Genomic DNA, 905,971 nt, shown 5'->3' with positions numbered 1-905,971 from the left:
CGGAGACGCCGCGAGACTAGGCGGCGACGAGCCCGCGCGCTAGGTTTCGTGCATGACCCAGCCCGATTTTCAGCCGACCCTGGTCGGCCCCACCATTACCATCAGACCCGTCAGAGCGGACGACTGGAGCGAGTTGTTCGCAGCCGGCTCCGATCCGGAAATCTGGAAAGTGCATCCGGTGCCCGATCGCCATACCGAGGCGGGGTTCCGAAAATTCTTCGACGGCGCGGTCACCTCAAAAATGGGTTTCGTGTTCGTCGACCGCGCGACTGACAGCCTGATCGGCTCGAGCCGCTACTATGGTTATGAGCCGGAGTTGGGTGAGATCGAGATCGGCTGGACTTTTCTCGCCCGCAGCCACTGGGGCGGCCGCGCCAACCGCGAAGTCAAACGCCTGATGCTCGACCACGCCTTTACGTTCGTCGACACCGTCGTGTTCTGGGTCGGCGACCAAAACTGGCGCTCGCAGGGCGCGATGACCAAGATCGGCGGCATCAAGCGCGACGGCCTGTTCACACGTGAGTTGTCGGGCGAGCGGCCGTATTTCATTTTCGAGATCACGAAGGAGCGGTATCAGCAGGGCGGGCGCGCACTGGTGGCGTAGTTCTTCTCCCAAACAAAAACCCCGGCATCGCCGCCGGGGTTTCGCATTCTTGCAATCGCCTGGGTGGCTGGACTTAGAAGTCCATGCCGCCGCCGGGGGGCATGCCGCCGGCGCCTGCACGCCGAGTGCAGCTTTGCCGTGCGCCGGAATTGGAACCGCATCTTCCGCAGTCTTACGGTGTTACCCATGCGTATTTTACGGTTGCGTCTGGCGGCCCATTTGCATCTAATTTCTCATGACTCTGCGGGCAGAGAGTGCGAGCAGAGAATCTACCTCGCTGCCGGGAGTTTGTTGTTTGTTGATAGAGCGAGAGCGTATTTGTGTGAGTGCGCGTAGAGAAAGTAGATTGAAATTTATGTTAATGCGGTTGTTCCGCGACACTCCAAATGGAGAACGCTGTGGACGCGTCACCGCGGGTTCTCCGCAGTGACACCTCGCGGCGGAACGGGTAATCGCCTTCTTGCAGCATTGCCGGCATCGGACCTCGATCTGCTGGGATCCGAGCTTGAGGTGATCGCGCTCGATCAGGATGCGGTCCTTTCGCGGGCGGGTGACGATATCGAGTACGTCTTCTTCCCTCACAGCGGCGCCATCTCGCTGATGATCGACATGGCGGACGGACGCACGGTCGCCACCGCCGTAATTGGACGTGAGGGGGCAGTTGGCACGCTTTCGGTGCTCGGGTCGTCACCTTCGGCCATTACCGCGGTCGTTCGTGCGGCGGGCACAGCTGTCCGGATTCCTGCATCGCGATTTCACGCCGCCTTCAGCCGCAGTCCCGCGATCCGGAGTGCGGTCCAAACCCACATCAGGGCGATGTTGATACAGTTCCAACTCGGTTCGGCCTGTAATGCGCTGCACCCGGTCGAAGCTCGCATGGCTCGCTGGCTGCTCCAGCTTAGCGACCGCGTCGACCATGATGTGCTCCCGCTCACCCAGCAGGCGCTGTCGCAAATACTCGGTGTGCGACGCACGACGGTAACGCTCCTGATGCGCAATCTGCGCGCGCGCGGAGCGATCAGGTCCGATCGACGAGGCCTGATCGAGATCGACCGAGCGCGGCTCGCGGCGGCAGCGTGCGAATGCCACAGCGTCATGCGTCTCGAAGTCGAGGAGATTTTCTCGACGACTTCGGTGCAATCTCGCGCGGCGGTTCTGCGCGAAGACGGGCGCATCCCTGAAGTTGAACCGGGCGATGCAATGTGAGCGCGTTTCCGCGCGACCGCTTGACCTTCCACGTCTCAAGCTCCCACGTCGCGACTTGCCGCTGCGGCGTTCCGGGAAAGCCCATCAAAGAGCGGGTCCGCCGCTCGATCGGGCTCTCTGCCGCCAATCACGTTCGAGTGCTGGCCTGGATGCCCCCTCGTGTTTGGCAATCTCGCGCAGCACCTTCGCCGTCTGGCGCAGCTCGTTGCGCTCAGGGCCCGGCTTCAGCCGCCGTGCTTCGTCCAGAAATTCCTTGGCCTGCAGCAGCCAAGTGGACGTTTCATCTGAGATTTGCATGCGCGTCATGGTGTCCCTCCATCGCGATGATCACTTGATCTGTGTCGACGATTACGCCGGGGAGCCCGCGCTGCGGCGCCGCACCCGCATGCTCGGCTCGTCGACCCAGGCTTCCCGCGCAAACCACGCGTGATCGGTGCGACAGATCGGGCAATGGGTGCGCGAGAAAAACACCGCGCGGCGCCCAAAGCTCTCGCGATCAGTCTTGATTCCGGTGGGAATCGCGTGTCCGGTTTGCGGACACTTGACCATGACCATACCCATTTCGCCCTCCATTGCGTTTGGTATCTCTCGCAGAAAAGCACCGGCCGGTTGGAGTGCGCCTCTTGTCGGTGCGGTCACTTGGGGGGCATCGCGCACCTTGTTTGATCGAGCATTGGCCGGTAGCGGCTGCATGCTCGCCTGGGCTTGTTCCAACCGGCCGGGTCCCTCCTCAAACCAGTCCTGGACATGAATACAGCACGCTTTTAGCCGGCCTGGTGGAGAACCTTCGTAAGATGCTTCCTGATCGGCTCACCCGTTTCCGTCGCAAGCGTCTGGGCAAGCGCCCACAATTCCTTGTTCTGGCTGGATGCGGTTTCGAACGCCTTGCGCGCTTGCGCCGCCGACAAGGCAAGGGCGTCGGTAGCTGACTTGCTGCCGAAAAGGTGGACCCAGAAATCGAGCGCGGATACGGCATTGGCGTTTGAGATTTCGAACATCTTGAGCCCGTAGTCGGTCGCGCTTCTGGCATTGCTCGAATAGGTCTCGCGCAGCGCTTCCGCCATCTCCTGCGACCCGGCCTTGATCTTCTCGCAGCCTTCCCGCGCGCGGGCGTGGCCCTGCTCGGCGAGCTCGCCGATCACCCGGGTCAAGGCGAGGGACGAGGCGAGCTTCGAGAGGTCCAACAGCGGCATCCCGAAAACATTCGTTCCGCTTGGCGTGACTTTCATTTCGTTTTCACTCACAGGCGCATTACCTTTCTCAAGCGAAAGCATTCCCCGCAACGCTCGCTGGCGTCACGAGAGCTCACGCTCCGTGTTCGATCGGCTTTGGATGAGCTTTGATCAGCCCCGACGCTAGTTTGCGCCGAGGGAAACGGGACTGTCGGTTCGGTTTGCGACTCTCGCGTCAATCTTTTTTGAGATTGTCAATACAAACCTGCGTATGTTTACGGGGTGATCCTGTGCATAACAGTGAATATCCCGAGGAGCACCAAGCTTCTTCGTCAGCGTAGCGTTGCAAATGAAACTTCGGCGTTCACTGCGTTATGGCGGCCATTCCCCGTCGTCGTCTTCCCCAAACAAAAACCCCGGCATCGCTGCCGGGGTTTTCGCATTTTCGGTATCGCCTGAGTGGCTGGACTTAGAAGTCCATGCCGCCCATGCCGCCGCCGGGGGGCATGCCGCCGCCGCCTGCGCCGCCCTTCTTGGGCAGTTCGGCGATCATGGCTTCGGTGGTGATCAGGAGAGCCGCGACGGAAGCCGCGTTCTGGATCGCCGCACGAACCACCTTGGTCGGGTCGATGATGCCCTTGGTGACCAGGTTGCCGTATTCGCCGGTCTGCGAGTCGAAGCCGTAAGCATACTGCTCCTTCTCGAGGATCTTGCCGACGATGACGGAGCCGTCTTCGCCTGCGTTGATCGCGATCTGGCGGGCCGGCGCGGACAGCGCCTTGCGCACGATCTCGACGCCGGTCTTCTGGTCGTCGTTCGCGGTCTTGATGCGCTTGAGCTGCTCGGAGGCGCGCAGCAGGGCGACGCCGCCGCCCGGCACGATGCCTTCTTCAACCGCCGCACGGGTCGCATGCATCGCGTCATCAACGCGGTCCTTGCGCTCCTTGACTTCGACTTCGGTCGCGCCGCCGACGCGGATCACCGCGACGCCGCCAGCGAGCTTGGCCAGACGCTCCTGCAGCTTCTCACGGTCGTAGTCCGAGGTGGTTTCCTCGATCTGCGCCTTGATCTGCTGAACGCGCGCTTCGATGTCGGCCTTCTTGCCGGCGCCGTTGACGATGGTGGTGTTTTCCTTGTCGATCATCACCTTCTTGGCGCGACCGAGCATGGCGAGCGTGACGTTCTCGAGCTTGATGCCGAGATCTTCCGAGATCGCCTGACCACCGGTCAGAACGGCGATGTCCTGCAGCATGGCCTTGCGGCGATCGCCGAAGCCCGGAGCCTTGACGGCAGCGACCTTCAGACCACCGCGCAGACGGTTGACGACAAGCGTGGCCAAAGCCTCGCCTTCGACGTCTTCGGCGACGATGACCAGCGGCTTGCCGGTCTGCACCACGGCTTCAAGCAGCGGCAGCAGTTCGTTCAGCGAGGAGAGCTTCTTCTCGTTGATCAGGATGTAGGCGTCGTCCATTTCAACGCGCATCTTGTCGGCGTTGGTGACGAAGTAGGGCGAGATGTAACCGCGGTCGAACTGCATGCCCTCGACGACATCGAGTTCGGTCTCGAGCGACTTGGCTTCTTCAACCGTGATGACGCCCTCGTTGCCGACCTTCTTCATGGCGTCGGCGAGGAACTTGCCGATCTCGGCGTCGCCGTTGGCGGAGATGGTGCCGACCTGGGCGATTTCCTCGTTCGAGGTGACCTTCTTGGAGTTCTTGACGAGGTCGGCGACCACGGCTTCCACAGCCAGGTCGATGCCGCGCTTCAGATCCATCGGGTTCATGCCGGCGGCAACCGACTTGGCGCCTTCACGGACGATCGCAGCCGCGAGCACGGTCGCGGTGGTGGTGCCATCGCCGGCCGCATCGGCCGACTTGGAAGCGACTTCGCGCACCATCTGTGCGCCCATGTTCTCGAACTTGTCCTCGAGCTCGATCTCCTTGGCGACGGTGACGCCGTCCTTGGTGATGCGGGGAGCGCCGAACGACTTGTCGAGCACGACGTTGCGGCCCTTCGGACCGAGCGTCACCTTGACGGCGTTGGCGAGAATGTCGACGCCGCGCAGCATGCGGTCGCGGGCATCGACGCCGAATTTGACTTCTTTAGCTGACATATTTGATTTCCCTGAGTTGATGTCTGGGTCTCACCCTTGGGGGAGGCGCCTCGCAGGCGCCCCTCAGGGGTGAGCGTGTGCGGCGTAAAGCTTAGGCGGCCTTCTTCTTGGTCGCGGGAACGTCGGTGAGGACGCCCATGATGTCGCTTTCCTTCATGATCAGCAGCTCCTGGCCGTCGAGCTTGACCTCGGTGCCCGACCACTTGCCGAACAGGACGCGGTCGCCGACCTTGAGGTCGATCGGGATCAGCTTGCCAGCTTCGTCACGGCCACCTGGGCCCACGGCGGTGATTTCGCCCTGCGACGGCTTTTCCTTGGCACTGTCCGGAATGATGATGCCGCCAGCGGTCTTCTCTTCGGCGTCGATGCGCTTGACCACGACGCGGTCGTGAAGCGGACGGAATTTCATGCAGTCCTCCTAAGTTTCTGAAGATGTTGTCAGATTTTTAAAATTTGGCAGTCCGCGCTAGCGAGTGCTAGCTCGGCTGCGCTGGACATAAGCCAGTCTGGGGCGGGGAACAAGGGCTTCTAGCAGAAAAATTGGCACTCAAATGTGACGCCTGCCAATTTCGTTAAGCAGAGTTAACGGCCAAAAATAAGCGGCCGACCCCGTATTAGCACGTGCGGTAAGCTGCTGCTAACGCGAACTTTTTCAACAGATCGTTAAACATTTAGGCTTGTGATGGGTGGGTATCGTGCGTCACATTTCTCTCATGTGAGCGCATCTCCGCCGGGGTGGCTCGGTGCGGCCACCACGTGAAATGCGCTTCCTACAATGGAGGTTGGCATGGTCTCGCGGGTTGGGGTTGTTTCCGACGATTTCCGGAAGCAGGTTCTCGGTTATGGGCTGACGACGGCGCAAATCCTGTATCGGATGCCGGATCATCCCTCATTGCTGCAGACCTATGTCTGGCAGAACTACGATCTGTTTCCGAAATTTCCGGCGCTGAAGGATTTCCTCGCCTTTTGGGAGGAAAAGCTCGAAGGCCCGCTGTTCTCGGTGACGGTGGCGCATTCCAAGCTGATCAAGCCGGCCGAGCTTCGCGCCGTCGACGGCGTGTTCAGGCTGCATTGAATTAGCTGGACCGAAGCTTCGTAGGGTGGGCAAAGCGAAGCGTGCCCACCGCTGCAGAGCAACAGGAATGAGAGATGGTGGGCACGGTGCGAAGCGCACCTTCGCCACCCTACGAAATCCATTTTTTGTGCTAGCCTTTCCGGACCAACAAACGGGGAGGCTACCAATGGCCAAGCAAAAGACGGCATCCAGAGCCGCGGCAAAGACTGCGGTGAAAAAGAAATGGGCGGGCCACAAGGCGTCCGCCAAATCCTCGGCCCGCAAGACCGTGAAGTCGAAGGCGAGGGGGCTATCGGCCGTCAAAGCCAAAGCGGCCAAGGAGGCCAACAAGGCGGTCAAGTCGAAAGCGCGGCCGAAGCAGCGCATCGCCATCAGCCATCACCGCGAAGAAGACTTCAAGGCCGACGGCCTGCGCACCTACGCGCAGTACCGCGACCTCGGCATATCCCAGGCGAGCCACGGCCTGGCGCAGGCGCATGTGATCCGGCTGATCGGCCCGTGCAATCCGGCAGAAGTTTCAAAACTGCATTATCACGACGTCGAATTCCAGATGGTCTACGTGCTCAAGGGCTGGGTGAAAACCTACATGGAAGGCCAGGGCGAGACGCTGATGAAACAAGGCAGCGCCTGGACCCAGCCGCCGCGGATCAAGCACCTGATCATGGATTATTCCGACGACGTCGAACTCTTGGAAGTGATCTTGCCGGCGGAGTTCAAGACGGTGGAGTTGTCGAGCTGATTGGCGCGCGTCCTTCGCCGTCATTGCGAGCGCAGCGAAGCAATCCATTCCTCCACTTGCAGCGCTATGGATTGCTTCGTCGCTGCGCTCCTCGCAATGACGGCGGCTAGGGCGTCATCACCCCCACGATCGCCCCCATCAAACACGTCGTCAGCGTGCCCGACACGATCGACTTCAACCCGAGCGCGTTGATTTCCTCGCGCCGCTCCGGCGCCATGGTGCCGAGGCCGCCGATCATGATGCCGAGGCTGGCAAAATTGGCAAAGCCGCACATCGCATACAGCATGATCAGCCGCGAGCGTGGATCGAGCGCGTCGGTCCCGAGTTTCGACAGATCGACATAGGCGATCAATTCGTTGAGCACGGTCTTGGTGCCCATCAGGCTTCCCGCGGTGATCGCCTGCGGCCAGGGCAGGCCCATCAGCCAGCACACCGGCGCCATCAGATAGCCGAGCAGCCGCTGCAGCGAGATTTTGGCGCCGCCGATCTCGGGCAGCAGCCCAAGAAAAGCGTTGGCGAGATAGACCAGCGCCACCAGCACCAGCAGCATCGCGATGATGTTGAGCAGCAGTTCGAGCCCGCTCGTGGTGCCCTTGACGATCGCGTCCATCGTACTCGACGCGTGCAGGTCGGGATCCGCCATCGCGCCGCCGGTGCGCTGGTTGGACGTCTCCGGCACCATGATCAGGCTGATCAGGATCGCGGCCGGCGCGCCTAGCACGGACGCGATCACGAAATGCGCCGCCGCATCCGGGATCAAAGGCGCCAGCAAGGTGGCGTAGAGCACCAGCACGGTGCCGGCGATGCCGGCCATGCCGCCGGTCATCACCAGAAACAATTCGCTGCGAGTGAGGCTCGCGAGATAGGGGCGAATGAACAGCGGCGCTTCGACCATGCCGAGAAAAATGTTGGCAGCGGTGGAGAGCCCCACCGCGCCACCGACGCCGAGCGTACGTTCGAGCAGCCAGGCCATGCCGCGCACGACCGGCGGCAGCACGCGCCAGTAGAACAGCAACGTCGTCAGCACGCTCATCACCAGAATGATCGGCAGCGCCTGGAACGCCAGGATAAAATCCGCGCCCGGCGCCTTGAGATCGAACGGCAGCGCGCCGCCGCCGAGATAGCCGAATACAAAAGAAGTCCCCGCGCGGGATGCGGCCGCGATGGTGCCGACGGCATCGTTGATGGCGCCGAACGCTTTGGCCACGGGGGGCAGCTTGATCAGCACCAGCGCAGTCGCGACCGTGACGGCAAGACCTATCGCCATCTGCCGCAACGAGACCGCGCGGCGGTTTTCGCCGAGCACCCAGGCGATCGCCAGCAACGCCAGAACGCCGAACGCGGATTGCACTTGCAGCATGATCCGAAAACCCCCTCGCGCGATTATGGCAGTGGGGCTTGCAAGTGCAATGCCGGGCAGCCATTCAGCGCCGGCCATTGACAAGGGAGGAGGGGTCGGCCACGGCGTAACAGAAAGCAGAGCCGCAACGGCGCTCACATTGGAAGAGCAGGAAGCCCGTCCCACCATGTCTGTCATTATACCTGTCGGCGCCGGTGCCCTGCTGAAATACAGGCCGTTTCTGCTGTTCCTGCTGTCGCGCAGCTTTTCGCGCTTTGCCACCCAGATCGGCGCGGTCGCGATCGGCTGGCAGGTCTACGACCTGACCGGCAGCGCCCTGCAGCTCGGCATGATCGGGCTGGTTCAGTTTCTGCCGACGGCGCTGCTGCTGTTTGTGGCCGGCCACGCCGCGGACCGCTACGAACGCAAACGCGTCGTGCAGATCTGCGAGATCGTCGAAGGATTGACGGCGCTGTTTCTCGCCTTTGGCGCCTTTGGCGGCTGGCTCACGGTGACGCAGATTTTCATCGCGACGTTCGTGCTCGGAATCGTCGGCGCCTTTGAGAGCCCGGCGCTGGCGGCGTTGCTGCCGCTGATCGCGCCGCAGGGCTCGCTGCAGCGGGCGACTGCGATCTCAAGCGGCGCGGCACAGATTGCCACCATCACCGGTCCGGCGCTTGGCGGGCTCGCCTATGCTTTCGCGCCCAGTGCGGCCTACGGGCTCATGGGCGCGTTCGCCTTTTTTGCGGCGGCCTGCATCGGCATGGTCCGGATGTCGCAAGCGGCCGCTGTCAGGGACCCGGCGACGCCGGACGATCTGTTTGCCGGGGTGCGTTTCGTCCGCAACAATCCGTCGATCCTGGGAACGATCTCGCTCGATCTGTTCGCCGTGCTGCTCGGAGGTGCTACGGCGCTGTTGCCGATCTATGCGCGCGACATCCTGCAGACCGGCCCGCTTGGTCTCGGCATTTTGCGCGCCGCGCCTGCGGTCGGTGCATTGCTGATGACGGCTTTCCTGGCGCACCACACCATCAACCATCGCGTCGGCATGCGGATGTTCCAGGCCGTGATCGTGTTCGGCGCAGCCACCGTGGTGTTCGCACTGTCGCAGTGGATGTGGTTGTCGGTGCTGGCGCTGGCGATACTCGGCGCGGCCGACACCATCAGCGTGGTCATTCGCTTTTCGCTGGTGCAGCTCGCGACGCCGGACGAAATGCGTGGCCGGGTCGGCGCGGTCAATTTCCTGTTCATCAACGCCTCCAACCAGCTCGGCCAGTTCGAGAGCGGCATCACCGCCGCGTTGTTCGGCGCGGTGCCGGCCGCCGTGCTCGGCGGCGTCGGCACCATTGCCATTGCGCTGTTGTGGATGAAGCTGTTTCCGACGCTGCGGAATGTGGAGAGGTTGGAGTAGCTCAAGCCGTCATTGCGAGGAGCGAAGCGACGAAGCAATCCAAACTTGCTTTGTTGCGCTATGGATTGCTTCGCTTCGCTCGCAATGACGGCGAGGAGCGGATCAGCCCCGTCCCACAAACGGCATCTTGCTGGCCATGACAGTCATGAACAGCACGTTGGCGTCGAGTGGCAGGCCGGCCATGTAGGCGACGGCATCGCCGACCGCTTTCGCGTCCATCCGCGGTTCCTGTTTCATGGTGCCGTCGGGCTGCATCACGCCGGGGCCGGCGACCATGCGATCGGTCATCGGCGTTGCGGCATTGCCGATGTCGACCTGGCCGACCGCGATGTCGTACTTGCGGCCGTCGAGGTTGGAAGCCTTGGTCAGGCCGGTGATGGCGTGCTTGGTCGAGGTATAGGCCGCGGAGTAGGGCCGCGGCGCATGCGCCGAGATCGAGCCGTTGTTGATGATGCGGCCGCCGCGCGGGGTCTGGTCCTTCATGATGCGGAAGGCGTGCTGGGTGCACAAAAACGGCCCGGTGAGGTTGGTGTTCACCACCGCCTGCCACTGTTCGAGGGTGAGATCCTCGAAATTGACCGGCGGCGCGCCCATGCCGGCATTGTTGAAGAGCACGTCGAGCCGGCCGTAGGTCTCCATCACCTTGGCGAACAGCGCCGCGATCGAAGCCGGGCTGGTCATGTCGGCGGATACGCTCATGCTCTTGCCGACGTTGTCGCCGAGCTTCTTGGTTTCTTCCAGCATCTCCAGGCGGCGCCCGGCGAGCACCACGGTGAAGCCGGCATTCATCAGCGCCAGCGATGCCGCGCGTCCGACCCCGGTGCCCGCACCGGTGACGACTGCGATCTTGTTTGCTGCCTCGGACATTGTTTCCTCGCCTTCAGTTTTTTGCTTCTGTTTCGGTCTTGTAGGGTGGTCTTGGAATGTTCTGGTGCGCCGCGCGCAGCGCCGCCGACCAGCGCGAGCGCAGGTCGTGGAAATAGGGCTCGCCGGCTTCGATACGGTGGTTGAGATCGGCCTCGCAGGCATCGGTGCGCACCACCAGCACGTCGATCGGAAGGCCGACGCCGAGGTTGGAGCGCATCGTCGAATCCATCGAGATCAGGCTGGTCTTCAACGCCTCATACAGTTCGACGTCATAGTGCATGGCGCGGTCGAGCACCGGCTTGCCGTATTTGTGCTCGCCGATCTGCAAGTAGGGCGTGTCGGTGGTGCATTCGATGAAATTGCCGGCGGTGTAGACCATGAACAGCCGCATCTTGGAGCCCTTGATCTGGCCGCCGAACAGAAACGACACGTCAAAGGAGACGTCTTCCGACTTCAATGCCTCGCCTTCGGTCGCGTGCACGTTGCGGATGGCGCGGCCGATGCGCTGCGCCGCCTGGAACATGGTCGGCGCGTTCATCAGGGTCTCGACCTCGCCGGTGTGCGGGTCTTCCAGCCCTTCGGTCAGGGTCGAGAGCACCGACTGGCTGATCGCCAGATTGCCGGCGCTGGCGATCGCCATGATGCGCTCGCCGGGCTTGGAGAAGATATGCAGCTTGCGAAAGGTCGAGACGTTGTCGAGACCGGCATTGGTGCGGGTATCCGCGATCATCACCAGACCGTCCCGTACCAGCACCCCGCAGCAATAGGTCATTCCACGTCCCCGAAACCGTCCGAATTGCCGGCGGGCAACTAGTAGCCAATTTCGACCCACCGTCCAACCCCAATTCCCGGCCGCAAGGCAGGCTTCCGGCGGGTAAAAAGCCAGAAAGGTCGGTCCACCCGATCGCTGGTGCTCAGGCTTTGGCCAGAATGACGTGGGCCTGGATCTTGGCGGCGACTTCGCCTGAACCATGTCGTTGTGCGATCGCGGCTGCTGCATGCTCCGTGGCAGCCTGCAGCCGGTCGGGACCTCTGGCCTCGATCTCGTTGCGCAACGGCGTTCCCTGGCAATAGGCCGTCGCGGCATGAAGCGGCGATGCGGCGCGGCTCACGGCCTCCCGTGTCTCGATCGTGACGTCCGAAAAGCCGGCCTTTGCGAGGTCGCTGCGGATCAATGTGATGTCGTGGTAACCGTGCGGCGTCCGGGCCATGAAGCGGGGCGGGTCGTCGGGAAAAAACGTCGCCAGCGCATGGGTGACGTCGTTGGCGAATACGTTTTCCTCGATGCGATCCCAGACATTGAAGAGAAAACTTCCGCCTGGCTTCAGTACCCGCCGTGCCTCACGATAACCGGAGGGCCGATCCGGGAAGAACATGACGCCGAACTGGCAACAGACGAGATCGAAAGTTGCATCCTCGAACGGCAGCGCCTGTGCATCCGCCTGGCGCCAACTGATCCGGCTGTCGGCGTTTTGCCGTGTGGCGGCATAATCGAGCATCGGCTGGTTGAGGTCGGTCGCGACATAGCGGACGTCGGCTGAGAGCACGGCTGCCAGCGCGCGCGTCACAACGCCGCTGCCGGCGGCGGTTTCCAGCACAGCCTTGGGCGATAGCGCGACGGCCCTTTGCGCCAAATCCTGCGCATAGCTCTCAAAGATCAGCGGAACCATGTTGCGATCGTAGTTTTCGGGGATCGAACCGGTGAATGCCTTGTCGCCTGCCGACATCTGCGCGCTCCCGAATTGCCTTCGATAGACAGCAGTTCTATAGAAAAAAGCAGCTATAGAAAAAGAAAACTAGTGGGGAGGTTATCGTGCGCGCCAGGAAGTTGCGGGGCCTATTCGTTGTCGCGCCGATTGCGCTATTGTGCATCGCGCTGACCGCCACAACCCCCGCCGCCGCCCAGAAGAAGGGCGGCACGCTGCGGCTCTATCACAACGACAATCCGCCGTCGGCCTCGCTGCTCGAGGAATCGACCATCGCTTCGGTGACGCCGTTTTCCGCGGTCTTCAACAACCTCGTCATCTTCGACTCCACCAAGGTTCACGAAAGCATCGACACCATCATCCCGGATCTGGCGGAAAGCTGGTCGTGGGACCAGACCAACACCAAACTCACCTTCAAACTCAGGCAAGGCGTGAAGTGGCATGACGGCCAGCCGTTCACCGCCAAGGACGTGCAGTGCACGTGGCGGATGCTGATCGGCAAGGGCGACGCCAAGGACTTTCACCGCAACCCGCGCAAGATCTGGTACACGAAACTTCAAGACGTCAGCGTCAACGGCGATTACGAGGCGACCTTCGAATTGAGCGAGCCGCAGCCGAGCCTGCCGGTGCTGCTCGCCAGTGCATTCTCGGCCGTCTATCCCTGTCATGTTCCGCAGCAGGTGATGCGCACCAAGCCGATCGGAACCGGGCCGTTCAAGTTCGTCGAGTTCAAGCGCGGCGATTCGATCCGTCTGGTGCGCAATCCCGATTACTTCAAGAAGGACAGGCCGTATCTGGACGAAATCACGTTCCGGATGATCGACAATCGCGCGACGCGGATGCTGGCGTTTTCGACCGGCGACTATGACATCACCTTTCCCTCAGATGTCAGCGTGCCCCTGATGAACGACATGAAGGCGCGGGCGCCGAAGGCAATCTGCCAGACGATCCAGACCGGGACCCAGATCAACCTGATGGTCAACCGCGTCAACCCGCCGTTCGACAATGCCGACATTCGCAAGGCGATGTCGCTGTCGCTGGATCGCAAGGCGTTCAACACCATCCTGATGGAAGGGACCGGCACGCTGGGCGGCGCGATGCTGGCGAAGCCCGAGGGCGAATGGGGCATGCCGCCGGACATGGTGGCACAGCTCACGGGCTATGGCCCTGACACCGCGAAGAATGTCGCCGAGGCGCAGGCGATCATGCAGAAGCTCGGCTACAGCGACGCCAAGCCGCTGCCGATCAAGATCCAGACCCGCAACCTGCCGAGCTATCGCGATGCCGCCGTCATCGTCGCCGATCAGCTCAAGAAGATCTACATCTCGGGTGAACTCGATATTCTCGATACGCCGCGCTGGTACGCCCGGCTGGCGAAGAAGGACTACACCATCGGCCTCAACGTCACCGGCGTCAGCGTCGACGATCCCGACGGCAATATCGTCGAGAACTATTCGTGCCAGTCGGAGCGCAATTACACCCAGTATTGCAACGCCGACGTGGACAAGCTGTTGGCGGCGCAATCGCGTGAACTGGACCGTGAAAAGCGCAAGAAGCTGGTCTGGGACATCGAGCGCATCCTGGTCGACGACGCGGCGCGCCCGATCATCCTGCACAGCGCCGCCGGCAATTGCTGGCAGCCCTACGTTAGGGGTTACACGCCGCACGACAACAGCCAGTACAATTACGTGCGGTACGAGGACGTGTGGCTGGATAAGTGACGGATTCGTAGGGTGGGCAAAGCGAAGCGTGCCCACCATCCAAGCGTGATTATCGATAGATGGTGGGCACGGCGCGAAGAGCGCCTTTGCCCACCCTACGGCGCAATCACGAGGTGAGACCTACGACTGGCTCTGCCACTGGCCGGAGCGTCCGGCCTGGTCGACCTTGACCGCCACCGTCAACGTTTCCGCGCCGCCGCCATAGCGGGTGCCGCGCACCGGGGCTGCGCCGAGGTAATCCAGCCCGATCGCGACGCGGGCATGGGCGTCGGTGGTGCAGATGGCGTTGGCGGGATCGAACCCGACCCAGCCGAGATTGGGCACGAAGGCTTCCGCCCAGGCGTGCCCGGCCTGCTGGTTCACGGTGCCGTCGGAGCGCAGGAAATGCCCGGACACGAACCGCGCCGGCACGCCGCCGGAGCGGGCGCAGGCGATGAAGATATGCGCATAGTCCTGGCAGACGCCGCGCTTGAGCGTGAAGGCTTCCGCCGCCGAGGTTCCACTGTTGGTCGGATCCTCGTCGAACGTCATGTGCTCGTTGATCTGCACCATCAGCGCATGCAGGAAGCCGAGGATATCGCCGTCGGATTCCGAACGCAGCTCGCGGGCAAACGTCGCCATCGCCGGATTGACTTCCGTCAGTCCGGTCGAGCGCAGGAAGAAGCTCGGCGGAAACCGTTCGTCGGTGCCGCGCAGCACGCCGCCGGTATCGTGGGTTTCGATCAGGCCCTCGACGCGGATGGTGAGGTCGGCGATCGGCCCGTGCGTCAGCACATGGGTGACGTTGCCGAAGGCGTCCTCATGGGTGTCGAGCCGGGAATCGGTCGAGACGTCGACATGCCATTCGGCGACGTACTGCCCGTCATGACTGCCCGGCGTCATGCGCAGAATCTGGATCACGCCGGTGGCCGGCGGCTCGTAGCGATAGCTGGTGGAATGGGCAATTCGCAGACGCATGGCTTGACCAGGATTAGTTGGGATCGTCATGCCCGGCCTTGTGCCGGGCATCCACGCCCTTCTCAAAGCAGACGTGGATGGCCGGGACAAGCCCGGCCATGACGGAATTTCGCAGCCGTAACTATAACTCGTCAGATCAGATATTGCTTGGTGATGATTTCGCCGAGCCGGGCGTTATCGGAAATGAATTCCTGGATGAATTCATGGACGCCGTGCTGGAAGATGTCGTCCATATGGCTGTGTTCGAGCCGGTTGCGGACGCCGCGGGCATGGCGCTGGGAGGCGCCCTGGCGGCCATAGGCGACGCCGATCTGGTCCAGGTTCCGCACCAGGTTGCTGTAGCAGCTCGCCAGCGACCGCGGCAGCGTGTCGTTCAGGATCAGCAAATCGGCGATCAGCCAGGGTTTCAGCGTCTCGCGGTAGACCCAGTGATAGGCCGTCAGCGCCGACACCGAGCGCAGGATCGAGGTCCACTGGTAGTAATCCAGCGGGCCGCCGACATGTTCTTCCTCGGGCAACAGCACGTGATACTTGACGTCGAGAATGCGGGCGGTGTTGTCGGCGCGCTCCAAGTGCAGGCCGAGCCGCGAGAACCAGTAGGCGTCGTTGCGCAGCATGGTCCGGTAGGCCGAACCGTCGAACCGCAGCGAGGTTTCCTGCACGAAGCGCAGGAACTTTGCCAGTTCCTCGCGGGTCGAGGTTCCCTTGCCCCAGACTTCCTGCAGTTCGATCCAGGCCGAGTTGATGGTGTCCCACATCTCGCTGGTTAGCGCGGTACGGACCGAGCGCGAATTGAGCCGGGCGGCCTCGATGCAGTTTTTGATCGAGGAGGGATTCGACGGCGAGAACGCCAGATACTCGACGACGTTCTGCTCGTTGGCTTCCTGATAGGCCTCATAGAAGCTGGCGCTGACGCCGGCGGTCAGAAGCGCGGAGTCCCACTCGTTGGTTTTGCCGATATAGGCGGCGGGCAGCGCAGTAACGCGTAACGTCGCGTCGATGGTGCGCGCGAGATATTCCGCCCGTTCGACATAACGGGCCAGCCAGTACAGGTTTTCGGCGGTGCGCGACAGCATCTCTATTCGTCCAGTATCCAGGTGTCCTTGGTGCCGCCGCCCTGGCTCGAATTGACCACCAGCGAGCCTTCCTTCAGCGCGACGCGTGTCAGCCCGCCCGGCACGATGGTGACGTGATCGCGGCCGGTCAGCACGAACGGCCTGAGATCGACGTGACGCGGCGCAAGGCCGGAAGCCGTGCAGGTCGGGCAGGTCGACAACGCCAGCGTCGGCTGGGCGATGAAACCTTCGGGCTCGCGCTTGAGCTTGTCGCGGAACGCTTCGATCGTGGCTTTGGTCGCGGCGGGGCCGATCAGCATGCCGTAGCCGCCGGAGCCGTGCACTTCCTTGACGACGAGTTCGCCGAGGTTATCGAGCACGTAGGACAGGTCCTTCGGCTCGCGGCAACGCCAGGTCTGCACGTTCTTCAGGATCGGCTCTTCGGCGAGATAGAATTTCACGATCTCCGGCATGTAGGAATAGATCGCCTTGTCGTCGGCGATGCCGGTGCCGACCGCGTTCGCCAGCGTGATGTTGCCGGCCGCATAGGCCGACATCAGGCCGGGGACGCCGAGCGCCGAATCCGGACGGAAGGTTAAGGGGTCGAGGAAGTCGTCATCGACGCGGCGATAGATCACGTCGACGCGCTTGAGGCCTTCGGTGGTGCGCATGAACACCTCATCGTTCTTGACGATGAGGTCGCGGCCCTCGACCAGTTCGATGCCGAGCTTGTCGGCCAAAAACGAGTGTTCGTAATAGGCGGAGTTGTAGACGCCGGGCGTCATCAGCGCGACCGTCGGTTCCGCCGAGGCCGAGAGCGGCGCCACGGAGCGCAACGCCGACAGCAGTTCGTCGGGATATTTTTCCACTGGCGCCACGCGGTGGCGGGCGAACAGGTCCGGGAACAGCCGCATCATGATTTCGCGGTTTTCCAGCATGTACGACACACCCGAAGGCGTCCGCGCATTGTCCTCCAGCACGATGAAATCGTTGGCGTCGGTTCTGACGATGTCGATCCCGGCGATATGGACATAGACGTCGTGCGGGACGGCCTGGCCGTTCATCTCGGGCCGGAACACCGGGTTCTGGAAGATCAGATCGTCCGGAATGATGTTGGCGCGCAGGATGTCGCGGCCGTGATAAATGTCGCGCAGGAACATGTTGAGCGCGCGGACCCGCTGCTTCAGGCCCTTTTCCAGCAAGGTCCATTCCTTGGCCGAAAAGATCCGCGGGATCACGTCGAACGGGATCAGCCGCTCCTGGGCCTCGGCATCGCCGTAGACCGCAAAGGTGATCCCGATCCGGCGGAACAGCAGTTCCGCTTCCTGGCGGCGATACTCCAGGGCGTCGGGGGGCGTCTCCTTCAGCCAGCGGGAGAGTTCGTGGTAGGCCGAGCGGAGGTCGCCGCCCGGCAGGTTCATTTCATCAAACGCGACTGCCATAAATCCTGACTATCTCTGGAAGCCATACGACACAGTGCATGACTTGACGGGATGGTAGCAAGGGCCGGGCCAGCGCGATATGCATTGGCTGGCGGCATTTGGTATGGGTAGTTCGCCGTGCTGCCCTAAAATCAGGCTGCCGGGTGCTTATTTCGGCAGCAAACCCCCGTGACTTCAATGCGTTGCTTGCGCAATGTCGACGGGGACAGGTGGGGAAGAGAAACATGAGTGAGATCGTCACGGCGGGAATTCTGGTCATTGGTGACGAGATCCTGTCCGGCCGGACCAAGGACAAGAACATCGGCTTTATCGCCGAATACCTGACCAATATCGGCATCGACCTCAAGGAAGTCCGCGTCGTCGCCGATGAGGAGGCCGACATCATCGCCGCCCTTGATGCACTGCGGCATCGCTACAATTACGTCTTTACCACCGGCGGCATCGGCCCGACCCATGACGACATCACCGCCGACAGCGTCGCCAAGGCGTTCGGAGTCGGCATCGATCATCATCCCGAGGTGGTGGCGCGGTTTCGGGAGCGCTGGACCGAGCAGGACCTCAACGAGGCGCGGCTGCGCATGGCCCGCGTTCCCGATGGCGCCGAGCTGATCCAGAGCGCGACCATTTTGGCGCCGGGCTTCAAGCTCGGCAATGTCATCGTGATGGCCGGCATCCCCACCATCATGCAGGCGATGATGGACATCGTGGCGCCGAAGCTGAAGTCGGGCGTGCGGATGCTGTCGGACACGGTTCGCGCCGACGCGCGGGAAGGCGACATCGGCGGCCCGCTGCGGGACATCGCCAACGCCCATCCCGACACCATCATCGGCAGCTATCCGTTCCAGGACGAGGACAAGAAGCCGAACACCAATTTGGTCGTCCGTTCGCGTGATCCGGAAAAGCTGGCGGCTGCGATGGCCGCGGTGAAGGAAATGCTGGCGGCGATCCACGCGGCCGCCCGCTAGGCCATAGCGTTTTCGAGCGAAGTGGGTACCGCTTCGCGTCAAGAAAACGCGTCAAATAAAAGCTAAGAGTTCGATATGCAGGAGAAGACGATGGCGCCGGATGCACCAACACTCAGCTCGCAGGAGCGCGCCGGCAAGGCCTTTCCGGTGTCGTGGGACCAGTTCCACCGGGATTGCCGGGCGCTGACCTGGCGGCTCAACGAGGTCGGGCCGTTTCACGCGGTCATTGCCATCACCCGCGGTGGCCTGGTGCCGGCCGCGATCGTGGCGCGCGAACTCGGCGTCCGCGTGATCGATACCGTCTGCATCGCGAGCTACGATCACGACAAGCAGGGCGAGCTTCAGGTGCTGAAGGGTGTTTCCGCCGACACCGCCAAGCTCGGCGGTGGCACCGGCAAGGGGCTCTTGATTGTCGACGACCTCGTCGATACCGGCAAGACCGGCCGGCTGGTCCGCGACATGATGCCGGACGCGCACTTCGCCACCGTCTACGCCAAGCCGAAAGGCCGTCCGCTGGTCGATACCTACATCACCGAAGTGTCGCAGGACACCTGGATCTTCTTTCCCTGGGATACCGCGCTGTCGTTCCAGCCGCCGATCCGCGACGGGGCGGCATAACCCTGGATGGAGTGACGGCGATGGCTTGCGCGCGAACAGGGTGGTCAGCCTTCCTTCACGCCGGACTTGGCCTTTGTGTTCTCGTCGTTGCGTTGGCCGGGACCTCTGCCCAGGCCCAGACCAATTCGATTCCAGGCGCCGATGCAGCCTTGCTCGACGACATCGTGACCGGCAGCCGTGTCCTCGCCGACTTCGGCGTGCTCGACGGTTTTGGCCATGTCAGTGCGCGCCATCCAACGAAAACCAATCACTTCCTGATGTCGCGATCGCTCTCGCCGGCGCTCGTCACCGCCGACGACATCATGGAATTCGACCTCGACGGCAATGCCGTGGACGCGCGCGGACGCACCCTGTTTCTCGAGCGCTTCATCCACAGCGAGATCTACCGGGCGCGGCCTGATGTCATGTCCGTCGTCCATACCCATTCACCGGGCGTCATTCCCTACACGATCAGCCAGGTCCCGTTGCGGGCGGTGTTCCACAACGCGGCGTTCCTGGCGGCCAGCGCTCCGCTATGGGACATCCGCAAGGATTTCGGCGAGACCGACATGCTGGTCCGCAATGCGGCGATCGGCAAGGATCTGGCGTTGACGCTCGCAGACAAACCTGTGGTGTTGATGCGCGGCCATGGCGACGTGACGGTTGGACCGTCGGTCAAGCTGGCGGTGTTCCGCGCCTATTACACCGACGTCAATGCGCGGCTGCAGTCGCAGGCGATCGCGCTTGGCGGCGAGCCGAACTACCTGACGCCGGGCGAGGGCGCCAAGGCGGATACGGTCAATCTGGCCATCATCGACCGCATCTGGAACCTGTGGAAGATGCGCGTCGCGACGACGCTGGCAAAATAGTTCAGCCATGCCGCTGCAAAACCGCGTCACCCCCACCGGCGACATCGTCGCCGATCCCAATCGCGGCATCTTCACCGGCAATCGCGGCATCATCCACGATCCCGCGACCAAGACGCTGCTGAAAAAGCGCTGGTCGAGTCCGGCCTGGCTCACCTGCGTCTGCGAATTCCGCGGCTGGCGGCGCAAGGTGATGGGCGGCCGGAGCTGGACCGAACTTTTCTTCCTCGACGAAGCGACCGCGTTCGCGGCCGGCCATCGGCCCTGTTTCTTCTGCCGCCGCGACGACGCCAACCGCTTTCGCGCCGCGTGGGAACGGGGCAACGGCGTGACGGATGTACGCGCGAAAGAGATGGATGCGGTGCTGCATCGCGAGCGGCTGGCGAGGGCCAAGAAGCGGCTGCATCCACTGCCGGTACCGCTTGCGGAATTGCCCGACGGCGCGATGGTGCAGGTGGGAGCCGAGAGTTTTCTCATTCTACGGGGCAGGGCGCTGGTGTGGTCGATGGCCGGCTATCGCGAGGCCGATACCACGATCAAGGATGCGATGTTGTTGACGCCGCCGTCGACGCTACGGGCAATATCGGCGGGCTATCGGCCGGTGCTGCATCCGAGTGCGGCGGAGCCGATCGCGTAAGGTACGACGGCCCTATGATCCGTCATGCCCGGGCTTGACCCGGGCATCCACGACTTTCTTTAAGCGGCTGACCAAGACGTGGATGGCCGGGACAAGCCCGGCCATGACGGCGACATCGGTGACCTTTACCCCAACCTCTCCCGTGCCAGTTTCGCGCCCGCACCCAGCGCCATCAGTTTCGCCTCCGCGATATCCCGCCGCATCGGCGCCATACCGCAGTTCGTCGTCGCGACGATATTGCTCTTCGGCACGAATTTCGACACCGCGTCGATCACGGCAACCACATCCTCCGCGGTCTCGACCGTGTCGCTGGCGACGTCGATGACGCCGGCCTGGACGATCTTGCCGGTCAAGAGCCCGAGCAGATCCAGCGGCACCTTCGAATTGCGGCATTCGATCGCGACCTGCTGAATCGGGCTCTTGGCGATGGCCGGAAAAATATCCTCGTACTGCCGCCACTCCTTGCCGAGCGTTTGCTTCCAGTCGGTATTGGCCTTGATGCCATAGCCGTAACAGATGTGCACGGCGGTGGCGCAGGTCAGCCCCTCGGCGGCGCGTTCCAGGGCCTTGATGCCCCAGTCGGAGACCTCGTCCATGTAGACGTTGAAGGCGGGTTCGTCGAACTGGATCACGTCGACGCCGTCGGCCTGCAACGCCTTGGCTTCCTGGTTCAGCAGCTCGGCAAAGGCGAACGCCATCTTGACCCGGTCGCCGTAATATTTGTCGGCGATGGTGTCGATGATGGTCATTGGGCCGGGCAGGGTGAATTTCAGTTTGTTTTTGGTGTGGGTGCGGGCGACGCGGGCCTCGTCGGCATGGACGCGGCCCTTCAAGGTCAGCGGCGCCACCACCTGTGGCACCATCGCCTTGTAGCGGTCTTTACGGATTCCCATCTCGACCTTGTGGGCGAAATCGATGCCCTCGATCTTCTCCAGAAAGCCGTGGACGAAATGCTGGCGGGCCTGCTCGCCCTCGGTGACGATATCGACGCCGGCATCCTCCTGGAGCTTCACCGCCAGCATGGTGGCGTCGCGCTTGGCGCGGGCGAGCTCATCGCCTTTGGACTTCCAGGGCGCCCACAGCGTATTGGGCTCGGCCAGCCATTCCGGCTTCGGCAGCGATCCGGCGATGGTGGTTGGAAACAGCATGACGGCCTCCCGGCAGGTTTTGATTGTCTGATTGAGCGCCTGTCTGCCATGTCTTATGATCGCCGTACAGAACAACAAAAGTCGCCGTCACCCGGGAATAAATCCGAGGTGCCGGCATTGAGGGAGCCATGATCGACTTGCACTACGCGCCGACGCCGAACGGCTGGAAAATCTCGATCATGCTGGAGGAACTCGGGCTTCCCTACACCGTCATTCCCGTCAACATCCGCGCCGGCGAGCAGTTTCGCCCCGAGTTTCTGGCGATCAGCCCCAACAACCGGATTCCCGCAATTGTCGATCATGCGCCGGCCGATGGCGGCGGACCGTTTTCGGTGTTCGAGACCGGCGCGATCCTGATCTACCTCGCCGAAAAGAGCGGCCGCTTTCTGCCTTCCGACCTGCGCGGCCGCTCGCAGGCTTTGCAGTGGGTGATGTGGCAGATGGGCGGGCTCGGGCCGATGCTGGGCCAGCACGGCCATTTCGCGCTCTATGCGGCTGAGAAAATTCCCTACGCGATCGAGCGCTATCGCGACGAAGCGGCCCGGCTCTACCGCGTGCTCGACACGCAATTGGGCAAGACCGGGGCCTATGTCGCGGGCCCGGATTATTCGATCGCCGACATCGCCTGCTTTCCCTGGACCATGACCCACAAGGCGCAAGGCTTTACGCTCGACGATTACCCGAACATCAAGCGCTGGTACGCCGTGGTGCGCGCCCGGCCGCAGGTGCAGGCCGGGCTCGCGATCGGCAAGTTCGTGAAGGAGCCGTTCGACGAGGAGGCGCGGAAGAATATGTTCGGCCAGGCCGCGAAGGAGATGGCGGGGAAATCATAGGTTGCCACACCCGTCATTGCGAGGAGCGCAGCGACGAAGCAATCCAGTCTTTCTTTGCGCGGCAGATGGATTGCTTCGCTTCGCTCGCAATGACGGCAGAGAAATGCACGTCACAATAATAGGGAAACGCCATGATCGAATTCTTCTTCGACTGTTCCAGCCCCTGGACCTATCTCGCCTTCCACAACATCCAGCCGCTGGCGAAAGAGCTCGGCGTCGATATCAGCTGGCGGCCGATCCTGGTCGGCGGCATCTTCAATACCGTCAACCCCAGCGTCTATGCGCAGCGCGAGACGCCGGTGCCGCTGAAGGCGCGCTACATGAAGAAGGACCTTGCCGACTGGGCGCGCTCCGCCGGGCTTGCGATCAAGATGCCGCCGACGGTGTTTCCGGTGAACAGCGTCAAGGCGATGCGCGGCTGCATCTGGCTTGGCAAAGAATCGGGCGAGCAGATGGTGCCGTTCGCGCGCGCGGTGTTTGAGACCTATTGGGGCGGCGACAAGGACATCTCGCAGGATTCGGTGCTGACGGAGGTCTGCAAGAAGGCCGGCGTCGACCACGTCAAATTCTTCGAAGGCATCGGCCAGCAGGCCATCAAAGACCAGCTCAAGACCAATACCGATGAGGTGATGGCACGCGGCGGTTTTGGTTCGCCGACGATTTTCGTCGGAAAGACCGACATGTACTTCGGCAACGACCGGATGCCGCTGATCCGCGAAGCCGTGTTGCGCGTGCAAGAGAAAGCCGCCTGATGCCGAAAGCCGTCGTATGCCGCGAGCTCGGCCCGCCCGAGAGCCTGCGCCTGGAAACCTTTGCCTCCGTGCCTTTGTCGCCGGGGCAGGTGCTCGTTGCCGTTCGCGCCGCCGGGATCAATTTTCCTGACGTGCTGATGGCGGCGGGCGAATACCAGCTCAAGCCGCCGCTGCCGTTTACGCCGGGCGTGGAAGCCGCTGGCGACGTCGTCGAGGTCAACGCGGCCGATGGCATAGCTGTCGGCGACAAGGTCATCGTCAAGATGCGCCACGGCGCCTATTGCGACGAGGCCGTCGCCACGCCGTCGCAACTGGTGCCGCTGCCTTCTACCTTTGACTACGCCGAAGGCGCGACGTTTCTCGCCGGCCATGGTACGGCCTATCACGCGCTGATCGACCGTGGCCAGCTTCGGCCAGGCGAGGTGCTGCTGGTGCATGGCGCCGCCGGCGGCGTCGGTCTTGCGGCGGTCGAGATTGGCAAGATGCTCGGCGCCACCGTGATCGCGACCGCGTCCGGTGACGACAAGCTTGCGGTGGCCAAGGCGAAGGGCGCCGATCATCTCATCCGCTACGACCGCGAACCGTTTCGCGACGCCGTCAAGCGCATCACCGACGGGCGAGGGGCGGACGTGGTGTTCGATCCCGTCGGCGGCGAGGTGTTCGAGAACAGCATGCGCTGTATCAACTGGGGCGCGCGGCTGTTGATCATCGGCTTCACCGGCGGCATCGGTCTTGCGAAGACCAATCTGTTGATGATCAAGGGTGCCAGCGTGCTCGGCGTCCGCGCCGGCGAAGCCGTGCGGAAAAATCCCACGCTCGGCGAAGTCAGGATCAAGGCGCTGACAGAATGGGCGGAGGCCGGAAAGATCCGTCCCAACATCTCGCATCGTTTGCCGCTGGAAGACTACGCCCGCGCGATGCGGCTATTGACCGACCGCAAGGCGATCGGGCGGGTGGCGCTGACGATGGGGTGAGGGGAGCGTAGGGTGGGCAAAGCGAAGCGTGCCCACCATCACCATCGTCGCGCGAACGTGGTGGGCACGGCGCAAGGGCGCCTTTGCCCACCTACGGTTCGCTATCCGTTATTGCGAGCGAAGCGAAGCAATCCATCGCGCCACAAAGAAAGAATGGATTGCTTCGTCGCTTCGCTCCTCGCAATGACGTTTAACGGGCGCCCCGGGATGACCGCTTCGCGGTCACTTATACCCGCGCTCGTCCCACCACGGGAAATAGTCGGGCATGTTGGCCGACACCTTGTCCTTGAACTGCGCCGGGCGTTTTTCCAGGAACGAGACCACGCCTTCCTTGACGTCGTCGGAGCGGCCGCGGGCGTAGATGCCGCGGCTGTCGACCTTGTGGGCTTCCATCGGATCGTCGGCGCCCATCATTCGCCACATCATCTGCCGGATCAGCGCGACCGACACCGGCGCGGTCTTGGCGGCGAATTCTTTCGCCAGCGCCCGCGCGGTCGGCAGCAGATCGTCAGGGGGCACCACCTTGCTGACGAGGCGGCCGGCGAGCGCCTCCTGCGCCGGGAATACGCGGCCGGAATAACACCATTCCAGCGCCTGCGAGATGCCGACGATGCGCGGCAGGAACCAACTCGATGCAGCTTCCGGCACGATGCCGCGCTGGGAGAACACGAAGCCGAAGCGCGCGGCCTCGGACGCAATGCGGATATCCATCGCGAGCTGCATGGTGACGCCGATGCCGACCGCAGGTCCGTTGACGGCCGCGATGACAGGCTTCAGGCATTTGAAGATGCGCAGCGTCACCTGGCCGCCGCCGTCGCGCACCTGCGGATCGCTGTAGTCGACGCTGCCATCGGCAAGCCGCTTCACCGGCCCGCGCCGGGCGTCGCGGTCAAAGGTGTTGGCGCCCGAGGAAAGGTCGGCGCCGGCGCAGAAGCCGCGCCCCGCACCGGTGACGATGATGGCGCGGACGTTGTCGTCCTTGTCGGCGGCGTCGAACGCGTCGATCAATTCCTGCTGCATGGTGCCGTTGAAGGCGTTGAGCTTGTCGGGGCGATTCAGCGTGATGGTGAGAATCTGATCCTCGACCTCGTATTTGATCGTCTCATACGCCATGGGGTGTTCCATCCTTTTGTTTTGATTTGTTTAGCGCGTCATTCCGGGGCGCGCCACCCGAACTCGGGTATACCCGAGTTCGGCAAATATCAGAGTCCAAGTCGGCTATAGCCGACTTGGACGGCGCGAACCCGGAATCTCGATCGAATTGTCGCAAGGAGATTCCGGGTTCGGCGCTTCGCGTCGCCCCGGAATGACGAAAGAGAATTATTTCTTCGGCGGGTTCGGCCACGGCTTTTGCGGGCCGCGCAGGCCTTCGAACGTCTTGGCCAGGCCGAGCACGCCGAGATCGTCAAAGCGTTTTCCGACGATCTGCACGCCGATCGGAAAACCCTTTTTGTCGTAACCGCCATTGATCGAGGCGGCCGGGTTCTCCGACATGTTCCACGGCACTGTGTAGGCGATGTGCTCGAACGGTTTGAGGGGATCGTTGAGCGGGGCGGCGAATTCGGCCGGAAAGTTCACCACCGGCGATACCGGCGAGATCACGTAGTCGACCTCGCAGAACAGTTTGGCCGCAGCAGCCCTGATCGCCATGGTGGCATTAAAGCCCCTGACAACGTCGACGCCACTGAGTTTTGCGCCGGACTCGGCCCATTGGTAGATATAGGGCAGCGCCTTGCTGCGCTGTTCGGATGGCAGCAGCGAGAGATCCGACCACATCCGCGCGCGCCAGAAATGGTCGAGCCCGTCGAGCATCTCGCGGGTCAGGATGCCATCGACTTCGGTGAGGACGGCGCCGGTGGATTCAAACGCCTTCGCGGCCTTGATGGCGACGTCGCGGACGTCCTTCTCCAGCGCCTGGCCGGTACCGGCATCGAGCATCAGGCCGATGCGCAGCTTGCGCGGCGATTTATCCAGCGCCTTCCAGTTGATCTCGTGCGCGGGCAGGCTCATGCCGTCGCGCCGGTCCGGCCGCGACAGCACGCTCATCATCAGCGCGGCATCGTCGACGGTACGGGTCATCGGCCCGGCGACGCGGCCGACATAGGGCGGATCGACGGGCACGCGCCCGAGGCTTGGCTTTAGCGCGAACAGACCGTTCCAGCATGCCGGCAGCCGTACCGAGCCGCCGATGTCGGTGCCGAGATGCAGCGGACCGTAACCGGCAGCAGCCGCGGCGCCCGCGCCGGCAGAAGACCCGCCGGGATTCTTGCTGACGTCCCAGGGGTTGCGGGTGAGGGGATGGAAACTGGAAAGTCCCGACGACAGCATGCCGTAATCCGGCATCGTGGTCTTGGAGAAGATGATGGCGCCGGCCTCGCGCAGCCGCGCGGCGGGCGGCGCGTCCTTCGGCGCAGGCGTCAGCGGCATGCTGGCGGCGCCGAGCGGCACCGGCTGGCCTTTGGTGGCGATATTGTCCTTGATCGTGACCGGTACGCCGTCGAGCGTGCCCACCGGCTCGCCCTTGTTCCAGCGTTCGGTCGACGCCGTGGCGACGGCGCGGGCACCTTCGGGATCGAACAGATAGAGCGCATGGATGTGCGGCTCCCACGCCGCGACATGCGCCAGGACTTCTTCCAGCACTTCGGAGGGCGAGAACTGCTTGGCGCGATAACCGGCAATCAGGTCGACGGCGCTGAGGTCATGCAGCGACGTAACCGCTTCCTCAGGCGCCGGTTTATGCATGGGACCCTACCGGCAGGCGGGTTTCGATGATGCGCGCAAACATGCTGGCGCCGATCGGCAGGATTTTGTCATCGAGCACATAACCGGGATTGTGCACGGGCACCGAACCTTCATGGCCGACCCAGAAATAGGCGCCGGGCACCGCTTGCATCATGTCGGCGAAATCCTCGCTGCCCATCTTCGGCTGCGAGCGGGTGATGACGTTGGCGGGATCGACGATGGTTCGCGCAACCGCCTCTACCACGCGCGACTGTTCTTCCTCGTTGACCAGCACGCTAAAAGTGTCGCGGATGTCGGCCGTGATTTCGCACTGGAAGGTTGCGGCGATGCCGGCGCAAATCGCGCGCATGCGCTCGCGGATCAGCGCGCGGGTGCCGTCGTCGAACGCGCGCACCGTGCCGCACAGCCTGGCGTCGCCGGGAATGACGTTATAGGCCGAGCCGGCATGGATCTGGGTGATCGAGAGCACGGCGGCGTGCAACGGATCGACGTTGCGGCTGACGATGGTCTGCAGCGCCTGTGCCAGCGTGGTCGCGATCACCACCGCGTCCTTGGAGCGCTCCGGCATCGCGCCATGCGCGCCATAGCCCTGGATCACGATGTCGAAGAAGTCGGCGCCCGCCATCGCCGGTCCCGGCAGGATCGCGATCTCGCCATGGTTGAGGTCCGGCGCATTGTGCAGGCCGTAGACCTCGTCGCAGGGAAACTTCTGGAACAGGCCGTCCTTGATCATCGCCCGGGCGCCGCCGAGGCCTTCTTCGGCGGGCTGGAAGATGAAGTGCACGGTGCCGTCGAAATTCTTGGTCTCGGCCAGATAGCGTGCGGTGCCGAGCAGCATGGTGGTGTGGCCGTCATGGCCGCAGCCGTGGAAGCGGCCGGGAATGGTCGAGCGCCATTTCAGGTTGGTGTTTTCTTCCATCGGCAGCGCGTCCATGTCGGCACGCAGCCCGATCCGCTTGGTGCCGGATCCCTTGCCCTTCAGCACGCCGATCACGCCGGTGCCGCCGAGCCCGCGATGCACCTCGATGCCCCACTGCGTCAGCTTGTCGGCAACGATGCCGGAAGTGCGCACTTCCTCAAAGCCGATCTCGGGATGGGCATGCAGGTCGCGGCGGATCGCGGTGAGTTCCTCGGCATAGCCGTCGATGCGTTCGATGGTGGGCATATCTGTTATCCCGTGATGGAAGTTGAAGGTGCTTTGGCCGGCGGCGTAAACGGTTTGCCGTTCGGCTTGACGCGAATGCCCGGACGCAGCCGCGTCCAGGGGAGCGATGCCGTATCCGCCGGCATCGCGCCGGGCGCGGCGCAGATCAGCAGTTTCTCGGCGATCGGCTCGAAATCGGCGCGGAAGTGCACCGAACTCTTGTTAACCAGGATGGCCTGTTCGGTCGGCTCGATGCCGACGTAGCGATACATCGACTGATCCGCGAGCTGTGCCTTGTACGAACTCACGACCACCCTGACGTCGCCGATGCGCAGGGCCGCTGACGGGCCCATATCCATGTCGCGGCCGCCATAATAGGGGCCGGGCGCCACGAATTTTCCGTCCGACAGCTTTTCGACGATGAAGGTCTCGGTGTAAGGCGCATCGCCGGGAATGCCGGACTTGCCGCCGAGCGCGAGCGTGACGGTGGCGCCGACCCCGGCCGCATGCGCGGCCCTGGCCGACTCCGGATCGTAGATCACGCCGGTCGCGGCGCGGGTGGCCTTGTTGCGGACCAGCGCACGCAGCATGCCGGTGGTGTCGGAATCACCGCCGGCGCCGGGATTGTCCTGGGTGTCGGCGATGATGATCGGCCTCGATGCACCCTTTGCCAGTTCCATGGCATGGCGGACGCCGTCGTCGGGCGAGAAGATGCGGCCGTCGAAATCGTCCTCATGACCCTCGATCAGCGCGACGACCTTGTCGGCGGCCGCATCGGCATCGGCCTGGGTCTTGCCATAGGCGAAGACGCTCGGTCCGCAATCCCGGAAATCGGCCGCCGGAAAGCCCGGCGCGAACGACAGTGTCGGCACCGCGTCGCTTTCCAGCGCCGCAAGCTTCTCGTAGATGCCCTTGGTTGGTTGGTCGTTGGTGCATTGCCAACTGATCGGAATCAGAAACGGCAGTTGACGGAATGCTTTGGCAAACCGCGCCTTGGTCTTCAGGACAAGCGCGAGATGTTTTGCGGATGCCCGGCCGGTATCGGCCATGTCGACATGGGGATAGGTGCGGTAGGCGATCAGCGCGTCGGCATGCCTAACCATTTCCGGTGTCACATTGGCGTGCAGGTCAAGGCTGACGACCAGCGGCAGTTCCTTGCCTATCACCTCGCGCACGCGGCGGAGGATTTCGCCTTCGCCATCGTCAAAGTGTTCGGTCACCATCGCGCCATGCAGGTCGAGATAAACCGCATCCAGCGGTCCCGCATTGGCGATGCCGTCGACCATCTCTCTGACGATGCGTTCGAACGCATCCCTGGTGACATGGGCCGAGGGACTGGCGGCGCAGGAGATCGTCGGTATCAACTCCCAGCCGTTGGCTTCGGCTTGTTCGACAAAGCCGGCGAGGCCGACATTGATCTTGCGCATCACCTTGAGCACATCGGCGCCGTGCGCCATTGACGGCCAGCCGCCGCCATGGACGAAATCGGCATAGGTCGCCTTCGTCGGCGCGAAGGTATTGGTCTCGTGCAGGAAGCCGCCGACGGCGATACGGGTCATCAGGGTGTCTCAGTTGAAATTCCGGCGCGACGTTAGACTCGTCATTGCGAGGAGCGCAAGCTGCGAAGCAATCCAGATTTGCATGGGGCTTACGCCGTCACCAACACCGTCATTGCGAGCCGAGCAATCCTTTCCTCACCGCCGTCATTCCGGGTTCGATGCTTTGCATCGCCCCGGAATGACTGCGAAGAGAGGGTGCTTTACTCCGCCGCCACCGCAACCGGCCTGAAATTGGCGAAATCCCAGCCGCGGCCGGGGGCGGCTTCGAGCAGGGCGCGGGTATAGACCTGTTGCGGGTGTGTCAGCACCTGCGCGGCCGGTCCCTGTTCCACGACCCGGCCATGCTGCATCACGGCGACGTCGTCGCAGATTTGTGCGGCGACGCGAAGGTCGTGGGTGATGAACAAGAGCGCGATGCCGAGCCGGCTCTGGATTTCATCGAGCAGTTCCAGCACTTGCGCTTGCACCGAGACGTCGAGCGCCGAGACTGCTTCATCGGCCACGAGGACGTCGGGATCGAGCGCCAGGGCGCGGGCGATGGCGATGCGCTGGCGCTGGCCGCCGGAGAACTGGTGCGGATAGCGCGAGATCGCGTCGGGCGGAAGATCGACCAGTTCGAGCAGTTCGCGCGCCTTGGCCAGCGCGTCGCTGCGTGACATGCCGTAATTGATCGGACCTTCTGCGATGCTTTCGCCGACGGTGATCCGCGGGTTGAGCGATCGATACGGGTCCTGAAAGATGATCTGGATGCGCTGGCGGTGCGGCTGCAGCAGCCGGCGCGACAAGTCGGAGATTTCGCGGCCCACGAGGCGGACGCCGCCGGAGGTCGGATCGATCAGGCGGACGATGCAGCGCGCCACCGTCGACTTGCCGGAGCCGCTTTCGCCGACGATGCCGAGCGTGCGGCCCTTGCGCAGCGTCAGCGTCACGTCCTTGGCGGCGGCGACCTCGCGGGCTTTACCGAAGAAGGAACGCTCGCGATAGACCTTGCAGAGGTCGTTGGCCTCCAGCACGACCGGCTCGGTGCTCTCCGCGCGCGGCGCCCGCGGCACCAGGCTCGGCACGGCGGATAACAGCTTGCGGGTGTATTCCATGGTGGGCTGGCGCAGGATGGTGTCGAGCGCGCCGGTTTCGACCAGCCGGCCGTTGCGCATGACCGCGACGCGGTCGGCGATTTCGGCGACCACGCCCATGTCGTGGGTGATGAACAATACGGCGGTGCCGTGATCGCGCTGCAGGTCGCGGATCAAGGTGAGAATCTGTTTTTGCGTGGTGACGTCGAGCGCGGTGGTCGGCTCGTCCGCGATCAGCAGTTTCGGCTCCAGCACCAGCGCCATCGCGATCATGATGCGCTGGCGTTGGCCTCCTGAAAGTCGATGTGGATAGGAAGCGAAGATGCGCTCTACTTCGGGGAGACGCACCTGTTCCATCATCGCCAGGATCTTCTGGCGGCGTGCGCGGGCATCGAGGTCGGTATGGACGCGCAGGACTTCGTCGATCTGGCGGCCGACCGGCACCACCGGGTTGAGCGCCGTCATCGGCTCCTGAAAGATCATCGCCATGGTGGTGGCGCGCAGTTGACGCAGGCGGCGGTCGCTGGCGGCGAGCAGTTCCTCGCCGACCAGTCTGACGCTGCCGGCGGACGGCACCAGCGCGCCCTTTTGCAGTAGCCCCATCACCGTCAGCGACGTCACAGACTTGCCTGATCCGCTTTCGCCGACCACGCACAGCGTCTCGCCTTCGTGGACCTGCAGCGAGATGCCGTCGATGATGCGCTTGCCGGCCGGATCCTTGCCGAGACCGACGACGAGGTTCTGGATGTCGAGGACGACGTTGGAACTGGTCGTGCTCACTTGCCGCCCTCCCGCTGCTTCATCTTCGGATCGAGCGCGTCGCGGGCGGCGTCGCCGATCAGGTTGATGCTGAGAATCGCGATCGAGAGCAAAAGACCAGGCCAGAAGATCAGCGACGGCTTGATCTGGAAGTAGGCGCGGCCCTCGGCCATGATGTTGCCCCAGGTCGGCGTCTCCGGGTTGATGCCGGCGCCGAGGAACGACAGGATCGCCTCGGTGAGAATGGCGGAGGCGCAGACATAGGTGCCTTGCACGATTAAGGGAGCAATGGTGTTCGGCATCAGATGCCGCCACATGATCTTGGGCAGGCTGGAGCCGACCGAGATCGCAGCCTCGACATAAGGCTCTTCGCGCGCCGACAGCACTACCGAACGGACCAGCCGCGCCACACGCGGAATTTCCGGAATCGTGATCGCAATCAGCACCGTCATCACGCTGGCGCCCGACAGCGACACCACGGCAATCGCGAGCAGGATGCTCGGGATCGCCATCAGCCCGTCCATCACCCGCATCATCACGGCGTCGACCCATTTGAAGAAGCCGGAGACGAGGCCGATCACAAGGCCGATGGCGATCGAGAAGATCGCGGCGCCAATGCCGATAACCAGCGAGATCCGTCCGCCATAGATGATGCGCGACAGCACGTCGCGGCCGTAGCCGTCGGTGCCGAGCCAGTGCAGGGCGCTTGACGGCTTCAGCCGCTGCGCCGGCGCCAGCAACAGCGGATCGTGCGGCGCCAGCAGCGGCGCCAGGATCGTGATCAACACGATCAGGCCCAGCAGCACGGTCGAAACCGCGATGATCGGCGTCGACGTGAGAAAGCCGAGCTTTGGCCGGAATGGCGTGGTGATCGGTATCGACGGTTCGGGGAGGGTTTCGAGGGCCATCAGTACCGACCTCAATAACGGATTCGGGGATCAAGCAGAGTGTAGGCGACGTCGATCAGCAGATTGACGGCGACATAGATGCCCGACGTCAAAAGGATCATCGCCTGGATCACCGGATAATCGCGCGCCAGCACCGCATCGACGGTGAGGCGGCCGATGCCGGGCAGGTTGAACACGCTCTCGGTGACCACGACGCCGGAAATCAAAAGCGCAAATCCAGTCCCGATCACGGTGATGACGGGGACCGCGGCGTTGCGCAGCGCGTGATGCAGCAGCACGCCGGTTTCGGAAATGCCCTTGGCGCGCGCGGTGCGGACATAATCCTCGCCGAGCACGTCCAGCATCGCCGCCCGCGTCATCCGCGCGATCAACGCGACATAGATAAAGGACAGCGTGCAGGTCGGCAGGATGATGCGCTCGAAGAACGGCCCGAAGCCCGCCGAGATGCTTTTAAAACCCTGTACCGGCACCCAGCGCAGGTCGATCGCGAAGATCTGGATCAGGACGTAGCCGATCACGAACACCGGCACCGAGAAGCCGACCACGGAGAGGCCCATCACGAAGCGGTCGATCCAGGTGCCGTGCTTCCATGCCGCGATCACGCCGAGCGGGACGGCGACCAGGATGGCGAGGATGATGGTGCACAGCGCCACCGAGATCGACGGCTCGGCGCGCGTGCCGATCATCTGCAGCACCGGCACGTTCGAGATCAGGGAGACGCCGAGATCGCCGTGCAGTAGCCGGCCGACCCAGGTAAAGAACTGGACATGCAGCGGCTCGGTGAGGCCGAGCGCGGTGCGGATCTGTTCAAGCTTTTCGGGCGTCGCATTGTCGCCGGCCAGGATCGCGGCGGGATCGCCCGGCGTCAGCCGCAGCAACAGGAACACGAACAACGCAACCACGCCCATCACGGGGATGGTGGCGAGGATGCGGCGAAGCAGATATCCGAGCATGTTGTTCCGTTACAAATGTGGCAACCGGTCATTCGGTCGGCACAGCCTCTATTCCCCGGCGGTAGCGTATCAGTTCAGCAATTCCCGTGCCATTGGAGGGTCTCCGTCATTCCGGGGCGATGCGTAGCATCGAACCTGGAATCTCGAGATTCTCAGGTGCGCAATTGCGCACCATAGTTCGCTTCGCGCCCTGGAATGACGGCTTTGCCGTCACTCCAGCGTCGCCAATAACCCCGCCATCAGCCGGCCGCGTTCGGCCAAACTATCCACCTCGATATGCTCATTCAGCGTATGGGCGTCGGCGCCGCGGACGCCGAGGCCGTCCAGCGTCGGGATGCCCATCGCGCCGGTAAAGTTGCCGTCGGAGCCGCCGCCGGCGCTGGCGTGGGGCAGTTCGTGGCCCATCGCTTTCGCGAGGCCGCGCGCCTGCTCGTACAGCGCCATGGTGCCGGCATCCGCCTCCCAGACCGGGCGGGTGACGCCGCGGGTCACCGTGAAGGCGACGTCGTTGGCGCTGCCTGTGAGCGCCAGCATGCGCTCGACGCCGCGGTCGAGGTCGGCCTGGCGCTTGGCCATGCTCAGCGCCTCGCCGGTGCAGGTGGTCGCAACACAATTGACCCACTGGCCGCCATGGACGATGCCGACCGAGAAGGTGCAGTCCTCCGTGGTCATGCCGTCGATGGCGAGAATTTGCCGCGCCATCTCCCTGATTGCCGAGCGGCCCGAGGACAGCGTGGCGCCGGCATGGCTCGGCTTGCCGATGGCTTCGAGATTGAACCGCGCGATCGCATAACGCCCGGTGACGACGCCGTTATTGAGCCGTCCCGGCTCCGGCACCAGCACGTATTTGTTGCGCGCGGCCTCGGCCTCGATGATGTCGCGGGTCGAGGGCGTGCCGACTTCCTCGTCCGGCGTAAACAGCACGGTGATCGGCAGCGGCGTCGTGAACGATGCGCGGGCGAGCTGCCGGATCGCTTCCAGGCTGAGATAATTGCCGCCCTTCATGTCGAAGATTCCAGGCCCGAAGCATTTGTTGCCCTCGCGCCGCCACTTCAGCTTTTCGATCGTGCCCACGGGGTGGACGGTGTCGAGATGGCCGGCGATCAGGATGCCGGGCTGGCCTTGTTTCGGATGCGGAAAGCGAGCCCGGACGCAGCCAGCAAACCCCTGCCGGCCGGCGATGCGTTCGATAGTCGCACCCATGATCGCCATTTCGCGCGCGGCGAGGTCGAGCATGCGCTCGACGGCGGACGCATCCCAGGTCGGGCTTTCACATTCCACCCAGCCTCGCAGCCCCTGCAGCATGGTCTCGGAATCAAAGGGAAGATTGGCCGGGTTCATGAAATTTCTCTCGTTCGTGAGCAGCTTCGCCATGGTTTACGAAGATCAATGGCTTACTAAATCATTGCCTTACGAAAATCGCCTGCGGCGGATTTGTAAAGTCAAATAGACGCGGCCGGCCCATTCATTTGTATACGTTCGATTTTGCCAAAACCGGATTGACGCGCCGCGCGCTTGGTGCAAGTCTTCAAATCGTCTGGATTTACAGCGTGTTAGTTCGCCCAAAGTGCAAACCTTGGTTCGCCCAAATAACGAACGACATGCATAATGAATCGGCGGGCTTTGACCAGTTTCACGTCAGGAGAGATCGAATGTTCCACATCACGCGTTGGAAGCGTCCAACGATAGCGTCCGCGTTGTCGGCGCTCGCGCTTTCGGTGGCGCTGGCTTCGTCAGCTCTCACGTCGCAGGCGATGGCCGCCGGCAAGACCATCACCGCGGTGATGCATGCCGATCTCCGCACGCCGGGCATGCAGACCACCGCCTATATCGTGCGCGATTTCGGCTACATGATCTACGACACGCTGCTGGCGCAGGACTCCAGCTTCAAGATCCAGCCGCAGATGGCGGAGTATAAAATCTCCGACGACAAACTGACTTACACCCTCACGCTGCGAGACGGGTTGAAGTGGCATGACGGCACGCCGGTCACGGCGGAAGACTGCGTGGCGTCGCTGAAGCGCTGGGGCAAGGCCGATGGCATGGGCCAGAAGCTGATGGACTTCACCGCGAGTCTTGAAGCGACCGACGCCAAGACCATCACGCTGAAGTTGAAGGAGCCCTACAGCCTGGTGCTGGAATCGCTGGGCAAGCCTTCGTCGCTGGTGCCGTTCATGATGCCGAAGCGCCTGGCGGAAACCCCGCCCGGCACTCCGATCCCGGAATTGATCGGATCCGGCCCCTTCAAGTTCGTACAGGCCGAATTCCAGCCCGGCGTCAAAGCGGTGTTCTTGAAGAACACCGACTACGTGCCGCGCAAGGAGCCGCCGAGCTGGACCTCCGGCGGCAAGGTCGTGAAGGTCGACCGCGTCGAATGGATCACGATGGCGGACGCGCAGACCGCGGTGAACGCGCTGCAGTCGGGCGACATCGATTTCATGGAAGTGCCGTCGTTCGATATTCTCCCGATCCTGACCGCCAACAAGGACATCAAGGTCGACACGCTGGACAAGGTCGGTTTCCAGACTGTCGGCCGGATGAATTTCCTGTTTCCGCCCTTCGACAACGTCAAGGTACGCCGCGCCGCCTTCCTGGCGATGAACCAGAAGGACGTGCTGGATGCGCTGATCGGCAACCCGCAATACTACAAGCTCTGTGGTGCGGCCTTCGTTTGCGGCACGCCGCTCGAAACCGACGTCGGTTCGGAAGCGGTGGTGAAGGGCAACGGCATGGCGGAAGCCAAGAAGCTGCTGGCCGAGTCCGGTTATGACGGCACGCCCGTCGTGATCATGGCGCCCGGCGATGTCGTCACGCTGAAGGCGCAGCCGATCGTGGCAGCGCAATTGATGAAGGAGGCCGGCTTCAAGATCGACCTGCAGGCCACCGACTGGGGCACCGTCGTGTCCCGCCGCGCCAGCCAGAAGCCGATCAAGGAAGGCGGCTGGAACATGTTCTTCACCAACTGGAACGGCGCCGATCTGTCCAACCCGATCGTCAACTTCGCGATCGGCGGCAAGGGCAAGAACGGCGGCTGGTTCGGCTGGGCCGAGGACGCCAAGATCGAGTCCCTCAAGAACGATTTCGCGCGTGCGACCACACCGGAAGACGCGAAGAAGATCGCCACCGAGATCCAGAAGGAAGCCTGGGAGCAGGTGATCTATATTCCGCTCGGCCAGTACACCCAGCCGAGCGCCTGGCGGAAATCGCTGACCGGCGTGCTCGACGGCCCGGCCACGCCGATCTTCTGGAATATCGACAAGAGCGAGTAGGGCATACGCATCCCTTCGTCATTGCGAGCGAAGCGAAGCAATCCATCTTAACGCGCAAAAGAAAGAATGGATTGCTTCGTCGCTTGCGCTCCTCGCAATGACGGCGACGATTAGCGGTGGCCGTCGCGCACCGCTTCCGGGCACCCCTCACACCGGATGCGCCGCCATGTGTTCCAGCATCAATTCGCTGACCTGTTCCGGCGCCTGATCCGCCGCAAAGTGTCCGACGCCGGGCAGCACCTCGAAGCGATAGGGCGCTGCGATGAAATCCACCGTGCCTTCGGCGGCGACGCGGCCGACGGTGTCGTCGGCGTCGCCCCAGATGTAGAGCGTCGGAGTGCGGATCGGGCCGAGCGGCCCGCGGATGGCGCCGCGGGCGCGGTACCAGGCCAGTGCCGCTTCCATCGCGGGCTTGTTGCCGAGCACCGCCAGATGCGCTTCGATCGCGCTTGAAGGAACGCCGTTGGCGGCCAGCCGATCGCGCAGCCATTTGCAGTCGGAGGCCAACACGACATCGGCGGCGTCGGGCTCGAGAAACGCCTTGTGGTGCTTCGAGCGGCCCGCCTGTTCGCCATCGACCATCTGCAGCGCGCGGTTGAAGGCGTTCGGATGCGGCCGCGACAGAATGGTGAGCGAAGCCAGCCGCGCATGGTGGCGGTCGGCAAGGCCCCAGGCGATGCTGCCGCCCCAGTCGTGACCGGCAAGATGAAACCGCGCGTCGCCATAGCCCGACGCCGCGGCGATCGCCATCGCGTCGTCCATCAGGCGATCGATCAGGTAATGCGAGAATTCGCGTGGATCCGGCCGTGCGCCGGGCGAATATCCGCGCTGGCTCGGTGCGATGGCGCGATAGCCCATGTCGCCCAGCGCCGTGACCTGCGCACGCCAGCAATTCATCGATTCCGCAAAGCCGTGCAGCAGCAGCACCAGTGGCGCACCAGGCGCGCCGGCAGTGAGCGCGTCGAAGGTCAGATGCGGCGCGATCGTGATCTGTTCGAGAACCGGCATGCTGAGATCATCCTTCGAGGCTCGCAAGAGCTCGCAGCTCAGGATGACGGATTTGAGAGAGGTGCGCAATTCGGCCCCCATGCGGAATTGTGCAACGCCCGCAAAGTGCTGTATTGGGAAACTCCCAAAACCGTCGAACGCCAGGGAAGGAACCATCGTTGCACTATCTGAGGTCGATCCTGTTCATTGCGGCGGTCGTGATCCTGACGGGTGTCGTATCGTTGACGGTGCCGTTCATGTGGCTGTTCAACGCCGGCAGCCCGACCGTGCGCGCGGTATCGCAGGTCTGGGTCAAGGGGATCATGCTGCTTTTCAGGGTCGTGCTCGGGCTCGATTATCGGGAATACGGCCGCGCCAACGTTCCCGACGGCCCCTGCATCATCGCCTGCAATCATCAGTCGCTGTGGGAAACCGCAGCCCTGAGCATGATTTTTCCGGACGCCAGCATCGTCGCCAAGAGGGAGCTGGCCAAACTTCCGATCGTCGGCTGGTTTCTGCAACGCTACCCGATGATCCTGGTCGATCGCGCAGCCGGCCGGCACGCGCTCAAGCAGATGGTCGAGGAGGCCAAGCGCGCGGTCGCCGAAGGCCGCAAGGTGCTGCTGTTTCCGCAAGGCACAAGACAGGCGGTGGGCGAGCCCATGGTGTTCCAGGCGGCCGGCATCTCCGCCCTCTACACCACGCTCGATGTGCCGGTGGTGCCGACGGCGTGCAATTCCGGTCTGTTCTGGGGCAAGAAGACGCTGATGATCCACAGCGGCACCGTCATGCTCTCCTATCTCCCGCCGATTGCGCCGGGAATGAACCGCAAGGAGTTTCAGCCGATGCTGGAGAAGATGATTTCGGAGGAGAGCGAGAGGCTGGTGGGGGACGGCGAGGCCTCGCACTAGCTTTCGTTGTGCTTAGCCTGCGCGGCGTCCCGCCACCCAGCCTACCAGTGGCGAGAGGAAGGCAAGGCACCAGGTGAACTGCGCAACGAACGGATCGACGAAGGCCATCGCCGTTCCGCACAGGAATACGACGACGGGGAACAAGGCCGTCACCAGCAGTTGCGAATCCGGGCGGTCTCTCAGGGCGAGAACCCACAGCCAGGCGTTCAGCAAGGCGATCGACGTCAGATGGATTCCGTAGACGACTGCCACCACGCTATCGAGCCGGTAGCTGCCGTAGAGTCCGTTGGTCACCGGCAGGATGATGATCGAGAGTAGAAAAAGGAGATTGAGAAACACCACGCTGCGGCCGGCCTCCGGCGCCACCGCCAGCCGGCGGTGATGGCTGAACCAGAACACCCCGGCGACAACGAAGGAGATCGCCAGCGCGATCACCGGTTGCGCATAGACGCGAACGAGGTCGATCCAGCCCGGCGCGTCCTTGAAGCTCGAGGCCTTCGGCAGGTCATAAGCGAGCAGCGTCATGGCAACGCCGAAGATGGTGTTGCTCAGCATTTCCAGCCGGCGCATTTCGAAGAGGTGAGGTTGCGGCAAAATGGTCTCCCGTTCCCGGAGTCTATGAGGCTCTGGAAGCATGGGCTAGCCAGAAGCAGAATGGTGCCGCAGACTGTGCGGCACGATCGTAACCGCGAAGGGCGAAGACGCCGGCATCTTTTCTTAGCCGGTCCCAATGACAGACATTCGGGAGACCAGGGCAGAGGTCAGACAAGTGCCGTTCGGGTCATCAATGAAGTTGTTTCGGTGGCTGTGCCTGGGCTGCTTCTGCATTCTTGGCATGGCTTTTGTCGTCGCCATCGTCGAGGCGGCAGCTTTCGATCGCGTCGTCAACATCAGCTTGTGTCATTGGAATCCCGAAATACTGCCGAACTTCACCTGCGGGGAAGGGGTGGTTCGTCAGTCGATCGCGCTGGTCCTCAACTTGCCATTCGCGTTCGTTTACGCGGTTGGCCTTTTCTGGCTGCTACCGCTGAATCGAACCTTCATGCTCTTTCTCTGTGGTTTTGACGTCATCCTTGTTCTGGCGCTGACGTATCCCGTTCTTGTCTACCTCGCTCGGAAACGCGCCAAGCATCGCAGCTGATGTCCATTGGGCGCCGAAAGCGAGATGCGCATTCGCTGTTGATCCGCTCTCACAGTCCGTCGTCGCTTTCGCTGCGCTCGGGCTGTGCCGGACACGCTTCGCCCTGGCGGCCCGGCGTGGCCGTAGCCCGTCAGGGCGAGTGGCTTGCCAAGCCGTAGCTCGCGGCCACGCGGCCCGCCTTCGCCTAAGGCTTCGGCGCGGCAGCCTTCTCTCGCTTCGCGCGCGAAGGCTGGTGCGGGCGGTGGGAGTCGAACCCACACGACGTTGCCATCGAGGGATTTTAAGTCCCTTGCGTCTACCAGTTCCGCCACGTCCGCTTTACTCAGGAGATCAGGTACTTAGCGCGTTTACCGGCGAGGTGGAATTAGGATAATCTGCCCCAAACGCGCTCTTCAAGCTTTAGGCGAGGGCGGCTGGCAAAGCAAAGCCTCAATGCCGACATCCGGGGCTGCTTTAGGCAATCTCAACATTATCCACTTAACGAAGGTCCGATGCCCGCACACCTGTCCCATCGCCACCCGATTCCGCGCACTGCCTTAGCGCTGGCGCTGCTTGTGCTCGGGGCAGGGCTGTCCGGCTGCGCCGAGATGAGCGACAGCATGACCTCGGCGTTCGCCGATCCCGCCAAATACGATCTCTACGAGTGCAAGCAGCTCGAGCCGGAGCGCAAGAACCTGGCGACCCGCATGGCGGAGTTGCAGGGCCTGATGGCGAAGGCGGAAACCGGCGTCGCCGGGCCGGTGGTCGCCGAGCTCGCCTATCGCAACGAATACATCGCGGTGCGCGGCCAGTCGAAACTCGCCGAGGAAGCCTGGCGCAAGAACCGCTGCCATGAAGCGAAGCCGGAAGTGAAGGTTGAGCCGCCGGTAGTGGCGCCGGCGCCGGTGATCCGCGGCGCCCGCTCGTCGAAATCCGGCAGCGCGGTTCACTAGAGCGTTTTCCAGCGAAGTGGAAACCGGTTCGCGTCAAGAAAACGCGTCAAATGAAAAATCTAGAGATTTTTAGACACAACTTCTGCGCTTGCCCGACGGGCAAATCACCCCAGATGTGGGTCAATTCGCGACCGCGAAAATATTTTGCTGGCCCCGTCGGGCAAATCAGACTTACGACTCCCGCCATCCTGTCCCACCAGGGGCGTTGGCCATCGTCGCAAACGAGGGGCAGGGAGCGGTGGACGTGAGGCAGCGACTGACGAGCGCGGCGCTTGCGTACGGCGAAATCGTGTGGGTCCGACGCCCCGGTGCTGGCGTCAAGTTGGCGGAAGCGAAAGCCGAAGCCGGCGATGGTGGCAAGAAAGCCGGTCACCAGGACGAACTCGTATAAGCCGTAAAGCCATTGCGCAGGGAAGGCCGGAGGCTCTCCGCTGAACCTGTATGCTCGCGTGCAGCATTCTGACTACGCATCGCACGCGAGACCGCGGGTGCAGCGCGCATCCGGTCTTCCCTGCGCCCTCTGTTTTCAGAGGTGCAAGGTTTCCAGCAAAACTCCGGGCGCATCGCGCCGCGAGAACGTGGAGTCGTATGTGAGATTCGTGGGATGGGTGGAGCGAAGCGATACCCATCGCCACACGCGCAGTATTGGCGGGTATCGCGGAGTTTATCATCGGGCCGGCCGAAGGCCGGACCCGTTGGCTCCACCCATCCTACAAGATGGATCGCTTCGCGCACCACGCTCACACCCGCCAGTCGTAGATCCAGTCCTGGCGCGCCAGCATGCGTTGCGGGCCCATGGTCTTGATGGCGACGTCGCGGGCCAGCGCCAGCGGTCCTGCGAGATGATAGATGCGGCCCTGCTGCCGCGCGGCGCGAGCGACCCGCAGTGCGCGGGCGCGCCGCGCCTTCGCGTAGCGTTTCAGGGCGGCCGGGATGCCCGCCGTGTTGTCGCCGGCGCTATCGCCGAGCGCTTTCGCCAGTACCGCGGCATCCTCGATCGCCATGCCGGCGCCTTGGGCGGCAAACGGCAGCATCGCATGCGCGGCGTCGCCGAGCAGGGCGACCGCGCCCTGGTTCCATTCGCCGAAGTCAGCCACCGTGAACAGCGCCCAGCGCCGCCATTCGTCGACGGCATTGACCAGCATTCGCGCGGTCGCGGGCCAGCGCGACGCGAACGCGCCCTTGATATCGTTGGTCTCGCCGGGAGCGCTCCAGCCCGGCCGGTTCCAGGTGCCCGGCACGACCGCGACGACATTGATCTGGCGCCCGCCGGAAATCGGATAGGCGACGAGATGCGCATTCGATCCCATCCAGAGCTGCACCCGCGCCGAGGTATATTCCCGCGGCAGCGCGGTAGCATCGAGCGTGCCGCGCCAGGCGATCAGCCCGGAAAATTGCGGCTGCACCTCCGGGAACAGATGATTTCGCACCGCAGACCAGATGCCGTCGGCCCCGATCAGCGCCACCGCCAGTTCGCCCTGCCGCACATTGCCGCGACGCTGCACCACCGTCAGCCCCTTGGCGTGCTTGGTCACGTCCTCGAACTGGCAGCCGAGCCGCAGATCGATGTCGGGGTGGTCGTTGACCGCGGCCTGGAGGGCGGCCTGCAGATCGGCGCGGTGGATCACCCAATAGGGCGCACCGGCGCGCAACGAGGCGGCTTCGCCGAGCGGCAGGCGGGCGATCTCGCCGCCAGCCCGCGCGCTCATGATGTTGATGGATTCCGGCATCACGGCGCGGCCGGCGAGCCGCGGCTTGAGCCCGAGGTCGACCAGGATGCGGCTGGCGTTGGGCGAAACCTGCAGGCCGGCGCCGGCTTCCTCCAGCCGTTCGGCCTTCTCCATCACGACGACGCGAAAACCCTTGGCGGCGAGCGCCAGCGCCGCGGTCAGCCCACCGATCCCGGCACCCGCGACGACGATGGTGCGGGTAACTGCCACGCAGAAAGCTCCTTGGGAATCAGGCGACCTTGTCCTTCAGGACGCATTCGGGGGGACGCGCTTCGCCCGCGCCGAGGTCGGCGGCAAAGCGGTACAGCGTGGAGCAATAGGGGCAGATGATCTCGTTGTCGTTGCCGAGATCGAGAAACACATGCGGATGGTCGAACGGCGGGTTGGCGCCGACGCACATGAACTCTTGCGAGCCGATCTCGATCACCGAAACGCCGGCGTCGTTATGGAAGTGCGGGACGACATGATCGGACATCAGCTTCACCTTGAATAGCAACGACGGGCGGACACAATCGACACGGCGCGGCGGCACGAACGCCGCGCACCATACTGGCGGGTGCAGATGATTCCTAGCGCAATGGAACCTGAATCTTGAGCCCCGATTCCCTGATATTCACGGCTCATTAGCTCATGCAAATTCGACACAATCTTGTCGTCCCAGAGAAGCCCTTCTTTCGTCGGGGCCGTTGTGTCGTAAAAGCGGCATACCCATCTCAGGTGGGACGAAAACACGGGATTTTTCTGATGAGGCGGTTACGGATCGGTCTGGCGCTGGCTGGTATGGCGGTGTGCGTGACGGCGCTCGCGCAAGTGGCGCCGCATGCCCGCGACGCCTTTGCGGTGCTCGCCGCGCAGGACGACCCGGCTGACCTGGCCGATCTGCAGGTCAATTCTGCTATGCGAAACAACCCGGCGTTGGTCTCCGACCAAATCGAGGCGGCGCTGACGGCCGGCGACGCCGATCTGGCGGCAAGCTTCGTTGAACTGGCGCGCGAGCGGAACATCGCCGTCGGCGACGAGCTGTCGAAACGGGTCGCCGATGCCGTCACGGAAACCAGTTCCTCCTCGCATTTTGCCAAACGCTTCGCCACCGGTCTGGTGACCGGCAATGCCGACGATGTCGCCAGCCTGTCGGGTACGGTGGCCGGCGATCTCTTCGTGTTCGGCGATATCCGGGACGTCGTGCGCGAAGGCAAGCATCTGGCGATGGGCGAGGACACCGACCGGCTGGTGCTGGGTCTTGCGGCCGCCGGCCTTGCGGTGACCGCCGCGACGTATGTCTCGGTCGGCGGTGCCGCGCCGGTGCGCGCCGGCCTCACCATGGTCAAGGATGCCCGCAAGGTCGGGCGGCTCGGTGAAGGGCTGACCGAGTGGGCCGGCCGCTCGGCGCGCGAAGTCGTCGATGCACCTGTGCTGCAGCAGGCGGTCGCCACAGGTTCCGTGCTGCGCCCGAGCGAGACCGTCAGCGCGATCAAGGCGGCATTCCGCGCCGAAAAAGCCGGCGCGCTGGTGCGGCTCGCCAAGGACGTCGGCCGCGTCGGCGAAAAGGCCGGCATGCGCGGCGCGCTCGATACGCTGCGGATTGCCGAGGGCCCGAAGGATGTCGCCCGTGCGGCGCGGCTGGCGGAAGCCAAGGGTGGGCAAACCCGCGCGATCCTGAAAATTCTCGGCCGCGGTGCGCTCTTACTGGCAGCCGGCGCGTTCAATCTGTCGATGTGGGTGTTCGGCGCGCTCTTCGCGCTGTTCGGTTTCCTGTCGTCGATCAAGGCGACCACCGAGCGCGCCACCGAGGCGTGGCTGCGGCGCAAGAAGGCGCGCCGCCTCAGGAAGCAACTCGCAGCGGCGCGCTTGCCGCAAGGTCCCGCGCTGGCAGGCTCTGTCGCCCAAGCCTAGAATTCTGATCCCCCAAAAACGGCAAAAACGGATTGCATGATGCCGAGTTTCCACAACGGCGCAGTTGAAATTGCCTATCTCGACGAAGGTGAGGGCGATCCTGTCCTGCTCGTGCACGGCTTTGCCTCGAGCAAGAACGTGAACTGGGTCTATCCGACCTGGGTTTCCGACCTGAAGAAAGACGGCCGCCGCGTCATTGCGCTCGACAATCGCGGGCATGGCGAGTCCGGCAAACTCTACGACGCCGCGCAGTACGAGATCGCTGTTATGGCCGACGACGTCATCGCGCTGATGGATCATCTCGATATCGCCCGCGCCGATGTCATGGGCTATTCGCTGGGCTCGCGGATGACGGCGGTGCTCGCGCTGAAGGCGCCGCAGCGGCTGCGCTCGGCCATTCTCGGCGGCATCGGCATCGGCCTGATCGAGGGCGGCGGCCCCGGCGAGAGCGTGGCGCTGGCGCTGGAAGCGCCTGATCTGGAGGACGTCACCGATCCGGTCGGGCGCACCTTTCGCGCCTTCGCCGACCAGACCCGTTCCGACCGCCGTGCGCTCGCCGCCTGCCTGCGCGGCTCGCGGCGATTGATGACGCGCGAGGAAGCTGCCGCGATCACCGGTGTGCCGGTGCTGATCGCGGTCGGCACCGCGGACGAGATCGCGGGCTCGGCTCAAGCGCTCGGCGAGATCATTCCGGGCTCAGAAGTGCTCGATATTCCGAACCGCGACCACATGCGCGCCGTCGGCGACAAGGTCTACAAATCGGGCGTTACCGACTTCCTGTCACGCCGACCGTGACGGCTCGTCGCTGCCGGTGAAATGCCGGAACGCTGCGATCAGCACCACCAGTGTCGCAAGCCATGCCACCCGCGCGCCATAGCGATCATGCGGGCCGGAGATCACGGCGCAAATCACGGCGTTGCCGAGCAAGGCGAGCGAGACCGTACCGGTCAGCAGCGTCAGATCGTCGAACGGCCGTAGCCGCAGTCCACGGCCGAACAGGATCACCGCCAGCAGCATCGAAGCCAGCGCCACGGGAACGTGGACAGTGTTGATCGCCGTGAAGTCGAGATGCCCGTGCTGCTGCCGCGCTGCGCGCATCGCCTTCAACTGGGCTGGAAGAAAGTGCTCGAAAATCCCGTAGGTGTGGCCGAGCCAGACATTGTTGCCTTCGCCGGTGGCGACATGGACCAGTTGCTGCGCTGTGCCGGCAAGTGCCGCGCCGGTCTGCCAGGCCGGGTATTCGGCGAGCGAATGCAGCACGATGAAACCCATCTCGTCGTTCAGCCCCTGAAAGCGGCCGAGCGTGTTGAACATGCTGTTGCCCCACAGGAACTGGTCGGCGGTGGCCGGCAAGCGGTCACGATAGGGGCAGAGCTTCAGTGGCTGCTGCGGGCAATGGTCGTCGAGGTAGCGCGCGACGATGCCGTCTTGCATCATTCGTCCGAACGCCACGCCATAGCCGCCGGGCGTCCACGCCACCTGTCCCGACAACGCGAAATTCGTCGACAGCAGCAACGCGGCACCTGCGACGACGGTGAGGCTGCCTTGCGTCAGTCCGGCGAGGGAAATCCGCCCGCGCGAAAATGGCCTGATGATCCAGCCCACGGCGCAGAGTCCGAGCAGCACCGCGAGCGTAGCGCTGTGGGTTGCGGCGGCAAAGGCCGTCAGGCCGAACAGCAGGCATTTCTCCGGCGTCGAGGTCCGCTCGCCATGCACGGCCAGGATGAAGAGCGACAGCACCGACAGGCCTGCGAAAATATCGGTCAGGAGCATGCTGGCAAGCCAGGGCAGTGCGGTGGTCAGGATCAGCACCAGGCTGATCGCCAGAAGCCGCAAAGGCTGGGCCATGCCGAGCACGCGCAGCGTCAGTTGCAGGATCCACAATGTGGCCAGCGCCTGGATCCCGAGGTTGATCCAGAAGCCGGAATCCTCGCCGAAATGCAGATAGAGGCCGAACGCCGTCGAGCGGCTGGGCACCAGATAGCCTTCATACCAGCGTGCCAGGTAGCCGCCAGTGTCCCACTGCAGCAGCGGATAGCCGTTCCAAAGAGCAGGGGCGAGCAGCATCAGGGGGATGGCGGCGGCGGTAATCCAGACCGCCGGCGAATAGGCGATCCGCGCGCGCAAAATCTGCGTGTTGATGTGACTTCCCCCCGGTTTGGGCCAGCATGCCGGGAATGCCGCGGAGCATGAAATTCTCCAATAGTCGGACGCGGCGCGGCTTGATTTCCGGAAATTGCCAACCACCTTGAACTAACCCCGGTGCCGATCCGGGGCGTTCGGCCGGGGTCCTGCCGAAGGCCACCCGGGACAGAAGTCCAGCCGCCGTGCTATAATATCCCATCAAAATGCGAATTCGCGAGAGCAACCATGGCAGTGCATCAGGTCAATCCGCAGGGTTCGAAGTTGGCCGCGCTCGATCCGATCTGGGATCGCGTGCGGGGCGAGGCGGAAGATATCGTTCGCCGCGAGCCGGAGTTGGCGTCCTTCATCTATTCGACCGTGCTGCATCACGAGCGGCTGGAAGCGTCGGTGATCTTTCGCCTCGCCGAGCGGCTCGATCATCCGGCGCTGTCGGGGGACCTGATCCGCGGCACCTATGACGAGGCGCTGCGCGACGAACCCGATATCGGCAACGCCTTCCGCGCCGATCTGGTCGCGGTGTTCGACCGCGATCCGGCGACTTCGCGCTTCATCGATCCGTTGCTCTACTTCAAGGGTTTCCACGCGTTGCAGACCCATCGTCTGGCGCACTGGCTCTATCAAAAGGGCCGCAAGGATTTCGCCTATTATCTGCAGAGCCGCTCGTCGGCGGTGTTCCAGACCGACATCAATCCGGCGGCTCGAATCGGCCGCGGCATTTTCCTCGATCACGCGACCGGCTTCGTCTGCGGCGAGACCGCGGTAATCGAAGACGACGTTTCGATCCTGCACGGCGTCACGCTCGGCGGCACCGGCAAGGAGAACGAGGACCGTCATCCGAAGATTCGCCATGGCGTGCTGATCGGGGCGGGCGCGAAGATTCTCGGCAATATCGAGATCGGCCATTGCGCCCGCATCGCCGCCGGCTCGGTGGTGGTCAAGCCCGTGCCCCACAACGTCACGGTGGCAGGCGTTCCCGCCAAGATCGTGGGTGAGGCCGGCTGCGCTGAGCCGTCGCGCACCATGGATCAGATGCTCAACGCCATCGGGCTTTGATTCATAAGGCTTTCTGCCCGCCTGGTTTGTGAAGATACGGCTGGCAGTTGGCGTCGTCTCGTCCTAAAACGTCCCGGAAATCTCAGAATCCGATTGGAGACGACCCGTGGACGTTCAGGAAGTCAGGAAGCTCGACGCCTATCTCAAGCGTGTGTTCGGCAACCAGAAGATCCGCGTCGTGCCGCGGCCGAAAAAGGACGATTCCGCCGAGGTCTATATCGGCGAGGAGTTCATCGGCGTGCTGTTCGTCGATGACGAGGACGACGATCGTTCGTTCCAGTTCCAGATGGCAATCCTCGAGGAAGACCTCGCCGATCTCGGCTGAGGCCAAATGAGGTCGGGGATAGCGCTGCTATCCCCGGGGTAGCGCCGCTACCCCTTCGGCCCGTGCATCTGCACGGTCAAACGCTCCATCGCGTTCGCCACGTCGCGCCATTGCGCAAGCCAGCTTCTCGGAAAACGGAACGTCAGGTCGGCGCCGTCGACGCGGCGCTCGGCAAGGCACATGCCGGGCGTCATGCCGTCGCGGGTGCAGCGGGCGTTGAGGCCGGGTGCGCCTGCCGAGAACAGATCCTCATTGGCATAGGGCGAGCCGTCGCGGAACGCACGCATCGTCAAGCCGTCGTCGATCGGCGTTGAGACCTGGTCGAGGTAGCGCGGATAGATGGTGCGGACCCTGGTGTCGGGCGCCAGCGTGTCGTGATGGGCTGATATCGACAGGAAGATCCGGTCGATCGGCTGCGGCGTGCCTTCCTCGACCATATCGGCGCTGACGTGCCTGGGCGCTTCAGGGGCCTCGAGCGACGGGAACACGAAGCTGAGATCGACGCGCTCCTGCGGACCGGAATGGCGCTGGATCTTGCGGCGGATCGCCGACGTCGGCACGTTGAACAGGGTGGTGCCGACGCTGACCGGCAATCGCTCCGGACCGCCAGCAGGATTGGCGCCCCAGGTCGGCCACAGCAAATAGGCGACCAGCGCGATGGCCCCCACGGTGAGCGTTGCCGCCGCCACGATCAGGACCATGTGGCCGCGCGGGTCCTTCCGCGTGTCGCGGGCGATGTGCTGGGCTGTGGAGAGGAAGGTCATAAAGGAGGCATCGTTAAGTTCGAATCACCTGGCGAATATGCCATGTGTCCGGACAGTTCCGCATGATTTCGCCGGGATAGTGGCGGGGAGAGCCATGCACAACCGCTGTTGCAACCGTCGGCTGTTAACCTTTCCTTAAGGATGAGGTGGCGGGAGGCCTGCGATTTTGCGAAAGCAGGCGCGGTTTAGTCGAGTAGCGGAAGTGTCCATGTCGCCCGATGCGTTGAATTCCCTGTTCTCCCTCTGCATCGGCTTTGCGTTCGCAGGCGCCTTGGCCAGCGGCTATCAGGCGATGGCGGAGCGGCCCGCGGGTTTCGCACTGCTCGGCGAGGGCGTGGCGCCGAAGACATTTGCGGCCGTGCCGTTCCTGGTGTTCGCCGCTCCCTTCATCATCATGCGCAACACGCTGCGCGGCGCCAAGATCGAGCGCCGGCGCTTCGAGTTCGTGATGATGGCGACCGTGCTCGCGGGCTTCTGGAGCCTGATGTCCGGCACGTTCTTCCTGATGACGTTGCGCGCCGCCGGGGTGCTGGCCTGAGGCCTTATCTGCCTCGCTTGATCCCGCGCCAGCGGCCATGCCAAGGTCTCCGTGAACGGAGACCTTTTTGTTATGGCGATCTACGAACTCGACGGGCAGGGACCTGACCTTCCGGCAAGCGGCAACTATTTCATCGCGGATACCGCCGACGTCATCGGCAAGGTGCGGCTGCTGGAGCAGGCCAGCGTCTGGTTCGGCGCGGTGCTGCGCGGCGACAATGAGTGGATCGAGATCGGCGAAGGCTCCAACGTGCAGGACAATTCGACCTGCCATACCGACCGCGGCTTTCCGCTCACGATCGGCAAGAACTGCACCGTCGGCCACAACGTCATCCTGCACGGCTGCACGCTGGAAGACGGTGCGCTGGTCGGAATGGGCTCGATCGTGATGAACGGCGCCCGGATCGGCCGCGGCAGCATCGTCGGCGCCGGATCTGTCATCACCGAGGGCAAGGAATTTCCCGAACATTCGCTGATCATCGGTTCGCCCGCGCGCGTGATCCGTACGCTGTCGCCCGAGCAGGTCACCGCGATGGGAAGTGCGGCGAGATTCTACGCCCTCAACGGGCCACGGTTCAAAAAGGGCCTGAAGAAGATCGGCTAAGCCGCTCCCGCCGTTTCCTTTTCGTTGACCTGTTCGATCTGTCCTTTACCGGCGCGGCGGTCTTCGAGCCGGCCGCGCTCTTGCGAAGCGCATCCTTGAGATCGATCGGGATGCCGTGTTTCTTGAGCACGTCGGCAAACGCTTCCTCCGCCAGCTCCTGAATCGTCGCCATCCGGTCGCGCCCAAGCTCGGACAGCTTGGCGAACGTGTCTTCGTCAAACGCGATCAGCTTGCGCACGCGGCTCTTCCTCGTCGGGGTCGTGAGATGCCTTCAATGACTGGTGAAGCCGATAGTTCCCGGAACCAGCTGGGCGCGCTGCCGTTAAGCTGTAAAGGGAGATTTCCGATGATCCGGACATCCGCAATTATCGTGATCGCGGTCGGCGCGATCCTGATTTCCCCGGCCATATCCCTGGCCCAGAGCAGCGGCGCAGCAAGCTCGTCAGGCGCGGCGACCACGCCCGGTACCAATAGCGCCGGCACCGCGCAATCATCAGGCGCGAACACGGCGCCGGGGGTGACGACGGGCTCGGCGGGATCGCTCGGAACGGGCACGGCGCCACCGCCGCAGACCAGCACTGACGCCGCCATCAACGCCGAGAACAAGGCGATCGACCGCAAGCTGAACAGCATCTGCCGAGGCTGCTGACGTGCGGTCGCGCAGAAGTGAGCAGATTGTTCAGGCGGCCGCCGTCAACTCGTCCTAGATTTATTTCACGATCCTATGGGTCCGACGCCGAAAGCGTCGATCGGTTCAACGCGAATGATCACGGAGGATGGGATATGTTACGTAAAGCGATGATCGCGTTATTCGCGATGGCGTCAGTTGCCGTGCTCGTGCCGGGCACCGCGTCAGCCCGCGGCGGGTTTGGCGGCGGTGGATTTCACGGCGGTGGTGGCTTCCATGGCGGCGGGTTTGGCGGCGGTGGTTTCCGAGCCGCAGGCATTGGAATGGGTGGCGGCGGATTCCGCACCGCGGCCATTGGCGGTGGCGGTTTCCGTTCAGCTGCGATCGGCGGCGGTGGATGGCATGGCGGCGGTTGGCACGGGGGATTTCGGCACCGCGGATTTCCGTTCGCTGCGGCGGCTATCGGTCTTGGAGTCGGCTACGGCCTCTACGGTTACGGCTACGACGACTATGACTACGGCTACTACGGCGCCTACCCAGCCGCCTACGACGACTCGTATTATTATGGTGACGGTGGTTACGGAGATGGCGGCTGCTATGTCGTTCGGCAGCGCGTGATGACCCCCTATGGCTGGCGCAGCCGTCCGGTGCAGGTGTGTAACTGAAGTCTTGGCTCTCCAACGGGTTTCGCCGAACTGAGCGCTCGGCGGAAGCCTTGGAGATGAGCGATTGGGGATGAAATCTGCGGCCCCGGTGTTTTGATCACCGAGGCCGTTATGTTGCGTAGTGGTACGCCGTTTGCATCGCAGCAGGGATGTTGAACATGCTCACCACCCCGGCTTTGACGTTTGTCTTCCTGGGTATCGTTGTCAGTTTGGGCACAGCGTTCGTGTGGGTGCTCTGGGAATTCGAACAAACGTCGAAGCATGCCCTGTCGAAAGCGCATCGTCCCCGCGATCGCGTGAGATAGGCCGTATCAAACAGCCAGCGCGCAGCCTTGGCTGCGCGCCTGGTCTGCTGCGCGCTCTAGCTTAGTACGCCGTACTTCTTGAACCAGGTCTGCATGTTCGCCCACGCGTCGTCGGCGGCTTCCTTGCGATAGCTGGCGCGATAGTCGGCGTGGAAACCGTGCGGGGCGCCCGGGTAAAGCTTGAACTCGGCAGTCTTCTTGTTCTCCGCGAGCGCCGCCTTCAGAGCTTCGACGGTGGCGACGGGAATGCCGGTGTCGGCCTCGCCATAGAAACCGATCACGGGTGCCTTCATGTCAGGCGCGAGCTGCGTCGGGCTTTTCGGCCAGAGCGGGTTCGGCGGATCGACCGGCGGCCCGTAGAACGCAGCACCTGCCTTCAGCGCGGGGCTGTGCGCGGCATATTCCCAGACCGTCCGTCCGCCGCGGCAGAAGCCGATGATGCCGAGCTTTGACGTATCGCCGCCTTGCGACTTGGCCCAGGCGACGGTGCTGTCGAGATCGGACAACAGCTCGGCATCCGGCTTCGAATTCACGATCGGCAACAACTGCGGGATGTCAGTGATCTTGGTGAGGTCGGTGCCTTTGCGGAAATAATAATCCGGCGCCACTGCGAGCGCGCCGAGCTTGGCGAGGCGACGCGTCACATCCTTGATGTATTCGTGCAGGCCGAAAATCTCCATCGCCACCAGCACGACCGGCGGGTTGCTGACTCCCTCGGGCCTGGCGAAATAGCCGGGCATCTCGCCGTCCGCGACCTTGATCTTGGCATCACCGGTGGTGAGGCCGGTGGTGTCGGTCTTGATCACGTCGGCCCGCACCGGACCGGCGGCGAGCGTGTAACCGGCGGCGACCGCGGCTGACGCGGTCATGAAGCCACGGCGCGAGAAGGGTGCGATTTTTGTCAGTCCGATCACATCCGAGGTCAGCATCGGTTCGGCACTCATTGGGAATCCTCCATTTTCAGGAGGCGCATTCAGCTTACAAACCGGGACGAACGCAAATCACCTGCTTGCGAGGATCTGGCTGGTTCATGGCGATGAGGACATGCCGCGAAGGGACAATTGTAGGGGCACAAAAAACAAGGCCGTCGACGCAGTATACCGTCAACGACCTTGCCAGCCCCGGACATTGAAATCGGCTCACGCCATCCGGTGAATTGCAGGATGACGCGGATTCTCACGGGCGTATGTGAACCAGTTCACACTCGGCCCACAAAAGTTCCGGCGGGCCCATTTTTGCCATTCCGAGGCCGGAAATCGCCATGAAGGCTGCCGGCCAAGGTTGAACGCGGGGCTTTGGGCTGGCGACTGATGGGGACCGTCGTCCCGGAGTGGCTGCCGCCGCCATGAAAACACTGATCTTGCTGCTGGTCATGTTGGGTGTGGGGCTTGCCGGGTGGATCGGCTGGCGGCGCAAACCACGCAAGCACGATCCGGTCGAATATTTCAGCGGCTGGGACGGCTACGGACTTCCGATCCGCCTGACCGGCCGGATTACAAAGGACGAGGCGGATGCCATCGCCGGCCGGGGGAATGCCTACATGATCGGCTATTTCGATGCCGACAATCGGTTGGTCCGTAACGTCAAGATACTTCGCGGCGCGGTCTTCTTCGAGCACGTCTATGAGTACTATCCGAGCGGCAGGCTCAGGCGCGTCAAGGCCACCAACCCTGATGGCGTGGAGACCGTGCGGGAGTATCGGCAAAGCGATCGTGCGGGATTCTTCTGGTAGCGCGTGACAGCCCGGATCGCATCCGGGGCGTTACGCCGTCAGGCGTCTGCCTCTGTCCGTTAGCCCTGCGTCTTGCCGCGCTTGCGGTTCGCGCTCTTGATCGCGTGCGGCTTGGCCTTGGCCGATCCGCCGGCCGACCGCTTGCGGGCCGTGGGCGGGGAGGCCGGCTCGTTAGCCTGCGCGCTCGCAAAGGATTCTCGTAGCCCCTCGATCGACTGCGTCAGCGTGCCGACCTGTTCGGAGAGCTTTCGCGTGTCGGCCTGCTGTGCGGCCAACAGCCGGCGCACGGTCTGCAACTGGTCCTGAACCACCTGGAGCTGGTCGATTGATTCCTGCTGGGTCGCTTCCAGGCCCTTGGTCTTTTCGACCAGTTGCTCGGAGGCCTGCGCGGTGCGCGCCTGCAATTGCCGGGTCGCGACAACGCGATCGGTCTCGGGCGTGGTGCCGGTATAGGCGCGCCAGGCCGTCATGGAGCCTATTCCCAACAGGACGATGGCAAGGGCCGCGGCGCCGATCGCGATCGGCTGTCCGCCGAAGCGTGCGAAAGAGCTGGTATTCCGGGAGGTGAGTTCGGGCATGAGACTCCAAAAGCCGGACGTGATTTGCAATGTCTCAGAGTATCACACGCTGTACGGCGCTCAAACCCGGGATTTACCGGTTATTTACCCAATCTCGCCGGAAAGCCCTTTGGAATCAGACTTTTCCAGGGCGACCTTCCATTCAAATCTCGCAACCACAGGGAAAGCCGCCGGATCTTCCGGCGGCTTTTTGTTGGTGACAGCTTGATCCGCTTAGCGCCGGATCACGGGTGTGATGGTCGGTATGCGCACCACAGGGGTGGGCGCCGTTACGATGCGCACTGCGCCGACGGTCGTGTGGATCGAGGTGATCGCAGGCGTGTGCACGGCCGGAGCGTTGGCATGGACCGCCGTTGTGATCGTGCGAGCGAAAGCCGACTTGCCGATCGGAGCAGCTAACCTCGACGTGCCGGCCTTCTCATACATGCCGCCGCCAACCGGACGGTCGCCATTCGACCTGGTGCCGGTGCCGGCCTTCTCGTACATGCCGCCGCCAACCGGACGGTCGCCATTCGACCTGGTGCCGGTGCCGGCCCGCTCATACATGCCGCCGCCGACCGGACGGTCGCCATTCGGGGTGGTGCCGGTGCCGGCCCGCTCATACATGCCGCCGCCGACGGGGCGGTCGCCATTCGGTGTGGTGCCGGTGCCGGCCCGCTCATACATGCCGCCGCCAACCGGACGGTCGCCGTTCGGCGTGGTGCCAGTGCCGGCCCGCTCGTACATGCCGCCGCCGACCGGGCGGTCGCCATTCGGTGTGGTGCCGGTGCCAGCCCGCTCATACATGCCGCCGCCGACGGGGCGGTCGCCATTCGGTGTGGTGCCGGTGCCGGCCCGCTCATACATGCCGCCGCCAACCGGACGGTCGCCGTTCGGCGTGGTGCCAGTGCCGGCCCGCTCGTACATGCCGCCGCCGACGGGGCGGTCGCCGTTCGGCGTGGTGCCGGTGCCGGCTCTCTCATACATGCCACCGCCGACCGGACGATCGCCGGGACCGGGCAAGGCAGCGCCGGTGCCCGCGCGCTCCCACATGCCGCCGCCGACATACCGGTCCGTCGCGGATGCCGGGCTGGTCGCGAACGATACGCTGGCGAGCAGGGCCGTGGCGCTGAGGGCCAGAGCGAACTTGCGATTTGCAAATGAAAACATGGTCATTCTCCTGGGTTGGGGCGGTCAATCCGGCCCGATGTTCCCAAGGACGGACCCGCCTGGTTTTTTTGCAGGAGGATTTTTGCGCCTGGAGACAATTCTTCGGCGCTGGCAGATCCGCCGAGGCAAGGTGAATTCCCTGCGCGATCGTCTGCTAATATCATTGCGGGATCGAGATTTCGGGGAGCGTCAGTATGGGGCAGGGGGAAGCCGGTAAGAACTTCGATGCCTGCTGCAAGGATATGGCGACTGCCATGTCCTTCCCCAATGGACGTCACTTCTTCGTCGAAGAGGGCGCGCTCAAGCTGACCGTTGCCAAGACGCCGCTGCAGGGCGGCGGTGAAGCCGTACTGGAGAGTGCCGTTCGCTTTTGCCCGTTTTGCGGCCAGTCAATCCAGCTTCGGACCTGATCGTCCGGCCGAGACTGCAGCCACGCCGCCGCAGCGCGTCTTTGCACGCTGCGGAGACTTCGAAGTCAGGTTACCAGCTGTAACGGATGCCGGCCGAGCCGCCGATGGTCTGCGTGGCGACAAACCCTGCTGTCTTCATTCCCGCCAACCCCATGCCATGGACATCCAGGAAGGACGAGAAATTGGGGGTCCAGATCACGTTGATCCGGCCGGATCCGCGGGCACCCAGTCCGGCATCGGTGGAGACGAGCGCCACCGGCAGGCCGGGCACGGCTCCGGCAAGGATTCCGGATTGCGAGACGTTCTTGAAAACCTGGCCGGCGATCTGTGGCTGAATCTTGTAGGTCATCCACATCATCTCGGTGCCGATGCGGGCGCCGGCATGAAATTCCGTGCTGTCACCCGTCTTGGTGCCGAAATTCGCGGTGTACAGCTCCGTATAGGTCACGCCGATCGTGGGCTCGATGTAGAACTTGTACGGCAGATCGTATTTGTACTGGGCGTTGCCGGTGTAGCTGATCGAGCTGCTGGCGGCCGGCGCAACGCCGCCGTTCAACGCGCTGGGGCGCGACCAGGTCGCCGACGTGGTGAAGTCGGCGGAGAAGCCGCCATTGGTGTAGGCCAGCGTTCCGGCGCCGGCGGACGTGTTGATATCCAGACCGAAGGTGTGGGCCCAAATTCCCGTACCGGTCGCCACGAATGTCAGCGCGTCGCTCGTCGTGAAGATGCCGATCTTGGTGACGTCGACGGCAACGGTACCACTCGGCGCGGACGTCCCGACGCCGCCCGATCTTGTTTCGTCGATGGCGCCGATGACATTGACGCCATAGAGCCAGGTCGGCGGCGGTGCTGCCGCCATCGGCGGTGCCTTGGCGTAGCCGAGCGCGTCGAAGGCATGCCAGACGCTCTGTTCGAACGGGTGCCGGCTGTCGAACTCGGATCTTTCGCCGCTAAACGCCGCCACGCCCGTTCCAGATCCGGGCGCCATTCCCCAGCGCTGCAGCGGGGCCTTTGCCGACCACAAGACGTTCTGAACGGCGTTGAGGTTGATATACTGCTCAAGCACCATGTCGGCCTTGGCCTGCGTCGCACCGCCGCCGGCGATACCGGTGATCGCCAGCGTCGCGACAATACCTGTTCTGGATAATGTCACAGAAATTTTCACATGCGCCCCCGCAGTGAGAGGAATTCTCTGAATTACAAATTTCCCGGAATTGACCGTCGTATTGGGCCACACGGGGCGAAAAGGGCTAGTGCGCCGAAGACACACCGGGGCAAGGAAAATCCCAATTCCCCGGAAATCCCGCGCCCGTAGGGGGTCGGCCTCTACCCTGAAGAACAGAAAGCCCGGGTTTTTCCTTTGTGCAGGTGGGCCGACCTGTATTAGCTTTTTTGAACCCTGAGCATCCCCTGTGGGATTGGTCCATGCTTCAAGCGAATCCGCGGCCCGAACTGGACCTTGTGAAAGCGGTTTTGGCCGGGGATTCGGCTGCCGCGCAACGGTTTCTGGACGCCACCGCCGATACGCTCTGGTCGGTCGTGGTCAAGCTCGAAGGCGACGGACCGGAGGGCGAGCAAGCGTTCCTCGGGGTGATCGAGGGCCTCAAAGCTGACGGTTATGCGCGGCTCAGGCCGTTCGACGGGCAGGGGCGCCTCTCCACTTATCTCGCCATCGTCGCGCGCGATATTCTGGCCGACCGGCTGGCGCGCAGTTTCGTCGAGGCGCCGGGCAAGAGCTGGTCCCGCTTCGAACGCTTCTTCGGGACGGATATTCGTCGCCGGGTGGCGCAGCGATTTCCCAGGGAAGCCAGCACCGGCCAGCGTGACGATGCCTATCAGGAGGTTTGTCTCAAGTTCATCGAGGACAACTATCGCCGGATCCGTGCCTATGACGGGCTTGGCAGCTTTACCGGATTCATTCTCACGATTGCCGAACGCATCCTGATTGATCTGGTCCGGCGTGATGCGCCGAGGCGACGGCTTCCCGCAGCGGTCGCGCGCCTTCCGCAACTCGACCAGGACATTTACACGGCCATCGTCTGGAACATGCACGCGGCCGACGCCGACCGGCTCGCGATGACATTGCGCGGCCGCTTCGAGCGCGATCCCGATGCTGCGGAGATTGGAGCCGCGATGGCGCGTCTTGCCGAACTCGTGCCATTGGCGCCGGCCACCGCATCACCGCGAAACCAGTTGGTCTCGCTGGACAGTTCGGGAGAGGACGGGGAGGGATTGTCGGTCCCGGATTCCGGCGGAACTCCCGAAGATCAACTCCTGGAAAGCGAGGAAGAACAGACCCGCGCATCGCTGCTGGCCGCAGTCAAGGCTGCCGCCGCCGAATTACCGCCGCAAGACCGTCTTTATCTTCAGATCGTGTTCTCGGCGACCGATCCGATGCCGGCGCGCGAAATCGCCCGCGCGATGCAGCTCCCTGTCGAAGAAGTCTATCGCTTGAAACAACGGTCGCAGCGCTGGCTGAGCGAGATTGCGACGAGGTTCGGAAAAAAATGAAATTCCCCGTCAAAAAAATCGACCTTGTCCGTCTGGCTATGAAGATAGCCTCGACCGGGATGAACAAACCATGACCGACCACTTCAAACGCGAGATCGAACGTCTGCTCGATGAGCCGCCCGCGGCCGGGCAGCCTTCGGATCGGCTGCGCTCCCGGCTGGCAGCGACGCTGTCGGAAGGGCTTAGCGACGCGTCGGCGGATGCCAATGCCGGTAATCCCGCCGCTATGGCGGCCTTTATCGACGGCCAATTGACGGGCGCTGCGCGGGACAAGTTGGCCGGCGCACTGGCGCAAGATCCGGGCCTGCGCGCCGATATGGAATCGGCTGCCGACCTCGTGTCCTCGATTGCCGACAGCCCGGTGAAAGTTCCCAAGCATTTGCTGGCGCGCGCCAGTGCGGAATTCGCTCCGGCCCCGCCGCGGCCGGCAGAGGCGCGGGCGCGATGGAGCCTTTCGCTCGCCGACCTGCTGCCGCGACAGCGGCTGGCGCTGGCCATGGTCGCGGCGCTGGTTGCGGTGGTCGCGGTGCCCGCTGGCATGATGATCAACAGCCGGCTTGGAGGCGGAGGCGGCGAGCCGGAGTTGAGCAACGTTTCCGATGCGGACATCGAAGCCGCCCGGGTGAAGGCCTGCAGGGACAAGATCAAGAAGGACGCCGAGAAGGCCGGGACGTCAAAGACGGCCGCGCCGGCTGCGAAGGAAACGTCCGACGGCTCGAAGCCAAAGGATCCTTGCGATCCGCCCGAGCCCAAGCGCGACGGCGCCGTCAAGAAATAGGCGGTTCCGTCTTTTCATTTTTATCGGGCGCGTTCGCGCGTGGTCGGTGCCTACTGACGGTTCGCGGCCGGCGTCGGCGTCACGATCGTCTCAGTCGCCTCCGCTGGCGCCACCGACAGAACGGCCTGGTAGGCGTCGACGAGACCGGCGCCGGACTGATCGTCGACGGGCTCGAGACGCCGGGCGCTCTTCATCAGGGCTTGCCGCGCGGCGGCCGGCGTCAGTCCCGGCTTGCGTTCGAGCATCAGCGCCACCGTTCCGGTGACATAGGCTGCCGAGAACGACGTGCCGGACATGCGCTGCACCCCGTCATTGGGCGCGAGCAGGATCAGGTCGACGCCTGGGGCGGCGACCGCCACATACGGGCCGCGGTTGGCGAAGGCGGGCAACTGGTCTTCCTTGTCGGTTGACGTCACGGCGATGACGTTGGGGTCGGCTGCGGGAAACAATGGCGGTGAACTGGCGCCCTTGTTGCCGGAGGCCGCAATCAGAATCGTGTTCTTGGCGTAGGCTGCCGCGAGGCCCCGCGTGACGCCGGGATCCTGCGGACCGGCGAAGCTCATGTTGATGGCGCGCGCGCCGTGCAGCACCGCCCAATCCAGTCCCTTCATGATGGCGAAAGTCGTGCCGTTATCGGCACGGCCGGTGCCGCTGAAGGCCCGTATCGCGAGAATTTGCGCCGATGGCGCCACACCCAGCAGACGGCCGTGGGCCGCAATGCCGCCCGCGATCGCAGTGCCGTGGTTATGAACTGCAACGCCTGTTCCGATCGCGTCGAAGCTGTCGGCGATGTCGCCGGCGAGATCGGGATGCGACACGTCGATACCGGAATCGATCACCGCCACGAGGACCTTGTTGCCGCGCGCCAACTGGTGCGCCTCCGAAAGCCGCAACTTTTCCTGCACGTATGACGCCGGATCGGCCTCGCCGGGAGCCGCCGGCGTCTTCGTCTCGATCAGGGCATAGAGGTAGTTCGGCTGCGCAAACAGCACGCTGGCATCGGTCTCCAGCGCGCGCACGACCGTCGTCACCGAACGGCGGTCCGGAATCCTCAACCGCGCCAGCGTGGTGCCGCCGAGCTGGAAGCTGAAGGAATCGACACTGGTGAGACGAAACCGCTGCGCCAGCGCGCCAAGCTGCTGCGGGGTCATGGCGCCCGCGACTTCGATCACGACTTCGTCGGGTACATAGCGCTGCTCGCCGGCCGGTGGGATGCCGCTTGGATTGCGGGTGGCTTGCTGCGGCGTGCCACGATCCGGCTTTTGGGCTTCCTTGGTCGCCTTGCCTTCCTTCCTGGCGGCCTGGGCCGGTTTCTTCTCGTCCGTGCTGGCGCGGCTCTTCTTGCTTGCGGTGCCGGCGGGTTGCCGGCTTCCGTCGCGCGCGGAATCAACGGCCTGCTGCACGGCATTGCTCGTGATCGATCGCTCGGTCATGCCCATCTGGGCCATGGACGGCATCGCGATGCAGCCGACGGCTGCGCCCAGCACCGCCAGCAAGACGAGACGCTTGACGGATCGTGCGTCTAACATCGGGACGCTCCTCGAGTAGTGAGGCCTGAAAAATGCCTTGGACTACGAAATAGACCTACCACGCCAGCGTATCGCGATCCAGACAATGCCGCGGCTGCGGCGAGGAAGAGAGAGTGATTGCCGATCCCTCTCTCTTCCCGGGCGAGACTTGCCGTCGGTCGCGATGCAGGCATCAGCTCTTGATGTAGCACTGCACCGCGTGAACGGAGACGGAGCCATGGGTGTAATTCGAGCTCACGCTGCCGCCACCCGCGGCCTGATAGCCCATGGTCGGCACGCACGTGCCACCGGTCGGGCCGGCAAGGCCATACACCAGCTTTCCGTTCACATAGTAGCCCTTCACCGTGCCGTACTGATCGGTGAACGCAGGATATTCCACCGGCGTGAACGTGATCTTCGGTTTCGCCGGGGCAGGCGGCGGGGCTGGCTTGGCGGTCTGCGGCTGGTTGGCCGGATGGGACGCCGACGTTGCCGGATGGCTGGTGTTCGTCGTCGGCCCGGGCGCTGACGTCGCGGGATATTTCGAAATCGACGAGATGGCGCCGACCACCTTGCCGTTCTGGTAGATCATCGAGGTGCTCTGCGTGCCGGCGCCAGCGGGGCCCTGCCAGTTCGACACCGTGTTCTGCACGGTCGCGGGCTTACCCGCGAACGTGCCCGGCCTGACCGACGAGCTGATCGGCGTGACGCTGACGGTCGGCTTGGGCACGTTGATATTGATCGTGGGCTTGGGGACGCTGACAGCGACGGTCGCGTGCGCGGCCGAAGCGGAAAGCACGATGACGGCGGTAGCGGCCAGAGCGGCCGAGAGTTTTGCAAGATCGGACATGGTCTTCTCCATTTGATCGGGACCGGCCATTCGGTCCACCAGCGCCATCGACGGACAGGCGCTGATTTTTTCGTGGCGCCCCCGGTAAAATTCTTCAGCGGCGCGCCCCGCGGATTTTCCGGCCGGCCCGCAAAAATGTCCGCGGCCGTCCGTCTTGCCCTGTCGAGGGGAACGGAAACGGCCTCAAGGCCCATCCGGTCCCGCCACCACCAACGACAGGGACCGCTCCAATGACCCACGCACTGCATCTTTCGCTGACGGGCCGGCCCGTCGAAACATCACCCTCGAACTACGGCGGCGAACTGGCCGTTGCCGAGGCGCTCGGGCTCACCTTCAAGGAGCCGGCTCCGCTGCCGCCGCCGCTGCCACGGCAGCCGGCGCAGAACTTCATCGCGCGGCACTGGCGCGGCGAGTTCTCGCTGCCGCGCTCCTACTGGATCAACCATCTGCTGCTGGGCGCCGGCGTCGGCGCGACGTTCGGCGTATTGGCTTCGCTGATCAACAAAAACGCGGCCGAGCAGCCGCTGCTCTGGCTCGCCTCGCTCGCACTGACCTGGAGCGTGATCACCCTGTTTTCGACCTGGGCGGGGATCGGCGTATGGCGGGCGGCTTCGGCCTACCGTCGCGCCGGCAAGCGCTTCTGGGGCGGGGCCGCCAAGACGACGATCGCGCTCGGCATGCTCAACCTGGTCTACAGCATCCTGTTTGTCGCGATCCCCCAGGCTTCCGGCATCTGCGAGATTCTGGCCGGCGACAAGCGCCTCGCGGCGCACCAGTTCAAGGTACTCAACAACGGAACCGTGCTGGATTTTTCCGGCGGCATCTCGTTCGGCACGGCCAAGGAGTTCGAGACCATGCTGAAGGCGATGGACAATGTGCGCACGGTGCGGCTGAACTCGAACGGCGGGCGCATCGCGGAGGCCCAGAAGATCTCCGACCTGATCCGCGCGCGGGGCCTGTCGACCTACGTCACCCAGCAATGCGCGTCTGCCTGCACCATCGTGTTCCTCGGCGGCAAGCAGCGTTATCTGCTCTCCACGGCAAGGCTCGGCTTCCACCAGCCTTATTTCCGCGGCATGACCGTGAACGACCAGCGGGTCGCGATTGCCCGCGAAGCGGCGAGGCTGCAGCACTTCGGCCTTAGCAATGCCTTCGCCCAGCGCGCCAACGCCGCGAGCCCTTCGGGAATGTGGTTTCCCGAAAAGAGCGAGCTGCTGCGTGAGCATGTGGTGACGATGATCGTCATGCCGCAGCCCGCGAAGCAGGCGCCCGTCACAGCGCCCGTGCTGCAGGCCGCCCAGGCGGTGTATCCGGGGGGTGCGCTATAGAAAAGCCACTGCCTTGCTCACGCGTCCAGGCACAGCGCCGGCGGATCGACCGCCGGCGTTTTGCTGTTGCGCGGTCGGCCTTCGGCAATTCCCGAATGTCGCGGCAGCGTGCCGTCATCGTTCGTCCGGAAGCCGCCGGAAAAGAATTCAATCAGCAGGACGCGCGCCGGTCAAAAAAGCGGAGGCGCATCCGTCTCTGGAAATGGAGGCCGGATTGGCCGGCCCTAACCTGAAGGAGAACTACCATGTCGATCCTGCGCAAAGTTCTGACCTCCACCCTCGCTGCTACGATCCTCTCGGGCGCGGCCATTCTGGCCACGTCGTCGCCCGCCGCCGCGGCCAACTACTCCTACGGCGGCGTGAGGTATTTCGGCGGCGGCCCGGTCTACACGTTCCAGAGCCACAACGGCCAGATGGGGAACGTGACGTTCTTCGGGGGGCGGCCGACGACCCTGCCGAGCCATAACGGCCAGATGGGCAACGTGACGTTCCTCGGTGGCGCGAAGCCGTACACCTATCCGTCGCACAGCGGCCAGTACGGCAACGTGACGTATCTGGGCGCCCACCCGGCGAACACGGTACCGGTGCATACGGTCCCGACGCCCCACATCGTGCAGGTTCGTCTTCCTGGCCGGCATTGAGCAAGTCTACCCGACGGAGACTCTAAGGGGCTCGGATCCGCGAGCCCCTTAGCTTGTGCGGATACGCTGGACGACCGCTTGCGGGTCGCAAGCGGGGGTGGCCAGCTCGGAAGCCTCCGCGCTGACAAAGGATTTTCGGCAGCCGGCGCACGGTCGGCAACGGATCCGCGGCAGCCTGGCGCGCAACCAACCGGCGGCAGGTCGAATCGCTAGCGCCAGTTCAGCGGTTGCCAGGCCACGGTGCATTGGCTGTCGCAGCTATTGCAGTGCACCGGCTGGTCGAAGGTGTTGGCCAGTTCCCATTGCTGCGACCGGTTGCTCCACTGCGCGATGGCATGACAGACGAGATCGTCCGACTGGCAGCGCGCACACACCGGCGCGAACCGTGTGTCGCGCTGACTGGCATTGGGGCTGGTAGCGGGCTTTGGGCCCGAGTTCGAGTTGAACGGATTGACAAGTAAAGCATGCCGCATTGCGGATCCCCGTCCGTCAGAGCTTTGCTCCGAAACGAGTCGTCAGCATGGCGCGGAGTGACGTGAATGTCTTCAGCGCATGCGCGCGCACTTGTGGATTTCGCAAAGAAGAACCTCGAGCGTTGCGGATATTCCACACTGGCGATGACCGCGGCACAAAAAGATGCGGCCAGCCTTTGGGGGAAGGCTGGCCGCGCGCGAACCGGTCTGGGACGGGGAGGGGTGGGGATGTGACCGGGTCGCGGGTTCGTAATTCCTTGTTCGTTAGCGATCGCGTGACGAGGCGGTCGCGAGCGCCGGGCGGTTGTCACCGAGCGAGACCCATACATTGGGATCGCTCTGCGACTGACGCTTGACGAAGCGGTAGCCGGTCTCGGTCCACGCCACGACGTTTTCGTTCTGGTTGTCGAGAACGAACTCGCCCTTGTCTGTTTTCACGGTCAGCACCGCATGGCCTTCGCCCTTCTTGTCGCGCACCACCGTGATCAGCAGCGCTTCGCGCGGCCATCCGGCGTCCATCAGCATCTTGCGCTTCAGAAGCACATAGTCCTCGCAGTCACCGTAACCGTCCGTCGGCAACGACCACTTCTCGATCACACCCCAATGATCCATGTCGGTGATCGGCTTGATGGTCTCGTTCGCCCACTTGTTGACACGCACCAGATCCCGCCATGCCGTCTGCGACATCACGATATCGCGCGGCTGGGATGCACCGCCGCGACACTCGCCGGGATTCTCGGCGCAGAATTCGACCCATCCGATCGGCGAACGTGTGGTCTCGCCGAGGCTGGCATAGAGGGCGTCGGCGGCTTTCGCCGGGACGCTCATTGAAGCGCTCACTCCCATCAGGATGGCGACGACCGCCAATCCCTTCCCCTGTCCCCTGAACAACATTGTGGCCCCCGTTTCTTGTTGGGACCATGTTTTGCACAGAGGTTTTGCGGCGCGCCTAAATCAGGCAAGTACATTTGACGCGAATACAAGTAAAAGCTGCCGAAAATTCGATCTATACTTGAATCGAATTCGATTAAAATTTGAAACAACTGCAATTGATTCAAATTTTATGCATTAACGCGCCGCGCGCTGCGGCAGTGGCGGATCCTGGCGCAAAGGCTGCCGGCATTAACCGCATCTTGCAGGCATCGGACCGGGCAAAAGCGGGCTTCAGCCGGGCGGCGGGTGGCTTCGGGTCGTCTAAAACGGCTGATTTCGCGCGTTTGGCGCTTTACCGCGCGGTAACCGCGTCTACGAGCGGGGCACTTAATTGTTCGCGGGCGCGCTTTGGCGACGCCCTGCTTGGAGATTTCGAGGCGGCGGTACAGCCGCCGGGATCGAAACCCCGGCGGAGCGTCGTTCGAGCGGCCCTCTCTATTTGAGAGCGGCCTGACCGGCCAGCGACACCACATTGTCCTGCGAACCGGAGCCGCCGCTGACGCCGATGGCGCCGACCACCTTGCCGCCGGACATCAGCGGATTTCCACCGCGTGACGCGATGACATCATCGAGGGTCGTCAAGTAGGCAAAGTAGGGTCCCTTGCCGATCAGCGTTTCGAACACCAGGGTTGGACGGCGATAGCGGGTCGAGGTGCGGGCCTTGTGCTGCGAGACCCCGATCGAGGCATATTGGCAGTTGTCCTGCTTCTCGAAGTAGACGAGCTCGCCGCTCGGGTTCACGATCGCCACGCAGAACGCATTCCAGTTGCGCTTGGTCGCTTCCGCGACGGCGGCAGCGGCCACCATCTTGGCGGTCTCAAGGTTGATCGGCTCGCCATAGGGCGGCGGCGTCAACCCGTCCGGAACCGTATCGTTGGGATTGTCGGGGTTGGGCGGTACCTGGGCAAAGGCTCCCGTGCCCATCAAGAGCGCAACGCATACAACGCTTGCCAGCGCAATCAGACGACGCATTCAATCCTCCCAAAGGGTTTGTTTTTCGGCCCCGGCCCTGAGCCGTTCCGGGGCGCCGCAACGATAGCGTGTCTTTCGGCTCATTCCGAGGCACGAATGATTTATCGCGCTATCCGGCTGGATATATCGGTTGCGGTGTGAGCCCGGTCTCGCCGACGTCCCAATCAGTGCTTGGCAAAGCGCCGTACCCGTGCATCCATGGGTAAAAAACAGGGAGGCTTGAATGAAACGGTCCGTCTGGATTTTGCCGGCATGGCTGTGCCTGACCGTAGCTGTGCAGGCGCAAGGGAAGATCAATCCCACCGATCCACAACCGACCTGCCAGATGTGCCCGGGCACCAACATTCCCGTCAGCGAGCTCGAGGCCTATACCAAAAAGGCGCTCGACGAAAAGCTGCTCGACCAGCAGGTGCGGGACATCGATATCGGCAAAGCCAATATCGGCATCGGGATGGTCCATCGCGGCAAGCTCGACAAGCCCAATCCGGATTCCGTCGCCGAACATGACCAGATCAGCGAGGTCTATCATGTGGTTTCGGGGGCGGCGACGCTGGTGCTGGGTCCCGATATCGTCAACCGGCAGCGGCGGCCGGCGACCATGCGTACCGTCGTCGAGTTCAACGGGCCCGGCAACAACGGCTCCGAAGTTCGTGATGGCATTGCCTACGAGATCAAGGCCGGCGACGTCGTGGTCATTCCGGCCGGCACCGGACACTGGTTCACGAAGATCGAGGACCACATCGATTATCTGATGGTGCGGATCGACCCGGACAAGGTCACGCCGCTGAAGAGCGAGGCGCAGTCAAAGGACTATCTGTCGAAGCCGGCGAAGAAGGGGGAATAAAACGTTTTCAAGCGAAGCATGCCCTCGGACTTGATCCGCGGGTGGGCACCGGTTCGCGTAAAGAAAACGCGTCAAAAAAGAGAAACCCAGCCGGGCTTTATCGCGAGGTAACCGCGTCCTCGATCGTGTCGCCATTCTGTTCGTGGACGAACTCGAGCGCAAAGCCTTCTTCGAGGTTGCGCACCACCCGCGACTGGACCTTGCCGAGCATGACCAGCGATTTCAGCGGCGGGCGGTTTTCGGCGGCGATCGCCGCACCCGACAGCGACAGGTCGATGATCCGGCAGGTCATCTTGCTGCCGTCCTCCAGCGTCATCAGTGCGATCGGGTTGCGCGGCACGATACGATCGTGGCGGCGGTCTTCCGGCAGATTGAGGATATCGCGGTTGGCGAGCCAGGTGAGCTGGGCGGCGAGCTTGTCGCGCTTGCGGGCGGTGGCGCCGACCGTCATCGCAAAGCCGTTGTCGATGATGCGGGTGATGCGGCCCTCGACCCGGCCGATATGGTCGAGATAGGCGATCACGCGGTCGCCGACATTGCCGATGCCGGGCGCCAGCAGAGCGAGGCCCCCGGGCGACATATTGATGATCTGGCAAGGAAATTCGCGGCGGTCGGGCAGCATGTAGCGGCCGAGCAGGTGGACCTTGACGCGCTGAAAGCGCCGTCGCTCCTGCGCGGACGGTACCGTAGGTGATTTCTTCTGCGCAAACGACATCTGGCCACCAGACAGCCGGACCTTCGGCGTCAAATTGACCCTAAGGCCGACAGGGTTAACGAGTGGTTAGCAGCGGTTGCATCAAGGGTGAGCATCACGCGGCGTGCGGTCGCCGGGCCACAAGTTCCCGCGTTGCCAGGCATCATAGCCTTGCATCAGAGCGGCAGGGCTTCCGCCGCCAGGCATAAATTGGCATCCCGGCCTGCTTCACATAGGCTCGCGTTGCCCGCGCAACGACAATCAACAATCGCCGCAAGAAATCACGGACGGGCCGGAGGAAATGCCATGGAGCCCATTCGCGTATGCACCCATGATGGACCCGGCGCGCAACCGGTCATCCGCACCGTGCCGTGGCCGAAAATTCCGAACAAGGGCGCGCTGATCAAGGTCGGTGCCTGCGGAGTCTGCGGCACCGATCTGCATATCCTGAAAGGTCATTGGCCAAAACCGTTGCCGTGGCCGTTCACACTCGGCCACGAGATCGGCGGCGTGCTGGTCGAAGTCGGTTCCGAGTTCAAGGAAGACTTCATGAGCAAGCCGCTCACCGTGGGATCGAAGGTGATGATCCCGCCGCTGATGCCGTGCGGCCAGTGCTATTACTGCATCCATTATCCGCAGAGTGCCAACAAGTGCCTGACGCCGGTCTATTACGGCCGCTATCTCGGCTTCGACAAGGCGCCGCATCTGTGGGGTGGCTGGGCCGAATATGTCTATGTCGATCTCGGCGAATTGCCGGGCACCAAGATCTACAAATTGCCCGACGACATGTCGCTGCGGCTTGGTGCATTGTCGGAGCCGTTGACGTCCTGCATCCGCGCCTTCAACCGCGCCACGCGCGCCGGTGGGTTTAGCTGGGGCGACACAGTGGTGATCCAGGGCTCCGGCCCGATCGGAATTCTCGCCGTCGCCGCCGCGCAGGAGATGGGTGCGGGCAGGGTGATCTGCGTCGGCGGGCCGGAAACGCCGCGGCTGGTGCTGGCGCGCAAGTTCGGCGCCGAGGCGACTGTCGATATCGATCAGTTCAAGACGCCGGAACAACGCATCAAGGCGGTGCGCGACATCGTGGGCGGTTTCGGCGCCGATCTGGTGATGGATTGCTCCGGCCATCCGAGCGCCGGGCCTGAGGGTATCGAGATGCTGCGCGACGGCGGCACCTATGTCGAGATGGGCCAGTTCACCGACGCCGGTTCGATCAACACGTCATGGCACCGCATCTGCACCAAGGATATCAACGTGCTGGGCTCGTGGGGATTCACCGGTAACGATTTGCCGCTCGGCGTCGACATGCTCTATCGCACGCGCAACAAATATCCCTGGCTCGACATGCAGACGATCTATCCGTTTACGGAGGAAGGCATCGGGCAGGCGGTGGCGGACGCGATGGCGATGAAGACGGTGAAGTCGACCATCGTGCCGTGGCCGGAACTGGTGGAATGATGATGCAGCGCCGGTTGCGTCAGGGCGCCGCCTGTCGCCGCTATTTCAAAGACAGGATAACCGGACCCGCAACCGGATCAGTCACTCCGAGACCGCCACCCAGGTCTTCGAGCGTATCGCGAAAAGAATTGAGGGTGGAGATCATTTCCGGCCGCGCATGGATGCACGCGTCCATGTCTTGCCACTCGGCGATGATGCAGTAGGAGCGCTCGCCGGTCTTGATGATGTTGGCATGCATCAGACCCGGCCAGGTTGCTCCAATTGTCTTGTGCGCGTCCAGAAACTCCTGATCGCGCCCTGGCTTCACCCGAAAACGCACAGCGTTGAAAGCGGCCACGGTGTTCTCCCCAGTACATTGACTTTCACGAAGATCAATCGCGTTGCGCATTCGCAACATGACAGCACAAGCCTGCGCTGCCCGCCTTGTGGCAATCGCGAACCAGCCGCGCCGCCTACTGTGTCTTGATCATCTTTGCCAGTTCATGGCGCAATTGCGGGCTATCCTGGTGACGATGCACCGCGACCGCGTGTTGTACCGCCGCTTCCAGAAGTTCTTGCTTGGTATCGGCCGAAATGGCGACCGTGCAGTTCATCTCGCTCGGATAATCCCGGCAATCCACGAACATTCTACCCATGCCTGCCTCCCTCGCCACGTGTCTATGCCAATGCCCTGCTTCAACTTGTTGAGCGCGCGCCGGCTACTTCTGCACCAGCTGGTTCAGGTCCTGCTTGATCGAGGCCAGCAGCTGCTGAAGCCGTTCCGGCTGAAACGCCGGTTGCTCGGGAACGGTCGCCCGTGCGGGCCGCTCGCGCAACAGCGGTTCGGGAAGGAGAGGCCATTCGGGCAACGCCGAGCGGGTCGGAAACGCAGTTCGTTCCGGAAACTTGGGGCGTTCCGAAGACGCGGGGCTCTCCGGGAAGATCGGCCGAACCAGCGGCTCGGGGGAAGTCGCCCGGACGGGCTCGCCGGGCTTTGCTTTGCCCTCGACGAATTCACCGTGCAAAACGTCTTCGCGACGGCCCATCACCCACAGGACCGCCCAATAGGATACCGCCAGAACAATGAGGCTGATAATACCGATCTCAAACATAGCTCACTTCCAATATGCCGAAGTATCTCTGGGAACGGCGATTTTGGTCAAGTCCGCTTGAGCCGATTGTTCATCGGTGCGTTGTTTGAGTACCATTAGGGTTACTGCTGTGCCCGGTCGGGTCGGCCCCAAAAAGTGCCAGAGGGCGGAGGAATGAGATGCCGGGAGTGAAGCGGGAACGCGCCGATGCCGTTGGCGTGCTGACACTGGACGAGCCGGCGACGCTGAATGCGATGACGCCCGACCTGCTCGGCGATCTCGCGATCGCGATTGGCGAAATGACCGACGATCCGCAGGTGCGGGCGCTGGTCTTGACCGGCGCCGGCCGTGGCTTCTGCTCGGGCCAAAATCTCAAGGCTGCGCAAATCCTCGGCGACGACATCGTCGCCGGCGTGATGCGTTACTACTGGCCGACATTCAAGGCGCTGCGCGAATGCCGCGTGCCGATCGTGATGGCGGTCAACGGCGTGGCGGCGGGCGGCGGGTTCAGCCTTGCGATGGCCGGCGACATGATCGTCGCGGCGCGTTCGGCGAGCTTCATTCAGGTGTTCAGCCGGATCGCGCTGGTCCCCGATCTGGGTTCGACCTGGCTGTTGCCGCGCCTCGTTGGCCGGCAGCGCGCGCTCGAACTGATGCTGAGCAATGAACCGCTCTCGGCCGAGTTGGCAAAAGAATGGGGGCTGGTCCGCGAGGTGTTCGACGATGCAGGCTTGCTGGACGGCGCGCTGGCACTGGCGCACAAGCTTGCGAACGGTCCGACGCGCGCGCTGGTGGCGACACGCCGCCTGCTCGACGAGAGCGAACATGCGACCTATGCCGAGCAGTTCCGGCGCGAGATCGAGACGCAGGCAGAAATCCGCACCAGCGCCGATGCCGTGGAGGGGCGCAAGGCCTTCCTCGAAAAGCGCGCGGCGCGCTTCAGCGGACGCTGAACGCGCTCGTTACTTGCGCTGACGTATCGCAGCGAACATCATGGACCTGTCGAAGCGATATCGAAAGGACAGGCAGCCATGCGGATCGACAATGTCGCGGACCTCGTTGCCGAGACCCTCGCCCAGGCCGGCGTCAAGCGCATCTTTGGCGTCGTCGGCGACAGCCTGAACGGCCTGACCGACGCGCTGCGCAAACGCGGGACGATCGACTGGATTCACGTCCGGCATGAAGAGGTGGCGGCTTTCGCGGCCGCGGGTGAAGCGCAGATCACTGGCGAACTCGCGGTATGTGCGGGGTCGTGCGGTCCCGGCAATCTCCATCTCATCAACGGCCTGTTCGATGCGCACCGCAGCCGCACGCCGGTGCTGGCGATCGCGGCGCAGATTCCATCGGCCGAAATCGGCGGCGGTTATTTTCAGGAGACGCATCCGCAGGATCTGTTTCGCGAATGCAGCCACTACTGCGAACTGGTTTCCGACCCCGCGCAGCTTCCTTACGTTCTGGAGAACGCCATTCGCGCCGCCGTCGGCAAACGCGGTGTCGCCGTCATCGTCATCCCCGGCGACGTCGCCTTGCGGCCGGCGCCGAAACGCGGCATCTCGCCGAACGCCGGTCTGTTGCCGGCAGCACCCGTCGTGCGGCCGGCCGAATCCGAACTGACGGCCTTGGCCGAACTTCTGAACGGCGCCAAACGGGTCACGCTGTTCTGTGGTCGCGGCTGTGCCGGCGCCCATGACGGCCTGATGAAGCTTGCCGAGATGCTCAAGAGCCCGATGGTGCATGCGCTCGGCGGCAAGGAGTTTGTCGAGTACGACAACCCGTATGATGTCGGCATGACCGGCTTTATCGGCTTCTCGTCCGGCTATGCCGCGATGCATGCCTGTGATGTGTTGCTGATGCTGGGGACGGACTTCCCCTACAAGCAGTTTCTGCCTGTTGATGCGAAGATCGCCCAGGTCGATATCCGGCCGGAAAATCTCGGTCGCCGCTGCAAGCTCGACCTCGGTCTCGTCGGCGACGTCGGCGCGACGATCGACGCGCTGCTGCCAAAATTGAAGGCGAAGAGCGACAGCAAGCATCTCGATGACAGCGTGGCCCATTACAAAAAAGCCCGCGCCGGGCTCGACGAACTTGCCCGCGGCACGCCCGGCCAGAAGCCGATCCACCCGCAATATCTGGCGCGCCTATTGAGCGAGCAGGCGTCCGACGACGCCGTGTTCACCGCCGACGTCGGCACCCCCACCATCTGGGCCGCGCGCTATCTGAAAATGAACGGCCGCCGGCGCCTCGTCGGCTCCTGGGTCCACGGCTCGATGGCCAATGCGATGGCGCATGCGATCGGCGTTCAGGCCTCACAGAAGGGGCGGCAGGTGGTTTCGATGTCGGGCGACGGTGGATTTGCCATGCTGATGGGCGACCTGATCACGCTGACGCAGATGAAGCTGCCGGTGAAGGTGGTGATCTTCAACAACGGCGTGCTCGGTTTCGTGGCGCTGGAGATGAAGGCGTCCGGTTTCATCGAAACCGGCGTCGATCTGCAAAATCCTGATTTTGCGGCGATGGCCCGCGCCATGGGCATTCATGCGGTGCGGGTCGAGGATCCCGGCGATCTGGCGAACGCGATCCGCGACGTGCTGGCCCATGACGGTCCCGCCGTGCTCGACGTCGTGACGGCGACCCAGGAATTGTCGATGCCGCCGACCATCACCGTGGAGCAGGTCAAGGGCTTCAGCCTGTGGGTGCTCCGCGCCGTGATGAGCGGTCGCGGCGACGAGGTTCTCGATCTGGCGAAGACCAACTTGCTGCCGCGGTAAGACGCTAGCGCAAGCCTTCATATATTACGGCGACAGTGCACCAAATGTCCCGCTCGATCCCTTCTGTTCAAGTGCGGTCTTCGCGCGATATGGCACGTACAGGCAGGATCAATCAATTAAGTGCACTGTCACCGTAATTCCCTAATTCCAAGCCTTGTTGGATGACGCGAAGCGGCTGTCGGCGACGGCTCACCGGACAGAGCCGCCAGCAGCTAACCGGCATTCCCGCCTCGGGATTGCGCCCTCGTTCAATTGGCGCATGGCGCTGCGGCGCCTGAAGCGGATCGTCGAGCAGGACTATCGAGGGACCGAATTGTATGACGTCAACACGTGTTCGCGAGCAACGGCCGCGCAGCTTCGGCCTGCACGCCGTGCGCCCGTCTGGTGTTGTCGAGGAACTGCCGCACGCTCTCGCGCCAGGTGAAGGTCAAGGCGTAGGCCCGGCATTCTTCACGCCGCACCTGTAGTGCAGCCAGCGCCGCACGGCGCAGATCGGTATCGAGGCAGCCGCAGCCCGACTTGCCGATGACGTCGAGCGGTCCCATCACCGGAAATGCCGCGACCGGCAGACCGCACGCCAATGCCTCGAGGATCACCATCCCGAACGTATCGGTCCGGCTTGGAAAGACGAAGACATCGGCCGAGGCGTAGACATCGGCAAGCGCTTTCCCGGTCCGCGTGCCGAGAAAGTGTGCCTGCGGAAATCGCGATTGCAGGTTGGCGCGCGACGGCCCGTCCCCGACCACGACCTTCGAGCCCGGCAAGTCGAGGTTGAGGAAGGCTTCGAGGTTCTTCTCGACCGCGATGCGGCCGACATACAGGAACACCGGCGCCGGGAAGGCAAGCGGCCGCTCGGTGAGGGGACGGAACAGCTCGGCATCGACGCCGCGCGACCACAGCATCAGGTTACGGAAGCCATGCGCCTTGAGCGACTGCTCCAGCGTCGGTGAGCCAACCATGGTGCCGTCACTGCTGTTGTGGAAGCGGCGTAACGCCGCATAGCTCCACTTCGGCGGCACCGGTAACCGCGCTGCCAGATATTCGGGAAAGCGGGTGTGATAGCTAGTCGTGAACGGATAGCCGCGCGTCTGACAGACATAGCGCGTCATCCACCCGATCGGCCCTTCGGTCGCAATGTGCACCGAGTCCGGGCGCATCCTGGTGATCGCGCGCTCTATCCGTCCTGCCGAGGCGAGCGCAAGGCGGATCTCCCGGTAGCCGGGCAGCGGCACGGTGCGAAAATCGCTCGGCGTGAGGAAGTCGATAGCAGCGCCGAACGAGGGTGCTTCGCTGGCGAGATATTCCAGCGAGCGAACCACGCCGTTGACCTGCGGACGCCAGGCATCGGTTGCCACCAGCACGCGCATCAGGCGACCGCCTTCGCGAACGGCACCACGCGCGCCTCGCCGGACATCCGGTGTGGCCGGGCCTCGGTCCACCTGATGATCTCGAACCGGCCGTCATGGTGCTCGACGACGGCCGTGCAGGATTCCACCCAGTCACCGGTGTTGATGTAGCGAATGCCGAAATCGTCATGCATCGCTGCGTGGTGGATGTGGCCGCAAATCACGCCCTGGGCATCGTAGCGCCTTGCTTCCGACGACAGCACCTCCTCGAAACGGCCGATGTGGTTGACCGCATTCTTGACCCGCAACTTCGCCCAGGACGAGAACGACCAATAGGCAAGTCCGAACCGGCTCCGGATTCGGTTGAGCCAAACGTTGGAAGCGAGCGCTGTGCGGTAGCCAAAGTCGCCGAGAAGGGCGAGCCATCGGGCGTGACGCACGACGAGATCGAAATGATCGCCGTGGACGACGAGGTAGTCGCGGCCATCGACCCCCCGGTGGATCGCGTGCTCGACCACTTCGACACCGCCAAAGGTCGAGCCGACATAGTCGCGCACGAACTCGTCGTGATTGCCGGCAACGTAGACGAGCCGCTTGCCGCGGCGCGCGAGTTCCACCAGTTCCTGCACGACCGCATTGTGCGCCTGCGGCCAGTACCAGCTCGACCTCAGGTACCAGCCGTCGACGATATCGCCGACGAGGAACAGGGTTTCGGCGTCATGGTGGCGGAGAAAGTCGATCAGCTTGTCGGCCTGACATCCTCTGGTCCCAAGATGGACGTCGGAAACAAACAGGCTCCTGACCTTGATGACATCGTGCGGCGAAGCGCGGGCCTCGTCCATGCGATGGTCGGTGTCCGGCCCGCGCTTCGGCTGGGCCAACCGGTCGCCGCCGGGCTCCTCGCGCCGAAACGCCATCGCTGCGGCCTCCGCCAAGCCCGCGACGGCTTTCGCCACGTCGCGGTTGGCGCGCCGCCTGAAGATCGAGTGGTGCCAATAGACGCCGACGACAAACGCAAGCAGCGCAAGTTCGGCGCTCCGATGCCGACCGTCGGACGCCGCGACACCGAACTGATAGCTCGCGAGCAAGGTCAGCAGCGTTGCGATGACACGCTCAAGGGCATGCGAGCCGGGTCTGAGGCGGGACAACAGGACTCTCATGCAACCTCCTCGGCCGGCACAGGGGCAGCGATCGCGCGTGACGGCGCGAGGCGAAGCGGCGCGACCGACCGCTGGTAGACGCGAAATCCCAGGATGATCGCGACCTCCACGGCGATGAGGATGGCCACCACCCAGAAGCCGATGCCGACCGGATCGTGGCTGCTGCCGCGCAGCGCGTAGCCAAGACTGAGGAACGGCATGTTCCAGATCACGGTACCGATCGTCGTGGCGGCAACGAAAGCGCGCGGCTCCAACCGCAGCACGCCGGCCGGCAAGGCCAGATAGATCCGCACGGTGGGCAAGGTTTGGCCGATCAGCGTCACCCAGAAATGGTTACCGCGATAGGCGTTGGTCAGCTGCTGATACAGCGATGGCCGCAGCAGCACGTACTTTCCATAGCGTGTCACCAGCCCCTCGATGCGTTGCGAGCCGAGCGCCCGGCCAAGCCCGTACCAGCCGATCGCCCCGACCACGGATCCAACGCTTGTCGCCATGATGGTCATGGCGAGCATCGTGCCGTCTGGAACCGTCAGGCCGAGGAGCATCAGCAGGACGTAGGAGGGAAACAGCGGAACGAACTTCTCGGCGACCGCCAGGCAGCCAACGCCCAGCAGGCCGAAGTTCAGAAACAGTGTAATTGTGTTCGACGTGTCCATGATGCCTCAATCAAGCGTGGGGGTGGCGGCGGCTGATCCGGTACACCGAGGCCGGCGGCAGGTTACGAAAGGTCTGCCCGATGGGGGTTGCCTGCAGGCCGAGACGATCCAGGATCACGTCGGCGACGGGACAGCGCGCGCCATAGGTGATCTGGTAGAACGCGCCGTTCGGGCGGAGATAGCCAAACGCGCCGCCGAGGATGGCCAGGACTTTTTCCGGCGGCATCGTGAGCAGCCCGAGCCCGCTGACGACGGCACCGACCGGCGCCCCCTTGAACAGCTTTTCCCTGTGCAGCCACGCCGCATCCATCCACAGCACCCGTGCTCCGGGGAAGCGTCGCTGCAGTAGAGGGATGAAATCGGAGCCGTATTCGACCAGCGTCAGGTCCTGTTGCCTGACGCCGCGACCAAGCAGCGCGCGGGTGAACGCGCCGGTGCCGGGGCCAAGCTCGATGACAGGGCCGGTCTCGGCCGTGATCTCCTGCGTCATCAGCGACGCGGCGGCCGGACCCGACGGCGCGACCGCAGCGACGCGCAGCGGATTGCGAATCCACGCGCGGAAGAACGGCAGGATGTCAGCAGCCGACATGCTGGATCTCCCGGACGATGAAAGCGCGGCCGGATCCGCGGCGATGGTTGGGTAACGAGGCCATTCACGTGTCTTTCCGCTTGCAGGTGTCCGCCATCGAAAGCGGACGGCTCCCGCCGGTTGAGCAGTGTCCGGCGCAGCAGGATGATCAAGCCAGGCCCGACAGGTGGCCTTCAGTCTCACGCGAACATTGCGCAAGTCTGTCGCGAATGCGTGTCCTGGAAAAATCACCCGCGACGTTTTCGCCTGATGGGCCGCAAGGTTGCCGCAATGATTTGGACGTAAAGTCGGCAGACGCGATAAAGAGCGGGTGCGAGGAAAAGGCTGCGGATGCGGGTTTTGTTGGTGGAGGACCAGCCGGAAATGGTCACGGCGCTGCGTGCAGCGCTCGCGCGCCATGACGTGCTCGTCGATCATGCGCCGGATCTGTCCGAAGCCGAGGTGATCGCCGCTGAGGGCAATTACGACGCGATCGTGCTCGATCGCCGGCTGCCGGACGGCGACGGCCTGTCACTGATTGCGAAGTTGCGCGAGAGCGGCAACGCGGTGCCGGTGCTGGTGCTGACCGCCCGCGGCGAGCTTGCAGACCGGGTGTCCGGCCTCGACAGCGGCGCGGACGATTATCTCGCGAAGCCGTTTGCGTTCGAGGAGTTGCTGGCACGGTTGCGAGCGCTGTTGCGCCGTCCTGCCAATGTGCAGAACGATGTCACGCGGATCGGCCGCATGTCGTTCGACTTCGGCCATCGCGAGGCGAGTGTCGACGGACGGCCGCTCGACATGCCGCGTCGCGAATTGCTGCTGCTTGAGGCGCTCGCCCATCGCATAGGGCGCATGGTGCAGCGCTCCGCACTAATGGAGGCGGTTTACGGTCTCGACGACGAGGTTCAGCCCAACGCGCTGGACTCGCATGTGTCGCGCTTGCGCCGCAGGCTCGCGGAGTCCGACGCCGGCGTGACGATCAACGGCGTTCGCGGCCTCGGCTATGTGTTGCGGGAGACCCCGTGAGCGCGCTGCGACCGCGTTCCCTCACTTGGCGCCTCGTTGGGCGCCTCGCGAGTTTGCAGGCGATCATGCTGACGCTGCTGATCCTGCTGATCGGGCTCGCCGCGATCGTGCTGTTGCGCGCCGGGTTGCTGCTCGACGACTATGAAAGCAGCACCCTCGATGCGCTGAAGGACGCGGTCGTGCGCGACGCGTCCGGCGGACTGACCCTGCGTCAAACGCCCGATTTGTCGACCATTCGATCCGAACACCCCGACCTCTGGTTCGTCATCCGCGACACCGAGGGCCACAAGCTCTCGGAAGGCACGGTGCCGCCGCAATTCGCAGCGATCGCCGTCGCGCTCGATCATGTGAGCGACGCACGGCTCCGATGGAATGCGGCGGAAGCCTCGCCGCCCTCGGGGCTCGTCAAATGGGTCGACACCGCTGCGGGACGGGTCCAGATCCTCACTGGAACATACGGTCAGCTCTCAATGTGGCGGGCGCTGGCAGGCACACCGCTCCTGTTCCTGAACGTGGTTCTGCCGATCATCATTCTGATGACGCTGGCCACGCTGGTCGCGACGCCATTCGTGGTGCGCCGGGCCATGAAGGGCCTCGGTCAGGCTGCGGCGCAAGCCGAGCGGATCGACATCGACCAGCGCGGCGTGCAGCTGCCCCTCGACGAGGTGCCGATCGAGATTGCCCCGCTGGTGAAGGCCATCAACGACGCGCTCGGCCGTCTCGACAAGGGCTACGAGCGCCACCGGCGCTTTCTCGCCGACGCCGCGCATGAGCTTCGGACCCCGATCGCAATTCTCTCAACACGGGTGTCTTCGCTTGAGGCCGGACCGGAGAAGACGCTTCTGCTCGAGGACGCCACCCGCCTCAGTGTCATGGCCGGCCAGCTTCTGGATCTACAACGCCTCGACCAGGGAACGGACGCGTTCGCTGCCGTCGATCTCGTCGGCGTCGCCCGGCGGGTGGTTCTCGATCTGGCACCGCTGGCCTTCGCAGCGGGCTATGAAATGTCCTTTGATCACGAGGATGAAACCGTTGTCGTGGCAGGCGACCAGACCTCGCTCGAACGTGCCCTTACAAATCTGGTGCAAAACGCCCTCGACCACGGGCAGCGGCGCGGCACGATCCTGGTTCGGGTGACGAATGATCGCTGCATCGAAGTCTGCGACGACGGCGACGGGATCCCGCCCGAGGAGCGCGAGCAGATCTTCGAGCCGTTCCATCGGCTGCATCAGGGCGGACGCGGCGCGGGCCTCGGCCTCGACCTGGTGCAGAGCATCATGCGCCTGCACGGCGGTCACGTCGAAGCCGATCGCGCGCCCTCCGGCGGCGCCTGCATGCGCATGGTGTTTCCGCCGGCTGAGGTCCCTCTCACCTTTGCGACCTAGCAGCGTAGCAACCGCCGCCCGACGGGCAAATCAACCCAAGATGTTGGTGGGGCGGGGAGCGGTGGACGCGGCAGCGTCGGTGCGAGCGCAGTTGCAGGGCGGGTTTCCCGTCGGGCGCATCGCGCCGCGAGGACGCGGAGCTGCGCCGTCTCCGGCTTTTTGAAATGTGAATCGCGGAATAACCCTGGCCAGCGTCCTGGCCGCTGCCTAGCGCAAGCCCTCATACACCATGAAGCCGCGCGCGATGGCGAGTTTGCGCAAGGCGCGGGGCACCAGCTTTTCGGGCCGGTGCAGATAGCGCCACGACGTCAATTTGAAATCGCGGAGCGTGCCGAGATCGTCTTCGAACGGCGCCAGCGAGCCGGTCAGGCTGACCGGCGCGTGAGCCCGGTTGTTGAACGGCAGCAGCAATAATTCCAGATGCGCGGTGCGGCCGTCTGCCGCCGTTGCGGTGATGCCGGCAATCGCTGCCAGCATTTCCTCGGCAACATAGCTGATGACGTCCTCGATTTCGCGGCGGGCGTCAGGTGCAAACAGCGTCGAGAAGCCGACGTCCTTCAGGTCGCGGCCGAGCAGGGCGGAGACCCGCGTCCCGGCGACACGAAACGGGTAGCCGGCGTCGTTGTCGTAGGACAGCACGAAGATATCGCCGAGCAGTTCGCGCACCGCGCCCGGTTCGATTTCGCTGCGGTCCGGTGCGCGGGCGTCGCCGCGTTGCGCGTCCCAATAGGCGAAGAAGCCGCGGCTTGATGGATGTTTCATTGTAAGGCCTTGCCCCGCGCCTGCCTCCGGCCGGACACTTCTGTCCCGCTTTCGTGCACGCGCCTTCCCTCGGTTGTTGTGCAGGACAGGCTTTGCAGCGTCCATGCCGCCGACGCGTTTTGGCCGCCTGGGGCGCGGCTTTGCGACGTTAAGGTTAAATTAACTACGAGGTTGGCGATCGCGATGTGATCTGCGTAGAGTGGAACGCATCAGACGGCGCCGGCTTATCCAGACCGGCGCGGTTGGTACACAGGTGGCGTCAAACAGTTTGGTCATCGCGCGGGGAGGGGTGGGGATCTGATCCCGGCTCCGGGGCGCGAAAAGATCGGCGAGACAAGGCAGAGCGTTCTCAGCGCTCTGCCTTTTTCTTTGATCCGCCGAAACTCCCCTCTCGTGTCCCGGACGCGGTGCAGCGCCTCTTAGCGGTGCGCCGCAGAGCCGGGACCCACATCTGGCCTGTTTGGGTTCCGGCTCTGCGCCGCGTCCGGGACACGCGAACATCACCTCAAGAATTGAGTTGGCTGGTCAAATCAGACCAACCGGGATTGAATTCTTCGATCAGCTTGATTTTCCAGGCACGACGCCACCGCTTCAGGGAATGTTCTCGGGCGCGGGCCTCAAGAATGGAATCGAATGCCTCGAAATAGACGAGGAGTTCGACACCGTATTTCCGTGAAGCCGGGAACGAGCTTGGCCTTATGCTCTGACATACGCCGCGCCAAATTGTTGGTGACGCCGACATAAAGCGTCCCGTTTCTTTGGCTCGCGAGGATGTAGACGAAGAACGATCCGTCCATGGAGATCAAACCTTGATCAATGCCCGCTCGGTTCACAATTTGGCAAAACTGCGGTGCATTGACAATTTCTGGGTCCCGGCTCTGCGTCGCGTCACTGTGTGCCGCGTCGCGTCCGGGACACGGGGTCCTCCGTGCAGGTAACGTGTCCCGGACGCGGTGCAGCACCTCTTGGCGGTGCGCCGCAGAGCCGGGACCCATGAACTTCATCGCGGCCCCGATTTTGTGCACTTGCACAGGGCGGGCAAAGCCGCCTATCTGGGCTGATAACGCCTCAAAACCGCCTCGTAAGGTTCCGGACCCTTGGACTCCCCGCCTGAATCCCATCTGGAGTTGCCGCCGGAGCGCCCGAGCGAGCCGATCCTGACGCTGCCCGGTGCGCTGACGGCCTATGTCGCGCTGATTGCGCTGATTCATTTGCGGGTGCTGTTGCCGCCGGAGGCGGAAAACTGGACCATCGACGTCTTCGGCTTCATCCCGAAGCGTTATGATTCCACGCTGCTCGACATCACCTTTCCCGGCGGTGCCGGCGCCAAGGTCTGGACCTTCGTCACCTATTCGCTGCTGCACGCCAATCTCAGCCATATCGGGTTCAACGTGCTGTGGTTGCTGCCATTCGGCAGCGCGCTGGCGCGCCGGTTTGGCGCCATCAGGTTCTTCGTGTTCATGGCGGTGACGGCGGCGGCCGGCGCGGTGGCGCATCTGCTCACCCATGAGCATGCGATCGCACCGATGATCGGCGCCTCGGCGTCGGTATCCGGCACCATGGCGGCCGCTATCCGGTTTGCCTTCGTGCAGGGCAGCTTCCTGTCGTTCAGCCGGGGCGATGCGGAAGCTGCGGCCAGGGTTCCCGCGCTGTCGCTGGCCGATGCGCTGCGCAACACGCGTGTGCTCGGGTTTCTTGCGGTCTGGTTCGGCGTCAACATCATCTTTGGCGTCGGCTCGATTGCGATCGGCGCCGACGGCGCCAGCGTCGCCTGGCAGGCGCATATCGGCGGATTTCTTGCCGGCCTGATGCTGTTCTCGCTGTTCGACCCCGTGCCGCGGGCGGTGCCGCATGCTGCGGATGCGTCGTCGCCGGACGGAACAGGCCGCGTCTGATCGCCGCTTGCAGCGCAGGGCGATTTCATCCATCATCTTTGCAGGTTGTAACGCAAGCCAACGGCTGCTGCCGTGCAAGACAGCCGCGGTTGTAGACCACGCCCTGAAACGTTGAAGCTGCTTGCAACGAAAATGGCGTGGAACTGTTGATTGAAGACTCGCGAACAAGTCGGGCCCTTTGGGGCGCGAGCGGATTCAGGGAGACGACAATGACGGTACGATCCATTCTCGACACCAAAGGCCATCAAATCCTGAGCGTGGGGCCGGACGCCAAACTTTCGGCTGCGATCAAGTTGCTGGGCGAACGCAAGATCGGCGCCGTGTTGGTGATGAACCAGGGGCGCTTGGAGGGCATTCTCTCGGAGCGCGACATCGTGCGCGTGCTCGGTGAGCGCGGCGCCAGGGTGCTCGATGAATCCGTCAGCGACGTCATGACGCGCAAGGTCGTCAGTTGCAGGCAGTCCGACACCGTGAGCGGCATCATGGAAATGATGACGCTCGGCAAATTCAGGCATCTGCCCGTGATCGAGGACGGCAAGGTGGTCGGCCTGATTTCGATCGGCGACATCGTCAAATGGCGCGTCAAGGAATACGAGACCGAGCAGGAAGCGCTCCGCGACTACATCAAGACGGCCTGAGCGTTTTCGAACGCAGCATGCCCTCGGACTTGATCCGAGGGTGGATGCCGGTTCACGTAGCAATCAAGCTTGCGCAGATTGCGTAGACTTATCTGCGGTAGAAAACGCGTCAAAACAAAAGCGAGCGCTATTCCTGCCCCGTCACCTTGTTAGCGGCCGTGCCTGTCTCTGCCGCCGCGGGCGCCAGAATGCCGATCGCTTCCCGGATCGAGTCGATCGCCCGTTCGGCGGCGCGCGCGCCATGGGCGATCAGGTCGTCGGCGCGGTGAAAATCGAAAAAGCCGATCTGTCCGACGCGGGGCGATATCGACAGATCCGGCGGATCGCCGGCCAGCCGTGCACGGGTAATGCGGTCCTGCATGATGTTGAAGGCGTCGACCATGACGGTGGAGATGCCCGGCCGTCCGTCGCTGCCAAAGAATTCGCGTTTCATGGTGCGCTCGGCGGAGAAGAATTTGCCGAGCCCCCGTTTCGGCGCCGGTTCGGGCACAGTCTCGACCGCGGCAGATGCCGAGGGGGCGGCGGTGGATCCATGGGAAAAAATCGTCGTCGAATGGGTAAAGACGTCGCTGGAGAGATTGGCGGCGATCACGATCTCGGCGCCGAGCGCACGCGCGGCCGATACCGGCACCGGATTGACCAGCGCGCCGTCGACCAGCCAGCGGTCGCCGATCAGGACCGGCGCAAATATGCCGGGCAAAGCGTAGGAAGCGCGCATCGCATCGACCATGCGGCCATGCGTCAGCCAGATCTCGTGCCCGGTACGAACCTCGGTGGCGACGGTGGCAAACTTCACCGGCAGGTCCTCGATCCGGTACTCGCCCAACGTGGCCTCGATCTCGGCGGCGAGTTTGGTGCCGCCGATCAGGCCGGAGCCGTTGAGGCGGATATCCAGATAGGAGAGAACGTTTCGCGGCTGCAGGTTGCGGGCCCAGGCCTCCAGCCGGTCGAGACGCCCGGCCGCGTAGGCGCCGCCGACAACCCCGCCCATCGAGGTCCCCACAACAATGTCGGGAAGGATGCCATGGGCCGTCAGGGTTTTGACGATGCCGATATGGGCGAAGCCGCGGGCGGCGCCGCCACCTAACGCCAGCCCGATCACCGGCCGCCGGACCGTGCCGAGGCCAACCTTGTCGTGGCCGTCCGAGCCCTTTTGGCCGCGGCCCATCCAATTATCCAACACTACAACTCTCCTGCGGCCTCAAGATATTCGCCGCGGCGCGGTCCTGCCAGAATCGCCTACGGTATCGCCCAAAATTTATCCTGCATGGTTTATGCCGGACAAAACCGGCGTAGGCAGGCATTGTGACTGGACCGCGACCCGCCGAGCTAACCGCGGAAGTTCCCGCGGGTTCCTCCTTGGAGAGCCCACGGCGGCGCAGGAGGCTTGAATTTGCCGCGTTTTCAGTGAAAAGCATGCCCATGACTTCGAGGGGTAACGGGATCGGTGGATACGGGCGGGCCGGGCGGCCTTTCCCGGGGCTGGCGCTTGCCGTTACGCTCGCGTTGGGGCTGGTTTCGCTGGTTCCCACGCCAGTCTCCGCCCAGATGTTCTCGGACCGGCCGCCGCCGGTCCCGCCGACCGCGATTCCGGATGCACCGGGTGGCCCTGCGTTGAATCTGGCGCCCCCCTCCGGCGCGGCAGCTATCCCACCGAGCCTTCCCGCGCCATTGACCCAGCCCACCATCATCCCGCCGTCGATCGCGACGGTCCCGCCGTCCACGCCGCCGCCGGGAGCTTCGACCGCAGGCCAGGCGGTGCTGTCGCTGACGGCGCGCTACGGAAAGGATCTGCCTGTTATCAATAACGGGCTGGTATGGCGGGTGTTCTCGGACAAGCCCGACGAGACCGGCACCTTCAAGCTGATCCGCGAGGATCGCGGCGCGACCCCGAACATCGTGCTGCCGCCGGGCAACTACGTCGTTCACGTTGCGCTGGGCCTCGTCAGCGCGGTGCGCGCAGTGAGCCTGAAATCCGAGACCGACCGTGAGTCCTTCGTGCTGCCGGCCGGCGGCCTGCGCATCGAAGGTCGCGTCGGCACCAGCAAAATCCCGCAGAACCAGATTTCGTTCGCGATCTACAAGGGCAGCCAGTTCGAGACCTCCGAGCGCGGCGCGCTGGTGCCCAACGTTTCCGCCGGTGATGTCGCGCTGCTGCCGGAGGGCACCTACTACATCATCTCCAACTACGGCGACGCTAATTCCGTTGTGCGCTCCGACATCCGCGTCCAGGCCGGCAAGTTGACGGATGTGATCGTGACCCACCGCGCCGCCGTCATCACGCTCAAGCTTGTCAGCGACAAGGGCGGCGAGGCGCTCGCCAACACAGCATGGTCGGTGATCACGCCGGGCGGCGACGTGATCAAGGAATCGATCGGCGCGTTTCCGCGCGTGGTATTGTCCGAAGGCGAATACCGCGCCATCGCCAAGAACGAAGGCAAGGTGTTCGAGCGCCCGTTCAACGTCGTCAACGGCGTCGATGGCGAGGTCGAAGTCGTCGCGCGCTAATTGTTTCGCTAATTTCTTGCATCCGGTTGTATCGGCAAATCATTTCACCACTGTCATAGTCTCTAATTCGCACTAACCATCGCGTGGCTTAAAACTGTCATAATCGCCATATCAGCCGTACCGACTGCGCATTTTTACACGGCTTTAAACCCCGCCGCATTGGATGCCATTTGTTGAGGCGTTGGCGTAGCGGGGCGGGGTCATGGTGATGGCGAAGAAGTCGTCAGGGACTGAGAAATCCAATAACGATATGTTTGGCGATGTTCCGGTCCTGCAACGCAAATGGAAGGCGGCGCTGCGTCCGGGCGAAGCGCTGCCCCGCTATGAAGACGTCATGCTCGGCAGTCTCGGGCGGCTCGCAGATCACATCATTCTGCTCAAGGGCAATGAAGGAGCGCTCGCGGTCTCGCACACCGGCCGCTATGTCCAGCAATGGCTGAATGACGAGCGCTGGGATATTCCGCTGAGCGCGTTGCCGCCGGATTGCGCGACCGCACTCGGCGAAGCGGCATCGAACGCGCTTGCCAACAACCGGCCTTATCTGGCGTCGGCGCATTGCGTGCGCGACGGGCTGGTCCGGACCTACGACGTACTGGCGCTGCCGACATCGTCGCGCTGGGGCAGCACCTTGATCGGTGCCTATGTCAACGAGCGCGACACCCAGTACAATCTGCTCGACACGATTTTCTCCGCAACCGACGATGGTGTGCTGTCGCTGGCGGCGATCCGCGATGCCAGCGGGCAGCCGTCCGATTTCCAGATTGTCCATCTCAACCAGGGCGCGGCCCGCCTGCTGCAGCAGCCGTCGACCGCGCTGCTCTGGCACCGGCTCGGCAACGGCGGAAACCTCTTATGCGCGCCGGAGGTGATCCAGCAATTGCGTGACATCATCCGCGACGGCAATGGCGGTCAGATTGAAATTGATCGTGCGGACCGTTGTCTGCGGCTGGGCGTGACGGCGTTCGGCGACATGCTGTCGCTGACGCTCTCGGACGTCACGGCGCTGAAGCGCAGCGAGGTTTCGTTCCGTCTCCTGTTCGACAACAATCCGATGCCGATGTGGGTGTTCGACGCCGAGACCACGCAGTTCATCGGCGTCAACGACGCCGCCGTGCAGCATTACGGTTACAGCCGCGAAACCTTTCTCGGCATGCAGCTTCGCCAGATCTGGCCGGAAGACGAATGGGCCACCCATAGCCAAGCGCTGCAGCAGGTCGGCGACGTCTACAATTCGAGCCACGACTGGCGGCATCTCAAGGCCGACGGCAGCGAAATCCATGTGCTGACCTTCGGGCGGCGGGTCGCCTTCGACGGCCGCGACGGCTATCTGGTGGCCGTGGTTGATATCACCGAGCGCCGCAAGGCAGAGGCGCGCATCGCCCACATGGCCCACCATGACGGCCTGACCAATCTGCCGAACCGGGATTACTATCAGGATCGGCTTCGCGAGGCGCTGGAACGCGGCAAACCCGGCAGCAAGCGTGTGGCCGTGCTGTGCGTCGATCTCGACCTGTTCAAGAACGTCAACGATTCATTCGGTCATCCCATTGGCGATCGGCTGCTGAAGGCGGTGGCCGAGCGGCTGAAGTCCGAGGTTCGCGGCGACAACCTCGTCGCCCGGCTTGGCGGTGACGAATTCGCCATCGTCTTGGCCTCCGGAGTCTCGCCGAATGAAGTCAGCGATTTTTCCGACCGGCTGATCGCGGTGTTGAGCGCGGGCTATGACCTCGACGGTCTCGAGGTCGTCGTCGGCGCCAGCATCGGCATCGCTCTGTCGCCCGGCGACGGCGCCACAACCGAGGAACTGATGCGCAACGCCGACATGGCGCTCTATCGGGCCAAGTCGGATGGCGGCGGCGTCCACCGCTTCTTCGAACGCGAAATGGACCGGCAGGCGCAAAAGCGCCGCGACATGGAACGCGACCTGCGCCGGGCCTTCGCCAATGGCGAGTTCGAACTGCATTACCAGCCGCTGGTGGATATCGCCGCCAACCGGATCAGCGGGTTTGAATCGCTGCTGCGCTGGCGCAATCCCGACAAGGGCATGATCTCGCCGGCCGATTTCATTCCGGTCGCCGAGGACATCGGATTGATCGTTCAACTCGGCGAGTGGGTGCTGCGCGAGGCCTGCACCGAGGCGATGAACTGGCCGAAGGACGTCAAGGTCGCGGTCAACCTGTCGCCGGTCCAGTTCCGCAGCCGCAACTTGGTTCAGGTGGTGATCTCGGCGCTGGGGCGCTCCGGATTGTCGCCGCAGCGGCTCGAGCTTGAAATTACCGAGTCGGTTTTTCTTGCCGAGACCGAAGCCAATCTGGCGATCCTGCATCAGCTCCGCGAACTCGGCGTCAGTATATCGATGGACGATTTCGGCACCGGCTATTCCAGCCTGAGCTACCTGCGCAGTTTTCCGTTCGACAAGATCAAGATCGACCGCTCGTTCGTGAAGGATCTGGCCGAGCGCGACGATTGCGTCGCGATCGTGCGCGCGATCTCCGGGCTCGGCCGCAGCCTGAACATCACCACCACGGCCGAAGGCGTCGAGACCACCGACCAGCTCGATTGGCTGCGTGCCGAAGGTTGCAACGAGGTGCAGGGTTTTCTGTTCAGCGCGGCAAGGCCGGCCGCCGAAATCGCGGCGTTGTTGGCGGGCTTCGCATCGAGTGCCTCGAAGGCGGCGTGATCAAAGCCTGTCATGCCCGGACTTGATCCGGGCATCCATCTTCTTCAGGAAAAGCCATCTTCATGAGGTGATGGATTGCCGGGTCAAGCCCGGCAATGACGGCAGTTGGTTACCCGCTAAAACCGCGTCACGATATCCGACAGCGCAGGGCGAGGGCGGTCTTCGGCAGGCTTCGCCGTGCCGATATGGATGAAGCCGGCGAGCTTTTCGTCCGGCTTCAACCCAAAGCCATCGAGCACGTCGCGGTCGAACGCGAACCAGCCGGTCAGCCAGTTGGCGCCGTAGCCGAGCGCGGTGGCCGCGGTGACGATGTTCATCGCGCTGGCGCCGGCGGACAGTTCCTGCTCCCACGCCGGCACCTTGGGGTGCGGCCTGGTAAAGCTCACCACGGCGATTACCAGCGGCGCGTCCATCAACCGGCGCTTTTCCATCTCGATGTCGGCGGTCGGCGCGCCCGGGTTCTTCTTGGCGAAAACCCGCGCAATGATCTCGCCGGCGCGGACGCGGGCGTCGCCCTCGAACACGATGAAGCGCCACGGCGTCATCTTGCCATGATCCGGCACCCGCGCGCCGATGGTCAGGATGGTGTCGAGTTCGTCCGCGGACGGGCCGGGGCCGCTCATTTCGCGGGGCTTTACCGAGCGGCGGAGTTTCAGGAGTTCAAGGGCGTCGGGCACGAAGAGTCTCTTTCGTCGAACGGGATCGGGGACAGCTAGCACGGAGATAGGGTGGCCACGAAGCCGCCGAAAGCCAGTTTAGACCGATTGTGATGCGTAACCTGCGTCAGGTCTTGCCCGGCGTTGGCGGCATCTTCGCCGCGCGCTCCAGCAGATCCTTGCCCAGGTCTTCCAGGATCGCCCTGGTCGCCAGGAACAGGCTGTGGCCCTGATCGGTTTCGATCGCGAGTGCTACCACTGCCGGCTGATTCGGATCCGGGATGAGCTGATACGCCCGGATCGGATAGGCCGGCAATTCCTGTTCTTCGGTGCCTTCGGCCATCAGGCCTCCAGCCTTGCCCGCTTCACGTCCGGCGGGGTTGCCTCCTCGACCAGTGCTGCAATCGCTTCAGCCGTCGGCAATACCGTCTGCCCTTCGCTGCCGAGGCGGCGGATGGAGACCGAATGGGCCTCGGCTTCCTTCTTGCCGACCACGAGCAGCGCCGGGATCTTCGCCAGCGAGTGTTCCCGGACCTTGTAGTTGATCTTCTCGTTGCGCAGGTCGATCTCGACCCGCAGGCCGGCGCGGCGGGCGGCGGCCGCGACCACCTTGGCGTATTCGTCGCCCTCGGAGGTGATGGTGGTGACGACGGCCTGCACCGGCGCCAGCCAGAGCGGAAAATTGCCGGCGAAATGCTCGATCAGGATGCCGATGTAGCGCTCCATCGAGCCGCAGATCGCGCGATGCACCATGACAGGTGCCTTCTTGGAGCCATCGGCGTCGATATAGAACGCGCCGAAACGCTCCGGCAGGTTGAAGTCGACCTGCGTGGTGCCGCATTGCCAGTCGCGACCGATGGCATCGCGCAGCACATATTCGAACTTCGGGCCGTAGAACGCGCCTTCGCCGGGATTGATCTCGGTCTTGATGCGGTTGTGGCCCTGGGTCTTGATCTCCTGCAGCACCGTCGCCATCACGCGCTCGGCGTGGTCCCACATCTCGTCAGTGCCGACGCGCTTCTCGGGCCGGGTCGACAGCTTGACCGTGAGTTCGCCCTCGAAGCCGAAATCGGCATAGGTCGACATGATCAGATCGTTGATCTTGAGGCATTCCTCGGCGAGCTGGGCTTCGGTGCAGAACACATGCGCGTCATCCTGCGTAAAGCCGCGCACGCGCATCAGGCCGTGCATGGCGCCCGACGGTTCATAGCGGTGCACCACACCGAATTCGGCCAGCCGCAACGGCAGGTCGCGATAGCTCTTCAGCCCGTGCTTGAAGATCTGCACATGGCCGGGGCAGTTCATCGGCTTCAGCGCGAACCAGCGCTTGTCCTCGGCCTCGTCGCCGGCCGATTGCGCCGCGAACATGTTCTCGCGGTACCAGTCCCAATGGCCCGAGGTCTCCCACAAACTCTTGTCGAGGATCTGCGGTGCGTTGACCTCGCTGTAATCGCCGGTCAGGCGGCGCCGCATATAGGCGATCAGCGCCTGGAAGATGGTCCAGCCCTTGGCGTGCCAGAACACGACGCCTGGGCCTTCCTCCTGGAAATGAAACAGGTCGAGCTCGCGGCCGAGCCGGCGGTGATCGCGCTTCTCGGCTTCCTCGATCTGCTTCAGATAGGCGTCGAGTTCTTCCTGCTTGGCAAACGCCGTGCCGTAGATACGCGTCAGCATCGGGTTGTTGCTGTCGCCCCGCCAATAGGCGCCCGCGACCTTCATCAGCTTGAAGGCGGTGCCGACCTTGCCGGTCGACGACATATGCGGACCGCGGCAGAGGTCGAACCAGTCGCCCTGGAAATAGATCTTGATCGGTTCGTCGCCGGGAATGGCGTCGACCAGCTCGACCTTGAAGGCCTCGCCCTTGTCGCGGAATACCTGTTTTGTCTTCTCGCGCGACCAGACCTCTTTCGTGAACGGTTTGTCGCGCGCGATGATCTCGCGCATCTTCTTTTCGATCGCGGCGAAATCTTCCGGCGTGAACGGCTCGTTACGGAAGAAGTCGTAGTAGAATCCGTTCTCGATCACCGGGCCGATCGTCACCTGCGTGCCCGGCCACAGCGTCTGCACGGCTTCGGCCAGCACATGCGCCGCGTCATGCCGGATCAGTTCCAGCGCGCGGGGATCGTCGCGGTTGATCAGCTCGATCCTGGCATCGTGCGAAACCGGATCGTTGAGGTCGGCGATGACGCCGTTCAGCGCCATCGCCACGGTGCGCTTGGCGAGCGACGGCGAGATGCCCTTGGCGATATCGAGGCCCGTGGTGTCCTTGGGATATTCGCGGGTGGCGCCATCGGGGAAGGTGACGGCGATTTTCATCTGGGGATCGGCCGGCTTCAAGTTCGCAAGGCCATACTGGAATCCCGGGGCAGGCGTGTTCTGGTCAGGCATATCGGTCTCCTCAAGCTCACTCCTGCGAACGAGCGCAGGTAAGCGGAAGCAGCGGTATAGCAGGGGATTCGGGCGTTGCAATCCGGTTCTTGAGCTGACGATGCCGGTCCCAGGGAGTGATTGAGGTTGCAATTCGTCGCTGCAAAATAAACGGCGTGGCCGGAGATCGTGCCGGTGCCGTTTGGCGGTCGTGACAATTGGCGGTCATCCGCTTGTCATCCAGGGCGGCAGTCTTCGACAAAGGGTTGCTAGGCAGACGTGCATTGTCTAGCCTCACTACCTGTTCCCGCACTTTGGCCTGGTTGTTCCGGTCTGATGATTTCCCGTCTTCTCCTCGTCGTCGCATTGCTGCTGATCCACGGCGAGCTCCGCGCCGAACCATCGGAAGCCGAAAAGCACGGATTTGCGCCGAAGTTCATCATTTATAACGCGAAGGGCCCGGCCGATTCATGCGGGCCGGGCTGCGATCGCTGGATTGCCGCTGAAGGCGAAGTCGACACGGAGGCTGCCGCGCGGGTTCGTCGCTTCCTTTCCGCAGTCAAAGACACGAAGCGTCCGATCTATTTCCATTCACCGGGCGGCGTTGTCGAGCAATCCTATGTCATCGGCCGCCTGCTGCGCAGCCGGAAGGCGATCGCGCGGATCGGCCGGACCGTAGCTGCCGCCTGCGCGGGGGGGACCCAGGTTGACGCGGCCTGTCTCAAGATCAAGACCGGCGGCGGTGAGGTCGAGGCTCAACTGGAGACTCGCAATGCGATGTGCAACTCGGCCTGCAGCTACCTGTTTCTCGGCGCCACGACGCGCGAGGTCGCGACCGACGCGGTGGTAGGCGTGCATAATTCCAGGCTGACACTGGTGGTGCACGGCCATCCGCCGCCGCGGCTGGAAGAGCAGTTCAGGGAACGCGGCATGGAAAAAGCCAACCGCGAGCGCGCGGCCTTTGTCGCTTCCATGGGCATCAGTCGTGAGCTGGACGACCTGATCAAGACCGTAAAATTCGAGAGCATTCACGCCCTGACACGGGCCGAACTTTACCGTTTCGGCATCGACACACGATCCACCATCGAAGGACCGTGGACGCTGGAGTCTTTGCCGCGCGGCAGTATTTTCAAGACCGCTCTCGTCAAAAAGCCCGATAGCTCTGATTTTCGAAGGGTAGGGTGGCGGCTTGCCTGTCGCAACGGGGATGGCGCCCGTCTCACATTTCTTCACGAGATCAGCAAGGATGTAAAACCCGCCAATTCGGTGGAGTTGCTGCTCGGTCCGGAGAAGCGGTTCTCTTTCCTCAGGGCGGGCGGTACGGCCGGCAACTATGCATTCTGGAACCTGATCATGGAGTCGGACACGCTGATAACTCTGCTGTCGACGCCGCGCGTACAGATCGAAGAAAATATTCAGCTGGCGAACGGCAATCCCACGCAGAGCAAACTGGAGTTCGACGCAGCCGGGCTCGAGGACACGTGGAAAAAGGTGGCAGCATCCTGCCGGGCCGGCGAACCGACGATCGTCCCGCGCTCTTCCGGGCCGCCCGCCTTCATCGCATCACCGGCGGCGCGTGTGACGGCCACACGGCCTGAACCAGGCAGCATGTGGCCCGGCGTGAAGCCGGTGTCGCCTGCGGTGGCAACGCCGGCCGCGCATTGATGGCATCGCGCGCGTCGGCCTAGATTGAGGTGGATGCAGTTGCATTAAAGTTGCCAGATGATATATGCACGCGGTGAAACGCTTCGCTCCCACTGCATTGATGCTCGGCAACATCGTCACCGGCTGCTCGGTACTGGCGCCGGCCGGCATGCTCAGGGAGTTGTCAGACGGTCTCGGCGTCAGCGTCACGACCGCCGGATTGCTGATTACCTTTGGCGCGGTGGTGCTGTGCATCGGCTCGCCGGTCTCCGCATGGCTGACCTCGAGGATCGAGCGCCGCACCTTGCTCACGGTGACGCTGCTGGTGCTCGCGCTCACCAATGCGGCCTCCGCTTTCGCGCCTGACTATGGCAGCCTGCTGGTGCTTCGCCTGATCATGCTGGCGGTCGGCGCCCTCTACACGCCGCAGGCGGCGGGAACCGCAGCCCTGATCGTGCCGGTGCAGAAGCGCGGCTCTACCATCGCTTATATCTTTCTCGGCTGGTCGCTCGCGGCGGCGATCGGTCTGCCGTTGATTACGTTCGTCGCCAGCCGTTACGGCTGGCGCACGACCTATGGCGGCATTGGCGTGCTCGGCTGCCTGAGCTTCCTGCTGCTGGCATGGCGCCTGCCGGGCGGACTGATGGGGTCGCCGGTCGATCTCAAGACATGGACCGATGTCGGCCGCAACCGGACGATCATATCGTTGCTTTCGATCACGACGTTGCAGATGTCCGGGCAGTTCGTGGTGTTCACCTTCATGGGGCCGCTGCTGGCTAAGTTGACCGGTGCCGGACCCGACGCGATCAGCCTGGCGTTCGCAGGCTACGGCATGTGCGGCTTCATCGGCATTGCGATCGCTACCCGGATCGTCGATTCCTGGGGCGCCTGGAAGACATCGGTATTGTTCACGGTGTTGCTGCTGGCCGGTGTCGCCGGGTGGGCGCTTAGCGCCGGCATCTATCCGTTGATGGTGGCGGCGGTTTCGATCTGGGGGCTGGGCTTTGCTTCGACCAATTCGATGCAGCAGGTGCGGCTGGTCGGCGCGGCACCACAGCTTGCGTCCGCCTCGGTGTCGCTCAACACGTCGGTGCTCTATGTCGGCCAGGCCGTCGGATCCGCGATCGGCGGTTTTCTGTACGCGCACGACCTCCTGCACGCGGCAGGCTACGTCGCGGCGGCCTTTGTCGTGCTGGCGCTGGTGATGGTGTTCCTGACCAAACCGAAGGAAACGATTGGTCGGGTGTGACCTTTCCCGAAAACCGTTATCGGAGTTAGTCCGATATCCGCGTCAGGATCGCCCGGAAACGAACGCCGGGCAATTGCAGCGCAGCGCCTTCGAAGTCCACCATGCTGCCATCCTCCGCCCCCTTCAGCGTCAGCGTGATCATGTCGGTTCCGAACAGCGGCTTGAACGCCGGATCGGCATTGTGGCGTTGCGTCGTCACCCTGGCTTGAAGGCCGTCGGGCTTGTCGGCATAGCTTCCGATAAAGGCGAAAGCCGAATTGCCGCCGCGGGGCTTGCCGTTGATGGCGTAAATCACGCCGGTGCCGGTTCCATGAACAGTATGAAATTCAACCTTGTATAAGCCTTCCTGCAATCCCATCCCCGAAATTGCATCCCCTGATGGCCGTACCCTATGGCGCGTGCGTTCGCCGAACAATGCGGCGTGACGCAAATCACGCGACCATCAACATCACATCTTTATGCGAAGCTTTTTCGCGCGAAACCGTGGGTAGGGGGAGTTAGGACAGCGCGGCGCCGGTTACCGGTTCGCAGGCGACGGCGCGCTGGCCATTCTGGTGAACGCCGGCTGTTCGGCCATCTTCGCCAGAACTTCCTTGACGGGATGTTCCGTCCAGGCTTGCGTCACGTAATCACGATGCCTGACGCCGTCGCGCGTCTGCACGAACACAACGCTGCCGGGCCGTAGCGGTCCATCCATGTTCTCGGTGACGGTAATGCCCTTGCCGCGGAGCATCTCCATCAGCTCCCGGTCGCGCGGCTTGGTGTAGCGGGTGTAGGAACTGACGAAGAAGCCGGAACGGTTTTTCTCGATCCACGATGCGAACTTGTCCAGTTCGCCGTAAACGGCGTCGAGCAGGAACACGCCGCGGACGCGGTTGGAGACGCCACCGACCTCAAGGCTCCACGCGGTCGGCAGGAAACCGCCGCTGTAGCCGATGATCACGATCGGCATGTTGGCGAAGGTCTGCGCCGACTTCGGATCGCCGTAGAGACGGGCGAGGTGGCTGGCCGACTCATCGATGAAGCGCTTGAAGCCGCCGGGCTCCCAGAATTTTCCGGCGCTGGAATCGGCGGCGTCGACCGCGAGCTGCGGCGCCAGCAACACGGCGTTGACGCCCGAATCCGAGATCTGCTGCGGAACCAGTTGCCGGTCGCGAACGTCGCGCTCCAGCGTCGCGCCGTTGCCGTGGAAGAACACCACGATCACGCCGGGCTTGCGGGCATCGAACGTCTCGGGGACATGTACCAGCACGCGGTTGTCGTTGTAGGTCTCATTTTGCCAGTAGACCCGGCCACCGTAGCTGCGGTGGCCCTTGCGTTCGCCGTTCGAGATATTGAGGAACGGGGCGTCAGAGCGCGGATTGTTGCCGAAATAGGGGAAGGCGGACGATTTCATGCTGACCAGCGTGGTCAATTCTTCGCGCTCGGTCGGCTTGGGAAGGGTCAAGGTCGGGTTCAGCGATGCCACCCGGATCGGCTCGGTGCGAACCGTGCGCTGCTGGGGCGGTGCGAGCGCGACCTGCTTCTGAATCTGGGTCAGGCTTTCGTTCGCGGTGGGGAAGCGGTCGTTGAATTGCGGCTTGGGGAAGCGTTCATCGAAGCTGTCGCCGGCGCCCTGCGAGTTCGCCGCCAGCATGCCGGCGCTTGGTGCCTTGCCGCATTGAACCAGAACGAACGACAGCGGCACAAACAACGCAGCCATCGCAAGCCAGTGCCGCCGAACGGGTAAGACATGGTGTACGGGCAGGGCATGACGACGTGTGCCCGGCAAAGCTGCCGGGTAGGCACGATCAGCAATCTGGAATTTCGGATTAGCTCCGACCATCCACCCCTTGCCCCAAGAACTACCCAAGAGATCAACCGTTAACGGCGTATCCTCGTACGTGTTTAGGCGACGTTAAGCTTCCGGAAAAACTCCCCACATCCGGAAGCCATAAGGAGACCATGAAATCGTGTCGCGATTGTGGGCCTGCCACGCGCCTTTCGCAAAGTCGCACCGCGCCGGCCATGGCGACAATTTGGCGAAAGGTATTTAGACACCGAATCTGACTTCGATTTAAATCATTGTTAACGCTGCTTGAATTGGGCGGCTGCAGCCTGCACCATGAAGGCATTCAGGCGTGCGGCACTGAAGGTACGGTCCGATATGGCGGCATCAGATACGGGAAGCGCGGCTTTGACCGGACCGCTCCCCGGCAGCGGCTCGACCGTTTCGGTCCTGGTAGCGATCGCGATTGTCGTCGCCGACATGATCGGCGTCGGCGTCTTCACCAGCCTCGGATTCCAGGTCAAGGACATCCCGTCCGGCTTTTCGATCCTGTTGCTGTGGACCGTCGGCGGCGTGGTCGCCCTGTGCGGGGTATTTTCCTACTCGGAGCTCGGCGCGATGTTTCCGCGCTCGAGCGGCGAGTACAACTTTCTCGGCCGGGCCTATCACCCGGCCTTCGGTTTTCTGGCCGGTTGGGTGTCGGCCACTGTCGGCTTCGCGGCGCCGGTGGCGCTGGCCGCGATGGCGTTCGGCGAATACGGCAAATCGGTCTTCCCCAACGCGCCGCCGCTGTTGCTTGCTGTTGGCGTGGTCTGGCTGGTGTCGCTGGTGCAACTGACCGGCGTCCGCCACTCCTCGACCTTTCAGTTGATCGCGACCATCCTCAAGGTGTTGCTGATCGTGGCCTTCCTGGTCTGCGGATTCGTGATCGGCACGCCGCAGCCGGTCAGCTTCGCGCCGTCCGCTTCCGACTTCAGCTATATCGCCAGCGCGCCGTTCGCGATCAGCCTGGTGTTCGTGATGTATTCGTTCTCCGGCTGGAACGCCGCGACCTACATCATCGGTGAGGTGCACCAGCCGGAGCGCAACGTGCCGCGCGCGATGCTGACGGGGACGTTGATCGTGCTGGTGCTGTATGTCGCACTCAATGCCGTGTTTCTGCACACCGCGCCGATCGGCGAACTGGCGGGGCAACTCGATGTTGCCCGGATTTCAGGCAGTCACATTTTCGGCGCGTTCGGTGGCCGCATCGTCGGCGCGATGATTTGCCTGGGGCTGATTTCCTCGATCAGCGCGATGATGTGGATCGGACCGCGCGTGATGATGACGATGGGCGAGGACATTCCGATATTGCGGGTGTTTTCCGTCAGGTCGACCGGTGGCGCACCGGCCTACGCGATCCTGTTTCAACTTGTCGTCGCGACGCTGATGCTGTTTACGCGCAGCTTCGAGGCCGTGCTCGACTTCATCCAGTTTGCGCTGCTGTTCTGTTCGTTCTTCACCGTGCTCGGCGTCATCAAGCTGCGCATCACGCAGCCGAACCTGCCGCGGCCCTATCGCGCCTGGGGATACCCGGTGACGCCAGCGGTTTTCCTGCTCGTGACCGGTTTCATGATGTACTATCTTTTGACCCAGCGCCCATTGCAGTCGGCCTTTGGTATTTTGATCATGCTTTCAGCACTTTTGATTTACGCCGTTTTCCGCCGGCGGGCAGGCGAGCCCGCGACATCGGTGCCGGGTCGCGAATGAGCATGATGCAATCTGTGCGAGTTGTAACCCTGGTCGCTGCGTTCCTGTTCGCGGCCGTATCTTCCGGCCGTGCCGCCGACGCGGCAAGCATCGACGACACCGCGAAATTTCTCGCCGGAATGATGCCGTCGGCCGACTCGCCGCTGATGCCGCTCACCAAGGACCCCAGCTGGCAGCGGCACGCAAAATTCTTCGATTCAGCCTTCGCTCAGCTCGAGCAGCGCCAGATATCAAGAATTCGCGCCTGGTCGGACACCAACCTGGCGGCGCCGCGGCCGACCATGTTTTACATGTTCTCGGGACCGGATTTTCTCTATGCCAACGCCTTCTATCCCAAGGCGACGACCTACGTGCTGGCCGCGCTGGAACCGCCGGGCTCGGTGCCGGATCTGACGAAATTGCCGCGCGGCGGCATCGGTGCGGCGCTCTACAACGTCGAACACTCGATGGGTTCGATCCTGAGCTTCAGCTTCTTCATCACCAAGCAGATGAAGGTCGATCTGCATGCCGGCCAGATCAGCGGCACCTTGCCGGTGCTCTATGTGTTTCTGGCGCGCTCGGGCAAGACGCTCAAGTCGGTCACGCCGGTGACGATCGACGATCAGGGCGTGGTTCATCCGGTTGGCGAAGGTCCGGCCAGTGCGGTGCGCGGGACGCGCATCATGTTTGCAGGCGCCGATGGAGCCGAAAAGACTCTGTATTATTTCTCGACCGACCTTTCCAATTCCGGCGTCAGGGCGAGCGGCTTCCTGAAGTTCTGCGCCACGCTGGCGCCCGGCAACAGCCTGATCAAGAGCGCGTCCTATCTGCTGCACTCCGGCAATTTCACCACGACGCGCGATTTCCTGCTCGCCAACAGCACCACCATCATCCAGGACGACTCCGGAATTCCGCTCACTTATTACAGCGCGAAGAAATGGCGGTTCTTCCCGTTCGGCCGTTACGCCGGACCGATCAGCGAATTCCCGGGGCGTTATCAGGAATCCTACGCCGAACTGTTCCGGCGGGCGCAGCCCATCGATTTCGGCATCGGCTATCGCTGGCGGACGCATGAATCGAATGTGCTGCTGTCGGTCAGGCTACCGGATGACGGCACCACGAGTCCCGCGGCGACCTCGTCGACAGAGCCGCCATCACCGCCGCCACGCCCGCGGAAACCGCGACCGCCTGCGCCGGTCGGGCCGCAGCCCAGAAACGGTTTCTTCTGGTTCGGCCGCTGATCGCGTCGCTTCGATTGCCATCGCGCCTGCAATTACCATCGCACGCTTTGGCTGGGCACGATGAAGGCTGTCGGATTCTGTGGCTCGGGTCTGTCGCCGAAGTAACGCCAGGCGGCTACGATCACGACGATCAACACAAGGATCGCCAGCAAGTCGATCTGCCGGGGGTCATGGCTGTGGCTGATTTTCCAGCGCATTGTTTGCTTCCTCCCTGCGGGAGCATCAAAACAATGTGCGACGGGAACCAAAGTTCCACGCGGGTCAGCAATGCGAATGCATCAGGCGTTGACGCCGCGCCAGCGTCCGTAGCGCCATGGCGCATACCACCGTGCGTTCGGCGGTCTCGTCTGCGGTACGTTATCGATCCCGGAAGTTCCCCAGGGCTGGCAGCGCAATATCCGCGCCAGCGTCATCCAGCCGCCGCCCCATAGTCCGAAACGTTCGATCGCCTCGTCGCCATAGACTGAACATGTCGGCAGGTGCCGGCAGTTGTAACCGACCAGCGGCGACAGCGTATGTCTGTAAACCCAGATCAGCGCGCGGCCGGCGTTGCGCGGCAGGCGCTGCACGGTGCTGGCACATTCCGTGCATAGTTTGTGAGGTGACGAAGGGTGATCTGCTGGCGACATGTTGAACTATGTACGTAGTTTTCCGGTGGTTCCCAAGCAGGGAACCAAGTCCGCGCAGATATTTACGCCACAGTTTGCAATTATCGCACCGCGCGAGCGGCGCTGCAGCAAAGGTCTTATGGACGCTACACGTCAGCACGGTTACCGTTTTGATAACGCTTCGATGACAGAATCAAGAAGCGTTAATCGGGGGCCATTGCCACCGCTCGTTTATCGGGCTTGGGGGAAGGAACCAAATTGAGGTTTGTCAGGTCGCAAAAAATTCGCGGCTGGGCGCTTCTCGGCGCCACCGCCATCTGTCTCGGATTGCCGGGCGTGATCACGACGCTGGGCAATTCGGCGCTGGCCGGCACGACCCTTGAAGAACGTAAATTGCCGATGCACTTCAGCTGGGCCGCGTGTCAGCCCGACTGCAAGGGTTGGATCTCCGCCGTCGGCATCGTCACCTCTGACAGTCCCAAGGAATTCGACGAATTCGCGCGTGACCGCCAACTCGACGGCGCCACCATCGTGCTGGATTCCAGCGGCGGTTCGGTCAACGATTCCATCGCGCTCGGACGGCGTTTCCGCAGTCTCGGCGCGATGACGACGGTCGGCGTCACGGTGCGGACCCAGACCGCGCAGGGCGAACGCGCCCGCATCGTGCCGCACGCCTGGTGCGAGTCGATGTGCGTGTTCCTGCTGCTCTCGGGCAAGGCCCGTTACGTGCCGGAAGAGGCCCACGTCCGCGTCCACCAGATCTGGATGGGCGATCGCGCCGACGATGCCAAGGCGGCAAGCTATAACGCGCAGGATCTGATGATCGTGGAACGGGACATCGGCCGTCTCGCCAAATACACGTTTGACATGGGCGGCGCCGGCGATTTGTTGTCGCTCGCACTCAGCGTGCCACCTTGGGAAGACCTGCACGAATTGTCGGCGACCGAGTTGCGGCTGACCCATCTCGTCACCACTGACGCGGTTGCCGATGTGCTGCCACATGACAGCTCGTCGATCCCGGTGGCCGAATTGAAACCCACTGAGGTGAAGGCCAAGCCGACCCAGGACCGCTTCGTCAGTTCCGCGGTCGAAGGCGATGCGCCGCCGCAGGTCGTGAAATCAACCAAGACCGCCGAGGCGGTGGTTCCGACCGGCGGTGCGGCGACCGGGCCGGGCCAGGCCGGGAAGTAAAGTCAAACTGCACAAACGGTGTCATCATCCGCCTTGTGCGCAATTGCGCACTGGGGCGGATGATCCAGTACGTCGCGGCTTTTGAGATCAATCGAGAATTCACGGCGTACTGGATGCCCGCCGGAGCCTGTCATCGGGCTCGCCGAAGGCGAGACCCGTTGGCGGGCATGACGACTTACGCCAAGGCCGGCTGGCTGGCCTTGGCTTCGATCTGGCCGATGGCGTCGACCACGGCGTCGAAGGTCAGCATGGTCGAGGCATGGCGGGCCTTGTAGTCGCGCACCGGTTCGAGCAGGCCGATATCGGCCCATTTGCCTTGCGGCGGGCTGCCGTTCTCCTTCAGCATCTTGCGCACGGTCTCGCGCAATTCGCGCAGCTCACCGGCGGTCGAGCCGACGACGTGGCTTGCCATGATCGAGGAGGAGGCCTGGCCGAGTGCGCAGGCCTTTACGTCATGGGCGAAATCGGTGACCACGGGCCCGTCCATCTTGAGGTCGATCTTGACGGTCGAGCCGCACAGCTTGGAATGGGCGGTGGCGCTGGCGTCGGGATCGGGGAGGCGGCCGAGGCGGGGGATATTGCCCGCCAGTTCGATGATCCGCTTGTTGTAGATGTCGTTCAGCATAGATCGGGGTCCCGGGCGGGCCTGCGTAAGTGCCCTTGTATGTCCCTTGGCGACAGGGTTTCACCGTCCTATATATGGACAGGAACGACGGAAAAACAGCCCGGCCGTTTCGCAGGCGGCACCCGAAACGGCAACAAATTCGGCTGCCATCGTATAATATGATGGGACTCAGGCGCCCGGCGGCCAAACCGCCCCGTCTGCCCGGTGACACTCCGGTCCCAAGGACCGGTCGAACGGAGAAGACATGGACGCGCTGATCAAATCCCTCCGCCCCGGCAAGGGCTCCGAAATCAAGGCGCCTGACGTGGCGCCGGAACCCCGCCCCGCCGAGCTCGATCCCTCTGAATTCCTGGCCGCCGCCGTCCGCGCCGACCAGCCGCGCCCGTCGCGTGCCGAGGCCGAAGCGGCCGTGCACACGCTGCTGAACTATATCGGCGAGAACCCCGCCCGCGAGGGTTTGCTGGATACCCCGCGCCGCGTGGTCGAGGCCTTCGACGAACTCTATCAGGGTTACCACCAGTGCCCGGCCGAGGTGCTCGACCGCACCTTTGGCGAGACCGCGGGCTATGACGATTTCGTCCTGATCCGCGATATCGAATTCACCTCGCAGTGCGAGCATCACATGATGCCGTTCTACGGCAGGGCGCATATCGCCTATACGCCGGTCGAACGGGTGGTGGGCTTGTCGAAGCTGGCGCGGCTGACCGACATCTTCGCACGCCGCCTGCAGACCCAGGAACATCTCACGGCGCAGATTGCAGCCGCCGTCGACGAAATTCTTAAACCCCGCGGCGTTGCGGTCGTGATCGAGGCGGAGCATACCTGCATGTCGGTGCGCGGCGTCGCCAAGCACGGTGCGATGACGTTCACCAGCCGCTATACCGGCATGTTCCGCGACAATCCGGCGGAGCAGGCGCGTTTCCTGTCCATGGTGCGAGGGCTGCGCTGACCCTCGCTTCGATTTCCGCGAGGGCTGCCCGTGTCTACTGCTGATATCCAAGACGCTGAAACTAAAGACCGCGAGGAGGGGCTGGCATTCCAGCCCAAATTCGACGCGTCGGGTCTTCTGACCTGCGTGGCGACCGATGCCGTGACCGGCGACGTGCTGATGGTCGCACACATGAACGACGAGGCGCTGCGCAAGACGATCGCGAGCGGCGAAGCCTGGTACTACAGCCGTTCGCGCCAGGCGCTGTGGCGCAAGGGCGAGAGCTCCGGACACACCCAGCGCGTGATCGAGATGCGAATGGATTGCGATCAGGACGCGATCTGGATTCGTGTCGAGCAGCACGGCGCGGCCTGCCACACCGGGCGGCACTCCTGCTTCTATCGCAAGATCGACGGTGCCGGCGGCGACACACGGTTGTCATTTGTCGATGCGGACAGGCATTTCGATCCGGCCGACGTGTATCGCAAATAGATTCAATTGATCCATGTCAAAACCGGGCAGCGAAGCCATTGAGCTTCGTTGCTACCGTGGAGGTGATGTGCAAGTGTTCCATCTCGTCGTCGAGATGGGGCAATAACGGTGACGCATCGATTCCTGCCGATAGTTTCGCTGCTTGCTTCGATCGCGCTGCCGCTTGGCGCTGTGCAGGCGCAGACACCCGCCACCGAGCGCGCGCCCGACACCATGGCCGCGCGCGTGTTGGCCTGTGCGTCGTGTCACGGCGCCGAGGGCGAGGGCACCAGCGACGTCTACTTCCCGCGTTTGGCAGGCAAGCCGGCAGGCTATCTCTACAACCAGCTGGTGGCGTTCCGGGACGGGCGGCGAAGATACCCGCCGATGAACTATCTGCTGGAATTCCTGCCCGACGAATACCTGAAGAAGATCGCCGAACATTTTGCCTCGCTGCGGCCGCCGTTTCCGCCGCCGGCCATTCCCACCGTCAGCAAGGAAATCCTCGCGCGCGGCGAGCAGATCGCGACCGGCGGCGATCCGCAGCGCGGCGTGCCGGCCTGCGCGGGCTGCCATGGCGCGAGCTTCGGCGGTATGGAGCCGGCGATCCCGGGTCTGCTCGGCCTGCGCGCAAGCTACATCAGCGCGCAGCTTGGCGGTTGGCGTTACGGCACACGGACGGCGGCGGTACCCGACTGCATGCAGATCGTCGCAGGCCTCCTGACCGAAGACGACGTCAAGGCAGTGGCCGCCTACCTGTCGTCGCGTCCGGCGCCGACGGACCCGTCGTTCGCCAAGCAAGGCAGCCTGCCGATGCCGCTGGCATGCGGCAGTGAGCCGAACTGAAAAGGAGATCGCGCCTGTGCCGAGAACCTTGAAAGCGCTGCTGCCGGCCTTCGCCGCCATGTTGCTGCTGATCGGCGTGACACAGGCCAATGCGCAGGATGCGGCGCTCCTGAAAAAGGGCGAATACCTCGCCCGTGCCGGCGATTGCATCGCCTGCCACACCGCGCGTGAAGGCAAGACCTTTGCCGGCGGCCTGCCGATGAAGACGCCGTTCGGCACGCTCTATACTTCGAACATCACGCCCGATCCGCAAACCGGCATCGGCATGTGGACGTCCGACCAGTTTTTCCAGATGATGCACAACGGGCGCTTCCCCGATGGCGGGCTGGTCTATCCGGCGATGCCGTTTGCGTCCTACACAAAGGTAACGCGTGAAGACAGCGACGCGATCTACGCTTACCTGCGTTCGATTCCGCCGGTGAAGCAGCCCAACCGCGAACACGACTTGAAATTTCCCTTCAACAACCGCTCGCTGATCCTCGGATGGCGCACGCTGTTCTTCAGGGAGGGCGAGTTCAAGCCCGATCCGACCAAGTCCGCCGACTGGAACAGGGGCGCCTATCTGGTCGAAGGGCTCGGCCATTGCGGCATGTGCCACACCGCGATCAACGCGCTCGGCGGCAGTTCGGAATCGCAGGCCTTCGAGGGCGGGCTGATTCCGATGCAGAACTGGTACGCACCCTCGCTGACCTCGAACAAGGAAGCCGGCCTCGGCGACTGGAGCCTCGAGGAAATCTCCGACTATCTGCGCAAGGGCGTTTCGACCCGCGGCGCGGTCTACGGGCCGATGGCGGAAGTGGTCTACAACAGCCTGCAATATCTCAACGACGACGACACCCGCGCGATGGCGGTCTATCTGAAGAGCCTCGCGCAGGGCACATCGCCGGAGAAGCCGTCGACGCCGCTGCCGTCGGCGGAAAGCAGCCTGCTGCTCTCGCTCGGCAAGCAGATCTACGATCGCGAATGCGCCAGTTGCCACGGCGCGGTGGGGCTCGGCATGCCGCCGCACTACCCACCGCTGGCCGGCAACCAGTCGATCCAGATGGTTTCGGCCGTCAACGCCATCCGGATGGTGCTCAATGGCGGCTATCCGCCGGGCACGTCAGGCAATCCGATGCCCTACGGCATGCCACCGTTTGCGCACCGGTTGTCCGACGACGAGGTCGCGGCGGTCGTTACCTACATCCGTACGTCCTGGGGCAATCGCGGCGAGCCGGTTTCGGCGCGGCAGGCCAATGAACTTCGCGCGGCAACGCTGAACTGAGGCGCGTCATGATCAATTCAACCCCGCCGCAGGCGGCGACACTTGGCTCCGAGGAAGAGCGCGTCGACGCCATCGTCCGCTCCGGTCCCGGCGGCGCCGTTGCGGTGGCGGGCATCGCGACCGCGGTCGTGATCGCGTTGTGGTTTGCGTTCTATCTGTTCGTGTTTCTGCCGCGGAGCGTGTGACCATGACGAGCGAGGTAGACCACGGCATCGGCGAAGCGGTCGCCGCCCGCATCGAGCGGCGATGGGCTGTTCTGTCGATCGTGATCGTCGGCGTTCTCGTTGGCATGGCGACCTATATCGGCATCCATCAGGCAACGATGCCGCAGGGCCATGTCGAAACCGCGGACCCGAAGACGCTGCATCTTTCCGGCGAGTTCGTCGAAAGCAATCTCGGGAGCTCGGTCGAGGCCGACGGGTCCGTTACCGTGCGCGCGATCGGTCAGCAATATTCCTTCACGCCGCAATGCGTTGTGGTGCCGTCGGAAACGCCGATCAAGTTCCGCGCCACCAGCGCCGACGTGGTGCATGGTCTTCTGATCGAGGGCACCAACATCAACACCATGCTGGTGCCGGGCTACGTCTCCGAACTGCCGATCCGCTTCAAGGCGCCGGGCGATCATGTGATGCCGTGCCAGGAATTTTGCGGCATCGGGCATCAGGGCATGTGGGGCAAGGTCAAGGTGGTCGACAAAACCGCGTTCCTTAACCTGATGGCGTCGAAGCGGAGGCTGATCTGTGTTGACTAACAAGCGGCTCATCCTTGCGCATTTCTGGCTCGCCTTCATCGTGTTCGGCGCGGCGTTGGTGCTTGGCGCCTGGCAGATGTTCGTGCGCAGCCCGCTGAATGCCTGGCACTTCAATCCGGAATTCTATTATCGCTCGGTCACCGCGCACGGCTCAGCAATGGGCTACGTGTTTCCGACCCTGGTTGCGATGGGCTTCGGCTATGCGATTACCGAATCCGCGCTGGAAAAGCCGCTGGTCGGCCGCCGCTGGGCATGGGCCGGGTTCTTCCTGGTCGCGGTCGGCGCCGTGGTGGCGATGATCCCGGTGTCGCTCGGGCTCGCCTCCGTGCTGTATACGTTCTATCCGCCGATGGTCGGCAATCCCTTCTATTACATCGGCGTCGTGATGGTCGTGGTCGGCTCATGGATATGGGTCGCGCTGATGTCGATCAACATGGCGATCTGGAAGCGCGAAAATCCGGACAAGCCGGTGCCGCTGGCGATGTTCGCCAATGTTGCGGGCTCGTATCTCTGGGGCTGGACCGCGGTCGGGGCGGCGCTCGAAATCATCTTCCAGATATTGCCGGTGGCGCTCGGGCTGAAGGACACCATCGATGCCGGCTTGGCGCGGGTGTTCTTTTCCTGGACGCTGCACGCGATCGTCTATTTCTGGCTGATCCCGACCTACATCGCCTATTACACGATCTTTCCGCGCGCGATCGGCGGCCGGCTCTACAGCGACGCCATGGCGCGGATTTCCTTCATCCTGTTCGTCGTCGTCGCGATGCCGATCGGCGTGCATCATCTGTTTGCCGATCCGCAGGTCGGCGCCGGCTTCAAGTTCATGCATTCGGTGTTCACCGGCCTCGTCGCACTGCCGACGCTTCTGACGGTGTTCACGATCTGCGCTTCGGCGGAGATTGCCAGCCGGCTGCGCGGCGGCCGCGGTGCGTTCGGATGGGTGACCGCGCTGCCCTGGCAAAACCCGATCATGCTGGCGACCGCGCTGTCGCTGGTGATGCTCGGCTTCGGCGGCGCCGGCGGGCTGATCAACATGAGCTATCAGCTCGATGCCAGCATCCACAACACGCAGTGGATCACCGGCCATTTCCACCTGATCTTCGGCGGCGCCATCGTCATCATGTATTTTGCGATCGCCTATGACCTGTGGCCGCATCTCACCGGCCGCGCGCTGGAAAGCTTTGGGCTGATGCGCACGCAGCTCTGGCTCTGGTTCATCGGCATGATCGTCACCACGTTCCCGTGGCACTATGTCGGCATTCTCGGCATGCCGCGCCGCATGGCATTCTACGACTACGCCAATCCCGCGATTTCGCCGCAGGCGTTTTCGGTGGCGATGTCGGCGGTCGGCGGATTCATTCTGCTGATTTCAGGCGCGTTGTTTCTCACCGTGCTGATCCGCGGCCAGTGGGCCGCCAATAGCGAGGCGGACGCCTACCGCTTCGCCGTGCCCCTGCACATGCCGGCGCGGATCCCGGCCGCGCTGAACAGCTTTGGGCTCTGGCTGGCGCTGATGGTCGGTCTTACGGTCGTCAATTACGGCTATCCGATTGCGCAGTTGATGGTGCTGAAGGAAACCAACGTGCCCGCGGTCTATGTCGGAGCCAGCCGATGAGCGACCAGCCGCTGTTCTCGCGCCGCAATCCCTGGTTCAGCATCAGCGTCGGCGTTACCGCCGGCATCGCGGTTCTGGCTACCATCACCGGCCTGATCTTGCTGCCGCTGGCGCAGCCGGACCTGAAACTGAGTGGCATCTGGGACGCGATCTGTAGTGCTGCCGGCGTGCCGAGGGTGTCTTCGCAAGGAAACGCGATTCAGCCCGACTTCAAGACTTCGAATGTCGTGATGACCTCGGAGATGCTCACAAAACCCAATCAGGTTTCGATCGGCCGCGGCGCGACGCTGGCGCAGCGCTGCGCGATCTGCCACGGGCCGCAGGGCGTCAGCGACGCCAATTCACCGAACCTTGCCGGGCAGTTTGCCGCGGTCACCTACAAGGAACTGAACGACTTCAAGACCGGCGCGCGGGTCAATGTGGTCATGAGTCCGTTCGCGGCCACCATGAGCAACCAGGACATGCTCGATGTCGCCGCCTACTACGCTTATTTGCCGCGGGTGCCGTCGAGCAATCTGGACCCGAAGATTATTGCGCCTGCGATCGTTACGACCGGTGCGCCGATGCGCAACATCGCACCCTGCGGCTCCTGCCACGGCGACATCGACAACAAGGCCGGCAGCCCGTGGCTTGGCGGCCAGTCGGCCGTCTATGTCAAAGCGCAGTTGCAAGCGTTCGCGTCCGGGACTCGGCGCAACGACATCAGCCAGCAGATGCGCAATATCGCCCGCCAGATGACGGCGGACGAGATCGACCAGGTCGCCCACTATTACGAGGCCCAGCCCTGACGGGGCAGCGTGAACTAATTCTTAACTCGCCGTTAACCATGATTGCTGCAGTGTAACACTGGCCTTTGCGATCGGGAGCTCGTGGGGGCCAAAGAGGGGTCGTTTCGCGGGGAGCGGGGCACCAAGCATATGTCGGTCGACACAATAAACGCCACGGCTGCGGCAGGTGTTGATCCCACGCGCGTGAAGATCGCAGGCTCGATCAAGCAGGCTGCCTCGACCACCGGCGCCAGCTTCGAATATCTGCTCACCACCGCGAAGATGGAATCCAACTTCAATCCGAAGGCGTCCGCCTCGACCTCGTCGGCGCGGGGGCTGTTTCAGTTCATCGACCAGACCTGGCTCGGGACGGTGAAGGAAGCGGGCAGCCAGCTCGGTTACGGCAAATATGCCGACGCCATCACCAAGAATCCTTCCGGCAGTTATTCGGTCAGCGATCCCTCGGATCGGGCCGCGGTCATGAAGCTGCGCGACGATCCCGATGCGGCCTCGTCGATGGCGGGCGTGCTGACCCAGTCCAACAGCTTCAAATTGACCGGCAAGATCGGTCGCCGCCCGACCGACGCCGAACTCTATATGGCGCATTTCATGGGCGTCGGCGGCGCCGGCAAACTGATATCGAGCGCCGAGGACAGTCCGAACGCCAACGCCGCGCAGATGTTTCCGAACGCAGCCGCGGCCAACCGTTCGATCTTCTACGATCGCTCCGGCTCAGCCCGCAGCGTCTCCCAAGTCTATTCGGTGCTGACTTCGCGCTACGCCAGCGCCGCCAATTCATCGGCAACGCAGACCGCGATGGCGGCAGTCGGCGGTGATATCAAGCGCAGCGTCACGGTGGCGAGCGCATCTCCGTCGATGTCGATCGACACGGCCGCCTACCTCTCGAGTTTTCCGGATTCGCGCGCCGTCGCGCCGGTGACCGCGACATCGTCGGCCGATCTCAAGACTGCCTCGGCGCAACCGCAGCCGATCTTCCGCTCGCTGTTCCAGGCCGGCGAACGCTCTGAGCCGATCTCGCCGGCGGTCCAGGAATTGTGGGGTAGCGGTTCTTCGCTGACGTCGGTGTCGGTGGCGTCAAATGCGGCGACGACATCGCTCTCGGGGCAAACCCCCGAGGTCCGCCCGCCGGGCCGGCTCGATCTCTTCAGCGATCGCAACGGCACGTTCAGCTAGCTGAACGCTCGTGTCCCGGACGCGGCGCAGCGCGTCTTAGCGGTGCGTCGCAGAGCCGGGACCTAGATGCGATGGACCCCGGACCAGCAGCGCAACACTGCGCGTTGCGCAGCATCCGGGAAACGCGAGGGGCTAAAAGCCCATCCCCGCACCCTTAACAAAACGTCAATAAAACCAGCCGTTTATGGTGAACCCTTTGTTAAGCGTCATGGTTTATTTTCTATGACAGTGGCACCGCGTCATGGTGTCTTTCAGGTTGCGTAAGCCGGCAGGACCATGATCGTTCGGCAGTTCATCAGTTGGATACGTACCGCTCCGGCAGGCGAGCGGGCAGAGGCGACGCGGTCTTTGGCGCGGGCCTGGTTGATTTCAGATCTTTCCGAGGACGATCGCATCGCCGCCGAAGGCGCGCTGCTGATGCTGCTCGACGATCCGTCGCCGCTGGTTCGCCAGGCCATGGCGGAAGTGTTCGCGCGCAGCTCGGAAGCGCCGGCCGCCATCGTGCAGGCGCTGTCGCTCGACCAGACCTCGATCGCGCTGCCGATCCTCGAACACTCTCCGCTTCTGATCGATGCCGACCTCGTCGACATCGTCGCGACCGGCAATGGCGAGATGCAATGCGCGATCGCGCGTCGCATCAATCTGCCGCCGTCGGTGTCGGCTGCGATTGCCGAAGTAGGCTCCGCGGCCGCCGCGCTCGAATTGATCGAAAACGCCTATGCGGAATTGGCGCCGTTTTCATGGGACCGCATCGTCGAACGTCACGGCCATCTCGCCGCGATCCGGGAATCGATGCTGGTGCTGGAAGGCCTGCCCGCCGCCACGCGGCTGGCGCTGGTCGCAAAGCTCTCCGATACGCTGGCGCAATTCGTCGTTTCGCGCAACTGGCTCAGTGCCGACCGGGCAGGGCGGATGGCGAGCGAGGCGCGCGAGCGCTCGACCGTCAACATCGCGGCGCGTTCCGGCGGCGAGGACATGCAGGGGCTGGTGCGGCATCTGCGCGCCACCGGGCAACTGACCGCCGGCCTGATCCTGCGGGCGCTATTGTCGGGTAATCTCGAACTGTTCGATTCGGCGCTGGCCGAATTGTCCGGCCTGCCGCTGGCCCGCGTCTCGGCCTTGCTGCACGACCGCGGCGGCGCCAGCCTGCAGGCGCTGCTGATCCGCGCCGGTTTCCCCGAATCCACTTTCGCCGCCTTCCGCGTGGCGCTCGAGGTCAGCCACGAGACCGGATATGTCGACAGCCTTGGCGGCGCCGCGCGATTGCGCCGGAGTATGGTCGAGCGGGTGCTGACCCATTGCGAGACCGATCGCCAGGCCGCCGAACCCTTGCTGATCCTGCTTCGGCGCTTCGCCACCGAGTCGGCCCGCGAGGAAGCCCGCATGTTCTGCGAGGAATTGGTTGCCGAGGATGCCAACGGGCACGACCTGATCGCGGCGTAATCGACTCTTTCCACACATCAGACGTCGTCCCTGCGAACGCAGGGACCCATAACCACAGGCGTTTGTGGGACGCGAAAGCCGTCTACCAATTTGTTCTAAACGATAGGCCGCGGCGTATGGGTCCCTGCGTTCGCAGGGACGACAGCCATTTAGGCCGCTCACTCCGCCGGAATGATGCTCGGCGCCAGAATGGCTTCGAGGTGTTCGGGGCGGTCGCGGTTGGCGTAAGCGAGGAATTCGTCGGCGATACCGCGCAGCTGCCGGCTCAGCGCGGGAGCCATCACTGCCGTGTCGAGCTTGGTGCGCTCGCGCACGATCGCCTGGATCGCGTTGATGTGATGGGCGATCAGGTTCGCCGGCACTTTATCGAGTTCCGGTGCGTGTTCGATGATGCGGCACAGGCTTTCGGCGGCGACACCTGCGGAAGCAAAGCCAAAAGTCGCAGCGTCGCCCTTGATGTCATGGGCAGCGCGAAACAGCTCTTCGCGATTGTCGTCGGTAAAACCCTCGCGCAGGATCGCGGCATGCGCGGCGGACAGGCGGTCCGCTTCGATGGTCATCCAGTTCTTGAATTCGCCCGACAGTCCCGCCAGCGCCTTTTCCGCCCGGGCGACGGGATCATCGAGATCGGATTCCGGAACGCGCAGCAACACCTTGCGCAAGGGATTGGGCTGCGTGATGACGTGATGATCGGCGAAGGACTGGACTTCCAGTCTGCCCGGCTTTTCTTTCGCCATGATGGTTTCCCTCAAACCTGCACTAGAGCGTTTTCGCGTGAAGTGGGTACCGGTTCACATTAAGAAAACGCGTCAAAACAAAAACTAGAGCCCGGTTTAGAACCGGGCTCTAGACGCTGGATCGCGCCTTGTCGAGCAACGACGGCTGCTGCATGACTTCGACTTCGCCGCCGACGCGCCGCTCGGGGCCGATATAGGCATTGTTGGTATTGCGCCGGCGATCCGGGCCGAAATAGGTCTTGGTCTTGATGAACGGGCGCGGATTGGCGACGACGTTGAGGATGCGCTGGTACAGCCCCTTGGCCGAGATCGGCTTGGCCAGAAACTCGGTGACCCCGGCATCGCGCGCCACCGTCACGCGGCGCTTTTCCGAATGGCCGGTCAGCATGATGATCGGCGCGTAGGGGTTGCCCTTGGATTCCGGCTGCCGGATCATTTGCGCCAGTTCGAGACCGTCGAAGATCGGCATCGACCAGTCGGTGATGACGATATCAGGGACGTAGTGGCTGTACATTTCGAGCGCGGTGGCGCCGTCCTCGGCCTCATAGGCCTCGCGCGCGCCGAACGAATGCAGCAGCGTGCGCAGGATGCGGCGCATGTGCGGATTGTCGTCGCAGATCAGAAATCGCAGCTTGTTGAAGTCGATGCGATACATGGTTCGGCCCTAAGCGCATACCGCGGCCAAAACGGTATACTGGCGTTAACCATATCGCGTCGCCGGTTAACGAATGGTTGCAAACCGAGGTCCGGGGAGGGGTGGTCGGGCGGAATTTACATAGCGTTTTCGAGCGAAGTGGGTCCGGTTCGCGTTAAGAAAACGCGTCAAAACGAAAACCATTAGAGCCGGCAGGCTCTAATGCCCGAACTGCTCGCGCAGGATGCGTTCCTCGAGGCTGTGGCCGGGGTCGAACAGCATCCGCATCGAGATCGTCTTGTCCGACAGCACCTCGACGCGGCGGACGTCGCGCACCTCGTCATGGTCGGCCACCGCCGCCACCGGGCGCTTGTCGCCTTCCAGCACCTCGATCACCACAAAGGCGGTGTTGGGGAGCAGGGCGCCGCGCCAGCGCCGTGGCCGGAACGCGCTGATCGGGGTCAGCGCCAGCAGCGCCGCATTGATCGGCAGGATCGGTCCCTGCGCGGAAAGATTGTAGGCGGTGGAGCCCGCGGGCGTTGCCACCAGGATGCCGTCGGCGATCAGCTCTGCCATGCGTTCGTGCTCGTCGATCAGGATGCGCAGGCGCGCCGCCTGATAGGTCTGCCGAAACATCGCGACTTCGTTGATGGCGTGATGCAGGTGCACCGCACCGTGGACGTCGGTGGCCCGCATCAAGAGCGGGTTGATCAGGGATTCCCGCGCCGCCGCCAGCCGCGTATGCAGGTCGTGCGTCGTGAATTCGTTCATCAGGAAGCCGACGGTGCCGCGATGCATGCCGTAGATCGGCTTGTCCGAGCGCATATGGGCGTGCAGCGTCTGCAGCATCAAGCCGTCGCCGCCGAGCGCGACCACGACGTCGGCATCGTCGGCATTGTGATTGCCGTAGAGCGCGGTCAGTTGCGCCAGCGCCGCCTGTGCTTCCGCGCTTGCGCTGGCAACGAACGCAATCCGGTCATATCGCTTCGGGCGGGTCATGAAACGCGTACTCTAAGCTTCGGTGCAGCTTCGATATAGCATCCGCAGGTGAAACGAAACCGGGCGATCGCCTCTGGCGACCTGTCTGGTCGTCATAAACCAAGGTCTAGTTAACCGAAATAGGGGCCCGTTCGCTGTTGTCCGCTACTTTTCCTGCAGGGTCCGGATCGGGTCCCATTCCGCGCCGGGCGGCTGGGCGGCCATCTCCTGCGCACGCTCGCGGAAGATCGCGGCGGGCCTGTCGGTCTCGGCCGACCGGCCAAAGCACTTTTCCGCAAGGTCGAATTCACCGGCGCGCCAGTGCGCAAGTCCCTCGGCGTAGTCGGCAAGCATCGCCGCCTGCGGGTCTGCGAGGTCGGCCGCCAGGGCCGCCAGCTCGTAAACCGTGAGCGCCTGGGTGCGTCCCTTGACGCGGACGGTGTCGAGCTCGCGCCAGGCGAATGCATCGCCGGCGATCGCAACGGTGGTCTCGGAGGCAATGATCGAGGTGCCATAGAACTTGTTGGCGCCTTCGAGCCGCGACGCCAGGTTCACCGCGTCGCTCATGACGGAATAGTTGAAACGCTTCCGCGATCCGAAATTGCCGACCAGGGCCTCGCCGGAATTGATCCCGATGCGCTGCGCCAGCTTGCAGTTCCGGAACGTGGCGGATTCACGGTTGAGCTCGGCGAGGCGCGCGCTGCAATCGAGCGCTGCCCGCGCGGCATTCGCGGCATGGTGGGGGTCATCGGCCGGCGCGCCGAACAGTGCGACGATGGAGTCGCCGATATATTTGTCGACATAGCCGCCATGGCGCTCGATGATATCGGTCATCTCGGACAGATATTCGTTCATCAGATGCATCAGGTCGTGGGCGGGCATTTTCTCGGCGATCTGCGAAAAACCTTCGATGTCGGAAAAGAAAATCGTCACGTTGCGGTTCTCGCCGCCGAGCTCGGGCAGCTTGTTCGATCTCAGCATCCGCTCGATCACGTCAGGGGCGAGGTAGAGCGCAAAGCTGTTCGCCAACAACCGCCGGTCCTTGTCGGAAACGACGAAGCGATAGCCGACCATGGCGGCGAGCGCTGCGAGCCCGGCCAGGAACGGCTCGGCAACGGGAATGACCACCGCGTGGTTAAACACGACCGCAGCGCCAGCCACGGCGACAACGGCAAACCCGGCATAGGCGAAAGCCGCGCTGATCGGCTTGAGCAGCCGCGCGGCGGTGGCCGCAAACGCCGCGACCAGGGTGGCGATCAGGAAGATCGGCAAGCCGCCGAGCTCAATGGCGGCGTCTTGCCGGATCAGGTTGTTGACGGCGGTCGCATGGATATACACACCTGCGATCGAACTGCGCTTGAAGCCGACGTTCACCGGCTTGGTTTCGGCGGTGCAGCGCGGCGCGCGCGCGCCTTCGCGGCCGGTCGCGAACCTCTTTGAGGTCAATCTGCGGTCCTCGGCGTCCAGCACGGTGCCGAAGATGACGACCTTGCCGTCGAACCAGCGCCGAAAATAATCCTTGTCGTTGCCGGTGGCGCAGAAGCGCAGATCCGCGAACGAGAAAGTCGGGACGTCATCCGCACCGCCTTCGAAATTGACGGTCATGGTATTCGCCACCTCGCCCGGAATACGGTAGCCGGCGAGGATCACCGTGCCGTCGGCTGCGAATTCGGGGGAAGCCGTCAGTGCGCGCGACGCCAGTTCAAGCGCCATCCCGGGCAACTGTGCGGTGCCGCTGACCGGGAAGGTGAGTGGCACCCGGCGAACAACATCGTCGCTATCGGTGTAGACGTTGAGCGGCCTGATATTCTGCTGCTGGCGGACGGCAATGCGTTGTCCCTGCGACGGGCGGATTGGCTGGTCGTCGAGCAGTTGCTCGCCTAGCACCACCTTGCCGGCGCTGCCTGCGGAGGCGAGGGCGCGAAGGAAATCGCGGTCGAAGCCGCGGACCTTGTCGCCGAGCACGCCGTCGCCGAAAGGGATCTCGGATTGTTCGAGCGACGTCGGCATGACGATGTCAAATCCGACGACCTTGGCCCCGCCTTCGACAATCGCGCCCAGCACGCGGCCGATCTCACTGGTCCAGGTCAGCGTCGGCGAGCCCTTGAAGGGGGCCGCGCGATAGCTCTCCTCGTCGATCGCGACGACGACGGCGGGTGAGGAGGCCGGATCATGCCGCTTGCCGAACATCTCCGAGCGTAACGCGGTGAGAATATCGATCGACCAGCCATGGACGGCCCCAAGCGGCGGGGAAACGGAAACGGCGGCGCAGATCAGCGCGATGGCGGCGATCGCAGCCAGGTCGCGGGTGGTGCGTCCGATATTCAAGACCGCAGGTCCGGCACGCCCCTCAATCCATCCGCACCAGGCGACCGACAATCGGCGTCGCTCCCGGCCTGGCCTGCGCGTCGACCTGGAAGACGATCTGGGACGACTTGAATTTCGCGGAATAGATGCCGCCGGGGCTCAGTGCCTTGTCGGCGGCGGCGAAATCGTAAAATTTTCCTTTTGCCTGCCTGCCGTCGAGTTCGATCTGCTGGCGTTCGCCGGATAGATCGAGCCGTTCGACGAGCAGGGTGCCGCGCCCGGTGGCTTGCACGAGCGGAGACGCCCCGTAGAGGGTGAGCTGCGGCTTGATCGACGTGTCGTTCTTTCCGAGGCTTCGCACGACGGTGGCGGCGACCTCGCTGGTTTCCTTGGTGGTCGCGTGCGCGTGGCTGGCGTCGCACTCGGTCTTTTCGTCCTTGACGGAAGCTAGGTGCACCAGGCTCTCGTCGGTGCCGACAATGACCGTACCAATTCCGGCGATCTTTTCCCGTCGGCAGGACTTCAGGTAGCTGATGACGATCGAACTATCAGCCCCGAGCTTGATCACCGTCTTGGGCGTCAGATAGTCCATGAACTCCGCGCCGGTGACCTTGCCCTGAACCTCTTCGACGATCGCAACCGGCTGTTCCGCCGCTGCCGCCACGACGGTCGCCAACAGGCCAACACAAACGGCAATTGCACGCTTCATTCCAATATCCATCCAAAGGGGGGCGGCGATCCGAACCGACAGCCGTCGGCGAATCCACTACCTTGTTATGGTCCACAGGATCAAATACGCCGTCGGTGGCAGATGTGTGTGTGATGAATGTCACTTCGGTCACTTCGTCGCACTTCAGGAGGGCGCTGGCCATTGCGCGGGCCGCGGATGCCGAGATGAACAATCCTTAATTTCCCAACCCCTTGTGAACCCTGCCGGCTCGCGTTGGTGTCGGTTACACTGCGGCAAACAGGGAGGTCGACGCGGATGGGTATCGGACCGGCGATGAAGCGCCACGCGCGCATGATGATGGCGCTTCTTGCTGTTTCGATCACGACCGCTGCCTGGAACGATGCTTGGGCCGACGACGAAACGCCGCCGCCGTCACAGCAACAACCTGCCGCGACGACGTCAGCGCCACCGCCCGAAGGCCAGAAGGGTGGAGCCCGCCGCGGCGGCGACGGTCCCAATGCCAATGCGCCGGCCGCTGCCGAACAACATCGCCTGCCGCCGGACTCAACGACCAAACAGACGCTGGCGCTGCCCGGGCGCACCCTCAATTTCACCGCGACCGCGGGCTCGATCCGCATTTTCGACGACAAGGGCGAGCCGCAGGCCGATATCGCCTACACCTCCTACCAGCTTGACGGCGCCGACCGCGCCAGCCGGCCGGTGACGTTTCTGTTCAACGGCGGGCCGGGCGCGTCCTCGGCCTGGCTGCAACTCGGCGATGCCGGGCCGTGGCGGCTGTCGATATCAGGCGATGGCGCGGTCGCTTCCGCTTCGCCCGACCTGTTGCCCAATGCCGAAACCTGGCTCGACTTTACCGATCTCGTCTTCATCGATCCGGTCGGGACCGGCTACAGCCGCTTCGTGGCGTCCGGCGACGACGTGCGCAAGCGGTTCTTCTCGGTCGACGGCGACGTCAGTTCGATCGCGCTGGTGATCCGGCGCTGGCTGGAAAAGTCCGATCGCCTGCTGTCGCCGAAATACGTCGCCGGCGAAAGCTATGGCGGCATTCGCGGACCCAAGGTGGTGCGCGAACTACAGACCCAGCAGGGCGTAGGCGTACGCGGGCTGATCCTGGTTTCGCCTGTGCTCGACTTCCGCGATTATTCCGGCTCCAGCCTGCTGCAATTTGTCTACAGCCTGCCGACCATGGCTGCGGTGGCGCGCGAGGCCAGAGAGACAGGGAAGGGACCGCTGACGCGCGCCGATCTCGCCGAGGTCGAGCGCTACGCGCAGGGTGAATTCCTGACCGACTTGATCAAAGGGCAGGCCGACAAGGAGGCCACGACGCGGCTATCCGACAAGGTGGCGCAACTGACCGGCATCGATCAGGTGGTGAGCCGCCGGCTTGCCGGTCGTTTCGACATCGGCGAATTCCGCCGCGAGTTCGATCGCCGCAACGGCCGGGTGACCGGGCGTTACGACGCCTCGGTTTCGGGGTTCGATCCCTATCCGGATTCCAGCTACTATCTGTTCGGCGATCCCTCCGGCGATCCGCTGTTGGCGCCTCTGACCAGCGCCGCGGTCGATCTCACCGCGCGAAAATTGAATTGGCGGCCAGACGGTTCGTACCACTTGCTGAGCGACAGCGTGAACAAGGCCTGGGATTTCGGCCGTGGCCAAAATCCGGCCGAGTCGGTGCGGCAGCTCCGGCAGATCCTCGCGTTCGATCCCAAACTCAAATTGCTGGTCGGGCACGGGATGTTCGATCTGGCGACGCCCTATTTCGCCTCGAAGGTTCAGCTCGACCAGTTGCCGGCCTATGCCACCCCAAACCGGGTCAAGCTCGTGGTCTATCCCGGCGGGCACATGTTCTATTCGCGCGACTCGGCCCGCCAGGCGTTTCGCGCGGAAGTTCAGACGCTGATGAAGTAGAATCATTTTTGACGCGTTTTCTTTACGCGAACCGGTACCCACTTCGCTTGAAAACGCTATGAACAACAAAAAGCCGGCGCAGCTAGTTGCTGCGCCGGCGTTTTTTTGTTCGTCATTGCCTGCGACAAACGCGAAGCGTTTGTGCAAGGGAGCGTAAGCGACGAAGCAATCCAGACTTTTTTCGTCGCTCTGGATTGCTTCGCTCCGCTCGCAATGACACGAGTATCAGTAAACCAGTCCGGTGCCCGGCGGCTTTTCCATCGCTTCGGCGAGCGAGCGGTATTCTTCGCTAGTCGTACCGGTAAGCTGGGCGATCTTGTTCAGGTGGTATTGCGCCTGGTCGCGGTTGCCCTGTTCGACTTGCCACAGGCCGTAATACTGCCAGGTCTTGACGTGGTTGGGATCGGCCTTGAGCGCGCGCTCGTACCAGATCTGCGACACCTTGTAGTCGCCGAGCTTGCGGTAGGAGTAGCCGATCAGGTTGGCGACGGCGGCGCTGTCGTCACGGCCGAGTGCCTTGAGCTGCGGGATTGCCGCGGCGTAGTCGTGGCGATCGTAGATGGTGGCATAGGCGGCGCGATAGCCGTCGGCGAAGGCGGTCTGCTCGATGCCCGGGCGCGCTTCAGAGGATTTCTTCTTCTTGCCCTTGTCCGGCGGCGGCGGATCGTTGTCCGGGGCGGCGTAGACAACGGTGACGATGGGCGCTGCCGCGAGCGTCAGCGACAACATGGCGAGCGTCAAAAGCCTGATGGCAAGTTTATTCATGCATCTCTCCTGATGGCCGGTTTGGCAATCCTACACCGAAGCCTGGTGAATTGAACCCCCGGAGGCTCGGAACATTCCCGGTTGTCAGCCCTGATTTGCGCAAAATTTGCGTGAGCGGACGATGGACTGCGAAACCCGCAACATGACCAAGATGTCATGCAGATGAACGAAGTCCGTCATCGCGCTTCAGGAGGGGTTCAGCGCGTGGTCGTTAAGGTCGTCTCCATGATCAGCGAGCCCGGTCATCCGGCCGGAGATGCCAGCGATCCCCTGAAAGAGGAGACAACCATGTTCAAGACCATTTCCGCAGCGCTTGTTGCCGTTTCCGTTCTCGCCGCGCCCGTGCTTGCCGCTGCCCCCGGCAAGGCGACCCAGAACACCGCCATCAAAGCTCCGGTGACCAAGAGCGTGCAGGCGCCGGTGATCAAGGCAGATACGGCGAAGTCGAAGTTCCTGAACGCCAATGCCCACATGGGCCGCCATCACGTTCGCCATCATCGCCACCACAAGCACATGGGCGCGCTGAAGACCCACGCCGCGCCGAAACTTGCGGTCAAGCACGTGACGCCGGCGCCCAAGCGCGGCTGAAACTAGCTGATAAAACTGATCCGCCGGCGCGTCTCGATCGCCCCCATTGCCCCGCCGCGCCCGCGGATATCCGGCCCAGCCCACGCGCCATGCCCCCATGGCAAGTGGGCTGGTGCTTTGGGCTGGTGTTTTTCGATAACCGAGATGCGAATTCCAATTCGCCGCCGGGCGGTCTAAGAGTGCCCCAAGACCGGATCAGGACCGGATAGAAGAGTTTCGCTTGGGGACATCAGCAAAATTTGCGGCGATCCTGGTGCTGCCGATCGCGCTTTCGGCCTGTGCCGGCGGCGACGAGGGCAGGCCGATCACCTATACCGACGACCGCGGCGTCGCCAACCAGCCGTTTCCGAACAATTACCGCACCGAAGTGCTGGCGTTCATGAAGAGCTACCTCAACAATCCGGCCGGCGTGCATGAGGCCGCGATGGCCGAGCCGGTCCAGCGCGTCGTCGGCGGGCGGCTGCGCTATGTCACCTGCCTGCGCTTTAGCCCGCGCGAATCCGACGGCAGCTACCGCGAGCCGCGTGAGCGCGGGATTCTCTTTGTCGATGGCCGGCTCGACCGGCTGGTCGAAAACGCCAGCGAGCCCTGCGCCGGCGCGGTCTATGCGCCATTTCCCGACATGGAAAAGATGACGCGATAGGGCGTTCGGCGGCGCACCGCAGGCGGTTCCGGACAGGTCCCCCGAGCGGCTGCCGGGGCTGAAAAGGTGAACAAAATCCGATCACTTTTCAGGGAGCCTTGAACCTTGCCTTAGTTGTTTTCGACATCAACAAAGCGGGATACCACCTGATTAACGCAGGAAAAAACCTTACATGCGAAGGAACTAAAGCGCTTTGTTGCCGCGCCGTCACAGTTGAGCGCCATCGCTGCTACCGGCTTTGCCCCAAAGCAACCTAAATGAGGTCACGTTGTTTGGTTTGATATCGCAACGTAAGTAACGGGGATCGAAGATGAAAAAGTTTCTGCTTGGCACTGTCGCGCTGGCCGCTTTTGCGGCTCCTGCTTTCGCGGCTGACATGCCGGCCCGCACCTATTCCAAGGCGCCGGTCTATACCGCGCCGGCGGTGGTCTATAACTGGACCGGGTTCTACATCGGCGGCCATCTCGGCGGCGCCTTTGCAGGCAATAACGGCCTGCAGGGCAGCGACGCCCGCTTCCTTGGCGGCGTGCAGGCCGGCTTCGACTATCAGTTCGCGCCCAACTGGGTGATGGGTGTCGAGGCCCAGTACAGCTGGCTGCCCAACAGCAACAATAACGGCGTGCTGTTCCCGGGCGGGACGCTGGTGACCTCCAATACCAACCAGCTCGGCTCGGTGACCGGCCGGGTCGGCTACACCTGGGGTCCGACGCTGCTGTACGCCAAGGGCGGTTACGCCTGGCGTGACGGCAACAATATCGGCGTAACGGCGGCCGGTGTGCCGCAGGGCTTCACCACCAATGGCAGCCACAAGGACGGCTACACCGTCGGCGGCGGCCTCGAATACATGTTCGCCCCGAACTGGTCGGCCAAGGCCGAGTACCAGTATTACAATTTCGGCAACACCACCTTCGCGACCGGCCCGGCCGACATCGCCGGCAGGTCGTTCCGGAACGACGAACACACCGTCAAGGTCGGCGTGAACTACCGGTTTGGCTGGGGTGGCCCGGTCGCCGCCAAGTATTGATCGCCGCCTGACATCAGACGCGAAAAGGCCGGCTTCACGCCGGCCTTTTTGTTGACGGACGGGCGCCAAGGCGGGTCTTCAAGGCGCGGGCTTCGCATTTTTCTGTTGCCAAAAATAATTTTTGCAGCGCACGAAACTTTTCCGTCATGTTGAGTTATTATGGTTCGGCCGGCTGGTTGGACAACGAACATGCGTGCTTTTGCGTTAGGGCTGATTTTTTCCGCGGCAGCGTTGCCCTGTGTTGCACAGACAGTCCTGAAATCCGAACCGTTGATCATGGCACCCTATGAAATCGCCTTTGTGCAGGACACCTCGTGTCCGGCAGGCAAGGTGCTGAAGGTCACCGGCGCGATCAGGGGACTGCACCGGCGCAAGGCTTGCGTCTCGCTGGCTTCGGAACAGGCCTCGCTGGTAACGGCGACGCCGTAAAGCGCACTTTCCATCTTTTCCGTCATGCTCGTGAAAGCGGGCTTTGCGCATGCCGCGGGTTGCCGTCAGGCGATGCGCGCCACGGAGTACCGGATCGTCCGATCTTGTGGATGATGACCGGCCGAATGCCCCTCACGAACCCCGCAACGGCTCCAGCCGGGCATCGCGTTCGGCTTCGGCTTTGTTTTTGGCGGGGTCTTCCTGCGGGTCGGGCTGGCACGGCCGAATCTCATAATCATTGTCCAGCACCGGACGCGGCGCGGCTTTCTCCTCCTCGGAGATGGCGTCGACCACGAGGCCGCTGCTCTGGGCCACCTTCCAGACGTCGGCCTCGGTCGGGTAGGCCTTGCTCAGCTTGGCGTCGTGACAGAACAGGGCGTAGGGCATGGTTGGCTCCGGTAAAACCGTCAACGCGCAGGCCGTGCCCGGGTTTCGTAACCAGGTTTCGGGCTGGGCAGGTATGTCGGCGATCTAACGGCCGAATTTGCCCGTTTCGGCCCGATTCTTGGGTGTTCCTGAGTCCTTAACGAGGGGTGAATCCGGCAAAAAAGAATCCCCGAGACTCCCAGGCCAGAATCGCCGGATGTTTCCGGCCATGAGAACGATCCTGCAGACCCCCTGCGAGCGCGTCCAACTCACGCTCACCGTCGCGCTCTTGGCCGCCTGCGCGGCCAACGTGGCGCTGGTATGCGCCTGGCTTTGAGTAGCGTTTTCGAGCGAAGTGGATGCCGGTTCGCGTAGCAATCAAGCTTGCGCAGATTGCGTAGACTTATCTGCGGTAGAAAACGCGTCAAGAATAGAAGCGCGGGCGATTGACGCCGCGCCCGTTCCACCCATCATGCAGGTCAATCAAGAGGAACGGGCCGCGTTAGCGGCCCGACCTATGCGAGGGGGGACCAAATGATCGAGACGCTGCCTGAGCGGGTCAATGGCGATGCGGGGCTGGTCCGGCGCGGACGCTACCTGACGACCACGTTTCTGCTGGAGGTCGGCCAGACGTGCTGGCTGATCGCGATCTTCGAGGGCCGTATCGTGTCGGTGACGCGGGGCCCGTTCGTGATGCCTTCGTCGTCCTTTGCGCTGCGGGCCCCCGAAGATGAATGGCAAAAGTTCTGGAGCGTGCGGCCGCCGCCAGGCTCCAACGACCTGCTGGCACTGATCAAGCGGCGGGTTCTGAAAGCCGAAGGCAATCTGCAGGTCTTCATGTCCCATCTGCGCTACTTCAAGGAAGCGCTCGCCAAGCTGCGCGCGCAGGGAGCGGTGGCATGAAGGCGCGGTTCGAGCCGATCACCGGCCGCTACATGCATGTGGAATTGTTCGGCCGGCCACACCGCGTCTATGTCGAGGAGGCGGGCGAGGGCACGCCGCTGCTGTGCCTACATACCGCCGGAAGCGACGGACGGCAGTATCGCGGCCTGATGAACGACGCGCGCGTGACCGCGAACCATCGCGTCATCGCCTTCGACATGCCCTGGCACGGCAAATCGTCGCCGCCGTCAGGTTGGCACGACGAGGAGTATCAACTCACCTCGGCGCAATACACGACCATGATCCTGGAGATCTCGGCAGCGCTCGAACTCGACCGGCCGATCCTGATCGGCTGTTCGATCGGCGGCCGTATCGCGTTGCATCTGGCGCTCGAACACCCCGAAAGCTTTCGCGCCATCATCGGCCTGCAGGCCGGCGCGCATGTCGATCCCTATTACGATCTCAATTTCCTGCACCGGCCGGACGTCCATGGCGGCGAAGTCTGCGGCGCCATCGTCTCCGGGCTGGTCGGCCCCGACGCGCCGGACAGCGAGCGCTGGGAGACGCTGTGGCACTACATGCAAGGTGGCCCCGGCGTCTTCAAAGGCGATCTGTATTTCTACAAGCTCGACGGCGATATCCGCGACCGGGTGGCGCAGATCGACACCCGCCGCTGCCCGCTGTTCCTGCTGTCCGGCGAATACGACTATTCCTGCACGCCGGAGGAGACGCTGGCGGTAGCGAACAGCATCCCGGGTTCCGAAGTCACCATCATGAGGGGCCTCGGCCATTTTCCGATGAGCGAAGATCCGCAGGCGTTTTTGGCGCATCTTCTCCCTGTGCTGGAGAAGATCGGGAAGAGCTGAGGGTCGCAAGGCAGCTGCCATGCGAACGCCCGCACGTGTTGCGGGGCCAAACGCTCAAGAAAGCGCAGGAGAACTACTTGCCTGCCCGCGGCGCTGTCGGCATCTCGCTCAGCGTGGCGTGGACCTTGGCCATGGTGGCGCTGCAATAGGCCTCGCGCTCCTGGTTGAACCGCTGCTGGTGGGCGCGGAAATTGGCGACCCGCGCCTTGATCTCGGAGATTTCAGACTGGAAGCCGCTGCGCAGGTCGGCCCGGGCGATCGTCTGCACCGCCCGTGTCATTTCCTTTGGCGCTTCGCTTGACGTTGCTCGCGATGCCGCTTTCGGCAGATCGAGGGCCTCGGCCATCAGCGCCTCGATGTCGGGCATCGGCGCCACCATGGCGGCGGTCTCGGAGGGCTCGAACGAGCTTGTCGTGGCGGATGTCGCAACTGTCTTCTCGGCCTCCGGCTTCTTGCCGGTCACCGATTGAACAAACGCCATCGTTTGCGCGATCAGGAGATCGCGTTCCCTCATCCATTTCATGAGACACCTCAGCCCAACTAACACCATCAAATGGCTTTTCTGGAATCAAGGGCGGCTGGTGATTTGGAAGGGGACAGCGTCGGTTTTGCGCGCAAGGTGACAAAACTGTGACACATCGTGCCCGCCAGCGTGCACATGCTGGGGTAACGGGATGACCCCGCTACCGTCATCGCGCAGGCAGAAACCTATCGCTGGCGCGGATTGGTGTTCGGTACGAATGGCGCGCCGACGACGCGAACCGCGGGCTGGTCGGCGACATAGACGATCGGCTTGCCGGCTGCCGGAGCCTGCTCGGCGCGCGCGGCGAACCGGACCGGGGTCTTGTCGGCCGGCTCCACCAGACTGGCGCTGGCCGCTACGATCACGGTGAACACCGTGACGATGGCGAGCAGGAACATGTTGCAGTTTTCTTCGCGAATTTTCATGCGGAGAGAACGTCGAAGGTGAGGGTTGGTTCCGGCTAACGAATGGTGCGGTTGAGGGGATTGAACTCGGAACCTTAATCGCGTTCTTCGCCGCGGGTGTTTCGAATGTCCCGAACGATCCAGGCGAAGACAAGAAGCGTTGGCGTCCACGCGAGTAACGCTCCGGCAATCATCGCTTGTGCGCTTGTCATGATAACTCCCGGGCTTCGCACTCTATCGACATTTCCCAATTCGGGCGTTCAATCCGATCGAGTTCCCTGAAGCACGCGATGCGACGGTTCGGGGCATTTGTAGAGCCATCTCCAATAGGCGCTGTTTCGTTCCCGCTGACGCTTGTAGTTCTCGCGACATCCGGCCGAGCAAAATTGCCCGAAGCGCCAGTTGAATCGGACCAGTCCGAAGGGACGGTCGCAGTCTGGATTCTCGCAACGATTTGTCATGAGGCTGCCTCTGCGTTCGTACGCAGGATCATTCGAATGAATTTTTCCTGGCCTCGGCCGAGACAGGAACGTCCGCAGTAGTGTTCACGCGCCGGATTTCGCAGACATACTATCTTGGGGTCTTCACTGTCGCATTCGGAACAGCGTGGGCCTGTACGCATGGCGACCTCCTCCTGAGGAATTGCCATTCACTGATCGTGGTGTACTGGGTATCGCGCCGTCGGATTGCCGCGGGGCGACGATGCCGCAGTCTCATTCCGTCCCCCTCGATATTCAACTTGTCCAGATGGTTGCTTCGCCTATCCATAGGTATGCTCGGCTCGAACCCGCCAATATCGGTGGAATGGCGTTGTTTTATCGTCGTCACCGGACTGATCGGAGTAGCGAGGCGCGCGATGCGGCGCCAACCCAATCGGGGTCATTCGCTGCTTCCCGCGCCGCGCGCGCCCAGGGCAGCGTCGAGGCAGCCGCTCAGCGCCTCTCCCGTGAAGGGCTTGGTCAGGAAACAGTGCGCTCCCGCCTTCAGTGCTTGCGCGCGCACGTTCTCGGCAGAGAAAGCCGTAATGAAAATGAACGGCACCCGATATCCCTCGGCAAGCAGGTGAGCCTGCAGCTCGAGACCGCTCATCGCCGGCATTCGAACATCTGCGATCACGCACGAGGTGTCATTCACGTGGGGCGACCGCAGAAACTCCCCGGCCGATGCAAAGGTATGAACGACGTATCCAAGCGACCGCACGAGATTGTAGGTCGCCGCGCGAACGGAGCCGTCATCGTCAATGATTGAAATGACGGGTGGGCTGGACAAAGCGGTGCTTCCTGAAGTGCGGGCCGAATGCCTCTTGCTGCAAGCCGCTTGATGGGAGAATGCGCCGCAAATCAGGGGCGGAAAATCATACTTAGGTTTGCACGGCGAATGCGGATTGCCTGACCCCCGTTGGGTTACTGCGGCGACGCCGGGCGCTGGATGTCGAGCGTCTGGGCCATCTTGACCAGATCGGCCAGTGATTTCGCGGCCATCTTTCTCATGATGTGTCCGCGATGTATCTTCACGGTGATCTCGGCAAGGCCGATCTGGGCCCCGATCTGCTTATTCATGAGTCCGGCCGTGACCAGCGCCATGATCTCCCGTTCCCGGGGAGTCAGGGTCGCGAAGTGCGCATGCAGGTCCGCGAGGATCCTGGCCTCATCTCGGCTGTTTCGGTCGCGTTCGATCGCCGCCGTCACGGCATCCAGCATGTCCTGATCGCGGAATGGCTTGGTCAGAAAGTCGACAGCCCCGGCTTTCATCGCCCTGACCGTCATCGGGATATCGCCGTGACCCGTCATGAAGATGATGGGAATGTGGATGCCCCCTTTGGCAAGCTCGACCTGAAAGTCGAGGCCGCTCAGTCGAGGCAACCGGATGTCGAGGATCAGGCAACCGGCAACATCCGCAAGCCTGCTCTGCAGAAACTCCGAACCCGAGCCGAACACTTCGACCCGCAAGCCCACCGACCGGAACAGATTCCTGAGCGCTTCACGCACCGACGCGTCATCGTCGACAACGTAGACGATCGGTTCCTCCGAGCTTGCGACGTTGCGGGGCGATGTCGAGCGGACTGTCACGGCGTATCGTCCTCTCGATGCACCGGCAGGCTAAACTGAAATGTCGCGCCGGGCCCTTCATTGCCGAAGGCCGACAGTCGTCCGCCATGGGACTCGACGATCGATCGGCAGATCGACAGACCGATGCCCATGCCCTCCGACTTGGTGGTGAAGAACGGGTCGAACACCCGGTCAGCGTTTTGGCAGGCCAATCCGACACCGCTGTCTGTTACCGCGACCAGAATCTGGCCAACTTGCTCCTGATGCGTTCGGATCGTCATCTTGCGTGGTCGGTCCGTGACCGGCTGCATCGCTTCAATGCCGTTGACGACGAGATTGAGGATGACCTGCTGTAGCTGGATCCGATCGCCGAGGACCTGGCCGAGGACGGCGGCGAGTTCCGTCCGCAGCAATATCCGGTGGCCGAACAGTTCTCGGTGCAGCAAGGCGATCACCTCGTTGACGACTTCATTGATGTCGAGCGGCACCATTTGATCGGTGGTCTTGCTTACCAGAGCACGGACCCGCTGGATCACTTCGCCTGCACGGTTGCCGTCATCGACAATCGACCCCAGAGCGCTGCGCGCTTCCTGCAGGTCGGGGGTGTCGCGGTCCAGCCAACGCTGGGCGGCCGCGGCGTTGGCGACGACGGCGGCAAGCGGCTGGTTCACTTCATGAGCAATCGACGCGGCCAACTCTCCGAGCGCCGTCACGCGCGTGACGTGCGCAAGTCCAGCCTGCGCCTCTTGCAGTTTCTCTTCAGCTTGCTTGCGTGCCGTGACATCCGTCACCGCTCCGACAAATTCGATGCCACCGGATGCATCGGTTACGGCATGCGCGGTTGCATGGACATGTTTGATCGAACCGTCGGGCATCAACAATCGATATTCGTGATAGAAATCCTTCCCGTCGCCGGACGCCCGGTCGATGGTTTGCTGTGCGCGCGCTTGATCGTCGGGATGAATACGTTGAATGACCGTGTCGAGCGCGACAGAAGGTGCCTTGTCGAAGCCGAATATCCTGAACGTTTCGTCCGACCAGATAATTTCGCCGGTGGCGACGCACCAGCCAAAGCTGCCGGTGTGGCTCAATCGCTGTGCTTCGGCCAGGTAGTTCTCACTCTGTCGCAAGGCGTTTTCGGCCTCCTTGCGCTCGGTGATATCCTCGCATGCGATCAGGACGATCAAGCGGTTGTCCTGCCGTTGCACGGCTTTGGCGTTTTCACGAACCCAAAGCGCCGAACCGTCCTTCCGAACCTTGCGGATCTCCCAACTGTGCGTTTGACCAATATGCGCCAGACAAACTTCAACGCTCTTTCGGACGACATCTCGGTCTTCTTCAAAGAAGACCGTCAGTACCGATTGCCCACGCAATTCGCGGACCTGATAGCCAAGCTGGGCGGCACCAAAAGTGTTCACCGACAAGACTGTGCCGTCCGCATCGACCATGAAGTACATGACGGGGTTGTGCTCGAAGACCTCCTTCCATTGCGCCTCGCTCTCACGCAGGGCTTCGATCGCGCGCCGTTCGGCGCTTGCCCGGCTCTCGAGTGCTGCTTCCATTTGCCTGCGGGTGCTTCCTACCAGGTGCATCACGATCAACGAGGCGAGAAACAGGGCGAAGAGCAGCGCGACCGCAATCAAATAGTCGGCAACCTCCGGGGCAGGACCGAGCACGAGCCAGATGCAAGCGGCCGTCAGTGATGCGAGCGCCATGCCGCCGAGCAGCGATTGCTCAGCCGAGCGCCAGGATTTTAGTCTCTGGTTGCGCATGGCATTCGGCCATCCGGCCCGCGCCGCATCGTCAGGCGATCATGAGCATCAGCGGCAACAGCTTGGCCTTCCAACGAACTGCATCCTAGCAGCTTTTCAAGGCTTGAAAGTATGGTGCAGCGCGATACGCCGCGCCGTAAAGCGCTTTTCGGTCGCGGCCGTTCCTCGTCTCCGCGACCCGGCCTGACAATCGCGGAACGCGCATTGTCGACTACTGGATATCGCAGCGGGAAGAGGTGTGGCGTTCGTCTGCCGCGAAGCTCAGCTTTTCGATCCTAAACCTAAGTATGCTCTTCTCAACCGTACGTAACGTACGGATCAACCTGCGTTCAATGGTCCGGCAGGCCTCCGTGATTACGCTGGCGGGAGAGCCGAATCGACCTGGTCGCATTGGACGCTGCGTCGGTGCCGTTGTCGGGAAACCCGCTTGGTCAAACCCGTGTGCTTTTACGAAAGACGTTTCGTGTCCCGTCATCAACTCTGGGGATTGATATGTCAAAGCCAAGCCTGCAACTGATCCACTGCTCGAACGACATTCGACCGGAAGCAAGATTCCGGCAGAACGGCAGCAACTTCCGACCATACGTTGTTCATGGAGGCGCAGGATCCGCGCCCGGTGTGGGCTCATGGGAAGCTGCCCTTGAACTGGTCGATTTTGGCTTCTTGGCTTGCTATGAAAACTATCTTGCCTTCCTCGAGGCGAGTGCGGCCGCTCTCGGCGGCCCCACTCGAACTGATCCCAAGGCGACCGGGTAGCTTCGTACGGTGCGCCCGAATCATGCGACTCAACCGGTGAGCCGACGCGACAGCGCCTCGGGTGCACCGACGAACTCTCCTCCGGTTCGCTAGCGCCACCTGTCTCGTCAGGTCGACCAGCCTTCCAATTTGTAAGCAGAGCCCGCGCGGCTGACGGCATATCTCGAATTAGGAGGCAGTGCTGATGTTAACGTCCGACAAGATCGCGCTCTTTATCGATGGCGCCAATCTCTACGCGACCTGCAGGGCGCTCGGTTTCGATGTCGATTACAAGCGTCTGCTCAAGGAATTCCAGAGCCGCGGCACGCTGCTGCGCGCGTTCTATTTCACGACGATCATCGAGGATCAGGAGTATACATCGGTTCGCCCTCTGATCGATTGGCTGGACTATAACGGCTACACCGTCGTCACCAAGCTCACCAAGGAGTTCATTGACGCCAGCGGTCGCCGGAAAGTGAAGGGCAGCATGAATATCGAGCTCGCGGTCCAGGCGATGGACCTTGCCGATCATGTCGACCGGATGTTTCTGTTGTCGGGCGATGGCGACTTCCGTCCGCTCCTGGAAGCGGTGCAGCGCCGTGGCGTCCATGTGACAGTCGTCTCTACCATTGTCAGCCAGCCACCGATGGTGGCTGACGATCTAAGGCGTCAAGCTGACGCCTTCATCGATCTTGTGGAGTTGAAGCCAACGCTCGGGCGCGATCCGGCGGAGCGGCCGGGATCACGCGAGATACGCCAGCAATCGCCGCAATTGGCGTCGCGCGGAACGATCAATGGAAACCATCTCACGGAATGATTTCGAGCCAATGAGATCAGTTCCGCAATTGCGACGCAGAACGGCTGACATCGCGGTGCCGCTACCCAGGGGGCGGCGCTGCCGCTACCCAGGGGGCGGCAGTGCCGCTACCCAAGGGGGCCGCATGCGGCAAAAGCGGGGCTACATTTCAGGAGAAACTGGTGCCGGTTGAGAGGATTGAACTCCCGACCTTCGGTTTACAAAACCGCTGCTCTACCGCTGAGCTAAACCGGCGAATTGAAGCGGATTGGCAGGCCACAAAGCTTTAGCCAACGCGTCTTCGGCGGCTCGAATACCAGACTTGTCCGCAAAGGGCCAGAACCCAGGAACCGATGGCCAGGCATGAAAAAGGCGGCCGAATGGCCGCCTTTTCATTAATCCGGTGCATCTGCCTCACTGGCAGAGATGCCGCCGTCCATCTTCGCCACGGAACCAGGTGCCGGGGGTGCAGACGAACCCGTTGAGTCGCGCATAATTGTCACCACCGATCGGCGGCGCGGCGAATGGGGCGGTGGCAATCGCGGCGGCGGTGCCTACGGCGCCGCCGACCACGCCGGCTGCGACGTCGCCCGGCCAGAAGCCACCGTCATTGTCATAGCGGTTGTAGCTGTTACGCCAGCGGCGGTCGTGCCGATAGCCCTGATCCTGCCAGTCCTGGTTCTGGTAGACCTGACCTTGGTAGTAGCCGCCGCGGACGGGATTACCCGGTCCCTTGTTCTGGCAATTGGCGTTTGGATAGAACTGCGCGCAATAGCCGGGGTTGTAGACGACTTCCTGCGCCATCGCGGGGGTGGCGAGCGCGGATGCAACCAGGGCGGCGGCGCCCAAAACTCCGAATTTTGTCATGTGGGTTCTCCCAGAGGTGTGAGCCGGGGCAACCGGGGGCGGGCGCGCATGTTCCGCTTTCGAGGGTTGTGCGATCTTCAAACCGGTGTGAAGTTCCGGTTTGGCAGTCCGGGGAATGTGGCGAGTTGAAGCCTTGACCTGACAAGGGCTTCGGCTTGGTATTTGATGTATCGGCAGAGAGCAGGGGGCGCATGTTCGGAATTTTGGGGCTTGGCTTCTTGCTCGGCATGCAACATGCGCTCGAGGCCGACCATATCGCCGCCGTATCCAGCATCGCCGCGCGCCGCAGCCAGGTCGGGGATATCGTCAGGCACGGCCTGACCTGGGGGCTCGGGCATACCCTGACCCTGTTCGCCTTTGCCGGCGCCGCCCTGCTGCTCGGCCACGCCATCCCCGACGGCCTGGCCCGGCCGATCGAGACCGCTGTCGGCGTCATGCTGGTCGGCCTCGGCGCGCATGTATTGTGGCGGCTGTGGCGCGACCGGGTGCATTTTCACCGGCATGGCCATGGCGACGGCACGGTGCATTTTCACGCCCATAGCCACGCCGGCGAAATCGCGCCGCATGCCCGCACCACGCATGCCCATGAACACGGTTTCCGCTGGCGCACCCTGCTGGTCGGCCTGATGCACGGTATGGCGGGCTCCGCAGCACTTCTGGTGCTGACGGTATCGCAGGCGCCCAGTCCCGCGGTCGGGCTCGGCTATGTCGCGCTGTTCGGGATCGGCTCGATGATCGGAATGGGCGCGCTGTCGACGTTGATCGCGGTGCCGCTGGCGGTCACGGCACGCTGGCTCACCTTTGCCAATCACGGCCTGCAGGCTGCGGTGGGAGCCGCCACGATTGCCATCGGCATCAGGACCATCGTCGAGACGGCCTTGGCCTAATTTCGGATTGCTGCCTGTGCCGCGGGCTGATGTAGTGGAAAATGGTTCGGGAGGACGGGGATGAGGCGCCGGGATTTTCTCGCTGGAGGCGCGGCCTGCGCGCTGGCGGCGATCGCGGGCGAAGCGTCGGCGCAATCCGGCCCGCTGACCAAGATCATCTTCCCGTTCGCAGCCGGCGGCGGCGGCGACGCGCTGTGCCGGGTGCTGGCGCAGAATATGAGCCAGCCGCTCGATCGTAACATCATTGTCGAGAACCGTACCGGCGGCGACGGGCTGATCGGGATCAAGGCGGCGAAATCAGCCAATCCCGACGGCACCACCATCCTCGTGACCACGGGGCCGACGATGTATCTGCTGCCGATGGTCGAAACGCAGCCGACGTTCGATACGGCCAGAGACTTCGTGCCGGTTTCGCAACTGGCGCGTTTCGAGTTCTGTGTCGTGATTGGTCCGGCCGTGGATGCCAGGGATTTTACGCAGTTCGTGGCCTGGCTGAAGGCCAACCCGGACAAGGCGACGTTCGGCGTGCCGAGCAACGGCACCATTCCGCATTTCGCCGGATCGCGGCTCGAGGAGGTGCTGGGCATCAAGTTGACGCGCGTAGCCTATCGCGGCGGCGCGCCGATCATGAACGACCTGATCGGCGGTCATTTGCCGTTCGCGATCGGCACCCTGACCGACGCGATCCCGCAGCACCGCGCCGGTGGCGTCAAGGTTCTGGCGGTGACCAGTGCCGAGCGTTCGCCGTTCCTCGAGGTGCCGACCCTGAAGGAGTTCGGCATCGATTTGGTGGCGGACGCCTGGTACGGCATGTGGCTGCCGGCAGGCGCCTCACCCGCGTTCGCCAAACAGGTGAGTGAGGCGGCGGCCGCAGCACTCGCCAGGCCCGAGATCCGGGAAAAGCTGCTCGCGATCGGCCTGATCCCGGTCGGCTCGACGCCCGAAGGTCTGACGCGCGAACTCGCCGCGAACACCGCTTTCTGGCAGCCGATCGTCAAGGCGACGGGATACAAGATTACGAACTAGGCGAACTCGAAACCCCGGGGAAGTCGCTGATGCCAGATGCCGGAACTTGGCGCGAAAGCCGTTTCGCGATCGTCGTCGCGCTTGTCGCCGCCCTGTCCGTGGGCGCGGGCACCGCCAGGGCGGAATCGGCTGCTCCCGAGGCGCCGACCTTTTCGCGTGCGGCGCTCGACAGCTTTGGCGATCTCATCCGCAGGGAGATCGCCGCCGACAAGATTCCCGGCGGTGTCCTGCTGATTCAGCAGCACGGCAAGCCGGTCTATCTCGAAAGTTTCGGCGTGCGGGATCCCGCCACCCAGGCGCCGATGACGGCAGACACCATTTTTCAGGTCTATTCGATGAGCAAGGCGGTGACTTCGGTCGCTGTGATGATGTTGGTGGAAGACGGCAAGCTTTCGATTGACGATCCCGTCCAGAAATACATTCCGGCGTTTGCCGATGCCAAAGTGGGCATCGACGATTCCGATGAGGTCGGCCAACGGCCGCTCAGGTTGGTGCCGTTGAAGCGGCCGATCACGATCAAGGACCTGCTGCGGCATACGTCCGGGATCACCTACGGATTTTACGGCGAAGGCGTGGTGCGCAGACTTTACGGTGATCCTGAATTGTTCGCGGGGGATCCCGACAACGCCGAATTCGCCGACCGCATCGCCAAACTGCCACTCGCCGACCAGCCGGGTGTGCGCTGGGACTACGGCCATTCGGTCGACGTGCTCGGCCGCGTCGTCGAGGTGGTGTCGGGGCTGTCGCTGTTCCAGTTCGAAAAGCAAAGGCTGTTCGATCCGCTCGTGATGCCCGATACTGACTATTTTGTTGCGAACGAAAAAGACTGGCCGCGCATTGCGCGGCCGTTGAAGGCCGATATTTTCAAGCGTCCGCTGGCCGGCATTATCGATCCGAGACTGCCGCGGCGCTTTGAATCCGGCGGCGCAGGACTCAACACGACGATCGGGGATTACTCGCACTTCCTGCAGATGCTGCTCAACAAGGGCGAGCTCAACGGCAAACGCTATCTCAAGCCCGAGACCGTGGCGCTGATGACGAAGGACCAGATCGGCCCCGAGACCGGCATCATCCACGATCCATTTTATTTTCCGTCGCCGAACAGCGGCTTCGGTCTGGGCTTCGCCGTGCGCACGTCGCCGCCGCCGGGGACGACGTGGCCGCTCGGCGAATATCGCTGGGACGGCGCCAACGGTGCGTTCTACTTCGTGGACCCCGTCGACGATCTGTTCGCGATCTTCATGGTACATTCGCCGACGCAGGGCGGGCGGATTCAACTGGCGCTGAAGACGCTGATGTACGAAGCGCTGGGCAAGGGATTGCGCAAGGGTGACTAGCCAGGGCGTGGACTCATAAGCGCCCAGCCAAGGTATCAATCATCTGCACCGCCGCGTCATGACCGGCGGCCAGCGCGTCCGTCACCCGATGTCCGTTGCTGGGGGTAAAACAGAAGTCGCGATTCGGGGGCGTCAGGGCAGCTTTTGACCCAAAGCTGCCAATCTTGCTCCGCCCCGGTCGGATGAAACTACTTTAATGTGGGGTCCTTGAGGCCAGGGCCTAGGCCTCCGGCCATATGACTCCATCGTTGAAGCAAAAATGGAGGCGGCTCTCTAGTTTGCGACCAGCAGCTTCTTGCCGCGTCCGAGCGCGAATTGACCGACCGGACCCTCTACGTGGAATTCGAGCCCCGTCATTTTTGCAAACAGATCGATGTTGCTGGTGCCGATGGCGCAGCCACCAAGGCCCATATCGGTCGCCGTCAGGTAGAACGTCTGGATCATGCTGCCGACATCCTTCAGGATCAGCGAATATGCGATTGAGCTGTATTTCCAGGAGATCCGTCCAAAACGCGCGGCGATCGTGATCAAGACCTGAGGCGGACCGGGTGCGTCCATGGCAAACTCGGCTGCCGCCAAAAGTGCCTGGAGTTGCTGTGCGGAGGCCCCGATCGCCACCAGCGCGTGACCGCCCGCGTCGTAGTGGTAAAGTCCGCGTGCAAGCCCCTCGCAGTTCGAGACCGTCAGATACAATTCCAGTTCGTACGCGCTACCGGCCGATGGATAGGGTCTTGTGCTGTAGGTGATCTCAGGACCGCCTTCGAAATTCGCATCGCTCTTCCATTCCGACAGGACGCGGGCTGTGGTGTCGAGAAAGCGCGCGAGTTCGGCGAGCGTGACCGGATGCTCGTCATCGAAATCTCGGACTGAATGGCGGTCGCGCAACAGCTTTAGGAAGGGCGAGATCGGATCCCAGGTGAAGAATTTGCGCAGGTCGATCTTCTTGCCGGGCCAAGGCGGACGCACCGCGGGCAGCGGTGAAACAACGCTTGCATAGGCGAAGGTGCTGCCAACCGGATTGGCCTGTCGGCCCTCCGTGCTCCGCGTGTGAAACACGAGATCATGGAAATCCCAGAGAACAAGATTGCCGTCGCCTTCATTCACCCGAAGGCCGTCGCCGCTGTTCGCATCGAGCTTGAGCAGGAACTGGCTATCCAGCAGCAGTTCGAACAGATCGAGGTTGAAGAAGGTCACATGGCGGCGAAGCCTGCTGATCTTCTGAGGCCGCGACAGCGCAGCGAGGGTGGCGGCAATCGCGGGATCGCCAATTCGAAACAGCGCGCCTGAGCGCGGCGATTCCAGTACCATCTCGTTGCCGCGCCGGCGCAGGTTGGCAAAGCGCGACAACACGACGCTGTCACCCTCACCGAGCCTTGCGCGTTGCGGCCAGTAGTCAGGGACCTGGGGCTCGATGACCACGAGAACCTGCTCGTCACGCGGAAAAGACAGGCGATATTCGAGCAGCCCGTGCCGCGCCAGTCGATGCACCAGGACGTCGACTTCCCTCGCGATGGCGCTCTTGCCGGCAAAGGACGCGAGCGGCAGGCCATCGGTCAAATTTCGCGCGCGGTCCATCGCGGCCGTGCTCAATTGTCCCAGATTGACGGAATAGCCGTCCACGAAGACGGTGATGCTCCCGTCCGCCTGCATCTGCAGGGAGAAATGACCGTTCAATCGGGCGGTGATGACGGACGCGATCTTCCTGGTCGGCTTTTTGCGGGGAGCGCGCACGGAAGACCGGCCTTTCAGGTGTGCGGCAGGAACGGAGTGAGTTCGCTCTCCAGTCGCGGGCGATCCAGCAGCCCAAGCTTCACCGGGACGTCGTAAAGCCGGCCGGGCCCGAAGCGGCGATAGAAATGCCGCAAGCCTGGAACAAGCACTCTGACGACAGGGACCTCGACGTCGGGCCGCGTCTGGTCGAGCACGAGGAAATCGTATCCTGCTCGGACCGCAATCTCGACGCAGGCATTGACCTGGTCGCGCGTATTGTCGTGCACCTTGATGCCTGGCGCCGGCGGGACGATTGGATTGTCGCTGGGGATCAGGAACGGATAATCGTCCAGCCGCAGCGGCGTGACACCGTCAAGCGACGGTTTCTCGCCGCTTCCGCCGTCCATCATGCCAATCGACATGAACTGGGTCAGCTCGGTGAGGGAACGCAGCAGAGCTATGCGGCGATCGAAATGCGAGCCGGAACCGAACTCGATATTTTCGCGTCCGTTCTGCATCCAGTGGATGATCGCAACGTAGGAGGGAATGCCGAGATCGCTGGTGATGTCGAGCACCCAGAGCCGGCGCCCCGCATCGGCAAACTGGTCTTGAAGATCCCGCACGTAGGAATCCTCGAATTGCGTGAGGTCCACTTCGGCACGCCGCACGCGGTTGTACCACCAGATCGCGTAGGCATCGCGTTCGACCAGTTCGAGGAAGCCTTGAACGATGGCCTCCTCGCGGGTGTTGCCGGCCGCGCACCCGTTGGAATCCGTGTGGAAGCCGCCATAGAAAAAATACAGCAGGCCGGTCGGAAGATATTTGAAGCGCTTGTCGCGTAACGACCAGACCGGCGACCACTCGGTCCTGGTCGAGGGGTCGAACGGTTCGGGAACCGGATGTGAATCGTCCGGCTGCGGGGCATGCCTGTTTTGAAACTGCGTGTCGCTGAAGAACTGGACGTCGTTGGGAAGAAGAGCGTCACCGGGAGCGAAATCGGCAAAGCGGCGCTTCGTCCTGATCTCGTCACCCTGGAAAATGCCCGAGTAGCGCTCGATCGCCTCCATCAGCGCGCTCGCCTCGCCCTGCTCGGCCGTGGAGCCCTTGCCGAAGCTGCCGCCGCTCAGGGCGGACCTGAGCTGGTCGACGTTCCAGGCCGGCGCAGAGAAATTGTGGTGGGCGAAAAAATTGGTGTTCATCGGCGGATCGGCCTCGATCCGCTCGAGCCGCGACACCACGCCGGTCAGCGGACTGACATGTTTGCGGAACCGCGCCACGGTGGCTCGCGACGTCACGGTGCGGTATCCGCCGCTGGTCATGACGAGCCGTCTGCCCTCGGCAATGTCGATCGGCACTGCTGCCCGTCGCGGATTCCGCAGCTTCTTGCTGCCGCAGGTCCGACATTGCGGGCGTTTTGCGACGTAGTGCCTGGCGATGGCAGCCCCGGTCAGGTCGAAGCTTGCGATGTGATCGCTGAGGTCAGTACGAAATCCCGAGGCGATCGCCTTCGCGATTTCAACCGCAGCGAAGTGGATCGCGGTCTGTCCTACGGTGTCGTTGACCAGGGGCGATACGGCGACCGCTTGCGCCGCTCCGCGGTCGAGAAATCCCTTGATCTCGCGATTGCGGATCATGCGATCGAACAGGCAGGTCCAGCAGGCGCTTTCGCCCGGCTTGAATACAGGCCCCACCAGTGGAAACACGCCGGACGGCTGGACCAGCAGCCAGGGCGTCCCGTCGGCCACGCGTCCCGTGTTCACATCGGCGAGCCGCCGTTCGAGGTAGTCGTTCACAAGCGTGATGATGAGCCTGGGCGACCGCTGGGTGATTTGAACCCCGAGCTTGCTCAACGCCGCGCTCAGTTCGCCGGCGCCTTTGACATCGATCGATTCCACCCGCACGGGCCAATTGCGCAGGTTCTCTTCGGCGACCTCGGGAGGCAGGCCGAGGCTTGCCCAATATCCATCAACGGCGCCTGCGTATGCGTGCGATGCTCCACTGACGACGTACCGGCGCTCCAACAACCGCCTGATCGCCTCCTCGATCTCGGCGACGGGAAAACTCTTCGAAAGCTGGCGGATGATCTCCGGCGCAGCCTTGCCATTTTTTCCGATCGCGCTCGCCACGGCGCAATACAGATCGCCGTGCAGGAAGAACTTGCGGTTCTCCGAGTAGAGACAGACCACATTGGGAGGAAGCAGATAGGCGGTGAAGTTCGGCGCGAATCGCAAAATGCTCTTGCGGGTCTGCCGCGCAGCGCGACTCTTTCGATTGACTGTCATCGGGCAGCACGCTGATCCTGTTCCCGTCATTTCCGATTGCCGGCGCACGACGAACGCTTGGCCCGGCCCGACTTGTGCGCCGAGCTCGACCACCGGCCATCTTCGAATAAGTTGGAACATACTCGCTCGCCATCGGCAAGCTGACCAGCCAGGCGCAGCGAACGCCTCAACAAAAACAGCAAATTGGCCGGGTCGTTTGCGAGCCCGGCCAATGAAATCGTGACTTGTCGATACACAGTCAGGGAGCGCTGTTGTCTAGCACCAGCGGCAGCGGCCCCATGATGCACAGCACCCTGTGCATGCCACCCCCACGCCGATCCAGCCAACGCCGCAGCCACCGCAACCGACGCCGCAGCGACAGGCTCTGCAGCCTGCGCAACCTCTGCAGCCACCGCAACCTCTGGCCGCGCAGCCACCGCCGCAGCCACGACAGCCACCGCATCCCCGCGCGAGCAGCACGCCGCTCAAGGTTTTCTCATCGTTGGCGAGATGGAAGGTGGCGAGGCTGACGTCCGCGAGTTCTTCCTCGCTGAGCGTGGTGAACTGGCCGGGCGCGAAGTTCGGCCTTTGTTGAAGCTCGCCTGGCGGCACCGCGGACGCCGCCGCGCTTCCGGCCAGCGAAAAAGTCAGTCCGGCGAAACCGAGCGCCGGTACTGCTGCTTTGGTCATTCGCTTCTGTTTCGAAGCTTGCTTCGTCCGCTGCATGGCCGCATCCTCCGTGGCTGGAAGTACGATCTTGGTGGGATGATCCTACGCCTAGCAAACAGGGCGAGCAAGATTCACGCGTACACAAATGTGTTGGGCTCGTTCAGATGCATTCATCTTCATGAACGACATCGCGGCAATTTCTTGTCGCTTATACCGAACTGCCGCCATGATGCAGTGCGCAATCGTCTGCCCGCGCGAACGGGGAAGCTAGCTTGGTCGATCAACTCGGACGCTTCGCTTGGTATGAGCTTCTGACGACGGACAGGCCGTCGGCGGCTGCCTTTTACGCCGAGGTCGTCGGCTGGACCGTGAAAGATGCGTCGAGCCCGGAACTTGCCTACACGCTGCTGACTGCAGGCGACGCTCCGGTCGTCGGGCTCATGGATCTCCCCGAAGAGGGGGTGCGAATGGGAGCAACGCCGAGATGGCTCGGCTACGTCGCCGTCGATGACATGGATGTGAGGACCTCGCAGATCCGCCGGCTTGGGGGCGCGATCCTGGTATCGCCGACCGACAGCAACATCGGCCGCATTGCGGTGGTCGCCGATCCGCAAGGAGCGACGCTTGCGCTGGTCACAGGGCTGACATATGGCCAATCGCAACCGAGCGGGTTGGACCAGCCCGGGCGTGTGGGCTGGCACGAGTTGCTGGCTGAAGACCGAAGCAAGGTCTTTCCGTTTTACGGCGAGCTTCTCGGCTGGCAACAGGCCTCCGCCGAAGCCGACCCGGCAAGCGTGTATGAATTGTTTTCGGCGGCCGGGCAGACGATCGGCGGCATGCTCACCAAGCTTCCGGGCGTATCGCAGGCGTGTTGGCTCCATTACTTCAATGTCGACGACGTCGGCGCGGCGGCCAGGCGGGTCAATGCTCGCGGCGGTCGGGTTCTCCAAGGGCCTATCGAGTTGCCCGATGATTGCTGGATCGTGCGATGTGTCGATCCCCAAGGCGCCCTGTTTGCGCTGCAGGGGGCGTGGGATCAGAAGGGCATCGAGCGATCCTCCGCCTCGGAAATCACCTGGTCCGCCAAATGGGAGGGCATTGCTTCACAGGGCAGGATGGTGCTTCCCAAGACGAAGCGACAAAAAAGCTAGGTATACGTTCCGCGTCTCTGGTCAACACGAGCGATACATCGCCTGCAATGGCTTTCCGCTCAAAAACATGATGTGAGGTGTGAGGCCGCCCCGACGTGCGATCCAGCGGCGCACCGGCGCCGGGTACGTCGAGTACAGCATCAAGGTCGCTTCGGGATCGGTGAAGGTACGCCCGTTGGGATCGTAATTCCAAACCGCATGGAAGCCGAGAGTCGCGCGCGACGTCACGCAGATTCTGTTTCGGGGGAGCTCGCCCAGGATAATGGTACATGCCGAGGCGCAGAGACCATCAATGATCACGGATTCGCCGGATGAGGCCAGTCGCTGATATTTGACGACGTAAGTCGCGATCCGACCGCCGTGATCATTCGAGATGCGTATTGCAGCACACGCCTCCGACACAGTTAGGATTAGGACAATTGCCGCAAGGAACCGGGTCATATACTTCATGTCCCCACCCTTGGGTTCGAGCAAACCGATTGGATCGCTTTGCGTGATGGCGAAGCCGCGACAAGCTCGTTCAGGTTCGTGGCAATGTCTGGGCGCTACCCGTAGCAGGGGGCAGGACAACAGCAGTTCCCAAGGCTGCGGCTGAAACGAAAAACCTGAAATTGCTCCCGCAACCCGAGCGGCGGGATATGGTTATGACCTGCGAGGGAACTCTAACGGTGAGCCCTGTTGCAGCGCTTTGAATCGGAAGAGCCATTTCCCTGAAATCTTATTCCGCGCATAGGCCACTCCAATCACGCCGTTGGCGGTGGCCGCAAAGTAGAAAATAGCAACGCTCTCGAGGTTCGAGGGCGCCAGGAAGTACATGCTCGTAATCCGTCTCAAGAAGTTCCCGCGTCCCTTCCTTTCCCGCGTGGGTGAGGTGATCGAATAGTGCTGGTCACTTCCGATATTGGCACTTTTCGGAAATGGCGCGACGTCCGACTTGAGTCCGCTATGGGTACCAAAGCAGACGTCCGCCGACTCTAATTGTGGGTTCACGCCCTCATCACACCACCGCGTTACGCGCGATGGTCTCGCGATAGAACGAGGCGCTGAGTTTTGGCGTGCGACGCTGGGTATCGAAATCGACCCGGTAGAGACCGAAGCGTTTCTCGAATCCATCCGACCATTCGAAATTGTCTAAGAGGCTCCACAGAAAATAGCCGTGCACCGGCACGCCCTCGGATGTCGCGCGCTGCAACTGCGCGAGGTAATTGCGCAGATACATCACGCGATCGAGGTCCGAGATGCCGCCGTCGGCGGCCACCTGGTCGGTCCCCGACGTGCCGTTCTCGGTGATATAGATCGACTTCACGTTCCACAGTTTGGCGACATGGCGCGGCGTCCAGTACATCGTCTCGGGGCCAAATCTGAGCCAGGGCGCGTCCATATGCGGAAACGATGCGGGGAAGGGCGCCAGCGTGAACCCGCGCCCATTGTCGGCAGCGACGACGTAATGATCGGGCATATAGATGTTCAGTCCGACGAAATCGACCGGCGATGAAATGATGCGCAGATCGTCTGGCGTGAACTTCGGCGCGTCGTTGCCGGCCTGCGCCAGATAAGCGTCGGTGTATTTTCCCTCCATCATCACGGTCAGATAACCGGCATTGAGTTCGCGCATCGCGATCTCGGCGGCGCGGACGTTCGCCGGCGTATCGATCGCGGGGATACAGCTCACGGCATTTTCCGCCGGGCCCACCTTGGTCCCGGCGCGCGCCTGGGCGCGGATCGCCTGCACGGCAAGACCGTGTCCAAGGGCGATGTGGTGCCGGACCTGGTTCACTTCCGCCTGCGGTAATTTCAGGCCGGGGGCGTCGGAGCCGTATTGGTGGCCGAGCGACACCGTTCTCGAGCATTCATTGATCGTGAAGAAGTGTTTGACCCGGTCGCTCAGGCGGCCGGCGACATAGGCTGAGTAATCCGCGAACGCCTTTGACGTGTCGCGGGAGGTCCAGCCGCCGAAGCGGGTCTGCAGCGCCTGCGGCAGGTCCCAGTGATACAGCGTTGCAAACGGCTCGATCCCGCCTGCCAGTAGTTCGTCGAGCAGGCGGTCGTAGAAGTCGAGACCTTTGGGGTTCGGCGTGCCGGTACCATCCGGGAAAACGCGCGGCCATGCGATCGAAAACCGATAGGTTTTTGCGCCCAGCGCCTTCATCAGTTGAACGTCTTCCCGGTACCGATGATAATGGTCGCAGGCCACTTCTCCCGTGCTCCAATCCGAGATCGCGCCGGGCTTGCGCGCGAAAAGGTCCCAGATCGACGGGCCACGGCCGTCCTCGTTGACGGCGCCTTCGATCTGATAGGAGGACGTGGCCGTGCCCCACAGAAAGCCGTCCGGAAAGCCGGGTGGGGCGCCTGTTATTTCCCTGCGCCGATCAGCCGGCGCATCGGCGCCGCGAGCCCCGGTGGCGCCGGACAATCCGAGCGTCGTCCAGCCCAGAATTTTGGCAAACTGGCGTCGGGAAAATCCTGGCAATGACATCGCTTCACGTGTTCGGGATCGAGGCAAATATGCGGCAAAAGCAGAGCTTACCCTTCGCGGCCGACCTTGATGCTGGTCGAATTGACATGTTACGAGGTCAGGTGAAGTCGCGCAAACGGCGTGAACATCCACCGACAAGCACGCCCTGAGGACAGGATCGACGGCCTTGCGCACGCCACTGGCGCTCTTCTTTGTTTCGATCGGATGCATTGCTGCGGCGTGGTGGTGGCTGGCCTCGCCGGTCACTTTGGTGCGCGCGCCGATCGATCCCGAGGCCAAACTGGAATGCGTGTCCTACGCGCCGTTTCGCGGCGAACAGACGCCGCATAATCCGCATCTGATCGTTAGTCCGGAGCAGATCGCGGAAGATCTCGGCGAGCTTGCCAAGGTCACCAAATGCATCCGCACCTATTCGATCGATAACGGTTTGGACAAGGTCCCCGAGCTGGCGTCCAAAGCCGGGCTGAAAGTTCTGCTCGGCGTCTGGATCGGGCGCGATCGCGCCAAGAACGTGCTGCTGATCAATCACGCGGTCGCGCTGACCAACGACAACCCGGGCGTGGTGACGTCGCTCATCGTCGGCAGCGAGGTGTTGTTGCGCGGAGAGATGACGGTGTCGGACCTGCGCGAATTCATCCGCTCGGCCAAATCGCGCGTCCATGTTCCCGTGACCTACGCCGATGTCTGGGAGTTCTGGCTGCGCTACCGGGAAATGACCGCCGATGTCGATTTCGTCACCGTGCATTTCCTGCCCTATTGGGAGGACGTTCCGCCCCGCGCCGAAGACGCCGCGGCGCATGTCGATGAAGTCCGCAAGCAGTTGACGGTCGCCTTTCCCGGCAAGGAGATCCTGATCGGCGAGACCGGCTGGCCGAGCCAGGGACGGATGCGCGAGGTCGCGGTGGCCTCCCGCATCAATCAGGCGCGCTTCATTGCCGAGATTCTCGAACGGGCGAGGGTCGAGAAGTTTCGCGTCAATCTGTTCGAGGCCTATGACGAGCCGTGGAAGCGCAAGTGGGAAGGCACCGTCGGCGGCTATTGGGGCGTGTTCAATGCGGGTGAGCGCCAGCTGAAATATCCGGCGGGCGTTGCGATCGGAAACTACCCGCTCTGGAAATGGCAGATGGCGGGCGGGCTCGCGCTCTGCGTCCTGATCTTTCTCACGGCAGGGCTGACACTGCGGCGTCGACCGTCGTCGCCGGGATTTTCGTCGTGGATGGCGGTTGCGATATCCGCGACAACGAGCGGGGTGCTGCTCGGTGTCGGCATCGACAAGCTGATCTATGAAAGTTTCGGCTTCGACGGCTGGCTACGGCAAGGCGCGCTGCTGGCGGCAGCCATCGCCGCGCCGCTGTTGTCGACGCAAGCCTTGATGTCGGGGCGCCCGGTCCCGGTGTTTCTCGATATCCTCGGGCCTGCCGAACGCCGCACCCAGACCTTCATGACGACGCTGCTCGGCATTACACTGATCGCGATCACGCTGACATCGGTGGAAACCGCGCTGGGTCTGGTGTTCGACGGGCGCTGGCGCGATTTCCCGTTCGCTACCCTGACCATGGCCGTCGTACCGTTCACGACGCTCTCGCTGCTCAGCCATCCCCGCTCGGGTGCGCGGCCGGTTGCCGAAGTCGTGTTCGCGGGCTTGCTGGCGCTGGCAGCCGTCTACATCGGCTTCAACGAAGGCGTTGCCAACTGGCAATCGTTGTGGACCTGCGCGATCTATCTGCTGCTGGGCTTTACGCTGTTGCAGGTGCGCGAGGGAAAATCTTCAGAGGGCAAGTCCTCCGAGCTACAGTCCGAACGCTGGTCGAACGAGGCTTCTGGTCAATTGCATTGATGCGTGCCCTCGCATTCAAGGCTTGATTCCGATCTTCTCCCTGATCGCACCGAGTTCGGTCTCGTCCCAGATGCCGATCAGGACGCCGTTTTTCACCTGCAATTGCTGGTTCGCATAATTGGCGATCTTTTCGTTCGGCGTGGTGATGTGTCCCTTCGGATGCAGCGCCCAGTCGAGCAACTCCGCCTGCAGCCGCGCGACCACATCGGCGCAGGATGGATCGGCGCCGCGATCGCAAAATTCCTCCGGATCGCTGTCGAGGTCGTAGAGCATGGGGCGAAAACCCGACGCGTGGATGAATTTCCAGCGGCCGTCATACACCATGAACAGCCGGCAGCGCTCGATCGGCTGTCCCAGCATCAGGCGGACATCCTGCATGGCGTAGTCGTATTCGGAGAACACCACCTTGCGCCAGTCGGCCGGTTTGTGTGCGTGCAGCAGCGGCAGCAGCGAACGGCCCTCCAGAATATGGTCCGGCGGTTTGCTGCCGAAATAATCGATGAAGGTCGGCGCGAGGTCGATCCCCTCGACGAGCGCGTCGCACACCGTGCCGCGCGTGCCGTCGGCAGCCGCCGACGGATCGATCACAATCAGCGGGATTTTCGCGGACTGTTCGTGGAACAGATCCTTCTCGCCCATCCAGTGATCGCCGAGATAGTCGCCGTGATCCGACGTGAACACGATCATGGTGCTGTCGAGCAGGCCACGTACGTCGAGGAACTGCATCAAGACGCCCATCTGGTCGTCGATCTGCTTGATCAGGCCCATATAGGTCGGAATGACTTTTTCGCGGGCCTCGTCGCGCGACATGTTTTTCGAATAGCGCATGTTCATGTAGGCGGCGAACACCGGATGCGCGTTGTCGCGTTCGATGTCGGAGCGGATCGCGGGCTGCACGTCTGACGTGGCGTACATGCTGGCATAGGGCTCCGGCGCGATATAGGGCCAGTGCGGCTTGATGTAGGACAGATGCAGGCACCACGGGCGGCCATCGTCTTCGGCCTCCGCGATGAAATCCATCGCGCGCCGCGTCATGTAGGGCGTCTCGGAATGCTCTTCGGGGACGCGCGCGGCCTTGTCGGCGTGAACCAGCAGCCAGCCGTTTTGCAGGGAGCCGTCGGCGTCGGCGCCGGAATTGGCCCAGTGCTCCCACGGATTGTCGGCGTTGTAGCCCTGCTGGCGCAAATACTCGTCGTAGGCCGGGCGAGGGCGTCCGGTCGGATGCAGGCCGTCGTCGCGCTCATAGGGTTCGAAGCCGCATTCCGACACGTGCACGCCGATGATCGAGTCGGGCGCGATGCCGAGATTCTTCAGGCCTTCGAGGTCGGGCGCCATGTGGGTCTTGCCGACCAGCACATTGCGGACGCCGATCTTCTTCAAGTGATCGCCGAGCGTCGGTTCGCCGATCCGCAACGGCCAGCCGTTCCAGTGCGAGCCGTGTGAACGCATATAGCGGCCGGTGTAGAACGACATCCGCGACGGGCCGCAGATCGGCGATTGCACATAGGCGTTGGAGAACAGCACGCCGCGCTTGGCCATCGCATCGATGTTCGGCGTCTTCAGCACGGGGTGGCCGGTACAGCCGAGATAGTCGTAGCGAAGCTGGTCGCACATGATCCAGAGCACGTTTTTCGGCTGTTGCTTCGCAGGCTTTTCGGAAGGCGGCATTGGCAGGGCATTTCCAGCGGTTCGGGAGCCGCGATGGTGCGATATTGCCGGTCAAATGACAATAAAAGCCGCCCGCCGCACCGGCCGGGGCCGCGACGTTAACGTTTGGCTATCGCGATTTCTCGCAATTGAACTGGCATCGAGGCTGGCGCGTTAGGCTTACCGGCAGTTTGGCCCGCCGCTTTAACCCCTGAGGTTGTGCGTTGGATTAGATTGCCCGTCGAGGAAGGCGGGGATCCCAAGCGATGCGCATTGGCGTAACACTGGCAATCTTGATGGCGATGACGTCGACGGCGTTTGCCGGCGGCGGGTTTGATATCGTGATTCCCGGTCGCCCCGGCGTGCCCGTCGTCATTAACGGCGTCGACGCCTCCTATGCGGCGGTCGAGGGCGAATGGGGTCTCGGCAAGAACTGGCAGGTGCAGCCGACCGTTTACGGTGGCCGCTATATCGATCCGGTTCCGAACGTCGGCCACTACTATCCGAGCGCAGGCCATCTGCCCGGTTACGGGCGCCTGGAAGTCGAACCGCCGGCCAACCGCCGCTTGCCGCAGCCGGCCGAGAGCTATCATGAATCATGGTCGGCGCAGTCGGCGCCGCTGCCGGCGCAGTCCAGCGTGCCGGTCGATCCGCCGGCGATCATCTACGCGCCGCAGGAGCAGGGCCGTCGCGATTTCAGGCCGCGTATTCCGCAGAACGTTCCACACTAGCGCATGATCCGAAAAAGTGGGCACCGGTTTTCCGAAAAGATCATGCTCAAACAAGAAGCCAAACACTTCAAGAAACTGCGTCAACGAAAACACCTACAGGAGAGAGTAATGCGTCAATTGTTTACTGGATTGGTTGCGGCGGTCGCGGTCATGGCCGCGGCGCCCGCTTTTGCGTGCGGCTACAACCCTTGCGGGGCGCCGGTTTACGTCGCGCCGGCGCCGGTCGTCGACTACGGCTGCAACCCCTGCGGTTGGGCCCATGAGCGGCTCGCCGCTCCGGAGCAGCAGTACTACTACGTCAACCAGGGCCCGACCTATACCGGCCCGGGCAACTTTGCGCCGGTTCGGACCTACGAAGAAGGTTCGGTGTCGGGTTACGGCTACGGCTATCACCGTCCGTACTACGGCTACCGTCACCACTACGGCTACCGCCCGCATTATGGCTATCAGCCGCATTACGGTTATCGCCACTATGGCACCTACGCGCCGCGCGTCAGCTACTATCACGCGCAGCGCATGGGCTACCACCGCGGCTACTCGCCGTACTACGGCCGCCACGTGCTGCGCCGCTACTACTGATCAAATGATCGTTTGAAGATTTCAGCGCCCGTTCGCATCAAGCGAGCGGGCGTTTCTATTTCATCAGACCGAGCCTGGACGCACCGATGTAGAGCGCCAGCACCGCGGCGTTCGAGACGTTGAGGCTCTTGATCTCGCCGGGCATGTCGAGGCGGGCCACCACGTTGCAGGTCTCGCGCGTCAATTGCCGCAGGCCCTTGCCCTCGGCGCCCAGCACCAGCGCCAGCGGCTGCCGCAGTTCGACTGCGGCAAGGTCCGTGCTGCCCTCGCTGTCGAGGCCGACCGTCAGGAAGCCCAGCTCGTTCAGCTCGTTCAGCGCGCGGGCGAGGTTCTGCACGGTCACGACAGGCACCATTTCCAGTGCGCCCGAGGCTGACTTGGCCAGCACGCCGGTCGCCTCCGGACTGTGCCTGGCGGTGGTGACGATCGCCTTGACCGCAAAGGCCGCCGCCGAGCGCAGGATGGCGCCGACATTGTGCGGATCGGTGATCTGGTCGAGCACCAGCACGATGCCTTCCTGGGGCAGCGTCTCGAGGTCAGGCGAGGGCAGGGGATCGGCCTCCGCCAGCAGGCCCTGGTGGACGGCGTCGGGCCCGAGCCGGGCGTCGATTTCGCTCGGTCGGACGATTTCGGGGGTGACCTTGGTGTCGATATTCTCGTCGCTGAGCCGGCGGGCGGCGTTCTCGGTCAGCAATAGCCTGCGGATTCCGCGCTCCGGGTTGGCCAAAGCGGCCGAAACCGTGTGCCAGCCATAGAGAATCACCGGCCCGTCCGGACTGCTGTCGCGGTCCCGCCAGGTCGGTCGGCCGCCCGGTTTTCGGCCTTTTTCGAAGGGTTTGCCGCCGCCACGGCGGAACGGCGGTTTTCGATCGCGATCGCTCATGGGAAGCTTCTGTCACGGGTTCCGGATTATGGCAATTTGGGCCCTTCCGCGGCGGATTTGATGGCTTGTCTTGGTTGACTTTGCCACCCCCCTTCGCCCATAAACGCGCCCGACCGGGAGCTCGCCATCGGCTCCCGGATTTAACGTCATCCATGGCCTGATCCGCCGCCTCTTAGCGGTCTGGCTTGCGATGCTGTTGGACGGGGGAGTGTCCCGAGTGGCAAAGGGAGCTGACTGTAAATCAGCCGTCTTATGACTTCGAAGGTTCGAGTCCTTCTTCCCCCACCAGCCTTCGCTCGCGCCGCGAGCTACGGCTAGGCAAGCCACCCTCGTAGCGAAGGCTGCCGCGCCGACTTGTCCGCCGTAGCTCAAAGAGCGAAGGCGGAAGGGCGTAGGCGGGCTGTGACTGACCGAGTTGCGGCACCCAACCAAAATATCGAAATCAACCCCATGCAAAGTAGCAAGGCGGGCTCTGCGCCCCGACCACTGCCATTTGCATCCCCCGAACGCCCATAGCAGGATACCTGTACCTTCGCGCCACCACAGGCCTCCCGCGTGCCCCAACTCGCCAACGCGCTCCACAACGCCAACAAGCTCAAGCTTGGCCTGTTTTCCCTCAACGCCGACGGCGGCATCGCGATTACGAAAGTGCCGGAGCGCTGGCGGGCGGACTGGGCCGATATTGCCGAGGTCGCCCAAATGGCCGACCGCGCCGGCTTCGAGTTCATCCTGCCGATCGCGCGCTGGAAGGGATTTGGCGGCGAGCTCGATGTCCGCACCCTGTGCTACGAGACCTTCACGTTTGCCGCGGCACTGAGCGCGATGACCGAACAGATCACGATCTTTTCCACGGTGCATGTGCCGGTCGTCCATCCGGTGTTCGCGGCCAAGGCGCTGGTGACGGTCGACCATGTCAGCGGCGGCCGCGCCGGGCTCAACATCGTGGCCGGGTGGAATCAGGGCGAGTTCGACATGTTCGGGCATGCGCTGGCCGAGCATGATCGCCGCTACGAGCAGGGGCTGGAATGGTTCGAGGTGATGAACCGGATCTTCACCTCGACGGAGCGGTTCGATCACGACGGCGAATTCTACAAGCTGACCGGCGTGATTGGAAAGCCGCAGCCGGTGCAACGGCCACGGCCGCTGACGATGTCGGCGGCGTCCTCACCGGCGGGACGGGCATTCGCGATGAAGACCAGCGATCTCCTGGTCACCGTGCTCGGCGTCGCCGGGGAGGGACTGCCGCCGGTGCGGGCGCTGGCCGCCCAGCGCAACGCCGAGGGCCGCCCGTTGCAGATCATCACCACGACGCATGTGGTGTGCCGCGAGACCGACCGCGAGGCGGAAGACTACTACCAGCATTACGCCGTTGCGAATGCCGACACCGAAGCGGTCGACTACCACATGAACATGTCGCGCCGGAATCGCCAGCTCGACACCAACGAGATCTTCAACGAGCGCAAGCGCTATGCCGGCGGCCTCAGTTCGCATCCGCTGATCGGCCGGCCGGAAAAGATCGTCGACGAATTGCTGTGGCTCAACGCCGCCGGAATCGACGGCGTCACGCTGTCATTCGTCAACTTTAGGGATGAACTGCCGTTCTTCATCGAGCGGGTGCTGCCGCTGCTGCGGCAGGCCGGCTTGCGGCAGTAGCGCCGGTTCGGCTGAGTGCGCGAAAACCTAATGACCGCGCTGCATGCAGGACATCACATAGTCCCGAAAAGCGAGGCCTTGCGTGCCACGCCTGCTATTGACGCTCATACTTTGAGCTTCCTGCTGGCAGTGTTCACGCCTGGCGACCAACCCCGGATGCTGCGCACTGGCACATGCAAACCGCGCGCGACCCGGCGGATAGATCCAGCAATCCTCGGCGGCAGCGGAAGAAGACAACGAGGCCACGAAGACAATCAGGGGAATGTATTTCATCGTTCCGCTCCCGAAACTTCGGCGCGGACTTAACCCCGAAGCCTCCGGTCCCCGCAAGCCGATTGGGAGCCATGACCAGTCTTGAACCTCTCCAGACGGCGCCGCGACCAAGCCGCCGGGAGAGAGATAGAGCCTGATGCTCGATACGCTGACGACGATGTTGTTCCTGATCCTGGTGTTGATCTGGATCCTGGATTGGCTCGGCCTGCTCGATGTCGTCAGCGCGCTGTTTGAACTGGTCAGTGCCGTGGCCGCGGCCGTCCTGCTGCTGGCGGCCTGGGCGGTCCGCAAGGTTACGGCTCCCCGTAAACCGGTCCCTCCGCCGCCGTCTCCGGGATCACCGCCCCGGGGAGGTAGAGCGCGATCGGACGGATCTCGTAGACCGCCGTCGGATTGACCCGGCGCAGGTCGCGGGCGACGCCGAGGGCTGCGTCCTCGTCCGCGCAGTCGACCATGTAGAACCCCAGCAACTGCTCTTTCGTTTCGGCAAACGGCCCGTCCAGCACCATGCCGGCGCCCGGGCCGCGAAGGGTGCGGGCCTTGGCGGTACCGCCCAGCCGGGCCGTCGGGCCGAGCAGTTTGTGCGCGTTGAGCCGGTCATGGACGGCGAGCAGATTGGTCATCAGTGCCGCGTCCTGCTCGGGCGTCCAGGACATGACCTCGGCTTCGACGTGATAGGCCAGAATGGCGTAAAGCATGGGTTCTCCTCGTTTGCTGGCGGGACCTGTTGCCGTTCAAGGACGTTCGGACGCGGCATATCCCGACAAACCGGTTTTTGAAACCTGGCACCGTGCAGCCGGCCGCGACGAAACACTCCGGAAACACGATATATCCACCCCCGCTTGAACGCGCCCCGGCGCGTGCACGACTGATGAGCAGAACGCAGGAACTGCGCAGCCATCATGGAGACGGTCATGTCACGCCAGCCCGCCACGATCATCAGCGATGTCGCCACCCGATCGAACGCATCGACGCAGGCCGGCGACTGGCACGACGTCTCCGGCCATCACCGCTACTACGGCAGTTCGGCCACCAATGGCGGCGAGCGAATCATCGAGAGCCGCCGCGGCCCGCGCCCACGCTCGGTCAATCTCTGCGGCTTCTGATCGCGAGCCCTTTGCCGATCACAAGCTTTCGAACAACGAAATATCAGCACATGACCGTCGTCGCGTTGTTCGTCCTGTTCCTGCCATTTCTTTTCTCGCTGTTCGGACAAAGCGCTGTCGCGAAGATGCTCTGTCTGGTGACGAGCATCCTGGCCATGCTGCTCAGCGTCGAACCCTATGGTGCCGTGCTGCCCTGGTCGTTCGGCGCCCTGATCGCCGCCGTTTCGGTGTGGGAACGAATCCGGCAGCGGCGGACGGTGTGAGAGGTTCGCGCTTCGCGCGTCTCGCCAAACATCCCCAAAATAAAAGGCGCGGCGGGATTGCTCCCGTCGCGCCCCATTATTTGTGCTCGCTGGTCCAGGGCTGAGAGCGCCCCGATGCCGGACCTTCAAAGCTCGTTAGCCTTGCAGAGCCTAGCGGGCGATCCCAGCGAGGTGACAGCGCTTGGTAAGAGACACTGGATCACCTCCTTTCGTTGGTTGTGGAAACATCAATATAGGCAGCGATTCTGCCGCTGTTAAGCCCCGATCCGGCGCGGAATCCGGGGAACACGGCCCTTGGCCGGGCGCGAACGGCCGCCCGCGAGCCGGGTTGAGGCCATCAGCGCGGCGTGTTAGGTGATCCCCGTGCGCGGGTGTAGCTCAATGGTAGAGCAGCAGCCTTCCAAGCTGAATACGAGGGTTCGATTCCCTTCACCCGCTCCAAAACGATTTCAATGGCTTAGCCAGGAATTTTAAACTCCCATTCCGACACTGTTCCGACAATTTTTGACATGTCACGGCTGAAGGCCGATGCAAATTCGCGAGCGTTTTCAGACTCTACTTAAAGCTATTCTCATCTTCGATGAACGTCCCCAATAAGCTTGGTTCGTGGCGGGCGTGGCGACGATTGCCGATGTCCTCGAATAGGAATGATCGCGACTCTCAGGTGAGATGCGAGCTTCGGGCTAGGTGCACTGTCCTCATGCCCAAAATCCTGCCAGCCGTTCAACGAACCAGAACGCTGCCACGACGCCGACCCCATAGGCCGTGACCGTCCGCAGCCGACTTTCGACGGTCTCGGGGATCCGAAATTGCCTAGCCAACTGCATCACGCCGAGAACGGCGGCGATGAAAGCAAGCTGTCCCATCTCGACGCCGATGTTGAAGGCTAGCAGCGCTATCGGAACGTCGCCTTGTGGGAGACCGATATCGATCAGGGCGCTGGCGAAACCGAGGCCGTGCAGAAGCCCGAATGCAAAAGCGACCGCCCATGGCCAGGTGGCGGTCAGGCTGGGTTCCCCTCGCTGCCGCCGGAGGATCTCGCTCGCCAGAAGCAGAATGCTGAGAGCAATACACGCCTCGACCGGCGGTCCCGGCACATGGATAACGCCCAGGGTCGCAAGCGAGAGCGTGATCGAATGTGCGACGGTGAAGCCCGTCACCGTCAACAATAGCATCCGCGTGTTGCGCACGATGAGGATAAGCCCGAGCACGAATAGAAGATGGTCGAAGCCGAACAGGATGTGCTCAATGCCGTGCGACAGATAGGCGCCCGCGACCGCGAGAGGCCCCAGCGACGTCGCGATGTCGACCCAAGGCTGCGACGGCCGCACCAGCGTAGTCGAATGCGTGCCATCCAGCATCTGCACGCGCACCAGAACATCCGTGACCGTAGCCTGAAGCCCCACGAACTCAATGCGCTTCCCCGCCAGTCCCTGAGCGCCCACGTCAATGACCTGGCGTTCGACGAGGGAATCTGAGAGCTCTTGCGCGACAGGCTCGACAACATTGTGAATCTCGTCCGGGAGGCGCAGCACAACCGGCAGGCGCATGCCGGCAAGCATCGGCGTTCGCCAAAGCAGTTGGTAGCGGCCGGGCCCGACTTCATCGATCTGCAGATAGGCCGGCCGGATCTCGTGAGCGTGCGCGGGCTGCATCAGCACCATCAACGCCGCCAGCAGACCGGTCAACGCGACCTGGAGCCCGCGCCATTGTATCGATCGCGCCCTCACTGCGGCAACACGCTTGTCGACGCGATTGGCGCCTGAGGATTCCGCAAGCTCCCGAAGTCGACCGATTCGATGGGCGGGGCCACGACCGTGTAGCGCGCACGCATTGCCTCGTATGCAATCCGTTTGATCTCGCGCTGCTTTTGATCCAGCCAGGCGGATTTAACGTCGGACTGAACTTCCTCGAACAAAGGCACCCGGCCCGGCTCGATGGCGTCGACGAATATGAGGTGCCAGCCATAGCCCGACTGGATCGGCCCCTGCCATGCACCAGGCTTGAGCTGAAACACCGCCTTTGCGAAACCCGGGCCAAACTCCTTGGCGATCTGGTCGGGAGCGCGTTCGGCGTAGTAGTCTTGGAACATGAAGGGGTCGGCAACCGTAGCGACCTCAGGTGTGTCGGCCGCCTTACCTGCGATCTTGTCGAGTATTCCGGCAGCCCTGTCGCGGGCACCAGGTCGATCGAAGGAGAAGTACAGGTGACGAAAGCTCGCGCGCGCCGGAAGCGCAAAGCGATCCGAATTCTGCGTATACCAGGCTCTGAGTTCGGCATCGCCGGGATCCTGCAAAGCGGCAACATCTGCTGCCAGGAAATCCATCTTCTGCGCCAGCCGGCGCTTGATGATCTCGTCATCCTTGTCGAGCCCAAGCGCCACGGCTTCACGGGAGAGAATCTCCTCGCTTACCCGCTGCTCGATCAGGGCGTGCATCTGATCAGCCGTCGGCTGTGGCCGACCTTGCGCGAGCCATTGCACCGCCAATTGGCGTAGATCGTCCTTCGTGAGCGCGATCTGATTGGTTCGGTCGGTCCGGTTTGCGGTCGGGTTCAACAGTTCGTAGATCGCGAAGATCAGCGCGCCGGCAAGAAGGAAATGGACCAGGGGCTCGCGCAACCACCTGTGCAGCAGGCTTGGCGGCTTCGGTCCGGTCTCTGACGCAATCGGTACCGGCGCGGGCGGCTCCGGCTTCAGCTCAGGTTTGACGCGTAGCTGCGGTGCCATAGGTCGCCTGTCAGGGTTGGGGGGATCTATCGACGAGTCTCGTTGGCGGAGGCGGCACGCTGCAGATAATTGACCACGGCAAATTCGGACGCCGGATCCTTTATTGCATTGGACTTGAGTAGGGCCGCGTATTCCGTCGTGGCGTCCCAATAGTCCCAGTCAGCCAGTTGCTGCGCCACGAACCCGGCCATTCGTGGGCGCTCCTTGATGAAAGCCCGATACGCCTGGATCACGCGTTCGCGGGACACCGTGCGGTTCGCGTTGCCGTGAACGTTAAGCGCAAGCAGGGCCGCCTCGATTTCCGGCATCGTCCGGCTGCGATCGGCAAAATACATTGCCTCGACCCAGCCAACCTGAGATGGCCCGCGCAATTCGAGGTCGGCGCCAATCATCGACGCGAGGTTCGTGGTGCTGTGCGAATTCCACGCCGCTTCGAGTTGCTGCTCGAGCCGCGCGGCATCGTCCGGGCCGCCGACGAAGCCAAGCAGGAGAGCATAGGCGGCATGGCGTGAGGCGAGTTTTGGATCGTCCAGCCAGCTCCCAACCGTTGCTGCATCGATCCGCGATCTCGCAACGTCCATGACCGTATATGGGGCGCGTGCCAGCTCACCCCATGCGATCTGGGCAGCCAGCGGATCGGGGTTTTCGAGGTAGGACAGAACGAGTGCAACACGTTGCCGCCAGCCGGCGTAGCTGAGCGTGGATGACGTCTGCATGTTCGACGGCCAGGTAGGCCGTGGACGGTCGCCTTTGACGAAAGCGGTCGCAACCAGTTGCCGAAGCCAATCCGCATATTCAGCCCGGATGGTGCCGAGACTGGTCCATTGCAAAGCAAACGGGTCACGAACGAGCAGGCATGGATCAGAGCCCGGTGCCATTGCCTCGCCGAGGCCCGTCGGCGGGTCCGCGATGACATCGCCGACGGCATCCTTGCCCTTCACGACCTCGACAATCCGGAATCGAGTCGCGCCCGCGAAAGGCACGGCCAGCACCGCGCGATCTGCCATATCCAGGCGCTGGCCGATGGTCACCATTTGGCGAGCAGCTTCATAGCAGAGCTGGCATGCCACTGCGGCCGCGGCAGAGATCAGGAGGAAGAAGGCGGCCAGCGTACACTTCAGCCGCCTCGGAGCGGGAGACCGCGGCAGTCGAATCAACATCGATGCCTCCTCAGCGCAGCTCGGGCTTACCCGGCAACGGATTGAGTTCGGGCACTGCCGGGATGATCTCGTAATTCGAGTAGCCGAACTCGTTGCTGCGGGCGCCGTAATACTTGTCTCCCAGTTTGTAGGCAGTGACTTCGATCGGCGTGCCGGCGATCACGGTGACGATCTTGCCGTTGTTGACGTAATAGGGCGAGGGCGTGCCAAGATAGCTAGCCCCCGCCGGATCGCCGACGGCGCTTGGCTGGACAACGCCACGGCCGGCGTGATCGATCAGGCTCTGACCCTGATTTTGGTCGAGTTTTGACGTCACGTACGTCGGATCGATCGGCGTAAGCGTTTGCGTCGCATTGGCCGTCCCTGACGCGCTATAGGTGATCTTGAACTTCGTGCCGGTGACGTTGTTCTGCAGCCATGGGGACTTGTCGACGATCAGCGCCTTCAACTGAGCATCGTTGAGCGCGACTGCCCCCTGCTTCATGAGATCGTCGACGGTGGGACCAGCCTTGGCGATTTTCCGCGCCTCGGCGGTCGGGCTGTACCAGATTGGGGAACTCCACGCCCGCTCCTGGACGGTTGCCGCCACCACGTCGGGCGGTGCGATGCCGAGTTTCGCGGCCTGGATCGTCGTCCAGCGCGGCGTCGGAACCTCGAGCACACGCGCATAGTAGAACGCCGGAACGCCCGGATCGAACTCAGGATCGGTCCACACGGTCTTCAGTTCGACGGCGCCGCTGCTATTCGTGTAGGTGGCTTTTTCGACATCGACCGTGCTTGCGATCGGCGGCACGCGACCTGTCCACTTGTCGGGCTCTCGGTCGCCTCCCCAGGCGACGTCGAAGACCTTCTCGAAGCTTTGACCGCTCTTGGTCCAGCCCTTGATGATCTGGATGCGGTCGAGATTGCCGGAGGTGGGATCCTTGACCGCCCACACCGCGAATGACGGTGTCTTGTCGCCCGCGGGCATCGGGGTCAAATCTCCGCCCATCGGCGCGCCCTGTGCGTAGGCAGCCTTGACCCAATCGCGGTCCTTGATCCAGTCCGGCGTGAACTTCCAGAATTGCCGCCGCTGCTCAGCCGATGCAGTCTCGGCATAATTCCAGCCACCAAAGAATCGGACCTTGATGTGCGGGCCGCTAACCGCGAAGGTCTCCTTGCGCTTCATGGCGTTGAAGATCGACTCGCGGGTGTTCTCCTCCGCCCACACGCCCGTAAGCCCGGCGGGGCCTTCTTTGCGCACATCGAGGCCGGCGAACAGATGTCCCGACATGCGCGTCTCGATGGTTGCGTCGGCGATACCGTGGGCCCCGAAGAAGTTGTCCTGACGATAAGGCACCCCGGTGTCGTGCGAGTCGGAGGCGGCGCCGAAGCCGAACCTGTACGGATTGAAACCCTTGGTGTCCTCGAGCGCAAGCCCATCCTTGAGTGCCTGGCGGGCATAGCTGCCGATGACATGCGGAATGCGGCCGGCCGGATCGCCGAGCAGATAAGTAAGGACCTCGAAGTTGGCGAATTCGTCATTGGGCGAGAGCAGAGGATGGGTTTCCGATTGCCCCTTGATCTGCTTGATCTCGATCAGAGGTTCATTGCGCATCCGGGATTCAGCGTAGGTCTTGTCGATCGGTCGCCCCTTTAGGTCGACGTCGGTTGGATACATACGTCCATCCGACAGGTTGGCGTTATGCGAGATTGCGAGAAGTTCGTTGCCCGCCTTGCGCTGTCCGTCCATCCAGGTCCAGAGGTCGGTCGGATCAGGCGACTCGAGCGAACTATACGGTATCGCCGGCACATGGGCGCAATCCCTGAAGAAGACATTGCGGTGGAGGTTCATGTTGTTCGGCATGGATGTCCACTCATAGCTGCAGAAGGCTGTGAACTTGCCGGGTTCATTGGCCTTGTCCGCGAGTTGGACGTTCTGTTCCCAGACCGTGTGCGCGATCTCGGGACTCGCGAGCGCCTTGACCGGCGCACCACCGAGCAAATTGGCGCCGTAGAGGTAGACTCTTTGAACCTCTTCTGGGCTGTTGTTCTTGAGGATCAGCGGCGCCGCGGCTGGCAACTTGCTAATTGGCGAACTGGGATCATTGGCCAACTTCATCACGCCGACATATTCGGAGTGATCGGTGACGCCCGCGAAGTCGAGCGGCGTCTCGATCTTGATGTCGTAGCCGAGCGGATGCTTGATCGTCTCGCCCTTGAAATATTTGTAGGCATCGCCGGGATCCGTCACCCGATTGCCGAACAGCCAGGCATCGAGCGACCAGCTGGTGTGGACGTGCAACTCGCCGAAATACGCATCGCGGAGAGGGTTGCCCTGGGCGAACACGGACGAAACAACAAGGCAGACAAGTCCGGCTCCCAATGCGGTCGTTGCGAGACAGCGTTGCTTAGACGTCCGTTTCATCGTCGACTCCCGTTTTTGATTGTTTTCGCTCAGTCACGCTCCGCAATTTCAAAACTGTCTCGTCACCGCCTGCGGCTTGCGTGGCATCGGTTGCAAGCTTCCGGCGATCAACGATGAGTATAGCGCGAATTTCCGCGTTGGCCGATGAAGAAAGAATGGCGCGGAGCACCATAGGCCCTTCGCCCTCCGCTAACCCATTGGTGCGCAGCGATTTTTGGCCGATCATCGTTGATCGGCCGTCTTGCGCGATGTTGCCCTAAAGTGCAGGCGGGCCTGCCTGAGCCGCAGGGCGCCTCATCACCTTGAGCGCCGAAGTTAATGTCTTGGCACTCTTCAGACGTGACGCCTGGGACCAACGAAATTGGCTCGTGGGGTAAAGCTCACTTAGATATTGATATTTGCGTACGCTAAGGTTCGAAAATGACCGCCCAGGGCCGGCAAGACAGTAGAACGGGGCTAATTGAAACAGACGTATATCTTGGCGGGCCTCGGTCCCGTTCAAAGAATATACATTCGCTTGGCGACAGAAAGTGCGCTGCTGCAGCCGCTGCGATCACCTTTGGCGTCGAGCCGTTTAGCGCGGGCCATTGTTGCGGAGAATTTTTCCTGCAGGCGCTTTTGGGCTCGTTTTAAAGACTCGGGTGTTGGCTGGCGATCCAGTTGTGCGCCAACCGACTGCGGCGCGGTCAACCCTGCATTCGGATTCCCCGCGGACTGGCGTATGGCTGCTTCGAATTGAGCAATGTCTTGGCTGCAGGGACCGGCCTGGGCGACGGTCGTGCATAGGCAAAGAACCGCGCAGATGAGTGGAGCCGCCGTTTCTCGAAATTTTGTCATCCGAGTTCGCCCTATTTCACTTGGTCACGATCCGCCGCGTCGGCGTCACCGTGCTGGTCGGCGCCATCGGCGAAATCGAGAATGTCAGCCACGTGTTCCATCCCGCCGGCCGGTTGGCGGCGTCGAACTCACCATATCCCTTCAGATTGACGTACCCCTGCATGTCGCCAACCGGAAACAGGAATCCAATCTCATATGAGCCGCATTAGTTCGTACAGCCGATGCTTGCCTGATGGGCACGACCTCTTACGAAAAAAGCCCCGGCAATGCCGGGGCTTGGAGGCTCTCCTGGAGACGAGAGGGGAGAATCTTAGTATTTCGCGACCAACGGTCCGTCCCAGTGGAATTTGTAGTTGATGCCGACCAGAGCGGTTTGCACGTGAGGCCTGACGTTGAGGACCTCGGCTTGCCCGCCTGCCGGCGTCGTGAACTGATGCGCGAAGTCGTCTTCCGTGAACATGTAGTTGTATTCTGCGAATACCGACCAGTTTGGCGCAAACATCCACTCAAGACCGCCGCCGACGGTGATCGCGGGTTGCCAGAAGCCGCCGGTCTCCACCAGTGCGCCGGCCGGAGAAAATACCTGGTTGCTGCTTCGCAGGAAGGCAACGCCAAGCTTGCCATAACCGAGCAGCGACGGGGTAAACAGATAGCCGATCCTGCCGGTCCCGGTCGTGATGGACTGGAGATTGTTCGTTTCCGAGAAGGTCGGGAAGTCCGTCAAAGCGTGACGGCCTCTGATGTTACCGAAGTCGAACTGACCCTGCACGCCAAACACCAGATTGCCGGTCTGGAAGTCGCAGCCCGCCTGGCCGCCGCCGATGAAGCTACTATCCTTCTCGCGGCCGTAGTCGGCAGGCGCCGGCGCACCGGTGACGTCCAATTGCCGCACCGTATCCATTCGATTCCAGCCGCCGCCGACGTTGCCGCCGATGTAACATCCGGTCCAGGGCGTGGCGATGACCGGTGCGACGACCGGCCGCGCCTTGATCGCCATATCCGCAGCCGAGGCGCCGCTGGTTGCACCGGTTGCCAACAAGATGCCAGCAGCAAAAGCCAATTTCATTTGTCGACGCATCTAATCCCCCTGCGTGGCCGTGGCCATCAACCATTCATGATCCTGCAACAAAGCTAGATTGAATATTCGATGTGTGCGACTGCGAACTGCGCGACACCGACTGTTCAAATCCGTTTTTCGTTGGCGCGTTGCGCAGCCGCGGCATCAAAACCGCTTCAGAAAAATATATAAAGAATAGTCTTGCTGAATTGAGCGCCAAAGCGCCCATACGATGTGCGTTTCACAGGACGAACGCTAACCCGTTGCCGCCGACGAGTCGCATCCTCGTCATCCAAAAATCGGGTAACGGACACGTCGTGCGTCTTCGCATTTTTCGAATCGGGCTCCACCACGGCCATCCAACACGCAGTATGCAAACGAAAAGCCCGCCCGAATCTGGATTTCGGGCGGGCCCACTCGGAGTAAAACACGAAGCCTTGCTCAAGGGCGCCGCACGAAGATGCTAGCACCGGAATTCGGCAGTGCACTACAAATTAAATTTCGACGGTTGGTGCGGCTTGATGGCGGGCTCTGATTCTGGCTGTGACGTTTAGCTCGGATCGCGCGTCTTCCAAGTATATAAAACATAGACAGCGATCACCGCCGCCACGATGATCATCCAGTTCTGGATTTCAAAGCCAAAGACGGTGAAATGCTCGACAAGGAATTGCGCCACGCTCGCCCCCATTATTTGTGCAGAATAGGGGGTCTGACGAAAAAAATATATTATATTTATATTCTAACTGGATGAGAAATGCAGGCTAGGGGCCTTGAACGGGGCCTTTTCTTGCGAGCATTCGCGATGGCGTCCCGTGGAAAACGTCAAGTCAGCTTGCCGGCAATAGCCTTCGCTCAACGAAATTTCGAATCACTCACGTCCTGGAGCGCGGGGCTCAACGATAACAGCTTGTCGAACTCGCTCGGATGGTAACGGATGCCATCGGGGCCGATGATGAAGACTTGCCAACCCTCTTCGACAAGCGCCTGACCTTTGGCGATCGCAACGACGACGCCCAACCGCACCGTGGTGGTAACATTATCGCCTCTCGACGCGTGCACAATGAAGGTCACGGCGGCACCTCACTTGCGCAATGCCCGGTGTCGCGATCTAGCAATTTCCGTTCCAGCGACGGGATTAGACTGCGCAAGTGATACGGGATCCAGCGACAGCCCGTTCAAGAACTCTTCCAGCGCATCCCTTCCTGCCAGCATGGCGCTGCGCTGGGAAGTGAAGCCGGATTCCCGCAGCTTGACCCCCATGGGGCGCCTTTTGCGACGTATCTCCCAGTACCATCCCCGCTTATTTTCTGTCGGGGCAACGACGACGTAGAATGATCTGCGTGGTGAAGGACGGAGCATGATCAATCCATCTGCTGATGATCTTGGATCTCGATTCGCGGGACGCGCGGGAGCGGCCATTGCGGCGGTAGAGTTGAGTAGTGGAGCGGCAACTGACGTCACCAGATGCGGTATGACGGCTACTCTACCGAGTTGGTTTCGAGCCGGGGCTGCAAGCGATAGCCGACACCCGATTCGGTGATGAGCAGGCGTGGGTCATTGGGATCGGTTTCGATTTTTTGCCGTAGCTTGCGCACCAGGATGCGCAAGTACTGGATATTCTCGCGCTGATTGCCGCTCCATATCTCCTTGAGTAACTGGTCGTGCGTCACCACGAGGCCGACATGCGTCGCGAGGATGTGGAGCAGACGATATTCCTTTCGCGTCAACCTGATCTGGTTCTTGTTGAGCGAAACGGTTCGACCGACCAGGTCGATCGACAACGGGCCGGCCACGACGACTGGATTTTCGGTCGCGGTCTTGAAATATCGCCGCAAGGCGGCCTCGCTCCGTGCGAGCAGTTCGGCCATGCCGAATGGCTTGACCACATAGTCGTCGGCTCCCGCCTGTAGCAGTCGGACCTTTTCTTCCTCGTTGGATACGACCGATAGAATGATGACGGGCACGTTCGACCACGATCGAAGCCGTTCGAGAACTTCCGTACCGTGCAGATCGGGTAACGCCAGATCGAGAATGATGAGATCCGGTGAATTGAACGTAGCTGCTTTCAATCCGTCCGTGCCGTTCTCGGCTTCGAGTACGTAGAAGCCATGAATTTCGAAGCCAGCGCGAAGAAACCGCCTGATTTTCGGTTCGTCTTCGATCAGGAGAACGACGTTGCTTGGCTTATTCATCGCTAAGGGCCGCCAGCTCGGAAGACGTCATCGGGGTGCCGGGCAGGGTGATTGAGGCCGTTGTTCCCAATCCCTGGCCGCGGCTGGATATGTCGACGGCACCGCCGTTCGCTTTGACAAAGGTAGATGCGATCCAAAAACCCAGGCCGGATCCCGGGATCATTGCCTGGTGGCGTGGGCTTCGGAACGACCTGCGGCCCAATTGCAGCTGCTCATCCGGCGTTATCCCGACGCCTTGATCAGAGATCGACAGGATCGCGCGTCCTTGCTCGCCGCGTGCCCGGATCGAAATAGTTGAACCGGAGGGAGAGTATTTGGCGGCATTTTCCAGCAGCTGGCCGCAGGCTTCCTCGATCAGGGCAGAATCCACCCGGACCAGCGGAAGCTCATCGGTGAATTCGATCGATAGGCTGTGCGCCGCCAGGCGCCTGGCCCTTCGCTTGACCGCTGCGTTGACGATGTCCCGTGGATCCGCCCATTCGAGATTCGGGCTGACCCCGCCCGCTGTCACCCGGGTTGCATTCAGGAGGTTATGAATGAAGCCATCGAGGTCTGCGGCTTCGTCGGATATCGCTCCGACCAGTGAAAGGATTCGACCGTTTTCGCGAACTGCGGACATCGAATCAAGCACGCTCGCCGAACCCCGAATAGCCGCCAAAGGCGTGCACAATTCGTGAGATAACGTCCCGTGAAACGCATCTCTCAATAGCTGCGCCTGCAGGTGCAGCCTGGCGTCCTCGATAGCTTGTTCGATATCGAGGCGATGAAATGTCAAAGACACTTCTTCAAGAACAGCTCGCGAGCTTTTCGTCCTGAGATCGATAGCCTTGGCTGGGCCGCTTCCGATATTGACGGCAACGAGGCCGTGAACGGCGGTATCCGATGAGATCGGCTCCAGCAGCCACACATGCTGTGTCGGCTCGTCGGTCACGATAGCGGCGGACATCCCGCGCACCGCGGTCATGGAGGCGATCTGCACTTGCACGGCCTTCGGGACCGGACCGGATTCAGGCGGGTCAAAATGACCGTCGGCTCCGGCCGGGAAAAACGTGGCCCGTCGTCCCAGCGTTCGGGATAGATGTTTCTGAATCGCAGAGATCAGGTCCGATACGGTAAAGCAGGCTGCCAGCAGCCGCGAGAATTCATACAGATGCTGAATTTGGTTCTCTCGCCGGCGCAGCGCTTCCGTCTCGCGCCTTAGCCGTGAAGCCAGATTGCTGCTGACGAGTGCTACAATGAGAAACAGCAATAGATCGATGGCCTCTTGCGGATCCTCGACCCGAAAACTGTAGATGGGAGGGAAAAAGAAAAAATCCGCTTCCGCCATGCCGGCAATCGCCGTCAGGGTCGCAGACCAGATGCCCCATCGTGTGGCCGCGAAAATCACCGGGATCAGATAGGCGACCGGAACGAGGTTGGCCGCAACGGTGTAGTCAAGCGGGAGAAGGACAGCGGTGATCAGGCTGACGAACAAGATCGACAATAGCGGAGGGGCGACGATAGTTCGCCAGATTCGATGCGCAGCCACTTCTTCATCCAACCGGACGTCGTGCCTGTCGCTGCTTCCAACTGGCTTGGTTGCCATATTGGTGAGCCGTTGAGCCATTGTCAGATCAAAGTTCAAAGAGAGCGCTTTCGTAGAGATATTGGCATCGAATGATTATGCAGGGGATATGCCAACGCCCCGCAAGATCATGCCCCGGCAACATTGGTCGCGACGTAGAAATGCCAATTCGCACGCGCAATCGCTAACTGCGATGCCCGCGCAACGTTGTTCAACGTCTCAACTCAATGTCGCCCCGATACCACCAACTACCCAGCAGCCGCAGCATTCTTCAAATTCGCGTAGTAAATCTATGTCGTTCGCGGGCCCAAGAAATATAAAAGTAATATACATGCGCCACGGCGCATGCGTCGTCGTCGGCGCGCCAGCTAACGTTGTCGTCGGCAAAGTCAACATCCGGGCGTGTGACGCTGCTTGTCAGCGATAAAGCGAAGACTGAAATCGCTTCCGTATTTATACGGAGCAAGCGTCAGGCCGCTCAGACGGGCGATCTTGCCGCGGCATCGGGCAACCGCCCGTCCTGCGCGCGTTTGACCGCGTTGACATAGTTGAGCGCCTGCTTCTCGTCGGCAAGATCCGGCTTCGACGCTCGATACAGTTCTGTCTCACCGGACCGATGGCCGCTGGGAGGGGTGAGAGCCGCGATAGCGGCAAAGCTGACATATTTGGGCGGATACAGATAGAATTCCATCAGGGGCATATGCGGGCTACGGGCACTGCGCTTGAGAATCGCGTGGGCCATCAATCCGGCCTCCGGATGGATTGCGCTCCAGCCAGAGAAGTTGCTGGCCAATATCTCCAGCGCCAACAGCGTCGTCGCTATTCGCGCGAAGCCTTCATTGGCCTTCTTTGCACTTCTCGTGGTTGAAGCCTTTTTCAGGAGATGCCGAAACTCCTGGTTCGCTTCGATAAAGGGTCCCAGCCGGCTTTTCCATAAGATGTCCGGCAGGCAGCCATAGCCGTGGAGTTCATGGTAACTCTCGATCAGACTCCTGCATTGCGTCATCAGGTCGTTCGGCAGGAAACTGAAATCGAAATCTTCGGTCTTGCCGAAGAGAGCCGCCTCAACCCTATCGTTCGCTACCACTTCCATCGTCTCGCCTCGCGATGAGCGAAATGATTTGCTCAATGCGTCAGCATAACGAGTCGCGACATATATCTTCGACGCACAATTGCGGTCGCTTTCATAGAAAAAAAATAGCCAGTGCGCGTCCGATGTCGGCGCACGGCGGCCAGACGATCGCGCTGATCGCGCGTGCACGCGGGAAATGTAGCGGAAAAGACACATCGCGACACAAACTATTGCGCTGCGTCACGCGTTTTCTCCGAAATGTCACGGATTTCGCCGGGAGTTTGAGCAGCGCGATGAGCAATTGACGAATATGAATGCAAACATCGTCAAAGAAGCTGTTTGCGCTATTTTATCTTTATGAAACCGCGTGGAAAGCCGTATCGATTTTTTGCGGGCCCCAACGAAATATCGTTTCGAAGGTTAACGATGCGTCGCGATAGCGAGCGTCTCTAACTAAAACGTGGGGCAAGACTATGAAAAGAATTCTTCTGGCAGGGGTTTCGTTGGCGGCGTTCGGCCTGAGCAATGTGGCGCAGGCGGCAGATGCGGGGAAGGGACCTTGCCCGTACGGCGGCGATCCCTACAAGAACTATAACTGCCTCGACGCCTATCTCGGCAGCGACTTCTTGAGCCGCTTCATCAATTACTATCGGCTGGAATGGGGTCATGATGCCGCACCGGCAGATCCCAAGGCGCCTCCCGGGCGTCGCGCCTACTGGCCGGCAACACCGCAGAGCATCCCGCCATATCCCTTCACCGAGTGGCCCTACGGCGGCACCACGACGATCGGCGTCACCCGCCCCAGTTCGGTCGACAGCCCGCTGATGGTTGCCCTCGGCAACACCCCCGCCGGTTCGTGGATGAACGACAACCACATCCAGGTTTATGGCTGGCTCAATGCAGGCGGCAACTTCAGCACCAATACGGTGCGTGGCGGCAATTCGCCTGCGGCGTACAGCTACAATCCGAACACGGTCCAGCTCGACCAGGCCGTCCTCTATATCGAGCGGCTCCCGGATACGGTCCAGAAAGATCACATCGACTGGGGCTTCCGCCTCGCGCCGATCTACGGCGAAAACTATCGCTACACCACGGCCTACGGGCTCTGGAGTTATCAGCTCCTGAACCAGAACAAGAACAACGGCTACGACATGCCGATGGCCTACGGCGAGGTGTTCATTCCGCAGATCGCCGAAGGCCTGCTGGTGCGCTTCGGCCGTTACATCTCGATCCCGGATATCGAGGCCCAGCTTGCGCCGAACAACTACATGTACTCGCACTCGATGACGTACACCTTCGATAACTACACCAACACCGGTATCCAGAGCACGCTCGCTCTGGACAAAAATTGGATGGTTCAATTGGGTGTGTCGGTTGGCACCGAGGCGATGCCCTGGCACTACGGGGCGAAGATCGCAAATCCTTTCCCGAACCCGCTCTATCCCGGCACCACCATGCCGAAAGATCCGGGCGCCGTGCCTTCCGTCACCGGTGGCGTACGCTGGACCAGCGATAGCGGCAACGACAACGTTTACGTGGTTGCGGACGGCATCAACGGCGGCCAGTGGGGTTACAACAACCTGCAATGGTACGGGTTGACCTACTACCACAAGTTCAACGATCAGTGGCACGTCTCTTTCGAGACCTACAACCTGCACCAGAACAACGTTCTCAATGCGAACAATCCGAACGCCGTTGCGGCGTTTGCAGCGGGCGGCACGCCGTTCTCGCCGCAGGTGATGCCGTTCAACTCACCATTCTTCGCACAGTGCAGCAGCGCGACCGTTTTCTCCTGCAAAGCGGAAGTACAGACCTACCTGATGTATCTGAGCTACAAGGCGTCGCCGCTCGACAACATCTCCTATCGCGCGGAGTTCTACGACGACAAACAGGGCCAACGCACCGGAACCAAGACGCGCTACGTCGAGACAGGAATCGGTTGGCAGCACTGGTTCTCGCCGCAGATCGAGATCCGGCCTGAGGTGTCCTACTACAAGTCGCTGGACGGTTTTGCGTTTAACGGCAATGCGAACCTGGGCATTCCCAACAGCAGAAACTACGCCATCATCGGCTCGGCGGACATCATCATTCATTTCTGATGCGCGGAAAGGTCGCGGCGACTCGTGTCGCCAGGCGTTTGATCAGAACAATTCGACAGGGGCTAACAATGAAACGAATTCTTTTCACCACCGTCTCGCTTGGTGTGCTGGGCTTGATGTCGCCGGCGCTCGGCGCCGATCTGTCGCCTTATATCAAGGCGCCGGCAGCGGTTTCGCCAATGTATGACTGGTCCGGCTTCTATATCGGCGTGTTTGGTGGCGGCGGCTTCGGCAACCACAATCTCAACAACGCACTGGGGCCCGCCGGCTTTGCCAACTTCACGATCAACTACGACTCGACGGGGGCCATCGCCGGTGGCGAGGCCGGCTACAATGTGCAGAGCGGCAACATCGTGGTCGGCGTCGAAGGCGATGGTTTCTGGTCCGGCATCAAGGGCAGCGATCGCACGCAGTTCAACGCCGGAACTCTTCCGATTGGCTCATGGGACGCAACCAGCCTTCGGAATGGTGCGACGCTTCGGGCGCGCGGCGGCATTGCGGTCGATCGCTTGCTGCTGTTCTTCACCGGCGGCTGGGCCTACGGCAACTTTCAGCACATCAACACCGATCCTGTGCTCGGCATCGATCAGTTCAGCACGCACAGGAGCGGCTTGGCCGCGGGCGGAGGTATCGCCTATGCCGTTACCGACAACCTGATCGGAAAGTTCGAATACCGCTACTACGATTTCGGCAGGTATGTCCGGTCGGCACCGCTCAACGGACAGCTACCGTACACCGTCGACAATACCTACTCGGTCATCACTGTCGGCCTGGATTTCAAATTCGGGGGTCCGGTCGTCGCGAAGTTCTGACGGTTCGTGTGAGTGAACGAGCGTAGCGGAAATGCTGCGCTCTTCAGGAGAGGGGCGGCGATGATAACTTCGGTCTTGGTGCAAACGATCGGGCGCGCGCTTGCCGTTGCGGCGCTATGCAGTGTAGCGGCAGGATGCGCCGTTAATCTCGGAGCCACGCAATCCGAGCGACCCGACGGCAGCGGCGCGCTGCGATATTACGGGGGGCCGAAATCTCCGATGTGGTCAGGCCAATAGGTGCAAGCAGGTTTCCTTCGGAGTTCACGGTGACAAGCAAGATCAGCAGCATTGCACGGATGGGGTTCGCGGTCCTGGTCGGCTTGATTCTGGCGATCGGGGTCAATGGTGATGCTGTCGCGAAGACGGGCAAGCGTCATTGGCACGCCCGCGGGCATGCTCACAGCTATGCAGCCGGCGGCCACGAAAGAGTATCCGGAAAGCCCGTACAGCTCGTGACTCAGCGGCCAACCCGACTTGAGCCGATGCGTTACTACGGTGGTCCGAAATCTCCGATGTGGCGCGGCTCGGCCGAAAGCCAGGCGTCCGGAGGCCATGGAACTGTTTCCGGAAGGCCGGTGCAGTTTGTTTTGCGGCAACCGGCGTCGCTTGGACCGATGCGCTACTACGGCGGTCCGAAATCCCCGATGTGGCGCGGGCCGAGTTGAAAACGAGAAAGCCGGAAGCTGACCGGGATGTATTACCAACGCGAGAGAGGTCGCTTAAGTCAATGTGCGCGCTTCCAATATGAGTATGATTGCAAATTGGAATTTGCGACGGCTGGCTATTGTCCTCACGACGACGGCACTGCTCGGCGGCGCTGTCGTTGTTGCTGTGCGGACGTTTGTACCGCACGCCAAGTCGACTGAGGCGGCGCACCCTGCAAAAGTGGAGCTGCCTCGTTATGTTCCGACCGCAGCGGAGTGGGCGAGCCTGACGATCCAACCGGTATCGGAGCAGGCGTTTCGTGCCGAACGAATCACGGAAGGCAAGATCGCGGTCAACGAGGAAAGCTCGACGCCGATCTTTTCGCCCTATGCCGGCCGCGTGACGAAGCTGTTGGTCAAGCCGAGCGACATGGTCGAGCGCGGGCAGCCGCTGTTCGTCATCGAGGCCACCGATACTGTCCAGGGACTGAATGACTTCGTTGCGGCGTTGGGCGCCCTGAACACGGCGCGGTCCAAGCTCAATCTGGCGCAGATCGTCGAGAAGCGGGCCAACGACCTCTATGCCGGCAAGGCGGTGCCGCTGAAGGACTGGCAGCAGTCGCAGGCCGATCTGACGGCCGCGCAGAATGACCTGCGCTCGGCCGAAACGGCGCTGGAGGCCACGCATAACCGGTTGCGAATTCTCGGCCGTTCGGAAGACCAGATCTCCGCATTTCAGCAGACGCGGCAGATGAGCGCCGACACGCCGATCTACTCGCCGATCGGCGGCACGGTGATACAGCGTAAGGTCGGACCGGGCCAGTTCATCAGCAGCGGAGCGACCGACCCCGTCTTCATCGTCGGCGATCTCTCCACGGTGTGGTTGACCGCGTTCGTGCGGGAGTCCGAAGCGTCAGGCGTGGCTGTCGGTCAGGACATCCTGTTCTCGTTGCTCGCTCTGCCTGGCAGCCAATTCAAGGCTCGCGTCGATTATGTCGCCGCCGCCATCGACCCCGCGACCCGCCGGTTGCTGGTGCGGGCAACCATCGACAACAAGGACGGCCTGTTCAAGCCGGAGATGTTCGCCAACGTGACGATCTATGCCGGCGGAGATCATCCCTCGGTCGGCGTCCCGAAACAGGCGCTGATCTACGAAGGCGATCGTGTGCGCCTGTGGGTGGCGCATGACGACAAGTCGATTGAGCTCCGCCAAATCGAAACTGGACTGATCAACGGCGACCTGGTCGAGGTGCGGGCCAATCTTAAGGCCGGAGAAAAGATCGTCACCAGGGGCAGCCTGTTCATCGATCGGGCGGCCTCCGGCAGCTAATCGACTAAACGTTTCTCTCGCGAAAACCGGATCGAATGGACCGTCTCGTCGCCCTTGCTGTCAACCGCCGGTTCCTGATGGTCGGGTTGTTCGCCGCCGTGATCATCGGCGGGCTCGTTGCGTTCCAGCAGTTGAACATCGAAGCCTATCCCGACCCGACGCCACCGATGGTCGACATCGTGACCCAGAGCCCGGGCCTCTCGGCCGAGGAAATCGAGCGCTACATCACGATTCCGCTGGAAACCCAGGTTGCCGGCATCAAGAACATGAAAGTGATCCGGACGATTTCGCTCTACGGGCTGTCCGACGTCAAGCTGCAGTTCTCGTTTGACTATACGTACGATCAGGCGCTGCAGCAGGTGTTGAATCGGCTGTCGCAACTGGCGCCGCTGCCGAACAATGCTCAGCCGCAGATTTCTCCCTTAAGTCCGATCGGCGAAATTTACCGCTATCGGCTGGTGGGGCCGCCGAACTATTCGGTGCTCGACCTCAAGACGGTACAGGACTGGATCCTGCAACGCCGTTTCAAGGTTGTGCCCGGGGTTATCGACGTCACCGGCTGGGGCGGCAAGACGAAGACCTACGAGCTTCAGGTTGATTTTAACAAGCTGGTCGCCAACGGTCTGACGTTGCCGCAATTGCTGCAAGCCGTGAATAACGCCAACGTCAACGTCGGCGGCAACACCGTCAATATAGGCGCGCAATCCGCGGTCGTGCGCGGCGTCGGGCTGATCCGTTCAATAGATAACCTTGCCAACACCATGGTCACGTCGCCCAATGGAACGCCGGTTCTGGTTCGGGATGTCGCGACTGTCAGCGTGGGTGAGCAACCGCGGCTTGGAATTGCCGGCGAAAACCAGGACGACGATATCGTTCAGGGTATCGTGCTGATGCGACGAGGTGAGCAGAGTTCGCCGACGATCTCCCGTGTCGAAGCTCTCGTTGCCAGCATCAACAATTCCACCATTCTTCCGCCCGGGGTCCGGATCGAGCGGATCTACGACCGAAAGGACCTGATCGAAACCACCACACACACCGTGCTTGAGAATATGGTGGTCGGTATCGCGCTGATTGTGTTCTTGCAGTGGCTGTTCCTCGGTGACCTGCGTAGCGCTCTCATTGTCGGCGCGACGATTCCGTTCGCGCTGTTTTTCGCAGTTGGCATCCTCGTCTTGCGAGGGGAGTCCGCCAATCTGCTGTCGGTCGGTGCGATCGACTTCGGCTTGATCGTCGACGCTACCGTCATCATGGTCGAGGCGATATTCCGGCGGCTGTCGCATACCAACAAGCTCTCGGACAGCGAGCAGGCCGCGATCTCGGCCAAGACCGTCATGGCGATGAAGGAGCACGCGATCCTGAGTGCCGCGGTCGACGTCTCGCGGTCGATCTTCTTTGCCGCCGCCATCATCATCGCCGCGTTCCTGCCGCTATTCACCTTGAGCGGCGTCGAAGGCAATATCTTCGGCCCAATGGCCCGCACCTACGCTTATGCGCTGGCGGGTGGTCTATTGGCGACGTTCACGGTCACGCCGGCGCTGAGCGCCATCATTCTGCCCGCGCATGTCGAGGAGACCGAAACCCTGATCATGCGGTTTCTGCACCGCATCTACATGCCGGTGCTGGGACGCTCGCTCGCCCACCGCCGGATCGTGCTGGCGGGTGGGGCAGCGCTGGTCGTGATGACTATCGTTGCGGTACGTATGCTGGGTCTCGAATTCCTGCCGAAGCTCGAGGAAGGCAATCTCTGGATCCGGGCAACACTGCCGCCGACGATCTCGCTTCAGGAAGGCAATTCCTACGTTAACGAGATGCGCAGGATCATCGCCGAATTGCCCGAGGTGGAGGCGGTCGTTTCGCAGCATGGCCGTCCCGACGATGGCACCGACGCCGCAGGTTTTTTCAATGCAGAGTTTTTTGCACCGCTGAAGCCCGCCAAGCAATGGCCTGACGGGGAAGACAAGGACCAACTGACAAGCAAGCTGCTTGGCCGTTTGCAGGACAAGTTTCCCGGCGTCGAGTTCAACTTCTCGCAATACCTCCAGGACAACGTCTCGGAAGCCGTTTCGGGCGTGAAGGGAGAAAACTCGATCAAGCTGTACGGCAACGATCTGGAGGCGCTCACCGAGACTGCCAACAAGATCAAGGCGCAATTGGCGACGGTACAGGGGATTACCGACCTCGCGGTGTTCACCTCGCTCGGTCAGCCAACAATCCAGATTGACATCGACCGGGCGCGGGCGGCCCGGTATGGCCTGTCGCCGGGCGATATCAACACAACGATCAAGACGGCGATCGGAGGTGACAGCGCCGGCGACCTCTACGAGCCTGGGAGCGATCGCCATTTCCCTATTATCGTGCGCCTCGCGCCGCAGTACCGTAAAAGCGCTGAAGCCATCCAGAACTTGCGGATCGGCGCGCAGGGGCCAAACGGCGTTACGCAAGTTCCGCTCAGCGAGGTGGCGACGATCAAGCTGGTGTCGGGCGCGGCCTATATCTACCGCGAACAGCAGGAACGCTATCTCCCGATCAAATTCTCGGTGCGCGAACGCGATCTCGGCAGTGCCATCCAGGAAGCACAGGAAAAGGTCACAGCCAACGTGAAGCTGCCCGCGGGCTCGCGGATCGAATGGGTCGGCGAGTTCGGCAATCTGCAGGATGCCATCAAGCGACTGTCAATCGTGGTGCCGATCAGCCTGGTGCTGATCGCGATGTTGATCTGGTTCAACTTCGGGTCCGTCGTGGACACCATTCTCACCATGAGCGTGATCCCGATGGCGGTATTCGGCGGGATCCTTGGACTGTTGCTGACCGGCATTCCCTTCAGCGTATCCGCGGCCATCGGGTTCATCGCGCTGTTCGGCATCTCTGTCATGGACGGCATCATCATCATTTCGCAGTACAACCAGTTGATCGACGAGGGCATGGAGCGCGGCAGGGCAATTCTGCGCACTGGCGAGCTGCAGTTGCGGCCCGTGCTGATGACATGCGTCGTTGCGGGCATTGGCTTGCTGCCGGCGGCGGTATCGTCCGGGATTGGGTCGCAGGTTCAGAAGCCGCTGGCGGTCGTGGTGGTGGCCGGCATGATGCTGGCGCCTGTCGTCATTCTCATCACATTGCCGGCGTTGATTTCGATGTTCTCGCGTCGAACACGGCCGGGCCTGGCCGGTGAAGGCCATCTGGCGCCTGCGGAATGATGGTTGAGGTGAGTGGTGAGTAAGGTCGCGTCCGAACGCGCATCGGTGTTACAGAGGCGGGGGCTCCGGTTCGCCGGGCCGATGCTTTGCCTTGTAGCGCTCACCTACGGGGCTGCGGTCGCTTCCTGTGCCGCCGAAAGCCTGCCGGAGGCCTTGGTGAAGGCTTACCAGTCCAATCCGCAGCTCAACGCGGACCGGGCCCGGCAACGCGGCACCGACGAGAATGTGCCGCAGGCGCTGGCGGGTTACCGGCCGCAGATCGTGGCCAGCCTGAGCGCCGGGCTGCAGGCGGTTCGTAACTTGCTGCCTGACAATACGATGCAGAGCGACACGCTGCGTCCATGGACGATCGGCGTCACGGTCTCGCAGGTCCTGTTCAACGGCTTCAAGACCGCCAACAGCGTTCGCGTTGCGGAGTTTCAGGTGCAGTCCGGGCGCGAGGCGCTGCGGAATACCGGCCAGGGCGTGTTGTTGGACGCGGTGACGGCCTATATGAACGTGCTCGCCAACGAGGCGCTGGTCGAGGCGCAACGCACCAACGTCGCCGTGCTGCGCGAGATTCAGGCAACGACCAAAAAGCGCCTCGACGCCGGTGACGTCACGCCAACCGACACGGCGCAGGCCGAGGCCCGATTGAGCCGGGGACTGGCCGATCTGAACGCAGCGGAAGTCGTGCTGGCCATCAGCAAGGCGACCTATACCCAGGTGATTGGTGAAGCACCGATGCAGTTGGTTCCGGCGGCGCCGGTCGATCGACTGTCGCCACCGGCGCTGGCGGCTGCGAGCGAGACCGCCAACCACGAACATCCCGCGGTGCTCGGCGCCGGCTTCGATGTCGACGTCGCCACGACCACGATCAAGGTCGCGGAAAGCAGCCTGCTGCCGACGATCGCCGTACAGGCCAGTGCCAGCCGTTCCAAGCAATCGGACCAGACGCTCGGCACCTTCGGCACCGACCAGGCCTCGATCCTCGGCCAGATGAACATTCCCATATACGACGGCGGTACGGCGGCTTCGCAGACCCGGCAGGCCAAGGAAGTCGCGTCGCAGAGCCGCTTGGTGCTGGAGCAGGTCAGAAACCAGGCGAAAACGGCGGTAGTCAGCGCCTGGGTATCCAACGAGGGTACCAAGATCGCCCTTACGGCGGTGCAGTCCGAAGTGCGCGCGGCCGATATCGCGCTGCAGGGAGTCCGGCGTGAGGCGGCAGGCGGACAACGCACAACGATCGACGTCCTCAACGCGCAGCAGGATCTGACCGCGGCCCGGTCCAGGCTAATTCTGGCTCAGCGCGATCGGGTGATCGCCTCCTACACGCTGCTTAGCGCCGTCGGGCGACTTGACGTGCACACCCTCAATCTCAACACGGCGGATTATTTGCCGGAGGTTCATTACCACCAGGTACGGGATGCGTGGCACGGCGTTCGTACGCCGTCCGGGCAATGATCATAACGAGGTGCAACCCATGATCGGGCGAACCAAGGCAATGGCAGCGCTCGCCGTGGCCGCGATCCTTATTTCAGGGCTTGCGATTCCGGCGTATCCCCAGAGCATCCAGAACAGAAAAGTCGGCGGGCCATCAACGCCTCCCGTCGAAAAGCATCCGCCGGTGGACGAAAAGGCTTACAAAGCGGCGCTCGACCGCATACCTGTCCCTGACGTGAAATACGATCCGTGGGGCATCGCACGCCCGGCTGATTCAGGAACGAGCACAAGGAAATCGAACTGAGGCCGACAATTCGAGGGACGCCATGAGCGAACATATCATTGTCGATGACGAGGACGCGACCCGCACCATCACGATGCGGCGTCCGGAGAAGAAGAACACGCTGACGCAGGAGATGTACCTTGCGATGAGCGACGCGATCGACAACGCCCAATCCAATCCCGCGATCCGGTGCCTCATCCTGACCGGCCGTTCGGGGGTCTTCACGGCCGGCAATGACATTGGAGATTTTCTCCAGGCCGCGACGGCAGAACACGACGCTGGACGGCCAAGAAACGCCGTCATCTTTCTGCAGTCGCTGGTGAACAACAAGAAGCCGATCATCGCCGCCGTCGATGGCATCGCCATCGGCATCGGCACCACCATGGTGTTCCACTGCGACTACGTGATCGCGAGCACGACAACGACGTTCTCATCGCCCTTTATCCAGTATGGCCTGGTTCCGGACGGAGCTACCAGTCTGTTGGTGCCGCAGATGGTGGGCCATCAGCGCGCCTTCTCCATGCTGATCATGGGACGGCCGATGACCGCCGAAGACGCCCGGCAAGCCGGCCTGGTCAACACGATCGTCTCGCCCGGCCATGCCGTCGTCGAGGCCCGGAAGGTGGCGCGCGAGATTTGCGCGCTGCCGGCGGATGCAGTCGCAATCTCGCGCAAGCTGTTAAAATTGCCGACCGAGGATCTGGTCCGTCGCATCGGCCAGGAAGATCATTTCTTCGGCGAGCGGATGCGCTCGCCGGAAGCCATTGCCGCGTTCCAGAAATTTTTCTTGCGGAAGAAGAAATGATCGCGGGCTGACCAAGGTGTTTACCGCATTGCGGCATGCTCGCCGAAGGTCTCCTGCCATATTTTTCGCCGCTGCTCCTGCTTGCTGATCTTTCGAGCATCGGACGATTGATTCTTGCCCTTCTTGAAAAAGGGGATCAGCTTCATCGGCAGGGACAACAAGACGGCGGACAGAGTCGTCGATAGGAAACGTCTAAAACCGAGATCAAGGCCTGTTCCGTTTGAGTTGTCTCGAACCAAATGGAGGCTGGAATGCATAGAGCAACCATCACGGTATCATTGGCGGTCCTTGGCGCGGCTTTGCTGGTATCCACCCACGCTGAGGCCGGGGCATCAGCCAGCGCACCATCGAAATACGGCCATTCGAGCCAAGTGGCTTCTGTGTCTCAGTCGCAGACCGTTCGACAGGTGCGCAGGCCCGACGTCGGGATCACGGAATATTCCTCGTCGGCGAGAACTGCGTCGCCCGGGCGTGCCTATCGCTAGTTCGCCCCGGTTCTGCCGCTGCTCTGTGCGTTCGTTGACCGAAGTCCTGCGCCGACGGCGACGACTGCGTGACTTGGTGCGTCGCTCTTGTCCGCGTGGCGTGGCGGATTGGCGTTGGTCACCCACGCGCGAACGCTCGGCAGGACTTCGGGCAGGATGCCGTTAACTTCTTCTTTGGTCATGCCAGCGCGAACGCGCGGGTCGTACAGAATATTGAGCAGATGCTGGTCATAAACGTCGAAGAAGCCCATCTGGACGTCGTCGTTGAACATGGTCCAGGGGACTGAGCGGTCGTCATTGATGGCGCCCAGCGCCTGCAGTAATTCCTCATACGCGCAATCGTAGAAGGTGAATTCACCGGCATCGACCGGGAGGATCACCTCGGCCCGGCGGATCCGATAGTGCTTGTCCTTGCCGATGCCTGAAAGACATTGCGGATTGAGCGATTGCTGGATTCGCGCCGCCGCGCCGTTTCCGTATCGCGCGCGAATCGTCCGGTTGATGTCATGGTCGGCGACGAGCATCACGAAGAAATTGGCCGCCTGGCGGTCGTTCGTGACCGCTACGTCAAGATAGTTCACGTGAGCGCGAATGTCGGCGATGATCGCGGCGAGTTCCGGACGGCGGTCCGGCAACCCTCGGCTGACCACGAATATCCTGATCGGCTCGTCGAACTTTCGCACGCGCTGCGCCGGCTTGCCCAACTGCAATTCGGCGTTCAGGGCGATCTTGAAAAACCCGTCCTTGATCTCGTCATCGCTGAAGTCGCGGTGCTCGGCGGCGCGCCGGCTGCTGATATCTGGATTTTCCGCATTCGCAGGACTGCTACCGATTCCGGCAAGTGTTATCGCGATCGCGGCGAGGGCGATTGCGATGCGGTTAGCGTCAGCGCAGTTTCCCATTTTTCAGTGAAACCTGTCGCGCGGTCGTTCCGCCGGACCCTGCGGTCCTTTCGGCGCGGCCGCAGCCCTGATTTCATCGCCGGTGACACGACAGTCGCTGTTCCTGTCGAACCGCAGAATGAACGCGTTCGGCTTGTCGACGAACTCTTTGCGCGTGATCTTGCCATCCTGGTTTTCGTCGAAATAGCCGAAGTCCGCGTCTGCCAGCGTGGCGTCGGCCTTCTGAACGGTGGCGAACTCGGCAGGGTCGAGCTTTCCGTCGCGGTTGCGGTCTGCCGACGTAAAAAGCCGGTCGGCAAAACTCTTCCATTCCTCGCAGGTGTAGACGCCGTCGCGGTTGGCGTCCCAGGTCGGCGGGCCGTTCTTGAGCAGGCCGTCCTGCTCCTGCGGTGGCGCGGATTGGGCAAGGGCGGGATCCTTAGCAGAAAGAATCAACGCCGCTGCGAGAGCGATCCCGTAAACCCGTTTTCTGCACGACAAATCGCTCTCCTGTTCCGGACCCGCGGTGAGGTCGTTCCAACGGAAAGCGGATGATTGTGCGAGGACGCCATAGGAAATCGATAGCAATTGGCGACGATTTAAATAGCAACAACATAGCCTTGGAGATCGGTCGTGCCGCACATTGGAACATTGATGCGACGCTTGGCGCGTTCGTGTTCGGTGGACTGGTGCTGGTCTCGACCGCATTCGATCACGACCTCGTAGAGATCGATGACGCGACGAGCTGCATCATGGTCCAGCTACTGACGACCCTCGAAAAAAGGATGACCGACCTTTCATGGTCGATCTCGGCCGTCAGCTCGGGCTCGACCCCAGAGGGCCTTGTGCACGATCCGCTTGGGCTGGGTTTTACGGATCGGCGGCGTCAGCCTTCGGCGCGGCACGGCAGCAATCGTCTTGTCGAACCCGTGGTCGACCCTGCCGGCACAGCCAACTCCAAGCCACGGAACCGAGATTCAAACGAAAGCGCGGTGATTCGTTCCAGCCCCACGGGGGCAACAATCAGCGCTGGTGGACGGTTCGGACAAAACCAAATCCCAGAGAAGATTCAACTCCGGCTTTTGGAGCGGTTTGTCCGAATGGCCATTGAAAGCCTTGATTATTCGACACCCTTCCAAGCTGAATACGAGGGTTCGATTCCCTTCACCCGCTCCAAAAGCGCTTTCAATGACTTAGCCAGGGATTTTAATTTCCGTCCTGGCGCCATTCTGACAATTTTGACATGTCGCGGCTGAAGGCTGACGCAAGTTCGCGAGTGTTTTCAGACACTACTTGAAGTGGCTCTCATTCACGATAAACGTCCGCGATAAGCTGACCCGTGATCGGCGTGGCGAAGCTGCCGATGTTCGCCGTCGGGCTTGTGATCTCCAAAACATCGGGTCGCGGTAACAGCGATCTGGTTCATCGGTTCAGACCTGCGTCGCCTAGCGGGGAGTTGCGCCTTGCTTACCGGCTCTGGGCGGTTCGAGCATGACTTCCTTTAAGCGATCATCGCTGGCGATGACGACGACGAAGTTGAGTTTGCCGTCCTGCTTCACCAGCCCTCCGGCAACAGCGCTTCCTGTTGCAGCTTTCTCGGCGATGCGTACGGCGTCCGACAGTTCCTGCTTGACGGACTTCAGGGCAACGATGTTGCTCAGATCCTCGCGGTCGAGCTCCCTCAGCGATGATGAAATTTCCTTTTCCGTGACGCTTCCGGTATCCGCATCTATGACATTTTCCCAGATTCGCTCATTTCCTACCGTCCGCACGCGATAACTGGCCGGACCAGATATCTCAAAGCTAACGTCCGTGGTCCTTGAACCGTCATGCAAACGTTCGGCGATCGCCACCGCCGTGCTGAGCGGTATTTTTATCGCGCGAAATTGCTCGAGCACGCGATGAATGGCTAACTCCTCGTCATCGCGCTGCGCAGCTACGCCCCGATTTGCGGCGTCCAACGGTGCATGGGTGACGTCGGCCATCGCGCCCGTAGCAGCAAGGGTGGCGGACCAAACGATAGTGGCTAACAATTTCTTCTTGGACATGAGGTGCATCCGGTAGCTCTCGGCCAAAAACTGACCGGTGGAGTTATTGATGTGTGGGCAATGCGCCATCCGCTGGCGCGCACCGTGCGCTATTCGGGCGGGTAAAGCTGGACGCCTCTGCGCGCCAGCTCCGCCTCGATGATGTTGAAGACACATTCGACGGGCAGGAGCCACACGTTGACCGAATAGATGATGCAATCGCGACTGAAAAGAAGGGCCGGGGTCATGGGGTGGCCCTCAGCTCGACTCGCCATCCGATCGGCATCGCCTCCGGGTCGACTAGCGCGTGCAGCCAAGCGAGCAAAGAAATCGCGATGGCCAGCAGCACGCTCAGGCTCACGAGGAACAGCGCCACCACCAGGTTCGCGGATGCGACGGCAAGCCCCGGCCATGGATTTTCACTTGCGAACAACAACAGGGTTGACATTTCAGAGCTCCAAAGTAAACTAAACCGTATAGTTCATATAAACCTTCGTCCGGGAATGTGTCAAGGGCGAGGGCTCACAGACGCCGGTTCGGCCGGAGGGATATCGGAGCATGACGCCGCACGTCCCATTCGGAACGCTGGTGCGTCAGCCGGAGAAAGGATTCGATATGTTCAAGTACAGATTGGTCGTCGTGCTGGCGGCCTTGTTCGCCAACGGGACGGTCCTTGCGGAGGAGAACCGCGGCACTGCCGAGCAGAGGGCCGCATGCGCGCCCGACGCCTTCCGGCTGTGCGCGAGCTACATCCCCGACGCCACGAGCGTGGAAGCCTGTCTCAGGCAAAGACAGTCAGAACTCGGCGATGCCTGCCGCGCCGTCTTCGAGCGCGCTGCGCCCACTGCTTCGGTCAGGACCATGGGATCGCCCCGGGTCGGCCGGGTCGCAAGAGATGAGGACTGATCACATGAACACGATGTATGCTCCCGCTTTCGCCGCGTTCGGAGGCTCGGCCTTCGGAGCGATCTCCACGATCGTGACCGGATGGGTGACCCGGCGCCGCAGGCTTCACCAGCGTCACTATGCCCGGTCGATTTCCAAGCGCGAGCGGCTCTATCGAAGCTTCATCGAGGAAGCTTCCCGAGTCTACGCCGACGCACTCGTCAGCGACAAATCCGAGATTCCGCAACTGGTCAATCTGTATGCGCTGATCGGGCGGATGAGAATCCTGTCCAGCGATCAAGTGGTTCTGGCCGCGGAGCGGGCAGGTCGCCTGATCATCGAAACCTACCTGTCGCCCAACCGCGAATTGGTCGATCTCCCTGAGTTCATGGAGGAAATGGATCCCTTGCGCGGTTTCGGGGAAGCCTGCCGGTCCGAATTGCATTCGACCCCATCTTGCTGAGGCCCCAAGCGATGCAGAAGCGGATACGCCAAGCCGGATCGCCGTGCATTCGTCGGCGGATCGTACAAACAGCGATCCGATTGCACCGCGAGATCGGCTTCAGGAAGACGACTGTCGCCGATATCGCCCGCGCAGCGTCGATGTCGCCCGCCAATGTCTACCGCTTCTTCCCTTCGAAGCAGGCGATCGAAGAGGCGGTGGTGGCGGAGCTGTTCGAGGAGATGTCCGTAGCGGCAACGCTTGCCTCTTGCAGCGGGCGGCTGGCGCTGCACCGTCTCAAAGCGACCTTAAAAGTCATCTCGCAGCTGCAAGAAAACCGGCTCGCGAACGACAGCAAGCGACACGAACTGGTCGTTGCGGCGGTACATGAGAACTGGGCGGTCGCGCTGTCTTACGCAGACCGGATCCGGGACACGGTGCGCGCGATCATCGCTGCGGGGCAGGCGAGTGGCGAGCTTCGACCGGGAAGCCCGACGGCGATGACCTGTTGTCTGCTTGAAGCAATGGATGGATATCTCGGTCCGTCGCGGATCAACACAGCGACCGTTAGACCCACGTTTGACCAGATGATGGATTTCTGCGCAGGCGCCCTGCGTCATGCTCCCTGCGGTCAGTCGATCGATCTGGCCGCCGACCTGCGTCCCAAAGCCGTGGCGCAAGGATAGCGAGCGGTGGCTGATTTACGGCCTCCAGTCTGCCTCGCAAGCCGCGAGAAAGAAATTGACCCGTTCGTGAAGGAACGTCGGCAACTCCTTTCTGAGGTCCTTTAGTTCCTCGCCCATCAGAGATCTCATAAGCATCGGAAGCAGAATGAGATCCATGAACATCTGCGCGGTGGCTACGCTCCGCTTTGCGCTGAAAGGTCCTTTGGGTGAGCGCGCGGCCCTCTGCGTCGCCTCGTTCAAGAGCTGCGAAACGGCCCCAGCCGCGCGGTCGCGCGCCGCGTCGTGAACATTTCGGCTCAACTCGGGAAATCGCCGCGCCTCGGCGATCGTCGCACGCGTGAGGTCCAGCGTGTCCTCGACGAATCGCTCCACGATCTCGATGCCGAGATTGGCGAGCTTTTCCTGGATGGTGCGGCCTGCCGGCGTGAACCCCTCGAAATCGGTCAATCCGTTGATGGTCCGGGCCACCACAGCCACGAACAACGCCTCCTTGCCGGGGAAGTGGGCATAGATGGTCGGCTTACTCGCCGGGGCCAACGCGGAGATATCGTCGATGCTGGCGCTCCGAAAACCTTTTTCGAGGAAGAGTTGCTGGGCAGCATCGAGAATCCGCGCCTGGACGTCGCCGGCCAGGTCCTTGGTCGGTCTGCCGCGTTTCGGGCTTTTGTTCTTTGCCATCACCGTTTCCTAATCACGAGTTTGTGCGCGTCTAGATCCCACTTGACACGCCCGGGAGAGAAATGCAATTAAAAGAAAATATACGGTATAGTTTAATTTATCTTCGACGCAGGCTGGCCTTGATTGCTCGGCCTGCGCCAGCTCATCCGGATAACCGGCTGACCGCCAACATGCGGGTTCGGCCGGCCACCCATCCGGGCAACCCGAGGAGATCGTCGTGACTGTGTGTAGCCCGGATTCGCCAATTGTGGAGCAGGGCCTTCTGCTGCGCGAATTGAATCACCGGATCAATAGCGGGCTCGCCTCGGCGATCAGCCTTGTTGCGGCCGCGGCGGTCCGGGTCGAGGGGGCCGAGGCCAAGCACGCCCTAAGCGACGTGGTCGAACTGTTGCATGGTTATGCCGATGTGCAACAGGCGCTCGTAATGCCCAGGGGCAAGGCGCTGATCGACGCGGCGATATATGTCCGCATGATGGGCTCCGCCCTGCGCCGATCGTTGCTGGACCGGATGAATATCCGGCTTTCAGTCGCAACCGAATCGCTTCCACTCGAACCGGAGCGATGCCGGCGGCTCGGATTGATCGTCCATGGACTGGTAACCGAGGCCGCGAAGCATGCGTGCTTCGAGGCGCGGACCGGAGAAATCAGGGTCAAGCTGACACGAATCGGGGCGGTGGCGAATTGCGTCGTCCTGGACAACGGGTCGCGGCCGGCATGGGGCGCCACGGGACGAGGACTGCGGATCAGCAAGGATCTTGCCAGGGGCCTCGGCGGCCGCGTCGAGCACGGTTCCGGCGATGAATTCACCTCCGTCGTTCTCGCGTTTCCGCTGTCAGAGCGTGAGCGGCCGGCGAACGGTGCGATGGCGAAGCGTCGCATCATACGGTCGCCTCGCCGGCCGAGTGTCCGCCGATCCGATGCAACACGACCGGATCCAATTCCGGCTCGCGGAGCGCAGCCGGTCTCTGCCGGTCCAGCGGCGGATGCGCTGGGCGAGTTGTTGTCACCCGCCAACCGGATGGACTTGCTATGAAACATCATGCTGCGAACCACGCCGAAATCGATCAAGCGGCCCGCAAACGCAAACTGAGGGGTGCCGGTGGCCTGGCGGCCGCGCTTGTCGCAATCGCGCTGAGTGGCTGCGATGACCATGCAGCTACTCCCGTCACGCGCGCTGCGATCGTGCATACGGAGATCGTGCAGCCGCGCGACCGACAAGCCTCCGTCACCCTGACCGGCGAAATCCAGGCCCGGTTTCGCACAGATCTCTCGTTCCGCGTCAGCGGACGTGTGCTCGCGCGCTATGTCGATGTCGGCGCTCACGTCGAGGCCGGCGAAGTGCTGGCTCTGCTCGATCCGGCCGAGCAGCAGGCCGATGTCGATGCCGCGACCACAGCGGTCATAGCCGCAGAATCCCAGTTGCGCGTGGCCAGGGCGACCTTCGAACGGCAAAAGGCGCTGATCGCCAGCGGTTTCACCACGCGGACGGTCTACGATCAGGCGCAGGAAGGATTGCGAACCGCAGAAGGTGCGCTTGAGGCAGCAAAAGCTGCGCTCGGAACGTCGAAAGACGCCCTCGGCCATACCGCGTTGCGCGCCGAAGCGGCCGGCGTGGTCACCACGCGCAATCTCGAAGTCGGTCAGGTCGTTCAGGCCGCGCAGCCGGTTTTCTCGCTGGCGCAGGACGGTGAGCGGGATGCCGTCTTCGACGTCTACGAATCCCTCTTCTTTGGCGATCTCGACGACAGCCGCGTATCGTTGGCGCTTGTGTCCGACGCAGGCGTGACGGCGAACGGGCATGTCAGGGAAGTCTCGCCCGCGATCGATGCGAAGAGCGCGACCATCCGGGTCAAGATTGCGATCCAGGATCCGCCGGCAGCGATGACGCTTGGAAGCGCCGTTGCGGGAACCGTCAAGGCGAAAGCCCAGCAGCAAATCGCATTGCCCTGGAGTGCATTGGCGGCGGCGGGATCGAAGCCCGCGGTTTGGACCGTCGATCCGGCGACCAAAACGGCTGCGCTCAAGCCGGTGACGATCGGCGGTTATGAAGCCCGCGAAGTGCTGATCAAAGCCGGCCTCGAAGCTGGCGAGCGCGTCGTGATCGATGGCGGCAAGCTGCTGAGCGTCGGCCAGGCCGTGACATATGAGGGAGACCGGTCATGAAGAGACGCGCCATAATTGCAGCCGGCACGTTCGCGTCGGCACTAGCACTGGCTGGCTGTCAGCAGGGGGCGAAAGCGCCGGAGCCCGTCCGGCCCGTGCTCTCGATGGTCCTTGAGCCGAGCCGCACGGACGGCATGGTCGCCGTGGGCATTGTCGAGCCGCAGTACAAGACCAATCTCGCGTTCCGCGTCTTGGGACGTCTGACCGGGCGTCCCGTCTCGGTCGGTGACCTCGTCAGCAAGGGGCAAACTGTCGGTGTGATCGATCCCACGGCGCTGGAGCTTGCGGTCCGCTCGGCCAGGGCTGAGCTTACCAAGGCCGAGGCGCAGTTGGCGACCGCAACGGCGACGGAGGAGCGGCAGCGAATCCTCATCACAACCGATGCCACCACCAAACAGACGCTCGACAATGCCGAGCAGGCGCGGGCCGGTGCCGCCGCGTCGGTGGCGCACGCACAGGCGAACTTGATCAAGGCCATCGAGCAACGGGGCTATGCCCAGCTCAAGGCCGATTTCGCCGGCGTCGTCACCGCGGTCGGCGCAGAAGTCGGACAGGTGGTCTCTCCTGGCCAAACTGTCGTGACAGTTGCGAGGCCCGACATCAGGGAGGCGGTGGTCGATATCGGGGAGGATTTCCCGGTGCCGCTTGAAATTGACTTGCCATTCACAGTCGGCTTGCAGTTGCTCCCCGCCGTTCAGGTCGAAGGCAAGGTGCGCGAGATCGCTCCGCAGGCAGACCCCGTGACGCGGCTACGGCGAGTCCGCATCGCCCTGAACAATCCCCCGGAAAGCTTCCGCTTGGGCACGACCGTAACGGCGAAGCTCGACAAAGCGCAACGCCCGACATTGCGCGTCCCCGCCTCAGCGGTGCTCCCCAAGGACGGCGCCAATTTCGTCTGGGTCGTCGATCAGCCTGCGAGCACCGTGTCGCTGCACAAGGTCGATCTCGCCGGAGACCCCAACGGTGCCCGCGTCACCGATGGACTTTATCCCGGCGCGCGCATCGTGACTGCCGGAATCCACAGCCTCAAACAAGGACAACAAGTCCGTATCGAACAGGATCAGAAGCCATGAAGTCGTTCAACCTTTCCGACTGGGCGCTCCGGCATCGTTCGCTCGTCTGGTATTTCATGTTCGCCTTCATGGCGGCCGGCCTCTTCGCCTACCTTCAGCTTGGCCGTCAGGAAGATCCCGACTTCACCATCAAGACCATGGTGATCCAGGCGCAGTGGCCGGGCGCATCGCCCGAAGAGATGACGCGCCAGGTCACCGACAGGATCGAAAAGAAGCTCGAGGAACTCGAATCGCTCGACTATACCAAGAGCGTGACGGTCGCGGGCCAGACCACCGTATTCGTCTATCTGCGAGACACCACAAAGGCTGCCGACGTCAAGCCGACCTGGGTCCGCGTCCGCAACATGATCGCGGATATCAAGGGCGAATTCCCGCAAGGGGTCATCGGGCCGGGCTTCAACGATCGCTTCGGCGACGTATTCGGTAACATCTATGCCTTCACCAGCGACGGGTTGACGCAGCGTCAGCTGCGCGACGAGGTCGAAGCTATCCGCGCCAAGGTATTGACCGTGCCTGATGTCGGCAAGGTCGACATTCTCGGCGCGCAGGACGAAGTGATTTATCTCGAATTCTCCACCCGGAAGATCGCGGCCCTTGGCCTCGACGTCCACTCGATCATGGCCTCCCTGCAGGGACAAAACGCGGTCGCGCCGTCCGGGGTGTTCCAGGAGGGGCTTGAGCGGATCAGCGTGCGGGTGAACGGCCGGTTCACGTCGGAGGCAAGCCTGAACGCGGTCAATCTCCGGATCAACGACCGCTTCTTTCCCCTGACTGACGTCGCGACCATCACGCGCGGTTATGCCGATCCGGCCAAGACCTTGTTCAGGTACAACGGCGAGCCCGCGATCGGGCTTGCCATCGGCATGAAGTCCGGCGCAAACCTGCTTCACTTCGGCGAGGCGCTGAAGGAGGAAATGTCAAAGATCATTGCCGACCTGCCGATCGGCGTCGGCGTTCATCTGGTCGCCGATCAGCCTGTCGTCGTCGAGCATGCCGTCTCGGGATTCACCGAAGCGCTGTTCGAGGCCGTGGTTATTGTTCTCGCCATCAGCTTTCTCAGCTTGGGCATGCGCGCCGGGCTTGTCGTCGCAATTGCGATCCCGCTGGTTCTCGCCATCACCTTCGTGGTGATGGCCTATGCCGGCATTTCATTGCAGAGAATTTCGCTTGGCGCATTGATCATCGCCCTCGGCCTTCTGGTCGATGACGCCATGATTGCCGTCGAAATGATGGTGGCCCGGCTGGAGGTCGGCGATCCCCTCGAAAAGGCGGCGACCCATGTCTATACGTCGACCGCTTTTCCCATGCTGACGGGCACGCTCGTCACCGTCGCGGGCTTCATCCCGATTGGGCTGAACAGCAGCAATGCCGGCGAATTTACCTTCACCCTGTTCGTGGTGATTGCGGTCTCCCTGATCGTGTCGTGGATCGTCGCGGTGCTGTTCACCCCACTGCTCGGCGTCACCATCCTGCCCGCAAAAATGAAGGGCCACCATGGGGAGAAGGGCCGGCTGGCGCAGATGTTCGGCCGCCTGCTGCTGGTCTGCATGCATCGCCGTTGGATCACCGTCGGCGTGACGGTTGCAGCCTTCCTCGTCGCGTTGTTCGGCATGAATTTCGTGCAGCAGCAGTTCTTTCCGTCATCGGACCGCGACGAACTGGTGATCGACTGGAATCTCCCGCAGAACGCTTCGATTACCGACACCAATGCGCAGATGGCGCGATTCGAGCGCGAACAGCTGCAGGGCAATGGCTCGGTGGAGCAATGGTCGTCTTACGTCGGTATTGGCGCGCCGCGTTTCGTGCTGTCATTCGACGTGCAGACGGCCAATACATGGTTTGGCCAGCAAGTGGTTGTGACCAAGGGTGGTATCAAGGCGCGCGACCTGGTGAAGGCGCAATTTGAGGAATATCTGAGGAAGACGTTTCCGGGCACCGACACCTACGTCAAGTTGCTCGAGATCGGTCCGCCGGTGGGACGTCCCGTGCAATACCGCGTCAGCGGACCAGACGTAGCCAAGGTCAGGGATCTCTCGCAGAAACTCGCCGGCATCGTCCGCAGCAACCCCGATCTCGGCAACGTCGTGTTCGACTGGATGGAGCCTTCGCGCGTCGTCAAGGTCGACGTTCTCCAGGACAAGGCGCGCCAGCTCGGCGTGACCTCGGAAGACATCGCCACGACCCTGAATTCGGTGCTCGAGGGCAGCCCGATCACACAGGTTCGCGACAGCATCTATCTGGTCAATGTCACCGGACGCGCCACCAAGGCAGAGCGCGCCTCGATCGACACGCTGCGCGATCTGCAGTTGACCGGGCTCGGCGGGCAGTCGGTGCCGCTCGGCGCCGTGGCCAACCTGCGCTACGAAATCGAACAGCCGACGATCTGGCGCCGCGCACGGATTCCCACGATCACGCTGAAGGCTGGCACCGTCACCAACGTCCAGCCGAAGACAATCATGGATCAGTTGGCGCCGAAGGTGGCGGAGTTCGGCAAAGAACTGCCGGCGGGTTATTCGGTGGCGATCGGCGGCTCCGTCGAGGAGAGCGCCAAGAGCCAGGCGCCGATCGTGGCCGTCGTTCCGCTCATGCTCTTCGTCATGGCCACTGTCTTGATGATTCAGCTGCAGAGCTTCCACCGCCTGTTCCTGGTGTTCGCGGTCGCGCCGCTCGCCGTGATCGGCGTCGTGATGGCTCTGCTGCCGAGCGGCGCACCGCTCGGTTTCGTTGCCATCCTGGGCGTGCTGGCGCTGATCGGCATCCTGGTCCGAAACTCGGTGATCCTGATCGTGCAGATCGAGGATTTGAGGAAGGAGGGACGCCCGGCCTGGGATGCCGTTGTGGAAGCGACCGAGCATCGCATGCGGCCGATCCTGCTGACCGCGGCCGCCGCGAGTCTCGCGCTGATTCCGATCGCGCGTGAGATTTTCTGGGGGCCAATGGCCTACGCGATGATGGGCGGCATCATCGTCGGCACGCTGCTGACGCTGTTGTTCCTGCCGGCACTCTATGTGGCGTGGTTCCGGATCTACCCCGATCACGGCGATGGCCAGCCAATGGCTGAGGTTATGGACTTGACGCAACACGCCCCGTCGTCGGAGCGAGTATCCGCGCAGAACGAGCCGGCGCCGGTTCTCGAGACGCAATTCTAGAAGGAAAACACCATGGCCCGAAACTCACAACACGGGACGATTGTTTCGCGTGCCTCCTGATACGCTGTCGTATTCGGCACACCGCTCAGACCACTGTGATGCGAGCTCACCGCGGCTCCGGAACTGAAGTTGAACCGCAACCGGAAAACATCAGCCCTCCGATAATTATGCAACGGGTCGGATTTCGACCCGGCGATAACGGCGAAACGTCCATCACGGCAAAAACCCGAAGGGCCTCACCCTTTATTGACCGCTCGAACCCCAGGCAAGCGCTGTACCTCGCTAATGAAATTTGCGAGTAGAGGAGAGGTATTGTCTCTGCGCCACGCAAGAGCCAGCGCCAGAGGCATGTCCAAATCGACCACGGGTAAGATGACAATCGTGTCGGGAGACCGCCAGCGTGCGGTTCCAAGCACCCACCCGACGCCCAAACCGGTCGCCACGAGACTGAGGATTGTTGCCTCGTTCAGTCCCTCCTGAATGATGCGGGGAGACTTCAAACCGCCACGGTAACACTCGCGCATCAGGCGGTCGTAGAACGCCGGGCTTGCCCACCTTGGAAACCATACAAACGGTACATCCGTGAGGTCCCGTAGGCGCAGTTTCTTGAGCTTCGTGAGAGGATGTCTTTTGGGGACGGCCAGCTCGATATGCTGTATCGCGACGCGAAGTTGGTCCAATTCCGGATCGGATTTTGGCATGAAATTGACGAACCCGGCATCCAAACGGCCAGATCTTATGGCTTCAAGCTGCACCAAACTCGCCGCTGGCTGAAGTTGCAGTTTCGCATCGGGTTGCCGCTCCCGGAATCGCCGGAAAGAATCCGGAACAACGCCGCGCCAGGATGCATTTTCCGAGAACCCGACACGCAGCGTCCCTGAGAGACCGCGAGCCACCTGGGCGGCGCGCATAGCCGCCTCGTTTACCTCTTGCAGGATGCGTCTGGCATCGCCTCGCCATCAGAGAGCTCGTCGAGGCCTACGCACATTGCGCGGACCGTCGCGACGCGAAAGGTCAGATGTCCCTCTTCACGGCAGATACCCACTTCGTGGTGTATATGAACGCCAAGGATCCGACGCCTTCACAGGAGCTGCACTCGCGCGAGGCGCTCGCTCCGGTGTTTGCCGACCTGAACCAGTACGCCGCAACCATGCACTTCCTTGGACAGACGACGATCCTAACGCTGACCGGCGACCGAGCCACGGGGGAAACTTATTGCATGCCCCACCACCTCTCGATCGACGGTAAGAACCGGCGTTTGATGATTGCCGCTCTCCGCTATGTCGACACCTTCGTGAAGATGGACGGCATCTGGCTGTTCGCAGAGCGTTTGCTCTATGTCGATTGGCTGGAAGAGCGTGCGATGTCATGAATGTTCCGGCAGCGGGCCGGAAAATTGTCATCGTGGACGCGAGCGAACCGCACAGGAACGTGGATCGAAAGTTATGGACGGTGCGTATATTTCCGCATTAGCGGCGCTTGCCGGATCAAGCATAGGCGGGCTCGCAACTTTTGCGACGACGTGGCTTAATCAAAGCTACCAACACAAAATTCAGCGTCACTCAAATGAACGTGCGCGCCGAGAAAGGCTCTTCGGAGATTTCATGCATGAGGCCGCGTCGGCCTATAGCGACGCGATGGTAAACAAGCTTGAGAACTCGACCGGTCTAGTGAACCTTTATTCACTTAAGAGCAGGATGTCACTGTTTTCAGGTGAAGATGTGCTGCAAGAGGCAGATAAGGTTACGACGACACCTCGCCGAACACATGGGCGCATCTTCGCGGAGGGGCTCTAAAATCTGTTACTCGGCAGCGGCCCCGCCCGTCTCGATGCGAATTGGGTCAGTCGTTCTTAAGCAAGACCGGCTCCCAGAAAAAACGCGCCGCTTCAGCTTGCGCGTCACACACCCTAATGCCGACGTCACGCAGGAGATAGGGATCGTTCTTGAGATCCTCCCGCAGCCTTGCCCTGAAACGAGCGCGCTCCGCCCAAATCAGCGGCAGTCGGAAAATGGTGGGAAGACGTAAACCACCCGCCGTGAACAGCGATCGCCTAGGATATCCTGCGAGGAGAGAAGCAAATTGAGACACTGCGTTTCCAATCTTTCCAGATGCAATATCAAGTTCGTTCAAAATACGCGTGCGACGATCGGCGCGCGCGTCGGCGTGGATGTCGGTCGATCGGATCGGCTTTTCACTCGGATCCGAAGCGACGCAATCCGTTGTGTGTCCGTCTGGATAGGCGGGATGTTCAACCGGACCAACGGAACATTTTGCGTGGATTCGTGAGACGGAAAAGTTGGTGTAAAAATCCTAACCCGAAATCTCGGCGGACGCCGTGGTGAGCGCGAAATTAGGTCGGGCCTCACGCCTCCAGTTCTTCATAGTGCTCCACAATCCACCTTGCACGATGGTTTGGCGTGTCCGGACATTCGCGGCCAATTTTTCGTGTCCATCTCGACACGGCTCGCCAGCGCCAGATTGTAGATGAGATCATGGCCGGCCATGCTGTTGGCGAGGAAGCGGTCAAAGGCCTTCACGAGGGCCGGCTTCGGTTCCACGAGTTGGCTGGCACCTCTGGTCAGGCGGACCAGCCCGCGGTCTTGTGCTTCGTTCAGGAGTTTTCGTACGTGGGTGCGCGATACGCCGATGCGGGCGCCGGCATCGGAATAAGAAAGCTCAAGCGGTGCTGTCTCGCCGGTCGGCCCAACCCTCTGCATCAGCTTGAGGAGCGGGATCCCGCGCGATCGGCTCGGAATAGCTGTCCGGAAACATCGCATGCAACGGCACGTAGTTGTAGACCAGCCACTCCCGGTCGAGCGCCATCATCTTGGGTGTGGGCGTCAGAAGGCGCACCCGGCCATCGAGCTCGGAGGGGCGCTCTCCGTCTCGGTCTAACCGCCGGGACGGACTGGGGAATCCTACGTGAAATCGGTACCCCCAATTTCTGATCGGCTCCGCCGCTCCGAAATCAGCGCGGCATGCCGACAGCAATACCAAGCAATCTCAATGCTTTAGATTTTTATATTTCTGAATGGACTCGAATTGGGTCCGACGTTTGCCTGTGGAACTCCCGCAAAAATTAAGCGGCTGCCATTGTGGATCCCGCGCAGCGCTGTAGTGCTTGTCTCATCGCCCAGACCAGACTTGCGCGCCTGCCGGATGGAACTTGATGCACGATACCGATTCTCCTTCGCCCCTGGCCAACGTCAAATATCGCTCCTCGGAGGAGATTCTGGCGCATCCGCGTTTCGTGCCGGCGCGGATCGCTTTCGTCGATGCGGTGCTCGCCCTTTACGAGGGCGATCCGTTTCTGACCCGGCTGCTGCTTGAAGCCGGCCGCTACGTCACCTTCGGCAACATCATGTGCATGCATGCCCGTTACGACGAGGCTGATCGGTCGACCTGGCCGACCTCGGCCCGTCTCAAGGAATCGATGCTTCAATTCGGGGTATCCAGTCCCCGCCGCGTGGAGGCGCTGATCGCCCGCCTCGTGCATAGCGGCTTTCTTGAAATGGTCCCCTCAAAGCAGGACCGCCGCGTGCGTATCCTCACCCCCACCGAGCTAATGATTGACCAGGATCTGGACTGGCTGGCCGCGCATTATCTGCCATTGCATGTCCTGTTCCCCGACGCGGGATACGCGCCGATCATTCAGCGCGATCGGTCGCTTCAAATGGCGCAACGACTGGTCTGCATGGATTTCCTCGGCCACGGCGCCAGCATCCTGGCGAGCAATCCCGGCATCATGCTGTTCCTCGGCCGCGATGCCGGCGTGATGATTCTCATCAAGCTGATCCAGATGACCCACGCCGCGGGGGACGTTTCCGCGATCGGGCTTTCCTACGCCGATATCGGGGCGCGGTTTGGCGTATCGCGGACCCATGTGCGCGAGGTTTTGCTCGAGGCCGAACGCGCCGGCTTCGTCCTGCTGTCCGGCCATGGCGGGCAATTGGTGCAACTGACGCCTGCCGTGATGCAGGTCTTCGACCGTTTCACCGCCGACAGCATGTCCGGGCACGATCTGATGTTTCAGATCGCATTGAAGAAACTGGCGGGCAATTCAGCCTCGACACGATAAATCGCCAGCGCATTTTCCTGTGAACTTGAATCATCGCGCCTCTCCTGTGGCATCAGGGTTCTCAAGGCGATGCGAAGCATCGTCCGGGGACGCACCATAAGGCTCTTACGCTTGGGTCGGAGCGGCGCGAATTCCCGATCTGGAACGATGGCGCCCGTGCACTTTCAAGTTGTGCCCATATTGTCGGCTGCCACGAGCGATTCTGTTGCTCTGCAGGTACACCCGCAAACCTTTGGCGATCCACGCAATTTGTTTCACCCCCTGAGGACTGTACGCTTCTCGAATTTCCGCTTTTAGTCTGTCGTTCAGTGGGTGGGGGTTTTGGCGTGGTGTGGAAGCGGTTCGGGCTTATTGCGGCCGTCGGCGTGCGGTCGCGCCTCCTTATTCTTTGGCTGGCGATCACGCTGGCCGGAACCATCGCCCTGTCGAATCCGGCCCTTGCGGCCAGTTTCACGGTAACGAACACCAACGACAGCGGCCCCGGCTCGCTACGGGACGCCATCACGCAGGCAAATGCCGCCGGTGGCACCAAATGGTAGATGTCAAACCGCGACCCGTGGCTGTCCTTCGCGATCCGAACTGCCGGACTATGCCGAATCGCGTGTCTTCGCGGTTCACCGGCCTCGCGCTGGCAACGATACTGTCGCTCGGCGCGTTGGCAGTTTTGCCGACGGCGGCAATGGCCGCCGGGGGCGTTGGCGGCGGCGGAGCTCTCAACGCTCCCGGCGGCCAGGGCGGAACAGGGCCAGCCGATGGCGGTAACGCCGGGAACGGCGCTCCCGGGACACCAGCATCCGGGCCGAACAACGCCACTGCCGGCGGCGGCGGCGGCGCCGGCGGCGGCAATGGCGGAGATGGGGGATCTACTGCCTTCGGCGCGGGTGGCACAGGCGGCGCCGGCGGTGTGACTGCCGGGAGTAATGGCAGCGCCGGCGGCGATGCCGCCAATACTAACGCAGCCGGCGGCGGCGGCGGCGGCGGCGCCCACGGCTTCACGGGAACGTCGATCAACAACAGTACAACGCTTACCGGTGGAACGGGGGGGCAGGGCGGCAACCCCAACCCCTCTGCGTCAGCCGGCGGCGGCGGCGGCGGCGAAGGCGGTTATGGCGCTTTCATCACGTCAAATTCTGTCAACACCAATAGCAGCACGATACAGGGTGGTAATGGAGGCGCTGGCGGTAATGCCGCCGGTTTCGGCGGAGGCAATGGAGGCGGCGGCAATGGTGGTATCGGCGCGTTTTTCGGCGCGTCAGGGACAACGCTGACCAATAGCGGAACCATTCAGGGCGGTATTGGCGGGGCTTCCGGGACCGGCGGGGGCGTTGGGTCCGTGAACGGTCCGGCAGGCGCCGGTGGCGCCGGCGTCGCCGGCTCCGGCCTGACCATCACCGTCACCAGCAGCGGCACCATCCAGGGCGGCGCCGGGGGGCTTGCTTCCCTCCCTCCCCCAGGCGGCGTAGGCTCCCAGAACGGGGCGGGCGGCGCCGGCATCTCCGGCTCCAATCTGGCTGTCACGTTGAGCGGCGCCGTCAACGGAGGCCTTGCCGGCGACGGCGTGACTCAGGCCAACGCCCTAAACTTTACAGGCGGCGCCAATACCCTGACGCTGCAGACGGGATGGAGCCTCGGCGGCAATATCGGCGTCACGGGCTCGGTCGATTTCGTGCAGCCGACCAATGTAACGCTCGCCAACACCATTACCGGCCCGGGGTCGGTGGCGAAGCATGGCGCGGGCACCCTGACGCTCACCGGCACCAACACCTACACGGGCGGCACCGTCTTCGGCGGCGGCACCATTGCCGTCTCGTCGAACGCCAACCTTGGCGCAGCTACCGGCGGTCTAACCTTCACCGGTGGCACCCTGGAGGCAACTGCCGGCTTCTCGTCAGCCCGGGCCGTCGGGCTTGGCACCGGCGGCGGTACGATTCAGGTCGACACCGGCACGCTGGCGCTGTCGGGCGGCATCACCGACAGCGGCGTCACGCCTGGAGGCCTGACCAAGATCGGGACCGGAACGCTCGCGCTGTCGGGTACCAACACCTACAGTGGCACCACGACGATCAGCACCGGCACGTTGCTGGGAGGGGCCGCGAACGCGTTCTCCGCCAACAGCACCCACGCGGTCAACACCGGCGCCACGCTCGATCTCGGTGGTTTCAACCAGTCGATCGGCGCGCTCGCCGGTTCTGGAACGGTGACCAACGGCAGCGGTGGGGCGGTAACCCTGACCACCGGCGGCAACAACGCCTCCACAACATTTTCCGGGGTGATTCAAGATGGCAGCGGCACGACCGCTCTGGTCAAGACTGGATCGGGCACCCTCACGCTGACGGGCGCCAACACCTACACGGGCGGTACCACTTTCGGCGGAGGCACGATTGCCGCCTCGTCGAACGCCAACCTTGGCGCGGCTACCGGCGGTCTTACCTTTACCGGCGGCATCCTGGAGACAACCGCCGGCTTCTCGTCAGCCCGGGCCGTCGGGCTTGGCACCGGCGGCGGCACGATTCAGGTCGACACCGGCACGCTCGCGCTGTTGGGCGGCATCACCGACAGTGGTGGCACCCCTGGGGGCCTGACCAAGACCGGGACCGGAACGCTCGCGCTATCTGGAAACAACACTTACAGCGGCACCACGACGATCAACGCCGGCACGCTGCTGGGAGGGGCCGCGAACGCGTTCTCCGCCAACAGCACCCACGCGGTCAACACCGGCGCCACGCTCGATCTCGGTGGTTTCAACCAGTCCATCGGCGCGCTCGCCGGTTCTGGCACGATGACCAACGGCGGCGGGGTGGCGGTTGCCCTGACCACCGGCGGCAACAACGCCTCCACGACATTTTCCGGAGTCATTCAGGATGGCAGCGGCACGACCGCTCTGGTCAAGACCGGATCCGGCACGTTTACGCTGTCGGGCGCCAATACCTACAGCGGCACCACGACCATCAACGCTGGAACGTTAGCGGCCGGCGCAAACAATGCGTTTTCCGCCACCAGCGCCACCAAGATCAATACCGGCGGCATCCTCGATCTCGGCACCTTCGCCCAAACCATCAACTCGGTATCGCTGGCCGGCGGCACCTTGCGGAACGGCGCGCTGACGGGTGCGGTGACCTCAACCGGCGGCAGCGTCAACGGCATCGCCGGGACCGCCAACTTTACCGCCAATGGCGGCACCACGACGCTGACGGGCAGCAACGGTTATAGCGGCACGACTGTTGTCAACAACGGCGCGACCTGGCTTGGCGGTGCGGCCAACAGTTTCAGCGCCGCCAGCGCCACCACGGTCAGTAGCGGCGGCACGCTCCAGCTTGGCGGGTTCAACCAGTCGATCGGCTCGCTGGCCGGTTCTGGAACGGTGACCAACAGCAGCGGGGCGGCAACCCTGACCACCGGCGCCGACAACACCTCCACGACATTTTCCGGGGTGATTCAGAATGGCGGCGGCACCACCGCTCTGGTCAAGACCGGAACCGGCACCTTCACGCTGTCGGGAAGCAACACTTACAGCGGCACCACGACGATCAACGCCGGCACGCTGCTGGCGGGGGCAACGAACACGTTCTCCGCCACCAGCGCCACCACCATCAATACCGGCAGCACCCTCGACCTCGGCACCTTCGCCGAAACCATCAACGCAGTCACTTTGTCGGGCGGCACGCTGCGGAACGGCACGCTGACGGGCGCGGTGACCTCGACCGGCGGCAGCGTCAACGGCATCGCGGGGAGCGCCAGCTTTGTCGCCAATGGCGGCACCACCACGCTGACGGGTACCAATAGTTATAGCGGCACGACCACGATCAACAATGGCGCGACCTGGCTTGGCGGTGCGGCTAACAGCTTCAGCGCCACCAGCGCGGTCACGCTGGCGACCGGGGGCATCCTCAACGCCGGCGGCTTCAACCAGACCATTGCCTCGCTTGCCGGCAGCGGCAACGTATCGCTCGGCGCCGCGACCCTCACCGCCGGGGGCAACAACAGCTCAACGACATTTTCAGGCGTCATGAGCGGCAGTGGCGGCGGTTTCACCAAGACCGGCTCCGGCACCTTCACCCTGACCAATGCCAACACCTATACAGGTCTGACGACCGTCTCGGCCGGGACGCTGGCGCTCAACACCGGCGCGGGCCTTGCGGGTGGCGTTGTCAACAACGCGACCTTCACCAGCGCGGGAACGGTGTCGGGTGGTCTCACCAACAACGCGACCGTCAATGCCAACGGCGGCGCGATCAATGGCGCGGTCGCCAACAACGCCAACGGCCAGTTCAATGTCGGCGGCACGGTAACGGGCAATAGCACCTTCGCCAACGCCAATGGCGCCACCATCGCGATCGGCGCTTCCGGCGCCTACACCTTGCAGGGGATGCTCACCAACGGCGGCGTCGTGACGGTCGCAAGCGGCGGTACGCTGAATGCCACCGCCGGCGGCATCGCCAACAACGCCGGCGGCAGCATCACCAACAACGGCACCGTCCACGACGATCTCAACAATGCCGGGTCCGTCATCAACAACAGCATTTATGTCGCCAATGTCGCCAGCAACACGGGAACGCTGACCAACAACATGACCTGGACCGGCACGATCGCCAATTCCGGATCGTTCACCAACGCGACCGGCGCCACGGTCTCGGGGATGCTCACCAACAGCGCCGGGACCACGACGAACAACGGCGCGCTGAATGGCGGCGCGACCCTCACCGGCGGCATGCTGACCGGCACGGGATCGGTCGCGGGATTGAACGTCACCGGCGGCACCTTCGCCCCCGGCAACGGCACGCCGGGGTCATCGATGATGATCGCCGGCAGTCTCGCCTTCCAGTCTGGCGCGCTCTATCTGGTGCAGGTCAACCAATCAACCTCGACGTTTTCCAGTGTGACCGGCACCGCGACGCTGGCGGGTACCGTCGGGGTTCAGTTGTCCACCCGTCTGTTGGCCACCACGACCTATACCATCCTGGCCTCCTCGGCCCGGACCGGAACGTTTCAGTCCGTTATCCTCAGCAGCGGCGGCCTCGCCTCCAACCCGCGGCTGAGCTATGTCGGTGGCGATGTGCTGCTGACGCTGGGTCCGGGGCTGCTGACGCCGTTGCTCGTTTCCCCCAATGCCAATCAGCAAAAGGTTGCGGCGGCGATCGACAACGCGGTGCTTGCCGGCGGCGCGCTGCCTACCGGCTTTAATGCGCTGTTCGCACTGACCGGCGGCAACCTCAATGCCGCGCTCACGCAAGCTTCCGGCGAAACGGCTGTTGGTTCGCAGCAGACCACGTTCAATGCGATGAACCAGTTCATGGGCTTGTTGCTCGATCCGTTCATCGACGGCCGCGGCGATGCTCCGGCACCGGCGCCGGGTGCTACGCCCTACGCGGAAGACGGCGATGCCAGCGCCTACGCGGCCGATGGCAAGCGGCGCAGTAAGAACGAGCGTGCCGCCTATGCCGCGATCTATCGCAAGGCCCCGATGAAGAACACCGTTTACGATCCGCACTGGAGCGTGTGGGCGGCGGGCTTCGGCGGCTCGCAGACCACCGATGGCAACGGTCCGCTGGGATCGAACACCGCCACCAGCCGGGTGTTCGGAACCGCCGTGGGCGCAGACTATCTGTTGTCGCCGCGCACCATCCTGGGCTTTGCGCTGGCTGGCGGCGGCACCAATTTCAGTGTCGCCAATGGCGGTACCGGACGCTCCGACCTGTTCCAGGCCGGTGCGTTCGTCAAGCACACTGTGGGTGCAGCCTACATCTCCGGCGCGCTGGCCTACGGTTGGCAGGACATCACCACCAACCGTACGGTGACCATCGCAGGAATCGATCAGTTGCAGGCACACTTCAACGCCAATGCCTGGTCGGGCCGTGTCGAGGGCGGCTATCGCTTCGTCGCGCCATGGATCGGCGGTATCGGCATCACCCCCTACGCGGCCGGTCAGTTTACCACCTTCGATCTGCCGGCCTATGCGGAGTCTGTTCTCACCGGCGCCAACACCTTCGCGCTGGCCTATGGCGCCAGGAACGTTACCGATGCCCGCAGCGAGCTTGGCATCCGCACCGACAAATCCTATGCGATGCAGAACGCCGTCCTTACCCTGCGCGGCCGCGCCGCCTGGGCGCACGACTTCAATCCGGACCGCGCGGTCGGCGCCACCTTCCAGACGCTGCCCGGCGCGAGCTTTGTCGTCAACGGCGCCCGGCAGGCCAGCGACTCCGCGCTGACCACTGCATCGGCCGAAATGAAATGGCTGAACGGCTGGTCCGCCGCAGCAACCTTCGAAGGCGAGTTCTCCAACGTGACGCGCTCCTACGCCGGCAAGGGCGCGCTGCGCTACGCCTGGTGACGCCCGCTTCTGGAGCCGCGGAGGCCTGCCTTGAGGGGCGAGCCAAATGTTCTGCGGCCATGGGACTCGCAACCGCCATTCTGACAACGAGAAATTCTGTAATGGTCTCAATGGGCCAAAAACACCGAAAATGTCAGAACGGCCGCTGAAAACACGACAATATTTCGAGACTTCCAAGCTGAATACGAGGGTTCGATTCCCTTCACCCGCTCCAGCCTTTTCAAAGACTTGGCGAGACGGTCGGATTTCATGCTGACAACTCAGTTGCTGTGCACGCAAACCATCCGGTCAAGCGTGTCCTGACAGCCCTCTCGGGACAGTCAGTCGTCCGCTCTCCGTCGGTGACAGTCGCGCGCTCTCGGCCTCGAAGCCGGCGAGAAGGATCGACCGCAACGCCTCGCCTGGATCCAGATCCGCCGCCAGGGTTTGCACGACCGCCGCACCGCGCCGCCGATAATCGTCGGCCTTGTCGTGATCGCCCATCTCGCCGTAGAGCGCCGCGGCCGTACCATAGACCTTCCAGGCGGCGAGCGGCAATTCGGCGTTCCCGACCAGAGCAAGGGCAGCAGACAACTGCCGCTTGGCCACCGCAAAATCCCCGGTGACGAACGCGATTCTGGCCAGCAGGCGATGGGCCAGCGCCAGGTAATTTCGATCCGGCGCCCGGGACGTAAAGGCGTAAAGTTGCATCGCTCGCTTTTGCGCCTGGGCCAGATCGCCGGTTTCGAGAAAGTATTCGCAAAGGCTGTTGCAAAAATACGGGTAGAAGAGGGAATCCATGTCGTTCCCCTCGACTTCGGTTTTCTGGACGACGGCATTCAATTGCGCCCATGCCGCCTGGTAATCCCGCAGACCGAGGCACGCTTTCGCCAGCACGGCCCGGCGCAAGAAGAACACCCAGGGACTGGTCTCGAATCCGACATCGTGGGTTTGTTCGCAATGCTTTCGGGCGCCTTCAAAATCCAGCGCCTCGACATGCAGCATGGCGACCATCAGGCGGGATACAATGGTGGCCAGAGCGTTGGCATTTTTTTCGGCCTTCGCCAGCGCTGCCGCAGCGCCGCCTAGCATCAGACGCCACTGGCCAAGGTGCAGACGTGCGGAGGAGGCAATCGCGCTGTAGAGCGCAAACAGGAATACGTCGCCGGTTTCCTGGCCCAGTTCCCTGGCATGGGTCGCTGCGACACAGCAATCACGGTAGTCCGAACTCAGATATTTCAGCACACTTTCGATCCCGTCGCGCCGGAGCAACAGCCTGGGGTCGCGCGTTTCGCCGATGACCTTGATCGCCTGACGACAGACGTCGGCGTCTTCTTCGCTCCAGCCCTTGAGTTGAAGATTGACGATGGCTTTATTGCCCCGGACCAAAGCCTGGAAAACGTCGTCATTGAGCGCCTGACTTCTGGTCACCGCCCGTTCGGCGGCCGGGAGGCTTTGCCGCCGATCCAGAAACAGCAGGCTGAACCGGCTGAGATCGATCAGCCCAAGGACCTCGAGGCGAAGCTGATCGATGTCCGCGGCGCAGGAAATCATGCGGTTGAGGTCTTCAAGCGAACCGACGAAATCGCCTTCCGAACGCCGCACCCAGCCGCGCTTCTGCAAAAGCTCGATCCGCAGCATCGGTTGGCTCTCGTCGGCGACCTGCTCCACGACGTCCAGGGCGCGGGTCAGATAATTCACGGCTTCCCGATTGCCGAATCGCGTCGCGGAAATGGCCGCGGTCTGGGTGAGATAGCGCACGGCTTTGCCGAACGCATGGCCCTCGAGGAAATGCAGCGCCAGCACCGAGGCGATTTCCGCGGTCTGACCAAGATATCCCTGCTCCAGCGTCTCGCCGAGGCGGCGGTGGGTCTCCACCCGAAGTCCAGGGGTGAGGCGCTGATAGAGGACTTCCTGATAGAGCGCGTGCTGGAAGGCGAACACTCCTGAAACCGTCCCATCCGGCCATTCCGATGCGCCGGCGGTCGACAGGATGTCACCGTGCCGCGCCATGGCATCGAAGGCGCGTTCGACCTCCAGAACATTGCGCTCGATGGCACCGGCAACGATACTTGCGGAAAATTGCGCGCCGGCCGCGCTGGCGATCTCGAGCAGTTGCTGCTCGTCGGACCCCAGACGATTGATCCGGCGGCCGATCATGACGCGCAATTCGTGCGGGATATCGCCTCGGGAAATGGCGTCATCCGCCGCCAGCCGCCATTGCCTGTCGACGTCGCGGATCGCGCCGCGGGCGACCAGATCGTCGACCACCGACACCAGAAAGAGCGGCTGCCCCAATGTGCGCTGGAACACCCGTTCGGCCAGCACCTCGGCCAGTTCGGGAGCGCCGAACCGCTGCGCCAGATACTGCCTGACATCGGCCAAGGAGAGCCGGTCGAGAGCAAGCCCGGAGCAATAATGATGGATCTGCAGATCGTCATGCACGGTCCGCACCGGATGTACGCCCGCCGTCAATTCGGCCGGACGATAGGTCGCCATCACCAGCACCGATGCCTTGCGACCCCGCCGCGCCAGGCGCGACAACACGTCCAGGGTCGCAAAGTCGCTCCAGTGCAGATCTTCCAGCACGATGACCCAGGGACGTTCCGAACCCAGCACTTCCACGAGATCGCAGAACTCCCGCAGCATCCGCTCCCGCGTGGCACCGAAAATTTCATTGCGGAAAATGACGCGATCGTTGTCGTCGAGAAACGCCGGCATCTGCGCCAGCCAGGTCGGGGCATGGGCACGCAGCGCCTTGAGGACGAGCGGTCCATCTTCGCCGCGGCAGCGTTCCTCCAGCGCCTCGATGAGCGGCAGGAAGGCCTCGTCCGCGCCGAAAAGCTCGGTGCAGCGCCCCCACAACACGCCGGCGCCGAAGCGCGACAGGCGTTCCTGCGCCATTTCGACCAGCGTCGTCTTGCCGATTCCGGCCTCGCCAGTGATGAAAACCACTTGCCGATCGCCGCCCAGAACCCGCTGCATCAAACGGTCCAGCGTCTCGAGCGCGGCTTCGCGGCCGACCCGCCAGTTGGGGCGCGGCGCTGCAACCGAAACCGCGGCGCCGGCGGCCGGAGTGAAGCGATAACCGCGTCCCGGCACCGTGACGATGAAAGGCACCGGAGCGCCGGCGCCGCCCAGCGCCTTGCGCAGCGTGAAGATGGTCTGGCTGATATTGCCTTCTTCGACGATCCGGCCCGCCCAGACCGCACCCAGAATTTCGTCCTTGCCGATCAAGCGGTCGGGATTCTCGACCAGGTACAGCAACGTGTCGAACACTTTCGGCGTGAGTGCGACCGCGACGCCGCCGCGGGTCAGAACGCGCCGGCCAGGATCCAATCGGAACGGACCGAAACCGTATAGCCCCTGATCGTGCGACGGCATGGTCTATCCAATTTTTGAGAAACTTTGAGACCGTTTTGAGGATATCGGACCATCTACGAATGTAGCATGCAAGGACGGAATTAGGGCGGAAAGACTGAGTTAGGACGGAAAGTTGTGCGGCGGGTCGTGCCGTGTCCCAACAACCCAAGAGTGTCGGTGTCGAATACGTGCTCCTGGGTCGGACAGCCTGTGAACGGCGGCGTCCAAGTCGACGGGAAGCACGAGTGATACTTCGCCATTAGTGTTCGCGTTGGCGAAAACAACAACAATGCGAGGATGCCATGCCCACATTCATCAGAATGGTCGCCAAACTAGAAGAGCCGGCAGAACTTTTAAGCGATGATTTTCGCGCAATCGTCCTGTTCTCCGGCATCGGAGTGCTGGTGTCGCTGATTGCGGTCTGCACCGGTGTGCAGGGCGTATGGCTCTGAAATTATCGGGCGCGACGCGCGACCAGTTTTAGCTTCGTTCCCGCTATCTCGCGCTGCGCCAGGTTCCAGGCTTTTCGAATCACAACGAAAATCGGAGGGCGCATCATGTTTGAAGCCAATCGCCGCATCATCCTTCAGTCGATCGCCCTTGGCGCCGGTACCTTCGCGGCCTCGCAATCCTTTGCCGTCGGAAACGACGGACATGCAGCCGGATACGACGTTTCCGCCGCATCGGAATATCTGAAGACGATTCCGCGCAAATCCGGTGATCCCGTGGTCTTTACGGCCTCGCTCGACAAGGGGCCGATCAAGGCAACATCCGGGGGGTGGGCACGTGAAGTCACCATGCGCGGGCTGCCCATCGCCACCGATATCGCCGGCGCGCATCTGTTCATGAATGCGGGCGGTGCGCGTGAGATGCATTGGCACAATTCAGCCGAGTGGGCCTACATCGTCGACGGCCATTGCCAGGTGACGGTGGTCGACCCCGAGGGCGTGGCCGAGGTCGTCAATCTTGGGCCGGGTGATCTCTGGTACTTCCCCAAAGGCCACGGCCACGCCATCCAGACCCTCGGCCCGTCGCCGTGTCACGCAATCCTTGCGTTTGACGATGGGCTGTATGCGGAACACGGCACGTTCGGCATCAGCGACTGGATGAGCCGTTACGACACAAAGACACTTTCGCAGGCATTCGGCGTCTCGGATGAGGCTTTCGCACAGATCCCCAAGGCTGAGACCTACATCATGCAGGGCGAGGTGCTGGCTCTCGATGGTCCGCAGGCGCGTTCCGCCCGCGAGTTGGACCGCGCACGAACCCACCGCCACGCCATGATGGCGCAGAAGCCGAGAGTGAGCACGCCTGGAGGCGCGCTCTACATCGCGTCTTCAAAGGACTTTCCGATGTCGACGACGTTGACGGGAATGGTTCTGAAATTGAAGCGCGGTGCGATGCACGAGCCGCATTGGCACACCGACGCCAATGAATGGCACTACGTATTGAAGGGGCGAACCCGGGTCACGCTGTTCGCGCCCGACAAGCGTGTCGCTGTGGCCGAGCTTTCGCCGGGCGAGTGCGCTTACATACCCCGCGGTTGCGGCCACTCGATCCAAAACATCGGTGCGGACGACGTCGAAATTGTCGGCGTGCTGGACAGCGGCACCTATCACGAAAGCTCGCTGTCCGATTGGCTGGCCAAGGCGCCGCGACATCTGCTCGCGAACAATTTCGGCATCCCCGAAGGGGCCGTCGCCAACTTCAACAGGAAACGAATGGTGATTTCCGTACCGAGTACCGCGACTTGACGCGGTCTGCTCGGCCGAAATCCGGCCGACCGGAGTTTTGCAAGATCGCACGGACAACGCCTGAGATCGGCGGATTGACAATGACCAAATTGCTTCGGGCTTGCTTCGTTGAGGTAGCACTCTTGCTGATTACGGTTTCCGCTGCCTGGGCCGCGGATCAGACGATCACCCTGAGGCTCGGAACCGGGTCGTCGCTCGCGCTTGAGAAGCCGTTCAAGACCGTGCTGATAGGCGATCAGAGTGTCGTGAATGTTCGCACGCGAAACGACCGCTCCGTCATTCTCGAACCGCTGAGCCTGGGAGCGACAAACATCATCTTTGTCGATGAGAGAAGCATTGCGATCACCAATATCGGCGTCCTGGTTTGCAACGCAGGCACAATCCGGATCGCGTATCAGGACCAGCCGGATTGTGAATGAAAACGGCTCTTCAGATGAGTGGACGAACTGCTCAGGCCCGCTTGCGGGGGGGGGGCGGGCCGAGACATGATTGACGAGAGTACGTTCGCCGCTTTGATCGACGCGATTTACGATGCGGCAGCCGACGTCAACCGTTGGCCGGATGCCCTTCGTCTCATTTCCAGCGTTTGCGCCTCGCACACCACCGTGCTCACGCGGCAAGGCGTAAGTCCGGGCGAGTCCTGGAGCCTCGCACCTCAATGCGATCCGGCCTATTACGAAAGCTATTGCAGCCACTATCACGGCGTGAATCCGTGGTGGCAACGGGCGGCCCCGGCGCCGGCTGGAATCATCCAGACCGACGCTATGATCATGCCGAAAAGCGAACTTGTCCGCACCGAATTTTATAACGATTTCCTCGCGCCGCAGCGCCTCGGATCGATGCTCACCGTGGTCGCCCTCGTCGAGCAGGGGCGGCAGACCGTCATCGCCACGTACAGGCAGGATGAGTTCGATACGGAACATATCCAACTTTTCCAGCGTCTTGCTCCGCATCTGCAACGGGCCGTGCAGCTCAATACCAGGCTCGCCGATCTTGTGATCAGGAGCGAGGCGTCCGCCGAGGCCTTGAATCGGCTGGAGCAGGGCGCGCTTCTCGTGAATGAGGCCGTTGGCGTGGTATTCGCCAGTCAGAAAGCCGAGCGTCTGCTTGCGGGCGGTGACGGCCTGCGCGTTACCGAGGGCGTTCTCGGTGCCTATCTGGCCGCTGACACGGTGCTTCTGCACGCGCTCGTTGCCGGGTGCGCCCGCCACGGAGCCGAGGCAGGCAGCGGCGGTTCGCTGCGGCTGTCGCGTGGACCAGACCGGGCTCCGCTCTCGTTGCAGGTGGCGCGGCTTCGCTCAGAAGCGCCGCTGTTCTCGACGACGGGACGTCCGGTAGCGATCCTGTTCGTCACCGACCCTGACCGCAACGCCAGGTCGCCAATCGCGTGGCTTCAGCGGGGATTCGGTCTGACGGCAGCGGAAGCGGCCTTCGCCGGCGAGATCGTGGCCGGCGCAGGAATCCAGGCGGCCGCGGACCGGTTGCAGATCTCGCGATCCACCGGCCGCACCCATCTTGCCCGGATTTTCGAGAAGACCGGAACGCACCGCCAGGCCGAACTCGTCCGTTTGATGCTTCAGCGCAATCGTGAAGCAGACGGCGAGACATGATCGCGCGCGCCCTCGCGTCTGAAGCAATTGGGCAACACGTTCCGGAAAACTGCCGGCGGCAGCTTCAGAATAGCAATATCGGCCTCCGCTGCGCATGAAGTTGGCGCCGGCGTAGGCCGAACGGCTGATGTGCGGCAAGCCTTCGTCCCACACAGTCTGAAACGAGAAATAAAAGAAGACCGGGGCGTAATACAATGGAATCAGGACGCATCTGCCGAGGATTCAATCTCGCTGTGATCGCGGGGAACGCCGTCTCCGGCGGAATATTACGTAGCCTCGCCTTGGCCGCGGGCGTTGCGGCGATGGTCTCTGTTGGCTGCGACTTCGCCGCGGCCGCCGACTACGCGGCCGGCGGCGGCGTCATCAGCGCTCCCTCGGGTTTTGCGACGGCGGTTGGCTCCGGTGCCAGCACGCTCGGAACCAGCGCAACCGCCTTCGGCGCCGGCGCGACTGCATTGGGCGACGCTGCGACCGCTGCTGGCGCTGGCAACATCGCCTCGGGAACAAACGCGACCGCCTATGGTGCGAACAGCAACGCGAACGGCACCAACGCGACCGCGATAGGCGAAAACAGTTTTGCGCTGGGTACCAACGCCTCCGCAACCGGGCAGAACAGCCGTGCCAATGGTACCAGCGCCACCGCGTTCGGCTGGGACAGTACCGCGACGGGCCTCAATGCGACCGCGACCGGTTCGAACAACTTCGCGATTGGCGACAACGCCACGGCAACCGGCGCCGCCAGCAGCGCGAATGGCACCAATGCGACCGCGACCGGCCAGCACAGCCTCGCGACCGGTGAGGACGCGACCGCGACGGGTGTGAACAGCAGCGCGGTTGGCACCTTCGCCACCGCTACCGGCTCGGGCAGCACCGCGACCGGCGACCGGGCGACTGCCACTGGCGTGGGGAGTGCGGCGAATGGCGCCAACGCTACCGCGACCGGCGTGAACAGCACAGCCACCGGCGTAAATGCGACCGCCACGGGGGCGAGCAGCAGCGCGGTCGGCGACGCCGCCACCGCGTCAGGTGCGTTCAGCGCGGCGAACGGCACCAACGCAACCGCGACTGGAACGTTCAGCAGTGCGACGGGTGAGTTCGCGAGCGCGACCGGCTCGAACAGCTCCGCAACTGGCGCCAACGCTACCGCGGCGGGCGAGTCCAGCACGGCGACCGGCACCAGCGCCACGGCGATGGGCCAAGGCAGCCTCGCCAACGGCGCGACGGCGAGCGCCTATGGTCAGGGTAGCCTGGCCAATGGCGACGCCACGACTGCGATCGGCCAGGGCAGCCGAGCCATCGCGGCCGGCGCGACGGCGATCGGCCAGGGCGCCGTGGCACTGGCGATGAACTCGGTCGCGATCGGTTCCGGATCGGTGGCGACGCTGGCCAACACGGTGTCGTTCGGCACGCCCGGCAACGAGCGACGGCTCACCAACGTGGCCGCCGGCATCAGCCCGACCGACGCCGTCAATGTCGGCCAGCTCTCAGGCCTGACCTCGGGCTTCCAATCCCAATTCGCGGGACTGCAGGCTGAGGTCACCAACAATCAGCGCGAAGCACGTTCGGGGACCGCGCTGGCACTCGCCGCCACCGGCCTGCAATACGACCAGCGGCCCGGCAAAGCGTCGATCGCGACCGCCGTCGCCAACTACAAGGGGCAGTCGGGCGTCGCGGTGGGCCTCGGCTACGCGGTCTCGGACCGCTGGCGCGTCAATGCGGCTTTCACATCCGCGCCGCAGGTGAACGATTACGGGGTCGTCGCCGGTGCGTCGTTCACACTCAACTGAAGGGGCACCGAAGCTCTCGCCCCTCGCAAGGAGTTCGCGATCTCGACCAACGATGGCAGCTTTCGCGGTCGAGGTGTCATCAGCTTCAGCGCGCAAATTCGCTTTAGAGAAAATAAATTGGACAGTAGCGGAAACGGGGCCGATGATGACCGACAAATTGCGGACAGGCGCGTTGCAGCGTGCTTCTGATTTGGTTTATCCGCAACACCAGCGGTCCACAGTGCTGGCCGGCGGCGCCACCTCGGCCTGGACCTGCCGTGGGCTGGCTCTGGCCGCTGGCGTCGCGGCATGCCTGTCCACCGGAGTTAGCCCGGTTCGGGCGGCCGACTATGCTGCGGGCGGCGGCGTCAACAATGCGCCGTCAGGAAACGCCACCGCGGTCGGCTCGGGCGCCACGACCACCGGCGCGAATGCGACCGCCTATGGCGCCGCCGCCACCGCAACCGGCGACACCGCGACGGCGACGGGTGTGCAGAGCAACGCGACCGGCGCCTTCGCGACCGCCATCGGCGTGCTCAGCACCGCCAATGGCGCCGAGGCGACCGCGACCGGCGTCAACGCCTTGGCGAACGGCAGCTTTGCGACCGCGACGGGCGTACTCAGCACCGCCAATGGACTGGAGGCAACCGCGACGGGCGCTGGCAGCAAAGCGAACGGCGCCAATGCGACCGCGACCGGCGTCAACGCCTTCGCGATCGGCGACTTTGCGACCGCGACTGGTAAGTCCAGCAACGCCGCTGGCGTCAGCGCGAGCGCGATGGGGGCGTTCAGCACCGCGACCGGTACCTTCGCGACCGCGATCGGCGAGAGCAGTGTTGCCAATGGCGCCCAGGCGACCGCGATCGGTGTGAGCAGCAATGCCACCGGCACCAACGCTACCACAACCGGTGTGAACAGCACCGCCAACGGCGACTTCGCCACCGCGACGGGCAAGTCCAGCAACGCCACCGGCGTCAGCGCGACCGCCATGGGCGCGTTCAGCGCGGCAACCGGCACCTTTGCGACCGCGATCGGCGAGAGCAGTGTCGCCAATGGCGCCCAGGCGACCGCGATCGGCGTGAGCAGCAATGCCACCGGCGCCAACGCAACAGCAACCGGCGTGAACAGCAGCGCGAACGGCGACTTCGCCACCGCGACGGGCAAGTCCAGCAACGCCACCGGCGTCAGCGCGACCGCGATGGGCGCGTTCAGTTCGGCAACCGGCACTTTCGCGACCGCGATCGGCGAGAGCAGCATCGCCAATGGCCTCCAGGCGACCGCAACCGGCGTGAGCAGCAACGCAAGCGGCGCCTTCGCCACCGCGATGGGGGTCAACAGCTTCGCCAACGGCGCCACCGCGAGCGCATTTGGGCAGGGCGCTTTCGCCAACGGCGATGCTACCACCGCCGTCGGTCAGGGCAGCGTTGCCGGCGCGACCGGCGCGACCGCGCTTGGTGTCGGTGCGCAGGCGCTGGCGACAAACTCGGTCGCGATCGGCTCCGGATCGGTGGCGACGCTGGCGAACACCGTGTCGTTCGGCACCGCCGGAAACGAGCGAAGGCTGACCAATGTGGCGGCGGGCATCAATCCGACCGATGCGGTCAATGTGAGCCAGCTTTCGAGCTTCAACTCGGGCTTCCAGTCCCAGATCAGCTCATTGCAGTCGCAGGTCGGCGACAACCGCACCGAGGCGCGTCGCGGCATCGCCGCGGCCGTCGCGACCGCAAGCGCGCCGATGCCTTCGGCTCCGGGCAAAGTGACATGGCAGATCCGCGGCTCCACGTTTCAGAGCGAATACGGCGTCGGCGTCGGTTTCGCATACCGCCTTCACACCAGCTTCCCGCTCAATGTCGTCGGCGGCTACGGCAATGGCGGCGGCAACCAGCACACGGCCTATGTCGGCCTCGGCGGCGAGTTCTAATCCGGTGCGCATCTCTGTCGCAGTCGAAAGGGCAGGGTGGTGACTGGCGCATCACGAAGCTGGCGCGTTTTGGTCTTTGCGGCTGCGATAGCTACGGTCGCGTCCGCTGGTCGCGCCGAGACACCGGCGCAAGCGCCCAAGCCGGCGCAAATCGACCGCAATGGCGTGTTGATCCTGGTCCGCTCGTCGCTGCTGGCGCTCGATCAGGCCAACAAGACCGGCAATTACACTGTGCTGCGCGACATCGGCGCTCCCGGCTTTCAATCCAACTCGGCGGCTCGGCTCGGCGAGATATTCGCCAAGCTGCGGAATGACAATCTCGACCTGTCGGGCGTTGCGGTAATCGATCCGCAGCTCAATCTGCTCCCACAGATCGAGGCCAACGGCATGATGCGCATGGCGGGCTTCTTTCCGTCGGTGCCGACCCAGGTCAATTTCGATCTGGCGTTTGCGCCGGTGAACGGGCAATGGCGGCTGTTCGGCATCTCGGTCTCGATCGGACAGAGCGGGCCTGCTGCGCCTGAACCGCTCCCGCCGCCGGCTGCGCAAAAGCAGCCTGCGGCAAATGGGGCCAAGCAGCCTGCTCCAGCAAAGTCCGCCCCCGCGATCAAGCCCGGGCCACCGGAGCACAAGCCGGCCGACAACCAGCAACCAAAATAAGCCGACCCGCAAGCGAGCAGCGCCAACAGATTGGTTGCGGTAATCAGTTTGTGCTGTCCTGCGTTGCGAGCGCCGTCACAATGGTGCGCGCAGTTGCGTTGAGCGATCCGAGGTAACGATCGGCCGCCTGTTCATGCGTCATGACCGATCGCGGAAAACGCATCACGAGACAGGCGAGCACCTGGCGGCGCTGCCGCACCGGAACCGCGAGCCCAAGCACCTTAAAAGGACGCGGCGATAGCGTTACCGCATAGCCGCGTTGTCGAACTACGGCGAGATGCGCCTCGAGCGCTTCGGTGTTGCGCATACCTAAAACGCTGAGCTCGGAAGCGGGAAGCAACTCTCGGATCAAACGCCGTCTTTCTTCCGCGGGGCAGAATGCCAGGTAGGCCTGTCCGAGCGCGCTGGGTATGAGCGGATAGGTCCGATTGTATCCAGCCCGCTCGAATGAAAGAGGACTTTGCGGCGCGGTGCTGTGCAGAAGCACCACAACGGCGTCACGGACCTTGGCGAGCCCGATCGGCCAATCGTGTTCCCGGGTGAATTGGCTCATCGCCGGCATAGCGGCGTCGACGATGCGATCTACGAAGCGAAGGCCGATCGAGAGCGACAACACATGCTCGGTGATCCGGTAGCCGGCCTCGCTCGAGATGCGGGCGCCGTATCCCGCCGCGATCAGGGTGTCCAGGAGGCGGATCAGCGTTGGCTTCGGCAAGCCCGTGGCCGCGCGCAAATCGCCGAGGCTGCTCGCGGATTTGCGATTAAGCGCCTCCAGCAACTTCAGTGCCCGCACCACTGGTTCTACCGGCTTGCTCGCACCCATGGCGGAAATGTCTCCCGTCCAGCGTTCCGTATTACGGAATCTGCTCAGAATCAGCAAGCCGTTTTGCGTTTTCTCCTGCAAGGAAAGCCAGGACGCGCGGACAGACCAGCGTCGATATGGAGGAAACGCAATGGCATATCAGTCAATCGAAGTGCGTAAACTGACCCCGACCATCGGCGCGGAGATTTTCGGTGTCGATCTCGGCGGGCAGCTGGGTAACCAGCAATTCCAGGAGGTGCATGACGCGCTCATGGAAAACCTGGTGATATTCTTTCGTGACCAGAAGCTGACGCCGGAGCAGCACAAGGACTTCGGCCGCCGGTTCGGCAAGCTGCATGTGCACCCCAATGCGCCGCAGCTGATCGAGGGTCACCCCGAAATCCTGGTGATCAAGGCCGACGAAAAGTCGAAACGGGTTGCCGGAGAAGAATGGCACTCCGACGTGTCCTGCGACGAGGAACCGCCCATGGGCTCGATCCTCTACATGCAGGAGACACCTGCAAGCGGCGGCGGCGACACCATGTTCGCAAATATGTATTCCGCCTACGACGCCCTTTCGGAGCCGATACGGCATCTGCTTGAGGGTTGCACGGCGGTCCATGACAGCAACAAGGCGCATCCCTATCGTCACAACGCGAAGGATCGCGCCGACATGCAGTTCCCACAATCGGAACATCCGGTGATCCGCACCCATCCCGTCACCGGACGGAAAGCGCTCTACGTCAACCGCGGCTTCACCACTCACATTCCGCAGTTGAAGAAGCAGGAGAGCGCGGCGCTGCTCGAGATGTTGTACCGGCATGTCGAGACGCCGGAGTTCATGTGCCGCTTCAAATGGCAGCCGGGCTCGATTGCCTTCTGGGACAATCGCAGCGCACAGCACCACGCGCTGTGGGATTATTTCCCGGAGCGACGCTATGGTCATCGCGTGACCATCTGCGGCGACAAGCCGTTTTACCGTAGCTGATACGGTGATTTTGGACGGCGGGCGGCGGTGACGCCGGCGCTCGCGACAGACGGGCCAGCAACGCGCCATCGGAGAGACCAGGCAAGACAACCGCGGACAATGCGGTTGTCGATGCAGGAGCGCGCGGCGTGAACGTCACATCAATCAGAGGAAGCAGCAGCCATGCCCAAGATCACCTTTGTCGAATACACCGGAACCGAGCGCGAAATCGACTTGCCGTCGGGTCTTTCGGTGATGCAGGGCGCAATCGACCACCAGATCACGGGCATCGATGCCGATTGCGGCGGCGAGTGCGCTTGCGCGACCTGTCACGTGTATGTCGACCCTCGCTGGCTCGAAAGGGTCGGACCTCAGGGGGCGCAGGAGGCGGCGCTGCTCGACTTCGCCGCGCTCGCGCAACCCAATTCGCGTCTATCGTGCCAAATCAAGATGAACGATCAGTTGGACGGCCTCGTTGTGAGCTTGCCTGAGGCGCAGCACTGACCGCGAGCCGATCGGCCGCGCGTTGGAATTGGTCCTCGATATTGACAGACATTTGGAGAATTCCGCATGTGCACGCAAACCATTCAATCCGCCAAGGCCCATGTGGACGATATCGCGCTTGATCAGATCGATGTCAGCGACCCACAGCTCTTTCAGGATGGAACCATCTGGCCGTATTTCGAGCGATTGCGCCGCGAGGACCCCGTCCACTATTGCCGGGAAAGCGCGTTCGGACCCTATTGGTCGATCACCAAGTACAAGGACATCATGCAGGTCGATACCAATCACACCGTTTTTTCCTCGGAGGGCGGCATAACCATCCTGGATCGGCCCGAAGAATTTCGAACACCCAATTTCATTGCGATGGATCCGCCGAAGCATGACGAGCAGCGCAAGACCGTGAGCCCGATCGTCGCGCCCGGCAACCTGGCCAAACTTGAACACCTCATTCGCGTTAGAGCTTGCGCAATTCTCGACTCGTTGCCCGTCAACGAGACGTTCGACTGGGTGGATCGGGTGTCCATCGAACTGACCACTCAGATGTTGGCGACGCTGTTCGATTTTCCGCTGCAAGATCGACGCTTGCTCACCTATTGGTCCGACGCGGCCACGGCCCCCATCGGTCCTGGAGGGATGTTCGACACGGAAGAGGCCCGGCTGTCTGAATTGAAGAACTGCCTGGAGTACTTCACCAGGCTCTGGAACGAACGGGTAAATGCAGAGCCCAGAAGCGATCTCATTTCGATGCTGGCGCACTCGCCCGCAACCAGAAACATGGGACCGAAGGAGTTTCTGGGAAATCTGATTCTGCTGATCGTGGGTGGCAACGATACCACCCGGAATTCGATTACCGGCGGCTTGCTGTTTCTGAACCAGAATCCGGATCAATACCAAAAACTGCGCGACGACCCCGGCCTCATCGCCAACATGGTGTCTGAAATCATCCGCTATCAGACGCCGCTTGCGCACATGCGGCGCACTGCGCTTGCGGACGCAGAAATCGGGGGCAAGCAGATCAGGAAGGGTGCGAAGGTGGTCATGTGGTACATTTCTGGAAATCGCGACGACGAGGTGATCGACAGTCCGAACAAGTTCATGATCGATCGCCCGCGCGCCCGGCAGCACCTCTCGTTTGGCTTCGGGATTCATCGCTGCGTCGGGAATAGGCTCGCGGAATTGCAGTTGAAAATCCTGTGGGAGGAGGCGTTGAAGCGCTATCCCACCATCGAGGTCGTCGGCGAGCCCGAACGCGTCTATTCCAGCTTCGTCCACGGCTACAAGTCTCTCCCGGTGCGGATTCCGGCGTAGCGGCTGGCGACGCGCCGCGCGTCCAGCACTCAGATTTCGCGGAAGGTCGGCATTCACGAAGCGGGAGCAAGCATATGAGCGCGCAGAAGCCGTCAAGATACGGTTGGGTCATCGTCCTCCTTCTATTTCTGTTCATGCTGATCAATTTCGCGGACAAGGCGGTGATCGGACTTGCGGCAGCCCCGATCATGAAGGATCTGGAATTGACGCCGAGCCAGTTCGGCCTCGTCGGTTCCAGTTTCTTCTTTCTGTATGCGGTGTCCGGCGTCCTCACGGGCTTCGTCGTCAATCGCATTCAGACCCGTTGGGCGCTGCTGGCCATGGGGTTGATCTGGGCGGTTACCCAGTTTCCCATGGCTGGCTCGATCGGCTTCACAACGCTGATTGCCTGCCGCGTGCTGCTCGGCGCAGGCGAAGGCCCGGCGTATCCGGTGGCGCTGCACTCGGCCTACAAGTGGTTTCCCAATGAACTTCGCACATTTCCCACCGCGATGATCTCCCAGGGGGCGAGCATCGGTGTGGTGCTGGCACTACCCGGCCTCAACTATCTCATCGTGCACTATTCCTGGCATTGGGCTTTCGCAGCGCTCGGAGTGACCGGCCTGGTCTGGGCGCTTGCGTGGCTGGCGTTCGGACGCGAAGGCACTCTCATCGAAACGCCAGCGCCAACCGAGGGACGATCATTCGGACGGATTCCCTATCGCCGCCTTTTGCTTAATCCCACCGTACTCGCGGCATGCGCATCGGGCTTCGGCGCCTATTGGGGTCTGTCGCTGATGATCGCATGGCTACCGCATTATCTGATCAAAGGTCTCGGATATACCCAGCAACAGGCCGGGTGGCTCAGTACCCTGCCGTGGGCCTGCAATGTCTTCATCGTCATCGGCGCCGGCTGGCTTTCGCAAAACCTGCTCGCACGCGGCTATTCGAGCTTCGTTGCGCGCAGTTTGATCGGCGGCGGCGCGGTCGCCTTGGGAGGGATTGCGCTGATTGTCATGCCGCATGTCGAAGCGCCCACGCTGAACCTGGCACTTCTTGTGTTGGGGATTTCGCTTCCGTCGGTGATCTATGTCCTCAGTCCAGCGATTGTCAGCGAGTTCACGCCGGTGTCGCAGCGTGGCGCGATGCTGACGATCGTCACCGCGGTGGCGACATCGGCGGGGCTGCTGGCACCCTATATAATGGGGCGCGTTATCGAAACTGGCGCCACTGCTTCCGAAGGCTTCCACCAGGGTTTCCTGATCTGCGGCATTGTGAGCCTTATCGGCGGTTTGGTCGGGATGGCCTTTCTGCGTCCGGAGGCGGAAGCCACACGGTTCGCTGCCGCCGATGCGGCGGCCGTGGCAACACGGAATCGCCTGGTTAACGCCGAATTAGCCTTGTGAAGGTCGGCGCAGCCAAGCGCTGCATCGACTCCCGTGATTGGCAGATATAGACTGTCAATCGGTCGCTCGGCATCAGGAGATGCGCTGTGGCACGGAGTAGGCTGGTAGCTGTCAAGGACAGAGCGACCCAGGTCTGGCCGAAGCTTGCAACGCTGACCATTGCGGCATGCCTGTTGCTGCTGCCATTGCACCCAGCCGTTGCCCTTGAGCAAGTTTCCCTGCAGCTCAAATGGAAGCACCAGTTCCAGTTCGCCGGCTACTACGCGGCGCTCGAGCAGGGCTTCTATCGCGACGCCGGCCTCGACGTCACCATCCGCGAGGGCGGTCCGGACGTTGAAGTCGCCGAAGCGGTCGCCGGCGGCAAGGCCGACTTTGGAATCTGCAGTGCCAGCGTGTTGCGCGAGTGGGCGAAGGGGCTCCGCTTGGTCGTGCTGGCGGTCATTTTCCAGCAGTCCCCGGCCATCATCCTCGTGCCGCGCCGGGCCGACATCAGCAGCGTGTCGGATTTGCGCGGCCGTACGCTGATGGACGCCCCGGGCAGCGATGAAATCGCTGCAATGCTGAAGCACGAAGGGGTGGATTACAGGGGAATGCCGCGGATCGACCACCGCGGCGACCCACGCGATCTTCTGGCGGGCTCGGCTGACGCGATGGTTGCCTACAGCACCAACGAGCCGTTCGTCCTTGAGCGGCTTGGCGCCGCCTACCGCACGTTCTCGCCGAGCGAGTACGGAGTCGATTTCTATGGCGACAATTTGTGTGCCTCCGAAGCGCAGGTGAAAGCCCACCCGGACCGAGCGGCCGCGTTTAGGGCAGCTAGTCTGAAGGGTTGGGCCTATGCCGTGGCCCACAAGGAAGCGACGGTCGATCTCATTCTCAGGACCTATTCCAAAGCCAAAAGCCGCGAGGCCCTCCTGTTCGAGGCGACGCGCACGGCAATGTTGGTTGGGCACGATCCGGATCTGATCGGTGCGCAGGATCCCGCGCGCTGGCGACGCATCGCGGCGACCTATCACCAGCTCGGCCTGCTAAGCGACGATGCGCTGCCGGAGGCGCTGATCTGGCAAGGAAGTGATAGCGGCATGCGCGCTTGGTCGATGCCGCTACTGCTCGGATCGGTGACTGCGGCGCTGGCTTATCTTGCCTACCGCCGTCGTCGTTCCGTGGCGGCCGCGTTTGCCTGGCTGGCAGTGCTTCCGCCGATCGCCGCAATCGGGCGGCCCCGACTGAGCCTGATCATGTCGCTGCTGTTCATCGGCCTCAGTATTCCGGTTCTCATCTTCATCCTGATCTACAATTACAACAAGAATTCGGCCGGCATGGTGTCGATCCTGGACGATGCGGTTGCGCAGACCAGCCGGGCCGGCGTCGAGCGCACCAAGAGCCTGATCGAGAGCACTGAAAGCCCGCTGCGCATTCTCGCCACTGTGGCCGCCGCGGATTCCGGCTATTTCCGTACTGAGCAAAGCAATGATCTCTTGTACCGCGCACTGACCTCCGCAGAGCATATCGACGCCGTCTATGTCAGCTTCGAGGATGGTTATCATCGTGTCGTTACCCGGATCGACGAGGATCGCAGGCGTGCCGACCGCCGTATTGTGGCTGCCGCAAACTGGCACGCCAGCTACATCGACGCGATCACCTTTGGGCTCTCGCGGGTCCGCCATCGCAAATTCTTCGACATATGGCCTCATGAAGTCGACGAATACAACGTCGCTACCGACCTCGACATCCGCGCCTTGCCCGGTTATCAGACGGCCAAGACGACGCGGACACTCGCGGTGACCGAACCCTCGATCAACCCCGACACCGGCTTTCCCATTCTCTCCTTGCGCGTTCCAATATTCCATGGTGTCGATTTCATCGGCTGCGCGTCGGCCAACATCACCATGGACGTGCTGTCGCACTTTCTGGACAAACACCGCGCCAGCGCGCACAGCACAACCCTCATCGCCGACCGCAACGACGGCAAGATCATCGCCTTCCCGAATATGCAGAAGGGCGTGCGCGTCGAGAATAGCAAACTCACGATCGCAACCCTGGCCGATATCGACGATCCGGACGTGCGCGAGGCCTCTCGCCAGCATGCGCGCGCCGACGCCGACAGCTTCGCCTTCCGGTCCCCGGCGAACGGAGAAGACGTGATCGCGGCATTCGCCAATTTTCCGGATGGTTTCGGTCAGCCCTGGCAGGTGATAACGCTGACGCCGATCGACGATTTCGTGGGGACATTGAAGGCGACCAATCGATTGATCATGGTCGTGATCATCATCCTCACCATGATCGAGCTCTTCTTCATCTATTTCGCATCCCGTGGGCTGTCGCGGCCAGTCGAAAACGTGTCGCAGCAGCTACAGGCCATCGAAAGCCTGCAATTCGACGAACCGACGTCGCAACCGTCCAACATCCGGGAGATCGCGAAGCTGGAACACGCAGCTTCACTGCTTCGCAACTCGCTGAAATCGTTCTCGTCGTTCGTTCCGCTCGATGTGGTTCGACAGCTCATCAAGTCGGGCATTCCGTTGACCTTGGGCGTCGAGCCAAGCTCTCTCACTGTGTTCTTTTCCGACCTGGAGAACTTCTCCAGCCACTCCGAGACCCTCGCGCCCGATGACCTTCTGGTTCAGATCTCGACCTACCTCGAAGAGGTCTCCCGCGCGATCTCCGAGGAGGGCGGAACCATCGACAAGTTCATCGGCGACGGTGTCATGGCATTCTGGAATGCCCCGGTTCGGCACCCTGACCACGTCCTTCGCGCGTGCGCCGGCGCCTTGCGGGCGGCGCGGCGCATGGAGCGCGTCAACGATACCTGGGAGGCCGAAGGGCGACCACGAATCCGAATCCGGATTGGGCTGAATTCCGCCACCGTCCTGGTTGGCAACGTCGGCTCATCAACCCGGCTGAGCTACACTGCCCTGGGCGACGGCGTGAACGTCGCCGCGCGCCTCGAAGGCATCAACAAGCTGTTTGGCACCACGATCTGCATCAGTGACAATGTCTACGAACAGGCAAAGGTCGAAATACTCGCCCGTCCGCTCAAGCGAGTGCAGGTGAAAGGCCGCAAGACCGAGTTCATGATCTATGAATTGCTCGGTCTTCGCGCCAGCGATGATCCGGACCTCAAGGTTCGCGATCGGGACGAACAACTGAGCGCGATGACCTGGCAAGCCTCGCAACAGATGGAGGCGGGCGATTTCACGGCGGCCGCGCGTGGCTATCGCGCCATCCTTGACAAGTTTCCCGGAGATCCCGTGGCCAAATTCATGCTGAAGGAATGCGAGGAGCGGGCAGCCGATGTCCCCGAGAAAGTTGGTCAGTGACCGCCGGTGACGCAGTCAGGGCAGTCGTCAGTAGTGTCCGCTAAACGTAATTCTCGTGGACGCTCCAGAATGAGTTTACGACGAGCGTACTTGTCGATACACTTGCGGTTGAACTGGCGCGACGTCGGACCTTCGATATTTCCCCGTCACTGTGCGCGTGGTGCGCGCAATGCAGCGATCCATCGGTGCAGCATTATTCCAGGCTTAGGAGGATGGCGCCGTCGATGATCGCCAAATCCGCGTGCGTGGAGAATGTCCGAGGCGCCGGTGCCGCGTCCGGTTGCGCCGATGGCGGCGGGCGCCGAACGAGTGGCTATCTCCAATTCTTAAGGCAGGATCGCGATCGAATCGAACAAGCAAGACGCCACAGGAGGCTGCAATGCGAACCGTAATCTGCACCGTATTTATGGTTTGCGGACTCGTGGTCCCGGCCGGTGCGCAACAGGCGCAACCGGCCGCCATTCCGGTCGGCGTCGTCAAGGCCGAACACAAGGCGATCGAGAAGACGCTCGATTTCGTCGGGCGGGTGGAAGCGGTTAATCGCGTCGAGATACGGGCGCGGGTACAGGGGTTCCTGGAAGCGATGCTGTTCAAGGAGGGGGACCCGATCAAGGAAAATGATCCCCTCTATCGCATAGAGAAGGGGCTGTTCCAGGCAGCGGTCGAGCAGGCGGACGGCGCCCTGGCACGCAGCAAGGCTTCGAAAGTGCTCACCGAAGCGCAACTCGCGCGGGCGGAGGACCTGCTGGCAAAGAACGCCGGGACAACCGTTGCGCGGGATCAGGCGCTTGCCGCGGACGAGCAGGCGAAAGGCCAGATCATGAGCGACGAGGCCAGCCTGCAAACCGCCAAAATCAATCTTGGCTACACCGACATCGTCGCGCCGGTCTCGGGGCGGATCGGCCGCACCAACATCACCAAGGGCAATGTCGTCGGACCCGAAAGCGGCCCGCTCACCGTCGTCGTGAGCCAGGAGCCGATGTATGTGACGTTTCCCGTAAGCCAGCGCGATTTCCTGCGCGCGAAAGAGGACGCTCACCAGGTCGACCTCAAGGCGATCAAGGCCAGGCTTCGCTTTGCCGACGGCGCGACCTACGACCAAACCGGCCAGATCAATTTCGTCGACGTGACGGTTGATCGTGCCACCGACACGGTGCTGGTGCGCGCCACGTTCCCAAATCCGGCCGGCGGACTGACCGACGGCCAGCTGGTGCGGGTGACGCTCGAAAGCGGCACGCCAAAGGAAATGGTCGTAGTTCCGCAATCGGCGCTGATCGCCGACCAGGAAGGTGTCTACGTCTTCGTGGTCGAGGATGGCAAAGCCGTTGTGAAGCGGATCAAACCCGGAGGGGAGAGCGGAACGGATACCGTCGTCCAGGAAGGCCTGTCCGGGAGCGAGCAGGTTATTGTCGAAGGATTGCAGGGGGTGCGCCCCGGTGCGCCGGTCAAGGCTAGCCCGGTGACAACGCTCAAAAGGAGCTGATCCAATGCTCTCCGCCATCTTCGTCGACCGGCCGCGGCTCGCGATCGTCATCGCCATCGTGACGACCATCGCGGGGTTCCTGGCGCTGTTCTCGATTCCTATTGCGCAGTACCCCGATATCGTTCCACCCCAGGTCTCGGTCACGACCTTCTATCCCGGAGCCAATTCCGGTGTTGTCGATGCGACCGTCGCGCAGCCGATCGAGGCGCAAGTCGTCGGCGTCGACAAGATGATCTACATGAAAAGTGTGAGCGGCGATGACGGCAGCTACACGCTGACATGTTCTTTCGAGCTCGGCACCGACCCCGACATCAACGCTGTCAACGTCAATAACCGCGTCCAGGTCGCCTTGTCGCAGCTGCCGCCTGACGTCCAGAAGCAAGGCATCACGGTCAAGAAGAAGTCCTCGGCCCTGCTCGGCGTGATCGCCGTCTATTCGCCGAAGCATACGCACGATCCGTTGTTCATCTCCAACTACGTCACCATCAATCTGCTCGACCCCGTCAAGAATACCGCGGGCGTCGGCGACGCCTATCTGTGGGGCCCGCAGGACTACGCGATGCGCGCGTGGGTTCGAACCGACAGGCTGACCGGGCTGAACCTGACGACCGGCGACATTATTAATGCCATCCAGTCGCAGAACGTCCAGGCCGCGGTCGGACGCATCGGCGCGCGGCCAATTTCAGACGATCAGCAGCTGCAGCTCAACATTCAGACCAAGGGCCGCCTGGATTCGCCTGAGGAATTCGGCAACATCGCCGTGCGCACCAATCCGGACGGGTCCGTGCTGCGTCTCAGCGATGTTGCGAGGCTGGAACTGGGCGCCGCCAATCTGGACCGGGATACGCGCTTCAATGGCGGCCCTGCGGCGGTGATCGCAGTCTTCCAATCGCCGGGCGCCAATGCCATTGCCACCCTCAAGGCCGTGCGCGAGCGCCTTACCGAGCTGCAAAAGCGATTCCCCGACGATCTCGCGTGGAAGGTCACCTACGATCCGACAACTTTCGTCACCGATACGATCCATGAGGTGCAGAAGACGCTGCTAGAGGCATTCGTCCTTGTCGTCGTCGTGGTCTTTTTGTTCCTCGGCAGCATACGGGCCACCTTGATCCCGATGTTTGCGGTGCCGGTCAGCCTGGTCGGCGCCTTCATCGTGCTCAAGGCGGTCGGCTATTCCGCCAACACGGTCTCCCTTCTCGCGATCGTGCTGGCCATCGGCATCGTCGTCGACGATGCCATCGTGGTGGTCGAGAACGTCGAGAGGGTGATGGAGGAGCATCCGGAGCTTTCCCCCGGCGAGGCGACCAAGCTGGCGATGCGCGAGATCACCGCCCCCATCATCGCGATCACGCTGGTGCTGCTGTCGGTGTTTGTGCCGGTGGCGTTCATCCCCGGCATTTCCGGTGAGCTGTTCCGCCAGTTTGCGGTCACCGTCGCGGTCGCGATGTTTCTCTCCGCGATCAACGCGCTCACCTTGTCGCCCGCGCTCTGCGGGGTCTTGCTGCGGCCGCAGCACGGACCTCGTCGCGGCGCGATGGGGTTTGTGATGCGCTCGATCGATCGCGTGCGCGACGCCTATGGGGATGCGGTTGCCCGCATCGTCCGGATTTCCGTTATCGGCCTCGTTGCGGTCGCGGTCTGCGGGGTCGGCGTCGTGAGCCTGACGAAGATCACCCCGACGGGATTTTTGCCCGAGGACGACCAGGGCGCACTCTTTGTTGTCGCCCAATTGCCGGGCGGCGCGTCGGTCGAACGGACGTCGGAGGTGATCCGCCAGGCCGAAGCCATCGTGAAAGAGGAGCCGGCTGTCGCCGACTACACGTCAGCGATCGGACTGAACTTCATCGACAACTACTCGCAGTCGAACGCCGCGTTCATGGTGTTGTCGTTCAAGCCCTTCGACGAGCGCAAGGATCCGTCCCTCGGGGCGCAAGAGGTCATCAAGCGACTTGGTGCCAAGCTCCGCCAGATCCAGGGCGGCATCGTCGTACCCCTCGCGCCGCCGCCGATCGTCGGTCTCGGCACCGGGGGTGGATTCGCCTACGTGGTGGAGGATCTCCGCGGCGGCGACCCGAAGGCGCTCGCGCAGGTCGTCCGCGGACTGATGGTTGCCGCCAATCAGGATCCGCAGCTGAGCCGCGTGTTCAGCACCTTCTCGGCAACGAACCCCTCGATCTATCTCGACATCGACCGCGACAAGGCGCAGATCCTCGGCGTGCCGTTGAGCTCAGTCTTTCAGGCACTACAGGCTTCCCTCGGCGGGTATTTCGTCAACAACATGAACCTGTACGGCCGTACCTGGCAGGTGCAAGTTCAGGCCGAAGCAGCCGACCGGGCCAGTATCGACGACATTTATCGGATCAACGTCCGCAATGGCAAAGGACAGATGATCCCGCTCAGGAGTCTGGTGGAGGTCCGCGTCGTGGTCGGTCCGCCGTCACTGATCCGCTACAACAACCTGCGTGCGGTTACAGTTCAAGGTGCACCTGCGCCTGGCGTCTCCTCGGGGCAAGCGCTCAAGGCCATGGAAGAGGTAGCCGCGCGCGCACTTCCTCCGGGTTTTGCAGGCGAATGGACTGATACGGCATTCCAGGAGAAGCGCGCCGAGGGCAAGACCGGGATCATTCTCGGTTTCGCGGTACTGTTCGCCTATCTCTTCCTGGTTGGACTCTACGAAAGCTGGACCATTCCGGTACCGGTGCTGCTGTCGGTGACGGTTGGCATCCTGGGATCGTTTGCTGCGATTGTGCTCGCCGGTCTGACGCTCGATCTCTATGCGCAAATCGGCATCATCGTGCTGATCGGCCTTGCCGCCAAGAACGGCATTCTGATCGTCGAGTTTGCCAAGGAGAAGCGCGAGCACGGGGTGCCATTGCTCGAGGCCGCAACCGAGGGCGCGAGGCAGCGCTTCCGCCCTGTGATGATGACGTCGTTCGCCTTCATCCTTGGTCTGCTTCCTCTGGTGGTCGCCGTCGGCGCCTCGCAGCTCGCGCGGCGCGACGTTGGAACCCCGGTGTTTGGCGGTATGATCTTCTCATCGTTCATCGGAGTCTTCGTCATTCCGCCGCTTTACGTCGTCTTCCAGATGATGCGCGAACGGATCAGGCCATCGGTCCGTCCGCAAAAAGCGGCTGAGCCCAGCGCCGGCCCGGCGGAATGATGGACGTGCCGCGCCACGCCGAAGGAATAAGAATAACTTCGGCTACGGGCCGTACATCAATGTCAGTTCATGGCCGCAAAGGGGCTGCGGAGCCGGGGCCAATGCAAAATCCTCTTGTCGGCGGTCGCCGCCGATGCGGCAACGCCGACATTGCTCGCCCGCGCCGATCGAGATCGACCTCTTCCTAGGAACTTGTCCTGCTGTCTGCTTCACCTTCGACGGAGGGGACAAGGTTCGCGGCGAGAAAGTCCACGAATGCCCTAAGCTTGGGAGCGAGATGCCGGTTCGACGGCCACAGGATCCGAAGCGGTCCGGAGCGATCGGTGTAATCGTCGAGCACAGTGACCAGCAGACCTTCACGAAGTTGCCGGCGTATGGCGAAGTCCGGCAGGTAGGCGATGCCCAGGCCTTGCTCGGCCATATGGATCAGCGGCTCGAGCGTGCTGGCAACGGCCGTCTTCGGCAGTTCAATCTCGATGCCGGGATGTCCGGACGGCACGGGCCATTGCTCGAACTTTCTGCTGGTTGGAAACCTGTGGTGCAGGCAGGCATGAGCCTTGAGGTCATCAGGCGTCAGGGGAGCACCTTTGGCCGCCAGATAGGTCGGCGCCGCCACGAGGCGCCGGCGATAAAGGCCCAGAGCGCGTGACATCAAGCGCGAGTCGCCGGCATCGGCGAAGCGCACCACGGCGTCAAAACCCTCCTCGATCACATCGACGATCCGATCGCTAAAATCGAGATCCAATGTGACCTCTGGATAGGCCTTCATGAACGCGACGAGGGTCGGCATCATCAGCATGCCGGCCAATGGCAGGCCGACACGCAGCGTGCCGCGCGGGGCCTCGTGCGTCTGCGACAGTTCAAGTTCGGCCGCTTCGATCTCGGAAAAAATGCGCCGGCAGCGCTCGAGGAATCGGGCACCGTCCGCGGTGAGCGTGATGCTACGCGTGCTGCGATGAAGCAGGCGCACATCGAGCCGTTCCTCCAGCCGCGCCACCGCTTTGCCGATCGCCGACGACGACACGCCAAGTTGCCGTCCTGCAACCGTGAAGCTTCGGGCTTCCGCCGCCCGGACGAAGGCATTGAGCGATCCCAACCTGTCCATCCGCGAACCTCCATTTCGGACAATTTAGTCCGATATGTTTGGAATTATGGCCCAATTTTCAAAGCTCGGGGAAGCCCTCATCTTAGGGGCAACGCCGCGATCGACCGCTCTCCCTCACTCGGCGGGTGGAGACGACCGGGCGGCAAAACCGCGTTTTATCAAGGAGATAATCATGTCCTCGTCAGTCGTTCTGATCACTGGGGCCCTCTCGGGCATAGGCCGCGCAACGGCGGTCTCATTTGCGAGAGCAGGCCATCGCGTCGTTGTTTCCGGGCGAAAGCCGGATGCCGGCCAGGCGCTGGTTCGTGAGCTCCGTTCGCTCGGTACCGAGGCCGAATTCGTCGAAGCCGATGTGCGCAAGGAAGACGATGTCCGCCGTCTCGTCGACCGGACGGTCGAGCGTTTCGGGCGTCTCGATGTCGCGGTGAACAATGCCGGCACGGAAGGCCGACCCGGCCCGATCACAGACCAGACCGCGGACAGCTATGCCGCGACGTTCGACACCAACGTTCTCGGCGTGATCCTGAGCATGAAGCACGAAGCACGCGTCATGCAGGAACAACGCAGCGGGACCATCATCAACATCTCCTCGACCTATGGGCACGAGGGCGCGGCGGGAGCCTCCATCTATGTCGGAAGCAAGCACGCCGTCGAAGGCGTTACCAAGTCGGTGGCGCTCGAACTCGCGAAGTCGGGAATCCGCGTGAACGCCGTGGCGCCCGGTCCGACCGACACCGGCATGTTGACCCGCTTCACGGGCACGCCGGAGAACAAGGCAGCTCTGGTGACGACCGTTCCGATGGCCCGCCTCGGCCTCTCGGAAGAGCTTGCCAATGCGATCGTATTCATTGCGTCGGAGGGAGCCTCCTACATCACCGGCCAAGTTCTCCACGTCGATGGCGGCAAGAGCCACTAGCTCCCGAGGGCATTCCCGTTCGCGCTTCAGATGGCCGGACGCTAACCACGGCGCCATGAGCACACATTCGGAAGAGCGCGATAGTGACCACTGCACCTGCCAATACGGAGACAAGTCATGACTGACAAACCAGTGAAGATTCCGGGGCCGGACCACCCGATTTCGATCGAAGCGAACCCGTCTCGCGTCGTGGTCAAGGTCGGCGGAAAAATCATCGCCGACACGAGCGCTGCGTTGACACTTCGCGAGGCGTCGTATCCGCCCGTTCAGTATATTCCCCGTCGGGACGTCGATATGGCCGCGCTTATGCGCAGCGAACACACTTCGTATTGCCCCTACAAAGGCGACGCTTCCTACTACAGCATTCCCGCCGGCGGTGATCGCTCACGCAACGCGGTGTGGACTTATGAGGCCCCATTTGAAGCGATGGCGCAGATCGAGGATTACGTCGCCTTCTACCCGGACCGGGTCGACGAGATAAGTTAAGTTGAAGGCTTGCCGGCCCCCGCTAGTTCTCGATCCAGACCGTCATGCCCGGCTCAAGGCTTGCGGGCTCTCCTTCAGGGTCGAGGCGCAAGCGAAGCGTGTTGCGGTCATGATCGCCAATGACCCGCTCGGCCTGCCAGGTGGCGAACGTTCCGAGCGGCCGCAGTTCGGTGATGGCGGCTTTGATCGCGCCGGCGGCGCCGTTGCGCATCACGCTCGCCGCTTCTCCCATCGAGAGACGGTTGAGATGATCTTCGCGCACATTGAACGAGAGCCATTGCTTGCCCGCCGCTTCGACCATCAGGATCGGTTGGCCGGCGCGAACGTTCTCGCCCACCTCCGCGGCGACGACGGTGACAACACCGTCAGCCGGAGCACGCAGGACCATCTTGTCAAGCCGGCGCTCGAGCACGGTGACCGCTGCGGCCGCCGCCTGCACCTGCGCGTCGGCGATCGCGCGCTCCTCCCGCGTCGGGCCTGCTACTGCCGCATCGTAATTCGCCTGGGCCTCCGCGACGTCGGCACGTGCGCTGGCAACGTCGTTTTCGGCCTGGTCGAGCGACTGTTGGGACTCGAAGTTCTGCCGTGCCAGCGTGCTGGTCCGGGTGAGCTGGGCTTGCACATAGTCGAGGCGGGCGCTTGCCTTGGCGATGGCAGCCTTCAGCGAATCGACCTGTTCGCGGCGAACGCCGGCATAGACGTTGTTGCGGTTCGCGGTTGCCGAGGCCAGCGCGGCCCGCGCCTGGTCTGCCTGTGCCGTCAACTCGACCGCGGAGAGCCGCGCCAGGATATCGCCGGCGTGGACGAGCGCGCCTTTTCCGACGGCGATCGACATGAGTTGGCCATTCACCTCCGGCTCTACCCTGACTTCGGTCGCCCGCACGACGCCAACGATGGTGACCGCCGATCCGGAACGACGCTCGTAGCCGATCAGAACACCCGCGACAAGCACGAGCGCGATCGCAACGATGGCAGCGCGGCTAGCCTTGCGCATGTTCCGCTCCTCTCTTGACGGCAACTGCCGAGATCACCGCGAGGGCGAAATAGCCGAGCGCCAGACACCACAGCGCGAGCCAGTCATGCCCGACCTCCCAGATGCTGGCACCGAGCTGGTTGACGCGCACGAGCCCGTCGATCGCGGAGTCGGCGGGGAACATTCGACCGAGCGCAATGGCCGCGTCGGGGATGGCTTCGCGCGGCCATGCGAAGCCGGCGGTGAAGAACTGGGGCAGGCTGGTGGCAAGCAGGAGGAGGGTGGCGTTTTCGGGCCGGGTGAACCAGGCCCCGATGGCCTGTCCCATGAAACTCGTCGCCAGCAAAAAGACGGTCGCGAGCGCGAAGATCTGTGGAAGATGCCCGAGCGTCGAAAAGCCGTAGATCCGCGGCAGCACGATGAGATAAAGCGCGAGCGCCGGAAGGTAGATGGTCAGATGGGCGATGCCCCGGCCGAGCACGCCGGTGAACGCTCCGCCGGCGCCTGCCAACGCGGCGCCGGTCAGCATTGCCGCCCCGATCAGCAGCGTTTGCTGCAGGATCAGCACAAACGCCGCCGGAACGACGTAGCTCGCATAACCTCCCACCGGGTTGAAGATCGGCTGCAGCAGAACGTCGGCCGGGCTCTGACTCGCCAATTTCGCCTTGACGAGGCTGCCGTCGGAGCGCGCGCCTCGCGAAACGAGTTCGGATGTCAAGGCTCCCACCGCCGTCGCTACCCCGCTTGCGTTCGACCTGAACATGAAGAGGTAGGTGGCATCGGCGTAGACCGGGATGTGGGCGGTGATGCCCTTGAGCACGTCGCGCTCGGTGCCTGCGGGGATTTCGACGGCGGCAAAGGCCTTGCCGCGATCGATCGCGGTGCGCGCCTCGGCAAGCGTGCGGACGCGAACTGCAACGTTCAATGCGCCACTCGCATCCAGCGTCTCGACGATCTGGCGGCTGAGATCGCTGAGATCATTGTCGACGACCGCGATCGGAAGCTTGCGAAGAATCTGGTTCAGATAGGGTTGCGGATAATAGATGCCGTAAACCAGGGGAGCCAGGAACAGCACGCTGAAGGCGCTTCGGGTTCCGAGCACGCGCCGCCACTCCGCCGTGAAGGCGCCGCCGATGCCTCGCGGCGCGCGGCCGATCTCGGGTTGCTCGGCAGGTCGTGCCATCTCAAACCAGCCCCTGCGCTTGAGGCTCGCCATGCGCAGCAAGGCAAGGCCGCCAAAGAGCAGTGCCAGGCCGGCGAGCGCCGCGAACGGAACCGCGGCTTCCGAGACCGGCAATCCCCGCGCCGCTTGTCCCAGCAAGACGGACATGTACCAGCGCAGCGGCAGGATCGTGCTCCAGACTTGCGCAAAGGCATTCATGCCGACCGTGGGAAAGCCGACGCCGGCGTAGCCGAATGCCGGTGAGGCAAACAGGCCCGCAAGTCCGAGCCCCGTCGCCAGGTCGCCGGCCAAAAGCTGCAGCAAGGCGCCCACCGACAAATAGGCAATGATCAGGAGGGAGCCGGCGGCGATCATCAACGGCAAGTCCCCCCGGAAGGGGATTTGCAGCACGCCCTCCAGGAACAGCGGCTCGGCCAACATGATCAGGAGGAAGATGCAGAACAGCGGCGCGAGCTTGCCGGCCAGGGCTGCGACCGGATCGCCGCCGGCGCTTTCGAGCCAGTCCCGCGCGTTGCGACGGCGGAATTCCGAGCCGACGGAATAGCCCGCGGCGAGGGTGATCACCACATGGATGATCGTCGGCAGCAGGGCACGGAGCAGGAACTGCGCATAGTTCTTTTGCGGATTGACGAGCGCGATGGTCTCGGTGGCGAGCGTTCCGATGGAAGCCGGTGCGGGGGCGGTGCGCCTGGCGGGGGCAGCTACCGCCGCCGCGGCGGAAAGCGCATCGCTCAGGCCCGAGGACGCAATGCCGGCCGCCGTCAGGAACTGCTGGTTATAGAAGCCGACGACCTGCGGGCGTCGTTGGGCCTTCAGGTCGCGCTCGAAATCCGGCGGGATATGGATTGCCGAAATCGCCTTGCCTGACCGTATGTCCTGCACGGCCGTCGACAGCGTACCGGAGCGGTCGACGATCGCGAGACTCGGCGAGGCCGCGACGTATTCCACCAGGGCCCGCGAAGCGTCCGAGTTGTCCTCGTCGACAACAGTCACCCCGAGCCCCCGTATCACCGGATGGCTGAAAACGGTGGTGAGAACCACGAACGCAAACAGCGGCACGCCGAAGATCAAAAGCAGCGCGACACGATCGTGAAACAGCCAGTGGCACTCGCGCTGCGCGACCCGCCAGAATCCGGGCTTCGACGCCGGCCTCATTGCCGTGACCGCCAGTCGAGATAGGCGCTCATCCCCGGTCGCAACTCCGGCACCGGCTGGACCGGATAGGCGCGGATCGAAAACGTCCGCAAGTCGAAGTCGCCGGTGGCGCGCGTGGCCCGCCAGCTCGCATATTCGCCCTTGGTCGCAACCAGCTTGACCTCGACCGTGACGCGGCGGTCGGCGAGGGCAGGAATGCGGACATCGAACCGATCGCCGACCTTTAATCCCTTGACGAGATCCTCGCGCAGATCGAAATGAATCCAGACGTCGGCCAGATCGATCAGGGTAACGAGCGGTACCCCCGGCGATACATACTCGCCGGGCTCGACGTTGCGCTGATAGACCTGCGAGGCCACGGGAGCATAGACCTGGAGCTGATCGATGATCGATTGAACGCTCTGGATATCGGCATTGGCCTTTTCGACGTTGGTCCGGGCAATCGCCCGCTCTTCTTTTGTGTAGCCGTTGACGGCCTGGTCGTAAGCCGATTTGGCCTGATCAACCGCGCGTTCGCTTTCGTGCAGCGCATCCGTCATCTGGTCGAGACGGGATTGCGGCGCGTTGCCTTGCCCGGTCAATGTATTGGTTCGATCGAAGGTCTTCTGCGCCAGCACCAGCGCTGCCTGGGCGCGCTCCAGCTCCGCCTTCCGCGCCGCGATGACTTCCGCCCGCGTTCCGACCAGTACGTTGGCGAGCTGTGCCTCGGCGACAGCCATCGCCGCCTTCATCTGCTCGTGTTTGGCCAGCGTCTCCGGATTATCGATCTGTACGAGCACCGCGCCTGCGGGAACGTTCTGGCCGCGGTTGACGGGGATTTCCTTGACCCGGCCGTCGACGCGCGCGGCGATGTCGAGCCGCGTGGCATCGGCCTCGCCCTGTACGAGCAGCGGTACCGGCCGCAACAGATAGAAGAGCGATAACGCTACAACGATAGCTGCAACGACACCGACGATAATGGAAGGGGCACGGGTCGCCGCGCGGACGTCCTTGTCCTGTCCGTCAGGCGGAGCGTGGGGTGTAATTTGGATGTCGTCGCCAGAGGTCGGCGTGTCCATGCCAGTCTCCACTTGGTTCATGACCGTCTTGGTTGTCAGGCCTCGCCGGACTTCCATTCGCCTCGTCTGACACTGCGGCACCGTGACTTAGCCAGCGCAAAAACTTCGTCGCTTGTCCGGACGCGCTACGACTTGCATGTTCGTGCGCTCAATTCCGCGCCGGCAAACAAACGGTACGGAAGGCGCGGTCAGAGCGAGTCGAACGCGGCTTGCATGCCGCAAAGCCCCTCAATGAACCGATCGCAGGCCAAGAAAAGATATCCGCCGCGTCCGCAATGTGCAAGCGCGGGGCAGGAGGTGATCGGCGTCGCAGGCTATCGAAGAAGCAGCACAACCATTCCAGCGATGATCGTCTCATTCAATATCGCGGCGCGTATTCGCGGCACTGTCGTGGTCAAGCGCTGACCAATTGTGCGTCAGTCCGTCATACGGGTGCCACATGTCCGAAGCCGTCAAGAACAATCGAACCGCCGTCGCCAGCGCCGTCGCCGCTCGTCTGTTTGTCCTTGAGCTCAACGCCGGCCGCATTCACTCCATGAATACGGATGGTTCCGACCGCAAGACCATCGTGTCGGATTGCCACTTGCCCGACGGCATCGTCGTGGATGTCGAGGCGGGCCATATCTACTGGACCAACATGGGCATCCCAAGTCTGGACGACGGGACCATCGAGCGTGCCGACATCGATGGCAAGAACCGCAAGGTGATCGTCCCGCAGGGAAAAACCCACACTCCGAAGCAGATCATTCTCGATAAGAAGGCCGGCAAGCTTTATTGGTGCGACCGCGAGGGCATGCGCGTCATGCGCTGCAATCTCGACGGCTCGCAGCTGGAGACGCTCATCGTCGCCGGCCGCGGTGAAGCCGATAGCCGGGATCAGACCCGGTGGTGCGTCGGACTGACGATCGACCCGAAACTCGGACATCTCTACTGGACGCAAAAAGGTCCTGATAATGCCGGGCTCGGTCGCCTGTTCCGCGCCAATCTCGAAATTCCCGCTGGCCAAACCGCGGCGACCCGGACCGACATCGAGATCTTCTACGACGGCCTGCCGGAGCCGATCGATCTCGAGCTCGACCTCGAGAACCGCATTCTCTACTGGACCGACCGCGGCGACCCGCCGCGTGGCAACACGGTGAACCGGGCCTCGATCGACAACAAGCCCGCCGAGCCGGAGATCGTGGTGACCCATCTGATGGAGGGGATCGGTATCGCGCTCGACGTTCCGAACGATCGCATGTTCGTGACCGATTTCGCCGGCTCGGTCTATTTCGCGCGGCTCGATGGATCCGGCGAACGAAATTTCCTTTTCGCGCAGGGCAACCTCACCGGCATCGCCTACGCCGAAATCTGACCAACGCTTCGGAGAAATCACATGACCGAGACCAAACCTATTCGGCGCATCGCAATCATCGGCACCGGCGTGATCGGCGCGAGCTGGAGCTCGCTGTATCTCGCCAAGGGACTGCAGGTGGTCGCGACGGACCCCGCGCCGAACGCGGAAGCCGCGCTGAGGAAGTTCGTCGAGACCGCCTGGCCTGCGCTCAAGCGGCTGGGCCTCTCACCGGGCGCGTCGCAGTCGAACCTGACGTTTACGCCCGACCTCGCGAAGGCGCTCAACGGTGCCGACCTCGTCCAGGAGAACGGGCCCGAGCGGATCGATTTCAAGCAGAAGCTCTATGGGCAGCTCGACGAGCTGCTGCCGCCCGACGTGATCATCGCGTCGAGCTCGTCGGGGCTCACGATGAGCGAAATCCAGAAGGGCGCCGCGTCCCACCCGGAGCGCTGCGTCATTGGTCATCCGTTCAACCCGCCGCACCTGATCCCGCTGGTCGAGATCGTCGGCGGAGCCAAGACCTCGCAAGCGACGATCCAGCGCGCGGATGAATTTTACACCTCGATCGGGCAACGGACGGTGCGCGTCAACAAGGAAATGCCGGGGCATGTCGCCAATCGGCTGCAGGCAGCGCTGAGCCGTGAGATCTATTACCTGGTCGCCGAGGGTGTGGTGAGCGCCGCCGATGTCGACACCGCTCTCTCCTGGGGCCCGGGCCTGCGCTGGGGCGTGATGGGCGGCCTGATGCTCAACCACCTCGGCGGCGGTCCGGGCGGCATCGAGCACTTCTTCCAGCAGTTCACCGGCCCGATGACGGCCTGGTGGAAGACCCTCGGCTCGCCGGTGCTGACGCCGGAAGTGCAAAAGACGCTCATCGACAGCGTCCACGCCGAGGCTGGATCGCGCACCATCGCGGAGCTGGAGGCCGAGCGCGACGAAGTCCTGCTCGGCCTGATCGAGCTGCGCAACAAGGTTGCCAGGTCGAGCGAGGCGAAATCAGCGAAGTCGGTCGCCTGAGACCGGGCGCGACCAATCACACATCCGACACGTCCTGCAATTGTTCCGGCGTTGAAGCCGTAGCCAAAGGAGTCTCAAAATGCCCACTGCAACCGCAGCCAGCAAGGCCGCCGCACCGAAGCCGGCGCCCGTACCCAACGGCGACTTCTATCAGTTGGTCGACCTGCTCACTCCTGAGGAGAGAGCGCTCGTCAAAAAGGTACGGACCTACATGGAGACCAAGGTCCAGCCGGTCATCAACAAGTACTGGTCCGAGGATGCGTTTCCGTTCGAATTGCTGCCTTCGTTCAAGGAGCTTGGCCTCGGCGGACTCGGTTTTGAGGGTTATGGCTGCGCGGGCGGTAGCCAAAAACTGTTCGGCTTCGTCGCGATGGAATTGGCGCGTACCGACGCATCGTTCTGCACCTTTTTCGGCGTCCACAGCGGCCTGGCCATGGGCTCGATCTATCTCGATGGATCGGAGGAGCAGAAGCAGAAATGGCTGCCGCCGATGGCGCGCTGGGAAAAGATCGGTTGCTTCGGCTTGACCGAGCCGCTGGTCGGTTCGGGAACCAGCGGCGGTCTGACCACCACGGCCAAGCGTGAAGGCGATACCTGGATTCTCAATGGCCAGAAGCGGTGGATCGGCAATGCGCCGTGGTGCGACATTTCCATCATCTGGGCGCGCGACCTTGCCGACAATCAGGTGAAGGGATTCATCGTCGAGAACAAGTCGACGCCCGGCTTCAGCGTCGAGAAGATCGAGCACAAGATTGCGCTCAAGGTGGTCCAGAACGGCCAGATCACGCTGAAGGATGTGCGGGTGCCGGAAGCGAACCGCCTGCAGGGCGGCAACTCGTTCCGCGATACTGCGCGCGTGCTGCGGATGACGCGATACATGGTGGGTTGGGCCTCGACCGGCATCCAGATGGGCGCGTTCGAAGCAACCGTCAAGTACGCGCAGGAGCGGCTGCAATTCGGCAAGCCGATCGCTTCGTTCCAGATGATCCAGGATCTGCTCGCCAAGATGCTGGCCAATCTGACCGCGTGCCAGTGCCTGATGCTCCGGCTGGCGACGCTCGATGACGAAGGCAAGCTCGGCGACCATCATGCAGCGCTGGCGAAGGCGTTCTGCACGGCGAAATCGCGCGAGACCGTCTCATGGGGACGTGAGGTCCTGGGCGGTAACGGCATCGTCGCCGACTACAATGTCGCGCGCTTCTTCGCCGATGCCGAGGCGCTGTACTCCTACGAAGGCACCTATCAGATGCAGAATCTGATCGTCGGCAAGGCCATCACCGGTCACGGCGCCTTCATCTGACATCCCGGCGGCGCCGGCGCTTCGGCGTCGGCTGCTCTCTCAATCCAGGAGATATGATTATGGCTTCGCAAGCTGCACCGCTCACCCCTTCGCCTGCAACCGTACCCGGCTCCTCGCCCAGGGCGGCATTGGCGCTCGCGAATGTCCTGTACGAGAAAAACGGTTCGATCGCCTATGTGACGGTCAATCGGCCCAAGGTGCTCAACGCGCTCAATACGCCGACCTGGACCGATTTGAAGGCCGCATTCGAGGACGCAAGGGTCGACGCATCCGTGCACGGCGTGATTCTTACCGGCGCGGGCGACAAGGCCTTCATCGCCGGCGCCGATATCTCCGAACTTGCGAATGTCGACGCCTATGACGCGGAGGAGTCTAGCCGGTTCGGGCAGGGCGTGCTCGATCTGGTCGAAAATCTCGGCAAGCCGGTGATCGCAGCCATCAATGGCTTTGCGCTTGGCGGCGGCTGCGAGACGGCGATGGCTTGCACGATCCGGATCGCCGTCGAGCATGCCAAATTCGGGCAGCCCGAGGTGAAACTCGGGCTGTTGCCAGGCGGTGGCGGTACGCAGCGCCTGCCGCGCCTGGTCGGCAAGGGTCGTGCGTTGCAGCTGATCCTCACCGGCGAGACGATTTCCGCGCAGGAGGCCTATCGCATCGGCCTCGTCAACGAAGTCGTTCCTGCAGCCAGCCTGATCGATCGCGCCGAAACGATCCTGAAGCAGATCATGGCCAATGCGCCGATCGCCGTGAAGTTCTCGCTGGAGGCGGCCAACAGGGGGATGGACACCAGCCAGGCCGAGGGATTTGCGCTCGAGGCGTCCTATTTCGGCATCTGCGCGGCGACGGAAGACAAGAAGGAAGGCACCTCTGCCTTTCTCGAGAAGCGTGCACCGAAGTTCCACGGACGGTGAAACAGTCCGCACACTTGGAAAGAGACAGCCATGGCTAGCGACAATATTTTCTCTGGACTGAAAGTGGTGGATCTGGCGAGCTTTATCGCCGGCCCCAGCGCCGCGGTGATCCTGTCGGATTTCGGCGCCGACGTTATCAAGGTGGAGCCGCCGAGCGGCGAGCTCTGGCGACACGCGCACAACATGCCGCCGCAGCCAGTCGCCGAGGATCCTTATCCCTGGCACCTCGCCAACCGCAACAAGCGGGGTATCGCGCTCGATCTGAAGTCACCGAGCGCCCATGCGGTTCTCGAAAAGCTGGTCAAATGGGCCGACGTGCTCATCGTCAATACGCCGCATCCGGCGCGCGCGCGGCTGAAGCTCAATTACGAGGACGTGCTGCCGTGGAACCCGCGATTGATCTATGCCGACATCACGGGCTTCGGCGACAAGGGACCGGATGCGGATCTGCCGGGCTTCGATATCACGTCGTATTGGGCACGCAGCGGTCTGCTGTCGATGACGCGCGATGCCGGCGCACCGCCAACTTGGCCGGTGGCCGGCAGCGGCGATAATGCCACCGCCGTTGGGCTTTATTCGGCGATCGTCACCGCGCTCTATCGGCGTGAGCGCACCGGGGAGGGAGCGCATGTCACGACCTCGCTTCTCGCGGAGGGCGTGTGGTCCGCCAGCGTCTCGATCCAGGCGGCGCTGTGCGAGGCAAAATTCTTCGGGCTGCACGATCGCATGCACCCCGCCAATGCGGCGATGAATGTCTATCGCGCCAAGGATGACACCTGGTTCGTTCTCATCATAACGCCGGACAAGGTTGCAGCCGTGGCAAAAGCCATCGGTCGGCCCGATCTTCTGACCGATCCGCGCTTTTCCGATCCGGCGAAGCTGATGGCGAATATGCCGCAGCTCACGGCGATCCTCGACGAGACCTTCTGTGGCGAGCCGATGGGGCATTGGTATGAGGTCTTCAACGGCGTCCACGTGACGTTCGGCGCCGTGCGTGGGCCGCAGGAAGTGATCAAGGATCCTCAACTTCAGGCCAACGACATCATCGTTCCGCTCAGCGGCGCCGGCGGCAAGCTGACGTCTACCATCTCGAGCCCGCTTCAGGTGCATGGCGTCGCCAAAGTCCCCGCCAGGCGCGCCCCGAAGATTGGAGAACACAACGACGAGGTGCTCCGGCAGCTCGGATTCAGTGCGACCGAAATCGATGGTCTGCGCGCGAGCGGGGCCGTTCCGAAACCAAGAGAACACGCGGCCTAACATTGTCGAGGCGGCGGGAGCCGCCCTGAACCTCGATTTGCCGTGAAATTCACCAAACGGACCGGGAGTTCGACCATGGATGAGATCGTTACCGAACATGCGGGAAGCATCCTGCGGGTCCAGTTCAACCGCCCGATCAAGCGGAATGCGATGACGTCGGCCATGTACGTGGCTCTCGCCGACATTTTCAACAAAGCGGCGAACGCCGAGAACACGCGCGTCGTGCTTTGGCACGGCGCGGGAGACTCGTTTTGTGCGGGCAACGATATCGAGGACTTTCTCAAAAATCCTCCGGGGCCGGGCGAATCGCCGCAAGCCGGCCTCATGCACGCCTTCGTCAATTTCGACAAACCGATCGTCGTGGCGGTCCAGGGCGCGGCGATCGGCGGCGGCACCACCATGCTGACGCACTGCGACTTCATCTACGCGGGCGAGGGCGCGAAATTCCAGATGCCCTTCATCAATCTCGGTCTCGTACCGGAATTCGGATCGAGCTGCTCGGTGCCGGCGCGGATCGGGCATCTCCGTGCGGCGGAGTTGATCTTGCTTGGAGCTCCCTTCGATGCCAAGCGCGCCGCGGAATTGGGGCTGGTCACCGAGGTCGTGTCCGACAAGGACGTGCTGACGCGGGCGACCGAGACGGCGCGGAAGCTGGCAGCGAGGCCGGCGGCCGCGCTGCAGGCCAGCAAGAGGCTCATGAAGCAGCCATTCCGTGAACAGCTTAAGGCGGCGATGAAGGCCGAGAACGAAGAGTTCAGCGTGCAAGTCCGCTCCGAGGACGCCAAAGAGGCGTTCTCGGCTTTCCTGGAAAAGCGCAAGCCGGACTTCACGCGATCAGTCAGAGCTCAGGCGACCGCATAATCATGGATAAACCGATGAATGTGTGCGTGCTGGTTGGAAGCCTGCGGAAGGCGTCGCTCAACGGGATGCTGGCGAATGCACTGATGTCGCTCGCGCCAGCTTCGCTGAAGCTCGAAACCGTCGAGATCGGGCAATTGCCGTTTTTCAATCAGGATCTGGAAAGCGGTTCGTCGCCGGCGCAATGGACCACGTTCCGGCAGCGCATCAAGGCCGTCGACGCGGTGCTGTTCGTCACGCCCGAGTACAACCGGTCGGTGCCGGCCGCTCTCAAGAATGCGCTGGATGTCGGCTCCAGGCCGTATGGAAGCAGCGTCTGGGACCGCAAGCCCGGAGCGATTGCAAGCTGCTCGCCGAGCGCGATCGGGGCCTTCGGGGCCAACCATCATCTGAGGCAGTCGCTGGTGTTTCTGAACGTGCCGACCATGCAGCAACCCGAAGCCTATCTCGGACATGCCGACAAGCTGTTCGACGAAAACGGCAAGCTCGTCAACGATGGTACCCGCAAATTCCTGCAGGACTTCATGCAGGCGTTCGCGAATTGGGTCGAGACGAATCGCTCTTAACGCCGGTGCCAGCCCCTCCGGTCGCAGAATCGAAGCTGCGGGCAAACTTTAAAATTGTATTGGCCGCATTTGCTCGAACTCGTCGCGGCACACCTCGCTGAAGCCTCGCAACAGATCGATCGTGCCGTCGACGGCCATTTCGCGCAATTCGACGAAGCTCTTGTCCGGTTCGAGATAGATGTCCAGAATCTTTCGGACGACATCGTCGGCGCACTGAATCACCTTCCTCGAGGACACCGCCCGCATTGCGCTCAGCTTCGCATAGAGGCTGACCAGGCCAGGAATGTCGGCTTTATCGTGCTGGAGCGCATCGATGTAGCATTTGGCGGCGTCTTCGATGAAATCCCTGTAAAGGGTCTGCCGGCGGCTCTTCTCGTGCAGAGCCCACTCGACCCGGACCTGGCTTCGGTGGTTCAGCCAGGCTGCCATTCCGCTCGTCAAGCCGCCGACGGCTGCGCCGGTGAGGGCGGCGAGTGCGGAGATGATGGAGACATCCACGGTTGCAGTTCCCCAACCAACTGCCGGCAGTGATGACTACCGGGCCTGACTACTATGACGCGGACGATCGCGGCCCTTCGGAAATCAGCCGTGAGCTCCGTTGTCCGGACAGATAAGACCAGAACCATTGCGTTTGAACGCGGAACCGGTTCTGAAGCTGCGGCAGCGCGAGCACGTGCAGCCCAGCCCACACCAGCCAGGTCACAAAGCCGCTGGTTCGCAAATGACTGGACTCGAGGATAGCAAAATTCTTGCCGACCACCGCCATATTGCCTTTGTCGCGGTATCGAAAAGGCCGACCGTCCTTGCGTCCTCTGACACGGTTGGCGATGACATGCCCGACGAATCGTCCCTGTTGAATGGCTGCCTGCGCCACGCCGGGGACGGGGTGACCATCCTGGGTTATCGTGGCCGCGTCGCCCGCCACAAATACGTTGGGGGCTTCGGGAATGTCCATGAAGGCACCCACGAAAGCGCGCCCGGCGCGGTCCGTCTGCGTGCCCAGCATTTTCACCACCGGCGAGGCGCTGACGCCCGCTGTCCAAAGCACCGTGGCGCTGGGAATCCGGACGCCTGCCGCGACCACGCCCTGGTCGTCAACCTTCTCGACCTTGACGCCGGTCGAAACCTCGACGCCGAGTTTGGTTAGTCGCTTGGCTGCTTTTTGTGAGAGCTTCTCTGCAAAAGTCGGAAGAATACGGGCGCCGCCGTCGAGTAACAAAATCCGGCTCTTGGCGGGGTCGATCCTGCGGAAATTGTTGTGCAGGGTCACCGCGACCAGTTGAGCGATCGAAGCGGCAAGCTCGACGCCGGTCGGGCCACCTCCCACGAGCACGAAGGTCATTTGGCGGGCGCGTTCCTTCTCGTCATCGGTCGATTCAGCCAATTCGAACGCACCCAGGATCCTGGTCCGGATCGTTTCAGCGTCGTTGAGGCTCTTGAGGCCCGGCGCGAACTGCGCGAACTCGTCATGGCCGAAATAGCTCGGACGCATTCCGGTGGCGATCACCAGGAAGTCGTATTCGCGTTTCTGGCTGCCAATGCCTGGGCTACTGATCTCGATGGTACGGGCTCCGAGATTGATGCCCTTAACCTCGGCCAGCAACACGCTGAGGTTCTTCTGTTTTGCCTCGAGCTGACGGATCGGCGCCGCGATTTCGGCGGGCGACAAAACGGCGGTGGCGACCTGATACAGCAGTGGCTGAAAGATATGATGATTGCGCCGGTCGATCAGCGTGATTTCGACATCGGCCCGCTTGAGCGCCCGTGCGGCCGCGATGCCGGCGAAACCGCCGCCGACGATCAAGACGCGTTTCTTGCCCGGGACCGCCGTTGGTACCGGGAGCGATTCTTGCGGAAACGATTTGGTCAGGACTGTGGTCATGGATGCACCGACGCTCTCTGGGGCCAACCGCCCGATCGGTATTGGTACAGCGGGGCCTCGGGCTGTTCTTGGACCGCGCTGCGGCGCGTTGAACGATCGTGCCTCATCATGCGGAGGAGAGCATTACGCCATCGAGCAACATGCGGAGGATCAGCCCGACGTCACGGCCATTCAAAATTCATCAATTGCGTTGCGCGGTCCAATAGCCCGAGCATCGCGCGCTTCCCGCGTAGCCGCTCCATCTTCCGCGACCCGAAGTTCCGGAAAGCCGACCCGTGCCGGACGCAAATTTGTCCTGAACCGTCACCGACGCACGGACGGAGCCGGACCTCGCGACATATCCCCTGAATTTTACGAGATTGGGATGGGTCACAACGCCGTCGGAAATATTGACGGTGAAATTATAGGCGGGATCGCAGGTGCCCGTTTGGGTCACGAAGTTGAGATCCCAGGAGCCATCATAGGCTGAACGGGCGTGTGCCACGGATGCCGGGGCAACAAAGCAGGCGGCTGCAATGATCCAGAGCGAGGGCGTCTTCATCGAGAATTCTCCGTTAGGCAAGGCGGCGCTTCCAGGAAAACGCAACAGCCCTCGTCTATCAGGGTTGGGAAGCGGCGCATTGCGGATATACGAACGAGGATCTGCTTTAGGAAGAGCTGGCGCAGCGCGCTTGTTGAAACGTGCTCGAACGATCCCAAATCGTGCGATCGCGACCCGTGTCGTTGGAGCTGAACTAGTCGGCCGACGGTTTTAGAGCATGATTGGCCCCAATCGAGCAGCCACGTTCAATCGCGGGCGAGGGTGGGGATGCATATTGAATGCACGCTATTCGAACTGAACACGATGGCTATCCGTTTCGGGGAATCTGGAGCAGCGGGATGAACGTCAAATCCATTGCGGGCCAGCTCGGGGAAAGACGAGCTCGCGCCGCCTTATCGTCTCATTCCGACGGGCCGCTTGCTCGGGATCGGGGTGTATCCGATTTCGTCACCCTCACGAAACCTCGTGTGATGATGCTTGCGGTCTTCACCGCGCTCGTTGGAATGAGCTGCGCTCCAGGTCGGCTCGATCCGGTAATGACTGTTGTCGCAGTTCTTGCCATCGCCGCGGGAGCTGGAGCCGCCGGCGTGCTCAACATGTGGTACGATGCCGATATCGATGCGGTCATGAGCCGCACTGCGATGCGGCCAATTCCCCGCGGCAAAATCTCCCGGTTCGAGGCACTTGTCTTTGGCCTCGTTCTGGCCGGGTTCGCTGTGGTGGGTCTTGCGCTGGCGACGAATCTCACGGCGGCCGGACTGTTGGCCGGCACCATCCTCTTTTATATTGTCGTCTACACGGCGTGGCTGAAGCGGGCTACGCCACAGAACATCGTCATCGGCGGTGCTGCCGGAGCGCTGCCGCCCGTGATCGGCTGGGCTGCGGCGACCGGAAACGTCGGGCTTGAGTCGCTTACGCTGTTCCTCATCATCTTCCTTTGGACGCCGCCGCATTTCTGGGCTCTCGCGCTCAATCGTACCGACGATTATGCCCGCGCCGGCGTTCCCATGCTGCCGGTGGTGGCGGGAAGGACGGCAGCGACGCGGCAGATCCGGATTTATAGCGGCCTGCTGGCTCTGGCGGCGGAGCTGCCCTGGGTGCTGGGATTTGCAGGCACGGTGTATGGCGCGATCGTCGCGATCTGCGGTGCACTTTTCCTTCTGTTCGCGCTCCAGCTGAACAGGAGCGTTGAGGCCGATCGCCGCCCGGCTCACAGGTTATTCGTGTTCTCTATCGTTTATCTGTTCGTGCTGTTTGCGGCGCTCCTGATCGATCATGGACGTGGCCCATTCTCGCTCATGAGGTTGTCGCATGGTGGCCGCGGCGTCCAGGTGTACGCCGAATGTCAACCAGCCGTCATCCGCAACGCCTGCCGCACCGTCAACTTCAGCGAGGTCTAACATGCGATACGGTCTACTTGCCGTTATCCTGATCGGTGTCGCGACGCTCGGCGGCTGCACGGAAGGCGTGCTCGATCCGAAAGGACCGATTGCCGCCGCCGACCGACAGATTCTGCTCAACGCGCTCGGCATCATGCTGGCGATCGTAATCCCGGTGATCCTTGCCACGCTCGGCGTTGCCTTCTGGTTTCGTGCATCAAACGGGCGTGCGCGCTATCGGCCGAATTTTGCCTATTCAGGCCGCCTCGAAATGCTGGTCTGGTCGATCCCCGCGATGACCGTGTTCCTGGTGGGCGGCGTGGCGTGGGTGGGCTCACATGACTTGAGCCCGCGCAAACCGATCGCATCCACCGTGAAGCCGCTGCGGGTCCAGGTCGCCTCGCTCGACTGGAAATGGCTGTTCATCTATCCCGATCAGGGCGTTGCAAGCGTCAACTACCTGGCGATCCCTGCAGGCACGCCTGTCAGCTTCGAGCTGACGTCCTCGGGCGTGATGAACAGCTTCTTTGTGCCGCAGCTCGGCAGCCAGATCTACACCATGGCCGGAATGGTGACCCGCCTTCACCTGCAGGCCGACCAGCCGGGAAGCTACCGCGGAATGTCGGCGCAATACAGCGGCGAGGGCTTTGCGGATATGTACTTCAACGTCGAAGCCGTTGCTCCCGAAAAATTCTCTGAGTGGGTGGATACCGCACGCAACGTCGGCCCGGAGCTGACTGTCACAACCTACGCGCAGCTCGCCAAGCCGAGCGCTGCGGTGGCGCCATTCACCTATCGGTCGGTTGCGCCCGGTCTGTTTGACAGCATCCGGGAAGCCGACGGCGCGATGTCTCACGGAAATCCGGTGTCAATGAGGGCGGAAAAATGAATCTACTCGGCAAGCTTGATTGGAGCGCGATTCCCCTCGACCAGCCCATCATCATGGGCGCTTCGGGCGGCATGGTTCTGGTCATCGTAGCCATCCTTTCGTGGGTCACTCTCAAGGGTTATGTGCCGTATCTCTGGCGGGAGTGGATCACCTCGGTCGACCACAAGCGCATCGGCATCATGTACATCGTCCTCGCGCTGATCATGCTGCTGCGCGGCTTTGCCGACGCCATCATGATGCGGGCGCAGCAGGCGGTCGCGGCGGGCGGCGCGCAGGGATACCTGCCGCCCGAGCACTTCGACCAAATCTTCTCGGCGCATGGCACGATCATGATCTTCTTCATGGCGATGCCGTTCGTGATCGGGATGATGAATTTCGTGGTGCCGCTGCAGCTCGGCGTCCGTGACATGGCCTTTCCGACCCTGAACTCGGTGGCGCTCGGGCTGACCGCATCGGGTATTCTCCTGACGAATATTTCGCTCGCGGTCGGTGAGTTCTCGAAGGCCGGCTGGGTCGCCTATCCGCCGCTGAGCGAGCTGCAATATTCGCCCGGGGTCGGCGTCGACTATTACCTCTGCGCCCTACAGATCTCCGGCGTCGGCACGTTGATGACGGGCATAAACTTCGTCGCAACGATCCTGAAAACGCGCGCACCGGGGATGAGCTATATGCGCATGCCGGTGTTCTGCTGGACGTCGCTCGCGGCGAACCTGCTCATCGTCGCGGCCTTTCCGGTTCTGACCGCGACCCTGGCGATGCTGCTGCTCGATCGCTACCTCGGCTTTCATTTCTTCACGACCGACGGCCAGGGCAACGCGATGATGTACGTCAACCTGTTCTGGGTTTGGGGTCACCCCGAAGTCTACATCCTGGTCTTGCCGGCATTCGGCATTTTTTCCGAGGTCGTCTCGACCTTCTCCGGCAAGCCGTTGTTTGGCTATCGCTCCATGGTTGCCGCGACGATGGCGATTTGCGTGCTGTCATTCGTTGTCTGGCTGCACCACTTCTTCACCATGGGCGCCAGCGCGAACGTCAACGGCTTCTTCGGTGTCATGACGATGATCATCGCCGTGCCGACCGGCGTCAAAGTCTTCAACTGGCTGTTCACGATGTACGGCGGCCGCCTCCGGTTCACCGTCCCGATCCTGTGGTCGATCGGCTTCATGGTGACGTTCGTGATCGGCGGCATGACCGGCGTGTTGATGGCGGTGCCTCCCGCCGACTTCCAGCTGCACAACAGCCTGTTCCTGATCGCGCATTTCCACAATGTCATCATCGGCGGCACGTTGTTCGGGCTGATGGCGGGTTACAATTACTGGTTCCCCAAGGCATTCGGCTTCCAGCTCGACGAACGATGGGGCCGGGTTTCGTTCTGGTGCTGGCTGATCGGCTTCTACATCGCCTTCATGCCGCTCTACGCGCTGGGTCTCATGGGCATGACCCGCCGCATGCAGCATTACGACGTCGCCAGCTGGCAACCATGGTTGGTGGTCGCGGCGTTCGGCGTCGTCGTCATTCTCGTTGGCATCGTCAGCCAGGTCATCCAGCTCGTGGTGTCGATCCGCAACCGCGAACAACTGAAGGTGACGGCGGACCCGTGGAACGGTCGCACGCTGGAATGGGCGACCGCTTCGCCGCCGCCAGCCTGGAATTTCGCCGTGCTTCCGCAGGTCAGAGGTCTCGACGCTCTCTGGAACAGGAAGCAGCGCGAGCGGACGCAAGCCCAGCCGATACAGGAAAAATTCGAGCCGATCGAGGTGCCGAAAAACAGCGCGACCGGCTTCATCATCGCCTTTTTCGCCGTTGTCGCCGGCTTTGCCATGATCTGGCACATCTGGTGGATGGCGGGTGCGGGCGCGATCGGAATCTTTCTGACCATGCTTGCCTTCGCGTTTCGCGACGAAGAGGAAATCGAAATTCCGGCCGAGCAGGTTGCGCGTTTCGAACAGGCGAACCAGGCGGAGATTGCAGTATGAACGTGGCTGTCGCAGTTGATAATGAGGTTCGTTACGAGGCGCGGTCGAATGCAAGCGAGGCCGGTCCCGCTAGCAAGCGGGTCGTCGTTGGCTACGGCTTCTGGGTCTTCCTGTTGAGCGATATCGTGATGTTTTCGGCAATCTTTGCCGCTTACGCGGTGCTCAACCATGCGACCGCGGGCGGGCCAGGCGGCGTACAGCTGTTCAACCAGCGCAGCGTGGCGATCGAAACCGGCTGCCTGCTCGTGTCGAGCTACACCTGCGGATTGATGTCGCTGGCGATCGGCTCGCGGCGCTATGCCGGCACTTATTGGGCCGCTCTCGTCACCTTCGTGCTGGGCGCGGCGTTCCTGGTGCTGGAGGTGCGGGAGTTCGCCGGCATGATCGCGATCGGGGCCGGTCCGCAACGCAGCGCCTTCCTCTCCGCCTTCTTCACACTGGTCGGCTGCCACGGGCTGCATGTCACCGCCGGCCTGGTCTGGCTGGCGGTGATGATGGCCCAGGTCGCCGTCAAAGGCTTTCGCGCGACCGTGGAGCGGCGTCTGCTCTGCTTTTCACTGTTCTGGCATGCCCTGGACATCGTTTGGGTGTGGTTGTTTACGGTGGTCTATCTGATGGGAGTTCTTTCATGACCGACACGCAGTACGATCGCGCGCCCGGCGACGCGTCAGCACTTCCCGACGTCGAACAGGGCGCGTCGTCCGGTGTGCTCGTCTACTCGATCGGATTGGTCCTCGCGGTCGGCCTCACAGCCTTGTCGTTCTGGGTTGCCAACACGTCGCTGCTTTGGGTCGGAGGCGTCTCGCTCGGCCTGACCGTCCTCGCGATCGCGCAAATGGGCATCCACCTGGTGTTCTTCCTGCATGTCACTACAGGGCCGGACAACACCAACAACGTGATGGCGCTGGCGTTTGGTGTGCTGATCGTCGGGCTGGTGGTCGTTGGATCGCTTCTGATCATGGCAGACCTGAACGACAGCATGATGCCGGGGCCAGAGCTGATGAACATGCAGATGCAGCGCTGAGGGGCGTCGCAGGTTCATTCGGCTTCGTATCGGTGTCGCCTGCGCACAAACCACCAAGTCGTCACGTGTTTGTCCAAGCGTCGGGAACAAGACCAACGCTAATGTTCCGTGTTGAGTTGGTGCGCGGCTGATACGCCACTGGCGGTGGGGGCGAGAAATGCTGAAAGGATTCACGGCGCCTCGGTCCCCTCTGAGCGCTGCGGCATTGGTGCCGTCACCTCCCTGGCATTTCGCAGGTGATGTCCTGGCGGTGGAATTCTGGAATGATCCCGATGTATCGGTCCATATCCTTCCGGCGGGTGTCGAGCTTGACAGGAAACGTTCGGGTCACTCCGTCGCGCTCTTCACGGACTACCAATTCACGGCGCAGAACGATGAGTATCTGGATCCTGCCAGGTATCAATGTCGCGGCTTCAGCGTCCTGCTCGACGCGATATGGAAGGGGACACGAATAGCGTGGTGTCCATATTGCTATGTCGACAACGACGCTGCGTTGATGAGAGGCTGGATCCAGGGTTACCCGAGAAAGCTCGGGACAGTACATCAGACCCGCACGTTCGCCGCCGAGAGCGCTGCTTCGGCGCCACTCGTGCATGACGGCAGGTTCTCGGCCTGCATGTCGGCCCATGGCCGTTTGCTGGTGCAAGCCCGTGTTACCTTGCAGGAAAGGGCCGAGCGCCTTGTTGGCCTGCTCGATCGCCGGATTGTGGGACGGCGATATTTTCCGCGGCTTTCCGCCGGCATGCACGACAAGCCGGCCGTCGATGAACTCGTTCGATGCGTCTCGAACCATCTCCTGATTACAGACATCTGGTGCGGCAGGGGTGAGCTTGATTTTCCGGAGGCCTATGGCGAAGAGCTGGAAGTGCTCGGGCCGCTGAAGGTGGGGCGCGGCTATCGCTTCTCATTTTCCTATTCCGTCACCGATATCGAAGTCCTGGCAGATCTTACCGCCTAGCAATCGCGGCTGATCCCGACAGGGCGCGCTCCGGTTTGCGGCAAGAATGTGCAAGTAGACGCACTTCAATCAAATCAATTGCGGCTGGTTTCGCTAACGTCTTCACCGGAAGTGATGCATCGGGAAATGGGAATGCTCAGGGGCTTTACAGTTCCGAAATCGCCGTTCGGCCAGGCCGCACTAACACCGCCGCCACCCTGGCACTATGCCGGCGACGTTGTCGGGGTCGAGTTCTGGACGGACCCCGAGGCGACGGCGGCGACATTGCCGAATGGTCTTTCGCCGGATCCGAACTCAAACGGTCACGCCGTCATGATGTTCCTGGATTGGCAATTCACGGCACAGGACGACGAATATCTCGAACCGGCGCGCTATCAGTATCGCGAGGCGTTTATTCTGGTCGACGCCATGTATCGCGACGAGCCGGTGATGTGGTGCCCCTACATTTACGTCGACAACGACGCTGCGCTGGCGCGCGGCTGGACCCAGGGGTTTCCCAAGAAAATGGGGAGCATTTTTCAGACCCGCTCCTTTGCGGCTTCAGGTCCCGCCGCGGCGCCGGTTGCGTCGGGCAGCCGGTTCGGCGCCAGTCTTTCGGCGCATGGCCAACGTCTTGCGGAAGCCTGCGTCACCTTGCACAGACCGGTCGAGAACGGACTGTCTCTCCTCAGCCGACCCACGGTCTTGCTGCGATACTTTCCGAGACTGGCGGCCGGATACCAGGACAAGCCGGCGGTAAACGAACTCGCGATGTCGATCACCGACAATCTCACGGTTGCCGGCGCATGGATCGGGAAGGGCGAACTCAACTTTCCGGAAGCGAGCGGCGAAGAGCTCAACGCGCTCGCACCGAAAAGGATCGAGTCCGGATTTCGCTACTCACTTTCATACTCGGTGAGCGATCTGAAGATCCTCGAGGACCACGGCTCGCAGTAACTGAAAGCACTCTCACCGTAACGGCGAAGCATACAGTCCCTTGCTTCGCCGGAGGGTCTTCGCGGCACCCCCCGTCCCGCGGAGACCCTCGGCCGGGGCGTTGTTGGCGAGCTTGGTCTCTCATCGCATTTTTCGATGCGAGGCTTGCCGAAGTGTTCAAAATTGCTACGAAGCTGCGCCATAAAGTCGCGCAACACGTTGATATATTATATGAAAAACGTCTAGTGCGGTGCGTCAACATTAACCTTCCATAACGCTGATTAACGAGCCAAAAGGCGCCCGCTGCTGCACTCTTCCCTCGATCCGAAGCCTCGGATAGCTCGTCGAGGGAGTGCTCATGGAAGGACTTCAAACCACCGCACCAGAGTCTTCCTTGGCGGCCGATCAACAGTTCCACCTGATTGCGAACAGCGTGGCCAAGCTGGTTGAAACTGCAAGGCGAGAGTTGGGACGTGATCAGGAGGCGGCCAAAGCGTCGCTGGTCACTGCATCGCACATCCTGCAAGCGGAGATCGAACGCTGTTCGGGCGCTCACGGCCTAGCAAGAGGCGGTCTGGCGGCTTGGCAGATCCTTCGCGTGCGAGCTTACATTGACGGCAATTTGCACCGTACCATTCACATCCGGGATCTCAGCGCGGTCGCGCGTCGCAGCCCGGCGCACTTCTCCCGGAAATTCAAACTGGCGGTTGGCGAGTCGCCCCATGCCTATGTGGTCAGAAGGCGTCTGGAGAAAGCCTGCCACCTGATGATAACAGGCGCGGCACCGCTGAGCGACATCGCCTTGAGCGTGGGCTTTTCGGATCAGGCACATCTGTGCAGACTGTTCAGGCAGGCCTTTGGTCAGAGCCCGGCCAACTGGCGGCGCGAGCGTGGAATCCCTGACGAGGTCGCCTCGAGAACCGGCATGGACCAGAATATCTCATGAACGATCAGCGCGGAAAAGTGCTGAGCTTCGGCCCTTTCGAACTGTCGATCGGAAGCAGGCTTCTGACTAATGGCGCCAAGGTCGTACCGCTCGGCGCGCGCGCCATGGATCTCCTCATCGTCCTGGCGGAGCAGGCAAACAAGGTCGTCGGCGGGAGGACCCTGATCGAGCGCGTTTGGCCAGAGAGAGGAGCCGAACAAGTCAGCCTGCGCGTCCACATCTCGGCGCTACGGAAAGCTCTCGATCAGAACGACCCTGGCAGGCGATATATCGCGAACGTGCCGGGACGGGGGTACAGCTTCGTCGTACCGGTGACGTCACTTTCCTCGCCAACGTCGGGGGATCACCATCCATCTTCGAGGTCCAGACTGCCTGGGCGCTTGATGCGGATGCTTGGACGAAAGGACGCTCTCGCCGCGATCCAGATGAAGCTGAACGACCAGAGGTTTGTGACAATCGTCGGATCTGGCGGCACCGGCAAGACCACGATAGCGGTGGCAGTTGCCCATGAGATGGGCGGCATTTTCAACGGCCAGGTTCATTTCGTCGACCTCAGTGCTCTCGGCGCCGCTTCGCTCGTTGCGCCGGCCGTGGCCATCGCACTCGGCGTGTCGGTACAAACAAACGATATCGTACCAGCCTTGATCGATCGTTTGCAGGAAAAGCCAACGCTCATCATCCTCGACTGTTGCGAACGCGTTATCGATGGAGCGTCGGCTGTCGCTGAAGAATTGATTCGCCATGTCCCGACATTGCACTTGCTCGCGACCAGCCGGGAGGCGATGCGTGTCGAAGGTGAACATGTCTTCGAACTCGGCGGGCTTGAATGCCCTGTGGAAGATAGCAGCCTGTCAGCGCGGGATGCGCTGCAATATCCATCTGTTCAACTGCTGGTCGATCGCGTGCGGGCGGTGCGAAGTGACTTCGTATTGACCGATGCGGATGCGCCGATTGCCGTGGCAATCTGCCGGCGGCTTGATGGTATTCCATTGGCGATCGAGCTTGCAGCCTGCAGGGTCGACATATTTGGCCTTAGCGGGACCGCAACCCTGCTCGACGAGCGACTAAACCTGTCATGGGTGGGGCGTAGAACCGCCCCGTCGAGGCACCAGACGTTAAGCGCCACGTTGGAGTGGAGCTACGACCTGCTCGGCGAGGCAGAGAAGCGCGTATTGAACCGGCTCAGCGTTTTCGCTGGCGGATTTTCATTCGAAGCGGCGGTCGCCGTTGTCGCCGATGAGGCGGTGGATGAAGCAAATGTATCGGATTGCGTTTGGGAGCTTCGTTCGAAATCGATGATTGCCGCTCAGGGACACGAGGGACGGCTGCGTTTGCTCGACACCACTCGCGCCTTTACCTTGCAACGACTGGCCCAGAGCGATGAGCAGAACCTTCTTCGCCGCCGTCACGCCCTCTATTTCACCGACCTGTTCAGGCAGGGCGCCGCGATGGATGCATCGGGCTGGTCCAAGGCGCTTGCGATAGAGGTCGACAATCTCCGAGCCGCCCTGAACTGGGCGTTTTCCGTCGCGGGCGATACGGAAATCGGCGTCAAACTTGCGGCGGCATCGGCAAGCACCTGGATGGGTATGGCGTTGCTCACCGAATGCCGCGAATGGATGTCGAAAGCCGTCGGGCATCTCAAAGGCGTGAATTCAGGCACGAGACAGGAGATGGTCATTCAATCGGCCCTCGCCAGTACCATGATGTTCACAGGCGGGATGACCGAAGAGTCATACGCGACCTGGGCCAAGACGCATCTTCTCGCCGAGGGACTTGGCGATATCGAACATCAACTGGTTTCCCTGCTCGTTCTCTGGGCGCACAAGATCCGGATTCCACGATACGCTGAAGCAATTGAACTGGCGGAACGCTGCGGCAAGGTCGCGCAAAAGGTCGGCGATCGCGGGGCGATCGCAATGGCCAACTACATGCGTGGTATCAGTTACCACCACACCGGGCGACTATTGGATGCCGAAAACTGCCTTGAGATGTCGCTCCATCGTGATGATGAGGCTTCGCGACAGGCGCTGATCAAACGCTTCGGCTACGACCGCAAGGTGGATGCGTTGATGATCCTGTCAAGTGTGGCGTGGCTGCGCGGCTCTCCCGATCATGCGCGGCGACTTAATCAGATGTCTCTGGCCGAGGCGCGCCAACTCGGCCACGCCGTCCCCTTGTGCGTGGCGCTCGCCGGGACAAGCTTCAACGCATATCTGGCAGATGCGGATGACCGGACCGAAGCACTTGTCAACGAACTCGTCGAGCATGCCGGCAAGTACGGTGTAGAGAGTTATCACGGATTCGGCCTTGCCCTGCAGGCGCTCGGCAGGGTCAGGCAAGGAGACACCGAGACGGCCGCCGAGTTGCTTTATTCTGGACTGGAGAAGCTGTCTGCGGCGCGCTACGGCGTTTTCCATCCGATCCTGCAGGCAGAGTTTGCACGATGTGTAGCCGTTGCTGGTCGCCCCCGGCAGGCCATGGCCGTTTTCGAACGGGCGAAAATCAACCTCGATGACGAAAATCAACTTCATGCGCCCGAGTTGCTCCGCATCAGGGGCGAATTGGCCTTGAGCAGCAACGAAGGGCTGGCCGTTGGCAGAGCGTATTTTCTTCGGGCAATCGAAATATCGGACAGGCAAGGAAGCTTGTCGTGGACGCTGAGAGCCGCAACCAGTCTCGCCATTGCCGAGAAGTCGCTCGGGCGAAAGGAAGCCGCGTGGCGGACCCTGCAAGCCACCCACGCGAAATTCCGGGAGGGCTTTGAGACCCCCGATCTGCGATTGGCCAAGCAGGTGTTGAACGGCTCATACCGGCCCGACAGCGTCACCGACTCGTTACACTGACGGCTTGTTGCTGGGGGAGGTTTCGGCTAACACTTGATCGGCTGGGAGTGTATTTGCACAGGACCGACGACGAGCGGCGAAACAACCGACTCGTCGAGGATCCTGGCGGAATGGCCCATGTCGATTCAAAAAAGTGACTCGATTCAAAAAAGTGGCTCGATTCAAGAAATTGGCTTCCCCAGCGCGATCCGGCTCGGCTTTGGCCCATTCGAGCTCAATGTAGCCGAGCGTTCCCTCAGGAAAGCGAACCAGGTCATTCCACTTGGGGGAAGGGCTTACGACATCCTGATTGCGCTTCTCGAAAACGCCGGTGAGGTTGTCGGGAAGGCCGAGCTGATGGCCCGGGCATGGCCTGACGTAACGGTCGAGGAGGGCAGTCTTCGCGTCCATCTGTCGGCGCTGCGCAAGGCATTGGGCGACGGTCAGTTCGGTAACAAGTACATTGCGAGCATACAGGGCCAGGGTTACAGCTTCATCGCGCCGGTCGCCCGCCTTCCCCCGGACCACGTCAGGGCCAATGCATCTGCAGGAATGTCCAGCCTGCCACCCGCGCTGGGCCGCATGGTCGGTCGCAGCAATGTTATCCATGAGATTCAGGGCTTGCTGAAGACGGAACAGCGCCTGATTACGATTCTGGGTGCCGGCGGTATCGGCAAGACAACGGTTGCCCTGTCCGTCGGACACGGGGCGTTGGCCGACTTCTCTGGTGCGGCATTCTTTGTCGATCTTTCAACCGTCAACGACCAGGAGCATGTCATCGGGGCGATTGCTTCCGCGGTTGGACTCGGCCCGCAGCTGGTCGATCCAAAGCAAGCGCTGCTTAATTTTCTGCGCTTCCGCAGGGTGCTCGTCATTCTCGATAGTTGCGAGCATCTCATCGGAAAAACCGCTGACATCGCCGGCTATATTGTTCAAAATGCCCCCGACGTCTACATGCTTGCGACCAGCAGGGAGGCATTGCACGTTCCTGGTGAACACGTACTTCGTCTTTGTCCCCTGGATTGCCCGCCGGATCGGCCGGGGCTGACGGCGTCAGAGGTAATTGCCTATCCGGCCGTACGGCTGTTCGCCGAGCGGGTCAGTGCCCGTCGCGGCGAGTTTTCGCTTCGTGACGACGAAGCTCCCATGGTTGCCGAAATTTGCCGCAAGCTCGACGGCATTGCGCTCGCCATCGAACTCGCCGCCGGAAGAGCCGCTATCTTCGGCGTCAGTAATACCGTTGCAAGACTGGGTTCGCGCCTCGATCTCCTGAAGTTCGGCCGGCGGACCGCAAATCCGCGGCATCAAACGCTGATCGCAATGCTGGACTGGAGCCACGACTATCTTTCGGAGATCGAACGGGTCCTGTTGCGACGTGTCGCAATTTTCGCAGGGCAATTCACGCCGGAGGCGGCGCTCGCAGTGGCGGAGGAGGCGGGGATTGACGAGTCCGAGATCGCGGGCGCGTTGGGAAATCTGGTCGATAAATCCCTGATCGGGGTTTGGACCAGCTCGCAGGGACCGTGCTACCGGTTGCTTGATACGACGCGCGCCTACGCTTTGGAGAAATTGGCTGCCAGTGGCGAACAAGATTCCATTGCCGGTCGGCACGCGAGTTTCCTGGTTCGAATGCTGGAAGGCAACCCGGTCAACCTCCTGGATCTGGAGTCGACGGACGCTGCGGCCGCGCGAGACTATCTGGGAAATATCCGTGCCGCGCTTGAATGGAGTTTTGGTGCCGGCGGAGACGACCGCAAAGCCATGAGATTAGCGGCCGCAGCTTCACAGCTGTTTCTGGCCAAGTCGCTTTTTGTGGAATGCCGAGGTTGGATGGAGCGGGCGCTCGATCGGATGGCTGCGGACTGTGATCCGCGGGACCAGATGGAAATCCATGCTTCGCTCGCATTGTCCCTGATGTTCACCGCCGGGAATAGCGAAAGGGTGCGCGAGGCCTTCGATACGGCGTTGACGCTCGCAGAGCAGCTAGAGGATACCTATCAGCAATTGCGTCTCCTGAGCGGGCTGTCGATGTATCTTCATCGCACGATCGACGCGGCTGGCAGCCTCGAAGTTGCGTTGCGCGCCGAGTCTGTCGCGAAGACGACGGGAAATCCCGAAGATGCAGCCGTTGCAGACGCGTTGCTCGGAGCCGCGTACTACATGCTCGCCGACCACGTCCGCGCGCCAAAACACCTCGAACGGGCGCTGCATGGCTCGCCGCCTTCCCGACGGTTCAACGCAACACAGTATCTGTTCGATCTGCGTTCTACATCGCTGTTCAACCTTACCCGATCGCATTGGTTCGCCGGCAATCTCGACAGAGCCGGCGCCTATGCTGAAAGAACCATCGAGGAAGCCGGGAGATCGAACCATCCGATCGCGCTGTGTCGGGCCTTTATTCAGACGATGCCGTTCTACTTCTGGATCGACCATCTGGAAGAGGTCGAGCGGGACCTTTCCGAGCTCGAGCTCATCGCGGAGCAATATTCGTTGGAGCCATTTCGCGCGGTCGCCATGGGACTCAGGGGACGGCACTTGATTCGCGCCGGCCAGACAACGGACGGCATACGTCATCTGCAAGATTGTTTGGAGAAGTTGCGGGTCCTGCGATACGAAATGCAGGTAACGGATTTCGTCGCCGAGTTGGCGGTTAACCTGGCAAAACAAGACCAGCGCACTGAAGCGTTGGCTCTGATCGACGCTTCGATCGGAACGCAGCTTGGTTCGAACAGGCCTCTTCACCTTCCGGCCCTCTTTTTGGCAAAAGGCATGACGCTTGGGTGCGGGGAGGCCGGGCAGACTGGTCCGGCTCAGGAGTGTTTCGAGGAGGCGGTGGCGCTGGCGGGACGGCAATCGGCGCTTTCGTTCGAGTTACGGGCAGGGCTGGAACTCGCGCGGCTGTGGATTGATCGGGGTCAAGTCCGGAGCGCCCATGATCTCATCGAACCGATCTACAGTCGGTTTACCGAAGGTCTGGCGACACCCGATCTTGTCTTGGCGAGGCAAATCCTCGAACAGACAAGCGTTCCAGCGCGACGCCTCACTGCGTCGTGACAAGGCCGAGGGTCTGTGCGCGTGATACCGCTTGCGCGCGCTTCTCAACACCCAGCTTGGTGAAAACGTTTTTGAGGTGCGACTTCACGGTCTCAGGCCCAATATATAGGCTGCGGGCGATTTCCTTGTTGGACAATCCTCCCGCGATCAGCGTGAGGATGTCGGTCTCGCGGGGACTCAAGGCGTGCAGCGCCTGGACTCTGAAGGCCGGTGTCAGGCGATCTTGCCGTGCCCTTTGCGAATCTGTCACGAGCCGATCGACATAAGACGTCAAATGCGCGCCAAGGCTGCCACTCTGCTGGACCATCTGGACGAGTTCGGAAGTGATCGACCCCTCGTCCAGAATGATCTGGTAGAGACCTCCGCCTGCGCAGGCAGCAAGAACACGGCGAAATCGACTGGTTGCCTCCGCGGCCTTGCCGAGGCGGAGCTGAAGCGCCGAGAGCCGTATCTCGACCCGGATTAGGAAGTAGCGATGATGTGCGGCTTCGGTTTCGCGCTGCAGCTCCCGCAGGACTGACATCGCTTCCTCGGGACGCTCCCGTTGCCCCAACAAATGAGCGCGGGCCAGTTTGTGGTCCCATTGAATTTCCGACCAGGCACAAAGTCGGGGCGCCGGGTACTGTTTCGCAAGACGCTCCAGGCGATCGACGCATGCGGCGCCTTCATCCACGCGGCCTTCGTTGAGGTAGAGCCGCGCTCGTTCCGCCGTTGCGGCCGCCGTCAACCTTCCCCAATCCCGCGAGATGCCATGGTTTTCAGCCCGCTCCAGCAGCGTGTGGGAACGCTCGAGGTTCATCCGCGCAGCCGCGGCTCTGGCCATCACGAAATAGGCGCTGCGAACACAGTCGAGCATCGTGCCGGAGTTGATCAGCGATGCGCGATCGATCACCAGCGCTTCCGCCTCGTCGAGCTGGCCCTGCTCGTAGAAGATCCGTGCAATCAGGCTGGTCGGCAACGCCGCGGCCACCGAGTGGGGGCCGACATACTGTTCCGCAATGCGCAACCCCTCACGGTAGTGACCCTCCGCGGCGGCGAGACGTATCTGCCGGAGCTCTGCAACACCCTGAAGGCAGCGCCGATATACCGACGCGAATACGTTTCTCCGGTCTTCGTCCGGCGAATAGGGCATCCAGGGCGTCGCATAGAACTGCTTGAAGTCACCGGCTTGCAGGTGGCCGAAGCGAACGACGTTTGAGGCGACATTCGCAGTCCAGGGATCGGACGAACGATTCACGCAATCCTGTGCCAGAGGCAGTGCCCGCTCGCTGTCATCCTTCAGCGCGATGGCAACAGAGCGGATTGCCTGGCATTCGCACAGCAAGTCGCTCTCCGGCGGCTGGGTTGCAGCGATATCTTTCTCTATTTCAGTTGCGAGCTGCAGGGCTTCATCAAAACGCAGGCCGAGCGCCAATCCCCAGGCGATCGCCAGCCTGACTTCGGGCTGCCCCCGCATGAGTTCGTCGGGAAATTGGCGCTGCCATTCGAGCAAGGTGAAGAGATCGCCTCGTTTTATCAAAGCCATGGCGCAATTGTTGATCCAGCCGATCGCACGATCGGAAGCGCCGGCTGCAATCGCGTGCTGGACCGCATCGGTCCACAATTCGTGGGAGGCATACCAGGCAGCGGCGCGCCCGTGCAGCTCGGGAATTTCAAGTCCGCGGTCCGCCTCCAGCCTCCGTTTCAGATATTCGGCGAACAGCGTGTGATAGCGAAACCACACCCCGTCATTATCGAGCGGGGTGAGCAGCATCTGGCGCTCGGCAAGCGATGCCAGGATTGTGCGGCTCGCGCTCGAGCCGGTTACGGCCTCGCATAGCGGACCGGAGAGCCGATCGAGAATGGCCGTTCGCAGCATGAAGTCGACCATTTCGACGGGAAGCGTATCCAGCATCTCCGACAAATAGGCCGCAATCGGACGCTGCGAACCCGAGAGGTTTTGTACGTACTCCCTGAAGGCCAGTCCGAACTGTGAGGGCATCGACGCAACAATTCGCAGGGCGGCGGGCCACCCTTCGGTCTTGCGCTGCAAGAGTTGGACATCGGGGAGTTCCAGAGCGCCAGGCTTGGCGTGGTCCAGAAATGCCTGTGTCTCCTGCATGTCGAATCGCAGGCTGGCGGAATCAATCTCGATCAGCTGATTCTGGGCTCGCAGGGTCGCAAGGGGCAGGGGAGGTTCGGTACGCGTCGTAAGCACCACATGACAGTTAGACGGCGCGTGCTTCAGAAAATACGCCACCGTCTGATGGATGCGAGCAGCGCCGAGCCAGTGATAGTCTTCGAGAAACAGATAAACATCATCCTCTATCTCCGCCAGATCGTTGATCAGGCTCGACAGGATCGCTGTCGGGTCGATCAGGTTGTTCTCGAGGATCAGCCCAATTGCGCCGGCGCCCACGTCCGGGCAGGCATGGTGCAGGGCCTGAGATACGTAAAATAGAAACCGCGTGGCCTCGTCGTCGTCTGAATCGATGGTCAGCCACGCAACACAGTTGCCGTCTTGCTCGAGCTTCTCGGCGCAAGCGGCCGCCAGCGAACTCTTGCCGAAGCCGGCCGGCGCCTTGATGACGGCAAGTCGCTTGGCCGGGAGTTCGGACAGGACCGCAACGAGCCGGGGACGCGCGACCAGCCCGCCGAATCGTGCCGGCAAAATCTTGGTCGCGAGGAATGGCAGCTGTCCCCTGCCGGGCGAGGTCGCCGTTCCAATAGCAAGATGGCTCGATCGCGGCTGGATCAAGGGCTCCCCCTTATCGCCGTGAGTTGGTCCCCCATTCGGGGGGTACCCCGGGTGACAAAAGTGTACGATCTCTGGTAGCGAGAAGGAAGCGCCGGACATCATCGGACAAAGCTGACCGAAGAGCCGAAACAAGCCCATGTCTATCAGGAACGCACGCTTGGGTTTCCCACGGATAGTTGAACACCCGGACAAGCAACCCAGGTCCAGGCCAAGAGCCATGGTTGACGATGATCCTCAGGGAAATCTGCAGTTTGGCCCCTTTGAGCTTTCGAGCAAGGAAAGGCTGTTGCGACGCGAGGGCGAGGTGTTGCCCCTTGGCAGCAGAGCCCTGGACATCCTGATCTACCTTGCCGGGCGACCGGGTGAGGTGATCGCAAAGCAGGAACTGATCGATCACGTCTGGCCGGACGTGACCGTCGAGGAGGGGAGCATCCGGGTCCACGTCGCCGCGATCCGCAAGGCACTTGGTGACGGCCAATTTGGCAACCGCTACATCGCAAACATCAAGGGACGCGGATACTCGTTCGTCGGCAGCATTGTCTCCCACGCGCCTGGCACGGAAAGCGGAAACGTCAGGCTCCGGCAACACGGCAGGCTTCCCCAGCGACCGATCACGATGATCGGGCGCGAAACCGCCGTCAGCGAGGTCCGCGACCGGCTGCGAGAAGCGCGGTTCGTAACGCTGCTTGGCCCCGGCGGCATTGGCAAGACGACCATTGCCCTGGCGGTTGGCCGCGCCGTTGCCGAAGAGTTTGACGGCAAAGTCCATTTTGTTGATCTGGAGAGCCTTGCCGATCCGCGGCATGTTGCAGGCGCCATCGCGACATCTCTGGGACTTGCGCTTAAATCGAAAGATCCCGGCCTGGAACTGGTCGACCTCGTTCGTTCGCAAAAGCTTCTCATCATTCTCGACAGCTGTGAGCACGTGATCGAGGCGGTCGCCCTGGTTGCCGAACAACTGTACCAGGAAACGGATCAGATCCATCTTCTGACCACGAGTCGCGAATTGCTGAAAGTCGAAGGCGAGCATTGCTGCCGGGTTCTTCCGCTTGATGTTCCGCCTGATGGCTCCGAACAGACGGCACATATCGTGCTTCGATATCCGGCCGTGCAATTGTTTGTACGGCGCGTGGCGGCGAGGGCGGGAGGCGTCGTTCTCACCGACGAGGAAGCGCCGTTTGTCGCGGAAATGTGCCGAAAGCTGGATGGCATACCCCTGGCGATCGAGTTGGCGGCGGGCCAGGTGGCCATACTCGGCATCAAGAATACGGTTGCCCGGCTGGTGTCCCGGCTGGAATTGCTGAAACTGAGCCATCGGACGGCCGTGCCCAGGCACCGGACACTCAAGGCGACACTGGATTGGAGCTACGATCTGCTGTCCGATGCGGAGAGGATTGTTCTTCGACGCATTGCTCCCTTCGTCGGTCATTTCACCCTCGAAGGCGCGCGGCATGTCGCGGGTGAACTCGGCGTAGGCGCCGGCGAAGTTTTTGACGCGATCGCCGGCCTGGTCGAGAAGTCATTGATTGCAACGCGGATCGATGAGGCGCAGGCGCAGTATCGGTTGTTGGACACGACGCGGGCATATGCGCTTGAAAAGCTGGAAGAGCATGGCGAGTTTCACCCGATCTTCCTGCGGCATGTTGAATACGTCACCGAACAGCTCGAATCGCAGAAGGAAATGCTGTCGGCCCTACCAAGGACTGAACGAGTGGCAGCCTATTCCCGACAACTCAGCAATATCAGGTCGGCGCTGGAATGGAGCTTTGGATCGGACGGCAGTGACGAGATCGCGACACGACTTGCGGTCGCTTCAACGCAGCCGTTTATGGAACTGTCGCTCTTGACCGAATGGCAGGGCTGGGCAGAACAGGGAATTGCCCGGCTGGAAGATCGGTATGGCAACCGCCGCCGCGAGATGGAGGTTCCCGCTTCGGACCTTGCCCAGGAGTTCAGGCTCCTGAGCGGACTGTTCCTGTATTCGAGCTGGACCACCGACATTCACCGCGCGCTCGATATCGCCGCGCGAAGCCAAAAGGTGGCCTTGAAAATACGAGATCCTGACGACATGGCATTTGCCGAGACGATGTTGGGGGCCGCCAATCATCTGGCGGGAAATCATCTCGCTGCACAGGGGCATTTCGAAGCGAGCCTGCGCCACTCGGCACCGGGCGCGCGTTTGCGCGCCGGACACTATTTGTTTCACCACACCACCCTCTCGCTTGCCGGCATGGCGCGCTCCCTGTTGTATCGGGGGGTACTCGACCAATCGCTGCACTACGCGAGGCTCGCGATAGAGGAAGGGGAAAAGTCCGGCTATCCGGCGACCTTGTGTCGAGCCCTGATCCTGATTCTCCCTGTCTATCTGGCGCTGGAGGATTGGCCGAGGGCTGAGCAATACATCGCGCAATTGAGCGACCTCTCCGCAGCTCACGCCCTCAAGCCGCTCCAGGCCATCGCTACCGGGTTGCGAGGCCGCTGGCTTCTGCTTCAAGACAATGTTCGCGACGGCGTTCCGTTGCTGGAGAGGGCGTCGGAAGAGCTCGAGGCCCAGCGTCATGAAATGCTCAATATGGATTTCGTCAGCGATCTCGGCGCGGGTCTTGCTGCTTCCGGCCGTCACGAGGAGGCCTTGACGCTGGTGTCGAATGCCCTCGACGCGCAAAAACGTGGGGGAAAATTTCTGTTCGTGCCGGCGTTGATGAGAGTGAAAGGCGTCGTCCTGGCATCCAGATCGCACGAGGACTATCCCGAAGCAGAAGCAAGCTTGCTGTCGGCAATCGATTGGGCGAAACGGCAGTCTGCTGCCCTGTTTGAATTGAAGGCGGCGACGGACCTGGCGGAGCTGTTACTGAAACAGCATCGCGCACCGGAAGCCGGCAAGCATCTCGGCGCGGCTGTCGATCGAATGCCGGCCGGGATATTGTCTCCCGATCACGTGCGCGCCCTGCAAGTCCTCAACCGGCTCCAATCCGGCTGAAGCAGACACCGCGCTTCCAGCGCAGGCGGGTTCAAGTCCTCGCATTCCGATACAAGCCCCAGGCGCGCGATTGGGTGCACGTTGTGACAAACGGTCACAGCAGGATTGAGCGCAATGGGCAGACTGGTCGCGGATATCATTGTCGAAACCCTGCAAAATGCGGGCGTCAAGCATTGTTACGGCGTGGTGGGCGACACGCTCAACCGGATCGCCGGCTCGCTCGAAAAAAGCGAAATCGAGTGGGTCTCGATGCGACACGAAGAGGCCGGCGCGTTCGCCGCCCAGGCGGAGGCGCTGGTTGCCGATCGCCTGACAGCCGTTGCCGGGAGTTGCGGTCCCGGAAGCCTGCATTTCATCAACGGGCTGTATGAGGCCAATCGCAATCGGGCGCCCGTCATTTTGATCGCAAGTCAGATCATTCGTGACGAACTGGGCTTCGATTTCATCCAGGAGGTCGACTTCAAGCAGGTCTACAGTGATTGCAGCGTCTTCTGCGACATGATCCACACGCCGGAGCAGGCGCGACGGAAGACTGTGATCGCCTGCCAGGCGGCGCTGGCGAAACGCGGCGTTGCCGTTCTGATCGTGCCGGCGGATGTCTCCGCCTCCGTCGTGGACGACCACATCCCTTACGCGGTTCATGTCGCCAGGCCCGTCACGCGGCCGAACGACGCCGATCTCGCCGAGATCGCGGAAATTCTCAACAAAAGCGAAAACGTCGTGCTGTACGGCGGATCGGGCTGCCAGGGCGCGCATCAGGAGATTCTCGCGGTTGCGGACAGGCTGAAGGCGCCGATCGCACATACGTCGCGGGCGAAGGATTTCCTCGAGCATGACAATCCCCACAACATCGGAATGACCGGGATGCTCGGCAACGAGGCCGGCTACCACGCCTTGTTGGACTGCGACGCGTTGTTGATGCTGGGCGCGGACTTCGCCTGGCGGCAATTTTATCCCGACAAGGCAAAGATCGTGCAGGTCGATATCGACCCGACCCATCTCGGGCGGCGTCACCCGATCTCGAAGGGCGTTGTCGGCGACGTCAAGGCGACGATGGCGGCGTTGCTGCCGCTGCTGGTCGAGCGTGCCGACGTCTCGTTCCGAACGGCATACGTCAAGCGCTATGCGAAGTATCGGGAGTCGCAACTGGCCAAAGTCGCTGCCGGCCACGATGGCAGCATTCCCGGGAGCTTTCTGACACAGGTGATCAACCGCCACGCGGCCAAGGATGCGCTATTCACGGCCGACGACGGTACCCCGGCCGCCTGGGCCTATCGCCATATCGACACGAACGGTCAACGCCGCATTTTCGCGAGCCTGCTTCATGGCACGATGGCCAACGGCATGCCGGGGTCCATCGGACTGCAGAAGGCAGAACCCGGCCGGCAAGTCGTGTGCATGGCAGGCGACGGCGGAATTTCGATGCTGTTCGGCGATCTGATGACCATCGTCGGACAGGAGCTGCCGATCAAGATTGCCGTCTATGACAACGGCAAGCTTGGCTTTGTGGAGATCGAGCAAAAGGCCGAGGGGATGCTCGATACCTTCACGAAGTTGAAGAATCCCAATTTTGCCGGGGTTGCGCGCGCGCTGGGTCTCTGGGGCCAGACGGTTTCGCACGCGGACCAGCTGGAGAACGCGGTCAAGGACTGGCTGGCGCAACCGGGGCCAGCGCTTCTGCACGTGCACGTCAACCCGATGCAACTGGTCATGCCGCCGTTCACGCAGATTGAGCCGGCGATCGGGATGGCGCTCTATTCGACTCGCGCCATTCTGCATGGCCGGGGAGGCGACGTCTGGGAGATGGTGAAGGAGAACTTTCTCTAGTCGAGGCGTCGGGTCACCCCCGAAGCGATCTTGCTCTTCCCGCGGAAGAAATTCCGCGTGTTACGGCTTCGGTGCACCAACGATGAAAATTCTCGCTACGCTCCCGACAAAGGGCCGAGATCTCCGGCTTGATCTGTTTCGGGGTGTGGCAAATTGGGGAATCTTCCTGGACCATATCCCCAACAACATCGTGAACTGGGTGACAACGCGGAACTACGGCTTCAGCGATGCGGCGGATCTCTTCATCTTCATTTCCGGCTACACCGTCGCTTTTGTCTTTGCGCGGATGATGCTCGAACGCGGGTTTATCATCGGCGCGTCGCGGCTGTTGAAGCGTGTCTGGCAGATTTACGTCGCTCACGTCTTCCTTTTCGTGCTCTACCTCGCCGAGATCGGATATCTCGCGCAGAGGTATGGCAACCCGGGTTTCACCGATCAATTCAACATCCGGGGCTTCCTGGCCAATCCGGCGCAGTTCCTGTTCGAGGGGCTGATACTCCGCTTCAAGCCGGTGAACATGGACGTGCTGCCGCTTTACATCGTGCTGATGGGCGTTTTCCCGCCGATCCTGTGGCTGATGCTGCGCCGACCCAACATGCCCCTGGCCGCTTCGGCGCTGCTCTATGTGATGGCCCGGCACTTTGGCTGGAACCTGCCGGCTTTTCCAGTTGGCGACTGGTATTTCAATCCGTTCGCATGGCAATTGTTGTTCACGTTCGGGGCCTGGTTTGCGCTCGGTGGATCGGCACAGGCGATGCCGTTCATTCGATCGCGTACCGCGCTGGTGCTTGGCATCGCCTATCTTCTGTTCGCCCTGATAATGACAATGGCAGCCCGGTTTGACGAACTGCGGTCATTGATCCCGCCGGAGATCTACGGCGCCTTCAATCCGAACGACAAAACCAACCTCGCGCCTTATCGCTTGCTGCACTTTGTCGTGTTCGCGTTCTTTGTCGTTCGTCTGCTGCCACGCGATTGGCCGGGACTGGAATGGCGGATCTTTCGGCCCGCCGTCAAATGCGGTCAGCAGTCGCTCGAAGTGTTTTGCGCCGGCATATTCCTGTCCTTTGCCGCACATTTCGTGCTGGTCGAGGTTTCCGGCGCTGTCTGGATGCAGATCGTCGTCAGCATTGTCGGCATCTTGATGATGACCGCGCTGGCATACTACCGGTCCTGGTCGAAGAATGCCGACAAGGCGCCAAAGATCAAGCCGGTCGTCGCAGCGGCAGGCTGAGAGGCAGCCGGCGGCGACAGCCTGGTCCCTGGAGCCATCGAAGCTATTTCGTTCTGATCTCGCTCGGTGACTTGTTGGTCCAGCGGCGAAATGCGCGGCGGAAATTTGCAGCGTCGCTGAATCCGAGTGCCAGTGCGATGTCCTCGTTTGCGAGCCGTGTCGTGCGCAGGTATTTCAGCGCGATTTGCATACGAAGCTCATCCAGCAGGCCACGGAAAGAAATGCCTTGCTCCCGAAGCTGGCGTCGCAGCGAGCGATCGCTCACTTCAAGCAGCTTCGCTATGGCGGCGAGGGTCGGAGGGGTGGTGATATTCCGAAGCAGATGGGCACGAATTTCTCCGGCTATTCCAATTCGCGATGTCAGATCGTTGAGCAGGTCGTCGCAGAGAGCCACGACTGCCGGGTACGTCGTCTTGTTGCCGAGATTTGCAGCCTGGTCCAGCCATGCCGACCGAAACAGGATCTGGTTGGTCCTGCTCGCGAAGCTTACCGGACATCCGATCTGGTCCACCGGCAGGCCAAAGTCATGGGATTTCGGATAGGCCAGACTGATCCGATCCGGCGTGAACGCGGCGCCCATGACATCCCGCATCAGCGATATGTGAATGCCGATCTGCATCTCGGTGAGGAAGCGGTAGATTTTCGGATCGGCTGCGGCGCGGGCATTGGGCTCGATGACCCAGCTTGCGAATTCCTTTTCTTCGGTGAATTCGATGGTTGCCAGCGGCGCGGCGAGGGCGTGATACAACTCCGCAAAAGCCGTGGCTTTGCGAAAGTCGGGGCAGCAAAGAATGGCGAACCCGTACATGCCGTAGGCGGAGATGTGGATCGATGTGCCGATGCGGTATGGCAGATGCGGGTCGCTGGAGAGCCGAATGGCGTTCTTGCAGGCCGCCATCAATTCCGCGAGTGAAATCCTCGACTTCGGAGAATGCACCTCGTCCGCGGTCAGGTTGACGTTTCCAAGTATTTCACCGGCGGGGCAGCCCTGGTCGACGAGTACGTCGAACAGGGCGGCAAGTTTGGTCGATTCGTAAACACGCTCACTCAATCCAACGATCGGCCCATCCGCTGCGTTGTTCGAATGGGAGCGCAAAGCGGAAGAGTTGCCGGGCTGCCTGGAATAGCGCAACTGAACCTTCCTTTGAATCCCGCAGGGTTCGAGGTTTCGGTGATTTGTCGTCGGGACAGAATAACAGTTTTTCCGATCGCCCACAGGCTCGAGCAGCTGAGGCTCCGGCATCTTTCGGGCCGCAAAATGCAGCAGTTTTATTCAAGACCTCACCCCTGATGACCGGCAACTTGTCCGGCTAGGACCCGCTTGTCGTCCGTTTCAGACCTTCACAAGCACCATGCCGCGCGCGAGGGTCGGGTTGGTACCGTGCGGTACGGTCGGCAGGAAGCTGGACCGGAGACGAGGCGATCCGCTCGCTCAGAATGGCGGACGCCGAACCGGTCGGAGGAAGACAAGGGAGGCTGCCATGGTGGGAAGGCTGATTCAGACCACCAAATCGGCTTATCAGTATCCGTTGATTTTCAAGCAGCTGTGGCACACGCCGCGCGTGCAGGCGCCGGATCAGGAGGTCGTCTACCGCGATCTGAAGCGCTTCACCTATCTGGAGATCAAGGAGCGGATCGGCCGTCTCGCCTCGGCTCTGAGCAAGGCGGGCGTCGTGCCGGGAGACACGGTCGGCGTCCTCGACTGGGATAGTCACCGGTTCCTCGAGGCGTTCTTCGCAATTCCGATGATGGGCGCCGTGTTGCAGACGGTGAATGTCCGTCTGTCACCCGAACAGATCGCCTACACAATCGACCATGCCGGCGCTTCGACGCTTCTCGTCAATGACGAGTTCGTCGAATTGCTCGAGGGGATGAAGGCCCAATTGCCGAAGGTCAAACGGCTGATCGTGATGTCGGACCGGTCAGCGCCGCAGACCGGCGGTCTATCGTTCATCGGCGAGTATGAAAGCCTGCTCGCTGCGGCTGCGCCCGACTACGACTTTCCCGATTTCGACGAGAACACCCAGGCGACCACGTTCTACACGACCGGCACGACTGGGGTGCCCAAGGGGGTCTATTACAGCCACCGGCAACTGGTGTTGCACTCGATCTGCGGCTTGGCCCTGTTCGGTATGGCGGGCACGCAGGGCCGCTTCTCGCGTGACGACGTCTACATGCCGATTACGCCGATGTTTCACGTCCATGCCTGGGGCTTCCCCTGGTCGGCGACACTCGCCGGGGTCAAGCAGGTCTATCCCGGGCGCTACGAGCCGGCGATGCTGGTCAAGCTGATCAAGAGCGAAGGCGTTACCTTCACCCATGGCGTGCCGACCATCCTGCAGATGCTGCTCGACGCCGCCGCCAAGGCGAGCGTCGATCTGGCGGGCCTCAAGATGGTGATCGGCGGTTCGGCCTTGCCGAAGGCGCTGGCCAAGCGGGCGCTTGCGGCAGGCATCGACATCTTCGCAGGCTACGGGATGTCGGAGACCGGGCCGCTTGCCGCTGTGTCCCATATCCGATCGAAGGACCTGACCGGCGATCCGGACGGAGAGGTCGAGTTCCGCGCCAGGGCCGGTATCGCCGGGCCGCTGGTGGATCTGCGCATCGTCGACGCCGACATGAATAACGTGCCGCATGATGGCAAATCGGCCGGCGAGATCGTGCTGCGGGCGCCGTGGCTCACCCAGGGTTACTTTAACAATCCCGAGGGCTCGGAAGAACTCTGGGCCGGGGGCTACCTGCACACCAGCGATATCGCCGTGGTCGACGCCAACGGCTCGGTGCACATCACCGACCGTATCAAGGATGTGATCAAGACCGGCGGCGAGTGGGTCTCGTCGCTGCAGATCGAGGACCTGATCTCGCAATGCGCCGGCGTCGCCGAGGCCGCCGTCATCGGCGTCAAGGACGACAAATGGGGGGAGCGGCCGCTCGCGCTCGTGGTCAAGCGGGTGTCCGGTGCGAATGGCATCAGCGACGCGGTGATCAAGAACCATCTCAAGGTGTTTGCCGACAAAGGCATCATCTCGAAATACGGAATTCCGGAAAAGATCCTGTTCGTCGACAGCATTCCAAAGACCACCGTCGGCAAGATCAACAAGAAGGAGCTGCGCGAACGGTACGGGTAGCTGTCCGAATGCAGCCGCGAATGATTGAGGAGGAAAGCATGAGCAGCCTCACCCTTGCCGGTTTGGGCCAGAAAGTTGGACATGAACTCGGTGTTTCCAGTTGGGTTACGATCGACCAGGCGCGTATCGACGCGTTTGCGTCCTGTACCGGCGATCGGCAATGGATTCACGTCGATGTCGAAAGGGCGAAGCGGGAAAGCCCTTTCCGTGCTCCCATCGCTCACGGTTATCTGACGCTCGCGATGGTGGCCTCGCTGGCGATGGAGATCGGCGTCATCCCGAGGGACGCCGCGGCCGGGCTGAACTACGGGATCGACAAGGTCCGCTTCCTGGCGCCGGTGTCGGCTGGTGCGCGCGTGAGGCTGCGGGTCTCGCTTGCCGGGATCGAGCCGAGAGACGGTGGACAGATGATCATGAGGACCCAGAACACGCTGGAAGTGGAGGGGTCGGAGAAGCCTGCCCTGATCGCCGAAACGTTGGCGCTTCTGATCCCAGCAGCGGGAGCACACCGGCAATGAGCACGGACGATCGCGAGCAAGCTCCCGCAGCGGAGGGGGCCTTCGAAGATGCATCCCGAAATACGCTGGCGCTCAATCCCCTTGTCGGCATCCGCGGGCAGGATCTCGTCGACAGCGCCGGCGTCCTGTTCAAGGCTATCGTCAACGAGCCAAAGGTCGCCGCCGAGCAATGGCTCTCTTTGCTCGGCGAACTCGGCTCGATCGCCGCCGGCAAGTCCGAGCGTGCGCCGCAGGCGGGTGACAAACGATTTTCCGATGCCACCTGGAAAGAGAGTGCACTGCACGGCGGGATGCTCAAGGCCTACCTTGCCTGGGGCGATGCGGTCAGCGGCTTCGTCGACAAGACGACCCTGAGCGACATCGACAAGGCTCGGGCACATCTGGTCACGGAAATCCTGATCGACGCGGTCGCGCCCACCAATGCGATGCTGACCAACCCGGCGGCGGTGCGCAAATTCGTCGATACCGGCGGCCGAAGCCTGTGGTCCGGGCTGAAGAACTACCTCGATGATCTCACCAAAAACGGCGGCATGCCGTCGATGGTGGACCAGAGCGCCTTCAAGGTCGGGGAAACCCTGGCGACGACGCCGGGCGGGGTGGTGTTCCGTAACGAATTGCTGGAGCTGATACAGTATTCGCCGACGACGCCGAAGGTCTGGAAGCGGCCGCTGGTCATCACCCCACCGCAGATCAACAAATATTACGCACTGGATCTGTCGCCCGACAAAAGCATGGTGCGCTTTCTGCTCGACAGCGGCATTCAGGTATTCTGCGTCAGCTGGCGCAATCCCACAACGGCGCATCGCGAATGGGGGCTCGATACCTATGTCGCGGCGCTTGATGAAGCTGTCGACGTTGCGCGGGAGGTCACCGGCAGCGACGACATCACGATGATGGGATCCTGTTCCGGCGGCATCACCTCGACGGCCTATTTCGCGACGCTTGGAAGTGCCGCGCAACAGAAGATCAGGAATATGGTGCTCGCGGTCTGCCTGCTCGATCCGAACACCGCCGACGAGAGCGCGTTCGGCTGCCTGATGACGCCGGAGACGATGCACGCGGCCAAGGAAGCCTCGCGGCTGCGCGGAATGGTCGACGGCCACGAACTGGCACGAATGTTCGCATGGATGAGGCCGAACGACCTGATCTGGAATTACTGGGTCAACAACTACCTGCTCGGCAACCAGCCGCCGGCCTTCGATATTCTGTACTGGAATGCCGACACAACCCGACTTCCAGCCGGTCTGCATGGCGATTATCTGGATCTCTATTTCACCAACCCGTTTGTCAACGCCGGAAAGCTCTCGTTGAACAGCAAGACGATCGACATGAGCCGAACCAGGGTCGACAGTTACGTAGTTGCCGGCATGACCGACCACATCACGCCCTGGAAGGGCGTGCACAAGACCGCGCAGATCATGGGCGAGGGGACGACTTTCGTGCTCTCGAACAGCGGTCACCTCCAGAGCCTCATCAACCCGCCGACCAATCCGAAGGCCTCCTTCATGATCGGGACGGTCCATACATCCGGTCCGGACGCATTCCTGGCCTCGGCTGAGAAGCGCAAGGGAAGCTGGTGGCTCGACTGGCGCAATTGGCTGCACGCCCGATCGGGTGAAGAGGTTGCGGCAGCCGCGTCGCTGGGGTGCGAGCGCCATCCCGTCCTTGCTGCAGCGCCGGGGACTTACGTCTTTGACTGACGACCTCAACGGAAGGAACGGAGTCGCGGCGCCGGAGATCGAGGTGCGGCAGATCACCGTCGGGGGGCAATTGCTCCAGGTTGCCATCAGACACGGCAGCGGCAGCGGACCGCCGCTGTTGCTGTTCAACGGGATCGGCGCCAACTGGGAATTGGCGAAGCCGTTCCTGGAAGCACTCACGAGCACGACCGCCATCATCTTTGACGTGCCCGGTGTCGGCGGTTCACCCAGGCCGCTTTTGCCGTATCGCCCATCGACGCTGGCGCTGCTTGCCGCCGCTCTCGTTGCAGAGCTCGGCTACACGGAGATCGACGTCGCCGGCGTGTCCTGGGGCGGTGGAATCGCGCAGCAGTTCGCGCATCAATATCCAAAGCTGTGCCGGCGGCTGGTGCTTGCCGCGACCGCGCCCGGTTTCACGATGGTGCCGGCAAACCCCTCGGTATTGTGGAAAATGGCGACGCCGCGCCGCTACACCGACAAGCGCTACATGAACAGGGTAGCGGCTGACATCTATGGGGGAGCCTTTCGCGACGACCCATTCCTGATCGGCCGGCACGCGGCCGCGATGCGTGGCGCGCGCAACCTGGGCTACCTGTATCAGCTTCTTGCGATGAGCGGCTGGACCAGCCTGCCGTGGCTGTGGTCGTTGCCGCAGCCGACGCTCGTGCTGATGGGCCGCGACGATCCGCTGGTCCCTCCGGTCAATGGCCACATTCTGGCGGGCCTGATCCCGAACGCCGAACTGCGGATGATCGACGACGGGCACCTGTTCATCGTGACGCGGCCGGCGGAAACCGCCGCTTTGATCGAGGCATTTCTGGCCGACGCAAGCAGGCGCGTCGATCCATCATCTGCGCTCTCACGATTGGCGGGCAGGGTCGGAAGTCTCATTTCCACAATCGGAGGACGCCGCGATTGGCCCAGCGAGAAGGGAGGAACCGATGACGACCGAGCAGGCAAAATCAATCGGGAAAACCGACTACGCGCCGCCTCCCATCGACGGTGATTTCTACCGGATCGCCGCCGTCATGAACGACAGCGAGCGGGCGCTGCTCAAAAGCGTTCGCGCGTTCACGGAAGGCGTCGTCGCGCCGGTGATCGAGGATTATTGGAGCCGGGATGCATTTCCCTTCGAGATTATCCCGAAGATGGCGGAAGTCGGTATCGGCGGGGTGGGCTATCAGGGATACGGCGCCGCCGGCGGTAGCTGGCTGCTGAACGGCCTTGTCTCGATGGAACTGGCGCGGGTCGATGCATCGGTCGCGACGTTCTGGGGCGTGCACACCGGCCTTTCGGCCGGGTCGATCTATCTGTGCGGGGACGAACAGCAGAAGCAGCGCTGGCTGCCGCCGATGATGCGTTTCGACAAGATCGGATCGTTCGGCTTGACCGAGCCGCTGGTGGGGTCGGCCACGTCAGGCGGGATGATGACGACATGCCGCCGCGAAGGCGACAGCTGGACCCTCAACGGCCAGAAGAAATGGATCGGCAATGCCACATTCGCCGACATCAACGTGATCTGGGCACGCGAGGAAGGCTCGAACCAGGTCAAGGGGTTTGTCGTCGGAAAGGACAATCCCGGCTTCTCGGTCGAGAAGATCAAGACCAAGATGGCATTGCGGGTCGTGCAGAACGGGTTGATCACGCTGAGCGACTGCCGTGTTCCCGAAGCCGACCGCTTGCAGAACGCCAACACCTTCAAGGATACCGCCAAGGTCCTGAGAATGACCCGCACCGGCGTGGCGTGGTTCGCCGTAGGTTGCCAGATGGGAGCCTATGAGCATGCGCTTCGCTATGCCACGGAGCGGAAGCAGTTCGGCAGGCCGATCGGCGGATTTCAACTGGTCCAGGATCTGCTGGTGCGCATGCTCGGCAACGTCACCTCGACCCAGGCGATGATGCTGCGTCTCGCCCAGCTTCAGGACGAAGATGTCATGCGCGACGAGCATGCCTCGCTCGCGAAGGCGTTCTGCACGGTCAAATGCCGGGAAACCGTCGGTTATGCGCGCGAATTACTCGGCGGCAACGGCATCCTGCTCGAGAATCACATCGGGCGCTTCGTGGCCGATGCCGAGGCGATCTACTCCTATGAGGGCACGAGGGAGATGAACACGCTGATCGTCGGCAAGTCGATTACGGGATTGAGTGCCTTCGTCTGACGCGAACGGGCCATCGAAGCGATCGCCAGAGCGCCGCAGCTTCGACCGCTCTTGGTGACGAGCATAAAAGCTCGCCACTGTCCTGCCTCGCGATCCAGATCGCATCGCTGCAGCCGTCGAAAACCCACGGGTGGGTCATCGCTGCCTGGATTCAGTCCCTCACGTCGTCGCGCCCGCGACATTTTTCGGATCGCGCGCGTCGAGGCTGAAGCGTCCGGCGCCAAAATGCGCGATCTGCAACAGCCCGCCGATGATCATGAGGTTCTTGAGAAAATGGATCATCTGATTCTGATCCGCGAAATTCCGGTGAAAGAAGATCGCCGTTGCCAACGTGAACACGGCCATGCCGAACGCAACCGCTCGCGCACCAAAACCGAGCACCAGCAACAGACCACCCCCGATCTCGAAGGCAACGGCAATCGCCCAGCCAAGCGGGGCAAACGGCAAGCCGACACTGCCGATATAGGCCGTCGTTGCGGCATAGGCGGTTAGCTTGCCGAGGCCGCTCATGAGAAACGGCAGGCCGATGAGCAGGCGACCAAGCAGGGGCAGAAACCTCGTGACTTCCATATTCAGCTCTCCTTTGCAGGGGGTGAGAATTCGATCCGGTGCGACTGCACGCGACCGTGATCAATATTATACTTTACGATCGTAAAGTAAAGTTGTATGAGTCCGGTCGTGCGATGCCGTTATGACAAGCCGCTATCGCAAAATGCCGGCGGCCAGCGCCGCGAACACGGGCGGAGACGAGCGATGATCGAGGAACGGGACATTTACGTCGTCATGCGGGACGGCACGCGGCTGGCCGTCGACGTCTACCGCCCAGATGCGCCGGGCAAATACCCCGTGCTGTACGCGTCGGCGCTACACAACAAGGACATCCAGGGTCCCGACATCGCCGATATTTTGCCGCCGCAGCCGGCTCACGCGCCTCTCTGGTTCGGCCCGATCGAGGCGGGCGACACCCGGCGCTTCATCGCCAACGGCTATGTTCATGTGATCGCGCAGCCGCGAGGCTCGGCCAAGTCGGAAGGCCACTACGGCCACGAGGACTCCGACCACTACGATCTGATCGAATGGATCACCCAGCAGCCCTGGTCCAATGGCAAGGTCGGAATGGTCGGCATCTCCGGCTATGCGGGCGAGCAGTGGCGCGCCGCGGCGCAGGGACATCCGGCGTTGAAAGCCATCTTTCCCTATGACGCCTGCAGCGCCTATGGCGGCATGTTCGGATTCCGCGACTTCAATCCCGGCGGCGTCCTGCACACCTTTCCCTATTTGCTCGACGTCTTCAGCACGGTTCACGAGTCGCGTGACCGGCCCGCGGAGCTTCCCGCGGCAGAAGAAGAGCTCTGGCGCCGGGCGATGCAGAACCCGGACTACAAGCAGTACATCAACCTCTACAACATCCTTACCCAGAAGGGACAGCGCACGTTCATCATGTATCTCATGATGACGCATCCCTGGGAGATGGACGGAACGGTCGAGCGTTCAGAAGAGGTCTTCAAGAAAATCAAGATACCGTTCTACACGGGCTCGGGCGCCTACGCGTACACCTACAAGCTTCATTGGCTCGGTGCGCAGCACTATTTCGCAAATGTCGAGGCGCCAAAGAAGCTGCTGTTCACCGGGCCGGCTCATCTGGAGCGGCCGTTCCATCAACACCACGACGAGATCATCCGCTGGTATGACCATTGGCTGAAGGGGCAGGACACCGGCATCATGAACGAGCCGCCGGTGCGTTACTGGCTGATGGGAGCCAACGAGTGGCGAACCGGGACGGATTGGCCGCTGCCGGAGACCCAATGGACGAAATACTATCTTTCGCATTGGGAGACCCTGTCGGCCGATCCGCCGCGACCTGCCTCGGAGCTCGGCGCCGCGGCGCGTGAGCCTGATGTCTTCACCCAGATGCCGGTGACGCGGACGACGAAGGTCGAGCGGCTGCGCTACATGACGGATCCGTTGCCGCATGACGTCACCGTCGCCGGCCCGATCACATTGACGCTGTACGCGGCAATCGATCAGGAAGACACCAACTGGATCATCGTGCTCAAGGACGTTGGGCCCGACGTCTCGGTTCGGACCGCACGCGAGGGTGAGCGCGATGTGCCGTCGACGCTGCCGGAACGCGAGCTGACGCGCGGTTGGCTGAAGGCATCCTATCGGGCGCTCGATGAGAAGCGTTCGAAGCCGTGGGAACCGTTCCACAAGCTCACACAGGATGCGATCGCTCCGGTGACGCCGGGAGAAGTGGTCGAGTACCGGATACAGATCCTCGCGACGGCAAATCAATTCAAGGCCGGGCACCGCATTTGCCTCGACATCACGTCGATGGATGTCCCGACCGGCACGGGAGCCATGACCAACGTCGAGTACATTCCGTACCATGTCTGCAGCAGCAAGACCGTTACCCACCGGATCTACCGGGACGCGGAGCGGCCGTCGCATCTGCTGCTGCCAATCATCCCCGAACCCAACAGCCGGCGTCCGGCCTGATCGCGTCACCAAAGAGGAGAGTTACAATGACGACGGTTCGATTTGAACGAGACGGCGCGATCGGAAATATTGTGCTGACCGATCCCCCCTTCAACCGGGTCGACTCGCGCTTCGCGGAAACCTTGCGAACCGCCGTGCACCAGGCCAGCGAAAGCGACATACGTGTACTGGTCATTCGTTCGGAGGGGCCGCACTTCAGCTTCGGCGGCGAGGTGCGGGAGTGGCCGGGGAAGGATGTCAACTGGTTCAGAACGTTCGTCGCCGACGTGAACGTCTCCTATCGCGCGATCGAAATGTTGAAGATCCCGACGGTCGCCGTCGTGAATGGTATCGCCTTCGGCGGCGGTTTTGAGCTTGCGCTGGCGTGCGATTTTCTCGTCGCGGCGGAGAACGCGATCTTCCGCTGCGTTGAAGTCACGACAGCGATGCTTCCGGTCGCCGGCGCCCTGCAGCGGATCGCGGAGCGCGCCGGCCGGGCCCGCGCATCGCGATTTGCGATGCTCGGCGAGCCGATATCGGGTCGCGAGGCAGGAACGCTCGGTATCGCGACCCACGTGGTGGCGGAACACGAACTTGCGACGACCGCGGCTGAACTGACGCGGCAGCTGGCGACCGGGCCAACCCGGTCGTATGCCGCGACACGAACACTGCTCAAGGCGTGGTCGAGCGGAGGGGTGGCTGCGGCCGACCTCATCATGCTCGACGTGGCGATGGAGCTCTACGCCGGTGCAGATGCGCAGCGCGGCTTTGCGAGCACGGCGGAGGCCTTCGACAAGGACATCGAGCCGCCAACGCTGGTGTTCGAGGGGAAATAGGGATCGACGGCATGCAGCACATGCCGGCCGAACATCAGCAGCAGAGTCCATTGGAGGTGGTCGTGCAGCGCGAAAGTTATGTGCATGGCAACAGCGGGGCGCCCTTGATCGGGAAAACGATCGGCGCGCTTCTGGACGAGGTGACTGCGATCGACGGGTCTCGGGAGGCGCTGGTTGTTGCGCACCAGAGCATCCGCTGGACCTATTCGGAACTCAAGGCGCGCGCAGACGCATTCGCATCGGGGCTTCTGGCTCTCGGACTGGAGCCGGGGGACCGGGTCGGCATTTGGGCTCCAAACTGCGCCGAATGGACCGTCGCACAGTTTGCGACGGCGAAAGCGGGCCTGATCCTGGTCAACGTCAACCCTGCATACCGCCTGAGCGAACTGGAGCATGCGCTGCGGACAGTGGGCTGTCGCGCACTGATAACCGCCACGCGGTTCAAGACCAGCGATTATATCGCAATGATTCGCGAGCTGGTCCCGGAGTTGAGCAACGGAAACAGCGAGCTGAACAGTTCGCGGCTGCCGGAGCTGCGGTACGTTATTTCAATCGCGGGCAAGCACGACGGCTGTTTCGCGTTTGACTGGATATTGGAGAGAGGCAAGCAGGTCGGTAACGAGCGGCTCGACTCGGTATCGGCGGCGGTCCAGATGGATGATGCCGTCAATATCCAGTTCACGAGCGGCACCACGGGATTGCCGAAAGGCGCCACGCTTTCGCATCATAATCTGATCAACAATGCCTTCTTTGTCGGAGAAGCGACCGGGATCGAGCCAGGTTCCCGCGTGTGTATTCCGGTGCCGCTGTATCATTGTTTTGGCATGGTGATGGGAAACCTCGGATGTGTGACCCATGCAGCAACGATGGTCTATCCGTCCGAGGCCTTTGATCCGCTGAGGACGCTGCAGGCGGTTGAGGCAGAACGTTGCGACGTTCTGTACGGCGTCCCCACGATGTTCATTGCCCAACTGAATCACCCTGAATTCTCGCGCTTCGATTTGAGCTCGCTTCGGCGGGGCATCATGGCGGGAGCTCCGTGCCCCATCGAGGTCATGAAGGAAGTCGCTTCGGCAATGCACATGAGCGAAATCACCATCGCCTATGGGATGACCGAAACCAGTCCCGTGAGCTTTCAAAGCAGCCGTGACGATCCGCTCGAACTGCGCGTTTCGACGGTCGGACGGATACAGCCCCACCTTGAAGTCAAGATCGTCAATCGAGACGGTCAGATCGTCCCGCGTGGCGAAGCCGGGGAGCTTTGCACAAGAGGCTATTCGGTCATGCTTGGCTATTGGAACGATGAGGCACGGACAAAGGACGCCATCGATCCGGCCGGCTGGATGCATACGGGTGACCTGGCGACGATCGACAACAATGGATATTGCCGTATCGTCGGAAGGATCAAGGACATGGTCATCCGCGGCGGCGAGAACATCTATCCGCGTGAAGTCGAAGAATATCTGTATCAGCATCCGGACATCCAGGACGTCCAGGTGTTCGGCGTTCCCGACACGAAATACGGCGAAGAACTCTGTGCGTGGATCGTCGCAAAGGCCGGTGCCACCCTCGATGACGACGGTGTCCGCAAGTTTTGCCAGGATCGCATCTCGCACTACAAGATACCCCGCCACATCCGCTTCGTGGAGAGCCTCCCGTCCACTGTGACCGGCAAGGTCCAGAAATTTGCGATGCGCGAGGCGATGATCGAGGAATTCGTCGGCGCGACGAAGGGCGGCGCATGTGCCTGAGCGAAACCGGCACGGAGGCCGCGGGTTGCAGAACCAATCAACACTTTGCGTGGCGTTCGGATGGGAACCATGTTAATCGAAGGCCAAATGGCGAAGAAAACCGTCCTGCGAGAGCGCCCGCGCAAGAGGGCCGAACAACAGCGCGCGCTCGACACACGAGCCTCGATCCTGGACGCTGCGATTGCTGAATTCGCCGAGCGCGGATTCAAAGGGGCAAGCATTCGCGCGATTGCAGATCGTCTCGGCCTGCAACATCCGCTGATCACATACCACTATCGCAGCAAGGATGTCCTCTGGCGGGCCGCGGCCGAGCATGCGTTCGCGCAGATCAGGGCAGGGTGGGATAGCACGGCGCCGGAAAACTCCGATCTGCCACCGCTGGCCCGATTGCGGGAGGAATACGCCACGCTCTTTCGCTACACCGTCGCATTCCCTGAGTTTCACCGGTTCATGCGTCAGGAATCGCTTTCGAACAATCCGCGACTGAAGTGGGTTGCGGAAACGGTGCTGGCGCCGCTTCTGGAACGATTGATTCCGCAGATCGTCGCAGCTCAGAAGCAGGGGCTACTTCCCGCGGCCGATCCCATTCTTTTTCACTATATGATGGTCAGCCTGACCGCCACGCTCTCGGGGTTCGGGCCTGAAATGCAGGCTACGAGCGGACTATCTGCGGGGGACACGAAGGTCGTGGAAGCGTATTGGCGGCTGGTGGACGAAATGGTGTTTGAAACGCAAACCTGCGCGAAGCCTGCGCGGGGTGAGGCGGCGCGGAAGCGCTGAAAGCGGGTTCGCGGCGCGAACGCCCAAATACCCTCCGCACGACGAACGGCCTTTCTGCCGATGGACTACTGCGGCCCCGGTCACGGCATGTCGCACGGCGTCGTCGACAAGCTGCCCGGGAGGGCATCGTCCATGGCGCCTGCGGCTTGGCCAGGGGGCATTACGAAAACAAAAAGGTCCCAATCAGCAGACCCGCTGCAAATGCCCAGAGTCCCAAGGTGCAGGCTGAAACGATGCGGACGAGGTTGCGGAGGTCCGCATCCTGCGCGACTTCGCGTGATTGATCCATCATGCAGCCCCCCCTGCGGCGACCGCCAGCCATTATGGGAAAATTGGCATCCTTCCAAAGGCCGTACCCGGGAACTTTCCCCTCCTTGGTGCCCAAAAGAAGGCAAAAACTGTTACAGATCATCACGATTTGGCAAGCCGAGCAGAAGCGAGCCCGCCCTGATCCCGACCAGGTGACGGGCATTGCGGCTGGTTCTCGCACGTTGGGCCGTGCTCCGCGCAGGGCGCCGCCGCCGGCTATCGGCCGCGCTTGCCGCGCGGCGAGGGTCTGGTGATCCGCACCCGGCTTCGACGTGTCGGCTTCTTGCGATCGACGACGACGCAATGAGGTGAAATGAAATCGCCGCGCGCTATCGATGAATGGCGCAGTTCGACGCCGGCAACATCGTCATCGAGCTTTCACATGCCGCGCGGCAGCCTCCGGAAGCCCGTGGCCAACGGAGATAGGCGGGAACGGGCCGGGAGGACGAGCTCATGCTGATGATTTGGGCGCGATCGTTCAGGAGAGCCTGTACCGGAACTTCCGGTTCTTCACCCACGGCTGAAGTGAAGCGAACGGTCAGTGAAAGTCCGTGCACGAGTGCGGTCGCAATCAGCCGCCGCCTCGGTGCGATTGCAGGCAGCGCGATAAAATTCTTCCAGGTCATCGTCTAACTCCGTCCGTTGTTTGTGTGGACATGGTCGTGATCTACCGGATGCGAGTTGTGGCCGCCCCAGAGCAATTGATGCGATTGCAGAGAGATTGCTGCTAGCGCGCACGTCGGCGCCATTCGCTCGGGGTTTCGCCGGTCAGCTTTCTGAACGCTGCCGCGAACGCGGTTTGGGAGGCATAGCCAAGTGCCGCTGCGACCGACACGACCGGCGTATCGGTGTCGCGCAGCATGTTCATGGCCTGCTCAAGCCGGTACTGGCGCAGCCAGGCATGCGGTGAAAGCCCTGTACTTTCCTTGAAAGCCCGGCAGAAGTGAAACCGCGACAGGCCGGCCTCCGAAGCGAGAGCCGCGAGCGAGACGTCCGCATCGCTGTCCGAACCCAAGCGCTCGATCGCACGAAGCAGCGTCTGTGGCGCCAACCCGCCCCTGACCGACGGGATCGGGGTTGGCGAGCCGATGTGCGCAGCCAGGAGACGCGTGGCCAGGAGGTCCGTCAGTTGCTGCCTGAACAGCCCATCCAGGGCCTCATTGCCCTCCAGGACATCCGCCGCGCTCAGCAGTAATCGGGATGTAACGGGGTCGGGATGCGCCGTTCGTTCCAGGAGATCGGTCGGCGTGGCGGGACCGGCTTCTTCGGCAACGCGCTTGAGGGTTGCGTGAGGAAGATAGAGCTGAATGACATCAACAGGTTTCGGAATATCCCATCGAGAGCTCGATCCTTCCGGAATGATGATCACAACCCCGGGACGAAACGTTCCGATCGCAACCGATCGTCCTGACCGCCGCTCCATGCGCTGCACCGAGCCGTTGTAAGCCATGATGACATGGTGGGTCATGGGCTCGACGACTTCGTGCAATGGGTCGTGTTTCCAGTGGGCGATCCCGGCGCCGGAGGGGTCCAAAGCCATGCGAAATGGTTCGGTCCTGAGCACACGGGCCATCTCCACATCGGCAGGACGCCCATCGTCAATCGGCACGTTGCTCTGGTGCCTCTCCGACGTGGCCGGCGGATCTTCCCGCGAAGGATCGCGCAACATCGGCTTACTCATGGATTTCTCCTCGCGTTGGGGCGATGCATCGCGATGAGGAGCAAGCTCCCCATCAGTGGTGATGATCTGGAATGGTCGAGCCCGGTAGCGTTGCTCCTGAGAGCGCCGCCACGGTGCGGCAATTCGGCCCGGAAAGCCTTGCAGCCATGCTGAATTGTGGTTGAATCTTCCTTGGCTTCTTGTCCAAGCGGAGTGGCTTTTTAATTCGAGAATTATTCCCTCGACGCCGGCCGGCGAGAGCTCAACGAGGCCCTGAACCGATCGCGATCGGGCCGAAGGTGTTCGATTTCCTGCTTTATCTCGTCCAGAACCGGGAGCAGGTGGTGACGAGGGACGATCTCCTGCACTCCGTGTGGGGCGGACGGATCGTCTCCGAGTCGACACTGACCAGCCACATCAACGCGGTGCGCAAAGCGATTAGGGACACCGGCAAGGCGCAGCGCCTGATCCGGACCGTTTGGCGCCGAGGCGTTCAGCTTGTCGGCAAGAAAGCGAGGCCACTCCGGTAGCCCTGCAATCCGCAGGCCGATTGTGAGTCGGGCGAGATGCTCCGGCCGCCGGATCTCAGGCGCTTGTCGCGACGAACAAGAGGACCGCTCTCACCCTCGCCGGCCCCGCACCGAGGTCCGGGTGATCCGCACCCGGCCATGGGTCCTCGGCAGGAACTGCGAACCGCGCGCGGCCAAAAACTCCAGCATTGCACGCGCCGGCGGCAGCAGGACCTTGTCCTTGCGCGACAGCACGAACCATTGCCTGACCACCGGAAGGCCGGCCACGTCCAGCGTCACCAGCCGGCGTTCGTCGAGTTCGGTCGCCACCGTGTGCGCGGAGATGAAAGCAATGCCGAGGCCGGCGATCACCGCCTGCTTGATGGTTTCGTTACTGCTCATCGCCATGCCGAGGTTCGGACGGACGCGCGCGGTCTCGAACAGTTGTTCCATCAGGCCGCGGGTGCCCGAGCCGGGTTCGCGCAGCAGAAACGTCTCATCGGCGAGATCGCTCAAAGCGAGGCGGGATTTTCGCGCCAGCCGGTGGCTGGTCGGTGCGATGATGACATGGGGATGGTCGCCGATCAGTCGGACATCCATCTCGATGTCGGCGGGCGGGCGGCCCATGATCGCGAAGTCGAGATCGTAACCGCGCAGCGCGTTGCCGATCTCCTGGCGGTTGCCGATGAAGAGCGAGACGTCGACCTTCGGATAGAGCTTCGAAAAGCCTGAGATCATGAACGGCACGAAATATTTCGAGGTGCTGACGGCGCCGATCGAGATCTTGCCCGCGGTCTTGCCCGCCATCATTTCCAGCGAGGTTTCGCAATCCGCGATCGCGGCTTCGATGCGCTCGGTGAGGGCGAGCACCTCGCGCCCGGCGTCGGTCAGCAGCATGCCGTCACTGGTGCGCTGAATCAGCGGCAGTCCCGCCAGCGCCTGCAGATTGCGAATCTGCAGCGTCACCGCGGGCTGCGTCAGATTCAGTTTCCTGGCTGCGGCCGTCACCGAGCGATCGCGGTGAACGGCGGCCAGCGCGCGCAACTGGCGAAGGGTCAATTCCCGCATAAACCGGCTCGCCATCGTCGGCACCTCTATAAGGAAAACTTTGCAACGGCCAAAGATAAGAAAATTTCACTAATTTGGCAAACTGGGTTGTTGTTGGTGGGCGGACGGCCGGACGGCACGCCGCATTGAAATGGCCCCGCAGAGGGCGCTGACAGGGGAACGGCCATGGATGAACGCGTGACATTGCGTTCGCATCTCGATCGCCCGGGGGCGGAGACGCCTGACGGTGCCGCGATCGCTGCCGTGATCGAGGGCATCGCCACAGCCTCGATCGACCTTGCCGACCTCATTGCCGATGGTCCTTTGGCCGGCATCACCGGCCGGCTCAGCGGTGTGAACTCCGACGGCGATGCGCAAAAGGATATCGATCTTGCTGCCGACCGGATGATGCGCCGCGCGCTTGGCGCAACCCCCGTCGCCGCCATTCTGTCCGAAGAGGCGGAATTGCCCGAAATCCTCGATGCCGCCGCGCCGCTGTGTGTTGCGATCGATCCGCTCGATGGCTCCGCCAATCTCGAGAACAACATCTCGGTCGGCACCATCTTCTCGATCCGTCCGCGCGGCAACGATGTGGTTTCCACCTTCTTCGAGCCCGGCACGGCGCAATGCGCCGCCGGCTTCGTGGTCTACGGTCCCCAGACCACGCTGGTGCTGGCGCATGACAAGCGCGTCGATATCTTCATTCTCGACCGCCGCGTGCGTGAATTCCTGCTGATCGCCCAAGGCGTCAGGATTGCGCCCAATACGCCGGAGTTCGCCATCAACGCGTCAAATCGGCGGCACTGGCACGGACCGGTGCGGACCTATATCGACGAATGCCTCGCCGGCACCAGCGGCGACGGCGGTGCCGATTTCAACATGCGCTGGATCGGCTCGCTGGTCGCGGAGTCGCTTCGCATTCTGGTCCGCGGCGGCGTGTTCCTTTATCCCGCCGATGCGCGCCCCGGATACCGCGAAGGGCGCTTACGTCTTTTGTACGAAGCGCATCCGATGGCGCTGGTGATGGAGTGGGCGGGAGGTTCCGCGACCACCGGCCGCCGCCGCATCCTCGAACTCTCGGCACGAACGCCGCACCAGCGCGTGCCGCTGATCATGGGTTCGATCCGCGGCGTTCGCGACGTCGCCACCATTCACGAAGGCATCGAGCCGATGTTCGACAATAGCGACGCGCCGCTGTTTGCGCGGCGCGGCCTGTTTCGCTGAGCCGGGGGCAGAGCCGATGTCGCGCAGCTATCCCATCATATCGATCACCGGATCTTCCGGCGCCGGCACCACGTCGGTGAAGAGGACTTTTGAAAACATCTTTCGCCGCGAGAAGGTTGCCGCCGCCTATATCGAGGGAGACGCCTTCCATCGCTACAACCGCGTCGAGATGCGCACCAGGATGCAGGAGGAGGGCGAGAAGGGCAACAAGACCTTCAGCCACTTCAGCCCGGAAACCAACCTGTTCGAGGAGCTGGAGAAAACCTTCCGCGACTACGGCGAGTCCGGCACCGGCACCACGCGTCATTACGTTCACGACGAGGACGAAGCCAAACTATACGGCGCGGCCCCCGGCACCTTCACCGAGTGGGGTCCGCTGCCGGAAAAATCCGACCTGCTGTTCTACGAAGGCCTGCACGGCGCCGTCGTGACCGACAAGGTCAATATCGCGCAATACGCTGATCTGAAGATCGGCGTCGTTCCTGTCATCAATCTGGAATGGATCCAGAAGCTGCATCGCGACCGCCGGGATCGCGGCTACACCCAGGAGGCCGTGACCGACACCATTCTGCGGCGGATGCCTGATTACGTGAACTACATCTGTCCGCAATTCGCCGAGACCGACATCAACTTCCAGCGCGTGCCGACGGTCGATACTTCGAATCCCTTCATCGCGCGCTGGATCCCGACGCCGGATGAATCGATGGTGGTGATCCGGCTCAAAAATCCGCGCGGCATCGATTTTCCCTACCTGCTGTCGATGATCCCGAACAGCTTCATGTCGCGGGCCAATTCGATCGTGATCCACGGCGCGAAGCTGGATCTCGCGATGCAGCTCATCCTCACCCCGCTGATTCTGCAACTCATGGAACGCAAGAGGCGCACAGTATGAACGCTCCAGTTTTCGCCAGTATTGCCGGCCGTCCCGAAGTTTCGCATGCCGAAATGGCCAATGCGATCCGCTTTCTCGCGATCGACGCCGTCGAGAAAGCAAAATCCGGCCATCCGGGCATGCCGATGGGCATGGCCGATGTCGCCACCGTGCTGTTCACGCGTTTTCTCAAATTCGATCCGGCAGATCCCGCCTGGCCCGACCGCGACCGGTTCGTGCTGTCGGCCGGCCATGGCTCGATGTTGCTTTACGCGCTGCTGCATCTGACCGGTTACGAAGGCGTGACGCTGGACGAACTCAAGGCATTCCGGCAGTGGGGATCCAAAACCCCGGGCCATCCCGAATACGGTTACACAGCGGGCGTCGAGACCACGACCGGGCCACTGGGGCAGGGCATCGCCACCGCCGTCGGTATGGCGCTGGCCGAACGGCTGATGCATGCGCGCTTCGGCGGTGATTTTGTCGACCACTTCACCTACGTCATCGCCGGCGACGGCTGCCTGATGGAAGGCCTTAGCCACGAGGCGATCTCGCTCGCGGGGCACCTCAGGCTCAACCGGCTGATCGTATTGTTCGACGATAACGAAATCTCGATCGACGGCGCGACGTCGCTGTCGTGCTCGGACGACCAGCTTCTGCGCTTCAGGGCGTCCGGCTGGTCGGCCTCCCGGATCGACGGCCATGATCCCGCTGCTGTCGCTGCTGCGATCGAGCAGGCACGTCACAGCGATCGGCCGTCGCTGATCGCCTGCCGCACGGTGATCGGATTTGGCGCGCCGAACCGCCAGGGCACCGAGAAAGCGCATGGCGCGCCGCTCGGTGCCGACGAAATCGAAAAAGCCCGCGACGCCCTGAGCTGGCCGCACGCGCCGTTCGAGGTGCCCCATGCCGTGCGCGATGCCTGGCGCGAGGCTGGCAGCCGCGGGCATGAGGCGCGCCGGGCCTGGATCGAGCGCACCCGGCGGCCGCAATCGGGAGAACGTTCGGCGTTTCACGATGCGCTGAACCGGAATCTGCCCTGCGGCTATACCGATGCGATGGCGCGGATCCGCAGCCGCTTCGGCAGCGATCAGCCTAATATCGCGACACGGCAGGCATCCCAACTCGTGATCGACACCATCGCCGAGGCGTTGCCGAACCTGCTCGGCGGCTCGGCGGATCTCACGCACTCGAATCTGACCAAGGCGAAGACGCATCGGTCGGTCGGTTCGAGCGCGTTCGCGGGGAACTATGTCCATTACGGCGTCCGCGAGCACGCGATGGCGGCGGCAATGAACGGCATCGCGCTGCATGGCGGCTTCATCCCCTATGGCGGCACCTTCCTCACCTTTGCCGATTACAGCCGCCCCGCCATCCGGCTTGCCGCGCTGATGGGCGTGCGCGTCATCCATGTGATGACGCATGATTCCATCGGTCTCGGCGAAGACGGCCCGACGCATCAGCCGGTCGAACACCTCGCGGCATTGCGGGCGATCCCGAACTTGCTGGTGTTTCGCCCCGGCGACGCCATCGAGACCGCAGAGGCCTGGGATTGCGCGTTGCGCGCCAAGGCCGGTCCGTCGGTGTTGTGCCTGTCGCGGCAGGGGTTGCCGGCATTTCGTAACGCCGCCGACGATACCAACCGGGTGGCGCTCGGCGCCTATGTCGTGGTCGAGCCGGAGGGTGGTCGCGACGTCACGCTGATCGCAACCGGCTCTGAAGTGGCGATCGTGATGCAGGCGGCCAAACTGCTGGCGGCGGACAACGTTCGTGCTGCCGTCGTCTCGGCACCGTGCTTCGAATTGTTCCGCCGGCAATCCCGCGACTATCGGGCCGATGTGTTGGGACGCGCGCCGCGGATCGGCGTCGAGGCCGCGGTCGAAGGCGAGTGGGCGCGGTGGCTCGGCGATAGCGGCGAATTCGTCGGCATGACCGGCTTTGGCGCTTCGGCGCCGGCCGAGGTGCTGTACCGCAAATTCGGCATCACTGCCGAGGCGGTCGCCACCAGGGCGCTGCAAGCCATCGCGCGGTCGCGAATGGTGGCAGCAGTTTGATCAATTCTACCGAGAACCGGGAGACAGTTATGGCGCGCATTACACTGAGGCAGTTGCTGGATCACGCGGCCGAACACGGCTACGGCGTGCCGGCGTTCAACATCAACAACATGGAGCAGGGGCTGGCGATCATGGACGCGGCCGCATCGGTCGACGCGCCCGTCATCCTCCAGGCCTCGCGCGGCGCGCGCTCCTACGCCAACGACATCATGCTGGCGAAGATGATCGACGCGCTGGAGGAGATGTATCCGCAGATCCCGCTCTGCATGCATCAGGACCACGGCAACGAGGAATCGACCTGCGCCACCGCGCTCCAGCACGGCTTTACATCGGTCATGATGGACGGGTCGCTGAAGGCCGACGCCAAGACCGCGGCGGATTATGATTACAATGTCGACATCACCCGCCGCGTGGTCGAGATGGCGCACTGGATCGGCGCCTCGGTGGAGGGCGAACTCGGCGTGCTCGGCTCGCTCGAACACGGCGGTGGCGAACAGGAAGACGGCCACGGCGTCGAGGGCAAGGTCAGCCACGACCAGCTCCTGACTGATCCGGATCAGGCCGTCGACTTTGTCCGCGCCACCAAAGTCGATGCGCTGGCGATCGCGATGGGCACCTCGCACGGCGCCTACAAGTTCTCGCGCAAGCCGGACGGCGACATCCTGGCGATGAACGTGGTGGAGGAAATCCACCGCCGGTTGCCGAACACCCATCTGGTGATGCACGGCTCGTCCTCGGTGCCACAGCCGCTGCAGGACATGTTCAACGCGTTCGGCGGCGAGATGCCGCAGACATGGGGCGTGCCGGTCGAGGAGATCGCCCGCGGCATCAGGCACGGCGTTCGCAAGGTCAACATCGACACCGATTGCCGGCTGGCGATGACCGCCGCGTTCCGGAAGATCGGGACCCAGAGCAGGAGCGAATTCGATCCGCGCAAATTCCTCAAACCGGCGATGGACGCGATGCGCGACCTCTGCCGCGAGCGGTTCGAGCAGTTCGGAACCGCCGGCCATGCCGCTGACATCAAGGTCATGCCGCTCGCCGAAATGGCGAAACGTTATCGCAGCGGCAGCCTCGATCCCCGGATCGGATCGATGGCCGATGCCGCCGAATGAGACGAGAGTTTTTCGACCAAGAGAGCCGCGCCGCCAACTGAACCTGAGGAGACCAGCATGAACGAGATGTCGATGACCATCCGCGGCAAGGATCGCTACAAGTCCGGCGTGATGGAATACAAGAAGATGGGCTATTGGGAGCCGGACTACGAGCCCAAGGACACCGACATCATCGCGCTGTTCCGGGTGACGCCGCAGGACGGTGTCGATCCGATCGAAGCTTCGGCGGCGGTCGCCGGCGAATCCTCGACCGCGACCTGGACGGTGGTGTGGACCGACCGTCTGACCGCCGCGGAGAAATACCGCGCCAAGTGTTACCGCGTCGATCCCGTGCCGAACTCGCCGGGGCAATACTTCGCCTATATCGCCTATGATCTCGACCTGTTCGAGAACGGCTCGATCGCCAATCTCTCGGCCTCGATCATCGGCAATGTGTTCGGGTTCAAGCCGCTGAAGGCGCTGCGGCTCGAGGACATGCGGCTGCCGGTGGCCTATGTGAAGACCTTCCAGGGGCCGGCGACCGGCATCGTGGTCGAACGCGAGCGCATGGACAAGTTCGGCCGACCGCTGCTCGGCGCTACCGTGAAGCCAAAACTGGGATTGTCCGGCCGCAACTACGGCCGCGTGGTCTACGAGGCGCTGAAGGGCGGGCTCGACTTCACCAAGGACGACGAGAACATCAACTCGCAGCCGTTCATGCACTGGCGCGAGCGTTTCCTGTATTGCATGGAAGCGGTCAACAAGGCGCAGGCCGCCACCGGCGAAATCAAGGGTACGTATCTGAACGTCACCGCCGGCACCATGGAGGACATGTACGAGCGGGCGGAATTCGCCAAGCAGCTCGGCTCGGTCATCATCATGATCGATCTGGTGATCGGCTACACGGCGATCCAGTCGATGGCGAAATGGGCGCGCCGCAACGACATGATCCTGCATCTGCACCGGGCAGGGCACTCGACCTATACAAGGCAGCGCAACCACGGCGTCTCGTTCCGGGTGATTGCGAAATGGATGCGGCTCGCCGGTGTCGATCACATTCATGCCGGCACGGTAGTCGGCAAGCTCGAGGGCGATCCCGCCACCACGCGGGGCTATTACGACATCTGCCGCGAAGACTACAACCCGGCCAAGCTCGAACATGGCGTGTTCTTCGACCAGAACTGGGCGAGCCTCAACAAGATGATGCCGGTGGCGTCCGGCGGCATTCACGCCGGCCAGATGCATCAGTTACTTGATCATTTGGGAGAAGACGTCGTGCTGCAATTCGGCGGCGGCACCATCGGCCACCCCATGGGCATCCAGGCCGGCGCCACCGCCAACCGCGTCGCGCTCGAAGCGATGATATTGGCCCGCAACGAAGGCCGCGACTACCTGCATGAGGGGCCGGAAATTCTCGCCAGGGCGGCGCAGACCTGTACGCCGCTCAAAGCAGCCCTCGAGGTCTGGAAGGACGTCACCTTCAATTACGAATCGACCGACATGCCCGACTACGCCCCCACCGCCAGCGTCTCGATGTAAGGAGCAGGACCATGCGCGTTACCCAAGGCTGTTTTTCGTTCCTGCCCGATCTCACCGACCAGCAGATATCGGCGCAGGTTCAATACTGTCTCGGCAAGGGTTGGGCGGTGAACATCGAATTCACCGACGATCCGCATCCCCGCAACACCTTCTGGGAGATGTGGGGGCTGCCGATGTTCGACCTGCGCGATGCCGCCGGCGTCATGATGGAGCTCGCCGAATGCCGCAAGGTCTATGGCGACAGCTACATCCGGATGTCGGCATTCGACTCCAGCCCCGGCTGGGAGTCGGTGCGGATGTCCTTCATCGTCAACCGTCCGAAGGACGAGCCCGGTTTCCGGCTTGAACGGCATGAGGTCGAGGGCCGCAACATCCGCTACACCACCAAATCCTACGCGGCCGACCGTCCCGAGGGCGTTCGTTACGGTGGCAAATGAGCGTGTCGGCGGTCCCGTCCGTCGCAGCCTTGCAGGCTGGCGAGATTTCGCCGGCCGGGCAGGTCGACCTGCGCCGCGAGTTCAATGAGGTCGGAATCGGCGAGGTGCTCGATCAGCTCGACCGCGAATTGATCGGCTTGAAGCCGGTCAAGACCCGGATCCGCGAGATCGCCTCGCTGCTGCTGATCGAACGCATCCGCAAGCGGATGGGGCTGACCTCTGACGGGCCGACGCTGCACATGTCGTTCACCGGCAATCCCGGCACCGGCAAGACCACGGTGGCGCTGCGGATCGCCAGTATCCTGCACAGATTAGGCTTCGTGCGCCGTGGCCAGGTGGTGTCGGTGACGCGCGACGAACTGGTCGGGCAATATATCGGCCACACCGCGCCGAAGACGAAGGAAATATTGAAGAAGGCGATGGGCGGCGTGCTGTTCATCGACGAGGCCTATTACCTGCACCGGCCCGACAACGAGCGCGACTACGGCCAGGAGGCGATCGAGATCCTGCTGCAGGTGATGGAATCGCAACGCGAGGACCTGGTGGTGATCCTCGCCGGCTATGGCGACCGCATGGACAAGTTCTTCGGCAGCAATCCCGGCTTCCGCTCGCGCATCGCCCACCACATCGATTTCCCCGATTATGCCGACGATGAGTTGCTCGCGATCGCCGAATTGATGCTGGGGGACATGAACTACAAATTCAGCCTTGAGGCCCGTGCGGCGTTCGTCCGCTACATCGCGCTGCGCAAGAGCCAGCCGCTGTTCTCCAACGCCCGCTCGATCCGCAACGCGCTGGATCGGATGCGCCTGCGTCAGGCCAACCGCCTCGTCGCCGATCTCGACCGCGTGCTGACGGCTGAAGACATCATGTCGCTGGAGGAGTCGGACGTGCTGGCGAGCAGGGTGTTTTCGAGCGGCTCTGGCGGGTAGTGCCGCCGGCTATTCTCAATACGTCTGCACCCGCTTCTTGCGCGGCGCGACCTTGCCCTTGCCGTAATACGGATTGACCACGCACTGCGCCGCGCGGCCGGAGGCTGATGCCTGGCACTGGGGTATCGATGTGTAGGCGCATTCGAAGTAGTAGTCGGCCATGCCGCCCTGATAGACCTGAAGGCAGACCGGGTAGTTCGGATCGTAGGTCTGGGCCTCTGCCGAACCGGCGAGCGACACCGTTGCGATTGCCAGAGCAGCCAAAGCCAGTGATGTCGCGCGCCCGCGCCGCCGTTGCCGTTTCATGCCGATGTCCTCCCCCAGTGAGGCGGTGATTTCCGCCGGCTCCGCGTTCGCAGAGCGTGGTCAGAACATAGGCGGGGACTGATAAAATGCCAGTCACGGCTGCCTGATCCGTCGGCCGAAACGCTCGCAAAGCGGCGGTTCGTCGCGCCATCGGGGTTGGCCCGCTTTATGCAAAGCTGTTCACCAGAAATCGGGAGAACATTGATGCAGGTGGACCTATTCCTGGTGTGGGTCGCGTTATTGGGAGCGTTAAGTTTTCTGGCCTTGTCGGTCGCTGATTAACAGGACACTGATTCGCGATTCCGCCGGGATCAGGCGGGATCGGTGACATGACGTATGCGCGGGCGAGCGGATGATTCCGTTCGCGCGCATGCTGCGCACGAGCGGCGGCCGTCGTTGATATGGCCGAGGTCGCTAGCCGGTCGGCAGAGCGCGCATCTCGCGGAACGAGATCAGCTTGCGCTGCCGTTCGTCCCACAGCACCTGGCGCACGCAGCCGAGGCTTCGCAGCAGGGTGAGCCGGCCGAGCTCGACGAGCTGCGGATGATCGCGCAACACCTGCGGCAGCCGATAATAGGGAATGCGGCTGCACAGATGGTGGACGTGGTGCACGCCGATATTGGCGGTGAACCAGCGCAGCACGCCGGGCAGGTCATAATGCGAGCTGCCGTGCAGGCCCGCTTCGTGAACGTTCCAGCTCTCGCCGCGCTCCCAGAACGTATCCTCGAACTGGTGCTGGACGTAGAACAGCCAGACGCCGATCGAGGCGGCGAGCAGCGTGATCGGCAACTGCACCAGCAGGAATAGGCTTATGCCGACCAGCCAGATCATGGCGGCCACCAGCACCGCGATCGCGGCGTTCGTCGCCATCGCGCTGAGCCAGGCCTGCCAACTGGCGCGCATGCCGCCGGTCGGCAATCGCTGCTGCAGGATGAACACATAGGCCGGACCGAGACCGAACATCACCACCGGATGCCGGTACAGGCGGTAGAGCATCCGGCCCCGCCGGGAGAGCGCGCGATATTCCGACACGGTGAGGGTATCGATGTCGCCGATGCCGCGGCGGTCGAGATTGCCGGCACCTGCGTGGTGCAAAGTGTGGGCGCGCCGCCAGACGTCGTACGGCGTCAAGGTCAGCACGCCGATGACTCGGCCGACCCAATCGTTCGCCATGCGATGGCGGAAGAACGAGCCGTGGCCGCAATCGTGCTGGATCATGAACAGACGCACCAGAAAACCCGCGGCCGGCAGCGCCAGCACCAGACAGATCCAGTAGCCTTCCGCGAGCCCGGCCCACATCAGCACCCAGATCAGGACGAACGGCACCGCCGTGATCGCGATCTCGAAGGTGCTGCGCGTGGAATTCGGCTCGCGATAGCCGGCGAGCGCATGGGCCAGCGCGCGGGACGCGGACGCAGTGGAGGCATGGGTCGGTTCTTGATCCATTCGAAAGTCACCTGGCGAGATTTGAGCTTGGGTTTGCCTCACGGCCGTCAGGCCGACCCACCGGACCGGACGGCAAAGCGCTTTGTTGTCGCTCCGAACTGGAGCTGCACCGAATGGTTTTTCGGCACTGCCAGCGCAAGGCACGGTTCCCTTAGCCGATTCAGGCCCAGCTAGCCAGTCTCGACCGTAGCAAAGATGGGTGCGACAGGCTGTGCAATTTTGCACATGGAAGGGGCGCTCAAATTCACAAAAAATTGTGATATTTCAATTAATTATGAGGCAATCCAACCGCTGGTCGCGACGCCGCCGCCCACGAAGTCGTGCGGCCGTTATCGGGGGAGGATCGAATATCGGCCGCCTCGGCTGATCGCAGGCGACGATTTCCGGACCTCACGCGCCACGGGCGGATACGGTCATGCCGACAGCGCAGGGCTCAAGCCTTTAAAATAGTGTATCGGCAAGCCACGCAACGCGCCGGGCACAGTTCCCGCGCCACAAGATCAAAATCTTCGGAGGAAGTTACATGTCGGCTCTGCCACTTTCGGGCATCAAGATTCTCGACCTGACGCGCGTGCTTGCGGGCCCGCTGTCGGCGCAGATGCTGGCGGATCTCGGCGCCGAGGTGATCAAGATCGAACGGCCTGAAGGCGGCGACGATGCGCGCGCCTTCGGCCCGCCTTACCTCACCGATCCCGAGGGCAAGGCCAACAACAACAACTCGTTCTACCTGTGCGCCAACCGCGGCAAGAAATCCGTCACCGTCAATATCGCAAGCCCTGAGGGCCAGGACATCATCCGCGAACTCGCAAAATCCTGCGACGTGATGATGGAGAACTACAAGGTCGGCGATCTCAAGCGCTACGGCCTCGACTACGAGACCATCAAGAAGATCAACCCCGGCATCATCTATTGCTCCGTCACCGGCTTCGGCCAGACCGGACCCTATGCGCCGCGCGCCGGCTACGACGCGATCCTGCAGGCGATGGGCGGCCTGATGAGCGTCACCGGCCACATTGATGGAGAGCCCGGCGCCGGCCCGATGAAGGTCGGGCCTTCCATCGTCGACTACATGACCGGCATGAACTCCTCGATCGGCATTCTGACCGCGCTCTATCACCGCGACGTCAAAGGCGGCGAGGGGCAGCATGTCGATGTCTGCCTGTTCGACACCGTGATCGCCTCGCTGTCGCATTGGCTTCAGATATATCTCGTCAACGGCCAAACCCCGCCGCGGCGCGGCACCTGGGGCAATGGCGGCATGCCGGCCGGCGTGTTCCGCTGCACCGATGGCGAACTGATGCTGGTGGTCGGCAATGACGGCCAGTTCGCGCGCACCTGCGCCGTACTCGGCGCGCCCGAACTCGCGACCGATCCGCGCTTCGTCAAGAACAACGACCGCGTCGTGCACGGCAAGGAGATCATGGCGATCTTCGCCGGGCTGTTCCTGAAGCATTCGGTGACCCACTGGCTCGAAGAGTTGGAGAAGGCCGGCGTGCCCTCGGGGCCGATCAACAGTTTCGAGCAGGTGTTCGCCGATCCCCACGTCCAGTCGCGCGGCATGAAGATCAAGGTCAAGCATCCGTTCGAGCCTGAGCTGGCGATGATCCGCAATCCGCTGACGTTCTCCGGCACCCCGATCAAGGACTATCGCGCGCCGCCGCTGCTCGGCGCGGACACCAAGGACGTGCTGGCGACGATCGGCTATGACGACGCCAAGGTCGAGGCGCTGAAGAAGCAGAAGATCGTGTAGCCGTCTTCGCGGGCCGGTAGACTCCAGCCGTAAAGTTACGCAATCTTCCCTGGCGGCAAATTTCCGTTCGCCGGGAGAAGGCGCATGAAGGCATCGACTGTCTGGGTGAAGTATCTTCTGGCGGCCTTGTTGTGGCTTCCGGCATTCGCCGCTTCCGCCCAGGACGCGCGCCCCGCGCATCCGCTCGATGCGCTGACCGCAGCTGAACTTCACCAGGTCAAGGAAATTCTTGCCGCCGACGGCAAGCTCGGGCCAAAGGCGCGCGTTCATGCCGTCGATCTCGACGAGCCCGACAAGGCTAGCGTCACGGCGTGGCGTCCGGGCATGGCGTTGCCGCGGCGCGCGATCGCCGTGGTGAGCGAGGCGGGGGCTGTGCATGAGGCGGCCGTCGACCTTGCGGCCGGCCGCGTTACGGGATGGCAAACAGTCACCGGCGAGCCGGCGCTGCTGTTCGAGGAGCTCAACGGCATGGCCGCTTTGGCACTGGCGGATCCGCGCATGGTGCAGGGGCTGGCGAAGCGCGGGTTCGCGCCCAATCAGGTGTTTTGTTTGCCGCTGACGGCAGGCAATTTCGGCAACAAGGAAGATCAGGGGCGTCGATTGATCAAGATGCCCTGTGTCGGCAGGCCCACCGGCTCCAACTACTGGGCCCGTCAAATCGAAGGCCTGTTTGCGACCATCGATCTCAAAACCAGAAAAGTGCTCGACGTGTCAGACAGCGACGTCGTGCCGGTGTCTGACGATACCGGGGGCTACAAGGAAACCGAGATTGCCGCGTATGGCGCGCTGCGGCCGGAATCGAAACCGGCCAGCGTGGCCCAGCCCGGCGGCGACAACATCGCCACCGAAGACGGCCGCATTGTCTGGGACATGTGGCGTTTTCACCTGCGCGCCGACAAGCGGCCCGGGCCGGTGCTGTCGATGATCGAGGCACGCGATGGCGCGCGCTGGCGTTCGGTCGCCTACCAGATGCATCTGTCGGAAGTGTTCGTGCCCTACATGGACGCGGACAAGGCCTGGTACTTCCGGACCTATATGGACAGCGGCGAATACGGCTTTGGCAATTCGCTGAGCCCGTTGCGCAAGGGTATCGACTGTCCGCCTTACGCGCGCTTCTTCCCGGTCACCATGCCGCAGGACAATGGTGAGCCGATCCAGACACCGGACGCGATCTGCGTGTTCGAGCGCGCGATCGGCGATCCGGCCTGGCGGCATTTTGAAATTTTTGAGCAATCGGCGCAACGCCTGGTTCCGGCCGAGGGCCGCCCGGCGAGCGAACTCGTGGTGCGTTCGGCCTCCGAGGTCGGCAATTACGACTACCTGATCGACTACGTCTTCCACCAGGACGGCAGCATCCGCGTCGCCGTCGGCGCCACCGGTCTGGATGCCGTCAAGGGCGTGGCCAGCCAATCGATGAAGGACGCTACCGCCGCCGATGACACCAGGCAGGGCACACTGATCGCACCCGGGCTGGTGGCGCCGTTCCACAGCCATTATTTCAATTTCCGCCTCGATCTCGACGTCGACGGCGCCGCCAACGATTTCATGCGCGAACGATTGGTGCAGAAGTCGTTGCCCAAGGGCTCGCCGCGCCGCTCGATGTATGCGGTCGCGCACGAGATGCCGGCGCGGGAAAAGGAAGCCCGCACCCGCATCGAGTCGGCTTCGCCGGCGCTCTATCATTTCGCCAACAACAATGTGGAGAGCGCGCTCGGCCATCATCCCGGCTACATGCTGATGCCGGAAGGCAGCTACGTGCACCCGCTGCTATCAGCGGACGATCCGCCGGTGAAGCGCAACGACTATCTGCACTACCAGCTTTCCGTGACGCCCTATTCGCCGGCCGAGCGTTACGCCGGCGGGCGCTATGCCATGATGAGCGACGGCAAGGACACGCTGGGAGCCTGGACCGCGCGCAACCGGCCGATTGCAAACCGCGACATCGTCGCCTGGTACACGGTCGGCTTCCACCACATCACCCGGATGGAGGACTGGCCCGTGATGCCGACCCACTGGTTCGGCTTCACACTGATGCCGCATAATTTCTTTGCGTCGAACCCGGCAATGACGATCCGGAATCCGAAGTAACGGGCTGTTCGCAAGGCTGGTCAGCCCATCCTGTCCCAGAGTTGGCGCACCAGCATTCCAACGCGCTTTTCGATGGCGGCTGCGGCATCGAGCGTGAGATCCTCGCGGTAGCGTCCCGCGATCAACTGCACGCCGATCGGCTTGCCCGCATGCAGCGCGACCGGCACCACGGCAGAGGGCAGGCCGAGCACGTTGATGGCGGAAACGAAACGCAGGTCGTTCCAGAAAATCTCCTGCGCGCGTTCGCCGCTGATCGCGTCCTCGCGCGGGCCGGGCGTCGGCTTTACCGTCGTCGGCGCCAGCACCACCGGGTATTGCTCGAAGAACAATTGCCAAGCGCGGATATGGCTGTTGCGGGCGGCGGTCGCGCGCATCCAACCCGCGAGGTCGAGGGTGTTGGCCGAGCCTTTGATGCCGTTCCAGGCGATGTGGAAATCTTCCGAAGTCACCTTGAGCATCGCGGTTTCCTGCAACGTCACGGTTTCGTTGGTGATGATGTCGCACCAGGTGTGCCAGACGCCGTTGATGTCGGGGACCTCGACCTCGCTGACGCGATAGCCGGATCGTTCCAGATGGTCGGCGGCCGTTCGGAGCGCGGCATGCACCGAAGGATCGACGTCCATGTCATCAGGCAGTTTCGCCAGCGCGACCTTGATTGGCCCTTTCGGTTTCGGCCCTGCCAAGGGAGCCGGTACCCACCACGGGTCGCGCGGATCGCGCGCGCTCATGACTTCCAGTGCGAGCCTGACGTCGCCGACGCTGCGCGCCAGCGGCCCCTGCGCCGACATCAGATGCGCGAGCATCGGCCGCTCGGTCGCGGCGCTCTCGTTATAGGCGGGAATGCGTCCCTGGGTCGGCTTGATGGTCGCGACCCCGTTGCAATGCGCCGGCCAGCGCAAGGAGCCGCCGATGTCATTGCCGTGCGCGATGGTGCCGATGCCGGCCGCGACCGCAGAACCAGCGCCGCCGGACGAGCCGCCGCAGGTGATCTCGGGATCCCACGGGTTCAGCGTCAACCCGTGCAGCGGGTTGTCGGTAAAACCGCGGAACGAGAATTCGGGCGTGTTGGTCAGGCCGATGACGATGGCGCCTGCTTTCTTGAGGTTGCGCACGACCGGCGCGTCGGAAGGCGCGATGATGCTCATCTGCGCGGGTACGCCGTTGGGGTTGGGCCGCCCCGCATAGTCGGCGTTTTCCTTGATCGTGATCGGGACGCCGTGCAGCAGGCCGGGGTTTCGTCTGGCTGCGGCGCTGTCGGCGGCCTTCGCCGCCTTGAGCGCTTCATCGGACAGATCGACGACGACGGCGTTGAGCTTCGGATTGACCGCGCGCATCCGCGCAAGATGCGCCTCGACCACCTCGACCGAGGAAACCGCGCCGGCGCGGATCGCGGCCGCGGTCTCCACGGCGGACCATTGCCAGACCGGCCCCTTCGGCGGGCGCGGCTTGGCGGAGGGCCGCGGAGCGGCCTTCTTGGCAGTCTTCTTCGGCGCCATCTTCTTCGCGGCGCTCTTCGTCGTCTTCTTCTTGACGGTCTTCTTGGCCACGTCACGCCTCCCATAATCGATGAGGAGAACGTTAGAGGTGCCTGCGCCCCGTGTCGAGCCGGATGCTCGCTTCAGCTCTTGCTTGCGAAGCGACCGACCTTCAACGAATGAGAGGTGCCGTACGCACGTACCGGGAAGCAAAGGGCAGGGCTCTTGTGACGGTAACACTTCGACCAATACCGTAGCATGGTCGTAGCGGCCGGTGCTAAAACCTGGCTTGGCCCAATCCGGGACGAAGAGGTTTTCCATGAAACGAGAAGTCATCCGCGTCGAGCCGTTGGCGTCCTATCTCGCAAAGTGGAACGCGCCGGTGTCGCCGGTCACGCGCGGCAACGGCATGGTGTTCGTTTCCGGATTTCCGCCGTTCGATCCCGCGACCGGCGAGATCATTATCGGCGCCTCGATCGAGCGCCAGACCGAGATCGTGCTCGAGCAGATGAAGCTCTGCCTGGAGACGTCAGGCACTTCGCTGCAGAACGTCATGAAGTGCAACATCTACTGCACGTCGGCGAAGCATTTTGCGATCGTCAACGCGATCTATGCGCGCTATTTCCCGGTCGATCCGCCCGCGCGCATTTTCGTCTGCGTGCCGGAGTGGATGGGGGCATTCGACATCGAGATCGATTGCGTGGCGATGATGTAGTTGCGTAGGGTGGGTTAGCCGAAGGCGTAACCCACCGCGGTATTAACAGCGCCGCACGAAGTTGGTGGGTTACGCGGAGCCTGTCATCGGGCCGCGCTTTGCGCGGACCCGGTGGCTAACCCACCCTACGAAGTTACGAAGCTGCCTTCACTTCATCCCCATGCAACTTGCATAGAATGTCGTGGTCCCCGGCCAGTCCGAGAACATGGCGCGGACGCCGACCTGTTTGGCGAGCACGTCGAGCACCGTCAGCGTGTCGCCGTCGCGATCGATCGCGGCCTTGACCGTGGAGTGATAGAACGCGCCGCCCTTGTTGAGCGGGCCGTCGCGCTCCAGCGACCATCCGATCAAATCGAGGCCGGCACTCTTTGCGGCCTTGGCGTATTCCGACGGCACGATTTTGCCTTCGGCGTTCAGCGCCAGCATCGCGTAGATCGGCGGTCCGAGGATCGTGACGCCCTGCGCCTTCAGCTCCGTCATCGAGGGCTTCCAGGTCTCGGGCTTTGCGGGATCGAGGCCGAGCTTCTCGTAGCGATCCTCGAGATAGACGGCTTGCGCTGCGAATTCAGGGGCGGTCTTCACCCAGAACAGGATGTCGGTGAGACTGAAACTCTGGGCGAAGACGTCGCTCGCCGGGATCCCGGCCGTCTTGTAGGCCTGCAGCATCTGCGTCGCGTACTTCTCCTGGGTGTAGTCGCCATCGAACGGCATCGGCACCTCGGCCGCCTTCAGCTCGGGCGTAAATTTGGCGCCGAGGCTCTTGATCAGCGCGATGCTCTCGTCATGGGTCATCAGCGTGCCGGAATTGGCGTAGAGATCGGTGCGCCAGCGTGGCGTACCGTTCTGGTATTCCTCCGGCGTTTTGGCGTCCGGGTTGAAGCCGTCCATCTTCGCCGTCAGCGACTTGAATTCGGCGAGCGTAATGTCGCTGGTGCAGCACTTCGCCGACGCTTTCTTGCCGGTGGCCGGATCGGCGGGGCTGAAACCTTGCGAACATTTCGAGGCCAGCGCGGGAACGGACAGGATGTTGGTCGTATTGTGCAGGTCGCATTGCGAATGCCGGCAGACCAGTTGGCGGTCTTTGGTGAAGGTCACATCGCATTCGATCACGCCGGCGCCCATGCGGGCCGCCGCCATGTAGCTTTCGCGGCTATGTTCGGGGAATTGCAGCGCCGCGCCGCGATGGCCGACGGAAAAACCGGTGCGGTGAAACGGTCCGGTGCACTGGCTGAGCTGCTGCTTCAGCGGCCCGTCCTTCATCTTGTCGACCAAATAGAACGGCCGCGGCCCGACCTGGGCTTCACTTGGCAGCGCAATTGTCTGCGCCGCCGCGGGAAGGATCGCGGTCAGGAGCCAGAACGCGGACAATATTGCGGAGCGGGGGCGGGTCGGCATGGGTGGGTCTCTCCAGTGACGCAATTGCGTCACCAGTGACGCATTGCGCGCGGCCTTTATATCATGGAGCATGTGACAGTCGCGTGGTGATCGGCAAGCCCGTCGCATTGGCCCAACCAGGAAACCATCCCGGAGAAACAACATGCCCGCCGCCTTTTTCATCGTCCGCGCCACCGTCACCGATCCGGCCAAACGCGCCGCATTCGATGCCTGGTATTCGCGTGAGCATGTGCCGGATGCGGTGAAATCGTTCGGCGCGACCAGAGCGTGGCGCTACTGGAGCCTCACCGAACCTTCGCTGCATCACGCGATGTATCAATTCCCCGATCAGGACGCGCTGGATCGCGCGATGTCGGGTCCGCACCTCGATCGGCTGATCGCCGATTTCAACCGTGACTGGCCAGACGAGACCCGCACCCGCGAAATGCTGGTGCTGGCGGAGGAATTCGTGCCGTAGGCATCCCCGTCATTGCGAGCGAAGCAATCCAGTTCTTCACTTTAAGAAAGGCTGGATTGCTTCGTCGCTTCGCTCCTCGCAATGACGGCGCGGTCATGATGAGTCGCTCACGGCCAAACCGACATCACCGCTCATGGGTTCCGGCTTTCGCCGCAACGACGAGAAACCTGAACGCGAAATTCAGCAAACATTCATCTCACTGCGCCGAAACTCTCCTTCTCATATCACCCGATTGCAGAGGAGGAGATTGCATGGAACGCCGGCACTTTCTGAAACTCGCCTTTGGATTCGCAGCGGGAGCCGCGGCGCTCGCCGCCAGCGCGCAGGCCGCGCCGTTGATGCCGCAGCCACTGCAAGGCCAGCTTCCCGTCAACCCGGATGCCCATCCCGCCGTCACGTCAGGCGACGAAGTCGAGCGCCTGCAGCCGGAAGAAGTCCGCTGGGGCCGGCATTGGGGCCGCCGTCACTGGGGCTGGCACCGCCGCCGTCATTGGGGTTGGCGTCGCAGACACTGGGGATGGCGCCGGAGGCACTGGGGCTGGCATCGCCGCCGCTGGCACCGTCGCTGGCGTCGCCGTTACTGGTAAGGCGCGTCTGAGTTCTGTCGTGTAGCGGAAAACCAACCGAGGAGGAGACGTTCATGAAAATACTTGCTGCATCGGCGCTCGCGATCGGGCTTGGTCTGGCTGCGGTCTCGGCGTCGCAGGCGATGCCGGTGGCGCCGCTCGATCCGGCGCGAGGCGTTTCCCAAGATGTGATCCAGATTGCCGGCGGCTGCGGGCCGGGCTGGCATCGCGGTCCCTATGGCGGCTGCCGGCCGATGTACAACTGTCCGCCCGGCTGGCATTCCGGCCCGTTCGGCCGGCGCTGCTTCCGCAACTGGTAATCGCCACATCACGCAACGCACAAAAAAGCCCCGCGTAAGCGGGGCTTTTCGCCAGTGAGGTTGGCGCGCTTAGATCGGGCGGCAGCGTCCATAGGCCCAGACGAAGCCGACGGGGCAGACACGGCCGACGGGCCGGACGACGACCACCGGAGGCCGTTCGACAACGACCGCCGGCCGCTCGACGACGACAACGTCGCCGCGGTTGGGCTGACATCCGCCATAGGGACCGCGATGCCAGCCGGGGCCGCATCCGCCCGCGGCATTCGCGGCGCTGAAGCTTGCGAACGTACCGGCGACCAAAACTGCCGCTGCGAAAAGGTACTTCATGTTCTCTCCCATTTTGGGCCGCAACGCGGCGCGTCTGGCCGCAAAGCGGCGTGGCCGGAACCTAGGTACCGAACCATGAATGGAAAATGAATTTTCGGGATTCGAACAAGGTGAGCCACGCGCAAATCGTCACTGCGCATCACATTCCCACTCACGTTTCGGCGTTGGTCCCGAACAGCGCCGCGAAGCGTTTTTCGCCGGTGCGGGTGAAGTTGACGACGCGGCTGCCGGGCGCGGAATCGCGTGCGGCCCAGTTCAGTTCGGTGAAGCGGTTCATGACGGCGGCGCCGAGCGTGCCGGCGAGGTGATGACGGCGTTCGCTCCAGTCGAGGCAGGCCTTGCACACCGGACGGCGCGGGTGGGCCAGCATATCGGCGTCGATCTGCAGTGCCTGCGCCATGAAGCGCTTGCCCTCGCCGGTGAGTTCGATCGCCTGCTTGCTCTGCCGCACCAGCTTCTGCTTTCGCATGCTGTCGAGCATCTGCACGCCGAGATCGCCGGCGAGATGGTCGTAGCAAATCCGCGCGCGGCGCAGCGCCGGCTCCTTCGGCCCGGTGCGGACGCGGGTGTGACCGGCGCGCTCGGCGAGGCCGGCCAGCCCTTCGAGCACGCTTGCGACATCGGGGCCGGTGAGGCGGTAGTAGCGGTGACGCCCCTGTTTCTCCTGCTCGATCAGGCCACCAACCTCGAGCTTGGCGAGATGCGAACTTGCGGTCTGCGGCGTGATGCCGGCCTGATGCGCCAGTTCGCTCGCCGTCAGCGCGCGGCCGGTCATCAGCGCGCTCAGCATGTTGGAGCGCGCGGGATCGCCGACCAGCGAGGCGACCATGGCGATATCGGGACCTGCTTTCATAGTTCGATGTTAGCCGAAGCATCGACGACGATCAAGTGGGTATTGTGGATTCGACATATCCGCCGTCATTGCCTGCAACAAACGCGAAGCGTTTGTGCAAGGGAGCGCAGCGACGAAGCAATCCATTCTGCCTTCGCGGCGCGATGGATTGCTTCGCTTCGCTCGCAATGACGGGTAACACGCACGGGAGCTATTCTATGACCGTTACCGTTTTTATCCGCTATCAGATCGACCCGTTCAAGCGGGCGATGTTCGAGCAATATTCCAAAAACTGGCTCAGCATCATTCCGAAATGCGGCGGCGATCTGCAGGGATACTGGATGCCGCATGAGGGCACCAACAACATCGCGTTTGCGCTGATTTCGTTCGAAAGTCTGGCGGCCTATGAAAGCTACCGGGCGCGGTTGCGCGGTGACAAGGAAGGTATCGCGAATTTCAATTTCGCCGAAGAGAACAAGCTCATCCTTGCCGAAGAGCGGACTTTTTTGCGGCCGGTGACAGCCTGAGGCCAGCGGCGCTTGCGCTCGCTGCGGTGCCTGCACTCGCGGCGGCGCTGGCATTTGACGCCGCGCGCCGCTATCTTCACCGTGAACAAGCATCACGACGAACAAGACAGGGAGAGAAACCATGCCGGTCACGACCGCGGACAAGCGCGCCGCGTTTCACAAGCTGCACGAAAGCGGCTGCTTCATCATTCCGAACCCGTTCGACGTCGGCAGCGCCCGCGCGCTGCAGCATCTCGGCTTCAAGGCGCTGGCGTCGACCAGCGCGGGGTTTGCCTGGACCATCGCCAAAGCCGACAACCGCGTCACCGTCGACGACGTCTGCGACCATCTCACCGCGCTGTGCGCGGCCGTGGACATTCCCGTCAACGCCGATTTCGAAGGCGGCTTCGCCCACGAGGCCGACAAAGTCGGCGTCAATGTCATCAGCGGGGTCAAGACCGGCGTGGCCGGATTGTCGATCGAGGATTCCACCGGCGATGCGGCCAAGCCGCTGTACGATTTCGATCTCGCCGTCGCGCGCATCAAGGCGGCGCGCAAGGCAATCGGCGACAGCAATGTGATGCTGACCGGCCGTTGCGAAGCCTATCTGGTTGGAAAGCCGGACCTTGGCTTTGTGATCGAGCGGCTTAACGCCTATTCCGAGGCCGGCGCCGACTGCCTCTATGCGCCGGGCATCAAGACCAGGGAAGACATTTCGGCGATCGTGAAGGCGGTGGCGCCAAAGCCTGTCAATCTCCTGATCGGCGCGTCTGGCCTGTCGCTGAAGGAAGCCGGCGATCTCGGCGTTCGCCGCATCAGCGTCGGCGGTTCGCTGGCGCGCTCGGCCTGGGGCGGCTTCATGAAGGCCGCGCGCGAGATGGCGGACAAGGGCACCTTCGCAGAACTCGCCAACGGCTATTCCGGCGGCGAACTCAACAAGATGTTCTCCGGCCAGTGATGAAGTTGGGCCAACTGGTTCTCGCCGGCCTCTGTCTGGCGATCCCAACCGTGATTTTTGGCGCTCCGGCCGCGCAGGCCGAGCGCGCGCGGGAAATCGTGACGTATGACGACGTGCGGATCGACGTCATCACCGAGGGCAGCGGTCCACCGGTGGTGCTGTTGCCGGGACGCGGCCGCGACTCCTTCGATTTCGACGATCTTGCAGCAGGCATCGCCAAAGCGGGCTTTCGCGTGTTGCGGCCACAACCGCGCGGGGCGGGCGACAGCCATGGCCCGATGCAAAACCTGACGCTGCACGATTTTGCGCGCGATATCGCCGCCGTGATCCGGCACCAAGGCAACACGCCGGCCGTCATCGTCGGTCACGCGTTTGGAAACTGGGTCGGACGCATGACGGCGACCGACACTCCCGAGCTGGTGCGTGGGGTGGTGATCGTCGCCGCGGCCGCCAAGGCCTATCCGGCCGGATTTGCCGGCGCCAAGGAATTGTCCGACGCGGTCAAAAAGGCCGGCGACCTGTCGCGCCCCGAGGCCGAACGGCTGGAAGCCCTGCGCTTCGCGTTCTTTGCGCCGGGCCATGACGCACGGGTGTGGTTGTCGGGCTGGCATCCCGAGGTCGACGAATCGCAGTTCGCCGCCGGCCGCGCCACCAAACAGCCGGAGTGGTGGCCAGGCGGCAAGGCGCCGCTGCTTGACCTGCAGGCCGAACTCGATCCGTTCAAGCCGCGCAGCATGATGAACGAGATCAAGGAAGAGTTCGGGGCGCGCGCGGAGATCGTGGTGATCGCGAATGCCAGTCACGCGCTGATACCGGAGCAGCCGGCGGCGGTGACGGATGCGATCCTGACCTGGATCGGCAAACTGCCAAAACCCTGAACGGAACGCCTGGACAAATAGAAAGCGCAGCGGACAGGAGCCCGCTGCGCTTTCCGTTGGCGCTTCAGCCGTTACTTCGCGGCGGGTGCGCTATCGGCCGGGGGAGAGGCCGTCTTGTTCATGTCGGGGTTGGCCGGCGCCGGCGTTGAAGGGCGCGAGGGCGCCGCACCGGTGGTCATGCCGGAGTTGCTGCCGGCCTTCGGCGTCACGTCACGCATGCCCGGAGGTGCTGCGGGTGTTTCCGGCCGCGTCTGCGCGGTCTGGGTGGTCGCCGAAGTACCGGCCTGGTTCACGCTGGTGTTGTTCAATCCATAGAACAACGCACCCATCACCACGGCGATCGCAATCGCGCACATCGCGACCTTGCCGCCGCTGGCGGAGCCTTCGGCGAGTTCCGGATCGGGCTGCAACTCGTTGTCGAGACTGTTGAGGCGGGCCTGACGGCGGAATTCGTCGTCGCTCAGGCTGGCGCGGTAGGGATCGTTCGGGTTGGGTTGGTATGCCATGAAAAGGTTCCTCCGTTAGCACCCCAAAGCTAAGCGTGGGGGACAATGGCTGGCGCGCGCGGATGTTCCGCGCCATCTTGCAACCCGTTCATGATGGAACCGGTGATTCCCGGTTCCAACGCTACTTTGAGGCCGCCAGGAGGTTGTCATGTGGAACCTGCCGCCCAGCGATACCGTGCTGCATTTGCTGTCCTATGTCGCCCTGACCGCGCAGGCGATGACGGCCGCATTGGCGGCGGGGCGGCGCAGCATGGATTGGGCCGGCGTCTGCATGCTGGGTTGCATTACCGCGCTCGGCGGCGGCACCATCAGAGACGTGCTGCTCGGCCATTATCCGCTGGTCTGGGTGCAGAACCCGTCCTATCTGGCGCTGACGGCAATCGCCGCCTTCGCGACCATCCTGATCGCACGGATCGTGCACCGGCTGAACCTGGCGTTCCTGGTACTCGATGCGATCGGGCTCGTGGTGTTCACCATGGCCGGCTGCGATGTCGCCTGGCAGGTCAACGCGTCGCTGCCGATCGTGATCGTGGCGGGCATGATCACCGGCTGCGCCGGCGGCGTGCTGCGCGACATCCTCTGCAACGACGTGCCGCTGCTGTTTCGCAGCGAGCTCTACGCCAGCGTCTCGGTCGCGACCGGGCTGTTCTACGCCACCGCCTTCGGTCTCAAATTGAATGACGAACTCTGGACCGCGCTGACCTTCGCGTTCGGCCTGACGCTGCGGCTGTTGGCCATCCGCTACAAATGGGAAATGCCCAAGTTTGTCTTCGAGGATAAGCGCTGAGCTATTTCCCCTTGCGTGCCTTTGCCACTTGCTCTGCGCTGACCGCCGGTGCCGCATTGCCCCAGGCATTGCGGATATAGGTCGTGACGTCGGCGATCTCCTGATCGGTCATCTTGGCGGCATATGCCGGCATCGATCCCTTGTTGGGCGCGCGCGGCGTCGTCACGGTCTGCGCGCCGTCGAGGATGACGCGCAGCGTCGAGGAGGGATCCGACGATTGCAGGTTGGCATTCCCGGGCAGGGGCGGATAGATCCGCGGCGCGCCCGATCCATCGGCCTCGTGGCAGGCGATGCAGGCGCCCTTGTAGAGCTTCTCGCCGTCGGTCATCGCCGCAGCCGGCGCTGTGCTGACCGCAGGCTCCGCGCGACCTGCCGGCAGATCCTTCAGATACACCGCGATAGCGCGGACATCCGCATCGCTCATCCTGGAGGTCGAATTGACCACGACCTCCGACATCAGTTCGCCGGCGTGGCTGCGGCCGTTGCGGCCGCTCTGCAGATATTCGGCGATATCTTCCGCGCTCCAGGATTTTAGCCCGCTGCGCTCCGCCGCATCCAGCCGTGGCGCGAACATGCCTTGCACCAGTCCGCCGCCGAACGCCTGGCCGCGTTTGTCGGCGCCAAAGATGTTTTTCGGCGTGTGGCAGGCGCCGCAGTGGCCGGGGCCTTCGACCAGGTAGCGGCCGCGATTCCATTCCGCGCTTCTCCCTTGATCGGGCATCACAATGCCCGGCTTGAAGAACAGCCAGTTCCAGCCCCGCATCAGGACGCGATAGTTCAGCGGAAAGCGCAATTCCGGCGGCGGCGCGGAATTCTTCACCGACGTCAGCGTTGCGAGATAGGCCCGGATCGCAGCGATGTCCTGGCGGGTGAGCTTTGTGAAATTCGGATAGGGGAAGGCCGGGTAATAGCGCGAACCATCGGGCGCCACGCCGAAGCGCAGCGCGCGATAAAAATCGTCGTCGCTCCATCCGCCCAAGCCAGTATCGTGGTCCGGCGTCAGGTTGGGCGAATAGATGCCGCCGAACGGCGTATCGATCCGTTTTCCCCCCGCAAACGGTTTGGCGGCGTCAGCGGTATGGCAGCTCGCGCAGTCGCCGGCATCGACCAGCGCCTTGCCGCGCGCGACCTGTTCGGCCGCGATGTCGGCCTGGGCGTCCGCGAGGCATTCGCCCGCGAGCGCAGTGCACAACAGGACGCTCAGAAGAATCGCGCGCATTTTCCGGTTCTGTCTCTGCACCGATGGACCCCTTCGGACGTTATCGCCTGTCACGCCATTTCGCGCGAGGGCTCCCGGACGACACAAACCGAAAATCCAGAGCATTATTCCCGGCACGAAATTGCGATCTTTGAAAGGACAGCCAAGTTGCCCAGATTTGTAGTGCGTGGAGCGAAACATCCGACATAGACTGGTTCTAATCAGTTCAGATGACTAGCCAAATAAGCGCCGTCGCGATCACGTCTTAAAGGGTGGAAGAGGGCACAATGGGAATCAACCAGGGTCCGATCAGTCTCGATCAAAAGTACACCCAAGGCTCCGGCCATGTCTTCCTGACCGGCATTCAGGCGCTGGTCCGCCTGCCGATGGCGCAAATCCGGCGCGACCGCGCCGCGGGGCTGAACACCGCCGGCTTCATCTCCGGCTACCGCGGTTCGCCGCTCGGCGGCTACGACCAGCAGCTTTTCGCCGCCCGCAAGCATCTCGAGCAGTACAACATCAAGTTCCAGCCCGGTGTGAACGAGGACCTTGCGGCCACCGCGGTCTGGGGTTCGCAGCAGCTCAATCTGTCGCCCGGCGCCAAATATGATGGCGTGGTCGGCATCTGGTACGGCAAGGGCCCCGGCGTCGATCGCTGCGGCGACGTCTTCCGCCATGGCAATACGGCGGGGTCTGCCAAAAACGGCGGTGTGCTGGTGCTGGCCGGCGACGACCACGGCGCCAAATCCTCTACCGTGCCGCACCAGTCCGACCACGCCTTCATGTCGGCGCTGATGCCGTATCTCTACCCCTCCAGCATCCACGAAATGATCGAGATGGGCCTGTTGGGGATCGCGATGTCGCGCTACTCCGGCTGCTGGGTCGGCATGAAGGTGATTACCGAGACGGTGGAAACCACCGCCGAGATCGACCTCACCGACGAGATGACACCCTTCGTCATACCCACTGATTTTGAAATGCCGCCCGGCGGCCTCAACCTGCGCTGGCCCGACGATCGCTTCGAACAGGACCGCCGCCTGCAGGACCACAAGGGTTTTGCCGCGATCGCCTTTGCCCGCGCCAACAAGGTCAACCGCATCACCATGGATTCGCCGAATGCCCGTTACGGCATCATGGCGTCAGGCAAGAGCTACGAGGACATCCGTCAGGCCCTGCGCGAACTCGGCGTCACGCCTGATGTCGCCGCCAAGATCGGTCTGCGGCTTTACAAGATCGGCATGCCGTGGCCGCTGGAGCCGCAGGGCGTGCGTGAATTCGCCGTCGGGCTGGAAGAGATCTTCATCGTCGAAGAGCGCCGCGAGATCGTCGAAAACCAGGTCAAGCAGGAGCTGTTCAACTGGCGTGACGACGTCCGCCCGCGCATCATCGGCAAGATGGACGATCACGACAAGCGCTTCCTCCCCTTTGCAGCAGAGTTGAGCGTCGCGTCGCTGGCGAGTTCACTGACCGAGCGGCTGCTTCGATTGAATCTCAATCCCGAAATCGCAGCGATGCTGCGTGCCAAGGCCGACTGGTTCAACGGCCGGGAAGCGACCCAGATGCAGGCGGTCGCACCGATCACCCGCACGCCGTATTTCTGTTCGGGTTGCCCGCACAACACCTCGACCAAGGTGCCGGAAGGCAGCCGCGCCTTCGCCGGCATCGGCTGTCACTTCATGGCGCTGTGGATGGACCGCTCGACCGAGACGTTTACGCACATGGGCGGCGAGGGCATTCCGTGGGTCGGCGTCGCGCCGTTCACCAAGGAAGAGCATGTGTTCGCCAATCTCGGCGACGGCACCTACTTCCACTCCGGCAGCCTCGCGATCCGTCAGGCGGTGTCCTCTGGCGCCAACATCACCTACAAGATCCTCTATAACGACGCGACCGCGATGACCGGCGGCCAGCATGTCGATGGCGAATTGTCGCCGCAACAGATCACCTTCCAGCTTCATGCCGAAGGCATCCGCGAAATCTACCTGGTCTCGGAAACGCCTGAGGCCTATCCGGCATCCGATATCGCGCCCGGCGTCAAGGTCGCGCATCGCGACGATCTCGACACCGTTCAGAAGACGCTGCGCAAGGTCAAGGGCGCGTCCGCGATCGTATTCGTGCAGACCTGTGCCGCCGAAAAGCGCCGCCGCCGCAAGCGCGGCCTGCTGGAGGATCCGGCACGGCGCGTCATGATCAATCCGGCCGTCTGCGAAGGCTGCGGCGACTGCTCGGTGCAGTCGAACTGCATCTCGGTCGAGCCGCTGGAAACCGAGATGGGGCGCAAGCGCACCATCAACCAGTCGACCTGCAACAAGGACTATTCCTGCGTAAAGGGCTTTTGCCCGTCCTTCGTCACCATCGATGGCGGCAAGATGCGCCGCCGCGTGCCCGCGGGCGTCGGCGATATCGGTGAACTGCCGGAGCCGGCGTCGCGCCCGACGCTGGATCGGCCGTATAACATCGCCGTCGGCGGCGTCGGCGGTACCGGCGTGCTGACGATCGGCGCGCTGCTCGGCATGGCCGCTCACATCGAAGGCAAGGCCAGCATGATCCTCGACATGTCCGGCCTCGCGCAGAAGGGCGGTGCGGTGCTGAGCCACGTCCGGCTTTCTGAACACACCGCCGATGTTACCTGTTCGCGCATCGTCACCGGCACCGCCGATCTCGTGCTCGCCGCGGACGAAGTGGTGGCAGTTGCAAAAGACACCATGACGCTGTGCGAATCCAGCCGCACCACCGGGGTCATCAACACCCATCTGATTCCGATCGCCGACTTCATCCTCAACCGCGATTTCAACTTCCAGGCCCGCAAGGTCAACGGCGTGCTGGAAACCGCGCTGCGCAAGGACTCGTCGTTCTTCGATTTCACCAAGCCCGCGGAAACGCTGCTCGGCGATTCCATCGCCACCAACATGATGATGATGGGCTTTGCCTATCAGAAGGGGCTGCTGCCGTTGTCGGCAAAGTCGATCGAGCAGGCGATCGAAGTCAATGGCGTCGCAATCAAGATGAACACGCAGGCGTTCCAGCTCGGCCGTCTCGCCGCGCACGATCCGGCGCGGCTGGTCGCGATGATGAAAGACCAGGACGATACGGTTGCGCCAAAGACGCTGGAGGCGATGTCGCTCGACGAGATCATCGCGCACCGCAGCGCCCTGTTGACCGCGTATCAGGACGCGAAACTCGCCGACCGCTATCGCAACGCCGTGACGCAGGTGCGCAATGCCGCGGCGAATGGCGGCTTCGGCGACGAACTGCCGCGGGCGGTCGCGATCAACTACGCCAAACTGCTCGCCTACAAGGACGAGTACGAAGTGGCGCGGCTGTTCACTGACGGCCGTTTCGAAAAGCAACTGCGCGACCAGTTCGAAGGCGATTTCAAGCTCTCGTTCAATCTCGCAGCGCCAATGCTGGCCGGCAAACCGGATGCTGCGGGGCGGCCGGGCAAGCGCGCCTTCAGCGCTTCCTGGATGATGCCGCTGTTCAAGATCCTCGCCAAGCTGAAGGTGTTGCGCGGCACGCCGTTCGACGTCTTCGCCTACAGCCCCGACCGCCGGCTGGAGCGCGACCTGATCGCCGGCTACGAAAAGGACGTCGCGACCGTGCTAGGCCTGCTGTCGCCGGTCAATCTCGACACCGCGATCGAACTATTGTCGCTGCCGGATCGCATCCGCGGCTACGGCCCGGTGAAGGAGAAGGCGGTGCAGGACGCCAAAGTGCGCTACGCGCAACTCGCCGCCGACCTCGTCAGCCCGCCGCCGGCCCCGCGGCAGATTGCAGCGGAGTAGGGCGCTCACCGTCATCGGGACTCGTCGCGGCCAGTCAGGTCCGCTGTCTAGCGGACCTCGTGGACCTGGCTTCGCACGTCTGAAATGTGCCAAGACCTTCGCCGCGCAAATTTTCCTGCGGTGCAGCAATATGCTGCCCTCGGCGAGATGTGTCTTTCGGTTGCCGCGAGCTGATAGTAGCATCGCCTCAAGAAGCCATCTGAATCGGTCCCACGGAGCTAGGAACCAACGACAACGAGGGAGCCATTTCATGTCTATGGCAATCACGCATGGGACGTTGTCCGAATCCGATCATAGCGCGCAGTTGCGCAAGGCGGTGATCGCATCAACCATCGGTACGGCAATCGAGTGGTACGACTTCTTCCTCTATGGCACAGCTGCTGGGCTTATTTTTGGTAAGCTCTACTTTCCCAACGAAGATGCTTTAACGGCGACGCTCGCGGCTTTCGGCACCTATTTTATCGGTTTCCTCGGACGCCCGATCGGTGCTGCGATATTTGGTCACTACGGTGATCGCATCGGCCGCAAAGCGACCCTCATCGCCACGCTTCTGTGTATGGGTATTGCGACTTTCCTCATCGCATTCGTGCCCACCTACGCATCAATCGGCATTTGGGGCGCGGTCATCCTTACGGTGTTGCGGATGCTGCAAGGTATCGGCGTTGGTGGCGAATGGGGCGGATCGGTGCTGCTGGCGATGGAATGGTCGCGCACCCACGGTCAACGTGGTTTGGTGGCATCCTGGCCGCAGTTCGGCGTGCCGTGTGGCCTGTTCCTGTCAAACCTTGCCGTCCTCGCATTCAGCCAGTTGACGGGCGACCAGTTTAACACCTGGGGCTGGCGGCTTCCATTCGCCCTCTCGATTGTTCTCGTCGGTGTCGGACTATGGATTCGCCTTGGTATTCTTGAGACGCCAGTGTTCCAGCAACTGCTGGATAACAGGAAGATCGAGAAGGCCCCTATCATCGAGGTCTTCAAGAAGCATCCGAAGGAGATAATTCTGTCGGCATTACTGCGGATGTCTGAGCAAGCTCCGTTCTACATCTTCACCGCATTCATTTTCGCTTACGCCGTCGGCACCTTGCACATGTCGCGCGATCTGATCTTGAGCGCAGTGCTGGTTGCCTCTTGCGTCTCGTTCGTCGCCATCCCGCTGTCGGGCCATATCTCCGACCGCATCGGGCGCAGAAAGATGTATCTGATCGGCGCGGCGACCACGGGCGTGTTCGGCTTCCTCTATTTCGGCATGGTAGACACCGCGGCCCCCCTGGCGGTGTTCGTCGCGATAGTGCTGTCGCTCATCCCGCACGACATGCAATATGGGCCGCAGGCAGCTTTAATCGCAGAGGCTTTTACGCCACGGTTGCGCTACAGCGGTGCTTCACTAGGCTATCAACTTGCATCGGTGATTGCCGGCGGTCCGGCGCCCCTGATCGCCACAGCCCTATTCGCCGCCTATCACTCCGGCTACGCGATTTCGATCTACATTGCTGCTTGCGCGGTAGTAAGCCTTGTGGCGGCGTCGTTCATGCCTGACTACACTGGCCAGGATATTTCGCGGGAATATGACGAGTGACGTAAAGGTGCAACGTTGCTGTCGCCGGTCAATCTCGACACCGCGATCGAACTGCTGTCGATGCCGGATCGCATCCGCGGCTACGGCCCGGTCAAGGAAAAGGCGGTGCAGGAGGCCAAAGTGCGCTACGCGCAACTCGCCGCCGACCTCGTCAACCCGCCGCCGGCACCGCGACAGATCGCGGCGGAATAGGGCGCTCACCGTCATGGCGACTCGTCGCGGCCAGTCAGGTCCGCTGTTGTTCGCATAGGTCAGGAAACGGCTTACCGGAAAAACTACTCCAGCCCGTAATGCCGATGACAGGAAGCGCAAATGCCGTCGAGGTGGTCGCTGACTTCGGCAATGGATTTCAGGTCATGGGCCTCCGCAGCCAAGTAGGCCTTTTCGGCGGCATCAGCGAGCTTCTTGACGTAAGAATTCCACTGCGCATCGTGCACGCGCTCCGGAATCATCAGCGCGTTGGTTGCTTCCGCGAGCGTCGCTGCGCCGCTGGTGATTTTTTCCCAGTCGTCGTCCGTCCTGGGCGACAGGTCGTGCTCGCCCTTGGCGTCGATGATCGTCCCGTTGACGCTCCAGATGACCTGGGCAGCCGGCACAAGCACATGCTCCATGAAGGTCTTCATGTCGACGTGGGCCTTGAACGGCGGCATTGGCAATGTGCTTTCGGACTTCAACGGTGAAGCGAAAAAGCCCGAAACAACCAGTGCCGTGATCACGCTGGCTGAAAAGGCGGACTTGTTCATCGCTATAGACCCTGCATGGTGAAGCCGATCCAGCGTCCGCAGACGACGACCGCGATCCAGAGCAGGATGGAGATTGCGCCGGCAGCCCGCGCCGGGAACGGCGGCTGTGCGAGCTTCTCCCATTGCGGCATGTCCTTTGCGCTGATCACATGGAACACGATCATGTTTAGTCCCGCTGCGCAGATCAGGATGATCTTGGCGTCGAAATAGCCATTGGACAGATATTTGCTCGCGTTGGAAATGAACAGCAGGAAGCCGGTGGTCGCCGCGATCGCGAAGGAGGCCCATGTCACGGGAAGAATCGCGTTCGCAAACCGGCTTACCGGCCGCCCGACTGAGGCGAAGCCGAGCAGCCGCAGGTCCAGCGCAAGAATCGAGCCGACGACGAGACTGATCGCGACCACATGCACTGATTCAATCAACGGAAATAGCGTGTCGTTTTCGCGGATTGCTTCCGCGACGCCGCTGTCCTCGAAGAAGGCAACAAGATCGGAGAACTGCGACATCATCCAACCTGCGTGTAAGCGATCCAGCGTCCGGCGAACAGGATGCCGCACCAGATCAGGATGGAGAGCGTCGCCAGCGCCTGAGCCGTTAGCCGATGGCTGCGGTCCTCAAAGAAACCTGGAGACGTCAGAACGGTCCGCTGCAAGGTCGCCGTCAGCAGGATCGCGACCAGGAGCAGCGCCATCTTGAGATAGAAAGTCGAGTTGACCAGCGAGCGGCGTGGCTCACCGATGATAAGCAGGCTGCCCGTGATGAGCAAGACGACGAGCACCGGCCAGATCGGTAGCAGGAAGCGTTGCGTAACCTCGCGCAGCGGCTGGTCCCGCTCGAACAACCGGAATATCCGCAGATCGACCAGCACAGCAGAAGAAAACGCGATCGCCACACACAGAATGTGGATGGTTTGCAGGGCCGGGATGATCCAGGTGACGGTCTGGATGATGTGGCTGAGCGACGTTGCCGCCAACCATTTGGAAAACCCGGTAAGCAGAGCTTCCATCGCCTATTTACTGCTCATCGGGTACCGTAAGGCTGTAGGTCAGCTCCTTACCGTCCGGCAGTGTCACCTTGCGCAGGAAGCCGCCCTGCTTTCCGTCGCGCAGCGGCAGATATTGGAACATGGCGTGGTCGCCGGGCTGCAGCGAGCGTTTGGTCCAGCCGGAGCGGGTTAAAACACCGGGACTCGATACCTCGAACACCCAGGTTCCGACTTGCGGTCCCTCCTTGGCGTCGGTTTCGACGACAAAGGTAATGTGCGGGTTGGTCCAGTTGACCTGCTTGACGGTGCCTTCCACGGTCTGCGGATGATCGCTGTCATAGGCGGCGTTGGAATGGTGCGCCATTGACAGGCCGGTCGAACTCAGCGCCAGGCAAACGGCAAGAAGTGGAGCCTTCAACGACATCGCGATCATCCCTTTTTATTGCGTAAGCTATTTCGCGGTGTGAACCGTGCCATACGCGCCTTGCGGGTTCGAGACAAAAACGTCGTTGCCGTGCTCGTCCTTGCCCGGAACGACGTCCTCCTGCTCGCACTCGCCCTCGGTGATTTCGTAGTGCCGATCCGGGTAACGGCGGAAAATTCTTGTCGTTTTCCAGGTCTCGGTGAGAACGTTTGGCGCGGTGATCGTGAGATCGTCATGCATCACGTTCGGCTCGGCGAGGTGAATGCGCTCGACAACGTGCATATCACCATTGCTGGGGATGCCGACCGCCTCGCTGATCGCGATATAAGCCTGCGGCACGATTGCGGCGGTATCGACCACCAGCGTATCGCCATCCCAATGGCCAACGGAATAGCCGTGCAGCGAGGGATCGGGATCCTCGGGCAGCTTGCGGCCGTCCAGATAGATGCGACGCATCCGGTTGCCGTCGGCCTCGCCCAGCATGGTGATGCGCCCGGGCGTCGAAAGCAGCTCAAATGCGTTGTGAGTCATCAGCATCCAGCTCGGCATGCCGTGTGGCAGGCAATGGCTGAGCACGAGGAAAGGCCGCCCGGCCTTTTCTTCGGCGATGAGGTGCTGAACTTGTTTGAGGATTTCCGCTTTCCAGGGCGGCATGTTGGCCGTCTCCTGGCGTTTCTGGTCCTTGATATCGGGAAGCCAGACACCACTCAGATCGGGTTCCGCGCTGGCGCCGCACGCCTGGAACAGAGCGACACAAGAAACGAGCGCAAACTTCTTCGCTAGCTTTCCGGCAATCATTGACATTCCCCGCGAACCGCTCGCGTCAGGATAGTTTGTGAACATGTGAAATAGAAGGGGGTAGTCGCAAGAATGCTCTAAATCGCCCGAGATATCGCGCTCATCAGGTCTGCAGTGGGCCGATTTTGTTCTCTAATTCCGGGTCTGGGTGTCAAGCTCTCCAACGATCATCCTTGCCGGGCCCACTGTTCTCTCCGCGGTAGGGGTAAGCCCTCCGCATGATGGCGTAAGGTGACGCTGGCGGTTCAATGTTGCAATCGCGGTCGGCCTTTCGGACGCTCGCAAAAAATCGGTCGAACTCACCATCGCCATCGTCCCGGCAGGGACGTCTTTTCCCACCGTTTGGCAGGATCTCAGTGTTCTCCTCGCTAGGCAGCAATCTCCTTCTTCGACCAGTTGAATTCGGTTCCATCGATCCACATGCGATGCAGAATGACCGCGAGCTTGCGCGCGACCGCAACCTTGGCCTTGCGGAGCCCGTTGCGCTTGGCGAGCTTCATCCCCCAGGCCTTCACGGCCGACCATGTCGGGACACGGGTCAGCAGAACCCCGGCTGCTTCAAATAGATAACTCCGCAGCATAGCGTCGCCGCATTTGGAGATTCGGCCGGACCAATCGACCTCCCCGGAGGCGTGGCGCCTGCTGGTTAGCTGTGGAATCTCAACAGGTCGTCCGCCGGGAGGCCGAGGCGGCTGATGGGCGGTTTGGCTTGCAGGCTGCCGTGTGGTCGATGCCAGTTGTAGTAATGAAGCCAGATCGGCAGGTCTTTGGCCCGCTGGTCTGAGGTGTCATAGGCGCGAGCATAGGCCCACTCGCGCAGCGACGTCTGGATGAAGCGCTCGGCCTTGCCGTTTGTTTGCGGCCTGTAGGGTCTGGTGAAGATGTGCGTGAGGCCGAGCTTCCTGCACGCTCTGGCGAAGGCCTTGGCACGGTAGCAGGAGCCGTTGTCGGTCATGATGCCGGTGACCTTCATGCCGAGGCTGCGGTAGTAAGTGACGGCCTCCGTGAGGAAGGCGATGGCGCTCTCCTTCTTCTGATCCCGCCGGATCTGGGAGAAGGCCAGGCGCGAGGCATCGTCGATGGCGACGTGGACGAACTCGTGGCCGGCGCCGCGGCTTTCGCCCTTCTGGCGATCATGGGTGATGCGGTGGCCTGGTCTGACGAACCTGCCGAGCTTCTTGATGTCGATATGGATGAGCTCGCCGGGCTGTTCGCGCTCGTAGCGCCGTACCGGCTCGGCCGGCTCCAGATCGCGTATCCGGCTTAATCCCAAGCGGCGAAGGATGCGGCTGACGGTGGCCGGTGACACTCCAACCTCGGCTGCGATTTGCTTGCCGGTGTGGCGCTGCCGGCGCAACGTCTCGACGGCGGCGCGCGTGGCAGGCAGGGTTTGGCTTGGCGATGAATGAGGTCGCGACGAGCGGTCGCGCAACCCATCGACACCTTCTGCGCGGAACCGCTTGACCCACTTGGCGACTGTTTTGGGTGTCGTGTTGAACTGGCAAGCCGCGTCGGCCTGGCTCAGCCCACCCTCGACCACACCTCGCACCATCGCCTCTCGACCTTTGGGCGTCAAAGGCGCATTCTTGTGGACGTTCATCTGGTCTCTCCCTGGAACACTGAAGCTTCGCAACCTCAGCTTCCTCGGTTCAGACCAGATGGACAACCTCCTGAGACACCAAAGTTAGCCCGATATAAGCGCCCACGCTTCTCGACCGCGCAAACCGTGCCGGATCGTCAATCGTTGCCTTGAAGGCGAGCGCGGTGATAGGACCGACACCAGGTACGGTCATAAACCGACGGACCTGCGCATCATGACGCGCCAGTCTCATAACCTTGCGGTCAAGCTCACTGACCTGCTGCTCGACGGCATTGCGCGTTTCGAGCAGCGGTCTGATCGCAGCTATCAGCTCAGGCCGGCCCTCGATCAACTCCTCGGCTCGCACGGCGAAGACATTGAACTTGGCACGGCCGATGACGAGACCAAGGTTCTTGAGAAGGCCGCGGACATGGTTCTCGAGATCGCGCTTGATCTTGACCAGCAGCGCCCGGCTTGCCAGCAGCGCCCTGACCGAGTGGCTGTCGATATCCTTGACGTGCACTTCCTTAAACCAACCCGTCTGTATGATGCGGGCGATCCCGATAGCATCGTTGCGGTCGCTCTTGTTGATCTGCATCTTGAGCACGGCCTTGGCATGGCGCGCGTCGATACAGATTACCGGCAGGCCAAGCCGCTTGAGCTCAGTCCATAGCCACGTGGACGTCGGTCCGGTCTCGAGGCCGATGCGTACTGCATCCGGCGCCTTTGACCTCACGTAAACTGAGATCGCCTCAGGATCTGAATCGACCACGCCCTCTCGCACGACCGACCCCGTCTGGTCCACCACACAGATCGACGTCTGCTTCAACGACACGTCCAGTCCGACATAGTATTCCATTGCCGCTCTCCATCGTTGCAAGGCCACATCAGGTTGGCCTCATACGTTCCTGGAGAGCTGATTCCCTTGCCTTTGTCTGGCTCGATCCCGGAATTACCCCATGTTGCAAAAGTCGAAGATCCAACGACCCCAAAAATCTCGCAAATGCCGATTCTTGGACAACTTCGCCGCTGTGATGCTCAGTGCCGCCCATAAGAGGGCCGGTGATCGTTTTGCTGCGAATTGATCAGGTCCGTAACGTCGCGAGGCGCTAGACGCATCAGCGGCTCTAGGAATTTTAGATCAGCACCCCAAAAATACTTTTGCAACAAAATCCCGCCGTGAGCGGACATCGTCACACTAAACGCCAAGGTATGGCAAATGGCAGCGGAGTAGGGTGTCTGACCCTCATGGTGAGGAGGCACGTTAGCGCCGTCTCCGGACGATGCTTCGCATCGCCGGGCGAACCATGTGGCCGATCTCGCCCGCCGCCATCCTTCGAGACGCATCGCTTCGCGATGCTCCTCAGGATGAGTTTGTAGCTGTGGCGGGGTAGTGCAGCGCGTAGATCGCCGCGGGGCACGCGCTGACCCTCATGGTGAGGAGGCGCGAAGCGCCGTCTCCGGACGATGCTTCGCATCGCCGGGCGAACCATGAGGCCCGCAGCCCATCCTTCGAGACGCCGCTTCGCGGCTCCTCATCAGGATGAGGTTTGTCGTTGTGGCATTGCATCGTCGGGTGGGCAAACGCACCCATCCATGCCCGTCGTCCGACGCCTCGCTCGCGACACCGCCGTTCATCAGTTGAATTTCGGATCGGCCACCCTGATCGACGTCACGCGACCGCTGCTTATTTCGACTGAAAAGGTCCAGGGCTGGTACGACCACAGATCGGTGTTCGGCTCCGAACTGGGCCTGACGACCATGGGCTTGCCGAGTTGTTTCGTGACGTCCTCGGCTGCGGCGCCGAGAGCGATGCCGTTGAAGCCAAATTTGTCTTCCGGCAGCCGTCCCGTCACCTGGATGGCGACGAGCTTGTCCTGCCAGATCGATGCGGCCAGATATGGATCGTTATTCGTCTTGCCGAAGAAATAGACCCAGACCTTGGTGCCGTTCGGGCCATCGACCTGGCGCGAAGGTTGTCCCAGCTCGCCCTTGAGCGCGGCCGCTCCCATGCCGACGTGCAATGGGCCCATCCGCAGACACGAATATTCCAGCACCTTGAACTGTTCGTGCGACAGTTTTCCCGCCGCCTCGGTGACACAGGCAAAAGCGAGCCCGGAGCGCACATAGTGGCCGCGAGGCAAGGTATCGACGAGGCTTGGCGGCGCCTGCTGTGCAAATGCGTGGGGTGCGCAGGTTAGCCCCAAGATCGCGCCCGCTATGCGGATCACCGTTCGTGCTCGCGTCATCCCGCGATCCTATTCTACCAAAGATAGCGAAGCGGTTAGCACAACGCCCGGCTCGGACACCAGCTTCGTTGCCCGGATGAGCGGAGCGATGTCCGGGACAAAATCTCGCGTCTGACCCTCATGGTGAGGAGGCGCGCAGCGCCGTCTCGAACCATGAGGCCCGTAGCTCGCCTGCGGCCATCCTTCGAGACGACCGCTTCGCGGTCTCCTCAGGATGAGGGTCGTAGTTGTGGCGAAGTGGTTAACACACAGGCGTCGCAATCAGACGGCCACGTTCCAGCGACGGACCTTGGCCCGATCAACGCATAGATCTATTCGGTCCTGAAGCCCGGATTGCATGGCCTCGCGTGCGCTGATGTAGCAGGGGTCGCTCAGCTGATCGACTTGAGATTTTTGACAGACCGGCCCCTTGATCTGGGTACGGATTTTAGCTCGGCATTGATCGTTTATCGATTGTTCGTCTGCTGACGCACTGCCCTGCAGCGCCGAAAACAAAGCGCCAATAACGACAAAAGAAATGGCCCTGCTCATGGTTTGCTCCCCCAAAATAGACGGAAACTCCAGTTGTTCGAATACTAGCTCAAACTGAGGCAAACCTGGAGCACCTTGGAAAGTCCGCTGTCTCGGATTGATTAAGCCAGCGTTTAGTCGACCTGTCCGATTGGTTAGTCCGAGCCAACTTAGGTACGGTCACGTCATACCCGCGTCCAATGGCGTCAACCAAGTACTGGGTGCTAGCCATGACTGCGGAGTGCAAAGCAACGGAACCGGCCAGCGAGCCGGCAGTTGCAGGACAAGGTCGGCGGCGTAGAGCCCGCCGGCCTTTCTCTTGATCGAGCAGCGCGTGGCCGCTCCAGCAGCCGCGCCATTCGATCAGCGCTCAGGAGTTCGGCCTGGTCTTGACCTGGCCCGGTCGGACGAGGGCGGGTCCGATTTGATGCGACGGCTGGTGAAGGGCAGCCCCAAAAGTGCGCAAGACTTTATGGGTGGGTTCGAATCCAAAATGAAACCCGCAACGAAACCAGTCCTACTTAATTCTGATCGTTATTTTAGGTGAAACGAGCGGCGGGTTGAACGGGTAATGCTTGGCATCGCCCAACACTAGTTGGAGAGTGTGCTTTCCGGACGGCAACTCAATACGTGCCTCGGTCTGGCCCGCTCCGAAATGAAGATGGTTCTTGTCCTGTGCGATCGGCTCGTTGAGGTCGAGTGGTTCATCCACATCAATCAGCAAATGATGATGCCCGCTATTCTGAAAATCGTCACCCGCGTGGGTGACGCCCATGTTCCGCAGACCGAAACGACACCAGAACCCTCCTTTGATCGTTGTGCCGTCCTGCGGCCAAACGAAATACAGAACCGCATCCGTTGGCGCGGACTTTCCTTGAGCCTGGGCAGCGCACGACAGGGATACCAGCGCCACCGATAGCACGATAAGCCGGGCGATCTTCATGAACATGTCTCTGACGCTTTCAAGGAGATAGAGCGACCCGCAAACCATGTGTCGGATATCGAACGTTCGTGTCGTAACTATCGCGGTTCGTCGGCCGCGCATAACGCGCGTCATTCTTCCAGGACCCGGACCGAATGACATGCGACACGCAGTCGCCCTCGGCCCACGCTGAACCGTCCGACGGCGCACCCTGATAATTCTTATGCCAACAATCCTCTACCCACTGATCGACGCCGCCGCCCATATCATACAGCCCAAACGGATTTGGCCTAAAGCTCCCGACCTTGATTGGTTGCTCGGCGGCTGCGATGTCATTGCAGTTCTTGCAATTGGCCATGCCAGATTGAAACTGGTCGCCCCACCAGTACTTTGTTTGCGTGCCACCACGGGCGGCATATTCCCACTCTGCTTCGCTTGGGAGCCGATATGCCTTTCGCGTCGCGCCCGCGAGCCAAACAACAAATTGCTTGGCATCGCTCCAGCTTACGTTCGTGATGGGCGCGTCATCTTTGCCGGTTGCCACGAACGCACATGCCTTCGCCGCAGCGCATTCGTTCCATTCGCGAACGGAAGTCGGATACCGACCGATCGCAAACGGCTTGATAGTGACTTGGTGAGTTGGCTTCTCTGTGACTTCGTCATTACTGCCCATTATGAAGTTACCGCCGCGAAGCATATTCATTTCGGGCTCTCGGACCGCCGAGGTCAGCTGGGTTGCAGGCGTGGATGGAGACGCGAGCTGAGGTGGCGACGCCCCTTGTTTCACAGCTGGAGCCACCGAAGGAGCGGGCTGAGTTTGGGGCGCTGCTTGTTTCAAGATGGGCGGCGGTGACGGGAGCACCTTCGGTATCTCCGGCGAAACCGGAACTGAAGCCTGACCTCCTGCCTTGCCATGCGGTTGCCAAAACACATACCAAAGGACACCGCTCGCAATAACCAGCAAAAACAGGCTCAGCAAAAGGATCAGAATGTTCTCGCGTCGTTTTCGGGTCCTGTTGAAGGCGGCCGGATCCGGAAGCACGCGGTAGACCCTTATCGGATCTGTGATGTTCTTTACTTTGCGATCTCCGAGCGACTCATATCCGCAAACCAGTTTGTGCTTTATCTGCTCGTAAATGCCGCCTGAGATGTAAACTTGGCCGGGATCGGCAATACCCTCAAGGCGCGTGGCAATATTGACGCCATCGCCGAAAACGTCATCTGGTTCTACGATAACGTCGCCAAGATTGACGCCAATCCGATATTCGATCCAATGATGCTTCGGCATCGATGCGTTGCGTCCAACCATGTTTTGCTGGATGACGATACCGCACCGCACAGCTTCGACAGGACTGTCGAAAATCGCAATAAATCCGTCACCAGTGGTTTTGACGAGCCTTCCGTGATGCCCCGCAATGCTGGGCTCTATGAGGTCACGCTCGATCCGCTTCACGCGAAGATGCGTTCCTTCTTCATCGATCTGCATGAGACGGCTGTAGCCCGCAATATCGCCAGCGACAATCGCAGCAAGACGGCGCGGCGGCGTCGACTCTCGCGGGGGATCGCCAGCTTTGCTCGATTTCAATCTGCGAATTTCACCCATGACCTGGGTCTCCACACACCGCAAACGGCAGTGTTAGGGGCGGACAATCAGCTTCCGCAGAAATTGGAACTCGCCAATCAGAGACTATCACACTGCCGGGTTGGGACAAGCCAATTGAAGCCTTCCTCCGGGTCTGCACCTGATAGCTCAAACCCCGATATTCGAATGTGAACCGCTTCACATCAGCGTCTGTAGCTTACGCGCCCGATGTCCATTCTGGGTCCATTTTCGGAAGTCGAACCGCGCCACCGCGACGTCCGCTCTACCCTCGGGAGCGGACATCGTCACACTGAACGCCAAGGTCGTGCGAACGGCACATGCTCTCGACCCAATATGCGCGTCTCGTATCGGAGTCGGGTGGAAGCACCACGCCGCCTGAGCCACAGCGGGCGAGTCGGGTTTGCTGGCAATAGCTGATTGCAGTCGAAGCCTGCGACAAAGTAGCCCGACGGGCAAATCAGCAAAAACCTGTCCAGCCCTTCGCGCAAAAATAAATCGCTGGCCCCGTCGGGCAAATCAGTTGTCTAACTCCGCCCGTCTCCCGCGATGAGAGGGGCGCTCGCGATCGTCACGAACGTGCGGTGAGATGCGGTGGACGCGATGGCGCGAAAGACGAGCGCGCTGTTGCGTACGGCGAAATCGTTTGGGTCCGACGCCCCGATGCAGGCGTCAAGTTTTGGGGTGGCCAACGCTGCCCGAGAGCGATGGTGTCACAACAAGCAGGGTCACCAGGACGATCTCGTATAAGCCGTAAAGCCATTGCGCAGGGAAGGCCGGATGCCTCCGCCAAACCTGTATGCTCGTGGGCAGCATATCTTTTTGCAACCAGCCTGCGAGACCGCGGGTGCGGCGCGCACCCGGTCTTCCCTGCGCCCTCTATTTCAGAGGGCTAAGGATTCCCAGCAAAACTCCGGGCGCCCGGCGCCGCGAGATCGCCTTGGCTTGTTTTGTATCAAGTCTCGCCTGACGGAATATTTCCGCGCTTGCCAAGGCCGCCCCGACAGGCCAGAAAAATAACCGGAAACAAGAAACGCCAGCGGAGAACGATTTGACCATCAAGGGCAAAGCCTACATTGCCGGGATCTACGAACATCCAACCCGGCACGCACCCGATAAATCCACCGCACAGCTCCATGCCGAGGTCGCCAAGGGGGCGATCGAGGACGCCGGGCTGACCAAAGCCGACATCGACGGCTATTTCTGCGCCGGTGACGCCCCCGGCGGGGCGATGCCGATGGTCGATTACCTCGGCCTCAAAGTTCGTCATTTCGATTCCACCGATACCGGCGGCTGTTCCTATCTGGTGCATCTCGGCCATGCCGCCGAAGCCATCGCGGCGGGAAAATGCTCGATCGCGCTGATCACGCTGGCCGGCAAGCCGCGTACCGGCCCGATGCCGCCGCGGAGTGCCGGCGCCGAGGCCGATTTCGAGGCCGCTTACGGCGCTACCACCCATAACGTCTACGGCATGTGTGCCATGCGCCACATGCACGACTATGGCACCACCTCTGAACAGCTCGCCTGGATCAAGGTCGCAGCCTCACATCACGCGCAATACAATCTGCACGCGATGTTGAAGGAAGTCGTCACCGTCGAGGACGTGTTGAACTCGCCGATGATCTCCGATCCCTTACATCGCATGGATTGCTGCGTCGTCACCGACGGTGGCGGTGCGCTGATCGTGACCACGCCGGAGATTGCAAAAAGCCTGAAGAAGCCACTGGTGCGCATGATCGGCCATGGCGAAGCCATGAAGGGTCCGCGCGGCGGCAAGGATCTCGACCTGACATACTCGGCCGGCGTCTGGTCCGGCCCGCGCGCGTTCGAGGAAGCCGGCGTTACGCCCAAGGACATCAAGTACGCCTCGATCTATGACAGCTTCACCATCACCGTGCTGATGCAACTCGAGGATCTCGGCTTCTGCAAGAAAGGCGAGGGCGGCAAGTTCGTCGCCGACGGCAACCTGATCTCGGGCGTCGGCAAATTGCCGTTCAACACCGACGGCGGCGGCCTCTGCAGCAACCATCCCGTCAACCGCGGCGGCATGACCAAGATCATCGAGGCGGTACGCCAGCTTCGCGGCGATGCGCATCCCAAGGTGCAGGTGCCGAACTGCGATCTCGCGGTCGCCCACGGCACCGGCGGACTTCTCGGCGTGCGCCATGCCGCCTCAACCTGCATTCTGGAGCGCGCATAATGGCCGACGCCAAGAAATACCCGACGCCGCAAGGCAATCCCGAAACCACCCAATTCTGGGACGCCGCCAAGCAGGGCAAGTTGCTGTTCAAGCGCTGCACCGCCTGCGGCGAGCCGCATTACTTCCCGCGCTCGATCTGCCCGTTCTGCTTCTCCGACAAGACGGTGTGGGAAGAGAGTTCGGGCGAGGCCACGATCTACACCTTCAGCCTGATGCGCAAATCCGCCACCGGTCCGTATGCGATCGCCTACGTCACCCTGAAGGAAGGCCCGTCGCTGCAGACCAATATCGTCGACTGCGACATGGACAAGCTCAAGGTCGGCCAGAAGGTGAAGGTGGTGTTCAAGCCAACCGACGGCGCGCCGCTGCCGTTCTTCACTCCGGCCTGATGGAAGTTCGCGCGCTGCGCGCCACACAAACGATGGTCATCCCCGCGAAAGCGGGGATCCAGTAAGCGCCGGTGATTACTGGATGCCCGCCTTCGCGGGCATGACAAACGAGAAAAAATTCGGGAGAGAAACAACATGCCGATCAAGTACGAAGAGCTGATGGCCCTGAAGAGTCTCGGCCAGAAATACGCCTATACCGATCGCGAAGTGATGCTCTATGCCTACGGCATCGGCATGGGTGCCGACCCCATGGATGAGAAGGAGTTGGCCTTCGTCAACGAGGCCGTCGCGACGCCGCGGCCGTTGAAGGTGGTGCCGACGTTTGCATCGGTGGCGGCCTGGGGCGCCGGACCCGGCGAGATGAATCTCAACCGCGTGATGGTGGTGGACGGCGAACGCGACATCACCTTCCACAAGCCGTTTGCGACCGCGGCCCACATCACCGCCGATTCCACCGTGCTCGACTGCTTCGACAAGGGCAAGGACAAGGGCGCGGTGATCCGGCATCAGACCGTGCTCAGGGACGACAAGGGCGAGAAGCTGGCGACGCTGGTTGCCTCGCGCTTCGCCCGCGGCGACGGCGGCTTTGGCGGGCCTTCCGAAGGCCAGCCCGAGCCGCACAAGGTGCCGACCCGCGCGCCCGACAAGATTGTCGACATCACCACGCGTCCGGACCAGGCGCTGGTCTATCGTCTCTGCGGCGACCGCAACCCGCTGCACTCGGATCCCGGCTTTGCCAAGAAGGCCGGCTTCCCGGCGCCGATCCTGCACGGCATGTGCACCTACGGCATCACCTGCCGCGGCGTGTTGCAGACCTTTGCCGATTACGACTCGTCCGCCTTCAAGCAGCACTCGGCGCGGTTCTCGTCGCCGGTCTATCCCGGTGAGACCGTGACGATGGAATTGTGGAAGGACGGCAACGTCGTTTCGTTCGAAGCCAAAGTGAAATCGCGCAACGTCACCGTGATCAAGAGCGGCAGGACCGTGTTGGGCTGAAGTTTCCGTCATTCCGGAGCGATGCGCAGCATCGAATCCGGAATCTCGAGATTCCGGGTCTGGTCCTTCGGACCACCCCGGAATGACGGCAACTAACAAGGAGAGAAACACCATGGGATTACTCGACGGCAAGGTTGCAATCATCACCGGTGCGGGCGGCGGGCTCGGCGAGGCCTACGCCAAATTATTCGCGCGCGAAGGCGCTTCGATCGTGGTCAACGATCTCGGTGGACCGCGTGACGGTTCCGGCGGCGACAAGTCGATGGCGCAGAAGGTCGTCGACGCGATCAAGGCGGAGGGCGGCAAGGCGGTCGCCAACGGCTCCGACATCTCGACCATCGCCGGCGGCCAGTCGGTGTTCGACGACGCCATCAAGAATTTCGGCCGCGCCGATATCCTGGTGAACAATGCCGGCATCCTGCTCGACGAGACCTTTGCCAAGTCCAAGGAAACCAACTGGGACAAGGTGATCCGGGTTCACCTCAAGGGAACCTACTGCTGCACCATGCCGGTGTTCAAATGGCAGCGTGAGAACGGCGGCGGCGTCATCGTCAACACCTCCTCGACCTCCGGCCTGATCGGCAATTTCGGCCAGACCAACTACGGCGCCGCCAAGGGCGGTATCTGGGGACTGTCGAACGTGCTGGCGATCGAAGGCCGCAAGTACAACATCCGGATCTGGACGCTGGCCCCGGGCGCGTTGACCCGCATGACCGCGGACCTGCCGCGCTATATCGAGAACCCCAAGGCCGCGCTCGGCCCCGACGGCATCGCACCGGCCGTGCTCTACATGGTCAGCGAATTGTCGGGCGACCAGACCGGCAAAACCCTTGGCGTTTCCGGCCCCCGCGGCGTCCGAGAGATGCGGATGATGGAAATGGAAGGCTGGAAGCCCCCGGGCGAGGGCTGGAAGGCCGAGGACGTGGTCACCCATGCCAAGGAGATCTTCTTCTCCGAGGAGCAAATCAAGATGGGCGCGCGGCGGTTCTGATGTTACCTGTCGTTCCGGGGCGCGCGTTAGCGCGAACCCGGAACCTCGAGGTTCCGGGTCTGGTCCTTCGGACCATCCCGGAACGACAAAACACGAGGATCCGCATGACCAAGCTCACCGCCCAGGCCGCAGGCACCTTCGCAATCGCGCCGACGCCATTCCACGACGACGGCCGCATCGATGAGAAATCGATCGACCGGTTGACCGACTTCTACGCCGAAGTCGGCTGCGATGGCGTCACCGTGCTCGGCATTCTCGGCGAGGCGCCGAAGCTCGACGCTGATGAAGCCGAGCAGGTGGCGGTGCGCTTCGTCAAACGCGCCAAGAACATGCAGATCATCGTCGGCGTCTCGGCGCCCGGATTTGCCACCATGCGCTCGCTGGCGAAGGCGTCAATGGACGCGGGTGCTGCCGGCGTGATGATCGCGCCGCCGCCGCATCTGCGTACCGACGATCAAATCACGGGCTATTTCAAGCAGGCCCAGGAAGCCATCGGCGACGACATTCCCTGGGTGCTGCAGGATTATCCGCTGACCCTGACCGTGGTGTTCACGCCGGCGGTGATCCGCAAGATCGTGATGGACTCGCCGTCCTGCGTGATGCTCAAGCACGAGGACTGGCCGGGCCTGGAAAAGATCTCCACGCTGCGCGGTTACCAGAAGGACGGTTCGCTGAAGCCGATGTCTATACTCGTCGGCAATGGCGGACTGTTCCTGGATTTCGAAATGGAGCGCGGTGCCGACGGCGCCATGACCGGCTATGCTTTCCCGGAACTCTTGATCGATATCGTCAAGCTCTCGAAGGCCGGCAAGCGCGATGCCGCGCACGACCTGTTCGATGCGCATCTGCCGCTGATCCGTTATGAACAGCAGCCCGGCGCGGGGCTCGCGGTACGCAAATACGTGCTGCAGAAGCGCGGCGTGATCGCCTCCAGCGCCCAGCGCAAGCCGGGCGCGACCATCTCCGCAACGGCGAAAGCCGAAGTCGATTACCTGCTGTCGCGGGTGGCGCGCGTCGATCGCCGCGCCAATCTGCAACCGCAATCCAGCGCGGCGGGCTAGTTCGATGGCCGAGATCGTCCCCCCGCGTCCCGCGTCGACCATCCTGCTGCTGCGCGATGCGGCGGCAAAAAAAGAGGTCGAAGTCTTCATGATGGTTCGCCATTACGAGATCGATTTCAATTCCGGCGCGCTGGTGTTTCCCGGCGGCAGCGTCGACAAAGGCGACAAGGAAATCATCGCCAACCCGCAGCTTTATTCAGGCGGCGAGGGGCTCGACGAGGCGAGCTTAAGTTTCCGCATCGCCGCGATCCGCGAAACCTTTGAGGAAAGTGGCATCCTGCTGGCGCGGCCGAAGGGATCGAAGGCGCTGGTCGACGCCAAAACGGCCAGCGCGATCGAAGCCGCGCACCGGGCTGATTTGTGCGACGGCAAGATCACCTTCCTGAAAGTGCTTGATGATAACGGCATGGTGCTGGCGCTCGACGAACTCGTGCCCTATGCGCACTGGATCACGCCGGAAGGCATGCCGAAGCGTTTCGACACCTGGTTCTTCCTCGCCGCCGCACCGCCCGAACAGGTCGGCGCCCATGACGGCAAGGAATCCACCGACTCGATCTGGGTCTCGCCGCGCGAGGCGCTGGAAGGCGGCGAGAGCGGCCGCTTCAAGCTGCCGTTCCCGACCACGCGCAACCTGATCAAGCTCGGCAAGCAGGGAAACGTGAAGGCCGCGCTGGATGATTCCAGGGGCAAATCGGTGGTCACCGTGATGCCGGTCATGACCAGGAACGACGGCGGCCGCCAGCTTCGGATTCCGCTCGAGGCCGGCTACGACGGCGACGTGTTCGAGGTCGGCGCGCAGGGGTAGGCGCTCGCAGTCTATCCACCGTCATGCCCGGGCTTGACCCGGGCATCCACGTCTTAGCGGCGGTGAAGAAGAAAGACGTGGATGGCCGGGACAAGCCCGGCCATGACGAATACACTTCGACACGCGGCGAAGTATTTTGGTACTCTCGTCGTGTAAATTCCAAGGCATGACAGAGACCAAGCCACAAACTCCCAACCTCGCGACAGAACTCACCCTGCTGGTGGCACTCGCGACGCTATGGGGCGCGTCCTATACCTTCATCCGGATCGGGGTCGCCACCATCCCGCCGATTACCCTGATTGCAGGGCGCACCGCGATTGCCGGCCTGCTGCTGCTCGTTATCATGCGCGCGCGTGGCGTGACGATTCCGACCGATGCCGCGACCTGGCGACGATTCCTGTTTCAGGCCGGCATGAACAGCGTCATCCCCTGGACCATGGTCGCCTGGGGCGAGCGCACGCTGGATGCGGGGCTCGCCACCATCCTCAATTCGACGGCGCCGATCTTCACGTTTGTCCTGACGCTGATCACGCGCCACGAAGCCGTGACATCGCGAAAAATGATCGGCGTCGTTGCCGGGATGATCGGCATCTGCCTGATCGTCGGCCATCAGGCGCTGTCCGGATTGGGCGAGCAACTCACGGCGCAGCTCGTGACGCTAGCGGCCGCGGTCTGTTACGCGGGGGCTGCGATCTTCAGCCGGGGGTTTAGGGATCTCGATCCGATGGCGCCGGCCGCAGGTTCGCTCATTTGTGGCGCGGCGATCCTGATCCCGCTGAGTCTTGCGGTCGAGCAGCCGTGGACGCTGGCGCCATCGGCGAATTCGCTGCTGGCGTTGCTCGGCCTGGCGGTATTCTCGACCGCGTTCGCCTTCGCGATCTATTTCCGCCTGATTCAGACGCTGGGCTCGGTCGGCACCACGGCGCAGGCCTATCTGCGGGTGCCGATCGGCGTCGGGCTCGGCGTCGTGTTCCTCGGCGAGCGGCCGAGCACGACCGCATGGATTGGGCTTGCCTGCGTCGTCATCGGCGTCGCCGCGATGACGATCCCGGCACGAAAGGTACCGACGCGCGTTGCGCCCTGATGCGAACTAGCCGGCCTTTGCCGTCGCCGGCGTGCTGTCCTCGGCATGCAGTCGCCGCAATTCGCGCTTCAGCACCTTGCCGGCGCCTGACAGCGGAAACGGTTCGGTCCTGATATCGATGCTGCGCGGGCATTTGTAATGCGCGATCCGATCCTTGCAGAAGGCGACGATCTCGGCGGCATTGACCTGTGCGCCTTCCTTCGGAATCACGAAGGCATGAACGGTTTCGCCCCATTGCTCGCTGGGGATGCCGATCACGGCGCATTGCGATACCGCAGGATGCTGCGCAATGGTGTTCTCGACTTCCATCGAATAGACGTTCTCGCCGCCGGAGATGATCATGTCTTTGACGCGGTCGACCAGATAGACGTAGCCTTCCTCGTCCATGTAGCCGCCGTCGCCGGTGTGCATCCAGCCGTCGATGATGGCTTTCGCGGTTTCCTCCGGCCGCTCCCAATAGCCCATCATGACGTTCTGGCCGCGCACGGCGACTTCGCCGACCACGCCTGTTCCGACCGGCTTGTGGTCAGCATCGACGATCCGGACCTCGCAACCAACAGCGGCACGTCCGCAGGCGCGCTGGCGATTTTTCCTGGTCGCGGCTTCGCCGGTGTGCTGGTCCCATGGCAGATGCGTCGCCAGCGGCGACAATTCGGTCATGCCGTAGAGCTGATGGAAGGCGGTGCCGGGCAATCCCGCCATCGCCCGGTTCAACAGCGCCTCGTTGATCGGGGAGGCGCCGTACAGGATCCGCTTCAGCGACGTCAGATCCGCGGTCCTGAACAGCGGATGATCGGTCAGCATCTGGATCATGGTCGGCACGATCAGCGTCACCGTGACCTTTTCCTTCTCGATCGTCTTCATCACCAGTTCCGGATTGAACATCCGGACCACCACGTTGGAGCCGCCCCCGATCAGGGAAGCGAACATGCCGCAGCCATTGGCGAGATGGAACATCGGCGCGGCGTTGAGATAGATCGAACCCTCCGGCAGCAGGCCTTCGCTCAGCACGTGCAGGGCATTGCTGACGATGTTGGCGTGACTCAGCATCACGCCCTTGGAGCGCCCGGTGGTGCCGCCGGTGTAGAAGATGCCCGCGAGTTCCTCGCGCGAGGCCATGGCGTCGGCGACCGGCTGGCTCGCGGCGATCAGTTGTTCGTAGTCCAACGCGCCGGCAGGGCCGGCATCGTCGTCGGCATAGACCAGTTTCAGCGCAACCGCCCTGGCCAGTTCGTCGCCCATTTCCGCGAACGCCTTGTCCACCACCAGCGTCGAGGCCCGGCAGTCGTGCAGGGAGTCCTCGATCTCGGCGCGGCTCCAGCGGATATTGGTCGGAACGATCACGGCGCCGGCCCAGGCGATGCCAAGATAAAGTTCGAGATAACGGTCGGAATTCAGCATCAGCACGGCGACACGATCGCCGCGCTGGATGCCGAGCTGTTGCAGCCCGCCGGCAAGCCTTGCAACGCGATCGCCGATCTCGCGCCAGGTGCGGCGGCGCTCGCCATCGACGGTTGCAATGCCGGTGGGGCTCGTCTGCAAAACCCGGCGCAGGCCTTGGGTCACGTTCATCAAACCTTCTCCCTGATGTCAGCGGGCGCTCTGGGCACCTCTTGGTCCGGGATCATACCGGCGCAGCCGTGCCTCGCAAGCGCGCGTGCCGTGTCCTGGTCGTTTCGCGTGACGAAAAAGCCGCCGCCTTGCTGTGCGGACCGATTACCGGCATCCTCCCTGCAAATCCGGGCGCGTATTTCGCGCCGCAAAAGAGATAAGCAGGGCACTTGCGATGAGATTTCAACGTATCGGCGCCGCGGCGGCCGCGTTGCTCGGATTGTTTGCCCTGTCAGGCGTAGGCTACGCGCAGCAGAGTTTCCCGACCCGGCCGATCCGCATCGTCATTCCCTATTCGCCGGGCAGCGTCGCGGATGTGTTCGCGCGTATCATTGCGCAAAACATGCAGGAGCAGTGGAAGGGCACCATTGTCGTCGAATCCAAATCCGGCGCCAACGGCTCGATCGCAGCCGAGGAAGTCGCGCGCTCCGCGCCCGATGGCTACACGTGGCTGCTAGTGACGGCGTACTTCACCTCGAGCCCGGCCTTGAGCACCTCGCTGCGCTGGGACCCGATCCGCGATTTCATTCCGGTCGGACAGGTGTGTCGGGCACCCAACGTGTTTATCGTCCCCACCAGTCTGCCGGTGAAGAACGTCGCGGAATATGTGGCGTTGGCCAAGGAAAAGCCGGGGATGCTGAACTATAGCCATCCCGGCAAGGGATCGACCGGGCATCTCGGCTTCGAACTGTTCAAGCGGCTCGCCGGGATCGACGTCAGCGGGATCGGCTATCGCGGCTATCCGCAGATGGTGCCTGATATTGCCAGCGGCCTGATTACCTCCAGCTTCTTCTCGGTCAACCAGGCACTGTCGCAAGTGCAGACCGGCGCCATCCGGGTGATTGCGACCATCAATGACAGTCGTACGAAATATTTCCCTGACGCACCGACGATGGCCGAGCAGGGCTTTCCCGAGGCGCAGGTGACGCCATGGTTCGGCGTCGTGGTGCCGAAGGGCACGCCGGAGTCGATCGTGGATCGCATCAGCAAGACACTGGAGGCCGCGCTGGCTGCCGCAGATGTGCAGCAGCGACTGGATGTCGCCGGCTGCGAGGCCAAAAGCGCGCCGCGGCAGGCCTTCGCCGATATCATCAAGGCCGACATTGCGCTGTGGGCCAAGGTGGTCAAGGAGGCCGGCATCACCGCCGATTGAGCCGTCCGGCTTGGTTGGCGCCTCCGGTTCAATCCCTGCATTTTGCCTGAGCAATCCGGCCCCAATGCTGGTATGGACGGCCAGCCGGCGGTTTCGCCGGTTGCCGAATCCACCCATTTCGTTGAAGAAATTGGCGATGCGTCGATTGCCTCTGGTTATTGCCCTCGGTCTTGCGGCCGGCGCTGCATTGGGCGCCGAGTTCGAGGTGCGCCAGGCCGACCGGCTGTTCGCCCCGGCGCGGATTGTCGTCGGCAAGGGCAGCGTCGTTCACTTCACCAATGACGAGAAGTTCGTCCACCACGCCTTTGTCGATACAGCGCAATTCTCGGCCGATACCGGCGACATCCCGCCCGGCGAGAGCCGCGACATCGTTTTCATCCGGCCCGGGATCTACGCCATCCGCTGCGCGATCCACCCCCAGATGAAGCTGACCGTCGAGGTCAGCGAGCTGGAATAATCGGGGAGGAGGCTCGCGCCGCGTCGCCGGTCAGGGTCTGCAGGAAGGCGATCAGGTCGCCGCGTTCCTGATCGTTAAGCTCCAGCGGCTGAATGTGTTCGCTGCGGCTCGGCCGCGCCAACCCGCCGCGGTCATACAGTGCGATCACGGCTTCCAGCGTCGGCAGCGAGCCGTCGTGCATGTAGGGCGCCCGCCGGGCGACGTCGCGCAAGCTCGGCACCTTGAAGGCGTGCTGCAGCGCCTGCGACTTCGGAAACAGCCGTCCGCGGCCGAGATCGTTGTCGCCGCCGGTGCCGATGTCATGGAAGGAATCGTCGGTGAAGCGCCAGGTGGCGTGGCATTCGCTGCATTTCGCCCGCCCCGTGAACAGGTCGAAGCCGCGTTTGGCGGCGTCCGGAATCGCTGCCTCGTCGCCGGCAATCCAGCGATCGAACGGCGCCGGCGCCGGCACGATGGTCCGCTCATACGTCGCCAGCGCCCGCTCGACAGTCGCGCGCGATACCCCTTCGCCGGGAAATACCCGGTCGAAATCGGCGCGATAGGCCGCATTTTTCGCGATGTCCCGCAGCAGTTCCTGCTCGTTGCGGCCCATATTGGCGGCGGCGGAAAGCGGCGTGAAAGCGACGCTTTCCAGCGTCGGAAACTTGCCGTCCCAGCCAAACGCCTCCATCCAGGCGGCGCCCAGCATGGTCGGCGAGCGGAATGGCAGCGGGGTGCGGGCTTCGCCGATGGCACGGGGCAGGCCATCGCCCCAGGCCAGTCGCGGGTGATGGCAGGTCGCGCAGGAAATCGTCCCGGAAGCCGACATCAGGGGATCGAAAAACAGCTTTCGCCCGAGTTCGGCCTTGTCCGGCGAATAGGGATTTTCCGGGGGGAACGGCACGGCCAGCGGCCGGGCAAATTTCGCCATTCGAACCGCACGGTCGCCCTCCGCCGCGCGCAAATCCCGGATTGGAGCAACCAGCACCGACAGCACAACGCCCAGGATAGTGCCCAGCGCTATTCCCGATTCGCACCGCCGGACGAAATTGGCCCGTTTCCCTATCGTTTTCAGCATGTTCCCCAAGGCCCGAAATACATCGTATATTACGACCGATTGGAGCCCGGCCTCAACAACATGACTGATGCATCGCCGCCGAATTCGCCAACGACGCGATCGTTCTCGCTTTCGATCGGCCAACTGACGTTCGGCAGTTTCATGCTGGTGTTGGCGGTGATCATCATCACCTCCACCGCCAGCGTCATCGCGATCCGCCACATCGATGCGACCTTCGCCGAGCTGCAGCGGCTGCAGAGCGTCGGCGATCTCGCCGAGGATATCGACCGGCGCATGAACGAATTGCGGCTCGCGGCGCGGGATTTCGTCACCGACCCCGGCACCCAATCGGTCCAGGTCGGCGAAGCCGCGACCTCGCTCAGCGACGTCCTGAAGAAGACCCGGCTGGAGCTTGCCCCTGAACAGCAGGACATGATCGACGGCGTCACCGAGCGGCTCTCGACCTATCGCAGCGGGATCGAGCGCATTTCCGCGCTGATCAATCGCCGGGCCGAAATGATCGTGGCGCTGCCGCCGTTGCGCGACGCATTCGACGCTGCGATCGCCGCGAGCCCGGACCCGGTGATTGCTTCGACGCTGTCGCAGACCCAGAGCCGGATCGCCTCGGCGCTGCTGGCGCACAATCCATCCGCCGCCGAAGCGGCGGCGCAGACCATGCGCACGCTGACGATTCCGGATCCGAAGCTGCGGATGGCTGTCAACGGCTATGCTGAGGCCATCATCGGCATATCGATCCGCGAACGGCAGATATCCGATATCGACAAGGAAGTGCTGGGCACGGAAGGGCGCCTGATCCAGCGTGTCACCGAACTGTTGCGCGAGGTCAGCGCGCGCCGCGGCCACATTCTGTCGCGCGATTTCGCCAGGACGCTGACGGAAGCGAAGTGGCAGAGCATCGTGCTCGGCACCGCCGGCGTTCTGATCGGACTGTTCGCAGCCCTTCTGGTCGTTCGCCGCACCGTGCGCCCGCTGGCATCGATCGCGACCTCGATCCGCGCGGTGGCCGGCGGCGGGCAGAATACCTCGATCCCGGCGACCGACCTGGACAACGAGATCGGCGACATCGCCCGCGCCGCGGAAGTGTTCCGCCAGACGCTGGTCGACGCCGATGCGGCGCGCGAGGCCGCGGTGCGGGCGCTGGCCGAGCAGCGGCTGGCCGAGGAAAGCTATCGCAAGCTGTTCGAGGCCTCGGTGGACGGAATCTACGTCACGACGCCGGGCGGCGCGCTGCTCAACGCCAACCCGGCGCTGGCACGGATGATGGGCTACGCCACGCCGCAGGATCTGATCGGCGGCATCGGCGATATTGCCGAAACAGTCTACGTTCAGCCCGAAGCGCGGGCGGAATATGAGCGGTTGATGCAACGCGACGGCATGGTCCGCGAGTACGAATACCAGGTTCGCGCGCGCGACGGCTCGGTGCTGTGGCTCTCCGACAGCGCCAGCGCCGTGCGCAACGACGCCGGCGAGCTCGTGCGCTACGAAGGAACGGTGCGCGACATCACCGACCAGAAGCGCGCCGAAGATGCGATTGCCGAAGGCCGACGTCTGCTGCAGATGGTGATCGACACCGTGCCCGCGGTGATCAACGTCAAGGACAGGCGGCTGCAATACGTGCTGATGAACCGCTATATGGCGGGCATTTTCGGCATCGAGCCACAGGATGCGATCGGCCGCACCACGCAGGACCTGATGTCGCGCTATGGGGCGGCCAAGACCGACGAGAACGACAAGCGGGTGCTGGCCGGCGGCAGGGAACTCGGCTTCTACGAGGAGGAATACAAGGATTCCTCCGGCAACATGCGGCAATGGCTGGTCAACAAGCTGCCGATCCTGGACACCTCGGGCGAGATCGAAAACATCGTCACCGTCGCGCTCGATATCGGCGAACGCAAGCGCGTCGAATTCGAGATGAGCAAGGCCAAGGACGCCGCCGAAGCGGCGTTGCGCAATTTGCGGGAGACGCAGAATTCGCTGATCGAGGCGGAAAAGCTCGCGGCCCTCGGCCGGCTGGTGGCTGGCGTCGCCCACGAGGTCAACAATCCCGTCGGCATCAGCCTGACGGTCGCCTCCGCGCTGGAGCGCAAGACCGCGATGTTCACCGCCGAGGTCGCGCGCGGCGAATTGCGGCGCTCCAGCCTGACCGATTTTCTGGAAACCAGCCGCGATGCGTCATCGCAGCTTACGGCCAATCTCAACCGCGCCGCCGAACTGATCCAGTCGTTCAAGCAGGTCGCCGCCGATCGGAACTATTCCGACCAGCGCAGCTTCGACCTCGGTGATCTCACCGAGCAGGTGGTGATGTCGTTGCGGCCCGGCCTGCGCAAGCACAATCTGACGCTCAACGTCGACTGCCAGCCCAATCTCACGATGAACAGCTATCCCGGCCCTTACGGACAGGTGCTCACCAATCTGTTCCTCAACGCGGTGGCGCATGCGTTTCCGGAGGGCAAGCCCGGCACCGTCGACATCCAGGTGCGCGAGTCCGGCAAGGACAATGTCGAGATCCTGTTCTCCGATGACGGCATCGGCATGAGCCTCGACGTCCGCCGCCGCGCCTTCGATCCGTTCTTCACCACGCGACGCGATCAGGGCGGCACCGGGCTCGGGCTCCACATCGTCTACAGCATCGTCACCAATCGCCTCGGCGGGCGCCTCGATCTCGATTCCGAACCGGGCGGCGGCACGCGGATCCAGATGATCCTGCCGCGCACCGCCCCGCTCGAGCAGGCGGCGGAATAGGCGAGGCGTCGCCGTATCGCTCCCGGATAAAGCTAGAAGAGCGCGCGTATCCAGTCGGCCGTGGCGGCGTCGCGAACGGCCTTGCCGTTGTCGTCCTTGTCCTCGGGTGTCGCGCCGGCCGCCAGCAAGAGCCCGATGATACGCCGTTGCTGCTCGACTGCGTGCGGGCTTCCACTGTTGCCGCGGCCGGTATTCTGCACGGCGAGGTGCAGCGGCGTCGAGCCGTTCTTGTTCCTGCTGCGCGGGTCCGCGCCGCCGGCCAGCAACGCTTCGACGGCGGCGGCGCATCGGGTACGAACGGCGCGGTGCAGCGGCGCAACGCCGCTTTTGTCGGACGCATTGGGATCGCTGCCGGCCCGGATCAGGCAGCCGATGGTGGCTGCTTGTGCCGTCGGGTTCCAGACGTTTGCATCGGCTGCGTAGTGAAGCGGCACGGCACCGCGGCGATTTCTGGCGGAACAATCGGCGCCCCGGTCGATCAGCACCTGTGCGATTTCATATTGGAAGCCCGCCGCCGCCATGTGCAGGGCAGTGTCACCCTCGTACATGTAATGGGCGATCGGTTCGAAGAAACAGCCCTTCGCACCGTCGCGGCTTGCGCCAACCGCCGCGCGTTGCCGCACGAGCGTGGGTGAAGTGTCGGACAATCGGAGGGCTTTCGCGGCATCGCCCGAAACGATGGCGTGCACGAGATCAATGAAGCGATGATCGGAAGAAGCGGGCGTCGATCGCTCGGGCATGAAATCGCCTCACCATCCAGTCTTGACAATGATCTGGTTCGGCAGCGACCTAGTTGGTATCCGCCAGCCGGTGCAACGTGGCGCCAAAGATCTGACTGTTCTTGCCGACCAGCGCGGTGCCGTTCATCGTGCCGCGCGTGTCGGTGAAGGTGCCGGATACGCCGATGCCGACGGGAGCGGGTCCGCCGAACAGCGGGTTGTCGTTGTCGCGCGGGGAGGTGTGTCGTTGCACCAGCACCTCGCCCTTGAAGGTGTCGCCCTTCACGGTGTAGCTGCCGGTGTAAAACAGATAGGCGTCGCCGCCGAGGATCTGTCCGTCGCGGAACAGAATCACGCCGCTGCCCTTGCCGGAACGTCCGTCCAGCAGGTTGACGTGAATCGAATACAGCCCGTTCTTCATAACGTCCCAAGGGCCGGCCGCCGCGCCCATGGAAGCCGGAAATCAATTATGCCAAAATGGAACCCTCAACGTCAACGCGACAGGTTGCCCGGCAAGGCCCGATTCGCGATCAAAATTCGGCACGACGGCGTGTGACGCTGGCATGACAGACGATTGCGGCCGACTCAAGTTGGCCCGTGAAATGCATAGTTATTTTCGGCACCGGCCGGTGGGTGCTGGAGCAAGAAAACAGGTGACCAACTGGATGAAATCCGGCGGCCACGTGGCGCGCCGACGCACTGAAAACAACTTCCGTGAAACTACGGGCCGCGATCGTGCGGGCCGTTTCAAAAAGCCGCTGCTGATCGGCTTTGCGGTGCTGATGTTGCCTCTGGCCACGTATCCCGGCCATGCCCGCGATCCCGACGGCCGCTACGCCAACTCGCCGCTGAAGCAATGGTTCGACAGTCTGAGAAGCGGAAAGGGGCCGTGTTGCTCCGACGCCGACGGCACAGCGGTCAGCGATGTCGATTGGGAGTCCGCCAACGGGCATTACCGCGTACGGCTCGAAGGCGAGTGGGTCGATGTGCCCGATGATGCCGTGATCACCGAGCCCAACCGTGTCGGCCGAACCATGGTCTGGCCGATCCGCGGCTATGGCGGCTTGACGATCCGCTGCTTCATGCCGGGCAGCATGACGTAGCGCGTCGCGACCGAGGCGATCACATCGCTGGTCATACTCCGCGAAGGCGGAGTATCCGGTACGCTGTGGCCTGTCGCTTATGCCCGACGCTCTCTGGAATACTGGTTCACCCGCCCAGTGCGCCATTGCGCACAAGGCAGGTGATGACGACTACGAATGAGATAGGGCGTTATCCGCGCGGCGCCTCACGCGTACTTCTTGTCGCGCTCCAGAAGCTCGATCGAAATGCCCTGCGGCCCGCGAATGAAGCAGATGCGCACGCCCGGCCGGATGGTGGTCGGCTCACGCGTGAACTCGACGCCCTTGGCCTTGATCTCGGCGGCGACCGCGTCGATGTCCTTGACCGTCAGGCCGAAGTGATCGAGGCCCTGATAGGGCGTCACCGGCGGCGAGTTGACGCCGTCACCGGAGGCGACCGGCGCGATGAACACGTTGGCGCCGCCGAGCTTGACGTCGATGCGCCCGGGGCCGCGAATGATTTCGCCGCCGAGAATATCGTGCAACCAGGTCGCGGTCGCTTCGGGATCGGGACTGCGCAAATGGACATGATCCCAGATAACGGTCGGCATCTTGGTCTCCCCCTTGATGATTGTCGTTGCCGTGCTGGCGCCCGGCTGCGCCGCCAATCTACCGGCGGGGGATTCGCAATTCCATCCCCAGAAGAACTGCACGGCCGCCGCAATATTGTCAGGGTGACATGCAACCTTTGCCATCTAACGTGGTTGAAGACAAAGCGGCGGAACCGTACAGCGGCAGTCGTGAAAAAAGCCGTACGGTGTAACGCCCGTAGGGCTTTTTTTCATGTGCGGCGCGGCAACCGCCGTGGCCGCCGGATGAGGGTGCGGTAATGAGGATCGCCGGACGGTCATTCGGACGCGCCGATGCCCGGCTCATGGTGCTGCCGGCGATTGCGATAGCCGGCTGCACGGCCTGGATGATGGTCCCCTGGCCGAGCGACGCCGAGAGCCAATCCGGGGCGGCTCCATCAGCGGTCTTCCGCCTCGCGCAGGATGCTTCCGGGTCGAACGATCCGGTCGCGCCGACCAAGGCCACCCTGGCGAGCCCGGCGCCATCCGCCGTCTCCCCCGACGCCAGTCCCGCGGAAAACACCGCGGCAGCCCCGGAAATCGCTGCTCCTGAAACGACCGCGCCGGCGAAGCCGCCGATCGATGGCCTCAGGATTTCCTCGCAGTCGTGGCGCAGGGGCGGGCTCGGCTCGAAAGCGCTGATGACGTTCACGCTCCGCAACAGCAATGACTATGCCGTGAAGGATGTCGAGATCGCCTGCGCCTTTGCCCGCCGCGACGGCAGCCATCTGACCGATCGCAGGCGGGTACTTCCCGATACCGTGAACATGAAGAGCCAAAAACGGTATTCCGGCATGCTGGTCGGGTTCGTCAATGTTAACGCAAACAAGGCGAAATGTTCGCTGGTGACGGCCAGCCGAACCTAACCTTCCGCGCTCGAAAAAGTGACCGCCGCCGTTGAACCTTGGCTTGTCCCTCAGGAACTAATCGCTATGTCGCCCATTAGGTGACTGACACCACGCACCGGCGTGGGGGGAGCGATCGAAAATGCCCGTAGCGCGTTATTTCATGTTTGTCGGCGGCGCGCTGCTGGCGCTGCTGTTTTTGATCGACGCCTATTCGCCGTCGCAGGCGGTGATAGCCAGCCATGCCGCCCCCGCGATCGACCGCAACGTGGTCCGCATTCGTTCCGACCAGAAATTGCCGGAGCGGGTGGTCTACGACACCAGCCTTCCGACCATCGTTCCGCCCGCCCCGAAGGTCCGGGTTGCCGCCGCTCCGCAGCCGCCCGTTGCCATCGACCCGACGGCACAGGCGCGCGTCCGCAACACCTTTGCCCAGTTCGTCCCGGTCGATGTGAAAAAGCCCGAGCCGCAGGTCCAACGCAAGCGCAAGGTTGCCAGGATCCGCGCCAATCCGCCGATCCGTCTGGCGCAGCAACAGCACTTCGGCTTCTTCGGGAACAACACCTGGTAAGATGCCGTCTGAGCTGCCTTGCCTAAGTTAGCGCGGCAGCTTCGGAATTTTGTCGGCAAAACCGTTGTAGCAGGTCAGCCGCTCGTCTTCCTCTTTCTGGAATCGGCATTCATTGACGCCCTTGGCGGCTGGCGCCTTCGGCTTGGGCTGCGGCGCAAAGATGGCATCGTAACACTGCAGGCGCTCCTTGGTGGCGTCGTCGATATCTCCACAGGCCTGCAGCTTCTGGGCGACGGATTTGGGCGCCTCTTTCTTGCCGGCGGCCTCTTTCTTGGCGGCCGAAGGCTTCTTCGCTCCCACCACGACCAGTGGCTTGCCGCCGACGGTCGGCGGAGGGCTGGCCGGCGTGGCCGGGGCGGTGGTGCCTTGCGCAAACGCCGCGGCCGGATACAGGAGCGCCAGCGTCAGGATCATCTTTCTCATGTCAGTTCGCTCTCGAATACGTGGTTCGCCGGATCGGTCCCCACCGAAATGGCGCACTCGGAGAGATTCGAACTCCCGACCCTCGGAATCGAAATCCGATGCTCTATCCAGCTGAGCTACGAGTGCCTGTGGTTCGGTCGATTATCAGACTTGGCCGGACAGGGCCAGCAGCGCCCGATCAATAAGTAGGCCGGTCAAAAGCAGGGATGCCGCTGGCGGTCCTGGCCGACATAGGCGGCCGCGCCCCGGTCGCAGTGGTTGGTCGAGGGGCCGTCATAATAGGCAAAGGTGCCGGCCATGGGGCCGGGGCCGTAATTGTGGAGGTAGCTGATCGGGTAAGGCAGCGGCCAGTAGTGGCGGTAGTGATGGTGCCGGTAATGGCGGGCTTCGGCCAGACTAGGCGCCAGGGCGGACATGGCCAGCAGGGCGGCGGCAATCAGAAACTTGGCTTTGGTCATCGCGATTCTCCGGGAGTCCTGCTGGAAACGACACATTTTCGTCCGATCAGGTTCCATTTAGCGCGTATTGGGCAGAAAAGCTGCGGGAAAACCGCCACAGCGCGCCAATTTTTAGCCGCAACGGATGCTTAACGAATTACCAACACAGTCCGGCCAGAGTCCTGCGGTCAGGTCCACCCCTTGAGGCCCGACCCAACGTCCAACAAGGCACCCGGTTCCAGATCGATCCATGCGCATCACGTCCCTCATCCTTCTGGTTTTCTCGGTCCTGGTCGCAATGCCGGCGCGCGCCGAACTGCATATCACGCGCGACCACGGCGGCTATGTCGAGGAATACAAGGCCAAGTATGCCCGCATCCGCGACCGCAAGGAACGCGTGATCATCGACGGCATCTGCAATTCGGCCTGCACGCTGGTGTTCGGCATCGTGCCGTTGAACAAGATCTGCGTGACGCCGAAGGCGAGCCTCGGCTTCCACCAGGCCTACTACGACAAGGCCTTCACCTTCGGTATCAAGGTCACGAGCCTGGACGGGACCTCGGACCTGATGTCGTATTATCCCGACACCGTGAAGGACTGGATCCGCCGCAACGGCGGGCTCACCACCGAGATGAAGAAGATCAAGAACGGCGGCGAGCTCTGGAAGATCGTCGATGCCTGCCCGGAAGAGTGGTGAGGGCAGGCACGCCGGCATCACCGGCGTGATCCCTTTTTTGGTTTGACGCGTTCTCTGACGCGAACCGGTTTCCACCTCGCTGGAAAACGCTCTGGTCCCGTGGCTCGCGTGGTGAAGCGAACCTGCTGATCTCGGGACGTTTTGACCTGATTTTAACCCTTTCCCACTAGTTTCCGGTCTCGTGACGAGACCGCACAGCTTCGTGGTGGTCGCGCGCGGCGTAGCAAGGGCGTGTTATGACTACGAGTGTCAATGTTCTCACGGCAAGCCAGATCGCCGTGCTGCCGACCGCCACTGTGTCGCAATGGACCAGTGCCGACGTCGCGTCATTGAGCTCGGCGCAGGTTGCCGGCATCACGGGCGATCAGCTGAATTCGCTGTCGTCGTCCGCGGTCGCGGCGTTCAGCCCTTCGCAGATCAACGCCATTTCCTACAACACCTTTCTTGCGCTGTCCGGCGCGCAGACCGCAAATCTTACCGCCACGGAAGTAGGCGCGCTCTCGACGGTCCAGGTCCAGGCGCTGACGCCGACGCAACTCAACAGCCTGCCGAGCGCGGATCTGAATGCGTTGAGCGTCGCCAGCCTGACCGCGACGCAGGTCCGCAGCCTGGACACTACCGCGATCGGCAACCTGTCCACCGCCCAGGCCCGCGCTGATATCAGCGCATCCGAATACGCTTTCGTCGACCCAGATCGGCGCGTTGACGACGGGCCAGCTCAACGGCATCTCGCAGGCGTCGCTGCAGTCCCTCGACATCAGCGCGCTGTCGACCGGGCAGCTTCAAAGCCTGACGTCAGCCACCGTCGGCAATCTCGCATTCTATCAGCCGAGGTGGCTGTCCAAGACTCAGGTCGCGGCGTTGACCGCGACGCAAACCAGCGGCCTGTCGCGCGCCGCGGTCGCGCAGCTGACCGATGAACAGGTTGGGAGCCTTTCAGCGGCCGCCGTCGCTGGCCTGTCGCAGGCGGGGATCGCAGGGCTCGGCAAAAGCCAGATCCGCGCGCTTTCGGTCGCAGCGCTCAACAGCCTGTCGGCGACGCAGATCGGCGGCTTCTCGTCGGAGCAGGCAAAAGCACTGACGTCGAGCCAGCTCAACGGCCTCAACCAGGCGAACCTCAACGCGCTCGACGCCGGCGATTTCACCACCGCCCAGTTGCAGGGACTGAGCGGGGGACTGACCAACCTGAGCACCTCGCAGGTGAGCCAGCTGTCGCAGGTCCAGCTCGTCGCCCTCGATCCGTCGCAGCTCGGCAGTCTCGGCGGCGGCAGCGTCAGCGCGCTGTCCACGCAACACCTTGCGCAATTGTCGGCGCAGCAGACCGCGTCGCTGCTTGCCAATCAGGCCAACAGCCTGTCGGTCGCCCAGATTTCCTCCTTCTCGGACAAGCAGCTCTCGACCACGACGGTGGTCGGCGCCGCGAACGGCCTGCAGTTCAACCTGTCCTGGGGCTCGAGCACGGCGAATGCGCCGGCCGGCTTCCGCAGTGCGGTTGTCGCCGCCGCGGCCGGCCTTTCGAACCAATTCGGCAACACCACGGTGGTGAACATCCAGGTCGGTTATGGCGAAGTGGCCGGCTCTCCGGTTTCGCCGGGCGCCGCCGCGCAGAGCGTCAGCTACGCGCGCGGTGTCAGTTATTCCGCGCTGGCGACGGCGATCCTGGGATATGCCGGCAATTCGGCGGTGCAGGGCACCGCAGCCGCAAGCCTCAGCGGCAGCGACCCGACCAGCGGTGGCAGTTTCGCGATCACGACGGCGGAAGCCAAGGCGCTTGGCATCAACGGCGCAAGCGCCAACCTCGACGGCTATATCGGCTTGTCGAGCGCGATCCCCTTTGAGTTCAACCAGAACGCGGTCGCGGGCAAGTATGACGCGATCGGCGCCATCCAGCACGAATTCAGCGAGGTCATGGGCCGGCTCTCTTCGGTCGGCGCCGGCCTCGGCCCGAACGTCTATACCCCGCTCGACCTGTTCCGCTACACCTCGACCAACAACGCCGATCCCTCGGCTGGAACGCCGATCCGCGCCTTGACGCAGCAGAGCGGCAACGTCCAGTACTTCTCGATCAACAGCGGCAATCCCAATCTGGGCGGCTTCAATTCCTCGACCGGCGCCGCCGACTATGGCGACTGGAACGCCACGATGGGCACCGATCCGTTCGGCTTCAGCTTCTCCGGCGTCACGGAGCCCTTGAGTGGCAACGACGTCGTGGTCATGGCCGCGCTCGGCTGGAATCCGACGGCGCAAGGCGTGACCCACGCCCAGGCCGCCGCGACTTACGCGCTGGTGTGATTTTTCACCGGTTGCCTGGAGCGCGATGCAGTTAGGTTGAGGCAGACCTTCCGTCTTCGCTATGTGATAGCGCGCGAGCGGCCCCGCATGCTTCGACCTTGCCGCGTAGCACATGATCGGGCAACACCTGCCGTCAATGAATCAACAATTCGAGCAATTCGCCGCGCGCACGGCGCCGGCGATTTTCGTGGTGCTCTGGAGCACCGGCTTCATTGCGACCAAATATGTGCTCAACAGCGCCGAGCCGCTGACCTATCTCGCGATCCGCATGGCGTGCGTGGTGGGATTGATGGCGATCATCGTTGCGATCGCGCGGCCGAAATGGCTGGACCGCGCCGCCATCGGACACAGCATCGTTGCGGGCCTGCTCGTGCACGGGTTCTATCTCGGCGGTACGGCGGTCGCGATCTCGCATTCGATTCCGGCCGGGCTCTCGGCCTTGATTCCGGGCCTACAGCCGATCCTGACCTCGACCCTCGCCAACCGCTGGCTCGGCGAACGCGTCACGCCGCTGCAATGGACCGGGCTGCTGCTCGGCCTCGCCGGCGTCGTGTTGATCCTGCACAACCGGCCAATGAGCGGCGAAGCCGGCTGGGGCTGGCTCGCCTCCGGTGTTTCGCTGATCAGCATCACGCTCGGCACGCTCTATCAGCGCCGCTACTGCAACGCGATCGACTGGCGCGCCGGCAATCTCGTGCAGTACATCGCGGTGACGATTTTCTTTGGCCTCGGCGCCTGGCTGTTCGAGAACAACGAGGTGCACTGGACCACCGAATTCATCCTGGCGCTGAGCTGGCTTGCGGTGGTGCTCTCGATCGGATCGATCGGTCTGTTGTATTGGCTGATCCGCCGCTCTGCGGCGACCTCGGTGGCAAGCCTGTTCTATCTGGTGCCGGCGGTGACGTCGCTGATGGCTTATGCGTTGTTCGACGAAAAGCTCGATGCAATCGCGATCGCAGGCATGACGGCGTGTGCGGCTGCGGTGTTTCTGGTCAACCGCCGCACTCCGGCTTAACGCGTCATCGCGACGGGCCAACGGTCGCGCGATGTCTTAAGCCCGTCATCCGGGTTCGACGCCTTCGTCGCCCGGAATGACAACCGACGCCGCTATTTCGGCTGCGGCACGATCCGCAGATAGGGCTTCGGCGATTTCCACCCCGCGGGATAGATCGTCTTTGCCTCGTCGTCGCTGACGGAGCCGGCGATGATGACGTCCTCGCCCTGTTTCCAGTCGGCAGGGGTCGCGACGCGGTGCTTGGCGGTCATCTGCAGGGAATCGATCACGCGGAGGATTTCCTGGAAGTTACGCCCCGTGGTCATCGGATAGACCAGCACCAGTTTGATCTTCTTGTCGGGCCCGATGATGAAGACGTTGCGGACGGTCATGTTGTCGGCGGCGGTGCGGGTCGCCGGATCGCCGGAAGTCGAGGCCGGCAGCATGTCGTAGAGTTTCGAGACGTTGAAATCGGTATCGCCGATCATCGGATAGTTCGGCGCCGCACCCTGCGTCTCCTTGATGTCCTCGGACCATTTGGAGTGCTTGTCGACGGGATCGACGCTCAATCCCATCAGCTTGACGCCGCGCTTGTCGAATTCCGGCTTCAACTTCGCGAGAGCGCCGAGTTCGGTGGTGCAAACCGGGGTGAAGTCCTTCGGATGCGAGAACAACAGCGCCCAGCTATTGCCGATCCAGTCGTGGAACTTGATCTTGCCCTCGGTGGTCTGGGCTTCGAAATCAGGGGCGGTCGCGCCAATCTGGAGTGCCATGATTTGACCTCATCTCATTCAGTTTACAAGGAAATTCGTCCTGGAAGATATACGGGTTAGCGGCGGTTATGTGAACCCGTTCACGTAAAAGGTGAGATCCTTCTCCGTGAGTGGGAACTCCTAGCATCTTCTTGTCGTCCGCGCCCCTGCGACGAAAACAACACATCGGGAATAAAAGCCCTCTCTGCCCCGATATTGCCTTTTATAACCCGCATCACGCCGGGCCGGATTGCCGGCTCGAACCGTGACCGAGTTCACAGCGACTAATTGGCAACCTTCTAAAAATCTCGGAATGCAAGTTTCGAATCGTTAACCACTCGTTTACGCCCGCGTGGAAATGCTGGGATCTGAAAAAGAAATTGAGAAGTGCAAACTATGTCCGCCTCCAGTGCCAAAGCTACCGATAAGGCCACTGAAACGTCCGGTATGCTTCAACCGTCTTGCCGCAAGACCGCAGCCCGCGCGCTCTCCATCGTCCGCGATGGCGTGATCACCGGCGAAGGCCCGACCACCAAGGGCCGCATCCATTTTTCCCGCACGCTCGATGCCGACGACGCCGCCTGGTGCGCACGCATCCTGACCGTGATCGAGGTCGAGCATCAGCCGGTGAGCCGCGCCGAAGTCGAGGCGCTGTTTGAAATCTCCGACGCTGCCGCCGAGCGCAGCGACGATGGCCGGTTCGACGATCTGCTCGCCAAGGCGGTCGCCCATCACACCGCGTCCGAGTCCGGCCTGCCGGTGCCGCCGCGCACGGTGGCGCTCTCGCCCGACACCGATATCGAGAGCTGGGCGCCCGCACAGGCCAACAAGATCGACACCAAGGTGCTGGAATGGCTGGCCGGCCAGATGCGCGGCAAGCGCCGCGCCAACCACACGCTGGCCGCGATGGTCGCGACCGTGGTCGGCGCCGCGGCGCTGCCGCTGGCGCAGTTGCCGAGCGTGCTCGATATGGGATTGCTGTAAGTCAGGTATCCTGATCTTTCGGATTTCGAAACGGCGGGGCATTCCCCGCCGTTTTTGTTTTTGCGGTCGATTTGACGGCGCTGCGCCAAAATTTCCGTCATACCCCGCGCATGCGGGGTATCCAGTACGCCGCGGCTTGTCAGTTCAATCATTGCGGCCTCTGGAATACTGGGTTGCCCGGTCCCGGCTACGCCAAGGCTTCGCCGAGGCTCTCTGGTGGTGGCACGCCGAAGCTTTAGCGAAGGCGGCAAGCCGGGCGATGACAACTGAGTATGGATCCGCATTCTCGCGGCGCGACGCGCCCGAAGGTTTGCATTTCGTTTGCCCCCTTGAAGAGAAGAGGGCGCAGGGAAGACCGGGTGCGCGCCGCACCCGCGGTCTCATGTGCGATATGCATCAAAAAATGCTGCACATGAGCATACAGGTTTGGCGGAAGCCTCCGGCCTTCCCTGCGCAACGGCTTTACGGCTTATACGAGTTCGCCCCGGTGACCGGCTTTCATGCCACCGTCATCCCCGAGAAGCGTTTGCTTCTCGATGACTTGACGCCAGCACCGGGGCGTCAGGCCCACACGACTTCGCCGTACGCTAGCGGCCACACTCGTCTTTGCGGCCTTCGCGTCCATCGCATCCCATCCCGCGTCTGTGACGATCGCGAAACGCCCTCCGAGTGGAACGGGACGGCGGATGTGTACGGCTGATTCCGGGTCACGGTCAAGCAAAATTTCGGAAAATCAGAAATAAGCGATGCAGCCGTTATCCTGCGACATAGGCTGCCAATTCGTCAGGCGTTCCCATGGGAAACGCTTCCTTGAGATAATCGAGAAAAGCGGAGACGCGGGCGTTCAACAGCCGCCGCGATGGATAGAGCGCCCACAGCGCGATCTCCGGCCCGTCCACATCGCCCCAGTGTGCGAGGGTGCCGGCAGCGAGGTCGTGACTGACGAGCGACAGGGGAAGGTGTGCGGCGCCAACGCCTGCCCGAACTGCATCGCGGACCATGATGAGCGATGACAGGCGTAGGACCGGATCGACTGCGATGCGTGATTTTCCTCTCGGTAGCGTCATCTCCCAAACCGACGCCTGATCGTTTGCGCCGCGGACCACTGCTGGAACAGCGTGCTGACCCGTCGGCCGCTTCAGGTTCGTATTCGCGACGACCACCAACCGGTCGCGCAGAAAGATTCGTCCTACAAGATTTTCATCTGGATCCGGATCGACTCGGATTACCAGGTCGTAGCCTTCCTCGACCATGTCGACGGCGCGGTCTTCCGTCGTCACCTCGAGCCGAACCTCCGGATATCTGAGTGCGAACCCGGCCGCGAGCCTGCCCATCGCGGTTTGCGAAATCAGCAGCGGCGCGCTGATCCGCAATCGGCCTCGCGGCCTGTCGCCACCGGAAGCAATTGCCGCGGCGGTCTCGTCGAGTTCGGTAAGCAGCGCTCCCGTCCGTTCGTACAGTGCGCGCCCCTCTTGGGTGAGTTTGAGCGTGCGCCCGCCACGTTCGAACAGGCGCAGGTCGAGACTGCTTTCGAGTTCCGCGACGCGGCGCGACAGGGTGGCCTTGGGACGCCCGGCTGCGCGCGCGGCCCGTCCGAATCCGCCGTGCCGGGCGACGAGGTTGAAATCGGCAAGCGCCAGCAGATCCATCTGTTCCACCAGTGAGACGGTATGTCCAAATATACCGACTATTGGATCAGATGTGGATCATTAATTTCCGGTGGTGTCTTTGACCCAACCCCGGAGTGATCCCATGACCATCCTCGTTACCGGCGCCACTGGAAATGTGGGCCGTCAAGTCGTCGAACAACTCGTCAAGCGCGGCGCCAGTGTGCGCGCCCTCGTCCGCGATTCCGCGAAAGCCGAATTCCCGGCTGGCGTCAGCGTCGTGCAGGGCGACCTGCTCGACGTCGATTCGCTGCGCAACGCGTTTTCGGGCGTCTCGACACTGTTCCTGCTCAACGCCGTGGTGCCCGACGAATTCACCCAGGCGCTGATCGCGCTCAATGTGGCGCGCGAAGCCGGTGTCGAGCGGCTGGTCTATCTCTCCGTGATCCACAGCGATCGCTATCTGAACGTGCCGCACTTTGCGGGCAAGTTCGGCGTCGAACGCATGATCGAGGCGATGGGGTTCAACGCGACCATCCTGCGCCCGGCCTACTTCATGCAGAACGAATTGATGATCAAGGACGTGGTGCTCGGACACGGCGTCTATCCGATGCCGATCGGCAGCCAGGGGCTCGCCATGGTCGATGCGCGCGATATCGGCGAGGTCGCCGCCATTGAACTGGTCCGCCGCGAGAACGCCTCTGATCCCTTGCCGCTCACCCGGATCAACGTGGTCGGTCCCGACACGCTGACCGGTTCGGATGTGGTCGCCATCTGGACGAAGGTCCTCGGCCGACCGATCGTCTACGGCGGCGACGACACCGCAGCCTTCGAGAAGAGCCTGCGGCAGTTCATGCCGGGCTGGATGGCGTTCGACATGCGCCTGATGAGCGAACGCTTCCTTGATCTGGGAATGATCCCCGATGCCGGCGATGTCGCGCAGTTGAACGCGCTGCTTGGACATCCGTTGCGCTCCTATCGCGACTTCGCCACCGAGATCTCGGCCACGACCAACAGGAAGCAGCCATGAGCAATGCTGATAACTTTCGCACCACGCCAACGAAGATACTGGTTCTCGGTGCGACCGGCGGCACCGGCCGTTCGATCGTCACGCAGGCACTGGCTCGCGGCCATGACGTCGCCGCGCTGGTGCGCTCGCCTGAGAAGGCGGTCGGCCTGAAGGGAGCCACGCTGATCGTCGGAGACGCCCGCGACGAGACGGCGGTGCGCCAGGCCCTCAAGGGCCGCGACGCTGTAATCAGCGCGCTCGGCACCCCGGCCAGCCCGTTCCGCGAGGTGACTTTTCTTTCGACGGCGACGCGTGTGCTGGTAGGTGCAATGAAGGCCGAGCAAGTCTCACGTCTGGTCTGCATCACCGGCCTCGGTGCCGGCGACAGTGCCGGACACGGCGGCTTCCTGTTCGACAACGTGATTTTTCCGCTGCTCTTGCGCAAGGTGTACGCCGACAAGAACCGGCAGGAAGCGATCGTGAGGGACAGCGGACTCGACTGGACTCTGGTTCGTCCTGCGATCCTGAACGACAAGTCGGGCCGCGGCGCGATCCGGGCACTGACGGATCTGTCCAGCTTTCACGGCGGGACGATCGCGCGGGAAGACGTTGCAAGGTTCGTGCTGGAGCAATTGAGTGCAGATACGTGGCTGCGTAGCTCTCCGCTGATCACATGGTGAAGAAAGTTCCGCTTCGGCGGTCTGGAAATCCCCGCGATCAACGCCTTGCCGGGCCGCCTCGGGGTACTTCATCTGCGGCGCATGGCCGTAGTCGGGAACGCGATGAGCCTGGCGCCGGAGAAGGCTTTGCTCTCAACAACGAACATCGAGAACGAGGTCTATTGGTCCCAAAAAGTACTATGAGTCAGCCGCTCGCGCGGTAGAGTGCTGTCCGGCCATAAGAACAAGAAAGGTTGCAGCCGGTGACAAAAGCCCGAAAGCCCAAGATCATCATCGCCGGCGGCGGCATTGGTGGTTTGACGGCTGCGCTTTCTCTCATCAAGCGCGGCTTCGAGGTCGAGATCTACGAACAGGCGCGGATGCTTCAGGAGGTCGGGGCCGGCGTGCAGATCAGCGCCAACGGCATGCTGGTGTTTCACGAGCTCGGCCTAGCTCACCGCGTCATGGACGAAGCCGCGCATCCGGAGCGGCGTGAGATTCGAATGTGGAATACCGGCCAGGCCTGGACCGCGTTCGATCTCGGCACCGTGTCGGTGCAGACCTATGGTCATCCCTACGTCACGATGTTCCGGCCGGACCTGCTGGCGATTCTGTCGGATGCGGTGACGAAGGCCGCACCCGGTGCGCTTCGTCTCGGGCGCAAGGCCGTGGGATGCGAGACCGCAGGAGAGCGCGCCATCCTGCGGTTCGACGACGGCTCTACCGCGGAGGGCGACGCGCTTGTTGGCGCCGACGGAATCCATTCTGTGATCCGTGCGGGACTGCATGGCTCGGATAACGCCGAATTCACCGGTCTCGTCGCATGGCGCGGCGTCATCCCGATGCAGGATCTGCCGCCCCGCCTGGCACGTCTGGTCTCGTCGAACTGGGTCGGGCCCGGCCGTCACGTCGTGCAGTATCCCCTGCGGCGCGGAACGCTGATGAACTTCGTGGGCGTGGTCGAACGCGAAGACTGGCACGAAGAATCCTGGACCACGCCAGGTTCGCACGCCGACATGCTCGCCGACTTCGCCGGATGGCATGAAGACGTGCAGACGCTGATCGCTGCCATTCCCCAACCATACCTCTGGGCCTTGAAATTGCGCCATCCGCTTCCGTCATGGTCGGTGGGTCGCGTCACGTTGCTCGGCGACGCCTGTCATCCGACGCTGCCGTTCCTCGCGCAGGGCGCTGTCATGGCGATCGAGGACGGCTACATCCTGTCCCGCGCGCTCGAGGCGCACGGCATGGACGTTGCCAAGGCATTCCGCACTTACGAATCGGCGAGGTACGAACGTACGGCCCGCGTCGTCAACGGGTCGGCCGACAACACCAAACGCTTTCACAACCCGGCGCTGGGAGATCCCGCGACGGCGCAAGCCTATGTCGAGCGCGAGTGGGCGGAAGACCGTCTGCGGGAGCGATACGACTGGATGTACAGATACGATGCGACCGCCGTCCCCGTGTGAAGAGGTCGAGTGAATCGGTTCGCACAAAATGCGAGGACAACTCGCGCGGACAACCTGGGAGGATGCTGAAATGATCCGCCGTCGCTCGGTTCTGGCTGCCGGCGTTCTCGCCCCCTTGAGGTGGGCTGCCGCCGCCGAGACCCATTACCCCGACCGCTCCGTGACGGTTATCAATCCGTTCGCGGCGGGAGGACAGTCCGAGCCCATCGGCCGCATCGTAAATGCCCATTTCCAAAGCGTGCTGGGCCAGCCCTTCGTGATGGAAAACAGGGTCGGCGCCGGAAGCACCATCGGCGGCCAGTTCGTGGCCCGGTCGGCACCCGACGGCTACACCCTGCTGCTCGGTACGACGAGCACCTTCACGATCGCGCCATATGTGTACCGGCCGCAGCCTTACGATCCGATCAAGAACCTGGCGCCGATCATCGCATTGACGGAAGCACCGACGGTGCTGGTCGCAAGCGAGAAAAGCGGCTTTCGGAGTCTCGAGGATCTGCTTCGGGCGGCAAAAAAGGAGCCGGGGCGCGTCACTGTGGCTTCCGCCGGCATCGGCAGCTTCCCGCACGTCTTCGCAGAGGTCTTTGCATCGCTCGTCGGGGTGCAACTGACACACGTTCCCTACCGCGGCGGCGGACCGGCGATGAACGATATCCTGTCGGGGCAAGTCGACCTTTTCTTCGAAGTGATCTCGACGGCCGCGCCGCAGGTGCAGTCCAAACGCGCATTCGCACTGTTCGCGAGCGGAACCGCCCGATCCCCTCTGCTGCCGGACGTACCGACAACCTCCGAGCTTGGCTATCCCGGTCTGAACCTGACATCGTGGACCGGGCTTGCAGCATCCGCGGGAACTCCCGCTTCGATCGTCGAACTTCTGAACAGGGAGGCGAACGTCGTGATGCAGTCGGACAAGATGACGGACTTGCTGGCGCATCTCGGCATCCAGCCCGTCGGCGGTAGCCCCGCTAAAATGGCCGAGCGCATCGCGCAGGAGGCGGACCTTTACAAAGGCATCATCTCAAGCAGACAGATTTCCGTGCAGTGAGCGAATGTAACGCTTGTCGTAACCGTCGATCTGAGCCTTCAAGCCGGGTCGCACGCTCCAGAGTTTTCGGATCGAGTGCAGGCTAGTTGGCATTGGTTTCGACACCATCGAGATAAATGGACAATGCACCCACCCACTTGCGCGACGCATCCGAATCGGCGCTCTCGGCTGCCTGTTCAATGGATCTGCCGATGTCGGTAATGGTCTGGAATCCAAACATGCCGCCGGAACCCATCATCTGGTGTCCCAGACTCGTCACTGTCTCGAAGTCAACGCGATCCAGAGCATCCAGCATCACGATGACATTCTGCTTGCAGTTCCGCAGATAGGCGGGGATCCGGATTGCGGATCTGGATTTGGCGCTCAACCGGATCAGGTCTATCGAGTTGCTGTCCTCGTTCGCTAACGAAGGAGCGACCAGTGAGTTCTCCCTGATCGCCCGCAGCAGCACTTCCTGTTTGATTGGCTTCGTCAGGAAAGCCGTGCATCCTGCCGCCAAACACATTTCCCGGTCGCCCTTCAGGGCAGAGGCTGTCAGTGCAATGATCGGCGTGGGCGGCCGATGGTTCGCCTTCTCCCACGCTCGAATCGTTCGCGTCGCGGTCAGGCCATCCATGACAGGCATTTGACGGTCCATCAGGACGAGGTCGTAGCGTCCGGCTTCAAACATTTTACAGGCGATGGCCCCGGTCTCGGCGATTTGCACCCGGTATGGCGTGTCCTCCAGATAGGCGATCGTGATGATGCAATTGTCGGGAGAGTCTTCCGCCAGCAGAATTCGCAGCGCCGGCAGCGGCAGTTCGGGATCCGCTCCGACCGGATCGGCTGCCGGACGATTGTCCGAAGCGGATATTTCGAAGGGCGCCGCGAATGCAAACACGCTGCCTTTTTCGACTTCGCTTTCGACCCAGATGCGGCCGCCCATCAGCTCCACCAGGCGCCGCGAAATCGTCAGCCCCAGCCCCGAGCCACCGAACCTGCGCGTGGTCGATGAATCGGCTTGGGTGAAGCGTTCAAACACCTGGCCCAATTTCTCGCGCGCGATGCCGATGCCGGTGTCCGATACCGTGAAACGCAAGGCTGTCGGGACGGAAGGATCCGCATCCGGTGCAACCCGCAGGGTTACTTCGCCCGTTTGGGTGAACTTGATGGCGTTGCCAAGCAAATTAAGCAGCACCTGGCGAAGCCGTGTCGGGTCGCCGACCAGGTCGTTGGGCACGCCAGGCGCGATCTCGTACACCATGGCCAATCCCTTTTCGCTGGCCCGGAGCGCCACCATCTCCGTCACCTTTTCCAGCAGATCGTTCAGGGAGAAGCCGGTCCGCTCCAGCTCGAGCTGCGAGGCTTCGACCTTGGAGAGATCGAGGATGTCGTTGATGAGATTCAGCAAATTGTCGCCGGCGCGGCGAAAGATTTGTACATATTTGTCTTGCTCCGGCGAGAGCGAGGTCTTGGCCAGCAGGTCCGCGATGCCCATGATCGCATTCATCGGTGTCCGGATCTCATGACTCATGCTCGCCAGAAAATCCGATTTGGTCCGGCTCGCGCTCTCGGCGGCGGCCTTGGCCTGCTGCAATTCCGCCTCCACCCGCTTGCGCTCGGTGACATCGCGGGCCGCGGCGAAGACGCCCTGCAGCGTCCGGTTCCGGTCGTAAAAGGTGGTCGCATTGTAGGACACCACCGTCTGCTTGCCGTCCCGGGCTCGCGCCGTCAGCTCGTAGTCCGTGACCGACTTCTCACTTAGCACGCGCTTGATTGCAGCCTCGGCCCGCTCCGGATCGGTGAAATAACCCTTGAACGGCGCGCCAATCAACTCGTCGCGCGTACATCCGGTCAGCGCCTCCATCTGCTTGTTGACGTCGGTGATGATGCCGGACGGATCGGTGGTCATGATCGCGTCGATGTTGGATTCGATCAGTGAGCGAGTGTAGAATTGCTGGTCACGCAGGCGTTGATCTGACTTCTTTTGCTCTTCTTCGACCAGCTTGCGTGCGGTGTTGTCGGTGCCAATGAGCAGATAGCCGATGATAACATCCTGCGCGTCGCGCAGCGCCGTGACCGACACCACCGCCGGGAATCGGCTTCCATCCTTACGGATATAGGTCAGTTCGTAGATGTCCTCGATCCCGCGCGAGGCCTTGAATACCAGGGCCTCGAACCCCGGCGTGATCGGGGTTGCGAGCTCGACGCTGAGCGCCTTCGCGCGCGCGATCAGTTCCTGCGGATCGGAAATGTCGGCGGGCGTGATCCTGTTCATCACGTCGGCTGCCGCGAAGCCCAGCATCCGCTCGGCGCCGACATTGAAGATCTGAATGACGCCCTTGGCGTCGGTGGCGATGCTGGAGAAGTTGGCGCTGTTGAAGATGGCGCTCTGCAGAGCTCCCGCCTTGAGTTCGGTTCCGATCAGGAGGTAACCGATGATGACGTCTTTGGCGTCGCGCAGCGCTGTAACGGACACCACCGCCGGGAACCGACTGCCATCCTTGCGGATGTAGGTCAGCTCGTAGATGTCCTCGATGCCGCGCGAGGCCTTGAACACCAGGGCCTCGAAGCCGGGCGTGATCGGGGTTCCGAGTTCGACACTGAGCGCCTTGGCGCGGGCGATCAGTTCCCGCGGATCGGAAATGTCGGCGGGCGTGATCTTGTTCATCACCTCGGCGGCGGTATAGCCGAGCATCCGCTCGGCGCCGACGTTGAAGATCTGAATGACGCCCTTGGCGTCGGTGGCGATGCTGGAGAAGTTGGCGCTGTTGAAAATCGCGCTTTGCAGCGCCCCCGCCTGGAGCAACGCTTCTTCCGCAAGTTTGCGCGCGGTGTTGTCGGTGCCGATCAGGAGATAGCCGATGATGACGTCCTGCGCATCGCGCAGCGCCGTGACCGACACCACCGCCGGAAACCGGCTGCCATCCTTGCGGATGTAGGTCAGTTCGTAGATGTCCTCGATCCCGCGCGAGGCCTTGAACACCAGGGCTTCGAAGCCCGGCGTGATCGGGGTTCCAAGTTCGACGCTCAGCGCCTTGGCGCGCGCGATCAGCTCCTGCGGATCGGAAATATCAGCCGGCGTGATCTTGTTCATGACCTCGGCGGCGGCATAGCCGAGCATGCGCTCGGCGCCGACGTTGAAGATCTGGATGACACCCTTGGCATCGGTGGCGATGCTGGAGAAATTGGCGCTGTTGAAGATCGCGCTCTGCAGCGCGCCAATCCGCGCTGTCTCGTCGTTTCTATTGAACACGGCGTCTCCCCAGTGGCTCCCGCCCTTAGCTGATCGATTGTGCGAGAACCGCGACTATCGATGCTCTTCTTCGCGGGCAATACGGCCAAGGGAGCCGCTCCGAGCCCTATCCGGGCTAAGGCATATTCGCGCCGGGGCGAAAAGTTCCGGCAGTTTTGTAATTTTTAAAGAAGAGATTCTCCCGGAAGACAGTTGATCTCGGGTTCGAAGCAAAATCGTCGCCCCCGGATGTCCGAATCAGGTCATTCCGGGGCTAACCGGAGGCAAATCCCGCCATGTCGGCTGCTCCGCCGAAAGCGGAAGCGAGGTCAACAGCGTTCGCGGTATCCCGGCCAGCCTTCGCGGCGTGATGGTATCGCCGCGGCGGGGCCTGTTTGGCGTTGGATTGCGGCGGCGGGTTATGCCGACCGTGCGGCCAACCCACCGTACGACTAGCGCTCTGTTGGGGCCGCGGTTACTTCCCCGCCGTCTTCTTGTTCTCTTCTTCCAGGCCGAGCGTGCGGCCCGGAAAACCTGCGGTGTCGAAATAGCGCTGGGTGCCGACGCGCTGGAAATTCAGCACGGTGCGCAGGCCGTTCGCCGCGGGCTTTGACTTCACAGACCCTGCATAGGCCTGCGGCGTCGCGCCGTTCGGCATCGCTTCGGTCATGACCCGGCCGGCCAGGGTGCCCTTGGGCTTTTGCATCAGGCCCAGGACCTTCGCCGCGGTGGCGCCGACATCGGCGTTGCTGACGGGGAGGGCGTCGACATAGCCCGACTTGAAGTCGGGCCCAATCGCGGCGGTGAAATTCAGCGTGTCGCCGCGGCTAAAGCTGCCATGCATGCCCTGGCCCTGGCGCAGTACCGTATCCGCCACCTGCACCGAGCAGTTGGTCGGCTCCTCGCAACCCGATGACCATGAACGGAAATTGACCACGATTGACGGCTGCGGCGTCACCGCCTTGCCGATCAGATTGAGTTGCGACATCGGCAACGTGCCGGGGAAACGTCCGAGGTCGTCGTTGACGAAAATGCCTGAGACATAGTCCTGCTCCAGCAGCGCCTTGATGGTGCGGTCCACCAGCTTGCGGTCCTTGCCGGGGATATAGACGAGATCAGATCCGCCGTTGGTCGCGATCACGACCTCGGGCTTGGTCGGATCCTTGCCAAGCACGCCGTTGCCGGCCTTAGGGTGGGCGTCGGCGGCGACTGCCGCGTTCTTGTCGTTGGGGTCGAACAGCGGCAGGTTCAGCGCCTTGGCTAGATCGATGGCGAGGAAGCCCATGGGGAGGAAATCCTTCGGCGTATCGGCATACGAAATCTTCGCCGACGGGCTGGTCCTGCTCTCCTTCGAAATCGTCGAGAAGCCGTGGTCGGAGGAGATCATGATGTTGGTCGAGGCACTGAGCCCGAGTTCGTCCAACGCCTTGCGCAACTGGGCGAGGTTGTCGTCGGCGTTCTTGATGCCGGCCATCGAGGTCGGGCCGTTGATGCCGGGCGTGATGGTGTTGAGGCTGTCGCCGGTATTGTGCTGGCTGCCGTCGGGATCGCGTGACCAGAACACCAGCACGAACGGCTTGTTGCGCGCCTTGAACATTGGCAGCACGACCTTGGCCGCGACGTCGGCCATGTAGGCCTGCTGCGCGACGTTGGCTGACGTGGTGCCCGGCGTCTTGGCGTCGCCGGCCTTGCCGTTGTCGCCGCGCGAGGGCGTCGCCAGCGGCAGATTGGCCTTGGTCAGCGCATCCTTCATTTCGTCGGAGAGGGACACGCCCGCCTTGCCGCCGGTGGAATCGTCGATCACGATCGTGGTCTTGCCGCGATCGCCATGGTCGAACTGCAGCGTCGGGCCGAGCTTGCCGATTGCGGCGGTGGAGAAGCCTTGCGCGCGGGCCATCTTCAGCAGCGTTTCCTCATTCAGATAGTCGCCGCTGAAATGCTCGTCGATGTCGCCGAGCACGGCGTCATTCTCGATGAAGGGAACGACGGTGTCGCCGGCCGGCACCGAGGTGTAGCCGGTGAAGATGGTGTTTGAGAACACGCCGGTATCGCCGAGGTAATGGCCGGTTGCCATCGCCGAGCCGTTGGCCATGGTGAAGGTCGGGAACAGCGAGTGCGAATTCTTGAAGTGGACGCCCTTGTCGCGAATCTCGGCCATCGCGGGTGCCGTCTGCGGCGTCACGATACGCCCGCGCAAGCCGTCCGGCACGAACAGGATCAGGTTGCGCGGCGCGGCGTTTTGCGCCGACGCGGCAGTTGCGGTAAGCGCGATCAGACTGGCGGACAGCAACACGGTTGTGCGGCGCATCAGGTTCTCCCCATCAGAAGCAATTGCGGCGGTCTGCCGTTGCCTCCGTTTAGTTTTGCTCTGCGACAGATTTGTTACAGGTAGCCCGGCCCGGTCAACGGGCTTTTGACGACTGGATGCGTTTCCGCGCGCGCCACCGGCCGATCGCGACGACCGACCAGATCGCCTCGACCAGGCCAAACGGCCACGCCCCCTGCATAAATCCGTAGATCGAGCCGAGTGCGCAGGCTGCAGCAAATGCGAGGATGAAATATCGGCTATGGTCCTCGGCCGCATAGCAAACCAGCATGGCCGTGACCGCGAGCAGCCCGAAAGCGGTCAGCGCATCCATCAGCGCTTGTCCGGATTCTTCTGCACGATACCTAAAGTGTTGAATGCGGTCGGCTTGAGCAAGGGCCATGATGCGGCAAGCATCATCACGATGGTCGCAAACCCCATCATCACGACCGTCGAGGTGGCCGGTCGAACACGTGCCCGGATGCTCTGATGCCCGATCCAGACCCACACGGCGGCAACCGCCGAGATCGCCAGCCATGTCACCCAGCCATGGGCGTGATCGAGAACGGTGAGGATGCCTCCGATATTGGCAAGGACGATCGCCGGCAGGGTGAACGGCAGCACGCAACACGCGGTGCAGGCGGCCGCAGTACCGGCGACGATGACGGCGGCTTTCGCTGCGCCGCTGCCCTTGGCGGGCTTGGCGGGTTTGCAACCGCAGCCGAGTTCGCCGTTGGAGGGAAGGGTGCAGGTGGGCGACGAGTGCGTAACGTCCATGTGAAGCTCCGAGGGTTGTTCTCCGGGAGCTCAGCGGATACGCCCTCAAGCCACTTGAGGTTCAAGGGGAAAAAGCCGATGCGCATAGGAATCCTGGCCGATATGGCCGGCACGACCGTCCCGACCATTCGCTACTATGAGCAGATCGGCTTGCTGCGGCCGGCGGCACGGCAAGGCGGAGGACAACGCACCTATGACCGGGAAGACGTCCGCCGCCTCGCATTCGTCCGGCGCTGCCGCGCGTTCGGCTTCTCGATCGACGAGGTGCGCACGCTGCTATCGCTGACCGGCGATCGCAGCGCCTTGTGTACCGACGCGCGCGATCTCGCCGAGCGTCATCTGGAGACGGTGCGATCGAAGCTGGTCGAGCTTCGCGTGCTCGAAACCTCGATTGCATCACTGGTGTCCAACTGCAACTCTACCTGCGTCGGCGGCGCCGCCACGGATTGCAGCATATTCGCTGACATCAATCAGGAATAAATCGTTCATTCGGCGCAGTGAAGCAGAAATCCGGGCCACGGGCGCTATGTTTGACGCGTTTTCTTGACGCGAACCGGATCCCCCCAGGATCAGGTCCGGGGCAGGTTTTTGCTTGAAAACGCTATGCAGCTATTTCCCGGCATCCGATTCAAGGCACTGAATCAGAAAGGCGGTGCGTTCGCGCGCGATTACCTTTTCTGTATCCGCCTTGTGCGCGCATTCCTGCTGCTTGATCTGTTCGGCGCGGCGCTTCTCCGCCGCCTCCCGGTATTCCGGAGCAACCTTGCTCGGATCGACCAGTCTCTGCGCCGATGATGGCGAAGCGATCGCTATCAAAACCAATACTGCTGCCAAAAAATGCTTCATGAAAAAGCTCCAGCGGTGAAATACGGAACCTCAGAATGCTTCAGCTCGCTAAAGCACGAAGCATACCAAAAACCCGGTCTTGCCGATACCGCGTGACCGCATCCGGACGGTTGTTCCGTCACCTACACCTTCAAGGTGTGGCGTGGCCTGAAATATCTCTCAGGTAGTAAAACGGCCCGGTACGCATAAATACCGGCTTTGCCCGGTACCCGCGTAAGCAAACGTTTAGGGGCGGCCTATAGAGTAGCTGGGATCACTTCCTGCATTAACCCCTGGTTAGTCATGCGCTTGCTGCCGATGAAAGAGCCGGACAAGGCCTGGCGCTCGATCAAGAGCCAGTGGAAGAAGGACGCTGAAGCCGTCGGGGAGGACTATTCCACTCTCGCGATGGGTAGCTACGCCGTCATCGATGGCCTGACCAAGGACGATAAAAACCCGAGCCTGTTCTGCCTTTCCGAAGGCGACCGGTCGCATGCGGTCTGCCAGGTCAGCCGCATCATGATGAGCAAGTATCCCGCCCCGACGCTGCGCGCGCGCTTCACCACGCTGTCGCCGGTCTACGAACTCGGGATCGCCGACCTTGCCCAATACGCCCAGATCATGGTCGCGTTGTTCTCCGGCATCGTTTGGCTGTCGCGGGATTCGCTTTCGGGAAGCCACATCCGGTTCTTCCTGAAGAGTCCGGGCGACGCCCAGTTTTTTGCCGCCCTGCGGGTCGAATCCGCGCTGTCGCCGTTCTCGAAATTCACCATCGACGGCTCCCTGATCGAATGCACCATGAGGGAAACGGAGAGCGCTGAAGACGACGAGATGGCGAAGGCAATGGCCTGATTGCCGGCTCTTGTTTGGCGCGTTTTCTATCGCGGATAAGTCTGCGCAATCTGCGTAAACTTGATTGCTGTGCGAACCGGCATCCACCCACGGATCAAGTCCGAGGGCAGGCTTCGCTGGAAAACGCTTTGGCCTTTTAACCTCGCGATAACTCACTTTGCTAACGCCCCCTTGGGTGGTGTTCCCTTACAACAAGCTCCTGTGGGGCCAGCGAAAATGCTGGACAGTTCAACTCGGGGCGTCATGACGGGAAGCTTGCGGGGATCGATCGGCGGCACGCTGTCCCGGTTCAGGTTCGGCGCGATTCAATGGCTCGTCCTGTGCGGCGCAGCCCTGGTGATCGCGATTGCGCTCGGCACCGCCTACTTCGCCACGCAGTTCCGCCAGCGCGCCCTCGAGGTCGCCGAGCGCGAACAGAACAACACGGCGCTGCTGCTGTCGCGCCATTTCGACCAGCAGCTCACCGATCTCGAGCACGTCCACAACGAGGTCATCGCCTATATGCAGGCGAGTGCCGGCGAGACCGCGGACGAATTCGAAAGCTCGATGTCGACGTTGGCAGCGCATGAAATGCTGCGCACCAAGCTAGAGGCGCTGCCGAAGCCCGGCGGCATGCATCTTTACAATGCGGCGGGAAAACTGATCAACGCGACCGAGGTCTGGCCGGTGCCGGACGTCTCGATCGCGGACCGGCAATACTTCAAGGACTTCGTCTCGGGGAAACCGACGCCGGATGTGATCGTCGAGCCCGTGACCAGCAAGGTGACGGGGCTCTGGACCACGGTGTTCGCACGCAAGATCGTCAACCGCCGCGGCGAGATTGTCGGTTTCGCCAGCCGGGCGCTGAGGCCTTCGCATTTCGAGGACTTCGTCGCGTCGCTGGCGCTGGGCCCCGACAACGGAATTTCGGTCATCCACCGCGACGGCACCATCATCGCGCGTTACCCGCACAACGAACAATATGTCGGCCGCAATGTCTCGGGGATGGCGCAGTTTCGCCATGCCATGGCGCTCAACGGCAACATTTCGGGGCGGTTCACGAGCAGCCTCGGCGAAGACCTGATCGGCTCCGTTAGGCTGCTGACGCATTACCCGATCGTCATCGTCGCGACAGCCGACTCGTCGACTGCGCTGGCCGATTGGCGGGCGCAGACCAAGCTGCAGTTTTTCGCTGCGGTACTGGCCGTGGTCGTCGTCGTTTTCATGATCTTCCTGATCGTGCGCCAGCTGCGGCGGCAGCATGCCGCCGCGCAGCACAAGCTGTCGGAAAAGAGTCAGCATCTCGACATCGCCATCAACAACATGACGCAGGGGTTACTGCTGTTCGACAACACCGGTCGTCTGGTGATCTGCAACCAGCAATATATCGACATGTTCGGCGTCTCGCCGGACATCGTCAAACCCGGCTGCCATCTGCGTGACATCATCCTGCACCGCCAGCAGCAAGGCACTTTTGTCGGCGACGTCGACAGCTATTGCGCCAACTTCCTCGATCCCAAGGCCGGCATCAACGAAACCGTCACCTCGACACCCGACGGGCGCACGATTCGGCTGATCTACAAGCGGTCGCCGGACGGCGGCTGGGCCACGACGCTGGAAGACGTCACCGAAAACCGGCGCGTCCAGGCCAAGATCGAGCATCTCGCCCATTACGATCCGCTGACCAACCTGCCGAACCGGACGCTGTTCCAGCGCCATGCGGAGAGGTTGCTGCTGGAGACCGAGAGCGTCCAGTTCGCGATCCTCTATATCGACATCGACGAGTTCAAGGCGATCAATGATTCACTGGGCCATCTGATCGGGGACGAATTCCTCAAGGGCGTCGCGGAGCGGCTGCGCCAATCGGTCGGGCCGGGCGACTTCATCGCGCGCCTCGGCGGCGACGAGTTCGCGATCCTTCAGTACGGCGTCGCTGATGACCGCGACGTCAGCGCGCTGGTCGAGCGCATCTATCAGGCGCTGCGAACGCCGTTCGACTGCAACGGCCACCAGCTTGCCAGCGATGCCTCGATCGGCGTCGCGATTGCACCGCGTCATGGCACCGACCTGTTCGGGCTGCTGAAGAGCGCCGACCTGGCGATGTATGCCGCAAAAGCCGCCGGCCGCAGGACCTATCGCTTCTTCGACCCGGCGATGGAAGCCGAGGCCAACCATCGCCGCGAGATCGAACGCGATTTGCGCAAGGCGCTGGCGGAAGACGAGTTTGAAATCCACTACCAGCCGCTGGTCGATCTGAAGAACGACGAGGTCACCGGCTGCGAGGCGCTGTTGCGCTGGCGGCACCCGGTACGCGGCATGGTCTCGCCGGTCGACTTCATTCCGGTCGCCGAGGAAACCGGCCTGATCGAGGACATCGGGCAGTGGGTGCTGCGCACCGCCTGCGCCGAAGCCGTCACCTGGCCCGCCCATGTCCGGATCGCCGTCAACGTCTCGCCGATCCAGTTCAAGTCGGAAACGCTGTCGCTGAAGGTCGCGGCTGCGCTTGCGGAAACTGGGCTCGACCCGCGCCGGCTCGAACTCGAGATCACCGAAGCGGTGCTGATCGCCGACGACGACGCCGCGCTGGCGGCGCTGAACCAGCTCCGTGCGCTCGGGGTCAAGATTGCGCTCGACGATTTCGGAACCGGCTATTCCTCGCTGCAATATCTGCAGCGCTTCCCGTTCGACAAGATCAAGATCGACCGCAGCTTCGTCAAGGAAGTGGTTCGCAATTCCTCGTCGGCCTCGATCATTCGCGCGGTGGTCTCAATCGCCGCCGACCGCGACATGATCACGACCGCGGAGGGCGTCGAGACCCTGCAGCAGCGCGAAACCGTCCAGAATCTCGGCTGCACCCAGATGCAGGGATATCTGTTCAGCGCCGCACGCCCGGCGCATGAAATCCGTGGGCTGCTGGCGGCAAGTGCCGCGGCGGTCGAGAACGCGGCATGAGGGCCTTAATTTTTGGAACTCTCGTGAGAGTAATGCGTTCGCCTGCACGGGGCCGACCGATGCAGGATGGATATGCATATAGCGATTGTGTTGGCCGGCGCCCTGCTGCTACTGGGCAGTTCTGTCGCGCGTGCGGAGAGCGGGAAGGCCTCCTATTATCACGGTGTAGGCAAGAGCGGTGAAATGACCTGCGCCCATCGCAGCCGGCCGTTCGGCAGCATGATCCGGGTATCTTATCGCAATCACAGCATTCAATGCCGCGTCAACGACCGCGGGCCGTTCGTTCGCGGCCGCATCATCGATGTCTCCATCACCGCAGCGCGGGCGCTGGGGATGATGCAAGCCGGTGTTGTCGCGGTTTCAATCGAATAGCTGCAGGGATTGCCGGCCGATTACTAGGCGCTATCAGGCTTTTGCGCCGAAATCGCTTTGCGTAGAATCCGCGAGAGCAACTCCACCGAATAGGGTTTCTGGATCAGCTCGAAGCCGCGGTGGGCATTTTCTGCCAGCACGTTGCTGTAGCCGGAGGTCAGCACCACCGGCAGGCCGGGGTAGCGGTCGCGGATGATGCCGGCGAGTTCGACGCCGTTCATGCCGGGCATGATGACGTCGGAGAACACCAGATCGGCGGAGAATTCGTCGGCGGCCAGCATGGCAAGTGCCGCGCTGGCGTCGGCGACGCGGCGGACGGTATAACCGAGATCCTCCAATAGCTCCATTGAGAAGCGCCCGACGTCGTCATTGTCTTCTACGACAAGCACGCGATAGCCGCGCCCGCGAATGGCGGGCTCGCTGCCGGCGACCGTGCCTTCGGTTGCATCCGCCGGCTTCTCGGCTTGCGGCAGATAGATCGTGAAGGTCGCACCCTGGCCGGGCGGGCTCGTCACCTCGATGTCGCCGTCGGACTGTTTGGCGAAACCGAAGGCCTGGCTGAGGCCGAGGCCGGTGCCCTTGCCGACGTCCTTGGTGGTGAAGAACGGTTCGAAGATAGCCTCGAGCTGCTCGGCGGCGATGCCGGTGCCGGTGTCGGTCATGGCGATGGCGACGAAGTCGCCGCTGCGGGCGGACTGGGCGCGGAGCGGGGGGATGGCGCGCACCTTGCGGACACCGATCGTGAGCTGACCTTCGCCGTCCATGGCATCGCGGGCATTGACGGCGAGGTTGATCAGGGCGGTCTCGAACTGCGCGATGTCGGCGATGGCAAAGCAATTGCCGTCTGTCAGCTCGACCTCGATCTTGATCCGGCCGCCGACCAGGGGACGAATGAGCTGCACTACGGCCTCGACCTGATTGCCGACATTGAAGACCTGCGGCTTGAGCGGCTGGCGGCGGGCAAACGCCAGCAACTGCGCGGTCAGCTTGGAGGCCCGTTCCACGGTCTCGGAAATCGCGTCGACATAGCGCCGGCGACGTTCCTCCGGCAGTTCGCGGCGGCGCAGGAAGTCGGTCGCCGAGCGAATGATGGTCAGAAGATTGTTGAAATCGTGTGCCACGCCCCCGGTCAACTGGCCGACCGCCTCCATCTTCTGCGACTGGCGCAGCACTTCCTCGGCCTTGCGGCGGTCGGTGATGTCGACGGCCTCCGGCACCGCGCCGATGATCGCGCCGCGACGGTCGCGCATCGGCCGCATCGCGAAGTCGAAATAGCGTTCGCCGATCGGCAGGTTAAGCCGCATCTCGGTCCGGATCTCTTCGCCCCTCATCACGGTGAAGAAAGCGTCACGGACAATGTCGCGCATGCCGTCGGTCTCCGAAAACCATGGCGTGGTCCAGAACGGCGTGCCGATCACGTCGATGGCGTTGGCGCTGATACCGTTGAGCGACGTCCGGTTGGCGTAAAGCAGGTCGCCGTCGGAATTGAGCAGCCCCTGATACTGATGGCTGGTCTCGAAGATCGCGCGCATCTGCGCTTCGTTGGATTCGAGCTGGGCGGTTCGCTCCGCGATCCGCTGCTCGAGGGTTTCGTTCAGCCGGCGCAAATCGCTTTCGGCCTCCTTCGATGCGGTGATGTCGTGGGCGACGCCGATGAAGCCGATATGCCCGCCGGTCGGATCCCAGCGCGGCTGGGATTCCGATCGCAGCCAGCGCCATTCGCCGTGGGCATTCCTGTAGCGGGCCTCCAGCACGAACGGCTTCAGCGAGGCCTCGCCCGCAACCGATTCCTGCAGGATGCGGGGCAGGTCGTCCGGATGCAGCACCTTGCGCCAGTCGAACTTGATCGCCTGCTCGAACGGCAATCCGAGGAAATCGAGGTAGGCCTGGTTGGCGAACGACCGCGTGCGGTCAAGCTTGGTGACCCAGACCGGGACCGGGGTGCTGTTGGCGATCAGCCGGAAGCGCTCTTCGCTTTCTCGCAACGTGGCCTGCGCCAGCATTTGGGCTGTGACGTCGAGGTCGGCCCCGATCAGGCGCTGCGCGCGGCCGTCGGGGGCGCGCTCGATCCGGGCAACCACGCGGATCCATCTGGTCTCGCCGTCATCGGGCCGGATGATGCGGTATTCGTCCGAATAGTCCGCGCTCGCGCTCCGCAGCACGCCGAACAGGTGTTTGATCGTCCGCTCGCGATCATCGGGGTGGATTCGGCCGACCCAATCCCCATAGGTCTCGTTCTCGGCCTCCGGCGGCAGCCCGTGAACCAGAAGATATTCGGGGGAACGGCGGTTCCTGACGCCGTCGCGGAAGTCGATTTCGAGGCCGCCGACGCGCGCGATGCGCTGGATCCGCGCCAGCTCGGCTTCGCGTTCCTGCAGCGCGCCATGCGCCCGGTCGCGTTCGCGCGCAATCTCCTCCAGATGCTGCCGTAGCCGTTCGGCAGCTTCAACTTCGGGCAGGACGTTGGAAGGTTCGGAACGGGGCATACGCGGCGGCAACCTCTGCCGGCACTCTCACACGACAAGCGGCAAATTTGCGAGTCTCATTTAGTCATTTGGTCATTTGCTCTTGTTGGGCGAGCGGCAATTGTAGGCCTTGCGGAATCCGGCGCCAGCTGCGTCCTCCTCGGAACAAAACCAGCGATCCGGTCGGGTGGTGCCGGGATAACTCGGGCAGGCCTGCAGATGATAGATGCCGAGATTGCCGGTGACGCGGGCGCGAACGGCATATTTGCCCTTGATGTTGCAGCCCGGCGGCTGCGCGAGTTCCTCGGGGAACAAGGCTTCGCGGATTTCGCGGTCGCGGTCGGTGGGGCATGAACCGCCGAGCAGGGCGCCGTCCTTGCGGCCGACGCGAAATTCGTGCGGCGCGACGAAGCAGCCCTTCCACAGACCCTGCTTGTCGTCTCTGGCACGGGCTTCGTCCTCCTTGAAACGTCCCGTCGCCGAGGATTCGACATTCAGGGCAAAACCCTGGCCGACCAGCAGCTGGCCGAGCGCGGTGGTCTCGCCCTCGACCTTGCAGACGCCAAGATGCCGCTTCCTGTACGTGGGGTCCGCGCCCAGGTCGTCGCAGTGCACCGACCGGCCGCCGATCAGCTTGGTCAGTTGATCGCGCGCCTCGATGCCGCAGGTCCAGCTATCGGCATGGTCGTCGATGCAGAGCTGGTCGACGGCGGGCACTTCGACGCCATCGAGGCGGTAGGTCACGTTGCCGAGCTGCAGCGTGCCGCCATCGCGGACGGTCGGGGAGGCGGCTTGGCTTGCGAAGGGGAGTGCCGAGAGCAGCAGGGCTACGAGGAGAATTCGGGACCGCATGGTCTCACTTCAAATGGAGGTTCGAGGGGCGCGCACGTTCGTCTAGCACGACACCATAACGGGGATAACCGCGTTCGTTGCAAGGATGGTGGCTGCTAGATGAAAAGTATGGAAAGCACGTCCCACAGCATGACGATGGCGTCGCCGATCCAGGGTAAGAAATACCCGAACCAGCCAAACGCCGCAGCAATGATGGCTGAAGGCATCCATCCAAGCGTTGGTCCCCAGTGATCGAAACTGACAGCGAAGACGGCATATGCGACCACGAACGCGTGGAAGGCGACGATCAGCCCGGAACCCAACCGCCGCCGGCCTTCCTTTTCATTCACAGCGTCGTCCGGGGCGCTATCCTTGGTGGTTTTCCCGATGGTCTCATTGAGGCGCATGGATCGGAGCTCCCTGATGATTAGTCAGGGAAATCGCGCGACGGTTAGGACACTATTGATTGACTTCATAAGAACAAAGAGAGAACATCGGTCATTCCCGCCCCACAATGGAATACCGCGATGCCGTCTTCTTCAGAGCCGAGCGCCCAGCCGGATGACGGGCTGGAGGTTGCGGTCGATCAGGCCATTTCGGCCTGCGGTGGCGACCTGCGGGCGGCTATCCGTGCGCTGATCGTGGCCAATGATTATCTGGAGACCGAGGTCGGCGAGCTGATGAAGGCGGTCAGCCACGCCTATGCGCGCGGCCGGTTTAACAGCTATTCCGGCTGAAATAGCGCCTTGGCGCAACGGGCGCCTTTGAGTGCCCAGGGGCCCGGCCCGGCGGCTTGGCAGGAGAGAGTTGCCTCGGTCGATTTTTGCTGTACGACGGGTTTGTTACCCGCGTCCCCGCATGTCACATTGCGGGTGAGGATCCTGCCCAACGCTCAAGCAAGAAGCACATGTTCAAACGAATTCTGATCGCAAATCGCGGCGAGATCGCCTGCCGGGTCATCAAGACTGCGCGCCGTATGGGGATCGAGACGGTAGCCGTGTATTCCGAGGCCGACCGCGATGCGCTCCATGTCGAAATGGCCGATGAGGCCGTGCTGATTGGGCCGCCGGCGGCGTCCGAGAGCTATCTGGTGATCGAGAAGATCGTCGAGGCCTGCCGCAAGACCGGCGCGCAGGCGGTGCATCCCGGCTACGGCTTCCTGTCCGAGCGCGAATCCTTTCCGCGCGCGCTGGAAGCGGCTGGCGTCGTCTTCATCGGTCCCAATCCCGGCGCCATCGCCGCGATGGGCGACAAGATCGAATCCAAGAAGGCTGCCGCCAAGGCCAACGTCTCGACCGTGCCGGGGCATCTCGGGGTGATCGAGGACGAAAAGCATGCGGTGAAGATCGCCGACGAGATCGGCTATCCCGTGATGATCAAGGCCTCCGCCGGCGGCGGCGGCAAGGGCATGCGGATCGCGCATTCGACCTCCGAAGTCGCCGAAGGCTTTAACCTCGCCAAGGCCGAGGCCAAATCGTCGTTCGGCGACGACCGCGTCTTCATCGAAAAATTCATCGTCGATCCCCGCCACATCGAAATCCAGGTGCTCGGCGACAAGCATGGCAACGTGATCTATCTCGGCGAGCGCGAATGTTCGATCCAGCGCCGCAACCAGAAGGTCATCGAGGAAGCGCCGTCGCCGCTATTGGATGAGACCACCCGCCGCAAGATGGGCGAGCAGGCAGTGTCGCTGGCGAAAGCCGTCAATTACGATTCCGCCGGCACCGTCGAATTCGTCGCGGGGCAGGACAAGAGCTTCTACTTCCTGGAGATGAACACCCGCCTGCAGGTCGAGCATCCCGTCACCGAACTGATCACCGGGATCGACCTCGTCGAGCAGATGATCCGTTCTGCCGCCGGCGAGAAGCTGAAGCTGGCGCAGAAGGATGTCACGCTGACCGGCTGGGCGGTGGAATCCCGCGTCTATGCCGAGGATCCGTTCCGCAACTTCCTGCCCTCGATCGGGCGCCTCGTGAAATACCGTCCGCCCGCCGAAACGCGCATCGAGGGCATCACCGTCCGCAACGACACCGGCGTGCAGGAAGGCGGCGAAATCTCGATCCATTACGATCCGATGATTGCCAAGCTGGTCACACACGCATCGTCGCGGGCAGCGGCGATCGAGGCGCAGTCGACCGCGCTGGATTCGTTTTATGTCGACGGCATCCGCCACAATATTCCGTTCCTGTCGGCGTTGATGAGCCATCCGCGCTGGCGCGAAGGAAAGCTCTCGACCGGTTTCATCGCGGAAGAATTCCCGAAGGGATTTGCGGCGCGTGCGCCGGAAGGCGAGATCGCGCGCCGGCTCGCCGCCGTGGGCGCTGCGATCGATCACGTGCTCGGCGAGCGCAAGCGGCAGATTTCCGGCCAGATGAACGGCCGGGTGGTGCAGCGCGAGCGCCGCCGCGCGGTGTGGCTCGGCCGCGACGAAATCGCGCTCGACGTCGCACGCGAGGCCGATGGCATCGCGGTACGCTTCATCGGCACTGACGGTCTGCCCGGCAACCCGCATCAACTGGTCTCGAACTGGATGCCGGGCGAGCCGGTCTGGCAGGGCAGGATCGACGGAAGCCTGATCGCAATGCAGGTGCGCGCGATTCCGAACGGCATTCGGCTCGCGCATCAGGGTTTTGAAGTCCCGGTCAACGTCTTCACCGAGGGCGAGGCGGCGGCCGCACGGCTGATGCCGGTGACGGCGGCGGCGGATACCGGCAAGAAGCTGTTGTGTCCGATGCCCGGGCTCGTGGTTTCGATCGCGGTCAGCGAAGGGCAGGAGGTCAAGGCCGGCGAGACGCTTGCTGTGGTCGAGGCCATGAAGATGCAGAACGTGCTGCGCGCCGAGCGCGACGGCACGGTGAAGAAGATTCACGCCGCCGCCGGCGCCACGCTGGCGGTCGACGCGCTGATCCTGGAATTTGCGTAACTGGTCACTTCGTCATTGCGAGGAGCGAAGCGACGAAGCAATCCAGCTTTTTCCCAGGCTACGGATTGCTTCGCTACGCTCGCAATGACGGAAATAACGCCGAGGGATTCCTGATGGCTTTCCGCCAACGCCGCCAAGCTTTGCGTTCGATCCTCAACGGTGCAGGCTGCATCCGGCCGGGCTCGGTCTATGACGCCACCTCGATCCGTATTGCCGAAGACCTCGGCTTCGAGGTCGGTATGTTCGGTGGGTCCGTCGCCTCACTGGCGGTGCTCGGCGATCCCGACATTGCGCTGATCACGCTGACCGAACTTTGCGAGCAGATGCGCCGGATGTCGCGCGCAGCAGCCCTGCCGGTGCTGGTCGATGCCGACCACGGCTATGGCAATGCGCTCAATGTCCGCCGCACCGTGCAGGAACTCGACGCTGCCGGCGCCGCCGGCCTGACCATCGAGGACACGCTGCTGCCGCAAGCATTCGGGCAGGCCAAGACGCAGTTGATTTCGCTCGACGAGGGCGTCGGCAAGATGAAGGCCGCGCTCGACGGGCGCGGCGATCCCTCGCTGGTGATCATTGGGCGTACCGGTGCGGTCTCGATCACCGGACTTGATGACGCGATCGCGCGGGCGAAAGCCTATGAGGCGATCGGTGTCGATGCGCTGTTCTTTACCGGCATCAGGGATCGCAGTGAGCTTGAAGCGATCTCGGCGGCGACGAAGTTGCCGATCGTGCTCGGCGGGGCGCCCGAAGAGATGACCGGGCTCGACTATCTCGCAAGCCTGCGGGTTCGGATCGCCTTGCAGGGCCACGCGCCGTTCGCCGCAGCCACGCAGGCCGTCTACGAAACGCTGAAGGCGCTGCGCGACGGTGCCTCGCCGAAGACTCTGAAAGGCCTGCCATCGGCGGAGCTGACGGCGCGCGCGATGCGCGAAGCCGGCACCAAGGCGCGCACGACCGAATTTCTCGGGCTGAAGAAGTAACATGACCGCCGTGGTTCGCCACGTCATGGTTCGCGGCCGCGTGCAGGGCGTCGGTTATCGCGCCTGGGTCGACCACGAGGCGCGGGCAAAGAATCTCGAAGGCTGGGTACGCAACCTCCGGGACGGCAGCGTCGAGGCGGTTTTCGCAGGCGCCGAGGATGTGGTGACGGCCATGATCACGGCGTGCCGGCGCGGGCCGTCACTGGCGCGGGTCGATGCGGTGCAGGAAGAAGCAGGGAATCCGGATGCGCTGAACCTGCGGCGGGCAGGGGAGCGCTTCTCGGTATTGCCGACGGTCTAGCTATCCGACCAAACAGGGGTGATCCAAATGAAGCCGACGGCCCCTCGACGCGACTGGAGGCGAATCCACCACTCACCGATCTTCTGGGTCGGGGTGGCGATGTGCTTGGCGGCGATCACGATCTATGTGCTGTCCGACGACCTGTCGTGGCGGCCGGGGACGCATTAGCCGCTAGAAAAATCCCGGGCTGAGATCGATGCCGTAGGTCATCAGCAGCACGGAGACGAACAGCCCCGCGAGGCAAAACAGCAGAAGCTGCTTGAGGATTTCGATTTCGTTGACGCTGAGTAAAGCGCGTGACAGCGCGCGTGCGATAGCAGTCATTTGCGACCTCCATGCTCCTGCTGCCCCGCAGTGCTGGAATCGAAACTAGCGCAGATCGTGGCGGCCGAATGTGAGCTGGCTCACCTGTCGAAACAGCCGGACGAGTGGAACTCGTTACTTGCCGGCGAGGTCGATCGGTTCGTGCGGCCGGTCCCGGGTGCGTTCCGGGCCTTGCGGGTCGGGCTGGATCGAGGCGGCATCGACATAGCGCAGGTCGAGCGCGGAATAGACCACGCTGCGGTTGCGGCCGAGCCGCTTGGCCTCGTAGAGCGCGGTGTCGGCTTCGCCGACCAGCGCGGACTCGTCGAGCGTGGCGCGGGTTCTTGCGGCAACACCGGCGCTGACGGTGACATAGCCACGGTTGCCGGCGGTGTTGAGAATCCCGAGCGCCCGGACGGTCAGCCGGACCCGTTCGGCGACCTTCAACGCGGCGTCTTCTGACATGTTCGGCAGCACGACGGCGAATTCCTCGCCGCCGTAACGTGCCGACAGGCCCGAGATATCCAATGACGCGTCGCCGATCACTTTGGCGACGGCCTGCAGGCAGCGGTCGCCGGCCTGGTGTCCGTAGCTGTCGTTATAGCCCTTGAAATTGTCGATATCGAACAACAGGACCGCAATCCGTTCGCAGATCTCGTATTCCCGGCGCAGGAAGCTATCAAAAGTTCGCCGGTTGGTCAGTCCGGTCAGTCCGTCGGTCGCGGCGAGCTGGGTGAGGCGGCGGTTGAGCAGGTTGAGCTCATCCTCCATGCGCTTGCGTTCGGTGACGTCGCGTAGCACGCCGACGAACTCCAGCCGGGCAGGGTCGTCGTCATCCGACGCCCGCTTGAAGTTGCTTTCGACCCACGCCGGCGAGCCGTCAACACGGGGGATTCTGAACACGACGGTGCTGACGGCCCCGGGTTCGCCGAGCCGCGCACTTGCCGCCTGGACAGCTCCCACGTCATCGGGATGAACGAGGTCGAAACACAACGTGCCGATCAGGTCCTGGGCACGCAGTCCGAGCACGGGTTCGACCGAATTCGAGACGAAGCGAAGGATGCCGCGGGCATCTATCAGGATGATGATGTCGGCGATGTTGTTGGCAAGCAGGCGATAGCGGGCCTCGCTGTCCCGGAGCCTGTCCACGGCCCGGCTGCGAAAGCGAAATTGGGAAGAGAGCACGGCGGCGAGCAGGATGATGATACACAACAGCACGCCCGCCACCAGCGCGTCGGTGCGCAACGCCGTCATCCATCCGGCAAGCAGCCAGTCCTCGGACATCGCCACGGTGACAACCACGGGATATAGCGGCGTTTCCTCGTAGCTGAAATACTTCACGATGCCGTCGAACGGCGAGATGATCTTGTAGGAGCCGACCGAGCTCAGCCGGAGGTGTTGTGTGAACAGGTCGGTTTTCGACAGATCCGTGGTCGCATCCGAGAGCGGCCAGCGGATCAGAACGGTGCCGTCGCTCCGGATCAGGGTGATGGCGCCATCGGGACCAAGCTGGAACATCCGGTAGAAGCCGTTGAAATAATCGCTGTCGATCGCGGCGACGAGCACGCCGGCAAAGCTGCCGTCCTGATGCTCGACGCGTTTGGTGAGCAGGATCGTCGGCCTTCCTGTCGGGCGCGACTGAATCGGCTCGCTGATACGTAGCGCCGTGCCCGATGTGTCGCGATGGAAGATGAAGTATTTGCGGTCGGCGTCGTTGTGATGCGGCGTCTCCGGCAGCGACGAATATCGCCACTCGCCGTTGGCGTCGAGTACGCCGATCTCGCGCAACTGCGGCAGCGTGGCGGCCGCCTCCGCCAGATATTTGTTGAACCGTTCCGGCCGCGGGTCCTGATACCTGAGCAGGCTGACCATGCCGGTCAATGTGATGTCAGCCGCCTGAATGGTATGGGCGGCATGCTCGGCCAGCGAGTGGGCGAGGTTCTGGATGTCGGTATTGCCGCGCGCCAGTGTCGTCGTCTTGGCTTCGAGCGCCTTCCAGACCACGATGCCGACGATGCAGGCCGTCATGACCAGCGCGAAAATGATGACGACCGCGCTCAGCGTGATCCGCCGCAACGGCCCGCCGGGACTGGACTGACCTCGATCGCTCATCTCTCGCCTTGTCGGGCCGCGGCCGGCCGCTGCCGGCTCAAGTAAACGCGCGCCGGAATCTAGCGGCCGATAGGTGCCGATGAGGTTAACAAATTGGCCGGGAAATCACCGGGGGCGGCCACGGGACCCGGTTTCCTGCCGGAACCGGAAGCGCCGAGCTGCGATAGGACGCGGGCAGGCCGGGGCCGCCTGAAAGACGCGGGGTGTCAATATTCGTGCTGATCGCGCTTGACAGTCGCTCAGTTACGTCAGATATTTCTGTCATGACAGAAACAACCGCCAAGAAGAAACTCCCCGCCGCGGTCGAACGGTTCATCCTGCACTGGGGTGACATGGGCGACGAGTGGGGCGTCAACCGCTCGGTCAGCCAGATCCACGGCCTGTTGTATCTCGCCGAGGCGCCGATGACCGCCGACGACATCGCCGAGACGCTGGGCATGGCGCGATCCAACGTCTCCAATTCGATCAAGGAATTGTTGTCCTGGAACCTGATCCGGCGGGTGCCGATCCTCGGCGACCGCCGCGATCATTTCGAGGCCGAGACCGACATCTGGGAAGTGGCGGCCCGGATCGCCGCCGGGCGCAAGGAGCGCGAGATCGACCCTGCCGTCGATGCGCTGCGCGCCTGCGTCTCGGACGCGGCCGACGATCCGACCATCAGCCCGGTCGCGAGCAAACGGCTGAAGGAAATGCTGGCTTTCACCGAGCTGGTCGACCGCTGGTACGTGCAGATGCTCAACGTGCCGCGGCCGCGGCTGGTCGCCCTGATCAAGCTTGGCGAGAAGATCGTCAGCTTCCTGCCGGTGGGGAAATCCAAATAGGGCAAGGAAAAATAGGGACAGGGGAAGAGTAGAGGAGCGTGTGATGACGTCGACGCGAATACCAAGGCATCCTGTAACGCCAGCCTCGAACACCGTCCTTCTCGACGACCGCCGCTTTCACAACCTGTTGCCCGACGAGGAGTGGGGCCGCTTGCCGCTGGCGATCTGGCGGCGCTTTTCCAAGCGTTTCGCCGACGGTGAGACCGTCGTCTATGTCGGCGAGGTCAAGGAGGCGAGCTTTACGCTCTTGGGCTTTTGGCTGGCGCAACTCGCACGCCTGATCGGCGGACCGCTGCCGACGGGTACCGAGACCGGCGTCCCGATGGTGGTCACGGTGACCGAAGACGCCGCGAGCGGCGGCCAGATCTGGACCCGTATCTGCGCGCGCAGCCACGGCTTTCCGCAGGTGATTCACTCCGCCAAACGTTTCGCGGGCCCAACCGGGCTTGAGGAATATGTCGGCTGCGGCGTCAGCATGGCGCTGCGCATCTCCGTCGAGCACGAGGCGTTGGTGTTTCACAGCACAGACTACGCCCTGCAGATCGGACCGTTGCGACTGTCGCTGCCGCCATGGCTGACGCCCGGCGACCTGACGGTGACGCACTCGGATCTGGGCGACGGTCTGTTTCGCTTCACCCTCGACATCGTTCATCCGCGCTTCGGCAGGCTGATTCGTCAGTCCGCCGTGTTCCGGGAGGCCACATCATGACGACGTTCCTTTGGACCCTGATCGCCATCCAGATCGTGATGGGCGTGTTCGACACGTTCTATCACCATGAGCTGACGGAACGGCTGGCGTGGCGTCCCTCGCAACGTTACGAGCTGCAGCTCCATGCATTGCGCAACATGCTCTACGCGTTTCTGTTCCTGGTGCTTGGCTGGCTCGAAGTCCACGGCATTTTTGCGATGCTCGTCATCGCCGTATTGGTGGCGGAAATCGTCATCACGCTGATGGATTTCGTCGAGGAGGACATGAGCCGGAAATTGCCGGCCAGCGAGCGCATCAATCATACGCTGCTGGCGATCAACTACGGCGCCATTCTGGTGCTGCTGCTGCCGGTTTTGATCTCATGGGCGACCATGCCAACCGGGATCACGCCTGCCTATACCGGGCTCCTGAGCATCGTTGCGGCGGCCTCTGCGGTCGGCGCCGCGCTGTGCGGCGTGCGCGATTTCCTCGCATCAAAACGTCTGGCGCGAATGACCAGCACGCCTGCGGCAAGCCTCGTCGAGAAGCTGACCGGCCGCCAGACCGTGCTGGTGACCGGCGCCACCGGTTTTATCGGCAGCCGTCTGGTCGCAAGCTTGACCGGGGCGGGTCATCAGGTGATCGCGCTGGTGCGCAATCCGGCTAAAGCCGACATGCTGCCGCCGCCGATCACGTTGATCACCAGCCTCGATCAAGTCCCGGCGGACAGCCGGATCGACGCCATCGTGAATCTCGCGGGCGAGCCGATCGGCAACGGACGATGGACCGAAGCCAAGCGCCGCAGGATTCTGGATTCCCGCATCAACATGACCGGCGACGTCATCAGGCTGATCGCGCGGCTCGACCGCAAGCCGATGGTGCTGGTCTCCGGCTCCGCCATCGGCTGGTATGGGCTCTGGCAGGATCAGGTGCTGACCGAGTCCGCCAAATCGCATGCCTGCTTCAGCCATGAACTGTGCGACGCCTGGGAGGGCGCGGCGCGTCCGGCAGCAGAATATGGCGTCAGGGTCGCCTGCTTGCGGATCGGGCTGGTGCTCGGCACCGACGGCGGCTTCATCACGCGGATGCTGACGCCGTTCGAATTCGGCCTCGGCGGACCGCTCGGGTCGGGCAAGCAGTGGATGTCCTGGATCGAGCGCGACGATCTGGTCCGGCTGATCGCCCATGTCATCGCGAAGACCGATCTCTCCGGGCCGGTGAACGCAACGGCGCCGATCCCGGTCACCAACCTGAAATTCACCGAGGAGCTCGGCCGGCGCCTGCATCGCCCGGCGGTGTTCCGGATTCCCGACGCGCTGCTGCGTCGTGTCGGTGGCGACTTCGCCAACGAACTTCTGCTGGGAGGGCAGCGCGTCTTGCCGAACAAGGCGCTCAGCAACGGATTCGTGTTCCGGCACGAAACCTTGCGCAGCGCCTTCGAGGCGATCCTGTAAGGGATCACCGCGGCAGTTTCGCGATCGCCTGGCTGAGCTGGTGGATTTCATAGGGCTTGCGGAGGATTGGAAAATCTCCGAGCACGTTGGCGGCGGCATCGCTGTAGCCGGTCGCCAGCAGGATCGGCAATCCCGGCCGATGGGCCTTCAGATGACGGGCGAGGGCGAGACCGTCCATCTTGCCGGGCATCACGATGTCCGAGAACACAAGATCGATTCCGTCGCGTTCGATTTCGATCAAGGCGGATTCGACATCCGCCACCCGGCGGACGGTATAGCCGAGTTGCTCGAGCAGGCTGGCGCTGACGGTCGCGACATCCGGATTGTCTTCGACCAGCAGTACCGTGCCGCTGCCCCTGGCATCCGCACCATGGCCTTCGTCGACGGCAGGAGCGACGTCGTTGCGCGGCAGCAGGATCGTGATCTTCGTGCCCTTGCCGATTTCGCTGGTGACCCTGACGGTCCCACCCGCCTGATGCGCGAAACCATGGACCTGGGAGAGTCCGAGGCCGGTGCCCTTGCCGACCGGCTTGGTCGTGAAGAAGGGGTCGAATATCCGGTTCATCAGATCAGGCGCGATGCCGACGCCGGTATCCTCGACGGCGATTGCGACGTGGTCGCCGGCATGGGCACCCTCGTTCAGCGTATTGTTTCGCGCCGACACTGTAATGACGCCGCCAGCCGGCATCGCGTCGCGCGCATTGATGACGAGGTTGACCAGCGCGGTTTCAAGTTCCGCGACGTCGACGATCACGGGCCAGATGTCGCGCTCGATGTCGAATTGCAGCGCCACCGCGCCGCCGACGCCGGTGCCGAGCACCTCGCGCACCGCATCGATCCGTTCGGCGACATCGATCGCCTCCGGGTTGACGCTTTGACGCCGCGCAAAGGTCAGCAACTGGCTGGTCAGGGCGGCGCCGCGCTTGGCGGCCGCCTCGATCGCTGCCAGCGCACGCAGCCGCCCCGGGTCGTTATCGGTACCTTTCTTCAGCGTATGAAGACTGCCACCGATGATCATGAGAAGATTGTTGAAATCGTGCGCCACGCCGCCGGTCAACTGGCCCAGCGCGTCGAGTTTTTGTGATTCCGCCAGTTGTGCCTGCATCTGCTCGAGTCTGATCTGAGCCTCGCGGCGCTCGGTGATGTCGCGGGTGATCTTGGCGAAGCCGACAAGGTTGTCGCCCTCCCGGATCGGATCGATGACGACGCTGGCCCAGAAGAATGTGCCGTCCTTGCGGACGCGCCAGCCTTCCTCTTCATAGCGGCCCTGTTCCCGGGCGATCTGCAGCGCCCGGGCCGGCTTGCCGTTGGCACGGTCGGTTTCCGTGTAGAACCGGGAGAAGTGCTGTCCGAGAATTTCCTCGGGCGAATAGCCCTTGATCCGTTCGCCGCCGATATTCCAACTCGTGACGATGCCGGTCGGGTCCAGCATGTACAACGCGTAGTCGACAACACCCTCGACCAGAAGCCGGAAACTACGTTCGCTCTCGAACAGATCCCGTTGTTGCTGCTTGTCTTTTTCGAACATCCGCGCCCCTTGCCTAAGGGGCCGAAACGCACGACGGGCAGATTGGTTCCTTTTTACCGGCCTTTTCGCCGGATTGAACGATTACCCCGCGGCCGCGACGCTTCGAAACGTTGCCGCCAGCGTTCGCAATGCCGCCAGTTTGGCGGGGTCGCTGACCCTGGAATGCAGCATCACTTTCGAGCTGCCGAGATCGGGCAGTTTCTCCGCCGGTCCGATATCGACGAGACCCGCGGGCGCGATCCGGCGGGCGAGCGGGGCCACCGCCAGGCCAGCCAGCGCCGCCGCGGCGACCGCCGTGACTCCGCCGCCGACAAACGTCTCGTTCCAGGCGATGCCGGCCTTGTCGAGTGCGCGGACCGCGATCGCACGCACGCCGCAAGGCGGCGCCAGCGTCGCCAGCCGCAACGGCTCGTCCCGGCGCCAGGCGAAGCGTTTGGCCGCGAGCCAGCCGAATTCATCTACCGTCAGCTTCTCGCCGCCGCGCCGGCTGCCTTCCTGGCGCACCACGATCGCATCGAGGTCGCCGCCATCGTAGGCATCGGTGATCTCGCGGGAAAAGCCGATCGTCACGTTGAGCGCCAGTTGCGATGACATCGCGTGAAGCCGCTCCAGCAGCGGCACCAGTTCCGGCCCGCCGGCATGGTCGCTGATCCCGAGCGACAGGATCTGGCGCGCCGGCGCCTCGCCGATCAATGCGCGGTCGTGCGCCGCCATCAGCGCGCGGGCGTGATGCAGGAACGCCGCGCCATCGGCGGTCAGCCCCACCGAGCGCGGCGAGCGTTCGACCAGCCGCCGGCCGACCACGGCCTCCAGCCGCTGCAGTTTCAGGCTGACCGAGGCTTGCGTGGTGCCGAGCGCTTCGGCGGTGCGGGTGAAACTCTGCAGTTCGGCGACCAGCAGGAAGGCCTGCACGGTATCGATGTCGAGGTTGCTCATGTCATCATCAACAATTGTTATCACTGTTATGAACAGAGATAAGATACCAAAATGATAGCGGCAGGTCTAGTTTGAGATGGCGCGGTAAATAGCCCGCGAAGCCAGCCCAAGGAGAACGAACGTGCCGCTCATCACCGTCACCTATTCGAGCTTTCGCAAGGCCCCAACGCTGAAGGCCGAGATTGCGTCCGCGGTCAGCGATCTGACCGCCACTATCCTGCACAAGGATCCCAGGGTCACGGCTGTCATCGTCAAGTCGGTCGATGCCGCCGACTGGTTCGCTGGTGGCAGGTCGCTAGCGGAGCAGAGCCTCGCCAGCTTCTGGCTCGACGTTCATGTCAGCGAGGGCACCAACACCAAGGACGAGAAGGCGGCCTATCTTGCCGCAATCTTCAAGCGCATGGTCGAGCTGCTCGGGCCGCTGCATGAAGAGAGCTACGCCCATGTCGACGAGGTCCGGGGCGATGCCTACGGCTTCGGCGGTCTGACGCAGGAACGCCGCTACATCGCCGGCAAGCTCGAGGTCGCGCCGCAGCGGGCGGCGGCGTGAGGCCCGGCGCGCGCTGGACTCCGCGAAGGTCCAATTTATAGTTGGGACTTCACCGGGACCGGCGCGCATGCCGATCGATTTGCAGAGCATTGACACCGGCGCCGCGCGGCTTCGCGTGGCGATCACGGGCGAGGGGCCCCTGATCGTGCTGGTCCACGGCTTTCCCGAGAGCTGGTATTCCTGGCGGCATCAGATTCCGGTGCTGGCGGATGCCGGCTTCCGGGTCGCCGCCCCGGATGTGCGTGGATATGGCGGCAGCGACAGGCCGCATGCGATCGATGCCTACGCGATCAAGGAAATGTGCGGCGACATCGCAGGCCTGATTTCCGCGCTCGGCGCCCGGCAAGCCGTCGTTGTCGGCCATGACTGGGGCGCCCCGATCGCTTATGCGACCGCGCTGTTTCACCCCGCGCGCGTTCGCGCGGTGGCCGGACTGAGCGCACCGTATCTCGGCCGCGGGCCGATGCCGAGTGTCGAGCTGTTCCGCAAGATCTACCAGGACCGCTTCTTCTATCAGCTCTATTTTCAGGAGCCCGGCGTCGCCGAGGCTGAACTGGAAGCCGACATCCGCATCAGCCTGCGCAAGTTCTACTACGGGAGCAGCGGCGAGGCGCGGAAAGCAGACGACAGGGTCGCAAATCCGGCAGGACCGGGATTGCTCGATCGCCTGGTCGATCCTGCGCAGCTTCCGTCCTGGCTGACCGAGGCCGACCTCGATTATTACGAAAGCCGGTTCCGCGAGAGCGGATTTCGCGGTCCGCTCAATCGCTATCGCAATTCCGAGCGCGATTTCGCCGACATGGCCGAGTTCGATGGCCAGCAGATCGCGCAACCGGCGGCATTCCTGGCCGGCAGCCTCGAACCCATCCTGGGCATGATCCCCGGCGTCGATATGGTCGAACTGATGCGGGCCCAATGCGCCGACCTTCGGCTGGTCAGGATCATGGAAGGCGCCGGCCACTGGCTGCAACAGGAGCGGCCCGCCGAGGTCAACGCAGCACTGCTCGAATTTTTGGGCACGCTGCCGGGAATCTAGCTCGCCACTTCCGGCAGGCGCGCGGTCGCGCCGAACACTTCGATAAAAGCCTGCCGGAGCGCGACGTCGACGTCTTCCATCGTTACGGGAAGGCCGAGATCGACCAGCGAGGTGACGCCGTATCTGGCATCAACAACGCCGCAGGGCACGATCGCCTGGAAATGTGCGAGCTCCGGCTCGACATTGATGGCGATGCCGTGGAACGACACCCAGCGCCGCAGCCGCACGCCGATCGCAGCGATCTTGTCTTCGTGGCCGGCGCCCTTGTCGGGCCGCTTCACCCAGACGCCGACGCGATCCTCCCGGCGCTCGCCCCTGACGTTGAAGGCATCGAGCGTCCGGATGATCCATTCTTCCAGGCCGGCGACATAGGCGCGCACGTCGGGCCGGCGCCGCTTCAGGTCGAGCATCACATAGGCCACCCGCTGGCCCGGGCCGTGATAGGTGAGCTGGCCCCCACGGCCGGTGGTGAACAGGGGGAATCGCGGATCGAGCAGGTCGGCCCGCTTGCCGCTGGTGCCGGAGGTGTAGAGCGGCGGATGCTCCAGCAGCCACACCAGTTCGGAAGCCTTTCCGTCGGCGATATCGGCCGCGCGCGCTTCCATCGCAGCGACGGCCTCGGGGTAGGGCACGGGGGCGGCCGCGATTCGCCATTCGACGTCCCCACCGCCGGAAGGCCGCGCGAAGGTCGTCAAATCAAGGCTTTGGCGATCATTAACCATTGGCTAACCATAACGTGGTCAGTTGGAACCCAACAGATTTAGTTCTTGGTTTGGTGGTTCAGAAGTGGCGACCCTCGATAAAGTCTCCGTCGATCTCATGGTGGTGCTCGGCACCACCACAATGCCCATCCACCAGGTCATGCGGCTCTCCCGCGGCGCTATCATCGAGCTGGATGCCACCGAGGCGGACGAGGTCAAGATCCTCGCCAACAACCTGCCGGTGGCTTCCGGCGTGGTGCTGGTGGATCGCAACCGTATCGCGGTCGAAGTCAAGCAAATGCTGCCGAAATTACCGGGTGTTAGGTAGCTAATTCGGTCGCAAAACCGCCTTGTCCCCCCATCTCCGATTTGTTACATCGGCGCCGTTGATCCGGCAGGCCGCATCGTTCCAGCCGGTATCCCAAGCGCTCGTGGCGGAATTGGTAGACGCGCTGCCTTGAGGTGGCAGTGAGTAAAATCGTGGGGGTTCGAGTCCCTCCGAGCGCACCAAGGGCGTAAATCATTGATGCGAAAAGTATTTTCGCGATTTATACTCCCACATTGTTACTCACAGCGAGCGCTGGTTTTTGTTCCGCGCAATCTTGCCTGTTTGATTTCGCGCGTCTCGGTGCAGTGCTTGCTCTTTCGGTCGTCGCATCCTTATTTGAACCAACGCCCCGCGAAACCACCATTTCCACACGAGAGTGTAGTGGCGTAGCCCAGCGTCGAAATCGGCGGGCCTCCCGCTTCATGATGGTGTCCCTAAAGCCTCTTGTCGAACCGGAAGAGCAGCAAATATCCGGCCGGCACAAAGAACAGTGTCAACAGCGAAGCGATGGCAAGCCCGGACATCATGAGCACGGCCATGGGCTGCCATAATGCGCCGCCGGCGATCGCCATCGGCGCCAGTCCGAGCACTGTCGTTGCCGATGTCAGCAGGATCGGTCGCAAACGCTTTTCAGAGGCGACAACAATCGCGTCGCGCAGGTCAAGCTCCCTTCGCTCGATGTCGATCTGATCGATCAGCACGATGGCGTTGTTGATGATGATTCCCGATAGGCTGATGATGCCGAGCGTTCCAAAGAACGAAAGCGGCTGTCCGGTCAGCAGCAGGCCGAATGGGATGCCGATCACGATCAACGGAATGGTGATGAATGTCAGCAGTGTGCGCCGAAAGGAGTTGAATTGCAGAATGATCGCCAGCACCATGATGCCAAGGGCGAGAGGAAATCCTGCGGCGAGCTTCTGGTTGGTCTCCGCGCTCTTCTCGATCTCGCCCCCGATCGTGTAGTGATAGCCGCCGGCCAGGTCGAGCGCCGGCAGGGCGGGGCGAATGGACTCCAGGAGCTGCCCGGCCGTCAGCGAAGCGCTCCGGGCGGTGACGGTGATCGTTCGTTCCTGGTTTTTCCGCCTGATGCGAGCAAAATCGAACTCCGGCCTTAGCCTGGCCACCTGTGCGAGCGGGATCAATCCGCCATTCTTCGCGAAGGTCGCGCTGGTGAGCCCTTCCAGATTCTCGGAGGTGTATGCTCCGGCGCGGAGCACGATGGGAATGAGATTGTCGCCTTCGCGATAGATCGACACGGCGGCACCGCTGAAATAGGTATTGAGGAGCTGCGTAATCTCTTCGGATGTTATTCCGAGCTGCCGCGCGCGATCCTGATCGATCTCGACAACCACCTTGATGAGCTTGTTGCCCCAATCGTCTTCGTTGTCGTGAACGTCCGGCGCCGCCCGAAACAGCGCTTGTACGCTTGCGCTGAGCGCCAGCAGGCGGTCGGCGTCGGGGCCGGAGATTTCTACGTCGACGATGCCGGATTCCACCGCGCCCATCGCCAGGCGCTTGATCTTGAACCTCGCTTCCGGGTGATTGGCGTACAGATATTTCCAGGCGCGATCCGCAGCCCGCACTGCACCGGCGTAGTCGTTGGTGTTGATCAGGAAGAAGGCCGACGCGGGATCGGGCGCCACGGGAGTCAGCGTCAGATAGAATCTCGGGCCGCCATCCCCGATGTAGACGATGTTGCTCGCGATCTCGGGGTTTTGGGTCTTGTCGCCGAGCCATCTGGAGATTTCCAGCGCTTTGGTCTCGGTGCGGGAGACGTCGGTTCCATCAGGCATGTTCATGTAAATGAGGAACTGGTTGCGCTCGCTCAGCGGGAACATCTGTTTTGGCACGCGGCCGAACAGCGACAGCGACAGCAAGACTAAGACGATGCACGCGGCCAGCACGATCGGCGAAAAGCGGAGCGCGGTCCGCAAGGCGATCGCGTAGAGCCTTTGCAGCCGTGAAGGAGAAGCAGCCTGGTTTTCCGCAACCTGGCCGCGGCCGAACAACCAGACCGTCAACGCCGGAAGGATGTAGACGGCCGTGATCCACGAGCCGGTCAGCGTCAAGGCGACGACCGCGGCGAGCGAGTAGCCATATTCGCCCGACGATCCCGGAAGCAGAAACAGCGGCAGAAAAGCCGCAACCGTCGTGACCGACGATATCAGCAGGGGAAGCGCGTATTGCTCGCCGGAGGCGAGACCCGCAGCCTGGGCCGGCACGCCGCGGCCCATCCGGCTGACAATATCCTCGACGATCACCACGCCGTTGTCGACCAGGAGACCCAGTGCAATGATGATGGCAGCAATCGATACCTGCTCGAGCGCAATGCCGAGCCAACGCATGCCGATGAGCGAAAACATCACAGCGAAGGGAACGATCATCGCCGCGACCAATCCCGCGCGCAGGCCCAGAAACAGCACGACCAGCGCGGCCACGACGACAAAGGTCTGCGCAACGTTTGACAGCGCAGAATTGACGGAGGCGCGGACCTGTTCCGCCTGGTAAGTCGCGAAATTGATCGCATATCCGATCGGGAGTTGCTGCTCATAGGCGCGTGCCGTCGCGCGCAGCTTTTGTCCAAGCTGAGTTACATCCTGATCGGGCTGCATGATCACGCTGAGCACGACTGCGGATCGCCCGTTGAAGTAAGCCGGCTTGATTTTGGGGGAGACGTAGCCGCGGTGAACGGTGACGAGATCGGCAAGTCTTACCAGGTTGTCCGTCGCACCCACGCGGGTCAGCATGGTTTCGACGCCACGCACATTCGGAAAGTCGCCTGATGTTTCCAGCAGCAGGCGTGTGCCCTCGATATTGATGGATCCCGACGGCAGCACGACGTTTTGCGCCTGAAGGTCCTTGACCAGGGTGTTGAGCTGGACGCCGACGGCCGCGAGTTTTCGCGTGTCCAGTTCCAGCCAAACGCGTTCGTCCTGAACCCCGAAGAGATCAATCTTGGAGATTCCGCTCAGCTGATAGAGTTTCTTGCGGAAATCGTCCGCGACATCCTTCAGTTCGCGCGGTGAAAAACCATCGCCGGTTATCGCGATCGTTGCAATGGCAACATCGCCGAAGTCGCTGTTGACGAACGGGCCGACGACGCCGTCGGGCAGCTCGATCTTGACGTCGCCAACCTTGTCGCGCAGCCGTTGCCAGGTCGCGCTGACATTGCCGACCTCATCGTTGAGATCGACGTAGATCGTCAGCGATCCTTCGCTCCCAAGCGTCCTGATATCCTTGACTTCGGCGAGCTCGCGGATTTTCCGTTCGATCGGAACCGCAATCAGGTTTTCGATGCGCTCGGGCGCCATTCCCGGGAACAGCGCCGATACCACCGCCGTGCGAATGACGATGACCGGGTCCTCGCGCTTGGGAAAATTCGGATAGAGGACCACGCCGGCAACAAGCAGCCCAATCATGGCTGCAATGGTGAATCGCGACCGCGCAAGACCAAATCGCGTGAGGAGACTCACGATACCTACTCCACGACGGGTAGAAGCTTGACTTTTTGTCCGTCAAGCAAATAGGAGACGCCGGCCGCGGCAACGATGTCGCCCGCGCCAAGGCCTTCCGTGACGATCAGGCGATTGTCACGGACCCCTCCAACTGTGACCTTGCGCTTGTTCACTGTCGAGCTGGCGCCATTATAGACAAAGACGGTCGCAGCGCCCTCCAGTTCCTTTCCGGCCTCGGGCGCAATGACACTGAGCGGCAGCAGAAAGCCGCTTTCTACACCGATCAGTGGCTCCTGGATCGCGACTTCGACCGACATCCCGGCATTCAGCCCCGCAACCCTATCTTCCAGCCGGACAACGACCGGGAACGCAGAGACCTGCTCTGCCTTGGACCCGAGCTCCTTGATCTCTCCCTTGAGCGAGAGATCAGGCATGTCGGCGACCTTGACGGTGACCGGTTGCCCGACCTTCAGGGTTTGAAAGGTCGGGGAGGGAATGAGGAAAGACATCTCGAAACGGTCGTCACTGTACAAGGTGACAATCGGTTGCCCGGCTGAAACCTGTGCGAATGACTTGACCTCGACGCGGGCGATGGTGCCGGAGAACGGAGCAACGAGCTTGCTGCGGTCCAGGTTGTGTTCTGCCAGTTCGAGCTGGCGCTTCGCCTGGTCGAATTGCGCTCTCGCCGTGAGCAAGGTCGCTTTCGACTGATCGAATATGGCTTGGGTTGTGACCCCTTTTCCGAGCAGGTCTTCCTTGCGCCGGAAATCGCCTTCTGCGTTATCGAGCTGGGCCTGCGCCTGCTGCACGCCGGCACTGGCCTGGTCGACCTGCGACTGCAGCGAACGCGAGTCGATTTCCGCCAGAAGGTCTCCCAACTGCACCTTTTGGCCGACAGCGAGCGTTACCGCTTTCAATTGTCCGGTAATTTCGAAGGATAGACTGCTGACGTCCGCCGGCTGCAGGACCGTGGGAAAACGGCGAACCCGACTCTCGGCTTTTGTGCCTACCTTGAAGGCGCGAAGTCCCCGCACGGGTTGCTCGGTGACTTCCGGATCCTTTCCGCTGCAGGCTTGTAAGCCGAACACGATCATCGCGCAGATCACAAACCGCAACGGTCGTCGACTCATTGTCGGCTCCATCTGAGGCATTTGAGGCGGCGTCGGCGTGTTGCATTCTTCCCCAAACAATGCCGCCTGCCAAGAGCGGCCGATCTCATCCATGTGATCTTTGCGCGATAGCGTCCGGCGGGAAGCTACCCTTCCGGCGTTGTTCTCTGGTTGCATCGCAATACGAACACCATGCACGCCACCAAACCCATGATATCGCTCTTCGAAGCCGTAAGATCGTTGTCGGACAAAAGCACGGTAAGCGACTTTCCACTTCCGCTTCAACGTAATCTAAACTTGAAAACATCCGACTAAAGCGCAAACATACTTGCGCTTACTTCTCGTGCCGCCCTCACTGGAGTGATCGAATGACTATCACCGAGAGGCAAGTGAATGCGGCTCAACAGGCATGGTGCGAAGGTTTAGTGAGGATCGGAACGGTCTATAAGGCGTCCGGAGATTTTCGGGCGGCTGCAACGGTCGTGATCGATGAACTCTACGATTACCAGGACGGAGTGGTGTTTTTCAAACCCACGCAGGCTCACGGCCGTCAGACGTTTCGCAATACGGCGCGAGGTGCACTGTCATACTTTGTCGGTGGCGATCCCGAATTTCCCGATGACAAGGGCTTTGCCTTAAAGCCTTGGGCGCGCGTCTGGTACGACAACAACGCCGCTGAAAATGGGATTCAGATTCACGGAATAATTGCCATTACCATGGGCAACGTATATCTCGCCGACTATGAGGGGAACGAAATCATGGTCGACAAGACCTTCGTTTTTCGCCTCTGCAAGGATGGCAAGCTTCGGCTTTGCGCCCACAAATCGGCGCTACCCTACGTTCCAGATACCTGATTGATTCCATACCGTTCACGAGAGTGAACTTGCCGGTTCTGTCCGGGGAGTTTGGAAAAGGGGAGAATTTTGTCAGGGATCGCGATCACGCGTGGCGACATTTTTGGCGGCATAACTGCCGGCATCGTAGCGTTGCCGCTTTGCCTCGCGTTTGGCGTTGCCTCGGGATTGGGGCCTGCCGCCGGATTGTACGGTGGAATTATCCTGGGCATCGTTGCCGCACTGTTGGGAGGCACGCCAGTCCAGATCTCCGGTCCGACGGCACCCATGACGCTTATTGCGGCCAGCGTCGTTGCGGCAAACACATCATCCAACGGAGTAGTGCAGCTCGCGCCGGTTGTTGGAATTTTTTGCCTCGCGGGTGCCTTGCAAGTGCTCTTCGGGATCGCAAGGCTTGGAAATTATATTCGGTTCCTGCCATATCCGGCGATCTCGGGCCTGATGACAGGCATCGGGATTATCATCATCATTCAGCAGATTTTCCCGATAGTGGGTCTGCCTTCGCCATCATCCAATCCGGTCGAAATTCTGAAGTCTTTCGGCGCCCTCGCGCAAGGCGCCCGCCTTGATGCGTTCCTGCTTGCGGCGGCGACCGTCGCGATATCATTTCTTCTCCCGCGCTTTCTTTCGGCCGTGCCTCCGTCTCTCGTTGCATTGATCCTGCTGACGGGCATAGCCGTAGCTTTCGGGCTTTCGGCGCCGACCATCGGCGACATTCCCAGGGGGCTGCCGGACTTTGTCCTGCCCGGGCTCAACATTGCCGACTTCAAGTTTTCCTTCATTGCTGCATTTCAACTCGCGTTCCTCGGCGCGATCGACGCTTTAACGACATCGCTCGTCACGGATAACATGACGAAGACGCATCACGACAGCAATCGAGAGCTGATCGGCCAGGGTACCGGCAATATAGGTGCGGCGCTGTTCGGCGGTATTCCGGGCGCCGGCGCGTTCGTGCGAACCGCCATCAATGTTCGGGCCGGTGGACGGCATCGCTCCTCGGGAGTGATACATGGTCTCTTCCTGCTGGCGGTTCTTCTCGGTCTATCCAGCGTAGTGCGGTACATTCCTCACGCCGTCTTGTCAGGAATTCTGGTCAGCGCCGGGTTGAGCATCATCGACTATCGCAGCCTTGCTCATCTGTTTCGCGCGCCGCGCGGCGACACGTGGGTCATGCTGATCGTTGTGGTATTGACGATATTCACTGATCTGATCACTGCGGTCGGCACCGGCGCCGTGCTTGCATCCTTGATCTTCATGACCAAGATTGCGCGCACGATGGAACAGAACACGACTCTGACACTGGTCGAAGATGAGTTGTGGCAGGATGAACTCGAGATCCCGGACGAACTAAAGCAGCGGCTTCTGATCAAGCATGTCAACGGCCCGCTGTTCTTTGGATTTGTCTATGCTTTTCGCCGAATTGCTGAGCGAGCGACGGTTGGAAAAATGCTCGTGCTGCGGATGGAGCGCGTAACCTATATGGATCAATCCGGAATTTATGCACTGCAGGACGTATTGGTTGATCTGGAAGCTGCTGGATTAAAGGTATTTGTTGTCGGACTTCCTCAAGACCAGATCGACCAGCTTGAGGCGATGCACATTGTTCCAACAGTTTTGTCTGAAAAGGACTTCTTCCAGAATTTCGATGAGTTCAAGCAACGGCTCCCCGCAATCGTTGCAGAGCTCAGCCGCACGAGCGGCGCGGACCGGCCAATCAAGACGATCGATAGTTGACCAACGTCTTTTCAATGGTCCGCAGGGTCGGCCGCTGCGCTACTGAAACGGCGCCGCGCCCCCGACTTGGTGCAGCCTGGGTATTCCGCTCGAAGAGCACTTATAGGCGGGAAATGCACCTTATGGCTTGACAAGTCTTGGCAACCCATTGATATCGCAGCAAACGCGACCGCCCTCCGAGCGCACCACAAAATCATGCAGTTTGAGCCCGCCCCAATCGATTCGGTGAGCTCATGCGCATGCCCGCAATGCCGCGAGCGCGCGATTCCTTTGAAGGCAGCAGGAAACTCGAAACCTTACTGTAACACCGTTGGCGTAAACTGAGAGGACCATCGGTCGGCGGTTCCGGCCCGATCGGCGCAGTTCGCCCCTTCCCAGACTACCCGGAGCACTTGCATGCTGTTTCTCGGCTACGCCTACCGATTCCTCTCCAATTTCGTGTTCCTGGCGCTGGTCTATCTCGCCCTGAATTTCCTGGAGAAGTACCAGAACCGTGTGGTCGTCGCGGTTCTCGTGCTGGTCTACGCCGGCATGCACGCGGCGACGGCGCTGCGGTCGTTTCATTTCTTCCAGCGCATCGAGCGACTTGAGCTGGAGGCGCGCAAACTGATCGCGGCGACCGGCGAGGGGCCGAATTCGACCTCTGTGCGCAAGCAGGTCATCACCGAGGTCAGCGCGCTCCGCCACGCCGGCGAGATGAAGTCGTATATCGACCTGTTGTTTCTCGCCCTGGTCATCCTGCTCTGCGTCACCAAGATCCTGTCGAGCTGAGCGGAGACGTTTTCGGTTGCGCTGGAAAGCGCTCTAGCGCTTCTTCAGGCCGGCAACCCGGACCGACCCCGGTTTCTTTTTGCCTGGTGCTGCCTGCTTCTGCGGGCCACGGCCGGCATGTGCAGCGTGCCGGGTCTGGTGCGCGGCCGGTCTGACGGCCGCCGGCCCGCCATGCGCCTGCCGCGTCAGAGCGCCGCGCGCCTGTCGCCGGGACTTGCCGGGCTGTACCGGAGCCGGCTTGGCGGAGGCTTCTGTTTCAAGGGCCGCCTGCGCGGCTTGTTCGCTGCGATGCAGGGTGCCCAGCATCGTGACGTCAGCCGATTCCGGCATATGGAAGAGGCCCGCGGCTGGAACCGCCAACGTCGTCGCGTCGCCGTTCTGCGCCAAAATCATTTCGCTTGGCCACTTTGTCCGTTGCGCCAGCGGCACGCCGCGCATGCGGCGCGTCAGCATGCCGAGTTCGGCATCGCGCCAGTCGAAATCGAACCAGGCCGGCGCGGGAAGCGTTGCCGCGGCGGCGTAAACGAAATTCGGAATTTTCGGCCAGCGCGACGTCGCCACCGTCTCCGTTGTCGGGTTGATGTACCATTGCTGCGGCTCGGTCGGTGTCGCCGGCTGTTCCGGCGTTGCCGGCACCACGTGAACGATGCGATAGCCGCGCGCTTTCAGGGTTTGCAGGATCTTCGGCAGCGCCGCCACCGTGCGCGCCTGAATGTCGTGCAGCAGCAGAATGCCTTTTCCCTTGGCCTCCAGTCGCTTGATCGCGAGATCGTAGACGCGCTGCGGGGAGATACGGTGCCAGTCGTCGGCGGGAAAATCCGCGCTCCAGAGCTGGATGCCCTTGGATTCCGCGTAGGCCTCGATGGCGTCGTTGCGGCCGAGGCCGGGAATGCGGAAGAACGGCGCAGGTTCAGTGCCGTCGGCGAGGGCTGCCGTTACCGAGGCGATGCCGTCGTCGATTTCCTTTTGCGCACGATCGAACGGCATGCGCTGCATGTTCGACGGATGATTCTGGGTGTGAGTGGCAACCGTGTGGCCGGCATCACGAACCTTGCGCACGCCTTCCGGATTGGCCCTGGCCTGCGATCCGACCAGGAAGAAAGTCGCCTTCACACATTGGTCGGCGAGGATTTGCAGGACCTGGTAGCTGTTCTTCGGGATCGGACCGTCGTCGAACGTCAGCACCACCTCATGGTCCCTGAGCGGCAGCGTCTTGGCGTATTGCATGGTGCCGATGATGGGATATTCGCGCGGATCGACCACCAGCGTGCGGGACGTGCCGAGCGCGTCGGGATGGCCGGGGCAACCGGCGGCCGAAGCACGTTGTGCCGGGATCAGAGCCAGCACGCCCAGACAGAGCGCGGCCGATATCCGGCCCCGGTGCCTCACACCTACGCTCGCAATCATAAAACCCCGGCTTCATTCCAATGAGGACGCAAATATCTACCCGTCTAGCTATCCTTGGCGCCATGAATGACGCCTTAACCGTCCGAATTCCACCCCTAATTTGGCCGCCGGTGACGATCCGGACCCCGAAGGGGCGCGGCAGCAACAGCTGGGACTTCGAATTGTCGAAAAGATGATGTCCGAACAATAAGATCAGATCATGATCCGATCCATCGCATCATGATCTAGCGCGCCTTGTCGGCGACGGTTTTCGGCGCGGCTGCGACCACATGGACCACGCGATAGTGATTGTCGCGGAGGTAGCGCAACAAGGCCGGCAGCATCGCCGCGGTCTGCGCCTTGGGATCGTGCAGCAGGATAATGCCCTTGCGGGCGATCGTGAGCCGCTCGGTGAGCAGTTTCAGCTCCTGCTGCGGCGTCATCTTGTTCCAGTCGCTGGCCCAGAGATCGGCGCCGAACACCGCAATGCCGCGCTTTTCCAGATTGTCGAGCGTCCGGGGCGTCATTTCGAAGTAGGGGAAGCGAAAGAACGGCGTGGTCGGGTTCGTGGTCGCGGTGCCGTGAAGGGCAGTCTCCACCGCGGCGATGCCCTTGTCGATCTCGCCGGCGGCAGTTTCGGGCTTGGTATATTTGAGATTGCGATGGCTCCAGGTGTGGTGCCCGATGGTATGGCCCTGGGCGGCCATGGTCCGCACCAGTTCCGGGTGTTCCGAGGCTGACCTTCCGATCAGGAAGAATGTCGCGTGCACGCATTCGTCCGCCAGCGCCTTCAAAACCTTCGAGGTCGTGGCCGGCCACGGACCGTCGTCGAAGGTCAGCACCACCTCGTGATCTCCAAGCGGCAATGTCTGCGGAAAGCTCTTCAGGCCGACGCGCGGAGAGATTGCGGGGTCGACGACGAGAACGCGTGAGGTGCCGAGCACGTCCTTGCGGGCGCATTCGGTTGCCTGCGCCGCCATGATCGTGGCGAACAGAGCGGCGACGGCCGCGCTCAGCGTTTTGATCGACTTTCCGGTCATTCCAAGTTCTACATATTTGTCATTGCGCTCTGCATTGCCGATTGGGTAATGCGTGCTGCGATAGCTCAGACGAGTTCTCTCATTCTGTCAAACCGGCGAGGCGCGCATGGCCGAGGATATCGACGTGGCCCATCCCGCCGAAGCGCGCGCCGCCGACGGCGCCGTGCTCGATCATCTCCAGATGCGGGATGAAGACGGCCAAATCCGCCAGGAATTTGTCGAAGAAATTACCCGCGCCATCCAGGCCGGTGAGGCGCCGCGGCTGCGCGAAGTGGTCGCGGAACTGCACGAGGCCGATCTCGGTGATTTGATCGGCGCGCTTGAACCCGACGACCGCGTCAACCTGGTCGAATTGACCGGCACCGATTTCGACTTCTCGGCGCTGAACGAGGTCGACGACGCCGTCCGCGAGGAAATCCTCGAGGAACTCGAGCCGGCAACTGTCGCCGAAGGCGTTCGCGAACTGGAATCCGACGACGCCGTCGAACTGCTCGAAGGCCTCGACGAGGAGGACCAGGAAGAGATCCTGGAAAAGCTGCCGCCCTCCGAGCGCGACGCGCTGGAGCGCAGCCTGCTGTATCCGGAAAACTCCGCCGGCCGCCGCATGCAGTCCGAATTCATCGCGGTGCCGCCGGACTGGACCGTCGGCCAGACGATCGACTACATGCGCGATACGCCCGATCTGCCCGAGCGGTTTTATGAAATCTATGCGGTCGATGCCGACAAGCACTGGCAGGGCGCGGTGTCGCTGGACACGCTGCTGCGCGCGCGCCGCCCGGTCAAGGTCAGCGATCTCATCGACGAGGACCGCCGCCGCGTTTCCGTGCTGGACGACCAGGAAGAGGTCGCCCGGATGTTCGGCAAATACAATCTCGTCGCAGCCCCCGTGGTCGATACCACCAACCGTCTGGTCGGCGTCATCACCATCGACGACGTCGTCGACGTCATCGAGGAAGAGGCCGACGAAGACCTGAAGGCGCTCGGCGGCGTCACCAGCGACGAAGAACTGTCCGACAGCGTCTGGACCATCGCACGGGCGCGGTTCAACTGGCTCCTGGTCAATCTTGCGACCGCCTTTCTGGCATCCTCCGTGCTCGGCCTGTTCGAGGGCCAGCTCGAGAAGATGGTGGCGCTGGCGGTGCTGGCGCCGATCGTGGCGAGCCAGGGCGGCAACGCCGCGACCCAGACCATGACGGTAGCGGTGCGGGCGCTGGCGACCCGCGAACTCGGCTCCAAGAATGCGATGCGGGTGGTGATGCGCGAGGCGATGGTCGGCCTCGTCAACGGGCTCGCCTTTGCGGTGATCACGGGCGTTGCCGCGGTGGCGTGGTTCAAGATCCCCGGCCTCGGCGTCGTGATCGGCCTTGCCATCATCTGCAACCTGGTCGCCGGCGCGCTCGGCGGCATCCTGATTCCGATGGTGCTGGAGCGGGTCCGCGCCGACCCGGCGGTCGCGTCCGGCACCTTCGTTACCACCATCACCGACGTGGTCGGCTTCTTCTCGTTTCTCGGCATCGCCACGCTGTGGTTCGGGCTGCAATAGGGACAGACCGAAACGCCCGTTATCGTTAAGCGGACCTTAATGCGCATCGCCGATCATGTTGACCTTGCGAGGTCGAACATGCAGCGCTTGCGGCTAAAAGCAGACGGACGGATTGTCGAATTGCGGGACGGACAGGAGTTTCCGCTGGCCCCCGGAGTCGCACTTGCGATCCCGGCGGTGCCCGGGCTCGCTTCAGCGATGCCCGGGCTCGCCTCAGCGATGCCCGGCGAAGCCTTGACCGCCGAGCCCTGCGAAGCCGCTGCCTTGCCTGCGGTGCGCGACTTGCGCCGTCGCGCGCGCCTGACCCAAACCGAATTCGCCTCCAGGCTCGGCGTGCCCGTCGAAACCATCCGGAACTGGGAGCAGGGCAAGCGCGCCCCGCGTGGACCGGCGCGGGCGTTGCTCGCCGTGATCGCCCATTCGCCGGACACTGTGTTCGCCGCTTTGGCGACCGAGCCGTCATCAGCCTAATTCTTTCGCGGCGCCCGAAGACGCCGCGAGTTGGCACCGCCGCCGCGGCGGATCATAATGGGGCTCGATGCGAGAGTACCCGTAATGCATTTTGTCGAAGCCAATGGCGCAAAAATCCCGGCGATCGGGCTGGGCACCTGGGAATTGCGCGACCGGACCTGCGCGCGCATCGTCGAGCAGGCGCTGCGGCTCGGCTATCGCCACATTGACACCGCACAGGCCTACGACAACGAGCGTGAAGTGGGTGAGGGCGTGCGCGCCTCCGGCGTGAAACGCGACGAGATATTCCTTACCACCAAGATCTGGACGACCCACTTCAAGCCGAACGATCTCGAGCGATCCGCCAAGGAGAGCCTGGCGCGGCTGCGCATGACCGAGGTCGACCTGCTGCTGCTGCATTGGCCGAACCCGCAAGTGCCGCTCGTGGATACGCTGGGTGCGCTGGCGCGGGTCAAGAGCCAGGGATTGGCGCGCCATATCGGCGTGTCCAATTTCACCGTGGCCCTGATCGATGAGGCGGTGGCGGCATGTCCGGAGCCCCTGGTGTGCGATCAGGTCGAGTACCATCCCTATCTCGACCAGACCAAGGTCCGGGACGCCTGCGCACGTCAAGGGATGGCGCTGGTCGCCTATAGTCCGGTCGCCAAGGGCCGTATCAAGAACGACCGCGCGCTGCTGCGGATCGGCGATCGCTATCGCAAGACGGCGGCGCAGGTTTGCCTGCGCTGGCTGGTGCAGCAGAATGTCGTGGCGATCCCGCGAACGTCGAAACTGGAACGGCTCTCGGAGAACATCGAGATCTTCGATTTCGAATTGTTCGAGGACGACATGAAGGCGATTTCCGCCATGGGCGGTGCCGGAGGCCGGCTCACCAATTATGGCTTCGCGCCGAATTGGGATTGAGCCGTTGCCGCGCCGGGCGGTATGCTGGCGGTCAGGGGAAACATCGAGACATTGTTCGGGTACGATGGACCTGCGGCGGATCATACCCACCGACATCACGGTATCGGCGATCGCCCATCTTTCGCTGGTGGCTTTGCTGTTGCTGTTTTCCGAAGTTCATGAATTCGGCACGGTGACGGCCGAGACAATGCCGGTCGAAATCGTGGCGTCGCAGGACGTGCCGCCCGAACCCGCGATAGAGAAACAGGCGGAGCCGGTTCCGACGCCAACACCGACGCCGCTGCCTGATTTTTCCCTGCTCGATACCAGGCCTTCCCCGTCGACCCCGGCTCAGCCGGCGGCAAAGCCGCAGGCGGCCGAACGGCAGCAGAAGCAGGCCGCGCTGGCCGCACCATCAGCGGCTCCCCCGCCGCCCGCCGCACCACCGCAGCCCGCGGCCCAACCGCAACAACCCGCCGCGCCGGCCTACAAGCCGCCCGAGCCTGATCTAACGATCAAATACCAGGTCATGCTGGGCTTGCCGCCGGATCTCTCGCCAGCCTTTCCGGCCGCGTCGCCGGCGGCACCGAAAACCCTCGCCAAAACCGACGACAATTTCGACGGTGCGGCGACACAGGACGCCGACATTGCTTCCAGCGCCGTCGCCGCGTTCCGGCGTCATCTCAAGACCTGCCTGAAATTGCCGCCCTCGCTGGCACCGTCCGACGACGTCAAGGTCAAGCTTCGCGTGATGATGACGCAGCAAGGCAAGCTGGCCGCCGATCCGATCCTGATCGAGGCCAGCGCTTCGATGAAAGGGCCGCTTTTGATGCAGGGCGCGGTCAAGGCGCTGCAGGCCTGCCAGCCCTATGCGATGCTGCCGGCAGACCGTTACGGCGAATGGAAAGTGCTCGATCTCAGCTTCACGCCGCAGGATTTCGGCGGCGCGTCGTAATGTTCATTTTTCGTCATGGCCGGGCTTAGCCGTCCAAAGGACGGCGTCGCTTCCGCTCGCTATGCCCGGCCATCCATGTCTTTCTTGCGCAGAGGGAAGCAAAACGTGGATGCCCGGCACAAGGCCGGGCATGACGGCGGAATAGCAAAGTGTCAGGCTCTATCCAGCGAAATCTGGTAGCGCGCGGCGATCGCCGTCAACTGGTTCCAGGTCTCGTCCTCGACGTCGATGCCGTTGGCGATGCGCTGGGCCCGCGCGATCTGTTCGGGCTCGCCGGCCACCAGAACCGGGAGCGCCGGGTCGGACGGCTTGGCCGATTTCACCCAGCCGATCATGGCGTCGATCTCCGCCAGCATGCTGTCGCGAGAGGACAACCGGCCGGGATCGATGACGATGCTGAGCATGCCGTTGATGATGCCGCGCTCCGGCGGCGTGCTCGTCGACACGCTGGCCGAACCGACAATCGCGCCGGCCAGCAGCTCGCACACCAGCGCCAGCCCAGAGCCCTTGTGATCGCCGAACGGCAGCACCACGCCGCGCGGCTCGGTGTACATCACGGCGGGATCGGTCGTCGGCTGGCCGGCATGGTCGAGCAGTGCGCCGTCGAGCATCGGCTTGCCGGCATTGTGCGCCACGCGCACCTTGCCCAGCGCGACGCGGCTGGTGGCGAAATCGAGCAGGATCGGCTCGTTGCTGGCGGTGCCGGGAATAGCGATACAGACCGGATTGGTCAGGAAGCGCCCCTCGCGTCCACGAAACGGTGCCACCGGTGGCGGGCCGGAAGCGACGTTGACGAAATGCAGCGCCACCATGCCCGCGCGCGCGGCAATCTCGCCATAGGTGCCGACGCGGCCGATGTGGTGGGCGTTACGCAACCCGTTGACCGCAACGCCATGTTTCCTGGCTGCTTCGATCGCCCATTCGACCGCTTGACGGGCGACCACCTGGCCGTAGCCGGCATGCGCATCCCATACCGAGATCGTACCGGTGTCGGAGACGATTTCCGGCTTCTGGTTGGCCTTGAGCGTACCGGCCTCGAAGTCTCTGACATAGGCGACCAGCATCCCGACGCCGTGGCTGTCATGGCCGCGCAGGTTCGCCTCGACCAGATGTTCGGCAACGATGGCAGCTTCCGCAGGTGTACTGCCGCCGGCGGCGACGATGCGGTTTGCAAACGTGCGCAGCCTGGCGTGGTCGATAATCATGTTCTCCCCCTTTTTTTCTTGATTGGTTCGGTCTGGTTGATTGGTTCGATCCAGCGCTTAGCGTTCCATGGCCTTCCAGGCGTTCGACGCAAATTGCCTGCGCCAGGTCACGATGACAACCATGGCCGTGGTCACGAACAGCACCCATGGACTGACGAACCAGCCGAGATAGCCGAGCGCGAAGAAGAACGAGCGCTGGCCGCGGTTGAAGTGCTGGCCCGCGGATTCGAACAAGCGCGTGGTGCGCAACACATGGGCTTCGGCTTCAGGGGTGTCTTTTTGTGAGGACGGCGGCATCGCGCCGAGCAGGATCGCGACATAGTTGAACAGACGGTACGCCCATGAGAATTTGAAGAACGCGTAAGTGAAGATCAGGATCAGCCCGACGCATTTGACTTCCCACAAGGCAGGCGAGGGGCTGAGATCGACCGGCAGCGCGCCGAGCACCGCCAGGGCGTCGTTGGTGGCGCGCAGCAGCGCCAGTCCGCCGCCGATCGCGATCAGGCTCGAGGAGGCGAAGAACGCCGTGCCGTTCTGCAGCGACGCCATGATCTGCATGTCGACCATGCGCGTTTCGCGGTTGAGCAGGTTTCGGATCCAGACCTCGCGATAGATGTGCATGCGGGCGGACAGGCTGTTGCGCCCGTAGGCGGTCCGCTCCAGCGTGATGGCATAGACCGTCCACTCGATGACGAAGAATCCGACGGCGGCGATATCGACCCAATATCCGCGCATGTTGCTCCCTATCGATCGCCAAATCTTGTCGATTGCCAAGTCTTATCGGTCGCCAAGGCTTCGATCTGAAGTCTTGCCGATTTCAAGTCTTGCCGATGTACAGGTTGAACGCCCACAGCGCACTATGGCAAGATGGCGTCCCAACAGGATTTCCCTTGAAATGTTGAAACTCGTCATCGGTAACAAGAACTATTCGTCATGGTCGATGCGGCCATGGCTGGCGCTGCGCGCCAATAACATCCCGTTCGAAGAGGTGTTCATCCCGCTTTACACCGATCAGGCCGACAAGGACCGGATCCTGAGCGTTTCGCTTTCGGGCAAGGTGCCGGCGCTGGTCGATGGCGATGTCACCGTGTGGGATTCGCTGGCGATCATCGAGTATTTGGCCGAGAAATTCCCGCAAGTGAAACTGTGGCCGGAAGACCGTGCCCGTCGCGCGCATGCGCGGTCGATCTCGGCGGAGATGCATTCGGGCTTCATGCCGCTGCGCAACGAATGCGGCATGAATCTGCACCGGCCGGTCGGCGCCATCACACTGTCCGAGGATGCGCTGGCCAATGTGGCGCGGGTTCAGGAAATCTGGGCCGATTGCTTCCGGCGCTACGGCAATGATGGCCCGTTCCTGTTCGGCGGCTTCGGCGGCGCGGATGCGATGTTTGCGCCTGTCGTGCACCGGTTTCGCACCTACGCGATCGAGGTAAACGGCGATGCGCGGCACTATTTCGAGGCGATGGCCGCAAACGGGGCCTTCCAGCAATGGACCCGCGAGGGGCTGGCCGAAACGATCCGGATCGAGCGCTTCGAGACGGTGTGACATCCTTTTCGTGATGTCATCGCCGCTTGACGGATTGCCGCTAAAGCGGTCTGAATCCGGGAACCGGCTGACGCCACCGATCGAAAGGACGCGACCATGGGAATTCTCGATTCACTGGAAAATTCGGATGCGTTCAAGGGCGTGCTCGGTCAGCTCGAATCTGCCGTCATTCCGGTGGTGCTGAGCGAGGTGCTCGGTAACGGCGGCCAGGGGGGCGGATTGTCGGCGATCGTCGCCAAGCTTCAGCAGGCAGGCCTTGGCGATCAGGTCAAATCCTGGATCGGCAACGGTCAGAACCTGCCGATTACGGCCGAGCAACTGCAGCAGGTGCTGGGCAGCGACACCGTCAAGCAGCTCGCAGCGCGCTTCAACATTCCCGTCGACCAGCTCGCCAAGGTGTTGGCGCAGCAGCTCCCGGCCGCCGTCGACCATGCCAGCCCGGACGGCAGGCTGCCGCACACCGCCTGACCGCGAAATCTCGGTTGGGATAGCCGCCATGCGGATTCCCCGGAACCCTTGGGATCGCCGTCTATCGTGCTGAAAACGCTTGGAAATATGTGTCTTTTCCGTGCCCCGATGTTGCTGGCTTTTGGCGCCTTCGGTGTGCTAGGTTGGCACAGGGTTCTCAAGTCGGCCGAAAGCTAGTGGGACCATGAGCGCGGCCGGCGTTCTTGCGTATGGAGAGGGCGTTGAAGCACAAGTACTCCGTTGGAGAGACTGTCTATTTTACTGCCAGCAATGTTGCCCGTCCGGCCGCTACCGGCACCTATGAGGTGATCCGGCTGCTTCCGACCGATGGCGACGATTGTCAGTATCGCATCAAAAGCTCGGCTGAAACATTCGAACGGGTCGCCAAGGAAAGCCAGCTCGCGGTTTCCTGAATTTGTTGTGCGCTGACAGCCGGCTGACGGTTCCGTTTCGACCGCCGTCAAAAGGCCCCGTTCGCAGAACAATTTTGGCGAAGGTTGAATACCGCCAGACGCGGATTCGCCTTCGACGATCGTATGTTTGCTGCGTTGAGGGACACCGCGCATGAACTGGGCTCCTTGATGAACTGGGCGTGGGCTTCGTCGCTGGATGAGATCTGGCGCTTGCCGACCTTTCCGATGTGGCTGACGCTGGCCGCGGCGGGATTTTTCGGAATCATCCTCCTCATCACGCTATTGCGGGCGGAGAAATCCGTGGCCAACGGCGCGCTGACGGTCATCACGCTGCTGGCAATCGGCGTTGCGGTGGCGGCGACGATCCGCGGTTTCGGGCCGGGCGGGCAGGCCGCTTCCGCCCAAATCCGCAACGTCCAGCCGGTGCGTGCAGGGTTGCCGCAGCTTTCCTGTATCGACGACCTCGCCGGCGATGCCGTGCTGATTGCCTGCGAGAAGACGCTGTTCGGTTCGGCCGAGTCCTCCGCAGCAGCTGTTGCCTATGCGGCCTCGCTGATTACGCAACTGGTCGAGGCCGGTAATGCCGCGACCGCCGGCAAGAACCCGAGTTCCGAATTTCTGGCGCTGCGCCGCGCGGTCGAGCGTGACCGTTATGGGTTGATGGCCTATGTGCTGATGGCGCGCGACCATTGCTCGCCGCAGGCCTGTCCGACGTTTCGCTCGCTGGCTGACAGCCGTCAGCTCGCCGCTAACATGGACGATCACGTCTATGAAAACCTGATCACGCGTTACGCATCGTCGTGGAACGCGCCTGTTCAGGCCGGGGCAGGGCTGGTCGCGGCGCTGCCGCCGTCGATGCCCACGGGCAAACCCACCAGCGCCGAGTTCCCGACCTCGGCTTCGACGCCTGCGGTCAGCATCATGGCGCCGGAGCCCGGGCCCGGCGCGGCCAAGCCTGCGGCGGCGGCCGCGAGAGCACCTGCAGCGGCGGCGCCACCGGCACCGGCTGCTGCAACGGCAGCTCCCGCGCCCGCGGCCCCCAAGAAGCAGGCGGCGGCAAAGCGACCGCCGGCTGCGGCACCGGTCCAGATCGCTCCGGCCGCGCCAGCGCCCGCCACTGCGCCCGCGAATGAATGATCATTTGCAAAGTTAACGCAGGCCGCTAAACCGTTAGCGAAATGGCGCTTCATATTCTCAAGCTTGCGGTCGGTTGCGAGTCCGTCAAGGAACTCCGCGGCTGGGTTGCCGAACGGATGGCGACGGCCAAGAAAAAGGGCCTGCCGCTTCGGCACGTCCACGTCACCCGGATGACACCGAAGCGGGACGAGGAAATCCTGGCCGGCGGCTCGCTTTATTGGGTGATCAAGGGCGAAATCGCCGCGCGCGAAAAGATTATCGCGATCGAACCGTTCCGCGACAAGGACGGCATCGGACGTTGCCGCCTGGTGATGCAGCCGAAGGTGATTGCCGTGTCGCCGCGGCCGATGCGGCCGTTCCAGGGCTGGCGCTATCTGGCCGAGGACGCTGCCCCTGCCGACCTGACCAAATCCTCCGCCGCCAGCGTCGCCGCGATGCCGGAACCGATGCGCCGCGAATTGCGCGATCTCGGACTGCTCTAGGTCGGGTTAGGTGTGGAATCTCAACAGGTCGTCCGCCGGGAGGCCGAGGCGGCTGATGGGCGGTTTGGCTTGCAGGCTGCCGTGTGGTCGATGCCAGTTGTAGTAATGAAGCCAGATCGGCAGGTCTTTGGCCCGCTGGTCTGAGGTGTCATAGGCGCGAGCATAGGCCCACTCGCGCAGCGACGTCTGGATGAAGCGCTCGGCCTTGCCGTTTGTTTGCGGCCTGTAGGGTCTGGTGAAGATGTGCGTGAGGCCGAGCTTCCTGCACGCTCTGGCGAAGGCCTTGGCACGGTAGCAGGAGCCGTTGTCGGTCATGATGCCGGTGACCTTCATGCCGAGGCTGCGGTAGTAAGTGACGGCCTCCGTGAGGAAGGCGATGGCGCTCTCCTTCTTCTGATCCCGCCGGATCTGGGAGAAGGCCAGGCGCGAGGCATCGTCGATGGCGACGTGGACGAACTCGTGGCCGGCGCCGCGGCTTTCGCCCTTCTGGCGATCATGGGTGATGCGGTGGCCTGGTCTGACGAACCTGCCGAGCTTCTTGATGTCGATATGGATGAGCTCGCCGGGCTGTTCGCGCTCGTAGCGCCGTACCGGCTCGGCCGGCTCCAGATCGCGTATCCGGCTTAATCCCAAGCGGCGAAGGATGCGGCTGACGGTGGCCGGTGACACTCCAACCTCGGCTGCGATTTGCTTGCCGGTGTGGCGCTGCCGGCGCAACGTCTCGACGGCGGCGCGCGTGGCAGGCAGGGTTTGGCTTGGCGATGAATGAGGTCGCGACGAGCGGTCGCGCAACCCATCGACACCTTCTGCGCGGAACCGCTTGACCCACTTGGCGACTGTTTTGGGTGTCGTGTTGAACTGGCAAGCCGCGTCGGCCTGGCTCAGCCCACCCTCGACCACACCTCGCACCATCGCCTCTCGACCTTTGGGCGTCAAAGGCGCATTCTTGTGGACGTTCATCTGGTCTCTCCCTGGAACACTGAAGCTTCGCAACCTCAGCTTCCTCGGTTCAGACCAGATGGACAACCTCCTGAGACACCAAAGTTAGGTTACACGCTACAGCGACGCCGCCGTGACGATGTGCAACCGCAGCCATTCGGATGCCGGCAATTCGGTCTGGCGGTGCGCTTCCGAGTTGCGGTCGACAATGTCGAGCAGTTCGGTGTCGACGCCCATGTCGCGCAGGTAGATCCGATAGAGTTCGCCGAATCGCACCGTCAGTCCCTCCCGGCGCTCCTCGCTGACATTGGGCGCCAGCCGGTTGTGAATTTCCATGCCGCTTAGGACCACCTTGGTGCCGGCCGGCAGGGTGCGGTGGACGCCACCGGCCAGCACCAGCACGCAGGCGAGGTCGCACGCCATGTCCACCGTCTTCAGTTTGGCATCGAGCGGCCCGCCCGGACGCTTCAGCGCAAAACAATCCGCCTCGTTCTTTCCCTGACAGGCTTCGACCTCGGTCGAGCCCGCGGTGGTGTCGAAGCCGCGGGCGCGCAGGATCCGGCCAAGGCTGTAGGCGACGTTGAGATTGGCGGGGCCCCAGCTATGGATCACCACGGGCAGCTTGCGCCCGGCCTGCCGGTCGAGGATCGCGATCAGCCGCTTGTGGGTGTCCCACTGCACGGTGCCTTCGGCGGCGATCCAGTCCGCGCAGCCCGGCCCGCAGGCCCCCTCAGCGCCGTGCGCGACATAAAAGATCATCGCATCGACCGGCGAACCGATGCCACCGACCGCCGGCCGGTGCGGGTCCTGCGCCTGCGCGAGGCCGGTGGCGAAAAGGGTCAACAGCCCGCCGAAAACGGCTGTTCGTAACGACAAGGCGCCCATGGCGGCAATTCCCCCGGCAAGAACATCGTTGGCGGCGATCTTTATCCCGGGAGTTGTATTTCTCAAGTGTGACGCGTGTTCCATAGCGTTTTCGAGTGAAGCATGCCCTCGGACTTGATCCGTGGGTGGATGCCCGGTTCACGTGAAGAAAACGCGTCAAAATAAGAAGCCTAGACTCCGATATTGTCGATCAGCCGGGTCTTGCCAAGCTTGGCCGCCACCAGAAGCCGCACCGGTCCGTCTTTCACCGAGGCGATCGGCGCCAGCGTTTCGGCATGTCGGCCTTCGAAGTAATCCACGACGAAGCCGGCCTGGGTAACCAGTTCCCGGCCGGCTGATATCGCGGCCTCGAAATCTTCACCGGCCTTGAGGCGTTTGGCGGTTTCCTTCATGGCGCAATAGAGCACAGGCGCGGTCTGCCGTTCCTCCGGCGACAGGTAGACATTGCGCGACGACATCGCGAGCCCATCGCGTTCCCGCACCGTACGCGAGCCGACAACGCGGACGCCGAGGTCGAGATCGGCAGCCATTTGCGTCACGACCCGCAATTGCTGGAAATCCTTCTCGCCGAAGATCGCAACATCCGGCCGGACCTGCGTGAACAGCTTGCCGACCACGGTGGCGACGCCGCCGAAGAAGTGCGGCCGGAAGCGGTCCTCGAGGCCGGCGATAGCCGGTCCCTCCGGCGCGATCCGGGTCGCGAAACCTTCCGGATACATCGCCTTGACGTCCGGGTTCCAGATCAGATCGACCTTCTCGGCGGCGAGTTTTGCAACGTCGGCCTTCCAGGTCCGCGGGTAGGAACCGAAATCCTCCGTCGGCGCGAACTGTGTCGGGTTGACGAAGATCGAGACGACGACTTTTTGGGCACGACGTTTGGCGAGGCGCACCAGCGACACATGGCCGTCATGGAGCGCTCCCATGGTTGGCACCAGCGCGACTGCCGCCTTTCTGGCGCGCAAGCTTTCGAGCGCGCGGCGCAAGGCGGGAACGGTGCGGACGACCATGGGACTTCGCGGCATCTGGGCTAAATCTCTTTGCAGGGCTTGTGGCGTTTTGGATCGGGCGAGGGCCTGGCCCCAAGCTTTAGCCCGAAGCCGTTAGCCCGAAGCCTGTCGGCGGGCGGGCCGACCATATAAGGCAAGGTCATTGTCGCCAAGGCAACTCGAATACCTTTGGGAGATGGCTGATCTGAGACAGCTTGACGCGTGCGCGGGTCCAACGGCCGGTGTGCGGTGGGACACATAGCCGTGCGCTTCGCGGATTCATGATTAAGGCGGGCCGCGTGCGATTTAAAACGGTCACCGCGCATTTCACTTGACCGCAGCCGCGCGTGATTTGAAGATATCGGCGGGGGTCGAGTCATGTTGGTGCAGGCTAGTCAGAGTCAATCCGGTTCGGCCCACGTCGTGGTGCTGGGCAACGAGAAGGGCGGTTCGGGAAAATCCACCACCGCCTTGCACATTGCTGTCGCGCTGATGAAAGCCGGGCAGCGCGTCGCCACCATCGATCTCGACTGCCGCCAGCAGAGTTTCACCCGTTATATTGGCAACCGCAGCGCCTGGGCGCGCCGTACCGGTCTCGGCCTCGAAATTCCCGTGCACTACTGCATCAAGCTCGGCGAGACGATGCAGATTGCCGACAATGAAAACTCCGAGTTCCAGCAATTCATGGAAGCGGTGAGCGCGGTCGAGCGCACCTTCGATTTCATCGTCATCGATACGCCGGGTTCCGACTCCTACCTGATGCGGCTCGCGCATTCGATGGCCGATACGCTGGTGACGCCGATCAACGACAGCTTCCTCGATTTCGACGTGCTTGGCACCGTCGATCCCGCCACCTATTCGGTGACCGGCGAGAGCCATTACGCGGAGATGGTGCGTGACGTCAGGCGCAAGCGTCGCCAGCTTGACGGCGCCACCACGGACTGGATCGTGGTGCGCAACCGTCTGTCGATGATCGGCTCGCGCAACAAGCAACTGGTCGCCGACAGCCTGAAGGATCTTTCGTTACGGCTCGGGTTCCGCTCGATCGATGGCTTCGCCGAACGGGTGGTCTACCGCGAATTCTTCCCGCGCGGGCTTACCGCCCTCGACGACATCGACGAGGCGACGCTCGGCACGCGGCCGAGCCTTGGCCACGTCACGGCCCGCGAGGAAGTCACGAGCCTGCTGCGTCAGCTCAAGCTGCCGCTTGACGAGCGTGGCCGCCGCCGCGCCGCCAACCGCGCCGAGTGGTTCACCCAGGTCGACAAGCCGCTCGAGATGCACGACATCATCAGCGCGTAGCCTTTCCAAACGGAAACGCGTGCCTCGCGCCTCATAGCGTTTCCGAATGGAAACGCGTTCTTCAGGTCACGGCTCGATGACCGTCAGGCTGAACGGCCCGCTCTTGGCCGCGGCATGCGCCACCGCTTCGTTGGCATGATCGAGATCGAACGCGGTGACGTCGAAATGATCCAGCGTCACCTGGCCTGAGTGGATCAGGCCCGCCATCAGCGTCACCGCATGCGGCGGATACATCCATTGCCCATGCAGGGTAATGCAGTTTCGCATCATCCAGGGGTAGGGCAGTTCGAGGCCGGCGCCGCCCTGCATGCCGACACCGCCCATCAGCACCGCGCGCCCGTAAGGCCGCACCGCCAGGACCGCGGTCCGCACCTGCACGGCCGAGGCTGCGGGCGGCAGGATGTCGAGCACACAGTCGATCGCGCCAGGCGCGGCTTGCATGATCCGCGCACGATCGTCGGCCTCGCTGCCCAGCATTTTGACTGTTCGAACACGAGGGCCGAACCGCTTAGCGACGTCGGCGAGCGCCTTCTCGTTGCGGCCAGTCGCGATGACGCATTGAGCGCCCATCGCGAGCGCGACGGCGACGGCCCCCGAGCCGAAACTTCCGGTGGCGCCGTTGACGAGCACGGTTTCGCCGGGCTGCAGCTTGGCGGCGAGAAAGCCGCCAAAGGGCACCAGAAATTTGCCGAGCCCGCACCAGCGTCCAGCGTCCCTGGCATCGATGGTGCCGATCGGAATGGCATTCTCCGTCGGCAGCCGCAGCCGTTCCGCCCAGGAGCCGTCGTGGAAGTATTTCTGCAGCTTCAATCCGCCTTCGCTGCCGCCTGTCAGGCCTTGCAACATGATGTCGGGCGCCAGCGCATTGTCGCGCGATCGCACGGTCGGATCGCAAAAGACCCAGTCGCCGGGACGAAGCCGGGTCGCATCGGGGCCGGTGGCGCGGACACGGCCGACACAGCCGGCACCGAACACGATAGGCAGTTCCAGGAGGTAGTTCCTGGCGCCGCTGAGAACTTCGTTGGCGTAAGCCAGAACCCCGCTCGCCGCGACGTCGACGATGACCTCGCCTGTACCGAGCACGGGATCGGGCACAGCTTCGATCGCGAGCGGAGATCCGAGCGATTTCAGTACGGCAGCTTTCATGGGGCGTTCCTTTCTTGGCAGAGACTGCATTCTGGCAGGCTTCACCCCGACAACAAGACCTGGTATTATCCTAGGATTGTAAGACCCTGCCGGCGAGGCCACCCATGACCGACGTGCTGACGAATTCCAGGCAAGGCGAACTTTCCAGGCAAGGCGAACTCGGCGACTTCCTACGGTCGCGGCGGGACCGACTGACGCCGAAGGCGGTCGGCCTGCCGGACGGGCGACGGCGACGGACGCCGGGGCTGCGGCGGGAGGAGGTGGCTGATCTCGCCGGGATCGGCGTCGACTGGTACATCCGCCTCGAGCAGGGCCGCTCCGTTAGTCCGTCCGCGGCGACGATCAATGCGCTGGCCCGTGCGCTGCGGCTTTCAAAAGCCGAGCACCGGCACCTGAAAGAATTGACGGAAACGACCGACCGGCGCGCCTTCGTCCGTGAGACCGTTCCACCGGCGGTCCGGCGCACCGTCGAGCGGTTGAACCTGCCGGCCTATATCACCGGCCGGCGCTGGGACGTGCTGGCCTGGAACGAGGCCGCCGACGAAATCTTCGGCTTCAGCCAGATCGCCGACGCCGATCGCAACAGCCTCATTACCGTGCTGACCAAGCCCGCCTCACGGCGGCTGTTCGGGACGTCATGGACCGACGTGGCGAGGCGCATGGTCGCCCAGTTCCGGGCCACCCATGATCTATGGGCCGGCGATCCGGCCTTTCGCGATCTCCTGGCGCGCTTGCGTGACGGCTGCCCGGAATTTGCCGGCTGGTGGGAGACCCACGATGTCAGCGGCGTGGCCGCCGGCCACAAATCCATCAGCCATCCCAAAAAGGGGCGGCTCAAGCTGGAATATGTGAGCTTTCAGGCCAACGACGATCCAGCGTTGAAACTGGTGATCTACACCCCGGTCTGAACCTCCGTAATCTTACGGGATTCTTGCGGGGACGAAGGCAACGGACAGCGAACAGTGGCGGAACAAGCCGCCTGGAATTCCGTTTTCTCTAAAGTTTTATCGAAAGGCCGAACCCAGCGTTGGGTTGGGACGTCTTAGGAGGAAGATGTTGGGAACTGAGCAGCTGCACAATGGATAGGTGCATCGCACAACGAACAGGCGCTCAATTCACAACATTTGGACTTTATGTCACGCGGCTGTGACATATATCATCTGGAAGAGACCGAAGAGTCTCAAAGCTAGAGTGGCCCTTTTGGTGGGGCACCGAGGACGAATATGAAACGTGGAATTACCGTTCTGCTTTCACTCACCGTGCTGCTCACGCTCGCATACTTTACCGCGAGCAAGTGGGCTATCCGGCACGAGACGGTTTCGTTCTATGACCCGGCGCGTGACAACCGGCTGGTGGCGGTCGATATCGCCGTCCGCTGGGACAAGGAAATGCAGGCCGATGCCGGCATGATCACCTTGCCGGTGACGATCATCAACCACGGCAATACGGTCAAGCACACCGAGTATTCGTTCCTGGCCAACATCTTCGCGGCGCGCGGCTATCTCGTGATCAGCCCCCAGCATGACCTGCCGACCGATCCGCCGATGGTGACCAGGGTCGGTGAAATCTATGTCGGCCGGCTGCCGCAGATTCAGCGCGGCGTCGCCAATATCCATTTCGCCATCTCGGAAATGAAGAAGATCCAGCCCAACGCCGACTACAGCCGGGTGACCATGGTCGGACATTCGATGGGCGGCGATATCACGATGTATTTCGCCAAGCAGTATCCCGACGAAATCAAGAAGGTGGTGACGCTGGATAATCTCCGCGTGCCGTTCCTGACCGAGGGCAAATTCAAGATCCTGTCGTTCCGCTCGCACGATACCGAGTTCAAGCCGGACCCCGGCGTCGTTCCCGATGCGGATGAGTGCGAGAAGGCCGGCATTACGGTCGTCAACACCCGCTTCCAGCACAACGACATGCGCGACACCGGACCGGATGCGGCCAAGAGCTCGATCCAGACCATGCTCGACAAGTTCCTGGAAGATACCGACTCAAGTTCGTTGAGGCCGGTGCCGACCAACGTGCCAGACCCGCTGACCGTCAACCCGGGGCCGGTGCCGCTGGCGAGCAATCCGACGCCGGCCAACAAGCCGATCGCCAACTAAGAGTTCCGGGACCAACGTCCGGACCGGGTTGATCCCCCGTCGGATCGAGATCTGGTGCATTGACCGCTGTCTGGCGCCGTCCCACATAAGGGTGGACTGCAGATAGCGAGAGGCCATGGCCGGCGAACCCATCAAGCCGAAATCGGCAGGCGACGTCGCATCGGCGAAAACCACGGACGCGCGCAAAGCCAATCCGTTGCCGGAGGCTAGGCCGTCAGCGGCCGAGGATATCGCCGCCTTCGTCGCCCGGGCCCGCGCGATGTCGCCGCACCGCGCCGGCGCAAGGGGGCGGCTGGTGTTCGCGCTCGACGCCACCATGAGCCGGCAGCCGACCTGGGATATGGCCTGCGCGCTGCAGGCCGACATGTTCCGCGAGGCGGCTTCGCTGGGCAGCCTCGACATCCGCCTGGTCTACTACCGCGGCTTCAACGAATGCCGCGCCACGGGATGGATTTCCGACTCGGTGCAGCTTGCGAAATTGATGAGCAAGATCGATTGCCAGGGCGGCAATACCCAGATCGGCAAGGTGCTGTCGGAAGCGCGGCGTGAGGCGGTCGCATCCGCCGTACGCGCGGTGGTGTTCGTCGGTGACGCCATGGAGGAGTCTGTCGACGATCTCTGCGCCAAGGCCGGCGAACTCGGCTTGCTCAAGGTGCCGGTATTCATGTTTCAGGAAGGGCACGACGCTGCCGCCGAGCATGCGTTCCGCGAGATCGCGCGGCTCACCGGCGGCGCGTGGTGCCGGTTCGATCCCGGTGCCGCCGCGCAATTGCGCGAATTGCTGCGCGCGGTCGCAGCCTATGCCGCCGGCGGTCGCGAGGCGCTGCTGGCGCTGTCGAAAACCGCAAGCGGCGCGGCGAAGCTGATCGGCCAGATGAAATAGGATGCCGCGCAGAAGCGATCTATTCCTTGATAAATACGGTCAGCCGCTTTTCACCGACGTCGTGCTCGATCGGTTGCCATCCCTGTTGCGCATAAAAGCCGTGCCGTTCGGGGCGTGCGCACAGATAGACTCGCCGGAAGGTACGACGCAGGGTGTCCTCCGCGCTTGAGACCAGCGCTCGTCCAACGTTTTGCTTGCGGTATTGAGGTTCGACCCAGACCGCCGCAACCCACGGCGTGTAGTCGGGACGCTCATCCAGGTCGGAGGCGATACCTAACGCTGATCCGACATAGCGATCACCGTCATGGGCAACGATCGCAAACGGAAAAGTCTCATTCGAAATGATTTGACGCAGGCCCGTCGATACCTGTTCGAGCGGCACCCCTTTTGACTTCCACGTAAAGTCCCAGATGCGATCCGCTACTTCCGGGAAGAATTCGGGACGCTCCCGGAGATTCGAGATCGCAAACTGCATATCGGCACCGCGTTGGTCGTTGGTTCGGACGTCGTGTATCTGCGACACGTGCAAGTGAAAAGGTTATTCCTTTTCGATTGTCGCGATTGCGACATATGCGGTCCAGCGCTTGTGCTCTTCGGCGTTGGCTTAAGGCGCGGCAACGGCTTCGCGCATGACCGCATCGACGGCCGCGGCCATCATGCCGACCTGCGGTTCACCGTCCACTCCATGGCGTCTGGCGAGCCAGGAAGGATCGTTGCAGGAAATCCAGGTGTCGCCGGACGCATCCTGCCAGACCAGGGCCTTCAGCGGCAGGTCGATGCCGATGCTCTGGGCCGCCTGCATCAGAGGCGTGCCCGCTTTGGCGTTGCCGAACATCAAAAGCTCGGTCGGCCGCAGTGAAAGTCCGGCGCCAACCGCGCCGGCGGCGTGGTCGATCCGGGCAAAGATCGTCATGCCGCGCGCCGTCACCGCGGCTTCCAGCCGGTTCATGGTGTCTTTCGGCCCGTGGTTGCTCCGAAGGGTCGTCAGTCCGTCTACCGCCATCGCACGCTCCCTGGAGCCGTGGTTGCAAGGCGGACGGAGACTATAAATCCGTCCGCCCGACGCCAAGCGCGGTTTCGCCGTGTCACGCTGCATTGAACGGCGGGCCGTTATGCATTTTGCCGCCAATGCGACTATATTAGGCGGATGCCAACCCTGATTGCCGGCGTCGTCGCCGTTGTCGTTCTCTACTCGCTGCTGCAGATGTTTCGTGCGGCCAACCCGGTCGTGCTTGCGCGCGTCATCAAGATCGTCGGCGGGGTCGTGGCGCTGGCGGTCGCGGCCTTCACGGGTTTGCGGGGCGAACTGGCGGTGGCGATCCCGTTGGGTATTTTCGGCGCCGGGCTGCTTGGCTGGTCGCCGTTCGGTCCCGGCGGCTTCAGCAGTATCGGCGGGATATTCGGCGGCGGAACGCAGCGCTCGGCGGGGCAGGGCTCGCGTGTGCGCTCGCAGTTTCTCGACATGAGCCTCGATCACGACAGCGGCGAGCTGTCGGGCCGGATCGTGGACGGGCCGAATGCCGGCCGCGCGCTCGACGAGTTCGACCTCGAAGGCCTGGTCGCGATGATGCCGGGCTTCGACGCCGAGAGCGTGGCCCTACTTGAAAGCTATCTTGACCGCCGGTTTCCCGCCTGGCGTCAGAACGCGCAGGGCGACGCGGCAGGGGGGCAGCGCCGCGCGGCGTCGGGCGGCAAAATGACGGACGAGGAGGCTTACCAGATCCTTGGCCTGCAGCCGGGGGCGGGGCGTGACGACATCGGCCGGGCGCATCGCGCCCTGATGAAGAAACTGCATCCCGACCAGGGGGGCTCTACGTACCTCGCCGCCCGTGTAAACGAGGCCAAGGATACTCTGCTTCGCACGCATCTCAGCTAACTCCGGCTTACGCTACAAACGCAACAAACCGACAGCTGCTTCCGTCTTGTTCTCTGATCGAGGCCCCATATCGCCCGCCGTTGCCCGGCGTGGTCGATCGCTGTTCTCTAAAACTTAACTGTAAAGTCTTGACGAGAAGTTTCGTGGAGCCGATTTGCCGTTCGCGAATGGATCGTGTTCCCAGACCGTGCCCCAAAAACAACAAAGCCGGCGCTTGCGGCGCCGGCTTTGCGATTTCGAACCAAGCAACCGGTCAGTTGCGGACGGTGATGCAGGAAATGTCGGCGCGCTTCAGCGTCTTGCAGACCGCTTCGGCCTGATCGCGCTCAAGGCCGGCGAAACGGGCGCGGAACAGTTTGCGGTTGTCCTTGGCGACGACAGGCTCGGTGAAGGGATCGGCCTTGCTCAGCAGGGCCGAGGCCTTGCTGCGGGCGAGGTCGATGCGCTGCTTGGCTTCGCCTTCGCTCTCCAGCGCACCAACCTGAATGATCCAGCCGCTATGGGCTGCGGCCGGAGCGGCCGGCTTGATTGCGCCGTTCTCCTGCACCGCGCGCGGTGCCGGATCGGCATAGGCGAGAGCCTGCGACGGGTTGGCTTTCGGCGCGGAAGAGGCGACGCTGGAGGCGGGCAGGACGCCGAGGACGCCTTGGCGGGTGCCGAAATTGGCAGGCTGCGGCGGCATATCCATGCGGGCTGTTTCGGTCTTGTTGGTCTCGGAGGCCCTCGCCACCACGGCGCTGGAGGTCTCGGCGACTTCGGGGTGGGCCGGAATGGTGCTGGTGATCGGCGGCGCCGGCTGCGACGGGCCGGCGGAGGCGAGCTTCATCGGTCCTGCTTTGACCTGGACGGTCTTGACCTTGACCGGCTTCATCGGTTCGGCCGACCCGGGGATCGCTGCGATCTGCTGGGTCTGGATCACGCCGCTGGTGAACTGCGCGGGCTCGGGCTTGGCTTGCGGTTCGACCTTGGCCGGCGGCGGAGGCAGGGCTGCGGCGGCGGCCGCCATCAGCGAGGGCTTTGCAGGAGCAACCGGGCGGGTCGCGGCTTGCGCGGCCATTCCAGGCTCTGAGGCCGCGATCGCGCCATTGACCTGAACCATCTCGCTCGGCCGGGTAGCGGCTTCGGCTTCGGCCACGTCGGCATTGGCGTCGGCCGGGTTGCGCTCGGTGATCGCGGCGACGGTACGCCTGGTCGCGCCCTTTTCCAGATTCTCTGCGAGCAGGTTGCGCATGATGGCGTCGCGCGAACCGCCGCTGCGGCCGCCCAGCACCACGCCCACCAGATGGCGGTTGCCGCGGCGCATCGAGGTCACGAGGTTGAAGCCGGAGGCGCGGGTGTAACCGGTCTTGATGCCATCGACGCCTTCGACATTGCCGAGCAGGCGATTGTGGTTGCGGATGGCCTGGCCGTGATAGTTGAACACCGAGGTCGAGAAGTAACGGTAGTAGGTCGGGAAGCGATCCTGGATCGCGCGGCCGAGGGTGGCCTGGTCGCGGGCCGTCGTCACCTGTTCGTCGTTGGGAAGGCCCGAGGCGTTGCGATAGGTGGTCTTGGTCATGCCGAGTGCGCGCGCCTTGCGCGTCATCATCTTGGCGAAATCGTCTTCGTCGCCGCCGATGGCTTCGGCGATCACGACGGCGGCGTCGTTGGCCGAACGGGTGACGAGGCCCTTGATGGCGTCCTCGACCTTGACGGTCTGTCCCGGGCGCAGGCCGAGCTTGGTCGGCGCCTGTTCGGAAGCGTGTTCGGACACTTCCATTTCGGTATCGAGGTTCATTTTCTTGGCTTCGAGACGCTCGAACAGCAAATAGAGCGTCATGATCTTGGTCAGTGAAGCGGGGTGGCGGCTGCCGTCGGGATTATTCGAGCTCAGCACCGCACCGGAATTGCCGTCGACGATGATCGACGAAAATTGCGGGCTGTAGCTCTCGCCAGCGTCGTGGCTGCGGTGATGGCTGACGACATGGCGATGCCGGTAACGGCGCGCTTCGGCGCTGTCGCTGGTGATCAGGATCGCTGTCGTGAAGGTAGCCAGCCCGAGAACGCAAGCTCGCAAAGTGCGCGAGGAAGCCAAGGTTGTACGAAGCATTTACTTCCCCGTCCCAATTTCTATCTTGATCACCGGTTCGTGAGGCGAAATTGTGCCCAAAGACCCCCGGTGTTTTCCTGCTCGCTGTGCCGATCCGGACAAAACGCGAGGCCCGGTTGGCCGATCAGGTCGCTGTTCTAGCTAAGGTGCTGTTCACAAACAGCTTTCAGGCTGTCTGTCGGAAGGCGAACAAGTCCGAGAATCAGGTTAGGCGGAGCGAGTTTCCAAAACATTAACGAACCGTTGCGTAACACCCCGGGGTTCTCGGCAAATGCCGGGAATCCACGAAAGAGTTTGTGCGTCGCACAATAATCCTTGACATAATTGTGCAGTGCACTATACAGGCCATGTGTCTAGGGAGCCGGGACCTCCCGGTTGCACGTTCAATCTGGGAAAAGGATTCCATCATGGTCAAAGTTGAAGACATTCAGAGCTACAGCAAAGAGCATCTCGAGTCGGTCGCCGCTTCGGCGAGCAACCTGCAGAGCGGCGTTCAGGCGATCGCCACCGCCTATGGCGACTATGCCAAGAAGTCGTTCGAAGACACCAAGTCGTTTGTTGAAAAGCTCTCCGGCGTGAAGTCGGTGGACAAGGTGCTCGAAGTGCAGACCGAGTTCGCCCGTTCGGCCTATGAGACCTTCGTCGCCGAGTCGCAGAAGATTGCCGGCCTCTACACCGATCTCGCCAAGCAGACCTTCAAGCCCTACGAGGGCCTGGTCGCGAAGTTCGTCCCGGCTACGCACTAATCTCTGCAAGCGCTTTTCTAGCGCTCAAATCAAAAAGCCCGGCCGTAATGGCCGGGCTTTTTCTTGGTCTTTTTCTTGGGCGCTAATGTCTGCGGCGTTATTTCGCGACGCGCAGCTTGGCGAGCGACGTGCCGATCGAGTTGAACACCGACAGGGTCTGGCTCGCGTCCCTGACGAGGTAGAACTTGTCGAGGCTGCTGGCGCAATTTTGCAGAGCGGTCGAGGTCGGATCGCCGGGCGAGCCGGTGTTGAGCTGGATCGCGTAGACGACGACGCCCGAATTCTTGATGTTTGTGCACAGTGTCTGCTGAATGGCGTCGATCGCACCGCCATACTGGGTATTGCCGTTGCCGTGAGCCGGCCAGCGGTCTTCGGTATTGAGACCGTCGGACAGCACGATCAGCGCATGCTTGTAGGTATAGTTGCTGTCCTCGGCCGGCGCGCTCAGCGGCAAGGTCTGCTGCAGCGACTGCCAGGCCCAGGAGATGCCGATCGGCTGGTTGGTGCCGCCGGTCGGCTGCATCGCGTTGATGGTCGCCTTGATCGCCGTCCAGTCGTAGCTCAGCGGCATCAGCTTCTGCAACGGCGGGTTGTTGCCCGTTTTGCAGTAGTACTGGCTGTTTTCATAATATTCGTCGGCGGGGAACAGCGTCGGTACGTTGCCCGCCGTCGGCGCGGTATCCTGGCTGTTGTAAGGGGGAGTACGGTCGGTGACGCAACCGGTCCACTTGGTGCGATCTGGGGTCCATACCTTGCCGGCGCTCTGGCAGGAGCTTCTGGTCGTCTTGCTGGCCTGGCTGCACGTTCCCCAGCTATTGGTGAGGGAGTTGCTGTCCCAGAGGCTCCAGTCGATCCAGCTCTGGGTGTGGTTGCTGCTGCCGACGTTGACTTCCTTGGCGAAGGGAACCACGGAAATGTAGACGTCGCCGGGATTTCTGGCGAGCGCGCTGAGTTGGTCGACGAGGCTGGCTGCGGACGTCCGCAGCGCGGCGATCTTGCCGTCCTGAGCCATCGATCCGGTGTTGTCGAGCGCCATCGCCACGCGCATGCGCACGTTGCCCCAGGCCGCGGTCGAATTGGTGTTGAAGTTGAGGCTCGGGAAGCCCGCGACCTTCATGAAGTCCGTATTTACCATGCCGCTGCCGGCCAACAGGATCGTCGAACCGTTGCCGGCCGCGGCCGTGTAGGTTGCGGTGATCGAAACCGACTTGGCGTCGGCATTTCTGTAGAGCGCATTGAAGTAGTTCGTTGCCTGCGTGCTGATCTGCGACGTCGTGATGGTGCCGTCGGTCAGGTCCTTGCCCAGCATCAGCGCGGTGGAGTCGAGCGCTGCCTGCATCGCCGAGCGGGCGGCGTTGGCGCGGGTATAGTCGATCGCCGCTCCCACGAAGCTGATGACCGGCACCGCCGCGATCGCAAACAGCACCGCGATATTACCCTGGTTGGCACCCGCGAACCGGCGGGTGGCAGCGCGAACACGACTGAAAATGGTAGTATCGAGCATGGTTTTCACCGCAATGTGGTTTCTGCGGTCATTTCCGCCTTTGCGGCTAAACAGCTGGTAAACCGGTTCCGATAAAAGCGGGTCAAAGCCCGCGCATGGGCGAATCGGTCGCCGATAGCGCCGACTATCCTCAATGGACGCTAAACGGGCGGGGGGCTTCCTTTGTCAAACCGGACAGAAACGATTAACCTTAGAGGGATCGCCGGGCCGGGAATCAGGCCGGACGCGGGTCACGTCAGGGCCGTCTTTAGGCGCTTGCGGGGACCCGGTGCCGGACCCATATTCCAACAAGCCGATCCGCCGGCCGATCCGGTCAATGGGTCGGGCCGGGAGCGGCGATCCGGGACGCTGCCGGGTACCTTGCGATGGCCGCTTGGGCCTGTGGCGGGGTGCCGGGTTATGCCGACTGGTTTCGGACTAATTTCTCCTGGGGATTTCGAACGCCTGAGCCATGTTGCAGTTAACTTTCAAAGCCCGTTCGTCCGCGCCGGCGGTGTCAGCCGCTTTTGCTCCCCGAATGAGCAATGACGAGAACCGCAATCCCGGCGCCAATGGGCCGTCGACGTCGGTCATCACCAAGGTCAAGCCGAAGACCAAGCGGCCGAACCTGTATCGCGTGCTGATTCTGAACGACGACTACACGCCGATGGAGTTCGTGGTTCACGTGCTGGAGAAGTTCTTCCAGAAGGACGCCGAAGCGGCCACCAAGATCATGCTGCACGTCCATCACCACGGTATCGGCGAGTGCGGCGTGTTTACCTATGAGATCGCCGAGACCAAAGTCACGCAGGTGATGGATTTTGCGCGCAAGCACCAACACCCCCTGCAATGCGTGATGGAAAAGAAATAGCCGCGCATGACCGCCGACCCGGCCGAAAAAAGGAACGGGTCTTGCATCGATGTTCGCTGACGGAAGCCGAGCGTATTCCCGGTAGTTTTTCGGGGGTGGTTGCGTCCGCGTGGTGCGTGAATTTAGAGGAAAACCACGTTTGCGGAACCGGCCTTTCGCCACGAACGTATGTAACTATATGACAGGGGAAGACGAAGGTTGTTGTTGCCCAACCGGGTAATGGCGATCATGATGACTGGGGGCCATAGAGGACGCGAATGCCAACTTTTTCCCAAAGCCTTGAACAATCCCTGCATCGTGCGCTGGCGATTGCAAACGAGCGCCATCATCAATACGCGACGCTCGAACACCTTCTGCTGTCGCTGATCGATGACTCGGATGCGGCGGCGGTGATGCGTGCCTGCAGTGTCGATCTCGACAAGCTGCGCACCAGTCTCGTCAACTATCTCGAAACCGAATTCGAAAATCTGGTGACTGACGGCGCCGATGACGCCAAGCCGACTGCCGGCTTCCAGCGCGTGATCCAGCGCGCCGTGATTCACGTTCAATCTTCGGGTCGCGAAGAAGTGACCGGCGCCAACGTCCTGATCGCGATCTTCGCGGAGCGCGAAAGCCACGCCGCCTATTTCCTGCAGGAGCAGGACATGACGCGGTACGACGCGGTCAACTACATCAGCCACGGCATCGCCAAGCGGCCCGGGGTGTCCGAGGCGCGCCCGGTGCGCGGCGTCGACGAGGAGACCGAGACCAAGGGCAGCGACGACTCCAAGAAAAAGGGCGAGGCGCTCGATACCTATTGCGTCAATCTCAACAAGAAGGCGCGCGACGGAAAGATCGATCCGGTGATCGGGCGCAATGCCGAGATCAACCGCGCCATCCAGGTGCTGTGCCGCCGGCAGAAGAACAATCCGCTGTTCGTGGGCGAGGCCGGCGTCGGCAAGACCGCGATCGCGGAAGGGCTTGCCAAGCGCATCGTCGATTCCGAAGTGCCGGAAGTGCTGGCCGCGGCGACCGTGTTCTCGCTCGACATGGGCACGCTGCTCGCCGGCACGCGCTATCGCGGCGATTTCGAGGAACGGCTCAAGCAAGTTTTGAAGGAACTGGAGGCGCATCCGAACGCCATCCTGTTCATCGACGAGATCCACACCGTGATCGGCGCCGGCGCCACTTCCGGCGGCGCGATGGATGCATCCAACCTGCTCAAGCCGGCGCTGGCTTCGGGCACGATCCGCTGCATGGGTTCGACCACCTACAAGGAATACCGTCAGCACTTCGAAAAGGACCGCGCGCTGGTGCGCCGGTTCCAGAAGATCGACGTCAACGAGCCGACGGTGGAAGACGCCATTGCGATCCTCAAGGGCCTGAAACCCTATTTCGAGGATTACCACCGGCTGAAATACACCAACGAGGCGATCGAAGCCGCGGTGCAATTGTCGTCGCGCTACATCCACGACCGCAAGCTTCCCGACAAGGCGATCGACGTCATCGACGAGTCCGGTGCGGCGCAGATGCTGGTGGCCGAGAACAAGCGCAAGAAGACCATCGGCATCAAGGAAATCGAGACCACGATCGCGACCATGGCGCGGATTCCGCCCAAGAGCGTGTCGAAGGACGATGCCGAGGTGCTGAAGCATCTCGAAACCACCCTGAAGCGGGTGGTGTTCGGCCAGGACAAGGCGATCGAAGCGCTCTCGGCCTCGATCAAGCTGTCGCGGGCCGGCTTGCGCGAACCGGAAAAGCCGATCGGCTCCTATCTGTTCTCGGGTCCGACCGGTGTCGGCAAGACCGAGGTGGCAAAACAGCTCGCGGCGTCGCTCGGCGTCGAGCTGATCCGGTTCGACATGTCGGAATACATGGAGCGGCATACGGTTTCGCGCCTGATCGGCGCGCCTCCCGGCTATGTCGGCTTCGATCAGGGCGGCCTGTTGACCGACGGCGTCGACCAGCACCCGCATTGCGTGGTGCTGCTTGACGAAATCGAGAAGGCGCATCCGGATCTCTACAATGTGCTGCTGCAGATCATGGATCACGGCCGGCTCACCGACCACAACGGCAAGCAGGTCAATTTCCGCAACGTGATCCTGATCATGACCACGAACGCCGGCGCCGCCGACCTCGCGCGTCAGGCTTTCGGCTTCACGCGCAGCAAGCGGGAAGGCGACGACCACGAAGCGATCAACCGGCAGTTCGCGCCGGAGTTCCGCAACCGTCTGGATGCGATCGTGTCGTTCGCCCATCTCAATGTCGATGTCATCGGCATGGTGGTCGAGAAGTTCGTGCTCCAGCTCGAGGCGCAACTGGCCGACCGCGACGTCACCATCGAACTGTCGGAGCCCGCCAAGGCCTGGCTGATCGAGCGCGGCTACGACGAGCAGATGGGCGCACGGCCGATGGCCCGTGTGATCCAGGAGCACATCAAGAAGCCGCTGGCGGATGAAGTGCTGTTCGGTCATCTCAAGGGCGGCGGCCATGTCCGGGTCGTGCTGGTCAAGGACGAGGCGAGTGCCGAGGCCAAGGACGAGGCAAAGGACAAGATCGGCTTCGAGTTTGTCGAGGGACCGGTGACGCCGAAGCCGGAAAAGCTGCCCGGCGCGCGCAAGCGCAAGCCGAAGCCGGGCGGACCGAACGGCGGCGGCTCCAAGGGCCCGGCCTCCCGAGGCCCGCTGGTCAAGGTCTGAGAAGGTTCAAGTCTGATGCGAAAGGCCGGCTCATGAGCCGGCCTTTTTGTTTGGTCATCACGCGCTTGGAAGGCATCCCGTCGTTCTACCGATCGCCCAGCAGTTCCTGGATGCGGCGCTGCAACTGGCGCTTCTTGATTTCGCTCTTGCGCAGCCGTTCCTCGAGATCGGAGACGGGCTCGGCAGGGCTTTCCGCCCGGAAGGCCACGCCGACAAAATTGTCTCGCCACCAGATCACTTTGGCCAGGAACGAGCGGCCCTTGCGCGCGATGCGCAGCGAGATCTGCTCTTTCGGCAGCGTGACGACATTGCTGAATTCAATGGTCGCGCCGCGGTCCGAGATGTTGCGGACGATGCAGTCGCGCGTTGCGCCGCGCTCGCCGATCTCGGCGACGCCGCCATACATTACTTTGTCACGCACGCTCTGGCGTCGGTCCAGCATTGATCCATCTCCCAGCAATGAGGGAGACTTTTACGCGGCTTTGTTCCCCGCGTAAGGCTACCCTGAGCAAAATGCGCCGTTAACGTAAATTAACGGCAGACGCGATCGGGTGGATTTCGAACTGTCGGGACGCTTGCGTCGCGGCGAATCCAGCTCACACCGCCGCCTTGGCGCGGATCGGCGCCACGGGCCGCCGCGCCTCGCCGGCTTCCAGGACGAAACGCTGGTCGAGCGAATACCAGGGGGCCGCGAAGCCCGTCGAAGGCTCGTCGTGACGCCGATAGTCGCCAATCAGCGCGCGGGTGACGCCAAACTGCACGTCGGAATCCAGATGCTCGTCGTCAGGCGAGTAGATTTGCGAAATCATGGTCTTGAAGCCGGGCTTGTAGATCATGAAGTGCAGATGGGCCGGCCGGTAATGATGGCGGCGGGTGGCCCGGACCAGATCGCCGACCGGCCCGTCGATCGGGATCGGGTATCCGGCCGGCTTCACGCTGCGGAAATGAAACCGGCCGGCCGCATCGGTCAGGAACCGTCCGCGCAGGTTCATTTCGGCCTGCGCCGGGTCCTGGTTCTCGTACAGCCCTTCCGGGGAGGAATGCCAGACATCGACCTCGGCGCCCGCCACCGGACGGCCGTCCCGGTCAGTGACGGAGACATTGACGGCAAGCCCGGCTCCCGGCGTGGCTGAACGCACCAGCGTATCGCCGCTGGCGCAGATCGGCTGGTCGTCGCGCCAGAACGGTCCCAGCAGGTTCGCCTGGGTTTCGGTCTGGCCGTGATCGCCGTTGTTGAGCAGGCAAACCAGCGCGGATACGCCGAGCGAGCCCGCCATCAAGACCACCTCGTTGTGTGAAGGGGTCGTCTTCTGGCCTAACGCTGCGATGATCCGCGCAGCGTCCTGAAATTCGCGTTCACTGAGGCGGACCTCGCGCACGAAGCCGTGCAGATGCCGCACCAGCGCCAGCAGAATCTCACGCAGGCGTGGATCCTCGGTGTGGCCAAACGCTTCGATGACGGCGTCGGTAACGTTGGCCTGATTTTCGATGATCATGGTTCAATCCGGGTTTGAAGCTCCGGTATAATGGCCAAATGCGCGGCAGGGTCCAGCGCTGCGGCGGCCGCAGAAGGAGCGTTCATGGAACGGTCAGTCGACGTGTTCTTCTATGGCCTGTTCATGGACGAGGGGGCATTGCGTGAAAAAGGCGTCCTGCCTGCCCATGCGAGGCGAGCCAGTGTCGACGGATTTTCGCTGCGGCTCGGCGCGCGGGCCACCTTGATCCCGGATGCAACCAAGTGCGTTCACGGCATGCTGATGAGCCTGACGCATCGCGAGCTGGACCAGCTTTACGCCGAGCCGAGTGTGGCCGCGTACCGCCCGGAAGCTGTCATCGCCCGGCTCGCGGAAGGTGGCAGCATCGCCGCACTGTGCTTCAATCTGCCGACGGTTCCAGCCGGAATTCAGTCCAATTCCGATTATGCGGCCAGGCTGCGGGCCGTTGCACGGAAACTCGGGCTGCCCGAGAGTTATATTGACACCATCGCGTGAAATAAGCGGACATGCGGACCCGTCTTCGTATCCACTTCCTGTTGGGCCTCGTCGCGATGGCATTGTCGCTGTCGCCGGCGGCCGCCGACGATCCGTCTCCGGCGATCGGCGGCTTCGCTCGGCCGAGCGTCGAGGAACTGGCGATCCCCCTGCAAAAGCCGACCGAGGCGGCGCGCGAAAGCGATGCCCGCGAGGCGATGTGCCTGATGATCGAATCGGCGGCACGGGCGGCCAACCTGCCGCTGGAATTTTTCGCCCGGGTGATCTGGCAGGAAAGCCGCTTTCAGCCCGATGCGGTGGGCCCGGTGACGCGGAGCGGCGAGCGTGCCCAGGGCATCGCGCAGTTCATGCCGGGAACCGCCAGCGAGCGGCGGCTGCTCGATCCCTTCGATCCCGTACAGGCGCTGCCGAAGTCCGCCGAGTTTCTCGGCGAGTTGCGCGAACAGTTCGGCAATCTCGGTTTGGCGGCGGCGGCCTACAATGCAGGACCCCGGCGGGTGCAGGAATGGCTCGCAGGCTCTGGCCCGATGCCGCTGGAAACCCGCAACTATGTTTCCGCCATTACCGGTTCCACGGTCGAGGACTGGAAGGAGGCGGGGCGCAACGGCAAGATGCCCGCGCGTGCGGCGACATCGAGCTGCCGCGAATTGATGGCGTTGCTCCGGCGTGCGCCCAATCCGTTCGTGGCCGGCCTCGAACAGCATATCGCGCTTGCCGCCGCCAAACTGTGGGGCGTGCAACTGGCCGCCGGCTTCAGCCGCGACAAGGCACTGGCGATGTATGCGCGCGCCATGAAACGGCTCAGCGCCGTCATCGGCGATCAGGATCCGAGCCTCCTGAGCTCCGTGATGCGCAACCGCGGCACGCGGCTGTTCTATCAGGTGCGGATCGGCGCCGACACGCGGCCGGCGGCGGATGATCTGTGCAACCGCATCCGCCGCGCGGGCGGGGCGTGCTTTGTGCTGAGAAACAGGGCGTGAGGGAGGTCGTCATTCCGGGGCGCGAAGCGAACCCGGAATCTCGAGATTCCCCGGGGTGCAATTGCACCCCTGAGGTTCGATGCTTCGCATCGCCCTGGAAATGACGTTGTGATGCACTGCATAACTGCCCTGATCCCCCCTTGCTTGACGCCACCCGCATTCCTCAGCCCTATGCCACCGACGATTCACACTTCATTCGGTCCCCGTGGCACTACCTCCGCTCGACTCCCAGAGATGGCAAAGCTCGCTTCGCGCGTTCGGCTGGGGCTTTCGCTGCACCGGCTCGACGGTGCTCGCGCTGGTGCTGTTCGTCACCTATATCGGCATCGGCGCGCTGTCCCACGATACGCATTTCAGTCTGGCCTGGGCGCTGACCGCCACGCTTCTGGTATGGGCAGGGCCCGCGCAGATCATTCTGATCTCGACGCTCGGATCGGGTGCCACCATCGTGCAGGCCGCGATCGCGGTGACCGTCACCGCGATCCGGCTGTTTCCGATGGTGGTGTCGGTGCTGCCGATGACGCGGACGCCGACCACCAAGCGGCGCCACCTCGTTCTGGTCGCGCATTTCATCGCGGTCACGATGTGGGTGGAATGCTATCGGTTCCTGCCGCAGGTGCCGCGCGAACGGCGCATCGCCTTCGTGCACGGGCTCGGCACCGGTCTGGTGTGCATCGGCCTGACGGCGACGACGGTCGGCTACCTCCTGGCCGCCAACCTGTCGCAACTGTTTGCCGCCGCGATCCTGTTGCTGACGCCGCTGGCGTTCCTGTTTTCCACTGCGCGCAACTCCCGGGAACTGGCCGACGTCGTCGCATTGGTGCTCGGACTGCTGTTGTATCCGGTGGCGTCGATGATGCACAGCGGCGTCGACATCCTCGTCAGCGGCGTGGTCGCGGGCACCATCGCCTATGGCGTTCACCGCTGGAAGGCGCACGCATGAGCGACTTCATCGGCGATTGGCACGCGCTGTTGGTCCTGCTGGTTGCGGGCGTCCTTCCCAACCAGATCTGGCGGATGCTCGGGCTCTGGTTCGGTGGCGGACTCGACGAAGGCTCGGAGCTGCTGGTGTGGGTGAGGGCGGTGGCGACTGCCGTGCTGGCCGGTGTCATCGCGCAGATCGTGGTCCAGCCGCCCGGCGCGCTGGCGAGCGTCCCCGACTGGCTGCGCTATGGCGCCGTTGTGGCTGGCTTTGCGGGGTTCATGCTGTCGCGACAATCGATCTTTGCTGGCGTAGTTGCCGGCGAGATCGTCATGCTGGCCGGCAAATGGTGGCTCGGTTGATTGCAGCGACGACATAATGCGGTACTCTCGGACATAAGAAAATTCGGAGGAACGGCATGAAGTGGCGCGCAGTTTCGGCCGTGGTCTGCGGCCTCGTCTTCGCCGCGCCGCAGGGCTGGGCGGCCGATTACCCGAGCCGTCCGATCAAGCTAATCGTCCCCTACGCCGCGGGCGGCCCGTCCGACGTTCAGGCGCGTATGGTTGGTGACTATCTCGGCCGCGATTTGAAGCAGACCATTGTGATCGAGAACAGGGCCGGTGCGCAGGGCGCCATTGGCGCCGAAATGGCGGCGCGATCCGAGCCTGACGGCTATACGCTGTTATACTCGGCGGCGTCGGTCTTCGTGCTCAACCCGCTGCTTTACAAAAAATTGTCTTACGATCCCGCGAAGGATTTTCGCATGCTGGCAGTGGTCACGGACCAGCCGGCGATCCTCGAGATCACCCCGTCGGTGCCGGCCCGGACAGTGGCGGAGTTGGTCACCTACGCCAAACAGAACCCCGGCAAATTGAATTTCGGATCGGCCGGCACTGGCGGCAGCGCGCATCTCGCCGGTGAAATGTTCAGGCAGATGGCCGGCATCGATATGGTGCATATTCCCTATAAGGGTATGGGCCCGGCGCTGCAGGATCTGCTCTCCGGTCATATCCAGGTGCTGTTCGATTCGCTCGGTACAGCGTTGCCGCCGATCAATGCCGGATTGTTGCGGCCGCTCGCGGTCGGTTCGGCGAAGCGCGTTGACCAACTGCCTGACTTGCCCACCATCGCCGAGAGCGGCTATCCCGATTACGTGACGAGTACCTGGTACGGCATTGCCGCGCCGTCGAACGTGCCGGACGATATCCTGCAAAAACTAAAGGCCAGCCTCGACCGCGCCTTGAGCGATGACGTGTTTCGCGCCTCGCTCGACAAGATCGGGTTCACGTCGCTGGGTCCGAAGAGCCAGCCTGAGATCGACAAATTCATAGCTGCCGACAGCGCCCGTTGGGCGCGTGTGATCAAGACGCTCAACATCTCACTGGACTAGAATCTGGAGCCCCGTGCTGATTCCATCGGAACGGAAAAAGCTCTAGTGTCCGGCGCATAAGAGAATTTTGGGGAAACGCATGAAGTGGCGCATTTTTTCGGCTCTGGTCTGCGGTCTCGTTCTGGCCGCGCCGCACGGCCAGGCGGCGGAATATCCGAGCCGCCCGATCAAGCTGATCGTGCCCTATGCCGCGGGTGGACCGACCGACGTGCTCGGCCGCATGATCGGCGACTATCTCGGCCGCGACCTCAAGCAGACCGTGGTGGTCGAGAACAAGGCCGGCGCGCAGGGGGCGATCGGCGCCGAAGCCGCGGCGCGCTCCGAACCCGATGGCTACACGCTGTTCTTCACGGCGGCCTCGCTGTTCGTGCTCAATCCGCAGCTCTACAAGAAGCTGCCCTATGATCCCGACAGGGATTTCCGGATGCTGGCCGTCATCACCGATCTGCCGGTTCTGATGGAGGTTCATCCCTCGGTGCCGGCCAAGACGGTTGCGGAATTCGTGGCCTACGCCAGGCAAAATCCCGGCAAACTCAATTTCGGATCGGCCGGCACCGGCGGCACTACCCATCTCGCCGGCGAGATGTTCAAGCAGATGGCCGGCGTCGACATGGTTCATGTCGCCTACAAGGGCGCAGGTCCGGCGCTGCAAGATCTGCTTTCCGGCAACATCCAGTTGATGTTCGACACGCTCGGCACCGCGCTCCCGCCGGTCAAGGGTGGATTGCTGCGGCCGCTTGCGGTCAGTTCGGCACAGCGTATCGCTGAATTACCCGACGTGCCGACCATGGCCGAGAGCGGCTATCCCGATTATGCCGTCAGCGTCTGGTACGGCGTTGCCGCGCCGTCCAAAGTGCCTGACGATGTCGTCCAAAAATTGAAAGCCAGCCTCGACCGCGCTTTGAGCGATGACACGTTCCGCGCTTCGCTGGACAAGGTCGGGTTCACGCCGCTGCGCCCGAAGAGCCAGGCCGAGATCGACAAATTCGTCACAACCGATCGCGCGCGGTGGGCCGCCGTGATAAAGGCCCTCAACATCTCACTGGATTAAGAACGAAATGGTACGGGAAAGTGAAATCCGCGACGGCGAACTCACCGTCGATATGCCGCCGGCCCGCGATGCCGGCCTCGTCTTCATCGGCCGCATCCGCACGCCGTGGACCTCGCGCCTGGAGACGCCGCGGCAGGGCCGCCACGATGGCCCGGTCTGCCGGCTCGAGATTTTCGAGCCCTGGGTGCCGGCGATCAAGGGCGTCGATTTCTATTCGAATCTCGAAGTGATCTACTGGTTGCATCTGTCGCGACGCGACCTGGTGCTGCAGAGCCCGAAGAACAACCAGAAAACCCGCGGCACGTTCTCGCTGCGCTCGCCGGTGCGGCCCAATCCGATCGCGACCTCGATCGTCAAGCTGGTCGGGATCGAAGGCAATGTGATCCTGGTGCGCGGCCTCGATTGCCTCGACGAGACGCCGCTGTTGGATCTGAAGCCCGACCGCTGCGAATTCACGCCGCTGGCGCCGCCGCAGGCGGGGGATTTCGAGACGGAGTGACTTGGCCTTTTCTCGTCTCGCGAGGACGTCCGTCATCCTGAGGTGCGAGCCTCTTCGGCGAGCCTCGAAGGATGTGCCACGCCGTCGCCCTTCGAGGCGCGCAAAGGCGCGCACCTCAGGGTGACGGCTGAGCTAGATTTACCCACCCAGCGCCGCGATCAGCTTGGTCGCGTTGTCTTCCAGCACCTTGACATCTTCCTTGCGGCTGGCCGGCGGCAACAGCGCGACGCCGTCATGGCGCGGCATCACGTGCATGTGCAGGTGGAACACGACCTGTCCGCCGGCGACTTCGTTGAACTGCTGTACGGTGATGCCGTCAGCCTTGAAGGCCTTCATCGCGGCGGCAGCGATCTTGTGGGCGCCGCGCGCGACGTGGGCATAGTCGTCCGGCTTGATGTCGAGGATGTTGCGGGCGGGGGCTTTTGGGATCACCAGCGTGTGGCCGGGCGCGCGCGGCATGATGTCGAGGAAGGCCAGCACGTGCTCGTCTTCATAGACCTTTTGGCAAGGAAACTCGCCGCGCAGGATTTTTGCGAAGATGTTGTTGGTGTCATAGGCGGTCATGGCGTCTTCCCTTCACGTTTCGTCTCAGCACGCTTCGTCTCGGTGTCGTTTCGGTAGCAGAGCAGGTCAGGCCTCGTCGACCGCCTTGCGGAACGGCCCGGCCTCGGTCAGCTCGCGTCCGACCTCGGCCACATAGGCGCGTTCGCGCTTGAGGTAATCCGCGATCGCCCGCCGCAGGTCGGGGTCGGCGATGTAATGCGCGGAGTAGGTGGTTTGCGGCAGGTAGCCGCGCGCCAGCTTGTGCTCGCCTTGCGCGCCGGCTTCCACCGTTTTCAGGCCGCGTTCGATCGCAAACTCGATGGCCTGATAATAGCAGACTTCGAAATGCAGGAACGGGTGGTGCTCGACCGCGCCCCAGTTGCGGCCGAACAGCGTATCGGAGCCGATGAAATTGATGGCGCCGGCAATCCAGCGGCCGTTGCGTTTGGCCATCACCAGCAGCACGTCCCGGCTCATGCTCTCGCCGATCAGCGAGAAGAAGCTGCGGGTGAGATACGGCCGGCCCCATTTGCGCGAACCGGTCTCCATGTAGAATGCGAAGAACGCGTCCCACGCATCCTCGGTGATATCGGCTCCGGTCAGCCGGTGGATGGTGATGTCGGAGGCCAGCGCCTCGCGTCGTTCGCGCTTGATCGCCTTGCGGTGGCGCGAATTGAGTGTGGCGAGGAAATCGTCAAACGTCTTGTAGCCCTCGTTGTGCCAGTGGAACTGCTGGTCGTTCCTTTGCAGGAAACCGTGCTCGCCGAGAAACTTCGCTTCGGTTTCGGGCGCAAAGGTGACGTGGACGGAGGAAGCGTTGGTGGCGTTGCAGAGCGCCATCAGTCCGCTCGCCAGCGCCGAGCCGATCTGCTCGCGGTCGACGCCGCTGCGGATCAGGAGCCGTGGCCCGGTGGCCGGTGTGAACGGCACGGACGCCTGCAGTTTCGGATAATAGCGGCCGCCGGCGCGCTCATAGGCATCGGCCCAGCCGCGGTCGAAGACATATTCTCCTTGCGAGTGCGATTTCAGATAGCAGGGCACGACGCCGACGATGGCGCCGTCGAGCCGGGCCAAGAGATGTCGCGGACCCCAGCCGGTGCGCGCGCAGGCCGAGCCGGAGGCTTCGGTGGCCGCGAAAAAGGCGTGGGAAACGAAGGGGTTATAGCCGGACCTTGAGCCGGCGGTCGAGCAGCCTGGTGCGCCGGGTGAGGCGAGCGTGTCGAGATTTTCGATGGCGTTGGGGTCAGGCCGCGGGTTGGCGCAGGCGTCCCACTCCTCAGCCTTGATGTTGCTGGCGGCGGGGACGGCTTCGAGGGTGATTTCAGATGACGCCATCGAGAATTCGCAACCGGTCCCATCGTGCAATCAGCCGGCGCGTATGGCGACCAACCCTCTGAAAGATCGTGCATTGCAGCGACGACTTCAAGCCCGCGGCGAGCGGATCAGGTTCCCGGCAGAAAGCCTTCAAAGATCATCTGGTCGGCATAGCGCGCGGCGCGGTCGCGCTGTTCCGGCGTGCGCACGGTCCAGGTCAACAGCGGCAGGCCGAAGATGTTGCGGGCGATCCAGGGGGCCACGGCGGGCAGGTCGTTGACCCAGTAGGCGACGAAATGCGGACGGGTGCGCAACGCATGGCGCAGATGCGTCATGCCCCGGCGCTGTTCGGCGGACGCTTCCGGCCAGTCGGCCTCGGTATAGTCGTGCTCGGCGATGATGCCGCGCGGTAGCTGGGGCATCAGCTCACGGAGCGCCAGCACCTGGTCGGGATCAAAGGACATGCCGACCGCAGGTCCGGAATAGCCGGCGAGCACCTCGGCCATCCGCTTCACCAGTTGGCGGTCGCCGTTAAAATGACTTTTCACCTCGATCACCAGCGGCACGCGGCCGGCAACCAGCGCGCAGAGATCGCCGAGCGTCATCATCCGCTCGTCGGTATTCTTGAATTTGACGGCCTTGAGTTCGGCCGCGGTCTTGCCGAGCAGCGCGCCGGAACCTTCGGTGAGGCGGCCGAGTGCGTCGTCGTGATGCACCATCGCTTCGCCGTCGGCGGTGAGCTGGATGTCGCATTCGATCGCGAAATTCGCTTGCGCCGCTGCCTCGGCCGCCGCCGGCATGTTCTCGATGATGCCGCGTGCGACATCATGCAGGCCGCGGTGAGCGACCGGCCGCGCCGTCAGCCAGTCCGGGGCGCGCACGTCGGCGGCCCCGCTCAGGATACCTCGAAGATGCCGTCGACTTCGACGGCGGCGTCGGAGGGCAGGGAGGCGACGCCGACGGTGGTGCGGGCATGGCGGCCCTTGTCGCCGAAGGCCTCAACCATTAGGTCGGAAGCGCCGTTCAGCACCTTGGGACCGTCGAGGAAATCCGGCGCGGAGTTGATGAAGCCGCCGAGCCGCACCACGCGCACCACCTTGTCGAGATCCCCCAGTGCCGCCTTGACCTGCGCCAGCAGGTTGACGCCGCAACCCTTTGCCGCGTGATAGCCTTGTTCGATCGTGACGCCGGCCCCTAACTTGCCCTTGGCGATCAGCTTGCCTTCACCGTCAGCGCAAACCTGGCCCGAAACGAACAGCAGATTGCCGGTGCGGACGAAGCCGACGTAGTTGGCCATGGCGGCGCGGGGTTCCGGCAGAGTGATGCCTTGTGCCGCCAGCTTTTGTTCGACCGTACCCGCCATGTTTCCGTCCCCGCTTGATTTGCCTGTTTCTGAACTCAGATCAGGCGCATTGTTTCGCGCATCGCGGCATCCGTTGCAAGCGAGGGCGAACGGGCGCCCGTGTGCCGAAAATCGCGCCGAAATCGCTGAAAAACGTGGCAGGGCGGCGTCAAAATACAACGTTTTCGTGAAGCCGCCCTAGTTGCGACGCAATACAGCCGTCACTAATGTGACGAATCTCCCATCGAGGAAAAAACAGAACATGGCCAGCTCGCTCCCGATTCCGGTCCGCGCTTTGGTGTTCTCCGTTGCTGCGGTCTTCGGATCCGGAATGGCGCACGTGCCCGCGGTGGCCGCCGCCGGCGGGCCATTTCTCTCGCATCAGGCGCTGTACGAATTGAGCCTCGTCAAGTCGCGCGGCTCCAATGCCATCAGCAACGCGCGCGGGCGGATCCTCTACAATTTCTCCGGCAGTTCCTGTGAGGGATACACCTCGGAATTCCGCCAGGTGTCGGAACTCGACAGCGGCGAGGGCAAGCTGACCCTGAGCGATTTGCGGTCGTCCTCGTGGGAGGACGCGGCCGGCAAGAGCTACCGCTTCAAGATCGATACCAGGATGAACGATACCGACTCGGCGCCGGTCGACGGCGTGGCCGAGCGGGTCGGCGATCACATCACCGTCAAGCTGAAGCAGCCGGCGGCGAAGACGTTCGACCTCGACGGCAATGTCGTGTTCCCGACCGAGCAGATCCAGCACATCATCGCCGCGGCCCGCGCCGGCAAGTCGGTGCTGGAGCTGACGGTCTATGACGGCTCCGACAACGGCGAGAAGGTCTACAACACGCTGTCCGTGATCGGGCAGCCGATCCCGGGCACCCGCGACATCGCGTCGCCCGATCCGTCCACCGCCAACGACCAGATGAAAACGCTGACGCGCTGGCCGGTCACCGTCAGCTATTACGACCGCGACGCCAAGTCCAAGGACGGCGAGCAGACGCCGGTGTACGCGATGTCGTTCGAGCTGTTCGAGAACGGCGTCTCCCGCGCGCTGGTGCTCGACTACAACGATTTTGTCATCTCGGGCGCCATGGGCAAATTCGACGTCAAGGATTCCAAGCCCTGTAAATAACGTCATTCCGGGGCGATGCGCAGCATCGAACCCGGAAGTTCGAGATTCCGGGTTCGCGCTGACGCGCGCCCCGGAATGACCAAAGAGGAGGATCACTCCTCCTCCTCCTCCTCCTCCTCATCCTCCTCCGCCTCGATTTCCTTCTCCGGCCCCTCATACGCAATGCCCCGGATCACGGCGGCATTGCCGAATTTCTTGCGCAGATTATCCATCGCGCGTTCGGCATGGGCCGAGCGGCGGTCGAGCATGTCTGAATCTTCGGCCTGGTCGCCCGGGCGCAACGCGCTGACGCCGGTGCCGATCAGGCGAAACGCGGTGCCGTCGATTTCCCTGGCCAGCAACTCGCGCGACACCGCAAATATCCGTGCCGCAAGCTGTGTCGGCGTCTGGATCGATTGTGAACGGGTGCGCTGACGGAAGTCGGCGGTCTTCAATTTCAGCGTAACGGTAAGGCCCGAAAGTTCGCTGCTTTTGAGCCGCGAGGATACTTTCTCCGACAGCCGCCACAGCACTTTTTCCAGCGTGGCAAAGTCTTTGATGTCCTTTTCGAAGGTGGTCTCATTCGAAATCGTCTTGGCGCCGCGATCGGCCACCACCAGGCGGTCGTCGATGCCGCGCGCCAGCCGCCACAGCCTGCGGCCTTCGGTCCCGAACTGCTTCATCAGGTCGACCTCGTCGGCGCGCTGCAGGTCGGCGATGGTGCGAAAACCCCGTTGCAGCAGTTTTTCCTGCGTGGCGGGTCCGACGCCGTAGATGAAGCCGACCGGCCGGTCGGCCAGCATCTCGCGCGCCTCGTCCTGGTCGAGCGCCGCAAAGCCCCTGGGCTTGTCGAGGTCGGAGGCGATCTTGGCCAGAAACTTGTTGCAGGACAGGCCGACCGAAACGGTGATGCCGATGTCGCGTTCGACGTCGCGGGCAAAGCGCGCCAGCACCTTGGCCGGAATCATGCCGTGGACGCGCTGGGTCCCGGAAAGGTCGAGAAACGCCTCGTCGATCGACAACGGCTCGACCAGCGGCGTCAGCGTCTGCATGGCGTGGCGCACTTCGCGGCCGACGCGGACGTATTTGGCCATGTCGGGCCGGATCACCACCGCCTGGGGGCAGAGGTCCAGCGCCTTGAACATCGGCATCGCCGAGCGCACGCCAAAGGTCCGCGAGATGTAGCAGGCCGCCGACACCACGCCGCGCTTGCCGCCGCCGATGATGACGGGCTTGTCGGCGATCTCGGGGTTGTCGCGCTTTTCGACGGTGGCGTAGAACGCGTCGCAGTCGATATGGGCGAGCGTCAGCGAGGGCAGGGCCCGGTGGCGGACCAGCCGCGGCGAGCCGCATTTGCCGCATCTCATGGCCTTGATGTCGAGGTCGCCGAAGCAATCCCGGCAAAAGCAGCGCGGACCGTCAAGCGCCGGCGCTGACGCGCTCACGGCACGTCGCGCTCCCAGTCCGGGTCACCAAGCACCTGGCGGGCGGCGGCGACGTTGGTGGGATCGAGTTGCGAGGCGTCGGCAAACGCCTTTACGGTTGCGTCATCGCGCATGACGAAATCGAGCACCGAAGCCAGAAATTGCGGATTGGCGGCAGCCGTCCGCAGTGTCTCCGGGCCCAAACCGCTTTCGGCCAGAAATAGCCCTAATCGCTCGGGATCGCCGGCGACGAAGGTCAGCGCCTGAATCGCAACGATTTCAGCTACTTCGCGGGGGTTGTGAACAGGCTTTTTCAACAGGCGGTTTGCCTTTCCGTTAACTTATGGGCTCTACTTTGAAACCATCATGCCCGAGTCTGCGGAACGTGTTCAAGCAAGTGGAAACCGCTTCGCGCAAAGTTGGCACATGGATTTAACGGCTTAGAGCGAATCTGTCGCTAGTTTGATTTCACTTTTCGACAAGGGGACGGCGGCGGTGCAGGACACACCGAAAGGCCGGATGGGTTTCTGGGACAAGGGAGGGACGGGATGGCCAAAACCGTCCTGATCGTCGAAGACAACGAGCTCAACATGAAGCTCTTTCGCGATCTGTTGGAAGCGCACGGCTATCAAACCTCGGGCACCAGCAACGGGTTCGAGGCGCTCGATCTCGTGCGCAAGCTTCGCCCCGATCTGATCCTGATGGATATCCAGCTTCCGCAGGTATCGGGCCTCGAAGTGACGCGCTGGATCAAGGACGATCCGGAACTGCGCGCCATTCCGGTGGTCGCGGTGACTGCGTTTGCGATGAAGGGCGACGAAGAACGCATCCGCGAGGGCGGTTGCGAGGCGTATTTGTCCAAACCAATTTCGGTCGGCAAGTTTATTGAAACGGTACGGCGTTTTATCGGGTAGGAGTGAGTTTCGATGTCTGCGCGTATTCTGGTCGTCGATGATGTTCCCGCCAACGTCAAACTCTTGGAAGCCCGTCTTTCGGCCGAATATTTCGACGTGTTGACCGCTTCCAACGGCGCGCAAGCGCTGGATATCTGTTCGCGCGCCGAATGCGACATCATCCTGCTCGACGTCATGATGCCCGACATGGACGGTTTCGAGGTCTGCCGCCGGCTGAAGTCCAACCCGGCCACGCATTACATTCCGGTGGTGATCATCACGGCGCTGGACAGCGCGGCCGATCGCGTCCGCGGGCTCGAGGCCGGGGCCGACGATTTCCTGACCAAGCCGGTGTCGGACGTCGTGCTGATCGCGCGCGTCCGTTCCTTGACGCGGCTGAAGATGATGACCGACGAGCTGCGGATGCGCGCCATCACCTCGCTGGAAATCGGCATGGAGGCGCCCGAGCGCAGCGCCGTCGCCGACAGGGGCGTCGGCGGCCGCATTCTGCTGGTCGACGACCGGCCGTCGTCCTACGAGCGGCTGGCGCCGCTCCTTGCCGCCGAGCATACCGTCGATGTCGAGACCAATCCGGCGGAAGCGCTGTTTCACGCCGCCGACGGCAACTACGACCTGCTGATCGTTTCGCTCAGCCTGGAGAACTATGACGGCCTGCGGCTGTGCAGCCAGGCGCGCTCGCTGGAGCGCACCCGCCAGATGCCAATTCTGGCGATCTCCGACGCCGACAACAATGCGCGGCTGCTGCGCGGGCTCGAAATCGGCGTCAACGATTACCTGCTGCGTCCGGTGGACAAGAACGAACTGCTGGCGCGGGCGCGCACCCAGATCCGCAAGCGGCGCTATACGGATCATCTGCGCGACAATGTGCAGAACTCGATCGAAATGGCGATCACCGACGCGCTGACCGGCCTGCATAACCGCCGCTACATGGAAAGCCATCTGGCGACGCTGGCCGAGCAGGCCTCGAGCCGCGGCAAGCCGCTGGCGCTGATGATCCTCGACATCGATTTCTTCAAGGCCATCAACGACAATTACGGCCACGACGCCGGCGACGACGTGCTGCGCGAATTCGCGGTGCGGATTCGCAAGTCGATCCGCGGCATCGACCTCGCCTGCCGCTACGGCGGCGAGGAATTCGTCATCGTGATGCCGGAAACCGACCTTCACGTCGCCGGCATGGTGGCGGAACGGCTGCGCCGCTCGATCGCCGGCGAAACCTTCGCCGTCAACAAGGGGGCGAAGCGCATCGAAGTCACGATCTCGATCGGCCTGACGACGCTGGAGCGCAAGGGCGAGCCGGTCGCCGACGTGCTGAAGCGCGCCGACACCGCGCTGTACCGCGCCAAGCATGACGGGCGGAATAGGGTGGTTTCGGCTGCGGCGTAGCCGCAACACCATCGGATGTCATCCCCGCGAAGGCGGGGATCCAGTACGCCGCGGCGTCTCAGTTTAGTAACAACCGTCTCTGGAATACTGGATCACCCGCCTTCGCGGGGATGACAGTCGTTATGGATGTGACAGTCGTGACGTCAGGCCACAGCCCGGGCGCCTTCCTTGACCGCATCATACGCCAGCCGCTTGAACTCGAACGAGAACGGATGGACGAACGCCATCTGGCGCTGCGCCATCATCACGCCGGCCATGTTGCGCTTCGGCGAGATCCACCATTGCGTACCGGCGACGCCGCCCCAGTAGAACTCCCCGGTCGCATCGGGATGCAGAAGCGGCGAAGGCTGCAGGATCAGTCCGCCCGCCAGACCGTGTGCCTGGCCAGGCATTTCTCCCAGCATGGCAAAGCGTATCCACTGACCATCCGGCAACTGGTTGGTCATCATCTGCGCGATCGTCTCGGGCTTGAGCAGGGTCTTGCCGCCGGGCAGCAGGCTGCGGATCAGCGCCACCATGTCGGGCATGGTCGAGACCAGGCCGCCACCGCCATTGAGCCGCGCGACAGGATGCAGATAGGCGCCGGGGAAGGGCGCGTTGTCGGTCCGCGTCAGGCCCGGCTCCATCGGCTTCATCAGGTCGGCGCCGGCGTAGTAGGCCACCAGCCGTCCCTGATCCTTTACCGGCACGACGAAGCCGGTATCGACCATGCCGAGCGGATCGAGAATCCGCGCCTTGATGAACGCATCGAAGCTCTGGCCGCTGATGACTTCGACCAGCCGAGCCACCACGTCGATCGCCAGCGAGTATTCCCAGGACGTCCCCGGCTGATAGATCAGCGGCAGGTCGGCCAGCACGTCGACCATCTGCGCCAGCGTGGTCATGGGATTGTGGACGCCGCGATCGTTGAGCGCCTTGAAGATGACGGTGCCGGGATCGAAAAAGCCGTAGCTCAGGCCGGAGCTGTGGCTCAGGAGCTGACGGATGGTGATCGAGCTCTTCGCCGGCTCGGTATCGTCAAGCGAGGTCGCGCCTGGTCGTAACACCTTTCGATTTCCGAGCTGCGGAATAAACTTCTCGATCGGATCGTCGAGCGCAAATTTGCCTTCTTCCATCAGCAGCAGCGCCGCGCAGGAGGTGATCAGCTTGGTGTTGGAGAAAACCCGGAAAATGTGATCGGTGCGGAGCGGCGTCTGCGCTTCCTTGTCGGCCCAGCCGACGCAGTTCACGTCGACCAGGTCCCGGCCGACCATGACCGCCCAGGAAATGCCTGACAGCAGGTTGTTGTCGACATAGCGCTGCATGGCCGCGCGGGCCGGCTTGAAGTCGTAACCGCCTGCGGTCACTTTAAGGTCTTCCATTGTCACTCCCTTTGCCGCCGATTCTGGCGTCGTCTCTGCGCACGCAGGGTCCCATAACCACCGGCGCTGATTTTTGCAGAAGGTAACTACCACATCGCCTTACCGATACGCCACGGCGTATGGGTCCCTGCGCCCGTGCGCAATTGCGCACTAGGCAGGGACGACGGTGAGGGGGTTCAATCGGCTGATGCTGCTTTGTGCCTTTTCGCCGCAGGCCGCGGTTTCGGCGCGATCGCGCCGCTGTCGATCTTTACCCCGGCATTTTCCAGCAGCACCGTTGCGGCTTGCTTGGCGGCGCGCGCCATGGCGGGATCGTCGCGGACGAGGTCCTGAGCGATCGAGCCGTCGACGAGCAGCGTGAGCTGCGTCGCCAGACCCTCGGCATCGGCGACACCGAGCCGCACGAGCAGATCGCGAAACCACAGCCTCCGGCTTTCCTTGAAGGCAACCGCGATTCTGCGCACCGACCGGTCCCCGCTGCCGAGTTCGGCGACCGCGTTGACGAACGGGCAGCCGCGAAAGTCCTTGGCCGAGAACCGCCGCTCCAGCGAATCGAAGGTGCCGAGAATCTGTTCGGCGGGTGGTTTCTCCGAGGGCCGCGGCGCCACGAAGCGGCGCGCCAGATAGGCCGAGATCAGCGCGTCCTTGGAAGGAAAATGGTTGTACAGCGTCCGCTTGCTGATGCCGATTTCGGCCGCGATCGTATCGACGCCGACCGCGCGGATCCCCTGCAAATAGAACAGCCTGTCTGCGGTTTCGAGAATCCGGTCCTTCATCGCAGGCTTTTGCATCGCAGGCTTTTGCATGGACGGTTTCGGTACTGATGGTTTTGCGGGCGGGGGAGGCATGCGAATACGCAAGGTCCGTTCGTCTTGACAGCAAGACCACTCTATAGCCTAGTTACACAGGTCTGTGTACCCATTTCAGACGGCAAAGGCAGGACACGGATTTCGTGCCGCGGCCCCGAGGGAGAACAACAACAATGCCGCGATCAATGTCGCTAGTGCAAGTCCTGCGCCCCACATTGCCTATCCTGATCGGCGCTTCGCTGATGCTGACGCTCAGCATGGGGCTGCGGCAGTCGCTCGGCATCTTCATGCAGCCGCTGACGCACGACATCGGCATTTCGGTCTCCGACTTCACGCTGGCGATCGCCGTGCAAAACCTTGCCTGGGGTTTCCTGCAGCCGCTCGCCGGCGCACTGACGGTGCGTTACGGCTTTCGCAGCATCATGGTGATCGGGTCGTTGTTCTACATCGCCGGACTCACATTGATGGCGGGTGCGCATGGTTTTCTCAGCGTCATGATCGGCGGCGGCGTGCTGATCGGCATGTCGCTGGCCTGCACCGCGGCGGCGATTGCGATGTCGGTTGCAGCGCGCGCGGTGCCGGCGACGGTACGCAGCACGGTGATGGGTCTGGTGTCAGGAGCGGGATCGCTTGGCGCGCTGCTCTCGGCGCCGCTCGGGCAGATTCTCAACGAAGGCTATGGCTGGCGCGTGGGCCTGGCCGGTTTCGTCGTGCTGGCGCTGGCGATGATTCCGGCGGCCTGGTTTGCCGGCGGCGTCGACAAGATTCCGCTGCCGAAGCCGGCGTCGGACGACATCGGCAACACCTCGGCCGGCGTCGCCGTCAAGGTCGCGTTCGCCAACCCGTCCTTCGTGGTGATGACCGGCGCCTATTTCGTTTGCGGCATGCAGCTCGTCTTCCTCACCACCCATCTGCCGTCCTATCTGGCGATCTGCGGCCTGGATCCGATGCTGAGCGCGCAGACGCTCGGCATGATCGGCGGCTTCAACGTGGTCGGCAGCATCTTCTTCGGCTGGGCCGGCCAGCGCTGGAACAAGCTCGCGCTGCTCGGCGGCATCTACATCGTCCGTTCCATTGCGCTCGCCTGGTATTTCGCGCTGCCGCCGACGCCGGCGACGACGTTGCTGTTCGGCGCCATCATGGGCTTCCTGTGGATGGGAGTCGGGCCGCTGGTGGCGGGGGCGGTCGCCGAAATGTTCGGCCTGAAATGGCAGGCGATGATCCAGGGGCTCGCCTTCATGAGCCATCAGCTCGGCAGCTTCCTCGGCGCCTTCGGCGGCGGGGTGCTGTACGACCAGCTCGGCTCCTACACCATGGCGTGGCGCATCGGCGTCGCGCTGGGCCTCGCCGGTGGAATCATCCAGGTCGCATTCGCGCTGATCCGGCCGAGCGGTCCGCCGATGTTGCGAACGGCGTAAGGCTGACCGGGAGGTAGCTTAAAATGAGGCAGCGGAAAGTGCTGCCTGCGTTTTAAGCGTTCGTGCCGTTAAAAGCGGCAGAAAACCAGAGCGCCTTCGCCCGGGAAGCCAGAAATCGATGATAATTCATTAGGTTAATCGAATGCCTTCGATGGCACGAATCTTGTCTGATCAAGGACAAGAATCGGTTTTGGGAAACGTCATCGACATCGTCCGCCCCTGGCTGAACGTCAGGGGAAGGCAGGTAGTTCATGAGGCTGGCAGCCGCCAATCCCCAGCCATTTCAACTCGACGTTGCCGCGACGTCGAGCAGCCCGAGTCTTGTGCCCAAAATCGGCGTTGATCCTGCCGTCGCCGCTCGAGAGCGTTTTCGAGCGAAAGCCTGCCCCGGACTTGATCCGGGGTGGATGCCGGTTCGCGTAAAGAAAACGCGTCAAAACAAAAGACTAGAGCCCGGTTCTGATTCAATCAGAACCGAACGGGCTCCAGGCACCGGACGGTTCATGCGCGCCATTCAAGACAGTCTCAGAAACAAACTAAAGGGCACACCAATTTTCGCGTCGTGCTGATGGCGCGCCGTTCGCATTCGCATGGGAGAGATCGACAAAGTGGCTGGGTAAACCTTCACCGACATCCGTTGTGACGAGGAGAGAGACGATGGGACTCTGGAAATACACATGCCAAAGACTCGTGCCTTTCGTGGTTGCACTCTTGGGGATTGCGCTTCTCTGCATGCTGTTCGGTGACATCGCGCTCGCGGAAGACGCGGGGCCGCCGGCCTGCGGTGGCAAGATTCTCGAGAAGTGTACACCCAACTCCGGCGATACCGCATGGATGCTGACGTCGGTCGCGCTCGTCTTGATGATGACCGTTCCGGGTCTCGGCCTGTTCTATGGTGGCATGGTGCGCAAGAAGAACGTCGGCGACACGGTGATGACCAGCTTTGCCGTCACCTGCCTCGTCACCATTCTGTTCGCGCTCTTTACCTACAGCATGGCGTTTCGCGCCGGCTCGCCGTTCATCGGGGGCCTGGATCGGATGTTCCTGAAGGACATCCTGAGCGACATCGGCAAGGGAGGCATCGGTAATCCCAATCCGCTCGCCGCGACCATTCCTGAGAGCGTGTACATCTGCTTTCAGATGACGTTCGCCATCATTACGCCAGCGTTGATCGCCGGCGCGTTTGCCGAGCGGATGAAGTTCTCGGCCATGCTCTGGTTCATCGGCCTGTGGGCGGTTTTCGTCTATGCGCCGATTGCGCACTGGGTCTGGGGACCCGACGGCATCTTCTCCGCCGGCAACGACGCCGCGTGGGTGAAAGTGCTGGATTTCGCCGGCGGCACTGTCGTGCATATCAACGCCGGTGTTGCTGGGCTGATGTGCGCGATCATGCTTGGCAAACGGAAAGAAACCGGGCCGGCGCACAACATGGTGCTCACCTTCATCGGCGCCTCCCTGCTGTGGGTTGGCTGGTTCGGATTCAACGCCGGCTCCGCCGTGACCGCGGGCATGCAAGCCGGAATGGCGATGTTGGTAACCCAGATTGCTACCGCAGTTGCCGGCTTTACCTGGATGCTGGTGGAATGGGCGCTGAAGGGCAAGCCGACCGTCGTCGGCATCTGCTCGGGCGCGGTCGCCGGCCTTGTCGCGATTACGCCGGCTTCCGGCTTCGTCGGGCCGGTCGGCGCCTTCGCCATCGGAATCGCGGCAGGCGTCTTCTGCTACTGGGGGTGCACCGGCTTGAAGCGCCTGTTCAGCTATGACGACGCGCTCGATTGTTTCGGTGTTCACGCGATCGGCGGCATCGTCGGGGCGCTTCTGACCGGGGTGTTCGCGGTCGAGCAATACGGTGGAACCCCAGGCGCTCTGGAGGGCAACGTTGGACAGTTCTTCAACCAATGCATCGGCGTGGCCACCGTTTTCGTTTATGACGCCGTCGTCAGCCTGATCATCCTTTTTGTGGTCAAGATGTTCATCGGTCTCCGCGTGACGCAAGACATCGAGCGGGAAGGGTTGGACCTCGCGCTGCACGGAGAAGTCGTGCAATAATGTAGAGCCAAGGCAGCGTCCTGCAGCGCCGGCGTTCATCGCCGGCCGTTGCGGAAAAAAGCTGCCCCTGAACGGGCTGGAAACGATCGAGGCGGCCAAACCTCAATGGGGGTGTTGGGTCCAGCCAGTTCTAACTACTTTACTGCTCGCGGTGATCACTCGGCGAGGAGATCACATGAACTGGTTCTATTGGAACACTGCGTGGTCGCTGTTCTTCAGCCTCGTTTGGTTCATGACCATCACGCATAATCCCGAAGCGCGGATCTCTGATGCGCATTTGCGCGATGAGGCCTTCGGCGGCTGAATGAAGACCTAGGTTACAATGCGGATCGGGCCGATACCACGGACGCCCGAGCGCCTTTCGCCGTGCCAACCTGTCCCGAGACCTCGCGACGGGCTAGTCTAGAGCCCTTTCGGTTCTGATTGAATCAGAACCGGGCTCTAGTCTTTTGTTTTGACGCGTTTTCTTTACGCGAACCGGCATCCACCCCGGATCAAGTCCGGGGCAGGCTTTCGCTCGAAAACGCTCTAGCTCCGATAGAAGCGCCACATCCTGAGGAATGTTCGGTGGATCACATCCGGCGGCTGATCGAACGGCTCCAGACTGATCCGCAAGGCGCCATTGTGGTCCATGCGCCAAGGTAGGCGCATCAGCAGGCGGTAGATCGGCTGCTTGCGCCAATCGACGACGAGAGCGCTGCGGAGCGGTGCGTTGAGCACAATCTGAAGCTCATGGACCGTCATCGCCCGCTCGGCGATCTGAACGACATCGATGCGCTCGATGGCCCGCCAGCGTATCAATCCGAAGGCCTGGATGAAGATGCCATATTGATTGGCGCCGATGGTCGGCCGCCCGGTCTCCAGCAGGGGGATGTTGTAGTAGGTGAAGCCGGCCGCTGCCACGGCAGGTAACAACCAATAGATGGCGCCGGTGATCCAGGCGGCCGTGCAGAATATCGCAGCCAGCGCAGCACTGATGTAGACGGGAAAGTAGATGTCTTCGCGCACATAGGCGACCGAGTAGCCACCGGCATTTCGCTCGTCCAGGGTTGCGCTCATGTGAACCCGATGCCCAGGGCCTTCCAGAGAGGCACAAGTCGGCGCGGCGGAATCGCTTACCTCAACACGGTGTTCGGAAACTGGTTCCCGAGCGAGGATAACAGTGCGCGGGTCCTGGTGCCACCTTTCAGGTGGCGGGCCGCAAAATGAAAACGGGGCCGCAAGGCCCCGTTGAACTCAGTACCGTGCCAGCGGTCTTACTTGATCTTCGATTCCTTGAACTCGACGTGCTTGCGCGCGACCGGGTCGTACTTCTTCTTGACCAGCTTGTCGGTCATGGTGCGCGAATTCTTCTTGGCGACGTAATAGAAGCCGGTATCCGCCGTGGAAACGAGCTTGACCTTGATGGTGACCGCTTTGGCCATGTTCGAAACCTCAAAAATGGGGGTGTCAGGCGCCGGCCAAATCGGCCTGCATTTGCGCCGCAACCTACCTTCGATCCGCCCAAAGTCAAGGTTTTCGGGGCAAAAACCGGCCTGATTCCGGGTAGAATCCATGCCTTTGCGCGTATTCTGATCGCAAAACCGGTGCCCAGTTTTGCGGAATACGCGCGTTAACTCTCAAAGAAGCGGTTTTTCGGCCTCGGCAGCCCCAAATTCTCGCGCAGCGTCCTGCCTTCGTATTCTTTACGGAAAATCCCGCGTTTCTGCAGTTCCGGGACGACCTTGTCGACGAAATCGTCCAGGCCCGCGGGCAGAAACGGGAACATGATGTTGAAACCGTCGCTGCCGCGGCTGGTCAGCCATTCCTCCATCTGGTCGGCGATGGTCACGGGCGTGCCGACAAACGAGAGCCCGCCATAACCGCCGACGCGCTGCGCGAGCTGGCGTACCGTGAGCTTGTCGCGGGCGGCAACATCGACCAGGCGCTGGCGGCCGCTCTTGCTGGCATTGGTTTCGGGAATCGGCGGCAACTGGCCGTCGGGATCGAAGCCGGAGGCGTCGGTGCCGAGCTGCACTGACAGCGAGGCGATGGCTGAGTCGTAATGCACCATGCTGTCGAGCTTGGCGCGCTTCTCCTTGGCCTCGTCGACGCTGTCGCCTACCACGACGAAGGCGCCGGGCAGGATCTTCAGGTGCTCAGGGTCGCGACCGATCTTTTCCATCCGGCCCTTGATATCGGCATAAAGCTTCTGGCTGTCGGCGAGGGGGCCGCCGCCGGTGAACACGGCCTCCGCCGTTTCAGCCGCAAGCTGCTTGCCGTCCTCGGACGCGCCGGCCTGCACGATCAGCGGCCAGCCCTGGATGGGGCGGGCGATATTGAGCGGCCCGCGCACGCTGAGATATTTTCCCCTGTGATCGAGCACGTGCATCTTGGCGGGATCGAAATACAGCCCCTGTTCGACGTCGCGCACGAAGGCGTCGTCGGCAAAGGAATCCCACAGACCGGTGACCACGTCATAGAATTCGCGGGCGCGCTTGTAGCGCTCGGCATGCTCCATATGGTCGTCGAGCCCGAAATTCAGCGCGGCGTCCGGATTGGAGGTGGTGACGATATTCCACCCCGCGCGGCCGCCGGAGATATGATCGAGCGAGGCAAAGCGGCGGGCGACATGATAGGGCTCGTCGAATGTGGTCGATCCCGTCGCGATCAGGCCGATATGTTCGGTGGCTCCGGCCAGCGCGGACAGCAGCGTGAACGGTTCAAACGAAGTGACGGTGTGGCTGCGCTTGAGCGCGTTGACCGGCATGTTCAATACCGCCAGATGGTCGGCCATGAAGAAGGCGTCGAATTTGCCGGCTTCGAGCTTCTGGATCAGTTTCTTGATATGTGGGAAATTGAAATTGGCGTCGGGCCAGGCGCCCGGGTAGCGCCACGCGCCGGTGTGGATAGAGACCGGCCGCATGAATGCGCCGAGCTTGAGTTGCCGCTTCGCCATCTGCCCCATTCCGTGCTGTTATTGTTGGGGAACAGATAGGGACGGTTCGCCGTTGCGCCATCGGGACCGTCGAGAAGAATCTTGCAATTTCGGCGTTGCTGAAAGGATGAGACTGCTTATCCGAATGGATAAATAATATCAGAATAAGCCAAATACCGCCAAATCATGAATAAGCGCATCTTCCCCTGTGTAAGGCGGCGCTGCCGCTTCATCCAACGGAGAGTGTCATGATCGGGAAGCTTGAAGGAAAGATTGCAGTCGTCACCGGCGGCAGCGCCGGTATCGGCTTGGCCGCTGCGAAACGGTTCGCGGAAGAGGGCGCGCACGTGTTCATCACCGGCCGCCGCCAGTCCGAACTCGATAAAGCGGTAAAGGAAATCGGCCCCAACGCCACGGCGGTGCAGGCGGATGCCGCCGATGTCGGCGACCTCACGCGGCTGTTCGATACGGTGAAGGCCACCAAGGGCCGCATCGACGTGCTGTACGCCAATGCCGGGATCTACGAATTCACGCCGTTCGGGACGATCACCGAGGATGCCTACGACAAGATGTTCAACATCAACGTCAAAGGCGTGATCTTCACGGTGCAGCAGGCGGTGCCGCTGATGGGTGAAGGCGGCTCGATCATCCTCACCGGCTCCGTCGCGGGTTCAAAAGGTTTCGAAGCCGCCACCGTCTATGGTGCCACCAAGGCCGCCATTCGTTCGTTCGCACGGAGCTGGACCGCGGATCTGAAGGCGCGAAAAATCCGGGTCAACGTTCTAAGCCCCGGACCGGTCCAGACGCCTGGCTTCGATGTGTTCGCCAACGACGACGTACGGAACTACATGAAATCGCTGGTGCCGCTCGGCCGCATCGGCGAGGCCGATGAAATCGCCAAGGCGGCGCTGTTTCTTGCCTCCGACGATTCGAGTTACGTGGCCGGCGTCGAATTGTTCGTCGATGGGGGAGCGGCTGCGATCTAAACGACGGTCAGGAAGCGGAGGCGTCGTATCCCGGCGCCCCGTTGTTCACCAGAAGTGCCTACGCCCCCAGCACGTCCTTCTGCATCTTGCCGCCGTAGAAATGGAAGAACGGCACCGGCGCGTCGTGATGCAGGGGACCGGTGGCAAGGCGGCGGTCGAGTTCGTTCAGGACGTTCTTGGTCATGGCATGTAGATCGGCCAGCGGCTTGGAGCCGATCTCGACCCAGACCAGTTCCACCAGTTCGGCATCGGGATGAATCACGCCCTCGACGCGATGGGTGATCGCGGAGGCATCGGCGGTGAAGAACCGGGTGTCGAAGCGGCGGACGCGGCCGGGCGGAGTGATCGCACGCGCAATCAGGAACAGGCTCGACGGATCGGGCAACAGGCCGGCGTCGCTGAACGGCTTCCAGGCGCCCTCGAGCGTTACCTTCTGGTCGACCTTGCGGCCGAGGCAGAGGCCGGTTTCCTCGCAGGCTTCACGGATCGCAGCGACCGCGAGCGCACGCGCGCGGGACGCAGCGATCTTGGGACTGCCCTTGAGCAGATTGGCTTCAAGTTCCTTGGTGATCGAGGCGGCAACGGGGACGCGGTTGTCTGATTTGTCGACGCGGCCGCCGGGAAACACGAACTTGCCCGGCATGAACACCACGTTGTCGTGGCGCTTGCCGACCAGCACCTTCGGCTTCTCGCCGGAGCGATCGATCAGGATCAGCGTCGCCGCGTCTTTCGGCCGGAAATACGGATGGTGGTCGGCTTCTTTTTCTTCCTTGGGCGCGGTCGCAGCGTCAATCATTCCATCCCCGATTTTTCAAGCTTTTGTTGTTTTTGGTTTAGCTAAAGCGTTTTCGAGCGAAGTGGACACCGGTTCGCGTCAAGAAAACGCGTCAGGACAAAAGAGGTGAGCCCGGTTCTGATTCAATCAGAACCGATAAGGCTCTACACCGGCGGGATCTCGCCAGGAGCATTTTCGTCAAAGCCGTGCATCCGTAGCGCCCACTGGAAGCCGACCACCGCGCCCTTGACCGGTTGCAGCAGCGCCAGCGACGCAATCAAGGTCACCGGCAGGTAGATCGAAAGCTGCAGCCAGACCGGCGGCGCATAATCGGTTTCGATCCACAGGATAACCGGTACCAGGATGTGGCCGACGATGATGATCACGAGATAGGCTGGCAAATCGTCGGCGCGGTGCGGCGTGTAGTCGAGCCCGCACACCGAGCAGTTGTTGTCGACCTTCAGGAAGGCGCGGAACAGCTTGCCTTCGCCGCAGCGCGGGCAGCGGCAGCGAAAGCCTCGCTTCATCGCGGTCCACAGGTCGCGCTTTTCGCCCTTCACGGAATCCCGGCTCCAGACGGCTGTTGCGGTGCTCACCGTTACCATGATTTGCCTTTCTTCGATGTGCCGGATTTGGCTTTACCCGACTTGAATTTCCCGGACTTGCCCTTGCCAGACTTTCCCTTGCCAGACTTGCCCTTGCCGAACTTGCCTGACGGCCCGGCCTTGTCGTTCGGGCTGCGGCCTGGACGCGCTTTCGACTGACTTGTCGATGCGCGCGATCCGTCACGTTTTCTGCCGCGCGGAATAGATTGGCCTTCCGACAACAATTCGAACCGCAACGCGCCGGCCACTGGTGCTGCTTCTACCAGACGCACGTCGACAACGTCACCGAGCCGATGCATGGCACCACTGCGCGTGCCGATGAGCGCGTGCCGCGTCTCGTCGTAATTGAAATATTCTGACCCGAGCGTGCGGATCGGGATCAGGCCGTCGGCACCGGTTTCCGAGAGTTTGACGAACAGCCCGGCGCGGGTGACGCCGGAAATACGGCCCTGGAAGCTGGCGCCGATACGGTCGGCGAGGAAATGCGCGATCAGGCGGTCGGCGGTCTCGCGTTCCGCCTTCATGGCGCGCCGTTCTGTCACGGATATCTGGGCTGCAACTTCGCCAAGCGTTTCCAGCGTTTCGGTTTCCGGCAGCGCGCCTTCGCCGAGCCCAAGTGAGCGGATCAGCGCGCGATGCACGATCAGATCCGCGTATCGCCTGATCGGCGAAGTGAAATGCGCATAGCGGCGCAGGTTGAGGCCGAAATGGCCGTAATTCTCCGCCGAATATTCCGCTTGCGCCTGCGAGCGCAACACCACTTCGTTGACCAGCGGTTCGTAGTCCTCGCCGCGAACCTGGCCCAGCACGCGATTGAACAGTGCCGGGCGCAGCGCACCGGCTTTGGCGAACGGCAAATCGAGCGTCTTCAGGAATTCCGCGAGGTTATGAACCTTCTCCTGCGACGGTTCGTCGTGCACCCGATAGATCAGCGGCAGCGCTTTCTTCTCGAGCATCTCGGCGGCGGCGACGTTGGCGAGGATCATGAACTCTTCGATGAGCTTGTGCGCATCAAGCCGGTCCGGAACGATGACGCGATCGACCGTGCCGTCGGCTTTGAGCAAAATCTTGCGTTCGGGCAAATCCAGATCGAGCGGGTCGCGTTCGTCGCGCGCCAGTTTCACCAGCGCATAGGCCGTATACAGCGGCTTGAGGATCGGTTCGAGCAGGGGACCCGTGGTGTCGTCGGGCCGGCCGTCGATCGCAGCCTGCGCCTGCGCGTAATTGAGCTTGGCGGCCGAGCGCATCAGCACGCGATGAAAACTGTGCGAGCGCTTGCGGCCGTCGTTTCCAATTACCATCCGCACCGCGAGCGCGCCGCGCGGCTCGCCCGGCACCAGCGAACAGAGGTCGTTGGAGATGCGCTCGGGCAGCATCGGCACCACGCGATCGGGGAAGTACACCGAATTGCCGCGTGTCAGCGCATCACGGTCCAGGGCCGACCCCGGCCGCACATAGAAGGCGACGTCGGCGATCGCGACATGAACGATAAAGCCGCCCTTGTTGTTGGGGTCGAGATCGGGCGCGGCGTGGACCGCGTCGTCGTGATCCTTGGCGTCCGGCGGATCGATGGTGACGAGCGGCAGGTCGCGCCAGTCGTCGCGGCCCTTCAGGGTCGCGGGCTGCGCATCCTCGGCCTCGCGCACCGCCGCCGGCGAAAACACCTGCGGAATGTCGTGGGCGTGGATCGCGATCAGGCTGACCGCTTTCTCGGTCGCGAGCGAACCGAGCCGCTCCTTCACCTTGCCTGACGCCAGGCCGTAACCGCGCGTGCGCACCAGATCGACGCTGACCAGGTCGCCATCCTCGGCGCCGCCGGTGTCGTCCTTGGCGATGTTGAGTTCGCGGCCGGCTTGCTTCTTGTCGACGGGAATGAGCCGGCCGCCACCGGCGGGCAAAGCGCGGAAGATGCCGAGCAGGCGGGTGCGGGCGTCATCGATGACCTTGATGACGCGGCCGCGATAGGGCGTGCCGTCGCTGTCACCGGTTTTCTCGACGCGCAGCAGCGCGCGATCGCCGACGCCGGCGGCGGTGCCGGGCTGCGGGCGTCGCGGAACGTGAATGCGGATTTTCGGGGCAGGTCCGTCCTGCTCGGTATCCCATTCAGTGGGCGCCGCGAGCAGTTCGCCGTCGGTGTCGCGCCCGGTGATGTCGGCCATCACGGTCGGGGGCAGGGCGGCCGGCTCCAGTATCTTGCGGCCGCGCTTGGCGACCGAGCCGTCGTCGGCGAGCTCGCGCAGGATTTGCTTCAACGCGACGCGGTCGGCGTTCTTCAGGCCGAACTCGCGCGCGATCTCGCGGGTGCCGATATTGCCGGGATTCGCGCGGATGAAGGCGACGATGGCGTCCCGGCTCGGAAAACCACTGTCGTGCTTTTTGTTCACTTATCCCCGGGCCTTGCCCGCGCTCTTTTTCGCAGGCGGTTTGGATGCTGCAGGCTTGGCCGCCGACGTCTTGGCGGCTGACGCAACCGGCGCGCGCGCCTTGCTCACGGCGTCCGCCTTCGGTTTCGCGGCCGCCTTCTTCACCGCAGCCTTCTTGGCGGGCTTTGGCGCGTCGGGATCGGCCGATTTAGCGGCGGCCTTCTTCGGAGCGGCCTTCTTCGGAGCGGCCTTCTTGGCGCCGCGCTTCGGCTTGCCGCCGCCCTTGGCGGCACGTTCGTCGATCAACGCGATCGCCTCGGCGAGCGTGATCGTCTCCGGCGTTTTGTCGCTCGGGATCGTGGCGTTGACGCCACCCGATGTGACGTAGGCGCCATAGCGGCCGTTCTTGACCGCGACGCCGCCGAGGCTCGGATGCTCGCCGAGCGGCTTGCCGGGATCGGCGCCAAAACGGCGTCCGCTCGGGCCCTTGGCGATCTTTTCCGCGATCAGCGTCACCGCGCGGTTGAGGCCGACGTCGAACACTTCGTCGCCGGCTTCCAGGCTGGCATAGGTTTTTTCGTGGCGTACGAACGGGCCGAAGCGGCCGATGCCGGCGGTGATCGGCTCGCCGGTTTCCGGATGCTTGCCGATCTCGCGCGGCAGCGACAACAGCTTCAGCGCCAGTTCGAGCTCCATGTCGCTGGGCGACGTGTTCTTTGGAATGCCGGCGCGCCGCGGCTTTTCGCCCTCGGCATAATCCTTCTGCTCGCCGAGCTGGATGTAGGGACCGAAGCGACCGGCCTTTACCGTGACGTCGAGATCGGTCTCCGGGTCCTTGCCGAGCACGCGGTCGGCGCTGGCTTCGCCGTCGGCGGCCAATGGACGCGTGTGACGGCATTCGGGATAGTTCGAGCAGCCGACAAAGGCGCCGAACTTGCCGGCCTTCAGATTGAGCTTGCCGGTGCCGCAGGTCGGGCATTGCCGGACATCGCCGCCATCCGCGCGCGGCGGATAGATGTGCGGGCCCAGCATGTCGTCGAGCACGTCGAGCACTTCGGAGACCCTGATGTCCTTGATGTCGGCGACCGCGCCGGAAAAGCCGACCCAGAACTCCTTCAGTACCTGCTGCCAGGAAATCTCGTTGTTTGAGATACGGTCGAGCTGCTCTTCGAGATTTGCGGTGAAATCGTATTCCACATAGCGCGCGAAGAAGTTTTCCAGGAACGCGACCACGACGCGGCCCTTGTCCTCGCCGTGCAGCCGCTTCTTCTCGAGCTTGACGTAGCCGCGATCCTTCAGCACCTGCAGGATCGAGGCGTAGGTCGAGGGACGGCCGATGCCGAGTTCTTCCATCCGCTTCACCAATGATGCTTCCGAGAAGCGTGGCGGCGGTTCGGTGAAATGTTGGGTGACGGCGAGATCCTGCCGCTTCAGCGCTTCGCCCTCGCTCATGGCGGGGAGACGGCGGCTGTCGTCATCCTCGGCGTCGTCGTCGCGGCCTTCCTGGTAGAGCGCGAGGAAGCCGTCGAACTTCACGACCTGGCCGCTGGCGCGCAGGTCGAGTACGCGGGCGCCGGCTTTCGCCGCGATATCCACCGTGGTGCGTTCGAGTTCGGCGGACTCCATTTGACTCGCGATGGTGCGGATCCAGATCAGCTCATAGAGCTTGGCCTGATCGGTATCGAGGCGGCGGCGCATTTCGGCGGGCCGGCGCGACAGGTCGGTCGGCCGGATCGCTTCGTGGGCTTCCTGCGCGTTCTTGGCCTTGGTCTGATACTGGCGCGGCGCGTCCGGCACATAGGCGTTGCCGTAGTCCTCGCCGATCACTTTTCGCGCTTGTGTGATCGCAGAGCCGTCGATCTGCACGCCGTCGGTTCGCATATAGGTAATGAGACCGGTGGTCTCGCCGCCGATATCGATGCCTTCATAGAGCCGCTGCGCGATCCGCATCGTATGCGCGGGCGCAAAGCCGAGCTTGCGGCTGGCTTCCTGCTGCAAGGTCGAGGTGGTGAAGGGCGCTTGCGGATTGCGGCGCGCGGGCTTTGCTTCGACGGTCGAAACCGTGAAGTTGGCGGCCTCGATCGCCTTCTTCAGTTCCTCGGCTTCCGCACCCGATCCGATGTCGAGCCGCTGGATCTTCTTGCCGTCGGCGCCGACCAGGCGGGCCTCGAAGGCGTCGCCGCGCGGTGTCGTCAATGTCGCCACCAGCGACCAGTATTCACGGGCGACGAACTTTTCGATCTCGAGTTCGCGGTCGCACACCAGCCGCAACGCCACCGACTGCACGCGGCCGGCCGAACGCGCGCCCGGCAGCTTGCGCCACAACACCGGCGACAGCGTGAAGCCCACGAGATAGTCGAGTGCCCGGCGCGCCATATAGGCGTCGACCAGCGCGCCGTCGATCTGGCGCGGCGCCTTCATGGCATCCGTCACCGCCTGCTTGGTGATGGCGTTGAACACCACGCGCTCGATCTTGTGGTCCTTGATCGCGCGCTTCTCTTTCAGCACTTCGAGCACATGCCAGGAGATCGCTTCGCCCTCGCGGTCAGGGTCGGTTGCGAGGATCAGGCGGTCGGCGCCCTTCAGCGCCTTGGCGATGTCGTTGAGCCGGCCGGCCGCCTTGGGGTCGACCTCCCAGATCATCTGGAAATTGGCTTCCGGATCGACCGATCCGTTCTTGGCCGGCAGGTCGCGGACATGGCCGAACGAGGCCAGAACCTCGTAGGAGGCGCCCAAATACTTGTTGATCGTCTTGGCTTTCGCCGGCGACTCCACAATGACGATATTCATGTCATTCCAATAGCTTACGGGAAAAGATAAAGGCCGGTATCGCGAGACTCGCGCCAGCCGTTTCGCAAGCGAACATGGGGTGGTGAGGCCCCCCTGTCAAATCGACAGATATTGAGCCGGGAGGCAGGGGATGCGACTTTGTATGGATAGCGTTGCAAAATACGTCCTAGAGTTGTGGAAATAAACCGGCTATTTCTGGATCTATATTGTGTTGGATTGGGATGCCGATTTTTTGAGCAAGGCACGGGGCGGCCGGAAGCGTACGGCTTCGGGTGGATCGCGGCGATCTTCAACGGAGGAAGGCGGCGGGGAGGGCGGCCCTGACGAGGCCGTGGCCTTCATTGCGGAAACCGTCGCCGAACTGGCCAAGCTGGCGAAGAACCACCAGCTTGAAGTCCTCAGCCACCTGCTCGGCATGGCGCAGCTCGAGGCGGAAGAGCGGATGCGGACCCGCAGCAAGCGCAAGCTGTCGTAAGCGCTGCTACGCCATAACCTGTTGGCCAGGCTCTCCGGGCTGCCGCGGCTTCAACGCCGTATCCGCCTGTGTCAGCAGCCTTCCGTCGTCGGAATAGAGTTCGAGCTTGCGCACCGGCCGGCCGTTTTCCTTGTCGACCAGGATGGTGGCGATCTCCTCGGGGTGCGCGTCGAATTCCTCGCTCCATTGCCGGAGCGCCACCAGAACCGGAAATACGCCGCGGCCCTTCGGCGTCAGCAGATATTCCTGGTAGGCGCTGCCGTCGGAAGCGGGAGCCGTTTTCAGGATGCCCTGATCGACCAGCGCATGCAGCCGCACCGTCAGGATGTTCTTGGCGAGCCCCAGTCGCTTCTGGAATTCGCCGAAGCGGCGGCTGCCAAACAATGCCTCGCGAATGATCAGCATCGACCACCAGTCACCGATCGCGTCCAGCGATCGTGCGATCGGGCAGTCGTCGCGCTCAAAGCTCGTCCGTTTCACCATGGCTACCTCCTGGCGAGACAGCAGGACCGATCACGGTCTTGTGTGGTTGCATTATAAAACCAGATACCCTAGCTAAGCAACCTAGTTTAATAATGCAACCGACGGAGACTATCATGAGGCTGGCCAACAAGACGGCGTGGATTACCGGGGGCAATGCCGGCATTGGGCTGGCCACCGCACGGGTGTTCGTGGGGGAGGGCGCCAAGGTCCTCATGACAGGACGAAACAAGGCGACGCTGGAAGCTGCGGCCAAGGAACTCGGCCCGAACGTGCTCGCTGTGGTCGCCGACGCGACCGATATTGCCGCCAACGACGCCGCGCTGAAGCAGGCGGTCGCAAAATTCGGCAAGCTCGATATCGTGTTTGCCAATGCCGGCATCGCTGGTCCCACACCGGTCGGCGGCACCACGCTCGAGGCGTTCGAGACTGTCATTCGGACCAATCTCACCTCGGTGTTCTTCACCGTGCAGTCGGCGCTGCCGCATCTCAACGACAAGGCTTCGATCATTTTGAACGGATCGGTGATTTCCGTGCTCGGCATTCCCGGCCAATCGGCCTATGCCGCGGCCAAGGCCGGCGTGCGTGCGATGGCGCGCTCGATGGCGTCGGAATTGTCGCCGCGTGGCATCCGCATCAATGTCGTTTCGCCCGGCGCGATCCGCACCGCGATCTGGGGCCCTGCGGTCGCGACCCCGGAGGCCGAGAAGGCGTTCGAGAAGCGGATTGCGTTGTCGACGCCGCTCGGACGGTTGGGCGAACCCGATCAGGTAGCGAAGACGGTGCTGTTCCTTGCTTCCGACGACGCCTCGCACGTCCAGGCCCAGGAACTGTTCGTCGATGGCGGCTCGACGGCGTCGCCGAGCGGCGCGCCGATCTATCGCGGATAAGTCTCTGCTAAATTACCGAAGCCGGTCAGTGCCATCGGGTGAAGAATGTTTCACCGGTTGCGCTGACCGGTTCCCTCGTCTTGCGGACGTATTTTTGCAGTGCGCTCAAAATCATTGAACCTTCGTAGCGGGTGCCAACACTCTCCATGGAGCGGGGATTTTTGACTACGGAATCATTGGAGAGCAGTTATGCCGAAAGCCGCCCACATTTCTAAACCGATTGCCGCTTCCTCGACGTCAGAGAATTCAGATAATGATCAATTGGTTTCAATCGCATTGTTCTCAGGCGTCGGTCTTTTGATCTCGCTCGTTGCCGTTATCACGGGCGTGCAGGGCATCTGGTACTGATTATCCTTCGTCACGTGACACGCGCCTGCTGCTGTCGTCAGGTAGCAGCAGGCGGTGTCGACACGATACTGCCTGCTATGCTGCGTTGAGGCTGCCCGCAGCCTTCAGCGCGTCCGCCACCGCCTTCTCGCGATGCTCGGGGCCGACCTGGATTCCGTCGGCGGAAATGAATTCGGGATTTTTTACGCCGATAAAGCCGAACACCCAGCGCAGATAGGTTTCCAGATGTTCGCCGACCGCAGCCGGCGTACCCGCGCCATAAAATCCGCCGCGCGAGATCGCGACGATGACGCGCTTGTTGCCGGCGAGACCTTCAACGCCCTGTGCGCTGTATTTGAATGTCTTGCCCGCCACCAGGATACGGTCGATCCACGCCTTGAGCTGGCTCGGAATCGTAAAGTTGTACATGGGCGCGCCGAGCACGACGACGTCGGCGGCCAGAAACTCCTCCAGCACGGCCTGGCCGGCGGCGATGTCCGGTTGCAGCGACGCCTCGGGCACGGCGCCCTGACCGGCGGCCAGATGAGATCCCGACAGATGCGCCAGCGGCGTCAGCGTCAGGTCGCGATAGCTGACGTCGAGGTGAGGGGTCGACTTGCGCAGGCGGTCGACGATCGCGGCGGAAACCTGGCGGCTGACGGAGTGGGGGCCCAGCACGCTGGAGTCGATATGCAGAAGTTTCATGGGTGTCACCCTTGTTGGTATAAGTTTGTAACTGGCGCTATATGAGTGACCACCTATATTTCCCGCAAGAACGCACAATTTTGAAACCCGAGCACACTCTTGAAACCCGAGCACACCCATGTGCCTGTCCTGCCGCCCAGTCCGCACCAGGACAGCGACTGCCGCGGCGTCGCCTCGATCCTGGCCCGGGTCGGCGACAAATGGAGCGTGTTCGTCATCATGATGCTTGGTGATGGCCCGAAGCGCTTCAACGAGATCAAGCGCATGATCGGCGGCATCTCGCAGCGGATGCTGACGCTGACCTTGCGTGGTCTCGAACGGGACGGCCTGGTGACGCGAACCGTATTCCCGACGATTCCGCCGCGCGTCGATTACGAACTCACCGATCTCGGACGCGGCCTGTCGAAACCAGTCGAGGCGCTCGGCAAATGGGCGTTCGATCACCGGGTCGAGATCGAAAGCGCGCGGACGAAATTCGATGGTCGAAATGACGCCCGCTAATTAGATCAGCGACACCAGCCCGCCGCCATGACGTTCCAGCCGTCCGGCCAGCTCGAGTTCGAGCAACACGGTGCGTACGATGGTGGGCGAGGCGCCCGACATCCGGATCAGATCGTCGAGGCTGACGGGGCTCGGCCCGAGCAGGTCGGTAATGCGGGCGCGTTCGCCGGCGCCGGCGTCGAAATCCAGCGGCTCATTGTCCGGTTCGCTTGCACCAAACGTCATCGGCCGCTCCATGATCGGCGTCACCGCGTTGATGACGTCGGCGGCTTCCGTGGTCAGCGTCGCACCCTGCTTGATCAGGTCGTTGGTCCCGGCGGCGCGCGGATCGAGCGGCGAGCCCGGTACGGCAAACACCTCGCGGCCCTGTTCGGCGGCCATCCTTGCGGTGATCAGCGACCCTGAACGATGCGCGGCCTCGACCACGACGACGCCCAGCGCCGCGCCGGAAATCAGCCGGTTGCGGCGTGGAAAGTCGCGGGCGCGCGGCACATGGCCGAGCGGCATTTCCGAAATCGCGCCGCCATGGTCGAGCAAGGCGGCCAGCAGATCCTCATGTTCGGGCGGATAGATCCGGTCATGGCCGCCGGCCAGTACGGCGACCGTGCCGGTCTGGATCGTCGATCGATGCGCGGCCTGATCGATGCCGCGCGCCAGCCCCGATATGACGACGAAGCCGGCGTCGCCGAGATCGCGCGCCAGTTGGCTGGCGAATTTCAGTCCGGCGCCGGACGCATTGCGCGAGCCGACGATCGCGATCATCGGCCTTATCAGGACGTCGGGCGAACCGCGCACGCGCACGCCGAGCAGGGGAGGCGCGTCGTCGAGTGTCGCCAGCCGCGGCGGATAGGCGGCCTCATTGGGGGCGACCAGCAAGACGCCAATTCTCTTCGCCGCCGCGAGTTCAGCGCGCGCATCCTCTTCGCTGCAGATGCGACCGCTGCGCGCCGCACCCCCGCGCCGCGCCAGATCGGGCAGGCGTTCCAGCGCCGTACGCGCATCGCCGAAATGGTTCAGCAACGAGCGAAATGTCCGCGGCCCGACATTGTCGGACCGGATCAGCCGCAGCCGGTCGATCCGGTCGGCTTCGGTGAGATAGAGCGGTTGGGGCGTCCGGTCATGCATGCGGCGACAGCTTTGCCCAACCGGAGATTGCGATCAACCTGTTTGACTGTACAGAGTGCCTGCTTGCCCCGCCCCAAGCCGCTCCGTAAAACCTGTTCCGCCATCGCAGGAACCATTGCCCATGATCTCGCTCGCCGACCTTCAGCGCCGCATCGCCACGGGCGATCTGTCCGCCGATGCCGCGATCGCCCAGTCGCTGGAAGCGATCGGCGCGCAGGACAAGACCATCGGCGCCTTCGTCTGCCGCGCCGACAATGTGAACGCGGCGACCGCCGGCCCGCTGCGCGGCATTGCCGTCGGCATCAAGGACATCATGGATACCAGGGATTTCCCGACCGAGATGGGCTCGCCGATCTATCGGGGGCACCGGTCACGCGGCGATGCGGCCGTGGTGATGATGCTGAAGCAGGCCGGCGCCGGCATCGTCGGCAAGACCACGACCACAGCGTTCGCCTCAACCGATCCGACCGCCACGCTCAATCCGCATAACCACGGTCACACGCCCGGCGGATCCTCATCGGGTTCGGCGGCGGCGGTCGCGGCCGGCATGATCCCGCTGGCGCTGGGGACGCAGACCGGCGGCTCGGTGATCCGCCCGGCGTCGTTCTGCGGCGTCGCCGCGATCAAGCCGTCCTACCGCCTGCTGCCGACGGTCGGCGTCAAATGCTATTCGTGGACGCTGGATACGGTTGGCCTGTTTGCGGCCGGTGTGCGCGACGTCGCGCACGGGCTGGCCGCCATGACCGGGCGAGCCGAACTGCTGCCACAGGCGTCCGTTTCGACGCCACGCATCGGCATCGTGACGCAGGATTTCGCCGGTGCGCCGGACCCATCGGGCGGCGAGGCGCTGCGGATCGCAACCAAGGCTGTCGAGCGCGCCGGAGCCTCGGTGCGGGCGCTTGAATTGCCCGACATCGTTGCCGAGGCGTGGCGCCTGCATCCGGTGTTGCAGGAATTCGAGGCGCATCAGGCGCTGGCCTGGGAGTATCTGGAAAATTACGACGCGATGGCACCGCTCATTCGCGCGCGGCTCGACGAAAGCAGGGGCACGCCGCCCGCCGCCTATGACGAGGCCATGCGAATTGCAAGCCGCGCGCGGCACGCACTGGCAAAGGTGTTCGAAGAGGTCGACGTGCTGCTGACCCTGTCCGCGCCGGGCGCCGCGCCAAAGGGATTGGGCTCGACGGGGGACGCCCGCTATAACCGGCTGTGGACGCTGATGGGCGTGCCCTGTGTCAACGTTCCCGCTTATGTCGCGGACGGTGGATTGCCGGTCGGCGTGCAGGTCATTGCGCGATACGGCGCGGATGCGGAAGCGTTGGCGGCGGCGCGGTTTGTCGAAGAGGCGCTCAAATCGTAGGGCGGATTAGGCGAAGGCGTAATCCGCCGAAGAGCATTGCCGCGAAATTGGCGGATTACGGCTTCGCCTAATCCGCCCTACAATGCCGTACTTACTTCGCCCCGATCTTGCTCTCCGTGCCGGCCTGCAACCGCTTGATGTTCTCGCGGTGCGCGTAGAACATCAGCAAGGTCATCACGACACACAGCGACGCCAGCGCCGGGTGGCCGAACCACCACAGGAACAGCGGCGTGATGAACGCCGCGACCAGCGCTGACAGCGACGAGTAGCGGGTGGCGAAGGCAATGGCGAGCCACATCACGCAGAACACGATCGCCGCCGGCCAGAACAGTCCGATCAGCACGCCGATATAGGTCGCGACGCCTTTGCCGCCTTTGAATTTGAGCCAGACCGGAAACAGGTGGCCGAGAAAGGCGCCGAGCGCCGCCAGCATCGCCGCATTGGGGCCGGCGTAATAGCCCATGATGACAACCGCGATCGTGCCCTTGAGCGCATCGCCGAGCAGCGTCGCCACGGCGAGGCCCTTGTTGCCGGTGCGCAGCACGTTGGTGGCGCCGATGCTGCCGGAGCCGATCGAGCGCAGGTCCTGCGTGCCGGCGAGTTTGGTCAGGATCAGTCCGAACGGGATCGAGCCGCAGAGATAGCCGAACCCGAACGCGACGACGAGAAAGGCGTCAGACGTCATAGCTGTTGCCCCTGTCGCTACAAATTTCCCGCGCATCGCAGACTCTGTTTGACGCGTTTTCTTGACGCGAACCGGTGCCCACCCCGGATCGGGTCCGGGGCAGGCTTTCGCTTGAAAACGCTTTGCTAGACATGCTCATAGACCGTCCGTCCGCCTACAATAGTACGCACGACGCGCCCGGAGAAGCGGGCTTCGTCGAACGGCGTATTTTTGCATTGCGACTTGAGGTCGGCGGGATCGAGCACCCAGGGCGTATCGGGGTCGATCACGACGAGATCAGCCGGCGAACCCGCGCGAAGCGTCCCGCCGGGCAGGCCGAGCAGTTCGGCCGGACGGGTCGACATCGCCCGGATCAGCGTCTTGAAATCCATCTCGCCATTGTGAATGAGCCGGAGCGCCGCCGGCAGCATGGTCTGCAGGCCAACCGCGCCGGAGGCCGCCTCCGCAAACGGCAGCCGCTTGACCTCGACGTCCTGCGGGTTGTGATCGGACATCACGACGTCGATCAGTCCGGAGGCAACCGCTGCGACCAGCGCGAGGCGGTCCTCCTCGGTGCGCAGCGGCGGCGACAGCTTCAGGAATGTCCGGTAGGGGCCGATGTCGTTTTCGTTCAGCGTCACATGGTTGATCGACGCCGAAGCGCTGACGTCGAGGCCGGCGTCGCGGGCCCGCTTGAGGATTTCGAGCGACTCGACACAGCTCAGCGATGCCGCGTGGTAGCGCCCGCCGGTCAGCGCCACCAGCCGCATGTCGCGCTCCAGCATCACGGCCTCGGCGGCATTGGGAATGCCGACCAGGCCCAGCCGTGCGGCGAATTCGCCCTCGTTCATCACGCCTTCGCCGACGAGATCAGGGTCTTCGGTGTGGTGGACGATCAGCGCGTCGAAATCGCGCGCGTAGGTCAGCGCCCGGCGCATCACCTGCGCATTGGTGACGCTGCGGTCGCCATCGGTGAAGGCGACGGCGCCGGCGGCCTTCAACAGGCCGATCTCGGTCATTTCCTCGCCGCGCATCCCCTTGGTGAGCGCCGCCATCGGGTGGATGTTGACGATCGCGGTGTCGCGGGCGCGGCGCAGCACGAAATCGACGGTCGCCGAATTGTCGATGACGGGCGAGGTGTCCGGCTGGCAGATGATGGTGGTGATGCCGCCGGCCGCGGCCGCCTGGCTTGCCGAAGCAAAGGTCTCGCGGTGGCTGGCGCCGGGCTCGCCGACAAAGGCGCGCATGTCGATCAGCCCGGGGGCGACGATCATGCCGGCGCAATTGATGATGTCGGTACCCTCAGGCACGCCGGCGGCGCCGATGCCGCGCCTGGCATCACGGATCACGCCGTCGGCAATGAGGACGTCGCCGGGGCCGTCGAAATCCCTGGAGGGATCGACGACGCGGGCGTTCGCAAGCAGGATCGGGCGGCGGTCTGTCAGCATGATTTAAGCGTTCGGCAGGTTGCGGGCGAGCGCTTCGAGCACCGCCATCCGCACCGCCACTCCCATTTCCACCTGTTCGCGGATCAGCGATTGCGCGCCGTCCGCCACGATCGAGTCGATCTCGACGCCGCGGTTCATCGGGCCTGGATGCATCACCAGCGCGTCGGGCTTGGCGTAAGCGAGCTTCTTCTGGTCGAGGCCGAAATAATGGAAGTATTCCTGGCTCGACGGCACGAAGGAGCCGTTCATGCGCTCGCGCTGCAGCCGCAGCATCATCACAATGTCGGCGCCGTTGAGGCCCTCGCGCATGTCGCGCGCGACCTCGACGCCCATCCGCTCGATGCCGCGCGGCAACAGCGTCGAGGGCGCCACCACGCGGACGCGGGCGCCCATGGTGTTGAGCAGCAGGATATTGGAGCGGGCGACGCGGGAATGCATCACGTCGCCGCAGATCGCGATGACGAGGCCTTCCAGCCGGCCTTTGTTACGGCGGATGGTCAGCGCGTCCAATAGCGCCTGGGTCGGATGCTCGTGGGCGCCGTCGCCGGCATTGATCACGGATCCGTCAACCTTGCGCGCCAGGAGTTCCACCGCGCCGGAGGCGTGATGGCGGACCACCAGGATATCCGGGTGCATGGCGTTGAGCGTCACCGCCGTGTCCATCAGCGTCTCGCCCTTGCGGATCGAGGACTGCGACACCGACATGTTCATGACGTCGGCGCCGAGGCGTTTGCCCGCCAGCTCGAACGAGGACTGGGTGCGGGTCGAGGCCTCGAAGAACAGGTTGACCTGGGTGCGACCGCGCAACGAGGTGCGCTTTTTGTCGACCTGGCGGTTGAGCTCGACATATTCCTCGGAAAGGTCGAGCAGGCCGGTAATATCGGCAGCGGAAAGCCCCTCGATTCCCAGCAGATGCCGGTGACCGAGGACGAAGGTCGATTTCGATACAGGGGTCATTAAAGCGAGAGCTATAGGCAGAGATGCCATGCGGGGCAAGCGCGAATAAAGCGGTTCCGAGTTATCCCCCGGTCTGTCGCCGCGCAGGGTAAAGAGGGGTGGCCTCGCAATTTCTCTCCGTCATGCCCGGGCTCGTCCCGGGCATCCACGTCTTCTGTACAATTAACCGTAAAAAAGACGTGGATGGCCGGGACATAGGCGAGCGGAAGCGACGCCGTCCTTCAGACGGCTATGCCGGCGATGACGGCTGAGAGCACATGATGAAAGCAATTGTGATCACGCTTGCGTTGCTTGTGTCAGCCTCGCAGACCGCCGCACAAAGCCTGCCCGCCGGCTTCGCCTACCTCCGCGACATCGATCCCTCCATCATCCAGGACATTCGCTACGCGGGTGCGAACAATTTCATGGGCCGGCCGCTGGCGGGCTATGGGACAGCCGAGTGTGTCGTGAAGCGCGAAGTCGGGCTGGCTCTCAAGACCATCCAGCAGGAGCTCGCCCGGCAGAGACTGTCGCTGAAAATGTTCGACTGCTACCGGCCGGCGCGCGCCTCCCACGACATGGTGTTGTGGGCGCAGAACGGCCGCGAGACGGCGGCCGAGCGGCGCTATAACCCCGCCTTCCGCAAACAGGAGCTGTTCCGGCTCGGCCATATCGCCGAGCATTCCCAGCATTCCACCGGCGCCGCACTCGATCTGACGCTGGTGGACCTCGCCGCCGACAATTCAGCCCGGTTCGATCCGGCCAAGGCCTATGCCGACTGCACCGCGCCGGTGGAGGCGCGCTCCCCCGAAGGCAGCGTCGACATGGGCACCGGCTACGACTGTTCCGATGCGAAGGCGCATACGGCGGCATCCCAAATCACGCCGGCGCAGCGGAAATGGCGCAATCTCCTGGTCGCTTCGATGTCGAAGCAAGGCTTTGTGAACTATTCGAAAGAGTGGTGGCACTTTTCCCTGCCGCGGGCAGGCGGGCAGGCCTATGATTTCCCGATTCCGCGACGCAATTGATTCCGGATCGTCAGGACCCATGAGCCAGGCATCATTCGCGACCCACGAGGTCTTCAACCAGTCGCCGCCGTTCGAAGACGTCGACCTGTTTATGATGGACCGGCCGCTGATGGACGCGGTGGCCGCCAATGGCGGCGCGTCGGCGCAGGACGAACTTTCCGATTTCGGCCGGCATTGGGGTTCGGCCGCGATGGCCGAGCGGGGCCGCGTCGCCAACGAGAACACGCCGAAGCTGCGGACCTTCGATTCCCGCGGTAATCGCCGTGACGAGGTCGAGTTTCATCCGGCCTATCACGAGCTGATGGCACATTCGGCGCACGCCGGCGTGCACAATTCGACCTGGAACGCGGAGGGCCAGCCCGCCGGTGGTGCGTCGGAAGTGATCCGTGCCGCCAGGTTCTACATGGCCGCCCAGGTCGAGACCGGGCACCTCTGTCCGATCACGATGACACGCGCCTCGGTGGCAGCACTGGCGGAGCAGCCGGATCTGCTGGCGAGGGTGATGCCGGTACTGGGAACGCGCGCCTACGATCCGTCTTTCGCGCCGTGGTGGACCAAGCGCGGCATGACGCTCGGCATGGGCATGACGGAAAAGCAGGGCGGCACCGACGTTCGCTCCAACATGACCCGGGCGGAGCGGGACGGCAGCGCCTACCGGATCACCGGGCACAAATGGTTCATGTCGGCGCCGATGTGTGACGCCTTTCTGGTGCTGGCGCAGGCTGACGAGGGACTGAGCTGTTTTCTGATGCCGCGCTTTGCGCCCGACGGGTCAATCAACGCGATCCGGTTTCAGCGGCTGAAGGACAAGCTCGGCAACCGCTCCAACGCCTCCTCCGAAGTCGAATTCACCGGCGCCTATGCCGAGCGTGTCGGCGCCGAGGGCAAGGGCATCCGCACCATCATCCAGATGGTGCAGCTGACGCGGCAGGATTGCGCGATTGCCTCTGCCGGCCTGATGCGGTCGGGACTGGCGCATGCGCTGCATCACGCGCGCCATCGCCGCGTGTTCCAGAAGCATCTGGCCGATCAGCCGCTGATGCAGGCGGTGCTGTCTGACATGGCGCTGCATGTCGAGGCCTCGATCGCGCTGGTGATGCGGCTGTGTCGCGCCTTCGACCGCGCGCCGGCTGACATCAAGGAGGCCGCCTATATGCGGCTGCTGACACCGGCGATCAAATACTGGGTCTGCAAGAGCGCGCCAGGCTTCCTCTACGAGGCGATGGAGTGCCTCGGCGGCAATGGCTATGTCGAGGAGGGCATTGTGGCGCGGCATTACCGGGAGTCGCCGGTCAATGCGATCTGGGAAGGCTCGGGCAATGTGATGTGTCTCGACGTGCTCCGCGCTCTGTCGCGCGAGGCCGACGCGGCGCTCTCCGTGCTGCGCGATCTGGCCGGGCAGACGCAAGGCCTGTCCGGTGCCGCCGAGGCGGTCACCTTCATCGGCAAGACGTTCCGCCGCGCCGACGGCGAACGCGTGGCGCGGCTCGCCGTCGAGAAGCTGGCGCTGCTCGCCGCTTGCGCCGCGCTCAACGCGGTGTCGCCCCGGCATGCGGAACTGTTTGCCATGACGCGACTTGCCGGGAATCACGCCAGCATGTACGGCGCCGTCGACCTTCCAGCCGGCGATGTCGGCGCCTTGCTGGAACGGGCGTTGCCATGACGCCACCGACCGAAAACACAATGGAAGTCATTTGATGGATTCCCTCAATCTCGAAAGTCCGCCGCTCATCGTCGCACCAGCGGAACGTCCGCCGCGGATCTGGAAATTCTGGGGGACGGCCCTGTGGGGCCTGTTCATCTTTGCCGGCATGTTCGCCGGCCAGCTCGGAGTGATCGGCTATTTCATACTGCGGCAGGGCGGTCCCTTCGACATGGCTACCGCGGTCCATGTGGTCAGTGGTGGCCTGACGATAACCCTGTCGGTCATCATGGGATTGCCCGCAGTGCTGGCGGCGGCGTGGATCGCGATCAGGCCAACGCGCACGCCGTTTGCCGATTATCTCGGCTTGCGCTGGACGTCGTGGGGCAATTTCCTGCTCGGCGTTATCGCGCTCGCCGTGCTGGTCGGCGGCTGGGATATGGTGTCGCGCGCGCTCGGTCGCGAGGTAACGCCGGGCTTCATGGGCGACGTACTGAAATCGGCGCAAGCCGACGGCGCGCTATGGCTGCTCGTGATCGCGTTCTGCATCGCGGCCCCGATGTCGGAGGAAATCCTGGCGCGCGGCTTTCTTTATCGCGGCTGGTCGGAATCGCGGCTCGGAGTCGTTGGCGCCATTATCCTGTCGTCGGCGGTGTGGACCGCGATGCATCTGCAGTACGACTGGTTCTTCTTCGGCGAGGTGTTCTGCATCGGCCTCTTGCTCGGCTATCTCCGCCACCGCAGCGGATCGACCTGGCTGACCATCGTCATCCACGGCCTCAATAATTTCGCGGCGACCGTGCAGACGTTCTGGCTTGCCGGCAACTAGCGCGTGGACTCACCGGCACGCAGCCAGATTCGGATTGATGCAAGTTTGACGAACGCCAGATAGTTCGTTGCGAGCTTGTCGTAACGGGTTGTGAACCGCGAACGCTCTGAATTTACTCCCGCTTTCGGCAGCATGGCGGACGTGGCCTAGCTTGCTGTCGGCCCGTCGGCGTCGCAAATGACCCGGAGCGGATATTGGGTCAGAGAAACCTGTAATATCTTCTGCTGGGGGACGATGACGGCTTCGGCTGTAGGGCGTCGTGCGGAAGAAAGGCTGGAGCTATGTCCCGCCATAACAAACTTTCTGATCGCGAATTTACGGCTCGGTTTAACGCTTCCCCGATGACATCTTGTTTGCTACTGGCGGCCATTTACAGGTCACTGCAATCTTTTCTAGAGCTGCATCCAATCCGGCGAGTTGGAACGTCGCTTCGTGGCCGGAACCCGGCCCATCGAGCACGTTGATTTTCAGTAGTGAATCTTCTGGTAGCGATTGCAAAAGCCCGACTGCTTCGCCTTTGTAACTGGCGGTCTTTCCATCTGCAGACGCCGTCCAAGGTAGCTTAACGACGGGTTGGTCGTTGATTTGATAGGCGACTTGAACTTCGCTGGCCGGCGATGCGCGCCAGGTTCCCTCCGTGCGAACCAGGAGTTCAGTGCGTAGGCCATGGCATCGAATAGCGAGAGTGTTTGGCGCATCTTTCACGTTGGACGGCAAAAGGAGCGCCGCTATGATCAAGGGGGTGTAATCCACCGGTGAGGTCGTTTCGGTTACGACCCAGTTTGTATTCGGTGGTTTTGATGGGACATCAACGGCTCTCGCAGGCAAGTCTGGCGAGACGGTTGCACCGGGCTTTTCCGAAGGAACTGATCCATGGGACGAGCCGGGCAAGCCGGTGCCGGCGGGCGATTCTGAGGGTGCAGATCTAGGAGGCTCGACTTTCGTTGCGATCATGGTGGACTTCGCTGTTTTCACGGCGAGATGGGCTCTATCGCGGGCGTGAGCAGACGACGGCCTTTCCGTCTTCGCCGCGATCGCGGACTTGATGTCTATTGTCGCGGAATTGGCCTTGAATGACGCCGGCTCTAGTTCAATCGGCTGATTGGCAGCCATCCTGTCGAAACAGGCAAACCCGTTCGTGTCCGTGCAGGCTTCCATGCTCGCTTGCGGCGGTAGAAGGCAGCTACAGCCGACCAAGTTCGCGGCCAGCGCGCCGATGACAAGCGTCCTCATGCAATCCTCCTTGAGAGGCTGAGTTCCGCTCGCAATTCTTGCGGCGTAATGTTGGCGCGCTGATCGACTATCTGTTGAGCAAAAATGTTAAACGCTGATTAAGCGTCGGGCCTTCGCCGCGAGAAGCTCTTGCCTGGTTAATGTCGACTCAACGCGGGTTCGCGGTAGGTGAGTAGTGTTGCCGGCGGATCGAAGCATCGCCGAGGGTCGCGAGATCTTCATTTCCGCTCATGGCACATCGCGTCATTCCGCAGCGGTGCGGAACGTGGTCGCTACCGGGTGAAAGCGGACATTGGCCGGGACCAATCAAACTCAACTTATGAGTACGCGCCTTGGTACATCGGCCCCTAGAACATCGCCGCCAGCGCGATCGCGACCGGCATGGTGATCGCCGCCAGGATGGTCTGCAGCGTGATGATCTGCGCCAGCAGCGGCGCATCGCCGCCCATCTGCCGGGCCAGCACGTAGGCGCTGGAGGAGGCCGGCACGGCCGAACAGGCGGTGACGATCGCAAGGTCGGAGCCGGAGAGCCCGAACTGCAGCGCCAGTGCGACCCCGATCACCGGCATCAAGACCAGTTTCAGGAACACCGCGACCGAGGCGGCGATACTCGGACGGAACATGCCCTCGAGATGCAGGCCGGCGCCGGTGACGAGCAGGCCGATCGCGAGCGAGGAGCGGCCGAGCGCGTCGGCGACTTCATGCCAGAGCTTTGGCAGCGGGATGTGGGTGACGTTGAGCACGAGCCCGATCACGCAGGCCCAGATCAGGGGATTGCGCACCACCGTCATCGCGATCGAACCGGCCGAGCGCTTTTCGGGCGAGGCGTAATGCGCCAGCGCCGCGACGCTGAACACATTGACCAGCGGAATGATGGCGACCATTGCCACCGATGCCAACGCCAGTCCGACGTCGCCGAACAGGTTGCCGGAGACCGCGAGCGCGACATAGGTCTGCCAGCGCGTGGCGCCCTGGAAGATCGAGGTGAAGGCGGGTCCGTCGATCGCCAATCGGCCGAGCAGGGGCCGCAGCGCCAGGCACAACAGCGACATCGCCAGCGCCGAGAGCAGCAGCGCGCCGCCGACGCCGGCGACTGGCACCTTCGACAAATCCGCTTTCACCAGCGTCTGCACCAGCAGCACCGGGAACAGCACGTAATAGGTCAGCCGTTCCAGTCCGTGCCACTGCGTCTCTGGCCGAATCAGGCTGCGCTTCAGGATGAAGCCGAGCACGATCAGCAAAAATACCGTCAGCAGCGCCGCGATCACCACCGCCATCGTCAGCGATCCCCGCGCAGGGTGGCGAGGCGATCCAGCGCGCCTTGCAGGATGAAGATCGCGGCGTGCTCGTCGATCACCTCGGCGCGGCGGGCGCGGCTCATGTCCATGCCGATCAGTTCGCGCTCGACCGCGACCGTCGAGAGCCGCTCGTCCCACAGTGCCAGCGCCAGATCGGTGAGTTTGGAAAAGTTACGCGCGAATGCTCGCGTCGATTGCGCGCGCGGCCCTTCGCTGCCGTCCATGTTGATCGGCAGCCCGAGTACGAAGCCGACGACATTACGCTCGGCGGCGATGGCAAGCAGCCGCGCCGCATCGGCCTTGAAAGCCTTGCGCTGGATGGTCTCGACCCCGGTCGCGAGCCTGCGATCAGGATTGGACACGGCAACGCCGATGGTCTTGGTGCCGAGATCGAGACCGACGAGGGCGCCGCGTTCGGGCCAGTGCGTCGCGGCTTCGATCAGGGGTAGGATGAGGGCAGGCATGGCCCCGCTTACCACGCGGCGCGCGAAGCGGGAAAGAGTGCAATGGATACGCTGACATTATTTGGATTATTCGCAGTCACCGCGATGCTGGTGGCCTACGCGCTGGAGGACCGCAGCCACTGGTTCATCCTCGCCTTCGCGGTTTCCTGCGCGCTCGGCTCAATTTACGGATTCCTGCAGGGCGCCTGGCCGTTCGGGCTGGTCGAGGCGATCTGGGCCGGCGTCGCGCTGCGGCGCTGGGTCGTCAGGCGGCGATGACGGCGCCGTTGTTTTCCAGGCAGGCGACGAAACCCTGCAGCGCGCTGTACTGGTGTGCGCCGCGGCGGGTGATGAAGAGGGTCTCGACCCGCGATTGAGCCGGGCTCAGCGTGTGGACGGTGACGGTTTCGTTTCGCCCGACCACCGCACGCGGCAGCATCGTCACGCCCATGTCGGCGGCGACGCAGCCGATCATGCCGTCGAGCGTGCCGAGCTCGAAGCGCGCCGCCGACGGCCAGCCGAATTCCGTGAACACCTGCTCGAGCCGTTGCCGGTAGGTGCAGCCGGTGCGGAACACCAGCGCGGTGGGGCCGGATTCCGCCGTGCCCGCGCGCAGCGCCTTGAGGTTTTGCCAGCGGCGTGAGGAGACCAGCACCAGTTCTTCCCGGAACGCGATCCGGGCCTCGAGTTCGGCATGCTCGATCGGACCGGCGACAAAGGCGCCGTCGAGGCTGCCGTCGAGCACGTGGGCTACGAGGTCCGCGGTTGTCGAGGTCCGCAGGCTGAGCCGCACCGCCGGGAAGCGGCGGTGGAATTCGGCCAGCAGGGACGGCAGCCGCACGGCGGCGGTCGTCTCCATCGAGCCGATCGAGAGCGGTCCTTTCGGCTCGCCATCGTCGCGCGCGGCCAGCATCGCTTCGCGCGACAGCGCCGCCATCCGCTGCGCATAGGGCAGCAGGCGGCGGCCGGCGCCGGTCAAGGTCATGCCGCGGCTGTGCCGTTCGAACAGAGCGGTGCCGATCTCGGCTTCCAGTGCTTTCACCCGTTGCGTGACGTTGGATTGCACCGTGTTGAGTTCGTCGGCGGCCCGGGTAATGCCGCCGAGCCGGGCCACGACGGAGAAGGTCAGGAGATCGCTCAGTTCCATGGCGAATTCCGTTTCATTTTAGAGATGGCAGCATTCTCTAGTATTCACTATTCCAGAATGGTAGTTCGGACTAGGGTTGCTGTCCAGACGAGGGAGCGAACGCATGCCGGTTAGCACCGATTTGACGGCACTTCTGGGCATCCGGCATCCGCTGCTGCTGGCGCCGATGGACACGATCTCGGGCAGCCGGCTGGTTCGGGCGGTGGGCGAAGCCGGCGGCTTCGGCATCCTGGGCGGCGGCTACGGCGATCGCGCCCGGCTGGAGGCCGAGACCGCGAAGCTGAAAGATTTTGCCGGGCCGTTCGGCATCGGCTTCATCACCTGGAGTCTGGCGAAGCAACCCGAACTTCTCGACATCGCGCTCGCGGCCCATCCGCGCGCCGTCATGTTGTCGTTCGGCGATCCCAAACCGTTTGCGCCGCGCATCAAGTCATCGGGCGCGCTCTTGATCTGCCAGGTCCAGGACGAGGCGATGGCGCGGCAGGCGCTGGACGCCGGCGCCGACGTCTTGATCGCGCAGGGAACCGAAGCGGGAGGACACGGCGCCTCGCGCACCACCATCGACATCGTGCCCGCGATCGTCGATCTGGCGGCCGGGCGGGTTCCGGTTGTCGCGGCCGGTGGCCTCGCCGACGGGCGCGGGTTGGCCGCGATGCTGATGCTGGGGGCGTCGGGCGTGCTGATGGGCACGCGCTTCTATGCCAGCATCGAGGCCGACGGCGCCGAGGAAGCGAAGCGGCTGATTTGTTCAGCCAACAGCGGCGATACGGTGCGCGGCGTGGTGTTCGACTGGTCGCGAAAGCTGTTGTGGCCGGCGCCCTTCACCGCGCGCTCGCTGATCAACGACCACCTGCGGACCTGGAGCGGTCGCGAGATCGAGTTGATGCAGCGTGCGGACCAGGTCGCAACGGATTATGCCGCGGCGAAAGCCGCCGGGAATTTCGATGTCGCAGCCGTCTTCGCCGGCGAATCCGTCGGGCTGATCCACGACATTCCGCCGGCGGCCGAAATCGTTGACAGGATCGTCACCGAGGCCGACCAGATCCTGAGCGGAAGGCGTAATTCGTCGGCGGCATAAACCGCACCCATCTCAATTCATTCAAGCGAGCAGAACCATGTGGCCAGATCGCCGGATTATCGACCTCTTCAAGACCGAGTTTCCGATTCTGCTGGCGCCGATGGCCGGTATCATGGACCAGGAGTTGGCCATCGCGGTCGCGCAAGGCGGGGGACTGGCTTCGCTGCCCTGCGCGATGATCACGTCCGAGAAGGCGCGCGAGCAGGTGGGCATCCTGCGCCAGAGCGTCTCGGCGCCGGTCAACCTGAACTTCTTCTGCCACACGGCTGTCGATGCCGATCCGGCGCGCGAAGCCGGATGGAAGCGGCGGCTCGCGTCCTATTATGCGGAACACGGCCTCGATCCCACGGTACCCGTCAATGCTGCCAACCGCGCGCCGTTCGACGAGGCGATGCGCGCGCTGGTGGAAGAACTGAAGCCGGAAGTCGTCAGTTTCCATTTCGGCCTGCCTCCCGCCGCGATGGTGAAGCGCATCAAGGCCGCCGGCGCCATCGTGGTGGCGTCGGCGACCATCGTCAAGGAAGCGATCTGGCTGGAGGCGCATGGCGCCGACGTCATCATCGCCCAGGGCGCCGAGGCCGGCGGCCATCGCGGCATGTTTCTGACGGAAAACATCTACGAGCAGCCCGGCACGTTCGCGCTGGTGCCGCAGGTGGTCGACGCGGTGAAGGTGCCCGTCATTGCAGCCGGCGGCATCGCCGACGGGCGCGGCATCGCGGCGGCGTTTGCGCTCGGCGCATCCGGCGTGCAGATCGGCAGCGCCTACCTGCGCTGTCCGGAATCCAAGGTGAGTGCGCCGGCGCGTGCGCTGTTCGCGCAGTCGGGCGATGATTCTACCGTCATCACCAACGTGATGACCGGGCGGCCCGCGCGCGGCGTCGCCAACCGGCTGATGCGCGAGGTCGGCCCGATCTCGCCGGATGCACCGGCGTTTCCGCATGCGGCAACGGCGCTCGGTCCGTTGAAGGCCGCCGCCGAAAAGCTCGGCAAGGTCGATTTCACCAATGTCTGGGCGGGGCAGGCGATCGGGATGGGCACCGACCTGCCGGCGGCCGAACTGACCCGCTCGCTGGCCGCCGCCGCCTTGGCGCGGCTGAGTGCGCTCGGCGGTTAGGGCGTGGACTTACGCGCGCGCAGCAGATTCGGGATGGGTCGGATAGCGGACATCACGCGATTGAACGTTGTTCGCTTCAAACGGTGTTTGGATTGGACGCCGAAATGTTCAACACCGTCATTGCGAGGCGCGTAGCGACGACTTGTCCGCCGAAGCTCGACGAGCGAAGGCGGAAGCAATCCATTCGTTTCTTCGTGCGGCAAGATGGATTGCTTCGCGGAGCCTGTCATCGGGCGCGCATTCGCGCGACCCGTTGGCTCGCAACGACGTGGATAGAGTAGACGCACTACTTCAGCGGCAGAAAAACTTCCGCGACCGCTTCATGCTCCGGCACTTCCGGGAACAAGCTCAGCCGCTGGCAATAGATCGGGAAGTCGCGCGCTTCCTCGCCCGAGGCCGGAAGCCAGTCGCGATAGAGGTAGAGCGCGGCGGGCTCCAGATTGTCGGTGTTGCCGACGACGCGAAGTACCGCGCAGCGTCCGCCGGGGATCTCGCCGGCCTTGATAGGCTCGCCGTCGGCCTCGATCGGCCGGTCGGTCCCGGCACACAGGTCCATGCTGTAATCGGCCGGCGACGCCGGACGCCGCTCGGAACGCCAGACATTGAAGGTCGGGCTGGTCTTCGGATGCAGGCCGGCGGCCCGGCGCCATGCGATGAAGCGCTGGATGGTCGCGCCTGTTGTCGCCGGGTCGCCCCGATGCTCCATGATCGCCACCGGCGTCGGTGCCACATCGCGGATCGTCACGTCGTCGGTGGTAAAGGTCTTCTGCATCAGTCTGCTCCTGGCGTTGTCGAGAGGCCCGAAGGCCGCAAGCCACGGCTCCCAGTCCGGCGATTTCCGGAACGACGAGGGCGATTGTCCGAACCGTTGCCGAAAGGCGCGGGCGAAAGCGTCAGGTGCGTCGTAGCCGGCGTCCATCGCGATGTCAGTGACGCTTTCGTCGTCGCGATAGGCCAGCCGGTGCGAAGCGCGCTTCAAACGGGCAAGTTGGACATAACGATGCACGGATAACCCGAAGGTCGCCGTGAACTGCCGGTGGAAATGGAATTTGGAGAAGGCCGCGACGCGGCTCACCGTTTCCAGGTCAAGATCACCGTCAAGATGCCGGTCGATATGAACAAGCACCCGCTGCATCCGGGCATGGTAGTTTTGAAGCGCCGCCTTCAACGTTCTGTCCTCCGTGGCGGCACCAGTTAGTCGCTGATATCAGCAACGCGCTCGACCGATCTTGCGGATTTGCGGCGGACTATTGGGCGAGGCTACTTCCGTAAGAGGCTACTTCCGTAAGCCATCCAAGGCGGAACTAAGCAACGCTGGCTGAAACCGATCGGTCGATGTGCTTGACTTCAATAGTCAGGTGCGAAAGCGATCGGAACCGGGCCAACTTGGCGCGGTAGTATTGCTCTTCCTGTTGCTTTGCGGTTGCGACTGAAACGATGGCGCCGAGATGGCCCGGTCCCAATCGCCACAGGTGAAGATCGACGAGTTGATCGCCGTCGTCCTCGATGCAGCGTTTGAGGTTGTCGGCCATGCGGCGATCGGGATTCATGTCGAGGAGAATTGCGCCCGTGTCGCGAATGAGCCCGGAGGACCAACTGGCGATGACGCACGCGCCGATGATCCCGGCCAGCGGGTCCATCCAGAGCCAGCCAAAAGCCCGCGCAAGCAGCAGGCCGACGATGACCAGAACCGATACCGCAGCATCCGCCATGACATGGACGAGAGCAGCCCGCATATTGTGATCGCGCGCCGCCGATCCATGCGCGTGCTCATGTTCCTCAAACGACACCGGATAGGTTTGCGCGCCAATCCTGACATTGGCTGCAAAAGCGTGCGGCTCAGGAATTTCTTCGACGGATTCCAGATAGCCGCCGCGATCCTCAAAGGAGAAAATCTGCCGGGCGCCATCCGGCCGCACGGTTTCCACGGAGGCAGCGGCTGCCGAAAGCCTGGCACCGCTTTTTTCCGACTGGAGCCGGAACCGCGGGGGCACTCCGTCCTCGAAGACTTCCAATGTCACGTCACCGTCATCGGTCGCGATCCGATGCGTGTCGCCATCGTCGTGGGGAGCATGATCATGGCTGTGCCCATGCCCATGATGGTGGTCTCCACTAAGAAGCCATGCGCTGGCGACGTTGACCGCCAGTCCAAGAACGGCAATCGGTATCGCTTCGGCGAAATGGATCGGGACCGGTTCGAGAAGGCGGCTGATGGCTTCATAGCCGATCAGGAGCGCGATCATCGCCAGGATGATGGCGCTCGTGAAGCCGGCGAGGTCACCCAGCTTGCCGGTCCCGAATGTGAATCGCGGATCATCCGCGTATCTCCGGGCGTAGGTATAGGCGAGCGCCGCGAGCAACATAGCACCCGCATGCGTGCTCATATGAAGTCCGTCGGCAATGAGCGCTATCGATCCAAACATCCAGCCGCCGACGATTTCGACGACCATCATGGCGCCGCACAGCCAGATCACGGCCCAGGTTTTTCGCTCGCTCTTTTGATGACCCTCAGAGAGGAACACATGGCTATGAATGGCCGGAAAGGCCGCGCCGCCGATCTCGCTCATCGCAACCTTCTTTCGTTACTTCAGATACGTCCGCACGACCTCGATCAGGTCCGCAGCCCCTTTGGCCTTGTCGGGGTCCTGCTCATGCGCCGGATCGACCACGTGATGGCGGATGTGATCTTCGAGAAGCTCGGCCGTGAGTCCGTTCACAGCCCCACGAACCGATGCGACCAGCATCAGTACGTCAGAGCACCCGAGTTCGGCTTCCAGCGCGCGCTCGATCGCCTCGATTTGTCCCTTGATGCGACGGACACGGCCGGTGAGCTTGGATTTGTTCTTGATCGTATGCATGCGCATAATATAAGGGGGTACCCTATATTGATCAAGGGCCGTTTGGTGGTCCCGACCGTGAGAATTGTGCGGAGCGAGCCCATGAAGCCGACATTCCCACGAGGGCTTCTTCTGTTCGTGGCGCTGCTGTGGACCGAATTGGCCGAGGCGCACGGCATTGCCGGAAACCGCTATTTCGACGGCACCATGACTTTCGACGATCCCGCGGTTGCCGATGAGGCGATCGTGCCGAATTTTTCATATCTCGGCTTTCCGACCCAGGGCAGCAATGTGACGGAGAACCGTATCAACTGGTCCTTTGCGCGGCTCCTGACGCCAACGCTCGCAGCAACCCTCGATAGCGGCTGGATTCATCAGAACTGGCCAATCGGTCACACCTCTGGTTTTGACAAGACCAACCTCGGCCTCAAATACGAGGCCTATCGTGACAACCAACACGAGGCGCTGGTGTCGGTGAGCCTTGCCTGGGGCATCGCTCACTCCGGTTCTGTCGGTGTTGGCGCAGACGCGCCCAACACGATCCAACCGGGCATAACCTTCGGCAAAGGGTTTGGAGATCTTCCGGACTCACTCGCATGGCTTCGTCCGTTCGCTGTGACGGGCTCGATCGTTGACGAAGAACCTGTCGGCTCAGGCGGCCGAGCGCTTGTGCCCAACCTGGCGACGGGCAGCTTCCAGAACCTTTCTTCGCCTGCCGTTCAAACGCTGCATTGGGGCTTTTCGATTCAATACAGCACGCTCTATCTGACCAGTCGCTTCACGGGTTCTTCGCCAAAGGACGAGCCGCTAAACCAGTGGGTGCCGCTGGTCGAGTTTCGATTCGACAGTCCGAACGGCCAAAAGACGGTAGCAACCGCCAATCCCGGTTTCGCCTATGTCGCCGTGACCTGGCAGGTCGCGGCGGAGGTGATTCTGCCGATGAACCACGCTGGGGGAAACGGCCCGGGTTTCAGGGCTCAGTTGCTGCTCTTCCTCGACGATTTGATGCCATCGGTGTTTGGCAAGCCGCTCCTGACCGGTCCGGCTCCCGATCGCCGACAGATCGCGTGGTGAGCAGGCGCATCGCCGCCCACGTGCGTGGCTATGCCCTCAGATTCGACCTAATCCGGCGGGAGCCGCGAGAACCGGAAATCGCAATGGCTGGCGCCGCCGGCCAATGTTTGCGTCCGTTCCAGATGGATGCCGCGCGCGGCATAGGCGTCGAAATCGAGCCCGCAAATGTTCGGCAGGATTTCCTTGTCGCCATGGCGCGCCGCGAATTTGCAGAAGCCGCAGGCTTTGTAGTTGATGCCGAATTCAAAGTTGTCATCCGGGCCCGGCGCGACGAAATCGTAGACGAAGTCTTCCGGAAATTCCCCGCGATGGCTCCTGGCAGCCTGCTCGCGCAGCAGAGTCTGGTTCTCCGGCGACATGAACTGACGGCCTGAGGCGAGGCGTTCCGCTTCGGGCTCGGTCAGCAATTGCGCCTTGTAGGTTTCCCGCTCGATTTCGCCGATCACGGGCAGCGCCACGCCGTGCCGCCGCAGCACGCGGCTGATCGCCATGAAGCCCAGCAGGCGCATGAAGAAATCGCTCATGCGGCTGGCCGCGCCTCCGACATAGGGCATCTGGGTGAGTACGGTTTCGAATTCGTCCATCACCTCCTGCCTGATCCCGTCAATGTTCGACAGATGCGCGCGTTCGCGCAGCATCGCTTCGGCAAGGTCGAGGCGATGGCGCATGGCGGCCTCCATGGCGCCGCGATGCTGTTCGTAGAAGGGATGGATGATCTCGGCCATTGGCGCCCTGGTCCATTCAGCTCGAACGCATCAGTTCTGCAAAACCGATGGCGGTACCGAACCCTCTTGATGGTGACACGACGTACCGGCCTCCGACCTTTGGAAGGTCGAGCGCTGCCAAGTGGGCAAGACTGCCACATCCGATCGTAAGGCCGGCAAGGTGCGGACCGTCCTCCGGATGCGGCACCGGTACACCAAATGCCGCCTCGAACGCGTTCGGGCGCGCGAGGACTATGGCGCCCATTCGCGTCTGCAGGACGGTTAGATCGGCGCTTTTCCTGACGCTGTTCGCTCCTGTGACCTTGTTCATGAAGTCAGCGAGATCCGGCGCCGCCTCGCCCGCAACCCACACATCTTGAACCGTTGAAGCTGCGTTGGAGTGGTTCTGATATTGCGGTTGAGCGTAGAACTGCCGTCGCTTGTATTGGCAGGCAAGTAGCCCAAGCCAGGGTGCTACCGGATGGCTTACAAACGCCAGGGAGAAGCCGAGCGTTACATTCTCTCCGTCGGGCGTCGTGGAGGTTTTTGAGAAATCAAAGGGCTCATAGACTTGCAGTCCAGCCTCGCGCCAGGACGCGATGTCGGCGCGAGCGTCGGTCGTATCGAACGCCAACATCGAAAACCCTTCGTGGCGCGCAAGATAATCGCGATTGAACGCACCGAAAGAGAAATGTCCGGGGCTATGCTCTGGAACGTCACCTGTAATGGACAGGATTTCGAGATAACTGCCCTGAAGCGGGACGACCGAGTTGCTGATTCCGAAAGGGAGGCCACCCCGAGGCATCATCGCAAATCCGAACGCCTGACAGGCAGAGCGCAGAGCCTCCAGGTCGCGGCCAGCGAGCACTAGGTGGTCTATGCCCTTCATCGTCGATGCTCCCAATAGTTGTTGACTAGACAAGTGGCTCCCCCGGTACGGTCTCTGATCATGCGCGGTACCATTCATCGGCAAAGCTTGGTGCAGCACCTGCTCAGCGATTACCGTAACCGGGGACACCAAGTCAGCGCAAAGCATGGTTCCTTCGGCCAAGCGCAAGAAAATCTATTGCAAGGCCGCGGCCTGTCAGTGTCAAACTGCAGCGCGATGACCTACACCCTTCCACCACTCAACGCGGTCCGCGCCTTCGAGGCCGCCGCGCGGCATCTCAGCTTCAAGCTGGCGGCGCACGAGCTGCACGTGACGCCCGCCGCCGTGGGGCAGCAGGTGAAAGCGCTGGAGGCGCGCCTCGGCGTGCGCCTTTTCGAGCGGCTGCATAAGCAGCTCATCCTGACCGCGGCCGGGCAGGCCTATCTGCCCGGGATAACAGATGGTTTTCGCCGCATTGCGGCCGCGACCTCGCAATTGAAACCGGCAGGTGCGGTGCTGCTGCAGGTGGGGGTTCATGGCAGCCTCGACCTGCGTCGCCTCGCGTTGGCGGAGTTTCGCAGCGCGCATGCGGAAATCGGTTTGCGGGTGCTGCAGCCCGCCGGCTTGCACGAGCTGGTCGTGGGTAAGGTCAACCTCTTGATCGCCCGTGGTGTTGGCCACCATCCGGGCTATCGCTGCGACCGGGTCGATGAGGGATCGGGTCCGGGCGATTGGCTGATGGCGCCGGAAGGCACCGCGGATTGTCCCGAGGTCGCAAGCTTCCGCGAATGGCTGCGCGCGTTGCCGGCCGAGAACGCGCTGGCAAAGCAGCGCCGCCCGCGTCTGGTCGGCAGCTAGGGCCTTTTCGGTTCTGATTGAATCAGAATCGGGCCCTCCGCAGATTCCTTGATTTTGCACGATTGCTGTGGTATTCGCGGCCTATGAACACCTCAGTGCGCAACCTCAACCGCAAACACGTGACCCGCTTCGGCTGGGCCGTGGGAGGAGTCGTGCGCTAGGAATTCGACGACGACATCTTTTCACAAGGCCCCGCCGGCATCGGACGGGGCCTTTTTGTTTGGCCACGCTCCCTGCCGGCACCACAGCAGGAGCATCCGATGCCACCCCAACAGACGGACCCCGGATTCGAGAGCGATGCCGCAGTGCTCGACCTCGACCTCACCACCGCATTGGTGACAGAGGTCAAGGACGACGCTTGGTCGGAAAAGAATGCTGCGCGACCGACGGCGGTGTCGACGCGCACCTTCTTGCGCCTGCTCGAGCGGACTTGGCGTGCGTTTGGGGAGTGGCGGCAACGCCAGCGCTCACGAACCACCTTGCACGACCTGAGTGACAGGGAGCTCAAGGACATCGGCGTGACGCGCGATGAGATCGACTACATCGCGCCTCACCGGGCTATCGATGCGCTTAGGGATAGCATCCACTCCCGCGGCGTGATGTAGCGGATGGCGAGTCACCGCCAACACAGCAACCGGACCACAAGCCCCCGATCATTTCACCGGCGGGATCGCATCCAGCGCGCTGGCGCGGCCGAGCGTGCTGGATGGCCAGGGCGTGGATTCAAAAGCGCATAGCGGGTCCGAGATCGGCCGGATAGCGGACCTGCCTGGCTGTCGGGCCGAGGTCCCGGTTTGACCCGGAGCGGATATTCGGGCGCAGAAGCAGACGTCAGACGCGCCTGGCCACGGCTAGCAGTCCGTTAAGGCCGTTAGTCCCTTTGGTCGCCTGTGCCTTCGATTTTACGACATCCCGGGCGCATGCAATGAAGCGCTCGACGACAGGGCTCAGCGTCCGCTTCCGAAGAGTCGCTATCTTCACGGGCCAGGTGCTGTCCGGCAACTCGAGCGGCAACGGCTTAAGTCCAAACCGTCCCGCATAGAGATCGAGGACCGAGCGTGGGAACGTCGTAATTAAACGTCCTGTCGCGACGTTGTTGGCGCGCAGATGGACCGAAATCGTCTTCATGGCGATCTTTGGCATGTCGAGCCCGCGTTGCTTAAATGCGCGTGAGATGACTTGGTAATTCCAGCGATCCTCACTTGTCAGAATCCACTGTTCCTCATGTAGTTCGGCGATATCGACTTTGCGCCGCCGCGCCCATGGGCTTTTTTGTCCGACAACGACAACCAATTCGTCGTCACAAAGTGTCTCGACGTTGAAGTCGGTTACAAGCTCCGGGCTTTCGAGCGGCCAGCCGCCTCGGGCAAGGACCAGATCAAGCTCCCGATCCCTGAGCTTCTTTGCGAACGACAGGGTGTTCACCGTATCGATGTCGAGGACGGCTGCCGGGTGCTGCCCGGAGAATTTCTCGATGATTGGCTGCAGAATGGCGGCCGATATGGATTCCGGGCACCCGATCCTGATCTCGCCGACGGTTGGATCAGATAGAAACTCGATATCCTTGATGCCCTGTTTCAATTCGTCGAACGCTGCGACGCTGCGCCGTTCAAGGGCCACGCCGTAGACCGTTGCACTCACGCCCTGAGGTCCGCGGTCGAGCAGCCGCACGCCAAGCGCGTGCTCAAGGTCGGCAATAACTTCGGATACGGCGGGCTGCGAAACTCCGAGCTCTTGAGCCGCTTTGCCCATGCTACCCAGCCGGACGACTGAGGAGAAAACGTAGAGATCGCGCAGGCGCAAGCGCCGGCCGATCTGGCTCTCCCAGTCGATTCGCCTTGGCATAGGTAAAATCCTATGTTGATCCAACCAGATAGGGAATTCCTCTTATGCCTGCTCCGATGTAATTGCAACAACAGAGGCGACTGCGGCACCTTTTATTGAAGGAGATGACGATGTCACGATCAGCAATCAGGGCGACGTGCATGGCTCTCGCGATCTGCGTGATCGGCCACGCCGAGGCGCAAACCTATCCTTCCCGAACGGTCACATTGGTCGTGCCATTTCCGGCCGGTGGACCCACCGACACAATTGGCCGCGTGATTGCGGAAGGATTGCAGGCGTCCCTCGGCCAACCCGTGATCATTGAGAACGCCGCCGGCGCGACAGGCAGCATCGGCACCGGTAGGGTCGCCCGCGCCGAGCCCGACGGTTACACGCTGATTCTCGGGACTGTCGCCACGCACGTCTTCAACGCGGCGGCCTATTCACTCAAATACGACGTTGCGAAGGATTTCGATCCCATTTCGCTGATCGCATTCGATCCACAGATCATTGCCGTACGAAAGGACTTTCCTGCCACGGACATCACGCAATTGATCGCCTGGCTGAAAGCCAATCCGAACAAGGCGACAGCGGGCACAGCCGGTGTCGGCAGCACCTCGCACATTAGCGCCATCACGTTCCAGAAGGTCACCGGCACCCAATTCGGGTTCGTACCTTACCGAGGACTCGGGCCTGCGATGAACAATCTGGTGTCGGGCCACATCGACATCCTGTTCGATCTTGCCGCCAACGCGCTGCCGCAAGTCCAGGCAGCGACCATCAGGGGCCTCGCGGTGACGTCCAAGAACCGCCTGCCGTCCGCACCTGAGCTTCCTACGGTGGATGAAGCCGGCCTTGCCGGTTTCTACTTTCTCAACTGGCACGCCATCTGGGCGCCGCGGGGCACGCCACACGAGGTGACGGCCAAACTCAATGCTGCGGTTCGCAAGACCTTGGCGGATCAATCGACCTTGAATCGGCTCGCCGGCATCGGTCAGCAGATACCGCCGCCCGAGCAACAGACGGCCGAAGCCCTTGCAAGCTATCAGAGCGACGAGATCGCTAAGTGGTGGCCGATCATCAAGTCAGCCGACGTCAAGGTCGAATGAGTGGAGCTCGCGATTTTGTCAGATCAAGACGGTGCAAGCCGGCGGCTGTCGATCAGCCGCCCTCGAACCGTCAAACGGAGAGAAGATGCGCATTCATAATCTCTACGCGGACGAGAACGGGGAAACCCATTTCCGTGATATCGAAATAGAGCTGACTGACACAGGACCGGACGGGACCATCTCAAAGATATTTCCCGCGACCGGTATCATTTTTCGCACCACCCCCGCGGACTGGCTTTTTGACTGGCACGCAACGACCCGGCGACAATACGTCGTCAATCTGGACGCGCCGCACAAGGTTACGGCGAGCGATGGTGAGACCAGGATCATCGGCACCGGTGAGATCTATTTGGTCGAGGACATGCACAGCAAGGGCCATCGGTCCCAGGCACTGGGGATGCCTCGCCGTTCGCTGATGATACCGATCGAGTAGCCCCACTTCTCCTTGCGGCTAGATGGTGGACCAAGTCGTGGGCATGATGTCCGCCCTTGGCACGCAACGGATCAACCGAGTCGGCCGGACGATGTCCGTTGATCGGGGTGGACCGGAAGTGGCGGTTCGGGGCCGTCAGGAACGTTGCGCTGGCGCGGCTGAGCGCGCGGCAGTGGATCTATCCATGAAGAAGTGGATTTCGATTGGATTTCTGGTCGCTGCGATCGCATCGATCGTGGTTGTCGTCCGGGTTTGGTCAAAGCGGAAATTGGGATTTGGGGCTGTCAGTGCGGCTTTTGACGGCGGGTTCAACTGATCGCTGCAACACATTCTGCGAACTTCTCAGCTGGGGTCTGATAGAGCAAGGTCTTTCGAGGCCTTTCATTGAGCTGCCGTGCGATGGCGCTGAGCTTGGCTTGGCTGTGCAAGGACAGATCGGTACCCCGCGGAAGGTACTGGCGCAGCAATCTGTTGGTGTTTTCGCTTGAGCCGCGCTGCCAAGGAGACCGAGGGTCACAAAAATAGACCTCGACCTCGGTGGCCAATGTCAGGCGCTGATGGTCGGCAAGCTCTTTGCCTCTGTCCCAGGTCAGCGACCGGTAAAGTTCGCCAGGCAATCGCTGCGATTGCTTGATCAGTGCCGAGACGACGCTTTCTGTATCCTTGTTAGCAACCTTGACCAGCATCACGTAGCGCGAATGACGCTCCACAAGCGTTGCAATATAGCTATTTCTCGACCCGCCGATCAGATCGCCTTCCCAATGACCGGGGACCGCACGATCGTCGACCGACGGCGGTCGTTCGCTGATGGATACAGCGTTCTTGATCTGGCCGAGCCCGTTCCGCTTCATGCTGGCGTGCCTGGATCGGCGGACCGTGCGCCTCGCCCTCAGGTGCTCAAGAAGCTCCTTTTTCAGCACGCCACGCGCCTGAATGAACAGGCTGCGATAGATCGTCTCGTGTGACACCTGCTTTTGAGGCTCCACCGGATATGTGCGTTTTAGCCAGCCGGCAATCTGCTCGGGTGACCATTGCCGCCGCAGCAGGGTCGATACTGTCCGCCTCAGGAACGGACGGCAAGCCAGCTTGCAAAGCTTCGGACGCCGCGCCCGATCCCAGGCGGCCTGATCGGACCCGGCAGCCCGATAGCGATCCGCCCCGCCATTGCGCTGGACTTCACGGCTGATGGTTGACGGAGATCGTCCCAAGTGGCGCGCGATCGATCGCAGCGAGCAGCGCATGCTAAGCCATCGAGAGATCTCCTCTCGTTCAGAAAGGCTGAGCGCCTGTTTGGCTCGGCACCGATCCGGAGGGCGGATGCCACCCGTTGGCGAGATCACAGAGAAGACAGAAGAGGACTCCCGGTCAAACCGGCGCCCGATTGAACTCATTGGCTCGCCGGCTTGCCAGCGATCCCAGATCTCGGACCGCTGAGCCGCCGAGTAATAAATGCGACGTCGCTGTTTCATGTCCACACTCCATCTTTGCTAAAAGACTAGAGTGTTGCGCTGACCAATTGAGCCCGCCACCCAAAGCGGACGTGTTGGAGAGTCCAGAAGTTGCCATTTCTACGCGAACTCGCGTATGCACTACGTATCGGATCGTAGTGTGAGAAATTCAAATGGCGATGGAGCTGAGGGGCGCGAGAGGCGAGGGATTTGCGACGATTGCCGCTGATGGTCGCGTGTTGGATTCCTGGTTTCTTCGGCTAAGCCTGGTTGGGGAGGCCGACAAGGCGGCAACGGTACGGCTGACGAGCGACGAGATCATCAGATCGTTGGGTGAGTCGGCAGACGGATATGCGCGACACGACGACATCCGCAATGTCGACATCGTTCCAATCCAAACAGAAATTGACTCCCTTGCATCTGCGCCGACTGATGTGCACGACGCATATCTTCGACTCCATCTGCTGAGCCATCGGCTCGTTCAGCCCAATTGCCTGAACCTTGAAGGAATTTTTGGTCTGTTACCCAACGTTGCCTGGACCACCCTCGGTCCCTGTGAAAGCTCTCGTGTACCGGAAGCGCGAATCCTAGCGCGAAAGCGTGCCGTTGGGTTTGAGGTGACAGGCGTGGATAAGTTTCCGCGCATGACTGACTATGTGACGCCTGCGGACGTGAGAATTGCAGATGCGGATCGCGTAAGGCTCGGAGCTTACCTGGCTCCGGGCACAACCGTCATGCATGAAGGCTTTTGCAATTTTAATGCGGGTACGCTCGGTCCCTGCATGGTCGAAGGCCGGATAAGCGCCGGTGTGGTTGTCGGAAGCGGCAGCGACGTTGGTGGCGGAGCGTCGATCATGGGCACTCTGTCCGGAGGAGGGAAAGAGAGGATTACAGTTGGTGAGCGCTGCCTGATCGGTGCCAACGCCGGTATCGGCATTTCATTGGGTGACGATTGTATCGTCGAAGCGGGCTGTTATGTCACGGCAGGCGCGCGCATCCTTTTGGAAGATGGCCGGGTACTGAAAGCCAAAGAACTCTCGGGCCAGAAGGGCCTTCTTTTTCGTCGTAATTCCCAGAGCGGCGCTCTTGAGGCAACCAGACGCACACCAAATTGGGACGGCCTCAACGCGCAACTTCACAGCTAGGCAGTTCACTCGAAGAAGTCGTCGGCGACAATGGTGGCGCGTCAGCGATGTCGCCTTTTGGCACGAAACGGATCCACCGAGTCGTCGGATGATGTCCGTTGATCGAGGTGGACCGGAAGTGGCAGTTCGGGACCGTTGCGCTGGCGCGGCTAAGCGCGCTCGGCGGCTAAATCATTTCACCGCCGGGACCGCGTCGATGTCGTGGATCCAGTGCTCCGGATAGAGCGCATAGGCGTCGCCGCGCCGGGCGAGCCGCGCGAAAGCCGGGAAGTGCAGATGCATCCCGGCGATCAGGACGCCGTCGGCGGAAACCCGATCGAACATCCGTTTGCGTGAGGCGGCCGCTGCCGCCAGATCGGTATCGAAGGCCATGCCGGCTTCCGGAATGGCAGTCTGCACTTCCGGCACATGCACGGTGTCGCCCCAGATCATCAACTGGTCGTTGCCTGATGCGATGAGATAGGCGGTATGGCCCGGCGTATGGCCGTGGCTCGGCACCGCGGTGACGCCGGGGAAGACTTCGCCCTGCTTGAACAGCCGCGTCCGCTTCTTGTAGGGGGCGACCTGTTCGCGGCCGGCCTGGAAGAACAGTTTCTTGTCGCGCTCGTTTGCCTTGGCCATCGCACCGTCGTCGAACCAATGCGGCAATTCGTTCTCGTGCATCACGAGTTCGGCGTTCGGAAACAGCAGTTGGCCGTTCGTCATGTCGGTCAGTCCGGCGGAATGATCGGGATGCATGTGCGTCAGCAGCACGGTGTCGATCGACTTCGGATCGATGCCGGCGCCGGCGAGGTTTTGTTGCACCTTGCCGGCGCTGGGCTGCATATAGTTGCCCGAGCCGGTATCGACGATCGCGGTGCGGCCTTTGGAATGGACCAGGAAGGTGTTGACGCTGGTGCGCCGCGCCGGCCGGAACGCGTCGGTCAGAATCTGCTTCGCCCTGTCGACATCGACGTTGCGCATCACCTCCAGCGTGCTGTCGAGATAGCCGTCGCTGATCGCGGTGACGAGAATATCCCCGATCTTGCGGTGATAGACGCCGGGAATTTGCTGGGCCGGTTGCGCGTTCATTCGGAAACCTCGGTTGGCGGGGAGGGGACGATAGCCGCCGTCCGCGTCCTCCGCTACCGCTTCCCGCGATCACTGGTTCTGCGCAAAACGCGCGGCACCCGTGTCGATGCCAGGTTACGCATCGCTGAGGATCTCGTGGGTGACGTTGTCGACCGTGACCGGGCTGTCGAAGTAGGTCACGGAGGGTTCCGAATTGTATTTCCCCCGTACGTAGGCCCTCCAGCTCTCGGTAAAGACAGCCTCGGCCTCGGCGCGCGAGTTCCAGAGATAGATGCCGCCGACGCTGTTGCCATCGTCAGCCACGACATAGGACTTGCGGACCAGGCCGGCGACGCCCTGATAGGTCGGCGCCGTGGTGAGGAAAATGCTGCGCGCCTCGTCCCGGGTGACCGGCTTGGGCAATTGAAAGTTGGTGATGGCGATGATCATTGGAATTTCGGCTCCGTTGCGCTATCTTTGACATTAATGTCAATCTTGACACGAGTGTCAAGAATAAATCGCGGGTGAGCCAATGGTGGGCGTGCGGCAGTTTGACGAACAGGAAGTGATCGCGCTGGCGCTCGACGTGTTCTGGCGCAAGGGGCTGCATGACGCGACCATGCAGGATCTCGCCGCCGCAACCGGCGTCCAGCGCGGCAGCCTGTACAACGCCTATGGCGACAAGGAAGCGATCTTCCTGCGCGCCTTCGACCAGTATGCCGGGCAATTCCTCGACACCGTCGCCAAGGCGCTGGCCGGGGGCGACGTCGCGGAAAGGCTGCGCAACTTCTTCGACATGATCATCGTCAACATGACCAGCGGTTCGCCGTCGCGGGGCTGCCTGACAACGCGCACCGCGCTGGATGCTGGCATTTCGGGCGAGGAGGTGCGCAAGCGCGTGCACGGGCTACTTGAGCGGCTGGAGCAGATCGTCAGCCAGGCCATCGGCTCGGCTGATGGCAAGCCGGCGACAGATGCCAACCGTCTGGCGCGTGTCATCGTGACCTTCACGCGAGGTCTGGCCGTGATGGAGCGTGCCGGCTACAGCCGCAAGCAGCTCAGGGAATCGGCCGCGACCTTCGTCGACGCGCTGGTCGGCCCGGCGATCCCTGTATCCGGATGAAGCAAACATGCCCCGGCTTCCTGCGCGGGCTCGCCTTCCACGGCGACGCACGATCCGCTCGCCGAGAGCGCGCTGCCGATCGCCTGATGTCTGCAGACATCACCACGCGTATTTGACGCTGCCCTTGGCGGCATAGCCGGTGGTGGCGCGGGAGAACTCGCCCTCGAAATAGCCTGCGGTCGACCAGCCATTGTGCCATTTCATTTCGGCGCCGAGCGAGGCCAGCGCAGCGTTGGCCGCAGGCTGTGCGCCGTTCACGGCGAAGGTGGCGCCTGGGAGCGTCTGGAAGATCGCAATCGCGCTGCGGTCCGTGTTCCAGTCATGCGCCCAGGCCGCCTTGGCCTTGAGCGTGAAGACGCCGCCCTGTACCAGCATCGCGTTGTCGAATTTCGCACCGAACTCGCTGCGCGTCGCGGTGACGGTCTTGGAGGTGTAGTTCAGCGCGAACGTGTTGCTGCCGGAGGTCGCGGTCTCGCCATAGCCTGGCAGATAGAATGTGGTGGTCTGCAATGCCGCATAGGGCGTGATGCCGACCATGGGCGTGGCATAACGCCAGCCGCCTTCGAGCCGCGCGGCCAGCGCCTGCGCCCGGAACGAGGCGTGCAATCTATCGATGCCTGCGATCGTCACGGTGCGGTCGGTGCTGGTGTCCTGCCAGGAATAACCGAGCAAGCCGGCCACGTAAGCCGCACCCCAGGTATGTTTGGCATAGGCCGCCGCGTTGAAGGCGTCGGCGCGTCCGCCGCCAAAACCGTTGGCGATGTCGAAGCTCGAGCCGGCGCCGCCGAGCGCAAAGCCAGCCTGCGTATCCGGCGTGAAATGATAGAGGGCGCCGGCGACGGTGCCGAAAATCCGATTCGTCGTGGTGTTGGTGCCCGCGGTGGTATCGCCGTTGACGCGGCTGTTGCCGCCATAGGCCATGGCCCACACGTTCCAGCGTTGCTCGAATGATGACGGCCGCCGGTCGCGCGGCGTCACGGCGGCGTAAGCCTCCTTCGCCTCGCGCGAGACCTGCCGCTTCGGCACATAGGCATTCGCTTCATCGTCTTGCGGCGCGAAGGCCGTCGCGCCGCTCCGGCCGGGATTGTCTCCGAAGGCGCCATCGAACACGCCGTTGATGAACTGTCCCACCCCGGTAATGCCGGCCTGCGACGTTGACGCGCCGGGCTGGCCGGAGGCTTGCGACAACCCGTTGGCGGTGAGCCCGCCGAACACCAGGGGGATGCCGCCATTGGTATTGAAGTAGTTGATCAGGGCGTTGGCGACTTTGTTCTGGTTGCCGGAAAGACCGCTGGTCGGCGGTGCGATGAAGGCCAACGTCAGGTTCAGATAGGCGTGGGTGGCGTCGTAGCTCAGCGCGTCGGTGAAGTTCGCCGGAAGATTGGTATTCGTGATCATGCCGAAGGTGCCGATGATGCTGCCGGCGTTGAGGATGGTGTATTGCTTGGCGATATAGCTGCCGGGCGCGAAAATCGCATTGACCGTCGCGCCGCCCAAGGTGGCCGCGCCCGAGACATTGGCGAATGACGATGTCGTCGGATTGATGTTGATGGCGTAGGTTGACGCCGCGTTGAAGCCGAGCGTGCCGCCCACCGTCATCGATGAACCGGGCGTGCCGGAACCCGGCGCGAAGATGCCGCCGGTGACCAGGGTGTTGCCGACCGTGCCGGTGCCTGCCAGCACGCCGCCGGTTACGAGCGTTTGACCGGCGATTGAACCGCTCACGTTGACTAAGCCGCCGTTGACGGTCGCGTTGCCGGTGATGGCGCCGGAGTTGGTGGTCGTGCCGGCGTTGTTGATCAGGTTGCCGCTAACGGTGCCGGCATTATTGAAAACCGCATTATTCGTAACCGTCGACGTGACGCCCCCTGCTGCGATGGTCAGCACGCCCGCGTTCACGGTGAACGCCGCGTTGCTCAGGCTGCCGTTGACGATGAGCGTGCCTTGCGCGACCGTCCAGGGGAGTGTGAGCGTATTGGTGCCGGTGAGCGTCCAGGCGCCGCTGCCGTCCTTCTGGAACGCCTCGAAACTCTGATATTGCCGGCCCGGCCCGATCAGGCCGGCGTCGAAACTGCCCGTTCCGGTGCCGGTCAGCGCCAGCGTATCGGTGCCCGCGCCGCCGAGCACGTTGCCGTTGATGACGGCGCCGGTCACCAATTCGAGGCGGTTGGCAAAGGCGCCTGTCTGGTCGAACTTGATGGCGCCGCCGGCGCCGCCGTTCACCGTGCCGGCCACCGTCACGGTCGCCGTGGCGCCGTTGGTTTCGATGGCAAAAGCGTTCGTGCCGGCGCCGTTGCTGGTCACGGTGCCCGTGGCGGCGACGGTGATGGCGAGCGCGCCGCCGCCGCTCTGTGCAAAGATGCCGTCACCGCCGGTGCTGGTGACATCGCCGTTGGCGGTGATGGTCAGCGCGCCCGTGCCGGAGTTGGCCGCAACAATGCCATAGGCGCCGCTCACCGTGGTGCCCGCGGCTGTGGTCACGCTGAGAGCGGCGCTACCGGCATTGCTTGCTTGGATGCCAGCGTAATTGCCGCCGGTGACATTGCCGTTGGCGGCAATGGTGAGCGCGCCGCTGCCCAAGTTGCGCGCGTAGATGCCGAAGGCACCGCTGACCGTGGTGCCGGCGCCGGTGGTCACGCTGAGAGCGGTGCTGGTGGCGCTGAGGTTCCGCGCGTCGATGCCGTAAAAACTGCCGGTGACATTGCCGTTGGCGGTGATGGTCAGCGCGCCCGTGCCGGAGTTGCGCGTACGAATGCCGGCGTAGCGGCCGTGGACCGTGCCGGCGGCGGTTGTCACGCTGAGATCGGTGGTGGTGGCGCTGAGGTTCCGCGCGTCGATGCCGTAACCGGTGGTGCCGGTGACATTGCCGTTGGCGGTGATGGTCAGCGCGCCCGTGCCGGAGTTGCGCGCATCGATGCCTGTGGTGGCGCCGCGGACCGTGCCGGCGCCGGTGGTGACGCTGAGAGCGGCGCCGGTGTTCCGCGCGTAGATGCCCTTGGCACTGGTGCCATAGACATTGCCGTTGGCGGTGATGGTCAGCGCGCCCGTGCCGGAGTTGTTCGCATCAATGCCGGTGGTGCCGCCGCGGACCGTCGTGCCTGCGGCGGTGGTCACGCTGAGATCGGTGCCATTGGCGGAATTGGATGCTTGGATGCCACTACGAACGGTGCCGGTGACATTGCCGTTGGCGGTGATGGTCAGCGCGCCCGTGCCGGAGTTGCGCGCAAAAATGCCGATGTAGTAGCCGCTGACCGTGGTGCCGGTGCCGCTGGTCACCGTGAGAGCGGTACCGGCGTTGTTCTGCGCAACAATGCCGCCTCCAGTGCTGCCGGTGACATTGCTGTTGGCAGTGATGGTCAGCGCGCCCGCGCCGTTGCTGATCGCATAAATGCCGTTGTAGCCGCTGAGCGCACCATTGGTATTGATGGTGACGCTGCCGGGCGTGCCGGCAAAGTCGCCGCCGGATCTGATATAAAGCGCCGTGCCGGCGGATGCGGTGAGCGACGAGGCATTGGTGTCGGTGTAGGACTGAGCGCCGTCGCCGTTAATCGTTATGGCCTTGCCGCCGACGGTGGTGACGCTGAACCCGGGAAGGGTCGAGACCGCGGCGTTGTTGGCGGTGATGTTCTGCGTGGTGACCTCGGCGCCCGAGCACTGGAAGGTCGAGCCAACGGGGTTCAGGCAGGCGCCGCAGGCGCGACGGCCATAGCCGGCGACTGCCGCTACCAGCATGGTGCCCGACAGCAGCACCCGCCGGCGCAACGCACCTGCATTCCCGGAACTCAAGTTCCCAACTCCGCCGCCTGAGCCATTCTTGTGTGTCTTGTCACCACGCATATTTGACGCTGCCCTTGGCGGCATAGCCGGTGGTGGCGCGGGAGAACTCGCCCTCGAAATAGCCTGCGGCCGACCAGCCATTGTGCCATTTCATTTCGGCGCCGAGCGAGGCGAGCGCAGCGTTGGCCGAAGGCTGTGCGCCGTTCACGGCGAAGGTGGCGCCTGGGAGCGTCTGGAAGGTCGCGGTGGCGGCGCGGTCGGTATTCCAGTCGTGCGCCCAGGCGGTCTTGGCTTTCAACGTAAAGACGCCGCCTTGCACCAGCATCGTTTTGTCGAATTTCGCACCGAACTCGCTGCGCGTCGCGGTCACCTCTTTCGAGGCATAATTTAGCGCGAACGTGTTGCTGCCGGAGGTTGCGGTCTCGCCGTAAGACGGCAGATAGAACGTGGTGGTCTGCAATGCCGCATAGGGCGTGATGCCGACCATGGGGGTGGCGTAACGCCAGCCGCCTTCGAGACGCGCGGCCAGGGCCTGCGCCCGGAACGAGGCATGCAATCTATCGATGCCTGCGATCGTCACGGTGCGGTCGGTGCTGGTGTCCTGCCAGGAATAGCCGAGCAAGCCGGCCACGTAAGCCGCCCCCCAGGTATGTTTGGCATAGGCCGCCGCGTTGAAGGCGTCGGCGCGGCCGCCGCCAAAACCGTTGGCGAGGTCGAAGCTCGAGCCGGCGCCGCCGAGCGCAAAGCCAGCCTGGGTGTCCGGCGTGAAATGATAGGTGGCCCCGGCAACGGCACCGGAGACGCGGTTGGTCGTGGTGTTGGTGCCCGCGGTGGTATCGCCGTTGACGCGGCTGTTGCCGCCATAGGCCGAGGCCCACACGTTCCAGCGCTGCTCGAATGATGGCGACCGCGGGTCGCGCGGCGTCACGGCGGCGTAAGCCTCCTTCGTTTCGCGCGAGACCTGCCGCTTCGGCGCATAGGCGTTCGCTTCATCGACTTGCGGCGCGAATGCCGTCGCGCCGGCCTGGCCGGGACCGTCGCCGAAGGCGCCGTCGAACACGCCATTGATGAACTGTCCCACCCCGGTAATGCCGGCCTGCGACGTTGACGCGCCGGGCTGGCCCGAGGCCTGTGACAAAGATGGCGCCGACAGCGTCGCGAACGTCAGCGGGATGCCGCCGTTGCTGTTGAAAGAATTGATCAGCGCATTGGCGACGTTGTTCTGGTTGCCATTGAGCGTGTTCGACGCGGGCGTCGTGAAGGTCAGGTCGAGGTTCAGGTAGACGTGGGTGGCATCGTAGCTCAGCGAGTCATGGAAGTTCGAAGGCAAATGGGTGTTGGTCAGCATGCCGAACGCGCCGCTGATGCTGGCGGCGGTCAGGATCGCGTACTGCTTCGAGATGTAGCTGCCGTTGGCGAAGATCGCGTTGACCGTCGCGCCGCCGAGCGTCGCCGCGCCCGAAACGGTGGCGAATGACGCCGTCGTTGGATTGACGTTGATGGCATAGGTCGAAGCCGCGTTGAAGCCGAGCGTGCCGTTGACCGTCATCGACGAGCCGGGCGTGCCGGAGCCCGGCGCGAAGATGCCTCCCGTGACCAAGGTGTTGCCGACCCTGCCGGTACCGCTGAGCGTGCCGCCTGCGCTCACCGTCATGGCGGCATTGGTCATCGTGCCATTCACCGCCAACGTGCCGCCGCCGACCGAGAACGCGGTGATGCCGGTGTTGGCGCCGGTGAGCGTCCAGGTGCCGCTGCCGGTCTTCTGGCCGGCCTCGAACGAGGAGAGCTGGGCGACATTGAAGCTGCCCGAACCGGTGCCGCTCAGTCCCAGCGTGTCGGTGCCGGTGCCGCCGAGCACGTTGCCGTTGATGACGGCGCCGGTCACCAGTTCGAGGCGGTTGGCGAAGGTGCCCGTCTGGTCGAACCTGATGGCGCCGCCGGCGCCGCCGTTCACCGTGCCCGCCACCGTGACGGTCGCAGGGCGGCCGAGGGCCTGGATGCCAAAGCCACTGGTGCCGCTCACGGTGCCGGTGGCGGCGACGGTGATGGCGAACGCGCCGCTGCCAAAGCTGCTCGCATAGATGCCATCCGTGCTTCCACTCACCGTTGCGCCGGCGCCGACAGTCACGCTGAAAGCGGTGCCGCCGTGCTGCACGGCGATGCCGCGACCACTGGTGCCGGTGACATCGCCGTTGGCGGTAATGGTGAGCGCGCCGCTGCCGTAGTTGCGCGCAACAATGCCGTCGGTGCCGCCGCTGACCGTGGTGCCTGCGCCGGTGGTCACGCTGAGAGCGGTAACGAAGCCGGCATTGAACGCGGCGATGCCGCTACCACTACCGCCGGTGACATTGCCATTGGCGGTGATGGTCATCGCGCCGCCGTAGTTGGTCGCAGAAATGCCGTTGGTGGCGCCGCTGACCGTGGTGCCGGCGGCGGTGGTCACGCTGAGACCGGGGCCGGAAATGGAGTTCAGCGCGTTGATACCGTTACCATTGGTGCCGGTAACATCGCCGTTGGCGGTGACGGTCAGCGCGCCTGTGCCTTGGTTGCGCGCAAAAATGCCGCCGGAACCGCTGACCGTCGTGCCGGCGCCGGTGGTCACGCTGAGAGTGGTGCCCGTGCCGGAACTATATGTGTCGATGCCGTAACCAGTGGTGCCGGTGACATTGCCGTTGGCGGTGATGGTCAGCGCGCCGGTCCCGAAGTTGAGCGCGTAGATGCCCTTGTCGCCGCCGCTGACCGTCGTGCCGGCGGCGGTGGTCACGCTGAGAGTGGTGCCGGTGCCGGTGTTCCTCGCGTAGATACCGCTAAAAGTGGTGGCGGTGACATTGCCGTTGACGGTGATGGTCGTCGCGCCCGTGCCGACGTTGTGCGCAAAAATGCCGAAGAAGGTGCCGCTGACCGTTGTGCCGGCGCCGGTGGTCACGCTGAGAGCGGTACCGTAGTTCTTCGCGTCAATGCCGCGACTACTGCCGGTGACATCGCCATTGGCGGTGATGGTCAGCGCGCCCGTGCCGTTGTTGCGCGCAAGAATGCCGGGGCCGCCGCCAGTGCCGCGGACCGTGGTGCCGGCGGCGGTGGTCACGGTGAGATCAGTCGCCGTCGCGGAAGTAGTTGCGAAGATGCCACCGCCACTAGTGCCGGTGACATCGCCATTGGCGGTGATGGTCAGCGCGCCTGTGCCGAAGTTGCGCGCAAAAATGCCGGTAATGCCGCTGACCGTCGTGCCTGCGCCGGTGGTCACGCTGAGAGCGGCGCCCGTGCTGGAACTATATGCGTCGATGCCGTAACCAGTGGTACCGGTGACATTGCCGTTGGCGGTGATGGTCGTTGCGCCCGTGCCGTAGTTGCGCGCACTAATACCGCCGGCACCGCTGACCGTCGTGCCGGCGCCGGTCGTAACCGTGAGATCGGTACCCGCAGCGGAATTGTTTACGTTGATGCCGACGAAACTGGTGCCGGTGACATCGCCATTGGCGGTGATGGTGAGCGCACCAGTGCCTTGGTTGCTCGCAAAAATTCCGAAAACATCGCTGCTCACCGTCGTGCCGGCGCCGGTCGTAACCGTGAGATCGGTACCCGCAGCGGAATTGTTTACGTTGATGCCGACGAAACTGGTGCCGGTGACATCGCCGTTGGCGGTAACGGTGGCCGCGCCGCTGCCGAAGTTGCGCGCATAGATGCCGTTGGTGCGGCCGGTGAGCGCACCGTTCGTATTGATGGTGATGCTGCCGGGCGTGCCGGCGTAGCCGCCGCCGGATCTGATATAAAGCGCCGTGCTGCTGACGTCGGATGCGGTGAGCGATGAGGCGTTGGTGTCGGTGTAGGACTGAGCGCCGTCGCCGATAATCGTTATGGCGTTGCTGGCGGCGCTGTTGACGCTGAACCCGGGAAGGGTCGAGACCGCGGCGTTGTTGGCGCTGATCACCTGCGTGGTGACCTCGGTGCCGGAGCACTGGTAGGTCGAGCCAACGGGGTTCAGGCAGGCGCCGTAGGCGCGGCGGCCATAGCCAACGGCCACCGCCACCAGCATGGTGCCCGACAGCAGAACCCGCCGCCGCAACGCACCTGCATGACCGGAACTCACGTCCCCAACTCCGCCGCCTGAACCATTCTTTTGTGCCTTGTCACCACGCATATTTGACGCCGCCCTTGGCGGCGTAGCCGGCGGTGGCGCGGGAGAACTCGCCCTCGAAATAGCCTGCGGCCGACCAGCCATTGTGCCATTTCATTTCGGCGCCGAGCGAGGCCAGCGCGGCGTTGGCCGAAGGCTGCGCGCCGTTCACGGCGAAGGTGGCGCCTGGGAGCGTCTGGAAGGTCGCGGTGGCGGCGCGGTCGGTATTCCAGTCGTGCGCCCAGGCGGTCCTGGCTTTCAACGTAAAGACGCCGCCTTGCACCAACATCGCCTTGTCGAATTTCGCACCGAACTCGCTGCGCGTCGCGGTGACGGTCTTGGAGGTGTAGTTCAGCGCGAAGGTGTTGCTGCCGGAGGTCGCGGTCTCGCCATAGCCTGGCAGATAGAATGTGGTCGTCTGCAATGCCGCATAGGGCGTGATGCCGACCACGGGGGTGGCATAACGCCAGCCGCCTTCGAGACGCGCGGCCAGCGCCTGCGCCCGGAACGAGGCGTGCAATCTATCGATGCCCGCGATCGTCACGGTGCGATCGGTGCTGGTGTCCTGCCAGGAATAGCCGAGCAAGCCGGCCACGTAAGCCGCCCCCCAGCTATGTTTGGCATAAACCGCCGCGTTGAAGGCGTCGGCGCGTCCGCCGCCAAAGCCGTTGGCGATGTCGAAGCTCGAGCCGGCGCCGCCGAGCGCAAAGCCCGCCTGCGTATCCGGCGTGAAATGATAGGTGGCCCCGGCAACGGCACCAACGACGCGGTTGGTCGTGGTGTTGGTGCCCGCGGTGGTATCGCCGTTGACGCGGCTGTTGCCGCCATAGGCCGAGGCCCACACGTTCCAGCGTTGCTCGAACGATGACGACTGCCGGTCGCGCGGCGTCACGGCGGCGTAAGCCTCTTTCGCCTCGCGCGAGACCTGCCGCTTCGGCGCATAGGCGTTCGCTTCATCGTCTTGCGGTGCGAAGGCCGTCGCGCCGCTCCGGCCGGGATTGTCTCCGAAGGCGCCATCGAACACGCCGTTGATGAACTGTCCCACCCCGGTAATGCCGGCCTGCGATGTTGACGCGCCCGGCTGGCCGGAGGCCTGCGACAAAGCGGGCGCCGACAGCGTCGCGAACGTCAGCGGGATGCCGCCGTTGCTGTTGAAAGAATTGATCAGCGCGTTGGCGACGTTGTTCTGGTTGGCGTTGAGGGTGCCGGACGCGGGCGTCGTGAAATTCAAGGCCAGGTTGAGGTAGGCGTGGGTGGCATCGTAGCTCAGCGTATCGTGAAAGTTCGCCGGCAGATTGGTGTTGGCGACGGTCGGATTGAATGTTCCGCTCACGCTGCCGGCGGTGAGGATCGTGTACTGCTTGGCGATGTAGCTGCCGTTCGCCCACGCCGCGTTCACCGTCGCGCCGCCAAGCGTCGCCGCGCCCGAGACATTGGCAAACGACGACGTCGTCGGATTGAGATGGACCGCATAAGTCGCCGCCGCGTTGAACCCGAGCGTGCCGTTGACCGTCATCGACGAACCGGCCGTGCCGGAACCCGGCGCGAAGATGCCGCCCGTGACCAAGGTGTTGCCGATCGTGCCGGTGCCTGCCAGCACGCCGCCGGTCACAGTGAAGGGCGCGTTGGTCATGTTGGCGTTGACGACGAGCGTGCCTTGCGCGACCGTCCAGGGGAGCACCAGCGTATTGGTGCCGGTGAGCGTCCAGGTGCCGCTGCCGTCCTTCTGGAACGCCTCGAAATTCTGATATTGCTGGCCCGACCCGATCAGGCCGGCGTCGAAATTGGCCGTTCCGGTGCCGGTCAGCGCCAGCGTATCGGTGCCGGGGCCGGCGAGCACGTTGCCGTTGATGACGGCGCCGGTCACCAGTTCGAGGCGGTCGGCAAAGGCGCCCGCCTGGTCGAACTTGATGGCGCCGCCGGCCCCGCCGTTTACCGTGCCGGCCACCGTCACGGTCGCAGGACGGCCGCGAGCCTGGATGCCAAAGCCACTGCCGCCGCTCACGGTGCCGGTGGCGGCGACGGTGATGGCGAGCGTGCCGCTGCCGAAGCTGCTCGCATAGATGCCGTCGCTGCCGCCGCTGACCGTGGTGCCGGCGCCGATGGTCACGCTGAGAGCGGTGCCGCCGTGCAGCGCGGCGATGCCGCGACCACTGGTGCCGGTGACATCGCCGTTGGCGGTAATGGTGAGCGCGCCGCTGCCGTAGTTGCGCGCAACAATGCCGTCGGTGCCGCCGCTGACCGTGGTGCCTGCGCCGGTGGTCACGCTGAGAGCGGTAACGAAGCCGGCATTGAACGCGGCGATGCCGCTACCACTACCGCCGGTGACATTGCCATTGGCGGTGATGGTCATCGCGCCGCCGTAGTTGGTCGCAGAAATGCCGTTGGTGGCGCCGCTGACCGTGGTGCCGGCGGCGGTGGTCACGCTGAGACCGGGGCCGGAAATGGAGTTCAGCGCGTTGATACCGTTACCATTGGTGCCGGTGACATCGCCGTTGGCAGTGACGGTGGTCGCGCCGGAGCCTAAGTTGCGCGCAAAAATGCCGTTGGTGTTGCCGCTGACCGTGGTGCCGGCGGCGGTGGTCACGGTGAGATTGGTGCCGTAGCCGTGCGCGTCGATGCCGTTACCAGTGGTGCCGGTGACATCGCCGTTGGCGGTGATGGTCAGCGCGCCCGTGCCTTGGTTGCGCGCGTAGATGCCGTTGGTGCCGCTGACCGTCGTGCCGGCGGCGGTGGTCACGCTGAGACTGGTGCCGGTGCCGGTGTTCCTCGCGTAGATGCCGGTAAAAGTCGTGCCGGTGACATTGCCGTTGGCGGTGATGGTCGTCGCGCCCGTGCCGGCGTTGTACGCAAAAATGCCATAGCTGGCGCCGCGGACCGTGGTGCCGGCGGCGGTGGTCACGGTGAGAGTGGTGCCGCTGTCATTCTGCGCCAAGATACCGCGACCACCGGTGCTGGTGACATCGCCATTGGCGGTGATGGTCAGCGCGCCCGTGCCGAAGTTGCGCGCAAAAATGCCGGGGCCGCCGCCGGTGCCGCGGACCGTGGTGCCGGCGGCGGTGGTCACGGTGAGAGTGGTGCCATTCCTGTTCCGCGCGTAGATGCCGTTACCGGTGGCGCCGGTGACATTGCCGTTGGCGGTGATGGTCAGCGCGCCCGTGCCGTAGTTGTTCGCGATAATGCCGTTGGTGCCACTGACCGTCGTGCCGGCGCCGGTGGTCACGGTGAGAGCGGTCGCCAGCGCGAAATTAGTTGCGACGATGCCACCGCCACCAGTGCCGGTGACATCGCCGTTGACGGTGACGGTGGTCGCGCCACTGCCTTGGTTGATCGCCTCAATGCCGATGGCACCGCTGACCGTCGTGCCGGCGCCGGTGGTCACGCTGAGATCGGTGCCCGCAGCGGAATTGAATACGTTGATGCCAATGAAGCCGGTGCCGGTGACATCGCCGTTGGCGGTGACGGTGACGGTGAGTGCGCCAGTGCCGGCGTTGCGCGCATCAATGCCGTAGACGCCGCCGGTGAGGGCGCCATTCGTATTGATGGTAACGCTGCCGGGCGTGCTTGTGCCGGCATCGTTTCCGGTGGATTTGACATAAAGCGCCTTGCCCCCAGCGCCGGTGACTGACGAGGCGTTGGTGTCGGTGTAGGATAGAGCGCCGTCGCCGGTAATCGTTATGCCGTCGCCGGGGCTGTTGACGCTGAACCCGGGAAGGGTCGAGACCGCGGCGTTGTTGGCGGTGATCGGCTGCGTGGTGACCTCCGTGCCCGAGCACTGGTAGGTCGTGCCGCCGGAGGGCGCGCAAGCGCCATAGGCGCGACGGCCATAGCCAACGGCCGCCGCCACCAGCATGGTGCCCGACAGCAGCACCCGCCGCCGCAACGCGCCTGCATTCCCGGAACTCAAGTCCCCAACTCCGCCGCCTGCGCCATTCTTTTCTGCCTTGTCACCACGCATATTTGACGCCGCCCTTGGTGGCATAGCCGGCGGTGACGCGGGAACCCGTCGCGAAGTACGCCGTGCCGGTCCGCACCGCGGCCGGGTTCCAGTTGGTAGCGGTGGTATAGTCGCCGCTGCCGCGCGTGGAACTCGACATGGCGTCCTGCGCTGCGGCCGGCAATGCCGATGCCAGGCCCGGCGCCGACGACGCGAGCAGAGCGGTCCGCTTTGCACCAAAATTCCGGCGGATCGCGCCGCCGGCCTGACACAGTCCGCCCATACCCGCTACCCCAGCCACGGTCCCGCTGGCCACGCCTGATCCGCGCCCCACCCAGCAGCCAAGCATTGAAACGGAATCATCGTGCCTGTCCCGATGGCGGCCTGAAATTTTTCTGAAATTTGAATTTCATCGGGGTTTGCGCGAAAATGTCTGCTATTGGGCCCCCTTGGTGGTTCCTGGAATCTCATGCTCTTTCGTTTTGCCGGTTTTGAACTCGATCCGGGCCGTTCCGAGTTGCGCAGGCCCGGCGGCGAAGCCATCAAGCTTCGGCCGAAGACTTTCGCCATACTTGCGCTGTTTGCCGCCAGTCCGGGACGCGTCCTGAGCAAGCAGGAACTGATGGGGGCGGTGTGGCCCAACGTCCATGTCGGCGATGACAGCCTGTTCCAATGCATTCGCGAGATTCGCGCCGCGCTGGACGACGGCGACCGCGCCATCGTCAAGCTGGTGTCCGGCCGCGGCTATCTGTTTGATACCGAGGTGTCGACGGAGGCGTTGGGCACGCCACAGCCGGTTCCGCCCGCCGATGTGGTGATCGCACCGGCCGCCGTGCCGGCAACAAGCCGGCGGCCGTTTGGCCTGAGCGGCCCGGCGGCGTTCGCCGCCGTCGCGGTGCTCGGCGCCGCGTTCGGCCTGGCCATCGCGGCGCCGATGTTCGGCCCGGGCCTGTTCACATCGAGACCGCCGGCCATCGCGGTCATGCCGATCACCGGCGCCGAGGCTGACACCGTCCCGACGGCGGCCGCTGTTACGATCCGCCTCGCTGACGGGCTGGCGAAGATCGAGAATATCCGCGTCGTGAGGCCGGAAGCGGGCAGCGATTCGCTACAGGCGGCCTCGACGCGCCCGGCGCAGGCGGACTTCACCGTGAGCGGCGAATTGCGGAAGGCCGGCCCGACATGGGAACTGCGCGCCCGCCTGACCCGCACCGCGACCCAGGAAGTGGTCTGGTCGACGCCGGTTTCGGTCGAGATCGGCGAGGCGGACTCCGGCCTGCAGGAATCGCGGCTCGCGGCAGGCCTCGGCGATCTGCTCGCGCGGCGCCTCAATGAGCTGGTGCAGGCGCGCCCGCCGGCGTCCGCCGACGGCGCGGCAAAGGGCGTGGTCGAGCAGGCGACGGCGCAGATCAACCAGACCAGCAAGGAGCGTTTCGCGGCGGCGCTGACCATGCTGGAAAAAGCGCTCGGCGATTATCCCGACAATGCGGACATCCAGGTCGCGCTCGCCGCGCAGCAACTGCGCGGCATCCAGATGGTCTGGTACAGCCCGGCCGACGCCGCGGCGGTGGAGAAGAATGCCAAGGCGATGCTGGAGCGCGCCTTGCGAACCAGGCCCAACTCTATTCCGGTGCTCCAGGCCTATTGCCGCTTCCTCAACGCCACCAATGAATTTGTCGAAAGCCTGGTGGCTTGCGCCAGGACATTGGCGTTCGACCCCTGGGACGGAATGGCGTTGTACCACATGGGCCTCTCGCAACTTCCACTGGGCCGGTTCGAGGACGCGCTGACGACATTCAAGCAGGCCGACCGGTTTGATACGCCGCCGGTGTCGCGTTGGACCTGGCTGCTTGGCGCGGGAGTGAGCTACCTGATGATGGGCCGCGACGAAGAAGCATTGCCCTGGCTGGAACGGTCCATTGCCATCACGCCGGCCTCCGGTCGTTCGCTTATCCTGCTGGCCGCGGCCTATCAGAGATTGGGCCGCACGGACGAAGCACATGCGGCCTTGACGCAAGGCTTGAAACTGCGGCCCGGTTCGACAGTGAGCAACGTCGGGATCCCGACCAAGAATGTCAGCGCCGCATATATGGAAGCGCGCGGCCGGATCGAACAGGCGCTGATCGAGGCCGGGTTGCCGGAACAGTAGTTCGACGATGTGTCTTTAGCTTCCCGTGCGCCATGTCGGCGACCGCCGGCTACTGTGCATGGGGTTGTTTTCGATATTTTAGTTGGGATCAGGCCGAGACCGATCGCAGGAAGTCGTCGATGGCCTCGAAGATCAGGTCCGGCGTCTGCACCGACATGTAATGCCCGGTGCGGAGTTCGACGTAGCGCGCGCCGGGAATGGTCTTGGCGGTGCCTTCCGCCATCGCCGCCGGGCGCACACGATCGAGACTGCCGCCGATCACCAGCACCGGCGCGCTCAGGGCGGCCAGTTCGCTCTCCATGTCGGCATTCGCCAGCATCCGCCAGATCGTGGCGTAGCTCGAGGGATCGTTGCCGAGCCAGCGGTTGCGGAAGCGCTCGAAACGCTTGAGGTCGCCGCGCAACTCCGGGGCGTAGCCGTTGTTCATGGAGTCCTCGACCGCAAAGGCCATGCCTGCGGCCTCGATTTTCGCCAGACGTTCGAGGGCAGGGACGCGGCGCTCCGCCGCGATCCCGGTGGCGGGGCTGCCGACCACGACGGCGCTGGTGCGTGTGGGGTGCCGGGCGGCAAAATGCAGCGCGATCGCGCCGCCGACGGCGACACCCGCCAGCGCCACCCTGCCGGCGATACCGTAGGTGTCCAGAAGTGCGGCGATATCGTCGGCCATGGTATCGAGCGTGAGTTCGCCGCGTACCTTCTGCGACAGTCCGGCGCCGCGGGTGTCATAGCGCAGCACGCGGCGGGAAGCGGCAAACCGGGGCGCTATGTCATCCCAGCTTTCGAGCGAGCCGCCCATTTCGTGCACCAGCACCAGCGTCCGCTCGCCCACGCCCGTCAGCTCGCAGCGCAGCCCAACGCCATTGGCCTCAATGAAATCCATCCCTGCGCTCCCCGGTTTCTTGGTCTTGGTGGAGAGACGTTATGGCGGATGGGGAAAGGGCTGCAAAGTGGCGATCGAGCATGGCAAGCCAGCAGGCGGTGACGGCCGCCCGCTGTCAAAGCGGTTTTGATCAGCGATTAATGCGCCGGTTCGTCGCGCTTGACGTCGAGATGTTCGACGGCGAGCGAGCGGTAATGCGCGGCCATTTCCTTGTAATGATGCTTCGAGATCGGATCGGCCGCGGTTTCGGCGCGGCGCTCGAACATCTCGGCCTTTTCCTGCAGCAATTTGGCTTGCGTCACAGTGTTCTCCGGTCAGGCCAGGCAGGCGACGTAGAGGATGGCGGCGCCGATCACGGTGCCGATGGTCCAGAGAGCGGGGTCCCAGCCTTCTGAATGGGCGTTGTCGTTTTCGAGGGTCGACATGACATGGCCTCCAATTGGGTTGGCCGCGAGTACAGTCCCCGTTTGTTTCGGGAGGACTACGCCGGGCGACCGAAATGGTTTCGTCGGCCGGCTGTCCGCACGCGATCTTGTGATCGGCCTTGAACGGCCGTTTGCTTACCCAAGGCGGAACGGCCGCAGGTCCGAAATGCCCCGTTTGCAAAAAACCTTGTCCGGAAAAGGCCTTGGACGGCATTTCCAGGCTGTTGCGGCGCAAAAGCGGCGTCTGCTATACGGCGGGTGCGATTTCCCCGTTTGAGGCCTATATTCATGTCCGTAGATGCCGCCACCGTACGCCGCATCGCGCATCTGGCGCGGATTGCGGTCACCGAGGCCGAGGTTCCCCATCTGCAGGGCGAGCTGAACGCCATGCTCGCCTTCGTGGAGCAGCTTTCCGAGGTGAATGTCGACGGCGTCGAACCGATGACCTCGGTGACCCCGATGGAGATGAAAAAGCGCCCCGACGTGGTCAATGACGGCGAGATCGCCGACGCCGTGGTGGGGAATGCGCCCGATACCGTGAACCACTTCTTCCTGGTGCCGAAGGTCGTTGAGTAACTTTTTTTCTTAGGTCTGAGATCGGAAATCCGATGTGCATGCTCTGCGACGATGAAAAGGCCTATCAAGCCTACATGAATTATGTCGACGCGATGGAGCGGCAGGGCAAGGTCGCCGATCCCGACAAGGCGATGGACGCCGTGCTCGATCAGCTCGAAGCCGCCGACAAGGCCCGCGCTAACGACCCCGCCAACGACAAGACGCTTTCCCCGTTCTTCTGCAGCCCGATCAATAAATGACCGATTTAACTTCGATGACGATCGCCGAGGCTCGAGCTGGCCTCGCGAGCAAGGCTTTCACCTCGCTTGAACTGACCGACGCGCATCTTTCCGCGATCGAGGCGGCGCGTGTGCTCAATGCTTACATCCTGGAGACGCCGGATCAAGCCCGCGACATGGCGCGGGCGGTCGACGCCAAAATCGCCAAGGGCGAGGGTGGACCGCTGGCCGGTATTCCGCTCGGTATCAAGGATCTGTTCGCGACCAAGGACGTGCGCACCACCGCGTGCTCGAAAATCCTCAGCAATTTCGTGCCGCCCTACGAGTCGACGGTGACCTCACAGCTCTGGCGCGATGGCGCCGTGATGCTCGGCAAGCTCAACAACGACGAATTCGCCATGGGCTCGTCGAACGAGACCTCGTGCTTCGGCCCGGTTACCAATCCGTGGCGGCGTGAGGGCTCCAACACCACGCTGGTGCCGGGCGGCTCTTCCGGCGGATCGGCGTCTGCGGTAGCCGCACTGCTGTGCATGGGTGCGACCGCGACCGACACCGGCGGCTCGATCCGCCAGCCGGCGGCGTTTACCGCAACCGTCGGCGTCAAGCCGACCTATGGCCGCTGCTCGCGCTGGGGCATCGTCGCATTCGCGTCCTCGCTCGACCAGGCCGGTCCGATCGCGCGCACCACGCGCGATGCCGCGATCCTGATGCGCTCGATGGCGGGCCACGATCCCAAGGACACCACCTCGGTCGATCGCGCGGTGCCGGACTATGAGGCCGCGATCGGCAAATCCGTGAAGGGCATGAAGATCGGCATTCCCAAGGAATACCGCCTCGACGGCATGCCGGCGGAAATCGAAAAGCTCTGGAGCGAGGGTGCCAACTGGCTGAAGGCGGCTGGCGCCGAACTGGTCGAGGTGTCGCTGCCGCACACCAAATACGCGCTGCCGGCCTATTACATCGTGGCGCCGGCGGAAGCCTCGTCGAATCTCGCGCGCTACGACGGCGTGCGATACGGGCTTCGCGTGCCCGGCCGCTCGATCGGCGAAATGTACGAGAACACCCGCGCCGAAGGTTTTGGCGCCGAAGTGCGCCGCCGCGTCATGATCGGCACCTATGTGCTCTCGGCAGGCTACTACGACGCCTATTACCTGCGCGCGCAAAAAGTCCGCACGCTGATCAAGAAGGACTTTGAGGATTGCTTCGCCAAGGGCGTCAACGCGATCCTGACGCCGGCTACTCCCTCGGCGGCCTTCGGCATCGGCGAAAAGGGCGGCGCCGATCCGGTCGAGATGTATCTCAACGACATTTTTACGGTGACCGTGAACATGGCGGGCCTGCCGGGCATCGCGGTGCCCGCCGGCAAGGACGCTCAGGGCCTGCCGCTCGGACTGCAACTGATTGGCCGTCCCTTCGACGAGGAGACGCTGTTCTCGCTCGGCGAGGTGATCGAAAAGGAAGCCGGCCGGTTCACGCCGGAGCGCTGGTGGTAGCGATGACGGATTTCCGCGCCAGTTTGTCGGACACCGCACCGGCACCGGGCCTGGAACCGCCGCTCGCGGGTTTGTGGTGGGCTGCCAAGGGCCAGTGGGACCAGGCGCACAAGATTGTGCAGGACGAAGCCGGCGCTGACGCAGCCTGGGTCCATGCCTATCTGCATCGGGTCGAGGGCGATCTCGGCAATGCCGGTTACTGGTACCGCCAGGCCGGCCAGCCGGTGGCCAAGGATTCTCTGGAAGCCGAATGGGAGCGGATCGTGTCCGCGCTGCTCGGGAGTGGAAAAGCATGAACGTATCGGTCAAACCGACAAAGCTGATCAAGGGCGCCACGGGCGATTGGGAAATGGTAATCGGGCTGGAAGTCCATGCCCAGGTCACTTCCAATTCAAAACTGTTCTCCGGCGCCTCGACCGAATTCGGCGGCGAGCCGAACACCCATGTCTCGCTGGTCGATGCGGCGATGCCGGGCATGCTGCCTGTCATCAACGAGGAATGCGTCAGGCAGGCTGTCCGGACCGGGCTCGGCCTGAACGCGCAGATCAACCTGCGCTCGGTGTTCGACCGCAAGAACTACTTCTATGCGGATTCGCCGCAGGGCTATCAGATCAGCCAGTACAAGTCGCCGGTCGTCGGCGAGGGCGTGGTCGAGGTCGAGCTCGACGGCGGCAAGACCGCCACCATCGGCATCGAGCGGCTGCATCTGGAGCAGGATGCCGGCAAGTTACTGCACGACCAGTCGCCGACCATGTCCTATGTCGACCTCAACCGGTGCGGCGTGGCGCTGATGGAGATCGTCTCCAAGCCTGATATCCGCGACGCCGAGCAGGCCAAGGCCTATGTGACCAAACTGCGCTCGATCCTGCGCTATCTCGGCACCTGCGACGGCGACATGGAGAAGGGTAGCTTGCGCGCCGACGTCAACGTCTCCGTGCGCAAGCCGGGCGGGCCGCTCGGCACCCGCTGCGAGATCAAGAACATGAACTCGATCACCTTCATGGGTCAGGCGATCGAGTATGAAGCGCGGCGCCAGATCGAAATCATCGAGGATGGCGGCACCATCGACCAGGAAACCCGGCTGTACGATCCCGACAAGGGCGAGACGCGGTCGTTGCGCTCCAAGGAAGAGGCGCACGACTACCGCTATTTCCCCGATCCCGACCTGCTGCCGCTCGAATTCAGCCAGGCCTATGTCGACGAACTCAAGGCGGGTCTGCCGGAACTGCCGGACCAGAAGAAGGCCCGCTTCATCGACGCCTTCGGACTGTCGCCCTATGACGCGAGTGTGCTGGTGGCCGAGCGCGAGAGCGCCGACTTCTATGAAACCGTGCTGGCCGCACTTGCCGACAAGGCCCGCGACGGCAAGCTCGCCGCCAACTGGGTGATCAACGAACTGTTCGGGCGTCTCAACAAGGAAGGCCGGGATATTACGGGCTCGCCGGTTTCCGCGGAGCAACTCGGCGCCATCGTCGGCCTGATCGGCGAAGGCACGATCTCCGGAAAGATCGCAAAGGATCTGTTCGAGATCGTCTGGCAGGAAGGCGGCGACCCGCGCGAGCTGGTCGAGACGCGCGGCATGAAGCAGGTCACGGACCTGGGCGCGATCGAGAAGGTGGTCGACGACATCATCGCGGCTAATCCCGACAAGGTTGCTCAGGCGAAAGCCAGGCCGCAGCTCGCCGGCTGGTTCGTCGGCCAGGTAATGAAGTCGTCCGGCGGCAAGGCCAACCCGCAGGCCGTGAACGATCTCCTGAAAGCGAAGCTCGGCATCTGAGCGTCCCGTAACGGGACGACTTCGTCGCGACTTCGGTGCGACCGTGTCGTCACCCGGAAGAACTTTGTCGTCGCCGAATGTCGCGATCGATGCGCGTGAGCGGGCGTCGATCGTCGGTCACGATCCAAAATCCGTCGTCGCGACCGGAAGTGCCTCTTGCGAATCGGTCGCCGCGATTCGCCCAGAAATTCGGTTTTGGCGAGCACCGATGAGACGCCAACGCTGTGGCCACGAAAATTTTTTTATTGCCAAAAATTGCGACTCAGAGTCCGTGCCGGCGGCTTTTTTGCGTCAACAGTGAGTCGCGATGACATCGATCGCGCATCGGCAGTTGCGAGCGAGAATACAGGAAACATCTGCAGTAATAGTGTTTGCTGCAACATTGACAAATGGAAATGTCGGCGGCTGAGCCGATTTTTGCATCGACGAGCGCGGAGACCTTGGTGCTGCCGAGAGAAGCGCCTCGCACGCTCCCGGATCGCTGCGTCAACACTTCCTTAAGCGAGACGCTGTTTTTTTGAATGCGTTGGTGTATTCGGGATGTAGTGCATTTCGATTCCCGAGTGCACGCAGCGATTAAGCCATCTCACTAACATCAGGAGGGCAACATGGCCAAGAAAGCTAAGAAGGCAAAGAAGGCGAAGAAGGCGAAGAGCGCAGTGAAGAAGACTGCGAAGAAGACCAAGAAGGTCTCCAAGAAGAAGTAACTTCGCTTCTGACAAAATTGCCGGCGGCTTGATGCCGGCACGTCACACGAGCCCCGGGACGAAATCGCAAGATTGAAGTCCAAAGGCTCTGGTCGACGAAAGAGGGTGTCGGCGAGACATCAGGTCAAACGGCTGGATCGTATTTCGAAAGAGTTCGCTCTCTCAAAAACGATCCGGCAGAAGAAACAGGTTTTCTTCGTTCGGTGCGGATCTTCCGGTCCGCAATTTCACCGGGCCAAAGCCCGGACTGAAATCTGGTCCTGACGTGTTCGCCGACGCCCTCGTTCCCCGGAACGCCCCGTTCCCGGGAACGCGCCGTTCCCAGGAACGTCCCCGTTTCCCGGAACGCTTGCTTCCCGGAATGTCTTCAAGCCCGCGCTCGCTGCGCCTGGCTTCATCCTTTCCAGAATCATCTTCGATCGTTCGCAACGGTGCCGACCGTTGGGTCTCGATGGCCGCGTGCCGTCACAGCCCGATCGTGGTGCCCTTCAACGAGCGTTTGGAATCACCGCCGCGCGTAACGCGCATCGCCGGCCGGTATCGGTAGAGATAACCGCATCACGTTGGCGCAATGGTTATCGTTGTCCCAAGCGGCAGGGTAAACCGAACTTCACGATCGCTGACTTGTCGCTGCAGCACAGGCACTTCTGCGATTCCTTAATCGAACGTGCAGTGTGCGCGTTTACATCCCGTTCATCGCGAACCTTAAACTGCCCTTCAAATTTTAGCGGTCATGATGATCCCAACAACAGACCGGGAAACGGCTGGCGCACGACAAGATCGTGCGCGGGAATAACGGGACGTCAGATAGTGGGCAGGGGCCGCGCTCGGGAGAGGGCGGCCAACAACAAAAACGGGAGACGGGGATGTTTCAGGGGCACTTTGATCTGGATAGCGCAACGCCGGTGGAAGCCACCGCAATTCCGGACGTGCTGTTCGAGCGCGGCCTTTACTGGGCGAGCGGCCGTTCCGGCGTCGTCAACCTGGTGGCGGCCCACAAATGGTTCAATCTCGCAGCCCTGAAAGGTCGCTCTGACGCGATCTCCATGCGCCGCGAGGTCGCCGAGATGATGTCGGATGCCGAGATCGCCGCCGCTCAGCGCGAAGCGCGGGCCTGGATGACCACGCACTAGCAAGTTTGCGTCGGTTCGGCCGATTCTGCCGTCCGACCGTTGGCAGAAAGCCGCTCACGCGCAGGATTGCCCAGACGGCCAGGTCTTCGGGCCACAGGTTCGTTGTTAGCGGCTGTTCCGGCGATTTCGTAAACAAAATCAGTTGGCGCATGCCTTCCGGTTTGACCCTTCCGGTGGATTCGAGTCATAAGACCGGCACCGGAGAGGTGGCCGAGTGGCTGAAGGCAGCGCTTTGCTAAAGCGCCATACGGCGAAAGTTGTATCAAGGGTTCGAATCCCTTCCTCTCCGCCACCCTTCGCCCTGACGGGCTTCGGGTGGCAGGCCACACCTGCTCAATGGACGAAGGGTGTCTCCCGAAGCTCCGCAGGAGCGCAGGGAGGTCTATCGCGTCGACCGATGACCTTCGGCGTCGCCACTTTCAAGCAACGACGTTCTGGGATGTAAGCGTTGCGGCGAGCCAGGCATCGCTTCATGCGAATGCCCGCGCCTACGAAAAGTGGCCCGCGCGTCTCCTGCGATCAGCCGCGACGCCGGGAAGACGGACCGGATACGGTTCCGTCACAATGCATCTTGATGACAGAAGCGAAGCGACAGCGCGTCTCCGCCGAGTTTCATCGTTGAAACGTCGAAACATCGCGAACCCCTGTTTTTATAGGGTGCGTGGCGATTCAGGCGTGGCCTTGATGCCGTTCGCGCGAGCGGCCGTTTCGGCTATCGCGACGTCGATTCGATCTCGCGCGATGGCTTGCACGTCATCGAAACACATTTCGATCCCGAGAAAATGACAGTCTCGCAACTTTACCGGCGGTTCAGCAGATCACTGATGGCCGCCGCGATGGCTGCCCGGAAACGGGCAGGTGGCTGACGGCCGTTGATACGGTCTCCCGAGGAGTGGATCGGGCGCCTGCCGGATCGGTCCGCCGGCATCATCGATTGCGGCCCTTATAATGTGTGGCGATTTGCCGGCGGAGATTCGGGGTTTTGGTCCATTCGATTCGATCCAATGAGGCCCTCGGATGGGGAAAGCCGGCTGACCGGTGTCCGCGGCAGCTATTCACGCGCCAAATGGAACTATTCAAAAATAACGATTAATAACAATATGTTGCGAGGAAAGTTCGATCACGGTTGCGTGTTATTTGTGCAACACCCATTGGAAAAGGGGCCGAGTCAGGGTGTTCCGAGTGGTTCCTTTGTTGCGTGTGCAGAAGTCCTCGGTAATTGTGATGACGCGACGGAGGGGGGCATCCCGAGGTCGTCCCGTTAGGTGGTTCGCTTAAGTCCCTCGCGTCAAAGCGGGAGTGTCCGAAGGCGCGAAGCGACTAAGCGGGTTTCAGGGATTAAGGGAACCAACCTTAGGGTGTCTGACACCCGGCGGATCCGGAACCTTCCCTACAGAGCAACTTGGAGGTTTAACATGAAGATGGTTAAGAGCCTTATTCTCGGCTCAGCGGCGGCTCTCGTCGCCATGAGTGGAGCCCAGGCTGCCGATCTTCCCGTCAAGGCCAAAGCGGTCGAGTACGTGAGGATCTGCTCCCTGTACGGTGCTGGTTTCTTCTACATTCCCGGCACTGACACCTGCATCAAGCTGGGTGGTTATCTGCGCGTCGACACCACGTTCAACGGCAACATCTATGACGGTCCGGCTTGGGCTGCTGATCTCGGCCAGGGCAATCGCTACCGCGATTACTTTGCCGCCCGTTCCCGTATGGCGCTGACGATTGATACCCGTACCGCCACGGAATACGGCGTTGTCCGTACCTTCGGTCAGGGCGACTTCCAGTTCTCGACCCAAGGCGCTTCGAGCGCGACGGTTAATCCGACGAACTTCACCAATTCGCCGAGCATTGGCACCAGCACCGGCCTGTTCAATGGTCCGGGCGAAGGCTACGTAGCGGTTGAAATGGTGTTCATTCAGTTCGCTGGTTTCACCTTCGGTAAGTCGGCTTCGGCCTATGCGACGCCCTGGCATGGTTATCCAGGCAACAACACGTCGTTCCTGCTCGGCGGTCATGACACCGTCACCGGCGTGAACAACATCCAGTACACCGCGCAGTTCGGCAACGGCGTGTCGGGCACCATCGGCCTCGATGATCCGACCGTGTTCAACCGTACTACCGTCGCCAACCTGACAGTGCCGCCTACCGCGATCGGGCAAATCGCCAACACCTACGCGGGCGTGCGTGCTCCCGACGTCGTTGGCAACATCCGCGTCGACCAGGCCTGGGGGTTGTTCCAGATTTCGGCCGCTGCGCATGAGGTTTCCGGTTCTTACAACGTCCTGAACGCCGTTGCGGCTCCTGCCGGCGCGGTGGGTATTGCCGGCGGCGCTGCTACCGGCCTGTCGGAAATCAACGGTCACCCCGACGCGAAGTGGGGCGGTTCGGTGATGGCTGCGTTGCAGATCAAGAACATCCCGACCGGAGCGGGCGACGATTTCAAGATCGACGCGAGCTACGCCAAGGGTGACACGAAGAACGTGATCTCCTCCAGCAACGCTTCGCCGAATCCGTTCGCTATGTTCAGTGGGACCGGCCGTGCCGGTGCCTACCAGAGCGTTGGTTTTGGTGCGGTGACCGATGCCGTATTTCTTCCGGCGTTCGCCGGTGGTGACGGATCGCTGCATCTGACCACCGCTTACGGTGTCCGTGGCGCGTTCAACCACAACTGGGATCCGTACTGGTCGACCAGCCTGTTCGGCAGCTACTCGATGGTTCGTTATGATGACACTGCCAAGCTGTTCACCTGCGCAGCCTATACCGCTGGTAAGGTTGTGACCGCGGATTTCACCTGTAATCCGGACTTCAACGTCGCGCAGATCGGCCTGGTTACCCGCTGGACTCCCGTCAAGAACCTGACGTTCTCGGCTGAAGTCCTCGGCGTCTTCTTGGACCAGAAGTTCACGGGTGCTGCTACGTTGACCCCGACTGCTCCGAAGCCGACGGCCTTCTACGAGTTCAAGGACCAGAGCACCGTGTCCCTCAACATTCGCGCTCAGCGTAACTTCTGATCTCGATTTGATACCCGCTTAGCTACGCCCTCGGCAGGAAACTGCCGGGGGTTTTCTTTTTCGGAGCGGCTTTAGTTCGGAGAGGTTACGGTGCGGTTGATCTGGGCTTTGCTGATTTTAGTTCTTTTTGGAGCGTGGGTGTATTTCATGCTGCCAAAGCGACGAGGCTAGGGAGTTTCTGTGAACACGAGCAGCGCAAGGCCTCTTGTGTGGTAGTGCGCCCAATTTGGCGCTAAGTGATTGAAGATGAATGCAATCAACCTAAGATGTGCGATTATCGCTGCGAAAATGCGAGCAAGATCAGTGCCTCTTGTGGTAGTGCGCCCACTAATCGAATAGACTATTGAATTCATTGAATAAGGTTCGAAGATAGGCTTTCGGGCTAAGTAAAACGCGAACCGATCGGACCCGCGCGGGTACTCGCGCTCCCCAAGGTTCTCACAGTGCAATCGCCGGCTTGGCAGCGGCGGCGGCTTTAGCTCCCAAACCTTGAAGCGGTTGGCGGGATGAACTCAAAATAGGCTCCAGTAGAACTCATAGGACCCGTGATGGCTCAGCAGCCCTTCACTGGGGCATGCTGTGGCAATCGAAGCCAGTCCACTGGATACGTCACGGGACCGCCGCGACACCTTCGCGCACGGGCAGACAAGTTCATCACTGTGCTGGTCTACTGCGTGGGGCCTGCGAACCCGAGGACCACTCAGGCCTGCTGTCACCACAGGGGACGCCTGCGGTTGGAGGAGTTGCCGGAGTGGGACGGTACGATGTCTCCGCGCACCTCAGGTGTACCAAGGTGCGGCACGGTGGGCTACGTGGACGCCGGGCTGGACTGGAGCGAGGTAATCAACATCAACAAGGGTATCGGTTGATAGTGCCAAAGCCGCGATGTCTGCTTTCGGGCGAAGACCGGAAGTCGCGACTTGGGGCGAGAGGTCAGACCCTAAGCAGATGAGGTGGATGGCTCCCGCTCACGGCATCTGGGTGCCAAAGTGTGAAGGCCATCAGGGCGTTCACGAGCAAAATGGGAGCCATCCGCCATGCAGATTACCACGATCGGCCTCGATTTGGCCAAGAGCGCTTTTCAGGTCCACGGCATTGATGCGACCGGCCAGGTTGTGGTTCGTAAGTCGCTTCGGCGGTCGCAGATGCTGCCATTTTTCGCCAAGCTGCCCTCTTGCCTGGTCGGCATGGAGGCTTGCGGCACGTCGCATCATTGGGCGCGCGAGCTGATCAAGCTCGGCCATGACGTACGGCTGATGCCACCGGCCTACGTCAAGCCGTATGTGAAGCGCGGGAAGACCGATGCTGCCGATGCGGAAGCGGTTTGCGAGGCGGTAACACGGCCTACGATGCGGTTCGTTCCGGTCAAGTCGCCCGAGCAACAGGCGGCGCTGTCGATGCACCGGACACGCGATCTGCTGGTCAAGCAACGCACGCAGCTGATCAACATGATCCGCGGTCTACTGGCCGAATTTGGCGTCGACATTCCCAAGGGGCTGGAACGGGCGCGGCAGATCATCGATGGCAAAGTGCCTGAGGTGCCGATTGACGCTGCCAGGATCGTCACTACACTGTCACAGCAGGCGATCGACACCCACATTCGGCTCCGCGAGATCGATCGCGATCTGGCCGTCTGGCTACGTGGCAACGATGTCGCACGGCGCCTCATGACCATCCCCGGCATCGGGCCGGTCGGCGCAACGGCTCTTGCGGCATCGGTTACCGATCCTCATCAGTTCCGTTCCGGGCGGCAGTTCGCCGCCTGGTTGGGACTGACGCCACTTCAGAAGTCGAGCGGCGGCAAAGAGCGGCTCGGTCGTATCACTAAAATGGGCGACAAATATCTGCGCAAGCTGCTCGTTGTCGGCATGACGGCGCTTGTGCGTCGTGCAAAATACAATCCCGGTAAGATCGATCCACGCTTGGCGGATCTGCTGGCGCGAAAACCCACAAGGGTCGCCACCGTCGCGATGGCGAACAAGACCGCGCGGGTCATCTGGGCGATCATGGCACGCGGCGAGACGTATCATGCCGACCACCGGCCGGCATTGGCCGCATAAACAACGTTATACGGTTTAGCTGAAGAGGAGATCAGCTACACGAGGTTGCGAGCGCGATGCGATGTGATGGCAAACCGGTCAGACCGGGAACAGGGACAACCTAAGTTGAGTCTAAGGCGTTATAGCCTGATAAGCAGAATGGGACCTTGTTCGCGGACTCCATCAGGGCCAGCAGTCTAATCGACTGCATCAACAGGCCGGACAGAAGACTGCACCCGACCAATGCCACTGCGTCAATTTATCTCTTGCAACGCGGGAGCCATCCACAGAAGACTCGGTCGTACCCACCGGCAAGGTTGCCATCCCCTAGTCTGGCCGGGGCCACCGACAGGCCCAGGCCGGGAGTCCCGCGCTACGCGCAAACCCGCCCCCTGCACGTTCACAGCTCAATCCAATGCTGCGCCAGCTTATGATAGTGGCCCAGAAACCCCGCGACGGATGGATGGTCGGGATGCGTTGCCACCAGCGAATCGATAACTTTGGCCAGATCGTAGAGCATCGACCGTCGCGCGTCATCGCGGATCATGCTCTGTATCCAGAAAAAAGAGGACGTGCGGATCCCCCGCGTGACCGGCGTCACCTCGTGCAGACTCGTGGCCGTGTAGAGGATGGCATGTCCCGCCGGGAGTTTAACGGCCTGGTGGCCATACGTGTCCAGCACACGCAATTCGCCCCCGTCGTATTCCTCGGGTTCAGACAAGAACACAGTCATCGAGAGGTCCGCGCGGAGGCGCAGCCCCCCGGAGCCGGGAATGTCCATAAGGGCGTTATCAATATGCGCCCCGTAGTGCTCCCCCCCTTCGTACCGGTTGAACTTCGGCGGAAGCACCTTCAGTGGCTGCGCGGCATTCATAAAGGTCTCGCTGCTGCCCAGCGCCTTCACAATCATCTGCCCGATTTCCTGTCCGACGCGGTGGCTCTGGTCGATCTGCCGATTCCGCTTTACTTTTTTCGCCAGAAACCCAGCCGTGGCCGCACCGTCGGTCCAGTTCGCCGCGTCGAGCTTTTGCCGCGCGTACGCAACCTGTTGCGGCGTAAGAAGGTTGGGAATCGCAATCAGCATGGTAAAAGGAAACCTAAAATTGAAGATTGCCGAAACGCGGAATTCGGGAGGGCTCAGCTTAGCCGTTCCGGAGTCGTGGCGTCAACGCAGAGGAAACAATAGCCCAAGGCCACCAGGACGCGACGCCGGTTCGACTGCTGACGGGCGCCGAAGCCGAACACCACCTACGAGTTCAAGGACCAGAGCACCGTGTCCTTCAACGTTCGCGCTCAGCGTAACTTCTGATCTTGATCGTCTGATCTGATCTAGGAGAACCCCCGGCAGGAAACTGCCGGGGGTTTTTCGTTGTGCGGACGGTTGGCGCCCCCGCACGGGCCTGACCCATCGGCACGATCACGTTTCCGGGAAGGGATGCCTGGGTGCCCGAATAAGTCCGAAGTGGTGGTGTTAGCTTCTCAGGTTCCGGCGGGAGCTTTTCGTCGCCAAACCAGGAGAAACGCATGAACAGATACGCAATCCGGCTGACAGTCTTCGCGCTGTTTTCGGTCTTGCTGGCGACGACGCCGGCGATCCAGCAGGCCTATGCGGGCGGCGATCCGCCGGCGTCCGATCCGCCGTCATCCTCGAAGAAAAAGAAGGACGGGACGTCCTACAAGGAAGAGCCGGCCTTCGTGAACGGCTACCGCGCGGCCTACACCACGATTTACGACCGCAACGACTATGTGGCGGCGATCGACCAGTTGAAGGCGCTGGGGCACGACGATAACGCTGCGGTCGCCAACCTGATCGGCTATTCCTACCGCAAGCTCGGCGACTACAAGGTGTCGCAGATCTGGTACGAGCGTGAGCTCAAGACCGACCCTGATCACGTCAAGACCTGGCAGTATTACGGCCTGTGGCAGGTCGAGCAGGGTAACCGCGACCAGGCGCAGTATCACCTCAACCGCCTGGCTCAGCTCACGGGCACGTCAAGCGAGGAATATCGCTCGCTGGCGGCAGCCCTCGATAAGCAGCCGGGGACCGGTCTGGTTTACTAAGCGCGAACGATCTTCGGAACGAAGACCGCCCCTGGACCCGGTCCGGGGGCGGTTTGCAATCAAGCCAGATTTGTATTCAAGCCAGATTGGTATTCAAGTCAGGTGTCAGGCGGCACTATTCGACGCTGCCGCGGTGCAGGTCGGCTTCGATCTGGAGCTTCGTTCCGCCGCCGAACCGCGCGCGGTAGACCTGCAGGTTCTCCATGATCCGCTGCACGTAGTTCCGCGTCTCGGAGAACGGGATCTGTTCGACCCAGTCGACGGCGTCGACCTTGGGATCGCGCGGGTCGCCATAGCGCTCGACCCATTTTTTGACGCTGCCGCGACCGGCATTGTAGCCGGCGAAGGTCATGATGTAGGAGCCGCGATAATCCTCGAGCAGGCCGCCGAGTTCGGCGGCGCCGAGCGTCGCATTATAAACCGGATCGGTCTTCATCCGGCTGAGGTCGAAGCCGACGCCGGCGCGCTTGGTGACGTAGCGTCCGGCGTCGGGGGTCACCTGCATCAGTCCGTAGGCCTGGGCCGGCGATACCACCGCCTGATTGAAGGCGCTTTCCTGCCGGGCGATCGAGTAGACGACGCTTGGTTCGACTTCGGGTCCGATCTGCCGGAACGCCGGAATCCCGTTGACGGGATAAGCATAATGGTCGAACGGCAGCCCGCGATTGAGGGCTGCCTTGCCGAGCAGCAGCATGCCGCGCGCGTCGTTGTTGCGGGCCGTGAGTTCGCCGAGGCCAGCCAGGGCGTCCGGATCGCCGTTCTCACCCATGTCGGCGAAAATCGGTATCGCGATTTCGCGCTCGTCGAGTTCATAGAGCAGTTGCACCGCGCGGACGATCTCCAGCCGTTCGACCCCGCGACCGCGGGGCGCGCCGTTCAATTCGAGCTGCGGCAGGCCGAGCTTCGCGCGTGCCAACTGGCCATAATAACTGGTCGATTGTTCGGCGGCGCGACCATAGGCGGCGCGGGCTTCCTGCGCGCGGCCTGCGGCTTCCGCCGCGCGGCCCTGCCAGTAACCGGCGCGCGCCAGCGCGGTCGGGTTGACGCTGCCGACGCCGATGCGGGCGAAATGCTGGGCTGCCACCGCCGGATCGTTCAGGAAGCGCAGCGCGATCCAGCCGGCGGTGAATTCCTGCTCGGTCTTGTAGATGTCGCGCGACGGCAGCGCCGCGTCCCGCGCGATCAGATAGGCGGTGCGGTGTTCGCCGACATCGAGCATCTTGCGCGCCAGCAGTCGTCGCTCGATCCACCATTCGTCGAGATTGTGCAGCCGGTTCGGATCCTTCGGCGCGCTCAGCATCAGTTGCGCGGCCTCGGCGAATTTCTCCTCGCGGCGAAGGAGCTGGATTTTCGCGAACGTATAGCCGGCATCGCCGCGCAGTTCGCTCGGCACCGCCTCGAGCAGAGCTCTCGCGTTGGAAGCCTTCCGGTTCGAGGCGATGCGCGCCTTGGCGAGCGCGACATGGCCGGAGCCCAGCCGTTTCGCCGCGCGCAGGCCGCCGGCTTCCTGCTCGGTGCCGTAGAGCAGGTTGTCCATCCGCGCCTTGTGATCGCCTGCCGTCAGCAGCGCGCCGAACAAATCGAGCGCCGTGCTCTCGGTGTCCTCCGACATGCCGTCGCCGCGCCAGGCCTCGCGCGCCAGACGTTCGGCATTGGCGCGGTCGCCGCGTCCGATCATCACCTTCGCCAGCGCAAAGCGGCCCTTGGCCGAGATCGGGGATTCGTTTTCGAACCACGACCAGACCGTCGCATCGTCGCGATGGTCGTCCCATAACGCCGCCTCGAGCCGCCGTCGCAGGAATGTCTGCGATGGCCAGCTTGGATTGGCCGAAACGAAGGCGCGGTAGCGCTCGACGGAAGCGCCGTTGTCGTCGCTGCGCAGGATCAGCCATTCCGCGAGCTTGCGGGCGACCGGATCGGAGATCACGGCTTCCGCCTGCGTCGCATCGTTAGGCTTGTGCTTGCGCACGAGGTCGATGACGTTTTCCAGCGCGTCCTTGTCGGATTGCGGCGTCGATGACGTCGCGGCGATCGCGGCCGGCGTCACCTGCTTGCGTGGCGGCGGCAGGGCGGCGTGCTGGCGTGCTGCGGGTCCAAGTGCCGGTGCGGCAGCCGGAGCGGCCAAGGGCACAGGTGCCGCAGCCGGACCGGCATTGTTGGTCGCGACCGCCTGCTTCGGAGCGGCGTTGCGCGCGATCGGCCGCGGCTTCGGCAGGGGAACTTTCGGCTTGGCCCAGGCCTCGACCGAGAGCGCCGACAGGCCGACCACCAGCGCCAGACTTGTCGCCAGTGCGGTCGATCGCAATGCGGCTGCGCGGGCGGAAGGGGTCACGGCTTTCCTCTGCGGAGGCGAATCATTCAATCGCTCAAGGCTTACGTCTATTTGATTGAATATGTGGACAAAATGATAAAAACGTCGCGGCGGCGCCTGTTTGCGCCATCACCACGGCAAAATCGCGGCTATTACGTTACCGCCTGAAACGGTCCGGGATCGGCCTTGAGAAAAGACAGCGAGACAGGGCGCTGGCGGGCCATGCCGGAACGGCCTTTCGCCTGATCGCCGGACCCGGTATGAATTGAAATCCCATGATCGGTCGTGCCGTATCTGAAGCGTTTGGAGGAAGTCCATGGCAGCCAAGACAAATTTCCGGGGGTCTTTCACCGCCTTGGTCACGCCATTCAAGAACGGCTCGCTCGACGAAACGGCCCTCCGCGGCCTCGTGAGCTGGCAGATCGAGCAGGGATCGCACGGTCTCGTTCCCGTCGGCACTACCGGAGAGAGCCCGACGCTCAGCCATGATGAGCATCACCGGGTGGTCGAGATGTGCATCGATGAGGCAAAGGGTCGCGTGCCCGTGATCGCCGGCGCCGGCTCGAACTCGACGCGCGAAGCCGTCGATCTGGCTGTCCACGCCGAGAAGGCGGGCGCCGATGCCGTGCTGGTGGTGACGCCGTATTACAACAAGCCGACCCAGGAAGGGATGTATCAGCACTTCAAGGCGGTGAACGATGCGATCGGCATCCCGATCATCATCTACAACATCCCGCCGCGTTCCGTTGTCGACATGTCCGTGGAGACCATGACCCGGCTGTTCGAACTGAAGAACATCGCCGGCGTCAAGGACGCCACCGCCAATCTTGCCCGCGTCTCGCAGCAGCGCCACGCGATGGGACCTGATTTCATCCAGCTTTCCGGCGAGGACATGACGGCGCTGGCCTATATGGCCGCGGGCGGACATGGTTGCATCTCGGTCGTTGCCAATGTGGCGCCAAAGCTGTGCGCCGATCTGATGTCCGCGGTCCTCAAGGGCGATTATGCCACCGGACTGAAAATTCAGGACCGGTTGACACCGCTGCATGATGCCATCTTCAAGGAGCCGGGCCTCGCCGGAGCCAAGCATGGCCTCAAGCTGTTGGGGCGGCTGGAAGAAGAAGTGCGCCTGCCGCTGATGACGGTGACGCCGCCGACCGGCGTGGTGATCCGCGACGCCATGGTGCATGCCGGCTTGATCAATTAAAGCCGGTTCTTCGCCTGTCGAACGAAGTGGGGAGTCTAACATGCTGAAGGAATTCCGCGAATTTGCCATGAAGGGCAATGTCGTCGACCTCGCGGTCGGCGTCATCATCGGCGCGGCCTTTGGCGGGATCGTGACCTCGCTGGTCGGCGATGTCATCATGCCGATCGTCGGCGCGATCACGGGCGGCCTCGATTTCTCGAACTATTTCACCGGGCTTTCGAAGGCGGTCACGGCAACCAATCTGGCCGACGCCAAAAAGCAGGGCGCTGTGCTGGCTTGGGGCAATTTCCTCACACTGACGATCAATTTCGCGATCATCGCCTTCGTGCTGTTCATGGTCATTCGCGCCATGAACACGTTGAAGCGGAAGGATGAAGCAAAACCCGCCGAGCCACCGACGCCGTCGGCCGAGGTGGCGCTGCTGACCGAGATCCGCGATCTCCTCAAGAAGGCTTGATGTGGCCGAGAAGAACGAACGCCCGATCAAGGTCGTCGCCGAAAACCGCAAGGCGCGGTTCAATTACGCGATCGAGGACACCATCGAGACCGGCATCGCGTTGACCGGCACCGAAGTGAAATCGATCCGCAACGGCAAGACCACGATTGCGGAGTCCTATGCCGATACCAAGGACGGCGAGATCTGGCTGATCAACGCCAACATTCCCGAATATCTGCAGGCCAACCGCTTCAACCACGAGCCGAAACGGCCGCGCAAGCTGCTGCTGCACCGGAAGCAGATCAACAAGCTGATGGGCGCGGTCGATCGCGACGGCATGACGCTGATTCCGCTAAAACTCTATTTCAACGAGCGCGGGCGCGCCAAGCTGTTGCTGGCGGTCGCCAAGGGCAAGAAGCTGCACGACAAGCGCGAGAGCGAAAAGAAGCGCGACTGGGGTCGTGAAAAAGGTCGCCTGTTGCGGGCGAGGGGATAGCGGCGAATGGCGAATAGGGTAGCGAATAGGGTAGTTCTCTACTATTTGTACTTCCATTCGCTACTCGCCATTCGCTATTCGCTAACTTGAGGTTCGCCACATGGCTCAACCCAACCTGCTCGAAGTCGACTGGAGCAAGATTCCGGCGCCAACGGATGACGGCGCCGCGAAGCATCTGAAGGGCAAGAGGGTCCCTTCGCTCAGCCTGCTGGCCACCGACGACACCGCGGTAGATCTGTCGATGTTGATAGGCCGCACCGTCGTGTTCGCCTATCCGCGAACCGGCGAGCCCGGCAAGATCAGCCTGGTCGATGATTGGGACATGATCCCGGGCGCGCGCGGCTGCACTCCGCAAACCTGTTCGTTCCGCGATCTCTTTGCGGAGCTCAAGGCCGCCGGCGCCAAATACGTGTTCGGGCTGTCGACGCAGGACAACGTCTATCAGACCGAGATGGCGTCACGGCTGCATCTGCCGTTTCCGGTGTTGTCGGATGAAAAGCTGGCGCTGAGCCGCGCCTTGAACCTGCCGACGATGGAAGTGGCGGGACTGACGCTGATCAAGCGGCTGGCGCTGATCGTCGATGACGGTGTCATCACCCACGTGTTCTATCCGGTGTTTCCGCCCGACCGGAATGCCGGCGACGTGCTGGCATGGCTGCAGGACAATCCGGTTTGACGGTCCTGTAGGGTGGGTTAGGCGGAGCCGTAACCCACCGCGTCGCCAACCGCGCGGTGGGTTACGCCTTCGGCTAACCCACCCTACGAACTACGAATCCAAATCGGCGCGCACTGTCGCGAACACCTTCCGAAACATTTCCGGCGTCAGCACCCGCGTATTCGTGTTGTAGCGCGAGCAATGATAGGTGTCGTAAAGCCGAAAACGGCCGGCCTCGTGCACCGCGCCGTGCGCGAACGGCGCCGCCGCGTTGCGAATGCCCAGTGCCTTCAACGTCGAGTCATGGGCGATCCGGCCGAGGGCTACGATGGCGCGAAGGTTCGGCATCCCGGCCATCCCAGCGATCAGGAATTGCCGACAGGTATTGATCTCGACCGGCAGCGGCTTGTTCTGCGGCGGCACGCAGTGCACCGCGTTGCCGATCCGGCAGTCGACCAGCTTGAGCCCGTCGTCAGGCCGCGCCTGATAGACGCCCTTGGCAAAGCCATATTCCAGCAAGGTGGCATAGAGCAGGTCGCCGGCGTAGTCGCCGGTGAAGGGGCGTCCGGTGCGGTTGGCGCCCTGCATGCCCGGTGCGAGACCGACGATCAGCAGCCGGGCCTTGGCATCGCCGAATGCGGGCACCGGAGAATTGAACCAGTCGGGGTGGAGCTCCCTGGCTTCTGCGCGAAACTCGACGAGCCGCGGGCACAGCGGGCAGTTGCGGTCGGGTTGTGTGGAAGAGCTGATGGCGTTAGCCAAAACAAAAAGGCCTCGGTTTTCCTAAAGCGTTTTCAAGCGAAGTGGAAACCGGTTCGCGTAAAGAAAACGCGTCAAACAAAAGATAGAGCCCGGTTCTGATCCGATCAGAACCGGGCTCTAGAACCGAGGCCTAGCAGTTGATGGCATGACGCTCAATCGTCGAATTCTTCGTCGTCGGCGCCGCGGGGCGCCATGGTGGTCGCGCGCTGCAGGAATTGCGGGGCGTGATGCCGCGGCTCGCGCGGGGCAGGGCGTTCGGAAGGATCGCGGCCGAGCTTGGACTGCAGTTCGACCAGGTCGGTGAAGACGTCGGCCTGGCGCCGCAGTTCGTCGGCGATCATCGGCGGCTGGCTCGAAATCGTCGAAACCACGGTGACGCGAACGCCGCGCCGCTGCACGGCTTCGACCAGCGAGCGGAAATCGCCGTCACCGGAGAACAGCACGATCTGGTCGACATGTTCGGCGAGTTCCATGGCATCGACCGCGAGTTCGATGTCCATATTGCCCTTCACCTTGCGGCGGCCGCTGGCGTCGATGAATTCCTTGGTCGCCTTGGTGACGACGGTGTAGCCGTTGTAGTCGAGCCAATCGATCAACGGGCGGATCGACGAGTATTCCTGATCCTCGATGATCGCCGTGTAGTAGAACGCGCGCACCAGCGTGCCGCGGCTCTGGAATTCCTTGAGAAGGCGCTTGTAGTCGATGTCGAAGCCGAGCGTCTTGGCGGTTGCGTAGAGGTTGGCGCCATCGATGAAAAGCGCGATCTTGTTGGAAACTGGTGACATCAAGTGGTTCTCGCGTGAGTGTTAACGTTTTTAGCGCAGCGGCAATCGACCGCGCGCACTTTTTTATTCCGCTGCCTAAAGTTCGGTGAATCTGGCCCCACCACAGTCACCACTGCAATTATGGTGAGGGGAGGGCGAAAAACCTAGTCTTTTAGTGCTGCAATGAAGAGATTTACTTGTCCTGTACGGCTACCCAGCCGCGTGTGGACGCTCCGGCCTTCTGGCCCCGGGGTGGGTTAGCAGAGCCCATTAGGAACGCAAATCACAAATTTAGTCTTGCGAAACCCCACCTATCGCTATAACTAGCCCCCTATAACCGACATATTGGGCCCCATTTAACGGAGCGACAGTCTATGGCGCGCGTCACCGTGGAAGATTGCATTGACAAGGTCGACAACCGGTTCGACCTGGTGCTGCTGGCAGCACATCGCGCCCGGATGATTTCTTCGGGTTCACAACTCACGGTTGATCGCGACAACGACAAAAATCCCGTGGTTTCGCTGCGGGAAATCGCCGATTCCACCATCTCCCCGGAAGACCTGCGGGAAGAGCTGGTTCATTCCCTGCAGAAATTCGTCGAGGTCGACGAGCCAGAGCCCGATACCGTGCCCTTGATCGGCTCGGCCGGCGCCAGCGTCGATGCCGACGACACCGAAGTCGCGGTCGAGCGGATGACCGAGGAAGAGCTCCTGAAGGGCCTCGAAGGTCTGGCTCCGCCGGAAGAGCAGCCCGAAGAGGACGAATAATCCCTCATCGAGGGACGTCCCGAACTCCCCGATCTGTCAAAAGGCCCGGACCTCCGTCCGGGCCTTTGCTTTTGTTGACATTTTCGCGGTTACCGTGCTGCCTTCGGAGGCAGCCGAAATCGCCGGAAGCGATTTTCGCCGCAAGCTGGCCACGGGTTGGGCGTTGGATGGCCCGGAGCCGTGCGAAAGTGAACGTTTCTGGGCTCCGATAAGGGTGCAGCTTCGTTCGAAAGCGCATTAAATATCCAAAAGCGGGCCAATCCGGTCCGCGGAACAAGGCAGTGATTCGATGGCGTTTTGGCGCCGCAGCCCCCGGCAGATGCAGGCCGCAACCGAGCAGGTTGCGGTGGCGCCGACGTCGCCGGTGGTGGAGCGGCCGAAGACGCCCCGCGCGCGCATGATGCGGCAATACGATCTCGTCGATCGGGTCAGGTCGTATAATCCCGATACCAACGAAGACCTGCTGAACCGCGCCTATGTCTACGCCATGAAGGCGCACGGCACGCAGACGCGCGCGTCCGGCGATCCCTATTTCTCGCATCCGCTCGAAGTCGCGGCGATCCTGACCGGGCTTAAGCTCGATGACGCCACCATCGTCGCAGCACTTCTGCACGACACCATCGAGGATACCGAGGCGACGCGCGCCGAGATCGACCATGTCTTCGGCCACGAGATCGGCAAGCTGGTCGAGGGACTGACCAAGCTGAAGCGGCTGGAGCTGGTTTCGCGCGAAGCCAAGCAGGCCGAGAACCTGCGCAAGCTGCTGCTCGCCATCGCCGACGACGTCCGCGTGCTGCTGGTCAAGCTCGCCGACCGCCTGCACAACATGCGCACGCTGGAATTCGTGCCGCACGCCTCGCGCCGCCGCATCGCCGAGGAGACGCTCGACATCTATGCCCCGCTCGCCGGCCGCATGGGTATGCAGGAGATGCGGGAAGAGCTCGAAGACCTCTCCTTCCACACGCTGGATCCGGAAGCCTATGCGGTGGTGATGCAGCGACTCGACGCGCTGGCCGACCGCAACCGCAACCTGATCGGCGAGATCGAAAGCAGCCTCTCCAAGAACCTGCAGAAGAACGGCGTCGCCGCGCGGGTCTATGGCCGCCGCAAGCAGCCGTTTTCGATCTGGACCAAGATGGAGCGCAAGTCGGTCGGCTTCGAGCAGTTGTCGGATATCTACGGCTTCCGCGTGGTGATGCCGGATGTCGAGGCCTGCTACCGCGCGCTCGGCGTCGTGCACACCACCTGGCCCGTCGTGCCTGGGCGCTTCAAGGATTACATCTCGACGCCGAAGCAGAACGACTATCGCTCGATCCACACCACGGTGATCGGTCCCGGCAACCAGCGCGTCGAACTGCAGATCCGCACCGAGGAAATGAACCAGATCGCCGAATTCGGCATCGCGGCGCATGCGTTCTACAAGGAAGGCATGGGTTCGCCGACCGAGCGGCTCAAGCATGAATCCTCGGCCTTTGCCTGGCTGCGCCACACCGTCGGCATCCTCTCGGAAAGCTCCAATCCGGAAGAGTTTCTCGAACATACCAAGCTCGAGCTGTTCCACGACCAGGTGTTCTGCTTCACGCCGAAGGGCAAGCTGATCGCGCTGCCGCGTCAGGCCAATGTGATCGACTTCGCCTACGCCGTGCACACCGATGTCGGCAACAGCGCGGTCGGCTGCAAGATCAACGGCAAGTTCGCGCCGCTGTCGTCTGAATTGCAGAACGGCGACGAGGTCGAGGTCTTGACCTCGCAGGCGCAGTCGGCGCCGCCGTCGGCCTGGGAATCGCTGGCCGTCACCGGCAAGGCGCGGGCGGCGATCCGGCGCGCGACGCGCACCGCGGTGCGCGACCAATATGCCGGCCTCGGCCGCCGCATCGTCGACCGCCTGTTTGCCCGCGCCAAGATCGAATATGCCGACGACAAGCTGAAGGGGGCCTTGCCCCGGCTGGCGCGCACCTCGATCGAGGATGTGATGGCGTCGGTCGGCCGCGGCGAACTAAAGGCCTCCGACGTCGCCCGCGCGATGTATCCCGACTACAAGGAAGAACGGATGGTGCGCTACGGGGCCAAGAAAGGCCTCGCCGCCAAGCTGAAGCTGCAATCGACGCCGCATCCGGCGCGCAGCGCCTCGGTGATCCCGGTGCGCGGCCTCAATTCCGACCTGCCGGTCAAGTTCGCGCCGAACGGCGGCGCGGTGCCGGGCGACCGTATCGTCGGCATCGTTTCGCCGGGCGAGGGGATCACGATCTATCCGATCCAGTCGCCGGACCTGAAGGATTTCGAGGAAGAGCCGGAGCGCTGGCTCGACGTGCGCTGGGACATCGACGAAACCATGCCGCAGCGTTTTCCGGCGCGCATCCGCGTCGACAACGTCAACGAGCCCGGCAGCCTCGCCCAGGTCGCCACCGTGATTGCCGAGCACGACGGCAACATCGACAATATCAGCATGTCGCGCCGCTCGCCCGACTTCACCGAACTGACCATCGATCTCGAGGTCTATGACCTGAAGCATCTCAGCGCTATCATCGCCCAGTTGCGCGCCAAGGCCGTCGTCGCCCGGGTCGAGCGCGTCAACGGATAACCAAGGCGTGTCATGCGCGGGCTTGACCCGCGCATCCATCCTTTCCAAAGATATGGATGTGCGGATCAAGCCCGCGCATGACGGCTCGGAGCAATCAGTTCAATGCCCACACCTCCGCTACGCCTTGGAGTCAATGTCGACCACGTCGCTACCTTGCGTAATGCGCGGGGCGGCGCGCGGCCGGATCCGGTGCGCGCCGCAATTGCCGCGATCGCGGCCGGCGCCGACGGCATCACCGCGCATCTGCGCGAGGACCGCCGCCATATCCGCGACAGCGACATGGCCCGCCTCAAGGCCGAGATTTCCAAGCCGCTGAATTTCGAGATGGCGGCGACCGACGACATGCTGCGGATATCGCTGGCGACCAAACCGCACGCGGTCTGCCTGGTGCCCGAGCGCCGCGAGGAACTGACCACCGAGGGCGGGCTCGACGTGGTCGGCCAGCACAATGCGCTGGCGCCCTTTATCGCAAAACTCAACGATGCCGGCATCAGGGTGTCGCTGTTCATCTCCGCCGATCCCGCCCAGATCGAAATGGCGGCGAAGTTGCGCGCGCCCGTCATCGAGATCCATACCGGCGGCTGGTGCGATGCCGTGGTCGATGGCCACGCCGCGAAGGCCGAGGCGGAATGGCAGCGCATCGTCACCGGGGCCGCGCTGGCGCGCGCCGAAGGGCTCGAGGTTCATGCCGGCCATGGCCTCGACTACGACACCGCCGAGACGATTTCCGCGCTGCCCGAGATCGCCGAACTCAACATCGGCTATTTCATGATGGGGGAGGCGCTGTTCGTCGGTCTCGGCGAAACCGTGCGTCAGATGCGGGCCGCGATGGACCGCGGTCGCGCCAGGATCCCAAGCGCCAAGATCGAAAGCCGCGCATGATCATCGGCATCGGCTCCGACCTGATCGACATCACCCGCGTTGCCAAGGTGATCGAGCGCCACGGCGACCGCTTTCTCGATCGCATCTTTACCGATGCCGAGCGCGCCCGGGCGGCGCGCCGCTCCAAGAGCGAGAAAATGGTGGTGGCGACCTATGCCAAGCGGTTCGCCGCCAAGGAGGCCTGTTCCAAGGCGCTCGGCACCGGCATCCGGCAGGGCGTCTGGTGGAAGGATATGGGGGTGGTCAACCTGCCCGGCGGACGTCCGACCATGAAACTGACCGGCGGGGCGCTGACCCGGCTGCAGGTGCTGACCCCCGAAGGGTTCGAGGCGCGGATCGATCTGTCTATTACCGACGATTGGCCGTTGGCGCAGGCCTTCGTCATAATTTCGGCGGTCGTTCCCGGCAAACCGTGAGGCGTGCAAGCGTTTGTGCCCGGGGATCGCGTTAAAACTAAAAATCATTGATTTATCAATGGATTAGAAAGTTTTTATCAGGCGCTTGATTGCGCCCCCGCGAACAACCGTCTAAAACGCCGCTATCTTCAATATCGAGCCAGGGCCGATTCAGGTTTTCGCCGGAAATGGCCTTAAACATCAGTATCGAGACCATTTTCTTGACGCGAACGGACCTGCGATTCGCGTGAGGAAAACGTTCTGCCACCGTGCGGGCACAGGCCTGCGGGAATTGGGAAAGCGATGAGCGTGACATCCGGCACAAAAACTGAAAGCGGCATGGGTGAAACCATCCGTGTCGTCATCCATGCTCTCCTGATCGCGCTCGTGATCCGTACCTTCCTGTTCCAGCCGTTCAACATCCCCTCAGGCTCGATGAAGGCGACGCTCCTGGTCGGCGACTATCTGTTCGTGTCGAAATATTCCTACGGCTACAGCCATTATTCGATCCCGCTGTCGCCGCCGCTGTTCTCGGGCCGCATCTTCGGCTCGGAGCCTGCCCGCGGCGATATCGTCGTGTTCCGCCTGCCGAAGGACGACACCACCGACTACATCAAGCGCGTGATCGGCCTGCCGGGCGACCGCATCCAGATGAAGGACGGGCTGCTCCACATCAACGATGTTCCGGTCAAGCGCGAGCGCCTGTCGGACTTCATCGGCGAGGACCCCTGCGGCTCCGACGCCACCGCCCGCGTCAAACGCTGGAAGGAAACGCTGCCGAACGGCGTGACTTATGAGTCGCTCGATTGCGTCGACAATGGTTTCTACGACAACACCAATGTCTACACCGTGCCGGCCGGCCACTTTTTCATGATGGGGGACAACCGGGACAACTCGACCGACAGCCGGGTGCTGTCGGCGGTGGGTTATGTGCCGTTCGAGAATATTGTCGGCCGTGCCCAGATGATCTTCTTCTCGATTGCCGAGGGCGAACATGCCTGGATGTTCTGGCGCTGGCCGACCGCCGTGCGCTGGAATCGCATATTCTCAATCGTGCGATGAACGACGAAACATCAGTCATCCAGGATTCCGACACCTCAGCCGAGCCGAGCCCGAAGCCCGATGCCGGCGGCGAAGCCGTGCCCAAGAAAAAGAAGCGCAGCAAGGGCGGCGCCAAGGCGGCGCTGGCGGCGGTCGAGGCGCGGATCGGCTACAAGTTCACCGATAGCGCATTGCTGACCACCGCGTTCACGCATGTGTCCGCACTGAAGCCCGCGACCCGTCACCGTGCCGACAGCTATCAGCGCCTCGAATTCCTCGGCGACCACGTGCTCGGGCTTGTTATCTCCGACATGCTGTATCGCGCCTATCCGCGGGCCGACGAGGGCGAATTGTCCAAGCGCCTGGCCGATCTCGTGCGCAAGGAGAGCTGCGCCGATGTCGCCAAATCGCTCGGGCTGCTCGACGACATCAAGCTCGGCGCGGTCGGCGCCGGCGCCGGCGCGCGGCTACGAAAGTCCGTGCTCGGCGACATCTGTGAGGCCGTGATCGGCGCGATCTATCTCGACGGCGGCCATGCGGCCGCGGCACAATTCGTCGAGCGCAACTGGCTGGAGCGGATGCACAAGCCGCGGCGGCCGCTGCGCGATCCGAAAACGGTGCTGCAGGAGTGGGCCCAGAGCAAGGGCTTGCCGACGCCGGTTTATCGCGAGGTCGAGCGCACCGGTCCGCATCACGATCCGCAATTCCGCGTCGCCGTCGACCTGCCGGGCCTGGCGCCCGCCGAAGGTGTCGGCGGCTCCAAGCGCGCGGCCGAAAAGGTCGCGGCATCCGTCATGATCGAACGCGAAGGCGTCAGCGGCGCAAGCAATGACAACTGAATCTTCAACCGAAGCCGCGCCCGCCGCGACCCGCTGCGGCTTCGTCGCGCTGATCGGTGCGCCGAACGTCGGCAAGTCCACGCTGGTCAACGCGCTGGTCGGCTCCAAGGTCACCATCGTCTCGCGCAAGGTGCAGACCACGCGGGCGCTGATCCGCGGCATCGTGATCGAGGACAACGCCCAGATCATCCTGGTCGATACCCCCGGCATCTTCTCGCCGAAACGTCGCCTCGACCGCGCCATGGTGTCGACGGCCTGGAGCGGGGCCCATGACGCCGATCTGGTCTGCGTGCTGCTCGATGCCAAGGCCGGCATCGACGAGGAGGCCGAGGCGATCCTGAGCAAGCTCGCCACCGTCAAGCATCCCAAGATCCTGGTACTGAACAAGATCGATCTGATCCCGCGCGAGAGACTGCTGGCGCTGGCGCAGACCGCCAACGATCGCATGAAATTCGAAAGCACCTTCATGATCTCCGCGCTATCCGGCGACGGCGTCGACGATTTGCGCAAGACGCTGGCGAAGATGGTGCCGGCGGGGCCGTTCCATTATCCCGAAGACCAGATGTCGGACGCGCCGATGCGGCATCTGGCGGCCGAAATCACCCGCGAAAAGATCTATCGCCAGCTGCATCAGGAGCTGCCGTATCAGTCCACCGTCGAGACCGATAGCTGGACTGAGCGCAAGGACAAGTCGATCCGCATCGAGCAGACGATCTTTGTCGAGCGCGAGAGCCAGCGCAAGATCGTGCTCGGCAAGGGCGGCGCCACCATCAAGTCGATTGGCGCGGATTCGCGCAAGGAGATCGCGGAGATCGTCGGCGTCCCCGTGCATCTGTTCCTGTTCGTCAAGGTGCGCGAGAACTGGGGCGACGACCCCGACCGCTACAGGGAAATGGGCCTCGATTTTCCCAGAGAGTAGCCAGGGAATCGAAAACAAAGAAAAACCGGCGTCCCAATGAACGTGCCCAAGAACGTGCTGTGGTTTGAAGTTCTGCTGTATCTGTCGCTGACGCTGGATGCGTTGTCGGTGGCGTTCCAGGACCGTACGCCGACCCCTGCCATGACCGAGCAGATGATCAATGTGGCGACCGTGATGGCGGCCGGGCTGATTCTGCTATTGGTCTATTTCGTCTGGCTCGCCGCGCAGCACCGCAAGAACTGGCCGCGCTGGGCGCTCGCCGCCGCTTTGGTGCTGTCGGTGATCTCGCTGATCCAGGTGATCGGCGACAGCGGCGTGCAGCTCGACAGCGCCATCGAGGTGGTGTCCTGCGCGCTGACCGCGGCGGGCCTGTATTTTTCGTTCACCGGCGACGCCGTGGGCTGGTTCAACGCATAGGTAGTCATTCCGGGGCGCGTCGAAGACGCGAACCCGGAATCTCGAACTTCCGGGTTCGATGCTTCGCATCGCCCCGGAATGACGGTGTCGATAGACCGCTGCGTCTCCCACCAAAATCCTGTAAGCTTCCCCCATGGAATGGACCGACGAAGGCATCGTGCTCGGGGTGCGCCGACATGGCGAATCCTCGGCCATTGTCGAGCTCTTGACGCGCAGCCACGGCCGGCACCTTGGCCTCGTGCGCGGCGGCGCCGGCAAGCGGATGCGGCCGTTGCTGCAGCCCGGCAACAGCGTCACCACGGTGTGGCGGGCGCGGCTCGACGAACATCTCGGCTATTACGTCGTCGAAGGCACGCGCTTGCGCGCGGCGACCTTGCTGGCGTCCGCGCACGCGACTTACGGCATCACCCATCTGGCCTCGTTGGTGCGGCTGTTGCCGGAGCGCGATCCGCATGAGGACATCTACGAGATGTTCGAGCGCACGCTGGACGATTTCGACGACGCCGGCGAGGCCGCGGCACATCTGATCAGGTTCGAACTCGCGATGTTGGCCGAGCTCGGCTTCGGGCTCGATCTGGAAAATTGCGCCGCCACCGGCGCCACCTCCGACCTGATCTACGTCTCGCCGAAATCCGGCGGCGCGGTGTCGCGCGGCGCCGGCGAGCCGTATCGTGACCGCCTGCTGCGGTTGCCGCCATTTTTGCGAGAAGGCGAGGCCGGCTCGAACGGCTGGTCGGACCAGGACCTGCAGGACGGCTTTCGGCTGACCGGGATGTTCCTGCTCCGCCACGTGCTGGAGCCGCGCGGGCAGGGCCACTCGGACGCCAGGGACGGGTTCATCAACGCGGTGACCAGGCACCGGCTGCGAATCAGTTCGGCGGGTTGATTCTGTCGTCCCTGCGAACGCAGGGACCCATACGCCGCGGCAGTCGTTAGACGCCGTGGGCGCAGTCATTTTTCCAACAAAACCCTGTGGTTATGGGTCCCTGCGTTCGCAGGGACGACAAGAGCCCCCGATTCGCGTCTTGCCCGATTCACCGCAAAAGTTTAACGCCTGCGCATGGGAAAACGACAGCTACCACCGGAAGAACCGGCCGAAATCCATGAGGTCATGCTGCGCGATGCGCTGGAAGAGCGCTATCTTGCGTACGCGCTCTCGACCATCATGCACCGCGCCTTGCCGGACGCTCGCGACGGGCTGAAGCCGGTGCACCGGCGCATCCTCTATGGCATGCGCCTGCTGCGGCTCGACCCCGGCACGCCGTTCAAGAAGTCCGCCAAGATCGTCGGCGACGTGATGGGTTCGTTCCATCCGCATGGCGACCAGGCGATCTACGACGCCATGGTGCGCCTGGCGCAGGATTTCGCCTCGCGCTATCCGCTGGTCGACGGCCAGGGCAATTTCGGCAATATCGACGGCGATAATCCCGCCGCCTACCGCTACACCGAAGCGCGCATGACCGCGGTCGCGCAGCTCCTGATCGAAGGCATCGACGAGGACGGCGTCGAATTCCGCCCCAACTACGACGGCCAGAGCAAAGAGCCGGTGGTGATGCCCGGCGGCTTCCCGAACCTGCTCGCCAACGGCTCGCAGGGCATCGCGGTCGGCATGGCGACCTCGATCCCGCCGCACAACGTGGCGGAGCTGTGCGATGCCTCGCTGCACCTGATCGACAAGCCGGATGCGAAGACGAAGTCGCTGCTGAAATGGGTCAAGGGCCCGGATTTCCCAACCGGCGGCATCATCGTCGATTCCAAGGAATCGATCGCCGAAGCCTATGTCACCGGGCGCGGCTCGTTCCGCACCCGCGCCAAGTGGGAGCAGGAAGAGGGCGCGCGCGGCACCTGGGTCGTGGTCATCACCGAGATTCCGTGGCTGGTGCAGAAGTCGCGGCTGGTCGAGAAGATCGCCGAACTGCTCAACGAGAAGAAGCTTCCGCTGGTCGATACCGTCCGTGACGAGTCTGCCGAAGACATTCGCCTGGTGATCGAGCCGAAATCCCGCGCGGTCGATCCGGCGCTGATGATGGAATCGCTGTTCCGGCTCACCGAGCTCGAGAGCAAGATTTCGCTGAACCTCAACGTGCTGGTGAAGGGCCGTATTCCCAAGGTGCTGGGGCTTGCCGAGTGCCTGCGCGAATGGCTCGACCATCTGCGCGACGTGCTGCTGCGCCGCTCGAACTATCGCAAGACCCAGATCGAGAACCGGCTCGAAGTGCTCGCCGGCTATTTGATCGCCTATCTGAACATCGACAAGGTGATCAAGATCATCCGCACCGAGGATGAGCCGAAGCCGGCGCTGATCAAGGCGTTCAAGCTGACGGAAGTCCAGGCCGACGCCATCCTCAACATGCGGCTGCGTTCGTTGCGCAAGCTCGAGGAATTCGAGATCCGCACCGAGGACAAGAACCTCCGCAACGAGTTGAAGGGCATCAAATCGCTGCTCGGCTCCGAGACCGAGCAATGGTCAAGGGTCGGCGACCAGGTTCGCAAGGTCCGCGACATGTTCGGGCCGAAGACGCCGCTCGGCAAGCGCCGCACTTTGTTCGCCGACGCGCCCGAGCACGATCTGGCCGCCATCGAGGAAGCCTTCGTCGAGCGCGAGCCGTGCACGGTGGTGATTTCCGAAAAGGGCTGGGTCCGCACGCTGAAGGGCCATGTCGCCGACCTGTCAGCGCTCGCCTTCAAGACCGACGACAAGCTCGACCATGCCTTCTTCGCCGAGACCACGTCGAAGCTTCTGGTGTTCGCCACCAACGGGCGGTTCTATTCGCTCGATGTGGCAAAGCTGCCGGGCGGGCGCGGCCATGGCGAGCCGATCCGCATGTTCATCGACATGGAGCAGGACGCCGCGATCGTCTCGCTGTTCGTCAACACCGGCGGCCGCAAGTTCCTGATCGCGAGCCTCGAAGGCCAGGGCTTTGTGGTCAACGAGGACGATTGCGTCGGCAACACCCGCAAGGGCAAGCAGGTGCTCAATGTCGAGATGCCGAACGAGGCCTGCGCGATTTGCACCGTCGCGGGCGATACGGTCGCCGTGATCGGCACCAACCACAAGATGGTGCTGTTCCCGCTCGACCAGGTGCCGGAAATGGCGCGCGGCCGCGGCGTGCGCCTGCAAAAGTATTCCAGCGCCAAACTGTCCGACGTTGCGGTGTTCGAATCCAAGGCAGGCCTGACCTGGACGGATTCCGCCGGGCGCGACCAGAGCATGAGCTGGAAAGAGCTTACCGACTGGCGCGGCAACCGCGCCGACGCCGGCCGTCTCGCCCATGGCCTGCCGAAGTCGAACAAGTTCCTCCGCGGCGTGGAGTAGGGCCGGTCAGGTCCTGCTTGGCAACGCGCCGGCGGCGGCGACCAGGCCGAGCGCGCTGGCCGGATTCATGCTGTCGACCATGCTGGTCGGGATCAGGATCGTGGCGCCGCGCTCCTTGGTGGTCTCGTAGATGATGTTCATGGCGCGGAGCTGCAGGGCTGCCGGGCTGCGGGCATAGAGCTCGGCGGCTTCGACGAATTTCTGCGCGATCTCCTGTTCGGCCTGGCCGAGCAGCACGCGCGCCAGTTTTTCGCGCTCGGCCTGCGCCTGCCGGCTCATGGCGTCCTGCAGGGCCGGCGGCACGCCGATGTCGCGGATTTCAACCGAGAGCACCGAGACGCCCCAATCGGCGGTCTTGCGTCCGATCTCCTCGCGCAATTGCTGGTCGCCGTTCTTGCGTTCCGACAGCAGCGTCGACAGCAACGAGGAGCCGACGATCTCGCGCAGCGAGGTCTGGGCCACCTGGGTGATGGCCTGGCGGTAGTTGGTGATTTCGAGCGCGGCGCGCTCGGGATCGTGGATCTGCCAGAACACCACCGCGTCGATATTGACCGGCACCGTGTCCTTGCTCAACGCCTTCTCGGCATTGATTTCGGTGGTCTGGATGCGCTGGTCGAGCCAGGAGGCGACATTGTCGATGAACGGCAGAATGGCGAACACGCCCGGGCCGCGAATGGCCGTGAGCTTGCCGAGCCGCAGCACCACGGCGCGTTCCCACTGATCCGCCACCATGAGGGATTGCGGAATCAGCGCCGCGATGACGGCGAGCGCGCCGGCAATCCAGTAGTAGCTGCGCGCGCCCGTGCTTTCGCCGAACCACACAGAGAGCGCCGCGGCCGCAGCGAACAAGGTAGCCAGCACCATCGCCGGCTGGTTAGCTCCGTTAGCCTTAAAATAGTTGTTCATGACGACTATTCCTTCTGCTTGGCGAGGGCCTTTATTCGGTCGGCCAAGGCAAGGGGGTCGATCCCCATCGTGGCCGCCGTAGCGAGAACCTGCTTTGCCAGACCATCGGTCTGGGCCTGCTGCGCGCGCGCGCCCATCGCGGGCGGCGGCTTGGCGACGAAGCTGCCGCGGCCGCGCACCAGCGTGATGGCGCCGATCCGCTCCAGCTCGTCATAGGTGTGCCGCACCGTATTGAGGTCGATTTTCAGCGCGACCGCGACCTCTCGCATGGTCGGCATCTGGTCGCCGGCCGCCAGCACGCCGGCGCCAAGCTGCCGCAAAATCTGCTCCCTGAGCTGGACGTAGATCGGAACGCCCGAGCTTTCGAGCCGGAGGGTTTTCAGCAGGTCTGTATGCATTAACTAGTACACTAGACAATGCCCGCTTTATGGTCAATACTTTTCGTGTAGGGTAGGCTCGAAGCAGGGAGGACAACATGATCCCTCGCACTCTGACGATCGGCATCGCGGCCATATTGCTGGGCGCATCCGGAGCGGCCCATGCACAAACCATCCCCGGCGCGGTTCCGGAATCTACCAAGGCGCTGACGCAGGGCGAATGGCCGACCTATGCCGGCACCTACGCCGCATCGCGCTATTCGCCGCTGACGCAGATCGATGCGGGGAACGCCAAGGGCCTGCATGTGGCATGGCGCTGGAAATCGCCCGACATGGCGATCAAGGAGGCCAACCCGAAGATCGGTCCGAGTCGCGCCAATGAATCGACGCCGCTGATGGTCGGTGGCGTGCTCTACACCTCCACTTCGTTGTCGCAGGTCGCCGCCATCGATGCTGCGACCGGCGTGACAAAATGGGTGTTCGATCCCAAAGTTTATGAAAACGGCTTGGGCATTCCCGCCAATGACGGCTGGCTGCATCGCGGCGTCGCTTATTGGCGCAATGGCGATGATGAGCGCATCGTGATGCTCACCGCGTTCGCGCAGATGATTGCGCTGGATGCGAAGACCGGAAAGCCGCTGCCGGCTTTTGGCGTCGACGGCCGGGTCGATCTCACGCAAGGCCTGCGCCGCCCGGTCGACCGCGACTACTACACCATGAGTTCGCCGCCGGTGATCGTGCGCGGCGTCATCGTGGTCGGCTCATCGGTCATGGACTGGTGGGGCCACCGTCCGTCGCCTCCGGGTGATGTGCGCGGCTATGATGTCGTCACCGGCCGTCTGCTCTGGACCTTCCACACCGTGGCGCAGGAAGGCGAATCCGGCATCGAGACCTGGGAGAAGGGCTCCTGGAAGGATACCGGCAACGCCAATGTCTGGGCGCCGATGAGCGCGGACGAAGAGCTCGGCTATGTCTATTTGCCCGTGAGCACGCCGACCAACGACTATTACGGCGGTCATCGGCCCGGCGACGGGCTTTACGGCGAGAGCCTCGTCTGTCTCGATGCGGCGACCGGCAAGAAGGTCTGGCACTATCAACTGGTTCATCATGGGCTGTGGGATTACGACCCACCGGCCGCGCCCAACCTGATCGACATCACGGTGGGCGGGAAGCCGATCAAGGCGGTCGCGCAAGTCACCAAGCAGGCCTTCATCTATGTGTTCGATCGCGTCACCGGAAAGCCGGTCTGGCCGATCGAGGAACAGCCGGTGCCGGCCTCCAGCGTACCCGGTGAGGTCGCATCGAAGACGCAGCCAGTTCCGACCAGGCCTGCGGCGATCGATATTCAAGGTGTTCGCGACGACGACCTGATCAACCTCTCGCCCGAGATCCACAAGGAGGCGGCCGACATCGTCGCCAAATACGATCACGGCGCGCTGTTCACGCCGCCGTCGGAGCGCGGCACCATTCAGATGCCCGGTGTTGCCGGCGGCGGCAATTGGGCGGGTGCGGCGATCGATCCCGAAACCAGCATGCTCTATGTCGGCACCTACCGGCTGCCTTTCGTGGTCACGGTTCGCAGCCCCAGACCGGGCGAATCGACGTACGATTTCATCGGCGAATTTCGTTATCTGTCCGGACCGCGCGGATTGCCGCTGTTCAAGCCGCCGTTCGGCAGCATTCTGGCCATCGACATGAACAGCGGCGAGCACCGCTGGCGCATTCCGGTGGGGCGTGCCGAGCTTATTCCCACGATCGCTCAGCTCGGTATTCGGGAAAGGCTGGGGTTTCCAACGCGCAGCTGGGCACTGGTCACCAAGACCGTCATGATCGTCGAGCAGTCCGGATATTTCAGCGCGCCGCGATTGCCGCCGGGCGGCACCCGCCGGATCGCCGATCTCAATGATTTCGATCCGCATCTGTGGGTTTACGACAAAACCAGCGGTGAAATGCTGGCGGAGATTGCACTGCCTTCCAACGCGATCGGTGCGCCGATGACCTATATGGCCGGCGGCAAGCAGTTCATCGTGTTCCCGGTCGGCGGCGGGCCGCTGGTCGAGGAATTGATCGCGGTGTCGCTGTAATAGTATTCCAAATTCCGCGCGCTATAACGCCGGAATGACGCACGATCACGACCATCACGATTCCTTGCACGATCATTCCCACGCGCATGGCCATCCCCACGGCCATGCCGGGCACAGTCACGCGCCGGATAGTTTTGGCGCGGCGTTTGCGATCGGCGCCGCGCTCAATACCGCGTTCGTCATCGCCGAGCTGATCTTCGGCTATGCCGCCAATTCGCTGGCGCTGATTTCGGACGCCGTCCACAATCTCTCCGACGTGGTGGCGCTGTTGCTGGCGTGGGGTGCGGCCTGGTTGGCGCAGAGGCAGCCGACCGAACGCCACACCTACGGTTATCGCCGGGCCTCGATCCTGGCCGCGCTGTTCAATGCCGGGCTACTGCTGGTCGCGGTCGGCGGCATCGTCGTCGAAGCGGTCAATCGTTTGTATGCGCCCGCGGCCGTGGCGGGCTGGACGGTCGTCGCCGTGGCGGCGCTGGGCGTCGCCATCAATGGCGGCACGGCGTTGCTGTTCATGCGCGGCCGCCATGGCGACCTCAACATTCGCGGCGCCTATCTGCACATGGCGGCCGATGCCGGCGTCTCGCTCGGGGTGGTGGCTGCAGCCCTCGTGATCATGTGGACGGGATGGCTGTGGCTCGATCCCGCGACCAGCCTCGTGATCGCGGCCGTGGTGTTCTGGAGCGGGTGGGGACTGGCGCGCGACAGCGTCAGCCTCGCGCTCGATGGCGTACCGCGTGGCATCGATCTCGCGGCCGTTAAGAATTATCTCGGTAGCCTCGATGGCGTCATGGAGGTCCACGACCTCCATGTCTGGGCCATGAGCACCAACGAAACCGCGCTGACCGCGCATCTGGTGCGGCCCGGCGGCCACGACGACGCCTTTCTGCACCGGGTCTGCGAAGGGCTTTCGCACCGCTTCAACATTCATCACGCCACGCTGCAGGTCGAGGCCAGCGGCGAGGTCTGCAAGCTGGCGCCGGAACATGTCGTGTGAGCGCAATCTTGTAGGGTGGGTTAGCGAAGCGTAACCCACCGCGGTCTCGCGGCGGTGAGCAAGGTTGGTGGGTTACGCCTTCGGCTAACCCACCCTACGATTACCTACGTTCACACCATTCCCGCAAACCGCAATGCCACGCCGGCCGCGCAGGAACCCGCCAGCACCCAGAGCATGCCGATGTTGAGCCGGAAGATCGCGGTCGCCGCGGCTGCGGCCAGCACGAACGCCGCGATATCGAGGCTCGACCAGTCGGGCATGTCGAACGACAGCCCGAACGAGCGAAACGGCGTCGTCTGGCGGAACAGCGTATGCAGCGCGAACCAGATCGACAGGTTGAGGATCACGCCGACCACCGCCGCGGTGATCGCGGTCAGGGCGCCCGCCAGCCCCTTGTTGCCACGCAGCGTCTCGATGTAGGGCGCGCCGAGGAAGATCCAGAGGAAGCAGGGGATGAAGGTGACCCAGGTCGCCAGCAATCCGCCGAGCGTGGCGGCGAGCATCGGCGACAGCGCGCCGGGATCGCGGAAGGCGGCCATGAAGCCGACGAACTGCAGCACCATGATCAGCGGGCCCGGCGTGGTCTCGGCCATGCCGAGACCGTCCAGCATCTCGCGCGGTCCGAGCCAGTGATAGTGCTCGACCGCCTGCTGGGCGACATAGGCCAGCACCGCATAGGCGCCGCCGAACGTCACCAGCGCCATCTTGCTGAAGAACAGCGCGATCTGGCTGAACACATTGGCTTGGCCCAGCCCGATCAGTATGGCCGCCACCGGCACCACCCACAGCAACAACCAGACCGAACTGACCCGGAGCGCGCGGGCAACCGTCGGGCGGACATGGTCGGGCAATTCCTCGCCGAGCAGGCTGTCGACGACAGCCATTTTTTTGGCCCCGCCGCCATGCTCGACGGCGGCGAATTCCGGCCGTCCGCTGCGCGCGCCGAAATAACCGATCACGCCGGCCGCAATGATGATGATCGGGAAGGGGACGTCGAAGAAGAAGATCGCGACAAACGCGATCGCGGCGAGCGCGATCATCACCCGGTTGCGCAACGCGCGCTTGCCGACGCGCACCACCGCCTGCACCACGATCGCGAGCACCGCGGCTTTCAGGCCGAAGAACAGCGCCTCGATGAAGCCGACATTGCCATAGGCCGCATAGATGTAGCTCAGGCCCATGATGGCGATGATGCCGGGCAGGATGAACAGCCCGCCGGCCATGATGCCGCCGGCGGTCCGGTGCAGCAGCCAGCCGATATAGGTCGCAAGCTGCTGCGCCTCCGGCCCCGGCAGCAGCATGCAGTAGTTCAGCGCATGCAGGAACCGGCTCTCCGAGATCCAGTTCTTTTCCTCGACCAGGATGCGATGCATCACCGCGATCTGGCCGGCCGGGCCGCCGAAACTCAGTACGGCGACCCGCAGCCAGACGCGGAAGGCTTCGCCGAAGCTGATGCCGTGATCATATGACTTGCCGGCATCGGCTTCGGCGGTCTGTTTCATCGGGGCATCCACTACGGTTTTGCCTTGTTGGTCGGCCAGTTGTGCGTCTCGCCGGTCGCGTCGCGGCACCAGCGATAGAACGCGTCATAGAGCGTCATGCCGGCCTCGAGCAGCTCGAGATCGTCGTCGAACATCCGCGACAGGCCGAGCGAGGCCGCCAGCAGGCCCGGCGCCTCCGGTGACAGATCGAGCCGGCCGGTGTCGGCGGCGCGGACCATCGTCGCCAGCCGCAAGAGCGGCGGCGTTGCCAGACCGAATTCCTCGATCATGACGTCGAAGGTGCAGAGCTCGCCGCGGTGGCTCCAGAATACGTTCTCGATGTCGAACGGTGTGGCGTTGAAGCGTTCGCCGACCGCAACTACCTCGGAAGGGGCCACGAACAGGAACACCGCGTTCGGATCGACGAACCGGCGGATCAGCCAGGGGCAGGCGATGCGGTCGATCTTCGGCCGTGCGCGCGTGACCCAGACCGTGCGTCCCTTGGCGTCGCGCGGCGGCAGCTTGGAAGCGTCCACCAGCGGCAGATTTGCTTCTTTCCAGCCCTCGAAGCCGCCTTCCAGCGTTTCCGCCGTGACATCGGCGTTGCGCAGCCAGGCCGCGGTGCCCTGCGCCAGTTTCGCTCCGCGCAGGCAGACGACGATCGCCGGATTGCCGGCAAATTCACCGCTCCAGTCGCCGGCATCCTGATGGCTGCGCCTGACCGCGCCGGGAATTAGCCTGGGGTCAGCGGCAAAATCTTCTTCGGTGCGGACATCGATCAGGATAGGCGTCTTCGCCGTGCCGATCAGACGGGAAAGCTTATCGGGGGATATGGAAGTGTGGGATGACATAGCTGCGCCCTCGTAAGAAATAACGGGACGCGATGCTTGGGCTTGTCGCCTCGTGGGGAGATCGCAAAGTCCCCATGGCGCGAATTAACCGCTAGGCATCCCGTCTGTCAACCGGCGTGCGGCGCCTGTTCGCAGGCAGGGCGCGGTCGCGGCAGGGAGCGCTTGCGAAACGCAACGTTTGGACTTAGCTTGCGGGGCATCGGGGATAAAGCAGGCTCCCCGTCAGACGGCCCACCGTCCAAGCTCTGCGCACCACTCGACGCGTCGAGGATTGCGCATGGACGACAACCGGCCGGTCTTTTCCAATCCTATCAGGCCACATCTCCGCGCCGCCCTCGTCGCGTGCACCCTCGCGCTCGCGCCATCCGCGTCCGCGCAGACAGGAGCCGCCATGACTGCCATTGACCGCATGACCCCCGGATCGCCTCCGGCAGGATTTTCCTTCGCCCGGACCGGCCGGGGCAGGGAGGGCGAATGGACCGTCACGGCCGACCGCACGGCCGCCAGCGGACAGGCGATCGAGCAGACCAGCACCGATCGCACCGACTACCGGTTTCCGCTCGCGATCCACGAAAGCCTGTCAGCCGCCAATGTCGACGTCGAAATCCGCTTCAAGGCCGTGGCCGGCAAGACCGATCAGGCTGCAGGCATTGCGGTGCGACTGACGAATGCCGACAATTATTACGTCGCCCGCGCCAATGCGCTGGAGGACAACGTCCGCTTCTATCGCGTCGTCGACGGCCGCCGCGAACAACTCGATGGCGTCAATCTCAAGGTCATCCCGAACGAATGGCATCGGCTCGGCCTGCGCGCGGAAGGAAAACGCTTTACCGTCTCCTATGACGGCAAGCCATTGTTCACAGCGACGGATGCTACCTTCGTGGAGGCCGGCGGCGTGGCGCTATGGACCAAGTCCGACAGCGTGACGCGCTTCGATCAGCTGTCGATTACCGTCCTGCCTTAGGGGAATGCCTTGACCGATCTCGTGACGGAACCCGGGACATCTTCGGCGACCACGCTGATCCCCTTGCTCTATGCGGCGCGGGGGTTGCGTGGGATAGGCGACGGCTTCGCCATCATCATCCTGCCGGCCTATATGACGGCGCTGGGTTACGACGCCGTGGCGGTCGGCCTGGTTGCGACCGCCTCGCTGCTCGGAACCGCGCTGTTGACGCTGATCGTGGGCTGGATTGCGCCACGCCATGATTTGCGTCTGCTCCTGATATCAGGCGCAGGCCTGATGGCGGCGACCGGCATCGCCTTTCCCGGCGTCGAGCATTTCGTGTTGATCATGCTGGTGGCATTTATCGGCAGCATTAATCCCTCCGGCGGCGATCTCGGCATGCTGGTGCCGCTGGAACATGCGGTGCTGGCGCACAGCGCCACAGATGCCCAGCGCACCCAGGTGTTTGCGCGCTACAGCCTGATCGGCGCGCTCTGCACCGCGGCGGGCTCGCTGGCGGCGGCATTGCCCGACGTGTTGATGGCAAACGGAAGCACGAAGCTCGGTGCGTTCCGCCTGATGTTTTTCGCCTATGCGGCGCTCGGTATCGCCTGCGCGGCGCTTTATCGCCATGTCCCGCACGAGCGCGGCGAGGAGAAAGCCCCGCAGGCGCCGCTCGGGCCTTCGCGCGTCATCGTGTACAGACTGGCCGCGCTGTTCAGCATCGATGCCTTCGCCGGCGGCTTCGTCGCCCAGTCGCTGCTGGTGCTCTGGCTGTTCGAACGCTTCGACCTGTCGCTGTCCGCGGCCGGATTGTTTTTCTTCTGGTCGAGCACGCTGAGCGCGTTTTCCTATCCGGTGGCGGCCTGGATCGCCAAACGCGTCGGCCTCGTCAACACCATGGTGTTCACGCATATTCCCTCCAGCCTGTTCCTGATTGCGGCCGCGTTTTCGTCCAACCTCTATCTGGCGCTCGGACTATTGCTGCTGCGCTCGGCGCTGTCGCAAATGGATGTGCCGACCCGCACCTCCTATGTCATGGCCGTGGTCACGCCGGCCGAACGTCCCGCCGCCGCCAGCGTTACCGCCGTGCCACGGAGCCTGGCGTCCGCGATCAGCCCGGCGATCTCGGGCGCGCTGTTGATGACGGCGTTCTCCGGCCTGCCGCTGGTGGTCTGCGGCACGCTCAAGATCGCCTACGACATCGCCTTGCTGTTCTCGTTCCGCCACATCAAGCCGCCGGAAGAGCAGGGCTGACCCCCGCGGGCCGGGGGGATCGCGCTTTTGGCGCCGATGCCCGGGACATCGCCATGCCCGGTCGCGCCCGCAATGGTTTAGACTGGCGCACAAGCCAAGGGGGGATCGTCATGCATAGCTTCGCAGCCGCGGGGGCCGGATTTTTGCTCGCCGTGTTGTGGTTCGACCTGATGTTCGACGTACAAACGCGCAAGCACGCAGGCGACGTGCTGCCGCCGGAGATATTGACCTCGATCTCGAACTATTACCGGCGCGTCACCACCGACGCCTATCCGATGAACCGGCTGATTGCCGTGGTCATGCAGCTGACACTTGCCGCCTTCTGCGCAGAGATCGTGCTAGGCGAATACGCATGGTGGATCGGCTGGGGCTCGTTGCTGTTGGCGGGCTCAGGTTTCGTGCCTACGATGACCCGCACCGTCCCGAACGCCCGCCGGTTGGGAAGCGCTCAGGACCCGGCGGAAGAGCAATCGCGGCTCGCGCGCGCGATCTGTCGTGATCACATGTTCAGTTTCGCGCGGATGAGCTGCGTTCTGGTGTTGCAACTGATGGCAGCGTAGCTGCGCGGCGCGACGGCGGGGAGGCGAGCGTGGGCGAATGGATCGGCGTTGCAATCGCGCTGGTGTCGAGTTGCCTTGGCGGATCGGCCGCGGCGATCACGCGGTATCTCGCAGGCAATACCGATCCGATCACGATGGCGATCCTGCGCTGGGGCATCGGATTTCTCTGCGTGTTGCCGGCAGCCCTGCTGTTGAAGGTGCGATGGCCTGCGCGCAGCGATCTCCCAGCGGTCGCGGCACTCGGCTTCGCTTTCTTCGGCGTGTTCTTCGTGCTCTACAATATCGCGATATCCTACACGACGGCGGCGCGCGCCTCGCTGGCGCTGGCGACGCTGCCGCTGCACACGATGGTGGTCGGCGCGCTGCTCGGCATCGAGCCGCTGACGAAACGGAAATCGATCGGCGTCGGTGTCGCCGTGCTCGGCGTTTTCGCAGCACTCGCCGCAGGCCTGTCGAGCGCGCCTGTTGGTGCGTGGCGCGGCGAACTGATCATGACCGGCGCCGTGCTGTGCATGGCGTTCTACAATGTCTGGTCGCGTCCGTTCATCCGGCGTTCCAGCGCGCTCGGTTTTCTCGCCGTCGGGATGGGGACGGGCGCCGCGGCGCTGATCGTGGTCGGATCGCTCACCGGCAGCGTTGCGGTGCTGAGCCATTTCAGCACGCCGCAATGGATCGCCGGGCTTTATCTTGGCATCGCCGGCGGCGCGCTGGCGTTCATCCTCTGGGTGCTGGCGCTGGAGCGGGCATCGCCGACCCGCGTCGCGGCCACCATGACCGTGAACCCGCTCGCAGCGGGACTGCTGGCGACCCAGTTGGTCGGTGAACCCATCACACCAAATCTCGTGCTGGGGCTGGTCGCAGTGTTTGCAGGAATCTGGATCGCGACGTCGGAATCCGGCAAGCCGTAAGCTCACGCCGCCGCGATGGCCTCGATCTCGATCAGGAAATCGGGGCCATAGAGTTTCGAGACTTCCACCAGCGTGACTGCGGGGGCAGCCTGTGGTGTCACCGAAGAAAAGAAGCGGTTTCGCGCTTCGCGATAGGGAGCGAGGTTGTCCATGTCGGTGAGAAACACCGTCAGCTTGACCAGATTGGCTGCCGTGCATCCGCTGGCGCGCAAGGCAATGGTGAGATTTTCGAACACCTGGCCGGCTTGCGCGGCGAAGTCATTGTTGCCGATCAGATGGCCGTCGGCGTCGAGCGCGGTCTGGCCGGCAATGAAGATCAAGCGGCGCGCGGTCACCTCGACGATCTGCGAATAGCCGGGCGGCGTTCCAAGCTCGGGCGGATTGAGGCGGGTGATCGAAGGCACGGTGTCGCAGGTCATGTCCGGCTCAATTGCGCGGCGCGGACACCGGCGGCGGCGTCAGGCCGACGGCGTTCTTCGGCTTCATGGTGCCGATGTAGAACGACGACACGAAGATCACGATCAGGGCGGCCAGGTAGAGCGCATAGGATTGCGGCGGCGTGATCGCCCACTGCAGGAAGGTCTTGCTGTCGGATGGCTTGTTGCTGTCGTTGTCCATGAGCTGTTTTTGCGCGAAACCCGTCGCGAAGGGAAGTGCAAAACGCATCACGTCTCGGGGCGGGGCGGGTGGTTGGGCACCAGGAACAAGGCCAGCAGCGCCAACAGACTGAGCGCGGACGACACGATCAGGACACGGCTGCCCATCGTGTCGATCAAAAGACCGAACAGCAGGGGGGCGGCCGCCTGCGCCATCCGCGCCGGCGCGCCGATGATGCCGAGGCGATAGCCGTAATCCTTCGGGCCGAAGATCGCGAGCGGCAGCGTGCCGCGCGCAATGGTCAGGATGCCGTTGCCGGTGCCGTGAAAGATCGCAAACGCGCTGGCCGCGCCGCCACCGGCCAGCGCCAGGATGGTGGCGCCGATCGGATGCGTGATGCAGGCAAGGCGGGTCGAGACCAGCGGATGAAACCGGCTGAGAAAGCTCGCCTCGAAAATCCGCGCCAGCACCTGCGACGGGCCGATCAGTGCGCCGGCGAACACCGCCTGGCCAGAAGTCGCGCCCGCGGCTTCCAGAATGCGCGGCAGATGCGCGGCCATCGCGCCGGTGACGGTCCAGGCCGCCGCAAACACGAACGCCAGCAGGATCAAGGTGCGGTCGATCGCAATCTGCGGCTTGACGGCCGCGGCAACTGCCGCCTTCGCGCCTTTCACCGCCGGCAGCATCAGCCAGTTGAGCGGCAGGCCGATCAGGATATGCGCGGCCGCCCAGGCAAAGCAGGTGTTGCGCCAGCCGATGGTTTCCAGCCCCCAGGCCGACAGCGGCCATCCGACCGTCGAGGCAAAGCCCGCGATCAGGGTGATGCCGGTGATCGAGCGGCGCGCCGTGTCGCCATAGATGCGCCCCAGCGCGGCAAACGCTGCATCATAGAGGCCGGCGCCCATACCGATGCCGAGCACCAGCCAGGCGAGGACGAGCACGGGGATCGAGGTCGCAAAGCCGAGCAGCACCAGTCCCGCCGCCAGCACCAGGTTGGAGATCGACAGCACCGATCGGCCGCCGACCAGATCGATCTGACGCCCGATGCGCGGGCCGAGCAGGGCCGAGAGCACCAGCGACGCCGAAAATGCGGCGAATACCCAGTTCGAGGAAACCCCGAGATCGCGCGCCATCGGATCGGCCAGGATGGCCGGCAGGTACATGCTGGAGGCCCAGGCCAGCGTCTGCGTGGTGCCGAGCGCCAGAATCAGGGGAACGGGGCGCGAGCTCATGGCTTAATCGCCGCTGCGCAAGGTACGAGTGCTCCTTCTCGAGAAATTGCCTTGTCCTCAGTGTCCAGGACGCGTTATCCGCATCCGCTTTTGCCTTGTTGTTTGGCATTTGCATCCGCGATGCAACAGGCGTCAACCGCCGCCGGCGCCGGTCCACCGCAGCACTGGCTTGCGCTGGGCGCAGCCGAGCGACTGCAGGCGCCGGTTTCGGGCAACACCAGTTCGACGCGCGCTGCGGCCTCGGGGTTATGTACAGCAGGAGGCGGCGCCGGGTTCGCCCGAGCGTACCGCCTGTATCGGCGGGCACGGCACCGAGCCGTAGGAGCAGAACACGCAGCAATCGCCCGCCTTCGGCTTCAGCTTTGTTCCGCAGCCGGTGCATTCGTAAAAGAACCGGCAGGCATCGGTCGGCATCGTCTCGGATCTGGCGGTGGCGCAGATCGGACAGGTGATGGTCGATTGAAGAATCATCGGATCAGCTCTTGGGAGCGGAAGGATAACCGGCATTGGTCGTCGCCGAAGTCAGTCGGTCCACCTCGGTTTTGGTATCGTCATAAATGACCGTTGCCGTCTTGTCCTTGTAGGACACCCCAACTTTGGTGACACCCGGGACGGCCTCGAGGCTTCCTTTGACGATCGAAGGGCAGGCCGCGCAGTCCATATTCTTCACGGCCAGAGTGACGGTCCTTTCCGCCGCCATTGCGGCCGACGAAACGACGATGCCAACTGTGATTACGGCGTAGGTGAGAAGTCTGGTCATTGGATTTTCCGTTCACGGATTGAGGAGCAGGGGGGCGATGAAATCGAAGCCCAGTGCGATGAAGACGAGGATCGTCGCCAGGATGAGTCCGGTCTTGACGATCCGGTTTGACAGCGGTCGCGCGCAGGATTTGCCCTCGGCACAGGCAACCCGCGTGGATCGATAGACCAGCCAGTAACCGTAGCCCAGGAACGCCATTGTGGCCGCAATGAACCACGGCTGATACGGCGCAAGCCGCGTGAAGTTGCCGATCCACGCGCCGCTCACGCCCAGGCTAAACAGGACGAGGGGCAAGATGCAGCACGACGAGGCCGCAAGCGCGCCGAGAAGGCCGCCCGCTGCCACGAGCCCCGGCTGATGCCGCATGTCGCCAATGTGATGGTCTTGATCGCGTGCCATGGGGTATAGGATGCATCCTGTAGCGACTACAGGATCAAGGACTGTTTCATGCGCGCCATCACGTCTTCGCGAGCCGAGAGTCTGCCGATCGGGGAACTGTCGAAACGCAGTGGCGTGAAGATCGAAACCATCCGCTACTACGAGCGGGTGGCGATGCTTCCCCCGCCGACCCGAACGGCGAACGGCCGGCGGGTCTATGGCGCAACCGACCTCCGAATGCTGGCTTTCATCCGGCGCTCGCGCGAACTCGGGTTTTCGCTTGAGGATATCCGCGCGTTGCTGCGGCTTGGCGGGCCTGAAAAAGCCTCGTGCCGCGAAGTACGCGAGATCGCCGCGCATCATCTTGAGGACATCCGCGCCAAGCTCGATGACTTGACCAGGATGGAACGACTGCTTTCCAGGACCGTGGCACGCTGTTCCGGCAAGACGGCACCGGATTGTCCGGTGCTGGATATTCTCGATATTCGGCGGCCTGAATCGAAACGAAGCTTGGAGCCGTAGCCGCGGCGTTCGGTGCCCGTTCAACCGGATTTGCTATCGGCGCTTGACGGGCGCTCCATATATCCATAAGTCTAGATATATGGAATCGGAAGACGCCATTCTCGCGCTGGCCGCGCTGGCCCAATCCACCCGCCTGGATGTCTTCAGGCTATTGGTGAAGCATGAGCCGGACGGTCTGGCGGCCGGCGACATCGCCAAGGCGCTCGCCGTGCCGCAGAACACGATGTCGTCGCATCTGGCGGTGCTGTCGCGCGCGGAGTTGGTCTTGAGCGAGCGGAAGAGCCGTTCCATCATTTACCGGGCCAATCTGGCGGCGTTTCAGCGCCTGACGTCGTTCATGGTGGAAGATTGTTGTGGCGGTCGCGCCGATCTCTGCGCGCCCGTCGCATGGTGCAAGCCCGCGCGCGGCAAACGCGTCAAGGCTACGGCCTGAGGGGGAATGTCATGAAGCGCCTTCACATTCACATGGCGGTCGAAGACCTGCCGCGATCGATCGGATTCTATTCGGCGCTGTTCGCAGCCGAGCCTGCCGTGGTCAAAGCCGATTACGCCAAGTGGATGCTGGAAGATCCCCGGGTCAATTTCGCCATCTCGACGCGGGGGCGGCAGCCGGGCCTCGATCACCTCGGCATTCAGGTCGAGAATTCCGGCGAACTGCAGGAAGTCTATGCCCGCCTTCACAAGGCCGGCGGCGAAGTCGTCGAGCAGGGCGCCACCGCGTGCTGCTATGCCAAATCCGAGAAGTCTTGGATCGACGATCCCGCGGGGATCGCATGGGAGACCTTTCTGACGACCGGCGAAAGCACCGATTACGGCGACGGTAGCGGCGAGCGGGCGGTGCGGGTGGCGCACGAAAAGCAGAGCGCTTGTTGCGTTCCGCAAGCCGCATCTGCTGCGTCCGCGTCAGCCTGCTGCGATTCCTGAGGTGCCGGACTTCGACCTGCCACGCCGCCTTGCGGCCGAAGCGCTCGGCACCGCGCTCCTGGTGGCGACCGTTGTCGGCTCCGGCATCATGGCCGAAGGCCTGACCAAGGATGTCGCGCTGGCGCTGCTCGGCAATACGTTGCCGACCGGCGCGATCCTGGTGGTGCTGATTACCATTCTCGGTCCGATTTCGGGCGCGCATTTCAATCCGGCGGTATCGCTGGTATTTGCCCTGAAACGCGAACTGGCGCCGCGCGACGCGCTGCTCTATGTCGCGGCGCAGGTCGCCGGCGGCATCGTCGGAACCGTGATGGCGCACGCGATGTTCGCGCTGCCGCTGGTCGATGCCTCGCTAAAGGTGCGAACCGGCGGCGGGCAATGGTTTGCCGAAGCCGTCGCGGCGTTCGGGCTGGTCGCGACCATTTTGGCCGGCATCCGGTTCAACCGGTCAGCGGTGCCGTGGCTGGTGGGCCTTTACATCACGGCGGCCTATTGGTTTACCGCGTCGACCTCGTTTGCCAACCCAGCCGTTGCCATCGCGCGATCGATGACCAATACCTTTTCCGGCATTCGGCCCGCAGATCTTCCCGGCTTCATCGGGGCCGAGATTTTCGGCGCCGTCGCCGCCATGATCTTCATGGGCTGGCTGCTGCATAGCGGCGGCGAGGCAATCACGAAGGAGGCTCGCTCATGAGCGTCACGATCTATCACAATCCCGCCTGCGGCACTTCGCGCAACACGCTGGCGATGATCTGTGAGAGCGGCTGTCAGCCCGAGGTCATCGAATACGTGAAAAATCCGCCGAGCCGCGCCCGGCTGGTCGAATTGATCCAGGCGATGGGCATCTCGGCGCGCGAACTGTTGCGCGAGAAGGGCACGCCCTATGCGGAGCTCGGACTCGCCGATCCCAAATGGACCGACGAGGAACTGATCGATTTCATGCTCGCGCATCCGATCCTGATCCAGCGGCCGATCGTGGTGACCGCGAAGGGTGTTCGGGTTTGCCGGCCGTCGGAGCTGGTGCTCGATCTGCTCGACCGGCCCGTCGCCAGCTTCGTCAAGGAGGACGGCGAGGCGGTCATACGCCCGAAACCCTGAAGCTGGCGTAGCCTTTTACTCGCAGCGATTGCGCGGCATAATGGCGTATGGAACTTAACTCCCGCCTGCAACTGATGAACTGGCTGGTCAGCCAGGGCCTTGAAGGTCTGCCCGAAAACGATCTGATCCGCGGCTTCTGCGAGCGCTGCCGCGCCGGGGGTCTCGACGTGTCGCGCGCGATGGTCTTCATCGACACCTTGCACCCGATCTTCGAAGGCCGCGGGTTTCGCTGGAACGACACCGCGACCAACGAGAGCGACGCGTTCGAATACGGATCGACCGAGCAGGGCGACAATGCGCAGAACTGGCGGCGGAGCGTGTTCTATCACATGCTCGAAAACGGCCAGAGCGAACTGGCGCTCGATCTCGCCCAAGGGGCTGCGCAGAATTTCGGGATGATCGACGACCTCGCGGCCAAGGGACACAAGCATTTCGTGTCCTATGTCCACCACTTCGGCGAGGCCGGCACCATGGGGCAGATGGACTGCGTCTATTCCTACTGGACCACGCGGCGCGGCGACGGATTTGGCGAGCAGGGGATGGCGGCGCTGCGCGACCTGGTGCCGGTGCTGGGGCTCGCGATCAAATCCGCAGCCCAAGCCGACATCGCCAAGACGCTGGGCCGGGTCTATCTCGGTCGCGACGCCTCCGAGCAGGTGCTGCGCGGGCGGATCATGCGCGGCGTCACCGAGCGCATCAATGCGGTGCTGTGGTTTTCCGATTTGCGCGGTTCGACGGCGATCAGCGAGGGCATGGAGCCGTCCGAGATCATCCCGTTCCTCAACGATTACGCGCAGGCCTCGATCGACGCCATCCACGAGGCCGGCGGCGAGGTGCTGAAGCTGATCGGCGACGGCGTGCTCGGCATGTTCACCCACGAGAATCTCGCGGTCGCCAAGCGCGCGGCGCTGCGCGCCGAACACCGCTTTCGCCGCAACATGCGCGCGCTCAACAGCCGCCGCGCGGCGGACCAGCGGCCGGTGACGACGGCCCATGTCGGCCTGCATGTCGGCGAGGTGTTTTACGGCAACATCGGCAGCGAGGACCGGCTTGATTTCACCGTGGTCGGACCCGCCGTCAACGAAGTCAGCCGCATCGCCTCGATGTGCCGCTCGGTCGAGCGGGAATTGCTGATGTCGTCGGCGTTCCGCGGCGGGCTGGATGCCGCGGGGCGCAACTACCTGGTATCGACCGGCCGCTTCGCGCTGCGCGGCATCAGCCGCGCGCAGGAACTTTACACGCTCGATCCGGACATTGTCGCCGATGAGGTCGTGGCCGGGAAATACGAGCGATACCTGGCGCCTTGAGCGAGATCAAAGGCAGCTCGCGGATTGCCGTGACACAACAAGTTCGAATGGAAGGAAGTCAGCATGTCTGCATCCGAGATCGCACATCGTCATTTTTCCTCAGCCGTCGCGGAAGCGGAGAGTGCGGGGCAGGACGCGGATAGCCTCTGCCGCGCGCTGCTCAGCCTCGTTGTCTCGAAATATCTCGAGAGCAGGGCGGTTGGCGACGTCCAGTCGGAGCTCCGCTTCATTGCCGACAATTGCGATCCCGACACCGATTTCAACTTCATGCGGCCTTAGCTTTGGCCGATCCCGATCGATTCGGTTTCCGCAACCGGTTCGGCCTGCTGCCTGAAGTTGAGGATCGCCATATGGACCAAATGCAGCTTGCCGCGGACGGCCGGTGTCAACTGGAACGGATAGGCGTCGTTGAGGCCCATCGAGCGGTTGAGTTCGTTGATGCTGTAGGCAACCGGGCTCCACGACGTCAGCAACGCCTCGAAGTCCGCTTCCAGATACGGATCTTCCAGGGTCTGGCGTGAACGCGCGTCGAGCGACAAAGGAAGCGCCGCGGCGGAATCCAGCGTCGCCACGATATGCAGGAAATGCGCAAACGTCTCCGCCCAATCCTCCCAGGGGTGCGAGGTCGCGTATTCGCTGATGAACGCAGCCCGGTCGTAGGAGCGATTGGTTCGCGCGTGATAGGCCTTCAATGCGGCCTCGTAGCTTGCGGACTCGTCGCCGAAGATCAGCCGGAATGCGCTTTGCAGGTTGGTTCCGTCGACCAGCACTTCCCAGTAGAAATGCCCGACCTCGTGGCGGAAATGGCCGAGCAGCGTCCGGTACGGCTCGCGAAACGCCACGCGTCGGCTTTCGCGTTCGGCGTCGTCGGCCTCCGCGAGGCTGAGCGTGATCAGGCCGGCAAGGTGTCCGGTCAGAATCGGAAACCCTGCGGTCTCGTCCGACAGGATGTCGAAGCAGATCTGTTGTCCGGAGGGAACCGCAAGCGGCAGGCCGAGGCGGGCGAGGTCGTAGACCAGACGTCGCTTCGCGGTCTCGACCCGCTTCCACAGCATCACGTTGCGGTTCGATCCCAGATTGGGAATCGTGCGCGTCAGGCGGCAGGAATCGCAAAACGGATGGCCGTCATCGACCGACCAGTTGCAGCCGATCAAGGTGCGGTTGGCGCACGGCACCGCCGATTTCAAGGCGTCGAATGCAAGGCGCTTCAGATTGAAAGCCAGCGGTGTCTCGCAGGTCGGACACTGCTCCAGCTCAAAGAACGTGGCGGTCCGACAGTGGGGGCAAAGCAGTTGCCTCATGCGCATCCTTGTCCTGCGATGGACAAGGAGCATAGCCGGTTTTGGCCCCGTAGGGTGGGCAAAGCCACCGGGTCGCGCGAACGCGCGCCCGATGACCGGCTTCACGTGCCCACCATTCGGAAGATGAGGGGATTGAGGGTGGGCACGGCGCAAACGCGCCTTTGCCCACCCTACGGGTGCTAAGTGAGCCCGGCGCGCCGGAACCCCTCGACATAATGCTCGCGTTCGGCGGCGTGTTCGAACGGCATCTGGCTGGCGAGCCAGGTCAGCGAAATATCGGGCTGCGCGCGGCGAAGTTCCTGCAACGCCGCTTTCGCGACATCGCGCCGACCCGCCATTCCTGCGGCTGCGGTCAGCACCCGGTGGGCGCCGGAAAAATCGCTTCGTTGCCGCAATCCTTCGCGGGCCAGGCGGATCGCTTCGTCGTAATTGCGGCCGACATACTGGCAATAGGCGGCGACGCCACAATAAACCGCGGCGAACGGGTCGCGTGGACTGAATCTCAGCGCCTGGCGTGCGGTGCGATCACCGTCCTCCCAGCGCCCCCGATAGGCAAGGGCGACGCCGTAGAGGCCGCGGGCCGGCGAGAAATTGGGGTTCAGCCGCAGCGCCAGTTCGAACTCGGCGATGGAGTCGTCGAAGCGACGCGTGAACATATAGACGCTGGCCAGCGCAAAATGCGCCCAGGCGTCCTCGCTGTCGGCGCGGATCGCCGCCAGTGCCGCGCGTTCCGCAGCCGGGACCGCCTTCGGCATCTCTTCCCAGCCCATATGGGCCGAGAACGTATGGCAGGACGCCAGCAGGCTGAGCGCCTGGCCGTAGCCGGGATCGACCGTGATGGCCTTTTCGAGCAGCGCCTGCGCCACCAAATTGTCCTGCCGCGTCACGCGCCAGTAATGCGACAGCGCGCGCATCACCAGATCCCAGGCGTCCATATTGTCGGGCGCCTTGCGGCGAGCGTGAAATTCCTCGGCGGCGTATAGTTGCGGTTCGATCGCCGCCACCACGGCCTGGGTGATTTCGTCCTGCACGGCGAAGACGTCGGCGAGGCCGCGGTCGTAGCGCTCCGCCCACAGGTGGCTGCCGGTGACGACGTCGACGAGCTGGGCCGTGATGCGCACCTGATCGCCGTCCTTGCGCACGCTGCCTTCGACGACATAACCGACGCCGAGTTCCTCGCCGATCTGCCGGTGATGGACCGACTTGCCCCGGTAGATGAAGGACGAGTTGCGGGCGATCACATAGAACCAGCGCAGCTTCGACAGCGCCGTGATGATGTCCTCGGAGATGCCTTCCGAAAAATATTCCTGCTCGGGTTCGCCGCTGATGTTGACGAACGGCAGCACGGCGATGGCGGTGCGATCGAGCGCCGGCAGTTGCCGGTGGGCTGTCTGGCCGGGCTGTTCCGACGTCGGCGTCCGGCCGATGCCTGCTTCCGCGCCGTCCTGGTGCACCTGCACGTCGCCGACGAAGCGGAAGCCCTTGCGCGGGATGGTCCGGATCACGGCCTGGTTCTTGCCGCTGTCGCCGACCGCCCTGCGGGCGGCGTTGATTCGGCTGGTCAACGTCGATTCGGAGACGATACGGCCGTCCCAGATGCTTTCGATCAGATCGTCCTTGCTGACGACCCGCTCGCGGTTCTCCACCAGATAGATCAGGAGGTCGAATACCTGCGGTTCAACGGCAATGCCTTCGCCAGCGCGGGTCAATTCCCGCAGGTCGACATCGAGCACATGTTCGGCAAAGCAAAATCGCACGTGTTTCATCCCAATGGTCCTGCCGTAACGTCTGGATCCGGATGTACGCCGCCAAACCCGCACTGAGAGTGCGAAATCTCACAGAAAGGGGCGTCTCGCTGAAAAATCACGATGTTCTCAAGGTGAAATCAGCGCGGAGTCAGAGTCTTTATGTCTGCGCAGGGCCATGTTCGGTTCATCGCGGTTGCCCCCGTAGCCGCTCTCGCGACCGATAGGGAGATCCCGATGGCCAGCCCGGCATCCGCAGCAGCGACCCAATCCGGCACACAATCCTCGAATCCCGCCCCCGATCTGGTCGCGCTCAAGACGCGACAACAGGTCGCGTGGTCGTCGGGCAACTACGCCATCGTCGGCTCGACCTTGCAGATCGTCGGCGAGCAGCTCTGCGAGGCGCTCGATCTCAAGTCCGGCTCGAAGGTGCTCGATGTCGCCGCCGGCAACGGGATGATGAGCCTCGCTGCGGCGCGGCGCTGGTGCGACGTCACCTCGACCGACTATGTGCCGGCCTTGCTTGATCGCGGCCGCGCGCGTGCGACCGCGGAAGGCATGACGATCGCCTTCGAGGAGGCCGACGCCGAGAACCTGCCGTTCGACGACAACAGCTTCGATACGGTGGTCTCCACTTTCGGCGTCATGTTCACACCGAACCAGGACCGGGCCGCGGCCGAGCTGATGCGCGTGTGCAGGCCGAAAGGGCAGATTGGCCTCGCAAACTGGACGCCGGATGGGTTCATCGGGCAGGTCTTCAAGATACTGGGTAAATATTTGCCGCCGGCGGCCGGCACCAAGTCGCCGGCGCTGTGGGGCACGCGCGCGCGCCTGACCGAAATGTTCGACGCGGGGGCGCAGTCGATCAAGGCGGAATCGCGGCTGTTCAATTTTCGCTACCGTTCGCCGGCGCACTTCCTTGACGTGTTCAAGAATTATTACGGCCCGGTGCTGAAGGCGTTCGCAGCCCTTGAGCCTGCAAAACAGGAAGAACTGCACAACGACCTGCACGCGCTGATCGTGCGCATGAACCGTTCCGGCGACGCCACCATGGTGGTGCCGAGCGAATATCTCGAGGTCGTCATCACCAAGCGTTGAGCGCGGGAATAGCGATCAACGTCTCTCGATCCGGACCGTGATGCGGTCCGGGTCGGGAGCGGCGTCGTACCGCCAAGCCCTCGTCAGCGCCGATCTACAATCAGGAATACTTCGATGACATCAGTGATACATGCTTCTTTCGCCAAGCCCTCCAAAACCGCCGCCAAAACAACTGTGGTGGCGCTGCATTGCTCGCTCGGTTCGGGACGGCAATGGAGCAAGCTGGCCGACGAACTCGGGCGCAGCCACCAGTTCATCGCCCCGGATATTTCCGGCTACGGCACCAACACCTGGGCGCTGGATCTGCCGCTGACGCTGGCGGAAGAGGTCAGGTGCGTGAGCGGTCATCTCAATGATGCGGCCGGGCCGTTCCATCTCGTCGGCCATTCCTACGGCGGTGCCATCGCCTTCAAGATCGCCACCGACCCGGCCTACGCGCACCGCGTCCGCAGCCTGACCCTGATCGAGCCGGTGCTGCCGACGCTGCTGCGCGAGACCGACTCGGACCGGCGGCTTCATGCGCGTTTCGCGCAGCTGGCGCGGGACGTTTCCGAAAACCTCTGGAACGGATCGGTGCTGGAAGCGATCGACCAGTTTGTCGAGTTCTGGAACGGGTCCGGACCGCAGGATCCGCTGCCGGCGACCACGCGGTTGCGGATGATCGAGCGCGCGGACAAGCTGGCCTTCGATTTTTCGGCGGCGCTGGCGGAAGAAAACCTCACCATTGCCGCGGCCTCGCTTCGCGTCCCGACGCTGCTGTTTTCGGGCGGCACGTCGCCGTATTTCACCCAGCGCATCGTGCGGCGTCTTGCCGCGATCGTGGAAGGCGCCGAGGTCAGGCATCTGCCCGAAGCCGGCCACATGCTGGCGATATCGCATGCATCCGTGATCAACCCGGAGATTGCGAAGCACATTGCACGGGCCGATGAACTTGCCGGGCTCTCGCTCGGACTCAATCAAATCGACCTCGGGGAACCGCCGCTTCGGTTCGAGCGGCGCGCGGTGTCCGACCGGGTCGCGGAAGAAAAGTCCTGACGCGTCAAGCGTCCTGACGCGTCATGGGCGCCGGCCGCCATCGCGTGGCCGGCGGCCCGTCTACAACGACGTTGAACGAAGTCCGTAACATCAGAGAGGACCAACATGCCGACCAACAGCAAGCATCCGGAGACGCTCGTCCTGCATTCCGGCTATCGCAGCGACCCCACCACGACAGCGGTCGCGGTTCCGATCTACCAGACCACCAGTTTCGAATTCCGCGATACCGCGCACGCCTCCAACCTGTTCGCCCTGGCGGAGATGGGCAACATCTACAGCCGGATCGGCAATCCCACCTGCGACGCGCTGGAGACGCGGCTGGCCGCGCTCGAAGGCGGTGTCGCGGGTCTCGCGCTCGGGTCCGGGCAGGCGGCCTCGCTGTTTGCGGTGCAGAACATCTGCCACGCCGGCGACAATTTCGTCGCGGCCACCGATCTTTACGGCGGCACCTGGAACCTGTTTGCGAACACCTTGAAGACGATGGGCATCGAGTGCCGCTTTGTCGATCCGTCCGACCCCGAGAATTTCCGCCGGGCGACCGACGCGCGCACGCGCTGCTACTACGCCGAGACGCTTCCAAACCCGAAGCTCACGGTGTTTCCGATCGCTGAGGTGGCGAAGATCGGCCGCGAGCTCGGCGTGCCCCTGATCATGGACAACACGGCGGCTCCCGTGCTGTGCCGGCCGCTCGACCATGGCGCTGCGATCGTCGTGCATTCGACCACCAAATATATCGGCGGCCACGGCACTTCGATCGGCGGCATCATCATCGACGGCGGCAATTTCGATTGGGCGAAGCACAAGGATCGCTTCCCGATGCTCAATACACCCGATCCGAGCTACCACGGCGCGGTCTGGACCGAGGCCGTGAAACCGCTGGGGCCGGTTGCCTACATCATCAAGGCCCGCGTCACCCTGCTGCGCGACGTCGGCGCGCCGATGTCGCCGTTCAACGCCTTCATGTTCATCCAGGGACTGGAGACGCTGCCGTTGCGGATGCGGGTTCACTGCGAGAATGCCAATGCCGTGGCCAAACACCTTGCCAAACATCCTGGGATCACCAAGGTGATCCATCCCTCGCTCATGACCGGTGAGGCAAAGCGGCGTGCGGACGCCATGCTGTCGCGCGGCTACGGCGCGCTGCTGGGGTTTGAACTGAAGGGCGGCATGGATGCCGGCCGCCGCTTCATCGACGGGCTGAAGATGTTCTATCACGTTGCCAACATCGGCGACGCCCGCAGCCTTGCGATCCACCCGGCCTCGACAACGCATTCCCAGCTCTCGCCCGAGGAGCAGGGCATGACCGGCGTGACGCCGGGTTATGTCAGGCTCTCGATCGGCATCGAACATATCGACGACATCCTGGCCGACCTCGACCAGGCGTTGGCCGATGTAGAGGGGCTCTCAAAGGCCGCCTGAGATGGCGGCAAACAGCGCGGAAATGTCACCCACAAAGCGAAGGGCCTGCCGCAAGGCAGGCCCTTTTGCTAAAGCGTTTTCAAGCGAAGCATGCTCTCGGACTTGATCCGGGGGTGGCCGCCGGTTCGCGTAAAGAAAACGCGTCAAAACAAAACTCTTGCCGGTGGGCGAGCGCTCAGTCTAGCTGGTACGGATTGTCCAAGGCGTGCTCGATCTGCGAGCGGCACAGGCCGATATCGCGCAGTTGCCGGTCACTGAAGCTGAGCAGCATTTTTCGCGCGGCCTCGCGCTCTGTGCGGGCGATCCAGGCCGCCAGCCAGTGGTTGATGCGATTGCCGAGATAGGCGGCGAACTTGCGGGCTATCGGAACGGTCGCGGCAGAGCCGGGAATGTTGGTAATCATGGTCATGGCTTGTCATCCTGTTTGGGACTCGCCGGAGCGAGAATGCTGACACCATGACCGCAGTGCGGGAGAAAGACTTTCAGGGGGCTTTGATTTGTCGTCCACCCGGGTTTGAGAAACCCCCGATATGTTGCGGACTTGTAATTTTACTTAACTCCCGCCGTGCGATGTAATGCATAAATTGCGCGAAGCAACCTGGCTGAGCATCACTTGCGGCCGGGCCGATGCTCGAATCGGCCCAGACGTAACTCTCGATGAGGCGTCGATGAAAAGTCCTCGCGTTTCCGGTCTGGGGATCGTGCTCGGCACGATCATGCTGACGGCGTCGATCTGTGGCGCTTCCGCTCAGGAAAAACCGCAAGAGAAATCTCCCGACAAATCCCAAGGCAGCGCAGAGGCGGTCTGGCCGACCAAGGGATGGCAGACGTCCACGCCGGAAGAGCAGGGCATGGATTCGGCGTCGTTGGCCAAACTGGTCGCGTACGGTACCGGCCGCAGCTTTGACAGCCTGCTGATCGCGCGGCATGGCAAGATCGTGCTGGACACCTATTATGCGCCGTATAGCGCCGACATTCCGCACATCATCAACTCCGCCACCAAGGCCGTGATCGGCACCCTGGCGGCAATGGCGATGAAGGACGGTCTGCTCGACAGCACGGACCATCCGATGCTCGACTTCTTTCCCGAGCACGGCATCCAGGTCTTCGATGATCGCAAGAAGGCGATAACGGTGCAGCACTTGCTGGACATGACATCTGGAATCGATTGGCGCGAACCGACGGACGGGCTGCCGGTCACGTTTTTCCAAATGGAACGCAGCCCGGACTGGACCAAATTCATTCTCGATCGTCCGATGTCGAACGCGCCCGGGGATATCTTCAACTACAACAGCGGCAATCCGCATCTGCTCTCGGCCATTCTGACCAAGCTGACGGGGATGAGTGCCGAAGATTTTGCCAAGGCCCGGCTGTTCGGCCCGCTCGGGATCGACGAATGGCGTTGGCGGCGTGATCCGCAGGGCGTCTCGACCGGAGGCAATGGCCTGGCGCTGTTGCCGCGCGACATGGCCAAGATCGGTTACCTCTATCTGCGCAGCGGCCAATGGGAAGGCAAGACATTGCTCCCGCCGGCCTTTGTCGAACAATCGAGCCACGCCACGATCAACATGAACCTGAGGTTCGAGCCGGCGTTCCGGTATTCCAATTACTTCTGGGCGCTGCCGGACCGGAACGTCTACATGGCAGTCGGCTACCATTGCCAGGTCATCATGGTGTTTCCGGCGCTGGACATGGTAGCGGTGACGACGGCCAGGGACTTTTATCCGTTCGGCGTCGTGACAGACTTGATCTCCGGTGCGGTGAAGTCAGACACCGCATTGCCGCCGTCACCCGATGGCGCAAACCTGCTGGCGAATGCGGTCCGCGAAGTTTCAACGGAGAAGCCGAACGAGGTCGGCACTACGCCTGAGACCGCGGCGGCGATCTCGGGAAAGATCTACACCTTTCCCGGCAACGGCCTCGGTTTGAAATCGCTCTCGCTGACGCTGACCGGTTCGCAGCCGCGCATCGATCTGGAATTTTTTGACCGCGACCCGACGGCGCCGTCGCGCAAGGTTGGCGGTCCGATCGGACTCGATGGGCGGTATCAAAAGGGCGATACGACCCCGGCCGGCGTTTCGGCGGCGAAGGGAAGCTGGTCGAGCGACCATACCTTCCTGCTTCGCCGCCTGATCCTGGGCGCGGGCTTGGCCGAGCAGAAGTACACGTTGTCGTTCGACGACGAGAAGCTGAGCGTCCGCGGGATCGACCGGAATGGCCGAGAAGTTTCAGTCGACGGCGGATCGTGGCGCAAGTCCTGACCGGATCCGGCGGCTATGCCGCCTTGGCGCGCAGCGTGTAGAGCCCGAACGCCACCAGCGAAAACACCGTCAGCACGACGCCGAGCGCAAACAGTGCCTGGTGCGAAATCGTCGCCGCCAGCCAGACGCCGATCGCCGCCGACATCATCTGGAAGAAGCCCACCAGCGCCGATGCCGCGCCGGCCCGGTCGCCGAACGGCGACAGCGCCTGCGCCGTGCCGAGCGGATTGACGATGCCCATGCCGAGCAGGAACACGCACATCGCGACGAGGAACGGCAGGAACGAAGGCGCGTACAGCGCAACTGAGAGGATCGCGATGCCGCCTGCGGCCGCCGCCCACAATCCGCCGCGGATCGAGCGGTCGAGGCCGTAGCGCGGCGCCAGCTTGGTCGCGAGCATGCCGGCGGCGAACACGATCATCACGGTGCCGGCGAAAAACAAACCCAATTGAATGGGCGTGAACTGCATCGCCTCGATCAGCACCCGCGGCGCGGCCGAGAACATCGCGAACAGGCCACCCATGATCAGGCTGACGGTGGTGGCCGGGACGATAAAGCGCCGGTCGGTGATCAGGCTTGCGTAGTTCTTTGCAATCGCCAGCGGGTCGAGCGGAGTCCGCGTTGCGTGATGGGTTTCGCCGAACACCGTGTTGTAGGCCAGCGCGCCAAGCGCGGCAAAGGCGGCGACCAAAGCGAATTCGGAACGCCATCCAAAATAATGATCGAGCGCGCCGCCGAGCAGCGGCGAGAAGCCCGGCGCCGCCGCCATCGCAATCATGATCAGCGCCATCGCGCGGGCGAGTGCCGCGCCGGAGAACATATCCCGCGCAATGGCGCGCGACAGCACCGACGTGGCGCAGGCGCCGGCCGCCTGGATGACGCGGCCGGTCAACAGGCCCGGCAGGTCGGTGGCAAGGCCGCACCAGGCGCTGCCGGCAAAGAACACCGCGAATCCGATCAGCACCGGCCAGCGACGGCCGTAGCGATCCGAGATCGGTCCGACCACGAGCTGGCCGAGCGCGAATACTGCGAGGAAGATGGTGATCGCCGAAGTAACCGCGGCACTCGTGACGTTCAGCGACGCCGCCATCTGCGGCAGCGACGGCAGCAGGATGTTGGTCGCGAGCGTGCCGGTGGCGGCAAGGCCCGCCAGCACCGCGATCTGCACGAAGGTGGAGGAGGCCTCCGGACGAGGGGCGGCGTCGATTGCGATGGTCTGGTCGGCCATGGAAGGGTTCCCGCTTCGATATAAAATGACGTATATCATATAAAGCGGGTTAGGGAAGAGAAATGGACGGAATTCAGTCCGTCATGGCCGGGCTTGACCCGGCCATCCACGTGCTTTTCCGCAATTCAAAAGGGAAGTCGTGGATGCCCGGGGCAAGCCCGGGCATGACGTTGTGAAGACGTCCGCATCAACACGCCCGCAGCGCCGCCGGGCCATCACCGACCATGTCCGGCTGCCGCGCCAGCGACACCGCCGGCGACAGCAGGATCACCAGCGCCTGCAAGGCGAAGATGGCGGCGGCGAGGTAAAGGCAGGCCTCGGCGCCGTAGAAGCCGCCGACGACGGCGGCAAGCAGCGAGCCGAGCGGCCTCGCGCCGTAGCTCATGATGTTGATGGCGGAGACGCGCCCGAGCAGCGACGGCGGCGTCACGGACTGGCGCAAGGTCGTGGTCGAGATCACCCACATGATCGGGCCGACGCCGAGCAGGAAGAAGCTCAGGGCAGCCAGCCATGGCGTCGGCACGATCGTGGTCAGCGCCATCCCGCAAGCGGCAACGAAGCCGGTGACCGGGCCGAGGCCTATCACGGTGCCGAAGGCGAGGCGCTTCATCACCCGCGTCGCGCAGAGCGCGCCGACCACCATGCCGACGCCGTACATGGCCAGCGTGGTGCCGACGCCGGTCGCCGAAAGCCCGAGATGGCGCACCGCATAGGGCACGAACACGGCGAGCAGCAGGAACGAGGCCGTGTTGAAGATGAACTGGGTGATGAACACCGGCCGCAGCAGCGGGTGATGCAGCACGAAGGCCGCGCCTTCCCTGATTTCCTGCAGCGGATGACGCCGTGGCACAGGCTGACGCGCCGGCTCGTAGATGCCGGACAGCAACACGACAGCGATCACGGACAGTGCCGTTGCAAAGCCGAACGCCGGCGCGGCCCCGACCCATCCGACCAGCACGCCGCCCAGCGCAGGCCCGCTTGCAAAGGCCACAGTGCGCGCCAGCTCGATCCGCGCATTCGCGGCCGGCAATTGTTGCGCATTGACCAGCGACGGCACCAAAGCGGGCGCGGCGACGCTGTAGGCCACGGTGCCGCAGACCGCGACAAAGCCGAGCAGCGCCAACAATGGCAGCGTCATCAGGTTGAGCCAGAGCAGCAGCAGGATTCCGGCGAGCGCGGCAGCGCGCAACGCCTCCGAACCCACCATCACGGCGCGCCGCGAAATCCGGTCGGCGAGCAGGCCGGCGGGAATCGCGAACAGGATGAACGGCAGCGTCAACGCGGTCTGCAATAGCCCGGTCTGGCCTTCGCCGACGCCAAGCAGCAGCACCGCAACGATGGGCGCCGCGGCCAGCGCAATCTGCTCGGCGGATTGGGCGGCGAGGTTGGACCAGGCCAGGCGGTTGAAGGTTGGGGGCAGGCGGGGTGTTTCGGCGGCGGACATGGCGGTGATTCCCTGAATATTCGGTTGGCAGCCATTGTCCGGGGAGCGGCCCCCCAAACCCACCCGATTCCCGACAAGGGAAGCCGATGATCAGGAGTCATCGGCAAGTTGTTTTGTTTGAAACGCGTTCCGAACCACCCTTGGCGTACCGCCCTTTGCGTACAGCAACACACGGTCGAATGCACAGCCAACACGGCCGGTGGCGGTCTCCTCTGCGGGATTTCGAGCCAGCTGGGCGGCGCTGCGCGGCGCCTCGTTGTTAAACTCCTTTAGACTCCATCAAGGGCCGACCTTGTAGTTCAGGCCGACGCGGATGACGTGATCGTGGACGGTTGTCGAAAATTGGTCGTTTCCACCAAACGGATTCGGCATGCTGCGCGCCACGCCACCGAGGTCGAGATAGAGGTACTCGGCTTTCGCCGTCCAGCGCTCCGACAGCGCCGCCTCGATGCCGCCGCCCGCGGTCCAACCCGATTTGACCTCGCCGAAATTACCCGACGCGAACACGAAGTTATTGTCGCGATCGACATAACTCGTCTCCACGCGCCCCAACGCAGCACCAGCCGTGCCATAAACCAATAGCGGTCCCGAGCCGTAGCCGATGCGTCCGCGCAAGGTCGCAAACCAGGGAAGCCGGGTTGTGAGATCGATGCTTTGAGCCGGCAAACAAAAGTCGAAGCAATCCTTCTGGCGTTGATCGTTGAGCTGAATGTCGCCTTCGACGCCGAGAACCAGATTTTGCGTCTGCCAGTTCGCACCAGCCTGAAGGCCGCCATTCAGGGAACGGGCGGCGAAACTGGTTTGATTGAAGACCGCGTTGTCGAAGCCGAGCGCCCCGGGCCCGTTCGCAACGCCGGCTCCGAGATTGCCACCGACATAGAAGCCGGTCCAGTTGTAGGCCGGCGGCGGCATCATCGCATATGCGCCTGCGAAACTTCCCGCCCCGGCGCCCCGGCTCGGATCGTTGAACAGGTAGTTCACGCCGACGCGGAAGACGTGCTCGTGAATATCGATCGCATATATCTGGGAACTCTGAAATCTGAAGGGGTCGACGAGCGTGTGATTGATCCGGCCGAAATCCATGTAGAGGTATTCGACCTTGGCGGTCCAATGTCCGCCGAGGGCGGCTTCGATGCCGCCGCCCAGTGCCCATCCGGTCCTGGCGTCGTTGAAAGTACTGACGACATCCGGCTGAAAGAAAGAAGCCTGTGAGAGTGAGGTCTTCACGTTGGTGAACGCTGCGCCGCCCGTTGCATAGATCAGGGCTGGTCCCATCGTATAGCCGACGCGGCCACGCGCGGTCGCAAACCACGACAGTTCCTGCGTCGCCTTGAAGGTGAACCCTGGAGCGCAAAAATCGAAACAGGTCGGCGATTGCGAAAGCGCACTGGCCTGGATGTCGCCCTCTACACCGAGCACCCAACGGCCCGCCTGAAAATTGTAACCGAGCTGAGCGCCGCCGAGCCAGCCGGAAGGCGCGAGCATGGGGTGCTCGCCGCCGTCTGTGGCCCGACTGAACGACATATTGACCGGATCGGAGGCGGCTCCGTAGCCCATATTTGCGCCGACATAGAACCCGGTCCAATTATAGACCGGCGCGACGATCGGCGGCGCCTTGGTATAGGCGGCCGGGGGCAAGTCTGCGGCAGCCGCTACACCGATGCCAAGGATCGTGCCACCGGCAACGATGGAAGCGATAAGTGTTGAAATTCGCATGGGGATTCTTTCAGCCAGTGGTCGGTCTGGCTGTGACTTATCGGGTGCGGAAGCGAACCTGTCTTGGTCGGACCGGAACAGCCGGTAGGTCAATCCGGCCCCTTGGCTACTTGGGTTCAGCCTGTGGCTCGATCGGCACAGGTCGCGCATGGGACATTGTCCCAAACGGAACGCTGGATAGGACAATACGGAACGAGACGTACTGATCGATCAGGCGTTCGCGCATGATCGGGAATCCTGCGGCGACGCCGCCGGCGCTCGGCCATTTGAACCGGCAGCCGCCGGGGTGCTACCAAGAACAACGATTGCTCTTACAGGCCGGGGGCCTATGCAGGACCTGCAACCGTTTCGGCATGTTCGGATTTCGACTGAGGATATTCCCGAAAAAAAACGTCTCGCTACCTGGCGCGAGATTTATGGGCGAGGGATTGGCAGTGTCGATATCGATCCGATCGGCGATGCGCCGTTCCGTGCCGATGTCACGTTCAGCTTGCTGCCCGACCTCCGCATTGCAGTCGGCTCGCGAACCCCGGCGCATTACCGGGTAACGCGCGAGCTTGTGGGGCGGGGCCGCGATGGCATCGTCATCAGCATATTGCGGAGCGGCGCCGCCAGCGCCACGCAATTCGGCAAGGAACTGATAAGCGGTGTCGGCAGCGCCAGCGTGTTGTCTTCTGACACTCCCTCGACGAGCACTTTGCATACTGATGGCAGCTTCATCACTCTCGGCTTGTCGCGGCCGGCCATTGCCGCGCTTGTTCCCAATCTTTCGTCGGCCTTCGGCCGGCCGATTCCGAGCGAGAATCGAGCGTTGCGTCTCCTGACCAGGTATCTCGACATCGTCCAGGTCGGCGATGAATTGGAGAACCACGAAATCGCGCATAGCGTGTCGACGCACATTTTCGATCTTGCCGCGCTCGCGCTTGGTGCTCGCGGCGACAGCGCCGATATCGCCAAACAGCGTGGCGCAAAGGCCGCGCGCCTCGCTGCGATCAGGTCCGACGTCCTGGGCAGGCTTGGCCATGGCGATCTATCCGCGGATGACATTGCTGCGAGTCACGGAATTTCATCTCGCTATCTGCGCAAACTATTCGAGGAGGCGGGCTCGTCGTTTTCCTCGTTCGTCCTCGCTGAACGCCTGATCGGGGCCCGTCGAATGCTGGTCGATCGGTATTATGCCCATCTTAACATCGCGCAGATCGCCCATGAAAATGGCTTCGGCGATGTCTCCTACTTCAATCGGGCGTTCCGTCGCCAGTTCGGTGCCACGCCGTCCGATTTCCGCGATGCTGCGAAACGGGAATGGCTGGCCTGACGCTTCGCCTGTGGGGGCAGGCATGATCCGCGAGCAAATTCGAGAAACAAGCAACCAGGGATATCGTCGCGGCCTCGCGCATTCTTTGTAGCGGCCCTCGTTGTGATCGTCACATTTACATGCGCTCGAGCCGAGCCCGGCCCGTGCAAACCAGATCCCTTGAACCAAAATCACCGAGGATACGACGGTTCGTAAGGGGAATCGCATGTATGTGACGTAGGTCGGGGTTTGATGTGCGAAGATGACAGGGTCGATCCCTTAACGTTTTCCCTGCCGGCAGGCGACCGTTCGCTTGCCGGGGCCATCATGCAGGGGCGCGACCTCATGGGCGCACAACTGGCCTATGTCGATCTCACCGGTGCCGACCTCTATTGGGGGTCGCTGCAGGGTTGCGTGCTACAGGGGGCTATCCTGCGGGACTGCTGCCTTCGTGGCGCCTCGATGGTGAAAGCGAATTTGCGCGGGGCTGATCTGACCCACGCGAACCTCTCACTCGACAATCTCGGCGGTACTACCAAACTCGAGGACGCGGATCTCACGGGCGCCGATCTACGGCGCGCGAATATTGGAGGAGCTGTTTTCACGCGTGCGATCCTCGTGGGAGCGGATCTGCGCGGCGCATGGGCTCGATCGATCTTTCCCAGAGACCGTCCCACGCGTTTCGACGGCGCAGACCTGACAGACGCGCGGTTGGGCGGCTTGGATTTGACCGGCTGCATCTATAACGACGAAACGCGCTTCCCCCGCGCCTTCAACCCGCGCAATGCCGGGATGTCCATGTCAGGGACATTGAACAGCTGAAACGGAAGACCAAGAAACGCACCGGCAAACCGGGACAGCGGAACTAGGCGGATCCGGTCAAGCTCACCGAGGGGTGGCCGGCCGCGTGCGCCGGCGTCACGAGAGACGGGGCTCGAACCCGCGGCCTCCGCCGTGACAGGGCGGCGCTCTAACCAACTTGGCTAGATGCAGTTGCAAATGAGTTGCAATAAGGTCGGAGTTCGGTCATCCTGCTGAAATGGATGCACGAACCCCAAAATTGCGCCCTCAAACCGTGCCCGCGAGCGGCGCAGGCTGGCGCGCGGACGCGGCGGCAGGCACCCAGCGCAGCCTGCCGGAGGTCAATGCGACCGTCGCGGTCCCCGTCTTTGGCGGCCACTGGGCGCGGCGCCTCTTGGCCTTCCTCGGCCCGGGCTACCTGGTCTCGGTCGGTTACATGGATCCCGGCAATTGGGCGACCGACCTCGCGGGCGGTTCGAAGTTCGGCTACACGCTGCTGTCGGTGATCCTGCTGTCGAACCTGATGGCGATCCTGCTGCAGGCGCTGGCCGCACGGCTCGGCATCGCCACCGACCGCGACCTGGCGCAGGCCTGCCGCGCCAGTTTTTCGCGCCCGGTAAACCTGCTGCTGTGGTTCGTCTGCGAAGCCGCGATCATCGCCTGCGATCTCGCCGAGGTAATCGGCACCGCGATCGCGCTGAAGCTCTTGTTCGGCATTCCCCTGATCGGCGGCGCGCTGATCACCGCGCTCGATGCCTTCCTGCTGCTGTTGTTGATGAACCGCGGCTTTCGCTTTCTCGAGGCGTTTGTCATTGCGCTCCTGATCGTGATCGCGGTCTGCTTCGGCATTCAGATTGCCGCTGCCGCGCCGCCAGTCGCAGCGATGCTGCGCGGCTTTGTGCCGTCGGCGGAGATCGTCACCAATCCCGAGATGCTCTACATCGCGATCGGCATCATCGGCGCCACCGTGATGCCGCATAATCTCTATCTGCACTCCTCGATCGTGCAGACCCGCGCCTATGAACGCACCGATGAAGGCCGCCGCGACGCCATCAAATGGGCGACGACGGATTCCACCATCGCGCTGATGCTGGCACTGTTCATCAACGCCGCGATCCTGATCGTCGCCGCCGCCACCTTCCATTCCAGCGGCCATTCCGATGTCGCCGAAATCGGCCAGGCGTTCGAACTGCTGACGCCGCTGCTCGGCCTCGGGATTGCCTCCACGTTGTTTGCGGTGGCGCTATTGGCCTCGGGCCTCAACTCGACGGTGACCGCGACGCTGGCGGGCCAGATCGTGATGGAAGGCTTTCTGCACCTGCGGCTGCCGAGCTGGGCGCGGCGGCTGGTGACCCGTGGCATCGCCATCGTGCCGGTGGTTGTCATCACCGCGTTCTACGGCGAGCGCGGCACCGCGGACCTTTTGGTGTTCAGTCAGGTCGTGCTGTCGATGCAACTGCCGTTCGCGGTGATCCCGCTGGTGCGGTTCGTGTCCGATCCGAACAAGATGGGCAAGTTCGCGATCTCGCGCTCCGTCGCGATCCTGGCGTGGATCGTGGCAGGGATCATCGTGGCGCTGAACGTGAAGCTGCTGTTCGATACGCTGTTTGGCTAGCTCAACTGTCATCGCCCGGCTTGACCGGGCGATCCAGTATTCCAGAGACGGTTATGATTTAGCCGAGAAGCCGCGGCGTACTGGATCACCCGCTTTCGCGGGTGATGACAACCGTGGCTTAGTCCTGCGGCTCGGCCAACCCTTCGCCGCCGGTCGCATCCACGCGCAGCCAGCCTGAGGGCGCCAGCCGCTGCTGCGGCAGGAAGCGGCCTTTGTAGTCCATCTTCTTGGAGCCTTCGATCCAGTAGCCGAGATAGACGTACGGCAGCCCAAGCCGGCGGGCTCGGGTGATGTGGTCGAGAATCATGAAGGTGCCGAGCGAGCGGCTCTGCTCCGAGGGCTCGAAGAACGAATACACCATCGACAGCCCGTCGCTGAGCACGTCGGTCAGCGCCACCGCGATCAGTTCGTCGCCGCGACCGGTAATTCCGGAGTCGATGCCGCGCTTGCGGTACTCGATGATGCGGGTCTCGACATGGCTGTCTTCCACCATCATCGCGTAGTCGAGCACGGTCATGTCGGCCATGCCGCCGTGGCGGTGGCGCTTGTCGAGATAGGCGCGGAACACCGAATACTGTTCCGACGTCGGCACCGCGCTGCGCTGCTCGCCGATGACGTCGGCATTGCGCGCCAAAATCTTGCGGAAATTGCGCGACGGGCGGAATTCGTTGGCGATCACCCGGATCGACACGCAGGCGCGGCACTGGTCGCAGGCAGGCCGGTAGGCGATCGACTGGCTGCGGCGGAAGCCGCCATGGGTCAAGAGATCGTTGAGGTCGCCGGCCTTGTCGCCGACCAGATGCGTGAACACCTTTCGCTCGTGCCGGCCCGGCAGATACGGGCACGGCGAGGGCGCCGTCAGGTAGAATTGCGGGGTGTCGCGGGAGTGCTGGGTCACGTCAGTTCGTCAGGCCTCCGAAGCAGGTAACGCTACATTCGCGCTCCGGAGCCTAACGGTCAATTGGTTTACCTCTGATCAATAAGAGCGCGCGGCCGGTGCCACCTGGGTCCGGATCGAGCTGTTGATAACCACGGTTCCCAGGACGATGTCGTGCAGCAGCCGGCGGCGGCCGTTGAACAGGCCGACCAGGAGCACCAGCGGCGACAGGAACGACACCGAGACCCAGAACAGCACGGCATGGGTGGCGCCGAGCACGAAATAGCCGGTTTGCCCGTACCAGGTGCGCAGCTCCAGATCCATTACGCGCATACCCATGGTGGCCGAATACGGCCCGCCGATCGAGGCGCCGTAATAGACGACGGCCCAGACCACGGTGGCCGGCCACGCCAGCCAGAACAGCGCCCAGCCGAGGCCAAGCGTGATCAGGCCGAACACGGCGATGAAGAGGTAGCCGAGGATGACCGGGACCGACAGCACGACAAGGTCGATCAGGAACGCAAACACCCGCCGCGTCAGCACGCCGCGAAACAGTTCCGGCTGCAGATACGGATCGAACGCATGCGGCGGGACGCCGCGAGCATTTGAGTCGCCGCCGTCGTACCCCGAACCGCTATAAGACATGGTCAGTCCTCCAGACCGCATATTCCCGGACCAGACATGGGAACGGGCCGCGTGGCCACAAGGGCGGCCGAACATTAACACGCCGCAATATTCCGGCGAATTTGGGGGCGCCGCCGCAGCGGGGGGAATAAACCATGGCGGCGGGCCTTATAGGTTGAGCGATTTGCCGAAAGGACGGTTCGATGGGCGATCAGGTGGAATTGCGTTGCCGCTGCGGCGAGGTCCGGGCGCGGGTCACGGACGCATCGCCCCGGGCGGTCAATCGCATTGTCTGCTATTGCGACGATTGCCAGGCTTTTGCCCACCAGATCGGCCGCGCCGACCTGCTCAATGCGCAAGGCGGCAGCGACATCGTCCAGCTTGCGCCGGCGTCGCTCACGTTTCTGCAGGGACAAGACCGGATCGTCGGACTGCGGCTGACGCCGAAAGGCCTGTTCCGGTGGTACGCGCGCTGCTGCAACACGCCCGTCGGCAACACGGCCACGCCCGCCATTCCCTTCGTCGGCATCGTCGCGCAAGGCTTCGACCATGCGACGCAGCAGGCCAAGGATGCCTTCGGGCCGTCGACCGGCGCGATACTGGGTAAGTATGCGGTCGGCACGCCGCCGGCCGGCTCGGCCGGGCTCAACCTTCTGCTGCTGTTGCGTGCCATCGGCAAGGTGCTCGGCTGGCGTCTGCGCGGAAAAGCGTGGCCGCACCCGTTTTTTAGGAAAGGTGAGGGCGTGCCGGTCTATCCGGTCACCGTGTTGTCGCGGGAACAGCGCGAGGCGCTCCGCCCGCTCTGCGGGCCGCGTCCGGCAGCTTCGTAGGGTGGGTTAGCCACCGGGTCACGCGTACGCGCGCCCGATGATAAACTCCGCGTAACCCACCGCGGTATCAACCGCGGATCGAGAAGTTGGTGGGTTACGGCTTCGCCTAACCCACCCTACGAATTACGATTCCGCCTTGATCTTTTCCGCCGCCTTCGGCGCAAAATACGTCAAAATGCCGTCGGCGCCGGCGCGCTTGAAGCCGACCAGGCTTTCCATCATCGCGCGTTCGCCGTCGATCCAACCGTTGTTGGCCGCACCCGCGATCATCGCGTATTCGCCGGACACTTGATAAACGAACGTCGGCACCGCGAACGTGTCCTTCACGCGGCGGACGATGTCGAGATAGGGCATCCCCGGCTTCACCATCACCATGTCGGCGCCTTCGGCGAGGTCGAGTTCGACCTCGCGCAGCGCTTCGTCGGAATTGGCGCTATCCATCTGGTAGGTGCGCTTGTCGCCGGTCAGCGTTTTCGCCGAACCGATGGCGTCGCGGAACGGCCCATAAAAGGCAGAGGCATATTTCGCGGCATAGGCCATGATCTGTACGTCGAGGAAGCCGGCCTCGTCCAGCGCGTCGCGGATGGCCCCGACGCGGCCGTCCATCATGTCGGACGGTGCGATGACGTCGCAGCCGGCCTCGGCCTGCACCAGCGCCTGCCGCACCAGCACCGCGACCGTCTCGTCGTTGAGGATTTTGCCGTCCTCGATCAACCCGTCATGGCCGTGGCTGGTGAAGGGATCCAGCGCCACGTCGCAGAGTATGCCGATGTCCGGAAATTCCTTCTTGATCGCGCGCACCGACTGGCAAACCAGGTTGTCCGGATTGAGCGCCTCGGAGCCGTGCTCGTCGCGCAAGGACGCTTCGGTATAGGGAAACAGCGCGATGCAGGGGATGTTCAGTTTCATCGCGCGCTCGGCATCGCGCACCGCCTGGTCGACGGTGATGCGATCGACGCCGGGCATGGAAGCGACGGGGGTGCGGGTATTGTGGCCATCGACCACGAACAGCGGCCAGATCAGGTCATCCGTGGTCAGCACGTTTTCGCGCACCAGCCGGCGGGCCCACTCGGCCTTGCGGTTGCGGCGGGGGCGGGTCACGAGGTCGAGAGGGGCAGCGGAGAGGGTGGTTGGCCGCCGGGGCGTGTCGCGCATTTCGATCGGACGCCCGAATTTGATCGCCATCTCTGAGGTACTCCCGGCAGGGTGTTTCGAATTGTTCCAGTTCTAGCATCCTGAGGCAGCCCCGTCACCGCAACAGCAATTGATTTTGCCGCCCAAGCGGGCCAAGAGTCGGCAGATGAGGTCATTGCTGCCGCCCATCCGCCCTGATTCCGACACCTGCTCGCCGATGCGCCGCCGGGAGAACCTGGATGTCTGACACCTCAGCCCGCGACACCCTGCGCGACCAGGCCCGCGACAACGCGCGGGACCGGGACAACGCGATGTCGGTGGCGGCGATTTCGTCGGAGCGGATCGAGCCCGACGACAATGGCTGGACCCGCCGGCTGGTGCTGTTCCTGCGGGTGATGGCGATCGTCTCGATCATCAAGGGCCTCTACCATTGGGCGCAGGTCACCGGCTTCATCGGCGGCGAGGAAGAAGCGTTCGAAAACCAGTCGATGGCCTGGCAGACCGCGACGATCTATTTCGCCGTGATCGAACTCGTCGCCGCCGTCGGCCTCTGGCTGGCGACGCCGTGGGGCGCCGTGGTGTGGCTCACGACCGTGGTGTCGATGGCGGTGATCGAACTGATGTTCCCGGGCATCTACGGCGGCAGCCTTACGGTGGTGGCGTTCGAAGCCGTGATGCTGGCAGCGTATCTCGCGCTGGCCTGGATGGCCGCGCGCGAACGGCCGCCATAGGCCAGGCGAGGTGGACCACTTCTCTCTCGCCCCGCAAGCGCGGCGAGGTGAACCAGTGCCGGCGCCGATTCAACTCAAAGCCATTACGCACCAGCGAGCCCGCGTGCTCACGCCAGATCGCCTCGTCATGGTTGGCAACAGGGCTGGCGGGGCGGGTCAGTGGTTTCTTCAGACCAATTGACCCACCCGCTGTACCCACGCCGTTACTTCATTACCTGGCGCAAGTCTTATCAGCTGCCAAAGCCGTCTGTGCCGATGCCTGTGTCGGATGAGCCGCACCGACAACTTTCATGCTGCCACCAGCGGCCGGCTGGGCATTGACGATCTGACACTTCATCGTCGCGGTATCTTGAGCCAGGTAGAACGAGGAAGCAGCAGCTGGCGGTGCTTGACCGACAGTTTTTTCCGGCTCAGCCGCAAATGATGGTGTAGCGAATGCGAGAATGGCGACGGTCGCTAAAAGAATTGTCTTCATGGTGTCTACCGGTTGTCGTGCGTCCAGTATTGAACACGGAGCAAATGGAACCAGCTGACAAAGGTTCCGGCGATAATGGATTTGTTTTTCTACCTCAACCGAAGATTGCAGTCCCTCCTCTGAGTGGATTATTTCTCGTACCGCTGCGATCCAATCCTCGCTCGCCGCGAGATCGCGGATGAGCTCTTTTGCTCGGTCAGCTGTGCTTCCGTATCAAGCGAGCCAGCGGAATTCGCGTGTCGGCCGGAACCATTGGCTCGCGAGTCTATTGGCTTCCTGACAAATCACTTTTGGAGAAATGCCATGAACAAGCTCGTGATCTCTCTGGCAGTCGGCGCTGGTGCGCTTTTCGTGACTGCTGCTTCCGCTGCACCGCTTTCCGCCGATGTATCAGTCACACCGGAGAGCAATATTCAAAACGTTCGCATGGTCTGCGACGAAAACGGCCGTTGCTGGCGCCAACGCAGTGAACGCCGCGTCATCATCCGTGACCCCGACGATTCATACGGATACGCTCCTCGTGAGCGTTATATCGAGCGCCGTGGTTATGAAGAACGTGGCGGTATCGGCTTCAGTGCTCCCGGCGTGAGCGTGGGCATCGGCACCGGCCGCTACTGAAGGTCATATCCAAAAGGCCGCGGAGAAATTCGCGGCCTCTCTCAAATGACGTAGACTGATTGCGTCAGCCGCACTTAGCGCCGAACGCGAACCGCAGCAAACCGATCGAATTTGGACAGACGGCGGCGGATCAGGTGGCGACGCTGCGTCTGAACCAAAATGCTGAGGTGGCACCATGAATATGTCGAGCGAAAGCCTTTTAGTCATATTGTTTGTGGGTCTCGTTGCAGGCTGGTTGGCCGGCCAAATCGTGCGAGGGACCGGTTTTGGGATCATTGGTGACCTCATTGTCGGGATTTTGGGCGCCTTTGTCGGAAGCTGGCTACTGCCTCAGCTAGGCGTCCATCTCGGCACGGGAGTGATCAGTGCAATCGTCAACGCTACCGTTGGTGCGATATTGCTGCTCCTCGTCGTGCGACTCGTTCGAGGTGGCGGCGGTTGGGGAAGTAGGTGGGGCGGCGGCTGGGGAAGTAGGTGGAGCGGCGGCTGGGGTCGGCGCTGGTGGTAACGCATTCTACGCGCGGCAAACGACCCAGCGGCTGGAATCGGTTCGGCAGTGACGAGTGGAAACGAGATTGGGGTCAACTTGGCTGACCAATGCGGTCTGCTGGTGCCTCCTAATCCATTAATTTTTTTGAAGTGAGCGATATTGCGACTCCGGAGTTCGGAAGAGCATCCCGGTTCCATCACCGCACCCATCGGTGACAAAGAGTTCGGTAGCGCTCCCGCTTGATGCGGGAGGGCCACCATGCTTGATCCGCAAACGCTCACTCTATCGCCGCGCGCGGCGGCGAAACGCTGTCCCAGATGCCGGTCGGGCATGGAGGTTCAGCGCATTGCCGCAGCACCGTACCGGATTCGAGCACTGGATCCTGCGGTGCACTGAGTGCGGCCCTATTCAGATAAGCGCTGACCCGCCGAAGTCCGATGCTGTTCGGCTAGGAGCACAGCGACCTGTGAGGGTCGCAGCAAGGACGATGACATGACAGAATTGACGCGCAATGATCTCAACATTCACGATTGGGCTGCCCGGGCATCCGAGGCTTTGATCCAGGCAAAAAAGCTGCCGCCCGGATCGCGGCGATCCCAGGCCATCAGAAAAGCCGAGCTACTTCGCGTTGCTGCAGACATGAAAACTTTGCTGATGTCGAAAGAGCCCAACGGCGTGCCGAAAGTAACTGGCTGACGGCAACCCAAGACCACGCGTCCCAAACTCGGAAATCGCCCCCTACACCGATCTCACGCCGACATTCGATCAGCGATGTCGCCCGGCGCGCAGCGAAACGATGCGGAAAACGGGCCTTCTCCGTTGAATTGCTGGCAATCAGGGGGTAATCTCTGCGACGCGGGGCAGAACCGTAAGTGATGACCTGATTGGAGCGGTAGCTCGCCGCTCAGCGCGAAAGTTGGCTTGGCGTCTGCCAGCCAACCAAAGGTCGATCACAGTTCGTTGAGCCAAAGGAGGCTCCGGTGGAGAAGCCAACCAAGGACATATTTGACCCCAAAACATTTCTCGCCAAGGTGGGCGCGGGGAAAACAATCCTCGAATTTCGCAAGAACCAGCACGTGTTCGAGCAAGGCGATGTCGCTGACACGATCTTTTACATTCAAAGGGGCAAGGTCAAACTTACTGTCGTGTCTGATCAGGGCAAGGAAGCGGTCGTCGCAATCCTCGAGCCCGGCCAGTTCTTTGGCGAAGGATGCATGAACGGTCATCCGTTGCGCATCGCGACGACAACAGCGATGGATGATTGCGTCATCACGTCGATCACCAAGGACGCGATGATCGTGGCTATTCATGATGAGCCAAAATTTTCGGAGCTATTCATGGCGTATCTCCTGACCCGGAACAGCCGGATTGAGGAAGATCTGATCGACCAGCTATTCAATTCGAGTGAGCGGCGGCTTGCGCGGCTGCTGTTGTTGCTTGCGAATTTCGGCAAGGAAGGCAACCCGCAGGCGATCAGTCCGAATATCAGTCAGGAAACATTGGCGGAGATGATTGGCACTACCCGATCCCGCGTCAGCCATTTCATGAACAAATTTCGCAAGCTGGGCTTCATCAGCTACAACGGGCATATCGAGGTTCACAATTCGCTGTTGAGCGCGGTTTTGCATGAGAAGCCGCAGCTAACAGAGGATGACTAGAAGCAATCCCGTCCCCAAAAAAACGGCCCCGGCTAGGGGGGACATGCCAGGGCCGTCATTTCATCGGATGCCTTGGGGGCGCATTGGCATCCGGTAGCTCGTCACTAAGTTACCCCGGCGGCATTGGTTCCAGGGCGTGTCCTAATTTGGATCCGGCGTTCTCCTAACTATCAATTTTTGAATGTGAGCAGTACTGACCAGTAAATGGCAGTGCGTTCCGGCATGGTAGTTCTATCGCCGTCCGCCATCGGTATCCATCGGCGACAGAGAGCCGGTAACGCTCCCGCGCGTGCCTCGCCGTTCCGTACAATTTTCGCTTATTTTCGCGGTAACCTTTCAGTCACCGTAAAGGGTTCCATCACACCTGTTACGCGGGCGTTTCGAATTCAGACGGACCTGTTTTGGAATGCGACAGGGGGTGCAGACGAAGCGTGAACAGCGGTCTTTCAACGTCAATGAAAGATTGCGAAAAGCCCTTTATCCATGGGCTTAATGCACGATTCACTCTCTTAAATTCATGATCTCTTTATTGTCTTATTTAAGCGGATCTTCAAACGCTCCCCTTAAGTTGTGGCTATCAGGCGGGACAAAAGTTTCGTCGAAATAAGTCGATAAAAACGACAACAGGGGAAGTGTCATGATCAAAGCCGTTGCAACGGCGGTGGAAACCGCTGAACGCTCTGCCGGTCAAGCTCCGGTGCAGCCGCTCTACCTCGAAGCATTGACTCTGGTGGAGCGGCTGCATCGCCGCCTGCTCGACGTTATCAAGGACGAGTTCGATCGCCGCGGTCGCGCCGACATCAATTCGGTGCAGGCGCTTCTGCTCTATAACATCGGTGACAAGGAACTGACCGCGGGCGAACTGCGCACGCGCGGTTACTACCTCGGCTCCAACGTCTCCTATAACCTCAAGAAGCTCGTCGAACTCGGCTTCCTCGATCATCAGCGCAGCCGCGTTGATCGTCGCTCGGTCCGTATCCGCCTCACCGCGCAGGGCCAGGAAATCCGCAAGATCGTCGACGCGCTGTATCAGAAGCACGTCAAGACCGTGGAGCAGGTCGGCGGCATCTCCAACGACGAGTTCGCGACCCTCAACAAGTCGCTGCACCGCCTCGAGCGCTTCTGGACCGACCAGATCCTGTATCGGCTCTGATAGCGTTTTCGAGCGAAGTGGACCTCCGGTTCGCGTGAAGAAAACGCGTCAAAAAATAAAAAGAAGAAATTCGACCACTTCGAAGGCCAAGCCGGCCGCTTAGAAGACCGGCAGCCCAACAAGCGGTCAAACCAACTGGCAAGGCAGTAAGCCCTGTTCAAGGCGCATCGGCTCCGGATTTTCCGGCGCCGGTGCGTTTTGCTTTGGGGGAGGGCGGCTTGGCGAAGCTCGAGCGGCGCTTCACGTGATCGATGAAGGCGCGCAGTTTCGGCATCATTTGGTGGCGGTTGGGATAGTAGAGGAACACGCCCGGCGTCATCGGCGCGAACCGCTCCAGCACGCGCACGAGTTTCCCGGCTTTCACCGCGTCGGCCGCGATCGGCGCCGGTACCTGCGCAAGGCCCAATCCCTCGACGGCCGCGCCGAGCATCATCGGCATGTCGTTGCCGATAAAGGGGCCTGAAACGATGACTTCGACGGCCTCGTTGCCATTGACAAAGGACCAGGGCGCGATCGACCCGTTCGAGCGGCGCATGCGCAGGCAGGCGTGCCCGCGCAAATCGTCGATGCGTTCCGGCCGCTGCCGCCGGCGCAGATAGTCGGGGCTGCCGACCACAGCCAGCGGATGCGACGGCGCCAGTCGCACCGCGATCATATCCGCCTCAATGAACTGGCCGAGCCGGACGCCGGCGTCGAATCCTTCGGCAGCGATGTCGACAAGGTTCGCGCTTGCGGCGATCTCAACCTCGACGTCGGGATAGGCCTGGCAGAAGGAGGCGATCAGTTCCATCAGGTGGGGCACCAGAGCGCGCGGTGCTGTGAGGCGCAGCACCCCGGCCGTCCGCTGTCCGAGGTCGCGCGCGTTCTCGGTTGCCGCGACGAGTTCCTCAAAGGCGGGCTTGGCGCGCAGGAGAAATTTTTCGCCGGCTTCGGTCAACCCGACACTGCGAGTCGTGCGTATGAAGAGCGTCGCGCCGACGCGTGCCTCAATTGCACGGATCGCCTGGCTGATCGCCGACGGAGTCACCCCGAGTTCCGCGGCTGCCCTGCGGAAACTGCGGTGCTGGGCAACGCTCAGGAACGCCTCGACGCCATCGAGCGCACCCTGCCGGACTGTGAAGTTCTGCTTCATACCCTGTCAACATTATCGCGAATAGTCGTTCGCGGAAAGCCGCCTTATGTCTGAGTTGCAAATCGGGAGCGGCTGCTGATGTCGAGCCCAACCTTCGTGACCGGCTCGAACAACAGAGGTGTCTACCGTGATCGGAGAACGAGACCAATGAAAGCAATCCGTAACGTCGTCCTGGCCCTCACTCTAACCTTGATAGGCGCGACCTCCATGACCAATCCATCCGCTGCCCAAGCACAAGCCATCGCACCCACAACCACAGGGGTGCTGGTTATTCTGACCGCGAAGGCGGGCGTCACGCGCGAGCAAATCATGGCCGTCATGCCGGCCGAAGTCCGACAAACCGTGCAACTCTATCTCAGTGGCAAGATCCGCGAATGGTATTCGCGCGGCGATGGCCGCGGGGCCGTGTTCTTGCTGGAGACCAGGGATGTTGCCGACGCGCACGCCATCATGGACGGACTACCCCTGGCGAAGCAACAACTCATGGATCACGAGTACATCGCAGTCGGTCCGCTGTTGCCGCTCCGATTGCTCATGGCCAATCCCTGAGCGCCCGTCGCCGTCAACCCGAAACATCCAATTCGACCTCGCTGGACCAGACAGTCACGCACAAGGGACTCCGAACATGCCGCCGGACTTCAATCTTCCGTTCGTTCTCAGCGTTGCGGGCGCTTTCCTGACGAGTGCCGTGATCGCCTGCATCTATGTCTGGCCGGCGGTCCGCGCGATGCCACGCTACGAGGCGCTCAGGCTTCTTGCCGCCTTCCATGCGTTCAGGTTCTTCGGGATGAACTTCATGGTCGCCGGGTTCGTATCCCCGCAGTTGAATTCAAGTTTCGCCGCCCAGGTCGGGTGGGGCGATCTCATCGCAGCGGTTCTCGCGCTGCTTTCGATGGCGGCACTGTCCTGGCGTTGGTCGATCGCCATTCCCGTTGTCTGGATCTTCAATATCTGGGGCACGCTGGACCTGCTGAATGCCTATTACATGGGTGTGAAAAATGGAGATCCTGGCCTGATGGGTGCCGGCATCTACGTTCCCGCGCTTTACGTTCCGCTGCTTCTCGTCAGTCACGTGCTCGTCTTCATGATTCTCTCGCGGCCTCGATCGGCCGAACAAGCGGCGTGACGCAGCCAAGGATACGCCGGGCATGGAGAGCCGCCGATGATGTCAGATGCGGTTTCCACGGCAAATATTTCGTCGCGTCCTGCCTGGCGCAGCCTGCTCTGGACCATTCCATGTACGGCGTTGTGGACGGGGTTGATCTATTCGGTGCCATTGATTCCGGAGAGCGGCTTTGCGGCACTGGCCGTCCGTGTGTTCGTCCACGGGCTCATCGCGCTCGGTTTATGGATCGGCCTGGAAAGCACCGACCTGATGCCAGGACAACGCCAGGCCACCTGGCTGGCCATCATGATCCCCTTCACGCTGTGGGCCACCGTCGCCTGGACCGCGGCCATCAATGGTGCGTTCCGCATCAGCGCCTCGGCACTGCCGCTGCTGCCGGCGGCGATCCTGCTGCCGCTGGTCATCGGTGTGCCGCTGTTGCTGCTGTCGAAGCGTGTGGGGCAGCTATTGGATGCGATGCCGGCGACGTGGCTGGTCGCTCTTCAGGTTTACCGCGTCTTCGGCGCTCAATGGCTCGCATTTTGGCTGCGTGGCGTGCTGCCCGCCCTCTGGGCCGTGCCGGCAGGGACCGGCGACGTGCTGACCGGCCTGTTCGCGTTGCCGGCGGCGATCGCCCTGGCGGCCGGTACGGCAGAAGGGCGGAAAGCGGCGATCCTCTGGAACATCTTCGGCATCGCGGACTTCGCCGTCGCCATCACCTTGGGACTGCTCATCACGCCCGGACCGTTCCAGCTCATTGTGCTGGATCTCTCGACCGCCGGCTTGGGCGACTATCCCAATGTGCTGACACCTGCGTTCGTGGTGCCGAGCTCGATCCTGCTGCACGCGCTCTCGCTGCGGCAGTTGTACCGTCGCAGTCGGGCGGAGGCGGCCCGACATTAGGACGTGATGGCGCTGCTTCGAGTTTCGCGTTTCAATTCCGCGGCGTCAGGCGGTCGGTGCCGTTGCCGTTCTCGCCGCGGATCGACCAGTTGCCGGTCAGCACGCCGCCGTCGCCGACGGTGTAGATGATCAATCCGGGCTGACCGTTGACCTGGTAGGTCGCCGCCAGCATGTCGCCGCGGCGCATGCCGAACCCGCTATAGACCGTGCTGCCGATCTTCCATTTGATCGAGAACGTCGTATCCGAGATGACGTCGACGGTCGCCGTTCCCGTATATTTGGAGCCGTCGGCATTGGTGCCGACCTCGTCATAGGTCGAGGCCAGCTTGAGCGTATCGGCAAGCGCCGGCGCTGCCAGGTTAAGAGCGAGAACGGCGCAGATGGTTCGGATCATGACGTTGCCCCCAAAGTTGATTTGAGAATTCATTTCAGCCCGCAATAAACCGCCATAGTCCGCTTCGGCCACGGGCGCAACGGGCGACGGATCGCCAGCGGGTCCCGGCATCCAGCTAGGCCGATGATTTTAAAGCCGAAAAGCCGATTTTCCCGAAATGGAACTTGTTGCCTGCGGGCGCATTATCAATCCGGCTGGAGGACGGAAGCAATGCTGGTAGAGCGCGGGTTGCAGGTCATGAATGTCGAAGTAGTCGGCGATGCCTATGCCATCGCCTCGAATTATCTCCGCAAGGCCGGCGCCATTCCCGATACCTTCGCCACCGACGAGCGGCTGCTCGAAATCATCGTCAATCTGTTCCAGCGCGGCGAGTTCAACCGGATCCGGCTCGCCAACAAGGCGATCGCCAGATTCGAAGCCGACCGAACCACCATCAACATACCCATCACCAGCATCTCGGCCTGACCGCATCACCTTCAGGGGAAACACCATGGAAGCCGCCATCGACCGCATCATGCAGACCTATGATCTGCTGTTGAATCGCAGCACCGCCGCCAGCGAAGAGGCCCGCGCCAAGGTGACGGACTATGTGAGGACGCTGTTCGACGCCGGCGAAAAGGACACGCACCGGCTGACAGTGTGCGGCCTGACCTATCTGCGTCAGCTCGACGGCTCGACCAATCCCGTCAAGGCCGGGTTTACCGGGCTGTAGGCACAACCCGAGCCGCGTGCAGCGCGGCAGAGCATCGCAACACCTGTACGCCCTGAACGTCGGCTGATATGTTTGGCCGATTGGGATAGCAGTCCCCGGTCCGTTTAACCGCCGCATGGCTTCCCGGAACGGTGCAGGTCGTTCGCATCAAGTCCCGATCCGCATCGATCCGGATTTTTCGACGCAAGGCATTTTCAGGCGGCATTTTCAGGCGGCTGCATGATCCCGCTGTTAACGCGATGGGAGGTGCGTCATGGCTGCGTCCGACTGGCGTCTCGAAGGCGAATGGATCAAGAACTGCAATTGCGCATTCGGCTGTCCCTGCGATTTCAATGCACTGCCGACCCACGGCTTCTGCAAGGGCATGGTCGGCATGAGGATTACGAAGGGGCACTTCGAAGGCACCAAACTCGATGGCCTGGTGTTCGCGGCCACCGTTGATTTTCCCGGAGCGCTGCACGAGGGCAATGGACAGATGCAGCCGATCATCGACGCGCGCGCTACGCCGGAACAGCGCCAGGCGCTTTTCAATATCATGTCGGGCAAGAATTCGGCCGACGGCACCCTGTTCCAGATCTTCAGCCTGATCGTCACCAAGATCCATGATCCACTGTTTGTACCCATCGAGTTCTCGTTCGACCGGAACGGCCGGGTTGCGCGTCTCGTCGCCAAAGGTGTGCTGGAGACCGATGTCGAGCCGATCAAGAATCCGGTGACTGGCGCGCCGCATCGAATTCAGGTCGTGATGCCGGATGGCTTCGAACATCGTTCCGCCGAGGTCGCCTCCGCCAACATCCACTCGACCGGGGCGCTCAAATTCGACACCAAGGGCACGCACAGCTCGCTCGCCAACGTCGTCCAGACGCCTGACGGTGTTGCGGCGTGATGCCCTGCGGGAGCTGTCCCTGACGCTGGGTGAGGCCTGATGGCGGAGCTGTTGGCGCTGGAATACCTGCTGCGGCGCGACCGCCTGGTCGTTGCGGCGGGGCTCGCCGTCGTGGTGGCGTTGGCGTGGGTCTATCTGGCCGCCGGGGCCGGCATGGACACCGACATGGCCGACATGGCGATGGACACGCCGATGCCGTGGTCGCCGTTCTATGCCGCGCTCATGTTCGTCATGTGGTGGGTCATGATGATCGCGATGATGGTGCCGAGCGCGGCCCCGACAATCCTGCTGTTTGCGACCATCCGGCGCAAGCAAGAGCCCGCGGATCATCCCTCCGTGGAAGCGTGGATGTTTTGCGGCGGCTATCTCTTGATGTGGGCGGGTTTCAGCCTCGTCGCGGTGCTGGCACAGCGGGGGCTCGAACGTGCCGGGCTGTTGTCGATGGCCATGGCCAGCACCAGCGCCGTGCTCGGCGGCGTCATTCTGCTTGCCGCTGGGCTCTATCAGCTTACGCCGCTCAAGCATGCCTGCCTGCGCTATTGCCAGAACCCGGTACTGTTCCTGAGCCTGTACTGGCAACCCGGTGCAGGGGGTGCGTTGCGCATGGGCCTCCGGCATGGAGCGTACTGCCTCGGCTGTTGCTGGTTTCTGATGGCGCTGTTGTTCATTGGCGGGGTCATGAACCTGGTCTGGATTGCCGGCATAGCCCTCTACGTCGCGGCCGAGAAGTTGCTGCCGATCGGCCGCGCGCTCAGCCGCCTCGCCGGCGTCGCGTTGTGCGCAGCGGGCGCGTTGTTGCTGGCCCGGGCACTGGTCGCGTAGCGCCTGATTTCTCTCCTGCGCCGGCGGCCCGGATCCGCGGCGTGGGTGACGGTGTGCTCCCGACCCGCGCTGCTTCGTTGCCAACGCAAGCGGAATCTTCTGCCGCGGCGTACTGGATCGCCAAGCCGGGCGATGACAGTGAAGTCCCGTCATTGCGAGGAGCGAAGCGACGCGGCAATCCATCGCGCCGCGCAAAGAAAGAGTGGATTGCTTCGCTTCGCTCGCAATGACGGTTAAGGTCGATTATCGCATCCAATAACAACCCCCGAGGAAATCCCATGCTCACGCTTCATCATCTCAACGACTCCCGCTCGCAGCGGATTCTGTGGCTGCTGGAAGAATTGGGCACGCCCTATGAGATGAAGCGCTACCAGCGCGACGCGGTGACGCGGCTGGCGCCGCCGGAGCTTGCGAAAATTCATCCGCTGGGCAAGTCACCCGTCATCACCGACGGCGATGTCAGGATCGCGGAATCGGCCGCGATCGTCGATTACATCATTCGCCGTTATGGAAAGGGCGCGATGATGCCGGCCGCCGGCAGCGCCGACTTCGAGGCCTATAACGAGTGGCTGCATTATTCCGAAGGCTCGGCGATGCTGCCGCTGATGCTGAATCTGTATGTCGGCAGGTTGAAGGAAGCCGGCGCGCCATTGCATCCGCGCATCGACAGCGAAATGGCCAACCACCTCGGCTATGTCGACGGGGCGCTCAAGGGTCGCGACTTCTTCGTCGGTTCGTCGTTGACGGGCGCCGACATCCAGATGAGCTTTGTCGGGGAGATGGCAAAAGTGTTCGACAAGCTTGGTCCGTATCCGAATTTGGCGGCGTGGCTGACACGGATGCATGCGCGGCCGGCGTTCCAGCGCAGCGTGGAGAAGGGCGGGGCGTACCGGTTTGCGTGAAAGGGACCGTCATTCCGGGATGGTCCGAAGGACCAGACCTCAGGTGCGCAATTGCGCACCGGGGAAGTTCGAGATTCCGGGTTCGCTTCGCGCCCCGGAATGACGGTGCCCCATTCCCGTACGACGGGACTTGGAACCCGCCCCATCCACCATATCTTGCATAAATGTCGGACCCATACCGCAAGTGCTTGGCCAATTCCGGGCGATGTGGTATCTCGCAAATGCTTCTTTCGACCGCCACACGTGACCGACCGCTTTGCCTGTTAAGGGCTTGCGGCGGTGGAGATATTTGGCCCAATGACCTCCTCTTCCAGCGCAAAAACCGCCTCCGCGCCCGACTCGTTCTTCCAGGCCACGCTCGCCGAGGCCGACCCGGAAATCGCCGCCGCCATCAAGGGCGAGCTCGGCCGTCAGCGCCATGAGATCGAGTTGATCGCTTCCGAGAACATCGTCAGCCGCGCGGTGCTGGAAGCCCAGGGCTCGGTTATGACCAACAAGTACGCCGAGGGCTATCCTGGCGCGCGCTATTACGGCGGTTGCGAATGGGTCGACGTCGCCGAGACGCTGGCGATCGAGCGCGCTAAAAAACTGTTCGGCGCCGGCTTTGCGAACGTCCAGCCCAATTCGGGCAGCCAGATGAACCAGGCGGTGTTCCTGGCGCTGCTGCAGCCCGGCGACACTTTTATGGGCCTCGATCTCGCCGCCGGCGGCCATCTCACCCACGGTTCGCCCGTCAACATGTCCGGCAAATGGTTCAAGGCCGCGCACTACACGGTGCGGCGCGAGGACCAGATCATCGACATGGATGAAGTCGCCAAGCAGGCCGAGCTGGTGAAACCGAAGCTGATCATCGCCGGCGGTTCGGCCTATTCGCGCGCCTGGGATTTCAAGCGTTTTCGCGAGATCGCCGACAGCGTCGGCGCCTATCTGCTGGTCGACATGGCGCATTTCGCTGGCCTCGTCGCCGGCGGCGTGCACGCTTCCCCGGTGCCGCATGCGCACGTCACCACGACGACCACGCACAAATCGCTGCGCGGCCCACGCGGCGGCCTGATCCTGTGCAACGACGAGGCGCTCGCCAAGAAGCTGAATTCGGCGATCTTCCCCGGCCTGCAGGGTGGCCCCTTGATGCATGTGATCGCCGCCAAGGCGGTCGCGTTCGCCGAAGCGCTGCGTCCGGACTTCAAGATCTACGCCAAGAACGTGGTCGAGAACGCCAAGGCGCTGGCGGAGACGCTGCGCGCCAATGGGCTCGATATCGTCTCGGGCGGCACCGACAACCATCTGATGCTGGTCGACCTCCGGCCGAAGGGCCTCAAGGGCAACGTCTCGGAAAAGGCGCTGGTGCGCGCTGCGATCACCTGCAACAAGAACGGCATTCCCTACGATCCGGAAAAGCCGTTCGTCACCTCGGGCCTGCGTCTCGGCACCCCGGCGGCGACCACGCGCGGCTTCGGCGTCGCCGAATTCAAGCAGGTCGGCGGCATGATCGCCGAAGTGCTCACCGCGCTGGCGCAATCGCCCGACGGCAAGGCGCCGCTGGTCGAAGCCGCCATCAAGGAACGCGTCAAGGCGCTGACCGACAAGTTTCCGATTTATCAATAAGGTCTCGAAGGTCAAAGGTCGTCTGGAATGCGCTGTCCGAGTTGCAACAGTCTCGATACCCAGGTGAAGGACTCGCGTCCGACCGAGGATTCGGCTGTGATCCGGCGGCGGCGGGTGTGCATCACCTGCAATTTCCGCTTCACCACCTTCGAGCGTGTGCAGTTGCGCGATCTCACCGTGATCAAGCGCAACGGCCGCAGGGTGCCGTTCGACCGCGACAAGCTGGTCCGCTCGCTGCAGATCAGCCTGCGCAAGCGGCCGGTCGACTCCGAGCGGGTCGAGAAGATGGTTTCCGCGATCGTGCGCGAACTCGAGAGCGGCGGCGAGGCGGAAGTGTCATCGGAGGCCATTGGCGAGATCGTGATGGAGCATCTGCGCGGGCTCGACGACGTCGCCTATGTCCGCTTCGCCTCGGTCTATCGCAATTTTCGCGAGGCCAAGGACTTTGAAGCCGTGCTGGGCGAACTCTCCGCCGAAGACGACGCGCGGGTCGCCACGTTGCGCAAATGATCTTCCGCATTCTGGAAGACCAGTACGCGCAGAAATCCAAGGAAGCGAAAGCCGCGGACCAGCGCTTCATGCAGCTGGCGCTGGCGCTCGGCCGGCGCGGGCAGGGCCGCACTTGGCCCAATCCGGCCGTCGGCGCCGTCGTGGTCAAGGATGGCGTCATCGTCGGTCGCGGCTGGACCCAACCCGGCGGCCGCCCGCATGCCGAGCCCGAAGCCTTGAAGCGCGCCGGTGAGGCCGCGCGCGGCGCCACGCTCTATGTAACGCTGGAGCCCTGTTCGCATTTCGGCAAATCGCCGCCCTGCGTCGACGCGGTGATCGCGTCGGGCATCGCGCGCGTGGTGTCGGCGATCGAGGATCCGAATCCGGAAGTCGCCGGACAGGGCCATGCCAAATTGCGCGCCGCCGGCATCGTGGTCGATGTCGGTCTCGGTGCGGCCGAAGCCGCGCGCGATCATGCCGGGCACTTCAGGCGCATCCGCGACAAGCGCCCGCATGTGATTCTTAAACTTGCGGTCTCCGCCGACGACAAGATTGCCGCGGCCGGCCACAAGCCGGTGGCGATCACCGGCGAGACGGCCAGGACCCGCGTGCATCTGCTGCGGGCGCAATGCGATGCGATCCTGGTCGGCATCGGTACCGTGCGGGCCGACGATCCCAAGCTGAACTGCCGTCTGCCGGGCATGGAGGCGCGCTCGCCGGTACGGGTGGTGCTCGATCGCGCCTTGCGGATCCCGGGCACCAGCAAGCTCGTTCATTCCGCGCGCCAGACGCCGCTATGGGTGATGGCGTCAAAGCTCGCCGAAGCCCCGGCCGCCGCCAAACTCGGCGCGGCGGGGGCCCAGGTGATCCACGTCGCCGCCACGGCCAACCCGCGCGGGCTCGATCTGGCAGCCGTGCTGCATACGCTGTCGGAGAAGGGCATTTCGCGGCTGATGGTCGAGGGCGGTGCGCGGGTGGCGTCGTCGTTCGTCGCCGCTGATCTCGTTGACGAAATCTGGCTGCTGCGCGGGCCCGAAAGTATCGGCGCGGGCGGTATTCCCGCGCTGGACGCATTGCCGCTGTCGGCCATTACCGGGTCGCCCGCGTTCAAGACACGTGCTAGCGAAACGCTGCAAAACGACACTCTCACGATTTACGAGCGCGCTTAATGTTCACCGGAATTGTCACCGATATCGGCGAGATCGTCGCCTTGACGCCGACGGCGCAGGGGCAGTTACACCGCATGCGGATCGCCTGCGTCTACGATCAGAAAACGATTGCCGACGGCGCATCCATCGCCTGCAACGGCGTCTGCCTCACGGTGGTCGGCTCCGGCGTTGACGGCGGCAAAACCTGGTTCGAGGTCGATGCCGCCGCCGAGACGCTCGGCATGACCACGGCCAAACATTGGGCCAAAGGTACAAAACTCAATCTCGAGCGGGCGCTGAAGATCGGCGACGAACTCGGCGGCCACATCGTGGCCGGCCATGCCGACGGGATCGCCACCATCGTCAAGCGCGACGATCTGCCTGATATGGCGCGGTTCGAACTGAAGACCACGCGGGAACTCGCGCGCTTCATCGCCACCAAGGGTTCGATCACGCTGGATGGCGTGTCGCTCACCGTGAATACGGTCGAGGACGTCGTGTTTTCGGTGCTTATCATCCCGCATACGCTCAGCGTCACCACATTGGGCAGCTGGCGTGCCGGCAGCGAGGTCAATATCGAGGTCGACCTGATGGCACGCTACGCGGCGCGGCTGTCGGAAATGAAGTGACAGGGTGTCATACGGCGCTTAAAACGCCCGCTTAATCCTCATGGACGCTCCTCAATATGAGGGCGCAGAGACGAGAGACGAAAGAACGTAATGGCAGACGCACGGCGCGCACCGCTGAAGGACCAGACCGACATCAAAGGCGCGCGCGCCCTGATCGTCGAGGCGCGATTCTATGACGATATTCAGGATGCGTTGCTGGAAGGCGCCGTCGCCGAGCTGAAGGCGGCCGGCGTCACCCACGACGTCATCACCGTTCCCGGGTCGCTGGAGATTCCAGCCGCGATCGCGATCGCAATCGACGCGGCCGAGAAGAACGGCAAACCTTATGACGCGGCGATCGCGCTCGGCTGTGTGGTGCGGGGCGATACCATCCATTTCGAGATCGTCTCGATGGAATCCTCGCGCGCGCTGATGGACCTTTCGGTGGCGAGAAAATTCCCGCTCGGCAACGGCATCATTACCGTCAACACCGAGGCCCAGGCCTGGGCGCGGGCGCGCGCCAGCGAACTCAACAAGGGCGGCGACGCCGCGCGTGCGGCGCTGGCGATGCTGCGGATCAAGCGACGGCTGGCAAAGGCCTGATGATGGCAGACAACAAGAAGCCGGCCAAAGGTCCCGACAAGAAAGCCAACCGCCGTGGCGCGGCGCGGCTCGCTGCCGTGCAGGCGCTGTACCAGATGGACATCGGCGGCACCGGCATTGACGACATCTTCGCCGAGTTCGAAAGCCACTGGCTCGGCAATGAGGTCGAGGGCGACACGTATCTGCCAGCGGAAGCCGCGTTCTTCCGCGACGTCGTGGCCGGCGTGGTGCGCGACCAGGGCAAGCTCGATCCTCTGATCGACGACGCCTTGTCGAAGGGCTGGCCGTTGAAGCGGATCGATGCGATTCTGCGCGCGGTGCTGCGGGCGGGCTCTTACGAACTGGAGCACCGCAAGGACGTGCCCGGCCGCGTCGTCGTGTCCGAATATGTCGACGTCGCGCACGCCTTTGTCGAACCCGAAGAGACCGGCATGATCAACGCGGTGCTCGACCAGATCGCGCGGCAATTCCGCGCCGACGAGTTTGCGCGTGGCTAGGGCTACGCCCGCGTCCGGCGAGGATTCGCTGATCGCGCGCTATTTCAGGCCGCTTGCGACCGACCCCGGCGCGTTCCAGCTCGATGACGACGCCGCGGCGCTGCAGGCCAATGGCTGTGACATCGTGGTAACGACCGACGCCATCGTCGAAGGCGTGCATTTTCTATCAGACGATCCGCCCGATACCATCGCGCGCAAGGCGCTGCGGGTGAACCTCAGCGATCTCGCGGCCAAGGGCGCGACGCCCGCCGGTTTCGTCCTCACGCTGGCGCTGCGCAGCGCCGATGAAGCCTGGTTGCAGCCATTTGCCACCGCGCTCGGCGAGGACGCCGCGCAGTTCGGTTGTCCGCTGTTCGGCGGCGACACGGTTTCGACGCCGGGGCCGCTGATGATTTCGGTGACGGCGTTCGGTCGCGTGCCGGTGGGTAAAATGGTTCACCGCAGCGGGGCCAGGCCCGGCGAGCGCGTGATGGTGACGGGCACCATCGGTGATGCCGCATTGGGACTGGCTGTGCTTAGGGGTGGCAAGGTTCATGCGGCCACGGGCGATGCGGCTGCGCGCGAAGCGTTGGTCGGGCGCTATCGCGTGCCACAGCCGCGGGTGGCACTCGCCGAAATCGTCCGCGAACATGCCAGCGCCGCGATGGACGTTTCCGATGGTCTCGCTGGTGATCTCGCCAAGCTGTGTCGCGTGTCCGGTGTTTCTGCAGCGATCGATCTCGCCTCGATCCCGTTGTCCGATGCCGCGCGGGATCTGGTATCGCGCGGCGTCGTCGGGGTGGAAGCGCTGATCGCCGGTGGCGACGATTACGAGATCCTGTGCACGGTCCCCGAGGATCGCGTTGAGGCGTTTGCTGCTGCCGCGGAAAGCGTCGGCGTCGCGACGAGTTCGATCGGGACGGTGGTTGGGGGAACTTCGGCGCCGAAATTCATCGACCAACAGGGCAGGGAACTCACACTGGAACGGCTGTCCTACAGCCATTTTTGACGCTTTCTGCGGTAACCACCCTGGCGCGTACGAGCCCATTATCTTCCCGCAGCCATTGCAATTTTCGTGGAAACCTATAGTAAGCGGGCATTCGATTGCCGTCGTGCCTTTTTGAACGCGCCTGTTAGGGCATCTTCCAGAGACATCGTCGTGAGATTGGATTTTGAATCCGTGCGATCGCCGCGCGGAATAAAAAGCCTATGTGCTTTGGAGAAGAGAAAATGGCTACGGGAACTGTGAAGTGGTTCAACGGTCAAAAGGGTTTCGGTTTCATTGAGCCGAGCGATGGCAGCAAGGATGTGTTCGTTCACATCTCCGCCGTCGAGCGCGCCGGTCTCGGCGGTCTGGCCGAAGGCCAGAAGGTTCAGTACGAACTGAAGACCGACACCATGCGGGGCAAGGTCAGCGCGGAAAACCTGTCGCTCGCCTAAGGCCAATAAGCGGTCGTTTCACGGATGTACTGAAACGGCTAGTGAGCCCGCCTGTCCCGAAAGGGGTTAGGCGGGTTTTTGCGTTTTGCGGCTACAGAAGCGCTTGGGCCTCAGCCAAGGCGGCCATTTGCCGGGATTTTACCCCTGATTCCTTTCGAAAATCGACGTTTTTTGCCGCTCCCGGCGTTGCGCCGGGGAGACGATTTTGGCATGGTCCCGCCAAATTTGAGGCCGCCCTTTTGGGCAGGGTTGGCCTCCTTTTTATGCGCCTGCCGCGTCCTGCGGAGAAGGCGTGGGGGTCGTTCAAAAAAATCTGAGGCAAACGTCAATGACAGCATTATGGGTGATTGTGCTCTGCGGAGCGCTTTCGATCGTTTACGCCATCTGGGCGACGGCTTCCGTGTTGAAAGCGGACGCCGGCAATCCGCGCATGCAGGAGATCGCAGCTGCGGTCGCCGAAGGCGCGCAGGCCTATCTCAAGCGCCAGTACATGACGATCGGCATGGTCGGTATCGTGATCTTCGCGCTGCTCGCCTACTTCCTCGGCATGCTCGTCGCGATCGGCTTCCTGATCGGCGCGATCCTGTCGGGCGCGGCCGGCTTCATCGGCATGAACGTCTCGGTTCGCGCCAACGTGCGCACCGCGCAGGCCGCGACGATCTCGCTGGCCGGCGGCCTTGAGCTCGCCTTCAAGGCGGGTGCGATCACCGGCATGCTGGTGGCCGGTCTGGCGCTGCTCGGCGTCACCATCTATTTCGCCTACCTGACCCAGTTCCTGGGCCTTGCTGCCAACAGCCGCACCGTCATCGATGCGATGGTCGCGCTTGGCTTTGGCGCCTCGTTGATCTCGATCTTCGCCCGTCTCGGCGGCGGTATCTTCACCAAGGGCGCTGACGTCGGCGGCGATCTCGTCGGCAAGGTCGAAGCCGGCATTCCCGAGGACGATCCGCGCAACCCGGCCACGATCGCCGACAACGTCGGTGACAACGTCGGCGATTGCGCCGGCATGGCCGCCGACCTGTTCGAGACCTATGCGGTGACCGCGGTTGCCACCATGGTGCTCGCCGCGATCTTCTTCGCGACCTCGCCGCTGCTGGTGAACATGATGACGCTGCCGCTCGCCATTGGCGGTGCCTGCATCATCACCTCGATCATCGGCACCTTCTTCGTCAAGCTCGGCGCCAGCCAGTCCATCATGGGCGCGCTGTACAAGGGCCTGATCGCGACCGGCATCCTGTCGCTGCTGGCCGTTGGCGGTGTCATCAACTGGCTGATCGGTTTCGGTCCGCTGGCGGGCGTGAAATACACCGGCATGGCGCTGTTCGAATGCGGCATCGTCGGTCTCGTCGTCACCGGTCTGATCATCTGGATCACCGAATACTACACCGGCACCGACTATCGTCCGGTGAAGTCGATCGCGGCGTCATCGGTCACCGGCCACGGCACCAACGTGATCCAGGGTCTGGCGATCTCGATGGAATCGACCGCCGGTCCGGCGCTCGTCATCATCGCCGGCATCCTCGTCACCTACAGCCTTGCCGGCCTGTTCGGCATCGCGATTGCGACCACGACGATGCTGGCGCTGGCCGGCATGATCGTGGCGCTCGACGCCTTCGGTCCGGTTACGGACAACGCCGGCGGCATTGCCGAAATGGCCGGTCTGCCGAAGGAAGTGCGTAAAGCCACCGACGCGCTCGACGCGGTCGGCAACACCACCAAGGCGGTCACCAAGGGTTACGCGATCGGCTCGGCCGGTCTCGGCGCACTGGTGCTGTTCGCGGCCTACAATGAAGATCTCAAGTTCTTCATCGCCAACGCCACCAAGTACCCGTACTTCCAGGGTGTGCTGCCCGACTTCTCGCTGAATAACCCTTACGTCGTTGTCGGCCTGCTGTTCGGCGGCCTGCTGCCGTACCTGTTCGGCGCGATGGGCATGACCGCGGTCGGCCGTGCGGCCGGCGCGATCGTTGAGGAAGTGCGGCGTCAGTTCCGTGAGAAGCCAGGCATCATGCAGGGTACGGACAAGCCCGATTACGGCCGGGCCGTCGACCTGCTGACCAAGGCGGCGATCAAGGAAATGATCATTCCGTCGCTGCTGCCGGTGCTGTCGCCGATCTTCGTCTACTTCGTGATCTTCGGAATCGCGGGCGGTGGTGCTGCCGGCAAGTCGGCGGCGTTCTCGTCCGTCGGCGCCATGCTGCTCGGCGTGATCGTGACCGGCCTGTTCGTCGCGATCTCGATGACCTCGGGCGGCGGTGCCTGGGACAACGCCAAGAAGTACATCGAGGACGGTCACTACGGCGGCAAGGGCTCCGATGCCCACAAGGCCGCTGTGACCGGCGACACCGTCGGCGATCCCTACAAGGATACGGCGGGCCCCGCCGTCAACCCGATGATCAAGATCACCAACATCGTGGCCTTGCTGCTGCTGGCGATCCTGGCGCACTAAGCTTCGAACAGTCGATCGAAATGAAAACCCCGCGGTGCAAACCGCGGGGTTTTTCTTTCCTTCGTAGGGTGGGTTAGGCGACTTGTCCGCCGTAGCTCGAAGAGCGAAGGCGGAAGCCGTAACCCACCATCACAACTAGCGGCGGATTACGCTATCGCTAATCCGCCCTACAAATCAGCACACGCAGCGAACCCGACACTGACAACACGGAGACCAACCGATGTCGCTCTCATCCGCCCGCAACTATGCGCTCCGCGCCGCCAAGTCGCAGGACCAGAAGGAAGCCGCCGAATTGCTGTCGAAGGCGATCCTGGAACTGGCGCTGGCGATCGAAGCCACCGACGCCAAGGTCAAGAAGATCAACAAGGGCGGCTAGCGAGCGCCACCTCAGTTCACGTCCATCTGCAAGCCTTCGCGCTTGATGATCTCGGCGAATTTTGTCGTCTCCGCCTGGATGAAATCGGCATATTGCTGCGGTGTGCCCCAGTCGGGGCGTGCGCCCATCGCGGCGATGGTCTTCTTGACGTCCTCGCGCTCCAGCATCGTCTTGATTTCCCTGTTGAGGGCATCGACGATCGGCGCCGGCGTGGCTTTCGGCACCAACACGCCGAACCATGACGAGACATCGAATTTCGCAAGTTCCGGCGCGCTCTCGCGCATGGTCGGAATATCAGGCGCCACGGCGCTGCGCTCGGGCGTGGTCACGCAGAGCGCGTTGAGCTTGCCTTCCTGCGTCTGCGGCAGCGACGGGTAGAGATTGTCGAACAGGATCTGGATGTCGCCGGCAAGCGCTGCCTGCAGCGCCGGGCCTGCGCCGCGGAACGGCACATGCACCATCTTCAGGCCGGTCAGTTGCAGGAACCAGGCGCCAGTCAGGTGAGGGCTCTGACCCACGCCTGAGGAGGCGTAGTTCAGCTTGTCGGGGTTGGCCTTGATATAGGCGATCAGTTCGGCGATCGACTTGATGCCGGTCGAGGGATGCGCCGACACGATATTCGGGGTCCGGATCAGGTTGGAAACCGCGTGCAACTGGTCCGCCTTGTAGTTCAGGTTGCGGAAAATGCTGTAGGCGATGGCGTTGGGGCCGGGATTGCCGATCAGGATGGTGTGGCCGTCGCCCTTTTGCCGGATCACCTCGACCGTGCCGATGGTCCCGCCGCCCCCGGAGCGGTTTTCCACCACCGCGGACTGGCCCCAGGCGCTCTGCAGGTGCGCCGCCAGCAGCCGTCCCATCACGTCGGTGGTGCCGCCGGCCGCGGCCGGCACGATGACGCGGACGGTCTCGGTCGGCCGCCAATCTGCAAGGCTCGCGCGCGGCAGAAGCGCCGCGGTCGAAATCGCCGTGGCCCCGGTCAAGACGCTGCGGCGAGAAAAGGCTTTGCTGAACACAAGTTCGCTCCCTGCTGGATCGTCATTTTGCAGGGAGCGTAGGGACCTCGCACGGAAGGGGCAAGCGGACGACTTGGCGCAGGTCCGCCGTGCGGCGACAAATGCGCCTAGTTGAAGCTGAGCAGCTTGAACAGCGGCGTCAGGTAGCTGAGCTCCTGGCCGGAGGTCGGCGTGGTGCGGCTGATGAAGTCGAAAATCTTGCCGTCCTGCAGCCCGTAATTGGCGAGCCGCTGCACCTGGCGATTCTTGTCGAAATAGATCGCGATCACCCGCTGGTCGACGACCCGCTGGTTCATGAAGGCGACTTTGCGCTCGGAGCGTTGCGAGATGTAATAGAACACTTCGCCGTTCAGGGTGGCGACGGTGGAGGGCGTTCCCATCACGATCAGCACCTGATCCTGGCTGGCGCCGATCGGAATCTGCTCGAGCGCGCCGGGGGGCAGGATGTAGCCCTTCTGGAACTGTTCGCCGGTGCAGGCGCCGAGCGCTGCGCACATCAAGGCGATGGCGGCAACCGCGCGGAAACCGCGCCAGCGCGCGGTCAGGCGGCGCGGCGAGGGCGCGCATCGGCTTCTGTGGCTCGTCTCGGTCATGTCAGGAACTTGCCCGTCCTCTTGCATCGCGCGAGGCGTTGACGTACCGGGCAGCACGCAGGATTGCAACATGCGCGGGCTCCCAGCAAGGATACCTTGGGGACCCGCATCCGGAACCCACAATGCTTTGGCCGTTCAATCACTTCAGGAAACCCCGCTCGCCCCAGCGCGGCACCATTGAAGCCATCTATGGCATGATCGTGACGCAGGCGCGAGAACCGTCGTTTTATCGGGCCATGGGGGTGCCGGATACGGTTAATGGCCGTTTTGACCTGCTGCTGTTGCATTTGTGGCTGGTTCTGCGGCGGTTGAAGTCGGCTGACGGTGGCGGCGCCCTGTCGCAGGCCCTGTTCGACCATTTTTGCAACGATATGGACGATAATCTGCGCGAAATGGGGGTCGGCGACCTCACCGTACCAAAGAAGATGCAGGCCTTCGGGGAGGCCTTTTACGGCCGGACCGCAGCCTATGATCTCGCATTGGCCGGGGGCCGTGAGGCGCTGGCGCAGGCGCTGTGTAAGAATATCCTGAACGGCGAACACATCGAAAAGGCCGGCCGGCTCGCCGCCTATGCCGAGGCGGCCATCGCCGGCCTGGACGGTCTCGACGATACGGCGCTGTTGAGCGGTTCGGCGAAGTTTCCTGTGCCTGACAATGTGGACCTGACGCAATGAGCAAGAGTGGCATCACAGAGAAGCCCGACCCGCTGAAGCCGGATCCTTGGCGCGTCCCCGTGGCGACCGCGCAAATCCCGGACACGGGACTGCATCGCGACCTTCAGGCCGCCGAAGCCGTCCGCCATGCGATCGCTGATGTCGGCGACTTGCGCGAGGTGCTTTCGGCGCAGGCCTCGTTCGATGTGACGCCAAAGAGCGGCGGCCGCTACCAGGTCACGGGCCGTGTGCGGGCGCGGATCGGGCAGAACTGCGTGGTGACGCTTGAGCCGATGGAAAGCGACATCGACGAGGTGGTCGATGTGACCTTCGCGCCGCCGGACCAGATCCCTGAAATGGCCGCGCTGATCGATGAGGCCGAGCATAGCGACGGGGACACGCCGGACCCGCTGGAGGCAATCGAGAACGGGGTCATCGATCTCGGCAGGGTTGCTACCGACGCGCTGTATCTGGCGGTGAATCCCTATCCGCGCAAACCCGACGCGGTTTTCGAACCGGTGGTTGAGGCCGCCGATCCCGAGGATCACCCGTTTGCAGCCTTGAAGGCGCTCAAGGTCGAGCCGAAAAAACCCGGCAAAAAGCAGCCCAAAGACAAGTGACGGGCCGTTTAAGGGGACGGTCGGGGCACATTCCGGTTGAGGTGGTTGCCTTGTTTGACGAGGAATATAACGCAAGCTATTGAGTTATATTGACTTAAACCTCGGTTCCGAATCCGGGGCGCACTGGTTCCGTTTGCCAAAAGACGGTGGTCAAGAGGTTGTGTCGGGATGGGGAAACGCTATTGTCGCGGCCCGGCGGAGGCGCTGTGTAGCGCCTTGCCGAGCACCGCTCTGGCGGTGCCTTTTCCAGTGCGCGGCCGGGCTCGACGAGGGCCGCAAGAGATCAGGTTTCCGGGACGTTCATGCCTCAAAAGGTTCGAATCGCGCTTGACGCCATGGGTGGCGATGTCGGCGCATCGGTCGTCATTCCCGGCGCCGCGATCTCGTTGAAGCGGCATCCCGATGCCGAATTTCTGCTTTATGGCGATAGCGCGCTGATCGAAGCGCAGCTCGCGAACTATCCGGCGCTCAAGGCAGCCTCGCGCGTGACCCATACCGACGTGACCGTCGCCATGCACGACAAGCCGAGCCAGGCGTTGCGGCGGGGCCGCAAGAACTCGTCGATGTGGCTTGCGATCGACGCCGTGAAGAAAGGCGAAGCCCATGTCGCGGTTTCCGCTGGCAATACCGGCGCGCTGATGGCGATGGCGCGCTTCCACCTGCACACGATGCCGGGGATCGATCGTCCGGCCATTGCCGGCGTGTGGCCGACGGCACGCGGCGATTCGGTCGTGCTTGATCTCGGCGCCAGCATCGGCGGCGACCATCATCACCTGGTGGCGCTGGCGGTGATGGGCAGCGCCATGGCGAGCGTGCTGTTCGGCAAGCCCCGCCCTACCGTCGGGCTGCTCAATATCGGGGTCGAGGAAGTCAAAGGCGGCGAAGAGATTCGTAAAGCGGCGGAACAGTTGCGCGCGATGAATCTGCCCGAGCTCGACTATATCGGTTTCGTCGAGGGCGACGGCATCGGCGGAGGCGCGGCGGACGTGATCGTTTCGGAAGGTTTCAGCGGCAACATTGCGCTGAAGGCCGCCGAAGGGACCGCACGTCAGATGGCGGATTTCCTGCGCCAGGCCATGTCGGCCAGCCTGATGTCCCGGATCGGCTATCTGTTCGCCCGCAAGGCCTTCAAGGCGCTGCGCGACAAGCTCGATCCCAACAAGTCCAATGGCGGCGTGCTGCTCGGCCTCAAGGGCGTCGTGGTCAAGAGCCATGGCGGAATCAACGCCGAAGGCTTTGCCTACGCCGTCGATGTTGGCTATGAGATGGTCCGCTGCGATCTCCTCACCAAGATCAATCAGATGCTCAATCGCGACGGCAGTGTGCTGGCTCAGGCGCAGACCGCGCAGGAGGCTATCTCGTGATTTCCAAACGTTCGGTCGTGCTGGGTTGCGGCTCTTACCTGCCGCAGAAAGTGCTGACCAATGCCGAACTGGCAGCCCGCATCGATACCTCCGATGAGTGGATCGTACAGCGCACCGGCATCAAGCAGCGCCACATCGCCGCCGAGGGCGAGTTCACCTCGCATCTGGCGATCAACGCGGCGCGTGCGGCGCTCGAACATGCCGGGATCGATGCCCAGGCGATCGACCTGATCGTGCTGGCGACCTCGACGCCGGACAACACCTTCCCGGCCACCGCCGTCGCAGTGCAGCACGGGCTCGGCATCAACCACGGCGCGGCCTTCGACCTGCAGGCGGTCTGCTCCGGTTTCGTGTTTGCGCTCGCCACCGCCGACAACTTCCTGCGCTGCGGCGCCTACAAGCGCGCGCTGGTGATCGGCGCCGAAACATTTTCGCGCATCCTCGATTGGAGCGATCGCGGCACCTGCGTGCTGTTCGGCGACGGTGCCGGAGCTGTCGTGCTCGAGGCTCAAGATTTGGCTGAAGGCCAGCCCGGCCAGACTTCCGACCGCGGCATATTGACCACGCATCTGCGCTCCGACGGCCGCCACAAGGCCAAGCTGTTCGTCGATGGCGGTCCTTCCTCGACCCAGACCGTGGGTTATCTTCGGATGGAAGGCCGCGAGGTGTTCAAGCACGCGGTCGGCATGATCACCGACGTGATCGTGGACGCCTTTCAAGCCACCGGCGTCACCGCCGACGACATCGACTGGTTCGTGCCGCATCAGGCCAACAAGCGAATCATCGATGCTTCAGCGCACAAGCTTCATATTGCGCCGCAGAAAGTGGTGCTGACGGTCGACCTGCATGGCAACACGTCAGCGGCCTCGATCCCGCTGGCGCTGTCGGTCGCCGTGAAGGACGGACGCGTCAAGAAAGGCGATCTGGTGCTGTTCGAAGCGATGGGCGGCGGCTTCACCTGGGGTTCCGCGCTCGTCCGCTGGTGAGTCCGGCGTAAAATATCGATCAAATTTGTTTCGTGTTTTCATGCGTGTGCATGATGGTCGCTGTTGACCATTGCGTGCTAACCTCATAATTTCAGTATATAAATTGTTCGCCGAGAGTGCGGGGCAAGGCGATGACCACCGGGACAGGAAAAACAGTTACGCGCGTCGATCTGTGCGAGGCGGTCTACCAGAAGGTGGGCTTGTCGCGAACGGAATCGTCTGCGTTCGTCGAACTCGTTTTGAAAGAGATCACCGATTGCCTCGAAAAAGGCGAGACGGTGAAGCTGTCGTCGTTCGGTTCCTTCATGGTGCGCAAGAAGGGTCAGCGTATCGGACGTAACCCGAAGACCGGCACGGAAGTGCCGATCTCGCCACGTCGCGTCATGGTGTTCAAGCCGTCGGCGATATTGAAGCAGCGGATCAACGGCCATGCGGTTGCCAATGGCGACGGCAAGGACGACTAGAACTTATCCCTCGAACTCATGAGCTGAGAGGAGCGAGCATTTGGACAAGGCGCCGGATGCGTTCCGTACCATCAGCGAGGTCGCTGACGAGCTCGACATTCCCCAGCATGTGCTGCGGTTTTGGGAGACGCGGTTCGCCCAGATCAAACCGATGAAGCGCAGCGGCGGCCGGCGTTATTACCGGCCCGACGACGTCGACCTGCTCAAGGGCATCCGCCGCCTGCTCTACGGCGAGGGCTATACGATCCGCGGCGTGCAGCGGATCCTGAAAGAGCACGGCATCAAATCGGTGCAGGGCCTCGCCGACCAGACCTCCGCCGTTTCGTTCGGCGCGGTCGAGGAGGCGATCGGCCTCAGCCTGCAGGAACCCGACGAAAACGAGATCCCGCTCGTCGATACCGATGACGACGACTACGAGACCGAAGAATCCAAAGAGATCGATTATCGCTTCGCCGATACCGACGAGGACGGCATTCTGGTGCCGTCGTTCGTCAAGAGCAGGCCGGCCCCAGGGCCGGTCGAGGGCGCCGACCGCGAGCGCCTCGAACGCGTGCTGCAGGATCTGCTGGCCTGCCGGCAATTGCTGGATAACGCGCTGAAGGACGGTTGAGCGGAGGGGCGGAACTGGCCTGCCGTAGGGCCGAAAGAGGCCGTTCGCGCGCCTTGCGCCGGGGCCTGATCGCAGCTAATGGAACGGCATCGGAGCGTGGCGCAGCCCGGTTAGCGCACTAGTCTGGGAGACTAGGGGTCGGAGGTTCAAATCCTCTCGCTCCGACCAATAAAAGCCCCGGTAATACGGGGCTTTTTGCATTCTTGGCACTCGGGCTTGGGGTGCGAAATCAGAACGATTTTGGGAAAATGCCGGGTGATGCCGGCTAATAGTCCCCGCCAAAGTCCCTCCATTTCCAAGCAGTTCACCCTCCCAGGCAGCGCACCGGCGCCTGTCATGTGGGATCGCGGCGAGCGTCTGCCGTCGCAACAGGTGATCCGAATACTCGACCGAGCGACCATACGCCGATCCCGAGAAGGCAGCGCTCCGGTATCTGGACCGAGTTCAAGGGCGACCGGAGCACCAAGTCCAAGCCGATCCCAGGCCCGCATCTGGTCTATGGATTCCTTACGACGGTCCCGAACGCTGTCGTTGAGCCGATCCACCTCAATGCGACGCCGGTGATCCTCACGACAGAAGAAGAGCGCGACGTTTGGATGCGCGCGCCGTGGGACGAAGCGAAGGCTCTACAGCGGCCGTTGCCAGACGATGCGCTCAAGATTGTCTCGCGCGGGCCGGACAAGGAAGATCGTGTCGCCGCGTGACTCGCTCTTTTTATCGACAGTGTGTTTAAAGCGCGAACCTATAAATTTGGAGCGGTCAGCCGACATCCGCTCTAGCACGAGTAACTGACGTGGGTCGGACATCGCGGCATGTCCGAAAAGTGCCCCAGCAACGGACTCATGCTCCGTAGAGATTGATTCACCAAGTATAACGCAGCCGGCCCATACCGGAGTATTTCGTTGAGTTCTCGGCGAATTCACCGTCGAACCGCGCGCCGACCGAAAACCCGTTCCTGAACCCGATCTCCACGCCAACCGACGCAAGTGCCAAATCGGTGGCCGGCGCTGCACCGGTCACGACGAAGATTGATCCAGGCAGCGCCTGGAACCCGGCGGTGATGTTCGGCGAGGACCATTCGTCGTGAGCCCAGGCGGCACGGCCACGCAGGGACAGTGTGGTGCCGTAGTCAACCGGAATGCTCCAGTCGAGCCAGGAGCCAAGCTCCGTGCGGGTGGTGGTGATCGTCCTGGCGTTGTAGGAAAGTGCGAAAACCGACGCGCCGGAGAGCGCGGTTTCGCTGTAGGACGGCGTTCGGAAGCTCTGCACCTGCACGGCTGCGTAGGGAGTGAGCCCGGACTGACCCTGCCAACCCATACTCGGAATGGCGAAGCGATATCCGCCTTCGAGCCGGCCACCAATGTCATTAGCGGCGAAATCGGCGGCGAGATGGTCGGTACCCGCCACGGTCACGAACCGGTCGGTGTTAAACTGATGAAAGCCGTAGGCGATTGCGGCAGAGACATAGGCTGCATCGACACGCGTCGAGCTGTAGATGGCCGCCTGAAACATGTCGCTGCGTCCGCTGCCTAGACCTTCCGACAAGCCATAGCGGGTACCCCCGCCCGAAAGCGCGAAGCCGGCCACCGTGTAGGGCGTGACCCGATAGTCGAGGCCGGTGGCGAAGCCGACGTTGCTCACCGACCTGTCGTGGCTTCCAACCCCCAACGCGTCACCGTTTGCATTGGTTTGCCCACCATAGGCCGCAGCCCAAATGCCCCAAGGGCGCGGATCTGGGTTCCACGCGGCAGCGCGCGGGACAGCCTTGACGTATATCGGAGATACGGGGCGGTCCGGGGCGAATGGGCGGTTTTCGGCGAACGGATTGGTCACCAGCGACAGGAATGAGTTCATCGCCTGGGTTCCTGCCTGCGCCGGGCCGGTACCGGCTTCTCCCGAAAGCTGCGTGAATGCGCTTTGCAGTTGGCTGGGTGACAGGAATGAGAGCAGGCTGGCGAATGCCGACGGCAGCGCGCCGCCGTTTCTGACAAAGGTGTCAATGGAATTTGCGACCGCGCGTTGATTACCCGTGGCGGAGAACGGCAACACGCTCGAAGCCGAGGCCGCAACAGTCTGGCATATTGTGATGGTGTTGTTATCCAACGCGACCTGACCGTTTCGTGCCAAAGCAGCACCGCAGACGATGCTAGCATTGGTATTCAGCGTGATGCTCGTTAGCGCGAGGATGTCTCCTACGAACGATGTGGTCGTGCCGAGTGTCGCGGACGCGCCAACCTGAAAAAACACATTGCCGCCTTGAGCGCCGTTGATCAAATTAATCCGCGAATTGCTGGCGGTGGTCAGCCCGCTTGCGATTTTGATGATGAAGACTGAATTAGGGTTGCCTTGCCCATCAAGCGTGAGGGTCCCGGTCAACTGAGCCGACGAAGTATAACCGTACACGCCCGCTACAAGCGTTTTGCCTCCCAGGTCCTGACCTGTCAGGTTTGCTGTGACAGGCCTGCCTGCCAGATTAAGGTAGGCGATCGTGTTATCCGATTGAGCCTGCAGTGCGACTGCATCGCCCGCATGTATCGTGCCGCCCACCACAATTCCGGGGGGGAAACCGGTGACTGCGCTGCCCGGCGAGACGCCGACATTTCCAGTGATCACGGTCGGGGTAATTGTGTTGGTGACCGTTGTACCAGCCAGGACCCCGAAGCTCCCCGCTGTCCCAAGGGGCGGCGCCTGCGCATGGCTAGGAGAAGTTAGGGCTGTTGCTCCCATCAGGCCCAGCACCGCCGCAGCGCCCCGAACTCCGGCCCGCTTTTGCGACGATGTCCGCACCCACGCGGGGGCGAACGAAAACCTGCTCGTATGACCGTTGCCACCTGGATCGGCCACGGCACGGTCAGACTCGGTGCATCGCGAATGCGACCTTAATAGACGGAGCATCGTCATCGGTGCCTCACTCAAACGGCTTGTCACTCACCAACCGGGTGCTCAGAGGCAGAGTAGTCAAAGGGGTGGAAGCCCACGCATAAAAACGTCTGTTCCAATTGAGGAACAAAAAAAATGTTGCGGGTCAGATACAGAAATGCACATCAGACCACTTATAATCGTCAGGGTAGCGCTTGCCGCCGATCACGGCGACGAGGAGGCGATGGTTTCGTCGTGGTCATCGGCCCTATTAAATGCCGGTCGCTGAGCAATATTGCTTCTGCGACCCCGGAACTCGAAAGCGCAAGCTAGTTCCTTCACCGTCCGTAACAGGCATCCATCGGTGACAGAGAGTGCCGCACACTCCCGCGTTTTCTCGGGACCAGCTTAACGCCGGGTCGCTTTCCGGGTCGCCACCGGTCTTGCCGCGCACCGTCATCCGTTCCTTGAGCAGTTTCCGCGCGCGCTCCTCGACCGCGTGGCGACATCGGTCTTCAGCACCTTGCCGTAGATGTCGGATGTCGTCGCGTGGCGCAACAAGAAAGCCCGGCTCACGCCGGGCTTTCGTTGATCGGCGCCTGCCCTATGCCATCAGTACAACAGAGTTATGCACAGCCGCAATCTGCTCGTGATGCTCGAATGTTTGCAGCGTAATCTCATAGTGCTGGCCGGAAGCAAGGCGCGTCGCAAGCGAACCAAAATCGTCGAACGCATGGAACGCCAAATTCACCGAGTTTTCCGCCTGCGAACCCATGACGCCGGGAGTCGCCGGGTGATTAAAGTCATCCCCACCAAAAACGTGGCTCGGATTTTGCTCGCTGATCCAGAGATGGCTGCTGCCCTTCGCCAGATCGAACGTCTCGGTGTGCGTGCCGTTGGCAATCGTTAGCTTGAAGTTGAACTGATCCAAGGTGTGATTGCCACCACCGAGCGCCGTGTCCGCGCTGAAATCAAAATTCCAGTTTGCCCTTTCGTGTCCCGGCGTCGCGATCTGGAGCCCCGCAGCTTCCGTATACGTCGGGTTTCCGTGGCTATCGAAGGTCGGCGTCTCGTCAACGACGCCCCCGCGCTGATGAACTTTCAGCGCCACCTCGACGTGCTCCTTCGCGTTGTCCGCGATGTTGTAGCCGGTCGCGAAATTCCCGTTTCCGAAATACATCTGACCGGGATGCGCCGGATCAATGGCGTTGGCGTCAACCGTGCCGAACCGATGCACGAAATGATCGTCATTGCCATCTTCACGTCCCCGGTGTTCGCCCCGGTCATCGCCCCGGTCGTCACCGACGTTCGAGCTGTAATCGCGCTCGTTGCCATCGTCATCGATGAAGCCCCTATATTTTGCCATGCAACCATTCCTTCCTGTAAGGCAACTCAATTGCGGCCTGTCCCTCAACCAGTGAGAGCGGGTCGGAGACTACGCAACCGTCAATCAGGTCGGCAAGCCCTGCTTACCCCCGAAGCGCAACTTTATTTTCTGGGACGCCGTCAAGGCCGGCAACCACGTCCGCGCGCTCTCGACCTGCACCAGAAGCTGCTGACGCTGGGGAAGGCCGTCGTCTCGGACAACCTGCCGGCCTGCACGCGCTACGCACAGTCGCCGCAGGGCTTGCCGAAAACCTTGTCGCGCGGCCGATGCCGGAAGCCTCACCACGCAGCAGGCTGCGATCAGGATGGAGCTCGAAGGGCTGGGTCTGTCGAGTGGAAAGCAGGTGCAAGCGGAGGAATAGGTCGTGCGCCGGATGCTGGACACATGACTGCGGCCCCGTCACGCCCGGTTCTCAGTGGCGTGAAGCGCCGAGGGAGTCTGCGGACTCTGGCGCTTGCTCTCGACCCCCGATTGCGGCCAATTTGCTGCTGGGGGAAATATTCAAATGCGAAAATTGGGGCTCGGAGTCCGGTGCGCTGTTATGAGCGCAGCGGCGGTCAACCTATCCGCTTGCGACGTAACCACCGGCAACTCATTCGCGTCACCTTCGGGAGTTGTAGTCAACAGGGAAAAATGTAGCCAATCATCGGACGCCTGCTTTCAGAAGGCGGCGGCAACGTGCGGCGGCCCGTACCAGGTGATCGAAAGCGAAAGTCATCCGGGTCGGCTATTGGAGGACGCGATGCCTGGTCCCGTCACCTGGTACTCCATGACATACCAGTGCGGCCCGTCAGACGGCAAAATGCCAACGTTCGCGTTCAAGGGCGGTCCTACGGTCAACGCAAACATCAACATTCGCCAGCAATAGCCGACGAGGCCTAGATTCCGAGAACCCAGATGCCGAGGATGACGCCGAGTACTGCCAGTCCGCTGATGGTCCAGCCGGCGGCATAGGCCGGGCCGGCGGTCTCGGGTTGATCGACCATCGAGTCATGCCAGTGGGTCATTCCAACCTCCTGGAAAAAGTGCTCTGTCAGTTAGGTCTCTGTCGCGACGATTAGGTTCAAACAACGGCGTGCGATGAAAGTTCCCGGGTTCGGGGCCAATCCCTGTTCAATCCTTGGCCGCGTTGAACTCCCTGAGGATCGATCGTAGATTGCCGAGGTTCCCGCTCCGGGAATGGGGCCGCGGGACGCTTGCGCCGCTCGCGGCTCCCCAAAAATCTCAAGAAAATTGTCAGGAAACTCCATGAAGGATTTTGCCGGAAAATTCGCGGTGATCACCGGAGGCGGCACGGGCATGGGCCGGGAGCTGGCGCGCCAGCTTGTCGCCGAGGGCTGCAACGTCGCGATGTGCGACGTCTCCATGGAGGCGATGGCCGAGACCAAGCGGCTGTGCGAGGAGGAAAAGCTGCCGCAGGGGCTGCGCGTCACCACCCATGTCGCCGATGTCTCGATCGAAGCCCATCTCCAGCGGTTTCGTGACGAACTGATCGAGCAGCAGGCAACCGACAAGATCCATCTGCTGTTCAACAATGCCGGCATCGGCGGCGGCGGCAGCCTGTTCACCAACACCCGCGAGCAGTGGGAACGCACCTTCAACATCTGCTGGGGCGGGGTCTATCTCGGCGTCCGCACCTTTCTGCCGCTGATGCTGAAGGCTGACGAGGGCCACATCGTCAACACCTCAAGCGTCAACGGCTTCTGGGCCTCCGTCGGCCCCGGCGTGTCGCACACCGCCTACGCCTCCGCGAAATTCGCGGTGAAGGGATTTACCGAAGCGCTGATGAACGATCTCAGGCTCAACGCCCCGCATATCAAGTGCTCGGTGGTGATGCCCGGCCATATCGGAACCTCGATCGTTGCCAATTCGCGCAAGATCATTGCCGGCACCGAGTCCGATCAATTGAGCCCGAACGAGATCCAGGCGGCACGCCTGCGGATCAAGGGCATGGGCGTCGACACATCAGCGATGTCGGACGATGACATCCAGAAGATCGCGCTGGATCGCGCCCGCAGTTTCCGCGACGAGGCGCCGACCACGGCGGCGGCCGCGGCCAAGATCATCCTCGACGGCGTCAAGGCCGGGCGATGGCGTATCCTGGTCGGCGACGACGCCCACAGGCTCGACGAGCGCGTGCGTCAGACGCCGGAGAAGGCTTATACGCCGGAGTTTTATCAGAGCTTTGCTGAGGAAGTGGGCTGGCGGCTGGGCTAAAGTACCAGCCGCACGCGCGCTACCCCCGCGCGACGCGTTGGCGTGAGCCGGGACGGTAGGCGAGGCGGGTGTGCCCTGGGCAATAGGGTGCCCCCTCGAGCGGCGTGTTGCCGCAGAAGCAGAAATCGTCGGCGCCGGGCGTGCTGATAGGCCAGCGGCAGCGTTGCTCGGAGAGTTCGAACAACGAGCAGCGATGCTCGCTGACAACAGGGGCGGCGAGGACGGGTTCGCCGTTCTCCCAGACCCTTCGCAGCATCTGAAACTGCAGCCGCGGAACCGATTTGCCGGCGCGCTCCTTCTTGGCCGGGCGCGGTTCGGTGATGAACTCGCCGCGCGTCAGGCCGAGACGGGAGAGTTTGCCGATCACGGCGTTGCGGCTGACGCCGATATGGACCGCGATCTCGCGGCAGGAGAGGCCGGCTTCAAAATGGCTTTTCAGGAGTTCGACGCGTTCGGTGGTCCAGGTAGGTCCAATGGCAAACATGTTGGCGGTTCCAAATTGCGTTGAACCGCCGCTTTCCAATGCTCCCGTCAGGAAGGCCTGCCGTTGTCGCGGATCGCAAGCAGCCCGTCCTTGATGGCGAGCCGAATGCCTTCCTCGATCAGGGTCTTCGCGACGCCGGGAACGCTGGTACCGTGGGTGCCCTGTCTCACCAGTTTTTCGAGATAGGTGATGGTCGAGAGCGCCAAGGTGACTGGAACGCGGTCGGTTTCGGCTTTTTCCGTAGCCATAGGGAACGCTAACTTTTAATCGGTGTACTGAAAAGTATCTATTTAGACTCTATTAAGTTATGGCCGGGCGAGTCAATCGGCAAGTCATTTTCTTTCTATCGCATTGGAAAAACATAATTAATCCAATGGGAGATCGAATGGCGCCGGCGTGGGCCGGGCAGGCGCCTGCAGGGCAGGCCCATGCGGCACGCGGCGAAACGCTGCAGCCAAGGCTCTATTTCCCGATTGCCTCGCGTCGTTTGCAATGACGATGATGCCTCGGGGAAGGCGCGCGATGACGGTTACGAACGGTCTCTATTCAATTCAGATCGACATGAGGGACGGCGGGCATGGCCATGCCTCCGGCATTCTTGTCTTGATCGACGGCAAGATCGCCGGCGGCGACTCGCATTTTTATTACACCGGCACCTACACCGCCGATCGCGGCAAGTGGCGCGGCGAACTGACCACCAACGAGCACACCAAATCCGTTGGCGTGCGGCCGCTGTTTGGCGGACGCGAAGTCACCTGCGGCTTTAGCGGTGGTTACACCGGTGACGGCGCCGAAGTGGAAGGAACTGCGCTGGTCGGCAAGACCAGCGTGTCATTTCACGCCAAGCTCGCGCTGCATTCGGCGCTATGAGAACGAACTTTTTGACGCGTTTTCTTTACGCGAACCGGTCTCCACTTCGCTTGAAAACGCTATGCCTCCAGCTCGATCTTGACCGGAAACTTTTGCAGCAGCCGTTGCGCGGCGACCGCCTTGTCCGGTGGCGCCTTGATGCGCAGGAACAGCCCGCGCGAGGGATCGGTGATCGCCTCGACACTGACGTCTTTCCCAAGGCCTTCCGCCGCCAGCAGTTCACGGGCGGCTTCGCCGGCTGCGATCTCGCGCAGTTTCGGCTTGAAGATCTTGCCGATCGGGGTGACCGGCATTTCCGCAATCACCGACACCGCGCGTGGCCGCGCCGGCGGCTCCAGAATCTTCTCCAGCACGAAGGCGGAAAGCGCCTGCGGATCGACGTGGACACCGGGCTGCGTCGAGACGAACAGCATCGGCACCTCGCCGGCATAGGCATCTGGCCGTCCAACGGCGGCGGCAAGCGCGACGCCGGGGAATCCGAGGGCGGCGTCCTCGATCGCGCGCGGATCGATATTGTGTCCGCCGCGGATGATGACGTCCTTGGCGCGACCCATGATGTAGACGAAGCCGTCGGCGTCGATCCGGCAGATGTCGCCGGTGCGCAGCCAGCCCTGATGAAAGGCGTCTTCGGTCTGCTTGCTGTCGACGTAACCCGGAAACACCTGCGGTCCCCGCGTCAGCAGTTCACCGACCGGCGAGGGCCACGGTCCGGTATGCATCTGGTTGCCGGCGAGGATCGCGAGTTCGACCAGCGGGTTTTTGGTGCCGACGCTTTCCGGCCGCGGTTTTAAGCCGGCGAAGTCGTGTGTGATGGCGCCGGACAACTCGGTCATGCCGTAGACCTGCTGCACGCAGGGGCCGCCCCAGGTCGCCAGATAGCGCCGCTCGATTTCCGGCGGGCAGATCGAGGCGCCGGTCGGCGTCACGCGCAGGCTCGAAATGTCGCAATCGCCCACCGGAATATCGGCCAGCGCGCCGAGCGTGGTCGGCACGTTGCCGGCATGGGTCAGGCGATATTTCTCGATGATGCGCCAGAAGTTGGTGACCAGTGCCGGATCGCGCGCGCCGGCCGGGCCGGGAATGACGATGGTGGTACCGGCCGACAGGGCGGCACCGGCGCCGACAAACAGACCACCGACATGGAACAGCGGCAGCGAAATCATGCCACGGTCACCCTTGCGATAGTCCAGCGCCATCCGCGACGAAACCGAAGAGGCGACCATCGCCCGGTTGGTCAGGCGCGCGACCTTGGGATGCCCGGTGGTGCCGCCGGTCGGCAGCATCACGGCCACCCGATCGGCCTCCGACGTATCGGTGGATTGACCGTAATCGTTGCGCCAGGCCGGATCGGGCTTCAGCACCTCGCCGTCGAACGCGATCGTACCGTCGAGCGGGGCGATCACGATCCGCTTCAGCGAAGGGACGTCGCGTTGCAGGCCCTCGATCTTCTCATAGAGCCCGCCCGGCATGCCCGGTGGCGGCGCCAGCAGCAGCTTGGCCTTGACGGCATTGAGCTGGGCGATGATCGCCTCGCGCGTGAACAACAGATTGAGCGGCTCGGCGATGCCGCAAGCCGCCGCACCCCAGATCGCGGCAATCGCCGCGGGACAAATCGGCAGCAGGATCGCAACCGCGTCCTCCTTGCCGATGCCTTGCGCGCGGAAGAACGTCTCGGCCGCCTTGATACAGCCCATCAGGTGATCGTTGGAGACGACGACAGGGCTGGGATCGAGCGGACTGCGCAGATAGACCACGGCGTCCGCATCGGGATCGGCGAGCGCTCCGCGCGCCACCAGATCGAGAATACGCGGGCAGGTCGCAAGCTGCTCCCGCATCTCCTTCTCGCGCGCCGCCTCGTCGGCCGGCGACAGCCTGTCCTTGAGCATATTTCTTCCCCGGATTTTTTGTTCGTTGGGTCGGCTTATTGTATCGACGGCAGGTCGGGCAGCACAAGAGTGCTATCCGTGCACGACTGTCTTCGCGATCATGCAGTGAATGCCCTTGGAGCCGTTGACGGTTTGCGTCACGCGCAAGTCGGCAGCTAAGCTGCAGAGCGTGTAGGCGTCCTCCCGCGACAGATTGCGCTTTTCGCCGAGCAGCACGATCATGTCGCGCAGCGCGCGCACCACGCATTGGTCGAGATCGGGATCCATGGCCATCGTCATGTAATGCGTTGACGTCTCGGCGCGGGGATAGTCCAGCCGCAGATCCTTGCGCAGCGTCAGGCGGAAGCGGCCCTGGAGGGCGGTTTCGATCGCGGTGACGCAGACTTCGCCATCGCCCTGCACGCCATGACCGTCGCCGCAGGAAAACAGCGCGCCCGGCACGAACACCGGCAAATACAGTTTGGCGCCGGCGCCGAGCTCCTTGTTGTCGAGATTGCCGCCCATCGCGCGCGGGATCAGCGAGGTGATGCGGCCCCAGGCCGGTGGCGGCGATACGCCCATCACGCCAAAAAACGGCGCCAGCGGCAGATCGAGCCCCCACGGCATGCGGCCGACCATCCGCTCGCGGTCGAGCGGAATGTTGAGCAGCCGCGTCTCGTGAAAGTCGTCGGGCAGGGTGCCGGCCAGCGGGCGGATCAAATTGTAGCCCCAGTCCTGCCGCAGCTGGACGTCGAGAATATCGACTTCCAGCACGTCGCCGGGCGCGGCGCCCTCGACCGCAATCGGGCCGGTCAGGATATGGCCCGGCACCATCCGCTCATTGCGGGCGTGAATATCGGCAAGCTCCGGCGGAACGTGGAATTTGCCGCGGTCCGGCACCACGTCCGGGCCGCCGCTCACGGTATCGACCGTCACCTCATCGCCGCTGGCGATGGTCAACACCGGCTTCAATTTCGCTTCGAAAAAACCCCAGTGGCAGGTTTCGGGACTGGAATGCAGGTGATGATGTGTCATGAGAAGGCTTTAGGTTGCGGCGATGACGTCGTATGACGCTGTACCAGACAATGCCAGAGGCTTCCCTTGTTTTTTGTACTCTCCAAGACCATCGGCTTCATACTGATGCCGACCAATTTCCTGATCGGCCTCGGCTTGGTCGGCGCCATTCTGCTGCTGACGCGCTTTGCGTCGCTCGGCCGCAAGCTTGTCGTGACGGCGGTGTTGCTGCTCGTGGTCTGCGGGCTGTCGCCGCTTGGCAACCTGCTGCTCTATTCCCTGGAATCGCGCTTTCCGCGGTGGGATCCGGCGCGCGGCGCGCCTGACGGCATCATCGTGCTCGGCGCATCGATCGAGGCGGATATTTCCGCCGCGCACGGCACGCCGGTGGTGCGCAGCGCGCCGGATCGCATCATTGCCGCCGCGGCGCTGGCGCACCGCTATCCGAATGCACGCGTCGTGTTCTCGGGCGGCAGCGCAAATCTGCTTTCGAACGATGCCAGGGAAGCTGATTTTGCCGGCGAAGTGTTCGAAGGTCTCGGCATCGCCAAATCGCGGCTGATCATGGAACGGCGTTCGCGCAACACGCTGGAAAATGCCGAGTTCTCGAAAGCACTGGTTGCCCCCAAGCCCGGCGAGCGATGGCTGCTGGTGACGTCGGCGTACCACATGCCGCGATCGGTCGGGCTGTTTCGCAAGGCCGGATTTCCGGTCGAGGCCTATCCGGTCGACTGGCGCGTCGCCGGGCGTGACGGCCTGTTCACGTTTTCGAACCTGGCGCTCGAGGGATTGTGGCGAAGCGATACCGGAATGCGGGAATGGATGGGGCTGATCGCCTACCGGGCCACCGGCAAGATCGACGAGTTGCTTCCCGGGCCGGTCCCGAACTAAAAGCACTGTATAACCGCGACAAGCGCGCGTTCAGCGCCGATTTGGGAGCCTACGCCATGCAACAGCAATCGCCGCCGGAAGCGCTGGATCTGGCCGCCATGGTAGCCGATCTCAACAGCCTGCTGCGGCTGAAGACGACCGTGATCGGCATCAAGATGTTCGCCACGACAGACGAAATGACGGCGATCCCGAAAATCCGGCGACCGTCGGCGGTGCACACCACCGATCAGATCGTCAGCATGGCCTCGCGGCTCGGCTGGACCGTCGGCATCACCGGCGAGGATCTGGTCGGCGCGCAGTGCCGCGCCGTGATCGGTCTGGCGCCGCAGGACGACAAATGGCTCGCCGGTGAAAATTACGTCGGCGTCTGGCATGGTACCGCCGAGGACGCGCGCAAGCGCCAGGAAGCGCTCGATGTCGTGCCGTACGGCCGGTATCAGGCGATGGCGGTGAGCCCGCTCACCAGCGGCCGGCTCGATCCGCCGGATATCTGCCTCGTCTACGCCACGCCCGGCCAGATGATCATCCTGATCAACGGACTGCAATATACCGGCTACAAGAAGTTCGAATGGGGCGTGGTCGGCGAGACCGCTTGCGCCGATTCATGGGGCAGGGCACTGAAGACCGGCGAGCCCTCGCTGTCGCTGCCGTGTTTTGCCGAGCGCCGCTACGGCGGCGTGCCTGATGAGGAGATGCTGATGGCGCTGTCGCCTTCGCATCTCAACAAGGCCATTATTGGCATGAAGCAGCTTGCCAAAAACGGCCTGCGCTATCCGATCGCACCCTATGGTATTCAGGCCGACGTGCGCGCCGGCATGGGCGTGTCCTACGCGAAGAAGTAGCCGTTGCGAACCGAGGCCTAAACCGTCATTGCGAGCCAACGGGTCCGGCCTCCGGCCGGCCCGATGACAGGCTCCGCGAAGCAATCCATCTTGCCACGCAAAGAAAGAATGGATTGCTTCGTCGCGGAGTTTATCATCGGGCCGGCCGAAGGCCGGACCCGGTGGCTCCTTGCAATGACGGAGAATGATCTACTGGCAGCATAAGCCAAACTGTGAGGAATCTTTTCTATGCCTTCGTCGAAATTCGACATCATCGTCTATGGCGCCACCGGGTTCACCGGACAGCTCGTCGCCGAATATCTGGCTGCGCAGTACAAGGGTGATGCCGGCCTGAAATGGGCGATGGCCGGGCGCAGCAAGGACAAGCTCGCTACCGTTCGCGACGCGATCGGCGCGCCGGCTGATACGCCGCTGATCGTGGCCGATGCCAGTGATCCCGCGTCGCTGAAGGCGATGGTCGCGCAAGCCAAAGCCGTGATTACAACTGTCGGTCCGTATCAGTACTACGGCAACGATGTGCTGGCAGCCTGCGTCGAGGCCGGGGTCGATTATTTCGATCTCTGCGGCGAGCCGTTGTGGATGCGGCAGATGATCGACAAGCATGAAGCCGCCGCCAAGGCCAGTGGCGCGCGCATCGTGTTCTCCTGCGGCTTCGATTCGGTGCCGTTCGAGCTCGGGGCCTTCTTCGTGCAGGAGGAGGCGAAGCGGGTGTTCGGTGCGCCGGCCTTGCGCGTCAGGGGCCGTGTGCGCGACATGCGCGGCACGCTGTCCGGCGGCACGGCGGCGAGCGCCAAGGCGACCTTCGACGCTGTCGCCAAGGACCTCAGCCTCGTCGCTCTGCTGAAGAGCCCTTTCGCACTGACACCGGGATTTGAAGGCCCGAAACAGCCCCCCGGCAGCAAGCCTTTCCTCGAAGAGGACCTGCAATCATGGGCCGCGCCGTTCATGATGGCGCTGATCAACACCCGCAACGTTCACCGCTCCAACATGCTGATGGGCTTTCCGTACGGCAAGGATTTCGTCTACGACGAAATGGTCCTGACCGGTCCCGGCGAAAAAGGCGAGGCCAATGCCAGGAAGGTGATGGCCGTCAATGCCGGGAAAACCGGTCCGGCGGCGCCGAAGCCGGGTGAGGGGCCGTCAAAGGAGGAGCGGGAGAACGGCGGTTATGATCTCCTGTACGTCGCGACCGCGCCCGATGGCCGTCAGGTGCGCGCCGCCGTGAAGGGCGATCGCGATCCCGGTTATGGCTCGACCTCCAAGATGATCTCGGAATGCGCGATCTGCCTGTTGCGCGACACGCCGGACGTTTCCGCCGGATTCTGGACGCCGGGTGCCGCGATGGGTCACCAGCTGATCAAGCGGCTCGTGGACAATGCCGGCCTTACGTTTGAGGTCGAGCAGTAAGGACTGTAACGCCGCGCGGCGCGACGGCTGCTATGCCACCGCGCGGCGCGACCGCTAAGCGGCGCGGGGATCATAAGCGTACATCCAGCTCATGCTGCGCTCACCGAGCGGCAGCAGGACTTTCATCATGTGGTCGCGGATCCAGGCGCCGGTGGCGCTGAATTCGCGCTTGTTGTTGCCGTTGCGGCGAGCCAGCGCGACGACGCGTTCGGCGCGCGGGCGGCGCTCCTGTTCGAAATTCTGGAAGGTCAGGGACAATTCCTGCCGGTCCTGCATCAGCCGGCCGAGCCGCATGGCGTCTTCCAGCGCCAGCGACGCGCCCTGGCCGGCATGCGGGCTGGTGGCGTGGGCGGCGTCTCCGATCAGCAGCGTGCGCTTGCGCGACCAGGTCGGCAAGGTCGCGACATCGAGCGTCGGCGTTACCACGATGTTCTCCGCGGCTCGCAGAATGCGCGGAATCGGATCGTGCCAGCCGGCGTGGAAATCGAGCAGGTGCCGCCGGATCGCATCCTGGCTCATGGCGCGATAGGCCGCTGCGTCGACGCCATGCGCCGGCTGCGTGCTCCACCACATGACATTGTCATCTGAATCGGGACTGCAAACCCCATAGCCGAAGAAGCCGCTTTGTCCGAACGTCGTGGCGACGCGCTGGCCGATCGGCGCGCCTGCGATCACCGAGCGTGCGACGAAGCCGCCGAAGCCGATCAGGCCGGTGTCGAACGGCTTCGGGCCGTCAGGGATTACGTGGCCGCGCACGGCCGAATGCACGCCGTCGGCGCCGATCACAAAGTCGCCTTCGGCGCTGGATCCGTCGGCGAAATGCGCGACGATGGGCTTGTCAGCGCGGTCCTCGATGGCCACCAGCCGCTTCTCGAACCGCAGTTCGACATTCTCGCACCAGGCCTTGTTGATCAGCGCTTCGTTCAGCGTGGCACGGCACATGTTCACCGCGGGCTGGCCGAAACGTTGTTTCATGTTGTGATTGATCGAACCGAGCCGGGCGCCGGATTGCGAATGGAACTCGAAGGACTCGGCGATCGATCCGCGCCGGATCATGTCGTCGGCGAGGCCAATCTCGGCCAGCACATGCATGCCGTTCGGCGCGATCTGCAGGCCGCCGCCGATGCCGGTGGCGTAGGGCCAGGCCTCGAACACCTCGGCATCGAGGCCGGCCTTCTTCAGGAAGATCGCGGTGACCGGACCGGCGATGCCGCCGCCGATGATCAGGGCCTTTTGTGGTCTCGTCATGCCTTGCTCCATGCATCCGTGAAGTGATAGGAACGTATAGTCGCTAATCATCTTAGTAACTAAGATATATGCGAACTAAGATATGAGGCCGACTTTGTCAAGACCGAAAGCGCGGGCTGCGCTGCTGCAGGAACTGGAACACGCGGTGCGGAAATCCTCCGCGCTCGGCGTGATCTTCGGGCAGACCGTCGCCAACAAAATCGGCATGTCGAGTTCCGACCTCGAATGCCTCGATTTTCTCAACATCGAACAGCGGGTGACGGCAGGGCGGCTCGCCGAATTGACCGGCCTCACCACCGGCGCCATCACCGGCATGGTGGACCGGCTGGAGAAGGCCGGCTTCGTGCGCCGCGAGCGCGACGATAACGACCGCCGCAAGGTCTTCATTGCGATCGTGCCGGAGAACGTCGCGAAGATCGGACGCTTCTACGAGCCGTTGCAGCGGGCGGTGCTAAGGGACTGGGAGAGCTATACCGACGCCGAGCTGAAACTGCTGTTGCGCTTCATGACGCAGGGCTACATGACCATGCTTGATGTGACCGAGGAGCTCAAGGCGATGGTCGATCAGCCCGCGAAAGAAAAGCCCAAGGGGAAGGGCAAACGCGGCTAGGAAGCACTCACGCGTGCCGAGGCGGCGTTCGCCTTCCAGCGCTCGGCGGCGACATATATGCCCCACATCGCGCCCAGCATCATCCAGAAATGCCGCCAGTGGTCGGTATCGATGATGAAGCTTTCGCCGACGGTGCCGAGATAGGCCGAGAAGATCGCGAGATATGTCCGCTGCCAGGGTGCAGGGGTGAAGACGTAGCGGAACCCGGTGAGCGCGGTGACGAACACCAGCGCCGGATAGCAGATGCCGGAGATCCAGCCCCCCGACATGAAGGCGTTCAGATAGGAGTTGTGGGTGTCTTCGGGAAAGTAATTGTGGAACTGCAGCGGCCCGATCCCGAACGGCAGATCGAGCGCCATGTCGGCGCCGAGGATATGGCGGCCGAACCGGCCGAAGCGGCCCTCGTCATAGCTCTGATCGAAGCTGGCGCGCTGCTTGAACATCTCGGCGATCGAATCGAACGACAGCAGCACCGCGACCAGCGCCACCGCCAGGATCACGGCCACCAGCGCCATCACGATGATGCGCGAGCGCTGCGCGTGCGAGCGGCTGGTCAGCACCATCAGCGCCAGCATGAATCCGGACGTCAGGATCAGCCCGCCCCAGGCCGCGCGCGAGAACGCCAGCAGGATCGCCAGAGACATGATGCCGAATGCGATGGTGTTGCGGAACGACTTCAGGAGTTTATCCGAGACGACGCTTTGCAGGCAGAACAGCGCCGGCAGGATCAGGAACGCGCCGAGCACGTTGGGGTCCTTGAAGGTGCCGCGGGCGCGTTCATACAGCGTCAGCAGGTCATGCCCGCCGGGGACGAGGTTGAAATAGCCGCCGAGCGCCGCCAGCGATGCGATCATCGCGCCCACGACCAGACCGCGCCGCAGCATGTTGAGCCGGGCTTCGGTGTCTTCGGAGATCACCATCGCGAAAAAAATCACGGTGACGGCCATGTACCAGGACGTCGCGATCCAGTTCGCCACCTCGCTTTTGTCGAGGAAGGGGATGGCGCCGATGGTGTAGCCGACATTGAGCAGGACCAGGCTCAGCAGCAGCGGGATGAACACCAGCCGCATCCGCAAGCCGGTTGCAAAGAAGATCAGCGAGGCGGCGAGGGTGGCAAGTTCGTAGGGACTCGGTTCGATGAAGACGATGGCGCCGCAGGCGCCGACCAGCCACACCAGCGCGCGCTGAAGGGCGAGCACGCCGGGCGCCGCCGTCATCGCTGGTAGGGAGCCTCCGGCTGTCGCCGCATACGCCATCACATACTCACGCAACGCAGAATTACTATGTCGTCATTGCGAGCGAAGCGAAGCAATCCAGACTTTCTTTGCGCGGATGGATGGATTGCTTCGTCGCTACGCTCCTCGCAATGACGAGGCCTTAATTTAATACGCGTTCTCGTTCTTCGTCATCAACGCGATCGGCGTCTTCAGCAGAATGAAGAGATCGAACAGCACCGACCAGTTCTCGATGTAATAGAGGTCGAATTCGACGCGCTTCTGGATCTTCTCGTCGGTATCGACTTCACCGCGCCAGCCGTTGATCTGCGCCCAGCCGGTGATGCCGGGCTTGACGCGGTGGCGCGCGAAATAGCCGTCGACGGCCTCGTCGAACAGCCGGCTCTGCAATTTGCCCTGCACGGCGTGCGGGCGCGGGCCGACCAGCGAGAGGTTGTTCTTGAACACGACGTTGAACAGCTGCGGCAATTCGTCGAGGCTGGTCTTGCGGATGAAGCGTCCGACGCGGGTGACGCGCGGATCATCCTTGGTCACGACCTTGGCGGCGGTCGGATCGGCCTGATGGTGATAGAGCGAGCGAAACTTGAAGACGTCGATGCGCTCGTTGTTGAAGCCGAACCGCTTCTGGCGGAACAGCACCGGGCCGGGGCTGTCGAGCTTGATCGCGAGCCCGACCAGTCCCATCACCGGCAGTGCGGCGAGCAGGATCAGGAAGCCGACGACGTGGTCGAACAGCCACTTCATCACCAGGTCCCAGTCGGTGATCGGCGCCTCGAACACGTCGAGCGTCGGCACCTCACCGAGATAGGAATAGGAGCGGGGACGGAAGCGCAGCTTGTTGGTGTGGGCCGAAAGCCGGATATCGACCGGCAGCACCCACAGCTTCTTCAGCATCTCCAGAATCCGCGTCTCCGCGGAGATCGGCAGCGCGAACAGCACGAGATCGACGCGGGTGCGGCGGGCGAATTCGACGATGTCATCGACCTTGCCGAGCTTCGGAGTGCCGCCGCAGGTATCCATCGCACGGTCGTCGTTGCGGTCGTCGAACACGCCGAGCATGTGGATGTCGGAGTCTTCCTGGACCTTGAGCGCCTTGACGAGCGTCTCGCCATTCTGGTCGGCGCCGACCACGATGGTGCGGCGATCGAGCCGGCCCTGACGCGCCCAGTCGCGCACCAGCGAGCGCAGGATCAGGCGCTCGGTCACCAGTGCTGCGAGGCCAACGAAGAAGAACGCCGTCAGCCAGAGTCGCGAAATCTCGCTGCCGAGCTTGACGAGGAAGGAAGCGCCGATGAACAGCAGGAATACGAACGCCCAGGATGAAACCATCCGGGTCATCTGCCGGAGCTGGCCGCGGAACACGTCGACGTCGTAGATGTCGGCGGCCTGGAAGCAGATCACGGCGGTTGCCGTCATGGCTAAGATCGCGGCGGCGTATTCCCAGTGGAAGACGCCGAGGCGGACGACATAGCCGAAATAGAGTGCCATGCCGATCAGGCTCAGCATGACGAAATCGACGAGCCGCACCGCGCCTGCAATCACGATCGGCGAGTAGGCACGTCCGACCTTTTGACTGGCGACGGCAAGGGCTGCGGCAGTCAACCTGCGGCGCCGCTCCACCGGCGGGCGATCGGCGGTGCCGTCCATCGCGGCCGTCGCTGCGGCATTGATCATCGAGCGAGCGTTAATCGGTTCCACTGGTCCACGTCCGTTCTTAAGCAGGCAAATAGGAATGCGCCTGCCGATGCGGAATTCCCCACATCACGGCATACGGGACAAATCGGAAGAAACAGTTACGTTGGTAAAGAACGGTTAACGATTGGCAAACGCGTCGCGGTAGCCGGCCAGCACGCCTTCGACCATCGCCTTTTGCGAGAAGTGCAGGAAGATTCGTTCGCGCAGCGATTTGGCGCGCGCCTGCGCGGCGTCGAGATCGTCGAGTGCGCCTTCGATGGCGTCAGCCATCGCGGAAGCCAGCCCGGGCGCAAACAAGGCGTCGGCATGATCATGACCGAAGATCTCGGGAATGCCGCCGACATTGGCGGCAACCATCGGAATGCCCGCGGCGGCTGCCTCGATCACGACATAGGGCATGGAATCGCCGCGCGAGGGAACCACCAGCAGCGCGCCTTTGGAGAAGCCGTAGCGCGCCTTGACGTGGCCGACGAACCGCACCGCCTCGCCGAGGCCGAGCCGCTCGACCTGTGCCTTCAGGTTGGCCGTTTCCTCGCCGTCGCCGGCAAGCGTCAGGGTCACCGGCCGACCGTCGGCGCGCAGCCGTGCCACCGCATCGATCAAGAGGTCGGTGCCCTTGATGTGCCGGAACTCGCCGACATAGACCACGTCGGTGGCATCCCCCGCCTTGACGATCGGATCGAACTCGTTGGCGGTGACGCCGTTGAACACGCAGCGCACCAGCCCCTTCGGGGTGCCGATGGTGCGCTGATAGGTGTCGCGCGCGAACGCGCTTTCAAACAGGAACAGGTCGGTCTTGTCCATCAGCGCGCGTTCGACGCGGCCGTACAGATTTCCCTTCAGCGTCGTCTGCGGAAAATGCAGCGAGCCGCCGTGCGGTGTGTAAACCCTGATGGTGTCATTCGAGCCGGTCCTCAGGCGAATGAAGGCGCCGGCCTTGGCGCCGTGACCATGCAGGGCGTCCGGCTTCAATTGCCGGATCAGGCGCTGGAACCGCGCCCATACCAGGAAGTCGGTCGGGAGCGGCTCACGGCGTATGGGAAGGCGATGAACGCCAAGCTTGAGGCGAGGGGCGATTTCCGCGAAGGCCTGCTCGGCGCGTTCGCCGCCGGTCAGGCTGTCGGCGATGATGCCGACATGATGCCCGCGATCAGCCTGGCCGTTGGCCAGATCCAGGATATGACGAAAGATCCCACCCACCGGGGCACGCGTCGCGTGCAGGATACGAAGCGGCTGGCCTTCGACGACAGTCATGGTCAGCGCCAGCGGCCCGCGAGGGCGGGCGCAGCAACCGGGCTGTGGTTAGGAACGAGCGCGCCGCGCATCACGAGAATCCCAAGAAATAATCTGCCCGATTAAGGGCGTCCATGGTTAACAAAACATGACCGGACGCCCGCGACCAGCCCTTATCTAGCCTGTAAACGGGCAGATTAACCCGGCAGCAACCTTAATGGAGTGTAATCGGCCCCGTTCAGTTGAGCAGTTGCGTTCGCGGGAGTGTGCGATGCGTTTAGCGTTCTGGCGTGCCGGCAAGGACAAGACAGTGGTGCAGCGGGTGGTCTCGAAGCCCGCACCTGTCGCCATGCCGGTCGCAGCCTCCGAAACCGGCGATCTCGACCTGCATGCGCTCGGTCAGGCGCTGAAGCGCAAGCGAGGCTGGATCATCGTCCCCACGGTGCTGGCGGCGATCCTGTCGATCACCGCCGTCAACATGATCACCCCCCGGTACAAATCCGAAGCCCGCATCCTGGTCGATGGGCGCGAGAACGTTTTCCTGCGGCCGAATGGCGAGCGCAACGATGAGCAACGCGGCGGCTTGGACGCCGAGGCCGTGACCAGCCAGGTCCAGTTGCTGCAGTCGCGCGATCTGGCCCGCGAGATCATCCGCAAGAACAAGCTTGCCGAACGCCCGGAATTCGATCCGGTGCTGCAGGGGTTTTCGCCGCTGAAATCGGTGCTGGCTTTGTTCGGCATCGGACGCGATCCGTTCTCGATGACGCCGGAAGAGCGCGTGCTCGACGCCTATTACGAACGCTTCACGGCCTACGCGGTCGACAAGTCCCGCGTCATCGTCGTCGAATTCCAGTCGCGCGATCCGGAGCTTGCGGCGCGTGTCGCCAACTCCATTGCTGAAGGTTATCTGGTGCTGCAGCAGAACGCGCGGCAGGAGCAGGCGAAGTCCGCCGGCCAATGGCTGTCGGGTGAAATCGAAAACCTGCGCAAGAAGGTGGCCGATGCCGAGTCGCGCGTCGAGGATTTTCGCTCGAAGTCGAGCCTGTTCGTCGGCACCAACAACACCACGCTGTCGAACCAGCAGATGGGCGAGATCAATACGCAGTTGAACAATGCCCGCGCGCTGAAGTCGGACGCGGAGTCCAAGGCGCGGCTGATCAAGGACATGCTGCAGAGCGGCAAGCCGATCGAGGCTTCCGAGGTGTTGAATTCCGAACTGATCCGCCGTCTGTCCGAGCAGCGGGTGACGCTGCGCGCGCAGCTCGCCGAACAGTCGTCGACGCTGCTCGACCAGCATCCGCGGATCAAGGAATTGAAGGCGCAGCTGGCCGATCTCGACCGGCAGTTGCGCGAGGAGGCCGGCAAGGTCTCCCGCTCGCTTGAAAATGACTCCCATATTGCCAACGGCAGGGTCGATGGCCTGATCGCCAGCCTCGATCAGTTGAAGAAGCAGGCCACCTCGAACAACGGCCAGGATGTCCAGCTCCGCGCGCTCGAGCGCGAAGCCAAGGCCCAGCGCGATCTTCTCGAATCCTATCTCGCCAAATATCGCGAGGCGACCACCCGCGAGAATATCGAGGCCGCACCCGCCGACGGCCGCATCATTTCCCGCGCGACCGTTTCCAACATTCCGGCCTATCCGAAGAAGCTGCCGATCGTGCTGATCGCGACGCTGGCGACCCTGCTGCTGACCAGTGGCGCGATCGTCACCGGCGAATTGCTGCGCATGACCGCGCCGCGGGCCTCCGCCGCGTTCGCAGCCTGGCCGGCGGCGATACGTGCGCCTTCGCTGGTTCCGGCTTCGGCTGCCGAAGACCTCGAGATACCCGCGGCGATGCCGATCGCTCCCCGTGCGGATGCTCCCCGCACGGATATCGCGATGGCAAGCGACGAAATCGAGCGGTTGGCCGACGATCTCGCCGGTAAGGCCGGGAGCGCGCGAAAACTGACCGTGCTCGGCACGGCGCCGAGCGAGGGCATCACGCTGACCGCACTGACGCTGGCGCGGTTGATGGCGCGGCAGGCGAAGATCGCCGTCGTCGATCTCGCCGGCGTAACGCCGACGATTGCCGAGGCATCGGCCGATCCGACTGCGCCTGGACTCGCGGAGTTGATGCAGGGCCAGGCATCGTTCGCGCAGATCATCACCAAGGACCGGTCCTCGCGGGTGCATCTGGTCAGCGCCGGGCGTCCGGGCTTCGACCGCGCGCAGCTTCAGTCGCCGCGGTTGACGCTAACCATCGATGCGCTGCTGCGGGTTTACGATCACGTGTTGCTGGACGTCGGCACCGGCTCCGATCTGCCGGCGGAACTGCTGACGTCGCAGGCCTGCGCGGTAGTGGTGCCCGATCCCTCGATGGCGCCGGATGCCCGCACCGCGATGTGCAATCAGTTCCGGGCGGTCGGCTTCGCTGAGGTAAAGATGCTGAGCGAGCCGTTTCAGTTCTCGGACGCTATCGAATCCGGTCTGCACGTGGCCGCGGCGTAAGCAGCTTCGTAGGGTGGGTTAGCGACGCGTAACCCACCGATAGAATGCGCCGCACGAAGATGGTGGGTTACGGCTTCGCCTAACCCACCCTACGGTTTCTCTGGAATCGTCAGCTGAACGCGTTGCGCAGTTTTTGCGCCATCTCGAGCAGTGCCGGATTGTGCTTCACCAGGCGCTTGGTGCGGTTGAGGCCCGACATGACGCCGGCGGCGAGCTTGCCGCGCTGGCTCAGCGCAATGAAGCTGTCGAAGATCGGTTCGTCGTCCTTGCAGAACAGCCGCTTGTAATCGTCAGATCCGATCCCGAGATCCAGGGCGCGATAATCCTGTCCGGCATAGTGGTCGATGATGTCGCGCATCAGGATCAGGCCGGGGCTGAATTTGGCATTCGCTGACATCGTGTAGGTGTTGAACATCATCGAAAAGCGATGACCGTCGGCCACGCCGGCGAAGATCGCGATCACTTCCTCATCGCATTCGAGCGCGTGGATGTCGATGACGTGCTTGCCGCTCGGAAGCTGTGTGGTGCAGGCCTTGCGGATGAAATCCTCGATGCCGGGATCGGCAAACACATTGGGCAGCTTCTGTTCGGCCATCCGCTGCGGCTTGACGCGGAAGAACCAGTCGAGCATCCGGGTGACGTCGGCCTCGGTTGACGCGATATGGTAGCGGTAGCCGGGCAGGGACTGCAGCTTGCGCTCCTTGCCTTTCAGGCGGCGCCGGAAGGAATTGCTGACCAGTGTCGCGGGGGCCGCGCCCGGCTCCATCTTCAGCAACGGACAGTCATTGGCCGACGGCTGATGCGGCAACAGCGCCAGCGGATTGGGCAGATCGCGCCAGCGCAGCGGCTGCTGATGCAAGGCAAACACGTCCGCTTCGGCGCGCTGCGCGATCGCCGATATCAGGCCTTCGAGATCGGTTTGCGTCGCGCTCGCGGCGAAATCCCGGTCCCACAGCGCCATGTTGAAGGTCGAATGCTTGCCGCCCATGAAGCTGGCGCAGCGCGCGCCGTAGGCGTGTCGGAGCGCGAGCGGCAGCAGCAGCAGCGGGCGGCGTTCGGCGTCGTAGCCGATGACGATGAAGGGAACGAGGCCTTCGCGCTCGCCGACCTGACGTTGCCAGGCGGCAACGAAATCGAAGCGCTGATAGGGCGTGAAGGAGGTTTGCTCGTTTTCGAGGCCGCGCCAGACCGTTTCGGCAGATGCGAGGTCGTGAACGATATCGATGTGAGCAATACGGCCGGACTTCGACCACGCACTGGAATCCGCCGTACCGTTGTCAATCGCGGCAGCCATGGTCATCGCGGAACCCGTGTTATATGAAACTGTTTACAATTTGCGGCTTTGCCTGACCTTCGCAGGGAAATGTCAACAAAGAGTAATAACAATGCGGTCGTGCCGGGGCACGCGCGGCCGTGGTTGGGGGCGGACGTTGGTGTCGGATATCGGGATTTTGCAGCGGGCCCGGATGGAGCTCGCATATTTCAGCGGCTACGCGCGATTGAAGCAGCGGCAGACCGGCGGCGCCGGTGTCATCCTGCGGTTCGAGCGCGTGCGTCCGCGGCGGTCGCAGCGGTTCCAGCCGCATCGGGCAGACGAAATTACGCCGCAATTCCTCGACCGGACGATCCGGGCGCTGAAGCGCTGGAAATTCGATCTGGTTCCGCTCGACGAAGTGTGCCGGCGGGCGGTCACGCTGTCGAAGCCGAGGCGGTTTGCTTGTCTCACGTTCGACGGCGGCTACAAGGACGTCATCACGGCGGCCTATCCGGTACTTGCCAAACACGGCGCCCCCTTCGCCATCTACCTGCCGACCGCATTTCCCGACGGGCTTGGCGAAAGGTGGTGGCTGGCGCTGGAAGAGCTGATCGCGCGCGAAAGCCGCATCAGCCTGGTGATCGACCGCAAGGAGCGGCGCTTCGCCACACACCACACTTCGGAAAAGCACGACGCGTTCGAATTTCTCGCAAGCTGGATGCGGACGCTGCCGCCGTCGGATCTTTCATTCGCCATCCACGACCTCTGCAAACGCTATTCGGTCGATCTCGCTACGCTGTCGCGCAGTGCATCGATGGACTGGGACGATCTGGCCAGGTTAGCTGCCGATCCGCTGGTGACGATCGGCAGCGCGACGGTGAATTACCCGGTGCTGTCGAACCTTGGCTATGCCGACGCAAGGCGGGAAATCGCGATGGGCAAGGCGGTCGCGGAGACCGCGTTTCGCCGCGATGTCAGGCATTTCGCCTATCCGTTCGGCGATCGCGAATCCTGGCGCCGGCAGCATCTGGAGATGGTGCAGGAGACAGGCTTTGCCAGCGCGGTATCGGCCATTCCCGGTGTCGTCGAGCCGAAGGGATACACCAACCTGCACGCGCTGCCACGGGTCGGCTGGGACGGACGACAGCGCTCGCTGCGCATGATGCGCGTCATCCTGTCCGGAATAATGTTTCCACCCGTCGCGCCGACCAAAGACAACCTGGCCTAGCAAATCAACTTAGACTTTGTGATTTAGGTTTGGCGATCCGGTCGCGACATCCAGCTAATGATGGGCATCGCCGGCAACACCCATCCAAGGCCGGCCACGACGTAGAAGATCGCCTGCAGCAGGCCCGAATTGGCCAGCCAAGGCGTCTGCGCGATGGTCATTCCCATTAGCGACCACACCACGACCAGCACCAGCAGGGCGATGGTTCCGAACAGTTTGCGGGTGCGTATCGTCATGGCGGATATGTGAAGCTCGTGGCGGTTTGCGCGGCTTGCGCGCGGGAAGGGGCGGACTATAAGGGGCGCGGCAATTCAATCAAGCAGCATCAGACAGGTCCACAAAACACGCGCCATGACCGGTAATTCCGCACAGCAGGCCCCGCAACTTGGCGCTGTCAGATGGTGGCTGATGTCGGTCGCTGCCCTGATCGCGATCATGGTGCTGGTCGGCGGCGCCACGCGGCTCACCGAATCCGGATTGTCGATCGTGGAGTGGAAACCGGTCACCGGCACGCTGCCGCCGCTTAACGACGCGCAGTGGGCGCAGGCGTTCGAAGGCTACAAGGCGATCCCGCAATACCGCGAACTCAACGCCGGCATGAATCTGTCCGAGTTCAAAACCATCTTCTGGTGGGAATGGAGCCACCGGCTGCTCGGCCGCGTGATCGGCGCGGTCTATCTGCTGCCGTTCCTGTTCTTCCTCTGGCGCGGCGTTCTCGGAGGCGAATTGAAGCGGCGGTTGTGGCTGATCTTCGGCCTCGGCGCGCTGCAGGGCGCGGTCGGCTGGTGGATGGTGGCTTCGGGGCTGTCGCAGCGGGTCGAGGTCTCGCAATATCGTTTGGCGACGCATCTGGTGCTGGCGCTGCTGATCTTTGCCGCTGTTGTCTGGACGCTGCGGCGATTGTCCGAGCGGCCGCGATCGGTCGCGCCGTCGCGGCTGAAGATCACGGCGATGGTGCTGCTGGCGCTGACCTTCGTGCAGCTCTATTTCGGGGCGCTGGTCGCCGGCCTTCGCGCCGGCCGGGTCTACAATACCTGGCCCGATATCGATGGCAGCTTGATTCCGTCCGCCGCGCGGCTGTGGTTCGAGGAGCCGTGGTGGCGCAACCTGTTCGACAATACGCTGACCGTGCAGTTCGAGCATCGGATGACCGCCTACGCGCTGCTGGCGCTGGCGGTCCTGCACGCCGTCGATACCGTGCGGTCGCGGGCGGGGGCGGCCGTCGTCGCCGGGGCCTGGTGGCTGGTCGCGGCGATCGTTCTGCAAGCCACGCTCGGCATCCTCACGCTGCTGCGTCAGGTGCCGATCGATCTCGCGTTGACGCATCAGGCGGTCGCGATCGCTGTGTTGACGCTGGCGGTATTTCAGGCCGAACGGCTGGCCGCACGCCGCGTCGTGCGGGGCAGCGACAAGCTGGCGTTGCAGGTCGGACAGCCCGGCTGAAACAAGCGATGCTACGCGGCAGCGCTGCGCGAACTCCCCGCTGATTCCGTTTCCAGATAATCCAGTCCGATATCGAGCGCGGCCGAACTGTGCGTCAGCCAGCCGGCCGAAATCAGGTCGACGCCGGTTTCGGCGATCGCCTTGGCGGTGGTCGCCGTGATGCGGCCAGAGGCTTCGGTGATCGCGCGGCCATCGATCATCGCAACCGCCTGCCGCAGTTCGTCGGTCGTCATGTTGTCGAGCAGCACCGCGTCGACGCCGAGCGCCAGCACCTGTTCGAGTTGCGCGAGCGTATCGACCTCGACCTCGATCTTGACGAGGTGGCCGGCATGCGCCTTGGCGCGCTCGATCGCGGTGCGAACGCTGCCGGCGAGCGCAATGTGGTTGTCCTTGATCAGCATGGCATCGTCGAGGCCGAAGCGGTGGTTGCTGCCGCCGCCGGCGCGGACCGCGTATTTTTCCAGCGCCCGAAGTCCAGGCGTGGTCTTGCGGGTGCAGACGATGCGCGCTTTGGTGCCTTGCGCGGCCGTTACCAGCGAAGCCGTCGCGGTGGCAACCCCGCTCAGATGGCAGAGAAAATTCAGCGCCGTCCGTTCACCGGTCAGGAGTCCGCGTGCGGGCCCTTCGATTTCCGCGATGATGTCGCCCGGCGCGACAACGCTGCCGTCGGGCCGCGCGGCGATGAGCCTGATCTCGGGGGACGCGAGCTGAAACGCTGATCGGGCAATGTCGAGCCCGGCCACGATGCCGGGCTGGCGCGCGCGCAGTACCAATGAGGCCCGCTTGTCGGCCGGCACGATCGCGTCTGCCGTGATGTCACCGGCGCGGCCGAGATCCTCGAGCAGCGCGGTCCGGACCAGCGGTTCGTACATGAGGGGCAGAAGAGGCGTAAGCGTCATGGCTGGGCACTCCCGACAGACAGAGACGGCGTTTCAACGAGCTCGCGCGCGGCGGTGAGCGCATCCGCGAGCGTGAGAGATGACGGCACGGCCGAGGGCCGCGCGTCCGGAAAATCGGTACGAAAATGGCCGCCGCGGCTTTCCTCGCGCCGCAAGGCTGCCACCGCGATCATCAATCCGACCAGTGCTGGATCGGCTGCCGCGCTGGTGCCGCTGGCGAGCGGATAAAGCCCGCGAATGGTGCGTTCGATGCCGTGCCGGTCGCGCAGCACGCCGAGGCCCTGCGACAGGATCGGCCGCACCGCCGACGCGTCAGATGCGGGCAGCGGCGCCAGGGTCGCGCGCGCCTTCAATGGTCCGCGGCTCGCGCCTTTGACGCTTTCCGCAACCCACGACGCACACACGATGGCTTCCATCAGCGAATTGCTGGCGAGCCGGTTGGCGCCGTGCAACCCAGTGCGGCTGACTTCGCCGCAGGCCCAGAGGCCATCGACCGTGCTGCGGCCCGCAATATCTACGGCAATCCCGCCCATGTGGTAGTGCACCGCCGGCCGCACCGGGATCGGATCGGTTGCGGGATCGATCCCGGCCATTTTGCAAAACGCCGAGATAACCGGATAGCGCTTTGCAAATTCCGCTCCAGGATGCGTGCGCGCGTCGAGGAAAACACGATGTCCTTCGGCGCGGCGGTGCCAGACCGCACGCGCGACGATATCGCGTGGCGCCAGTTCAGCGCCGGGCTGGTCCGCCATGAAACGCAATCCGGTCTCGTCGATCAGGGTGGCGCCATCGCCGCGCACGGCTTCGGTCACCAGCGGCATCGGCCGCGACGGGCCGTCGAACGCAGTCGGGTGGAACTGGATGAATTCGAGATCGGAAAGTTTTGCGCCCGCGCGTGCCGCCAGCGCGAGGCCCTGGCCGAAGCACCCCGCAGGGTTGGTGCTGTCCAGGAACAACCCGCCGATGCCGCCGGTCGCAAGCACGACGCGGCCGCTGTCGATCACCAGCGGACCGTCCGCGTTCGCGGCGAGCACGCCCTTGATCGCGTTGTCCTCGACGATCAGGCTGCGTGCCTCGACGCCCTCCAGCAACGTGATCGACGGGCAGCGGCGGACGGCCGCGATCAGCGCGCGCATGATCTCGCGGCCGGTGCCGTCGCCGGTCGCATGCACGATCCGGTTGCGGCCGTGCGCGGCCTCGAGCCCAAGCCGCCAGCCGCCATCGGGCCGGCGGTCGAAGGCGACGCCGAGTCTGGCGAGATGTTCGACGGCTGCGGGCGCCGCATCGACGATCCGCCGCGCGACGGCTGCATCGCAGAGGTCTGCACCGGCGGCGAGCGTGTCGGCGAAATGGAGAGCAGGGGCGTCGTCGTCGCCCATCGCCGCGGCGAGGCCACCTTGCGCCCACAGACTCGAGGCTTCCGCGCCGAGTGGCGCTTTCGACAGCAGCAGCACCGGCTCCGGAGCAAGCTGCAACGCCGTCATCAATCCGGCGGCGCCGCCGCCGATGATCACCGGCCGGTTGTTGAGGGCTGAAAGATCCGTGCTCATAGCGCCAGCATCCTCTCGACGGCGCGCCGGGCCGGCGCTGCGATGGCGGGATCGATCGTCACCGCGTGCTGGCCGGTTTCCAGCGCGTGGCGAATGTTCTTCAGCGTGATCCGCTTCATGTGCGGGCACAGATTGCAGGGCCGGATGAACTCGACATCGGGGTGCAGCACGGCGACGTTGTCGCTCATCGAGCACTCCGTCAGCAACACGACGCGGGGCGGGCGCTTGCTGCCGACGTAATCGGACATCGCGGCCGTCGAGCCGGAGAAGTCGGCCTCTGCCACCACCTCCGGCGGGCATTCCGGGTGGGCGAGGATGGTGACGCCGGGATGGTTCTCGCGCAGTTGCCTGATGTCATCAGGCGTAAACAGCTCGTGCACTTCGCAATGGCCCTTCCACGCGATGATCTTCACGGCGGTCTGGGCGGCAATGTTCTGCGCCAGATATTCATCCGGCAGCATGATGACGCGCTCGGCGCCGAACGACTCCACGACCCTGAGCGCGTTGCCTGAGGTGCAGCAGATGTCGGATTCCGCCTTCACCGCGGCCGAGGTGTTGACATAGGTGACGATGGGCACGCCGGGATACCGCTGGCGCATCAGCCGCACATCCTGCGCCGTGATTGAATCCGCGAGCGAGCAGCCGGCGGCAAGGTCCGGCACCAGCACGGTCTTTTTCGGGTTCAGCAACTTGGCCGTCTCGGCCATGAAGTGCACGCCGGCGAGCACGATCACGTCGGCGTCGACCTTGGTGGCCTCGCGTGCCAGCAAGAGGCTGTCGCCGACGATATCGGCGACGCCGTGGAAGATCTCCGGCGTCTGGTAGTTGTGCGCCAGGATGACGGCGTTGTGCTTTTTCTTGAGTTCGAGGATGGCGTCGACATCCCCGGCAAAGGTGGCCCATTCGGGCGGCGAGATCACCCGTTTGACCCGCTCATAGAGCTGATCGGTGCGGGCGAGGGCGGTTTGAAGATCGGCCATTTATACTCTCCATGAGCATATTATGGCTTATACTTATCCTGAGCATAATCGAAGTCAAGTGCGCGAAAGCGGAAGTTTGGTGCCGGCAACGGCCCGTTCGGCCAGCACGGCGTGGCGGAACCGGAACAGTTTTGCCGGCCGCCCAACGGTGTCGGCGGCCATTGCGCCAGTTTCCTCAACGAGTTGCTGCTGTTCGATCAGGCGGCGGAAGTTCTGCTTGTGCACCAGCCGACCTGCAAGCGCTTCAACACTGCGTTGCAGTTGCAGCAGGGTGAATTCCGCCGGCATCAGTTCGAACACGACGGGACGGTATTTGATCTTGGCGCGCAGTCGCGCGATGCCGGTGGCGAGAATGCGGCGGTGATCGCCGGTCATCGCCCGCCCGGGAACAACCATCGCCGCGCTGCCGCCGTCGCGCGCGGCCTCCGGGATCAGGGAAGCCTCGTACAGCAGCTCATAGCGCTGCAGCACCAGTTCCTCGTTCCATTCGCGGTCGTCGAGGCCGAAGGTAATGGCGACGCGCTGCCAGCGGTCGCGCTGCAGGGGCGCGGATGGCGCGGATTTGGCCCAGGCGCGCAGCCGGGGCGCCAGCAGTTTGGCAATCAAAGCGGGGGCGCCGGCCCGGTGGTCTTCCCAGGGGAAATAGTCGTACCAGCCGGACCAGTGGGCCTCAAAACCCGCGCCGACCTGATCCTCGCGCGTCAGGCCGAGATAGCTGATCGAGATCGTATGCGGCGACTTGGCGTCACCGGTCCGCCCGCTGTCGGCGAAGGTGTAGAGCTGCTCGACATAGCCGAGCGGATGGCCGGTCTGCGCCTCGACCCACGCGCGCAGGCCCGTCTGCAGCGAGCGGTGCGTAAATTTGAATGGACCGCTCGGCAGCGCATCCGCCTTGGCGATGGTCATGATCTTCGGCTCGCCCTCGGTCACGGCGACGAGAACGGCGACCAGATCGGCGGTGATGACGTGCGCGGCGATCGATCCCAAGGGTTTTCGCGGTGGCGCGGCCACGTCCGTCTCCGTTGTTGGCGATTACGTGACTAGCAATATCCGAACACGCCGCAGGCGTAAGGCAGCCGCGCCCAATACGGACCGTATTGCGGGCCGCCGTAATACGGGCCGTCGTAGCTGTAGGAATGTCCCGTGCCGTAATAGCCGGGCAGGGTCGACGAGCCCGGCAGCAACGGCGTCCCGAAGACCCGCGGCGCGTAGGGGACGACGCCGGTCGGCGTAAACAGCACGTCGGGATCTTCTTCCTCGACCACCACCAGTTGGCGACCGCGCCGCACATATTTGGGCGGAGCCACCGTGGTCCGGGCGTTGTACTGGGCGTGCGGAAGGCCGGGCGGCAAGTTTCTGATGGCGCGAACGGTGGCGCGCTTGGTGGCGACGGGACCGTCAGCGCGCTTGGTCGTGGCGGGCGCCGCAGCGGGTTTGATGGCGACGGCGGCGTCAGCGGGCTTGGCGACGGGTGTGTCCGCCGGCTTGGCGGCGACAGGTGCGTCGGCCGGCTTAGCGGCGACGGGCTCTTCGGCGCAGGCGGTTCCGGCCGTAAAGACCGCGACGAGAAGTGGCATTGTCCAGCGCAACATCGACCGTCTCCCGAATCATCCGGAGCTATTCCATGCCACTCTATGCCGGAATGACCGTTAACGAGAGGCTTGTGGTGTGCCGTCATTCCGGAGCGATGCATAGCATCGAACCTCAGGGTGCAATTGCACCCCTGAGGTCTGGTCCTTCGGACCATCCCGGAATGACGTGCGTGAGGCTACGCCGTCAGCGCCTGCTCCAGATCCGCAATCAGATCTTCCTTGTCCTCGATGCCGATCGACAGCCGGACCACGTCGGGGGCCGCACCGGACTTCACCTTGGCGGCGTCGTCGAGCTGGCTGTGGGTGGTGGAAGCCGGGTGGATCACCAGCGAGCGGGTGTCGCCGACATTGGCCAGATGCGAGAACAGCTTCAGGTTCGACACCAGGCTGACGCCGGCGTCGTAGCCGCCCTTGAGGCTGAAGGTGAACACAGCACCGGCGCCCTTCGGCGCGTATTTGCGCGCGAGGCTGTTGTAGGGGTTGCCCGCGAGGCCGGAGTAGTTCACCGCCGCCACCGCGGGATGGCTGGAGAGAAACTCCGCGACCGCCTTGGCGTTCTCGCAATGCTTCTGCATCCGCAGCGGCAGCGTCTCGATGCCGGTCAGGATCATGAAGGCGTTGAACGGCGAAATCGCCGGTCCGAGGTCGCGGAGGCCGAGCACGCGGCAGGCGATCGCAAAAGCGAAATTGCCGAACGTCTCCTGAATCCGGATGCCGTGATATTCCGGGCGCGGCTCGCTCAGCATCGGATATTTGTTGTCCTTCGACCAGTCGAAGGTGCCGGCATCGACGATGATGCCGCCGAGCGAGTTGCCGTGGCCGCCGAGAAACTTGGTCAGCGAATGCACGACGATGTCGGCGCCGTGATCGATCGGGCGGATCAGATAGGGCGTCGCCAGCGTGTTGTCGACGATCAGCGGCACGCCGGCCTTGCGGGCGACTTCGGCGATCGCTTCGATGTCGGTGATGCTGCCGGCCGGATTGGCGATCGACTCGATGAAGATCGCCTTGGTGTGCGGCGTCACCGCGCGCTCGAAGCTCGCAATGTCATCGGGATCGGCCCACGCCACGTTCCAGCCAAAACTCTTGAACGCATGGGTGAACTGGTTGATCGAGCCGCCGTAGAGTTTTCGCGCGGCAATGAATTCGTCGCCGGGCCGCAGCAACTGCTGCAGCACCACCACCTGGGCGGCGTGTCCGGACGCTACCGCGAGCGCCGCGGTGCCGCCTTCCAGCGCCGCGACGCGCTCTTCCAGCACCGCGGTGGTTGGATTGCCGATGCGCGTATAGATGTTGCCGAACGCCTGCAGCCCGAACAGCGAAGCGGCATGGTCGGCGTCGTTGAACACGAACGAGGTGGTCTGATAGATCGGCGTCACCCGCGCGCCGGTGGTGGGATCGGGCTGCGCGCCGGCATGCACGGCGAGGGTCGAAAATCCCGGGAGACGATCGGTCATTCTTGGAATCCTGTTTTGGCCAGTTCGAAAACGCGCGGCATGCTGATCGCAGCCGGGTCCGCCGTCAAGGCGAGGCGTTCAGATATCGCGGATTGGAAACGGGCCTGCTTCGTCATGCCGCGTTGTCGAAACGATTATGTCGCTTTGGCGTCACGCCAGGTCGTTCCTGTTCTTCGCGGCGCGGTCGGAGGCTGCGGTATCGCCGCCGCTTACACTCGTCCGGTTCAACGACAGCCGCATGCCCTGCGTCGGGACCGGCGCGCGCTTCGAACTCAGCGTGCGCGAATTGACGCCCATCCATGAGATCTCCGACGACAGCCGGCCATACTCGATCTTCGGGCAGCGGTTCATCACCACCTTGATGCCGGCGGCTTCGGCCTTTGCCGCCGCCGCGTCGTCGCGCGCGCCGAGCTGCATCCAGATCACCTTCGGCAGCGGCGACAGTTTCAACGCTTCCTCGACCACCGGCATGATGTGGCTGGAGTTGCGGAAGATGTCGATCATGTCGATGGGGCGGCCGATATCCGCCAGCGAGGCGACGAAGGGCTTGTCGAGCAGGTTCTTGCCGACATGGCCGGGATTGACCGGGATCATGTCGTAGCCGCGCTGCGCCAGATATTTGAAGGCGAAATAGCTCGGCCGCACATTGACCGGCGACGCGCCGACCATCGCGATCGACTTCACGCCGTTGAGGATGCCGCGAATGTAATTGTCGTCATAGGCGTCGTGGTTCATCTTGTTCTTTCACCGTCATTCCGGGGCGATGCGAAGCATCGAACCCGGAATCTCGAGATTCCGGGTCTGGTCCTTCGGACCATCCCGGAATGACGACGCGAAGGCCGCGTCGTCACTTATCCTGCCACTTCGGCTCGCGCTTCTCGATGAAGGCGCCGATGCCTTCCTCGGCGTCGCGCGCCATCATGTTTTCAGTCATCACCTCTGCCGCGTAGCGATAGGCGTCGGCAAGGCTCATTTCGGCCTGGCGGTAGAATGCCTCCTTGCCGAGCTTGACGGTGTAGGCGGATTTCAGCGCGACCTGCTGCGCCAGCGCGATCGCGGCATCACGCTCGGTGCCGGCGGCGACCACGCGGTTGACGAGACCGATGTCTTTTGCGGTCGCGGCCGAAACCGGCTCGCCGGTCAGCAGCATCTCCATCGCCTGCTTGCGCGGCACGTTGCGCGACAGCGCCACCATCGGCGTCGAACAGAACAGCCCGATATCGACGCCGGGCGTGGCGAAGCCTGCGGCCTCGGAAGCCACCGCCAGATCACAGCTCGCCACCAACTGGCAGCCGGCGGCGGTCGCGATGCCCTGTACCGCGGCGACCACGGGTTTTGGCAAATGCACGATGGCCTGCATCATCGCACTGCAGGCGTTCATGATCTCGGCGAAGTAAGCCCGTCCACGGTCGGCGTCGCTGCGGCGGGCGGTCAGCTCCTTCATGTCGTGGCCGGCGGAGAACGCCGGCCCGTTGGCCGCGATCACGACCGCGCGGATGCTGGTGTCGTCGTGAATGTCTTTGAGTGCGCCATGCAGCGCCGCGATCAGGCCTTCCGACAGGCTGTTGCGCGCCGCGGGTCGATTGAGAGTGAGCACAGCGATACTGCCGACCTTCTCACGCAGGAGGATCGGCGGTTGCGGCGCGGGTGCTCGGGCGGTCTGGGCGGACATGATATTTTCCACTAGGGCTTCGATGACAACTTAATGTAACAGGCAATCCTATTTAAGCGAGGGCAGGGGACGGCATGGCGGCAGCGAAAATGAGCGTGGCTGAACTGGAGCAGTTCCTTCGCGAGGAATTCCCCCAGGCTTTCAGCGACGGCGATATCACCATCGAGAGCGCCGACGGCGAGACCTGCCTGCTGCGCCGCCGCTACAACGAGGGCATGCTGCGGCCGGGCGGCACGGTGTCGGGGCCGACGCTGATGGCGATGGCCGATTTTGCGATGTATGTGGTGCTGCTGTCGGCGATCGGCCCGGTCGGGCTAGCGGTGACGACCAATCTCAACATCAATTTCCTGCGCAAGGGCCAGCCAGGCCAGGACGTGCTGGCGGCGGCGAAGCTGTTGAAGCTCGGCAAGCGGCTCGCGGTCGGCGAGGTCAATCTGCTGTCGGGGTCATCGCCCGATCCGATCGCGCACGTAACGGCGACCTATTCCATTCCAACTAAATAGGCTTTTATACGGTAGTATAACACCATATTTATAAGCTATTGTTTTTGCTGATATAATTTATGCATTGCAGCATTGACGCGCGCTGCCCGGTTCTCTAGAAATCCGCGCAGTTCGGCGCGCTTGGCGCCGATTTCCATTTTTACGGATTCCCTCACATGAAAACCTTTTCGGCAAAGCCGGCCGAGGTGACGAAGAAGTGGGTGCTGATCGACGCCAAGGGTCTGGTCGTCGGTCGTCTCGCCACGCTCGTCGCGATGCGCCTGCGCGGCAAACACCTCCCGACCTACACCCCCCACGTCGACTGCGGTGACCACGTCGTCATCATCAACGCGGCGCATGTCGTGCTGACCGGTCGCAAGCGCGACAACAAGGTCTACTACAAGCACACCGGTTTCATCGGCGGCATCAAGGAACGCACCGCGAAGTCGATCCTCGAGGGTCGTTTCCCCGAGCGCGTGCTCGAGAAGGCCATCGAGCGCATGGTTCCGCGCGGCCCGCTCGGCCGCGTCCAGATGGGCAATCTGCGTGTTTACCCCGGTGCCGAACATCCGCATGAAGCCCAGCAGCCCGAGACGGTTGATATCGCTTCGATGAATCGCAAGAACATGAGGGCCGCATAAGATGTCCGATACCATGCAGTCTCTCGATCAGCTCGGTTCGCTGAAGGTCGCCGCACCCGATGCGCCGAAGTACATCAAGAAGGTCGACAAGTACGGCCGCGCCTATGCCACCGGCAAGCGCAAGGACGCGGTCGCCCGCGTCTGGATCAAGCCGGGCGCCGGCAAGATCGTGGTCAACACCCGTGAAGTCGAAGTCTATTTCGCCCGTCCGGTGCTGCGCATGCTGATCCAGCAGCCGCTGGTCGCAGCAGCCCGTGCCGGCCAGTACGACGTCATCTGCACGGTCGCCGGCGGCGGTCTGTCGGGCCAGGCGGGTGCCGTGCGTCACGGCATCTCCAAGGCGCTGACCAACTTCGAGCCCGATCTGCGCGGCGTGTTGAAGAAGGGCGGCTTCCTGACCCGCGACTCCCGTACCGTGGAGCGCAAGAAGTACGGCCGCGCCAAGGCGCGCAAGTCGTTCCAGTTCTCGAAGCGCTAATCGCGTCGCTAAAATTTGCAGCGAATGCTGCATTCATCGAACGAAGGAAAGGGCGCCGATCGGCGCCCTTTCTGCTTTCTATTTACTTATCAATTACCGCAGTTTTTCCTGAAAACTTGGTCACCCGTGCAAACCGGATTGGAACCCGGCACGCCGTAGGGTGCGCGAGACGATGGCGCAAAACCGCATTTTTCGTGCGCCGGACAAGTTGCATCACACGCGTTCGGGAGAGCCCATGTCGCTCGATACCTCCACGCTCTATCTCGTTGCCACCATGATTGCGGCAATGCTGGGTGGCATGTTGCTGATTTTCGGCAAGCAGGAGAACATTCCGGCGCTGGAATGGTGGGGCGCCGCCTATCTGCTGGGGGCTGCGTCGGTTGGTATATGGACGATCGCCGGCGAGTCGCTGGGGGTGCCGCTTTCGCTGGCGCTCAATTCCGTTGGTTTCATCGCATGTGGCATGGTCTGGAACGCCTCGCGCCTGTTCCATGGCCGCAAACCCAATCTTCCGGGAATGGTTTTGGGTGCTATCGCCTGGATCCCCGTCGCCCTGGCGTTTCCGCCCGGGGCGCTCGCCATCCGCATCACCATCGGCGCCGGCATCGTCGCGTTTTATGCGGCGCTGACCGCGGGCGAATTGTGGACCGAGCGCCGCAAGCCGTTGCAGAAGCGCTGGGCGGCGGTCCTGGTGCCGGTACTGCATGGTTTCGTGCTGATGCTGCCGATTATCCTGGGTCACCTGATGCGGCCGTATAATGCGAAGCTGTCCGGTAACATCTGGGTCACCGGTTTTGCGATCGAGCTCGTGCTCTATGCGGTCGGCACCGTCTTCATCATCTTTATGCTGGTCTCCGAACGCGCGGTGACCCTGCACAAGACCGCGGCTTCGATGGATCCGCTGACCCGCTTGTTGAACCGGCGTGGATTCGTCGAGGCGACGTCGCGCGTGATCGAACGCGAGGCCCGTGCCGGTCGGCCTGTGGCCGTACTGATCTTCGACATCGACCATTTCAAGTCGATCAACGATCGCTTCGGGCATCCGGCGGGCGACGAGGTTTTGATCTTGTTCGCGACCGTCGTGGTCTCCACGCTTCGGATCAGCGACCTGTCGGGACGAATCGGCGGCGAGGAGTTCGCCGCATTGTTGCCCTGCTCGCTGGAGGAGGCCGTGATCGCGGCCGAGCGCGTGCGCTCGGCATTTGCGGCTTCAGGAATCGTGATCGAGAGCGGTCCCGTCGATACCACCGTCAGCATCGGTGTCGCCGGCGGGCCGGCGGGCACCGAACTTGAAGTGCTGCTGGCATCGGCCGATACGGCGCTCTACCAGGCCAAGCGCAGCGGCCGCAATCGCGTCGAGGCTGCGGAGGAATTGCCGCTGTCGCTGGAGAACTGGCGGCGCAAGACCGCCGGGAATTCGGCGTTGGCCAAGCCAGTGTCGGCAAAACCGGCGTCGGCAACGACCTGATGCAACCGCGGTAACCTCGCGTTTACCATTCCGTCCATATTATTCCGTTATGGACTCACGAAGCACACGAAACCCGCAGGCTGCCCTGATGTCGCTCGAAGCAGCGGCGGTCACGGCGCGCGGCGGCTTCGCCTGCATGTTCTCGAGCTCGGAAGAATACGAGACGGCGCTGATCATCCAGCGCCGTGCGCAGGGGCGTTACGATCAGCGCAGAACGCGCTGGCCTGCCATCATGTTCGCCGGCTGTGCGATGATGGTCTTGGGGACGGTGCTGCTGTTTCGCTAGCGCGCACGGGCGCGCTGAGCGCAGGTCTTCCACCTTCACCGACGTAACGCGACATCAGGGCTTCAGGCCCTGATCCATCCATTGCTTGAACAGCGCTACGCGTTCCGGCGGCCAGGCCGCGTCCGGAGGCATTCGATGCGCCGACACGGCATTGAACACCCGCTGGGCGTTGGCGGGCGTGCACATCCACACGGGATCATCGAGATGCTTGCCGCGGGGAACCATGCAGGTGATGTCCATATCGCGAAACAGCGGCCGGATGTCGTGGCTGTATGTCAAAATCGCCGGCGCGTCGGCTTCGGCCGGCTGGAAGGTGCCGTGAAACTGGTTGAAGCCAAAATTCGGCGGCGGCGACGTGATGTTGGCGACGATCGTGTTGCGGCCGTAGTCCTCGATATGCACCACGGTCGTGTTGTCGCTCTCGACCCAGGTCACCAGATAGACATCGGGAGCGATGTTCTCTGTCTTGATGACGACGGTTGCGGTCTCGCCCGCCGAGCCGTCGGAATTCAGGACGACGTAGGTCAGCGACGTGTCCGACGTAAAGGACAGCGTGACCTTCGACGTCTGGAAGTCGACCAGATACTTGTGTCCGGCTCCAGGAAACGCATCGGACATGTTGCACCCCCGGTCCATGGCTAAAATCTAGGGTTGTGCAAGGGTATCGCTGTCACCGCAGAGCGTCAATGTTGTCGATCGATCCCTCAAGGTCGTTCGCGGAGGCTTGGCTGGGTGGTCCGGACGTGCTTTTGCTTTTTCGCCGGCCGGGTTAGACACGCGCATTCTCACAACAAGGCGTAACCCAGATGATCCTCGAAATCGCACAGATCGACGTCAAGCCCGGCACCGAAAAGGACTTTGAAGCCGCCGTCGCCAAGGCGCGCCCGCTGTTCCTGCGTGCCAGGGGCGGCAAGGGGTTCGAGCTGCACAAGTCGATCGAAAAGCCGTCGCGTTACCGGCTGATGGCGAAGTGGGAGACGCTGGAAAACCACACCGTGGATTTTCGCGGCTCCGAGGATTTCACCGCGTGGCGCGGCCTGGTCGGGCAGTATTTCGCCGCACCGCCCGAAGTCGAGCACACCGAAATCACGGTGACCAGCGCCGGCTAGGCGACCATTGCCTCCGCCGGCGGCGCTTCGCCCTCGGCCTTGAAATGGTCGATCATGACCTTGGCGATCGCCATCAGGGGCAGGGCCAGCGCCAAGCCCCAGATGCCGAACACGACGCCGAGTAGGATCTGGAACGCAAACAGCGTGGCCGGCGGAATATCGAGCGCCTGCCGCTGGATGATCGGCGTCAGCACGTAGCTCTCCATCGCGTGCACGCCAAGGAACAGGATGAAGGCGCTCAACGCGGCGACCCATCCCGAGGCGAGGCTGGCGAGAACAACGATCAGCCCGGCGAGGATCGCGCCGACGGTCGGAATGAACGCGAGCAGTCCGGCCTGGATGCCCAGGATGAACGAGCTCTGGATGCCGATCACCGCAAGGCCGATCCAGGTCACGAAGAACACCGCGGCCATGGTGACGATCTGCGCGATCAGCCAGCGCTCCAGCGTATATCCGATGCGGTCGATGATCACGGTGGCGCGCGCGCGATGTCTGGCCGGCGCTATGAACAACAATCCCGCGCGGTAGACGCCGGGTTGGGCGGCGAAGGCCAGGCCCAGGAACAGCACGATAAAGAAGTTGCCGACCGCGCTGACGGTTCCCAGAATCAATTTCAGGCTCTGGCTGAAGATAGCGCCGCCGCTCGACGCAATCGCGCCGGCGCTCGGAAGATTATGGGACGGTGCGGGGCTGGAGGCGGCCGGTGTCGAAGAATCCGATGGCGTTGCCGTCAGGCTGCTGAAATCGAAAAAGCTGGTATCGACCCCGTTTCTCTCGAGGAAGGCTTTGACGTTGACCAATTGCGATTTGATCGTGTTGCTCAACACCGTCGCCTGCTGGGCGATGGTGGCACCGCCGAGGAAGACGATGCCCGACAGCATTCCGGCGAGCACCAGGCAGACGATGGCGAGCCGCAGCGAATGCGCCAGCCTGACGGCGCGCCCGAGCAGGTCGGTCATTGCGGTCAGCGCGACGCCGAGCAGCATGCCGGCAAAGATCAGGAACAGGGTCGCGGCGAAGGTCCAGGTGAACAGCAGCAGCGCTGCGAACAGCACGACGCCGATGCCGCCGACCGATATGGCCCACGCCAGATCGTTGCGGGCCTGAAGGCGATCGTCAGCCGGTCCTGTCACGTTGATTCCTTCGCCAAATGATCGGTCGGCCAGTCTTTCGACAAAACGCGGCCGGGATCAAGCCGGTGCGAGCGCGCCGGTTTGACGCTGGCCCGTCCGGTATGTCAATCGATGCATCCATCTGATGCTGCGGGCCTCGAGGACGAGATGAATTTCAAATGGGTCGGGCCGGTTGTGCTGCTGGCGGCACTCTTCATCGGCGACCAGATCAGGATCAACCGGCCCGGCCATAAATATCGCCTCACGGTCGAGGTCGAGACCCCCGAGGGGCGCAAATCGGCATCCGGCGTGCTGGCGGTCCATCCTGACCGTGGCTACAGCCGCGGCGGCCATACCCGCACCGTCGGCGACGCCGTTTTCGTCGATCTCGGCGGCGGCAAGAACCTCATAGCCCTGCTGGCGCATCTCGACGGCAAGCTCGATCTCGACGGCATCAATTATCTGGCGCTCCGCGCCTATACCGCCGCCGGCGGCAAACGGGTGTCGTTCAACGAGATGAACCGGCTGACCGGCACCGTTCCGGTGAAGGACGCGCTGATTCCGGTACTGCTGAGCTTCGGCGATCCGGCCAATCCCGGCACCGCGCGGGTGGTTTTGCCCGATGATGCACAGGCCGTGCTCGGCAATGGCTACCGCCTCGGGGAGATCACCGCCGAAGTCGTGCCGAACGGGTTCTGGCCGCTCGACTTTGGCGGTGCGCTGGGCGAGCCGGTCACGCGCGGCATTGCGGCGAAACTGCCCTGGCTGAACGGACCGGACAATCCGGCCGCCACGGCGCTGCGCGCGGCGCGCCTGCCCGGCGTCGAGGCGATTGACGCCAAAGAGGCGTTCACGCGGAAATAGCCGTATCGGCCGCGCAGGGCTGACATTCTCGCGTAGCCGTGAAGCGTCGCTGGTAGTCATAACATGTTGATCCGGCACGATCTCGCAGGCATGATCGGCTGGAATCTCGGCCCAACCCAGAAGATCCTTGCACAGGACGATGACAGCGGAATTTTGGCGATGAGACGGCCCGTGGTCGGTGTGATCGGGAACGCCCATCGCGTCGAAAATCGTTTTGCGACGCAGATGGTCGGCGAACGCAACTTGCGCGCGGTCGCTGACGTGTCGGGCGCGTTGCCGCTGATGTTTGCCGGTTCGCCCGAAATCACCGATGTCGGCGCCTTGCTCGACGTGGTCGACGGCATCGTGCTGACCGGCGCCCGCGCCAACGTCCATCCGACCCGTTTCAAGACCGAACCGCACGAGAAGCACGAACCCTACGACGAGCACCGTGACGATGTAGCGCTCGCGCTGGCGGAAGCCTGTGTCGCCAAGGGGGTGCCGATCTTCGGCATCTGCCGCGGCCTGCAGGAAATGAACGTCGCGTTCGGCGGCTCGCTGCATCCGGAAATTCGTGAAATCCCCGGACGCATGAACCATCGCATGCCCCGGCTCGAGAACGGCGAAATCCATCCCGATCAGGCGGTGGTGTTCGCCGACCGGCACGACGTCAGACTGACGCCGGGCGGCGCCTTTGCCGCGATCCTCGGCTGCGAGATCATTCGCGTCAATTCGCTGCACGGGCAGGGCATCCTCGATCCCGGCAAGCGCGTCGTGATCGAAGGCGTTGCCGAAGACGGCACCATCGAAGCGATCCGGATCGCCGATGCAGTCGGCTTTGCGCTCGGCGTGCAGTGGCATGCGGAGTACGATCCGCAGCGCAATCCGATCAACCGCGCGCTTTTCGAGGCGTTCGGCGACGCGCTCAAGGCGCGCCGGCGAGCGAGCTAGGCGGCCGGAACCAACCGGTCGTGTCAGCACGACCGGTCGTGTCAACACGGGAGGGATGCGATGCGGGACCGCAAATGGTCGAGGCGCGACCTGCTCAGGGCATCCACCGCGGCTGCGGCCGGCGTGCTGTTCGCCGAACCGTCGAAGGCGGCGGCGCCTCCTGCGGCGGCAGTGACATCAGCTCTGGTCGAGGCGGCGAAGAAGGAAGGCAAGCTGTCGTTCTACAGCGCGCTGGAACTCACCACCGCCGAACGCCTGGCGCGGACTTTCGAAGCGAAGTATCCAGGAATCGCCGTGCGCGTCGAGCGGTCCGGCGCGGAACGGATTTTCCAGCGCATCGCCCAGGAGCAGGGCAGCGGCATCAATGCCGTCGACGTCGCCAACTCGACCGACCCCGCGCACTATCTCGAATGGAAGAAGAACGACTGGCTCGCGCCTTATCTTCCGGACGATGTCGCAAAGCACTTTCCGGCCGATCAGGTCGATCCCGACGGCATGTATGCGACGTCCTGCGCCTGGCTGGAGACAATCGGCTACAACACCAATCTGGTGAAGCGCGAAGACGCGCCGAAGAGCTATGCCGATCTGCTCGATCCCAGATGGCAGGGCAAGATCGTCAAGGCCCATCCCGGCTACAGCGGCGCCATCCTGACCACGACCTTCGTGCTGGCGCGCGACCTCGGCTGGCCCTATCTGGAGAAGCTGGCGCAGCAGAAGGTCATGCAGGTGCAGTCGGCCGCCGATCCGCCGAAGAAGATCCTGCTCGGCGAGCGCGCGGTGATGGCCGACGGCAACGACTACAATCTGGTGCTGCTCAAGGACCAGGGCAAGCCGGTCGAGGTGGTCTATCCGGCCGAGGGATCACCGTTGATCATCGTCCCCTCCGGCGTCTTCCGCGGTGCGCCCAACCCGAACGCCGCAAGGCTGTTCCAGAGCTTCTTCTTCAGCGCCGAGACCCAGCAGATGCTGGTGGACGTCTTTGCGCATCGCTCGTTCCACGCCCACGTGAACGAGAAGGGCGAGCATGTCCCGCTGGCCAACCTGAAACTGCTCAAGGCCGATCCGGCCGCGGTGCAGGCGCAGAGCGAGGAGATCAAGGCGCGCTACAGCAAGATCTTCGGCGTGTGACGAGCCCCTGAAGTTGCCGGTCCCGTTGGCCTCCAGGCTCCGTAATTTTACGGGGTGGAAATGATGGGCCCGGGCTGATGAAGTCGGTTAGGTTTGCTGCGGCAACGTTTTTCGTGGCCGATACTTGAGCCCTTTACGTGGCGCCAAATCAGGTGCCTATCCAACATTTCGAGACCGGTAGAGGCAATGACGCTATCAAGCCGTCTCGCGCTGGCGATGGTTTTGCTGGTCGTGGTGGCGTGCTGCCTGGTGGGGGCATGTGCCTACTATTTCCTCACGGGCGTGAGTTTGGCGGCGCTCGCCAGCGCCGCGTTGGCCGGTGCGGCGATCGCAATGGTCGTTGCACTGGCGCTCGCCGTGGCGATCGCCAGGTCGCTGTCGCGCCCGCTGCGCCAGCTCACCGCCGCCGCCAGAGCGCTGCCGCGCGGCCAGCCGATGGTTTTGCCGGCAGACGGCTGTCGCGAAATTGCCGATCTCGCCGCTGCCTTCGCGGACATGTCGGCCCGGCTTGGAACCAGGCTGGCACTGCTCGAACAAACCGTGCAGAGCATCAGCGATCCCGTCCTCGTCATCGATGTGAACGAAAAGATCGTGGTCGCCAACGCTGCTGCCAAGCGGCTGATGGGGGGCGATCTCTCGATCATCGTTCGATCGAACCCGTTCAGGTATTTCCTGGCAGACGGTGTGACACGCGCGGCGCCCGAGGATTCGCCGATGACGCGCGCACTGCACGGCGAGCGCATCGACGACCTGGAGTTCGTCGTCGAGTCCAAAGCGACCGGTGTCCGGGAGACTGTCGCGGCGACGGCGCGTCCATTGCGCGACGTGGTAGGTCACCTTTGCGGGGCGGTTGCCTTGGTTCGCAACGTGACCGAACAGAAGCGGGCGTATCAGGCCCTGATCGACAGCGAGCAGATGGCGCAGTCGATCGTCGACAGTGCGCTCGACGCGTTCGTCCAGACCGATGAAACTTGCGTGATCCTCGACTGGAGCCCGAACGCCGAAGCGCTGATGGGATGGACCCGCGCGGAAGCGGTCGGCAGGGGTGTCGACGAGCTGGTATTTCCTGAATCGCAACGCACTGTGCACCGGCAATGGGTCGACCACTTCCTGAGCGAGGCGTCGGCCGACGCCACCGGCGGGCGCTACGAAGCACCGTTGCTGCACAAGAACGGCCGCGAATTTTTTGCCGAGGTGTCGCTCACCGCGCTGCGTCGCGGCGACCGGTTCATCATCAATGCGTTCGTGCGGGACATCACCGCCAAGCGCGCGGCGGAGGAACAGCTTTTCCAGGCCCAGAAGATGGAGTCGGTCGGGCAATTGACCGGCGGCATCGCTCACGACTTCAATAACATGCTGACCGTGATCACCGGTACGATCGAGATCCTGGCCGAAGGCGTCCAGGACAATCCCGCGCTCGCGGGAATCGTCAAGATGATCGATGACGCGGCCAACCGCGCCGCCCAGCTCACGGCCAATCTGCTGGCGTTCGCCCGCAGGCAGCCGTTGCAGCCGGTCGAGACCGACGTCAACGTGCTGGTTGGGGAAGTCGTGCAGTTGCTGTCGCCGACACTCGGCCGGCAGCTCGAGATCGAGACGGTGTTCGACGAGCAGGGCTGGCCGGCTCTGGTCGATCGCAGCCAGTTGAGTTCGGCGCTGGTCAATCTCGCGATCAACGGGCGGGACGCCATGCCCGACGGAGGCAGGCTGATGTTGCGGACCAACAATGTCAGCTTCGACGCGCATGAGGCGGCGGCGAACGGGCTCGGCCACGGCGACTACGTCGTCATCGAGATTGCCGATACCGGCGCCGGCATTCCGGCCGGGATCCGCGAGCGGATTTTCGAGCCGTTTTTTTCCACCAAGCAGTTCGGCACCGGCTCCGGACTTGGGCTCAGCATGGTGTTTGGATTCGTCAAGCAATCCGGCGGCAACATCGTGGTGCTCAGCGAGGAAGGGAAGGGCACCACGTTCCGGATCTATCTGCCGAAGGCCAACAGCGGTCCGTCGGCGTCGGTGGCCGCAGTGGGCGATGAAGAACTGCGCGGCGGGACCGAGACGATCCTGTGCGTCGAGGACGATGATTTCGTGAGGGACCTCGTGACGGTTCGGCTCAGGAACCTCGGCTATGCGGTGATATCGGCGCCGAACGGGGCCGCAGCCCTCGAACTCGTCAACGCCGGGACCGCGTTCGATCTTCTGTTCACCGACATCGTGATGCCCGGCAACATGAACGGTCGGCAGTTGGCGGAGAAAGTCGCCGGATTGCGACAGCCGCTCCGGGTGCTCTACACCTCCGGCAACACGTTTGGTGTGCTCAGTTCCGATGGCGGCCTCGGCGAGGGCGTGCTGCTGCTCACCAAGCCGTACCGCAGGGCCGAGCTGGCGCGGATGGTGCGCCTCGGCCTCGAGCGGCCGCTCGATCATGTCGGCGATCCCATTCCGACGCCGTATTCGGTGCAGGAGGACGTCGAGCGATTCCTGAAGGAGAGCCCGCCGAAGGGGTGATGCGTGGTAATGACGTTGCCCGCTTCGTACAGCGCCGGATGAATTGAGAACGATATGACCCCTTACGACAAGAGGCGGGTGCTGGTGACCCTCACGGAAAGAGGTCAATCGCTGTTGCAGAAAGTCGCCGCGCTTCACTTCGAGGATCTCGGCTCTTCAAGCCGAATGCTGCGAAAAATATCGAAACTGCTGGACAGCGGTTAGCTTCGCCCGGGCGGCGCCACAAAGATGGCGCGGGCGGCGAAACCAACGCGCCCGCCGCAGCCTAGGCTCCGCGCGTCGTGTCCGCCTTGATCTTCGAAGCCCGGATCGGGAGAACGTCGCCGGCGTGCAGCGGCTTGCCGTCGGGGAAGGCGGACATCTGGTGGCTTCCGGTGTGCGTTGCGCCGTCCACCGGCGAAACATAGGCAAAGCTGACATCGATCCTGTGCTTGATGTCATAACCTTGCCACTTCGGATGGTGGCGCGTCAGGATCTCGGCGACCTCGCAGCGCGTCAGGTCGGAGGTCGACGTCGTCCTCGTGAGAATCCCGCGCTCGGACTTCTCCAGATAGCATTGCTCGTTGACGGCGCTGACGCGCGCGTTGACGGGCTGAAAGTTGGTCTTCTTGTCGTAGTTGTCGTAGAAGGCCGTACCGCCAATGACCGCTGCAACTATTCCGATGGCTGCCAGACGCATGGATGTGCTCCCGCTTTGCGGGCGCATAGCAGCATCACAACCTTTAATGAATTTTGAATGCGGTGTAGCTGTTTCCGTGATGGAAAACTGTTCGCTTGTGAAAATACTTCAATTCGATCGAATTCGTCGGGCGTCCATGGCCAGCCGACCCACTCGAGTCACCGCGCGCTGTGCGCATAGCGCGCGACGACATGAAGAATATCGGCGGAAGTGGCTACCCAGGAGGCCATTGCCTCGGGCCAGTTCGGGAATTCAGCCACTATCCCGAAGGACGAGTTCAAATCCGAGATCGATATGACGCGGCCCCTCCCGCGTCAGGATCAATTTTGCAGCAGTGCGCCCGATCGCATCACCATTGACGCGGACAGTGGAGAGAGTTGGTGCGATCAGACGGCCCATTTCGAGATCACCGAGGCCGATGACCGCAACCGGTTGGTCCGCGGCCGGGCCATTGCGCAACAAGCCCGCCGTTCGCAGACCGGACATGAAGCCGATCGCGTGCGCGTCGTTCGCTGCAAACACCGCATCGATACCGGGCAACTCTGCAAGCGCGACCACACTGCCGGTGGCGTTACGATCCAGGACCAGCCGGCGCGGCGCTTTGATGCCCAGCTCTTGCGCGGTGTCGTTGAATCCATTCCAACGACGGGTGGCACGCGGATCGTCGCCGCCGATGAACGCCAGGCTCTTGCGACCTTGCCCGGCCAGATGGCGTGCCACCGCAACGCCGGCTTCGTAATTGTTGAAGCCGGCGACCGCGTCGATCGGTGCCGCCGGAAGATCCCATGTTTCCGCGACGGGAATTCCCGCGCGCCGCAGCAGCCGCGCTCCGTCCTCCGTGGCGGGCGAGCCCACCATGATGATCGCCTCGGGGCGCCGCGACAGCAATGCCGACAGCATGTGATCTTCACGTGCAGCGTCGTAGCGCGACTGGGCCAGGATCACGGCGTAGCCGCGCGGCTCCAATTCGTCGGACAGGCCCTGCACCGTATCGGCGAAGATCGAATTGGCAATCGTTGGCACCAGCACGCCGATCGAGCGGGTGCGCGCCCTTGCCAATCCGACCGCGAGTTGGTTCGGCACATAGCCGAGTTCGCGCATCGCGGCTTCGACCCGGCCCCTTGTTTCCGGCGCCACCAGATCCGGCAAACGCACCACGCGGCTCACGGTAATCGACGATACGCCGGCCAGTTTGGCCACGGCCGACAGCGTCGGGACGGAATGGGGCTCTTCTGGGCTTGCAATGCTCATCTGGGCAGACATTAGCGAATGCAGGTCAGGAATGCACGATTCGGCTTGAATATGGCAAATGACAACGTTAACATCTGGAATGACAACGTAACCATATGGGAAGAAGCCCGATGATCTCAGAGAAGGATGTGCAGGCTTATCAACGCGATGGCGTGATCGTGGTGCCCGAGGTCCTGGGGGCCGATACGCTCTCCCAGGTCCGCTCGGTGATCGCGGAATTGGTCGCCGGATCGGCCAAAACCCTTGAACACACCGACGTCTATGACCTGGAGCCGGGCCACACCGCGGAAAGCCCGCGGGTCCGCCGCATCAAGACGCCGCACAAGGTGCACAAACTGTTCGACGAAATCGTGCGCAGCGAACCCGTGCTCGACATCCTGAAAAAACTGCTCGGCCCGGGCCTTCGGCTGCACGGCTCAAAACTCAACATGAAGTCGGCGCAGTATGGCTCTCCGGTGGAATGGCATCAGGACTGGGCGTTCTATCCGCACACCAATGACGACGTGCTCGCGATCGGCGTGCTGCTCGACGATTGCGATCTCGCCAACGGGCCGATGCTGGTGACTCCAGGCACGCACAACCGCGAGGTCTGGAACCATCACGGCGACGACGGATGCTTCGCCGGCCTGATCGACCCCGACAGCATCAAGGACGAAATCGAACGCGCGGTACCGTGCATGGGCAAAGCCGGCAGCATGTCGTTCCATCATGTTCGCGCGTTGCATGGATCGGCCATGAACACCTCGGATCGTCCGCGCAATCTCCTGCTCTACGAAGTCGCTGCCAGCGACGCCTGGCCGCTGATGGGTGTGAAGGATTTTGACGAGTTCAACAGCCGCCTTTTGTCCGGCGACCCCGTCATTGCACCGCGGATGACCGACGTTCCGGTGCGGCTGCCGCTGCCGCCGGCCAAGCGGCAGGGATCGATTTACGAAACCCAGTCCGCCGCGAAGAAGTCCTACTTCACCCGCGCCGCCTGAAGCTTGCGAATGCGCCCGTGCCAAGCACGCGGGCGCCGACGAGACGACTTATCAGACAAGACTTCCCAGACAAGACTCGCGACGATCCAACAAAATGACAAAAAATCAAACCGGGGGAAACGATGACGGAGATCACAGCCAAGACTGACAATCGCTCGCGTTTGCGCGTGATCCTGGCAGCCAGTATCGGCTCCGCGCTCGAATGGTACGACTTCTTCCTGTACGGTACCGCCGCCGCATTGGTGTTCGGCGAACTGTTCTTTCCCAAAAGCGATCCCGTGGTCGGCACCCTGCTGGCGTTCCTGACCTTCGGCGTCGGCTTCGTGGTGCGGCCGCTCGGCGGCGTCCTGTTCGGTATCATGGGCGACCGCTTCGGGCGTAAACCCGTCCTGGTGGCGACGTTGTTGATGATCGGTGTCGGTACCACGCTGATCGGCGTGCTGCCGACCTACGCCCAGATCGGCTATTGGGCGCCGGCGCTCCTGGTCGCCATGCGTGTCGTACAAGGATTGGGAGCTGGCGCCGAATATGGCGGCGCGGTGATCTTCCTGGTCGAGAACGCGCCGCCAAGACATCGTGGCTTCTGGGGCGGCTTCGCACCACTCGGCGTCTCCATCGGCAATCTGCTCGCCGCCGGCGCCTTCGCGCTGGTGACGCTGTTGCCGCGCGAAGATCTGATGTCATGGGGATGGCGCATTCCGTTCCTGGCAAGCTTCCTGCTGATCGTGGTCGGCATCTACGTCCGCCTGAAGATTACGGAGACGCCGGTGTTCACCGAAGCCGTCGTCGCGCGCGGCAAGGTCGAGCGCAACCCGGCGATGGAGGCGCTGAAGCGGCATCCGCGAAACTTCTTCGTGGTGCTGGGGGCGCGGCTGGCCGAGAACGGTCTCGGCTATCTGTTTCCGGTGTTCGGCCTCAGTTATGTCATCACCACCCTCGGAGTGCCGAAGTCCGAGGCGCTGAGTGCGCTGATGCTCGCCTTCGTCATCGAGCTGTTCGCCATCATGGGATTTGCCGCGCTCTCCGACCGCATCGGACGACGGCCGGTCTACATGTTCGGCGCACTCGCCGGCATCGTATGGGCGTTCCCGTTCTTCCTGCTGGTCGGCACCAAGGAGTGGATCTGGATCGCGGTCGCCTTTATCGGTGCGCGCGCCGTGGTGACAGCGGCGATGTTCGGACCGCAGGCCGCCTACTTCGCCGAACTGTTCCCGCCGCAGCGGCGTTTCGCCGGCTTCGCGTTTGCGCGCGAACTCGGCTCGCTGCTCGCCGGCGGCCCGGCGCCGTTCCTGGCCGCGTCGCTGGTGGCATGGTCGGGAAGCTGGTGGCCGGTCGCCTGCTACGCGGCCTTCCTCGCAGCATGCACCGCGTTCGCGATCTGGTGCGGTCCCGAGACCTATCAGGAGAGCATCACGGTCGACAACACCACGGACGGTGTCGCCATCCGGGCGGCGGCGATGCCGGCGCGGGCCTAGACCAGGTCCCGATCATGGCGCAGCAGTTGCGTATCCTGCAGTCGCTCTGGGCGATGGAGCGGCGGCGGGTGGATGCGGCGGAGTGGCCGCTGCAGACCCAGCTTGCGATGATCCGCGACGCCGGCTTCGACGGCGCCGGCGTCCGGTTCATCGATCCTGATTTTGCCGCGGAGGTCACTTCCTTCCTGCGCGACCACGGCATGATCTGGCAGGCGCAGTGCTACCCGACCGGCGTCGACGATCTGAAACCGGTGCTGGAGCTGGTGGCAAGGCTTGGCGCCGACCACGTCAACTTGCAGCCCAACGTGCGGCCGCAGCGGATTGAAGCCTGTATTCCGCTGCTCGAGGGCTGGCGCCGGCTCGGCGAGCAGGCCGGCGTCGCGGTGCATGTGGAAACCCACCGCGACCGCATGACCACCGATCTGTTTTTCACGCTGCAACTGCTGGATTGCTTTCCCGACCTGCGGCTGACCGCCGATGTTTCGCATTATCTGGTTGGTCGCGAGTTCGCCTGGCCCGTCGACGAAATCAATCACGCGATGATCCACCGCATTCTCGACAACTCCTGGGGAATCCACGGACGGATCGCCAGCCGCGAGCAGGTGCAGATCTCGCTGGGCTTTCCGCAGCATCAGGGTTGGGTCGATCTGTTCATGGGCTGGTGGGAATACGCCATCCGCTCCTGGCGCAAGCGGGCAGGCCCCGATGCGATGCTGACTTTCCTGTGCGAACTCGGCCCGCCGCCCTATGCCATCACGGGACCCGACGGGGCGGAATTATCGGATCGCTGGCAAGATGCACTGCGAATGCAGGACATGATCCGGGCGCTGTGGCAGCGCATCGCGGAACAGGACGCGCATCCGCGATGACAGCCAGAACGGATCTGGCGCCGAACCGCTTGTTCTCGAATGGATAGAGAATTCGACGAACTTGTTGGACTCACAACGAGACAGGCGCCCCGCGAGGGGCGCCTTTGGCATTGGTGCAGTGAAGCGTTTCGCCGTTACAGCGAATAGTACATGTCGAATTCGACCGGATGCGGTCCCGAACGGATTCTTCGACCAAAGTAGGAATTCCGCAACGACTGCATTGCCCGTTATAGTTGTAAAAAAGGGGAGGGCATTGCATGGGGAAGCCGGCCAAAGGCTCTTTTGATCCCAAGATGTTTCTTGCCAAAGTGGGAGCAGGGAGAACGATCCTCGAAATTCACAAGGACGAACACATTTTCACGCAGGGAGACGTCGCCGGTTCGGTATTCTACATCCAGAAAGGCAGGGTCAAGCTCGCGGTGCTGTCCCAGCAAGGAAAGGAAGCCGTGGTTGCAATTTTAGAACCCGGTCAGTTTTTCGGCGAGGGTTGCCTTAACGGCCATCAACTGCGTATTGCAACCACGACGGCGATGGAAGAATGCCTGCTCACCTCGATAAAGAAGGAGGCGATGATTAGCCTCCTTCATACCGAGCCGAAATTTTCTGAGATGTTCATGGCGTATCTTTTGACGCGCAACAGCCGGGTTGAAGAAGACCTGATCGATCAGTTGTTCAATTCCAGCGAGAAACGGCTCGCGCGCCTTCTCCTCCTGCTCGCGCACTTCGGAAAGGAAGGGAGCCCTCAGCCGATCAATCCCGCAATCAGGCAGGAGACGCTGGCCGAGATGATCGGCACCACCCGATCCCGCGTCAGTTTTTTCATGAACAAATTCCGCAAACTCGGACTCATCAGCTATAACGGAAAAATAGAAGTCCATAACTCGCTGTTGAATGCCGTTCTGCACGACAAACCCCAGATCAAGCGGGATTAGCCAACGAGCGACGAGCAACCTTCATTCGATCACGGACTGCGCCGCAGCTGCCGGCTTGGGCGGCCTTTTCCTCAACGCCCTCCGCTTCAGAGTCGCTGTCATTTTCCGTGACCCGGATCGAACGTTGACCGCGCCACGCAGCGGTTTACCGTGCCGAGCGCCTGCTTCTACTTTCCTGGATTGTGTCTGCCATGGCTTGGTCATGAGCGTTCCGCCAGATTCACCTCGCCGCCACGCGGTGCACTCACACCATGCGCGTCGGCGCGTTGGAAGTCTGTTCACTAAAGACCTTCGATCCGCTTAACGAGGCGCGGACGTGGTCAAAATTGACCAGACTTTGCTCGCGGACCGGGCAAACCATTTGGGGCTGAGTCGCAGGTTGCGTTTTCTGAACTGCGACGTCCCATGTGAAGCCCAGAGTTCCAAACCGGACGTGGATTGGCGCGGGTGGAGGACGTGCGAGATCAAGGACTCCGCAACGTGAAGTCCGCGGCGGAACCATTCCCGCAGCGGCCTGTTGGTTATGCAAGGCGGCGGTACCGCGCGCTCATTCCCCATATTCAGATGTTGTGGTCTGGCGTCCCTTGGGAGACCGGAACGCGGTTCGTCAGGCAAGCAGGGACGTTCGATTTCGATCGGACCCTGAGCTGGAGGACTGTGCATGCTCAAGGTTTTGATCGTTGAGGACGACCTCATGCTGGCGGATTTCCTGGAAGAGCTTCTTGTCGAGCACGATTACAAGGTGACCGGCATCGCCCGCACGGTCGGCGACGCGGTCGCGCGCATACGGCATTCCGCGCCTGACCTTGTCATCCTTGATCTGCGGCTGGCCGGCGGGGGGCTTGGGACTGAAGTCGCAGCTCAACTGGCCGCCGATGGCAGGCCGGGCATTCTTTATGTCACCGGCAACATGTCACAGGTGGTTCTGACCAACGGCGACGCCTGTCTTGCCAAACCCTACCGTTCTGTCGATCTCATTCGCGGCCTGCAAATCGTCGCCGAGATTGTCACCACGGGAAAGGCGCAGCCACCATTTCCCCAGGGCTTCCGGTTGCTACAGCCGGCAGCAAACTCTCACGTGGCTCCGGCATGAGTGAAAACGACACACAAGTTCGCAAGCTTCTTCGCCAGCAGGCGGCGGTTGCCCAGTTTGGCAGCTTTGCCCTTCGTGAGAGCGATCTGCTGAAAATCCTGACGGAAGCGGCTCGGGTCTGTGCTGAATGTCTCAGCGTGCCGTATTCCAAGGTGTGCCGCTATCGCGAAGGGGAAAACGATCTTCTCATTGAGGCCGGATATGGCTGGCACACCGGCGTCATCGGAAATGTCGTCTCGCGGGCCGACGTAACCTCACCGCAGGGGCGCGCCTTCATCACCGAAAAGCCGTCGATCTGCAACGATTTGCGCAAGGACAATGATTTTGAGCTGCCGGCGTTCTATGCCGAGCACGGCATCGTCTCGACCATCGACGTCATTATCAAGGGCAGCGAGGATCAGCCCTACGGCGTGCTGGAGATCGACAACAACCAACGACATGATTACGACCAGCACGACATCGATTTCCTGACCGGTTTCGCCAATGTCCTCGCAGAAGCTGTCGCGACATCTGCACGCACCGGCATCCTGCAGAGCACCGTCGAGCGGATGCGAGTCCTGGTCGACGAGAAGGATCGGCTGCTGGAACAGAAAAAGGTTCTCGCCGAAGAGTTGCAACACCGGGTGCGCAATAATCTGCAGCTGGTTTACGGGATGCTGAGCAAACAACTGGACGACACGCCGGACAAGGCGGGGCAACGCGGCATCAAGGCGATCTCGCGGCGGGTTTCGACCTTGGCACAGGTGTACGACCATCTGCTCGGAAACGAGATGACGCGAACGACCGATTTCGGAGGCTATATAAAATCGCTGTGCGTCAATCTCGCCGAGATCCAGGGAGGCGCGGCCGATAGCGTTACCCTTACTTGCGATAGCGACGCCATCGTGCTCGATCTCGACGTGGTGACAGCGTTGGGTATCGTGGTCGCGGAGGTGGTCACCAATAGCTATGACCATGCATTCCCCGGCGGCAGGAGAGGTTCAATTCTAGTGTCAGTGCGTTGCACTGACAGCGATTTCGCAACCATGCACATCAGCGACGACGGCACCGGCTTCTCACCCAAAGCCGAAAGTAAGCGGCATGGACTCGGCCTGGTGCGCCGACTTGTCGAACAGGTGCGGGGAAGCGTGAGTGTCAACTCCGAACAAGGCACGGCTTGGATCATTCAAATCCCCGTTGAACGCGCCGTCCTTGAGTCTTGAACAGCGCCGGAGGCGGCGACCGGGGGGGGCAAGGAATTGTCTGGATTTCATCGCTTCATCTTGGCCTGTCGGCAACCATGTGACGAGGCACGCTTGCCGCGCCACAACGAGAAAGGCGCCCCGCGAGGGGCGCCTTTGGCATGGGTGCAATGAAGGGTTTCGCCGTTACAGCGAATAGTACATGTCGAATTCGACCGGATGCGGGGTCATTTCGTAGCGCTCGACTTCGCTCATCTTCAGCTCGATGTAGGCGTCGATGAAGTCGTCGTCGAACACGCCGCCGTTCTTGAGGAAGCCGCGGTCCTTGTCGAGGTTTTCCAGTGCTTCGCGAAGCGAACCGCACACGGTCGGGATCTGCTTCAGCTCTTCCTTCGGCAGATCGTAGAGGTCCTTGTCCATCGCCGGACCCGGATCGATCTTGTTCTTGATGCCGTCGAGGCCGGCCATCAGCATCGCGGCGAAGCCGAGATAGGGATTGGCCATCGGGTCGGGGAAGCGGACTTCGACGCGCTTGGCCTTCGGGTTCGCCGTGTAGGGGATGCGGCAGGAGGCCGAGCGGTTGCGCGCGGAGTAGGCGAGCAGCACCGGGGCTTCATAACCCGGGACCAGGCGCTTGTAGGAGTTGGTCGACGGGTTGGTGAAGGCGTTGATCGCCTTGGCGTGCTTGATGATGCCGCCGATGTAATGCAGGCAGGTTTCCGAGAGGTCGGCATACTTGTTGCCGGCGAATACCGGCTTGCCGTCCTTCCAGATCGACTGGTGGCAATGCATGCCCGAGCCGTTGTCGCCATAGACCGGCTTCGGCATGAAGGTGGCGGTCTTGCCGTAGATGTGCGCGACCTGATGGATGCAATATTTGTAGACCTGCATCTGGTCGGCCATCAGCGTCATGGTGTCGAACTTCATGCCGAGCTCGTGCTGGGCGGAAGCGACTTCGTGGTGATGCTTTTCGACCTTGACGCCCATCTTGGCCATGGCGCCGAGCATTTCCGAGCGCATGTCCTGCACCGAGTCCTGCGGCGGGACCGGGAAGTAGCCGCTCTTGGTGCGGATGCGGTGGCCGAGATTGCCGCCTTCATACTCGGTGTCCGAGTTGGTCGGCAATTCGGAGGAGTCGAGCTTGAAGCCGGTGTTGTAGGGCGTGCAAGCGAAGCGCACGTCGTCGAACACGAAGAACTCGGCTTCCGGTCCGAAGAACACGGTGTCGCCGACGCCCATCGACTTCACCATCGCCTCGGCCTTCTTGGCCATGCCGCGCGGGTCGCGGTTGTAGGGCTCGCCGGTGGTCGGCTCCAGCACGTCGCAGGTGATGACCATGGTGGTTTCGGCGAAGAACGGATCGATCGTCGCGGTGACGGGGTCGGGCATCAGGCACATGTCGGATTCGTTGATCGCCTTCCAGCCGGCAATCGAGGAGCCGTCGAACATGGTGCCTTCGGCAAAGATTTCCTCGTCGATCATGCCGATGTCGAAAGTCACGTGCTGCCACTTGCCGCGCGGGTCGGTGAAGCGCAGGTCGACGTATTTTACGTCATTGTCCTTGATCGATTTGAGGACGTCTTTGGCGGTCTTCATGAATACCTCTTATGGATGCGGTTTCCAGAATTCAGCGACATCAGACTGCGCCAGCGAAACGCCAGATTTCGAAACGCCTAAATTTCGAACACCCGGGTTTCACAAACGAAATCAGGCCGCCGAAGCAGCCTTTTTTTCTTTTTAAGTCGCAAAATTCGGGATAGCACCCGGCTTAGATAGCGTCCAGCCCGGATTCTCCGGTTCTGATCCGGATCGCTTCTTCGATGTTGGAGACGAAGATTTTGCCGTCGCCGATGCGCCCGGTCTGGGCGGCGCGGCGGATCGCGTCGATGGCCTTCTCGACCAGTTCGTCCGAAATCACGATCTCGATTTTTACCTTGGGCAGGAAGTCGACGATATATTCCGCACCGCGATACAGTTCAGCGTGGCCTTTCTGCCGACCGAAACCCTTGGCCTCGGTGACGGTAATGCCCTGGAGTCCGACTTCCTGAAGCGCCTCTTTAACCTCGTCGAGCTTGAATGGCTTGATGATGGCTTCGATTTTCTTCACTGAGCGCCTCCCGGGCATTTCAAAATAACAGAGTGCAGATAGTTTCGATGTCGCGCTTGGCGCCGTCTGGCAAGAGACCGAAAACGCTCACAATTGTCGTGAACTTCGACAATCCCAAGCCGGCCCCGTCGCCGGCTTCCCCAAAAGCAGGGTCTATGCCAAGTTGTTAATGCGCCTGATTTTGGAATGTTATCAGACTTTTAACGGGCAAACGGAAGAGGCTCGGCCACGCGGCGCATGATAGCGAAGCTCACCAAATAGGCAAAGCGGTCAATTCGTATGCAATCGCGATAAAACAGGCCGTATTTTAGCGATGTGGTGTGCCTCCGGAAGAGGCGATCGGACTGAGGATTCGGCATGGAAGTTTTGACCACGACGGAAATGGAGCGCGCCGACCGGCTGACGATCGCCAGTGGCACGCCCGGTTTCGCGCTGATGATGAGCGCGGGCCAAGCCGTCGCCGAGGCCGCAATGGATCTGGTCGCGGAGGGGCCGATCGTGGTGGTCTCCGGGCGCGGCAACAATGGCGGTGACGGTTTTGTCGCGGCGGCTGAACTTGCGGCCCGCGGCCGGGACGTTTCGGTCATTCTGTTGTGCGAGCGCGACAGCCTCACGGGCGACGCGGCGTTGGCCGCGCGCGGCTGGAAATATCCGGTGCTGCCGTTCAACCCGCAGGCGATCGGCAAGCCGGCGCTGATCATCGACGCGCTGTTCGGCGCCGGACTTAATCGCCCGGTCAATGGCGATCCGCTCGACATGATCGAGGCTGTCAACGCCAACGGTGCGCCGGTGCTCGCGGTCGACCTGCCGAGCGGGATCAACGGCACGTCGGGCGCGGTGATGGGCGCTGCGATCGACGCCGTCGAAACCGTGACCTTCTTCCGCCGCAAGCCGGCGCATCTGTTGATGCCCGGACGCAAACATTGCGGCCACGTCCGCGTCGCCGATATCGGGATCGACGCGCTCGTGCTCGACGAAATCAGGCCGCAGACGTTTGAGAACGTTCCGGAAGCCTGGCAACAATCCTTTCCCGTGCCTGGGATCGACGGCCACAAATATGCCCGTGGCCACGCCGTCGCGGTGTGCGGCGATCTCACATCAACCGGTGCGGCGCGGCTCGCCGCCCGCGGCGCGCTACGGGCCGGCGCTGGCCTCGTCACGGTGGCGTCGCCGCGCGATGCGCTCGTCGTCAACGCCGCGGCGCTGACCGCGGTGATGGTGCGCGCGGTCGACACGCCGGTCGAATTTGCTGACATGCTGAACGACAAGCGCCTCAACGCCATCGTGATCGGGCCGGGGGCTGGCGTCGGTGCGCGGACGCGCGATCTCGTTCACACCGCGCTGTCGGCCAAACGTAGCCTCGTGCTCGACGCCGACGCGCTGACCAGTTTTGCCGAGGCGCCGGACCGCCTGTTTGAGCAGATCAAGGCCAGCGAAGATCCGCAGGTGGTGCTGACCCCGCATGAAGGCGAGTTTCCGCGTCTGTTCAGCGACAGCAGCAACAAGCATCCGGGCCGCTCCAAGCTCGAACGCGTGCGCGCCGCGGCCGAACGCTGCGGCGCCGTGGTGCTGTTGAAGGGACCGGATACGGTGGTGGCGTCACCGGATGGGCGCGCCAGCATCGCCAGCAACGCGCCGCCGTGGCTTGCGACCGCCGGCGCCGGCGACGTGCTGGCCGGTATGATCGCGGGTTTTTTGGCGCAAGGCGTGCCGGCCTATGAGGCCGCCTGCATCGGGGTGTGGATGCACGGCGAAGGCGCGCGCGAAGCCGGCCCCGGCCTGATCGCGGAAGATCTCACCGAAGTGCTGCCTGCGGTGCTGCGCCGGCTCTACGACGCGTTCGGGATCGACTACTAAAACTCACTCTACAGAATACCACCGCACCAGCCGTGGCGCGGCCCAGTCGGCCGCAACCTGTTCGATCAGCCAGCGCCCGACATAGTCGGCTGAGAACGCGATTCGCTGGGTCTGGCCGGGCTCGACCGCCAGCGTATCGAGCCAGAACGGCTTCCAGCCATCGTCGAGCCGGTCGAGCAGCCGGAAATGATGGCCGCGAAGGTGAAAGACGGTGGCGATCGCGGCGCGGTTGGTCAGCGCCAGCACGACGGTACGTCCGGCCTTGGCCCGGAAGGCGGGCGGGGCGTTTTTCGAAAAGGTCGCCGGCGGTCCCCATTCGGCCGGTGGGCCGCCGAGCGCCAGATCGACCCGTGAGGCGCTCTTCAAGTCGAGCTGCGCCGGCAGGCCGTTGGAGGGCAGCGGCGGGGCCGCGGGCTGCGGCGCGGGGCGGAGCGGCGGTTCGTTCGAGACGGTCAGTTTGCCGATCGGGCGGGCGTTGCGGCCGTCGTGGAGCAGAACTGGATAGGTCGTGCCCGCCGCACCCGTGATGTCGACGAAAACGTCGACCCGGCCGCCCGGCGCGATCACCAGCGCGCCATTTCGGGCCACGAACGGCTCGGCTGGCTGCCCGTCGAGGGCCATGACGCGAACCTCGACCCCGTCCAGTTTGGCTGCAAAAACAGTGCGCTGGCCCGCATTGATGAAGCGTAGCCTTACGCGTTCATTGCTTCGAACTGAGAGATCGAGCGAAGGTCGGCCGTTAATGGTCTGGACTGGCATCGAATCGCCGGGATCCATGCCCGGCGGGATTGCAGTTCCATCGGCGCGGATGCGCCAGTCCTCAATCAAGACCACCTCGTCGCGGTCGACCGCAACGGGCTGGCTCTCGCGGACCACCAGCGCCCGCACCTGGGACGGCCGGGCCTGGCCGTCGCCGTGTAGCCCAAGCCCGCACAGCAGCGTTCCGGCATGCCGCAGAGGCAGTTGCAGGGTTTCTTTTGCCCCGGCTGCGAGCGGCGCGCGGCCGGTCAGCGGCTCGGCCGCGGCAACGCCGTCCAGTCCGCGGATGTCGAGCAGGGCCGGGACCGGTAGTTCGTTGGCAAAGGCGATCTCGACGGTCTCGCCGCGCCCGAAGCCGAGCTCAGGCCCCTGCAGGGCCCAGATCGGCGTTGCGGCCGCGTCCGGGCGCAGCGCGAGGCTGGCGGGCTTGGCCTGAACTGCCACGGGCCGCCCTTGAGCCAGCCCTTGCGCGAGGCCTGCTGCGGGCGAGAACGGGGCGAGCGCCACAGCGCCCAGCCCGGCCATCAGCTCGCGTCGGTCCAGAACGGATTTTGGGCTCAATTTGGGGCTTGTCATCGGACCGATGCGGACCATTTTTGGGGATGTCTGTCCAGCCTGTGGCGCCTTGCCCCGGACCTGCCAGCGAGCCCATTTTTTTGCTGCGGACCGGTGGGCGCATGTTATAAGCCCGCCGCTCGCGGCATCGCGGCCGGACTGGATGCTATCACGCGGGCGTGGCGGAATTGGTAGACGCGCTGGATTTAGGTTCCAGTGACGAAAGTTGTGGGGGTTCGAGTCCCTCCGCCCGCACCAAGCGCTCTATTCAAGCGTTTGCATGACGAATACTGGAGGGCCTGTTTCCCGGTTGGGGAAGGGTCAGCCGAACCACCGGCGCAGGCCAATAGGCTGCGCGTCGACCAGATTGAACACTGTCAGGGCCATCTGGCCCGGCGCAAGCGGAAGAAGATTGACACCATGCAGGTCACCGAAACCCTCGCCGAGGGATTGAAGCACGAGTTCAAGATCAGCGTTCCCGCATCGGATCTCGATGCCAAGGCGGACGCCAAGCTGGTCGACCTCAAGGACAAGGTTAAGCTCAACGGCTTCCGCCCGGGCAAGGTGCCGGTGAGCCACCTGAAGAAGGTGTATGGCCGCTCGGTGATGGCCGAGACCATCGACCAGACCATTCGCGACACCAACACGCAGATCTTCACCGATCGCGGCTTCAAGCTGGCGACCGAACCGAAGATCACGATGCCGACCGAGCAAAAAGAGGTCGAGGAGCTTCTCTCAGGGAAGACCGACCTGACCTACACGGTCGCGATCGAGGTCGTGCCGACGATCCAGCTCGCCGACTTCAAGTCGTTTTCGGTCGAGAAGCCGGTGGTCGAGGTGACCGACGCCGAGGTCGACGAAGCCATCAAGCGCATCGCCGAACAGAACCGCCCCTATGCCGCCAAGACCGAAGGCGCCAAGGCCGAGAACGGCGACCGCGTCACCATCAGCTTCAAGGGTACGATCGACGGCGTGCCGTTCGACGGCGGCACCGGCGAGGGCATCCAGGTCGTGATCGGCGCCGGCCAGTTCATTCCCGGCTTCGAGGAGCAGCTCGTCGGCATCGGCGCCAACGAGACCCGCACTTTGAAGGTGTCATTCCCGAAGAACTACGCCAGCGAGCAGCTCGCCGGAAAACCGGCCGAGTTCGAAACCACGGCAACCCTGATCGAGGCGCCCGGCGAGACCGAGGTCAACGACGAGTTCGCCAAGACGCTTGGTCTCGAATCGCTCGACAAGCTGAAGGAAGCCGCGCGCGAGCGCCTGGTCGCCGAATTCGCCGGTGCGACCCGCCAGCGCGTCAAGCGGGCGCTGCTCGACCGGCTCGACGAAAGCCACAAGTTCGAGGCGCCGCCGTCGCTGGTCGGTGAGGAGTTCAACCTGATGTGGAACTCGATCAAGGCCGAGATGGAATCCTCAGGCAAGAGCTTTGCCGACGAGGACACCACCGAAGAGGCCGCCAAGGAAGAGTACCAGAAGATCGCCGACCGCAGGGTCCGTCTCGGCCTCGTGCTGTCGGAGATCGGCGAGAAGAACAAGATCACCGTGACCGACGACGAAGTCAGCCGCGCCGTGATCGAGCGGGCGCGCCAGATGCCAGGCCGCGAGAAGGAAGTCTGGGACTACTATCGCAGCAATGCCAACGCGCTGGCCCAGCTTCGTGCGCCGATTTATGAAGACAAGGTGGTCGATTTCATCCTCGAACTCGCAAACGTGACCGAAAAGAAGGTTTCGCGCGAAGACCTGTTCAAGGACGACGACGCCGAGAAGAGCGCCGCCTGACCGGTGAGACCGGGCGCTCTATAGCGTTTTCGAGCGAAGTGGACGCCGGTTCGCGTAAAGAAAACGCGTAACCGATAAGGCTCTTGCGTCAGGTTCGCATTAATGATGAACCGCTAAAGCCGCTTGGCGACGGGCTCCGTCGCTAGGCGACCGGCTGCGAATCAGCTTGAACTCGTCTCATTCAGCTCGCAATTGCCCGGTCTTGTCGCCGGGAAATTGGCTCATATCTGAGAGTTCTGAATTCGAAGTCCTGCATCACGGGACGTTCGTCCGCGCCCGGCAAACTCCGCCAGTCATAATGCTGGCATCGTGCCGATGGATGTTCGCCCCCGCCAAACCTTTAGGGTGACTAATGCGCGATCCCGTTGAGACCTACATGAACCTTGTGCCGATGGTCGTCGAACAGACCAACCGCGGCGAGCGCGCTTACGATATTTTCTCGCGCCTCCTGAAAGAGCGCATCATCTTCGTGACCGGTCCGGTCGAAGACGGCATGGCGACGCTGACGGTGGCGCAGCTGCTGTTCCTCGAAGCCGAGAATCCGAAGAAGGAAATCTCGATGTACATCAACTCGCCGGGTGGCGTGGTGACATCGGGGCTCGCAATCTACGACACCATGCAGTTCATCCGCCCGCCGGTATCGACGCTGTGCACGGGGCAGGCGGCTTCGATGGGTTCGCTGCTGCTGGCCGCGGGCCACAAGGACATGCGCTTCTCGCTGCCGAACTCGCGCATCATGGTTCACCAGCCCTCCGGCGGTTTCCAGGGCCAGGCCACCGACATCATGCTGCACGCGCAGGAGATCCTGAATCTCAAGAAGCGGCTCAACGAGATCTACGTGCATCACACCGGCCAGACCTACAAGGCGATCGAGGATGCGCTGGAGCGCGACAAGTTCCTCACCGCCGACATGGCCCGCGACTTCGGCATCGTCGACAAGGTGATCGCCAAGCGGCCCGAGGAAGCCGCTGCCACCAAAACCCCGTAAGGTTGCGGGGTACGGCAATTCGCGTTGAGCTCGACGCGCTTGCATCCGGCAAATCTGGCCGCGCGCGGTCTGCCTATGCCCAAGAATAGGAAGAGCATAGGCAGAAAGTTCCGGTTTCGTGCTGCTTTGCCGGCGTGGCAATCGCGCAACGCTTTGACGAATTTGTCGGTTTTCCCCCGTGCGCAAGCCGAAAATCACGGTATTGTCACGGTGTCCGATCCGCGCCCGGTTAGCGAATTCTTGATAGTCGGGTGTCAGCATGGTTGGCTGTGAGGGATCGGATAAGATCGCGGGAGATTCGAGTAAGCCGTGATTCGCACGGGCGTAATGAGTAAGGGTCTTTTCTGGTACGGAATTTGCTCTATCTACACATCAGGTCCGGTCACGTACCGGAATGGGTCGATCGAGCAACGGGATCGAACGGCGGACGGAGATAAGAATGAGTAAGGTCGGCACGAGCGACTCCAAGAACACGCTGTATTGCTCGTTCTGTGGCAAGAGCCAGCATGAAGTCCGCAAACTGATCGCGGGTCCCACCGTATTCATCTGCGACGAATGCGTTGAACTCTGCATGGACATCATCCGTGAGGAGAACAAGTCCTCGCTGGTGAAGTCGCGCGACGGCATCCCGACGCCGAAGGAAATCTGCAAGGTCCTGGACGACTACGTGATCGGCCAGAGCCATGCCAAGAAGGTGCTGTCGGTCGCCGTCCACAATCACTACAAGCGGCTCAATCACCAGACCAAGCACAACGACGTCGAGCTGGCGAAGTCCAACATCCTGCTGATCGGTCCGACCGGTTCGGGCAAGACGCTGCTGGCGCAGACGCTGGCGCGCATTCTCGACGTGCCGTTCACGATGGCCGATGCGACGACGCTGACCGAAGCCGGCTACGTCGGCGAGGACGTCGAGAACATCATCCTGAAGCTGTTGCAGTCGGCCGACTACAATGTCGAGCGCGCGCAGCGCGGCATCGTCTATATCGATGAAATCGACAAGATCAGCCGCAAGTCGGACAATCCGTCGATCACCCGCGACGTGTCGGGCGAGGGCGTGCAGCAGGCGCTGCTGAAGATCATGGAAGGCACCGTTGCCTCCGTGCCTCCGCAGGGCGGCCGCAAGCATCCGCAGCAGGAGTTCCTGCAGGTCGACACGACCAACATCCTCTTCATCTGCGGCGGCGCCTTCTCAGGGTTGGAGAAGATCATCTCCGCGCGCGGTCGGTCGACCTCGATCGGTTTCGCGGCGCAGGTTCTGGCGCCGGAAGACCGCCGCACCGGTGAAATCTTCCGTCACGTCGAGCCGGAAGATCTGTTGAAGTACGGCCTGATCCCGGAATTCGTCGGCCGCCTGCCTGTGGTCGCGACCCTGGAAGACCTGGACGAAGCTTCGCTGAAGAAGATCCTGACCGATCCGAAGAACGCGCTGGTCAAGCAGTACCAGCGGTTGTTCGAGATGGAGAACATCGAACTCACCTTCGCCGACGAGGCGCTTGGCGCGGTTGCCCGCAGGGCGATCGAGCGCAAGACCGGCGCGCGCGGACTGCGTTCGATCCTCGAAAGCATCCTGCTCGAGACCATGTTCGATCTTCCGGGTCTGGAAGGCGTCGAGGAAGTGGTGATCTCGCGCGAAGTCGTCGAGGGAACCGCGCGTCCGCTCTACATCTATGCGGACCGTTCCGACCGTGCAGTCGAAAGCAGCGCCAGCGCGTAAATCGCGCTCGCGCGAGGCCGCGAAAAGATACCCGATTGACGCGGCTGCCGGACGTTCCGGCGGCCGGTGTGGCGTAGGTATTTCGCGCATTTGTCCCGCGTTTGGCGGGCATTTTTCCGTGACTTGACACCCCCGTACCCGATAGCCACCTAATGCTGTCGGTGGCGTGAATCGTGCTTTAGATTCGATTAGAGTTTCGAAGCGAAATACGTCACCGAAACGATCCGGGAAGCAGGCGGCGCAAGCCGCCAGACGACCCGGAACCTCTCGGCACCTTGTGGCGGTTGCGCATGAGAAGCGGACTGCGTGCAAGGGGGCACAACAAAAGGAACAGGCCATGACCACCCCGAAAGTTCGGCCAACCATCGTTCACGGCGAAAGCCACTCCTATCCGGTGTTGCCGCTCCGCGACATCGTCGTTTTTCCGCACATGATCGTGCCCCTGTTCGTTGGTCGCGAGAAATCGATCCGCGCGCTCGAAGAGGTGATGAAGAACGACGCGCTGATCCTGCTGGCGACCCAGAAGAACGCTTCCGACGACGATCCAAATCCGGATTCGATCTACGAAGTCGGCACGCTTGCCAGCGTGCTGCAGCTGCTCAAGTTGCCCGACGGCACCGTCAAGGTGCTGGTCGAAGGGCTCGAGCGCGCGCGCGTCGAGAAGTATTCCGACCGCACCGAATATTATGAAGCGACCGCGGTTGCGCTCGCCGACACCGACGCCACTTCGGTCGAGGCCGAAGCGTTGTCGCGCTCGGTCGTGTCCGACTTCGAAAGCTATGTGAAGCTGAACAAGAAGATCTCCGCCGAAGTCGTCGGCGTGGTTCAGGCCATCACTGACTTTGCCAAGCTGAGCGATCAGGTCGCCCAGCATCTCGCCGTCAAGATCGCTGATCGCCAGGGCATCCTGGAAACGTTGTCCGTCACGCAGCGCCTGGAGAAGGTGCTGGGCCTGATGGAGAGCGAGATCTCGGTGCTGCAGGTCGAGAAGCGTATCCGCTCGCGCGTCAAGCGCCAGATGGAGAAGACCCAGCGCGAGTATTACCTGAACGAGCAGATGAAGGCGATCCAGAAGGAACTCGGCGACGACGAAGGTCGCGACGAGCTGGCCGATCTGGAAGAGAAGATTGCCAAGACCAAGCTTTCCAAGGAAGCGCGGGACAAGGCGCAGCATGAATTGAAGAAGCTGCGCCAGATGTCGCCGATGTCCGCGGAAGCGACCGTCGTGCGCAACTATCTCGACTGGCTGCTGTCGATCCCGTGGAACAAGAAGTCCAAGGTCAAGAAGGACCTCGAGGCGGCGCAGGCCGTGCTGGACAACGACCACTACGGGCTCGAGAAGGTCAAGGACCGCATCGTCGAGTATCTGGCGGTGCAGACCCGCGCCAACAAGCTGACCGGACCGATCCTGTGCCTGGTCGGGCCTCCCGGCGTCGGCAAGACCTCGCTCGGCAAGTCGATCGCGAAGGCGACCGGACGTGAGTTCGTGCGCGTGTCGCTCGGCGGCGTGCGCGACGAGGCCGAGATCCGCGGTCACCGCCGCACCTATATCGGCTCGATGCCCGGCAAGATCATCCAGTCGATGAGGAAGGCCAAGACCTCGAACCCGCTGTTCCTGCTGGACGAGATCGACAAGATGGGCGCCGATTTCCGCGGCGATCCGTCCTCGGCGCTGCTTGAGGTCCTCGACCCCGAGCAGAACGGGACCTTTGCCGATCACTATCTGGAGGTCGACTACGATCTGTCGAACGTCATGTTCATCACGACCGCGAATACGCTGAATATTCCCGGCCCCCTGATGGACCGCATGGAGATCATCCGGATCGCCGGCTATACCGAGAACGAGAAAGTCGAGATCGCGCGCAAGCACCTGATCCCGAACGCCATCTCCAAGCATGGCCTCGATTCCAAGGAATGGGCGATCGACGACGATGCCTTGTTGCTGATGATCCGCCGCTACACCCGGGAAGCCGGCGTGCGTAACCTGGAGCGTGAGCTGTCGACACTCGCCCGCAAGGCGGTGAAGGAGCTGATGATCTCCAAGAAGAAGTCAGTCAAGGTCACCGAGAAGACTCTGGAAGAGTTCCTCGGCGTGCCGAAGTACCGCTACGGCGAGATCGAGAGCGAGCCGCAGGTCGGTATCGTGACGGGCCTGGCCTGGACCGATGTCGGTGGCGAGCTGTTGACCATCGAAGGCGTCATGATGCCCGGCAAGGGCAGGATGACGGTGACGGGCAACCTGCGCGACGTGATGAAGGAGTCGATCTCGGCGGCGGCGTCGTATGTCCGCTCGCGGGCGATCAACTACGGCATCGAGCCGCCGCTGTTCGACCGCCGCGACATCCATGTCCACGTTCCCGAAGGGGCGACCCCGAAGGACGGACCGTCGGCGGGTGTTGCGATGGCGACCGCCATCATCTCGGTCATGACCGGCATTCCGGTCCGGCACGATGTCGCCATGACCGGCGAGATCACGCTGCGCGGCAGGGTACTGCCGATCGGCGGCCTGAAGGAGAAGCTGTTGGCCGCGGCACGCGGCGGCATCAAGACGGTGTTCATCCCCGAGGACAACGCCAAGGATCTCACGGAGATTTCCGATGCGATCAAGGGCGGCATGGACATCATCCCGGTTGCCCGGCTCGACGACGTCGTCAACAAGGCGCTGGTGCGCCCCCCGGTGGCGATCGTCTGGGAAGAAGACACCAAAGTGCCGGTCAAGACCGAAGCCGGCGACGAAGCCGCCGGCGGCCTGACCGCCCACTGACCAACATCACTGTGAATGATAAAACGGCGCCTTCGGGCGCCGTTTTTTTTGGAGTCGAAGGACGATGCAGATCGACGGGCAATGCCATTGCGGGCACCATTCATCCTGACCATCAGGCAGCGTCGGAGATGCGTTTTCGAGGAGGAAAGGCCGGGCAGCTTGATCGGGCGAAAAAGGCGCGATAGGCAGGTAAAGGCCACCAACTGAGGCGGCTTAGGATTTTTCAATGCTGCGCGAAGTACTTCGCGACTTTCTCAATTTTCTAATCACTGCGGATTGGGGATGCGCCGTTGTGCTTTGGGCAATGGGTTTCCGCGCAGCGTTTCTCAGGGCAGGCGAGTGCATAGAGCGGCGCGGCCTTTTTACGCTCAGGACACCATTGCCAAGCGAATTCTCGAAGGAATACTACCACTACTACAGTCAAATGGTCTGGCTGGGGCTCGCGTTTTTTGTCGCTATTGGCACGGGCTTCGGCTTGTTATGCCTTAAGAATTTATTCTTCCCTTCTCCGAATTAGACCACTGCATAGAAGCGAGTGCCGATGTCGTCCGAACTCGAAGCGCTAAAGAGTTTGCTCTTGCATGAGTGGGACCCAATCGGCGTGTCCGGCTGCGAGGGGGCCGAAGACGAATACGACTATTATGCCATGCAGGTGTTTAAGATGCTCGCTGATGAAGCGGATGCGGCAACCATCGGAGAGTATCTCAATTGGGTGGTTACATCCCGGATGTCGCTCCGAGGTAATCCAGATATGGATCGCGATATTGCGGCTAAAGCTGTCGCGATCTACGGACGAAGACACTCCTGACCGGAAACTAGGACACCTCGGCTCAAATACGGACAGCACATACTGAAACGGACCATCAGCCGTGGATGAAAACGATCCCGAATATTGGCCGACCCAGTTGCAGGAAATCTTTGCTGCGGTTGGCATTGCCATGGGCGATAGGCGATTGACGCCGGAAACGCTAAAGTTGGTTCATATGCCCAATGATGAATTCACGATCTCTCATGTCTCCGGCAAGGAAGCTGGTTGGAAAAGGGGGCACTATACAATCACCATGACCGGGGGATATTGGAGATTTCCGTCTGGGAGACTGGAAAAGCTTTCGCGCGCTGCTGTTAAAAGCAAGGCGCCATCGCCAAAATCAGATTAGGCCTCTAGTAGTCAAAACAGGCCAGTTCCCGTTTCCCGGTGCTGGCTTGTCTCCGATCTTGGTGGCCTTGTTTGAAGATCGCCGTGCCTAATTTGCGATCTGAAGACTTACCGCTGCATCTTGCCCGGTGCGCGCAAGTCTACGGACGCGGGCGTCTTCAACCCACGACGAAACATCTTGAATGAACTCCATCACTTCGGATTCAAGATTTGCCGTATTGACGACCCTGATCACATAGGGCGGTTCGAGAGCATTGATTCCACCCGCGACCATGGAGTCTATGAAAGCTGCCGCCCGAGTGCCGTGCCATTCCGGTGATCCCAACGCTTCCTTGAGCGCAGAGGCAAAATCGAGGGGGACTTTCCAGCCGCTGGCGTCGAGTTCTATCGTTCTCATGCCACGATAAGCCACCTAGCTGGCGGCCTCTTCATTTTGCATGCCTTCCCGATCCCTCTGGAAAGCTAAGTCATTGAAAAATATGGTAGGCGGCGACGGATTCGAACCGCCGACCCTCTCGGTGTAAACGAGATGCTCTAACCAGCTGAGCTAGCCGCCCTCAAGCTTCTGTTTAACCTTGCGGGCCCCTTCAGTGCAAGGTCGGGTGACCGGCGTATTGCTTCCCAAATGACCGAATTACATAGAGAATTATGCATATGGACACCCCCCAAGGCCACCAAGAGAACGCCGACCAGATCGCCTACTGGAACGGGCCGGGCGGCCAGCGCTGGGCCGATCGGCAAGCGGCGCAGGATATCCTGCTGAAGCCGATCGCCGACCTGCTGATCGACCGCGCCAAGCCCAAGACAGGCGAGCGCGTCATCGACGTCGGCTGCGGCAGCGGCGCCACCACGATTGCGTTCGGGCACAAGGTCGCACCCTCAGGCCATGTGTTCGGCATCGACGTCTCCGGCCCGATGCTGGAGCGGGCGCGGCAGACCGCGCCAAAGGAGTTGCCGGTCGATTTCGCGCTGGCGGATGCGACGGTCTATCCGTTCGATCCGGCAAGCTTCGATCTGCTGGCGTCACGGTTCGGCGTGATGTTCTTTGCCGATCCAGCGCTGTCGTTTTCGAACCTGCGCAAGGCGTTGCGGCCGTCGGGACGGTTGGCGTTCGCGTGCTGGCGCGAGCCGAAGGAGAATCCATTCTTCATGGCGCCGCTGCAGGCGGTCTACAAGCACGTGCCAAAGCTTCCGCCGCAGGGCCCGGAAGATCCCGGACCGTTTGCGTTCGCCTCGGAGGCGCGCGTGAACCGTATCCTCGGTGCGGCCGGTTTTGCCGGCATTGCGATGGAGCCGTGCCATCTCACGCTCGATGTCGCGCTCGGCCGCGGCCTGGAAGCCGCGGTGCAGGCCGCCTTCGAAATCGGACCCGCCAGTCGCGCTCTCGAAGGCCATCCGCCGGAGACCCGCGCCGCCGCCACCAATTCGGTTCGTGAAGTGCTTGCGACCTTCGCCAAGGGCGACACGGTGCCGTTGCCGGCCTCGATCTGGATCGTGACAGCGCGCGCGGGCTAGACTTGGTGCGACGCCTTGCGAGCCGGAGTTCTACTTTGCATGGGGTTGTTTTCGCGATTTTGGGTCCGGGTAGGGAACCTACGCCCGCTCTTCCCAGATCATCGCCAGATGCACGATCGTCTCCGCCGCCTTTTCCATGTCCTGGCGGCTGACCCATTCCAGCCGCGAGTGGAAGGCGTGCTCGCCGGCGAAGATGTTGGGGCAGGGCAGGCCCATGGCTGATAGCCGCGAGCCGTCGGTGCCGCCGCGGATCGAGCTGCGCACCGGTGTGAGGCCGGCGCGGCGGATCGCCTCGATCGCGTAGTCGACGGTCTCGGGGTGGCGGTCGATCGCCTGCTTCATGTTGCGGTATTGCGGCTTGACCTCCATGCGGTAGGTCGAGCGCGGATAGTCCTTCATCACGTCCTTGACGATGCTTTCCAGCAGGGTTTCCTTTTCCTTCAAGCCCTCGTCGTTGAAGTCGCGCACGATGAAGCCAATGGACGCCTTCTCCAGCGCGCCGGAGATGCCGATCGGATGCAGAAAGCCTTCCTTGCCCTCCGTGGTCTCGGGCGAGCAGGTATTTTTCGGCAGCCGGTCGACGATGGCCGCGGCGATCTTGATCGCATGCTCCATCTTGCCTTTTGCAAACCCCGGATGGGTCGAGACGCCCTCGATGGTGATGGTGGCGCCGTCGGCCGAAAAGGTCTCGTCTTCGATATTCCCGGCGGTCTCGCCGTCCATCGTATAGGCGAAGTCGGCGCCGAGCTTCTTGAGGTCGACCTTGTCGACGCCGCGGCCGATCTCTTCGTCCGGGGTGAAGAGTATCTTGATGGCGCCGTGCTTGATGTGCGGGTTTGCGATCAGGAACTGCGCCGCGTCCATGATTTCGGCGAGGCCGGCCTTGTTGTCGGCGCCCAGCAGCGTGGTGCCGTCCGTCGTGATGATGTCGTTGCCGATCTGGTCGGCCAGCGCCGGATGATCGGCTGCGCGTATCACCTGGGTGGGATCGGCCGGCAGCACGATATCGCCACCGCGATAGTTTTTCACGATCTGCGGCTTGACGTTGGCGCCGCTACAATCCGGCGAGGTGTCCATATGCGAGCAGAAGCAGATCGTGGCGACCCGCTTGTCGGTGTTCGCCGGAATGGTCGCGTAGACATAGCCATGCTGGTCGAGATGGGCGTCGGCAAGCCCGATCGCCTGCAGTTCGGCCGCGAGCAGGCGGCCGAGATTCTTCTGTTTCTCGGTGGAGGGGCAGGTCGGCGAGCCCGGATCGGACTGGGTGTCGATCACGACATAGCGCAGGAAGCGCTCGGTCACGGTGTGGGTAAACGCGAGGGAAGAAGCCAAGATGACAATCCGGATGAAGAGAGCAGGCCAAGCCCGCCAAGCAAGACTTGAGCGACGGGCGTTATGAGTGTGGCTCTATAACAGAAAAGCGCCATTCCGGGTCCCCGCCGGAATGGCGCTTTACGTCGGATCAGAAAGGACGCCGTATCAGACGGCTTCCTTGAGTTCCTTGGCGGCGCGGAAGGCGACCTTCTTGCTGGCCTTGATCTGGATCGCTTCGCCGGTGGCGGGGTTGCGGCCCATGCGGGCGGCGCGCTTGCGAACCTGGAGGATGCCCAGCCCGACGATGCGGATGCGCTCGCCCTTCTTCAGGTGCTTGGTGATCTTGCCGACCATATCGGTCAGAATCGCCTCGGCGGCCTTCTTCGACAATTCATGCTCTTCGGCGAGATCCGCTGCCAGGTGCTTGAGCGTCACGGTGGCTGGAGTCGCTGCTTTCTTCGCCATATCTGGCCCTCCTCGTTGGTAAATGGCTTGAGCTTGCGGTTTGCCTCGGTAGCGGGGCGCAGTGCGGTCCACGCCGGAAAACCGCTGATGTCAGAGACCTGAACCTCCGGATTCCGACGTGAGCGGAACGGCGAAGGTTTCAAGAAACTTAGACGTATCAGGCCTTAAATGATTCGGGTGGCGGCTGCCTACGCTGATTTGCCTGAAAACAAGCCGTTTTTTGCTTACGTGTCGCAGAAATGCCCATTTGGCAAGGGGATTCGCAACGTCCTTGACTAACGTAAGATCGCCCTTTATGCCCTCGGTCCTGCGCGGATCACGAGTTGATTACGGCATCCGCGGGAGTAGCTCAGTTGGTTAGAGCGCCGCCCTGTCACGGCGGAGGCCGCGGGTTCGAGTCCCGTCTCTCGCGCCATTGTTTCAATGGCTTAGCACCGATCCTCAAGGCCTCGTGCCAACAAAAAGGCCGCCCCTTGGGCGGCCGTTTTGATTCCAATGAAGTCGTTAGCGCTTAGCGGACCATCGAGATGTCCGAGCTGGTGACAACCACCGGCTTGCCCGCCTTCATGACGTGGGCGGTCTGGGTGAAATCCGAACCTGATCGTGCCGAGATACCGAAAGCCGCCACCGCGATGCCTGCAACGAGCGCGACAACCACGATCTTCAGGTGGGTGGTGCGGTCCGCAGAGTGAATGGAGTGGTTCATGGTAGCCTCCCGGGCGTGTGTTCCGCCCTCTGACGGCTGCAGGTGTACCCCCAGTCTGTTTCAGGATGGTTTCGCGCCTTCCTCAAAATGGTTTCATCTGTGGCTTTTTGGCCGATTTCTCGACCGTCAGCTGCCCGGCTTGCGGAAAACAGCAGATCGGCCGAAAACATCTCCCAGGCGCGGCAAACGGCGCTCGGGAGAAAAACAATAATGAAAACAACGAAACTGACCCGTCGGCACCTGCTCGGCGCGGCTTCCGCAACCTGGGCCACCGCGATTCTCCGTTGGCCCGCCAAGGCAGCCGCTGCCGCCGAATTCGACTTCAAGCTCGGCGTCAATACACCGGAGACCCATCCGCTGACGATCAGGCTCACCGAGGCGGCCAAGGCGATCGGCGCGCAGTCAAACGGCCGGCTCAATGTCACCGTGTTTTCCAACAGCCAGCTCGGCGGCGATCCCGAGATGCTGTCGCAGGTCCGCGCCGGCGGCATCGAACTGCTGGCGGTGCCTAGCCTCACGTTGTCGATCCTGGTGCCGATGTCGGGCCTGCCCAGCATCGGCTTCGCCTTCCAGTCCTATGACCAGGTGTGGGCGGCGATGGATGGCGGCGTCGGCGAGGTGGTCCGCGACGCCATCGGCAAGGCCGGGATCGTTCCGATGAAGAAGGTCTGGGACAATGGTTTCCGGCAGATCACGTCGTCGTCGAGCCGGCAGCTCAACAGCGTCGACGATCTCAGGGGATTCAAGATTCGTGTGCCGGTCACGGCATTGCTGACGTCGCTGTTCTCGGGCCTCGGCGCGCTGCCGTCGAGCATCAGCTACAACGAACTCTACTCGGCGCTGCAGACCCATATCGTCGAAGGGCAGGAGAACCCGCTGGCGCAGGTGTCGACCGGCAAGCTCTACGAGGTGCAGAAATACTGCGCGCTGTCGAACCACTGCTGGAGCGGCTACTGGATCGTCGCCAACCGCCGCGCGCTATCAGGGCTGTCGGCGGATCTGCAGGAAATCGTCAGCAGCAATTTCGATGCGGCCGCGAACAAGGAGCGCGCCGATTTGGTCGAGATGGACCGCTCGCTGCAAGCCGAACTGACCGCCAAGGGCATGACCTTCAACACGCCCGATCCGGTGCAGTTCAGGGCGGCGCTGGTGAAGGCCGGTTTCTACACGCAATGGCAGAAGACCTATGGCGGAGAAGCCTGGGCGCAGCTGGAGAAATACACGGGCAAGCTGACGTGAGTGCGCGATCAAGATTGCCTGAACTTTGTTTAAAGGGGAAAAATGCCATGCCGACAATACTGAGCCGCCGCGCGGTTATCGGGGGAGCGGCGGTGCTGGGCTCACTCGCTACCTTCAGCCGCTTCGGTCTTGCCGCGGACTTCAAGTTCCGCCAATTCCACAATCAGGCCCTCTCGAGCCCGCTGCACAAGCGGCTGGTCGAGATGTGGGCGGCGGTGAAGACGGAGACCAATGGCCGGGTCGACACCGAGGTATTCGCGGAGAATGCGGGCATTCAGGGCTCGGACCCGGCAGCGCTCAAGATGGTGATCTCCGGCGAGCTCGACTTCTTCACGCTGATGGGCGGCATTCTGGGCCAGTCGGTGCCCGTCGCTGAAGTGCAGCAGGTACCGTTCGCGTTCAAGACGGCGAGCGAAGCTCACGCCGCCGCGGATGGTGCGCTCGGCGCCTATTTGCGCGAGGAAATGGCGGCGAAGGGCTTGTACGGCTTCCCGGTGATGGCCTTCGATAATGGCATGCGCCAGACGTCAACGACCAGTCGGCCGATTCTCGCTCCCGGGGATTTCGAGGGAATTCGGATTCGCTTGCCTGCCGGCCAAATGTTTACCGACACGTTTAGGGCGCTCGGCGCCGAGCCCGTGACCATCAACGTCAACCAGATTTATGACGGGATCAAAAACGGCAAAGTCGACGCGCAGGAAAATCCCTTGGCCGTCACGGAAGTGTTCAAGCTTTACGAAGTGCAGAAACACATGGCGATGACCAACCACATGTGGTCGGGCTTCAACCTCATGGCCAACCTTGCTCTCTGGCGGAAGCTGCCGGCCGATATTCAGGCTGTGATCGAGCGCAACGCCACCAAGTACGTGCGCCTGCAGCGCGAAGACCAGGGAACATTCAACGGCGGCCTGCGCAAGACGCTGACCGAGCGTGGCATGGTGTTCAACGACGTGGATCAGGAGCTGTTCCGCGCCCGCATGGTGCCCGTGTATGCCGTCTGGAAAGAAAAACTCGGCGCCAAGTGCTGGAGCCTGCTCGAAGGGCACGTCGGCAAGCTCGCCTGAGTAACTCCCGGAAACGCGCCGCCTCAACTCGCGCGCTTGATATCGCCGCGGATCGTCCGCGCCGCCAGGATAAACAGCAGCGCGCCGACCGAAGTCGTGACCGCAGCCGACAGCAACGAATAGCGCACGGCGTTGGCGCCGTAGTCGTTCTTGAGCGCGTCGTTGATCATGCCGACGGCAAGCGGACCGACGCCCTGGCCAAAGCAGGTTGCGGTCAAGGCGATGATCGCGGAGGCCAGCGCCCGCATGCTCGGCCTCGCCACGGTCTGCGCAATCGCAAAGATCGGGCCGAGGTGAAAGCCGACCAGGAACGAGGTCAGCGACAGCGCCGCGACCATCGTCGTAAAATCCTGCGTCAGCATGCAGACGGCAAACACCGGACCGGCGAGGAACGACGTAATCGCCGGCGCCCATAATTTCCAGCGGTCGTCGCGCTGGCTGATCCGCGCCACCACCAGCCCGCCGACCAGCGTGCCGGCCATCCCGGCGAGGCCCTTGAATGTGCCGGCATAGGTGCCGATCTCGGCGCTGGAGAGGTGATGCACCCGCGCCAGGAACGGCGGGATCCAGGCCGCGGTGGCGTAGTTGGTATAGGTGGTGAGGCAGAAGCCGATCAGCACGATCACAAAACTCTGCTGCGAGGCGAGGAAACCGAGCGTCGGTCCGATCGGCTCCGGCGCAAAAGTCTCCGCCATGGCGCCGCGCTTCGGCTCCGAGATCGTCAGCCACAGCACGGCGGCGAGCGCGATGCCGGGCAGGCCGGCGGCGAAGAACGCCATGCGCCAGCCGAAGTACTGGTTGACGTAGCCGCCGATGAAATAGCCGAGGAAGATGCCGAGATAGGTGCCGATGGCGAAGATACCGAGCGCCCGCGGCCGCTCGTTCTTGGCGAAGAGATCGGCGATCAGCGACTGCGAGGCCGGACTGGAGGCGGATTCGCCGATGCCGACGCCAATTCTGGCGAGCGCGAGGCTGGTAACGCTGGTCGCCATCCCGCACAGGAACGTCATCGCGCTCCAGAACGCGAACGCGGCGGCGACGATGTTGCGGCGGTTGACGCGATCGGCGACGCGCGCAATCGGTATCCCGACCAGCGAATAGAACAGCACGAAGCCGAAGCCCGCGAGCAGGCCCATCATGGTGTCGCTGAGCGCAAACTCCTTTTTGATCGGCTCGATCAGGACATTGAAGATGGTGCGGTCGAGGAAGTTCAGCGCGTAGACGACGGTCAGGACGCCAAGCACGTAGTATCGGCGCATCGAGGGCCTTGCGGCGCCCGCCTGCACAGCGGCCACCTGCGGCGCGAGATCGACCATGGTTTCCCCCTCGGATTCTCTTGGTGCCGAACTTACCGCCTCACGCCTCGCGAATGAAATTGCCCGCCTCGAATTCGACCAAAGCGGCCTCGGGATCGAACGTGACCCCTGCCGGATCGCGGCCCGCTTCCATGGCTTCGAGCTGCTCGTCCAGCATGCGGCGGATCATCAGGATGCCGCGGTCGCTCTGGCCGAAGTGCTCCTCCGAATGCAGCGTCACCGGGCCCTGGCCTGTCTGCGCCTCGTAGTCGCCGGGGAATTGCTGGTGTTCCTGCTCGGTCATGTCCCACCAGAACTTGCCGTTGAATTTGGAGCGCATGCGGCCAATGTCGCCCGACTGCTTGACCCGGCCGGCGACATAGATGCGAAACGACGTATCGTCGATCGGCAGGGTCCAGCCGATCGACTCGACGCGGGCAAATTGCGCCACCCGCGGATTGGGCACCACGCGCAGCGTGGGGAGGGCGGCTTCCGTCACCCGGTAGAAAACCTTGCCGTCGTCCTGGTGACGGATCGAGCGCACGGTGACGCCGCGGGCTGAGGTCTCGAACTTCACCTCCGGCATCGAGGCCATCATGTTGGTGAACTGCGGCCCTGAGAACGAACCGTGCAGCACCGGCACGTGATAGGGGTCCACCACATTTTCAAAATGCTGCAGCCAGTTGCAGGGGATGACGGCCGGGCCGCCGCCGCCGATCGAGGAATCGTCGGCCTCGACGAACTCGCCGTCGTCCATGTTCTCCAGGCATTCGTAGCGCGGCAGCACCGGCTTTTTCTCCGCCGGGCCGAGATAGGCGAAGATCAGGCCGTAACGCTCCTGCACCGGATACCAGGGCTGGCGCACCTTGTCCCTGAACTGGCCGCCTTCGGGTTCGCAGGGCTGTTCGAGGCAATGGCCTTCGGTGTCGAACTTCCAGCCGTGGTAGCAGCAGCGGATGCCGTCTTCCTCGACCTTGCCGTAATAGAGCGTGGTGCCGCGGTGGCAGCAGCGGGCGTGCAGCAGGCCGACCCGGCCGTGTTTGTCGCGGAACAGCACCAGATCCTCAGCCAGCACGCGCACTTTTCTGGGGATATCGGTGGCGTCGCCGACGAGACCGACCGGATGCCAGTAGCGCCGCAGCAGTTCTCCCATCGGCGTGCCGCGGCCGACCGACGTCAATTTGGTCCGGGTGGTGGACGGCTTCATGGCGTAGCCGGTGCCGAGATCGCGATCCCGCTGGGTAATATTCACAGCCGTTTCCTCCCGCCGCGGCTTTGGCGCCGCAGTCGTCTGACGATTGAGCGAAGTCAAATCGAGATCGATGACATTGTCAACGATCTCGTGATAGGATTTCGGTTTCCTTGGCAGAGGCTGGCTTTGTTGGCAGAGATTTGGTCATGAGCCAGAAAGCGAACAAACCGATGCCGCCGCCCGCCGCGGGGAACGATGCCGAATTGGCGCCGATCACCGCGATGACGTCGTCGCGGCTGATGGTGCTGGCCAATCTGCTCAAGCGCGGCGCGATTCTGCGCTACAAGCGGCTGGCCGGGCTCTCTTCCGTCGAGTTCGGCCTGGTGGCCTCGCTCGGACGGCGGCCGCCGATGAGCGTGGCGCGGCTGGCCGAGGCCGTCGGCATGGACAAGGGCCAGATCAGCCGGGCGTTGGCGGAACTGGTGTCGCGCAAGCTGGTCGCCAAGGCCGACAACCCCCGGGACAACCGCGAGACGCTGGTTTGCCTGACCAAGGCCGGGCTCGCCGCCCATGACGTCATTGTGGCGGGCGCGCAGGAACGCAACCGGCGCCTCTTGGAACAGCTCAGCAAGGAAGATCTGGAGACGCTGCTTGGGCAGATCAATCGCCTGACCGCGACCGCTGCCCAAATGCTCGCCGCCGAGAGGGACCTGACCTGATCGTCAGCCCGGAAACCGGGCATCGAAGCGTGCTGTCGCGATGGCAGATTTTGACAAGACGGAGCCCGCCAGAGCGTCAAGATAGCTTGTCTTGCGCCCTCTGTTGCGCTGCGCTAAGCCTCAAGAATAATTCCAATCTCCGAATCTGCGGCCGTCCGAAACCGCAGGAAAAGGCACCGCCGATGAACGGCATCCTGCAGAATTACCTTCCACTTGTGGTGTTTATCGGAGTGGCCGGCCTGATCGGTCTGGTACTGCTGATTGCCCCGTTCATCGTTGCGTTCCAGCAGCCGGATCCGGAAAAGCTCTCCGCCTATGAATGCGGATTCAACGCTTTTGATGACGCCCGCATGAAATTCGACGTCCGCTTCTATCTGGTTGCGATCCTTTTCATCATCTTCGACCTCGAAGTGGCGTTCCTGTTCCCGTGGGCGGTGGCATTCGGCAAGCTCGGCGTCACCGGGTTCTGGTCGATGATGGTGTTCCTGGCCGTGCTGACGGTCGGCTTTGCCTATGAATGGAAGAAAGGCGCGCTCGAATGGGATTGAGCCCGACAGTAACTGCAGCGTCTTCGCCGGCGATCGCTCCGGCGCCGAAGGGCATTCTCGATCCCGCCACCGGCCGGCCGGTCGGCGCCAACGATCCGTATTTCCTCGAGGTCAACCACGAGCTCTCGGACAAGGGTTTCTTCGTCGCCGCCACCGACGACCTGATCACCTGGGCGCGCACCGGCTCGCTGATGTGGATGACCTTCGGCCTGGCCTGCTGCGCGGTCGAGATGATGCAAGTGTCGATGCCGCGTTACGACGTCGAGCGCTTCGGGTTCGCGCCGCGCGCCTCGCCGCGGCAGTCCGACGTGATGATCGTCGCGGGCACGCTGACCAACAAGATGGCCCCGGCGCTGCGCAAGGTCTACGACCAGATGCCCGAGCCGCGCTACGTGATCTCGATGGGGTCGTGCGCCAATGGCGGCGGCTACTATCACTATTCCTACTCGGTCGTGCGCGGCTGCGACCGTATCGTGCCGATCGACATCTACGTACCCGGCTGCCCGCCGACGGCGGAAGCGCTGCTGTACGGCGTGCTGCTGCTGCAGAAGAAGATCCGGCGCATCGGGACCATCGAACGCTAAGGTTTTAAGCTAATGGACGACGGCAAGCTCGACGCCTTGGGGCAGACGATTGTTAGCGCGCTTCCGGGTGCGGCCAGTGCTCATTCGGTCGCGTTCGGCCAGCTCACCGTCACGGTGGACGCGGGCAGAATCGTCGACGTCGTAAAGTTCCTGCGTGACGATCCGAACTGCCGCTTCGTCAACTTCACCGACGTGACCGCGGTCGACTATCCCGGCCGCGAGAAGCGTTTTGACGTCGTCTACCACCTGCTGTCGCCGACCCTGAACGCGCGGATCCGCCTGCGTGCGGAAGCCGACGAGACCACCCAGGTGCCGTCGATCATCGACGTGTTTCCCGGTGCCGACTGGTTCGAGCGCGAGTGTTACGACCTCTATGGCGTGATCTTCACCGGCCATCCCGACATGCGGCGGCTGCTGACCGATTACGGCTTCGACGGCCATCCGCTGCGCAAGGACTTTCCGCTCACCGGTTTCGTCGAGGTCCGCTACGATGACCAGGAGAAGCGGGTGCTCTACGAGCCGGTCCGCCTCAACCAGGAATTCCGCAAATTCGATTTCCTCTCGCCATGGGAAGGCGCGGACTATCCGCTGCCAGGCGACGAGAAGGCTGAGCCGAAGGCCTGACCATGAACGAACAGAATCTTCGAAATTTCACGATTAACTTCGGGCCCCAGCACCCTGCAGCCCATGGCGTCTTGCGGCTCGTCCTTGAATTGGACGGCGAAGTCGTTGCGCGCGTCGATCCGCATATCGGCCTCTTGCACCGCGGCACCGAAAAGCTGATCGAGCAAAAGACCTATCTGCAGGCGATCCCGTATTTCGACCGGCTCGACTATGTCGCGCCGATGAACCAGGAACATGCGTTCTGCCTGGCTGCGGAAAAGCTGCTCGGCATCACGGTGCCGCGCCGCGGCCAACTGATCCGCGTGCTCTATTGCGAGATCGGCCGCATCCTGTCGCATCTACTCAACGTCACCACGCAGGCGATGGACGTCGGCGCGCTGACCCCGCCGCTGTGGGGTTTCGAAGAGCGCGAAAAGCTGATGGTGTTCTACGAGCGCGCCTCGGGCTCGCGCATGCATGCGGCCTATTTCCGCCTCGGCGGTGTGCATCAGGACCTGCCGACGAAGCTGATCGACGATATCGATGCCTGGTGCGATCCGTTCCTGCAGGTCGTCGCCGACCTCGAAACACTGCTGACCGGCAACCGCATCTTCAAGCAGCGCAACGTCGACATCGGCGTGGTGTCGCTGAAGCAGGCGTGGGAGTGGGGTTTCTCCGGCGTGATGGTGCGCGGCTCGGGCGCGGCCTGGGACTTGCGCAAGTCGCAGCCCTACGAATGCTACGCCGAAATGGATTTCGACATTCCGATCGGCAAGAACGGCGATTGCTACGACCGCTACTGCATCCGCATGGAAGAGATGCGGCAGTCCGTGCGGATCATGAAGCAGTGCATTGCGAAGCTGCGCGCGCCGGAAGGGCAGGGGCCCGTTGTCGTCGACGACAACAAGATCGCGCCGCCGCGCCGGGGCGAGATGAAGCGCTCGATGGAAGCGCTGATCCATCACTTCAAGCTCTACACCGAAGGTGTTCGCGTGCCGGCCGGCGAAGTCTATACCGCGGTCGAGGCGCCGAAGGGCGAGTTCGGCGTCTATCTGGTCGCCGACGGCACCAACAAACCCTACAAGTGCAAGATCCGCGCGCCGGGCTTTGCCCATCTGCAGGCGATGGATTTCATCTGCAAGGGCCATCTCCTGGCCGACGTTTCGGCCATCCTCGGTTCGCTCGATATCGTGTTCGGAGAGGTCGATCGGTGACGGCGCAGGCGCCCATCCAGTTTGACCGGGCTTCGGGCGTTCTCGAAGGCGCGAACGCGTGGGAGCGTCTGGCCGCGGTGGCGCTGACGCTCGGCTCCAAGGTGGGCGCGAATTTTTCTCACTTTGGCTACAATCGCTGCGCCAACCTGCTGCGCAAGGCGCTGCCCGAGCGCGGCATCCAGGTCAGGCTCAACCCCGACGCCGTGTTCGAATTTCCCTATGGCGACGGCTACTGGAGCAAGCTGCTCAACCGCACCTTCAGTTACGAGGATGAACTGGAACTGCTGTTCGCCGATTCCGCCGACATTGATTACACGCTGCTCGATTGCGGCGCCAACTACGGCTACTGGTCGGTGCTGGTCTCGAGCAAGCCGTTCGGTGCGCACAAGGCGATCGCGATCGAACCGTCGGGAGAGAATTTCCCGAAGCTCGCCAACAACGCCAAGATCAACGGCAACCGTTTCGAAGTCATGAAATGCGCGATCGGGGCCGCCCGCGGCACCGCGCGCCTGTCCGGCACCAAGCATGAGGCTTTCAGCATCGCCGGCGACCAGTCCGGCGGCGAGGAAGTGCCGGTGCTGGCGCTCGACAACCTGCTGGATGACGGCAAGGTTGCCGCCAACGGCAAGTTTCTGATCAAGCTCGACGTCGAGGGCGTCGAGATCGAGGCCATGAAGGGCGGCGCCCGGCTGATGCAGGGTGACAGCGTCCTGCTATGCGAGGAGCATGGCAACGATCCCCAGCACACCGTGTCGCGCTACATCCTCGAACAAACCCCGCTGACGCTGATCGTCTACGATCCGCGCAGCAATCGCCTTGAAACCGTGACCGAGCTTTCGATCCTCGATCGCATCAAGGTTTCAACCCACATCGGCTACAACGTGTTCGGCACCGCAAGCGCATTCTGGCTCGACCGGATCCATGCGCTCAATGCGAAAGCCGCAGCATCGCGCGCAATGAGAGACTGAACGATGTCCGTCCGCCGCCTCGCACCGAAGGAATTGCAGCCCGCGAGCTTCTCGTTTTCGGACGAGAACCTTGCCTGGGCGAAAGCGCAGATCGCCAAATATCCGCCCGGCCGCCAGGCTTCGGCGGTGATTGCGATCCTGTGGCGGGTGCAGGAACAGCATGAGGGCTGGGTTTCGGAAGCGGCGATCCGCGCCGTCGCCGACCTGCTCGACATGGCCTACATCCGCGTGCTGGAGATCGCGACCTTCTACACCATGTTCCAGCTGCAGCCGGTCGGCAAGAAGGCCCACGTCCAGGTCTGCGGCACCACGCCGTGCCGCCTGCGCGGCGCCGGTGACATCATCGAAGTTTGCCAGAGCCGCATCCACCACGATCCCTTCCACCTGTCGAAGGACGGCAACTTCTCCTGGGAAGAGGTCGAGTGCTTGGGGGCCTGCGTGAACGCGCCGATGGTGCTGATCTGGAAGGACACCTACGAGGACCTGACCAAGGAAAACTTCGGCAAGGTGCTTGATGGCTTTGCGTCGGGCAATCCGCCGAAGCCGGGCCCGCAGATCGACCGCCAGTTCTCTGCTCCCGTGGGCGGCCCGACCACGCTGAAGGAATCCACATGATGCGCGACGGCACATTGTCCGCAAACGGGCAGCAGGAGGGCGGCGCGATGAAGAACTGGCGCTATATCGGCCTGCACACCGTGGTGGCGGCCGCGTTCATCTTTCTGCTGCAGCGTTACGCGTTGAGCGCGACGCTGGAATCGAGCCTGTTGTGGGCGCTGACCTTCGGCGGCTGCGCCGCGGGTCTCGCTTACGCCCAGTCCAATCGTTGATCCCAGGAAGTTCTCAGTCATGCTCGACGACAAGGATCGCATCTTCAAGAACCTCTACGGCCTCCACGACTGGGGCCTCGAGGGCGCGCGCCGCCGTGGCGCCTGGGACGGCACCAAGGCGATCATCGACAAGGGCCGCGACTGGATCATCAGCGAGATGAAGGCGTCGGGCCTGCGCGGGCGCGGCGGGGCCGGCTTTCCGACCGGGCTGAAATGGTCGTTCATGCCCAAGGAATCCACCGACGGGCGGCCGAGCTACCTCGTCGTCAACGCCGACGAGTCCGAGCCCGGCACCTGCAAGGACCGCGAGATCATGCGGCACGATCCGCATCTTCTGGTCGAAGGCTGCCTGATCGCGAGCTTCGCGATGGGCGCGCATGCCTGCTACATCTATGTGCGCGGCGAGTTCATCCGCGAGCGCGAGCACCTGCAGGCCGCGATCGACCAGGCCTATGAGGCCAAGCTGGTCGGCAAGGACAACACCAACGGCTGGCCGTTCGACATCTATGTCGCGCACGGCGCCGGCGCCTATATCTGCGGCGAAGAGACCGCACTTCTGGAAAGTCTCGAGGGCAAGAAGGGCCAGCCGCGGCTGAAGCCGCCATTCCCGGCCAATGTCGGCCTCTATGGCTGCCCGACCACCGTCAACAACGTCGAATCCATCGCGGTCGCACCCGACATTCTGCGGCGCGGCGCGGCGTGGTTCGCCGCGATCGGCCGTCCCAACAATGTCGGCACCAAACTGTTTTGCATTTCCGGCCATGTCGAGCGGCCCTGCAACGTCGAAGAGGCGATGGGGCTGACGTTCCGCGAGCTGATCGAACGCCATTGCGGCGGCATCCGCGGCGGCTGGGACAACCTCAAGGCGGTGATTCCCGGCGGTTCGTCGGTGCGCATGGTGCCGGCCGAGCTGATCATCGACACGCCGATGGATTTCGACAGCCTCAGCAAGCTGCGCTCGGGCCTCGGCACCGCCGCCGTGATCGTGATGGACAAGTCGACCGACCTGATCCGGGCGATCGCGCGGATCTCCTATTTCTACAAGCACGAGAGCTGCGGCCAGTGCACGCCGTGCCGCGAAGGCACCGGCTGGATGTGGCGGGTGTTGAACCGCATGGCGGATGGCCGCGCCCACAAGCGCGAGATCGACATGCTCTTGGAAGTCACCAAGCAGGTCGAAGGCCACACCATCTGCGCGCTCGGCGACGCCGCGGCCTGGCCAATCCAGGGCCTGATCGCGCATTTCCGTCACGAGATCGAAGAACGTATCGACCAGTATTCGCACAAGGCCGACATCGACGATATCGGCGTGCGCGACCCCGTCAACATGGTGGCGGCGGAGTAATGGTAATGTCGCAACCGAGCTTCTGGTGGCAGAAATACGGAACGCTGGCGCAGATGGCGCAGGCGGGCGTAGCGCTGCTCGGCTTTGTTGCGATCCTGTTCCAGATCAACGAGATCCGGAACAACAACCGCGCCGCGTCCGCGCGGATGGCGTTTCTGGGCTACACCGATCTGGCGTTCAAGAATCCGAAGTTCTCGGCGCCCGATTACGACACCATCAAGGCCGGCAGCCGCGACGAGCGGGTGCAGTATGAGAGCTTCGTCTCGTACTTCCTCTACGCCTGCGAGGAGACCATTGCCGCCTTCGCCGACAAGCGCGAATGGCAGGCCTCCTGCGATTACGATTTGAAGCCGCATCTGCCGTTCCTGTGCGAGAAGAACGCGGCGCAGCCGGCCTATCTCGCCACCTACGGCACCGAGACCCAGCAATGGGTCAAGACGTCCCTGAAGACCGCCAGCCTTACACCGCCAGACTGCAAGCTGGGAAAGACCTGAGATCGCAATGACCAAACTCATCGTCGATGGCAAAGAGATCGATGTGCCCGCGGAATACACGCTGCTGCAGGCGTGTGAAGCCGCAGGCGCCGAAATTCCACGCTTCTGCTACCACGAGCGGCTGTCGATCGCCGGCAATTGCCGGATGTGCCTCGTCGAGGTGAAGGGCGGCCCGAAGCCGGTGGCAAGCTGCGCCTGGGCCGTGCGCGACTGCCGTCCCGGACCCAAGGGCGAGCCGCCGGAAATCTCGACGCGTTCGCCGATGGTCAAGAAGGCGCGCGAAGGCGTGATGGAATTCCTGCTGATCAACCACCCGCTGGATTGCCCGATCTGCGACCAGGGCGGCGAGTGCGACCTGCAGGACCAGGCGATGGGTTACGGCGTCGACACCTCGCGCTTTGCCGAGAACAAGCGCGCGGTCGAGGACAAGTATCTCGGCGCGCTGGTCAAGACCTCGATGAACCGCTGCATCCAGTGCACGCGCTGCGTCCGCTTCTCCGCCGAAGTCTGCGGCGCGCCCGAAATGGGCGCGACCGGCCGCGGCGAGGACATGGAGATCACGACCTATCTGGAATCGGCGCTGACCTCCGAATTGCAGGGCAACCTGGTCGACATCTGCCCGGTCGGTGCGCTGACCTCGAAGCCGTATGCGTTCGCCGCGCGCCCGTGGGAGCTCGGCAAGACCCAGTCGGTCGACGTCATGGACGGCGTCGGCTCGGCCATCCGCGTCGATACCCGCGGCCGCGAGGTGATGCGGATCCTGCCGCGCATCAACGAGGCCGTGAACGAGGAATGGATTTCCGACAAGACCCGCCACATCGTCGACGGCTTGCGCACCCAGCGGCTCGACCGGCCCTATATCCGTGAGAACGGCCAGCTCCGCGCTGCCTCCTGGCCGGAAGCCTTTGCCGCGATCGCCGCCAAGGCCGGCCGGATCGACGGCAAGCGCATCGGCGCGGTCGCCGGTGACGTCGCCGCGGTCGAAGAGATGTTCGCGCTGAAGGAGCTGCTGGCGAAATGCGGCTCGTCCAATCTCGCGGTGCAGGGCGGCGACGCCTTCGATCCGAAGCTGGGCCGCGGTGCCTACATCTTCAATCCCACGATTGCCGGGATCGAGCAGGCCGATGCGCTCTTGATCATCGGCTCCAACCCGCGCAAGGAAGCCGCCGTTCTCAACGCGCGGATCCGCAAGCGCTGGCGTTCGGGCCAGCTCAAGATCGGCGTGATCGGCGCCAAGGCCGATCTCACCTACGATTACGACTATCTCGGTGCGGGCACGGATTCGCTCAGCGAACTCGCCGCCGGCAAGAATGCCTTCGCCGACGTGCTGAAGGGCGCCAAGAAGCCGATCGTGATGGTCGGCGCCGGTTCGCTGGCGCGCCATGACGGCGCCGCGGTGCTGGCGCTCGCCGCCAAGATCGCGGCCGATTTCGGCGCGCTCAAGGACGGCTGGAACGGTTTTGGCGTGCTGCAGGACACGGCATCGCGCACCGGCGCGCTCGATGTCGGCTTTACGGCCGGCAGCGGCGGCCTCAGCCTGGCGCAGATGACGACCTTCGGCACGCTCGACGTGCTGTTTCTGCTCGGCGCCGACGAGGTCAAAGTGCCCGACGGCACCTTCGTGGTCTATATCGGCACCCATGGCGACCGCGGCGCGCATCGCGCCGACGTCATCCTGCCGGGTGCGGCCTATACCGAAAAGTCCGGCATCTATGTCAACACCGAGGGCAGGGCGCAGATCGCCAACCGTGCGGCGTTCCCGCCCGGTGAGGCGCGTGAGGACTGGGCGGTGATCCGCGCGCTGTCCGACGTGCTCGGCAAAAAGCTGCCCTATGACTCGTTGCAGGCGCTGCGCCAGGCCATGTTCAAGGCGGCGCCGCACCTGATGCGGCTCGACCAGATCGAGCCCGGCAGGGCCGACGACGTGAAGTCGCTCGGCGCCAAGGGCGGCAGCGTCGACAAGACCCCGTTCAAGACCTCGGTCGAGGACTTTTATCTCACCAACCCGATCGCGCGGGCATCGGCGGTGATGGCGGAATGTTCCCGGCTGGCGTCCGGGCAAATGCTGACGGCAGCGGAGTGAGCGTGACCTGATGGCTGAATTCTTCGCAAGCGCGTTCTGGACCGGCTTCCTCTGGCCGCTGATCATCATGATCGCGGAGAGCGTATTGCTGCTGGTCGTGCTCCTGATCGCGATCGCCTACATCCTGCTCGCCGACCGCAAGATCTGGGCGGCGGTGCAGATCCGCCGCGGCCCCAACGTGGTCGGCCCGTTCGGCCTGCTGCAATCCTTCGCCGACCTGCTCAAGTTCGTGCTGAAGGAGCCGATCATCCCGTCGGGCTCCAACAAGGGCGTGTTCCTGCTGGCGCCGCTGGTATCCTGCGTGCTGGCGCTGGCCGCCTGGGCCGTGATCCCGATGAATCTCGGCTGGGTCATCTCCGACATCAATGTCGGCGTACTCTACATCTTCGCGATCTCGTCGCTGTCGATCTACGGCATCATCATGGCCGGCTGGTCGTCGAACTCGAAATATCCGTTCCTGGCGGCACTGCGCTCGGCGGCGCAGATGGTGTCCTACGAAGTCTCGATCGGCTTCGTTATCATTACGGTCCTGCTCTGCGCCGGCTCGCTCAACCTCTCGGCCGTGGTCGAGGCCCAGAATACCCGCGGCTTCGGCGGCCTGATCGGCCTGCCGCAGGTCACCATCCTGAACTGGTATGTGTGGCCGCTGTTCCCGATGTTCGTGGTGTTCTACGTCTCGGCGCTGGCCGAAACCAACCGCCCGCCGTTCGATCTGGTCGAAGCGGAATCGGAACTGGTCGCGGGCTTCATGGTCGAATACGGCTCGACGCCGTATTTGCTGTTCATGCTCGGCGAATATGTCGCGATCACCACGATGTGCGCGATGGCGACGATCCTGTTCCTCGGCGGCTGGTTGCCGCCGGTGGACCTGCCGCCGTTCAATTGGATCCCCGGCGTGATCTGGTTCGCGCTGAAAGTCTTCTTCATGTTCTTCATGTTTGCGATGGCGAAGGCGATCGTGCCGCGCTACCGCTACGATCAACTGATGCGGCTCGGCTGGAAGGTGTTCCTGCCGCTGTCGCTGGCGATGGTGGTGATTGTGGCCGGTGTGCTGCAATTCGCCGGCATCGCGCCGAAGTGAGGTCGCTATGAGTGTCAACATCAACGCAACCGCCCGCTCGCTTCTGCTCTCCGAATTCGTATCGGCGTTCTTTCTCGCCATGCGCTATTTCTTCAAGCCGAAGCCGACGCTGAACTATCCGTTCGAGAAGGGGCCGATCTCGCCGCGCTTCCGCGGCGAGCATGCGCTGCGCCGCTATCCGAACGGCGAGGAACGCTGCATCGCCTGCAAGCTGTGCGAGGCGATCTGCCCCGCTCAGGCGATCACGATCGAGGCCGGCCCGCGCCGCAACGACGGCACCCGCCGCACCGTGCGTTACGACATCGACATGGTGAAATGCATCTATTGCGGCCTGTGCCAGGAAGCCTGCCCGGTCGATGCCATCGTCGAGGGACCGAATTTCGAATTCGCGACCGAGACCCGCGAGGAACTCTATTATGACAAGGCGAAACTGCTCGCCAATGGCGACCGATGGGAGCGCGAGCTTGCGAAATCAATCGAACTCGACGCGCCGTACCGGTGAGGTGAGGGCATGATCCTTCCCGCGCTGTTCTTCTATCTGTTTGCCGGTGCCTGCGTGGCGTCGGCGGCGATGGTGATTGTGTCGCGCAATCCCGTGCACTCGGTGCTGTACCTGATCCTGGCCTTCGTCAACGCCTCGGGCCTGTTCATCCTGATGGGCGCCGAATTCCTCGGCATGATGCTGATCGTGGTCTATGTCGGCGCGGTCGCGGTGCTGTTCCTGTTCGTGATCATGATGCTCGATGTCGACTTCGTCGAGCTGCGCGAGGGGTTCATGCAGTATGTGCCGGTCGGGCTCGTGTTCGGCGGCATCTTCGTGTTCGAACTGCTGCTGGTGGTCGGCGGCTGGGTCATCAATCCCGGCACCACCAAGGCGATCACGGCGGCGATCCCGGCCAATGTCAGCAACACCGAAGCGCTCGGGCTGGTGCTGTATACGAAGTACATCCACTACTTCCAGCTCGCGGGCATGGTGCTGCTGGTCGCGATGATCGGCGCCATCGTGCTGACGCTGCGCCACAAGGCCAACATCAAGCGGCAGGACATCAACGTGCAGAACGCGCGGACGCCGGAGCTCGCGATGGCGTTGCGCACGAACGTGGCGTCGGGGCAGGGGTTGCAGGACGCGGACGCGGCGGAGTGGGTGCAATGACGGTCGGTCTTGGACACTATCTCGCGGTCGGCGCCATCCTGTTCACGCTCGGGATTCTCGGCATCTTCCTCAACCGCAAGAATATCATCGTCATCCTGATGTCGATCGAGCTGATCTTGCTCTCCGTCAACATCAACCTGGTGGCGTTCTCGACCTTCCTCGGCGACATCGTCGGCCAGGTCTTTGCGCTGCTGGTGCTGACGGTGGCGGCCGCGGAAGCTGCGATCGGTCTTGCGGTGCTGGTGGTCTATTATCGCAACCGCGGTTCGATCGCGGTTGAAGACGTCAATTTGATGAAGGGCTGACGCAGCTATGGTTCAGGCAATCGTCTTTCTGCCACTGCTGGGCGCCATCCTGGCCGGCCTGATCGCCATTTTCGGGGCGCATGCGCGCAACCCGAGCGGCGACGTGGTCGAGCATCACGACGACGGGCATGGGCACGGGGCCGACGCGCATGCCGCGGCCGCTCACGACGACCATGGCCACGACGATCACGGCCACGACGACCATCACGTTTCCGAACCGGCGGCGCAGGGTTCGCGCGCAGCGGAACTGATCACGACCTGCCTCTTGATGATTTCGGCGGCTCTGTCCTGGATGACGCTGGTCGATGTCGGCTTCATGCACCACGACGCGCGGATTGCGCTGTTTCCCTGGATCAGTTCCGGCGACCTGCAGGTCTCCTGGGCGCTGCGCGTCGACACGCTGACCGCCGTGATGCTGGTGGTGGTCAACACCGTGTCCTCGCTGGTTCACCTGTATTCCATCGGCTACATGGACGAGGATCCGTACCGGCCGCGCTTCTTCGGCTATCTCAGCCTGTTCACCTTCGCGATGCTGATGCTGGTGACCGCGGACAACCTGGTCCAGCTGTTCTTCGGCTGGGAGGGCGTCGGTCTGGCGAGCTATCTCTTGATCGGCTTCTGGTACCAGAAGCCGTCGGCCAACGCGGCGGCGATCAAGGCCTTCGTGGTCAATCGTGTCGGCGACTTCGGCTTCGCGCTCGGCATTTTCGCGATCTTCGCGCTGATCGGCTCGACCGACTTCGAGACCATTTTTGCCGGCGCGCCGGGGCTATCAGGCAAGACCATCGATTTCTTCGGCTGGCACGCCGATGCGCTGACGCTTACCTGCCTGCTGCTGTTCATGGGCGCGATGGGAAAATCCGCCCAGTTCCTGCTGCACACCTGGTTGCCGGACGCGATGGAAGGCCCGACGCCAGTGTCGGCGCTGATCCACGCCGCGACCATGGTGACCGCCGGCGTGTTCATGGTGGCGCGGCTGTCGCCGTTGTTTGAGCTGGCACCGAACGCGCAGGCCGTGGTGATGTTCTTCGGCGCCACCACCGCGTTCTTCGCGGCGACCATCGGCCTGGTGCAGAACGACATCAAGCGCATCGTCGCCTACTCGACCTGTTCGCAGCTCGGCTACATGTTCGTGGCGATGGGGGCAGGGGCCTATTCGGTCGGCATGTTCCATCTGTTCACGCACGCCTTCTTCAAGGCGCTGCTGTTCCTGGGCTCCGGCTCGGTGATCTACGCGATGCACCACGAGCAGGACATCCGCAACATGGGCGGGCTGTGGCGCAAGATTCCCTATACTTTCGCGGTCATGTGCATCGGCACGCTGGCGCTGACCGGCTTTCCGTTGTTCGCGGGCTATTTCTCCAAGGACGCGATCATCGAGTCGGCCTATGTGGCGCACAATCCGTTCTCGACCTATGCGTTTGTGCTGACAGTGGCTGCGGCAGGTCTGACGTCGTTCTATTCGTGGCGGCTGATCTTCAAGACCTTCTTCGGCGAGCCGCACGACCAGGAGCACTACGAGGCCGCTCACGAGGCGCCGTTATGGATGTTGATCCCGATCGGCGTTCTCGCCGCCGGATCGATCCTGTCCGGCTTCCCCTTCAAGGAATTGTTCGCCGGCCACGGCGTGGAAGAGTTCTTCCGGGAATCGGTGAAGATGCACCCGCATATCATCGAGGAAATGCATCATATTCCCGAGTGGGTGGCGGCGGCGCCGTTCGTGATGATGGTGCTTGGCGCCGTGATCTCGTACATCTTCTACGTCAGCCGGCCGTATCTGCCGGTCGAACTCGCTCATCAGCAGCCGATGCTCTACCAGTTCCTGCTCAACAAATGGTACTTCGACGAGCTCTATGACCTGATCTTCGTCCGTCCGGCGAAGTGGATCGGTTATACGCTCTGGAAGAAGGGCGACGGCCTCGTCATCGACGGGCTCGGTCCCGACGGCGTTTCGGCGCGGGTGCTCGATATCACCCGCAACGTCGTGAAAATCCAGACCGGCTACCTCTATCACTACGCTTTTGCGATGCTGATCGGGGTCGCCGGATTGATCACCTGGTTCATGTTCGGCTTGGGAGGCCAGTAATGACAACCTGGCCCATTCTCTCGGTCGTCACCTTCCTGCCGCTGCTCGGCGCGCTGGTGATCTATATCAGCCGCGGCGAAGATGACGCCGCTCGCCGCAATTCGCGCTGGATCGCGCTCTGGACCACGCTCGTCACCTTCGCAGTGTCGCTGATCCTGGTCTGGCGTTACGACGCGGCGCAGCCGGACTTCCAGTTCGTCGAGAAGGCAAGCTGGCTGGCCTCCGGCATCACCTACCACATGGGCGTGGACGGCATTTCGCTGCCGTTCGTGATCCTGACCACCGCACTGATGCCGTTCTGCATCCTTGCGAGCTGGAAGTCGGTGACGCTGCGGGTGCGCGAATACATGATGGCGTTCCTGCTCCTGGAAACGCTGATGATCGGCACCTTCTCGGCGCTCGATCTGATGCTGTTCTACCTGTTCTTCGAGGGCGGCCTGATCCCGATGTTCCTGATCATCGGCGTCTGGGGCGGCCCGCGCCGGGTCTATGCCTCCTTCAAGTTCTTCCTCTACACGCTGCTCGGCTCGGTGTTGATGCTGCTCGCCATCATGGCGCTGTACTGGAACGCCGGCACCACCGACATTCCGACCCTGATGCACACCGCGGTGCCGCGCTCGTTGCAGACCTGGGCATGGCTGGCGTTCTTTGCTTCGTTCGCGGTGAAGATGCCGATGTGGCCGGTGCACACCTGGTTGCCGGATGCGCACGTCGAGGCGCCGACCGCGGGCTCGGTGATCCTCGCCGCGATCCTGCTGAAGATGGGCGGTTACGGCTTTCTGCGCTTCTCGCTGCCGATGTTCCCGCTGGCGTCGCATGATTTCGCGCCGCTGGTGTTCTCGCTGTCGACGATTGCCATCATCTACACCTCGCTGGTGGCCTTGATGCAGGAAGACATCAAGAAGCTGATCGCCTATTCGTCGGTCGCCCATATGGGCTTCGTCACCATGGGCATCTTCGCCGGCACCACGCAGGGCGTGGCCGGCGGCATGTTCCAGATGATCTCGCATGGCATCGTCTCCGGCGCGCTGTTCCTCTGTGTGGGCATCGTCTACGACCGCATGCACACCCGCGAGATCGCGGCCTATGGCGGCCTGGTCAACCGGATGCCGCTCTACGCGCTGGTGTTCATGGTGTTCACCATGGCCAATGTCGGTCTGCCCGGCACGTCCGGCTTCGTCGGCGAATTCATGACGCTGATCGGTACCTTCAAGGTCTCGATCCCGACTGCGACCTTCGCGACGTTGGGCGTGATCCTGTCGGCGGCCTATGCGCTGTGGCTGTACCGGAAGGTCGTGTTCGGGGCGCTGACGAAACCGTCGCTCGCCAGCATCAAGGACCTGACCTTCCGCGAGAGCCTTCTGCTGTTCCCGCTGGTCGCGCTCACCATCCTGTTCGGCGTCTATCCGAAGCCGGTGCTCGACATGTCGGCGGCCTCGGTCCAGCAGCTCGTCAATAATTACAACACCGCCGTGACTGCCGTGAAGGCAGCCGCGTTGATCAACTAAGGCCTCCGCCCCATGAGCTTTACGAGTGCAGGATATCAGTTGCAGCCGGTGCTGCCGGAGCTCGTGCTGGCGTTCGGCGCGATGGTGCTGCTGATGGTAGGCGCCTATCGCGGGCAGGGGACGACCCGGCTCGTCACCGCGCTCGCGGTGTGCCTGCTCGTGCTGGTTGGCGCGCTGGAGCTGATGCTGCCGGCCGGCAAGCTCGTGACCTTTGGCGGCAGTTTTATCGTCGACGACTTTGCCCGGTTCCTGAAGATCCTGGCTCTGATCGGCTCGGGCGCGACCCTGATCCTGGCGACGGAGTTCCTGTCCGATCCGTCGCGGCGGATTTTCGAGTTCGCGATCCTGGTGCTGCTCTCGACGCTCGGCATGATGGTGCTGATCTCGGCCGGCGACCTGATCATGCTCTATCTCGGCCTCGAACTGATGAGCCTTGCGCTCTACGTGGTCGCCGCCAGCAACCGCGACAACGCCAAGTCGACCGAAGCCGGCCTGAAGTACTTCGTGCTCGGCGCGCTGTCCTCGGGCATGCTGCTGTACGGCGCCTCGCTGATCTACGGCTTCACCGGCACCGTCAGCTTTGCCGGCATTGCCGCGGCGGCAACCACCGGCAGCGTCGGCATCGTGTTCGGCATCGTGTTCCTGCTGGCCGGCCTCTGCTTCAAGGTCTCGGCCGTGCCGTTCCACATGTGGACGCCCGACGTCTATGAAGGCGCGCCGACGCCGGTCACGGCTTTCTTTGCCTCGGCCCCGAAAGTGGCGGCGCTCGCGGTGTTCACCCGCGTGGCGCTCACCGCGTTCCCCGGTATCGTCTCGCAATGGCAGCAGATCATCGTGTTCGTGGCGATCGCCTCGATGGTGCTGGGCTCGTTTGCCGCCATCGGGCAAAAGAACATCAAGCGCCTGATGGCCTATTCCTCGATCGGCCATATGGGGTTTGCACTGGTCGGTCTCGCTTCCGGCACCGTCGAGGGCGCGCAGGGCGTGCTGGTCTATGCCGCGATCTATGTCGCGATGACCCTGGGCTCGTTTTCGGTGATCCTGACCATGAAGCGCAATGGCCAGCCGGTGGAGCAGATCAGCGACTTTGCCGGCCTCTCACGCACCAATCCGCTGTTGGCCTTTTTCTTTGCGATGCTGCTGTTCTCGCTGGCCGGCATTCCGCCGCTCGCGGGCTTCTTTGCCAAGTGGTACGTGTTCGTCGCCGCGATCAACGCCCATCTGTTCACGCTCGCCGTCATCGGCGTGCTCTCCAGCGTGGTCGGCGCCTATTACTACCTCACCATCATCAAGGTGATGTATTTCGAGGAACCGCTGCCGGCGCTCGATCCCATGCGGATGGAGTTGCGCGTCGTGCTGGCGGTTGCCGGCCTGTTCAACATCTTCTTTGCCGTCCTTCCCGGGCCGCTGGTCAGCGTCGCCACGGCGGCGGCGAAGTCACTTTTTTGATGCCGTTCGCGCTCGGTCCCCGAGCCATATCGGCGGGCTACCGCCTTTTTGCCTTCGACAAGGCCGGTTCGACCAACGCGGAAGCCATGGCGCGCGCGCGCGACGGCGAGCGCGGCCCGGCCTGGTTCGTCACCTCGGAACAGACCGCGGGACGCGGACGCCGGCAGCGCGCCTGGATCGCGCCGTGCGGCAACCTCGCCAGCAGCGTGCTCGAGGTGATGGATGTTGCGCCCGCCGTCGCCGCGACGCTGGGCTTTGCCTTCGGTTTGGCGCATGAAACAGCGCTGCGACGTGTCAGCTTGGAGGCCAACCTGCGGTTGGCCGGATCGGATCAATTGAATTATCTCCTGAAGTGGCCGAACGACATCCTGGTGCGCGGGCAGAAGCTTTGCGGCCTGCTGGTGGAGGCTGAGGCCGTCAACGGCGGCCTTGCCGTGGTGGCCGGGATCGGCACCAATATCGTCGCGGCCCCCGAGGGCACGCCGACGCCGGCTGTGTCGCTAGCCACCCTCGGCGTCCATATCAGCGCGGAAGAGCTGTTCGGGGCACTGTCGGACGCCTGGGTCGAGTTCCGCGGCATCTGGGACAAGGGCCGCGGCTTTGCCGAGATCCGGCGCCTGTGGCTGGAGCGGGCGGCAGGGCTCGGCGAGCGGGTCGCCATCAATACCGGGGCCATGACGGTCGAGGGTACATTCGATACCATCGACGAGACCGGCTGCCTGATCGTCCGCACGGCGGAGGGCAGGCTCATGCCGGTCACCGCGGGCGAGGTCTATTTCGGCGCGGCAGCTTCGGTGGGAGCAGCGTGATGGCGCGGCCGGATGAACTGACCTTTGCGCCGCTCGGCGGCGTCGGCGAGATCGGCATGAACCTGTCGATCTACGGGCTCGGCAACCGCCACCAGCGGGCATGGCTCGCGGTCGATCTCGGCGTCTCCTTTGGCGACGAGGAACATCTGCCGGGCATCGACCTGATCATGCCCGACATCCGCTTCCTGGAGAAGGAACGCAAGAACCTGGTGGGCCTGGTGCTGACGCACGCCCACGAGGACCATTTCGGGGCCATCATCGATCTCTGGCCGAAGCTGCAATGCCCAATCTACGCCACCAAATTCAGCGCCGCACTATTCGAAGCCAAATGCGCCGCCGAGCGCAATGCGCCGAAAATCCCGATCACGGTGGTGCGGTCGGGCGGCCGCATCGACCTCGGGCCGTTCAACGTCGAGTTCATTCCGGTGGCCCACTCGATTCCGGAATCGCATGCGCTGGCGATCCACACTTCGGTCGGCACCGTGCTGCATACCGGCGACTGGAAGATCGACCCGACGCCGATCATTGGCCTGCCGACCGACGAGCGGCGCCTGCGCGAGCTCGGCGACGCCGGCGTGCTGGCGCTGATCGGCGATTCCACCAACGCGGTGCGGGAAGGGCGCTCGCCTTCGGAAACCGAGGTCGCCGCCACCATTACCAAGCTCGTGAAAGCCGCCAAGGGCCGCGTCGCCGTCACCACCTTTGCCTCCAATGTCGCCCGCCTCAAGGCCGTGGCTGATGCCGCCAAGGCCGCCGATCGCGAGGTGGTCGTGGTCGGCCGCGCCATGGAGCGCGTGGTCCAGGTGGCGCGCGAGACCGGCCATCTCGATGGTGTGCAGAATTTCCGAGGCGCGGACCTTTACGGCCATTTCCCGCCCGACAAGGTGCTGGCGCTGTGCACCGGCAGCCAGGGCGAAGCCCGCGCGGCGCTGGCGCGGATCGCCAACGACGACCATCCGCAGGTCACCCTGAACAAGGGCGATAGCGTGATCTTCTCCTCGCGCACCATTCCCGGCAACGAAAAGGCGGTCGGCGCCATCATCAACGGGCTGGTCAGCCAGGGTATTGAGGTCATCACCGACCGCACCGATCTCGTCCATGTCTCCGGCCATCCGCGCCGCGACGAGTTGCGCGACATGATCTCGTGGGTGCGCCCGCAACTGCTGATACCGGTCCATGGCGAGCCGCTGCATCTGCACGAGCACGCCAAGCTGGCGCGCGCCGCCGGCGTGCCGAAGGTGCTGATCTGCCGCAACGGCGACCTGGTCAAGCTCGGCCCCGGCGACCCCGGCATCATCGACCAATTGCCGTCGGGGCGGATCTACAAGGACGGCACCATCCTGGAGGATTCCAAGTCGCGCGCCGTGGTCGAACGGCGGCGGATGGCCTTTGCCGGCTGCGCCTTTATCGCCATCGCCGTGACCGAAAAAGGCGAACTGTCGGACGATCCCGAGGTTGATCTCGTCGGCATCCCCGAGAAGAATGCGGCCGGCGAAGTCATCGACGAGATCGTGTTCGATGTCGTGGTCTCGACGGTCGAAAGTCTGCCGCGGGCGCGCAAGCGCGATCCGGATGCGATGGCGGAATCAGTTCGGCGTGCAGTGCGCTCCGTCATTAACGAGCACTGGGGCAAGAAGCCGATCTGTCTGGTTCATGTTCTGACGGTCTGATAAAACAAATAGTAAGTGGAGGAGTGTCATGCTGGGCCGGCTCAATCACGTCGCGATCGCGGTCAAGGACGCGGAAAAGGCCGCCAGGATCTATGGCGGCGCGTTCGGTGCCGAGATCTCCGGCGCGGTGCCGCTGCCGGAGCACGGCGTCATCACCGTGTTCGTGACGCTGCCCAACACCAAGATCGAGTTCATCCAGCCGCTTGGCGAGGCCTCGCCGATCGCCAAATTCGTCGAGCGCAATGCCGACGGCGGCATTCATCACATCTGCTATGACGTGCCCGACATCATCGCAGCACGCGACCGGATGATCAAGGAAGGCGCGCGGGTGCTCGGCGACGGCGTGCCGAAGATCGGCGCCCACGGCAAGCCGGTGCTGTTCTTTCATCCGAAGGATTTTTCCGGCGCGCTCGTTGAAATCGAACAGGCCTGAACCCCATGGCCTATAACATCTCCACCGCGTTTGCGATCTACTTCGTGCTGTGGTGGCTCGTGCTGTTCCTGACGCTGCCGTTCGGCGTGCGCAGCCAGCATGAGGACGGCGAGGGCGCGCCCGGCACCGATCCCGGCGCGCCGGTCATGGCGCGGATGGGACGCAAGCTGATCTGGACCACGGTGATCTCGGCGGTGATTTTCGCGGTCGCGATGTGGGCCTATTATCAGGGCTACTTCAACATCGAGCGGCTGTCGAAGCTGATGGGAACGCCGTTTTAGAGGAGGGGCACATGCACGTCATGCTGCGCGGCCTGAGCCTCGCGTTCCTGTTGCTGTCCGCATCGGCCGGTGCTGCGTCCGCGATGGATCCATCCGCCACGGAAGAGACCAATTGCCTGATGGCCTGCGACGCCAATCAGGAACATTGCGCATCGACCCCGCACGGCACGGCGCCAAAGAACTATTCAGTGGCCGCGCATGTGCCGTCCGTGAAGATCAAGCCGCTTGCGAGCTCGCGCCGGCCGATCGAGGGACGCTGAGACGTGGCGCCTGCAGGGACTGCCGGCCGCCGGGAAGCGGCCCTTATACGTGGACGCCATGTCCCGACCAACGGAGCTCACGGGCTTAGCGGCAACAGCGCATCCCGCAGTGTCGCGCTTGAAATCCCCATGAGCCCCGTGAAGGGATCATCCAGCTCCAGGACCAGAAAGATCGCGCCGGCAAACGACAACGCGCATACAAACAGAGCGATCGTGACAACCGTGTTCGCCCGCGCAAACAGGGTGACGCTCACAAAGATCGCGCTCAGCCAAAACACCACAATTACCAGAAAGGGTGTCGGAATTGAGCTGCCGGCCTGCGCGAACAACTGCAGTCGCATCTGCGCGCCTTCCGTGAAAGCCGCAATGGCGCGAGACTGCAGGGAACGTTGCGTATCGTTGCTCGGCGATAGCCGTTGGAGCTCATTGTCGAATGCGCGCGCCTCCACGCCGGACTCGAAGCGCGCGGGTTGGCCGGCCGCGTTCGCCCGCTCGTGCCAAATACGATCGGCCAACAGTGGTATGCTCTGCCGCAGCAGCTTTCGGAGAGAGCTTGCTTCCGGACCGTACTGCGCAAGCAGATCGTCCAGAACGATGACCGTTGAGGTCATCTGCCGGACCTGGTTGGTCTTCTGGTCGAACGTATTTTTGGCGGATGCGATCAACAGACCCAGGACGAGTGCGGTCAGAGTGCCAATCAGGCCCGCGGTCAGCTTGACGACGTCCCTGGTATCCGCGTGCAGGTGGTGTTCCGACAATAACGGCCGAACAACCATCCCAGCCAGCGCGCCGCCAAATATCACCGCGAACACCAGGAGCGAGATCAGTAGGTCCGTCATACCTGCGAATTCTCCGCCATCTTGAAAGCGCTGATGGCTTCGGTCTCCCCAAAATCCGCCCATACCTTCTCAGGCGGCGGACACGATCTCCGGTCTCGCCGCAAGCATCATTCGCCGATCGTGAATCAAGTTCTCCAGCCGATGAGCTGCGACATTCAATGTGGAAGCATCGATCGCATTTTCGTCGCCGCTCGCCGCCAGCGCGCGCTGTGCCCTTAGAATGCCGTCGATTTCATCCTCGATCGCTTCGAGCTCGGCGTCGGTAGTGGCTTTACGTATCCGCCGTGCCAGCGCGTAGAGTGAATCGAGCGGGCCTTGAATGGTTTCCGGATTCCCGATCCCCAGGAATTTCCAGGCTGCCGCGAGCACCGAGGCGATGCCGCCCAACATCATTGGCGCCAGAAATATCTCGTTTGAGTATTGATCCATGAAGCTCTGTTGCGTGCCGTTGTAGAACGCCGCCGCTCCGGGGTGGACGGGAATGAAGGCATCGGAGTCGGTGCTGGCGGCGGCGATCTGCGCAAAGATCGGCTGTTCGCCGAGCAGCTCTCTCCGCACACCCATAATGGTCTGCGTCAGCGTTGCGATCGTATTGGAGCTGAGCTTCTTGTTCGCGACCAGATAGAGCGACGTTCGAAGCGTGGTTAGATCATCCTCGGGCACGGGCGGGACTCCGCGCAGTGTTCCCTTGGGCACGTCGAAGCTTTCATAGGCCCGTTCGGTTTCGGCGATGGCGCCCGCGGAATCGATCGAAATCAGCACCGGCGACGTTTTCGGACCCTGCTGGAAAAATCCCTTAACCAGCGACAAATACTTCTCGGTCAGAGGGATCGCGACCAGCAAAGCGTTGATGTCCTTTGATTGAAACGCCGCCCTGACATCCGCTATCGCGATGTCCCTGAAGACCTTTGCCTTCGACAGGCCATAGGTCTTGCTCAAGACATCGACCAGCCTGGCGTTCGCCTCGCCACCTATCACGCCAACCCGGCGTGTTTTCAGCGCGTCGACGCTGTCCAGGGATGAACCCGGCGGCGCGACGATCAGCGCGGTCAAATGGGCCAGGATAACGACGGCTTGCGCTTGCGACAAATCGCCGACGTCACCCCGCACGGCGGCGAGGTCGGCTTTCCCGGCCGAAAATGCGTTGGCGGCCTCGACCGCACTGCCGGTGTCGACAATCGTCAACCGCACCGGAGCGTTGTCCGAAACGAGCCGGTTCGCAATCACGGTCATCGCCCTGGCGGCTTCACCATCGATTGAACCGACGGCGACGGTGAGGGCTGCGGGATGCTTGTAGTAGTGATAGGCAAATACACCTGCACCCGTCCCGAGAACAGCGACAATCAGGAGCAGCACAATGCGAAGCCACATGGGTAGTTTGATTGATTTCAATCGCGTCGCTCCACTCGCATTACCCTTTCGTTTTTTCACCAAGCCTGCTCTTTGCAAGGTCTTCAGACCGGTCCTCGGATAACGTCTGGAGGTGTGTGGTGCTCGATCCGGAAGCCGTCGACCGTGACGCGATGAGCCGGTGCTTCCTCCGGGTAGTGGTTGTCCGATCCCATGGGGAAGATGCCGCCGGGGTTCGTCACCTGAAAGCGTCAGATGTCATGACGTTCAAGCGCCGCAAGTACGTCATTGCAGGTAGGCAAAGTTTGCATCCAATTCAACGCGAGGGCAAGCGCGATCGTCGCTGCAACCGCAAGGGGTGTTCGCGTGCCTGTCACTGACCGATGATGCAACGATGCAAGTCAGTCGTTGTGATGGCGCTCGAAGAATGGCCGCACGAATACCTTGTCTTGCGCTACGAAAGACCGCCTCCCGGCTGGACGCGGCGTTCACGTGAAGGAAACGCCGATCCGCTTGTCCTTGCGCCAGGCGACCTGACAGCGGCGGCTGGAGTGGTCGCCGGCGATCACCAGATTGAATGTCGGGGGTATGCCGAGCGGGCTTGCGACCTCCAGGGCGGCGCCGGTCTCCGAGATATTCCGGACCAGGCAATCGATGACGCCGCCATTGAATTCGATCGAGCCCGATTTCAGCACCCGGTGGCGCAGCGCGGCGCGGTTGTTTTCCAGGACCTGAAGCCGTTCCTGGGCGGGTTGCCCCGTTGTAACCGGTTGTTGGGGCTGCAGCGTTTCGGCGTGCCGGGTGGCGGCCGCGATCGCTTCGTCGGTCAGTGTCGGCCTGATCCTCGCCCAGGCGAGTTTGAACCGGACCTGGCAATCCTTGAAATTGATCGCCGGCCCGCGGTCGCCCGGGGTCGCCGGCTGGCCATAGACATTGCAGCCCCACCACCAGTGCGCACTGTCGGGCTGCTTCAAAATTCGTCCAACGGGGAGGCCGCGCCAGACCACCTCGAAATTGTCATCCAGCCGCACGCCATCGACGACGGCGGGACGCAACGCGATGGTTTCGAGATCGTCGGTGGTCATCGGTCAGATATGCCTTGCCCGATCAAAGGCTGGATGAATCGCGATGTCTGGCGGTTGCAGGCAGGAAATCCGGTTCGGACAAAGTCCGCAAGATGCGATAGTCATATTCCGGGTTTCCACAGGGGGAACTTTTGCGTCGGGTCCGTCGGATTTGCTTGCGATTTTATAGGGATTTGCGTGGTTTTGGAGAACAGGAAATGACGTTTCAAAGGGTCATGGCAGTACTGGTGGTCCTGCTCATCGCCGGCCTTGCGGGATCGTTCTACATGAACTGGAAGACGCTGGGTCAGCTTCGCACGGTCAAGGCCTTCGTCGAGGGCGCAGTGTTTGCCGACGCGGTGGCGGCCTGCGAGAAGGCGCCGAGCACGACCCCGTTCAAATGGAATGGCGGCAAGCAGACCGCCGTGGTCGGCCTGAATTCGGTCAGGCCCGACAAGGACACCGTGATCGCGAGCTATACGCTGGTCGCCGACAGCGTCTATTGCGACTTCGATCCGATCAAGAAGAAGGCCGATATCGGATCGAATTTTCTGGAGCGGGAATAGGACGCGTACCGGGCTCCGCCGGGCCTAGACGATTCCGAGATCGGCCGGCCGGGTGGCGGCGAATATCCGCTCCAGGCTCGCTGTCTGCAGGCCATACATGCGCTGCAGCAGGCCGGCGAACAGGCTGCGGTAGTCGGTCAGCACCGGGTAATCGCGGTTCTGGAACAGCTTTGCCTGTTCGACCTTGACCTGTTCGCCCAGAATCCGCCCGCCGTTGATGCCGCCGCCGAGCACCCAGTAGGCGCTGCCATGGCCGTGGTCGGTGCCGCGGTCGCCGTTTTCCCGGAACGTCCGCCCGAACTCGGAGATCGTGACCACGACGGTGTCGCGCCAGGCCGGGCCGACTTCCTCGGCAAATCCCGCTAGCGCCCGACCCAGTTCGCCGAGCCGGTCGGCGAGGTAGCCTTGCGCCGCGCCCTGGTTGACGTGGGTGTCCCAGCCGCCGACGTCGACGAAGCCGAGATTATACTGCTCGCGCATCAGCCGGCCGATGCGGCGGGCGGACAGCTCAAAACCGCGCGGCGACACCGCGCCGCGGTTGGCGGCGGTCATTTCCTCCGAGATCGAGCGGTAGACGTCGTCGCGCACCTTGAAGCCTTCCTCGACGGCGGAGGCGAGGTCGCTGTGCGCATACATCTGCTTGATGAGCTTGGCCTGGCGGTCGTCGATCGCGGGCTTGCCGACCGCGTTGATGCCGACATTGGGGATCTGCGCCTTGCCGCGGAACGTCAGCGGCAACTGGTCGGTAAAGGCAATCGGTTTGACCCGGGTGAGCTCCGCCGCCAGCCGGCTCATGAAGCCGGAGCGGTAGTCGCGCGAGCCGCTGACGGCCTGGCCGAGTTCGATCGTGTCCTGGGTTTCGAAATGGCTGCGGCTGGTGTCGTCGGCCGGTCCCGCGAAGGGAATGAACGCGATCTCGCGTTTGGCCCAGAGCGGATAAAGGCTGTCGCGCAGCGCCGGGTGCAGGCCCCAGTCGGAATTCAGCGCCAGCGCCGCGTTGGGATTTCCGACATCCGGCCGGGCGATCGCAAGCGTCGGCCGCGAGGCGTAATAGAAATCGCTGCCCGTCGGCACCACGACATTGGCGGCGTCATAGGCGCCGCGCAAAAACACCACCAAGAGCCGCGCGTCGGTGGAGGGCGCCGCCCAGACTCTTCCGGCGACGGTCAGCGAGGCGGTGGCGGCGAAGGCCTTGATCAGTTCGCGACGGTTCATCGGATGGGCTCCTTCTCGCAAAGGTGGGTCAGTGCATGAATTCCGGCGATGACAGAAACAGCGTGTTCCAGTCCTGTGGCGATACCGCCTGATCAAGTGCTGCCTGCGTCGTGGCGCTCAACGTCTGCCGCAGGCTGCCGAAAAACAGCGCGTTCTGAATCAGCGGAAACGCCGGTTGGTCCGTAGCATTCGGAACATCCGGCTTGAACAGGCCTGATGATCCCGAGCCGATCTGGCGGGCGATCTCGAACCGCACCATCATCTGGCCCGGGCCGTTCCAGGTCGCCGAGGTCAGCGGGTAGCCGTCCGGGGTCGGACGGTTGAACAGGCCTTCGGCCAATCGATTGAGCCAGTTCTGGATCGGGCCGGTATTGAGGATGACCTTGTCGTCATAGGCCATGCGCACGGCCGACAATACGTACTGGACGCTGTCCTTGAACTTGGCGCCTGACTTCAGCGAGGCGGTGAATTCGGGCGCGTGCACCATCGTCGACAGCACGGCTGAGATGTCGCCATCGGTCTTCTGAAAGGTCTGCGCCATGCGCTGTACCAGCGCCGCGGGTGGCGTATCGCTGACGAAATAGGTCGCGAGCTTCTGCGCGATCCGGTTGGCGGTGGCCGGCTGCCGGCACAGGATGTCGAGCGCCTCGTCGACCTCGGCGAGACCGCGGCCCTTGATCGGGTGACCCAGAAACATCTTGTCGCCGTAGTCATGCCGCGCCGGGTTGAACTCGAACGCGCCTTCGCGGAACAACTGCGGCTGCAACTCCGGCTTGAGCTTCGGATCCTCGTTCTTGAGGTCGATGCCGACGCCGGTCAGAATCCGCGCCAGTTCCTCGACGTCGGTCTGCGTATAGCCGGAGCCGACGCCCATGGTGTGCAGCTCCATGATCTCGCGCGCGTAGTTCTCGTTGAGATGGCCGGCCGCATTATCGGCATTGTCGAGATAGCGCAGCATCGCCGGATGACGCAGCGTCGCCGACAAGAGGTCGCGGAAGCGTCCCATCGCAAACGGCCGGATCGCGTGATCCTCGTAGTCGCCGATCATGACGCGGATGTTGGCCTTGTAGAGATGCACATTGAAGTGGTTGAACCAGAACCAGACCATCCGTTCGCGCAACTGGTCCGGTGCGTACAGCGCCCGCAGAATGCTGCGCGCCGCCGCCTGCTTGCCGCGATCGTTCATGGCCTGCTGAAAGGCCTGCTGCGCCGCTTTCTTCTGTTCGGGATCGGGGAGCTGGTTGGCTGTGCGGCTTTGCTGGTCGAAGGCATTGGCGACATCGAACGGCAACCGGTGGACGTCGGGCATCGCCTCGATCTGCGACCGCACCGATGACGGCAACGCAGGCTGATCCTTCGGGTGCAGTTGCTCGTCGAGCCAGCGGTCGGCTCCAACCGCCCTCAGATGTTCCGCGCCCGACGTGGTGACGCCCCATGTCAGCCGATCCATCAGGGCAAAATCGGTGGCCTTCAGGTCGCCGGCGGCAGCGGATGCCGCCGACAGCGCCAGCGCCACGCTGCATCCACCAACGGCAATCCGCAATGATCGTTGTGTTCGGCGCATGTCACTGTCCCGGCAACTGCAGGGCCGCAGTAAAGCGAGTTGCTTCTGAACAAACTCTGAATGGGCGCACCGCAAATCGACGCGCGAGCTGTTGGAAACATGAACTGTCGGAAAGAAATATGGCGGCACGAGCCGTATTCCATTCACAACGCGTTCAGGAGGCGCGCCTTAAAAAGGCGCCGCTCAACATCCGGGGATTCCGACCATGAGAATTATTGCCGCTGCCATCGTCGCCGGTTCACTGGCGCTCGCGACCGTCGCTGCGACCGTTGTCTCCACAGTTGCTTTGGCCCAATCCACCAGCGCGCCGGCGCCCGCAGGTTCCACCGCAGCAACGCCGCCGGCTGCGGCAGCGCCTGCCAGTCCGGCTACCGCTGCGGCGCCGAGCGGAAAAAAGCTCGCCTGCCAGACCGCGTCTGAAGCGGTGAAGGGGCAGGCGCGGAAAGATCAGATGCAGCTTTGCATGATGCAGGCGCGGCTCGACTGCCTCAAGCAGGCGATCGATCAGAATATCGTCGGTCCGCAGCGCGCGGATTTCGTCAAAAGCTGCGTGGGGTAGAGCCTTTTCGGTTCTGATTGAATCAGAACCGGGCTCTACTCTTTCGTTTTGACGCTTTTTCTTGACGCGAACCGGTATCCACTTCGCTCGAAAACGCTATGGATTACGCCGGTGCGGCTTGGGCGACCAGCGCTTCGATCTCGCCGATCAGGTTACGCCACGCCGCATCGATCTCGGGCGACCAATCGTCACCGAGGATCTCGCGCAGCGTGCAGGCGATGATGCCGAAGAAGGCGATGAACAGATCGCGCGGCGTGCCATAGGCGTCGTGCGAGGAAATCTCGCATTCGATCATGCGGAAATGCCCGGTGCGGGGCCCTGCGAAATCCAGGATCGCGTCGATCGTCAGCGCCAGCATCGAACCCTTGACGGGTTCGCTGCCTTCGGTCCGGAACATGGTCAGCGTTTCCGGGTGCTCCAGGTGCAGGCGGCGATAGACCAGCGGCGTGATGTCCTCGCAGCGCTCGGCGGCGATTTCGAAACTTCGCTCGATCGGATTGGATGGCGTCATCGTGCGGAGCATTTCGAAAAGAGAGCATTTCGAAAAAAAGAGCAGGGCGCTAGCCCTGCTCAAAAATTGTGTCGACCCTTAATTTCCTCGAAGATTTGGATTTGATCTTGATGACCGAGGCGACGCTGCTTGTGCGCGTCAGGGCTCCTCCCGAGACTTGGACCACCAGACTAAGACCTCTCGGCCAGCCTGAGCCCGCACTGTTAGACCATCTTGTTCGTCTTGTCACCATTTTCAGCAACGAATGTTCAAAATTCCAGCAATCTGCGAAATGATTGAGATTTCACCACTATCGGTTGCGGATGGGCGGCAGTACCTCGAAAAAGGCGGTAATTTGGTAGGCCGTTTTCGGTGAGGCGCCCACACCGCGGCAGGCGGGATAATCCGGGGCCAGCGGAATAAAAACCCGGGAACCTGATCTCGACTTCGGACTCTCCAGGTGATTAGGTTCTGCTTCGGATGGGCTGGTGATGCGCGCACGGCTGAATAAGTTTCTGCCAATCGTTCTGTTGGCGCTGGTGGTGCAGATTTTCGCACCGATCGGCGCTTGCTGGGCTGCCAGCATCGCCGCGTCCGATCCGCTTGCCGCCGCGGTGATCTGTCACGGCAATGGCGCTGCCCCGAACGGCCAATCCGACCCAACCGGCCATCGCGCCCACGACGGATGCTGCTCGGTTTGCAGCGTGCTGCAGACCGGGGTGCCGGTCGATGTGCCGCAAATCGCGGCAGCGACCTCCTTTGATCCCCCCGCCGTGCGCGTGGTCTGGACCGAGTTCACACCTGCGCGATTCGCTTCCCGGGCCGGCTCGCATGCGCAGGCGCGCGCGCCCCCGACCGTTTCCTGACGACCCGAAGACTCGATTGATCGGTGCGGCGACGGCCGCGCCGATTGGTTCAATTCAGTCAGCCGGCCGCAGAGCCGGTGTCAGGACAATTCCATGTTTCGTTATCATGCCCTGGGTGGTGTGAGCCTGCTTGCAATTGGCGGCGCGCTTTCCGCCGCGCCTTCGCCAACCTATGCGCAGACCGCCTTACCGCCGGTTACCGTCGATGCGCCACGGCCGGTTGCGGCTAAACCCGCTGCGCGAAGGCCGGGGCCACGCGCCGCTGCCCGGACGCAGGCGAAGCCGCCTGCGCCTAACGCGACAACGGCGGTATCGCAGGCCGCACGCGTCACCCCGACTACGGCGCGCGAGACACTGAACCAGGCACCGGCCGGACAGACCGCGACCACGGTAGATCGGAGCCAGTTCGACAACAGGCCGTCGTTTTCGGTCAGCGACGTGCTGCGCGACAGCCCGGGCATCTCGGTGAAGCAGGGGAACGGGCCGCGCGATATCGGCATTTCGATCCGCGGCTCCAACGCCCGCAACGGCTTCGGGATCCGCAATCTCGTGATTTTCGAGGATGGCTTCCCGGTGACGCAGCCGGATGGGCTTTCTCGCAGCGACCTGATCGATCCGCGCGCCTATGCCGGGATCGATGTGATCCGAGGACCGTCATCGGCGCTCTATGGCAATTACGCCACCGGCGGCGCACTCAACTTCCGCACCCGTCCGGGCGGCACTATCGATGGTGTGGAATACGGCGTCGACGGCGGCAGCTTCGGCTACGTCAATAACTACCTGGCGGCCGGCAAGAAGGTCGGGAACTTCGAAGGCTCGCTGTTTGCAAGCGACGCGCGGGGTAACGGCTATATCGGCAATAGCTGGTTCAACACCCAGACCGTGAACTTTCTCGGCACGCTGCAAGCCACGCCGGACGATCGGTTCACCGTCAAGCTGATCAACAATGATTTGAGCACGCGGCTGCCGATCCGCTCCTCGCTCAATCAGTTTTACCAAAATCCGTTCCAGCAGGGTTGCGCGAATGGTGCGACGGCAGCGCCCGGCTGCGGCACGGTGACGCTCTTCAACAACGGCTTTAACGGTGTCGCCGGTACCGATAAGGAAACGGCAGTGCAGGCGGGGCTCGGCCGCAACGATCGCCGCACGATCGTTGGCGGACGGTGGGAGCATGATTTCGACAACACGACGACATGGCGCAACCAGTTCGTGTTCGATGACAGGAACATCAATCAGCCGACCGGTTCCACCAGCGCGATCGGCGATTTTCCGTCGTACAACTACATGAGCGACGTCACCAAGCGCGGTGAACTGTTCGGCATGGACAGCACCACTTACTTCGGCGGTTTCTACAACACGCTGGTCGCATCGAGCGACACCCGCAACGTGATGCCGGGCGGTAACGCCACGTTGGGCAGACTTTCGAGCAACCTCTTCAGCGACACCTCGAACTACGGCGTGCGGGCACGCGAGGAACTCAAGCTGGCGCCATCGCTGACGGCGATCGCCGGCATTGGTTGGGAAACCACCAATCTGAAGGGGATCAACACCGGATACACCTACACGGGACCAACCGGCGTGACGACGACGGCGCTGACTACGGCCGACCGGCAATTTCAGAATACAGCGCCCGAATTGGCGCTGCTCTACAAGCCAGACAGCGAGTGGCTGTTCCGAGCGCGCGCCGCCACCGGGTATGGCACGCCCCAGGTTTCGAACCTGTTCGTTTTGCCGAGCGGACTGTCCGGCAACAACACGGGACTGCAGACACAAAAGAATTTGGGCTACGACCTCGGCGTCGACTGGACACCGAACAACACGCTCAAACTGAGCGCGACAGGCTTTTACGAGTTCTTTCGTAATGAACTCGTGAGCCAGGCTACGCCGCTGGCCGGCATCAGCTACACTTTCAATGCGCCAAGGTCGGAACATCGCGGGGTGGAACTGGCCGCCGACTGGAAGTTTTATTCAGGCTGGCGGTTTACGGCGGCCTATACCTATCTCGACGAAATCTACACCGAATACACCGAGAACATCACCAACGGTGCGGTGTTCAGCTTCAATCGCGCCGGCAACAAGATTCCCGGAATCTCGCCCAACGAACTGACGGCGCGTCTGGGCTACGACGAATTGTCAGGCCGGCTGGCAGGCCTTGGAGCCTTCGTCGAGGTGCAGTGGAAGGACTCGTTCTACATGGACAACGCCAACCTGTTGAAGGCACCGGGTTACGAACTGGTCAATCTCAACGTCCACTACAAGACGGATCTGCTGTCCGACTATTTCAGGTCCTTGAGCCTGTACCTTGAGGTGAGGAACGTGTTCGATCGGACCTATGTGGCTTCCGCCAACAACATCGCCAACTCGGTTGCGGCTGGCGGCGTTCAAAATCCCGCGAGCGTACTGGCGAATACCACCGGTTCGATCTATGCCGGATCGCCGCGCGCGTTCGTTGCCGGCATGAAGGTGGCGTTCCGATGACCGGTGAATTGAACAGAGCCGCGGCCATGCCTAAAGCAAAGTGGATATGCGCGATTGTCTTCGCGCTCTGGCAGACTGCCGCCGCAGCGCAAATGAGCCATCAGCACGCCTCGGAAGCGGCATGCGACGAACCCGCCCTGCGTTGCGCGACCAAGGTCACGCCGGCCTTCGCTGCAGATGGAACGTTGTGGCTGGCCTGGATGGCAGGAGGACAGATATCCGTCGCAAGCTCGAAGGATGGCGGCCAAAATCTGTCGACGCCGGTTCAGGTGACCACGGAGAAACTGAACCTGGACTGGGGTCCCGATGCGCGCCCCAAAATCGTGGTTGATCGCAAGGGCGACATCGTCCTGGCGTTTTCAACCTTTCGGGACAAGGCTTTCAACGGTCAGGTGTTGACGACCCGGTCCGGCGATGGCGGCCGGAGCTTTGCCGAGGTGAAGCCGATCACGTCCAACAACGAGAGCCAGCGCTTCGAAGCCTTGGGACTCGATGCGGATGGGACGGTGTTTGCGGCGTGGCTCGACAAGCGCAACCGGGTGCCGGTTCAGGCAGCGGGCAAGAAGTACGACGGGGCAGGGCTGTTCTTCGCATCGTCGAAGGATGGCGGCGCAACCTATACCGAAGCGCAGCTCGCGACCGATAACACCTGTGAATGCTGCCGGCTCGGTCTGGCATTTGCCGGACCCGGCAAGCCGGTCGTCATGTTCCGAAATATCTTTGAAGGCGGCGTGCGGGACCACGCGGTGATGGCTTTCCCTGATCTGGCGACGCCGGGCGAAGTGCGCCGCGTCAGCACGGACGATTGGCAGATTGCGGCCTGCCCGCATCACGGCCCCAGTCTCTCGATCTCATCGGCGGGGACCTGTCACGCGACCTGGTACACCAATGGCAAGGTGCGCAAGGGGCTTTTCTACGCCCGCTCACAGGACGAGGGACGGACGTTCTCTGATCCGGTTCCGGTCGGCCGGGCGGATCGCAATCCGACGCGGCCTTACGTGCTGGCGGGTCCGCGCGGCACCGCGATGGTCTGGAAGGAATTCGACGGCGAGAAGACGACCGTCAACCTGATGACTTCCCACGATGACGGCAAGAGCTGGTCGAAACCATCGGTCATTTCCTCCACCAGCGACACGTCGGATCACCCGCTGTTGGTCAGCGACGGCCAGCGAATCTTCCTTTCCTGGATGACCAAGGCGGACGGATACCGCTTCCAACCGATCGGGGATGAGTCATGAGACGCCTCCTGCTGGCCGCCACGTTGCTGGTGGCCTTTCTCGCGCCGGCGCCTGGTTCCGAGACGCCGCCTCAACTCAAGCCGTTCGTGCGGGGAAGCTGGCAGGACGTGCTGCGTTCGCATGCCGGCCGGCCGACGCTGGTGCATTTCTGGGGCGTGACCTGCGGCCCCTGCAAGGTCGAGCTGCCGTTGCTCGGAAAATTCATGAAAGACCATGGCGACATCGACGTGGTGACGATCAGCGCCGATCTGGTTCCAGATCTGCCCGCTGCCACGCGATCGATGCTGGAAAAGGCCGGGCTGGGGCCTGCTGAAAACTGGATATTCAACGACGGCTTTGTCGAGCGCCTACGGTTCGAAATCGATCCGGCCTGGCAAGGCGATATTCCCCGCACCATTCTGATCGCACGTGACGGCGTCGCCACCACCATTGAAGGTTCGGCTGAAATGCAGGAACTGGAAAACTGGACGGTTCAGCAGGGTTCTGCGGCCGCAACATCTCCCACATCGAAAGAAACCAAATGAAGTCTGCTCTGAAATTCCTCGCCTCCGCCGCGCTCCTCGCCGGTCTGTTCGCGGCTCCGGCCCGCGCCGAAGACATCAAGGCCGGGGACCTCGTGATCTCGCAGGCCTGGAGCCGCGCGACGCCTGGTGGCGCCAAGATCGCCGGCGGCTATCTCACGATTGAAAACAAGGGCACGGCGCCGGACCGGCTGATCGGCGGCAGCGGCGATATCGCCGGCAAGGTCGAAATCCACGAGATGGCTGTCAACAACGGCGTCATGACCATGCGTCCGCTCGACAAGGGCCTCGCCATCGAGCCGGGCAAGACGGTGAAGCTGGCGCCGGGCGGTTACCACCTGATGATGTTCGATCTCAAAGGCCCGCTCAAGCAGGGCGAGAAAGTGCCTGTCACGCTCGAATTCGAAAAGGCCGGCAAGGTCAACTTGTCGCTGGACGTGCAGGGCGTCGGCGCGCAGGCGCCGGGTGGCGCGGATCATTCCGGCGGTCACATGGAGATGAAAAAGTGAGGATGGTAAGAGCCGCTCTTTGCATCGCCGCTGCGTTGATCGCGTCGCCGGCCGGTGCGCACATTTCGCTGGAGCCCAAACAGGCGACGGTCGGATCGTCCTACAAGGCGGTATTCGCGGTGCCGCACGGCTGCACGGGATCGGCGACGACAAAGATCCGTGTACAGATTCCGGAAGGGGTGATTGCCGCCAAGCCGATGCCGAAATCCGGCTGGAGCGTCGAGGCGATCAACGGCAAATACGCCGCCGAGTACGACTTTCACGGCAACAAGGTTTCCGAAGGCGTCAAGGAAGTGGTGTGGAGCGGCGGCAAGCTGCCGGATCACCAATATGACGAGTTCGTGGTCTCGACCTTCATCACCGACGGGATGAAGCCGAACACCACGCTGTATTTTCCGGTGGTGCAGGAATGCGAGCAGGGCGTGAGCCGCTGGATCGACATTCCCAAGGAGGGTGAAGGTCACGGTCACGGCAGCAAGTCGCCGGCGCCCGGCGTCAAGCTGATGCCAAAACCGTAACGGCGCCGATGACGCGCTTCATCGCCGGCCTCGCGGCGTTGCTGGTGGCGCTCTGCTGCGCGACCGGCGCGTTGGCGCACGCGTCGCTGGTTTCCGCGGAGCCGGCCGACGGCAGCGTGCTGTCAGAGGCGCCGAAAGCGATACAATTGCGCTTCAACGAGAGCGTGGCGCCGGCGGTGGCTGTTCTGATCGACGCCGACGGCAAAGCGCATGACGTCACCATGCGGGCGGTCGATCAATCGGTCGAGATCGTTTTGCCCGAGCGGCTGCCGCGCGGTACCCAGGTCCTGAGCTATCGCGTGGTGTCGCAGGACGGGCATCCGGTGGCGGGATCGCTGGTGTTTTCGATCGGCGCGGTGACCGGCACCGCGACATCGGCCAACACCGGCGCGATCTCCGTCACCACAGCTAGCCTGATCTGGCTGGCCCGGATCGGCGTCTATCTCGGATTGTTTATCGGCGTCGGCGGCGTGTTCTTCGCCGCCTGGATTGGATTCGGGCCTTACGGTTCGAAGACGATCCTCGGTTCGCTCGTGATCGGCCTGGCGAGCGCGGCGGCATCGCTCGGCCTGCAAGGCCTCGATCTGCTGAACCTTCCGCTCACCGCACTTGTGACGCTGGCGCCATGGAAAGGCGCGCTCGGCACCAGCCTTGGACCGTCGATGCTGATCGCGATCGCGGCGATGGCCGTCGCACGCTTCGCCTGGCAAAGCCCGACCATGACGGTGGCCTGGGTGCTGACATCGCTCGCCATGATCGGAGTCGGATTTTCGCTGGCGACCTCGGGCCACGCCGCGACCGCGCCGCCGGAATGGCTGACGCCGACGCTGGTGTTCGTTCACGGCATCGCGGTCGCTTACTGGGTCGGCGCCCTGGCGCCGCTGGTGGTGTTGGCGCGGCGGCGGCATAACGATCTGCCGCGGGCGCTCCGGCAATTCTCGGCCGTGGCGGTGCCGCTGGTGGGGCTGCTCGTGTTGACCGGCCTCGTGCTCGCGATCATTCAACTGGAGAGTTTCCGCGCGCTGATCGAAACCTGGTACGGCATTATTCTGCTGGTCAAACTCGTGCTGGTGGTCCTGCTGCTGGCGCTGGCGGCGCTGAACCGGTTTTTCCTCACGCCGGCGGTCGTGCTGGATGGTGAGAACACCCAGACCTTGGGCGGATCGGTGTTTCTGGAATTCCTGCTGGTGGTTTGCATTTTCATCGCCGTCGCCGGCTGGCGTTTCACGACGCCGCCGCGCGCACTGGCCGATTCCGCCGCCGCACCACTCGCGGTTCATATCCACACCGAGACCGCGATGTTCCAGGTGCTGATATCGCCGGGCAAGGTGGGCTCCGACGATTTCGTGCTGCAACTGATGACGGGCGACGGCAGTAAGCTCTCGGCCAAGGAAGCGACGTTGACGCTAAGCCTGCCGGAACGCGGCATCGAACCGATCGAACGCAACGCCGTGCTCGGACCCGACGGTTACTGGCACCTGCGCGGCGTACCGCTGCCGCAGCCCGGCCGCTGGCACATGCAGATCGACGCGCTGGTGACCGATTTCGAGAAGGTCACGCTGGAAGACGATTTCGAGGTGAGGTGAGGGGCGCTGCCCTCTCCGTCGTCATTGCGAGGAGCAAAGCGACGAAGCAATCCAGCTATCCGTTATGCCGCGCGATGGATTGCTTCGCTTCGCTCGCAATGACGGCAGGGCCCCCACGCCAATGCCGTAATTCATCGGCAAAACCGGCCGGAAATCGGTATTTCCTGCGGCTTTTTCATAGCCTTCGGCCTTGTCTTTTCATACCCGATCCGGTTTCACTGCTCCTCCTTCGTGTCCCCAGCTGATTCCCAGAGTTTGTCCATGCGATTGTCGCGGTTTTTCCTGCCCATCCTCAAAGAGAATCCGAAAGAAGCGGAAATCGTCTCGCATCGGCTGATGCTGCGCGCGGGCATGATGCGGCAGGAAGCGGCCGGCATTTATGCCTGGCTGCCGTTGGGATTTCGGGTGCTGAAGAAGATCGAGCAGATCGTTCGCGAGGAACAGAACCGCGCCGGCGCGCTGGAACTCTTGATGCCGACGCTGCAGTTGGCCGATCTCTGGCGCGAGAGCGGCCGTTACGACGCCTACGGCCCGGAGATGCTGCGCATCAACGACCGTCACAAGCGCGAATTGCTGTACGGACCGACCAACGAGGAAATGATCACCGAGATTTTTCGCGCCTACGTCAAATCCTACAAGAGCCTGCCGCTCAACCTCTATCACATCCAGTGGAAGTTCCGCGACGAGCAGCGTCCGCGCTTCGGGGTGATGCGCGGCCGCGAATTCCTGATGAAGGACGCCTATTCCTTCGATATCGACGAGGCCGCGGCGCGGCTTTCCTATAACCGGATGTTCGTCGCTTACTTGCGCACCTTCGCGCGGATGGGATTGAAGGCGATCCCGATGCGCGCCGAGACCGGTCCGATCGGCGGCGATCTCAGCCACGAATTCATCGTGCTCGCCGAAACCGGCGAGTCCGGCGTCTATTGCGACAGCGACGTGCTCAACCTGCCGATCCCGGGCGACGACGTCGATTACGACGGCGATCTCACACCGATCATCAAGCAGTGGACCTCGGTCTATGCCGCGACCGAGGACGTTCACGATGCCGCGCGCTTCGAGCGCGAAGTGCCGGCCGAGAAGAAGGTCCACACCCGCGGCATCGAGGTCGGCCAGATCTTCTATTTCGGCACCAAATATTCCGACGCCATGAAGGCGATGGTGGCGGGTCCCGACGGCGTCGACGTGCCGATCCACGGCGGCTCCTACGGCGTCGGCGTGTCGCGCCTGGTTGGCGCCATCATTGAAGCCTGTCACGACGATGCCGGCATCAAATGGCCGGAAGCGGTGGCGCCGTTCACCGCCGTGATCCTGAACCTGAAGCAGGGCTCGGAAGATACCGATGCGGCCTGCGAGAAGCTTTATCGCGAACTGGAAGCCAAGGGAGTCGACGTGCTCTACGACGACACCGACCAGCGCGCGGGTGCGAAATTCGCCGCCGCCGACCTGATCGGCATTCCCTGGCAGATTTTGGTGGGCCCGAAGGGGCTCGCCGAGGGCAAGCTCGAGATCAAGCGGCGCGGTGACGGGTCGCGCGAAAATCTGAGCCAGGCTGAAGTCGTGATGAAGATCACGGGCAAACACGGGTAAACAAGATTATCCACGAAGTGGCCGTTAATGTTGGCCAGTCCCGGCCACATTTGGCCCCGAATCATGGGATTATCGAAAGATGGATGAGACCATGAACGAAACGCTCCGAACCCCGCCGTTTGCGGCCTTCGAATGGCTGCTCTCCGGGCGGTATTTGCGTGCGCGCCGCAAGGAAGGCTTCATCTCTGTCATCGCCGGCTTTTCGTTCCTCGGCATCATGCTCGGCGTCGCCACGCTGATCATCGTGATGGCCGTGATGAACGGTTTTCGCAAGGAACTCTTGGACAAGATCCTCGGGCTGAACGGCCATCTTCTGGTGCAGCCGCTGGAATCGCCGCTGACCGACTGGAAGGACGTCGCCGAGCGAATCAGCGGGGTTCAGGGCATCCGGCTGGCGGCGCCGGTCGTCGACGGTCAGGCGCTGGCGTCCTCGGCCTTCAACGCCTCCGGCGTGCTGGTGCGCGGCATGCGCGCCGACGACCTTAACAACCTCACCTCGATCGCTTCGAACATCAAGCAGGGCACGCTGGAAGGCTTCGATGACGGGCAGGGCGTCGCCATCGGGCGCCGGCTCGCCGATCAATTGTCGCTGCACGCCGGCGACAGCATCACGCTGGTGGCGCCGAAGGGGGCCGTGACCCCGATGGGCACCACGCCGCGGATCAAGCCCTATCGGATCTCGGCGGTGTTCGAGATCGGCATGTCGGAATACGATTCGAGCTTCGTGTTCATGCCGCTGCCGGAGTCGCAGGCCTACTTCAACCGCAAGGACGACGTCACCGCGATCGAGGTGTTCACCGACAATCCCGACAAGATCGACGCCTACCGCAAGGCCGTGACCGAGGCGGCGGGACGGCCGGTGTTCCTGGTCGACTGGCGGCAGCGCAATTCGACCTTCTTCAACGCGCTGCAGGTCGAGCGCAACGTGATGTTCCTGATCCTGACCATGATCGTGCTGGTCGCCGCCCTCAACATCGTCTCCGGCCTGATCATGCTGGTGAAGGACAAGGGTCAGGATATCGCGATCCTGCGCACCATGGGCGCCTCGCAGGGCTCGATCATGCGGATATTCCTGATCACCGGCGCCTCGATCGGCGTGGTCGGGACCTTCGTCGGCTTCATGGTCGGATTGCTGATCTGCCTCAATATCGAATCGATCCGGCAGTTCCTGTCATGGCTCACCAACACGCCGCTGTTCGACCCGACGCTGTATTTTCTGTCGCGCTTGCCGGCGGAGATCGATTTCGGCGAGACCGCCGCGGTCGTGATCATGGCGCTGACGCTGTCGTTCCTGGCAACGCTCTATCCGGCCTGGCGCGCGGCGCGGCTCGATCCCGTCGACGCGCTTCGGTACGAGTGAGGACGAGATGGCCGAGGGGGCGGAAGACGTACCGGTTATCTATCTCCACGAGATAAAACGCGAGTACAGGCAGGGCGAGGCGACGCTGACCATTCTCAACGGCGCCAAGCTGGCGCTGTGGGCCGGGCAATCGGTGGCGCTGGTGGCGCCGTCGGGGTCGGGCAAATCGACGCTGCTGCATATCGCGGGGTTGCTGGAGACCCCCGACGATGGCGAGGTCTATGTCGCGGGCGCGCCGACGTCGCAACTATCCGATATCGACCGCACCCACATAAGGCGCACCGATATCGGCTTCGTCTATCAGCAGCACCGGCTGCTGCCGGAATTCACCGCGCTGGAAAACGTCATGCTGCCGCAGATGATCCGCGGCCTCAAGCGCGCCGAGACCGTGTCGCGCGCGACGGAAATCCTGACCTATCTCGGCCTCGGCGACCGCATCACGCACCGGCCGTCCGAATTGTCCGGCGGCGAACAGCAGCGGGTGGCGATCGCGCGCGCGGTCGCCAACGCGCCGCGGGCGCTGTTGGCGGACGAGCCGACCGGCAACCTCGACCCGCACACGGCCGACTACGTCTTCAATGCGTTGATGCAGCTGGTGAAGGCGACGCGGGTCGCGATGTTGATCGCAACCCACAATATGGAGCTCGCTGGCCGGATGGACCGCCGGGTGTCGCTGGTCGACGGTCAGGTCGTCGAACTCGATTAGCTCGGCCAACTCGTTGGCTCAACCAACTCCTTGGCTCAGCCAACTTCGTTGGCAGAGCTAGCTTCGCTGGCTCAGTAGACGCTGCGAATCCGCCTGCGCGCCGGCCGGTATTCGGCGCTCGAGAAATAGGGGTTGACCACGCATTGCGCGGCACGCCCCGCGGCCGACATGTTGCATTGGGGTATCGAGCTATAGCCGCACTCATAATAGTTGAGCGGGCCGTAAACCTGGAGACAGACCGGATAGCCGCCACCATAGGTCCCGGCATGCGCCGGCGCGGCAAGCGGGATCGCTCCGAGGGCGAGAATGGCCAAAGCTGCAATGCGCATCAGAAGTTCCTTCGTGGCAGGCGGTTGGGGTTGGTCGACAGTTCAGCCTTCGACAGTTCGGCCTTGGCACCGAAGTAGGGATTCGCGGCGCAAGTCGCGTCGCGCCCGGAGGCCGTCGCCTGACATTGAGCGAGCGATGAGAAGCTGCAGTCGCCGGCGCCTCCGCCGAAATCGCAGCCCTTGATGCAGTAGGCCATTCCGCCGGCCAACGCCGGCGTCGTAACCGCTGCCATCACCGCACCTAACGCCAGCAACGTTTGCGATGCCCGCTGCATGCTTTCCTCCGTTACGGCTTGTCGAATTCTGATCGACAGCAGACTATTGGCGCGCGTCTGCGTCAAATCACGTTAGCGCGCAACACCTTGGCCACGCGCACGGCAAAATGTGATCGCGTGTCGGGAATAAATATCCGGAGGCGTTCAGTAGCGCGGATAGCCGTAGGCGGGCGGCAGCGTGCGGCCGGGCAGGACTCGATAGCCGGGTGCTGGAGCGTCGCTCGCGCCGACATAATAGGGATTGGCGATGCACCACAGCCGCCGCCCCGATGCCGTCGCCTGACACTGCTCGTAGCTCGTGAAGGTGCAGTTGCTGAGACCCGGCTGATCGTCGCCCTGGATGCAGAACGGATAGCGGGTGCCGACGGCTGCGGCAGGATTCGCATTGAGTGCTGCCAGTCCGATCGCCGCCAGCAACACAAGAATCGCTCTACACATTTTCGTATCTCCTGGGTGCGTCACTGTGTCGTCGGTTTCATTGCGTCGATCAATACCGGTGGCTTTGCCTTTTCATCAACACATTCGGCCATTGAATAAGGCCGCAAAATTCAAATGTGAATTTTTCGCGGCAAGTCGAGTGCACATTGTTTCGAAAAATGCCGGTAACGCATCATTAACTTGCGCCTTCATAGAAGTTGTTTCGCATTCGCTGTTGCCGTGAGGTTACAGCAATTCGGTCTGAGAATGCTATCAGGCTGCGCACGGCCTTGGGGGCTGTACACACTGAAACGGGATAAAAAGAATGAAGAAGGTTTTGCTTGTTACGGCCAGCCTGATTGCGCTCGGCGCGGCCGCACCGGCAGTCGCTGCGGATCTCGCTGCGCGTCCTTACACCAAGGCGCCCGCGTATGTCGCCGCTGTGTATGACTGGAGTGGTTTCTACATCGGCGCCAACGGCGGTTGGGGTTCGAGCCGCAATAGCTGGGATTCGGTCGCGCCGTTCGCAGTGGGCGCCGAGGGCTCCAACAATGCCAACGGTGGCACCATCGGTGGTCAGGTTGGCTATCGCTGGCAGGCCGGCACCTGGGTGTTCGGCGTGGAAGCGCAGGGCAACTGGGCTGACTTCAAGGGCAGCAACGCCAGCACGCTGTTCGGCCCCGGCTTCGTGAACAACTCGAAGACCGACGCGTTCGGCCTGTTCACCGGTCAGGTCGGCTACGCCGCCAACAACTTCCTGCTCTACGTCAAGGGCGGTGCGGCTGTGACCTCGAACACCTACCGCATCAACACCGCCGCAGGTGCACAGTTCGGAACCACGAGCGATGACACCCGCTGGGGTGGCACCATCGGCGTCGGCGCTGAATATGCCTTCGCTCCGAATTGGTCGGTTGGTCTCGAATACGACCATCTGTTCATGCAGGACAAGACCTACAACTTCACCAACGGCGCCGGCGTGCTGGTCGGCAACGATCGCATCCGTCAGGACGTCGATCTGGTCACCGCTCGCCTGAACTACAAGTTCGGCGGCCCGGTCATCGCCAAGTACTGAGCTAAAAGTACTGAGTTAAGTACTGATTTCGCGCGCTCCGGCGCACGAGCAAGACAGAAAGCCCCGGGCATTGCCCGGGGCTTTTTTGTTGGGCGGAGGAGGCCGATGATCCGACGAATCGATTTGTTCGCGGTTGCGCTCCGGGGGCGGCAGTGAATGACCATGACCTTGCATATCGCCAACTATGAGATCGTGCTGGCGCCGGCCGGAATGGTGGCTCTGGCGGTCTTGGTCGCGATTGTCGTTTTGGGCGTCGCCGCTGTCGTTCGGATCGTACGGCGGCGAAGCCGGCCATGACCCGCGATCGGGGACCCAAGGCGGCATGAACCAGGCGATTTATTTCGGCGACCAATCTCAAACTGACCATTTCCCAGCCTTGTTCCAGCCCTGGGTCGTGGGTCCGTTTGATTGTGGCGGTCATTCGCGGTTTTTCCCCGCCTTATGCAGGCTCTCGCCCCGGGGAAGGACCATGAAGCAATTTCTGCTGCGGTTGGTATGCATATATTTGCGTCTTGGTGCCGTCTTTGGCGGACTGGGAATCCTAAGTTATGCTTGGGGGGCCGCAACCCAAGCCGACTGCCGCGATTTCGGTTTGGTCGCTATGACGATGGTATATTCGGTCTTTTGGGCGGCCGTCAGAACCTTCCTTTGGCTACCGTCATTGATCCATTGGTGGTCAGGGGGACCTGAGTTTCTGCAATGGCTTCTGCCCGGCCTCGCCATGACGTGTGGGACTGAGTAATGGCCCCCGGCGCTCGGTGTTGGCCTGCACGTTAACCGTCAGGGTCATTCTTCAAATTGACCCACTTCCCGCCCTTGGGTAGTGGGTCAGTTTGATTGTGGCAGCCGGACGGGCTGGAAAACGGACGGTTCCGGGCGCATATTCCGGGGATGGCGACAATTGTTCAATGCAATTGCGGCGCCGAGTACAGACGCACTGAAGAGAAGTTCTTGGTACCGCATACGGGTGACGCGGTCTGCACGGTCTGCGGGGCTGCGCTAGAGTCGTGGTGGAATAGCGGCCACGTTCCAACATACGAACTTATTGAACGTCCACAGACAGAAAGTCGGCATGACAAGCCACCCGAAACGCCCTAGGGACCCCAACCAACTCGCCAAGTCGATCATAGACATTGCGACGGGGGAGAAGCCTGACCGCGATCCCACGCCAGAGGAATTGGGAAAGAGCGCAAAGGCGGTAGCCCGCGGGAAGTCTGGAGGGGCAAAGGGAGGCCCCGCCCGGGCTGCTGCCCTCACGGCAGAACAGCGCGCGGAAATAGCTAGGGTGGCGGCGCAGACGCGCTGGAAAAAATCGACCTAGCCAACCTCGGGCAACTGGCCAAGCTCTTCCAAATCGATATTAAAGTTGAAATCGATCTGTATCGGTTCATCCGGACAATGGCGTTCGCTGTAGCTGTCCATATCCTGCTTCAATTGCCAGCACTGCCCCAGAACAAGGTTTCTGCGGTTTGCAGCTGACACTTCCATAAAGGGGCGTTCTGCGTTCTGGTCATCCCACTTCATGACCAACTGTCCGTTTTCGCGGATGCGCGCCGAATAGTACTTACGAACGCTACGGCCCTTCCTGTCCTTCACATGCTCAAGGCCCATTGCTCGCGATATTTTCTCGGCGCACTGACTAACAGCCATACCGCGAGTGAGCTGATATCGTTCATTAGCGACGGCCCATTCGGCTATCTGCTCTCGCTTGGCCGGCCAAGGTTCACCGGCAGCCCGGTAATCCTCCACAATGCGTATCAGCTGATCGTTAAAGTTAGCCATGGTGCTACGCTCCAGATTGTCCCGGGATACGCGGGACCGTGCCCCACCCATCGGTAAGGGCAGTTTGCGTTACAATCTCTCTGATTTTCACAAGGTGCTTATGGAAGTGCGTGTATGGAACCTCGTCGCGATGCTGCAACTGGCCGACAACGATACCGGGGTGAACACCAATGCGCTTTGCAAAGAGTAAAATGCGCTGCTCTGAGTAAAGCGGCCTCACGCGAATGATAAAGTTATCCAACTCCGATTTTGGAATTAGAAACTCCGCTGCGGCGGCATTCGCGCGAACCTCTTCTGGCGGCAATTCTCCCTTGCCTTGAAGGCTCTCTGTAAGTTCAACGTCGATAGTGACGAGACCGTCTCGATTTAGAATATGTTCGATTTCATGTCGAAGCACGAACCAGAAGTTATTTACGCGGTCGAACCTAATCGATAGCGCAATGACTGGCGTATCATTGAGCCAGAACGCCGCGCCGTCGATCTTTGCTCCGGGCAAAAACTCCACGATTACAAACCGCACGCCAGCTTCCGCCAAAATCGTGGGGATCTGTCTAAGCTCTTCCGGCGCTACAAGGAGCGCTCGCAGTTTCGTCAGCGCTCTTTTCAAATTGGCTTCGGAGTATGGCGCAGAATGAGTTGCCTGAGCTAATTCCTTTGCCCGGAATAGCCATGCCCACTGTAGATCGTTTCTCTCATCGTACTCGACTGCATCGGACTGAGCGGCCTTCGCCGAATGCGCAAATTGAGGCTGCTCATCAATGCTTTTGATCTGATAGAATCGACAAACGCGGTGCTCTACAACGTCGGGATTATCTGACGGTTCGATCCAGTTTCGCTTCATCAACTCCCGTACAGGGAATCGGGAGTACAGCTTGGAGCGGCGCACCACCGTTTCATCAACGGGTTGAGTCTTAGAAAGGCGGTATGCGCTATCGAGATTCATCCAATAAAGCGGATCGTCGTCACCAAATGCCGTAGACAGCCCGCGCGCCGTGTCAGGGGTGATCTGTTTTTTGCCTGCGATAAGCTCGTTAATCAGTCGAGTAGGACGACCCATGATTTGGGCAAGGTCCGCCTGCGTCCATCCGCGAGCCTCAAGCTCGTCACGAATGAATTCCCCGGGAGCGAATGTTTCTGCAGGTACTCGGGCAGCCATTTTTGATTGTTTTCCCCTTAGTGGTGGTAGTCGGCAATTTCGATGATCAGGACAGTCTTGTTGGGCGCTTCTCCCTTCAGTTCCACGATGAGACGCCACTGATCGTTCAGCCTCATCGAGTATTGACCTTCCCGTTTGCCCAGAAGCTTTTCGAACCGAAATGACCGCCGGGCATAGAAGGTGCGCTCGTCAGCCGCCGACCGAATGTGAAGGACCGCTTTACGGTAGGCCCTCACGATTCCGTCGCTGAAACCGGCGCTATAGCTTGCGTCGGTTTCCAGCCGGTCCAGGGACGGGTCTTTGAAGTCAATATCCATGGACAACCCCTATATATCCCAATCAATCCGTTCGTCAATACCATCTTCACACATAGTGTAACATTCGACTTGACGATCCAGATGTTCTCAAGCATAAAGGTCAGTATGAACAAGCTGACCAGGCAGGCCCGAGCCCAAATCCTGCACCTCCTTTGCGAGGGCCAGTCGATCCGCGCTATCACACGCCTGACGGGTGCTAGCAAGAACACGGTTGCAAAACTGTTGGTGGATGCCGGTCACGCCTGCGCCGCCTATCAGGACAAGGCGCTGCGTAAGCTGCCCTGCAAGCGTGTCCAGATGGATGAAATCTGGAGCTTCGTTTACGCCAAGGCCAGCAATGTGAAGGCCGCCAAAGCCGCTCCAGTGACCGCTGGGGACGTTTGGACTTGGACCGCCATTTGTGCCGACACAAAGCTGATTGTTAGCTGGCTGCTTGGCTCTCGCGATATGGATGCCGCTCTGGCGTTCACCCACGATCTGGAAAGCCGCCTTGCCAACCGCGTCCAGCTAACCAGCGATGGGCACCGCCCGTACCTGCAGGCCGTTGACGCGGCGTTCGGCGGGGAAGTCGACTACGCCATGCTGATTAAGCACTACGGCTCGCCGCCGCAGTCAGAGACCCGGTACAGCCCGGCTGTGTGCACTGGCGCTGAAAAGAAGCCCGTCTCCGGCAACCCGGATAGCAAGCACATCAGTACGTCCTACGTTGAGCGCAGCAATCTGACCATGCGTATGCACATGCGCCGCTTCACGCGTCTGACCAATGCGTTCTCAAAGAAGGTCGAGAACCACGCCGCCGCCATCGCGCTCCACACGATGTATTACAATTTCGTCCGCATCCATCAGACGCTCAAAGTAACCCCGGCAATGGCCGCTGGCGTTTCCGACAAGCTTTGGGAGATGGAAGATTTGGTCGCGATGCTGGAGAAGTGGGAGTTTGCGAATTTCAAGCCGGAATATCAGTTTGTGGTCCGGCAATACGCCATCGGCAAGGGCCACTCTGTGAGCGTTATGTGGCGCGGCGGGGAAGTCGATACGATCTTTGGATTTGAGAAGGAGGGCGACGCTCTGGAATGGATCAGAGAGAAATCGCAGGCATGGCTTAGCAATCGGGCGAGCGGTTAGCCCGCTGCCCGTTGCCGGGGCTCAAATCGAAACCCGGGGCGGTCCCGCAGAGCGGACTCGACCTCGGCATCAATTTCAGCAGTCGCGCGCTCCATCGACGCCCGCTCTGAATCGGTCATACGACGGGCATCGGAGGAGGAACTGTCCTTCCGGCTCCGTAACGGATTCCAATTCATGACCAATCTCCGTAGGGTAAGCCGCCACGAGCTTCCCGGCCCACGCGCCAGTAAGCCTCGCGAATGTGTCGCCGACAAGGGAAATTTGGACATTTTTGCCACTCCCGCTCGCCAAAACCGTCATTCCGAGCACTTTTCCGCCGCCCGTCTCAATATAGCTACGCAAACTGGCCAATGTTCCCCCCATCGCGCAAACGTCATCTGCGAGGATGTAGGGTCGCCCGGCCTGGACCGGGCCGTAGAACTCTGGCTCATTTACGATTCGGAACCATCCGTTGGTGTTAAAATCGCGATTAATTGTTTTCGCTTGGTAAATTTCCCGGTCGATCTGCCAATTCATTTTCGCCGACAGCCAGCCAGCAAAACCGCGGGCCAAGGCGTTTTGCGTCTCATGAAGGATTAGAGCGGGCGCGGCGACGATAGGTTCAAGGCCATAGGTAAGATCGTACAGAAGTTCGAGGTTTTCTTCCGCCACGACATCGTCACAAAGCGCGATGGCGGCTTTGGCGTCCCGTTTCCGCTTGGCTGGCCAATAGGCCGGGTGGTCCTGAAGCTTGAAGGAATCCGAGTCCCACGGCGCATTCACTAGGATTTTCGGAAAGTCCGCTGACCACGGGACGCGCATATTCCACCCTGATTAAGATTCGGGCGGGACGTTACCAGCGGTTGTGCAAAGCAGCCACACGCCATTGGCAGGACGATCCAATTAACCAAGCGATTTCTTTCAGGGTCATTTTTCAAACTGACCCACTACCCGCCCTTGACTCCTGGAACAAAAAAGGAACAATGTTCCTCATATGTTCTCATATCGGAGTCGGGTTCATGTTGAGGTTGTTCGTGGAAGAAGCGGCGGCGCTGGCATCGATTTCACTGTTTATCGGCATGATTGCGGTCTGGGCGCAGGTGATTCCCCAGCTCTGAAATGAGCTGATGGAACCGACCTTTTGCGGGTCAGGAAATGCCTGCTGGGGAAAAGCCGGATGGCGGGCGCGCCGGTCGCGTTCCGCGTGGACTCTGCAGGGCCAAGGCATCACCATTGCGGCGCGCGAGTCGGCATTCGCGGGAGGCTTTTGCTTTCCCGAGCGCCTGACGAACGCTCCCAGTTATCTTGCCAGAGCCCCGTAAGCAGCCATGCCCAGTGCCGGATTCGTCCATCTTCACGTTCATTCGGCCTATTCGCTGCTGAAGGGTTCGATCAAGATCGCCAAGCTCGGCGAACTGGCCAAGGCGGACCACCAGCCGGCGCTGGCGCTGACCGATACCGACAACATGTTCGGGGCGCTGGAATTCTCCGACAAGATGGCGGGCTACGGCATCCAGCCGATCGTCGGCCTCGAGCTTGCGATCGATTTCGGCGACCAGGACCCCAATGCGCGCAACGTGCTGTCGGCAGCACCCTCGCGCATCGTGCTGCTGGCGTCGCGCGAGCGCGGCTATCGCAGCCTGATGCGGCTGAACTCGCGGGCATTCCTGGAAACGCCGATCCATCAATCGCCGCATATCAAGCTCGAATGGCTCGAGGGCGATTCGGAGGACCTGATCGCGCTGACCGGCGGTCCCGAGGGGCCGATCTCGCTGGCGCTGCATGCCGATCAGGCCGCACTCGCCGCGGCGCGCTGCGACCGGCTCGCGAATCTGTTTGGCGATCGCCTTTATGTCGAGTTGCAGCGCCACGGCATCGACAAGGAGCGCCGCGTCGAAAGCGGCCTGATCGATCTCGCCTATGCCAAGGGCCTGCCGCTGGTCGCGACCAACGAGCCGTACTTCGCCGCCAATGACGACTACGAAGCCCATGACGCGCTGCTCTGCATCGCCGGCGGCAAACTGATCGCCGAAACCGATCGCGAACAGCTCACGCCCGATCATCGCTTCAAGACCCGCGCCGAGATGGCGGTGCTGTTTGCCGATATTCCGGAGGCGCTGGCCTCCACCGTCGAGATCGCCGAACGCTGCTCGTTCCGGCCGATGACGCGCAAGCCGATTTTGCCGCGCTTCACCGTCGGCGCCGAATCGGGATCCGACGCGGTGAGCGAGGAGGCCACCGAGCTGAAGCGTCAGGCAGAGGAGGGGCTCGCCCGGCGGCTTGCGGTCCACGGCCTGTCGCAGGGCACCACGGAAGAGGATTACCAGAAGCGTCTCGCCTTCGAGATCGACGTCATCAACCGCATGAACTATGCGGGCTACTTCCTGATCGTTTCCGACTTCATCAAATGGGCCAAGGCCCATGACATTCCGGTCGGTCCGGGCCGCGGCTCGGGCGCGGGATCGCTGGTCGCCTATGCGCTGACCATTACCGACCTCGATCCGATCCAGTTCGGCCTGCTGTTCGAGCGCTTCCTCAATCCGGAACGCGTGTCGATGCCGGACTTCGACATCGACTTCTGCCAGGACCGCCGCGGCGAGGTGATCACTTACGTGCAGGAACGCTACGGCCGCGACCAGGTGGCCCAGATCATCACCTTCGGTACGCTGCAGGCGCGCGGCGTGCTGCGCGACGTCGGCCGCGTGCTGCAGATGCCCTACGGGCAGGTCGATAAATTGACAAAACTGGTGCCGCAAAACCCCGCGGCGCCCGTGACCTTGGCGGCGGCGATTGCCAGCGAACCGAAGCTGCAGGCGTTCCGCGACGAGGACGCGGTGGTGGCGCGCGCCTTTGACATCGCCCAGCGCCTCGAAGGCCTGACCCGACACGCTTCGACGCACGCCGCCGGCATCGTGATCGGCGACCGCCCCTTGAGCGAGCTGGTGCCGCTCTATCGCGATCCCAAATCCGATATGCCGGTGACCCAGTTCAACATGAAATGGGTCGAGCCGGCGGGCCTCGTCAAATTCGACTTCCTCGGCCTGAAGACGCTCACCGTGCTCGATGTCGCGGTCAAGCTGCTCAAGCAGCGCAACATCCACATCGATCTGGCGACGCTGCCGATCACCGATGCCGCGAGTTACCAGATGCTGGCCAAGGGCGACGTGGTCGGCGTGTTCCAGGTGGAAAGCCAGGGCATGCGGCGGGCGCTGGTCGACATGCGCCCCGACCGTTTCGAGGACATTATCGCGCTGGTGGCGCTCTATCGCCCCGGCCCGATGGCGAACATTCCGACCTATTGCGCGCGCAAGCATGGCGACGAGGAGCCGGAATACCTGCACCCGATGCTCGAGCCGATCCTTAAAGAGACCTTCGGCGTCATCATCTACCAGGAACAGGTGATGCAGATCGCCCAGGTGATGGCCGGCTATTCGCTTGGCGACGCCGACCTGCTGCGGCGCGCGATGGGCAAGAAGATCCGCGCCGAGATGGAAAAGCAGCGCGCGATCTTCATCGCAGGTGCTGTGAAGAACGGCGTGCCGAAGGGGCAGGCCGATACGATCTTCGAACTGCTGGCGAAATTCGCCGACTACGGCTTCAACAAGAGCCATGCCGCCGCCTACGCGCTGGTGTCCTATCACACCGCCTACATGAAGGCACACTACCCGGTGGAGTTTCTGGCGGCGTCGATGACGCTCGAACTCAACAACACCGACAAGCTCTCGGAATTTCGCGCCGAGGCGCAGCGGCTCGGCATCAAGGTCGAGGCGCCCAATATCAATCGCTCGGGCGCGACCTTCGAGGTCAGCGACAACACGATCTATTACGCACTCGCCGCGCTGAAAGGCGTTGGTCCTGCGGCGGTCGAACTCATTGTCGAGACCCGGCGGGAAGGGGCATTCACGTCGCTGGCCGATTTCGCCGCGCGCGCCAACCCACGCGCGATCAACAAACGGGTGATCGAAAGCCTCGCTGCGGCCGGCGCCTTCGATACCCTGGATGCCAATCGTGCGCGGGTATTTGGCGGCGCGGAAGCCATTCTGGCCGCTTGCCAGCGCAGCCATTCGGCCGCGACGCTCGGGCAGAACGACATGTTCGGCGGCGCGTCGGACGCGCCGACCATCATGCTGCCGCAGCTCGAGCCGTGGCTGCCGGCCGAAAAACTCCGCCGCGAATACGACGCCGTCGGCTTCTTCCTGTCCGGCCATCCGCTCGACGATTACGCCACCGTGCTGAAGCGGCTGCGGGTGCAGTCCTGGGCGGAGTTTTCGCGCGCCGTCAAAACCGGCGCCACCGCGGGCAAAGTCGCGGCCACCGTTGTCTCGCGCATGGAGCGGCGCACCAAGACCGGTAACAAGATGGGCATCATGGGCCTGTCCGATCCGACCGGCCATTTCGAAGCCGTGCTGTTTTCCGAGGGCCTTGCGCAATATCGCGACGTGCTGGAGCCGGGCGCTGCGGTATTGCTGCAGCTCGGCGCCGAACTGCAGGGCGAGGACGTGCGGGCGAGGATATTGCACGCCGAACCGCTGGATGACGCCGCGGCCAAGACGCAAAAGGGCCTGCGGATTTTCGTCCGCGACACCAAGCCGCTGGACTCGATCGCGCGGCGGCTGAACATGCCGGAAGCCGCTCCCCCGGCCGGCGCATCACGTACGCCTCAGGCGAAGCCTGCGCCCGCGCCTTCGGGCGGCGCCGACGGCGACGTCTCGCTTGTGATCATGCTCGACCTCGAAACCGAGGTGGAGATGAAACTCCCCGGCCGCTTCAAGGTCTCGCCGCAGATTGCCGGCGCGATCAAGGCGGTGGCGGGCGTGGTCGACGTCCAGACGCTTTGATGGAACCTGGCGGGCGTCAGCAAGCCGGTCGGGAGCCGGGTTGCTGGAACCGGATTTCATTCAAGTTTTGTTCAGATGGGCAGGCGCTCCATGTCCGTGTGTTTGAATCGCGACGGGACATCGGATCATGCGACTGACAGCAAGAGTGTCGATCTTTACGGTATGTCTGCTTGCGATGTCGGGGTTTCCGGCGCTCCTGAATTCCGCCTTCGCCCAGCAGCCGGAAAAGCGCATCGCACTCGTGGTCGGCAACGGCGCGTATGCGAAATCGCCGCTGGCGACCGCTGCCAATGACGCCGGCCTGATTGCGCAAACCTTGCAGGCGGCGGGTTTCGATGTGATCGGCGCCCGCGACCTCGATGGCGACACCCTGCGCAAGAGTTTCCGCGATTTCGTGCAGAAGGCTGAAGGCGCCGGGCCGGGCGCCGTGGCGATGGTTTATCTCGCCGGCTACGGGCTGCAGGTTGCCGGTGAGAACTATTTCGTGCCGGTCGATTCCGCGATCAACCGCGAGACCGACATTCCGATCGAAGCCTTGCGGATCGGCGACTATATCCGGCAGCTTGCATCGCTTCCACTCAAGGCCAGCATCGTCGTGCTGGATACGGCCCGGCAGCAACCCTTCGTCGAGGGGCAGATTGCAAGCGGCCTGGCGCTGGTCGAGGCGGATCCGCATATGCTGATCGCCTATAACGCGGCGCCGGGCACGGTCGCACCGCCGGAGCAGGGACCGTACGGCGCCTACGCCCAGTCGCTCGCCGAGATGATCCGCGCCGGCGGATTGCCGCTGCCGGAAGTTTTCAACCGCGTGCGGCTGCGCGTCAACGAAGCAACCAAGGGCGCGCAGGTGCCGTGGGATACGCAGAAGCTCGATGCCCCGTTCGTGTTCTTCGAGCGCGCGCCGGATGCGCCGGCGCAGGCGTCGCCGGATCAGGTCGCCGCTCTCCGCAACAAGCCGATCCGCGATCTCGGCGTGCAGGAGGCCTACACCGCAGCGGTCGAGCGCGACACGCTGCAAGGCTATGAGGATTTCCTGATCGCCTATCCCGGCGATCCACTGGCCAGACGCGTGCGCGCTATCGTCGCCGCGCGGCGCGAAGCGATCACCTGGGGGCGGACCTACCGGGCCGACACGCCCAATGCCTATTGGTCTTATCTGCGGCGCTATCCGCGCGGGCCACACGCCGGCGACGCGCGCCGTCGCCTTGCCATCCTCACCGCACCGCTGGAGCCGCCGCCGGCATTCGCGGTCATCGACTACGATGTAGCGCCGCCGCCGCCCGAAGAGATCGTCTATGTCGATCGCCCGGTGCTGTTCTTCAGCGATCCCGAGTTTGATTTTGCGCCGCCGCCACCGCCGCCGGTCTATTACCTGCCGCCGCCGCCACCGGATTTCATCGTGCTGGAGCCGCCGCCGCCACCGATCGGGCTTTTCATCCTGCCGCAGCCGCTGTTCGTGCCGATTCCAGTCTATGTTGTGGCGCCGGTCTATGTCGCGCAGCCGCCGAACAACATCATCTACGCCAACATTCACAATACGACCGTCATCAACACCGTCATCAACCAGCGGCCTCAGCCGGCGCCGGGAGGGCCCAACGCGCTCCCCTCCGCCAAAGGCGCGGTGCCCGCCGGCGCTACGCTCGTGCCACCTGCGGCCGCGCAAAAGGCCTCGCTGATCCAGCAGGGCAAACTGCCAATGCCTTTGAGCGCATCGATAAACCCTGCCGCGAAGGCCGGTACACCGGGGGCGCCGGTTGGCCAGATTGCCCCGGCGAATGCGTCGCAGCCTGCGAATGTGGCGCCGAACACGCTGCCGCAAGGCCATGCGTTGCCGAAGGCCAATTCGTTGCCGGCGTCCGGCGTCAAAGGCGCGCCGCCACCGCCGGCTGCAGGGACTTCGCCCGCGAACGCGACCAATCCCAGTGCGAAGCTGGCGCCGCAGCAGCCGGGAACGGCAGCTTCGCCAGCGGTTCCGAATGCACCTGCCGCCGGCACACCGAAAGGACCGACAGGGGTGACAGCCCTGTCGAAGCCGAACGGGCCGGGGGCGGACGCAAAGCCGAAGCTGAGGCCGGAAACCCTGAGCAAGCCGGCGACCGTTCAACCGCCATCCAAGCCCACGGCAGCGCTCCCGCCGAAGCCGACAATCCAGGCGGTGCCGAAACCTCCAATTCGGCCGGATACGCGCCGGGCGCCTCCGCCGCGTCCAGCTCCGCAGATGGCGAAGCCGGCACCGCCCCCACCGCCTCGGGTAGCTGCGCCGCCGCCCCGGATGGCTGCGCCGCCGCCCCGGATGGCTGCGCCACCGCCCCGGGTGGCTGCACCGCCGCCGCCTCCGCGGCCGGCTCCTCAGATCGCGCGGCCGGCGCCACCACCGCCGCCGCCGCGTCCGGCACCACCGCCACCACGTCCGGCGGCACCCGCAGCCAAAAAATGCCCGCCGAACGTTCCACGGTGCTGAGGCAAAGCGGTGCCGGTCAGAGCCGGATCTGACCGGGGCAGAGCAGGGTCGCCGACCCGAGGGGAACGGCGACCGCCGGGCGCAATCGTCGTCCCGCACGGGCATGAATGTCGTGGTTGTGCAATCCTAAGCCTGCGCCGGGTTATGGAGGTGACAGCGATGCCCCCATCGCGGCCGCGATCGTCGCCATGTCGTGCTCGGAAATCTCGAACAGCCCGAAGCGCAGTTGAAAGCCCCAATTGCGTTTCGCCGTCGTGAAAGCGAGCCGGCCGATCAGCGGCTTGATCGGCGCGTCTTCAGTGGCGCACCAACTGACATCGCGGCGAAACGGCATGAAGCCGCCGTCCATGCCAGCTTGATAGGGGGCGCCGTCGCGCACGATGCCGATCGCCGTAAACGACTGCAATTGATCCTTGCTGCGAAACACTGATGTCGGCGAGTAGTAGACCACGCCGTCGCCGGGCTGGATCCGCCGCAGCGGCGCGGCCTTGCCGTGACAGACCTGCATGAAGCCCTTGCTCCGGCCGATACGAACATGTTCGGCCGAAGCGACCGCAACCCAGTTCTTGGCAACCCAGTTCGTGGTCATGCGGCCTCCGGAGCAAACACGCGCAGCCGGTGCCCATCGGGATCGACGGCCACGAAGGTGTGGCCGAAATCCATGCGTTGGGGCTGCTGGATGATCGTCAGGCCGCGCCGTTTCCAGTCGGCAAACGTTGCCTCGACGGCGGCGGCGTCCTTGACCGTGAAAGCGACTTCGCTGGCGCCCGATTGCGATGTGGCGGCGGGCTCGACGGTTTGGCGTGACCACAATCCGAGCATCACGCCATCCGTCAGCGGCAGCATCGCAAAGGTGGGCGAGGTCTCGATGACGGGGCGGCCGAGCAGGTCCGCATAGAAGCCGGCGCTGGCCGGCGGGTTCTCGACATAGAGCAGGACAAAACTGAAGTTCGGCATGTGGCAGGTCCCTGGTTGAACATCCGTGGCCGGAGTCGCTGGGCGTGTCCGGCATGGGGTCAATCTAGGCGACGACACTGCCAAAAAGTGTCAGTAGTGAATGCTTCAGATCGAAGGGGGCTAGCGCTCCGGGATTCCTTCGGATGCGCGCCATTCCCGGAGCAACACCTGGCGGCGACGGGGATAGCGTTTGTCAGTGACCTGCACCTTGCTGATACGGTCGGTGCGGAAATGCCGAAAGCCATCGCGCAACTCACACCACGCCACGACCACGCGCACCCGGTCGAAGAATCCCAACGCGAACGGCCAGATGGTGCGCCTTGAATCGCGCCCGCTGCCGTCGAGATAGCCGATGCGTAATTTGTGCTCGGACCGAATGGCCGAGCGAATGACCGGCAGTTCGGCATCGCCGGCGGCGGTTACCTGGCCGGGTCCGATCAGAAGGCTCGACGTATCGATGTTGGTCTTCAGATCCGGCGGCAGCACGGCCGCGATCTTGGCCAGGGCGCTGCGCGCGGCGGTCTCAGGGCCGCATCGGCCCGGTCCGCGACCCATCGCGAGCCCAGCACGATCGCCTCGATCTCCTCCTCGGAAAACATCAGCGGCGGCAGCATGAAGCCCGGACGAAGCACGTAGCCGACGCCGGGCTCGCCATCGATATGCGCCCCCTGCGCGTTCAATGTTTCGATGTCGCGATAGAGCGTTCGCAGCGAAATTCCGAGCGAACCGGCCAGCACCGCACCGCTGACCGGACGACGATAGCCGCGAAGGGCCTGAACGAGATCGAGTAGACGCTGTGCGCGTGACATCGGAGCTATCAGTCGTTGAAGCAGGACGAGGCTATCACGGCATCCTGCCACTTTGTGTCAGCATGCCGAGCGCAATTTATCCGAAGCGACGCGAATCCATTTGCCGCCTCATGGCCTCTTACAGGCATCGCAACTGAACCGAGGACGGCTTCGATGAACCATTACCAACGACGCGACGACCTGACCCTGGTGCCTGACCTGGTTGGTCTTGCAGCCACCGAGGGACGCGCATTTCTGGCGTTCAACCATGCCGTCGAACGCGAGGACGGCGTCATTCCCCGCAAATACCGCGAGCTGCGCTCGGTGTCGCTTTCACCACCCAGTGCGCCTACTGCATCGATACCCATACGCGACATGCCGTTGCGTACGGCGCCAGCAAGCAGGAGATCGCGGAGGCTGCGTTTGTTGCGGCGGCCGTCAAGGCCGGTGGTGCGCTGGCGCATTCACTGCTGGCGTTACGGATTTTCGATCAGGAGAAGGGCGGTAGCGTGAGCGTCAGCGCCCGGCGTTAAGGTAATTAAATACCGTCACGTCGAGCGGACGGGTTTCGAAGTCCTTTGGATTCATGGATTTGGAGCGCAATCCTGATATTTTGATGCAGAAAGCTCATCGTCACCCCTGCTACTTTGCATGGGGTTGATTTCGATATTTGGATTGTCCCGGCACGGCGTTACCGAACAACCGCCGATCAGCCGGAAAAGCGGCCGTATTTCCTTGCTTATCGACAGAATCCGGCTATATACCGCGCCATCTCACACGGAAGCATGGCTCTCAAAGGCCGTCCGGTGGCAACCGGGCCATAAGGCTCGTCTGCTCACACGCTTCCGGAGGAACCAACCGGAGAATTGAACGATGTCGGTACCCGATTTTTCTATGCGCCAGCTGCTTGAAGCCGGCGTGCACTTTGGCCACCAATCCCACCGCTGGAATCCGAAAATGGCAGAGTTCATTTTCGGCGCCCGCAACAACATCCATATCATCGATCTCGCCCAGACCGTGCCGTTGCTGCATAAGGCGCTGACGGCGGTCTCGGACACCGTCGCCAAGGGCGGCCGTATCCTGTTCGTCGGCACCAAGCGCCAGGCGCAGGACGGCGTTGCCGAGGCTGCGAAGCGTTCGGCGCAGTACTTCGTCAATTCGCGCTGGCTCGGCGGCACGCTGACCAACTGGAAGACGATTTCGGGCTCGATCAAGCGCCTGCGTCACCTCGATGAGGTGCTCTCCTCGGGCGATGCCAACGCCTACACCAAGAAGGAGCGGCTGACGCTGCAGCGCGAGCGCGACAAGCTCGACCGTTCGCTCGGCGGCATCAAGGACATGGGCGGGCTTCCCGACATGATCTTCGTGATCGACACCAACAAGGAAGACATCGCGATCCAGGAAGCGCAGCGGCTCAACATTCCCGTTGCCGCGATCGTCGATACCAATTCCGATCCCAAGGGCATCACCTATGTCGTGCCGGGCAATGACGATGCCGGCCGCGCCATCTCGCTGTATTGCGACCTGGTGGCCCGCGCCGCCATCGACGGCATTTCGCGCGCCCAGGGCGAGTCCGGGATCGACACCGGCGCCTTCACCAAGCCGGTTGTTCAGGAAGAACTTCCGGCCGCACAGCCGACCGGCTTCCAGGGTCTGGCCGGCCCGCGCGGCACCGCCGACAACCTCAAGAAGCTCACCGGCGTGTCGGGTGCGATCGAGAAGAAATTCAACGATCTCGGCATCTTCCACTACTGGCAGCTCGCCGAACTCGACCACGCCACCGCGCACAAGATCGGCGAAGAGGTCGGACTTCCGAGCCGCGCCGATGGCTGGGTCGCCCAGGCCAAGACGCTGACCGCGGAAGCGGAATAACAGTATTACCGGGTGGCCGGCTTTGTCGGCCACCGGTTCATTTTCCCGATACGGCATCCCGGTAGCTGATAGCGGCACGGCGCAAAGCGTGCGCCGCGCCCGCGGCTAACAGGCAAGAAGGATATCCAACGATGGCAACGATCTCTGCTGGCATGGTCAAGGAACTGCGCGAGTCGACCGGCGCAGGCATGATGGACTGCAAGGCGGCGCTGACCGAAACCGCCGGCGACATGACGGCGGCGCAGGATTGGCTTCGCAAGAAGGGTCTGTCGAAGGCTGCCAAGAAGGCCGGCCGCGTTGCCGCTGAAGGCCTGATCGGCGCCGTGACCTCGGGCACCAAGGGCGTGGTCGTCGAAGTCAACTCCGAGACCGACTTCGTCGCCCGCAACGAGCAGTTCCAGGGCCTCGTCAAGATGGTCGCCCAGGTCGCGCTCAAGACCGGCGCCGACGTCGAAGCGATCAAGGCCGCCAAGGTCGGCGACGTCACGGTCGAGATCGCGATTTCGGACGCGATCGCCACCATCGGCGAAAACATGTCGCTGCGCCGTGCGGCCTTGCTAGAAGTCGGCAAGGGCGTGGTGGCGAGCTACGTCCATGGCGCGGTCATCGACGGCGCCGGCAAGATGGGCGTACTGGTGGCGCTCGAGTCCCCCGGCAAGACCGACGAACTCGCGGCCCTCGGCCGTCAGTTGGCCATGCATGTCGCCGCCACCAATCCGCTGGCGCTCGATCCGGCCGGGCTCGATCCCGTGACCGTGAAGCGCGAAAAGGACGTGTTGGCCGACAAGTATCGCCAGCAGGGCAAGGCCGAGAACTTGATCGAGAAGATCGTCGAGTCCGGTCTGAAGACCTATTACAAGGAAGTCTGCCTGCTCGAGCAGGCCTTCATCCACGATACCGGCAAGTCGGTGGCCCAGGCGGTCAAGGAAGCCGAAGGCAAGGTCGGCGGACCTGTGAAGATTACCGGCTTTGTGCGCTATGCTCTCGGCGAGGGAATCGAAAAGCAGGAATCCGATTTCGCAGCCGAAGTCGCGGCGGTCAGCGGCAAGAAATAACCGCTGTCAGAACAGGCTTCCGGCGCCTTTCGCGCCGGGAGTTGTCTGCGCGGGACAAGGAAGCGAGTAGCAATGGCTGAGCCGGTCTACCGTCGCGTCGTGATCAAGCTCTCGGGCGAATTTCTCGCCGGCAGCCAGTCCTTCGGCATCGACCAGCCCACCATCGACCGCGTTGCCGACGACCTGATTGCTGCGAAGAAGCTCGGGGTTGAGGTCGCCGTCGTGATCGGCGGCGGTAATATCTTTCGCGGCGTCGAAGTGTCCTCCCGCGGCGTGTCGCGCCCCACCGGCGACACCATGGGCATGCTCGCCACCATGATGAACTGCCTGGCGCTGGAAGCGGCGATCGAGCGCAAGGGGACGCCGGCGCGGACCCTGTCGGCGTTCGTGATGCCGGAGGTGTCCGAGCTGTTCACCCGCAGTGCAGCGCACAAATACCTTTCCGAGGGACGAATCGTGCTGCTCGGCGGTGGAACCGGCAATCCCTTCTTCACCACCGACACCACCGCGGTGCTGCGGGCGGCCGAAATTGGCGCCGAGGCGGTGCTCAAAGCCACCAATGTCGATGGCGTTTACAGCGCCGACCCCAAAAAGGACCCGTCAGCCAAGCGTTTCGACCGCCTGACGCATTCGCAGGCCATCGAAGGTAGTTACAAGGTGATGGATGCAACCGCATTCGCCCTTGCCCGCGAGACGTCGCTGCCTATCATCGTATTCTCGATCGCCGAGCCGGGTTCGATCGGCGCGATCCTGCGCGGTACCGGCCACGGCACGGTCGTCGCCGGCTGAAACGCCGGTAGTGCTTCTAACCGCCGGCGCCAGGATGCCGGCGGCAGGTTTTCTTGAGGAGGGGAGAGCGTTATGCCCACGCCAGGTTTTGACATCAACGAAGTGAAGCGCCGCATGCAAGGCGCCACCCAGGCACTCAAGCACGAACTCGGCGGTCTGCGCACCGGCCGCGCGGCGGCGTCGATGCTGGAGCCGGTGCAGGTGGAAGCCTACGGTTCGCATATGCCGCTCAACCAGCTTGCCACCGTCAGCGTGCCGGAGCCGCGGCTTCTGTCCGTGCAGGTCTGGGACAAGTCGATGGTCAAGGCCGTGGAGAAGGCGATCGTCGATTCCAACCTCGGCCTCAGCCCCGCCACCGAAGGGCAGGTGCTGCGCCTTCGGATTCCGGAGCTCAACGAGGAGCGCCGCAAGGAACTGGTGAAGGTCGCGCATAAATATGCCGAAGCGGCCAAGGTCGCCGTTCGCCATGTCCGTCGCGATGGCATGGACACCGTCAAGAAGCTCGAGAAGAATCACGAGATTTCCGAAGACGATCAGAAGCGCCTCGACAACGACGTGCAGAAAGCCACCGACGCCATGATCGCCGAAATCGACCAGTTGCTGGCGGCGAAGGAAAAGGAAATCCTCACCGTTTGATAACGGAAGACCGAGACACTGCAATCGAGGCTTTGCGAGCAAGATTTGGCGATCAAGACTTTGGGACTGATCCTGGAATTCGAATGATGTCTAACGCCGCGGCCCCAGCAACGGAAGGATCGGATCGAACCGTTCCGTTGCATGTGGCGATCATCATGGACGGAAACGGGCGCTGGGCGGCGGCGCGCGGTCTGCCGCGTGCGGAAGGCCATCGCCGCGGCGTCGAGGCGTTGCGCCGCGTGGTGCGGGCTTCCCATGAACTCGGCGTGCTCTATCTGACGATCTTTTCATTCAGCTCGGAGAACTGGTCGCGGCCGGCGACTGAAATCGGCGATCTGTTCGGCCTGCTGCGCCGCTTCATCCGCAATGATCTGGCGACACTGCATCGCGACGGCGTCCGCGTCCGCGTGATCGGCGAGCGGGAAGGGCTGGATGCGGATATCTGCGCGCTGCTGAACGAAGCCGAAGAGCTGACCAAGGCCAACAGCAAGCTCAATCTGGTGGTCGCGTTCAATTACGGATCGCGCCAGGAGATCGCCAAGGCAGCCCAACGGCTGGCGCGCGAAGTGGCCGAAGGCAAGCGCGACGCCGCGTCGATCGACGCCGACCAGCTCGGGCAATATCTCGATGCGCCCGACATTCCCGATCCCGACCTGATCATTCGCACCAGCGGCGAACAGCGGCTGTCGAACTTCCTGATGTGGCAGGCGGCCTACAGCGAACTCGTGTTCGTGCCGATCCACTGGCCGGATTTCGACAAGGCCGCGCTCGAAAGCGCGATTGCCGAATACGCCAGGCGGGAACGCCGTTTCGGCGGTCTGGCCGCGAAAACCGGCTCGTGACCGAGAACGACGCCGCGCCGGCGGCAGCGGAAGCCGCGCCCGAATCCAGTTCGCGCAACCTCCTGATGCGAGTTGTGGTGGCCGCGGTATTGATCCCGTTGGCGGTGGCGATCGCCTATGCCGGCGGCTGGCTGTGGACCGCACTGGTCACGGCGGCCGCCATTGGCCTGTTCGTGGAATGGCTGGCGGTGGTCGGCCTTGCGGCGCTGGCGTTGAGCATCAGAGGCGGCGTTGCGCTGGCGATTGGCGGGATTTGCTTCGCGGTTGGACGGATCGATGCCGCCTTGATTGTGCTCGCGATCGGGCTCGTCGCGGTCGCTGCAACGGCGCCGGACCGGCGAGGCTGGGCGGCGGCGGGATTTTGCTACGCGGCGGCTGCCGAGATCGCCTCGGTGCTGCTGCGTCTCGATCCCGTCAAAGGCTTTGCGGCGCTGATGTTCGTGTTTTTCATCGTCTGGGTCACCGATAGCGGCGGCTATTTCGCCGGGCGCGGCATCGGCGGCCCCAAACTCTGGCCGAGCGTCAGTCCAAAGAAGACCTGGGCGGGGGCGGTGGGCGGTTTTGCCACCAGCCTGGCCGTGGCGTGCGGATTTGCGGCCTTCGATCTCGGCAGGACCGTCCCGCTGCTGGTCTCGGCCGCCATCCTCTCGGTCGCCTCGCAGCTTGGCGATCTGTTCGAATCCGCCGTGAAGCGGCGTTTCGGCGTAAAGGATTCCAGCCACATCATTCCCGGCCATGGCGGGTTGATGGACCGGCTGGATGGGTTTGTCGCAGCCGTCGTTCTGGCGGCAGTTTTCGGGTTCCTGCGCGGTGGTGCCGATGGCGTCGGCCGCGGTCTTATGGTTTGGTGAAACGATGAGCGCAGTTCCATTGCGTAACAACAAGGCCGCGGCTTCCGCCGTGCGTACGGTCACGGTCCTGGGCGCTACCGGGTCGATCGGCGACAGCACCATGGATTTGCTGCGGGGCGCGCGCGACCGCTATCAGGTCGAGGCGCTGACGGCGAATTCCAACGTCGAGGGACTTGCAAAACTTGCGAAGGAATTCGGGGCGCGGTTTGCGGCGATCGCGGATCCTGCACGGCTCGGCGAGTTGAAGGCCGCTCTCGCTGGCACCCGCACCGAATGCGGCGCCGGCGAAAGCGCGATCATCGAAGCCGCCGCGCGTCCCGCCGACTGGGTGATGGCGGCCGTCAGCGGCGCCGCCGGATTGAAGCCCGCGCTGGCGGCGGTCGATCGCGGCGCTTCGGTTGCGCTTGCCAACAAGGAATGCCTGGTTTGTGCCGGCGATTTCTTCATGCAGCGCGCCGCCAAGGCAGGGGCCTGCATCCTGCCCGCGGATTCCGAACATAACGCGTTGTTTCAGGCGCTTTCGTCCGGCAACCGCGATGAACTGGTGCGGGTGATCATCACCGCGTCCGGCGGGCCGTTCCGCACCTGGGCCGCCGCCGATATCGAGCAGGCGACGCTGGCGCAGGCGTTGAAACATCCGAACTGGAGCATGGGCCAGAAGATCACGATCGATTCGGCCTCGATGATGAACAAGGGCCTCGAGGTCATCGAAGCCTCGTATCTGTTTGGCCTGAGCGCCGACGAGATCGACGTGCTCGTGCATCCGCAGTCGATCGTCCACGGCATGGTCGAGTTCTCCGACCGCTCCGTGGTCGCCCAGCTCGGCGCGCCCGACATGCGGATTCCGATCGCGCATTGCCTCGGATGGCCGAATCGAATCGTCGGCCCCTCAGCGCGGCTGGATCTGGCCAAGATCGGCTCGCTGACATTCGAGGCGCCCGATTTCGTCCGGTTTCCGGGGCTGCGGCTGGCCTATGATGCCCTGCGCGCCGGCGGCGGCGCGACCACGGTATTCAACGCTGCCAACGAAGTGGCGGTGGCTGCTTTCATCGCCGGCCAGATCAAATTCGGGGCGATCGCGCGCCTTGTCGAAGCCACCATCAACGACTGGATTCGCTCCGGGAATCTCGCGCCTTTGACCTCGGCGGACGACGCGATTTCCGTTGACCATGCCGCGAGAAATAAAGCTGCCTCCCTATTGCCTCAAATTGCCTTAAAGGCATCCTAGAGGGTTAAGGACGGGGCTACCGGCTCGCGTCGAGGGGAAACGAATGATCGAGTTTTTTCTACATAGTTTCAATACGTTGGGCCATGGGCTCATCGGTTACGCCATTCCCTTCCTGTTCGTCCTGACCATCGTTGTTTTCTTCCATGAGCTCGGCCACTTTCTGGTCGCCCGCTGGGCGGGCGTGAAGGTGTTAACGTTCTCGCTCGGTTTCGGGCCGGAACTCGCAGGGTTCAACGACCGCCATGGCACCCGCTGGAAGATCTCCGCGATCCCGCTCGGCGGCTATGTGAAGTTTTTCGGCGACGAATCGGAGGCCTCTACGCCGGCCTCGGCCGAGACGCTTGCCAACATGACCGAGGAGGAGCGGGCCGGCTCGTTCCATCACAAGAAGGTCGGTCCGCGCGCCGCGATCGTCGCTGCCGGCCCGATCGCGAATTTCATCCTCGCGATCGTGATCTTCACCTGCCTGTTCACGTTCTTCGGCAAGCCCTCTACCACCGCGCGCGTCGACAAGATCGAAACAGGCAGTGCGGCTGAACGCGCCGGCTTCGAAGTCGGCGACGTCGTCACGGTGATCGATGGCGCCGTTATCGGCAGCTTCTCCGACATGCAGCGGATTGTCAGCATTCATGGCGGCGATACCCTGAACTTCACCATCAAGCGCGGCGATTCCACCGTGCAGTTGCGCGCGACGCCTGAGCAGCGCGAACAAAAGGACTCGTTCGGAAACGTGCATCGGCTCGGTATTTTGGGCATTACCCGTGCGACCAACCCGGGCGATGTCGTGACCGAGCGGGTCAACCCCGCGACCGCGCTCTGGCTCGGCGTCAAGGAGACCTGGTTCGTGGTCGACCGGACGCTGGCCTATATCGGCGGCGTCTTCACCGGCCGCGAAGCCGCCGATCAGGTCGGCGGTCCGCTGCGGATCGCCCAGATCTCCGGCCAGGTCGCCACCATCGGCCTTGCCGCCCTGATTCACCTCGCGGCGGTGCTGTCGATCTCGATCGGCCTGTTGAATCTGTTTCCGGTGCCGCTTTTGGATGGCGGTCACCTTTTGTTCTATGCGGTGGAAGCCGTGCGGGGGCGTCCGTTGTCGGAGCGGGCCCAGGAGATGGGCTTCCGAATCGGGTTGGGGTTGGTACTGATGTTGATGGTGTTTGCGACCTATAACGACATTCTGCATCTGGCGGCATCGTGAAGCGGCTTTTTTGTGACGTTGCCCATTGGCAACGTCTTGGAATGAAAATGGAATCGCACGGCGATGCGCGGTTTGCCGCTCCGGCTAAATTGGCTACAAGCAGTGCAGCAAATGGGAATCTGTCGGTTCGTAGGGGTGCGGGCCGGCATCGGGATGATAAGGGCGCTTTGCGCATGATGTTTGGAATGCGAGTGCGGGGCGGCTTGTTGGCTACCCTGATCATGTTCGCCGTGCCGGCGGCTGCCACGCTCGGCAGCGTGCTTATGTCTGCGCCGGCTGCGGCCCAGACCGTGGCGTCGATTGCGGTTGAGGGTAACCGGCGCGTCGAGATCGAGACCATCAGGTCCTATTTCAAGCCGGGTCCCGGCGGCCACCTCGGGCAGGCCCAGATCGATGACGGCCTCAAGGCGCTGATCGAGACCGGCCTGTTCCAGGACGTTCGAATCAACCAGGCTGGCGGCCGGATCGTCGTAGTCGTGGTCGAAAACGCCGTGATCGGGCGCATCGCTTTCGAAGGCAACAAGAAGGTCAAGGACGAGCAGCTTTCGGCGGAAATCCAGTCCAAGCCGCGCGGCACCTTCTCGCGGCCGATGGTTCAGTCGGATGCCCAGCGTATCGCCGAAATCTACCGGCGTTCGGGCCGCTATGACGTGCGCGTCACGCCTGAAATCATCGAACAGCCCAACAACCGCGTCGATCTCGTCTTCACGATTACCGAAGGCGGCAAGACCGGCGTCAAATCGATCGAGTTCATCGGCAACCAGGCCTATTCGGCCTATCGCCTCAAGGACATCATCAAGACCCACGAATCCAACCTGCTGAGCTTCCTCGGCGGCGCCGACGTCTACGATCCCGACCGGGTCGAGGCCGATCGCGACCTGATTCGCCGCTTCTATCTCAAGCACGGCTTTGCCGACGTGCAGGTGGTGGCCGCGCTGACCGAATACGATCCGGAGCGGAAGGGCTTCCTCGTTACCTTCAAGATCGAGGAAGGCCAGCAGTACCGCGTCGCGTCGGTCGATTTCGCGACCAGCATCGGCACGCTCGATGCGACCTCGATGCGTGGCTTCAGCCGCGTCTCCGTCGGTTCGCTCTACAATGCCGAAGCGCTGGAAAAATCGGTCGAGGAGATGCAGATCGAAGCCTCGCGGCGCGGCTATGCGTTCGCCGTGGTGCGCCCGCGCGGCGACCGCAACTTCGAGCAGCACACCGTCTCGATCGTCTTCTCCATCGACGAAGGTCCGCGGACTTATATCGAGCGCATCAATATTCGCGGCAACACCCGTACCCGCGACTACGTCATCCGCCGTGAATTCGACCTTTCCGAAGGCGATGCCTACAACCGCGCGCTGGTCGATCGTGCCGAACGCCGGCTGAAGAATCTCGACTTCTTCAAGAGCGTGAAGATCGTGACCGAACCCGGTTCGTCGACCGATCGCATCATCCTGATCGTCGATCTGGAAGAAAAGTCGACCGGCGACTTCTCGGTATCGGGCGGCTATTCGACGACCGACGGTGCGCTCGCCGAAGTCAGTATTTCCGAACGCAACTTCCTCGGCCGCGGCCTGTTTGCCAAGGCATCGGTAACCTACGGCCAGTATGCGCGCGGCTACTCGTTGTCGTTCGTCGACCCGTACCTGCTGGATTACCGCGTCGCGCTGGGTCTCGACCTGTTCCAGCGCCAGCAACTGGCCAACAGCTACATCGCCTACGGCACCAAGACGCTCGGCTTCAGCCCGCGGCTCGGCTTCAGCCTGCGCGAAGATCTCGCTTTGCAGCTGCGCTATTCGATCTATCAGCAGGAAATCCAGCTGCCGAGTACCTTGGCAAATTGTAACAACAATCCAAACAACGGACTGCTCGCCTTCAATCCGACCCCCGCCTATGCGGCGTTGAACGGACTTCCGAACGGGGGCACGGCCACCGCAGGGGGCCAGACCGCCACCGACACGTCGGGCACCGGCCTGTGGTGCTTCAGCGATGGCGAAGCTTCGCTGCCGGTCCGCAAGGAACTGCAGAGCGGCCGGACACTGACCTCGTCGGTTGGCTACTCGCTGAACTACAACACGCTCGACAACAACAAGAACCCGACCGACGGTCTGTTGATCGACTGGAAGCAGGACTTCGCCGGCCTCGGCGGCGATGTGAAGTACATCAAGTCGGCGATCGACGCGAAGTACTACACGCCCCTCGTCGCCGACATCGTTGGCTTGATCCACGTTCAGGGCGGCATGCTCAACCAGTTCGGCAACACCGAACTGCGGATGCTCGATCACTTCCAGATGGGTCCGAACCTCGTCCGCGGCTTTGCGCCGAACGGTATCGGCCCGCGCGATATCAACCCCTTCGGTACCGGCGACGCGCTCGGCGGCACCAAATACTGGGGCGTGTCGGCGGAATTGCAGATGCCGTTCTGGTTCCTGCCGAAGGAAGTCGGCCTCAAGGGCTCGGTCTATGCCGACGCCGGCGGACTGTATGACTACAAGGGTCCGACGTTCTGGGACGCGACCGGCGAAAGAAATACGCCCGGCTGCCGGCCTGCGCGGACGCTCTCGCCGACCGACTCCGGCACCTGTCTCGGTCTCCAGTATGACAGCGGCAATGTCGTCCGGACCTCGGTCGGTGTCGGCTTGATCTGGGCGTCGCCGTTCGGTCCGCTGCGCTTCGATTATGCGGTTCCGCTCACCAAGGGACAGTTTGACCGCGTGCAGCAATTCAAGTTTGGCGGCGGAACATCGTTCTAACTCCGATTACCGGCCGGACTGCGACGGGTGGAATGGCGCAGCCGATATTCTTCAAGCAACCTCCTTCGTCGACGCTGGCCGAGATCGCCGCGCTGACGAAGGCGGTATTGGTTGACCCGGCGCTGGGCGACCGGAAGATCAGGGGTTTGGCTTCGCTGGACGAAGCAGGCCCCATGCATCTGGCGTTCTTCGACAACCTCAAATATGCCGACGAACTCAAGGCGACCAAAGCCGGCGCCTGCCTGGTCAGCCCGCGTTTCGAAGCGCGAGTTCCGGCCCATGTCGCGGTGCTGCGTGCCGCGCAACCGTTCCGCGCCTTCGTCAACCTCGCGCGCGAATGGCACGCCGACGCGCTGCGCCCGCAGACCTGGTTCGACAATGACGGCATCGCGCCGTCGGCCATCATCGACGCGTCGGCCCATCTGGAAGACGGCGTGATCGTCGATCCGCTGGCGGTGATCGGCCCGCGGGTCGAGATCGGCGCCGGTACCGTGATCGGCGCGGGCGCCGTGATCGGCGCCGACGTCAGGATCGGCCGGGACTGCAATGTCGGCGCGCACACCGCGATCCAGTTTGCGCTGATCGGCAACAACGTTCTGATCCATCCCGGCTGCAACATCGGGCAGGACGGCTTCGGCTTCATCTTCTTCGGCCCCGACGGCCATCAGAAGGTGCCGCAGACCGGCCGCGTCCTGATCCAGAACCATGTCGAGGTCGGCGCCGGCACGTGTATCGACCGCGGCAGCCTGCGCGACACCGTGATCGGCGAGGGCACCAAAATCGACAATCAGGTCCAGATCGGCCACAATGTCACCATCGGCAGGCACTGCCTGCTCGCGGCCCAGATCGGGCTCGCGGGCAGCCTGACGATCGGTGACAATGTCGCGCTCGGCGCCAAGGTGGGTATCAACAACCACCTCAAGATCGGCGACGGCGCCCAGGTCACCGCGATGAGCGCGGTCAAGGACGATATTCCACCCAACGGCCGCTGGGGCGGTCATTTTGCCAAGCCGACCAAACAATGGTTTAGGGAGATCATTGCGGTGGAGCGGCTGGTGCGCGACGCTGCGGCCGACACCAAGGACGAGGGACGGGAATGACGGAGGAGGCACCGGTCAGGTTTGCGCTCGTGGATATCAACGAGATCCTCAAGACGCTGCCGCACCGTTATCCGATGCTGCTGATCGACCGGGTGAAGAATATCCGGACCGATTACAGCGGTATCGGCATCAAGAACGTCACCTTCAACGAGCCGCCGTTTCTCGGGCATTTCCCGGACCGGCCGGTCTATCCCGGCGTGATGATGATCGAGGCGATGGCGCAAACCGCAGGGGTCATCGGCATCAAGTCGGTCGAGGGTACGGAGAAGCCGCGCGCGGTTTATTTCCTCACCATCGACAAGTGCAAGTTTCGCAAGCCGGTGATGCCCGGCGATACCATCGAGTACCACATGCGCTCGATCGGCCGCCGCAAGGCGATGTGGTGGTTCCACGGCGATGCCAAGGTGGATGGCACCGTGGTCGCCGAGGCCGATGTCGGCGCGATGCTGACGGACTGAGGCTCGCACGAACGCTAGCTGTTCGGTGCCCGCGTTGTCGGACATTCGTAGCGTCCGTCCGGTGCCAACCCCCTGATGTTCTGATTGTAGAACTGGCCCATCGACGGCGCCGTCATGAAGCCGTCGAATGTTTCAGGCGGAAGTTCGCAAAAGCGATCGTAGCCGCTCTTGATGCCGACGATCATGGCGCGTTGCGCGCGATCGTAGCAGACGCGCTGGATCATGGTGCTGCGGTTGATATCCCGGCATTCGAACGTCCCGAGATCGATCGGTTTGCTGTTCCGCAGGTCCACCGTCTCCGTGCCGACCGGCGCGGTCAATAAGAACAGGATGAAGCTCGTTGCGGTTCGGATCATGAGGTCGCACGAAGAAGAGCCAAGGTTCAGATTCAATCAGAACCTTGGCTCCGGTCAAATCTGATTTTGTTCTCCTGGAACGAACAGGGGGCGCGTTTTCACGCTCTCATGCCGGCTTAACATTGTCTTACTGATGCGTTGCTTCGGCTTTCGATGTTGACGATTAATTTGCCGAGGTCGCGAGCGCGCGCGGTGTGCCCTTAGCTTCTCGACTCGTGTTTGGAAATCGATCGTATCCTTGCCGCGCGGTGCCAAGGCGGCTTCGCAACACGGCGTAACCATACGTCACTGGACAGCGCCGGAATGTCACGCTAACCAACGGAAAATACGGCACATTCCCCGACCCCTTACTCGCTTGAAGCGGACCTTTGGTTAATGAGCATGATCGACCCCACCGCGCGGATCGAAGATGGCGCCGTGATCGGCGAGGGCACCTCGATCGGTCCCTATTGCATCATCGGACCTAACGTCGTCATCGGCGCGAACTGCAGATTGATCGCGCATGTGCATATCACCGCGCAAACCACGATCGGCGCCGGCTGCACCATCTATCCGTTCGTCTCGCTCGGCACCCCGCCGCAAAGCCTGAGCTATCGTGGCGAGCTGACCCGGCTCGAGATCGGTTCCGGCTGCACCATCCGCGAATCCGTCACCATGAACGCCGGCACGGTGGCCGGCGGCGGCGTGACGCGGGTCGGCGAGCGCGGCTACTTCATGAACTGCAGCCATGTCGGGCACGATTGCCAGGTCGGCAATGATGCGATCTTCGCGACCTCGGCGACGCTGGGCGGCCACTGCGAGATCGGCGACTTCGTCTTCATCGGCGGGCTGTCGGCGGTGCATCAGTTCACGCGGATCGGACCGCAGGTGATGATCGGTGGCGTCTGCGGCGTGCGCGGCGATATCATTCCGTTCGGCCTTGCCAACGGCCAGTATGCGAGCCTCGAGGGCCTCAACATCATCGGCATGAAGCGCCGCAAGTTCACCAAGGAACGCCTCGCCAAGGTGCGATCGTTCTACCAGAAGCTGTTTCATGGTCCCGGCATCTTCGCCGAGCGCCTGGCCTCCGTGCAGCCGCAGGCCGCAGAGGATCCTGCGATCGCGGAAATCCTCGCCTTCATCGATCACGGCAAGCATCGCGCGCTGTGCCTTCCCGCCGACGATGGCAACAAGCACTGATGACGGGATCGCCGCAGCCATGACGTCAGCGGCCTCGGAAATTTCCTCGCCGGTCGGCGTCATTGCCGGTGGCGGCGCCATGCCGTTCGCGGTCGCGGATTCACTTCAGAAGCGCGGCATCGCGCCGGTGCTGTTTGCCTTGCGCGGCGCCTGCGATCCGGTTGGCGTCGCGCGCTTCCGGCATCACTGGATTTCGGTCGGACAACTCGGCCGCGCCATCAAACTGTTCCGCAGCGAGGGCTGCCGTGACCTGATCTTCATCGGCACGCTGCTGCGGCCGGCGCTCTCGGAAATCCGGCTGGACCTCGGTACGGTCCGCAGGATCGGCCACATCATGTCGGCGTTTCGCGGCGGCGACGATCATCTGCTGTCGGGGATCGGCCGCATCTTCGAACAGGACGGTTTTCGGATGGTCGGCATCCGGGAGGTCGCCCCGGATATTCTGATGCCGGAAGGAGCCATTGCCCGCGCGACCCCCGATCCGGCGGCCACCGCCGACATCGAGAAGGGACGGCAAGTGCTCCGCGCGCTCGGTCCCTTCGACATCGGGCAGGCCGTTGTCGTGATCGACGGTCACGTGGTGGCGGTCGAGGACATCGAGGGCACGGATGGTTTGCTGGCGCGTGTGGCGCGGCTGCGCGGTGAAGGCCGCATCCGTGCCAAGGCGGGCCGTGGCGTGCTGGTGAAGGCGCCCAAGAGCAGCCAGGATCTGCGCTTCGACCTTCCAACGGTCGGTCCGAAGACCATCGAGGGCGTTGCCGGTGCCGGCCTTGCCGGCATCGCTGTCATCGCCGGCCATACCATTGCCGCGGAATCGCAAGCCATGATCGTCGCTGCCGACAGAGCTGGCATTTTCATCCAGGGCCTGCCCGCGTGACGCCGGCGCGCGCAACCGCCGAGACCGGGCGGAATGTTTTTCTGATCGCGACGGAGGAATCCGGCGACCGGCTCGGCGCCGCCCTGATGAAGATCCTGCGCCAGCGCCTCGGCGGCGCGGTGCGGTTCGAAGGGGTCGGCGGCCGCGCGATGGCGCGCGAAGGTCTGGATTCGCTGTTTCCGATCGAGGAGCTCTCGATCATCGGGCTCGCCGCCGTCGTCAAGCAATTGCCGAAGATTCTGCGGCTGATCCGCCAAACCGCCGCCGCCGTGACCGAGGCCGCGCCGGACGTTCTCGTCATTATCGATAGTCCCGACTTTACCCACCGCGTGGCCCGACGCGTGCGCGCCCGCGATGCCCGGATTCCGATTGTCGATTACGTCTCGCCCTCGGTCTGGGCGTGGCGGCCGGGCCGGGCACGGGCGATGCGGACCTATGTCGATCATGTGCTGGCGCTGCTGCCGTTCGAACCTGAGGCCTATCGCCGGCTTCACGGCCCGCCGTGCAGCTATGTCGGGCATCCCCTGACCGAGCAACTGACCTCGCTGCGCCCAAACGCCGACGAGGCCAAGCGTCGCGACGCGCCACCGCCGGTGCTGCTGGTGCTGCCGGGAAGCCGCCGCAGCGAAATCCGCCACCACATGGCGGATTTCGGCCAGACGCTGGGCCGGCTGGCCGAGCAGGGCGTGGCGTTCGAACCGGTGCTGCCGACCATGCCGCATTTGCAAGGTGCGGTTGCGGATAGGATCAAAGGCTGGCCGGTGCAGCCCCGCGTCGTGATCGGCGAGCAGGAGAAGCGGGCGGCGTTCCGGATTGCGTACGCGGCGCTGGCGAAGTCCGGCACGGTGACGCTCGAACTGGCGCTATCCGGCGTGCCGATGGTCACGGCCTACCGGACCGGGGCGATCGAGGCCTGGATATTGCGGCGGGCGATCAAGGTGAATTCGGTGATCCTGGCCAACCTCGTCGTCGGCGAGAACGTCGTGCCTGAATTCCTGCAGGAAGACTGCACGCCCGAAAAGCTCGCGGCTGCGCTGCGCGAGCTGCTCGGCGATTCAGCGTTGCGGCGGAAGCAGGTCGAGGCGTTTGCCAAAATCGACGCCATCATGTCGACCGGCAACGCACCACCCAGCGTGCGGGCGGCCGACATCGTGCTCTCGACGATGCGAAAGTCGCGGCTGTAGCCGCGATACGAGGCAGTCCGCGGGCACTTGCCGAGGCTGCTGTAAACGCGCCGTAAACCCGGTGTAACGCTTGTAAACGCTGGTGAATCTCCTGAACGCTGGGGCGCGGCGAGGTGACAGACGAGCAGGTGTGAATGTTCACATCCCATCCCAACGGGTTGTCAGCCCTGGATGCTCAACCGCCTCGAACCACAGGAGATCGTCATGTCCCGCACTTCAACTTTCAAGTCGCTTCTCGCCGGCAGCCTCTTCGCACTCGCCATCTCCACTGGAGCTGCCGTCGCCGCTCCGCTGGGATTTTCGCTCAGCGTTCAGAGCAACGTTGTCGAGGCAGGGTTCGTGGCCTGTCAGGCCGGCACCCATCCCGGCTACGAAGGCAAGTATTGCTGGCCGAACCGTGCGAGCAGCTGCCCGCCCGGTTTCCATCTCGGTTACGAGGGCAAGTACTGCTGGCGGGATTAACGCCGGTGCAGCTCGGCGATGGCCGATCCGGTCCACCCAGCGATGTCAGATAGGCCGCCTTTGCGGGCGGCCTGTCGGCAACCCCAACCATATCACCCACAGGAGATAGACATGTTCCGCACATCCCGTTTTGTCGCGACCGGTTTTCTCGCGATCGTACTCGGTGCTACGGCTGCGATGGCCGGCCAGCCGGGCCGCGGCGCCGAGAGCTCGATCAACCCGCAAACGCTACCGCCAAGGGTCCTATCAAGGGTCCTATCAAGGGTCCTGCAGCAACAGGCCGGTATCGCGGTCGCCAGCAGCAGGATCGGATCAGGCTCGCGCGTCATGATCAACCCGCAACCGTTGCCGCCGAAGCAAAACGGCGCCTACGGCATCCGGTAGATGTTCAGCGTGGAACGCTGTGGGCAGAAAGACCCGCCAGCATTCACGGCTGCTACGATGTGCTCCGAAAAGCAGAAAGCCGGATGCGAGTGCATCCGGCTTTCCAAAGTCTCGTATCGATCGCGCCCGTTACTTGCGCTTGGCAATATCGACGTAATCGCGACGGGCGACGCCGGTGTAGAGCTGGCGCGGACGGCCGATCTTCTGCTGCGGATCCTCGATCATCTCGCTCCACTGGCTGATCCAGCCGACGGTGCGGGCGACCGCGAACAGCACGGTGAACATCGAGGTCGGGAAGCCCATCGCCTTCAGCGTGATGCCCGAATAGAAGTCGACGTTCGGGTACAGCTTGCGGTCGATGAAGTAGGGATCGCTCAGCGCGATCTTTTCCAGTTCCAGCGCCACCTTCAGCATCGGGTCGTCGCCATGGCCGGTCTCGGCCAGCACGGCGTGACACATCTTCTGCATGATCTTGGCGCGCGGATCGTAGTTCTTGTAGACGCGGTGACCGAAGCCCATCAGGCGGACTTCGCTGTTCTTGTCCTTCACCTTGGCGATGAATTCCGGAATCTTGTCGACCGAGCCGATGTCGGCCAGCATCGCCAGTGCGGCTTCGTTGGCGCCACCATGCGCCGGGCCCCACAGGCAGGCGATGCCGGCGGCGATGCAGGCGAACGGGTTGGCGCCGGATGAGCCGGCGATACGCACCGTCGAGGTCGAGGCATTCTGTTCGTGGTCGGCGTGCAGGATGAAGATCTTGTCGAGTGCGTCAGCCAGCACCGGATTGATCTTGTAGTCCTCGCAGGGCACCGCAAAGCACATGTGCAGGAAGTTCTCGGCGAACGAGAGCGAGTTCTTCGGGTACATGAAGGGCTGGCCAATGGTGTATTTGAAGGCCATCGCGGCCAGCGTCGGGACCTTGGCGATCATGCGCATCGAGGCGATCATGCGCTGCTTCGGATCGTTGATGTCGGTGGAGTCGTGATAGAACGCGGCGAGCGCGCCGACCGCGGCGACCATAATCGCCATCGGGTGGGCATCGCGGCGGAAGCCCTGGAAGAAGCGGGCCATCTGCTCGTGAACCATGGTGTGGTGGATCACGCGGCTGTCGAAATCCTGCTTCTGGGCCGCGCTCGGGAGCTCTCCGTACAGCAGCAGATAGCAGGTCTCGAGGAAGTCGCCCTTTTCGGCGAGCTGCTCGATCGGGTAGCCGCGGTATTCCAGAATGCCGGCGTCACCGTCGATATAGGTGATCTTCGACTGACAGCTTCCGGTCGAGGTGAAGCCGGGGTCGTAGGTGAACATCCCGGCCTGGCCGTAGAGCTTGGCGATGTCGATGACATCTGGCCCCACCGTGCCGCTGAGGATCGGAAAATCGTAGGTCTTGTTACCTACCGTTAGCGTTGCAGTCTTGTTGCTGGATTTTGCGTCCATCGTGAAGTCCCCGATGAAATCGTTGCGAAAACCGCGCCTGACCTGATGCCGTTCTTTAGGCAGATAACAAGGCAGGCCGGATGGTCTAGAAGGCGGCTTTCGAATGGGTAGCTTATTGCCCTGTGCACTGCAAGATGGACCCTGTCAGCCCGCTATCAGCACTTGGCAGGGGCTCATCCGGCCGCCTGATCGCCGAGCCGGGCCAGGCATTGATCCCGCCCCAGCACCGCCAAAACATCGAAAATACCCGGTGAGGTCGTGCGCCCGGTCAGGGCCACCCGAAGTGGCTGGGCAACGCCGCCCAGCTTGAGATTGTTTTGCTCGGCGAAATTCCGCATGGCGGCTTCGGTGGTCTCGGCGCTCCAGTCGGTGACCGCTTCGAGGGCGGTGCGGAGTTGGCCGATCAGGGCGCGGGTCTCCGGCGTCAGCAGGGCTAACGCCTTCGGCTCGATCTCGAGCGGACGGTCGGCAAAGATGAAGTAGGAGCCGGCGATCAGTTCGAGCAGCGTCTTGGCGCGCTCTTTCAAGCTCGGCATCGCCCGCAGTAATTGCGCGCGGGTGGTGTCGTTGAGCTTGGCCTTCAACTCTGCGCCGTCGGGGACGTAGTCCAGCACCTTCTCGAACTGGCTCACCAGCGTCTGGTCGTCAGCGTGGCGGATATAGTGGCCGTTGAGGTTTTCCAGCTTGGCGAAATCGAACCGCGCCGCCGACCGGCCTACGCCTGACAGGTCGAATGCGTCGATCATCTCCTGCGTCGAGAAGATTTCCTGGTCGCCATGGCTCCAGCCGAGCCGGACCAGGTAATTGCGCAGCGCTGCGGGCAGATAGCCCATGGCGCGGTAGGCCTCGACGCCCAGCGCGCCATGACGTTTCGAAAGCTTTGCGCCGTCGGGGCCGTGGATCAGCGGGATATGCGACATGTTGGGGATGTCCCACCCCAGCGCGTCGTAGATCTGCTTCTGGCGGGCGGCGTTGATCAGGTGGTCGTCGCCCCGGATTACATGGGTCACGCCCATGTCATGGTCGTCGACCACGACCGCCAGCATGTAGGTCGGATTGCCGTCGCCGCGCAAAAGCACGAGATCGTCGAGGTTCTCGTTCTGCCAGACCACACGGCCCTGCACCTGGTCCTCGATCACGGTCTCGCCGGTCTGCGGCGCCTTGAGGCGGATGGTGGGCTTCATGCCCGCGGGCGCCTCGGAAGGATCGCGATCTCGCCACAGCCCGTCATAGAGCCGGGTGCGGCCCTCGGCGCGCGCCTTCTCGCGCATCGCGGTCAGTTCCTCTGCGGTGGCGTAGCAATGATAGGCCTTGCCGCTGGCGAGCAGTTGCTCGGCGACTTCACGATGCCGGGCAGCGCGGCTGAACTGATAGATGACGTCGCCGTCCCAATCGAGCTCGAGCCATTTCAGGCCGTCGAGAATCGCGGCAATGGCCGGCTCGGTCGAGCGCTCGCGATCGGTGTCCTCGATCCGCAGCAGCATCTTGCCGCCGGTTTTCTTGGCGTAGAGCCAGTTGAACAAAGCGGTGCGGGCGCCGCCGATGTGGAGGAAGCCGGTGGGCGAGGGGGCGAAGCGGGTGACGACAGGAGTGTTCATTGACCGTGCGGGCTAAGGTGGCTATCGGCCGACCGTGTATCATGGCGGCGGGAGATTGTGCCAATGCTAATCCAGGTCGTTCATAGCCATCCGCTGACGGACAGCTATAACCACGCTCTGTTCCGGACCATCGTCGAATCGCTGCAGGACCGGCACCAGGTCGTCGCGACCGATCTTTATCGAGAGGGCTTTTCGCCTGTCATGACCGAGGCAGAGCGTCAGAGCTATTATCAACCGCCGTATGCCGAGGAGAAGGTGGCCGCTCTGACCCGGCAATTGCGGCAGGCCGACGGCATTATTTTCTGCTTTCCGCACTGGTGGTTCTCGATGCCGGCGATGCTGAAGGGCTATTTCGACCGGGTTTGGGCGCCAGGAACGGCATTTGCGCATGATTTGGATGGCGGACGCATCAAGCCCCTGCTAACCAACATCAAGCTGTTCGGCGTGGTGACGACCTATGGCTCGCCCTGGTGGCTCACCCGCATCGTGATGCAAGACCCCGGCCGCAAGGTGCTGTTCCGCGCCTTGAAGCCCATGTGCGGGCCCGGAGTTCGATCATTCTACCTGGCGCACTACGATATGGATCGATCGACGCCGGCCTCACGCCAAGCGTTTGCGGAACGCGTGCGTGCCAAAATCACCGGGCTTTGAGCTCATCGCGGATGGTTCGCCCGCGGCAAGAATGAAAGACGTAAGGGACTAAGGATGACGACTGAAACGACAACAGCCGAAGCGGGGCGCGATTTCATCCGCGACATCGTCCAGGCCGACCTCGACTCCAAAAAGCACAACCTGATCGTGACCCGGTTCCCGCCCGAGCCGAACGGCTATCTGCACATCGGCCACGCCAAATCGATCGCGCTCAATTTCGGCATCGCGCAGGAATTTGCCGGGCGTTGCCATCTGCGCTTCGACGACACCAATCCGACCAAGGAAGAGCAGGAATATATCGATTCCATCCAGGCCGACGTGCACTGGCTCGGCTACGACTGGGGAGCCGATCTGTTCTACGCCTCGGATTATTTCGAGCGGCTGTACGACTGGGCGGAGGGCCTGATCAAGGCCGGGCACGCCTATGTCGACGACCAGTCGCAGGAGGAGATCCGCACTAGCCGCGGCACGCTGACGGAGCCCGGCAAGAACAGCCCGTTCCGCGAGCGCAACGTCGAGGAAAACCTCGATCTGTTTCGCCGCATGAAGGCCGGTGAATTCCCGAACGGCGCCCGGGTGCTGCGCGCCAAGATCGACATGGCGGCGGGCAATATCAACCTGCGCGATCCCGTGCTCTATCGCATTCTGCATGCCGAGCATCCGCGCACCGGCACCAAATGGTCGATCTATCCGAGCTACGATTACGCGCACGGCCAGTCGGACGCCATCGAAGGCATTACCCATTCGATCTGCACGCTGGAGTTCGAGGATCACCGCCCGCTGTATGAATGGCTGCTCGACAAGCTGCCGGTGCCGTCGAAGCCACGGCAGTACGAATTCGCGCGCCTGAACCTGACCTACACGCTGCTGTCGAAGCGCGTGCTGACCCAGCTCGTGCGCGACGGCCACGTCTCCGGCTGGGACGACCCGCGGATGCCGACGATTGCCGGCCTCAAGCGGCGCGGCGTGCCGCCGGCAGCGGTGCGCGAATTCATCAAGCGCATCGGTGTGGCGAAAGCCAACAGCGTGGTCGATGTCGGCATGCTGGAATTCTGCATCCGCGAGCTCCTCAACAAGACCTCGCAGCGCCGGATGGCGGTGCTGCGGCCGCTCAAGGTCGTGATCGAGAACTATCCGGAAGGCGAGAGCGAGGAGCTCGACGCCGTCAACCATCCCGACGATCCGGCGGCCGGCTCCAGGAAGATTTCGTTCGGCCGCGAGCTCTATATCGAGCAGGACGATTTCATGGAGAACCCGCCGAAAAAGTTCTTCCGGCTGTCGCCCGGCAACGAAGTGCGGCTGCGCTATGCCTATTTCATCAAGTGCCGGGAAGCGATCAAGAACGCCGCCGGCGAAGTGGTCGAACTGCGCTGCACCTACGATCCCGCGACCAAGGGCGGCAACGCGCCGGATGGGCGCAAGGTCAAGGCGACGATGCACTGGCTGTCGGCCAAGCAGTCGGTGCCGGCGGAAATCCGCGTCTACAACCAGCTATTCGCCAATCCGAACCCGAGTGCCGCGAATTTCGCCGCCGACCTCAATCCGCAGTCGCTGGAAATTCTGCCCGATGCGCGGATCGAGCCGTCGGTCGCATCAGACAATTCGAACGAGGTGATGCAGTTCGAGCGCCAGGGCTATTTCGTCCGCGACAAGGATTCCGCGCCCGGCAAACCGGTGTTCAACCGCACCATCGGCCTGCGCGACAGCTTTGCGAAGGAAGTCGCCAAGAGCTGAAGTTCTCTGACGGGATCATCTAATGAGCGCGACCGACGACATCGTCTCCGGCATCATGGCGAAATGGGCGCAGACCTTCAGCGGGTTCGATGCCGACGCGCAGGCGTCACTCTATTCGAACAACGCGCTGTTCTACGGCTCGAAGCCCACGCTCTACCGCGGCCGGGACGGCGTCGCGTCCTATTTCAACGGCTTGGCAAAATGGTCCTCGCGCGAGGTGGCGTTCACCGACGTTGTGGCGGTGCCGGCCGGGGACGATGTGATCAACGTCGCAGGCATTGCCAACTTCGTGATCGACAAGGGCGCCACCAACCTGTCGGTCAAGATCACCTGGGTGATCGTGCGCGAAGATGGCGACTGGAAGATCGTCAGCCATCATGTCTCGTCGAGGGGCGCGCTGATCTAGCGGGTCCCTGAAATTACTTCCGCTATCGGCGCAGCAACAGACATGGCCGGACTTGCTGCCGGTTTGACCCGGTCGCGTTTGACCCCAAATGCGAAATCAGCCAGCGCACCTATGTTGCAGCGCATCGTTTTCGCCTTTTAAAAATTGAATCGCTTTGAGAAGGCGAGTTGTGAAGGGGTACTCATATTACTGCGGGTTGCTGTGGCGCTTCGGCAACGCTTGTCGAAGAACTGGCCAAAGTCAGTGTATGACGATGACACAGACCTGAAATCAGATTAGGTAGAATCTACTGATAAATTATTTCTAGGCTATTTTGGGGACCGTCTATGAAATTTTCAAAGCTCGCACTTGCTGTCACGGTTTGCTCGGTCATCGGAATTGGCGCGGCATCTGCCGCCGATTTGGCCGCCCGTCCCTACACTAAAGCCCCCGCAATCGTTCCCGTCGCAATTTATGATTGGAGTGGGTTTTACATTGGCGGAAATGGCGGCTGGGGATCCAGCCGGAAATGTTTTGAGGACCAAATTGACTCGACTGGCCGCCGGACTCTTGGATCCGAAGGATGCCACGATGCAACGGGTGGCGTGGCCGGTGGTCAAGTTGGGTACCGCTGGCAGTCAAGTGCTTGGGTGTTCGGTGTAGAAGCTCAATATGATTGGGCTGACCTCAAAGGATCAAACATAAGCAATCAATTCTGTGTCGCAGGATTGTTCTGCACGACAGAAAACACCAAAATCAAGTCCCTTGGCATGTTCACTGGCCAAGTGGGTTATGCTGTAAACAATTGGCTTCTTTACGCGAAAGGCGGAGCGGCGGTTACCCAAGATAATTATTTCTCCACGCTCACGTTCGCAGGTGCTCCGTTTCGGGGTGGCGGAGCCTCGGATACTGCAAGTGAGACCCGTTGGGGTGGTGTTGTCGGTGCCGGTGTCGAGTTTGGTTTCGCTCCGCGATGGTCAGTCGCTGTTGAGTACGACCATATGTTTATGGGGACACACGGGGTCAATTTTTACAACACAAACCTTATCGGCAACCCATTCCTTACCGGAACGTTTAGCAGGAACGTAAATATTCGTCAGGACGTCGATCTGGTTACCGTTCGACTGAACTACACCTTTGGCGGCGGAGCAGTGGTTGCAAAGTACTGACAACCGCGCCCATTGACTAAACCAAAAGCCCCGGCCAATGCCGGGGCTTTTTTTGTGCTCAATTTGAGCTGTATGCTCGCGACGCATGAAGAGAAACCCAGAGGAGCAAAGCGCTGAGCAGGCAAGCAGCCGAGGCTGCGCTTGCTGCTGCCCAACAATTACCTGGCGGCCCCGAACGGATTGAGGCCCTTAAAAGGGCTGGATAACTTCGATACGAGGCTGACAAGCGAAGACGCTCGATTGAGCAATAGATTGATCGGAGCCATAAATTGCTTCGCGCAAAGACGACGTCATCGAATTATCGTTTCACTTTGGCGCGTCGCGTCGCGTCGTTTCGTTGCCATGCAATCCGTCGGCTATCGGGGCACACCGGACTCTGGTGCGCCGTCAGTCCGACAGATTCGTAGGTTTACAACCCGACAGGACGCGTTGCCCGAAAGCCGCCTAGCAGCCCCGGCAAATGCCGCGCATGGCGCGGGCGAGTGTTGCATCGTCCGACGTCATCGGCTCCAGCGGCTTCGATTGCTCGGCTTCGCGGGCCGCCTGCTGCTTCAGCCGGTCGGCGCGGGCCGCCTCCTGGCGCTGGTAGCAAGCCTCGCGTTCGGCCTTCTCCTGAACGAAACGGCATTGCTCGGGCGCAGCGTTCGCGGAAACGGAGGCGGCCGTCGCCAGCGGCAATGACAACGCAATTGAGAAGGCAATTGTTACGCAGGCCGCAAATTTCATGTCTCGCCCTTGATCCCAGTCCGAATCCTGTTCCACCCGACTGTACCGATAGTCGGGACCGGTTTCCTCAGGTTTCTGCATCCGTTCTGCTATCGCTGTGATGACACGTTCCGGTAGCTTTGCGCCCTGCAGGGCATCGCGGGTAGCGGGATGGCGGAGCAGGGCAATACGCCAGGTGGAAGGCGCGGCTATGCCGGGACGTGGCCGCCGCGCGCGGCGGTGCCGGCCGGCGGGTTTGCGCCGTCCGTGCTCGGCGCCTGGCCGCCGTTCATCGAGACATTGCGCCAATGGGTGCGCGCGGAGGCGGGCGCGGGCCGGCTGCTGCCCTGGGTGCCGGTCGCGTTCGGCACCGGCATTGCTTTTTATTTTGCTGCCGATCACGAGCCGGTGCTGTCGGTGGCCGCTACCGCGGCGGTGGCGCTCGGCGTGATCGCGTTGCTGTTGCGGCGGCAGAAATTCTTTGCCGTGGCTGTCATGATCGCGGCGGTTGCGGCAGGTTTTGCCACCGCGACCTGGAAGACCGCGCGGATCGCGCATGGCGTGCTGGCGCGGCCGATGTTTTCGGTGACGCTGACCGGCTTCGTCGAGACCCGAGACATCCGCGAGCGCACTGACCGTTTCGTGCTGCGGGTCGTCACCATGGAAAGTGCGCGCGGAACGACAAAGCTGGAGCGCGTGCGGCTGTCGGTGAAGAAGGGCACCGCACCCGCGGTCGGCAGTTTCGTCGAGTTGAAGGCGCGGCTGTTGCCGCCGCTGGCGCCGCTGCGGCCGGGCTCCTACGATTTCGGCCGCGACATGTTCTTCTCCGGGATCGGGGCTTCCGGCTTCGCGATGGGCGCGATCAGGACCACGGAGCCGCCGGCCGCCGGCGGGTGGGCGTTGCGCTATTCGGCCCTGATGCAGAACCTGCGCGATGCGATCGACGCCCGGATCCGCACCGTGCTCGACGGCGACCGGCGCGCGATCGCGACCGCACTTCTGACCGGGCGCCGCGATGCGATCACGACGCCGGTCAACGACGCGATGTTCATCTCCGGCCTCGGCCACGTGCTGTCGATCTCGGGTTACCACATGGCTGTGGTCGCCGGCGTCGTGTTCTTTGCGGTGCGGGCGCTGCTGGCACTGTTTCCGGCGTTGACCGCGAGCTAACCGATCAAGAAATGGTCGGCGGCGGCAGCCCTTGTGGCCGCCGCCTTCTATCTGCTGCTGTCGGGCGCCGAGGTCGCGACGCAACGGTCGTTCTTCATGACCGCGGTGGTGCTGATCGCGGTCATGGTCGACCGCCGCGCCGTCACCTTCCGCACGCTCGCGGTCGCGGCCATGATCGTGCTCGCGATCGCGCCGGAGGCTTTGGTACATCCGAGCTTTCAGATGTCGTTTGCGGCGACGCTGGGTTTGGTCGCGCTGGTGCAGATCGGCATGCCGCGTTTGTTCGCCACCGCAGAACATTCCGCGACCGCGCGCGTCGCGCTGTGGGGCGGCCGTGAAATCATGGTGCTGCTGTTGGCCTCGCTGGTGGCGGGGCTCGCGACCACGCCGTACGCGGCGTTTCACTTTCATCGGGTGACGCCCTATGGGGTGCTGGCCAATCTCGCGGCGATGCCGGTGGTCTCGGCGGTGGTGATGCCGGCGGGCCTGCTCGGTCTGGTCGCCATGCCGTTCGGCTTCGACGGCTTCTTCTGGTGGCTGATGGGGCTCGGCATCGACTGGATGATCTCGGTGACGCAGTGGGTTGCGGGCTTGCCCGGGGCAGTCGGCCGGGTGCCGGCGTTCGGCATCGGTCCACTGATTGCCGCCAGTGCCGGCATCATCCTGCTCGGCCTGTTGCGCACGCCGCTGCGCTGGTCCGGCGTGGCGCTGCTGCTGGTCGCGACAGTGTGGGCGGCGCGGCTGCCTCAGCCGGATATCCTGGTGTCCGCCGATGGCCGCCATGTCGGCGTACGCGGCCAGGACGGGCGGCTGCATCTGATGCAGGCCGCCAAAGGCTCCAAGGATGCCTTCCTGGTCCGGGAGTGGCTGGCGGGGGATGCCGATGTGCGAACCGCCGACGACGCCACACTCGGTGAGGGCGTCTCCTGCGACGACAACGGCTGCGTGACCGCATCGTCTAATGGCGCCCTGGTCGCATGGGCGCAGCGGCCCGAGGCGCTGGCGGATGATTGCGAGCGCACGGCGCTGATCGTGACGATGCGGCAGCCGCCTGGTGGCTGCGCCGCGTCGGTGATCGACACCGAGCGCCTGCGCCGGCAGGGCGCGCTGGCGCTGCGGCGCGGCCGCGACGGATTTGTCGTCGACGCCGTCAAACCTGGAGGGATCGACCGTCCTTGGTCAAAGGCGATCGCCGAGGACGGCGAAACCGACAGCGCCGTGCTGGCGCCGCGCAAGCCGTCGCCGCGCGCCGTCGATGCGACGCCGTCGGACGCTGACCTGCAGGCGGAGGAGTGAGGTGCGCCATAGCGTTTTCGAGCGAAGTGGACGCCGGTTCGCGTAGAGAAAACGCGTCAAAACAAAAAAGTAGAGCCCGGTTCTGATTCAATCAGAACCGAAAAGGCTCTGCGTCAATGCTCGCTCGGCGCGGAGCTGGTCGGTAGCTCAAAAGCGCCGAGATGAAACTCTTCCGGCGCATCCGGCTCCGAGGGCAGGTAGACCAGCGTGAAGGCGGCTTCCGGATACTGCCGCCAGATCGCGAGATCGTCGGCGCTCACCGTCAGCCAGCCGAACCTGAACATGTAGCGGCCAGGCTCGGTGACGCGTCCGGCGCGTTGCCATGTAACCTTGTTGACCACCGCTCGCTCCCCAATTCGTCGGTGTCACTCCGCCGGCTGTGGCCGGCGAAGTGTTTCATCCGCAGGACTCAGCCGATGAAAAATGAGGTCGTCGCCGTCGGCGCAACGGCCGCAGGCGCGCGTTCCACGGCCGGCGTAAGCACCGGCAGTTGCAGCACGGTGACGTGCTGGCCTTCGCACAACTGGGTCACCAGCACGCGGCTTCCGTCCGGAAATTCGATCGCATCGTGGTGACGATCGGGCGTCTCAGGCTCGATATGGTTGAAAACGCCGACCCGCCAGTCGAGCGTCCGCGTCCAGATCCAGCGGTTGTCATATTTGACCTCTCGCGCGAACGCGAGCTCGGTGCCGGGAAGCATGCAGACCGCGACGGCAAGTTCGTTTTCGGATGCAAAGCCGCGGGTCGACGTACCGCGGAAGGTGGTGGTGATCAGCGTCTCTCCGACTTTGGCGGGGCGCGATGCCACGGCGTGCAGACTATAGTCACACATCGGATGGCTCCCTCGATTGAGATAGCTGACCCGTGTCTCTCGGAGGCACAGGCCTCTATCAGAGTGGACATTGGCGCGGAGCCTCGTCCGCCTTCGGGGCAATTCTGCGGCTCCACGCCGGTGCCTTCCATCACAAACGCGCTAACGCGTCTTGGTTCCAAAGGCGCAACAAAAAACCCCGGCCGACGGCCGGGGCATTGGTCGATGTCGGGGCCGGCGCCTGACGGGCGCCGATCAATACTTTCGGTACAGCCCGATCAGCTTGCCCTGAATCCGGACCCGGTTCGGCGGCAGGATGCGGACCTCGTAGGAGGCATTGGCGGGCTCGAGCGCGATCGAGGCGCCGCGGCGGCGGAAGCGCTTCAGGGTGGCTTCCTCCTCGTCGATCAGGGCCACCACGATATCGCCGGTGTCGGCGGTCTCGTTGCGCTGGATCAGAGCCATGTCGCCGTCGAGAATGCCGGCGTCCACCATCGAGTCGCCGCGCACTTCGAGCGCGTAATGTTCGCCGCTTCCGAGCATGTCGGGCGGCACGCTGATGGTGTGGCTGCGGGTCTGCAGCGCCTCGATCGGCGTACCGGCGGCGATCCGGCCCATCACGGGGACGGAGACCGGGCGGTTGCTGTCATCCTCGGCGGCGGCGCTGGCGGTGCGGACCTTGCCCAACGTGCCCTCGATGACACTCGGCGTGAAGCCGCGGCGGCCATTGCCGTTACCGCTGCCGGCCAGTTCGGGAAGCTTGATGACCTCGATGGCGCGGGCGCGGTTGGGCAGGCGGCGGATGAAGCCGCGCTCTTCCAGCGCGGTGATGAGGCGGTGGATGCCGGATTTCGAACGCAGGTCGAGCGCGTCCTTCATCTCGTCGAACGAGGGCGGTACCCCGGCCTCCTTCAGCCGTTCATTGATGAAACGCAGAAGTTCGTACTGTTTGCGCGTAAGCATCGCGAGCATTCCCCCGGTTGGCGGCGTTCGTCCGGTTTCGAGACTTCAGGTCTGGATTCCCGGGAGTTCAAAAAACTCCCCAGGTAGACACTAATTCTCGAAACAAATCATGAACGGACACTATATGTTCGATATGTGTTCCGCAACCACTTAATTTGGGGTGAACGTGGGCCGGGTTTTGGCAGCAGGTGTCGCGCAGGGCTTCACCCCGGCAGCCGAAGGACCTCGCAAGGCGCGCCCTTCTGAGCCGCCGGCGCAAACGGCGGACGTATCAGAAGTGCCCGTGCCGCAGCGAGATTTCCAAGCAGCGACGAGTCCTGATGATTGACCGGTACCGCCGTCAGCGTGCCGTCGGCATGCTCCTCGAGGCGGGCGCGCAGATAGTCTTCGCGCTGGTCGTTGGCGCTAAGATCTCGGCCGAGCAGCGCGGGCTCCCTGACGTGATGGATGTTTTTGCGGCCCGAAAGCGCGCGAATCAACGGCACCAGAAACAGGAAACCGCAGACATAGGACGAGACCGGATTGCCGGGCAGGCCGATCACCCGCATCGCCCCTAACCGTCCATGCATCATCGGCTTGCCGGGCCGCATCGCGATCCGCCAGAACGCCATGGCGACGTCCTCGGCCTCCAGCGACTGCTTGACGAGGTCGTGGTCGCCGACGGACGCCCCGCCGGTGGTGATCAGGATGTCGGCGCCGGTATCGCGGGCGCGGCGGATGCCTTCGGTGGTGGCGGCGACCGTGTCGGCGGCAATGCCGAGATCGACGGTCTCGGCGCCCTCGGCCCGCGCCAGCGCGCGCAGCGCATAGCCGTTGGAATAGACGATCTGCCCGGGGCCGGGGATGTTGCCCGGCATGACAAGCTCGTCGCCGGTGGCGAGCACGGCGACCTTGGGACGGCGGCGCACGGCAAGCTCCGGATAGTTCATGCCGGCGGCGAGCGACAGATCGCGGTCGGTGAGGCGGCTGCCACCCGAAAGCAAGACGTCGCCCTCGCGGAAATCGACCCCGGCGGGGCGGATATGGCGCCCGGTGACCGCGGCCTCGGTGATGCCGATGTGATCGCCCTGGACCGTCGTGTCTTCCTGGATGATGACGGCATCGGCGCCATCGGGGATGACACCGCCGGTGAAAATCCGCACCGCTTCGCCCGCGCCGACCTTGCGCTCGAACGGGCGGCCGGCGGCGACCTCGCCGATCACCTTCAGCCGCGCGGTGAGGTTAGAGGCGTCGGCGGCGCGTACCGCGTAGCCGTCCATTGCCGACATCGCCTGCGGCGGCTGCGTGCGGCGGGCGGCGACGTCGTGCGCCAGCACGCGATGCCAGGCGGTATCGAGCGCGACCATTTCCTCGGGCAGCGGGTCGGCGCCCGCGAGAATGGCGGCAAGCGCGTCGGCAACCGGCATCAAGGCCACGGGCAAATCCTCTCAGATTTCAAAGCTGGATCCCAAGTGCGGTGAGTGCCTTTGCCACGTCATCCGTCGATGTCACGTGGACAGCAGCCAGGCCGCGCGAGCGCGCGCCCTCGATGTTGGCGGCGACGTCGTCGAAGAACAGGATTCGCGACGCCGGCACGCCGATCGCCTTTACCACATGATCATAGGCTCTAGCGTCGGGTTTTCTCAAGCCGATGGTCGAGGACAGGAATATTTCGCTGAAATGGCTGAGCACGTCGGCATAGGCGCGCGAGAAATGCGCGACATGGGCCGGATTGGTGTTGGAGAAGGCGTAGAGCGGCAGCCGTTTCCCGGCCGTTGCCAACAAAGGCGCAATGCCGGGCATTTCGCCGGCGAAGATCGCGTTCCAGCCTTCGAGAAACTGCTCGTCCGAGATGCCGATGCCGAGCGAGCTGCGCAGGTTCTGGAAGAACGCGGCGTCGTCGATCCTGCCGACCTCGTGGTGCTTGAAGCTGTCGTCGACGACGAAGCGGCTGGCGAGCTCGGCCGGCGTGCAGCCGGCGTGGCCTGCCCAGCTTGCCATAACCTTGCCGAAATCGATGTCGAGCACGACGCGCCCGATGTCGAACAGCAGCAGCACGTCGGCGGAGTTGGGGGCGACGGAGTTCATGGTTTTCGTTTACAAAACTGTATCGCTCCGGGCAACGCCGGGGTGGCGTCAAGGGGCTCCCTCGCGCAATCCGACACTTAAGCCGGCGCGCGAGCTGTGCTAAGCGTTACCGAACGTCTTGGGAGTGGTCGTATGCGCATCTTCAGCCGAATTGTTGCCCCCGTCGCCTTGATCGCGTTGGCGATCGCCATGAATGCCCCCGCTGCGGCCCAGCAGAAGCCCATGCAAAAATACGGCGAAGAGGACAAGGCCAAAACGCCATCGGAAATTGCGGCCGAGAAGGAAGCCGAGAGGGCCTATCAGCGGTCGCTGGGTAATATTCCGGCCCAGCAGAGCACCGATCCCTGGGGAACGGTGCGCAGCGACAACGCCGCGCCGAAAGCCGCTAAAGCCGCGCCGGCAAAGCCGAAAGCCAAGACGTCCGACACCAAGCCGGCCGATACCAAGACCGGTACCGCAGCCGCCAGATAAAAATAGCGGACGCCGCCCGGCACACACCGGAACCAGGATGTCGGCCAGGGAGGAACAAGAAATGTCGGACATGCTGCTGTTTTCCCCGATGTCGATCCGCGGCGTCGAGTTGCGCAATCGCATTGTGGTGCCGCCGATGCATCAGTATTCGGCGGTGAAGGGCTTTCCGACCGACTGGCACTTGATGAACGCCGGCAAATTTGCCGCCGGCGGCGCTGGCCTCGTGGTGGTGGAATCGACCAAGGTTGAGCGGCGCGGCTGCGGCACCGTCGGCGATCTCGGCATCTGGGACGATGCCTTTGTCGAGCCGCTCAGCCGTCTCGCCAAATTCATCAAGCAGCAAAATTCCGTGGCCGGCATCCAGCTCGGACATTCCGGCCGCAAGGCGCGTGCGACGCGGCCGTGGGAAGGCGACCGGCCGCTGCAACGCTCGCCGGACATCGAGGATTGGGACGCCTGGTCGCCGATGGCGCCGAGTGCGCTTGCCCATAGCGAGAAATGGCCGGTGCCGAAGGCGCTGGAACGCCAGGAGGTCAAAGACCTGGTGCAGGCCTGGGGCCATGCCGCGCGGCGCGCGCATGAAGCCGGCTTCGACGTGCTGGAGCTGCACGGCGCGCACGGCTATCTCGTGCACCAGTTCCTGTCGGAGCGCTCCAACCAGCGCAGCGACGAATATGGCGGTTCCGAAGCCAACCGGATGCGCTTCATCACCGAAATCACTGAAGCGGTGCGGACCCACTGGCCCGATCACAAACCTTTGTTCGTCCGCCTGTCGGTCGAGGACAATGCCGGGTGGGGGCCGGAACAGAGCGCGCGGCTGGCCAAGACGCTGAAGACCAAAGGCGTCGACGTCATCGACTGCTCATCGGGCGGCATCACCGAGATGGCGCCGATCCTGGGCAAGGAAATCAAGTACAGCTACCAGGTGCCGCTGTCGGAATACGTCAGGCGCCACGCCGATATCATGACCATGGCGGTCGGCCTCATCATTCATGGCGATCAGGCCGAGCAGATCCTGCGCGACAAGCAGGCCGATCTGATTGCAGTCGGCCGCGAGATCCTCAACAATCCGAACTGGCCGATGGATGCGGCGCTGAAGCTCGGCGTCGATGGGCCATTCCGCAACGTGCCGCCGCAGTTCGGCTACTGGCTCGGCACCCGCGCCAAGCGCGGCTTCGGCACCCAGCCCTCGACCTGGCAGAACGGGCTGCAGAAGGCGGGCAAGCCATAGCTACGTGCCGACCTGCTTCTCAAGGAACACGCTGTTCGCAATGGCGCTCGGCGCCATCAGCGCATAATCGCCGAACGCCGCACACTCCCGGAACCCCATTCGCGTATAGAGCCGCATCGCCGCGATCTGGCGCGTTCCTGTTTCCAGACGAAGCAGGGAAAGTCCGGCACTTCGTACTTCCTGCTCGATGCGCGCGAGAATGGCGTCGGCAACTCCCTGGCCCCGGGCGGTGTCCCGCACATACATGCGCTTGACCTCGGCGAAGTCGGGGAAGAGCGCGACACCGCCGCACCCCACCGCCGCGCCATGGAATGTTGCAACGAAGAACCGGACGTGGGGTTGAAAGATCGCGTCGAGCGCCAATCCGTGCCGCTGCTCCGGCGGATACTCGGCCGCGAGCACGGCCTCAAGCTCACCGATCAGCAAGCGCACCTCGTCGGTCGCGTTCAGGGCAAGCTCGATCCGCACCTCGTTGTCATTGCTCATTAATGCACCCGTTCCACCGAGGTCCCCGAAAGGTCCGTAGTGGCCCGGTCCGGAACTGCCTTGATCCGACCAAAATGACAGGGTGTGTTGGCGCTCGCCGGATCAGGACGCCGATTCACGGGAACCGCGTGAATCCAGGCCGCTTATACCGAAAAAAGGACCGCTCGTGATGCGCAAGAACATTACCTTTCTGCTGGGCACGGCCACGGGCGTCTGCCTGACCCTTCTGGTTGCCGGGCCTCAGCAACTGGCGACGGCGGCGAGGGCTGCGGTCGAGTCCGGCACCTATTCGAAACTCAACCTGTTCGGTGACGTGTTCGAGCGCGTCCGCACCGACTATGTCGAGAAGCCCGACGACAGCAAGCTGATGGAGGGCGCCATCAACGGCATGATCTCCTCGCTCGATCCGCATTCGCGTTACATGAACGCCAAGGGCTGGAGCGATATGCAGGAGACCACGCATGGCGAGTTCGGCGGGCTCGGCATCGAGGTCACGATGGAAGACGGCTTCGTCAAGGTGGTGACGCCGATCGACGATACGCCGGCAGCCAAGGCCGGCATCATGTCGGGCGACGTGATCACCCAGATCGACGACGACACGATTCAGGGGCTCTCGCTCGACCAGGCGGTGGCCAAGATGAAGGGGCCGGCCGACAGCAAGATCAGGCTGAAGATCGTTCGCAAGGGCGCCGACGCGCCGGTCGACATCGCGCTGGTGCGCGAAGTGATCCGGGTCAAGCCGGTGCGCTACCACACCGACGGCGGCGACATCGGCTATATCAGGATCACCAGCTTCAACGAGCAGACCACCGACGGCTTGCGCAAGGCGATCACGGAAATTTCAAAGGAAATCCCGCAGGACAAGCTTGCGGGTTACGTCGTCGATCTCCGCAACAATCCGGGCGGACTGCTCGACCAGGCGGTCTCGGTGACGAGCGCCTTCATGAACCGCGGCGAAGTGGTTTCGACCCGCGGCCGCACGCCGGAAGAAACCCAGCGCTTCACCGCGCGCGGCGGCGACCTGACCAAAGGCAAGCCGCTGGTCGTGCTGATCAACGGCGGATCGGCTTCCGCCTCCGAGATCGTGGCGGGCGCGCTTCACGACCACAAGCGCGCCATGCTGATCGGCACGCGTTCGTTCGGCAAGGGCTCGGTGCAGACCATCATTCCGCTGGGCTCGGGCAATGGTGCGCTGGCACTGACCACCGCGCGCTACTACACGCCGTCCGGGCGTTCGATCCAGGCCCAGGGCGTCGTGCCCGACCTCGAAGTGCTTCAGGTCGTGCCGGACGAGCTGAAGAGCCGCGCCGAGTTGCAGGGTGAGGCGTCGATGCGCGGGCATCTGGCGGCAGCCGAGGGCGCCGAGCAGACCGGTTCGCAATCCTACGTTCCGCCATCGGAAAAGGACGACAAGGCGCTGACCGCCGCCTTCAACCAGCTCCGCGGCGTCACCGTGAACGCCAACGCCCCGTCGGCGGTGAAGCGGCCGGTGCCGAACTAGGGAAAACGCGTCAAACAAAAGACCTGGAGGCCCGTTCCGATTCCATCGGAACGGAAAAGGCTCTAGGACGCGTCCTCACCGTTCGGAGAGGACGGTCAGGCTTTCGGCCGCCGTCAGTTCGAAAGATTTGGCCATCTGCCGTCTCGCAACCACCAGCGACCGCTGGAAATGGGCGTGCGCCTCTCGGACATCAGGCGGATCGAGCGCCAGCATCACCGATCCGGCGATGCTGAAGGCTTCCGCCTCCTGCCAGCATTCGCCGCTGTCGCTGATGCTCTGCAAGGCGTCTTCACTGTAGCGCCGTGCATCGCCAAGCCGTCCGATGCGGGCGTAGGCCGCGCCCAGAATGCTGAGATACCACGGCGCATAGGCTGTCGCCCCGGTGGATCGCATGGCCGAAATCCCGGCCTCGATCATGTCGGCGGCAGCGTGGTCCTGTCCCTCAAGCGAGAGCAGGCGGCCGCGCAACAGCTTCCCATAGGCATTCCAGAAGCGGGATCCCTTTCCGTCGGCAAGTCGCATGAGTTCGTCGGCCAGCTCGGCCGCGGCGGTGAGTTTGCCCATGTAGATCAGCGCCAGCGACACATGGGCGAGCGCATACATCAACGTCGCGGCGTGATCGAACTCGCGCGCCTCGCGGATCGCGCGCTCGACGTCGGCTGTCGCGGCGTCGGTGCGACCGAGCGCCCACTGCGAAAAGGCGCGCCACGACAATGCAGAGACGAGAACATCATGGCCAAACCGCATCGCGAGCGGGCGGTGCTCGGGGTGGTGATACAGCGCCACGGCGCGATCGAGCTCGGCGGAGCCGACGGCCAGCTCCCCGGCGAGCACACGTGAAATTCCCATCAGGAGATGACCGATCATCACAGGCGTTCTGGCCTGCCGCTGTTCGGCAAGCGCCTGGAATTGCGCGGCGAGCTCGCATGTCACCTCTGCCTGAAACGACATGCGGCTTGCCACCCAGAAACCATACAGCACCGCAAACAGCACCATCGGGTCGTCCGTCGTATCGCCCAGCGCCTCCGCATGCTCGATCAATGCGCGGGCGTGATCGAATGCCGCTCGTGTCTCGGGAGCCGCATGGCCCTTGGTGTGGATAAGGGCATTGGCGAGCTCGATCTGCAGCGTGATCCGCTCACGCCGCAATGCGGCAGTCTCGGGCAATTTGGCGATCAGGTCGAGGGCGCGCGCGAGCTGCTCCGCCGCTTCGACCAGTGCCGACCGGGAAAGCGAGCGGCTTCCGGCCTTGCTCCACAGGCTTGCGGCCTTCTCGAGCAGGCCGGCTTCGGTGTAATGCCGGGCCAGCACTTCCGGTTGGCTGTCCGCAATATCCGCGAAATCGGTTTCGATGGTCTCGGCAAGCACGGCGTGGAGCGCGCGGCGCTTCTCACGCAAGAGGGTGCCATAGGCCGCTTCCTGAACCAGCGCGTGATTGAAGAGATAGGTCGCATCCGGGGGAACGCCCTGGCGAAACAGCAAGCCCGCGCCGGCGAGACGGTCGAGCGAACGGTTCAACTCAGGCTCGGTCAGCGGCACGATGGCGGCGAGGAGCGCATGGTTGAATTCGCGACCGATCGCGGCCGCCATCTGCGCCACCTCCTTGGCCGGACCAAGCCGGTCCAACCTTGCCATCAATGATGCGTGAAGGGTGGCCGGCACCGAGCTCGCAGCCGCAGGAATCGCTCCGGCTGGCCTCGTTTCGGAACCTGCCTCCAGCACGGCCTTGGTCATCTCCTGGACAAACAGAGGTATTCCGTCAGCACGATCGATGATCTCCTTGCGGATGTGCGCCGGGAGCGGGCGTTCTCCGATCACCTCGTTGAGGAGGGCTTCGGTCTGCTGCGGACCAAGCCGGGCGATCTCCATGACCGTGATGTGCGGCCGAGCCGCCCAAGGTGGTTCAAATTCGGTTCGAAACGTTGCAACCAGCAGCACGGGAAGGGCGGCAATCGCGTCCATGAGCTGACCAAGCAGTTCAAGGCTGGTCGGATCGATCCAATGCAGATCCTCAAATATCAGGAGCACCGGCCCGGAGCGCGCCAGGTTCTGGGTTTGCAGCACGATTGCTTCGAACGTTCTCTGGCGGCGCTGCGCCGGCGTCAGATCGTCGGCGGGATAGCGGCCGTCATTGGCGAGTTGGAGCAGATCGGCAAGCGGCGCCCCGTACGTTACGGCTTCCGACGAACGGCCGAGCATGGCGTCGAGCTTGTCGAGCTTTGCCTTCAGGTCGTCTTCGCGCGTGAAGTTCGCGCGCCGTTCCATCTCCTTGATAACAGGATGAAGCGGGGAGTTGGTATGCTGCGGAGAGCAGTAGTAACGCAGCTGCGTCGGCGCGTCTGCGGCAACCTGCTCCAGAACGGCGGCGACCAGACGCGATTTGCCGATGCCCGCCTCACCGGCAATGAGGACGACCTGTCCCTCATTCATTCGCGCTCTGGACCAGCTCTGCCCCAGGAAAGCGGATTCGCGCTCGCGGGCAATCAGGGCTCCCAACCCGCGCAGATGCAAGGCGTCGAAGCGGCCATCGATGGCGTTCGCGCCGTCGACCGCCCAGGCCTGAACCGGTCCGGGGAGGCCTTTCAGATGCTGCGGCCCAAGGCTTGTCAGCAGGAACAGATCGCCGACCAGCCGCCGCGTTGCGTCTGCGATAACGATCATTCCAGGTTGGGCAATCGCCTGCAGGCGGGCCGCCAGATTCGGCGTCTCGCCGACGACACCGCGTTCCTGCGCCTCTCCAGAGCCGACGATGTCTCCGACCACGACGATCCCGGTTGCAATCCCGACACGCACCTCCAGCCGGTTGGGCGCCGCCGTATCGAGCTTTGCGACCGCGGCGACGATGGCAAGTGCGGCCTGCACGGCGTGCTCGGCATCATGCTCGTGGGCCCGCGGATAGCCGAAATAGATCAGCACACCATCGCCCATGTATTTTGCGACAAAACCGCCGATCTGTTCAACGACCGCCGCGCAAGTCCGGTGGTACGCGCCAATGATCTTCCGCAAGTCCTCGGGATCGAGTTGCGTGGATAGCGCCGTCGAGCCGACGAGATCGCAGAACATGACGGTCAGCTGGCGCCGCTCGGCGGCATCAGGGGCTGATTCCGTTGGTGTGGCGGCGGATGCCGTCGTCTCGGCAGTATGAAGATTGTGGATCGCACGCAAGATCTTCTTGCGATCGCCGAGGACGACCCCGAGTTCTCTGAGGTCTTCGTCGTTAAGATCCCCCAGGACGGAGATATCGATCCGGTTTTCAAGAAACCGCTGGGCATAGCCAGACATGCCCAGCTTCTCAAGCCATTCCTCGATCTGCTGCATTCGAACCTCAACCGCGTTGCAATCTTGGCGTGGCATGATCACGGGATCAAGCAGGAATGTTTCGGAAGCAATGCGGATCTGCTGGCTCGTCGCTTCGCTCCTCGCAAAAATGACGGTTCTGAACGACTTGGCTGTTTGAATTTGAATGTATGTGCTTATGCCGCGTGGCGTTCTTCGCGGTGCGCCTCAGGCCGAGCGCGCGACCGGCTTGCGCTTGCCGGTCCGGGCCGGACGCGTGACCACAGGGTCCTGCCGGTGCGTCGACAGCAACGGCCGGATATCGGCCGCGGGCTTCGGCGGGCTGAACAGGTAGCCCTGCATTTCCGAACAGCCGAGCGCACGCAGCAGTTCGCGTTGCTGTTCGGTCTCGACGCCTTCGGCCGTCGTCGTCATGTGGCGGTCGGCGGCGATATTCACCACGGCCTGGACGATCGAGGACGAACCTTCCGGCGAGGCGAGATCGGTGATGAAGCACCGGTCGATCTTGATCTTGTCGAACGGAAACCGCTGCAGATAGCTCAGCGAGGAATAGCCGGTGCCGAAATCGTCGAGGGCTATTCTAACGCCGATGTCGCGAAGCTGGTGCAGGATGGCGAGCGCCGCGTCATCGTCGCGGATCAGCACGGCCTCGGTGATTTCGAGTTCCAGCCGATCGGCGGCAAGGCCCGATACCGCCAGCGCGGCAATGACCTTCAGCGCCAGCGTGCCGCTCTTGAACTGCACCGGTGAGACGTTGACCGCGAGCCGGACAGGGTCGGGCCAGGTTGCGGCCTCCCTGCAGGCGGTGGTCAGCACCCATTCGCCGAGCTGGTTGATCAGGCCGGTTTCCTCGGCGATCGGGATGAAGTCGGCCGGCGAGATCATGCCGCGCTGCGGATGGCGCCAGCGCAGCAGCGCCTCGCAGCCGGTGATGCTGTCGTCCTGCAGGCTCAGACAAGGCTGGTAGTAGACCTCGAAGTCGCCATCGGTGATGGCCTGGCGCAGGTCGGTTTCCAGGATGCGGCGGGCGCGGACTTCGGCTTCCATGGCCGGTTCGAAGAAGCGGGAGGTGCGGCGGCCGGCCGCCTTGGCGGCGTACATCGCCAGGTCGGCATTCTTCAGGATCTGGTCGAGATCGGACCCGTCCTGCGGCGCCAGCGCGACGCCGATCGAGGCGTCGGTGGTCACCTGATGGCCGAGGCATTCGTAGGGCGCGCGGATCGCCGCGAAGATGCGGTTGACGAGCTCGGTGACGTCGGAGGCGCTCCTGACGCCGGTCTGAACGATGGCGAATTCGTCGCCGCCGAGCCGCGCCACGAAATCGGTTTCGCGCACGCAGGCGCCGAGACTGATCGCCACGGACTTCAAGAGTTCGTCGCCGATCATGTGCCCGAGCGAGTCGTTGACGCTCTTGAACTCGTCGATGTCGATATAGAGCACCGCCAGTTGCTGGCCGGGTGCGGCGTGGAGCAGTTCGCGCTTGAGCTGTTCATGGAACAGCGCGCGGTTCGGCAGGTCGGTCAGCGCGTCGTAATGGGCGAGGTGGGTGATGCGCTCCTCGGCGCGGCGCCGCTCGGTGATGTCTTCATGGGTTGCGACCCATCCGCCGTCCGCCAGCGGCTCGTTGACGACCTGGACCCAGCGGCCGTCCGGCGTGGTGATGTCCATCGTGTTGCGCTGGCCGACGTCGCGCAGCACCAGCGCAACGTAGCGACCGACGTCGCCGTTGAAGGAGCCGGTCTGCGCGCGATGGGCGATCACATCGTGGAAACTGCAGCCCGGCTTGATGACCGCGGCCGACAGGCCGTACATCTCGATGTAGCGCTGGTTGCAGATGACGAGCCGCTGGGCTGAATCGAACAGCAGCAGGCCTTGCGTCATGTTGTTGACGGCGGTGTCGAGGCGCTGTTTTTCCAGCGTCAACCGCTGCTTCGACGCACGGTGTTGCTGCGAAAGCTTGCGCACCGCCTGAAACAGCAGCGCCGCTATCGCCAGCACCGAGAGGCTTGCCACCACGATCAGCATGGTGATCTGCTCGCGCCAGTCCGCTAACGCAGCGGATGTCGTCGTTGCCGCGACGATCACGATCGGAAAATTCGTCAGCGTGCGCCAGGAAATCAACCGGTCCTTGCCGTCGATCGGGCTGTAGAGTCGGGACGTGCTGTAGGGCAGTTCGAACACTTGCAACTGGCTGGCCGCGCCGGTCTTGAAGTTCTTGCCGATCATGTCGTCGACATGGGGATAGCGGGCGAGCAGCGTGCCGTCGCGATGGTGCATCGCTATCGCCGCACCGGATCCCAGCGCCACGCTGGCGAAGAATTTTTCGAAATTGACCGGCTCGATGCCGCGCCCGATGGCGCCGAGGAACTCGCCGTTGGGGCCGGTGACCTTGCGGGCGATCACCGTGGTCCAGACGCCGGTGATGCGGCTGTAGACCGCCTCGATCAGCATGGCCGGTGATTGCGGATCGGACTTGAAGGTCTTGAAGTAGGACCGGTCGGCGACACTGACCGCGGGCACCGGCCAGGCGGCCGAGGCGTTGATCAGTCTGCCGTCGGCGTCGAAGACATTGACGCCGCCGACATAGGACAGCGCATCCATCTTGGACTTGAGCATCAGGTGAATTTCCTGGCTCGACATCCGACGTTTGTAATTCTCTTGGGTGGCGATGCCGCTGGACCGCATGAAGGTGATGATGTCCTTCTGGACGACCTCGAAATCTTCGAGCTGCTGGTCGAAATGGCGGGCCAGCAGCAGCACGGTATTTTCCAGCTCGCGCTCGCTGTTGCGCAGCGCCCGCTCGCGGAAATTGCCGGCCATCAGCGTCGCGCCGATGGCAATCGCTGATATCAGCAGGATGCCGCCCAGGATCAGCCAGCGGATCGGGCCGCCGCGAAAGGTGGGCGCGAACTTCAGGGAATTGATGCCGGTCGAAACCATCGAAAGGGGTCGCTGCCTGGAGAGAACTCCGGAAGCAGAATTCTTTCAGCGTCCGGCCCGTCATCTTGGTAACGCGGCGAGATGGAGTTGACGTTAGCAAGTCTGGTTAATGAAGCGTTATCCCGGTTGCTGCGGCGGCCTGCGGCAACTGCAGAAGTTGCCGCTTCGAGCAGGGCCGCGGCGGAAGGACTTGCCGGCCGGCCGGGCAGGCAACGAACGCTTCACCATCTAACCTGCTGAACGTGTTGAGGCGCGCAGCTGGCATGCGACTTGCGAGTTCTCTTTGCGCAACGGTTCAGTGAAATGAGGACGTCATCAAGAAAATGCTGAAGCAATTCATCGCTGACGAGAGCGGCGCAACGGCCATCGAGTATGGATTGATCGCAGCCGGCATCGCGATTGCGATCGTACCGGCGCTGAACGGGGTCGGCAGCAGTCCCAAGGTCAAGTTCACGACCATCAGCACCTCGCTGAAGTGATCGTTCAGATTAGCGGGACGTCGAGGTCCGCGATCGCTTCCTGACGACGCCGACCGTTTGGTCGCGCGGCATCGGGTCGCCCTGGCTGAGGCGGCGCTGATAGTTGCTGTCGGTATAGGGGTTGCCCGGGCCCTTGTTCTGGCAATTGGCGTTTGGATAGAAGAACGCGCAGTAGCCGGGTTCGGAGATCACCTGCTGTGCCATCGCCGGTCCCGTGATCACGGCCAGTACGGCGGCGGCGCTGAGAAGCCTGGATATCGACATCGGATTCCTCCTCGTGAAGGTCCCACGAGAGACAACCCCGTCGGCGCCTGCGGCATTCCTCGCCGCGCCGGTCACACAAGCGTGACCGCTGCGACGCGCCCGGCCTCAGTCCCCGGCGCGATAATGTCCTGACTTGCCGCCCTTTTTCTCGAGCAGGTGGATGCCCTCGATGCGGACGCCGCGTTCGACCGCCTTGATCATGTCGTAGATCGTGAGACACGCCACCGACACTGCGGTCAGCGCTTCCATCTCGACACCGGTGGGCCCCGTGACCTTCACGGTGGCGCGGACGATGCAGCCGGGAAGCTTGTTGTCCGGTGTGATGTCGAGCGTCACTTTCGAGAGCGCCAGCGGGTGGCACAGCGGGATCAGATCCGAGGTGCGCTTCGCGGCCATGATGCCGGCAATGCGGGCGGTGCCCAGCACGTCGCCCTTCTTGGCGTTGCCGGAAACGATCAGCTCCAGCGTCGCTTTGGTCATGACGACGCGGCCTTCGGCGACCGCGATGCGTTCGGTCGCCGGCTTGGCCGACACGTCGACCATGCGCGCTTCGCCGGAGGCGTCGATATGGGTGAGGGCGGTGCCGCCTTTGGAAGGCTGATCTTTGGAGGTCTTGTCTTTGGAAGTTTTGCGCGCCATCTGCTAGCGGGTTCCGGTGGCGCGCGGCGCGTCGGTGCGGGCCAGCAGCGCGCGGGTTGCCGCCGTCACGTCGGCCTGCCGCATCAGGCTTTCACCGACCAGGAAGGTCGACATCCCGACGCGCGCGAGGCGGGCGAGATCGGCGGGTGCAAAGATACCGCTTTCGCCGACCATCAGGCGGTCTTTCGGGATCAGCGGCGCCAGCGTCTCGCTGGTCGCCAGCGTGGTCTCGAAGGTGCGCAGATTGCGGTTGTTGACGCCGATCATCGGCGACCGAAGTTTTAGCGCGCGATCTAGTTCGGCGCGGTCGTGGATTTCGATCAGCACATCCATGCCGAGCTCAATCGTCGCGTCCTCGATATCGCTGGCCGCGGCGTCGTCGAGGGCTGCCATGATGATCAGGATGCAGTCGGCGCCGTGGGCGCGGGCTTCCACCACCTGATAGGTGTCGAACACGAAATCCTTGCGCAGCACCGGCAGGCTGGTCGCCGCGCGCGCCGCCACCATGAAATCGAGATGGCCCTGGAACGAGGGCGTGTCGGTCAGCACCGAGAGGCAGGCCGCACCGCCGGCTTCATAGGCTTGGGCGAGCACCGGCGGATCGAAATCGGCGCGGATCAGCCCCTTGGAGGGCGAAGCCTTCTTCACCTCCGCGATCAGCGCATAGTCGCCGCGCGCGAGTTTCTCGCGGATCGCGCGCACAAAACCACGCGGCGGCGAGGCCACCTTGGCGCGCGCCTCGACCTCGGTCAGCGGGTGCGCGCGCTTGGCGGCGGCGATTTCCTCGCGCTTGTACGTCTCGATCTTGGTCAGGATATCGGACATGTCAGGCGCTCCCGCGGTCAGCCGTTGGAAACCGCGATCAGGTGTTTGAGCCGTGTTGCCGCAGCACCGGTGTCGAGCGACGTGGTGCCGAGCGCCACGCCTTCCTTCAAATCCTTGGCGCGACCGGCGACAATCAGCGCGGCTGCGGCGTTCAGCAAAGCAACGTCGCGATAGGCGCTCGGCTTGCCGTTGAGCACGCTTTGCAGCGCCACTGCGTTGGCATCGGCGTCGCCGCCCTTGAGGCCTTCGCCACCGGCGCGGGCAAGGCCAGCGTCCTCCGGCGTCACCTCGAAGGTGCGGATGTTGCCGTTCTCGAGGCTTGCCACGAAACTCGGGCCGGTGAGGGTGATCTCATCTAACCCGTCGGAGCCGTGCACCACCCAGACGGATTCGGAGCCGAGATTCTTCAGCACCTGCGCCAGCGGCTGCACCCAGTGCCTTGAGAACACGCCGACCATCTGCCGTTTGACGCCGGCCGGATTCGAAAGCGGCCCGAGCAGATTGAAGATGGTGCGGGTGGCGAGTTCGACCCGGGTCGGGCCGACATTCTTCATGGCGGGATGATGCGACGGCGCGAACATGAAGCCGATGCCGGCCTCCTTGACGCAGCGGCCGACTTGCTCCGGTGTCAGGTCAAGCTTGACGCCGAGCGAGGCCAGTACGTCGGCGGCGCCGGAGCGCGACGACAGCGCGCGGTTGCCGTGCTTGGCGACCGGCACGCCGGCGCCCGCGACGATGAAGGAAGCGCAGGTCGAGACGTTGACCGAGCCGGAACCGTCGCCGCCGGTGCCGACCACGTCGACGGCATCCGCGGGCGCGGTGACCCGCAGCATCTTGCCGCGCATCGCCGATACCGCGCCGGTAATCTCGTCGACGGTTTCGCCGCGCACCCGCAGCGCCATCAATAGTCCGCCCATCTGCGAGGGGGTCGCCTCGCCCGACATCATGCTGTCGAAGGCGGATGCCGCTTCGTCACGCGACAGTGTCGCACCGGTGGCGACTTTTCCGATGATAGATTTCAGGTCGTCCATCGCGTGCTTTCGGGCAAATGCTTTCAGGCAAGTACTATCAGTATTGTGTCAGTTATTAGCGCCCGTCACCTGCGCGAAGGCGGCCTGATTGATTGACGTGCCGATTTCGGATTCGATCTTGGTTACGTATTGCGCGACCTGTTCGTCGGTCAATCCGCGCTGCAACGTCTCCTTGAGCTTTTTCATCTCGTCGGACGCGGCATCGACCTGCGGCACGCTGACATCGGTGACGCGGAACACGATCCAGGCGCTGCCGCCGGCGTCAGGCGTCTGCCCGACGCCATCCTTGGGCGTGCGGAAGGCGGCGGTGACGACGGAGGAAGGCACGCCGGCCGGCGAAGCGTCGCGGCGGAAATCCCTTGCGGTTTCGACCTTGGTTCCGATCGCGCTGGCTTCCGCGGCGAGCGTGGCGCCTTGCTCGAGCTTTTGCACCATCTCGGTCGCCTTCGCCCGCAGTTTGGCCGAGATCTGGTCTTCGCGCCATTTCGCCTCGATCTGGTCCTTGACCTCGTCGAGGGTGCGCTCGCGCGAGGGCGTGACGCCGAGCACGTCGAACCAGACATAACCGCCGCGGAACTGGATCGGATCGTTGTCGACGCCGACGTCGCTGTTGAAAGCCTGCGAGACCACGTCGAGACCCTGCGGAATATTGGCCACCGGCTGTCCGGTCGGCAGGCGACCCGAGCGATCGACGGCGTCGATCGTCACGGCTGATAGCCCGAGCTTTTGGGCGGCTTCCACCACGTTGGAGCCGCCGCTGCGCTCGTCTTCCATCTTGTTCTGGATTTCGGTGACCTTGGCGCGTGCGCGCTCGGTCGCAAGTTGCTTCTTCACCTCGGGCGCGACGCTTTCGTAGGTGGGGGTGACGCCCGGTTCGATCTTGCCGATCTTGACCAGCGCCACACCGAATTGGCCCTTGATCGGCTGGCTGATCTCGCCAGTCGGCAGTGAGAATGCAGCATCGGCGATTGCGGGATCGATGATCGCGGATTTCGTGATCAGGCCGAGGTCGACGTCGGTCAGATTGAGGTTGCGCTCCTTGGCGAGGTCGTCGAACGACAGCCCGCCGGTGACGCGGCTGCGAGCGGTCAGCGCTTCCTCTTCATTCGGAAACACCATCTGCGACACTTCGCGCTTCTCCGGCGTTCCGATCTTGTCGCGGCGCAGCTCGAACACCTTCTTGGCATCCTCGTCGGAGACCTCGCTCCATTTGCCGATCTCTTCGGGATTGATCACGACAAAGGCCAGCTTGCGATATTCGGGCGCGCGGAACTGGGTCTTGTGGTCCTCGAAATAGGCGGCCAGCGTCTCGGGCGAGGGCGCCTCGATGGTGCCGGCCTGGGCGGCGTCGAGCTTGAGATAGTCGATCGAACGCTGCTCGTTCTGGAAGCGGGTCAGCGCGTCCATCATCACTTTCGGCGGCTCGAGGCCTGCGGAAATCGTGCCCGCGATCTGGCGCCGCAGTCCGACGCGCCGCTGTTCGGCGAGATAGCGCTGTTCGGTGTAGCCGAACTGCCGGATCGCAGCCTGGAAGCGCGCCGGCTCGAAGGTGCCGCCCAGTCCCTTGAAATTCGGGTCGGCGTAAATTGTCCGCATGGTCTCGGCTTCGGACTGGCCAAGCCCCATGCGCCGGGCTTCCTCGTCGAGGGCGGCTTCGGCGATGGTCTGCTGCAGCACCTGGCGGTCAAGCCCGAAAGCGCGAGCCTGGTCCATGGTCAGAGGGCGGCCGAAACTGCGGCCAAGCTGCTGCAGCTTGTCGGTATAGATCTGGCGGAACTGCTCGGTCGAAATCTCGGTCTTGCCGACTTTGGCGAGCGAGGACTGGCCGAACCCCTTGAAGATGTCGGCGATGCCCCAGACTCCGAAACTGACGATCAAAACGCCCATGACGACGCTCATGATCGCCTTGCCGAGCCAATTTGATGAGGCCTTGCGTATTCCTCGAAGCATGGGTCCAACTTGTCTGATTAGGAGGGAACCGGGTCGCGCCTTGCCCCGATCCCGAATGGGTACCGAAAAGGGCGTCACCGAGTTGATAAAGCATCATAAAGTGGCAACGTCCCGGTCGCAACCCGACCGGCGCGGGCCAATTGAAGCGGTTAACGGCCGGGGATCGCCTCGGCCTGCATCTGGAACTGGCCGCAAGCCTCTGCTAGCGCATCTCTAACACTGACATTCATGAAATTTGCGAGAGTTTTGACATGACCGACGCCATCCGGCCGCTGATCGCGGGCAACTGGAAAATGAACGGCCTGAAATCGGCCGTGGCTGAATTCGATGCCATGATCGCAGGCGCCGCCGCCATGGCCGCCAAGGCCGATTTGCTGGTCTGCCCGCCGGCGACGTTGATCGCGGGCTTTGCCGACAAGGCCAAGGGGTCCAAACTCGGGGTTGGTGCGCAGGATTGTCATCCCAAGGCCTCCGGGGCCCATACCGGCGATCTCTCGGCGGAAATGCTGGCCGATTCCGGCGCCGGCGCCATCATTGTCGGCCATTCCGAGCGGCGCGCGGACCATGGCGAAACCGATGCGCTGGTGCGCCAGAAGGCCGAGGCGGCCTGGCGAGCCGGATTGGTCGCCATCGTCTGTATCGGCGAGACCCAAAAGCAGCGCGATGCCGGGCAGACCTTGGACATCTGCGGCGGCCAGCTTGCCGGCTCGCTGCCTGATGGTGCGACCTCTGCCAATCTGGTGGTGGCCTATGAGCCGGTCTGGGCGATCGGGACCGGGCTGACGCCCACGACCGGAGATGTCGAGCAAGTTCATCGGTTTATCCGGGGAGTCCTGACCGATCGATTTAAGGCCGAAGGCGGCAAGGTCCGCATTCTCTACGGCGGCTCGGTAAAACCCTCGAACGCTGCGGAGCTGATGGCGGTTGCCAACGTCAACGGCGCCCTGGTCGGCGGCGCCAGCCTGAAGGCTGCGGATTTTCTGGCGATCGCGGCGGGATGCTAAATGCAAAATCGCGAAACAACCCCATGCAAAGTAGAATGACGCCGCTAGCTCAGGCGGGAACGGTGTCCTGCAACCGCTTCCAGTAGATCAGCGTGCCGGTGAGGCCGCCATGCGGCTTCAGCGCATAGTCCGGAATGATCCCGGTTAGCCGGAATCCCAGTCGCTCGTAGAGGCCGGCTGCGCCTTCATCTGAGGCGGTATCGAGCACCAGGAGCCAGCGTCCATGTTCGAGCGCGAGACGCTCGGCCGCGCGCAGCAACGCCGTGGCGACGCCGCGATGGCGGTGACTGAGGCGCGTCATCATCTTGGCGATCTCGGCGCGATGCGGCTGGTTCGGCGGCAAATTCAGCAACAGCGTGACGGTTCCGATCAGACTCTCGCCGTCGAATGCGCCGAGGACGATCCGTTCGCCGCGTGCCGCCGCACCAAGCGAGTCCCGCCAGAACGTTTCGGCGGCTTGCAGCGGCATCGGGTGCATGAAGCTGACCGAACCGCCATGCGCGACGGTCTCCACCAGCATTTCGCTCAATGCCGTGATCGTGTCCGGCGAAAACGTGAGGGGTGCAATTCTGATCGGCGGCATGGTGTCAGCTCCGGGCCAGTGCAACGACGTAGACACAGGGCGCCGCGCTCTCATTGGCAAAGGTCGTTTCCGCCGGCGCGCCGAATCCGAGGCAGTCGCCGGCGCCAAGCTCGTGCCGCTCGCCGGCCTCGGTGATGACCAGCGCGCCAGACAGCACCCACAGGGTCTGGCGGATATGGGCGTAGGATGACGCTGGCAGCGTGACACGCTGCTTGGCCGGCATTTCGACTCTGACGATTTCGATCGGATTGTCGGGACGGCTGAATACCTGCCGGCGCAGGTAACCGGTCTCGGGATCGCGCCATATCGGTTGGTCGGCGGCCCGCGAAAGCCGTTCGCCCTGGCCCTCTGCACGCAGCATCAGGCCCGCCAGTGTCAGGTCGAAGGCGCTCGCCAGCCGCACCAGTACGACGGCGGTCGGTGAGACCTCGGCGCGCTCGATCTTGCTGATGGTGGCCTTCGACACCCCCGAACGTTCGGCGAGATCGGCCAGCGACCAGCCGCGGCTGTCGCGTTCGAGCCGGAGCCGGTGGGCGAGGCGGTTGCTGAGATCGTCTATAATAGTATCCATATGTCTAGTATAAGAGAAATTCGGATGGCCTCAAGCCCGAATTGAACGGATTGGGCTGGGCCGAATTCCTTGTCCCCAAAGGCCGCGGCAATTATCTCCCGGGCAGCCGTTGGGGGTGACAATGCCCCTGTCGATCGTGTAACACCGCGCAACTTCAGGAAAACCCGCAAGCCCCTCAAGCAGCCGAAGCCCGGCGCTGTCGGCTTGTGACGGAAGGTTAGAGATGCAGACCGTCATTATCGTCGTTCACCTCATGATCGTTTCCGTGCTGATCGGCGCGGTGCTGCTGCAAAAGTCCGAAGGCGGCGGCCTCGGCATGGGTGGCGGCGCCGGCTTCATGTCGAGCCGCGGCACCGCGAACCTGCTGTCGCGCACGACAGCCATTCTCGCGGGTCTTTTCTTTCTCACCAGCATGGCTCTCGCCTGGATCGCTGGCGCCGATCGCAAGCCAAGCTCGATTCTCGGCACCGCACCGACGACGCAATCGCAGCCCGGCGGCGCTTCGCCGATCACGCCGCCGACCTCTGGCGGCCTCCTGGATTCGCTGAAGAAGGCGGACGAGCAGCAGGCCCCGCCGGCGGCTCCCTCGGGTCCGCAGGCGCCGCGTTCGCAATAAAGCAGGGTGGCTATGCAGGACGGCGTCTACTGTCCTGCATCAGAACTTCCCATCAATGCTCTGATATCGCTTTAAATTTCACGTCACCCACAGCCCGGCAAATAGTTTGCCCAGGTCAGCGATTCGTTTTTGCGAATCGGGGCAGTGGCCTTAAAGGTTGAGTCCCATGGCGCGGTACATATTCATCACCGGCGGCGTGGTTTCTTCGCTCGGAAAGGGTCTGGCTTCAGCGGCACTCGGTGCCCTGCTGCAGTCCCGCGGGTACAAGGTCCGTCTCCGAAAGCTCGACCCCTATCTCAACCTCGATCCCGGAACGATGTCGCCGTATCAGCACGGCGAAGTGTTCGTGACCGATGACGGCGCCGAGACCGATCTCGATCTCGGCCATTACGAGCGTTTCACCGGCCGGCCGGCCACCAAGGCCGACAACATCACCACCGGGCGCATCTACCAGGACATCATCACCAAGGAACGCCGCGGCGATTATCTCGGCGCGACTATCCAGGTGGTGCCGCACGTCACCAACGCGATCAAGGAATTCGTGCTTTCGGGCAACGATGAATACGATTTCGTGCTGGTCGAGATCGGCGGCACCGTCGGCGACATCGAGGGCCTGCCGTTCTTCGAGGCGATCCGCCAGCTCAAGAACGAGCTGCCGCGCGAACACGCCGTTTACATTCATCTGACGCTGCTGCCGTTCATTCCGAGCGCCGGCGAACTCAAGACCAAGCCGACGCAACACTCGGTCAAGGAACTTCGCTCGATCGGTATCCAGCCGGACATCCTGCTGTGCCGCACCGATCGGGAAATTCCGAAGGAAGAGCGGCGCAAGCTCGGCCTGTTCTGCAACGTGCGCGAAAGCGCCGTCATCGAGGCGCGGGACGTCGACAACATCTACGCCGTGCCCGAGGCCTATCACGCCGCCGGCCTCGATGACGAAGTGCTGGCCGCATTCGGCATCACGCCGAAAATTCCGCCGGCACTGCAGAGCTGGAACGTCATCAACGAACGTGTTCGCAACCCCGAAGGCGCCGTGACCATTGCCATCGTCGGCAAGTACACCGGCATGAAGGACGCCTACAAATCGCTGATCGAGGCGCTGTCGCATGGCGGCATCGCCAACAAGGTGAAGGTCAATCTCGACTGGATCGAGAGCGAGGTGTTCGAGCACGAGGATCCGGCGCCGTTCCTCGAACACGTCAACGGCATCCTGGTGCCCGGCGGCTTCGGCCAGCGCGGTGCCGAGGGCAAGATCCGCGCGGCGCAGTTCGCCCGGGAGCGCAACGTGCCGTATTTCGGCATCTGTTTCGGGATGCAGATGGCTGTGATCGAAGCCGCGCGCAATCTGGTCGGCATCGAGGACGCCAACTCCACCGAGTTCGGTCCAACGAAAGAGCCGCTGGTCGGCCTGATGACGGAATGGCTGCGCGGCAACGAGCTCGAAAAGCGCTCGAAGGTCGGCGACCTCGGCGGCACCATGCGGCTCGGCGCCTATCCGGCGGCGCTGAACCGCGGCAGCCGGGTATCGCAGGTCTACGGCGGCGCCACCGAGATTTCGGAACGCCACCGTCATCGCTACGAGGTCAACACCGCCTACAAGGACCGGCTCGAGCAGCACGGCCTGCGCTTCTCGGGGCTCTCGCCCGACGGCGTGTTGCCGGAGATCGTCGAATACGAGGACCATCCCTGGTTTATCGGCGTGCAATTCCACCCCGAACTGAAGTCGCGGCCGTTCGAGCCGCATCCCTTGTTCGCGTCGTTCGTTCAGGCGGCGGTGGTGCAGTCGCGGCTGGTTTGATCCCCACCACCGGTTGTCTTTGACGAACGCGCCAATTGTTGCGACAAACCGCTCCCGTGACCTGCAAGAACAATAAATCGAGGGAGTGAAGCCGATGATTATGGAAATGCGCGTCTATCGCTGTCTGCCGGGCCGCCTGCCGGCACTGATGAAACGCTTCGACACGCTCACGCTGAAGCTGTGGGAAAAGCACGGCATCAAGCAGGCCGGGTTCTTCACCACGCTGATCGGCACCTCCAATCAGGAACTGACCTATTTCGTGGCCTGGGATTCGCTCGCCGATCGCGAAAAGAAATGGACGGCATTTCAGTCCGATCCCGACTGGATCGCCGGGCGGGCCAAGTCTGAGGAAGGCGGCCAGATCATCGACAACATCGTCAGTCAATTGCTGGTGCCGACGCCATTCTCGTCGGTGAAGTAACCGGCTACGCAACCCTGATATTCAGGGGCCTTACGGGGTTGATCCTGATAGCGCGGACCGGCATGGTCCGCGCCGGAAGAAGGAAAATCCCTTGAACGTCAATTCACCAGCTGCGCCAATCGTGTCCGTCGGCCCGGTCAAATTCGGCAACGATCTGTCGATGTCGATCATTGCCGGACCGTGCCAGCTCGAGAGCCGGGCGCATGCGCTGGAAGTGGCGGGCGCGCTGAAAGAGATCGCGACACGGCTCAAGATCGGCCTCGTCTACAAGACCTCGTTCGACAAGGCCAACCGCACCAGCGGCACCGCCGCGCGCGGCATCGGGCTCGCCCAGGCGCTGCCGATCTTTGCCGAGATCCGCTCCTCGCTGGGATTGCCTGTGCTCACCGACGTGCACGAGGCCACGCAATGTGCCGAGGTGGCGCAGGCGGTGGACGTGCTGCAGATCCCGGCCTTCCTGTGCCGGCAGACCGATTTGCTGCTCGCCGCGGCCGCGACCGGCAAGGTCGTCAACATCAAGAAGGGCCAGTTCCTGGCGCCGTGGGACATGGCGAATGTCGTTGCCAAAATTACCGGCGGCGGCAATCCGAACGTACTGGTCACCGAGCGCGGCGCGTCCTTTGGCTACAACACGCTGGTATCCGACATGCGCGCGCTGCCGATCCTGGCGCGCACGACCGGCGCGCCGGTTATTTTTGACGCCACCCACTCGGTGCAACAGCCGGGCGGGAAGGGTGCCTCATCCGGCGGCGAGCGTGAGTTCGTGCCGGTGCTGGCGCGGGCGGCGGTCGCGGTCGGCGTCGCCGGGGTCTTCATCGAAACCCATCCCGATCCCGATCACGCGCCGTCGGATGGTCCCAACATGGTGCCGCTGCGGGACTTCGAAGCGCTGATAAAAACCCTGATGGGATTCGACGCACTCGCCAAAAATCTCGTCAAGAAGCCGATCAGTTGATGCCGCGGTTACGATCGTGACCGCGTCGAGCCGTCTGCCGCCGGCGCTCAACATCATCACGCTTGCGACCTTCGCGGCCAGCCTGTCGGCGCGCGCCCTCGATCCGGTGTTGCCGCACGTCGCCGACGATTTCGGTATCAGCATCGCGACCGCAGCAAGCTTCGCCTCCGTCTTCGCCTTCACGTTCGCGATCATCCAGCCGGTGCTGGGTGCGGCCGCCGACCTGTTCGGCAAGGCGCGGCTGATGGTGGTGTGCCTGATGCTGCTCGGCGTTGCCAACATCCTCGGCGCGATGTCGACCTCGTTCTGGCTATTGTTCGCCTCGCGGATTCTGGCCGGCATTGGCTCCGGCGGCGTATTTCCGGTGGCGCTCAGTCTCACCAGCGATCTGGTCGGGCCCGAAAAACGGCAGATCGCGATCGGCCGCACGCTGATGGGTTCGATGACCGGCAACCTGCTGGGCGCATCGGTCTCGGGCCTGATCGGCGATTTCCTGGGCTGGCGCGGCGTGTTGGCCGTGCTCGGCGTGTTGGTCATCGTCGCCTCCGCCGCGGTCCTCATGGGTTTTCGCGGCGCCGCGCTGACGCAGCCGCCCAGGACCAACCTTGCGGCGCTGCGCCATGGCTACCGCACCATCTTCGCCAATCCCAATGTCTTTTGTTACGCGGCGGTGTTCCTCGAGGGCTGCTGCGTGCTCGGCCTGTTTCCCTATATCGCATCGTTCCTGTTCGATCTCGGCGAAACCTCGCTCTCGATCGCCGGCATCGTGATCGCGGGCTTTGCTATCGGCGGCCTGGTCTACACGCTGACCGTTTCGCGGTTGCTCCCGAGGATCGGCGTCAACGGCATGATGATCGCAGGCGCTGCACTGGTCGGGCTGCAGCTCATGGCGGTCGCGGCGGGACCGGGATGGAAACTGCAAACCCTGAGCCTGATCTTCATGGGCTGGGGTTTCTACATGATCCACGGCTGCCTGCAGGTGTTCGCCAGCGAGCTGTCGGTGGAAGCGCGCGCGACCGCGCTGTCGTTGCATTCGTTTTTCTTCTTCATGGGCCAGACCATCGGGCCGATCGCCTACGGCTTCGGCATCCTGCACGCCGGTAAGACCCCGACCTTGCTCGCCGCCGCCGCTGTCATCATCGCGCTCGGCTTTGTCTGCGCGAAGCTGTTGCGTCAGACGCGGCCGGCGGACGCGGCGGCGAGGCCCGACGTCGCGCCCTAGCGCGCGCTATTTTTCGATTGCCTCCGCCAGCAGCACCTGCGCCTGCCTGGTTGCTTCGGCGAATGACGGCTGTTGCGGGGCGCGCTGGGTGAAGCACTTCTTGTAGGCGTCTTCGCCTTGCTGCCTGAAGTCGGGGAGCTTGTCGTAGGCCTTCTTGCCGATGCGATTGGAATTGAGATCATCGCCAGCCTTTTCGGCCTTCTTGTTGTAGTCGGCCTTGATCGCCAGGCAGGCCGGGATTTCCACCTTGGGCTTGATCGTGCTGTAGGCGACGTAAGCCTTGCCGTTCGCCAGCGCCGAAACGAACACTTCATCCGCCGCTTCGGGCGCGGTGTCCTGGGTTCGTCCGCTCAACATCGCAACGGCAAGGGTAGCGGAAGTCGGTTTGGCGATCGGCAATTCGTTGAAGTTGATCACCGCTGCGTCCGTCGAAATCGCCTGGGTGTAGAACGCTTCTTCCTTCAGCGCCGTTGCCGTCTGCGGCGATACGTTCTTGACGTCCGCGGTGTTCTTGCCCCACCAGTCCTTGTGTCCGCGCAACCAGCGCTCCAGCAGCGACTGCGTCGTGACGATGATGTGCGACTTCGGTTCGACATACTTGCCGTCGGCGCCGTTTTCGCCGGCCTTCTCGCCGTTTTCGCCGACGAGTGAGTCGTAGCGCAGGCCGTCGAGCAGGCCAAAGCCCTGGTCGCCCTTGGAGTAGGCGTCGAGGTTGAGTTTGGCCGGGCCAAATCCCTTGCGATCGGGTTCGGCCAAAATCGCCTTCATCTGCGCGAAGAGATCGGGGCCGGCAGCCTTTTCGGCCTTCTCGGCCTCATCGTCCTTTTTAGCGTCATACAGTTTCGAGATTTTCGCGATCGCAGCGTCGCGCGCCGCGATGTAGCGGTCCTCGGGCGAGACGGGTGCGGCGTTGGCGTTCGAAAGCATCCCCAGCAGGCAGGATGCAGCGGCCAGTCGGATGACGACGGAAGCTGGATTTTTCATGTGCGGTGGTCGAAATGACAGGTTGTTCGGTTCATCGCGGATGTCTAGCTATCTTCCAAGGGCAGCAGTCAGCAGGGCCTGAGCCTGCGCGATCGCTTGCCTGAAGGCAGGTTCCTTGGGCGCGCGCTGCCTGAAGCAGCGCGCATAGGCCTCGTCGTCCTCCGGCTTGGCTTTCTTCTGGGCAACGCAGGCCGCAACCCTGACCTTTGGCGTGATCGATCCCTCGGCGACATAGACCTCGCCGTTGGCGATGGCGGCAACGATCACTTCACCCGAGGCATCGGGCATTTCGGATTGGGTCCGCGCCGCGAGCATGGCGTAGGCAAACGTCGCACCGGAAGGTTTTGCAATCGGCAGCGAAGCGAATTTGACCACCGCCGAGCCGTTCGAGATCGCCCTTGTGTAGGCGCTTTCGTCGCCGAGCGCCTTGGTTGTCGCTTGCGGAATTTCCTTGTGGGCGCGCAGCCAGCGCTCGAACATCGTTCCCGTGGTGACGACGATCTGCGACTTCGGCTCGATGTACTTGTCGTTCTTGCCGGTGCTGCCGGCCTTCTGTCCGTTCTCGCCGAGCAGGGACTCGAAGCGCAGGCCGTCCAGCGTTCCGAAGTCTTCGTCGCCCTCGTAGTAGCTTCCGATATTCGGCTTGGCCGGGCCAAAGCCCTGGCGATCGCCTTCGGCCAGGATCACCTTCAGCTGTGCGAGAAGATCTGCTGTGGCAGCCTCTTCGGCCTTGGTGGCCTCGTCGCCCTTGCTGTCGTCATACAGCTTCGAGATTTTTTCGATCGCGGCATCGCGCGTAGCAATATAGCGGTCCTCGGATGAGGCCGGCGCGGCGGAGGCGCTCGAAAGCATCCCCAACAGGCAGAGAGTTGTGGAAAGTCGGATGACGACGGAGGGCGAGATTGGCATGTGCGGTGGTCGGAACGGCCGGCCGTTCGGTTCAACCAGCCGTTCGGTCTAACCTCGCCCGCGATAGGGCGCGACGCCCTGATCGGGCATCCACATGCCCTTGGGTAGTTTGCCGGTCTGCCAGAACACGTCGATCGGGATGCCGCCGCGCGGATACCAGTAACCGCCGATGCGCAGGTATTTCGGCTTGATCTCGGCGGCGATGCGCTTGCCGATCATGACGGTGCAATCCTCGTGGAACGCGCCGTGGTTGCGGAAGCTGGCGACATAAAGTTTCAGCGATTTGGACTCGAGCAGCCAGCTTCCGGGCACGTAATCGATCATCAGATGCGCGAAATCCGGCTGGCCGGTGACCGGACAGAGCGAGGTGAATTCCGGCGCAGTGAAGCGGACCACGTAATTGGTGTCGGCCTGCGGATTGGGAACGCGGTCGAGTTTGGCCTTTTCCGGGCTATCCGGCCATTGCACGGCGCGGCCGAGTTGCAGGCCGGCTGACGACTTCTTGGCTTTAGCGGGGGATTTCGACATCAGGGATCTCCGTTGCGGCCGTATTAGACAATTCGGCCGCCAGCGTCACGGGCGAGGGCGGCCTTTTCCGCACCGCAACCTTGCTGTAGAAGCAGCGCCAAACGTCCTTACCCGCCAATCCCATGAGGCTCCCATGACCGCCATCGTCGACATCATCGGCCGCGAAATTCTCGATAGCCGCGGCAATCCCACCGTTGAAGTCGATGTGGTGCTGGAAGACGGCTCGATCGGCCGCGCCGCGGTGCCCTCCGGCGCCTCGACCGGCGCCCATGAGGCGGTGGAACTGCGGGACGGCGACAAGAACCGCTATCTCGGCAAGGGCGTGCAGAAGGCGGTCGAAGCCGTCAATGGCGAAATCTTCGAGGCGCTGAGCGACCAGGCGGTCGAGGAACAAGTCCAGATCGACCAGATCATGATCGACCTCGACGGCACGCCGAACAAGAGCCGGCTTGGTGCCAACGCCATCCTCGGCGTTTCGCTGGCCTGCGCCAAGGCGGCGGCCGAATCCTTCGACATGCCACTCTATCGCTATGTCGGCGGCACCTCGGCGCGTACCCTGCCGGTTCCGATGATGAACATCATCAATGGTGGCATGCATGCCGACAACCCGATCGACTTCCAGGAATTCATGATCCTGCCGGTCGGCGCGGCGACGTTTGCCGAAGCGCTGCGCTGCGGCTCGGAAATCTTCCATACATTGCGCGGCGAACTGAAGAAGGCCGGCCACAACACCAATGTCGGCGACGAGGGCGGCTTTGCGCCGAACCTGCCGTCGGCGGATGCTGCGCTCGATTTCGTGGTCGGCGCCATCGGCAAGGCCGGCTACACCGCCGGCAAGGACGTCATGCTCGGGCTCGATTGCGCCGCGACCGAGTTCTTCAAGGATGGCGCTTACGTCTATGGCGGCGAGAACAAGACCCGCTCGCGCTCCGAGCAGGCAAAATATCTTGCCGATCTGGTCGCGCGCTATCCGATCATTTCGATCGAGGACGGCATGTCCGAGGACGACATGGACGGCTGGAAGGAGTTGACCGACATCATCGGCAGCAAGTGCCAACTGGTCGGCGACGACCTGTTCGTCACCAACGTCACGCGCCTTGCCGACGGCATCAAGAATGGCCGCGCCAATTCGATCCTGATCAAGGTCAACCAGATCGGCACGCTGACGGAGACGCTCGCTTCGGTCGAGATGGCCCACAAGGCCGGCTACACCTCTGTGATGTCGCATCGCTCCGGCGAGACCGAGGATTCCACCATCGCCGACCTCGCCGTCGCCACCAATTGCGGCCAGATCAAAACCGGCTCGCTGGCGCGCTCCGACCGTACCGCCAAGTACAACCAGTTGCTGCGCATCGAGCAGCAGTTGGGCGCGCAGGCGAAATATGCCGGCAAATCGGTGTTCAAGGCACTGGCGTAAGGCGCCGGCGCATCCAGATATAACAAATACAAACGGGAGGATTTGCGATGAGTGACGGCAAGACCGGGCTGCAACTGCGTTCGCTGCTCAAGAAGAGCGGCGAACTCGAACTGTCGCTGATGAATATCCCGACGCCCGAGCCGGCCGAGGACGAAGTCGTGGTCCGCATCGAGGCGACGCCGATCAACCCGTCCGATCTCGGGCTCCTGATCGGTCCGGCCGACATGTCGACCGCGGTCGTCTCCGGTTCGAAAGACGCTCCCGTGATCACCGCGAAGATGCCGGACGCAGCGGTGAAGATGATGGGCGCGCGGCTCGATCAATCGCTGCCGGTCGGCAACGAGGGCGCCGGAACGGTGGTCCGGACCGGATCGTCGGATGCCGCCAAGGCGCTGATGGGCAAGACGGTCTCCGCCATCGGCGGCGCGATGTACTCGCAATATCGCACCATGAAGGTGAGGGACGTGATGGAGCTGCCGGCCGGCGCCACCGCTGCCGACGGCGCGTCGTGGTTCGTCAATCCGCTGACGGCGCTTGGCATGACCGAGACCATGCGGCGCGAGAACCACAAGGCGCTGGTACATACCGCGGCAGCCTCCAACCTCGGGCAGATGCTCAACAAGATCTGCCTCAAGGACGGCATCGGCCTCGTCAACATCGTCCGCAGCAAGGAGCAGGCCGACATCCTGCACAAGATCGGCGCCAAGCATGTCGTCGATTCCACTGCGCCGACCTTCATGGACGATTTGACCAACGCGCTGGTTGAGACTGGCGCCACCATCGCGTTCGACGCCATCGGCGGCGGCAAGCTCGCCAGCCAGATCCTGACCGCGATGGAAATCGCGGCCAACAAGACCGCCAAGGAGTACAGCCGCTACGGTTCGAGCGTGTTCAAGCAGGTCTATATCTACGGCAGCCTCAACACCGGTCCGACCGAATTGAGCCGGGCGTTTGGCCTGACCTGGGCGGTCAGCGGCTGGCTGTTGACGCCGTTCCTGCAGAAGATCGGCCCGGCCGACATCGGCCGGTTGCGCCAGCGCGTGGCGTCCGAGTTGAAGACCACCTTCGCCAGCCATTACACCCAGGTGGTGTCGCTGCCCGAAGTGCTGCAGATGTCCAACATCGCCGTCTACAACAAGCGCGCCACCGGCGAGAAATTCCTGATCAACCCCGCCAAGGGCTGAGGGGGCTGAGGGCTATTGGTGGTCCCGACGACTTCGCAGGCCGCCCGAAGGGCGGCCTGTTTGTTTGGGTCACCATTGCGCGAACCCAACGTTTCCAAAATTGCTCGTTTCATGCACTTGCATCTTTTTGCCGATCTGGCTTAAGTGCGCGCCGGACGTTTCAGCTTCACGAGGGAAAATTCAATGGCCACCCACACCATCGTCACCATCGCCGGCAGTCTTCGCAAGGAGAGCTTCTCGCTCAAGATCGCCAATGCACTGGCCAAGCTGGCGCCGGCGTCGCTGAAGCTCGAGGTCATGACCCCGCAGGGGATTTCCAACTTCAGCCAGGACGAGGAAGCCGCACCCCCGGCCGATTGGACCGCGTTCCGGGAAAAGCTGCAAAAGTCGCACGGCGTCCTGTTCGTAACCCCGGAATATAACCGCTCGATCCCCGGCGTGCTGAAGAACGCCATCGACGTCGGCTCGCGGCCCTACGGCAAGAGTTCGTTCCTCGGCAAGCCGGTCGGCATCGTCTCGAATTCCCCGGGCCCGCTCGGCGGCGTCAGCGCGGCCAAGCACCTGCAGAACATCCTGCCGGGCATCACCGGTCCGATCATGGCACAGCCCGAAATCTACCTGAACGGCGTCGGCGATGCCTTTGACGACAAGGGCCAGTGCACCAAGGAATCGTTGCAGAAGGTGTTGCAGCAGTACATCGACGCCTTTGCGGCGTTTGTTGAGAAGCAGCATCGGTAAGAGCGGGCCGAACTCTTTCCGCGTCATTGCGAGCGAAGCGAAGCAATCCAGTCTTTCTTTTTGAAGGGCTGGATTGCTTCGTCGCTTCGCTCCCTTGCACAAACGCGTCGCGTTTGTTGCAGGCAGTGACGGGGATGGGCCTTCGATCGTAATGACGGTCGAATTGCCTAGTTTTTACGCGGGGACGTTGCTCTTAGCATTCTCTTAACCAGACCGTCGCATCTTGGCGCCATGGTCTCCCGCACCCGACTGAAATCGCTGCTTACCGGGCTCGCCCTCTACACGATGGCGGCGCTGATGGTCGGCTATTTCGGCGTCAACGCCTATACCGGCAAATACGGGCTGAACGCGCGCCAGGAGCTCGATCAGGAGATCATCGCGCTGACATCGGAATTGGCGCGGCTGAAGCGGGAGCGGGCGCAGGGCGAGCAGCGGGTTTCGCTGCTGCGGTCGGACCGGGTCGACCCCGACATGCTGGACGAGCGCGCGCGCTTCCAGCTCGACTACGCCAATCCGCGCGACCTCGTCCGGACCGTCACGCCACGCTGACGCACGCAAGGGCGTGCACGTCAGGACGGCGTGGAAGGTTCGTCCGCAAATTTCAAAAATCTGCAAAATCAATTTCGAAAATGTCGCGTCTCGTTGCAGTGCGGCATAGCAATATTTTCTCCAGCGCACGCAATCCTTTCACGGCGGTTTGAGTTGAGATAGAGAGGGCTGATCGTCTCTCTCATCCGGAATTGCCATGGCCGCACCCAAGAAAAGCGTTGAGAAGGAAGCAGGGCAGGAGAAGGCAAAGGGGTCGTCCCCACCGGAATTCACCAGGGCGCAGGAACTGGCCGCACTCCGGGACATGCTGTTGATCCGCCGCTTTGAGGAAAAGGCCGGCCAGCTCTACGGCATGGGTGCGATCGGCGGCTTCTGCCACCTCTATATCGGCCAGGAAGCCATCGTTGTCGGTATGCAGATGGCTCTGAAAAAGGGCGATCAGGTCATAACCGGATACCGCGACCACGGCCACATGCTGGCATGTGGCATGGAAGCCAACGGCGTGATGGCTGAACTGACCGGACGCCGGGGCGGCTATTCCAAGGGCAAGGGCGGCTCCATGCACATGTTCAGCAAGGAGAAGAATTTTTACGGCGGCCACGGCATCGTCGGCGCCCAGGTTTCGCTCGGCACCGGTCTCGCTTTCGCCAACCGCTATCGCGGCAATGATGCCGTCAGCCTGGCCTATTTCGGTGACGGCGCCTCGAACCAGGGCCAGGTCTACGAAAGCTTCAACATGGCGGAGCTGTGGAAGCTCCCGGTGATCTACGTCATCGAAAACAACCGTTACGCCATGGGCACCTCGGTGACGCGCTCCTCGGCGCAGACCGATTTCTCCAAGCGCGGCATCTCCTTCAATATTCCCGGCCAGCAGGTCGACGGCATGGACGTTCGCGCCGTCAAGGCCGCGGGCGATGAAGCTGTCGCCTGGTGCCGCGCCGGCAAGGGCCCGTTCATCCTGGAAATGCAGACCTATCGCTACCGCGGTCACTCGATGTCGGATCCGGCCAAGTACCGCACCCGTGAAGAGGTCGAGAAGGTCCGCAACGACCAGGACCCGATCGAGCAGGTGCGCAACCGCCTGCTGGCGGCCAAGGTCACCGAGCAGGAGTTGAAGGCCATCGACGCCGAGGTGCGCGAGATCGTCAACGCGTCCGCGGATTTCGCCCAGCACGATGCCGAGCCGGATCCGTCCGAGCTTTGGACCGATATCTATCGCTAATTCTACCGCGCAGACCAAAACGTAAGACTGACTTCGGGAGCAGATATGCCCATTCAAGTGTTGATGCCTGCGCTGTCGCCCACCATGGAAAAGGGCAACCTTGCCAAGTGGCTGAAAAAGGAAGGCGAGACCATCAAGTCCGGCGATGTCATCGCCGAGATCGAAACCGACAAGGCGACGATGGAAGTCGAGGCGACCGATGAGGGCACGCTCGGCAGGATCCTGATCGCCGAGGGCACGGCCGACGTGGCCGTCAACACCCCGATCGCGACCATTCTGTCGGATGGCGAGAGCGCCGCCGATCTCGACAAGGCGCCGGCGGCGGCGCCCGCAAAGCAGGAGAAGGCCGAGGCGCCCGCAGCCAAGGCGGAAGCGCCTCAGCCGGCGGCGCACGCGGCACCGGCCGCTGCCGTCGCCGAACCCGATCCGGAAGTGCCCGCCGGCACCGAGATGGTGACGATGACCATCCGCGAAGCCTTGCGTGACGCGATGGCCGAAGAAATGCGGCGCGACCCTGATGTCTTCATCATGGGCGAAGAGGTCGCGGAATATCAGGGCGCCTACAAGGTCACCCAGGGTCTGCTGCAGGAATTCGGCGACAAGCGCGTCATCGATACGCCGATCACCGAGCATGGTTTCGCCGGCATCGGCGTCGGTGCGGCGATGGCCGGACTGAAGCCGATCGTCGAATTCATGACCTTCAACTTCGCCATGCAGGCGATCGACCATATCATCAATTCCGCGGCCAAGACGCTGTACATGTCGGGCGGCCAGATGACCTGCCAGATGGTGTTCCGCGGTCCGAACGGGGCTGCGTCCCGCGTCGCTGCCCAGCATAGCCAGGACTACTCGGCCTGGTATTCGCAAGTACCCGGCTTGAAGGTGGTCGCACCGTATTCGGCCGCCGACTACAAGGGGCTGTTGAAGGCCGCGATCCGCGATCCCAATCCGGTGATCTTCCTCGAAAACGAAATGCTCTACGGCCACACCGGCGAGGTGCCGAAGCTCGACGATTACGTGATCCCGATCGGCAAGGCGCGGATTGTCCGCTCCGGTGGCCATGTAACCCTGATCTCGTGGTCGAACGGCATGTCCTATGCCTTGAAGGCCGCCGACGAACTCGCCAAGGAAGGCATCGAGGCCGAGGTGATCGACCTGCGCACGCTGCGCCCGATGGATACCGAGACCATCGTCGCCTCGGTCAAGAAGACCGGCCGCGCGGTGACGGTGGAAGAGGGCTGGCAACAGAGCGGCGTCGGCGCCGAGATCGCCGCCCGCATCATGGAACATGCCTTCGATTATCTGGATGCGCCGGTGGCGCGGGTGTCGGGCAAGGACGTGCCGATGCCGTATGCCGCGAACCTCGAAAAGCTCGCACTGCCCACCGTGGCCGACGTGGTCGCGGCCGCCAAAGCCGTGTCGTATCGGTAAAGTTCATGGCTGGTCCCAACGAACAGCCACTGCCGCCTGACGTGATCGGCCGCGAGGACGCGATCGAAGTGTTGCGCGCGTTCGTGGTCGATGGCGGGCTCTCGATTGCGTTTCAGCGCGCGTTCGAGGAGCCTGATATGTGGGGCTTGCTGCTGGTCGATATCGCCCGCCACGCCGCGCGCGCCTATGGACGCGAGGCCGAATACACCGAGGACGAGGCGCTGGGGCGCATCGTCGATATGTTCGAAGCCGAAATCAATCGTCCGACCGACGTGGGCTCGACCACGCCGCGGTCGCAACAAGGTCACTGACAATGCCGATCAACATTTTGATGCCCGCGCTGTCGCCCACCATGGAAAAGGGCAATCTTGCCAAGTGGCTCAAGAAAGAGGGCGACAAGGTCAAGTCCGGCGACGTGATCGCGGAGATCGAGACCGACAAGGCGACGATGGAGGTCGAGGCGGTTGACGAAGGCACGATCGCCAGAATTCTGGTGCCCGAAGGCACGCAGGATGTGCCGGTCAACGATATCATCGCCGTACTGGCTGGCGATGGCGAGGACGTGAAGGCGGCCGGCGCGGCACCCGCGCCGAAGGCTGCAGCGGCCCCGGCCGCGCAACCGGCGCCGGCAGCAGCGCCTGTTGCCGCAGCTCCTGCGCCGAAGCCCGCCGCACCGGCTCCAGCGCCGCAGGCTGCCGCACCGGCGGCGCAAGCCACCACGCAAGCCAACGGCCACGCCCGGGTGTTCTCGTCACCGCTGGCCCGGCGTCTCGCCAAGGAAGCCGGCATCGAGATCGGCCGCATCACCGGCTCCGGCCCGCACGGCCGTATCGTCGCCCGCGACGTCGCCGACGCAAAATCTGGCAAGGGCCTGAAGGCGCCGGCGGCAGCACCGAGCCCGGGTGGCGCGCCTGCGATTGCGCCGGCGATGAGCGACCAGCAGATCCTCTCGCTGTTTGAGCCGGGCTCCTACGAAACCGTGCCGCATGACGGCATGCGCCGGACCATCGCGCAACGCCTGACGGCGGCCACGCAGTCTATACCGACGTTCTATCTCACCATCGACTGCGATATCGGCCGGCTGCTCGACGCGCGCGAACAGATCAATGCCGCTGCGCCGAAGGACAAGGAAAAGAAACCGCTCTACAAGCTCTCGGTCAACGACTTCGTCATCAAGGCGCTCGCGGTCGCCCTGCAGCAGGTACCGAACTGCAATGTCAGCTGGACCGAAGCCGGCATGCTCAAGCACAAGCATTCCGACGTCGGCGTCGCGGTCGCGATGCCCGGCGGTCTGATCACACCGATCATTCGCAATGCCGAGACCAAGTCGCTCTCGACGATCTCGAACGAGATGAAAGACCTCGCGGCGCGCGCCCGCACGCGAAAGCTCAAGCCGCAGGAATACCAGGGCGGCACGTCGGCGGTTTCCAACCTCGGCATGTTCGGCATCAGCCACTTCACCGCCGTGATCAACCCGCCGCAGTCGACCATCCTCGCGGTCGGCGCCAGCGAGGAGCGGGCGGTGGTGCGCAACGGCAAGGTCGAGGCCGCGCATGTCATGAGTGCGACGCTGTCCTGCGATCACCGTGCCATCGACGGCGCGCTCGGCGCCGAGTTGATCGGCGCCTTCAGACGGCTGATCGAAAATCCCGTCATGATGATGGTGTGACGTCAGTCATTGCGAGCGCAGCGAAGCAATCCATTCACCGCCGGAAGTATGGATTGTTTCGTCGCAAGTGCTCCTCGCAATGACGGAAGCGGAAGTCCGGTTGAACGATGAGAACGAGCGCATAGCCATGGCCGATACATCCTTCGACGTCATCATCATCGGCTCCGGCCCTGGCGGCTACGTCACCGCGATCCGCGCCGCCCAGCTCGGCCTGAAGACCGCGATTATCGAAAAATCCTATCTCGGCGGCATCTGCCTGAACTGGGGTTGCATCCCGACCAAGGCGCTGCTGCGCTCGGCCGAGATCTACCACTACATGAAGCACGCCAAGGATTACGGGCTGTCGGCCGACAACGTGTCGTTCGACCCGAAGGCCGTGGTGGCGCGCTCGCGCGGCGTCTCGAAGCGCCTTAATGACGGCGTCGGCTTCCTGATGAAGAAGAACAAAGTGACGGTGATCTGGGGCGACGCCTCGATCGACGCGCCCGGCAAGGTCACTGTGAAGAAATCCGCCGTCGAGGCGCCGAAGGGCGCGCTGGGCGAGGGCGCCTACCAGGCCAAACACATCATCCTCGCCACCGGCGCGCGGCCGCGCGTGCTGCCGGGGCTGGAGCCCGACAAGAAACTGGTCTGGACCTATTTCGAGGCGATGGTGCCGGAGAAAATGCCGAAGTCGCTGCTGGTGGTCGGCTCCGGCGCGATCGGCATCGAGTTCGCATCGTTCTTCCACACCATGGGCGCCGCCGTCACCGTGGTCGAAGTGCTGCCGCAGATCCTTCCGGTCGAGGATGCCGAGATCGCAGGCCTGGCGCGCAAGCAGCTGGAGAAGCAAGGCATCAAGATCCTCTCCAACACCAAGGTCACAAAACTGGACAAGAAGGCCGACAGCGTCGTCGCCACCATCGACGACGGCAAGAAGCCTGAGACGGTCGAGTTCGATCGGGTGATCTCCGCGGTCGGCGTGGTCGGCAATATCGAGGGCCTCGGTCTCGAAAAGCTCGGCGTCAAGACCGATCGCGGCTGCGTCGTGATCGACGGCTACGGCAAGACCAACGTATCAGGCATCTACGCCATCGGCGATGTCGCGGGACCGCCGATGCTGGCCCACAAGGCCGAGCATGAAGGCGTGGTCTGCATCGAAGCCATCAAGGGACTTCACCCGCACGCCATGGACAAGAACCTGATCCCGGGCTGCACCTACTGCCATCCGCAGGTCGCGTCGGTGGGATTGACCGAGGCCAGGGCGAAGGAGGGCGGTCGCGAAATCCGGGTCGGTCGTTTCCCGTTCGTCGGCAACGGCAAGGCGATCGCGCTCGGCGAGGACCAGGGCCTGGTCAAGGTGATCTTCGACAAGAAGACCGGGCAATTGCTGGGTGCGCACATGGTCGGCGCCGAAGTCACCGAACTGATCCAGGGCTATGTGGTCGCGATGAATCTCGAGACCACCGAAGAAGAACTGATGCACACGATCTTCCCGCATCCGACCCTGTCGGAGATGATGAAGGAAGCGGTGCTCGACGCGTATGGCCGTGTGTTGAATATGTAAGGTCTATCCCCGTCATTGCGAGCGAAGCGGTGCAATCCATCTTGCTGCGTCAAGAAAGACTGGATTGCTTCGTCGCTTCGCTCCTCGCAATGACGCAAGAAAAGAGAGCCCTCCCGTGAAAGACAATGACAACCTCACCATCGAACGTCCGACGTTCGTGACCCATCTCGAATGCGCGATGGAAGGCGATCATTATCCCGCCGACCAGATCCATAACCTTTCGAAAGCGGGCAAGCCGCTGCTGGTGCGCTACGACCTCGCCGGCGTGAAGAAGGCGCTGACCAAGGACGCGCTGGCACAGAGGCCGGCCGACATGTGGCGCTACCGCGAGATGCTGCCGGTGCGGAAAGTTTCCGATATCGTCAGCCTCGGCGAAGTCACGACACCGCTGATCCGATTGCCGAAGCTCGGCAAAAAACTCGGCGGCGGCGAGATCATCGTCAAGGATGAAGGCCGCTTGCCGACCGGATCGTTCAAGGCCCGCGGCCTGGTCATGGCGGTGTCGATGGGCAAGGCGCTCGGCATCAAGCACATGGCGATGCCGACCAACGGCAATGCCGGTGCTGCGCTGGCGGCCTATGCGACCTCGTGCGGCATCAGGACCACGATCTTCTGCCCGGCCGATACGCCGGAGGTGAACGTCAGCGAGATCGAGCTGCAGGGCGCCACCGTCTATCGCGTCAATGGGCTGATCGACGATTGCGGCAAGATCGTCGGCGAGGGCAAGGCCAAGGCCGGCTGGTTCGATACCTCGACGCTGAAGGAGCCGTACCGGATCGAAGGCAAGAAGACGATGGGGCTGGAACTCGCCGAACAGCTCGGCTGGGAAGTGCCCGACGTGATCTTCTATCCGACCGGCGGCGGCACCGGCCTGATCGGGATGTGGAAGGCGTTCGCCGAACTCGAAGCGATCGGCTTCATTGGCAGCAAACGCCCGCGTATGGTCGCGGTGCAGGCGTCGGGCTGTGCGCCGATGGTGCGCGCTTTTGAAGCAGGCACCGAGCACGCGCCGCGCTGGGAAGATGCGCACACCATCGCTTCGGGCATTCGCGTGCCGCAGGCGGTCGGAGATTTTCTGATCCTGCGCGCGGTCCGCGAGAGCAAGGGTTTCGCCATTGCGGTCCCGGATGAGAAGATTTCTGCTGCGCTCAACGAAGTGGCGCGCGAGGAGGGGCTGTTGCTGTGTCCGGAGGGGGCTGCGACCTACGCCGCCTACAAGGAAAGCCTCAGCGATGGACGCGTCACGAAAAATGATCGCGTGATGCTGTTCAATTGCGCGACAGGGCTTAAGTATCCCTTGCCGCCGGTCACGCGCACGCTCGATCGCCACAAGCCGATCGACTACGCAAACCTCTGAGATCCTCATCCTGAGGAGGCGCGAAGCGCCGTCTCGAAGGATGGCGGCGAGTTCGGTGGCCTTCATGGTTCGAGACGCGCTTCGCGCTCCTCACCATGAGGAGCAAACAAATGCGTCGGAGTAATTAGATGCGAAAGATCGTTCTGGCTGTCCTTGCGTTGCTGGCTTTCAGTAGCGCCGCCCATGCCGAGAATTATCCCTCGCGTCCCATCACCATCATCGTGCCGTTCGCCGCCGGCGGGCCGTCGGATGCGATGGCACGCATTCTTGCCGAGCGGATGAAGACGACGCTCGGCGAAGTGCTCCTGATCGAAAACGTGACCGGGGCGGGCGGATCGATCGGCGTCGGCCGCGCGGTGCGTTCACCGCCCGACGGTTACACCATCTCGTTCGGCCATCTCGGCACCCATGTCGCCAATGGCGCGATCTACAAGCTCGGCTACGACCTCGTCGCCGATCTCGAGCCGGTGGCGCTGCTGCCGAGCAATCCGATGATCATCGTCAGCAAGAACGCGGTGCCGGCGAAATCGCTGAAGGAGTTTCTGGCCTGGCTGAAGGCGCAGCCGAAGCCGCCGACGGCGGGCACCGCCGGCGCCGGTTCCGGAAGCCACATCGCCGGGCTCTACTTCGAAAACGTCACCGGCATCAAACTGCAATATGTGCCGTATCGCGGCACCGCGCCCGCCATGAACGATCTCGTCGCCGGCCAGATCGACCTGATCGTCGACCAGACCTCCAATTCGATCGCGCAGGTCCGCGCCGGCAACATCCGCGCCTATGCCGTCACCGACGACAAGCGCGTCTCCTCCGCGGCCGACATTCCGACCGTGGACGAGGCGGGTCTGCCGGGATTTCACATGACGCTGTGGTCCGGCCTGTGGGTGCCCAAGGACACGCCAAAGGAGATCGTCACAAAGCTGAATGCCGCTGCCGTCGAAGCCCTCAACGATCCCGCGGTGCGCAAGCAGCTCGAGAACCTCGGCCTGCAGATGCCGCCAAAGGACCAGCTCACGCCGGACGCACTCGGCGCCTGGCAAAAGGCCGAGATCGCGAAATGGTGGCCGATGATCCGCGACGCCAATGTGAAGGTCGACTAGGGCCGCCCACCGCTCTGTCCCCCATTGCAGGCCATCCACGGACGCCCGGGCAGGCTGGCGCCAGTTAACCTCGTCGCGATCCGGAGCGATTTTAGACACCCCGCCGCAGGTATCCAGCGGTTCCCGCGCTTGATCTGGACCGACGTCTCAAATAGCAATTAGCCGTTCTTTGCGTTGCCGAAGTGAGGAATTCACGATGTGGCTGCTGTTTGTGTTCGCGTGGGTATGTTTTCTGGCCCTGATTGCGGTCGTGGCGCAGCAGGGATTTGGCTACGATCTCGGCCGGCTGTCGGCCCATTTCCTCGAATTGCCGCAAGGGCAGCGTTGGGCGGCCGGCTTTATCGTCGTGATGGCGATCGCGCTGATCGGAACCAGCATCTTCCTTTCCCGCCGGATGTCGCGCCAGGATGAATCCTTGCGACTGTTGCGTGCCCGGCTGAAGGGCGCCCGGGATGACATGGTCGTCGCCCACGGATTGCAAAATCACTTCGACGGGGTGGTCCAGCATCTCGTCGACAGCACGCCCCAGGAAGCCATTGCCGCGCTCCAGAAACGGCTGGTGGAGACCGAGCAGAAGGTTGCATTGCAGCAGAGCCAAAACGAAGCCACCGATATCGAAGAACAACTGGACGACATCCGGCGCCGGCAGCAGACCCTTCGCGAGACGGTCGGCGAGGTCGCTGAAAGGCGGCGGGTGACCGAGCCGGTATTCGCCGAGATCAAGGATCGCCAGCGCCAGCTCGAACGGTCGCTTGCGAAACTCGAGGTCGACGACAACAAGCAAAATCTGGCCGATCGCCTGCAGGAAATCGGCGGAGAGGTGCTGGCGATCCAAAAGCGGCTGACCGTGCTGCAGGAGTCGCTGACGACGCTGAACCGGCACAAGGATGATCTCGACAAGACCAACGCCGAGCTAGGGCCGCTGCAGGCGCAGGGCATCGGCATCTACGCCGTGATCGACGAGCTGCGCCCGGCCTATGAACAACTGAGCAAACGGATCGATGAATTCGAATGGAAGAATGGCGAAACGATCAGCAGCCACGTCGAAGCGCTTTCCAGAAACAAGATGGAGATCGAGCAGAAGGTCGCGCGGCTTGATGATTGCTTCAACATTCTGGAAACACTCAGCCTGGACTTTGGCGAGCTCAAGCAGCGTCAGACCCATCTGGAGCGTTCGATTGCCGAGGTGGAGACGGATGCGAACGGCAAGAGCCTGATCGATCGCCAGAACGCGCTGAACGAATTCGTCCTTGCGGCCCGGCTGCGCCTCTCGACGCTGGAATCCTCGTTCACGACGCTGAACCGCTTCAAGCAAGAACTGACGAAGGCGCAGGCTGACCTGACGCCCCTGCAAGCACCGGAATTCGGGATCGAGTCGATGATCGCGGACGTGCATGGCATTCGCGAGGTCGTGCTGAAAACCCTCACTGAAATTGAGCAGCACGGCGCCAATAGCCTTGAATCGCGCCTGGAGCAGCTTTCCACCAGCAAGCGCGAGATCGACGAGAGATTGGCGCAGGTCTTCGAACATTTCGCCAGCCTCGATACCATCCGAAAGGATATCGGCGGGATCTTCATGGCGATCAGAAGCGCATTGATGAAAGTCGGGTGAACAGGTTGGTCGAAGCAAGGATCTGGCAAGTCGCGCGCGAGTGGTCGATTGACGGTTTGGAATTGGCTCAACGGCCGGTGCCGGAACCGGGCGCGGGTGAAGTCGCGGTCCGAATCCGCGCAGCCTCGCTCAATTACCGAGACCTGCTGACGGTGCAGGGAAAGGGTGGCGTCACCAGGCTGCCGCTGATCCCGTTCTCGGACGGCGCGGGCGAAGTCATCGCTGTTGGTGACGGCGTTACACGTGTCGCGGTGGGCGACCGGGTCTGCCCGATGTTCTTTCAGTCCTGGTTCGATGGCGGGCCCTCAGCGGCCAACCGGCGGCTGGCGCTCGGCGGTACCCGGCCGGGGGTGTTGCAGGAGGTGATGGTGCTGAACGCCGAAGGCGTCACCCGCATTCCATCTCACCTGAATTTTGTGGAAGCAGCAGCGCTGCCGTGCGCGGGGCTCACCGCCTGGCGCGCGCTGTTCGAGGAGGCGCAGCTTCGCCCCGGCGAGACCGTGCTGGTACAGGGCACCGGCGGGGTGTCGATCTTCGCCTTGCAGTTCGCCAAACTCGCCGGCGCGACCGTGATCGTGACCTCGTCGAGCGATCAAAAACTGGAACGTGCCAAGGCGCTCGGCGCCGACCATACCATCAATTACCGCGCGGTTCCCGAGTGGGGCAAGGCCGCGGCGGATTGGGCCGGCGGAGGCGTCGACCACGTCGTCGAGGTCGGCGGCAAGGATACGTTCCGACAGTCGATCGAGGCGGCGCGGGTTGGCGGCACCATTCTAGTGATCGGCGTGCTGTCGGGCTTCGCACAGGAAATCACAATCCCGATGTTGTTCAGCAAGAACCTGCACGTCATCGGCCTGTCGGTCGGCAGCCGCAGGATGTTCGAAGGCATGGCCGCGGCGATCGAGCGCAGCGGCCTCAGGCCGGTAATCGATCGCACCTTCGATTTCGGCGAAGTGCCGGAGGCCTTGAGGCTGATGGAGCGCGGCGGTCACTTCGGCAAGATCGCGATCGAGTTCCCGTCGCCCTGAGAACGCACCGAAAAATAATTTCCGCCGACGTGTCGAATTGCGCCACCTTCATCCGTCGTTACAACGGCCCCGCACCGGTCGGTCGCAACCACTGCAACGCGCAAGGAGTTCCATCTTGACCTCGATCACGCCCTTCCTCTGGTTCGACAACAATGTTCCCGAGGCCGTTGCGTTCTACAAATCGGTTTTTCCCAATGCCAAGGTCGAGGTCGTCAACGACTTCATGGCGAGCTTCGAACTGGAGGGACAAAAGTTCAACGCGCTGAACGGCGGTCCCAAATACCGGTTTAACGAGGCGATCTCGTTCTTCATCAGCGTCGATACCCAGCAGGAAGTCGACTATTTCTGGGACAAGTTGACCGCCGACGGCGGCGAGGAATCGAAGTGCGGATGGCTGAAGGATAAATTCGGCCTGTCCTGGCAGGTGGTCCCGAAAGCGCTCGGCCGCTGTCTCGGCGATCCCGATCGCGCCAAGGCCGGGCGGGCCATGCAGGCGATGCTGAAGATGCAAAAGATCATCATCGCCGATCTGGAAAAGGCGTTTGCCGGCTGATCGCAGGCCAAACACAGCTCCAAAAAAAATCGGGCGCGGCTGGTGTCAGCCGCGCCCGAACGTCGTTTGGCCGGATCAGGCCGCGATATCGAAGCGATCCGCGTTCATCACCTTGGTCCAGGCGGCGACGAAGTCGCGCACGAACTGGGCCTTGGAGTCGCTGCAGGCATAGACTTCGGCGAACGCCCGGAGCTGGGAGTGCGAGCCGAAGATCAGATCGACGCGGGTGCCGGTCCACTTCACGGCGCCGGTCTTGCGATCGCGTCCCTCGAACACGTCCTGGGCGTCCGAGACAGGCTTCCACACCGTGCTCATGTCGAGCAGGTTGACGAAGAAGTCGTTGGTCAGCGTCCCCGGCTTCTTGGTGAGGACGCCGTGCTTGGAGGAGGTGTTGACGTCGAGCACGCGCAGGCCGCCGAGCAGGGCGGTCATCTCGGGTGCGGTCAGCGTCAGCAACTGCGCCTTGTCGACCAGCTGCTCTTCGGCGGAGACGCGCTGCTTGCCGCGGCTGTAGTTGCGGAAGCCGTCAGCGGTGGGCTCGAGCGGCGCGAACGAATGCGCGTCGGTCTTCTCCTGTGACGCGTCCATACGGCCCGGCGTGAACGGCACCTTGACGTCGTTGCCGCCGTCCTTGGCCGCCTTTTCGATGGCAGCAGCACCGCCGAGCACGATCAGGTCGGCCAGCGAGACTTTCTTGCCGAACTCCTTCTGGATCGCTTCGAGCTTGGCCAGCACCTTGGACAACTGGGCCGGCTGGTTGACCTCCCAGTCCTTCTGCGGCGCCAGGCGCACGCGGGCGCCATTGGCGCCACCGCGCTTGTCGGAGCCGCGGAACGTCGAGGCCGAGGCCCAGGCGGTCGAGACCAGTTCGGACACCGACAGGCCGGAGGCCAGGACCTTGGCCTTCAGCGCGGCAATATCAGCTTCGCCGATCAGTTCATGATTGACCGCCGGAATCGGGTCCTGCCACAGCAGTTCTTCCTTCGGCACCAGCGGGCCGAGGTAGCGCACGATCGGGCCCATGTCGCGGTGGGTCAGCTTGTACCAGGCGCGGGCAAACGCGTCGGCAAACTGATCCGGATGCTCGTGGAAGCGCTTCGAGATTTTTGCGTAAGCCGGGTCGAGCCGCAGCGAGAGGTCGGTGGTCAGCATCGACGGCGAGTGACGCTTGGACTTGTCGTAGGCATCCGGCACCGAACCTGCGCCGCCGCCGTTCTTCGGCGTCCACTGATGGGCGCCGGCCGGGCTCTTGGTCAATTCCCATTCGAAGCCGAACAGGTTGTCGAAGAAGTTGTTGCTCCACTTGGTCGGCGTCGTGGTCCAGGTGACCTCGATGCCGCTGGAGATGGTGTCAGCGCCCAGCCCCTTGCCGTAGGAGCTGGCCCAGCCCAAGCCCTGCTGCTCAATGCTGCCGCCTTCCGGCTCCGGGCCGACCAGCGTCGCATCGCCGGCGCCATGGGTCTTGCCGAAGCTATGGCCGCCGGCGATCAGGGCGACGGTTTCCTCGTCGTTCATCGCCATCCGCGCGAAGGTCTCGCGGATATCGCGGGCGGCGGCGATCGGGTCGGGCTTGCCGTTCGGACCTTCCGGGTTGACGTAGATCAGGCCCATCTGCACGGCGCCGAGCGGGTTCTCGAGATCGCGGTCGCCGCTGTAGCGTTTGTCGTCGAGCCACTTGCCTTCGGAACCCCAGTAGATGTCCTCTTCGGGTTCCCAGACGTCGGCGCGGCCACCCGCAAAACCAAACGTCTTGAAGCCCATCGACTCCAGCGCGACGTTGCCGGCGAGGATCATCAGGTCGGCCCACGAGATCTTCTTGCCGTACTTCTGCTTGATCGGCCACAGCAGCCGGCGCGCCTTGTCGAGGTTGACGTTGTCGGGCCAGCTGTTGAGCGGCGCGAAACGCTGCTGTCCGGCGCCGGCGCCGCCGCGGCCGTCACCGATGCGGTAGGTGCCCGCGCTGTGCCAGGCCATGCGGATGAACAGCGGCCCGTAATGGCCGAAATCGGCCGGCCACCACTCCTGCGAGTCCGTCATCAGCGCATGCAGGTCCTTCCGCAGCGCTTCGAGGTCGAGCTTCTTGAACTCTTCGGCGTAGTTGAACGTCTCGCCCATCGGGTTGGACAGGGGCGAGTGCTGATGGAGAACGCTGAGGTTAAGCTGGTTCGGCCACCAGTCGCGGTTGGTGTGTTGGCTGCTTGCCCCGTGCATGACCGGGCATTTGCCGGCGTTCTTGCCATCATTTCCGTCCATATATCTCTCCCGATCTTCGTTGAATCTTGGCTTCGCTGACTGAACTTGTGTGTGGACGGTGCCCGTGACGCCGGGGTGACGTCGGCTAACCCGTCCCCAATTTGAAGGGTTCTAGCACGGTCATTTCATCAGCTTAAGTGTGATTTACTGATTGCCGTGATAAGCTGCGATTATGAACAACCTGACCTTCAAGCAACTGCGTTACTTCGAGGCCCTGGCGCGCCATGGCCATTTCGGGCGCGCCGCCGATGCCTGCGCGATCTCGCAGCCGGCGCTGTCGATGCAGATCAAGGAACTGGAGGGCGAACTCGGCGCGGCCCTGTTCGAACGCGGCGCGCGACAGGTCCGCCTGACCGGCTTTGGCGAAGCGTTCGCGCTGCGCGTTCGCGACATCCTGCGTTCGGTCGATGAACTGCAGGATCTGGCGCGGGTCTCGCAGGACGGCCTGGTCGGGCGCTTACGCATCGGCGTGATTCCGACGGTGGCGCCCTATCTGCTGCCGGCCATCATCGGCAACCTCACGCGCACCTATGCCGGCCTCGACCTTCATGTCCGGGAGACCGTGACGGGCACGCTGATCGGGGAATTGGCGGAGGGGCGGATCGACGCCGCTATCGTAGCACTACCGGTGTCGGAGCCGTCGTTCACCGAGATTGCGCTGTTTGCCGAGGATTTCGTGCTGGTCCGGCCGGGCGAGGACGAAGGCAAGCCGGTCCCGAATGGCGAAACGCTGAGCAAGATGCGGCTGCTGCTGCTGGAGGAGGGCCATTGTTTCCGCGATCAGGCGCTGTCGTTCTGCAATCGCCACTCGGCGCTGCCGCGGGAGCTGCTGGATGGCAGCTCGCTGTCGACGCTCGTTCAGATGGTCAGCGCCGGCATCGGCGTCACCTTGATCCCGGAAATGGCGGTTACGGTGGAGACGCGCTCGGCACAGGTTTCCGTCGCGCGGTTCGAGAACCCAAAACCGTCGCGAACCATCGGCATGATCTGGCGCAAGACCAGCCCGCTGGCCAATCAGCTTCTGCAGATTTCCGAGGTGGTGCGTCGCTCGGCCGCCGCGTTGCGCAAGCAGCAAGCGCCGGCCGCGTCGCGCAACCGCTGAGACCGGTCGTTGGCAATCTGGCCGGCCGCCACGGTCGATCCGGCCATGGTGCAGGGTTATTGGGACTATTGCACTCAGCCGTGATCGGCTAACCTGCGCGAGTATGGGGGCATGACATGCGATCGTCAGTTGTCCAGGAAGTGCAATTTCCAAAGCAGCCGGCGCTGCAGTTGATCTATGACACCGCGCCGATCGGCCTTGCCTATCTCTCGCCGGACTGCCGCTATCTGCAGATCAACCAGCGCCTCACCGAGATCTGCGGGATCTCGGTCGAGGGGCATCTCGGGCGCACGGTGCGCGACTGCGTGCCGGCGCTCGCAGACGCGGTCGAGGCCATCGTGCGATCGATCATGGAGACCGGCGACCCCGTGACCGGCATCGAGGTCAACGGCCAGCGCACGGGCCAGAATGAGGATCGCTGCTGGATCACCTACTGGCATCCGCAACGCGGGCCGAACGGCAACATCGTCGGCGTCAACGTCGCCGCCGAGGAGATCACCGAGCGCAAGCGCAGCGAGCGCGAGATCCGCGGCGCGCGCGATGCCGCCGAGGCGGCGCTGCACCATTTGCAGGAGACCCAGGCCTCGCTGATCGAGGCGGAGAAGCTCGCAGCGTTAGGCCGGCTGGTGGCGGGTGTTGCCCACGAGATCAACAGCCCCGTCGGTACCAGCCTGACGGTGGCGTCCGTACTGGAGCGCAAGTGCGCGGCGTTCGCGGCCGAAGTCGCCCGCGGCGGCTTGAAGCGATCGAGCCTGAACGAATTCATCGAAGTCGTCGAGGATGCCTCGGCGCTGCTGGTCGCCAACCTCAATCGCGCGGCCGAGATGGTGCAGTCGTTCAAGCAGGTCACGGTAGACAGAAGCTATCTGGATCAGCGCCATTTCGATGCCGGCGAGTTCACGGTCGAGGTGCTGGCGGGCCTGCGTCCGGCGCTGCCGAAAAACAACGTGACGCTCCATGTCGACTGCCAGCCCGGCCTGACCATGGACAGCTATCCCGGTCCCTATGGTCAGGCGTTGACCAATCTCTTTCTCAATTCGGTGATGCACGCCTTTCCGGACGGCAAGGGTGGCAATATCAATGTCGGGCTGCGGGCTTCGGGCATGGACCATATTGAAGTCATGTTTGCCGACGACGGCTGCGGCATGAGCCTCGACGTGCGCCGTCAGGCCTTCAATCCGTTCTTCACCACGCGCCGCGATGGTGGCCGCATCGGGCTCGGCCTGCATATCGTCCACAACATCGTGACCAATCGGCTCGGCGGCGAGCTTCACCTCGACAGCGCGCCCGGCGAGGGCACGAAAATCAGCATCGTCCTGCCGCGCGTCGCGCCGGGACGGCCGCCGGCGGGCTGACCCCGTCCGGTTTATGAGGCCTGCGCAACATCGGCCGGTGCGCCCTGATTTTCCTCTGCGAGCAGTGCGTCGAGATCGACCAGCAAGGGATCGTCAAGGGCGGGTTCGCCGTGGGCTTCGCTGCCATGAAGATGCATCAAGGTCTGCACCCGCCGGGCATTGAGATAGTCCACATGGTGATGCCGAAGCGCTACCGGCAGCAGCGGCTTTGGCAGCCCGACCATCGCAAATGCCGGCACCCTGCGGGTCTCGCTGCCTTCCCGCCACAGCAGGGGATGCAGGGTGTAGATCATCTGCCGCTCGATCTCCGCCGGCGGCGGTTGTTCTGAAAGCGACGGGGCCTGGTCTGCCATGTTCGCATTGCCGGCGCGGGTGCGCACCGCGGCGGATCGCAGCTCCCAGCAGATCAGGTCGGCCGCCGAAGCGACCTCGCGGCGTACGGCTTCCACGCTGGTCGAGAACCTGGTTGCTTCCGGCATCGATGCCGCGCTCTTGGTGACAGCTTCGATCAGCGCGGTCGCACTGGCCTGAAATCCAGGGGCGGCCCGTTCAATAGAAGCGGCCATGGTCTCGATCTCGTCAGCGATCAGGTTGCGGTCGCGCTGCGCCTGGGCATCGGCCAAAGCGCGCTCGGCCGAAGTCACCTGTTCGTCAAGCTCCGCCAATGCGGCACGCATGGTCTTGGTGCGATCTTCGACGGCACGCATATGGGCTTCCGCGCGATCGAGCCGGGCGTTGGCGGCGCCGGCCACCGCCAGCCGTTCGGCCGCGGTGCGCTTCTCTTCAAGTTCCTTTTCAGAGAGGCTCAACCGTGCGGCCAGTTTTTGCCGCGCCGCCAGCTTGTCCTTCAACGCGCTCTCGAAGCGCTCGACCGGACCAAGCTCGCGCTTGAAAAATGCCATGGCAGTCACCTCGTGCTTTGCAATCAACAGCCGAATCAGACGACGGATTTGTTACGCGCGAGAGCTAGTGGGAAACTTGGATAACATTGCGGCCCGAGTCGCTGCAGTCCTTTTTGTCAACGCCAGGAACTACGCGCCAGGAATTACGCGCCAGGAACTACCCGCCAGGAACTACCCGCCAAGTCCAACGCGCATATCCGCTTGCGTGTCGACGGCCCGTTGTGTGCGCTGGGCGTGCGCAAATAAGACAAGAAGGCTGTCCCTTGGTGTCGGCCTTAATTAGATGCTCATTAATTTTTAGACTCTAGCGAATTGATTCGAAGTCGCGGCGGCGTCTGTCTGGTTTGGGTACAGGACGGAGCGACTCTATGCGCGTTGCGTTATTTATTGCGACGTCAATTGTTGCATCGATATCAGCGTTGACGACGCCATCGTATGGCTCGAGTTCTTGCATGAGCCAGAGTGAAGCACGCCAGCATTATGGCTCGGTGCACCTCTACTGGCACGGACCGGATCATTGCTGGGATGCGGCGCCGGGCCGGCATCGTCTCGTTCGCAAAAATCAATCAACTGTCGATCGACAGGTTCAGCGCGGACGCGGCCAGTCCGATTGGCGTCAGGCCATGTCGGAAATGCGGCCTGACGACGCACCCGCTCAGGCGCCCGATGCGGGCGCAGCGGGCGGTGCCAATTCCGCAAACTGGCTGGATCGCTGGATCGACATCGTGCAGGTCGTACCGCGCCGCCAAACCGAACGTCAGTCCGAGCCTGCGGCGGCGTCGCCGGTTCTCGCGGCCGAACCCGAATCCGGCGGGATGCCGCACGTTGTCGTCGTCCTGGCGTTCTTCGCCTTCCTGCTGGTATTCGCGACCATCGAAATTCTGCTCCGCAACGACGAGCAGCAAAAGTAGGGATCATGCAAAGCAGATAAAGAAGATGAGGGCGTCAGCCCGCCATCAGGACTTCATGGCCCTCATCAAGGCGCGTATGTCGATCGTGGCGAAATTGGAAAACGTATCCGAGACGGCATAGGGAAAGATGATGTTATCGCCGTGCCGCATTGCGCCGCAGGTATAAACGACGTTCGGAACGTATCCTTCGCGTTCGGAGGGATCGGGCCGCAGCAGCGGCTCGCGCAAGCGGCCGATGACCTTCGACGGATCCTTCTTGTCGAGCAACGCCGCCCCGATCGAATATTTGCGTACCGGGCCGACGCCATGCGTCAACAACAACCATCCTTCGTCCAGCTCGATCGGCGATCCGCAATTGCCGATTTGGACGAATTCCCACGGAAACTCAGGCTTCAGGATCGGTTGGCCGCCATCCCAGGTATAGAGATCGTCCGAGTAGATCAGATATAGATTTTCGTTGTCCTGACGGGCGATCATCGCGTACTTGCCGTCGATCTTCCTGGGGAATAGCGCCATGCCCTTGTTCCTGGCCGCGTTCCCTTTCAATGCCGACAGCCGGAACGATAGGAAGTCGGATGTCTCGATCAGCTCCGACCGGATCGCCCTGCCGCTATAGGCGGTATAGGTCGCGTAGTAGATGCTCCGTCCATTGTCGTCGAACTGTACGAACCGGGCGTCTTCGATTCCGTTCAACTGCGACTCCGTGACGGGAAAGATGACCCGTTCGCTTATTTCTTCCGTGCTGCTGAAGGTCACCTCGACGACATCCCCGCCCGGGCCCGATGGCAACTTGACGATATCGGGGCTTGAGGCGAGCCGGGCGGTGGGGTCGACCTTCACGGTTCCGTCCGAGGTGATCGACCCGGATCGAAATGTCAGCGAGGATATATGCCCTTCGCCAACGGCGCGAAGGCTCAGGACGAAGCGAAGACTGCCGTCTTGCATACCGGACTGATCCGGATGGGCGACGATGCTCGGATTGAACAACGCGGAGGCTTCAAACGAATACTCGTTGAGAAAGTAAGCCCCGACCAACTGCCGCTGCACCTGGGTGAACGCGGCGTGATCGGCGAGCGCCTCTTCCATCTCCTCGGCGCGCAGCTCGAACGCCTGCAGCAGATTGCGATGGCGCCCGAGAAAGTTCTCGAGCACGTCGGCGAGCTGCGCGGCGGCGGTCGCGGCATCCAGCGAGAGTACCCGTTCGACAATATGATTGGCCCGGGTCTTGTCCGTCGGATTGAGGTCGCGCGGTTCTGTCGTCGGCTTGAACGGCCGAACGATAACCCTGCTGGGATCGGGCCGCAGATAAAGCGCCTGACGGTTCAGGAACGGGAATTGCGACAAGGTGTCCTCGGTCGGTTCAGGGGAAAGCATGTGCGGCGACCGTCAAGCGACCAAAGGCGTTGGCTTGGCGCGGCTTTCGCCGAGACGGGCTACCTGTCGAATTTCGGAAAGGCCGAGCAGGTACGACACCACCGATTCTCCGCCCCGGTTCTCGTTGGGACGATCGGGATGCAGGCCGTCGCGACAACTTCCCGTTTCCAGATCGACGAGGGAGACCGAGAGGTCGTTGCTGCCCAGGAACCAGGCGAACACGCGTGCAGCTTCGGCTTTCCAAGCGACATCATGATCGGCCTGCCACGCCGCGAGGCAGGCGGCAATGGTGGCCGTCGCTTCCAGCGGCTGCTGATCGAAGGCCCGTGGCCGCCGTCGCGTCTCGCCGAAGCCTTCGGTGCCGACCGGACGGAATTGGCCGGCCGCGGATGTCTGCTGTTTCACAAGCCAGCGCAGAGACTTCAGTCCGGTCTCCAGATAGATCGGATTCCTGGTGGCCATGCCGGCCAGGATCAGCGCTTGCGGCAGGCGGGCGTTGTCGTAGGCGAGCCCTTCCTCGAACCAGACCCAGTCCCCGGTTTCGACCGCGTCGAACACTGAGATCAAGCGGTCTGCCAGGAGAAGGCGCAAGGTAGCGGCGCGGGCATCTTCCGTGACGGCCGAGCAATAGGCGTCAAGTCCCAGCAGGACAAATGCCCACGCACGCGGCGAGCGGAGTTGGTCGGCGCCTGCCATCGCCTCGGCAAACAGCGAAGCGGCCCATGTCCGCCGAGACGAATTGGCGTCGGTGAGGGCGCAGACGCCCAAAGCCCACAGGGTCCGTCCGTGGCTGTCTTCCGATCCGGAATCCTCCAGCCAGCAGCGATTGAATCCCATGAAGTTCCGAAACCGCTTTGTATCAGGATTCCAGGCATGCTGGACGAAAGCGGCAAATCGGGCCGTCAATACTTCGGACAACCGTTGCTCGCCGGGACTGTTGAGCGCGCATGCCAGCAGAAGCGCGCGGGCGTTGTCGTCAACGCAGTAGCCGTGCGCGCGATCCGGCACGCTGTGCACGGCATGCTGGAGCAGGCCGGTGTCGTCGCACATCGCCAGGAAATGATCGATGCGCATTTCCGGCAGGGCGCTTCTGTCGCGCAGCAGCGTGCTGGTGTCAGAACCCGCAATCGTCTTCAGCCGATGTCTCCGCCCGGCGGCCGCGAACACGGCCATATAGCGCTCGGCGGTCCGTTCCCACGTCATCGAGCGACTGCTCGAATAGGCGCGCTTGCGCATGGCCTGCCGCAGGACATCGTTCGTCAGCAGCTTGGAGATCTCGACACCAAGGGCCGCGGCGTCGCCGAACGGCACCAATATGCCGCGGCCGTCGGCCAGCAGTTCGCGCGCATGCCAGTAGGGGGTCGAAACGACGGCTTTCCCGAGGCCGAAGCTATAGGCCAGCGTGCCAGAGGTCATCTGGGCTTCGTTGAGATACGGGGTGACATAGACGTCGCTCATGGAGATGAATTCGAGCAGCGTCTTCTGGTCGACGAACTGGTCCAGGAATACCACGTGGTTTTCGACGCCGGCCGCGCGCGCATGCGCTACCAGGCTGGCGCGATAGGCTTCGCCCTGATCCCGCACCAGGTTGGGATGGGTCGCGCCAAGCACCACGTACACCGCATCAGGCCGCGTTTTCAGGATCGACGGCATGGCGTCGATCATGACGTCTATTCCCTTGTTCGGCGAAAGCAGTCCGAATGTCAGAATGACCGCCCTGTCGCTGAACCCGAGTTTGGCCTTCGCGTCGTCGGGTTCGACAAATGCAAACTCAGGAATTCCGTGCGGAATGATCTCGATCTTTTCGTCCGGCACCTGGTAGACGGCCCGCAGCAGCTCGCGGCCTTTCTCGGCCATCACCACCACACGCGACGAAATGCCGATGATGCGGACGAGGACGTCACGCTGCGCCTTCGTGGGTTCGGACAGAACGGTGTGAAGCGTCGTCACGACAGGTATGGTCAGGCGCGACAGCAGCGCCAGAATGTGACTGCCGGCCTCGCCGCCGAAGATGCCGAACTCGTGCTGCAGCGAAACGGCATCGAACCGGCCGCTGTTCAGGAACTCCGCCGCGCGGATATAGTCTTCGGGACGATTGTCGTTGATCTGGAATCCGACGGTGGATGGATAATCGTAGATCTGGCCATGATCGGTCATTGCCACGATGACCGTTTCCAGATCGCCGCGCGCGGCCGCCACGGCGTTTTGCAGATCGGTGGTGAACGTCGCGATGCCACACCGGCGCGGCAGCGAATTACCGATGAACGCTATGCGGTTTGGAGCCGTCACGTTTGCACCTCCGGTGCTTTGGGCTGGAAATTTTCCGGTATAGCGGCGATCGACGGCGTCAGGGACGGATGATGTCCGGTTTTGTCGTACCGTTGTTTGAGCGCCCCCGGATTCACATCGGGGCCGATGTAGGCCAGCAACGCCTTCAGGCCTCGGTCGCCGACCTCGATGTCGGCGCGGTCGCCTTCCAAAAAGATGGCTTCGCCCGGAGCGACCTTGACCGACCCAATTCGGGCGAATCCGCCAATGGCGAGAAGCCAGGCTTCCCTCTCAACTTCGATCGTCCAGATCGAGCCGGGAAGAAATTCGACCTGCTCCAGGACAAAATGCGCGTCGACCACAACGGCCTTCCTCGCTTCATCGAATTGCATGGGAGGAGGCTGGCGATCGGCAGGGCCGGCGATGGCTGCAACGACGGCGCTGTCGATATGCAACTCCCGCTGCCGGCCGTAGTCAAAAAGCCGGAAGGTCGCGTCGCTTCGCTGCTGAATTTCCGCAAGAACGATGCCGGCGCCGATCGCGTGAATAGTGCCGGCCGGCACAAAAACAACGTCACCCGCGCGCGCGGGATGCCACTGCACCATATCGACGATCGAACCGTCCGCGATCGCCGATCGCAACGCCGGCGAGGACAGCATGTGCTTCAGGCCGAGGGCGATCCGGGCGTCCGGTCCGGCGGAAAGAATGTACCACGCCTCGGTCTTGCCGTTGGCCAAGCCGATCGACCGCGCGAAGGCATCGTCGGGATGGACCTGAATGGACAGCGGCTCCGTCGTGAACAGCAGCTTGAGCAGCAATGCCGTATCCGGCGCTGTGGCGTCGGTGCGTTGAAACCATAATTCGCCGACCGGCTTGCCGTCCGTCGACGTGTCGCTCCATGGAAGCAGATTGGTGCTTCCCCACGGCTTTTGTTTGATTTCTACGCTCGCTAATTCGATCGTCACGTGAGTTGGCTGCCTCCATTTTCGAGTCTAACACCCACGGCAGATGTTCTTCAGCTTGGCCGTCGTTCTGGCGTCTTCTGCGAGAAACGGATCGTCGTATGGAGGCCGCGATGCGTCGCTCTCTTTGACCGCGCGCTGTTCCGGCCTGGGAGGTGAGGCCAGATCGTAACAAGCCAGCCGCGCGCTCGACGTTGCGATGTCGCGGCAGACTGGCTCTTTGGCATGAGCGCCTTGTGCAAATGCGCAAAGCATCAACACGACGAGAGTCGTTTTCATCTTAGCTCCTTTGGCCGCTCGATTGAGCGGCGTACCGCCGCCCAGCCAACGGTGGCTATTTCTTTTTGCCGGCGCCGAAAGTCGGCTGCCATCCTGCCGTCTTCTGGCTCGGGGCCGCGGCAATGGTCTTGATCTTTTCCTTTTTGGGCTTCTTCGACTCTCGATTGCCCTTTTGCTCGCCTTTGGCCATGTCGGTCTCCCTGGGTTGTGTATTTGATTGAACGAACGTTATTCACATCGACGCGTAACGCGTCGCACTGTTTACCGCGATGCCGATTTCGTCCGCCAATTCGGCCTCACCCAATTCCTGAAGCAGGGGAATCATCGTTGACGCCTGGTCGGCTGACATGGAGAGGGGCTCGGCGGTGTCGTAGTTGAACTTGATGCGCCAGACGCCGGCGTGGTTGCGATGCGGCTCGATCAATGACGTCGGCAAGTCCGGCAGCCCGTTCTGAAACAGCAGCGCGGGTAAGGTAAGCTTCAATGGCCTATGCTCGGCCTCACTCATGCCAAATGCCCGAAAAGTTCAAACGTGTTTTGCGGCTGTTGCATCGGTTTCCTGTCGTGAAAGGCGCTCAAATTGACGGGCCTGGTTTCTTCGCTGCCCAGGCCGGACGAGGGCCGGTCCACGGCGGGAGCGCATCCCATTCGGTCCATCGCATGCGACGCTCCTCATCTCCCACCCGGATAAAAACAAAGGGGGCGTCGTCGCTGCCGGTTTTCGACCCGACGAATACCGCCGGCGAGCCATACGCATCGCGGATGACCGTGTTATTTGCCATGACGAGGTCCCGATGGAACCGGGCGCTGGGTTGAGTCGAAGGGATTTGGCATCTGACCGCCTTTCTGATCGAGGCGGGAGCGCAATGCTCTCAGTCACCGATAACAGCCGGGGGCGCGCGGTGATACCCGGTATATAGTACGTTCTCGCCAAATAGCGAGGCTTACAACCAGGTATTCTGCCTTTTCCCGTCAGAACGCGACGGGACGGGCCGCGCTGAAAACCCCGCTTCTTCGGCCTGCAACTCGCTTGAATATCGCTTGATGGGATGGATCTGCTAAGAATTATCCTGTTTTCGCTTTCAATGCCGCTACGGGACTTTCAGATCATGCCGTCATCCTCCGGGGACCTTAACGCGGGCTCTCGGGGCGGTGGACGGTCGGTCGAATTCTTCGACCAAATCAATAAAGCGTCGATCGTCATGCTGGAGGAGGGCGGACTTGTGCCGCATCCGATGGCCGCCAGCATTGCGGACGGGATCGGGCAGGTGATCGCCAAGGAGAGCGCCTCGGGATCCCCACGCTCCGCCGACTACCTCGATTTCGAACCCAAATTGATGGCCGTCGTCGGTCAGGATGCCTCGCGGCTTCACATCGGGAGAAGCCGGCAGGACATCGGCGCGACCATCGCACGCATGTCTTTGCGCGACGGACTTCTCAGCGAATACGAAGCTCTGGTGGCTTCGCGCAAAAAGCTTCTCGCCATTGCCGGCCAGCACAAGCAAACCGTCATTCCCGCTTACACCCATGGTGTGCAGGCGCAGCCGACCACGTTTGCGCACTATCTGCTGGCGTGGGAGTCGGCGGTGGCGCGCCTCTGCGAGCGGCTGCAACAGGCCTACCAGCGGATCAACAACAGCCCGCTCGGCGCGGCTGCGCTGGGGACATCCAGCTTTCCGATCGACCGGAAGCGGCTCGCCGTCCTGCTGGGCTTTGATGGACTGATCGAGAATTCCTACGACGCCAACCATATTGCTTCGACGGATAGCAGCCTTGAGGTTGCGAGCGCGTTGCAAATCTCCGCGATCCAATTGGGACAGTTCGCGCAGGACCTGCATGCGCAATACGCCGCGCCGTCGCCGTGGTTGATGCTGTCGGAAGGAAAACTCACCGGGGTCAGCAGCCTCATGCCGCAGAAACGGAATCCGGCCGCGCTCGAGCAACTTCGAACCCAGTGCAGTATCATGGTCGGCGACATGCAGACCGTGTTCCTGCTGTCGCACAACAATCGCCCCGGCATGTTCGACTCCCGCAGCTATGATCCCGTTCCGAGCACGAGGCCGCTGCAGGTCTATGGACTTTTCCTTGAGGTCCTCGACGGTCTTGTGGTCGACAGGGATCGCGCACTGGCCGAGGTGAATGCCGACTACGCGACGACATCAGGAATCGCGGATGCGCTTTTGCGGACCGCCGACGTGCCTTTCCGCATCGGTCATCACTACGCATCGACGCTGACCAATTACGGCCGTTCCCACGGCCTCAAACTGAATGAAATTCCTTATGCAGAGGCTGCACGCATCTATGAAGCAGAAGCGAAGCAGGACTTTCCGCTTGATGAAGCCGAATTCAAGCAAACGATCAGTGCCGAACAGATGGTGTTCGGCAGCAGGGGTATCGGCGGACCGCAACTTGCCGAGGTGACCCGGATGCTTGCCGATGGGCACAGCAAAATGAAGCCAGACCTTGATTGGCTGAAGTCTCGGAAAGATCGTTTGGCTGCCGCCGAGTCCGCGCTCAACACAGCCGTTGCCGCGTTGGCTGCGGACGCGCGTGCAAACGGCTCCGCCAGTCGCTGACCCGCCGCGCCATGCACTAGTTCCGGCTTTGCTCGGCGAGCTTAGGTGCACGAGTCGGGTGCGCGCGCAACGACAAATGCCTGCGACAAAATGGCCCGACGGGCAAATCACCAAAGTCTGTCCAGCCCTCCGCGTAAAAATATTTCTGTTGAGCCGTCGGGCAAATCGGGCGTTTAACTCCGCCCGTCTCCCGCGATGAGAGCAACTGTGCTGAAGTAGACCGGTGATCGGCTGGCCTCAAGGCTGGCGCGAGGCGCGCCCCCGCCTTCGGCGGCTTACGGCCTTGACGCCGTCCGCTCCCCGGTCTGTTGGCTAGGCATGCGCTCGGTCGAGGACCGAGCGCGGTGAAGTGCGCTCGCTCAATTCAGTGCGTAACGGCTGGGATCCCATTTCTGCCGGCGTGCGATCATTGTGTTGAGGATGATGATCAGCTTTCGCATGCAGGCGACGAGCGCAACCTTCGGCTCCTTCCCCTTGGCAAGTAGCCGTTGATAGTAGGCCTTGAAGACAGGATTGTTCTGTGTGGCCGCGCCGAGGCACGGCATGTAGAGGGCGTTTCGGACCCAACGGCGGCCGCCCTTGATGTGGCGTTCGCCGCGGCGCTTTCCGCTATCATCGTCATAAGGGGCAACGCCTAACAACGCCGCGGCGATCTCGTCGCTCACTTGCCCAAGCTCCGGCATTCCAGCAATGAGGTTCGCTGAGCTCGTTTCGGCAAAGCCCGGCACGCTCTCGACGATCTCGGCGCGTTCGGCAAGATGAGGTGTGGCCCTGACCTGGGCCGAGATCGCGACTTCGAGCTTGGCAATTTCCTCGAGCAAGCTCTTCAAGATACGGGTCCGCGCTTTCCGAGCCTGTCCTGGTGCAGCATGCTCGTTTTGAGCTTCCAGTCGTATCTTGAGATCGACCAGATTGAGACGAGCTTTCACCAGCGCCTGCAGCTCTTCGCGCGCGGCATCGTGCACTTGGCCCGGCGCCTCGCTGAACGTCTCTGCGAACCAAGCGATCATCTCTGCATCAATCGTATCGTTCTTGGCCAGGCGTCCGGCCGACTGCGCAAAGCTGCGGACTCGCTTGGGGTCGACGATCCGTACGGCGATGCCGGCCAGGCGGAGCACCTTCCCCCAATCGCGCTCATAGCCGCCGCTGGCCTCCATCACCGCCCTGTTCACCTTGTGCTTGCGAAGCCAGGCAACCAGCTTGCGATGACCCTGGGCAGTGCTCGGATACGTCTGCCGCAGCGCCAACTCGCGAATGCACGCATCGACCTTGTCCTTTGCTACATCGATGCCGACGACAACGAGACCATTTTGTGCCATCATCCACTCCCTTCCTTGCTCGGTACGGGCTCAACGGCCCTTGCAACTGTTCGGGTTGAGGAAGACACCGGAGCTGTCCCTCGCTCTCATACAGGCTCTGCCGCTTTGGGGCGTTACGGGCTCAGTTCCAGCAACGGGCGGTTCTGATTCAACCGCCCGTTCGCACATTCTGCCAGTTTTTGCCGACACAAGGGGCGCTCGCGATCGTCACGACGTGCGGAGAGATGCGATGGACGCAGGGTCACGACTGACGAGCGTGGCTCTTGCGTACGGCGAAATCGTTTGGGTCCGACGCCCCGGTGCTGGCGTCAAGTCGGCGAAAGCGAAAGCTGACGTCGATGATGGTGGCAAGAAAGCCGGTCACCAGGACGAAATCGTATAAGCCGTAAAGCCATTGCGCAGGGAAGGCCGGAGGCTCTCCGCTGAACCTGTATGCTCGTGGGCAGCATTTTTACTACGCATCGCACATGAGACCGCGGGTGCAGCGCGCATCCGGTCTTCCCCACGCCCTCCTATTTCTGAGAGGGCCAAGGTCTTCTTGCAAAACTCCGGGCGCATCGCGCCGCGAGCACGCGAAGCTATGTTCGCAACTATCTCAACGTCATTGCGAGGAGCCCTTGCGACGAAGCAATCCATTCTTTCTTGCTGTGGCGCGATGGATTGCTTCGCGGAGCCTGTCATCGGGCGGCGCTTCGCGCCTACCCGTTGGCTCGCAATGACGTGGATAAGCCGCGGCGTACTGGATACCCCCGCCTTCACGCGAGTATGACAGCCAGGGCTCTTGCGTGCACCGCTCCCGCGCCACACCTACCGAAACGCAAACAACGCGCTGTGAGTCTTCGGCACGGGAACCGCGCATGAACTTTCAGACCGACTTCGCCAGCCAGGACTACTTTCGCAATCCCGCGGCCGCGCTCGAAAGATTGCGTGCGCAGGGGCCGGTGGTTCGGGTGCAGATCCCCATCATCGGCGAGGTCTGGGCCACGACGACGCAGGCGCTGGCGGACCGGGTGTTGAAGGACACCGAAACGTTCACCATCCGCAAGGACGACGGCACCGTCGCCGGACTGCAGTGGTGGATGCCCAAGGTGATCCGGACGCTCGCCAACAGCATGCTGTCGATGGACGATCCCGGACACAAGCGGTTGCGCGACATCGTCGACGAGGCCTTTCGCCGGCGCGCGGTGCTCGGGATGGAACCGCACATTCAGGCCATCGGGGACAAGCTCGCCGACGAATTGTTCACCGAAGGCAGCCCGTGCGATCTGGTCGATCGCTATGCGCGCAAGCTGCCGCTGGCGGTGATCTCCGAACTGCTCGGGCTTCCGCCGGATGATCGGCCGAAATTCATTGCCTGGGCCAGCGGTTTCACCCGCTTCACCGGCATACTCGGATTTCTCGCAGCGATTCCGAATATATTGGCGATGCGGCGCTACATGGAACGGCATGTCGAAACCGTCAGGCAATCCGGTGGCGAGGGGCTGATCGCCGAAATCGTGCGGGTCGAAAAGGAGGGCGGACAGATCAGCCGCGATGAAATCGTCGCGATGATTTTCCTGCTGCTGTTTGCAGGCCACGAGACCACGACGCACCTGATCAGCGGATCCGCGCACGAGCTCTTGAAAAACCCTGAACTCCGCGACTGGCTCGAACAGGATTGGAGCCGTCTCGATCTGGCGGTCGAGGAGTTCTTGCGGTTTCTCACCCCGGTGCAATTCACCAAGCCGCGTTACGTCAGACGCGACGTCGAACTCGACGGCGTCCGGTTGCGCAAGGGCGACAAGGTCATGGCGATGCTGGCAGCCGCCAACATGGATCCGTTGGCGAACGCCCATCCAGAGCGCCTCGACCTGCAACGCAGGCCTAACCGCCATATCGCCTTCGGCACCGGCATTCATTTCTGCCTCGGCCATCAGCTCGCGCGCCTCGAAGCCAAGTGTGCGCTGAAATCCCTGTTTCAGCGCTGGCCCGGCCTGAAGCTGGCGGTCGATGAGACGGAAATCCGATGGCGGGGACGCCCGGGCTTCAAGGCCATCGAACGGCTACCGGTGCAGCCGGGCTCCCCGGAGAGGTAAGGGGCGACCTTAATGGTTGCCTTGGCGCCACGATTGTTGCGTGACCGCAACAGTCTGCGGGCATTTAACCGTTCTCACAGGTGGAACGCGGCTGCGCCGCTTTTTTGCCACACCCACCCATGAAATCATGATGACTTGGGAAAAGGGGTCACATGGACGCCAAGACCAACATCAAGGGCAGGTTGCCGAGCCGTCACGTGACGGAGGGGCCCGAGCGCGCGCCGCATCGGTCGTACCTGTACGCGATGGGTCTGACCACCCAGCAGATCCACCAGCCCTTCGTCGGCGTGGCGTCGTGCTGGAACGAGGCCGCCCCCTGCAACATTTCGCTGATGCGCCAGGCCCAGGCGGTGAAGAAGGGCGTTGCGTCTGCCGGCGGCACCCCGCGCGAATTCTGCACCATCACCGTGACGGACGGCATCGCCATGGGCCATGACGGCATGCGTTCGTCGCTGCCGTCGCGCGAATGCATCGCCGACTCCGTCGAGCTGACCATCCGCGGCCATGCCTATGACGCCCTGGTTGGCCTGGCCGGCTGCGACAAGTCGCTGCCTGGCATGATGATGGCGATGGTCCGGCTCAACGTGCCCTCGATCTTCATCTATGGCGGCTCGATCCTGCCCGGCAATTTCCGTGGCCAGCAGGTCACCGTGCAGGACATGTTCGAGGCCGTCGGCAAGCATTCGGTCGGCGAGATGTCGGATGCCGATCTGGACGAAATCGAGCGGGTGGCGTGCCCCTCAGCCGGCGCGTGCGGCGCACAATTCACCGCCAACACCATGGCGACGGTGTCCGAGGCGATCGGGCTGGCGCTGCCCTATTCGGCCGGCGCGCCTGCGCCTTACGAGATCCGCGACGCGTTTTGCACCGCCGCCGGCGAGAAGGTCATGGAGCTGATCGCCCTCAATATTCGCCCGCGGGACATCGTCACCCGGAAGGCCCTGGAGAATGCCGCCGCTGTGGTTGCGGCCTCCGGAGGCTCGACCAATGCTGCGCTGCACCTGCCGGCGATCGCGCATGAATGTGGAATCAAATTTGACTTATTCGACGTCGCCGAAATCTTCAAAAAGACTCCGTATGTCGCCGATTTGAAGCCGGGTGGCCGTTATGTTGCCAAAGACATGTTTGAAGTTGGCGGCATACCGCTTCTGATGAAGACGCTGCTCGATAATGGCCATCTGCACGGAGATTGCATTACCGTCACGGGCCGGACGATCGCCGAAAACCTCAAGAGCGTGAAATGGAATCCGCACCAGGATGTGGTGCGATCCGCCGACAAGCCGATCACCGTCACAGGCGGTGTGGTTGGCTTGAAGGGTAATCTCGCACCGGAGGGCGCGATCGTGAAGGTCGCCGGCATGTCGAAGCTCAAATTTACCGGCCCGGCGCGCTGCTTCGACCGCGAGGAAGATGCCTTCGAGTCGGTCCAGAAGAAAACCTACAAAGAGGGCGAGGTCATCGTGATCCGCTATGAGGGGCCGCGCGGCGGCCCCGGCATGCGGGAAATGCTGTCCACGACGGCGGCGCTGACCGGGCAGGGCATGGGCGGCAAGGTCGCCCTGATCACGGATGGCCGGTTCTCCGGCGCTACCCGCGGGTTCTGCATCGGCCATGTCGGGCCGGAAGCGGCCGTAGGCGGCCCGATCGCACTGTTGCAGGATGGTGACATCATCGAGATCGACGCCGACGTCGGCACCCTTAACGTAAAATTGAGCGACGCCGAACTCGAAAAACGTAAGACCAAATGGCAGCCCCGCGCGACTAACCACACGTCGGGTGCGCTGTGGAAATATGCCCAGCAGGTTGGGCCGGCAGTGGATGGGGCTGTAACCCATCCGGGCGGTGCGCACGAGAAACAGTGTTATGCGGACATCTAGGCGTATCATTCTTGCGTTGATGCTGGGGGCCGCGCCGGTGGCCGCTCCCGGATTCGCGTTTGATGGTGCGCCCGTCACCCAGGATGTCACGCTTCCGACGGTGTCGCAGCCGGCCGCAGCAGCCCTCAATGCTCAGGCGCTGAAGAAGGTCGCGGCGCCTGCAACCGCGGCTGCCGTTCCCGCGCCAAGCCTGAATTCGCTGCAGTACGCCGCCGAGGGCGGTCATCCCGTGGCGCAGTGGAAGCTCGGCCGGATGTATGCCGACGGCGATGGCGTCGCTCAGGACGACGTCCGCGCGTTCGAATATTTCAGCCGCATCGCCAATGCGCATGCCGAAGACAGCCCGTCGGCGCCGCAGGCGGCGATCGTCGCCAATGCTTTCGTCGCACTCGGCCGCTACTACCTCAACGGCATTCCGAATTCGAAGATCAAGGCCGATACCGAGCGGGCGCGGGAGATGTTCTCCTACGCCGCCTCCTATTTCGGCAATGCGGACGCACAATACGATCTGGCACGGCTCTATCTGAAGACCCCGGACGCCTCGCGGGATGATTTCCGCTATGGCGCGCGCTGGCTCGGTCTGGCCGCCCAGAAGGGGCAGCATCAGGCGCAGGCGATGCTCGGCCAGATGCTGTTCAATGGTGACCGGCTGCCGCGTCAGGCCGCCCGCGGGTTGATGTGGCTGACCTTGGCGCGCGACAGCGCCACGCCGGACGAAGCCTGGATCAAGGAAAGCTACAACCGGGCGATCACCAAGGCGTCCGATGACGACCGCGCCATGGCGCTGCAGATGCTCGAGCACTGGGTGCAGGGTCGCAAGGACTAAATCCGCAAGCACTGAGGGCGGCGTCGCCAGTCTGCCCGGCGGGCTCTATCTACCGCCGTGGCTCCCGACTGCTCTCGTCGTGCGAACCCATTCGCGAATGAACGGATGATGCGGCGCCCAGACCTGCCAGGTGCTGCGCGCCCATGAATGCACGGCTTCGGCGTGACGCGGGCCTCCGGCCTCGGCAACGACACCCGCGACCGTGACCTCGTAACGGTCGGGCGGCGTCAGGGCAGGGAGCGTGCCCTTGTGCCGGCCCAATCCAAGCATGACGTCATTGGTCTCGCGCGGCGGTAACGGCGATTCCAGCTGGATCATCAAGCGTGCGAGGTGAAGTCCAACGGACTGGATCGCCTGCCGGGAGCCGTCACTGGGATGCTGCACGGCGTAAGTGTCGACGCTGAGCCGATGGGTCGGTAGCAGACGCGGATCGCTGTATTCGTGCTGCAAGACGATACCATAGGCATGCCAGCAGGCGGCCGACGACGTCATGTAGCGATGCACCGGGCCTTCGCGTGGTTCGAACAGTCCCTTGCATCCTGGACAGGGCTCCACGGCCGCCAACCCTCTGCATCGCGATGTTGATCGATTCCTGTCTATCCCGCGTCGAGATCGAAATCCGCCCACACCGGAACATGATCCGACGGCTTCTCCCAGGCGCGCACATAACTGTCGATGCCGACATTGGTCAGCCGGTCGCTGGCCTGCGGCGACAGCAGCAGATGGTCGATCCGGATGCCCCAGTTCTTCTGCCAGGCGCCGGCCTGGTAATCCCAGAACGTGTACTGGCCCGGCGCGTCGGTCACCGCACGGAGCGCATCGGTTAAGCCCAGGCCGAGCAGGGACTGGAACGCCTCACGGGTTTGCGGGAGAAACAACGCATCGCCGGCCCAGGCGGCGGGGTTATAGACGTCGGCTGCGGCCGGAATGACGTTGAAGTCGCCGGCGAGAACGAATGGCTCTTCTGCTTTAAGTCGCTCCCGGGAATACTCAAGAAGTCGCGACATCCATTTGAGTTTATAGGGGTATTTATCGGTATCGGGTGGGTTGCCATTGGGCAGATAGAGGCAGGCGATGCGCAACACGCCTGATTTCAGCGTCACCACGCCTTCGAGGAAGCGGGCATGGGCATCCTCGTCGTCGCCGGCCAGGCCCGATTTGGTTTCCTCGAACGGCAGCTTCGACAACAGCGCGACGCCATTGAAAGTCTTCTGTCCGTGGGTGACGACGTTGTAGCCCAGCGCCTCGATCTCAAGCCGCGGAAAGGCGTCATCGACGCATTTGATTTCCTGCAGGCAGACGATGTCCGGCGAGCACTCCTTGAGCCAGCTCACGAGATGCTCGATCCGCTGTCTGACGGAATTGACGTTCCACGTAGCAATACGCATAAAAATGACCCGGGTCGTAACCACACATTTTCGCTTCGCTGGCATACCATGAGCCGCGAGCCTGTGGTAACCGTCTAGAAATAAGGCGCAAAAGTCGCCGTCAAGGGGCCGGAAACCGTCGTCCCGTCCTTTGCGGGCGGCGGACCTGAAAATTATGAAAAAAAATAACTTGATCGTTCTTGCCGGCGTTATCGGCATCGCGGCGGTGGCCGCCTATGCAACCCGCGCGTCATGGATGGGCTCTGGGGCCACCGCTCAGGGGCCGCAGCGGCCGCGCATGGTTTCCGTCGAACTGGCCAAGGCCGAGCGCAAGTCCGTCCCGGTCGACGTCGACGCGATCGGGACCGTGACGCCGATCTCCAGCGTGGCGCTGAAATCGCGGGTCGAGACCACCATCGTCTCGGTGCATTTCGAGGACGGCGCCAAGGTGGCCGAAGACGATCTGCTGTTCACGCTCGACAGCCGCCAGATCGACGCCCAGATCGAACAGGCCGAGGGGACGCTGGCCAAGGATCAGGCGCAGCTCGAGGGCGCCCAGCGCGATCTCCGGCGCTTCACCGACCTGGTCGGCAAGGGCGCCACCACGCAGGTCAACGTCGACAACGCCAAGACCCAGTCCGATATCCTGACCGCCACCATCAAGGCCGATCAGGCGGCGCTGGACAATTTGAAGGTCCAGAAAAGCTACACCCTGATCCGCGCGCCGTTCGCGGGCCGGATCAGCGCCGCCAACGTCAAGGTCGGCAATTTCGTGCGCCCGGCCGATCTCACGTCGCTCGCCGTGATCAACCAGATGGCGCCTGTCTATGTGACCTTCGCCGTTCCACAGCGCGTGCTGGTCGACCTGCGCGATGCGATGGCCAAAGGCGATCCCGGGGTGACCGCGACGATCCCGGGCCACCAGCGTTCCGAGAGCGGCAAGGTCGCGATGGTCGAGAACACCGTGGACGCCACCACGGGCATGGTGACCGTCCGTGGCATCATGAACAACGAGAACGAGACGCTGTGGCCGGGGACTCTGGTCGCGACCAAGCTTGTGATCCGCAATGAAGACGCCATCGTGGTGCCCACGGTCGCCGTGCAGCGCAGCCAGAACGGCAACTACGTGTTTGTCGTCAAGGACGGCGCCGCCAAGCAGCAGCCGGTCAAGGTCGACCGGACCTCGCAGGGCATTTCGATGATTTCCGAAGGGCTGACCGGCGACGAAAGCGTCGTGGTCGACGGACAATTGCTGCTGTCAAACGGAACACGGGTCGAACCGCGGGCCAAGAAGGCCGGGGCGTAACCGATGACGCTTTCCGAGCTCTGTATTCGCCGCCCGGTCATGACGACGCTGATCACGGCGTCGATCATCGCCTTCGGCGTGTTCGGCTTCCGCCTGTTGCCGGTGTCGGCGCTGCCGCGGGTCGACTTCCCGACGATCGCCGTCAGCGCGACCTTGCCGGGCGCGAGCGCGGATACCATGGCGGCCTCGGTCGCCGGCATCATCGAGCGACAGCTCTCGACCATTGCCGGCATCTCCTCGATGTCGTCGAGTTCCTCGCAGGGCTCCAGCGTCATCACCATCCAGTTCGACCTCAACCGCAACATCGACGCGGCGGCGCTGGACGTGCAGACCGCGCTGACGATCGCGCAACGCCGGCTGCCGATCGAAATGACGATCCCGCCGAGTTTCCGAAAAGTGAACCCGGCCGACTTCCCGGTGCTGTTCGTCTCGCTCGGTTCGGCGACACTCCCGTTGTCGGCGGTCAACGAATACGGCGACATCACCATCGGGCAGGCGCTGTCGCAAATCCCGGGTGTGGCGCAGGTCCTGATTTACGGCGCACAGAAATTCGCCATCCGCGTCCAGGCCGACCCTGAAGCCGCCGCGGCGCGCGGGCTGTCGCTCGAGGACATCAGGACCGCGGTGTCGCGGGCCAATTCATCGACGCCGGTCGGGACCCTGAACGGGCCGAAGCAGGACGTCGCGTTGCAGGCCTCCGGGCAGATGGAGAAGGCGGTCGACTACCGGCAGGTCGTGGTGGCCTGGCGCAACGGCTCGCCGGTCAAGCTCGACGAAGTCGCGCGGATCTACGACAGCGTCGAGAACGACAAGATCGCGACCTGGCTGAACGACGAGCGCGCGATCGTGCTGGCGATCCAGAAGCAGCCGGATGCCAATACGGTGGCGGTGGTCGATTCCGTGCTGGCCAAGCTGCCGGCGCTGCGCGCGCAGATTCCGCCGTCGGTTTCAATCAATGTGATGATGGATCGTTCGATATCGATCCGTCAGGCGGTCGCCGATGTCGAGGAAACACTGCTGATCGCCGTGTCGCTTGTGATTCTGGTGATCTTCCTGTTCCTGCGCTCGGCGTCCGCAACCTTCATTCCGGCGCTGGCGGTTCCGATCTCGCTGTTCGGCACCTGCGCGGTCATGTACTTCCTGGACTATTCCATCAACAACATGACACTGCTGGCGCTGACGCTGTCGGTCGGCTTCGTGGTCGACGACGCCATCGTCATGCTGGAAAACATCGTCCGGCACATCGAACACGGCATGCGGCCCTATGAGGCTGCGCTGAAGGGCGCGCGCGAGATCGGTTTCACGATCATCTCGATCACCTTCTCGCTGATCGCCGTGTTCATTCCCGTGCTCCTGATGGGCGGAATCGTCGGCCGGGTGTTCCGCGAGTTCGCGGTGACGGTATCGGTTGCGATCATCGTATCCGGCTTCGTGTCGCTGACCTTGACGCCGATGCTGTGCGCGCGCGTGTTGCGGGCGCATGATGCGACCAAGAAGCCGAATGTCGTGCTTCGGGTGTTCGAGGCGATGTTCGATTCCTGGCTGTGCGGCTACGAATGGGCGCTCGACCGGGTGCTGGCGCACAAGGCGCTGATGCTGGTCGTCACGCTGGCGACGCTGGGTGGCACGGTCTACCTTTACATGATCGTGCCGAAGGGCTTCTTCCCGCAGGAGGATACCGGCTTTTTGATCGGCGTGACCGAAGCCGCCACCGACACCTCGTTCGAGGCCATGAAGGTGCGGCAGCAAGCGCTGGTCGACGTGCTGAAATCCGATCCCGCGATTGACTACATCAACTCCACCGTCGGTGCGGGTGGCCCCAATACGACCGCGAATTACGGCCGCCTGTTCATCGCGCTGAAGCCGCAGAAGACGCGCGACAATGCCGCCGTCGTGATCGGACGCTTGCGCGCCAAGGCGCGACAGATTCCCGGCATGCAGGCGTTCTTCCAGAGCATCCAGAACCTCAATATCGGCGGCCGGGTTTCGAAGAGCCAGTACCAGTACGTGCTGCAGAGCGGCGACACCGAATCGCTGTACCGGCTGGCGCCCGAAATGCGCGACAAGATCGAGAAGCTGCCGGGTCTGCTCGACGTCACCACCGATCTCTACATCAAGAATCCGCAGATGACGGTCGACATCGACCGCGAAAAGGCCGCGGTTTACGGCATCACCGTCGATCAGGTGCGCAACCAGCTTTACAACGCCTACGGCGCGCGGCAGGTCGGCACTATCTACATGCCGACCAACGACTATCAGATCATCCTGGAAGTGCAGCCGCAGTTCCGCGTCGATCCGTCGGATCTGTCCAAGCTCTATATGAAGACCCAGAACAACGTGACCATTCCGCTTGCAGCCGTTGCCAAACTGGTGCCTTCGGTCGGCCCGCTGCAGATCAACCATCAGGGTCAGCAGCCGGCGGTGACGATTTCCTTCAATCTGGCGCCGGGCTACTCGCTCGGCTACGCCACCGACTCTATCCGCGAACTCGAGCGTTCGTCGAACCTGCCGCCGACGATCTTCTCCGGTTTCTCCGGCACCGCGCAGGTGTTCGAGGACTCCAAGAGCGGGCAGGGCGTCCTGATCCTGGCGGCCATCTTCGCGGCCTTCGTCATTCTCGGCATTCTCTACGAGAGCTTCATCCATCCGATCACCATCATCTCCGGCCTGCCGTCGGCCGGCATCGGCGCGATCCTGACCTTGATGCTGTTCGGCATGGAACTGTCGGTCATTGCGATGATCGGCATCGTGATGCTGGTCGGCATCGTCAAGAAGAACGCCATCATGATGGTCGACTTCGCGCTGGAGCGCCGCCGCGTCGGCCTCAGCGCCGAGCATGCGATCCGCGAAGCGGCGCTGCTGCGTTTCCGCCCCATCATGATGACGACGTTTGCTGCGATCTTCGGCACGCTGCCGATCGCCATCGGTGCCGGCGCCGGCGCCGAACTGCGTCAGCCGCTCGGCGTCGCCGTGGTCGGCGGCCTCTGCGTGTCGCAATTGCTGACGCTGTTCATCACGCCGGTCATCTACATCTATCTCGATCGGATCGATCGTCTGCTGAAACGCCGGCTCGAACCGCAGCACGAGGAAGCCGGCGAAGGCGAGCGGCCGCATGCGGTTGCAGCCGAATGAATTAGGTGACCTGTTGTTAACGCTGTCGCCGGGCGCGGCACCGAGTTAACGCCGTCGAAGCGTTTGCTGGTCCTATCTGCCGATATCGCGCAGAAGGTTGGTCCAGCATGAAATCGCCCGTTGATCTCGTTGCCTATTCGGGCAGGCTGCTCGGCTGGATCGGCGGCTTCTCGGCCATCGCCCGGATCGAGGCCGGCGAGATCACCGACCGAGAAATGGGCCGGATCCGCGCCCAGCAGATCGACACGGTGACGCGCCACGTGCCGCTGACGATGTCGGCCAACCTGGTCAGTGTCGCAATCGTCCTCGCTCTGTTCTGGAACACCGGCTCCAACGTCTTTCTCGCCCTGTGGGCATTCGTGATTGCGTCGGTCGCGCTGCTGGCGGCGAGGTCGTGGATCCGCTCGCAGCGCACCCGTCCGAAGGAAGCTTCGTTGCACGCGGTGCACCGCTCGACGTTGCAGGCAATCTGCCTGGCGGCGATCTGGGGAGCGCTGCCGCTGGCATTGCTTCTCAAAACGACGGCGGCCGATCAAATGATCATCGCCTGCGTGATGACCGGAATGATCGCGGGCGGCGCGTTCACGCTGTCGACGATTCCCCGGGCCGGACTGATGTACATCTGGACCATGACGTTTGCGTCGGCGGCAGCTCTGCTCCAGGTCGGAGACAAAATTCATCTGTTCACCGCCGCGTTCCTGTTGCTGCTTGCCGTCTTCATGGCTCGCAACGTCGTCTCTCATGGCAATCTGTTTCAGGACAATCTGCGCGCGCAGTTGCAGCTCGAGCGTCAGACCGAGATCATCTCGCTGCTGCTCAAGGAATTCCAGGACAACGCCAGCGACTGGTTGTGGCAAACCGATGCGCGGGGCAGGCTGATCGACGTCCCCCAACGTTTCGCCGAAGTGGCGCAGATGCCGCTGCCGCTCTTGAAGGGCGCGCATTTTTCCGAACTCCTGGAGATGCTGTGTCCCGACGACACGATCACCGCATCGAACATCGTAGCGCTGATGGAACGGCATGCGCCGCTCCATGAAGTCAGCGTGCGGGTCGTCATCGGCGGTCAGACGCGGCTATGGTCGTTGACGGCTAAGCCCACCGGCGACGGCGAAGGTCAGTTTCACGGCTATCGCGGATTCGGCCGCGACGTCACCGAACGCTGGCGGGCGGAGCGGGCCGAGGCCGAAAGCCGGGCGAAATCGGATTTCCTGGCGGTGATGAGCCACGAAATCCGCACCCCCATGAACGGCGTACTCGGACTGGCCGGTGTGTTGCTGGAAACCGCGCTTGATCCGGAGCAGCGCCAGGCGGTCGCCACCATTCATGACTCCGGCGATAACCTGCTGCGGGTCCTCAACGACATTCTCGACCTTTCGAAACTGGAGGCCGGCCGGTTCCAGTTCGAAGCCACCGACTTCTCGCCGACGGCGCTGGTCGAGGCCGTGGCCGCGGTGATCCGCAGCACTGCCGGCAACAAGGGATTGACCGTTGCAGTCGAGCTCGACCCGGCACTGCCCGCATCGCTGCGCGGCGATGTCGCCCGAATTCGCCAGGTGCTGCTCAATCTCGCCTCCAACGCGGTGAAATTCACCGAACGCGGCACGGTGACGATCGCGGCTCACTGCCATTCGCGCGGCGACATGCTGGCCCGGGTGGAATGGTGTGTTTCCGACACCGGTATCGGCATTGCCCCCGACCGTATCGGCCGCCTGTTCAGCGACTACGAGCAGGCCGACGCCTCAATCAGCCGCCGCTTCGGCGGCACCGGCCTCGGGCTCGCGATCAGCCGGCGCATCATCGAGCAGATGGGCGGCAAGATCGGCGTCAGCTCGGCGCCGGAGCAGGGCTCGGCGTTTCAGTTCTCGCTGACATTGCCGTGGAGCGATACGCTCATTGCCGAACCGTCGAAGGATCGGGTCGGCGCCGACGATCTCAAGGCGCGCATCGCGACGTTGGGCCGCCCGCTGCGGATCCTGATCGCGGAAGACGATGCGACCAATCGTTTGGTGGTCAGCAAGATGCTCCGGGAATTCGATGTCGAAACGTGCATCGTGACTGACGGCGCGCAGGCCATCGAGGCGGTGCTGGAAGCGGAATACGATCTGGTGCTGATGGATGTGCAGATGCCCGTGATGGACGGTCATGCCGCGACACGGGTGATCCGCTCGGGCGGTTTCGCATCGCTGCCGATCATCGCACTGACCGCCAATGCGTTTCCCGAAGACGCAAGACTGTGCCGCGAGGCCGGAATGACCGACTTCCTCGCCAAGCCGCTGCGCAAGCAGACGCTGGTGGATGCGGTATTGCGGGCGTTGGGTCCTGCGCGCGAGCCGTCGGCGTTGTCGATGGAACGAGCGCCGGCGCTGGTCCCTGCCATGCCGGATGCGGTCGAGGCGGAGCAGGGTGGCAAGGCTGCCGCAGAGGACGAAGTACAGCGCGCGAGCTAGCGCGCGGACTCATAATTGTCGGTCAATAACGGCCGTCGCTACCAGGCATATCTGACGACGCCTTTGCCGGCATAGCTGCGGGTGACCTCGGAGAATTCGCCTTCGAAGGTCGCGGCGGCGGACCAGCCGTTCATCCATTTCATTTCGGCCGACACAGTGGTGAGGGCTGAGTCATGCGCTTGCGCCGCGCCGTTGACGACGAAGCTCGCCCCCGGCAGCGTCTGGAAGGTCGCGCCGATGGCGCGATCCGGATTGAAGTCGTGCGCCCAGGCGAAGCGGCCGCGCAGGGTGAAGATGCCGTCCTGCACGGCGTAGGATTTGTCGGTGCGCAGGCCGAGTTCGCTGCGCGTGTCGGTCACGCTTTTCGAGCCATAGGCCAGCGCAAAGGTGTTGGCGCCGACGATGGCCCGTTCGGCATAGGCCGGCAGATCGAACGTGGTGAACTGGCCGGCGGCGTAGGGCGTGACGCCGATCCCGCCGATCCAAGGCGTCACGAAACGGTAGCCGCCTTCGACGCGGCCGGACCATGCGTTGGCCTTGAACTCGGCGCGCAAGCGATCGATGCCGGCGAAGGTCACGGTGCGATCGGTGGTGATGTCCTGCCAGCCGTAAGCGAGGGCGCCGGTCAGGTAGGCTGGGCCGACATTGTGCCGCACGAACGCGCCGGCCTGGAAGAGATCCGAGCGGCCGCTTCCGAGATTGTTGACGCTAAAACTGGTGCCGCCGCCGGCCAGCGCAAAGCCGGCGATCGTGTTCGGCGAGAAGCGATAGTCGGCGCCCACCGCCGTGCCGGCAAGGCGCGAGGTCGCGGTATTGGAGCCGAGCGCAGCATTACCATCGGTGGTCTGCGAGCCGCCATAGCCCGCCGCCCACACGCTCCAGCGCTGCTCAAACGAAACCGCCGGCGGCGCCTTGGTGAACATCGCATAGGCGTCGCTGGTGGCAGCAGGCTTTTGCGTCGAAGCGTAACCGGTAGCGGTACTGGTGCCGCCCCCAGCGCCTGCGCCATCGCCGCGGCCATCGATAAAGGGATCGGTCATCAGACCCATGAACTGGTTCATGGCATTGAACGTGGTCTGCTGCGAGCCGGTCGCGGTCTCGCCGGACACCTGCGTCAGGCCGGCCGGCGTCAGCGTGCCGAACACCAGCGGAATGCTGCCGGTGCTGTTGAAAAAGTTGCTCAGCGCGTTGGCGACGGCCTGCTGATTGCCGTTGAGGCCGCCCGAGCCCGGCTGTTGGAAGGTCAGCGCCAGATTGAGATAGGCATGGGTGGCGTCGTAGCTGAGCGTATCGTGAAAGTTCGCCGGCAGGTTGGCGTTGGTGACGGTCGGATTGAACGTTCCGCTGACGCTGCCGGCATCGAGAATCGCGTATTGCTTGGCGACCGGGCTGCCCGGCGCGAAGATCGCATTGACCGTCGCGCCGCCCAGCGTCGCCGTGCCGGTGACGTTGGCAAACGACGACGTGGTCGAATTGAGATGGACCGCGTAGGTCGACGCCGCATTGAACCCGAGCGTGCCGCTGACCGTCATCGACGAACCGGGCGTGCCGGCGCCCGGCGCGAAAGTGCCGCCCGCAATCGAGGTGTTGCCCACCGTCCCGGTGCCGCCGAGCGTGCCGCCGCTGACGGTGAAAGCCGCGTTGCTCAGGCTGCCATTGACGATGAGCGTGCCGGCACCGACCGAGAACGTGGTGATGCCGGTATTGGCGCCGGTGAGCGTCCAGCTGCCGTTGCCGGTCTTCGCGCCGGTCTCGAACGAGGAGAGCTGGGCGATATTGAAGCTGCCCGATCCGCCGCCGCTCAGCCCGAGCGTGTCGGTGCCGGTGCCGCCGAGCACGTTGCCGTTGATGACGGCGCCGGTCACCAGTTCGAGACGATTGGCGAAGGCGCCCGCCTGGTCGAAATTGATGGCGCCGCTGGCGCCGCCGTTCACCGTGCCGGCCACCGTGACGGTTGCAGGGCGGCCGAGAGCCTGGATGCCAAAGCCACTGCCGCCGCTCACGGTGCTGGTGGCGGCGACGGTGACGGTGAGCGCGCCGCTGCCGTAGTTGCGCGCAACAATGCCATCCGTGCTTCCGCTCACGGTTGCGCCGGCGCCGGTGGTCACGCTGAGAGCGGTGCCGGAGTTAGCCGCGAAGATGCCGTAAGGGAAGGCGCTGGTGACATTGCCGTTGGCGGTGATGGTGAGCGCGCCGGTGCCGTAGTTGTGCGCATAAATGCCGAAGAGTCCGCTGCTGAGCCTGCCATTGGTGGCGATGGTGATGCTCCCGGGCACGGGCGCAAAGCGCGTGGAGCGGACATAAAGCGCCGCGAAGTAGCCAGTGACCGGCGAGGCGTTGACGTCGGTGTAGGAAATGGCGCCGTCGCCGGTGATCGTTATGCCGGTGCGATCGGTGGTATTGACGCTAAACCCGGGAAGGGTTGAAACGGCGGCGCTGTTGGCATTGATGGTCTGCTGGGTGACATTGGCGCCCGAGCACTGGAAGGTCGAGCCGCCGGAGTTCACGCAAGCCGCGTAGGCGCGGCGGCCATAGCCGACGGCCGCCGCCATGAGCATGGTGCCCGACAGCAGAGCCCGGCGACGCAACGCGCTCGGTAACATTATCTTCCAATTCCCAGCGCCAAGACTTGCTCTAGCGAAAAGACTTCCTCTGGCGGAGTCACTGATTGCAAAATTCCAGCCATCCCGCTTGTCATTTTTTGCGTGGATTACAAGCGCCCAAAAACTGTTGCATAAAAAACACACACTTGCGTTCGCGATGCAGATTCAGCAAGTCAACGAGGCGGTGGCACCAGAGGGAACGATAGATGAGCGAGCGGAACCGGGAACCGTCATCCGGCGTGCGTGACGTAGACGGGCCGGCGCCAGCCGCCGCTCAGGCGAGCGCGGAGATCGCGCCCGCCGGGCAAGAGACCAGGGCTGCCGAGCCGCAGACGACGCCGGCCGAAGAGCGCGTCACCTATTCGATGTCGCCGGGCCTGCCCGGATTTCTCGGCGCGCAGCGGATCGCGCTTGCGGTCTCGTCCTATCAGTCGGGCAAGTTCTACCTGTTGGGGCAGAACATCGACGGCGGGCTCGTGGTCGATGAGCGCTTCTTCCGCAAGGCGATGGGGATCTGCGTTCCCGACCAGGACACCATCCTGCTGGCGACGCTGTTCCAGATCGTGCGGTTCAAGAACGTGCTGAACCAGGGCGAGCAGATCAACAATGTGTTCGATGCCTGCTACGTGCCGCGCGAAACTTACGTCACCGGCGAGGTCGACGCGCACGACGTCGGTGTTCTCAAGGACGGGCGGGTGGTGTTCGTCAACACGCTTTACAACTGCCTCGCCACGCCGTCGGAGCGCCACAGCTTCACGCCGCTGTGGAAGCCGCCGTTCATCTCGGCGATCGTCAAGGAGGACCGCTGCCATCTCAACGGCCTTGCCATGGAAGAAGGCGTGCCGCGCTACGTCACCGCCGTGAGCCGGTCGGATACCATCGATGGCTGGCGTGACCGCCGGGCCGGCGGTGGTGTCGTCGTCGACGTGCAGACCGGCGAGATCGTCATCGGCGGCCTGTCGATGCCGCATTCGCCGCGGATCTATCGCGGGCGCCTCTGGGTGCTGAACTCGGGTACCGGCGAACTCGGCTGGATCGAGCCCGGCGCCGGCGGCGCCGCCGGCAAATTCCACGCGCTCGCCTTTTGCCCCGGCTTCCTGCGCGGGCTCGCCTTCCACGGCGACCACGCCTTCGTCGGGCTGTCGAAGCCGCGCTACCAGCGCTTCGAGGGACTGCCGCTCGATCAAAAACTCGCGGACGCCGATTCCGAGCCCTGGTGTGGCGTCCAGGTGATCGATCTCAAGAGCGGCGCCTGCGTGCACTGGTTCCGCCTCGACGGCGCGGTGGCGGAGCTCTACGACCTCGCGGTGGTGCCCGGCGCGATGCGGCCGATGGCGCTCGGCTTCGCCAGCGACGAGATTCTGGGACTGATCACGCACGATCCGCTCGCCGAGGGCGCGCTGCCGAGGTGAGCCGTGCGGCAGACTATAGCGTTTTCGAGCGAAGTGGACGCCGGTTCGCGTAAAGAAAACGCGTCAAAACAAAAGAGTAGAGCCCGGTTCTGATTCAATCAGAACCGAAAAGGCTCTAGCCGGAGACCAGCAGCGTCAGATCGAAAAACTGGTGCCGCAGCCGCAGGAGGCGGTGGCGTTCGGGTTGACGACGCGGAACGAGGCGCCGATCAGGTCGTCGACGAAATCGACTTCCGATCCCGCCAGGAACGGCACCGAGGCCGGATCGACCAGCACCACCGCGCCTTCGCGGGCGATCACCAGGTCGTCCTCGGCCTTGGCGTGATCGACGTCGAATTTGTACTGGAAGCCGGAGCAGCCGCCCCCTTCGACGGAGATGCGCAGCATGGCGCCGTCGCCCTCGGTCTTGAGGATTTGCCCGATACGGCGGGCAGCCCGCTCGCTGACGGTGATGGCAGTGGTCATGACAGCTCTCCGGTCGTCGGCGTCATACCCAATTCATTTGGTATGACGCGTCAGGCATAGTTAAGTGCACAATCACATGGAATCAAATGGATAAGGACTAAAAAAACGTGTCGGTCGGAATGGCTGCCCCCCGCGCGCTTTATGCCTGCGACCCCGACTCCAGCCGCGGCCGGCTGTTCGTGGAACCTCCGAGCAAGACCCGCAGCCCGTTCCGCCGGGATTGCGACCGGGTGATCCATTCCACCGCTTTTCGCCGGCTCAAGCACAAAACCCAGGTTTTCGTGTTCCACGAGGGCGATCATTACCGCACCCGGCTGACCCATTCGCTGGAAGTGGCGCAGATCGCCCGCGCTCTGGCCCGGCAGCTTGGCCTCGACGAGGACCTGACCGAGACGCTGGCGCTGGCCCACGATCTCGGCCATCCCCCGTTCGGCCATGCCGGCGAGCGGGCGCTCGACAAATGCCTGCAGGCCCATGGCGGTTTCGACCACAACGCGCAGGCGCTGCGCGTGGTGACCGCGCTGGAGCATCGCTACCCCGAGTTTGACGGACTCAACCTGACCTGGGAATCGCTGGAAGGCATCGTCAAGCACAACGGGCCGTTGACCGACCGGGGCGGGGTGCCGGCGGGACGCCATGGCGAAGGTGCCATTCCCATCGGGATTGCCGACTTCAACCGCAAGCTCGATCTGGAGCTGTGGAGTTTTGCGTCGCTGGAAGCGCAGGTCGCGGCCTTTGCCGACGACATCGCCTATGACGCCCACGACATCGACGATGGCTTGCGCGCCGGGCTGTTCGGCGTCGACGATCTCAAGGTGATGCCGCTGACGGAAGCGATCATTGCCGAGATCGGCGGCCATTATCCCGATCTCGACGATAGCAGGCGCGGCGCCGAACTGGTGCGCGAACTGATCTCCTACCTGATCGGGGCCGTGATCGCGGAGACGCAGAAGCGCTTGGAAGCCGCCAAGCCGCAGTCGGCCCACGACATCAGGCTGTACCACCAGCCGATGGTCGCGTTTCCGCCGCAGGTGGCGAAGGAGGAGGCCGCCATCAAGGCGTTCCTCTGGCAGCGGATGTACCGCCACACAAGGGTGATGCGGGTGATGGGCGAGGCGGAAGGGATCCTGTTCGACCTGTTCGCGCGCTATCGGGCGTCGCCGGGCGATTTGCCGGCCGAATGGGTCGAGGGCACCGAGCGCGAGAGCGAGGGCGAGCGGGCGCGCCGGATCGGCAATTTCATCGCCGGAATGACCGACCGTTACGCCCTGATGGAGCACCAACGGCTTTTTGACTCGACCCCGGATTTGCGTTAGGCGGCGGCCATGGCCGACAAACCCGCTTCACAACACCTTTTTGCCGATGTTCTCGCGCGCGTGCACGCGATCTGCGCTGATCTCGCCACCGAAGGCCAATGGCCCGACGGCATCGATTTCTCTCGCGTCGTGGTCGAGCCGCCGCGCGACGCCAGCCATGGCGACATGGCGACCAATGCCGCGATGGTGCTGGCCAAGGACGCCAAGGCCAAGCCGCGCGAGCTCGCCGACAAGTTCGCCGAAAAACTCCGCGCCGACGATATGGTCGCCTCCGTCGATGTCGCCGGGCCCGGCTTCATCAATCTCACGCTGAAGCCTCAGGTGTGGGCGGACGCGCTGCGCACCGTGCTGCGCGAGGGCGCTGCCTACGGCAAAAGCGCGATCGGCAACGCCGAAAAGGTCAATGTCGAATACGTCTCGGCCAACCCGACCGGGCCGATGCATGTCGGCCATTGCCGCGGCGCCGTGTTCGGCGATGCGCTGTGCAGCCTGTTGCAGTTCGCGGGCTATGCCGTCACGCGCGAATATTACATCAACGATGCCGGCGCGCAGGTCGATGTGCTCGCGCGCTCGGCCTTCCTGCGCTACCGCGAGGCGCTCGGCGAAACCATCGGCGAGATTCCGGAAGGGCTTTATCCCGGCGACTATCTGGTGCCGGTTGGGCAGGCGCTCGCGGCCGAATTCGGCGACAAGCTCAAGGCGATGCCGGAAAACGCCTGGCTGCCGATCGTTCGCGCCAAGGCCATCGCAGCCATGATGGAGATGATCAAGGGCGATCTCGCCGCGCTGCAGATCAAGCACGATGTGTTTTTCTCGGAGCGCTCGCTGATCGAAACCGGCAACAACAAGGTCACCGAGACCATCGATTTCCTGCGCTCCAAGGGCGACATCTACCAGGGCCGTCTGCCGCCGCCGAAGGGCAAGCCGGTCGAGGATTACGAGGATCGCGAGCAGACCCTGTTCCGGGCGACCGCTTACGGCGACGACGTCGACCGTCCGCTGATCAAGTCCGACGGCGGCTACACCTATTTCGCCTCCGACATCGCCTATCACAAGAACAAGATCGATCGCGGCTTCCTCGACATGATCGACGTGTTCGGCGCCGACCATGGCGGCTACATCAAGCGGATGCAGGCGGCCGTGAAGGGCGTCAGCGCCGGCAAGGCCACATTGGACATCAAGGTCGTGCAGCTGGTCCGGCTGTTGCGCGACGGCGAGCCGGTGAAGATGTCAAAACGCTCCGGCGAGTTCGTCACGCTGCGCGAAGTCGTCGACGAGGTCGGCTCGGACGCCGTCCGTTTCATGATGCTGTTCCGCAAGAACGATGCGGTGCTGGATTTCGACCTCGCCAAGGTGATCGAGCAGTCCAAGGACAACGCGGTGTTCTACGTCCAGTATGGCCACGCCCGCGGCCATTCGATCTTCAAGAACGCCCGCGAGATGGTGCCTGGCCTGCCCGAGACTGACGCCGCGCGGGCGGCCTATCTGGGGGACGCCGCCGTCGAGCGGCTGACCGACCCGGCGGAACTCAGCCTGCTCAAGCTGCTGGCGCTCTACCCCCGGATGATCGAGGCGGCGGCGGTGGCTCACGAGCCTCACCGAATCGCTTTTTATCTGTATGATTTGGCCAGCGAATTTCATGCGCTTTGGACCAGGGGGCGGGATTTGCCCTATTTACGCTTCATTATCACTAATGATGCAGAGATCACGAAGGCGCGGCTGGCGATGGTTCAGGGCGTCGTCTCGGTTCTGGCATCGGGCTTAGCCGTTCTCGGCGTCCATGCCCCGACCGAGATGCGGTAGGCAGGGGCGAAGGCCCTCACGAATGGGGATTTGTGGGGGGTCTGGCAGGGGCCAATTCGTTGTCAGGTTTCGCTGACATGGCGGGTTGGCGCTGTCCCGAACGGGATGCACCACCACGATGGCAAATCGATATCCGGACCGACCTTTTCCCGCCCCCGACCACGACCGGGGTGGCGATGCCAGACGTGCGGAGAGCGATCCGCTGGCGGAACTGGCGAGGCTGATTGGTCAGACCGATCCATTCGGCACCGCAGGTGCAGACAAGGCTCCTCCGCCGCATCCGTTGCAATCGCGCGCCAATCCGCGCCCGCAACCCTATATCCCGGCCGACGAAGACGAGCGCGCGGACCCGATGCCGCCGCCATGGATGCAGCGCGCCCGGCAGGAAGCCCCGCCGCCTGCAGAGGACTACGCCGACGAAGAGCCTGAGTACGAGCCGGCGCCCGTGCATCCCTTGCATCGCTACGCGGCCCAGCAGCCGGCAGCGCCCGCGCAGGGCTATCAGCAGGATTATCAGGAAGAGCAGCACCGCGCTGATGAAGAGCCGCAGCACTACGCCGATGAGGAGCAGCCGGCCGACCCGTCGCGCTACGACGACGCGCTGTACGGCCAGATCGAATCCGGCCAACAGGAATATCAGCGCGACCCGGCGTATCCGGACGATCCCTATGCCTATCAGAGCGAGTACGAGGAGCCTCCCGAGCCGAAGCGCCGTTCCAGCGGCGTGGTGACGGTCGCCGCCGTGCTGGCGCTGGCTGTGGTGGGGACGGGAGCTGCGTTTGCCTATCGTACCTATGTCGGTTCGCCCCGCAGCGGCGAGCCGCCGATCATCAAGGCCGACAACAGCCCGACCAAGATCGTACCGGCGCCGGCCGATAGCGCCTCCGGAAAAACGCCTGACCGCATGGTGCCCGGTGACGGCGGCGAGAAGCTGGTGTCGCGCGAAGAGACGCCGGTCGACGTCAATTCCCGTTCCGGTGGGCCGCGCGTGGTGTTTCCGCCGCTGAACCAGAACGGCAGTCCGCCGCCGGTTTCCAGCGTTTCGCCGGGTGCGCCGCCGCCGGCGACGGCTGCGAACGGCACGATGCCGAACAGCGAGCCGCGCAAGATCAAGACGCTGGCGGTCAAGGGCGATGCGGCTGAAAACGGCGGGGCTCCGGCCCCTGTGGCCGCGCCTGCGACAAAACCGGCCTCGGCCGCACGGACGGCGACCGCGCCAGCGGCACCGCCGGTCGCGCACAACCCTTCCTCGGCTAACGCCAGCGCGCCCCTGTCACTGGCGCCGGGCGGGGCCCAGCCCGATCCGGGGCCGACCCGGATGGCCGCCACCAATCCGGCGCAGACGGCTCCGGCGCCCTCGGCGGGCGGTGGATACGTGGTTCAGGTCTCCTCGCAGAAGTCCGAATCCGACGCGCAGGCGTCGTTCAGGGCGCTGCAGGGCAAATATCCGTCCGTGCTGGGGTCCCAGCCGGTGGTCGTCAAACGTGTCGATCTCGGCGAAAAGGGCGTCTATTACCGGGCGTTCGCCGGGCCGTTCGGCTCCGCCGACCAGGCGACGCAGATTTGTAATAACCTCAAGGCGGCTGGCGGGCCGCAGTGCCTAATCCAAAGGAATTAACGGCCGTTTCCTTGACCCGGGAGCCATGAGGGGCCTAATCGGCCCCATGGGCAGCCGCGCATTCATTACGGGCGTATCGGGACTGGAACTGAGCGCGGAGGAGCGCGCGTTCATCGGCGCGATGCGCCCATGGGGCTTCATCCTATTCAAGCGCAATATCGATACGCCGGCCCAAGTATCTTCACTTGTTCGGGAATTGCGTGAAGCCGTGGGTGAGGCGGATGCGCCGGTCCTGATCGATCAGGAAGGCGGCCGGGTCCAGCGGTTGGGGCCGCCGCACTGGCCGGTCTATCCACCCGGCGCCGTGTTCGGGGCGCTCTACGACATCGACCCTGAACTGGGCTTTCAGGCGGCGCGACTGAGCTCGCGGCTGATCGCGGCCGACCTGATCGACCTCGGGATTACCGTCGACTGCCTGCCGCTGGCGGACGTTCCGGTGGATGGCGCCGACGCCGTGATCGGCAACCGGGCCTATGGAACCGGCCCAGCCAAGGTCGCGGCGATTGCCCGGGCCGTCACCGACGGGCTGATCGAGGGCGGCGTGCTGCCGGTCCTCAAGCACATTCCCGGCCATGGACGGGCCACCGCGGACAGTCATTTTGGCCTGCCGACGGTCGATACGTCGCGCCAAGAGCTGGAAAGGACCGATTTCGCCGCTTTTCAACCGCTGGCGGACCTGCCGATGGCCATGACCGCACATGTTGTGTTTAGCGCGTTAGACCCCGCCCAACCGGCGACGACATCTGCGACAATGATCAATCAGGTGATTCGCGGCGTGATCGGGTTCCAAGGTTTGTTGATGAGTGATGACGTGTCCATGAATGCGTTGGCGGGAACGATCGCCGAGCGGACCCGCGCCATCGTCAACGCCGGCTGCGACATCATTCTGCATTGCAACGGCAAGCTCGACGAGATGCGCGACGTCGCGCGCGAGACGCCGGAACTGGAGGGTGAGGCTCTTGAGCGGGCCAAACGGGCGCTCGCCTCGCGACATCAACCGCTGCCGCTCGATAGGCCAGCGGCACGGGCTGAACTGGACGCGTTGATCAATCGGGTAGGGACGGCATGACCGCGGAGATTCTATCGTTTGAAACCGGACGGCCCGCCGAGGTGACCGATGGCGAGCCGTCGCTGGTCGTCGACGTCGAGGGCTATGAAGGTCCGCTCGACCTGCTGTTGACCTTGGCGCGGCAGCAGAAGGTCGACCTCTCCAAAATCTCGATCCTGGCGCTGGCCGACCAATATCTTGTCTTCATCGAGGCGGCGCGAAAAATCCGTCTCGAGCTTGCGGCCGACTACCTGGTCATGGCGGCATGGCTCGCGTTCCTGAAGTCGCGTTTGCTGCTGCCGGAACCGGCGACGCCGGACGGGCCGAGCGCCGAGGAGATGGCGACCGCACTTGCCAACCGGCTGCGCCGGCTGGAAGCGATCCGCGAGGCGGCCAACCGGTTGATGAACCGGCCGCAGTTCCAGCGCGATATTTTCCCGCGCGGCAATCCGGAATCGATCGCCGAAATCCGTCACCCGAAATTCACCGCGACGCTGTACGACCTGCTTTCGGCCTACGCCACGCAGCGCCAGCAGCGCGTGCTCGCCACCGTCCATCTGCAAAAGCGCACGGTGTGGTCGCTGGCGGAAGCGCGCGCCTCGCTGGAGCGGCTGATCGGGATCGCCGAGGAGTGGAGCTGTCTCGACGAGTATCTTCTCAACTACGTCGTCGATCCCTCGCAGAAGGCCACGGTGTTTGCTTCGAGCTTCGCCGCCGCCCTTGAGCTCGTGCGCGAAGGCGCGATGGAAATAAACCAGAAAGCGGCGTTCGCGCCGATCTATTTTCGTAAGCGTCAAGCATCCGGAGCGATGTCCGCGCCGGATCTGACGGTCGAGTAAGTGGAAGGAGAGCTAGCCATGGCAAGCCTGGCGGAAAAACGCATGGATGATGCCGAGGAGCGTCCCGTCGACCCCAATACGGAAACGGATGCCGTGGCGCGGCCCGAGGAATTGCGGTTGCTCGAAGCGCTGCTGTTCGCCTCCGCCGAGCCGATCGATCAGGCCACGCTGGCGAAGCGGATGCCCGACGGCGTCGACATCAAGGAAGCCTTGGCGCAACTGCAGGCGGAATACGCCACGCGCGGCGTCAATCTGGTGCGTGTTGCCAACAAATGGACCTTCCGCACCGCCGGCGACCTGTCGTGGCTGATGACACGTGAGAGCACCGAGACCCGCCGGCTGTCGCGCGCGGCCATCGAGGTGCTCGCGATCATCGCCTATCACCAGCCGGTGACGCGCGCCGAGATCGAGGAAATCCGCGGCGTGATTACGTCCAAGGGAACTCTCGACGTGTTGCTGGAGACCGGCTGGATCCGTCCCCGCGGCCGGCGCAAGACGCCGGGCCGTCCGCTGACCTTCGGCACGACCGAGGCGTTCCTGACGCAATTCAGCCTGGAAGCGTTGGGCGATCTGCCGGGCCTCGAGGAGTTGAAGGGCACGGGCCTGCTGGACTCGCGATTGCCTTCCGGCTTCAGCGTTCCGACACCGTCCGACGATGCGGCACTGCGTGAGGACGAGGATGCGCTGGAGGCCGGCGATACGCTGGACCTGTTGCTGGCACCCGCCGCGGAGCCTGAACCTGGCCCCGAAGGCGGCGGCGAAAGCTAGTTCCAAAGCGCGGCGGTTTATTCCCGGATCGGGGATTAACAATAGCAAAATTACGTAGCCGCGGCACCGATTTGCCGCGGCCTAAGTCCTTGTTTTTGACACCTCCCGGGCCTACCTTCCGCCAAAGCTTGGTCGGTTTCCGGCCGTCTCTTTTGGAGGGTTGCAGGATGGGTTCGCTTAGCATTTGGCACTGGATCGTCGTGATCGCAGTGGTCCTGCTGTTGTTCGGCCGCGGCAAGATTTCGGACCTGATGGGCGACGTCGCGCAGGGCATCAAGGCCTTCAAGAAGGGCATGCAGGACGATGACAAGACGGCGGAAAAGCCCGAGCCCGCCAAGACCATCGATCATGCCGCCGCTCCGTCCGCGGCGCGCACGGATGTCGGCAGCAAGGCTGTCTGAACCCAAAATCGGCTGATATACGCCGGTTGAGAATGGCGCGGACCGCCCCAAATATTGCTAACTAGGCATTGGGGCGCGGACGTCTCGCGCGAGCGGAAGAATTCATGTTCGACATCGGGTGGAGTGAACTGGTCGTCATCGCGGTCGTCGCGCTGATTGCCATCGGCCCGAAAGAGCTGCCGGGCGTGCTGCGCATGGTCGGGCAATGGATGGGCAAGGCGCGCAAGATGGCGTCCGAATTCCAGGGCCAGTTCAACGAAGCGATGCGCGAGGCCGAGATGGCCGACCTCAAGAAGAGTTTTGATGAGGTCAAGGAAGCCGCGACCGGCCTCACCAGCGGCAACATCATGACCTCGCTGCAAAAAGACGTCAGCGACGCCATGCAGATCGGCGATATCGACAAGCCGAAAGAGCCGGGCGACGCGCAGATTGCGTCGGCGATCGGCGAACCGGTCGGGCCGACCACGCCGGCCGCGCAGTCTCCTGAAACCTTCGTCGAGGCCGAAACGCATGCGGCCTCCGAGCCGCTCGCAATCACCCGTGAAGTTCAGCCCGCGCCGCAGGACATCACCGCCGACGCTCCCCGGGACGCCAAAGCGTCATGAGCGCCGAAGACATCGAGGCCAGCAAGGCGCCGCTGATGGATCACCTGATCGAGCTGCGCTCGCGGCTGATCAAGGCGCTGCTCGGCTTCGGCATTGCCTTCATCTTCTGCTTCTTCTTTGCGAAGCAGATCTACAACGTGCTGGTGTGGCCGTTCGTCTGGGTTGCCGGCCCCGAAAATTCGAAATTCATCTACACCGCGCTCTTGGAATATTTCCTGACGCAATTGAAGCTGGCGCTGTTCGGCGCCGGCTTCATCTCGTTCCCGATCGTGGCGACGCAGATCTACAAGTTCGTGGCGCCCGGCCTCTACAAGCACGAGCGCGGCGCGTTCCTGCCATATCTGATCGCGACCCCGTTCTTCTTCGTGCTGGGCTCGATGCTGGTCTATTTCGTCGTGCTGCCGATGCTGGTGCGGTTCTCGCTCGGCATGCAGCAGGCGGGCGGCGCGGAAACCGCGCAGATCCAGTTGTTGCCGAAGGTCGGCGAGTTCCTGTCGTTGACGATGTCGCTGATCTTTGCTTTCGGCATCGCATTCCAGTTGCCGGTGATCCTGACGCTCCTGGGCCGGATCGGCATCATTACCTCCAAGCAGCTGAAGGAAAAGCGCCGCTATTTCATCGTTGTCGCCTTCATCATCGCCGCCGTACTGACACCGCCTGATGTGCTGAGCCAGGCCTCGCTCGCGTTGCCGCTGCTGCTGCTCTACGAAGGCTCGATCATTGCGGTCCGCATGGTCGAAAAGAAGGTCGCCGCCACGGCTGCCGCCGCCGCGTCGCCATCCGCGAGCGAGCCGCCACCCGCCACCGATCCGGCCGAATAGGCGCCGCGGTCGTCCTACCCCCGCCAACGGGTCTCGCCTTCGGCGAGCCCGATGACAGGCCCCAGCGGGGTATCCAGTACCCTGCGGCCTCTCGAATCCAACGCATCTGCTCTGGAATACTGGATCGCCCGCTTTCGCGGACGATGACGGATGTGGTACGGGGAAGCGCAGAATAACGTTGAATGACAACAATTGCGGTTGTCAGTTTACGTCATGACGATTCAGGAATAGCCCGCCATGCACGATATCAAATCGATCCGCGACAACCCCGCAGCATTCGACGCCGCGCTGAAGCGCCGCGGGCTGGCGCCGTTGTCCGCGTCGCTGCTCGCGATCGACGAAAGGCGCCGTGCGGCGATCCTGGCCTCGGAGCAGGCGCAGGCACGGCGTAATGCGGCGTCGAAGGAAATCGGCGAGGCCAAGAAGGCCAAGGACGACGCGCGCGCCAACAAGCTGATGGCCGAGGTTGCCGAGCTCAAGACCACCATGCCGGCGCTCGAGTTGACGGCGAAGACGGCCGACGAAGATCTCGCGGAGGAATTGTCCGCGATCCCGAATCTGCCGCTCGACGAGGTGCCCGAAGGCGTCGACGAGCACGGCAATGTGCAGCGCCATGTCTACGGCAAGATCCGCAACTACGCCTTCACGACCAAACCGCATGACGATCTCGGCGGCGCGCTCGGTTATATGGATTTCGAGGCCGCCGCCAAACTGAGCGGTGCGCGTTTCGTCGTGCTGAAGAAGGGGCTCGCCCGGCTGGAGCGCGCGATCGGGCAGTTCATGCTTGATCTCCATACCAACGAGCACGGCTACACCGAGATCAATCCGCCGCTGTTGGTGCGGAATGAGGTGATGTTCGGCACCGGACAGTTGCCGAAGTTCGAGGACGATCAGTTCTGGGCCATCAAGGGCGAATTGCTCGTCACGCCCGATAGCCGGTTGCTGACCGATCGCCTTGGCCTGATCCCCACCGCCGAGGTGTCGCTGACAAATCTCGTTCGCGAATCCATCGTCGACGAGAAAGAGCTGCCGATGCGGCTCACCGCACTGACACCGTGCTTCCGCGCCGAAGCCGGCGCTGCGGGGCGCGATACCCGCGGCATGATCCGGCAGCATCAGTTCACCAAAGTCGAACTGGTTTCGATCGCAACGCCCGAGACCAGCATCGACGAGCACGAGCGCATGCTGTCCTGTGCCGAAGAGGTGCTGAAACGGCTCGACCTGCATTACCGGGTGATGACGCTGTGTTCCGGCGACATGGGTTTCTCGGCGCAAAAGACCTACGATATCGAGGTCTGGATGCCGGGGCAGGGCGAGGGCGGCGCCTACCGCGAAATCTCGAGCTGTTCGGTATGCGGTGATTTCCAGGCGCGACGCATGGATGCGCGCTCGCGCGGGCCCGACGGCAAGCCGCGTTTCGTGCACACGCTGAACGGCTCCGGCACCGCGGTCGGCCGCGCGCTGATCGCCGTGATGGAAACCTATCAGCAGGAAGACGGTTCGATTGCGGTGCCCGCCGTGCTGCAGCCCTATATGGGCGGGCTCAAGGTCATCGAGCGCGACAAATAGCGAATGTAAGACATGCCGCTGCATCGCGACATCCACTGGATCGGAAGGCAGTGGGCCGTCACCGGCCACGGGATGCAGTTGATCGACCAGAAACTGCAGGGCTTCTTCGATATCGAAGTTTCCAAATTGTGGGACGACGTTCTCGTCGAAGCCATGCATGCCAAGGAATGGCTGAACACGGCTGACTTCGAAAAAGCTCTCGCCATCGCGCGGGCGCGCTATCCGCAGCCGGCTGGCATAGTGGCATCGCCGGCGGAACCACGGCTGGTGACCAAACCGGTTGCGCCGATGGCCGCGGTCGCAAAGCCCGTGGCGCCAAAACCGGAAGCTCCAAGGGTTGAAACGCCAAGGGTTGAAACTTCAAGGGTTGAAACGCCAAGGGCCGAAACTTCAAGAGTTGAAACTCCAAGGGTTGATACTCCAAGAGTTGAAACGCCAAAACTCGAAAAGCCAAATCCGATCGCGCCGCGGCGCGCCGCGTCGAAGCCGGAAGCGCCGGAGCCCAAAAAGCCAGATCCCGTCGAGCCGCCGCGCGCGGTCGCCGAGGTGCAGCCGCCTGCGATCGCAACGCCAGTTCCGCCTGAGCCCCGGCCGAGCTCTCCGCCGACGCTGTTTCAGATGCGGTACGAAGGCCGCGCCAGATTCGTTCGTCCCTGGCGCGTGGTGGCGCGGAAATTCTGAACAAATCCGGCCGGTTTGCCTCAGCGGCGATAGCCGGATAAGACGACCCCGGCGGCTCAGACCACCCCGAACCCGAAGGCACTTTGGCGGATGCGAATTCTCTGCACCAATGACGACGGCATCCATGCCCCCGGCCTGAAGGTCGTCGAAGAGATCGCGCGTGCGCTGTCCGACGACGTCTGGATCGTGGCGCCGGAGCTCGATCAATCCGGCGTCTCGCATTCGCTGTCGCTGAATGATCCGCTGCGCCTGCGCGAAGTCGGCCCGCGCCACTTCGCAGTAAGGGGCACGCCGACCGATTGCGTGATCATGGGATCGCGGCACATCCTCGGCGACAAGGGTCCCGATCTCGTGCTGTCGGGAGTCAACAAGGGCCGCAACGTCGCCGAGGACGTGGTCTATTCCGGCACCATCGCCGGCGCGCTGGAAGGCACCATTTTGGGCATTCCGTCGTTCGCGCTGAGCCAGGAATTTTCCATCGAAACCCGGCACGCGCCGCTGTGGGACACCGCGCTGAAATTCGGCCCCGACATCCTGCGCAAGGTGATCGCGGCCGGCGTGCCGAAGAACACCGTGATCAACGTCAATTTTCCGGCCTGCACGCCCGACCTGGTCAAGGGCGTCCGTGTCACGCGGCAGGGCAAGCGAAATATTGGCTTCCTCAAAGTCGACAAGCGCCATGACGGTCGCGGCAATCCGTATTTCTGGCTTGGTTTTGAGCGCGCGGCGGCGATGGAAGTGCCGGCCGAAGGCACCGACCTCGCGGCGCTGGTCGCACGTTATGTTTCGGTCACGCCGCTGCGGCTCGACCGCACCGACGAGGCATTTTCGGACGCGTTGACGACGACGCTGAAGTGACGCGAAGCGCTACGCGCGACCCGTTGGTCGCAACGACGGAGAGGGCCCTAAACCGCCGCGCTCTTCAGCGTGCTGTTGATCATCTGCGCCAGCGTTTCCAGTTGGAACGGCTTCTGCAACGCGGGCCGATCGCGATATTCGACAGGCAGGCCCGAGGAGCCGTAACCGGTCGCAAAAATGAACGGACGGCCTTTGGCCTTGATCAATTCGGCCACCGGCGTGATCACTTTGCCGTTGACGTTGACGTCGAGAATGGCGAGGTCGAAATCGGTCGACTGCACCAGCCTGAGCGCCTCGCTGATTTCACCCGCTTCGGCCGCCACGCCATAGCCGAGCTCTTCGAGCATGTCGGCGACCATCATCCGGATCATGACCTCGTCTTCGACGAGAAAAACAGAACAGCCCGCCGGCCGTGTCGTCATCATGATGGAATCCTTGCTCTTCCGAGCGTCAAGGTTCGCAAAAAACACCCCCCGGCGCAACGCCGGCCTGCATGGCTAACACGATTGGCTGCTAACGATTTTCCGGGGCTGTAACGCCGTGAGGGGGTAACGGTTCCAGGTCAGGGAACCGGATTCTTCAGGAAATTGTTCCTTAATCGCACCGCCGCTATTGCATCCGCCTCGGCCCGAAGCTCAGGATCAGCGGCCAAGCGCGAGATCCCGCCAAGAGATATCATGTCCCAAGAACCGCCCGAAAAGATGATGTTCCAACTCAGCCTGCGGCGGCGGGGGATCAGCGACCAGGCCGTGCTGCGCACCATGGAGGAGGTGCCGCGCGAGGCGTTCGTCACGGTGACCGACCGGAGCTACGCCTATCGCGACAGCGCGCTTGGCATCGCCTGCGGGCAGACCATCAGCCAGCCCTTTGTGGTCGCCTACATGACCGAGCAGTTGCAGCTCCGGAAGAATCACAGGGTGCTCGAGATCGGCACCGGCTCCGGCTACCAGGCCGCGGTGCTGTCGCGGTTGTGCGGGCACGTCTTTACCATCGAGCGCTATCGGACGCTGGCCGACAGCGCGCGCGCCCGGCTGGAAAAGCTCGGCTATCACAACATCGAGGTGATGTTCGGCGACGGTTTTGACATTCCGGCAGGCGCCGGCGACTTCGACCGCATCATCGTGACGGCGGCGATGGAGAAAATTCCGGACAGCCTGCTGCAGCGGCTGGAGCCCGGCGGAGTCCTGATCGCGCCGGTCGGGCCGCATCAGGGCACCCAGACGCTGGTCCGCGTCACCAGGAGCGACGGCGGGTTCGACAGCAAGGATCTGGTCGATGTGCGCTTCGTGCCGGCGTTGCCGGGAATCGCGCGCGAGCTGTAGAATCACGGATTGGCGGTTCCCGCCAATACCTTATTCGGGGCCTCGTTCGACAGTTAAGCGCTTGTTTACTCGGGACGTGTTTACTCAAAACAGTATTTTGTTGCGTACCAGTGAGTAACCATGTCCCGTTTCGTCGAGTTACTTCGCTCGCGTAGCGCGCCGCGATTTGCGGTGCTGGCGCTGATGTCGGTCGGCTTTTCCGGCTGCAGCGCCGATATGTCGACGCGACTTTCCCAGAATTATTCCAATCCCTTTGCCTCCGAGCCCCAGGCCACCGGCTCGGTGCCGACGCCCGCGGTCGAGCGCCGCGAGCTGCCGCAATACGCCCGGCCGCAGACCCAGTATCAGTCGCAAGCGCTGCCGCCGCCCGCGGTCGCTGCACCGCACTCCTATCCGGTCGCCTCCAGCGGCGTGTCCGGCGGCGGGCGCGGGCTGTCATCCTACGCGCCACCGCCCGCCCGTCCGCAGCTTGAGACCACCGGCACGGTCGCGCCGCGTTCGGTTGCGGCGGCCCATTCGCCAGCCGCAAGCGGCACCACGATCATCGTCGGCACCAGCGATACGCTCGACATTCTGGCGAAGCGCTACAGCGTGTCGTCCGCGGCGATCCTGCAGGCCAACGGCTACAAGGGACCCCGCGCGCTCTCGCCCGGCCAGCAACTGATCATTCCGCGCCAGACCGCGGCTGTCGCCGCGCCGGCGTTGGCATCCGCGCCATCAGTCGCACCGCCGGCGAGCAAGCCGGTTGCGGCGGCGCCGACCATTCATGTCGTCAATCGCGGCGATACCCTGATGAGTATCGCGCACCGCAACCATGTTCCGGTGGCGGAGCTGGCGAGGGCCAACAACCTCGACACGTCGGCCAAGCTCAGCCTCGGCATGAAGCTCACCGTGCCCGGCGCAAAATCTGCGGCCGCAGCCCCTGTGATGCAGCCGGTCGCGGCTGCGCCAGCTCAACCGGTCGCTGCCGTCGCTTCCGCGACCAAGATGGCCGCAGCTACGGTGCCGCCGCAAAGCGCGCGGCTGGCGCAGGCCACCACCAACGTCACGGAAGAAAAGCCCGTCGCCGCCGAGGCGCCGGCCGTCAAGCCGAGCGAAGCCACCGGCGCATTGCCGACCTTCCGCTGGCCGGTGCGCGGCAAGGTGATCACGAGCTACGGCGCCAAGACCAACGGCAAGTCCAATGACGGCATCAATCTGGCGGTGCCGGAAGGCACGCCGGTGAAGGCGGCGGAAGACGGCGTCGTTGCCTATTCCGGAAACGAACTCAAGGGTTACGGCAATCTGGTTCTGGTTCGGCACTCCAACGGTTACGTCACCGCATATGCCCATGCGAGTGAACTGATGGTGAAGCGCGGGGACACGATTAAGCGCGGTCAGATCATTGCCAAGTCGGGTCAATCGGGTGAGGTGGGGTCGCCGCAACTCCACTTCGAGATCCGTAAGGGATCTTCACCGGTTGACCCGCTTCAATTCCTGAATGGGGCGTGAGGCCTACGGCCTCCGCTACATCCACGAACGCGACTGTCATCGCCCGGCTTGACCGGGCGACCCAGTATTCCAGGGCAGTTGCGATTGAGCCGTGAAGCCGCGGCGTACTGGGTCCCCCGCCTTCGCGGGGGATGACGAGCGGAGCTTGTGCGTAGAGTTCGTACGCAACGCGCCGCTTACTTCCCCGCCAGCCTCACACCGAGCCGGCCCGCGAGTTCCTGCGTGAACTGCCACGCCACGCGCCCGGAGCGTGAGCCGCGGGTGGTCGACCATTCCAGCGCCTCGCGCTCGAGCTCGGCGTCGTCCATCTTGATGCCGAAATGGGCGCAATAGCCGCGCACCATCGCCAGATATTCGTCCTGGCTGCAGCGGTGGAAGCCGAGCCAGAGACCAAAACGGTCGGACAGCGACACCTTTTCCTCGACCGCTTCGCCCGGATTGATCGCGGTCGAGCGCTCGTTCTCGATCATGTCACGCGCCAAAAGATGGCGGCGGTTCGAGGTGGCGTAGAGGATGACATTGTCGGGGCGGCCCTCGATGCCGCCTTCCAGCACCGCCTTCAGCGACTTGTAGGAGGCGTCGTTGCCGTCGAAGGAGAGGTCGTCGCAGAACACGATGAAGCGGAACGAGGAGTTGCGTAACTGGTCCATCAGGCCGGGCAGGCTCTCGATATCCTCGCGGTGAATCTCGATCAGCTTGAGCCGGTCGGCCGGCTTGCGGTCGAGATTGATGTTGGCGTGCGCCGCCTTCACCAGCGACGATTTGCCCATGCCGCGCGCGCCCCAGAGCAGCGCGTTGTTGGCGGGCAGGCCATCGGCGAAGCGCTCGGTATTCTCGATCAGGATGTCGCGCATCCGGTCGATCCCCTTGAGCAGGCCGAGGTCGACGCGGCTGACACGCGGGACCGGCGCCAGCCGTCCGTCCGGGTGCCAGACAAAGGCGTCGGCGGTGCCGAACGACTCAGCCGGCGAGGCGGCCGAAGAGGCCGCGGAAAGGTGGCTGGCGATGACTTCCAGGGCGTTGGCAATCCGCTCGGCCGTGACGTCGTTCGAGGCCTTTGCCGGACGTTTTGTCGCGGTTTTTGCGGGTGTCCGTGAGGCGGCCTTGGAGGCGGCTCGGGACGTTGTTTTCTTGGCTCTTTTTGACATTCTGGGGGTTCCTGACCGCGCAGCCATAACGGGCCTTGGAAGCTCCCGCAAGCGCCCTAAATGAGGGACTTATGAGGGGGCTTGGCAGCGTTGCAATTAGGCCCGCCGCCGCTATAGTCCGCGCGAATTTACCCGGACCGGTGCGTTGCCCAGGCCTTGATGCCGAGGCAGGGCCGGTTCTTTCCCGCTCTCCACGAGGATTGTTCGAATGCTGATTACCCCCGCGTACGCCCAGGCTGCAGCCGGAGGCGATACCAACAGCATGTTGATGTCGCTGCTGCCGTTCGCGCTGATCTTCGTGATCATGTACTTCCTGATCCTGCGTCCGCAGCAGAAGAAGGTGAAGGACCATGCGGAACTGGTGAAGAACATCCGCCGCGGTGACACCGTCGTTACCTCCGGCGGCCTGGTCGGCAAGGTGACCAAGGTGGTGGACGACGACCAGATCGAGTTCGAGATTTCGGACGGCGTCCGCGTGCGGCAGATGCGGCAGATGATTTCGGGCGTCCGCGCCAAGGGCGAGCCGGCCAAGGAAAAGGCGGAAGCCAGGGACGAGACGTCGGCGAGCTGACGTTTCTCGCCCCGCTCTCGCGGCGTATTTTCCAGGATCTGACGGGTCAACTCGATGTTGTATTTCACACGGTGGAAGGCGCTGGGGATCATTCTGACCGCGCTTGTGGTCTGCCTGTGCGCTGTTCCGAACTTCTTCCCCGAGGCGCAGGTCAAGACCTGGCCGGTCTGGGCGCAGCGCCATCTCGTGCTCGGCCTCGATCTGCAGGGCGGCTCGCACATCCTGCTCGAGGTCGATTCCAACTCGGTCAAGAAGGACAAGCTCGACCAGGTTCGCGATGACGCCCGCCGCACGCTGCGCGACGCCAAGATCGGCTATACCGGTCTGGCCGCCAAGGCGGACTCGGTCGAAGTCCGCGTCAAGGACACGGATCTTGCGACCGCGCTGACCAAGTTGCGCGAGCTGTCGCAGCCGCTCGGCGGCCTGCTCGGCTCCAGCGGCCAGCGCAGCCTCGAAGTTTCCGATGCCGGCGGCGGGTTGATCCGGCTCACCGTGCCACAGGCCGCGATCACCGAACGCATCCGCCAGTCGGTCGAACAGTCGATCCAGATCGTCGAGCGACGCGTCAACGAACTCGGCACCGTCGAGCCGTTGATCCAGCGCCAAGGCACAGACCGCATTCTGGTGCAGGTGCCGGGTCTGCAGGACCCGACCCGGTTGAAGGAATTGCTCGGCAAGACCGCGAAGCTCGACTTCCGCATGGTCGACCTCACCGTTCCGCCGGATCAGGCGCAACAGGGCAGGGTACCGGCCGACTCCGACGTGCTGATGAGTTCGACCTCGCCGAAGGTGCCCTATGTCATCAAGAAGCAGGTGCTGGTCTCCGGCGGCGACCTGACCGACGCCCAGCCGGGCTTCGACCAGCGTTCGGGCGAGCCGATCGTCAGCTTCCGCTTCAATACCTCAGGCTCGCGCAAATTCGCGCAGGCGACGTCGGAAAATGTCGGCCAGCCCTTTGCCATCGTGCTCGACAACGAGGTGATTTCGGCGCCCGTGATCCGCGAGCCCATCACCGGCGGCTCGGGCCAGATTTCCGGCAGCTTCACCGTGCAGGCCGCCAACGATCTCTCGATCCTGTTGCGCGCCGGCGCGTTGCCGGCGCCACTGACCATCATCGAGGAGCGCACCGTCGGCCCCGGCCTCGGCCAGGACTCGATCGAGAAGGGCGAACTCGCCGCCTATGTCGGCTCGATCATGGTCATCGTGTTCATGCTGGTGACCTACCGGCTGTTCGGCGTGTTCGCCAACATCGCGGTGGCCATCAACGTCGCGATGATCTTCGGCGTGCTGTCGCTGCTCAACGCCACGCTGACGCTGCCCGGCATCGCCGGCATCGTGCTGACCGTCGGTATCGCCGTCGACTCCAACGTGCTGATCTATGAGCGCATCCGCGAGGAATTGCGCGGCGGTCGCACCGCGATTTCGGCAATCGACGCCGGCTTCAAGCGGGCGCTCTCGACGATTCTCGATTCCAACATCACGACCTTCATCGCCGCCGCGGTGCTGTTCTATATCGGTACCGGTCCGGTGCGCGGCTTCGCCGTGACGCTCGGCATCGGCATCATCACCACGGTATTCACCGCCTTTACGCTGACCAGCCTGATCGTCGCCGGCTGGGTGCGCTGGAAGCGGCCGAAGACCGTGCCGATTTGAGAAGGCGGAGCCGGTTTTGACACATTTCGTTCTCATCGCTCTCGGCGTGCTGATTGCCGTGCTGACGGTCGTTAGCTGCTTTGGCTGGCTGCCATCGCTGCGCATCGTGCCCGACGACACCCATTTCGATTTCACCCGCTTTCGCCGCATCAGCTTTCCGATTTCGGCACTGTTGTCGATTCTTGCGATCACGCTGTTCTTCACCCACGGGCTGAATTTCGGCATCGACTTCAAGGGCGGCACGCTCATGGAAGTCCAGTCCAAGTCGGGGGCGGCCGATCTCGCCACGATGCGCGCGACCCTGGGCAATCTCGGGCTCGGCGACGTTCAGCTACAGCAGTTCGGCGGTCCCGCCGACGTCTTGATCCGCGTCGCCGAACAGCCCGGCGGCGATGCCGCACAGCAGGCAGCGGTGCAAAAAGTTCGCGGCGCGCTCGGCGATGCCGTTGACTACCGTCGCGTCGAAGTGGTGGGGCCGCGCGTCTCCGGCGAATTGCTGGCCTACGGCATGCTCGGCCTGATGCTCGCGATCTTCGCCATCCTGCTCTATCTCTGGTTCCGGTTCGAATGGCAGTTCGCGCTCGGCGCCATGATCGCCAACGTCCACGACATCGTGCTGACGATCGGCTTCATGTCGATCACCCAGGTCGATTTCGACCTCACCAGCATCGCGGCGCTGTTGACGATTCTCGGCTACTCCCTCAACGACACGGTCGTGATCTATGACCGGATCCGGGAGATGCTGCGGCGTTACAAGAAAATGCCGATGCCACAGCTGCTCAACGAATCAATCAATTCGACGCTGTCGCGCTCGATCATCACCCACGTCACGGTGACGCTGGCACTGCTGGCGCTGCTGCTGTTCGGCGGCCACGCGATCCACAGCTTCACCGCGGTGATGATGTTCGGCGTGGTGCTGGTCGGTACCTACACCTCGATCTTCATCGCGGCGCCAATCCTGATCTATCTCGGCGTCGGCACCAACCGCGACGGGCCGGACGTCCCGTCGAAGAAATAAATCATGAGCAATTCCTCGGACGTCCCGCATCTTCCGAGGCCGGCGCCGATCGAGGCCTATGGCAAGGGCGGCTTCGCCTTCGACACCATGTCGCATCGCGGCTCGCTGCTGTGCCTGCCGGACGGGATCTGGGCGTGGCCGGTGACCGAGCCTGCCGGGATCGACCAATATTCGCTGGAGCGGGTGTTCAAGGCCGCCAACGCCATCGACACGCTGATCGTCGGCACCGGCACCGAGGTCTGGCTGCCGCCGCGCGGCCTGCGTGAGGCGCTGCGGGCGGTGCGGGTGGTGATCGATCCGATGCTGACCGGCCCCGCGATCCGTACCTACAACATCATGCTGGGCGAGCGCCGGCGCGTCGCGGCGGCGCTGATCGCGGTGCCATGAGCGCAACGAATACGCCGATCGCCGCCGCAGCCTTCTGCGCCGATCTGGTGCGCAGCCACGACTTTGCCCGCTACGCCGCGGCCCTGTTCATGCCGGCGATCCCGCGCCGCGCGCTGCTGGCCGTCTATGCCTTCAATACCGAGATCTCGCGGGTGCGCGAGCAGGTCAGCCAGCCCCTGCCGGGCGAGATGCGGCTGCAATGGTGGACCGACGTGCTGGCCGGCGCCGGCTACGGCGGCATCGAGGGCAATCCCGTCGCCGCCGAATTCCTGCTGGCGATCCGGGATTTTCGCCTGCCGGCCGAGCCGCTGCTGCGCCTGATCGAGGAGCATCAGTTCGACCTCTACAACGACCCGATGCCGTCGATGGCAGCACTCGAAGGCTACGTCACCGACACCGCGTCGGCGCTGTTTTCGCTCGGCGCGCGGATGGTGGCGCGGCCGTCGGAGGCGATCGATCATCTGGCGCGCCATGCGGGTCTGGCCCAGGGCATCGCGCAGGTGATCGCAGCACTGCCGTTCGATGCGGCGCGGCGGCAGTTGTTCGTGCCGCTGCAGTTATTGCAGCAGCACGGCAGCGGCATGGAAGAAGTTTTTGCGGGTAAGCAGACGGCGGGCACGCGTGCGGCAATCGATCAATTGATCGGCGAGGCGCAAGGGCATCTCGCGACGGCGCTCGATCTGCTGGCCAGCATACCGCCGGAGGCGCGTCCGGTATTCCTGCCGCTGGCCTTGGTCCGCCGCGATCTGCAGCGGATGTCGCGCGCGGATACAGATCCGTTCGTGCCGCAGCCGACATCGCGGTTACGGACGCTGTGGACGCTGTGGCGCGCGTCGCGGTCGAAGGAATTTGGCGGGTAAGTGCAGCTTGCGCTCCCCGGATGCTGCGCAGCGCAAAGCGGTGCGCTGCTGCTCCGGGGTCCATCGTGGTCGCAGGATGGGTCCCGGTTCTGCGACGCAGCGCAAGGGCGCTGCATCGCGCCCGGGACACGAGACTAGCGCGCCGGCCGATCCATATCCGCTGATTCGAAATTAAACCGGTCCCGCAAATTCTTCCGCTGCTCCAGAATGTCCTTCAGGAATTCGCGGTCGGCGTCGCTGGTCATCATCGGCTCGATCAGGTCGATCTGGTTCATCGCAACCAGTTGCAGGATTTCGGTGCGCGGCTTTCCGGCACTGTCGCGCGGCAGGGCGTGCACCACCTGGATGTGTTCGGGCGGCTTGATGCCCTTGGCGGATGAGAGCTCGCTGCGCAGTTGCTTTTCCAGCGCCACTTTATCGGCCTCGACGAACGCATAGAGCCCGACGCCGACACGGCGGTCGGCGAAGGCGACGATCGCGGTGTCGCGGACCTCAGGGTTTTTCCGGATCAGGTCGATCAGCACAGGCGCGTCATTGACCAGGCGCCGGCCGCCGCCTTCGCGGTCGGTGAAATTGAACAGGCCGCGGGTGATGGCCTGATAGACCTTCTTGCCGGTCTTCAACCACAGACTGGCGACAAACGATTTGCGCGCCAGAATCTTGCGCTCCATCGGCGTCAGCGCCGCCGGCGCATAACTGCGCTTATGCTTCAGCAGATGCCGCAGGTCCTCATAGGCCGCGATCCGGAACAGCCGGCTGCGGCTCTTGAAACAGCCTGCCAACTGGAAATCGGTGAGATAGGCATTGCCGTCGCTGCCGCGCAGCCAGTTCTGTTCCTTGGCGAGATCGTTGTGGCAGATGCCGGCGCGATGCAGTTTTCGCAACGCCAGCTTGGCGGAGCGGAAATAGGCGAGGTCGCCATGGGGTTTTGCCAAATGCAGCGCGACGCCGTCGATGAAGCCGCGTACCAGCGCCTGCCGTCCGGCCCATAGCAGCTTCGGGCCGACATTGAGATCGCGCGCCAGCGCCAACGCGCGGCGCTCGCGGGCGAACAAATGGCGCGCGAGCGGATAAGACCACAGCGGCACCTGGTCGAGCCGGCGCAGTACGCCCTCGACTTCACCGGAGTCGTCGCGGAAGCGGCCGCGCTCGACGGTCGAGAACACGTCGCGCTTCAGCAGCACGCCTTCGGTCCACCGCGCCGACAGAACCGCGGCGTCATCCCCTCGCAAGGCCATGACGTTACGCCGCCGCCGCTACGCGCAGATGGTCGGCAATCCAGCGGTCGAGGTCGGCGAGCGCGCGGGCGCTCATCGCCTGCTTCTTGGCGACCGTCTTCTCGTTGCCGCGCAGCCGCGTGCCGTCCGGCTTCTTGGTCGGCATCACCGCCAGCGGCGGGAACAGGCCGAAATTGATGTTCATCGGCTGGAACGAGCGCGTGCCGGGCTCGAGGGTCTCGCCGGGCTCAATGGTCTCGATATGGCCGCCGGTGATGTGGCCGAGCAGCGATCCCAGCGCCGTGGTCGCGGGCGGCGGCGCCAGCGACTGCGCGCGCGCATCGGCGGCGGCGTAGAGGCCGGATATCAGTCCGATGCTGGCGGATTCCACATAGCCCTCGCAGCCGGTCATCTGGCCGGCAAAACGCAGCCGCGGCTGGGCGCGCAACCGCAACTGGCCATCCAGCAGTTTTGGCGAGTTGAGGAAGGTGTTGCGATGGAGGCCGCCGAGCCGGGCGAATTCGGCGCCTTCGAGCCCGGGAATGGTGCGGAACACCTGTTGCTGTGCGCCGTGCTTCAGCTTGGTCTGGAAACCGACGATGTTGTAGAGCGTGCCGAGCTTGTTGTCCTGGCGCAGCTGGACGATGGCGTAGGCCTTCACCGTCGGATTATGCGGATTGGTCAGTCCGACCGGCTTCATCGGCCCATGCCGTAGCGTCTCGGGGCCGCGCTCGGCCATCACTTCGACCGGCAGGCAGCCGTCGAAATAGGGCGTGTTGGTCTCCCAGGCCTTGAAGTCGACCTTCTCGCCGTCGATCAGATCAGCGACGAAGGTGTCGTATTGGTCCTTGGTCATCGGGCAGTTGATGTAGTCGGCGCCGGTGCCGCCGGGCCCAACTTTGTCGTAGCGCGATTGAAACCACGCCACCGACATGTCGATGGAATCCTTGTGCACGATCGGGGCGATCGCATCGAAGAACGCCAGCGCGTTCTCGTCGGTCAGCTCACGGATCGCCTCGGCCAGCGGTGCCGAGGTGAGGGGCCCGGTGGCTATGATGACATTGCCCCATTCCGCTGGCGGCAGGCCGTTAACTTCGGCCCGGTCGATTTCGATCAGCGGATGGTCGTGCAGCGCCTTGGTGACGGCGGCCGAAAAGCCGTCGCGGTCGACCGCCAGCGCGCCGCCGGCGGGCACCTGATTGGCATCGGCGGAACGCATGATCAGCGAGCCCAGCCGGCGCATCTCGGCGTGCAGCAGGCCGACGGCATTGTTGGCGGCATCGTCGGAGCGGAACGAGTTGGAGCAGACCAGTTCGGCCAGCCCCTCGGTGCGGTGCGCCTCGGTCATCCGCGAGGGCCGCATCTCGTGCAGAACCACGCGAATACCGGCATGGGCGATCTGCCAGGCGGCTTCCGAGCCGGCAAGGCCGCCGCCAACCACGTGGACGGTGTCAGTCTGGGGAGTGTTGGAAATCATGTGCGCAGGGTTAGCGCGTTTTCGCGAGGAACGCACCTGCGTCTGCGGCCGGCATGGCGTTTTGACGCGAACTGCACCGGCTGCGAATACGACAACGCCCGCAGCAAGGCGGGCGTTATCCGTTCGTCAGATCAGGCGGCTGGGGGGCAATCAGCCGTTATAGGTTCCGGCTGCAACGCGCGGAATGTCCGAGCGATCAAGGCCGATGTCGGCCAGTTCGCGATCGCTGAGCTGGGACAATTCGCTGACATTGCGCTGATAGTCCCGGAATGCCTGGATCATGCGGATGAGCGAGAGAAGCATGGTAGTCTCCTTGTAGTTACGATTCAGCCCTTGGAGGAAAGCCTCATCGTTGAAATGAATATAGGTCAGCATACCGCATTGCAGAAGTTCCGATGTTGCGGTGCAGCTAATCACAAAACGCATAGCGGAAGTAAGAATCGATTAACCTTTCGGCATGGCTGCCCAATCGGCTATCGGGGCCAACGGCGCGGGCATTGGAATAACGAAAATGTGCTTGTAAATAGCGGTATTTCGCAAACGCGACATCGGCCTTACTGCCGGTATAAATGGAAATTAGGGACCGCAGATTCAAGGGTGTAGGTCCCGGCCGACCGAAAGTGTCTTCCCGAGACCCGATTCTTGGAATTTTCTTATGCGCGATTCGCATGCAGTTGTTGTCATTAAAATGAACAAACAATCACTTCTTTGTCAGGCGCTGAATGCCTCGTCGGCCTTGCGGGCGAAGGCCCCGGACGCGTTGGGGCGGACGCGCCGCGCCTATGCGTCGTCGAGCCGGGGCTGCCGTTGGCCGGAAGACAGCGTTGGCTTCCAGCGACGACGCGACCTGGCGAGGCTGATGCAGCGAGTCGCGCAAGCGACATTGTGCAGAGAGCACTTGCTTCCGCGGTCGCGTGTTGAAGTCGCGGACCCTGAGGTGGCGAACGTAGATCGCAGTAATGGCAGGCGATGATCGCCGCATCGCTTGTGCATGCCGGCCGTCACGCATCGATCGAAGCGCGCTATGCGTCGCATCATTACGCAGCCGTAATGAATTACGCGGCCGTAATGAAAAAGCGTTGTTTCGCATAAGGCGTTGCATGCTGCGCCGATCACATCTCTATCGCGCGAATTTCATTCTGAAATCTTCGTGCGATCGGCGAACAATCGTTTCACGGATTCCGGCAATGACGCTGGCATTCGTTCAAAAAAACAGAAGATGGAAAACTACCATGCTCAACAAGATCCTCGCAGCAGCCGCAATGGCTGCAATCGCTTACGCCGTCGTCCCCGCCAACGCCGCCCATGTGGTCGCTGGCTGCAGTGGTCCGAACCTCACCAAGACCGAATCCATGATCGAGAACATGGCCGACGGTGAAGGCAAGATTGCGGCCCAGAAGGAAATCGCGATGGCGCAGGATTCAATGCTCAGCGGCAAGATGGGTGCTTGCGGCATGCATCTGAGCAAGGCCATGCACGACGCTATGGCGAAGTAAGCTCGCAAATTCTCGCACGAGGGCCGGTTGCGCGCGCGACCGGCCCTTTGATTTGGCTTCACGGTCCATGGCGTTTTCGACCGCAGCATGCCCTCGGGCTTGATTCCGGGGGGTGGACGCCGGTTTGCGTCGGTTCTGATTCAATCAGAACCGATAAGGCTCTAAGGCGCTCGCGCGAGCTGGGTGGCGAAGTAGGCGATGGTCTTGGCGTAGACCTCGCTCTTGTTCCATTGCTGGATCACCGCAAAATTCGGGCTGCCGGGTTGCCAGTCCTTGCCTTTCTGCCAGCCATAGCCGGCAAGAAAGTTCGCGGTCGAGGCCAGCACGTCAGGGACGCTGCGCAGCAGGTCGCGGTGTCCGTTGCCGTCGAAATCCACGGCGTACTTGACGTAGGACGACGGCATGAACTGGGTCTGGCCAATTTCGCCGGCCCATGCGCCGCGCATTTCCTGTGGCGCGATGTCGCCACGCTCGATGATGCGTAACGCGTCCATCAATTCGGCCTTGAATGTATCGCTGCGCCGGCAATCGTAGGCCAGCGTTGCCAATGAGCGCAGCGTCGGGAATTTTCCGATGTTAGCGCCGAAGTCGGTTTCCAGGCCCCAGATCGCGACGATCACTTCGCCCGGTACGCCGTAGGCCTGCTCGATCCGGGAAAGCACCGAACCATATTGCTTGAGCATGTTGGAGCCGCGGCTCATCCGGGGCGGTACCATCCGCCCGGAAAACTCCTCAAAGCTCTGGTTGAAAACCTTCTGCGACTGGTCGCGGGCCAGCACAGCCTTGTCGAGGGTGACGCCGGTCAGGCCTGCCTGGATCGCCGCTGGCGCAATTCCTTTCGCAGCGGCCTCTTTCTTGAAATCCTCCAGCCACGCCTCGAACGTGCCGCTGCCGCAGGGCGCGGCGATCGCTGGTGCCGCTGACGTCAGGACGAATGCAGCCAGCGCAATGGCGGGCAGGGACCGGCGAGGGGTCAAAAATCGGAAGTTCATGCTGCCGTGCGCTCCCAGGAATCGACTCACAAGTCGACTCGTCATCAACATTAGTCTCGAAACCATACCGAATGTTCGAGGCAACAGCGGCCAAAACAAGGCTTTTCCACTTGCATGGCCGTTACGCATGCAACGCGGTTGATGCCGCCCAATTCATGGGCAGCCGGAATGAAGCGCGATGCTTAGGGGACGGGCGAGCACCAAAGGACTGTGCTCGGTCACCTGACGCCGGCGCGGCAAACCGCCGGTCGACGATCGACCGGCGGTCCAGGTCGCGATAGTTACTGCCCTAGCTGTCCTTGCGCCGCCAGGGAAACAGATTGGCCGGGAAGTCGGCGGCGGGCCGGCGCTCGCGGGGAGCCCGCGGTGGCAGTGGTTGCGGATTGAGTTCGGGCTCGATCGTTTCCCGGTAAAGATGCCAGGTGGCGTGCCCGAGCAGCGGGATGACGACGGTAAGGCCGAGGAAGAACGGCAGCGATCCCACCACCAGCAGCACCGCGACGATCAAACCCCAGGCCGCCATCGGCACCGGATTGCGTGCGACGGCCCGCAACGAGGTAACCATGGCTTCGCCGGCGCCGGCATGACGATCGAGCATCAGCGGGAACGACACCACGCTGACGCAAAGCGCGACCAGCGCGAACAGGAAGCCGACGCCACAGCCGATAATGATCAGCCACCAGCCTTGCGGCGTGGTCAGTACGCGCGTGGCGAAGTCGGAAATACCGGTCACGCCTTCATAGCCGAACGCAGCGATGTAAATCGCCTGCGCGGTGGCGACCCAGGTCACGAACAGCGCCAGCAGCAGGACGCCGAGGCCGAGCATCGCGCCGAACGATGGCGAGCGCAACACGTCGAGGGCAACCCATGCCGAAGGTTCCTGTTCACCCATCTCCCGGCGGCGGCTCAGCTCGTAGAGACCGAGCGCTGCGAACGGGCCGAGCAGGGCAAAGCCGGCAGCGAGCGGAAACAGCAGCGGCAACACGGAATAACCGAGCACGGTGCGCGCCAGCACGAGGCCAAGCACGGGATAGATGACGCAGAGGATGATGGCGTGGCTTGGGACCGCCTTGAAGTCTTCCCAGCCGAGCTGCAACGCCCGATGCAGATCGGAGAAGCCGATGGTGCGGATCACCGGTGCTGCGGCATCTTGTCCGTTCTGCGTCAGAGATGTGACGCCGCGTTGAACTGGAGTGCCTGGAAGTGGAGCGCCTTGGTATGGGGTGGCCATGATCGTCGTCTCCCTTTGGCGGCCGCATTTTACGCCTTTGCTTGGGCGCAAACGTGCCGTTTCCAAAAATGATCACGATCAGACCAGACGCGCAGACAGGATGGTGGAACTGGCCATGTCGCGAACTGAGCCGTTAGCGTACTCTCAAAGCGAGCTACATGCACTCACGCTTCAGTGAATGTTCGATTGGCAAGCTGGTCTGGTCCCGATAAACTCGATCTCGATACCGGCCAGGTGCTGCCGGTCGCAAAGTGCCGGCAGACCTCACCCCACCCTGAAGTTTATTGGGAGCGAACGATGAGTATTTTCGGAAAAATCATGAGCGCGATCTTTGGCACCAAGGCTGAGGCTGCGCCTGCGGGTGGTGGAGCCGCTGGCGGCGCTGCGCCGGCTGGCGGAGCGGCGCCGGGGGCGGCACCGGCTCAGACCGTCGACGTCGCGCCGATTCTGGACAAGGCGGTGGCCGCCAAGGGCGAGAAGCTGGAGTGGCGCACTTCGATCGTCGACCTGATGAAGGCGCTCGATATCGACTCCAGCTTTGCAGCGCGCAAGGAGCTCGCCAAGGAGCTCGGTTACACCGGCGACAGCAATGACTCCGCCAGCATGAACATCTGGCTGCACAAGCAGGTCATGACCAAGCTGGCGGCGAATGGCGGCAAGCTGCCGCCGGAAATCAAGCACTGACGCTTTGCTACGTTTAAAATGCGAAGGCCCGCGGCGACGCGGGCCTTTTTTTGTTCGCGATTTCGCGCAAGCGAACGCTCAGGGATATTGTGCACGCGAAAGGTTGCGGGCCGCCGTCGCAAGTTCGCCATGGCTGATGCCGATGTCGCGCAGGGTGCGTTCATCGAGCTGATTGATGTTCTCGAGCTGGGATCGATAGCGGAAATACCGCCGAATGAGGGCTATGGTGGAGGAGATCAACATGGTCTGTTCCTTGAGGGTATGCGGAAGCACCTGACGGTGCCGATGTCGCTTGATCGCACGCTGCTTCGGAGCGGTTCATTGCGATGCAATATGATGCGAGCGGTATCCACTTCGTCCTGAAAACGCTGTAGACACCCTCCGGCAAAAAGACTCGCAGAACAAGGAGAACGCTCATGACCAAACTCGATCGCAGAACCATTCTGGCGTCAGGTGCGCTGGCGCTGGCGGGCACCGCTGTGCAGGGCAGCCCGGCCGAAGCCCAAGCCGGCCCGAAGGCGATGTTTCCGGTGCCGGCCACCACGATCCCGATCGTCGGCGAGACCGACGTATTTCAGGTCCGCCGCATCTATTGCATCGGGCGTAATTATGCCGCGCACGCGATCGAGCGTGGCTCCGATCCAACGCGCGAGCCGCCGTTCTTCTTCCAGAAGCCGACCGATGCGATCCAGAACGTCGCGGTCGGTGTAGTCGCCGACCATCCTTATCCGTCGCTGACCAAGAACTATCACCACGAGGTCGAACTGGTGGCGGCGCTGAAATCCGGCGGCGCCAACATCCCGGCCGACAAGGCGCTCGAGCATGTCTACGGCTACGCGCTCGGCCTCGATATGACCCGGCGCGACCTGCAGAATGGCATGGCGGCCGAGAAGAAGCCGTGGGAGATCGGCAAGAGCTTTGACCACGCCGCCGTGATCGGTCCGATTCACCCGGCATCGAAGACCGGCCACCTCGCCAATGGTGCGATCTCGCTGGCGATCAACGGCACCGTGAAACAGAGCTCGGATCTGAAGAACATGATCTGGAGCGTGGCCGAGCAGATCGCCAAACTATCCGAAGCCTTCGAGCTGAAGGCCGGCGACATCATCTATTCCGGCACCCCGGAAAATGTCGGCCCAGTCGTCAAGGGCGACGTGCTGCTCTGCAAGCTGGAAGGCCTGCCGGATATGTCGATCCGGATCGTGTGAGGCGCTCGGGCGGCGCCTGAACCTGTGCGCTGCGGGGAACGACCAAGGGGATGACGCGCGGCGGCGCGGTCGATGCCTGTCAGGCACGGGCCGCGATCCGCTCCGCAATCCCCGACATCCCGAGGATCCCCATCTTGGCAAGCCACATCGAGCGTTCCGGCGACCTTCTCAGCATCCGGCAGGACGTTCCGTGGCTGTCGCGGCTATTGATGCTGCCGCTGCTGCTCGCCTCCGGCTATCTCCTTCGCATTTTCGTTCTGTCGATCGGCGATGTGATCGGCGGCGCGAATGAGAGCGAGTTGCTGGCCGGCCAGATCATTTGCCTCGTGCTGGGCCTGCTGATCGGCGTGCCCGGCCTGATGGGATTTTTGATTCGAAACTCGCTGGTGATCGACAAGGCGCAGGGCAGGGTGACGAAGTCCTACGATTACAGGCTGTTCAGCATCCCCAGGAGCTTTGACCTCTCGCATGTCTCGCTGATCACGATCACCTGGGAAGACCTCCTGGAGCAGAACAAGACCGGTCCCGACCGCGACATCTTCAATGTCAACCTGGTGCGACCGAGGGATCACCGGACGACCATGATCGCATTCTTCAGAACGCTGAAGGATGCGACCGATCTGGCCAACGAGCTTTCGGTGGCCCTTGGAATACCGGTCAAGGATCTCTCGGACACCGAACCGGATGAGGACTGCGACCCGGAGGATCTCGATAAGGCTACGCCGTCAAATCCGCGACCTCAGGGTGTTTCGCGAGGTAGTCCACGACAAACGAACATCCCGCCACGACCTTCCGCCCGTCCGCCCGGATCAGCTCCAGCGCGCCCTTGACCAGTTCCGAGGCGATGCCGCGGCCGCGAAGCGAGCGCGGTGTCTCGGTATGGGTAATGATGACGGCTGATGGCGTCACTCGGTAATTTGCGAACGCGACCGCGCCTTCGACGTCGAGTTCGAAGCGATTTTGAGCCTTGTTGTCACGGACGGCGGCCATGCGGGCGTTCCCCAGATCACGCGTTCAAATGATTTAACCCCGTTCATTTAAGCGCGTGAACCCGGCGATGCAAACCGGCGACGAACGGTGAAATTTGCTCACCAGGACTTTTGATCCATGCGCCATTTGCCCCACCTGACCGCGTCGTTGTTGGGCGCCGCCGTGATACTCGCACAGCCGCCGGCCGCGTCCGCCGAAGGCGACCCGAACTGGCAGACCTGCATCGGCGCGGCTACAGCCCCCAATGACCGGGTGATTGCCTGCAGCGCGGTGATCGATGCCAAGGGCGAGACCGGCAAAAAGCTCGCCGCCGCCTATTGCAGCCGCGGCCACGGCCTGACCGAGAAGCGCGATTTCGATTCCGCGATGTCCGACCTCGATGAAGCGATCCGGCTCGATCCGACCTACGCCTGCGCTTACAGCAACCGCGGCCGCGTCCATGCCCTCAAGCGCGATTTCGACAGCGCGATGGCCGACTACGACGAGGCGATCCGGATCGATCCGGGCTTTGCGCTGGCCTACAATAACCGCGGCGACGCCTGGTTCAACAAGGGCGACCTCGATCGTGCGCTGGCTGATTTCTCTACCGCCATCAAATGCGATCCGTCGCTGGCGATCGCCTATGGCAATCGTGGTTTTGCCTATTATCGCAAGCGCGATATGACCCGCGCGCTGGCCGACTACTCGACCGAGATCAAACTCAAGCCCGGTGTGCTGGCCTATATCAACCGCGGCAATGTCTACCGCGACACCGAACAGCTCGACCGCGCCGCCGCCGATTACGGCGAGGCGGCCAGGATCGCGCCGACCGACGCGCGAGGCTGGCGCAATCGCGGCCTGATCCGGCTCTACCAGGGCGACAACAAAGCCGGCCTGGCCGACTACGACAAGGCGTTGCAATACGACCCGGCCGATGCCGATTCGTGGAACAATCGCGGCCAGGCCAGGATGCGGCTCGGCGACGCCAAGGGCGCGATCTCCGACTTCCGCAAAGCGCTCGAGATCAACCCCGGCCTTCGTACCGCGCACGACGGCCTGCAGCAACTCGGGGCGCTGTAGGGCTGGCCTGCCGCCAGGCCGCCTTCCTGCACAGAATCCGGCGGGTCGCGTCTTGCAAGCGATCCCGGCGTGCCTACGTCTTGAGGAAGACATACGCCCCGATGCGGCCGGATCTGGTTCGATATCGGAATGTGTTTGATCGTGGGCCGCTGACGTATGCCTCTTTTTCAAGGGAGGTTACCTATGTCGGACTCTCGTTTCTTCAGTACGCATCGCCCGTGGGAGGACTGGTTTGGCATGCTCCTCGGCGCGCTGATCGTGGTGTCGCCATGGTTTCCCCTGCAGCCCACGCATGACGTCATGAACGCCGAACGCAGCGTCATGATCCTCAACACGTTTGTGGTGGGCATGCTGGTATTTGGCCTCGCCCAGCTCGAATATGTCGCATTGCAGCGCTGGGAGGAGGTGGCGGAAATCGCACTCGGCCTGTGGCTGATCGCGTCGCCGCTCATCTTCGGCTATTCCGGGGACGAGTTTCTCAGGGTCTGGCATGCAGCTCTCGGCGGGATCGTGGTCCTGCTGGGCGCGCTACAACTGTGGCAGGACTGGCGCCTGAGCGATCAGGAACTCACCAGGCATCCGCAATAGCGGCCTCTAGTTCTTGAGCGACGCGGCGAGCATGGCCCGGATCGACCATGGCTCGCCGTCGCTGGCGCCCCTGATGTCGTCGATCTTCCACGCGGCGCCGTCGCGGACGAACTCGTAGCGGATGGTCCGGTCGGCGGGCTTGCGCGCGGGCGCGTTGCGGCCTTCGATCGTGACCGCGAGGGTGGCCTTGTCGGCCTCCTGTTTTTCAGTCGCCACCTTGAACGACTTCACGTCCGGCTCTTGCGAATTGGTGACGGGATCGAAATCGATCGGCCCGACGTCGCCCTTCGGCGTATGGGCGTCGGCCTTGCCCCAGAGCGCGACCAGCGATTTTGACAGGTATTTCGCCTTGGCGGCCTTGTTCTCGATGATGAACGCGCCGCCGCCGTCGCCTTTGCCCTTGGCCGCGCGGGCGTAGATGGCGGTGACGATGCCGGCCGGATCGGCCGGCGAGGGCGGCGCAGCGAAAGCCGATGGCGATAGAGCTGACGCCAGCAGGCCGGTCGCACCTGACACGATCAACGCTCGACGGGTTATCATGGCATTTCCCTGATCGGATCCGTCGGCGTTCAGCGCACGCCGGTGCCCTTGCAGCGCTGGCATTTGACGACATTGTTGCCCTTTTTCACCAGGCCCTTGCCTTCGCAATTCTTGCATTTCTGCTTCTTCTTAATGTTGGGACCTTTTTCATTGGACATGACGTTCTCCCGGCGACGCATTTTGCCGAATCACCATGATCCAGCCGCGCATCGCAGTCTATAAGCCGTTACAAGCCATTGCGCCGCTCGCGTTCGGGAGGCCGAATTGACGGTGGTCCCGCGGCTCTTGCCGAAGCCTGTGCGATGGCGATAAACCTTTGTCAAAGCTTGGCCCCGGGGCGACCAACAGCCCCCGTCTGCGTTGAAGAGGAAACCTCATGAAGCTCGTCCTGACCGTGCTTGGCATCGTCCTGCTGATTGTCGCCGCCGTTTATTTCGTGATGCCGGCCGACCAGTTGCCGGGCTTCTTTCCCGGCCATGAAGCGGGTGTGAATCGGATCCACGCCAAGCATGGCATCGTCGCCGGTGTTGCCGGCCTGGTGCTGCTGGCAGCCGGCGTATGGATGGGACGCCGGTGAGCGGCGCTTCCGCCGCCACTGCCCCGCGCGGGGGACTGGCGCGGATGTCGCGCCGGGTGATGAACCTCGCTTATCTCCTGACCCAGAACGCAAGGCGCCACGGCGATCGCCCCGGCTTCATCTGGGGCGACAAATCCTGGACCTGGCGCGAGATCGACGCGGCCGTCTCGGCGCTGGCGGCGGCCCTGGCCGCACGCGGCGTCGGCAAGGGCGACCGCATCCTGGTTCATTCCAAAAACGGCGACGAGATGTTCTGGTCGATGTTCGCGGCCTTTCGCCTCGGCGCGGTCTGGGTGCCCACCAATTTCCGCCTGATGCCGGACGAGGTCGCCTATCTCGCCTCCGCCTCCGGCGCCAAGGCGTTCCTGTGCCACGGCGATTTTCCCGATCACGCCAAGGCCGCTGATAATCCCGCGCTCGAATTCGTCTGGCGGATCGGCGAGGGCAGTTTCGGCGAAACTTCCGTGACCGAGGCGATCGCGGCGCACGCCGGCACCAAGGTCGAGAATACGACCGTCGATTACGACGATCCCTGCTGGTTCTTCTTCACCTCCGGCACGACCGGACGTTCCAAGGCGGCGGTGCTGACCCACGGCCAGATGGCGTTCGTCATCACCAATCATCTCGCAGACCTGATGCCGGGCACCACGGAAGCGGACGCCTCGTTGGTGGTCGCGCCGCTGTCGCATGGCGCCGGCGTCCACCAACTGGTGCAGACCGCGCGCGGCGTGCCGACCATTCTGCTGCCGTCGGAAAAATTCGACATCGCCGAGGCGTTCCGCCTGATCGAGCTCCATCGCGTCAGCAACATTTTTACGGTGCCGACAATTCTGAAGATGATGGTCGAGCATCCCGCGGTCGACAAATACGATCACTCCTCGCTGCGCTTCATCATCTATGCCGGCGCGCCGATGTACCGCGAGGACCAGAAGGCCGCGCTCAGCAAGCTCGGCTCGGTGCTGGTGCAGTATTTCGGCCTCGGCGAGGTTACCGGCAACATCACCGTGCTGCCGCCCAACCTGCACGACCCCGAGGACAGCCCCACGGCGCGGATCGGCACCTGCGGTTTCGAGCGCACCGGCATGCAGGTCTCGATCCAGGGCGACGACGGCAGCGAACTTAAGGCCTTCGAGACCGGCGAGATCTGCGTCATCGGTCCCGGCGTGTTCGCCGGCTATTACGACAACCCCGAGGCCAACGCGAAGGCGTTCCGCGACGGCTGGTTCCGCACCGGCGATCTCGGCCACATGGACGCGGAGGGTTTTGTCTACATCACCGGCCGCGCCTCCGACATGTACATTTCCGGCGGATCGAACATCTATCCGCGCGAGGTCGAGGAAAAGATCCTGACCCATCCCGCGATCGGCGAAGTCGCGGTGCTCGGCGTGCCTGACCCGTTCTGGGGCGAGGTCGGTGTCGCCGTCTGCGTCGCGCGCGAGGGCGCTGCCGCGGTAAGCGAGGCGGAGCTGGCCGCGTTCCTGTTGCCGAAGGTGTCCCGCTACAAGATGCCGAAGCGGTTCTTCTTCTGGGAAGCGTTGCCGAAGTCCGGCTACGGCAAGATTCCGAAGCGCTTGGTGCGTGACGAACTCGAGGCGCGGGGACAGCTCGACCTCGTTTCCAAGACAGGCACCTGAGGCATGCGCAGCATCGCCCAGCCGGGCGCGCCGGTAACTGAGCGGATTCAGTGGGTCGAGGCGCGCGGACGCGCGTTTTCGTTCACGCTCGAAGCCGGCCTGCCGCTGCTGGAAGCCGCGCGCCGCGGCTTTGCCGAGGCAGGCTTTGCCGGCGGCGTGCTGAGCATGGGGGCAGGGGCGCTCGGTCCGCTCGCCTATGTGATGCCGGCGCTGTCGAAAACCGGCGCCAACGCCGCGTTCTACAGCGACACCTTTCGCCCCGCAGGGATCACCCGGCTGAAATGTGCGGCGATGACGCTCGGCCAGCGCGACGGCGCACCGTTCTTTCATTGCCACGGCCTGTGGACCGAGACCGGCGGCGTCCTGCATGGCGGCCACATCCTGCCCGAGGAGAGTTTTGTCGCCGAACCGTTTAAGGTCGACGCATTCGGGATCGACGGCGCCATGTTTACGGCGGAGCCCGACAGCGAGACCAATTTCAAATTGTTCGGGCCAGTTTCGTGGGCGACGACCAACAGCAATAGCGAGAGCCGCGCCTTTGCGCTGCGGTTGCGGCCGAACCAGGATTTTGCCGCGGCGCTGGAAAATTTCTGCCGGCAGCGCGGCATCTTTCACGCCCGCCTGCACGGCGGCGTCGGCAGCACCATCGGCGCGCATTTTACCGATGGCCGCAGGATCGTGCCGTTCGCGACCGAGCTCGCGATCCGCTCCGGCGAGATCGCGCCGAACGCGGACGGCAAGCTGGAAGCGACGCTCGAGGTCGCGCTGGTGGATTATCTCGGCGGCATCGCCGAGGGCTGTTTGATGCGCGGGGACAATCCCGTGCTGATGACGATGGAGCTGGTGCTCGAGGTACTCTGAGGGCGGGGGGCGGTCGTAGCCCGAGAATAGTCGACTTCACGTAACGACCTATCTACGTCATTGCGAACGCAGCGAAGCAATCCAGTCTTTCTTTGTGCGGCAAGATGGATTGCCGCGTCGCTTCGCTCCTCGCAATGACGTGGTGAGACATGTGTTCGCATTCTCGCGGCGCCATGCGCCCGGAGTTTTGCTGGATAACCTTGCCCTCGAAAAATAGAGGGCGCAGGGAAGACCGGATGCGCGCTGCACCCGCGGTCTCATGTCCGTGTCTGCAAACAAGAATGTGCCCACGAGCATACAGGTTCAGCGGAGAGCCTCCGGCCTTCCCTGCGCAATGGCTTTGCGGCTTATACGAGATCGTCCTGGTGACCGGCTTTCTTGCCACCATCGCTCTCGGGCAACGTTAGCCGCCTTCGAACTTGACGCCAGCACCGGGGCGTCGGACCCAAACGATTTCGCCGTACGCAAACGCCACGCTCGTCAGTCGTGACCCTGCGTCCACCGCATCTCACCGCACGTTCGTGACGATCGCGAGCGCCCCTTGTGTCGGCAAAAACTGGCAGAATGTGCGAACGGGCGGTTGAATCAGAACCGCCCGTTGCTGGAACTGAGCCCGTTACGCCCCAAAGCGGCAGAGCCTGTATGAGAGCGAGGGACAGCTCCGGTGTCTTCCTCAACCCGAACAGTTGCAAGGGCCGTTGAGCCCGTACCGAGCAAGGAAGGGAGTGGATGATGGCACAAAATGGTCTCGTTGTCGTCGGCATCGATGTAGCAAAGGACAAGGTCGATGCGTGCATTCGCGAGTTGGCGCTGCGGCAGACGTATCCGAGCACTGCCCAGGGTCATCGCAAGCTGGTTGCCTGGCTTCGCAAGCACAAGGTGAACAGGGCGGTGATGGAGGCCAGCGGCGGCTATGAGCGCGATTGGGGGAAGGTGCTCCGCCTGGCCGGCATCGCCGTACGGATCGTCGACCCCAAGCGAGTCCGCAGCTTTGCGCAGTCGGCCGGACGCCTGGCCAAGAACGATACGATTGATGCAGAGATGATCGCTTGGTTCGCAGAGACGTTCAGCGAGGCGCCGGGCCAAGTGCACGATGCCGCGCGCGAAGAGCTGCAGGCGCTGGTGAAAGCTCGTCTCAATCTGGTCGATCTCAAGATACGACTGGAAGCTCAAAACGAGCATGCTGCACCAGGACAGGCTCGGAAAGCGCGGACCCGTATCTTGAAGAGCTTGCTCGAGGAAATTGCCAAGCTCGAAGTCGCGATCTCGGCCCAGGTCAGGGCCACACCTCATCTTGCCGAACGCGCCGAGATCGTCGAGAGCGTGCCGGGCTTTGCCGAAACGAGCTCAGCGAACCTCATTGCTGGAATGCCGGAGCTTGGGCAAGTGAGCGACGAGATCGCCGCGGCGTTGTTAGGCGTTGCCCCTTATGACGATGATAGCGGAAAGCGCCGCGGCGAACGCCACATCAAGGGCGGCCGCCGTTGGGTCCGAAACGCCCTCTACATGCCGTGCCTCGGCGCGGCCACACAGAACAATCCTGTCTTCAAGGCCTACTATCAACGGCTACTTGCCAAGGGGAAGGAGCCGAAGGTTGCGCTCGTCGCCTGCATGCGAAAGCTGATCATCATCCTCAACACAATGATCGCACGCCGGCAGAAATGGGATCCCAGCCGTTACGCACTGAATTGAGCGAGCGCACTTCACCGCGCTCGGTCCTCGACCGAGCGCATGCCTAGCCAACAGACCGGGGGAGCGGACGGCGTCAAGGCCGTAAGCCGCCGAAGGCGGGGGCGCGCCTCGCGCCAGCCTTGAGGCCAGCCGATCACCGGTCTACTTCAGCACAGTTGCTCTCATCGCGGGAGACGGGCGGCGTTAGACATCTGATTTGCCCGACGGGTCAATGGGAATCTTTTTACGTCGGCGGATTGACCTAGATCTGGCATGATTTGCCCGTCGGGCAAGATAGCTATATGGCTTGCTCCATTCATATTCGGCCGGATACATTCCATGGTTGTAGCGGAAATTTGCCCATGGCCTCACGACGCAACCGGACCATCAACCTGCCGGCGCCGTATCTCCGGCGGGTCTGGCTCAATCCCGCCGAGGTTTCTGACCCCGCGGCCTATCCGTTTTGCCTGCCGTTCCTGATCGACGGCTTCGAGCTTGAATTCGAACAGGCCATCACCATCATCGTCGGCGAGAACGGCGCCGGCAAATCGACGCTGCTAGAAGGGATCGCCGTGCTGGCCGGCTTTGACGAGGCCGGCGGCGGCAAAGGTTACCGGCCGGTCGATCATTCCAACGCCAGGGAGGTCATGGGCGGGGAGCTGTCGTCGGCTCTCGGGGCGAGCTGGCTGCCGAAGATTACCTACGGGTGGTTCTTCCGGGCCGAGAGTTTCTTTTCCGTCGCCAGATATCTCGACGAGTCTGGCAGCCCTTCAGCGGATTTTCTCTCCTACTCGCACGGCGAGGGCTTCATGTGCTTTTTCGAGGAGCGTTGTCAGCGCCAGGGCATCTTCATTTTCGATGAGCCGGAATCGGCGCTGTCGCCGGCGCGCCAAATGGAATTCCTGAAACTGATGCGGCGGATGGATACGTCGGGCAACTGTCAGGTCATCATGACCACGCATTCGCCTGTCCTGATGGCGTATCCGGGCGCACAGCTGTTGCGGTTGTCGAAGTACGGCCTGGAGCAGGTAACGGTTGAGCAGACCGATCATTATAGGGTGCTGCGGGAATTCTGCGCCGATCCGGCGGGGTTTGTCGAAGGCGCGATCGCTGAGTGATCGCCGGAACGGAGTGGGCATGGCCTCGAGACGCAGTCGCCCGATCAACCTGCCGGCGCCGTATCTGCGGCGGATCTGGCTCAATCCGGCGGAGGTCTCTGACCCTGCAGCGTATCCGTTTTGCCTGCCGTTCCTGCAGGGTGAATTCGAACTGGAGTTGGACCGCGCCGTTACCATCATCGTTGGCGAAAACGGGACCGGCAAATCCACCCTATTGGAAGGGATTGCCGTGCTTGCCGGATACGACGAAGCTGGCGGTGGCAAAGGCTATGTGACGGTCGATCATTCATGGGCGTTGGAGAAAATGGGCGGCCAACTGTCGAAGGCGTTGCGTGCCAGCTGGCTGCCCAAAATCACCAATGGCTGGTTCTTCCGCGCCGAAAGCTTCTTCTCGGTCGCGCGACATCTGGACGAGATGGCCCAGAAATATCCGCTGGGAGGAGGCCCGCCGCCCGATTTCCTGTCGCACTCTCATGGCGAGGGCTTTTTGCGCTTCTTTGAAGAGCGCTGTCAGCGGCAGGGCATCTTCATTTTCGACGAGCCGGAGTCGGCGCTATCGCCATCGCGGCAGATCGAGTTTCTGAAATTGCTCCGGCGCATGGACGAGTCCCGCATTTGTCAGGTGATCATGGCCACGCATTCGCCCATGCTGATGGCGTATCCGCAGGCGCGGCTGCTGCGGCTGTCGAAATATGGGCTAGAGCAAGTCACGGTGCGGGAGACCGACCACTACAAGGTCATGCGCGAGTTCTGCGAGGATCCCGACGGGTTTGTGCAGGCGGCGATCGAGGAGTGAAGCCGTAGGCGGCTTGAGCGCCCGCTGTAGCTCGGAGAGCGAAGGCGGAAGCCAGCCCCGGGATTCCGGGCACGACCATGCGCTAGATGGCATCAGCCACTTCGCTCTGGGGCAAGAAATTCTCTCTGGGGCAAGAAATACATCTTCCCTTCGTCCAAGGGTGGTTACGGCGCGCGCTATGCGCGCGGACCCATAACAAACGAGGAGACGAGATGAGGGGGATCGCAAAGGTCTGTAGCGTGGTGGCGGCACTGGCCATGTTGGGAGCTGCGTGGGCGCATGGGCCGACCCGCCAGAAGGTACGGGAATCGATCGAGATCAACGCGCCGCCGGCCACGGTGTGGGCCATGATCGGAAATTTCCAGGACATGGGCTGGCTGCAGTCGGTCAGCAAGACCGAAGGCGAGAAGGGCAACGAGATCGGGGCGACGCGGCGGTTGACGCTGACGCCAGGCGCGACCGTTGATGAGGAACTCTACAAGTACGACGCCGAGAAGATGACCTATTCCTACCGGATCACCGCCGTCGACGTGAAGGTGCTGCCGGTCACCAACTACTCCTCCACGCTGACGGTGTCATCACGCGCCGACGGCAAGGGCGCCGTCCTGGAGTGGGCGGGCGCGTTCTATCGCGGCTTTCCACTCAACGATCCGCCGCCGGAGCTGAACGACGAGGCGGCCGTGAGTGCGGTGAGCGGGCTTTATCGCGTGGGCCTCACGGCACTCAAGAAGAAAATCGAGAGCGGAAGCTGAGCGTGCGGGCCATGGTTCTGGCGGCTGCGGTCGCCAGCATCGGCGTGGCCTGGTTCGTGGAGGCCTGTGCCGGGCAAGCACGAGCCGAGGAAGCTTTCGTCACCAATCAGCTCAGCGACAACCTGACGGTCGTCGACCTCGCGACCGCGCAAGCCATCGCAACCATCGCGATTGGCGGCAGGCCCGCGGGTGTCGCCGTTACGCCGGATGGTCGCTTCGCCTATGTGACGAGCCCCGACGCCAGGGCGCTCACGGTGATCGATGCGGCCACGCGCCAGGTCACCGGCAGGATCGACGTCGGCGGCGGTCCGCTCGGTGTCGCGGTGGCGCCGGATGGTACCGCGGTCTATGTCGCCGACTGGTATGCCGCGGCGGTGCGGGTGATCGATCCGCAGGCGCAGCGCGTGATCGCCAGCATCGCGGTCGGCGCATCGCCGTCGGGCCTCGCGGTGACCCCGGACGGCCGGTTCCTGCTGTCGGCGGACCGCGACGACGACAGCGTCTCCGTCATCGATACCGCGAGCCGCGTACGGCGGGCCGTCATCAAGGTCGGCAATCGTCCGTTCGGCGTCACCATCGATGCGGAGGGCAGGCGAGCCTACACCGCCAATGTCGGATCGAACGACGTGTCGGTGATCGATCTCGCCGACCTCAGCGAGATCGGGCGGGTGAAATCCGGATTGCGCCCCTATGCGGTGGCGCTGGCCCAGGGCCGCGGCTTCATCACCGATCAGTATGGCGGCACCGTCACGGTGTTCGATCTCGCCACGCTGGCGCCGATCAAGCGCATCGCCGTGGGCGACTATCCGGAAGGGATCGCGGCGACGTCTGATGCCAGGCGCATCATCGTGGCGAATTGGGAGAGCAACACGCTCAGCATCATCGACGCCGTCGAGCTCAAGGTCGTGGCCGACATCAAGGTCGGTGACGGCCCGCGCGCGTTTGGAGCTTTTCTGCGGCGCCAGGGACCCGAAGGGAGCGCGGTCGAAGCCCGCTAAATCGGCGCCGCCGCGGGCCGAACCGATGCCGCATCGCGCGCACGCTCCTTTGCCCACGTCGAAAACGCGATGCGCGAGGCATCGTCCTTGAAGACATGATACGGCAGGAAAAAGCCCTGGGTCGGGTCATACCAGAAGGCGACGATGATGCCGATATCCTCGACGGCCGATATCGCGTCCCAGGTCATCCGGCTCACCAGCGTGCCCTTGCCGACGGTGACGCCGGAATCGTCAAAACTGCAATCGAACAGCTCGCGTGCGCTTCGCGTATGTTTGAACAGGTCTCGCTGCATGCGGCGGGTCGCGAAGAGGAGGCCTGCCACCGCCGCCAGATATCCGACGGCAAACGACAGTTCCGTCATCAGCACCGCGGAGAGCGGCAGCTTGTCGAAATACTGGGCGGTGATCGTCGGGACAAGGATGACGGTGAAGGCGAGGAGAGGGATCCCTCTCAGCGCAAGCTTGCTGAGGTAGGGCTTGGTATTCTTGATGAGGAGTTGCCGGAAAATCGTGCCATCTGCTTCGGTTACCCTGAAGGTGAAGTGAAACTTGGCTGGCTCCGCGATCTCGCTCAAATGGGCGCTCCCGTCATCGTGGGCCGAAGGCCAATGCGTCATGCGCCGCTCAGGGTGACGCATCCGAACGATCGTGCATTTATCGATCGAAATCAATCTGAGATTGCGTGGTGAATAGCGCTATGCCATCAAATGCTCTCGCTTGCGGACAGGTGGTGTAACCGGAGACGTTTTAGATGGACAAATGGATCGACCTGGCGATCTCGTGGCTGCCGTTCCTGGTGCTGATCGGCCTGTGGTTCTGGTTTTCGCGTTCGGCCGGAATGCGCGCGCGTGGATCGTCCGGCGCGACCTTGATCGAGCTGTATGAACAGCAGGTTGCGGAATCCCGTCGCATGAATGTCAACCTGGAGCGGATCGCCGCCGCGCTGGAGAAGCGCGAGGGGACGCCGAAGTAGGGTGGATTAGGCGAAGCCGTAACCCACCAACAGAAGGGCGAGTTTCGCTGCGCTGAACCCATCCAACGCAGGCTAGTAGCATTTGACTCAGAACGGAATTCGCGTCTCCGCCTACGGGTCATTGGCATGCGGTTGCCACGCCGAGACGATGGTTCGGTATACGTCTTCGTAGTCGACGGACAGGCCATCGATCCGGCAACGGTCGCTGGATATACCCAGCGCACGAACGACCGGCGGCTGGAGTTTCACAACGGCGTATTCCTTTCCCTTGCGACCATCGCTCAGGTCCACACCGGTCATTTCTCGCCAATCGTGCCGCCAGCCACACACAAGCGAACGTTCCGAAATAGCAATGCTCGGCTTGGGGTCGATGAATTTAAAGACGATGATCGCAAGGGCTCCCAACTGAAACATAGCAAACAGGAGCAACGCGAAGGTCGTTCTGTTCTGTCCGGCCCTGGCCGCCAACTTGTCGAAATGAACGATTGCAGCGAAAAGGAACGGCAAGCCTACCGCAGCGTAGATCATGTTTCCGGCAACAGTCGGGTAGAAACGCATTTCTTTGGGATGATCGGCTGCGAGAGCATCCAGGCGCAGGTCGTACAGATATAGTACCAGCCAGAAGACGACGATGGTTGAGACCGCCATTCCCAAGGTCTTGATCAATCGTTGTCGAGAAACAACTTCTGCCGGTGCGGTCGCAAGGCCCGCGAGAGACGCTCTTACAACTTTAAACCGAAGAGCTGCGATGATTCCGACGATCATTATTATGGCGGCGTAAAAGAAAGTGACGGCCAGTACAGGATGTCGATCAAAAAGCAGCCCGAGCAGATACAGCAATCCGGCAGCCAACGCGCCGGACACCGGTAGAGCAAGTTTGGAGGATTGATCGTAATGTTCGTCTGCGGCTCTAATCCGGACCTCGGCAGCGGCATCGGTCGCGCGATAGCCCTGGAAAGCAGGACCGAACGGGTAGTAGACCATGCTTCCGATGAGATCGACGCCCCATCGGCCTTTTGTGGCCGATGGCGTGGCTTCCTGATCTTGTCCGGTCTCGGCTTGTATCGCTTGTGCACTCATCAACAGGACTTAGCAGCTATAGGTTGCGGAATTTATGCACTTCTCGCGTTTTTTTGATGCAGTGATTTCACCGATCGTTAATCCAGACCCGCCTGCACATTCGTGCAGCTACTCCGCCGCCTCGCTGGTCCCACTCCGCTTCTTCCTCGGCGCATCCGCCCGCGCCAGCACCGGCGCCAAGAACTTCCCGGTATAGCTCCGCGGCGCCTTGACGATGTCCTCCGGCGGGCCCCAGGCGACGATTTCGCCGCCGCCGTCGCCGCCTTCGGGGCCGAGGTCGATCACCCAGTCGGCGGTCTTGATGACTTCGAGGTTGTGCTCGATCACCACCACCGTGTTGCCCTGCGACACCAGCTCGTGCAGCACTTCCAATAGTTTCGCGACGTCGTGGAAATGCAGGCCGGTGGTCGGCTCGTCGAGGATGTAGAGCGTGCGGCCCGTGGCGCGCTTGGACAGCTCCTTCGCTAGCTTGACGCGCTGGGCTTCGCCGCCGGACAAGGTCGTGGCCTGCTGGCCGACATGGATGTAGTCGAGGCCGACGCGGTGCAGCGTCTTGAAGGTTTCGCGGACGCGCGGCACCGCCTTGAAGAATTCGGCGGCTTCCTCGACGGTCATGTCGAGCACGTCGGCGATGCTCTTGCCCTTGAACAGGACTTCCAGCGTTTCGCGATTGTAGCGCTTGCCCTTGCAGGCGTCGCAGGTGACGTAGACGTCGGGCAAAAAGTGCATCTCGATCTTGATGACGCCGTCGCCCTGGCAGGCCTCGCAGCGGCCGCCCTTGACGTTGAACGAGAACCGCCCGGGCTCGTAGCCGCGCGCCTTGGCTTCGGGCAGGCCGGCGAACCATTCGCGGATCGGCGTGAACGCGCCGGTATAGGTCGCGGGATTCGAGCGCGGGGTGCGGCCGATCGGCGACTGGTCGATGTCGATGATCTTGTCGATATGCTCCAGGCCCTCGATGCGGTCGTGGGGTGCTGCGCCCTCGCTGGCGTTGTTGAGCTTTCGCGCGATCGCCTTGTAGAGCGTGTCGATCAACAGCGTCGACTTGCCGCCGCCGGAGACGCCGGTGACGGCCGTGAACAGCCCCAGCGGAATTTCCGCCGAGACGTTTTTCAGATTGTTGCCGCGGGCGTTGATCACCTTGATGGTGCGGCGATGGTTCGGCGGCTTGCGTTCGGGGATCGGCACCGACAATTCGCCGGTGAGATACTTGCCGGTCAGCGATTTCGGATTGGCCATGATCTCGGCGGGCGTGCCTTGCGCGACGATATGGCCGCCATGCATGCCGGCGCCGGGGCCGATATCGAGCACGAAATCGGCGAGGCGAATGGCGTCCTCGTCATGCTCGACCACGATCACGGTATTGCCGAGATCACGCAGCCGCTTGAGCGTCTCCAGCAGCCGCGCATTGTCGCGCTGATGCAGGCCGATCGAGGGCTCGTCCAGCACGTAGAGCACGCCGGTCAGACCGGAGCCGATCTGCGAGGCGAGGCGAATGCGCTGGCTTTCGCCGCCCGACAACGTGCCGGAGGCGCGCGCCAGGGTCAGGTAGTTGAGGCCGACGTCGAGCAGGAACGACAGCCGCTCGCGGATCTCCTTCAGCACCCGCACTGCGATCTCGTTCTGCTGTGCGGTCAGCGCCGCCGGCACGCTCTCGAACCATTCGCCGGCGCGCTTGACCGAAAGTTCGGAGATTTCGCCGATGTGCTTGCCGCCGATCTTGACGCACAAAGCCTCGGGCTTGAGGCGATAGCCGTTGCAGCCGGCGCAGGGAACGTCGGAGAAATACTTTGCCAGCTCCTCGCGCGCCCACTCGCTCTCGGTCTCGCGAAAACGGCGCTCGAGGTTCGTGACGACGCCCTCGAACGGCTTTTTGGTGTCGTAGGAACGCACCCCGTCCTCATAGGAGAACTTGATCTCGTCGTCGCCGGAGCCGTGCAGCAGGGCGGCCTGCGTCTTCTTCGGAAGATCCTTCCACTTGGTGTCGAGCGTGAACTTGTAGAATTTGCCCAGCGCCGTCAGGGTCTGGATGTAATAGGGCGAGGACGATTTTGCCCACGGCGCGATCGCGCCCTTGCGCAGCGTCATCTCCTTGTCGGGAATGACGAGGTCCTCGTCGATATGCTGCTCGACGCCGAGGCCGCCGCACGCCGGGCAGGCGCCATAGGGGTTGTTGAAAGAAAAGAGTCTCGGCTCGATCTCTGGAATCGTGAAGCCGGACACCGGGCAGGCGAACTTTTCCGAAAACAGAATCCGTTCCGGCCCACTCTTGTCGTGGATCTTGGCGGTCTTCTTGTCGGACTTTTTCTCCTCCGCCGCACCCGCCGGCGCGTCGGCGTATTCGATCACCGCGAGGCCTTCGGCCAGCTTCAGTGCGGTCTCAAAGCTTTCCGCGAGGCGCTGGCCGATGTCCGGCCGCACCACGATGCGGTCGACCACGACGTCGATGTCGTGCGGGAATTTCTTGTCCAGCGCCGGCGCTTCCGCGAGCTCGTAGAAGGTGCCGTCGATCTTGACGCGCTGAAAACCCTTCTTGAGGTATTCGGCGAGCTCCTTCTTGTATTCGCCCTTGCGGCCGCGCGCGACCGGCGCCAGCAGATAGAGCCGCGTGCCCTCGGGCAGCGCCAGCACGCGGTCGACCATCTGCGAGACCAACTGGCTTTCGATCGGCCGGCCCGTCGCGGGCGAGTAGGGCACGCCGACGCGGGCCCACAGCAGTCGCATGTAGTCGTAGATCTCAGTGACGGTGCCGACGGTGGAGCGCGGATTCTTCGACGTCGTCTTCTGCTCGATCGAAATCGCCGGCGACAGCCCGTCGATCTGGTCGACGTCGGGCTTCTGCATCATCTCCAGGAACTGGCGGGCATAGGCCGACAGCGACTCGACATAGCGGCGCTGGCCTTCGGCGTAGATGGTGTCGAACGCCAGCGAGGATTTGCCGGAGCCGGACAGGCCGGTGAACACCGCGAGCTTGTCGCGGGGAATCTCGACGTCGATGTTCTTGAGATTGTGCTCGCGCGCGCCGCGGATCGTGATCGCGCGCGAGGCGGAGCCGGCGTTCTGTTGGCGCTTCGCCCTCAAGATTTCATCCATAGCGGCATTTCCACGCGCGTGAGACGCACGACGTTGGGCGTACCGCCGGGGTGGTCCGGGGCGCCGATGAGCGAAAGCTGGAACGTAGGAAGAACGGGACAGGATTTCCAGTGCCGCCGCAGACTCATCAACGGATTGTTTTGACCCATAGCGCTTTCAAGCGAGGTGGGAACCGGTTCGCGTGAAGAAAACGCGTCAAAAAAAGAAGCTCTTCTCGTTTGGCAGCAGCGGTCAGCAGGCGGCGGTTCCCCCAACAAACAAAAAGGCCGGCGCAAGGCCGGCCTTAGGTTTCTCGCAGGGAGAAGCGAAGCTCAGTATTTCGCGATCACCGGGCCGCCCCAGCGGTAGTTCAAGCGGACGGTCGCCATGTCGACGTCCTGGTGAATATTGTCGGCGCGCGAAACCGCGATGGCGGTGGCCGCGAAGGCAATGTTGTGATTGCCCATGAACAGGTGGTTGTATTCGGCGGCCACCGACCAGTTCGGCGCAAAGCCGACTTCGATGCCGGCGCCGATGGTGCCGCCCCAACGGGTGTCGCTGGCGGAATTGAACTCGGTACCTGCGTTGCCGAAGGCGTTGTTTACCGTGAAGACGTTGCTGTATCGGTTGTGGGTGACGGCGGCGCCGCCCTTCGCATACAGCAGGACGCTGCTCCAGGCGTAACCGACCTGGCCGGTGAAAAGGCCGATGCCATCGATCTTGGTCCGGTTGTTGAACGGAATGAGTGCGGTTGCGCTCGCGCTCGATCCCTTCAGGTCGGCCCAGTCGCCCTGGGCTTCGACGCCGAACACCCAGTTGGCCGATTGCCAGCGGTAGCCGATCTGACCACCGGCCAAACCGCCGGTTGCGTCATGGCAGCCTTCGCGCGGGACCGGCACAAGGGCGATGCCGTTATTGGCGGTCAGATCCCAGCAGTTGTGGCTCGATCCGCCGCCGCCGTTGAGGCCGATATAGAAGCCGCTCCAGTCATAGATCGCGGCCACCATCGGCGTCGGCGCCTTGGTATAGGGGCGGGCGGCGAGATCCGCCGCGGAAACCGGTGACGTCAGCAGCATCGCGCCAAGACCCGAAGCAACAAGACCGGCAGCGGCAACCAGAAACTTCTTCATCGAACACTTCCCCAGTAGCATCTTCTGTTTCGGAATCCCCGATGCATTCAGAGGTAGCAAACTTGGCGGCCGATGGCTGTGACGCCCAAGCCACAGCCTGACAGAATGTCGCACCCCGGGCGTCGGCGTACCCAAAAGCGAAAGGCCGGCGCGAGGCCGGCCTTTCGGTATTCCAATGGCTGAAACGAAGCTCCGTACCCCTGCGCAAAGCTCAGTACTTGGCGATCACAGGGCCGCCGAACTTGTAGCTGAGGCGGGCGGTGACCATGTCGACGTCCTGACGGATGGTCTCGTTGCGCGAAAGCACTCCGGTGGTCGCGGAGACGAAGGTCAGGTTGCGGCTGCCCATGAACCCATGCACGTAGTCGACGCCCACAACGACATTCGGCGTAATACCGAAATCGAGGCCGGCTCCAACCGCGCCGCCCCAGCGGGTTTCGCTGGCATTATCGAACACGGTGCCGAGGCCGGTGAAGGTGCCTTGGTACTTGTCGTTGACCACCATGCCGCCGCCCTTCACGTAGAACAGCACGTTGTTCCAGGCGTAGCCGACCTGACCGGTGAACACGCCGATCGCGTCGATCTTGGTGTTGTTGGTGGCGCCGGTCACAGAGGTGAGCCCGGGCAGGAAGATCAAGCTGGTATTGGATGCCTTCAGATCAGCCCAGTCGCCCTGTGCTTCCAACCCGAACACCCAGGCGCCGGACTGCCAGCGGTAGCCGGCCTGACCACCGATCACGCCGCCGCTCGCATTGTGACAACCTTCACGTCCGCCGGGGCTCACAAAAACGGCAATCGCACCGAAGGTGAACGGACCCGTATCCCAGCACTTGTGGGACCATGCGCCGCCACCGTTGATACCGATGTAGAATCCGCTCCAGTCATAGACCGCGGCAATGATTGGTGGAGGCGCCTTGGTGTAGGGACGGGCGGCCAGATCGGCGGCCGAGGCGGGGCTGAGTGCTGCGAGGCTGAGTGCTGCGAGGCCGACTGCGGCCGAAACGAGATTCTTCATGAAAAGTCTCCCCGGTTTGCGCGATTCAACTTCCGCAACAAATCTACGCCGTCGCAACCGGAAACGCTGTAGCCGCGCAAACACACCGCGGAAGATAACAAAACGCAGGCTGCGGGCCGGAGCAGGGGAACTTCTGACCTCAACAACAAAAAAGGCCGGCGCGAGGCCGGCCTTTCCTGTCCTGTTTGACGCCGTTTCTATCAGTACTTCGCGATGACCGGGCCGCCCCAGCGGTAGTTGACGCGGACGGTGACGAGGTCGGCATTCTGCTTGATACTGTCGGTGCGGGTGTTGAAGCCCGCGACCGGGAAGACGCTGGTGAAGGTGTTGTTGTTCGTTCCCATGAACAGATGGTCGTATTCGACCGCTGCCGACCAGTTCGGCGCGAAGCCGAATTCAACGCCGGCGCCAATCGTGCCGCCCCAGCGGGTTTGGGTGGTGCGATCGATGACGACGTTGGTTGCGGTCAACACGCCTTGATAGCGGTTGTCGGTGACCGCGGCGCCGCCCTTCACGTAGAGCAGGGCGTTGTTCCAGGCGTAGCCGATCTGACCGGTGAACAGGCCGAAGGCATCGATCTTGGTGCGGTCCGTCGACAGGCCGAGCGTGGCGAGGCTGGCATTGCTGCCGCGGAAGTCAGCCCAGTTGCCTTGCGCTTCCAGACCGAACACCCAGTTGCCGGTCTGCCAGCGATAGCCGATCTGACCGCCCGCGGTGCCGCCGGTGGCGTCGTGGCAACCTTCCGCAACCGGAGCAATGGCGACGCCGGCAATGGCGGTGTTGGTGTAACAATTGCGGCTCGAACCCCAGCCGCCGTTGGCGCCGATGTAGAAGCCGCTCCAGTCATAGATCGCCGCGATCATCGGCGCGGGAGCCTTGGTGTAGGGACGCGCAGCGAGATCGGCAGCAGCGGCAGGCGCCGCGAAGGCAACGAGGGCAACCGTGCCCAGCAGAAACTTCTTCATGGTCGTACTCTCCAGCTGTTGACCGCTTCTCGTTGGTCCCGAAGCGTTTTGGTGATGACGCGAGCGCCGCATCGTTGGAACAACCTATACGTTGGATCGAGCGAAAAAGCCGTCGCCGAAATGCAACACTCGCGGACCAAGTGTGGCGCCGCAAGTTAATGATTTGTTTAAGTATTGTGACGTGCTCCCGGGAGATTCCGGTTCCATTTCGAGGCCCGTCGAGGCTCCGCCCGCTCGAAGCGCAGGCGACGATCATTTGCCGCGCGCCCCCCGACAAGTTGCATGCAAGTTGCGTAGAACAAAACTGGAACATGGGTTTCGGACGTGCTATATGTGGATAACCGGGGGATTGCCGAGGGATCGCTAAGTCGGCAGCGCCGGCGAGCGTATAGGGTCGCTCCGGATTGTCTCGTCGTTGGCCTTTGGGCCGGCACGACGGACAGAGCGACAGGTTGAAGCTGCAGGCGGCCGGCGATGACGGCAAGCCCGGCGATTTTGCCAGTGATGTCTTCGGTGAGGTCTTGGCAGTAATTTTGAGTGGAGAGCGGCGATGGCGGGAAGCGTGAACAAGGTGATTCTGGTCGGAAATCTCGGCAAGGATCCGGAAATCCGGCGGACACAGGACGGGCGGCCGATCGCCAATCTGAGCATCGCGACCTCGGAGACCTGGCGCGACAAGGGCACCGGCGAGCGCAAGGAAAAGACCGAGTGGCACCGCGTGGTGATCTTCTCGGAGCCGCTCTGCAAGATCGTCGAGCAGTATCTGAAGAAGGGCGCCAAGGTGTACATCGAGGGCGCGTTGCAGACCCGCAAATGGACCGACCAGTCCGGCGTCGAGAAGTACTCGACCGAAGTTGTGCTGCAGGGGTTCAACTCTGTCCTGACGATGCTCGACGGCCGCAGCGGCGGCGGTGGCGGCAGCTTCGGCTCCGATGATTCCGGCGGCGATTTCGGCTCTGGCGGACCGGTCAGCTCGGCACCGCGGCGTGCGGTTGCGGCTGGCGCCGGCGGCCGCAGCAACAGCGACATGGACGACGATATCCCGTTCTAGAACCAGCGTGCTGGGGATAACCTGACTTGCGAGAAATTCCCTCGTAGTTACAGGTATTTACGTCCTGTTTACGACTAACCTAATGCCGTAACAAACGGCAATATTGCATTGCAAAGTGGCACATAAGCCCGCCTCTGGCAGGGGCGGGCGATGTTTTGACCTATCGTTATGTTAATGATATTTACATTAGGAGTTTCGCCTAAGCCATTTCGCGCCTCGGCCCCCTGATCGAACGCGCAGACCCTCGGAGCCCGTCATGAGACATGAGTCTTGAGACATGAGCCTTGCGCCATTGCTCGATGCCGCGCCTGCGATACCGCTTCACTCCTTCGCGGCGATGGCTGCGCTGGCGCTGGGGATCGTCCAGTTCGCGGCCCCCAAGGGAACGCTGCCGCACCGGACCATCGGCTGGATCTGGGTCGCCCTGATGGCCACGGTGGCCGCCAGTTCGCTCTGGATCCACCAGCTCAGGCTGCTCGGCCCGTGGAGCCCGATCCATCTGCTGTCGATCATGGTGCTGGTCATGCTGCCGATCGCCGTCATCCGCGCGCACCGCCACGATGTGCGGCGGCACAGTCGAATCATGATCGGTATCTTCAGCGGCGGCCTGGTGATCGCCGGGCTGTTCACCCTGCTGCCCGGACGCATCATGCATGCGGTGATTTTCGGGCAGTGAAAGAAGGCGGAAACGCACCCCTCGGACGCGGTGTTCCAGGTCCAAAATCGGTCCGCCGGGAGCGGCCCGCAGGAGCCGCCGGGAAATCGGGTAAGTCTATGAAAAAACGGAGGGAAAAACAGCCCGGCCAGGGGGCCATGGGGTGGTTATCCGACCCCTGATGCGCTATATGATTCTCAACTGAGAACTGACCGGATTCCCCTTTGTCTGACCCTGAAGATAACAAGCCCGGCGAGCCGCCGGCGCCTTCCGATATTCGTCCCGTTTCCATCCTCGACGAGATGAAGAAGTCCTACCTCGATTACGCCATGAGCGTAATCGTGTCGCGGGCGCTGCCGGACGCGCGGGACGGGTTGAAGCCCGTGCATCGGCGCATCCTGTATTCGATGTACGAACAGGGCCACACGCCGGACAAGAAATACGTCAAATCCGCCCGCGTCGTCGGTGACGTGATCGGTAAATATCATCCGCATGGCGACCAGTCGATTTACGACGCGATGGTCCGGATGGCGCAGGATTTCTCCATGCGCGTGCCGCTGATCGACGGCCAGGGCAACTTCGGTTCCGTCGACGGCGATCCGCCGGCCGCCTATCGATATACCGAAGCCCGTCTGACCAAAGTGGCGATGGAAGTGCTTGGCGATATCGACAAGGATACCGTCGATTTCATTCCGAACTACGACAGCTCCGAGAAAGAGCCGGCGGTTCTGCCGGCCAAGTTCCCGAACCTCCTGGTCAACGGCGCCGGTGGCATCGCGGTCGGCATGGCGACCAACATCCCGCCGCACAATCTCGGCGAAGTCATCGATGCCTGCGTGGCGCTGATCGACAATCCCGCGCTGACCATCGACGAGCTCATCAACATCATTCCGGGACCGGATTTCCCGACCGGCGGCATTATCCTCGGGCGTCAGGGCATCCGTTCGGCCTATCACCTCGGCCGCGGCTCGATCGTGATGCGCGGCAAGGTGACGATCGACACCATCCGCAAGGATCGCGAAGCGATCATCGTCAGCGAAATTCCCTACCAGGTGAACAAGGCCACCATGGTCGAGCGCATCGCCGACCTGGTGAAGGAAAAGAAGATCGAGGGCATTTCCGACCTGCGCGACGAATCCGACCGCGACGGTTTCCGCGTCGTGGTCGAACTGAAGCGTGATGCGGTGCCCGAAGTGGTGCTGAACCAGCTTTATCGCTTTACGCCGCTGCAATCGAATTTCCCGGCAAATATGCTGGCGCTGGACTCCGGTCGCCCGCAGACGATGAACCTGAAGGACTTCCTGACGCTGTTCGTCGCGTTCCGCGAGCAGGTGATTACCCGCCGCACCAAATACCTGCTCAACAAGGACCGCGACCGCGCCCATGTCCTGGTCGGCCTTGCAATTGCCGTTGCCAATATCGACGAGATGATCCGGGTCATCCGCACCTCGCCGGATCCCACCACCGCGCGCGACACCCTGATGTCGCGCGACTGGCCGGCGCGGGATGTCGAGGCGATGATAACGCTGATCGACGATCCCCGGCATCGCATCAATGACGACGGCACCACGCGGCTGTCGTTCGAGCAGGCCAAGGCCATTCTCGACCTGCGGCTGCAGCGGTTGACCGCGCTCGGCCGCGAGGAAATCTCCGCGGAGCTCGACAAGCTCGCGGTGCAGATCGCCGACTATCTCGATATCCTGCGTTCGCGCGCGCGCATCCAGGCCATCGTCAAGACCGAGCTTGCCGAGGTGAAAGAGAAATTTGCGACGCCGCGCAAGACCGTGATCATGGAGCAGGAAGGCGAGGTCGAGGACGAAGACCTGATCCAGCGCGAGGACATGGTGGTGACGGTCTCGCACGCCGGCTACGTCAAGCGTGTGCCGCTGTCGGCCTACCGGGCGCAGCGCCGCGGCGGCAAGGGCCGGGCGGGCATGCAGACCCGCGACGAGGATTTTGTCTCCAGGCTGTTCGTGGCTTCCACGCATACGCCGGTGCTGTTCTTCTCCTCGCGCGGCCAGGTCTACAAGGAAAAGGTCTGGCGGCTGCCGGTGGCGCCGCCGAACGCCCGCGGCAAGGCCTTGATCAACATCCTGCCGCTGGAGCAGGGCGAGCGCATCACCACCATCATGCCGCTGCCGGAGGATGAATCCTCCTGGGGCAATCTCGACGTCATGTTCGCGACCACGGGTGGCAACGTCCGCCGCAACAAGCTGTCCGACTTCGTCGATGTCCGCCGCTCCGGCATCATCGCCATGAAGCTCGATGAGGGCGAAGCGATCGTCGACGTCCAGATCTGCACCGAGCGCGACGACGTGCTGCTGACCGCCGCCGGCGGCCAGTGCATTCGCTTCCCCGTGCCCGACGTGCGCGTTTTCACCGGCCGTACCTCGATGGGCGTGCGCGGTATCGCGCTCGGCACCAACGACACGCTGATCTCGCTGTCGATCCTGCGCCATGTCGAGGCGAGTTCGGACGAGCGGAGCGCTTATTTGAAGATGCGCCGCGCGGTGGCCGGCGAGGGCACGGCCGACGAGCCGGTCGATACCGAAAGCGAGGAAACCACAGGCACGATCCAGCAGCTTTCGACGGAGCGGTACGCCGCGATGTCGGCCGAGGAGCAGGTAGTGCTGACGGTGTCCGTCAACGGCTTCGGCAAGCGCACCTCGTCCTACGAGTACCGCACCACCGGCCGCGGCGGCAAAGGCATCGTCGCGATGAACGTCAACAACCGCAACGGCAAGCTGGTGGCGTCGTTCCCGGTCGAGGATGCCGATCAGATCATGCTGGTGACGGACAAGGGCCAGTTGATCCGTTGTCCGGTCGAGGGCATCCGGGTCGCCGGCCGCTCGACCCAGGGCGTCATCGTATTCGACACCGCCGAGGACGAGCACGTCGTGTCGGTCGAGCATATCGGCGACGACGGCGAAAACGGCGAGAACGGCAACGGCGGCTAGCGCCGCCGCGGCCAGGAACCGTCGCGTACGATCGGTTCGCCTCGAAATCGGTGGCTGCGGCGCGTAACGCCCGCCCGACTGCTTGTCCAGACGTGCCAACGTCGGTAGGAAAAGTCGGACGGGTCAGTTTTCCGGGCTCGATTGTATTCGCTTTCTGGCGCTGAGATCCTCGTTGCTTGGGCCAATTGGCGGCGTGATCGGATCCGTGCGGGCAGGGGGCACGATCAGGGCGATCACGCGCCGGCTCGTTCCGGGCGTTCCCAACAGCCTCGATTGCACGACGAATTGCGCGTTGAGGAATTCGGTCGCGCGCGCCGAGGTTTTTTGCATCCATTCGATGCAGGGTGCGTCTCCTTCAAAGCACAAGGCCGCCCAGCCCCGCTTGAGAGTGGTCTGGCGTGGCAAGCCCCAGGTATATTGGTAGGCGAACGGCCTCGCGTAAACCGGATGATCCGGGCTGTAAAAGGCCGTTGCGAACGCCAGCGCGTCATCGCCGCTCACCGCCGCCAGCGGCATGTTTGTTTGTTCATGCCATTCCCGGGTCAACTCTTCGGCGGCCAGCCGGTAAAAGCTACGACCTTCTTCGTAACCGTGAATGTTCCGGTAGATCGCGTGTATCGGCGCGGCAACGATGACGGCGATCAACGCGATGCCGGTCATCATGACCGCCAGATTGACCGTGTAAAATCGCTCGATCCGATAGCTGGTCCCGCAAACGATCAGGACGGCCAGCAGGAACAGGCCCTGATGTGCCCAGAGCGAAGGCATGTCCGTGCCAAGCGCGACGGCGGTGACGATGGGAAAAACAAGGGTTCCAACGGCTACCAGGAACAGCAACCGGAGGCCGTCGTTTATCGTTCTGTAGTCCTGCGGAAATCGTTCCAGGCGATACCCTGCGATCATCACCCAGGTTGCGGCAGGTATGGCCAGCGTTGCGGCCAGGCCCAGAACGAAGAAAAGCGCTTCATCGAGTGCCTGCCCGAAGCCGAAGCCCGCATGAGCGAGCGCATAGTCGAACGGCGCCGCGCCGGTTGTCGCCAGCCAGTGCAAATGCGGCCCGAGCACGACAAGTCCCGCCACCACGGAGACCAACGGCGCCCCCGAACCGAAATAGGCGCGGCGTTGCGGGTGACAGATCGCAGCGAAAACGAAGCTTCCGACCAGGAAGATCGAGTAATATTTGCCAAGCATCGCAATCGCGGCCGTTGCGCCCGCGGCGGCGGCCCAAACCAAATGGCGGCTCTCGAAAGATCGCAGGAAGCAATATGTCGCAAGCGGCCAGATCGCCAGCAACACCGAGTTGGCGTTGAAGCGCTGGGCGTGAAACTGGTAAGTCGGCAACAGCATCAGAAGCAGCAACACGATGATCCGCTTGTCGCCCGTCACAAAGCGGCGGGAGATCAAGTCGACGCACCACAATGCGACGGCCGCGTTGACCATCGACATCAATTGCAGGGACCAGTCGGTCAGCGGAAATATCGATGTCCATGCGCGAGCCACCCAGCCCATCAGGGGCGGATGCTTCGGATTGCCCCACTCGAAAGTGCGCCCGAGGGTCCACGTTTCCAGTACGTCCGGATGAAGATCGGCTCCTAGATAGGCAATGGATAGAAACGCCCACCACAGGGCAACAAAGCCGACCAGCAGAAGTGGGATCGCCCAACCCCGCTCAATTCCGTCGAACCATTTCAGAAACGGCTGACGCCAGCGGGCGGGCGCCAAATCGGACCTTGCCGCCATCGCCGAAAATGCAAAATCGAACGGCACTTCAACCAACTCACTTTAAGGCGAAGCTGACAGGCCGCTCATCCAACCCGAAGTCTCAAGGAAAACAGGTTGCCATGACGCTGTCAGCGGCGCTGCTTGTACAGGGATTGCCGACCAAACAGCGCACCTCTTATCTAGAAAAAGTGTAAATATAGCGGCGGCACCGGCTTTTGGGTCAAAAGCCGGTCCCGAGCGCATGTTGTCCGTCGAGCATATCGGCGACGACGGCGAAAATGGCGAGAACGGCAACGGCGGTTAGCGCCCGAGAGCGGCGCGAGCCCGGGCCGGTGACGTGAACAGCGTTTCGTTAGCCGGCCTCGGGTAAGGCCGGCATCACAGCCGATGTCGGCTCACCACGCGTAGCGTACCACGCCCTTGCCGGCATAGGAGCGCGTGACGTTAGAGAACTCGCCCTCGAAGGTGCCGGCAACTGACCAGCAGCCACTTCATCTCCGCGGAATCTGGCTCGAGAGCTTTGCCGCGATGCGCGAGGTGGTGCGAGCAAGCGATGCGATCAGCTGGGCGCCGGTTCCGCTTCTGGAGCCTTATTGGCGCAGAGGCGAACTCGCCCATCTCGTGATGAAGCCGGCGCCGATCGACATCGAATTCGGCCTCATCTACCAGCGCCATCGCACACCGGCTCCCGCCGTGACGGCTTTCATCGAGATCATCTCGGCGATTGCCGCGAACAGGCCGGTGCCTCGCAACCTGACCGGCAAGTAAGATCGCCGTAGGGCACCAATCCGCGGATGATGATGCTCGCAGCTAATCTGGAAGCGGGATTAGGCGCGGGAGTAGCGAATAGCCAGTAGCGAATGGCGGGTAGGCAAGCTGCACCGCCCGCCGCCGGTCGGACCTTACGCCGGCAACCGGCGTCCGAGGTGGAATTCGCCGAGCCACATCAGGAAGAACGCGACCATGTAGGCCAGCGTCTTCAGGGTGTAGATGATCCAGATATACGCGTGCGGAATCTTGTGCGAATAGAATACGTCCAACGCGTACATCGCAAAGGAAAACAGCAGCGCGCACATGGCGCCAATCGTGCACCAGTTGATCAGCCGCTGCAGACGGTCCTGCAGGTGCCCGAGCTCTCTCCACGATAGATAGAGCACCACAACCACCGCTCCGATGCCGTAAATGAACAGCGGAGAGTTGCGCAGCCACGCGCTATAGTTGGGCTGGCCCGGCGGCAGCGTCATGCTGAACCAGACGTTTTCCGGATTGTAGTGCAGCACCAGCCGGATGACGAAAAAGACGATGATGAGCAGCAGGATCACGTCCCAGGAGCCGCCGGCGAACCTCTCGCGATAGTAGAAGCCGATATAGGCGTAGTAGACCGACATCGTAAGCGAGGTCGTGAATACGCCGAGCAGCAGAAGCTGCATTAGCTTCTGTGATCCTTCCGGTGTCGAGAAAGCGTCACAGACATGGTTGGTCCCCCCAATTGTCGGGGGCATAGCAGCAACCAAAGATTGTACGGCAACGGCTAAAACTTGGTGCTTCAACCGGGTCGGGCCGCGTCGGCACGGCGGAGTGATCCCCTGATTGGATGATCTAGATCTCGATCTCGGTGCCGAACTCGACCACCTGCTTGGTCGGCACGCCGAAGAACGCCGCCGTGCGTTCGGCGTTGCGCTGCAGGAACGCGAACAGCGATTCCCGCCAGACCCACATGCCCGGAATATCCTCGCGCGGGATGATGGTCTCGCGGCCGATGTAATAGGTGATGTCGGTGAGATCGATGCCGGGCAATTTGCCTTGCTTGCAGGCGAGGATCAGGCCGTCATAGATCGTCGGATACTGCATGAAGCCGTAATGCAGGATGACGCGCATGATGCCGGGGATAACCTCGATCACCTCGGCGCGATCCTCGTCCGGGATGCGCGGGGACTCCTCGATCAGCACGGTGACCAGCACCACGCGCTGGTGCAGCACGTGGTTGTGCTTGACGAACTCCGTCAGCGCCAGCGGCACGCCCTTGGGCGAGGACGCCAGGAACACGGCGGTGCCCGACAGCCGCGCATGGCACTTGTTGACGGCGGTCTCGATCAAATCTTCCTCCGGCTGCCGCAGTTTTCCGCGCGCGGCTTCCACAAGTTTGACGCCGCTGCGCCAGGTCAGCATCGTAAAGGCGACGACGGCCGCCAGCAGCAGCGGAAACCAGCCGCCTTCGAACAGTTTGACCGAGTTCGCGGCAAAGAAGATGCAGTCGATGATGAAGAAGAAGCCGTTGACCGCGATCACGATGAACGGCGAATAGCCCCACTGGATCGCGACCAGCGCCGCCAACAACGTCGTGATCGCCATCAACAGCGACACCGCGATGCCATAGGCGCCGGCCAGCGCGTCCGAGGTGCCGAAGCTGAGCACGGCGCCGAGCGTGGCCGCGGCCAGCAGCCAGTTCACCAGCGGCACATAGATTTGTCCGATCGCGTCGCTGGTGGTGTGCCGGATCTGCATCCGCGGCAGGAAGCCGAGCTGGATCGACTGTTGCGTCAGCGAAAACACGCCCGAAATGATCGCCTGCGACGCGATCACGGTAGCGACCGCCGCGAACGCGACCAGCGGGTAATGCGCCCAGTCGGGTGCGAGCTGAAAGAACGGATTGTCGATTGCGGTGGGGTCTGAAACCAGCAAGCCCGCCTGGCCAAAATAGTTCAGCACCAGCGCGGGCAGGGCGATGGCGAACCAGGCCAGCCGGATCGGGAACCGGCCGAAATGGCCCATGTCGGCGTACATCGCCTCGCCCCCGGTCACGGCCAGAAACGCGGCGCCGAGAATGGCGAAGGAGACGTGGAAATCCTGGTGGATCAGGAAATTGAAGGCATAGAGCGGACTGAGGGCTTCGAGCACGACCGGCGCCTTGACGATGCCGTGGATGCCGAGCGCGGCCAGAACGGCGAACCATCCGACCATCACGGGACCGAAGATTTGGCCGATCACCCTGGTGCCTTTCTTCTGCATGACGAACAGGCCGATCAGGATCACGACCGTGATCGGTACGACAGCAGGCGCCAGCGACGGCGCATCCACCTTCAGGCCTTCGATGGCGCTCAACACCGAGATCGCCGGCGTAATCGCGCCATCGCCGTAAAGCAGAGCGGCGCCGATCAGCCCGACCACCAATAGATGCGCGCGCCACGTCCCCGGCTGTGCATTGCGCGCGGAGAGCAACGCCAGCAATGCGACGATGCCGCCTTCGCCGCGATTGTCGGCGCGCAGAATCAGAAGCGCGTATTTGATCGAAATGATCAGGATCAGCGCCCACAGGATCAGTGATACCACACCGAGGATGGCCGCATGCGTCAGCGGCCCGCCATGGCTGGCGGCCTTGGCGGCCTCCTTCAGCGCGTAGAGCGGGCTGGTGCCGATGTCGCCATAGACGACGCCGAGGGCGCCGATCGTGGCTGCGGTGGGCAGTAAACTGGAATGGTCGGAGGTTGCAACTGGCGTACTGGTCACTGGTGCGGCCCCCATTGGCACCGCGCTAGCCAGGTCATCCGGGGAGCACGGTCAACCGCCAGTCTGCGACGAGACGTCGCAAATTGCTATGGGGTCATGGCGCGTTCGGCGGCGAACGCTGGACCGGGAATGTGGACATCAGGGGACGAAGCCACTTCAGCGGAGGCTGAAGACACGCCGTCATCAAACCGTCATTCCGGACCGATCACGGCTTTTTGTATGATAAAATTAGCTGTTTAAATTAGCTGTTGCGCGCCTGCACTTTCGCAGCCACTGCCGCGCTCGGTATATCGGCCCGCGATACAGCGAAAGGTCCGTGCACCGCTGTCTCAACTAAAACGCGGCAATGATGGGACCGGATCAATGGTGTTGACGGTGGCACACGTCAGCCCGGAGCAATCAGAAAATGAAGAGAACGCTGGTATTGGCGCTCGCGATCGCGAGCCAGGTCGCCGCTGCGCATGCCGCCGACGTCGATCCATTCGCGGTCAAATCGCAGTTCAAGGATCCGCTTCCGGATTCCCTGACCTGGCAGGGCGTCACGCTGTTTGCGACGCTGGATCTGGGCGCCGCCTATCAGACCAACGGCCGTCCGCTCGGCAGCGTGGTTTCGGGGCTGGAATACATCCCCTTCACGACGACGCGGAACTATACCGGTCAGTCCATCTCGACGATCACCCATAGCGCGCTCGAGCAATCCAAGATCGGGGTGAAGATCGATGAGCCGCTGGCGTTCGGCTGGAGCGCGGTGGGCCGGGCGGATACCGGCTTCGATCCCCTGACGGGAAAGCTCTCCGACGGTTGCAGCTCGATCCTGCAAAACGCCGGCCTGGTTTATACCCAGCAGAATTCGAATGCGGACTCCGGCCGCTGCGGCCAGGCGTTCAACGGGGTGCTCTATGGCGGTCTCAGCAACAAGCAATACGGCACGCTGACGATCGGCCGGCAGAACTCGCTTCAGCTTGACGGGATCGGCGCGTACGACCCGATGGCGCTCTCCTATGCGTTCTCGCTGCTCGGCTATTCCGGCACCAACGGCGGTTCGGGCAGCACCCAGGCGGCGCGCTGGAACAACTCGGCCAAATACGTCTACGACTTCGGTCCGATCACGGCCGGCGCCATGTACTCCAACGGCGGCTCCAACTCGGGCATGTTCGGAAACGGCTATGGCTTGATGGTCGGCGGCCACTACGGCGGCTTCTCGGCCCAGGTGAACTACACCAAGGAGCACGGCGCCGTGAATCTCCAGTCTGCCGTCAATGACGCCGTCGGCTCGCAGACGCTTGCCGCCAATATTTCAGACAATACGACGTGGTCGGCGATGGCAAAATACACCTGGCAGCTCGGGGGGAGTTCTCCGGCGTCCTATCCGACCAAGGCGCGCATGGCCGAAACGCCGAGCGACAAGTTTTCGATCTTCGCCGGCTACACCCATGTCGATCAGGCCAATCCGAGCTCACCGGTGCTGTTCGGCGACGCCGCGGGCGGATACGTGCTGACGTCATCAGCAACCTTGCCGGACAACGACGCCTTCACCACCGACAAGGTTCTGCAGTTCTTCTGGGCCGGCGCCAAATACGAATGGGCCTGGGGCCTGAGCGTCACCGGGGCGTACTACCACGTCAACCAGAACTCCTACGTCGCCGACGGCGCGCCTTGCGTCGCGGGCGGCGCCAGCAAGACGGATTGCAGCGGCAACTACGACCAGGTGTCTTTGCTGGCCGACTACGTCCTCAGCAAGCATTTCGACGTCTATGCCGGCGCCACCTACGCCAGGGTGACGAACGGTCTGGCGTCGGGATTCCCGGGAACGCCGGGGGCCAAGTTCGGCTTTGCCGGCACCGGGACGAGCGTCGATACGGCGTCCTTCGTGACGGGATTCCGCGTCAAGATCTGAACGCTGCGCGCGGTCCGAATCGAAGAGGCCCTCAGGGGGCATCCCGAGGGCCTCGATCCAGAGCAACCTGGAAGGAAAACAATGTCGTTGTCAGCGGAGCCCTACGGGGTACGGTCGGCGGTAACCAGGCGCGCTTCGTGGATCGGAGCCGCCTTGGTGCCGGCGACGCGGAGGCAGGAAGCCTCGAAATTCGGCCAGGCCTGCTGCGAGCAGTCCCTGCCGACCGCACGGACGTCCAGCCGGTCAGCCTTGGCAAGGGCCTGCGGTACGCTGGCTTCGACGGTCGGGGCAAAGCCGGGCAACACGGTGAGCGCGGTGGCGATGAATGCAGCAGCGGTGATGGCGGAAAGAGCCTTGATCATGACGGTCCCCTGTCATGGGCCTTCGCGGCCCGTCGTTTCGTTGGTTGAACTTGTAGCCAGCGCAAGTTTCCGGGAGTCTTCGCCAACCCCTAAAATGGTTTCTTCCCGGCCGAGTTTTGTTTCGTCGCCCATTGACCGACGAAACAAAGGCCGGTTGCCAAGCAGACGCGCTGACCCCGGGACTGGTTCATTGGCCGAGGCGAAATAAAAGACCGCCCGGCCAAGGAACCTATCGGGGGAACGGGGCCGGCTTGCCCGGCTGCCCGGGGCGGGGTAGACGGAGCCTATGCCCCGCATCGCGCTTTATCCCGGCTCTTTTGACCCCGTCACCAATGGCCACCTCGACGTGGTCAAACACGCCGTCGGTCTCTGCGACCGGCTGATCGTGGCTATTGGCGTCCATCCCGGCAAAAAACCGCTGTATTCGATCGAGGAACGCCTGGACATGGTCCGGGCGGTATTCGGCCCGATCGCCGCCAAGGCCGGCTGCACCTTCGAGGCCACCACCTACGACAATCTGACGGTCACGGCGGCGCAGAAGGCCGGCGCCACCATCATGATCCGGGGCCTGCGGGACGGCACCGACCTCGACTATGAGATGCAGTTGAACGGCATGAACGAGACCATGGCACCCGACGTGCAAACGGTGTTCCTGCCGGCTTCGGCCGCGGTCCGCCCGATCACCGCCACACTGGTACGGCAAATCGCCGCCATGGGCGGCGACGTTTCCGCGTTCGTACCGTCATCGGTCGCCGCTAGCCTCAAAAAGAAATTCGCGGGCTGACACGCTCCGCGATTTGCAACTTTCCTGTTTCACCTGACCGGAGCTTTCATGATCCGAATTCTCGCCGTCCTCGCCGCGCTGATTTGCGCGGCGCCCGCCATCGCCCAGCCGCTGCCCGCCAATCTCGACAAGGCGAACGCGATCGTGATCGACACCACCAAGGGCCGCATCGTGATCAAGCTGCGGACCGATCTGGCGCCGCAGCATGCCGAGCGCATCAAGCAGCTCGCGCGCGAGGGCTATTACAACAACGTGCCGTTCCACCGCGTGATGGACGGCTTCATGGCGCAAACCGGTGACGGCAAGAACTTCGACGGCACCGGCGGTTCGAAATATCCGAACCTGAAGCAGGAATTTTCCAACGTGCCGTTCAAGCGCGGCATCGTCGGCATGGCGCGCCGCGGCGACAGCGTCGACACCGCGAACTCGCAGTTCTTCATCATGTTCGCCGAAGGCTCGAGCCTGAACGGTCAGTACACCGTGATCGGCGAGGTCGTGGCCGGCATGGATGTGGTCGACAAGTTGAAGAAGGCGCCGCCGGGCTCGTCGGGCGGGCAGGTCACCGACCCCGACAAGATGGTCAAGGTGCAAGTCGCATCCGACATCAAGTGACGCCCATGGCCACGCCCCGCAGCAAGCCACTCGCCTGGTTTGCCGCGGTGCTGCTGTGGCTTCTATGGTCCGGCGAAGGGCGGACCGAGCCGCCGGCGCTCGACAGCCTCAAGGAAATCTTCGTTAGATTGCATTCCTGCTGGAAACCGCCGCCGCTCTCGGCTGCCAATCCGATCGACATCACGGTCGTTGTCAGTTTCAACCGCGAGGGCGTCATTCTCGGCCACCCCCGGATCACCTATGAATCGGAGCAGGCCAGCGACAACGACCGGCTGCAATACCGGGTCGCCGTGATGGAAACATTGCAACGCTGCACGCCGTTGCCATTTACCGAGGGACTGGGCGGCGCCGTTGCAGGCCGGCCTCTCGCGATCCCTTTCAGAACCCGAAAACGTCCACCCAAACCTGAAGAGAAAAGAGCATGGCTGATACCGAAAATACTTTGATCCTTGAAACCACCCAGGGCCCCGTCACCATCGAGATGCGCCCCGATCTGGCCCCAGGCCATGTCGCCCGGATCAAGGAACTGGTGCGCGAAGGATTTTACGACGGCATCGTGTTCCACCGCGTGATCGAGGGTTTCATGGCCCAGACCGGCTGTCCGCAGGGCACCGGCACCGGCGGTTCCGGCAAGAAGCTGAAGGCCGAATTCAACAAGGAACCGCATGTCCGCGGCACCACCTCGATGGCGCGGGCTGCGAGCCCGGACTCCGGCGACAGCCAGTTCTTCATCTGCTTCGACGACGCCTCCTTCCTCAACAACCAGTACACGGTCTGGGGCAAGGTCACGTCGGGCATGGAAAACGTCGACAAGATCAAGCGCGGCGAGCCGGTCAAGGATCCCGACAAGATCGTCAAGGCGCACATGGCTGCGGACGCGGCGTAAGTTTGCTCCGTCATTCCGGGATGGTGCGTTAGCACCAGACCCGGGATCTCAAGATTCTGGGGTCGATGCTTCGCATCGCCCCCAGAATGACGATCGCGGTGAGCGCCTACTTCGCCGTAAGCTGCCGCACCGCTCCGATCCAGTCCTCAACGTGATAGCTGCGCACCATCTTGCCGCCTTCAAGCGTATGCACGTCGATCGACATCAGCTTGAAGGACTTGCCGCTATAGGGCGCGCCGAAGAACTCGCCGGCCGGGGTGCCCGTGGCTTCGCCGCGGACGGTGACCTGGTTGCCGGCGACGGCGATCTCCTTGATTTCCCATTTCAGGTCGGGAACGGACTTCAGGCGCTGGCCGACACCTGCGATGATCTGGTCACGGCTGTTGCACTCATTGTTGCCGCGGCAGGAGACCCAGTCGGGTGCCGTGGCCTGGCGGATGAAATCCGCGCTGTCGCCGGCGTTCTCGGCATTCAACGCCTTGTAGAACGGCGCCACCGCGGCCTTGGCGGCGTCCGTGTCGACTTCGGCCCGGGCAGGTAGGATCGCGAGACAAATCGCTGCGGCACAGATGACGGGAACTGACTTCATGAAGGCTCCTTGATCGATTTGGTGCCGGTGGTATGAAGCCGGACTGATTATCGATCAAATGAGTAATTGTGGCCCCTCATGAACGAAATCGATTTACGCCGGTTCGACCTTAATTTGCTGGTGGTGTTCGAAGTCCTGATGATGGAGCGCAATGTCACCCGCGCGGCGGAGCGGCTCGGGCGGACGCAATCCGCCGTCAGCCATTCGCTGGCGAGACTGCGCCAGCAACTCAACGATCCCTTGCTGATCAAGGCGGGGGTGCGGATGCAGCCGACGACGTTCGCGCTCGATCTGCTGGAACAGGCGCGGCCGCTGCTGCGCGGCATGCAGCGGGTGCTTTCGCCTCGGCAGATTTTCGATCCCGCCAGCTCGCGCCGCGTGTTCCGTGTGGCGGCGTCGGATTTCATGCAGACCATGTTCGCCGATCTGCTGGCCCGCCTGCGATCGGAAGCCCCCGGCGTGGCGGTCGAATGGGTTGCGCCGCGCGATCCGTCGCTGCTGGATCTGGCGGAGGGGCAGATCGATCTTGCGATTACGCCGGCGCAATCGAAATTGCCCGAGGGTATTAGCGGCGAGGCCGTCGGCACGCTGGAATGGCGCTGCTTCGCCCGCAAGGGCCATCCGGCCTTTTCGCGGTGGGGCGTCGAGGCCTGGATGCGGTGGCCGCATCTGGCGGTTCGTGTCAGCGACGTCCTGACCAGCCCGGTCCAGGCGGCTGCGACCGCGGCGGGACTGGAGCGCAAGATCGCCGGATGGGTGCCGCACTTCTCCGCGATTGCGCCTATTCTGGAAACTTCCGACCTGCTGGCGACGCTGCCGTCGATCACCAGGACAGGTCTAGGCTATGCCTACGACCTGGACAGCCGAAGAGTGCCTTTTCCGATTGCGGCGTTGCCGCATGTCATGCTCTGGAACAAGGGCCGCAGCGGCGATCCCGAAATCGCTTGGCTGCGCGACCGGCTGCTGCCGATCATCAAACGCAAGTTCGCTGGCGAGAAGCCGCGATAATTGGACACGCATGCGCACCGATCTCTTCGACTTCGAACTTCCCGCCGCCAACATCGCGCTGCGGCCCGCGAGCCCGCGTGATTCCGCGCGCATGCTGGTGGTGCAGCCGGACGGCGTACTGCGCGACCGCACTGTCGGCGAGCTGCCGCAATGGCTGGAGCCCGGCGACCAGTTGGTCGTCAACGACACCAAGGTAATCTCCGCACAGTTGAAAGGCCGACGCATCGGCCGCGACACCGAGCCGAAGATCGAGGCGACGCTGATCAAGCGGCTCGACGGCTCGCGCTGGCAGGCGCTGGTGAAGCCGGCCAAGAAACTCGCGCCGGGCGATGTCGTCCGCTTCGGCAATGAAGGCAAGGTCTGCCTGCTCGGCCATCTCGACGCGACGGTGGAAGCCAAAGGCGAAGAGGGCGAGATCACGTTCTCGTTCTCGTTCCACGGGCCGACGCTGGACCAGGCCATCGAGGACCTCGGTACGCCGCCGCTGCCGCCCTACATCGCCTCCAAGCGCACGCCCGACGAGCAGGACGCCGCCGACTACCAGACCATGTTCGCGGCTAGGGAAGGCGCGGTCGCGGCGCCCACGGCCGGGCTGCATTTTACGCCGGCGCTGGAGGCGGCGTTACGCGCGCGCGGCGTCGAACTGCACCGGCTGACTTTGCATGTCGGGGCAGGAACGTTTCTCCCGGTCAAGGTCGACGACACCGCCGGGCACAAGATGCACGCCGAATGGGGCTCGATCAGCGCGGAAACTGCCGCTGCGTTAAATGCCGCGCGCGCCAGGGGCGGCCGCATCGTCGCGGTCGGCACCACCTCGCTGCGGCTATTGGAGAGCGCCGCTGCCGAGGACGGCACCATTCAGCCGTTCAGCGCCGAAACCTCGATCTTCATCACGCCCGGCTATCGCTTTCGCGCGGTGGATATTCTGCTCACCAACTTCCATTTGCCGCGCTCGACGCTGTTCATGCTGGTGTCGGCGTTCTCCGGGCTTGAGACCATGAAGGCGGCCTATGCGCATGCGATCGCGGGTGGGTATCGGTTCTATTCGTACGGCGATGCCTGCCTGCTGTTTCGGGCAGAATCGTAGGGTGGGTTAGCGTAGCGTAACCCACCATCTTTTTTGCATGTGTATTGGTGGGTTACGGCTTCGCCTAACCCACCCTACAAATCATCACGCCATCGCGCGTTGCGGCAGCAGTTCCGCGATCTGGATGGCGTTGAGCGCTGCGCCCTTCAACAACTGGTCCGCCGAGACGAACATCGAGATTGAATGGCCGGAGGGATCGCTGAGATCCTTGCGAATGCGTCCGACGAGGACGTCGTCCTGGCCCGAGGCATCGACCGGCATCGGGAAGTAGTTGCCGGCACGGTCGTCGACGATCTTGACGCCGGGGGCGCGGGCCAGGATCGCACGGACTTCGTCCTCGGTGATCGGCCGCTCGCATTCGAAGGTGATGGCCTCGGAGTGCGCGCGCAGCACCGGCACGCGAACGCAGGTGACGCCGACGGCGATCCGCTCGTCCTCGAAAATCTTCCGGGTCTCCTTGATGACCTTGCTCTCCTCGTCGTTGTAGCCGGTCTCGGGATCGATGGCGGTGTTGTGGCTGAACAGGTTGAAGGCGTAGGGGTGCGGCATCACCTTCGGCGTGAAGACCTGCCCGTTGAGGCTTGCCCGGGTCGAATCCTCCAGCTCGCGCATCGCCGCCGCACCTGCGCCGCTGGCGGCCTGATAGGTCGAGATGATCAGGCGCTTGATCCGGTTCTTGCTGTGGATCGGCCATAGCGGCACCAGCGCCGTGATCGCCGAGCAGTTTGGAACGGCGATGATGCCCTTGTGCTCCCTGATGCGGTTGCCGTTGATCTCGGGGATGACCAGCGGCACGTTCGGGTCCATCCGAAAGGCCGAGGAATTGTCGATCACGACGGCGCCGGCCTTCACCGCCGCAGGCGAGAACTTCCTCGAAGTGCCGCCGCCGGCCGAGAACAGCGCAATGTCGACGCCCTCGAAGGAGTTCTCGGTGAGCTCCTCGATCACGATCTTTTGCCCGCGGAAGTCGACGGTCTTGCCGGCCGAACGCGCGCTCGCCAGCGCCTTGAGCTTGCCGACGCGAAAGCCGCGCCGATCCATGGTGGCGATGAATTCAGCGCCGACGGCGCCGGTCACGCCGGCAATGGCAACTACGGGATCGTGGGTCACTTCGGTCTCCATTTGAGTCTTTATTTGAGCATGATCTTCTCGGAAAACCGGTTCCCACTTTTCCGGATCATGCTGCAGGCAATAAAAAAGCCCCGGTCCTTTTCAGGCGGGGCGCTTCGGTTCAGTTGATGCGATCGTTCGACTACGCGCGCACGCCTCCGAAGGCCCCAGAGGGCGCTTTGGTTTTCAGGGTGCTTTTGGTCGAAGTCGTCATGGCGCGGACTTATGCGGCAGGTCAGCGCCGCCGTCAACGTGTTTTGGGCTGAAATTCAGCCCGAACGAGGTTGAACAGAGCAGCCATGTCACGCCATAAGCTCCCACATGACCGTTCCCAACCATTTCGAATTGCTCGCGACCAACGGCGCCGCCCGCACCGGCCGGCTGACCACGCCGCATGGTGTGATCCGAACGCCGGCCTTCATGCCGGTCGGCACCGCCGGCGCGATGAAAGGCCTGCATTGGCGCGAGGTGCGCGATGCCGGCGCCGATATCGTGCTCGGCAATACCTATCATCTGATGCTGCGGCCCGGCGCCGAGCGGATTGCAGCCCTCGGCGGCTTGCAGAAATTCACCGGCTGGAACGGGCCCATGCTGACCGACTCCGGCGGTTTTCAGGTGATGTCGCTGTCGGAACTGCGCAAGGTCACCGAACAGGCGGTGACGTTCCGCTCGCATATCGACGGCGCCAAGGTCGAGCTGTCGCCGGAGCGCTCGATCGAGGTGCAGCGGTTGTTGGGTTCGGATATCGCGATGCAGATGGACGAATGCGTGCGGCTGCCGGCCGAGCGCGCCGACATCGAACGCGCGATGCAGTTGTCGCTGCGCTGGGCCGTGCGCAGCAAGCGCGCCTTCGAAAGCGCGCCCGAGGGCTACATGCTGTTCGGCATCGTGCAGGGCGGTGACATCCCCCAACTGCGCCATGCCAGCGCCCGCGGCCTGGTCGAGATCGGTTTCCACGGTTACGCGATCGGCGGGCTTGCGGTCGGCGAGCCCCAGGCGGTGATGCTTGACATGATCGAGGAGACCGCGCCGGAGTTGCCGGCGGACCGCCCGCGCTATCTGATGGGCGTTGGCACGCCGGAAGATCTGCTGGAGGCGGTGGCGCGCGGCATCGACATGTTCGATTGCGTGATGCCGACACGGAACGGCCGTCACGGCATGGCGTTCACCCGGTTCGGTCAGATCAATCTGCGCAACGCGCGCCATGCCGACGACCCGCGGCCGCTGGATGAGGAGAGCGCATGGCCGTCCGCGCGCGATTATTCGCGGGCCTATCTGCATCATCTGGTGAGATCAGGCGAGACGCTGGGCGCGATGCTGCTGTCGGACATCAACGTCGCCTACTACCAGCATTTGATGCAGGGCATGCGCGATGCGATCGCCGCCGGCGGATTTGAGGACTTCAAAAAACAAACGCGCGCCGGTTGGGCGCGCGGTGATATTGCTGCGAGGTAAGTCTCAGTTACAGGCGAACCTCTTGACCGAATGCTTGGTCACGAAACCGTAACCGCAGGTGTCGCAGGTCCAGAGATAGCTGATGACGTTGTCATGCAGGTAGGCGGAAGCTTCCGCGGCCACCATCGAGTCGGCGCACACGGGGCAGGTCGGCAGATCACACCCACGCGGATCGGGCCTAGACGCGACGGTCGACAGGACTTCAGCAACTGCTGCCATCGTGACCTCCTTGCGATCTGAACCTCAGCTTACCACCAAAGTATACTGCGACTTCCTTGACGATGTCGCAACAGAAATGCGTTTGTTTGACGATATTTTGCTCACGCCTTGTTTTGCAACGCAGCGAACTCCTGATGGCGCCGTTTCGCGCTTGCGCACCGCCCCACGCGCCTCCTAAGTAGGGAACATCAGCCAATTTTGGGCATATAGCCGCCACAGGGAGTCTCGTGATGGATGCATCCTCAGCCACTGGTGCAGTGCACCGTCCCGGCCGGGGCCGGGTTTTCGACTCCATCGTCGATGCCATTGGCGATACGCCCATTGTGCGTTTACGAAAGCTGCCGCAAGCGCACGGCGTCAATGCAACGATCCTGGCGAAGCTCGAATATTTCAATCCGGCAGCCAGCGTGAAAGACCGCATCGGTGCTGCGATGGTGATCGCAATGGAAAAGGCCGGCGTGATCAACGCCGACACCGTGCTGATCGAACCGACCTCCGGCAACACCGGCATTGCGCTCGCGTTCGTCGCCGCCTCGCGCGGCTACCGGCTGAAGTTGGTGATGCCGGAATCGATGTCGATCGAGCGGCGCAAGATGCTGGCCTTTCTCGGCGCAGAGATCGTGCTGACGCCGGCGGCGCAAGGCATGAAGGGCTCGATCGCGACCGCGGAGGAGCTGGTACGGACGACGCCGAACGCCGTGATGCCGCAACAGTTCAAGAACCTCGCCAATCCCGAAGTGCACCGCCGCACCACCGCGGAAGAAATCTGGAACGATACCGGCGGCAACATCGATTTCTTCGTCGCCGGTGTCGGTACCGGCGGCACCATCACCGGCGTCGGCCAGGTGCTCAAGCCGCGCAAGCCGTCCTTGCGGGTGGTCGCGGTCGAGCCGGAGGAAAGCCCGGTGCTGTCCGGCGGCCAGCATACGCCGCACAAGATCCAGGGCATCGGTGCCGGCTTCATTCCCGATATTCTGGATCGCTCCGTGATCGACGAGATCGTCAAGATCAACAGCGCTACCGCGCTCGAGACCGCGCGCGCACTGGCGCGCAACGAGGGCATCCCGGGCGGCATTTCCTCAGGCGCTGCGATCGCGGCCGCGCTCGACATCGGCAAGCGTCCGGAGAACGCCGGCAAGACCATCCTCGCCATCGTGCCGTCATTCTCGGAGCGCTATTTGTCGACCGTACTGTTTGAAGGAATCTAGGCAAGGAATTTGGATATGGCCGACCAGCCGAGACGACCGAGAACCCTGAACGACGCGCGGAGCGAAGCCGAGGCGGCGTTCAAGCGCACCACGACCAAGGTGGTCGAAGCGCCGCCGAAACCCACCGCGCTTCCCGGCGTGAAGGAGCTGGTCTCGCTGCGCATCGATCAGGACGTGCTGGAATACTTTCAAGGTGACGGCCCGGGTTGGCAGGACCGCATCAACGACGCGCTGCGCAAGGCGGCCGGCAAATAGACTGACCCGTATGTCGCCCGGCGGCGCACATGCCAAAGGCCGTTTTGCACTAACGGCGCCGGTTGCCGTGGTGCCGTGAATTAACGCGAAGGGCCATTTGCCGGATCGGAGTGCCCGATTGGTACAACCAACCGATATCGTCATATCGCCTCCTTGCGAGTATAATGCCCTGGAACAGTTTTTGGGATTTTGCCCATGGATTCGAGTTCAGAGCGGGCCGCGACGGCCGGGCCTGAGCCGTCTTCCAACCAGACCAGAACGATCAACCTTGCCCTTCAGGGAGGGGGAGCGCATGGCGCCTTTACCTGGGGCGTGCTCGATCGGCTGTTGGACGAAAAAGAGCTGGCCTTCGAGGGGGTGAGCGCGACCAGCGCCGGAGCGATGAATGCCGCGGCGTTTGCCTACGGGTTCGCAATTGGCGGCCGCGAGGGCGCGCGCAAGGCGCTCGCCGATTATTGGAAACGTGTCAGCGAGGCGGCGAAGCTCGGACCGCTGCAGCCAAGCGTCATCGACCGAATGCTGGAGGATCACAAGCTGTCCTGGTCGCCGATTTTCCCCCTGATCGGCTTCGTGACGCGCATGCTGTCGCCCTATCAGTTCAACCCGGCGAACTACAACCCTTTGCGCGAGGTGGTCGAGCAATCGATCGATTTCGAGGTGCTGCAGCGGCCGGAGAGTCCGATAAAACTCTTCCTGTCGGCGACCAACGTTCGCACCGGCAAGGTGAAGATTTTTTCCGGAAAGGAAATTTCAGTCGACGCCGTGATGGCGTCGGCGTGCCTTCCCACGATGTTTCATGCCGTGGAGATCGACGGCGAAGCCTATTGGGACGGCGGATACATGGGGAACCCCGCGATCTTCCCGTTGATCTACAACTGCGCGAGTGCCGACATTGTCATTGTCCATATCAATCCGCTGTTCCGCAACGAGGTGCCTCGTTCCGCGGACGACATCTTGAACCGCATCAACGAGATCAGCTTCAATTCATCGCTGATGCGGGAGATGCGCGCGGTCAGCTTTGTGACCGGGCTCATTAGGCAAAAGCGTGTCGTCGATGACGGGCTGAAGCATGTACTGGTCCACAGCATTTCGGACGATGCGTTCATGGGCGCACTCACGCCGACCAGCAAATACAACGCCGACTGGGACTTTCTGATTTCTCTTCGTGATCAGGGCCGGAAATGCGCGGGCGGCTGGCTTGGGGAGAACTTTACCAAACTCGGTGTTGAATCCTCGGTGGACGCCGAAAAGATATACCTCTGATGGGTCCGCACCACCGCAGGTTTGCGTAGGCATCATGCTCGTCACGAAAAAAACCCGGGAGATGATCCCGGGCTTCTGGTTTTCCGTTTCGGTCGGCGTTTAGCGCAGCATGCCGCCGATCATGCCGCCGACGAAAGCGCCCGGGTTGGGGCCGCCACCGCCGCGATAGTGACCGCCGCCGCCGCCGCCGCCGCCACCACCTCCGCCACCCCCACGGCGCCGGCGAGGTGCGCTGTCCTCATCGCTGGAGCTCGCGGCCGACTGCGTGGTTGCCACGATTTCCGTCAGCAAGGCCTTGTGCTGCAGCTTGTTGAGGAAGCCCGAGGAAGGATAGCCGCGGGCGGCCTGCCAGCGCGTGATCACGGCGCGGGTCTGCTCGTCGAACTTGCCGGTCACCTTGGTGTCGAAGCCGAGCCCGGTGAGGCGGCGCTGCACGTCGCGGCGCTGGCCCTTGTCGAGGCCGATCTGGTCCTCGGTGGTCTGGTTGGAGGCCTCGTTGAAGGTCGCGGGATCGACGCCCGTGGTCAGGTTGCGGGTGGTGGTGCTCGGCCCGTTCTCGAGCGCGGCGAGGCGGGACAGCGCCAGCGGCTTGAACTGGCCGTTGGGATAACTCGAGAGATAGGCGTTCAGCTCCTCCGGCTTGTTGGAGTCCTTGATCGAACGCCAGAACTCAACCTCGACGTCCGATCCCGGCGCGGAAGCAACCGCGACCGGCGCCGCTGCCGGCGCGGCCCCGTTCGCGACGGCGGGCGCAGGAGCGCCGTTCAGATAGACCGAGCCGATCAGGTTGGTGTGACCCCAGGGCAGCTGGCCCTTGTTGGTCTCCTCGTTGACCTGGGCGCGGACCTTGGTCATCGCCTGCTGAATCTCGACGCCGGGGGTCGTGATGTTGGCGATCAGCGCGCGCGTGAACGGGCTGTTGGTGCCTTCCTGGCCGTCGAGCGCGGTCTGGCCCGGGCCGGTCGCGAACGCGATCAGCGTGCCTTCACCGGACTTCATTTCGGCAAGGCCGGTCTGCACGGACACGCTGCGTGTCGCCGAATTGGATTTGATCTTGGCGGCGAACGGATTGTCGCGGCAGGCATCGAGGAACACCAGCTTGACCTTGGCGTCGCTCATGGTCTGGTCGAGCGTGAGGTCGATGTTGATGGCGGCGCCGAGCTTGACGTCCATTTCCGATTTGATGTCGGCGTCGACGGGCAGCAGATAGTTGGTGCCGCTGATGGCGATGCCGTGACCGGCATAGAAGAACAGCGCGACATCGGCGCCCTGCGCCTTCTTGCCGAAGTCCAGCAGCTTTTCCGTCATCTTGTCGCGGGTGAGGTTGGTGCCTTCGACGACCTCGAAGCCGACATTGCGCAACACGGCGGCCATGGCCTTGGCGTCGATCGGCGGGTTCGGCAACTGGGCGACGTTCTTGTAGGTGCCGTTGCCGACCACGAAAGCGACGCGCCGTTCGGCGTTGGCGGCGCCGGCGGAAAGCATCATGCAAAGCAGGGAAAAAATGAGGGTTGGATAGCGCATCTGAAATCCCCTGGCAGAATCGAAAAGAATTTGGCTGTAACGCTGAACCGAGATTACACGAAAAAACCGTAGTTCGCGCGACAAAAAAGCGGCAGGCCGACGCAAATCCCGGGAACAGTCCGTTACCGCCAAGTTCCGGATGGCGGGGAGGCTATCGCGCGCGTTCGGCCCCGCGCGTGATCCAGATCACAGCCAGCTGCTGGATCTCCGCAATCAGGTTGGGGCAGGCACGGGGACCGGGCGGGCCGGTTTCAGGTTCAACAGGTTGCCGGTCAGGATCAGGGCGGCGCCGAGCACGGTGAACATGTCGAGCCGTTCGGCATAGATCAGCCAGCCCGCCGCAGCCGTCAGCGGAACCCGCAGAAAATCCATCGGCACGACGACGGTGGCGTCGGCGTATTGCATCGCCCTGGCGAGGAAGTAGTGGGAAAACGTACCGCAAACTGCGACCACGGCGACATAGCCCCAGGTGTGGGCCGGCGGCCAGGTCCAGACGTAAAGCGCCGGAAACAATCCCGCGATGGACTGTACCACCAGCATCCAGAAGATCACGGCCAGCGCGCTTTCGGTGCGGGTGAGGGACTTCAGCATCGCCATCGAAATCCCGAAGCCGACCGCGGCACCAAGCGCGATCAACTGGCCGGGATTGATCGCACCCATGGCGGGGCGGACGATGACGACGACGCCGACCACCCCGAGCACGATCGCGGCAACTTTCCAGGGCGTCATTCGCTCGCCGAGAAAGCTGGCGGCGAGGATCGCGGTCCAGATCGGCATCGTGAATTCGATCGCCACCACCTGGCCGATCGGAATCAGCGTCAGCGCAAAGAACCAGCCGAGCTGCGCGCCGTAGTGAATGAGGTTGCGCGCGGCGTGCTGGGCAAACCGCGCGGTTTTTACGACGTGAAACCCGCCCTGGGCGAGGATTAGCGGACAGAGCAATAGAAGCCCCAGCGCCGAGCGCACCTCCATGAGCTGAAACACGTTCAGTTCACGCATGCCCTCGCGGCCGGCGACGGTCAGGACCAGCATCAGCGACAGCCAGCAGGCCATCCACATCGCTGCCTTTGGTTTGGAGGGTGTTTTGGTCATCGATGCGAAATGGGACCGGCGTGATCGGGAGGGAACGCCGGTATCGACGAGCGCGCGCCGATTTGCAACGCGCAAATTGGCTGATGCTGCGATGCAGGTGCAGGTGATTTCCCGGTGGGAGAGGCCAACGGTTCAATGCTAAGGGATCACCCAACTCTATCCGTCATTCCGGGATGGTGCGTTAGCACCAGACCCGGAATCTCGAGATTCCGGGTTCGACGCTTCGCATCGCCCCGGAATGACGACAGACAAAAAAACAGGGAGAACCAGATGCGTATCCTGCAACCGGCCGAATGGTCGAAACCGCGCGGCTTTTCACACGGCGTCGAGCTCGATGGGCCGGGCAAATGGATCGTGCTGGCCGGCCAGACCGGCGGCGACGAGAAGGGCGACTATGCGCCCGACATGGCCGCCCAGGTCGGCACCGCGCTGAAGCGGATCATGAAGCTGCTCGCCGAGGCCGGCGCCGGTCCCGAGCATATCGTCCGCCTGACCTGGTACCTGACCAGCCGCAGCGAATACGAGGCCGCGGGCGCCGGCATTGGTGCGGCCTGGAAGGAAACGTTGGGGCGGAATTTCCCGCCGTCGACGTTGCTCTATATCGGCGGGCTGGTCGATCAGCGGGCCAAGGTGGAAATCGAGGTTACCGCTTACGTGCCCAAAGGATAAAGACGGGCTAAAAGGCGCCGGGCGCTCGCGTCGGACCGACGCACGACAAAAGGAAATAACGGCCAATGACCAATCGATCGACCTCCGCAGACTTCGTGACCGCCTTCGCGACCGGCTGGCCGGAGCAGCAGCCCGACATCATGGTGCTGTCGCTGACGACGCACAAAGGCGTGCAGGATTTTGCCTTCAACAAGGACCAGGCCCTGTTGATCGCCAAAACCATCAAGGAAACCGCGACGAAACTGGAAAAACCCAAGACCGGCTAGCGACGAGTTGGCCGGCTCGGGCGTTTTCCAGCGAAGCATGCCCTCGGACTTGATCCGTGGGTGGAAACCGATTTGCGTCAAGCTACGCCGTTGGCGCGAAAAATATGACCCGGAGGAGATGCGTGTAGTCGGATTCGAACACCATGATCGCCACAAACACCAACACGAGCACCGGCGGCAGCAGGATCGCGTAGGCCAGGGCCAGCCGCTCCCAGGCCATGTGCATGAAGACGGCAACGATCAGACCGGCCTTCAACATCATGAACAGCAGGATCAGCGACCACCTGAGATAGCCATGGAGGCCAAAGTAGTCGACGAGATACGAGCAGGTGCTGAGAACGAACAACCACCCCCAGACCACGAGATAAAGCTTGATCGGATGCTGCTGACCTTTTGTGTGCGCAACCCCTGATGCGAGTGCGTCATGCACATGTGTCTGCAGCGAATGTTGCTGCCCTTGCAAATGTACCGCTGCGTCTGCCATGCGCTAACCTCACCAGAGATAAAAAAGGGCAAAGATGAACACCCACACCAGATCGACGAAGTGCCAGTACAGGCCGGTGATTTCGACGATTTCGTAGTATCCCTTCCGGCTCGTGAAAAAGCCGCGCTTTTCGACGTCGAAATCTCCCCGCCAGACCTTTCGCGCGATGATGATCAGGAAAATCACGCCGATCGTCACGTGGGTGCCGTGGAAGCCGGTGATCATGAAGAAGCATGCACCGAACTGCGCCGCGCCCCAGGGGTTGCCCCAGGGCCGGACGCCTTCCATGATCAGCTTGGTCCATTCGAAGGCCTGCATTCCAACGAAGGTTGCGCCGAATGCCGCTGTCGCCAGCATCAAGGCTGCAGTTTTCGCGCGATCGCGGCGGTAACCGAAGTTGACGGCCATCGCCATCGTCCCGCTGCTGCTGATCAGGATGAAGGTCATGATGGCGATCAGGATGAGCGGGATTTTCTTGTCTCCGATCGTTAGCGCGAAGACTTCGCTGGGATTGGGCCACGGCACGGTCGTGGACATTCGCGCCGTCATGTACGACAGCAGGAAGCAGCTGAAGATGAAGGTGTCGCTCAGAAGGAAGATCCACATCATGGCCTTCCCCCAGGAAACATTCTTGAAAGCGCGCTGATCCGAGGACCAGTCGGCGGCGACGCCTCTCAAGCCGGGAGGCCGCGTGATGGATGTTGCGGTGTTTGTCAGCGCGATCTCTGCCATTGCGTCTCAGCCCTCCCTAGGCGAGCAGTTGGCGACAGATGTCGATGAAACCGTCCGTCCAGCCCGTCAGCAGGCCGAGCAGGACCAGCCAGACCAGCAGCAGGAAATGCCAATAGATCGCGCACAGTTCCACGCTCAGGCGCATTTCGGTCGCCTCAGCGCCGCGCCACGCCTTGGCAGTCGTCCTGCCGACGGCCACCAGACCGCCCATCAGATGCAGCCCGTGTACCGCGGTGATAAGGTAGAAGAAGGAATTGGCTGGATTGGACGCCAGGAAATACCCCGCCGCGCGTAGCTGGTGCCACGCCAGGAGTTGTCCAACCAGGAATGTAACGGCGGATGCGGCCCCTGCACACAGGCCAACGATGACGCCATCGATGTCGTCTCGGCGTGCGGCCAGATACGCCCACTGAAGCGCGACGCTGCTCACGACCAGGACGCCGGTGTTAAGCCACAATAGCCTCGGCACCGGCAGCGCCCGCCAGTCCACCATGTTCATACGCATGGAGTAGGCGCTGACGAAGAGCGCGAACAACGAGCCGACGACCGCGAGAAAGACGCCCAATCCGATTTTCGCCGGCGGCAGGGACGACGTGCTCTGTTCGCGCAAATCGACGCTTACCCCTTCCTCCAGCCAGGGCTTGGCGGCCAGCCGTTGGTGCGAGAGCCACCATCCCGCGATTGCCGCTATTCCAGCCATGAACAGGATGATGGCACTCATGCAGGGGACCCCTGCGTCGACAATCCGGCCGGCGGCTCATTTTGCGGCACGAAATCCCTGGCGGCGCCGGGTACGCTGTAATCGTAAGCCCAGCGATAGACGATCGGGAGCTCCTTGCCCCAGTTGCCATGCCCCGGCGGGGTCTCAGGCGTTTGCCACTCCAGCGACGCCGCTCCCCACGGATTGCCGCCGGCCTCTTTTCCCTTGAACAGGCTCCAGACCAGATTGAACAGGAATACAAGCTGGGCGAAGCCGACAATCAGGGCCGCCACACTCATGAACGCGTTGAGGTCATGGGCGGACGCCGGGACAAACGCCGTTTCGCCGATGTCGTGATAGCGGCGGGGCATACCCAGCAGGCCGAGATAGTGCATCGGGAAGAAGATCGCGTAGGCCCCGAGGAACGAGACCCAGAAGTGGAATCGTCCAAGCGTCTCATTGAGCATTCGCCCGGTGACTTTCGGATACCAGTGATAGATCCCGCCGAATACGGCCATGATCGGCGCAATGCCCATCACCATATGAAAGTGAGCGACAACGAACATCGTGTCGGACAACGGAACGTCGACGACCACGTTGCCAAGAAACAGGCCGGTCAAGCCGCCGTTTACGAATGTGATGATGAACGCAAGCGCGAACAGCATCGGGGTGGTGAGATGAATGTCGCCGCGCCACAGGGTCAGCACCCAGTTATAAACCTTGATGGCGGTCGGGATGGCGATGATGAGCGTCGTGGTGGCGAAGAAGAACCCGAAGTACGGGTTCATGCCGCTCACATACATGTGGTGCGCCCAGACGACGAAGCTGAGCGCGCCGATTCCCACGATCGCCCAGACCATCATGCGATAGCCGAAGATGTTCTTCCGCGCGTGGACGCTGATCAGATCGGAAATGATGCCGAAGGCCGGCAAGGCGACGATGTAGACTTCGGGATGGCCGAAGAACCAGAACAGGTGCTGGAACAGGATCGGGCTGCCGCCGCCATACTTCGTCAGCGTGCCCATCTCGACCAGCGTGGGCATGAAGAAGCTGGTTCCCAAAGTGCGGTCGAGCAGCATCATCACCGATGCCACGAGCAGCGCCGGGAAGGCCAGCAGTGCCATGACGGTGGCGGTAAAGATGCCCCACACCGTCAGGGGCATCCGCATCAACGTCATGCCGCGCGTGCGCGCTTGCAGCACGGTTACCACGTAGTTCAGCCCGCCCATGGTGAAGCCGATGATGAACAGGATCAGGGAGGCCAGCATCAGAATGATGCCCCAATCCTGCCCGGGGGTCCCGGAGAGAATCGCCTGCGGCGGGTACAGCGTCCAGCCGGCGCCGGTGGGGCCGCCGGGCACGAAAAAGGTCGAGGCCAGTACCACGACCGCGAGCAGGTAGACCCAATAGCTCAACATGTTCACATAGGGGAACACCATGTCCCGGGCGCCGACCATCAGCGGGATGAGGTAGTTGCCGAAGCCGCCGAGGAACAACGCCGTGAGCAGGTAGATCACCATGATCATGCCGTGCATGGTGATGAACTGGAGATATTGGTTGGCATCGATGAAGGAAAAGGTGCCGGGAAATCCGAGTTGCAGTCGCATCATCCACGACAGCACCAGCGCAACCATCCCGATGGCCGACGCCGTGAGCGAGTACTGGATGGCGATGACCTTGGCGTCCTGCGAAAAGACGTACCGCGTCCACCAGCTTCTCGGATGATAGAGATCGACCTCACCCACCTCAGCGGGCGGGATGCCTGCAACTGCGTCAAACGGGACATCGACCATCGGAATTCCCTCCTTGGTCTCTCTTCAGCGAGGGGGGCGCCTTACGATGTGTGGCGTCTCCCCGTCGGTATTTTCATTCGCTTCCTGACTTGTAGGCCGCTTTCGCGACATCGCGTTGCCCCGAAAGCTCGGCGAACGTGTGCTGCTTCTCGAGCCACGCGTGATATTCTTTCTCTTCCTCCACGACGACCTTGCTTCGCATTTGCGCATGCGCGGCGCCGCAGAGTTCGGCGCAGAGAACGTCGAATGTTCCGGTGCGGGTGGGCGTGAGCCAGTAATAGGTGACCGAGCCCGGTATCATATCCATCTTGGCCCGGAACTCGGGCACATAGAAATCATGCAGGACATCAATTGAGCGGAGCAACACCTTCACCGGCTTTCCAATCGGCAGGTGCAAATCGTCGTTTTGAATGACGACGTCATCTTGTCCGGCAGGATCGTCGGGATTCAACCCCATGGGATTGTCGGAACTCACACGGCGGGCATCGGAAGTTCCGAGCCGGCCGTCCTTTCCGGGCAGCCGATAGCTCCACATCCACTGCTGTCCCATGACTTCGACCTCGGTCGCATCGGCCGGAACCGTGACGAACTGGTGCCAGACCACCAGCCCGGGTGCCAGCATGGCTGCGACGCCGATCGCGGTCCCGATGCTGAGCCACCATTCGAGCTTCTTGTTTTCGGGATTGTAGGCTGCCCGTCGTCCCTCGATGTGACGAAAGCGGAAGACGCAATAGGCCATGAACGCGACGACCGCGAAGAAAACGGCTCCGGTGATCCAGAACGTCAGGGTGATCGTGTCGTCGATGTAGCCCCAGTTGGAGGCGAGCGGCGTCCACCACCACGGGCTGAAAATGTGAAACAGCACAGAGGCGACCGCTACCAAAAGCAGTATGAGTGCTACAGCCATCCCTCATTCATCCTTGCCATTAAAGGCTGCGGATACGAATCAAAGGGCGGAGCTCACGTCGGTGGCGACGGCGGACTTCAGTTTCGCCATCGTCCTGGCTTTTGCCTCGCCCATTCAACCGGTCGCGACGTCAAAGCTTGACGTAGAGCACAGGTCGCGACCGCTCATTCCAGGAGCTAGGGGCGCCTTCAGCAATTTATGATTTCAAGATGATCCCCGTCGCGCCTTGCGTCAATAGCTCATAACGGGCTTACGTCACGTCCCTGTCCGGTGGGCGTGTGCCATCCGACGAGCATCCGTCCACACCGGCCGTCTGGTGATGCGGCGCAGCAAACGATGTGTGCGGATGCAAAATTCACCCAACCGCGAGCGCCATCTTGCTTCTGTCGCATATCGCGCTAATTTCACTGTACCGGTCGCGACAGGAGTCGTCCGGCAAAGCTCCTTCACGTTGAACCTGATTTGCCGGGCTCGATCGCGATTTTCGCGCACGAGGCGGCGCGCGTTCTGAGTGCGCTCCGTTCCCCTGCGATCAGAAGCAAGGAGACCGGAGCCATGACCACAGTATTTGCAAGACCTAAACTGCAAGTGTTCGGCGTCGCTACCCCCTTTGTCGTTCGCAAGATCAGCCTTTCCGATTTGGGCGACGCACTGCGCCTCGGCTGGGAAGATTTCAAGGCCATCCCAACTCACGCCATCGTGCTGTGCGTGATTTATCCCGTCCTCGGGCTTGTCCTGTTCAGGCTGGTCGTTGGCTATTCGGTACTGCCGCTGCTGTTTCCGCTCGCCGCCGGCTTTACCCTGATCGGTCCTTTTGCCGGGCTCGGCCTCTACGAACTCAGCCGCCGCCGTGAGCGCGGAGAGGAAGCGGCAGCATGGGATGCCATGCAGGTGCTGCGCGCACCATCCTTCGGCGCCATTCTCGAGCTCGGGGTCCTGCTGCTCGTTCTGTTCGGGGTCTGGATCGGCGCCGCGGACGCAATCTACATCGCGACGTTCGGCCACGCTCCGGCCGCCACCATCCCTGACTTCGCAACGCGTGTGTTGACGACGCCGGAAGGATGGTCGCTCATCATCGTCGGCTGCGGCGTCGGCTTCCTGTTCGCCGTCGTGGCTCTGTGCATCAGTGTTGTGTCGTTTCCGCTGATGCTCGACCGGCATGCGACTGCGATCGACGCGATCCGGACGTCGCTGCGGGCGGTGAGGGAAAATCCATTTGCGATGGCGGCATGGGGGCTGATTGTCGCGGCACTGCTGGCGATCGGTTCGCTACCACTCTTCGTTGGTCTCGCTGTCGTGCTGCCGGTGCTCGGTCATGCCACCTGGCATCTTTATCGGAAACTGGTGGAGCCTGACCCGAATCCCCCGGAAGAACAGCCGCGACCGCCGATAGGTCACCGCTATGCCGCAGATTTCCCGGCCTCACTCTTCCCGTGGAGTCGCGAGCGCTAATCTAACGATAGGCCCTGTCCGAAACTGAAATCGCCCGCAAAAGCGGGCGATTTCGTCGGCGAATATGACCGGGGGGTGACTTACTTCGACAGCGTAATATCCGCGCCCCTGAACTGGCTGTCGGCGCGCATCGTCACCGACTGCTTGTTGCCGGCGGTCCGCAGCGAAATGTTGGAATTGAAGCCCGCCGTCGAGGCGACAACCTGGAAATTGCCGCCGCCGCCGCGTCCCTGCAGAACGCCACTGACGCCGCGGCCGGATTCGGTCCAGCTACCCGAAACCTGGCCGCCCTCGTCGACGACATTGGCCGCGAGGTTGAACCTGTAGGCGTCGCTGGCGCAGGTGAGGGCCATGGTCATCCTGGGGCCCGCGACCTGATAGGACGCCCGGCACCGGATGCGCTCGCGCGAACCGTCATCGAGCGTGACGGTGCCACCGCCCGACCAGTTGCCGGCGAGACCGGCGAATGGGCCCGATTGAGCGTAGCTCGCCGACACCGAGGCCATAAAAAAAGCGACGGCTGCGAATGTCAGCCGCCGCGTTTGGGCGAATAGTCCAGTTGACCGGTTTTTCTTACTGACGGGATGCTTCCCATCGACCGCTGCACGGAACGCCAGATGATGCACCATTCCACTTCCCCGATCCGGAATTGCCACTGAGTTGACCGTTCGCATATGCACCATTGATCGAGACTCGCACAAGTCCCCCGCTGCCGACAGTGCCGGAAACCGGGCCGCCCGAGATCTTGCCGTCGGTGACGTTCACGGTTGAAGTGGTCTGCGCATCGCAACTTCCGCTTTTGGTCACCACAGTCACCTGCCAAAGACCGTCATAGGGCTGCTGGGCGGAAACGGGGGCAGCCGAAACCACGAAGGCAGAGGCAGCGAGCGAAGCAAAAAACAGGT

The 905,971-nt window shown here is 62.9% G+C and carries 864 protein-coding genes, 12 tRNA genes and 13 pseudogenes (1 of these 889 only partly in view); 518 read left to right on the top strand and 371 right to left on the bottom strand.

Annotated elements, in window-relative coordinates; genetic code table 11:
- Window positions 1-52 precede the first annotated feature (52 nt).
- Entirely contained in the window at window positions 53-604 is a 552-nt protein-coding gene (locus BLS26_RS04845) for a GNAT family N-acetyltransferase (protein WP_092508912.1), read from the top strand.
- A gap of 426 nt (window positions 605-1,030) precedes the next feature.
- Entirely contained in the window at window positions 1,031-1,810 is a 780-nt protein-coding gene (locus BLS26_RS04840; protein WP_092508910.1) for a Crp/Fnr family transcriptional regulator, read from the top strand.
- Window positions 1,811-1,894: 84 nt separating this feature from the next.
- Here the strand turns inward: BLS26_RS04840 and BLS26_RS04835 are convergent, their stop codons facing one another.
- From BLS26_RS04835 to BLS26_RS04815, 5 genes are all read right to left on the bottom strand, one after another.
- Window positions 1,895-2,116: a hypothetical protein gene (locus BLS26_RS04835; protein WP_092508908.1), complete on the bottom strand. Its 222-nt coding sequence runs from the start codon at window positions 2,114-2,116 to the stop codon at window positions 1,895-1,897.
- 42 nt (window positions 2,117-2,158) lie between these two features.
- Window positions 2,159-2,371 (bottom strand): hypothetical protein, encoded by a 213-nt coding sequence (locus BLS26_RS04830; protein WP_092517634.1) that lies wholly within the window; start codon window positions 2,369-2,371, stop codon window positions 2,159-2,161.
- 203 nt (window positions 2,372-2,574) lie between these two features.
- Complete coding sequence (locus BLS26_RS04825; RefSeq protein WP_244541843.1) at window positions 2,575-3,039, bottom strand: phasin family protein; 465 nt, start codon at window positions 3,037-3,039, stop codon at window positions 2,575-2,577.
- Between the two features lie 412 nt (window positions 3,040-3,451).
- Window positions 3,452-5,095 carry a chaperonin GroEL gene (gene groL, locus BLS26_RS04820; RefSeq protein WP_092508906.1) on the bottom strand — a complete coding sequence of 548 codons (1,644 nt, stop codon included), beginning with the start codon at window positions 5,093-5,095 and terminating at the stop codon, window positions 3,452-3,454.
- A 91-nt stretch (window positions 5,096-5,186) separates the two neighbouring features.
- Complete coding sequence (locus BLS26_RS04815; RefSeq protein WP_027539690.1) at window positions 5,187-5,504, bottom strand: co-chaperone GroES; 318 nt, start codon at window positions 5,502-5,504, stop codon at window positions 5,187-5,189.
- A gap of 378 nt (window positions 5,505-5,882) precedes the next feature.
- Between BLS26_RS04815 and BLS26_RS04810 the strand changes: the two genes are divergently transcribed.
- Together BLS26_RS04810 and BLS26_RS04805 are read left to right on the top strand one after the other, a co-directional pair.
- Entirely contained in the window at window positions 5,883-6,170 is a 288-nt protein-coding gene (locus BLS26_RS04810; RefSeq protein ID WP_027539691.1) for an usg protein, read from the top strand.
- Window positions 6,171-6,336: 166 nt separating this feature from the next.
- Window positions 6,337-6,909, top strand: coding sequence for a cupin domain-containing protein (locus BLS26_RS04805; RefSeq protein ID WP_092508904.1), 573 nt, complete (start codon window positions 6,337-6,339; stop codon window positions 6,907-6,909).
- 106 nt (window positions 6,910-7,015) lie between these two features.
- Here the strand turns inward: BLS26_RS04805 and BLS26_RS04800 are convergent, their stop codons facing one another.
- Entirely contained in the window at window positions 7,016-8,269 is a 1,254-nt protein-coding gene (locus tag BLS26_RS04800) for a NupC/NupG family nucleoside CNT transporter (RefSeq protein ID WP_092508902.1), read from the bottom strand.
- Window positions 8,270-8,435: 166 nt separating this feature from the next.
- On the opposite strand from BLS26_RS04800, the gene BLS26_RS04795 reads away from it, so the two are divergent.
- Entirely contained in the window at window positions 8,436-9,659 is a 1,224-nt protein-coding gene (locus BLS26_RS04795; RefSeq protein ID WP_092508900.1) for an MFS transporter, read from the top strand.
- A 102-nt stretch (window positions 9,660-9,761) separates the two neighbouring features.
- Here BLS26_RS04795 and BLS26_RS04790 read toward each other — a convergent pair whose 3' ends face one another.
- From BLS26_RS04790 to BLS26_RS04780, 3 genes are all read right to left on the bottom strand, one after another.
- Window positions 9,762-10,526: an SDR family oxidoreductase gene (locus BLS26_RS04790; RefSeq protein WP_092508898.1), complete on the bottom strand. Its 765-nt coding sequence runs from the start codon at window positions 10,524-10,526 to the stop codon at window positions 9,762-9,764.
- Between the two features lie 13 nt (window positions 10,527-10,539).
- The gene (locus BLS26_RS04785) at window positions 10,540-11,298 is read right to left on the bottom strand and encodes a proteasome-type protease (protein ID WP_092508896.1); all 759 of its coding nucleotides are present in this window, start codon (window positions 11,296-11,298) and stop codon (window positions 10,540-10,542) included.
- Window positions 11,299-11,440: 142 nt separating this feature from the next.
- On the bottom strand, window positions 11,441-12,253 hold the full coding sequence (locus tag BLS26_RS04780) for a class I SAM-dependent methyltransferase (protein WP_092508894.1): 813 nt from the start codon (window positions 12,251-12,253) through the stop codon (window positions 11,441-11,443).
- A gap of 86 nt (window positions 12,254-12,339) precedes the next feature.
- Here BLS26_RS04780 and BLS26_RS04775 point away from each other — a divergent pair, with 86 nt between their 5' ends.
- Complete coding sequence (locus BLS26_RS04775) at window positions 12,340-13,953, top strand: ABC transporter substrate-binding protein (protein WP_244541842.1); 1,614 nt, start codon at window positions 12,340-12,342, stop codon at window positions 13,951-13,953.
- 120 nt (window positions 13,954-14,073) lie between these two features.
- Here BLS26_RS04775 and BLS26_RS04770 read toward each other — a convergent pair whose 3' ends face one another.
- The 3 genes from BLS26_RS04770 to BLS26_RS04760 all read right to left on the bottom strand — a co-directional run bounded on the left by BLS26_RS04770 (window position 14,074) and on the right by BLS26_RS04760 (window position 17,407).
- A complete protein-coding gene (locus tag BLS26_RS04770) occupies window positions 14,074-14,910 on the bottom strand; it encodes a transglutaminase family protein (RefSeq protein ID WP_092508890.1) in 837 nt (278 codons plus the stop codon).
- A gap of 131 nt (window positions 14,911-15,041) precedes the next feature.
- Window positions 15,042-15,986 (bottom strand): alpha-E domain-containing protein, encoded by a 945-nt coding sequence (locus BLS26_RS04765; protein WP_079587449.1) that lies wholly within the window; start codon window positions 15,984-15,986, stop codon window positions 15,042-15,044.
- A gap of 2 nt (window positions 15,987-15,988) precedes the next feature.
- The gene (locus tag BLS26_RS04760) at window positions 15,989-17,407 is read right to left on the bottom strand and encodes a circularly permuted type 2 ATP-grasp protein (protein ID WP_092508888.1); all 1,419 of its coding nucleotides are present in this window, start codon (window positions 17,405-17,407) and stop codon (window positions 15,989-15,991) included.
- Window positions 17,408-17,631: 224 nt separating this feature from the next.
- Between BLS26_RS04760 and BLS26_RS04755 the strand changes: the two genes are divergently transcribed.
- The 4 genes from BLS26_RS04755 (at window position 17,632) to BLS26_RS04740 (ending at window position 20,472) form a co-directional block, all read left to right on the top strand.
- Window positions 17,632-18,372, top strand: a complete 741-nt coding sequence (locus tag BLS26_RS04755) for a molybdopterin-binding protein (protein WP_092508886.1) — start codon at window positions 17,632-17,634, stop codon at window positions 18,370-18,372.
- Window positions 18,373-18,462: 90 nt separating this feature from the next.
- A complete protein-coding gene (gene gpt / locus BLS26_RS04750; protein WP_092517629.1) occupies window positions 18,463-18,990 on the top strand; it encodes a xanthine phosphoribosyltransferase in 528 nt (175 codons plus the stop codon).
- Window positions 18,991-19,010: 20 nt separating this feature from the next.
- Window positions 19,011-19,838 (top strand): class II aldolase/adducin family protein, encoded by an 828-nt coding sequence (locus BLS26_RS04745; protein WP_092508884.1) that lies wholly within the window; start codon window positions 19,011-19,013, stop codon window positions 19,836-19,838.
- A 7-nt stretch (window positions 19,839-19,845) separates the two neighbouring features.
- A complete protein-coding gene (locus BLS26_RS04740) occupies window positions 19,846-20,472 on the top strand; it encodes a hypothetical protein (protein ID WP_092508882.1) in 627 nt (208 codons plus the stop codon).
- Window positions 20,473-20,597: 125 nt separating this feature from the next.
- On the opposite strand, the gene BLS26_RS04735 is transcribed toward BLS26_RS04740, so the two are convergent.
- On the bottom strand, window positions 20,598-21,620 hold the full coding sequence (locus tag BLS26_RS04735) for a methionine synthase (protein ID WP_092508880.1): 1,023 nt from the start codon (window positions 21,618-21,620) through the stop codon (window positions 20,598-20,600).
- Window positions 21,621-21,748: 128 nt separating this feature from the next.
- Between BLS26_RS04735 and BLS26_RS04730 the strand changes: the two genes are divergently transcribed.
- The 3 genes from BLS26_RS04730 to BLS26_RS04720 all read left to right on the top strand — a co-directional run bounded on the left by BLS26_RS04730 (window position 21,749) and on the right by BLS26_RS04720 (window position 24,179).
- Complete coding sequence (locus BLS26_RS04730) at window positions 21,749-22,453, top strand: glutathione S-transferase N-terminal domain-containing protein (protein WP_092508878.1); 705 nt, start codon at window positions 21,749-21,751, stop codon at window positions 22,451-22,453.
- A gap of 131 nt (window positions 22,454-22,584) precedes the next feature.
- Entirely contained in the window at window positions 22,585-23,205 is a 621-nt protein-coding gene (locus BLS26_RS04725) for a 2-hydroxychromene-2-carboxylate isomerase (protein WP_092508876.1), read from the top strand.
- Window positions 23,205-24,179, top strand: a complete 975-nt coding sequence (locus tag BLS26_RS04720; RefSeq protein WP_092508874.1) for an NADPH:quinone oxidoreductase family protein — start codon at window positions 23,205-23,207, stop codon at window positions 24,177-24,179. Before BLS26_RS04725 ends, BLS26_RS04720 begins: the two co-directional genes overlap by 1 nt.
- A 222-nt stretch (window positions 24,180-24,401) precedes the next feature.
- Here the strand turns inward: BLS26_RS04720 and BLS26_RS04715 are convergent, their stop codons facing one another.
- From BLS26_RS04715 to BLS26_RS04680, 8 genes are all read right to left on the bottom strand, one after another.
- Window positions 24,402-25,292, bottom strand: coding sequence for a crotonase/enoyl-CoA hydratase family protein (locus BLS26_RS04715; protein WP_092508872.1), 891 nt, complete (start codon window positions 25,290-25,292; stop codon window positions 24,402-24,404).
- A gap of 207 nt (window positions 25,293-25,499) precedes the next feature.
- Window positions 25,500-26,921, bottom strand: coding sequence for an amidase (locus BLS26_RS04710; RefSeq protein WP_092508870.1), 1,422 nt, complete (start codon window positions 26,919-26,921; stop codon window positions 25,500-25,502).
- Window positions 26,914-28,086 (bottom strand): M20 aminoacylase family protein, encoded by a 1,173-nt coding sequence (locus BLS26_RS04705; protein WP_092508868.1) that lies wholly within the window; start codon window positions 28,084-28,086, stop codon window positions 26,914-26,916. The genes BLS26_RS04710 and BLS26_RS04705 overlap by 8 nt, the downstream gene beginning before the upstream one ends.
- Window positions 28,087-28,091: 5 nt before the next feature.
- Window positions 28,092-29,624, bottom strand: coding sequence for a M81 family metallopeptidase (locus BLS26_RS04700; protein WP_092508866.1), 1,533 nt, complete (start codon window positions 29,622-29,624; stop codon window positions 28,092-28,094).
- A gap of 200 nt (window positions 29,625-29,824) precedes the next feature.
- Window positions 29,825-31,477 carry an ABC transporter ATP-binding protein gene (locus BLS26_RS04695; protein ID WP_092508864.1) on the bottom strand — a complete coding sequence of 551 codons (1,653 nt, stop codon included), beginning with the start codon at window positions 31,475-31,477 and terminating at the stop codon, window positions 29,825-29,827.
- On the bottom strand, window positions 31,474-32,364 hold the full coding sequence (locus BLS26_RS04690; protein WP_092508862.1) for an ABC transporter permease: 891 nt from the start codon (window positions 32,362-32,364) through the stop codon (window positions 31,474-31,476). The genes BLS26_RS04695 and BLS26_RS04690 overlap by 4 nt, the downstream gene beginning before the upstream one ends.
- Window positions 32,365-32,375: 11 nt before the next feature.
- Window positions 32,376-33,317 (bottom strand): ABC transporter permease, encoded by a 942-nt coding sequence (locus BLS26_RS04685; protein WP_092508860.1) that lies wholly within the window; start codon window positions 33,315-33,317, stop codon window positions 32,376-32,378.
- Between the two features lie 210 nt (window positions 33,318-33,527).
- A complete protein-coding gene (locus BLS26_RS04680; protein WP_092517627.1) occupies window positions 33,528-34,658 on the bottom strand; it encodes a M20/M25/M40 family metallo-hydrolase in 1,131 nt (376 codons plus the stop codon).
- Window positions 34,659-34,969: 311 nt separating this feature from the next.
- Here BLS26_RS04680 and BLS26_RS04675 point away from each other — a divergent pair, with 311 nt between their 5' ends.
- The gene (locus BLS26_RS04675; RefSeq protein WP_092508858.1) at window positions 34,970-36,586 is read left to right on the top strand and encodes an ABC transporter substrate-binding protein; all 1,617 of its coding nucleotides are present in this window, start codon (window positions 34,970-34,972) and stop codon (window positions 36,584-36,586) included.
- Between the two features lie 147 nt (window positions 36,587-36,733).
- Here the strand turns inward: BLS26_RS04675 and BLS26_RS04670 are convergent, their stop codons facing one another.
- Window positions 36,734-37,594, bottom strand: coding sequence for an alpha/beta fold hydrolase (locus tag BLS26_RS04670; RefSeq protein ID WP_157676298.1), 861 nt, complete (start codon window positions 37,592-37,594; stop codon window positions 36,734-36,736).
- A gap of 158 nt (window positions 37,595-37,752) precedes the next feature.
- Here BLS26_RS04670 and BLS26_RS04665 point away from each other — a divergent pair, with 158 nt between their 5' ends.
- Window positions 37,753-38,484: a 1-acyl-sn-glycerol-3-phosphate acyltransferase gene (locus tag BLS26_RS04665; RefSeq protein WP_092508854.1), complete on the top strand. Its 732-nt coding sequence runs from the start codon at window positions 37,753-37,755 to the stop codon at window positions 38,482-38,484.
- A gap of 12 nt (window positions 38,485-38,496) precedes the next feature.
- Here the strand turns inward: BLS26_RS04665 and BLS26_RS04660 are convergent, their stop codons facing one another.
- Window positions 38,497-39,054, bottom strand: coding sequence for a TMEM175 family protein (locus tag BLS26_RS04660; RefSeq protein ID WP_371361064.1), 558 nt, complete (start codon window positions 39,052-39,054; stop codon window positions 38,497-38,499).
- A gap of 265 nt (window positions 39,055-39,319) precedes the next feature.
- On the opposite strand from BLS26_RS04660, the gene BLS26_RS04655 reads away from it, so the two are divergent.
- Window positions 39,320-39,625, top strand: a complete 306-nt coding sequence (locus tag BLS26_RS04655) for a hypothetical protein (RefSeq protein WP_157676296.1) — start codon at window positions 39,320-39,322, stop codon at window positions 39,623-39,625.
- 230 nt (window positions 39,626-39,855) lie between these two features.
- Here BLS26_RS04655 and BLS26_RS04650 read toward each other — a convergent pair.
- Window positions 39,856-39,942 (bottom strand) — tRNA-Leu (locus BLS26_RS04650).
- A 174-nt stretch (window positions 39,943-40,116) separates the two neighbouring features.
- Between BLS26_RS04650 and BLS26_RS04645 the strand changes: the two genes are divergently transcribed.
- Window positions 40,117-40,557: a twin-arginine translocation pathway signal gene (locus tag BLS26_RS04645; RefSeq protein WP_092508848.1), complete on the top strand. Its 441-nt coding sequence runs from the start codon at window positions 40,117-40,119 to the stop codon at window positions 40,555-40,557.
- A gap of 740 nt (window positions 40,558-41,297) precedes the next feature.
- Here the strand turns inward: BLS26_RS04645 and BLS26_RS04635 are convergent.
- Together BLS26_RS04635 and BLS26_RS04630 are read right to left on the bottom strand one after the other, a co-directional pair.
- Complete coding sequence (locus tag BLS26_RS04635) at window positions 41,298-42,497, bottom strand: FAD-dependent monooxygenase (RefSeq protein ID WP_092508844.1); 1,200 nt, start codon at window positions 42,495-42,497, stop codon at window positions 41,298-41,300.
- 19 nt (window positions 42,498-42,516) lie between these two features.
- Window positions 42,517-42,762, bottom strand: a complete 246-nt coding sequence (locus BLS26_RS04630) for a zinc-finger domain-containing protein (protein ID WP_057852504.1) — start codon at window positions 42,760-42,762, stop codon at window positions 42,517-42,519.
- Between the two features lie 269 nt (window positions 42,763-43,031).
- Here BLS26_RS04630 and BLS26_RS04625 point away from each other — a divergent pair, with 269 nt between their 5' ends.
- Entirely contained in the window at window positions 43,032-44,180 is a 1,149-nt protein-coding gene (locus BLS26_RS04625) for a hypothetical protein (protein WP_092508842.1), read from the top strand.
- 39 nt (window positions 44,181-44,219) lie between these two features.
- Window positions 44,220-44,975, top strand: a complete 756-nt coding sequence (locus tag BLS26_RS04620) for an alpha/beta fold hydrolase (protein ID WP_092517623.1) — start codon at window positions 44,220-44,222, stop codon at window positions 44,973-44,975.
- On the opposite strand, the gene BLS26_RS04615 is transcribed toward BLS26_RS04620, so the two are convergent.
- Window positions 44,961-46,307 (bottom strand): hypothetical protein, encoded by a 1,347-nt coding sequence (locus tag BLS26_RS04615; RefSeq protein ID WP_371360778.1) that lies wholly within the window; start codon window positions 46,305-46,307, stop codon window positions 44,961-44,963. The two genes, BLS26_RS04620 and BLS26_RS04615, sit on opposite strands and share 15 nt — an antisense overlap.
- 243 nt (window positions 46,308-46,550) lie before the next feature.
- Here BLS26_RS04615 and cysE point away from each other — a divergent pair, with 243 nt between their 5' ends.
- Window positions 46,551-47,378 (top strand): serine O-acetyltransferase, encoded by an 828-nt coding sequence (gene cysE / locus BLS26_RS04610; RefSeq protein ID WP_092508840.1) that lies wholly within the window; start codon window positions 46,551-46,553, stop codon window positions 47,376-47,378.
- Between the two features lie 106 nt (window positions 47,379-47,484).
- Window positions 47,485-47,703, top strand: a complete 219-nt coding sequence (locus tag BLS26_RS04605; RefSeq protein ID WP_092508838.1) for a DUF3126 family protein — start codon at window positions 47,485-47,487, stop codon at window positions 47,701-47,703.
- A 47-nt stretch (window positions 47,704-47,750) separates the two neighbouring features.
- Here BLS26_RS04605 and BLS26_RS04600 read toward each other — a convergent pair whose 3' ends face one another.
- Window positions 47,751-48,467, bottom strand: coding sequence for a hypothetical protein (locus BLS26_RS04600; RefSeq protein ID WP_371360777.1), 717 nt, complete (start codon window positions 48,465-48,467; stop codon window positions 47,751-47,753).
- A gap of 208 nt (window positions 48,468-48,675) precedes the next feature.
- Here BLS26_RS04600 and BLS26_RS04595 point away from each other — a divergent pair, with 208 nt between their 5' ends.
- Both BLS26_RS04595 and BLS26_RS04590 read left to right on the top strand, forming a co-directional pair.
- Window positions 48,676-49,005, top strand: a complete 330-nt coding sequence (locus BLS26_RS04595; protein WP_092508836.1) for a hypothetical protein — start codon at window positions 48,676-48,678, stop codon at window positions 49,003-49,005.
- Between the two features lie 72 nt (window positions 49,006-49,077).
- A complete protein-coding gene (locus BLS26_RS04590; protein WP_092508834.1) occupies window positions 49,078-49,608 on the top strand; it encodes a gamma carbonic anhydrase family protein in 531 nt (176 codons plus the stop codon).
- On the opposite strand, the gene BLS26_RS04585 is transcribed toward BLS26_RS04590, so the two are convergent.
- The gene (locus tag BLS26_RS04585; protein ID WP_092508832.1) at window positions 49,580-49,846 is read right to left on the bottom strand and encodes a hypothetical protein; all 267 of its coding nucleotides are present in this window, start codon (window positions 49,844-49,846) and stop codon (window positions 49,580-49,582) included. The genes BLS26_RS04590 and BLS26_RS04585 overlap by 29 nt on opposite strands.
- Before the next feature lie 108 nt (window positions 49,847-49,954).
- Between BLS26_RS04585 and BLS26_RS04580 the strand changes: the two genes are divergently transcribed.
- Together BLS26_RS04580 and BLS26_RS04575 are read left to right on the top strand one after the other, a co-directional pair.
- Window positions 49,955-50,257, top strand: a complete 303-nt coding sequence (locus tag BLS26_RS04580) for a hypothetical protein (RefSeq protein ID WP_092508830.1) — start codon at window positions 49,955-49,957, stop codon at window positions 50,255-50,257.
- 134 nt (window positions 50,258-50,391) lie between these two features.
- Entirely contained in the window at window positions 50,392-50,901 is a 510-nt protein-coding gene (locus BLS26_RS04575; protein ID WP_092508828.1) for a hypothetical protein, read from the top strand.
- Window positions 50,902-51,262: 361 nt separating this feature from the next.
- Here the strand turns inward: BLS26_RS04575 and BLS26_RS04570 are convergent, their stop codons facing one another.
- Window positions 51,263-52,150, bottom strand: coding sequence for a dienelactone hydrolase family protein (locus tag BLS26_RS04570; RefSeq protein ID WP_092508826.1), 888 nt, complete (start codon window positions 52,148-52,150; stop codon window positions 51,263-51,265).
- Between the two features lie 386 nt (window positions 52,151-52,536).
- Here BLS26_RS04570 and BLS26_RS04565 point away from each other — a divergent pair, with 386 nt between their 5' ends.
- Window positions 52,537-52,938 (top strand): DUF6156 family protein, encoded by a 402-nt coding sequence (locus BLS26_RS04565; protein ID WP_092508824.1) that lies wholly within the window; start codon window positions 52,537-52,539, stop codon window positions 52,936-52,938.
- A 59-nt stretch (window positions 52,939-52,997) separates the two neighbouring features.
- Here the strand turns inward: BLS26_RS04565 and BLS26_RS04560 are convergent, their stop codons facing one another.
- Together BLS26_RS04560 and BLS26_RS04555 are read right to left on the bottom strand one after the other, a co-directional pair.
- Window positions 52,998-53,516 (bottom strand): hypothetical protein, encoded by a 519-nt coding sequence (locus BLS26_RS04560; RefSeq protein ID WP_092508822.1) that lies wholly within the window; start codon window positions 53,514-53,516, stop codon window positions 52,998-53,000.
- A gap of 213 nt (window positions 53,517-53,729) precedes the next feature.
- Window positions 53,730-54,665 carry a hypothetical protein gene (locus BLS26_RS04555; RefSeq protein ID WP_157676295.1) on the bottom strand — a complete coding sequence of 312 codons (936 nt, stop codon included), beginning with the start codon at window positions 54,663-54,665 and terminating at the stop codon, window positions 53,730-53,732.
- Between the two features lie 194 nt (window positions 54,666-54,859).
- Here BLS26_RS04555 and BLS26_RS04550 point away from each other — a divergent pair, with 194 nt between their 5' ends.
- A complete protein-coding gene (locus BLS26_RS04550; RefSeq protein WP_092508817.1) occupies window positions 54,860-55,075 on the top strand; it encodes a hypothetical protein in 216 nt (71 codons plus the stop codon).
- A gap of 70 nt (window positions 55,076-55,145) precedes the next feature.
- Here BLS26_RS04550 and BLS26_RS04545 read toward each other — a convergent pair whose 3' ends face one another.
- Window positions 55,146-56,228 carry an autotransporter domain-containing protein gene (locus BLS26_RS04545; RefSeq protein ID WP_092508815.1) on the bottom strand — a complete coding sequence of 361 codons (1,083 nt, stop codon included), beginning with the start codon at window positions 56,226-56,228 and terminating at the stop codon, window positions 55,146-55,148.
- Between the two features lie 239 nt (window positions 56,229-56,467).
- On the opposite strand from BLS26_RS04545, the gene BLS26_RS04540 reads away from it, so the two are divergent.
- On the top strand, window positions 56,468-57,586 hold the full coding sequence (locus BLS26_RS04540; RefSeq protein WP_157676294.1) for a sigma-70 family RNA polymerase sigma factor: 1,119 nt from the start codon (window positions 56,468-56,470) through the stop codon (window positions 57,584-57,586).
- Between the two features lie 70 nt (window positions 57,587-57,656).
- A complete protein-coding gene (locus BLS26_RS04535) occupies window positions 57,657-58,364 on the top strand; it encodes a hypothetical protein (protein ID WP_092508811.1) in 708 nt (235 codons plus the stop codon).
- A 50-nt stretch (window positions 58,365-58,414) separates the two neighbouring features.
- On the opposite strand, the gene BLS26_RS04530 is transcribed toward BLS26_RS04535, so the two are convergent.
- Both BLS26_RS04530 and BLS26_RS04525 read right to left on the bottom strand, forming a co-directional pair.
- Complete coding sequence (locus BLS26_RS04530; RefSeq protein ID WP_092508809.1) at window positions 58,415-59,893, bottom strand: S8 family serine peptidase; 1,479 nt, start codon at window positions 59,891-59,893, stop codon at window positions 58,415-58,417.
- Window positions 59,894-60,065: 172 nt separating this feature from the next.
- On the bottom strand, window positions 60,066-60,722 hold the full coding sequence (locus BLS26_RS04525; RefSeq protein ID WP_157676293.1) for a hypothetical protein: 657 nt from the start codon (window positions 60,720-60,722) through the stop codon (window positions 60,066-60,068).
- Window positions 60,723-60,952: 230 nt separating this feature from the next.
- On the opposite strand from BLS26_RS04525, the gene BLS26_RS04520 reads away from it, so the two are divergent.
- Window positions 60,953-62,050 (top strand): ATP-dependent Clp protease proteolytic subunit, encoded by a 1,098-nt coding sequence (locus BLS26_RS04520; RefSeq protein WP_092508805.1) that lies wholly within the window; start codon window positions 60,953-60,955, stop codon window positions 62,048-62,050.
- A gap of 245 nt (window positions 62,051-62,295) precedes the next feature.
- The gene (locus BLS26_RS04515) at window positions 62,296-62,691 is read left to right on the top strand and encodes a hypothetical protein (RefSeq protein WP_092508803.1); all 396 of its coding nucleotides are present in this window, start codon (window positions 62,296-62,298) and stop codon (window positions 62,689-62,691) included.
- A 209-nt stretch (window positions 62,692-62,900) separates the two neighbouring features.
- Here the strand turns inward: BLS26_RS04515 and BLS26_RS04510 are convergent, their stop codons facing one another.
- The 3 genes from BLS26_RS04510 to BLS26_RS04500 form a co-directional block, all read right to left on the bottom strand.
- Complete coding sequence (locus BLS26_RS04510) at window positions 62,901-63,164, bottom strand: hypothetical protein (RefSeq protein WP_092508801.1); 264 nt, start codon at window positions 63,162-63,164, stop codon at window positions 62,901-62,903.
- 264 nt (window positions 63,165-63,428) lie between these two features.
- Window positions 63,429-64,058 carry a transglutaminase-like cysteine peptidase gene (locus BLS26_RS04505; RefSeq protein ID WP_092508799.1) on the bottom strand — a complete coding sequence of 210 codons (630 nt, stop codon included), beginning with the start codon at window positions 64,056-64,058 and terminating at the stop codon, window positions 63,429-63,431.
- 474 nt (window positions 64,059-64,532) lie between these two features.
- Window positions 64,533-65,069: a heme-binding protein gene (locus BLS26_RS04500; RefSeq protein WP_197681312.1), complete on the bottom strand. Its 537-nt coding sequence runs from the start codon at window positions 65,067-65,069 to the stop codon at window positions 64,533-64,535.
- Between the two features lie 223 nt (window positions 65,070-65,292).
- Here BLS26_RS04500 and BLS26_RS04495 point away from each other — a divergent pair, with 223 nt between their 5' ends.
- Window positions 65,293-65,913 (top strand): hypothetical protein, encoded by a 621-nt coding sequence (locus tag BLS26_RS04495; protein ID WP_092508797.1) that lies wholly within the window; start codon window positions 65,293-65,295, stop codon window positions 65,911-65,913.
- A gap of 97 nt (window positions 65,914-66,010) precedes the next feature.
- Here the strand turns inward: BLS26_RS04495 and BLS26_RS04490 are convergent, their stop codons facing one another.
- Window positions 66,011-66,628: a PilZ domain-containing protein gene (locus tag BLS26_RS04490; RefSeq protein ID WP_092508795.1), complete on the bottom strand. Its 618-nt coding sequence runs from the start codon at window positions 66,626-66,628 to the stop codon at window positions 66,011-66,013.
- A gap of 285 nt (window positions 66,629-66,913) precedes the next feature.
- Between BLS26_RS04490 and BLS26_RS04485 the strand changes: the two genes are divergently transcribed.
- Window positions 66,914-68,065 (top strand): zinc-binding dehydrogenase, encoded by a 1,152-nt coding sequence (locus tag BLS26_RS04485; RefSeq protein ID WP_092508793.1) that lies wholly within the window; start codon window positions 66,914-66,916, stop codon window positions 68,063-68,065.
- Window positions 68,066-68,105: 40 nt separating this feature from the next.
- On the opposite strand, the gene BLS26_RS04480 is transcribed toward BLS26_RS04485, so the two are convergent.
- The 3 genes from BLS26_RS04480 to BLS26_RS04470 all read right to left on the bottom strand — a co-directional run bounded on the left by BLS26_RS04480 (window position 68,106) and on the right by BLS26_RS04470 (window position 69,156).
- A complete protein-coding gene (locus BLS26_RS04480; RefSeq protein ID WP_092508791.1) occupies window positions 68,106-68,402 on the bottom strand; it encodes an antibiotic biosynthesis monooxygenase in 297 nt (98 codons plus the stop codon).
- A gap of 115 nt (window positions 68,403-68,517) precedes the next feature.
- Window positions 68,518-68,700, bottom strand: coding sequence for a DUF1059 domain-containing protein (locus BLS26_RS04475; RefSeq protein WP_092508789.1), 183 nt, complete (start codon window positions 68,698-68,700; stop codon window positions 68,518-68,520).
- Between the two features lie 63 nt (window positions 68,701-68,763).
- Window positions 68,764-69,156, bottom strand: a complete 393-nt coding sequence (locus tag BLS26_RS04470) for a hypothetical protein (protein WP_092508787.1) — start codon at window positions 69,154-69,156, stop codon at window positions 68,764-68,766.
- Window positions 69,157-69,314: 158 nt separating this feature from the next.
- Here BLS26_RS04470 and BLS26_RS04465 point away from each other — a divergent pair, with 158 nt between their 5' ends.
- Window positions 69,315-70,088 (top strand): enoyl-CoA hydratase-related protein, encoded by a 774-nt coding sequence (locus BLS26_RS04465; RefSeq protein ID WP_092508785.1) that lies wholly within the window; start codon window positions 69,315-69,317, stop codon window positions 70,086-70,088.
- 78 nt (window positions 70,089-70,166) lie between these two features.
- A complete protein-coding gene (gene poxB / locus BLS26_RS04460) occupies window positions 70,167-71,903 on the top strand; it encodes a ubiquinone-dependent pyruvate dehydrogenase (RefSeq protein WP_092508783.1) in 1,737 nt (578 codons plus the stop codon).
- A 323-nt stretch (window positions 71,904-72,226) separates the two neighbouring features.
- Here the strand turns inward: poxB and BLS26_RS04455 are convergent, their stop codons facing one another.
- The 4 genes from BLS26_RS04455 to BLS26_RS04440 form a co-directional block, all read right to left on the bottom strand.
- Window positions 72,227-73,270, bottom strand: a complete 1,044-nt coding sequence (locus BLS26_RS04455) for a glycosyltransferase family 1 protein (protein ID WP_092508781.1) — start codon at window positions 73,268-73,270, stop codon at window positions 72,227-72,229.
- The gene (locus BLS26_RS04450; RefSeq protein ID WP_244542066.1) at window positions 73,270-74,091 is read right to left on the bottom strand and encodes a UDP-2,3-diacylglucosamine diphosphatase; all 822 of its coding nucleotides are present in this window, start codon (window positions 74,089-74,091) and stop codon (window positions 73,270-73,272) included. Before BLS26_RS04450 ends, BLS26_RS04455 begins: the two co-directional genes overlap by 1 nt.
- 314 nt (window positions 74,092-74,405) lie before the next feature.
- A complete protein-coding gene (locus BLS26_RS04445; protein WP_092508779.1) occupies window positions 74,406-75,065 on the bottom strand; it encodes a DedA family protein in 660 nt (219 codons plus the stop codon).
- 10 nt (window positions 75,066-75,075) lie between these two features.
- A complete protein-coding gene (locus tag BLS26_RS04440; protein ID WP_092508777.1) occupies window positions 75,076-75,654 on the bottom strand; it encodes a class I SAM-dependent methyltransferase in 579 nt (192 codons plus the stop codon).
- Between the two features lie 330 nt (window positions 75,655-75,984).
- On the opposite strand from BLS26_RS04440, the gene BLS26_RS04435 reads away from it, so the two are divergent.
- Entirely contained in the window at window positions 75,985-76,659 is a 675-nt protein-coding gene (locus BLS26_RS04435; protein WP_092508775.1) for a response regulator transcription factor, read from the top strand.
- A 5-nt stretch (window positions 76,660-76,664) separates the two neighbouring features.
- A complete protein-coding gene (locus tag BLS26_RS04430) occupies window positions 76,665-78,044 on the top strand; it encodes a HAMP domain-containing sensor histidine kinase (RefSeq protein ID WP_092517609.1) in 1,380 nt (459 codons plus the stop codon).
- A 207-nt stretch (window positions 78,045-78,251) separates the two neighbouring features.
- Here the strand turns inward: BLS26_RS04430 and BLS26_RS04425 are convergent, their stop codons facing one another.
- Together BLS26_RS04425 and BLS26_RS04420 are read right to left on the bottom strand one after the other, a co-directional pair.
- A complete protein-coding gene (locus tag BLS26_RS04425; protein ID WP_092508773.1) occupies window positions 78,252-78,806 on the bottom strand; it encodes a PAS domain-containing protein in 555 nt (184 codons plus the stop codon).
- Window positions 78,807-79,311: 505 nt separating this feature from the next.
- Window positions 79,312-79,603: pseudogene (locus BLS26_RS04420) on the bottom strand (GIY-YIG nuclease family protein).
- Window positions 79,604-79,903: 300 nt separating this feature from the next.
- On the opposite strand from BLS26_RS04420, the gene BLS26_RS04415 reads away from it, so the two are divergent.
- Together BLS26_RS04415 and BLS26_RS04410 are read left to right on the top strand one after the other, a co-directional pair.
- Window positions 79,904-80,701, top strand: a complete 798-nt coding sequence (locus BLS26_RS04415; RefSeq protein ID WP_092508771.1) for a rhomboid family intramembrane serine protease — start codon at window positions 79,904-79,906, stop codon at window positions 80,699-80,701.
- Between the two features lie 209 nt (window positions 80,702-80,910).
- Window positions 80,911-81,339, top strand: a complete 429-nt coding sequence (locus tag BLS26_RS04410; protein ID WP_092508769.1) for a CBS domain-containing protein — start codon at window positions 80,911-80,913, stop codon at window positions 81,337-81,339.
- A gap of 127 nt (window positions 81,340-81,466) precedes the next feature.
- Here the strand turns inward: BLS26_RS04410 and BLS26_RS04405 are convergent, their stop codons facing one another.
- A complete protein-coding gene (locus tag BLS26_RS04405) occupies window positions 81,467-82,522 on the bottom strand; it encodes a patatin-like phospholipase family protein (RefSeq protein ID WP_092508767.1) in 1,056 nt (351 codons plus the stop codon).
- 239 nt (window positions 82,523-82,761) lie between these two features.
- Here BLS26_RS04405 and BLS26_RS04400 point away from each other — a divergent pair, with 239 nt between their 5' ends.
- Both BLS26_RS04400 and BLS26_RS04395 read left to right on the top strand, forming a co-directional pair.
- Window positions 82,762-83,847, top strand: coding sequence for a hypothetical protein (locus BLS26_RS04400; RefSeq protein ID WP_092508765.1), 1,086 nt, complete (start codon window positions 82,762-82,764; stop codon window positions 83,845-83,847).
- 202 nt (window positions 83,848-84,049) lie between these two features.
- Window positions 84,050-86,527: a bifunctional diguanylate cyclase/phosphodiesterase gene (locus tag BLS26_RS04395; RefSeq protein WP_092508763.1), complete on the top strand. Its 2,478-nt coding sequence runs from the start codon at window positions 84,050-84,052 to the stop codon at window positions 86,525-86,527.
- Window positions 86,528-86,643: 116 nt separating this feature from the next.
- Here BLS26_RS04395 and BLS26_RS04390 read toward each other — a convergent pair whose 3' ends face one another.
- From BLS26_RS04390 to thrS, 3 genes are all read right to left on the bottom strand, one after another.
- A complete protein-coding gene (locus BLS26_RS04390; protein ID WP_092508761.1) occupies window positions 86,644-87,204 on the bottom strand; it encodes a nitroreductase in 561 nt (186 codons plus the stop codon).
- A 106-nt stretch (window positions 87,205-87,310) separates the two neighbouring features.
- Window positions 87,311-87,526 carry a hypothetical protein gene (locus tag BLS26_RS04385; RefSeq protein ID WP_092508759.1) on the bottom strand — a complete coding sequence of 72 codons (216 nt, stop codon included), beginning with the start codon at window positions 87,524-87,526 and terminating at the stop codon, window positions 87,311-87,313.
- Window positions 87,526-89,571 (bottom strand): threonine--tRNA ligase, encoded by a 2,046-nt coding sequence (thrS, locus tag BLS26_RS04380; protein WP_092508757.1) that lies wholly within the window; start codon window positions 89,569-89,571, stop codon window positions 87,526-87,528. Before thrS ends, BLS26_RS04385 begins: the two co-directional genes overlap by 1 nt.
- 315 nt (window positions 89,572-89,886) lie before the next feature.
- Here thrS and BLS26_RS04375 point away from each other — a divergent pair, with 315 nt between their 5' ends.
- A complete protein-coding gene (locus BLS26_RS04375; protein ID WP_092508755.1) occupies window positions 89,887-91,215 on the top strand; it encodes a hypothetical protein in 1,329 nt (442 codons plus the stop codon).
- A 64-nt stretch (window positions 91,216-91,279) separates the two neighbouring features.
- Window positions 91,280-92,443 carry an MFS transporter gene (locus BLS26_RS04370; RefSeq protein WP_092508753.1) on the top strand — a complete coding sequence of 388 codons (1,164 nt, stop codon included), beginning with the start codon at window positions 91,280-91,282 and terminating at the stop codon, window positions 92,441-92,443.
- Between the two features lie 25 nt (window positions 92,444-92,468).
- Here the strand turns inward: BLS26_RS04370 and BLS26_RS04365 are convergent, their stop codons facing one another.
- Together BLS26_RS04365 and BLS26_RS04360 are read right to left on the bottom strand one after the other, a co-directional pair.
- Window positions 92,469-92,801 carry a GrlR family regulatory protein gene (locus tag BLS26_RS04365; protein ID WP_092508751.1) on the bottom strand — a complete coding sequence of 111 codons (333 nt, stop codon included), beginning with the start codon at window positions 92,799-92,801 and terminating at the stop codon, window positions 92,469-92,471.
- A 159-nt stretch (window positions 92,802-92,960) separates the two neighbouring features.
- The gene (locus BLS26_RS04360; RefSeq protein ID WP_172804542.1) at window positions 92,961-94,268 is read right to left on the bottom strand and encodes an alpha/beta hydrolase; all 1,308 of its coding nucleotides are present in this window, start codon (window positions 94,266-94,268) and stop codon (window positions 92,961-92,963) included.
- Window positions 94,269-94,589: 321 nt separating this feature from the next.
- Here BLS26_RS04360 and BLS26_RS04355 point away from each other — a divergent pair, with 321 nt between their 5' ends.
- Window positions 94,590-95,960 carry an APC family permease gene (locus BLS26_RS04355; RefSeq protein ID WP_092517607.1) on the top strand — a complete coding sequence of 457 codons (1,371 nt, stop codon included), beginning with the start codon at window positions 94,590-94,592 and terminating at the stop codon, window positions 95,958-95,960.
- 5 nt (window positions 95,961-95,965) lie between these two features.
- A complete protein-coding gene (locus tag BLS26_RS04350; protein ID WP_371361063.1) occupies window positions 95,966-97,180 on the top strand; it encodes a hypothetical protein in 1,215 nt (404 codons plus the stop codon).
- A 32-nt stretch (window positions 97,181-97,212) separates the two neighbouring features.
- Here BLS26_RS04350 and BLS26_RS36230 read toward each other — a convergent pair whose 3' ends face one another.
- Window positions 97,213-97,377, bottom strand: a complete 165-nt coding sequence (locus BLS26_RS36230) for a hypothetical protein (RefSeq protein WP_172804541.1) — start codon at window positions 97,375-97,377, stop codon at window positions 97,213-97,215.
- Window positions 97,378-97,458: 81 nt separating this feature from the next.
- Window positions 97,459-97,809, bottom strand: a complete 351-nt coding sequence (yidD, locus tag BLS26_RS04345; protein ID WP_092508745.1) for a membrane protein insertion efficiency factor YidD — start codon at window positions 97,807-97,809, stop codon at window positions 97,459-97,461.
- Between the two features lie 237 nt (window positions 97,810-98,046).
- Here yidD and BLS26_RS04340 point away from each other — a divergent pair, with 237 nt between their 5' ends.
- Window positions 98,047-98,979, top strand: coding sequence for a hypothetical protein (locus tag BLS26_RS04340; protein ID WP_092517605.1), 933 nt, complete (start codon window positions 98,047-98,049; stop codon window positions 98,977-98,979).
- 175 nt (window positions 98,980-99,154) lie between these two features.
- Here BLS26_RS04340 and BLS26_RS04335 read toward each other — a convergent pair whose 3' ends face one another.
- Window positions 99,155-99,604 carry an iron-sulfur cluster assembly scaffold protein gene (locus BLS26_RS04335; RefSeq protein WP_092508743.1) on the bottom strand — a complete coding sequence of 150 codons (450 nt, stop codon included), beginning with the start codon at window positions 99,602-99,604 and terminating at the stop codon, window positions 99,155-99,157.
- A 244-nt stretch (window positions 99,605-99,848) separates the two neighbouring features.
- On the opposite strand from BLS26_RS04335, the gene folE reads away from it, so the two are divergent.
- From folE to BLS26_RS04290, 10 genes are all read left to right on the top strand, one after another.
- Window positions 99,849-100,553, top strand: coding sequence for a GTP cyclohydrolase I FolE (folE, locus tag BLS26_RS04330; RefSeq protein ID WP_092508741.1), 705 nt, complete (start codon window positions 99,849-99,851; stop codon window positions 100,551-100,553).
- A 30-nt stretch (window positions 100,554-100,583) separates the two neighbouring features.
- Window positions 100,584-101,024, top strand: a complete 441-nt coding sequence (hisI, locus tag BLS26_RS04325) for a phosphoribosyl-AMP cyclohydrolase (protein WP_244541840.1) — start codon at window positions 100,584-100,586, stop codon at window positions 101,022-101,024.
- A gap of 150 nt (window positions 101,025-101,174) precedes the next feature.
- A complete protein-coding gene (locus tag BLS26_RS04320) occupies window positions 101,175-101,849 on the top strand; it encodes a cytochrome c (protein WP_371361062.1) in 675 nt (224 codons plus the stop codon).
- Window positions 101,850-101,907: 58 nt separating this feature from the next.
- Entirely contained in the window at window positions 101,908-103,113 is a 1,206-nt protein-coding gene (locus BLS26_RS04315) for a cytochrome c (protein ID WP_092517599.1), read from the top strand.
- 8 nt (window positions 103,114-103,121) lie between these two features.
- Window positions 103,122-103,298 (top strand): hypothetical protein, encoded by a 177-nt coding sequence (locus BLS26_RS36225; RefSeq protein ID WP_172804540.1) that lies wholly within the window; start codon window positions 103,122-103,124, stop codon window positions 103,296-103,298.
- Window positions 103,299-103,300: 2 nt separating this feature from the next.
- Window positions 103,301-103,864, top strand: coding sequence for a cytochrome C oxidase subunit II (locus BLS26_RS04310; protein ID WP_092517597.1), 564 nt, complete (start codon window positions 103,301-103,303; stop codon window positions 103,862-103,864).
- On the top strand, window positions 103,854-105,479 hold the full coding sequence (locus BLS26_RS04305) for a b(o/a)3-type cytochrome-c oxidase subunit 1 (RefSeq protein WP_092508739.1): 1,626 nt from the start codon (window positions 103,854-103,856) through the stop codon (window positions 105,477-105,479). Before BLS26_RS04310 ends, BLS26_RS04305 begins: the two co-directional genes overlap by 11 nt.
- Window positions 105,476-106,267, top strand: a complete 792-nt coding sequence (locus BLS26_RS04300) for a cytochrome c (protein WP_092508737.1) — start codon at window positions 105,476-105,478, stop codon at window positions 106,265-106,267. Before BLS26_RS04305 ends, BLS26_RS04300 begins: the two co-directional genes overlap by 4 nt.
- 129 nt (window positions 106,268-106,396) lie before the next feature.
- The gene (locus BLS26_RS04295; protein ID WP_092508735.1) at window positions 106,397-107,440 is read left to right on the top strand and encodes a transglycosylase SLT domain-containing protein; all 1,044 of its coding nucleotides are present in this window, start codon (window positions 106,397-106,399) and stop codon (window positions 107,438-107,440) included.
- 276 nt (window positions 107,441-107,716) lie between these two features.
- Complete coding sequence (locus tag BLS26_RS04290) at window positions 107,717-108,883, top strand: DUF2336 domain-containing protein (RefSeq protein ID WP_092508733.1); 1,167 nt, start codon at window positions 107,717-107,719, stop codon at window positions 108,881-108,883.
- A 158-nt stretch (window positions 108,884-109,041) separates the two neighbouring features.
- On the opposite strand, the gene BLS26_RS04285 is transcribed toward BLS26_RS04290, so the two are convergent.
- The 5 genes from BLS26_RS04285 to BLS26_RS04265 all read right to left on the bottom strand — a co-directional run bounded on the left by BLS26_RS04285 (window position 109,042) and on the right by BLS26_RS04265 (window position 114,248).
- On the bottom strand, window positions 109,042-109,620 hold the full coding sequence (locus BLS26_RS04285) for an Hpt domain-containing protein (protein ID WP_092508731.1): 579 nt from the start codon (window positions 109,618-109,620) through the stop codon (window positions 109,042-109,044).
- A gap of 109 nt (window positions 109,621-109,729) precedes the next feature.
- The gene (locus BLS26_RS04280; RefSeq protein WP_092508729.1) at window positions 109,730-110,275 is read right to left on the bottom strand and encodes a response regulator; all 546 of its coding nucleotides are present in this window, start codon (window positions 110,273-110,275) and stop codon (window positions 109,730-109,732) included.
- 198 nt (window positions 110,276-110,473) lie between these two features.
- The gene (locus BLS26_RS04275) at window positions 110,474-111,253 is read right to left on the bottom strand and encodes an NAD kinase (RefSeq protein WP_092508727.1); all 780 of its coding nucleotides are present in this window, start codon (window positions 111,251-111,253) and stop codon (window positions 110,474-110,476) included.
- Between the two features lie 144 nt (window positions 111,254-111,397).
- On the bottom strand, window positions 111,398-113,560 hold the full coding sequence (locus tag BLS26_RS04270; RefSeq protein WP_092508725.1) for an adenylate/guanylate cyclase domain-containing protein: 2,163 nt from the start codon (window positions 113,558-113,560) through the stop codon (window positions 111,398-111,400).
- Between the two features lie 22 nt (window positions 113,561-113,582).
- Window positions 113,583-114,248, bottom strand: a complete 666-nt coding sequence (locus BLS26_RS04265; RefSeq protein WP_092508723.1) for a hypothetical protein — start codon at window positions 114,246-114,248, stop codon at window positions 113,583-113,585.
- Between the two features lie 276 nt (window positions 114,249-114,524).
- Here BLS26_RS04265 and BLS26_RS04260 point away from each other — a divergent pair, with 276 nt between their 5' ends.
- On the top strand, window positions 114,525-116,141 hold the full coding sequence (locus BLS26_RS04260) for a S10 family peptidase (protein WP_244541838.1): 1,617 nt from the start codon (window positions 114,525-114,527) through the stop codon (window positions 116,139-116,141).
- Window positions 116,142-116,366: 225 nt separating this feature from the next.
- Here the strand turns inward: BLS26_RS04260 and BLS26_RS04255 are convergent, their stop codons facing one another.
- Window positions 116,367-116,906 carry a lipopolysaccharide assembly protein LapB gene (locus BLS26_RS04255; RefSeq protein WP_092508721.1) on the bottom strand — a complete coding sequence of 180 codons (540 nt, stop codon included), beginning with the start codon at window positions 116,904-116,906 and terminating at the stop codon, window positions 116,367-116,369.
- A 288-nt stretch (window positions 116,907-117,194) separates the two neighbouring features.
- Between BLS26_RS04255 and BLS26_RS04250 the strand changes: the two genes are divergently transcribed.
- The 4 genes from BLS26_RS04250 to BLS26_RS04235 all read left to right on the top strand — a co-directional run bounded on the left by BLS26_RS04250 (window position 117,195) and on the right by BLS26_RS04235 (window position 119,590).
- Window positions 117,195-117,494 carry a His-rich protein BRANT gene (locus BLS26_RS04250; protein ID WP_172804539.1) on the top strand — a complete coding sequence of 100 codons (300 nt, stop codon included), beginning with the start codon at window positions 117,195-117,197 and terminating at the stop codon, window positions 117,492-117,494.
- 220 nt (window positions 117,495-117,714) lie between these two features.
- A complete protein-coding gene (locus BLS26_RS04245) occupies window positions 117,715-118,137 on the top strand; it encodes a hypothetical protein (RefSeq protein WP_092508719.1) in 423 nt (140 codons plus the stop codon).
- A gap of 310 nt (window positions 118,138-118,447) precedes the next feature.
- Window positions 118,448-119,161: an outer membrane protein gene (locus tag BLS26_RS04240; RefSeq protein ID WP_092508717.1), complete on the top strand. Its 714-nt coding sequence runs from the start codon at window positions 118,448-118,450 to the stop codon at window positions 119,159-119,161.
- Between the two features lie 189 nt (window positions 119,162-119,350).
- The gene (locus tag BLS26_RS04235; protein WP_092508715.1) at window positions 119,351-119,590 is read left to right on the top strand and encodes a DUF6719 family protein; all 240 of its coding nucleotides are present in this window, start codon (window positions 119,351-119,353) and stop codon (window positions 119,588-119,590) included.
- A 132-nt stretch (window positions 119,591-119,722) separates the two neighbouring features.
- Here BLS26_RS04235 and BLS26_RS04230 read toward each other — a convergent pair whose 3' ends face one another.
- Window positions 119,723-119,977 (bottom strand): hypothetical protein, encoded by a 255-nt coding sequence (locus BLS26_RS04230; RefSeq protein ID WP_092508713.1) that lies wholly within the window; start codon window positions 119,975-119,977, stop codon window positions 119,723-119,725.
- Window positions 119,978-120,185: 208 nt separating this feature from the next.
- Between BLS26_RS04230 and BLS26_RS36470 the strand changes: the two genes are divergently transcribed.
- The 3 genes from BLS26_RS36470 to BLS26_RS04220 all read left to right on the top strand — a co-directional run bounded on the left by BLS26_RS36470 (window position 120,186) and on the right by BLS26_RS04220 (window position 121,704).
- Window positions 120,186-120,293 (top strand): glucose transporter, encoded by a 108-nt coding sequence (locus tag BLS26_RS36470; RefSeq protein WP_244541837.1) that lies wholly within the window; start codon window positions 120,186-120,188, stop codon window positions 120,291-120,293.
- Window positions 120,294-120,490: 197 nt separating this feature from the next.
- Window positions 120,491-120,859 (top strand): hypothetical protein, encoded by a 369-nt coding sequence (locus BLS26_RS04225; protein WP_092508711.1) that lies wholly within the window; start codon window positions 120,491-120,493, stop codon window positions 120,857-120,859.
- Window positions 120,856-121,704, top strand: a complete 849-nt coding sequence (locus BLS26_RS04220) for an alpha/beta fold hydrolase (RefSeq protein WP_092508709.1) — start codon at window positions 120,856-120,858, stop codon at window positions 121,702-121,704. Before BLS26_RS04225 ends, BLS26_RS04220 begins: the two co-directional genes overlap by 4 nt.
- A 73-nt stretch (window positions 121,705-121,777) precedes the next feature.
- Here the strand turns inward: BLS26_RS04220 and BLS26_RS04215 are convergent, their stop codons facing one another.
- The 5 genes from BLS26_RS04215 to BLS26_RS04195 all read right to left on the bottom strand — a co-directional run bounded on the left by BLS26_RS04215 (window position 121,778) and on the right by BLS26_RS04195 (window position 126,451).
- On the bottom strand, window positions 121,778-122,227 hold the full coding sequence (locus tag BLS26_RS04215) for a hypothetical protein (RefSeq protein ID WP_092508707.1): 450 nt from the start codon (window positions 122,225-122,227) through the stop codon (window positions 121,778-121,780).
- A 185-nt stretch (window positions 122,228-122,412) separates the two neighbouring features.
- Window positions 122,413-122,652, bottom strand: coding sequence for a hypothetical protein (locus BLS26_RS04210; protein WP_092508705.1), 240 nt, complete (start codon window positions 122,650-122,652; stop codon window positions 122,413-122,415).
- Window positions 122,653-123,510: 858 nt separating this feature from the next.
- Window positions 123,511-123,900 carry a response regulator transcription factor gene (locus BLS26_RS04205; RefSeq protein WP_092508703.1) on the bottom strand — a complete coding sequence of 130 codons (390 nt, stop codon included), beginning with the start codon at window positions 123,898-123,900 and terminating at the stop codon, window positions 123,511-123,513.
- 134 nt (window positions 123,901-124,034) lie between these two features.
- Window positions 124,035-124,700, bottom strand: coding sequence for a response regulator transcription factor (locus BLS26_RS04200; RefSeq protein WP_092508701.1), 666 nt, complete (start codon window positions 124,698-124,700; stop codon window positions 124,035-124,037).
- A complete protein-coding gene (locus BLS26_RS04195; protein WP_092508699.1) occupies window positions 124,697-126,451 on the bottom strand; it encodes a PAS domain S-box protein in 1,755 nt (584 codons plus the stop codon). The genes BLS26_RS04200 and BLS26_RS04195 overlap by 4 nt, the downstream gene beginning before the upstream one ends.
- A 940-nt stretch (window positions 126,452-127,391) precedes the next feature.
- Between BLS26_RS04195 and BLS26_RS04190 the strand changes: the two genes are divergently transcribed.
- A complete protein-coding gene (locus BLS26_RS04190) occupies window positions 127,392-128,003 on the top strand; it encodes an NYN domain-containing protein (RefSeq protein ID WP_092508697.1) in 612 nt (203 codons plus the stop codon).
- A 159-nt stretch (window positions 128,004-128,162) separates the two neighbouring features.
- Here BLS26_RS04190 and BLS26_RS04185 read toward each other — a convergent pair.
- Both BLS26_RS04185 and BLS26_RS04180 read right to left on the bottom strand, forming a co-directional pair.
- Window positions 128,163-128,237 (bottom strand) — tRNA-Thr (locus tag BLS26_RS04185).
- Between the two features lie 159 nt (window positions 128,238-128,396).
- On the bottom strand, window positions 128,397-128,849 hold the full coding sequence (locus BLS26_RS04180) for a hypothetical protein (protein WP_092508695.1): 453 nt from the start codon (window positions 128,847-128,849) through the stop codon (window positions 128,397-128,399).
- 191 nt (window positions 128,850-129,040) lie between these two features.
- Here BLS26_RS04180 and BLS26_RS04175 point away from each other — a divergent pair, with 191 nt between their 5' ends.
- From BLS26_RS04175 to BLS26_RS04165, 3 genes are read left to right on the top strand one after another with little or no spacing between them, the layout of a single operon-like run.
- Entirely contained in the window at window positions 129,041-129,736 is a 696-nt protein-coding gene (locus tag BLS26_RS04175; RefSeq protein ID WP_092508693.1) for an urease accessory protein, read from the top strand.
- 60 nt (window positions 129,737-129,796) lie between these two features.
- On the top strand, window positions 129,797-130,762 hold the full coding sequence (locus BLS26_RS04170; RefSeq protein ID WP_092508691.1) for a Bug family tripartite tricarboxylate transporter substrate binding protein: 966 nt from the start codon (window positions 129,797-129,799) through the stop codon (window positions 130,760-130,762).
- 29 nt (window positions 130,763-130,791) lie between these two features.
- Window positions 130,792-132,099, top strand: coding sequence for a serine hydrolase (locus BLS26_RS04165; protein ID WP_092508689.1), 1,308 nt, complete (start codon window positions 130,792-130,794; stop codon window positions 132,097-132,099).
- 273 nt (window positions 132,100-132,372) lie between these two features.
- On the opposite strand, the gene BLS26_RS04160 is transcribed toward BLS26_RS04165, so the two are convergent.
- Window positions 132,373-133,749 carry a SagB family peptide dehydrogenase gene (locus tag BLS26_RS04160; RefSeq protein ID WP_172804773.1) on the bottom strand — a complete coding sequence of 459 codons (1,377 nt, stop codon included), beginning with the start codon at window positions 133,747-133,749 and terminating at the stop codon, window positions 132,373-132,375.
- A 95-nt stretch (window positions 133,750-133,844) separates the two neighbouring features.
- Window positions 133,845-136,091 (bottom strand): TOMM precursor leader peptide-binding protein, encoded by a 2,247-nt coding sequence (locus BLS26_RS04155; RefSeq protein WP_092508685.1) that lies wholly within the window; start codon window positions 136,089-136,091, stop codon window positions 133,845-133,847.
- Between the two features lie 920 nt (window positions 136,092-137,011).
- Here BLS26_RS04155 and BLS26_RS04145 point away from each other — a divergent pair.
- Window positions 137,012-137,890 carry a VOC family protein gene (locus BLS26_RS04145; protein WP_092508683.1) on the top strand — a complete coding sequence of 293 codons (879 nt, stop codon included), beginning with the start codon at window positions 137,012-137,014 and terminating at the stop codon, window positions 137,888-137,890.
- Window positions 137,891-137,911: 21 nt separating this feature from the next.
- Here BLS26_RS04145 and BLS26_RS04140 read toward each other — a convergent pair whose 3' ends face one another.
- Together BLS26_RS04140 and BLS26_RS04135 are read right to left on the bottom strand one after the other, a co-directional pair.
- Window positions 137,912-138,340: a hypothetical protein gene (locus BLS26_RS04140; RefSeq protein ID WP_092517591.1), complete on the bottom strand. Its 429-nt coding sequence runs from the start codon at window positions 138,338-138,340 to the stop codon at window positions 137,912-137,914.
- A 547-nt stretch (window positions 138,341-138,887) separates the two neighbouring features.
- Window positions 138,888-140,360, bottom strand: a complete 1,473-nt coding sequence (locus BLS26_RS04135; protein WP_371360776.1) for a GH1 family beta-glucosidase — start codon at window positions 140,358-140,360, stop codon at window positions 138,888-138,890.
- 172 nt (window positions 140,361-140,532) lie between these two features.
- Here BLS26_RS04135 and BLS26_RS04130 point away from each other — a divergent pair, with 172 nt between their 5' ends.
- Complete coding sequence (locus BLS26_RS04130) at window positions 140,533-142,203, top strand: glycosyl hydrolase family 17 protein (RefSeq protein ID WP_244541836.1); 1,671 nt, start codon at window positions 140,533-140,535, stop codon at window positions 142,201-142,203.
- Between the two features lie 15 nt (window positions 142,204-142,218).
- Here BLS26_RS04130 and BLS26_RS04125 read toward each other — a convergent pair whose 3' ends face one another.
- Complete coding sequence (locus BLS26_RS04125; RefSeq protein ID WP_092508680.1) at window positions 142,219-143,871, bottom strand: alkaline phosphatase family protein; 1,653 nt, start codon at window positions 143,869-143,871, stop codon at window positions 142,219-142,221.
- 245 nt (window positions 143,872-144,116) lie between these two features.
- Here BLS26_RS04125 and BLS26_RS04120 point away from each other — a divergent pair, with 245 nt between their 5' ends.
- Together BLS26_RS04120 and BLS26_RS04115 are read left to right on the top strand one after the other, a co-directional pair.
- Window positions 144,117-144,581: a hypothetical protein gene (locus BLS26_RS04120; protein WP_092508678.1), complete on the top strand. Its 465-nt coding sequence runs from the start codon at window positions 144,117-144,119 to the stop codon at window positions 144,579-144,581.
- A gap of 108 nt (window positions 144,582-144,689) precedes the next feature.
- On the top strand, window positions 144,690-145,160 hold the full coding sequence (locus BLS26_RS04115; RefSeq protein WP_092508676.1) for a hypothetical protein: 471 nt from the start codon (window positions 144,690-144,692) through the stop codon (window positions 145,158-145,160).
- Between the two features lie 55 nt (window positions 145,161-145,215).
- On the opposite strand, the gene rlmB is transcribed toward BLS26_RS04115, so the two are convergent.
- Window positions 145,216-146,043, bottom strand: coding sequence for a 23S rRNA (guanosine(2251)-2'-O)-methyltransferase RlmB (gene rlmB / locus BLS26_RS04110; protein ID WP_092508674.1), 828 nt, complete (start codon window positions 146,041-146,043; stop codon window positions 145,216-145,218).
- A gap of 202 nt (window positions 146,044-146,245) precedes the next feature.
- Between rlmB and BLS26_RS04105 the strand changes: the two genes are divergently transcribed.
- Window positions 146,246-146,331: transfer RNA gene (locus BLS26_RS04105), tRNA-Tyr, on the top strand.
- Window positions 146,332-146,598: 267 nt separating this feature from the next.
- Window positions 146,599-147,696, top strand: coding sequence for an LLM class flavin-dependent oxidoreductase (locus BLS26_RS04100; protein ID WP_092508672.1), 1,098 nt, complete (start codon window positions 146,599-146,601; stop codon window positions 147,694-147,696).
- A gap of 27 nt (window positions 147,697-147,723) precedes the next feature.
- On the opposite strand, the gene BLS26_RS04095 is transcribed toward BLS26_RS04100, so the two are convergent.
- Together BLS26_RS04095 and BLS26_RS04090 are read right to left on the bottom strand one after the other, a co-directional pair.
- Window positions 147,724-148,260 (bottom strand): hypothetical protein, encoded by a 537-nt coding sequence (locus BLS26_RS04095; protein WP_092508670.1) that lies wholly within the window; start codon window positions 148,258-148,260, stop codon window positions 147,724-147,726.
- Window positions 148,261-148,262: 2 nt separating this feature from the next.
- Complete coding sequence (locus tag BLS26_RS04090) at window positions 148,263-148,667, bottom strand: YciI family protein (RefSeq protein ID WP_092508668.1); 405 nt, start codon at window positions 148,665-148,667, stop codon at window positions 148,263-148,265.
- A gap of 216 nt (window positions 148,668-148,883) precedes the next feature.
- On the opposite strand from BLS26_RS04090, the gene BLS26_RS04085 reads away from it, so the two are divergent.
- From BLS26_RS04085 to BLS26_RS04075, 3 genes are all read left to right on the top strand, one after another.
- Window positions 148,884-149,075 (top strand): hypothetical protein, encoded by a 192-nt coding sequence (locus BLS26_RS04085; protein WP_244541835.1) that lies wholly within the window; start codon window positions 148,884-148,886, stop codon window positions 149,073-149,075.
- A gap of 50 nt (window positions 149,076-149,125) precedes the next feature.
- Complete coding sequence (locus BLS26_RS04080; RefSeq protein WP_092508664.1) at window positions 149,126-149,338, top strand: hypothetical protein; 213 nt, start codon at window positions 149,126-149,128, stop codon at window positions 149,336-149,338.
- Between the two features lie 367 nt (window positions 149,339-149,705).
- A tRNA-Gly gene (locus BLS26_RS04075) sits at window positions 149,706-149,779 on the top strand.
- Between the two features lie 257 nt (window positions 149,780-150,036).
- On the opposite strand, the gene BLS26_RS04070 is transcribed toward BLS26_RS04075, so the two are convergent.
- The 14 genes and pseudogenes from BLS26_RS04070 to BLS26_RS04020 form a co-directional block, all read right to left on the bottom strand.
- The gene (locus BLS26_RS04070) at window positions 150,037-151,002 is read right to left on the bottom strand and encodes a HupE/UreJ family protein (protein WP_092517589.1); all 966 of its coding nucleotides are present in this window, start codon (window positions 151,000-151,002) and stop codon (window positions 150,037-150,039) included.
- Window positions 151,003-151,064: 62 nt separating this feature from the next.
- Complete coding sequence (locus BLS26_RS04065) at window positions 151,065-152,066, bottom strand: peptidyl-prolyl cis-trans isomerase (protein ID WP_092508662.1); 1,002 nt, start codon at window positions 152,064-152,066, stop codon at window positions 151,065-151,067.
- 26 nt (window positions 152,067-152,092) lie between these two features.
- On the bottom strand, window positions 152,093-153,226 hold the full coding sequence (locus BLS26_RS04060; RefSeq protein ID WP_157676292.1) for a hypothetical protein: 1,134 nt from the start codon (window positions 153,224-153,226) through the stop codon (window positions 152,093-152,095).
- Window positions 153,227-153,236: 10 nt separating this feature from the next.
- Window positions 153,237-155,633, bottom strand: coding sequence for a DUF3604 domain-containing protein (locus BLS26_RS04055; protein WP_092508658.1), 2,397 nt, complete (start codon window positions 155,631-155,633; stop codon window positions 153,237-153,239).
- Window positions 155,617-155,859 (bottom strand): hypothetical protein, encoded by a 243-nt coding sequence (locus BLS26_RS04050; RefSeq protein ID WP_092508656.1) that lies wholly within the window; start codon window positions 155,857-155,859, stop codon window positions 155,617-155,619. The genes BLS26_RS04055 and BLS26_RS04050 overlap by 17 nt, the downstream gene beginning before the upstream one ends.
- 272 nt (window positions 155,860-156,131) lie before the next feature.
- Window positions 156,132-156,470, bottom strand: a complete 339-nt coding sequence (locus BLS26_RS35530; RefSeq protein WP_157676291.1) for a hypothetical protein — start codon at window positions 156,468-156,470, stop codon at window positions 156,132-156,134.
- A gap of 16 nt (window positions 156,471-156,486) precedes the next feature.
- Window positions 156,487-156,663 (bottom strand): annotated as a pseudogene (locus tag BLS26_RS04045) (phenol degradation protein meta); the annotation flags it as partial.
- A gap of 117 nt (window positions 156,664-156,780) precedes the next feature.
- Window positions 156,781-157,548 carry an outer membrane protein gene (locus tag BLS26_RS04040; RefSeq protein WP_092508654.1) on the bottom strand — a complete coding sequence of 256 codons (768 nt, stop codon included), beginning with the start codon at window positions 157,546-157,548 and terminating at the stop codon, window positions 156,781-156,783.
- A 529-nt stretch (window positions 157,549-158,077) separates the two neighbouring features.
- A complete protein-coding gene (locus BLS26_RS37025) occupies window positions 158,078-158,203 on the bottom strand; it encodes a hypothetical protein (RefSeq protein ID WP_256385907.1) in 126 nt (41 codons plus the stop codon).
- A 176-nt stretch (window positions 158,204-158,379) separates the two neighbouring features.
- Entirely contained in the window at window positions 158,380-158,598 is a 219-nt protein-coding gene (locus BLS26_RS04035; protein WP_092508652.1) for a hypothetical protein, read from the bottom strand.
- Window positions 158,599-158,607: 9 nt separating this feature from the next.
- A complete protein-coding gene (locus tag BLS26_RS35525) occupies window positions 158,608-158,787 on the bottom strand; it encodes a hypothetical protein (RefSeq protein ID WP_157676289.1) in 180 nt (59 codons plus the stop codon).
- A 218-nt stretch (window positions 158,788-159,005) separates the two neighbouring features.
- Window positions 159,006-159,719: a response regulator gene (locus BLS26_RS04030; protein WP_092508650.1), complete on the bottom strand. Its 714-nt coding sequence runs from the start codon at window positions 159,717-159,719 to the stop codon at window positions 159,006-159,008.
- Window positions 159,712-161,343: a DUF4118 domain-containing protein gene (locus BLS26_RS04025; protein WP_092508648.1), complete on the bottom strand. Its 1,632-nt coding sequence runs from the start codon at window positions 161,341-161,343 to the stop codon at window positions 159,712-159,714. The genes BLS26_RS04030 and BLS26_RS04025 overlap by 8 nt, the downstream gene beginning before the upstream one ends.
- Before the next feature lie 418 nt (window positions 161,344-161,761).
- A complete protein-coding gene (locus tag BLS26_RS04020) occupies window positions 161,762-162,376 on the bottom strand; it encodes a hypothetical protein (protein WP_092508646.1) in 615 nt (204 codons plus the stop codon).
- Window positions 162,377-162,828: 452 nt separating this feature from the next.
- Here BLS26_RS04020 and BLS26_RS04015 point away from each other — a divergent pair, with 452 nt between their 5' ends.
- The 8 genes from BLS26_RS04015 (at window position 162,829) to BLS26_RS03985 (ending at window position 172,944) form a co-directional block, all read left to right on the top strand.
- The gene (locus BLS26_RS04015) at window positions 162,829-164,454 is read left to right on the top strand and encodes an outer membrane beta-barrel protein (protein ID WP_092508644.1); all 1,626 of its coding nucleotides are present in this window, start codon (window positions 162,829-162,831) and stop codon (window positions 164,452-164,454) included.
- 68 nt (window positions 164,455-164,522) lie between these two features.
- Complete coding sequence (locus tag BLS26_RS04010; protein ID WP_157676288.1) at window positions 164,523-165,266, top strand: outer membrane protein; 744 nt, start codon at window positions 164,523-164,525, stop codon at window positions 165,264-165,266.
- Between the two features lie 266 nt (window positions 165,267-165,532).
- A complete protein-coding gene (locus tag BLS26_RS35520; protein WP_157676287.1) occupies window positions 165,533-165,931 on the top strand; it encodes a hypothetical protein in 399 nt (132 codons plus the stop codon).
- 85 nt (window positions 165,932-166,016) lie between these two features.
- On the top strand, window positions 166,017-167,240 hold the full coding sequence (locus BLS26_RS04005; RefSeq protein WP_092508640.1) for an efflux RND transporter periplasmic adaptor subunit: 1,224 nt from the start codon (window positions 166,017-166,019) through the stop codon (window positions 167,238-167,240).
- Between the two features lie 35 nt (window positions 167,241-167,275).
- Window positions 167,276-170,434 (top strand): efflux RND transporter permease subunit, encoded by a 3,159-nt coding sequence (locus BLS26_RS04000; RefSeq protein WP_092508638.1) that lies wholly within the window; start codon window positions 167,276-167,278, stop codon window positions 170,432-170,434.
- Between the two features lie 81 nt (window positions 170,435-170,515).
- Complete coding sequence (locus BLS26_RS03995) at window positions 170,516-171,877, top strand: TolC family outer membrane protein (RefSeq protein ID WP_092508636.1); 1,362 nt, start codon at window positions 170,516-170,518, stop codon at window positions 171,875-171,877.
- A gap of 19 nt (window positions 171,878-171,896) precedes the next feature.
- Window positions 171,897-172,160, top strand: coding sequence for a hypothetical protein (locus tag BLS26_RS03990; protein ID WP_244541834.1), 264 nt, complete (start codon window positions 171,897-171,899; stop codon window positions 172,158-172,160).
- Between the two features lie 22 nt (window positions 172,161-172,182).
- Window positions 172,183-172,944 (top strand): enoyl-CoA hydratase-related protein, encoded by a 762-nt coding sequence (locus tag BLS26_RS03985; protein ID WP_092508634.1) that lies wholly within the window; start codon window positions 172,183-172,185, stop codon window positions 172,942-172,944.
- A gap of 20 nt (window positions 172,945-172,964) precedes the next feature.
- Here BLS26_RS03985 and BLS26_RS35515 read toward each other — a convergent pair whose 3' ends face one another.
- The 7 genes and pseudogenes from BLS26_RS35515 to BLS26_RS03965 form a co-directional block, all read right to left on the bottom strand.
- Window positions 172,965-173,201, bottom strand: a complete 237-nt coding sequence (locus BLS26_RS35515; RefSeq protein ID WP_157676286.1) for a hypothetical protein — start codon at window positions 173,199-173,201, stop codon at window positions 172,965-172,967.
- A gap of 224 nt (window positions 173,202-173,425) precedes the next feature.
- Entirely contained in the window at window positions 173,426-174,133 is a 708-nt protein-coding gene (locus BLS26_RS03980) for a DUF2927 domain-containing protein (protein ID WP_244541833.1), read from the bottom strand.
- A 201-nt stretch (window positions 174,134-174,334) separates the two neighbouring features.
- Complete coding sequence (locus BLS26_RS36220; protein ID WP_172804537.1) at window positions 174,335-174,766, bottom strand: EF-hand domain-containing protein; 432 nt, start codon at window positions 174,764-174,766, stop codon at window positions 174,335-174,337.
- A 305-nt stretch (window positions 174,767-175,071) separates the two neighbouring features.
- Window positions 175,072-175,257, bottom strand: a pseudogene (locus tag BLS26_RS37140) (DNA ligase); the annotation flags it as partial.
- A gap of 498 nt (window positions 175,258-175,755) precedes the next feature.
- A complete protein-coding gene (locus BLS26_RS03970) occupies window positions 175,756-176,358 on the bottom strand; it encodes a PepSY domain-containing protein (RefSeq protein ID WP_092517586.1) in 603 nt (200 codons plus the stop codon).
- Window positions 176,359-176,447: 89 nt separating this feature from the next.
- On the bottom strand, window positions 176,448-176,585 hold the full coding sequence (locus BLS26_RS36215) for a hypothetical protein (protein ID WP_168212974.1): 138 nt from the start codon (window positions 176,583-176,585) through the stop codon (window positions 176,448-176,450).
- Window positions 176,582-176,785 (bottom strand): hypothetical protein, encoded by a 204-nt coding sequence (locus BLS26_RS03965; RefSeq protein ID WP_092508628.1) that lies wholly within the window; start codon window positions 176,783-176,785, stop codon window positions 176,582-176,584. Before BLS26_RS03965 ends, BLS26_RS36215 begins: the two co-directional genes overlap by 4 nt.
- 110 nt (window positions 176,786-176,895) lie before the next feature.
- Here BLS26_RS03965 and BLS26_RS03960 point away from each other — a divergent pair, with 110 nt between their 5' ends.
- From BLS26_RS03960 to BLS26_RS03950, 3 genes are read left to right on the top strand one after another with little or no spacing between them, the layout of a single operon-like run.
- Window positions 176,896-177,243 carry a hypothetical protein gene (locus BLS26_RS03960; RefSeq protein ID WP_244541832.1) on the top strand — a complete coding sequence of 116 codons (348 nt, stop codon included), beginning with the start codon at window positions 176,896-176,898 and terminating at the stop codon, window positions 177,241-177,243.
- A 4-nt stretch (window positions 177,244-177,247) separates the two neighbouring features.
- Window positions 177,248-177,685 carry a hypothetical protein gene (locus BLS26_RS03955; protein WP_244541831.1) on the top strand — a complete coding sequence of 146 codons (438 nt, stop codon included), beginning with the start codon at window positions 177,248-177,250 and terminating at the stop codon, window positions 177,683-177,685.
- Between the two features lie 11 nt (window positions 177,686-177,696).
- The gene (locus BLS26_RS03950) at window positions 177,697-178,350 is read left to right on the top strand and encodes a TetR/AcrR family transcriptional regulator (protein ID WP_092508626.1); all 654 of its coding nucleotides are present in this window, start codon (window positions 177,697-177,699) and stop codon (window positions 178,348-178,350) included.
- A gap of 15 nt (window positions 178,351-178,365) precedes the next feature.
- Here the strand turns inward: BLS26_RS03950 and BLS26_RS03945 are convergent, their stop codons facing one another.
- Complete coding sequence (locus BLS26_RS03945; RefSeq protein WP_092508624.1) at window positions 178,366-179,028, bottom strand: TetR/AcrR family transcriptional regulator; 663 nt, start codon at window positions 179,026-179,028, stop codon at window positions 178,366-178,368.
- A gap of 217 nt (window positions 179,029-179,245) precedes the next feature.
- On the opposite strand from BLS26_RS03945, the gene BLS26_RS03940 reads away from it, so the two are divergent.
- From BLS26_RS03940 to BLS26_RS03925, 4 genes are read left to right on the top strand one after another with little or no spacing between them, the layout of a single operon-like run.
- The gene (locus BLS26_RS03940) at window positions 179,246-180,061 is read left to right on the top strand and encodes a sensor histidine kinase (protein ID WP_244541830.1); all 816 of its coding nucleotides are present in this window, start codon (window positions 179,246-179,248) and stop codon (window positions 180,059-180,061) included.
- Entirely contained in the window at window positions 180,058-181,191 is a 1,134-nt protein-coding gene (locus BLS26_RS03935; RefSeq protein WP_092508620.1) for an efflux RND transporter periplasmic adaptor subunit, read from the top strand. The genes BLS26_RS03940 and BLS26_RS03935 overlap by 4 nt, the downstream gene beginning before the upstream one ends.
- Window positions 181,188-182,264: an efflux RND transporter periplasmic adaptor subunit gene (locus tag BLS26_RS03930; protein WP_092508618.1), complete on the top strand. Its 1,077-nt coding sequence runs from the start codon at window positions 181,188-181,190 to the stop codon at window positions 182,262-182,264. Before BLS26_RS03935 ends, BLS26_RS03930 begins: the two co-directional genes overlap by 4 nt.
- The gene (locus BLS26_RS03925) at window positions 182,261-185,413 is read left to right on the top strand and encodes an efflux RND transporter permease subunit (protein ID WP_092508616.1); all 3,153 of its coding nucleotides are present in this window, start codon (window positions 182,261-182,263) and stop codon (window positions 185,411-185,413) included. Before BLS26_RS03930 ends, BLS26_RS03925 begins: the two co-directional genes overlap by 4 nt.
- Window positions 185,414-185,649: 236 nt before the next feature.
- Here BLS26_RS03925 and BLS26_RS03920 read toward each other — a convergent pair whose 3' ends face one another.
- Window positions 185,650-186,324, bottom strand: coding sequence for a LysR family substrate-binding domain-containing protein (locus BLS26_RS03920; protein WP_092508614.1), 675 nt, complete (start codon window positions 186,322-186,324; stop codon window positions 185,650-185,652).
- A 47-nt stretch (window positions 186,325-186,371) separates the two neighbouring features.
- Here BLS26_RS03920 and BLS26_RS03915 point away from each other — a divergent pair, with 47 nt between their 5' ends.
- Both BLS26_RS03915 and BLS26_RS35505 read left to right on the top strand, forming a co-directional pair.
- Window positions 186,372-186,785 carry a nuclear transport factor 2 family protein gene (locus tag BLS26_RS03915; protein WP_092508612.1) on the top strand — a complete coding sequence of 138 codons (414 nt, stop codon included), beginning with the start codon at window positions 186,372-186,374 and terminating at the stop codon, window positions 186,783-186,785.
- A 73-nt stretch (window positions 186,786-186,858) separates the two neighbouring features.
- A complete protein-coding gene (locus BLS26_RS35505; protein ID WP_157676284.1) occupies window positions 186,859-187,209 on the top strand; it encodes a hypothetical protein in 351 nt (116 codons plus the stop codon).
- Between the two features lie 46 nt (window positions 187,210-187,255).
- Here the strand turns inward: BLS26_RS35505 and BLS26_RS35500 are convergent, their stop codons facing one another.
- Window positions 187,256-187,546 (bottom strand): DUF1127 domain-containing protein, encoded by a 291-nt coding sequence (locus BLS26_RS35500; protein WP_157676283.1) that lies wholly within the window; start codon window positions 187,544-187,546, stop codon window positions 187,256-187,258.
- A 248-nt stretch (window positions 187,547-187,794) separates the two neighbouring features.
- Window positions 187,795-188,133: a hypothetical protein gene (locus BLS26_RS03900; RefSeq protein WP_092508606.1), complete on the bottom strand. Its 339-nt coding sequence runs from the start codon at window positions 188,131-188,133 to the stop codon at window positions 187,795-187,797.
- 452 nt (window positions 188,134-188,585) lie between these two features.
- On the opposite strand from BLS26_RS03900, the gene BLS26_RS03895 reads away from it, so the two are divergent.
- The 3 genes from BLS26_RS03895 to BLS26_RS03880 all read left to right on the top strand — a co-directional run bounded on the left by BLS26_RS03895 (window position 188,586) and on the right by BLS26_RS03880 (window position 195,825).
- Window positions 188,586-189,494, top strand: coding sequence for a hypothetical protein (locus BLS26_RS03895; RefSeq protein WP_092508604.1), 909 nt, complete (start codon window positions 188,586-188,588; stop codon window positions 189,492-189,494).
- Between the two features lie 326 nt (window positions 189,495-189,820).
- A complete protein-coding gene (locus tag BLS26_RS03890; protein ID WP_092508602.1) occupies window positions 189,821-190,033 on the top strand; it encodes a hypothetical protein in 213 nt (70 codons plus the stop codon).
- Between the two features lie 62 nt (window positions 190,034-190,095).
- The gene (locus tag BLS26_RS03880; protein WP_157676282.1) at window positions 190,096-195,825 is read left to right on the top strand and encodes an autotransporter-associated beta strand repeat-containing protein; all 5,730 of its coding nucleotides are present in this window, start codon (window positions 190,096-190,098) and stop codon (window positions 195,823-195,825) included.
- Between the two features lie 288 nt (window positions 195,826-196,113).
- Here BLS26_RS03880 and BLS26_RS03875 read toward each other — a convergent pair whose 3' ends face one another.
- Window positions 196,114-199,188: an AAA family ATPase gene (locus BLS26_RS03875; RefSeq protein WP_092508598.1), complete on the bottom strand. Its 3,075-nt coding sequence runs from the start codon at window positions 199,186-199,188 to the stop codon at window positions 196,114-196,116.
- 281 nt (window positions 199,189-199,469) lie between these two features.
- On the opposite strand from BLS26_RS03875, the gene BLS26_RS35495 reads away from it, so the two are divergent.
- The 7 genes from BLS26_RS35495 (at window position 199,470) to BLS26_RS03840 (ending at window position 206,878) form a co-directional block, all read left to right on the top strand.
- Window positions 199,470-199,619, top strand: coding sequence for a hypothetical protein (locus BLS26_RS35495; RefSeq protein WP_157676281.1), 150 nt, complete (start codon window positions 199,470-199,472; stop codon window positions 199,617-199,619).
- A gap of 105 nt (window positions 199,620-199,724) precedes the next feature.
- A complete protein-coding gene (locus BLS26_RS03870; protein ID WP_092508596.1) occupies window positions 199,725-200,921 on the top strand; it encodes a cupin domain-containing protein in 1,197 nt (398 codons plus the stop codon).
- Between the two features lie 80 nt (window positions 200,922-201,001).
- Window positions 201,002-201,340: a pilus assembly protein N-terminal domain-containing protein gene (locus BLS26_RS03865; RefSeq protein WP_092508594.1), complete on the top strand. Its 339-nt coding sequence runs from the start codon at window positions 201,002-201,004 to the stop codon at window positions 201,338-201,340.
- Window positions 201,341-201,406: 66 nt separating this feature from the next.
- Entirely contained in the window at window positions 201,407-202,531 is a 1,125-nt protein-coding gene (locus tag BLS26_RS03860) for a helix-turn-helix transcriptional regulator (protein WP_092508592.1), read from the top strand.
- A gap of 194 nt (window positions 202,532-202,725) precedes the next feature.
- On the top strand, window positions 202,726-204,318 hold the full coding sequence (locus tag BLS26_RS35490; RefSeq protein WP_157676280.1) for a YadA-like family protein: 1,593 nt from the start codon (window positions 202,726-202,728) through the stop codon (window positions 204,316-204,318).
- A 142-nt stretch (window positions 204,319-204,460) separates the two neighbouring features.
- Window positions 204,461-206,218 carry an adhesin gene (locus BLS26_RS03845; RefSeq protein WP_244541829.1) on the top strand — a complete coding sequence of 586 codons (1,758 nt, stop codon included), beginning with the start codon at window positions 204,461-204,463 and terminating at the stop codon, window positions 206,216-206,218.
- Between the two features lie 39 nt (window positions 206,219-206,257).
- Entirely contained in the window at window positions 206,258-206,878 is a 621-nt protein-coding gene (locus BLS26_RS03840) for a hypothetical protein (protein WP_371360775.1), read from the top strand.
- Between the two features lie 43 nt (window positions 206,879-206,921).
- Here BLS26_RS03840 and BLS26_RS03835 read toward each other — a convergent pair whose 3' ends face one another.
- Window positions 206,922-207,701 carry an IclR family transcriptional regulator C-terminal domain-containing protein gene (locus BLS26_RS03835; RefSeq protein ID WP_092508589.1) on the bottom strand — a complete coding sequence of 260 codons (780 nt, stop codon included), beginning with the start codon at window positions 207,699-207,701 and terminating at the stop codon, window positions 206,922-206,924.
- On the opposite strand from BLS26_RS03835, the gene BLS26_RS03830 reads away from it, so the two are divergent.
- From BLS26_RS03830 to BLS26_RS03800, 7 genes are all read left to right on the top strand, one after another.
- The gene (locus BLS26_RS03830; protein ID WP_244541828.1) at window positions 207,688-208,668 is read left to right on the top strand and encodes a TauD/TfdA family dioxygenase; all 981 of its coding nucleotides are present in this window, start codon (window positions 207,688-207,690) and stop codon (window positions 208,666-208,668) included. The two genes, BLS26_RS03835 and BLS26_RS03830, sit on opposite strands and share 14 nt — an antisense overlap.
- Before the next feature lie 162 nt (window positions 208,669-208,830).
- The gene (locus BLS26_RS03825; protein ID WP_092508586.1) at window positions 208,831-209,151 is read left to right on the top strand and encodes a 2Fe-2S iron-sulfur cluster-binding protein; all 321 of its coding nucleotides are present in this window, start codon (window positions 208,831-208,833) and stop codon (window positions 209,149-209,151) included.
- Window positions 209,152-209,217: 66 nt separating this feature from the next.
- The gene (locus tag BLS26_RS03820; protein WP_092508584.1) at window positions 209,218-210,459 is read left to right on the top strand and encodes a cytochrome P450; all 1,242 of its coding nucleotides are present in this window, start codon (window positions 209,218-209,220) and stop codon (window positions 210,457-210,459) included.
- Window positions 210,460-210,533: 74 nt separating this feature from the next.
- Complete coding sequence (locus BLS26_RS03815) at window positions 210,534-211,844, top strand: MFS transporter (protein WP_092508582.1); 1,311 nt, start codon at window positions 210,534-210,536, stop codon at window positions 211,842-211,844.
- An 86-nt stretch (window positions 211,845-211,930) separates the two neighbouring features.
- Complete coding sequence (locus BLS26_RS03810) at window positions 211,931-215,164, top strand: ABC transporter substrate-binding protein (RefSeq protein WP_092508580.1); 3,234 nt, start codon at window positions 211,931-211,933, stop codon at window positions 215,162-215,164.
- A 379-nt stretch (window positions 215,165-215,543) separates the two neighbouring features.
- Window positions 215,544-216,647, top strand: a complete 1,104-nt coding sequence (locus BLS26_RS03805; RefSeq protein WP_092508578.1) for an efflux RND transporter periplasmic adaptor subunit — start codon at window positions 215,544-215,546, stop codon at window positions 216,645-216,647.
- A gap of 4 nt (window positions 216,648-216,651) precedes the next feature.
- A complete protein-coding gene (locus tag BLS26_RS03800) occupies window positions 216,652-219,807 on the top strand; it encodes an efflux RND transporter permease subunit (RefSeq protein WP_092508576.1) in 3,156 nt (1,051 codons plus the stop codon).
- Window positions 219,808-219,991: 184 nt separating this feature from the next.
- Here the strand turns inward: BLS26_RS03800 and BLS26_RS03795 are convergent, their stop codons facing one another.
- A complete protein-coding gene (locus BLS26_RS03795) occupies window positions 219,992-220,912 on the bottom strand; it encodes a LysR family transcriptional regulator (RefSeq protein ID WP_092508574.1) in 921 nt (306 codons plus the stop codon).
- Between the two features lie 172 nt (window positions 220,913-221,084).
- Here BLS26_RS03795 and BLS26_RS03790 point away from each other — a divergent pair, with 172 nt between their 5' ends.
- Both BLS26_RS03790 and BLS26_RS03785 read left to right on the top strand, forming a co-directional pair.
- Window positions 221,085-221,828: an SDR family NAD(P)-dependent oxidoreductase gene (locus BLS26_RS03790; RefSeq protein WP_092508572.1), complete on the top strand. Its 744-nt coding sequence runs from the start codon at window positions 221,085-221,087 to the stop codon at window positions 221,826-221,828.
- A 117-nt stretch (window positions 221,829-221,945) separates the two neighbouring features.
- Window positions 221,946-222,314 (top strand): DUF427 domain-containing protein, encoded by a 369-nt coding sequence (locus BLS26_RS03785; protein ID WP_092508571.1) that lies wholly within the window; start codon window positions 221,946-221,948, stop codon window positions 222,312-222,314.
- Window positions 222,315-222,336: 22 nt separating this feature from the next.
- Here the strand turns inward: BLS26_RS03785 and BLS26_RS03780 are convergent, their stop codons facing one another.
- From BLS26_RS03780 to BLS26_RS03770, 3 genes are read right to left on the bottom strand one after another with little or no spacing between them, the layout of a single operon-like run.
- A complete protein-coding gene (locus tag BLS26_RS03780) occupies window positions 222,337-223,308 on the bottom strand; it encodes an HlyD family secretion protein (RefSeq protein WP_092508569.1) in 972 nt (323 codons plus the stop codon).
- On the bottom strand, window positions 223,295-225,625 hold the full coding sequence (locus tag BLS26_RS03775; RefSeq protein ID WP_092508567.1) for an ABC transporter permease: 2,331 nt from the start codon (window positions 225,623-225,625) through the stop codon (window positions 223,295-223,297). The genes BLS26_RS03780 and BLS26_RS03775 overlap by 14 nt, the downstream gene beginning before the upstream one ends.
- Window positions 225,622-226,683 carry an HlyD family secretion protein gene (locus tag BLS26_RS03770; RefSeq protein WP_092508565.1) on the bottom strand — a complete coding sequence of 354 codons (1,062 nt, stop codon included), beginning with the start codon at window positions 226,681-226,683 and terminating at the stop codon, window positions 225,622-225,624. Before BLS26_RS03770 ends, BLS26_RS03775 begins: the two co-directional genes overlap by 4 nt.
- Window positions 226,684-226,914: 231 nt before the next feature.
- Between BLS26_RS03770 and BLS26_RS35485 the strand changes: the two genes are divergently transcribed.
- From BLS26_RS35485 to BLS26_RS03735, 8 genes are all read left to right on the top strand, one after another.
- A complete protein-coding gene (locus BLS26_RS35485; RefSeq protein ID WP_157676279.1) occupies window positions 226,915-227,088 on the top strand; it encodes a hypothetical protein in 174 nt (57 codons plus the stop codon).
- Between the two features lie 34 nt (window positions 227,089-227,122).
- Complete coding sequence (locus BLS26_RS03765; RefSeq protein WP_092508563.1) at window positions 227,123-228,037, top strand: 3-hydroxyacyl-CoA dehydrogenase; 915 nt, start codon at window positions 227,123-227,125, stop codon at window positions 228,035-228,037.
- A gap of 21 nt (window positions 228,038-228,058) precedes the next feature.
- A complete protein-coding gene (locus tag BLS26_RS03760) occupies window positions 228,059-229,036 on the top strand; it encodes a 3-hydroxyacyl-CoA dehydrogenase NAD-binding domain-containing protein (protein ID WP_092508561.1) in 978 nt (325 codons plus the stop codon).
- A 79-nt stretch (window positions 229,037-229,115) separates the two neighbouring features.
- The gene (locus tag BLS26_RS03755) at window positions 229,116-230,336 is read left to right on the top strand and encodes an acyl-CoA dehydrogenase family protein (RefSeq protein WP_092508559.1); all 1,221 of its coding nucleotides are present in this window, start codon (window positions 229,116-229,118) and stop codon (window positions 230,334-230,336) included.
- 59 nt (window positions 230,337-230,395) lie between these two features.
- Entirely contained in the window at window positions 230,396-231,247 is an 852-nt protein-coding gene (locus tag BLS26_RS03750; protein WP_092508557.1) for an enoyl-CoA hydratase-related protein, read from the top strand.
- 30 nt (window positions 231,248-231,277) lie between these two features.
- A complete protein-coding gene (locus tag BLS26_RS03745) occupies window positions 231,278-232,504 on the top strand; it encodes a CaiB/BaiF CoA-transferase family protein (RefSeq protein ID WP_092508555.1) in 1,227 nt (408 codons plus the stop codon).
- 75 nt (window positions 232,505-232,579) lie between these two features.
- Window positions 232,580-233,365 carry an enoyl-CoA hydratase gene (locus tag BLS26_RS03740; protein WP_092508553.1) on the top strand — a complete coding sequence of 262 codons (786 nt, stop codon included), beginning with the start codon at window positions 232,580-232,582 and terminating at the stop codon, window positions 233,363-233,365.
- Between the two features lie 2 nt (window positions 233,366-233,367).
- Window positions 233,368-233,928, top strand: coding sequence for an NADPH-dependent FMN reductase (locus BLS26_RS03735; RefSeq protein ID WP_092508551.1), 561 nt, complete (start codon window positions 233,368-233,370; stop codon window positions 233,926-233,928).
- 48 nt (window positions 233,929-233,976) lie between these two features.
- Here BLS26_RS03735 and BLS26_RS03730 read toward each other — a convergent pair whose 3' ends face one another.
- From BLS26_RS03730 to BLS26_RS03720, 3 genes are all read right to left on the bottom strand, one after another.
- Entirely contained in the window at window positions 233,977-234,426 is a 450-nt protein-coding gene (locus tag BLS26_RS03730) for a hypothetical protein (protein ID WP_092508549.1), read from the bottom strand.
- Between the two features lie 52 nt (window positions 234,427-234,478).
- Window positions 234,479-235,732, bottom strand: coding sequence for an NAD(P)/FAD-dependent oxidoreductase (locus BLS26_RS03725; protein WP_244541827.1), 1,254 nt, complete (start codon window positions 235,730-235,732; stop codon window positions 234,479-234,481).
- A 259-nt stretch (window positions 235,733-235,991) separates the two neighbouring features.
- Window positions 235,992-236,351, bottom strand: coding sequence for a hypothetical protein (locus BLS26_RS03720; RefSeq protein WP_092508544.1), 360 nt, complete (start codon window positions 236,349-236,351; stop codon window positions 235,992-235,994).
- Window positions 236,352-236,689: 338 nt separating this feature from the next.
- Here BLS26_RS03720 and BLS26_RS03715 point away from each other — a divergent pair, with 338 nt between their 5' ends.
- The 10 genes from BLS26_RS03715 to BLS26_RS03670 all read left to right on the top strand — a co-directional run bounded on the left by BLS26_RS03715 (window position 236,690) and on the right by BLS26_RS03670 (window position 250,317).
- The gene (locus tag BLS26_RS03715; RefSeq protein ID WP_092508542.1) at window positions 236,690-237,751 is read left to right on the top strand and encodes a heme o synthase; all 1,062 of its coding nucleotides are present in this window, start codon (window positions 236,690-236,692) and stop codon (window positions 237,749-237,751) included.
- Between the two features lies 1 nt (window position 237,752).
- Window positions 237,753-238,619, top strand: coding sequence for a ubiquinol oxidase subunit II (cyoA, locus tag BLS26_RS03710; protein ID WP_092508540.1), 867 nt, complete (start codon window positions 237,753-237,755; stop codon window positions 238,617-238,619).
- Window positions 238,616-240,595 (top strand): cytochrome o ubiquinol oxidase subunit I, encoded by a 1,980-nt coding sequence (cyoB, locus tag BLS26_RS03705; RefSeq protein ID WP_092508538.1) that lies wholly within the window; start codon window positions 238,616-238,618, stop codon window positions 240,593-240,595. The genes cyoA and cyoB overlap by 4 nt, the downstream gene beginning before the upstream one ends.
- Window positions 240,592-241,227 (top strand): cytochrome (ubi)quinol oxidase subunit III, encoded by a 636-nt coding sequence (locus tag BLS26_RS03700; protein ID WP_092508536.1) that lies wholly within the window; start codon window positions 240,592-240,594, stop codon window positions 241,225-241,227. Before cyoB ends, BLS26_RS03700 begins: the two co-directional genes overlap by 4 nt.
- Window positions 241,224-241,619, top strand: coding sequence for a cytochrome o ubiquinol oxidase subunit IV (gene cyoD, locus BLS26_RS03695; protein ID WP_092508534.1), 396 nt, complete (start codon window positions 241,224-241,226; stop codon window positions 241,617-241,619). The genes BLS26_RS03700 and cyoD overlap by 4 nt, the downstream gene beginning before the upstream one ends.
- Window positions 241,620-241,776: 157 nt before the next feature.
- On the top strand, window positions 241,777-242,577 hold the full coding sequence (locus tag BLS26_RS03690; RefSeq protein WP_092508532.1) for an acetoacetate decarboxylase family protein: 801 nt from the start codon (window positions 241,777-241,779) through the stop codon (window positions 242,575-242,577).
- Between the two features lie 132 nt (window positions 242,578-242,709).
- Entirely contained in the window at window positions 242,710-243,513 is an 804-nt protein-coding gene (locus tag BLS26_RS03685; RefSeq protein WP_092508530.1) for an acetoacetate decarboxylase family protein, read from the top strand.
- A gap of 337 nt (window positions 243,514-243,850) precedes the next feature.
- Window positions 243,851-244,438 (top strand): helix-turn-helix domain-containing protein, encoded by a 588-nt coding sequence (locus BLS26_RS03680; RefSeq protein WP_092508528.1) that lies wholly within the window; start codon window positions 243,851-243,853, stop codon window positions 244,436-244,438.
- Window positions 244,435-247,284, top strand: a complete 2,850-nt coding sequence (locus tag BLS26_RS03675) for a winged helix-turn-helix domain-containing protein (RefSeq protein WP_092508526.1) — start codon at window positions 244,435-244,437, stop codon at window positions 247,282-247,284. The genes BLS26_RS03680 and BLS26_RS03675 overlap by 4 nt, the downstream gene beginning before the upstream one ends.
- Before the next feature lie 117 nt (window positions 247,285-247,401).
- On the top strand, window positions 247,402-250,317 hold the full coding sequence (locus BLS26_RS03670; RefSeq protein WP_092508524.1) for a winged helix-turn-helix domain-containing protein: 2,916 nt from the start codon (window positions 247,402-247,404) through the stop codon (window positions 250,315-250,317).
- Here the strand turns inward: BLS26_RS03670 and BLS26_RS03665 are convergent.
- Entirely contained in the window at window positions 250,304-253,054 is a 2,751-nt protein-coding gene (locus tag BLS26_RS03665) for a LuxR C-terminal-related transcriptional regulator (RefSeq protein ID WP_197681310.1), read from the bottom strand. The genes BLS26_RS03670 and BLS26_RS03665 overlap by 14 nt on opposite strands.
- A 217-nt stretch (window positions 253,055-253,271) precedes the next feature.
- On the opposite strand from BLS26_RS03665, the gene BLS26_RS03660 reads away from it, so the two are divergent.
- From BLS26_RS03660 to BLS26_RS03650, 3 genes are all read left to right on the top strand, one after another.
- Window positions 253,272-256,034, top strand: coding sequence for a winged helix-turn-helix domain-containing protein (locus tag BLS26_RS03660; RefSeq protein ID WP_172804533.1), 2,763 nt, complete (start codon window positions 253,272-253,274; stop codon window positions 256,032-256,034).
- A gap of 114 nt (window positions 256,035-256,148) precedes the next feature.
- Window positions 256,149-257,861, top strand: a complete 1,713-nt coding sequence (locus BLS26_RS03655; RefSeq protein WP_092508520.1) for a thiamine pyrophosphate-dependent enzyme — start codon at window positions 256,149-256,151, stop codon at window positions 257,859-257,861.
- Window positions 257,862-257,943: 82 nt separating this feature from the next.
- Complete coding sequence (locus tag BLS26_RS03650; RefSeq protein ID WP_092508518.1) at window positions 257,944-259,095, top strand: OpgC domain-containing protein; 1,152 nt, start codon at window positions 257,944-257,946, stop codon at window positions 259,093-259,095.
- A gap of 43 nt (window positions 259,096-259,138) precedes the next feature.
- Here BLS26_RS03650 and BLS26_RS03645 read toward each other — a convergent pair whose 3' ends face one another.
- Window positions 259,139-260,338 carry an AraC family transcriptional regulator gene (locus tag BLS26_RS03645; RefSeq protein ID WP_092508516.1) on the bottom strand — a complete coding sequence of 400 codons (1,200 nt, stop codon included), beginning with the start codon at window positions 260,336-260,338 and terminating at the stop codon, window positions 259,139-259,141.
- A gap of 238 nt (window positions 260,339-260,576) precedes the next feature.
- Between BLS26_RS03645 and BLS26_RS03640 the strand changes: the two genes are divergently transcribed.
- Genes BLS26_RS03640 through BLS26_RS03620 form a run of 5 tightly spaced genes read left to right on the top strand, consistent with a single transcriptional unit; the run spans window position 260,577 to window position 266,600 of the window.
- Window positions 260,577-262,223 (top strand): fatty acid--CoA ligase, encoded by a 1,647-nt coding sequence (locus tag BLS26_RS03640; RefSeq protein WP_092508514.1) that lies wholly within the window; start codon window positions 260,577-260,579, stop codon window positions 262,221-262,223.
- A gap of 38 nt (window positions 262,224-262,261) precedes the next feature.
- Window positions 262,262-262,741: a MaoC family dehydratase gene (locus BLS26_RS03635; protein WP_092517576.1), complete on the top strand. Its 480-nt coding sequence runs from the start codon at window positions 262,262-262,264 to the stop codon at window positions 262,739-262,741.
- On the top strand, window positions 262,738-264,441 hold the full coding sequence (locus BLS26_RS03630; RefSeq protein WP_092508513.1) for an alpha/beta fold hydrolase: 1,704 nt from the start codon (window positions 262,738-262,740) through the stop codon (window positions 264,439-264,441). The genes BLS26_RS03635 and BLS26_RS03630 overlap by 4 nt, the downstream gene beginning before the upstream one ends.
- A 43-nt stretch (window positions 264,442-264,484) precedes the next feature.
- On the top strand, window positions 264,485-265,447 hold the full coding sequence (phaZ, locus tag BLS26_RS03625; RefSeq protein ID WP_197681309.1) for a poly(3-hydroxyalkanoate) depolymerase: 963 nt from the start codon (window positions 264,485-264,487) through the stop codon (window positions 265,445-265,447).
- On the top strand, window positions 265,383-266,600 hold the full coding sequence (locus BLS26_RS03620) for an acyl-CoA dehydrogenase family protein (protein WP_092508510.1): 1,218 nt from the start codon (window positions 265,383-265,385) through the stop codon (window positions 266,598-266,600). Before phaZ ends, BLS26_RS03620 begins: the two co-directional genes overlap by 65 nt.
- A gap of 159 nt (window positions 266,601-266,759) precedes the next feature.
- On the opposite strand, the gene BLS26_RS03615 is transcribed toward BLS26_RS03620, so the two are convergent.
- Complete coding sequence (locus BLS26_RS03615) at window positions 266,760-267,170, bottom strand: DoxX family protein (RefSeq protein ID WP_092508508.1); 411 nt, start codon at window positions 267,168-267,170, stop codon at window positions 266,760-266,762.
- Window positions 267,171-267,353: 183 nt separating this feature from the next.
- Here BLS26_RS03615 and BLS26_RS03610 point away from each other — a divergent pair, with 183 nt between their 5' ends.
- The 4 genes from BLS26_RS03610 to BLS26_RS03595 all read left to right on the top strand — a co-directional run bounded on the left by BLS26_RS03610 (window position 267,354) and on the right by BLS26_RS03595 (window position 272,445).
- Window positions 267,354-269,099 carry a CocE/NonD family hydrolase gene (locus tag BLS26_RS03610; protein ID WP_157676278.1) on the top strand — a complete coding sequence of 582 codons (1,746 nt, stop codon included), beginning with the start codon at window positions 267,354-267,356 and terminating at the stop codon, window positions 269,097-269,099.
- A gap of 26 nt (window positions 269,100-269,125) precedes the next feature.
- Window positions 269,126-269,914, top strand: coding sequence for an enoyl-CoA hydratase/isomerase family protein (locus BLS26_RS03605; protein ID WP_092508504.1), 789 nt, complete (start codon window positions 269,126-269,128; stop codon window positions 269,912-269,914).
- Window positions 269,915-269,934: 20 nt separating this feature from the next.
- On the top strand, window positions 269,935-271,665 hold the full coding sequence (locus BLS26_RS03600) for an AMP-binding protein (RefSeq protein WP_092517574.1): 1,731 nt from the start codon (window positions 269,935-269,937) through the stop codon (window positions 271,663-271,665).
- Between the two features lie 69 nt (window positions 271,666-271,734).
- Entirely contained in the window at window positions 271,735-272,445 is a 711-nt protein-coding gene (locus BLS26_RS03595) for a TetR/AcrR family transcriptional regulator (protein ID WP_157676277.1), read from the top strand.
- A 638-nt stretch (window positions 272,446-273,083) separates the two neighbouring features.
- Here the strand turns inward: BLS26_RS03595 and BLS26_RS03585 are convergent.
- Window positions 273,084-273,380 carry a hypothetical protein gene (locus BLS26_RS03585; RefSeq protein WP_092508498.1) on the bottom strand — a complete coding sequence of 99 codons (297 nt, stop codon included), beginning with the start codon at window positions 273,378-273,380 and terminating at the stop codon, window positions 273,084-273,086.
- Between the two features lie 101 nt (window positions 273,381-273,481).
- Entirely contained in the window at window positions 273,482-274,435 is a 954-nt protein-coding gene (locus BLS26_RS03580) for an AraC family transcriptional regulator (protein WP_092508496.1), read from the bottom strand.
- A 204-nt stretch (window positions 274,436-274,639) separates the two neighbouring features.
- Between BLS26_RS03580 and BLS26_RS03575 the strand changes: the two are divergent.
- Window positions 274,640-274,923, top strand: a pseudogene (locus BLS26_RS03575) (transcriptional regulator); the annotation flags it as partial.
- Window positions 274,924-275,034: 111 nt separating this feature from the next.
- On the opposite strand, the gene BLS26_RS03570 reads toward BLS26_RS03575, so the two are convergent.
- Complete coding sequence (locus tag BLS26_RS03570; RefSeq protein ID WP_092508494.1) at window positions 275,035-276,006, bottom strand: LysR substrate-binding domain-containing protein; 972 nt, start codon at window positions 276,004-276,006, stop codon at window positions 275,035-275,037.
- 150 nt (window positions 276,007-276,156) lie between these two features.
- Between BLS26_RS03570 and BLS26_RS03565 the strand changes: the two genes are divergently transcribed.
- Genes BLS26_RS03565 through cbbX form a run of 7 tightly spaced genes read left to right on the top strand, consistent with a single transcriptional unit; the run spans window position 276,157 to window position 284,121 of the window.
- Window positions 276,157-277,194 (top strand): class 1 fructose-bisphosphatase, encoded by a 1,038-nt coding sequence (locus tag BLS26_RS03565; protein WP_092508492.1) that lies wholly within the window; start codon window positions 276,157-276,159, stop codon window positions 277,192-277,194.
- A gap of 16 nt (window positions 277,195-277,210) precedes the next feature.
- On the top strand, window positions 277,211-278,086 hold the full coding sequence (locus tag BLS26_RS03560; protein ID WP_092517572.1) for a phosphoribulokinase: 876 nt from the start codon (window positions 277,211-277,213) through the stop codon (window positions 278,084-278,086).
- Window positions 278,083-280,119 carry a transketolase gene (gene tkt, locus BLS26_RS03555; protein ID WP_092508490.1) on the top strand — a complete coding sequence of 679 codons (2,037 nt, stop codon included), beginning with the start codon at window positions 278,083-278,085 and terminating at the stop codon, window positions 280,117-280,119. The genes BLS26_RS03560 and tkt overlap by 4 nt, the downstream gene beginning before the upstream one ends.
- A gap of 29 nt (window positions 280,120-280,148) precedes the next feature.
- Window positions 280,149-281,234, top strand: a complete 1,086-nt coding sequence (gene fba, locus BLS26_RS03550) for a class II fructose-bisphosphate aldolase (RefSeq protein WP_092508487.1) — start codon at window positions 280,149-280,151, stop codon at window positions 281,232-281,234.
- Window positions 281,235-281,291: 57 nt separating this feature from the next.
- Window positions 281,292-282,752: a form I ribulose bisphosphate carboxylase large subunit gene (locus BLS26_RS03545; protein WP_092508485.1), complete on the top strand. Its 1,461-nt coding sequence runs from the start codon at window positions 281,292-281,294 to the stop codon at window positions 282,750-282,752.
- Window positions 282,753-282,763: 11 nt separating this feature from the next.
- Complete coding sequence (locus BLS26_RS03540) at window positions 282,764-283,189, top strand: ribulose bisphosphate carboxylase small subunit (RefSeq protein ID WP_092508483.1); 426 nt, start codon at window positions 282,764-282,766, stop codon at window positions 283,187-283,189.
- Window positions 283,186-284,121 carry a CbbX protein gene (gene cbbX, locus BLS26_RS03535; RefSeq protein WP_092508481.1) on the top strand — a complete coding sequence of 312 codons (936 nt, stop codon included), beginning with the start codon at window positions 283,186-283,188 and terminating at the stop codon, window positions 284,119-284,121. Before BLS26_RS03540 ends, cbbX begins: the two co-directional genes overlap by 4 nt.
- Before the next feature lie 15 nt (window positions 284,122-284,136).
- On the opposite strand, the gene BLS26_RS03530 is transcribed toward cbbX, so the two are convergent.
- Together BLS26_RS03530 and BLS26_RS03525 are read right to left on the bottom strand one after the other, a co-directional pair.
- Complete coding sequence (locus BLS26_RS03530) at window positions 284,137-284,427, bottom strand: DUF3551 domain-containing protein (protein ID WP_092508479.1); 291 nt, start codon at window positions 284,425-284,427, stop codon at window positions 284,137-284,139.
- Between the two features lie 414 nt (window positions 284,428-284,841).
- Window positions 284,842-285,873 carry a fatty acid desaturase gene (locus BLS26_RS03525; RefSeq protein WP_092508477.1) on the bottom strand — a complete coding sequence of 344 codons (1,032 nt, stop codon included), beginning with the start codon at window positions 285,871-285,873 and terminating at the stop codon, window positions 284,842-284,844.
- Between the two features lie 523 nt (window positions 285,874-286,396).
- Here BLS26_RS03525 and BLS26_RS03520 point away from each other — a divergent pair.
- A complete protein-coding gene (locus BLS26_RS03520) occupies window positions 286,397-287,623 on the top strand; it encodes a CaiB/BaiF CoA-transferase family protein (RefSeq protein ID WP_092508475.1) in 1,227 nt (408 codons plus the stop codon).
- An 84-nt stretch (window positions 287,624-287,707) separates the two neighbouring features.
- Entirely contained in the window at window positions 287,708-289,711 is a 2,004-nt protein-coding gene (locus BLS26_RS03515) for a tyramine oxidase (protein WP_092508473.1), read from the top strand.
- Between the two features lie 20 nt (window positions 289,712-289,731).
- Here the strand turns inward: BLS26_RS03515 and BLS26_RS03510 are convergent, their stop codons facing one another.
- The gene (locus tag BLS26_RS03510; RefSeq protein ID WP_092517570.1) at window positions 289,732-291,207 is read right to left on the bottom strand and encodes an amidase family protein; all 1,476 of its coding nucleotides are present in this window, start codon (window positions 291,205-291,207) and stop codon (window positions 289,732-289,734) included.
- Between the two features lie 298 nt (window positions 291,208-291,505).
- Here BLS26_RS03510 and BLS26_RS03505 point away from each other — a divergent pair, with 298 nt between their 5' ends.
- Window positions 291,506-291,901, top strand: coding sequence for a RidA family protein (locus BLS26_RS03505; RefSeq protein WP_092508471.1), 396 nt, complete (start codon window positions 291,506-291,508; stop codon window positions 291,899-291,901).
- A 147-nt stretch (window positions 291,902-292,048) separates the two neighbouring features.
- Here BLS26_RS03505 and BLS26_RS03500 read toward each other — a convergent pair whose 3' ends face one another.
- Window positions 292,049-293,296 carry a glycerophosphodiester phosphodiesterase family protein gene (locus BLS26_RS03500; RefSeq protein ID WP_092508469.1) on the bottom strand — a complete coding sequence of 416 codons (1,248 nt, stop codon included), beginning with the start codon at window positions 293,294-293,296 and terminating at the stop codon, window positions 292,049-292,051.
- Window positions 293,297-293,438: 142 nt separating this feature from the next.
- On the opposite strand from BLS26_RS03500, the gene BLS26_RS03495 reads away from it, so the two are divergent.
- The 3 genes from BLS26_RS03495 to BLS26_RS03485 all read left to right on the top strand — a co-directional run bounded on the left by BLS26_RS03495 (window position 293,439) and on the right by BLS26_RS03485 (window position 294,639).
- Entirely contained in the window at window positions 293,439-293,753 is a 315-nt protein-coding gene (locus BLS26_RS03495) for a hypothetical protein (RefSeq protein WP_092508467.1), read from the top strand.
- A 251-nt stretch (window positions 293,754-294,004) separates the two neighbouring features.
- Window positions 294,005-294,340, top strand: coding sequence for a twin-arginine translocation signal domain-containing protein (locus BLS26_RS03490; protein ID WP_092508465.1), 336 nt, complete (start codon window positions 294,005-294,007; stop codon window positions 294,338-294,340).
- Between the two features lie 53 nt (window positions 294,341-294,393).
- A complete protein-coding gene (locus tag BLS26_RS03485) occupies window positions 294,394-294,639 on the top strand; it encodes a GCG_CRPN prefix-to-repeats domain-containing protein (RefSeq protein WP_092508463.1) in 246 nt (81 codons plus the stop codon).
- A gap of 69 nt (window positions 294,640-294,708) precedes the next feature.
- Here BLS26_RS03485 and BLS26_RS03480 read toward each other — a convergent pair whose 3' ends face one another.
- Both BLS26_RS03480 and BLS26_RS03475 read right to left on the bottom strand, forming a co-directional pair.
- Window positions 294,709-294,966: a GCG_CRPN prefix-to-repeats domain-containing protein gene (locus BLS26_RS03480; protein WP_092508461.1), complete on the bottom strand. Its 258-nt coding sequence runs from the start codon at window positions 294,964-294,966 to the stop codon at window positions 294,709-294,711.
- Window positions 294,967-295,117: 151 nt separating this feature from the next.
- Window positions 295,118-295,819, bottom strand: a complete 702-nt coding sequence (locus BLS26_RS03475) for a helix-turn-helix transcriptional regulator (RefSeq protein WP_092508459.1) — start codon at window positions 295,817-295,819, stop codon at window positions 295,118-295,120.
- A gap of 197 nt (window positions 295,820-296,016) precedes the next feature.
- Here BLS26_RS03475 and BLS26_RS03470 point away from each other — a divergent pair, with 197 nt between their 5' ends.
- The 3 genes from BLS26_RS03470 to BLS26_RS03460 all read left to right on the top strand — a co-directional run bounded on the left by BLS26_RS03470 (window position 296,017) and on the right by BLS26_RS03460 (window position 298,140).
- Window positions 296,017-296,325 (top strand): NIPSNAP family protein, encoded by a 309-nt coding sequence (locus BLS26_RS03470; protein ID WP_092508457.1) that lies wholly within the window; start codon window positions 296,017-296,019, stop codon window positions 296,323-296,325.
- 121 nt (window positions 296,326-296,446) lie between these two features.
- Window positions 296,447-297,262: an oxaloacetate decarboxylase gene (locus tag BLS26_RS03465; RefSeq protein ID WP_092508455.1), complete on the top strand. Its 816-nt coding sequence runs from the start codon at window positions 296,447-296,449 to the stop codon at window positions 297,260-297,262.
- Entirely contained in the window at window positions 297,262-298,140 is an 879-nt protein-coding gene (locus tag BLS26_RS03460) for an alpha/beta fold hydrolase (protein WP_092508453.1), read from the top strand. The genes BLS26_RS03465 and BLS26_RS03460 overlap by 1 nt, the downstream gene beginning before the upstream one ends.
- A 71-nt stretch (window positions 298,141-298,211) precedes the next feature.
- Here the strand turns inward: BLS26_RS03460 and BLS26_RS03455 are convergent, their stop codons facing one another.
- Window positions 298,212-298,646, bottom strand: a complete 435-nt coding sequence (locus BLS26_RS03455) for a hypothetical protein (protein WP_092508451.1) — start codon at window positions 298,644-298,646, stop codon at window positions 298,212-298,214.
- 148 nt (window positions 298,647-298,794) lie between these two features.
- Here BLS26_RS03455 and BLS26_RS03450 point away from each other — a divergent pair, with 148 nt between their 5' ends.
- Window positions 298,795-299,433, top strand: coding sequence for a trimeric intracellular cation channel family protein (locus BLS26_RS03450; RefSeq protein WP_092508449.1), 639 nt, complete (start codon window positions 298,795-298,797; stop codon window positions 299,431-299,433).
- Window position 299,434: 1 nt separating this feature from the next.
- Here BLS26_RS03450 and BLS26_RS03445 read toward each other — a convergent pair whose 3' ends face one another.
- Window positions 299,435-300,652 (bottom strand): cytochrome c, encoded by a 1,218-nt coding sequence (locus BLS26_RS03445; RefSeq protein WP_092508447.1) that lies wholly within the window; start codon window positions 300,650-300,652, stop codon window positions 299,435-299,437.
- Between the two features lie 266 nt (window positions 300,653-300,918).
- On the opposite strand from BLS26_RS03445, the gene BLS26_RS03440 reads away from it, so the two are divergent.
- From BLS26_RS03440 to BLS26_RS35480, 3 genes and pseudogenes are all read left to right on the top strand, one after another.
- Complete coding sequence (locus BLS26_RS03440; RefSeq protein WP_092508445.1) at window positions 300,919-304,413, top strand: indolepyruvate ferredoxin oxidoreductase family protein; 3,495 nt, start codon at window positions 300,919-300,921, stop codon at window positions 304,411-304,413.
- A 250-nt stretch (window positions 304,414-304,663) separates the two neighbouring features.
- The gene (locus BLS26_RS03435; protein WP_092508443.1) at window positions 304,664-305,989 is read left to right on the top strand and encodes an MFS transporter; all 1,326 of its coding nucleotides are present in this window, start codon (window positions 304,664-304,666) and stop codon (window positions 305,987-305,989) included.
- A gap of 15 nt (window positions 305,990-306,004) precedes the next feature.
- Window positions 306,005-306,181, top strand: a pseudogene (locus tag BLS26_RS35480) (DUF6537 domain-containing protein); the annotation flags it as partial.
- 83 nt (window positions 306,182-306,264) lie between these two features.
- On the opposite strand, the gene BLS26_RS03430 reads toward BLS26_RS35480, so the two are convergent.
- From BLS26_RS03430 to BLS26_RS03375, 12 genes and pseudogenes are all read right to left on the bottom strand, one after another.
- A complete protein-coding gene (locus BLS26_RS03430; protein WP_092508441.1) occupies window positions 306,265-306,732 on the bottom strand; it encodes a hypothetical protein in 468 nt (155 codons plus the stop codon).
- 2 nt (window positions 306,733-306,734) lie between these two features.
- Window positions 306,735-307,241 (bottom strand): DUF6644 family protein, encoded by a 507-nt coding sequence (locus BLS26_RS03425; protein WP_197681308.1) that lies wholly within the window; start codon window positions 307,239-307,241, stop codon window positions 306,735-306,737.
- On the bottom strand, window positions 307,238-307,705 hold the full coding sequence (locus tag BLS26_RS03420; protein WP_157676275.1) for a DUF6644 family protein: 468 nt from the start codon (window positions 307,703-307,705) through the stop codon (window positions 307,238-307,240). Before BLS26_RS03420 ends, BLS26_RS03425 begins: the two co-directional genes overlap by 4 nt.
- Window positions 307,706-307,745: 40 nt before the next feature.
- Entirely contained in the window at window positions 307,746-308,141 is a 396-nt protein-coding gene (locus BLS26_RS03415; RefSeq protein WP_157676274.1) for a DUF6152 family protein, read from the bottom strand.
- Window positions 308,142-308,168: 27 nt separating this feature from the next.
- On the bottom strand, window positions 308,169-308,939 hold the full coding sequence (locus tag BLS26_RS03410) for a hypothetical protein (protein WP_092508435.1): 771 nt from the start codon (window positions 308,937-308,939) through the stop codon (window positions 308,169-308,171).
- Between the two features lie 368 nt (window positions 308,940-309,307).
- Window positions 309,308-309,589 (bottom strand): annotated as a pseudogene (locus tag BLS26_RS03405) (transposase); the annotation flags it as partial.
- Window positions 309,586-310,539 carry an IS481 family transposase gene (locus BLS26_RS03400; RefSeq protein WP_092508431.1) on the bottom strand — a complete coding sequence of 318 codons (954 nt, stop codon included), beginning with the start codon at window positions 310,537-310,539 and terminating at the stop codon, window positions 309,586-309,588. The pseudogene BLS26_RS03405 and the gene BLS26_RS03400, both read right to left, overlap by 4 nt.
- Window positions 310,540-310,588: 49 nt before the next feature.
- A complete protein-coding gene (locus tag BLS26_RS03395; RefSeq protein ID WP_092508429.1) occupies window positions 310,589-311,377 on the bottom strand; it encodes an IS110 family transposase in 789 nt (262 codons plus the stop codon).
- A 778-nt stretch (window positions 311,378-312,155) separates the two neighbouring features.
- Window positions 312,156-312,767, bottom strand: coding sequence for a hypothetical protein (locus tag BLS26_RS03390; RefSeq protein ID WP_157676273.1), 612 nt, complete (start codon window positions 312,765-312,767; stop codon window positions 312,156-312,158).
- Window positions 312,768-313,028: 261 nt separating this feature from the next.
- Window positions 313,029-313,298 (bottom strand): hypothetical protein, encoded by a 270-nt coding sequence (locus BLS26_RS03385; RefSeq protein WP_157676272.1) that lies wholly within the window; start codon window positions 313,296-313,298, stop codon window positions 313,029-313,031.
- Window positions 313,299-313,794: 496 nt separating this feature from the next.
- On the bottom strand, window positions 313,795-314,220 hold the full coding sequence (locus BLS26_RS03380) for a DUF4399 domain-containing protein (protein ID WP_092517564.1): 426 nt from the start codon (window positions 314,218-314,220) through the stop codon (window positions 313,795-313,797).
- Window positions 314,221-314,239: 19 nt separating this feature from the next.
- Window positions 314,240-315,802 (bottom strand): SUMF1/EgtB/PvdO family nonheme iron enzyme, encoded by a 1,563-nt coding sequence (locus BLS26_RS03375; RefSeq protein WP_092517566.1) that lies wholly within the window; start codon window positions 315,800-315,802, stop codon window positions 314,240-314,242.
- A gap of 1,048 nt (window positions 315,803-316,850) precedes the next feature.
- Here BLS26_RS03375 and BLS26_RS03370 point away from each other — a divergent pair.
- From BLS26_RS03370 to BLS26_RS03340, 7 genes are all read left to right on the top strand, one after another.
- Window positions 316,851-317,999 (top strand): thiolase domain-containing protein, encoded by a 1,149-nt coding sequence (locus tag BLS26_RS03370; protein WP_092508423.1) that lies wholly within the window; start codon window positions 316,851-316,853, stop codon window positions 317,997-317,999.
- On the top strand, window positions 317,999-318,388 hold the full coding sequence (locus tag BLS26_RS03365) for a Zn-ribbon domain-containing OB-fold protein (RefSeq protein WP_092508421.1): 390 nt from the start codon (window positions 317,999-318,001) through the stop codon (window positions 318,386-318,388). The genes BLS26_RS03370 and BLS26_RS03365 overlap by 1 nt, the downstream gene beginning before the upstream one ends.
- A 135-nt stretch (window positions 318,389-318,523) precedes the next feature.
- Window positions 318,524-319,384, top strand: a complete 861-nt coding sequence (locus tag BLS26_RS03360) for a MaoC/PaaZ C-terminal domain-containing protein (RefSeq protein ID WP_092508419.1) — start codon at window positions 318,524-318,526, stop codon at window positions 319,382-319,384.
- A 112-nt stretch (window positions 319,385-319,496) separates the two neighbouring features.
- Entirely contained in the window at window positions 319,497-320,375 is an 879-nt protein-coding gene (locus tag BLS26_RS03355; protein ID WP_092508417.1) for an SDR family oxidoreductase, read from the top strand.
- A 104-nt stretch (window positions 320,376-320,479) separates the two neighbouring features.
- On the top strand, window positions 320,480-321,436 hold the full coding sequence (locus tag BLS26_RS03350; protein WP_092508415.1) for a dihydrodipicolinate synthase family protein: 957 nt from the start codon (window positions 320,480-320,482) through the stop codon (window positions 321,434-321,436).
- 4 nt (window positions 321,437-321,440) lie between these two features.
- Window positions 321,441-322,241, top strand: a complete 801-nt coding sequence (locus BLS26_RS03345; RefSeq protein WP_092508413.1) for an NUDIX hydrolase — start codon at window positions 321,441-321,443, stop codon at window positions 322,239-322,241.
- Window positions 322,242-322,407: 166 nt separating this feature from the next.
- Window positions 322,408-323,325, top strand: coding sequence for a DMT family transporter (locus BLS26_RS03340; protein ID WP_092508411.1), 918 nt, complete (start codon window positions 322,408-322,410; stop codon window positions 323,323-323,325).
- A 6-nt stretch (window positions 323,326-323,331) separates the two neighbouring features.
- Here BLS26_RS03340 and BLS26_RS03335 read toward each other — a convergent pair whose 3' ends face one another.
- Window positions 323,332-324,897 carry a long-chain-fatty-acid--CoA ligase gene (locus BLS26_RS03335; RefSeq protein ID WP_092508409.1) on the bottom strand — a complete coding sequence of 522 codons (1,566 nt, stop codon included), beginning with the start codon at window positions 324,895-324,897 and terminating at the stop codon, window positions 323,332-323,334.
- Between the two features lie 214 nt (window positions 324,898-325,111).
- Between BLS26_RS03335 and BLS26_RS03325 the strand changes: the two genes are divergently transcribed.
- Both BLS26_RS03325 and BLS26_RS03320 read left to right on the top strand, forming a co-directional pair.
- A complete protein-coding gene (locus BLS26_RS03325; RefSeq protein ID WP_092508405.1) occupies window positions 325,112-326,089 on the top strand; it encodes a tripartite tricarboxylate transporter substrate binding protein in 978 nt (325 codons plus the stop codon).
- Between the two features lie 136 nt (window positions 326,090-326,225).
- The gene (locus tag BLS26_RS03320) at window positions 326,226-326,546 is read left to right on the top strand and encodes a cupredoxin domain-containing protein (protein WP_157676271.1); all 321 of its coding nucleotides are present in this window, start codon (window positions 326,226-326,228) and stop codon (window positions 326,544-326,546) included.
- On the opposite strand, the gene BLS26_RS03315 is transcribed toward BLS26_RS03320, so the two are convergent.
- Window positions 326,530-327,456 carry a cytochrome-c peroxidase gene (locus BLS26_RS03315; RefSeq protein ID WP_092508401.1) on the bottom strand — a complete coding sequence of 309 codons (927 nt, stop codon included), beginning with the start codon at window positions 327,454-327,456 and terminating at the stop codon, window positions 326,530-326,532. The genes BLS26_RS03320 and BLS26_RS03315 overlap by 17 nt on opposite strands.
- Before the next feature lie 207 nt (window positions 327,457-327,663).
- Here BLS26_RS03315 and BLS26_RS03310 point away from each other — a divergent pair, with 207 nt between their 5' ends.
- Window positions 327,664-330,345, top strand: coding sequence for a PAS domain S-box protein (locus BLS26_RS03310; RefSeq protein ID WP_092517562.1), 2,682 nt, complete (start codon window positions 327,664-327,666; stop codon window positions 330,343-330,345).
- A 32-nt stretch (window positions 330,346-330,377) separates the two neighbouring features.
- On the opposite strand, the gene BLS26_RS03305 is transcribed toward BLS26_RS03310, so the two are convergent.
- Entirely contained in the window at window positions 330,378-331,085 is a 708-nt protein-coding gene (locus BLS26_RS03305) for an ankyrin repeat domain-containing protein (protein WP_092508399.1), read from the bottom strand.
- Between the two features lie 49 nt (window positions 331,086-331,134).
- Window positions 331,135-331,485: a GrlR family regulatory protein gene (locus BLS26_RS03300; protein WP_092508397.1), complete on the bottom strand. Its 351-nt coding sequence runs from the start codon at window positions 331,483-331,485 to the stop codon at window positions 331,135-331,137.
- Between the two features lie 232 nt (window positions 331,486-331,717).
- Here BLS26_RS03300 and BLS26_RS03295 point away from each other — a divergent pair, with 232 nt between their 5' ends.
- Window positions 331,718-332,167 (top strand): hypothetical protein, encoded by a 450-nt coding sequence (locus BLS26_RS03295; RefSeq protein WP_371361060.1) that lies wholly within the window; start codon window positions 331,718-331,720, stop codon window positions 332,165-332,167.
- 185 nt (window positions 332,168-332,352) lie between these two features.
- Here BLS26_RS03295 and BLS26_RS03290 read toward each other — a convergent pair whose 3' ends face one another.
- Complete coding sequence (locus BLS26_RS03290) at window positions 332,353-332,736, bottom strand: VOC family protein (protein ID WP_092517559.1); 384 nt, start codon at window positions 332,734-332,736, stop codon at window positions 332,353-332,355.
- A gap of 278 nt (window positions 332,737-333,014) precedes the next feature.
- Here BLS26_RS03290 and BLS26_RS36630 point away from each other — a divergent pair, with 278 nt between their 5' ends.
- Together BLS26_RS36630 and BLS26_RS03280 are read left to right on the top strand one after the other, a co-directional pair.
- The gene (locus BLS26_RS36630; RefSeq protein WP_244541826.1) at window positions 333,015-333,620 is read left to right on the top strand and encodes a hypothetical protein; all 606 of its coding nucleotides are present in this window, start codon (window positions 333,015-333,017) and stop codon (window positions 333,618-333,620) included.
- Window positions 333,621-333,741: 121 nt separating this feature from the next.
- Window positions 333,742-334,170 (top strand): hypothetical protein, encoded by a 429-nt coding sequence (locus tag BLS26_RS03280; protein WP_092508395.1) that lies wholly within the window; start codon window positions 333,742-333,744, stop codon window positions 334,168-334,170.
- A gap of 27 nt (window positions 334,171-334,197) precedes the next feature.
- Here the strand turns inward: BLS26_RS03280 and BLS26_RS03275 are convergent, their stop codons facing one another.
- The 3 genes from BLS26_RS03275 to BLS26_RS03265 all read right to left on the bottom strand — a co-directional run bounded on the left by BLS26_RS03275 (window position 334,198) and on the right by BLS26_RS03265 (window position 335,051).
- The gene (locus BLS26_RS03275; protein WP_092508393.1) at window positions 334,198-334,593 is read right to left on the bottom strand and encodes a hypothetical protein; all 396 of its coding nucleotides are present in this window, start codon (window positions 334,591-334,593) and stop codon (window positions 334,198-334,200) included.
- A gap of 49 nt (window positions 334,594-334,642) precedes the next feature.
- Window positions 334,643-334,719, bottom strand: a tRNA-Arg gene (locus BLS26_RS03270).
- A 68-nt stretch (window positions 334,720-334,787) separates the two neighbouring features.
- On the bottom strand, window positions 334,788-335,051 hold the full coding sequence (locus BLS26_RS03265) for a hypothetical protein (RefSeq protein ID WP_092508391.1): 264 nt from the start codon (window positions 335,049-335,051) through the stop codon (window positions 334,788-334,790).
- A gap of 229 nt (window positions 335,052-335,280) precedes the next feature.
- Between BLS26_RS03265 and BLS26_RS03260 the strand changes: the two genes are divergently transcribed.
- Window positions 335,281-335,727, top strand: coding sequence for a hypothetical protein (locus BLS26_RS03260; protein WP_092508389.1), 447 nt, complete (start codon window positions 335,281-335,283; stop codon window positions 335,725-335,727).
- A 326-nt stretch (window positions 335,728-336,053) separates the two neighbouring features.
- On the opposite strand, the gene BLS26_RS35475 is transcribed toward BLS26_RS03260, so the two are convergent.
- The gene (locus tag BLS26_RS35475) at window positions 336,054-336,449 is read right to left on the bottom strand and encodes a hypothetical protein (RefSeq protein ID WP_157676270.1); all 396 of its coding nucleotides are present in this window, start codon (window positions 336,447-336,449) and stop codon (window positions 336,054-336,056) included.
- Here BLS26_RS35475 and BLS26_RS03250 point away from each other — a divergent pair.
- Together BLS26_RS03250 and BLS26_RS03245 are read left to right on the top strand one after the other, a co-directional pair.
- Window positions 336,430-338,019 carry an NF038122 family metalloprotease gene (locus tag BLS26_RS03250; protein WP_157676269.1) on the top strand — a complete coding sequence of 530 codons (1,590 nt, stop codon included), beginning with the start codon at window positions 336,430-336,432 and terminating at the stop codon, window positions 338,017-338,019. The genes BLS26_RS35475 and BLS26_RS03250 overlap by 20 nt on opposite strands.
- Before the next feature lie 136 nt (window positions 338,020-338,155).
- Window positions 338,156-339,034 carry a DMT family transporter gene (locus BLS26_RS03245; RefSeq protein ID WP_092508383.1) on the top strand — a complete coding sequence of 293 codons (879 nt, stop codon included), beginning with the start codon at window positions 338,156-338,158 and terminating at the stop codon, window positions 339,032-339,034.
- Between the two features lie 92 nt (window positions 339,035-339,126).
- On the opposite strand, the gene BLS26_RS03240 is transcribed toward BLS26_RS03245, so the two are convergent.
- Window positions 339,127-339,786, bottom strand: a complete 660-nt coding sequence (locus tag BLS26_RS03240) for a peroxiredoxin (protein WP_092508381.1) — start codon at window positions 339,784-339,786, stop codon at window positions 339,127-339,129.
- 426 nt (window positions 339,787-340,212) lie between these two features.
- On the opposite strand from BLS26_RS03240, the gene BLS26_RS03235 reads away from it, so the two are divergent.
- Entirely contained in the window at window positions 340,213-340,749 is a 537-nt protein-coding gene (locus BLS26_RS03235) for a hypothetical protein (RefSeq protein WP_092517557.1), read from the top strand.
- A gap of 755 nt (window positions 340,750-341,504) precedes the next feature.
- Here the strand turns inward: BLS26_RS03235 and BLS26_RS03225 are convergent.
- The gene (locus BLS26_RS03225; protein WP_092508377.1) at window positions 341,505-342,398 is read right to left on the bottom strand and encodes a LysR family transcriptional regulator; all 894 of its coding nucleotides are present in this window, start codon (window positions 342,396-342,398) and stop codon (window positions 341,505-341,507) included.
- A gap of 103 nt (window positions 342,399-342,501) precedes the next feature.
- On the opposite strand from BLS26_RS03225, the gene BLS26_RS03220 reads away from it, so the two are divergent.
- The 4 genes from BLS26_RS03220 to BLS26_RS03205 all read left to right on the top strand — a co-directional run bounded on the left by BLS26_RS03220 (window position 342,502) and on the right by BLS26_RS03205 (window position 346,535).
- Window positions 342,502-343,386 (top strand): SDR family oxidoreductase, encoded by an 885-nt coding sequence (locus tag BLS26_RS03220; RefSeq protein WP_092508375.1) that lies wholly within the window; start codon window positions 342,502-342,504, stop codon window positions 343,384-343,386.
- The gene (locus BLS26_RS03215) at window positions 343,383-344,045 is read left to right on the top strand and encodes an NAD(P)-dependent oxidoreductase (protein WP_092508373.1); all 663 of its coding nucleotides are present in this window, start codon (window positions 343,383-343,385) and stop codon (window positions 344,043-344,045) included. The genes BLS26_RS03220 and BLS26_RS03215 overlap by 4 nt, the downstream gene beginning before the upstream one ends.
- Before the next feature lie 242 nt (window positions 344,046-344,287).
- Window positions 344,288-345,493, top strand: coding sequence for an FAD-dependent monooxygenase (locus BLS26_RS03210; RefSeq protein ID WP_092517556.1), 1,206 nt, complete (start codon window positions 344,288-344,290; stop codon window positions 345,491-345,493).
- A 70-nt stretch (window positions 345,494-345,563) separates the two neighbouring features.
- Entirely contained in the window at window positions 345,564-346,535 is a 972-nt protein-coding gene (locus BLS26_RS03205) for a tripartite tricarboxylate transporter substrate binding protein (RefSeq protein WP_157676268.1), read from the top strand.
- Between the two features lie 82 nt (window positions 346,536-346,617).
- Here BLS26_RS03205 and BLS26_RS03200 read toward each other — a convergent pair whose 3' ends face one another.
- From BLS26_RS03200 to BLS26_RS36465, 5 genes and pseudogenes are all read right to left on the bottom strand, one after another.
- Window positions 346,618-349,323, bottom strand: a complete 2,706-nt coding sequence (locus BLS26_RS03200; RefSeq protein WP_244541825.1) for a PAS domain-containing hybrid sensor histidine kinase/response regulator — start codon at window positions 349,321-349,323, stop codon at window positions 346,618-346,620.
- An 84-nt stretch (window positions 349,324-349,407) separates the two neighbouring features.
- Window positions 349,408-349,770, bottom strand: a pseudogene (locus BLS26_RS37135) (PAS domain S-box protein); the annotation flags it as partial.
- Window positions 349,771-350,224: 454 nt separating this feature from the next.
- Complete coding sequence (locus BLS26_RS03190; RefSeq protein WP_092508369.1) at window positions 350,225-352,057, bottom strand: alkaline phosphatase family protein; 1,833 nt, start codon at window positions 352,055-352,057, stop codon at window positions 350,225-350,227.
- Window positions 352,058-352,151: 94 nt separating this feature from the next.
- On the bottom strand, window positions 352,152-352,388 hold the full coding sequence (locus BLS26_RS03185) for a hypothetical protein (RefSeq protein WP_092508367.1): 237 nt from the start codon (window positions 352,386-352,388) through the stop codon (window positions 352,152-352,154).
- Entirely contained in the window at window positions 352,388-352,831 is a 444-nt protein-coding gene (locus BLS26_RS36465) for a hypothetical protein (RefSeq protein WP_197681306.1), read from the bottom strand. Before BLS26_RS36465 ends, BLS26_RS03185 begins: the two co-directional genes overlap by 1 nt.
- A gap of 78 nt (window positions 352,832-352,909) precedes the next feature.
- On the opposite strand from BLS26_RS36465, the gene BLS26_RS03175 reads away from it, so the two are divergent.
- Window positions 352,910-353,311, top strand: a complete 402-nt coding sequence (locus tag BLS26_RS03175) for a MerR family transcriptional regulator (RefSeq protein WP_092508366.1) — start codon at window positions 352,910-352,912, stop codon at window positions 353,309-353,311.
- Between the two features lie 129 nt (window positions 353,312-353,440).
- On the opposite strand, the gene BLS26_RS03170 is transcribed toward BLS26_RS03175, so the two are convergent.
- A complete protein-coding gene (locus BLS26_RS03170) occupies window positions 353,441-353,677 on the bottom strand; it encodes a hypothetical protein (RefSeq protein WP_092508364.1) in 237 nt (78 codons plus the stop codon).
- 198 nt (window positions 353,678-353,875) lie between these two features.
- Between BLS26_RS03170 and BLS26_RS03165 the strand changes: the two genes are divergently transcribed.
- The 3 genes from BLS26_RS03165 to BLS26_RS03155 all read left to right on the top strand — a co-directional run bounded on the left by BLS26_RS03165 (window position 353,876) and on the right by BLS26_RS03155 (window position 357,811).
- Window positions 353,876-354,508: a hypothetical protein gene (locus BLS26_RS03165; protein ID WP_157676267.1), complete on the top strand. Its 633-nt coding sequence runs from the start codon at window positions 353,876-353,878 to the stop codon at window positions 354,506-354,508.
- A 243-nt stretch (window positions 354,509-354,751) separates the two neighbouring features.
- A complete protein-coding gene (locus tag BLS26_RS03160; protein WP_092508360.1) occupies window positions 354,752-357,439 on the top strand; it encodes an EAL domain-containing protein in 2,688 nt (895 codons plus the stop codon).
- 66 nt (window positions 357,440-357,505) lie between these two features.
- Window positions 357,506-357,811, top strand: coding sequence for a septal ring lytic transglycosylase RlpA family protein (locus tag BLS26_RS03155; protein ID WP_092508358.1), 306 nt, complete (start codon window positions 357,506-357,508; stop codon window positions 357,809-357,811).
- A 23-nt stretch (window positions 357,812-357,834) separates the two neighbouring features.
- On the opposite strand, the gene BLS26_RS03150 is transcribed toward BLS26_RS03155, so the two are convergent.
- The 3 genes from BLS26_RS03150 to BLS26_RS03140 form a co-directional block, all read right to left on the bottom strand.
- Window positions 357,835-360,297, bottom strand: coding sequence for a PAS domain-containing sensor histidine kinase (locus BLS26_RS03150; RefSeq protein ID WP_092517555.1), 2,463 nt, complete (start codon window positions 360,295-360,297; stop codon window positions 357,835-357,837).
- Window positions 360,298-360,369: 72 nt separating this feature from the next.
- Complete coding sequence (locus BLS26_RS03145) at window positions 360,370-361,128, bottom strand: thermonuclease family protein (protein ID WP_092508356.1); 759 nt, start codon at window positions 361,126-361,128, stop codon at window positions 360,370-360,372.
- Window positions 361,129-361,223: 95 nt separating this feature from the next.
- On the bottom strand, window positions 361,224-361,514 hold the full coding sequence (locus BLS26_RS03140; protein ID WP_092508354.1) for a hypothetical protein: 291 nt from the start codon (window positions 361,512-361,514) through the stop codon (window positions 361,224-361,226).
- A gap of 120 nt (window positions 361,515-361,634) precedes the next feature.
- On the opposite strand from BLS26_RS03140, the gene BLS26_RS03135 reads away from it, so the two are divergent.
- The 4 genes from BLS26_RS03135 (at window position 361,635) to BLS26_RS03120 (ending at window position 365,311) form a co-directional block, all read left to right on the top strand.
- Window positions 361,635-361,844, top strand: a complete 210-nt coding sequence (locus BLS26_RS03135; protein ID WP_092508352.1) for a hypothetical protein — start codon at window positions 361,635-361,637, stop codon at window positions 361,842-361,844.
- A gap of 170 nt (window positions 361,845-362,014) precedes the next feature.
- Window positions 362,015-364,030, top strand: a complete 2,016-nt coding sequence (locus tag BLS26_RS03130; RefSeq protein WP_092508350.1) for an acetyl/propionyl/methylcrotonyl-CoA carboxylase subunit alpha — start codon at window positions 362,015-362,017, stop codon at window positions 364,028-364,030.
- Window positions 364,031-364,143: 113 nt separating this feature from the next.
- Window positions 364,144-365,010: an oxaloacetate decarboxylase gene (locus tag BLS26_RS03125; protein WP_092508348.1), complete on the top strand. Its 867-nt coding sequence runs from the start codon at window positions 364,144-364,146 to the stop codon at window positions 365,008-365,010.
- 1 nt (window position 365,011) lies between these two features.
- The gene (locus BLS26_RS03120; RefSeq protein WP_092508346.1) at window positions 365,012-365,311 is read left to right on the top strand and encodes an acylphosphatase; all 300 of its coding nucleotides are present in this window, start codon (window positions 365,012-365,014) and stop codon (window positions 365,309-365,311) included.
- A gap of 171 nt (window positions 365,312-365,482) precedes the next feature.
- Here BLS26_RS03120 and BLS26_RS36210 read toward each other — a convergent pair whose 3' ends face one another.
- Window positions 365,483-365,635, bottom strand: coding sequence for a hypothetical protein (locus BLS26_RS36210; protein WP_172804532.1), 153 nt, complete (start codon window positions 365,633-365,635; stop codon window positions 365,483-365,485).
- 114 nt (window positions 365,636-365,749) lie between these two features.
- Window positions 365,750-367,726, bottom strand: coding sequence for a diguanylate cyclase (locus BLS26_RS03115; protein WP_092508344.1), 1,977 nt, complete (start codon window positions 367,724-367,726; stop codon window positions 365,750-365,752).
- A gap of 263 nt (window positions 367,727-367,989) precedes the next feature.
- Between BLS26_RS03115 and BLS26_RS03110 the strand changes: the two genes are divergently transcribed.
- Genes BLS26_RS03110 through BLS26_RS03100 form a run of 3 tightly spaced genes read left to right on the top strand, consistent with a single transcriptional unit; the run spans window position 367,990 to window position 370,689 of the window.
- Window positions 367,990-368,547 carry a GbsR/MarR family transcriptional regulator gene (locus tag BLS26_RS03110; RefSeq protein ID WP_092508342.1) on the top strand — a complete coding sequence of 186 codons (558 nt, stop codon included), beginning with the start codon at window positions 367,990-367,992 and terminating at the stop codon, window positions 368,545-368,547.
- A 43-nt stretch (window positions 368,548-368,590) separates the two neighbouring features.
- The gene (locus BLS26_RS03105) at window positions 368,591-369,256 is read left to right on the top strand and encodes a DUF4166 domain-containing protein (protein ID WP_092508340.1); all 666 of its coding nucleotides are present in this window, start codon (window positions 368,591-368,593) and stop codon (window positions 369,254-369,256) included.
- Window positions 369,253-370,689 carry a TIGR01777 family oxidoreductase gene (locus BLS26_RS03100; protein WP_092508338.1) on the top strand — a complete coding sequence of 479 codons (1,437 nt, stop codon included), beginning with the start codon at window positions 369,253-369,255 and terminating at the stop codon, window positions 370,687-370,689. The genes BLS26_RS03105 and BLS26_RS03100 overlap by 4 nt, the downstream gene beginning before the upstream one ends.
- Window positions 370,690-370,693: 4 nt before the next feature.
- On the opposite strand, the gene BLS26_RS03095 is transcribed toward BLS26_RS03100, so the two are convergent.
- Together BLS26_RS03095 and BLS26_RS03090 are read right to left on the bottom strand one after the other, a co-directional pair.
- Entirely contained in the window at window positions 370,694-372,217 is a 1,524-nt protein-coding gene (locus BLS26_RS03095; protein ID WP_092508336.1) for a PAS domain-containing sensor histidine kinase, read from the bottom strand.
- Window positions 372,218-372,298: 81 nt separating this feature from the next.
- Window positions 372,299-373,153 (bottom strand): LysR family transcriptional regulator, encoded by an 855-nt coding sequence (locus tag BLS26_RS03090; RefSeq protein ID WP_092508334.1) that lies wholly within the window; start codon window positions 373,151-373,153, stop codon window positions 372,299-372,301.
- A 121-nt stretch (window positions 373,154-373,274) separates the two neighbouring features.
- Here BLS26_RS03090 and BLS26_RS03085 point away from each other — a divergent pair, with 121 nt between their 5' ends.
- Window positions 373,275-373,703: a 4-oxalocrotonate tautomerase family protein gene (locus tag BLS26_RS03085; RefSeq protein ID WP_092508332.1), complete on the top strand. Its 429-nt coding sequence runs from the start codon at window positions 373,275-373,277 to the stop codon at window positions 373,701-373,703.
- Between the two features lie 67 nt (window positions 373,704-373,770).
- Window positions 373,771-374,739, top strand: coding sequence for an alpha/beta fold hydrolase (locus BLS26_RS03080; RefSeq protein ID WP_092508330.1), 969 nt, complete (start codon window positions 373,771-373,773; stop codon window positions 374,737-374,739).
- Here the strand turns inward: BLS26_RS03080 and lipB are convergent.
- Window positions 374,736-375,461, bottom strand: coding sequence for a lipoyl(octanoyl) transferase LipB (gene lipB, locus BLS26_RS03075; RefSeq protein ID WP_092508328.1), 726 nt, complete (start codon window positions 375,459-375,461; stop codon window positions 374,736-374,738). The two genes, BLS26_RS03080 and lipB, sit on opposite strands and share 4 nt — an antisense overlap.
- A gap of 64 nt (window positions 375,462-375,525) precedes the next feature.
- On the opposite strand from lipB, the gene BLS26_RS03070 reads away from it, so the two are divergent.
- On the top strand, window positions 375,526-375,768 hold the full coding sequence (locus BLS26_RS03070) for a FliM/FliN family flagellar motor switch protein (protein WP_074276133.1): 243 nt from the start codon (window positions 375,526-375,528) through the stop codon (window positions 375,766-375,768).
- 97 nt (window positions 375,769-375,865) lie between these two features.
- A tRNA-Leu gene (locus tag BLS26_RS03065) sits at window positions 375,866-375,950 on the top strand.
- Window positions 375,951-376,202: 252 nt separating this feature from the next.
- Here the strand turns inward: BLS26_RS03065 and BLS26_RS03060 are convergent.
- Both BLS26_RS03060 and BLS26_RS03055 read right to left on the bottom strand, forming a co-directional pair.
- A complete protein-coding gene (locus tag BLS26_RS03060; protein WP_092508326.1) occupies window positions 376,203-379,241 on the bottom strand; it encodes an efflux RND transporter permease subunit in 3,039 nt (1,012 codons plus the stop codon).
- 5 nt (window positions 379,242-379,246) lie between these two features.
- Window positions 379,247-380,446, bottom strand: coding sequence for an efflux RND transporter periplasmic adaptor subunit (locus BLS26_RS03055; RefSeq protein WP_157676266.1), 1,200 nt, complete (start codon window positions 380,444-380,446; stop codon window positions 379,247-379,249).
- A gap of 254 nt (window positions 380,447-380,700) precedes the next feature.
- Here BLS26_RS03055 and BLS26_RS03050 point away from each other — a divergent pair, with 254 nt between their 5' ends.
- The 3 genes from BLS26_RS03050 (at window position 380,701) to BLS26_RS03040 (ending at window position 383,691) form a co-directional block, all read left to right on the top strand.
- Window positions 380,701-381,186, top strand: a complete 486-nt coding sequence (locus tag BLS26_RS03050) for a hypothetical protein (RefSeq protein ID WP_092508322.1) — start codon at window positions 380,701-380,703, stop codon at window positions 381,184-381,186.
- Between the two features lie 69 nt (window positions 381,187-381,255).
- Window positions 381,256-382,920 carry a SulP family inorganic anion transporter gene (locus BLS26_RS03045; protein WP_197681305.1) on the top strand — a complete coding sequence of 555 codons (1,665 nt, stop codon included), beginning with the start codon at window positions 381,256-381,258 and terminating at the stop codon, window positions 382,918-382,920.
- 396 nt (window positions 382,921-383,316) lie between these two features.
- Window positions 383,317-383,691 (top strand): hypothetical protein, encoded by a 375-nt coding sequence (locus BLS26_RS03040; protein ID WP_092508318.1) that lies wholly within the window; start codon window positions 383,317-383,319, stop codon window positions 383,689-383,691.
- 33 nt (window positions 383,692-383,724) lie between these two features.
- Here the strand turns inward: BLS26_RS03040 and BLS26_RS03035 are convergent, their stop codons facing one another.
- Together BLS26_RS03035 and BLS26_RS03030 are read right to left on the bottom strand one after the other, a co-directional pair.
- Window positions 383,725-385,080 carry a polysaccharide deacetylase family protein gene (locus BLS26_RS03035; RefSeq protein ID WP_371360774.1) on the bottom strand — a complete coding sequence of 452 codons (1,356 nt, stop codon included), beginning with the start codon at window positions 385,078-385,080 and terminating at the stop codon, window positions 383,725-383,727.
- Window positions 385,081-385,322: 242 nt separating this feature from the next.
- A complete protein-coding gene (locus tag BLS26_RS03030; RefSeq protein WP_092508314.1) occupies window positions 385,323-386,117 on the bottom strand; it encodes a polysaccharide deacetylase family protein in 795 nt (264 codons plus the stop codon).
- 106 nt (window positions 386,118-386,223) lie between these two features.
- Here BLS26_RS03030 and mgtE point away from each other — a divergent pair, with 106 nt between their 5' ends.
- The 4 genes from mgtE (at window position 386,224) to BLS26_RS03010 (ending at window position 389,968) form a co-directional block, all read left to right on the top strand.
- A complete protein-coding gene (gene mgtE / locus BLS26_RS03025; protein ID WP_092508312.1) occupies window positions 386,224-387,660 on the top strand; it encodes a magnesium transporter in 1,437 nt (478 codons plus the stop codon).
- Between the two features lie 78 nt (window positions 387,661-387,738).
- Window positions 387,739-388,131, top strand: coding sequence for a DNA-binding transcriptional regulator (locus tag BLS26_RS03020; protein WP_092517554.1), 393 nt, complete (start codon window positions 387,739-387,741; stop codon window positions 388,129-388,131).
- Window positions 388,132-388,215: 84 nt separating this feature from the next.
- Window positions 388,216-389,034, top strand: a complete 819-nt coding sequence (locus BLS26_RS03015) for an aldo/keto reductase (RefSeq protein ID WP_092508310.1) — start codon at window positions 388,216-388,218, stop codon at window positions 389,032-389,034.
- A 64-nt stretch (window positions 389,035-389,098) separates the two neighbouring features.
- Complete coding sequence (locus BLS26_RS03010) at window positions 389,099-389,968, top strand: hypothetical protein (RefSeq protein ID WP_092508308.1); 870 nt, start codon at window positions 389,099-389,101, stop codon at window positions 389,966-389,968.
- Window positions 389,969-390,120: 152 nt separating this feature from the next.
- On the opposite strand, the gene BLS26_RS03005 is transcribed toward BLS26_RS03010, so the two are convergent.
- Together BLS26_RS03005 and BLS26_RS03000 are read right to left on the bottom strand one after the other, a co-directional pair.
- Window positions 390,121-391,173 (bottom strand): malate/lactate/ureidoglycolate dehydrogenase, encoded by a 1,053-nt coding sequence (locus BLS26_RS03005; RefSeq protein ID WP_092508306.1) that lies wholly within the window; start codon window positions 391,171-391,173, stop codon window positions 390,121-390,123.
- A 57-nt stretch (window positions 391,174-391,230) separates the two neighbouring features.
- The gene (locus tag BLS26_RS03000; RefSeq protein ID WP_092508304.1) at window positions 391,231-391,908 is read right to left on the bottom strand and encodes a DUF599 domain-containing protein; all 678 of its coding nucleotides are present in this window, start codon (window positions 391,906-391,908) and stop codon (window positions 391,231-391,233) included.
- A 160-nt stretch (window positions 391,909-392,068) separates the two neighbouring features.
- Between BLS26_RS03000 and BLS26_RS02995 the strand changes: the two genes are divergently transcribed.
- From BLS26_RS02995 to BLS26_RS02975, 5 genes are all read left to right on the top strand, one after another.
- Window positions 392,069-392,722 carry a glutathione S-transferase family protein gene (locus tag BLS26_RS02995; RefSeq protein WP_092508302.1) on the top strand — a complete coding sequence of 218 codons (654 nt, stop codon included), beginning with the start codon at window positions 392,069-392,071 and terminating at the stop codon, window positions 392,720-392,722.
- Between the two features lie 96 nt (window positions 392,723-392,818).
- Window positions 392,819-393,190 carry a YidB family protein gene (locus tag BLS26_RS02990; RefSeq protein WP_092508300.1) on the top strand — a complete coding sequence of 124 codons (372 nt, stop codon included), beginning with the start codon at window positions 392,819-392,821 and terminating at the stop codon, window positions 393,188-393,190.
- Window positions 393,191-393,399: 209 nt separating this feature from the next.
- Window positions 393,400-393,603 (top strand): hypothetical protein, encoded by a 204-nt coding sequence (locus tag BLS26_RS02985; protein ID WP_091976901.1) that lies wholly within the window; start codon window positions 393,400-393,402, stop codon window positions 393,601-393,603.
- 168 nt (window positions 393,604-393,771) lie between these two features.
- Entirely contained in the window at window positions 393,772-394,740 is a 969-nt protein-coding gene (locus BLS26_RS02980) for a hypothetical protein (protein ID WP_092517553.1), read from the top strand.
- A 41-nt stretch (window positions 394,741-394,781) separates the two neighbouring features.
- Window positions 394,782-395,222, top strand: coding sequence for a DUF1489 family protein (locus BLS26_RS02975; protein WP_092508298.1), 441 nt, complete (start codon window positions 394,782-394,784; stop codon window positions 395,220-395,222).
- 6 nt (window positions 395,223-395,228) lie between these two features.
- Here BLS26_RS02975 and BLS26_RS02970 read toward each other — a convergent pair whose 3' ends face one another.
- From BLS26_RS02970 to panC, 3 genes are all read right to left on the bottom strand, one after another.
- Complete coding sequence (locus tag BLS26_RS02970; RefSeq protein ID WP_092508296.1) at window positions 395,229-396,182, bottom strand: IS481 family transposase; 954 nt, start codon at window positions 396,180-396,182, stop codon at window positions 395,229-395,231.
- 96 nt (window positions 396,183-396,278) lie between these two features.
- Window positions 396,279-397,046, bottom strand: coding sequence for a hypothetical protein (locus BLS26_RS02965; protein ID WP_092508294.1), 768 nt, complete (start codon window positions 397,044-397,046; stop codon window positions 396,279-396,281).
- A gap of 170 nt (window positions 397,047-397,216) precedes the next feature.
- Window positions 397,217-398,068, bottom strand: coding sequence for a pantoate--beta-alanine ligase (gene panC / locus BLS26_RS02960; protein ID WP_092508292.1), 852 nt, complete (start codon window positions 398,066-398,068; stop codon window positions 397,217-397,219).
- Between the two features lie 342 nt (window positions 398,069-398,410).
- Here panC and BLS26_RS02955 point away from each other — a divergent pair, with 342 nt between their 5' ends.
- Window positions 398,411-399,334 carry a division plane positioning ATPase MipZ gene (locus BLS26_RS02955; RefSeq protein WP_092508290.1) on the top strand — a complete coding sequence of 308 codons (924 nt, stop codon included), beginning with the start codon at window positions 398,411-398,413 and terminating at the stop codon, window positions 399,332-399,334.
- A gap of 66 nt (window positions 399,335-399,400) precedes the next feature.
- Here BLS26_RS02955 and BLS26_RS02950 read toward each other — a convergent pair whose 3' ends face one another.
- The gene (locus tag BLS26_RS02950) at window positions 399,401-400,480 is read right to left on the bottom strand and encodes an alcohol dehydrogenase catalytic domain-containing protein (protein ID WP_092508288.1); all 1,080 of its coding nucleotides are present in this window, start codon (window positions 400,478-400,480) and stop codon (window positions 399,401-399,403) included.
- 104 nt (window positions 400,481-400,584) lie between these two features.
- Between BLS26_RS02950 and BLS26_RS02945 the strand changes: the two genes are divergently transcribed.
- The 3 genes from BLS26_RS02945 (at window position 400,585) to BLS26_RS02935 (ending at window position 403,471) form a co-directional block, all read left to right on the top strand.
- Entirely contained in the window at window positions 400,585-401,388 is an 804-nt protein-coding gene (locus BLS26_RS02945; RefSeq protein ID WP_092508286.1) for a helix-turn-helix transcriptional regulator, read from the top strand.
- Window positions 401,389-401,703: 315 nt separating this feature from the next.
- Entirely contained in the window at window positions 401,704-402,588 is an 885-nt protein-coding gene (locus BLS26_RS02940; RefSeq protein ID WP_092508284.1) for an alpha/beta fold hydrolase, read from the top strand.
- A gap of 115 nt (window positions 402,589-402,703) precedes the next feature.
- Window positions 402,704-403,471: a hypothetical protein gene (locus tag BLS26_RS02935; RefSeq protein ID WP_092508282.1), complete on the top strand. Its 768-nt coding sequence runs from the start codon at window positions 402,704-402,706 to the stop codon at window positions 403,469-403,471.
- A 19-nt stretch (window positions 403,472-403,490) separates the two neighbouring features.
- Here BLS26_RS02935 and BLS26_RS02930 read toward each other — a convergent pair whose 3' ends face one another.
- Window positions 403,491-403,946: a GNAT family N-acetyltransferase gene (locus tag BLS26_RS02930; RefSeq protein WP_092517552.1), complete on the bottom strand. Its 456-nt coding sequence runs from the start codon at window positions 403,944-403,946 to the stop codon at window positions 403,491-403,493.
- Between the two features lie 129 nt (window positions 403,947-404,075).
- Window positions 404,076-404,474, bottom strand: a complete 399-nt coding sequence (locus BLS26_RS02925; protein WP_092508280.1) for a DUF302 domain-containing protein — start codon at window positions 404,472-404,474, stop codon at window positions 404,076-404,078.
- Window positions 404,475-404,618: 144 nt separating this feature from the next.
- On the opposite strand from BLS26_RS02925, the gene BLS26_RS02920 reads away from it, so the two are divergent.
- Window positions 404,619-405,347 carry a DnaJ domain-containing protein gene (locus BLS26_RS02920; RefSeq protein WP_092508278.1) on the top strand — a complete coding sequence of 243 codons (729 nt, stop codon included), beginning with the start codon at window positions 404,619-404,621 and terminating at the stop codon, window positions 405,345-405,347.
- Between the two features lie 253 nt (window positions 405,348-405,600).
- Here the strand turns inward: BLS26_RS02920 and BLS26_RS02915 are convergent, their stop codons facing one another.
- A complete protein-coding gene (locus BLS26_RS02915; protein WP_092508276.1) occupies window positions 405,601-407,436 on the bottom strand; it encodes a D-alanyl-D-alanine carboxypeptidase in 1,836 nt (611 codons plus the stop codon).
- 407 nt (window positions 407,437-407,843) lie between these two features.
- Between BLS26_RS02915 and BLS26_RS02910 the strand changes: the two genes are divergently transcribed.
- Window positions 407,844-408,182 carry a phasin family protein gene (locus BLS26_RS02910; protein ID WP_092508274.1) on the top strand — a complete coding sequence of 113 codons (339 nt, stop codon included), beginning with the start codon at window positions 407,844-407,846 and terminating at the stop codon, window positions 408,180-408,182.
- Between the two features lie 97 nt (window positions 408,183-408,279).
- On the opposite strand, the gene BLS26_RS02905 is transcribed toward BLS26_RS02910, so the two are convergent.
- Window positions 408,280-409,686 carry a TadE/TadG family type IV pilus assembly protein gene (locus BLS26_RS02905; RefSeq protein ID WP_092517551.1) on the bottom strand — a complete coding sequence of 469 codons (1,407 nt, stop codon included), beginning with the start codon at window positions 409,684-409,686 and terminating at the stop codon, window positions 408,280-408,282.
- 517 nt (window positions 409,687-410,203) lie between these two features.
- Here BLS26_RS02905 and clpS point away from each other — a divergent pair.
- Both clpS and clpA read left to right on the top strand, forming a co-directional pair.
- Window positions 410,204-410,536 carry an ATP-dependent Clp protease adapter ClpS gene (gene clpS, locus BLS26_RS02900; protein ID WP_172804531.1) on the top strand — a complete coding sequence of 111 codons (333 nt, stop codon included), beginning with the start codon at window positions 410,204-410,206 and terminating at the stop codon, window positions 410,534-410,536.
- A 257-nt stretch (window positions 410,537-410,793) separates the two neighbouring features.
- Window positions 410,794-413,214 carry an ATP-dependent Clp protease ATP-binding subunit ClpA gene (gene clpA / locus BLS26_RS02895; protein ID WP_092508270.1) on the top strand — a complete coding sequence of 807 codons (2,421 nt, stop codon included), beginning with the start codon at window positions 410,794-410,796 and terminating at the stop codon, window positions 413,212-413,214.
- A gap of 85 nt (window positions 413,215-413,299) precedes the next feature.
- Here clpA and BLS26_RS02890 read toward each other — a convergent pair whose 3' ends face one another.
- Window positions 413,300-413,656, bottom strand: coding sequence for a PilZ domain-containing protein (locus BLS26_RS02890; protein WP_092508268.1), 357 nt, complete (start codon window positions 413,654-413,656; stop codon window positions 413,300-413,302).
- A 154-nt stretch (window positions 413,657-413,810) separates the two neighbouring features.
- A complete protein-coding gene (locus tag BLS26_RS02885) occupies window positions 413,811-414,710 on the bottom strand; it encodes a dioxygenase (RefSeq protein ID WP_092508266.1) in 900 nt (299 codons plus the stop codon).
- An 84-nt stretch (window positions 414,711-414,794) separates the two neighbouring features.
- Between BLS26_RS02885 and BLS26_RS02880 the strand changes: the two genes are divergently transcribed.
- From BLS26_RS02880 to tsaA, 7 genes are all read left to right on the top strand, one after another.
- Complete coding sequence (locus BLS26_RS02880; RefSeq protein ID WP_157676265.1) at window positions 414,795-415,205, top strand: gamma-glutamylcyclotransferase family protein; 411 nt, start codon at window positions 414,795-414,797, stop codon at window positions 415,203-415,205.
- A gap of 56 nt (window positions 415,206-415,261) precedes the next feature.
- Entirely contained in the window at window positions 415,262-416,185 is a 924-nt protein-coding gene (locus BLS26_RS02875) for a lytic transglycosylase domain-containing protein (RefSeq protein ID WP_371361059.1), read from the top strand.
- Window positions 416,186-416,390: 205 nt separating this feature from the next.
- On the top strand, window positions 416,391-417,128 hold the full coding sequence (locus BLS26_RS02870) for an AzlC family ABC transporter permease (protein ID WP_092508260.1): 738 nt from the start codon (window positions 416,391-416,393) through the stop codon (window positions 417,126-417,128).
- Window positions 417,125-417,469: an AzlD domain-containing protein gene (locus BLS26_RS02865; protein ID WP_092508258.1), complete on the top strand. Its 345-nt coding sequence runs from the start codon at window positions 417,125-417,127 to the stop codon at window positions 417,467-417,469. Before BLS26_RS02870 ends, BLS26_RS02865 begins: the two co-directional genes overlap by 4 nt.
- Before the next feature lie 56 nt (window positions 417,470-417,525).
- Window positions 417,526-418,497 carry a tripartite tricarboxylate transporter substrate binding protein gene (locus tag BLS26_RS02860; RefSeq protein ID WP_092508256.1) on the top strand — a complete coding sequence of 324 codons (972 nt, stop codon included), beginning with the start codon at window positions 417,526-417,528 and terminating at the stop codon, window positions 418,495-418,497.
- Between the two features lie 79 nt (window positions 418,498-418,576).
- The gene (locus BLS26_RS02855) at window positions 418,577-419,548 is read left to right on the top strand and encodes a tripartite tricarboxylate transporter substrate binding protein (protein ID WP_092508254.1); all 972 of its coding nucleotides are present in this window, start codon (window positions 418,577-418,579) and stop codon (window positions 419,546-419,548) included.
- A 7-nt stretch (window positions 419,549-419,555) separates the two neighbouring features.
- Window positions 419,556-420,047 (top strand): tRNA (N6-threonylcarbamoyladenosine(37)-N6)-methyltransferase TrmO, encoded by a 492-nt coding sequence (gene tsaA, locus BLS26_RS02850; RefSeq protein ID WP_092508252.1) that lies wholly within the window; start codon window positions 419,556-419,558, stop codon window positions 420,045-420,047.
- 138 nt (window positions 420,048-420,185) lie between these two features.
- Here the strand turns inward: tsaA and BLS26_RS02845 are convergent, their stop codons facing one another.
- The 4 genes from BLS26_RS02845 to BLS26_RS02830 form a co-directional block, all read right to left on the bottom strand.
- Window positions 420,186-420,611, bottom strand: a complete 426-nt coding sequence (locus BLS26_RS02845) for an HIT domain-containing protein (protein WP_092508250.1) — start codon at window positions 420,609-420,611, stop codon at window positions 420,186-420,188.
- Between the two features lie 66 nt (window positions 420,612-420,677).
- On the bottom strand, window positions 420,678-421,925 hold the full coding sequence (locus BLS26_RS02840; protein WP_092508248.1) for a GNAT family N-acetyltransferase: 1,248 nt from the start codon (window positions 421,923-421,925) through the stop codon (window positions 420,678-420,680).
- A 107-nt stretch (window positions 421,926-422,032) separates the two neighbouring features.
- A complete protein-coding gene (locus tag BLS26_RS02835; protein ID WP_092508246.1) occupies window positions 422,033-422,785 on the bottom strand; it encodes a glycerophosphodiester phosphodiesterase in 753 nt (250 codons plus the stop codon).
- Window positions 422,786-422,799: 14 nt separating this feature from the next.
- On the bottom strand, window positions 422,800-423,267 hold the full coding sequence (locus BLS26_RS02830; RefSeq protein ID WP_092508244.1) for a RidA family protein: 468 nt from the start codon (window positions 423,265-423,267) through the stop codon (window positions 422,800-422,802).
- Window positions 423,268-423,508: 241 nt separating this feature from the next.
- Between BLS26_RS02830 and BLS26_RS02825 the strand changes: the two genes are divergently transcribed.
- Window positions 423,509-424,375 carry a cell envelope integrity EipB family protein gene (locus BLS26_RS02825; protein WP_092508242.1) on the top strand — a complete coding sequence of 289 codons (867 nt, stop codon included), beginning with the start codon at window positions 423,509-423,511 and terminating at the stop codon, window positions 424,373-424,375.
- 92 nt (window positions 424,376-424,467) lie between these two features.
- Here BLS26_RS02825 and BLS26_RS02820 read toward each other — a convergent pair whose 3' ends face one another.
- Window positions 424,468-425,799, bottom strand: coding sequence for a DNA polymerase IV (locus BLS26_RS02820; RefSeq protein WP_092508240.1), 1,332 nt, complete (start codon window positions 425,797-425,799; stop codon window positions 424,468-424,470).
- Window positions 425,796-426,095, bottom strand: coding sequence for a DUF3572 domain-containing protein (locus BLS26_RS02815; RefSeq protein ID WP_092508238.1), 300 nt, complete (start codon window positions 426,093-426,095; stop codon window positions 425,796-425,798). The genes BLS26_RS02820 and BLS26_RS02815 overlap by 4 nt, the downstream gene beginning before the upstream one ends.
- A 231-nt stretch (window positions 426,096-426,326) precedes the next feature.
- Here BLS26_RS02815 and BLS26_RS02810 point away from each other — a divergent pair, with 231 nt between their 5' ends.
- Both BLS26_RS02810 and BLS26_RS02805 read left to right on the top strand, forming a co-directional pair.
- Window positions 426,327-426,692: a response regulator gene (locus tag BLS26_RS02810; RefSeq protein WP_027538546.1), complete on the top strand. Its 366-nt coding sequence runs from the start codon at window positions 426,327-426,329 to the stop codon at window positions 426,690-426,692.
- A gap of 12 nt (window positions 426,693-426,704) precedes the next feature.
- Window positions 426,705-428,078 carry a PleD family two-component system response regulator gene (locus BLS26_RS02805; RefSeq protein ID WP_092508236.1) on the top strand — a complete coding sequence of 458 codons (1,374 nt, stop codon included), beginning with the start codon at window positions 426,705-426,707 and terminating at the stop codon, window positions 428,076-428,078.
- Between the two features lie 143 nt (window positions 428,079-428,221).
- Here the strand turns inward: BLS26_RS02805 and BLS26_RS02800 are convergent, their stop codons facing one another.
- Both BLS26_RS02800 and BLS26_RS02795 read right to left on the bottom strand, forming a co-directional pair.
- Window positions 428,222-429,439, bottom strand: coding sequence for a serine hydrolase (locus BLS26_RS02800; protein ID WP_092508234.1), 1,218 nt, complete (start codon window positions 429,437-429,439; stop codon window positions 428,222-428,224).
- 176 nt (window positions 429,440-429,615) lie between these two features.
- Complete coding sequence (locus BLS26_RS02795; protein ID WP_172804769.1) at window positions 429,616-430,215, bottom strand: TetR/AcrR family transcriptional regulator; 600 nt, start codon at window positions 430,213-430,215, stop codon at window positions 429,616-429,618.
- A 218-nt stretch (window positions 430,216-430,433) separates the two neighbouring features.
- Here BLS26_RS02795 and BLS26_RS02790 point away from each other — a divergent pair, with 218 nt between their 5' ends.
- The 3 genes from BLS26_RS02790 (at window position 430,434) to BLS26_RS37020 (ending at window position 434,019) form a co-directional block, all read left to right on the top strand.
- Window positions 430,434-431,666 (top strand): MFS transporter, encoded by a 1,233-nt coding sequence (locus tag BLS26_RS02790; RefSeq protein WP_092508230.1) that lies wholly within the window; start codon window positions 430,434-430,436, stop codon window positions 431,664-431,666.
- Between the two features lie 732 nt (window positions 431,667-432,398).
- The gene (locus tag BLS26_RS02785; protein WP_371360773.1) at window positions 432,399-433,715 is read left to right on the top strand and encodes an ammonium transporter; all 1,317 of its coding nucleotides are present in this window, start codon (window positions 432,399-432,401) and stop codon (window positions 433,713-433,715) included.
- A gap of 175 nt (window positions 433,716-433,890) precedes the next feature.
- Window positions 433,891-434,019 carry a hypothetical protein gene (locus tag BLS26_RS37020; protein WP_256379186.1) on the top strand — a complete coding sequence of 43 codons (129 nt, stop codon included), beginning with the start codon at window positions 433,891-433,893 and terminating at the stop codon, window positions 434,017-434,019.
- A gap of 224 nt (window positions 434,020-434,243) precedes the next feature.
- On the opposite strand, the gene BLS26_RS02780 is transcribed toward BLS26_RS37020, so the two are convergent.
- The 3 genes from BLS26_RS02780 to BLS26_RS02770 all read right to left on the bottom strand — a co-directional run bounded on the left by BLS26_RS02780 (window position 434,244) and on the right by BLS26_RS02770 (window position 436,653).
- Window positions 434,244-434,774, bottom strand: coding sequence for a hypothetical protein (locus tag BLS26_RS02780; RefSeq protein ID WP_092508226.1), 531 nt, complete (start codon window positions 434,772-434,774; stop codon window positions 434,244-434,246).
- A 197-nt stretch (window positions 434,775-434,971) separates the two neighbouring features.
- Entirely contained in the window at window positions 434,972-435,139 is a 168-nt protein-coding gene (gene rpmG, locus BLS26_RS02775; RefSeq protein ID WP_027537094.1) for a 50S ribosomal protein L33, read from the bottom strand.
- Window positions 435,140-435,327: 188 nt separating this feature from the next.
- Complete coding sequence (locus BLS26_RS02770) at window positions 435,328-436,653, bottom strand: LLM class flavin-dependent oxidoreductase (protein ID WP_092508224.1); 1,326 nt, start codon at window positions 436,651-436,653, stop codon at window positions 435,328-435,330.
- Window positions 436,654-436,883: 230 nt separating this feature from the next.
- Between BLS26_RS02770 and BLS26_RS02765 the strand changes: the two genes are divergently transcribed.
- Window positions 436,884-437,618: an SDR family NAD(P)-dependent oxidoreductase gene (locus tag BLS26_RS02765; protein WP_172804768.1), complete on the top strand. Its 735-nt coding sequence runs from the start codon at window positions 436,884-436,886 to the stop codon at window positions 437,616-437,618.
- Window positions 437,619-437,676: 58 nt separating this feature from the next.
- On the opposite strand, the gene BLS26_RS02760 is transcribed toward BLS26_RS02765, so the two are convergent.
- From BLS26_RS02760 to topA, 4 genes are all read right to left on the bottom strand, one after another.
- Complete coding sequence (locus BLS26_RS02760; RefSeq protein WP_092508220.1) at window positions 437,677-438,414, bottom strand: NUDIX domain-containing protein; 738 nt, start codon at window positions 438,412-438,414, stop codon at window positions 437,677-437,679.
- A 143-nt stretch (window positions 438,415-438,557) separates the two neighbouring features.
- Window positions 438,558-438,998, bottom strand: a complete 441-nt coding sequence (locus BLS26_RS02755) for a DUF983 domain-containing protein (protein WP_092508218.1) — start codon at window positions 438,996-438,998, stop codon at window positions 438,558-438,560.
- A complete protein-coding gene (gene rnr, locus BLS26_RS02750) occupies window positions 438,992-441,382 on the bottom strand; it encodes a ribonuclease R (protein ID WP_092508216.1) in 2,391 nt (796 codons plus the stop codon). The genes BLS26_RS02755 and rnr overlap by 7 nt, the downstream gene beginning before the upstream one ends.
- Window positions 441,383-444,151 (bottom strand): type I DNA topoisomerase, encoded by a 2,769-nt coding sequence (topA, locus tag BLS26_RS02745; protein ID WP_092508214.1) that lies wholly within the window; start codon window positions 444,149-444,151, stop codon window positions 441,383-441,385.
- Window positions 444,152-444,482: 331 nt separating this feature from the next.
- On the opposite strand from topA, the gene BLS26_RS36620 reads away from it, so the two are divergent.
- A complete protein-coding gene (locus BLS26_RS36620; RefSeq protein ID WP_244541823.1) occupies window positions 444,483-444,626 on the top strand; it encodes a hypothetical protein in 144 nt (47 codons plus the stop codon).
- Between the two features lie 6 nt (window positions 444,627-444,632).
- On the opposite strand, the gene BLS26_RS02735 is transcribed toward BLS26_RS36620, so the two are convergent.
- Window positions 444,633-445,109, bottom strand: coding sequence for a helix-turn-helix domain-containing protein (locus tag BLS26_RS02735; protein WP_092508212.1), 477 nt, complete (start codon window positions 445,107-445,109; stop codon window positions 444,633-444,635).
- Window positions 445,110-445,222: 113 nt separating this feature from the next.
- On the opposite strand from BLS26_RS02735, the gene BLS26_RS02730 reads away from it, so the two are divergent.
- Window positions 445,223-445,996: an SDR family NAD(P)-dependent oxidoreductase gene (locus BLS26_RS02730; RefSeq protein WP_172804530.1), complete on the top strand. Its 774-nt coding sequence runs from the start codon at window positions 445,223-445,225 to the stop codon at window positions 445,994-445,996.
- Window positions 445,997-446,185: 189 nt separating this feature from the next.
- Entirely contained in the window at window positions 446,186-446,344 is a 159-nt protein-coding gene (locus BLS26_RS36205; RefSeq protein ID WP_092508208.1) for a hypothetical protein, read from the top strand.
- A gap of 75 nt (window positions 446,345-446,419) precedes the next feature.
- On the opposite strand, the gene BLS26_RS02720 is transcribed toward BLS26_RS36205, so the two are convergent.
- Entirely contained in the window at window positions 446,420-447,028 is a 609-nt protein-coding gene (locus BLS26_RS02720; protein ID WP_092508206.1) for an FMN-dependent NADH-azoreductase, read from the bottom strand.
- A 99-nt stretch (window positions 447,029-447,127) separates the two neighbouring features.
- On the opposite strand from BLS26_RS02720, the gene BLS26_RS02715 reads away from it, so the two are divergent.
- Window positions 447,128-447,529, top strand: coding sequence for a helix-turn-helix domain-containing protein (locus BLS26_RS02715; protein WP_092508204.1), 402 nt, complete (start codon window positions 447,128-447,130; stop codon window positions 447,527-447,529).
- Here BLS26_RS02715 and dprA read toward each other — a convergent pair whose 3' ends face one another.
- The gene (gene dprA, locus BLS26_RS02710) at window positions 447,530-448,654 is read right to left on the bottom strand and encodes a DNA-processing protein DprA (RefSeq protein ID WP_092508202.1); all 1,125 of its coding nucleotides are present in this window, start codon (window positions 448,652-448,654) and stop codon (window positions 447,530-447,532) included.
- Between the two features lie 121 nt (window positions 448,655-448,775).
- Here dprA and BLS26_RS02705 point away from each other — a divergent pair, with 121 nt between their 5' ends.
- Complete coding sequence (locus BLS26_RS02705; protein WP_092508200.1) at window positions 448,776-450,014, top strand: amidase; 1,239 nt, start codon at window positions 448,776-448,778, stop codon at window positions 450,012-450,014.
- 91 nt (window positions 450,015-450,105) lie between these two features.
- Here BLS26_RS02705 and plsY read toward each other — a convergent pair whose 3' ends face one another.
- The 3 genes from plsY to BLS26_RS02690 form a co-directional block, all read right to left on the bottom strand.
- Window positions 450,106-450,699: a glycerol-3-phosphate 1-O-acyltransferase PlsY gene (gene plsY / locus BLS26_RS02700; protein WP_092508198.1), complete on the bottom strand. Its 594-nt coding sequence runs from the start codon at window positions 450,697-450,699 to the stop codon at window positions 450,106-450,108.
- Window positions 450,700-450,824: 125 nt separating this feature from the next.
- A complete protein-coding gene (locus tag BLS26_RS02695; RefSeq protein ID WP_092508196.1) occupies window positions 450,825-452,126 on the bottom strand; it encodes a dihydroorotase in 1,302 nt (433 codons plus the stop codon).
- 3 nt (window positions 452,127-452,129) lie between these two features.
- Entirely contained in the window at window positions 452,130-453,083 is a 954-nt protein-coding gene (locus BLS26_RS02690; protein ID WP_092508194.1) for an aspartate carbamoyltransferase catalytic subunit, read from the bottom strand.
- Between the two features lie 257 nt (window positions 453,084-453,340).
- On the opposite strand from BLS26_RS02690, the gene BLS26_RS02685 reads away from it, so the two are divergent.
- From BLS26_RS02685 to BLS26_RS02675, 3 genes are read left to right on the top strand one after another with little or no spacing between them, the layout of a single operon-like run.
- Window positions 453,341-454,090: a M15 family metallopeptidase gene (locus BLS26_RS02685; RefSeq protein WP_371360772.1), complete on the top strand. Its 750-nt coding sequence runs from the start codon at window positions 453,341-453,343 to the stop codon at window positions 454,088-454,090.
- Window positions 454,091-454,109: 19 nt separating this feature from the next.
- Window positions 454,110-455,753, top strand: a complete 1,644-nt coding sequence (locus BLS26_RS02680) for an acyl-CoA dehydrogenase family protein (RefSeq protein ID WP_092508192.1) — start codon at window positions 454,110-454,112, stop codon at window positions 455,751-455,753.
- Window positions 455,754-455,787: 34 nt separating this feature from the next.
- On the top strand, window positions 455,788-456,561 hold the full coding sequence (locus BLS26_RS02675) for a CPBP family intramembrane glutamic endopeptidase (protein ID WP_092508190.1): 774 nt from the start codon (window positions 455,788-455,790) through the stop codon (window positions 456,559-456,561).
- Here BLS26_RS02675 and BLS26_RS35470 read toward each other — a convergent pair.
- The 4 genes and pseudogenes from BLS26_RS35470 to ruvX all read right to left on the bottom strand — a co-directional run.
- A pseudogene (locus BLS26_RS35470) lies at window positions 456,558-456,659 on the bottom strand (IS5/IS1182 family transposase); the annotation flags it as partial. The gene BLS26_RS02675 and the pseudogene BLS26_RS35470 sit on opposite strands and share 4 nt — an antisense overlap.
- A gap of 229 nt (window positions 456,660-456,888) precedes the next feature.
- The gene (locus BLS26_RS35465; protein ID WP_157676264.1) at window positions 456,889-457,794 is read right to left on the bottom strand and encodes a type VI secretion system-associated protein TagO; all 906 of its coding nucleotides are present in this window, start codon (window positions 457,792-457,794) and stop codon (window positions 456,889-456,891) included.
- Between the two features lie 347 nt (window positions 457,795-458,141).
- The gene (locus BLS26_RS02670) at window positions 458,142-459,071 is read right to left on the bottom strand and encodes an AEC family transporter (protein WP_092508188.1); all 930 of its coding nucleotides are present in this window, start codon (window positions 459,069-459,071) and stop codon (window positions 458,142-458,144) included.
- A gap of 2 nt (window positions 459,072-459,073) precedes the next feature.
- Window positions 459,074-459,556, bottom strand: a complete 483-nt coding sequence (gene ruvX, locus BLS26_RS02665; protein WP_092508186.1) for a Holliday junction resolvase RuvX — start codon at window positions 459,554-459,556, stop codon at window positions 459,074-459,076.
- Between the two features lie 42 nt (window positions 459,557-459,598).
- On the opposite strand from ruvX, the gene BLS26_RS02660 reads away from it, so the two are divergent.
- Complete coding sequence (locus BLS26_RS02660; protein WP_092508184.1) at window positions 459,599-459,814, top strand: hypothetical protein; 216 nt, start codon at window positions 459,599-459,601, stop codon at window positions 459,812-459,814.
- Here the strand turns inward: BLS26_RS02660 and BLS26_RS02655 are convergent.
- Window positions 459,801-460,682: a LysR family transcriptional regulator gene (locus tag BLS26_RS02655; protein WP_092508182.1), complete on the bottom strand. Its 882-nt coding sequence runs from the start codon at window positions 460,680-460,682 to the stop codon at window positions 459,801-459,803. The genes BLS26_RS02660 and BLS26_RS02655 overlap by 14 nt on opposite strands.
- Window positions 460,683-460,785: 103 nt before the next feature.
- On the opposite strand from BLS26_RS02655, the gene BLS26_RS02650 reads away from it, so the two are divergent.
- Both BLS26_RS02650 and BLS26_RS02645 read left to right on the top strand, forming a co-directional pair.
- Window positions 460,786-461,760: a nitronate monooxygenase family protein gene (locus BLS26_RS02650; RefSeq protein WP_092508180.1), complete on the top strand. Its 975-nt coding sequence runs from the start codon at window positions 460,786-460,788 to the stop codon at window positions 461,758-461,760.
- Between the two features lie 37 nt (window positions 461,761-461,797).
- Window positions 461,798-462,874: a nitronate monooxygenase family protein gene (locus BLS26_RS02645; RefSeq protein ID WP_092508178.1), complete on the top strand. Its 1,077-nt coding sequence runs from the start codon at window positions 461,798-461,800 to the stop codon at window positions 462,872-462,874.
- A gap of 286 nt (window positions 462,875-463,160) precedes the next feature.
- On the opposite strand, the gene BLS26_RS02640 is transcribed toward BLS26_RS02645, so the two are convergent.
- From BLS26_RS02640 to BLS26_RS02630, 3 genes are all read right to left on the bottom strand, one after another.
- Entirely contained in the window at window positions 463,161-464,042 is an 882-nt protein-coding gene (locus BLS26_RS02640; protein ID WP_092508176.1) for a GyrI-like domain-containing protein, read from the bottom strand.
- Window positions 464,043-464,178: 136 nt separating this feature from the next.
- Complete coding sequence (gene dmeF / locus BLS26_RS02635; RefSeq protein ID WP_092508174.1) at window positions 464,179-465,441, bottom strand: CDF family Co(II)/Ni(II) efflux transporter DmeF; 1,263 nt, start codon at window positions 465,439-465,441, stop codon at window positions 464,179-464,181.
- Window positions 465,442-465,456: 15 nt separating this feature from the next.
- The gene (locus BLS26_RS02630; protein WP_092517546.1) at window positions 465,457-465,732 is read right to left on the bottom strand and encodes a metal/formaldehyde-sensitive transcriptional repressor; all 276 of its coding nucleotides are present in this window, start codon (window positions 465,730-465,732) and stop codon (window positions 465,457-465,459) included.
- A gap of 81 nt (window positions 465,733-465,813) precedes the next feature.
- Here BLS26_RS02630 and BLS26_RS02625 point away from each other — a divergent pair, with 81 nt between their 5' ends.
- Window positions 465,814-466,785: a hypothetical protein gene (locus tag BLS26_RS02625; RefSeq protein WP_092508172.1), complete on the top strand. Its 972-nt coding sequence runs from the start codon at window positions 465,814-465,816 to the stop codon at window positions 466,783-466,785.
- Between the two features lie 47 nt (window positions 466,786-466,832).
- Here the strand turns inward: BLS26_RS02625 and BLS26_RS02620 are convergent, their stop codons facing one another.
- Both BLS26_RS02620 and BLS26_RS02615 read right to left on the bottom strand, forming a co-directional pair.
- A complete protein-coding gene (locus tag BLS26_RS02620) occupies window positions 466,833-467,510 on the bottom strand; it encodes an L-2-amino-thiazoline-4-carboxylic acid hydrolase (protein ID WP_092508170.1) in 678 nt (225 codons plus the stop codon).
- A gap of 16 nt (window positions 467,511-467,526) precedes the next feature.
- Entirely contained in the window at window positions 467,527-468,378 is an 852-nt protein-coding gene (locus tag BLS26_RS02615; RefSeq protein ID WP_157676263.1) for a VOC family protein, read from the bottom strand.
- A 216-nt stretch (window positions 468,379-468,594) separates the two neighbouring features.
- On the opposite strand from BLS26_RS02615, the gene BLS26_RS02610 reads away from it, so the two are divergent.
- The gene (locus BLS26_RS02610) at window positions 468,595-469,215 is read left to right on the top strand and encodes a LysR family transcriptional regulator (RefSeq protein WP_092517544.1); all 621 of its coding nucleotides are present in this window, start codon (window positions 468,595-468,597) and stop codon (window positions 469,213-469,215) included.
- Window positions 469,216-469,475: 260 nt separating this feature from the next.
- Entirely contained in the window at window positions 469,476-469,820 is a 345-nt protein-coding gene (locus BLS26_RS02605; protein ID WP_092508166.1) for a DUF1127 domain-containing protein, read from the top strand.
- Between the two features lie 226 nt (window positions 469,821-470,046).
- Here the strand turns inward: BLS26_RS02605 and BLS26_RS02600 are convergent, their stop codons facing one another.
- Window positions 470,047-471,060 carry a LysR family transcriptional regulator gene (locus tag BLS26_RS02600; RefSeq protein ID WP_092508164.1) on the bottom strand — a complete coding sequence of 338 codons (1,014 nt, stop codon included), beginning with the start codon at window positions 471,058-471,060 and terminating at the stop codon, window positions 470,047-470,049.
- Window positions 471,061-471,170: 110 nt separating this feature from the next.
- Between BLS26_RS02600 and BLS26_RS02595 the strand changes: the two genes are divergently transcribed.
- Together BLS26_RS02595 and BLS26_RS02590 are read left to right on the top strand one after the other, a co-directional pair.
- Window positions 471,171-472,148 (top strand): tripartite tricarboxylate transporter substrate-binding protein, encoded by a 978-nt coding sequence (locus BLS26_RS02595; RefSeq protein WP_244541822.1) that lies wholly within the window; start codon window positions 471,171-471,173, stop codon window positions 472,146-472,148.
- 85 nt (window positions 472,149-472,233) lie between these two features.
- Entirely contained in the window at window positions 472,234-472,581 is a 348-nt protein-coding gene (locus BLS26_RS02590; RefSeq protein WP_092508160.1) for a hypothetical protein, read from the top strand.
- A gap of 308 nt (window positions 472,582-472,889) precedes the next feature.
- Here the strand turns inward: BLS26_RS02590 and BLS26_RS02580 are convergent, their stop codons facing one another.
- The gene (locus BLS26_RS02580) at window positions 472,890-474,050 is read right to left on the bottom strand and encodes an IS30 family transposase (RefSeq protein ID WP_092508156.1); all 1,161 of its coding nucleotides are present in this window, start codon (window positions 474,048-474,050) and stop codon (window positions 472,890-472,892) included.
- 152 nt (window positions 474,051-474,202) lie between these two features.
- Here BLS26_RS02580 and dapD point away from each other — a divergent pair, with 152 nt between their 5' ends.
- Entirely contained in the window at window positions 474,203-475,174 is a 972-nt protein-coding gene (dapD, locus tag BLS26_RS02575) for a 2,3,4,5-tetrahydropyridine-2,6-dicarboxylate N-succinyltransferase (protein ID WP_092508153.1), read from the top strand.
- A 171-nt stretch (window positions 475,175-475,345) separates the two neighbouring features.
- Here the strand turns inward: dapD and BLS26_RS02570 are convergent, their stop codons facing one another.
- Window positions 475,346-476,245, bottom strand: a complete 900-nt coding sequence (locus BLS26_RS02570; RefSeq protein ID WP_092508151.1) for an MBL fold metallo-hydrolase — start codon at window positions 476,243-476,245, stop codon at window positions 475,346-475,348.
- Window positions 476,246-476,359: 114 nt separating this feature from the next.
- A complete protein-coding gene (locus BLS26_RS02565) occupies window positions 476,360-476,674 on the bottom strand; it encodes a monooxygenase (RefSeq protein WP_092508149.1) in 315 nt (104 codons plus the stop codon).
- An 82-nt stretch (window positions 476,675-476,756) separates the two neighbouring features.
- Between BLS26_RS02565 and BLS26_RS02560 the strand changes: the two genes are divergently transcribed.
- Window positions 476,757-477,347 (top strand): TetR/AcrR family transcriptional regulator, encoded by a 591-nt coding sequence (locus tag BLS26_RS02560; protein ID WP_092508147.1) that lies wholly within the window; start codon window positions 476,757-476,759, stop codon window positions 477,345-477,347.
- 99 nt (window positions 477,348-477,446) lie between these two features.
- On the opposite strand, the gene BLS26_RS02555 is transcribed toward BLS26_RS02560, so the two are convergent.
- From BLS26_RS02555 to BLS26_RS02540, 4 genes are read right to left on the bottom strand one after another with little or no spacing between them, the layout of a single operon-like run.
- The gene (locus tag BLS26_RS02555) at window positions 477,447-481,133 is read right to left on the bottom strand and encodes an autotransporter domain-containing protein (protein ID WP_157676262.1); all 3,687 of its coding nucleotides are present in this window, start codon (window positions 481,131-481,133) and stop codon (window positions 477,447-477,449) included.
- 40 nt (window positions 481,134-481,173) lie between these two features.
- Window positions 481,174-485,211: an autotransporter domain-containing protein gene (locus BLS26_RS02550; protein ID WP_157676261.1), complete on the bottom strand. Its 4,038-nt coding sequence runs from the start codon at window positions 485,209-485,211 to the stop codon at window positions 481,174-481,176.
- Window positions 485,212-485,251: 40 nt separating this feature from the next.
- The gene (locus tag BLS26_RS02545) at window positions 485,252-489,145 is read right to left on the bottom strand and encodes an autotransporter outer membrane beta-barrel domain-containing protein (protein ID WP_157676260.1); all 3,894 of its coding nucleotides are present in this window, start codon (window positions 489,143-489,145) and stop codon (window positions 485,252-485,254) included.
- 40 nt (window positions 489,146-489,185) lie between these two features.
- Window positions 489,186-489,458: a hypothetical protein gene (locus BLS26_RS02540; protein WP_092508139.1), complete on the bottom strand. Its 273-nt coding sequence runs from the start codon at window positions 489,456-489,458 to the stop codon at window positions 489,186-489,188.
- A 186-nt stretch (window positions 489,459-489,644) separates the two neighbouring features.
- Between BLS26_RS02540 and BLS26_RS02535 the strand changes: the two genes are divergently transcribed.
- Complete coding sequence (locus BLS26_RS02535) at window positions 489,645-491,324, top strand: winged helix-turn-helix domain-containing protein (protein WP_092508137.1); 1,680 nt, start codon at window positions 489,645-489,647, stop codon at window positions 491,322-491,324.
- A gap of 88 nt (window positions 491,325-491,412) precedes the next feature.
- On the opposite strand, the gene BLS26_RS02530 is transcribed toward BLS26_RS02535, so the two are convergent.
- Together BLS26_RS02530 and BLS26_RS35460 are read right to left on the bottom strand one after the other, a co-directional pair.
- Window positions 491,413-492,204, bottom strand: a complete 792-nt coding sequence (locus BLS26_RS02530; RefSeq protein ID WP_092508135.1) for an alpha/beta fold hydrolase — start codon at window positions 492,202-492,204, stop codon at window positions 491,413-491,415.
- 137 nt (window positions 492,205-492,341) lie between these two features.
- Window positions 492,342-492,506: a hypothetical protein gene (locus BLS26_RS35460; RefSeq protein ID WP_157676259.1), complete on the bottom strand. Its 165-nt coding sequence runs from the start codon at window positions 492,504-492,506 to the stop codon at window positions 492,342-492,344.
- Between the two features lie 411 nt (window positions 492,507-492,917).
- On the opposite strand from BLS26_RS35460, the gene gatC reads away from it, so the two are divergent.
- The 9 genes from gatC (at window position 492,918) to BLS26_RS02480 (ending at window position 503,601) form a co-directional block, all read left to right on the top strand.
- Window positions 492,918-493,205: an Asp-tRNA(Asn)/Glu-tRNA(Gln) amidotransferase subunit GatC gene (gene gatC, locus BLS26_RS02525; protein WP_092508133.1), complete on the top strand. Its 288-nt coding sequence runs from the start codon at window positions 492,918-492,920 to the stop codon at window positions 493,203-493,205.
- Between the two features lie 32 nt (window positions 493,206-493,237).
- Window positions 493,238-493,444: a hypothetical protein gene (locus BLS26_RS02520; RefSeq protein WP_092508131.1), complete on the top strand. Its 207-nt coding sequence runs from the start codon at window positions 493,238-493,240 to the stop codon at window positions 493,442-493,444.
- Window positions 493,441-494,916: an Asp-tRNA(Asn)/Glu-tRNA(Gln) amidotransferase subunit GatA gene (gatA, locus tag BLS26_RS02515; RefSeq protein ID WP_092508129.1), complete on the top strand. Its 1,476-nt coding sequence runs from the start codon at window positions 493,441-493,443 to the stop codon at window positions 494,914-494,916. The genes BLS26_RS02520 and gatA overlap by 4 nt, the downstream gene beginning before the upstream one ends.
- A 2-nt stretch (window positions 494,917-494,918) precedes the next feature.
- Window positions 494,919-495,212, top strand: a complete 294-nt coding sequence (locus BLS26_RS02510; RefSeq protein WP_244541821.1) for a hypothetical protein — start codon at window positions 494,919-494,921, stop codon at window positions 495,210-495,212.
- Window positions 495,209-496,693, top strand: coding sequence for an Asp-tRNA(Asn)/Glu-tRNA(Gln) amidotransferase subunit GatB (gene gatB, locus BLS26_RS02505; protein ID WP_092508127.1), 1,485 nt, complete (start codon window positions 495,209-495,211; stop codon window positions 496,691-496,693). The genes BLS26_RS02510 and gatB overlap by 4 nt, the downstream gene beginning before the upstream one ends.
- A gap of 1,573 nt (window positions 496,694-498,266) precedes the next feature.
- Window positions 498,267-498,533: a hypothetical protein gene (locus BLS26_RS02500; RefSeq protein ID WP_092508125.1), complete on the top strand. Its 267-nt coding sequence runs from the start codon at window positions 498,267-498,269 to the stop codon at window positions 498,531-498,533.
- Window positions 498,534-498,733: 200 nt separating this feature from the next.
- Window positions 498,734-498,825 (top strand) — tRNA-Ser (locus BLS26_RS02495).
- Window positions 498,826-499,948: 1,123 nt separating this feature from the next.
- Window positions 499,949-501,541: a porin gene (locus tag BLS26_RS02485; RefSeq protein WP_092508121.1), complete on the top strand. Its 1,593-nt coding sequence runs from the start codon at window positions 499,949-499,951 to the stop codon at window positions 501,539-501,541.
- Window positions 501,542-502,578: 1,037 nt separating this feature from the next.
- On the top strand, window positions 502,579-503,601 hold the full coding sequence (locus tag BLS26_RS02480) for an IS110 family transposase (RefSeq protein WP_092508119.1): 1,023 nt from the start codon (window positions 502,579-502,581) through the stop codon (window positions 503,599-503,601).
- 379 nt (window positions 503,602-503,980) lie between these two features.
- Here BLS26_RS02480 and BLS26_RS02475 read toward each other — a convergent pair whose 3' ends face one another.
- Window positions 503,981-504,664, bottom strand: coding sequence for a Fe2+-dependent dioxygenase (locus BLS26_RS02475; protein WP_092508117.1), 684 nt, complete (start codon window positions 504,662-504,664; stop codon window positions 503,981-503,983).
- 440 nt (window positions 504,665-505,104) lie between these two features.
- On the opposite strand from BLS26_RS02475, the gene BLS26_RS02470 reads away from it, so the two are divergent.
- On the top strand, window positions 505,105-505,641 hold the full coding sequence (locus tag BLS26_RS02470; protein WP_092508115.1) for a M48 family metallopeptidase: 537 nt from the start codon (window positions 505,105-505,107) through the stop codon (window positions 505,639-505,641).
- Between the two features lie 115 nt (window positions 505,642-505,756).
- Here the strand turns inward: BLS26_RS02470 and BLS26_RS02465 are convergent, their stop codons facing one another.
- Window positions 505,757-507,973: a lytic transglycosylase domain-containing protein gene (locus tag BLS26_RS02465; protein ID WP_092508113.1), complete on the bottom strand. Its 2,217-nt coding sequence runs from the start codon at window positions 507,971-507,973 to the stop codon at window positions 505,757-505,759.
- Between the two features lie 295 nt (window positions 507,974-508,268).
- Between BLS26_RS02465 and dapA the strand changes: the two genes are divergently transcribed.
- From dapA to BLS26_RS02445, 4 genes are all read left to right on the top strand, one after another.
- Window positions 508,269-509,159: a 4-hydroxy-tetrahydrodipicolinate synthase gene (gene dapA / locus BLS26_RS02460; protein WP_092508111.1), complete on the top strand. Its 891-nt coding sequence runs from the start codon at window positions 508,269-508,271 to the stop codon at window positions 509,157-509,159.
- A gap of 40 nt (window positions 509,160-509,199) precedes the next feature.
- Window positions 509,200-509,616, top strand: a complete 417-nt coding sequence (gene mscL / locus BLS26_RS02455) for a large conductance mechanosensitive channel protein MscL (RefSeq protein ID WP_092508109.1) — start codon at window positions 509,200-509,202, stop codon at window positions 509,614-509,616.
- Between the two features lies 1 nt (window position 509,617).
- The gene (smpB, locus tag BLS26_RS02450; protein ID WP_027537130.1) at window positions 509,618-510,091 is read left to right on the top strand and encodes an SsrA-binding protein SmpB; all 474 of its coding nucleotides are present in this window, start codon (window positions 509,618-509,620) and stop codon (window positions 510,089-510,091) included.
- A 100-nt stretch (window positions 510,092-510,191) separates the two neighbouring features.
- A complete protein-coding gene (locus tag BLS26_RS02445; protein ID WP_092508107.1) occupies window positions 510,192-510,767 on the top strand; it encodes a peroxiredoxin in 576 nt (191 codons plus the stop codon).
- Between the two features lie 90 nt (window positions 510,768-510,857).
- Here the strand turns inward: BLS26_RS02445 and BLS26_RS02440 are convergent, their stop codons facing one another.
- On the bottom strand, window positions 510,858-511,508 hold the full coding sequence (locus BLS26_RS02440; protein WP_092508105.1) for a uracil-DNA glycosylase: 651 nt from the start codon (window positions 511,506-511,508) through the stop codon (window positions 510,858-510,860).
- A 152-nt stretch (window positions 511,509-511,660) separates the two neighbouring features.
- Window positions 511,661-512,293 (bottom strand): NYN domain-containing protein, encoded by a 633-nt coding sequence (locus BLS26_RS02435; RefSeq protein ID WP_092508103.1) that lies wholly within the window; start codon window positions 512,291-512,293, stop codon window positions 511,661-511,663.
- Between the two features lie 353 nt (window positions 512,294-512,646).
- On the opposite strand from BLS26_RS02435, the gene rpoZ reads away from it, so the two are divergent.
- The 10 genes from rpoZ (at window position 512,647) to parC (ending at window position 523,429) form a co-directional block, all read left to right on the top strand.
- Complete coding sequence (gene rpoZ / locus BLS26_RS02430; RefSeq protein WP_024512695.1) at window positions 512,647-513,039, top strand: DNA-directed RNA polymerase subunit omega; 393 nt, start codon at window positions 512,647-512,649, stop codon at window positions 513,037-513,039.
- 289 nt (window positions 513,040-513,328) lie between these two features.
- Window positions 513,329-515,620, top strand: a complete 2,292-nt coding sequence (locus BLS26_RS02425) for a bifunctional (p)ppGpp synthetase/guanosine-3',5'-bis(diphosphate) 3'-pyrophosphohydrolase (RefSeq protein ID WP_092508101.1) — start codon at window positions 513,329-513,331, stop codon at window positions 515,618-515,620.
- Between the two features lie 102 nt (window positions 515,621-515,722).
- Window positions 515,723-516,502, top strand: a complete 780-nt coding sequence (locus tag BLS26_RS02420) for a pyridoxine 5'-phosphate synthase (protein ID WP_092508099.1) — start codon at window positions 515,723-515,725, stop codon at window positions 516,500-516,502.
- Window positions 516,499-516,918: a holo-ACP synthase gene (gene acpS / locus BLS26_RS02415; RefSeq protein WP_092508097.1), complete on the top strand. Its 420-nt coding sequence runs from the start codon at window positions 516,499-516,501 to the stop codon at window positions 516,916-516,918. Before BLS26_RS02420 ends, acpS begins: the two co-directional genes overlap by 4 nt.
- A gap of 282 nt (window positions 516,919-517,200) precedes the next feature.
- Window positions 517,201-517,959, top strand: a complete 759-nt coding sequence (gene lepB, locus BLS26_RS02410; protein WP_092508095.1) for a signal peptidase I — start codon at window positions 517,201-517,203, stop codon at window positions 517,957-517,959.
- Window positions 517,956-518,777, top strand: coding sequence for a ribonuclease III (gene rnc, locus BLS26_RS02405; protein WP_092508093.1), 822 nt, complete (start codon window positions 517,956-517,958; stop codon window positions 518,775-518,777). The genes lepB and rnc overlap by 4 nt, the downstream gene beginning before the upstream one ends.
- Window positions 518,767-519,696 carry a GTPase Era gene (gene era / locus BLS26_RS02400; protein ID WP_092508091.1) on the top strand — a complete coding sequence of 310 codons (930 nt, stop codon included), beginning with the start codon at window positions 518,767-518,769 and terminating at the stop codon, window positions 519,694-519,696. Before rnc ends, era begins: the two co-directional genes overlap by 11 nt.
- 36 nt (window positions 519,697-519,732) lie before the next feature.
- Complete coding sequence (locus BLS26_RS02395) at window positions 519,733-520,113, top strand: hypothetical protein (RefSeq protein WP_092508089.1); 381 nt, start codon at window positions 519,733-519,735, stop codon at window positions 520,111-520,113.
- 133 nt (window positions 520,114-520,246) lie between these two features.
- Complete coding sequence (gene recO, locus BLS26_RS02390) at window positions 520,247-520,999, top strand: DNA repair protein RecO (RefSeq protein WP_092508087.1); 753 nt, start codon at window positions 520,247-520,249, stop codon at window positions 520,997-520,999.
- A gap of 174 nt (window positions 521,000-521,173) precedes the next feature.
- A complete protein-coding gene (gene parC / locus BLS26_RS02385; protein WP_092508085.1) occupies window positions 521,174-523,429 on the top strand; it encodes a DNA topoisomerase IV subunit A in 2,256 nt (751 codons plus the stop codon).
- 6 nt (window positions 523,430-523,435) lie between these two features.
- Here parC and BLS26_RS02380 read toward each other — a convergent pair whose 3' ends face one another.
- Window positions 523,436-524,335, bottom strand: a complete 900-nt coding sequence (locus BLS26_RS02380) for a slipin family protein (RefSeq protein WP_092508083.1) — start codon at window positions 524,333-524,335, stop codon at window positions 523,436-523,438.
- 5 nt (window positions 524,336-524,340) lie between these two features.
- Window positions 524,341-524,733 (bottom strand): GntR family transcriptional regulator, encoded by a 393-nt coding sequence (locus BLS26_RS02375; protein ID WP_092508081.1) that lies wholly within the window; start codon window positions 524,731-524,733, stop codon window positions 524,341-524,343.
- Between the two features lie 77 nt (window positions 524,734-524,810).
- On the opposite strand from BLS26_RS02375, the gene BLS26_RS02370 reads away from it, so the two are divergent.
- Window positions 524,811-526,796, top strand: coding sequence for a PQQ-binding-like beta-propeller repeat protein (locus tag BLS26_RS02370; protein ID WP_092508079.1), 1,986 nt, complete (start codon window positions 524,811-524,813; stop codon window positions 526,794-526,796).
- Between the two features lie 34 nt (window positions 526,797-526,830).
- Window positions 526,831-527,790 (top strand): cation diffusion facilitator family transporter, encoded by a 960-nt coding sequence (locus tag BLS26_RS02365; protein ID WP_092508077.1) that lies wholly within the window; start codon window positions 526,831-526,833, stop codon window positions 527,788-527,790.
- Between the two features lie 110 nt (window positions 527,791-527,900).
- Here BLS26_RS02365 and chrA read toward each other — a convergent pair whose 3' ends face one another.
- Complete coding sequence (chrA, locus tag BLS26_RS02360) at window positions 527,901-529,292, bottom strand: chromate efflux transporter (protein WP_092517540.1); 1,392 nt, start codon at window positions 529,290-529,292, stop codon at window positions 527,901-527,903.
- Window positions 529,293-529,303: 11 nt separating this feature from the next.
- A complete protein-coding gene (locus tag BLS26_RS02355; RefSeq protein WP_092508075.1) occupies window positions 529,304-530,122 on the bottom strand; it encodes a chromate resistance protein ChrB domain-containing protein in 819 nt (272 codons plus the stop codon).
- Window positions 530,123-530,513: 391 nt separating this feature from the next.
- On the opposite strand from BLS26_RS02355, the gene BLS26_RS02350 reads away from it, so the two are divergent.
- Genes BLS26_RS02350 through BLS26_RS02335 form a run of 4 tightly spaced genes read left to right on the top strand, consistent with a single transcriptional unit; the run spans window position 530,514 to window position 533,790 of the window.
- Window positions 530,514-531,086 carry a hypothetical protein gene (locus BLS26_RS02350; protein ID WP_244541820.1) on the top strand — a complete coding sequence of 191 codons (573 nt, stop codon included), beginning with the start codon at window positions 530,514-530,516 and terminating at the stop codon, window positions 531,084-531,086.
- Between the two features lie 9 nt (window positions 531,087-531,095).
- Window positions 531,096-532,322: an MFS transporter gene (locus tag BLS26_RS02345; RefSeq protein ID WP_244541819.1), complete on the top strand. Its 1,227-nt coding sequence runs from the start codon at window positions 531,096-531,098 to the stop codon at window positions 532,320-532,322.
- 53 nt (window positions 532,323-532,375) lie between these two features.
- Complete coding sequence (locus BLS26_RS02340; RefSeq protein WP_197681304.1) at window positions 532,376-532,882, top strand: hypothetical protein; 507 nt, start codon at window positions 532,376-532,378, stop codon at window positions 532,880-532,882.
- A 29-nt stretch (window positions 532,883-532,911) separates the two neighbouring features.
- Window positions 532,912-533,790, top strand: a complete 879-nt coding sequence (locus BLS26_RS02335) for a DMT family transporter (protein ID WP_092508071.1) — start codon at window positions 532,912-532,914, stop codon at window positions 533,788-533,790.
- A 2-nt stretch (window positions 533,791-533,792) separates the two neighbouring features.
- Here the strand turns inward: BLS26_RS02335 and BLS26_RS02330 are convergent, their stop codons facing one another.
- The 7 genes and pseudogenes from BLS26_RS02330 to BLS26_RS02305 form a co-directional block, all read right to left on the bottom strand.
- Window positions 533,793-534,209, bottom strand: coding sequence for a RidA family protein (locus tag BLS26_RS02330; protein ID WP_092508069.1), 417 nt, complete (start codon window positions 534,207-534,209; stop codon window positions 533,793-533,795).
- 7 nt (window positions 534,210-534,216) lie between these two features.
- The gene (locus tag BLS26_RS02325) at window positions 534,217-534,456 is read right to left on the bottom strand and encodes a hypothetical protein (RefSeq protein ID WP_244541818.1); all 240 of its coding nucleotides are present in this window, start codon (window positions 534,454-534,456) and stop codon (window positions 534,217-534,219) included.
- Entirely contained in the window at window positions 534,456-535,619 is a 1,164-nt protein-coding gene (locus tag BLS26_RS02320; RefSeq protein WP_092508067.1) for an MFS transporter, read from the bottom strand. The genes BLS26_RS02325 and BLS26_RS02320 overlap by 1 nt, the downstream gene beginning before the upstream one ends.
- A 74-nt stretch (window positions 535,620-535,693) precedes the next feature.
- Window positions 535,694-535,861, bottom strand: a pseudogene (locus BLS26_RS36615) (FAD-dependent oxidoreductase); the annotation flags it as partial.
- A gap of 4 nt (window positions 535,862-535,865) precedes the next feature.
- Complete coding sequence (locus BLS26_RS02315) at window positions 535,866-536,090, bottom strand: GDCCVxC domain-containing (seleno)protein (RefSeq protein ID WP_092508065.1); 225 nt, start codon at window positions 536,088-536,090, stop codon at window positions 535,866-535,868.
- A gap of 4 nt (window positions 536,091-536,094) precedes the next feature.
- Complete coding sequence (merP, locus tag BLS26_RS02310; protein WP_092508063.1) at window positions 536,095-536,379, bottom strand: mercury resistance system periplasmic binding protein MerP; 285 nt, start codon at window positions 536,377-536,379, stop codon at window positions 536,095-536,097.
- A gap of 12 nt (window positions 536,380-536,391) precedes the next feature.
- Window positions 536,392-536,778 carry a mercuric transporter MerT family protein gene (locus BLS26_RS02305; protein ID WP_092508061.1) on the bottom strand — a complete coding sequence of 129 codons (387 nt, stop codon included), beginning with the start codon at window positions 536,776-536,778 and terminating at the stop codon, window positions 536,392-536,394.
- Window positions 536,779-536,826: 48 nt separating this feature from the next.
- Here BLS26_RS02305 and BLS26_RS02300 point away from each other — a divergent pair, with 48 nt between their 5' ends.
- The 7 genes from BLS26_RS02300 (at window position 536,827) to BLS26_RS02270 (ending at window position 540,887) form a co-directional block, all read left to right on the top strand.
- Complete coding sequence (locus BLS26_RS02300) at window positions 536,827-537,279, top strand: helix-turn-helix domain-containing protein (RefSeq protein ID WP_092508059.1); 453 nt, start codon at window positions 536,827-536,829, stop codon at window positions 537,277-537,279.
- 79 nt (window positions 537,280-537,358) lie between these two features.
- Window positions 537,359-537,712 (top strand): helix-turn-helix transcriptional regulator, encoded by a 354-nt coding sequence (locus BLS26_RS02295; RefSeq protein ID WP_092508057.1) that lies wholly within the window; start codon window positions 537,359-537,361, stop codon window positions 537,710-537,712.
- A gap of 11 nt (window positions 537,713-537,723) precedes the next feature.
- Window positions 537,724-538,203 carry an ArsI/CadI family heavy metal resistance metalloenzyme gene (locus tag BLS26_RS02290; protein WP_092508055.1) on the top strand — a complete coding sequence of 160 codons (480 nt, stop codon included), beginning with the start codon at window positions 537,724-537,726 and terminating at the stop codon, window positions 538,201-538,203.
- Between the two features lies 1 nt (window position 538,204).
- Window positions 538,205-538,897, top strand: a complete 693-nt coding sequence (locus BLS26_RS02285) for an MIP/aquaporin family protein (RefSeq protein ID WP_092508053.1) — start codon at window positions 538,205-538,207, stop codon at window positions 538,895-538,897.
- Window positions 538,894-539,301: an arsenate reductase (glutaredoxin) gene (arsC, locus tag BLS26_RS02280; protein WP_092508051.1), complete on the top strand. Its 408-nt coding sequence runs from the start codon at window positions 538,894-538,896 to the stop codon at window positions 539,299-539,301. The genes BLS26_RS02285 and arsC overlap by 4 nt, the downstream gene beginning before the upstream one ends.
- A 47-nt stretch (window positions 539,302-539,348) precedes the next feature.
- Window positions 539,349-540,608, top strand: coding sequence for an adenylate/guanylate cyclase domain-containing protein (locus tag BLS26_RS02275; RefSeq protein ID WP_092508049.1), 1,260 nt, complete (start codon window positions 539,349-539,351; stop codon window positions 540,606-540,608).
- Window positions 540,609-540,671: 63 nt separating this feature from the next.
- Entirely contained in the window at window positions 540,672-540,887 is a 216-nt protein-coding gene (locus BLS26_RS02270) for a hypothetical protein (RefSeq protein ID WP_092508047.1), read from the top strand.
- On the opposite strand, the gene BLS26_RS02265 is transcribed toward BLS26_RS02270, so the two are convergent.
- Together BLS26_RS02265 and BLS26_RS02260 are read right to left on the bottom strand one after the other, a co-directional pair.
- A complete protein-coding gene (locus BLS26_RS02265) occupies window positions 540,884-541,909 on the bottom strand; it encodes a putative zinc-binding metallopeptidase (RefSeq protein ID WP_092517530.1) in 1,026 nt (341 codons plus the stop codon). The genes BLS26_RS02270 and BLS26_RS02265 overlap by 4 nt on opposite strands.
- A 179-nt stretch (window positions 541,910-542,088) precedes the next feature.
- A complete protein-coding gene (locus BLS26_RS02260; RefSeq protein WP_092517529.1) occupies window positions 542,089-543,666 on the bottom strand; it encodes a winged helix-turn-helix domain-containing protein in 1,578 nt (525 codons plus the stop codon).
- 225 nt (window positions 543,667-543,891) lie between these two features.
- Between BLS26_RS02260 and BLS26_RS02255 the strand changes: the two genes are divergently transcribed.
- The 3 genes from BLS26_RS02255 to BLS26_RS02245 all read left to right on the top strand — a co-directional run bounded on the left by BLS26_RS02255 (window position 543,892) and on the right by BLS26_RS02245 (window position 547,206).
- Window positions 543,892-544,752, top strand: a complete 861-nt coding sequence (locus BLS26_RS02255) for a class I SAM-dependent methyltransferase (RefSeq protein WP_092508045.1) — start codon at window positions 543,892-543,894, stop codon at window positions 544,750-544,752.
- A gap of 114 nt (window positions 544,753-544,866) precedes the next feature.
- Entirely contained in the window at window positions 544,867-545,787 is a 921-nt protein-coding gene (locus tag BLS26_RS02250) for an alpha/beta fold hydrolase (RefSeq protein ID WP_092508043.1), read from the top strand.
- A 105-nt stretch (window positions 545,788-545,892) separates the two neighbouring features.
- Complete coding sequence (locus tag BLS26_RS02245) at window positions 545,893-547,206, top strand: O-acetylhomoserine aminocarboxypropyltransferase/cysteine synthase family protein (RefSeq protein ID WP_092508041.1); 1,314 nt, start codon at window positions 545,893-545,895, stop codon at window positions 547,204-547,206.
- A 175-nt stretch (window positions 547,207-547,381) separates the two neighbouring features.
- Here BLS26_RS02245 and BLS26_RS02240 read toward each other — a convergent pair whose 3' ends face one another.
- Window positions 547,382-547,615, bottom strand: a complete 234-nt coding sequence (locus tag BLS26_RS02240; RefSeq protein ID WP_092508039.1) for a DUF1127 domain-containing protein — start codon at window positions 547,613-547,615, stop codon at window positions 547,382-547,384.
- 259 nt (window positions 547,616-547,874) lie between these two features.
- Here BLS26_RS02240 and BLS26_RS02235 point away from each other — a divergent pair, with 259 nt between their 5' ends.
- A complete protein-coding gene (locus BLS26_RS02235) occupies window positions 547,875-549,467 on the top strand; it encodes a serine hydrolase (protein WP_157676258.1) in 1,593 nt (530 codons plus the stop codon).
- Window positions 549,468-549,480: 13 nt separating this feature from the next.
- On the opposite strand, the gene BLS26_RS02230 is transcribed toward BLS26_RS02235, so the two are convergent.
- From BLS26_RS02230 to BLS26_RS02220, 3 genes are all read right to left on the bottom strand, one after another.
- Window positions 549,481-550,695, bottom strand: coding sequence for a multidrug effflux MFS transporter (locus BLS26_RS02230; protein ID WP_092508035.1), 1,215 nt, complete (start codon window positions 550,693-550,695; stop codon window positions 549,481-549,483).
- 187 nt (window positions 550,696-550,882) lie between these two features.
- Window positions 550,883-552,139, bottom strand: a complete 1,257-nt coding sequence (locus BLS26_RS02225) for an MFS transporter (RefSeq protein WP_092508033.1) — start codon at window positions 552,137-552,139, stop codon at window positions 550,883-550,885.
- Window positions 552,140-552,418: 279 nt separating this feature from the next.
- A complete protein-coding gene (locus tag BLS26_RS02220) occupies window positions 552,419-553,948 on the bottom strand; it encodes an outer membrane protein (protein ID WP_172804529.1) in 1,530 nt (509 codons plus the stop codon).
- A 235-nt stretch (window positions 553,949-554,183) separates the two neighbouring features.
- Here BLS26_RS02220 and BLS26_RS02215 point away from each other — a divergent pair, with 235 nt between their 5' ends.
- Both BLS26_RS02215 and BLS26_RS02210 read left to right on the top strand, forming a co-directional pair.
- Complete coding sequence (locus BLS26_RS02215; protein ID WP_092508029.1) at window positions 554,184-555,170, top strand: AraC family transcriptional regulator; 987 nt, start codon at window positions 554,184-554,186, stop codon at window positions 555,168-555,170.
- Between the two features lie 231 nt (window positions 555,171-555,401).
- Window positions 555,402-555,971 carry a pentapeptide repeat-containing protein gene (locus tag BLS26_RS02210; protein ID WP_092508027.1) on the top strand — a complete coding sequence of 190 codons (570 nt, stop codon included), beginning with the start codon at window positions 555,402-555,404 and terminating at the stop codon, window positions 555,969-555,971.
- A gap of 104 nt (window positions 555,972-556,075) precedes the next feature.
- Here the strand turns inward: BLS26_RS02210 and BLS26_RS35450 are convergent.
- A tRNA-Asp gene (locus tag BLS26_RS35450) sits at window positions 556,076-556,134 on the bottom strand.
- A 54-nt stretch (window positions 556,135-556,188) separates the two neighbouring features.
- On the opposite strand from BLS26_RS35450, the gene BLS26_RS02205 reads away from it, so the two are divergent.
- Entirely contained in the window at window positions 556,189-557,565 is a 1,377-nt protein-coding gene (locus BLS26_RS02205) for an Nramp family divalent metal transporter (RefSeq protein WP_092508025.1), read from the top strand.
- Window positions 557,566-557,683: 118 nt separating this feature from the next.
- Here BLS26_RS02205 and BLS26_RS02200 read toward each other — a convergent pair whose 3' ends face one another.
- Together BLS26_RS02200 and BLS26_RS02195 are read right to left on the bottom strand one after the other, a co-directional pair.
- Entirely contained in the window at window positions 557,684-558,463 is a 780-nt protein-coding gene (locus BLS26_RS02200; RefSeq protein ID WP_092508023.1) for an arginyltransferase, read from the bottom strand.
- Window positions 558,464-558,541: 78 nt separating this feature from the next.
- Window positions 558,542-559,087 carry an RDD family protein gene (locus BLS26_RS02195; RefSeq protein ID WP_172804528.1) on the bottom strand — a complete coding sequence of 182 codons (546 nt, stop codon included), beginning with the start codon at window positions 559,085-559,087 and terminating at the stop codon, window positions 558,542-558,544.
- 182 nt (window positions 559,088-559,269) lie between these two features.
- Between BLS26_RS02195 and BLS26_RS02190 the strand changes: the two genes are divergently transcribed.
- Complete coding sequence (locus BLS26_RS02190) at window positions 559,270-559,896, top strand: DUF6151 family protein (RefSeq protein WP_092508019.1); 627 nt, start codon at window positions 559,270-559,272, stop codon at window positions 559,894-559,896.
- A gap of 123 nt (window positions 559,897-560,019) precedes the next feature.
- Here the strand turns inward: BLS26_RS02190 and hemB are convergent, their stop codons facing one another.
- Entirely contained in the window at window positions 560,020-561,081 is a 1,062-nt protein-coding gene (gene hemB / locus BLS26_RS02185; protein WP_092508017.1) for a porphobilinogen synthase, read from the bottom strand.
- Between the two features lie 188 nt (window positions 561,082-561,269).
- On the opposite strand from hemB, the gene BLS26_RS02180 reads away from it, so the two are divergent.
- Complete coding sequence (locus BLS26_RS02180) at window positions 561,270-561,761, top strand: DUF6163 family protein (RefSeq protein ID WP_092508015.1); 492 nt, start codon at window positions 561,270-561,272, stop codon at window positions 561,759-561,761.
- A 211-nt stretch (window positions 561,762-561,972) separates the two neighbouring features.
- Here the strand turns inward: BLS26_RS02180 and BLS26_RS02175 are convergent, their stop codons facing one another.
- Window positions 561,973-562,236, bottom strand: a complete 264-nt coding sequence (locus tag BLS26_RS02175) for a hypothetical protein (protein WP_079587331.1) — start codon at window positions 562,234-562,236, stop codon at window positions 561,973-561,975.
- 303 nt (window positions 562,237-562,539) lie between these two features.
- On the opposite strand from BLS26_RS02175, the gene BLS26_RS02170 reads away from it, so the two are divergent.
- The 5 genes from BLS26_RS02170 to ldtR all read left to right on the top strand — a co-directional run bounded on the left by BLS26_RS02170 (window position 562,540) and on the right by ldtR (window position 566,155).
- The gene (locus BLS26_RS02170) at window positions 562,540-562,854 is read left to right on the top strand and encodes a hypothetical protein (RefSeq protein WP_092508013.1); all 315 of its coding nucleotides are present in this window, start codon (window positions 562,540-562,542) and stop codon (window positions 562,852-562,854) included.
- A 175-nt stretch (window positions 562,855-563,029) separates the two neighbouring features.
- Window positions 563,030-563,362: a GlsB/YeaQ/YmgE family stress response membrane protein gene (locus BLS26_RS02165; RefSeq protein WP_074814005.1), complete on the top strand. Its 333-nt coding sequence runs from the start codon at window positions 563,030-563,032 to the stop codon at window positions 563,360-563,362.
- A 474-nt stretch (window positions 563,363-563,836) separates the two neighbouring features.
- A complete protein-coding gene (locus BLS26_RS02160) occupies window positions 563,837-564,040 on the top strand; it encodes a hypothetical protein (protein WP_143039568.1) in 204 nt (67 codons plus the stop codon).
- A 284-nt stretch (window positions 564,041-564,324) separates the two neighbouring features.
- Complete coding sequence (locus tag BLS26_RS02155; RefSeq protein ID WP_092508011.1) at window positions 564,325-565,002, top strand: Crp/Fnr family transcriptional regulator; 678 nt, start codon at window positions 564,325-564,327, stop codon at window positions 565,000-565,002.
- Window positions 565,003-565,639: 637 nt separating this feature from the next.
- Window positions 565,640-566,155: a transcriptional regulator LdtR gene (gene ldtR / locus BLS26_RS02150; protein ID WP_027537165.1), complete on the top strand. Its 516-nt coding sequence runs from the start codon at window positions 565,640-565,642 to the stop codon at window positions 566,153-566,155.
- Window positions 566,156-566,312: 157 nt separating this feature from the next.
- Here the strand turns inward: ldtR and BLS26_RS02145 are convergent, their stop codons facing one another.
- Entirely contained in the window at window positions 566,313-567,287 is a 975-nt protein-coding gene (locus BLS26_RS02145) for a LysR family transcriptional regulator (RefSeq protein ID WP_092508009.1), read from the bottom strand.
- A 147-nt stretch (window positions 567,288-567,434) separates the two neighbouring features.
- On the opposite strand from BLS26_RS02145, the gene BLS26_RS02140 reads away from it, so the two are divergent.
- From BLS26_RS02140 to BLS26_RS02130, 3 genes are all read left to right on the top strand, one after another.
- Complete coding sequence (locus BLS26_RS02140) at window positions 567,435-567,836, top strand: hypothetical protein (protein ID WP_244541817.1); 402 nt, start codon at window positions 567,435-567,437, stop codon at window positions 567,834-567,836.
- 139 nt (window positions 567,837-567,975) lie between these two features.
- Window positions 567,976-568,413: a hypothetical protein gene (locus tag BLS26_RS02135; protein ID WP_244541816.1), complete on the top strand. Its 438-nt coding sequence runs from the start codon at window positions 567,976-567,978 to the stop codon at window positions 568,411-568,413.
- Window positions 568,414-568,449: 36 nt separating this feature from the next.
- Window positions 568,450-569,295 carry an MFS transporter gene (locus tag BLS26_RS02130; RefSeq protein ID WP_092508005.1) on the top strand — a complete coding sequence of 282 codons (846 nt, stop codon included), beginning with the start codon at window positions 568,450-568,452 and terminating at the stop codon, window positions 569,293-569,295.
- A gap of 31 nt (window positions 569,296-569,326) precedes the next feature.
- On the opposite strand, the gene BLS26_RS02125 is transcribed toward BLS26_RS02130, so the two are convergent.
- On the bottom strand, window positions 569,327-569,689 hold the full coding sequence (locus tag BLS26_RS02125) for a hypothetical protein (protein WP_157676257.1): 363 nt from the start codon (window positions 569,687-569,689) through the stop codon (window positions 569,327-569,329).
- 210 nt (window positions 569,690-569,899) lie between these two features.
- Between BLS26_RS02125 and BLS26_RS02120 the strand changes: the two genes are divergently transcribed.
- From BLS26_RS02120 to BLS26_RS36200, 15 genes are all read left to right on the top strand, one after another.
- Window positions 569,900-570,154, top strand: coding sequence for a hypothetical protein (locus tag BLS26_RS02120; RefSeq protein ID WP_092508001.1), 255 nt, complete (start codon window positions 569,900-569,902; stop codon window positions 570,152-570,154).
- Window positions 570,155-570,179: 25 nt separating this feature from the next.
- Window positions 570,180-570,401: a hypothetical protein gene (locus BLS26_RS02115; RefSeq protein ID WP_092507999.1), complete on the top strand. Its 222-nt coding sequence runs from the start codon at window positions 570,180-570,182 to the stop codon at window positions 570,399-570,401.
- A 253-nt stretch (window positions 570,402-570,654) separates the two neighbouring features.
- Complete coding sequence (locus BLS26_RS02110; protein ID WP_092507997.1) at window positions 570,655-571,287, top strand: DUF1326 domain-containing protein; 633 nt, start codon at window positions 570,655-570,657, stop codon at window positions 571,285-571,287.
- A 39-nt stretch (window positions 571,288-571,326) separates the two neighbouring features.
- Window positions 571,327-572,109 carry a DUF2182 domain-containing protein gene (locus BLS26_RS02105; protein ID WP_092507995.1) on the top strand — a complete coding sequence of 261 codons (783 nt, stop codon included), beginning with the start codon at window positions 571,327-571,329 and terminating at the stop codon, window positions 572,107-572,109.
- Between the two features lie 278 nt (window positions 572,110-572,387).
- Complete coding sequence (locus tag BLS26_RS02100; RefSeq protein WP_092507993.1) at window positions 572,388-573,011, top strand: glutathione S-transferase family protein; 624 nt, start codon at window positions 572,388-572,390, stop codon at window positions 573,009-573,011.
- A 297-nt stretch (window positions 573,012-573,308) separates the two neighbouring features.
- The gene (gene glyA, locus BLS26_RS02095; protein WP_092507991.1) at window positions 573,309-574,616 is read left to right on the top strand and encodes a serine hydroxymethyltransferase; all 1,308 of its coding nucleotides are present in this window, start codon (window positions 573,309-573,311) and stop codon (window positions 574,614-574,616) included.
- A 27-nt stretch (window positions 574,617-574,643) separates the two neighbouring features.
- Window positions 574,644-575,126, top strand: coding sequence for a transcriptional regulator NrdR (gene nrdR, locus BLS26_RS02090; RefSeq protein WP_092507989.1), 483 nt, complete (start codon window positions 574,644-574,646; stop codon window positions 575,124-575,126).
- Window positions 575,123-576,274 carry a bifunctional diaminohydroxyphosphoribosylaminopyrimidine deaminase/5-amino-6-(5-phosphoribosylamino)uracil reductase RibD gene (gene ribD / locus BLS26_RS02085; RefSeq protein WP_092507987.1) on the top strand — a complete coding sequence of 384 codons (1,152 nt, stop codon included), beginning with the start codon at window positions 575,123-575,125 and terminating at the stop codon, window positions 576,272-576,274. The genes nrdR and ribD overlap by 4 nt, the downstream gene beginning before the upstream one ends.
- Window positions 576,274-576,882 carry a riboflavin synthase gene (locus BLS26_RS02080; RefSeq protein ID WP_092507985.1) on the top strand — a complete coding sequence of 203 codons (609 nt, stop codon included), beginning with the start codon at window positions 576,274-576,276 and terminating at the stop codon, window positions 576,880-576,882. Before ribD ends, BLS26_RS02080 begins: the two co-directional genes overlap by 1 nt.
- Window positions 576,883-576,972: 90 nt before the next feature.
- Window positions 576,973-577,464, top strand: a complete 492-nt coding sequence (ribH, locus tag BLS26_RS02075) for a 6,7-dimethyl-8-ribityllumazine synthase (protein WP_092507983.1) — start codon at window positions 576,973-576,975, stop codon at window positions 577,462-577,464.
- Window positions 577,465-577,466: 2 nt separating this feature from the next.
- Window positions 577,467-577,961, top strand: coding sequence for a transcription antitermination factor NusB (nusB, locus tag BLS26_RS02070; protein ID WP_092517526.1), 495 nt, complete (start codon window positions 577,467-577,469; stop codon window positions 577,959-577,961).
- Entirely contained in the window at window positions 577,954-578,949 is a 996-nt protein-coding gene (gene thiL / locus BLS26_RS02065; protein ID WP_092517524.1) for a thiamine-phosphate kinase, read from the top strand. Before nusB ends, thiL begins: the two co-directional genes overlap by 8 nt.
- Window positions 578,950-579,170: 221 nt before the next feature.
- Window positions 579,171-579,380 (top strand): cold-shock protein, encoded by a 210-nt coding sequence (locus BLS26_RS02060; RefSeq protein ID WP_092507981.1) that lies wholly within the window; start codon window positions 579,171-579,173, stop codon window positions 579,378-579,380.
- A gap of 328 nt (window positions 579,381-579,708) precedes the next feature.
- Complete coding sequence (locus tag BLS26_RS02055; protein WP_092507979.1) at window positions 579,709-581,829, top strand: sodium-translocating pyrophosphatase; 2,121 nt, start codon at window positions 579,709-579,711, stop codon at window positions 581,827-581,829.
- Window positions 581,830-582,049: 220 nt separating this feature from the next.
- Complete coding sequence (locus BLS26_RS36200; RefSeq protein WP_172804527.1) at window positions 582,050-582,205, top strand: hypothetical protein; 156 nt, start codon at window positions 582,050-582,052, stop codon at window positions 582,203-582,205.
- Between the two features lie 11 nt (window positions 582,206-582,216).
- On the opposite strand, the gene BLS26_RS02050 is transcribed toward BLS26_RS36200, so the two are convergent.
- Both BLS26_RS02050 and BLS26_RS02045 read right to left on the bottom strand, forming a co-directional pair.
- Entirely contained in the window at window positions 582,217-583,218 is a 1,002-nt protein-coding gene (locus tag BLS26_RS02050) for a tripartite tricarboxylate transporter substrate binding protein (protein WP_092507977.1), read from the bottom strand.
- 107 nt (window positions 583,219-583,325) lie between these two features.
- Entirely contained in the window at window positions 583,326-583,811 is a 486-nt protein-coding gene (locus BLS26_RS02045) for an outer membrane protein assembly factor BamE (RefSeq protein ID WP_172804526.1), read from the bottom strand.
- A gap of 122 nt (window positions 583,812-583,933) precedes the next feature.
- Between BLS26_RS02045 and BLS26_RS02040 the strand changes: the two genes are divergently transcribed.
- From BLS26_RS02040 to BLS26_RS02005, 8 genes and pseudogenes are all read left to right on the top strand, one after another.
- On the top strand, window positions 583,934-584,485 hold the full coding sequence (locus BLS26_RS02040; protein ID WP_092507973.1) for a ubiquinol-cytochrome C chaperone family protein: 552 nt from the start codon (window positions 583,934-583,936) through the stop codon (window positions 584,483-584,485).
- Window positions 584,482-585,084 (top strand): DUF177 domain-containing protein, encoded by a 603-nt coding sequence (locus BLS26_RS02035; RefSeq protein ID WP_092507971.1) that lies wholly within the window; start codon window positions 584,482-584,484, stop codon window positions 585,082-585,084. The genes BLS26_RS02040 and BLS26_RS02035 overlap by 4 nt, the downstream gene beginning before the upstream one ends.
- Window positions 585,085-585,386: 302 nt before the next feature.
- Window positions 585,387-586,448: a phosphate acyltransferase PlsX gene (gene plsX / locus BLS26_RS02030; protein WP_092507969.1), complete on the top strand. Its 1,062-nt coding sequence runs from the start codon at window positions 585,387-585,389 to the stop codon at window positions 586,446-586,448.
- On the top strand, window positions 586,445-587,434 hold the full coding sequence (locus BLS26_RS02025; protein ID WP_092507967.1) for a beta-ketoacyl-ACP synthase III: 990 nt from the start codon (window positions 586,445-586,447) through the stop codon (window positions 587,432-587,434). The genes plsX and BLS26_RS02025 overlap by 4 nt, the downstream gene beginning before the upstream one ends.
- Before the next feature lie 131 nt (window positions 587,435-587,565).
- Entirely contained in the window at window positions 587,566-587,898 is a 333-nt protein-coding gene (locus BLS26_RS02020; protein ID WP_027537187.1) for an integration host factor subunit alpha, read from the top strand.
- A gap of 40 nt (window positions 587,899-587,938) precedes the next feature.
- Complete coding sequence (locus BLS26_RS02015; RefSeq protein ID WP_092507965.1) at window positions 587,939-588,508, top strand: MerR family transcriptional regulator; 570 nt, start codon at window positions 587,939-587,941, stop codon at window positions 588,506-588,508.
- 90 nt (window positions 588,509-588,598) lie between these two features.
- Window positions 588,599-588,676, top strand: a tRNA-Pro gene (locus BLS26_RS02010).
- A 257-nt stretch (window positions 588,677-588,933) separates the two neighbouring features.
- Window positions 588,934-589,212: pseudogene (locus BLS26_RS02005) on the top strand (SOS response-associated peptidase); the annotation flags it as partial.
- Between the two features lie 157 nt (window positions 589,213-589,369).
- On the opposite strand, the gene BLS26_RS02000 reads toward BLS26_RS02005, so the two are convergent.
- The 3 genes from BLS26_RS02000 to BLS26_RS37015 form a co-directional block, all read right to left on the bottom strand.
- Complete coding sequence (locus BLS26_RS02000; RefSeq protein WP_172804525.1) at window positions 589,370-591,352, bottom strand: ice-binding family protein; 1,983 nt, start codon at window positions 591,350-591,352, stop codon at window positions 589,370-589,372.
- 619 nt (window positions 591,353-591,971) lie between these two features.
- Complete coding sequence (locus BLS26_RS01995; protein WP_092507961.1) at window positions 591,972-592,733, bottom strand: hypothetical protein; 762 nt, start codon at window positions 592,731-592,733, stop codon at window positions 591,972-591,974.
- A gap of 899 nt (window positions 592,734-593,632) precedes the next feature.
- A complete protein-coding gene (locus tag BLS26_RS37015; protein WP_256379189.1) occupies window positions 593,633-593,761 on the bottom strand; it encodes a hypothetical protein in 129 nt (42 codons plus the stop codon).
- 241 nt (window positions 593,762-594,002) lie between these two features.
- Here BLS26_RS37015 and BLS26_RS01980 point away from each other — a divergent pair, with 241 nt between their 5' ends.
- On the top strand, window positions 594,003-594,971 hold the full coding sequence (locus BLS26_RS01980) for an SDR family oxidoreductase (RefSeq protein ID WP_092507957.1): 969 nt from the start codon (window positions 594,003-594,005) through the stop codon (window positions 594,969-594,971).
- A gap of 19 nt (window positions 594,972-594,990) precedes the next feature.
- On the opposite strand, the gene BLS26_RS01975 is transcribed toward BLS26_RS01980, so the two are convergent.
- Both BLS26_RS01975 and BLS26_RS01970 read right to left on the bottom strand, forming a co-directional pair.
- The gene (locus BLS26_RS01975) at window positions 594,991-595,455 is read right to left on the bottom strand and encodes a GcrA family cell cycle regulator (protein WP_092517522.1); all 465 of its coding nucleotides are present in this window, start codon (window positions 595,453-595,455) and stop codon (window positions 594,991-594,993) included.
- A 47-nt stretch (window positions 595,456-595,502) separates the two neighbouring features.
- Entirely contained in the window at window positions 595,503-595,703 is a 201-nt protein-coding gene (locus BLS26_RS01970; protein WP_027537191.1) for a hypothetical protein, read from the bottom strand.
- Window positions 595,704-595,977: 274 nt separating this feature from the next.
- On the opposite strand from BLS26_RS01970, the gene BLS26_RS01965 reads away from it, so the two are divergent.
- Window positions 595,978-596,325: a GrlR family regulatory protein gene (locus BLS26_RS01965; protein ID WP_244541815.1), complete on the top strand. Its 348-nt coding sequence runs from the start codon at window positions 595,978-595,980 to the stop codon at window positions 596,323-596,325.
- A 59-nt stretch (window positions 596,326-596,384) separates the two neighbouring features.
- Here the strand turns inward: BLS26_RS01965 and BLS26_RS01960 are convergent, their stop codons facing one another.
- Both BLS26_RS01960 and BLS26_RS01955 read right to left on the bottom strand, forming a co-directional pair.
- Window positions 596,385-598,211 (bottom strand): AMP-binding protein, encoded by a 1,827-nt coding sequence (locus BLS26_RS01960; protein ID WP_092507953.1) that lies wholly within the window; start codon window positions 598,209-598,211, stop codon window positions 596,385-596,387.
- Window positions 598,212-598,283: 72 nt separating this feature from the next.
- Entirely contained in the window at window positions 598,284-599,225 is a 942-nt protein-coding gene (locus BLS26_RS01955) for an acetamidase/formamidase family protein (protein WP_092507951.1), read from the bottom strand.
- Between the two features lie 66 nt (window positions 599,226-599,291).
- Between BLS26_RS01955 and BLS26_RS01950 the strand changes: the two genes are divergently transcribed.
- The 3 genes from BLS26_RS01950 (at window position 599,292) to BLS26_RS01940 (ending at window position 602,344) form a co-directional block, all read left to right on the top strand.
- The gene (locus BLS26_RS01950) at window positions 599,292-600,095 is read left to right on the top strand and encodes a YdcF family protein (RefSeq protein WP_092507949.1); all 804 of its coding nucleotides are present in this window, start codon (window positions 599,292-599,294) and stop codon (window positions 600,093-600,095) included.
- Window positions 600,096-600,151: 56 nt separating this feature from the next.
- Window positions 600,152-600,937 (top strand): DUF169 domain-containing protein, encoded by a 786-nt coding sequence (locus BLS26_RS01945; RefSeq protein WP_092507947.1) that lies wholly within the window; start codon window positions 600,152-600,154, stop codon window positions 600,935-600,937.
- A 228-nt stretch (window positions 600,938-601,165) separates the two neighbouring features.
- Complete coding sequence (locus BLS26_RS01940; RefSeq protein WP_092507945.1) at window positions 601,166-602,344, top strand: trans-acting enoyl reductase family protein; 1,179 nt, start codon at window positions 601,166-601,168, stop codon at window positions 602,342-602,344.
- Between the two features lie 54 nt (window positions 602,345-602,398).
- Here BLS26_RS01940 and BLS26_RS01935 read toward each other — a convergent pair whose 3' ends face one another.
- Window positions 602,399-603,592 (bottom strand): NAD(P)/FAD-dependent oxidoreductase, encoded by a 1,194-nt coding sequence (locus tag BLS26_RS01935; protein ID WP_092517520.1) that lies wholly within the window; start codon window positions 603,590-603,592, stop codon window positions 602,399-602,401.
- A 94-nt stretch (window positions 603,593-603,686) separates the two neighbouring features.
- On the opposite strand from BLS26_RS01935, the gene BLS26_RS01930 reads away from it, so the two are divergent.
- Window positions 603,687-604,202, top strand: a complete 516-nt coding sequence (locus BLS26_RS01930; RefSeq protein WP_244541814.1) for a MarR family winged helix-turn-helix transcriptional regulator — start codon at window positions 603,687-603,689, stop codon at window positions 604,200-604,202.
- On the opposite strand, the gene BLS26_RS01925 is transcribed toward BLS26_RS01930, so the two are convergent.
- The 3 genes from BLS26_RS01925 to BLS26_RS01915 all read right to left on the bottom strand — a co-directional run bounded on the left by BLS26_RS01925 (window position 604,199) and on the right by BLS26_RS01915 (window position 608,386).
- A complete protein-coding gene (locus tag BLS26_RS01925) occupies window positions 604,199-605,458 on the bottom strand; it encodes an O-antigen ligase (RefSeq protein WP_172804524.1) in 1,260 nt (419 codons plus the stop codon). The genes BLS26_RS01930 and BLS26_RS01925 overlap by 4 nt on opposite strands.
- 126 nt (window positions 605,459-605,584) lie before the next feature.
- Window positions 605,585-607,135 (bottom strand): undecaprenyl-phosphate glucose phosphotransferase, encoded by a 1,551-nt coding sequence (locus tag BLS26_RS01920; RefSeq protein WP_172804523.1) that lies wholly within the window; start codon window positions 607,133-607,135, stop codon window positions 605,585-605,587.
- Window positions 607,136-607,249: 114 nt separating this feature from the next.
- Window positions 607,250-608,386 (bottom strand): glycosyltransferase family 4 protein, encoded by a 1,137-nt coding sequence (locus BLS26_RS01915; RefSeq protein WP_092507937.1) that lies wholly within the window; start codon window positions 608,384-608,386, stop codon window positions 607,250-607,252.
- 250 nt (window positions 608,387-608,636) lie between these two features.
- On the opposite strand from BLS26_RS01915, the gene BLS26_RS01910 reads away from it, so the two are divergent.
- On the top strand, window positions 608,637-610,853 hold the full coding sequence (locus BLS26_RS01910; protein WP_092507935.1) for an exopolysaccharide transport family protein: 2,217 nt from the start codon (window positions 608,637-608,639) through the stop codon (window positions 610,851-610,853).
- A gap of 109 nt (window positions 610,854-610,962) precedes the next feature.
- Here the strand turns inward: BLS26_RS01910 and BLS26_RS01905 are convergent, their stop codons facing one another.
- Complete coding sequence (locus tag BLS26_RS01905) at window positions 610,963-612,153, bottom strand: GNAT family N-acetyltransferase (protein ID WP_092507933.1); 1,191 nt, start codon at window positions 612,151-612,153, stop codon at window positions 610,963-610,965.
- Window positions 612,154-612,283: 130 nt separating this feature from the next.
- On the opposite strand from BLS26_RS01905, the gene BLS26_RS01900 reads away from it, so the two are divergent.
- A complete protein-coding gene (locus tag BLS26_RS01900) occupies window positions 612,284-613,336 on the top strand; it encodes a polysaccharide deacetylase family protein (RefSeq protein ID WP_371360753.1) in 1,053 nt (350 codons plus the stop codon).
- 23 nt (window positions 613,337-613,359) lie between these two features.
- On the opposite strand, the gene BLS26_RS01895 is transcribed toward BLS26_RS01900, so the two are convergent.
- Window positions 613,360-613,572, bottom strand: a complete 213-nt coding sequence (locus BLS26_RS01895) for a DUF2842 domain-containing protein (protein ID WP_092507929.1) — start codon at window positions 613,570-613,572, stop codon at window positions 613,360-613,362.
- Window positions 613,573-613,687: 115 nt separating this feature from the next.
- On the opposite strand from BLS26_RS01895, the gene BLS26_RS01890 reads away from it, so the two are divergent.
- Window positions 613,688-614,779, top strand: coding sequence for a COX15/CtaA family protein (locus tag BLS26_RS01890; RefSeq protein ID WP_092507927.1), 1,092 nt, complete (start codon window positions 613,688-613,690; stop codon window positions 614,777-614,779).
- Between the two features lie 11 nt (window positions 614,780-614,790).
- On the opposite strand, the gene nadC is transcribed toward BLS26_RS01890, so the two are convergent.
- The 8 genes from nadC to BLS26_RS01850 all read right to left on the bottom strand — a co-directional run bounded on the left by nadC (window position 614,791) and on the right by BLS26_RS01850 (window position 622,929).
- Window positions 614,791-615,678, bottom strand: a complete 888-nt coding sequence (nadC, locus tag BLS26_RS01885; protein WP_092507925.1) for a carboxylating nicotinate-nucleotide diphosphorylase — start codon at window positions 615,676-615,678, stop codon at window positions 614,791-614,793.
- Window positions 615,675-617,228, bottom strand: a complete 1,554-nt coding sequence (locus tag BLS26_RS01880; RefSeq protein ID WP_092507923.1) for an L-aspartate oxidase — start codon at window positions 617,226-617,228, stop codon at window positions 615,675-615,677. The genes nadC and BLS26_RS01880 overlap by 4 nt, the downstream gene beginning before the upstream one ends.
- Window positions 617,225-618,208 (bottom strand): quinolinate synthase NadA, encoded by a 984-nt coding sequence (gene nadA, locus BLS26_RS01875; RefSeq protein ID WP_092507921.1) that lies wholly within the window; start codon window positions 618,206-618,208, stop codon window positions 617,225-617,227. Before nadA ends, BLS26_RS01880 begins: the two co-directional genes overlap by 4 nt.
- Window positions 618,209-618,262: 54 nt before the next feature.
- The gene (locus BLS26_RS01870; RefSeq protein WP_092507919.1) at window positions 618,263-619,219 is read right to left on the bottom strand and encodes a hypothetical protein; all 957 of its coding nucleotides are present in this window, start codon (window positions 619,217-619,219) and stop codon (window positions 618,263-618,265) included.
- Between the two features lie 29 nt (window positions 619,220-619,248).
- A complete protein-coding gene (locus BLS26_RS01865; RefSeq protein ID WP_092507917.1) occupies window positions 619,249-619,800 on the bottom strand; it encodes a hypothetical protein in 552 nt (183 codons plus the stop codon).
- A 176-nt stretch (window positions 619,801-619,976) separates the two neighbouring features.
- Window positions 619,977-621,257 carry an O-acetylhomoserine aminocarboxypropyltransferase gene (locus BLS26_RS01860; protein ID WP_092507915.1) on the bottom strand — a complete coding sequence of 427 codons (1,281 nt, stop codon included), beginning with the start codon at window positions 621,255-621,257 and terminating at the stop codon, window positions 619,977-619,979.
- Between the two features lie 150 nt (window positions 621,258-621,407).
- Window positions 621,408-621,992 carry a CoA-binding protein gene (locus BLS26_RS01855; protein WP_092507913.1) on the bottom strand — a complete coding sequence of 195 codons (585 nt, stop codon included), beginning with the start codon at window positions 621,990-621,992 and terminating at the stop codon, window positions 621,408-621,410.
- A gap of 112 nt (window positions 621,993-622,104) precedes the next feature.
- A complete protein-coding gene (locus BLS26_RS01850; RefSeq protein ID WP_092517518.1) occupies window positions 622,105-622,929 on the bottom strand; it encodes an enoyl-CoA hydratase in 825 nt (274 codons plus the stop codon).
- A gap of 74 nt (window positions 622,930-623,003) precedes the next feature.
- On the opposite strand from BLS26_RS01850, the gene BLS26_RS01845 reads away from it, so the two are divergent.
- The 5 genes from BLS26_RS01845 (at window position 623,004) to BLS26_RS01825 (ending at window position 626,284) form a co-directional block, all read left to right on the top strand.
- A complete protein-coding gene (locus BLS26_RS01845) occupies window positions 623,004-623,432 on the top strand; it encodes a PaaI family thioesterase (protein WP_092507911.1) in 429 nt (142 codons plus the stop codon).
- 155 nt (window positions 623,433-623,587) lie between these two features.
- A complete protein-coding gene (gene rplM / locus BLS26_RS01840) occupies window positions 623,588-624,052 on the top strand; it encodes a 50S ribosomal protein L13 (protein ID WP_092507909.1) in 465 nt (154 codons plus the stop codon).
- Window position 624,053: 1 nt separating this feature from the next.
- Window positions 624,054-624,530: a 30S ribosomal protein S9 gene (rpsI, locus tag BLS26_RS01835; RefSeq protein ID WP_043197415.1), complete on the top strand. Its 477-nt coding sequence runs from the start codon at window positions 624,054-624,056 to the stop codon at window positions 624,528-624,530.
- A gap of 235 nt (window positions 624,531-624,765) precedes the next feature.
- Window positions 624,766-625,998 (top strand): diguanylate cyclase, encoded by a 1,233-nt coding sequence (locus tag BLS26_RS01830; RefSeq protein ID WP_092517516.1) that lies wholly within the window; start codon window positions 624,766-624,768, stop codon window positions 625,996-625,998.
- An 88-nt stretch (window positions 625,999-626,086) separates the two neighbouring features.
- Window positions 626,087-626,284, top strand: coding sequence for a hypothetical protein (locus BLS26_RS01825; protein ID WP_371360749.1), 198 nt, complete (start codon window positions 626,087-626,089; stop codon window positions 626,282-626,284).
- A gap of 54 nt (window positions 626,285-626,338) precedes the next feature.
- Here the strand turns inward: BLS26_RS01825 and BLS26_RS36460 are convergent, their stop codons facing one another.
- Complete coding sequence (locus tag BLS26_RS36460; protein WP_197681303.1) at window positions 626,339-626,902, bottom strand: hypothetical protein; 564 nt, start codon at window positions 626,900-626,902, stop codon at window positions 626,339-626,341.
- 188 nt (window positions 626,903-627,090) lie between these two features.
- Here BLS26_RS36460 and BLS26_RS01815 point away from each other — a divergent pair, with 188 nt between their 5' ends.
- Window positions 627,091-627,393 (top strand): antibiotic biosynthesis monooxygenase, encoded by a 303-nt coding sequence (locus tag BLS26_RS01815; RefSeq protein ID WP_092507905.1) that lies wholly within the window; start codon window positions 627,091-627,093, stop codon window positions 627,391-627,393.
- Here BLS26_RS01815 and BLS26_RS01810 read toward each other — a convergent pair.
- On the bottom strand, window positions 627,390-628,526 hold the full coding sequence (locus BLS26_RS01810; protein ID WP_092507903.1) for an AI-2E family transporter: 1,137 nt from the start codon (window positions 628,524-628,526) through the stop codon (window positions 627,390-627,392). The two genes, BLS26_RS01815 and BLS26_RS01810, sit on opposite strands and share 4 nt — an antisense overlap.
- A 111-nt stretch (window positions 628,527-628,637) precedes the next feature.
- Here BLS26_RS01810 and BLS26_RS01805 point away from each other — a divergent pair, with 111 nt between their 5' ends.
- The 5 genes from BLS26_RS01805 to BLS26_RS35445 all read left to right on the top strand — a co-directional run bounded on the left by BLS26_RS01805 (window position 628,638) and on the right by BLS26_RS35445 (window position 634,139).
- Window positions 628,638-629,369, top strand: a complete 732-nt coding sequence (locus BLS26_RS01805; protein ID WP_244541813.1) for a hypothetical protein — start codon at window positions 628,638-628,640, stop codon at window positions 629,367-629,369.
- Window positions 629,370-629,528: 159 nt separating this feature from the next.
- The gene (locus BLS26_RS01800; RefSeq protein WP_092517512.1) at window positions 629,529-630,299 is read left to right on the top strand and encodes a gamma-glutamyl-gamma-aminobutyrate hydrolase family protein; all 771 of its coding nucleotides are present in this window, start codon (window positions 629,529-629,531) and stop codon (window positions 630,297-630,299) included.
- Window positions 630,300-630,359: 60 nt separating this feature from the next.
- Complete coding sequence (locus BLS26_RS01795) at window positions 630,360-631,427, top strand: extracellular solute-binding protein (RefSeq protein WP_092507901.1); 1,068 nt, start codon at window positions 630,360-630,362, stop codon at window positions 631,425-631,427.
- A gap of 186 nt (window positions 631,428-631,613) precedes the next feature.
- Window positions 631,614-633,935, top strand: coding sequence for a PAS domain S-box protein (locus BLS26_RS01790; RefSeq protein ID WP_092507899.1), 2,322 nt, complete (start codon window positions 631,614-631,616; stop codon window positions 633,933-633,935).
- Window positions 633,936-633,989: 54 nt separating this feature from the next.
- Complete coding sequence (locus tag BLS26_RS35445) at window positions 633,990-634,139, top strand: hypothetical protein (RefSeq protein ID WP_157676256.1); 150 nt, start codon at window positions 633,990-633,992, stop codon at window positions 634,137-634,139.
- A gap of 61 nt (window positions 634,140-634,200) precedes the next feature.
- Here the strand turns inward: BLS26_RS35445 and BLS26_RS01785 are convergent, their stop codons facing one another.
- Complete coding sequence (locus BLS26_RS01785) at window positions 634,201-634,614, bottom strand: hypothetical protein (RefSeq protein ID WP_092507897.1); 414 nt, start codon at window positions 634,612-634,614, stop codon at window positions 634,201-634,203.
- A gap of 252 nt (window positions 634,615-634,866) precedes the next feature.
- A complete protein-coding gene (locus tag BLS26_RS01780; RefSeq protein ID WP_092507895.1) occupies window positions 634,867-635,877 on the bottom strand; it encodes a LacI family DNA-binding transcriptional regulator in 1,011 nt (336 codons plus the stop codon).
- 98 nt (window positions 635,878-635,975) lie between these two features.
- Here BLS26_RS01780 and BLS26_RS01775 point away from each other — a divergent pair, with 98 nt between their 5' ends.
- The 6 genes from BLS26_RS01775 (at window position 635,976) to BLS26_RS01750 (ending at window position 642,416) form a co-directional block, all read left to right on the top strand.
- Window positions 635,976-636,845: a phytanoyl-CoA dioxygenase family protein gene (locus BLS26_RS01775; protein WP_092507893.1), complete on the top strand. Its 870-nt coding sequence runs from the start codon at window positions 635,976-635,978 to the stop codon at window positions 636,843-636,845.
- 122 nt (window positions 636,846-636,967) lie between these two features.
- The gene (locus tag BLS26_RS01770; protein ID WP_092507891.1) at window positions 636,968-638,320 is read left to right on the top strand and encodes an MFS transporter; all 1,353 of its coding nucleotides are present in this window, start codon (window positions 636,968-636,970) and stop codon (window positions 638,318-638,320) included.
- A gap of 14 nt (window positions 638,321-638,334) precedes the next feature.
- Window positions 638,335-639,189, top strand: coding sequence for a sugar phosphate isomerase/epimerase (locus tag BLS26_RS01765; protein WP_092507889.1), 855 nt, complete (start codon window positions 638,335-638,337; stop codon window positions 639,187-639,189).
- Between the two features lie 257 nt (window positions 639,190-639,446).
- Complete coding sequence (locus BLS26_RS01760) at window positions 639,447-640,121, top strand: Crp/Fnr family transcriptional regulator (protein WP_092507887.1); 675 nt, start codon at window positions 639,447-639,449, stop codon at window positions 640,119-640,121.
- A 661-nt stretch (window positions 640,122-640,782) separates the two neighbouring features.
- Complete coding sequence (locus BLS26_RS01755; protein ID WP_092507885.1) at window positions 640,783-641,214, top strand: response regulator; 432 nt, start codon at window positions 640,783-640,785, stop codon at window positions 641,212-641,214.
- Complete coding sequence (locus BLS26_RS01750) at window positions 641,211-642,416, top strand: histidine kinase dimerization/phosphoacceptor domain -containing protein (protein WP_092507883.1); 1,206 nt, start codon at window positions 641,211-641,213, stop codon at window positions 642,414-642,416. Before BLS26_RS01755 ends, BLS26_RS01750 begins: the two co-directional genes overlap by 4 nt.
- Window positions 642,417-642,581: 165 nt before the next feature.
- On the opposite strand, the gene glnA is transcribed toward BLS26_RS01750, so the two are convergent.
- Together glnA and BLS26_RS01740 are read right to left on the bottom strand one after the other, a co-directional pair.
- A complete protein-coding gene (gene glnA, locus BLS26_RS01745) occupies window positions 642,582-643,991 on the bottom strand; it encodes a type I glutamate--ammonia ligase (RefSeq protein WP_092507882.1) in 1,410 nt (469 codons plus the stop codon).
- 172 nt (window positions 643,992-644,163) lie between these two features.
- Complete coding sequence (locus tag BLS26_RS01740; RefSeq protein WP_027537227.1) at window positions 644,164-644,502, bottom strand: P-II family nitrogen regulator; 339 nt, start codon at window positions 644,500-644,502, stop codon at window positions 644,164-644,166.
- 357 nt (window positions 644,503-644,859) lie between these two features.
- Between BLS26_RS01740 and BLS26_RS01735 the strand changes: the two genes are divergently transcribed.
- Window positions 644,860-646,359, top strand: coding sequence for an NAD(P)H-hydrate dehydratase (locus BLS26_RS01735; protein ID WP_092507881.1), 1,500 nt, complete (start codon window positions 644,860-644,862; stop codon window positions 646,357-646,359).
- A gap of 3 nt (window positions 646,360-646,362) precedes the next feature.
- Here the strand turns inward: BLS26_RS01735 and BLS26_RS01730 are convergent, their stop codons facing one another.
- A complete protein-coding gene (locus BLS26_RS01730; protein ID WP_244541812.1) occupies window positions 646,363-647,643 on the bottom strand; it encodes a multicopper oxidase family protein in 1,281 nt (426 codons plus the stop codon).
- Window positions 647,644-647,846: 203 nt separating this feature from the next.
- On the opposite strand from BLS26_RS01730, the gene BLS26_RS01725 reads away from it, so the two are divergent.
- From BLS26_RS01725 to BLS26_RS35440, 8 genes are all read left to right on the top strand, one after another.
- A tRNA-Leu gene (locus BLS26_RS01725) sits at window positions 647,847-647,931 on the top strand.
- Between the two features lie 162 nt (window positions 647,932-648,093).
- Window positions 648,094-649,455, top strand: a complete 1,362-nt coding sequence (tig, locus tag BLS26_RS01720; protein ID WP_092507877.1) for a trigger factor — start codon at window positions 648,094-648,096, stop codon at window positions 649,453-649,455.
- 352 nt (window positions 649,456-649,807) lie between these two features.
- Entirely contained in the window at window positions 649,808-650,443 is a 636-nt protein-coding gene (locus BLS26_RS01715; protein ID WP_092507875.1) for an ATP-dependent Clp protease proteolytic subunit, read from the top strand.
- 439 nt (window positions 650,444-650,882) lie between these two features.
- On the top strand, window positions 650,883-652,157 hold the full coding sequence (gene clpX / locus BLS26_RS01710; protein ID WP_044542438.1) for an ATP-dependent Clp protease ATP-binding subunit ClpX: 1,275 nt from the start codon (window positions 650,883-650,885) through the stop codon (window positions 652,155-652,157).
- 337 nt (window positions 652,158-652,494) lie between these two features.
- Entirely contained in the window at window positions 652,495-654,921 is a 2,427-nt protein-coding gene (lon, locus tag BLS26_RS01705; RefSeq protein WP_092507873.1) for an endopeptidase La, read from the top strand.
- A 226-nt stretch (window positions 654,922-655,147) separates the two neighbouring features.
- Window positions 655,148-655,438, top strand: coding sequence for a hypothetical protein (locus tag BLS26_RS01700; protein WP_092507871.1), 291 nt, complete (start codon window positions 655,148-655,150; stop codon window positions 655,436-655,438).
- Between the two features lie 24 nt (window positions 655,439-655,462).
- Window positions 655,463-655,729, top strand: a complete 267-nt coding sequence (locus BLS26_RS01695) for a hypothetical protein (protein ID WP_092507869.1) — start codon at window positions 655,463-655,465, stop codon at window positions 655,727-655,729.
- A 61-nt stretch (window positions 655,730-655,790) separates the two neighbouring features.
- The gene (locus BLS26_RS35440; RefSeq protein ID WP_157676255.1) at window positions 655,791-656,078 is read left to right on the top strand and encodes a hypothetical protein; all 288 of its coding nucleotides are present in this window, start codon (window positions 655,791-655,793) and stop codon (window positions 656,076-656,078) included.
- Between the two features lie 87 nt (window positions 656,079-656,165).
- On the opposite strand, the gene BLS26_RS01690 is transcribed toward BLS26_RS35440, so the two are convergent.
- Both BLS26_RS01690 and BLS26_RS01685 read right to left on the bottom strand, forming a co-directional pair.
- The gene (locus tag BLS26_RS01690; protein WP_092507867.1) at window positions 656,166-656,474 is read right to left on the bottom strand and encodes a hypothetical protein; all 309 of its coding nucleotides are present in this window, start codon (window positions 656,472-656,474) and stop codon (window positions 656,166-656,168) included.
- Window positions 656,475-656,557: 83 nt separating this feature from the next.
- A tRNA-Val gene (locus BLS26_RS01685) sits at window positions 656,558-656,634 on the bottom strand.
- A gap of 97 nt (window positions 656,635-656,731) precedes the next feature.
- On the opposite strand from BLS26_RS01685, the gene BLS26_RS01680 reads away from it, so the two are divergent.
- Window positions 656,732-657,592, top strand: a complete 861-nt coding sequence (locus BLS26_RS01680; RefSeq protein ID WP_092507865.1) for a class I SAM-dependent methyltransferase — start codon at window positions 656,732-656,734, stop codon at window positions 657,590-657,592.
- 78 nt (window positions 657,593-657,670) lie between these two features.
- Here BLS26_RS01680 and pepT read toward each other — a convergent pair whose 3' ends face one another.
- Together pepT and BLS26_RS01670 are read right to left on the bottom strand one after the other, a co-directional pair.
- Entirely contained in the window at window positions 657,671-658,927 is a 1,257-nt protein-coding gene (gene pepT / locus BLS26_RS01675; RefSeq protein WP_092507863.1) for a peptidase T, read from the bottom strand.
- A 144-nt stretch (window positions 658,928-659,071) separates the two neighbouring features.
- Window positions 659,072-659,371: an HU family DNA-binding protein gene (locus BLS26_RS01670; RefSeq protein WP_092507861.1), complete on the bottom strand. Its 300-nt coding sequence runs from the start codon at window positions 659,369-659,371 to the stop codon at window positions 659,072-659,074.
- A 338-nt stretch (window positions 659,372-659,709) separates the two neighbouring features.
- Here BLS26_RS01670 and BLS26_RS01665 point away from each other — a divergent pair.
- Window positions 659,710-659,786 (top strand) — tRNA-Asp (locus BLS26_RS01665).
- Window positions 659,787-659,882: 96 nt separating this feature from the next.
- On the opposite strand, the gene BLS26_RS01660 is transcribed toward BLS26_RS01665, so the two are convergent.
- Complete coding sequence (locus tag BLS26_RS01660) at window positions 659,883-660,077, bottom strand: hypothetical protein (protein WP_092507859.1); 195 nt, start codon at window positions 660,075-660,077, stop codon at window positions 659,883-659,885.
- A 210-nt stretch (window positions 660,078-660,287) separates the two neighbouring features.
- Here BLS26_RS01660 and BLS26_RS01655 point away from each other — a divergent pair, with 210 nt between their 5' ends.
- Both BLS26_RS01655 and BLS26_RS01650 read left to right on the top strand, forming a co-directional pair.
- Window positions 660,288-661,316 carry a TRAP transporter substrate-binding protein gene (locus BLS26_RS01655; protein ID WP_092507857.1) on the top strand — a complete coding sequence of 343 codons (1,029 nt, stop codon included), beginning with the start codon at window positions 660,288-660,290 and terminating at the stop codon, window positions 661,314-661,316.
- A 47-nt stretch (window positions 661,317-661,363) separates the two neighbouring features.
- Entirely contained in the window at window positions 661,364-662,380 is a 1,017-nt protein-coding gene (locus tag BLS26_RS01650; protein ID WP_157676254.1) for a TRAP transporter substrate-binding protein, read from the top strand.
- Between the two features lie 23 nt (window positions 662,381-662,403).
- Here BLS26_RS01650 and BLS26_RS01645 read toward each other — a convergent pair whose 3' ends face one another.
- Complete coding sequence (locus BLS26_RS01645) at window positions 662,404-663,696, bottom strand: MFS transporter (protein ID WP_092507853.1); 1,293 nt, start codon at window positions 663,694-663,696, stop codon at window positions 662,404-662,406.
- Between the two features lie 40 nt (window positions 663,697-663,736).
- Window positions 663,737-664,927 carry an aromatic ring-hydroxylating dioxygenase subunit alpha gene (locus tag BLS26_RS01640; protein ID WP_092507851.1) on the bottom strand — a complete coding sequence of 397 codons (1,191 nt, stop codon included), beginning with the start codon at window positions 664,925-664,927 and terminating at the stop codon, window positions 663,737-663,739.
- Window positions 664,928-665,073: 146 nt separating this feature from the next.
- On the opposite strand from BLS26_RS01640, the gene BLS26_RS01635 reads away from it, so the two are divergent.
- The 23 genes from BLS26_RS01635 (at window position 665,074) to BLS26_RS01525 (ending at window position 685,287) form a co-directional block, all read left to right on the top strand.
- The gene (locus tag BLS26_RS01635; RefSeq protein WP_092507850.1) at window positions 665,074-665,586 is read left to right on the top strand and encodes a MarR family winged helix-turn-helix transcriptional regulator; all 513 of its coding nucleotides are present in this window, start codon (window positions 665,074-665,076) and stop codon (window positions 665,584-665,586) included.
- A gap of 182 nt (window positions 665,587-665,768) precedes the next feature.
- Window positions 665,769-666,134 carry an NADH-quinone oxidoreductase subunit A gene (locus BLS26_RS01630; protein WP_092507848.1) on the top strand — a complete coding sequence of 122 codons (366 nt, stop codon included), beginning with the start codon at window positions 665,769-665,771 and terminating at the stop codon, window positions 666,132-666,134.
- On the top strand, window positions 666,125-666,718 hold the full coding sequence (locus BLS26_RS01625; protein WP_074832581.1) for an NADH-quinone oxidoreductase subunit B family protein: 594 nt from the start codon (window positions 666,125-666,127) through the stop codon (window positions 666,716-666,718). Before BLS26_RS01630 ends, BLS26_RS01625 begins: the two co-directional genes overlap by 10 nt.
- A 12-nt stretch (window positions 666,719-666,730) precedes the next feature.
- Window positions 666,731-667,342: an NADH-quinone oxidoreductase subunit C gene (locus BLS26_RS01620; protein WP_092507846.1), complete on the top strand. Its 612-nt coding sequence runs from the start codon at window positions 666,731-666,733 to the stop codon at window positions 667,340-667,342.
- A gap of 2 nt (window positions 667,343-667,344) precedes the next feature.
- Window positions 667,345-668,535 (top strand): NADH-quinone oxidoreductase subunit D, encoded by a 1,191-nt coding sequence (locus BLS26_RS01615; RefSeq protein WP_092507844.1) that lies wholly within the window; start codon window positions 667,345-667,347, stop codon window positions 668,533-668,535.
- Window positions 668,532-669,503: an FkbM family methyltransferase gene (locus tag BLS26_RS01610; protein ID WP_092507842.1), complete on the top strand. Its 972-nt coding sequence runs from the start codon at window positions 668,532-668,534 to the stop codon at window positions 669,501-669,503. Before BLS26_RS01615 ends, BLS26_RS01610 begins: the two co-directional genes overlap by 4 nt.
- Window positions 669,504-669,506: 3 nt before the next feature.
- On the top strand, window positions 669,507-670,118 hold the full coding sequence (nuoE, locus tag BLS26_RS01605; RefSeq protein WP_092507840.1) for an NADH-quinone oxidoreductase subunit NuoE: 612 nt from the start codon (window positions 669,507-669,509) through the stop codon (window positions 670,116-670,118).
- Entirely contained in the window at window positions 670,118-670,330 is a 213-nt protein-coding gene (locus BLS26_RS01600; protein ID WP_172804765.1) for a hypothetical protein, read from the top strand. The genes nuoE and BLS26_RS01600 overlap by 1 nt, the downstream gene beginning before the upstream one ends.
- Window positions 670,331-670,349: 19 nt before the next feature.
- Entirely contained in the window at window positions 670,350-671,675 is a 1,326-nt protein-coding gene (gene nuoF, locus BLS26_RS01595; RefSeq protein WP_092507838.1) for an NADH-quinone oxidoreductase subunit NuoF, read from the top strand.
- Between the two features lie 5 nt (window positions 671,676-671,680).
- Window positions 671,681-672,169: a hypothetical protein gene (locus tag BLS26_RS01590; protein WP_092507836.1), complete on the top strand. Its 489-nt coding sequence runs from the start codon at window positions 671,681-671,683 to the stop codon at window positions 672,167-672,169.
- A 7-nt stretch (window positions 672,170-672,176) separates the two neighbouring features.
- On the top strand, window positions 672,177-674,252 hold the full coding sequence (gene nuoG / locus BLS26_RS01585; RefSeq protein WP_092507834.1) for an NADH-quinone oxidoreductase subunit NuoG: 2,076 nt from the start codon (window positions 672,177-672,179) through the stop codon (window positions 674,250-674,252).
- A 10-nt stretch (window positions 674,253-674,262) separates the two neighbouring features.
- Window positions 674,263-675,333 carry an NADH-quinone oxidoreductase subunit NuoH gene (nuoH, locus tag BLS26_RS01580; RefSeq protein WP_092507832.1) on the top strand — a complete coding sequence of 357 codons (1,071 nt, stop codon included), beginning with the start codon at window positions 674,263-674,265 and terminating at the stop codon, window positions 675,331-675,333.
- A 7-nt stretch (window positions 675,334-675,340) separates the two neighbouring features.
- Window positions 675,341-675,835 carry an NADH-quinone oxidoreductase subunit NuoI gene (nuoI, locus tag BLS26_RS01575; RefSeq protein WP_092507830.1) on the top strand — a complete coding sequence of 165 codons (495 nt, stop codon included), beginning with the start codon at window positions 675,341-675,343 and terminating at the stop codon, window positions 675,833-675,835.
- 9 nt (window positions 675,836-675,844) lie between these two features.
- Complete coding sequence (locus tag BLS26_RS01570) at window positions 675,845-676,486, top strand: NADH-quinone oxidoreductase subunit J (protein WP_092507828.1); 642 nt, start codon at window positions 675,845-675,847, stop codon at window positions 676,484-676,486.
- The gene (nuoK, locus tag BLS26_RS01565) at window positions 676,483-676,791 is read left to right on the top strand and encodes an NADH-quinone oxidoreductase subunit NuoK (RefSeq protein WP_092507826.1); all 309 of its coding nucleotides are present in this window, start codon (window positions 676,483-676,485) and stop codon (window positions 676,789-676,791) included. Before BLS26_RS01570 ends, nuoK begins: the two co-directional genes overlap by 4 nt.
- A gap of 7 nt (window positions 676,792-676,798) precedes the next feature.
- Window positions 676,799-678,877, top strand: a complete 2,079-nt coding sequence (gene nuoL, locus BLS26_RS01560) for an NADH-quinone oxidoreductase subunit L (protein WP_092507824.1) — start codon at window positions 676,799-676,801, stop codon at window positions 678,875-678,877.
- Window positions 678,877-680,385, top strand: a complete 1,509-nt coding sequence (locus BLS26_RS01555) for an NADH-quinone oxidoreductase subunit M (RefSeq protein WP_092507822.1) — start codon at window positions 678,877-678,879, stop codon at window positions 680,383-680,385. The genes nuoL and BLS26_RS01555 overlap by 1 nt, the downstream gene beginning before the upstream one ends.
- Before the next feature lie 12 nt (window positions 680,386-680,397).
- Window positions 680,398-681,834 (top strand): NADH-quinone oxidoreductase subunit NuoN, encoded by a 1,437-nt coding sequence (gene nuoN / locus BLS26_RS01550; RefSeq protein WP_092507820.1) that lies wholly within the window; start codon window positions 680,398-680,400, stop codon window positions 681,832-681,834.
- Entirely contained in the window at window positions 681,834-682,643 is an 810-nt protein-coding gene (locus BLS26_RS01545; RefSeq protein WP_092507818.1) for a biotin--[acetyl-CoA-carboxylase] ligase, read from the top strand. The genes nuoN and BLS26_RS01545 overlap by 1 nt, the downstream gene beginning before the upstream one ends.
- Window positions 682,643-684,313, top strand: coding sequence for a ribonuclease J (locus BLS26_RS01540; RefSeq protein ID WP_092507816.1), 1,671 nt, complete (start codon window positions 682,643-682,645; stop codon window positions 684,311-684,313). The genes BLS26_RS01545 and BLS26_RS01540 overlap by 1 nt, the downstream gene beginning before the upstream one ends.
- Before the next feature lie 28 nt (window positions 684,314-684,341).
- Entirely contained in the window at window positions 684,342-684,746 is a 405-nt protein-coding gene (gene mce / locus BLS26_RS01535; protein WP_092507814.1) for a methylmalonyl-CoA epimerase, read from the top strand.
- Window positions 684,747-684,751: 5 nt separating this feature from the next.
- On the top strand, window positions 684,752-685,027 hold the full coding sequence (locus BLS26_RS01530; protein ID WP_092507812.1) for a DUF1467 family protein: 276 nt from the start codon (window positions 684,752-684,754) through the stop codon (window positions 685,025-685,027).
- A gap of 11 nt (window positions 685,028-685,038) precedes the next feature.
- The gene (locus tag BLS26_RS01525) at window positions 685,039-685,287 is read left to right on the top strand and encodes a hypothetical protein (RefSeq protein ID WP_092507810.1); all 249 of its coding nucleotides are present in this window, start codon (window positions 685,039-685,041) and stop codon (window positions 685,285-685,287) included.
- Between the two features lie 77 nt (window positions 685,288-685,364).
- On the opposite strand, the gene BLS26_RS01520 is transcribed toward BLS26_RS01525, so the two are convergent.
- From BLS26_RS01520 to BLS26_RS37130, 3 genes are all read right to left on the bottom strand, one after another.
- Window positions 685,365-686,126, bottom strand: coding sequence for a DUF4239 domain-containing protein (locus tag BLS26_RS01520; protein WP_157676252.1), 762 nt, complete (start codon window positions 686,124-686,126; stop codon window positions 685,365-685,367).
- Window positions 686,127-686,195: 69 nt separating this feature from the next.
- Window positions 686,196-687,497, bottom strand: a complete 1,302-nt coding sequence (locus BLS26_RS01515) for a TAXI family TRAP transporter solute-binding subunit (RefSeq protein ID WP_244542062.1) — start codon at window positions 687,495-687,497, stop codon at window positions 686,196-686,198.
- 467 nt (window positions 687,498-687,964) lie between these two features.
- Entirely contained in the window at window positions 687,965-688,561 is a 597-nt protein-coding gene (locus tag BLS26_RS37130; RefSeq protein ID WP_092507806.1) for a PilZ domain-containing protein, read from the bottom strand.
- Window positions 688,562-688,758: 197 nt separating this feature from the next.
- Between BLS26_RS37130 and BLS26_RS01505 the strand changes: the two genes are divergently transcribed.
- Window positions 688,759-689,106, top strand: a complete 348-nt coding sequence (locus tag BLS26_RS01505) for a hypothetical protein (protein ID WP_092507804.1) — start codon at window positions 688,759-688,761, stop codon at window positions 689,104-689,106.
- Between the two features lie 24 nt (window positions 689,107-689,130).
- Here the strand turns inward: BLS26_RS01505 and BLS26_RS01500 are convergent, their stop codons facing one another.
- Window positions 689,131-690,321: a DUF1501 domain-containing protein gene (locus BLS26_RS01500; protein ID WP_092507802.1), complete on the bottom strand. Its 1,191-nt coding sequence runs from the start codon at window positions 690,319-690,321 to the stop codon at window positions 689,131-689,133.
- A 28-nt stretch (window positions 690,322-690,349) separates the two neighbouring features.
- Window positions 690,350-691,885, bottom strand: a complete 1,536-nt coding sequence (locus BLS26_RS01495) for a DUF1800 domain-containing protein (protein ID WP_092507800.1) — start codon at window positions 691,883-691,885, stop codon at window positions 690,350-690,352.
- 205 nt (window positions 691,886-692,090) lie between these two features.
- Here BLS26_RS01495 and BLS26_RS01490 point away from each other — a divergent pair, with 205 nt between their 5' ends.
- Window positions 692,091-692,444, top strand: coding sequence for a hypothetical protein (locus BLS26_RS01490; protein WP_092507798.1), 354 nt, complete (start codon window positions 692,091-692,093; stop codon window positions 692,442-692,444).
- 103 nt (window positions 692,445-692,547) lie between these two features.
- On the opposite strand, the gene BLS26_RS01485 is transcribed toward BLS26_RS01490, so the two are convergent.
- Window positions 692,548-692,955 carry a globin gene (locus tag BLS26_RS01485; RefSeq protein WP_092517506.1) on the bottom strand — a complete coding sequence of 136 codons (408 nt, stop codon included), beginning with the start codon at window positions 692,953-692,955 and terminating at the stop codon, window positions 692,548-692,550.
- A 470-nt stretch (window positions 692,956-693,425) separates the two neighbouring features.
- Here BLS26_RS01485 and BLS26_RS01480 point away from each other — a divergent pair, with 470 nt between their 5' ends.
- From BLS26_RS01480 to BLS26_RS01435, 10 genes are all read left to right on the top strand, one after another.
- Window positions 693,426-693,800: a DUF2946 family protein gene (locus BLS26_RS01480; RefSeq protein ID WP_092507796.1), complete on the top strand. Its 375-nt coding sequence runs from the start codon at window positions 693,426-693,428 to the stop codon at window positions 693,798-693,800.
- 93 nt (window positions 693,801-693,893) lie between these two features.
- A complete protein-coding gene (locus BLS26_RS01475) occupies window positions 693,894-696,278 on the top strand; it encodes a TonB-dependent receptor (RefSeq protein ID WP_092507794.1) in 2,385 nt (794 codons plus the stop codon).
- 26 nt (window positions 696,279-696,304) lie between these two features.
- On the top strand, window positions 696,305-697,516 hold the full coding sequence (locus BLS26_RS01470; protein ID WP_092517504.1) for a sialidase family protein: 1,212 nt from the start codon (window positions 696,305-696,307) through the stop codon (window positions 697,514-697,516).
- Window positions 697,513-698,040, top strand: coding sequence for a TlpA disulfide reductase family protein (locus tag BLS26_RS01465; protein ID WP_092507792.1), 528 nt, complete (start codon window positions 697,513-697,515; stop codon window positions 698,038-698,040). The genes BLS26_RS01470 and BLS26_RS01465 overlap by 4 nt, the downstream gene beginning before the upstream one ends.
- Window positions 698,037-698,546 (top strand): copper chaperone PCu(A)C, encoded by a 510-nt coding sequence (locus tag BLS26_RS01460; RefSeq protein WP_092507790.1) that lies wholly within the window; start codon window positions 698,037-698,039, stop codon window positions 698,544-698,546. Before BLS26_RS01465 ends, BLS26_RS01460 begins: the two co-directional genes overlap by 4 nt.
- Window positions 698,547-698,548: 2 nt before the next feature.
- Complete coding sequence (locus tag BLS26_RS01455) at window positions 698,549-699,064, top strand: YcnI family protein (RefSeq protein ID WP_092507788.1); 516 nt, start codon at window positions 698,549-698,551, stop codon at window positions 699,062-699,064.
- Between the two features lie 8 nt (window positions 699,065-699,072).
- On the top strand, window positions 699,073-700,650 hold the full coding sequence (locus BLS26_RS01450; RefSeq protein ID WP_092507786.1) for a copper resistance CopC/CopD family protein: 1,578 nt from the start codon (window positions 699,073-699,075) through the stop codon (window positions 700,648-700,650).
- Between the two features lie 261 nt (window positions 700,651-700,911).
- A complete protein-coding gene (proS, locus tag BLS26_RS01445; RefSeq protein ID WP_092507784.1) occupies window positions 700,912-702,240 on the top strand; it encodes a proline--tRNA ligase in 1,329 nt (442 codons plus the stop codon).
- Window positions 702,241-702,319: 79 nt separating this feature from the next.
- Entirely contained in the window at window positions 702,320-703,600 is a 1,281-nt protein-coding gene (locus BLS26_RS01440) for a lipoprotein-releasing ABC transporter permease subunit (RefSeq protein WP_092507782.1), read from the top strand.
- 7 nt (window positions 703,601-703,607) lie between these two features.
- The gene (locus BLS26_RS01435) at window positions 703,608-704,306 is read left to right on the top strand and encodes an ABC transporter ATP-binding protein (RefSeq protein WP_092507780.1); all 699 of its coding nucleotides are present in this window, start codon (window positions 703,608-703,610) and stop codon (window positions 704,304-704,306) included.
- A 71-nt stretch (window positions 704,307-704,377) separates the two neighbouring features.
- On the opposite strand, the gene BLS26_RS01430 is transcribed toward BLS26_RS01435, so the two are convergent.
- The 3 genes from BLS26_RS01430 to BLS26_RS01420 all read right to left on the bottom strand — a co-directional run bounded on the left by BLS26_RS01430 (window position 704,378) and on the right by BLS26_RS01420 (window position 705,348).
- Complete coding sequence (locus BLS26_RS01430; protein WP_092507778.1) at window positions 704,378-704,635, bottom strand: DUF3551 domain-containing protein; 258 nt, start codon at window positions 704,633-704,635, stop codon at window positions 704,378-704,380.
- Window positions 704,635-704,910: a DUF3551 domain-containing protein gene (locus BLS26_RS01425; RefSeq protein ID WP_092507776.1), complete on the bottom strand. Its 276-nt coding sequence runs from the start codon at window positions 704,908-704,910 to the stop codon at window positions 704,635-704,637. Before BLS26_RS01425 ends, BLS26_RS01430 begins: the two co-directional genes overlap by 1 nt.
- A gap of 144 nt (window positions 704,911-705,054) precedes the next feature.
- Complete coding sequence (locus tag BLS26_RS01420) at window positions 705,055-705,348, bottom strand: DUF3551 domain-containing protein (RefSeq protein WP_092507774.1); 294 nt, start codon at window positions 705,346-705,348, stop codon at window positions 705,055-705,057.
- Between the two features lie 304 nt (window positions 705,349-705,652).
- Here BLS26_RS01420 and BLS26_RS01415 point away from each other — a divergent pair, with 304 nt between their 5' ends.
- Together BLS26_RS01415 and BLS26_RS35430 are read left to right on the top strand one after the other, a co-directional pair.
- On the top strand, window positions 705,653-706,399 hold the full coding sequence (locus BLS26_RS01415; RefSeq protein ID WP_092507772.1) for an outer membrane protein: 747 nt from the start codon (window positions 705,653-705,655) through the stop codon (window positions 706,397-706,399).
- 156 nt (window positions 706,400-706,555) lie between these two features.
- On the top strand, window positions 706,556-706,696 hold the full coding sequence (locus BLS26_RS35430; protein ID WP_157676251.1) for a hypothetical protein: 141 nt from the start codon (window positions 706,556-706,558) through the stop codon (window positions 706,694-706,696).
- 1,020 nt (window positions 706,697-707,716) lie between these two features.
- On the opposite strand, the gene BLS26_RS01400 is transcribed toward BLS26_RS35430, so the two are convergent.
- Genes BLS26_RS01400 through BLS26_RS01390 form a run of 3 tightly spaced genes read right to left on the bottom strand, consistent with a single transcriptional unit; the run spans window position 707,717 to window position 709,654 of the window.
- A complete protein-coding gene (locus tag BLS26_RS01400) occupies window positions 707,717-708,181 on the bottom strand; it encodes a hypothetical protein (RefSeq protein ID WP_092507767.1) in 465 nt (154 codons plus the stop codon).
- Between the two features lie 4 nt (window positions 708,182-708,185).
- Window positions 708,186-709,337, bottom strand: coding sequence for an ImmA/IrrE family metallo-endopeptidase (locus BLS26_RS01395; protein WP_092507765.1), 1,152 nt, complete (start codon window positions 709,335-709,337; stop codon window positions 708,186-708,188).
- Between the two features lie 17 nt (window positions 709,338-709,354).
- Window positions 709,355-709,654, bottom strand: coding sequence for a type II toxin-antitoxin system RelE/ParE family toxin (locus BLS26_RS01390; protein WP_092507763.1), 300 nt, complete (start codon window positions 709,652-709,654; stop codon window positions 709,355-709,357).
- 105 nt (window positions 709,655-709,759) lie between these two features.
- Between BLS26_RS01390 and BLS26_RS01385 the strand changes: the two genes are divergently transcribed.
- Window positions 709,760-710,779 (top strand): IS1 family transposase, encoded by a 1,020-nt coding sequence (locus tag BLS26_RS01385; protein WP_244541811.1) that lies wholly within the window; start codon window positions 709,760-709,762, stop codon window positions 710,777-710,779.
- A gap of 75 nt (window positions 710,780-710,854) precedes the next feature.
- On the opposite strand, the gene BLS26_RS01380 is transcribed toward BLS26_RS01385, so the two are convergent.
- Entirely contained in the window at window positions 710,855-711,541 is a 687-nt protein-coding gene (locus BLS26_RS01380; RefSeq protein ID WP_157676250.1) for a hypothetical protein, read from the bottom strand.
- A 545-nt stretch (window positions 711,542-712,086) separates the two neighbouring features.
- On the opposite strand from BLS26_RS01380, the gene dnaE reads away from it, so the two are divergent.
- Together dnaE and BLS26_RS01370 are read left to right on the top strand one after the other, a co-directional pair.
- On the top strand, window positions 712,087-715,596 hold the full coding sequence (dnaE, locus tag BLS26_RS01375) for a DNA polymerase III subunit alpha (RefSeq protein ID WP_092507759.1): 3,510 nt from the start codon (window positions 712,087-712,089) through the stop codon (window positions 715,594-715,596).
- Between the two features lie 127 nt (window positions 715,597-715,723).
- Window positions 715,724-718,057, top strand: coding sequence for a caspase domain-containing protein (locus tag BLS26_RS01370; protein ID WP_092507757.1), 2,334 nt, complete (start codon window positions 715,724-715,726; stop codon window positions 718,055-718,057).
- Between the two features lie 142 nt (window positions 718,058-718,199).
- On the opposite strand, the gene BLS26_RS01365 is transcribed toward BLS26_RS01370, so the two are convergent.
- The 3 genes and pseudogenes from BLS26_RS01365 to BLS26_RS01355 all read right to left on the bottom strand — a co-directional run bounded on the left by BLS26_RS01365 (window position 718,200) and on the right by BLS26_RS01355 (window position 719,823).
- Window positions 718,200-718,646 carry an EVE domain-containing protein gene (locus tag BLS26_RS01365; RefSeq protein WP_092507755.1) on the bottom strand — a complete coding sequence of 149 codons (447 nt, stop codon included), beginning with the start codon at window positions 718,644-718,646 and terminating at the stop codon, window positions 718,200-718,202.
- A complete protein-coding gene (locus BLS26_RS01360; protein WP_092507753.1) occupies window positions 718,643-719,014 on the bottom strand; it encodes a VOC family protein in 372 nt (123 codons plus the stop codon). Before BLS26_RS01360 ends, BLS26_RS01365 begins: the two co-directional genes overlap by 4 nt.
- Before the next feature lie 120 nt (window positions 719,015-719,134).
- Window positions 719,135-719,823 (bottom strand): annotated as a pseudogene (locus tag BLS26_RS01355) (helix-turn-helix transcriptional regulator).
- Between the two features lie 230 nt (window positions 719,824-720,053).
- Between BLS26_RS01355 and BLS26_RS01350 the strand changes: the two are divergent.
- The 12 genes from BLS26_RS01350 (at window position 720,054) to fabZ (ending at window position 732,575) form a co-directional block, all read left to right on the top strand.
- Window positions 720,054-720,335, top strand: coding sequence for a carboxymuconolactone decarboxylase family protein (locus BLS26_RS01350; protein ID WP_371361058.1), 282 nt, complete (start codon window positions 720,054-720,056; stop codon window positions 720,333-720,335).
- Window positions 720,336-720,675: 340 nt separating this feature from the next.
- On the top strand, window positions 720,676-721,674 hold the full coding sequence (locus BLS26_RS01345) for a 30S ribosomal protein S2 (RefSeq protein WP_092507751.1): 999 nt from the start codon (window positions 720,676-720,678) through the stop codon (window positions 721,672-721,674).
- A 131-nt stretch (window positions 721,675-721,805) separates the two neighbouring features.
- Window positions 721,806-722,729: a translation elongation factor Ts gene (gene tsf, locus BLS26_RS01340; protein ID WP_092507749.1), complete on the top strand. Its 924-nt coding sequence runs from the start codon at window positions 721,806-721,808 to the stop codon at window positions 722,727-722,729.
- 72 nt (window positions 722,730-722,801) lie between these two features.
- The gene (gene pyrH, locus BLS26_RS01335; protein ID WP_092507747.1) at window positions 722,802-723,518 is read left to right on the top strand and encodes a UMP kinase; all 717 of its coding nucleotides are present in this window, start codon (window positions 722,802-722,804) and stop codon (window positions 723,516-723,518) included.
- A gap of 72 nt (window positions 723,519-723,590) precedes the next feature.
- Window positions 723,591-724,154, top strand: a complete 564-nt coding sequence (gene frr / locus BLS26_RS01330; RefSeq protein WP_092507745.1) for a ribosome recycling factor — start codon at window positions 723,591-723,593, stop codon at window positions 724,152-724,154.
- Between the two features lie 86 nt (window positions 724,155-724,240).
- Window positions 724,241-724,996 (top strand): isoprenyl transferase, encoded by a 756-nt coding sequence (locus BLS26_RS01325; protein WP_092517500.1) that lies wholly within the window; start codon window positions 724,241-724,243, stop codon window positions 724,994-724,996.
- A complete protein-coding gene (locus BLS26_RS01320) occupies window positions 724,993-725,847 on the top strand; it encodes a phosphatidate cytidylyltransferase (protein ID WP_092507743.1) in 855 nt (284 codons plus the stop codon). Before BLS26_RS01325 ends, BLS26_RS01320 begins: the two co-directional genes overlap by 4 nt.
- A gap of 4 nt (window positions 725,848-725,851) precedes the next feature.
- Window positions 725,852-727,075 (top strand): 1-deoxy-D-xylulose-5-phosphate reductoisomerase, encoded by a 1,224-nt coding sequence (gene dxr, locus BLS26_RS01315; protein WP_092507741.1) that lies wholly within the window; start codon window positions 725,852-725,854, stop codon window positions 727,073-727,075.
- Between the two features lie 43 nt (window positions 727,076-727,118).
- Window positions 727,119-728,273, top strand: coding sequence for an RIP metalloprotease RseP (gene rseP / locus BLS26_RS01310; protein ID WP_172804522.1), 1,155 nt, complete (start codon window positions 727,119-727,121; stop codon window positions 728,271-728,273).
- Between the two features lie 173 nt (window positions 728,274-728,446).
- Window positions 728,447-731,017, top strand: coding sequence for an outer membrane protein assembly factor BamA (bamA, locus tag BLS26_RS01305; RefSeq protein ID WP_092507739.1), 2,571 nt, complete (start codon window positions 728,447-728,449; stop codon window positions 731,015-731,017).
- Between the two features lie 32 nt (window positions 731,018-731,049).
- A complete protein-coding gene (gene lpxD, locus BLS26_RS01300) occupies window positions 731,050-732,117 on the top strand; it encodes a UDP-3-O-(3-hydroxymyristoyl)glucosamine N-acyltransferase (protein ID WP_092507737.1) in 1,068 nt (355 codons plus the stop codon).
- A complete protein-coding gene (gene fabZ, locus BLS26_RS01295) occupies window positions 732,114-732,575 on the top strand; it encodes a 3-hydroxyacyl-ACP dehydratase FabZ (protein WP_092507735.1) in 462 nt (153 codons plus the stop codon). The genes lpxD and fabZ overlap by 4 nt, the downstream gene beginning before the upstream one ends.
- A 14-nt stretch (window positions 732,576-732,589) precedes the next feature.
- Here fabZ and BLS26_RS01290 read toward each other — a convergent pair whose 3' ends face one another.
- Window positions 732,590-732,931, bottom strand: a complete 342-nt coding sequence (locus tag BLS26_RS01290) for a KTSC domain-containing protein (protein ID WP_092507733.1) — start codon at window positions 732,929-732,931, stop codon at window positions 732,590-732,592.
- Window positions 732,932-733,306: 375 nt separating this feature from the next.
- Between BLS26_RS01290 and lpxA the strand changes: the two genes are divergently transcribed.
- The 5 genes from lpxA (at window position 733,307) to BLS26_RS01265 (ending at window position 737,017) form a co-directional block, all read left to right on the top strand.
- Window positions 733,307-734,110 (top strand): acyl-ACP--UDP-N-acetylglucosamine O-acyltransferase, encoded by an 804-nt coding sequence (gene lpxA / locus BLS26_RS01285; RefSeq protein ID WP_092507731.1) that lies wholly within the window; start codon window positions 733,307-733,309, stop codon window positions 734,108-734,110.
- 19 nt (window positions 734,111-734,129) lie between these two features.
- On the top strand, window positions 734,130-734,987 hold the full coding sequence (locus BLS26_RS01280) for an LpxI family protein (RefSeq protein WP_157676249.1): 858 nt from the start codon (window positions 734,130-734,132) through the stop codon (window positions 734,985-734,987).
- Window positions 734,984-736,171: a lipid-A-disaccharide synthase gene (gene lpxB, locus BLS26_RS01275; RefSeq protein WP_092507729.1), complete on the top strand. Its 1,188-nt coding sequence runs from the start codon at window positions 734,984-734,986 to the stop codon at window positions 736,169-736,171. The genes BLS26_RS01280 and lpxB overlap by 4 nt, the downstream gene beginning before the upstream one ends.
- 204 nt (window positions 736,172-736,375) lie before the next feature.
- A complete protein-coding gene (locus BLS26_RS01270; RefSeq protein WP_157676248.1) occupies window positions 736,376-736,633 on the top strand; it encodes a hypothetical protein in 258 nt (85 codons plus the stop codon).
- Window positions 736,634-736,744: 111 nt separating this feature from the next.
- Complete coding sequence (locus BLS26_RS01265) at window positions 736,745-737,017, top strand: hypothetical protein (RefSeq protein WP_092507725.1); 273 nt, start codon at window positions 736,745-736,747, stop codon at window positions 737,015-737,017.
- Window positions 737,018-737,146: 129 nt separating this feature from the next.
- Here the strand turns inward: BLS26_RS01265 and gltA are convergent, their stop codons facing one another.
- Window positions 737,147-738,451, bottom strand: coding sequence for a citrate synthase (gltA, locus tag BLS26_RS01260; RefSeq protein WP_092507723.1), 1,305 nt, complete (start codon window positions 738,449-738,451; stop codon window positions 737,147-737,149).
- 173 nt (window positions 738,452-738,624) lie between these two features.
- Window positions 738,625-740,049 (bottom strand): glutamate--tRNA ligase, encoded by a 1,425-nt coding sequence (gene gltX / locus BLS26_RS01255; protein WP_092507721.1) that lies wholly within the window; start codon window positions 740,047-740,049, stop codon window positions 738,625-738,627.
- A 63-nt stretch (window positions 740,050-740,112) separates the two neighbouring features.
- On the opposite strand from gltX, the gene BLS26_RS01250 reads away from it, so the two are divergent.
- The 4 genes from BLS26_RS01250 (at window position 740,113) to BLS26_RS01235 (ending at window position 743,988) form a co-directional block, all read left to right on the top strand.
- Window positions 740,113-740,700: an NAD(P)H-dependent oxidoreductase gene (locus BLS26_RS01250; protein WP_092507719.1), complete on the top strand. Its 588-nt coding sequence runs from the start codon at window positions 740,113-740,115 to the stop codon at window positions 740,698-740,700.
- 54 nt (window positions 740,701-740,754) lie between these two features.
- Entirely contained in the window at window positions 740,755-742,434 is a 1,680-nt protein-coding gene (locus BLS26_RS01245; protein WP_092507717.1) for a glutamine--tRNA ligase/YqeY domain fusion protein, read from the top strand.
- Window positions 742,435-742,456: 22 nt separating this feature from the next.
- Window positions 742,457-742,840 (top strand): nuclear transport factor 2 family protein, encoded by a 384-nt coding sequence (locus BLS26_RS01240; protein WP_092507714.1) that lies wholly within the window; start codon window positions 742,457-742,459, stop codon window positions 742,838-742,840.
- A 326-nt stretch (window positions 742,841-743,166) separates the two neighbouring features.
- Window positions 743,167-743,988, top strand: a complete 822-nt coding sequence (locus BLS26_RS01235) for an outer membrane protein (protein ID WP_092507712.1) — start codon at window positions 743,167-743,169, stop codon at window positions 743,986-743,988.
- Between the two features lie 444 nt (window positions 743,989-744,432).
- Here the strand turns inward: BLS26_RS01235 and BLS26_RS01230 are convergent, their stop codons facing one another.
- The gene (locus BLS26_RS01230; RefSeq protein WP_244541810.1) at window positions 744,433-744,714 is read right to left on the bottom strand and encodes a hypothetical protein; all 282 of its coding nucleotides are present in this window, start codon (window positions 744,712-744,714) and stop codon (window positions 744,433-744,435) included.
- A gap of 150 nt (window positions 744,715-744,864) precedes the next feature.
- Here BLS26_RS01230 and BLS26_RS01225 point away from each other — a divergent pair.
- Window positions 744,865-747,159, top strand: a pseudogene (locus BLS26_RS01225) (ComEC/Rec2 family competence protein).
- A 113-nt stretch (window positions 747,160-747,272) separates the two neighbouring features.
- On the opposite strand, the gene BLS26_RS01220 reads toward BLS26_RS01225, so the two are convergent.
- The 5 genes from BLS26_RS01220 to BLS26_RS01200 all read right to left on the bottom strand — a co-directional run bounded on the left by BLS26_RS01220 (window position 747,273) and on the right by BLS26_RS01200 (window position 751,000).
- Entirely contained in the window at window positions 747,273-747,500 is a 228-nt protein-coding gene (locus tag BLS26_RS01220; protein ID WP_092507710.1) for a hypothetical protein, read from the bottom strand.
- A 68-nt stretch (window positions 747,501-747,568) separates the two neighbouring features.
- A complete protein-coding gene (locus BLS26_RS01215; protein ID WP_244541809.1) occupies window positions 747,569-747,991 on the bottom strand; it encodes a hypothetical protein in 423 nt (140 codons plus the stop codon).
- 234 nt (window positions 747,992-748,225) lie between these two features.
- Complete coding sequence (lexA, locus tag BLS26_RS01210) at window positions 748,226-748,933, bottom strand: transcriptional repressor LexA (RefSeq protein ID WP_092517489.1); 708 nt, start codon at window positions 748,931-748,933, stop codon at window positions 748,226-748,228.
- A gap of 203 nt (window positions 748,934-749,136) precedes the next feature.
- The gene (glp, locus tag BLS26_RS01205; RefSeq protein WP_092507708.1) at window positions 749,137-750,348 is read right to left on the bottom strand and encodes a gephyrin-like molybdotransferase Glp; all 1,212 of its coding nucleotides are present in this window, start codon (window positions 750,346-750,348) and stop codon (window positions 749,137-749,139) included.
- 19 nt (window positions 750,349-750,367) lie between these two features.
- Complete coding sequence (locus tag BLS26_RS01200) at window positions 750,368-751,000, bottom strand: HAD-IA family hydrolase (protein ID WP_092507706.1); 633 nt, start codon at window positions 750,998-751,000, stop codon at window positions 750,368-750,370.
- Between the two features lie 132 nt (window positions 751,001-751,132).
- On the opposite strand from BLS26_RS01200, the gene BLS26_RS01195 reads away from it, so the two are divergent.
- Window positions 751,133-751,471: a hypothetical protein gene (locus BLS26_RS01195; RefSeq protein ID WP_244541808.1), complete on the top strand. Its 339-nt coding sequence runs from the start codon at window positions 751,133-751,135 to the stop codon at window positions 751,469-751,471.
- A gap of 61 nt (window positions 751,472-751,532) precedes the next feature.
- Complete coding sequence (locus BLS26_RS01190; RefSeq protein WP_092517485.1) at window positions 751,533-752,702, top strand: NADH:flavin oxidoreductase/NADH oxidase; 1,170 nt, start codon at window positions 751,533-751,535, stop codon at window positions 752,700-752,702.
- Here the strand turns inward: BLS26_RS01190 and BLS26_RS01185 are convergent, their stop codons facing one another.
- Entirely contained in the window at window positions 752,703-753,188 is a 486-nt protein-coding gene (locus tag BLS26_RS01185; protein ID WP_092507704.1) for a GNAT family N-acetyltransferase, read from the bottom strand. It abuts the gene before it with no gap.
- A 169-nt stretch (window positions 753,189-753,357) separates the two neighbouring features.
- On the opposite strand from BLS26_RS01185, the gene BLS26_RS01180 reads away from it, so the two are divergent.
- Window positions 753,358-754,689, top strand: a complete 1,332-nt coding sequence (locus tag BLS26_RS01180) for a S41 family peptidase (protein WP_092507702.1) — start codon at window positions 753,358-753,360, stop codon at window positions 754,687-754,689.
- Between the two features lie 75 nt (window positions 754,690-754,764).
- On the opposite strand, the gene BLS26_RS01175 is transcribed toward BLS26_RS01180, so the two are convergent.
- A complete protein-coding gene (locus tag BLS26_RS01175) occupies window positions 754,765-758,007 on the bottom strand; it encodes an adenylate/guanylate cyclase domain-containing protein (protein ID WP_172804521.1) in 3,243 nt (1,080 codons plus the stop codon).
- Window positions 758,008-758,193: 186 nt separating this feature from the next.
- Window positions 758,194-760,926 carry an EAL domain-containing protein gene (locus tag BLS26_RS01170; protein ID WP_092507698.1) on the bottom strand — a complete coding sequence of 911 codons (2,733 nt, stop codon included), beginning with the start codon at window positions 760,924-760,926 and terminating at the stop codon, window positions 758,194-758,196.
- Between the two features lie 314 nt (window positions 760,927-761,240).
- Here BLS26_RS01170 and BLS26_RS01165 point away from each other — a divergent pair, with 314 nt between their 5' ends.
- Window positions 761,241-761,405 carry a Flp family type IVb pilin gene (locus BLS26_RS01165; protein WP_092507696.1) on the top strand — a complete coding sequence of 55 codons (165 nt, stop codon included), beginning with the start codon at window positions 761,241-761,243 and terminating at the stop codon, window positions 761,403-761,405.
- Window positions 761,406-761,414: 9 nt separating this feature from the next.
- Here BLS26_RS01165 and BLS26_RS01160 read toward each other — a convergent pair whose 3' ends face one another.
- The 5 genes from BLS26_RS01160 to BLS26_RS01140 form a co-directional block, all read right to left on the bottom strand.
- Window positions 761,415-761,669, bottom strand: a complete 255-nt coding sequence (locus BLS26_RS01160; protein WP_092507694.1) for a hypothetical protein — start codon at window positions 761,667-761,669, stop codon at window positions 761,415-761,417.
- Between the two features lie 105 nt (window positions 761,670-761,774).
- Window positions 761,775-762,308 carry a cyclic pyranopterin monophosphate synthase MoaC gene (moaC, locus tag BLS26_RS01155; protein WP_092507692.1) on the bottom strand — a complete coding sequence of 178 codons (534 nt, stop codon included), beginning with the start codon at window positions 762,306-762,308 and terminating at the stop codon, window positions 761,775-761,777.
- Between the two features lie 3 nt (window positions 762,309-762,311).
- A complete protein-coding gene (gene trpC / locus BLS26_RS01150; RefSeq protein ID WP_092507690.1) occupies window positions 762,312-763,133 on the bottom strand; it encodes an indole-3-glycerol phosphate synthase TrpC in 822 nt (273 codons plus the stop codon).
- 17 nt (window positions 763,134-763,150) lie between these two features.
- Window positions 763,151-764,164 carry an anthranilate phosphoribosyltransferase gene (trpD, locus tag BLS26_RS01145; RefSeq protein ID WP_092507688.1) on the bottom strand — a complete coding sequence of 338 codons (1,014 nt, stop codon included), beginning with the start codon at window positions 764,162-764,164 and terminating at the stop codon, window positions 763,151-763,153.
- A gap of 48 nt (window positions 764,165-764,212) precedes the next feature.
- Complete coding sequence (locus BLS26_RS01140; protein WP_172804520.1) at window positions 764,213-766,114, bottom strand: peptidylprolyl isomerase; 1,902 nt, start codon at window positions 766,112-766,114, stop codon at window positions 764,213-764,215.
- 251 nt (window positions 766,115-766,365) lie between these two features.
- On the opposite strand from BLS26_RS01140, the gene tpiA reads away from it, so the two are divergent.
- Entirely contained in the window at window positions 766,366-767,118 is a 753-nt protein-coding gene (gene tpiA, locus BLS26_RS01135) for a triose-phosphate isomerase (RefSeq protein WP_092507686.1), read from the top strand.
- Between the two features lie 49 nt (window positions 767,119-767,167).
- On the opposite strand, the gene BLS26_RS01130 is transcribed toward tpiA, so the two are convergent.
- Both BLS26_RS01130 and BLS26_RS01125 read right to left on the bottom strand, forming a co-directional pair.
- Complete coding sequence (locus BLS26_RS01130; protein WP_092517481.1) at window positions 767,168-767,701, bottom strand: GNAT family N-acetyltransferase; 534 nt, start codon at window positions 767,699-767,701, stop codon at window positions 767,168-767,170.
- Between the two features lie 4 nt (window positions 767,702-767,705).
- On the bottom strand, window positions 767,706-768,272 hold the full coding sequence (locus tag BLS26_RS01125) for an XRE family transcriptional regulator (protein ID WP_092507684.1): 567 nt from the start codon (window positions 768,270-768,272) through the stop codon (window positions 767,706-767,708).
- 223 nt (window positions 768,273-768,495) lie between these two features.
- Between BLS26_RS01125 and secG the strand changes: the two genes are divergently transcribed.
- The 5 genes from secG to BLS26_RS01100 all read left to right on the top strand — a co-directional run bounded on the left by secG (window position 768,496) and on the right by BLS26_RS01100 (window position 773,284).
- Complete coding sequence (secG, locus tag BLS26_RS01120; protein ID WP_092507682.1) at window positions 768,496-768,888, top strand: preprotein translocase subunit SecG; 393 nt, start codon at window positions 768,496-768,498, stop codon at window positions 768,886-768,888.
- A gap of 166 nt (window positions 768,889-769,054) precedes the next feature.
- Window positions 769,055-770,686, top strand: a complete 1,632-nt coding sequence (locus BLS26_RS01115) for a CTP synthase (protein ID WP_092507680.1) — start codon at window positions 769,055-769,057, stop codon at window positions 770,684-770,686.
- 94 nt (window positions 770,687-770,780) lie between these two features.
- Complete coding sequence (locus BLS26_RS01110) at window positions 770,781-771,107, top strand: NIPSNAP family protein (RefSeq protein WP_092517479.1); 327 nt, start codon at window positions 770,781-770,783, stop codon at window positions 771,105-771,107.
- 91 nt (window positions 771,108-771,198) lie between these two features.
- Window positions 771,199-772,062 (top strand): 3-deoxy-8-phosphooctulonate synthase, encoded by an 864-nt coding sequence (gene kdsA / locus BLS26_RS01105; protein ID WP_092507678.1) that lies wholly within the window; start codon window positions 771,199-771,201, stop codon window positions 772,060-772,062.
- 16 nt (window positions 772,063-772,078) lie between these two features.
- Entirely contained in the window at window positions 772,079-773,284 is a 1,206-nt protein-coding gene (locus BLS26_RS01100) for an MFS transporter (protein ID WP_092507676.1), read from the top strand.
- A gap of 6 nt (window positions 773,285-773,290) precedes the next feature.
- Here the strand turns inward: BLS26_RS01100 and BLS26_RS01095 are convergent, their stop codons facing one another.
- The 3 genes from BLS26_RS01095 to queF all read right to left on the bottom strand — a co-directional run bounded on the left by BLS26_RS01095 (window position 773,291) and on the right by queF (window position 775,705).
- Window positions 773,291-774,268 (bottom strand): hypothetical protein, encoded by a 978-nt coding sequence (locus BLS26_RS01095; protein WP_092507674.1) that lies wholly within the window; start codon window positions 774,266-774,268, stop codon window positions 773,291-773,293.
- Window positions 774,269-774,316: 48 nt separating this feature from the next.
- Window positions 774,317-775,120, bottom strand: coding sequence for a hypothetical protein (locus BLS26_RS01090; RefSeq protein WP_092507672.1), 804 nt, complete (start codon window positions 775,118-775,120; stop codon window positions 774,317-774,319).
- A gap of 105 nt (window positions 775,121-775,225) precedes the next feature.
- Complete coding sequence (queF, locus tag BLS26_RS01085; protein ID WP_092507670.1) at window positions 775,226-775,705, bottom strand: preQ(1) synthase; 480 nt, start codon at window positions 775,703-775,705, stop codon at window positions 775,226-775,228.
- Between the two features lie 133 nt (window positions 775,706-775,838).
- Here queF and eno point away from each other — a divergent pair, with 133 nt between their 5' ends.
- The 14 genes from eno to BLS26_RS01015 all read left to right on the top strand — a co-directional run bounded on the left by eno (window position 775,839) and on the right by BLS26_RS01015 (window position 791,108).
- A complete protein-coding gene (gene eno / locus BLS26_RS01080) occupies window positions 775,839-777,122 on the top strand; it encodes a phosphopyruvate hydratase (RefSeq protein ID WP_092507668.1) in 1,284 nt (427 codons plus the stop codon).
- A gap of 47 nt (window positions 777,123-777,169) precedes the next feature.
- Window positions 777,170-778,306, top strand: coding sequence for a zinc-binding dehydrogenase (locus BLS26_RS01075; protein WP_092507666.1), 1,137 nt, complete (start codon window positions 777,170-777,172; stop codon window positions 778,304-778,306).
- 183 nt (window positions 778,307-778,489) lie between these two features.
- On the top strand, window positions 778,490-779,044 hold the full coding sequence (locus BLS26_RS01070; RefSeq protein ID WP_092507664.1) for an NADPH-dependent FMN reductase: 555 nt from the start codon (window positions 778,490-778,492) through the stop codon (window positions 779,042-779,044).
- 231 nt (window positions 779,045-779,275) lie between these two features.
- Window positions 779,276-779,593, top strand: a complete 318-nt coding sequence (locus tag BLS26_RS01065; RefSeq protein WP_092507662.1) for a septum formation initiator family protein — start codon at window positions 779,276-779,278, stop codon at window positions 779,591-779,593.
- 196 nt (window positions 779,594-779,789) lie between these two features.
- Window positions 779,790-780,815 carry a pyruvate dehydrogenase (acetyl-transferring) E1 component subunit alpha gene (pdhA, locus tag BLS26_RS01060; RefSeq protein ID WP_092507660.1) on the top strand — a complete coding sequence of 342 codons (1,026 nt, stop codon included), beginning with the start codon at window positions 779,790-779,792 and terminating at the stop codon, window positions 780,813-780,815.
- Between the two features lie 45 nt (window positions 780,816-780,860).
- Window positions 780,861-782,246, top strand: a complete 1,386-nt coding sequence (locus tag BLS26_RS01055; protein WP_092507658.1) for a pyruvate dehydrogenase complex E1 component subunit beta — start codon at window positions 780,861-780,863, stop codon at window positions 782,244-782,246.
- 5 nt (window positions 782,247-782,251) lie between these two features.
- Complete coding sequence (locus tag BLS26_RS01050; RefSeq protein WP_092507656.1) at window positions 782,252-782,557, top strand: DUF5076 domain-containing protein; 306 nt, start codon at window positions 782,252-782,254, stop codon at window positions 782,555-782,557.
- Between the two features lie 2 nt (window positions 782,558-782,559).
- Entirely contained in the window at window positions 782,560-783,915 is a 1,356-nt protein-coding gene (locus tag BLS26_RS01045) for a pyruvate dehydrogenase complex dihydrolipoamide acetyltransferase (RefSeq protein WP_092507654.1), read from the top strand.
- Window positions 783,916-784,042: 127 nt separating this feature from the next.
- Window positions 784,043-785,461: a dihydrolipoyl dehydrogenase gene (gene lpdA, locus BLS26_RS01040; RefSeq protein WP_092517477.1), complete on the top strand. Its 1,419-nt coding sequence runs from the start codon at window positions 784,043-784,045 to the stop codon at window positions 785,459-785,461.
- A gap of 115 nt (window positions 785,462-785,576) precedes the next feature.
- Window positions 785,577-786,818 (top strand): threonine synthase, encoded by a 1,242-nt coding sequence (locus BLS26_RS01035; RefSeq protein ID WP_092507652.1) that lies wholly within the window; start codon window positions 785,577-785,579, stop codon window positions 786,816-786,818.
- Window positions 786,819-786,946: 128 nt separating this feature from the next.
- Window positions 786,947-787,915 (top strand): tripartite tricarboxylate transporter substrate binding protein BugD, encoded by a 969-nt coding sequence (locus BLS26_RS01030; RefSeq protein WP_092507650.1) that lies wholly within the window; start codon window positions 786,947-786,949, stop codon window positions 787,913-787,915.
- 349 nt (window positions 787,916-788,264) lie between these two features.
- Complete coding sequence (locus BLS26_RS01025; RefSeq protein WP_244541807.1) at window positions 788,265-789,527, top strand: hypothetical protein; 1,263 nt, start codon at window positions 788,265-788,267, stop codon at window positions 789,525-789,527.
- A complete protein-coding gene (locus BLS26_RS01020; RefSeq protein WP_244541806.1) occupies window positions 789,524-790,555 on the top strand; it encodes an NAD(P)-dependent alcohol dehydrogenase in 1,032 nt (343 codons plus the stop codon). Before BLS26_RS01025 ends, BLS26_RS01020 begins: the two co-directional genes overlap by 4 nt.
- A 115-nt stretch (window positions 790,556-790,670) precedes the next feature.
- Entirely contained in the window at window positions 790,671-791,108 is a 438-nt protein-coding gene (locus BLS26_RS01015; RefSeq protein WP_092507646.1) for a VOC family protein, read from the top strand.
- Between the two features lie 75 nt (window positions 791,109-791,183).
- On the opposite strand, the gene katG is transcribed toward BLS26_RS01015, so the two are convergent.
- On the bottom strand, window positions 791,184-793,361 hold the full coding sequence (gene katG / locus BLS26_RS01010; protein WP_092507644.1) for a catalase/peroxidase HPI: 2,178 nt from the start codon (window positions 793,359-793,361) through the stop codon (window positions 791,184-791,186).
- A gap of 172 nt (window positions 793,362-793,533) precedes the next feature.
- On the opposite strand from katG, the gene BLS26_RS01005 reads away from it, so the two are divergent.
- Both BLS26_RS01005 and BLS26_RS01000 read left to right on the top strand, forming a co-directional pair.
- Window positions 793,534-794,463: a hydrogen peroxide-inducible genes activator gene (locus BLS26_RS01005; protein WP_092507642.1), complete on the top strand. Its 930-nt coding sequence runs from the start codon at window positions 793,534-793,536 to the stop codon at window positions 794,461-794,463.
- A gap of 116 nt (window positions 794,464-794,579) precedes the next feature.
- Entirely contained in the window at window positions 794,580-795,818 is a 1,239-nt protein-coding gene (locus tag BLS26_RS01000) for an ATP-binding protein (RefSeq protein ID WP_092507640.1), read from the top strand.
- 11 nt (window positions 795,819-795,829) lie between these two features.
- Here the strand turns inward: BLS26_RS01000 and BLS26_RS00995 are convergent, their stop codons facing one another.
- A complete protein-coding gene (locus BLS26_RS00995; RefSeq protein WP_092517475.1) occupies window positions 795,830-796,720 on the bottom strand; it encodes a hypothetical protein in 891 nt (296 codons plus the stop codon).
- A 632-nt stretch (window positions 796,721-797,352) separates the two neighbouring features.
- Between BLS26_RS00995 and BLS26_RS35425 the strand changes: the two genes are divergently transcribed.
- The gene (locus tag BLS26_RS35425) at window positions 797,353-797,631 is read left to right on the top strand and encodes a hypothetical protein (RefSeq protein WP_157676246.1); all 279 of its coding nucleotides are present in this window, start codon (window positions 797,353-797,355) and stop codon (window positions 797,629-797,631) included.
- A gap of 45 nt (window positions 797,632-797,676) precedes the next feature.
- Here the strand turns inward: BLS26_RS35425 and BLS26_RS00985 are convergent, their stop codons facing one another.
- The 6 genes from BLS26_RS00985 to BLS26_RS00960 form a co-directional block, all read right to left on the bottom strand.
- Entirely contained in the window at window positions 797,677-799,005 is a 1,329-nt protein-coding gene (locus BLS26_RS00985; protein ID WP_244541805.1) for a glycoside hydrolase family 130 protein, read from the bottom strand.
- A gap of 12 nt (window positions 799,006-799,017) precedes the next feature.
- Window positions 799,018-801,294, bottom strand: a complete 2,277-nt coding sequence (locus BLS26_RS00980; protein WP_092507636.1) for a glycosyltransferase family 4 protein — start codon at window positions 801,292-801,294, stop codon at window positions 799,018-799,020.
- Window positions 801,291-802,238: a class I mannose-6-phosphate isomerase gene (locus BLS26_RS00975; RefSeq protein WP_092507634.1), complete on the bottom strand. Its 948-nt coding sequence runs from the start codon at window positions 802,236-802,238 to the stop codon at window positions 801,291-801,293. The genes BLS26_RS00980 and BLS26_RS00975 overlap by 4 nt, the downstream gene beginning before the upstream one ends.
- A 331-nt stretch (window positions 802,239-802,569) precedes the next feature.
- The gene (locus BLS26_RS37010; protein ID WP_256379191.1) at window positions 802,570-802,704 is read right to left on the bottom strand and encodes a hypothetical protein; all 135 of its coding nucleotides are present in this window, start codon (window positions 802,702-802,704) and stop codon (window positions 802,570-802,572) included.
- Between the two features lie 42 nt (window positions 802,705-802,746).
- Window positions 802,747-803,022 (bottom strand): hypothetical protein, encoded by a 276-nt coding sequence (locus BLS26_RS00965; RefSeq protein WP_092507630.1) that lies wholly within the window; start codon window positions 803,020-803,022, stop codon window positions 802,747-802,749.
- Window positions 803,023-803,089: 67 nt separating this feature from the next.
- Complete coding sequence (locus tag BLS26_RS00960) at window positions 803,090-803,296, bottom strand: hypothetical protein (protein WP_092507628.1); 207 nt, start codon at window positions 803,294-803,296, stop codon at window positions 803,090-803,092.
- Window positions 803,297-803,623: 327 nt separating this feature from the next.
- Here BLS26_RS00960 and BLS26_RS00955 point away from each other — a divergent pair, with 327 nt between their 5' ends.
- Window positions 803,624-805,090, top strand: a complete 1,467-nt coding sequence (locus BLS26_RS00955; protein WP_172804518.1) for an argininosuccinate lyase — start codon at window positions 803,624-803,626, stop codon at window positions 805,088-805,090.
- A gap of 359 nt (window positions 805,091-805,449) precedes the next feature.
- On the opposite strand, the gene BLS26_RS00950 is transcribed toward BLS26_RS00955, so the two are convergent.
- On the bottom strand, window positions 805,450-806,412 hold the full coding sequence (locus BLS26_RS00950; protein ID WP_091976312.1) for an IS110 family transposase: 963 nt from the start codon (window positions 806,410-806,412) through the stop codon (window positions 805,450-805,452).
- Window positions 806,413-807,266: 854 nt separating this feature from the next.
- On the opposite strand from BLS26_RS00950, the gene BLS26_RS00945 reads away from it, so the two are divergent.
- The 3 genes from BLS26_RS00945 to BLS26_RS00935 all read left to right on the top strand — a co-directional run bounded on the left by BLS26_RS00945 (window position 807,267) and on the right by BLS26_RS00935 (window position 811,187).
- Window positions 807,267-808,484, top strand: coding sequence for a cytochrome P450 (locus BLS26_RS00945; RefSeq protein WP_092507625.1), 1,218 nt, complete (start codon window positions 807,267-807,269; stop codon window positions 808,482-808,484).
- Window positions 808,485-808,636: 152 nt separating this feature from the next.
- Window positions 808,637-810,361: a dihydroxy-acid dehydratase gene (gene ilvD, locus BLS26_RS00940; protein WP_092507623.1), complete on the top strand. Its 1,725-nt coding sequence runs from the start codon at window positions 808,637-808,639 to the stop codon at window positions 810,359-810,361.
- Window positions 810,348-811,187 carry a tetratricopeptide repeat protein gene (locus BLS26_RS00935; RefSeq protein WP_092507621.1) on the top strand — a complete coding sequence of 280 codons (840 nt, stop codon included), beginning with the start codon at window positions 810,348-810,350 and terminating at the stop codon, window positions 811,185-811,187. The genes ilvD and BLS26_RS00935 overlap by 14 nt, the downstream gene beginning before the upstream one ends.
- Before the next feature lie 45 nt (window positions 811,188-811,232).
- Here the strand turns inward: BLS26_RS00935 and BLS26_RS00930 are convergent, their stop codons facing one another.
- Both BLS26_RS00930 and xth read right to left on the bottom strand, forming a co-directional pair.
- On the bottom strand, window positions 811,233-811,742 hold the full coding sequence (locus BLS26_RS00930; protein WP_157676245.1) for a DUF5946 family protein: 510 nt from the start codon (window positions 811,740-811,742) through the stop codon (window positions 811,233-811,235).
- 41 nt (window positions 811,743-811,783) lie between these two features.
- The gene (gene xth, locus BLS26_RS00925; protein ID WP_092507617.1) at window positions 811,784-812,575 is read right to left on the bottom strand and encodes an exodeoxyribonuclease III; all 792 of its coding nucleotides are present in this window, start codon (window positions 812,573-812,575) and stop codon (window positions 811,784-811,786) included.
- 154 nt (window positions 812,576-812,729) lie between these two features.
- Here xth and BLS26_RS00920 point away from each other — a divergent pair, with 154 nt between their 5' ends.
- The 3 genes from BLS26_RS00920 to BLS26_RS00910 all read left to right on the top strand — a co-directional run bounded on the left by BLS26_RS00920 (window position 812,730) and on the right by BLS26_RS00910 (window position 819,439).
- Window positions 812,730-813,860, top strand: coding sequence for an efflux RND transporter periplasmic adaptor subunit (locus tag BLS26_RS00920; RefSeq protein ID WP_092507615.1), 1,131 nt, complete (start codon window positions 812,730-812,732; stop codon window positions 813,858-813,860).
- A 3-nt stretch (window positions 813,861-813,863) separates the two neighbouring features.
- Window positions 813,864-816,992 carry an efflux RND transporter permease subunit gene (locus tag BLS26_RS00915; protein WP_092507613.1) on the top strand — a complete coding sequence of 1,043 codons (3,129 nt, stop codon included), beginning with the start codon at window positions 813,864-813,866 and terminating at the stop codon, window positions 816,990-816,992.
- A gap of 107 nt (window positions 816,993-817,099) precedes the next feature.
- Window positions 817,100-819,439 (top strand): PAS domain-containing hybrid sensor histidine kinase/response regulator, encoded by a 2,340-nt coding sequence (locus BLS26_RS00910; protein WP_092507611.1) that lies wholly within the window; start codon window positions 817,100-817,102, stop codon window positions 819,437-819,439.
- Between the two features lie 38 nt (window positions 819,440-819,477).
- Here BLS26_RS00910 and BLS26_RS00905 read toward each other — a convergent pair whose 3' ends face one another.
- A complete protein-coding gene (locus tag BLS26_RS00905; RefSeq protein ID WP_092507609.1) occupies window positions 819,478-822,042 on the bottom strand; it encodes an autotransporter outer membrane beta-barrel domain-containing protein in 2,565 nt (854 codons plus the stop codon).
- Between the two features lie 206 nt (window positions 822,043-822,248).
- Between BLS26_RS00905 and BLS26_RS00900 the strand changes: the two genes are divergently transcribed.
- The gene (locus BLS26_RS00900; protein WP_197681302.1) at window positions 822,249-823,454 is read left to right on the top strand and encodes a TIGR03032 family protein; all 1,206 of its coding nucleotides are present in this window, start codon (window positions 822,249-822,251) and stop codon (window positions 823,452-823,454) included.
- Window positions 823,455-823,589: 135 nt separating this feature from the next.
- Here BLS26_RS00900 and erpA read toward each other — a convergent pair whose 3' ends face one another.
- The gene (gene erpA, locus BLS26_RS00895; protein ID WP_027537859.1) at window positions 823,590-823,919 is read right to left on the bottom strand and encodes an iron-sulfur cluster insertion protein ErpA; all 330 of its coding nucleotides are present in this window, start codon (window positions 823,917-823,919) and stop codon (window positions 823,590-823,592) included.
- Window positions 823,920-824,026: 107 nt separating this feature from the next.
- On the opposite strand from erpA, the gene BLS26_RS00890 reads away from it, so the two are divergent.
- The 12 genes from BLS26_RS00890 to surE all read left to right on the top strand — a co-directional run bounded on the left by BLS26_RS00890 (window position 824,027) and on the right by surE (window position 836,246).
- Window positions 824,027-825,235, top strand: coding sequence for a deoxyguanosinetriphosphate triphosphohydrolase (locus tag BLS26_RS00890; protein WP_092507607.1), 1,209 nt, complete (start codon window positions 824,027-824,029; stop codon window positions 825,233-825,235).
- Between the two features lie 9 nt (window positions 825,236-825,244).
- A complete protein-coding gene (gene argS, locus BLS26_RS00885) occupies window positions 825,245-827,038 on the top strand; it encodes an arginine--tRNA ligase (RefSeq protein WP_092507605.1) in 1,794 nt (597 codons plus the stop codon).
- A gap of 118 nt (window positions 827,039-827,156) precedes the next feature.
- Complete coding sequence (locus BLS26_RS00880) at window positions 827,157-828,656, top strand: SPOR domain-containing protein (protein WP_092507603.1); 1,500 nt, start codon at window positions 827,157-827,159, stop codon at window positions 828,654-828,656.
- A gap of 46 nt (window positions 828,657-828,702) precedes the next feature.
- A complete protein-coding gene (gene nagZ / locus BLS26_RS00875; RefSeq protein ID WP_092507601.1) occupies window positions 828,703-829,725 on the top strand; it encodes a beta-N-acetylhexosaminidase in 1,023 nt (340 codons plus the stop codon).
- A complete protein-coding gene (locus tag BLS26_RS00870) occupies window positions 829,722-830,543 on the top strand; it encodes a ScpA family protein (protein ID WP_092507599.1) in 822 nt (273 codons plus the stop codon). Before nagZ ends, BLS26_RS00870 begins: the two co-directional genes overlap by 4 nt.
- Window positions 830,544-830,561: 18 nt before the next feature.
- On the top strand, window positions 830,562-831,311 hold the full coding sequence (scpB, locus tag BLS26_RS00865; RefSeq protein WP_092507597.1) for an SMC-Scp complex subunit ScpB: 750 nt from the start codon (window positions 830,562-830,564) through the stop codon (window positions 831,309-831,311).
- A gap of 167 nt (window positions 831,312-831,478) precedes the next feature.
- Window positions 831,479-831,712 carry a twin-arginine translocase TatA/TatE family subunit gene (locus tag BLS26_RS00860; protein ID WP_092507595.1) on the top strand — a complete coding sequence of 78 codons (234 nt, stop codon included), beginning with the start codon at window positions 831,479-831,481 and terminating at the stop codon, window positions 831,710-831,712.
- A 104-nt stretch (window positions 831,713-831,816) separates the two neighbouring features.
- Window positions 831,817-832,317 carry a Sec-independent protein translocase protein TatB gene (gene tatB, locus BLS26_RS00855; RefSeq protein ID WP_092507593.1) on the top strand — a complete coding sequence of 167 codons (501 nt, stop codon included), beginning with the start codon at window positions 831,817-831,819 and terminating at the stop codon, window positions 832,315-832,317.
- Window positions 832,314-833,138 carry a twin-arginine translocase subunit TatC gene (tatC, locus tag BLS26_RS00850; protein ID WP_092507591.1) on the top strand — a complete coding sequence of 275 codons (825 nt, stop codon included), beginning with the start codon at window positions 832,314-832,316 and terminating at the stop codon, window positions 833,136-833,138. Before tatB ends, tatC begins: the two co-directional genes overlap by 4 nt.
- 237 nt (window positions 833,139-833,375) lie before the next feature.
- Window positions 833,376-834,707 (top strand): serine--tRNA ligase, encoded by a 1,332-nt coding sequence (gene serS / locus BLS26_RS00845; RefSeq protein ID WP_092507589.1) that lies wholly within the window; start codon window positions 833,376-833,378, stop codon window positions 834,705-834,707.
- A gap of 12 nt (window positions 834,708-834,719) precedes the next feature.
- Entirely contained in the window at window positions 834,720-835,388 is a 669-nt protein-coding gene (locus BLS26_RS36455; protein WP_197681301.1) for a hypothetical protein, read from the top strand.
- A gap of 90 nt (window positions 835,389-835,478) precedes the next feature.
- On the top strand, window positions 835,479-836,246 hold the full coding sequence (gene surE / locus BLS26_RS00835; RefSeq protein WP_092507586.1) for a 5'/3'-nucleotidase SurE: 768 nt from the start codon (window positions 835,479-835,481) through the stop codon (window positions 836,244-836,246).
- Between the two features lie 47 nt (window positions 836,247-836,293).
- Here the strand turns inward: surE and BLS26_RS00830 are convergent, their stop codons facing one another.
- Window positions 836,294-836,671 carry a response regulator gene (locus BLS26_RS00830; protein ID WP_092517470.1) on the bottom strand — a complete coding sequence of 126 codons (378 nt, stop codon included), beginning with the start codon at window positions 836,669-836,671 and terminating at the stop codon, window positions 836,294-836,296.
- A 252-nt stretch (window positions 836,672-836,923) separates the two neighbouring features.
- Here BLS26_RS00830 and BLS26_RS00825 point away from each other — a divergent pair, with 252 nt between their 5' ends.
- Both BLS26_RS00825 and BLS26_RS00820 read left to right on the top strand, forming a co-directional pair.
- Window positions 836,924-837,568: a protein-L-isoaspartate(D-aspartate) O-methyltransferase gene (locus BLS26_RS00825; protein ID WP_244541804.1), complete on the top strand. Its 645-nt coding sequence runs from the start codon at window positions 836,924-836,926 to the stop codon at window positions 837,566-837,568.
- A gap of 120 nt (window positions 837,569-837,688) precedes the next feature.
- Window positions 837,689-839,059, top strand: a complete 1,371-nt coding sequence (locus tag BLS26_RS00820) for a peptidoglycan DD-metalloendopeptidase family protein (protein ID WP_092507584.1) — start codon at window positions 837,689-837,691, stop codon at window positions 839,057-839,059.
- Window positions 839,060-839,235: 176 nt separating this feature from the next.
- On the opposite strand, the gene BLS26_RS00815 is transcribed toward BLS26_RS00820, so the two are convergent.
- On the bottom strand, window positions 839,236-840,207 hold the full coding sequence (locus BLS26_RS00815) for an ATP-binding protein (protein ID WP_092507582.1): 972 nt from the start codon (window positions 840,205-840,207) through the stop codon (window positions 839,236-839,238).
- Window positions 840,208-840,415: 208 nt separating this feature from the next.
- On the opposite strand from BLS26_RS00815, the gene yajC reads away from it, so the two are divergent.
- From yajC to BLS26_RS00790, 5 genes are read left to right on the top strand one after another with little or no spacing between them, the layout of a single operon-like run.
- On the top strand, window positions 840,416-840,778 hold the full coding sequence (gene yajC / locus BLS26_RS00810; RefSeq protein WP_092507580.1) for a preprotein translocase subunit YajC: 363 nt from the start codon (window positions 840,416-840,418) through the stop codon (window positions 840,776-840,778).
- Window positions 840,779-840,832: 54 nt separating this feature from the next.
- On the top strand, window positions 840,833-842,431 hold the full coding sequence (gene secD, locus BLS26_RS00805) for a protein translocase subunit SecD (RefSeq protein ID WP_092507578.1): 1,599 nt from the start codon (window positions 840,833-840,835) through the stop codon (window positions 842,429-842,431).
- A gap of 16 nt (window positions 842,432-842,447) precedes the next feature.
- Window positions 842,448-843,449, top strand: coding sequence for a protein translocase subunit SecF (secF, locus tag BLS26_RS00800; RefSeq protein ID WP_092507576.1), 1,002 nt, complete (start codon window positions 842,448-842,450; stop codon window positions 843,447-843,449).
- A 3-nt stretch (window positions 843,450-843,452) separates the two neighbouring features.
- Window positions 843,453-843,836, top strand: a complete 384-nt coding sequence (locus tag BLS26_RS00795) for an Mth938-like domain-containing protein (RefSeq protein WP_092507574.1) — start codon at window positions 843,453-843,455, stop codon at window positions 843,834-843,836.
- Window positions 843,833-844,696, top strand: a complete 864-nt coding sequence (locus BLS26_RS00790; protein ID WP_092507572.1) for a phytoene/squalene synthase family protein — start codon at window positions 843,833-843,835, stop codon at window positions 844,694-844,696. The genes BLS26_RS00795 and BLS26_RS00790 overlap by 4 nt, the downstream gene beginning before the upstream one ends.
- 134 nt (window positions 844,697-844,830) lie before the next feature.
- Here BLS26_RS00790 and BLS26_RS00785 read toward each other — a convergent pair whose 3' ends face one another.
- From BLS26_RS00785 to BLS26_RS00775, 3 genes are all read right to left on the bottom strand, one after another.
- Entirely contained in the window at window positions 844,831-845,934 is a 1,104-nt protein-coding gene (locus tag BLS26_RS00785; RefSeq protein WP_092507570.1) for a serine/threonine protein kinase, read from the bottom strand.
- A gap of 4 nt (window positions 845,935-845,938) precedes the next feature.
- Window positions 845,939-847,390: a methylenetetrahydrofolate--tRNA-(uracil(54)-C(5))-methyltransferase (FADH(2)-oxidizing) TrmFO gene (trmFO, locus tag BLS26_RS00780; RefSeq protein WP_092507568.1), complete on the bottom strand. Its 1,452-nt coding sequence runs from the start codon at window positions 847,388-847,390 to the stop codon at window positions 845,939-845,941.
- A 150-nt stretch (window positions 847,391-847,540) separates the two neighbouring features.
- On the bottom strand, window positions 847,541-847,693 hold the full coding sequence (locus BLS26_RS00775; protein ID WP_016846063.1) for a DUF1127 domain-containing protein: 153 nt from the start codon (window positions 847,691-847,693) through the stop codon (window positions 847,541-847,543).
- A 656-nt stretch (window positions 847,694-848,349) separates the two neighbouring features.
- Between BLS26_RS00775 and BLS26_RS37125 the strand changes: the two genes are divergently transcribed.
- Complete coding sequence (locus tag BLS26_RS37125; RefSeq protein ID WP_371360725.1) at window positions 848,350-848,886, top strand: hypothetical protein; 537 nt, start codon at window positions 848,350-848,352, stop codon at window positions 848,884-848,886.
- 161 nt (window positions 848,887-849,047) lie between these two features.
- Here BLS26_RS37125 and BLS26_RS00765 read toward each other — a convergent pair whose 3' ends face one another.
- Window positions 849,048-849,878: a lytic transglycosylase domain-containing protein gene (locus tag BLS26_RS00765; protein ID WP_371360724.1), complete on the bottom strand. Its 831-nt coding sequence runs from the start codon at window positions 849,876-849,878 to the stop codon at window positions 849,048-849,050.
- Between the two features lie 289 nt (window positions 849,879-850,167).
- Complete coding sequence (locus BLS26_RS00760; protein WP_092507566.1) at window positions 850,168-851,109, bottom strand: DUF2189 domain-containing protein; 942 nt, start codon at window positions 851,107-851,109, stop codon at window positions 850,168-850,170.
- Between the two features lie 297 nt (window positions 851,110-851,406).
- On the opposite strand from BLS26_RS00760, the gene BLS26_RS00755 reads away from it, so the two are divergent.
- Window positions 851,407-851,793 carry a DUF3597 domain-containing protein gene (locus BLS26_RS00755; RefSeq protein ID WP_092507564.1) on the top strand — a complete coding sequence of 129 codons (387 nt, stop codon included), beginning with the start codon at window positions 851,407-851,409 and terminating at the stop codon, window positions 851,791-851,793.
- 78 nt (window positions 851,794-851,871) lie between these two features.
- Here the strand turns inward: BLS26_RS00755 and BLS26_RS00750 are convergent, their stop codons facing one another.
- Window positions 851,872-852,036, bottom strand: a complete 165-nt coding sequence (locus BLS26_RS00750) for a DUF1127 domain-containing protein (RefSeq protein ID WP_157676244.1) — start codon at window positions 852,034-852,036, stop codon at window positions 851,872-851,874.
- 173 nt (window positions 852,037-852,209) lie between these two features.
- Between BLS26_RS00750 and BLS26_RS00745 the strand changes: the two genes are divergently transcribed.
- Together BLS26_RS00745 and BLS26_RS35420 are read left to right on the top strand one after the other, a co-directional pair.
- A complete protein-coding gene (locus tag BLS26_RS00745) occupies window positions 852,210-853,001 on the top strand; it encodes a fumarylacetoacetate hydrolase family protein (RefSeq protein ID WP_092507560.1) in 792 nt (263 codons plus the stop codon).
- A gap of 134 nt (window positions 853,002-853,135) precedes the next feature.
- Entirely contained in the window at window positions 853,136-853,831 is a 696-nt protein-coding gene (locus tag BLS26_RS35420; RefSeq protein WP_157676243.1) for a hypothetical protein, read from the top strand.
- Here BLS26_RS35420 and BLS26_RS00735 read toward each other — a convergent pair.
- Window positions 853,719-853,991: a GNAT family N-acetyltransferase gene (locus BLS26_RS00735; protein WP_092507556.1), complete on the bottom strand. Its 273-nt coding sequence runs from the start codon at window positions 853,989-853,991 to the stop codon at window positions 853,719-853,721. The genes BLS26_RS35420 and BLS26_RS00735 overlap by 113 nt on opposite strands.
- A gap of 117 nt (window positions 853,992-854,108) precedes the next feature.
- Between BLS26_RS00735 and BLS26_RS00730 the strand changes: the two genes are divergently transcribed.
- Window positions 854,109-855,050, top strand: coding sequence for a tetratricopeptide repeat protein (locus BLS26_RS00730; protein ID WP_092507554.1), 942 nt, complete (start codon window positions 854,109-854,111; stop codon window positions 855,048-855,050).
- 183 nt (window positions 855,051-855,233) lie between these two features.
- On the top strand, window positions 855,234-855,638 hold the full coding sequence (locus tag BLS26_RS00725; protein ID WP_092507552.1) for an SPW repeat protein: 405 nt from the start codon (window positions 855,234-855,236) through the stop codon (window positions 855,636-855,638).
- 6 nt (window positions 855,639-855,644) lie between these two features.
- On the opposite strand, the gene BLS26_RS00720 is transcribed toward BLS26_RS00725, so the two are convergent.
- Window positions 855,645-856,178 carry a DUF3828 domain-containing protein gene (locus BLS26_RS00720; RefSeq protein ID WP_092507550.1) on the bottom strand — a complete coding sequence of 178 codons (534 nt, stop codon included), beginning with the start codon at window positions 856,176-856,178 and terminating at the stop codon, window positions 855,645-855,647.
- Window positions 856,179-856,207: 29 nt separating this feature from the next.
- Entirely contained in the window at window positions 856,208-856,336 is a 129-nt protein-coding gene (locus BLS26_RS37005; RefSeq protein WP_256385900.1) for a hypothetical protein, read from the bottom strand.
- Window positions 856,337-856,554: 218 nt separating this feature from the next.
- Here BLS26_RS37005 and BLS26_RS00715 point away from each other — a divergent pair, with 218 nt between their 5' ends.
- From BLS26_RS00715 to BLS26_RS00680, 8 genes are all read left to right on the top strand, one after another.
- Window positions 856,555-856,755: a hypothetical protein gene (locus BLS26_RS00715; RefSeq protein ID WP_092507548.1), complete on the top strand. Its 201-nt coding sequence runs from the start codon at window positions 856,555-856,557 to the stop codon at window positions 856,753-856,755.
- A 44-nt stretch (window positions 856,756-856,799) separates the two neighbouring features.
- On the top strand, window positions 856,800-858,389 hold the full coding sequence (locus BLS26_RS00710) for an acyl-CoA synthetase (RefSeq protein WP_244542059.1): 1,590 nt from the start codon (window positions 856,800-856,802) through the stop codon (window positions 858,387-858,389).
- 3 nt (window positions 858,390-858,392) lie between these two features.
- On the top strand, window positions 858,393-859,250 hold the full coding sequence (locus BLS26_RS00705) for a PCC domain-containing protein (RefSeq protein ID WP_092507544.1): 858 nt from the start codon (window positions 858,393-858,395) through the stop codon (window positions 859,248-859,250).
- A 729-nt stretch (window positions 859,251-859,979) separates the two neighbouring features.
- Complete coding sequence (locus BLS26_RS00700; RefSeq protein WP_091976312.1) at window positions 859,980-860,942, top strand: IS110 family transposase; 963 nt, start codon at window positions 859,980-859,982, stop codon at window positions 860,940-860,942.
- Between the two features lie 341 nt (window positions 860,943-861,283).
- The gene (locus tag BLS26_RS00695; RefSeq protein WP_092507542.1) at window positions 861,284-862,039 is read left to right on the top strand and encodes an AAA family ATPase; all 756 of its coding nucleotides are present in this window, start codon (window positions 861,284-861,286) and stop codon (window positions 862,037-862,039) included.
- A 19-nt stretch (window positions 862,040-862,058) separates the two neighbouring features.
- Entirely contained in the window at window positions 862,059-862,835 is a 777-nt protein-coding gene (locus tag BLS26_RS00690) for an AAA family ATPase (RefSeq protein ID WP_092507540.1), read from the top strand.
- Window positions 862,836-863,047: 212 nt separating this feature from the next.
- Window positions 863,048-863,587, top strand: coding sequence for an SRPBCC family protein (locus BLS26_RS00685; RefSeq protein ID WP_092507538.1), 540 nt, complete (start codon window positions 863,048-863,050; stop codon window positions 863,585-863,587).
- Between the two features lie 2 nt (window positions 863,588-863,589).
- Entirely contained in the window at window positions 863,590-864,585 is a 996-nt protein-coding gene (locus tag BLS26_RS00680; protein ID WP_157676242.1) for a cytochrome D1 domain-containing protein, read from the top strand.
- On the opposite strand, the gene BLS26_RS00675 is transcribed toward BLS26_RS00680, so the two are convergent.
- Window positions 864,582-865,160, bottom strand: coding sequence for a hypothetical protein (locus BLS26_RS00675; RefSeq protein ID WP_157676241.1), 579 nt, complete (start codon window positions 865,158-865,160; stop codon window positions 864,582-864,584). The two genes, BLS26_RS00680 and BLS26_RS00675, sit on opposite strands and share 4 nt — an antisense overlap.
- A 176-nt stretch (window positions 865,161-865,336) precedes the next feature.
- On the opposite strand from BLS26_RS00675, the gene BLS26_RS00670 reads away from it, so the two are divergent.
- Entirely contained in the window at window positions 865,337-865,558 is a 222-nt protein-coding gene (locus tag BLS26_RS00670) for a hypothetical protein (protein WP_092507532.1), read from the top strand.
- A gap of 111 nt (window positions 865,559-865,669) precedes the next feature.
- On the opposite strand, the gene BLS26_RS00665 is transcribed toward BLS26_RS00670, so the two are convergent.
- From BLS26_RS00665 to BLS26_RS00645, 5 genes are all read right to left on the bottom strand, one after another.
- Window positions 865,670-866,638: a hypothetical protein gene (locus BLS26_RS00665; RefSeq protein WP_092507530.1), complete on the bottom strand. Its 969-nt coding sequence runs from the start codon at window positions 866,636-866,638 to the stop codon at window positions 865,670-865,672.
- Window positions 866,639-866,746: 108 nt separating this feature from the next.
- A complete protein-coding gene (gene uvrA, locus BLS26_RS00660; protein WP_092507528.1) occupies window positions 866,747-869,731 on the bottom strand; it encodes an excinuclease ABC subunit UvrA in 2,985 nt (994 codons plus the stop codon).
- A 311-nt stretch (window positions 869,732-870,042) separates the two neighbouring features.
- A complete protein-coding gene (locus BLS26_RS00655; protein ID WP_092507526.1) occupies window positions 870,043-870,840 on the bottom strand; it encodes an outer membrane protein in 798 nt (265 codons plus the stop codon).
- Window positions 870,841-871,051: 211 nt separating this feature from the next.
- Window positions 871,052-871,855: an outer membrane protein gene (locus BLS26_RS00650; protein WP_092507524.1), complete on the bottom strand. Its 804-nt coding sequence runs from the start codon at window positions 871,853-871,855 to the stop codon at window positions 871,052-871,054.
- Window positions 871,856-872,055: 200 nt separating this feature from the next.
- Window positions 872,056-872,820 carry an outer membrane protein gene (locus tag BLS26_RS00645; RefSeq protein ID WP_092507522.1) on the bottom strand — a complete coding sequence of 255 codons (765 nt, stop codon included), beginning with the start codon at window positions 872,818-872,820 and terminating at the stop codon, window positions 872,056-872,058.
- A 550-nt stretch (window positions 872,821-873,370) separates the two neighbouring features.
- Here BLS26_RS00645 and BLS26_RS00640 point away from each other — a divergent pair.
- The 3 genes from BLS26_RS00640 (at window position 873,371) to gyrA (ending at window position 877,483) form a co-directional block, all read left to right on the top strand.
- Window positions 873,371-873,871: a single-stranded DNA-binding protein gene (locus BLS26_RS00640; protein ID WP_092507520.1), complete on the top strand. Its 501-nt coding sequence runs from the start codon at window positions 873,371-873,373 to the stop codon at window positions 873,869-873,871.
- A gap of 277 nt (window positions 873,872-874,148) precedes the next feature.
- Window positions 874,149-874,547 carry a DUF2306 domain-containing protein gene (locus BLS26_RS00635; protein ID WP_092507518.1) on the top strand — a complete coding sequence of 133 codons (399 nt, stop codon included), beginning with the start codon at window positions 874,149-874,151 and terminating at the stop codon, window positions 874,545-874,547.
- A 203-nt stretch (window positions 874,548-874,750) separates the two neighbouring features.
- On the top strand, window positions 874,751-877,483 hold the full coding sequence (gene gyrA, locus BLS26_RS00630; RefSeq protein ID WP_092507516.1) for a DNA gyrase subunit A: 2,733 nt from the start codon (window positions 874,751-874,753) through the stop codon (window positions 877,481-877,483).
- A gap of 123 nt (window positions 877,484-877,606) precedes the next feature.
- Here gyrA and BLS26_RS00625 read toward each other — a convergent pair whose 3' ends face one another.
- Both BLS26_RS00625 and BLS26_RS37120 read right to left on the bottom strand, forming a co-directional pair.
- On the bottom strand, window positions 877,607-879,223 hold the full coding sequence (locus tag BLS26_RS00625; protein ID WP_092517464.1) for a glycosyltransferase family 39 protein: 1,617 nt from the start codon (window positions 879,221-879,223) through the stop codon (window positions 877,607-877,609).
- Between the two features lie 377 nt (window positions 879,224-879,600).
- Window positions 879,601-879,687: pseudogene (locus BLS26_RS37120) on the bottom strand (autotransporter outer membrane beta-barrel domain-containing protein); the annotation flags it as partial.
- Window positions 879,688-879,733: 46 nt separating this feature from the next.
- Here BLS26_RS37120 and BLS26_RS00620 point away from each other — a divergent pair.
- The gene (locus tag BLS26_RS00620; RefSeq protein ID WP_092507514.1) at window positions 879,734-879,973 is read left to right on the top strand and encodes a LysR substrate-binding domain-containing protein; all 240 of its coding nucleotides are present in this window, start codon (window positions 879,734-879,736) and stop codon (window positions 879,971-879,973) included.
- 134 nt (window positions 879,974-880,107) lie between these two features.
- Here BLS26_RS00620 and BLS26_RS00615 read toward each other — a convergent pair whose 3' ends face one another.
- Both BLS26_RS00615 and BLS26_RS00610 read right to left on the bottom strand, forming a co-directional pair.
- Window positions 880,108-880,635, bottom strand: coding sequence for a hypothetical protein (locus tag BLS26_RS00615; RefSeq protein WP_092507512.1), 528 nt, complete (start codon window positions 880,633-880,635; stop codon window positions 880,108-880,110).
- Between the two features lie 169 nt (window positions 880,636-880,804).
- Complete coding sequence (locus BLS26_RS00610) at window positions 880,805-882,727, bottom strand: potassium transporter Kup (RefSeq protein ID WP_092507510.1); 1,923 nt, start codon at window positions 882,725-882,727, stop codon at window positions 880,805-880,807.
- A 391-nt stretch (window positions 882,728-883,118) separates the two neighbouring features.
- Here BLS26_RS00610 and BLS26_RS00605 point away from each other — a divergent pair, with 391 nt between their 5' ends.
- Complete coding sequence (locus tag BLS26_RS00605; protein ID WP_092507508.1) at window positions 883,119-884,609, top strand: porin; 1,491 nt, start codon at window positions 883,119-883,121, stop codon at window positions 884,607-884,609.
- 101 nt (window positions 884,610-884,710) lie between these two features.
- On the opposite strand, the gene BLS26_RS00600 is transcribed toward BLS26_RS00605, so the two are convergent.
- Window positions 884,711-884,971, bottom strand: a complete 261-nt coding sequence (locus BLS26_RS00600; RefSeq protein ID WP_092507506.1) for a hypothetical protein — start codon at window positions 884,969-884,971, stop codon at window positions 884,711-884,713.
- A 286-nt stretch (window positions 884,972-885,257) separates the two neighbouring features.
- Between BLS26_RS00600 and coaD the strand changes: the two genes are divergently transcribed.
- The 4 genes from coaD to BLS26_RS00580 are packed head-to-tail and all read left to right on the top strand — an operon-like array spanning window position 885,258 to window position 887,253.
- The gene (gene coaD / locus BLS26_RS00595; protein WP_092507504.1) at window positions 885,258-885,755 is read left to right on the top strand and encodes a pantetheine-phosphate adenylyltransferase; all 498 of its coding nucleotides are present in this window, start codon (window positions 885,258-885,260) and stop codon (window positions 885,753-885,755) included.
- A gap of 48 nt (window positions 885,756-885,803) precedes the next feature.
- Window positions 885,804-886,367: a peptidylprolyl isomerase gene (locus BLS26_RS00590; RefSeq protein WP_092507502.1), complete on the top strand. Its 564-nt coding sequence runs from the start codon at window positions 885,804-885,806 to the stop codon at window positions 886,365-886,367.
- A gap of 5 nt (window positions 886,368-886,372) precedes the next feature.
- Complete coding sequence (locus BLS26_RS00585; RefSeq protein ID WP_092507500.1) at window positions 886,373-886,813, top strand: hypothetical protein; 441 nt, start codon at window positions 886,373-886,375, stop codon at window positions 886,811-886,813.
- The gene (locus BLS26_RS00580; protein WP_092507498.1) at window positions 886,789-887,253 is read left to right on the top strand and encodes a peptidylprolyl isomerase; all 465 of its coding nucleotides are present in this window, start codon (window positions 886,789-886,791) and stop codon (window positions 887,251-887,253) included. The genes BLS26_RS00585 and BLS26_RS00580 overlap by 25 nt, the downstream gene beginning before the upstream one ends.
- A gap of 106 nt (window positions 887,254-887,359) precedes the next feature.
- On the opposite strand, the gene BLS26_RS00575 is transcribed toward BLS26_RS00580, so the two are convergent.
- Window positions 887,360-887,842: an ester cyclase gene (locus BLS26_RS00575; protein WP_092507496.1), complete on the bottom strand. Its 483-nt coding sequence runs from the start codon at window positions 887,840-887,842 to the stop codon at window positions 887,360-887,362.
- Between the two features lie 78 nt (window positions 887,843-887,920).
- On the opposite strand from BLS26_RS00575, the gene BLS26_RS00570 reads away from it, so the two are divergent.
- Window positions 887,921-888,850 carry a LysR family transcriptional regulator gene (locus BLS26_RS00570; RefSeq protein ID WP_092507494.1) on the top strand — a complete coding sequence of 310 codons (930 nt, stop codon included), beginning with the start codon at window positions 887,921-887,923 and terminating at the stop codon, window positions 888,848-888,850.
- Window positions 888,851-888,860: 10 nt separating this feature from the next.
- Window positions 888,861-889,937, top strand: a complete 1,077-nt coding sequence (queA, locus tag BLS26_RS00565; RefSeq protein ID WP_092507492.1) for a tRNA preQ1(34) S-adenosylmethionine ribosyltransferase-isomerase QueA — start codon at window positions 888,861-888,863, stop codon at window positions 889,935-889,937.
- A gap of 84 nt (window positions 889,938-890,021) precedes the next feature.
- On the opposite strand, the gene BLS26_RS00560 is transcribed toward queA, so the two are convergent.
- The gene (locus tag BLS26_RS00560; RefSeq protein WP_092507490.1) at window positions 890,022-891,059 is read right to left on the bottom strand and encodes an aspartate-semialdehyde dehydrogenase; all 1,038 of its coding nucleotides are present in this window, start codon (window positions 891,057-891,059) and stop codon (window positions 890,022-890,024) included.
- A gap of 309 nt (window positions 891,060-891,368) precedes the next feature.
- Between BLS26_RS00560 and tgt the strand changes: the two genes are divergently transcribed.
- Window positions 891,369-892,502, top strand: coding sequence for a tRNA guanosine(34) transglycosylase Tgt (gene tgt, locus BLS26_RS00555; RefSeq protein ID WP_092507488.1), 1,134 nt, complete (start codon window positions 891,369-891,371; stop codon window positions 892,500-892,502).
- A 3-nt stretch (window positions 892,503-892,505) separates the two neighbouring features.
- On the opposite strand, the gene BLS26_RS00550 is transcribed toward tgt, so the two are convergent.
- On the bottom strand, window positions 892,506-892,721 hold the full coding sequence (locus BLS26_RS00550) for a hypothetical protein (protein WP_092507486.1): 216 nt from the start codon (window positions 892,719-892,721) through the stop codon (window positions 892,506-892,508).
- A 230-nt stretch (window positions 892,722-892,951) separates the two neighbouring features.
- Here BLS26_RS00550 and cysK point away from each other — a divergent pair, with 230 nt between their 5' ends.
- The 3 genes from cysK to BLS26_RS00535 all read left to right on the top strand — a co-directional run bounded on the left by cysK (window position 892,952) and on the right by BLS26_RS00535 (window position 895,447).
- Window positions 892,952-893,929, top strand: a complete 978-nt coding sequence (gene cysK, locus BLS26_RS00545) for a cysteine synthase A (protein WP_092507484.1) — start codon at window positions 892,952-892,954, stop codon at window positions 893,927-893,929.
- 15 nt (window positions 893,930-893,944) lie between these two features.
- Window positions 893,945-894,184, top strand: a complete 240-nt coding sequence (locus BLS26_RS00540) for a BrnA antitoxin family protein (RefSeq protein WP_092507482.1) — start codon at window positions 893,945-893,947, stop codon at window positions 894,182-894,184.
- Window positions 894,185-894,379: 195 nt separating this feature from the next.
- A complete protein-coding gene (locus BLS26_RS00535; protein ID WP_092507480.1) occupies window positions 894,380-895,447 on the top strand; it encodes a patatin-like phospholipase family protein in 1,068 nt (355 codons plus the stop codon).
- Window positions 895,448-895,546: 99 nt separating this feature from the next.
- Here the strand turns inward: BLS26_RS00535 and BLS26_RS00530 are convergent, their stop codons facing one another.
- On the bottom strand, window positions 895,547-896,971 hold the full coding sequence (locus BLS26_RS00530) for a caspase family protein (protein ID WP_092507478.1): 1,425 nt from the start codon (window positions 896,969-896,971) through the stop codon (window positions 895,547-895,549).
- Between the two features lie 213 nt (window positions 896,972-897,184).
- Complete coding sequence (locus BLS26_RS00525) at window positions 897,185-898,063, bottom strand: DMT family transporter (protein WP_092517462.1); 879 nt, start codon at window positions 898,061-898,063, stop codon at window positions 897,185-897,187.
- A gap of 270 nt (window positions 898,064-898,333) precedes the next feature.
- On the opposite strand from BLS26_RS00525, the gene BLS26_RS00520 reads away from it, so the two are divergent.
- Both BLS26_RS00520 and BLS26_RS00515 read left to right on the top strand, forming a co-directional pair.
- On the top strand, window positions 898,334-898,732 hold the full coding sequence (locus BLS26_RS00520; RefSeq protein WP_092507476.1) for a RidA family protein: 399 nt from the start codon (window positions 898,334-898,336) through the stop codon (window positions 898,730-898,732).
- Between the two features lie 65 nt (window positions 898,733-898,797).
- The gene (locus BLS26_RS00515; protein ID WP_092507474.1) at window positions 898,798-898,998 is read left to right on the top strand and encodes a hypothetical protein; all 201 of its coding nucleotides are present in this window, start codon (window positions 898,798-898,800) and stop codon (window positions 898,996-898,998) included.
- A gap of 82 nt (window positions 898,999-899,080) precedes the next feature.
- Here the strand turns inward: BLS26_RS00515 and BLS26_RS00510 are convergent, their stop codons facing one another.
- The 5 genes from BLS26_RS00510 to coxB all read right to left on the bottom strand — a co-directional run bounded on the left by BLS26_RS00510 (window position 899,081) and on the right by coxB (window position 903,614).
- Window positions 899,081-899,482 carry a cytochrome C oxidase subunit IV family protein gene (locus tag BLS26_RS00510; protein WP_172804517.1) on the bottom strand — a complete coding sequence of 134 codons (402 nt, stop codon included), beginning with the start codon at window positions 899,480-899,482 and terminating at the stop codon, window positions 899,081-899,083.
- A 9-nt stretch (window positions 899,483-899,491) separates the two neighbouring features.
- Complete coding sequence (locus BLS26_RS00505; RefSeq protein WP_092507470.1) at window positions 899,492-900,214, bottom strand: heme-copper oxidase subunit III family protein; 723 nt, start codon at window positions 900,212-900,214, stop codon at window positions 899,492-899,494.
- Between the two features lie 16 nt (window positions 900,215-900,230).
- The gene (locus BLS26_RS00500; RefSeq protein WP_092507468.1) at window positions 900,231-900,935 is read right to left on the bottom strand and encodes a cytochrome c oxidase subunit 3; all 705 of its coding nucleotides are present in this window, start codon (window positions 900,933-900,935) and stop codon (window positions 900,231-900,233) included.
- Entirely contained in the window at window positions 900,932-902,707 is a 1,776-nt protein-coding gene (gene ctaD / locus BLS26_RS00495) for a cytochrome c oxidase subunit I (RefSeq protein ID WP_092507466.1), read from the bottom strand. The genes BLS26_RS00500 and ctaD overlap by 4 nt, the downstream gene beginning before the upstream one ends.
- 73 nt (window positions 902,708-902,780) lie before the next feature.
- Window positions 902,781-903,614 (bottom strand): cytochrome c oxidase subunit II, encoded by an 834-nt coding sequence (gene coxB / locus BLS26_RS00490; RefSeq protein WP_092507464.1) that lies wholly within the window; start codon window positions 903,612-903,614, stop codon window positions 902,781-902,783.
- 555 nt (window positions 903,615-904,169) lie between these two features.
- On the opposite strand from coxB, the gene BLS26_RS00485 reads away from it, so the two are divergent.
- Window positions 904,170-905,066 carry a DUF2189 domain-containing protein gene (locus BLS26_RS00485; protein ID WP_092517460.1) on the top strand — a complete coding sequence of 299 codons (897 nt, stop codon included), beginning with the start codon at window positions 904,170-904,172 and terminating at the stop codon, window positions 905,064-905,066.
- Between the two features lie 80 nt (window positions 905,067-905,146).
- Here the strand turns inward: BLS26_RS00485 and BLS26_RS00480 are convergent, their stop codons facing one another.
- Together BLS26_RS00480 and BLS26_RS00475 are read right to left on the bottom strand one after the other, a co-directional pair.
- Entirely contained in the window at window positions 905,147-905,695 is a 549-nt protein-coding gene (locus BLS26_RS00480; protein ID WP_172804516.1) for a hypothetical protein, read from the bottom strand.
- On the bottom strand, window positions 905,640-905,971 hold the 3' portion of the coding sequence (locus tag BLS26_RS00475; protein WP_172804515.1) for a hypothetical protein. Its footprint extends 22 nt past the window's final position; 332 of the gene's 354 nt are visible here — the last part of the coding sequence; its start codon lies off the right edge, out of view — the gene reads right to left on this strand; the stop codon is at window positions 905,640-905,642. The genes BLS26_RS00480 and BLS26_RS00475 overlap by 56 nt, the downstream gene beginning before the upstream one ends.

The sequence above is a fragment of the Afipia sp. GAS231 genome, assembly GCF_900103365.1.
Lineage (GTDB): Bacteria > Pseudomonadota > Alphaproteobacteria > Rhizobiales > Xanthobacteraceae > Bradyrhizobium.
Note: the sequence above shows the minus strand (reverse complement) of the source record. Positions and strands in the feature narration are given on the sequence as shown.

Coding starts and splice junctions, on each gene's coding strand:
- BLS26_RS01050 (WP_092507656.1), top strand. CDS start 782,252: ATGGCTGGTCCCAACGAACAGCCACTGCCGCCTGACGTGATCGGCCGC.
- BLS26_RS04470 (WP_092508787.1), bottom strand. CDS start 69,156: ATGTTTGAGATCGGTATTATCAGCCTCATTGTTCTGGCGGTATCCTAT.
- yidD (WP_092508745.1), bottom strand. CDS start 97,809: ATGTCGCCAGCAGATCACCCTTCGTCACCTCACAAACTATGCACGGAA.
- BLS26_RS04590 (WP_092508834.1), top strand. CDS start 49,078: ATGGCGATCTACGAACTCGACGGGCAGGGACCTGACCTTCCGGCAAGC.
- BLS26_RS02250 (WP_092508043.1), top strand. CDS start 544,867: ATGACATCAGTGATACATGCTTCTTTCGCCAAGCCCTCCAAAACCGCC.
- BLS26_RS01730 (WP_244541812.1), bottom strand. CDS start 647,643: ATGGCCGGGCTGGGCGCTGTGGCGCTCGCCCCGTTCTCGCCCGCAGCA.
- BLS26_RS03990 (WP_244541834.1), top strand. CDS start 171,897: ATGATCGGGCGAACCAAGGCAATGGCAGCGCTCGCCGTGGCCGCGATC.
- BLS26_RS02695 (WP_092508196.1), bottom strand. CDS start 452,126: ATGCTGACAGACCGCCGCCCGATCCTGCTTGCGAACGCCCGCGTCGTC.
- BLS26_RS02330 (WP_092508069.1), bottom strand. CDS start 534,209: ATGACCTGCGACACCGTGCCTTCGATCACCCGCCTCAATCCGCCCGAG.
- BLS26_RS01065 (WP_092507662.1), top strand. CDS start 779,276: ATGGTCTCCCGCACCCGACTGAAATCGCTGCTTACCGGGCTCGCCCTC.
- BLS26_RS00775 (WP_016846063.1), bottom strand. CDS start 847,693: ATGCTTCTCTCGCTCATCCGCATGATCCAGGCATTCCGGGACTATCAG.
- BLS26_RS03055 (WP_157676266.1), bottom strand. CDS start 380,446: ATGGATGAGATCGGCCGCTCTTGGCAGGCGGCATTGTTTGGGGAAGAA.
- BLS26_RS02210 (WP_092508027.1), top strand. CDS start 555,402: ATGTGCGAAGATGACAGGGTCGATCCCTTAACGTTTTCCCTGCCGGCA.
- BLS26_RS03240 (WP_092508381.1), bottom strand. CDS start 339,786: ATGGCACTCCAGATTGGCGCGACCGCCCCTGATTTCGAAGCCCAGACC.
- BLS26_RS04705 (WP_092508868.1), bottom strand. CDS start 28,086: ATGCCCACCATCGAACGCATCGACGGCTATGCCGAGGAACTCACCGCG.
- BLS26_RS02305 (WP_092508061.1), bottom strand. CDS start 536,778: ATGGCACGCGATCAAGACCATCACATTGGCGACATGCGGCATCAGCCG.
- rseP (WP_172804522.1), top strand. CDS start 727,119: ATGATCGAGTTTTTTCTACATAGTTTCAATACGTTGGGCCATGGGCTC.
- BLS26_RS01800 (WP_092517512.1), top strand. CDS start 629,529: ATGAGACGGCCCGTGGTCGGTGTGATCGGGAACGCCCATCGCGTCGAA.
- BLS26_RS36465 (WP_197681306.1), bottom strand. CDS start 352,831: ATGGACGTTACGCACTCGTCGCCCACCTGCACCCTTCCCTCCAACGGC.
- BLS26_RS02140 (WP_244541817.1), top strand. CDS start 567,435: ATGAAAGCAATCCGTAACGTCGTCCTGGCCCTCACTCTAACCTTGATA.
- BLS26_RS04795 (WP_092508900.1), top strand. CDS start 8,436: ATGTCTGTCATTATACCTGTCGGCGCCGGTGCCCTGCTGAAATACAGG.
- BLS26_RS02610 (WP_092517544.1), top strand. CDS start 468,595: ATGACCTACACCCTTCCACCACTCAACGCGGTCCGCGCCTTCGAGGCC.
- nuoL (WP_092507824.1), top strand. CDS start 676,799: ATGGTTCAGGCAATCGTCTTTCTGCCACTGCTGGGCGCCATCCTGGCC.
- BLS26_RS00570 (WP_092507494.1), top strand. CDS start 887,921: ATGAACGAAATCGATTTACGCCGGTTCGACCTTAATTTGCTGGTGGTG.
- BLS26_RS01775 (WP_092507893.1), top strand. CDS start 635,976: ATGATCTCAGAGAAGGATGTGCAGGCTTATCAACGCGATGGCGTGATC.
- nuoN (WP_092507820.1), top strand. CDS start 680,398: ATGAGCTTTACGAGTGCAGGATATCAGTTGCAGCCGGTGCTGCCGGAG.
- BLS26_RS02970 (WP_092508296.1), bottom strand. CDS start 396,182: ATGAACGTCCACAAGAATGCGCCTTTGACGCCCAAAGGTCGAGAGGCG.
- BLS26_RS02060 (WP_092507981.1), top strand. CDS start 579,171: ATGGCTACGGGAACTGTGAAGTGGTTCAACGGTCAAAAGGGTTTCGGT.
- BLS26_RS04165 (WP_092508689.1), top strand. CDS start 130,792: ATGCCAGATGCCGGAACTTGGCGCGAAAGCCGTTTCGCGATCGTCGTC.
- BLS26_RS01540 (WP_092507816.1), top strand. CDS start 682,643: ATGGCGCGGCCGGATGAACTGACCTTTGCGCCGCTCGGCGGCGTCGGC.
- BLS26_RS00480 (WP_172804516.1), bottom strand. CDS start 905,695: ATGGTGCATCATCTGGCGTTCCGTGCAGCGGTCGATGGGAAGCATCCC.
- folE (WP_092508741.1), top strand. CDS start 99,849: ATGGACGCGCTGATCAAATCCCTCCGCCCCGGCAAGGGCTCCGAAATC.
- hemB (WP_092508017.1), bottom strand. CDS start 561,081: ATGGCGATCAAATTCGGGCGTCCGATCGAAATGCGCGACACGCCCCGG.
- BLS26_RS01750 (WP_092507883.1), top strand. CDS start 641,211: ATGAGTGAAAACGACACACAAGTTCGCAAGCTTCTTCGCCAGCAGGCG.
- BLS26_RS04475 (WP_092508789.1), bottom strand. CDS start 68,700: ATGGGTAGAATGTTCGTGGATTGCCGGGATTATCCGAGCGAGATGAAC.
- BLS26_RS03020 (WP_092517554.1), top strand. CDS start 387,739: ATGCAGCGCTTGCGGCTAAAAGCAGACGGACGGATTGTCGAATTGCGG.
- BLS26_RS03390 (WP_157676273.1), bottom strand. CDS start 312,767: ATGACGCGAGCACGAACGGTGATCCGCATAGCGGGCGCGATCTTGGGG.
- BLS26_RS04170 (WP_092508691.1), top strand. CDS start 129,797: ATGAGGCGCCGGGATTTTCTCGCTGGAGGCGCGGCCTGCGCGCTGGCG.
- BLS26_RS03740 (WP_092508553.1), top strand. CDS start 232,580: ATGGATGAGATCGTTACCGAACATGCGGGAAGCATCCTGCGGGTCCAG.
- BLS26_RS01850 (WP_092517518.1), bottom strand. CDS start 622,929: ATGTCCGCCCAGACCGCCCGAGCACCCGCGCCGCAACCGCCGATCCTC.
- BLS26_RS04800 (WP_092508902.1), bottom strand. CDS start 8,269: ATGCTGCAAGTGCAATCCGCGTTCGGCGTTCTGGCGTTGCTGGCGATC.
- BLS26_RS01760 (WP_092507887.1), top strand. CDS start 639,447: ATGGGGAAGCCGGCCAAAGGCTCTTTTGATCCCAAGATGTTTCTTGCC.
- BLS26_RS01045 (WP_092507654.1), top strand. CDS start 782,560: ATGCCGATCAACATTTTGATGCCCGCGCTGTCGCCCACCATGGAAAAG.
- BLS26_RS02180 (WP_092508015.1), top strand. CDS start 561,270: ATGTCTGACACCTCAGCCCGCGACACCCTGCGCGACCAGGCCCGCGAC.
- BLS26_RS01970 (WP_027537191.1), bottom strand. CDS start 595,703: ATGGCTACGGAAAAAGCCGAAACCGACCGCGTTCCAGTCACCTTGGCG.
- BLS26_RS00915 (WP_092507613.1), top strand. CDS start 813,864: ATGACGCTTTCCGAGCTCTGTATTCGCCGCCCGGTCATGACGACGCTG.
- secG (WP_092507682.1), top strand. CDS start 768,496: ATGCAGACCGTCATTATCGTCGTTCACCTCATGATCGTTTCCGTGCTG.
- BLS26_RS01235 (WP_092507712.1), top strand. CDS start 743,167: ATGAAATTTTCAAAGCTCGCACTTGCTGTCACGGTTTGCTCGGTCATC.
- BLS26_RS04495 (WP_092508797.1), top strand. CDS start 65,293: ATGAAACGGTCCGTCTGGATTTTGCCGGCATGGCTGTGCCTGACCGTA.
- BLS26_RS03745 (WP_092508555.1), top strand. CDS start 231,278: ATGGCTAGCGACAATATTTTCTCTGGACTGAAAGTGGTGGATCTGGCG.
- BLS26_RS36455 (WP_197681301.1), top strand. CDS start 834,720: ATGCCGCTGCATCGCGACATCCACTGGATCGGAAGGCAGTGGGCCGTC.
- BLS26_RS02955 (WP_092508290.1), top strand. CDS start 398,411: ATGTTGGTGCAGGCTAGTCAGAGTCAATCCGGTTCGGCCCACGTCGTG.
- BLS26_RS04675 (WP_092508858.1), top strand. CDS start 34,970: ATGTTCCACATCACGCGTTGGAAGCGTCCAACGATAGCGTCCGCGTTG.
- BLS26_RS02885 (WP_092508266.1), bottom strand. CDS start 414,710: ATGATCATCGAAAATCAGGCCAACGTTACCGACGCCGTCATCGAAGCG.
- BLS26_RS03945 (WP_092508624.1), bottom strand. CDS start 179,028: ATGGCAAAGAACAAAAGCCCGAAACGCGGCAGACCGACCAAGGACCTG.
- BLS26_RS03595 (WP_157676277.1), top strand. CDS start 271,735: ATGTTAATCGAAGGCCAAATGGCGAAGAAAACCGTCCTGCGAGAGCGC.
- gatC (WP_092508133.1), top strand. CDS start 492,918: ATGTCCGTAGATGCCGCCACCGTACGCCGCATCGCGCATCTGGCGCGG.
- cyoD (WP_092508534.1), top strand. CDS start 241,224: ATGACCGACACGCAGTACGATCGCGCGCCCGGCGACGCGTCAGCACTT.
- BLS26_RS01860 (WP_092507915.1), bottom strand. CDS start 621,257: ATGACCGATCGTCTCCCGGGATTTTCGACCCTCGCCGTGCATGCCGGC.
- BLS26_RS02130 (WP_092508005.1), top strand. CDS start 568,450: ATGATGTCAGATGCGGTTTCCACGGCAAATATTTCGTCGCGTCCTGCC.
- BLS26_RS01955 (WP_092507951.1), bottom strand. CDS start 599,225: ATGACACATCATCACCTGCATTCCAGTCCCGAAACCTGCCACTGGGGT.
- BLS26_RS02675 (WP_092508190.1), top strand. CDS start 455,788: ATGGATTCCCTCAATCTCGAAAGTCCGCCGCTCATCGTCGCACCAGCG.
- BLS26_RS03930 (WP_092508618.1), top strand. CDS start 181,188: ATGAAGAGACGCGCCATAATTGCAGCCGGCACGTTCGCGTCGGCACTA.
- BLS26_RS02230 (WP_092508035.1), bottom strand. CDS start 550,695: ATGGCCGACCAGACCATCGCAATCGACGCCGCCCCTCGTCCGGAGGCC.
- BLS26_RS03000 (WP_092508304.1), bottom strand. CDS start 391,908: ATGCGCGGATATTGGGTCGATATCGCCGCCGTCGGATTCTTCGTCATC.
- BLS26_RS03845 (WP_244541829.1), top strand. CDS start 204,461: ATGATGACCGACAAATTGCGGACAGGCGCGTTGCAGCGTGCTTCTGAT.
- BLS26_RS02620 (WP_092508170.1), bottom strand. CDS start 467,510: ATGGCCGAGATCATCCATCCCTTCTACGAACAGCATCGCGGCGCCATG.
- BLS26_RS00720 (WP_092507550.1), bottom strand. CDS start 856,178: ATGATAACCCGTCGAGCGTTGATCGTGTCAGGTGCGACCGGCCTGCTG.
- BLS26_RS02625 (WP_092508172.1), top strand. CDS start 465,814: ATGAAGCCGACATTCCCACGAGGGCTTCTTCTGTTCGTGGCGCTGCTG.
- glnA (WP_092507882.1), bottom strand. CDS start 643,991: ATGAAGACCGCCAAAGACGTCCTCAAATCGATCAAGGACAATGACGTA.
- BLS26_RS00535 (WP_092507480.1), top strand. CDS start 894,380: ATGGATTCGAGTTCAGAGCGGGCCGCGACGGCCGGGCCTGAGCCGTCT.
- BLS26_RS02375 (WP_092508081.1), bottom strand. CDS start 524,733: ATGCATACAGACCTGCTGAAAACCCTCCGGCTCGAAAGCTCGGGCGTT.
- BLS26_RS02275 (WP_092508049.1), top strand. CDS start 539,349: ATGGAACTTAACTCCCGCCTGCAACTGATGAACTGGCTGGTCAGCCAG.
- BLS26_RS01680 (WP_092507865.1), top strand. CDS start 656,732: ATGGACACCCCCCAAGGCCACCAAGAGAACGCCGACCAGATCGCCTAC.
- dxr (WP_092507741.1), top strand. CDS start 725,852: ATGAGCGCAGTTCCATTGCGTAACAACAAGGCCGCGGCTTCCGCCGTG.
- BLS26_RS04785 (WP_092508896.1), bottom strand. CDS start 11,298: ATGACCTATTGCTGCGGGGTGCTGGTACGGGACGGTCTGGTGATGATC.
- pdhA (WP_092507660.1), top strand. CDS start 779,790: ATGGCCGCACCCAAGAAAAGCGTTGAGAAGGAAGCAGGGCAGGAGAAG.
- BLS26_RS04570 (WP_092508826.1), bottom strand. CDS start 52,150: ATGAGTGCCGAACCGATGCTGACCTCGGATGTGATCGGACTGACAAAA.
- BLS26_RS02175 (WP_079587331.1), bottom strand. CDS start 562,236: ATGAAGACAATTCTTTTAGCGACCGTCGCCATTCTCGCATTCGCTACA.
- BLS26_RS03450 (WP_092508449.1), top strand. CDS start 298,795: ATGTGGAACCTGCCGCCCAGCGATACCGTGCTGCATTTGCTGTCCTAT.
- BLS26_RS03445 (WP_092508447.1), bottom strand. CDS start 300,652: ATGCGCGCGATTCTTCTGAGCGTCCTGTTGTGCACTGCGCTCGCGGGC.
- BLS26_RS01815 (WP_092507905.1), top strand. CDS start 627,091: ATGATCCTCGAAATCGCACAGATCGACGTCAAGCCCGGCACCGAAAAG.
- BLS26_RS01935 (WP_092517520.1), bottom strand. CDS start 603,592: ATGACGAGACCACAAAAGGCCCTGATCATCGGCGGCGGCATCGCCGGT.
- BLS26_RS04770 (WP_092508890.1), bottom strand. CDS start 14,910: ATGCGTCTGCGAATTGCCCATTCCACCAGCTATCGCTACGAGCCGCCG.
- BLS26_RS35425 (WP_157676246.1), top strand. CDS start 797,353: ATGCGGCCTGACGACGCACCCGCTCAGGCGCCCGATGCGGGCGCAGCG.
- panC (WP_092508292.1), bottom strand. CDS start 398,068: ATGCCGCGAAGTCCCATGGTCGTCCGCACCGTTCCCGCCTTGCGCCGC.
- BLS26_RS04730 (WP_092508878.1), top strand. CDS start 21,749: ATGATCGACTTGCACTACGCGCCGACGCCGAACGGCTGGAAAATCTCG.
- BLS26_RS02915 (WP_092508276.1), bottom strand. CDS start 407,436: ATGCTTCGTACAACCTTGGCTTCCTCGCGCACTTTGCGAGCTTGCGTT.
- BLS26_RS04780 (WP_092508894.1), bottom strand. CDS start 12,253: ATGTCGGCAGGCGACAAGGCATTCACCGGTTCGATCCCCGAAAACTAC.
- BLS26_RS01070 (WP_092507664.1), top strand. CDS start 778,490: ATGGCCACCCACACCATCGTCACCATCGCCGGCAGTCTTCGCAAGGAG.
- BLS26_RS01140 (WP_172804520.1), bottom strand. CDS start 766,114: ATGCTTCGAGGAATACGCAAGGCCTCATCAAATTGGCTCGGCAAGGCG.
- BLS26_RS03320 (WP_157676271.1), top strand. CDS start 326,226: ATGCGTCGATTGCCTCTGGTTATTGCCCTCGGTCTTGCGGCCGGCGCT.
- BLS26_RS02760 (WP_092508220.1), bottom strand. CDS start 438,414: ATGATTGACGCTGCGACCGCGCCCAAGGAAGAAAAAGAAGCCGACCAC.
- BLS26_RS04180 (WP_092508695.1), bottom strand. CDS start 128,849: ATGACAAAATTCGGAGTTTTGGGCGCCGCCGCCCTGGTTGCATCCGCG.
- BLS26_RS03615 (WP_092508508.1), bottom strand. CDS start 267,170: ATGGAAGTCACGAGGTTTCTGCCCCTGCTTGGTCGCCTGCTCATCGGC.
- BLS26_RS02830 (WP_092508244.1), bottom strand. CDS start 423,267: ATGGCGGGTACGGTCGAACAAAAGCTGGCGGCACAAGGCATCACTCTG.
- BLS26_RS01440 (WP_092507782.1), top strand. CDS start 702,320: ATGGATGAGACCATGAACGAAACGCTCCGAACCCCGCCGTTTGCGGCC.
- BLS26_RS00790 (WP_092507572.1), top strand. CDS start 843,833: ATGAGCGCAACGAATACGCCGATCGCCGCCGCAGCCTTCTGCGCCGAT.
- BLS26_RS01365 (WP_092507755.1), bottom strand. CDS start 718,646: ATGACCACGAACTGGGTTGCCAAGAACTGGGTTGCGGTCGCTTCGGCC.
- BLS26_RS01250 (WP_092507719.1), top strand. CDS start 740,113: ATGCTAATCCAGGTCGTTCATAGCCATCCGCTGACGGACAGCTATAAC.
- BLS26_RS02395 (WP_092508089.1), top strand. CDS start 519,733: ATGAACGTGCCCAAGAACGTGCTGTGGTTTGAAGTTCTGCTGTATCTG.
- BLS26_RS01195 (WP_244541808.1), top strand. CDS start 751,133: ATGCGCATCTTCAGCCGAATTGTTGCCCCCGTCGCCTTGATCGCGTTG.
- BLS26_RS02565 (WP_092508149.1), bottom strand. CDS start 476,674: ATGATCATCGCCATCACCAACTTTCAATTGCCCAAGCCGGTCACCCGG.
- BLS26_RS02730 (WP_172804530.1), top strand. CDS start 445,223: ATGAGGCTGGCCAACAAGACGGCGTGGATTACCGGGGGCAATGCCGGC.
- BLS26_RS01075 (WP_092507666.1), top strand. CDS start 777,170: ATGAGTGACGGCAAGACCGGGCTGCAACTGCGTTCGCTGCTCAAGAAG.
- BLS26_RS37125 (WP_371360725.1), top strand. CDS start 848,350: ATGGCAGGCGATGATCGCCGCATCGCTTGTGCATGCCGGCCGTCACGC.
- BLS26_RS01630 (WP_092507848.1), top strand. CDS start 665,769: ATGAACGGCATCCTGCAGAATTACCTTCCACTTGTGGTGTTTATCGGA.
- BLS26_RS01500 (WP_092507802.1), bottom strand. CDS start 690,321: ATGAACCGTCGCGAACTGATCAAGGCCTTCGCCGCCACCGCCTCGCTG.
- clpA (WP_092508270.1), top strand. CDS start 410,794: ATGCCAACTTTTTCCCAAAGCCTTGAACAATCCCTGCATCGTGCGCTG.
- BLS26_RS03455 (WP_092508451.1), bottom strand. CDS start 298,646: ATGGCATACCAACCCAACCCGAACGATCCCTACCGCGCCAGCCTGAGC.
- BLS26_RS01055 (WP_092507658.1), top strand. CDS start 780,861: ATGCCCATTCAAGTGTTGATGCCTGCGCTGTCGCCCACCATGGAAAAG.
- BLS26_RS03515 (WP_092508473.1), top strand. CDS start 287,708: ATGAAGGCATCGACTGTCTGGGTGAAGTATCTTCTGGCGGCCTTGTTG.
- BLS26_RS01160 (WP_092507694.1), bottom strand. CDS start 761,669: ATGTCGATATCCAGGCTTCTCAGCGCCGCCGCCGTACTGGCCGTGATC.
- cbbX (WP_092508481.1), top strand. CDS start 283,186: ATGAGCGTGTCGGCGGTCCCGTCCGTCGCAGCCTTGCAGGCTGGCGAG.
- BLS26_RS04175 (WP_092508693.1), top strand. CDS start 129,041: ATGTTCGGAATTTTGGGGCTTGGCTTCTTGCTCGGCATGCAACATGCG.
- BLS26_RS04070 (WP_092517589.1), bottom strand. CDS start 151,002: ATGGTGCTGATGCAGCCCGCGCACGCTCACGAGATCCGGCCGGCCTAT.
- BLS26_RS01180 (WP_092507702.1), top strand. CDS start 753,358: ATGCGCAAGAACATTACCTTTCTGCTGGGCACGGCCACGGGCGTCTGC.
- BLS26_RS04010 (WP_157676288.1), top strand. CDS start 164,523: ATGAAACGAATTCTTTTCACCACCGTCTCGCTTGGTGTGCTGGGCTTG.
- tgt (WP_092507488.1), top strand. CDS start 891,369: ATGACCGTTCCCAACCATTTCGAATTGCTCGCGACCAACGGCGCCGCC.
- yajC (WP_092507580.1), top strand. CDS start 840,416: ATGCTGATTACCCCCGCGTACGCCCAGGCTGCAGCCGGAGGCGATACC.
- BLS26_RS00685 (WP_092507538.1), top strand. CDS start 863,048: ATGAGGGGGATCGCAAAGGTCTGTAGCGTGGTGGCGGCACTGGCCATG.
- nuoG (WP_092507834.1), top strand. CDS start 672,177: ATGACCAAACTCATCGTCGATGGCAAAGAGATCGATGTGCCCGCGGAA.
- BLS26_RS03430 (WP_092508441.1), bottom strand. CDS start 306,732: ATGAACAAGTCCGCCTTTTCAGCCAGCGTGATCACGGCACTGGTTGTT.
- BLS26_RS02110 (WP_092507997.1), top strand. CDS start 570,655: ATGGCTGCGTCCGACTGGCGTCTCGAAGGCGAATGGATCAAGAACTGC.
- BLS26_RS00995 (WP_092517475.1), bottom strand. CDS start 796,720: ATGGCATTTTTCAAGCGCGAGCTTGGTCCGGTCGAGCGCTTCGAGAGC.
- BLS26_RS00750 (WP_157676244.1), bottom strand. CDS start 852,036: ATGTTGATCTCCTCCACCATAGCCCTCATTCGGCGGTATTTCCGCTAT.
- BLS26_RS02265 (WP_092517530.1), bottom strand. CDS start 541,909: ATGAGGCAACTGCTTTGCCCCCACTGTCGGACCGCCACGTTCTTTGAG.
- BLS26_RS35490 (WP_157676280.1), top strand. CDS start 202,726: ATGGAATCAGGACGCATCTGCCGAGGATTCAATCTCGCTGTGATCGCG.
- BLS26_RS02630 (WP_092517546.1), bottom strand. CDS start 465,732: ATGCATACGATCAAGAACAAATCCAAGCTCACCGGCCGTGTCCGTCGC.
- BLS26_RS37010 (WP_256379191.1), bottom strand. CDS start 802,704: ATGGCCAAAGGCGAGCAAAAGGGCAATCGAGAGTCGAAGAAGCCCAAA.
- BLS26_RS02485 (WP_092508121.1), top strand. CDS start 499,949: ATGAAGATGGTTAAGAGCCTTATTCTCGGCTCAGCGGCGGCTCTCGTC.
- BLS26_RS01240 (WP_092507714.1), top strand. CDS start 742,457: ATGAGCGCGACCGACGACATCGTCTCCGGCATCATGGCGAAATGGGCG.
- xth (WP_092507617.1), bottom strand. CDS start 812,575: ATGCGTATTGCTACGTGGAACGTCAATTCCGTCAGACAGCGGATCGAG.
- BLS26_RS03875 (WP_092508598.1), bottom strand. CDS start 199,188: ATGCCGTCGCACGATCAGGGGCTATACGGTTTCGGTCCGTTCCGATTG.
- BLS26_RS01505 (WP_092507804.1), top strand. CDS start 688,759: ATGACGTTTCAAAGGGTCATGGCAGTACTGGTGGTCCTGCTCATCGCC.
- BLS26_RS01525 (WP_092507810.1), top strand. CDS start 685,039: ATGCACGTCATGCTGCGCGGCCTGAGCCTCGCGTTCCTGTTGCTGTCC.
- BLS26_RS00700 (WP_091976312.1), top strand. CDS start 859,980: ATGATGGCACAAAATGGTCTCGTTGTCGTCGGCATCGATGTAGCAAAG.
- BLS26_RS02670 (WP_092508188.1), bottom strand. CDS start 459,071: ATGGCGGTGGTGATCGCGGCGCTGCTGACGGTATTTTTGCTGATCGTG.
- BLS26_RS01395 (WP_092507765.1), bottom strand. CDS start 709,337: ATGGCTGCCCGAGTACCTGCAGAAACATTCGCTCCCGGGGAATTCATT.
- era (WP_092508091.1), top strand. CDS start 518,767: ATGACAACTGAATCTTCAACCGAAGCCGCGCCCGCCGCGACCCGCTGC.
- BLS26_RS04725 (WP_092508876.1), top strand. CDS start 22,585: ATGATCGAATTCTTCTTCGACTGTTCCAGCCCCTGGACCTATCTCGCC.
- merP (WP_092508063.1), bottom strand. CDS start 536,379: ATGACCAGACTTCTCACCTACGCCGTAATCACAGTTGGCATCGTCGTT.
- BLS26_RS03620 (WP_092508510.1), top strand. CDS start 265,383: ATGACGACCGAGCAGGCAAAATCAATCGGGAAAACCGACTACGCGCCG.
- BLS26_RS04490 (WP_092508795.1), bottom strand. CDS start 66,628: ATGTCGTTTGCGCAGAAGAAATCACCTACGGTACCGTCCGCGCAGGAG.
- BLS26_RS04020 (WP_092508646.1), bottom strand. CDS start 162,376: ATGGAAGTGGTAGCGAACGATAGGGTTGAGGCGGCTCTCTTCGGCAAG.
- BLS26_RS00580 (WP_092507498.1), top strand. CDS start 886,789: ATGGCTGATACCGAAAATACTTTGATCCTTGAAACCACCCAGGGCCCC.
- BLS26_RS01895 (WP_092507929.1), bottom strand. CDS start 613,572: ATGACGATACGCACCCGCAAACTGTTCGGAACCATCGCCCTGCTGGTG.
- BLS26_RS04645 (WP_092508848.1), top strand. CDS start 40,117: ATGCCCGCACACCTGTCCCATCGCCACCCGATTCCGCGCACTGCCTTA.
- BLS26_RS04735 (WP_092508880.1), bottom strand. CDS start 21,620: ATGCTGTTTCCAACCACCATCGCCGGATCGCTGCCGAAGCCGGAATGG.
- BLS26_RS00900 (WP_197681302.1), top strand. CDS start 822,249: ATGAGCGAGCGGAACCGGGAACCGTCATCCGGCGTGCGTGACGTAGAC.
- BLS26_RS04190 (WP_092508697.1), top strand. CDS start 127,392: ATGTTAACGTCCGACAAGATCGCGCTCTTTATCGATGGCGCCAATCTC.
- BLS26_RS01635 (WP_092507850.1), top strand. CDS start 665,074: ATGAGCCAGAAAGCGAACAAACCGATGCCGCCGCCCGCCGCGGGGAAC.
- BLS26_RS03995 (WP_092508636.1), top strand. CDS start 170,516: ATGCTTTGCCTTGTAGCGCTCACCTACGGGGCTGCGGTCGCTTCCTGT.
- BLS26_RS02535 (WP_092508137.1), top strand. CDS start 489,645: ATGCTCTTTCGTTTTGCCGGTTTTGAACTCGATCCGGGCCGTTCCGAG.
- moaC (WP_092507692.1), bottom strand. CDS start 762,308: ATGGCGCGCAAAACTTCCAAAGACAAGACCTCCAAAGATCAGCCTTCC.
- BLS26_RS03690 (WP_092508532.1), top strand. CDS start 241,777: ATGCTGAAAGGATTCACGGCGCCTCGGTCCCCTCTGAGCGCTGCGGCA.
- mscL (WP_092508109.1), top strand. CDS start 509,200: ATGCTGAAGGAATTCCGCGAATTTGCCATGAAGGGCAATGTCGTCGAC.
- BLS26_RS03685 (WP_092508530.1), top strand. CDS start 242,710: ATGCTCAGGGGCTTTACAGTTCCGAAATCGCCGTTCGGCCAGGCCGCA.
- BLS26_RS03410 (WP_092508435.1), bottom strand. CDS start 308,939: ATGATTGCCGGAAAGCTAGCGAAGAAGTTTGCGCTCGTTTCTTGTGTC.
- BLS26_RS01450 (WP_092507786.1), top strand. CDS start 699,073: ATGACGCGCTTCATCGCCGGCCTCGCGGCGTTGCTGGTGGCGCTCTGC.
- BLS26_RS00585 (WP_092507500.1), top strand. CDS start 886,373: ATGGCCACGCCCCGCAGCAAGCCACTCGCCTGGTTTGCCGCGGTGCTG.
- BLS26_RS04140 (WP_092517591.1), bottom strand. CDS start 138,340: ATGAAGTATATGACCCGGTTCCTTGCGGCAATTGTCCTAATCCTAACT.
- BLS26_RS01385 (WP_244541811.1), top strand. CDS start 709,760: ATGAACAAGCTGACCAGGCAGGCCCGAGCCCAAATCCTGCACCTCCTT.
- dprA (WP_092508202.1), bottom strand. CDS start 448,654: ATGCATGACCGGACGCCCCAACCGCTCTATCTCACCGAAGCCGACCGG.
- BLS26_RS00825 (WP_244541804.1), top strand. CDS start 836,924: ATGTCCCAAGAACCGCCCGAAAAGATGATGTTCCAACTCAGCCTGCGG.
- BLS26_RS04455 (WP_092508781.1), bottom strand. CDS start 73,270: ATGCGCGTGCTGGTGGCAACCGATGCCTGGCGTCCGCAGGTCAACGGC.
- BLS26_RS04510 (WP_092508801.1), bottom strand. CDS start 63,164: ATGCGGCATGCTTTACTTGTCAATCCGTTCAACTCGAACTCGGGCCCA.
- BLS26_RS01660 (WP_092507859.1), bottom strand. CDS start 660,077: ATGAACCACTCCATTCACTCTGCGGACCGCACCACCCACCTGAAGATC.
- BLS26_RS02805 (WP_092508236.1), top strand. CDS start 426,705: ATGTCTGCGCGTATTCTGGTCGTCGATGATGTTCCCGCCAACGTCAAA.
- BLS26_RS04085 (WP_244541835.1), top strand. CDS start 148,884: ATGTCACGCCAGCCCGCCACGATCATCAGCGATGTCGCCACCCGATCG.
- BLS26_RS03795 (WP_092508574.1), bottom strand. CDS start 220,912: ATGGACAGGTTGGGATCGCTCAATGCCTTCGTCCGGGCGGCGGAAGCC.
- BLS26_RS02040 (WP_092507973.1), top strand. CDS start 583,934: ATGCTTTGGCCGTTCAATCACTTCAGGAAACCCCGCTCGCCCCAGCGC.
- BLS26_RS00745 (WP_092507560.1), top strand. CDS start 852,210: ATGACCAAACTCGATCGCAGAACCATTCTGGCGTCAGGTGCGCTGGCG.
- trmFO (WP_092507568.1), bottom strand. CDS start 847,390: ATGATTTCCAACACTCCCCAGACTGACACCGTCCACGTGGTTGGCGGC.
- BLS26_RS36225 (WP_172804540.1), top strand. CDS start 103,122: ATGATCAATTCAACCCCGCCGCAGGCGGCGACACTTGGCTCCGAGGAA.
- BLS26_RS03955 (WP_244541831.1), top strand. CDS start 177,248: ATGAACACGATGTATGCTCCCGCTTTCGCCGCGTTCGGAGGCTCGGCC.
- BLS26_RS02380 (WP_092508083.1), bottom strand. CDS start 524,335: ATGAACAACTATTTTAAGGCTAACGGAGCTAACCAGCCGGCGATGGTG.
- BLS26_RS00830 (WP_092517470.1), bottom strand. CDS start 836,671: ATGATGACGACACGGCCGGCGGGCTGTTCTGTTTTTCTCGTCGAAGAC.
- BLS26_RS04115 (WP_092508676.1), top strand. CDS start 144,690: ATGCGTCAATTGTTTACTGGATTGGTTGCGGCGGTCGCGGTCATGGCC.
- BLS26_RS02920 (WP_092508278.1), top strand. CDS start 404,619: ATGCCAACCCTGATTGCCGGCGTCGTCGCCGTTGTCGTTCTCTACTCG.
- BLS26_RS01095 (WP_092507674.1), bottom strand. CDS start 774,268: ATGAAAAATCCAGCTTCCGTCGTCATCCGACTGGCCGCTGCATCCTGC.
- BLS26_RS03500 (WP_092508469.1), bottom strand. CDS start 293,296: ATGCCGACCCGCCCCCGCTCCGCAATATTGTCCGCGTTCTGGCTCCTG.
- BLS26_RS02245 (WP_092508041.1), top strand. CDS start 545,893: ATGCCGACCAACAGCAAGCATCCGGAGACGCTCGTCCTGCATTCCGGC.
- BLS26_RS01735 (WP_092507881.1), top strand. CDS start 644,860: ATGGAAGTTTTGACCACGACGGAAATGGAGCGCGCCGACCGGCTGACG.
- BLS26_RS03570 (WP_092508494.1), bottom strand. CDS start 276,006: ATGGCGAGCCGGTTTATGCGGGAATTGACCCTTCGCCAGTTGCGCGCG.
- BLS26_RS04030 (WP_092508650.1), bottom strand. CDS start 159,719: ATGAATAAGCCAAGCAACGTCGTTCTCCTGATCGAAGACGAACCGAAA.
- BLS26_RS03630 (WP_092508513.1), top strand. CDS start 262,738: ATGAGCACGGACGATCGCGAGCAAGCTCCCGCAGCGGAGGGGGCCTTC.
- BLS26_RS03545 (WP_092508485.1), top strand. CDS start 281,292: ATGAACGAGATGTCGATGACCATCCGCGGCAAGGATCGCTACAAGTCC.
- eno (WP_092507668.1), top strand. CDS start 775,839: ATGACCGCCATCGTCGACATCATCGGCCGCGAAATTCTCGATAGCCGC.
- BLS26_RS02580 (WP_092508156.1), bottom strand. CDS start 474,050: ATGAAACAGCGACGTCGCATTTATTACTCGGCGGCTCAGCGGTCCGAG.
- BLS26_RS02235 (WP_157676258.1), top strand. CDS start 547,875: ATGAAAAGTCCTCGCGTTTCCGGTCTGGGGATCGTGCTCGGCACGATC.
- BLS26_RS00620 (WP_092507514.1), top strand. CDS start 879,734: ATGCGCGAGGTGGTGCGAGCAAGCGATGCGATCAGCTGGGCGCCGGTT.
- BLS26_RS03680 (WP_092508528.1), top strand. CDS start 243,851: ATGGAAGGACTTCAAACCACCGCACCAGAGTCTTCCTTGGCGGCCGAT.
- BLS26_RS03775 (WP_092508567.1), bottom strand. CDS start 225,625: ATGAGGCCGGCGTCGAAGCCCGGATTCTGGCGGGTCGCGCAGCGCGAG.
- BLS26_RS02875 (WP_371361059.1), top strand. CDS start 415,262: ATGGCATTGTCGCTGTCGCCGGCGGCCGCCGACGATCCGTCTCCGGCG.
- BLS26_RS01430 (WP_092507778.1), bottom strand. CDS start 704,635: ATGCGCATTGCAGCTTTGGCCATTCTCGCCCTCGGAGCGATCCCGCTT.
- BLS26_RS02785 (WP_371360773.1), top strand. CDS start 432,399: ATGCTGTTCGGTGACATCGCGCTCGCGGAAGACGCGGGGCCGCCGGCC.
- ribH (WP_092507983.1), top strand. CDS start 576,973: ATGGCAGACGCACGGCGCGCACCGCTGAAGGACCAGACCGACATCAAA.
- BLS26_RS03125 (WP_092508348.1), top strand. CDS start 364,144: ATGGCTTTCCGCCAACGCCGCCAAGCTTTGCGTTCGATCCTCAACGGT.
- BLS26_RS02950 (WP_092508288.1), bottom strand. CDS start 400,480: ATGAAAGCTGCCGTACTGAAATCGCTCGGATCTCCGCTCGCGATCGAA.
- BLS26_RS02690 (WP_092508194.1), bottom strand. CDS start 453,083: ATGACCCCTGTATCGAAATCGACCTTCGTCCTCGGTCACCGGCATCTG.
- BLS26_RS02055 (WP_092507979.1), top strand. CDS start 579,709: ATGACAGCATTATGGGTGATTGTGCTCTGCGGAGCGCTTTCGATCGTT.
- BLS26_RS36215 (WP_168212974.1), bottom strand. CDS start 176,585: ATGACCCCGGCCCTTCTTTTCAGTCGCGATTGCATCATCTATTCGGTC.
- BLS26_RS01325 (WP_092517500.1), top strand. CDS start 724,241: ATGTCTAACGCCGCGGCCCCAGCAACGGAAGGATCGGATCGAACCGTT.
- BLS26_RS03290 (WP_092517559.1), bottom strand. CDS start 332,736: ATGCCGACCGTTATCTGGGATCATGTCCATTTGCGCAGTCCCGATCCC.
- uvrA (WP_092507528.1), bottom strand. CDS start 869,731: ATGGATGAAATCTTGAGGGCGAAGCGCCAACAGAACGCCGGCTCCGCC.
- BLS26_RS01830 (WP_092517516.1), top strand. CDS start 624,766: ATGTCGCTCGATACCTCCACGCTCTATCTCGTTGCCACCATGATTGCG.
- BLS26_RS03650 (WP_092508518.1), top strand. CDS start 257,944: ATGAAAATTCTCGCTACGCTCCCGACAAAGGGCCGAGATCTCCGGCTT.
- trpD (WP_092507688.1), bottom strand. CDS start 764,164: ATGGACGACCTGAAATCTATCATCGGAAAAGTCGCCACCGGTGCGACA.
- BLS26_RS03670 (WP_092508524.1), top strand. CDS start 247,402: ATGTCGATTCAAAAAAGTGACTCGATTCAAAAAAGTGGCTCGATTCAA.
- plsY (WP_092508198.1), bottom strand. CDS start 450,699: ATGACGTCTGACGCCTTTCTCGTCGTCGCGTTCGGGTTCGGCTATCTC.
- fabZ (WP_092507735.1), top strand. CDS start 732,114: ATGACGGAGGAGGCACCGGTCAGGTTTGCGCTCGTGGATATCAACGAG.
- BLS26_RS00590 (WP_092507502.1), top strand. CDS start 885,804: ATGATCCGAATTCTCGCCGTCCTCGCCGCGCTGATTTGCGCGGCGCCC.
- BLS26_RS01290 (WP_092507733.1), bottom strand. CDS start 732,931: ATGATCCGAACCGCAACGAGCTTCATCCTGTTCTTATTGACCGCGCCG.
- BLS26_RS04350 (WP_371361063.1), top strand. CDS start 95,966: ATGCAATCTGTGCGAGTTGTAACCCTGGTCGCTGCGTTCCTGTTCGCG.
- BLS26_RS04300 (WP_092508737.1), top strand. CDS start 105,476: ATGAGCGACCAGCCGCTGTTCTCGCGCCGCAATCCCTGGTTCAGCATC.
- BLS26_RS01695 (WP_092507869.1), top strand. CDS start 655,463: ATGTCGTCCGAACTCGAAGCGCTAAAGAGTTTGCTCTTGCATGAGTGG.
- BLS26_RS02020 (WP_027537187.1), top strand. CDS start 587,566: ATGACCACCGGGACAGGAAAAACAGTTACGCGCGTCGATCTGTGCGAG.
- BLS26_RS03700 (WP_092508536.1), top strand. CDS start 240,592: ATGAACGTGGCTGTCGCAGTTGATAATGAGGTTCGTTACGAGGCGCGG.
- BLS26_RS03030 (WP_092508314.1), bottom strand. CDS start 386,117: ATGACCGGAAAGTCGATCAAAACGCTGAGCGCGGCCGTCGCCGCTCTG.
- BLS26_RS03400 (WP_092508431.1), bottom strand. CDS start 310,539: ATGAACGTCCACAAGAATGCGCCTTTGACGCCCAAAGGTCGAGAGGCG.
- BLS26_RS01865 (WP_092507917.1), bottom strand. CDS start 619,800: ATGTTGCGCTGGACAATGCCACTTCTCGTCGCGGTCTTTACGGCCGGA.
- BLS26_RS01855 (WP_092507913.1), bottom strand. CDS start 621,992: ATGAACCACGACGCCTATGACGACAATTACATTCGCGGCATCCTCAAC.
- lon (WP_092507873.1), top strand. CDS start 652,495: ATGACCACCCCGAAAGTTCGGCCAACCATCGTTCACGGCGAAAGCCAC.
- BLS26_RS00610 (WP_092507510.1), bottom strand. CDS start 882,727: ATGGGGGCCGCACCAGTGACCAGTACGCCAGTTGCAACCTCCGACCAT.
- BLS26_RS04280 (WP_092508729.1), bottom strand. CDS start 110,275: ATGTATCGCATCGACTTCAACAAGCTGCGATTTCTGATCTGCGACGAC.
- BLS26_RS03115 (WP_092508344.1), bottom strand. CDS start 367,726: ATGAGCGATCGAGGTCAGTCCAGTCCCGGCGGGCCGTTGCGGCGGATC.
- BLS26_RS04720 (WP_092508874.1), top strand. CDS start 23,205: ATGCCGAAAGCCGTCGTATGCCGCGAGCTCGGCCCGCCCGAGAGCCTG.
- BLS26_RS03265 (WP_092508391.1), bottom strand. CDS start 335,051: ATGACCAAAGCCAAGTTTCTGATTGCCGCCGCCCTGCTGGCCATGTCC.
- recO (WP_092508087.1), top strand. CDS start 520,247: ATGGAATGGACCGACGAAGGCATCGTGCTCGGGGTGCGCCGACATGGC.
- BLS26_RS03260 (WP_092508389.1), top strand. CDS start 335,281: ATGCGCATCACGTCCCTCATCCTTCTGGTTTTCTCGGTCCTGGTCGCA.
- BLS26_RS01000 (WP_092507640.1), top strand. CDS start 794,580: ATGCGATCGTCAGTTGTCCAGGAAGTGCAATTTCCAAAGCAGCCGGCG.
- BLS26_RS03560 (WP_092517572.1), top strand. CDS start 277,211: ATGTCGCGCAGCTATCCCATCATATCGATCACCGGATCTTCCGGCGCC.
- BLS26_RS01980 (WP_092507957.1), top strand. CDS start 594,003: ATGAAGGATTTTGCCGGAAAATTCGCGGTGATCACCGGAGGCGGCACG.
- BLS26_RS04690 (WP_092508862.1), bottom strand. CDS start 32,364: ATGGCCCTCGAAACCCTCCCCGAACCGTCGATACCGATCACCACGCCA.
- BLS26_RS35525 (WP_157676289.1), bottom strand. CDS start 158,787: ATGGGGGTCAAGCTGCGGGAATCCGGCTTCACTTCCCAGCGCAGCGCC.
- BLS26_RS04555 (WP_157676295.1), bottom strand. CDS start 54,665: ATGTTTTCATTTGCAAATCGCAAGTTCGCTCTGGCCCTCAGCGCCACG.
- BLS26_RS04210 (WP_092508705.1), bottom strand. CDS start 122,652: ATGAAAATTCGCGAAGAAAACTGCAACATGTTCCTGCTCGCCATCGTC.
- BLS26_RS01590 (WP_092507836.1), top strand. CDS start 671,681: ATGTCGCAACCGAGCTTCTGGTGGCAGAAATACGGAACGCTGGCGCAG.
- BLS26_RS03490 (WP_092508465.1), top strand. CDS start 294,005: ATGGAACGCCGGCACTTTCTGAAACTCGCCTTTGGATTCGCAGCGGGA.
- BLS26_RS03510 (WP_092517570.1), bottom strand. CDS start 291,207: ATGGCGCCGAAGAAGACTGCCAAGAAGGCCGCTCCGCGGCCCTCCGCC.
- BLS26_RS02655 (WP_092508182.1), bottom strand. CDS start 460,682: ATGGAACTGAGCGATCTCCTGACCTTCTCCGTCGTGGCCCGGCTCGGC.
- BLS26_RS04440 (WP_092508777.1), bottom strand. CDS start 75,654: ATGTCGGCTGCTGACATCCTGCCGTTCTTCCGCGCGTGGATTCGCAAT.
- nuoI (WP_092507830.1), top strand. CDS start 675,341: ATGAGTGTCAACATCAACGCAACCGCCCGCTCGCTTCTGCTCTCCGAA.
- BLS26_RS04215 (WP_092508707.1), bottom strand. CDS start 122,227: ATGAAATGGATGAGGGAACGCGATCTCCTGATCGCGCAAACGATGGCG.
- BLS26_RS03150 (WP_092517555.1), bottom strand. CDS start 360,297: ATGCCCCGTTCCGAACCTTCCAACGTCCTGCCCGAAGTTGAAGCTGCC.
- BLS26_RS02780 (WP_092508226.1), bottom strand. CDS start 434,774: ATGAGCGCAACCCTGGACGAGCGAAATGCCGGTGGCTACTCGGTCGCC.
- BLS26_RS04600 (WP_371360777.1), bottom strand. CDS start 48,467: ATGACCTTCCTCTCCACAGCCCAGCACATCGCCCGCGACACGCGGAAG.
- BLS26_RS02100 (WP_092507993.1), top strand. CDS start 572,388: ATGCTCACGCTTCATCATCTCAACGACTCCCGCTCGCAGCGGATTCTG.
- BLS26_RS03520 (WP_092508475.1), top strand. CDS start 286,397: ATGTCGGCTCTGCCACTTTCGGGCATCAAGATTCTCGACCTGACGCGC.
- BLS26_RS02930 (WP_092517552.1), bottom strand. CDS start 403,946: ATGCAGTTTGCGATCTCGAATCTCCGGGAGCGTCCCGAATTCTTCCCG.
- BLS26_RS04435 (WP_092508775.1), top strand. CDS start 75,985: ATGCGGGTTTTGTTGGTGGAGGACCAGCCGGAAATGGTCACGGCGCTG.
- BLS26_RS03175 (WP_092508366.1), top strand. CDS start 352,910: ATGCGCATAGGAATCCTGGCCGATATGGCCGGCACGACCGTCCCGACC.
- ribD (WP_092507987.1), top strand. CDS start 575,123: ATGATCTTCCGCATTCTGGAAGACCAGTACGCGCAGAAATCCAAGGAA.
- BLS26_RS01025 (WP_244541807.1), top strand. CDS start 788,265: ATGGCGATCGCGCTGATCGGAACCAGCATCTTCCTTTCCCGCCGGATG.
- BLS26_RS03815 (WP_092508582.1), top strand. CDS start 210,534: ATGAGCGCGCAGAAGCCGTCAAGATACGGTTGGGTCATCGTCCTCCTT.
- BLS26_RS03325 (WP_092508405.1), top strand. CDS start 325,112: ATGAGATTTCAACGTATCGGCGCCGCGGCGGCCGCGTTGCTCGGATTG.
- BLS26_RS01435 (WP_092507780.1), top strand. CDS start 703,608: ATGGCCGAGGGGGCGGAAGACGTACCGGTTATCTATCTCCACGAGATA.
- BLS26_RS00665 (WP_092507530.1), bottom strand. CDS start 866,638: ATGAGTGCACAAGCGATACAAGCCGAGACCGGACAAGATCAGGAAGCC.
- BLS26_RS00760 (WP_092507566.1), bottom strand. CDS start 851,109: ATGGCCACCCCATACCAAGGCGCTCCACTTCCAGGCACTCCAGTTCAA.
- BLS26_RS03525 (WP_092508477.1), bottom strand. CDS start 285,873: ATGGATCAAGAACCGACCCATGCCTCCACTGCGTCCGCGTCCCGCGCG.
- BLS26_RS02320 (WP_092508067.1), bottom strand. CDS start 535,619: ATGAGCTCGCGCCCCGTTCCCCTGATTCTGGCGCTCGGCACCACGCAG.
- BLS26_RS00485 (WP_092517460.1), top strand. CDS start 904,170: ATGACCACAGTATTTGCAAGACCTAAACTGCAAGTGTTCGGCGTCGCT.
- cysK (WP_092507484.1), top strand. CDS start 892,952: ATGGATGCATCCTCAGCCACTGGTGCAGTGCACCGTCCCGGCCGGGGC.
- rlmB (WP_092508674.1), bottom strand. CDS start 146,043: ATGAGCGATCGCGATCGAAAACCGCCGTTCCGCCGTGGCGGCGGCAAA.
- BLS26_RS01780 (WP_092507895.1), bottom strand. CDS start 635,877: ATGTCTGCCCAGATGAGCATTGCAAGCCCAGAAGAGCCCCATTCCGTC.
- BLS26_RS00820 (WP_092507584.1), top strand. CDS start 837,689: ATGTCCCGTTTCGTCGAGTTACTTCGCTCGCGTAGCGCGCCGCGATTT.
- rplM (WP_092507909.1), top strand. CDS start 623,588: ATGAAAACCTTTTCGGCAAAGCCGGCCGAGGTGACGAAGAAGTGGGTG.
- BLS26_RS04500 (WP_197681312.1), bottom strand. CDS start 65,069: ATGCGTCGTCTGATTGCGCTGGCAAGCGTTGTATGCGTTGCGCTCTTG.
- dmeF (WP_092508174.1), bottom strand. CDS start 465,441: ATGAGCGAGATCGGCGGCGCGGCCTTTCCGGCCATTCATAGCCATGTG.
- BLS26_RS02350 (WP_244541820.1), top strand. CDS start 530,514: ATGACTGCCATTGACCGCATGACCCCCGGATCGCCTCCGGCAGGATTT.
- BLS26_RS01400 (WP_092507767.1), bottom strand. CDS start 708,181: ATGGCTAACTTTAACGATCAGCTGATACGCATTGTGGAGGATTACCGG.
- proS (WP_092507784.1), top strand. CDS start 700,912: ATGCGATTGTCGCGGTTTTTCCTGCCCATCCTCAAAGAGAATCCGAAA.
- BLS26_RS03335 (WP_092508409.1), bottom strand. CDS start 324,897: ATGAACGTGACCCAAGGCCTGCGCCGGGTTTTGCAGACGAGCCCCACC.
- surE (WP_092507586.1), top strand. CDS start 835,479: ATGCGAATTCTCTGCACCAATGACGACGGCATCCATGCCCCCGGCCTG.
- BLS26_RS04080 (WP_092508664.1), top strand. CDS start 149,126: ATGACCGTCGTCGCGTTGTTCGTCCTGTTCCTGCCATTTCTTTTCTCG.
- BLS26_RS00515 (WP_092507474.1), top strand. CDS start 898,798: ATGACCAATCGATCGACCTCCGCAGACTTCGTGACCGCCTTCGCGACC.
- BLS26_RS03530 (WP_092508479.1), bottom strand. CDS start 284,427: ATGAAACGGCAACGGCGGCGCGGGCGCGCGACATCACTGGCTTTGGCT.
- BLS26_RS04425 (WP_092508773.1), bottom strand. CDS start 78,806: ATGAAACATCCATCAAGCCGCGGCTTCTTCGCCTATTGGGACGCGCAA.
- rpmG (WP_027537094.1), bottom strand. CDS start 435,139: ATGGCCAAAGCGGTCACCATCAAGGTCAAGCTCGTTTCCACGGCGGAT.
- dnaE (WP_092507759.1), top strand. CDS start 712,087: ATGCCCAGTGCCGGATTCGTCCATCTTCACGTTCATTCGGCCTATTCG.
- BLS26_RS01390 (WP_092507763.1), bottom strand. CDS start 709,654: ATGGATATTGACTTCAAAGACCCGTCCCTGGACCGGCTGGAAACCGAC.
- mce (WP_092507814.1), top strand. CDS start 684,342: ATGCTGGGCCGGCTCAATCACGTCGCGATCGCGGTCAAGGACGCGGAA.
- BLS26_RS04015 (WP_092508644.1), top strand. CDS start 162,829: ATGAAAAGAATTCTTCTGGCAGGGGTTTCGTTGGCGGCGTTCGGCCTG.
- BLS26_RS04360 (WP_172804542.1), bottom strand. CDS start 94,268: ATGGTCGGAGCTAATCCGAAATTCCAGATTGCTGATCGTGCCTACCCG.
- glyA (WP_092507991.1), top strand. CDS start 573,309: ATGACCTCCTCTTCCAGCGCAAAAACCGCCTCCGCGCCCGACTCGTTC.
- BLS26_RS00645 (WP_092507522.1), bottom strand. CDS start 872,820: ATGAAGAAGTTTCTGCTGGGCACGGTTGCCCTCGTTGCCTTCGCGGCG.
- queA (WP_092507492.1), top strand. CDS start 888,861: ATGCGCACCGATCTCTTCGACTTCGAACTTCCCGCCGCCAACATCGCG.
- BLS26_RS00560 (WP_092507490.1), bottom strand. CDS start 891,059: ATGGAGACCGAAGTGACCCACGATCCCGTAGTTGCCATTGCCGGCGTG.
- BLS26_RS04805 (WP_092508904.1), top strand. CDS start 6,337: ATGGCCAAGCAAAAGACGGCATCCAGAGCCGCGGCAAAGACTGCGGTG.
- BLS26_RS01905 (WP_092507933.1), bottom strand. CDS start 612,153: ATGACCATGGCTGCCGCGATTGACAACGGTACGGCGGATTCCAGTGCG.
- BLS26_RS01785 (WP_092507897.1), bottom strand. CDS start 634,614: ATGCGTCTGGCAGCCATCGGAATAGTTGCAGCGGTCATTGGCGGTACG.
- BLS26_RS04700 (WP_092508866.1), bottom strand. CDS start 29,624: ATGACCCGTATCGCCGTCGGCGGCTTCCTGCACGAGACCAATACCTTC.
- BLS26_RS01670 (WP_092507861.1), bottom strand. CDS start 659,371: ATGGCGAAGAAAGCAGCGACTCCAGCCACCGTGACGCTCAAGCACCTG.
- BLS26_RS01845 (WP_092507911.1), top strand. CDS start 623,004: ATGGCGGCAGCGAAAATGAGCGTGGCTGAACTGGAGCAGTTCCTTCGC.
- BLS26_RS03185 (WP_092508367.1), bottom strand. CDS start 352,388: ATGGATGCGCTGACCGCTTTCGGGCTGCTCGCGGTCACGGCCATGCTG.
- topA (WP_092508214.1), bottom strand. CDS start 444,151: ATGAATATCGTCATTGTGGAGTCGCCGGCGAAAGCCAAGACGATCAAC.
- BLS26_RS03920 (WP_092508614.1), bottom strand. CDS start 186,324: ATGCGCGCCGCCCAGGTGGCTCGCGGTCTCTCAGGGACGCTGCGTGTC.
- BLS26_RS02940 (WP_092508284.1), top strand. CDS start 401,704: ATGAAACGTGGAATTACCGTTCTGCTTTCACTCACCGTGCTGCTCACG.
- BLS26_RS03140 (WP_092508354.1), bottom strand. CDS start 361,514: ATGCGCCTCAATGAGACCATCGGGAAAACCACCAAGGATAGCGCCCCG.
- lipB (WP_092508328.1), bottom strand. CDS start 375,461: ATGGTTAATGATCGCCAAAGCCTTGATTTGACGACCTTCGCGCGGCCT.
- BLS26_RS02325 (WP_244541818.1), bottom strand. CDS start 534,456: ATGCGTTTTGCACTTCCCTTCGCGACGGGTTTCGCGCAAAAACAGCTC.
- BLS26_RS01415 (WP_092507772.1), top strand. CDS start 705,653: ATGAAGAAGGTTTTGCTTGTTACGGCCAGCCTGATTGCGCTCGGCGCG.
- BLS26_RS03580 (WP_092508496.1), bottom strand. CDS start 274,435: ATGAGTAAGCCGATGTTGCGCGATCCTTCGCGGGAAGATCCGCCGGCC.
- BLS26_RS01890 (WP_092507927.1), top strand. CDS start 613,688: ATGACCGGTAATTCCGCACAGCAGGCCCCGCAACTTGGCGCTGTCAGA.
- BLS26_RS36210 (WP_172804532.1), bottom strand. CDS start 365,635: ATGACTGCTATCGCACGCGCGCTGTCACGCGCTTTACTCAGCGTCAAC.
- BLS26_RS00860 (WP_092507595.1), top strand. CDS start 831,479: ATGGGTTCGCTTAGCATTTGGCACTGGATCGTCGTGATCGCAGTGGTC.
- nusB (WP_092517526.1), top strand. CDS start 577,467: ATGGCAGACAACAAGAAGCCGGCCAAAGGTCCCGACAAGAAAGCCAAC.
- BLS26_RS01910 (WP_092507935.1), top strand. CDS start 608,637: ATGCGTTTAGCGTTCTGGCGTGCCGGCAAGGACAAGACAGTGGTGCAG.
- BLS26_RS03245 (WP_092508383.1), top strand. CDS start 338,156: ATGAATCAACAATTCGAGCAATTCGCCGCGCGCACGGCGCCGGCGATT.
- BLS26_RS04255 (WP_092508721.1), bottom strand. CDS start 116,906: ATGAATAAACTTGCCATCAGGCTTTTGACGCTCGCCATGTTGTCGCTG.
- BLS26_RS02975 (WP_092508298.1), top strand. CDS start 394,782: ATGGCGCTTCATATTCTCAAGCTTGCGGTCGGTTGCGAGTCCGTCAAG.
- BLS26_RS02790 (WP_092508230.1), top strand. CDS start 430,434: ATGTCGCTAGTGCAAGTCCTGCGCCCCACATTGCCTATCCTGATCGGC.
- BLS26_RS37130 (WP_092507806.1), bottom strand. CDS start 688,561: ATGACCACCGACGATCTCGAAACCATCGCGTTGCGTCCCGCCGTCGTC.
- BLS26_RS00935 (WP_092507621.1), top strand. CDS start 810,348: ATGCGGACATCTAGGCGTATCATTCTTGCGTTGATGCTGGGGGCCGCG.
- BLS26_RS04835 (WP_092508908.1), bottom strand. CDS start 2,116: ATGACGCGCATGCAAATCTCAGATGAAACGTCCACTTGGCTGCTGCAG.
- gatA (WP_092508129.1), top strand. CDS start 493,441: ATGACCGATTTAACTTCGATGACGATCGCCGAGGCTCGAGCTGGCCTC.
- BLS26_RS02035 (WP_092507971.1), top strand. CDS start 584,482: ATGAGCAAGAGTGGCATCACAGAGAAGCCCGACCCGCTGAAGCCGGAT.
- BLS26_RS37020 (WP_256379186.1), top strand. CDS start 433,891: ATGAACTGGTTCTATTGGAACACTGCGTGGTCGCTGTTCTTCAGCCTC.
- BLS26_RS03935 (WP_092508620.1), top strand. CDS start 180,058: ATGAAACATCATGCTGCGAACCACGCCGAAATCGATCAAGCGGCCCGC.
- BLS26_RS02720 (WP_092508206.1), bottom strand. CDS start 447,028: ATGAAACTTCTGCATATCGACTCCAGCGTGCTGGGCCCCCACTCCGTC.
- BLS26_RS03465 (WP_092508455.1), top strand. CDS start 296,447: ATGCCGGTCACGACCGCGGACAAGCGCGCCGCGTTTCACAAGCTGCAC.
- BLS26_RS03105 (WP_092508340.1), top strand. CDS start 368,591: ATGACGTCGACGCGAATACCAAGGCATCCTGTAACGCCAGCCTCGAAC.
- gatB (WP_092508127.1), top strand. CDS start 495,209: ATGAACGTATCGGTCAAACCGACAAAGCTGATCAAGGGCGCCACGGGC.
- BLS26_RS02615 (WP_157676263.1), bottom strand. CDS start 468,378: ATGAAGGGCATAGACCACCTAGTGCTCGCTGGCCGCGACCTGGAGGCT.
- lexA (WP_092517489.1), bottom strand. CDS start 748,933: ATGCTTACGCGCAAACAGTACGAACTTCTGCGTTTCATCAATGAACGG.
- argS (WP_092507605.1), top strand. CDS start 825,245: ATGGCCGACAAACCCGCTTCACAACACCTTTTTGCCGATGTTCTCGCG.
- BLS26_RS01090 (WP_092507672.1), bottom strand. CDS start 775,120: ATGCTTTCGAGCGCCTCCGCCGCGCCGGCCTCATCCGAGGACCGCTAT.
- clpS (WP_172804531.1), top strand. CDS start 410,204: ATGAGCAATGACGAGAACCGCAATCCCGGCGCCAATGGGCCGTCGACG.
- BLS26_RS03755 (WP_092508559.1), top strand. CDS start 229,116: ATGCCCACTGCAACCGCAGCCAGCAAGGCCGCCGCACCGAAGCCGGCG.
- BLS26_RS02985 (WP_091976901.1), top strand. CDS start 393,400: ATGGAGAGGGCGTTGAAGCACAAGTACTCCGTTGGAGAGACTGTCTAT.
- BLS26_RS01600 (WP_172804765.1), top strand. CDS start 670,118: ATGCGCGACGGCACATTGTCCGCAAACGGGCAGCAGGAGGGCGGCGCG.
- queF (WP_092507670.1), bottom strand. CDS start 775,705: ATGTCGAAATCCCCCGCTAAAGCCAAGAAGTCGTCAGCCGGCCTGCAA.
- BLS26_RS04400 (WP_092508765.1), top strand. CDS start 82,762: ATGACTTCGAGGGGTAACGGGATCGGTGGATACGGGCGGGCCGGGCGG.
- ctaD (WP_092507466.1), bottom strand. CDS start 902,707: ATGGTCGATGTCCCGTTTGACGCAGTTGCAGGCATCCCGCCCGCTGAG.
- BLS26_RS02105 (WP_092507995.1), top strand. CDS start 571,327: ATGGCGGAGCTGTTGGCGCTGGAATACCTGCTGCGGCGCGACCGCCTG.
- nadC (WP_092507925.1), bottom strand. CDS start 615,678: ATGACGCTTACGCCTCTTCTGCCCCTCATGTACGAACCGCTGGTCCGG.
- BLS26_RS04450 (WP_244542066.1), bottom strand. CDS start 74,091: ATGGACGAGGCCCGCGCTTCGCCGCACGATGTCATCAAGGTCAGGAGC.
- BLS26_RS01650 (WP_157676254.1), top strand. CDS start 661,364: ATGCCGACAATACTGAGCCGCCGCGCGGTTATCGGGGGAGCGGCGGTG.
- BLS26_RS02480 (WP_092508119.1), top strand. CDS start 502,579: ATGCAGATTACCACGATCGGCCTCGATTTGGCCAAGAGCGCTTTTCAG.
- BLS26_RS04275 (WP_092508727.1), bottom strand. CDS start 111,253: ATGACCCGCCCGAAGCGATATGACCGGATTGCGTTCGTTGCCAGCGCA.
- BLS26_RS02685 (WP_371360772.1), top strand. CDS start 453,341: ATGATGAAAGCAATTGTGATCACGCTTGCGTTGCTTGTGTCAGCCTCG.
- acpS (WP_092508097.1), top strand. CDS start 516,499: ATGATCATCGGCATCGGCTCCGACCTGATCGACATCACCCGCGTTGCC.
- BLS26_RS04485 (WP_092508793.1), top strand. CDS start 66,914: ATGGAGCCCATTCGCGTATGCACCCATGATGGACCCGGCGCGCAACCG.
- BLS26_RS01345 (WP_092507751.1), top strand. CDS start 720,676: ATGTCGGTACCCGATTTTTCTATGCGCCAGCTGCTTGAAGCCGGCGTG.
- BLS26_RS00550 (WP_092507486.1), bottom strand. CDS start 892,721: ATGGCAGCAGTTGCTGAAGTCCTGTCGACCGTCGCGTCTAGGCCCGAT.
- BLS26_RS04410 (WP_092508769.1), top strand. CDS start 80,911: ATGACGGTACGATCCATTCTCGACACCAAAGGCCATCAAATCCTGAGC.
- BLS26_RS04830 (WP_092517634.1), bottom strand. CDS start 2,371: ATGGGTATGGTCATGGTCAAGTGTCCGCAAACCGGACACGCGATTCCC.
- BLS26_RS00655 (WP_092507526.1), bottom strand. CDS start 870,840: ATGAAGAAGTTTCTGGTTGCCGCTGCCGGTCTTGTTGCTTCGGGTCTT.
- BLS26_RS02770 (WP_092508224.1), bottom strand. CDS start 436,653: ATGGCGAAGCGGCAACTCAAGCTCGGCGCATTCATGCGGCCGGTCTCT.
- cyoA (WP_092508540.1), top strand. CDS start 237,753: ATGCGATACGGTCTACTTGCCGTTATCCTGATCGGTGTCGCGACGCTC.
- BLS26_RS03120 (WP_092508346.1), top strand. CDS start 365,012: ATGACCGCCGTGGTTCGCCACGTCATGGTTCGCGGCCGCGTGCAGGGC.
- BLS26_RS02080 (WP_092507985.1), top strand. CDS start 576,274: ATGTTCACCGGAATTGTCACCGATATCGGCGAGATCGTCGCCTTGACG.
- BLS26_RS35445 (WP_157676256.1), top strand. CDS start 633,990: ATGACCCCTTACGACAAGAGGCGGGTGCTGGTGACCCTCACGGAAAGA.
- BLS26_RS01420 (WP_092507774.1), bottom strand. CDS start 705,348: ATGTGTAGAGCGATTCTTGTGTTGCTGGCGGCGATCGGACTGGCAGCA.
- BLS26_RS00625 (WP_092517464.1), bottom strand. CDS start 879,223: ATGGCGGCAAGGTCCGATTTGGCGCCCGCCCGCTGGCGTCAGCCGTTT.
- BLS26_RS00715 (WP_092507548.1), top strand. CDS start 856,555: ATGAAGCTCGTCCTGACCGTGCTTGGCATCGTCCTGCTGATTGTCGCC.
- BLS26_RS02365 (WP_092508077.1), top strand. CDS start 526,831: ATGACGCACGATCACGACCATCACGATTCCTTGCACGATCATTCCCAC.
- BLS26_RS36460 (WP_197681303.1), bottom strand. CDS start 626,902: ATGTCCGATGCGTTTCCTGGAGCCGGACACAAGTATCTGGTCGACTTC.
- BLS26_RS03485 (WP_092508463.1), top strand. CDS start 294,394: ATGAAAATACTTGCTGCATCGGCGCTCGCGATCGGGCTTGGTCTGGCT.
- BLS26_RS04260 (WP_244541838.1), top strand. CDS start 114,525: ATGGGTATCGGACCGGCGATGAAGCGCCACGCGCGCATGATGATGGCG.
- BLS26_RS02145 (WP_092508009.1), bottom strand. CDS start 567,287: ATGAAGCAGAACTTCACAGTCCGGCAGGGTGCGCTCGATGGCGTCGAG.
- BLS26_RS03005 (WP_092508306.1), bottom strand. CDS start 391,173: ATGATTATCGACCACGCCAGGCTGCGCACGTTTGCAAACCGCATCGTC.
- dapD (WP_092508153.1), top strand. CDS start 474,203: ATGGCGATGGAGCTGAGGGGCGCGAGAGGCGAGGGATTTGCGACGATT.
- BLS26_RS04385 (WP_092508759.1), bottom strand. CDS start 87,526: ATGGCCGAAGGCACCGAAGAACAGGAATTGCCGGCCTATCCGATCCGG.
- dapA (WP_092508111.1), top strand. CDS start 508,269: ATGGCAGCCAAGACAAATTTCCGGGGGTCTTTCACCGCCTTGGTCACG.
- BLS26_RS00575 (WP_092507496.1), bottom strand. CDS start 887,842: ATGAAGTCAGTTCCCGTCATCTGTGCCGCAGCGATTTGTCTCGCGATC.
- BLS26_RS01495 (WP_092507800.1), bottom strand. CDS start 691,885: ATGCGCCGAACACAACGATCATTGCGGATTGCCGTTGGTGGATGCAGC.
- BLS26_RS35495 (WP_157676281.1), top strand. CDS start 199,470: ATGCCCACATTCATCAGAATGGTCGCCAAACTAGAAGAGCCGGCAGAA.
- BLS26_RS02860 (WP_092508256.1), top strand. CDS start 417,526: ATGAAGTGGCGCGCAGTTTCGGCCGTGGTCTGCGGCCTCGTCTTCGCC.
- BLS26_RS01470 (WP_092517504.1), top strand. CDS start 696,305: ATGCCTAAAGCAAAGTGGATATGCGCGATTGTCTTCGCGCTCTGGCAG.
- BLS26_RS03235 (WP_092517557.1), top strand. CDS start 340,213: ATGCTTCAACCGTCTTGCCGCAAGACCGCAGCCCGCGCGCTCTCCATC.
- BLS26_RS03170 (WP_092508364.1), bottom strand. CDS start 353,677: ATGAAGCATTTTTTGGCAGCAGTATTGGTTTTGATAGCGATCGCTTCG.
- BLS26_RS02510 (WP_244541821.1), top strand. CDS start 494,919: ATGACGGATTTCCGCGCCAGTTTGTCGGACACCGCACCGGCACCGGGC.
- BLS26_RS01570 (WP_092507828.1), top strand. CDS start 675,845: ATGATCCTTCCCGCGCTGTTCTTCTATCTGTTTGCCGGTGCCTGCGTG.
- poxB (WP_092508783.1), top strand. CDS start 70,167: ATGCGGATCGACAATGTCGCGGACCTCGTTGCCGAGACCCTCGCCCAG.
- BLS26_RS35430 (WP_157676251.1), top strand. CDS start 706,556: ATGACCATGACCTTGCATATCGCCAACTATGAGATCGTGCTGGCGCCG.
- BLS26_RS04745 (WP_092508884.1), top strand. CDS start 19,011: ATGGCTTGCGCGCGAACAGGGTGGTCAGCCTTCCTTCACGCCGGACTT.
- BLS26_RS36230 (WP_172804541.1), bottom strand. CDS start 97,377: ATGCGCTGGAAAATCAGCCACAGCCATGACCCCCGGCAGATCGACTTG.
- BLS26_RS03820 (WP_092508584.1), top strand. CDS start 209,218: ATGTGCACGCAAACCATTCAATCCGCCAAGGCCCATGTGGACGATATC.
- BLS26_RS00725 (WP_092507552.1), top strand. CDS start 855,234: ATGTCGGACTCTCGTTTCTTCAGTACGCATCGCCCGTGGGAGGACTGG.
- BLS26_RS04465 (WP_092508785.1), top strand. CDS start 69,315: ATGCCGGGAGTGAAGCGGGAACGCGCCGATGCCGTTGGCGTGCTGACA.
- BLS26_RS01880 (WP_092507923.1), bottom strand. CDS start 617,228: ATGAGCACGGATCTTTCAGCCCTCAACAACCGGCCGGTGATCATCGGC.
- gltX (WP_092507721.1), bottom strand. CDS start 740,049: ATGAACACTCCTGTCGTCACCCGCTTCGCCCCCTCGCCCACCGGCTTC.
- BLS26_RS03495 (WP_092508467.1), top strand. CDS start 293,439: ATGCCCGCCGCCTTTTTCATCGTCCGCGCCACCGTCACCGATCCGGCC.
- fba (WP_092508487.1), top strand. CDS start 280,149: ATGGCGCGCATTACACTGAGGCAGTTGCTGGATCACGCGGCCGAACAC.
- BLS26_RS01715 (WP_092507875.1), top strand. CDS start 649,808: ATGCGCGATCCCGTTGAGACCTACATGAACCTTGTGCCGATGGTCGTC.
- BLS26_RS02660 (WP_092508184.1), top strand. CDS start 459,599: ATGGATACGCTGACATTATTTGGATTATTCGCAGTCACCGCGATGCTG.
- ruvX (WP_092508186.1), bottom strand. CDS start 459,556: ATGCCTGCCCTCATCCTACCCCTGATCGAAGCCGCGACGCACTGGCCC.
- BLS26_RS03080 (WP_092508330.1), top strand. CDS start 373,771: ATGCCGATCGATTTGCAGAGCATTGACACCGGCGCCGCGCGGCTTCGC.
- BLS26_RS04670 (WP_157676298.1), bottom strand. CDS start 37,594: ATGCCGGTTCTCGAACAGATCACGATCGCGCCGCATCTGACCTTCGAC.
- BLS26_RS04370 (WP_092508753.1), top strand. CDS start 91,280: ATGCACGCGGTGAAACGCTTCGCTCCCACTGCATTGATGCTCGGCAAC.
- tsaA (WP_092508252.1), top strand. CDS start 419,556: ATGGTACGGGAAAGTGAAATCCGCGACGGCGAACTCACCGTCGATATG.
- BLS26_RS03130 (WP_092508350.1), top strand. CDS start 362,015: ATGTTCAAACGAATTCTGATCGCAAATCGCGGCGAGATCGCCTGCCGG.
- BLS26_RS03460 (WP_092508453.1), top strand. CDS start 297,262: ATGAAGTTGGGCCAACTGGTTCTCGCCGGCCTCTGTCTGGCGATCCCA.
- BLS26_RS04090 (WP_092508668.1), bottom strand. CDS start 148,667: ATGCTTTACGCCATTCTGGCCTATCACGTCGAAGCCGAGGTCATGTCC.
- BLS26_RS02115 (WP_092507999.1), top strand. CDS start 570,180: ATGGAAGCCGCCATCGACCGCATCATGCAGACCTATGATCTGCTGTTG.
- BLS26_RS03750 (WP_092508557.1), top strand. CDS start 230,396: ATGGCTTCGCAAGCTGCACCGCTCACCCCTTCGCCTGCAACCGTACCC.
- BLS26_RS03300 (WP_092508397.1), bottom strand. CDS start 331,485: ATGAAGAACGGGCTGTATTCGATTCACGTCAACCTGCTGGACGGACGT.
- BLS26_RS00670 (WP_092507532.1), top strand. CDS start 865,337: ATGGACAAATGGATCGACCTGGCGATCTCGTGGCTGCCGTTCCTGGTG.
- BLS26_RS03865 (WP_092508594.1), top strand. CDS start 201,002: ATGACCAAATTGCTTCGGGCTTGCTTCGTTGAGGTAGCACTCTTGCTG.
- BLS26_RS04560 (WP_092508822.1), bottom strand. CDS start 53,516: ATGCCCGAACTCACCTCCCGGAATACCAGCTCTTTCGCACGCTTCGGC.
- BLS26_RS04060 (WP_157676292.1), bottom strand. CDS start 153,226: ATGTTGATTCGACTGCCGCGGTCTCCCGCTCCGAGGCGGCTGAAGTGT.
- BLS26_RS02865 (WP_092508258.1), top strand. CDS start 417,125: ATGAGCGACTTCATCGGCGATTGGCACGCGCTGTTGGTCCTGCTGGTT.
- BLS26_RS04845 (WP_092508912.1), top strand. CDS start 53: ATGACCCAGCCCGATTTTCAGCCGACCCTGGTCGGCCCCACCATTACC.
- BLS26_RS37015 (WP_256379189.1), bottom strand. CDS start 593,761: ATGACCCACTGGCATGACTCGATGGTCGATCAACCCGAGACCGCCGGC.
- BLS26_RS00965 (WP_092507630.1), bottom strand. CDS start 803,022: ATGAGTGAGGCCGAGCATAGGCCATTGAAGCTTACCTTACCCGCGCTG.
- BLS26_RS35515 (WP_157676286.1), bottom strand. CDS start 173,201: ATGCATTCCAGCCTCCATTTGGTTCGAGACAACTCAAACGGAACAGGC.
- BLS26_RS00985 (WP_244541805.1), bottom strand. CDS start 799,005: ATGCTTTCCCCTGAACCGACCGAGGACACCTTGTCGCAATTCCCGTTC.
- BLS26_RS02045 (WP_172804526.1), bottom strand. CDS start 583,811: ATGACCGAGACGAGCCACAGAAGCCGATGCGCGCCCTCGCCGCGCCGC.
- BLS26_RS03645 (WP_092508516.1), bottom strand. CDS start 260,338: ATGCCGGAGCCTCAGCTGCTCGAGCCTGTGGGCGATCGGAAAAACTGT.
- BLS26_RS01925 (WP_172804524.1), bottom strand. CDS start 605,458: ATGGCGTATGCGGCGACAGCCGGAGGCTCCCTACCAGCGATGACGGCG.
- BLS26_RS01615 (WP_092507844.1), top strand. CDS start 667,345: ATGAACGAACAGAATCTTCGAAATTTCACGATTAACTTCGGGCCCCAG.
- BLS26_RS03900 (WP_092508606.1), bottom strand. CDS start 188,133: ATGCAGAGGGTTGGGCCGACCGGCGAGACAGCACCGCTTGAGCTTTCT.
- BLS26_RS04505 (WP_092508799.1), bottom strand. CDS start 64,058: ATGTTGTTCAGGGGACAGGGGAAGGGATTGGCGGTCGTCGCCATCCTG.
- BLS26_RS02965 (WP_092508294.1), bottom strand. CDS start 397,046: ATGGGCGCCTTGTCGTTACGAACAGCCGTTTTCGGCGGGCTGTTGACC.
- gltA (WP_092507723.1), bottom strand. CDS start 738,451: ATGGACGCAAAATCCAGCAACAAGACTGCAACGCTAACGGTAGGTAAC.
- BLS26_RS00815 (WP_092507582.1), bottom strand. CDS start 840,207: ATGTCAAAAAGAGCCAAGAAAACAACGTCCCGAGCCGCCTCCAAGGCC.
- BLS26_RS02530 (WP_092508135.1), bottom strand. CDS start 492,204: ATGGATTTCATTGAGGCCAATGGCGTTGGGCTGCGCTGCGAGCTGACG.
- BLS26_RS02800 (WP_092508234.1), bottom strand. CDS start 429,439: ATGGAAGACCTTAAAGTGACCGCAGGCGGTTACGACTTCAAGCCGGCC.
- BLS26_RS03870 (WP_092508596.1), top strand. CDS start 199,725: ATGTTTGAAGCCAATCGCCGCATCATCCTTCAGTCGATCGCCCTTGGC.
- BLS26_RS00870 (WP_092507599.1), top strand. CDS start 829,722: ATGACCGCGGAGATTCTATCGTTTGAAACCGGACGGCCCGCCGAGGTG.
- lpxD (WP_092507737.1), top strand. CDS start 731,050: ATGGCGCAGCCGATATTCTTCAAGCAACCTCCTTCGTCGACGCTGGCC.
- BLS26_RS04525 (WP_157676293.1), bottom strand. CDS start 60,722: ATGTCCGATCTTGCAAAACTCTCGGCCGCTCTGGCCGCTACCGCCGTC.
- BLS26_RS03835 (WP_092508589.1), bottom strand. CDS start 207,701: ATGGGTGCGAGCAAGCCGGTAGAACCAGTGGTGCGGGCACTGAAGTTG.
- BLS26_RS04815 (WP_027539690.1), bottom strand. CDS start 5,504: ATGAAATTCCGTCCGCTTCACGACCGCGTCGTGGTCAAGCGCATCGAC.
- trpC (WP_092507690.1), bottom strand. CDS start 763,133: ATGTCCGATATCCTGACCAAGATCGAGACGTACAAGCGCGAGGAAATC.
- BLS26_RS02300 (WP_092508059.1), top strand. CDS start 536,827: ATGCGCGCCATCACGTCTTCGCGAGCCGAGAGTCTGCCGATCGGGGAA.
- BLS26_RS01765 (WP_092507889.1), top strand. CDS start 638,335: ATGGCGCAGCAGTTGCGTATCCTGCAGTCGCTCTGGGCGATGGAGCGG.
- BLS26_RS01425 (WP_092507776.1), bottom strand. CDS start 704,910: ATGCAGCGGGCATCGCAAACGTTGCTGGCGTTAGGTGCGGTGATGGCA.
- BLS26_RS03135 (WP_092508352.1), top strand. CDS start 361,635: ATGCCGTCTTCTTCAGAGCCGAGCGCCCAGCCGGATGACGGGCTGGAG.
- lpxA (WP_092507731.1), top strand. CDS start 733,307: ATGAGCATGATCGACCCCACCGCGCGGATCGAAGATGGCGCCGTGATC.
- BLS26_RS01460 (WP_092507790.1), top strand. CDS start 698,037: ATGAAGTCTGCTCTGAAATTCCTCGCCTCCGCCGCGCTCCTCGCCGGT.
- BLS26_RS01115 (WP_092507680.1), top strand. CDS start 769,055: ATGGCGCGGTACATATTCATCACCGGCGGCGTGGTTTCTTCGCTCGGA.
- BLS26_RS02795 (WP_172804769.1), bottom strand. CDS start 430,215: ATGAAGGACCGGATTCTCGAAACCGCAGACAGGCTGTTCTATTTGCAG.
- nuoH (WP_092507832.1), top strand. CDS start 674,263: ATGGCTGAATTCTTCGCAAGCGCGTTCTGGACCGGCTTCCTCTGGCCG.
- BLS26_RS01130 (WP_092517481.1), bottom strand. CDS start 767,701: ATGCCGCCGATCAGAATTGCACCCCTCACGTTTTCGCCGGACACGATC.
- BLS26_RS04365 (WP_092508751.1), bottom strand. CDS start 92,801: ATGGGATTGCAGGAAGGCTTATACAAGGTTGAATTTCATACTGTTCAT.
- BLS26_RS03480 (WP_092508461.1), bottom strand. CDS start 294,966: ATGAAGTACCTTTTCGCAGCGGCAGTTTTGGTCGCCGGTACGTTCGCA.
- BLS26_RS04825 (WP_244541843.1), bottom strand. CDS start 3,039: ATGAAAGTCACGCCAAGCGGAACGAATGTTTTCGGGATGCCGCTGTTG.
- BLS26_RS02470 (WP_092508115.1), top strand. CDS start 505,105: ATGAACAGATACGCAATCCGGCTGACAGTCTTCGCGCTGTTTTCGGTC.
- BLS26_RS02810 (WP_027538546.1), top strand. CDS start 426,327: ATGGCCAAAACCGTCCTGATCGTCGAAGACAACGAGCTCAACATGAAG.
- BLS26_RS03310 (WP_092517562.1), top strand. CDS start 327,664: ATGACTGATGCATCGCCGCCGAATTCGCCAACGACGCGATCGTTCTCG.
- BLS26_RS02595 (WP_244541822.1), top strand. CDS start 471,171: ATGTCACGATCAGCAATCAGGGCGACGTGCATGGCTCTCGCGATCTGC.
- nrdR (WP_092507989.1), top strand. CDS start 574,644: ATGCGCTGTCCGAGTTGCAACAGTCTCGATACCCAGGTGAAGGACTCG.
- BLS26_RS01475 (WP_092507794.1), top strand. CDS start 693,894: ATGTTTCGTTATCATGCCCTGGGTGGTGTGAGCCTGCTTGCAATTGGC.
- BLS26_RS04230 (WP_092508713.1), bottom strand. CDS start 119,977: ATGCCCTACGCCCTGTTCTGTCACGACGCCAAGCTGAGCAAGGCCTAC.
- tatB (WP_092507593.1), top strand. CDS start 831,817: ATGTTCGACATCGGGTGGAGTGAACTGGTCGTCATCGCGGTCGTCGCG.
- BLS26_RS35465 (WP_157676264.1), bottom strand. CDS start 457,794: ATGAGGACGCTTGTCATCGGCGCGCTGGCCGCGAACTTGGTCGGCTGT.
- BLS26_RS01175 (WP_172804521.1), bottom strand. CDS start 758,007: ATGCAGCAGATCGAGGAATGGCTTGAGAAGCTGGGCATGTCTGGCTAT.
- BLS26_RS04220 (WP_092508709.1), top strand. CDS start 120,856: ATGAAGGCGCGGTTCGAGCCGATCACCGGCCGCTACATGCATGTGGAA.
- BLS26_RS01280 (WP_157676249.1), top strand. CDS start 734,130: ATGACGTCAGCGGCCTCGGAAATTTCCTCGCCGGTCGGCGTCATTGCC.
- BLS26_RS35505 (WP_157676284.1), top strand. CDS start 186,859: ATGGACGGTGCGTATATTTCCGCATTAGCGGCGCTTGCCGGATCAAGC.
- BLS26_RS04125 (WP_092508680.1), bottom strand. CDS start 143,871: ATGCCGCCTTCCGAAAAGCCTGCGAAGCAACAGCCGAAAAACGTGCTC.
- tsf (WP_092507749.1), top strand. CDS start 721,806: ATGGCAACGATCTCTGCTGGCATGGTCAAGGAACTGCGCGAGTCGACC.
- BLS26_RS02890 (WP_092508268.1), bottom strand. CDS start 413,656: ATGCTGGACCGACGCCAGAGCGTGCGTGACAAAGTAATGTATGGCGGC.
- BLS26_RS03540 (WP_092508483.1), top strand. CDS start 282,764: ATGCGCGTTACCCAAGGCTGTTTTTCGTTCCTGCCCGATCTCACCGAC.
- frr (WP_092507745.1), top strand. CDS start 723,591: ATGCCCACGCCAGGTTTTGACATCAACGAAGTGAAGCGCCGCATGCAA.
- BLS26_RS03040 (WP_092508318.1), top strand. CDS start 383,317: ATGCTGTTTCTCGGCTACGCCTACCGATTCCTCTCCAATTTCGTGTTC.
- BLS26_RS03470 (WP_092508457.1), top strand. CDS start 296,017: ATGACCGTTACCGTTTTTATCCGCTATCAGATCGACCCGTTCAAGCGG.
- BLS26_RS00785 (WP_092507570.1), bottom strand. CDS start 845,934: ATGGCCTTGCGAGGGGATGACGCCGCGGTTCTGTCGGCGCGGTGGACC.
- BLS26_RS02825 (WP_092508242.1), top strand. CDS start 423,509: ATGGCCAGCTCGCTCCCGATTCCGGTCCGCGCTTTGGTGTTCTCCGTT.
- BLS26_RS03385 (WP_157676272.1), bottom strand. CDS start 313,298: ATGAGCAGGGCCATTTCTTTTGTCGTTATTGGCGCTTTGTTTTCGGCG.
- BLS26_RS04065 (WP_092508662.1), bottom strand. CDS start 152,066: ATGGCACCGCAGCTACGCGTCAAACCTGAGCTGAAGCCGGAGCCGCCC.
- BLS26_RS04240 (WP_092508717.1), top strand. CDS start 118,448: ATGAAAAAGTTTCTGCTTGGCACTGTCGCGCTGGCCGCTTTTGCGGCT.
- BLS26_RS03305 (WP_092508399.1), bottom strand. CDS start 331,085: ATGCCCGAGCGATCGACGCCCGCTTCTTCCGATCATCGCTTCATTGAT.
- BLS26_RS02160 (WP_143039568.1), top strand. CDS start 563,837: ATGACAGAATTGACGCGCAATGATCTCAACATTCACGATTGGGCTGCC.
- BLS26_RS03155 (WP_092508358.1), top strand. CDS start 357,506: ATGGATATGCATATAGCGATTGTGTTGGCCGGCGCCCTGCTGCTACTG.
- BLS26_RS01030 (WP_092507650.1), top strand. CDS start 786,947: ATGCGAAAGATCGTTCTGGCTGTCCTTGCGTTGCTGGCTTTCAGTAGC.
- BLS26_RS02560 (WP_092508147.1), top strand. CDS start 476,757: ATGGTGGGCGTGCGGCAGTTTGACGAACAGGAAGTGATCGCGCTGGCG.
- BLS26_RS04620 (WP_092517623.1), top strand. CDS start 44,220: ATGCCGAGTTTCCACAACGGCGCAGTTGAAATTGCCTATCTCGACGAA.
- pyrH (WP_092507747.1), top strand. CDS start 722,802: ATGGCTGAGCCGGTCTACCGTCGCGTCGTGATCAAGCTCTCGGGCGAA.
- BLS26_RS03895 (WP_092508604.1), top strand. CDS start 188,586: ATGCACGATACCGATTCTCCTTCGCCCCTGGCCAACGTCAAATATCGC.
- BLS26_RS02945 (WP_092508286.1), top strand. CDS start 400,585: ATGACCGACGTGCTGACGAATTCCAGGCAAGGCGAACTTTCCAGGCAA.
- BLS26_RS04040 (WP_092508654.1), bottom strand. CDS start 157,548: ATGCGTCGACAAATGAAATTGGCTTTTGCTGCTGGCATCTTGTTGGCA.
- BLS26_RS02880 (WP_157676265.1), top strand. CDS start 414,795: ATGGAACGGTCAGTCGACGTGTTCTTCTATGGCCTGTTCATGGACGAG.
- BLS26_RS02445 (WP_092508107.1), top strand. CDS start 510,192: ATGGCTCAACCCAACCTGCTCGAAGTCGACTGGAGCAAGATTCCGGCG.
- BLS26_RS01490 (WP_092507798.1), top strand. CDS start 692,091: ATGAGAATTATTGCCGCTGCCATCGTCGCCGGTTCACTGGCGCTCGCG.
- BLS26_RS00705 (WP_092507544.1), top strand. CDS start 858,393: ATGCGCAGCATCGCCCAGCCGGGCGCGCCGGTAACTGAGCGGATTCAG.
- BLS26_RS03095 (WP_092508336.1), bottom strand. CDS start 372,217: ATGTTCGAAAAAGACAAGCAGCAACAACGGGATCTGTTCGAGAGCGAA.
- BLS26_RS02600 (WP_092508164.1), bottom strand. CDS start 471,060: ATGCCAAGGCGAATCGACTGGGAGAGCCAGATCGGCCGGCGCTTGCGC.
- BLS26_RS04755 (WP_092508886.1), top strand. CDS start 17,632: ATGAGTGAGATCGTCACGGCGGGAATTCTGGTCATTGGTGACGAGATC.
- BLS26_RS04625 (WP_092508842.1), top strand. CDS start 43,032: ATGAGGCGGTTACGGATCGGTCTGGCGCTGGCTGGTATGGCGGTGTGC.
- BLS26_RS03365 (WP_092508421.1), top strand. CDS start 317,999: ATGGCCGACGCCAAGAAATACCCGACGCCGCAAGGCAATCCCGAAACC.
- BLS26_RS03145 (WP_092508356.1), bottom strand. CDS start 361,128: ATGCGGTCCCGAATTCTCCTCGTAGCCCTGCTGCTCTCGGCACTCCCC.
- BLS26_RS04660 (WP_371361064.1), bottom strand. CDS start 39,054: ATGCGCCGGCTGGAAATGCTGAGCAACACCATCTTCGGCGTTGCCATG.
- BLS26_RS04375 (WP_092508755.1), top strand. CDS start 89,887: ATGATTTCCCGTCTTCTCCTCGTCGTCGCATTGCTGCTGATCCACGGC.
- BLS26_RS02840 (WP_092508248.1), bottom strand. CDS start 421,925: ATGGCGTCATCTGAAATCACCCTCGAAGCCGTCCCCGCCGCCAGCAAC.
- BLS26_RS03720 (WP_092508544.1), bottom strand. CDS start 236,351: ATGAAGACGCCCTCGCTCTGGATCATTGCAGCCGCCTGCTTTGTTGCC.
- BLS26_RS03015 (WP_092508310.1), top strand. CDS start 388,216: ATGCATTTTGTCGAAGCCAATGGCGCAAAAATCCCGGCGATCGGGCTG.
- BLS26_RS00600 (WP_092507506.1), bottom strand. CDS start 884,971: ATGATCAAGGCTCTTTCCGCCATCACCGCTGCTGCATTCATCGCCACC.
- BLS26_RS00540 (WP_092507482.1), top strand. CDS start 893,945: ATGGCCGACCAGCCGAGACGACCGAGAACCCTGAACGACGCGCGGAGC.
- BLS26_RS35485 (WP_157676279.1), top strand. CDS start 226,915: ATGAACCGATCGCAGGCCAAGAAAAGATATCCGCCGCGTCCGCAATGT.
- BLS26_RS04715 (WP_092508872.1), bottom strand. CDS start 25,292: ATGGCGTATGAGACGATCAAATACGAGGTCGAGGATCAGATTCTCACC.
- rpoZ (WP_024512695.1), top strand. CDS start 512,647: ATGGCGCGCGTCACCGTGGAAGATTGCATTGACAAGGTCGACAACCGG.
- BLS26_RS01480 (WP_092507796.1), top strand. CDS start 693,426: ATGCGCGCACGGCTGAATAAGTTTCTGCCAATCGTTCTGTTGGCGCTG.
- BLS26_RS04155 (WP_092508685.1), bottom strand. CDS start 136,091: ATGACAGTCAATCGAAAGAGTCGCGCTGCGCGGCAGACCCGCAAGAGC.
- BLS26_RS04535 (WP_092508811.1), top strand. CDS start 57,657: ATGACCGACCACTTCAAACGCGAGATCGAACGTCTGCTCGATGAGCCG.
- BLS26_RS04285 (WP_092508731.1), bottom strand. CDS start 109,620: ATGGCGAAAGAAAAGCCGGGCAGACTGGAAGTCCAGTCCTTCGCCGAT.
- BLS26_RS01755 (WP_092507885.1), top strand. CDS start 640,783: ATGCTCAAGGTTTTGATCGTTGAGGACGACCTCATGCTGGCGGATTTC.
- BLS26_RS03380 (WP_092517564.1), bottom strand. CDS start 314,220: ATGAAGATCGCCCGGCTTATCGTGCTATCGGTGGCGCTGGTATCCCTG.
- BLS26_RS02905 (WP_092517551.1), bottom strand. CDS start 409,686: ATGCTCGATACTACCATTTTCAGTCGTGTTCGCGCTGCCACCCGCCGG.
- BLS26_RS01485 (WP_092517506.1), bottom strand. CDS start 692,955: ATGACGCCATCCAATCCGATCGAGCGAAGTTTCGAAATCGCCGCCGAG.
- BLS26_RS03505 (WP_092508471.1), top strand. CDS start 291,506: ATGAAACGAGAAGTCATCCGCGTCGAGCCGTTGGCGTCCTATCTCGCA.
- BLS26_RS00945 (WP_092507625.1), top strand. CDS start 807,267: ATGAACTTTCAGACCGACTTCGCCAGCCAGGACTACTTTCGCAATCCC.
- BLS26_RS03965 (WP_092508628.1), bottom strand. CDS start 176,785: ATGTCAACCCTGTTGTTGTTCGCAAGTGAAAATCCATGGCCGGGGCTT.
- tatC (WP_092507591.1), top strand. CDS start 832,314: ATGAGCGCCGAAGACATCGAGGCCAGCAAGGCGCCGCTGATGGATCAC.
- BLS26_RS01200 (WP_092507706.1), bottom strand. CDS start 751,000: ATGAACTCCGTCGCCCCCAACTCCGCCGACGTGCTGCTGCTGTTCGAC.
- BLS26_RS01455 (WP_092507788.1), top strand. CDS start 698,549: ATGGTAAGAGCCGCTCTTTGCATCGCCGCTGCGTTGATCGCGTCGCCG.
- BLS26_RS00710 (WP_244542059.1), top strand. CDS start 856,800: ATGTCGCGCCGGGTGATGAACCTCGCTTATCTCCTGACCCAGAACGCA.
- BLS26_RS01945 (WP_092507947.1), top strand. CDS start 600,152: ATGCAACAGCAATCGCCGCCGGAAGCGCTGGATCTGGCCGCCATGGTA.
- BLS26_RS00520 (WP_092507476.1), top strand. CDS start 898,334: ATGCGTATCCTGCAACCGGCCGAATGGTCGAAACCGCGCGGCTTTTCA.
- BLS26_RS01975 (WP_092517522.1), bottom strand. CDS start 595,455: ATGTTTGCCATTGGACCTACCTGGACCACCGAACGCGTCGAACTCCTG.
- BLS26_RS01915 (WP_092507937.1), bottom strand. CDS start 608,386: ATGACTGTCGTCGAAGGCCAGCCGCTTCGTATCCTGCACGCGACGCGT.
- BLS26_RS03785 (WP_092508571.1), top strand. CDS start 221,946: ATGACTGACAAACCAGTGAAGATTCCGGGGCCGGACCACCCGATTTCG.
- BLS26_RS02925 (WP_092508280.1), bottom strand. CDS start 404,474: ATGGCGGTAGACGGACTGACGACCCTTCGGAGCAACCACGGGCCGAAA.
- BLS26_RS00615 (WP_092507512.1), bottom strand. CDS start 880,635: ATGCAGCTTCTGCTGCTCGGCGTATTCACGACCTCGCTTACGATGTCG.
- BLS26_RS01645 (WP_092507853.1), bottom strand. CDS start 663,696: ATGGTCGATCTCGCGCCGCAGGTGGCCGCTGTGCAGGCGGGCGCCGCA.
- BLS26_RS04580 (WP_092508830.1), top strand. CDS start 49,955: ATGATCCGGACATCCGCAATTATCGTGATCGCGGTCGGCGCGATCCTG.
- BLS26_RS00920 (WP_092507615.1), top strand. CDS start 812,730: ATGAAAAAAAATAACTTGATCGTTCTTGCCGGCGTTATCGGCATCGCG.
- BLS26_RS03640 (WP_092508514.1), top strand. CDS start 260,577: ATGGTGGGAAGGCTGATTCAGACCACCAAATCGGCTTATCAGTATCCG.
- BLS26_RS04530 (WP_092508809.1), bottom strand. CDS start 59,893: ATGTTAGACGCACGATCCGTCAAGCGTCTCGTCTTGCTGGCGGTGCTG.
- BLS26_RS01700 (WP_092507871.1), top strand. CDS start 655,148: ATGCTGCGCGAAGTACTTCGCGACTTTCTCAATTTTCTAATCACTGCG.
- BLS26_RS01940 (WP_092507945.1), top strand. CDS start 601,166: ATGCCTTCGTCGAAATTCGACATCATCGTCTATGGCGCCACCGGGTTC.
- BLS26_RS36470 (WP_244541837.1), top strand. CDS start 120,186: ATGAGAACGATCCTGCAGACCCCCTGCGAGCGCGTCCAACTCACGCTC.
- BLS26_RS04195 (WP_092508699.1), bottom strand. CDS start 126,451: ATGCGCAACCAGAGACTAAAATCCTGGCGCTCGGCTGAGCAATCGCTG.
- BLS26_RS00795 (WP_092507574.1), top strand. CDS start 843,453: ATGAGCAATTCCTCGGACGTCCCGCATCTTCCGAGGCCGGCGCCGATC.
- BLS26_RS03765 (WP_092508563.1), top strand. CDS start 227,123: ATGTCCGAAGCCGTCAAGAACAATCGAACCGCCGTCGCCAGCGCCGTC.
- BLS26_RS01185 (WP_092507704.1), bottom strand. CDS start 753,188: ATGAGCAATGACAACGAGGTGCGGATCGAGCTTGCCCTGAACGCGACC.
- BLS26_RS01360 (WP_092507753.1), bottom strand. CDS start 719,014: ATGCCGAACTTCAGTTTTGTCCTGCTCTATGTCGAGAACCCGCCGGCC.
- BLS26_RS01620 (WP_092507846.1), top strand. CDS start 666,731: ATGGACGACGGCAAGCTCGACGCCTTGGGGCAGACGATTGTTAGCGCG.
- BLS26_RS02290 (WP_092508055.1), top strand. CDS start 537,724: ATGAAGCGCCTTCACATTCACATGGCGGTCGAAGACCTGCCGCGATCG.
- BLS26_RS01960 (WP_092507953.1), bottom strand. CDS start 598,211: ATGCTCAAGGACAGGCTGTCGCCGGCCGACGAGGCGGCGCGCGAGAAG.
- BLS26_RS01370 (WP_092507757.1), top strand. CDS start 715,724: ATGCGACTGACAGCAAGAGTGTCGATCTTTACGGTATGTCTGCTTGCG.
- BLS26_RS01190 (WP_092517485.1), top strand. CDS start 751,533: ATGTCGGACATGCTGCTGTTTTCCCCGATGTCGATCCGCGGCGTCGAG.
- BLS26_RS01215 (WP_244541809.1), bottom strand. CDS start 747,991: ATGTGTGACTATAGTCTGCACGCCGTGGCATCGCGCCCCGCCAAAGTC.
- BLS26_RS02990 (WP_092508300.1), top strand. CDS start 392,819: ATGGGAATTCTCGATTCACTGGAAAATTCGGATGCGTTCAAGGGCGTG.
- BLS26_RS03355 (WP_092508417.1), top strand. CDS start 319,497: ATGGGATTACTCGACGGCAAGGTTGCAATCATCACCGGTGCGGGCGGC.
- BLS26_RS03760 (WP_092508561.1), top strand. CDS start 228,059: ATGACCGAGACCAAACCTATTCGGCGCATCGCAATCATCGGCACCGGC.
- BLS26_RS04000 (WP_092508638.1), top strand. CDS start 167,276: ATGGACCGTCTCGTCGCCCTTGCTGTCAACCGCCGGTTCCTGATGGTC.
- ilvD (WP_092507623.1), top strand. CDS start 808,637: ATGGACGCCAAGACCAACATCAAGGGCAGGTTGCCGAGCCGTCACGTG.
- BLS26_RS01245 (WP_092507717.1), top strand. CDS start 740,755: ATGACGACTGAAACGACAACAGCCGAAGCGGGGCGCGATTTCATCCGC.
- BLS26_RS04160 (WP_172804773.1), bottom strand. CDS start 133,749: ATGCAGGCGGACGGGAGCATCACCGTCTTCGTGGACGGCTATTCCGTC.
- BLS26_RS03395 (WP_092508429.1), bottom strand. CDS start 311,377: ATGGAATACTATGTCGGACTGGACGTGTCGTTGAAGCAGACGTCGATC.
- BLS26_RS03610 (WP_157676278.1), top strand. CDS start 267,354: ATGATCGAGGAACGGGACATTTACGTCGTCATGCGGGACGGCACGCGG.
- BLS26_RS02475 (WP_092508117.1), bottom strand. CDS start 504,664: ATGCTGATTGCGATTCCCAACCTTCTTACGCCGCAACAGGTTGCGTAC.
- BLS26_RS04575 (WP_092508828.1), top strand. CDS start 50,392: ATGTTACGTAAAGCGATGATCGCGTTATTCGCGATGGCGTCAGTTGCC.
- BLS26_RS03350 (WP_092508415.1), top strand. CDS start 320,480: ATGACCAAGCTCACCGCCCAGGCCGCAGGCACCTTCGCAATCGCGCCG.
- BLS26_RS03345 (WP_092508413.1), top strand. CDS start 321,441: ATGGCCGAGATCGTCCCCCCGCGTCCCGCGTCGACCATCCTGCTGCTG.
- BLS26_RS04250 (WP_172804539.1), top strand. CDS start 117,195: ATGTTCAAGACCATTTCCGCAGCGCTTGTTGCCGTTTCCGTTCTCGCC.
- mgtE (WP_092508312.1), top strand. CDS start 386,224: ATGGCCGAGGATATCGACGTGGCCCATCCCGCCGAAGCGCGCGCCGCC.
- BLS26_RS02605 (WP_092508166.1), top strand. CDS start 469,476: ATGCCACCCCAACAGACGGACCCCGGATTCGAGAGCGATGCCGCAGTG.
- BLS26_RS04515 (WP_092508803.1), top strand. CDS start 62,296: ATGTCGATCCTGCGCAAAGTTCTGACCTCCACCCTCGCTGCTACGATC.
- BLS26_RS00525 (WP_092517462.1), bottom strand. CDS start 898,063: ATGACCAAAACACCCTCCAAACCAAAGGCAGCGATGTGGATGGCCTGC.
- BLS26_RS01790 (WP_092507899.1), top strand. CDS start 631,614: ATGACGCTATCAAGCCGTCTCGCGCTGGCGATGGTTTTGCTGGTCGTG.
- BLS26_RS01465 (WP_092507792.1), top strand. CDS start 697,513: ATGAGACGCCTCCTGCTGGCCGCCACGTTGCTGGTGGCCTTTCTCGCG.
- BLS26_RS03805 (WP_092508578.1), top strand. CDS start 215,544: ATGCGAACCGTAATCTGCACCGTATTTATGGTTTGCGGACTCGTGGTC.
- bamA (WP_092507739.1), top strand. CDS start 728,447: ATGATGTTTGGAATGCGAGTGCGGGGCGGCTTGTTGGCTACCCTGATC.
- BLS26_RS03100 (WP_092508338.1), top strand. CDS start 369,253: ATGACGACGTTCCTTTGGACCCTGATCGCCATCCAGATCGTGATGGGC.
- BLS26_RS02340 (WP_197681304.1), top strand. CDS start 532,376: ATGCCCGGTCGCGCCCGCAATGGTTTAGACTGGCGCACAAGCCAAGGG.
- BLS26_RS03205 (WP_157676268.1), top strand. CDS start 345,564: ATGATCCGCCGTCGCTCGGTTCTGGCTGCCGGCGTTCTCGCCCCCTTG.
- BLS26_RS02995 (WP_092508302.1), top strand. CDS start 392,069: ATGTTGAAACTCGTCATCGGTAACAAGAACTATTCGTCATGGTCGATG.
- BLS26_RS02125 (WP_157676257.1), bottom strand. CDS start 569,689: ATGATCCGAACCATCTGCGCCGTTCTCGCTCTTAACCTGGCAGCGCCG.
- nuoE (WP_092507840.1), top strand. CDS start 669,507: ATGTCCGTCCGCCGCCTCGCACCGAAGGAATTGCAGCCCGCGAGCTTC.
- gpt (WP_092517629.1), top strand. CDS start 18,463: ATGGCGCCGGATGCACCAACACTCAGCTCGCAGGAGCGCGCCGGCAAG.
- BLS26_RS04050 (WP_092508656.1), bottom strand. CDS start 155,859: ATGATCGGCCAAAAATCGCTGCGCACCAATGGGTTAGCGGAGGGCGAA.
- lepB (WP_092508095.1), top strand. CDS start 517,201: ATGAGCGTGACATCCGGCACAAAAACTGAAAGCGGCATGGGTGAAACC.
- BLS26_RS03860 (WP_092508592.1), top strand. CDS start 201,407: ATGATTGACGAGAGTACGTTCGCCGCTTTGATCGACGCGATTTACGAT.
- BLS26_RS04520 (WP_092508805.1), top strand. CDS start 60,953: ATGACCCACGCACTGCATCTTTCGCTGACGGGCCGGCCCGTCGAAACA.
- BLS26_RS00605 (WP_092507508.1), top strand. CDS start 883,119: ATGAAGAGAACGCTGGTATTGGCGCTCGCGATCGCGAGCCAGGTCGCC.
- tpiA (WP_092507686.1), top strand. CDS start 766,366: ATGACCGACGCCATCCGGCCGCTGATCGCGGGCAACTGGAAAATGAAC.
- BLS26_RS00765 (WP_371360724.1), bottom strand. CDS start 849,878: ATGAACTTCCGATTTTTGACCCCTCGCCGGTCCCTGCCCGCCATTGCG.
- BLS26_RS02270 (WP_092508047.1), top strand. CDS start 540,672: ATGTCTGCATCCGAGATCGCACATCGTCATTTTTCCTCAGCCGTCGCG.
- BLS26_RS00960 (WP_092507628.1), bottom strand. CDS start 803,296: ATGGCAAATAACACGGTCATCCGCGATGCGTATGGCTCGCCGGCGGTA.
- tig (WP_092507877.1), top strand. CDS start 648,094: ATGCAGGTCACCGAAACCCTCGCCGAGGGATTGAAGCACGAGTTCAAG.
- BLS26_RS03780 (WP_092508569.1), bottom strand. CDS start 223,308: ATGCGCAAGGCTAGCCGCGCTGCCATCGTTGCGATCGCGCTCGTGCTT.
- BLS26_RS04335 (WP_092508743.1), bottom strand. CDS start 99,604: ATGCTGAACGACATCTACAACAAGCGGATCATCGAACTGGCGGGCAAT.
- nagZ (WP_092507601.1), top strand. CDS start 828,703: ATGGGCAGCCGCGCATTCATTACGGGCGTATCGGGACTGGAACTGAGC.
- BLS26_RS00530 (WP_092507478.1), bottom strand. CDS start 896,971: ATGCGCTATCCAACCCTCATTTTTTCCCTGCTTTGCATGATGCTTTCC.
- BLS26_RS02855 (WP_092508254.1), top strand. CDS start 418,577: ATGAAGTGGCGCATTTTTTCGGCTCTGGTCTGCGGTCTCGTTCTGGCC.
- cyoB (WP_092508538.1), top strand. CDS start 238,616: ATGAATCTACTCGGCAAGCTTGATTGGAGCGCGATTCCCCTCGACCAG.
- BLS26_RS02240 (WP_092508039.1), bottom strand. CDS start 547,615: ATGACCATGATTACCAACATTCCCGGCTCTGCCGCGACCGTTCCGATA.
- BLS26_RS02215 (WP_092508029.1), top strand. CDS start 554,184: ATGCAGGACCTGCAACCGTTTCGGCATGTTCGGATTTCGACTGAGGAT.
- rpsI (WP_043197415.1), top strand. CDS start 624,054: ATGTCCGATACCATGCAGTCTCTCGATCAGCTCGGTTCGCTGAAGGTC.
- BLS26_RS03800 (WP_092508576.1), top strand. CDS start 216,652: ATGCTCTCCGCCATCTTCGTCGACCGGCCGCGGCTCGCGATCGTCATC.
- BLS26_RS04680 (WP_092517627.1), bottom strand. CDS start 34,658: ATGAACCCGGCCAATCTTCCCTTTGATTCCGAGACCATGCTGCAGGGG.
- BLS26_RS01965 (WP_244541815.1), top strand. CDS start 595,978: ATGACGGTTACGAACGGTCTCTATTCAATTCAGATCGACATGAGGGAC.
- BLS26_RS02500 (WP_092508125.1), top strand. CDS start 498,267: ATGTTTCAGGGGCACTTTGATCTGGATAGCGCAACGCCGGTGGAAGCC.
- BLS26_RS00640 (WP_092507520.1), top strand. CDS start 873,371: ATGGCGGGAAGCGTGAACAAGGTGATTCTGGTCGGAAATCTCGGCAAG.
- BLS26_RS04810 (WP_027539691.1), top strand. CDS start 5,883: ATGGTCTCGCGGGTTGGGGTTGTTTCCGACGATTTCCGGAAGCAGGTT.
- BLS26_RS04225 (WP_092508711.1), top strand. CDS start 120,491: ATGATCGAGACGCTGCCTGAGCGGGTCAATGGCGATGCGGGGCTGGTC.
- BLS26_RS02195 (WP_172804528.1), bottom strand. CDS start 559,087: ATGTCTTATAGCGGTTCGGGGTACGACGGCGGCGACTCAAATGCTCGC.
- rnc (WP_092508093.1), top strand. CDS start 517,956: ATGAACGACGAAACATCAGTCATCCAGGATTCCGACACCTCAGCCGAG.
- BLS26_RS02680 (WP_092508192.1), top strand. CDS start 454,110: ATGAGCCAGGCATCATTCGCGACCCACGAGGTCTTCAACCAGTCGCCG.
- BLS26_RS00755 (WP_092507564.1), top strand. CDS start 851,407: ATGAGTATTTTCGGAAAAATCATGAGCGCGATCTTTGGCACCAAGGCT.
- BLS26_RS01125 (WP_092507684.1), bottom strand. CDS start 768,272: ATGGATACTATTATAGACGATCTCAGCAACCGCCTCGCCCACCGGCTC.
- BLS26_RS00695 (WP_092507542.1), top strand. CDS start 861,284: ATGGCCTCACGACGCAACCGGACCATCAACCTGCCGGCGCCGTATCTC.
- BLS26_RS04790 (WP_092508898.1), bottom strand. CDS start 10,526: ATGTCCGAGGCAGCAAACAAGATCGCAGTCGTCACCGGTGCGGGCACC.
- BLS26_RS01270 (WP_157676248.1), top strand. CDS start 736,376: ATGTCCCGCACTTCAACTTTCAAGTCGCTTCTCGCCGGCAGCCTCTTC.
- scpB (WP_092507597.1), top strand. CDS start 830,562: ATGGCAAGCCTGGCGGAAAAACGCATGGATGATGCCGAGGAGCGTCCC.
- BLS26_RS03770 (WP_092508565.1), bottom strand. CDS start 226,683: ATGGACACGCCGACCTCTGGCGACGACATCCAAATTACACCCCACGCT.
- BLS26_RS02165 (WP_074814005.1), top strand. CDS start 563,030: ATGAATATGTCGAGCGAAAGCCTTTTAGTCATATTGTTTGTGGGTCTC.
- BLS26_RS04315 (WP_092517599.1), top strand. CDS start 101,908: ATGTTGCTGCTGATCGGCGTGACACAGGCCAATGCGCAGGATGCGGCG.
- BLS26_RS02540 (WP_092508139.1), bottom strand. CDS start 489,458: ATGGGCGGACTGTGTCAGGCCGGCGGCGCGATCCGCCGGAATTTTGGT.
- BLS26_RS01555 (WP_092507822.1), top strand. CDS start 678,877: ATGACAACCTGGCCCATTCTCTCGGTCGTCACCTTCCTGCCGCTGCTC.
- BLS26_RS01770 (WP_092507891.1), top strand. CDS start 636,968: ATGACGGAGATCACAGCCAAGACTGACAATCGCTCGCGTTTGCGCGTG.
- BLS26_RS03715 (WP_092508542.1), top strand. CDS start 236,690: ATGAACGTCAAATCCATTGCGGGCCAGCTCGGGGAAAGACGAGCTCGC.
- BLS26_RS00500 (WP_092507468.1), bottom strand. CDS start 900,935: ATGAGTGCCATCATCCTGTTCATGGCTGGAATAGCGGCAATCGCGGGA.
- cysE (WP_092508840.1), top strand. CDS start 46,551: ATGGCAGTGCATCAGGTCAATCCGCAGGGTTCGAAGTTGGCCGCGCTC.
- BLS26_RS01995 (WP_092507961.1), bottom strand. CDS start 592,733: ATGGCAAAATATAGGGGCTTCATCGATGACGATGGCAACGAGCGCGAT.
- BLS26_RS03275 (WP_092508393.1), bottom strand. CDS start 334,593: ATGAGAAAGATGATCCTGACGCTGGCGCTCCTGTATCCGGCCGCGGCG.
- BLS26_RS03280 (WP_092508395.1), top strand. CDS start 333,742: ATGCCCGTAGCGCGTTATTTCATGTTTGTCGGCGGCGCGCTGCTGGCG.
- BLS26_RS02435 (WP_092508103.1), bottom strand. CDS start 512,293: ATGTCACCAGTTTCCAACAAGATCGCGCTTTTCATCGATGGCGCCAAC.
- BLS26_RS03635 (WP_092517576.1), top strand. CDS start 262,262: ATGAGCAGCCTCACCCTTGCCGGTTTGGGCCAGAAAGTTGGACATGAA.
- BLS26_RS03985 (WP_092508634.1), top strand. CDS start 172,183: ATGAGCGAACATATCATTGTCGATGACGAGGACGCGACCCGCACCATC.
- BLS26_RS02420 (WP_092508099.1), top strand. CDS start 515,723: ATGCCCACACCTCCGCTACGCCTTGGAGTCAATGTCGACCACGTCGCT.
- parC (WP_092508085.1), top strand. CDS start 521,174: ATGGGAAAACGACAGCTACCACCGGAAGAACCGGCCGAAATCCATGAG.
- BLS26_RS03225 (WP_092508377.1), bottom strand. CDS start 342,398: ATGGATCTGCTGGCGCTTGCCGATTTCAACCTCGTCGCCCGGCACGGC.
- BLS26_RS02295 (WP_092508057.1), top strand. CDS start 537,359: ATGGAATCGGAAGACGCCATTCTCGCGCTGGCCGCGCTGGCCCAATCC.
- BLS26_RS03585 (WP_092508498.1), bottom strand. CDS start 273,380: ATGACCTGGAAGAATTTTATCGCGCTGCCTGCAATCGCACCGAGGCGG.
- BLS26_RS01170 (WP_092507698.1), bottom strand. CDS start 760,926: ATGGTTTCGACCGGCATCAATTCCCTGAAGTTCGCGCCCACCTTTCGC.
- BLS26_RS00650 (WP_092507524.1), bottom strand. CDS start 871,855: ATGAAGAATCTCGTTTCGGCCGCAGTCGGCCTCGCAGCACTCAGCCTC.
- BLS26_RS01265 (WP_092507725.1), top strand. CDS start 736,745: ATGTTCCGCACATCCCGTTTTGTCGCGACCGGTTTTCTCGCGATCGTA.
- BLS26_RS03675 (WP_092508526.1), top strand. CDS start 244,435: ATGAACGATCAGCGCGGAAAAGTGCTGAGCTTCGGCCCTTTCGAACTG.
- plsX (WP_092507969.1), top strand. CDS start 585,387: ATGCCTCAAAAGGTTCGAATCGCGCTTGACGCCATGGGTGGCGATGTC.
- BLS26_RS02355 (WP_092508075.1), bottom strand. CDS start 530,122: ATGTCATCCCACACTTCCATATCCCCCGATAAGCTTTCCCGTCTGATC.
- BLS26_RS03790 (WP_092508572.1), top strand. CDS start 221,085: ATGTCCTCGTCAGTCGTTCTGATCACTGGGGCCCTCTCGGGCATAGGC.
- BLS26_RS03050 (WP_092508322.1), top strand. CDS start 380,701: ATGACTATCACCGAGAGGCAAGTGAATGCGGCTCAACAGGCATGGTGC.
- erpA (WP_027537859.1), bottom strand. CDS start 823,919: ATGACCACTGCCATCACCGTCAGCGAGCGGGCTGCCCGCCGTATCGGG.
- BLS26_RS04445 (WP_092508779.1), bottom strand. CDS start 75,065: ATGGACACGTCGAACACAATTACACTGTTTCTGAACTTCGGCCTGCTG.
- BLS26_RS35530 (WP_157676291.1), bottom strand. CDS start 156,470: ATGACAAAATTTCGAGAAACGGCGGCTCCACTCATCTGCGCGGTTCTT.
- BLS26_RS01110 (WP_092517479.1), top strand. CDS start 770,781: ATGATTATGGAAATGCGCGTCTATCGCTGTCTGCCGGGCCGCCTGCCG.
- BLS26_RS01005 (WP_092507642.1), top strand. CDS start 793,534: ATGAACAACCTGACCTTCAAGCAACTGCGTTACTTCGAGGCCCTGGCG.
- BLS26_RS00505 (WP_092507470.1), bottom strand. CDS start 900,214: ATGGCAGAGATCGCGCTGACAAACACCGCAACATCCATCACGCGGCCT.
- BLS26_RS01805 (WP_244541813.1), top strand. CDS start 628,638: ATGCATCCATCTGATGCTGCGGGCCTCGAGGACGAGATGAATTTCAAA.
- BLS26_RS01230 (WP_244541810.1), bottom strand. CDS start 744,714: ATGAAATTTGCGGCCTGCGTAACAATTGCCTTCTCAATTGCGTTGTCA.
- BLS26_RS03190 (WP_092508369.1), bottom strand. CDS start 352,057: ATGCGCCGCACAACCGTGTTGCTGTCCGCCAGTCTGATCGCGCTTACC.
- BLS26_RS03360 (WP_092508419.1), top strand. CDS start 318,524: ATGCCGATCAAGTACGAAGAGCTGATGGCCCTGAAGAGTCTCGGCCAG.
- nuoF (WP_092507838.1), top strand. CDS start 670,350: ATGCTCGACGACAAGGATCGCATCTTCAAGAACCTCTACGGCCTCCAC.
- BLS26_RS00635 (WP_092507518.1), top strand. CDS start 874,149: ATGAGCCTTGCGCCATTGCTCGATGCCGCGCCTGCGATACCGCTTCAC.
- BLS26_RS04765 (WP_079587449.1), bottom strand. CDS start 15,986: ATGCTGTCGCGCACCGCCGAAAACCTGTACTGGCTGGCCCGTTATGTC.
- BLS26_RS03315 (WP_092508401.1), bottom strand. CDS start 327,456: ATGGCGAAATTTGCCCGGCCGCTGGCCGTGCCGTTCCCCCCGGAAAAT.
- BLS26_RS02170 (WP_092508013.1), top strand. CDS start 562,540: ATGAACAAGCTCGTGATCTCTCTGGCAGTCGGCGCTGGTGCGCTTTTC.
- nuoK (WP_092507826.1), top strand. CDS start 676,483: ATGACGGTCGGTCTTGGACACTATCTCGCGGTCGGCGCCATCCTGTTC.
- BLS26_RS00730 (WP_092507554.1), top strand. CDS start 854,109: ATGCGCCATTTGCCCCACCTGACCGCGTCGTTGTTGGGCGCCGCCGTG.
- BLS26_RS03925 (WP_092508616.1), top strand. CDS start 182,261: ATGAAGTCGTTCAACCTTTCCGACTGGGCGCTCCGGCATCGTTCGCTC.
- BLS26_RS00880 (WP_092507603.1), top strand. CDS start 827,157: ATGGCAAATCGATATCCGGACCGACCTTTTCCCGCCCCCGACCACGAC.
- BLS26_RS02650 (WP_092508180.1), top strand. CDS start 460,786: ATGCCGGTTAGCACCGATTTGACGGCACTTCTGGGCATCCGGCATCCG.
- BLS26_RS04120 (WP_092508678.1), top strand. CDS start 144,117: ATGCGCATTGGCGTAACACTGGCAATCTTGATGGCGATGACGTCGACG.
- BLS26_RS04760 (WP_092508888.1), bottom strand. CDS start 17,407: ATGGCAGTCGCGTTTGATGAAATGAACCTGCCGGGCGGCGACCTCCGC.
- BLS26_RS37005 (WP_256385900.1), bottom strand. CDS start 856,336: ATGTCCAATGAAAAAGGTCCCAACATTAAGAAGAAGCAGAAATGCAAG.
- BLS26_RS02520 (WP_092508131.1), top strand. CDS start 493,238: ATGTGCATGCTCTGCGACGATGAAAAGGCCTATCAAGCCTACATGAAT.
- BLS26_RS02590 (WP_092508160.1), top strand. CDS start 472,234: ATGCGCATTCATAATCTCTACGCGGACGAGAACGGGGAAACCCATTTC.
- nadA (WP_092507921.1), bottom strand. CDS start 618,208: ATGGCCGATCTTCAAACCGCCCTCGCCCGCACCGATCAGCTCTATGAG.
- lpdA (WP_092517477.1), top strand. CDS start 784,043: ATGGCCGATACATCCTTCGACGTCATCATCATCGGCTCCGGCCCTGGC.
- coxB (WP_092507464.1), bottom strand. CDS start 903,614: ATGGCTGTAGCACTCATACTGCTTTTGGTAGCGGTCGCCTCTGTGCTG.
- BLS26_RS04595 (WP_092508836.1), top strand. CDS start 48,676: ATGTCGCCCGATGCGTTGAATTCCCTGTTCTCCCTCTGCATCGGCTTT.
- BLS26_RS03475 (WP_092508459.1), bottom strand. CDS start 295,819: ATGAAAGCAGGTCCCGATATCGCCATGGTCGCCTCGCTGGTCGGCGAT.
- secD (WP_092507578.1), top strand. CDS start 840,833: ATGTTGTATTTCACACGGTGGAAGGCGCTGGGGATCATTCTGACCGCG.
- BLS26_RS01515 (WP_244542062.1), bottom strand. CDS start 687,497: ATGTGGCTTCGCATTGTGCTGCTCCTGATTGTCGCTGTTCTCGGGACG.
- BLS26_RS36205 (WP_092508208.1), top strand. CDS start 446,186: ATGCCGAAAGCCGCCCACATTTCTAAACCGATTGCCGCTTCCTCGACG.
- BLS26_RS02315 (WP_092508065.1), bottom strand. CDS start 536,090: ATGATTCTTCAATCGACCATCACCTGTCCGATCTGCGCCACCGCCAGA.
- BLS26_RS01545 (WP_092507818.1), top strand. CDS start 681,834: ATGCCGTTCGCGCTCGGTCCCCGAGCCATATCGGCGGGCTACCGCCTT.
- BLS26_RS02980 (WP_092517553.1), top strand. CDS start 393,772: ATGAACTGGGCGTGGGCTTCGTCGCTGGATGAGATCTGGCGCTTGCCG.
- BLS26_RS04290 (WP_092508733.1), top strand. CDS start 107,717: ATGATCGTTCGGCAGTTCATCAGTTGGATACGTACCGCTCCGGCAGGC.
- chrA (WP_092517540.1), bottom strand. CDS start 529,292: ATGAAACAGACCGCCGAAGCCGATGCCGGCAAGTCATATGATCACGGC.
- BLS26_RS03090 (WP_092508334.1), bottom strand. CDS start 373,153: ATGAGCAACCTCGACATCGATACCGTGCAGGCCTTCCTGCTGGTCGCC.
- BLS26_RS04685 (WP_092508860.1), bottom strand. CDS start 33,317: ATGCTCGGATATCTGCTTCGCCGCATCCTCGCCACCATCCCCGTGATG.
- groL (WP_092508906.1), bottom strand. CDS start 5,095: ATGTCAGCTAAAGAAGTCAAATTCGGCGTCGATGCCCGCGACCGCATG.
- BLS26_RS00735 (WP_092507556.1), bottom strand. CDS start 853,991: ATGGCCGCCGTCCGTGACAACAAGGCTCAAAATCGCTTCGAACTCGAC.
- BLS26_RS00950 (WP_091976312.1), bottom strand. CDS start 806,412: ATGATGGCACAAAATGGTCTCGTTGTCGTCGGCATCGATGTAGCAAAG.
- clpX (WP_044542438.1), top strand. CDS start 650,883: ATGAGTAAGGTCGGCACGAGCGACTCCAAGAACACGCTGTATTGCTCG.
- BLS26_RS03425 (WP_197681308.1), bottom strand. CDS start 307,241: ATGATGTCGCAGTTCTCCGATCTTGTTGCCTTCTTCGAGGACAGCGGC.
- BLS26_RS04295 (WP_092508735.1), top strand. CDS start 106,397: ATGTCGGTCGACACAATAAACGCCACGGCTGCGGCAGGTGTTGATCCC.
- BLS26_RS03220 (WP_092508375.1), top strand. CDS start 342,502: ATGACCATCCTCGTTACCGGCGCCACTGGAAATGTGGGCCGTCAAGTC.
- BLS26_RS02205 (WP_092508025.1), top strand. CDS start 556,189: ATGGATGCACGAACCCCAAAATTGCGCCCTCAAACCGTGCCCGCGAGC.
- tkt (WP_092508490.1), top strand. CDS start 278,083: ATGAACGCTCCAGTTTTCGCCAGTATTGCCGGCCGTCCCGAAGTTTCG.
- arsC (WP_092508051.1), top strand. CDS start 538,894: ATGAGCGTCACGATCTATCACAATCCCGCCTGCGGCACTTCGCGCAAC.
- BLS26_RS02645 (WP_092508178.1), top strand. CDS start 461,798: ATGTGGCCAGATCGCCGGATTATCGACCTCTTCAAGACCGAGTTTCCG.
- BLS26_RS04710 (WP_092508870.1), bottom strand. CDS start 26,921: ATGCATAAACCGGCGCCTGAGGAAGCGGTTACGTCGCTGCATGACCTC.
- katG (WP_092507644.1), bottom strand. CDS start 793,361: ATGGACGGAAATGATGGCAAGAACGCCGGCAAATGCCCGGTCATGCAC.
- BLS26_RS03950 (WP_092508626.1), top strand. CDS start 177,697: ATGCAGAAGCGGATACGCCAAGCCGGATCGCCGTGCATTCGTCGGCGG.
- BLS26_RS04655 (WP_157676296.1), top strand. CDS start 39,320: ATGGCTTTTGTCGTCGCCATCGTCGAGGCGGCAGCTTTCGATCGCGTC.
- BLS26_RS04310 (WP_092517597.1), top strand. CDS start 103,301: ATGACGAGCGAGGTAGACCACGGCATCGGCGAAGCGGTCGCCGCCCGC.
- BLS26_RS02370 (WP_092508079.1), top strand. CDS start 524,811: ATGATCCCTCGCACTCTGACGATCGGCATCGCGGCCATATTGCTGGGC.
- BLS26_RS03565 (WP_092508492.1), top strand. CDS start 276,157: ATGGATGAACGCGTGACATTGCGTTCGCATCTCGATCGCCCGGGGGCG.
- BLS26_RS02255 (WP_092508045.1), top strand. CDS start 543,892: ATGGCCAGCCCGGCATCCGCAGCAGCGACCCAATCCGGCACACAATCC.
- BLS26_RS03735 (WP_092508551.1), top strand. CDS start 233,368: ATGGATAAACCGATGAATGTGTGCGTGCTGGTTGGAAGCCTGCGGAAG.
- BLS26_RS00910 (WP_092507611.1), top strand. CDS start 817,100: ATGAAATCGCCCGTTGATCTCGTTGCCTATTCGGGCAGGCTGCTCGGC.
- BLS26_RS03435 (WP_092508443.1), top strand. CDS start 304,664: ATGTCTATGGCAATCACGCATGGGACGTTGTCCGAATCCGATCATAGC.
- BLS26_RS04395 (WP_092508763.1), top strand. CDS start 84,050: ATGGTGATGGCGAAGAAGTCGTCAGGGACTGAGAAATCCAATAACGAT.
- BLS26_RS04005 (WP_092508640.1), top strand. CDS start 166,017: ATGATTGCAAATTGGAATTTGCGACGGCTGGCTATTGTCCTCACGACG.
- BLS26_RS03215 (WP_092508373.1), top strand. CDS start 343,383: ATGAGCAATGCTGATAACTTTCGCACCACGCCAACGAAGATACTGGTT.
- thrS (WP_092508757.1), bottom strand. CDS start 89,571: ATGCCTGACCAGAACACGCCTGCCCCGGGATTCCAGTATGGCCTTGCG.
- BLS26_RS01825 (WP_371360749.1), top strand. CDS start 626,087: ATGTCGCTCGAAGCAGCGGCGGTCACGGCGCGCGGCGGCTTCGCCTGC.
- BLS26_RS02570 (WP_092508151.1), bottom strand. CDS start 476,245: ATGAACGCGCAACCGGCCCAGCAAATTCCCGGCGTCTATCACCGCAAG.
- BLS26_RS01795 (WP_092507901.1), top strand. CDS start 630,360: ATGCGGGACCGCAAATGGTCGAGGCGCGACCTGCTCAGGGCATCCACC.
- BLS26_RS02910 (WP_092508274.1), top strand. CDS start 407,844: ATGGTCAAAGTTGAAGACATTCAGAGCTACAGCAAAGAGCATCTCGAG.
- BLS26_RS04055 (WP_092508658.1), bottom strand. CDS start 155,633: ATGAAACGGACGTCTAAGCAACGCTGTCTCGCAACGACCGCATTGGGA.
- BLS26_RS03160 (WP_092508360.1), top strand. CDS start 354,752: ATGACGGGAAGCTTGCGGGGATCGATCGGCGGCACGCTGTCCCGGTTC.
- BLS26_RS02120 (WP_092508001.1), top strand. CDS start 569,900: ATGCTGGTAGAGCGCGGGTTGCAGGTCATGAATGTCGAAGTAGTCGGC.
- BLS26_RS04235 (WP_092508715.1), top strand. CDS start 119,351: ATGCGTGCTTTTGCGTTAGGGCTGATTTTTTCCGCGGCAGCGTTGCCC.
- BLS26_RS00510 (WP_172804517.1), bottom strand. CDS start 899,482: ATGGCAGACGCAGCGGTACATTTGCAAGGGCAGCAACATTCGCTGCAG.
- BLS26_RS03825 (WP_092508586.1), top strand. CDS start 208,831: ATGCCCAAGATCACCTTTGTCGAATACACCGGAACCGAGCGCGAAATC.
- BLS26_RS00690 (WP_092507540.1), top strand. CDS start 862,059: ATGGCCTCGAGACGCAGTCGCCCGATCAACCTGCCGGCGCCGTATCTG.
- BLS26_RS02735 (WP_092508212.1), bottom strand. CDS start 445,109: ATGGTGAAACGGACGAGCTTTGAGCGCGACGACTGCCCGATCGCACGA.
- BLS26_RS03110 (WP_092508342.1), top strand. CDS start 367,990: ATGACAGAAACAACCGCCAAGAAGAAACTCCCCGCCGCGGTCGAACGG.
- BLS26_RS03340 (WP_092508411.1), top strand. CDS start 322,408: ATGACAGAGACCAAGCCACAAACTCCCAACCTCGCGACAGAACTCACC.
- BLS26_RS03600 (WP_092517574.1), top strand. CDS start 269,935: ATGCCGGCCGAACATCAGCAGCAGAGTCCATTGGAGGTGGTCGTGCAG.
- BLS26_RS04265 (WP_092508723.1), bottom strand. CDS start 114,248: ATGAAGCGTGCAATTGCCGTTTGTGTTGGCCTGTTGGCGACCGTCGTG.
- BLS26_RS04740 (WP_092508882.1), top strand. CDS start 19,846: ATGCCGCTGCAAAACCGCGTCACCCCCACCGGCGACATCGTCGCCGAT.
- ldtR (WP_027537165.1), top strand. CDS start 565,640: ATGATCAAAGCCGTTGCAACGGCGGTGGAAACCGCTGAACGCTCTGCC.
- BLS26_RS03605 (WP_092508504.1), top strand. CDS start 269,126: ATGACGACGGTTCGATTTGAACGAGACGGCGCGATCGGAAATATTGTG.
- BLS26_RS03415 (WP_157676274.1), bottom strand. CDS start 308,141: ATGTCGTTGAAGGCTCCACTTCTTGCCGTTTGCCTGGCGCTGAGTTCG.
- BLS26_RS01530 (WP_092507812.1), top strand. CDS start 684,752: ATGGCCTATAACATCTCCACCGCGTTTGCGATCTACTTCGTGCTGTGG.
- BLS26_RS03655 (WP_092508520.1), top strand. CDS start 256,149: ATGGGCAGACTGGTCGCGGATATCATTGTCGAAACCCTGCAAAATGCG.
- BLS26_RS36200 (WP_172804527.1), top strand. CDS start 582,050: ATGTCGCTCTCATCCGCCCGCAACTATGCGCTCCGCGCCGCCAAGTCG.
- BLS26_RS00905 (WP_092507609.1), bottom strand. CDS start 822,042: ATGTTACCGAGCGCGTTGCGTCGCCGGGCTCTGCTGTCGGGCACCATG.
- BLS26_RS02225 (WP_092508033.1), bottom strand. CDS start 552,139: ATGTCCGCCGCCGAAACACCCCGCCTGCCCCCAACCTTCAACCGCCTG.
- BLS26_RS03960 (WP_244541832.1), top strand. CDS start 176,896: ATGACGCCGCACGTCCCATTCGGAACGCTGGTGCGTCAGCCGGAGAAA.
- BLS26_RS02845 (WP_092508250.1), bottom strand. CDS start 420,611: ATGACCGCCTATGACACCAACAACATCTTCGCAAAAATCCTGCGCGGC.
- BLS26_RS02935 (WP_092508282.1), top strand. CDS start 402,704: ATGGCCGGCGAACCCATCAAGCCGAAATCGGCAGGCGACGTCGCATCG.
- BLS26_RS02755 (WP_092508218.1), bottom strand. CDS start 438,998: ATGGTAACGGTGAGCACCGCAACAGCCGTCTGGAGCCGGGATTCCGTG.
- BLS26_RS03970 (WP_092517586.1), bottom strand. CDS start 176,358: ATGTCCAAGAAGAAATTGTTAGCCACTATCGTTTGGTCCGCCACCCTT.
- BLS26_RS01625 (WP_074832581.1), top strand. CDS start 666,125: ATGGGATTGAGCCCGACAGTAACTGCAGCGTCTTCGCCGGCGATCGCT.
- BLS26_RS02705 (WP_092508200.1), top strand. CDS start 448,776: ATGATCTCGCTCGCCGACCTTCAGCGCCGCATCGCCACGGGCGATCTG.
- BLS26_RS02425 (WP_092508101.1), top strand. CDS start 513,329: ATGGCGTTTTGGCGCCGCAGCCCCCGGCAGATGCAGGCCGCAACCGAG.
- BLS26_RS02190 (WP_092508019.1), top strand. CDS start 559,270: ATGGGCGATCAGGTGGAATTGCGTTGCCGCTGCGGCGAGGTCCGGGCG.
- coaD (WP_092507504.1), top strand. CDS start 885,258: ATGCCCCGCATCGCGCTTTATCCCGGCTCTTTTGACCCCGTCACCAAT.
- BLS26_RS01520 (WP_157676252.1), bottom strand. CDS start 686,126: ATGACGGACCTACTGATCTCGCTCCTGGTGTTCGCGGTGATATTTGGC.
- serS (WP_092507589.1), top strand. CDS start 833,376: ATGCACGATATCAAATCGATCCGCGACAACCCCGCAGCATTCGACGCC.
- BLS26_RS36630 (WP_244541826.1), top strand. CDS start 333,015: ATGAGGATCGCCGGACGGTCATTCGGACGCGCCGATGCCCGGCTCATG.
- BLS26_RS03660 (WP_172804533.1), top strand. CDS start 253,272: ATGGTTGACGATGATCCTCAGGGAAATCTGCAGTTTGGCCCCTTTGAG.
- BLS26_RS03010 (WP_092508308.1), top strand. CDS start 389,099: ATGGACCTGCGGCGGATCATACCCACCGACATCACGGTATCGGCGATC.
- BLS26_RS03375 (WP_092517566.1), bottom strand. CDS start 315,802: ATGGGTGAAATTCGCAGATTGAAATCGAGCAAAGCTGGCGATCCCCCG.
- BLS26_RS04355 (WP_092517607.1), top strand. CDS start 94,590: ATGGCGGCATCAGATACGGGAAGCGCGGCTTTGACCGGACCGCTCCCC.
- BLS26_RS00955 (WP_172804518.1), top strand. CDS start 803,624: ATGCCGTCATCCTCCGGGGACCTTAACGCGGGCTCTCGGGGCGGTGGA.
- BLS26_RS04550 (WP_092508817.1), top strand. CDS start 54,860: ATGGGGCAGGGGGAAGCCGGTAAGAACTTCGATGCCTGCTGCAAGGAT.
- BLS26_RS01655 (WP_092507857.1), top strand. CDS start 660,288: ATGAAAACAACGAAACTGACCCGTCGGCACCTGCTCGGCGCGGCTTCC.
- BLS26_RS04630 (WP_057852504.1), bottom strand. CDS start 42,762: ATGTCCGATCATGTCGTCCCGCACTTCCATAACGACGCCGGCGTTTCG.
- BLS26_RS01690 (WP_092507867.1), bottom strand. CDS start 656,474: ATGAGAACGATAGAACTCGACGCCAGCGGCTGGAAAGTCCCCCTCGAT.
- BLS26_RS03440 (WP_092508445.1), top strand. CDS start 300,919: ATGGGAATCAACCAGGGTCCGATCAGTCTCGATCAAAAGTACACCCAA.